The following is a 922,746-nucleotide window of genomic DNA, read 5'->3' as shown; positions in this document are numbered from 1 at the left end:
AAACCGGAAATTACGGATCGTGAACTCGTTCATAAGACCAGCTTTCCAATCGGCGAAGGCGTTACCCCATTTCTTTACTGTGGGGTCCAGCGGAGCAGGCAGGCCATTAGAAGAGTAGATGATCTTTCCTTCCGGACTACGTTGAAAACCTCTGCCATACATATCACCCATACGGCCACCAACCCTTGCCTCGATCGTTACGTTATCACTGTGCGCATACATCACCTGGCTGGTAATACCTTCAGCCAACTCCTTTACATAACTTCGGTTCGTGCTCCAGTTCAAAGTAGTAGTCCAGCTAAAATACGGCTGCACAACAGGCTTACCGGTCAGCACGAGTTCAACACCCTTACTGTTGATCAATCCTGCATTCACCACTTTATTGGAATAACCTGAAACAGGATCAACAGGAATGGCAATGATCTGGTTACGGCTATTGTTATTATAAACAGTCGCGTCGATACCAATACGGCCATTGAGCAGGCGCAGGTCCAGACCAGCTTCATAACTGGTAGTGATCTCCGGTTTCAGGTTGGGATTGAACATCGTACCGGGGTTGGTAAGGTTATTACTATAGATCTTATCATAGTACTTAGCCGTCCTGTAAGGATCGGTATCATTACCTACCTGTGCCCAGCTCAGCCTGAGTTTGGCAAAAGATATTTGCGCGGGCAGACGCAGCATCTCACTCAGCAGCAAACTGGTGCTGAAAGAAGGGTAGAAGTAAGAATTGTTACCGGAAGGCAAAGCACTCGACCAGTCATTGCGGCTCGTAACATCAAAGAATATCTTTTCCTGGAAGTTGAACTGCGCAGAAGCATACAAACTGTTGATGGCTTTCTTCGACTTTTGAGCGTCGGCAACGGCAGGGTCAAGACTGTTGGAGATCATGTACACGCCAGGCTGAGCCAACTGGTCGGCATACATACCTGCAAAGTCATAAGTAGAACGCATGGCATTACCTCCGGCAGATATGGTGAAACGAAGGTCTTTGCTGATGCGGTCGTTATACGTCAGCAAGGCATCCGTGTTGATCTCGTAGTTGAAGATGTTCTGTTCCCGGTAAGAGCCATTCGGAAACTTGGTCATACTGAAAGGCCTTTGTTGAGAGCGGAACTCGAAAGAAAGATCAGTACCGGTACGAACCATCAGTTCCAGCTTGGGACTGATCTCATAATTGGCCGACAGCGTACCGATCACACCATGCTTATTCATTTTATTCAACATCTCATACAGGTCGAGATAAGGATTGTCGGGACCGGTATTGAAAGGGTTTCTTTGCCTTACACCTTCAAGGCCGGGCTGCCAGTAAGGCTTGAACCATTCGGGCCTGATGTTGGGCGCCGTACCAATGATCAGAAAGTACATGATCGATTGGTTATTGTAACCAGCGCCCGGCAGGTTATCACTTTTCTTATTGGTGTAGTTTACTTTACCATTGATCTTAAGTCGGTTGGAGACCTTCTGGTTCACAGATAAAGAAGCATTGATACGCTCATAACCTGTGTTGGGCAATATCCACTGGTTTTTCATATGCGTGAGCGAAAGACGTGCAGTCCCTTTATCATTACCCCCCTCGATAGCGACACTGTTGGTAATGGTAAGACCGGTTCTGAAGAAGCCCTTGATATAGTTGGGGTCAGCTACCCAGGGCGTACGTTCAGTAGGTTTATTGTCGGGCGTATTGGGGTTGTATTGAAAATACATCTGCCCGTCGAACTTTGGGCCGAAAGCCCGGCCTGCAGCAACAGTAGTGCTGGTATTAGTGCCATCCGCACTGTTGCCATAAGAATAATACTTGTCAGTTCTTCCCTCGCCATATTCATATTGATAATCGGGCCAGCGGTTCACCTGGTCGATGCTGATATTGGTATTGTACGTAATGCCAAGACCTTTCTCTTTCTTCGAGCCCGACTTGGTAGTGATCAGGATGGCGCCACCGGCAGCACGGCTGCCATACAATGCAGTAGCACCTGCTCCCTTCAATATGGTCACCTTCTCGATATCATCAGGATTGATATCGGAAAGGTCAGAACCAAAGTCAACCGGGTTATCAGCCGAAAGGTGAGATGAGTAACCGGTACCGGTTATCCTTTTGCTCACAGGCACACCATCTACAATGATGAGCGCCTGGTTATTGTCGAGGTTCAGTGAAGATTCACCGCGCAGCGTGATCCGCGAAGAACCCATAGGCCCGGCACCGGCGCCTTGTATGTTCAGACCAGCCACTTTGCCGGAAAGCGCATTCACCCAGTTGTTGGTCCGGGCATCCTGCACTGCATTTTCCTTCACAGTTTGGGCAGAGTAACCCAGCGATTTCTCTTCCCGGCGGATACCCAGCGCGGTTACCACCACCGTGTTGAGTTCTTCAGTATGCAGGCGAAGCGTCACAGCCAGCGATATCCTTGTTTTCTCCTGTACTCTGTAGCCGGTCAGCGTATCGGAAACAAAACCCACATGGCTGAAGATAAAACGATAAGGGCCGCCTAAAGGCAGGTCGGAGAAAGTGAAGACGCCCTTCTCATTCGTCATGCCGCTGGCCACAGACTCGTTACCTTGATTTTGCATCGATACAGCTACATTACTGAGCGTTTCACCCTTGCTGTTCTTAACAATACCGGTGGCCACAGGACCGCTCACCTGGGCATGCGCGCCGAAGCCGCAGGCGGTCAACAGGAGCAGGCAGGCTGTCCTGATCAATTTTTTTGGTGGATAGATAAATACATTCATACAGTTGCGTTTTGACAAAAAGATTCCCTGTGCATCCTGCTGATTGTTTTTTGCAGCATGCAAATGATTAAATATGATTGTAGATAAGATTACTGACCCTCGATTATGATCTCCCCGTTCTCCTCCCGCATCACCAGATTATTAAGCAAGCAGATCGTTTGAATAAACCCGCCTGGCGATTCCTTTTGATCATCGTATTTGCCGGTAAACGTCATGCCGGCTAGCAGTTCGGCCTTGAATACAATTTTTGTATGGTACTTTTCAGATAAGGTGTTGAATATATTCTCAAGCGGTTCATTATGAAACTTCATGATGGAACTGTCCGGCGCTGTTGCTGGTTTTACAGCAGTGGCCAGTACTGGTTTATGGCCTTTATCTTTTCTGTTCAATACAACAAGGTGCTGTTGCACATCTAATTGAATTTCTTGTCCGGGCAACAGGTAAGTCACATCAGCCCCTTCGATGTTTGCTTTGTGATCGGGGGCCACACGTACCTTTCCACTCAGCAGATGTACGCTGGTTGTTTTACCTTCAAAAGCAGTGATCCTGAAAACAGTTCCGATAGCCGTGGTGGCGAGGTTGCCCGCATGTACAGTAAAAGGCCTGGAAGCATCTTTGGCTACATAAAATATAGCCTGACCCTTCAACGTGAGATCACGTCGGTCGTGCTGGAATGGAATAGGATAACTCAACTCACTCTTCGGTGCCAGGTTCACCTGCGTACCGTCTTCCAGTGTAAGCGCCAGTGGTTTTGTAGTGGTATTGGAGGTAAGGTGAATAGAAGGTAAGGGCGCGGGCGAAACAGCCTCTTTTTTTGCTACAGTTTTGGCCGGAACAGCTGTGTTACTTTGCATAAGCCAGTAAGAACCGGATGCAAACACCAGTACGGCTGCTGCGGCAGCCCACCATAGGCGCACAAGCGTAACTTTGCGATTACGATACGTTTGCTGCCTGATCACCGACAACATCTTCTCCGATACAGGTCCGGGAACAGGCTTGTCGGCTTCGAAAGCGCGCCAGGATGATTCCGTCATGTACTTCCTCAGTACTTCCGGATGCTGAATGAAATAAGCTTTCACCGCTTGCTGTTCAGCCTCATCACATGCATTATTGAAAAAACGTTCTATAAGCGCCTCCGTAATATTCATACACCTATAATTCGCAGCAAAAAGGCGTATCCCTCACCGGTAACAATTAGTTAATACAACGTAGGGTGGGGGCGTCAACTTAGGGTGGGTCGCCCTCAAAGGGCGGCTCACCCTAAGCTTGGTCTGGAAATGTAGGTATTGCTTCTACGAAGTGTTTTGTGCCCCTTTAGGGGTTACAGCTTTGTAGCAACATATTACGTAGTATAATGCGGCGCCGTAGGTGACGCTACTTAGAACAGTTTTGTAAAGATTAACAACAATACAACCATTTTCTCCTTTAGCTGTAACAGTGCACGCCCGATGTGGTTTTCAACAGTTTTGGGAGAAATGGAAAGCTGTTCGGCGATCTCTTTGTGGGAAAGCTCCTCAAAACGGCTGAGCTTAAAGACCTTTTTACGTACGGGCGACAACTCTTCGATCAGCGCTTCCACATGGCTCAGTTCATCTTTATGAACGATATCAGTTTCCACACTCAATGCCATTGTTTCATCAGCGTTCACTTCCACAAAATGGCCGGTGTTGCGTTCCTTTCTAAGCAGGTCTATCGTAATGCTGCGGGCTATCCGGAAAAGCTGAACAGAGAGATCGAAGTGAGGAGAGAGCTGGCGCCTGTTTTCCCACATTTTGATGAAAGTGAGCTGTACAGCCTCTTCAGAGAGATACGTGGAGCGGGTGTGTTTGAGGACGTAATAATATAAGCGGGTATGGTATAGATGATATACCTCTTCAAAGCATTTGATACTTCCGCTTTGTATTTGCTGTACACTAATCTCCATAACCGGCCACAAATATCATGAACCGGCCATACCACCCGCTCCAATCAGGGATTATCCTATTGTTAATTTACTATGAGAGCGGTAACTGCCCTGCTATCTGCTGTTACAAGTTGACTGTAGTTTCTTTTTCTCCTCTTCACTTAAAAGTTTAGACTGTTGCAGGTAATCACAGATCGAATGCTGTAGTGTGGCATCAGTGAGCCCGCCTACAGCATTCAGCAGGAAGGATTTATCAGTATTGATTTCACCATTATAACCAAGCATGCCCGGCGCATTCGTTTGAATCGTAAACCGTAAAAAGCGTAACTCCACATTTTTAGGGTGTTGCGCCAGTGTATTGTCCAGCAGTTTTCTGCCTTTGCGGAACCAGGAGAGTTTGGAGAAAGGATTGATCACATACTTAGCCATCATCATGGTGGCCGCTGCCTGGTAACCGGTCAACACCGGATCACTTGAAGAGCCACAGCTTTGTGCACCGGAAATAAGGTCATTGCAGGCCGTTTTATTATCAGCCGCCTGCTTGTACAATTGCCTTGCTTCAGGCACAGTAGGACACTTGCCGGGCAAAAAACTATTAATAGCCAGTAAAAGAAAATAGCCTGTTTTGATCATATAGTTCCTGTTACACGTTGCTGAGACCCTTCAGCATCGTCACAATATACAGATAAGACATTCGCTATTAACATCCTGTACAATTTCAATACCACTTGTTATTTTATATCCGGTCAATATAATCTGCCTCTTTTAATACGCCGTCAATGCCATAGAAAAGTTGCTGACTATTAATATTCATATATTTCAATAAGTCTGTGATTTCGTTAAAATGCGATCGGGCGTAAATTGTTCCTATGGTATCAGCAGGCCCGAAGCAAATTGGCTCATGATGTGCTACTCTATTCCTGATCGAATTAATTCTGTCCAATTTATGATAGATGAAGCTTTGGTTGTGATGTGGAGGTAGTTCAGGGAAGATTGCCAATAATGAACTGCCTCCTGCTCTGAATTGTTGACCGGCAAACATGAATTTCCAAAATCCAAAACTTAATTCAGCCAATAATTTGTCATGCGTATAATTATCTCCTAAGTTAGCATGTGCTTTGGTGATTTTATTCAGAGAATTCTGACATCCTTGTTGCGTTAAAAATCCTCCAGGTTGAGTAGCAGCTAACAGCCAATCTGGATTTGTGGGTAAATGCTTTTTATAATGATAATCGATTTTATTCCTTAACACCACTTCAAAAATGCCTAAGACGGCAAGAAACGCCTGCGATATGCGTATATTGGCCCGATAGAGGCTGACCGTTTTTCTGGAATTGCTGCTGCAAGCTGCTCTGTATTTTGACAGCCTTTGTGGCGATATTAATTGCTCGAACTCCGCGTATTTCATTGGTAGACCAATAATGTGGAGTTGCTAATAAAGTCCCTTTTCTCAAATATTATATGTATATTTGTTTTGTTATTCCCGGTTTGCCGCTGCTCTGCATGCATCCGGGTTTTTTTATTCCCATTATTATAGCACATTAGCTTTATATAGGATTATGATGTTGTTATAACAATCAGGTATATCCAATTATATAACAGCTAAATCACGCTTTGATACTAAAAAGGAATCCTCTTTTTATTTAGAAGTATCTCATATTTGGTTTGTCCACTGTTGAGTCTTTTCTACCAGCACAGACATAATATCCTTTTTCCCCGCTTTGAACATATGATCCGCTCCTTCGATCTTCACCAGCGTAGCTTTCTTCAGCGAAGCACATACGCTTTCTATCAGGTCCCATTCCGCCAGCGCATCTTTGGTTCCTTGCAGAAACAACATAGGAACTTTTACCCCTTTCAGGTGCTCTGCCCGTTCTGTAGCAGGTTTCTTGGCAGGATGTAAAGGAAATCCATAAAAGATAAGTCCTTTCACTTCCTGGCGAGGATGTTCCGACAGGTATTGCGAAGACATGCGTCCTCCGAAAGATTTACCGGCAACGAACAAAGGCAGTGTGGGAAATAATTCATGCGCCTTATTGATGGCTGCCTCGATCGTTTGATGCGCCACGGCAGGCGAATCAACCCTTCCCTTTTTATTTTCTGTAAACGGGAAGTTGAAACGCAGCGTACCAATACCCGCTGCCGCCAGTTGAGTAGACAAAGTTACCATGAACGAATGATCCATGCCGGCGCCTGCACCATGCGCTAATGTCAGGATAGCGGTTGCCTTGGCAGGCATCATGTATTCGGCAGTTACCTTGCCGGCTTCAGGCGATACTTCTATAGATAAAGATTGCGTTTTCATACAAACAAAGATAACCATCCGGGTGTAATAGGGAAGGTGTAACGATTACAATAAGTTAATCCCGGCAGCAGATAATTCATTGTAGCTTTGCGCTTTCTGAATGATTGATCCACACATAGGCTGGTATAAAATTTTATATCGCATCCCGCCAGAACCAACTGCACATTTAAATCACGTAACTATTTTAACAAGCCATTATGAAGGATGATATAACCATTGGATTCCGGACCGCAGACCAGGAACTGGATGAATTGATCAGGATGGAATTTGACAACGAAAAAGTACAATACACCAATCAACATACCTCCGAATCGTTGATCACCATTATAGCAAGCTCTACCAAAGAAACTGTAGAAAAACTGCTACGCTTCTTCAGGCGACATAAAGACGGCTTTAGCATCGCTTACATACGCACGGCCGGCGGCGCCATACTCTCCTTATTTGAACATACGGATCATGACCTGTACAGATTGACAGGTGCAGGTAGCCACGCATAACCTTTACATCTATATGAGAGGGAGCATAAATTCTTGCTATTTTTAAACAAATTCTTTTCTTATGCGCTCCCTGTTCCTGTTGTTGCTATGTTGGGTAGTAGCTCCGGCCTATGCCCATGTATTGCATACCGGTCATGGACAACTATACCCGGATATTACAGCCGCAGCAAAGAAAGCCAGGCCGGGAGATACCATTCTGGTCCATACAGGCACATATCGTGGTGATCAGGTATTGCAAGGACTACAGGGAACGAAAGACCGCTGGATATATATACTGGCCGAAAAAGATGACGCAGTACTGTTCAGAGGCGGTGCAGTTGCCTGGAAGGCAAGTGATATTGCTTATCTGCACATAGAAGGAATTGTATTTAGCCAACAAACAGACAATGGACTCAATATAGATGATGGAGGAACCTATGATTCGCCGGCACATCACATCGTATTCAGAAATTGTGGCTTTCGTGATATGACTGCTAAAGGCAATAACGACCTGCTTAAACTTTCCGGAGTAGATAATTTCACACTACAGCAATGTACCTTTTTGAACGGCTCCCCGGGAGGCAGTGGTATCGACATGGTCGGTTGCCATGATGGCCTTATTACACAATGCCGCTTTGAGAACATGGGCAGCAATGCCGTGCAGGCAAAAGGAGGCAGCAGCAATATCCGCATCGAAGCCAATACATTTAAGAATGCCGGTAGTAGGTCCATCAACCTGGGAGGTGGCACAGGACTTCCATTCTTCCGGCCTGCTAATGCTACTGAAGAAGCAACCCGGCTAAAAGTGTACAGCAATCTATTCATCGGTTCCGATGTACCGGTGGCATTCGTGGGCTGCACTGATTCGGAAGTTATCAACAATACCATCTATATGCCGGGCCGCTGGGTGCTGCGCATCCTGCAGGAGAATAAAGACACCATTCGCTTTGCAAAGTGCCGCAATAACAGCTTCCGTAATAATGTTGTATACATCAATGACCAGGTCCGCACCGTTTGTAATATAGGTGGAGGTACGATGCCGCAAACTTTCACCTTTTCCAACAACCTGTGGTTTCAGGTGGGCAACAATACCTGGGCCGGGCCACAATTACCTGTTGCCGAAACAGGCACCGTGTTGAACAAAGATCCCCTCTTCAAAGACGCAGCCGCAGAACTTTTTACCCTTCGTCCGCAAAGCCCGGCCGCCGGTTCGGGTGTCGAAACTGCATTGCCGGAGAAGGATCGCTATAGATATACTTTCCGGAAACGACGGAGTATCGGCGCCTTTGAAATATTGCCCGGCGCTGCAGCCCAATGAAAACGGTCACGCTGAGGGTGACCGTTTAACAATATTGCTAAGAATTGTTTACGCATTCTCCAGCGCGGCAATGTCAAACTTCTTCATTTGCATATACGCCTTCATCACGTTCTGCGCTTTGGCGGGGTTACTCAGCAGTTCAGGCAATATTGATGGCACTACCTGCCAGGACACGCCATACTTATCCTTCAGCCAACCACACTGGCTTTCCTGGCCGCCATCGGCAGTAAGCTTGTTCCAATAATGATCGATCTCCTGCTGCGTATCACAATCGATCACGAAAGACACCGCTTCATTGAACTTGAACTGCGGGCCGCCATTCAGGCCCATGAACTTCGTACCGTTCAACTCAAACGTGACCACCATATTATTGTCGGCAGTGATCTTTGCATCTTTAAAAATACCGCAATAGAATTTAGCTGCTTCCTGAGCTTTCCCATCAAACCACAGGCAGGGATAAATTGTCTTTTTCATCATTTTTTGTTTTTATGATTATGATGTAAAACTACTCCGGCAGGAAAGGGGAAAATAGAACGAAAGTGACAAAAAGAAGAACACTGTCACCCTGAATCGCTGTCACCCTGAGCTTGTCGAAGCATCAGATCTCTGAACCTGTGATCAGCTTTTCGTAATCCTTAGGCGTAATGCCGGTAAACTCCTTAAAAGCCCGGATAAAGTGGCTTTGGTCAGCATAGCCTTGCTGGAAAGCGATATCCGACAACTTGCTGAATCGCCTGCTTTGCAACTGCTGAAAAGCGGCATTGAACTGGGCAATACGCCGGTATTGATTGGGCAGGATGCCTATCTGCCTTTCGAACAACCGCATGAAAGTACGCTTGGTAAGGTGCAGCTCGCTGACAGCCATTTCCTCCACCTTCAGGTTGGGATTGCCGGCAATAGCGCGGGTGGCAAAGCTGATCAGCTCCACATCCGTTTTGATCCGCACAGCCAGGCTGTAGATATAATCGTCGATCAGATCCATCATGGCAGCTACGGTGCCCGTGTTCAGTAACTGCTCCTGCAGCTCATTGGCTTTTTTCGATGACAGCAGGTTGAGGTTGACGGGGCTGTCGGTCAGGTCGGCAGGTGAAATACCAAAAAGTGTATGCAGCGCATAAGGCTGAAAAAAATAAGCGATCAGGGTAAAGTCATCCGTAAGCGTCAACGTATCGGGTAATACGGTCTGGCCAAACAAGGTAAGATGATTGGCATTCCCCTGCACTTTGCCCACGCAGGTTTGGAACAGCAGGGTGGGGGTACCGTTGGCATACAGCGGCAGCACGAAAGGATCGGTCACCTTGAAATCTTCGATGACCAGTATCCGTTGTACATATTGCGCCACCCTGTCGGCCGGCTGTGGACTCATGGTTCTCATGACGTTATACAATTGGCAGTACTTCCCAAATACTTGATCTTAGACAAATATAAGATATTGATATCCGTCGTCACCCGGATTGGCCAAATGCTTACCTTTGCGCATCGCCGAGAGCGATTCCCTCCACATATCCCGTGACCCGTTTTTCCCTGATTTAATGCACCCCTAATTGAAAAGAACACCATGACTAAAGTTTTACTGCCTGCCATCATTCTGTTGGTATTGTTCGCCTCCTGTCAAAAAGAATTGGAAGATGTATTACCCGGCGCATACCTTAAAACAGACAGTACCAGTCTTACCTTGAAGGAAACTGCAGGAACAAAAGATTCGTTCCGGATCTCTGCCAACGTTAAGTGGGTCGTTACGATCCTGCCTGCTACGGCCGATTGGTTGAGCGCCAGCGTGACTACGGGCGATGGCAATGCAAAAGTGATCATATCCGTTACAAAGAGCAATACCAGCGATACAATACAGAAAGCTACTATCCTTATCTCTCCTGTAAGCGATACCACAGTGCTGCCGGTAATGATCACCGTGAACCAGCAGAAGCCGGCTGTCCGGATACGGAATGCCTACGGCGGAACCAGATCCGATGATTTCTTCGGGGCAGTAGCCATGGATGATGGCGGATTTATTGCCGTGGGCAGAACCGTCAGCAACGATGGAGATGTAAGCGGACTACATGGCCAGTGGGAAGATGCCTGGATCATACGCATAGCGGCCGATGGCAGTAAGGTATGGCAAAAAGTATTGGGAGGATCCGATCGCGACGGCGCCTATAGGATTATCAAGGCTGCCGATGGCAATTTCTTAGTGTGGGCTGGTGGTCCAAGTACTGATGGTGATTTTGCGCCTGGTGGCGGACAATTTATAATTAAGATCGATGGCAACGGCGCCATTCTCTGGAAAAAACTACTCTTGAGTAAGAATGGCTATGCCATTGACTACCCCAGTAAGATAATACCCGCCGATGGAGGCGGATATATGATGGTTGGGATGAGGCGAAAACCTGGTGGCGACGGTGATGTTTGGGTGGGAAAAATTAATGAAACCGGAGATATGCTTTGGGATAAAGTGTATGGAGGCAGTAGCGCTGATGCAGGTTCAGATATCATGAAGGCATCCGATAATGGGTATATCGTTGTTGGTTTTTCAGCCAGCAATGATATGGATGTCACTGGTCATCGTGGGATGGGTGATGGCTGGGTCCTGAAAATAGATAACGATGGTAATAAGCTGTGGCAAAAAACCTACGGTGGTACAGATGGCGATGATTTTACTTCTATTGCCCCTGCGGCTGATGGAGGATATGTATTGACAGGCATGTCTTATAGTAACGATGGCGATGCAACCGGCGGGTATGGCAATAATAAGGCAGATGTATGGATAGTGAAAATAAATGCTGCCGGTAGCTTTACCTGGCAAAAAAAGTTCGGCGGCTCTAATGAAGATAGGGACCCCTTGATTATTGCTCCTTCCGGTGGAGGATTTATGATAGCATTCGCTACACGCAGCAAAGATGGAGACATAACGGAAACCCAAGGCGGTTTCGCGGATACATGGGTAGTCAGGTTCGACAATAATGGCAATAAGGTATGGCATCGGGCTATGGGCGGCTCTGATGAAGATTATCATGAATTTCTCTTCGAGTATAAACCTGGTAAATTTGTGATAGGAGGGGTTGCCTTCAGCAATGATAAAGATGTGATAGGTCATCATGGTGATGGCGATGGCTGGTTGATGCGTTTTGAATAAAACCGCTAACTTGTCGCCAATCTAAAAATGACTATGCCCATGCAAGCTCGTTGTGCCGTATTGCCTGTAAAGATTTCTGTTACCCTGGTTCGTGTCCGCACGAACCAGTTTGAGAACTTCATGCTGTTGACATTTGCCGTGTTGCTCCTGAACCTGCACCAAGCCGTGGCGCAGGACAGCTTCTATGTACACAGCGGGCAAGCCTTCCGGCTCACGGAAAAAGGCGCTTCCTTCTTTGCAGCCCTGCCGCTGAAATGCATGGACAAGGAATTCCCTTACAAGCCCGGCATCACATTGGTCGATTCATCACTGATAACCAAACCCCGTCAAATACACCCTGCCTTCTTTGGTTGTTTCGACTGGCACTCCAGCGTGCATGGCCACTGGTTGCTGGTGAAGATGCTGAAACAGTTTCCCAATATGCCCGAAGCAGCTATGATCCGCGGCAGACTGGCGGCTCACCTCACGGCAGAGAACATACAACAGGAAATGGTCATCTTCAAAGGCGATAACCTCGGCTTTGAGCGTACCTATGGCTGGGCCTGGTTACTGTACCTCCAAAAAGAGTTGCACACCTGGAACGATCCGCTGGGACGGTCCCTGAGCAGCAACATGCAGCCATTGGCCGAACTGCTGTCGAAAGAATGGGTGAAATACCTCGGCAAGATCGCTTATCCCATCAGAGTGGGGGAGCATACCAACCTTGCCTTCGGACTGGCATTGGGATATGATTATGCCATGGCGTCTAAAGATACTGCCTTGCAGCGCGCCATGAAAGAAACGGCGATGCGCTTCTATTATCGTGATAAAAGCTGTCCTGTGGCCTGGGAGCCGGGTGGTAGTGATTTTCTGAGTCCCTGCCTGGAAGAAGCACGGCTGATGGGCCGCTTGCTGGATAAAGCAGCTTACTGGAAGTGGTTGCAAGGGTTCCTCCCCGAACTGATCAGTAAACCCAAAGAAGTATTCAGCATTGCTGTAGTAAAAGATCGTAACGATGGCAAACTGGCCCACCTCGATGGCCTGAACCTCAGCCGCAGCGCTGCACTCCTCGAGATCGCTTCCCATATACCCGAACAGGCTGCCAAAGCCTTGCGCAGCGAAGCTACCCGCTTCCTGTCGTCAGCCCTGCCACATGTAGCTTCCGGCAGCTATGCGGGAGAACATTGGCTGGCTTCGTTTGCTGTATATGCGCTGGAGGCTGGTAAGTAGACTACCTTATTACTCCCCGGTGTTGCAATAACCCAATAGCTTTTGAGCCATTTGCCGCAAGCCGGATAAGTGCATAGGCTTGATCAGGTAGTCGGTGGCGCCTGCTTTCAGGCTTTCCTCGATATAGGTAGGCGTGTTGGAAGTGCTGACAATTACCTTGGGGATGTTTACGAGACGCTCGCTTTCATTCATCCTGATAATGGCTTCAGCGCCGTTTAAGGCGGGCATATTATAATCCAGTACAATAAGATGGGGCAGATCAGTATCCGGGCAGGCCGATAAATAATTAATGGCCAATACTGCATTTTTAAAAGTAACAGGACTGACGGATGGGTTTAATTCCATGATAGCAGCCTTGATCAGGCGGAGGTCATCCGGGTCGTCTTCGGCGATAAGGATTTGTAAGGATGAAGGCATATAATTGGTTGTAAAGGTAATGCTGGTGGTCCATTATAAGTAAGCAATTTACATGCCGGGGCAGATAAATATAAAACTCATATGTTTTCTTTCCACCACAAGCTAACCTCCCTTGGCGCTTCTTTCTTGTCAAAATGACGGCTAATAAAATCATATTGCGCCTGCGTTAAGAATACGATCCGGCCATCATTGCCCCCCATGATCGGGTAAACCCGTTCGTCGGAATGATGCAAAGCCAGTTGATCGTTCAGCATTTCCACAAAGTTTTTGGTAGCCCAACCCCATATCCGCATGTCATTAGGATCTCCTTTGAAAGCAATGTATTTTTTACCATTTACCACAATAGTATGCTCGGTGGCATCATCGCTAAAATAGTCATTGGACCATTTTAGCGGAATACCCAATTTATCGAAAGTGGGTTTTACTTCCTTTAAATACTCAACAACACCGCCGGCCTCAAACAGTGTTTCTCCATCACAATAATAATAGCGGAGGCAATAGGGAGCATGCGGCGCCTTTTCCGCATTGATGGTAGAAAGTATTTTATATTGATCGTACGCTTCTCTTATGTCTTTCTTAAGTGGGGCAAGATTAGGTTGGTCGGTAAATCTGAAATATCCGAGAGCTTCCAGTGTGTCCACCACTATTTGTCCTGTTACAACGTTTGAATCAACCTGTTGGTGACTTTCAATAGTGGTGTCTTTCTCCTTGTGCCTGGTAAAAAAGAAAATGACAATAGCGATAATTGCCAACGATAGCAAAGTAATAGCAAAAACTTTCATTGGGATAAAAAGGTAAAGTCGAAAACACGCAACAAATAATGGGCCAGTAATACAACTATGGGGCTGGCCGCAAAATTGCCCTTACAATGTCGCCATTACACCGCTTCCTCAACAATGATCGTAGATAGCTTTGTTGTATCAACAAAAACAAATAAAGCCATGAGACAAATAATTGTAACCACGTTTTTAAGTATGGACGGCATATTGCAGGCGCCGGGTGGACCACAGGAAGATACAACGAGTGGATTTAAATACGGTGGCTGGATAGTCCCGTTTGGCGACGATCTGACGAACGAAGCCCTGGGTAAGATTATGTCCACTCCTTTCGATCTCTTGCTGGGCAGGCGTACCTATGAGATATTTGCGGCACATTGGCCCTACCAGCATGACGCGATTGGTGAAAAATTCAATAAGATAGAGAAGTTTGTAGTGTCCACGAAGCAAGTCGATACCTCCTGGATAAATTCGACACTTATTACTGGTGATGTCGTTGAACAATTGAAAAAACTAAAAGCACAGGATGGGCCGAACCTGTTGGTGCATGGCAGTAGCCGGTTAGTACAGACCTTATTAGCCAATCAGCTCGTTGATGAATTACACACCTGGATATACCCGATTACGCTTGGCAAAGGCAAGAAACTGTTTCAGGAAGGTACACAAGCGCAGCAATGGAAACTGACCGGCTCCACGATCTCTACTACCGGCGTCATTGTTGCCAGTTATGTACCCAATGGCAAAGTACAGACAGGTTCCTTTGTACCAGAGAATCCCAGCGAAGCAGAACTCGAACGTAGAGAGAAGTGGGAGAGAGAAGAGCAAAGAAAATAAGTAAGACGTTGCTCAACCCATATTACAGGTGATCATCTGTAAATATGGGTTGTTTACTTATAACAGTGCCCACATGCCTTTCCATGCCCTCTATCGATTGCCTGCCTGATTGTAATGGTATCGATCTTATGGGTACACTGTTGCAGTCCACGACATAACTTGTTATGATAAACATAACTGGTGCCGGAACGGCAAACGTATACTTTGCTTTGGGGAACTATACTGTACCCGGCAATGATAAGAATAAGCAATGCCTTCATGGTTGGGGGGCTTTTGCTTATAACTCTAACAACCCCGTATACATTGTCCCGTGTAAGCTAAGTGCCTTAAATCTTGCTTTAAGTCAAACTGTCGATAAGATGAATTAGGCCCCAATTGCAGAGATTGGTAGTACAAATCCTGCTATGACAGGTCCTTTGCCACTTGTTGCAACTCCCCAATGCGCCTGGCCCATACCTTGTATAAAACAAACAGCTGCACAGCAAAGAACAGCACAATGCCCGCCAGTATCCAGTATTTGGTACTTGTATAGGTGATCGCCATACTAAAGAAAAACAGTAAACATCCTCCCGCCAATCCCCGGCTCAGTACAGAGAATACGGCGTATTGCTTCAGTTTAGTAAGTTGTTGTTGTACGGAAGCGATCAATGTATCGCCCTGTAAACGGCCATTCGCAAGGTGGTAGCCAATGAAGTTATGTACGATGCTTAGTACCAGACCTGCCACCAACAACACATTGGCGATAAATGGCTTTTTGTCGCCATCGAAGATGTCATAATATACCACCAGCAGTGCTGCAAATGCAGCAGATTCAATGATCAGTTGCCGCCTGATGCGCTTTAGTACAGGATGATTGCCCGTCTGTATCATTGACTTGATAGCCCTGCTGCTTTCCCGTTCAGCGGGCATTTGCTGCCAGGCCGATTGTAATGCGTCTTTTGCCATGATTATAATTTTACAAGTTGTTGAATTCTCTTTTTTATACGGTTCAGCTTTGTTCCTATATTGGTTTCAGTAAGCCCGGTGATGGTAGATATCTCCTGGTAGCTTAAACCCTCCAGGTACAACGTGATCAATGCCTTGTCCGCATCATCCAGTTGTTTAAGCGCCCTGAATAATTCTTCCCGTTGTTCTTCCTGCTCCTGTGCTGTTTCCTGTTGGTCGGGTACGTCGGCAGTGTAAGTAATGGCCGGCTTTTTCTTCCGATAGATAGTAATGGCCGTCGTCAGCGCCACCCGGTACATCCAGGTGCTGAATTGTGCTTCACCCCTGAAGCCGGATAGGGATTTCCAGAGCTGGCACACGATCTCCTGGAAAAGGTCTTCCCGGTCCTCCCGCGTATCCCGGTAAAGCCTGCATATTTTATGTATGATGGCCTGATGCTGCTCGATCAACTGCACAAACTGCGCTTCATCCATATTTTCCTTTATTGCCATGATGTGGGTGTTAGTTGCCCCGATCGGTAAAAACTTACAGGAAGGATAAAAATAAACAATGCAACGTTAGTTACTGCTTGATTGTCAAACACAAATAATCAACACCCTGAATTGATCACTACATGCGACTGACACATTCCTTGCTCGTTTTCGGCATCTGCACCCTCTTTTTACTATCCTGTTCAAAAAACAAAGAAGAAGAAACATTCCATCTCAGTACCGGTAAAGTGGAGCTCTGGGCAGGGTTGGACACTGTCCTTGTCATCAACACCCCATCCTCAACAACTAACCTGAGTCCTGCTTATACGGCAGTATCTGCCAATGAGCAGGTGGCCAGTGTGGTAGTACAAGGCAATAACCTGCTCATACATACCAGTCAGCCCGGGTTCACCACCATAGAAGTAAAAGGGCCTGACAAGAAGAGCCGCACCATTAGTGTAAATGCCCGGTCGGTAATAGGAATTTGGCGAAGAGTTATCACCCCTACGGAGGGTATAGTAATGGCAAACGATGTAGACATACAGTGCAGCGACCCGGCTACCGCCACCATGCTGCGCGAACAATTGCTGGAAAAAACAATACAATCCGAAACGATTGTAGAATATGTTTTTTGGCGTGAGGCCAACCTTATATATCAAACAAGGCAGATCGATAAAAAGACCAAAGAAGGAACTTTTTCCTACAGCAATTTCACGCTAACATTAACCGAAAACAATACTACCGAAGTATTCCAGGTGCTTCCACTCAACCTGCGAAAGATAGGCCTGCGGCAAGACCTAACTGAGCGTTTCCGGGCACTTTATCCGGACAAAGGCATTACCCGCGTTGTCCAAACCCGTTATTTCAACGAAGCTGTGCAGCCCGGGTAAGACAATTCTCTTATCAAAGCATAGCCACTTACCCCGATTACCGTAAAACCACTTGAAATTGGTATCAAAAAAGGTGTTACATTGTAATACTTTATAATCTGATAGCGGTGCCTAAGATAAACATCCCTTATTTTACCCCTATTGACCCCTTTAACCTTGAAGAGGATGATGAGCATATTGGCGAACTTATTCTGAGAGGAAAAGAGGTAATGCTCGACATCAATATTGAAGCCCATTGGATAGAGCCCTACAGACTGGAAGCAGTCAAAAAGATGATGGGCCGCCTTGTTTCAATAGATGCCGGCAACAGGCAGCGTCTGTACGAAGAGTATATCGACCCCAATGGCACTATGGTTCGTTACTACCTGCAATACCATCTTGAAAAGATCTGGAGAAAAGCACTCGAACAACTGATAGACTTCAGCAACAAAGAGATCAGTCCTATTGATCAACTCTTCAAGTGCCTGCACCTCGTACGCGTAGGATTCTATCCGCTAAATGAAGATGTGTTTGCCACATTTGATTATTGCCTCGATATCAATGCTACAGAATACATGATTGTCCTGAACTTCAATCTGGAAGGTAATCTGCAGGAAATGACTATGGAACTGTAATAAACCGCTTGCTTATGCGTATGATGATCTGCAATCCATGGCTTTTTTGGACCTGGTTTAACAAACACCACGAAAAATACAAATACCCTTCGCGGCTTACCGGTAAAGAGCGCCTCCATTGGGATCAATTATTACAGAGGGAGGTATACACACTTTGTTTTGAGCATTTATTTGCCGAGGTCATCTGTGATGAACCGGCCGGTCAGGCACGCATGATCATTTCAGCACATGGTAATCCTAAAAAATTTGAGAAGCTGGAATTGTGTATGGAAGCTGCGCCACAAATTGAAGGGTGGGAGTTTCAGGCCTTTTATCCACCTATGCCGGCAGAAGCCGGTTACCGGCATAACTATCCATCAATAACTACCATGCCCGACGAGATCTGGTTTTCTCCGGTAGAGTTGATACCCGATAGCGGAAGATATAATCTTGAATTGTACGTCCACGAAAACGTTCCTGTCTCCTGGGAAATGAAAGGAGCGGCTACCCAAATGATGTTTAACCTGTTGGGCGAAAAAATAGGCGGGCTGTACGTTCGTAAAGTGGCCGTCAACCACCTGGCAGAAGTAGCCCCGGATATTCAGCAAACCCTCGTGCCGATGACGAAGTTGTCTGAGTATATCAAACCCGATGACCGTTTGGGGATGTCGATCGATTCACAGGGAGGCTTCATAAAACCTGGCGGAAAATAAATGAATGCTTCAGACTGCCAGTCTTTTCTTCACAACCTGCAGTCGTTTACGCCAACTGGCCAGTTGACGATTCTCCACAACTGGCATGCCTTTCCGGTCAGTAAGCCCCAGACTTTTTACCAATGCTTTCGCCAGGCGGGCCGTCTTTTTATGGCTACGGAGCCATGCTTGTTGGCTTTCCTGTGCATGACGGGTATGAGCAGCGATAGCTTGTTGAATGATCCGCAACTCTTTCCGGTAATCCTTATCGCGCCGGGTCAATACCATCAACCGGTTATGCGCAACAGCCTCCATAGGCGACTGCTTAATGATGCGTTCATAGATCTCTGCTGCTTCGCTCAGACCACCGATCTCTTCAGAACGTCGTGCTTTCGATAACAAAAAGGGTATGGAGTGTTGCCTGGACATAATACTGTTTTAATATCCGCTGCAACAGTTGTGCCGCAGGTTCATTTAGCAACACCATTCACAAATCATAAACATATCATAGCGCAGTGGGATCATCGCCCAGGTATTTGCCCACAATCCCGATCCGGGCCACGGTCAAATGGCCCAGTTTCGCTGCATCTTCCGGCGTCCATTGCTTCTTTGTGGAAGCGGATTTGTTCCAGTCGAAGTTTTCGAATACATACACCAGCACACTTAATGATCTTATGCCGGCCCGTTCGTACCGGCGCATACCGGCAGAATCGACAAACTTGAAGAGGAGCAGGCTTAACGCCTTATGAGGACCATGCGATTCAGTAAACACTACTTTAATGGGCGCGCCAATTTCTTTTAGTAAAACACGTAGCGGCTTACCGATAAACAAGGAATCGTTGTCTTTCAGCTTTTGTGCGTCATAAGCAGTCTGCATCAATTGACCATAACTGCAAAAAATACTGAGCAGGATAAGAACAACAACAGCCAGAAAATGCTTCATACCATATAGATGCAAAGGGCAGGCTTTTCCACAAAGCCTGCCCTTTGATTATAAAGAGCAATACATGCACGAAAGCTATTCCACTTTCAAACTCACTGCCGGCTTCGTAATGGCCGCTTTCACCGATTCATAACTCACCGTGATCCAGGCGATCACCAATACTGCCATTGAGGCCCCGGCAAATACGGCCCAGTGAATATTGATATGATACGCAAACCCCTGCAGCCATTGATGGATGCCATACCACGATAACGGAATGGCAATGACAATAGCTACCAGGATGAGGCGGGTAAAACCAGTAGACAACATATACACAATGCCCGGCACAGAAGCGCCCAGCACTTTGCGGATACCGATCTCTTTAGTGCGCTGCTCGGCCATGAAAGCAGAAAGGCCATACAAGCCAAGACAGGAAATGAAAATAGCCAGGATGGCAAACAGGTTGAAGATGTTGCCCATCTTTTGCTCTCCCTTGTATAAATTATCCAGGTCTTTATCCAAAAAATTATACGAAAAAGGATACGCCGGGTTGAGGTTAGTATAGATCTTCGACAGCTGTTGGATGGTTGCTTCCGTTTTGCCGGGAGCAGTGCGCACCACCACGATGCCGCCATACCTGTTTGTTTTCAATACCAGCGGCTCCATAGCGTATTGAAGCGGTTTGAAATTAAAGTTCTTCACCACGCCGATGATCGTTCCCTTCTGGTCTCCAAAGTCAAGCGCCTTGCCCACCACATTGCCGGTATTGAATCCCATTACCTGCATCATCTTTTCATTGATCACAAAATTGGAAGAGTCGCCCGTAAAGTCGGTTGCAAAATGACGGCCGGTAAGCAGCTGTACTTTGAAGATATCAGTAAAGTGCTCGTCCACATCCAGGGAGGGGATTACCACTTGCGCGTTTGGATCTTTCCCTTCCCATGTTACATCGACCGTTCCGCTGATGAGCGCGGTAGGCAGGTCGGAGATGACACTGTAATCACTGGTGAGCGGCGATTGCTGCAACGCACTTTTCAATGCCTGCTGTTTGCCCCACACTTCGCCGGTCATGGCCACATACAACAGGTTCGATTTATCAAAACCAAGATTTTTCTTTTTGATGAACTGCAATTGCTGGTATACGAAGGCCGTACCCACCAACAGTACGATGGCTACTGCAAATTGTGTAACCACCAGACCATTGCGGAAGTAGCGGTTGCCACTGCCGAGGCGCAGTTTTCCTTTCAACACTTTCACCGGTGCAAAGCCGGATAATAACAGGGCTGGGTAGCTGCCGGCCACCAATCCGGTTGCCAATGCGATACCCAGCAATACGGCAAGCGGTTTACCATCCAGCAGGTGCAGACTCAGTTCTTTTTCGGCCAGTGCATTGAAGGCAGGTAGCGTAACGTATACGATTAGCAGGGCGAGCAATAATGACAACACAGCCATGATCATAGCTTCACCCAGGAACTGAAAGATTAGCTGATAGCGGGAAGCGCCCACTACCTTGCGCAAGCCTACCTCCTTCGCCCGGTTGGCTGAGCGGGCAGTGGCAAGGTTCATAAAGTTGATACAGGCCACTGCAATGATGAAAATAGCCGCCAGGAAAAAGATACGTACATACTGGCTGTTACCATGACCCGGCAGATCGATCTGCAGGTCAGAGTGCAGGTGAATATCAGTCAGCGGTTGCAACGTGAAAGCGATCTTTGCTTCTTTACCCTGGCTTTTGTGCCATATTTCCTGAACACGTTTGGTAATGCCGGGCACCGCAGCAGCAGTTACGTTTGGATCGAGCTTGAGATAAGTATAGAAATTAAAAGAGCCCCATCTCTTTCTTTTCAGGTCGCCATCAGTTCTGGCCAGGTACGACATGGGCAATAGCACATCGAACTGCAGATGCGATTGAGAAGGCAGCTTGGCGAAAACGCCTCGTACCACAAATTGATCCTGGTTGTTCATGCGGATCATCTTGCCCATGGGATTTTCCTTGCCGAAATATTTTTGTGCCGTGGCCTCCGTGAGCAGGATGCCATCGGGTTGTTGCAAGGCAGTAGCAGCATTGCCACGAACCAGCGGGAAAGAAAACTCCTGTAGAAAGTTGGAATCGGCATAAAAGCAGTTCTTCTCTTCAAACTTGCGGTCGGCCCCGGTTTCCAGCAGGCAGGTGAATGGCTTACTGAGGCGGACCACCGATTGGATCTCCCGTATTTGCGATTGCAATCCTTCGCCCATGCCAGCAGGACTAACTGCCGCTTTAAAATCACCCGCAGCAGCGGTGAGGCGGTACATTTTTCCGGCATTGGTGTGGAACTGATCATAACCCGTTTCATGCTGTACCCACAACAGGATAAGAATACAGCAGGCCATACCGATGGCCAGACCGGCAATGTTCAGCGAGGAATAAACCTTATGACGGACAATGTTCCGTAAAGCGATCTTCAGGTAGTTTTTAAACATGGCTTATAGGATGTGCAGATAAACCATCCAACTAAAGGCCATTTTTCTATCCCCTTGTAAATCAGTAGATATGCAAATGCTTCCTAACCGGTTACTGTGCGGTTTCGGTACAGGTAGTGTGCGGTGATAGTCAATGCATAAAGCTATGTATCGGTACTTACATCATCCCATTCCTGACCCATATAGTTGGTTAGCCAGTTCAGGGCATAATGCCGTTCGTAAACAATACTGCTGTTGATGTTGCCGCCCGGTTGTTGCCGGGTAAGTCTTGCCTGCACACAAGCCCAGTGCATACGGTAAGTTTTGTCCAACTCATCCAGTATTTCAGGTGTGCTGCGCACAACAGCCTTGCTTGCAAACGCTTCTCTGGTCTGACGGATGACCAATCCCACGAGCGTCGACACATCGCAGATATTTGAGGGGTAGGGAAGTGTTTCAACAAGCCCCAACGCCCATAAGAGTACTTGCAGACTTTCATATCGCCAGGTAGCATTGGCTTTTTCCTGGTCGGTAAGTTCAGGAGCAGCATAAATGCGCGCCTCTTCCGGCGATAGTCCGTTGATGGACAGGTCGGTTTTCACTTTCTCCAAATGTTCAGTGGGAACTCCTTCGCCTTTGGCCGCCAACAGCGTAAGCGCATATGCCCGTTCGATAATATCCTGTTTGCTCCTGACCCTTGCTGTATCCTGAGCGTCTACAAAAGGCAAATGAGCGTTGATTAAAATAGCATGTTCAGTAAGGAAATCTTCTGAACGTTTTTTCCTTTCCTGTTGCTCAGGAGAAGCAGGCTGCTGATCATCAAAATACTGGGCGTTGATGGTCACGTTCACCTTTCCATTGCCAGTATGGCCATGAATATCTAGTATCAGATTGCCTTCCTTGTCGAGGAAATGCTGTACCGGCGACTTACTAATGGAGGCAGCAGCTTGTGCAAAAATAAAAGCGTCGTAAGTCTGAGCGAGCTCAAATAATAATATCCTGAAGTCTTCTGTCAATTTGGGCGTGGCCATCAATGACAGTTCAGCATTGATCGTTTCAATTTTATTCAGCAACATGGATTGAAGCTGTGCATCCTGGGCTGGCAGGGAAGCCACATAATTGAACATGCCCTGCAGTTGCTGCCCCACCGGACAATTCGCATCACGCAAATGATAAGAGGGCTGCTCTCTTTCCCGGTAGCTCACTTTCAGGCTCTCTTTTCGTGTAAGAAAACCGCCTTTAAGCTCTACGAGCATGCCCCGCGAGCCGTTTTCCTGAAATGGGTGCAAAGTAGCTTTGGGAAAAGCCTGTTTCACCCCGGCCATAATGCCATCATAATCGGGTGTATGAAAGTATAGGGTAAAAATTTGCATGCAAGGCGATTAAGGAGCGCCAAGATAGCGAAAAGTTTACTCCGTCCGCAAGCTCTTCACCGGGTTGTTTCTGGCCACGCGAATGGCCTGGAAACTGATGGTGAGAATAGCGATCACAATAGCCGCCATACCTGCTGCAACAAACACCAGCGGATGAATAGATATTCTGTATTGATATTGCTGTAGCCAATCGTGCAGGTAATAGTAAGTTACAGGCGCGGCAATCAGACAGCTCAACAATACCAGCACGATAAAATCTTTGGATAACAACAACCACAGTTGCGGTATCGAAGCCCCCAATACTTTACGGATGCCGATCTCTTTCGTCCGCTGCTCGGCCATGTAAGCCGCTAGCCCAAATAATCCAAGACAGCTGATCAAAATGGCCAGTCCGGCAAACAGCGCAGAAAGCTGACCGATCAATACTTCCAGTTTGAATTTAAAAGCATAAGACTCATCCGTAAACTCATACTTGTAGGGGTAAGCAGGATTGTATTTGTTGAAGATGGCAGTCAACTGAGATACAGCATCAGCTGTGTTTACATTCGGAGCCAGCCGGTACAGGAGATGGTCCTGTACACCAGGATCGATCACGAACATGGTAGGGTCGGCAGCGCCAAAAGGAGAAATCATCAACGCATCCTTTACCACACCTGCCACCTGCCGTGCGCGGCCTCCCCAGCGGATAGTTTGATTCACCGGGTCTTTCAGCCGCAGGCGGTCAACAGCCGCTTCATTGAAGATGACACGGTTGCTGTCGGCAAGACCAATGAAGTCGCGGCCTTCCTTTATTTGCATGCCCATCGTTTTGAAATAGTCTTCCGATACCATCACGATGCCCATCTCTACCGTTTCATCAGCTCGCTTGCCGGGCCATTGACCCAGGTTGGAATGCCAGTATACATCAGTGGCAGGACTGCTGGAGCTCGTCATGCCGGTAATAAGACCTTTGGAGGTAAGTTCCACTTTCAATGCTTCGTAGTTACGGTTCAGGTCACTGCTGGAGTTGGTCATCACCAGGCGGTCGAGCTCAAAACCATTTGGACGGCTCTTCGCATGCTGCACCTGCTGGTATACAATGACGGTACTTACGATCAACGCGATGGAACAACTGAACTGCGCTACTACCAGCACCTTCCGGAAAGGAGAGTTGCTTTTGCCAACACCCAGGCTGCTCTTGAGCACTTTCACCGGTTGGAAAGACGACAGATAAAAAGCGGGCCTGCTGCCGGCAATGAGTGCGGTAATGGCAATACCTGCCAGCAATATGCCCCAGAAGCCTGCACTGCCAATGGGCAATGAAAGATGACCACCGGTAAGCGTGTTGAACGCTGGCAGCGCTATCTGCACAAAGAGTAAAGAGAATAAAGAGGCGATCAACGTTAACAGGAACGATTCGGCCAGGAATTGAATGATCAGGTGTTTACGGCGTGAGCCGATTGCTTTCCTTACACCCACTTCACGTGCCCTCTTTTCTGAACGGGCTGTCGTAAGGTTGATGAAGTTGATACAGGCGATCAGCAATACGAGTATGCCGATCAAGGTAAAAGTCTTTACATATTCAAGGAAGCCTGCTGTATCCTTTCCATTTACATAATTGGAATAGAGGTGCCAGCGCGCCAGTGGTTGCAACGTGACATATGAGTTCATGGCATTGTTGCTCTCTTTTTCACTGTGCTCGATGACCCTGACCTTGCCGGCTATCTGGGAAAGCGCAACGCCAGGCTTCAGTTGTACAAATATTTGATAACCGTTATTGTCAAAACTGCTTTGATTTTCCTTAAGGTCGGGGTCGTTTGCCTCGATATAGCTGAATGGCACCAGGAAATTGAATTGCAACGAAGAGTTGGCAGGCACATCCTTCAGCAGACCGGTCACTTTCAGATCATGCTTATTATTGAAACGCACCATTTTGTTCATCGGATCTTCATTGCCAAACAAAGCTTTGGCAGTGTTTTCCGTCAGCACAATAGAGTAGGGGTCGCTCATAGCTGTTTGCGCATTGCCTTTCACCAGCGGGTATTGAAACATCTTGAGAAAGTCGCCACCGACCTGGCCGCCACGCAGGAATAGCTTTTTTTCACCCACCATCAGGCCGCGTGGACTGAACCAATCGCTGATCGCTACATTTTCTACTTCGGGAATATCCTGTTTCAGCGCAATGGCCAGCCGGGGCGAAACAGTGCGGAAAGTAAGCGTGTCCCCATTGCTGTTGAAATTGCGTTGAACGCGATACAGTTGCTGATAGCCAGGTAAGAACCGGTCGTAAGAATATTCATTGTATACCCACAAGCCAATAAGCAGGGCAACGGCCATGCCGGCTGCCAGGCCCAGGATATTGATGGAGCTGTATACTTTATTCTTGCGAAGGTTCCGCCAGGCGGTTTTCAGGTAGTTGCGCAGCATAGCTATATCGGTTGATAGATGAATGAATGGTTGCCTTTTCAAAAGTGCATAAACGATACCATTTTCTGGCCGCTATGAAAATCAACTAATTATGAATGCGTAGCCGGACGAGAATGTGCGGTTTTGATACAAGCCATGTACGCTTACAACAAAACAATTATAGCCCCGCCCATTAGGTGCATAACCTCTTCCGTCTTCCAACATAGTCCCGCAACCTCGTTTGCTTGTGCGACCTTGGGATCAATACCGCCACTCCAATCTCCTTATTCGTGTCACTGGCGCAGGTATGCCGCATAGCTATGTGTGGGGGCGTACCTGTGCCTGGGGGCACTACAACTTTCTCCTTCCTCGCCACCTGCACAATCTTCAACGCTCCGCCACGAAGTAAAGTAGCCTCACCATCTTCTACTTTATAAAACACAATACCGATCGAATGAAGCATCACCTGCCCGGGTTGCACCTGAAGACTATGTTCCAGTTGCAGCGGAGGCATTTTCTTACTCAATGGCAGTAGCCCGCTTTGAGCAATGTTGGAAGCATAACGCTGCTTGTCAAAATCAACAGCACCAGCACAGGAAACGATCCTGAAATGTGTAGCCTCCTCCGGAAATGAGTTCTTCTTGCGTCGTACGATGCAGCTTGGTGCGGTTAACTGCACAGCACTTGTTGTTACATCCATTGTATGCTCCAGTTGTACCGGCAGTGCTGTATGCAGGCTTAGCAAATGATTATAGTCGAACCCTTCCATCAGTTGAAGGTTACCTGTATCTGCGTGTCGTGACCCATATTCACTCACTGCATCCGACTTAGCTACTTTATGAAGCCACTTGTTCATGTGGCTGTTCAGTTTGGGATCCTTCACGGCACGCACCATACTGCCCAATGCACGCCGCAGCAACATAGCATCCCTGATGGCCCTGCCAAACTCACTGGCGTTACGCCGCGTGAGATCGAAATTTTGATGCTTAAGCACCTGTTCTGAAGTAGGACCGGGTTTATTTCGAATTTGTTTTCCCATAAAATTGGATTTTACTCAAACTTACAATCATGTATAACCAATTTCAAATAACCATGATCCTAAACGATCCATGTGAGGACAGATTATCCGAAGTGGTGTGTCTTATTCGATATAAAGCTCATTACTTGTCTCCCCATTTCCAAATCGCTATGGCGGGAAAAGGCTTATATGGCTCTGTATGGCCGGGATTGGCCTGCTCTGATGCCATTGACTCGCAATAAATAGCCATCAGATCTGTGGTCAGGCCGCTCAAAGCGGCCAGACTAATAGCTACTCCCTGCATACCCCATAGCTGCTCTATAGCAAAAGCATGATAATAGTAAGACGATAGTAAGCCAATAGTAAGGCAATAGTAAGAGAATAGTAAGGCGAGAAAGCTCAAATGCAGCAGGCACGCGGAAATCCGATTGCAGACAGCAGGAAGTCTGTTGTACAGGTAGGTGATAAGATCAGGTATGATTTGTAGGAGATCATAATAAATACAAGATACAAAAAAGCAAACAAAATCCTATTCATTGAAGTGTGGCTGGAGCAGCAAAGACAAGTATAAAGGCGTTTCACCCTTAAGGATTATTTCTTTATTAATCCGGCTCATATTCAATATAGGCTGGTATGGCGCGAGAGTGCGTCTGATTAGTGAATTAAAAAACATTTTTTTCTGCTGGCGATCCTTTTCGGCGATGCCTGATATTTCCTTGCGAAAGAGCATGGCATGAAATAATTGTATAAATTACACTTGTTCAGAACTAAATGCTACTGTTGCCATGTGTACTCCTAACTTCATTCGCTACATTGCTACCTGTCTGGTCATTATTGGGCCATTAATGCTGGTGAACTGTGCCGGACCACGCAAGAATAATTCCGGTAACGGAAAAGATAGCCATTCATCGGTGCGGGAACGCATCAGCATCAATGAAGGCTGGAAGTTTTTCAGGTATGATTCCCTGCCCGATCAATTGATCTATGATGAACGCCCGGTGGTGATGAACCGTAATGATAACATAGTAGCAGATACGCGGGCTGTCGATACTTCAAAAGCATTCGCTGGAGAGAAGGGATTGAAAAAGTGGATCTTGCCCGTGGCTAATGAATTCATTAAGGACGCAGCGAAACACCACCAGCGTCCGGATGGAAATCCCGGTAGCAACTTCCCTTTTGTACAGAACGATTTTAATGACAAAGGATGGAAAGATATTCGTTTGCCCCATGACTGGGCAATCGGAGGCCCTTTTTATAAAGAAGGCAATGCCATCGTAGGAGGTGGTATGGGACGATTGCCTATACAAGGTGTAGCCTGGTATCGCAGGAAATTAGCCATATCGAAGGCTGACTCCGGTAAATCGATTTACCTCGATATCGATGGAGCTATGTCCTATGCGATGGTTTGGCTGAATGGTACATTGGTGGGAGGTTGGCCATACGGTTATAATTCATTCCGGCTCGATCTTACGCCATATATAAAACCCGGTGGCGATAACCAGCTGGCAATAAGACTGGATAATCCGCTCAATTCATCACGCTGGTATCCCGGCGCTGGCATCTATCGCAACGTCTGGCTCACGAAGGTAAACCGCATTCACGTGGCGCAGCATGGTACGTTCATTACCACAAAAGATGTTTCCGCTGCAAGTGCAACCGTCGATTTGAAGGTGGATATTGAAAACAAATTGAATAGCGCTCAACGTATCAGCGCTATAACAGAGATATATGCGTTGAATGATAAGCTTGAAAAGACAGGTTCCAGACTGGCAGCAATTCCTCATTCAGAAGTGATCATTGAAGCAGGTAAAAAACTTACCATCCAGGGTGCAGCAACGATCAAAGATCCGTTGCTTTGGGGGCCACCACCAACACAGAAGCCCAATTTGCATGTAGCCGTTACAAAGATCATAGTTGATGGTAAAGTCATCGATGAATATGAAACGCGTTTTGGCATACGTTCCCTGCAGGTTGATCCTCTTAAAGGATTTGTGGTAAATGGCGAACCCATTCGTATGCAGGGAGTCAACCAGCACCATGATCTGGGCGCCCTGGGAGCTGCTTTTAACGTGGCAGCTGCAGAGCGGCAATTACACCTATTGCGTGAAATGGGATGCAACGCCATCCGGATGGCGCATAATCCGCCAGCTGCGGAATTATTGGATTTGACAGACCGGATGGGCTTACTGGTCATCGATGAAATATTCGACTGCTGGGAAAGAGGGAAGACCCCATTGGACTTTCATTTGATCTTCTCCGATTGGTATGAAGCCGATACAAGGTCATTTGTGAAAAGAGATAGAAATCATCCATCCGTTATAGCCTGGAGCTTTGGCAACGAGGTAGGAGAGCAGTATACTGCTGAGCAAGGAGCTGCCGTATCTAAAAAGCTATACGATATCGTGCGGGAGGAGGATAGTACGCGTCCGGCTACCGCTTCCATGAACTACGCCAAGCCAGACATGCCTTTTCCGGCAACGATGGATATCCTGAGCCTGAACTACCAGGGTGAGGGGATACGCGACGCACCTGCTTATCTGCACTTGCAGGGTATCAGGACTTCGCCTTTGTATCCGGCCTTTCAGAAAAAGTTTCCGGGAAAACTGATCGTAAGTAGTGAAACAGCTTCCACCTTAAGTACCCGTGGCAGCTACCTGTTTCCTGTAACCGATGGTATCAGCGCACCGGTAAATGAAGGTAATGGAGGCAATGGAAAGACCCAGGAAGTAAGTGCTTATGAGCTTTACACCGCTCAGTTTGGCGCTTCTCCCGATAAGGTGTTCGCCTCTCAGGACAAACATCCTTTTGTAGCCGGAGAATTCGTTTGGTCAGGCTTTGATTATCTCGGAGAGCCTACACCCTACTATTCAGCACGCAGTTCTTATTCGGGCATTATAGATTTAGCCGGCTTTAAAAAGGACCGCTTTTATTTATACCAGGCACGATGGCGCCCTGAACTCAAAATGGCGCATATTCTTCCTCATTGGACATGGCCCGAACGACTGGGACAAATTACGCCGGTACATGTTTTTACCTCAGGCGATGAAGCAGAGCTATTCTTGAACGGCGTCTCTTTGGGAAGAAAGAAAAAAGGAGCCTATGAGTATCGTCTTCGCTGGGATAGCGTCGTCTATCAGCCGGGTGCACTGAAAGTGATAACCTATAAAAAAGGAGCCCTATGGGCTGCCGATAGTGTCAAAACAACGGGAAGCGTAGCCAAGCTTGAGCTTACTGCTGAGCGTAATTGGGTGTATGCGGATGGGGAAGATCTTTCATTTGTTACGGTGCGTGTATTGGATAAAGAAGGTTTATTAGCTCCGGAGGCTGACAACCGGATACGCTTTGAAATAGCAGGTCCCGGAGAAATTGTTGCTACCGACAATGGCGATCCGGCTGATCTGGAAGCTTTTCCATCCAAAGAAAGAAAAGCATTTAATGGAATGGCCCTGGTCATTATTCGTGCCAAAGCAGGTGCAGCTGGTCAAATAAAAGTCACTGCTATAGCGGCCGGACTAACAATGTCGGAAGCCGTTATTGATATAATGCAAATAAAATAAAGAAAACATTATAAACGAGCTATTCATATAGCAATAGTATTCTAATCGTAAACGGAGGGATGAGTATTCATCCCTCCCCTTTTTTGTTATAGGAGTGTCGCATAGGTAAATGTTGTCAAACTGCAAATACAACTTTTGTGGTATTCTTTTTTTGAATAAGACTGATTAATTTACCAATCAATAAAAGTATCACCTCATTTTTTCCGCTCTTTACCTGATCCAATAGTAAAAACCTGCTATTCCGCACTCTTTTGTTGACCCATCTTTCCTGGTTGGGCTTGCTGCCATGAACAATCGTGTATAGGTACGCCTTGTGCCTGTTCAATCTATCTATTTACGAAATTGACAAAATAGAGCTAATGCCAATTCAGACTTCTAACCTAAGCATGATAACGCTTGAGGTACTGAACCATCAACCGCTACGGCCCGAATATCCCGTCTTAAAAGATGGTATTCACCTGCGTTGGAACTCAGCTCAGGCGCTTTCCTTTCCCTGGTATGGTTATTATTTGTTCAGGCGCAAACACATCGGCCATCAAAACACTTCTTGCCTCAGTAGGGGATGGATAAAAGTAAATGGCGTCAACCAACCTTTTGCCACCCATGCAGCTGGCGCACTTACACGTGAATACCTCACATGCCAATACGGTTTTTTTGTAAGCAATGAAAACCTGCAACTAAGCAAGCAGTTTACTTATCCTGCCGGAGCGGCAGGCATTATAATGCCGGAAGTTGATTTGGACAATCGCAGGTTCCTGCATTATTTTCTGGTGAACAAAGCCAATGATATAAGCTTCATCATTGGGTTCAAAAAGGATGGAACATCCTTCGACGTAAAAGTAAAGCTATGGAACAATACCATCCATAGTATACCAGTAAGTGGTAATAAAGGCGATATCAAAACCTATCATTTTGCCGAGGATTGTATAACTGCCCTCGAATTTCCCGGTTCACGCGCTTCAATCATTGACATTTGTTACCATGATCTCTCGGAAAATGCCACCAAAGGCTGGCATATAATAGACGGGTTTCGCTATGCATGCTGCTTGCCTGTAGCTGATGACGACTATCCCTGTCCGTCCAAACCATCTAATTTCAGCAATGCGCAAACCCTTGCATTGAGCAGGATCACTTACGGTGATCCCGCAAAATGGTTGACGGTGGCGCCCGGTGAAACATCCTCTTACTTCAGGCAATTTTATGAACTGCTGAACAAATTAGTGGAAGGAGGCCCGGCAGGGTTACCAATGTATCAGAAATTCTCTGCCCCTGTTGAAGCCGACGATAGCTCGCTCCGCATGCCACAGCAAAGATTGTTGGATATGGTATTGCTGGGCACATTGGATCCCGCAGTGGCGCAAATGGCTGGGCTTTACTATGTAGATACTTCGGCAGAAAAAGACACGGCGTATGATTATTTAATAGTGGCAGACAACACAGGCAAGGTGGGCAAGTTTGTGAAAGATGAAAAGATCAGTAATCAGGATGATTTCTTCAAATTGTTGTTGGAAGAAATCATCAACGGCGATGTGGACGGGTGGATCTGCTTTAATCGAAAATTAAAACAGGTGGAAGCGCTGGATGAACCTGTTGGCGTGAAAGCCTATGCCTTACCCGGCATGGTTGCCCGCGATGAAGAAACTGGCCTCATCGATAATGCCAAGGCCCGGAACAGTGCAGGATTTACCTGGAAAACGGAAGAGAATGAAGACGGAATGCTGGCGCCCGATAAAGCAATCGTATATGATATGTGGAGATCGGATCATGGAAAAGAGAAACCGGTGGCCGAGCCTCCCGAAGATAAATACAAGCGTATTACTCCCAATCCATTCATCATTGTCAAGCCAACCGAAGAAGTAGTACAAAACAGCGAGACCTCTTCGCAGTACCCGCCTTTCCGCATGATCGCTTTCGATAACCGGGTGCCCGATGGATGGTATAGCTATAAAGTATGTGGGCGCGATCTGTTTGGCAGGTACAGCAAACTGAGCAAAGTGGCTGCCTGGCATCAATGGGCGCCGCGTCCTTCTCCCAAACCTTATTATTATGTGGATCCCCCGGCCGACAGGGAAATTTACCCTATAGCCGTCGAGCTGATCGATACAGCTTTGCCGCCGCCACCAACGGCTATCGAAGCATATGCCCTCGATCCCCTCGATAATTTCCTGGTGCGTGATGCAGCTTATACAGGCTGGTTCACGGCCATGCAGGCTATGCCCTGGTACCAGGCATTGAGCGATGAACAAAAAGAGTCGCTGATCGGGTTGCGCATCCGCTGGCAATGGACAATGTATCATATCCGTCAGGCGCCGGGCACAACCAGCTTCAATATTCATTATCACAAAGCATATAAACTGCCTTCCGGGTATACCGACCCTGATACCTGGAGTGATGATCATCTTGTAAGCAACCTGTATAATGAAAACTTTACCGAACTGGTGATGCCGATGAATGATGCGAATGGGAATCTTTTGAGCAGTAACGGTGCCCTGGTGAACCTGAACATCATAAAGCTGCCCGCAGGATTCAACCTCGATAATATCAGGAAAGGATTTGAGCATATTATGTTGGAGAGGGCTGGAGTCAAACAGATCTTCCGCATCGATAAGATCAATACATCAACGAGGGAGCTGACGTTGAATGGTAACCCTTCTTTGGGTAGTGCAGCTACCTGGAGCATTGGGTTGTATGTGCGTCAATATGAAATATTCCTTCCATCGCTCAATAATACGGTTTTAAAAGGTGGAGTTGCTGGCATTAACCCTATGTCTGCTCCTCCTGAAAATTTTGTACCCACCCGGAAGTATCCGAAGGTATATGCCAATGTAAGTATCAGTACGGTAGAGGATAAAGGCACAAAAGTTATTGAGGGAACGGTGGGAGCGCCTGCAAAAATATTCCGGGTGCTGCGCCAAAAGCCTGCGCCTCCACCGCCTGTACCGCCTGATTCAGACAAAATATACGCTTCACCGGCCGATTATTACGGTAATTCTTATTACACCTACCGGTGGACCCCGCAGAACTTTTTATTCACTCATATCTACCGGGCATTGGATGAATCATTGTTTACAACCGACTATGCCAAAAGGCCTAAAAATGCAGCGGCTCCTGATCTTATTGTCGACCCGGCCAACAACGCATTGTTCCCTGCTGTGGCCGATGAGCCTGCCTGGATACCTGTGAAGCGGCAGGCAGTCGCTGAAGAATTGAATGAGCTAAATGCTATATGCCGAAATTCAAACAGGAATGCAGCACTCGATGCCTACCGGCGATTATCCAATGATGCCTTGCGCATACTGGCAGGATTGACACATAATAAAAAGGCATTTCAGCAACTGACGATCCGGCCACTGGACCCTATCGACGCGGTGAATGCAAATGGGTTAGGTCCTGATAACCCGGATGGATTTGTGATCGACCCTTCGCTGAGAAAGTTCATCGACAAGCTACCGGGCAAAGCGAAGAACCGCTATTTCTATCGGGCAGCCTATGTGGATGGTGCACAGAACATAAGCGATATGGGTTTTCCTTCCTTGCCGGTGTATCTGCCGGATGTACAGTCGCCGGCAGTTCCTCGGGTTACAGGCATAATAGCTGGTGAAAGAAGGATCAGCTTAAGTTGGAAAACTGATCCGGGGATAAGTCATGTTTTAGTTTACCGGACAGACGATAAAAAGAATACTCGTGATATAAGATTAATGGGCGATCCTATAGCTGAGGTGTTAGTTGCAGATGATGGAAGCAGTTGGGATGACGAACAGGTTGTTGTTGGGGTTGTTTACTTCTATATACTAATAGCTGTCAAATCGATTGAGTTAAATAGCCGCGAGATACTGATAGAATCTTTGTTATCCCCGGTATATACTTCTTGCGCTTTCGATACGAGTGCGCCACTGCAACCAGTGATCGATTCCCTTAGATGGGTATTGGTAAGTGATAGTGGTGATGTTTATGATTTAGATTCAGGTGTGAGCCCTGCTTCAACAGCAATCGAACTCTTATTGAACGACCTGCAGCCTGAGTTTAAGTACTTAGTCCAGAGAAAGTCTACTAATGATATTATATGGCTCAATGTTTCTGAAAAAGATGGATCGTCATCGGTTTATATTGACAAGCAATTGGATCCATTGTTGAATTATAGATATAGAATAATGGCAAAGAAGAAAAATGGAAAGAGCAGTTATAGTGAAGAGAGAAATTTAAATATCCCATAAATATACATTTTTATGCCTCGTCTAAATGTTGCAATGCCTATAGCGCATATAACTGCCGGAGATTACTCTAATTTTTATTCCTCCGGATCATGTATTTTACAGTTGCTGGATAAGTTCAATGAGAATGGAATGGATGGGTTATTTATAACGCGTAATCCTTCATTTACGGCAACGCCTGATTTGTTTAATCTTTTCGCTTTTACAGATGGGTATCTTTCTTTTCAAAACAACTCTCTTTTTTTACGATTACCCAGAGACCTTTCAGCTGCAGCAGTAAATCAATACAATTCGAAAAAATTATTTCAAAGCTTAAAACCTTTTGGCCCACAATTAAGGAGTGTTGTTTACCAATTCAATGCACCTCCGGGAGCTAATGTGCAAGATAAAATAGAGCTTTTACTTAACGACTCCTCTCACCCCATGCGTTCGATTTCAAAGGTAAAAGATGGAACTACTATTAAAAGTTTGAGTAATTATTTATCTGTCGCAACCAATGTGACTGCTGTACTTGCAAATTTTATGGCAGGGACGCAGGAGTTATTCGTAAAGGCAGGTGATCTGATAGGTAATTGTAGCGCTGATGAACAAGTTATTATAAAATTCAGGGATTCGAGTGGCGCTCAAAATCCACCACCAGCCAATATAACACCGGTTTTATTAAACGGAAGGCCTATTAATCCTTCTTATTATTTATACTTAGTATTACATAATAGGAATTCGGCGAATGTAACAGTAAAAACCCTTTTCCTTCCTGCGCCTGTAACGCCGACGCGTACTCATCCGTTAATGACTCTGTTAAGTGCGGCATCGTTGCCTCCAGCTATGGCCCATCTTGCAGTTGATCTTAACTCCGTAGTTCCATCGCCTCCGCTTTTGCAAACTGCTGCAGTATTGGATAGCGCGGGTAACGTGATGGCTTTTAAGGGAATCGAATTGGGGTCGCTCGGCGAGTGGCATGAATCGAGAAATGGATCTGATCCTATAAATGGTGTTGCTCCCATTCAATGGCGAAACGTGGGGCCTCTTTCGTCAGATATTGTAGTAGACAATTTCGGAAAATTTATAACAAAGGTTAAGACTGGAAAAAATAATCTTCTTCCAAATGGTGCTTCATTCGATCATGATCATACACAGGCTCCGGCTGATCAAACAAGGGTAGACAATTATTGGAACCGTTATTCGAGTGCTTTTAATGCAGTGGCTCTTTCTTTTGAAATTCCCTGTGAATTTCTTGTAAGTATTGCCTGTAAAGAAACTGGACCTTGGTTTGATACCACATTAGGTAGTTCTGATGAAATGGATGTTATTGCAATGGAAAAACTAAGGAAAACACCTGCGCAAATTGGTGGAACCAATTCCGCCAATGTGGCATTGGTAACACAATATGAAGAGTTGGCGGGTAGTGCCACAGTTGCTACTAATAAGCGCAATGCTAATATACCAATACCATGGAATGATTCAGCGCAAATCGGTTCTGCCTGGTCTACCCTTACATGGCTACAGCTCGCTACCTTATGTAATACTTTTACTGCTGATGTGGTTGTTTCGCCTGGTATGATGCAAACAACGATTGGTACTGCCTTGGGCGATTTGAGATGGGTTTCTGAAATGTATGGGGCAAACTTTATCTCTACCTTCTTAATTACCGTTGGAGGAGTTACGATAGGTGCTGATGTTCCCCCTGCTAATGGGTTACATTTATTTAAAGACTGGTTTGGTGTGTCTGTCGATAGTGCAGGAGCTAATACTTCTGTTGCGGCAAATGTCAACCAGGATCTTACAAAAATAAAAAGAGCTTTTCATAGTATTATTGCCGGTGCAGCCCATATCAAAAGAAGATATAATACTGTTGAGGGCAACAATAATCTCATTACGGATTTCGATGTGCCTACGCTCGCAAGTGGCTATAATGACGGAGCTAACTCTGTTACTGCTGCTACTGCTGGTAATAATACAGATACAAAATGGAATAAACTTTTTGCATTACAATTTTATGGGCCTGGATATCCAAGCGAATTTCCCAAATACTACAATGCTGCTGTCAGCCTTTTCAATTTATCATATCAAATCGTAGATATGCCAACGGTGAGACTCTGGCACTTTTAAAACAAACAAATAATGGAAATATATACCCCTTTATCTCTTGCTTTACCAGAGGGAGTTTGGCCAAGCGATCTCTTTCAGTCAGAAGATGGAAATTTTCTCGATAACATTGCCTGTATTGCATATGAAGACAGGGGCTCAGAAAACGGCTTTAGTGTTTTTTTTAGGGCAAAAGTGTTGGCTGAGACACGCATTGGTCTACCTTTTTTGGATGGAATTTCATTGGTATTAGGGGTAGGAGATGGAGATGATACCGGAATCGTTGATATTTCCATTGGAGGTGCATTTCACGACGACGCACCGCCTGATATTGAAGTTTGGATCAGGACTTCTGTTTTGAGTTTGAGCTTCAGTAATAGTATTCTTTCTCCTGTAACTGTTGTTGAAGAGAATGGAGCGATAAAAGTAGAAAAACAGGAGGGTGTTATAGCTGTACCATTGCTGTTCGATCTACGACTATCCTATATAAATGACGCATGGTCCTTCGATTTAGATGTGCCTGCTGGCGAAAGTACGGGAGTGAACCTTCCTTTATGCATGATTGGTGATACAGGAATACTTATCGAAGTTACTAATCTCATATTCAACTTTTCTGGAAATGCTGCCCGGCCTGCAGGCACTGATGTTGGATGGAAGGGGTTGTATATCGGTGAAGGAAAACTTTATTTGCCGATGTTGTTCCAGGGATATATCGATATAACTGATTTTGGGATCGGCGCAGGTGGATGCTATGGTTCAATCGCTGCAAACTTTCCGTTGAGCTATGCGGAAGGCGTTACGCCGCCATTTTCTGGTCCACTTTCCGGATCGCTCTTTGGCATGGAAGGTGGTATAGAAAGTATCTCGCTTAGCCTTGTTCAGAATATCCCAACAGCAGCGGCAATTAAGGGGCAAATGCTGTTGCCTTTCTTCGATAAGCCACTTGATGTAACAATTGGCATAGACGCTGGTGGCGGCTTCATCGTTGGCCTCTCCTCCGAAACTGGCCTCGTTGATCTCGAAATCTCCGACGTACTTAAACTCGAAATCTCCACTATTCGCTTCGAAGTAGAAGACGGCGTGTTCACCACCATGATAGCCGGAAAGCTGACACCATTGATTGCCGGGCTCGACTGGCCTACATTCGATATAAAAGAACTTTCAATCGATTCAGAAGGCCATGTGAAGCTCGAAGGTGGATGGCTCGACCTGCCCGATCAATATGCACTCGATTTCTATGGCTTCCAGTTTGAGATCACGCAGATCGGCTTTGGCCAAAACGAAGATGGCAGCAAGTGGGTTGGCTTCTCCGGTGGGCTCAAGCTCGTCGATGGCTTGCCGGCCGGTGCTTCTGTCGAAGGCCTTAAAATTACCTGGGGAAATGGTGATCCTGCTATCTCATTCAATGGTGTAGGAGTGGAGTTGGAAGTAGAAGGTGCTGTACGCTTTAAAGGAGAAGTATCATACAAAGAATTTAAACAGGAAAATCCGGTAACATCGGAAACAGAAACCGTTCGCCGCTTCGATGGCGCCATACAACTTGAGCTCACGGCATTGAACTTCCAGGTAGATGCAGTACTTGTTATCGGTACAGCCATCAAAGATGGTGAATCGTACAACTTCTTTGCTATCTATCTCGGCGTGGAGCTGCCCGCTGGTATTCCGATATTCAATACCGGACTTGGTATATACGGTATGGCCGGACTTTTCGCCATACAAATGGAGCCGAACAAACTACCCGATGAACCCTGGTACGGTGTAGGAGATGGTGAAGGGTGGTACAAGCGGCCGGAGATCGGCGTTACCGATCTCAAAAACAAATGGGTGAATGTACAGGATAGCCTTGCCCTTGGCGCAGGCGTAACGATCGGTACATTGCCCGATAACGGATTTAATTTCTCCGGTAAGTTCTTACTGGTGTTGATACTGCCCGGGCCCATACTGATGCTGGAAGGGAAAGCCAATATTTTGAAAGAACGATCAAAGCTGGATGAAGAGCCGGTCTTCCGGGCATTGGCTGTGCTGGATGCAAGAGAAGGTAACTTCCTGTTTGGGTTGGATGCTCAATACAAGTTTGCCGAAGGAGGAGAACTGATAGATATACATGGCGGCACCGAAGCTTTCTTTAGCTTCGCCGACCCCATGGCCTGGCACTTGTACATTGGTAAAAATGAACCACGCGAAAGCCGCATCAGGGCCAATATCTTTAAGCTGTTTGAAGCCAATGCCTATGTGATGCTGAACGCACATGAACTGGCGATGGGCGCGTGGGTAGGCTACAATAAGAACTGGAAGTTTGGTCCATTGAAAGTAATTTTCGAATCATGGCTGGAAGGGAATGCAAAACTCAGCTTTCAACCCGCATTCTTCTATGGCGATGTGTGGGCGCATGGCAAGGCAGAGCTGGCCGTTTATGGATTTGGTCTCGGCTTGAACATAGATGCACGCCTTGCTGCACAGGTGTTCGATCCCTTCTGGATCAAAGGAGAATTTTCAGTAGGCATCGGTTTGCCATGGCCTTTACCCGACTTCGATGTTGACATTACCTTGGAATGGGGACCCGAAAAAGAACCGCCTGCTATACCCGAACCGCTTAAAGAGATCGCCCTTGAGCATTTTAAAGTAAGCTCAAGCTGGGTGCCACAGTTGTATCCAGGTAGAAGTATACCCAATGGAGCACCGGATGGACATCTGGTCAACTGGGTGCCTTCTTTGGCCAGCGTACCGGTGGTGCCGCTCGATGCAAGGCCCCATATTACATTCAGCAGATCGGTGCACGACAGCAATCTGATCGGCGTTAATGTGAACGATCCTATTCCTGCGTTTGAAATGATAGGTGACCCCGACAAAAATGAAGGACCTGTAAAAGTGAAGTATAAAATAGACAATACCATTTTACAGAAACTTACAGGATCTGCATTCGTTGATGTAGCCGCTAAAGGGATTGCTGGTGTGGATGATATATTCGGCTCATGGGCGCCGATGCCCGGCGCCAATCCTGACCCCGATGCTGGGTCATTGAACAATACCAAACTCTGGTTGTGGTCGAAAACACCTTATGATTATAGCCGCCAGATCGACAGGTCATGGGATGAATGGTTTGAAGATATCTATGAGAATTATCCCTGTCCGCCACGCCCTCAGCCGGTGAAAACCTGCTATAACTTTGAAAAAGTGGCATTGGATGAGATCATGCCCATGAATTTCACCCATCCGGATAATGAAGGGCTGAAAATACATTGGTACTCACCTACATTTCAGGCGGTCACAGAGCTGGAGGAGCCGATTGCAAACCTGCACAGGGCACTTTGTTTTCCCGTTAAGAATAATTCAGAGACTGTCAAGACAGACAGCAACTATGTTTGGATCACCTTGCCTGTGGCAGTAGCAACAGTGCAATTAGCCCTTCGTTCAGAACATGGCGTGGAAGTAGTGGCCTATGGCGTCAATGAGGGCGGTTCTTCATTTGTACTTCCCGGCGCCACCGTTGTAGGCGATGGTGGGGTGGCCAATCCCCGTATTACCATAGAAAATGACGGCAATGCCATAAAGATCGTTTTGATAAAGCCGAAGAGCCGGTTCTGTCTCGCGCAGATCTGTGTATGGGAAGCGCCCTCTGTTGAAGATACACAGCGGTACGAAGAAATACTTGAGCACTTGCAGGTGGAAATGGCACGCTGGAGCCAGGAGGGAAAAGTACTGGAGCCTTACAGCATTTATCGCATGAAAGTAAAGAGCAGCTATGAAAGTGTGGCAGTGGATACAGAATACGAAGGCGATTCCGATTTTGAAAAGACCAAAGATTTCGAGCACTTCATTTATTTCAGGACTGAAGGGCCTCCGGGCCTTGTGCAATTATCGCCCCCGGCCGATACCTCGTCCGGCAATTCGGGCAACAACCAGGCAGCAGCATTGCAAACATTAGAGCTGTATGTGCGGCAAACCATTCCGGCCACGGTGGCGGCGCAGGGAGAAAAGCCGGTTCTTACCAAACCTGTTTACCGTGCTTATGACATCGGTGTTGAGTTCAATGAAGATTATGTGGACCTGATGTACAAAATAGCAGGGAGAGACCTGGGTCTTTATCTATTTGATAACAACAACCAGCCGGTAAGAGATGAGTCCGGAAAACTGATCGTGCTTAATAATGAGTGGGGAAGAACAGAAGAATTGACATTACAGGAAGGCGAAATTCGATACATCAACCAATTGAACGAAGGAAGTTGCGCAGCATTGGATGAAAGTATTATTCCTAAGGACAACACGCTTACCACTGCATCAAAAGGGCAAGTGCTGAACCCCGATACTGTATACCAGGCAAGGTTGTTACCGTTATTGTTCCAGGAGAGCTTTTTAAAAAACAGGAATTACTGGCAGGTCGATACGGAAGGAACGATCAGCGGTCCCGCTAACTGGTCGTGGGAGACTTATGAAGATGTCGGGGCACAGGAAGTGGGCGTCCTGGTACAGCGTTCCAATGTACATGGCGGATCGGATAACGGCAATGATCCTGTAAAACCGGGTACCGTTTATTTTATAAAGAACAGGTCGGAATTAGCTGCTCCGGATCAGCCGTCCAACTGGACTGATTACCGGCTATCCGTTGTCCTTCGTTCTTCCGATAATGATGCTATTGGTATCGTGTTCCGGTACACGATAACTCCGGTCAAAGCCTGTTACCGTTTTTCAATGGGTCAGGAACGGGGGTATCGTCGCCTGGTAAGAATAGTGGGTGGTGTACATACCATTCTTTATGAAGACAAATTCGTGTACGAAAAAGATATAGATTACCTGATCACGATAGAAGCGATCGGAGCAAGCATAAAGATCTACCAGGATGGAACCAGGATAATCGGCCTAACAGACGACGCGATCGAAAAAGGGTCTGTTGGCTTGTACTGTTGGGCAAATACGAATGCACAGTTCAAGGAAGTAAGGATCGATGATTACAGGCAGGTGGCGCCCGTGGTATATAAATTCGATTTTGTATCCGGTCTGTTTGCCAATTTCTATCACCAGGTGCATAGCTATAACAATGAGCTATGGGGGCAGCCGGTGGAGGCTGCCGTCGACCTGGCTGGCTACAGCACATCGGCAAGCGACTTATTGAACGATCCAACAGAAGATGAGTACCGGTTGTATGATACTTTATCCAATGAAATACTGGGCCCTGCTGCCGGTCAAAACCCAGCTGAATGGCAGGTGTCTCATCTTTTGCAGGGAGATGAAGCAAAAGGATGGCTCATTCGAAATCCTGAGCCACTGTTGTGGGAGCGAATGGAGATCAGTCTGCAGAAAGCCACTTCCAAAATAGATAATACAGGTATACCGGGATGGTTGAAGCTGACTGGTGTTCAATTTTCAACAACGCAACCCAATGATGAATACATAGACGTATTATTAAGAGAGAAGCAGGATATCAGTTATTGTGCATTGCAAACTCCGGCTTTTGATGGAGCACTGGGGGTATTGCCAGATATCGTACTCTTTGAAGATGATTTTAATTACAAAGCCGGCGTATTATTCTATGAGCAATTCGGTCCCAACGCGCTGGATAAATACACCATCATTGATCAGGGCAATAACAGTAGGCCGTCGTTATGGGAAGTAACGGGAAACACCATTGTGCAAAAACGCAATATCTACGGCGGCACAGTGGTCACTCCATTGGAAGCCCCGGGCACCATGGCCATTACAGGAGATGCTGATTGGGAAAATATACAGTTGACGGTACAGCTCAGATCGACCGACAATGACGCGATCGGTGTGGTATTTTGCTTCCGGGACGAAAATAACTACTACCGTTTCTCGATGGATAATGAAAGACAATTCCGCAGGCTGATAAAGATGGTCGGCAACGTTGCTACTATATTATGGGAAGATCAGCAGATTTATACTGTGAACACAGCGTATAAGTTGGTTATTCAGCAATTCAATGGACAGCTGACTGGTTATTTGAACGAACAGCTCCTGTTCATGATTAGCGATACACAATTCAGCCGCGGTAAAACAGGCCTGTATTCCTGGCGCAATACCGGCGCTGTTTTTGAAAAGATACGAGTCGATTCCCTGGCTGTTTCCCCTGTGTTGTACGACTCGGCCACTGCAGTAGACTTTGTTTCCATTGCAGATGCTGAAGGAGCCATTGAAGGACCTTCTGAATGGGTCATTGAAAATGGCGCCATTATCCAGCGCTCTAATATCCGGCGCACAGGAAATACTTTGCAGGCATTGGGCACTTTTGCCATGCTCACATCCGACACATGGGAAGACGCTGCTATATATGTGCGTATGCATTCGCAGGATGATGATGAGGTTGGTATCATGTTTAAGGTCGATGCCGGCGATCCGGCTTCCGTGGATCCGGATCATAACTACTACAGGTTCTCGATGAACAGGGCAACAGGCAAAAGAAGGCTGATCAAAAAGAAGGAGGATGACTACACCTTGTTGTGGCAGGATAGTTTCAGTTATGCCATCGGCCAATCTTACAATATTGCCATTAAAACAATAGGAGAGCGGATCACCATCTATTTCGAAGAGCAGCTATTGCTGGATATAACAGATAGTGATATTAAAAAAGGGGGCTTTGCATTGTATGCATATTCTAATGTGAACGCCGTTTTTGAAAGAGTGGTCGTGACCGGCAATAGCTATTCGGTTGGTCAATGGAAAATTAAGGATGAAGGAACTGTGGGCGGACCTTCTGCCTGGAGCGCCATGAATGGTGAGTTGCGACAGGATGCACCGATACATAGTACTGCATTTCCTGCTGCACTGGGAACTTATCTGACCCTCCCTCCTCAAAACTGGCAAAGCTATGCTGTTACAGCACGCCTGAAGGTGGAGAGAGAAGGGGCCATCGGTATCATGTTCAGGTACCAGGATGAGCATAACTATTATCGCTTTTCAATGGATAGCCAAAGAAGCTACCGTAGAATTACCAAGGTGAAGAATGGTGTGGCCGTAGCCCTTGATACGAATGCCAGCCCTTTCGAAGCGGGCCATTTCACAGACATTAAAATAGAAGCTATCCGGGATCAGTTAAGCGTTGTAATGGACGATGAATTGATACTGGAAGCAACAGATAATGATTTCTCAACCGGTGGGATCGCGCTTTACAATTCATGGAGTAATGGCGCCGTATACAGCCGGTTGCAGGTAAAGATGCCAGCCATGGAAGCCTATACGCTTTTCAGGGATAGTTTCCCGGATGATGATATAAGTGCATGGCAGGTAAAAGATGTGGGGACATCATCACCTTCTCACTGGCAAACGGAGAATGGAATGGTCAGGCAGACGTCCAATATCAATAATGGCGAAGCTATCGGCAGCATCGATAAAAAAGGTACTATGCTGATTACGGGGAAGGCTTCATGGGATAACATCATACTGCGTGCCAGCATCAGCTCTTCAGACAACGACGAGATTGGACTTGTGTTCCGGTACCAGGACAATAACAACTATTACCGGTTCACCATGAACAGGCAGGCGAAATACAGGCGGCTGACCCTTGTGCATGGAGCCGTTTCGGCCATTCTTTGGCAGGATACCTTTGTATACACACAAAACGAATTCTACCATATTGCAATAGCAGCGATGCAGGATAGGATTTATGTGCATACAAACGATATGTTGACACTGGCCGTCAAAGACAATACAATAGTTTCCGGTAAAGCAGGATTGTTTTGCTGGGCAAACGCCGGTTCTTTGTATTCAAACGTGCGGGTATATAGCGCGGAGCTTATTCAGGATAATTATTTATTGCATGAGCAGTTTGCTATCGAGTCGAAGGTCGACTGGAGTATCATCGACGAAGGAAAGGTCGGTGCCCCTTCTGCCTGGAGTTTCGAATTAAATAAACTGGTTCAGCAATCCGATATAAGAAGTGAAGATTCAGACCGGCTGATTCCCTCCAAGGCAGGAACCTACGCGCTGCACGATAAGATATTTATACAGGATATCAGGATCAATGTAGTATTCGATGCTGATGATGACGATGCCGCAGGAGTCATATTCGGTTATATTGATGCAACCCACTACTATCGTTTTTCCATGGATCGCCAGCGTAAATACAGGAGGCTGGTGCAGCGAAAGGGTATGGAATACCTGGTACTTTGGGAAGATCTGGCAGTCGGTTATGATGAAAGCTTTACCAATACGATCACGATCGATCATGCTGCAGGAATGATCGTCGGTTACCTGAATGGCATCAGGCTATTCACCTATGCAGATGGTGGCGTACAGCGTGGAGGTAAGATTGGTCTGTATTGTTGGGGCAACAGGAATACTTATTTCCATGAAGTAACGGTACAGGCAGCTGCATGGCACACGTTGTACCGGTTCGATAAAGAAGAAAGGGTAGCTGATGGTACGCATTTCAGGATACACGCAGGCAATGCAGCTGATATGGCACAGGAAGAGCCAACGATCAGGCGCCGGTACATGGCCCGTTTTGGTGAAACAGGCGATATACATTTCCGGAACACCCGTCAGCAGCTGCGTATCATTGACAGGAATGGAAACAGTATTCATGATCAGCAATTCTTACAACAGGATCAATATGCTGCTTTTGCCGCCAGGATCATCCGGAAAAGAGATGGCACAGGATTTTTCCTATTCCCGTCGGTTGCTGAAGAGCTGAAAACAAATACTTATCGCCTTGAGCTGAAGTTCCGAAAAAACAATACAACCGATGTTCCGGACAGCCAGGTTTGGCGGCAGGCGGGTGACGACCTGGAGGAAGTAGTATTCATACATATTTGATAAACGTAGGAGCAAATAATTACAGGTAATAATCAATCCTCAACATCGCCATCCGTCCACGGATATAATACTGATCGAGCACGGCCTGGTTGGCCGAGAGGGAATACCGTGTATAAGTAGCTACATTAAACAAGTTGGTGAGTTGCAGCTTGCAGTCGATGCCCTTGGGAGAAAGCCGGTAACGCAATTCGCTGTCGAGAAAGAAGTACTGTACTGGATCGCCTTGCGAAGCCCGGCTGTAGCTATGCCGTGCTGTCGCTTCCACCACACATTTTTTCAATACCGTTAAGCCAATGGTACCATATTGATCAAACCGAAAAGTACGTTGTGTAAAAGAAGACTGACCTTCTTTCAATGTTTTCATCTTGGTATAACTCCATTGTAAGTTGGGCTGATAGGAGAGATGGATCTTGTTCAATGGCTTTTTGAGCAGGTTGCCGGTGATCAAAACAGTATTGCTGTAAAACGGTTGCAACGCATCGTTGATGAATTGAACATATTGCATCCGGATGAAGCGTACTTTGAGTGAAGCAGTGGTTTTTAACGCAAACAGGTATTGGCTCAGGCCACCCTGTACGCCAAAACGGGTAAGCCTGTTTTCATAAGGCAGGTACACGATCTGTTGAATATTATCGGTAATACGCGTGGATAACACGGTTTGAGAAAGCGTTTGGTCATACGTGAGCCCCACATTGGCAAAGAACATTTTGATGGATTGCTGATAGCTGTAGTCGAGGTTGAAGGCATCCGTACTTCTTTGAGGTAGCCCGGCTGCATTGACCTGTAGCGTACGGTAATTGGATAACAACGCTCCGCGGTACACATGGCTCAGGTCGCCAAAATTATTCCTGCGCTCATAACCTGCAGAGAAGAACTGTTCCGTACTGATGGTATACCGTGCCTGAAACGAGGGTGTAAATAACAACCTGGTAGTTCGTTCATGCAGGTTGTAGGCAGGGTCGTTGTACTTGATATGTTGCCAGGTGAGTGGCAACTGCAGCGTAAGCCGCCAGGCATTGTGATTGTATTGCCAGTTACCTGAAATATACACATCCTGTTTGTTCCAATGCAGATCATTACCGTCATCGCCCGCATACGGAATGAATTGCCCGTCTTTCTCCATGCGCAGTGAAGTAGTTAGCGGCTGTTGTGATAACACAAAGCCAGCTTTGAATTCCTGGTTGAGCCGGGTGCCGGTAAGCTTGTAGCCGGCATAAGCATGCGAGGCAAACGTAGGCGTGGTGAGTTGCTGTTGAACTACATCGTAATAACCTTCCTGTCCCGGCAGCGTAGCATAATAATCTTTACCGATAGACAATAACTGCCGGTCGCGGCGATAGCTGGTTTGCCAGCCGAATTCGCCAATACCTTTGCCACGCAGCGCGGGCATCCAGCGCAGGTCGTTGGAAAACTGTCGTACGTTTTTGCGCAGCTGCTGGGTGAAAGATTGCTCGTTGAAGTCCATAGCGCTTGATCCTGTTTCCTTGCTCCATTGCAGGCGGGTCACATTGTTGAAGAACCCCCGGGTGCGGTTGGCCATCACGGTAAAAGCTGCATTTAATACTGTTGGCTTATTGATATATGATTGTTGTTCCAGGTAAGTGATCGTATCGTTTTGTGTGTAATTGTCCAGCCGGTGAAAATAACCCAGGCTGTTCCGGTCGATATATCCCTGAATATTGGCTTTAAGCTGTAAGCCCTTTGATGTATTGTACAGGTTATTCAGGTGGATGATACCCGAGCGGTTGAAATAGTAATTGGCCAGTGGCAGGTCGGGCGGACCGATAGTAGCCATGGATAAGGAAACGTCAGCGGGAGAGCTGGCCAGCGGGGTAGAGAAGGGGGCAGCACCTTGCGATGCCAGCTCATTGCGGTAATCGACACCACTGTTGTTGATAGCCAGTGTTTGCAGCATTTTGATGCGCTTGTTCAGCAACACCGGTGATATGCCTGCTTCGTACAATCCCGGCAACCCGGCGCCACCCTGCACGCGGGCTGTTAGCTTCAGGCTGTTCTCATCTTTCAGAACGAGGTTGATGGCAGTTTTATCCGTGAACACTTTATCCTGCAACACCCGGATGGGTTGGTGATGACTGATCACATCCACCCGCTCGATCATTTCTTTCCGGATCACTTTGGTGGCGAGACTATAGCGGCCGTCCATCAGGTCATCACCGTGTATGTATAGGTTCTCCACCTTTTGACCGTTGAAGTAAATGGTGCCGTCAGCCATTATTTCAATGCCGGGCATGCGGCGCAATACATCACCAATGCTGCGGTCTTCCTTATCGGCAAAGCCAGCTACATAATACTTAAGCGTGTCGCCGGATAACCGGATGGTAGGCTGTAGCCGTACAGTCACGGTGTCGAGTTGCGTGCCATCGGGCTGAAGGATAAAGTCGTATTCACTACGCGCAGTTGTTATTGCCAGCCTTGCTTTTTTATAACCTACATAACTTACTTCCAGCCAAAGTGAGGAAGTAGCCTCCGGAATAGTCAGCGTATATCCGCCCCGTTGATTGGTAAGCGCAAACCGGAGAATAGTAGCAGAATCATTGACCAGCTTTACGCTGGCCGGATACAAAGATTCCTGTGCCGCATTTTTTACCTGGCCGGTAATTGTTCGCTGCTGGGCAAACACACCGGAGAATGATAAAGAATACAGTAGGAGCCCACACAGTATCCGCAGGCCTTTACTCCACATGTTCCAGCGGATTGTATTGTTTGATGCGGGTGACCTGAGTAGCCTGTGGATCATCTACATTCTTTACCGACAGTCTGGCATTGGGTGCCCAGGCAGCCATCACTGCTTCAGGATCTTTCTCAAAGGCTGTTTTGGCGCGGCTATAATCCTTCCAGTCGGTTAAAATACTGCGATCACGGTCCAGAAAAGATTTCAGAGCGCCTTCTGTGTTATCTGCTGTTTTCGCAGACACGAAAACAAAGCTCACCTCCCGCTTGCTGTCCTGTGCTTCGAGTATCAGGCCGGGCAACCCCGTCAGTTTCCAGGGACCATCCTGGTAAGCGAGATCGGGCGCAAACCACACTTCCCATTTGCGGCCACCATAGTCCCCGGTTGCTTTTTGACAGGTATATTGACCGATCGTTTTTTTATCAGCTAATATCTTCCAGTCGATACGCGGCAGGGCTGTATCGATGCGGTAATACTTGAATCCCATGTGGGCGCGGATCGTTAGTCGCTGACCGCCCATATCTTTCATAAGCTCCTCATTGATGATGGCGCCATATTTATTGACCCGCAACAAGGGGCCTCCTGACACTACCACGGCCGGTTGTGTGGACAGCGCTTTCTGTTCCGCCTGAACCTGGGCCTGCCTGAGCCGCTGTTGCTCCTGTTCTTCGTACAGCTTTTGCGTGCAATAGCGGCTGCCCTGCGGGCTTACAAACAGCATCATGTTAGCTGTATACGGATTATCCGGTTGTGCAAGGTCCCGCACATATTTGAACTCGTATACCACCTGCATCGTAGCGCTTGATTGGCCTGTCGCGATAAATGCAGATAGCAAAAACAGGGTACAGATTGTTGATGATAAAAGCTGTTTCATATTGTTATGGTTGAAGTGAGGCGATTTCTATGGATTGGGTAGATGGGTGAAAAGTAAAGAGGGTAGCGTCATCAGATGTTACCGCAAAGTCTACGATATAACTACTCAACGTGATCTTTTGTACCGGGTTACCTTTCCAGTCGTATACAAACAGGTATTTGCCATAATACAGGTGACTCGATTCACTGTTGTTGCCTGAATACAGCAGATAGATATACTTATTAGTTACTTTTCCCCTCACAAAAGCATAGCGCGTGCTTCCGTTGCGGGCGCTGAGTTCCTTGCCATCATTACCGGTCATTTCAGTTACAGCAGGCTTGTAGTTTTCTGGACCATTCACAATGATCGATTGACGGGTGGTAAGGTCGGTCACTTCTATCTGGTCAGCGTAGCGACTGGCAAGTACACATTTGTCGGCAGTAGGCTTCAGGAACAAAAAACCTTCATAAGCACTTTTCTTAGCCCGTGACCAGGCAGGATCATAAGATGTCAGTGGATTAGGGGGCTGGCCGGTAGTAAGATTGATCAATGATAGTTTAGCAGGAGAATCATAGTCGCCGCTGGCCAGCAGCGTGCTGTCGTTTATCATTTGTACGGAATAATAAAAAACAGGGATGTGCCTTTCTCTAACGGCACGGGCAGGTTCAGCCGTCGTGTTAGATAAGCTGTACACAATCACTTTGTCTTGCGTGAGGTCGTAAACCCAGAGATTGTTGCGCTGCAGTCCATAAGAAATAAAACCCATTGATTGACCATATTGGTTGCCCACCGGAGCCGCAGCCGAGACAATGTTGATCTTCTTTACATCCATCAGGGAAAAGTGAGTTGGGTGTCCGCTCTTGTGGCGCATCAGCAGTAGCGAATCGGCATACAGGTCCAGCCCTTCTATGGTAGGATCTTTGCTTTTCCACCAGCCTTTGCCGGTCAGTTGCCGTTCTACGGGAAATTTGCTAAAGGTGCTATGGGTGGCCTGCTGGCCAAGGGCCGGCAGATCAACTATCAATAAAAGCGCCATCAGCGCAGCCAGGATGTGGGTTCTCATGTGTACAATATAAAGTATCTCAGATGGGGCCGCATGCGTGCCCCAACAAGGAGAGGAGGAACCTGGTAAAAGGTTGGAAACAAGCAGCTACTATTTTTCAGCTTTTTCTGTAGATTCGTAGCAAAATCGTGTTAGCATAAGCCTTATCGCATTTTGGAAAAGAATATAACCATATTAAAATGAGATTAACAGGAACGTTATTGTTTTGCCTTGCCACGACGGCTGCTGCCTTCAGCCAGACTACTACACATACCAAACAAGTCAACACTTTTATAGGCACCACGCCCATGACCGATCCCAAGATCCTGGGTTATGAATTACCCCAGGGCTGGCGCTCCTGGGCCGGGCTCACATTTCCAGGCAGCTCTCTGCCCAACGCCATGGTACAATTAAGCCCCATGACGGCGTATGGCTCCGGCGCAGGGTACCAGTATGAAGATTCTACCATCCTGGGATTCACCCATACTAACAAAGGACACTGGAACCTGTGTAATATTCCGATCCTGCCCCTGTCTCATACGGCCACCTATCCCTTCAGTTCCCGTTTCTCGCACAAGAAAGAAAGTGCAGCTCCTGGCTACTACCAGGTATACCTGGATGATTACAACGTGAACGTGGAGTTGACTTCCACCCTGCGTTGCGGTTATCATAAATATGCATTTAAAGACAATTCCAGCCGCAGGCTGTTGTTCGATCTTGGCAAGGCCAACAGCCGGGTAAACACCTGGCGCATCGAGCAGGCCGGTACCAACGTGGTGCAGGGTTTTCAAAGCGGTGAGAATGTTTACTTCTATGCGGTCATCAGCGCGCCCATCGAAAAGCTGGACAAGATCGAAGAAGGACAGCGCTCAGGCTATGCATTGATCAGTTTGGCTAATGGTAGTGCAGCACCGGTGGAGGTGAAAATAGGCTTGTCATTCGTGAGCATGGACAATGCACGTAAAAACCTGGAGCAGGAGATTGGCAATAAATCGTTCGAAGATATCCGCAAAGCAGCCAATACTACCTGGGAAACCTTACTGTCGTCCATACAGGTTAAAGGAGGCACGCCTAAGCAAAAGCAAATGTTCTACAGTTGCCTCTACCGCTCTTTCCTGTGGCCTGCCCTGCGCAGTGATGTTAATGGTGAATACACAGATGCGAAGAGAAATGTGGTAAAAGGAGATTTCGCTTATTACACAGAACCCTCCCTGTGGGATACCTACCGCAACAAAGATGTGTTGTTGGGACTGATCTCTCCACAGATAACACTTGATGTAGTGAAGTCGATGAAAGACGTGGGCGACAAGCGTGGCTTTATCCCTACTTTCTTCCATGGTGATCATGGCGCTTCTTCCATTGCCGGCGCTTACCTGCGCGGCATCGATCAATTCGATATCAATGGAACGTACCAGTTGTTGCTGCGTAATGCCAATGTAGAAGGCCCTTCACGTCCGCGCCTGAAAGAGTACATCGAAAAAGGCTATATCGCCGAGCCGGAGATCGCTAACCCACACGTGGAAACCAAAGCCGCTGCCGGTGTATCCAAAACCGTGGAGTATGCCTATGATGATTATTCCGTGGCACAGATCGCAAAGAAATTGGGTGACACGGCCAATTACCGCATCCTGATGGAGCGTTCGAAGAACTACAAGAACATGTTCGATCCCTCCACCCGCTTTATGCGTGGCCGCCTGGCCAATGGTGATTGGGTCACACCTTTCGATCCGCAATACCCTTATTACGAATACATGTACCGCGAAGCCAATGCCTGGCAGGTATCCTTCTTTGCACCCCATGATATGCCGGGCCTCGTGGCCCTCTATGGCGGCAATAAAGGTTTTGAATCCAAGCTCGACTCTTTATTCACATTGCCCTGGAACCCCAAACATATTGCCCGCAACGTGGAAACGATGATCGGTCAATACTGCCATGGTAACCAGCCCGATCATGAAGCGCCCTTTGCGTATTACTTCATCAATAAACCTGAGAAGTCGCAGAAGATCATCGATACCATCCTGAATACATTATATGGTATTGGTGATGATGGCCTGGCGCTGAGTGGTATGGATGATGCAGGTGAGATGTCGGCCTGGTACGTGTTCTGTGCACTGGGACTGTACACTTTTTCTGCTACTGATCCTGAATACCTGGTAACCGTACCTTTGTTCGACGAAGTGAAATGGAAGACCAGCACAGGTAAATGGCTCACCATTACCAAGACCGGCAAAGGCCGCAAGTTGCGCTCTATCAAAGTGAACGGTCGTGAGAACAAAGGCTACTTCGTGCCCCATGACTTGTTTAAGAACGGCGGACAGGTTAATATTGCTACAGCGCCTTAAATTGAGACATTCCGGAGAAAAAAGGAGACGGGTTGGAGAAAGGAAGCTATGTGGTAACTTTAATTTACCGGCTTTAACGGACGATTGTTTTATATGAAGCAATACAAACTCTACTCAGGTATACTGCTGGCGGCTGTTGGCATCGCTGCATTGGCAGCATGGAAACAGCAACCACAACAGCAAGCGGAGGTGAAAGCGGCAGCGCCCAAACCCGAACGGCCCAACATCATTGTCATCATGGCCGACGACCTGGGTTTCTCTGACCTCGGTTGCTATGGTGGCGAAGTGAAGACACCCAATATTGATTTCCTGGCACAGCAAGGCATTCGCTATCGCCAGTTTTACAATACTTCGCGCTGTTGTCCTACAAGAGCTTCATTATTGACCGGTCTGTACAATCACCAGGCAGGCATTGGCAAGATGACGGAAGATGAGCGCGAGGCTGGTTATTACGGACGTATCACGGAGAATACCGTTACCATTGCGGAAGTGCTGAAAGCTGCCGGTTACAACACGGCCATGTCGGGCAAATGGCATGTGTCCAATACCACCGTACAGTCAACACCACAGGAACAACTCAATTGGCTGAATCACCATAAGCAATACGATTCATTCTCTCCCTTATCGCAATATCCCACCAATCGTGGCTTCGACAAGTTCTTCGGAACGATCTGGGGTGTAGTAGATTTTTATGATCCATTTAGTCTGGTAAGCGGTACTACGCCGATCAAAAATGTACCCGCCAATTATTATCATACCGATGCCATCAATGATACAGCTGTTGCTTACATCAAAGAATATTCAAAGTCAAAAGACCCATTCTTCCTGTATGTAGCAGAGAATGCGCCGCACTGGCCATTGCAGGCAGAGCCGCAGGATATAGCTAAATACAAAGACACCTACAAAGGAGGATGGGATGCTATCCGCAAAGCGCGTTACGAGAAGATGATCAAGCTGGGCCTCATCGATCCGAAACAAACACCCCTCTCCAAAAGATGGAATGACAACCTGAGCTGGGAGAACAATCCCGATACAGCCTGGGATGCTATGGCGATGGCGGTACATGCTGCGATGATCGATCGCATGGACCAGGGTATTGGTCGCATCATACAGGCATTGAAGGAAACCGGTCAACTGGATAATACACTTATTCTCTTCCTGTCTGATAATGGCGCCAGCGGAGAAAACGCTGCCAATTATGGTCCCGGCTTCGACCGTCCCAGCGCCACACGTGATGGCCGCAAGATCATCTACGCTACCAAAAAGGAAGCAGCACCCGGTCCGCAAACAACCTATTCTTCCATTGGTCCACGCTGGGCCAACGTATCCAATACGCCGTATGTATTATGGAAAGCTGATTCATATGAAGGCGGCTTGCACACACCTATGATCGCCTATTGGCCGAAAGGTATCAGAGCAAAGAAAGGCAGCTACTCCAATCATGTGGGGCATGTGATGGACTTCATGGCCACATTTATGGAGCTGTCCGGCGCCACGTATCCCGCAACTTACAAAGGACATGCTATTCCGGCTACGACCGGCCTTAGCCTCGTGCCTTCTTTTAGCGGAAAACCTTCTGCCGGTCATACCACTTTATTCAATGAACATTTCGGCGCCCGCTATGCCCGCCAGGGCGACTGGAAGATCGTGTCAGGCAGTGGCAAAGACAGCACATGGAAACTCTTCAACTTGGCTGCCGACAGAACCGAAACCACTGATCTTGCCACCCAACATCCCGATAAAGTACAACAGCTCGAAACCCTTTGGCGCCAATGGGCCAATACCCACAACGTATTTCCCAAGCCGGGGAGAAAGTAGGGTTAAAAACAGTGCTTCTGCGGTTAATATCCGACATATGCAAGCCTTCGCATTATGTATGCGGCGGTATTTTCTGACAACCGGTTTTTGGTGCAAACCCTTCTATACCGATCTTCGCGACAAACCAACCATCGCACATGAGGAAGAACTGCTTCTTATTGCTGTTGTTGGCCGCTGCAACAGCTACTGCATCTGCCCAACAAACCCCGGTTACAAAAGCCAATTACCAGCAAGCCGCAAGGTTTGCACCCCGCAAGCTCGACAAACTTATTTTCAGCACCAGCGTCGATCCACACTGGCTCAAGAAAAGCGATCGCTTCTGGTACACGTATGAGACTACCGATGGCCGTAAATGGTACATCGTAGACCCCGTGAAAGGAGAGAAGAAAGTGATGTTCGACAATGCCGACCTGGCAGCCAAGATCACCCGCATCGTCAAAGATCCATTCGACGCCCAGCACCTCGGCCTCGACAGTCTCCGCTTCATCAAAGATGAAAACTGGATTCAGTTTGAAGTAAGAAGCACGCTCGATGTAGAGAAGAAAGATTCTTCTACTACTGTCAGCGGCAGAAGAGGCGGGCCTGCTACGGCAGCTCCAGCACGCGAAAGGAAAGTATTTTATTTTGAATACAATCTCACTACAGGTGAGCTGACCGAACTGCCCGACTTCAAAAAGCCCAAACGCAAACCCGGCTGGGCCAATATCTCACCCGATGGCAACACCATCCTCTTTAGCCGCAATTTCAACCTCTACTGGATGGACAAGGCCAATTATGAAAAGGCCCTGGTGAAAGAAGATGACAGCACTATCGTTGACCATGCCATTACTACCGATGGCGTAGAATACTACAGCTATGGTGGTGGTGGTATGAACGAGAACAACGTAGACAAAGAAAAGAATAAAGACAAGCGCAAGTCAGTACAGGCATATTGGTCTGCCGACTCCAAACATTTTGCCATGACGCGCACCGACAGCAGGAGAGTGAAAGAGCTGTGGGTGATCAATACACTATCTGATCCGCGGCCTACGCTGGAAACCTACAAGTACATGATGCCCGGTGAAAAAGAGTCACCGGTAGATCATCTCTACCTGTTTGATGCTACTGCCAAAACCGGTAAGGAAATGCAGGTGTCCCAGTTCAAAGACCAGGATCTCAACATCTGGACAGAGCCTGCCATAGCCAAAGAACGAGACGATGACTGGCGCCCCTCCAAATGGCTGGGCAACAACAATAAGTTCTATTTCACCCGTACGGGCCGCGACCTGAAGAAGATCGACGTATGTATGGTAGATATCAATACCGGCACGGTGAAGCCACTCATCGAAGAAAGATTCAATACCTACATTGAAATACGCCGGGTAGGCTTGGTGAGCGAAGGCAAAGAGATGATCCACTGGAGCGAGCGCGATGGATGGGCCCATCTGTATCTGTATGATGAGAACGGTAAGCTGAAGAACCAGATTACGTCCGGTGCATGGCACGTAGACAATATCCTGGGTATCGACGAAGCCAAACGCGTAGTGTTCTTTGCAGCCAATGGCCGCGAAGCCAACGAAGACCCTTACTATCTGCACGCTTACCGCGTGAACTTCGATGGCACGGGGTTGAAACTGCTGAACCCCGGCGAGTTTGAACACGGCATGAACATCAACGACAATGAGACCTTCTTTGTAGATAATTTCTCCCGCGTTAATACTGTACCTAAGTCAGTATTGTATGCTGCTGATGGACGTAAAGTGATGGACCTTGAAACGGCTGATCTCTCTTCGCTGATGTCAACGGGATATAAATTCCCAACACCTTTCAAGGTAAAAGCTGATGACGGCATCACGGATATTTATGGTGTACTCTACAAGCCAATGGATTTCGACTCTACTAAAAAGTATCCGGTGATCGAGTATGTATATCCCGGCCCACAAACAGAAGCGGTGAACAAAGCATTTGGCCGCTCTATGGACCGTACCGACAGGCTGGCGAACCTTGGTTTCATCGTGATCACAATGGGCAACCGCGGTGGTCACCCATCACGCAGCAAATGGTACCACAACTTTGGTTATGGCAACCTGCGCGATTATGGATTGGCTGATAAGAAAGCAGCTGCTGAACAACTGGCTGACCGCTATCCCTGGTTCGATGTGGATCGCGTAGGTATTCACGGACACTCAGGTGGTGGCTTTATGAGCACCGCTGCGATGCTGGTATACCCTGACTTCTTCAAGGCGGCGGTATCTTCTTCCGGCAACCACGACAATGCGGTATACAACCGTTGGTGGAGTGAACAGCACCACGGTGTGAAAGAAACGATTGGCGATAAAAAGGATACTACATTCATATACAACATCGAAAAGAACCAGGACCTGGCGAAGAACCTGAAAGGACACCTGATGCTCACTACAGGTGATATCGACAACAACGTACATCCTGCAGGCACCATCCGCGTGGCCAATGCCCTCATCCGTGCCAACAAGCGTTTCGACCTGGTAATATTGCCTGGTCAGCGCCATGGCTATGCAGATATGACAGAGTGGTTCTTCTGGCGCATGGCCGATTATTTCACCTTGCACCTGATGGGCGATACGTCTGAAAGACCGGTAGATATTGAGCAGATCAACCGCGAATTGCAGCAGGGTGGAAGCAGCGGAGGTGGCGGCAGGAGAGGCCCCGAAATAGAAGAAGAATGGTAACTTACCATCAGTAAATAATAAAGCAAGAGCCCTTTGATATTCATCAAAGGGCTCTTGCTTTATGGCTATTACTTAGTTAATATATCAGGAAGGCTTCTTGCTGGAATGATTAAGCATCCAGCGTACGCCGAACTTATCTTCGAAAGAAGCGAAGTAATCGCCCCAGAACATATCTTCCAGCGGCATTTCTACTTTGCCGCCAGCAGAGAGACCTTTGAACAGGCGTTCTGTTTCTTCGCGGCTGTCGGTAGCAATAGAAATGTAATTGTTATTACCCACCTGCAGCACATGGCCGGCAGAAGGCACACAATCGGAAGCCATCAGAAACTGGCCATTGCCTACCGGCAGCGATACGTGCATGGCCCTGTTCTTTTCTTCAGCCGACATGTTCTCTGTGCCCGGTGCATCGCTCATTTTCATAACAGAAAGATCACCACCAAATACAGAGTGGTAAAAACGGAATGCTTCCTCTGCATTACCGTCGAAGTTCAAATAAGGATTGAATACCATAAAAGTGCTTTTGATGTTTTTAATAGCATTACTTGTGATGGAAGGCTGGCAAGCCTCCGTTGATAAAGTCAAAACTATTAAGAAAAAATATACTGGATGCTGTGCTGTTCTGACAAAAAGAGGGTGTAATTACGACAGTTCGTGCTGCCCCGTATTATTACTCATTTTATCAAAATCACCCAAACATGTCGCTTTTATTCAATGGCATGCCAGATGGGGCTATTATCTTTGCGACCGTGGTGATAATCATCCGTTGAATCATGATCATTTCATATAAGGAATTCAGGCCATCCGAGCCCCTGCAGCCATACGTAGAAAACTACTGGTACCAGGTGTTCGACGGCGACTCCCGTGAGGAATCGCCGGAACAAGTGTGCCTGCCCCTGGGTATGAGCCAGATCATTGTTCATGTTCGCCAGCAGGAATCGCATGCGTTTTTCAATGCAGACTGGCAGGCGCTTCCACATGCTTTTTTTGTGGGCATCTACAAAGACGCCGTTACCTGGAAGACCAAAGGCTACTCCGTGTGCTTTGGCATCAACCTGAAGCCCGAAAACCTGGCAGAGCTGTTCAATGTACCTGCAGCCGCGATCTTCAATGATTATACCGATGTAAACAATTTCAGGAATCCCGGTATCGATGAGATGGCCGACCGCATGTATGGCCAGGAAGACCCGGCAACGCTGATCAGCATTGCCGAGACCTGCCTGCTGAAAAGGGTGAAGGATATGCAGAATACAAAGCATTATCTGCAGCATGCGGCAGAGATCATCCGTCGTGAAAAAGGAAACATATCGATCGAGTCCCTGTGCAGAAATTTATATGTGAGCGAAAGGCAGTTGCAGCGCAGCTTCAGGGATTCGCTGGGCACCAGTCCCAAGACCTATACCCGTATCATCCGCTTCCGGAATGCTTACCAACACCTGCGGCAGGCGGAAGAGAAAAAGATTGCCTGGGCTTCCCTTTCATTCGATTGCGGATACGCTGATCAGGCCCATTTCATCCGGGACTTCAAAGAGTTCTCCGGTGTCAGTCCATCACTGATGGTAGATCACAACGGACCCTTCTACCAGCTTAGTACATCTATATTTGCCTGATTATATATACACCCTCCAGTATCTGTTTGGATATTACCAATCAGTCATTCATCAAATAAAAGTAAAGAAGAACAAAATGAAGAAATTCATGTACCTGGCTGTAATAGCCATTGGGGTGATCATTGTTGCCTGTAACGAAACGACCGGTAATACTGCCGGCGGCGAAAAGAAAACAGATTCTGTGGAGGAAGTGGCAAGAGGCAAATACCTGGTAGATGCAGTAGGTTGTGGCGACTGCCATACACCCAAGACGATGACGCCGCAAGGCCCGGTGCCCGATATGGAGAAATTCCTTTCCGGCTATGATGCATCACAAGGCGGACTTGGAAAATTCGATACCTCCATCGTGCGTGATGGCAGGTGGGCTTTGTTGAAAGGCGACCTCACAGCTGCTGTTGGTCCCTGGGGCATTACCTATGCGGCCAACCTTACCCCCGATGATACAGGACTGGGTGGCTGGACGTATGAGAATTTTCGCAAAGCCATCAAAGAAGGCAAATATCGTGGTGTAGACAATTCACGTCCGCTGATGCCGCCGATGCCCATACCGGCACTGAAGAACCTTACCGACGAAGATGTAAAAGCTATTTATAGCTACCTCAAAACGATTAAACCCGTGAAGAACCTGGTGCCACCAGCCCAACTGAATCCCCCTCCGCCACCTGCGGCGAACTAATACCGCTGATATCATTATTAGGTTTATTACAACCCTGCTTTGCAAAAGGCAGGGTTTTATGCTTTGATGATACCTTGCCTGATGGCCGCTTGTACCGCCTTCATGCGTGATGGCGCATCGAGTTTGAAGAGAATAGAAGATATATGATGGTCTACAGTTTTGGCAGATATATAAAGGCGTGCCGCAATGGCTTTATTGGGCATGCCTTCCTGTAGTAATTGTAATACATCCAACTCGCGCAGGGTAAGTTGCGACGGATTGGATAACGTACTTTTCCGTGTGCCCCGTGGGATGCTTTTGATACCCTGTAACCTCATTTCGTTTTTTAGTTTCTCCGCCACAGTATGTGCACCCAATTCCTGTATTTTGACCAGTGCCAGTTTTTTGTCGGCTTCTGTACCCTCGAACAACACCAATGCCTGTTCATAGGGGCAATTAGCTTTTTCCCACAATGATACAGCGCGCATGGGCGCGATGTCTGATGATGGCAGTGCGGGTCTTCCTGCTTTCTGCAACCAGAAAGCGAATTCATTATACCCGGAAATGTTAGCAGATGCCTGCATCATGTCGATAGTCTGTTGCAGTGCTGCCATTTCTATGCAGGGTTCACGGGTAAGCCATTCATATTCGAGAAGCGCCGTAAGAACGGGCAATACCCGCTGCAGTTCCAGCGCTTCGAAGGCCAGGTCTTTTGCTTCCGTCAACAACTGCAATGCAATAGCCGGTGTGCTGCACCTCAACTGCAGACTGCCTGCTACTACCAAAGCACCAATCCTGTTGACGGGCGTCTGATTATTATTCAACAAGCGTTCCGCGGCTTCGCTGGCGGCGGTCCATTCACCGGTTTCCAGTAATAACCTTGCTTTTTGTGAAAGCATATAGGATGTCCAGGAGTCGAGGTCTCTTTCTTCGCAATAATGAATACCCTCATTGAGATAGTTCCTGGCCAGGTCATAGGCTTTCAGTGAAACTGTTTTACTGCCGAGGTTGGTATAGGCGCGTGCTACATGTTCCTGGAAGTCATTTTTGAGCGCAATGTCGAGGCTTTGCTCCAGTAGTGTTTTGCCCCTGGTAATGTCAGCATTGATGCGCATTTGTACGCTGCCAACATTGTTGAGTGCGTGAGATAAAATTTCCTGATCACCCAGTTCCTCTGCTATAGCTATTGCTTTTTCGCCCCACGCGAGGCATTCATCATGATGGTCAGACAACATCGTCAACTGTGCCATATTGCTATAGGCCATTGCTTTGGCGCGTGAGGGTGGTTGTTGCGCTAATACTTCCACAGCCTGCAACCCGTAGCTTTCTGCCTGTGTTCGTTGGCATACAAACCACGAAAGGCGCGACAGGAACCGCAAACTATTGCCAATGAGTTCCTGGTTTTTCGTGGCTCGCCATCCTGCCAATGCTTTTTCGGTATAAGAAATAGCCTCGCGGATATGATTGATCAGGTAACATTGATATGCATATGATTCGTATAACCGGTAAAGTGTATCGTTTTCCTCCCCCTGATAGTATTCGATGGCTGTAATGTATAGTTTAGCCGCTTCTATATGTGCTCCCACTTGTGTAGCCTGTTGTGCAGCTATAGGTGCATAAAAAGCTACCAGCGCTGTTTCATGCGCATGTTTGGCATGGTGAATGATCTTTTCAATGGCTTGCTCCCTTTCAAAGATTTCGCGGAATAGCGTAAGTATTTTCTTGTTGAGCCCTATTTTTTCGAGCGGTGAAAGAGCTCCTTCGATAGTGATGCGATAAAGTTCGTGTTTAAAGGTAAGTTGCCCTTCCCGTAACAATAATATCCCCGATTCGAGGCATTGCCCGATGGCGGCAGTAAAGCCTTTCTCCAGATTGGAGAGCGCGGTGAGGCTGATGCCCGCAGGCAATGCGGACAGTAATTCCCACACTTGTTTTGTGGTGGCGTTTTGGCGGTTATATACCGATAGAATGGAGTCCCGGATATTATCGGGTATCCCCGGACTATAGTTGGCCAGGATCTCCTGTACATAAAACGGATTGCCGCCTGATATGCTGTACACCTCATTGCCGTTATATCCTTTTATCGTAGCCAGTTGTTCTACTGCTGTTCTTGATAAAGGCCGTAATTGCAGGCGGGTAAAAGAGCCTGCCGGCAATTGGCCCAATAGCTGTCTTAGCGGATGGCTGTTATGGATCTCATTGTCACGGTAGGTGAGCATGAACAGGCACCGTAGCCGGGTAATACGCCGGGAGAGGAATTTGATGAAGTCCAGTGTCGCTTCATCGGCCCAGTGAATATCTTCAAATACAATAAGGACCGTTTTATGATGTTGTGTGATTCGCTGGAATACATGCATGAATAAATCGATGCGACCGGTATTATCTTCCCTGATCTCAGGCAGTGCCTCTTTCATTTGCAGCAGGATATCATACAGGGGCGCCAGTGGCCGGGGTGTGAATAAGGCATCGCAGGTGCCCTCGTAATAGGTGCAGGTGTTTTTGACGGCTCGAATGAATGCTTTGAGGAGGGTAGTTTTCCCAATCCCTGCCTCGCCGCTCACGAACACACAGCGCCCTTCGCCGGATGACGCCTGTTGAAAGGCGTCCTGTAGCGAAGCCAACGCTTCACTTCGTTCGATAAGTTCGCTTTCCATAGTGGGTAAAATGGGAGCCTGCTACTCTAAAATAGGGAAAACACCCTATATGCCCCTATTCAATTGTATGTTGCTTTGTGCTTATTGATTCACTTCCTAAAACTACATGTATGAAACGCTTTATGATTATTGTGATACTTGCTGTTTGTCAGTTAGTTACCTGTCGGCTTTGGGCCCAGCAGGCCGATACCGGGAAAACATCCAAACTGTTTATCGATGTGCACCGTTTGCAGCCAGGCAAAGTAAAATTTGAAGCCGTGGCAGAAGCACATGCCAAAGACCTCGCTGTTCAAAGCAAATACAGGGTACAGTTCCTGAAATATTGGGTAGATGAAAAAGAGGGCCAGGTGTATTGTTTATCCGCTGCCCCGGACTCTGGTGCTGTAAGGAATACGCATGCCCAGGCGCATGGCCTGTTGCCCGAGCATATCCATCCGGTTACCGATGGGCAGGCAGCTGCACTGACAGGACAAAAGGACCTGTTCCTGGATATCCATTACCTCGGAGCCGGGAAGGTGACTGCAAAGGATGTGGAAGCAGCCCACCAGAAAGACCTGGCCGTGCAAAAGAAATATGGTGTGAATTTTATCAACTATTGGGTCAACGAAAAAGATGGAGTGGTCATGTGTCTCTCCGAAGCGAAGCACTCCAATGATGTAGTACATACGCACAAAGAAGCGCACGGCCTGTTACCTGCCTCGGTACTGAAAGTGAAGCAGGGAGAGTAAGCTGCTGGGTAATTATAAAAGTAAAATAATACCTGCATTGTAAAAGAAAGTATGATACTGCTACTGGCGGGGGTAATAATTTTAGGCGGTTAAGGCTCTCTACAAATGCCCAAAAGCTAATAGCAGCATGAAGAACTGTTTATATGCCGTACTCCTTTGCATTACGTCTGGCAATATCTCCCTGGTTTCTGTAGCACAACAACCCGTTGTGCTGCAGCGCCAGCGTGAACTGTTTGTGGATAGCTACCTCACTGATCAGTTTACCAATGCCAGTATAAAACTGGCTACGCCTGTCTCTGCCGGCGTGGCCGTCAAATTCGATCAACCCTGGGAAGGGAATTTTGCAGGCGCTTATGTTTCCATCATACAGGATGGTGATCGCTACCGCATGTATTACCGCGGCATGGGCAGTGGCAATGGTGCGCCCGGCGAAGTGACCTGCTATGCCGAAAGCAAAGACGGCATCAACTGGATAAAACCTATACTCAACCTGCATGAAGTAAAAGGAACGACAAACAATAACGTAGTGGTGAAAGGCAACCTGCAGCAAAGCAGCCACAACTTTTCCGTGATGATCGATAACCGTCCAGGTGTGCCGGCAGCATACCGCTACAAAGCAGTAGGTGGTGTTGCTTCATCTCCCAACAGAGCTGCCCGTGGCTTATACCGTTATGTTTCTGCAGATGGCATTCACTGGAGCCGTTTCAAAGAGGATACAACAGCACTGTTTCGTGATGGCTATGGCATGGATTCGCAAAACGTATTGGAGTGGCTGCCTGCCGAGCAGCAGTATGCCATCTACCTCCGCACCTGGACAGGCGATAAACCCGGTGATACCAAACTGCTGAAAGGTGTGCGCACCATTGCACGATCGGTATCCAAAGATTTCATCCACTGGTCTGAACCACAGGTTATGAACTTTGGCAACACGCCACTGGAAGACCTGTATACAAATGCTACACATCCTTACTTCCGGGCGCCGCAACTATTGATTGCGATGCCTTTCCGTTTTTCACCAGAGAGCAGGGTACTAACCGATGCTGAAATGAAAGCCAATGATATAGATGTGTCTATGTGGAAAGGTGTGTCAGATGCTGTATTGCTTACGAGCAGGGGAGGGAATGTATATGAGCGTAAGTTTATGGAATCATTTGTGCGTCCCGGCACCAATCAACAGAACTGGGCTGCCCGCAGCACTATTCCCTGCAAAGGCGTTATACCTACCGGCAAAAATGAAATGTCATTCTTCGTGACCCGTGCCTATAGCACACCCAATATTCACCTCGAACGCATGGTGTTGAGAACTGATGGCTTTGCTTCCCTGCATGCCGGATACACAGAAGGTTCCATGGCCACCAAACCGGTGATATTGAAAGGCAACACATTTCAGTTAAATTATTCCACTTCTTCCATCGGCTATGTGCAGGTGATTTTGCTTGATGAAGCGGGCAAAGAATTGCCGGGCTTCGGCATAGCCGATGCGCCAAAGATCTGTGGTGATATTATAGATGCAGAAGTGAAATGGAAAAGTGGTAAAACGATTGCCGATCTGGATGGTAAAGTGGTTCGTATCAGGTTTGTGTTGCGTGATGCGGATGTGTATTCGTTTGGAATCTTTTGATATGATGAAGTATTGGTTGCTGATAGGATTATTGGTATGTACCACGGCGAGTGTGGCACAAACACTGTCATGGGACAGTACTGCCCGCCCGGAGATTTATCCTTCGCAAGTAGCCTTGTTCCGTTCTTTTGAGCATTCCCATAAAGACATTGTTTTCCTGGGCAATAGTATTACTTTCTGGGGCGGATGGAATGAACTCTTGCATTCAAAACATATCAGGAACCGCGGCATTCCCGGTGATAACACCTTCGGTGTGCTGGAGCGATTGGATGAAGTGATCGATGGACAGCCTGCCAAGGTATTTATTCTTATTGGTATCAATGACATTGCAAAGAATATCCCTGATTCTGTGATCGTACGCAACTATGAACGCATCATCAGCCGGTTGAAGGCTGGCACACCACGTACCAAAATATACTTCCAGACACTATTGCCAGTAAATGATTCTTTTAAGAAGCTGATGGCTCATTACCAACATGCCCGCATCCGCGCTATCAATGAACAGATCAGGCTGCTGGCCACCCGTGAACACATCACCCTCATCGATCTCTATCCGCACTTCGCCGGTCCCGATGGTCAACTGCCTACCCACCTTACATTCGATGGCGTACACTTACAAAAAGCTGGATATGATATTTGGGTGAAAGTCCTGAAGGATGGAGGATATCTGCAATAGTTCCAGTCAGGCCGCTCAAAGCGGCCAGACCTACGTACTCAGTATTTTCAGCATTTCAAGAAAACGTTCCCGTATAATACTTTCCGCATTCAACGCAAGATGGCTATACCGGCAGCGCCAGGTCTCATAACCGCCGCGGGCGATCTCATGGGCGGGTGGCACATAGCCCGCATTGCCATTGGCCAACCCAATGGTGAAGTATTGTTTCACCGGGCTATTGGCCTTCAACCACAAGCCGGTCTCTGCAAAGACTTCTCCTGATATACTGCCCACAATACTATTGCCGATACGAAAAGCCTGTAAGGGATATTGCATGCTGTCGGGTTCTGACTGCATCAACACCTGCTCGCGTGCATAGATGCGGCGCAGGCCATCTTCATTCAAAGTGAGGTGGTGATAATCTGTTTGGTCAGCTATTGTTTTGGCGGCGGTATATTCTTCTGCAGCAGGCTTACGAATGCCAATGGTAGGTTCATCATACAGCACAGATAGCTGCGGGTGTGCTTCCCAGATAATACCAGGTAATGAATCGATCAACCTATCGACAATATCTCCGGCAATCAGTTTGCTTTTCTGAAAAGGCTCTGCGGGGTAGCGCTGCGGATGCAGGAAGTCCCAGCAGTTCACATCTCCGCTGGTGCCATTGCTCATGATGCCTACGAATGCATCACCTGCTTGCAACCTCGCTTTCAACGCCTGCGCAAATGCGCCAAAGTAATCGGCCGAGATAGTGCCGGGCTCCCAATCGCCTACATAGTGCAGGGAATAGTTGGCCAGCAGGGCCAGCCATCGACCTTGCTCATCCTGTAAAGCGAGGTAACCAACTTCAGGATCTACAGCAGCGGCGCTGCGTTCAATATAGGCTTCTGCACCAAAAGGATTGGTCACCACTTGCTCTACTTCTCCCGTAACAGGATTGAGCGCCTGATAACCTTCCTTCATGATATAGCGTCTGCACAATACATGCTCGTGCACCTGTACAGCGCCAAAACCAATGCGGGCCGGAACGGCCTTGCGCATGGCTTCCTGTACTACCGTTACGATCTGCTGCGGCAGCCATTGACTGTAGGCTGGATCGGGACCGCAGAGATGCACTTCCGACACAGAGCCGGCAGCATGCGTATGCGTGGTGCTAAGTGAAATATGGTTGAAGGGAATGCCGGTGCTTTGGGCTACCAGGGTGCGTACTTGCCGGGCATAGTCGATGGACATCACGCAGGTATCGACTACAATGAATACCACCTCAACATCGTCCCGGCGCAGGTAGATGGCTTTGGCAAACAAGGCATCATGAATATAAGTAGCGGTATGCGGAAAGAAGTCGCCATTGATAAGCGTACCCAGGGGCGGGGTAATATCAATTTGGGCGGCGCCTGCCAGCAATAGGTGTCCGGGAATGCTGTTTACCATCTAACTTATTCAGCGTGTTATCAGTGTGCTTGCAAATTAATTCAATTTGCAGGATTGAGACAATTCTGCCAGGGTATTTCGCTGCTTGCTTTCGGTCTGTAAGAAAGTATTAATCTTCATCCACATTTTAACCACATCTTAAATAATTCCTATGCTTTTTGTAAATTTATAATACTATTTTACAGTTTCTGGTAACCAGTCAAACCTTATCCCCGCATCTTCCTGTATCCCGATCAATTACCAAAAGTACTGTGTATGAAAGCTATCGAAATGCGGCTGCGTAAAGACATTGACAAGTCTTTCATCGTTTTCCGCGAACAAGGCAAGCTGTTTCCCTGCCCCTGGCACTATCACCCTGAATACGAACTGGTTCTGGTGACCAAAAGCACAGGCCGTCGTATGGTGGGCGATCATATCGGGTATTTTAAAGAAGGCGACCTCGTATTTATGGGTCCTATGCTGCCCCACGTGTGGGTGAATGATCCCGAGTACCTCGAAGAAGGCACGCCGCTGGAAGCTGATGCCATCGTGATCCACTTTGTGGGCGATTTCCTGGGCGAAAAATTCCTGCAGGTGCCGGAGATGGAGAAGCTGAACCAATTTCTCCAGCTGAGCACCCGCGGCATGCACATTACAGGCGCCGCGAGTGAAAAGATCGGTGCGCTCATGAAGCAATTACTCGATATGAACGGAATGCAGCGGCTGGTAACACTGTTCTCCATTTTCGAAATACTCTCTGCCACTTCCGATTACGAACTACTGGCCAGCCCCGGCTATATACAAACCATCCACACCAAGAGTACCGACCGCTTCAGCAAGATCACGGAATACATCATGCTCAACTTCGACCGGGAGATCACCCTGCCTGAAGCAGCTGCTGCAGCGAATATGGCTGTAACTACCTTCTGCAACTTCTTCAAAACACATTACCGCGTAACGTTTGTAGAGTACCTGAACATGGTGCGCATTGGCCATGCCTGCAAACTCCTGGGTGATATGAACAAGACCATCGTGGGCGTGGCGTATGAATGCGGGTTCAACAACCTCGCGAACTTCAACCGCCAGTTCAAAAAGATCAAAAACCTCACACCCAGTGAATACCGTAAAACGATCAACACCGAGCAGGCTGCCCTGGAACCGGAGAAGGCGGCTGTGTACCAGTTGTAAGATCGTATCATAATTAGAGAATAATGTAGCACGTTTCTCTCCCTGCTAAAATTACTTTTGAGGGGAACCATCTTCTATTCAACTGCTACATACCATGCGAAGACTTGTTGCCATACCGGCTTTGTTGATGATCGCTACCGGCGCTATGTTTACTGCCTGCCGCAGCCCGCAAAAAGCAGGCGGCAGCAACCGTGCACTGCAGGTAGATGAAACGCCAGCTGTTGCCATCAACATCGACTCCCTCACGCCCGGCTTCGCGGTATACAATGCTGCTACGGTTCATTATGGTCGTGCAGGTAAGCAGACCTACACTATTCAATTCAAAACACCCGTAGTGGTGGATGTGGCCACCAAACCCGAGAAGTGGGGCTACTTCCAGTTTCCTACGATCGACAGGCTGCCCAACGATGCCATCCGTGTTCGCTGGAACCTCAATGATGATGCGATGGAAGCTTACGGCAACCATAAATTCGGAGAAGCTGTTTCTACCAATAAAGGCGCTTCCTTTCAGTTAGCCCCGCAACACACGCCCCTGACAGGATTGGTACTGCCCAATGGTGAACGCCTTACCATTCACACACCCAAGCCCATTCCCGCTGCAGAGCTGCAACTGCCCGAAGCCATTGGCGGTTCGATGGATACGTATACCAAGTCTACTACTAATTATTACCGCATGCAGGACCTGCCTGCAAAAGCACAAGGCATATACTTTGATCGTTTGGCTGCTGGTGAAACGAATTGGAAAACAGTACCTGCCACGCTCACCGATCCGCAGGCTGCGCGTTATACATTACGTGGCAACCTGCCCATCATCTGGTGGGGAGACATGCACCTCGCTGCCGATAAATCTATTGTAGCAGGCGTGTACCCCGGCTTCTACGTAGGAACGAATGGCAAAGCTGATCCTTTCCATCATATCTTCTTTTATCGCTCTGCTGACAACGGTAATAACTGGAATATACAGGGACGCATTTTTTATAAGCCCAACTTAAAAATAGATACCAAAGGTGAAAAACGGATGGGCTTCACAGAGCCCGGCTATGAAGTGTTGCCCGATGGCTCGATGATCTGTGTGGTGCGTACGACGGATGGCATTGGTAATGGACCGATGTACGTAAGCCGCAGCACGGACAAAGGCGCTACCTGGTCGCAGGCAGAAGTGATGACGCCCTCTGGTGTGTTGCCACGCCTGCTGCAGCTGGAAAACGGTGTGCTGGTGATGTCCTCCGGCCGTCCGGGTGTACAACTGCGCTTCAGCAAAGATGGGAAAGGGCAGGCGTGGAGCAATGCCTTTGAAATGCTGCCCTGGATCGATTACAAAGACCAGGTATCCTGTGGCTACACTGGCCTGCTGGCTACCGGACCCGATCGCTTCCTGCTGGTGTATTCCGATTTCAGGTACCTGAATGAAACAGGGCAGGTAAGAAAAGCCATCAAAGTAAGAGAAGTTATTGTAACACCTGAATAAACATGATCACCGTACGCCTGCTGCATATGATCCTTTTTTGTAGTGCCCTGGCATTGGCTGCCTGTAGTGCAGGCAAGCGGCTGTCTGCAGGAAAGGAGGAAGGGTTCATTCTATTCAGTGATCAGTATATTCAATACGAAGGAAGGGTAGGGATGACAGATAGTACGGCGGAATTGTATTGGTCGGGCACAATGGTGACGCTGCGTTTTACAGGTACGGGCATCAGTGCGGTATTGCAGGACTTCAACGGGCAAAACTGGTTCAACGTGATCATCGACAGCCAGGTGGTGAAAAAGATAAAGATCGATTCTGCAAAGAAAACATACTTGCTTGCGGAGAATCTGCCCTCCGGTACACATACGCTCACGTTGTTCAAGCGAACGCAGATACACAAAGAATACAAACGTGGCTACACAAAGCTGTATGGCTTTCAACTGGCCACTGGTGCTGTTGCCATGAAACCGCCTGCAAGGCCAAAGCGCGCTATAGAGTTTTATGGCAACTCCGTTACCTGCGGTCATGCCATTGAAGACACGACGGGCAATGACAGCGGCGCCAGCCTGTTTGAGAACAATTACCTGGCTTATGGTGCGTTGACGGCGCGTCATTTCAATGCCCGCTATCGCTGTATCAGCAAAAGCGGCATTGGCCTCATGGTGAGCTTTGGCGCACTCATCATGCCTGAAATGTTCAACCGGTTGAATCCTTTCGATTCTCTTTCGGTATGGGATTTTAAGAACTATACTCCGGACATTGTGGTGGTGAACCTGCTGCAGAATGACCAGGCTATTGTGCACCGTCCGGAATACGAACATTTTAAAAAACGTTTTGGTACACAGCCGCCCAACGCAGCACAGGTTACAGCGGCGTACCAGCGTTTTATTCAGCAGCTGCGCCAGCAATATCCGCAGTCGCATATCATCTGCGCACTGGGCAGCATGGACATAACGCGTGAGGGGCATGAATGGCCTGGCTATGTGCGGCAGGCAGTGCAGAACCTGAACGATAAGAAAGTATACACCCACTTCTTTCCCTATAAAGGCACGCCCAAACACCCACTGGTGAAAGACCATGCGGTGATGGCCCAAAGCCTTATCAACTTTATTGATCAAACTATTAAATGGTAATGAAAACAGTTTATATGAAAACATGGTGCGTACTAATTGTCACAACAAGCCTCTTATCCGGATGCAGCAACCTGCAACAGGTGACAGATAATACTACCTCATCTGCTACCGCACAAACAGCAGCCAAAGATGATACACCCGTTGTAACAAAGATCTGGGACAGTGCACCGCATAGCGCCTTCACTTCGCTCGTACGGTTCAACAATGCTTTCTATTGCTGTTTCCGCGAAGCAACCAAGCATGTAGGCGGCACGGATGGCAAAATACGCATCATCAAGTCTACCGATGGCAAGCAGTGGGAGAGTGTTGCCCTGCTGGAGAAAGCTACCATCGATCTTCGTGACCCGATGTTGTCCATCACACCAGATAACCGCCTGATGGTATCCATTGGTGGCTCTGTGTATCACCCCGAAGAACGTTCAAAGCTGCTCGGCATGAGCCCGATGGTATCTTATTCCGATAAGAATGGCGCCAACTTTTCCGAAGCAGAAAAGGTAACTGTCAAGGCGCCCGGCGACAGGAACTGGATCTGGCGCGTTACCTGGCACAAGGGCACAGGCTATGGCATGAGCTACCGCGAAGGTGGTCTCTACCTCATGAAAACAACCGATGGTAAAGTATTTGAAAGCGTTACGAAACTGGATATTACCGGATACCCCAATGAAAGCACCGTTCGTTTCGATAAGAACGATCAGATGTACGTGATGGTGCGACGGGAGAAGGATGATAAGATGGGTATACTGGCTAAAGGAAAACCGCCTTACAACAACTGGACCTATGATACCATGAGCCTCCGGCTCGGTGGTCCCAACTTTTTATTCTACAACAAAGAGAAGCAACTGGTCGTGGGCACCCGCCTGTGGGATGAACCAGGTGGTCCCATCACGGGCATACTCGTTACCGACCTGGATGGAAAAATATTGAAGACGATCAAGCTGCCGAGCGGTGGTGATTGCAGCTATCCCGGACTGGTATTGTACAAGGATACCTGCTACGTAACCTACTATTCTTCACACGGAGAAAAGTCTGCTATCTATTTCACCGCCATTCCGTTCAAACAATTGAAACCATAATCACCCATTCATGAAAGCGTATCGGTTAAACCGCCTTTTTAATCCGTTATCGAACAAGTGTTTTGACGTAGCCATCGATCATGGTTTCTTCAATGAATATAGTTTCCTGCAGGGTATTGAATATATGCCCGATGCGGTGCAGGCGGTGATCGATGCCGCCCCCGATGCCATACAGCTAACGCCCGGCCAACTGCATTATCTGCAAAGAACGCCCGGCAAACAAAAGCCGGCACTGGTGTTGCGCACCGATGTGGCCAATGTATATGGCAAGTCATTACCCGCAACAGCCTTCAGTAAAATGATCGATCAGCCGGTGTTGCAGGCGGTGCGTGCAGATGCCACCTGCTTATGCATTAACCTGTTCAGTATTCCCGGTGCACCGGAAGTAACGGCACAGTGTATCGATAACATCATCAAAATAAAAACAGAAGCAGATCATTATGCCATGCCGTTGATGATCGAGCCACTGGTATTTCAGCCCAATGAAAAAGCAGGCGGCTATATGGTAGATGGCGACCTGCAAAAAATATTACCACTCGTGCGCCAGGCAGTAGAACTGGGCGCCGACCTCATCAAAGCTGATCCCTGCGATAATATTGACGAATACCACCGTGTTGTACAAATTGCCGGCGAAACGCCTGTACTGGTACGTGGCGGTGGACGTGCTTCCGATGAAGAGATCATCACCCGCACCAGTAAGCTGATGAGTCAGGGTGTGGCGGGCATTGTATATGGCCGTAATATCATTCAGCATCCTAAGCCTGCAGCCATTACCGCTGCATTGATGGCCATTGTTCATAAAGGAATAACAGTAGAAGAAGCGCTGGCAATCGTGCGTAAATAACCAACCTGATAAGCCCGGCCGATCATTCGAAAGATTGTACAGCAAAGAGGCAGGATCGTATCATAGCCGGGTACAATTAAGCAGTAATTTGAAACTATAATCGGCAACATAACTGGGGCAATTATTTGATCGCCCGGAACACTCCTTGTCCTGTGGAAAACACACAGGCTGCTATAACTATTTTGTTCAGGAATCAAAATTAACAGTATGAAAAGAACTGCTGCAGGGTATAAGCTATTATGCCTTCCCTTGCTATTGCTCATTCTGCTCTCTTCATGGCGCGCAGGCGCACAAACAACGGTCAGCGGTATCGTTAAAGACGTACAGGGCAATCCTATGTCCGGCGTAACGGTTATCGAAAAAGGCCGCACCACGGCAGCCTCCACCGATGAGGCCGGTAAATACAATCTTAGCGTGTCCTCCCTCACTGGTACCCTGGTATTTAGCTACACGGGTCATCAAACGCAGGAAATAGCTATCAATGGCAGAACGACCATCAACATAGCACTGGAGAAAACAGATTCCAAGCTCGATGAAGTAGTCGTGATCGGCTATGGTAAGCAGTCGCGTGAAAAGATAACCACCAACGTCTCCAAGCTTGATCAGCGTACGCTGGAAAACGTACCTTATCCCAACCCGCTTTCTGCGGTGCAGGGATCTGTATCGGGTGTGCGTGTACAAAGCTGGAGCGGCCAGCCGGGCGTGGCGCCACGTATCATTTTAAGAGGCGGTACTACTATCAACAACCCCAACGGCGCAGCCCCTTTATATATTGTAGATGGAGTGATCCGTTCCAACATCGATGATATCGCTGCCGATGATATAGAATCTTTACAGATATTGAAAGATGCAGCCGCTACCGCTATCTATGGCGCACGCGCCAGCAATGGCGTAGTGCTCGTGACCACCCGCTCAGGAAAAGATGGCATTGCACGCATCAATTATTCATACGATATCAACTTCGCCGATGCAGGTACACAGCTGAGAGAATACACCAATGCGGAAGAGTACATCAGGTATGCACGGCAGAGCATATTATGGACAGGTGTGAAACTGCCGTCAGCTACCACCACATCGCGCCTTCAGTCGGCTACCGGCTATGGCACAGGCAATGACCTCACCAAGGGTACCGCCTTTACGCCTCAGTATCTTACTCCGCAGAACGAATACAAGTTGCAGGAAGGGTGGAGCAGTATGCCCGATCCTGCTGACCCAACCAAAACCATCATTTTTAAAGAAACCGACTTCCAGTCGCTCACCTACCAAACAGCCATCACGCACAATCATTACATCTCCGCTTCCGGTGGCAATGAGAAAGTTAAGTACAATGGAAGCGTAGGCTACCTGGATGCAGAAGGCATTGGCCTTAATTCGGATTACAAACGCCTGACCGCTTCTTTCAACAGCTCTTTACAGGTAAGGAAGAACATCCGGGTGGATGGCCGTGTATTGTATGCCAATACGGATTATCGCTTTATCAACGGCGATCCGCAGGCGCAGTTCAGTACGCTGACCAATACTTTCTATAGAAGCCCGTCATTACCTTCTACTGCAAAGTACCAGTTTGAAGATGGTACCATCGCACCTGGTCAAAGCAACAGCGCCGGTAACCCACATTATTACCAGACTGGTCCTTATGCACTGCAGGCTAAAAATACCCGTCAGAAACTGACGATTGCCGTAGGCGGCAGGTGGGATATCATGCCCGGCTTATATTTTGAACCACAGGTATCTTCTCACCAGGATCAGAATTTTGGCCGCTCCTTCCAGCCTGCATTCCTGTCGAACGTAACCACGCTCAACTCTACCCGTGCAGCCTCTCAGTCATACAGCAACACACGTACCTGGCAGGCAGATGCAACGCTTACGTATGGTAAAGTATTCGACGGCCACAACGTAGAGGCCAAAGTTGGCTACTCTTATTTCAACAGGAAAACATGGGGCGTAACGGCTGCCGGCGATGGTGCAACTACCGATCTTATTCCTACCGTGAATGCGGCTTCCACACCACGTACCACTACTGGTTCCGAAGGACAGTTTGTGACAGAAGGTGTATTTGCGCGCATCAACTATGACTATGAAGCCCGTTACCTCTTGTCGCTCACAGCCCGCCTCGACGGCGCTTCGAGCCTTGGTGCTGCCAACCGTACTGGTTTCTTCCCGGGCGTGAGCGCCGGCTGGAACCTGCACCGCGAAAAGTTCTGGGAGTTCATGCCGCAGGTTATTTCCAACTTTAAAATAAGAGCATCTTATGGCGAGAATGGGAACGTGCAGAACCTGTCGGAATTTGGCTGGCAAGGCCTGTTCAATGTAGGCGCCCGCTACGGTGGTGGTGGCGCTATTACACCAGGTGCTATTCCCAACCCCGATATTCAATGGGAACAGACCCGCGTGTTTGACGGTGGCTTCGAATTGGGATTATTCAAGAATCGCATCAACGTAACCTTTGCTTACTACGACCGCGTTACCGATAACCTCATCACCAACGTATCACTGCCTACCTCTTCGGGTTACGGCAGCGTACAAACCAACAATGGTAGCCTGGGCAACAAAGGCGTTGAGCTGGACCTCAACCTTAATGTGCTGGCGCCTACCTCCAAACTGCAATGGTCTGTCAACTTCAACGCTTCCAAAGTAAAAACAGTTGTGTTGAAGCTCCCCAATAACGGTGTGGAAGGCAACCGCATCGGTGGTGTCAACATCTGGGATCCCGTTTCCAAAGCTTATGTATGGCGGCCAGGCTTTGGCGCTGGTTCCGTATTCGGCGATCCGAACTCCTATATGGAAGGATATCGCATCGGTGACATGTTTGCCTTCAAACAGATTGGTGTGTATGCTACAGATGAAGCAGCGGCCAACGCTCCACTGGATATGAGTGCAGCCGTAGACCAGGTGAACCCTGCCAATGGTCGCAAGAAATATGGTGGTGATGTGAACTGGGCCGACCTCGATGAAAATGGTATCATCGACAGCCGTGACCTGGTATACGTAGGTAATATGTTCCCTACCTGGACAGGCGGTTTCAGCAACTACTTCACTTATAAAGGTTTCAACCTTAACATACGTACCGACTTCACCCTGGGACACACTATCTACAACTATGCGAAGGTGGTAGCTGATGGCCAGCTGCAGGGCGACCTGATGCCAACGAAGGACTACATCGAAAAGTCATGGAAAAAGCAGGGCGATATTACCGATGTGCCCCGCTACCTCTGGCAAAACTCACAGGGCAATATCAGCCGTAACAGCACGTACTACGAGAAAGGTGACTTCCTCTGCATCCGTGAAGTGAGCATTGGATATACGTTCCCTTCAACATTACTGCGCAAGATCAATGTTAGCAACCTGCGCGTGCATGTTACCGGCAACAACCTGTATTACATCACGAAGTACAGAGGTCCCAATCCGGAAGATGGTGGTGCTGATAACGGACGTTATCCCAATGCACGCAATTTGACCATTGGCGCCAACCTGACTTTTTAATTCAGTGTCACCTGCGAATTGTCACCCTGAGCTTGTCGAAGGGTTGTTCAAAGCGAAAGATCATTAACACAGAATATTTAAGTATATGAAAACAGTATACAGCATCATATTCCTGGCGGCGATTGCCCTGGTGGGTTGTAATAAAAACCTGGAGATATCGCCCGTCAGTTCCATTACCAAATCATCCTTCTTCAAAACAGAAGGAGATGTACAGGGCGCCCTCAATGGCATGTATGCCAACTTCAGGATACAAGCTGATATCAACCTCTTCATCTGGGGAGAAGCCCGCAGTGAGATCATGACCGGTTCTATTGCCGGTAGCCTTGGGTATGAACGATATTACAACAACAGCATGACGGTTAGTAATGGCGGACCCGAATGGGGTGGTGTTTATTCCACCATCAATGCAGCCAATCTTATCATCAAGTATACACCTGATATTTCTTTTGCTTCTGCCAACGACAAGAACAATGCATTGGCCCAGGCTTACACCATGCGCGCCTATTGCTACTTCCTGCTGGGAAAGATCTTTGGCGGAGTGCCTATTCGTGTAGAACCTACTGAAAGCTATGATCCGCTCACCATTCAGTTGCCACGCTCTACCGAAGCAGAAGTGTTTACATTGATCAAGGCTGATCTGGAGAAAGCAACTACCGGCTTCCCTGATTTTGCGTGGCCCGCTGGCCGCAACAAGTGGAGCAAGGCAGGCGCCAATGCCCTGAAAGCAGATGTGTACCTGTGGACAGGCAAGCGGCTGAATGGCGGTGCAGCTGATTTTACGACGGCGCTGGCTGCCATCACCGAAGTGGAAAAAGCATCCAACCTCACCTTGCTGACCAACTTTGCAGACATCTTTAAATATGAGAACAAAGGTAACAGTGAAGTCATCATGGCTATTCGCTTCCAGGTAGGAGAAAGCAACAACATGACCTTTGCCCACAACATGTATGCGCCCAACACCAGCTACCCGGCCTATGTGCCACAGTCGCAGCGCGACAGTGTGGGCGTAACGATTGTCGGCAATGGCAACGTGTGGCGCATAACACCTGCAGTGAGGGCACAATTTGTGACCGGCGATACGCGTAAGGCGGCTACTTACATCGACATTCAGGGCACCGCTGCCAACCAGTACTATACCAACTATGGATTGAAATACAATGGCACGGTAGAGAACGGCACACGCTACCTGGCCAGCGACTACCTGCTGTATCGCTATGCCGATGTGGTGCTCATGAAAGCGGAAGCTAAAAATGCGCTCGACCAGGACCCTACTACGGAAATCAACAATATCCGTAAGCGTGCCTTTGGTACCAACTACCCCGGAAAGGAATTCGTGAATGGCAATAAAGCACAGAATGATGATGCTATTCTTAAAGAACGCCTGTTGGAGTTTACGCTTGAAGGTAAAAGATGGTGGGACCTCGTGCGCTTTGGTAAAGCATTCGACCTGGTGCCCAGCCTGAATGGGAAGCAGGCGCAAACACATTTGCTGTATTTCCCCATCACGGTAGCTACCCGCACCCGCGAAACCCTGGTAGAAGAAACGCCAGGCTGGCAATAAACATACTGTAACCTTAACCCCTCATAAAACTATTGGACATGCACTTTTATGGATTGATATTGATGGCAGCTGTTGTGCTCTCGGCTTGTGGTAAAGACGACGATACCGCAGCAGACACTTTTGCCTTTGCTCCACAAAAGATATACGACGGCTCCACCCACAATGCCTTCACCGACCTGATCCGCTACAACAATGCCTGGTATGTTTCCTTCCGCGAAGCAGCCAGCCATACGTCTACGGCCACTACGGTGGGTAAGGTGCGCGTGCTGAAGTCTACCGACCTGAAAGCATGGACCAGCGTGGTAAACCTTACGATCACCCGCAAAGACCTCCGCGATCCGAAGCTCTCCATCACGCCCGATGGCAAGCTGATGCTGTTCATGGATGTAGAAGAGTTCAACGCTGCTGGCACTGCGGTCATCAACCGTAAGCCTTATGTATCTTTTGCTGATGCGGCCGGCAATACCTTCTCTGCACCTGAATTGTGCGTGTTGTCTGCAGACATTTTGAATACCCACAACTGGCTATGGCGCGTGACCTGGCACAAAGGAGTAGGGTATGCTGTCGATTATCTCGGCAAGGGCTTTAATGTGGTGAAAACAACCGATGGCAAGAACTTCGAGAAGGTGGCAACCATAGCAGTAGACGGTCAGCCCAACGAAGCTACCATCCGCTTCGATGCGCAGGACCGGATGGTAGTGCTCATCCGCCGCGAAACAGAAGGTGCTGAAGGAGTATTGGCCACTGCAACAGCACCCTATACCAGCTTCACGCAAGTTAAGTTGCCTTTCCGCGTGGGCGGCCCCAACTTCGTGTTTCTCGACGACCAGACCATCTGTATCAGCTCACGCTGGTATGCGCCTAATGGTGAAGGCAGCGGCACGGTGTTGTGGGTGACTGATATGGCAGGTAATATCAAGCGCAAACTGCGCGTGCCCAGCGCCGGCGATTCCAGCTATGCCGGTATGGTCATTGAAGGCGATACCCTGTATTTTTCTTATTACACTTCTCATCATGGGCCCACGCATGTATACTGGGCATCCATACCTTTGTCGGAACTGAAGAAAACAAAATAGATACCATCAATGGATACGAACATATTGAGCCTCGCCGGTAAAGACGTGTGGGTAATAGGCGGGGCGGGCTACCTCGGCCAGCCGGTAGTGAAACTGCTGGCGGCTGCCGGTGCAACCGTACTCTGCGGCGACCTTGACAACAAGGCCGCCGCCTTTGTTGAAGGCGCGGGGCTGTCGGGCGCTGTAACGCCCGCCACTGTGAAGATCGATGAAGAGGCGTCCATCAAATCATTTGTGCAGCAACAGGTAGCTGCACGCGGTGTGCCACATGGACTCGTGAACCTCACCTTCGGTTCTACCGCCAAAAAGCTGGAAGAGCTTACCGAAGAGGACTTCGATAAGGCCAATCACCACAACCTCACTGCTACTTTTCTGCTGGCGCGTGAAGTGGCCACGCAGATGGTTGCGGCCGGTAAAGGCAGCATCGTTTTGTTCAGCAGCATGTATGGCATGGTATCGCCCGATCCTGCGCCGTATGAAGGCACGCAGATGAACAAGAACCCTATTGAATATGGAGTAGGGAAGGCTGGCGTGATACAAATGACGAAATACATGGCCGTACATTATGGCAAACAGAACGTACGCTTCAACTGCATTTCTCCCGGACCTTTTCCCAACCCCACGGTACAAACCAACAACCCTGAGTTTGTAGCCCGCCTGGCAAAGAAAGTGCCCATGGGCCGCTTTGGCCAGCCCGCTGAAATAGCCGGCGCCGTGGCGTTCCTGCTCTCCGATGCCGCCTCCTTCGTGACCGGACAGAATATTGCGGTAGATGGAGGGTGGACGAGCTGGTAGAAGTATGTTCCAAAATGGAACTCACTGAATTGTTCGGAAAACCCGAACGGTTCGGCGAACTACCGGGAAATTCTCGGTAGTTGGTAGGGGGACTTGCGGTAACAAATATTGTATAGGTCTATATACGAAATAAATAGCCATAAACTGTTGTCAATAAGTACGATATGACTTATCTTAGATATCCAACTCTCTTCCTCTTTGGTTATGTACAGTCTTAAAAAATATGACTCTTTTCGGGTATTCACGGTAGCCCGGCCGGACTTAAACGTCTTTTCTTCCTACGCTCCAGGTACGCTTGTGGTGCGCTCATGATGCGCTTGTGGTACGCTCGATACCTTAGTTTGCTATAAGGCATACATAAGATTGATATGAGACAGCTATAGGAGCGGTATTAAACCGGGGCGGTGACACCTTTCCCGAACATGCTTGTTTTGGTTATCGAAAGATTGTACTTTCCGGAAATTTCCTGCATGAAGAACCTTTCCCTGAAAGCGCTTAGCCGCAATGCGATCATCTTGGCCTGTATTGTTGGTGTTGTTCGTTTATTGAATTACCTGCTTTTATTTCAACTCCCTGCTAAAGCCAGAACGGCCATATACATGATCTTCCCGCATGATGTTTTTGAGAACATAAGAATACTGTTGTTTAGCGGTACCAGGTCTTTCCTCCGCGATCTCCCACTTTTTACCCTGCTGTTGGCTGCAATGCTGGTGGTGGCAGCTGTGCAGTTGAAGAAGAACGGCAAAACCTTACCCCTGAAACTGTGCTACTTCTTCCTGATCTTATCTATCGTGCTGGCTATTCCCGGCTTATTCACCGGCTACCAATACATGATGGATTTATATAACAAGCAGATGGCCACCCCGCATACGAAACAGAATGGTATCCTTGGCCTGATCGATAGCTTTGCCGAGGTTTCCAAACCTTCTTTGCCTTTGCTTATTGCACAAGTAGTCATTCTGCTCGGCTATGCCGCCTGGTGTGGATGGCAGATCAAGGGACTGTATGCGCTGGATAAGAAGCGCTAAAGGTTCATTTGAAACTTTTGTGCTAAATTCAATATTGGTGATGCCATTGAACTTACAACAGACTTATGCAAGTAGACCAGTTAGCCAATAACATTTTTACCATTGACAACTTTTGGACAACGCAAGAGTGTGAAGACTTTATTGCCAAAAGTGAAAATATAGGATACGAGCCTGCTACCATCGATACAGAAAAAGGGCAAAAGGTTGTGGAGACTGTAAGAAATAATAACCGGGTGCTGTACAAGGATGTTCACCTGGCTGATACTGTTTGGCAAAGATTGAAACCCTATGCACCGGCAGCAATAGGTAATAGCAAGGCAGTTGGGTTGAATGAACTTTTCAGGGTTTACAAATACCAACCCGGGCAGGAGTTTAAAAAGCACAGGGACCAAAGCTATATTCGTAACGATATAGAAGCAAGCTACTTCACCTTTATGATCTACCTGAATGGTAATTATGAAGGTGGTGAAACAACCTTTAACGGACTGGCAGTCGTGCCTAAACAGGGAATGGCGCTCCTTTTCCTCCACGACTTGGAGCATGAAGGTAGCCCCGTAAAGCAAGGTATAAAGTACGTTTTGCGTACTGATATTATGTATAGACTCGAAATGGAAAATGATTAGTTGTATGTGACTTAATCCCTTTTGAAGCTTGCACAAGAATATTTCATCCTTTACTATGACTGTAATTAAATTATTTTCAACCTTATTATTGGGCGTATTTTCCCTGACAGCTATTGCACAAACTAAACCGAAGCCTAATGCTGGTAACACTGCTGCGGTAAATAAGCAATTTAAGCAAAAGGACACATCGTATTGGGTTGATAACTTTCGGCAATTCAGAGACGCTTTGTATCAAGCGGATAAACCAAAGGCAAAGGTGTTTTTCGATTTCCCGTTTAACAATGAGACAAACGAGATATGGTATTTAGCTTATGCCGGTAATGATGAAGCCATTGATAAGCTGAGTGCAACCGTAAAACCACTTACAGAGAAAGACTTCGACAAATACTTCAGTAAGATCTTTTCACCCGAATTGATTAAATGCCTGTTGCCCATTAAGACGGATGAGTTGTATAAAAAGGGCGAAAGTGAAAGCCCTGAATTGAAAAGTGGTTCTACAACCTATAAGCTGTATGTCACATACACTAAGGCTGATAGTACGATCGAATTGAATCTTGCGACCAAAACGTCTTACAAGATTTCAGCTACCGAGTATGAAACAAGCGAGTCGAATTATATTTATTATTTTCAAGTGCTACCGAACGGGCATGTTAAATTTAAGAAGCTGCTAATAGCGGGTTGATAAAAAACAACCGGTTGCCACCCCGAATAACTGTCACCCTGAGCTTGTTGAGAACAAACTTGTTCTGTCATTTCGAATGGAGCCATTCGGGGCTTTAATTATACAGGAGTAGCGGCGTAGTGAGAAATCCCGCAGAGCGGGACAAGTTATGCTTGCGAGTCAGGCGGCTATCTCCTTCTATCAGGCGGGCGATCCAGAATAGTCTCCCTGGCGAAGTGCGCGCAGCAAGCGGCGGTTCATGTGTATTGTAAAACGGGCGATGGCTTCTTCTTCGGTTTTTGGTACTTCCGCTGCCACTCGTTGTTCTTCCTGATGTAGGCAAAAGAGCTTGACCTCCTGCGGTGTATATCGTTGCTGTAGCCATTCCAGCACATCTTTTTCCTTCCACTCATATTTCAACCAGGTCATGGCTTTGCCGGTGAGCTTGCGGTATAACGCATGCTGCTTTTGGTGGGCTGGTACACCGGCATATACTTTCGAGTCAATCCGGGAAGCTTTTGCCAGCAGGGTAGCATACTCCATCGTCTTACGAAAAGCAGGGTCCTTCTTCACCCGCTCACCCGTCAATGAACTGCGGCTGCGCATAAAATAACGCTCATGCATCTTATAGATGCATATAGGGCCAATAGTGCCTGTGACAAGCGGTATACCTTCAAACCATGCCATTCGATTGTTTTCTACAAAGTTAGAAGGTCAGTCAGGCCCTTGCGAAATTATGTCGCGGACTCCATAGGAGGTTGGGGTGGGTGCCAGAGATGGCGGGGTGGAAGCATCAGTTTTACGGAATAGCCAGGCATTCTTTCTAGGCCCCGTTTGGCTCTTTCTTGGTGGTTCGATACGGGCTTCAGGAATGCGTCATCCTTGCAGGTTAAAGCGTATTTGGAGCAGAGGTTAGCCTGAAACGGTGTAAGGGTAAGATCTCCTTGGCTTACCTTTTAGACAAAAAGATTGCATAAAATAATTCACATCAGGATGGTTACTCTATGGGGGTGATACGTTTTTATACTATAGTAAAAATACTAACTGGCATAGTTAATATGTTCAGTCCTTTGTTAAGCCAATTTTAGTCAACCCCTTACAGCATGAAGGCATCTATTAACGGTGTACTGATGAACAGTGCTATTCAAATTACTGAAAACCATTTTACGATTGTTTTTGACTTTGCCGCTGATGTCTATATTGGGGGAGAAGTTTGCTGCCTGTTGAACAATACACTAGAACAACTCTCGAAGACCAAAGTAAGCAATCAGGGTACTATTAAATTAGTGATTTACCCTAGTAATCAACAAATTGACCTATCTATATTCGGACTTCTCTGTCTTATCAAGAGTAAGTGCCCTGCCGTCGGAATAGTATTCGATCTGAGGAAATTGGAAGACGATACTCAACACGGATTGTCGTTTAAGATTAGGCAATACTGTACGGCTTCTTACCTATTTTTTGATAAAATCATTCTTGAAATCCAATACAAATCAGGGTTATTCAATATAGAAAATGTAAGCTCCAAGGAATACTGGCTTCTCATTTCAAGCAAGTTTATTCCGGTATTCAAAATCGATGATGCTTTTAATAAGACAGGATTTCTTGAACCACCATCTGAAGATGCTATCTCTGCTATTTTTGGTGCCGCCAAAACCATTAATACAGACAAGGTTGCCAATAAGCTTTTATTACATCTCGGATTGTCTGTTTCTTTTACCCAGTATTACTTATTGTGCTTAATAGACGCATTGGAATATCTACGTATATCCCATTATTTTATACAGGACTACGCCGATAGAAAAATCAGTAAGAACATTTCGTCCAAGTTATGGATCAAGATAGCAGGTGATCCTTATAAGGATTATTACAAACCTGTAAGCAATATTTTGTATAAAGTCCTTCATCAGCCAGGTCTTTTAATCCTTATATTTTCGCGCTTGGTTGCTAATATTATACCTGAATATACCAACCGCCCAACTGACCGTGGAGTGACATTTAATTCACTCGCGCTCAAAATTGAGGAGATCTATAACATTAGCTATACCATTTTTGGCGGTTTACGTGAAATTGCAGGCAATATCATCGAGCATTCTTCTGAAAGGAGTGGATTGTTGCTGGCAAGGATTTTCAAACTAGATGAACTTATAGCATTCAAAAAACTCAGCTTCCCGGGCTTCGAAAGCTATGGAAAAAGGTTGGAAGCGCAATCTTCCGATCAGCAATACTTATTGGATATTACGGTACTTGACTCAAGCACTATCGGGATTGTTGAGTCATTCAGCTGCCGTACTAAACAGCAGCAAAAAAAGGCTCTGGCTTCTATAGTGCCAGAACAGCCGTCAGTCTGGATTGCAGATAGGAAAATATTAGACGATTTTTTTTCCTATCCTAATGCCGGTTTAGGACATGAAATATTTCAGGTTATCGCCAATGCCGGCCTTATTGTATTTAATAAGAATGTTGAACAGATGCAAGGATTCTTTTTTGTTTCATCGCCAAGCAAAGATGTCTTGCCCATTGATGTATTCAACAACCAGCAACTAGCAGGTATTTCGCTCAATAAGGGGTTCTATTCAGCAGGTACTCATTACAATATCGTTTTTCCATTATTTCGCAAGGCTGCAGCAGCTACCGAACTCATCCATGTACTGTCTCACAGCACATGGAACAATTATTCCGAAAACAATAGCATACTAGATTACAGTTATATCAGACCAGGTAATACGCCAATAACCCCTATGGCTTTGCTGGAAGTAGTTATAGAACACAAGCCGATTGACATACATGACAAGTACAGTCAGGAGATTGAAATAGTCCAGGAGGTGGTCAATAAAACCAAGCGTTATGAGGCTTCTTCTGTAATCCCTGTGATCCATCTCGGCAATTCGGGCTTACAACATGCCGGTCCAGGCCACCTGATACGCATATTGGCTGGCATTAAATATAAAACCACGTTCAAAGATATAGTTGTTATGGGTTGCCCAATAGAATCCGTCATGGAAGTTTTTGAATTGCTACGTACGAATGAGAAGCGGTTTTGGAGCGATAGTTATTGCGTAGTATTTTATGTCTCATCCGATAATCATTATCTACCCATCACTTTGTTTTGCAATAGCTATGAAGAATGCATTCGTTTGAACCATCTTTCGAATGATATCCTTATCGGAAATGAAATACCGGAAGTTGATTTCCCAAATGTATCAGGCTCCAGGTTATTTGATCATGCAGACGAAAAACAAGCAAGGATGGTAGAGATCGATACTGTTATAGAGGTAGAAGGCCTTACTTTATTTGAACACTATGCAAAGGCTTGTTTATTAAAAGAATTAAACGATTAGCATGACTAAAGATTTTAATTTCCAGGGATATAAAATAAGCAATAGTCATGTCCGGCTTGGCTCCAAGATACATATCCAGGATTTTTACTACGCCAGCAGGATGTTTCAGCACAGTTATTTTGCCAATCGCTTTGCCATTCTAATAACCCGGCATATCATCAATCTGATACATCAGCAAGGGCTGAAGGGGAAAAAGTTGGTTATTGTAGGGTATGGCAAGTATTCGGAGCTACTGGTAGTAAGAGTCATGAAGATTCTGGAATTACGCAACAAAGTGACAGAACTGGAATCTGTCAATTACGAGATCATTGGCGATACAGAAATACCTTCGCTTTTGCGACAGCACAAATTTAGCAATCAGGACCGTATCATCTTCCTAATACCGGTGGGTTCTACCCTATCCACAGGCATCAAAATGCGTAATTTCTTATTACAAAACCCGCAAGTAGTGGCCAGCAATATCATCGAGCCATTTATCAATATTTTGTTGGCAACTGATGGCGAACTAAATGAAGCAAGGCTCGATCTATTCCGAAATAATGAGTCAGATATCCTATCCCAGTATGGCTGGAACAATATAGATCTGGAGCAAAAAATAATAAATGTAAATACCCTGGACAACGAAGGCCCTATTATTATAGGCAACAACTCTCTCCATAAGAACAACAATAGTATCATTAAAACATCCGTTAATCAAAAATACTTTATTGCCCTAGAAAGTAAGTGGCATAATATACATAATTGCGAGCTTTGCTTTCCACATAACCCTGATACAACTGAAGCTGAATATGCCAAAGAACATCCGCTTATAGAAACCGACCGTGCTTCAGTCACTCCTCAGCTAATCCTAAACGACCACTTTAATTTCTCCGGAAAAGAACTGAATCTCAATAAAGATGAGAATAAAATTATATTGGACCCTGCTTATCATTACTATGGCCATCAATTTTACGGAGGGAATGAGCATTTTCATTTTATCAAACCTAGCGAGTTTCTTGAAAAGCATTATGCACAAGTGGAAGATTGGTTAAACGGTATTAATACTAAAGTAAGCATACTACATAAAGCGCACGGATGTAAAGTAACGCTTATTGCGCCCGAAGGGAATCTGAACTCGAATTTTACTTCACTCATCAACGAATGTATTTTCAGTAACACTGCCAACATCATTCAATACAATACTAAAAACGACTTCGTTCAGAACTTTATTCAGCTATATCAAGACATTATTAAGCAGTCAGAATACATATTTTATGTTGATGATCTTGTACTTACTGGTTCTACTTTCCATGCGTCGAATAATTTTATCAGACAATGCCTGGAAGGCGAAAACAAAATATCCAAAGGTTTTGATGCAGTAATAGCGCTAATCACACGAGCTGACGATTTTACGATTCGCCATATGGCCAGAGAGCTAAACCAAAGCGGAGGTCCAAGCGATAAAAATATTTACGCCTTTAAGCATTTGCGAATCCCTCCACTTATTTACAGTCACTTAGAATGCCCGGTTTGCAAGCAATCCAATCTATATAATGAAATTGCCGAGCGGTGTGGACTTACTACCCTCCGGTACTTATTCTTTTATAAAAGTTATGAATTAAAAGTCAGAAGCTTCCCTACTAAAACACCTCTTTTTACGCCACTTAAATACTATTTAGATGTTTCTTATGACTATAAAGGAGAGCAACTGGATAAAAAACAAGTTATTGATAATGTAGAAATAATTGAGGGTCTTTATAAAAACCAGCACTTACTTAAACTGGTAATAACGGACCTGTTACTTCGCCCGGAGGCGAATGAATATTTTCGCGGCAATAATACTTTCAATGACCTAGTGGGCCACATACACGAAAAAATGCGCCAGTATAAGAACATTGTTGTAGTAAAACCAATATGCAAAGAGATCTTGATAAAATGTATTACTTTGCCACCTTTTACATATCACAAAGGCGTAAAAGAAACAGTCTTCAGGTGGATCATTGAAGAGACAGACCACTTCATGAAAAATACCATTTTACGTCGCAATGGCCTATTGGTGAGCAATAAGATCACCGACTATTTTTACCTGAAATTATTGCTAAAGCGCCTGTCTTTGTTGAAATCTAACTACTTATTGCGCAAGCGTACGTTAGAAAACATTTTGAAAATGTATGCTTCCGGCGTAGAAGAATTTTTGCAGAAAAAAGAAGCAAGGGCTGAAGGCAGGAAACATTATCTTAAACAGCTTGCCACGTACCTGCATGCCTACCAACATTTACTAAATAATCCTGGAAAAAAATCGCTGGAAGGAACACTCGCGGCAATAACCACTAAAACATTTTCTTCAGAGGATATCCATTTCATGGAAAAAGTACTTAAGTCTCCCTCCTCAGCCCCTCCCTCTCTTAATTATGTGCACGACCTAGAAGCTCACATTAAATACTGCCTGCAAGGCATTCAGAATATCGATACGCTCAATGCTACTTTGAATGGGTACCAGTATTTTATTGTAGCCTGCGTTAAAGAAATTATCCATAATAACGAAGCCAAAGCTATTAAATTAGAGACTAATATCAATACGCTGTACAAAAGCAATAAGTCGCAAATAGACAGAATTACTGACTTTTACCATCTTTTACGCATAATGAAGCTGGAGAACGTAGGAATCTTTAAACAATTCCTTGAACGCATACAGGATACTTCCAAAAATAAACCTGAAAAGCTGCTTCTACAGCACATTGATTTTAAATTTATTGAAGCCCAAAATAAACCTAGTAATTATTTTCTAAGACCTGTATTCGACCTGTTACAATTAGAAAATGAATTCTTACATGATGATACCAAGCGGACGCCGTATGTGTTTGATCAATTTATGCATGTATATAGAGAGCTGACTGGTTCGATAGCAGACAATTCCAAACTTAATACCAAAGTCACGTCCATACTAAATGGAGTCCTGTCTTTAATGGGTCTGGATCCTTCCATAGCTTATATATCGCTAAGTGTACAGGCTACACCCGCACTTGCCGGAAAATATAAAGCAGAAGCACTTACTACATTTACCAATAAATCACATTTTATAGCAGATATTTCGAAAAATAGTTTTATACCAACCATGTATGGCGGTATTACAGCAGATATTAACGGCCCACGGCAAACCTTCACCGAATTAGTTTGCCAACAAGGCGATTATACTACTTTGGTAGACCCACTGTATGACGTAGAAGGCAACAAACTTGATAAGCAAACTTTCAAAGAATTTGAAGAAACCAAACGCAATAAATATAATCATTTGCTATTCTATCGAATATCAGATGTGACTGGCCAGACTGACGAAAATATTTCTGATATCCCAGTTGGTGTTTTATTTATTGCCGTTCAAAATCCTAAAACACTTGATAGCTGGTATTTTAACTGTGAGCGACTTCGCTATCTTTTATTGTTGCAAGGAAAACTCATTGCTTTTATTCGCCATCATATATTAAATGACGGATTCAGGGCATTTTTAGAAGAAACTCAAAAGCTTCATTCGCTTACGACCTACCGGCATGGTTGGAATACCTATATCAACCAGATTCTAAAAAAAGTAGAAAAAATTGAAGGAAATGAAGACAAGAAGGCATTATTGATTCCCTGGATCGATCTACTTCTTGACCAGACACGACTGGCGCGTGACCTTTTGGTCATTCAGTTCATTCCTGACAAGATGGAAAGGCTAAAGAGGCTTGAATTATCAAAATATACCCGGGAAAGAATATCCAGTTCATCCTTAAAGACAATACTGGAGGAAAAACTAAAACTGGCTTATTCTCACGATAATTCAAAGCCTTACTGCATACCAACGGTGGAATTTAATCATTTTGATCAACCTGATAAAGAGTTCATCATCTACAGAGAAATATTTTCTATCATCATTCATGAAATTATTACCAACATTATCAAATATGCGCGAAATGAATCAAAAGATCAATATATAAAATTTACGCTTACTGAAACTGATGGCTATTCTTATCTCGAAGTTCTCAACCCATTTCATGAGAAAAGCCACTCACAATATGAAAACCGTTTTAGTGAAGGGAGAGGCATAAAAATGATCCTTGAAATATACAGGCGGGTTTTTGACTTACAGGAAGTTGAAATCGGCCCAAATGAAAAGGACAATACGTTTTTAGTAAGGTTACCCTTAAATATCGAGGATTAATGCAAAAGAAAATACTGTTTATTGAAGATAAATATTGTGATTATGAGCTTCTTCATGAGGGGCTATCCCAAAGGTACGCATGCTATCCGCATATTAATGGTACATCCGACGAGTTTGAAAAGTTCTTGGAATTGTTCAGCGATTACCTTGACACTCCAACAAACGCGATAGAGACCAAGCTTGTAAACTATATTATTGGAATCAACCCCGATATCTTCATTGTGGATATAGCGTTATTTGAGGAAGGAGTTGGTAACAGGCTTGATTTTTCGGGAGGAATACTCAGACAGGAATTCCTGGCCAAACATTTTCCACGTACGCCAGCGGTAATACTTACCCAGTATCTTGATCATGAAGTAAACCAGTTTATGCAAGTTAGAGATGTTCATGTATATAAATATGAGTTCAAAGGAGCCTACCCAAATCCGGCCATCATTAGACATTTATCCGGAATTTTTGAATCATTCACTCATTGGTAAAACCATTTTATGCAAAAAGATAGCCGACATACCATCGATAAAATGATCGATCAGATTTTTATGCTACTTATGATATTAAGTGTTATCGCACTGCTCTTATTAATGGGTGCAGGGCTGTACTGCTGTGTTTATGCAGTTTTTAATGACCTCGATGTGAATAAACTATTGAAAGGTATTGAATTCATATTTATTGCTCCATTACCTTTGTTAATCGGAAGCGCGTTTTACAAAATGTATACTAAAACAATTAAACGCACAGTAATTGGTATAGAATCGAACGTAGATTTTGAAAGAGATCAAATCATGGTAGATCTTACCATTACCAAATACCTTTTTACTTCTACCATTATATCCACTTTACTAGTAATTTTAATAGAATTTTTGTATCGTATGATACAAAGCAAAGACCCCGATCACTATTACACGATCATTATTCTTGGGCTGGTACTCTTAGGAATGCTTATATTTTACATTACCCGTATTAGTTCGCACCTTGATCACAAGATCAAAGATTCAAAGGATAGTATTCAAAAACGTGTAATAGATACTTTTAAACGAAAGAAAATTCAGTTAAAAGACCAACTAGATCCCGATCAAGATGGAGGGACTACTTCCAATATATAAATGTTTATGAATCAAATCATTATCGGTAAATTGCCAAAAAGGGAAGTTGATGAAAATTGGTTAACGCAGTTCGTTTATTGCATGGTATTAATATTTCTGAAGAAGAACATCTGGAGGACGTCTATAGTCGATTGGAAATTCTAACCCTTAAAGTCATTGAAAAAAAACCTACAAACTGTATCTCACTCCCTCAACCTCCACAATATCCCCGCACACACCAACATCATCACCGCTGCAAAGTGAAAGAGTAAGCTAATATCCACATGCGCATCGCGCAAAGCTCCACCTGCATACAACCCAATTCCCCCTACAATACAGGAAAACAAGTTGAGGATGCCGTACCCCGTAGCTCGGTAGCGCTCATCAGACACCATACAAAGAATAGGCATCATATTCGTGTCACTGAAAGCGCGGGTGAGACCATAGATCATGAAGCATGCTACCGCGAGGAAGAGAATATTAGTCATGCTGCCAACGAAGACAAACGGTGCCGCAATACACAGGCCAATAGCCGGTACCAGTATCCGTGCACGCGGATTGGTCTTGCTCCAGCGGTCGGCGAGGAAGCCGCCCAACAATACCCCGGCAAGAGAAGCAGGATATAAATAGCCGGTAGCATAGACGCCTGCCATAGACTGAGAAAGCGAAAACGTTTCTTTATAGTAAGTAGGAAGCCAACCCAACACGAGCCAACCGATAACACCCAATAGTCCCCAAAAGACCAGCACCATGATAAAGCCCTTGCGACTGAACAGGTCTTTCACAGCCTCACCCAGCTTCACAGCTGGTGCTTTGGGTGCATTATCTGTTGCAGGTATAGCAGCCTTCGGTGCATCTCTTAATACAAATAGCAACCCCACTGCATACACCACACCGATCATACCGATCAGGGAAAACGCTTTCGTCCAGGTATAATCTTCCGCGATCCAGCCACCTAAAAATCCGAGGCTTTGCCCCAGCATAATGCCAGTCATGTGAATGCCCGTAGCAAGTGAGCGGGTGGAACCACGGTGATAATCAGCGATCAGTGCCAGCGCAGCAGGAATATAACAGGCTTCGCTGACACCCATGAGCGCACGGGTAAACAGCAATTGGTTGAAGGTTTGCGCATGTACGGTGAGCCAGGTCACCAGCGACCAAACAAATAAACTGATAATAATAACACGGCTGCGACTATAACGATCAGCAAGAAAACCAGCGAAGGGACTCAATAATCCATATATCCACAGAAATACCGAAGTAAGCAGACCAAACTGGGCATCGGTCATCGGGATGGCTTCCACGATGGATGAGCGCATAGTGGTGATCATGATGCGGTCGAGGTAGTTGAGTAACCCCACGACGAACAGCAGACCCACCACCAGCCAGGCACGTGCACCCGGTTTTGATACTGATGCAGGAGATATTGTAGAGAGCGCAGTCGCCAATTTCTTAATGTTTATATGATTAATGAATCAAGTTACAATTGCCGATTGCCGACACTGCCGATTGCCGTCTCCTAAGCATGCATCCCCCCATCCATCAAAATATTCTCCCCATTGATATATCCACCCGCTGCCGATGCCAGCAACACTACCACACCTTTAATATCATCCTGGTTGGCCATGCGGCGAAGGGGTACCTTCTTCGTATAGTTGGCAAGGAACTGTGGATGCTGGTTGTTGAACAAACCACCGGGACTGATACAATTCACCCGCACATTCTTACCCGCCATCATTCTGGCCCAATAACGGGTGAGGTTGATGAGGCCACCATTGTGAAAGAAGTAATCGGGTGGGGGATTGGTGCTCATATCGGTGTTCTCGTAATTGGAAAGATCAGGGCCAAACATACCCATCATCGACGCAATATTGATAATGCTACCACCACCGCTTGCCACGATCAGCTCCGTCATCTCACGCATGAGGTCAGTCATACCTGTAGCGTTTACGTGCATCGACTCTTCAAACTCCTCGATGGGGGAGTCGTAGTTCTTCATGGGCCGCGATACCGCATTGTTTACAAACACATGCAGCTTGCCAAACTGCTTGCTGATCTGTTCCTTCAATTGTAGAATAGAAGCATGATCACCTTGGTCGAGTGGGAGGGCGTGTACGTCTAATCCTTGCGCTTTGAATGCCTGCGTCACCTGCTGGCCTGCTTCCAAACCGCGTGAGGCGGTGATCACGGTAGCACCTGCTTCGGCGAGGCCCTCTACCATACACTTGCCATACTTGCCGGCACCGCCGGTTACCAGTGCTACTTTATTTTTTAAGCTGAACAGTTCGTTGATGTGCATACTATAGCATTATTTTTTTACCACCCTGGAGCCGGCTCTCTTCGGCCGCTACCAGCGTACGGATAATATTAGCTGTCTTGGAAAAGGCAAGGCGCGGCTTCCCTTCCTGCACCGAGCGGATGAACTCGATGATGTTATCACGGAACATGGAGTAAGAGTTTTTGATATCGATCAGTCGCCAGCCCTTTTGTCCGAATACAGAGATTTGGAAAGTGCCGGTGATCTCCATAAACAAATGCATAGTGATCTGTAAGCCGTTGCTCAACTCGATATGTACAATATCCTGTCCTTCCTTGCCGATGTGTTGTACCGACTTTGCCGCCACATCATCCACCAGTGAGAAGATGCCTTCCATCAGGTGCACGCCATATTTAATCCAATCCTTTTTACCCACGGCAGTGATCAGTTCCAGCTGACCCAGCGAAGCAATATCCTGCTTCACGATCCTGATCTCGTTGGCATAGCGCTGCGACGAGCACGACATGATGAACTTGCCAGCCGCCGCTTGCGCGGCAAAGTAGTCGAGGTCGGCTTGTGTGCCAGCCAGTGGTTTATCGATGAACAAAGGAATGCCTGCTTCAATAAATGGTTTTGCCATGGCCACATGGTGTTCGGGATCATCACGTGTAAGCAATACGGCATCCACCTGACCGATCATATCTTCAAGATTCGCCACTACATGTTGTATCTGTGCAGCCTTGGCAATGCTGGCAGAGATAGCAGCATCCTGCGTCCACACATGCGTCACCTGTGCGCCGGGAATGCCCAGCGTATCACGGTTGGCAGTTAAGTAAGCCGCCACAGCGGGATAACCCACTGCGGTGATCTCATCACCATCGAACGTGCCGTTCACAATACACGACCAGCTATAAGGGTGCGCATTGCCCGGACTCATGCCTATAACACCTAATCGTATCATCGTTGTACTATTATTTTATTTCAGCCAGCCGTTTACATGCCACTGGTGCAGGTTTAAAAAATCAGGTTCAGGATAAGCCAGTGCTTTTGCCTGCTGCATAGCGGAGGGGGATAGTAATTCTCCTTCCACTGCCTGCAGACTTTGCTCTAAATACTCCATCTTGTCCAGCCCTACCAGGATAGAAGATACCTCTTTAAATGACAAGGCAAAGCGGGTGGCCAGTTGAGGCAGCTCCATCTCAAGTTCCTGTGCCAGTTCACCAAAACGCTGAATGCGTTCTTCCACCGGTTGCAGTGCAGTATGCAGTCCACGTCCCCGCGTGCTCAGCAATCCTTTCAGTAATACGGAGCGTATCACGATACCCACACCTTTTTCTTTGGCAAGACTAAACAATGCTTCCTGTCGCTGGTCCAGCAAATTGAAGGGCACCTGTATCACATCCCATATGCCACTTTCAATAGCGGCTTTGGTTTCAGCAGGCGTGTACGTAGATACACCACTGCTTCGAATAATACCGCGTTGCTTTAAGGAAGCAAATGTTTCCAATACATCAGGATGAGCCACAATTTCCGGATCACTATCATGCAGCATGAATACATCTGCGTAATCTGTTTGCAGCGCTGACAAACTTTCCTGCAAAGATTCATTGATCAGGGCAGGCAGGTCATCGGGTATTGATTTATCAGCCCGGCGCAGGTGCTTGCATTTCGTGGCGATCACTACTGCTGACCGGTTGCCGGCAAATGCTTTGCCGATAATGGCTTCACTGTTGCCGTATTGTCGCGCGGTATCTATGAAATTAATGCCTTCTTCCAATGCTGTATGCAGCAGGTGAACGGCGCCTGCTTCGGTAAGCATATCAGCCTGACTGTGCACGCCAATGCCATACGGCATGCCGATCTCCACACCGCCAAAAGCCAGTTCCGATACTTCGATGCCTGTATTACCTAATAAGCGCTTGTTCATTTTTGAGTTTACTATAAATGTATTCCTAAAAGCTAATACCTAAAGGCTAACAGCTAATTCCCCATACAATGCCTGCTCTTTTACATCAGGCTCCACTTCCGCCTGGTATTGCACCCACTGATCGGCTGCCTCTGTAGCACTGTTAAAAAGACTGCTGCCAGTAGCTGCCAGCAACGCTGCTCCCAGGCAAGCTGCTTCACTGCAAGCCGGTATCATAAAAGGCCGTCCGGTAACAGATGCCTTGATGGCTGTCCACAAAGTACTGCGCGCGCCGCCCCCGGTACTTACCACGCCGGTAGGAGCATTGCCATCGAGTTTATGCAACAGGTCAGCCAGTCGCCAGGCAGTCGACTCAAGAATAGCACGAACATAATGCCCATGCTGATGATGACGGGTGGCGCCTTCAAACAGGTATTGCGTGTCATTGGCCTGCTTGTGCATGATAGCTTGTAAGCCTTCGCTGCCAGGTGCTATAGTAGCTGCCGCTTGCAGCAGTTGCTGTATATTTTGTTCCGGCGCTTTGGTTCGCTGGTACCATTCCAGGAAACCGGCGCCGTTGTTGTCGAATGTCATGTTGAAATAATGCTGCGCATCCAGGCCCGGCGCTATGCACACGGTCTCCTGTGTATCGTAGCGATGGCTGTAACGAACAGCTGCCAACACAGTGCCGGTAGATTCGCTGAGGCGGTCGCCGGTATGCACGCCTGCGCCGATGGATGCAATATGGTGATCGAGGCCACCAAGGAAGAAAGCCGTACTACGTGTAAGTCCCAGCAAGCTGGCGCCTTCACGCGTTAAAGTGCCGGCGCTGGTACCGGTGCGATGCGGCGTTGCCACATAAGAGGTATCTGGCAACACACAAGCCAATGCCGCGGGCCACCAGCTACCTCCTTGCACGTCGAGTAATCCCAGCAAGGAAGCAGTACTTAAATCACTAAAGCGCTGACCGGTCACTACCAACGTAAGATAGTCGGAGATGGTGAGCATGGAAGTAGCACGCTTCAACAGCGCTGGTTGCGACTGGTACCATAATAGTTTATTGACGGCCGAATGTTTGGAAAGCGGAATGCCCATGCCTGTCTTCACCCGCCATGCCTGCAGCTTGCAAAAAGCATCGAGGTCGGGATGCACATCGCCTGCTCTTTCATCGGGCCACAGGATGATGGGCGTTAAGGTCTGGTTGTCTTTATCCAGCAGCACAAAGCTGTTGGCCTGTGAAGCATACGACATGGCCTTCACCTGTTTCGGTTGTGCATTGGCTTCCTGCAGTGCCTCGGCAATGGTTTCCTGTAATGTGGTCCAGAAGGCAGCAACGGGCAGTTCACAAATATTATGTGCAGGCATTTCCTTGGGCACGGGCTTGCGACCGAGACCGCGCAGGCGGCCAGCTGCGTCAAACAGTCCAGCTTTGAAATAAGAAGTGCCAAGGTCTATGCCGAGATACAGGTCCATCATACATCAGTTTGTCAGCGCCTGCAGGGTAGTGGCCACCAATACCCCGCCGCTGGTGTGATCAAAAATAGCATTCGATGCTTCATAGCCTCCCTGTGCCGCTGCTTCCTGCGTCACAATGTATCCCTGCAGCTCACCATTGGCCAGCGTGATCACAAATACATTGCGGTGTTGTGCTTTCAGTTGCAGGGCATACTCGATAAATACTTCGCCGGGCCAAGCCACGAAAGTCCAGGGACCCACCTGGATCACCTGCACTTCAGCAGGCAGACAGCTTGCATACACAGCTTCCAGTGTGCCCTGTTCTGCCAACTCACACAAGTAGGCAAGCTCCACGGCGCCAAACCAGTTCACTTCTGCCGTGCGGATTGCTTTGGGATTGTTGCCTTCCTGTTGCAGGCGTTCGAGTTGTTGTTGCTTTTGTGCTAAGTGTGTTGCTGCAACAGTTTTGTCCGGAAACTTTTTCTTTGGCAGGTCGGTAAAAAGCTGACGCACGCTGGTGGTGATGTCGCTGGTATATTGAATACGATCAAAAACACTGGCCACTGCATTGGCCAGTATTGAGCCGATACGTTGCGCTTCTGCCAGCGTATTGCTTTTCGTTACATAGCGGGGGCTTTGATTGCCCGCAGCGCCGGTATGGTATAGTACAGGGCAGGGAACGGTCAGCAGCTTTTGTTGCAACAATTGTCTGGCCACTCCGGGAAAATCACCACTGTACAGGGTTGAATCTTCATGCAGCACGGTGGGATGCATATTGCAAATCAGCATCACGGCAATGGGCTTGCTGGTATTCACCGAGCGAACGATCATCACGGGCACATCGAGGTCGGAAGGGCCATCAGGATCCTGCCGGTTGGTGCCGATGCCGGTGGCATTGGCCATGGCAAGTCCAATGCGTGCAGGCGTAGCCCTTTCATAAGCCATAATGCCGGCTTCCACCATGCCTGCTTCCATCAGGCGTAGCCACGCTTCATCAGGGTCGGGAACAGTCGCATCGTGACTGCCTGCCACGAAGGGAACGATGACAGGCCCTGAATGCGTATGCGTAGCGCTGATGAGTATATGAGCAGTGGGTATACCTGTTTGCTGGCTTATCTGTTCACGCACACGTGCTACAGAAGCTTTGCCGGTAAAGATCACATCGTTGCCGATGAACAAAACAGGCGTAGCGCCATCGGATATATAGAGTGCAGTGCTCAGTAAAGGATCATGTACGCCTGTACTGTTGCGGGCTGTAAAAGGGTAGCCGGCCAGGTGTAATGATATTGAAGGCGTAATATTTACTTCCGCTGCACCGGCTACCAGGGTATGGACTTTGTCATACATAGGTGTACTTTCTCTTTATTAATAACCTTTATCCCAGTCGGGTTCAATATTCTGTGCGGCGGTTTCAGACACATATACATCCGTGCGAAGCGTTTGCAGGATCGACTCCGGCACCAGCGGCGTCACTGGCCCGTGCAATACAAGGCGTGTAATGAAACGCTGCCAGGAAGTAGTAGTGCCATGTACGCTGATAGAATGCGTATCGTATCGGTGTTTGGCTTCGATCACCTGTGCCGGACCGATAGTGGCAGCCTTTGGCGGCACCGCCGCCAAATTGCCACTTTTACCAAAACTGCCATGCAGCGAATTCTGTGCGAGTGTATAAGGGCTTAACGTGCAAATGCGTGGTCCCATCTGCTTCCATTCTTCCAGCGTGCCGCTAAACTCCGGTGCATCCGGTTCTATGAAAGCGAGGTGGCCTGTCCAGCCCGGACCGCTGTAGCAAACATCGGCGCCACCCATATCGGTCAGCATCTTGCCATAGTCTTTGAGGTTCTTATTGGTGAAGCCCACGATCTGCTTTTTGGCAGGGCGCAATGCTTCATCGATGTTGTAATAAAAATATTTGTACATGGCATGAGAGAAACCAAACTCCCAATTCTCCGGGGCAATATTGCCGTTCTCATCGGCATATTCATCCATCGCGAAAGCATACACATTGCGGCAGTCGATCTTGCATGCATTGATCAGCCGTGCCACATGCCGGTAAGTAGGACAGGGGTTGGGCAGGATCATAACGAGCTTTTCACCGGTGTCGGCAGAACGTTTGATGCGTTGGAACATATCGGTCACCCACAGGAACTCAACATCGGCATCGGGCACTACCCGTATCTTAAAATCAGGGTTGGCATGCTTTTCAATATCGCCACGTTTTATATTCAATACTTTGGCAATGGCCGCTTCATCGCGGAAGGGTACGTGGTGAGAAGGTTTATAAGTAAATTGGCTCATAATTGTTGTTTGAAATTTATCGTTGATACCGCAGTGCGCCACCAATCCATGTTTGCATCACCTGCAATGATTCGTCCATGACCACGAAGTCTGCATCATAGCCCGTTTGCAATTTCCCCTTGCGGTCATCGGCGTTGATTACGCGGGCAGGGTTGAGGCTGGCCATGGTGACTGCCTCGTGCAGGTCTACATCCAACATGCTGATGGCGTTGCGCACAGCCTGGTCCATGGTGAGGCCGCTGCCGGCAAGCGTGTTGTCTGTCGTTTTGCGGGCCGGACTACCTTTGTAGGCAAATTCGATCTCACCGCTGTCGCCAAACGTAAACCGGCCTGGCTCCAGTCCGGCGCCTATATTACTGTCTGTAATGAGACACACTTTGCCGGGACCGTTCTTCTTGCTCACCATTGCCATCTTCACAGCAATGGGCTCTACGTGTACGCCATCCAGTATGAAGTCGACGCTTACCTGCTCATCAGCCAGTATGGCTTCTACAATACCGCTGGGGCGAACGCCGGGCTCTCTTACCTCCGGACAGGGAAACACATCATAGAAGTGTGTGGCATGCCGCGCACCGAGCGCAATAGCTGCCTGTGTTTGTTCTACATTGGCCGCAGTATGCGTCATGAAGGCAGGCGTATTGTTGGCCGTCATCAAAGGAATGATGTCCGTGATATTGTCGATGTCGGGTGATACGCTGAACACAGCTGTATAAGGCAGCGTAGCGTTGATCAATGCTTTCACCCGCTTGGGATCGGCTTTGGCTACAGCCTCTGCCGAAAGCGAGCCGGTCAGTTTAAGGAAAGGACCTTCAAGATGAAAACCCAATATATTGGCGCCTTCACTTTTAACCACTGAAATGGTTTTCAGAAAAGCTGCATCTTCCCCTTCTTTGCGGGGCGCTACGGTAGGCAAAAAACTGGTGATGCCATACTGCGGCAGTATGCGGCAGATCATCTCCAGGTCATGCAGCCCGTTATCGATCAGGTATTGGTGAATACCATGCATGTGCAGGTCTACAAATCCCGGAACGATATAAGCATCGCCCAGATCTGTCGTGTGCTCATCGCGGTAATCTTCACCATATATTTGTGTAATAACGCCATTCACTACAGTCACTGCGCCGGGGCGTATACCATCGGGCAGCATCAGCCTGCCTTTCAGGGTAAAAGCGTTACGGGAGTTGGGCGGGATAGTTTTGGTAGTCTGCTCCATCGGCCTGTTGATGATAAATTGCTTAATAGGGTTTGCCCGGCTGCTTACTGCTGTTGGAGGCAGGTGAAGCAGCATGAAACTTTTGCAGGATGCCATCGCAATACTGGCCAAGGCCCACCACGTCGGCGCCAACATTCACAAACTGGTAACCCATCTCCAGGAATTCTTCCAGCATGCCGATGCCGCCGGAAGTGGCGGCGAATTTTCCGTGATCCCTCGCTGCTTTGGCTACGAGCTTACGCGCTTCCAATAATTTCGGATTGTTCCAATCACCAGGCGCGCCAATGGATTGACTGAAATCGCCGGGACCGAAGAACAACATGTCATAACCGGGCACAGCGGCGATAGCATTGATATCATTCAGCGCTTCCACATCTTCTATCTGTAATACGATAAAACGTTGTTCGTTGGCATGTTGCAGGTAAGCGGCAAAGTCGTGCCGGGTATAACCACCGTCGGCGCTGCCGCCATCGATGGGGCGCAAACCTTGCGGATGGAAGCGCGTCCACTTCACTACCTGCTTTGCATCGTCGGCGCTCATCACGTGTGGCACCATGATGCCGGTAGCATCCATTTCCAGCGGCTTGATATAATCACTGTAGCTGCCGCGTGATACGCGTACCATCACGTCGGTATCATGACATTTGGTGGCCCATATCTGGGAATTCAACACCGACCAGTCCTGCGCCAGGTGCTCACGGTCTATCCACAGGCAATCGAAGCCTGCCATCGAAGCAATCTCCGCTGCCTGTCCATCGCCAATGTTCAGCTTCAGGCAACTGGCCGTTTTCCCGGCACGCAGTTTTCTCAATACGCGGCTGTCTCTCATTTTCGTCATACGCTTATATAATTAGTTTCCTTCTGTTTCGCGATTCCGTATTAGTCAGGCCGCTCAAAGCGGCCAGACCAGGTAGCTTTATCGTTCTGCGCTAAAGTTTGAACTTCTTAAGTGAAATTATTATACTGATCTTCAGCAACGCATTCGCTGCTGCCACGCGCACATCCTGGTCTGCATCCTTCAACAACCTTTCCAGCACAGGCACATCTTCCTCCTCGCCGTTGCGGGATAACGCTTCCGCCAGCTCATAACGCGCAGCTACAGGTCCTTGTAAATATTCCAGCAATTGTTTTTTAACGGTATCCTTTTGCGCCCCTGATGAATGAACAAACAGCGCACTTACCACATATACCCTTGCAGGCTCAGTAACAGGTAACCTGTTCACGCATTGTTCCAGCAACTGACGCGTACTATCACTCACCGATCCTTTGAAGCGCAGTGCATACGCTGCTCCGCGGTAGTCGGCGGCATCGGGGTAAGCCAGTAAAGCTGCCAGACTGTCTTCTCCGGCCTGCGTTCCTCCGTTGCACTGTACCCAGCGAGCCATGGCCCTGAAGCCGCCGGAGCCGGTAGCGGCATCCTGTTTCACTTCCGGCAACTCAGTGGTATAACCCAGCTTGCCCAGACTTTCCAGCGCCACCAATCTTGGATGTGCCGAGTCTCCATGAAGGTATTGATTGGTCACCAGCTTTATGCAGGCGTCGTAGTTAGTGATATCGCCTATATGCTTATACAACCTTGCCAGTACGCGTGTGGCGCCGATGGCATTGGCCGGGTTCTCTGCCCGCAACTGTATAAAAGCGTTTTCAATCCCTTCCGTATGGTTATTCGATACCAGCGCTTCGCCTGCATGCACTTTAATGAAAAAGCTCTTAGCTGTAGATATAGCATTGCGCAAAGTATCCACACAAGCCTGCTCCTCAACAACATTTGTTGTAGTAGTATCAGCATCATTACACGCAGTATGACCAACAATGCCCATAAGTAGAATATAGATTACGCTATTACGCAACACCACTATAATTTAATCATTGATATCAATTGCTAAAAGCTAACGCCTAAAAGCTAACACCTAATATCCAAATTCCTTCTCCACCTCCGTGATCGCATCCTCGATCATGTCGATCCCCAGCATCGCATGTTTTTCATCCATGATCAATGGGGGCGACATGCGCAGGATATGACCCGCCGGTATCCAGGCCAGTCCTCGTTGGAAAGCCTTTTGATAGACGAGCGTCCCAGCTTTGGGGAACGGTTCCTTTGTTTGCTTATCCTTCACCAGCTCGATGCCGAGCAGGAAACCTTTGCCTTTTACATCACCGATGATGGGGTGTTGCTCCTTCATGCGCTCCAGGCGTTTCATGATAGCAGCACTTACAGTGCGCACATTGTCCAGCAGGTCCTCTTCTTCGATCACCTCGATAGAGGCGAGTGCAGCAGCACAAGCCATGGGGTTACCGCCATAGCTGCTGGAAGCAGAAATACTTTCCAGTGCTTCGCCATATTCTTCTTTCAGCACCATCGCGGTTACGGGGAAACCGTTGCCGAATGATTTGCCGAGCGTAACGATATCAGGCACCACATCCCAGTGATTCATACATAGCCATTCACCGGTGCGTCCCATGCCGGCCAGCACTTCATCGTCAAACAGCAGCACCTTGTGTTTGTCACACAACTTACGCAGCTTGGGGAAGAAATCATCGGGCGGGAAGATAGAACCGGCCCAGCCTTGCGCAGGCTCCAGCACAAAAGCGGCAAGGTTACCCACAGTGCTTTCTGTGATGAACTGTTCATAGAACTCGATGTACTTATCGGTATCGATCTTGCCATCAGCCTTGGTCCACAACGGACGATAAGGATCAGGACGGGGAACCATGTAAAAACCCGGAGCGCGGGTAGGGCCGTAGCTGAATACATCACCACGGATCATCTGTGCGCAGCTTACAGCCGCCATCGACTTGCCATGGAAATCGCGGTACCCGCTGATGAACTCATGTTTGCCGGTGATGGCGCGGGCAGCACGGATAGCTGCCTCCACAGCTGATGAACCATCACTGTACAGCTGAATGGCATTCAGGTTGCCGGGCAACACATCAGCCATCTTTTCCAGCAATTTCTCTTTTACCGGCGTAGTGAAATCGTGTGCGTTCATGAGCTTCTTAGCCCAGTAGGCCACGGCTTCCGATATCTTGGGGTGACAATGACCCAGGGAAGTTACATAAATGCCCGAGCTGAAGTCGAGGTACTTGTTGCCGTCCACATCTGTCAGCGTCACGCCATAGCCCTCTTCAAAGCAAACAGGGAAGAGCTTCACCTGGCTGCTGAGCCCTTTCATATACTTTGCAGCATTACTATGCATGGCCTTCGATCTGGGCCCGGGCGTATCCGTTATCAAATGAGGTACACCTTTAGCACTTTCTTTCCACCAATCTTTTTTTGTACTTGTAACAACAGAAGTCATGATATAATGAATGTATGAAATAATAAACCCCAACCGGTCGATGGGTCAGGGTTCAAATTTGAAAAAAAGTACCAGCTTTTATGACGCAAGTTCTACCGAATACTGGTATTATTTTGCTGGTTTTGAGAGCCCTGACTATTGAAGCTAAAGCCTGACCGCCAAAGGGCTAACAGCTAAAGCCTAAAAGCTAATACCTGTCTACTTCTTCCCGTACCGTTTCACACGCAGGGCAGCCTGCTCGCGATGCGCCATAAAACCTTCGATCTCGCACAGGCGCATGGCATATTCGCCGATCTCTGCGCTGGCCTTGGGCGTACAGCGTTGGTACGTGCAATTCTTCAGGAACTTGCCCACCCACAGGCCGCCGGTAAAGCGCGCTGCTTTTTTGGTAGGCAGCGTATGGTTAGTGCCGATCACTTTATCGCCATAAGCTACATTGGTTTCCGGGCCGAGGAACAGAGCGCCATAGTTGCGCATATGTTGCAGGTAATAATTAGGGTCCTTGGTCAAAACCTCCACGTGCTCATAAGCCAGCTTGTCGGCTTCTATCACCGCCTCAGCATCATCTTTCACCAGGATGATGGAGCCGTTCTCCTCCCAGGCCACGCGGGCCACCGCAGCAGTAGGCAAGGTTTGCAATTGCCGCTCTATTTCTACGAGCGTTTCCTCAGCCAGCTTTTTAGAAGTAGTGATCAGGGCGCCGGGAGAGTTGGTGCCATGCTCGGCCTGTCCGAGAATATCACAGGCCACCATTTCTGCATCGGCGGTTTCATCAGCGATCACCAGCACCTCAGTGGGGCCGGCAAACAGATCGATGCCTACGCGGCCATACAACTGTTGCTTGGCCTCCGCTACATACGCATTGCCGGGACCAGCCAGCATATCCACCGGTTGAATAGTTTCAGTGCCTACAGCCATAGCCACCACAGCCTGTACACCACCCAGTACATAGATTTCGTCAGCGCCGGCCAGGTGCATAGCACACACGGTAGCGGCAGGTATCTTGCCTTGCGAAGGAGGCGTGCAGGCAATGACGCGTGGCACACCGGCTACCTTGGCAGTGAGGATGGTCATGTGGGCAGAAGCCACCATCGGATAGCGGCCACCGGGCACATAACAGCCTACACTATTAACGGGAATATTCTTATGGCCCAGGAATACGCCGGGCCTTGTTTCTACTTCTATGTCCTGTATGGAAGCCCTTTGTTGTTCAGCAAAAAAACGGATCTGCTGTTGCGCAAAGCGGATGTCTTCTACCACGCTGGCTGGTACGGTGGCGATGATGTCCTGTATCTCTTTGGCAGATAAACGGAAGGAGGCAGGAGACCACTTGTCGAACTGTTCAGAAAGTCTGCGCACAGCAGCATCGCCTTCCTGTTCGATGGTGGCGATAATGTTGGAGACGGTTTCTTTTACCTTACTATCAGCCTGCTGTATATCAGTTTCACTTTTGCCTTGTTTGAGCAATGTTGCCATGGAATGATGGTTTTATAATTTTGAATACACATTCAAAAATAGAAAGCCATCACCGCCATGATAATGTAAGAATTACAGATATGTGATACTAAATTACCAAAAGCCCCAAGACTGCGTCATTAAGCGGTTGTTGTTGTGAAGTCAGTAGATAGGGTGACATCTTTCCATTCCTCCATCTGTTGCGTCAGTTGATTGATCTTCGTAGCGGCCCGGTTGAAAGCATCAGTACCCAAAAACAGGTTCACGGGAGGGTGGGGATGCCCAACCAGTTGCAGCAATGCTTCGGCCACCTTTTCCGGATCACCCGCCTGGTTGCCATTCAACGCATGCATCTTTTGATGCGCTGCCCGCACATGTTGATAGTCGGCTATCTCACGATTGGTAAATACGATCGAATCCGGCTGTAAGAAGTTGGTACGGAAAGCACCGGGCGACACGGTAGTGATGTGAATGCCGAGTGGTGTCAACTCATGCGCCAGCGCTTCCGATAAACCACTAACGGCAAACTTGGCGGCAGCGTAAATGCTCCAGCCGATGCCGGGCGCAAAACCTGCGATAGAGGATATATTGATGATATGACCCGACCGTTGCTGCCGCAGGTGAGGCATCGCCTGCCTGATCACTTTGATCACCGCAAACAAGTTGATGTCGAAATTCTCCTGGATAGCTGTAGACGTTAACTCTTCCAAAGCACCGCCGGTACCATAGCCGGCATTGTTTACGATTACATCTATCCTGCCAAAACGTTCGATGGTGGCCTCGATGGAATTACCGATCGATTCCTCATTAGTAAGGTCGGCTTGCAGCGCAAGGAAGTTGTTATGCGTCACAGCCTGCTGGAGGGCCGACTCATGGCGTGAAGTTGCAGCCACCCGGTGCCCCATGGCCAGCAATTGTTGAACCAGCGAAAGGCCAATGCCTTTGGACGCCCCTGTTATATACCACACTTTTGATGAGCTCATAAGATGAATATTTAATACAAAGTTAGGTATGTATAATAGTTATGATATTGCGCCAATCAATCCGAAAGTTGTAAAATTCAAAGCAACTTTATGTATTTGTTACGTCCATTGCAATATTGCAGTCATTGCGCTATTTTGTGGGTATGAAACTGTTATTTACGCTCTTTCTAACGATCCTCGTAAAGCTGGCAGCAGCACAGTTTGCCATTGTAAGCGATAAAGATGGATATTGTAACGTGCGGAGCGAAGCAGCTACCGGCAACAACATTGCCGGTAAACTGCAGAATGGTCATTTGGTATATTGTTTCGAAAGTAAGGGCAATTGGACATACATCAACTATGCACAAAAAGGAAAGGAACATAATGGATATGTGTATACCGACCGGCTCACACAGGTTTCCGGTTATACCACTATACCGGTGTCATCGAAAGCAGAGAACAGCATCAGCTTTCAGAAAGATGCAGTGAAGATTACGCTCACCCAACAGCAATTCAACAAACAGCAACACCAATTCTCCTACTACAAGGATGCACCCACACAAATAGAGCTGATCGATGGCAAACAGTACTGGGGCACAGATGGTGGGCTGCCCACCACTGCTTATCAATCGGTAGTTATACAAATAGGTACAAAGACAATGCGCCTCCCTGCTGCTGCCCTCAGCAACCTCTTTGAACCAAGTCTGTACAGTACCACTGTCAACTATGATCAGCAAAACGATATACTTTACATCCAATCTATGAACAGTGATGGCGCTGGCGCCTATGGTGTGGTGTGGCGTATCGAAAAAGGCGTGTATAAAGACCGCTACATAGCATACGGATTTTGAGACTCGTTGCCTTATTACCTCTCATCAATAAGTTAATTTCTGTATCAAACCGGCTAAATTCCTTCCGCTCATTGTAGCCGCCTCCCGCTAAATTTGGGGATGACCAGAAATATCCTCACCATCGCGGCCTGTGGCCTGTTCTCATTAGCAAGCGTCAAGAGTTTTGCCCGGCAGGGCGTTGCAGGAAAAGAGCCCACAAAGGCCGATACCCTGCGAGGCAGCCTCAATGCCGACAGGACCTGGTGGGATATCCAGCGGTATGATCTTTCCGTGAAGCCCGACTACCTGGCGAAGACGATCAGCGGTTCCAACGAGATCACCTACAAAGTAAAAGGCACTGGCACCCGCATGCAGATCGATATGCGCGATCCCCTGGTGATCGATAGTGTAGTATTCAATAAAAAAACATCCCTCACCTTCGCCAAGGAAGGAACAGTGTGGTATATAAAAACGCCAAAACAGGCGGCTAATTCTGTTAACACAGTGGCCATCTACTTCTCTGGTAAAGCCCACGAAGCCGTTCGTCCCCCATGGGATGGTGGCTGGACCTGGACCAAGGATTCACTCGGTCGTCCCTGGATGACGGTAACCTGTCAGGGCCTCGGCGCTTCCATTTGGTACCCCTGTAAAGATCACCAGATGGATGAGCCCGATCAGGGCGCCAGCATCACCATGACGGTGCCCGACACGCTGGTAGCGGTGGCAATGGGTCGCCTTCAATCTAAAAAAGCCAATGGCGATGGCACAGCCACTTACAAATGGGCAGTGGTGAACCCCATCAGCAACTATTGCATCATTCCCTACATTGGTAAATACGTGAACTGGGGAGAAACCTACAAAGGCGAAAAAGGCAACCTCGATATCAACTACTGGGTGCTCGATTACAACCTTGACAAAGCAAAAGGCTACTGGCCCCTGGAAGTAAACAATATGCTCAAAGCGTTCGAACATTGGTTTGGTCCGTACCCTTTTTATGAAGACGGTTACAAACTCGTTGAAACTTCCAACACCGGCATGGAGCACCAGAGCGCTGTATCCTATGGCAACTGGTTCAAGCCCGGCTACCGCGGCCGTGATGGATCTGGCACTGGTTATGGCATGAAGTGGGATTTCATCGTGGTGCATGAAAGTGGCCATGAGTGGTTTGGCAACAACCTAACAACAGTCGACCTCGCCGATATGTGGGTGCATGAAGGATTCACCAACTACAGCGAAACACTGTATACCGATTACATCTTTGGCGTTGATGCTGCCAACCAATACAACAAAGGCATTCGCCGTGGCATCCGCAACGACCGTACGATCATTCCGGCTTATAATATAAACGCGCAGGGTAGTGGTGATATGTATCCCAAAGGCGGCAACCTGCTGCAAGCCATCCGTCACAGCCTCGACAATGATGAGCTGTGGCGCGGCATACTCCGTGGCCTCAACAAAGATTTCTACCACCAAACGGTGACCTCCGCTCAGGTAGAAAAATACATTTCCACGAAAGCCAAATTTGATTACGGTAAGGTATTCGATCAATACCTCCGCAACACACAGATACCCAAGTTTGAATACTACTTCAGCGATGACAAGAAAAAAGTATTCTATCGCTATTCCAATTGCATAGCCGGGTTCAACCTGCCGCTGTCATTGATCGGCAAGACAGCCAGCATCAAAATAAAACCCACCGATCAGTGGCAGAACGTGACCCTGAAAGATGGTCAGACTGCCCTGTTCGACAAGACGGCGATCGAGGATATGTATTATATCAACGTTACACCCACCCAGCCAGGCTCGTAACAAGGAAACCCGTTTCGTCGTATGTTTGCCGCCGCAAACGGGTTAATTGTATACAGATGGCAAAACAAGTGAAACAGGCGCCGCAGGTGCACAAGTCGGGATTTGATTTTCTTAATACACTAAAGAAAAACAACCACCGCGAGTGGTTCAATGCCCATAAGGCAGCCTTCGAAACGGAGCAGGACCGCATAGCGGATTTTGCTGAAGCATTGTTGCAGGAGATGAACAGCCACGATGAAATAGAAACACCATCGGGCAAGAAAAGCTTGCACCGCATTTACCGTGACACCCGCTTTTCGCAGGATAAAACACCTTACAAAACCAATTGGAGCGGCCACTACAGGCGCGCCACCAAATACCGCCGGGGCGGCTATTATTTCCACCTGGAGCCGGGTGGCAAAAGCTATTTCGCCGGCGGCTTCTGGGCGCCCAATCCCGCCGACCTGAAACTTATCCGGGAGGACATCTCTTTTGATGATACCCCGCTCAGGAAAATACTCAACAGCAAAACATTCATAAACACCTTCGGCACTTTGCAAGGCGAGCAGGTAAAGACAGCGCCCAAAGGTTTCCCGGCCGATCATGAGGCCATCGACCTGCTGCGCTACAAACAATTCCTGCTGATCAAAAGATTTACCGATAAAGAAGTGCTGAGTGAAGACTTCCTGAAACTGGCCAATCAAACCTTCAAGAACATGCGGCCCTTCTTTGATTACATGAGCGAAGTGCTGACGACAAACGCGAACGGAGAATAAAGAATGTCACCCTGAGCTTGTCGAAGGGTTGCTTACTTTCCCGCTTTCTTACGCAGTTCATTTACCTTCTGCGCAGCATACATAGGTTCCATGTCGCGGATCTTTTCGAAGTGAGCGATAGCTTTTTCCCACTGTTGCTTTTGTTCATACAGCAGCCCCAGGCCATTTTGTGTATTGAACCACTGATTGGGGTAGGCTGTTTTAGAATAAACGGTCAATGCAGCATCATAAGCCTTGATAGCTTCTTCCAGCAGTGAAACGTTGTCACCAGCTGCGCGGCTGCTTTCTTCCCAAAGCGCGGTACCAAGGTTATATTGTGTGCTGGCCCATTCCTCGGGGTGGCAATCCTGCGTACGCACGGTGAGCGCGGCACGAAATGCCGTTACAGATTGCGAAAGCAGGTCCCTGCCTGCAGACACTCGTCCTTGTTGATACAACGATACACCGAGCTTATGCTGTGCCCAGCCCCATTCTTCCGGATGCTGTTTTTGTGTATATACTTCCAATGCCAGCTTGTAAGCAACAGCCGATTGTTGAAACAAAGGCGCAGCCTCAGCTTCCTTCCTTTCGCTGGCCTGCGATTGCAGCATATTGCCCAGGTTATATTGCGTCAGCGCCCAATCCTCGGGATGGTCCTTTTGAGTAAATATTTCCAATGCTGTTTTGAAGTTGACTATAGCCTCCTCTATGGCGCCCAGTTTACTCAGCACTACACCCATGTTATTTTGAATGCGTGCCCATTCCAGTGGCAGGTCTTTGCGTGTATAAACGGCCAGCGCTGCATTGTAGTCAGATATAGCCTGTAGATATAAGCTGTCTGCAGTAGCATCTTCTTCCACCAATTCGGCCTGTGCCTGCAATAAGGTGCCGAGATTACAGTGTGCCCGCGCCCATTCCTGTGGAGCAGCAGTCTGGCTGCACCGGGTGAGCGCTGTTTGTTCAAGCGATATAGCCTGCGCCAATAACTTCAGGCCTGCTTCTCCACCAAGCAGGCAACCCTCTGCATACAATGCCGAAGAAAGCAGCTCAGCGAGGTAGTTTTTCCGGCTGGCCAGCGGGTCGGGTCTGCCGGCGGGGTGACCACACAACGTGAACAAACTGTCCGCTTTGCGATACAGGAGGATCGCCCTCTTATGATCGCCACCTTCAGTAGAGCTATTGCCTGCCAGCAGGTATGTGGTGCAGGTTTCTTCCAGGGCCTGAATGATGGTGGAGTCCTTCCAGTCCGCGCTGGTGATCCTGGCGGGCAGGTTGCCAGCCTGATATTCAGCGGCCTTTTCATAAAAGAGAGAAGAGGATTGGAATTGTTGCAGGATGTAATGACGCGCGCCCTGCAGCAAGTCGTCATCGAGCGCTTTTATAGAGTCGGTGTGTGCCCACATATTTACCTGTTGACGCGCTTGTGTGCACGTAATGCCATAGGCATTGGCAAAGTCAGTAAAATATTGGTCATATTGAGCAGGAGAATGCGTTTTGCCGGTGAGCGCCTGTTCATTGGCCTTTTGAGATATACTGTTGATGAGCGTTACGATCGAAGCATTGGAGTAAGATTTTACGGAGCTGTCGGCAAGTAAGATAGAGTCGGGGTGCTGGCCCAGGTTCACAGCCTTGATCATGTCCTGCGCATGCAGGTACGGGAGAAAGAATACCAGTAAAAATAAACAGGTAAAGCTTTTAAGCATAAGCTGTACGAATTAGTTAATGAAGGGTACACAACTCGATACAGGCGAAACCAAACAACGGACTTATTGCATTCAAAAGGGTTGGATACTATTTATTTAAAGGGCAGGAGATCAAATGGCAGCGTGGTTGGGGTACAATAGAGCAGTACAAAAATAGTCAATTCCCTCATTTGTGCGGTTAAATTTATCCATGGCCGGTTTAATACGTCAGAATTGCCCTGGTATCATCCGTTATCCTCTTTTTGAGTGATCTCAACTTGGGTAACTGGTTCCCCGGTAAGGCGGCAGCACCTTCATAAAAATGATCTCTATATGCGTGCCCTCTTTGCTTTCGATATTATACCGGCCATTGAAATCCCGGCACAAACCCTTCATCAGGTTGAGGCCGAGGGAGCTTTTGGGAAAAAGATCAGGGTCGATCTGCAGACCAATACCATTATCTGAAATATTCAGGATGAGTTCTTCTTCGTTCAGTTGCTTGAGCGATACATGTACCTGTCCACGTTCCCGGCCGGTAAAAGCATGCTTGAATACATTGGTTACAGCCTCGTTGATGATCAATCCGAGCGGAATAGCCTGCGTTACGTCCAGCGCTACCGGTTCAATATCCATTACAAACACAATACGGGTACGGGTTACGAAACTATCCCGCAGGTAATCCACCAGCTCGGGAATATAGATGTCCATGTTGATCGTGGAAATATTGTCTGTCTGGTAGAGCTTCTGGTGGATAAGCGACATGGCCTGCACGCGGTGCTGGCTGTCATGCACTGCAGCCAGCGCTTCGTCCTTCAGGTAGGCCGATTGCGATTGCAGCAGGCTCGATACAACCTGCAGATTGTTCTTTACCCGGTGGTGTACCTCTTTCAATAACCACTCCTTTTCTTCAAGCAGGCCGTTCAGCCGCTCGTTCTTTTCACTGATCGCCCGGTTATTGCGGTTTTTGATGCGGTATTGATTATACAACAACCCCATGATCACGAGCAGCAGCACGATGCCGGCAAATGTCATCTTCTTGATGAAATTAGCCTGCTTGAGTTGCGACTCCTGCAATTGCTCCTTGTTGTGCAATAGATCGATATTCTCCTGTTGCAATCCCAGCTCCTTTTCTTTTTGAGCCAGTTCCTGTTGTTGCTTTTCCGTGATCACTTCCTGCAACGATTGTTCTTGTTTGAGCAAGTCGATACTTTGCTGCTGTAGCAGCACATCCTTGCTCTTTTGTTCAGCCAGCGCCTGCTGCAGTAATTTTTGCCGGGTCAGCAATTCGATGTCTTTTTCCTGCAACTTGAGCTCCTGGTCCTTCTTGCCTATATCGTACTGGATTCTTAGCTCTTCTATCTGGCGGCTTTTAGTATTGTTGAACACCGAATCCTCGATAGTCTTATGTCGTCGGAAATGTGCGAGTGCTGATTCATATTGGTGTCGTGAAGAATCGATCCGGTATAACATCAGCGAAATTTCGCTAAAGCCGATCTGAGGCAAAAAGCCTTTGGGCGTTTGCAGGCTTCTAAGTAAGTAAGGAGAAGCTTTATCATAGCGCTGTGTTTCATAATAGAACTTGCCGAGTACATAAGGAACAATAGCAGCAAACATTTTATCTACGGAAGGCGCTAACCTTTCCATCCGTAGAAAATATTTTTCTGCCTCATCATATTGCTTCAGTGCCACATGACAAAGGCCCAGCGCTTCCCACTTCATCAGCGAATCGCGTAAGTAGGGAGTGATAAATTCGTTATTGGCTTTTCGTACAAAATCAAGCGCTTCAGCTGCCTGGCCATTAGCTATCATGGCCCTTGCCATTCGCTTGATCAGCACCCCATTGATCTTTCTATCACTATTACGGGCGCTGGTAAATGCCTTCTCATAATATTCGATACTTTTTTTCACCTGCCCCATATCAAGATACGAGTTGCCGATATACAGATAAAACTGATGCCGGTTATTGAGCCCGGAAGCCTCTGCGCTTTTCAGGCCCTCAAAAGCGCTGTATACCGCTTTATTATAATTCCCCTTATAAAAGTAAAAATCATATAACCGGAGATGGATCAGGTACATTTGTTTATCCTTAGCCTCCTTCAATAGTCGCTCTGCTTCAAGAAACTTACGTTCAGCCTCATCGGTCCTGCCGGAATAATCATCGATATCGCCCATCGACATATACAACCTCCCAAGATTCAGTTTGTTGCTGAAGTTCAATTGCCGGTGCATGTCCATACTGCGTTCGTAGCAGGCAAGTTTAAAAGGATAATACTTTTCTTCAAACGGTACTGCTATGCCCATATTATACCACATAACAGCGATCACTCCCTCAGGCTTTTTATAATAAGACGCTGCAATAGCTGCCTGTTTAAGACCGGTGGAGGTATCTCCGGTCACGCAATGTAGTATAGCCAGCCTGTTATAACTCAGGCTGATCAGTGCTGGTTTCTGTGTTTTTTCACTCAATATCCTTGCCTGATCATTGAAATAAAAAGCAGAATCATAATTGATCCGGAAGCTATAGATAGGATCGCTGTAATACTTCGCCCATTCCCACAGCGCATTGATTGCCTGGCTATCCGCCACCTGTGTAAGAAGCGACATGGTTTTTTTATGATTGCCATACACGAGGTGCGAGGTCATTTGCTGCCATAGCGCATACCAGGCGCCATAGCTGAAACCTGTTTTCCTGCTTAGGTCCAGTGCTTGCGAAGAATACTTCATCACACTATCTATCCAGTGAGAAACCGCTTGCCGGTTGGCATAAAAATACCCTGTCATTTCACACAGCGCCATCACTTTTACAGAGTCAGTTGGGGCATTCGATAATTTATCCAATGTCCGGTTCAGTCTTCTTTCAGCTTCCTGTTGAGCAACAACAGTAACCAGGAAACTTTGAGCAATCAGGAGCAGGAGGAGCAATACAAAACGCATGACCAATTTTACCAATTTATCCCCGATTGGCACTTGCTTTTCTGTTGTACCGATCATGGTACCGGTTGTATGATGTACGGTGCTGTTAACTATGCGTAGTTGCTGCCGGCTGATAACTATGCCTGTTGAAAACAACCTGAATATGTGTGCCATTATAGCTTTCGATCGTATATCGCCCATTGAAGTCCCTGCACAAGCCTTTCATCAGGTTTAGGCCCAGTGAGTTCCTGGGCATATCCGAAGCGTTGGCAGGTAGTCCGGTTCCATTATCGGAAATCTCCAGCATTAGATCCTCTTCGTTCAATGACTGCAACGAAATACGAACCTGACCCCGCTCTCTGTCTGGAAAAGCATGCTTGAAGATATTCGTCACAGCTTCATTGATGATCAGGCCGAGGGGAACAGCCTGCGTCACGTCGAGCGCTACCGGAGCTATGTCCATGACGAATACGATGCGTGTGCGGGTTAAAAAACTGTCCTTTAGATAATCTACCAACTCAGGAATATAAGTATCCATGTTGATAGTAGACACATTATCGGTCTGATAGAGCTTCTGGTGGATGAGCGACATGGCCTGCACCCTGTGTTGGCTGACATGCACGGCTGCCAGTGCTTCGTCCTTAAGATAAACTGATTGCGATTGCAGCAGACTCAATACCACCTGTAGATTGTTCTTAACCCGGTGATGTACTTCTTTCAGCAGCCATTCCTTTTCCTCCAGCAGCTTGTGCAGTTCGTCATTCTGTTCACTGATCCGGCGGTTGTTCCGGTGCTTGATGCGGTATTGGTTATACAATAACCCAACGATCACCAGCAGCAGGAGGATGCCCGCGATCGTCATCTTTTTGATAAAGTTGGCCTGCCTCAGTTGTGATTCCTGTAGTTGTTCCTTGTTGTGCAGTAAACCTATATTCTCTTCCTGCAGTCCTAATTCCTTTTCTTTTCGTTCCAGCTCCCGCTGTTGTTTATTGGAAACCATTTCCTGCAATGATTGCTGTTGCTTGAGCAGATCGATGCTTTGTTGCTTTAATAACACATCTTTCCCCTTTTGCTCCGCCAGTGATTGCTGCAACAACTTTTGCTTTGTGAGCAATTCAATATCCTTTTGTTGCAGCAGGAGCGTCTGGTCTTTCTTTTCAATATCATATTGCACTTTCAACTCTGCTATCTGCCTGCTTTTAGTAGCACTGAAGAGAGAGTCGGTGAGCCCTTTGTATTGGCGGAAATGCTGTAGTGCTGAGCTATGATCCTGCCGGGTCGAGTCGATCCGGTACAACAACAGGTGAGCTTCACTTACCCCTGTCAGAGCCGTGAATTCACGCGGATATCGAAGATATTCATAGAGGTAAGGGACTGCCTTTGCATATTGCCCGGTTTCATAATAAAACTTCCCTACCGTATAAGGAGCAATAGCTGCAAATTGCTTTTTGAGTGCAGGTACATAAGTCATCATTTGTAGGTATTGCTGCTCCGCTTCCACATATCGTCCCATACTTGCATAACAAATATCCAGCGCCTCTGTGTAAAAAAGATTCTCGAGCGGAGGGTAATTGGGGGCCCTGTTGATAGTGGTTAATAAAAGATCCAGCGCTTCTTTTGACTTTCCTGCCTTTATCATTTCTTGCGCGGTGTTCTTTATAATGATACAGTCCATATAAGAATCCGCTACATTTCTGGCTGCCTTTAAAGACAGGCTGCTGCTGTTTCCGTCATACAGGAAAAAATGCCTGATATCTTTGACTTTATATCGCTCTGCGCTTTTGATTGCTTCAAGCGAGTAATAGACCGCTTTGTCAAGGTCACCCTTATAATAATAAAGATCATGCAGGCACAGGTAGGCTTCATATATTTCAGGATATTCCGTTTGCTTAAGCAACCTGATAGCTTCAAGGTAGAGTTGTTCGGAGGTCGTTATATCACCCAGCTCATCATATATTGCACCCGTTTTCAATAAAGCTATTCCGGTATTCATTTTGTCATCCAGCTTCCTGTATATATCCAGGGCATGCTGATAGCAGGAAAGTTTGAAGGGGAAGTGATCCGGATTCCCTCGAGCGCCACCTATTTTCAGCCATGTAGCAGCAATCTGGTGAGGAGTATAGTCACGCTCGTACTCCTTCATTTCTTGCAACGCGGTCACCGTGTCACCGATATTGATATAAGTATTTAACATCCGCTGCCGGGTTTGCCGGATGAACCATGCGTCGCCAACCTCCCGGCTGATCTTCAATGCCTTCCTATAATAAACGAGTGCAGAATCATAATTAGCAGCCCGCCAGATACTATTCTTGTATACGGCTGCAGAACTGTACAGCATTTTTACCACATGAGTGTCGTATATGTTTTCAATCACTTCAAAAGCCTTGTCCACCCGGTTGCCAATGTCATATCCGTCATAAACACGGTCAAGGGCAACCCAATAACCTGCAGTATAATTGATCTTTTTACTGAGTGCCAGTGCGTGCTTCCCATAATAAATACAACTGTCCAGGTTTTCCTCGCTAATTCCATCACCACGTTGATAGTTGAGGGCGATAGCATTCAATATATCCACTTTTGCTTTAGAAGAAGAGGTATAGGAAAGTAAACGGCGTAAACTGTCCACCTGTTCCCGGTAACGCTGCGCAACAGCAGATGATGGAAAAAAGTGTATAAGCAGTATCAATATGAATAAGGCACAACGCATGGTCAATTTTACCAATTTATACCGGGTTAAAGGCTTTTTTCTGTTGTACTGATCATGGTACCGGTTGTACAATTCCTGTGCTACAAACGATCGCTGATTGATTGGTTGGTATCGACTGGCGTTTCGGCCTCATAGATATGCCTGCTGAAAACAACCTTGATATGGGTGCCGTCTCCACTTTCGATACTATACCGGCCATTGAAATCCCTGCTCAGACCCTTCATCAATTTGAGACCCAACGAGTCTTTGGAAGAGCGGGTAGGAGAGGCTGGCAAGCCAATACCATTATCAGAAATATTCAGCACCAGTTCATCCGCATTGATCGATTCCAGCGATATATGCACCTGGCCGCGCTCCCTGTCCGGGAAAGCATGCTTGAAGATATTGGTAACCGCTTCATTGATGATCAGCCCCAGCGGCACTGCCTGCGATACGTCCAGCACTACCGGTTCAATATTCAGAATAAATACAATGCGCGTCCGGGAAACAAAACTATCCTTCAGATAGTCTACCAACTCATGAATATATTCATGCATGTTGATGGTAGAAATATTGTCATCGTGGTAAAGCCGCTGATGAATAAGCGACATGGCCTGCACCCGGTGCTGGCTATCGTGCAGTGCAGCCAATGCCTCGTCTTTCAGGTTGGCCGACTGCAATTTCAACAAACTCAATATTACCTGCAGGTTGTTCTTTACGCGGTGATGTATTTCTTTGAGCAACAATTGCTTTTCTTCCAGCAGCCCTTCTTTTTCATCCAACAGAAGATTGAGCCGCTGGTTCTTTTCACTGACCGTCCGGTTATTGCGCTGCTTGATACGATATAAGTTGAATAACAGCGATAGGATAACCAACAACAGTACAATACCTCCAATCGTCATCTTTTTGATGAAGTTAGCTTGCTTCAATTGCTCACCCTGCAATAGCTGCTGACTGTTCAATAAGTTGATGTTTTCCTGCTTTAACACCAACTCTTTTCCTTTTTGAGTCAGCTCCTGCTGCTGCTTATCTGATAACACTGCCTGCAACGATTGCTCCTGCTTGAGCAGGTCGATGTCTTTTTGCTTCAGCAAAACATCTTTACCCTTTTGCTCAGCCAGGGCTTGCTGCAATAACTTTTGCCGGGTAAGCAGTTCTATGTCTTTGTCCTTTTTTTCGGTATCATATTGGATCCGTAACTCTTCAACCTGGCGGTTCCTGTTTACATTGTAAATGGAGTCGGAGATGAACTTATAAGAACGATAATGGTTTATTGCCGATAGATATTGACCCTGTGTCGAATCGATCCGGTACAATAAATACGTTACTTCCCTGATGGCGTGTATGGGCAGACCACTTTTGTGAATAGTAAGACAGGAATTCAGATAGGGAACAGCTTTGTCGTATTGTTTGGTCTTGTAGTAAAATTTGCCGATCATATACGGGCAATTAGCCTCAAAATATTTATTGACCCTGGGCGACAAAGCTTCCATGCGCAGATAGTATTTTTCTGCTTCGCCATATTGCTTCAGCGCCATGTGACAGGAAGCCATAGCGTCATAGATCATTATCGTGTCCTCAGCCAGGGGAACGTTAAATTCCTTGCTGGCCTGTTGTACGAATGCAAGCGCTTCCTTTTCTTTTCCGATGGTGACCATGATCTCTGCCACACGCTTGATCAGCGAACCATTCATCTGCTTGTTGGTAGTCCGTGCGCTTTCTAAGGCCTTGTTGTAATATTCAAGAGATCGCTCTGGATGAACTACATCGTAATAGACATTCCCTACATTTTGATAGTACTGACTTATATTTTTGAGATCACTTGCTTCTGCAGCTTTTAATCCTGCCAGCGCGTAATGTATGGCCTTATCCAGATTACCATTATAAATATAGAGATTATAGAGTCTGGAGTGCACATTGAACATGGCATTGTTCTTCCCTTCCAGCATCAGTCGTTCAGCTTCGAGGTAGGTACGTTCTGCAAGATCAATTTGATCGCGGTAGTCGTAAATATCTCCCATCGACATGTATAATTCCCCCAGTTCTGACTTGTCTTTCTTGCCGTTTTGGCGATGAATGGCAAGGCTGCGTTCATAGCAAGCCATTTTGAAAGACAAGTTGGCTTCTCTAAGTGGTAGTTTTAAACCTATATCAAGCCACATGTGAGCGATATCACCTGGTTCTTTATAATACGAGCTGGCTTTAAGGGCATGCGAGAGTGCAGCAGCTGTATCATTCTTTTGACTGAATACATAGGCCAGTTTTTTATGACTGTTATGGAGAAAATACGTTGTATGTAGCTTTTCACTCAGCAGTAAGGCCTGATTGAAAAAATACAAGGCAGAATCAAAATTGATCCGGCGGCCATGATCCGGCTCAGCATACTGGCTGCCCCTTCGCCACAGCGTCTCGACAGTGTTGCTGTCTCCTGATTGATCAGGCTGTTTCTGGGCCAGGGCTGCTGACGAGTATGCCAATAAGAACAACAGAAAATAAGGTTTACGCATCATGACTGGTTGGTTGAAGGTGAGAAGATGCTGACGGCTCGTAAATATGCCTGTTGAAGATAACCTGAATATGAGTACCATCCTTGCTTGCTATGGTATACCGGCCGCTGAAGTCGTTACACAGGCCCTTCATCAGGTTCAGGCCCAGGGAGTTTTTAGAGTAACTGGTAGCGTCGGCTGGCAGTCCTATGCCATTATCGGCAATGTTCAGCACCAGCTCGGCTGAATTCAGTTGCTTCAACGAGATATTGACTTGTCCACGTTCCCTGCCGGTAAAAGCATGTTTGAAAATATTGGTAACAGCTTCATTGAGGATCAAACCGAGCGGCACAGCCTGTGTCACTTCCAATCCTATAGGATCTATGTCTGTGATAAACGTGATACGTGTGGGCGTAACAAAGCTTTCCTTCAGGTAGGCCATCAGCTCGGGGATATACATTTCCATATTGATAGCCGAGATATTATCGGACTGATACAGCTTCTGGTGAATAAGCGACATGGCTTGCACACGGTGCTGACTGTCATTGACGGCTGCCAGCGCTTCATCCTTTAGATAGATTGACTGCGACTGCAGCAAACTTACTACCACCTGTAAGTTATTCTTTACCCGGTGATGCACCTCTTTGAGTAGCCACTCTTTCTCTTCCAGCAGGTTGTGCAACTGGCCATTTTGTTTACTAATAGCCTGGTTGTTGCGGTATTTGATGCGGTATTGATTGTATAGCAGCCCAACAATGATCAGCAGTAGCACAATGCCAGCTACTGTCATTTTTTTGATGAAATTGGCTTGCCGTAGCTGTGATTCCTGCAACAGCTCCTTGTTATGCAATAAACCGATGTTTTCAACCTGTAATCCCAGTTCCTTCTCCTTTCGTTCCAGTTCCCGCTGTTGCCGGTTGGTGATCATCTCCTGCATGGATTGCTGTTGCTTTAGCATGTCGATGTTTTGTTGTTTCAACAATACATCTTTGCTCTGTTGCTCTGCAAGCGATTGTTGCAGCAGCTTTTGCTTGGTAAGCAATTCTATATCCTTTTGCTGCAACAGCAAGGTCTGGTCTTTCTTTTCAATGTCGTACTGTACCTTCAATTCGGCGATCTGCTGACTTTTAGTAGTGTTGAAGACGGAATCGGCAATCTCTTTATAAGTACGGAAATGCTGCAGAGCAGCCGTATGATCCTGTCGGGCTGAGTCGATCCTGTACAGTAACAAATGCACTTCACTGACACCTGTGAGGGCTGTGAATTGTCGGGGAGACCGGAGATACTGCAGCAGGTAAGGTTCCGCCTTGGCGTATTCCCTGTTCTCATAATAAAACTTTCCGATGGTATAAGGCGCAAGAACGGCAAACTGTTCCTTCACAGAAGAGGCATATTGCTCCATTTGCAAATAATATTGCTCGGCTTCCTGATACCGGCCCAATGCTGCATAGCAAATACCCAATACCTCTGCATGGATCATCCTGGTAAGAAAAGAGTAATTGGATGCTTTCCGGGTGTCGGCCAGTGCATATTCAAGCGCCTCCCGGGCTTTCCCTTCCTTCACCATTGCTTTTACAGTCCCTTTGAGGATAGTGGCATGCGTGTGATCGTTTTTTTCAACCTGCCCCGGTCTGTTGCCCGTATCATCATACCGGAAAAAATGCGGGAAATCTTTAATGCCGTTCTTCTGCGCACTTCTTTCAGCTTCAAGCGAATAATGAACAGCCTTATCGAGATCGCCACGGTAATAATATAGATCGTGCAGGCGAAGGAGAGCTTTATAAAGACTTGGATAACCCGTTTGTTTCAATAAAGCAGTTGCTTCAAGATAATACCTTTCGGCCGCTACAGCATTACCCTCGTCGTCGTATATATCGCCCATCCTCAATAGCACTTCACCCGTGTGAGTCTTGTCGCCAAGCGATCTGTAAATGTCGAGCGCACGTTGATAACAAAAAAGCCTGAATGGAGGATAGCCGGTCATCTCAGGTCCGTAGGTACTAATGGCATACCAGGCGTTAGCTACATACTTCGGTTTGTTTTCCCGTTCGAATACATTCATCTCGCGCAGCACCCTTGCCGTGTCGCCCATCATGGCATAGCAACTGATAATACGTGTCTTACTGTCACAGATGAAAAACTCATTGCCTATCTTTTCGCTGATCATTAACGCCTTGCGATAAATAATAAGCGCCGAATCCCTGTTAGGCTTTCGCCAGATGCTGCCCTGATACACGACCCCCGAGCTATACAATATCCTTACTACATGCGTATCATAAATATTCTCAATAACCTCAAACGCTTTGGGAATATTATCTGCGATGGCATATGAGTCGTAAGTACGATCAAGCGCCTCCCAGTAACCCTTTATATAATGGATCTTTTTACTCAGCGCCAGCGCTTGTTTACTATAATACAAAGCGCTGTCAGGCTTTCGGGTGGGCAACACAAAACCATGCATATAGACAGACGCGATATCGCACAACAGGTCGACGCGGGCAGTAGGAGAGGATGTTTGCCTGAGTTGGTGGAACAGCTCATTCAATTTTTGTCGGGCCTCCTGCGCAATAGTTGTAGACAGAAAACCGGTTATAAGCAGCAGTATGGTGAGCGGTATACGACGCATTTTCCTGGTAGTTTGAAAACGGGTAGAACCCGGATAGGATACGTCACTCAATTACTGCCATGCCGGTACGGGCGGTTCATTCAAGGCAGGTAGTAATAAACCACAATTTAACCAATTTATGCGCTTGGGTGATTACTTATTCCCTTGTATTAATCAGCGTGTCAATTGTACAATTTATCGTGTCCCTTCATATCCACACGCAACACGGCCTGCTGCCGGTAGCGCTGCATGTATACCTGTACCAGTGTATCCAGTCGGGCCTGACGGACTTTGCTCCTGGGACCAATAAAGGTGAGCACTTTGGTAGGCTCTGTGATAGTTGTATGTAATTGGGTATCACGCCATTTGCCGGTGGCATCCCTTTCCGTATACCCTTCCGGGAATTGTAGCGCCACCACGCTGTCGCTGAACCATTGCCATTCACCAGTCGTTACCTGTCCGCCACCCGGAATACTCAGGCCAAAATACAGGTCGGTCCGTTGAGTAGTGGCACAGCTACAAAACAGCCACATTATCAAGATTATGGGAATAGTAAATAGTAAGGTTTTTTTCATGCCACAAAGTTGCCGCCCTCACGCACAACTGGCAACGACTACTTAGTAATTGGTCGCAATCGATCAGCCACTGACAGCTGCTGGCTCCGTCAGCTCCCACACCCTCCCTCGCCGGTGCTTCAGCCTACGCACAACTAAACCCTTCTTTATAACCTCGCTGGCTTTCCGCCTTTCCACGCCTTGGTTAATCTTAACAGGCTGAACGTTGTCGCCCTGGTTCGTGTCCTCACGAACCAGGGCATCGCCTTGACTCTGAACGCTCGACTCACAACGCTGAACTGCTTCTACCACCTGCAACGCACTTCCTTTCACCAACACTTCACGTCCATCTACCAACTTATAAAACTCGACACCCAGCACCTGTATCAACACTTCGCCTGGTTTTACCTTCACCTGGTGTTCAAAACAAATCACATCCCGCGTTTTCTTCCGCAATGGCAACAGTTCACTAAACTTAAAATCCCGTATATAATGCTGACGAACAAGATCGATCGATGCTCCGCCAGACACGATCCGGAAATGCGTAGCATCGTCTGGAAATACATTTCGTTTCCGGGCAATAAAAGAAGGGATGGATACACTGAATACACCAGAAGCAACATCCATGGAATTCGTGAACTTTAAATGCCAGGCCTCTTTCATCGGCAACTGCTTATTGAAATCAAAGCCATTCAACAAACTGAAATCACCATTACAGGCACGCCGGCTTCCCAGGTCATTCGCTGGATCGTGTTGAGCGATCAGATGCAGCAGACCATTCATGCGCCCATTAAGCGAAGAGCCAATCATACCATTTAATGCTGGCCCCAGCGCATACCTTAATGCTGCACTATCCTGAACGGCCATCTTGAATTCACTGGCATTGCGACGCGTTAGGCCAAAGTTCTCATGCGTCAGCACTTTTTCACGTGTTGGTCCGGTTTTTCTGCCTGCTATATTACCATTTTCAGTCAAACGGTAAGTTGTTTCTGCGAGCAATCCGCGAAGTTGAATAGGACTTATGACCTTTGCCATAAATGTTGGTTTTAAAAGTTATCAATAGAATACAGGTTTCACTTAGTTATTACCCACTACGTTGTCATTTCGAACCCTGCCATACGTACTTGCATCTCTACGAAATAAACAGGGTGAGAAATCTGCCATCGAAGAATGCGGCTTCAGCTCGTAACCCAAAGCTCGAAGCTTCTTCACCCAATTCCAAATCTCCATGATCCCAAACGATCTATGTGAGGCCAGATTATCCGAAGTGGCGTGTCTTGGCTTGGTATGGCTGAGATTGGCTTGCTCTGCTACTACGCTCGAGAGAGTTTGCTTCATATTTGAAGTATATCAGGAGTTATCTAAAAGCAAGCTGAAGGCAAGATGAAAGCAAGGTAATTGCAAGACAATAGCAAGACGACAATCCTCAAATGCAGACTGGATGCGGAAAACGCTGTTTAAGTTGTTGCGAAGCAACAAGTAGGGGAGAAACAAAAAGGCAATATAAACAACTATAATTCTGAATTTCCGAACACGACATTGTCATAATCATTTCTTAACGCAAAATATTGCGGCTTCGTTCAGGTTAATCATCAAATAATTTGTATGAACAATTCATTCGAGCCTGTAAATGCCCGTTTAAGGTCACGGTTTGTCGATATTTAACTGTGTGCATACCACACTAACCAATTCAATCCTGTAATCATTCTAAACTGATTCTGAATTTAACGTCACTCCATTGTCAGTAAAGGCGCGGCCAGTTCCTTTTTACTCATCTCGTAAAAGCACACGCAATATGGAAAATAATTTTGTGAAAAATATAACTGACAATGACTAAAGGATTACTATCCCTCTTATCCGCTTCTGTGTTGATCGCTTCAGTATCCTCTTGCAATAAAGACGATGATGCTCCTCAATATACAGTTCCAACAACCTACACTTTCGATAACGTGGAATACAAAGAATCAGGTGCCCGCGTGAGCATGTGGGTTGGCTATACCGGTATATTGGGTAGGTCCAACGTGCGCCAGTTGAGCCAGGATACCATCAACAACCTGTGGACCAATACCAAAACTTCTTTTACTGCTGAAACCGCTGCTGGTATTCCTTATACACACGATGTACTGAATACGCTTGCATTTAGCCTGGCAACCAAAACTACGGATGCTGCTACCTTCAAAACATTGGCCGACTCTATGGTGAAGATCAGCCAGTACTACAATACGCCAGCTTCTAAAGGCGTAGCCGGCAAGATCGGTACCCGTATCTTCAACTACTCAGGCCTCGAATTCAACCAGGCAGTTGCCAAAGGTTTGATGGGTGCACTGCAACTGAGCAATATAAACAGCATCTTCGATAAAATAGCTACCGACGACAACAATACAGTAGTACCCGGATCTGGTACTGCTATGCAGCACAACTGGGACCTTGCTTTTGGTTACGTTGGTATACCTAAAGATTACGATTCTGGTAAAGCATACACCAATGCAATGCCCGACAGGCCATTTGCTGTAGGTGGATATTTTGCTGAAAGAGGTAAATACATTCAGGCTGGTGGAAAAGTGTTCGAAGCATTCCGCAAAGGCCGCGCTGCCATCGTAGCAAAAGACTATGCAGGCCGCGATCAGGCCATCGCTACCATCAGGGAGTATATTGAAAAAACAATTGCAGCTGCCGCATATTACTATATCACCGCAGCTCAAACACAAGCCGAACTGTCTGCTAAGTTCCACGGACTGTCAGAAGGATATGGATTTGCACTGGCACTGAAATACCGCGCTGCCAACAGCAAACTCACCGCTGCCAACTACCAGGCTTTGCTCGACATCATGAACACCAATTTCTATACGTTGGCCGAGGATGCCAGCAACACCAAGCTTAAACAGGCGCAAGCCATTTTCACGACAGCCTATGGTCAGTTGCAACCCTAAGACAACATATAACAACCATATTGCCGGCAGGCCCACTGTTTTGAACAGGGCCTGCCTTTGGCTTTAAAACAAACGTATCAAAACAACTAAAAATATCATGAACAGAAAGCTTTTCAGGACCGGGATCGTAGGAGCAGCGTTGGCGGCTGTTGTGTTATACGCTTGCAGCAAAGGCGGAGACGGTGATGGTGGCGGCACAGCCAACAACGACGCCTTCAAAACCGAAATGCTCACCAACTATGCCGACAATATCATCACGCCGGCTTATACGAATCTGCAAGCGAAACTTGGTTTGCTGGAAACGAGTGTGAACGCCTTTATAGCCACGCCTTCAGTGGGCACGCAAGCCACATTGAAGACCGCCTTCAAAGATGCCTGGCTGGGCTTTGAAAATGTATCAGCAGCTTACTTTGGGCCTGGCGCGGCACTGCTGCTCAACAGTTCCATCAATACCTGGCCCGCCGTGCCAGCCAAAATAGAAGCAGGCATTCAGTCTGGCACTTACAACTTTACTATACCGGTAGCTTCCGATAGCATACAGGGATTCCCGGCACTCGATTACCTGCTGTTCTCTACAGACGCAGTACAAAAGTTTGCCGATGCTGGCGCTGCCAACCGTAAGAAATATGTACAGGATGTGATCACACGCATGAAGTCATTGGTCGATAACACCCTTAACCAATGGAAAGGGGCTTACCGCACAACTTTCGTTAGCTCGCTTAAGACCGATGTGGGCAGTTCCATTGGTGCGCTGATCAACCAGTTTGCCTTTGAAATGGATGCTATGAAAGGCCCCCGCATTGGCTGGCCCTTCGGCAAACAGTCCAATGGAATTGTATTTGCCGATAAATGCGAAGGATACTATGCAGGATTTTCCGCCGACCTGGCCATTGCCAATCTCACGAGCCTCAAAAACTATTTCACCGGTGGTACAGGCAAAGGCATTGATGATTACCTCATCCTGCTGAAAAAAGATAAACTCAACAGCGATGTACTGGCCCAGTTTGATGTGGCACTCAATACCCTCAAAGCAATACCAGCGCCCTTGTCAGCCTCTTTTACCAACAACGCCAACCTCGTAGAAGCAGCCTACAAAGAAGTGCAGAAACTATTAACGTTGATCAAAACAGATGTGGCTTCAGCTACGGCAGTACAGATAACCTACATGGATAATGACGGTGACTAAGTTGCATGCAGCCGGCAGACCGGTGTCCATTACCCCGCTCGTTACCTTCCGCATCGTGTTTGGATTGCTGATGTTCTTCAGCATCGGGCGCTTTTGGTGGAGAGGCTGGGTTACGACTGTGTACATCAAGCCGGAATTCCATTTTACCTATTGGGGGTTCGAATGGGTGCAGCCATTAGGCAGCATGGGCATGCACGTCCTTTTTGCCTGCATAGCCCTGTCGGCTTTATGCATCGCCATCGGGTTGTGGTATCGTGTCGCGGCAGTAGTTTTCTTTCTCAGCTTTACCTATGTAGAGTTGATAGACCTGACTACATACCTCAACCACTACTACTTCATCAGTCTGGTAGCCTTCCTGCTGATCTGGTTGCCGGCCAATCGCCACTACTCGGTAGATGTATGGCGCCGTCCACAATTGCACAAAACGGAAGTGCCTGCCTGGACCATTGGGATATTGCGTTTTCAAATGGCAATCGTGTACATCTTTGCCGGTATTGCAAAGCTCGATGCTGACTGGCTGCTGCACGCAGAGCCTATGCGCACCTGGCTGCCTTCCAAAAGCCACCTGCCCATCATTGGTAAATACATGTATGCAACCTGGGTAGCGTACCTGTTCTCCTGGTTTGGCGCTGTATATGATCTGTTCATTGTATTCTTCCTGCTGAATAGAAGAACAAGGCCGGTGGCCTATGGATTTGTGCTGATCTTTCACATTGCTACCGCTATTTTCTTCCCGGGCATTGGCATGTTCCCCTATGTTATGATCGCTGCAAGCCTTATTTTCTTCAGCGGTCAGTTTCATAAAAAATTGTTATCGCGCTTACCATTCTATAAAAGCATGGCCCAGGCGCCGGTGCAACAACCTGCTTACCAATTTCGGTGGGGCAGGCCCATGATGTTGGCCGTTGCCTTGTACGTCTTATTGCAGTTGCTGATACCTATGCGTTTCCTCGCATATCCCGATCGGCTCTTCTGGACCGAAGAAGGCTATCGCTTCTCATGGCGCGTAATGCTGATGGAAAAATCAGGAGCAGCTTACTTCACGGTAAAAGACAGCACTGCCCGATATGGCTATGCTGTCAACAACAGCGAGTTCCTTACTCCCTTGCAGGAAAAGATGATGAGCACACAGCCCGACATGATCCTTAAATACGCACACCACCTGGCCCGTGAATACAAGAAAAGAGGCGTACAGCATCCGGAAGTATATGGAGAAATATATGTCTCACTCAACGGAGAACGCTCCCGCTTATTTATAGATTCATCGGTCAACCTGGCTCAACAGCAACAAGGTTGGCAACATTACAATTGGATATTACCCTATAAACTACCCGTAACAGAACAGAAATGAAACAGCCGCTTTTGATCATCATTGGTATTTTGCTATCTGTAACAGCATGGACGCAGCAGGGGGCACCCTTTTCTATCAGTGGCACCATACAATCGGGCGACGAAACGGTGCCCAACGCCACTGTACAGCTATTGCCAATCACGTCAGGCAGGCTTACCAATGATCATGGTTACTTTCGTTTTGCACAGCTCAACCCAGGCACTTACGCTATTAAAGTCACGGCGTTGGGATATAAAGAATACAGCGATACCATTACACTCACGAATAAAAACATTACACTCAACATCCGTCTTCTTGCAGCAGAAGCACAAGACCTCGAAGGCGTGTTGGTGGTATCCAAAAAACAGGAAGCGGTTTCCGGCAAACTGCGCGATGTGGCTGGCACAGCCATTTATGCGGGGAAAAAGACAGAGTTGATCAACCTGCGCTACATCAATGGTAACCTCGCCACCAACAACACCCGCCAGATCTATGCCCGCATCCCCGGCCTCAATATCTGGGAATACGACCGGGGAGGTTTGCAACTGGGCATTGGGGGCAGAGGCTTGAGCCCCAACCGTTCTTCCAACTTCAACATAAGGCAAAATGGATACGATATCAGTGCTGATGCGTTGGGATATCCGGAAAGCTATTACACGCCGTCTGCCGAAGCCCTTGACAGGATCGAGATCATCCGTGGTGCAGCCAGTCTGCAATATGGTCCCCAGTTTGGTGGTCTTGTCAACTTCATCATGAAAGAAGGCCCGCGCGAAAAGCCCATAGAAGTTACTTCCCGTCAATCAGTAGGCTCCTTTGGTTTCTTCAACTCCTTCAACAGCATTGGAGGCACTATTGCCAATAAGAAACTCAACTACTACACCTTCTATCAATACAAGCAGGGCGATGACTGGCGACCCAACAGCCACTACGATCAGCACAATGCCTACCTGCACCTCGCTTATGATTTTACGCCCCGTCTTAAAGTCACTGCAGAGTATACTTTCATGAAATACCTGGCACAACAGCCCGGCGGACTTACCGATGCACAGTATAAAGAAGATGCCGCTGTTTCAGTTCGTTCACGCAACTGGTTCCGCGTCAACTGGAACCTGATCAGCCTCTCGGCAGATTATGTATTCAATGACAACACGAGGCTCAACTGGCGCAACTACACCTTACAGGGTGGGAGAGAAGCCCTCGGTATTCTTTCTTACATCAACCGTCCCGACTATGGCGGCAACCGCGACCTGATGTCCGACAAATACAACAACTGGGGATCGGAGCTGCGCTTCATTCACCAGTACAACCTCTTCAATCAGCAGCCAAGCACTTTCCTGGTAGGAACACGTTATTATAAAGGATTGACCAATCGTAAACAAGGTGATGCCAACGATGGCGCAGAAGCCGATTTCTATTTCCTCGGCCCTGAGCCCAACAAATCACAATACCGCTTCCCGGGCACCAACCTGGCAGCCTTTGCCGAGAACATCTTCCGCATCAACAAAAACTGGAGCATCACACCTGGCATTCGTTTTGAGCACATCAACACCAAGGCCGATGGCTATTACTACAAGCAGAACATCTTTATAGACGATGAGAAGATCATGGAAACCAAATCCAACCCGCGATCATTCGTGTTGCTGGGCATTGGTACATCCTATAAGATGAAAAACGGAGCAGAGATATATGCCAACATCTCACAGAACTACCGTTCCATCAACTTCAACGACATTCGCGTCCTCAATGCCAATGCAAGAGTAGACCCGAACCTGAAAGATGAAACAGGCTTCAACATTGACCTCGGCGTGCGTGGCAATTACAAAAACTGGCTCTATGCAGACCTGAGCGTCTTTTACCTGAAGTACAATGACCGCATCGGTTCCATCTTTACAACCGATACGAGCTTCATGACCTATCGCCTGCGGACCAATGTATCCGACAGCCGCAACATGGGCATTGAAGCGCTGGTGGAAGGCGATATCCTCAAAGCCATTTATCAGGAGCGTGCAAAATTCAAACTGAACCTATACACAAGCCTTTCCCTGATCGATGCCAAATACATCAATACGAAGAATACAGCCATTGCCGATAAGTTGGTAGAAAATGTACCACCAGTGCTGGTGCGTACAGGCGTATCATTCGGCAATCCCCGTTTCAACATTACGGCCCAATATGCTTATCAGGCAAAGCAATACTCTGACGCAACAAATACAGAAGAAACTCCTACAGCGGTAGATGGCGCAATTCCTGCCTTCAGTGTAATGGACCTAAGTCTCAGTTACAACTGGCGGATGTTCACCCTGTATACAGGCGTCAATAACATTACCAATGAAAAGTATTTCACACGTCGTGCAGATGGTTATCCGGGACCTGGCATTCTTCCGGCCGATAAGCGGAACTTCTATGCCACGCTTCAGTTCAAATTATAAGTAAGGCGATAGCCGATACCATACACCGTTTCAATAAGGTCGTCGCATCCGGCGGCCTTTAATTTTTTCTTCAGGTTCTTTACATGTACATACAGCGCGCTGAAATCGTCGGGCGTTTCGGTGCTGCTGGTGGAGAGATAGCGGGATAATGTATTCCGGGAGATTACTTTGTTTTTATTCAGGGCGAGGTGCAGCAGCAGGTCATATTCGCGGCGGGTAAGCGCAATTGGTGAGCCTTGCATGGTTACCATGCGTCCGGGAACATGGATCACTAGCTTATTGAAGTTGATTTGTTCACTTCCTTCGAGACTTTCCTGTTGTAGAATACCTTGCAGTTGCTCATGCAGCGCGGGCAAAGTATACGGCTTCGGGAGCGTAGCCATACCAAGCCCTTCCATCTTAGGCATAGTGACAACGGTGTTGGCGGTAAAAGTCAGGACCGTTTTCTTGTCCAGCTTCGATTGGCGAAGGAACTTCAATAACTCAAACTCCTGGTCTTCAAGCGTGGCGATATTACACACAACAGCATCATAATAATGAGCCGACAAAGCCTCCTGCCCGCTGGCAGGCGTCTTGTGCAGTTCACACCAGTGGCCCTCCGCTTTCAGGAAAATGTCAACCTTTCTCGTTAAAACCTCATCATTATCAATAACCAGGATCTTCATGCCCAATATATACGGGCAAAACAAAGAATGGTTTCTAAAGGAATTCTGAAGAAGGAAATATTTTTATACGTAACCCCCGGATTTACTTCCACCTCCATTCACCTTCCAGCTCCAGCGGCTCCTTAAGGTTGTGCTGCAACAGGAACTGTTTAGTCTCTTCGTCGTTCAGCTTTTTTACGGGGATAGTAGCCGCATCACCCAGGCCATACAGCAACATGGTCACAAAGCGAACGGTGTTTTTCATGCCCTGCTCGCTATTCACGAGGCTAAACACGTCGCAATCAGCATGGTAGCAACCGGCAGGCCCGTTCACACCACGGCCACCGCCACCACCTCCGGTGGGCACGCCCTGCAGCATAAAAGGTTGATGGTCACTATGAAGACCGGCCCTGCTGGAGAAGCCATTGTTGAAAGCGGTGTCGATCTTCTGGGCAATACCCCCGATGGCCTGGAACAATTCTTTAGCCTCCGGAGCGCTGGAAGAGAAGCTGCGCACGTCGCCCGTCATATCAAAGTTGAGCATGTACCGCAGGTTGTCGATTTGTTTGTTTTTGATGGCCTCCGCCACATAAGCTTTAGAGCCGAGCAGGCCCTGCTCTTCGCCCATGAACATCACAAACTCGATGGTACGCTTGGGTTTTAAGTTGAGCTTTTTAAAGGTACGCGCCATATCCAATACAGAAAAAGAACCGATACCATTGTCGATAGCGCCGGTAGCGAGGTCCCAGCTATCGAGGTGGCCACCCACCACGATCTTTTCCTGTGGCAGGCTGCTGCCCTTGATGGTAGCCACCACATTCCGTGCCTTGATGAGCCCGGAGAAGTTGGTCATATTGATGCGGCTGTATAGCGGTCCGGCTTTCAACAACTCCTTCCACTTCATGCCATCTTCCTTGCCGATACACACAGCGGGGATGGGAATGAGTTTGCCGGTTACAGAAGCAGTGCCGGTGAGCAGCGTACCGCCATCAACCGTATTGATCACGATGATACCCTTTGCTCCATATTTAATAGCAATAGCTGTTTTCTCAGAACGGTGCAATGAACGGCCTGTGGTGCCGGGCAATATGCCAAGATACACGAGCGCGATCTTGTCTTTCGCCACACCGGGACGGGCAACATAATCACTGTCGAGGCCATTACCCATGTCTACCACTTCGGCGGTGAGGTCTACTTTTACGGGTGAGTGCGCCAACGATACTGATTTTACAGGTTGCAAACTGGTGGTGCTGTTGCCCACACTGGTGGCAAGCGTGCCGCGGCTCCAGCTCTCCACTTCGAAAGGCTGGTAGCGAATATCAGTAAAGCCATATGATTTAAGCAGGTTATAAGCGTAGGTCTCCGCCTTCTTACCATTCTCGGAGCCAGTCAGCCGGTGGCCGATGGTTTCCGTTGCATCTTTAAGCGTACTGTAAGCCTTTGAGTTTTGCTGAACCTCATCATTGATCTTGCGGAAAGTAGGTTCCCAGTCAGGTGTTTGTTGCGCTGCCAGGGAAAAAGCACCCATGGCCAATAAGCCAGTCAGTATTGATTTTCTCATGTTAATGGGGGATTGCAAGCTCCCAAAATAAGGAAAAAATCACAGCCACCCATATTGTTCTATCAGCTTATCTTTTTGCAGGCGCGAAACGGGCAACACATCATTTGTAGTCATGGTGAGCAGACTTTCGTTCCGGTTAAAATGTTTTACTTCATTGAGGTTGATAATATACTGGCGGTGGATACGAAGGAACTGCTGCTGTTCCAGCACAAACTGGATATCCTTCAGGGTTTTTGAGATCAGGATCTTTCTTTTATCAACCAGCACAAGATCAGAATAATTACTCTTGGCTTCTACGAACACAATGTCCTTCAGGTCGATAAAAGTCACACCGGTCTGACTGGGTATGGCAATCTTGGTAATAGCGCCTTTCCGGAACTGTTGCTGCAGTACCTGTAGCTGGTCTGACTGGATATGCTGGCGCTTTTCAACCTTTGCCACTACTTCTCTTAGATCCTCGATAGTAGCAGGTTTTACTAAATAGTCAAGCGCATTGAACCGGAAAGCCTTTATGGCGAAATCATTATAAGCAGTTACAAATACTACCGAAAACTCCACAGGAATTAATTGCTCCAGCAGGTCGAAACCGTTTATTACCGGCATCTCAATATCCAGAAAAAGCAGGTCAGGTTGAAGCGATGCTATTTCCTGCAATGCTTTCTGGCTGCTGGTGAAGGCGCCCACGATCTCCAGTTGAGGAAAATGCCGCTCGATATTCAACCGCATCAGTTGCACACTGTCCGGTTCATCGTCGAGAATAATTGTTCTGATAGTGTTGTTCATACCTTAGTCAATGGGAATATCGATGATTACTTCAGTGCCTGTCGCATTCCCCTGTCCATCCTGCAAATCATTTACTGTGACCGACATATTGGTATTATACATCTGGTTGATCAGTTCAATTCGTTGGTGCGTAATACTCATGCCGAAAGATCTATGCGCTGTGGCCGATTTGCTTTTTAGCTCAGCGGCCCTGGCCCTGCCCACGCCGTTATCCGTTACCACTATCTTCAGATTATTATCATCGCACCGGAAAGCCACAACGAGCGTTCCGCCATTCTCTTTCGGCATCAGTCCATGCCATATAGCATTTTCCACATACGGTTGGATGAGCATGGGTGCGATTTCAATATAATCCATATCCACGTTATCTGCTATGTCAATTTTGTAATGCAGTTTTTCCTTAAAACGCATCGCCTCCATTTCCATGTACAATTGTAAGGTCTCCACTTCCTGCTGCAGCGTGATGCGATCGCTTTTGGAATTCTCGAGCACCAGCCGCATTAGCCTGGAAAACTTACCCAGGTAGCCCGTTGCCGCATCCTGGTTGTTTTCTACAGCATAAAGCTTAATCGAATTAAGACAGTTGAAAATAAAATGCGGATTCATTTGCGATCGCAGCGAGTGCAGCGCAGCATCGCTCACTTTCCGTTCAAATTCCGACTCCCGCTGCTTTTGTTCGGCCCGTTCCTTCTCCAATTGCAACACCAGCTTCACCTGTTTATTCCGGTTGCGGTAATATAGAAATCCACCCAAACCCAGTAAAAACACCAATGCGACGCCACTGTATAACCATTGCTGGCGCAACTGGAGTTTGTTCAACGCATTATTCTGACTTAACAGTGCGTTCTGGAAATGGAGGGAGTCTTCTTTCTTGGAGAAATTATACTGCATCTCGTTCTGGATAAGCTCCCGTTCCTTTTCATCGTTGAGCAGGCTATCGTTCAATACCACATACTTTTTCAGATAGGCGAAAGCACTGTCATACTGTCCTGTAGCTGCATATACTTCCGACATGACGGTGATGGCGTCGGCTTCCATGGACAGGAAACCTCCCTGCCGGGCGATTTCATTTGCCTTTATTGCATGCTGCAGGGCAAGGGGATACTTTTTTGCTGCGAGATATATCGTTCCAAGTCTCCGGTGATTGCCCGCCTTTCCATCTTCACTGCCGATTTCGTTGAACACGTCGAGTGCCTTCTGCACATAATAAACAGCCGAATCGTTCTTATTTCCGGTAAATCCGATTGCCTTGAGTTTCGCTTCAGAAAACTCGATATACGCATCTCCCAGCCCGCTATAGATACGTGCTTCCAGTTGTTTGTTGGTTGGCATATACTGCCGGAATAACCCGAGGGCTTCATTGAAATGTTGGATGGCAGGACCGACACTGTCCATGCGTTTGTACAGCAGCGCTTTATTAAGTATAGAATGGGGAAGGTATTGTTTGTCACTCAGGGTTTTGTAAAGGTCGATGGCCTTGTCCAGATAAACCAGGGCGTCTTTATAATGTTCACTGTGGGGTAGGTAGGCCGCGCCAATCGTATTGTAAACCCGCGCCAGGTCTACCTGCCTGTTTTGGGATTCGTACATTTTGGCTGCTTTCTGCAGGTACTCGAGGGTCTTGGACACCTGGTCCATTCGCAGGTAATCCACCCCCATCACATAATGAGCCCTCGCCAATCCCGGGTCGTCTTTGATTTTTGTGGCCAGCGCGATGGCCTTTTCGGCGTACAGTAATCCTTTAGCCGGGTCCACGTACTGCTGAAAAAAAGCGATATCATTCAGCAATTTCAACTTGATGGTGTCTTCTTTTACATAGGCTTCTTCCGCCTTTACCAGGGAATCCAGTTCAGGTCCCTGTGCCTGGGTGACTTTGAAGCATAAACAAAAAAGTAATAAGGGTACAGTATACCGTAGGGTCATAAGCTCATTATTATCAATACAAATCTATTTCAAAATACCCGCCGTTCCGGTCTGACTTTGCGGGATGTGCATTTTGAAGGGTGAACAGGTGTTGATTTTGTGTGAAAGGGACTTTTTACCCCAAAATCTCCCTTTTTCCTTTACACAACAAAACCTTCACTCAACCCCGCTACCATGTCGCTCACTCAGTCACTGGAAAGATTCATTTTCCCCTCGGCTAACTTGGTCAGCATATCTAAATTATTACAATCTTTTGTCATGAAAAGAGTTCTACTTCTCTGCTTACTGATTACCGGGTTTGCCACTACCCATGCCCAGTGGAGCAATACCACCAACCAGTTTTATGATTCACTGGATATGCCCGTGGTACAAATGGCGAACGATCAAAAAAATCCGTTGGTAGTCAAAAGCGAACCGGATGGCGGTTATGTGGTGATATGGGAAGATAACCGTACCGGCAATATCGACATCTATGCCCAAAAATACGATAAGAACGGCCATCGTATCTGGGCGGAAAATGGCATCCCCGTCGCCACCGGAACTGATGGTCAACTGTATTCCACCATTGCGAATACCCAGTCCAGCACCTACAATTACCGCAATGTAGGTCATGCCGCCACCGATGCAGCCGGTGGTTTTTACATCGCCTTTACCACCTCCAATCATAATGATGTATATGTGCAGCACATCAAAAACGACGGCAGCCGGGCGTTTGCCAACGAAGGGTACCCCATTGCCGTTCATACAGCAGCCAGCCAACCTTACTATTCGCATCCGCAGCTCATTGCCGACGGCAGGGGCGGTTTTTTTATCGGGTATTATGTAAAGAACCCATACAATGATGTGTATGTGTATTGCTACAAGGACGAAGGGGGCAGCCTGAAACGCTATGGCGGCGGCATTATGAATCAATATGCCACCCAGGAGATCAGCGATGCTCAATGCGGAAAGCGTTATACCATTAATTATAATAATTCCGGCACCGTAAAATCCTTTGTTATTTTCCCCGACCTGCAAGACGGCTGTGGCGTCATCATGGCCGAAGCGATCACTGGAGAAAAAGTCTTTCCTGCTTTTAACAGGCTGGCCCGGGTGAAAAAAGATTCCCGTGTAATAAAGGATATATGGGGGCAATTACCCAGTGCCATCATTTATCCTGACGGTACCACAGGTGATGTATCGCCGGAAAGACATGAATACTTTTATAAAGAAGATTCAGTTATAAGAACGTATTCTTTCAGTACGAGATTCGAGAATGTGAGTTGTAATATCATCGTCAATTACCCGGTCCCTCCCGGACAGCAGCCTGACATACGCCTGGTAGAATATGTTAATTATTACGTAACCAGTAATGGCTTTGCTGCGCTGAAAGGGCCTGTTTATGATGTTGACAGAGTACTTGCCACCATGCTGCCTACTGACGGAAATATCGATGCCATGCTGGTGACCTGGAATGAACGCAATTATATCAATAATAAGGTCACTGATTTTGTTACAAGAGGCTATTCGTTAGCATTAGAGAAATACGACAGTTTACCCTATCAATTGGCAACAGATACGCTTTATCCTAATTTCGTCTATAACCCCATTCCTCCTGAAGATTTAGATAAGATCGACCAGGCGGGATCTGGAGAAATAGATACCCTCATAGCCTCTCCCCGTGTTAACTATTTTTATGATTTTGCTTTTACGGGTTCAGGTAACAGGGCTTTCCTGGCTACCGCACCATTGCCTGTTTTGGGACATAGCACGCAGAGTAATGATTCTATGTTTTACCAGGAAATAAAGGTGACCCGGACGGGGGCTAAATCCTTTTCGGTAAAGCCCAATACCGATCAACCCAAGGGGGTACTGATCGGTACCGGTCAATCTACCAGCAATAGCGTTTATATACCTACCCCTGGTATTGCCGGTGATGGCGCAGGCAATGCCGTTTTTTACTACGGCAGGTCTCAACGTGCTATACAGGCAAGCCCTATAGGCGATGGCGGAAAGTTCTGGTGGGGTGCTTTAGGTACTCCGCTGAACACGGGAAGGTGGGACCGCAATTGGACCGACCCATCGGCACCTGTTATACATATGGACAAAGACGGTTCAGGCGTGGCAGTTTGGTTCGACGGCAGGAAAACCCCTGATGGCTACACGGGCTACAATATCTACATGCGGCATTTAGACAGCCTGCTGAATCCGGCTTACCAGCCTCCGGCGCATTCTTTGCGTTCCATCAGACAGGGCGTATCAGCCAGTACCATTGCCGACCCGCAGCTCATGGCAGGTTCCAGCAAGGCATGGACTGGTTTCCGGGGACTCTCCTATGACGCATATTACTACACGCCCCTCGTTTCCATTAAAGATGATTACCCTTTAGGAACGGTTACAGCCAGTGCGTTTGATTATGTTGGCCCGATACGAACCACCACGGCTGGCAAGCCTTATCTGGATCGCAATTATACCATTAGCGTAACCAACCACCCGGCTAATGCAGCTATCAGTGTGCGGCTGATCTTCACCAAGGCCCAGTTCGATGCCCTGAAAGCGAAGGAACCTTCTATTCAGGATCCGGGCAATCTGATGGTGGTCAAGCAACCTTCGGCTGGCACCGCGCCCGCAACCTATACGATTTCTGCCAACGATCAGAACGTACAACCCGTGGGCTGGGGAACTATTGAAAACACGGTTGACAATCAGACCGTGATTGAAGGTTACTACATAGAAGTAGTCATTGATGATTTCAGTAATTTCTTTATCATGAAATCAGAATCGACACTGCCTGTTACACTACAATCATTTACGGTGAAAGCCGTCGGCAATAATGCCCTGTTGCAATGGGTAACCGCATCTGAATTCAATAACGATCACTTTGACATAGAGCGGTCGGCTGACGGGAGAGCATTTACAAAGATCGGTCGCTTACAAGGTAATGGGACGACAAGCATTTCCCAGGATTACCGGTTTACGGATGCCGCGCCGCTTACAGGCAATAACTACTATCGCCTGGCACAGGTGGACCTTGATGGCAACATAAATTATTCACCAATACGATTACTGTCATTTAATGCGCAGGCTCGTGCGATGCAGCTATCTCCCAATCCTGCAAAGTCCACACTGCACATCCTGTTGCCTCAAGCGGCCTCCGGACAGCATACCATTGAGCTGTACAATCTTGCCGGACGAAAGGTGTTGGTACAGTTAGTGCCGGCGGGAACCATGCAGCTGGATGTGGATATCAATACCCTGGCTCCAGGGATGTACATTGTGCGGTATGGAGATAAAAATATGAAAGTGGTGAAACAGTAACTACCAGTTAAGATAGAACCCTACCCGTATCGCCCGCATAGCGGGCGATACGTTTTTTGAGGCCTGTGATGTATATTCGACCTCCAATACATGGATTTGAATATTAACACTAACAGCATGAAACGATTACTCATTATTCCGTTCCTTTTTGTTTGCAGCATTGCATTGGCGCAAACAGCCGTAGTAATGCCCGATTCACTGGGCTGGCGCTTAGGTAGCCAGGCTTATACCTTCCGGGTGTTTAGCCTCGAAGAAGCCCTTGCCAAGATGAAAAGCATTGGCCTCAAGTATGTAGAGCTCTTCCCCGGACAAAAGATCACCAAAGCCGGTACTGCCACTACAGCTTTCACGGCCACCGCAGAAGACCGCGCGCTCATTAAAAAATTATTAAAAGACAACGACATCAAGCCTGTTTGCTACGGTGTAGTAAATGGTAAGAACGAAGAAGAATGGCGCGCCATCTTCGAGTTTGCCAAAGACATCGGTATCGAGCACATTACCACCGAGCCACCAATGAACCAGCTGGAAACCGTTGATAAGTTCTGCAAGGAATACAACATCAAAGCAGCCCTCCACAACCACCCGGTGCCTACTACCTATTGGCACCCCGCCATCATCCTCGACCAGTTGAAAGGTCGCAGTAATATGATCGGCGTTTGTGGTGATATTGGCCACTGGGTACGTTCAGGTCTTGATCCCATCACCTGCATCAAGGAACTGAAAGGCCGCATCCTTGCATTCCACGTAAAAGACCTCCACACCTTTGGCGTAAAGAGCGCCCACGATGTGCCCTGGGGCACTGGTGTAAGCAATATCTCTGGCGTGCTGAACGAGCTGAAACAACAAGGCTTCAAAGGCTATTTCTCTGCTGAGTATGAATACCAGTGGGACAATAACCTGCCCCTGGTACAGGAAAGCGCCCAGTACTTCCTGCGTGTGGCAAAGCGGATCAACTCCGGTAACTAAGAGTCATTACATAAATACAAGAGGCTGTCTCAAAATTACACTGAGACAGCCTCTTTGCTTTTAGTAGATCGGGTTGATAATTACTGATTAGGGAACTTGCTTACGTCCATATAAAATACCTCCCAGTTGTGCCCATCCAGGTCTTCAAAACAGCGTAGCTGCATAAATCCAAAATCCTGCGGATCGCGGTACTCGTTGCCGCCCGCCTTCAATGCACGGTCCAGAAAAGCATTTACTTCATCATTGCTTGAAAGAGACATGGAGTTGATGACTCCTATAGCTTGTTTAGCATCGATAATACTCTTGGAAGTAAAAGTTTTGAACTTATCGTAAGTAAGCAGCATCACGAAAATGTTTTCATTGAATACCATGCAGGCCGCTGTATCATCGGTAAACTGCGGGTTGTTCGTAAAGCCGATTGCTTCGTAAAATGCCATTGATTTCTTTAGATCCTTAATAGGAAGGTTGATGAAAATTTGCGTTGCCATTATTGCTGATTTTTATTGTTGATTTATTACAACACAAAGATGCAATAGAAAAACAGATTACAGGGGTGGTATAAACGTCATTTTAAGGGGGGATTTACGCCCTGTTGTAACAAAAGAAGGCTGTCTCTTGCTTTTGCGACAGCCTCCTGTATTTTTAGACCGGCTGATCATTATCTTTATGAGCCTATGATAAGGTATTTACTCATATTGTTATGCAGCCTCATCGGCTTACTGCCTAAAGCTGGTAGCGCCCAGCCCGTTAAATCCTATATGGTCACTTCATTGGACAAGTTGACCTCGATGGAATTGATGAGCAACAAAGAAGGCAAACTGGTATACCGGGTATTTTACCGGCTGAAGCCAGTGGTCGACTGGTCGCCATTGGGGCTGATGATTGATAAAGCGCCATTGGGCGAACAAGCAGTAATAGACAAGATGACCAAAAAGAAGGTATTGGGACAGTTCAACTGGCCACTTGGTGAACAGGCAGTTGTTTCCAATTCTTATAATGAAATGCTTGTAGCCTGCCATTCCGGAAACATTCAATACAACATTATAGTGCGGGTGTATGATGGGAGCGTGGCTTTCCGCTATGTATTACCGGCACAGGCAGGCATCCCCAAAGGAGTTATCCGTCAAGAGCATACTGCTTTTAATTTCACAACACCTTTCACGTTGTATCAATACAACCATGAATCGGTATTTGCCCCTACAGCAATTGATACCTTCTCCCGCACGAGCGATCTGCCCACTACATTAAAAGGTGAAGATGTTTATGTCAGTATTGGCGAAGCTGATAATACGAGCTATACCAAGGCGGAGCTTAAGAAAGGTGCTGCACCCAATAGTCTTGCTATCGATTTCAAACGCGATTCGGTGGTTACTTTTCAGGGGAATTATCAAACACCCTGGCGTACGATCAGCCTGTCTAAAACAGCCATTGCATTATATGCGCACAACAATCTTTACCTGAAGCTGGCCACTCCACCTGCTGCCAAAGAAGTGCCTGCCTGGATAAAGCCCGGCAAGCTGATCCGCGCACAGTTGACCACGCAAAGCGGCATCGATTGCATTGACTTTGCAGCAGCCCACCAGTTCCAGTACATCATGTTCGATGCAGGTTGGTACGGTGCTGAGTTTCGTTCCACTTCCGATCCCACCCAATACATCGAAGCGATCGATATGCCGAAGGTCATTGCCTACGGAAAACAGAAAGGCATTGGTGTGATCCTGTACGTAAACTATGTGGGCCTGCGCGCCAAACTCGATACGATCCTGCCCCTGTATAAAAAGTGGGGCGTAGCAGGCTTGAAGTTTGGTTTTGTAGATGGCCTCACCCAGCAAGGAATCAGCTGGCTGGCAGCGGCTATGAAGAAAGTACAGGAGTATGGTTTTATCCTCAACATCCACGACAACTACAAACCCACCGGCCTGAGCCGTACATTCCCTGCGCTACTGACGCAGGAGGGTATCAGGGGCGATGAGAACAGCCCGGACGCCTTTCACAATACTACATTGCCATTTACCCGCTTCCTGGCAGGACCGGCAGATTTCACCTTCTGCTTTCCCAACCCCACCAACAGCTTCAGTAAGAACATCAAAGTGAGCAAGGCCCAACAGCTGGCACTTACGGTGGTTTACTTTAGTCCCTTACAGGCCATCTTCTGGTATGGCAAGCCAACCGACTACACCAATGAAGACGAGATCGAGTTTTTCAAATATGTACCCACAGTCTGGGATAAGTCACATTATTTTAAAGGAGAGATTGGTAAATACATTTCAGTCGGGCGCAGAAAAGGCAGTACGTGGTTTATAGGTAATGCCGCAGGCCCGAAAGATTGGCAGGACACACTGGTGCTGGACTTCCTGAAGCCAGGAAAGACCTATACAGCCACGATCTATGAAGATGACGAGCAGGGCGGCATCCGCAAGCGAACGATCCCTGTAAAGCAAAACGATGAATTTCCCATCACCATCAAAGCCAAAGGCGGACAGGCTATAATCATTCAAGAGAGGTAATTATTCTTTTTGTCGAACGGGACTCACAATTTTCGGATGCTAACTCACCTTTCTTTGTCATTTCGAACCCTGCACACGTACTTGCATCCACAAGAAATACACAGGGTGAGAAATCTGCTATCGAAGCTAATGGCCGGTTTGTCGCAGGCAGAACTTGTCCCGCTCTGCGGGATTTCTCACTCCGCTATCGCTCCGTTCGAAATGACAACATAAAGAGCAAAGTTCATATCTGTATATATTTTATTAAAAAGTGCGCAACACGTACTGGCAGATAGTGTTAATTTTAGCATATGCGTACCATTCTAACCAGAGGCTTTCTCTCAATCGTCACAGTGTTATCATTCCTGTGCTCCCATTCGCAGGTTTCTTTATTGAACCCAGATGATCCGGCATTCAGCAAACCGGCACCGGATTCTTTCAAAATACAACTACAAACCACGAAAGGAGAGATATTGATGGAAGTAAAGCGCGCCTGGTCTCCACGTGGCGTAGACCGGTTCTATAACCTTATAATCAATGGCTATTATGATAATTTACCCATATTCCGCATCAGGGCGGGCTATTGGGCCCAGTTCGGCATTGCCGGCGAGCCTAAAGTAGCGCAGGCCTGGCGCAATAAAAATATTCCCGACGATCCCAGAGTGCTCTCCAATACCCGCGGCACGGTAGCCTATGCTTTCAAAGATCCCAATGCACGCACTACCCAGATATTCATCAACCTGCGCGATAACAGCTCCACCCACGACAATGAACCCTTCGTGCCCATTGCCCGCGTAATCAAAGGCATGGATGTAGCCGATGCCCTGTATTCCGGTTATGGAGAAAAAGCCGGAGGTGGTATCCGCGCGGGTAAACAGGATTCTGTTTTTGCGGGCGGCAACCCTTATTGGAAACAAAACTTCCCCTTGCTCGACTACATTAAAAAGACGAATATTATTAAGTAAATAGCTCTCTCGTCTCCTTTTCAGCCCTTCAACTTGTTAACATATCAACTAATTGATAAGTCAGGATAATAATTGTAATATTGACACGACTACAATTATTACCAGATGAAAAAGATCCTGCTGCTATGCTGTATGATGGCCGGAATGATACACGCCGGTTTTGCCGGTAAAGGTATTCCCGTCAATGAACCAGATTCTGTCTTTCTTTTTTCCTACGCCACTACAAAGAATAACAACCACAACGGTCTCCACTTTGCCTGGAGCCGCGATCAACAAAACTGGCATCCGATCGGTAATGAGTACGCCTATGTTAAAAGCGACTACGGTCGCTGGGGTGCGGAAAAGCGCATGATCAACCCTTATCTCATCCAGGGACCTGATGGCGTGTGGCAATGTGTGTGGAGCCTCAACGATCGTGAGCCATTGTTTGCACATGTATCCTCTCCCGATCTGGTATACTGGGGGCGTCAACATTATCCACTGGTGAAAGAAGGCGCCAATGTATTGAAGCCAATCATTGCCTACGACACCCGGCAGGGCATCTATGTAATTACCTACACAGAAGCTGGCGGCAAATATTATCGGGTGACCACGAAAGACTTCAAAACATTTACGCCAGCTGTGGTGGTTCCTGCTGCACAATATATAGATGTAAGCACTACCGTTACACTCCCCGAAGGTAAAGCGCAAGGACAAGTACACCGTGTGTCCTGGGCAACGGTAGATAAACTGATCAAGACATTTGAGCAGCGCCAATATAAGAATATACTCTACGGAGAAAATACAGGACAGGATGCACAACGCTTTGCCGGGCTTAAACCGGTAGAAGCGAAGATCACCCTGCAGGCAGCGAGCGCCAGACCGATTAGTGATTTATTATTAGGCATTTTCTTCGAGGACATCAATTATGCTGCAGATGGTGGTTTGTATGCCGAGCTGGTACAGAACCGCGACTTTGAATACGCGTTAAGCGATAAAGAAGGGCGCGACAGCAGCTGGAAGCATTCACATTCCTGGACACTGAAAGGAGATAACACCTCTTTTGCTATCGATAGCGCATCGCCTATTCATCCTAACAATGCACACTACGCTGTGTTGAATACCGAAGCACCCGGTGCTGCTTTGGTGAATACAGGTTTTGATGGCATACCGGTAAAGAAAGGGGAGCTATATAACTTTTCCGTGTTTACTAAGCAGACTGCCGGCAAGGGAAAGCTATTGGTGAAATTGGTGAGCAAGGATGGTAATGTATTGGCACAGGCCACTATTGCCACTTCAAGTGGTTGGAAGAACACCAAAGCGGTGCTTACAGCATCGGCTGATGCTACAGACGCCCACCTCGAATTGCAACCCCTTGCGAAAGGGCGCTTGCTACTGGACATGGTGTCACTATTCCCGCAAAAGACATTCAAAGGCAGAGCGAACGGCCTACGTGCTGATCTTGCACAAACCATTGCAGATATTCGACCACGCTTCATTCGTTTCCCCGGTGGCTGTGTGGCACATGGAGATGGGCTTGATAATATTTATCGCTGGAAGAATACCATTGGGCCACTGGAAGCTCGCAAACCACAACGTAACCTTTGGGGCTATCACCAAACTGCAGGTCTTGGTTACTTTGAATATTTCGCTTATTGTGAAGACATAGGCGCTGAACCTTTACCCGTTCTGGCAGCTGGTGTGCCTTGCCAAAACTCCGGCACCAGTGCCACCGGTGGCGGTCAGCAGGGCGGCATTCCCATGGATCAGATGGATGAATATGTGCAGGATGTGCTCGATCTGGTTGAATACGCCAATGGCCCTGTTACTTCCACCTGGGGTAAGAAACGGGCGGAGGCAGGACATCCCAAACCTTTTAACCTTAAATACATCGGTATCGGCAACGAAGACCTAATCAGCGATGTGTTTGAAGAAAGGTTCCGGATGATCTACAAAGCAATGAAAGAAAAACACCCGGAGATCACCGTGATCGGTACGGTAGGGCCATTCTTTGAAGGAACAGATTATACCGAAGGGTGGGAGCTGGCCAATAAAGAAAAAGTACCCATCGTAGATGAACACTACTACCTGTCACCAGGCTGGTTCATCCACAACCAGGATTTTTATGATCGTTATGATCGTAACAGATCCAAAATATACCTCGGTGAATATGCTGCACACTTGCCAGGTCGCCCCAATAACCTTGAAACGGCGTTGGCGGAAGCATTGTACCTGACATCGATAGAACGTAACGGCGATGTAGTCACCATGACTTCCTATGCCCCTTTATTGGCAAAGGAAGGACGCACCCAGTGGAATCCCGATCTTATTTATTTCAATAATACAGAAGTAAAACCTACGGTGGGTTACGAAGTGCAAAAGTTGTATGGCGTTCATGCGGGAGATCAATACCTGCCGGCAGCCATCACTTTGTCCAACAACCAGGATGCGGTCAGGAAACGGGTAGCGTATTCTGTGGTGCGTGATACAAAGTCAGGCGACCTCATTATTAAATTAGTGAACCTGTTGCCGGTAACGGTTAAAACAAATGTTGACCTGGGTGGATTATCTTTAGCGGGACAGGAAGCAACGAAAACAGTGTTGCAGGGGCAGCCTGCAGATAAGAAGGTGTTGCCGGTAACATCAACCATTCCAGCCTCCGCAATCTCGGGCCTGGAATTGCCGTCTTATTCGTTTACCGTTATTCGTATAAAAACAAAATAACAACCATGAACCTGGGCATGATCATATCGCGGCTGGCCAAACAGCCTTTGCTGATAGCTTGTAGTCTTTTATTGACTGCATCCACGTATGCGCAAAAGAATACGGTGATTAAGCCCGGCGAGGTATGGCCCGATGATAAAGGCAATCATATCCAGGCGCATGGCGGTGGCATTATCAAAATAGGCAAGACCTATTATTGGTATGGTGAGGAACGTGCGAAAGGACTTGATACCAATTTTCGTTATGTAAGCTGTTACGAATCGAAAGACCTGACGAATTGGAAGTTCCTGGGTGATGTATTGAAGCTGTCTGATCCCGAGAATCTGGGCAGGCGTTGGGTGCTGGAACGTCCCAAAGTGTTTTACAATAAACAGTCGAAGACCTACGTCATGTATTTTCATCTTGACGACAGGTCATATAAGTTGGCAAGGGTAGGAGTGGCCACCAGCAAGAAGCCGGAAGGACCTTTTACCTATGTAAAGAGTTTCCGTCCGTTAGGATATGAAAGCAGGGATATTGGCCAGTTCATCGATGATGATGGAACACCTTACCTGGTATTTGAAAGCCGCCCCTCCAAAGGATTTTATATTGCCGGCCTTTCACCCGATTATATGGATGTAGTAAAAGAGGTGAGCTTTATTCATTCACCCTTGGAAGGAGGTGCTATTGTTCATTACAAGGGCCTGTACTATTCCATCGGTTCTGCATTGACAGGCTGGAAACCTAATCCCAATAAATATGCGACTGCACCTTCTTTATCCGGCCCCTGGACAGAGTTTAAAGATATCGCTCCGCAGGAAACAAATACCTATAGCTCACAATCTACCATGCTAATCAAAGTAGAAGGTACCAAAGGTTCCACTGTTATTTACATGGGCGATCAATGGAAGCCAGGCACACAATGGGATTCCCGTTATCTCTGGATGCCGGTAGAGATTGGGGATGGCAAACTATGGCTGCCCGAGCCAAAGCCCTGGAGCATCAATATCAAAACGGGTGAGTGGAAACCTGCTGAATAATTATTTCCGATGCTGATAGAATATGCCCGTATCGAACGGCGTCCATACACAAGCTTTTTGACCGGAGACTTTCAGTGCATTATTAGCCCACGTATTACAAGTGTGAAAGAGACTATACGTGCCTTTTGCTTCGTAGAAAGCATCGTGTCTCCCATAACGTGCTTCAGTAGGTATAACAATAGGTTTGCCGGTAGCATCCGTTTGAAAGCTATTTTCGATATACGTTACCAATCGCTGATATTGATCATTGCTAATGTCAAGTTTAATACAATGTTCTCCTTCTTTTAGTTGATGATAAAAAGTCGCATGCATGGCTGATGTACTGAGGCCGAACGCTGCATTGAAGGCTGTACTTGCTTTCAGGTCATTCCAGGTAGGCGTTTCAAGGTAGAAGCCTTTATCGCCCCAACCGAAAGCGACATATTCCATAGTTGTATCTCCGCTACGTGTATTGGTATAAGGTATGTCTTCACTCCAATTCTTTAAAGATGTTTTTACGGGTAATATCAGATCGGCATGTACGCCGTTGGTTTTAAGATAAATACTTATATCTGGTGTAGTATTCGGTTCTGCTTTTACGGTAAGCCGGGATAAAGTCCATGCAGAACACAGGTATAAGATGACGAGGGTCACAAGCGTCAAAAGTGAATAACTTGTGTATTTCAGGAATTTCTTCATTAGGGAAGAGCGGTTTAAATGGTGCTTCTGTTTATACTGAAAGTTGCTGAAAGTAACCCACCCCAAACCTAAAACGGGGTGCGTTCTACACAGTTTTTCGTTGTTCCCTTAACGGGACATTGATTTCCAACACGTTTATTTTGGCAATTCCTTTGCACTTATTGGGGTGAGCAAATGCACCGATTTATGGATATCATCTACATTACGAGAAAAAAGAATCTGTTCGACCATAATTCTACCCGTGAAATCTCCCTGACCAAATGGTCTGCTTTCGTCGCAAACGACCCGGAGATGCGGTTGGATAATCATACGTCTGTTCTACTTCCTAATGGTGAGGTATATAAATATGCAAGTCCAGGAACTGCGGTGTGGCTTAATAGAGAGCCGGGACAATCTGCCGTTCAGGAAGTGGTATTCGATTACCGCGATGGTAATATCGTGATCAATAATGCTGATAAAAAAACGATCGATAAAGTGAGGCATATAGCCTTTAAGCTGAATGCCCACATCTTCATGGAAACAAAAAGTTTTACTGCGGAACTACCTGTTGAGGTGCCGATGGTAAAACCCCGCTTCCGGTTTAGTGATGCGCTGAATCCTTTCAAACGGGCTATTCCTCAACTGCGTTACTTTTTCAAACACCTTGCCTTGTCATTCTTTAAAGGTGGCAGAAGTGCTGCAACTGAGCACCAAACACCCGCTGTGGCAAGACAAGTGATGAATGAGGAATCGCAATCCACGTCTCCTTTAGTGCTATCTCCTTTCACGATGGCTACGGTAAAAAAGGCAGACCTCGTTTCGATTCGCCCAAAATAAGTTAAGACGGATTCGTATTCATATGAGCTATAAGGCATGTTCTTCGGAACATGCCTTTTTTATTTAATCACAATACCGTGTTATATTGCCACTCTGCAATTAAACCAATCCCGGCTTTGGTATGGAACAACTTTTAGCACACCTGAAACAGTATTACCAGTTGAGTGAGGAAGCACAACAGGTGCTCCCGGATTATTTCACCAAGTTGATTCTGCCTCGTAATGAACTGTTGATCACACAAGGCAAGGTGTGCCGGCATTTGTACTTTCTTGAGCAGGGCTGCCTGCGTGGCTTTTATAATCTGGACGACAAAGAGATTACGCACTGGTTTGGTTTTGAAAACGATTTCGTCACTTCCTTTCATAGCTTCATTACACAGGAGCCTGCGGTGGAGAATATTCAGCTGATCGAGGGCTGTGTGTTATGGGCCATCTCCAAAGAGTCCTTATGGCAGTTGTTCAACCAGCATCATGAGATCGAAAGGGTGATGCGTATTGCGTATGAAAAGTATTATATACGACTGGAAGAACGTTTTGTGAATGCGCAGTTCAGAACAGCCACTGAACGTTATCAGAGCCTGCTGGAGCAGGCGCCGCATATAATTGACAGGGTATCATTGGGTTATATTGCCTCTTACCTGGGTATTTCGCAGGAGACGCTGAGCCGCATCCGCAGCAGGCTTTAACATTTAGGACGCGGGTTTTTGACTGTTGTCAAAAAATGTGCGGCGCCAGGCTGATAGTTTTGTTGCCATAAAAATTCATTTATGGAGACTCCCAACCCACAACAACCTTCAGCTGCGTTTGTAGCCGCTTCCTGGATCGCTCTTTTAGCCGGTATTATAGCTTTCAATGTAGGCTTATGGAATGCCCAAATGGAGCTGAATGAAAAAGGGTATTATTTCACCGTTTTGATGTTCGGACTGTTTTCGGGTATTTCTGTTCAGAAGGCAGTGCGCGACCAATTGGAAGGTATCCCGGTAACCAACATTTATTATGGTCTCGCCTGGTTCACCACGATCTTAGCCATCTTATTGTTAACGATCGGCCTTTGGAATGCAGACCTCACCAAGAGTGAGAAGGGTTTCTATGCTATGTCGTTTACACTTAGCCTATTTGCCGCCATTGCCGTACAAAAGAACACGCGCGACGCCCGGGGCAGCCAGCGAAAGGATAATAGCAATCCACCCAATAATAGTATTGAAAAGTGATCCTGCTTTTGGGCACAAGAAGAACCCTGTACATTTGTTGTACAGGGTTTTTATATTTCGCATTAGCCCTCCATTTTGTCGTAATGATACCTCTTTGATGCTGATTGCTGTTGTTACCTTTACCCTGCAAAAGAGCCATTTATGAAATCTCTCTTTACTTTATTATTTATGACCAGTCTTGCTCAAACACTCGACGCTCAATCTGTAGGCAATTATGCTACTGTTAATGGATTAAAGATGTATTATGAAGTTCACGGCAAAGGCTTTCCCCTGGTGCTTATTCACGGGGGCGGTTCTACCATTGGCACCACCTGGGGTCGGATATTGCCTGAGCTTGCCAAATCTCATAAGGTGATTGCTGTAGAGATGCAGGCGCATGGGCATACTGCTGATATTGACCGGCCACTCAGTTTTGCACAGGATGCTGATGACATCGCTGCGTTGTTAAAACAGCTTAACATTGACAAGGCTGATATTTTCGGTTTCAGTAATGGCGCCAGCACTACACTGGAAATAGCTATCCGTCACCCGCAACTGGTGAACAAGATCATTGTGGCATCCACTTTTTATAAAAGATCGGGTGCACAACCCTGGTTCTTTGACATGATGGCCAACGCTACTTTTGAAAGTATGCCCCAGGTATACAAGGATGCTTTTCTGGCCATTAACCCGGATAAGGATGCATTGTATACCATGTTTAAACGAGATGCGACACGGATGCAAAATTTCACGGAGATCAAAGAGGATGCTATCAGGAGTATCAAAATACCTACACTCATTATATCTGGTGATAAGGATGTCAATACTCCTGAGCATGCGGTAGAAATGTCGCGGCAGATCGAACATGCCAGCCTGGCCATTTTTCCAGGTGGTCATGGTGATTATATCGGGGAGATCTTTACAGCTAAGCCCGGGCAAAAAGTGTTTCCTGCCTTGCCGGTTGTTGAAGCCTTTCTATCGGCTGCTCATCCCTGATGACCTGCCGGAAGGCTGCTATAGTGCTCTGCTTGTGCCCGTATTCGGGCATTTTTGTTAACAGGCTGACCAGATTGGTTAACAATAATATTAAATAAAACACCCTGTTTTTTAATGTGAGGACTGCGCAATTTGTTGCCTTCCAATGGAGTCTAACAAGTGCATTTTCTCATATTAGCAGTTAGTTTTGGTCGGCCTGGGTCTCTACCCAGGCTTCATTTTTCCTATCTTTGCCGCTCTTTTTTAATTATGAAGTATTCTCAATGGATCGGCATAGCTGCCGCAATAGTACTGGTAATCGCTTGTTTTTTGCCCTGGACTTTTCATCCCGACCTCAATAAGAACTTTACAGGGTTCTTTTCGGAGGATAATGACTATGGTAAACCGGGGAAGGTATTTACCGTGTTTGCAATCATCGCTTCTATACTTTTCCTGATACCACGTGTATGGGCCAAGCGCTGGAATCTCCTCATCGGCGCGTTGACGGTGGCCTTCGCTATCAAGAGTTTTATTGTTTTTTCCGGTTGCTACCGCGGTATCTGTCCTACAAAGCTGGCGGGCCTGTGGGTTATGCTCCTGTCTTCTGTAGCTTTATTGGTAATGACGTTATTACCAGACATGAAGGTTATTGATAAAAAGCAATAATTACTTGTTAATAGCGGTTTATCTAACCAGCGTCAGCACACCTTTTTCGCTTTTCTCATCCATGCCTACCAGCTTGTATTGGCAGGTCCAGACAAACATGCCTGTGTCTTGTGGCTTTCCGTTGATGGTGCCATCCCAACCTCTGTAAATATCTGTGGTTTCAAATATGCGCTGTCCCCAGCGGTTATAGATGGTAAGCCGGTATTTTTCAGGATACCCATAAACCGTTGGCCGGAACACGTCATTGTTTCGGTCGTTGTTGGGTGAAAATGCATTGGGCAGGTATAATCCTTTCAGGCAGTCTTTGGGCACCACTTTAATACTATCGGCTCCCACACAGCCGAAGTTGTCGGTTACTTTTAACCAATAGATGCCAGGTCCGGTAACGGTAATCGAAGGCGCTGTGGCATTGTTGTACCACTGGTATTGTTTGAAGGTGTTGAATGGCTTCAGTTCAAGTCGCTGCCAGTCGCAAAGCTGGGCTGTATCCGGTAAGAAACCGGCTGGGAGTGCCTTGATGTCTGTAATCGCAACAGTGTCGACGTTAACGCAGGTATGCTGGTCTGTTACTTTCACCCAATACACGCCTGGTTGTGTAGCGATAAGCGCTGCACCGGTAGAGCCATCCTGCCATTCATAAGCTGTGAAGCCTGCGCCGGCCCGGAAGGTGACGGAGGAGTTTACACAGAGTATCGTATCATTACCAAGTTTGACAACCGGCAGTGCAAATACATTGGTAACCCTTAGGGTGTCTTTAGATATGCAGCCATTTGTATTGGTAGCGTTGACAATGAAATTGCCCGTCGTACCAACAGTGATCTGCTGTGTATTGGCGCCTGTGTTCCAGGTATAGTTACTAAAGCCGGGACCTGCATCCAGTGTTATGCTTTTGTCCTGGCAAAAGCTGGTATCGTTGCCCAGGTTGAGTGGCGCTGTTGGTTTTATTCTTACCCGGACGGTATCTATGACAATACAGCCTGGACCTTTTTCTGCGGTTACACTGTATAGAGTGTCTTGGTCTGTAAATATTCTTACTGTCTGTCCATATGTGGAGCTGATCATGTAATTACCGCTCCAGCGATAGTTGGTAAATCCGGCAGGTGCGGAGAGTTGTAATGTATCATTGCTGCATCGTTCCAGATCGGGGCCAAGGTCGAATGAAGGGGTGGGTGCCTGGCTAATGATCACCGTGTCGCGGAAAACATTGTTACAATGATCGGTGGCCTCCACAAAGTAGGTTCCCGTGCTATAAGCGGTCAACACTGAGTCGGCAGAGTTGTCCTGCCACAGATAGGTTTTGTAACCGGCGCCTGCATTCAGCGGCCAGGTACTCACATTACACAGTTGTATGTCGGGGCCAAGGTTTACTGGTTTATAAGGATCGAAGATGGATATCTCGATGCTGTCGGAAGTAGAAGTACAAGCCGTTGTGAGACTGGCGTATAGTTTAACGATGCCTGATTGTTTAAAGAAAATGCGGATAGTAGAGTCTGTAGTGGATACGATCTGTGCATAGGCCGGATCGATGGTCCAGGTGGTTGGCAGGACGCAGTCGGCATTGCGTTGTACTTCATAGGTGAAAGTGTCGGTACGGTTGCAAATGCTGTCTTCTCCAACAATGCCATTGAACTGGCAGTTGCCGGAAACGCATAGTACAGTAGCCTGCAGTGGTACATCGGCTTCGCTGGAGGTTACTGCTATAGGTTGTTGATAAACGAATGGCGTGATGGTAGTCCAGGTATGTGTCTGCGTATTGATTGTAGTATTGTTAAACTGATTGTTCATGTCTACGGTAGTACAACCGGGTGTAGTACCATTGGAGGCTGTTCTCACCACATGAATTTTGAAGTCGGAGCCACTGGACTGTATGGTGGTAAAGGAAGCTGCTGTTATAAAAGTCCCATCTGTATACTGCTGTACATTGGCAGGTATTTGTGAGGAGAATCCTTGCCCGCTGCCGTAATATTTTTGCCAGCCAATGTTGCCTGCTGCATCTGCCTGCATTAATTGAAAGAAGTTGGCAATTCCCTGATTGCCGGTTGTAATGATGACTTCACCATTCTGCGCGGGAGTAGCATAACTCCAGAAGCTGGGTTCCAGTGCAGATACTTTTTTATTGCTGATTACTTGTAAATTCTGATCAAGGCGCAGGACGCCTACTTGTTTATTGAGATAGCTGTTGCCATCGATGATATGAGCGGAAATTAAGAATCCTTCGGGTGTTTTGTAGATGCGGTTGGCAAAGTTGCCACGTCCGTCTGAGAGGAAACGCATGGCCGCATTGACAGCTCCTGTATTCTTATTGATTTTCGTAACGGTACCATAGTAACGATTTTCCGCAGCTACCCAGTAATCAGCTGCCACTACCAGCGTGTCGACATTCTCGAGCACGCTGGATATATCTACTCCATCAGCTGTGTGAAACTCATTGGCCCATATGATGTTGCCACTGGCGTCGGTTTTGGCAAGGAGGCCATGAGCAAAAGGTGGTGAGTAATTGATCGTACCTGTCAATACAAAGCCTCCGTCAGACGTTTCAATCACATCGAGTCCATAATCGTTAGTGGGGGAGTTGGTATTGAAGTTCTTTGACCAGCTTACCGTGCCTGTAGCAGTCAGTTTTACAAGGTATACATTCTGCCGGTTGTTGAACGACCTGCTGCTGCCGATAGCTATGTATCCTCCATCGCTTACGGGCCTGATCTTTCTGAACTCATCGTACTGGCTGCCTCCAACGCGGCGTGCCCATTCGATCTCCCCATCTGGCTTAAGTTTCATGGCCAGGGCATCGATAGCTGCACTGGCCTGGTTAGCATCGCCTGCTATGGGATTGGCTGTACCGCCAATGATGGAGCCGCCATCGGGTGTGGTGTTGATATAAAAAACGTGGTAGTTGCCGACGCCGGTATATGTTTTTTGAAAGGCCTTTGTTACACAGGGATCGGGCGGAGGTGTGCAGGGGCCGCCTGAACAGAACAAGGTGGATGGTATTGTTGCAGGGCTTGCCTGTAAAGCCGGGTGGGGTACTGCTGTAAAGCTGCTGTTGCGAATGTCGTACCAGCTGAATGGAATGGTTGTAAATGTTGGCGCAGCAACCTGCACCTGAATGGTTGTATTGTTACAGGCAGGGATATTACCCATTGCATCGGTCCTTGCGATGTACATATCATTACCGCCTGTAGTGGTATAGCCGGCACTGATATAGCCGCCATCAGGGGTCATTCGTAAGGTATAGGTGTATTGATTGCCGGGTTGTACAAATTTTCTTGTCCACTCCACGGCTCCGGCCGGGCTGAGCTTTATCAGGTTGAGGTCTGCATTGCCATTGTCTTCGCTTTGCTGGAAAAGGTATCCTCCATCGGGTGTTGGCATAAAGGTGCCGGTACTGCCATATATATAATCCGGCGCGATTATTTCTTTCACGTCTACGGCATCTCCGTTCAGGTCGATGCGCAGCATCATGGCGCGGCCTGTGTTGGTGTTGGTGAAGTCGTTGATGGTAACGAGGGGCATCAGGTAAAAGTTACCCTGCCTGGTGAAGGCTGCGCCTGCGGCATTATTGCGTCCACCCACATCGTATTTTTTTGACCAGAGGGTATCTCCATTGGCAGGGTTTAGCTTCATGAGGAAGCCATCGTGCCAGGTGGAGGAACGTGAGGTGCCCGATACCAGTATGCCTCCATTGTCTTCCATGATGTTGCTGCCGTTGTCGCTGTCACTGTCGTCAAATATTTTACTCCAGACTATGGAGCCTGTAGCATCCAGTTTTATAACCAACACATTACCGGTGCCTGGATTATTATTTTGCCGGCCTGTTATGTAGTAGCTGCCGTCACTGGCCTGTATCACATTTGAGGCTATTTCTCCGAAGGTGGTGTTCTCTCCAAACTGGCGGTTCCATAGCAGGTTGCCTGCAGCATCTGTTTTAACTGCCCAGGCTGCGCCAGTGAGGTAGCCGTATGACTTGGTTTGTCCTACCGCCATGAAGCCTCCATCACTGGTGAGGATCACGCGATAAAAGCCATCCGTACGAGCAGCACCGAAGGTCTTACTCCATTGTACCGCGCCGAGTTGATCTGTTTTAAGGAGGAAGCCATCTTCATCGCCGGCGCCAAAACTGCCTGTCCGACCGGCAATTATGTAACCGCCATCGGGTGTAGACCTGATGTCGCTGATGATATCGCTTCTTTGTCCGCCATAAGTACGCTGGAAAGTTTCGCTGATACAGGCATTGGTAACGATCACGAGGCGCGTTACAGAGTCTGTACAAAATCCGTTGGAGGCTTTCAGCTTTACCCGGTAATACCCCGCGACAGGAAAGGTGTGTGCGTAATTGAGGGTAGTGCCCTGGTTAACACCATCGAGTAGCCATTGGTAGCTGGTAGCGCCTGTTGAGGTGTTGGTAAAATTGACGGTGCTATTGATGGCTACTGTGGTATCGGGTGGGGTGAAGCCAACGGTAAGCGGGCAGGTAACGATAATGGTGGCAGTGGCGGCAGCACTATCGCATAAAGGATTGCCACTATGTGCCGACATCTTGATCGTATAGGTGCCGGGTGTATTAAATGTATAGGAATAATGTTGGGTACCGGCTTGTTGTACATTGTTGAGGTACCATTTGTAGGTATTGCCGTTGATTGAACTATTGGTAAAGGTAACCGTGGTGCCGGTTGTTACATTGGTGGCCGAAGAAGTAAAGCTGGCGGATACCGGAGCCGGGCAGGGTGATAAGCAGGACAGGCATGATAGCAGGCTCTTGCGCGTGTTTTGGATGAACCAGTTCATGCGGTCGGCCTGGCCTTGTGTAAACACCTTCATACAGTTAAGGTTGCCATAATCCATGTAATCTTCTTTCAGGTCGTTCTGATCGTTGCTGAAGCCGGAAAGGATGTCAGTGGAACAACTGTTCATCGGTGTACTGCAACTGGTTGAGGCGGTAGATTGATCGGGTGGGGTGTCACAGACTTTATCGCCATCGATAGAGCAGTCATCATTCTTACAAGCGCCTTCGAAAGTGTGGTAGAGGCCCAGGTAGTGGCCCATTTCATGGATGGTGACCACGCTGTTGGCTGGTGAACTGCCTAAATATGTTGACTCCATCAGGATGCCATCTACGGCAGAGCCATGTGCTGAAGGCAGGTAAGCGTAGCCTGCTACGTTGCCGGGTATGGATCGCACGAGCCAGATATTGATGTAGCAATTGGGGTTCCAACGATTAAGGTTCTTGACGGCCAGGTCGTCGGAATAGTAATTGGGTCCACCCATTACCGTGAGTGGGGACACATCGCGGGTAATGCCGTTGGTGGGATTGTTGTTTGGATCCCGTTGTGCGAGACAGAACTGGATTTGTGTATTGACGCCATCGGCCGGATCATAGAAGCCGGTGTTGGCGAAGGCTTCATTGAGGTGTTGGATGCCAGCCAGCACTTGTGCATTGCTGATATTTTCCGTTCCGTTGTTGTGAATAATGTGTACGACGACAGGCAAAGTGACGATGGCTGTCGTGCGCTGTGTATTTAAGGGGTTTGTCTTACGCGCCAACTGATACTGGCGGAGTTGTTGTTCGGCGTTTTCCTGGTAGCGTTTTAATTCAGGCTGATCGCGGAGCAGTTTATTGGTGATTTCCTGTTGTCCGCATTGTACGGGTGGGGCTTCCTGGGCCTGTGAAAGGCATACGATGGCCAGATAAAAAAGGGTGATCAGGTACTGACGGTACATACGGGTGGGGGACGCGGGCCGGGGTTTAACGGCTCCTAAAGATAATAAACGCCGGCCAACTTAAAAAGGTATGCGGGAGAGGGTTTTCCCGCATTAAATTTCTATAGTGTTTCCAGGCTTTTTCCTATGATATTAACAGATTCCAGTATCTGTTCGCGGTTAATGGTAAGCGGTGGTGATAACCTGATCTTATCTCCGTGTGTGGGCTTGGCCAGCAAACCATTGTCTTTCATGGTGAGGCAAAGATCCCAGGCAGCCTGAGGATTGGGATGGTCGATGACGATGGCATTTAACAAGCCTTTGCCCCGGATGGTTTTGATGTGGGGCGATTGCAGGGCTTGCAGCTGCTGCCGGAAAAGCTCACCCATTTCACTGGCATTTTCTGCCATCTTCTCTTCTTTTAATACGGTGAGTGCTACCATCGATACCTTACAGGCGAGGGGATTGCCACCATAGGTTGAACCATGTTCGCCGGGCTTGATGTTGAGCATGATCTCATCATCGGCCAGCACGGCTGATGCGGGCAGGGTACCTCCGCTGAGGGCCTTACCTATAATGAGTATATCGGGGTGTACGTTCTCATGATCGCAGGCCAGCATTTTGCCTGTACGGCAAAGGCCTGTTTGTATTTCATCGGCCATGAATAGCACGTGAGCATCTTCGCAATATTGTTTTGCGGCAGTGAGGAATCCTTCATCGGGTATTACCACACCTGCTTCGCCTTGTATGGGTTCTATCAGCAGGCCTGCCACGTTTTTATCCTGTAATGCAGTGGCCAACGCTGGCAGGTCGTTGTAGGGTATTACCTCAAAGCCTGGCATGTAGGGACCAAAGCGATCATAAGAAGATGGATCGGTGCTGAATGATATGACGGTGCTTGTTCTTCCATGGAAGTTGTGGCTGCATACCAGTATTTTGGCTTTGTTGGCCGGTATGCCTTTTACGTCGTATCCCCAGCGGCGGCAGAGTTTGATGGCTGTTTCCACTGCTTCCACACCTGTATTCATGGGCAGTACTTTATCGTAGCCAAAGTAGTTGGTGATGAACTGTGTGAACTCGCTGAGCAAGGCGCTGTGAAATGCGCGCGAGGTGAGTGTCAGCTGTTGTGCCTGTTCTACCAGTGCGGCAATGATGGCCGGGTGGCAGTGGCCCTGGTTCACGGCGCTGTATCCGCTCAGGTAATCATAGTAGCGTTTGTTGTCTACATCCCACAGGAATACGCCTTGTCCTTTCTGTAATACTACCGGCAGAGGATGGTAGTTGTGGGCACCGTATTTTTCTTCGAGGTCAAGGTAATATTGGGTGTTGTCGGAGTGCATAATAGTAGGTTGCATAATAACGATGATTAGCCATGAGGGAATGTAGTGTATAATATCAGGATGGGCCGGCATGTGTAAATGCCGGCAACAGGAGCATGGTCCTTAGTGGTTGAGCAGATCGAGGTTCTGCCGGAGAAAATGTACTATGTGTGCGTTAGCTTTGATTGCGTACTATTTGTGGACGAAGGTACGCAATTTTTGTGGGGTATCCTACTGCTACTTAACTCCGAGGACTACGCCGTAAACATCTTCTTTTTTGATAAATCCTGTAAAGCGGGAATCTTCTGCCATGTTACGGTTATCGCCCAAAACAAAGTAATGGCCGGCCGGAACCTGTACCGGACCAAAGTTGTCGGTGGTCCAGCGCTGATGAAATTGTTCTTCTATTTGCTCATAGACCTCATTGTCAAAGTTGGGATACCTTTTGCAAGGTATTTTCAGTGTTTGTAGTTCTTTCGCCTGTTCTTTACTTAAAAAAACGATTGCTTTTCCGCTATCTGTCTGAATAGGCGCATTATCTGAATCCTCTAATTGAAAACGTTCAGCCACGGTGATCATGCTTGTATCTGCGATACGGTACAGTTGTTTGAGATTTAAGGGGCCATCAGCAAATTGCCCATTTATATAGAGGTCTCCGTCTTTTATCTGCAGTTTATCTCCCGGCATTCCGCAAACGCGATACACGCGCATGTGTTTGCCTTCTCTTTCGTTTGTATGATGAAATGTTATAAAATCAAATAGCTTAGGTGTCTTGAGGTTTGTTGAAAGGAATTGATCTCCCACTTTTATAGCAGGGTCGTTGGCGCCTGTAGGTTGTTTAAATAAAGCGATTGCGCCAGTTAATCTTGCTACTATGAGAAGGCCAATGATAGTCCCGCAAATGATTGCCAGGGCTGTAAGGGGGAACTTCTTTTTACGCATTATGCGTTTAAGATATAAAATTTATAGGAAGGGAATAAATCCTGTGGTGTTTTTCCTTTGGGGAAGATGCCATAGAAGCTGGAGCCGCTACCTGTCATGGAGGCATATACAGCGCCTGCTGTATAAAGGGTTTCTTTAATGTTTTGGAGGGCCGGATGGTGCTGGCATACGGGGGCTTCGAAATCGTTGATGAGGGTATGCTTCCAGGTTTCTACCGGTTGTTGGATGATCTCGCTTAGTGGTTGCCGGGGCGGGGCGGGGGTGATCTGTGAGAAGGCCCATCCTGTATTGATGTGAACGGCTGGGTATACCAGCATGAACGACCAGGCGGAGAGGTCGAGTGGAGTGGCTTGCATCAACTCGCCGCGGCCCGTAGCTATGCAGGGTTTATTGATGATGAAGAAGGGACAATCGCTGCCCAGCTGGAGGGAGTAGTCGAGCAATTGTTCGGTGGTGAGGCCCAACCGGAATTTGTTGTTGAGTAGCTGGAGTGTAAATGCGCCATCGGCAGAACCTCCTCCCAAACCTGCGCCCATGGGGATGGCTTTGTGCAGGTGTAGCTGTATGGGCGGTAATTGTGGGAAGTCTTTCTTCAGCAGGTGCCAGGCTTTTACGCAGAGGTTGTCGGCGGTGTTGCCCTGCACGGGAAGGCCGCTCAGGAAAAGTTCAACGTCTTCTGCACCCTGATGTAAGGGAAAACCCTGTGCTGAAACCGGACTGGTAATAACTTCTATGGCGTCCCGCAGGGGCAGGGGATAGAATACTGTTTCCAGGTCGTGGTAGCCATCTGGTCTTTTGCGGGTGATGTGCAGACCAAGGTTGATCTTGCAATTGGGAAAGACAATCATTACCGGCCTCTTTTTCGGCTGTTGATCTCATCACGGATAGCAATGGCGCGGATGTAGTCTTCCTGATCCAATACCTCATTGAGCAGTGTATTCAGCTCGTCCAGGGTCATAGACCGCAGGTCGTCGTGGGCGCCTCCTGTTTCGGCGGCTACTGCTTCTTTGGGTTGTTTTTTCTTGCCGGAGGGATCTTCCATGAGGATGCCGGCGCTTTCGAGGATGTTATCGTATGTGTAGATGGGACAACCGAAACGTACGGCCAGTGCGAGTGCATCTGATGTACGGGAATCAATTTCCACAGTGTCGTGCTCACTTACGCAAACCAGTTTGGAATAGAAGATGCCTTCCTGGAGATCGCAGATGATGATCTCCTGGAGGTCGATGTTGAAGGCATTCATGAAATTCTTCATCAGGTCATGTGTCAATGGCCTGCTGGGATGCATTTTTTCCAGTGCCACTGCAATGGCCTGTGCTTCAAAACCGCCGATCACGATGGGCAAACGCCGCAGCCCGTTGACTTCCCCCAATACGACGGCGTATGAATGTGTCTGGGTGATACTGTGTGACAGCGCAACTATTTCAAGCTCAATTTTTTTCATACGAAAGCACGAAACTAAGGGTTTTTTGCCTAAAAAAAATGCGGTTGGTTATCAACCGCATTTAAAGCCTTTATTGTAGATGTCTACTAAATTTATGCCATTCCTTTTACTTTCTTCACTGCTTCTATGATTTTGGGCACCACCTCGAAGGCGTCGCCTACAATACCATAGTCTGCTGCCTTGAAGAAGGGGGCTTCCGGGTCTTTATTGATCACCACGATGGTCTTGCTGCGGTTTACGCCAGCCAGGTGCTGGATGGCACCAGATATACCTATTGCGATGTAAAGATTGGGGGCAATGGCGAGGCCTGTTTGTCCTACGTGCTCATGGTGTGGGCGCCAGTGTACGTCAGCCACCGGGCGGCTACAGGCTGTAGCTGCTCCCAGCAGTTTTGCCAGGTCTTCTACCAGTCCCCAGTTTTCGGGGCCTTTCAGTCCGCGGCCACCGCTCACAACGATCTCTGCTTCGCTGAGGGGTACTTCGCCGGTTACTTTATTGACAGTGGTTACTTTTACTTTGGAGGCTTCTACCGTAGCGTTCAACGATGTTACTTCTGCTGTTCCTTCTCCGGCTGCAATCGCATAGGAGTTCGGGTTGAGGGATATGATCTTGATCGCTGAATTGAGGGCTATGTTGGCAAATGCTTTGCCTGAGAATACGCTCTTTTTTACTGCGAATCCGTTGCTGGTATTGGGCAGGGCCACGGCTCCGGAAACCAATCCTGCCTTGAGGCGGGCGGCCAGGCGGGGTGCAATGGCTTTTCCATCTACGTTATTGGAGAAGATCACCACGTTGGCATTGGCTGCTGTAACGGCTTGTGCTATTACGCCTGTGAATACCTGTGCATCGAAATGGTTGAGGGTATCGTTGGCTACGTGGTGTACTTTTTTAATTCCATATTTACCCAGTGCGGCCAGGTCTTCCTTTACACTGCCGAGTACAACGCCTTCTGCAGTGGTGCCCAGTTGTTCTGCTACTTTGGCGCCATAGCTCAGAGCTTCCAGGGATGCTTTTTTTACATGGCCGTCGGCCTGGTCGATGAATATAAGAACAGACATATAGTTAATTTGAGAATGAGTTAATTGAAAGTTTGATTAGATGAGCTTCGCTTCTTCGTGCAGTAATCTTACCAGTTCTGCAGGGTTGTCGGCTGGTATCAGTTTCACGCCTGCTTTGGCTGGTGGCAGTTCGAAGCTTACTACAGACGTGAGGGCTTCTACGGCTGCAGGCTCTACCACTTTCAATGGCTTGGTGCGGGCGCCCATGATGCCTTTCATGTTGGGAATTCGTTGTTCGGCCATTCCTTTCTGGCAACTTACTACTACGGGCAGTTGCACTTCGCAAATTTCTTCTCCGCCTTCGATCTCGCGTGTGATGGTAGCGGTAGTACCATTGAGGTCGAATTTAGTGGCCAGTGATACGTAGGGCAGGTTGAGCAGTTCGGCTACCATGCCTCCGATGGATGATCCATTGTAGTCGATGGTTTCTTTACCGGTAAAGATCAGGTCGTAGCTGCCTTGTTTGGCTACTTCGGCGATCTGGGATGCTATATAGAAACTGTCCTGGCTATCGGCATTGATGCGGATGGCTTCGTCTCCACCGAGGGCCAGTGCTTTGCGGATAACGGGGTCGGTATCGGCGCCGGCTACGGTAACGAGGTGTAATACAATGGAGGGATCTTTTTCTTTGAGCTCGATGGCGCGTACAAGGGCATACCACTCGTCGTAGGGGTTGATAATCCATTGTACACCATCTTGTGCGAATTTCGTATTGTTATCTGTGAAGGCTATTTTTGCCGTTGTGTCCGGCGTTTTGCTGATACAAACTAAAATCTTCATAACGATTATTTTTTGTAGCCCTGTCCCGTTTTAGTTACCAGGGCGGGTCTGACATGGTTGTTTATGCAACCAATCTGTATACAAATATAAGTGCCGCAAAGATAGTTTTGAAATATTTAATGGGGGAAAAAGATGGAACGAATTGACAAACTTAAAACATTTCTGGCCGCCAATCCGAAGGATAGCTTTCTGAAGCATGCGCTGGCATTGGAGTACGTGAAGCTGGGTGATGAGGCGGGCGCCCGGAAATTATTTGAGGAGATACTGACGGCAGACCCTGGTTATGTTGGTTCTTATTATCATCTGGGGAAATTGCTGGAGCGGACCGGGGAGCAAGCGCTGGCTATTTCCTGGTATGAAAAAGGCCTGGCTGCGGCCAAAACTGCCGGCGACAGGCACGCTTATGGGGAGCTGCGAGGGGCGTTGGATGAGTTGATAAGTTGATAGGTGGTTGACAAGTTGATAGGTTGAAAAGTTGATAGGGGAGGTTTGCTGGTTGATTAGTTGATAAGGTATAGGGGTTGATATTTTAGGCTACGATTATTATATAAAGCATGAGTTTATTACAGGGGTTTAAGGAGTTTATTAGGCGGGAGCAGCTTTTTGCTGCTAATGGTAAATTGTTGCTGGCGGTGAGTGGTGGTGTGGACTCTGCGGTATTGTGCGCGCTTTGTAGTGAGGCCGGATATGATTTTGTGATAGCGCATTGCAATTTCCGGCTGCGGGGTGAGGAGAGTGAGCGGGATGAGGCTTTTGTGAGAGCGTTGGGTGTGCAATATGGAAAAGAGGTGCTGGTAAAGCACTTCGATACGGCTGCTTATGCTGCGGAACAGAAGGTGTCGATACAGGTGGCAGCGCGTGAGCTGCGGTATGCGTGGTTTGGGGAAATCTTGAATCGGCAATCGGCAGTCGGCAGTCGGCAGCTGGAACCTCTGACTGGTAGTATCGGCGCAACTACTTTAAACCTGCCCTTTGTTACGTACATCGTTACTGCACATCATTTGGATGATAATGTGGAGACGGTGATGATGAAGTTTTTCAAGGGGACTGGTGTGGCCGGGTTGAGGGGGATCTTGCCGAAGCAGGGTAAGATCGTGAGGCCCTTGTTGTTTGCCCGGAAAGAGGAGCTGATGGAGTTTGCAAAGGCTCATCAATTGTCGTGGGTTGAGGATAGTTCGAATGCGCAGGATAAGTATGCCCGCAATTATTTACGTCACCAGGTAGTGCCATTGTTGCAAGGGTTATATCCTGAGGTGATTAGTAATCTGTCAGACAATATTACCCGCTTTCGTGATGTGGAAGTGTTGTATCAGCAGGCCATCGAGTTGCATAAGAAAAAGCTATTGGAGTTTAAGGGTAATGAGGTGCATATTCCGGTGTTAAAGCTGAAGAAGGCTGTGCCTTTGCCGACGCTGGTGTATGAACTGGCAAAGCCTTATGGTTTTTCTGCTGCTCAAACACAGGAGATCGTTCATTTGCTGGATAGTGAGTCGGGCAGGTATGTGGCTTCTGCTTCTCATCGTGTTATCAGGAACCGTAACTGGCTGATCATAGCTCCTGTGGTTGCGGAAGCTGCGAAGCATGTTATTGTTGAAGAAGGGGATGAGGTAGCGCAGTTTGCTGCAGGTAGTTTAAAGTTGGAGGTAGGAGGCAAGAAGTACGAGGTAGGAGCAGCCGGAAATGATGTTGCTTTTATTGATATGAAGGCGCTTCATTATCCGCTACTGCTGCGTCCGTGGAAGGCAGGGGATTATTTTTACCCGCTGGGGATGCAAAAAAAGAAAAAGGTGGCGCGCTTCCTGATCGATCAGAAGGTGTCGAAAACGGATAAAGAAAATGTGTGGGTATTGGAATGTAATAAGCGGATCGTTTGGATAGTGGGCATGCGTATCGATGACCGTTTCAAGATCACTGATGCCAGCAAGGATGTTTTAAAGATTGTATTTACCCCAGGTGCAACTTCTCCTGTGTCCAGGATGTAACTTTTTCGATGAATATTTGCAGTACCGGATAGCCGGAAAAGATGGCGGCCATCACAATGAGAAATCCTATTCCATAGAGGGCGCCCCATAAGTGTGCGGAGTGATTGATGTTGCCGCCTCCGCGTTTATCCAGGTAAGAGGTGATACCGAGGTACAGGAAGCCGAAAATAAAGGCCGGAATGCCTAAGCTTTGGGGGAGGAAAAGAAAGCCTGTTTTTGCTAATGGGTCTAACATGAATGAAGCGAAGATCACTGCCGATACAGCGCCGGAGGCCCCCAGGCTGCGATAATAAGAATCATCTTTGTGTTTTGCATAAGTAGGCAGCAGACATACGCCCAGCGCCGATACATACAGCAGCATATAGAATAGTTTGCCCTTTTCCTGAAACAGCTTGTAGGAAAAGTCATGTTCTACTCCTTCTCCAAAGATATATAGGGCATACATATTAAAGATCAGGTGGAACCAATCTGCATGTATCAGTCCGCAACTAAAGAAACGGTACCATTGCCGCTGGTAGGTCACTGCAGGTGGGTAAAAGATCAGGTCGTTGTATATTTTTTCGCTGGAAAATGCCGAGATGGATATGAGGGACGTTATAATGATAATTATTAAAGTAATGCTCATTTGTTTCTTCTATTGGACTCAAATCTAATTAAAATAATTAAAAGGCAACAAGGTATAGAGGCATCAAGGCAACGAGGCATTGAGGCATTGAGGCATCGAAGGGATGCTTTTAGCTGTGATGATATTTTTCGTTGCGGATGATGGTGCAGGCCCGGTAAACCTGTTCGGCCAGTATGAGGCGCACCAGTTGGTGGGGGAAGACGAGGTCGGAGAGGGACCATGTATAGTTGGCTCTCTGTAATACGGGTTTGTCGATGCCATAGGCGCCTCCGATAAGGAATACCAGTTTTTTTGCGCTTTCGTTGGCCCTGGTTTGAATGAATTTGGCTAATCCTTCCGAGGTGAGGGCTTTTCCCCGCTCGTCCAACGCTACCAGGTAATCGCTGGGGTCGAGCCATTCGAGTATTATTTCTCCTTCTTTTTTCTTGAGGTCCATTTCGCTGAGCATGCCCGCGTTTTTGGGTACGGGTATGATGGTCCATTGTACCGGGTAGTATTTTGCAATACGACTGGTGAACTCTTCTATACCTGCATTTACATACGGCTCATTTTTTTTGCCTATTGACCAGAAATGGATTTTCATGGGGGTAAAAGTAATTATTAATTCGGCATTGGGCAGTCGGCAATGGATTGCTTTTACGCTTTGGCGCCTTTTCCTCCGCGGACTTTGGTTTTGTCTTTGCTGCCTTCGTCTCCGAGCAGGCGGCCCCAGGGTTTGAGGTCTTCGATGCGATCGAAAATGATCTTCAATATGGCAATGGCGGGAATGGACAGGAACATGCCTGAGATGCCACATAACAGCCCGCCGACGACCACGCCTACAATGGTCATGAGTGCATTGAGCTTCACTTTCGAGCCGACTATGTTTGGCATGATGATGTTGTTGTCGATGAACTGCACTACCAACAGCACTACCAATACCCAGATGGGTTCGGAGATATTGGTGGAAGTGGTGAGGGTAATGAGCATGCAGAAGATGGAGGCTATGAGCATGCCGATGTAGGGAAGGATATTCAATACGGCGGCGAATACTGCGAGGAAGATGGCGTACTTGATGCCCAGTATAAGAAATCCTATCGAGTTGATGACTGCTACGATGATAAACTCGATGAGAAGTCCGACCATATAGCTTTGTACTACCACTCTCGATTCGTTCAGGATGGTGGCTACTTCATTTTTTGGTGTTTTGCTGAATACATCGATGAAAAATTGTTTGATGAGTTGTCTGTAGTATAGTAAAAGGAATGTGTAGATGGGTAGCAAGGTAATGATGACAACAACGTTGCTGAGTGAGGAAAAGGTATTGCCAATAGCGCCCTGCCCGGAATCTTTCATGGAGGCTACGAGGTTATTGACCATATCCTGCTGCTCGCGGAAGGAGAAACCAAATCGTTGTTTGATCCAGCCTTGCAGGGTATTCAGGTGTACGTTGATTCCTTTCTTTATTTGATCGAAGTCGTTTAGAAAAGAGGCTATCTGGGAGGATAGAAAGTAGAGTACTCCTCCTGCAAAGAGCGCCGCTGCCAGCAAGGCTAACAAGATAGCTGGCACACGTGGCATTCCTTTTCGCTGGAGAAAGTTGCACACGGGCATCAGCAGGATGGCAATGAGCATGGACAGGGCGAAGGGCACTACCAGGTCGCTGCCGAAATAAATAAAGAGCGCAATGAGCGCTACCATGAGCAAGACCATGGTAAATCTGAAGTAAAAGGGTTGTTGTGTGGTCATGTGTAATTGTTTAGGCATCAGTTGGTTTGGACCTATGGGGTGTATGCCATCAATTCTTATGCCCGTGGCAATGGTTTTGCATGGGCATTGCTAAACTTCGATCTATGAACCGTATTATTTCCCTTTGCTTGTTATTATGGTGTATGGTTAGTCTGTCTTCCTGTGAAGTGATTGGCGGTATTTTTAAAGCCGGTGTGTGGACGGGTATCCTGATTGTGGCTGCCGTGGTGGGGCTACTGATCTGGATCATTGCCCGCATGGGCGGGAAAAAATAAAGCCACCGGTAAGACTACCGGCGGCTAAGTTATGATTGCACCTTATTCTTTATCTTATAATGACAGGTTGTTTGACCAATACATTTTCTTCGCCAATGATGCGGATGATGTATGATCCTGTTGCACTTCCGGGTATTCCTGACAGGTTCAGGAGTTGACGGCCGGCTGTCAATGTGCGTTGTTCTGATTTCAACACGCGTCCGTTCATGTCCACCAGTTCTACTACTGCGCGGTTGATCTTTTTGCTGCTTTCGATGTATACTTGTTTGTTCTCTACAATTGTTGGGTAGACACGTACTGCATCGGTTTGTTGCAGGGATACGGCTACAATCGATGAATATCTTATTGAACCATCTTTATCTACCATTGCCAACCTGTACCATGCCTTGCTGCTGTTCACGTTCTGGTCTGTGTAGGTGTAGGTTTGTACCTGGCTGCCTGTTTGGGCTGCTACTTTCGCGATGTTGCGGAAGTTTTGTGCGTCGTTGCTTTTCTGTACGATGAAGTGATCGAAGTTTACGGCGTCTGCTGTTTTCCAGTTCAATGCCACATCATTGTTGTTGATCACTTTTGCGTTCCAGTCGAGAATAGTAACAGGCAGTATTGCCAATTGGGTCATACTAAATGTCAGGCGGTTATCACCTCCGTTTTCGAAATACTCCAGCACAATGTCATACGTACCATTAAGGTTGTTGACTGTTTGTGAAGTAGAGTTGTAGGATTGTCCTGTCCACCTGGTGATGATCCAGCTTGCACCTCCATTGAGACTGAGGCGGTATCCGTCGTCAGCTCCTACTGTAAAGCTATAGCTACCTGTCAGTGTTGTACGTGTACGGAAACGTGCACTGAAGTTTTCTGTTGTGATGCTGCAATTGCTGGTCACAAAGGTACCGTTGGAAGAGCCCCAGTTTTCGTCAAAGTTCAGGCTTGTGCCATTGCCTCTGGTAATAAAACCTCTGTATTGATCGAAAAATACGCCCTGGTATAAATATCCGTTCCAGGTATTGTTGCCTCCGTAGGTTGTAGGGTTACCATCGCCTGTACAAATAGGTATTACGCTAAAGGATACGCGGTTGCCACCAAAGCGTTCATAGTATTCTATTACGATGTTGTAAGTTCCATTCAGGTGTGCTGAGTAGTCTGTAGTGGCATATCCATGATCGCCCCAGTTGCTGATTACCCAGGTGTTACCTCCATCTATGCTAAGGCGGTATCCATCATCACCTCCGATTGTGAACCGGTAGTTAGAGTCGGCAAATGTTTTGGTGAGTTTAAAACGAACGCTAAAAGTATCTGTCAAAATAGAACAACCGTTGGTTGCAAAGTTGGTTTGGTCACCGCCGAAGCTTTCATCAAAGGCAGGGTTGGTAGCGATGCCTTTGGTTACATATCCTTTATAGGTGTTGAAGTTAACGCCCTGGTATATGTATGCATTCCACACGTTGTTGGTGCCATAAGCGGTTTCATCTCCCTGAGGAGTGCAGGACTGGCCAAAACCAGTTGTTGCTGCGAGCACCAGGGCTGCGATGAAGAGAATACGTTTGGTCGAATTGTAAAAAGGGTACATGACTTTCGTTTTGAGTTCGACCGAATGATTTCCATCTGTGTGCCAAAATGCAGATTGATATAAATCAGTTACTTATGGATGTGCTCTGAAATGTTTTATTCCCACGGTGGGAAAATTATTATTAAAATGAGCCTTATTTGTCATAAGTCAAGCCTGCCAACCTATGTTCTTATTTATGCATCTAACCAAGTGTTAAAACTGGATTGAATATTTGATAAGGCAGTCTTTATCAGCTGTTAACCTTATTTTTGCGCGCGACGCTCGTTGTGAATATCAGAATTATCATACAATTAGTTATATGTGTCCTGCTGGGATACATGGCCAAGGCTGAAGGGCCGCGGTGGGACAAGGTGCGTATGGCTTCTGATCATCCGGCGGATTATACGCGGGTTCACTTACAGGTGGCTCCGGGACAGGATGAGCCTGTTAGTTTTGCAACCCAGCCTCCGAAGCATAAGCAACTGAAGGTGCGTACCCGGTTCAGGGCTGCTGCTTCTTACACTGTTTCTTCTACTCCTGCTACTGATAGCGGACGTTCTTTTGATCATGCTACGCTTGCTGAACCGCTTCAGGGCAGCAATAAGCATCGTATTCTTCCTTTTTATTACATTTTTCTCTTTCGGTTTACTCCTTTTTGATCGGTGATTCTTTATGGATCGTGGCGACACGATGATCTGATGGCTTTCATCGAACGATGAAAGCATTTGACGCTTTCTCTATGGCATCAAGCTAAAACCAATTTATAGTTTATGAAGATTGTACAATTAGCCTGTTTACTGGGCGCCTTGTATGTTACGGGCTGCACAGTAAAGGGAAACACGAACGCTAAACAAAAGGACGTGGAACTGCCGGTATTGCAACTGGGATACCGGGATACGTTGTTGCACCGGTCGTATGTAGCTACCATCAATGCTTTTCAGAATGTGGAGTTGCGTGCTAAAGCGGCTGGCTTTTTAGAGAAGATCCTGGTGGATGAGGGCCAGTTTGTAAAGAAAGGACAGGCTTTGTTCCAATTGAATGATGCTGAATTCAAGGTGCAGCTGTCTGAAGCTACGGCAGCTGTGGCGAGTGCCCGGGCTGAAGTAAAGGCTGCGGAGGTAGAGATGAACCGGGTAAAAACGTTGGTGACAAAGCATGTATTGTCTGCTTCCGAGCAGGAGCTTGCCAAGGCAAGGCTGGCAGCAGCGAGTGCCAAAGAGCAGGAGGCGCTGGCGCAACTGGAGAAGGCGCATATCAAGCTTTCTTATACCCTGATCAGGGCGCCTTTCAATGGTATTATCGACCGTATTCCGCATAGGATGGGTAGTCTTATTGCTGAAGGTACTTTGTTGACGACCGTCTCCGATATTCATGCGATGCATGCTTATTTCAATGTATCGGAGCATGAATATCTCAATTATGTAAAGAGTGGCCAATCGAATAGCCGGCTGGGGCAGACTGTGCATCTCGTGCTGGCTGATGGTTCGGATTATAGTCACGCCGGTAAGATCGAGACCATGGAGGGTGAGTTTGAGCGCTCCACCGGTTCTATCGCTTTCCGGGCCAGTTTTCCCAATCCTTCCAAGTTATTGAAGCATGGCGCAAGTGGTAAGGTGATGCTTACTGCTGCTGTTCCCAAAGCGCTGATGATCCCTCAACGTTCTGTATTCGAGATACAGGATAAAAACTATGTGTTTGTAGTGAATGACGACAATACTGTACGTATGAAGAGCTTTGTGCCTGATACACGGGTTGAGGATTTTATCCTGGTGAAGGAAGGGCTTAGTGATGAGGACAGGATCGTGTATGAGGGTGTGCAGAATATCAGGGAGGGGAATAAGGTAGTGCCGAGGTATATATCGATGGATAGTTTGTTGATGGCTACTGAGTAGAGACAAACGACAGTGTTACACTAAAATTTATTGAAGCATGCTTGAAATGTTTATCAGGCGACCGGTATTGTCGCTGGTGATCTCTTTGGTTATAGTTCTGCTGGGTGTGCTGGCTTTGTTCAGGTTGCCGGTGACCCAGTTTCCGGATATTGTTCCTCCTTCTGTTGTTGTGACGGCGAGTTATAATGGAGCGAATGCCGATGTGTGTGCAAAGGCGGTGTCTACGCCGCTGGAGCGCGCCATCAATGGTGTGCCGGGTATGACGTATATGAACTCGGTGAGCAGCAACAACGGTGTTACGTTGATTCAGGTGTTTTTTGAAGTGGGTACTGATCCCGATCAGGCTGCGGTGAATGTGCAGAACCGGGTGACTACTGTGCTGGATGAGTTGCCGGAGGAGGTGATCAAGGCTGGTGTTACGACCGAGAAGGAGGTAAACAGTATGCTGCTTTACCTGAACGTGATGAGTAAAGACAGTACTGCCGATGAAGAGTTTATTTACAATTTTACTGACATCAATATTCTACAGGAGCTGAAGCGTATCGATGGGGTGGGGTTTGTGGATATTATGGGTGCGCGTGATTATTCCATGCGGGTGTGGCTGAAGCCGGACAGGTTGCTTTCGTATAATATTTCTACGGAGGAGATCATTGCTGCTTTGCGTGCGCAGAATATAGAAGCGGCGCCGGGTGTGACTGGTGAAAACTCCGGCAAGGATAAGCAGGCGAAGCAATATGTATTGAAGTATACCGGTAAGTTCAACACGCCGGAAGAGTATAAGAATGTGGTGTTGCGCGCCGATCCTGACGGTTCTATTCTTCGTTTGAAGGACCTGGCTGACGTAGAGTTTGGTACTGTGAGTTATGATATGGTGTCTAAAACAGATGGGCGGCCTTCTGCTTCTATCATGATCAAGCAGCGGCCGGGTTCCAATGCACAGGAGGTGATCAGTACCATTAAGGAAAAGATGGAGGAGCTGGAGGCTACTACTTTTCCGCCGGGCATGGTGTATAATTATGCGTATGATGTGTCGCGCTTTCTCGATGCCAGTATTCATGAGGTGATGCGTACGCTGGTGGAGGCGTTTATTCTCGTGTTTATTGTGGTGTTTATCTTTTTGCAGGATTTCCGTTCTACGTTGATCCCCGCGCTGGCTGTGCCAGTGGCATTGATCGGTACGCTGGCTTTTATGCAGGTGCTGGGTTTTTCGATCAATATGCTTACGTTGTTTGCGCTGGTGCTGGCCATTGGTATTGTGGTGGACAATGCGATCGTAGTGGTGGAAGCGGTGCATGTGAAGATGAATCAGTTCCATATGTCTGCTACTGAAGCCACTGTTGCTGCGATGAAGGAGATCGGTAGTGCTATTGTTGCGATCACGCTCGTGATGTCGGCGGTATTTGTGCCCGTAGCTTTTTTATCGGGACCGGTGGGTGTGTTTTACCGGCAGTTTTCGCTGACGTTGGCCATGGCTATTGTGATCTCCGGCATCAATGCGCTGACGCTTACGCCGGCATTATGTGCGTTGTTGCTGAAGCATGCGCCTGAAGGTAGCCGGAAGAAGGGGTGGCTGCAACGGTTTTATGGTTCTTTCAACAAGGGGTATGACCGTACTGAAAGAGGATACGGAAGGATGGTACAATGGATGGCAGGCCGCAAACTGGTGACGGTATTGATGCTCGCTTTTTTCTGTGTGGCCATCTGGGTGAGTGGCAAGTTGCTGCCTACCGGTTTTATTCCTGCAGAGGACCAGGGTATGATCTATGTGAATGTGACCACTCCGCCGGGCTCCACGGTTGAGCGTACGGAAGCTGTACTGGATGATGTGCAGCAAGTGATTGGTAGTATAAAAAGTATTGAAAACATCAGCACGCTGGCTGGTTATAGCCTGATGAGTGATATTACCGGTGCTTCTTATGGCATGGCCATGATCAACCTGAAGGGTTGGGAGGAACGGGGGGAGACTGTTCCAGAACTGATCGCTATGCTGGAAAGCAAAACCAGTCATATTGCCGATGCGTCTATTGATTTCTTTGCACCGCCTACTGTGCCGGGCTTTGGTAATGCCGGTGGTTTTGAGCTTCGGTTGCTGAATAAGAACCGTAATACCGATCTGAGTGAAACGGCGAAGGTGTCTGATAACTTTCTTACTGCTTTGAAGAACAATCCTGCTATTGCTGGTGCGTTCACCAGTTTTGATCCCAACTTTCCTCAGTATGTGATTCATGTGGATCAGGAGATGGCTGCCAAGCAGGGCGTAACCATCGATAATGCCATGGGTACGCTGCAAACTTTGCTGGGGAGTTACTATGCTACCAACTTCATCCGGTTTGGCCAAATGTATAAGGTGATGTTGCAGGCGTTGCCGGAGTACCGCGCCAATCCTGAAGATGTATTGAAGTTGTTTGTGAAGAATAATAAGGGGGAGATGGTGCCTTATTCCAATTTCATCCGGATGGAAAAGGTGTTTGGTCCTGAGCAGATCACCCGGTATAATATGTATACGGCTGCCATGATCAATGGTGATGCTGCTCCGGGGTATACCAGTGGGCAAGCTATTGCCGCCATCGAGCAAGCTGCCGACAGTGTGTTGCCGCGGGGATATAGTTTCGAGTGGAGTGGCATGACGCGGGAGCAAATTCTTTCGGGTAACCAGGCGGTCTATATTTTCATCATTTGTTTATTGTTTGTTTATCTGTTGCTGGCCGCGCAGTATGAAAGTTTCCTGTTGCCGCTGGTAGTGCTGTTGTCGTTGCCTGCCGGTATTGCCGGGGCTTTTGGCTTGCTGCTTGCTGCAGGATTAGAGAATAATATTTATGCACAGGTGGCGCTGGTCATGCTCATCGGCCTGCTTGGTAAGAATGCCATTCTTGTGGTTGAGTTTGCGCTGCAACGACAGAAGGAGGGCTTGTCGCCACTGGCTGCTGCGCGGGAAGGGGCTGTGTCGCGGCTGCGTCCTATTCTCATGACTTCCTTTGCTTTTATTGCTGGTCTGATACCGCTGTGTATTGCTGATGGTGCGGGTGCTATGGGCAACCGTTCGATTGGTAATGCAGCGGCTGGTGGCATGCTCACGGGTACGCTGCTGGGTATTTTTCTTATTCCTGGCTTGTATGTGTTGTTTGCTTCGAAGAGGAAAAAGAAAATCAAGGTGGTTTCTGTGGAGGCAAGGCCTGAGCAAGACCTTGAGCCTGACCAGGTGGTGGGGTAACTCAATCTATGACAAAGCCAGAGGCTTTGAAATAGGCGTCACCAGCCAGAGGCTGGCGACTGAGAGAGAGGTGAAAACGAGTACTCTTATTAAACTGTAGAATGACATGAAACAAAAACTAAGACGATTTAATTTTATATATCTCTTTGCGATAGTCGTGTGTGTACTGACTGCCGGTTGTAAGGTGATGGCGCCTGCGCCGATGCCTGTGGTTAAAGCAATGCCTGAAGGGTACAGCCGGCAGGATTCCGTACGGGTTGCGGATTCGCTGCAGGCGGCAGCACCTCTATCGTTCCGGCATTTGTTTCCGGATCAGCATCTTATTGCTTTTATCGATTCTGCCATGTTGCATAATAATGACCTGCAGATTGCGCTGCAACGGGTGATGATGGCTGAGGCGCGGCTGGTTGCGCGACGAGGAGCTTTGTTTCCATCGCTGGATGGCGTGGTGAGTGGCAGTGCCGACCGCTATGGTGATTATACATTGAATGGGGTGGGTAATTTCGATACGAACCTTTCGCCCAATATCGATAAGGACCAGCATATTCCGGTGAGCCCAACTACCGATGTGTTTGTGGGCTTGCGGAGTAATTGGGAGATCGATGTATGGGGCAAGTTGAAGAGTTTGAAGAAAGCGGCGCTGGCTGAAGTGCTGGCTACGCGTGAGGCAAGGCAGTTTGTAATTACCAATCTTGTTGGCAGGCTTGCCCAGGGCTACTATGAACTGGTGGCGCTGGATAATGAGCTGGCTATCGTGCGCAAGAATGTGCACCTGCAAGGGGAAGCGCTGGAGATCGTGAAGGCGCAGAAGGAAGGGGGAAGGGCTACTGAGCTAGCCGTGCAGCAGTTTGCTGCTCAATTGCTCAATACGCAGGCAATCGAGTATACGTTATCGCAGGAGCGCATTGGTGTTGAGAATGCTTTGAATGCACTGGCTGGTAATTATCCGGAATCTATTGTGCGTGATACCAGCTTGTCGGGCGCGTTGTCTTCTGTATCTATTCAAGTGGGTGTGCCTGCTTCGCTATTGTCGAACAGGCCTGATATACGGCAATATGAATGGCAGCTACAGGCTGCGCAGGAGAATGTGCGTGCTGCGCGGAAGGCTTTCCTGCCTTCGCTGGTGATCAGTCCATATATAGGGTTGAATGCTTTCACGCCCGGGTTGCTTTTTAATGGTGGTTCGGCTGCTTATGGATTGCTCGGGGGCATTACGGCCCCTGTTTTCCGGCAGGGTGAGTTGAAGGCGAGTTATGCCGTGGCCAATGCTGCCAATTGTGAAGCGGTTTATTTGTATCAGCAGTCATTGCTGGATGCGTATAGCGAAGTGCTTACGAATATGCATGCTGTACAGAATTTTAAGCAATCTTCGGTGTTGAAGGATCAGGAGGTAAAGCAATTGCAGGAGGCGGTGGTAACAGCGCGTGACCTATATCTTTCAGGCTATGCGTCTTATCTTGAAGTGATCACAGCGCAGAAGAATGTGCTGGAGGCTGAATTGCAACTGACGCGTCAGCAGCGTGATATTTTTGTGGCGCAGGTGTTGTTGTACCGGTCGTTGGGAGGAGGGTGGAAGTAGAAAGTAAGAAGTAAGAGGTAAGAAGAGCTGACTCGCTGGTTGCAGCGTGTCAGCTCTGTTCTTTTATTGTTATTGTGTGATCGATGTTGCCTGCAGGGTAACAGCGGGGTGGCTGTTGGGGGAGTGGATGGCATTGAGTACTTCGAAGTTGAGGTCAATGCTGCTGAGCTTGTCTTTTGTTTTTACCTGTAGTTTTGTTTTTTCTCCTGCTTTCAATGTAATGATATCCGAGTTTTCTGCGAAGGTGTATTTCGACCTGTTCTGCAAGGTGAATGTAGCGCTGGTGAGGTTTTCTATTTCGAGCTCTAATACGCTTGTTTTGGGCAGGTATTTGGCGCTCGTAATTTTCAAAGACTCTTTTATCAACGGGATGAGGTATTCATCGCGTCCGATGAGGAGGTCTTTAAAGAATGCCACTGTTCTTCTGTTCTCCAATCCTTCTTTGATGCCTTCGATCGTTGGCTCTTTTGCAAATACCAGTGTGATGGGGCGGTGGCCTCCCTGTGGTACGCCGAAGGTCCAGTCGATGAGTTTGTGTACATCGCTGGTGCCCATGATGGTGAGGTTATTGTCTAATGCTATTTGGAGTGCTTCATCTGAATAGCTGCCATCGTTCACGACTTCTATTCCGTCGAGGAGCTTTTCTTTGATCAGCAATTTGTGCATGGGGGTGAGGGTGGATATACCGTCGGGGCGCTGAGCCACCCACATCGGATGGTTCCAGAAGGTGAAGGCTTTTTGTCTTTTTGCTTCGCGAAATACTGCTACTGAATCATCGACGAGCATTTTGTTGGCATCTTCTATGAAGATGGCGTTGTTGTGGCCGGGCGGCATTTTGCGGGTGATCTCTGAGCCGCGTATGATAAGGAGGTTGTGGTTTTTTGCTTCTTTGATCGCCAACTCGTAAGAGCGGTTGCGGTCGGGGTGGGGGATATCGGCTTTGTGGGGCTGGTATTCGAGGTGTTCGGTGAGGGAGATGGCATCGAGTCCATCCATGAGCGCTTCTGCCACGCGTATGTCGGGCCAAACGGCGCCATCGGAAAAAACGGTGTGCATGTGGAGGTCGCACTTCATGACTTTGTATCCTGGCACGTTGGGGAATTTGAGGCTACGTGACAGCTTGTGGCTGTGGTCCTCTTCTGTTTGTGCAAATGTTGCAGTACTTATGATGCAAAGAATAAGTGTGGTGAGCTTATGCATGCCTGGTTGATTTTGGGGTCAAAGGTTATTGTAATTTATAAAAAAGGTGTATTAATTAAATATGAACCTTCCTGTTTTTATTGTTGCGTTTTTTTGCGGGTGGATGTATGGTGTTAAGGACAATTTCGCAACAACCTGTTGCGAAATTTGATGGATGAGGTACTTTTGCGGGATTATTTAATGTGTAGTATGCAATTGACTGCGGAACAGAAGGCTATTGTTGAATCGACGGGTGATATCAGGATCAATGCGGTGGCGGGGTCGGGAAAAACGACGACGATCATCGAGTATGCGCGTGCCCGTCCGGGAAGCCGTATACTGTACCTTGCTTTTAATAAGGCTGTGAAGCTGGAAGCTGCAAGGAAGTTCGAGGCATTGAAGCTGAGTCATGTGACCGTGGAGACGGCGCATTCGCTGGCTTATAAGCATGTGGTGTTCCGGCATCAGTATAAGGTGCGGGCGCAGGGGTTCAAGACGCCGGAGATCGTTTCCTTCCTGGGACTGAAGGGAAGTGGTGAGCGTCATGCGGAATATATTCTGGCTAATCATATCAACCGGTTCGTGGCTTATTTCTGCAATAGTGATAAGCTGCGTGTGCAGGACTTGAACTACCTCGATATTGTAACGGACAAGCAAGCGGCGAAGTTTGTGAAATCTTATTATGAACAGATAGAGCTTCATACGCGACGTTTGCTGGCGAAGATGGATAAAGGGGAGATCGAGGTGATCCATGATTTTTACCTGAAGAAGTTTCAGCTGATGGCGCCGCGGTTATCGTATGATGTGATCTTGTTTGATGAGGGGCAGGATGCTTCGGCTGCGATGCTGGACGTATTTTTCAAGCAGCCGGCCACCAAGGTGATCGTGGGTGATACGCATCAGCAGATCTATGGCTGGCGGTTTGCGGTGAACTCATTGGAGAAAGCGTCGTTCAAGACTTATCAATTGTCTACCAGTTTCCGGTTTGGTCAGGATATTGCCGATCTGGCCATGCGGGTGCTTGCGTATAAAGAGCTGATCGATCTGGATGTTGATGTAAGTATAAAAGGAAAGGGAGATACAAAAGCGGTGAAGTCGAAGGCTGTGGTGGCGAGGAGCAACCTGGGGTTGTTGTTGATGGCGATCGGGCTGGTACGTGAGGGGAAGTTGAAGCGTATCTATTTTGAGGGGAATATCAATTCTTACATGTATGCTGATGAGGGTACTTCTTTGTATGATGTGCTCAATCTGTATAACGATAACCGTTCGCTGATACGGGATAACCTGATCTCGGGCATGAAGGATATGAAGGACCTGGAGGATTATATCGGTAAGACGGAGGATATGCAATTGTCGATGATGGTGGACGTGGTGAAGGAGTATGGTGATGAAATACCAGCTATGTTGAAGCAGCTGCGTGATAAGCATGTGGGGGATGGAGATAAAGGTAAAGCCGACATGGTGTTTTCGACCGTGCATCGTTGCAAGGGGATCGAGTATGATGAGGTGCAACTGGCTGATGATTTTATTACGGAGCTGCGATTGAAAAAGCTGAAGGAAGAGAAGGATAAAAAGGAAGTGAACCAGGCAAGGCTGAATGAGGAGATCAACTTGCTGTATGTGGCGGTGACGCGGGCAAAGAAGGTGTTGTACATGCCGGGTAACCTGATGCCTGAAGGTGTGAAGTTTACAAGCTCTGTTAAGCCGCTGCCGCTTAATAAAATGCCTAAGTCTGCTGGTGGGTCAGCTATACCAAAGGGCAAACTGCATGCAGGCAAAGGAACTGCTACTGCAGGGGTCAAGCGTTCTTTCCAGCATGACAGGGCGCAGGATGACGCGCGGGGTACTTACCGGGCATGGTCGAATGACCTGGATGATGAGCTGACGATTATGTATGGGGATGGGGTGGACCTGGGGGAACTGGCCGAGCATTTCGGGCGTACAAAAGGGGCTGTTCAAATGCGTATCCGAAAGCTGGGATTGGAGTGAGGAGAGGGCGGCAATGGAGAAGTATTAAAAATGGATTCTGTGGGTAGTTTTTAGTTGGAAATCTTCGGAAAATAGTGTAAATTGCTGATAGTCAGTTGCTGAGGCCGAATTTGGGGTCGAGTATTGAGTCAAAGGACCTCCTTCTGAAGGAGTTAGTATAAGTTTTTAAGGGTCTATTATGCTGTTTATCATATCTATACATAACATCTGCAAATATTATAACCGCTACTAGTCTGCATTTGAGTGATGTTCTCTTGCCTCTGTCTTGCTATTATCTTGCTATTGCCTTGCTTTCGTCTTGCCTTCAGATAACTTGATCCTGCCTTGATCTGGGGGGCATCTCATCTTTATCTCCGGGGGAGTTTATTAGGAAAGGGGGCGCCTGGAGCGGCCGTTTGTCCTGGAGAAGGGGGTAAGCCTGACTGCCGGGCCGGTCGAAAGTGGCGACATTGACTTCCTGCCAAAACGGGCCTGAATTTTTTTTGGAAGGGGATAATTTTGTGGTGGGCTGAAATGCAGGTGGGATGGGAACTGTGGTATTCTTTTCTGATAAAGATCAGATTTATAGGAATTTCTGTTTGGCTGGAATGGATAATCTCTTTATTTTTGCAACCCATTTGAGAGAAACGGTTTTACCGAATCGATCAGGTTAGGCCCTGTAGCTCAATTGAATAGAGCATTTGACTACGGATCAAAAGGTTTCAGGTTTGAATCCTGACAGGGTCACAAAAGAAGCTTCACAGCAATGTGAGGCTTTTTTGTTTTTAGTGGTCAACTAAACGGGATTGATTATGGATCAAAAGGTTAAGGTGAGTTAATCCGTCCTTAATAGTTATTGGGTAATTTCGCAGATGGCTTCAGTAGTAAGAAAAGTTACCTATCCGGTTTTTAAATTAGATCAGCCCGACGACTCTTTCAAATTTCAGTCCCTGCCCGAACCTTCAGGTAAGTATCCATTCCACTTTGATTTACATAGTGTTATCCCCGCAATAAGCTCCTCCAAAATGGTATTTCATATGGTGGGTGACACCGGTGGGGTACGTGGTGCTCATTTTCTAGAAATCGTTGTCGGCCAAATGATAAGGCAGTTCCAGGAAATGCATGCGGCCGAAGACAAACCTCAGTTCTTATTCCATTTAGGTGATGTAGTATATTCTTATGGAGAAGCTGATCATTATTATCCGCAGTTTTTTGCCCCTTACCGCGACTATCCTGCGCCTGTGTTTGCCATTGCGGGCAACCACGATAGTGATGTCAATCCTACGATAGCGCCTTATAAAAGTCTCGATGCTTTCATGACGGTGTTCTGCGACGTTGAATCGCGTTCTCTTCTTCTCAGCGGTGACGTAAGCAGGAAAAGTATAACTCAACCGAATGTTTATTGGGTGCTGGAAACACCGCTTGCCAATATTATCGGCTTATATGGGAATGTGCCCAAATTCGGAATGATTATGCAAGAGCAACGGGATTGGTTTATCAGCGAACTTAAAAAGGCCCGGGTGCAGGGACAAGGAAAGGCTTTGATTGTTTGTGTACATCATGCTCCTTATTCGGCCGACATCAACCATGGCTCGAGTGCTTTCATGATTGAGTTTTTGGAGAAAGCGTTTACAGAAACAGGTGTATTCCCAGATATCGTTTTTAGCGGGCATGTACACAATTACCAGCGATTTAACCGGCATTATGCCAATGGCACTGTTGTTCCGTTCATTGTTGCGGGCGCCGGTGGTTACGATGAATTACACCCGCTGGCCATGCAGGACGACAAAAGATTTGCTGCGGATGATACTTTGATGGAACAGGTTCGTCTTGAACAGTATTGTGACGACAGGCATGGTTTTTTGAGGATAGCGATTGAAAAAAAGGCTAGCGGTGTGACCATAACCGGTGAATACTTTTCAATGCCCCATGAAACTACATCGGAAGAAAAAATGACAGCTGTCCTTACAGACAGGTTCGAGGTTGAAGTCAATTGAGGTATAGACATCTTTGGTTACAGAGACTTCTTTTAACCTCTTTTACTTACATATTGACCATGTTCTTTTGCAGGAGTAAAGAACACCAATGGATCAACTACATTCGTAATGTTAGTCATCGGCTACTGTCAGGGCTGTGGTGCTACACTTTAAACTTACGAATCATGAAAATGCTCTTGACAATTTCCGCTATCTTATTAATTAGTATAACAACTTTCGGACAAGGGAGTGCTGAGATCCGGTACGGAAAAAGAAAAGCTGAACTGGTAATCAGTCAGGTTTCCGATCTGACGCTGGAGATTAAGTTGTCTCCCATTGGCGACAATGGTAATCCTGTTGCTGCTCCGGCTTCCGATGTACTCGTTGATTATCCCCGCAAGGTGTTGTGGCAGGGACGTACCATCAACGGTGGAGAAGTTACTCAAAAGGCAGGAGGACTAACGGTCAAGATACGCGCTTCACCACTTTCGGTAAGTATTGCAGATCCGAAAGGAAAAGTTGTTCAGGAATTTACCTGGCAGGATAATGATACTGCAGCCACTTCATTCAAGATACCTGCTCCTGTGTATGGACTCGGTGAAGGTGGGCGATTTGATCACCTCGACAGAAGAGGGTTTCTTCATCCTATGCGGGATGGCAATGCGTCGTATGAGCTGGCCACGCATGGTGCTTATATTGCTGCGCCGATGTTGATCGGTATCGATGGCTGGTCCGTGTTTTTTCATCAGCCCATCAACAGGGGCAATGCTATAGATCTTCGTAATGGTGAAGGTAAGTTCCGCCCTGTAGCCGAGGCTGCGGAACAGCCTTTAAAGCTGCTGATCACCTGTTGGAATAAACCTGCCGATATTTTTACGGAGTACCGGAGAATTGCTGGTGTGACGCCCATGCCTCCTTTATGGTCGCTGGGTTATATGCAATCGCACCGTACGCTGAAAGGCCCTGACGAAATGTTTTGGGTAGCTAACAATTTACGGGAGCGTAACCTGCCTTCTGATGCGCTGATCTATTTAGGTACTGGTTTTACGCCTACCGGCTGGAATGGTGGGCATAATTCTTTTGATTTTAATCCCAGGATATTTCCCGACTCTGCCGCTATCATCAATGGTTTGAAGGACCTGGATTTTAAAGTGATTCTTCATAATTATTCGCCACCCAGAAATCTCAATGGTGCTTCGATAAATGGCAGTAAACCTACAGACTCCAGCGATATCAATCATTTCTGGGGACGGCACCGCAAGGTGAATAGTATGATCGATGGCTGGTGGCCCGACGGCGGGGAAAACCTCTCGGCTGAATCGCGCATCGCCCGTCATAAAATGTACTTTCAAGGTCCTTTGTTTGATAAACCGAATGTTCGTCCATGGAGTCTTCACAGGACAGGCTATAATGGTGTGCACCGCTATGGTGGATGGATCTGGTCGGGAGATCCCAGCTGTACCTGGAAAACGCTGGAAACGCATATTGGTGTAGGACTCAATCATTCGGCCAGTTTGTCTCCGTTCTGGGGTACGGACATTGCCGGTTTTGTTCCAACGAATGAGCTTACCGGTGAGTTGTATATCCGGTGGTTGCAGTTTGCTGCTTTCACTTCATCGTTCCGTGGCCATGGCCGCACCTGGCATCTCCGGTTGCCCTGGGGATGGAACCAGGGTACTGTTGGTCCTCCTGAGTCTTCTATCTTTGATAGCGAAAACCGCGACGCTACCTTTAAGAAGGGATATCCTTATCCTGAGGAGTTGAGGAATGCGTTGATCGAACCTATTGCTCGTCAGTACCTCAATTTGCGGTATCAATTGCTGCCGTATAATTATGGGCTAACCCGCGAGACGCATGATACTGGTCTGCCTCCCATGCGTGCCATGTGGATCCAGTATCCGGATGATCCTGCGGTAACTAATCTTGGTGATCAGTTTCTTTGGGGCGCCGACATGCTTGTGGCACCTGTGTATGAGAAAGGCCAGACTGCCAGGAAGCTGTATTTACCGAAGGGCAACTGGTATGACTTCTGGACGAATGAAAAGTTCGATGGTGGCCGTTCTGTTTCCCGACAAGTTGATCTGGGTACGTTGCCGCTGTATGTTCGTGAAGGCGCCATCATTCCTTTTGATCCTGTGCGGCAGTATACTACTGAAAAAGTAGCTGGCAACACCACGTTGAAAATATACAGTGGCAGCAATGGCTCTTACACTTTGTATGAAGATGATGGCAGCTCGCAGGATTATCTCAAGGGGGCGTATACGCAAACGCTGATCACCTGGGATGAAAGTAAACGGACGTTGACCTTAAAGCCTGTTCATGCGAATAGCAAGAAGGCTACTTCCAGGAAGTTTACCATCGAGTTGCTGCCTGAGGGCCTATTCAGGAATGTAGAATACAAAGGGAAAGAGGTCTCCATCAAATTGTAAAAACGATAAGCTGGCCTGCGAGATGAGTCGTAGCAGAGTTTGCTTTATCTTTTTTTATTTAAATAAACTATATAGAGATTGAATTTTGATTTCAGTTACTTAAAAACTAATGCAGTTTGGTTCTTTTATAATCTTGCTGGAGTCTTTTTTTATAACAATAGTGACACATTCTTTATTAAAGCTTAAGTATTGGATTACGGGTTGCTTAGTCTTTAAAAGATAACTTTTGTTAATGGTTCTTAAGTATAGCTCAGATCTATCAGGAATCACTAATAGTTCTCCAGTAAGGGTTTTATCCCACAGGCTATCAATTGTCACCCGTACTGGTTTACAATAGCTGCCAAAATCAATATCTTCCTTTTTAGCATCAATCGGGTTAGAGCCATCACAGTTAGTAAATTTATTTTTGGTCGGAATAAATTTACCAGCCCGATTAGTTTCTTTATGTCTGCCATCATTGGGGTCGCCTTGAGCTACATCAGAAATAGATATAATGGCTGTGTTGTTGGGGGATGATTGACAGAACGAGTGCGCGCAAATTGTGAAGATTAGGACTGTCAATAGTATTTGTTTCATTTTTTCCTGGTTTGAAATGTTTGAAATGTATAATAGCTAACGTCCTTCTTGTTAAACATGTAAGTATTAATAGGATAATCATCTTTAGTATTTGCTGTATCGGTGTTGGCAAAAACGTAGATTTCGTCTTTATTCTGATATATCTCGACCAAGTGATTTTCCCTCATCGTGCTATATAAAATTTTTAAATTATCGAAAGCCTTTTTCTTGGCCCAAGTTAATTTCTGATTCATCGGAGAGTCTGTTTTTATAAATGACGAGTCTTTTAACATGTCTTGGTAGAATGATTCTTTAAGGCTAATGTAGATGGACGGTGTTTGATCTGTTCCTTCGAAATGTGCCAGTTCATTTGCTTTATCAATGGCTGTCTCGCTTGTGAAATAATAGGAGACTGGAAAGATGACCACACATAGTATAGGTAGCATCGTATATCTGGATTTTGACCAGATTTTAGTATCAATTAAGAGTAGGCAAAAAAGTGCAGCTATACTCAATATTATAATATTGCCTGTGGAGCTGCGTATTGCATAAAATCCATAAATATAATAATCATGTACTTCTACATTTATCGTTGAGGTGGAGAAGCCAAATTGTCTAAAGTAAGTTGAAAGGTATACCCATCCAATAAAGAATAGCAGTACGCCCAGGTATAAGGTTATGCCTTTCAATGCATCCCATAAATTAATTTTTTCATTTTCGGATGTTGGTTTATTTGTTTGGGGGGCTTCCATTAATTATTGTTATTGATTGAAATTATCGTAAATGTCGATTGTTATAAACCGTTAAAACACCTGAAATTGATGATAAGGAGAGGTCTTGATAATTCTCAATGCAGTTTTAATTATCTATTGCTAATTGGTTTTTCAACGGTAATTTGGATGTTAATAAATATTACTTATGCCCCGATACATTTCACCTGATATTATTATACTTGGCGAGAATGGGGTTGGAAAAACTTCCTTGATGCATGCGCTATCACCCAATTACAATAACTTAATGGATACGCATGTATCCAGGATTAGAAGTGTTGTGATAAAGGGAGTAACTACTAAAATCATTGATAATGCCGAAGAGATTTATTCGAGAAATGAAATTATGGAGGAGGTTGCTGATAATAAAAGGGTGGTAGTACTATTTGCTATTAATGCAGAAGACGGTAATGCCCGAGGTGTACTGCATAAATGGTTCCAGGCCCTTAAAAGGTATGAAAAATATTATGAGGTTCAGAGGCATATTCTTGTTATTACAAAGACAGACTGGGGTAGAACGCGTGAGTTTGATTTTCTTGATTATGGTATTGATTTAGGTAAGCCGTTTTATACAAGCGCTCTTAGGCATGAGGGAATTGCCGAGCTCAGAGAGCATATTAATCAGTTGGTGGGCGATCTTATTGTAGTAATGGAGGATTCCGAAAGTATCTATATATTCATTCGTGAATATATAGATAAAATTTGCCGTCGTATCCCTGAAGATTCAAGAGCGATCCTTGATATTGAATGGCCAGATATGGAGAGGGTTGTAGCTACCACTCTTGAATCAATGGGTTTTTCAGTTACCCTGACCTCATTAGCTAAAGATGGAGGAAAAGATATAGTTGTTTCTTGTATTGTTGAAGATAGTATACAAAAATACTATATAGAAGTTAAACATTGGAGAGGCGGAGGCAAGCCTGGCGTGAAAGCTGTATCGAAGTTTGTAGAGGTAAATGCACGTTCTTTTACTGCTGGCGGTTTATTCTTGTCATCTTCTGGTTTTACGAAAGAGGTGTACAGTATGGTTGGAAGATTAACAACAGAAAGAATATATTTGGGTGATCGAACGAAGATTATTTCATTATGTGAACAATATGTCAAGAGTAAGGATGGGATGTGGATGCCGTATTCAATACTACCTCAAACTTTGTTTGAAGATACTGTTTATGGATAAGCTGACCCCGAAAAGTGCATTTAAATAAATTATTGCCTATTGTTCTTAAGCGCGGGTGAATTAATCGGGGCATAAAATGGAGAATAGCCATTGCGTCTGCTTACGCCAAAGCTGCCGGAGATCGAGAATGTTCTTTCACTGTTGATATACATCAAGCCCATTTGCGCTGTTGTATAGGTGTTGAAGCTGTTGGCGTTTATGAAGCCCATGTTCTTATTTACGCCTGGCTGAAAGAAGGGGCTGTTGAAATGAACATAGGCAGGTACTGCCGCGACGCCTGCAAAGGCATATAGGTTGTTGGTCAACTGTCTGTTCAATTGTAACCCTATAGGGGCTGCCAGGAAGGTGCCGCTGCCTCCATTAAAGCCAAAGAAGCCGGATGAGAGTCCTATTTGTTTTGTTAAGAACCATTTCTTTTGGAGATGAGTGGTGTCGGCAGACTGGTTAAAGTTCCTGAAAGCCGGCAGTCCGGTATTCATATTACCAAATGATAAAGGTGTTTGGGCCTTTACGGATGCTGTTGTCAGCAGAATTATGGCAAAAAGGATTGTCCGGATCATTGGTATGAAGATACGCTTCTTTTTGAATTATTCCGATTGCCTGGCCGAACTTCTGCCGCCGCCAGGCGGCCATTAACATCTCATTAGTTATTTCTACCATTTACGGCCTATTTGGTACGTTTTATTCAATAAACTGCCCCAGTCACGAATAACAAATAGGCAAGGCTTCTTGTGGGCGGTACCTTCGCCGAAATAATAAAGTATGTCATCTTATCCTTTCAACAATCGTTCTTTGTGGCATTGTGTCTGCCTGTCTTTTTGCCTGCTGGTAATTGGTTGTAATACCGCTTCTCCTGACAAGTATTTTGGTATCGCTGTTTTGAGCACCAACATGATCAATGGTATATCTGGTCATGGTCAAATATATGAGCTGACGTCTCCTTCTGTGAAAATGGTTGATGGTGACGTGAATAAAACTGTAGTCATGAAGCGTAAGGAGGTGATGGACCAGAAAATCCAGTACCTGGAAGATAACTTTGAAAAGCTAACAGACCTTAAGGAAACGCCGGAAACAAAAGAGATGTTACAGGCTTCTATATCGCTGAATAAATATGTTATCGCGATTTACAAGAATGAGTATCAGCAACTGGCGAAGCTTTATGATGATGGGGCGCCCGCTGCGCAAATAAAGGCAATGGAACAGTCTATCGACGATAAATACAGCGCTACTTACGAAATACTTTTGGTTAAGCTTATCAGTGCCGGAAAAGTGTATGCAGCCAACAATAATATCAAAGTGAACTGGGGCGTGCAAAGTTCTCCGTTGTAGTCTACGCCTACTTTATATCGTTAAACTTTAAGGGCAATCACGAAATATCGTGACTTGCCTTTTTTCGTTTGGAGATAACTCTTTCTCTATCAGAACGGTAGTACACTGGCACATTGATTGGAGCCTGCTATGTATGGAAAACAAGGATCTGGTGTCTGTTCTCGATAGTTTGGCTAATAGTCTGCATCACTCCGGCAGCCTGCAACAGGTTTATCTTGACAGCCTGCAGGAAATGGATCATTCCGATACTATTGGCCCGGATGTCTCTGTCAGTCAGTTACGTATCTCCGAAGGCAGGTTGCCCCGGTTTCTTCAACAAGCGGGTATTCGTAGTATGACGCTTAACGATATCGATAATATTGATAAGTCGCTGGCCACGGTGTCGATCATGGCGCAGGATATCCAGGGTTCTGCCGGCAGTTTTTTCCGGAATGCTTCTCTGGCCAGTCATCTCCGTTCGATCTTTAAACATTGCCGAACAATCGCTTTTACCGATTGGGCACTTTTTGCGAACGCTTCCGATTCCTGGGACGCCTTGCTTACCGAGGTGATCAAGCCGCTTCATACCAGGGATATGGAGTTTATCTTTTATCTCGGTAATGTTTCTTCTATTCCCGTGTTCCTGGTTGATGAGATGCTTGACATTATGGGAGATTTCTCCCGTTATGGCCGGGTGACTTTCTCGCTGGACCAACAGGAGATGGTGAAGCTGTGGGAAAGTCTTAATGGCGTTAAAAGTGCTGCTGATGATTCCTGGCCTTTCGATTATGAAGCGCGGTGTATGTCTTTATTCAATACGATGAATGTGCACAGAATGCTGGTGTATGCTTCTAATGGTGTATCGCTGTTTATGAAGGAGCAGCGCTTTAATTTATCACGCCAGGTGCTTGCTTCTCATATTGAAAACGGTGCTCATGCCCGGAATGATTTTATCAATGGTTACTGTATGGGACTCTCGTTGGGGCTCGATATTGCGCTTTGCATTGCTTTGGGAGTTGTTTTCTATGCTGTCAAAGGTGAAAAGAATATGTATCCTAACCGGGAGATGTTACTGAATTATATCAGGTCATGGCGTGAACAGCCTGGCTCTGTTTCTTCTTAATTATACAATTTTACGACAATGGAAGTTATTTCCCCTGATGTGCCGTCAATTGCACCTGTTAAGGTTTGCAGTATTGGGCCTGGACTACCTGCTTCGTCTATGCTCGTTTCGGCGAGTCATCGCCAACATGATTTCGAGTTTATCTGGATCCTGGAGGGAGGGGGTGTGCATATTATCAATGGGGAGCGTTATCAATTGTCTGAAAATGTGGTGTATGCTGCTCTTCCGGGTGATTGTCATGAGCTTCATTTTCTACCGGGGACGCGTGGTTATATCGTTCACTTTAGCGCTTCTTCTTCCCATGGCACTGATGGCGATTTCAATATTACGCATGAGTCTTATTTGTATCATTATTTTTCGAGATATCCCGTATTGGTCTTAAAGGATAGCCAAATCCAAAAGATGAAATACCTGATCATGCTGCTGGAGAATGAATCGAGTGATTATTGTGCTTTGCATAGCGAGATCGTGGGTAAGTGTCTTCAGCTTTTTCAATTGTATTTAAGGCGTCATATCGAGTCGCTGGCGAATTGTTATAAGACGGGCAATACTTTGTTGATGCGCTACTTCTGGTTGCTGGACAAGGATTTCAAGACGCGGAAGAATGTAGAGGATTATGCCAGGGAGCTGAAGGTTACTGCCAATTATCTCAATAATGTCGTGAAGCGTGCTTCCGGTTATCCGGCCAGTTATCACATCCGCCAGCGTTTGTTTCAGGAGGCTATGAAGAAGGCGAATTACTCCAGTTACAGCATGAAGGAAATTGCTTATGACCTCAATTTTAATGATATGTCGCATTTCAGTAAATTCTTCAAGAGTATGTGTGGGGTTAGTTTTTCTGCTTATAAACGGGCGAGGTTGAGTGGTGCTGCCTGATTAGCCATGGGGTGTTTCAGTCTGATCGACCAAAGGCGTTATAATCCGACGAATGATTGAATAGAATAATTGTACTGGAATAGGTTTGCAGGTAAAATGTTCTGCTATATGAAACGGACTATTATTCTATTTGCCATTATCGCGATACCGGGATTGATGTATGCTCAACAGGTGAGGAAGGGGAGCGCTCCGGAAACGCCACTGGACGGGTTTAGTGATGAATTCTCCGATGGTAATTCGAAGGGGGCCTGGCAACGCCTACATGTGGTTGAACGATTCCCGGATAAGATCAAGGTGTTTTCCATCAGCAATGGACATATGAAGCTCGTACCATATGCTTCGGGTTGGTATGGTGATTACCAGGCGCCTTTTCTTTTTAAAAATATCAATGGCAACTTTGATGTACGGACCAGGATAAAGGTCAGTGGGGCCAATGATTTTTTACCTCAAAGTGACTGGTCGCTGGCTGGCATTATGGTGCGGCAGCCTAAGGAGACTACCAGCGAGACGTGGCAACCGCGGCAAGAGAACTGGTTGTTTTTCACCACTGGTATAGCGGAGCCAATCGGTGTGGCCATGTTTGAAGTAAAGTCTACCAATAATTCATTAAGCAATTTAAAACTACGACCTGCAAAGGCTGGTTGGGTAGAGTTGCGTATCGTTCGTGTGCAGGCTTCTTTTATTTTATTGTACCGGTACAGTGAGGAGGAACTGTGGACCATCATTGAACGGTTTTACCGGCCGCTGCTTCCTGCGGAGTTGCAGGTTGGTATCAATGCTTACAGTGGATGGAATGGCATTCCGGAACAGGTGAAGGGTGATCCGGCTATTTTTAATAAAACGCTTGTGAATGATGTAGCTGCCGATATTGTAGTGGAGGCGGATTATATCAGGTTTACCCGTCCGGTGTTGAATATGGAAAGGCTTGGCGCTTTACGTGCCAGTGGTTTCCAGGCACCTTATTATACTGCCGGCAATCTTCTTACTGATCACTCCGTATCTAACGAAGTTGTACTGGAAATTATAGGGAAGTGATCTCTATCAGTACAGATGTTCCATTCTCCGGTGAGGACCTGACATCTATCTTACCTTTTAAGAAGTCGACCCTGTTTTGAATATTGCTCCACCCGATGCCGCGGGATAGTTTGAGGGCTGCTGTGTCAAATCCTTTTCCGTCATCTTCTACTGTGATGAAGAATGGCTTATCGTGTCCGGAAGCATGGGCCTGTACTATTATAGTTGTTGCAGCAGCATGTTTGATTGCATTGCTGACTAATTCCTGTACGATGCGATAGATGGTTACGGCAGTGGTTTGCGTGAAAGTAACGCCTTCCATGCCGATAGGTTGATACTTTACCTGTATCACGCCGCTGCGGTCAATCTCTCCACAAAAGTCTTTCAATGCTGTATTCAACCCAAACTTTACCAGTATCTCCGGCATCATATTGTGGGCTACACGGCGCATTTCTTTGATCGAGCTGTCGAGCATGTCGATGCTTCGCTCGAATGATTGGGCATTTTCCGGTGTGAGGATGAGGTTTTCTTTCATATTCTGGAATGAATATTTGATGCCTGATAGCATGCCTCCCAATCCGTCATGCAGGTCTTTAGCCAATCGTGTCCGTTCCTGTTCTTCGCCTTTGAGTACTGCTTCGGTGGCCGTCAATTGTTTTTCGGTTTCCAGTTCTTCTATTCTTATTTGCTGGAGTTTTTGGCGGTGTTTATAGCTCAGGTAGGCCAATAATAATATCAGTAGCAAGGCTATGGAGCCGCCAATGAGGAGGTAGTTGAGGGTGGTCTTTTGTTTCAGTTGTGCTTCCTGTAGCTTTATTTGTGTTCCTTTCTTTTCTGATTGGTACCGTGCTTCCAGTTCTGAATATTGTTTGGTCCTTTCTCCTTTAAGGATCGTGTCATTGAGTGTAATGTATTTATCGGTGTAGGTATATGCTTCTTTATAATGCCCAAGGCTGTTCTCCAGTTGTCGCATGAATCCATAGTAAGTCCGTAGCTCTATTGGGTCGTTGCTATTGGAAAAGTAATTGTTGGCTTCTTTTGCATACTTCTCTGCTGTCTGGTAGTTTTTATTTTCCAGTTCGATCCTGGCTAACAGTAAGTTGGCATTGGCGATCGCGTCTTTGGCATTCAGGCTATTGGCCAGTTGCAGTCGTTTTTGTGCAAACAGCATAGCCGAATCCATGCTATCTAAATCAAAAAACTCGGTTGCGATTGCTCCATAGGCTGCCTGAACATATATTCTTGCTGCCTTCCCGGTTTCTAATTGTGGTAAATATGTCAGGCGGATACGGAGTGCTTCTTCGATCTTTCCGTTTTCAGAATAGTTGTCTGCTTTCTGCTGCATGTAATAGGCCATTGCATCAAGGGCGGCGGAGGAGGTGTATTTCCGGGCAATGGCGATGGCTTTGTCAATGTATTCGTCGGCTTTATCCAGGTTTTTTAAAGAGTTGAATACGGAGCTTATATTGGCATAGAGGTCTGACTTTCTTTTGTCGATCAGTTTTTCGGTAAGGGTTTTGTCTTCCAGTAGTTTGGGGTCTTCAAATATTTCGCCTGCTTTTATGTAGTAGTAGATGCAGCTATCGTATTCGCCATTCCAGTATTTAACGTTGCCGATGTTGAAGTTGGCTCCTGCTGCGAGGTATAAGTTTTTATTTCGATTGGCTGAATGTAATGACTGTCGATAAAGTTTCAATGCATTGTCTTTGTCATTGAAGTAGCTGTACCAAATGCCTAATATCCTGTAGCTGTTGGTGATGGTGTTTTGCTCTTTGAGGGTAAGGCTTTTACTCAGGGCTTCTTCAAGTAATTGTTTTGACAGGATGCTATCGGTTTCTATGAGGTCATGTCCAAGCTCGCGCAGTTGGCGAACCTGGGCAGTGTCAAGTGGTTTGTTGCGGATCTGATCGGCTATATGGCGTATGCTATCCAGATTGGCTTGTTGAGCAACTGCTATGTTAAAGCAGCATATCATAAGTGATAACGTGATGGATAGCAGGGGTTTCATGCAGCCTGACCGATTGATTGTAAATAGATACGTACAGATTAATGCAAATTAATATGTAAATCGTCAGCACTGCCTCCTCTTTTTGGAGGATTTATCGTTGAAAATCCCCTTTTTCTATGATTGTCTTTTCATTTGATTCTCAGCAAGTAACTATTACTTTGCCGAATGCTTTGCCCGACCTGAACCTGTGGAAGGCTTCCTGTACTTTTTCGACCGGGAAGACATTGTCCAACACCGGTTTCAGGTTATTCTTTTCGATGGCGTTGACGAGGTCTGCCAATTGTTGTGCATTGCCTACTGACCAGGCCTGCAGCCGGATATAGTTCGTGATCATGGGGATCAGATCGACCGAGAGTTTGGTGCCTGTCATCAGACCGATCAGGCCAACGAATCCATGTTGTTTTACGGAGAGGATGCTTTGTTCAATGGTGTCTGTTCCAGCCACATCCAGGGTTACATCCACGCCGATGCCTCCGTTGAGGCGCTTTGCTTCCTTGCTCCATTCGGGTGTTTCTTTATAGTTGATCACTTCATCGGCTCCGAGGTCTTTCAGCTTTTGTTCTTTTTCTTTACTACCGGTGGTGGCAATTACTTTTAGTCCAAACATTTTGGCTATCTGCAGGGCAAACAGGGAAACGCCCCCGCTGCCTTGTATAAGTATTGTTTGTCCTGCGCGGATATTGGCTTGCTCAACAAGGATTGCCCAAACTGTGAGCCCGGTGATCGATAACGGGGCTGCTTCTGCATCGGTGAGGTTGTTGGGTGTTCTCACCAGGGTATTCTCCGGCTGCACCGTGTATTCGGCCAACAGGCCGGGGCGGGAAAAGCCGGTTCGCCATTGGTCGTTCCAGAGTGTATTGTTTCCTGCTTCCCAGCGGCTGATAAATGGGATGATGACACGGTCGCCTTTTTTCCAGCGGGTTACTTTGCTTCCTGTATTTTCTACTATGCCTACGCCAGCGGTACCCGGAACGAGTGGTAATGGGATACCGAATGGTATCCTGTTTTCTATTACGATCAGGTCGTGAAATTCCAGTGCTATGGCTGTCGTTTTTACCAGTACGTCGTGTTCTCCTATGGCCGGTTGGAGTATTTCCTTAAGTTGTAAATGTTCTATCCCGAATTGTTCCAGCTGTATAGCTTTCATGTGCAGGTTTTATGTAGCAAACGTACTGTCTGCTCATCGTTTAGGCGAGGGGGTAAATAGACTTTGTGGTGGGGTGTTCCGGACAGGGAAGGAGGTGTGTTGGCTGGCGGGCCGCGCTGCAACATTTCTTTTTTTGTATTGTATTTAGCTATAATGTTACTCTGTTAAAGACTTCTGATCAGAATAAACTCATGAATATGCCTAAACTATCCTTTCCGGCAGCTTGCCTGTTCCTGTTCTGCTTTTTGTTTTGTCAGCAACTTTCTGCGCACAATGGTAAAGTGGCTCATGCTTATCCTGTCGGGGTTATCAAAGTCGACGGAAATCTTTCCGACTGGCCAAAGACTGCCTTGCCCTATAGGATCGCTACTGCTATCTCCGAGAGCAAGCCTGTGAACAGTGCTGATTTCAGTGGTTTCTTTCAGGTGGGTTACCGGCCCGACAATCATTCGTTGTATGTTGCTTTTACTATCACTGATAATGATTTTATAGAGGATACTTCCAATAATGTGGCGTGGAATACGCAGGATGGTCTTGAACTGAATCTCGATGCACGGCACCTGCCTTTTGGTTCGGGTGTTTGTTCTTTTATGTATAGTAAGAAGCTGCGGAATATCAATACTGCCTTTTATGATCCTTTTTCTCAAAAGGCGTCGTGGGATATTGCAGAAGTTGGTTTTGTGAGAAAGGGTAATACCAGGTATTACGAATGGCGTATCCAACTGGGTGATGAGCTGGTGGTGGGTAAATCCATTGGTTTTGATGTGATGCTTTTTGACAAGGACAAGGATGGTAGTTTTACTTTCACCGGCTGGGGCAAGGGTGAATCAAAGTACAGGAGCCCTGGTAGTTTGGGTGATATCATTTTGTTGCCAGCCAATGAAAAACTGGCTACTGTTTCGGGAACGGTGGCGTGGGACAGGCCCATGAAGGAACAATTGCCCGGCCAGGTTCGCCTGCAACCATCCGGAAATCAGGCAGGGTGGTTGAGTGCTGAAGTGGATAGTTTGGGAAGGTATGCTGTTGCGGTTCCTGCCGGTTCTTATGAAGTGCTGGTGCCGGATGCGTTTATTGTAGGGCAAAATAATATTTATGCTACTGCTGCAAAAACGCCTGTTATTGTAACGGTAAAAGCAGGGCTGCCCATCAAAGCGCCTGCACTTCGTGTTGCGGGTGCTGCTGCTCCTGACCTGCTTCCTGAAAAGGGCATCCTGCATCAACCTTTTACTGCTGAGCGTGCTGCGCAGGTGGATCAATTTATTGAATCTTATCAGCGGTATCTGCGGATACCCGGTGTATCGCTGGCATTGATAAAAGATGGACAGGTAGTGTATCACAAGACGTATGGTGTAAAGAATACGTTTACCGGGGGTAAGGTGGATAGCCTGACGCTTTTTGAAGCTGCTTCGGTTACCAAGCCTGTGTTTGCATTTGCTGTTCAGCGATTGGCCGAGCGTGGTGTGATCGATCTTGATAAGCCGCTCTATTTATATCTTCCTTATAAAGATATTGAATACGATGAACGGTATAAACTGATGACTGCAAGGCATGTGCTAACACATCGTACCGGTTTCCCGAACTGGCGGTCTAATAATCCGGATGGAAAGCTTAATCTGCGCTTCACGCCCGGTACTGCGTACAACTATTCCGGTGAAGGTTTCGAATACCTGAAAATGGTAGTAGAGAAAATTACCGGTAAGAATGTGGAGCAGGTGTTGCAGGAAGAGGTAATAGCTCCTATTGGGTTGTATCATACTTTCTTCTCCAAAAATGATTCATTGATGCGCATGGTGGCTAATGGGCATTATGATATGATGCCTTCTTCAGACCCGCCTCCCGCTTATCCCGGAATGGCTTATTCCATGCATACGGAAGCGCTTGTTTTTACCCGTTTCATGTTGTACCTGCTGGAACAGCAAGGGTTGAATGCGCAGTCTTATAATACGATGTTGCAAAAGCACAGTGATTATAATTATGATCCCGGGGATGAAAAGCCAAAGGTGCCTACCTATATGAGCATGAGTCTGGAGATCAGGGAAACACCTTTGGGCAAATCATTCGGGCATGGTGGCAATAACGGGGACTTCAAATGCAGGTTTGAAGTGTATAAGGACCTGAAAATGGGATACGTTATTTTTACCAATTCAAATACGTCTGATCCTTTATTGCATGTTTTTAGTCAGTTCCTGGTGGAAGGAAAAGAGTGATTTATTCACTATAGCCGCTCATAGGTAATGACGCCTTGCCCTTCCGTACCGGTCATGATCATCTTATTGCCTTTGAATGTTACTGTGTAGGATTGTCCTACTGCAAAGTTGGTGGCAGAGGTGGTGAATTTATTGCCTTCCAGTTTCCATTTGGTTTTGGACCATAGTTTCTCCTGTATCTTTTTATAGTTCTCATCGCAACCGCTGGCGGCAGCATTGAGCCGGAATATGCCGTCTGCCTTGATCTCCCATACTATTTTGGCTGCGCAGGGTCGTGTTTTTAACAACGCGGCATGGCTATCCATTTGTTGTCCTTCGTAGACGAAGGTGTGGGATACCTTTTTCCAGTTGCCAATGGGGCTTTGTGCCTGGCTATATTGGATGGACAGGATAGCTATGAAGCAAACGAGTATTGATTTCATGTGTATGGTTTGTTTGTGGTGTAAAGCTACTCGCCGTGGTTGCCCGGTTTATGGGCCAATCGCTGAACAACATTTGTAATAGATGAACGACGGTTTTGTTATATTTGACAACCATCATTTATAATTATACGCTTTGGTGACCAACTCATTACGCTGCATTGTTGTGGACGACGACGAGATCGACAGGCTGACTACGCTATCGATGGTAAAGCGGTATGAATGGTTGTCGGTAGCAGGTGTTTTTGATAGTGCTGAAGCTGCGCTGAGTAGTATAGCGGGGACGTTGCCTGATATCGCTTTCCTCGATGTGGATATGCCTGGTATGTCGGGGCTTGAGTTGCGCAGGCAGCTCACTGATATTCCTGCTTGTATTATTATTACCTCTTATCCTGAATATGCCGTGGAAAGTTTTGACGTGGCAGCGTTGGACTTTATGGTGAAGCCGCTACGGGCTGATCGTTTTGCGCTCATGATAGAGCGGTTGCAGGATTTCTTTGCCACGCGACAAAAGGCGCGTTTGCTGGATCATTCTCTTGGTGGTGATACCATTGTTATCAAAGATGGTCATGAACAGGTGAAGCTGGCTTTACATGAAATCTATTATCTCGAAGCGTTGAAGGATTATACGCGTATTGTTACTGCGAGCGGGAAACACACGGTACTTTCTTCGTTGGGCAATTTGTTGAAAGCGCCGGAGTTTGCCAGTTTTGTGCGTATCCATAAGAGTTATGCGGTGCAGAAGCATTTTGTGGAGCGGATGAAAGGACAGGCTGTTACGATAAAGGGTATAGAACTGCCGGTTGGCAGGGGGTATAAGGATAATCTGGCCCAATTAAAATAGTATGCGGAAAGTCATTTCTCTTTTCTTACTGCTTTCTTGTTTTAATCCTTCTGTGGAAGCGCAGAAGGAGGGGAGGGCATTGGTGGATTCGCTGGTGCTTTCGTTGCCTGCTGTGTCTAACGATACGTTGAAGGCCAGGTTGTACAACAGAATATTTAATGAGCTGACGGTGCTCGATGTAGTAGAGGCGCAAAAATATGCGCGCCTTGGGTTGGTGCATGCGCGGCAAATGAAATGGCCAAAGGGGATTGCTGTTTTTCAAAATAATTTAGGTCAGTCATTTAGTCATGCCGGTCAGTATGATTCGGCCATGTATTATTATGAGCTGGCGCAAGCTACTTATGTTCAGATAGGTGACCGCTACAACAGAGCGGCTACTTTTAACAATATGGGGGCGGCTGCTCAGAATATACGGGGGGATTATGTGACTGCTGCTCAATTTTATTTTAAGGGTTTGCAGGAGGCGGAAGCCTTACAGGATAGCACGTTGTTGTCGCTTACACTGGGCAATGTGTCGAAAATCTATAGTTTGCAGAAGAATTATCCTAAAGCGCTGGAGTTTGGCCGAAAGGCGCTGAAGATCCGGGAGCGCGCTGGTACGCCAGATGAGGTAGCCACTTCACTGGAGAGTTTGGGTAAAACGTATTATGCTTCGGGTGATACGACTGCTGCCAGGGATTGTTTTCAAAAGGCATTGGTGATTTATGAGGGTTCGGGCAATATGATGGGGCTTGCTTCTACGTGGTCGGGCCTTTCATTGGTATATGGACCTGATCTTCGACGAGTTTTAGAAGCGCGCATCAAGTCGAAGTCTTTGTGGGATGTTGTGAACCCGTTGCACACAGAAGCCATTACAAACACCGGAAATCTTGGACTTGCTTACCTCGATATTGTACGGTATGATACGTTGCATCGGGTGAAGTATGGTGATGTGATTCCGGATAATAAGGCGCTATTGCTACAGAAGGCTGCTGAGCATTTACAGACTGCCATCCAACTGGCCGGACAAACGGGCGATATGGACAGTAAGTCTTTCTTCACCGGCGCCCTGGCCGAAGTGCAAGAGTATACAGGTGACTATAAGCAGGCGTTTTATAATTACCGGTTGTTCAAGGATATGCAGGATTCTGTTTACTCGCAGGAAACCAAGAACAAGATTGCTGAAGCAGAAAGCCAGCGGGTGCTCGATCAAAAGAATGCTGAGCTGAAGATCAATCAACTGGCGCTGAGTAATCAGCGTAAAACCATGTGGGGGTTGGCTGCCGGTGTATTGTTGATGGGCGTTATCGGGGTGCTGTTGTACCGGCAAAGCAAGGAGCGGAAAAGGAATAATGAGTTATTAGTAGGTTTGAATCAGCAACTGGATAGTGCCAACCGGGTGAAGTCCCGCTTTTTTGCGATTCTTAGTCACGACCTGCGCGCACCGATAGCGCGACTCATCAGTTTTTTACACCTACGCAGGAATGAGCCAGCCCTGATGACTGCGGAGCAAGCCGCTGCACATGAAAAACAAATAACGACAGCTGCAGAGGGCTTATTGGAGAATATGGAAACGGTGTTGTTGTGGAGCAAAAGCCAGCTGGAACAATTGCAACCTCAGTTTGCTGATGTATCAACAGCGGAGTTATTCAAGTATTTGCAGGCGCAGTTCCTGTATGTGCAGGATGGCGTGTTGGGATTGGATATGACTAAGGACCTTACATTATATACAGATGAAAATTGTGTCCGCACTATTGTATACAATTTAACCAGTAATAGTTTGAAAGCGGTGGGGAACAAGCCTGATGCCCGCGTTTACTGGGAGGCTGGCGAACGGGATGGTCAATCGTTCTTGTCTGTTACCGATAACGGGGGAGGGCTGGACCCGAACCTGTTGCTGGATGATCAATACCGCGTTGCAGCGGCTGGTGATGTGCGGTCGGGCCTGGGATTGCTGATCGTGAAAGACCTTGCCAGGGCGATCGATTGTTCAGTAGTACTGGTGCCGGTTGAAGGTGGTTCCCGTATAGAGCTGATTTTTAGAAGAAAAGTGTGAGTGGATGCGCTACCTTTTATTGTTGTTGTAATTGTATTATTTTGTGCACTTATGAAAATACGTGTACTGTTTTTGTTGATAGTTATTAGTAATTTTTTGCATGCGCAGGAAGGGCCTAATTTCCCTGATATGCGTAGCTGGGCCATCAACAATGGCGATACTACTGATCGCTATATTTTTGCCGATACGGCATTTATTCGCAGTACGCCTGATACGAAGCTGGCTCCCACAGATACCTTGGTGGTGGGTGACAACATCACTGTTGTTGGTGTTACCTCTAATAGTCTTACGATACGTGGCATCAAAGCTCCCTGGTTGAAAATTATCTATCTCAAGAATGGTGAACAGCAGGAAGGTTATGTCTGGCTGGGGCTGGTAAGCTGTATGCCACTACGCCGGGGAGATGTCAAGTTTGTGTATGGTATCGAGCGTCGTGCTGATAGTATTGCTGTATCCAGCGGTAGAAGGGATACTATACGTCGATATCTTGTAAGACTGAAAATCGTACAAAATGGTAATGTGCTGGCAAAAGCAGCGGTGTTGACTCCTGATGATGAAAGTGCCGGTTATAGTGGCGGAAAACTCATGAGTGGCATGGGGCTTACCAATGTTCAGAACATCATCGTACTTACTTTCAGTGGTGAAGCCTGTGGTATTCCTACTTATGATTATTACCTGGCCTGGACGAAGAGCGGTCAACTGGTCCGCTTTCCCGATAAAGTCAACATTGGTGATGCGGATGTATTCTCTCATAGTGAAACTTTTATCTTTCCCAATGAAAAGAATGGTAAGCCAGATATGATCTTCTGGAAAATGGAGGTAGAAGAGGCGACCGACAAGGTGGATAAGGATGGTTTCAGTATCATGAAGGTTACCGACAAGAAAAGTGCTGTCTATGCCTGGGATGGGGTGAATGAAAGGTTAACTGCTTCCAACTAATTGCATCAATCTTTTACAATGATAAGAACTGCTTTCTCCTCTTTGTTTGTTGCACTTTTTATTACTGTTTTTTCCTGCTTTGGCCAGCAAGACAAAGCGGAAGCCTGTATCAAAGATCTGATGCAGCAGTCGAAGATGGTGGGGCTTACAGCAGCTGTGGTCAAGGACAATAAGATTGTATATACCCTTAATCTTGGCTACAAGAACCTTGAATCGCAGACGCCGCTTACGGATGACTGCATCTTCCGGATCGCCTCTATTTCCAAATCGTTTACAGCTACCTCTATTATGCAGTTGATAGAGGCTAAGAAATTGTCTCTAAAGGATGATGTGAGTAAACTGGTTGGTTTCAAGGTGAGGAATCCGCGGTTTCCTGATCAGGTGATCACACTCCGGATGATCTTATCGCATACGTCCAGCCTCAATGATAGTCAGGGCTATTTTAGTTTAGATGCCATCAATCCTGACAAGAATCCTAACTGGGAAAAGTGTTACAGTGATTATGCTCCCGGAGCTGGCTATAAGTATTGCAACCTGAATTTCAATATGGCTGGTACTATCCTGGAGCGGGTGTCGGGTGAGCGGTTTGACCAGTATGTGAAGCACCATATTCTCGACCCGCTGGGGTTGTATGGAGGTTATTGTGTGGACTCGCTGGACCAGTCCCGGTTTGCCACGCTTTATGAATACAATACCAGCCAGGAAAAGTTTGTTGCAGCTCCCGCTGCTTATGCTGCCCGCAGTGAGGAGATTTCGAACTACACGATGGGATATAGTACGCCCATTTTCTCTCCCACAGGCGGTATGAAGATCACTGCTGCCGATCTTGCGCGGTATATGACCATGCACATGAACATGGGTAAATATGAAGGCAAAAAGATCATCTCTAAAAAGAGTGCCCGCACGATGCAGTCTATAATCGCTAAAGAAGACGGTTATGGTCTGGCTATCGTAACTACCTCCACGCTCATTGCCGGCAAAGTAATGAAAGGGCATACCGGTTCTGCGTATGGATTATTCAGTACTATGTTTTTTCATCCCAAAGAAAAGTTTGGCATCGTGGTCATCACGAATGGCTACCACTCCAGCATTCCCGGAGGGTTAAAGCCAATCGTCAATTGTCTTTATGACAAGGTGATCGCAAAACAGCCTTGATTGTTGTTTACCTGCCACCGGGCGGGCAATATGTCTTCAGGAAGTTGGCCATCATCGTTCTGCGGTGTTGTTGGGTGCCTTCGCCTTCGGAGATGCCATGTTGACGGTTGGGGTAGGGCATGAATTGAAACTGACGGTTGTATTTGATCAACTCATTCAACAGTAACTCTTCACCTTGATAATGTACGTTGTGATCGCCGGTACCGTGCATGATGAGCAGGTTGCCCTGCAGGTTTTTAGCATAGGTGATCGCTGATCCTTTGATGTAATTTTCACGACTCTCAGGAAGTAGGCCGAGGTAACGTTCCTGGTAAGTGCTGTTGTATAGCAAATGCGATGGTACACCTGCTGAAGCCAACCCTACTTTGTAAATCTCCGGGTAACGGAAAAGCAGGTGCAGGGTGGTGGAGCCGCCACCGCTGGAGCCGTAGACTGCAATACGCTCACGGTCTATAAAGGGCCATTCGAGTATTTTTTTAGCAGCAGCTGCCTGATCATTGGGATTAATCCAACCCAGTTTGCCATAGATGGCTTTGCGCCAGGCTCTTCCTTTGGGTATCGGTGTACCGCGTCCTTCTACTGCCATGGTGATGTAACCGCTGTCTGCATTATAGAAAGCACCGCGGCCTCCTACGCCGGCTGCATCATTTACGGTAGCGCCTGCAGGTTCGGAATAAGTGGTGAACACTACGGGGAATTTCTTCTTCTCGTCAAAGTCAAGCGGCTTTACCATGTAGCCATCCATTTCAACGCCTTCATCGGTTTTGATGGTAAAGAAGGTTACCCGTGACGCCTGTGGATTGGGCTTCATGTTCTTTTCTATAGCTGTTGCCGGATCGAGTGGCGTATTGGCCGGCATCTGCAACCATTCAGAGGCTGGTAATATTTTGTAGCTGGAAAATGAATGCTGGGCCCATTTGCCGGAAGGGGAGAAAGTGTAGCGATGGGTGCCTTCCTGACTGGCGGGTGATACTTTTTCTGGTGTGCCTGAGCCATCGAGTTTAGCGCGATAAAGATAACGTTGTACGGCGCTGGTGGGTGATGCGCTGTAATAGACATAGCCATTTTTTTCGTCGATGCCGCTGATGGCCATTACGTCATGATCGCCTTTCGTGATCTCTGTTTGCTTGCCATCGATGCCAATACGATAGAGTTTGCGCCAGCCGCTTTTTTCACTGAACCATATGAAGGCCGCACCGTTGGCTATCCAATCGAAGGGACTGCCGCCACGGTTCCAGAATGATTTCACGTCTACCCAGGCTTCGTCTGTATCTGTAAAGAGGGTGTTTTTAGTATTGGTGGCAGGATTGCACAGGATCAGCTTGCTTTCGCTCTGCCGCCTGTTGAGTTGCTGGATCACCAGGTTGCGATTGTCGGGGTTCCAATCCATCTGTGTTATGTAGTATTGTTGTGGTTGACCTTCGAGGGTAACCCATGTTTTCTTTGCATCGGCGATGGTGACCACGCCAATCTTTGCTTCGGCAATGGGTTGACCGGGCTTTGTAAAAGCAATGGGTACAGGGCGGGGATATATGCTATCCGTATTGTTGATCATGTAGAAGGTGCCGAGTTTAGAAGCGTCCATCTGCCAGAAGGCGATGCGCTTGCTATCGGGGCTCCAGCGCAATCCGTTGGTGAGGAAAAGTTCTTCGCTGTACACATAGTCAAACCATCCATTCAGCTTCGTTTCGCTACCGTCAGTAGTAAGTTGTTTTGTTGTGAAAGCGGTCAGGTCTTCTACATATATATTATTGTTGTACACGAAGGCGAGGTAGCGGCTATCGGGTGAAAACTGCGCATTGAGCAGTTGTCCTTTGGGCAGCTGGGCGCCTGCGCGGGCCAGTTTTTTGGTGGCGAGGTCATAGACCCAGCAGGAGTAAAAGCTGTTGTGGTATTCACGCCGGCTGTCGGTAAAGAGGAGCAGTTTCTTTCCATCGGGTGAAAGGGTGAAGTTGCCGAACTGGAGGGCTGGCTGGCCGCTGCCGGGGTTGAGTTGTGCGATGCTCACCAGGGTTTGTTTGGTCATGGCAGGCAGGGTCACTCTTACGATATCTCCCTGTTCCCGGGTGAGGTAGGAGTCTTCTGAATCCCATTGTTGTTGCTGTGCCTGTGTGTCAGGGAGCCATAAAACGAATGCAGTCAATACAAGGAGGAGTGTGCGGAAGGTGCCCATAGCAGTCTCTTTTTAAGAGAACAAATATGGAGGAGAACCGGCCAATATGTTTATTGAATATTGGCCGGCCATGTGCAGATGTTGACTAATATAGGTAGCGCCGTCTATGTGCACGTTGCTTAACCGAATACCGTTGTCATTTTTTCCAGGTATTCCTCAATGGGCATGGAGCTACGCATGTTCATCAGGCTGTTGCCTGCCTGGCCAACGACCGTCCTGAATTTGTTGCTTTTTCGTGTGGCGAGGTCTGCTATTACCTCTACTACATCGTCGATGGTTTCGGTAATGTGGGCTTCGGCGTTATTCATGAGGTTTTTCAGCTTATCCAATTGCTCGTTATAAACCGTGATCTCCTCTTGTTGATTCCACCGTATGTTCTCCCGGAAATTATTACCGGTGTAGCCTCCCTGTTCTATCAATCGCAGGTCGATGTTCAGTGGCTTCAGTTCATAATATAGTCCTTCGGTAAGTCCTTCCAGGGCAAACTTCGACATGTTGTACAGGGAGCCCAGCGGTACTGCTGTAGTAATGCCCATAAATGAGCTTACATTGATGAACATGCCGCCGCCCATTTCCCGGAAGTGGGGGAGGAAGGCACGGATGATATTGATGGGACCTCTTGCGTTGACGGCAAACTGCCAATCGATGTCGGCTTCTTTGGCCAGTTCGAGCGGGCCGTAGGCGCCCATGCCGGCATTGTTTAGTACTACATCTATCTTTCCGAATGCGGCTATGGCGCCAGCTGTTGCTTCTTTTACCTGCTCCAGGTTGGTAACGTCCAGTTTAAACAGCTGTATGTTTTTGTATTGGGTTAGTTCTGTTTCCTTTTCCGGTGTGCGCATGGTTGCTGCTACATTCCATCCTTGTTCTGCAAAGTATCTGGCGCTGGCCTTTCCTAATCCGGAACTGGTTCCGGTAATAAAGATCGTCTTCATATTCTTTGATTTATTTGTGACAACAAAATTACCGGCCGATTGGTATAACTTTGTAACCAGTATAACGCGTGATACCAAAATGAAAGAAGTACAAGCGGTTTTATCCAACCCAAGGAGTCAGGCCGACGAAGTGAAGGCCCTTCAGGATACCATCTATGTGATCGGTGGTAAATGGCGATTGCCCATTATCAATTCCATCTGTAATGGCAACAGGCGTTTTCGTGATATAGAACGCAGCATTCCGGGCATTACTACCCGCATGTTGTCACGGGAGTTGAAGGAGATGGAATTGAATGGTTTGGTAAAGCGGGTAGAAGATCCTAACTCACCCATGAAGGTAGAATATATGTCTACTGAATATTGTAAATCATTCGGCGACATTATCCTGGAAATGATACGCTGGGGCAAGGAACACCGGCGTAAGATCATGAAGAGCCGGCAAAAATGATCCACTTTTTCCGCTTTGCGTAATGTTAATTTCCGTCTTGCAAATTGTTATTCCTCTTTTCGGCTGCAACTTGCGCGCTTTGATTAAAACAAGGTTAAAGGCTCAATTGTATTGATTATGAAAAAGTTGTATGCATTGTTGCTGGTATTGCTGGCTGGAATAGGGACTATTTGGGCAAATAATGGCCCCGAGGGTAATGGTGGTATTAAAGGAAAGATCACTGCGTCTGACAATACACCCGCCGATGGCGCCACCATCCGCCTGAAGGGTATTGGCCGGGAAGCTGTTTCCGAGGAAGATGGCACTTTCCTGCTCTCCAATATCAAACCCGGGGATTATGAACTGAGTGTTACGTTTATCGGGGCTGCTCCTTACAAGCAACAGGTTACTATCAAGCCAGATGCTGTTACGGAGGTTATTATTCAATTGACCAGCTCAGACAATGAGCTTCGTGAGATCACCATCACGGCTGGTTACAACAGGTTCAATAAAAAGGAAACGGACGATGTGGCACGCCTGCCGCTGAAGAATATCGAGAATCCACAGGTATATAGCATCGTGACCAAAGAGATCATGGCCGAGCAGGTGGTGACTGATTATAACAGTGTTTTCAAAAATGTTCCCGGTGCCGGTGTTCCTGTGGTGTATAACCAGGGAAGAAGTGCTATGCTTTCCCGCGGTTTCACTACTGCCAATCTTATCCGTAATAGTATTTCCGGATTTGTGTATACGAATATCGATCCTGCCAATCTTGAAGTGCTGCAAGCGATCAAGGGACCTTCGGGTACTCTGTTCAACAGCAGCCAGATATCTTTTGGTGGATTGTTTAACCGTGTTACCAAGAAACCACATGAGGTAAAGAAAGTGGAGTTGAGTTATTCCGGTGGCAGCTACAGTCTTAATCGCCTGACGTTTGATGTGAATAGCCCATTGAACAAGGAGAAGACCATGCTGATGCGTATCAATGGCGCTTTGCATACAGAGCAAAGTTTTCAGGATGCCGGTTTCACCCGCAGTGTGATGATAGCTCCCAGCTTTATGTACAAGGCCACTGAGAAGCTGACATTCCTATTGGATATCGAAGCGTCGGCTTTCAATGCTACTTCGCCTATCCGCTTTGCGCCTGCAAGAACGGGTAAAGTGAGGGATATTGAAGCGCTGGGCATGAATTATAAAAAGTCATTCACCAATAATTCACTGGATTATGCGACCAACCAGGTGAACTTTTTTGGCCAGGTCAATTATGAGCTTTCACCGGGCTGGAAGCTGCAAACGAATTTTACCCGCACTTATTCGGCCACCAAAGGTTATGTGACGCAGTTGATCGGTCGTAGTGACAGTACGCTGCAACAGAGTGTGCAAAAGGAGGACTTCCCTTATAATGGTACAGAAATACAACAGAACATCATTGGTGATTTCACCATTGCCGGTTTGCGGAATCGCCTCGTAGCAGGGTTGGATTTTTATAATCAACGTAGCGATAGGAATACGCCAACTGTTGCTTTCCCGGCTATCAATTTCAAAAAGCCTGGTTTTGCTTATTCCAATTTCAATGCAGATAAAGTGGATTCTGCTGCTGCACGTGCTCCTTACTCCAGCTGGGCTATTTACAGAACGAACCAGTTTACTTATAGTGCTTATGCTTCCGATGTGCTTAACATCACGCCTCAATTGAATGTGATGATGAGCTTGCGCATTGATCGTTATGAAGACAGGGGCACTTATTACCCTGTTGTGGATTCTGTTGGCGGTGCTTATGCTCAAACAGCGCTTTCACCTAAGTTTGGTATCGTATACGAAGTGTTGCCAAAGCAACTGTCTCTTTTTGGTAATTATATGAACGGCTTTAGTAATGAAGGAGGACAAAACTTCGAGGGTACTGCTTTCGAGCCACAAAATGCCAATCAGTGGGAAGCAGGGTTGAAAGTAGACCTGTTTGGTCACCGGTTGACCAGTACGATCAGCTATTACAATATCGAAGTGACGAATATGAAGCGGGATGATCTGGCCCATCCCGGTTTCAGTATTCAGGATGGCACGCAGGTGAGCAAGGGTATCGAGGCTGAAGTAATTGCCAATCCTTTTGGTGGATTGAACATTGTAGCTGGCTACACTTATAATGACAGTAAGATGGCGCGTTCCAATAAAAACGTAGAAGGATTGCGGCCGGCTACTGCAGGTCCTGAGCACATGGCCAACTTGTGGTTGAGCTATCGTTTTACCCAGGGGGCTATCCGCGGATTGGGATTTGGTGTAGGGGGTAATTACGGCAGTTCTGCTTTCCAGACAAACGATACTGCTTTTAAATTTACCATTCCTTCTTATACTGTGCTGGATGCTACCTTGTACTATGACCGTAAATCATACCGAATCGGTGTAAAGGTGGATAACCTTACCAACGAAAAGTACTGGTCATTCCGCCTGGCGCCACAAATGCCTACGCGGGTTGTCGCTAATATTACTTTCAGATTTTAAGCATAAAGAAGTTTAGGTAAAAAAAAGAATGGCCGCCCGAAATCCGGGCGGCCATTCTTTTTTTACTTAGTTGTATAAGACCAATATGGCTTGCTTTAACGGGCAGGTTTCAATACCCACTTGTCGGTTGTGTCATCGATACCATCTCCGTTGCTGTCCCAGGCTTCGGTAACCTTCAGGCTGGTGGCCGTCAGTTCGGTGATCTGTATATCGTTGTTTTCTTCGTCAAAAGGTTCGTTGTCCCATGCGTATACAAACTTGTCTGCCTGTTTAGAATGCCACTTCCAGTTGGCCATGCTGGCATTTTTCAATTTCTTGCCGGAGAATATTTGTACGAGGTAAGTTCCATTGTTACTGATAAGGAAGGAAACGCTATCAATGATGTAGGAAACTTCCTGACCGTTCCCGTCGATCTCCCATTCTTCAGAGCCGATCATGTCAGCGCCACTTTCTTCCTTAGTAATATACCAGGGGCCTTTGGTGAGTAGTGTGGTACGGTCATCTACCGGGATGGCAGCCGCTTTGTTAGTTGCGATAGTGATCGTTTTGCTGGTAGCAGAATAGAATAATTTGAAATCCATTTTACCATTGTTGATGGTAATGCCCGTGAGGTAACCAATGCCGCTAAGGACGATGGAATCTCCTGATTTGGCTTCAAACTTACCTGTATATACTTGTTGATTTTCGTCGTAAATGATATACGAGCTATCGCTGGTAAATTCAATAAAGCCGGGCACATCTCCGGTAACTCCTGTGGTGCCTGCAGTGCCATTGGTTTCTACCTGTTGGGGTAATGCACGCCCCATCAATGATCTTTGGGATTTCCTGCCCTCGCTGCTGATGGCCTTTCTGCCTAATTCAATGTCGGTATTAAACAGCCATTTGCCCTGCACGTCTTTTTGCAGTTTTTGTGCTTCTTCTTTAGTCGTGTCGGGTGGCGTCACAGGATCATCATCATTCTTCGAGCAAGAGAATAGCAAAGTCATTCCTGCCAGCAGGAAAAGTGGGATCTTTTTCATGGTTTAGTTTATTATGAATATTGGGTGAACAGTGGTGAAATTGATAAGACCAGGTGATGTTGCCCGGGTGGGCAGAGAAAATAAACAGGTGTAAGAACAGGTTGTTCTCAAAGGGTATTGGTTTGTTGCAGCGCTAAAGTAATATAGTGTCTTCATACTTGCAAGGGTATTGGCCAGGATACCCAATACCGGGAGTTGGGTATGGGTTATGAATGTTTAAACATATTATATTTGACCCTTAATTCCATTTCTGATGTCAATACTTCTTAAAACGTTTAAATGGATAGGCGTGCTCTCGCTATTTTTTATCGGGAAGTGCAGAGGTCTTTTTGTGCCGGGTAAGTTTGGTATCAGAAAAGGCTACCGTTACCGGAAAAAAGAGATCCATTGGGATGACACACCCTATAAAGACGAATACCAGAAAGAAGTATATGAATTGGCCCGCATCTATCTGGATAGATATGGTTACAAAGAAGTATTGGATGTAGGTTGCGGTTCGGGCTTTAAACTGCTACAGTATTTTTCTGACTGCAATACTATCGGAATGGAGGTGAGTACTACGTACGATTTTCTCCGGCAACAATATCCCAACCGTAACTGGATCAATGTTACTCATCCCGAGCAATTGCCTTCCCGCACCGATATTATTATTTGTGCTGACGTCATTGAACACGTTACCAATCCCGATGGCTTGCTGAAAATGATTGATAAGATTGATTTCGAATACCTTTTCCTGAGTACGCCCGAAAGAATTATGGCGAGGGGATGGTATGATTTTGGACCGCCGCAAAATGTTTGTCATATCCGGGAATGGAGTGCAAAAGAATTTAAACAGTATGTGGAAGGGTTCTTTACTGTTATTTCCCACCAGATTACCCACGTTGAGGATGCCACGCAGCTATTGATCTGTAGGAAGAAAGCTCGCTAATGAACAATATATGGATACTGCAGTTATTTGTATTTCGTTGATTATAATTATTTAAGATGGATTTCCTGACCGGAGGGTCGATAGTGAAAAAGTAATTTTCATTAACTGGGCAGGGTTTATATTTTTGAGGCCGCAACTCTAACCGTAATTCGTCTATGCTCCCTTTTTTTAGTAACAATTTTTATTACATCACTGTTGCCCTGCAGGTCATTTGCGTTATCCATTGCATTCGCAGGGGCACTAAAATGCAATGGATATGGCTGATCGTATTTGTTCCGGTGGTGGGAAGTCTTGCCTATATTTTTATCGAAATGTTTTCCGGTCGTGAAATAAGGCAGGTGCAATCGGGCATCGGTTCTTTGATCAACCCGGCAGGGAGCATCCGTAAACTGGAAGAAAATCTGCGTTTTTCCGATACGTTCAACAACCGGATGGCGTTGGCGAATGCTTATCTTGGTACAGGACAAACGGATAGAGCGGTAGAGTTGTATGAAAGTTGTTATACCGGTGCTTTCATGGAGAATGAAGATCTGCTGAAGCAGCTCATTGTTGCTTACTCTATGCAACAGCGATATAAGGATGTGTTGCCTATGGCGCAAAAGTTGTACAAGACACCCCAGTTTGCACGTTCTCAGGCCCATCTGCTGTACGCTATAGCGCTGGAACATACGGGCAATCCTGCACAAGCGGAAAAGGAATTTAAGATCATGAATGTGCGGTATTCATATTTTGAACCGCGTTACCAATATGGCCTGTTCCTGCAAAGAGCCGGTCGGCATCAGGAGGCAAGGGATGTTTTTGCCGGAATAGTCGATGAGTCTTCTCACCTCAGTGCGCGTGAGCGCAGCCACAACCGTGAGTGGTTTGCCAAAGCCAAAGAAGAGCTGCGGCAATCGCGCTAAAATGAACATTTTACCTTCCGGGCGCAACATTTGCTGTAAACCAGTTTAAATAAGTACTTTCATAAAAAAACTGGTTGAATATGTACAAGATCGCGTCTAGGTTTCTCTATGTTTCTCTCCTTGCTATTGCCTGTAATAATAGTGACACCAACAAGAATGCTACTGTGTCCAAAGAAGCAGCACCCAGCGATGGAGCTGCTGCTGCAGATACTACCGGCCAGCCTGTTGAAACAAAGTCGCCCAACTCAAGTTATAAACCTGCTTTTGCCGGGCAAACCCGCATAGCTGGTGTAGCTACCAAGACTCCATATGAAGCTACTGTGCTTTCTACAGAGCTCGACAAGCCCTGGGGCATTGTACAATTGCCTGATGGCCGGTTCCTAATCACACAAAAAAGCGGCAAGTTCCGGATCGCCAGCGGTTATGGAAAGCTGAGTGAGCCGATCACTGGTTTACCGGAAGTGAACCCGCGCGGTCAGGGTGGTTTGTTGGGCTTGCGGATCGACCCTGCATTCGACAAGAACAGAATGATTTACTGGGTATTTTCCGAGAGCGTACAGGGTGGAACGCATACCAGTGTGGCCAAAGGAAAATTATCAGCCGACGAAAAGAAGATCGAAAACGCTAAAGTTATTTATCGTGCTACGCCTGCCTATGACGGCACGCTGCACTATGGTGGCAGGATATTGATCGATAAGCAAGGTAACCTCGTTATAAGCACTGGCGAACGTTCTGACCTCGCCACAAGGCCACAGGCCCAGTGGCTGAATTCAGGGCTTGGCAAAGTGATTCGCATCACCACGGATGGAAAGCCTGCGAGTGGCAATCCTTTCGTTGGCAAGGGCGACGCAAGGCCCGAGCTTTATTCTTATGGCCATCGTAACGTACAGGGTTTGGCCTGGCATCCGCAAACCGGCGATCTGTGGGAGTGCGAGTTTGGCCCACGCGGTGGTGATGAGTTGAACCGTATTCAACCCGGCAAAAACTATGGCTGGCCTATTATTACTTATGGTATTGAATACAGCGGTGAGCAAGTGCCTGGCGGTACTACGCAGAAGGAAGGCATGGAGCAACCTGTTTACTATTGGGACCCTGTAGTATCACCCAGTGGTATGGTTTTCTATGATGGCGATGCGATCCCAGAATGGAAGAATAACTTATTCATTGCTGCTTTGAATACACCGCATCTTTTAAGGCTCGTGATCGAGAACAACAAAGTAGTTGGCGAAGAAAGATTGCTGGTGAAGGAGCGTGAGCGCTTCCGCGATGTGACTGTTGGAAAAGACGGCGCCCTGTATGCGGTAACCGATGGCGGAAAGCTGTACAAGGTGGCTAAGAAGTAATAAGACTTAATATGTCCTACATAATGTGCCTATTTTTATTACCTTGCTGGTCTTAAAAATAGGCACGTTATATGAAAAACATGGTTATGGCTGCCCTGCTGGGGGGCTTTGCATTTCAGTTTGCCCAGGCACAACAATCTGCTGCTACTGCTAATCCCGATTATCGTCCCGGCGCTTATGCCGTAAAGACCGCACAGTTCAGGAGTTATCCCAATTCTACAAAAGACATTATTTTCCTTGGCAACAGTATTACTGCCGGTACCGATTGGGCCGAGCTGCTGGGCAATCCCAACTGCCGCAACCGTGGTATCTCCGGTGATATTACTTATGGTATCCTGGCCCGGCTGGATGAAGTGACAGAAGGCAAGCCTGCCAAAGTTTTCCTGTTGATAGGCATCAACGATATCCAGCACAATACGCCCGATAGTATCATCATCTCCAATTATCGGAAGATCGTGCAAACGATCAGGTCGGCCTCTCCCAAAACAAAGGTCTATGTGCAAACCCTGCTGCCGACCAATAACACGTTTACCCAGTTCAAGAACCACTATAATAAGGATGAGCATATTGCTGCCGTGAACGAAGGTATCAGGAAGATAGCCGCCGAAGAGAAGGCTACCTGCATCGAGCTGAACAAGCCTTTTCAGGATGCGGAGGGCAAACTGAATAAGGAACTTACGATAGATGGCCTGCACCTGAATGCCGAAGGATATAAGCGCTGGGCAGGTATATTGAAGCCTTATCTCTGATGATGGAATTATAAAAAATTATCACACACACAACCTCAGCACTTTTGCATACGTAGCATAGGGTACACCAATTAAAATTGCGCCATATGCAAAAGATTACCAACCTACGTGGTAGTTCAGGCTACCCGTTTGCCTATCTGTTTTGTGCAGCCCTGCTGCTGTTTGCAGGCTGTAAGAAGATTGACGAGATCAAGCAATTAAAAAACTTCATGCAGGTGAACCTGGTTGCCAATGAGCAATCGTATAACCCTGCACATGTTGATCCTACCTTGCTCAATGCATGGGGCATCGCTTTTAGCGCTACCGGCACTCCCTGGGTCAACTCGCAGGGTGGGCACGTGAGTGAAGTGTACGACAGAGAAGGTGTCATCGTACGGCCTCCTGTCAACATTCCATCGCCCGGCGGCGCTACCGGTGGCAATCCTACCGGTGTTGTATTTTATGGAGGCACTACTGATTTTGTGTTGGCAAACGGACAATCGGCCCGGTTCATTTTTGTGGGTGTGGATGGTATTCTGAGTGCATGGAATGGTGCCGCGGGTGGTACTGCGTTGCTGCTTAAAAATAATGTAGCTACTTCGGCTTATACCGGGTTAGCTATTGCTGCCGCGGATGGAAGCAATTATTTGTATGCCGCGGATTTCAGGGCGCGTAAGATCGCCGTGTGGGATAAGAATTTTGCAGTAGTGAATATGCCTTTCAGTGACCCCGGTATTCCATCGGGCTATGCGCCTTTCAATATTCAGGCAGTGGGTGAGTGGTTGTATGTGCTGTATGCCAAGGTAGGGCCTGACGGTAGGTCTGCAGCGGGACGTGGCCAGGGATATGTTAGCATTTTTACCACAAAGGGCAACCTCGTAAAAAGATTTGCTACGAAAGGTGCTTTGAATGCACCCTGGGGGGTAGCACAGGCGCCGGCATCTTTCTTTGCCGATATGGAAGATGAAGAAGGGCAGAAGATGAAAGGAGCTACAGAAAACAGAAGCGCCATATTGATCGGTAATTTCGGAGATGGTTATATCAATGCTTATACAGATGATGGACAGTATATCGGTGTGCTCCGTTCAAAAGGCAGACCCATTGTAATAGATGGATTGTGGGCTATTACTTTCCCGCCGTCTACTTCTACCATCGATCCTAACAGGTTGTATTTCGCTGCAGGTCCTGATCATGAAATGGACGGCCTGTTTGGTTATATTAAGAAGGAGTAAGTTGTTTATCCTCCTGCCTATGTGTTAAGAAAAATGAGGTCGTTATGGCCTCATTTTTCTTTTACAGCTCTGCGAGGCTTGCAGCCTCGTAGTTCTATTTCAGGGCCTTTGGCCCTCGTATCTTCCTGCCTGTCCACCGACTGGATTTGCCGGTTCAACGACCGGCGTTGTGGCAGCCTCTTACCTCATAGTAGCTTTAGGGTGTAATAACCTTGACAATGGCCTCACACCTCCAAAGCAAACTCAGCACCTTCCTGCGCCGTGTCCCTAAAAAGGAACTGCTGGCAGTCCTCATGCTCGTATTGGCAATTATATTTTTCCGCAGCGAAAGGAGAGAACTAAGGACCATTATTCCACATCTTCACAAGGCCGATCCGGGGTGGATAGCAGCCGGGCTGGCGGTTACTGCCATTTATATCCTATTCCAGGCAGGTATCTACCGGCAAAGCTTTAGGGCCATTGGCCTTCACTTTTCCTGGATGAATGCCATATTACTTTTCCTGAAAAGGAACTTTATCAGTGTGTTCCTGCCGGCGGGTAGCATCAGTGCGATGGCCTATACACCTTCACAGATCAGGAAGGCAGGATTTTCCAAAACACAGGTATTCCAGGCCAGCGGCTTATTTGGGTTTGCCGGTTTGCTCACCGTGATTTTAGTTGGGTTGCCGGTGGTGGCTGTTACAGCTTTTAGCTTGCAACGTGGGCAAACAGGTTACGCCATAGCAGGATTGGGAGTGTTGGTATTGTTATTGGGAACACTATTGGTATTAACGCGCTCATTCAGCCGCAAAGGAAAATTGTACCACTGGTTCACTAAGAAGTTTCCTTCGGCAACTCCATTTATCGATGACCTATTTTCCGCCAACGTACATAAGCGGCCTTATGCAGGTGCTATCTTGTTTTCGATAGGCGTAGAGTTGTGTGGCATACTGCACATTTATATTGCTATGCTGGCAGTTGGTATGCCGCCTTCGTTGATGGCAGCTGCGGCGGCCTATATCGCTGCGGTGTTGATGATGATTGTTTCCCCATTCTTAAAAGGCTTAGGCGCCGTGGAAATATCCATGGTATATGTGATGCACCAACTGGGGTATCTTTTGAGTCCGGTATTGGCCATGATGGTGTTGTTCAGGGTATTCGAATTTTGGTTGCCCTTGCTGGTTGGCCTGGCCGCCTTTGCCTGGAAGGGTAGGAAGATCTTCTTCCGCGTAGCGCCGGCACTCTTTACATTATTGCTGGGCATGGTAAACATTGCTTCAGCAGTCATTCCGCCTATACGCTTTCGCATGCACGTGCTGCGCGAATACCTGCCGGTGGAAGCCATGCATGCTTCTAATTGGGTAGTGTTGGCCATTGGCCTTGGGTTGGTGCTTACTGCAGCTTTCTTACTGCGTGGAGTTCGTACCGCCTGGCTGGTAGCCATTGCCTTTTCTGTTATCTCCCTGGTAGGACATCTCACCAAAGCATTGGATTATGAAGAGGCCATCATAGCAGGCATTACACTCATTATATTGCTCACCACCGGCAACGAGTACCGTAGCAAGGTTATGGGACCGTTGCTTAAAAAACTCACTACTAATGATACGTTCCGTCAACGCGCGCATTTCTTACTTAATCAATACGGTGATTCTGCGCTGGATTATTTCAAAGTATACAAGGATAAACTCTATTTCTTTTCTGCCCGGCATCAGGGATTTATCGCCTACCGCATTGCCGGTAGCTTTGCCGTGGTGCTGGGAGAACCGGTTTGCGCGGAAGAATACAAAGCTGATATACTACAGGAGTTTGACCGGCAGTGCAGGCGCATGGGATTGAAGACAGCCTTTTATCGGGTAAATGAAGAAGGAATCCCGTATTTCAGGACATTGAAGATGAAGAGACTGATGATCGGGCAGGAGGGAATCATCGATGTAGAGAAGTTTAGCCTCGAAGGCAGGGATAAGAAGTCACTGCGTAATGGATTGAACAGTTTGCAAAAGAAAGGATATACAGTAGCAGTACATCATGCACCACATTCCCCGGAATTTATACAGCAGTTGAAAGCTGTGTCGGACGAATGGTTGCAAAACTTCACCCGCGAGGAAATGATCTTTGCACAAGGAATGTTCGATGAACGGGAGCTGATCCAGCAGGATGTGATCACAGTAGAGGATGGAGAGAAAAAGATCGTTGCTTTTATGAACGTCATTCCCTCTTATGCAGAAGATGAATGTACCTACGATCTTATCCGCAAGACCCACGATGCTCCGGCTGCCGTTGCAGATGCATTGATGATACAATTGATTGGCTACGCACGCGATCACCACAAGATGTTTATCAATCTTGGCATGGTGCCCCTGACAGGCATTACTCAACCCGATAACCCCGCAGAACAATTATTAAAGACACTTACCCCTGCCATGAAACGGTTCAGGCAGTTCCATGGCCTGCGTGAGTTCAAAGAAAAGTATGCCACCTTCTGGGAAAACAAGTACCTGGTATACGGACACGATTTCGATTTATTACAATTGCCTGCTGCGCTTAAAAAGGTAATGCGGCCGGTATATTAAACAATGAGAGTATGAAGAACTTATTCCTGGCAGCATGTCTTCTGGTAGCTACCATAAGTCAGGCACAAACAGATGACCTCCCCATAAAAGTGATGAGCAGTAACAATGCTACCCGCCCCATTATATTTTATGCTACCGGCGATGGCGGTTGGTCCAAATTCTCCAATGCGCTGATCAAATCATTCAATGATGCCGGCTACCCGGTGGTCGCATTGAACTCCCGGAGTTATTTCTGGAAGAAAAAGACACCCCAGCAAACAGCAGGAGATGTAGGAGCATTATTGAGTAAGTACATGACAGCATGGAAACGGGACTCGGTAGTGTTGGTAGGTTATTCCTTCGGAGCAGATGTAACACCCTTTATCCAGAATTATCTCGACAGGAACATTGCAGGAAAGACAACTCACATGGTGTTGATGTTGCCCTACAAGTCTACAGACTTTGAGGTCCACTTGTCGGAAATGCTGGGCATATCGCGTACAGACTCCTACAGTGTACCCGATGAGATCAACAAAGTAAAAAAGCCTATCCTGTTTGTACTGGGCACAGAAAGAGATCAGTTTCCATTAAATACATTGCGCATTAATAACTACAACAGCATCACCATCGATGGCGGCCACCATTTTGACGATAATGCAGATAAAGTAGCGCAGCAGGTGTTGGCATGGGTGAAGTGATAGCGTATTCTTTGTTTATTAATTGTGTTCATTCTTTAGGGAGATGGTTAGACATTATTTGCAGGGAAAAGGTTAGTACGGCATTTTTGTAATACGTAAGCTGTAATGTGTTGATTATGAATGTGTATTGATGGCGCTTTTGTGCTTACGAAACCAAAATAATTGCTACCTTTGTAAAACCATCTATTTGTATGAGCGACAAGGACTTTAATAACTTAATGGAGCTGGCAAAGAAACATGCCCAGGAAAAGCCTTCTAAAGAGGAAGCGCTTCGCCTGCTTGTGCTTGCCGGTATTTTGGATAACGATGGCAATTTTACTCCTCCTTACTCTTGTCTTGAAGTAACTCCCCGGCCTCATTAAAGCTTGATAAATGTATGATGTAAAATCCAATCTGATCATTGGATTTCATGGGTGTGAACGTCATGTCCGTGACAAATTGTTATTAAACCCCAATGATTATCAGATTAGCAAAAAGCCTTTCGACTGGCTTGGACATGGTTTGTATTTCTGGGAGAATAATTATGATCGAGCTTTACAATGGGCTACTGAAAAGAAAGAACGAGGTAAAATAAAGGAACCTGCTGTTCTTGGTGCAGTATTACAATTAAGATACTGTTGTGATTTTCTGGAGCAGCGGTATATTCAATTTTTGGCTCAGTATTATGGTTCCATGAAGGAGGTTCATGAGTTAGCAGGAAAAGAATTGCCTCGTAATAATAATTTGCCACATGATGTTCATAAAAACAAGGTCTTGCGACACTTGGATTGTGCAGCCATCGAATTTATGCATGCCAGGGTATTAGAACAAGTTAAAGAAGATATGGCTGCAAAAGGATACAGTAAGTATAACTTATTTGATTCTACACGCGGAGTGTTCATAGAAGGCGGCCCCGCCTTTGAAGGCGCAGGCTTATTCGAAAAGAGTCATATCCAGATTTGCATACGTAATCCCAACTGCATACAAGGTTTCTTCATGCCAAGAGAAGAAGTAGACTTTGTAAACTGGCTGGAGTGTAACTGATAAAACCAACAAAGGGCAACATGGCTATACCATTTGCCCTTTTTGTTGGCTTATTGCGAATGATCAAAACTAACAGCCCCTGTTGATTTGTGATCTACTTTAGTTGCACTACCATCCGGCTACCTTTGTAGCTAACTTGCTGTTGGCTTCCAGACGGATACAACACTACATTGAAATCTTTTTGAACAACTCCTTGATTGCCGGTTGCCGGTTCAATAGTGAGTTTTTTATTGCTATTGTTATAAGAGATACGGATACGGGTGGACTTACCTTTCAGGTAATCCTGGCTGATGCCATCATCATCATACAAAGTGAAATCCCCATTGGCGCCACTATAAACCCTGAGTGTGATAGGCTCAGTAATTGGTTGTGATGTATACTGACGGATGGGGTCAACAGGAATGATAGCGCCTGCACGTACATAAATAGGCATAATGGAAAGGTCTACGGCACGCGTTATGGATTGACCGCCGCTGTGTTTCTCCCCGGTCCACCAGTCGTACCAGTCACCGGCAGGAAGATAGAGTGTGCGGGAGGTAGCTCCTTTTTCAAATACAGGAGCAATCAACAGATCACGTCCCCAAAGATATTCGGAGCCCAGGTCCTGTACTTTTTTATCAGTGGGGTAGTGCAGCCAAAGTGCCCGCATCATCGGAAGGCCACTGTTCCTGGCTTCCCAGGCAAGTGTATAATTATATGGCAGCAATTGATAACGCAACTCTGCATATTTCTTTGCTACAGGTTCAATGGTAGGATTCTTCAACTCAGATACCAATGGATATCTTCTGTCTTCAATAGGTCCCAGCGAATCCAATCCCCATCCCCAGGGCAACCTTGTCCACCAGGTTTTACCATGTGCACGGAAAGAAGCACAGAAAGCGCCAAACTGAAACCAGCGGGCATACAATTCACCCGTCAACTCTTCATTGGAGCCAAAGCCACCAATGTCAGAACCCCAGAAAGGAGATACACTGAGAGAATGATTAATACCTACCGCTACCTGACCTTCCAATGTTCTCCAGGAAGAAAGTGGATCGCCACTCCACACCCAACCGCCCCATTGGGCAATACCAAGGTGCCCATTGCGGTGCAGGCTCCACGGCCTTACATTCGGCAGGGTAGTGAGTGGCCCCTGGTAATATACCTGATGTCTTTTGATCCTTTCAAAGAGGTTGAACCAGTCACCTTCGTCGGGCCAGAAACCATCGATACCTGCTTTCATCAGTGGTGCATGTGGCGCCCAGTAATTAGTCAGGTGCGAAGCATCCATTGGTTCACCTGGCCTTGCGGGGATATTACCTTGCAGGGTTGGCAGCTTGTCGCGGTGCAGTGGCACCATGTGTACCACCACTTTTACATTGCGCTTATGCATGTCTGATAATACGGACACTGGATCATGCTTGAATACCTCCGGGTTGAAATCAAAAGAAGGTTGACGTTTGTTCCAGCCCCTTGGTGTGAAGCCGGTACCGAGATAGATAACGGCATCGAGGGGGATCTTTTTAGCACGGAAAGAATCGACAATGCCCAGCATTTGCGCATCGTCTTGCAACGTGCGGTGCGATTGCATATAACCCATCGCCCATTTGGGAGGCATCACGGCCGGACCGGTAATGAGCGAAAGGTCTTTCATGAACGCAATAGGATCATGCGTATCGAAAACGAATACGTCATACAAGCCCGGTACAATATTCTTTATCGGCTGTATACCCTTGTCGCGGTCTTCGAAAGTGGTACCGTAAGCCGGTCTTTCATTGGTGGTGTCGATCTTTTCATTCGGATCCCAGGGAATGAAAGTGCCATGATCTTTATCACGCATATCAACCCGTACCCATGGAGTTACAACAAAGAGACCCCATCCCTGTGTACCGATAAGCATGGCTACAGGGTTGCGCGTACCATACACGCCACCTTGCCAGCGAGGTACCATGCGGTGAAAACGGCCACGGCGATCAAACTCTATCGGCAGCTCGCGCCAGTTGGCATTCCTTTCTGGTTGTGGACCACCTTCACCCATACCCAGTACAGGGCGATCATCCAGCTTGAAAGACATTTCACTGTTGTCATGCAGGCTCAGCTGTTGCAACACCTGTCCTTTGGCATTGCTTACAATGATGGAGAGGGGAGAAGGCTTTACTTCCACCTGCAGACTGCCCACTTTCTTTTTCACCGGGCCGCTGAGGCTGGTTATACTGATAGCAGGCGCAGCATATTTATAATCTTCATCAAGGGCAGGTGTATAAGGAAATGCTTCTTTGAAGTCAAGCGGCTTCAGCGTGATGCGCACACTGTTGCTTCCGGCTGCACGTACTTCCAGCCTGGCAGGTTTTCCTGCTGCTGTAATGGTTTGTGCTTCCAATGAACACACGCCAACAAGCAGCCCGCCTATTATAAAACACAACCGTAAGGTTTTACAAACTAACATCGAATAAATATTTTCTATTTTTTGTCACTCTTTCTTGTCATTTCGAACCCTGCCATACGTCCTTGCATTTTCAACAAGTTAACAGGGTGAGAAATCCCGCAGAGCGGGACAAGTTCTGCTATCGAAGCAAATGTTCCCCACTCACCACTGACCACTCTCTATTTCCCAGTGGCTTCCAGCGGAGAGCTCAACTCCTTATTGAGTTTGGCGATAAAGCTGTCAGAATTTTCGACCAAATCATCAAGGAGCGTCTCCCGCCGGTTCCACTGTTTCTGCGTATAAGAATCTATATAAGCCTTTTTAAAGGCTTCGGGCACGGCAGGGAAAAGCCCTGCTTCAAGTTGCGCGAAGCCCTGGGGCAGATTGGTGATTACCATCACCTGGTCTTTAGATCCGCCCAGTTGCAATACATAGCAATGGTAGCTTGCATTGCTGTTGGTCTTCTTGTCAATGTCTGCTGTTCTTTTTAGCTCGGTTAAGAACGCCGGTAAAGCGCCGCGTTTCAAATTGAAAACGGACACCAATATTTTGTCAGGATGCACAGACGTGTTGTAACTCAGAGAGTCGATCTGTTTAAAGATGCGGTTGCCTTCCCGCACAGCGATCTTGGGCAGCACATGCTCGTCATATTCGCGGTCATGCGCTTTCTTTTGCGGGTTTACGCCATCCATGGCAGCAAAAGAAGTGGGACCTTCCATCAGTTGATAATAACCGAGATAGGGGCCACTGAGAATAGAATGAACATAACGCACCTTTTTATCATTGGCGTGGAATTGCGCCACATGCGATTGCCAGGCAGCCTCAAAAGCAGCCATCTCACCGGGTTTAGATTTGATCAGTTCAAGCGTGAAAAGCTGCCCCTGTTGCGCAGATGCAGCAACAGCCATGCAAGAAAATAATATCGTTAGTAACTTATACATATCATTTATAAACTCAAGGTCAGTTAATAGCTGGTTTTATTGGTTCTGCCGGCGCCTGGCCTTCTTCTACATAGCGATGTAGTTCTTCATTCTTTACCAACGGACCCATAAACAACAACATGATCAGCAGGCCGATGATAGCCAGCGCACCGAAGCCAATGAATAAAATATCATAAGCCGTGGTATAACTGTGAGAAGCAGATACCGATTTCAGCGTGATGCCGGAAATAGATTGAAACAAAGCGCCACCAAGCCCTGTTCCCACACAAGCCAGTCCCCACACGGAAGCGGCAGCACTCTTGGGTACCACGTCAGCCGGGAAGGCAAGCGAGTTGGCAGTATAAGAAGTATAACCAAAACCTGCCAGCCCGAAAATGATGAGCGCCGAAACAGGCGTAGTGATAATAAAAGGTGCGAGTATTAAAGGAATACCCATGATAAGGCCGGAAATGGTTACCGCGATCTTTCGTGCTTTGGGAATAGGAACTCCTTTTTTGATGATGAACTGCGTGAAGTAACCACCGGCAATATTGCCCACGTCGGCAATGATGAAAGGCAGCATGGCAAACCAGCCTATCTTTTTAAGGTCCCATCCATGCACATCCACGAGGTAGCGACCGATCCAGAAAGTAACGAAGTACCATACGGGGTCCATGAAAGTTTTAGACAGCGTGAAGATGCGCACAAAGCGCGTCTTGAATAGCTTGGTTGGAGGAATGATCCTTGCCTTCGCTTCCTTCAAAGAATGCTCTGGTGTATAATACAGGAACCAGTACACGGCCAGCCACAGGTAACCAAATGCAGCGAGGATAATGAAAGTAGATTGCCAGCCATAATGCGTACCTAAATACGCTACCAGTGGCGGCACCAATATAGCCCCAAGCGCAGAACCGCTGTTGAAGATGCCCGAAGCAGTAGAGCGTTCATGCGGAGGAAACCATTCACTGGTAAGCTTGATGGCGGCAGGCCAGTTGCCCGCCTCACCAATACCAAGAAAAAAACGGCAGATGCCGAACTGCAAAGGCGTAATGGCAAAAGCATGCACAAGGCCTGCTGTAGTCCAGAATGCCATACAGAGCGAGTAGCCCAGGCGCGTACCGAGTTTGTCGATCACAAAACCGGAGAAAGCGTTGGACAACATGTAAGCAATAAAGAAAGCCGTACCGATATAACCGAAGGCGTCGTCGGGGATCAGCTTGCGCAGTTCCCCGTCGGCGCTCAGGTAATTAAAAGAGAGCCGGTGCACATAATTGAGCACCGTGGCCAGAAAAGCCATAAATACCATCACCCAGCGCATGCGCGAGAGTTTCACCGTGGGCAATAGTTCCTGTACTTTTTCCATAGCAAAGCAGCGATTGTTGAGAAGCAATAGTTGTTTTTGACGTTAGATACCCTGCACTTCCAGCATTTCTTCAGCCCCCTTGGCCAGCTTTAATGGGTTTTTTAATGGTCTGCCCAATCCGCTCCATTCCACCTGCATCACATCACCATCCTGCAACACGATACCCTGACCAAAGCTGAAGGCGTCGGCGCCGAAGTAGTGCACATGTGCCTGCAGCGGAATACGGTGCACGGCATATTTGAAATGATGGTATTCCAGGTTTTGCAGACTGTGCGCCATATTCTTTTCGCCGGAGTTCACGGGCGAGCTCCAAAGCGTAGCGCCATTGCGATGTACAGACACTGTACCAGAGAAGGCAGAGAAATCGGCATCGATGGCCAGCTCAGGACCAATAGCACTTTGACGCAATTTGGAAGGAGCGAGGTAGAGGTAATTTCTCTTCTCCATCACATGGTCCGAAAACTCGTTGGCAGTGCAGAAGCCAATACGGCGGGGATTACCGGCATCATCGATGATGTAAATACCGGCAACTTCAGGCTCTTCGCCACCATCGTTTCCGTATACGGGCAACTCCAGCGTGCTGCCATGGCTGCGCAATAAAGCGCCATTTCCTTTATAAAACCATTCAGGTTGAACCCCGATAGTTCCCTGCTGAGGAAAACCACCTTCCACACCCCACTGATACATGCGGATACTGTCGGTAGGTTTTTCATCAGTCGACTGATGCATCATCTGCCGGTTGAGCGCACTGTTCTTATGCGTTAGCCCGGTACCCGATAGAATGCAGCCGAAAGGTCCATCGGGATGATCAAAAGCGGGCAGGAGTTTCCAGTCGCTCCTGCCTTCATAGATGGGATCGTAGTCGGTTATTTCATCGGAAAGTTTTGCGAGAATAAGGTTGAGCAACTTGCTGTGGCTTCTGATAGCTTCCAGTGCCAGCCCATGAATGGAAGACACGTTCTTCAACAGCACGAGTTGCGGTTCACGCACAAGTGCCACACGCCTGCCACGAATGGGATGTATGAGTTGAACAAGCCGGGTAGTATCATTGATCATAAGAAATGTTCACGTTGAAAAAAGGGTTTATTGAATGATCCAGCCGCCATCGATCGAAAAGCAGCCACCGGTCACATAGCTCGATGCAGGGCTGGAGAGATAAAGCGCAATACCGCCGATCTCATGCAGGTCACCCCAGCGGCCCATGGGTACCTTGGCAATAAAAGCCTTGTATTTCTCGGGGTCATTCAGTAAGGGCAAGTTCAGTTCGGTTGCAAAAGGACCGGGCAACAGTGCATTCACATTGATGCCTTCCTGCGCCAGTTCGATGGCCAATGCGCGGGTAAGCTGAACCACGGCGCCCTTGCTGGTAGCGTAAGGCGTGCGCTCAGGAATAGCCGTCACGGAAAGCATGCTGCCGATATTGATAATACGGCCATAGCCATGTTGCTTCATGATGGGCAATACTTCCCGGCAGGCGATCCACGTGCCGGCCACATTCACTTGCTGTACCTTGTTGAAATCCTCAGCAGAGAGATTACCGATAGCCCCGCGGATATTGATACCGGCAGAGTTGATAAGCACATCTATTCTGCCAAAACGTTCTATGGTTTTTTGTACAGCATTGCGCACACTTGCTTCTACAGTCACATCGCAGGGTACACTCATACAGTCCACGCCATAATCCGTTCGTAACGTTGCTTCAGAAGCCAGGTTGATAGCTTCATCCCTGGCGGCGATGGAAATAGAAGCGCCAGCCTCGGCAAGGGCACTTGCCATGGCAAGCCCCAAACCCCGGTTGCCGCCAACCACCAATGCCACCCTTCCTTTCATATTAAAAAGCTCCAGTATTCTTTGTGCCACAGACTATAAATTGATAGAGTTATTCAATGATGTTGAAGTGTTCGAGACCTGTTGTCTTGAGCGTAAGGCCCATGCCCGGTTTATTATCGTCGAGCTGGAGCTTGCCATCCACGGCAATCGCTTCCCCGTCGAAGATGTACCAGAACATTTCATTGCCCACTTCGATTTCCGTTTGCGGGAAGTATTCAGCCATAGGAGAGGCGAAAGAACTCATCACCACGTGCAGGTTGTGCATTTGTCCACCATGTGGGATGATCTCTACACCATGCATTTGCGCCATTGTGCAGATCTTTTGCGCTTCAGTAAAACCACCCACGCGGTTGGTGTCGAACTGGAAGATGTCGAGCGCACCAGCCTGGATGAGATCGTGAAAGCCAAAGCGCGTATAAGCATGCTCGCCACCGGAAAGCGGCGTGTCAGTATATTCTTTCAGTTTTGCAAAAAGATGAATTTCGTCAGGCAGCAACAGTTCCTCTACCCAACGCAGGTTGTAAGGTTCCAGTTGTTTCAGGAATTCTTTGGCATACGGGAAGTTGAACCCCATGTAAGCCTCCAGCATGATATCAACGTCGTCACCTACGGTGTCACGTACCAATTTCACCATTTCCACATTCTTCTTCATTCCGGCACGGCCCTCTGTAAGTGGATAGCCGCAACGCATTTTCATACCGGTAAAGCCTTCTGCTTTATAGTGAGCAGCTTCCGCCTCCAGCGATTGGAGATCGCGTGTGTAGAGACGGCTGTAATAAGTTTCAATATGCGTTTTGGTACGTCCGCCCAGCAGCATAAATACGGGCACACCGAGTGCCAGACCTTTGATATCCCACAAGGCAATGTCTATGGCGCTGATGGCAGCCAGCACAGCACCCTTGCGGCCAAAAGCTACAGAAGAGCGGTACATTTTTTCATAGAGATATTCGTTGTTGAGCGGATTCTCGCCAATGAGCAGCGATTTCAGTTTGGAGTCGATGATGAGTTTAGTCACATCAGGGCACAGGCCGGCATTACCAATGCCAACAATACCAGTATCCGTTTCCACTTCTACCACCAGCCAGCTAAAAAAGCGGTAGGCCGCTTGCGAGTCGGCCTGAAATGGCAGCATACTCACCGGTGTGGCAAAAATGGTATCGCTGGTTTTAACAGGACCTTTCCATTGATAAAGTTTCGTTCTGACAGCTTTAATTTTCATTGTATGGGTTGTTGTGTAATAAGTTCGTTGCTTCCGGGAAGTTCGGAAGGCAGCATTTACTGCCTTCCGTAAAACTTCACGCGGACCCTTTTAATAATCAAAAACTAACATTTACAGCCTTGCCATTATAAGTAACCTCTTTCGTTGTGCCCTGAGGCAGCAACAATACTTTGAATGAACGTTGTTTCACTTCATTGATAGCACCCTTGGGAGCCTGTGGCGTAAGCGTGAGCTTTTTGCCCTTGTCGCTCCAGGTGATCCTTGTCCAGGAACCTTTTCCTTTTGTATAGTCTTGGGAAATACCATCATCTTCATACAGCGTGAAGTCACCATCAGCACCGGTATAAATGCGCAGCGTGGTGGGCTCGTTCACGGCCTGATCTACGTATTGACGGATAGGATCGAAAGGAATGATAGCGCCTGCACGCACGTAAATAGGCATGATAGTGAGGTCTACGTTGCGCGATACAGTTTGACCGCCACTTTGCTTTTCACCATTCCACCAATCATACCAGTCACCCTTGGGCAGATACACCTTGCGCGTCGTAGCGCCTTTTTCATATACAGGAGCGATCAGCATATCACGGCCCCACAAATATTGGTTGCCCATGTTGAGTACCTGCGGATCGTTGGGGTAGTGCAGCCACATAGCACGCATGAGTGGTAAGCCTTGATTACGGGCTTCCCAGGCCAGGGTATATGTATAAGGGAGTAATTGATAATGTAATTCCGTGTACTTTTTATTGATGGGCTCAAACGTTGGATTGTTGTATGACGCAGGATCGATGCTGCGTGGATGATCAGGCCCTACGGGAGCGTTTTGATTCGTTTGTTCCTGGGGACCCATGTCGCTAAGGCCAAAGCCCCAGGGCAATGCCGAAAACCAGTTACGTCCATGCGAACGGAAAGATCCGCAGAAAGCACCAAACTGGTACCAGCGCGTGTATAATTCGCCAGTCTTCTCTTTATTGGGGTAGAAGCCACCGATGTCGGAACCCCAGTAAGGGCCGATGCTCAGCGAATAATTGATGCCTACGGCTATCTGACCTTCCAGCGTTTTCCAGGAAGATTCGGTATCACCGCTCCATACCCAGCCACCCCATTGCGCAATACCGGGGAAGCCATTGCGCTGCAGGCTCCAGGGACGTTTGTTGGGCTCGGAGGAAAGATGACCTTGATAATACAATTGGTGACGTTTGATACGCTCAAACAAGTTGAACCAATCACCTTCATCAGGCCAGAAAGCATCTACACCCATCTTGACCAGGGGAACATGTTCTTCCCAGTAGTTTTTGATATGCGTAGCATCCATAGGTTCGCCGGATTTGGCGGGGATGGTACCTTGCAGGGTAGAGAGCCTGTCGCGGTCCCAGGGCACCATATGCATCACCACTTTCACATTGCGTTTATGCATATCGGATAATACCGTTTGCGGATCCCTCTTGAATACTTCCGGGTTGAACTCGAAGGAAGGTTGCCTTTTATTCCATCCTCTGGGTGCGAAACCGGTACCCAGATAGATCACAGCATCCACAGGTATCTTCTTGGCGCGAAAACTGTCGATAATACCCATCATCTCTTTATCGGTATCCAATGTGCGGTGCGATTGCATATAACCCAGCGCCCATTTGGGAGGCATGGCGGCTGGTCCAGTCAGCACAGAGAAGTCTTTCATGAAGGCCGCAGGCTCATGGGCGTCAAATACGAAAACATCATACAGGCCGGGTACGATCTGCTTGATGGGCGGCTTGCCTTTGCCCTGGCTCTGTTGCTGGTTCTTTTCTGTTTGCGGACCCACTTCGCCTGTAGGCGGCTGCCAGGGAATGAAGAAACCTTTATCCTTTTGCCGCATGTCTACCTGTACCCAGGGAGTGGCTACAAACAGTCCCCATCCACCAGTGCCAACCAATAAGGCTACCGGGTTGCGTGAACCATAAGCATCACTTTGCCAGCGTGGGTCCATATTGTGCATACGGCCGCGACGGTCATATTCGATTGGAAGCGTACGCCAGTTCACGCCACGCTCAGGTTTAGGACCACCTTCACCCATGCCGAGGATAGGCTGATCACCCATCTCAAAAGAAAGCTTGCCATCATCCTGGAACACCAGTTGCTGAATGGCCTGGCCTTTACTATTGCTTACAACGACAGTGAGCGGAGAAGGACGTACCTCCACCTGCAAATTGCCTACTTTCTTCTTTACAATAGCTTTCAGCTCGCGCAGACTGATCACTGGAGCAGCATACTTACGTTCAGCTACAGCCGGCGTAAAAGCAAAGTCTTCAGCAAAGCTCACAGGTTTCAAAGTCACGCGGATACTGTTGGCCCCCGCTTCGCGGATATCGAGCCGGGCAGGCGCACCACCGGTAGTGATCTCTTGTGCACAAATCCTTCCGGATAAAGCAACCAGCAGCACCGACGATAACAACAAACGGGAAAAAATTGATTGGATCATACTTGAATGTTCAGTTAATTATAGCCTTTGTTTTGTTTGAGGTTAGGATTCTTGTTCAGCTCAACCAGCGGAATAGGGAAGATCGTTTTGTCCTGGTTGGAGCTCCTGTGTTGGAACCACATCTTGGTCGTGTACACACCAAAGCGGATAATGTCCTGCCTTCTGTGCGCCTCGGCAGCAAACTCCCAACCCAGTTCGTCGAGGAAGCGGCCATACTGAATGTCTGCACCGCCTTGTGGCTCGGTGATCTGACCATTGTCCCAATAACCATAGTTATAGCTGCTGCCTTTCAATAAATCAGCGCCGGTTACGGTGGCCTTGGCAGGCGCAGATTTGAAATCCCGCTGCCTTACCTGCGTTACCAGCACAGCCGCATCATCAGATTTGCCGGTCCTTAATAAAGATTCAGCCTTCATCATCAGCACATCGGCATAGCGGAAGATGGGGAAGTCATTGCTGGCCCCACCACGCATGCCCTGCTTGATCTCGTATTTACCGATGCGCAGACCATGATTAGCAGCGCTGGTTTCAATGCTCGTTACAGTATTCACAAAATTGATGACAAGCGCACCAGTCGTTGGGTTGTATTGAGGCCCCTGTAGCCAGGAGTCTTTCATACGGCTGTCGTCGGCATCATACGTATTGATAAATTGTGGCACCGCGCAGTTACCGCCCCAGGGCTGCGCCTGCATTTGGAATACCTGCTGCATCGAAGCATCGAGCGTTTTCATGTGGATCACCGATTCTGTACCGAATATTTCATCATAAGGAACGGTGAAGATGAGCTCTTTGGAATTCTCATTAGCTGTCTTGAACACATCACGGTAAACAGGCTCCAGTATGAAGGAACCGTTGGTATTGGCCTCCGCTATAATGTCATTACACTCGGCAATACATTTATCCCATTGCGTGGTGCCGGTGTACACACCTGCATTTAGATATACTTTGGCTAGCAGCGCCTTTACAGCCCATTTATTGAAACGGCCATAAGTGCTTTTATCAGCCTTCGCAGATAGTTGCGGCAATATTTCATTCAGCTCCTTCACCACAAACTCATATACCTGGGCCCGGGTACTTTGTTGAGGCAGATCGGCCAGCGAAGGGTCAGTAACAATCGGTACATTACCATGATTGTCCATGAGAATGTAATAGAAGAAAGACCGCGCGGCCCTCAGTTCGGCAATGAGACCCTCTTTGCCGGTAGCTACGGGTATCTCGCCAGAGGTGATTTGACCAATCACGCGGTTGGCACTGTTGATACCATTGAAACAACGGTTCCAAAGCTGCACAGGCTGGCCTTCTGTTGAAGTCCACAAGTGACGGTGCATACGTTGATAAGTACCGCCATCATACCAGCCCCGGGGGCGTGCCGGCGTAATGATACAATCTGCACTTTCCTCCTGTACATCGAAATAACCCTGCCAGCCGGCCATCATCGGCCGCATAACACTGTATACAGGAGATACAAGCGCGATCACATCACCGGATCCAGGGGTGAAGTTGTCATCCAGGATCTCAGAATATACTTCCTCCTCCAGCTGCTTCTTGCAACCGCTGAACAGCATGCCGGAGGCTGCGATGAACAGTATAGCGAAAAGTTGATATGGCTTTTTCATAACAAACGTTGTTTTTGATTAGAGCGAAAGGTTGATACCAAAAGTGAATGAGCTGGTCGTAGGATACTTGTTGGCTTCGTCGTTGCCCGGTGTAAGACCCCCACGGTTTACCTCGGGGTCGATACCCTTGTAGCCGGTGATCGTCAACAGGTTCAGGCCAGTAGCATAAAGACGGGCTGAACGTACGATCTTCTTGTTCTTGATGGGCAGCGTATAACCGAGCGTAATATTGTCCAGCTTCACATAATCCCCCTTCTCTACATAATAACTTACATAAGCCAGGTCATTCGTGAGTCTTGTTTTACCATACACGTTATCGAAAGCCGATTTCAGCATATTGTACTGCACCACCTTGGTGTTTTCATAGAACATACGAGTGAAGTTGAGGATCTGGTAGCCAAAAGCACCGCGGACCAATACGTTCAGGTCCCAGTTCTTATAACTAACGGAGTTGTTCCAGCCGGCATAAAACTTAGGCAGGCCATTGCCGAGGATCTTCTTGTCGTTCTGTGTAGCTTGTTGTATTGGTTTGGGTTTACCGTCCGCGCCCTCGATGATCCATTTTCCCTGCGCATCGATGTCTACAGATTTGTAACCATAAAAGTCACCGATTGGACCACCGATTTTTACACGGTGTGTAGTTTGCTGGATGGGAGCGCCGGTAGCACCTGCATCGAAATAATCATTGGTAGTTTTGAACTGTTCGTTGGAAAGCGACACAAGCGTGTTTGTATTCGTAGAGAAGTTGGCGCTGGTTGTCCACTGCGCTTGCTTACCCTGAACAACATTATAATTCAACAACACTTCCACACCAGTATTGCGGATACTGCCCACATTGGCAGTGATAGAGTTGAAGAGGAAAGGAGGCACAGGCACCTGGTAATCCCACAACATATCTTTGGTGAGACGACGGTAGGCATCGATGGTACCACTCAACCGGTTGTTGAAGAGGCCGAAGTCCAATCCCACGTTAAACTCTTCCTTTCTTTCCCAGCGTAAGTCGGGGTTAGGGTTGCGCACAGGAGCCAGCGATTGTATCCAAACACCATTGATAAGCACACGGTTGCCATAGTTCAGACTCGTTTGAGAAAGATAAGAGTCATCAGGAGCAATACCCGTTACACCATAGCCAGCCCGCAGCTTCAGGTCACTGATCACGTCCACATTCTCCAGGAAAGATTCGCGGTTCATGCGCCAGCCGAGCGAAATAGCAGGGAAGGTGCCCCATTTATGATTCTCGCCAAATTTGGAAGAAGCCTCCTGGCGCACACTGGCCATAGCCATGTACTTGTCGTTCCAGACATAGTTGATACGGCCAAAGAAACCAATAAGCGTATAAGAAGTGGCAAAGCTGGTCATCCTTGCTTCACCACGACCCAATGCATTACCGCTCTCCATGCGGTTGTAAGAATAAAAGTCATTGGGGAAATCCCAATTCTCCATAGAAGAGTTGCTGGACTTCACATTCTGGTAGCTACCGCCCGCAAGGATGGTAAGCCGGTGATCACCCAGGTTCTTGGTATAGTCGGTAGTAAATTCTACGAGATTGTCTTTGAAAGCAGAATTGGCAATCGCTGCAAAACCATTCAGGCCATTCTTGGTGGTCGACATATGCAGCTTGGTTTGCGCAAAACCACGTTGGGTAGTCCTCGATACGTTGGAGACCAATAACTTTAAATGCAGGTCACGGATGGGAGTGAAAGTTACGTTACCGTTTGTACGAACTTCCTTCTGCACATTCTCGCCATTCGTTTCCTGGATATAAGCTACCGGGTTGTCATATTCCTGAACAGCACGCTCCATCCAGTTGCCCTGATAGTTGCGTACACTATCAGTAGGATTGCGGATCAGCGCCTGACGGTAGATATAATTATTGAAGCTGGTACTGTTACCGCCGGCCCAATAAGTTTGGGTACGCGAAACGATGTTCATATTGAACTTCAGCTTGCCATCAAACATGGAATGGTTCACATCCACCCGACCGGTCAGCTGCTTGTTGTCCGATTTCAGGAAAATGCCCTGCCAGTTGCGGTAGTTGAGTGAAGCTGTGAAGTTGGTAGTACGTGTACCACCTTGCCAGGTCAGATTATGCGTATGGCTTACCGGCGTGCGGGTAATCTCGTCCAGCCAGTCGGTAGAAGTACCATAGTCGGTGAAAGCAATGCCTTCCCCAATATATTTACGGTAATCAGCTGCATCCAGGAAGTCCAGCTTCCGGGCAATAGTTTGCACACTGATATAGCCGTTATACTCCAATGTAGAGCGGGCATCACCATGCACCCGCCGTGTAGTAATGAGGATAACACCATTGGTACCACGGGTACCATAAATGGCAGCGGCAGAACCATCCTTCAAAACGTCGATTGCTTCGATGTCTTCAGGCGCCACAGAGTTGAGCGAACCAGGAATACCATCGATCAATACGAGCGGTTGAGTAGAAGCCTTCATGGTAGTAATACCGCGCAGTTGGATCTGTGTATTGGCAGTAGGGTCGCCGGAAGAAGTAGAAACAGAAAGACCAGCTACCTTACCTTGAATAAGTTGTGCCGCATCACGTACAGCACCCTTCACAAAGCTTTCAGATTTCACGCTGGCTACGGCGCTGGTCACATCACCCTTCTTTTGAGTACCATAACCTACAACCACTACTTCATTCATATTGGTAGCAGCCCTGCTGAGTTCGATGGTAAGGGTGCTTTGACCCTTTACGGCGATCTCCTGTGCTATATAGTTAGTAAATGAAACTTCAAGAGTCGCATTATCATTATCAACCTGCAAGGTGAACTTGCCATCCTTGTCGGTGTTGGTGCCCCTGGTAGAGCCTTTTACCTGTACGGAAGCGCCAGATAATGGCTCCCGGGAAACAGCGTCCAGTACAGTTCCATTGATAGTAAGGACGCGTCGAAAATGGCGATCGTTGAGCGGTGTGGGTTTGGCATGCGTTCGCATAACAACAAAGAACAGGCATGCCGCAAATGCAAACAGCAGTTTCGTCTGTTTCATATTCGCAAGCTTTTAAAAGGTTAAGTGTCTTATATGTCAGTTTTGATCTTTCAGGATACGGAAGGGCAATAAGGAATACCCACGGCCTTTCCGGTAAAGCCATGGTATACCCATGCCGGTATACGGTGCAGAAAAAATTAGATGATAAGGATTAGTCAGGGCAAAAGAAGCCCTATACCGGTAATGCCGGTTTTTTTGAAAAAACAATAAAAGCCCGTGCTAAATAAAAATATCCAGGTACACTACTTCCTCAGATACGGGTAATATCCCATGCTTTTGTAAAGAATTAAAATAAAGCGTATCGCCTTCCTTCAGCAGGTATTCCACTTCACCAACCTGCATCTTCATCTGACCGCTGATAATATATATAAACTCTTCCCCTTCGTGCGACAGTTCATGCGGCTTCACTTCGCCACGCCGTGCCACAAAAAGGAACGGCTGCATTTTCTTCTCATGATACTCCGACGCAAAAGGGTAGATCGAATATCCCTTTTCCGTAATGGTCAGGCTCTCTGTTGCTTTCTTCCCGGAAGTATGAATTGCGTTCACCAATCCATCCTGCTCCAGGATACTGGAAATGTTGGTGCCCAGCGCAGTGGCAATCTTAACCAGGGCCGCCACCGAAGGCACTGTTTTATTATTCTCGATCTTGGAGATCATGCCCCTTGAAAGATCACAGGCATCGGCAATCTCCTGTAAAGTCCGTTTCTGATTCACCCTCAACGCTTTAATACGCCCCCCAATGTCCAGACTATTCATCTTTTCTTCCAACAACAGTTCAGCCTCCATGCAACTTGATTTATTATTTGTGCCCCGTGTTTACAATTAGGAAACAAGGTTGAATACGAATATACCTATGTTTCCTGAACCAGCAAGCCTTTTTCCAAAGTGGTTAAAATTCGTCAACCCCGGGCTAACGCTTGTGCGATCTTAAAGTTTCACGTAGTCAGGCCGCTCAAGGCGGCCAGACTGAGCAGTAAAACTGATTCACCCGCTACAGTGCTGGATTTTCAGTAATTTATATCATCATTCAAAACGTTGCTTAAACCATCCATCAATGAGAAAAAAGAGAACCATCACCCGCCGGCAGTTTATTGACACCACTGCCAAAGCATCACTCGCCTTTACCATTATTCCCCGCCATGTATTGGGAGGACCCGGATACATAGCCCCCAGCGATAAGCTCAACATCGCTTACATTGGATGCGGCACGCAGGGATTGCGCGAAATGTGCGACCTGATTGCCCGTCCCGAATTACAGATCGTTTCAGTCTGCGATCCCAATAAAATGAGCACTAACTACATCGACTGGTCGCCCAACGGCATCCGCGATGGTATCCGCAAAGTGTTGAACGAGCCCACCTGGGGAGAAAACTTCCAGGGCATTCCCGGAGGCCGTGATATAGGTAAAGATCTGGTAGAGAAATATTACAGCAAACAAAACAACAGCACTTACAAAGGCTGCACAGCCTACGCTGATTTCCGGGAGCTGTTGGAAAAAGAAAAAGATATAGATGCAGTAAAGATCATGACGCCCGATCATTTGCATGCCCACGTGTCTATTGCGGCTATGAAGAAAGGAAAACATGTAGTGATCCACAAGCCACTGGGCAATCGGTTATATGAAGCTAAACTGGTGATAGGTACTGCCCGGCAAACAGGCGTCAGCACACACTTGCTCGCCTGGAGTAAAAGGCCGGGAACAGAATTGGTGAAACAATGGATTGCTGAAGGACATATCGGACAACTAAAGTCGATACACAACTGGTCAAACCGCCCCGTATGGCCGCAGTGGACAACCAATCCCACAGACACACCACCGGTGCCGGAAGGCTTCGATTGGTCGCTGTGGCTGGGTCCGGTTCCCGACAGGCCCTACCATCCCAATTACACCCACAATGTATTCCGCGGCTGGTATGACTTTGGCGCCGGCAGCATTGCCGATATGGGACATTACAGCCTGTGGCCTTTGTTCCTTACACTGGGCATCAACACGGCGCCTTTATCTGCCGAAGCATATGGCACCACCACCAGCACAATAGATGGCCATGTATGTCGCGGTGTGCAGAACGATGTGGCATTCCCTTATTCCTGCACAGTAAGATTTAAGTTTCCCAAACAGGAAAGCCTGCCGCCCTTTGAACTTTTCTGGTACGATGGCGGCATGCGGCCTACCACGCCGGATGAATTAGGCAATGCAACATTGGAAAAAGAAGGGATGATGTTTGTAGGCGACAAAGGCATTATTATGGCGGGCTTCCGTTGTGAAAATCCGAGACTGCTGCCCGATAGCAAAATGCAAAGCGTGATGAAAGGACATACGCCAAAGAAAGAAGAACCCGATTACAACGATCAATATTGGATAGACGCCTTCAAAAACAAAACCCAATCACCCGGCAGCTTCCTCAACGCAAGCGCAGTAACCGACACTATATTATTAGGAGGAGTGGCCCTCCGCGCAAAAAAGAAGATCGAATACGATGCAGCCAAAATGAGGATCACCAACGACGAAGCCGCCAATAAATACCTCTATCGCGAATACCGGAAGGGCTGGGAACTATAAATAAGCAGCCTCGCAGTATTATTCCTGGGCCTCTGGCCCAATTGGTGTGCCGTTCAGTTTATCCCGGAAATATCCGGTTTACTCCTGTTTGTCCTACTTGGCAGGGTTTCGCCTAATCCACAGTTGGGACCATTCACTTTTAGCATTACATTTGATTTACTTCACTATTGATGACAATTGGACAGCAGGAGTGACAGAAAGAGAAATTTCACAAGCCGAAGCGAACGACCTGATGTAGGGCTGGAGTATAGCAGAGGTATGTCAACGGTATGTCAGAAGTATGGATAGTGTATTCAAATAGTGGAGTAAGCAAAAAAGTGCAGTTTTCACCAAAAACAGCAGGGCACATCGTGAATATTAATTACTAATAATGAAAAACTATGCGTAAGAACCTATTGCTTGTTGGATTGAGTTGTTGCATTATGGCAGCGCCATTGGCCGGCTTGGCATTGCCAGCCACAAAATTGAACGTTGCAGGTAAAGAAAGAATAGTAGAACCCAAAGACCTCATCGGGCGATGGGACATCACCATCGACAGAGAAGGAAAGCCAGCACCTTCCTGGCTCGAAGTAAAACTCTCCGGCAGCCGCACGTTGGTAGGGTATTTTGTGGGCATCAGCGGTAGCGCACGCCCGGTGGCAAAAGTGAATTTCGATAACGGTAAGTTCAGCTTCTCCATCCCGCCACAATGGGAGCGGGGCAACCAGGATTTGGTGCTCGAGGGAGAAGTGACAGCTGCAGGTATACAAGGCACCATCGTTAATCCCGAAGGTAGAAAGTACAACTTTACCGGTATAAAAGCCCCTTGGTTAAAAAGAACAGCAGCGCCAGCATGGGGCAAGCCTATCGAGCTATTCAATGGCAAAGACCTCACAGGATGGAAAGCCCTTGGAGAAAATCAATGGGAAGTAAAGAACGGTATACTCACCAGCGCGCGTTCAGGCGCCAACCTGGTCACAGAACAAAAGTTCACCGACTTCAAACTGCATGTAGAGTTCAAATACCAGAAAGGCAGCAACAGCGGCGTATACCTGCGTGGCCGCTATGAAGTACAGATAGAAGACAATCCGAAAGAAGAGCATCCCTCTGCACACCTGTTCAGTGGTGTGTATGGATTCCTTACACCCAGCGAAATAGCCGCGTTAGGACCAGACCAGTGGCAGAGCTATGATATCACATTAATTGGGCGCATGGTGACAGTGGTAGTAAACGGCAAAACAGTGATCAACAACCAGGAAATACCCGGCATCACCGGCGGAGCATTAGACAGCAACGAAGGAGAACCCGGACCTATCTATATTCAGGGCGACCACGGTCCCATAGAATACAGAAAGATCGTTATCACACCTGCGAAATAGATCAAGGTCTATGTAACGCTGTCATTTCGAACGGTATTCCCTCTTCTGTCATTTCGAACGGAGCCATTAACGACTACAAGATAGCATGTTGTTATGGCGCAGTGAGAAATCTGCTATCGAAGCAAAGGAGTATTGAAGTGAAGGATGCGAAGTAAAAGCGCATCGAAGTAAAGGAATATCGAAGCAAACGGAATTGCCCGGCCCTTTAGGGCCGGGTTTAATTTTTCACTTATACCGTGGGCTTTAGCCCAATATCTTTAAGTCCCCATCTTAGGAACATTATCTTCATCAGCTTTCTTATCCGCACCCTTATTAAGTTCCAATCCTTCCTCATCGATTTCCCGCGCTTCAATGCCATCAGGCACAGCAGCCCCCGGCTTTACAGGAGTTTCCTCCGCTGCATCAGACATATTATTACTGGTTTGTGTAACAAACTCGTCCAGCGGCTTATTCTTTAGATCTTTGGGTTGAAGATTTTGACCATATTTCATAATTGCATTTTCTATTACCCATACCAAACCCATGCCACCAGAAGCATTATAATTCAATGAAAAATGCCCTGTGCAGTCAGGGCATTAGTTGTTATGGCTATACGCAAATACAGTTAAAAAGTGTAAGAGAAAATGCCATGCACGAACGACGTGCCGGTAAAAGTTTGTGATTTCTCTACCTTATTATCGATCAGTATCTCTAACTTCAAATTACCGCCAACAGAAGTCGTACCTGTCAGGCCAATCCCCTCGTACTTATTCACAGTCCTTTTGAATTTTTTGGAAAAAGGAAGCGCTGCATTCTCTACTGTTGATAATCCACCCGATTCATTCGTGTAAGTAACATTTGCGTTATTTAACCCCGATGTGGTGGAAGAAGCTTTGTATTCAATGGTCACCTCCTTTGGAAAGCCATTCCCGGAAGGAGCATCATCATCTTTTTTGCAGGAGAACAAAAGAGTGGCCGACAGCAACAAGGCCATAAGTCTTACAGGGCGCATGGTGGTTGGAAGATTCATCTTTATAATTGTTTTGTTTTAAAATGGACTATACGCTACTGTTTAGGGAGTCAAAGATTGTCAGCTTTTCCAGCTATAAGCCTTGTCAACCTATCAACTTGTAAACTTATCAACTGATCAATCAACCTTCGGTTGCGGGGTATGTTTATAATGCAAAAGTATCAGGCAGGATTAGGATGGACAATACTTTTAAACAAGGGAATTTTTCTACTGGTTTTCCGGTATTTCCAGGTAGGGCGCACAAGTATTCGACAATGTTGATTATTTTGCCCGCATGATAAGGTATGCCCTCCTCCTTTGTTTGCTCATGGCTTCCACAGTGTGGTGTCGCGCGCAGGTTCCCTTAGACGGGAACAGGTACTTCGACAGCCTCCAGACAGTATTGAAAGAAGCTACAGCTGACAGTGTAAAAACGAAAGCCTGTTTTTTAATAACGTATCACTGGGTGTTCAGAGACCCGGCCAAAGCGAGGGAGTACCTGGAACAGGGACGTAAATATGCAAAGCACAATGCTTTTCAAACATCAGTGTCCTATTTCTACGAGGGCATCATCTTCTACGCTACGGGCGAGCTCGACAAAAGCGAAGCCGCTTTCCTGAAAGCCGATAGCCTGCTTACCCCCTTCACCGATAGAAAAGTGGCCTATACCTTCAGAGCACAATCATGGCACAATTACGGCGTGTTGCAACAAGTCAAAGGAAACGAAGCAGTGTTCGCCGATATTTTGATCAACAAAGCAATACCACTGGCAGAAAAGGCAGGCGATAGCGCAGAACTGGCCAGAAATTATCATGACCTGGCCCTCACCTTTAAGAATACGGCACAATATGAAAAAGCCGCTACCTGGTGCCTTAAAGCCATTGAAGTGTTTAAACACCTTCCCAACAATAGCAGCCTGGCAACAGCCTATGTCACAGCAGCCGAAAATTATGTGCTATGGGAAAAGTTTCCACCGGCCAAAGCCATGCTCGATAGTGCCCGTATTATGTTAATCCCTTATCCTGATGCTCCGGTGCTGGTGGACTATTATGCGGCAGAGAGCACTTACTACAATGCGATCCTCCAATTTCAAAATGGTCTTGCCAGCACCGTTAAAGGGATTGCAGAAGCCAAAAAGCAGAATAATCAATATGGAGAACAGCGTTTACTGTTGCAAAAGTTTTATGCCTTGCACGGCCTCAAAGACTATAAAAATGCAAAACCTGTATTGTACTATCTCATAGAACAACCACAAATGATGTCGCAGCTCATCAACAGGCTGCAGCTCTATAAAGGTTTAGCCGAAACAGAAGCCGGCCTGGGCAACATGAAAGCTGCCTATACCTGGAGCACACAATACAGCAAATTAAGCGACAGCGTACACGAAAGCCAGCTGAAGAATGATATTCAGGATCTGGAGATAAAGTACAACAACGCCGAGAACCAAAAGAAAATAACAACCCTGCAGGCCCAAAATGACAGAGCAGCCCTGTCGGCCAAAAACACCCGGCAGCTCAATTGGTTCCTGGGCGCAGCCAGCCTGCTGCTGTTGATAGTGGCGATACTGGCCTTATTATATTACAGGAACAATAAAAAACTGTCTGAGCAGAAAGACCTAAACCATCAGCAGCAACTGAAAGAAATAGAGCAGCAACAACAGATACAGTTCAGCCATGCCATGTTGCAGGGCGAGGAGCAGGAGCGCCGGCGTGTAGCCGGAGATCTCCATGATGGCCTGGGCGGCATGCTGGCAGGAGTGAAGCTGAACCTCACAGGGTTGACGGTAGCAACAACAACGGCACAGGACGCTGATCTGCACAAAGTGATTGGCCAGCTCGATCAGTCGATTGGTGAACTGCGACGCATAGCACGCAACATGATGCCCGAAGCACTGTTGAAATTTGGTCTGGAAACGGCCCTTAAAGACCTCTGCGAATCGTTGATGACAGATCAGGTTCGCATCAGCTTCCAGTCATTCGGTATCGAGAAAACGATACCCCAGCAAAAGCAGGTCACTATATACAGGATCGTACAGGAACTGCTGACCAATGCCATCCGTCATGGACAGGCATCGGACATCTTGCTGCAATGCAGCCAGAACGGTGATACATTCCTGATAACGCTGGAAGATAATGGTAAAGGATTCGATACCACACAAGTGGTCAATGCTAAAGGAATAGGACTCGGTAACGTAAAAAGCAGGGTAGATTACCTCAAAGGAAAAATGGATATAACTTCCGTCCTCAAAGAAGGCACCACCATAAATCTTGAATTGAATGTTGCAGGATAAAGGAATTATAACACTGGCAATAGTAGACGATCACCCGATCGTGATAGAAGGATTGTTAAAACTGCTGGACAACAAAGAACACCTCAAGGTAGCAGGCTACTTTACAACCGGCGCAGGCATTATAGAATTTATGAAAACCCATACGCTCGATATTGTACTGCTGGACATCTCCCTGCCAGATATGAATGGCATGGACCTCTGCAAAGAAATAAAAATACTATCGCCGGGTACCCGGGTGCTCATACTGAGCAACCACAGCGAGCGCAGCATCATTATGCAGGCGCTCCAAAACGGTGCCAGTGGCTACCTGCTGAAGAATGCCTCCTCAGCAGAATTGACCGCCAGCATCCAGGAGGCCCTGAGCGGTCAGATAACTTTCAGCAAAGAAGTAAAAGAGATCATCGCCCGGCCCTCAGCCAACGAATTGAAAGGCATTCCCCAATTGACGAAGAGAGAAAAAGAGATACTCCATATGATCTCTGAAGGAGTTACGACAGCAGGTATAGCAGAACAACTTTCACTGAGCCCCCTCACGATTGAAACGCACCGCAGGAACCTCTTGCAAAAGTTCGAGGTCAAAAATGTGGCAGCATTGATCAAAATAGCCGTACAACAGGGATTGATTTAAGAGCGATGCCCTGCAGCAGCGTCAGCGCTTGAGGTTTTCCTTGTACATATCCCCAACAGGAAGCGTGTTCGTACCGGCCACAACAGCATCCTTGCTGATCTTATTCACATGCTGTAGGTTCACTACATATGAACGGTGTATCCTTTTAAACTGCTCCTCAGGCAGTAGTTCCAATAACGACTTCATAGTAAGGTGAGTGAGGAATGTACCGCTGGTAGTGGTTATCCTGATATAATCTTTCAGCGATTGCGCAAACACAATGTCGGTATGGAACACCTTAACAAGACTGCCATCCACCTTGATGTATAAATAATGCTTGACAGCCTCTTGCGTAGGAGCAGGCTGCAATTGCAGGTACCGGTCGATACTTTTGCGGAAGCGTTCGTAAGTGATGGGTTTGAGCAGATAATCGGTGGCCTGCAGCTCATAACTTTGAACAGCATATTCAGCGTAAGCCGTAGTAAAAATAAAAGCAGGAGCGTGCTTCAGCGATTGTATCAGTTGGATGCCGCTGATATGAGGCATCTTGATATCGAGGAACAGTAAGTCCACTGGTTCCCGGCGCAATAAAGCAATAGCCTCCGCAGCATGGAAACATTTACCCGTCAGCTCCAGCATGGGCGTCCGGGCTATATAGTTTTCCAGCACCTGTTGTGCCAGCGGCTCATCATCAACGATCAGGCATCTTACCATAACCATGCAAATTTACCGTTAATACAACTTCATATACACTGCCATTATTAGAATGCCTGAGCGAATGCTCCCCGGGGTACAACAACGCAAGCCTTTTGCGGGTATTCTCCAATCCAAGACCGGTGCTGCTATGTCCCGTCGTCTTGGGAATGCTGTTTTTTACAGATAACGTAAGTTCCCTTTCCTGCATTAACACGACGATCTCTATGAACCCATGATCAGTTTCCTCCGCAACACCATGCTTAAAAGCATTCTCTACAAAAGGAAGCAACAATAAAGGAGCGATCATAGCATCGTCCGTAACTCCCTGCGTGTCAAAAAGGATAGTTATTTTGTCATTATACCGCACTGAGTGCGCCGCAATATAATCTTGCAGGAACGCTATCTCCCGGCTCAGCGGCTGTTGCGGTTTCGTCCCCTCACACAATACATAGCGCATCATATCCGATAAGCGCGATACAAGAGGAGCCGTATGAGGAGACTGCTGCAGCGCCAGCGAATAAATATTGTTCAGCGTATTGAAAAAGAAATGAGGTTGAAGTTGCGCCTTAAGATATTCCAGGTCTGCCTCAGTTTGCAGTTGCTTCAGCTGCTGCATCTCCTTACCCTGCTTGTCATAATGAATAAAGTAAGCCAGCGCTGTGATCTTGATCAATTCCAGCATCATATAATGCACGGTAAAATGAAGGCGATAATTCCATTGCATCCATTTGGCGGCCTCTTTTCGCATATCCTCCGGAAGAAATGTTAATTGAGTGATGGTCCAGTACGTTCCATACACTCTATACAACTCATACAACACCAGGAAGGTGAGGAAGGAGAGGAGAAAGTAAGTGTATTTTTTTTTAACCAGTAAACGTTGAATAGCGAATTTGTAAAACAGGTAATAAGGCACTACATCGAAAAAGCCCCATACGAGCCTGCGGATGACACTTTCACGCCAATAACCAGGCTCATCACTGCGAGGTTCTATATTGATCATATATTCCAGGTCAGAGCCCATCGGCACCAGGAAAAAAATGAAAATGAAGAACACGCACTCGATCACCCTATACTTGTCCCATTTGAATGCAGCACGCAGTCTGGTCATAGCGATTAAAGATAGCCCAATTTAAAAGCAAAATAAGGCCGCAGGCAGCCGGCGCAAGCCTTTTCGACGAGAACCCCTTTTATTTCGACTAACACTTTCCAACCAAAGGGTTGATCGTTTTTTGGACATCCCTTGTCGAAGCGGTTACATAAATCATAATACAGGCTATAGGTTTGTCCCAATAACCATTTAAAATATGAAATATAGCCCCCTTTTCTGTCTGCTCCTGCTCTGCATTGACATGCAGGCGCAATCCGGTAAAGACGAAAACAAAGCAGTAGAAGTATTGCAGAGAACCCTCAACAAGCTCAACAACATGGAGTCGGTTAGTTACCGCTATACCCGGGAAATGCGTTATTATGAAGACAACTACCACAACATGGACAGCGCTGCCGTCTATATCTGGTATGAGCCCCGTAATATCGGCGGCCTGCGTTTTCAGGCAACTCGTCCTGCTGCCCGTTTTATCTACGATGGTGCCCGCACATTACGCCTGGATGATAATAGCATGACGATCGATACAGCTACCGTTAAAGCTGTCTCGGCCCTTGAAAGCAATACCTTTCTTTATCATTCCCTGGCCACGCTGCGCAATATCCTGCCCCTGATCATTCAGACAGATAACATTCAAAAAACGATCAGCGACACCATCCTGCAAGGGCGGCGTTTCCTGTCCGTCAGGATAGAAGCGCCAGGCCGCTACTTCGGTGGGCTCAATGGTATACAACAATTGCCTGCAGACGCCAACTTCAAAAGACCCTATTACCTGCTGATTGACCCTAAAACAGAGTTGCCTTATCAATACGTTGCCAAAATAGTGCGTGGTACCGACGACCGCGATTTTATTACTGTCACCTATAAGTCGATCGATGCCAACCCTGCCAGCCCCAAAGATGATTCCTGGTTATATGCAACCTATGCAGCCCGCTACAGCCCATTCAAGGCCAAAGAGCGAAAACCCATTGTAAAAGCAGGTGCCCTGGTAAACAACTTCACCCTGCCACGTTATACAGCTGAAGCGATCGACAGCACATCACTACAGCAATTCGCAGGCAAAGTGATCTTGCTCGACTTTTGGTTCAAATCCTGCGGTCCCTGCATGCAGGCCATGCCACACTACAATACCCTGCAGCAAAAGTTTGGTAAAGATGGCTTTCAGCTGATCACCATCAACATCGAAGATGGAGTAGACGATATGAAGTTCTTCTACAACAAATACCAGCCAAACTATTACATGTTATTCAAGGGACAAACCCTTTTTGATCAGTTGGGACTCTCTGGTTGCCCCTCTTCTATATTATTGGATAAAAACAGTAAGGTGACCCATGTATTTCATGGCTTCAACCAATCCCTTATAGAAAGCAAAATTGCTGAAGTAATGGTACAATAAGGGGAGTGCAATACACGCTGCCTGGCACGGCATTTATACCATCTATGATTTTAAGACTTAAAAAGGAGGATTATCATGGAAACGTATAATAAGAATTACGAAGCCGACAACCAAACGGGAGTAAACCATGAAGGCCCGGATGCTAATAATCCCGTTAGGCGATTGACAGCTCGTTCTATCACAGGCGACAGAGTTGAAAATCCCAATGGAGATGACTTGGGTAAAATAGAAGACCTGATGATCAATCTACATACAGGCGAAGTGGAATATGCGGTCTTACAAAGTGGCTCCTTCTTGGGGTTAGGCGGAAAACTGTTTGCCATCCCTTTCAAGGAATTAAGGTTGAACCACGCCAAAGAAGTATTCGTATTGAACCGGGATAAAGATTACCTGAAAGAATCACCCGGATTCGATAAGGACCATTGGCCCGATACCAATGATCATGATTACTTCGATCGCGTAACCAGCTATTACGACCGTACACCCATGCCAATGCTACCACTGTAGCGGGTTTGGTGATCTTAATGTACAAACATCTATATTAAGCAGGTGATGTCTTTTCGAAAGGCATCACCTGTTTAGCGTTTATACCATTAAATGTAAATGAGGAAAATCAAAAACCGTATTTGTACGTCAGTTGATATTGAAATAACTACTAATTTTATTACGATATTACCGCACCCGCTTAATCAGTCCCGTTAATCTGCACTATCACATTCCGGCATCCCGCCCAATATCTTCCATACCACAATATCCCTATTATGTATTTCATAAACCTGTAAGGTGATGGCTTGCTATTGCCCGAACCTTACAGATATCAACCTTTATTTAAAACACAAACTTTATCAAGTTATGAAAACAGCATCACGCCTGACGATTCTTGCCGTAGTAGCATTCTCTCTCTTGCCCGGTTGCCAGAAACTATTCGATTACATCAAAGACAATCCCGGCGAAGCTAAAAAGTATTGCAAAGTAATGAAGCTGAAATGGCGCAATCAAAGTGGCTACTCCGAAACCAAAGTCGTCTACAATACAGCAGGAAATCCCGTTTCCCTGCTGATTGACGGTAACAATGGAGCAGGATTATTGTGGGATTACCGCTATCGGTACGACAAAAAGAACAGGCTTTCCGATCACATCATGAACCTGCATGGCGGACCAGGAGTTATGCAATGGAACCGTTATTCCTATCCCGATCAGCAGCGCATTGTAGATACAGCCTTTTACTATTCCGGCCTCATAACCGATGTCATCCCTCCCAATGCTGCCACCGCCATTCAATACAATGTATACGTGCATTACCTGGACAACAAGGGCAGGATATACAAGACTAACCAGTTGTTCTCTGATGGAGAAGTTTACACGACCAATTATACCTACGATGCAGCAGGTAACCGCGTCACAGAGTGGGCAACATACGATGATAAAGTAAATCCCTATCGCACCAATCCTGTATGGTCATTTATACATTGGGATTATAGTGTGAACAACCCATTGTATTTCGGCAATCCATTGTATCCAAACAATGAGATCACGGCCTATAATGATTGGGGGCTACCGGTAAAGATGATATCTAAAGATGCGCTGATATTTGGTAACAGGTACGATACGTTGGAAATAGAATACCAGTGCAGTAAATAATAATATTGCTTATCGGAAGAGGAAGTAGGAGAGGAGAAAAACTTTGCCGGGTTATCAGGTAGCCCGGCAAAGGGTTAGTAAGACCTGAAGGACAAACTATTTTACATGCTTGTTAACAACCTTTGCCAGTTCAAACATAGTGATCTGGTCTTTGCCAAAGATTGGTTTCAGCTTGGAATCTGCATTGATGTTTCTTCTGTTCTTCTTGTCTTGCAGGCCATTCTTCTTGATGTAATCCCAGATCTTTTTAACGATCTCTGTTCTTGGGATTGGTTTGCTACCGATCACTTCAGCGAGTGTAGCGCTGGGCGTGAGAGGTGCCATGAAGGCTGCATTAGGCTTCCTGGCTGATTTTTTCTTAGCTGCTTTGGGAGCCGCTTTTTTTACTGCTTTCTTTGGAGCTGATTTTTTAGGAGCTGCTTTCTTAGCGGCCTTTTTTGGTGCTGCTTTTTTAGCTGCTTTTTTGGGCGCTTTTTTTGTTGCCATTTTGTTCTGGTTTTTACGATTGATGATGATGTCTAATGCCGGAAGGAAGGGATCTTATTCCTGCATTAGACAGGACGTTAATCTTTCCTCCCAAAAATAATGAAGTAATATAGTAAGATTAGAGCATATCAGTCAAGAATGCCCTCTGAGAGTTATACACGTTCTGTGAATAAACTTCATTGGGAAAATGCCATTTCTCCAAGGGAAAGTCGCTTTTTGCCTCATTACCTCGATGTCTTTATACCCTCCAATTGCTTAAGAGCTCTCCCTATATTAACTCCTCTGCCCAATACTGGTTTGAAGATATCACCCATTTGAGTGATACGTGCTAAGGCATTCTTTATGGTGAAGTCGGTAAGCTTTAAACCCCTCTTAACTTCGGTCCAATCGAGTGGCATAGATACCGTGGCGCCAGGTTTCGGGCGTAGTGAGTAAGCCGCTGCCAGCGTGGCTTTCGGGCGATTTTGAAGATAGTCGATATACAGCTTTCCCTTCCTGTTTTTGGTAAGCCTTTCTATGCTGGTGAACGATGGTAATAGCTCGTGTACACGGGTAGCAATGAGCTTGCCAAATAGCTGGCATTCGTCATAAGTATACTTAGCCCCCAGGGGAATATATACGTGAATACCAGTGGAACCTGAAGTCTTTGGATACCCGGAAACGCCCAGCTCATCCAGCACCTGCTTTACGGTCTGTGCTGTTTTGATCACCTGCTCGAAAGTATTCCCCTTGTCAGGGTCAAGATCGAGGCAGCACCAGTCGGGATGGTCCGGTTTGTGAATAGTACTGTTCCAGGGGTTCATCTCGATAGCACCCAGGTTGGCCATCCACAATAGGCCAGCTTCATTGGTGGGCACCATGAAGTTTTTGTCTTCTCCCTCACCGGTCGTATAAGGAAATTGCTTGATCCAGTCAGGCGCTTTACCTGTTATATCCTTTTGATAAAAGCTTTTGCCATTAATGCCATTAGGATACCTGTTCAGCGATTGAGGCCGGTCTACAAGGTAGGGAAGGATGTACGGTGCCACCTGATAGTAATAGTTCAGCATGTCGCGTTTGGTGTATTTCTCCTTTGGCCAGAACACTTTATTGAGATTGGAGAAAGAAAGTTCATGCCCATTGATAGACCTTACCTGTGTTGCTTCAGAGGGGTTTAACAGCGTCTTCCTTTCCTGTTTACCGCCCTTCCTGAGCAACTTGGCAGCAGGATTTTTCTTCGCCCTTTTGGTTACTGCCTTTACTTCTACAGCGGTCTCAGCCACTACAGAACTTGCCTTTTTGTCTTCCCGCATCCCTTCAAAACTGGGATGACGCATCACACCATCGTCGGTCATTTCAGCATAACTCACTTCGCACACCAGCTTTGGTTTTAGCCAGGTTACCTTCGCATGAGGAGGATTAGGCCGGAAGCGCGAAGGCTTATTTACATCCGGCAGTTCGGTAAAAGGACATTTGGTAGTAATAAGAGGCTTGAAAAGCCGCATCATCTCCCGTTGCATCTTATCATTGAAACCGGTACCGATCTTGCCAGTGTAATTCAGCCGTTTACCATCATACACACCTACGAGCAAAGAGCTGAATAACTTGGGTGAGTCGTCATTTTGCGTAAAGCCGCCAATGACTACCTCATGCCTTTTATTGGCTTTCAATTTTAGCCAGTCGCGGGTACGCTCACCGGGCACATAGATACTATCAGCCTTCTTGGCCATAATACCCTCCATGCCCATCTCTGCAGCCACCGACAGGAATTCAGTGGCAGAACTTTCAAACGCTTCGCTATAGCGAATAATACCAGAGGTAGGTACCAGCGGACGTAAGAGGGCCCGCCGCTCCACCAGCGGTAATGCAGTAAGATCGTGACCATCCAGCCACAGAATATCGAATACATAATACACAAGCTCGCCATCAGCCTCACTGCGCCAGTTCTGCAAAGAACCAAAATGCGCGATCCCTTTATCATTCACCACACAGATCTCTCCATCGATAACTGCATTGATGTTCCAGTCAAGCATGGCTTGGTATACAGGATAGAACTTCTCATTGAACGGCTTATTATTCCGTGACAACAACTCCACTTTCCCATTATGAGAAAGAGCAATAGAACGGTAGCCGTCCCACTTTATCTCATACAACCAGCCCGGCTGGTCGAAAGGCTCACTCACCAGCGTGCCCAGCATAGGACTGATATGTTTGGGGAAGGGGGCTTTAGGCGCTTTCTCCAGAGCGGCTAACGATTTTTTTTTTGATGCCGCAGTCTTACGGGGAGTTGCTTTCTTAAGGGATGTGGCAGCTTTACGGGCGGTCTTTTTAGCAGCTTTTTTAGTGGCTGCTTTCTTGGAAGAAGCCTTCTTTTTTGCTTTTGTAGGAGATGAAGCCTTGGAAGTACCATTAGGTTCACCATATATATGATGACTTGTCTTGGTCACCTCTTCCAGCGTTTTATCAGATACCACAGAACGGACCTTGCGGGTTACATCAGTAGATTTTGCATATTTATCCCGGTGCTTGATCAGCAGCCAGGCATTGTTTTCAGCATTCTTCAGCTTCACGAGGGCAAACTCTCCCTGTAGCTTTTGCCCATGGAGACTGAATTTGAGAGAGCCGGACTTCAGTTGTTTCAGCAGCACTTTCTCATCCTGCTTCTTATCACCACTCGGTTCCAAAGGTTCATAAGTGCCTTCATCCCACACGATCACAGTGCCGGCGCCATAATTTCCTTCAGGAATAATCCCTTCAAAAGTGCGGTAATCATAAGGATGGTCCTCCACCATCATGGCCAGCCTCTTATCTTCCGGGTTCAGCGATGGTCCTTTGGGCACAGCCCAGCTCTTAAGCACACCCTCCATTTCCAATCTGAAATCATAATGCAAACGGGTGGCATCATGCTTCTGGATCACAAAACGCAAAGCCTTGCCCGTAGCCTTTCCGCCAGTAGGTTCCGGCGTTTTATTGAACGAGCGCTTCTTCCGGTAAGTAGCTAAAGCCATAAAGGAAAGATTTATAAATAACAGCTTAAATCACATGCCAGCAGCACAGGGTGGGTCGCCCTCAATGGGTGGCTCACCCTGTGCTGTAACTTATGTTTCAGATCACTGAGTAGGCTGGTCCTCTTTCTTTTCCGGGTCTGCATCTACCTTCTTACCTTTTAGGTCTTTCTCGGTTACTTTTTCACCTTTACCTTTTTCTTCACCCGGAGCTTTATCTACACCCTGCTTGTCTTTATTTTCCGGCTCGCGGAACTTTTCTTCAGTAGCACGGCCATTATTATGTTGTCTCATGATAATATGATATTTAGTGTAGTTATCAGTGGCACAATTATCGTACCTGCACCACTAAAGGAAGTGAGTAGTTGTACTGAGGAAGGTGTGCTACAAGGGCGAGATGCGACTTGAGACGGTTAGGTCCGAACTATGAACTCTCGACTCATGACTCTGAACTCCAAAAAAAGCCGCATTTCCCCCGCTTATTTGTCGTAACGGCACACGCCCCAAAACAAGAATAGCGGGTAAGTTTACACCATCAAATTCATGGAAAAAACAAAGTATATGCCAGTAAACTACATCGACCTGCCCATCAACGATCTGAACAAGTTATTGAAGGAATTAGACATCACGGCCCGTGAGCTCTTGCAGATCATTGCAGGCTTTAGTCAGCAACAATTCAATAAACTGCCATTTGCAGGAAGCTGGACAGCCGGACAGGTATCGGAGCATTTATTGAAGTCAATAGAAGGAATACCACAACTGATGAATGGAAATACCAAACCAACAACAGAAAGAAAAGCAGATGATCATGTGATAACGATAGAATCCATTTTCCTGGACTTCGATACCAAAATGAAATCACCCGACTTTATTCTTCCATCAGATGGACCACACGATAGGAATGAAATGCTGAACAGCTTCAGAGCTTGCCTGGACGAAATAGCCATGAAGGCCCGTACGATGGACCTCACGCTAACTTGTACAGACTTTGCCTTTCCAGGTGTTGGAGAACTTACACGTTGGGAATGGATAAGCTTTGGCATTTGCCATGCCCGCAGGCACACCCTGCAGTTGAAGAATATTTATAAGCATGTAACGATGGCTACAGTATAGCCAACGATGCTATTACACAATTAAGAAATAAAAACTGGCAAGAATCTGGCGCAAGTATGCAGCTAGGCCCCTGTGCGGATGCGTACTTGTGACCCCGCTAAGAAACATTGTTTTCGTAACAGGTTTCTTTCAATGGAGAATGAGCAACCACTTTACCTTCCGGATGGGAGAGAGGAGAGGGGCTCTTTCTCTGTTTGGCAAGCACTATACAAAGAATAAAACCAGTGAGTGCAAGACCTGCACCTACATATTCAGGAGAAGTATAGCCAAAGCCAGCTGCAATAGGCAATCCACCCAGGTAAGCGCCCAGCGCATTACCCATATTGGCACTGGCTTGCAGCGCCGAAGAAGCGAGCATTTCAGCTCCCTTGGCAGCGTTGATCATGAGCATTTGCATAGGAGCAATAACTGCAAAAGCGATCGCGCCGGTAATGAAGGTCATACCAATCGCCGGCACTTTATAATAACTGGTAAACGAGACGATGATCAAAGCGCCGATCATAGCCAGCAACAAAGAGCCTGTTGTTTTCAGTGGAGAGAACCGGTCGGCAAGTCTGCCACCTACAAAATTCCCGAATGCCATACCCAGGCCGGCAACGATCATGATACTACTGATACTGCCACTGCTGAATCCGGCTACATTGGTCATCAGCGGAGCGATATAACTGATCCACGCAAAAAGGCCACCGGTGCCAATACTGGAAATACCAATGATAAGCCAGATATCTATCTGTTTGAACACCTTGATACTTTTTCCAAAACCTGCATCGGGCGCTGGAGCAAGATCAGGCATCCATTTCCTGATACTCAGTGCTGCCACCACGGCGATCACGGCAATGGCGCCAAAAGCATACCGCCAGCCAATCGCGTGCGACATCCACGTACCCAGCGGTACACCGGCAATATTGGCGATGGTAAGACCAGCAAACATCATCGATACGGCTCTCGCTTCCCTGCCAGGCGCTGCCATCCTGCTGGCTGCTACAGCGCCCATACCAAAGAAAGCCCCATGAGGCAGTCCGGCAAATAAACGCGATACAAGCAGTAAAGGATAACTGGGCGACAGCGCAAACAAAGTATTGAACAACGCAAACATGCCCATCATCGACATAAGAACAAGACGCGGTGGGTACTTGCCGGTTAACGCAGTCATCAAAGGAGCACCGATCACTACACCCAACGCATAAATAGAAATAAGGTGGCCAGCTGAAGGAATGGAAATAGACAGCGAAGTTGCTACATCAGGCAATACACCCATCATCATAAATTCCGTCATACCCACTACCACGCCGCCAAGCGTTAATGTCAGTAAGCCGGGTTTCAGGGTGTTTAAAAAGTTCGATTGCTTCATATAATGCGTTTAAGAATAATGATCGTAAAATAATGGCCTTTACCGCCTTAACGCCTTCCCGGCAAAACAAAAAATGCCCCGCAGAGGCGAGGCATTCGTGTAGAGGGACTCATGTGAGCTTAGGCCCAGTTCCCATAGGTAATAACATCTCCATCTCACAGGCACACAAAACCATCATCACACTAAACGATCCGCACGTGCTTGCCTGCTTGCACTACTTCAGCCACCAGATCAAGGTCACCTTTCGCAGCCCCGGATATTACTATGAGATCTATACTCGCATCTTCAATAATGGCGCGTTTGTCCTGCACAATTTCAGATTGCGGAAAATGCAACCTGGTAATTTCGGCCGACACATTAGTTACCATCACCTTCTTCAGGCGGAACCCACCAGTTTCTCCAAGAGTTTCCGTTTTGAATGACTCGATAGACGTATTACATTCAATGAGCCCCACATTAGTTACAGTTTCCATACACACTGGCTTTAAATTTTAATAACCTGTTCCTGCCCACAGTAAAAGTGGTTGGCAAGCACAGGCTATCATTAAATGTGATTTTGACACCACAAAATTACAACTATCTGGTTAAACGTTTAACCACTAAGCGGCTAATTAAAAGATTATTAATCACCCTTTAACAAAGTTGATATGTCTATAAGATTGATAAACATATCTTTGTGTTATTCGGATTGGTTAAAGCTTTAACGTATTTTAGTAGCTGCTATGGAGCGGAAAGTATCTTTAAAGGATATTGCCCAAAAAGTGGGCGTTTCTACGGCCCTTGTTTCCTATGTATTGAACAACAAACGGGAGAACAGGGTGTCGAAGGAATTGGCACAACGTATCCGCGATGCCGCCGCTGAAATGAACTACCGGACCAACCAGGTAGCCCGTAGCCTCAAGACAAATAAAACCTACACGATCGGCCTGATCGTATCGGACATTGCCAATCCTTTCTCCTCTGGCCTCGCACGCATTATCGAAGACGAAGCAGAACAGCACCAATACACAGTGATCTTCAGTAGCTCCGATGAAAATGCAAACAAGTCAGGTAAGCTCATTGATACCCTTTTAGATCGGCAGGTGGATGGGCTCATTATTGCACTGCCCGCCTTTGCTGAGCACCAGGTACTGTACCTGCAGCAGCAACAAATACCCTTTGTATTGGTCGACCGCTATTTTCCTGAGATCAAGACCAACCACGTAGCGTTGGACAATTACGGAGCTGCGTTCAAAGGCGTAGAATACCTGATCGAAGCCGGTCGCAAAAGAATTGGCATGATCACATACGATACCGAAGTATTTACCCTGCAGGAACGCAAAAGAGGCTACACCGCCGCATTGAAACAACATAAACTTCCGGCGTCAAAGAGTCTCGTAAAAGAAGTCAACATCAAAGTAGAAAAAGCAGCTGTAGAGAAAGCAATACACACGCTGCTTTCCGGCCCTGATCCGGTGGATGCCTTGTTGTTCGGCGCCAATAACATTGCTGTCGCAGGATTGAAATGCATCAGCGGTATGCCAATAAAGATTCCCGACGACCTCATGATCGTCAACTTCGATGAAACAGAAGCGTTGGAGTTTTTCCACGCCCCCTTTGCCTATATCAAACAACCCTTGCACGAAATAGGTCGCCTGGCTACCCGCCTCCTGCTCGAAGCCATTGAAAAACGCAACAGCATCACCCAGATCAACCTCGAAGGAGAATTGGTGCTAAAAGCTCCTTCCTTACCGCATTAACTTAGGTCGCAAACCTACTCCGCAGGCAGAAATGAGACTTTCTGAAATTTATTTTAAATACGCTTGTCAATGCTGACATAGGGCTGTCACTGACCCCATGTTTCTTTGAGGTAACAAAACTCAATCAATATGCAAGCAAATGCCATCAGTACTGCCACAGTAATCGTTACACCCGAACAATTATTAGCCCACTGGCAAGGCCACCGTGGCCTCACCCGGCGCGTGATAGAAGCATTTCCCGAAGACAAACTATTCAACTATTCCATCGGAGGCATGCGTCCTTTTTCGGACGTGGCTATGGAACTGATAACACTGACATTTATAGGGATATATGGAACCGCCACCGGCGAGTGGAAAGAGTTGAAAGACCTCTACGCCGGCGACACACAACCCAAAACCAAAGAAGGCATTCTGAAACTTTGGGATGCGGCTACCATATACCTCAATGAATACTGGAGACAGATAGAAGCAGACCGCTGGCAGGAAGTAGACGCTGCCCTGGGACAATACGAACAACCGGTATACAGCAGCACACTGTATTGGCTGGACAACGAAAACCACCACCGCGGCCAGGGCTACGTATACCTCCGCTCACTGGGCATCGAACCACCCTTCTTCTGGGATAGAGGTTAATGTGTTGAATTCGTCAGTCACTGACTGACGAATTGTAAACAGTTCACCTTCAAGTCAAAGGGTGGGTCGCCCTCCGGGGCGGCTCACCCTCTGACTTGCAATTGAAAAGCCCTCCGCACAGCGGAGGGCTTCGACGTATATTGGATCTTATTATGCGGGGGTTACTGGTTCGCGGTGCTATCAGCCAAAGTTCCATTGTTGATGAACTTGATCTGCACTTTCTTGTCCTCGTCAGTAGCGCCAGGCACACCGATCAGCAGAACGGTATAAGCCTTCTTCTGCTCTATAGTGATACTACGGTTGGCATCAACACCATTGTTATTCTTTACAGCAATAGTAATGCTACCCGGTGTCACAGCTTTAAATTCTCCCACTGCACCATACGCAGCATTGTCATTTACGACATTGCTGCCACCAGCAGCAATAGTAACAGTAGAAGCATTTACTGAATCGGTAATAGCATTGATGTAGCGAACATAAGCCTTACCAGATGAGGCAGACAAACTATCAAAGTTGTCGACTGCCACAATGTTGCGGTAAGCTCCATTGTTACCAGTTACAAACAGCGAATAATACTTGTCCGTTTCAAAGTTGTAACTGCTCGAAGTAAGCCGGTTATTACTGTTGTAATTGAATGCCTCGATGTTGCGGTTGCCAACATAAATGTTCTGATAGTTGCCGGTAAAACCGGTGTACGACAGTGGTTCCCTGGTCAGACTGTTACCCGAAAGCCTGATCACCATGCCCGATTGATCCGGGGCCAGGTTGAAAGACAACAAACCTGCAGCAGGAATGTCAGGGTTATTATAATCACTATCTTTTAAACAAGCAGCAAACAATACTCCCGACGATACAACTGCAATCACAGGGATCATACTCCTGCGGAGATAAAACAAAACTTTGTTCATTACAAGCGTTTTTTTAGTAATTAAAAGGAATTCCCTGCAGTTGGATTGGAGAAATGAATTTTAATAGAAAGGTTGTAACAGATCGTAGGGGAACAGCAAAATTATTGAAAAAGCCGCGCGGAGATTCTTAAAGGAATGGTAAAGTGGGCGTCTTGCTAAGCAGATTAAAAGGATTTAATCCAATGAAAGAGGTGGTAAATTGATAGCAGATTGGATATGAACAATAACAGAAATGATAGTAGTAAATGGCGAGTAGCATGAGCGGTTTACCTATAAATTTACTCCCGATTCCAGGCGCCCCACTCGCTACTCGCCATTTACCACTTGTCTTTTAAGCAGTAAGGAACTGATCTTCTGGTTTACGCTTTTTCTTCAGCAAAAAGGCGCAGAGCAATGTGATGATAAACCCAACGGGAAATATTTCCAGGTAGGTGAACAGTATTACGAATAGCGGGTTCTTGTATATTTCCTGCATCTGGGCCATTTCAGCCATCTTTGCATTCAATTCCACTTGAGTGGCCCCACTGTTTTTGGCATCCTTTATCACACAGGCTGCGTATTTCTCTGTAAAATCAGGAAAGAAGAAATAATATTCTATCAGCCATACCCCCACATACATGGTAGAAGCGATTAATGTAATATATAATCCAATCCTGAACGCTTTGCCAAAAGAAATGATACCATTGTTATGCTTATCCCGGAAGTTCTTGACACCTACAAAAATGAGCGAAAAGGCTACCACCATGGTCGTATAACCCAGCACCATGCTATCCTGGAAATTCTCATTATTCTTCATCTGGAGGGTGCCATATACCATCATACCAGTTACAATGAGCCCGGCAATAAGGCCAAAGACTAAAACGATCTTTTTCATGTCGATGTAAGTTTTGATTGAAGGTTACCCGGCAAATTTGAAGCATAATCCGCTACCAAACCTCATACTTTGGAGTGATTTTGAGTGGGATAGGGCAGTTTCATGCCAACAGGTGAGCACTTTTAAGGTATGATACTCAGCTTCTTGGCCCTTTCAATGGCTTGAGTCCGCCGTTTTACGTCCAGTTTAAGGAACAGGTTGGAAGAGTGCGTCTTTACGGTATTGAGAGAAACGAATAGTTGGTCGGCGATTTCCTGGTTGCTAAGCCCCTGGGCGATCAATTGCAGCACTTCCAGCTCCCGTTTGCTGATGCCGGATTTGCTGAGCGCCTGTTCATCAAGCGTAAACCCGTTGCTGGAAGCTGCCGGTACTTCCTTATCTATATAGATTTTCTTTTCTACGACGACGGTTGTTATCTTGGGTTTGGTGAGCTTAAGTGCCAGCCAGATGCCCAGCGCAGTGAAGATGACGGCAATGGCGCCGGCATATACTTCAAAAGCATGATCCATGATGATAAAGCGAAGCTCCAGCCATTTCAATAAAAACAGCAGAACAGCCAATGCTACACCATATAAAATGATGAGCCTATGCTTTATCAATGATTTTAAGATCATGGTAAAGCCGCGGGTTAAGGGCGGCAATACCAAAAATACAATATTTATTACGGGTGAGTTGCTCAGGCATGCTTTTGCTTTCTCCTTAACAGGAGCGCCGTCACTTTTGGAGCAGCGATCAAAGCAGGTACGAATGACAGGATACCAAGGTAGAGGAAGATTTGAGCCTCCACAGGCATCAGGTCATTGTTCAAAGATGCAGAGATACTCTCGTTGAGCAGGATCATGGAAATTACTGAGAAAAATAACGTAGCAGCAAGGCATACGCCAAAGAGGATAACGATATTCCGTCCTCCTTTTTCTTTACTGTTCAGCCTGATCCTTTCGGCAAAGAACATCAACATAAATAAACCGCCCAGGGCGATAAGCACAAGAATTTTTAATAGTACGTACATCTCCATACAAAAAAGGTTTTAGGGTTACTGACAATAAGGTTCAGTTGTGGAGAGAAGCTAATGTTAACTAACGGTGGCTAACACATAGAAAATTGAACACGGTAGCTTACACAGGAAGAAGTGGAGATAATTACGAGGGTTGATACAAAAGTACTTAAAATAAATAACAAGTAGAATAGTCTAATCGATTTTAATACAGGTAAATAGAAAATTTGATTTGGCGCAAACCCGTTTGTCGTATCTTCCCGGTCCTATTTCAACCAATTGCATAAATAAGCTATATGACATCAAGACGTAACTTCCTGCAACAGTCAGCTTTAGGCCTCGCCGGTACATTTACATTGCCCCTTGTTGGCAATGCCGCACCCGCTAAAAAAGAACCAGCGCCCGTACTCACAGGTATTGCCGGGTACACATTTGCCAAATTCGACCTGGAAAAGTCCATTGCTATGATGAAAAAGGTGAATGTGAAATACATTTCCGTAAAAGACTTTCACCTGCCCCTCAATAGCAATGATGAAAAGATCCAGAGCGTTCTCAAGCAGTTTGCCGATGCGGGTATCAACGTATATGCGGTAGGTGTTATATATATGAAGTCCAAAGAAGCGGTAGATGAAGCCTTCGCATACGCCAAAAAGGTAGGAGTGCCACTCATCGTTGGTGTGCCCAATCCTGAGCTCCTCGACTACACAGAAAGCGTAGTGAAATCATCCGGCATCAAATTGGCCATCCACAACCACGGACCAGAAGATAAATTATATCCCAGCCCTAAGAACGTATACGACCTGATCAAAGACCGTGACCCAAAGATGGGTATCTGTATTGATATTGGCCATTCTATCAGGGCCGGCGAGGATCCTGCAGCAGCAATCAAGCTGTACAAAAACAGGATATTCGACCTGCACATTAAAGATGTGAGCGTAGCAGCAAAAGATGGTAAAGCCATTGAAGTAGGCAGAGGTGTGATCGACTTCCCGGCATTGGTAAAAGCATTGCACAAAATAAAATTCCAGGGTATCTGCAGCGTAGAGTTCGAAAAAGACATGACCGATCCGCTGGCAGGCTTAGCCGAATCGATCGGTTACTTCCGCGGCGTCGCAAAATCTATAGGATAATCACTCGCCTGCGAGTAATAAATAATAAAAGCCGTTCCGTAAGGAGCGGCTTTCGTATTTACACTCGCTCGCCTCTGGCGAGTGAGGCTATTTGGTAGCCTCTGGCTACCATCGAAGAAGCTGTAGATTTCGAAAATAGCTTTCCCCAACTGAATTATGCCTCGTTGCCTTCTAATAAAACTTCGGCAGTGGGTTCAACCGCACATTCTGACGCTGGTGCCAGTAAGGATAGATAGGATCCCTATCACTGGCAGCATCTAACTTTTTCACTTGCTCTGTCGTCAAATTCCAGCCAATGGCGCCAAGGTTCTGTTGCAGCTGCTCTTCATTGCGCGCACCGATGATGATATTTGCAATAGTAGGACGTTGCAGTAACCAGTTGATAGCTACCTGCGCTACCGACTTGCCGGTTTCAGCAGCCACCTCATCCAGGGCATCCATTATCTGGTACAGGAGCTCCTCATTCAGAGCTGGCCCATGACCACCACCTTGCTGCACGCGATTCTCTTTGGGCAGCGGCTGGTTGCGACGGTATTTGCCACCAAGGCGTCCGGATGCCAGCGGGCTCCACACGATAGTGCCGATCTTTTGATCGATGCCCAGCGGCATCAGTTCCCATTCAAACTCGCGATCGATCAAAGAGTAGTACGCCTGGTGAGCAATGTATTTTGTCCAGCCATACCTTTCCGATACGGACAGCGATTTCATCAGGTGCCAGCCTGAGAAGTTGGAGCAGGCGATATAACGGATCTTTCCACTTTGTACCAGTGTATCCAGTGTGCGCAAAGTTTCATCTACGGGCGTATTGCCATCGAAACCATGCATGTGATAAATATCGATATAGTCAGTTTGCAGGCGGCGAAGCGAATCCTCTACCGACCGGATGAGGTGAAAGCGGGAAGAGCCGAAGTCATTGGCGCCATCACCCATCGTAAAAGTGGCCTTGGTAGAGATCAATACTTTGTCGCGCATTCCCTTGACGGCATTGCCAAGGATTTCTTCTGCCACACCCCTCGAATACACATTAGCCGTATCAAAAAAATTAACCCCTGCTTCCATGCAAAGCCTCACCATACGGTTGGCCTCTTCCTGCTGAGTAGTTCCCCAGGCCTTGAAGAAATCGCCAACACCACCGAAAGTAGCAGTACCAAAACTTAAAACCGGTACCTGCAGTCCTGAATTGCCTAATAGTCTGTGTTCCATAATGGTATTTGATATATGTGGGAAAGATAACAATATCGCCGATGGATTGTTGTAAACGTTTCTGTACCCCTGAGGCATGAAGTTTGAAGCCTCAGGAAAACCTGATGATCCCTATCCCGCCCGCCGTACCTGCTTGTTGTTCAATTCATACTAAATAAATAACGTTATGCTAAAGAAGAATGATGTAGCCCCGGGTTTTGAATTATTCGCAACGCCGGATCAGAAATGTTCATTAGAAGAATTCAAAGGTAAAAATGTGATCCTTGCTTTCTATCCCGCCGACTGGAGCCCTGTTTGTGGCGACCAGATGTCGCTGTACAATGAAATGCTGGGTTTCTTTAAAAAGTACAACGCACAACTGATAGGCATTTCAGTAGATGGTAAATGGTGCCATGCGGCGTATTCAGAACAGCGCACCCTCCATTTTCCCCTGCTGGCCGATTTTGAGCCTAAAGGAGAAGTGGCCAAAAAGTACGGAGTATACAGCGAAAAAGATGGTCAGTGCGAACGTGCATTGTTTGTCATCGATGGCAACGGCATTATACAGTGGAGCTATCTTTCTCCCAAATCTGTTAACCCGGGAGCTGATGGAATTATTGAAGCTTTGGAATCAATTACACAATCCACAACCACTAACCATGCCATCTAAACTTACCCCTCCGCTTAGTCAGCAGGATCATACACTGGGAAATGCACACGCCACCCTGCAATTAGTAGAATATGGAGATTTTCAATGCCCCCATTGCGGAGCAGCCTATCCCATCGTAAAACAGTTGGAAGAAAAATACGGCAAACAAATGCTGTTTGCCTGGCGCAACTTCCCGTTGGCCAACATACATGAAATGGCAATACCGGCGGCCATAGCCGCAGAAGCAGCAGGAAGGCAGGGAAAGTTCTGGGAAATGCACAGCCAGATATTTGAGTACCAATCCCGGCTCAGAAAAGAAAATATATTGCACGAATTTGCAAAAGCAATCGGCCTCGATATCGCTGCATTCGATAACGATATATCAGATGATGCATTGCGCCAAAAGGTCGAGGCGGATTTTGAAAGCGGTATACGCAGCGGCGTAAATGGAACACCTTCGTTTTATTTTAATGGACACAAATACGCGGGCGATTACAGCTACGAATCCCTGTCGGCCGAAATAGAAAAACACCTGGCCGAAAAGGCCCATAACTAAAAGCCTGTGTAAATTGTTATACTACTATAACACAAATAACAACAGTGGCTAAAGACTATTATTCAATACTGGGAGTAAAGAAACAAGCAACAGACGAAGAGATCAAAAAAGCTTTTCGCAAGCTGGCTGTCAAATACCACCCCGATAAGAACGCAGGCAATAAAGAAGCAGAAGAAAAGTTCAAAGAGATCAACGAAGCCTATGAAGTATTAGGCGACCCGGAGAAACGAAAGAAATACGATCAGTACGGCGCCAACTGGAACCAGTTCAATGGAGCAGGGCAGGGGCCACACCAATACAACAATGCGGGCGGCCAATACTACCAATACGAAGGCGATCCCAATCAGTTCTTTGGACAGGGCGAAGACTTCTCCAACATCTTTGGTGAATTCTTCAACAGGACAGGCTCCTCAGGAGGAAAGCGTGGAAGCCGCAAACGCAAAGGCCAGGACTACCAGTCAGAAATGACGATTAGCATGGAAGAGGCATTTCATGGAACGGCACGCGTTGTTACCCTGCACGAACAGAAAGTGCGCATCACCCTCAAGCCCGGCGCTTACAGTGGACTGATGATCAGGTTGGCAGGCAAAGGCGCACCCGGTGCAAATGGCGGACAGGCCGGAGATTTGTATATAACCATACAGGTATTGCCACATGCAGTATATAGGCGCGAAGGTGATCACATCAGGCAAACGGTGCCGGTTGACCTGTTTACTGCCGTGTTGGGCGGCGAACAGGAAGTCAACACATTATCCGGTACATTGAAGATCAAAATACCGACCGGCACACAAAACGGTAAGCTCCTCCGCATCAGGGGAAAAGGAATGCCGGTATACAATAAGCCAGAACAGACCGGCGACCTGCTGTTGGAAATACAGGTATTGATACCAGAACAACTGACGCCGGAACAGCAAGAGCTATTCAGGCAATTGCAATCAACATTTAATCAGTAAAACTATGGAACCATTTAATCAACTCATACAGTCGGAAACACCGGTATTGGTCGATTTTTATGCCGACTGGTGTGGACCCTGCAAAGCAATGAGCCCGGTTATCCAGGAAGTAGCCAAAGAAGTGAGCGGCAAAGCTCGAATAATAAAGATCAATATTGATAAGAACACGCAGGCCGCACAAGCCTACGGCGTATCGGCTGTGCCTACCTTTATAATCTTCAAAGAAGGCAAAATACTATGGCGCCATCCCGGTATGATCGATAAGCGAAGCTTGCTCAATGTGATCATGCAACACACTTAACACGCCATTCCCCAATAATATGTACTTTAGTAGTGACATTGTTGAATTATGCAAATCACTGCAATAGGATATCATTTAGGAGAACGGCTAGACCTTAAACTAATTAAGAACAGTCTTGCCTTTCATTGCGTTTATGCCGACCCCACCGAACTGATCTACGAAACAAGCCAATACTCCTGGTTTCAGGTATTCGACTATGGAAGCGTGGTTTTCTTCGGCATAGAAAAGACAGTACAAACAGATATTATCGGTTCCATCCGTAAAATATTGGCGTTGGCCGTAAACGAATTGGAAAGCGAGCAGATCAATATAGAAATAGTCCCCGACTCGCCCACAAAAGCCCTCTTCGATAAGGTCATCGTTAACCACATCAATGTAGATGTAGCCAAGATCATTATGCTGAATGTGGCCCAGTCGGTAGCGCTGGACTATTACATCGAGCAAACCAATATCCTGTTGGAGCAGACGGCCTTCTTCAGCGATGAGTTGGAACACAAAGGACGGTTCTCGATCAAAGGCAAGCGGCTGCTGAAATACATTGGGAAAGCGCTTAACCTGAAAAACAGGATTGCCCGCAACCTATATATATTCGATAGTCCCGATATCACTTGGGAAGACCAATACCTCAACGAGCTGAATGCCCAGCTCAACCTTGAGCTGGATATCAGGATACGCTACCGTAGCCTGCAGGAAAGTCTCGACATCATCCAGGAAAACCTCGAAATTTACAAAGACATCAATCAGCACTCACATAGCTCTACACTGGAATGGATCATTATCATCCTAATCGCAGTAGAGATCGTGAACCTTTTTGTGGAGCGGATATTCTGATGTCACACTGAGCGCACTATGTCACACTGAGCCTGTCGAAGTGTGTAATATGAAATCATTGTTAAGTCGCCTGTAAGCAAAGCAGATCACCCAATACAAAGATATGTTTGCCGATATGTTACCTGTAAAACAAGCGACCCGCTATTGCCTGTTGGGCATTTCCTTATTGATGGCACTGTCCAATAGTCTGCAGGCACAAACCACTATAAATATTGCCATACCCGGCAAACCACTGCCGGCCTGGAAAGAAGGCTACCTCGATCTGCATCACATCAACACGGGTAGAGGCAATGCTTCCTATTATATTTTGCCCGATGGCACTACGATCTTGTTTGATGCAGGTGAAATGGACCCTACGAATCCAAGAACAACTTCCAAACGCAATACGGTATTACGTCCAAATGAAAGCCGGCAACCCTATGAGTGGATTGCTCGCTACATTCAACAGGTAGCACCAGCCATCAGGAAGGCCACGATCGATTATGCAGTGATATCCCACTTTCACGACGATCACTTTGGAAGCTGGTACCCGGCAGCGCCACTGTCGGCAGATAAAAGCTATGCATTGACAGGCATCACAGGCGTGGGCGGCATGGTGCCTGTACGTAACCTGCTGATACGCGACACTACTTATCCGGTACCAATGTCAACATTGTTGGCACGGTATGCAGGAGGCGAAACCCATTTTATAAAGACATGGCAAAACCTACAACAGTACATGCAAACCGAAAAGCGGCAGCATGGCATGCAGGTCCAATCACTGAAAGCCGGTTCCCGAACACAAATAGCCATGCAGTACAAGCCTGCACAGTTCCCCGGCTGTTATGTACAGAATGTAAAATCGAATGGCTGGATATGGACAGGAAAAGACAGCACAGTAATACAACACTTCCCAGCCGTTGATCCCGCCAATAGTAAAACATGGCCGGATGAGAACAGCCTGAGCAATGTGCTCACGATAAACTATGGCCCCTTTGTTTATTATACAGGTGGCGATTGCGGAGGCAATGTGTTCTTAGGCGATGCTGCCTGGCGTGATGTGGAAACACCGGTAGCAAAAGCTGTCGGACAGGTGGAAGTAGCTACGATGGATCACCACGGCAACCGTGATGCGGTCAACGAATTCCAGATCAGAACCTTTCAGCCACAAGTATGGGTACAGCAGGTATGGACGGCCGATCACCCGGGCCATGAAGTACTTATCCGCGTCACCTCTCCATACCTATACACAGCAAAGCGCGATCTCTTCGCCACCAACATGATGGAGCCCACCAAACTGGTTATCGGACCATTGATCGACAGAGCTTACGCCAGCCAGCAGGGGCATATTGTAGTACGTGTATTACCCGGCGGTAAAAGCTATTATGTAATTACGCTGGACGATAGCCGGGAAGATATGCCCGTTACGAAAGTGGTTGGCCCATATACAAGTCGTCAGCGCCAGTAATAAAACTAATCATACCGCTTATAGACACCTGATAATCTTTTTCGAATACCCGAAAAAGGTCATCGGTAAAAAGTGCCATACAAGAAGTAGAAAGTGCAAGCCCTGCACAATATGTCTACGTTATTTTTGTGCCCGTCTATGGCAAAGAAGCAGATACCCAATTATTCTATAAGAACTATCCGCGAATACGAGCATGTTCCGGATTCAATCATAGCTTACCGCTTAAATCAATATCTGAAGACGAGGACGTATCTGTTTCCGTCCATAGGCAGTCATACTACAAGATTCATTCAATTCCCCTTTTGTTATTCTAAGTGTTTGTCAGCATCTGTGAGGAGGTGCTAATGTTGGTTGGAGAGCCAACAACCACACCCGGGAGGGAAGGTAAGTTTACCTTCTTTTCCCGGTTTTTATTTGCGACCGTCGTTAGTTAGAAAGTGCACAATGCGGCAGGCATGCCCATTGCTTTTTTCATTCTTCTTATCAGCTATTTTTAGTTGTAATTGATGCTTTCCTTCGGTTAGCTCACTACTGAATAATATATACCAGGGTAAGTGAAGCGATCGGCTCCATTGAGTAAAGAGGTCGATCTCTTTAAACGGTCCATTGTCGATAGAATAAGAAACAACCCCGGCATCGCTGCCCGACACGATAGCCATGCCAATGGCAGAGCCTTTAAACGACAAATTAAGCGTGGCTCCGGGTACAGTAGCCTCCAGCATAGGGCGGTTCACAAAACCAGGCCGGGTCTTAAGACCATCAGTAGGTGTCCAGCTGGGATTTAGTTGCCAATTGCTGTCAGTACGGGCATGCTTAATAGGATAATATCTTCCTTTCTCTATAACATAAAGATCCAGCGCATTGGGCAGCGCGTGTCTTTGCTTTGCGATCGAATCCTGTGCTGCCTGGGCAAAACAACGTTGCAGCAACTCCTTGATACTGGCAAAATACAATTGCTGACCAAAAGGAGAGGGATGTAGGTCTTTAAAATCTTTCTCCCACGAAAACTCACCATGTCGCATCCGGTCATGCACCTCTTTAGCGAGGTTGATAGAAGGAAGCGCATACTGAGCAGCCACCATTTCATGATTCACGATCTCTGCCGGAGTATGGTTATTGTCGTAATCTTTAGTTTTATCAGGATCGGCAAACGACATGATAATAATGTTCATGCTGGGATTGGAACGCAGTGCATGACGTACAATGCCATCCAGCGTACGCACCTGCGTAATACTGTCCGTGCCGTTTACCCGGTCGTTCACCGCCGTTTCAAGAAACAATAGATCGATTTTTCCGGAATCCAATACATCCTGTTGCAGACGGAACACATGCGGCAGGCTGCCAAGTGAAGGTATACCCGCGCTGATGGAGCGGAAACGACAGGTCGGATAGCTTTGCCGCAGGAAAGAATCTACTTTATTCCTCCAGCCCGGGTTGTGCGTAATAGAACCACCAAGGTAAGCAACGGTGAGCTGCTGACGTTGGGTGATGGTTGCGTAACTATTCTTTAACCCATTCCTTACATTGATAAAATTGTCATAGGGGAGAGACGCCGTTTCCTGTGCCAGGCAGGCGAACAGGAAAGCACAATGAACAAACAACAAAGCAATAAACCGGTACATGCAAACTATTTAGAAGTTGCAATCTATCCGATCCGGGTGGTAAGTCAATAACTTTTACTGGCGATTCTATCAGCTATTTTAACTTGAACGAATAATAGCTCATTTCGAACGGAACCCTCCCTTTTTTGTCATTTCGAACGGAGCGATAGCGAAGTGAGAAATCTGCTATCGAAGCAAGCGCTCTGGCCGTGTACCGAATTGCCCGGCCCTTTAGGGCCGGGTTAAAAGATTGTGCACCTTCTTGGGCTTTAGCCCAATAGTGAGTCCCGCCCTCCTTGGGCGGGACTGCTTAAGGTCTCTCCACTCACTCCTTATTTTGGTTTCTCCGTAACTAAACTAAGCTATTAATACTTTTAACTGCTGTTCTATATGATAAATAGCTTTCACTGTCTTGTAATAAGAATCTGGCGTAACAGAGATCGAATCAATACCCATCTCCACCAGGAACTGTGCAAAGTCCGGGAAATCGGAAGGTCCCTGCCCGCAAATACCTACAGGGATATTAGCCTCCCTGGCCGCATGAATAAGCATCCTGATCATAGACTTGACAGCCTCATTGCGCTCGTCATAAATATGAGCCACCAATGAAGAGTCACGATCGAGGCCCAGCACGAGCTGTGTAAGGTCGTTGGAGCCGATCGAGAATCCATCCACATGACGGGCAAACTCCCTTGCCATGATGATGTTCGAAGGCAACTCGGCCATGAGCGTCACTTGCAAACCATCTACACCACGCTCCAGTCCACCTTCCTTCATGGCATCATATACTTGGTTCAGCTCTGTTACGGTACGGCAGAATGGGATCATTACGACAATATTCTTCAGCCCCATCTTTTCACGGGCATGCTTGATAGCCCTGCATTCCAATAAGAATGCTTCTTTGTATTGAGGAGAGTAATACCGGGATGCACCCCGCCAGCCGATCATGGGATTCTCTTCAGACGGCTCAAAATGACAGCCACCCAGCAGGTTGTAATACTCATTACTCTTGAAGTCTGAAAAACGTACCAGCACTTTGTTAGGATAGAATGCAGAAGCTATTTTAGAGATACCCTGCGATAACTTCTGCACAAAGAAATCTTCTTCATCCTTGTAGCCCCGCGTAATATCTTCTATGGCAGCTGTGAGCTTGGCATCGTTCAGTCGGCGATGATGCAACAACGCCAGGGGGTGAACCTTAATATAATTGTTGATAATGAACTCCTCCCGCGCCAACCCTACACCTTTGCTGGGAAGACTGGCAAAACGAAAAGCCATGTCAGGGGAAGCTACATTGAGCAATACAGGCGTCTCTACCTCCGGAAAATCGCTTTGGTCAAACGATACGGTCTCGAAAGGAATAATACCTGCATAGATTAATCCTGTTTCACCTTCAGCACAGGAAGCAGTAACAAGCTGTCCTTCCTGTAATAGCTGTGTAGCATTCCCACAACCAACAATAGCAGGCACGCCCATTTCGCGCGCCACAATAGCGGCGTGACAGGTGCGCCCTCCTTTATTGGTAATGATAGCCGCTGCCTTTTTCATGATGGGCTCCCAGTCGGGGTCAGTCATATCAGTTACCAGCACATCGCCTTGCTCAAATTGAAGTGCATGTAGATTTTGTGTATCCATGGAGTCCAATATCCTCACTTTGCCACTGGCAATTTTATCACCTACAGCAATACCCTTGGCGAGTATTTTTTCTGCCCTGTCTGCATCCTGTATGCTGTATTCAGTAAAAGTACCTGCCCGCTTACGGGAGTGGATCGTTTCAGGACGGGCCTGTACGATGTACAACTCCTTTGATAGACCATCAACAGCCCATTCCACATCCATGGGGCACCAACGTTGGTGAAGCGTGGAATAATATTTTTCAATGTCCATGACCCATTTGCTGAGCAGCAATACGATATGGTCCGGAATACAGAAGTTATTCTTTTCGTACGGGCTGGTGTTTACAACGGCCACCCGCTCTCCAGGTTCATCACCATAGACCATCTTTTTGTCTTTGGTGCCCAGCTTCTTTTCAATGATAGACTGAAACCCTTTTTGCAAAGCAGGCTTAAATACAATGAACTCATCTGGCGACACGGTGCCCTGCACGACGAGCTCTCCCAGTCCAAAAGCACCATTGATTACGATGGCATCTTTGAATCCACTTTCAGTATCTAATGAGAAAGCTACGCCGGAAGCCCCAAGGTCAGACCGCACCATTTTCTGCACACATACCGATAAACCAATCTTAAAATGGTCATATCCAAAACTTTGCCGGTAGCTGATGGCCCTGTCCGTAAAGAGAGAGGCAAAACAACGCTTTACGGAGTCCAGCAACTGATCAATGCCTTTCACATTGAGGTAAGTGTCCTGTTGTCCGGCAAAAGAAGCGTCGGGCAGGTCTTCGGCTGTCGCAGACGAACGCACCGCTACATCGGTAATGACCTGTTTGTACTGCTCAGACAATTCATCATACGCATCACTGATCTGGTCGATCATTTCAGGAGGAAATGGACTACGGGTAATAAGCTGCCTGATAGCTGCGCCGCCTTGTTGCAGAGAAGTAATATCATCCACCTTGATAGACTCCATGATCTGCTGTATCCGCTCTTCCAGCTTGTTGAAGCGGATAAACTTGGTGTAGCCAGCTACGGTGATGATAAAACCCTGAGGGATCTTTACACCCAGTGGAGTAAGATGCTGCAGCATTTCTCCGAGAGAAGCATTTTTTCCGCCTACCAGGTCGATGTCCTTAATGCCTGCCTGGTTGAGCGCCATGATGATACGACTTGACATGTGTTTTTGTTTTTCCGGTGAATAGTAAGCAATAGATTTCCTGGCCCATATTATTTCAATGAGTCAAATAGATAATAACCAATGGACTATTGGGATTGATAAAGAAAAGCAAAAAGCAGGCAAAGTGTTTGCGATACACATAGGAGCCCTGCTCATTGGCCGCAATCATAGAGGCCTGTAACTTGATCGTGAAGACAAAAGTATAAGCATTTACTAAAACTACTTACCACGCTATTACCTATTTTTTGTACTATCTTACCATCAGAACCATACCTTAGTGTATATTTTATACCATGAAAGTATTAAAATCGATTTAGCATGAAGGCGCATTTAATGAAGATTCACCTGGAAGCAGAACATTCCTTTAGTGTGCGCCATGCTATATTGCCGCATTTTTACAATCACTGGCATTATCATCCCGAACTGGAACTGGTACATTTTATAAAAGGCTATGGCCGACAATTCATTGGTGACCATATCCACCACTTCAAGGCCAATGATATGATTCTGTTGGGTTCCAACTTGCCCCACTGGTTCAGGAGCGATGAAAAATACCTGCGTAAGAACTCCACATTACAGGTAGAAGCGATCGTGGTACATTTTACGCCGGAATGTCTGGGCGCAGACTTCTTTAAATTACCGGAGAACAAAGACGTATTGAGATTATTCGATAAGGCCCAGCAGGCTGTGCGTATCAAAAACCAGACGAGGATAGCGGTAGCCGGATATATGCAGCAATTGGTAACGGCCCGTAAAGGCGAACGCCTTATTTTACTGATGCAGATACTGCATGCAATCGCCGGCTCACGGCAAACCAAAACAGTGTGTAGTAAAGGATTGGATTTCCAGTACAACGAAATGGAAGCCGATCGCATGAACAATATATACCAGCATATTATGAAGAACTTCTCCCGCGAGATCACGCTGGAGCAGATCGCTAAAGTGGCACACATTAGTCCCAACTCGTTTTGCCGCTACTTCAAGTCTCGTATTAAAAAGACTTTCTCCCAGTTCCTCATGGAAGTGCGGATAGGGCATGCCTGTAAGCTGCTGGCCGAAACCCAGAAAAGCATTGCAGAAGTATGTTACGAGAGCGGCTTCAACAACTTCTCCAACTTCAATCGCCACTTCAAGGCAATCACTGGTAAAACACCGATGGCCCACCGCAAACATTACCAGGTAAATGAAGTAAGCTAAGCGATTGATTATTCCAGTAGGTTCAGCATGGATACAAAGTCATCTGGTGGCATTAGTTTTAATGAACGGTCAGTCAGTTCATAAGGCAATAATTGAAAAGAGTTCTGATAATACCAGTATAGTTTCGGGCTGATGGAGCCCGGCCCTTGTTCATACATATAATTGGTGAGCGGGATAAAATGATTGACCGCCTTGGCAACCTGCATATCTTCAATAGGATAGAATAGAGCACAATGCCTGTGTGGAATACTTATCAGCGACCCGTATGTCCCTGTGAGCGATGGATGTTGTTGTAATTCCAGTAAAATATTGGGCACAAAGAAATGATCCCCCTCAGTCATGAAAATATCAAATCCTTCCAATCGATGACTGGATATTTCAGTTTTATAATTGGACCTTATATTTGAAATGCCTATCTCGAAAAGCTCATCCTCCGATTTGTTCCAAAGGACACTCTGTTCAGGCTTTACATTTGACACACTATGCGGAAAATCGAAGACCAGCATGGCGATAATGCCATCCATTATATTTCTTGTAATAACAATGTCATCGCCTATACTACTGATATATTCCTTGTTGTAGAGCCTTACCCCAAGAAACGGGCTCACATAATTAAAATCGTGTGCATGAGCTTCAAACTCACGGCCGAACTTATCAATCTGCTTGAAAGAGTCAAAGTGTGTAGTGATCAGTTTCTTCCATTCATTGGCAGGAGCCTGTTTACATTGTTGAGCAATGTTATTTAAACCATGACTAGTTTTTTCCTTGTATTCATTCTCAATAGCAAAAGCAGCTTCTTCATAATCACGTTCTACGTCCTTTCCCTTTAAATAGCCCTCGAGGTGAGATATGAATCTGTTATATTCTTCCTGGCTAAAGAAGGAAGCCCATTCGGGAACCGGTAATAATGGCTTTTTACGCTTAAAAAAGGAGAACACGGCTTATGTGTTTAATAATGTAATGATCGTTAAGTCCTCAATATAGAGCAGGAAGTTAATAACACCAAGTCCTGGAATAGGCCACTTTGGTTTAACGTCGTTGGTAGTCAGTAGTTCAAGACACAGAATGCATGATGCTGTACTCAAAAAAATCCCCGGTATTGGTTGTTCTTATTTCAACCTTCGCGCCTTACTTTTGCACAAATTTCACAATTGAAGCAGGCAGGCGCCATATTATTGCTGGTGATCGTAATGGCACAAACCTTCAGCAAATGCTGGCTGGTGGTGAGCTTTGCCATCAACCAGCGTACCATTGCCGCTACCTTGTGTGAGAACCGAGCAAAGCCCAACTCCGATTGTCACGGTAAATGTTACCTGCGCAAGCAAATGACCGCCCAGGACAAGCAGGAGAGCACTCCCATGAATGGCGGTAAAGAAAAATTCGAAGTATTCCTGTTCAACGAAGTTGCAGAAGAAGCACATCTTGAACTATCTATAGAAATATCCACTCGTTTCCCCGCTTATGCAGCACATATCATCCAACAAGACGTTGCTGCCATTTTTCATCCTCCACGAGCGTAATAATCCCGTAGTGTAACCTGCATGTACGTTATCTCCTTGCTTACCGGTGAGCAAAGTGGGTGACGTAGAGCAATCTGACTTCGATTCATCCTTAGATTTTTCCACTTCATACACCCTCCTGTTGAAGTGGCCCGTTGTTCCATGCACTTTTGCGATGGCAAAGGTGGCAAATACTTCATGCCAAAACCGGACGATAATGAAAAGTGTTATTAAATACCTTATCACGCTTTGCAGCGTATTATTTATACAACAGGCAGTAGCCCAATCAGGCAAGTGCCGCGGAAAAGTAATTGACGGCATTACCAAAGAACCCATTGCACATGCCGCTGTACAGATCAAGGCAGCTAAACTGGGTGCTTTTACAAATAATAATGGCGAGTTTGAATTACAACTGCCCGATGGTCAACAACAACTCACAGTCACTTCTGTCGGCTATCAACCCGTTAACCTGCAAGTCGATCGATCACAAACTGAATTGATCATCACCTTGCAGGTCAACAACAGCACCATGCAGGAAGTGGTGATCACTGCCAACAGAGATGTGGCCCGGCGTTCACAGGCGCCCATCGCCATCAATACGCTGACGGCTAAAACCATACAGGATACCAGGCCCATCACGGCAGACCAGGTACTGAATAAAGTAAGTGGCGTATACATGGTAAACCTGGGCAACGAGCAACACTCCATGAGCATTCGCCAGCCCATGACTACCAAGAGTCTGTTCCTCTACCTCGAAGATGGGATTCCCATCCGCACAACCGGCTTGTTCAACCACAATGCTTTGCTTGAAATGAATATGGCTGCCGTGCGAAATATCGAAGTCATCAAAGGCCCTTCTTCTTCCCTCTATGGCAGCGAAGCCATTGGAGGCGTAGTGAATTTCATTACCTTGGCGCCTACGGCTCTGCCTTCTCTTAAGCTGTCTGTACAAGGCAATGATATAGGTTATAAAAGAGCCGAGATACAAACTGGCTTCACCAGTGGCAAGTGGGGCGTAAGCGTGAACGGCTATTATGCCGATAAACGAAACAGCTATATCGAGTACAGCGATTTTCATAAAGGCATTATCAGCGCGCGTGTCGATTACCGCTTTAGTGATAAGACCCTGTTGACGAATACCATCACCTGGATGGATTACTACAGCGATATGCCCGGTGGCATCGACAGTACCAAATTTGCCAATAAATCATTCCTCAATCCGCAAACCTTTACCTACCGTTCAGTAGATGCCCTGCGCTACCGTTCCACACTCCAACACACCTGGAACGACAACAGCAGGAGCAGTGTGTCGTTCCTGTACCGCGATAACACGATCGGGCAAAATCCCTCTTACTCCGTAAAAGACGATTACCGTCGCCAGGGCAACAGTTGGGTGGGGAAGAAAGACCTGGCACATGGAGAGATCAATGCAGCCTCATTCAATAGCTATGTACTCATAGCCCAACACAAACAACAGTTTGCCTGGAAAGAGGCAGCTATCGTTGGCGGCGTAAGCGCTGACATCAGCCCTTCTACATACCGAGCAGATTATATCCGTATAAAGAAGGACTCTGTCAGTGGCAAATACCTCAGCTATGAGCCAAAGGACAGTGTGCTCACGCATTATAGTAACAACATCAACAACTATGCGGCATTTGTGAATGTCGAATTGTCGCCGGTAGAAAAACTACGGGTAGTAGCTTCTTTACGTTATGATCTTTTTCGATACAAGTTCGACAACCATTTAAAGCCTTCCGCTTTTAGTGGCTCGCCCGATACCACCAATCATTTCAGTGCCTTAAGCCCGAAAGTAGGATTCACCTACAACTTCAGCCGCACAGCCGGCATCTATGCCAACTACAGCCAGGGCTTTGTGCCGCCACAAGTCACAGAAATGTACCGCGGCGTAAAAGTGCCCGACCTGAAGTCATCTACTTTTTACAATTACGAAGCTGGTGGATGGCTCACCCTCCTGAAAGGTAAATTGAGCGCTGATGTAAGCCTGTATTATCTCGAAGGAACAAATGAAGTAGTTTCTGTAAAACTGGATGATGGCTCTACAGAAAATCGCAATGCAGGCAAAACCCTGCATAAAGGCATAGAGCTGGGCGTGAATGCTATACCTGTTAAAGACGTGACCTTTCGTTTTAGTGGTGCTTACAGTCGCCATGAGTTCACCAACTTCAACGAGAAAGGCGTAAAATATGATGGCAACGAAATGAACGGTGCCCCCAATTGGATTTACAATACAGAACTGTGGTACCGTCCTTCTTTTGTAAAAGGCTTAAGAGTAGGAGTGGAGTGGCAGCACGTAGGCAGCTACTGGCTCGATCCGGTGAATACAGTTAAATATCCTGGTTTCAACGTGGTGCATTTGCGTGTAGGTTACCAATGGAAAGCAGTGGAAGTATGGGTAAACACCATCAACCTGGGCGATAGTTACTATGCCTATACTGCCAGCAAAAGCAGCTTCGGCTATAGTTATAATCCGGCCGAGCCTCGCAACTTCAACGTAGGACTGTCTTACGATTTTGGTCACCTCTTCAAAAAATAACCCATGACCCTCCGAAAATATATCCGCCGGAACATGTACCGGTCGCACCGTATAGTGAGCCTTATCATAGCTCTCCCCGTACTACTGTGGGCTGTCAGTGGATTCATGCATCCGCTGATGACCAACATCCGCCCGCAGGTAGCTACGCAAAAGTTGACAGCGCCTGTCATTGACACAGCAAAGATTAAAGTATCCCTGGCGCAGGCACTGCAAAAGAATAAGGTGGATTCATTCAGCCGCTTCAGGTTGGTAGCCATTAATGGCAACTGGTTTTACCAGGTGAAACTGCCGTGCAATCCTGTGTTGAAATATTACAGCACGGATAGAGGAAAGTTGCTGCCCGATGGTGACGAACTATATGCCCGCTACCTGGCCAAACAATTCCTCGAAGGAGACGAACAGGCTGCGGCAGATGCGAAGGCCAGTAAGATGCTCGCATCACTTAAGCCCGAACCCTTGCCCGATGGCAGTACGACTCCCGCGGCAGAAGCATTGAGCGGTGATCATGATTGTTGTACCAACACGATGTTCACGATCATGAATGTCACCAAGGGGGTAAAAGTTACTACAGTAGACCTCGTCGAACAATTCGATAGCGAATACAAATATGTGAACCGTTACCTGCCTGCTTACAAAGTAAGTTTTGACCGGGCAGACGGCATTCGTATTTATGTAGAGACCGCGCAGGACCGGTTTGCTTTTGCAGTAGACGACCGGCGTGCTGCTTTCGATACCTTCTTTTCCTGGTTTCATACTCTGGGATGGTTGGACTTCATGGGGAAAGGAAAGCATGTTGTAGAGATACTGATCATGCTAATGGCGATGTTCACCACAATCATGGGTCTGTACATGTTCTTCACCACGAAGACAAAGAAGGCAAACGGCAACTCTACAGTTCGTGCCCGCCGCATACACCGCTACACTTCACTCACCGCTTCTTTATTTACCCTGCTATTTACATTCAGTGGTGCCTTTCATGCATTTGAAAAACTAAATACAGATACCCGCGCTATTACTGCAGCCGATAATCGTTTTGCTACAGAACAGGCTGCGCCCGACTGGCAAAAAATATATGCAGCAGCCGGCGAAGATAAAATGATCACGAATATCTCATTGGTGAAAATGAATAGCGGTGAATACTGGCAGGTGTTTCATAAAAGCGCTAAACCCTCGACAGCGAAATCAACCCCTGCGGGTAGTAAGGACCTGATGAAGAACATGAGCGTGCCACCTCCCAATACATTGTACATATCAGCAACCGATTATAAGTTGCTTGCAGGTGGCGAAGAACAATACGCACGTTACCTGGGCTCCCTGTTCAGCGGGCGACAAGCTGATAAAATTCTCAACACAACGGTCATCACCAAATTTGTGGATGAATACGGCTTTGTAAATAAGCGTTTGCCGGTTTGGAAAGTAGGCTATGCAGAGAACAGTAAGGAGAGATACTATGTGGAAACGGGTACGGGTCAACTGGCTACAGTAGTAAACGATAAAGACCTCGCAGAAGGGTACAGCTTTGCTCTCTTTCATAAACACCATTTCATGGACTGGGGCGGCAAACTCACCCGCGACATCAGCACTATGTTCTGGGCTTTGATGCAAGTATTTATGATAGCTGTGGGCCTGTGGTTTTGGTGGAAAACCAAAAAGAAGGTGAGCCAGCCCCAAAGAGCGACCCACCTCCGAACGTAAACCACCGTGTTTATTATGCAGACTACGGATTAGAGCTTTCAGAAAGGTGAGCCGTTCAGCAGAACGACCCACCAGAGAACCCTGATATAAACGGGATTGAGTAATACCAGGTAAATCTGGGTGGGTCGCCCTCAAAACTTGTCCCGCTCTGCGGGAGTGCGGCTCACCCGGATTACGTTATTTAGCGATTACCAACTTCTTCGTCACTTTCAATCCATTGCTACCCTTAGCTGTTACGAAGTAAAGACCATTGGGTAGGTGAGCGAGTTGTCTGCTTACTTTCAGCAAACCATTTGCTTTACCATTATACAGCACGCTCATTTGCTGACCGGCAGCAGAGTGAACAGTAATAGTTACCTGTTGTTCCTGTTCTACCAGCAATTCCATATTTACCAGGCCGTTGGTTGGCACGGGATATATGGTAAGTGAGCCAGGCTGTCTGCCCGCACCTTCAGGCAATTTCACGACTGCTTCACCAAGAGCATTCTTCTTATCCCTGTTACCAGCCTTGTCCTGCGCTTCCACATAGAAACGGTAAGACTTGCCGGCTTCACCCTGAAGCATCACCTTGGTAGCATTACCACCCGGCACATTGGCCCAGGGACCATTATCAGTAGATACATACACATTATAATAATCCACGCCCGATCCGGCATCGTAAGCACTGTACTCCAACACTACCAGGGTATCCTCATAGATTTTGGCACTGATATGACTCACCGGTTTTACCGCGTCGATCGTGTTCTGCCATGTATTGGTAAGAATAGGTTCGTTGGTGTCGAACACGATGGAAGCGCGGGAACGGAGCTGTGTACCATCCGCCAGGCCCTTCTTTGGTGCGATGGTGTAGGATACACTACCCTCACCGGAAGGAGCATCTGTATTCGGAGGCAGGAAGCCGTCGAAGTCGGGCAGGTCGCCGGTTTGCGGATCGATAGCAGTAAATAGCCAGAACACGATGCCTGTTGTTGTGTCCAGCGATGCATTGATACGCACCTTCATGTTGATATGAGGCAACAGGCTTTTTTCAATCATGAACTGCTTCCGGCCTTTAGGTACCGTGAACTGATGTTTGCCGACTGTTACAGAGCCAAACTCAAAGGAAGACAGATCAAACTTGGTACGATCGATGGTATCGATGATCCGCACGATCTGTGCATCCGCTTTGGCAGTGTCCACATTCTCGAAGGTGATCAGGAATGGCTGCCTGTCGTTTGAGTTGATATAGCGCGCTGCCTTAAAACCATTGGGGCCATAGATCGCATTAGGGTCATAAGAAGTACGCGTTTCTGAATCTTTCTCGCGAGGGTCAGTGATATCCTCTTCTTTGTCCAGCAACTCCCTTAATTTATCTGCCTGCTCCTTATGTTCGGGACAGTTCTCTTCAATGTATTTGATGAGTAGTTCAATTTCCTGTACGCCATTCTTAAGATGCTTGGCGCCTTTCAGCCCGGCTTCCAGGAACTCCAGTTTGCGCAGGTCATCGATACTCATTTGTCCGCTTTTAAAAGCTTCCTCCCACAGGCGTGCTTCCTCATCTTTCATGCGAATGCGGTTCTTCCGTTGTGCCTTGCTTTGGTATTTTTTCGGTCTTACTGCCAATTCATCAAATTTGGTTTTATGATTCAGCGCAGCCTGGTTGCTGGCATGTAGCTTCTCGGTGATGTCTGTCGATCTCTTTTTGATCAAAGCACCTGCGCCGATATCGATTGCCTGATCGAAAGCGATCTCTGCCAACTGCTGCTGGGCAAATTCATCAGCTTCCAGGCCCTGCTTATAATAGTCGCTGTACTCACTTTCAGTAAGGTCGTCGGCGCCATAATACCAGGCCCAGAAACGGTGCGCTGCTACCTTGCTGCCAACATCGATATGTTTTTGCGTCACCTTCAGCGTTTTCACGGCCACCTGTGCCGGTATCTTGGTAGCCGGGGGCACCTTTAGCTCATCCACAGCAATGTCCAGCGTATTGATCGCCAGCTCTACTGCCTGTGGACTGGTGAACACCGTTTGTATGTTGAACGTTTCACAGGAGCCAAACTGGTTGGGCTTTACAGTATATGTGTAGAACTTATGGTGGGCGGAACTGTCCGATTTCATACGGAAGGGTAGCTCAATAGTGGAGCCTGGCGGAACAACCGGTACGGTGAAATAACGTACATAACCATTATAAGGCTCCATCAGGAAGGTATCGATAGGCGTAGTAGTGTTGATGTCATATACCCAGCTCAGCTTGCTGTTAGGTGTCTTCACTACTTCGCCATCATCCAGCGTTACAGATGCAAAACCGTTAGGGTCGGGCCGGTATTCTTTACCAAGCCATTCTATCTGCGCCGATTTAGGCCATATCATCGCTACAATCACGCCACGCGCCACTGTGTTGCCCCGGTTACCTACCACGAGATTGAAGTTGCTGGTGCGGCCAGTCCTGAAAATGCCGGGGCCTGTTACCTCCGACCAGGTTTCTGGATAGATCATGGCGCTGATCTTAAACGCTTTGGTATACACTATGGCCGCTTCGTTGGGAAACTTGACTTCAAGGTCATATTCGCCTGGTTTGGCAAAATGCAGATCGAATAAAATACCCAGTTGGTTGCCCTTGGGGTTCGTATACTTCTCGATGGTGTTCAATGTTTCACTGCCATTCTTCAGGGTCACGGTAGTATTGGCATCCAGCCCGCCACCGAAGATGGTCATGCTGAGATCCCCGCCTGCACCGCTTTCTGTTGGGGTGAAAGATTCGATGCCGGAAATGGTAAGCGACTTCTTAGCCGTATCGCTGAAGTTGCAGGTTGCATTGGTGGCGATCAGTTGTATGTCATAAAAACCGGGCTTCAGCTGTTGCAAAGGATGCGTCACCGTGCTGGTCTGGTTGTTGAACTTCCACAGCAGCTTGTTGCTGTTCCTGCTTTCATTCATAAACCCAAACTCGTTACCCGTTCTCGTATAACTGAACGCTGCGATAGGACGGTTGTCGTACACTTCGAAACGTACACTATAAGTAAATGACCGGCTGCTGCCCTGATACAGGCTTATGTAAAGACTGTCGGTGCTGTTACAATTCACTTCGATGGTGTCGCGCACAATGCCACCCACGGCTACTGACGCACCAACAGCACTTTTAGCTGTCAGTTGACGGCGGTTCCTGTCATAGGCCCATAATCCAAAAGAACCATCTGAGCCCCCCGTATGCACACCCTCTATATACACCTTCACGGAGCTTTTAGCGGGCACGGCTATTTTGTAATAATCATAGCGGTCTACACCGGCAGCACTGTTGTATCCTAATAACCCTTTGGCAGTATCGCTGTGCTTGATTGATAATGCTTCTTCAAAAGTATTATTAGGCTCCCTGTCGCCAGTGAGCGCTCCCGGCATCTCATAACGTAACTTATAACTATAAGACCGGCTGCTGCCCTGGTACACAAGTAGGTAAATACTGTCAGCAGCGCGCGATGGTATCAGCACGGTATCGCGTACGATATCGCCTTGCTTGGCGGTGTTGCTCCCAACAGCTGCCAGGTAACTGATCTGCCGCCTGCTCTTATCATACGCATAGAAAGAAAAAGAACCATTGGCGCCACCTGTATGTACCCCTTCAAGGTATACAGTAACGGTGCCATCAGCAGGCAGCAGCGTCTTGTAATAATCATAACGATCGGTCACGTTATCTGCTTCGTAACCAAGGTGGCCGCTTGCTGTTGTGTGGTGATCCAATGCCAGCGCCTGCACAAACTCACCATTAGGCTCTCGGTCATTGTCACTTTGGTCCAGCACTTCATACCGCATCTTGTAACTGTAAGATCGGGTGCTGCCTTGGTACACGTATAAGTATATGGTGTCTGCCTGACGGGAAGTGATACGAACTGTGTCCCGTACGGTTTCGCCTTGTTTGGTGGAGGTACTGCCTGCACTGGCGAGGTAACCGATCTGCCTTCCACTTTTATCCAGCGCATAAAAAGAAAAAGAACCATTGTAGCCGCCTGTATGTACGCCTTCGAGATATACGGTAACGGTGCCATCGGCTGGCATCACGGCCTTATAATAATCATACCGGTCAGTCACATTATCTGCTTCATATCCAAGATGCCCCTGTACCGTAGCATTATAGTTGATGGGAATCGCATCGGCACGCACATTGTTAGGCTCCGGATCATTGGCACTCTTGTCAGTCATTTCATACCGCATCTTGTAACTGTAAGAGCGGGAGCTACCTTGGTAAAGGTATAGGTATACGGTATCAGCCTGCCTGGAAGTAATGCGTACGGTATCACGCACAGTGCCCCCATATTGAGTATCATTGCTACCCACATTGGCGAGATAGCCGATCTGCCTTCCGCTTTTATCAAGTGCATAAAAAGAAAAAGAACCTGCATAACGGCCAGTGTGCATGCCTTCAAGGTATACAGTAATGGTGCCATCGGCTGGCAACGCGGTCTTGTAATAATCGTAACGGTCGGTTATATTATCCGCTTCATATCCAAGATGGCCGGAAACCGTTTCCTGCTCTTTGAGCGGCACCGCCTGCGCCATGGTATTATTTAGTTCCGGGTCGTTGGTGCTTTGATCAGTAATTTCATAACTCATCTTGTAACTATAGGAGCGGGAACTGCCCTGGAATACCAGCAGGTATATCGTATCTGCCTGCAGCGAAGTAATACGAACAGTATCGCGTACGATGTCGCCTGGCTTTGCTGTGGTATTGCCTACACTGGCGAGGTAGCCGATCTGTCGCTGACTTTTGTCATATGCATAAAAAGAAAAGGAGCCATCATAGCCACCAGTGTGCACACCCTCAAGATACACAACCAGCGTACCATCGGCCTGCAGACTGGTCTTATAATAATCATACCGGTCGGTAACATTGTTGGCTTCCTGTCCCAGTTGGCCTTGCATGGTCTCTCCCATGTTGAATGCACCTGCCTGTGCAAACGTATTGTTGGGCTCAGGATCATTGGGGTTACGATCAGTTACTGTATAACTTACTTTGTAACTGTAAGAACGGGTGCTGCCCTGGTACAAAAGGATATAAACACTATCGACGCTACGTGAGTATACACTGAGAGAATCGCGCACGGTTTGCCCCTCGATAGTAGATGTGCTGCCCGCATTAGCCTTGTAGCCGATTTGCCGCCCGGCTTTATCGTATACATACAATGAAAAAGAACCCGCGTAGCCGCCGGTGTGTACCCCTTCCGCATACACCTTGATAGTACCATCTGCCGGCAACAATGTTTTATAATAATCATACCGGTCCGTCACATTATCTGCTTCGTAACCAAGGTGCCCTGCATAACTTTTGTCATGCTCCATCGGTGTGGCATTACTGAAGTGCCCGTTGGGTTCCGGGTCATTGGCGCTCTGATCCAATACCGCATACTTCAATTTATAATTGTAAGTACGGCTGCTGCCCTCATAGATCAGCAGGTAAATACTGTCGGCAGCCCGGGAGGTAATGCGCACCGTGTCGCGTACGAGATCACCTGCCTTCGCCGCGCTGCTGCCAACGGAAGCATCGTATCCGATCTGCCGCCCGCTTTTATCATAAGCATAAAAAGAAAAAGAACCATTAGCGCCACCCATATGGGTGCCTTCAAGGTAAACAGTCACGGTCCCATCGGCCGGTAACAATGTTTTGTAATACACGTAGCGTGCTGCGGGACTTACGGAGCCTGTCTGCTCCGATCCTGCGGAAATAGGCAGCGCGGTACTGAAATTGGCCTGCGCCATCAATAATACCGGACATAATACCGGTAAGAGGAGGAGTAAAATTCTTCTCATACAAGTTGGTGGTTAAATAAGTAGAAATGCAGGATAGAGGCGGCAGATCTTAGAATATAGGGCTGTCTATATCCCTATATCAATCAACTTGCAGGAAGGTGAACAGGAATTGTTAACTTTTTTTGGAACGCAGGCGGCGGACCCATATCAGGCCGCCAATGACCAATAGGGCGGCAACCGGGATGGCAATCCATAACCAGGTAGAGGAGGAGTGGGCCAAAGGCGCATCGTCGCCGATAAGTGTCATGCCGGCCCAGAAATAAGGGTGATTTAACTCCGGAGGCGCTTTTTGCAGGTACTCCAGTTTGGCTGCCCGTAGCGCCTCGCTTTTGGACGCACCGCTGGCCAGGTGTTTATAAAACAGCGTAATGATCTCTGCACTTGACTTTTCATCGATCTTCCACAGGCTCATGACCACCGAGGGACAGCCGGCATACATAAAGCTATGGGCCAGGGAAATAACACCTTCCCCCTGGTTCCAGGCACCGGTGCCTGTTTCGCAGGCAGTCAGCACCGCCAGCTCCGCCCGCAATTCCATGCCATATATTTCATAAGCATGCAGATAACCATCTTCGCTGTCGGTAGAGTCTTCAGCCGGAGGTTTGGCCAGGAAGAACCTCGACTGCAGCGGCGATCCATTATTGATCTCCGCGTGTGTGCCGAGATGCAGAATATTATACCGGTTGGCCGCCTCCTTGAAAGTACTTTCCATCGCATGAGGTCCGGTAAAAAGATCAGTGCTTACATAGCGTCCTATCTGTTGGGCCGCATTCAACGCAAAAGGCTGGCGCAGCAGCGACAGATAATGCTGGTCGGCCAGCAAGCTATCCTTGATATCCTTGCGGTAAGCAGCTTTCATCTCATCCGTAAACACAGGAGTCAGCAACAAAGCCTTGTCTGCTGTTTGCCTGCCCGCAGCTTTATATTGCAGGGCGCTCGTCGCAGAAAGTTGGTAAGCAATATTATAACGTTGTATGAGGTAAGGTAACTTGTTGAATGCCGCTACAGCCGCATCCGATACCAGCAGCTCGAAATTCAAATAATACAGATCGGCATCGGGTACGATCAACAATTTATCCGACAGCAACAGCGGCACAGCTGGTGCAACGAGCGCGTCATACAGCCGGTAAGCAGGCGCCACAAAAGCGGCCGGTTGAAGGTTATATAATTGTTGCAATGTCTTCACATCCTCCAGCGTCTTCCGGGGCAGGCGCTTCATAACGAGGTTGCGCGCATTCAGTACAAACAGGAATACATAGTCGTCGGTAACAGTATACTGTAACAACGTTTGCTTTTCATTCAACAACTGCTGCCGTATCTCATCAATGGAAAAAGGCTTCACGCGGTACTTCAACTGCGTAGCTGCATTTCCTGATTGTAATAAACTGTCCTGGAAACGGTAATACGATTCCATGGTGCCCGTAAGCAGCGAAAGCAGAGAGTCGTTATTGCTGCCGGCATCGAGGTATTGCGCATTGAGCTGACTGATACGTTTGCGCAATTGCAGGTCTTTATTAGCCATTACATCCTTTGACCCACGTGCGCCATCAACCAATAGGTTATTGGCTGCCAGGCGTAGCAACAACGCTTTACTGTTCTCGCTGAAACCAAAAGCCTTTTCCAGCAAAGCCGGTTTGTTTTCTTGTTGATACAATACCCAGCAGGCCTCGATGGCTGTATTATAAATGTATTTATGGTTAGAGGCCAGTTGCAGTAGGGATGCCTGCGTTCGCAGGGCCGGCAGGCTTTTTTCCAGGTAAGCACTGTAATCATCTGCCAATTGTAGGATGTTCATTAGCCGGGCACTATTGCCATCCTTTTTATACAGTGCCTGTTCAATCGCCGTGCGATGCTGTATATAACGCAGGATAAAATGACTCACTGGCAGTTTTTGAAGCCAGTTACCGGCAGGGAAGGAGCGGAGCTGCAACAGCTCCAGGAAAGTACTATCCGAATAACGCATGGCCTCGGACAACTGATTGGCATCGAGATAAGCTTCACAGATCTTATCAAACTGACCCGCGATCACCACATTCCCCTTGTTGTACCAGCCGCGATAATTGTCGAGCCCCTCCTGCAGCAGGGGTAAACCTTCTGGAAGGCGTTTCATTTTTGCATAAGCCTGCCCCAGCGTAGTTTTATTACTTTGTGTGCGCCTGCTATTGGTGATGCCGGCCTTGGCCTCATGTTGCAGCGCTTGCTGATAGTAGCGCGCTGCCGTTTCAAATTGGCCACGGTCATAAAAAAGATCACCATACTGCGTTTCTATATAAGCAAGGTCAACGGGATCGTTGGGTATTTGTTGCTGCGCAATCTTGTAAGCCCTGGCAAACAAACTATCAGCTTCATCGAAATCCTTCATCACCCGCTTGATATTGGCCACATGACTTAGCGGGCGCAGCATGCCATAACCATCGGCGCCGTAATTCTTTTCATGCAGGCGTCGGCCTTTATCATAATACTCATGCGCCAGCTGCATCTCGCCCATTGCTTCATACAGCCTACCCATATTGTTGTAGCCAATCGCCAATAAGTTGGGATTCTTGTTTTTCAGGTACACCTGTTGAATGATGCGCACCATCTCCTGGCGGTGGTGTAGTGCCTCATCCATACGCAACATGCTCTCATAGATGGAGCCAAGGTCGTTGTGCGCCAAAGCGCGATTCGCATGAACAGCCGGCAGGTGTTTGTCCGCCAGCCGGTACATCTCCAGGCCATACCGTTCCGCTTCACGAAAATTACCGGCATCGTGCGCCAGGTACATCAACGTTTGGTACACGCTGATAAGCATGCGCGAGTCTTTACCCTGTAACCTTTCGATAGCTTGTTGGGCTTTTTCGCCATACAGTATACCATTGGCAAAATCCTGCAGTTCGAGATACATCCAGGATATATCGGTATACAAAGCAATATAGAATTCATTGGGCGCAGCATTGGCAGGTATGTGTTCAAGTCCTCGTAGCAGGTATTGCTTTCCTTCCTGCGCCTGCGCATTATTCACGAGTATCTGGCCCTTCTTGTCCAGCGCCGCAACAATAGCAGTACTATACTGCGGAAGTTGTTTGGTGAGCGTAAGAGCAGTATCTATGAAGGCGAGTCCTTGCGCGGTGCCTTGTTCACGCCAGGCCATATCTCCTTTGTGCACATAGGCCAGCGCAAGACTGTCGGTTTGTTTGTTGTTGCTGAAATAGCGGATAGCCTGCTGTATATACCACACAGCACTGTCGGTCTTCAATGCCTTGTAAGCATCGCGCGAGCGTTGGTAGTAGTCAGATTGAGCAGCCAGCGGTGAAGCAGCTGCCAGTAAGAAAAGCAGGATGATCAGCCCACGCATGGTACAGCTATTTACCGGGTTGTCGCAAAGCTGGTTCAGCCAGCAATTGCTTCGCCCGTTCATCATTGGGTAATTGGGTTAGCCAGTGGACAGCTTCCGTACGATTGTCCGCTTTGAGATAGGATAAGGCGAGATACCAGGTCGCTTTGTCTTTCCACACACTGGTATTATTGTTGGCCACCGGCAGCAGATATTGATTGGCTTCCGGTAATGCATTGTTATTAAGATGAGCTACACCGATGAAATATTGCAGTGTATCAGTAAACCCTTTTTTATTGCCCAGCTTTGTCCACATAGCAGCAGCCTCTTTATACTTCCCTTCTTTATAACTGACCATGCCATCATAAAACGAATAAGCGTCGGTGCTGCTCATGGCTACGGGCAGCCCGGGATCGGCATGAAAGTATTGCGTATACAGGTCCTGAGAGTTTATTTCAGATTTGCGCAGCCACCACGTTGTCCCAATAGCTATGATCAATACGGCAGCAGCGGCATACCACCATTGCCTGTTGAGCCTGCGCACGCGCGCAGGTGTAGCAGGAGGTGTAACAGCGTCAGCAGCTGGCTGCTCCGCAAGAAAACTGCCAGCTTCCACCGAAGCCATCAGCTTGCGTTGCAAGGCCACTTCATTACGCAATTGCGCATCATTGGCCATGGCCTGTACGAAAGCCTGCCGTTGAGCAGTGTCCATGCGCTCAAGCAGGTAACTCTCAATCTGCTCAAACATTTCCTGGCTAATATGGTCCTTATAATCCGCCATTCGCTTTATTTTGTTCGAGGTACAACTTCCTGAGTTGCATCATACAACGGTATTTGATCGTTTTCACACTATCCTCGGTATTGTTGATCTCAGTGGCTATCTGCGCCAGTGACTTCCTTCTATAATAAAATAGTCCCAAAACCTGCCTGCATTTATCACCCAGCTGGGCAAAGCAATCTTTCAGTAACCTGCCTTGCTCCAGTTGTTCTGCCACAGCCTGCGGATCGAAGCCGGGCTGCTCGAGGTCCTCCAGATTATCCTGGTAGTTGGTGCGCGTACGACTGGTCGATTTCAGGTGATTGAGCCATTTGTGTTTGCAGATCTGCCGCAGATAAGCGTTGAATTGCGTGCTGTTGCCGGTGAAGCGACCCTCCCGCAGATTGGTCCAGGCAGCATATACGCTATCCTGGAAAACATCCTGCGCATCGGCCACATTGCCCGAATTTTGCTGTACATATTGCAGCAACCATGGATAGTTTGCTGCGTACACACTATGTAATAACTCGTCAGGATTGGCGCCGGATCGGTCGAATGAGATTTCCAAATGAATACAGTCTTTTCACTCGGAAGATAAAGGATTATTATGATATATCTTCCCACCCTTGCGTTGCCCCTGTATTATTTTACCCGATTGCCCGTGCGGGCGGCGCAAAACTGCGCGATCTGCGTATTTGTATCAACAAAAAGGCCGCTCCGGCTATGATACACACGATGCCGGCTATAGCAAACAAATTGATGGCAGCCGGTTCCACGTCCAGTTTATAAGTAATGATCGCATTGCCAAAAGTATCAGTGTCCTGTTTGATGTCGCTGGCCCCGTCAGGCAGAAACAGCTTCTGCAATTGGTGAATCAGCGTGCCACCGGATATCAGGTTCCCGGTAAGCAGGTAACAGTTGTCGGAAACCTTCGTCACGTTCGGGTTCTTCATGTCGAGCTTTACTTCCCACAACCCTTTGCCTTTGTATTGCGCCAGGCTCCTTGCTTTGAGCGTGGTGAGTGAGGTGCGATCGCTCTCATTGAGATTGGTCTTTACATCATCGATGATATAAGAAGCCATCTGTCGCTCCATATCCCTTTTAAAAATGGTGGGATTGCTGGCCACGGAACTGGCCTTGAAACCCTGCCACTGCATGGCATTCATCTTCATGCGCAACTCCAGTGTGGCATCCCCCAGTTTATCGATATGATAGTCGATCTCCTGGTTGAGCCCGGTGGGGTCCTGCTGTTGCTGACGCGCCATGACATGGCTGGTAAAGAACAGACATACGAGCAACAATATATAAGCTGATAAGTATTTCATAAATGAGCTGTTGAGTTGGTTGAGTAAATGTTAGCGAAGCGATCCAAGAATTTGTTGAGCCAGTTGCGGATTACCATTGTTGATACTCACGATCAATCCTTCCACACGGTCGCCACGTGCCCTTAAGCCACCGATCCAGGGAAAACTTTGACCGTTGCTGCTACTGACGCCATTCACGAGCGTATAGCCATTCCTGCTGCCCGCAGCCTGATATTGCATCTGCATACCATTATTCTGCATCAGGTTACGCAAGTAATCCAGCGCCTGGTTTACATTCGAAGCCCCTTGGAAATCGTACACTTCGGCAGTAGCCGCCTGGTTGGGCGTTCGCATCACGGTGATGAGCATGGGTACTTGTGGATAAGGACGGTTCAATACTTCCGATCCGCTGGGATAAGCAAAAGAGATATTGCGGCTATACTGTACAAAGCCGGCATTGCCGCCGCCGCCGCCTCCATCATTTCCGCCACCGGTATTTCCACCACCGCCACCAGTGCCATTGTTGGAAGGAACGTACACCACATTATTGCCGGGTGCACCACCATTTTCCCAATTGGCTGCTACTTCATCGATCTTCTGGCGGGTAAAAGCGTCCTCTTTCAATTCCATGGGAATGATACCCTGCGTTAGTCCCTCTGTTACATCCACGATGAAATAACGGTCATCACCCATTTGCATACGTTGGAAAAACTCTTGCAGTTCCTTCATGCCGATCTGTAATGCCTCGTCGGCCGATTTAGAGCCGCCAAGACCTGCACCGCCAATAGAAGTAGCCTCGATCGCATAATATTGACCATTCAGCTTGAAGCCGGGGTAAGCATGCCCCGGAATATAGAACACCACGGGGTCGAGACCTGCATTACGCATGATGCTGGCATACAAAAAGCTCAGCTCGATACAAAGACCAGTATTATTGCTGATTACTTCGCGCGGCAGGCGAATGCGTTGCACGAGGGTTTGTACATCACCTGTACTGGAGGGCACCGCCTGTGTGCTGCTATACACCATGCCCGAACGTAACGTCGCTTCATAAATACCTTTGAGGAAACGTACACCCTCTTCGGCAGTGCGCGTCACGCCGGCCGTTTCACCCTTTAATATCTTTTGTTGGATCTTACCGGTGTAGTACCGCACGGCAGGATCTTCGGCAGTGATAAAACATACGGAGAGCGGATTGTTTTGCATCATATCACCAAAGCTGGCAATCTCTGAGGCAGGCATATCGGTATAGGCAAAATCACCAGCCGCCATCATGGTAAACGAGAAAGTCTCCTTCACTTCCTGGCGGTTGCCCTTCGGTCCCCAGGTAATGCGCACTTCTGCTTTCTCTTTCGATTGAGAGTTCTTCTCCGTGATCTTCTGGTCAAAGGCAGGATAACCCATGGCCACTACAGTTTGCCCGGGCAACACGTGAGCCGCAGCAGGCGCTTCAGTCCACTCGTCGATATATTTGGGAATGCGGTATTCCACCTTCATATCCTGCACCATTTCGCCACTGGGGTTTTCGATCACTGCTTTAAACAGGTTGTAGCGCCCACCAAGAACTTCAGGATTGGCGTACACTTTATAAGCTGCAGGCATAATGTAAGTGGCCGGCTTGATCTTTACTTTCAGATCAGCCGCACCGCGGAAAAACCAGCCATAAGCCAGTAAGAGGATGCCTGCTCCCAATAGCAGGACGGGCATCAAATGTTTCTTAAAAAAGGAGGGGGTAGTTGTTTGCATAATTAGTCGGTTCTGCTCATATATCAACCGGATTGGCCGGAGGTGAACAGCCGACGGGAAGTTTTTTGTATTACTACCATTGCAGTACCTCATATACCTCCCATAGTCTTCCTATATCCCTCCCGTAGTCCTCCCATAGCTCCCCCATAGTTGCTCCCTATCAGAAGCATGGTAATAGTAAGACAATAGTAAGGTGATAGTAAGGCAATAGTAAGAGAATAGTAAGACAACAGGGCTCAAATGCAGGCTGGACGCGGAAATGTGTTTTTGCTAGCTGGCAAATTCAGTCCCATGGCGCTTTGGCCGAAAATGGAGATAATATCATGTTGATTCCCAAACATGGAAAAAGGCCTGTTGATCAGGACGATTTATATCTAAACAAGATACGAAAAAGCCCAATGTAGCACCTCACAGCATGTAAAATAGCCCCGCCTGTATCACCCGGTTGGCGCCATCACGGTTGCTGCCGATATAGTCGCCATTCTGGTCAGTGAGCATGCCTTTTACCAGCCCATAAAAGCCATAATTATAACGCACTTCCAGGCCGAGCGAAGAATTGATTTGCCAGGCGCCACCCACGTCAAGACCCCAATCGAAACGCTCGAAATTCTGCGTCACATCGCGCGTACTGGTGGAGAACTTGGAATTGGCTTTCACCAGGTAACCGAATTCGGGCCCGATAAGAAAGCTGAATTTGCTGCCGACGGGAATGCCGGCCAATATGGGTACAGCTAAATAGTGATACCGTACATTCCCCTGTCCATCAGACCCGATGGCAGGAAACCGGTATCCTTTGCGGGAATATTGCACCTCCGGGCGAACGAAGAAACCATCGGTAACATGAATTTTTGCCAGTAATCCTGCATGAAACCCAATACTGGCCATTTCAGGGTCCACCTTTTTGTACTTGATAGTATTGATATTGATGCCGGTTTTTATGCCTACATCCACCTGGGCCAGGAGCGCCAGATGGCAGAACAAGGTTGTCACAAGCAGGAAGCTGAACTTTTTCATATGCGTGTGGGTTTTCGCTTGCCTAAATATAGTTCGCTTTTCAGGATGCTGCTATAGCCGGATGGTTAAATACTCCTTAATGCTGGGCATCTGTGGCGCAATTTCTATGTAAATTACCCGCCAATGGCATCCCTTTAAAACATGAAACAAGTTACCCTATATAGCATTTTTATTGTCACGCTCACGACCCTCGCCCCGCAGGTGAAAGCCGATACGGTTGATAATTTTCAGGTATACCTGAGAGATAAGCTTGAGCTTACTGAGGGCAACTACCATCCGGTAGTATCAACCCGTAAAGCGCTGGTGCTTACGCTGGCCGATAGCAATGAGACCATTAAGGTCAATTACAGCCATTGTATAGCAGGGGCTGCGGACCGCAAGATTGTGATCTGGAATGGCGAAGAAATATTGTTTAGCCGTTCATTCCCGGATAAACAAGTAGAAAGCATGATGACTCTTCCCCTCAAAGACATTGCCGGGCTGTACAATTTGCCTGACAATTCCTTTTTAAGAATGTATTATTATGATGACCGCTCAGTGGATGGAGTGCTGATCGCTGAAATACGCATGGATCTGCCTGATTTACCCAAGCCGTTGAACAAGTCTGCCAATCGAAAAAGTACAGATCAATCTATATTGGAATGGAGTGTTGCAGGAGGCATGATACTTGTGCTCACATTTATGGCATACAGAAAGCTCTTCAGGAAACCACAGGCAGAACGGTGGGGACAACGAAAAAGCAAATAGCAAAACCTGACTGATAAAAATAAAACAGGGTGAACTACTTGCCAAAGAGTTCACCCTGTTTCATTATAAAGTGAAGGGCTGATAATTATTTGCTGATAGCCCTGTCAAGATGCACGTAACCGCCATCCACATGGATTAACTGACCGGTGGTATGGCTCGATGCAGACGAAAGCAAAAAGGCAGTGGTATTGCCTAATTCCTCTGCTGTAGTCATCCTGTGCTCCAACGGAATTTTAGATACGATGTCTGCCAGCTTTTCTTCGGAGTTAGGCAAGCTGCTGATCCATCTTTCATACAATGGTGTCCAGCACTCTGCCACAATGATGGCATTTACACGAATCCCATAAGGTAGCAGCTCCACGGCCCATTCACGGGTCAGCGCATTGCGCCCGCCATTGGAAGCTGCATAAGCCGACGTGCCACCCTGACCGGTCTCGGCAGTTTTAGAACTGATATTCACAATAGCGCCCTTCGATTTCTTCAGCTCAGGCAATGCATAATGAGCGATCAGGTAATAGTGCACGAGGTTCTTGTGCAGCGAAGCAATAAACCCTTCATAGCTGCCATTCTCCAGACCAACACCATCATTCACACCGGCATTATTCACGAGCCCGTCAATGCGACCAAATTGTTTGATAACTGCTTTTACGGCCTGCTCGCACGCTTCCGGCTTGGTAAGCTCGGCTATTACTTGCGCAGCCTGACCACCGGCAGCTTTGATCTCGCTCACCGTTTTCAGGTTGTCCTCCTCATTGCGTCCCAGTATCACCGGGATAGCGCCTTCTGCAGCCAATACTTTGGAAATACCTTCCCCGATACCTTTGGCGCCACCAGTTACGATGATGACCTTATCTTTTAATTGAAGATCCATACGGCAATAATTATTTTATGGTTGATAAGCTTTGGCTACCTGTTTGCTGGTGCCGAGTCCGTCGATGCCGAGTTCCATTACATCACCCGGTTTTATGTAGACAGGAGTAGGTTTCTGTCCCAGGCCCACGCCGGCAGGTGTTCCGGTTGAAATGATATCGCCCGGAAGCAAGGTCATAAACTGGCTGAGATAGGATACAACGAAGTTTACATTGAAGATAAAGTTGCTCGTATTGCCATCCTGCATCATCTTTCCATTCACCGACAACCATAAACGCAGATTGTTGGGGTCTTTGATCTCGTCGCCAGTAGCGATCCAGGGACCTAATGGAGCAAAAGTGTCACAGCTTTTACCTTTCACCCACTGGCCGCCACGCTCCAGCTGAAATTCACGCTCACTGTAGTCATTGTGCAGCGCATAACCAGCGATGTAACCGGCTGCGTCTTTTTCTTCTACATAAGAAGCCTTTTTACCGATGATCACGGCCAGTTCAACTTCCCAATCAGTTTTAACGCTATTCTTAGGGATGATCAGGTCGTCATTAGGGCCTACAAGCGCAGTAGTAGATTTGAAGAACACAACCGGCTCCTTAGGAGGCTCCATATTACTTTCACGCGCATGATCGGCATAGTTGAGGCCAATACAGATGAGCTTGGAAGGTCTTGCTTGCGGCGCTGCCCAGCGAACAGATGCGGCGACTTCGGGCAGGGTAGGCTTTTTATCGAGCGCTGCTTTCAATTTGCCAATACCATCTTCAGTAAAGAAAGTTTCATCATAATCGCGTGTGATAGATGAAGCGTCATATCTTTTTCCATCCAGCAATACACCAGGCTTCTCCTGCCCAGGTTCTCCAAATCGGATTAGTTTCATATTCTTTTAAGTATGTGTTTCTATTTATAATGTTGTGTTCCTACTGTATTTAGCTCGCAGCTCGAGGCTCATAGCTCACAGCTATTCTACAATAAACACCTGCAAACTCCTCGGTCCATGCGCACCGATCACCAGCGATTGCTCGATATCAGCTGTTTTGGAAGGTCCTGCAATAAACACCCCATAATCAGGATTTTGCTTTCCCATCACGCCATACGCCTGGTGCATATTGCCTACCAGCGTTTGCTTTTCGATCAGCAATATTAAATGTTGCGTAATGAACGGCAGTACCCTTTCCACACAATCTTTATCGGTAAGCCATACGGCCCCATTTTCAGCCACGCCCAATTGCCCTTTCAATACCACTACATCGAGCAGCGCCACTTCCTTTAACAGTTCCTTATTGGCGGCGGTGTCACCCTGTATAAAGTTGGCAATGCGTTTGGCGTCAGGATATACTTCCTGGATCTTTTGAGCCAGTTCTTGCATTCCGTTCAATAGCGTTACAGCTCCTCCGGCCTTGTTGATGGCAGCAGTAAAGGCAGCCACAAGGTCATTGGCAGCAAAAGTAAATGCTGTCATCTCCGGTAAAGGCACCAGCGCTGGTTTATTCTGTTTGGCGGCCGCCAATATCTTCTCTCTGCTCATAATGTTCTACTTACTACCACTTAATTAGAATTAATATCAACGTGTCTTTACTGCCGATTGCCGGTTGCCGATTCACGACCTTCATTCTTCTTATACCACTCCCTGAAACTCTCCTTCGGCGGCTCAGGCAATTCCCTTTGCTTGGCCCACGGATTTAGTCTTTTATTCATAGCCAGCCCCGGGAACCAGCGCAGGAATTTGCGTGCCCATTTGCCGGCAAAAGAATAACGTGTTGGAGACGACAACACACCAGCCATCACTTTCATGCTGGCTGTTTTCGCAGCCGGCACATAACCCTCCTGCGTCAATACTTGGCGCCACTGGTACAGCTGATTATGAATGTCGATCTTGACCGGACATACATCTGTACAGGAACCACATAGGGTAGAGGCAAAAGGAAGGTCGGCGTTCTTGCGCATATCGAGGTTAGGCGCCAGTATAGCACCGATGGGGCCGGCAGTAGCATTGTGGTAACTATGCCCGCCACTGCGCCGGTACACCGGACAGGTATTTAAGCACGCACCACAGCGGATACATTTCAGCGAATTGCGGAAAGCTTCACGCCCCAGTTGAGTAGTACGGCCATTGTCGACAATGACGATATGCATCTCCGAACCTTCAGCAGGTTTGCGGAAATGGCTGGAATAAGCAGTAATATTTTGTCCGGTAGCATTCCGCGCCAGTAGGCGCAGAAATACACTCAGGTGTTCAGTGCGGGGAATCAGTTTTTCAATACCCATGCAGGCAATATGTACTTTGGCGAGGTGAGCGCCCAGGTCGGCATTACCTTCATTGGTACAAACTACGATAGCGCCGGTTTCGGCCACGGCAAAGTTTACACCGGTAATGGCAATATCCGCGGCAAGGAATTTCTGCCGCAGGTGCTCCCGTGCAGCAAGCGCCAGGTACAGGGGATCGGAAGCTCCTTTTTCAGTGCCAAGATGCTGGTGGAATATCTCACCCACCTCTTCTTTTTTGATGTGAATGGCGGGCAACACGATATGGCTGGGCATCTCTTTGTTCAGCTGTACGATGCGTTCACCAAGGTCAGTATCCACCACTTCAATACCCTGCGTTTCGAGATACTCGTTGAGGTGGCACTCTTCGGTAAGCATGGACTTGCTCTTCACGATCTTCTGTGCGCCATGTTTGGCCAGAATGCCATGCACGATCTTATTATGCGCTGCTGCATCGGCGGCCCAATGAACGATGACGCCATTGCTGAGCGCGGCCGCTTCAAACTCCTGTAAGTATTCATCCATGCGCGAGAGCGTATGCTCTTTGATCTGTGATGCCAGCTCACGCAATTGCTCCCACTCAGGAATTTCATTTACGATCTTATCCCGCTTGTGCCGCACGAACCACAAAGTCTCATCATGCCACTGCACACGCTCCTTGTTCTTAAGAAACTCTGTGGCCGCTTCAGCGTGGGGAATAGTGTTTGTATTCATATCATATCTATAAACCCGAAACCAATACTTCAGATATATGCATAACTTCCAACGGAAGCTTTTTTCTCCTGATCAAACCCTCCTGGTGCATAAGACAGCTTACGTCGGTGCCGGTCACTACAGTAGCTGCATGCTTTGTGTAATCATCGATGCGCGAAAGGCCCATCGCCGAGGATACTGCTTCTTCTGTAACACAGAAAGTGCCACCGAAACCACAACATTCGTCAGGCCGGTCAAGGTCCACGAGTTCCAGACCTGCTACCATCTTTAACAACTGTAATGGTTTGGAAAAGGGAGAGACTACTCTTTCCGAGGAAGAAGCGAGTTTCAATCCCCTTTGACCATGGCAGCCCTGGTGCAAGGCCACTTTCCGGGGAAAAGATGCTTTGATCGAATCGACTTTTACTACATCCGTAAGGAACTCACACAGCTCATACACCCTGCTGCGTACGGCTGTAGCAACATCCTCCTGCTTGTGATCGTGCAGGTGATCCTTCACATGCAGCACACAGCTGCCGGAAGGAGAAACGATATAGTCGTATCCGGTAAAAGCTTTAATGAAATTACTGTTGCAGGAGCCGGTCAAATGCTCAAAACCGCCGTTGGCCATTGGCTGGCCACAGCACGTTTGTTGCATAGGATATTCAACGGGTAACCCGAGGTGCTGCAACAACTTCAAAGTAGCAATAGCCACCTTGGGATAAAACTGATCTACATAGCACGGAATAAACAGGGCAACACGCATCATTAAGTATTTAACTTGATAAACCCGCCATCGATGGGGTAATCGCAACCGGTAATGAAACCAGCCTCATCACTGCACAGATACAGAAGAAGTGATGCTATTTCTGCCGGCTCGGCCATGCGCCCAATTGGCTGGGTCTTGGACAATTTTTCAAACATCTCCGCCTCACGGCCGGGATAGTTATTCTTTAAGAAACCATCTACAAATGGAGTATGCACCCGTGCCGGGGATACCGAATTGCAACGGATATTTTCATGGATATAATCCTTGGCTACTGACAACGTCATAGACATTACAGCGCCTTTGGCAGTAGAGTATACAAAGCGATCATTCAGGCCCACCCATGCCGCAACAGAAGCCATGTTCACGATCACACCACCTTTGGCAGCCCGTAGTTGTGGTATGGCAGCATAAAGACAGTTGTACACCCCCTTCACATTTACATTGATAACACGGTCAAAATCGGCTTCGGAAGTAGTGTCAGCTTTACCGATGTGGGCAATACCGGCATTGTTCACCAATATATTCAGAGCACCGATGTTGTTGAAAGTTTCCAGCGCATCGGCTTGGCTGGCCACATTACAACTGTGTGCAGTGGCCTTACCACCCGCAGCAATGATCTCCTGCACCGTGGCGGCGGCATTTTCTTCACTCAATTCAATAATGTGCACTTCCGCGCCTTGCTTGGCAAACAATACCGAGATGGCCCTGCCAATTCCACTTCCGCCTCCCGTAATAACTGCTTTTTTACCGGCTAATGAAAACATCTGATTCTTAGAATTAAACGTGTAAAATTATATGTATAACTGTATGTAACTGTCCTGCTCTAACAGCGGGTTGCTAACTCCTAAAACCTAATTGCTGACACCTTTTATCTTATGTCCTTTCCAGCCAAAATAAAATACCACAACAAAACAAAGCAATGGTATCAGATAGCCATCCTGGATATTATGCGTAGCATCGGCAATAATGCCCGACAGAGGTGGCAACAACGCACCACCTACAATAGACATCACGATCAGGCTCGATCCCAGTTTGGTATCGTTGCCCAGGTCCTGAATACCCAGTGAAAAAATAGTTGGGAACATGATACTCATAAAGAAAGCAATCCCAATAAGTGCATAAACTACAACCATCCCATGACCATAAATAGCCAGCAGGGAAAGAAGTACGTTGACAATAGAATATAAGGTCAGCAGTTTAGCCGGTTGCACGTATTTCATCAGGAAAGTGCCGGCAAAGCGGCCAACCATGAAAGCCAGCCCATAACCCAATCCTAAATAATATTTTGCTGCTACCGTTTCTTCGAGACCTACTGTTGTGGCCATTCTGATGAAGAAGCTGGACACGCACACCTGTGCACCTACATAAAAGAATTGTGCGATCACTGCCCAGGTGAGATGCTTGTGGCGGAATGCATGCAGAAAGTTGCCACTATGATCTTTGGTGCCCTCTTCTTTAGTGTCGGGCATCTTGGTAAAGTAAATAACCACTGCCACCAGCAAGATGATAATGCCGAGTATCAAATAAGGCATCTTCACGCTGTCGGCTTCAGATTGCAGATACGCGTCCCTGGCAGCAGCACCCATAGCTTCCAGTTGTTGCTCTGTATATTCTTTACCGGAAAGAATAAAAGTGCCACCAATATAAGGCGCAACCATGGCTGCGAGTCCATTGAACGATTGAGCCAGGTTGAGACGCTGAGTAGCCGATTCGGGAGGCCCCAATACAGTAGCATAAGGATTGGCAGCTGTTTCTAAGAACGTGAGCCCACAGGCAATGATGAACAAAGCGCCAAGGAAGAAAACATATTGGCGCGTATCCGCTGCAGGGAGAAACAGGAAACAGCCAATGCCAAAAAATAGTAATCCCAACAAGATACCTGACTTGTATCCAAACTTTCGCATCACATAACCCGCAGGCAATGCCATCAGGAAGTAGGCAATAAATACAGCCGAATCAACCAGCGAAGATTGCAGGTTGTTGAGCCGGAAAGCCTTTCTCAGGTGAGGGATCAGGATAGGGTCGAGATTATGTACAAAACCCCAGAAGAAAAATAAGCTGGTAACGAGAATGAAAGGGAGCAATAACGACCGCCCCGTTCCGGCAGAGTTTGGTTGGACTGTTGTAGGCGAAGCAATTCCTGGCATAGCTGATTATTGATTGTTATTTAGGTCAAATATTTTATCCATTAATAACCATTTCTCTCCCGGCTTTGCCGAAGGCAACGCCTGCTGATATTGCCACATCAACTCTTCCCAGCGTTGTACGGTAGGGTTGGCAGCATCGGCAATACTTTTCTTATCAAAAGAAAAATCAGCATTCACTTCCATGATCATGAAAAGACGGTTATCGATACGGTATATCTCCATGTGCTCGATGCCGCTGGAGCGGATGGATTGGAGTATTTCGGGCCACACGGCAGTGTGATAAGTTTCATATTCCGCAATCAGCACCGGGTCATTCTTCAGGTCCAGCGCCAGTGCATATCGTTTGTTGGTACTCATATATTTATACTGGGTGATCGAAAGTAAATCAATGACGGGTCAATCCATCCTGTACAATCCCGTATTTCTAACCTCAATATTCATGAATGTTCTTCAAAATACATATGCCTTGCCAAAATAGGTTATTATAATGGCAATAACATGAAATCTCGCTGGTCAATTTGTTGCGTAATTGCATACGTAACCTGCTTAGACCTGCAATTAAACAAAACGGCTAACGAATTAATTGCTTTATCCTACCCCGGCACAGAATGCTGGGGTGGCAGGGCTTATAAACCCCATTCAAAAACGTTCCTGCTATCACTGTCAGCGACAAAGGCAATGATGGCAAAAACACTTGAAAATTGCATGCTTTATGGAAAAGAAGCTCTTCTCCCACACCCGGGCGCCGTACAGGGCCAGGCCCTGGTGGTGTTTCCCGCTATTAGTTCTGTGCTCCCTGCTTTTTTACACGTCTGCACAAGCCCAGTCCCGGCAGATCACGGGCATCGTTACCGATCTGAAAGGTAATCCACTGGCGGGCGTAAGCGTTAACCTCAAAGGAACTACAACCGGTGCTACTACCAATGCAGAAGGTAAGTACACCCTCACGGTTCCCGACGACAAAGCAACCCTGGAATTTAGCTTTGTAGGCTACCTCACCAAAGAAGAAAAAGTAGGTGCCAAAACAACGATCAGTCTTTCTCTCAGCGAAAGTACCTCCAACCTTGATGATGTAGTCGTGATCGGGTACGGTGGCAAACAAAAGAAACGCGATGTCACCGGTTCGATCTCGTCTGTTAGCTCCAAGCAGATCGAAGAGCGCCAGCCGATCAACCTGTTCGATGCCTTGCAAGGCCAGGGCGCCGGTATCCTCGTGGTAAACGATGGAGGTGGAGCACCCGGTGCCGAAGGTACTATCCAGATCCGTGGAGCCTCTTCACTCAACGCGGGCAACGGACCGTTGTACCTCGTAGATGGGGTGATTAATCCCAACGGCTCCAGCATCAACCCGATGGATATCGAGCGCATAGAAGTATTGAAAGATGCTGCTTCCGCTTCCATCTACGGTTCCCGTGCTGCCAATGGTGTGATCATCATTACCACTAAAAAAGGTAAGGAAGGCAGACCACGCATCGACCTCAACTTCACAAACACATTTGGTAAACTGGCCCACAAGCTGCCGATGAACAACGCACAAGGTGTGCGTGATTTTAGAAGACTGCAGAATGATAACCCCGGCGCTGGTGGCAATACGGATTCACTGAACCCTGGTTTCAACGCAGATAATGACCTGCAGGACCTGCTGCTGGGTGAAACCGGCAGAAAAACCCAGATCAACCTCGGGGTTGCAGGCGGTCGTCAGGGACTGTCATATTATACAGGTCTTAACTACCTCGAAGACAAAGCCATCATCCCCAACAGCTATATCAAAAGAGTACAGGCTCGTACCAATATCGATTACCAGGCTACGCCCAAACTGAAGTTTGGTAGCAACATCACCTTCGTTTGGCAAAAAGGAAATGCCATACCGGTAGGTCGCACAGTGAACGTTGCGTTTGATCGCCCTGCTTTCTCCCGGATATTCTATCCAGATGGTTCACTCACCAGCTACATTGGCTCCAAGCGCAATCCGCTGGCCAATGCACTGTATGAGATCAACCAGACAGAAACCATGTCGGGTCAGCTCAACAACAATATCCAATACCAGATATACAAAGACCTGACCTTTACAACGATGTTCAACGCGATCCTGGAAAACAGGCAGAACATCAACTTCTCTCCACGCTTCCTGTCAGCCAATAAAGACCAGAACAGCGGATCGAATGAAATAGCCAAGAACTTTTTCTGGGAATACCAGGCCTTCTTCAACTACAACAAGAAAATTGGCGACCACTCTATTCAGGGCACAGTAGGATTTAGTGCAGATAAAAGAAGGAATGATCTGAGCCATACTGAATACAGGAACGTGGTCAACGAAGAGATCTTTGTTACTTTCCCTTCTTACATCTTCCCGCTTGAATCATATACGGACGCAGTAGGCGTTACCAGCCAAAACGTGTTTACCCGCTGGAACTATAGCTACAAAGGCACCTACAACGTATCCGGCGTTTACCGTCGTGATGGTTCTTCGCGTTTCGGTCCACAGAATAAGTATGGTAACTTCTTCTCTGGTTCTGCTTCCTGGCGCTTCTCTGATGCAAAGTGGATGGAGTGGTCAGCAGGCTTCCTGAATGATGCACGTATCAGGGCCGGTTATGGACAGGTAGGTAACGACCAGATCGGTTATTACGATCACCTCACCAAATACCAGTTCGATGGAAGTTATGGCGGCGTGGGTAGTGCTATCACCAGCAACCGTTTCGGTAACAACTTCATCAAGTGGGAAACAGTAATACAAAAGAATGCAGCCATCGAATTGAGCTTCTTCAAAGGAAGACTCAACTTCTCTGCTGAGTATTATATCAAAACCACGAAAGATCTGTTGTATGATCGCCCGCTGGCCAACGAAACAGGATTTACGGTCGTAACGACCAACGTAGGCTCTATCGAGAACAGAGGCCTCGAATTCGTAGTAGGTGGTACGCCCATTGTTGCTAAAAACTTCAACTGGGATATCAGTGGCAACATTTCCTTCGAGCGTGGTAAGATCATAGAACTGGCAGATAATGTACCATTCGTAGCAGGAAGCAAATGGTATGTAGAACCAGGCGGCCCCATCGGGAACTTCTTCGGTTGGAAAAACCTGGGCGTATACCAGTGGGATGAATCCAACGCCTACACCGCCAATTGGGAAAAGCTGACAGTAGTATTGGATAAAGACGGCAAACCGTTGTATGAGAACGGCAAGGCTGTTTATACTTACAAAGGAGCGGCCTATACAGACAAAGTGTACAGCCTGTACGATCCTGCCGGAAAGTTCAGAGGCGGAGATACCGAATGGAAGAATATGAATAGCGATAGCTTGATCAACGATGCCGACAGGCACGTGATCGGGAATTACCAACCCGATTTCTACCTCGGTATCATCAACAACTTCAGGTACAAACAATGGGGCTTATCCGTATTGATCAATGCATCATCTGGTGGCGTGATCTACAATACCCTGCAGTACAATGCCAACTATCCTTCCAATACAGGTCCCGGTTCTCCACAGGTATTGGCAAACTCCTGGAGAAAACCCGGCGACATTGCTACCATGCCTTACTATCCGCAAAGAACCAACCGTGGTAGCTTGAAAGCAGGCGGTAACAGCCTTTACCTCGAAGACCGTTCCTTTATCCGGTTGTCAAGCGTAAGACTTACCTACACATTGAAACCAACCTGGTCTAAAAAAGTGTATGCAAAAGGCATTACCGCCTTCGTGTTTGGTTACAACCTGCTCACCTATACCAATTATTCCGGCTACGATCCTGAGTTCAGTTCCGGCAACGTGCTCACGCCGGGAGAAGATGGTGGCAAATACCCCAAGCGCAGAGAAGTAGGTATAGGTGTAAATCTTAATTTCTAAAAACGATTGCAATGCACAACAAACGAATATATATACCCGCCTTGCTGCTGTTGATCCTGGTGATGGGCAGTTGCAAGAAGTTCCTTACCCAGAACCCGTTGGCGGAAGTAGGGGAATCACAGTTCTTCAAAAGTAAATACGATGTAGATGCATCAGTATCTGGTATGTACCGCTTATTCCAGGACCAGATGGTGGGCGATGCACAATACAAAGACCGTTACCACATCTGGGGCGAACACCGCTCCGATAACTTTGAACGCTTCCTGAGCTACACAACCAACCAGGTGAATGAAATAACATTGAACGGCCTCACACCCGACAATGAGTTTGCTTCCTGGACAGGTTTATACAATGTGATCTACCGCGCCAATGTAAATATCAAGAAGGTAGCAGGTGCTGCCCAATACGATGCCCGCGTAACGCAGGACGTGATCAACAAGGCGCTGGCAGAAAGCTATGCCATGCGTGCGATGTGCTATTTCTATATCGTGCGTGTATGGGGCGATGCACCCATTTGGACAGAACCTTTCGAATCACTGGCCGACAGCTCCCAGCGTTCACGGGAATCAGCTTCAAAGATCATCGACGAAATAATCCTGAAAGACCTCGAAAAAGCCTATTCATTAATACTGAAGAACCAGACTCCCACAACCTGGTATATTGGCGAAGGTGCTATCTGCGCCATGATGGCCGATGTATATATGTGGAAGAAAGATTATCCCAATGCCATTACCTGGATACAGAACCTGTTTAAAGCGAAAGCACCTACAGGTAAAGTATATGGCGGCAATGTGATTGGCGATCTGCATCCCACAGCTACCTGGAAGCAGATGTTTACCACCCCGGCTACCAGCATAGAAAGCATCTGGACGCTCGACTGGTCGTTTACCGCCAGTGGTTGCGCCTGTATGAGCATTTCATTTACACCCAATAACAAACAATACATCATTGACCAGGGCATGTGGCAAAACTGGTTCCTGCTTTATCAGAACACCACGCCATTGCCCGATATCCGCGTAAGGCAAACACATGATGTGTATGCCAATAACCGCGATAGGTTTATTAAGTATTATGCTACACCAGCCAACCCAACAGGCCAATGGACTTTTGCCACTGGATCTGAGGAAATACCAGCCTATGTAACGATGTACCGCCTGGGAGATATGTACCTGTTGTATGCAGAAGCACTAAATGGCAACAACGACCTGCCAGGCGCGCTGAAGTACCTGAATTTTATCCGCAAACGTGCAGGGCTCACAGAGTATACTGCTGGTGATCCGTTAGTAGCTACCAAAGAAGCAATGGAAGACGCCATCCTCCAGGAAAGACAATATGAACTCTATGGAGAAGGTAAGAGATGGTTCGACCTGGTGCGCACCAACCACGTTCAAAAAGTGATGGACCCTGTATTGAAAAGACGCCAGCTGGCGGCAGGTAGCGACCAGGTGGGCTTTCCCGATCTGCGGAAAGTATTATGGCCCATCAATAGGTCGGTGCTCAATGCCAATAAGAAGCTGAAACAAAATGCTGCTTACTCAGATTAAAACTTACTATCATGAAATTGAACATAAGAACAATAGTACGTACATGCCTGCTGGCGCTCACCGTAGTAGTGCTGCTGCCCGGCTGTAAGAAACTCTTTGGCCTGAGCCGCCAGGAAGATTATGACTACGTCCCGCAAACCCTCGACCCACACATCAACATCAGTGTACGCCAATTCCTGGAAAACAGGTCATACGGCGCCACGCCACAAGACACGGTGTTCAAATGGATGAGACTGGGATTGGAATATGCAGGTATCGACCTCGCTGAATACGACAAACCGGACCGCACTTTTATCTTTCTGCACAATGAAGCAGTACGCAGGTTGGATGCAACCGGTAAGGTAGTAGGAGGTATATGGTTCAGTTATCCCATCGTGCAAAAAGATGTCAATGGCAACCCGGTCCTCGATCCGGTGACGGGTGTTCCTAAAACAACACCTGCTACCAAATGGACCGATTACGATAAGACAACCGTTAAAAATTATTTCCTCTACCTGATCGGTCAGGGCAAGTACAATTTCGAAGACCTGAACAACCTGAATAAAGATGTACAATCCTTGCTGCCTGCTGGCACAGCGGCTACCAAAGAGTCTATGTTGGGTTGGGTCAACAGTGGCAAAGGCTTCGACCAGGAAGGGAAATTCCAGCTCAAGATCAGGAGCAATAGCGACCTCGGTCCCATTGTACACAATGGAACAGCCGACGACAGGTCAGCCGGTTACATCGCTACCAATGGTATCGTGCACGTATACGGCGTAGCCTTGTCACCTTACAGAACTGAATAATATAAAGTAAAAATAAGGTGGGTCGCTCTGCAGCGCTGCAAAAGCCGCCCGGCGTAGCGGCTCACCTTATTTAATGCCCGTCAACGTTTTCGCTGATATTTTAACGCATCCGTTACCTGTTGAAAACAATGTTTCCAGATATTCGTAGCATGAACAGGATTATAATTGCTTGTATTGTAATGGCTGGATGCTTTTTGCCAGCCCATGGCCAGGTAACCACAAGACTGAACAGCGACTGGGAATTCCTCAAACAAGACCTCGGAGGCATATGGGAAGCTGTACGTCCTGTGGGTAAAGGCAACCCCGAAAGCGTACCCCTTTGGGAAAATGTATCATTGCCCCACTGCGTAAATGCCACCGATGCAGTAGACCCGGATGTAAACTACTACCAGGGCCCCGCCTGGTACCGCACCCAACTGGATATTAAGAATCCATACACCAACGGAAGGACCCTTTTGCATTTCGAAGGAGCCGGACAGAAAACAGAAGTATACATATACACCACGAAGGTGGGAACCCACGTAGGCGGGTATGATGAATTTACAGTCGATATTACGGAGGCCGTTGATGCGTTTACCCAAACCGAAGTATACCAAAAACAATTCAAAGGAAAAGTGCCCGTTTCTATCCGTACCGATAATGCCCGCGATCTCGAATTGATCCCTTCGGATCTTTCCGACTTTAACCTCTATGGCGGTCTTTACCGATACTTAAACCTGGTATATACACCAGCTTTATCAGTTGACAAACTATTTGCACTCGCCGAAACAGATAATGCCGGCAAAGCGGGTAAGCTTACGGTGAGAGCACGCTTTTATAATCCACAACGTATCAGCAATACTTCCATGTCGGTAAAGCTGTTCGATCCTGCAGGAAAACTGGTGCAGGAGCTCTCGAAAGACATGATGATCAGTGAAGGTGAGATTAACCTGACCACCTTTACCATCAAGAAACCACAATTGTGGTCAACAGAGTTGCCGAAACTGTATACAGTAGAAGTGACACTGAAAAGACCCGAAGGAAATTATGCACAGCGCGAGAAGATCGGCTTCCGCAATTTTGAATTTGTAGACAATGGCCCCTTCAAGCTGAATGGCAAACGCCTGTTACTGCGTGGCACCCACCGTCATGAAGACCATGCAGGCGTGGCTGCAGCCATGACTGATGAACAGATGCGTGCAGAAATGGTGATGATGAAAGAAATGGGCGTCAACTTCATCAGGTTGGGCCATTACCAGCAATCGCGTACCATCCTTAATCTCTGCGATAGCCTGGGCATTGTAGTATGGGAAGAAATTCCCTGGTGCCGGGGCGGTTTGGGTGGCGATGTATACAAGGAGCAGGCAAGACGCATGCTGCGCAACATGATCGAGCAGCATTATAACCATGCATCAGTGATCATCTGGGGGCTTGGCAATGAGAACGATTGGCCCGGCGACTTCCCGGAGTTTGACAAAGAAAAGATCAGGACCTTCATGAAAGAGCTGAACGACCTGTCACACAAACTCGATCCGACCCGCAAAACTGCCATCCGCCGTTGCGACTTCTGCAAGGATATTGTAGATGTCTACTCACCATCCATATGGGCTGGCTGGTACAGAGGTATTTATACCGAATACAAATCCGTATCCGAAGAAGAGTTCAAAAAAGTAAAACACTTTCTGCATGTAGAGTGGGGAGGCGATAGCCATGCCGGCCGTCATTCAGAAAGCCCTGATAAAGCATTACAAAATATAAAAGCCAGCGGTACAGCTGATGAGCGGGCAGGGGATGCATCTCTCTATGGTGGCGCTGCACGTGCTTCCAAAGATGGCGACTGGAGCGAATCCTATATCTGTAACCTCATCGACTGGCACCTGAAAGAACAGGAAACGATGCCTTGGCTTACAGGTACTGCCCAATGGCCCTTTAAAGATTTCTCGACGCCGGTGCGCCCTGACAACCCGGTTCCTTATATGAACCAAAAAGGAGTAGTAGAGCGCGATCTCAATAAAAAAGAAGTATACTATGTATTCCAGTCATATTGGACCAGCAAACCCATGGTGCGCATTTATGGACATAGCTGGCCGGTACGCTGGGGTGGAGCAGATGAAGAGAAGATGGTAAAGGTGTATTCCAATTGTGAGGAGGCTGAGCTGTTCGTAAATGGTAAAAGCTATGGTGTAAAAAAACGTAATACACAGAGTTTCCCTGCAGCAGGACTACGTTGGAACCTGCGGTTTAATAAAGGCACGAATACCATCAATGTAATCGCCCGCAAGGGAAAAGAATTTGTACGCGATGCCCTCACTTTCCAATACCAGACAGAGACCTGGGGTAAACCAGCAAGGCTGCGCGTTGAAAAGATAAAACAGGAGAACGGCATCGCCACTGTAGAAGTCGTCTTGCTGGATGAAAAAGGTGTTCCCTGCCTCGATGCTGCCAACTGGGTACGCTTTGGATTGGCTGGAGACGGTAAGCTGATCGACAACCAGGGCACTTCTTCCGGCAGCCGTTACGTACAGATGTACAATGGCCGTGCCACCATAAAAGTGCAAACAAACAAAGGCGTAAACGTGGTGAGCGTTAAAAGCGAGGGAATGACAACAGCTACTATTACTCTATAACTTATGCGGATACTCCTTGCCATATTGCTATTGTGCGCGCAGGCTGCTGCAGCCAAAGATTTTTATGTTTCCGTTAAAGGAAATGATAAGAATCCTGGTACAAAAGTGCAGCCTTTCGCTACACTGGAAAAAGCAAAGCTGGAAGCACGTAAATACGCCGATTCCGTTAAAGTATATTTGATGTCCGAGATCTATTATCTGAAACAGGCACTGGTGTTTACGGAGGAGGATAGCCGTGAAGGAAAAGGGCCGTTGATCTTTACAGGCATACAGTATCTCTACCCGGAGATAAAAGGATCAAGACGCTTGAAGCTGCAATTTCGCCCATTCAGGGATGGAATACTACAGGCCACATTGCCGGTTGACCTGCCCACTTTTGACCAGTTGTTTATGGATGGTGAGTTGCAGGTACTTGCCCGTTATCCCAACTACCGGCAGGAAGATATGCCGCTACATGGCACGGCAGCCAATGCGCTCAGTGCTGAACGGATCAGAGGCTGGAAAGATCCTGTAGGTGGATACATTCATGCTTTGCATACCTCCGAATGGGGTGGCATGCATTACCTGATTACTGGCAAGGCTACAGACAGTACCCTGACGATGGAAGGAGGCTGGCAAAATAACCGCCCTTCAGCTATGCACAAGAACTATCGCTATGTTGAAAATATCTTCGAAGAACTGGATACAACAGGAGAGTGGTATGCAGATCATAAACGACACCTGCTTTTCTATAAACCTGCAAAATGGATAAAGAGTATTAAGAAAGTAGAAATAGAAGTACCGGTATTGGAAAACCTTATTACAATACGGGGGAAACCAGGACAACCCGTAAAGAGTATTCAGTTCATCGGCCTTCGGTTTCAACATACACTGCGCACCTTTATGAAAAACAGGGAGCCGTTGTTGCGCAGCGATTGGACCATCGATCGTTCAGGGGCTATACTTTTTGATCGCACCGCCCAGTGTATGATTTACAATTGCTGGTTTACCAATTTGGGTGGCAACGGCCTTTTCTTCAGCAATTACAACCAATGGGCCAATGTGACTACATGCACCATTGCAGACATTGGTGGTAGTGCTGTTTGCTTTGTAGGCAATCCGGCTGCTGTGCGGTCTCCTGCTTTCAGGTATGAACAATTTGTTCCTTATGACCAGATGGATAAAACGCCCGGTCCGATAGGTGATGACTTCCCTTACCATTGTAGCGTTATAGATAACCATATACATGATATTGGACTTGTCGAAAAACATGTAGCGGGCATTCAGATATCCATGGCGCAGGAGATCAATATCAGGAACAATACGATTGTCAATACACCACGGGCAGGTATCAATATAGGCGACGGGACCTGGGGTGGGCACACCATTGCTTACAACGATGTGTACAATACTGTACAGGAAACGGGAGATCATGGTGCTTTCAACTCCTGGGGGCGCGACCGGTTTTGGCATCCCAAACGGGCAGTGATGGATTCATTGATGACTGAACATCCCGATCTCTGGATGCTGGATGCGGTACTGCCCACGAAAATTTTCGGTAACCGCTTTCGTTGCGACAATGGATGGGATATTGATCTTGATGATGGTTCATCCAATTACTATATCTATAACAATGTATGTCTGAACGGTGGATTGAAATTGCGCGAAGGATTTCACCGGGTAGTTAAAAATAATATCATCCTCAACAACTCCTTTCATCCCCATGTATGGTTTCGCAATAGCAGAGACACCTTCATGCACAATATAGTGATGGGGCCTTACCTGCCCATAGGCATTAAAGACTGGGGCAAGGGCATAGACAGCAACTTTTTGCCTGATCAGGCTGCATGGCAGAAGTCGCAGCAATGGGGCGTTGACCAGCATGGCGCCTTTGGCGACCCGCTGTTTGAGGATGTTACCAAAGGCGATTATAGAGTAAAAGCAACATCAGGGGCTAACACTATAGGGTTCCGGAATTTCTACATGACCTTCGGTGTGATGTCCACTGGTTCGAAAGCGAATGTAGGCGGTCAACACCCTGTTGTCCTACCGGTGCTGTATACTAAATCAGGCGATTCAAACCAGGTACAACCCTTTTTAGGTATGAAAGTAAAGAACCTCAACACCCTGGCCGAACGTTCCGCTACCGGCATGGACAAAGAAACAGGTGTACTGATACTGGAAGTACCGTCCACATCACCTTGGCAGGCTATCGTTCAACCCAATGATGTAATACTCGAGCTGGCCGGTACACCAGTCAACAACATACAAGACCTGTTGAATGCGCGAATGAAAGTACAATGGCATGCTTCCGCCCAACTGATCATCTTCCGTGACCAGAAGCGCCAGGAAGTAAAAGCGCCATTGAAGTGATCACTCGTTCACTCGCTCGCCTCTGGCGAGTGAGGGTATTTTCAAGCCTCTGGCTTGAGGTGTGAGCCGAAGGCTCACCATCTGAACGCTGGTAAGTTAAGAGAGCATAGAAAACTAAAATAGAACCATTTGAAACGCATTGCCTTTCTCGTTGCCGTATGCATTGTCGCCTACGCAGTAAACGCACAAAGCGATCCTCACTTAAAGCTGTGGTACAACAAACCTGCCCAGGCCTGGGAAGAAGCCTTGCCGCTCGGCAACGGAAAGACAGGAGCCATGGTGTTTGGCAAAGTAAAGACCGAACGTTACCAGCTTAATGACAATACCCTCTGGAGCGGCTATCCCGATCCCGGTAACAATCCCAATGGTCCTACAGTATTGCCACAGGTAAGGAACGCTGTATTTGAAGGCGATTATAGCAAAGCTGCCGATCTGTGGAAGAAGATGCAAGGCCCTTATTCTGCCCGCTACCTGCCGATGGGCGATCTGCTGCTCGAGTTTCCTTATACAGATACAATTGGCAAAGGATATTATCGCGATCTCGATCTGAGCAACGCGATTGCTACAGTACGTTACACTACAGGCGGCGTACAATACCAACGGGAAAGCTTTACCAGCTTTCCGGATAAAGTGATGGTGATAAGGCTCACGGCCAACAAAAGCAAGAGCATTAGCTTTACCACCGCACTCACCAGTAAACTACGATATAGCACAAAAGCAACCTCAAATAATCTATTAGTGCTCACAGGCAAGGCGCCAAAGTTTGTCGCCAACCGCGACACTGAACCTAAACAAGTAGAATACGATGATGATCCGAAAGGAGAGGGGATGAACTTTGAAGTACAGGCATATATCAAAACAGAAGGGGGTACAGTAAAGCAGGTAGATAATAAATTGACGATAACCAACGCCGACGCTGTAACGATCTACCTGACAGAAGCCACCAGTTTCAATGGTTTTAATAAGTCTCCCGGTAAAGAAGGCAAAGACCCGCATGTCGAGGTAAGCGCCAACCTTAAGAAAGCAATCGCCTCATCCTGGGCACAATTAAAGCAGCGCCACGTGAGCGATTACCAGTCTTTGTTCAATCGTGTGAAGCTGGACCTGGGCATCAATGAAGCAGCTGTAAAACTGCCCACAGATGAAAGACTGTTACAATTTGCCAATACGAAGAATGATAACCAGCTACAAACCCTGTATTACCAGTTTGGCCGCTACTTGCTCATAGCCAGTTCACGGCCAGGTTCAAGACCGGCCAACCTGCAGGGTATCTGGAACGATCATGTACAGCCACCCTGGGGCAGCAACTACACCACCAACATCAACACAGAAATGAACTACTGGCTGGCAGAGAATACGAACCTCTCCGAATGTCACCAGCCATTATTCGCTTTCATGAAAGAACTGGCAGTGAACGGAGCGGTGACAGCCAAAGTAAATTACAACATCGATGAAGGATGGGTAACACACCACAACTCCGATCTGTGGGCCAAAACATCTCCACCTGGCGGTTACGACTGGGATCCGCGCGGCATGCCCCGCTGGAGCTGCTGGCCAATGGCGGGTGTATGGTTCAGTACCCACCTGTGGGAGCATTACCTGTTCACCGGCGATCGCCAGTTCCTGCAAGCAACAGCCTATCCGCTGATGAAAGGTTCAGCACAGTTTATGTTGCACTGGCTCATCAAGGATAATACAACCTCTTACTTAGTCACCAACCCCTCCACCTCTCCGGAGAATACGATCAAGCTGAAAGGAAAAGAATACCAGGTAGCTCTGGCCAGCACAATGGATATGTCGTTATTGCGCGAGTTATTCACGGCTGTGGTAAGGACGAGTACAGTATTAAATATTGATGCTGACTTCAGGAGCAAAGTACAGCAAGCCCTCGATCAGCTCTATCCTTATCACATTGGTCAGTATGGACAGTTGCAGGAGTGGTATGGCGATTGGGACGATCCCAACGATAAACACCGTCACCTGTCTCATTTGTTTGGTTTATATCCCGGCAGCCAGATCACGGTACAGCAAACACCCAAACTGGCAGCGGCAGCCAAACAATCACTGATCCATCGTGGCGACGTAAGCACGGGTTGGTCCATGGCCTGGAAGATCAACTGGTGGGCCAGACTGCAGGATGGTGATCATGCCTATAAGATATTGAGCGACGCCTTTACATATATAGACCCACTTAAAGAAAAAGGCCAGATGAGTGGCGGTGGCACCTACCCCAATCTGTTTGATGCACATCCACCCTTCCAGATTGATGGCAACTTTGGAGCCACGGCAGGGATTACGGAGATGTTGCTGCAAAGCCATGCAGGCTACCTGAGTTTTTTACCTGCATTGCCGGCAGCATGGCCTTCTGGTAGCATCAAAGGCATCAAAGCAAGAGGCAATTTCACGGTAGACATTCAGTGGAAAAACGGAAAGCTGGCTACTGCAAAGATCATTTCGGGAGTGGGAGGCGTTTGCCGCATTAAAACCACTACCCCTGTCAAAATAGTGGAAGTAAAAGCCAATACTGCGCAAGGCAGCAACGCAAATCCGTTGAATATTGCATATGGAAAAGTAGTGTACGAAAAGAATGCCCAGGCGCCGCTACAGTCAATTGGTAAAGAAGGAGAATACGTAATCGAGTTCCCGACAGTCAAAGGAAAGACATATACGGTGGTGAGCAGGTGAATTGGGCGATCCATTAAAACATACACATCTCGATGAAGCGGTCTAAGTTTATTTACCTTATTGTCTTATTGATAAGCACTTCTATCAGCGTAGGAGCCCAGTCTCCTGCCTGGACGGAAGTAGCGCCGGGCGTATGGAAAGCTACAGTAGGCAAACCAGAAGCATTCGATCTGTTGAAAGCTGCTGGCAGTGTTCCCAATAAAGAAGCATTGGCAGCCATCACCAAAGGAAGTTTTCCTTTTGCCAAGGCTGATATTGCCGCCCGCGTGCAGGATGGTAAAACGTACTTACGTTTCCCATTGCAAAAAGAAGAACAGATATATGGTTTTGGGCTCAACTTTCAAACCGTTCACCAGCGTGGCAAGATATTACAGCTGCATGTAGACCACTTTGGTGGCAAAGACAATGGCCGCACACATTCCCCCACACCATTCTATGTGTCCTCATTAGGATATGGCGTATTCATCAATGCAGCCAGGTACCTCAATGTATATGCAGGAGCAGGTGTGCGAAAAGACAGTAAAAATCCTCCGGTAGCAAAAGACCGTAACCTCGATAAATCTTGGGCTGCCCGTCCTTATTCAGACGCAGTAGAAATATTAGTGCCGGCCGGTGGAGTAGAAGTATATGTATTTGCAGGCCCGTCTTCCCTCGATGCAGTGCGCCGGTTCAACCTATTCAACGGAGGAGGCTGCCTGCCTCCACGATGGGGATTGGGTTTCACCCAGCGTGTACAACGACTGTACAATGCAGATGATGTAAAGAAAGAAGCCAGCGACTTTGAACAAAAAGGATTCCCTTTGGATTTTATAGGTCTGGAACCAGGATGGCAAAGCAAATCCTATCCCTGTACCTTCGAGTGGGATAAAACACGCTTTCCACAGCCACAACAATTTGTAAAAGAGATGTTGGATAAAGGTATTCGCATCAATTTGTGGTTGAATCCTTACGTATCTCCGGACGCGTCTATTTACAAATCCATAGAACCCTACACTGGATCCCACACGGTATGGGTGGGCGCTGTGCCCGACCTCTCCATGCCACAGGCACGCAAGATATTCTTCGATCAGTTGAAGAAAGATCAGGTGGGCATCGGAGTGAGCGGTTATAAGATCGATGAAGTAGATGGTTACGATCATTACCTATGGCCGGATGCTGCTACCTTCCCTTCAGGCAATAGTGCCGAGCAACTGCGGCAAACATTCGGCGTACTGGCACAACGTTACAGCACAGATATATACCGCCAGCAGAATTCCCGCACGTTCGGACTGGTGCGTGCTTCCAATGGTGGCGCTTCTTCTTTCCCCTATGTGATCTACAATGATTACTATAACCATGAAGATTTTATCACGGCATTGATCAATAGCGGCTTTGCCGGTGTATTGTGGACGCCGGAAGTACGGGCCTCCAAAACTGGCGAAGAGTGGCTGCGCCGCTTTCAAACAGTGATCTTTTCACCCATGGCCATGATCAACGCTTGGTCGAGCGGTACTAAACCTTGGAGTTACCCCGAAGTAGCAGAACAGGTAAAGCAATTAGCGTTACTGCGCATGCAGATGATGCCCTATTGGTACACGGAGTTTGCCAAATACCATTATGAAGGAACACCACCTTTCCGGGCCATGAACCTTGAAGCAGGCTTTAAGCAGGAAGTGAAAAAAGAAGCGGTGAATGAGAACCTGGAGCAGAACCCCTATGCGGAAGCCGCCTCTAAAGAGATCAAAGATCAATACATGGCAGGAGAATACTTGCTGGTAGCTCCCTTGTTCACCGGACAAACCTCCCGCAAAGTGATATTGCCCAAAGGGAAATGGTATGATTTCTACACCGGTGCTTACGCCGGTGACGGAGAAGTGATCACGGTAACACCAAGACTGGATAAAATACCCGTATATGTAAAAGACGGAGGAGTCATCCCTATGATGCGGGCTATGCTGCATGCACCCAAAGCAGGCGAAGTCGTTGACCTCGAAGTCCGTTACTATGGTGAAAAGCCGGGCACCTATAAACTGTATGATGATGACGGAGAAACCTTCAACTATGAAAAAGGAGCATACAGTTGGCGCACGATCACCGTTACCAAAGATGCCAGCGGCCAGGCAAAAGGAAGCATTACACCACCTGTAACCGGCAAACCAAATACGATTGGAAAAGTGACATTCACGATGATGACGAAGTGAAAGTTTAGATAATACATCCAATGCCGTCGGCTTAAGCTGTCACCCTGAGCTTGGCGAAGGGTTATTAAGAAAAAGATGAAAATAGCTTGAGCTTTAAAATTGATATTGAGCTTGAGTTTAAACTTTGAACTCGGACTGTTTTCACAATTGCCCGGCCCTTTAGGGCCGGGATTATAAGACAAAACTTCTTTGGGCTTTAGCCCAATTTGTAGACGCTAAATGAATTGTAAATGCTTAGAGGAAGAATAGTCTCTTTTGTTTTGGTGATACTGCTGCTGCTGCAATCCGGTAGCATAACCGCGCAGCTACAAGCCGATTACACCAAAGCCATCAGCAAAACCTTGCGCAAACAGGTATTGAAAGAAGCAGCCTGGGCCTTGCAGCAGCAACCCGTCACAGTTACTGCCAGCACCTCCCCCCGTAGCGCAGGTGGCAGGCACGACTTCTTTTCCGAAGGCGACTACTGGTGGCCCAACCCACAATTTCCCGACAGTCCTTATATACAAAAGGACGGCATGACGAACCCCGACAACTTTATAGCCCACCGTCTGGCTATGATCAGGTTCAGCCGCATCATGGGCGCTCTCGCATCGGCCTATAAAATTACCGGCGATCAAAAATATGTACAGCAGGCAGTGAAACATTGCCGTGCTTGGTTTATTGATACAGCAACACGCATGAATCCCAACCTCCTGTATGCACAAGCCATCAAAGGCCGGTTTACAGGGCGGGGCATTGGTATCATCGATACGATCCATTTTATGGAAGTGGTACAGGCACTGATCGCAATGCAGGATGCGCGCGATATGGATAAAACAATGCTGGCAGGTGTGAAAGAGTGGTTTGCTCAATACCTCGATTGGCTAACAACCCACAAGTACGGCAAGGACGAAATGAATGCCACCAACAACCACGGCACCTGTTGGGTAATGCAGGTAGCTGCCTTTGCAAAGTTTACCGCCAACCAGTCATTGATGGACTTTTGTCGCGATCGCTATAAAACAGTGCTGCTGCCCGGCCAAATGGCGGCTGATGGCAGCTTCCCGCAGGAACTGAGAAGGACCAAGCCCTACGGTTATTCACTCTTTAACCTCGATGCTATGACAACGGTTTGCCGTATTCTATCGACTAAGGAAGATAACCTGTGGACCTTTCAAACACCCGATGGGCGGTCTATTAAAAAAGGAGTTGAATACCTGTATCCCTATGTAGCCGATAAAAGCAAATGGCCTTTCAAGCAGGATGTGATGTATTGGGAGAACTGGCCAGTGGCCCATCCCTTCCTGGTTTTTGGTGCCGAAGCTTATGGCGATAAGAATTGGTTGAATACTTGGAAAAAGTTAGACCACGCCCCGGTAGTAGAAGAAGTAATACGCAACCTGCCCGTGCGAAACCCATTAATATGGTAATATGAGTAATTGTAAGATATTATTTACAACTGGCCTGAGCATCTGCTTGGGCATTAATTGTCTTGCCCAAACCGTCGGCGACGAAGACAAAGAAATGTTCAACCGCTCCAAAGACCGCGATCAAAAAGTGATCGACGAAGCGGTGAAAGGGTGGTGGACCACTTCCATGAAAACACATGAACAACGCATACAATGGTGGCGCGATGCCCGGTTTGGTATGTTCATCCATTGGGGTGTTTACTCCCTGCCCGGTGGGGAATGGAAGGGCAGGAAGGTAGGCGGCTATGCTGAACATTTAATGCGCAAGGAAAAGATCACCCGCAAAGAATACCTCGACCTGGCCCACCAGTTCAATCCGGTAAACTTCAATGCGGAGCAATGGGTGCTGCAGGCAAAGCAGGCCGGTATGAAATATTTTATCATCACGGCCAAACACCATGATGGATTTGCCATGTACAACTCCGGTGTATCCGATTTCGATATCATCGATCAAACACCTTTCAAACGCGATCCCATGGCCGAGTTGGCTGCTGCCTGCAAAAAACATAACGTGCGTTTCGGCTTCTATTACTCACATGCTTTCGATTGGGAACATCCCGATGCACCGGGCAACGACTGGGAGTACAACAATCCCGGTGGCGATAAACTCCTGCATGGCGGTGCAAATTGGTTCGACGCGCATCCCGAACTGCTGCCCAAAGCACAAAAATATGTAGCGGAAAAAGCAATTCCCCAGATCAAAGAACTGATCAATAAATACCATCCGGATATATTATGGTTTGATACACCCCACAAATTGCCCCTGTCGGAAAACATCCATATCCTGCAGGCCATTCGGGAAACTGATCCCAACGTAGTAGTCAATGGCCGCCTGGCCAGAAGTGCCGCGATCAGTTTTGGCGATTATAAGAATACGGCCGACCGGCCTGCTGAATTCTTCCCGGTGGAAGGTGATTGGGAAGCGATTCCCACCACGAACGAGTCCTACGGATACAGCAAATATGATAGCAGCCATAAATCAGTAGCCTTCTTCATTCAATTGATGGCAAAAGCCGCTGCGCGTGGCGGCAACCTGCTCATGAACATTGGTCCTAAAGGAGATGGCGCATTCGATACAAGAGATGTGACCATTCTGCAAGGCATCGGCAAATGGGTGGACAAGAATTATGAAAGTGTAGGAGGCGCCGGTATTTCAGGTATGCCGTTGCAAAATTGGGGCGTCACAACCCGTAAAGGTAACAAACTATACCTGCATGTTTTTGAATGGCCAAAGGATGGAAAGCTTTATGTAGGAGGTTTGCAGACGCCCGTTAATAAAGCAACGCTGTTAACCGATGCTACCAGGAAAGCATTGCCTGTAAAAAAAGAAGCACAGAATGTCCTTGTCATACAACTACCGGTTAAAGCACCTGATACAGCCAACACGGTAGTTGTATTGGAACTCAAGGGCAGCATGAAAGCTGATACAGTTCGCTTTACCGCTCCCAACATGCGAGAGACTCGTTTGCTTGCCTTTGATGCCGTAAGGATGGGTAAGGGATTGCAATACGGAGACGGAAAGACAGGTCGTTATTATGTTGATGGGTGGGCATCGAAAGACCAATGGCTTAGCTGGCAGTTTAATACTACAATTTCTGCAAAATATAAGGTCGTCATTAAATATCTTGCAGGTGCAGACGCCGGAGGTACGTACGTACTTGATATCGATGGTATGAAAGAAGAGAAGACCGTAAACAAGGCGAAGGCAGAGGCAACTGTAATAACGGAAACCCTTGGTGAGGCGGTCATCAATGCTGGTACACACCAGGTAAATATCAAGCCAGTTACCATTGCAGGAAAAAAATTGATGAAACTATTGGAAATACAATTGATTCAAGTCCCATAAATTGATACTATGAGGTTAATAAGTAGTTTAGTAATAGGTGTTTTATTACAGGGAAGCCTGCAGGCGCAGGTAAAATTGCCAGCCGTATTTGCAGATGCTGAAAAACAAACACAGGTAATGCTACAATCAGTACCTGCTGCCAAAGAAGGCAAAGCCGACCTGGTATCGCCACGCACCATTGAAAATGGCAAACTGAAGTTGGTGGCCTCCCGCGACTGGACCAGTGGTTTCTTCCCGGGTGTATTGTGGTTCCTGTACCAATATACAGGCAAGCAGGAATGGCTCACACAAGCTAAGGCTTATACTGCCAATATCGAGCGGGAGAAAACGAACGCAGGCACCCATGATATGGGCTTTAAGATCTTTTGCAGCTTTGGCACCGGCTATCGCCTCACGAACGATGCTGCCTATAAAGACATCATCATACAATCCGCCAAAACACTGTCTACACGTTTTAACCCTACAGTGGGTTGCATCCGTTCCTGGGATCACCACAAAGAAGTATGGGGCTTTCCGGTGATCATCGACAACATGATGAACCTGGAACTGTTGTTCGAAGCGACGAAGTTCACTGGTGATTCCTCTTTCTACAAGATCGCGGTGTCCCATGCCAATACTACCATGAAGAATCACTTCCGCCCTGACTACAGTTCATACCACGTCATTGATTACGATACTACCACAGGTGCAGTAGTAAAGAAAAATACACACCAGGGCTATAGTCATGAATCTGCCTGGTCAAGAGGACAGGCTTGGGGACTGTATGGCTACGCGATGTGCTATCGGTATACAAGAAATCCCATTTACCTGCAGCAGGCCGAGCACATTGCCGCTTTCATATTGAACCATCCCCGTTTACCCAAAGACCTGGTGCCTTATTACGATTTCGATGGACCGGATATTCCCAATGCACCACGCGATGCTTCTGCCGCAGCGGTCATTGCCTCAGGTTTGTATGAGCTCGCAGGCTACAGCAAAAATGCTAAACTGTACCGCTCCACAGCCGATAAGATCGTGACCAACCTCACCAAATCTTACCGTTCACCCATCGGTGAAAACTTCGGTTTCCTGCTCCTGCATAGCACCGGCTCCAAGCCCTCCAACAGCGAAGTCGACGTACCGTTGAACTACGCCGATTATTATTACCTCGAAGCCTTATTAAGGGGAAAGAAGAAGTAGAACTGAAATAAACATTAATGTAATATGAGAGGTCCCATGCCGCACGCATGGGATTTCCTTTTATGCCAACTAACAACGACATTTACACCCTCAATGAGTTCTATGCGCACATGGTTACTGATCGTTGGTTTGGGAATTACCTTATTCGGTTGCCGCTCTAAAGGCAATAGCGCAGTTCACGGCCTGCCTGTCACAGATCAAAAAGAAGTAAAAGACATTGCCGGCACCTGGTATGCTACACCAGCCACCTACGCCATGCTCGACAAAAAGAGATACGCCCGCGATTCCGTATACATACGCCTGAGCCCCGATTCTGCGTTTAAAGTACGTTTACCGGATTGCCTCGACGCTGCCAACAAAGGCGGACTGGTATGGGATGCCATTGGTGCCTGGCGCCTCTTTAAAAACGAAGGAGCCTGGAAGTTGGGTATGTCCTTCGAGAGAGGTCGCCTGTTTAGGCATAGCACCTTTACAGATTTCGATATTGTGATAAAAGACTCCCTGCTCACACTGGTACGATATGTAGGCAATCCCGATAAAGAAGAAGCGTTAGAGTTCAGGAAACAACCATAATCCTTCAGCTATGCGATTAATTCTGCTGCTCTTGATAATAAACATCTTTCAGGGTTGTCATCTGGACAAAGAAGATGGATATCCTGACATCCGTTACGCCAAAGGCGATATTTGGGTGAATAATTGGAGAAATAATAGTTTCCCTGCAAAAGCATTTGTAGATGATAAGATTTACTGCAGTAGTGCCGGATTTAGTACCAGAGATAGCAGTGAACTATTGTATTGCCTGAACCTGAAAACCGGTGTGGTAGACTGGAGGACGGAAATGAAGCAGTCGGCAGGTGCGCCTCCTGTTGTATGCGATAGCTTTATTTACTTCTGTAATTACGTTGGAGATATTTTCAGGTTGGACAAACAGGGAAATAAAATATGGCAACAACAGACAAACGGCAGTTACTGCGGGCATTTTTTGAATCCCCTGAACAATAACCTGATTGTACATACTATCGAAGATGGTACCTATGAATTTGCACTGGGTGATGGAGCTGTAGTGAACCATTTTGCCCCTCGTTCTTTGGGCAGTTCCATGCCGGTTTTTTATAAGGGGCATATGATCCAGGCTGGTATAAGAGGTGATTCAACCTCTGCTGTAGGAAGGTTACTTCGCTGTATAGATTATGCCGCCAGGAAAAGTATATGGGAATATGACATGGGGGAAGATGTTGATAATCTGTTTGTCAATAAGGGTAGGGTATATTTCATTATAAAAGATCGTAGGATGCATTGCGTCGATATTGTGTCCGGAGCCCATGTATGGCAATCTGAATCATTGAAGGAACCTGGTTCTTTGGGTATTGGTTATACTATGGCATTTGATCAGGGGAAAATAATTTGCTGGGAGCATAATTTGAACGATTTCCTCGTATTGGATGAAGATACAGGAGGGAGTGTAGTAAATGTCAGTTATCAGGAGGTATTGAATATGCACCTGATGAAACCCCGGAACTACGATTATGCAGTAAAAGTAGGTGATAAGCAATACACAGTTCGTGTATCAGACAGCCTGGAGGGACCCGTACGTGAATACAATGTGGAGGTGATTAGGAAGTAAGACCATCCCCGGCTTACCAACACCTCCAAGCCCTTCCCGAAACAACACACACCTTCAAAGCCGAAGAATACCTGAAAATATTTCCCCGCCAATAAAACATACTGACATAGGGTTGTCAGTGCGCCACTTTTACTTTGCAATAGACTTTCGATGTCATCCTGAGCCTGTCGAAGGATTATTGAAGCCTCCCTTATATTAATTAAAACATAAAAATATAGCCATGAATCCCATACAGTTCAATATAGAAGGTGATTTAATCATTACGCCTTCTGCTTCTTCTTCGCAACATGATTTTGATTTCCTGCAAGGCTGCTGGCAGGTGTATAACCGCAAACTGAGGTCAAGGTTGAATAACTGCACGGAATGGACAGAATTTCCGGCTACGCAGGAGCTACGCAAGATATTGCTGGGTATGGGCAATACAGATATCTTCAGCACAACTTTTGACGATAAGCCCTTTGAAGGGATGACACTCAGGCTGTTTAACCCGGCCACCCGGCTGTGGAGTATCTATTGGGCCGACAGCAATAGGGTAACGATGGATCCACCGGTAGTAGGCTCCTTCCATGAAGGAATAGGACACTTCTTTACAAAAGATACTTATAATGGCCAGGAGATCATTGTACGGTTCAATTGGGATGCTACCAATCCCGTACAGCCGGTATGGAGCCAGGCCTTTTCGGCCGATAAAGGCGAAACCTGGGAATGGAACTGGTATATGTATTTCAACAGAGTTTAATGTATACAGTGGGATGCTATTTCTTGCCAGAATGATTGAATAAAAAGCAAAACAGTTAGCAACAGCGGTAAAGAATTATCAGTTAGTTTGGTAAAAGCCATTATGAAAATAAACTTTACCCCATGTAAGGCGCCATCAGTGCGTCTATTCCTTGCTGTATTGACATTTTTCCTCTTACAATTACAAGCAGTTGCACAGTCTCCGTTAGTGTCTTTGCAAAACGGACAATTGGTATACAACCAATACGCCAATGAACGACAGCAAAATGCCGTGAACAAAGTGCCCGACTTTTCCAATGCAGGCTACAAAGGTGGCGGTGTGCCATTGCCGGTACTGCCGGTAATGAAAACGATAGAGCCCATCGCAGGCGATTGCAGGGCATTGATCCAGGCAGCTATTGATGAAGTGAGTGCAATGACACCGGATGCCAACGGCTTCCGGGGCGCAGTGTTGCTGAAAGTAGGCGTATATCCGTTGGAAGGCACTTTATTTATCCGCACCAGCGGAGTGGTACTGCGCGGAGAAGGTACAGGCTTACAGGGCACCGTGATCATAGCCACTAAAAAAGAGCAACACACGCTCATCACCTTGCAGGGAACCGGCAGCGGTTATGCCGAAGTAAGCGGCAGCCGCAAGAAGATCACTACTCCTTATGTAGCTAGCGGTACTAAAACATTCGAGGTTGCCGCAGGCCATGCCTTCCAGGTGGGAGACAAGATCGTGATCCAGAAAACACCCAACGAAGCATGGATCGATACACTGGACATGCGCCAGTATGGATGGACAGCCTCAGCATACCGTAATACCTATGAGCGCAACATTGTAGCCGTGCAGGGCAATACCCTTACAGTGGATATACCGGTGGTAGATCCTATGGAAGATGCTTACGGCGGTGGTGATGTATTCAAATCGAATATTACAGGCCGCATTCAGAATAGCGGCGTGGAAATGCTCCGCCTTGAATCTTATTTCGTCAACAATGATGATGAAAGCCACGGTTGGAATGCAGTGCAGCTGAATCGCGCAGAAAACTGTTGGGTACGCGATGTGATAGCCAAATATTTCGGCTATGCGGCAGTGAGTATCTCCAATATGTCGCGTTACAATACAGTACAGGATTGCGGCATGATCGATCCCAAATCAGTAACCACTGGTGGACGTAAATATTCTTTCAACCTCGAAGGCAATGCAACCTTCAACCTGTTCCAGCGTTGCATGACCTGGGGCGGTCGCCACGATTTTGTGACCGGTTCGCGGGTGCCACGCCCCAATGTGTTCCTCGATTGTATGGCTGACAACACCCAGTCGGACATTGGCCCCCACCATCGTTGGGCAACTGGCTTGCTGTTTGACAATATATACGGCGGACAAATTCACGTACAGAACCGCAAGGCATCAGGCAGCGGGCACGGATGGGCCGGTGCGCAAACGATGTTCTGGAACTGCTACGCCTACAAAGGAGATATTGAAGTAGAGAGCGCACCCACATCAAAGAGCTGGGGCATCGGTTGTATAGGTCCCAAACAAACGAGTGGCGGCTACTGGGAGAGCTGGGGTACACATGTATTACCCCGCAGCTTGTACCTACAACAATTACAGGATCGCCTGGGCACACAGGCTGTACAAAATATCGTTACACCCGAACAGGCACAGGGACGTATCTGGGACAGCCTGCGCGCCAGGGCCACCCGCATTGCGCAGGAACCTAAAGTACCTTATGGGACCAGCGAGCCCAGCGCTTCTTTCGACATCACGGATAATGGCGGGCAGATCACCGCGCAATATCCCAATACCTCCAAGCCAACGGAAGATGTACCCAGCATTATCGATAACAGTACTACCACCAAATATTACAGAAGTGGCAGGACCAACCTCTGGGTACAGTACCAGTCTACGGTGCCTGCTATTGTTACCCGCTACACCATTACATCCGCCAATGATGTGCCAGAGCGTGATCCGAAGAACTGGAGATTATTAGGTTCTAATGATGGCGTTAACTGGGCGGTGTTGGATAGCCAGGTCAACCAGAGCTTCGCTACCCGTTTTCTCACCAAAACGTATACTATCGACAGCAACACTACACTGTATACTTATTATCGCTTGCACATAACAGCCAACAATGGTCACTCAGGTACCCAGTTTGCCGAATGGGAATTGTTCGAAAGAAGGATACAGTCCATTTCGTTTGGGGACATCCCCGATCAAACCTTTGGAGATGATCCCTTCGAGTTGTTGGCAAGTAGTAATGCTGGTCTTCCACTGGCTGTGGAAGTTGTTTCCGGTCCGGGCACACTGATTGATTCTTTCGTAACAATGACAGGCGCAGGCAGCATTATATTACGTGCCAGTCAGGCTGGTAATGCAGAATACTTCCCGGCAACAGCCGAAAAGATAGTTACAGTAAACAAGGCATCACAGACTATTACTTTTGACGCCATAGCGCCCAAACTTAAAAACGAAACAGTGAACCTGTCGGCCACAGCTACTTCCGGATTGCCAACTATCTTTAGCGTTGTGTCTGGACCGGCTACGTTGACAGGTAATGCTTTAAAGTTAAACGATGAAGGACTGGTAACTGTTCAGGCAGAGCAACCCGGCAACGAAAACTATACAGCGGCAGCACCGGTACAACAAACCATCCTTGTATTAGGGCTCGACTACCTGAGGCCAGGCTTTGCCTTGCTGGTATACCCGAACCCAACAACCGGTCCGTTGAAAGTGAAACTGTTCAATAAGAAAAAGGAGCGGGGATATTCCTTCCTGTTGATCGATCGAAACGGAAATGTTGTTGCTACAGCGACCATTCCTGCCGGCAGCACAGCCAGTGAAGTAAACTTTAACATCAGCCACGTGCTGAATGGCCTTTACTTCCTGCACATTACAGATGGCATAGAAAAGGCCGTGAGGATAATTGTGAAGTATTAGTAGATGCTAATAAAATTGAATGGTATGCCAATCGGCTGAATAAGCGTAATTTATATCTGATTAATTTGCTGTTGATTACGGTTACCATATTCTTCAAATTGACACTTGTAAAGATGAAACGATTTATTTACCTGCTATTAGCCTCTTGTATCCTCGCGGGTACCACTATGGCCCAGCCTTCCCCTGCTTTAACGAAAGACCAGCGCATGGAATGGTGGCGTGAAGCCCGCTTCGGTATGTTTATTCACTGGGGCGTATATGCAGTTCCGGCCGGTACTTACAAAGGTCAGAAGATCAATCGGATTGGTGAATGGATCATGAACCGGGGTAAAATACCGGTTACTGAATACCAAAAGTTTGCTCAGGACTTCAATCCCATGAAGTATGATGCAGATGCCTGGGTAAAGTTGGCCAAAGAGGCAGGTATGAAATACATCGTCATCACTGCCAAGCACCATGATGGATTTGCCCTGTTCGATACCAAAGCCAGCAAATGGGATATCGTCGATGCTTCTCCTTATGGCAAGGACCTCCTGAAACCACTGGCAGAAGCCTGTCGCAAATATGGCGTTAAATTAGGGTTCTATTATTCCCATGCACAGGACTGGAATAATCCCGGCGGTGCGGCTGCCCGTAAAGTGGCCAGTGAAGGTTGGGCCAATCCCGATTCAGCACGCATCGATGCATATACAGCTGCCAATAAAGGTCACTGGGACCCTGCCCAAACCACTAAAACGATGGCCCAGTATATGGACGAGGTAGCTGTGCCACAAGTAAAAGAACTACTTACCAACTATGGCGATGTGGCTGTACTGTGGTGGGATACGCCAACCGATATGACAGATGAGTTTGCGGTAAAACTCAACGAACAGTTGAAACTGCAACCACATATTATTACCAACGACCGCCTCAAACGGCCCAATTATGCGGGCGATTATACAACACCCGAACAACGCATTCCCAAAGTAGGGGAGATGGATGGTAAAGATTGGGAAACCTGTATGACGATGAACGGATCATGGGGATACAAGAGCTACGATAACGCTTGGAAACCTGTTACTACATTGGTACAGAATTTAATCGACATCGCTTCGAAAGGAGGTAATTATCTCTTAAACATAGGGCCCAAAGCCGATGGTACAATTCCTGCTGAAAGCATTGAGCGTTTGCAACAGGTCGGTGCCTGGATGAAAGTAAATGGAGAAGCTATCTATGAAACAAAAGGTAGCCCACTGCAGCCACAAACCTGGGGACGCATCACTAAAAAAGAAAACAATGGTAATACCATTCTGTACCTGTCCGTATTTGAGTGGCCTGCCAATGGGAAATTGGAAGTGTCAGGCATAAAGAACAATGTAGTAAGTGCAAAATTGTTGAGTAACGGGAATTCTATTAAAACCAACACTGCCGGCGATGTACTTAGTTTGACATTACCTGCAACACCAACAGATAAGATTGCTTCTGTAATTAAAGTAGAGTTGAAGGGCGACTTGCTAAAATAGTTGAATAGGAAGCAAACAGTCCGGTGAGAAGAGTAAAAAAATAGCTGTCTATTGCATATGTTTAGTAGAAGTGAACACAGAATATAGCAAGGTTTACAAATGATAGTCACTTTTACTTACGCTTTAAACGGTGGTGAGTCATTCTGCGGGCAGCATTGGGCCTTGCCGGGTGGCTCACCTTATTGATTATACTAACATTGATGTCTATGAATACAGCATTCAAAAGCCTGTTGCTGGCAACAGGTGTTTTGTCTTTTACCAGCTATACGGTACCTGCCCAATCAGATAAAGGCACTGGTCTTAAGAATTGGCCCAAAGGAACTTCACCCCTTGAAGTAGGTAAGAAAGTAGCGGCCCGCTTTGTGGAGTCCCCCCACCAGAATTACGGCAGGCCACAGCCGCCCAAATACATAACCTATCCCGAAGTTTGTGCCTGGTATGGCGCCCTCACCTTCGCAAAAGAAAGTAAGGATAAAGGATTGACAAAACAATTGGCCGACCGATTTGAGCCCTTGTTTACTACTGAAGCAAATATGATCCCCGTTCCCGATCACGTGGATTATTGTGTATTTGGTTCCGTTCCCTTGGAACTGTACATGCAAACAAAAGATCAGCGATATCTCGACATGGGCAAAGGCATTGCCGATAAACAATGGGGGCCGCCCGAAGGCGCGCGCGTAAAACCGGAAAGCCAGGATTATTACAACCGTGGACTTACCTGGATGACACGTATGTGGATCGATGATATGTTTATGATCACGGCAGTGCAGGCACAGGCCTACCGCGCTACCGGCGATAAAAAATACATTGAGCGCGCTGCCAAAGAAATGGTAGTATACCTCGATTCATTGCAAAAGCCCAATGGACTTTTCTACCACGCGCCTGATGTACCCTTCTTCTGGGGCAGGGGAGATGGCTGGATGGCGGTAGGTATGGCTGAGTTGCTGCGCTCCCTGCCAAAAGACAACCCCAATCGGGAACGCATCATGCAGGGATATAAACTGATGATGAGCTCCCTGCTGAAATACCAGGCAGAAAGCGGTATGTGGCGCCAGTTGATCGACGATGCCGGGTCTTGGCCCGAAACCTCCTGCACAGGTATGTTCACCTTTGCCATGATCACCGGCGTAAAAGAAGGCTGGCTCGACAAAAAAGCCTACGAACCCGCAGCCCGCAAAGCATGGCTGGCACTGATCTCTTATATTGATGAAAAAGGAGATATCCGCGAAGTGTGCGAAGGAACCAACAAAAAGAATGACCGCCAGTACTACCTCGATCGCAAACGCAATATCGGCGATATGCATGGCCAGGCGCCTGTACTCTGGTGTGCTACAGCCCTGCTGAGATAATGACCTTTTATAACTTTTGTTTAAGAGGCCGTCTCCAAAGAAAGAGGCGGTCTTTTTTTATTTTGTGACCTGATACAACAACATGCTCGTCGAAAATAAAGGAATAAGAACAGATAGATTTTATGTGCCTCCTTTCGAATTGAAAGCCGGAGAAATTGTCGTTTTGTGCTTATTTCATGGACAACATTTTTACGATTCAGCTATGATGCTGAAGGATATTTTTACAGGTAATGCAAAGAATGATAATGTTATTATTCACAAAAAACTAACTTTCATTGAGTATTTCAGGGAGCCAAAGCTTAGGAGTATTTTTTATCCGGTAACAGTGAAGGAATACCTGAAAAAGAACGCCGGTTTGAATAGTCCGTATACGAAAAAGATTTATGAAAACAAATGGATTAACGAAAAGACAAAAGTTCAAACGTTGGCTTGGAATCCGCGAAAATTATTAAGTTTATATGCTACCTTTTCAAAAACAAAAGATATCATATTTGATCTTATTGGGTTAGATCCTATGGGGGCAGATACAGTTTACGCAGAAGTTAAAGAGGCGGTACGGAACGGTGGTGCTGCAATTTTGCTGGATGGTCATAGCGATATGAAAGACGACTGTACGAAATATATTGAAGTAGAGTGGGACAACAATAAATATTGAATGACTCTTACTGCAAGCATTCTGGCAGTTGATTACCCTACTACTCATAAGGCATTGTTAAAGGGCGGCCATTATGACCGCCCTTCGTTATTGAATGGTTATTGCGGCCTGCCACGTTTAACTTTTGCCCACCTTTTGCAGTCTATATAAGCAAATAGTGAGTTATGAAAAAGTTACTGATGATTTTGTTAACGATAGGACTGGCGTTAGGGGCTTCCGCCCAAAAAGTTGGCCGTGGCCACGTTGTTGTTAGACCCCGTGTTTCAGTAGGTCTTGGTTGGGGTTATTCCCCTTTCTATTCTCCTTGGTATGGATACGGCTTCTATTCCCCTTTTTATTATCCACCTTACGGATATAACAACGGGTACAACAGGCCGTCTCGGCTCGACCGGCAGATTGCAGATATCAAGTCCGATTATGCCGACCGTATCAAATCGGTCAGGATGCAGGACGATATGACGGGCCGCGAGAAAAGGCAGGAGATACGGCAATTGAGGCAGGACAGAGATCAGGCCGTGGTACAAGCGCAGAAAGACTATTACCACAAACGTTCTGGCACGAACAGGTCTTCCAATAACAACAACGGTACGAACAACAACCGTAACGACAACGATCAAAACAATAATTCCGGCAGTGAGTAACCCTCACAGCCTCCAGTCTTCCCAAGGGTGAGCACACAGCTCACCCTTTTTGTTTTACAACTTGTGAGGAAAGCATTAATTTTATATTGTAATAAAAGTATTTATTTATATGCTTCATAAGGATAAGAAAAAAGGTAAATTGATCACTAATGCCACAGTCAGTGCCGACGTACGGGATTATGGCAGTGATCCTTATTTTGTTCAAAAAGCAGAAGCTTCAAAGAAGGTTATTGAAAAATATGGGCTTCCTAAAAGCTGGTTAAAGGAGAAAAAATAATACTGACCTTCCTTCTGTGTTTCGTTTATTCTACTGTATAGCCTTCAGCTTCTCAAATGCTGCAATAAATTCTTTTTGTTCCCCTGCTAAATATTCTGCTGAAAAAGGAGAGCCACAATCCTCGTTATTTATCTGGTGCAGAAGTATGCCTTTACTAAAATAACTTCTTGTTTCTTCAACCTGCGACTTCTTAATGTCAAAAGCTTCATCATCGTTGCCTTCCTTCATAGCGGCAGAATCATAATAAATAGGACGGTTGTATTTCAAGGCCTTTTCAAATACAAAAGACAACTGCCCATTGAGCAGATAGTATTCTGTTAGCTGCTGAAAGGTTTCTCCGAAATGACGGGTGGCGATCTTTTCTAAAACGCCATCTACGTAATAAAATGTTGCTTCACCACCTTCCGTTGTCTCTTCAAGCTCTTTAGTCGAAGTAGATGTCCATTTAGAAATAGAATTGATGCGCTTAAAGTTTGCACGGATAGGAGCGAGCTGCGCCACGAGGTAGTCATTGTAGGCAGTGTCTGTCTGCTGGAAAGAGGCTTGCAAAATAGCGGTATCGTGTACTGGTGTATTCGACTTGCCAGGTACAGTTGGTGTAGAGGCAGTCTTTGTTGTTGCAGGCGTATTCGAATTACAACTGCAGAGAGCAAAAAAGGCTGTCGCCATTAAAAGGATAACCAGTTTCATAATGTTAATCTTATCTTCCAAGATACAAGGATTAATCTTGATCTGCAACACAGCAACTTATAACTTGAAACATGTAGCCTGAAACTTGAAACCCGGTTCCCGCCACTCAAAACTTTTTCCTATAGACACCCCAAAGTGTCATCCCAGCACTCCATAGAAAAATCCCTAAAAAGACTAATAAGTATACTATCATAGCAAGAGGGAGAAATAGATCAATGAAACTAATTGCCATAGTAATTAAAAAAGCAATGAAGCAGATCAATACCACCATAGCAGCAATGCGTAACACTTTTTTCCTGCCTGTACATGCTGGCGGACAGAATTGGTACAGTGCAAGAATAGCTATGAATAAAACGATCACACCTTGCATTAGGAAAAATTCAAAAGGAATGTAATCCCAGCCGGTCATAGAGCTTCCTTTTAAAATAATGAATACACCGATCAGGAGCAGCAGGAATACCTGGCAAAAGGTACAAGTGAGCTTGTAAGTGTTATTCAGCATATTCAATAAATATAAGCCAGGAGGCCGGAAAGCAGAAAAAATAAAACCTTGATTTTATCCTTCCTTACTTCCCGTCTTCCCGGCACAGTTTAAACCCGGCAACGGAGTTCCTGCTGAAAAGGGGCTCCGGCAAAACCACCACAGATTGCAGGAAGCATCCTGGTTGGCTGTCGTGCAGAAAGCTGCCAATAGCTTGCCCCTTTTAGGGAGCTACTACAAAACAACTACTGAACAACGATTGCCGGAGTGGAGCGAGGTAGCAGTGTACTGCCGTTGCCGGTGCTGCTTGTCATCCTGAATAAGTAGAAAGCTGGTAGAAGACGGCGGATAACGCCTTCCCGTCTTCCCGGCTAAAATGCGCAACGATATATTGAGTTGGCCGTGGCCAAGGGAAACAACAAAAGATAAACGCTGCACATCGTTCATCACGCTTTTACTGAATCCCAAACCGGCATTGATCAGTTACCGGTTTATGAATGTCAACATCAGCAAGAATGGACCTTTTAAGTGAAAGTGAATCATGATCACCTGTTCCAGACAAACGTACAACATCGCGATACCCGTTTCCAAATTTATTTATCCTGGTTTAGGATAGAATAGGAGAGAATGGGAGAAAGTGATTCCTGTTTTATCCCATTCCTTCCGAAACTCTCCCATTTCATCCCATTCTGCACAGAAGTAAATTTGGAAACCGCATTACCGGTATTGTATATTCGACGCTCGCTGTTAGAGACGAACAACAAAATAGAAATGGGAAAGATTCCGGAAAAGGGAAGAAAAGAAGAATAGAAAAGGAAAATGAAGAGCGGATGCACCATAGATAGTCCATGGATGGTACGTAGATAGTACGTAGATCAGCCGTAGATGGTACGTACTAATAGCACGAAACCCAAAAACAGGTGCAATTTGCAAAAAAGGGCAGGGCAGATTGCGTCCGTTAATCATAAAAAGGAATAGTTGCCTGTACATTGGGGTGCAACGATACAGGACAACTATCCTTCAGATTTACTCCCAGCGTCTTGCTCACAGAGTCCCATGCGCAAATGGGTACACACAAGCCGCTTGAAGCAGGTGAACGTTTCTCATGGCCACGTTCGTAGTAGAGACCACAAAGAAAAAGCATCACCAGACGGAGAAATAGAACAAAACCGACATTTTAGCGATCAGCATACAGGCTTTGCCGGCACAGCACTTTCTCGCCGGATATAGGGCTGTCCTTTAAGATGAAGGAAGAAGACTCGTCGTAGATCTTATCTGTCTTCAAATATTGCTTGGGGGTATTGCCGGAGAATTGTTTGAACTCCCGGATGAAATGTGATTGATCGGCATAGCCCAGTTCATAGGCTATGTCGAATAGGTTGTTGGAACTACCTCCTTGCAGCAGGTTCAATGCTTTCTCGAAACGATTGATCTTGAGATATTGCTTGGGAGTGAGGCCAAGGTGGTCTTTGAACCGGCGTTCCAGCTGCCGCTCAGAGAGGTTGAATGTGCGTGTCAGTTGCCGCACCTGGTGCTCATGTGTTTCACGCAGCAACATGCGCCAGCCCTGTACATACATCTTATCGGGAGCCGTGCTGTTGCGTAGCCGGTTGGTGAAGAAAGCTGAAAGAATGGCCGTGCGCTGCATCACAGTGCGTGCATCAAGCAGTTGGTTGGTAAGCGATGTTTTGACGAAATGGGAAAGATCAGGAAGCTCATTCACGATGCCCGACACGTTGATGCCAAATATAGGCCGGATGGCATGCGGGTAAAAGCTCACCCCAGTAGTCGAAATAGAAGGGTGAATGCCACAGTCGTAGGGAAGTGTATTTAAACCACTCAGGTAGGTCAGCGGTAAATAGTCGTCACCATGATAAATACCCGAACGCCCCTCGCAGTGCTGGAATACCATACGCGGGTATTTGCGGGCAAACACCCTGAATAGGCTGTCATGTGCAGCAATGCCGTCAAATTCCAGCACCCAATAAAAACGAATATAGTTGGCCAGGTGCCTCGGTGGTGCAATAATCCTCGTTGTCATAACAGGGCGGCAATTTCGGACAAAAAATCGATCCGCCAACAACCTGCCATTAACCAAAAGTGGTGATACCTTTCAAAAGATATCACCACCTGGTTATTTATTTACCTTATAAACTTTTCAACTTATCAACCTATCAACTACCCATCAACTTCCTCTCTTGAAAAACGGCTTCACCCCCAGCACATTTTTATTACTCTCTACAGTAAGAAAGTACTGTCCCTGCATCAATGGCATTACATTAAGCGTCGTCTTCCTGCCTGAACTCAGGTTATAATCTTTCAGCATCACCACACGTCCCCGCGCATCAGTTATCCTGATCAGTACTTTCTCGGCAGATACCCCATCGAGCGTCACCTGCAGTTCTTTGTCTGCCGGGTTAGGCCATAGCTGGATATTGTTATTTCCTTGCTCATCGAGGATAGCCGATTTGATGTCAGAATAACGATACCGGTCATCGAGGTCGATCTGCTTCAGCCGATAGTAATATTTAATACCTCCAGTTACATTGCGGTCGGCCCACTCGTAATTACCGCCCGCTGCACCTTTGCTGGCCACAGTACCCAACCGCTTGAAATTGGCAGGGTTACTTTGGTCGGCACGCTCAATGTCGAAGCCTTTGGAATTTTGTTCCAGGTCGGTAGTCCATTGCAACAAAATATGATTTTGACGTGGTGCTGCTTCAAACTTTGTCAGGTTCACAGGCAAGGGCACCAGCGTGGCGCTGCCCATTACTGCAGGCGAAAAGTCGGCAAGACTTACCCCGATGTTAGGCTCGGTGGTAATATCAAAACCAGCTTCTACTACTTCAAAAGTGCCGGTACCGGTACCTGTCATCGTATTTCTTACAGTCAGTAATTCTATCCAGGTATCCGCAGGCCAGTTGGCCGGGAAAAGGAACGGCGTTTGATCAGCAAAGAAAGCCTGGTAGTGATAAATACCTTGCGTTTTGCGCGTGCCCGATTTGGCGATATGGTACGTGCTGGTCACAGTAGCTTCCAGGTCTACGTTATAGCTGGCCAGCCATTTAAGACCAAATACCAGGTCCGTTACATAGTCGGTCGTTGCAGGCGGTGTACCTGAAGCAATCTTCATTTCTACACCTACCACGCCGCCACCCTTATTCACGGCCCTGATCTGGTAGCTCTGCGCCTGGAGCGTGCTCACTGCTACTAGTGCTATGATTAATGAAAATAATTTAGTCCTCATCGCTTGCTATTTATCAGTTGGGTAATTGTTGAGTGATTATTCTGTTAGGCGTGGGTAATCCTACTACACCCAGCACCACGTTCTTATCATTATTTGCACCATTGTACTTCACCGAGCCGTCCATGTTCACATCCGTACGGTGATAGATCGTCAGCACATTGTTGCTGGTGGTAAGACCTACCGCGCCAAGCACGGCATTCTTATCATTATTGCCACCGTTGTAGCTCACCGTTCCGTCACCATTCGCATCGCCGGCCCACAGAGTCATCACACCGCCCTGATTGTTGCGCGCATCGGTACCCCATGTCGCCGTAGCCGGTGCACTGAAGTCAACCGTGGTAGCCGTAGAGGTGTTGAGCGCAACAGGAGCCAGCGTCATTACGCCGAGGTGGTTGCGGTGCCTTACGGCTATATAGTAGGAGCCATTGGCCGTGTTGTTGAAGTATACAGGCGATACCCCGTCAAGATCCACAATACTACCATCCCTGCGGAGGAGCGCCGAACGCGCTGCTACCACTTGCGTAGGATCAGCATTGTTGCGCAGTTCCAGCCATATCCAGTCTACGATCGCTGTGTTACCGGTCGCCGTTAATATAGAAGCGCTGATGTTCGCAGCCGGTGTGCCGATGGCCGTAAAGCCGAGGGCAGGGTGGGGATCAGTGAGCGGTATCAGCGACTTGCTGCGCAGGCTGTCCGTCATCAATCCATTGGCCGCTACATAAGGTCCTTGCAGGATGGCTTTGGCCGCTACGATAAGACCGCCAGGTGCAGCGGCTACCGTTATATTCACCACGTCGGTAGTAATTAACTGGCCGTCACTCACGATCAACAACAGTGTATACGTCTTGCCCTGGTTGGCAGCTGTCACGGCAAAGCTTGGTTTCGCCAGCGTCGAGTCGTTCAGCGTAATGCCTTCCGGAGCTACCCAGCTATAAGTGATCGCATCGGCATCCGGATCTGTAGAAGCAGAACCATCGAGCATTACAGTTTGAGGCGCCGTTACATTCTTGTCATCTCCTGCATTGGCCACAGGAGCCCGGTTGGTAGATAATACGGTCCAGTTCACTGTTACGGGCCCTTCACCGGTTTTACCACTGCTGTATTTGCTGAATGGTTGCGCGTTGAACGTTAACTGATAAGTGCCCGGTGTAATGCCTGATCCGCGGATACCAGATACATTATAGATAGTATCGTTGAGTGCTTGTATGATGAATCCGCTGGTTGACAATGCAACGCCATTTCGCGTCAAGCGCATAGCCGTATCGAGACCGGTGCTGCTCAGCAGTTTCACACCAAACTTCAATGGTATGGTATCCACTTGCCTGTTGATGTTCTGGCCATTGGTAAATTGCCATTGTGCAGTAAGCGCCACCTGGTCCATGAACAATCGGACACTGGCCGTATCGATGCCACCGTTGAGGCCGGTAGCCGTTACCTTGATACCTGTGTTGCCACCTTTCAGCAGTGCTACAGGGATAGAGGCGTTGCCGGCTGTTACATTCGGTACGGTAGTCAGCGTGGATTCACCACTAATATCAACTTGAGAAATGGTCACTTGCGAAGCATCTGCACTCAGATTGAATTTCACTTGCAGCGTGTCGCCCGAAGTGATACCATCTGTATTGGAGAAGCCGGCGTCAGGTGTCACATTCAGGTTGCTGATGGTGATCAGTGCCGAGCGGTCTACAGTCCAGCTGATCTGCTGGGTGCCTGTTCCGGCATTGCCCAACGCATCCCTTACCTGGCTCAGGTCGATGATGAAAGTATACGTGCCATCAGTATAAGTATCCATTCCGAAATTACCGGCTTTCCAATGCTGCAGGTCGGTATTCGAGAGCTGCGTGATGGTCAGCGGCACCACTTCGCCATTCCGAGTCAGTGTGAGCGCTGCTATATTGAAGCCGATAGCATTTTCATTGAACTCGATATTCACAAACGGTATGTGCTGTGCGTCCAGGCCACCGGTAGCAGATTTCTCTAATTTCACGATCGATGGGCCTGAGTTGTCTACGGTCAGTGTGATTGACTGCGTTTCTACACCAGCCACATGATTTTCCGTTTGAATGTTCGGAAGATCTACTGTCAATACATAGTCACCGCTGGTAGTAAGAATATTGCCGAGACCAGATAGGTAGAACAGTTTATGATCTGCCCGTACTGAATCGATCACCAGCGAACCGCTTTGTGCAACACCTGCTTTAGTGATGGTGAAGCGGGCCGGCGTCACAGTAGCCACATCGATCGGCAGGTTGAACAGTACATTCAGCGTGTCGAAGGCTTTAGCCCTGCGGCTGGCCGGGATAGCCAGGAAGGCTTCCACGGTGGGCACGTTCAGGAACTGAGACCAGGTCACTTGCTTACCAACTTCACCGGCAGTACCAAACAGGTCCGTTACACCGGCTGCCTGTGCGGTGAAGGCGTAGAAGCCATTACCGGTGGTGAGGCTGGTCAGGTTCACTTTGAAGGTAGCAGAATCAACTTGTGTGATCACTACTGAATTATCGATCAGGTTAGCGCCGCCCTGGAAGGTCAGCGTCAGGTCGTCCTTCGTAAAGGTAGCAGGATCGATAGCCTTGTTGAATACCACAGTCAGTTCCTTCACCTGTGTTGCAGATACCTGTGCAGGTGCACCATTAATGGTTATAACCTCTGGCTTATTAGTGCTCTTCGCTTTCCACACGATCGTGTAAGTGGTAGCTGCCTGTGTAGAGAACGTATCTACGAAGTGGAACTTGTTCTCATACACTGGCGGACGGCTTACCGGCAAGGTCACATAAGTGAGCCATGCATTGTTCAGCGGTATCACCTGGCCATCGGCGCGTGTCACACTTACCAGCTCGAATTGCTTATTACCTGGGTCATCGAGCTTGATATAATTCCAGCCGGCTACTGAAGGCGTCACCGTCAGCGTATTGGTAAAGGTCGGTGCGGATACATTACCGGAGAAGCTGCCGGAAATGGCAGGGCTTACTGCCGATGTCTTATTTCCTTGCGAGAAGTAGATAATATCCGGCACATCATTCACGTCAAAGAGGTCGTTTACCAGGAAGTCGGTAATACCATCATCCAGTGAGCCGTATGCTTTGATGCTCTTTGTCAGTTCGTGCAGTTTCACACCTTTCACGAGACTGAGATCAGGATTGCCAAAGCTGTTGGCATGAACCACCTCGGCCTCATAACTGATGAACTTGCCAAGCAATGAGCTGGTAAAGTACCATTGGCCGATGCGGGTAGTCAGTGCAGGGATAGTACCGAAGTTGATGTCGATAACACCCATATTCTTTGGTTGGCCTTGCAGGTTCGAACCGGTCAGTTCGAAGTTGATCGCAAGACCTTTCTCATTCTCGATGATCTTCGGCTGTGCAGAAGAGATCATCATATTCACAGCAGGTCCATAACCCTGGTTCTCTACCATCACGGCCAGCTCTGCAGGTTCAGAAGGCTCGATAGCCGGTGTGGTGAGCGGGTCATCACCCATAATATTACGTTGCATAAAGTAATGCAGCATCAGGTTCGGGCTCGGGTTCACCGTCAGCGGCACTTGCGAGAGCGGCATGTTCACCATCGCTTTCGCGTACGGGTCCCAATACCTTACAAAACCACTGAAGTTGTACACCTTCGGAGCCTGTGGTGCTGCACCGATCTCAGGTATGAAGATGAACTTCACAGAGCCACGCTGTTGAGCGGCGATCACACCGGTGCCGGTTACGTTGGGCAGGTTGGTCAGACTCTTGGTCTGTATCTCGAATAAGCCATTGCTCGGAACGCCATTCTCATCAGTGATCTGGATAGTAACACTCAGTGAGTCCATAGCATCAGTTGGGTGACCGTTGAAGATCTCCAGGGTTCCTTCAAACGCTTCGCGTGTCATGGTCAGTTGTTGGCTCAGCTGTACAGTTACAGAAGCACACACTGCCTGATTGCTTTGCTGGTCGAGGATCTGATCGAGGTCGGCTCTTGTTTTGCGATACATATCATCCAGCGATTGGAAGCCCCTGTCGATAGCAGTATTATGCCTGATAATGAAGGAGTCTGCCCAGATCTTGATATTGTTCCAGTTGATGATGTTGGGATATTGTGTATTAGGCGCCAATACTCCCTGACTTCTTGCATAGAGAGAAGTATTCCATCTTGTAAAGAATGCTTGCAGCGCAGCAGACTGTATATCATAACCTGTCATGGCGGCCAGTATAGTGGCTTGCTTGGCAGGCGTGATGGAATCCAGGTTGCCAATTTCAGGCAGCATGTTTTGCAGATCACTCCAGGCACCGGTGTTCACAATGTCACCCATGTATTCCTTCGACCACTTTTCAAGCAAGGCGAATCCGTCCATGGTGAATTGCAAGTCGTCCCTGATCTGCAACAACACATCATTGATGCCACCACTGGTTTCACGTGCATTGGTGCTATTGGTCATTCTGCCGCTACCGCCGCCACCTACACCTGTGCTCATACACGTGTTGATCGTGCTGATAATGCTCATAGGGCAATCGATGATAGGAGGTATCGGTATGAAACACTTGAGATAATCCGTCCACTCGCCATTTTCCATGCGGGTGCCATTGATACATATTAATGGTCCACCAACACTGCCACCCGGAAGACCACAGGAGAAGGCTGTGCCGATCAAGTCATTGATGCACTGCTGACAGCTCTTCTTTTCTTCTGTATAAGAAGGCGGTGTATAAGCGGATGGTCCCCATCCTGGGATCTCACAAAGTTCACAAGGAATATACCATACAGTACCAGGACCAGGGTTGGGATAACCGCCGCCATCAAACACACCTTCCACGATTCCATTCACAGGACCAGTACAGCTGCGGCCTTGATAATTGATGAGTGAACCCACTTTCTGCCACAGGCCGGTAGAAAGTTCACATTTGTACACGTACAGCACTACTGCATAATCCTGGCAGGTAGTACCGGTGGTGCGGGCATTGTAGCCACTGAGGCCTGCAAAGCTGGCGAGAGAACGACCTGTTCTGCCACCAGGCAATGGCGTGCCACGGCGACGCAGGATCACAGGCACCTGTATGCTCGATTGCGCAGGCAATGTACCGGTTACATAGTTGGTGATATATTCATATTCTGCATCGTCTTTCGGTAATTGCAGTTCCACATTCTCTGCTGCAATAAGACCATGGTTCGTAAGCGTTACGTTGAAGGCGTATGTTTCTGTGCCAGAAAGCGCCGGCATACTCTTCGGCATATCGATCGTCACCACAGGCATAGGTACATGCGTCTCGAATTGTGTGGTGAGCGTGATATCATATTGGTCCTCGATGCCGGTAGGTACTACGGTCCAGTTGAACGTAATAGCTTGGTAGTTGATAAACGCATTTACTGCAGTCGTTTGACCCGGGTTGATGGTAACGGTGCCGTTGTAGGGCAGGTGCTTTTCCTTCTCTACCACAACGCGGTGTTTACCCTCAGGCAAGTTGGCGGCAGTGAATTCACCGGATGCATTGGTGTTGCCTTCTGCATACACTTCACCGGTGAAGTAGTTCTTGATCGTTACATGCGCATCAGCCACCTTGGGCGCATCCTGAGAATAATACGTGAATTGGTTCGTCACCGTAACCTTGGCTGTACCCTTCGATTCAGATTTCTTCTCGAAAGTAAAGGGCAGGCCAAAGCTGTTGCCGTTCTGCGTATTGATGGCGATGGTGCCGGTGATAGGATAGTTGAACGGTACTTCATCCAGCGGTTTGAACTTTACTACCACGATAGCGGTATCACCGGTAGCCAGTGCTGGCAAGGTGAGCGGCGTCACGTTCGTAAGCCAGTTCACCTGCGGCAGTACCACGGTGATGGCGCCTGCGCCCGCACCCTTGTTGGTGAGCATAAAGCTGACCACGCGATCGCCACCGGCAGTAGAAGCCGTTACATCTATTTTCGACAAGTTCGAAACGATATAAGCCTGCTGTGCCTGGCAATAGTAGAACACAGGCACTTGTTGTATGTTACCCTCTGTAGCAATAGCCTGCAGGTTCGTCAGCTCGTAATAGTTGCCGGCAGAAAGAACAGTGCCGGTCACTTTATAACCAAGTTGCACAGTGGTGTTGCCAGCCAATACTGCAACCGTATCAAAGCGCATGGTAGCCCCATTGGGCAGTGCTATCGGTTTCAGTGTAAAGTTGGCGAGAGACTTATTGCTCACGTTCTGTACAGGGAAAGTACCGGTGATTTGCTCATTGAGCATCACCTTGAACTGTACAGGCGTACCATTGTTCACCACCACACCCATGATGTCGAAGTTGTCCTGCTCGGCAGTAGCACCCAGATCAGGGTAGCTGGCGCCTACTATATAATGACCCGCTTCATTGGTCAGCGGTTTGAACTCGGTAGTATAATTACCATTGGCATCGGTAGTAGTGATCAGTTCCCTGCGCAGGCCATTGGTGATGATATATACTTCCACCTTCGAGTTGGCTGCAGGAGTACCATTAGTCCTGGTGGCCACACCCGTTACAGGAACGGTAGCGCCCTTCAGGAAGTAAGTAGCATTCACTACAGCAGTAGCTGTGTAGTCAGGATTGATGGTCACATTCACCGGAGCAGAAGTATTGTTGGTAGTCAGCAATTCTTCCATCGTCTGGTCAGGGTTCACTATATAGATCAGTTTGTATTGACCAGGCAGGTTAGGCATTTGCACGGCATTCACCACCTGTGCATTTTGACCGGCTGGTATCGGCGTATTGATCACATCTTCCGATACAAGCGTATCAGCATAGTCATATACATTATCCCTCGACAGATAACCCCGCACTTTCACACCCGCAGGGGCAGTAGAGAAGCCGGTATTGGTCACGGTGAGCTGGTAGTTGAACACAGTCATGGCTTGTACGACAGGATTGTTCAGCTTGGCAATAGGCACTTGCAGATCGGGCTTGTTGCGGTCCGATACAATCACCCAGATAGAGCCGGTTGAGAATCCGTTAGCCGTAGCCTGGAAGTATACCTGCTGATCGCCATCAGGCGTACCATCATTAATGGTCGTTACAGGCACATCTACATAAGCCGCGCCGGCTGGTATCAGCACAGAAGGAGGCACAGTAGCTTCGTTCGTATTGGAAGAAGTCAGTTGCACCAACATACCTGCGGTGACATCGGAGTTACGCGTGATGCGAATGTTGCCGGCATTGCTCATGCCTTCCGGCAAGGTCAATACAGGAGCAGTGATGGTCAGCGTCTGTCCGTCGTTATCACTGATGGTGAGGTTGGTGGATACGTGACCCGCTGTTGTAGGCGGCGCGCTGCAACCACAGGAGTTCACAAACACAGCCGCTGTGAGGGCTACTACACGTTGTCCATCGGCGAGTGTGTTGTCCACCACACCCACATTGAATGTCTTTTCATTTTGACCAGCTGCCAGGGATATGCTCGGTGGCAGTATCAAGGTATTGGGTAGGCTGGCAGAGAGATTGGCTGTAAAGGCAGTATTGGGACTGTTGGCCGCACGGCGTAGCGTTGCCTTGGTAGCAAACGCACCGGCGCCTTCAGATACAAGATTGGTTTCAAGTACCAGTTCCAGGCCAGGCACATCATCGTCGGTTACACTGATGCTGCCAGTAGCTGCACTGTGATTAGCCGCACCTGCATTGATGTTAACAGTAGCGGTGATCTCAGGAATATTATCCTGTGCCAGCGTTACGGGCACTTCTGCATACAGCGCACCGGCTGCAATCGTCACAGAAGCAGGTACCGGGAAGCGGGCTGCGTTACTGGATGTCAGGAACACTTGCAGCGGAGTAGCAGGAGCGAGGTTCGTATTTACCCGGAAGGTAACAGTAGCACCTTCCATCGCTTCCGTAGGCATGTTGCTGATCGTAAGCGCAGGTTGATCGTTATCTATCACTTGCAGCTTCACTTTCGCACTGCCATAACCAGTTGCAGTAGCTTGTATACTGTCGCTTAAGGTAGCTTCGATAGTTGCATTGTCAGGCACAGCAACAGAGAATGTTATACCGGCTTGTCCGGCAGGGATGGTAACAGTTGCTGGCAACGTGATCCTCGCAGGGTTGGATACCGACAGGTTCACCGTCAATGCATCGGCCATAGCGCCTGTTCTTCTTACCGTGCCGGTGATGGCGGCCGCACCTTCAGTGATCTGCGGTGCAGAGAGTTCCAGTGTCAGCAACTTGCTGGTAGTCCAGGTAGTTTGCTGCACACCGGTATTGTTATCCTGACTGCCGGGAGCTTCCTGTACGGAAGTGCCAGGTAATAATTCTACTACAAATACACCCGTGCTGCCGATGTCGAACAAGGCAGGGATGGTTACCGTAGCCGTTCTGTTCACAAAAGCGCCTGCATTCAGCGGAGAAGCATTGGTATAGCTCACTGCTTGGATCAGCGTGCGGTTCTGGCCTGTAGAAGATTGCATATAAATACGCTCTGTCCAGTCGGAGGCAGCAGCACCGGTACCGATATTGCTTACACGCCAGTTGATCGTTACTACATCGTTGGGGGCAACAGTCGTAACAGGAGAAGTGACATTCTGCACCGTGAGGTCAGATGTTTGTATAATTAAGAAGGTGTCGACAACTTCAGGTGCTGCATTGTAATTGGCATTGCCAGCCTGGTTGGCTTTGATCACGGCCATACCTGCACCGATAATAGTAACGGTGTCGGTAGACAAGGTCGCAATACCAGCCGGGTTGGTTACCAGGCTCAAGCTTACCGGCAGACCGGAAGAAGCATTCACGATCAATTTGAACGGCGCACTGCCTACTACCTTGTCAGGCGTCACACCCAGCGTAATGCTTTGTGTGGCCTTTGAAATAGTAAAGGTTGCGCTGTCTTTGCCCGTATAGTTGGGATGGGTAATGGTGGCAATCACTTTGTAAGCACCTGCATTCACAGGCGCGCTGGCGCTGCCGTCGAATGTATAGCTTACAGGCAATCCGGCAGGGTTGGTGGTTACACCTGGTGTCCTTGGGTTGCCATTGTATACCTGCGTCAGGTTGCTGAAGGTGAGCGTGGCAGGGATGGCATTCACCACGATGTTGATCGTAGCAGAAGCTTCATTGTAATTTTCATCACCTGCCTGGAACGCTCTTACTACAATAGTGCCTGCACCGGTAGCTGTAAGCGTATCGTTCTTCAGCGTAGCAGGACCACTCACAATATTGTAGGTAATGGCCAGGCCTGAAGTAGTAGTAGCCTGCAACACCACGTAACTGTCACCAAAGTTCATAGCAGGAACAGTGGGGAAGGTGATGGTCTGGTTCTGGCGTTCACCGGCAAAAGTTACCGGGTTCGATTGCGTGCCTGCTCCGCAGGTATTGGTATAGGCTGCTGTATAGCTGCCATCCTGTGCGGCGTTGTAGCCGGTACCGGTGGCGCCTGCTATCGCCGCTCCATTCCTGTACCACTGATAACCATTGGCGCTGTCGGCAGCTGTGTAACCAGGTATGCTCAGGTTGCGGCCATTCACAGTGATCACTGGTTTGGTTTGCGGCACACGCGTATAAACAAACACATTGCGTGTTACGGTATTGCTGCCGCAGCTATTGGAAACCTTCAGTGTAATTACATGCGGTCCGCCTGCAGTCCAGTTGATGGTAGCAGTAGCACCGGAAGTATCAATAGTGCCGCCACCGTCAATGGTCCATTCGAATTTAAACTCTGGCCCAGCGATATTGCTGGCAGTGTACACCTGCTCACCGATACAAGTGGTGGTAACACCATTGATGCCGAAGTTCTCCGGCGTACGCATAATGCGTATTGCCGTTGTGTTGGCGCCACTGGTATCGTTGGGCGAATTGGCGATCACGCGTATGCGATAGTTGCTGCCTGCACCGAAATGCGCAGGAATGGTGGCGTCGATGGTATCCGATTCGCGACCGGTCAGTGTTCCTATATTAGTTGGGTTATTGAAATTGCCGTTTACATCAGAAAGCTGTGCAGTAAACACGTTGTTGCTGCCGAAAGGTGCATTCACGCTGAAAGGAACAGACACAGGGCCGCCAGCACAAAGCGGACTGGTAATAGTACCTACAGTTATAATAAGTTCAGAAGGCGGATCTACTTTGAAATCGCCAAGGTTGGTAAGGCTCCAGGCGCCCCTTGCATCTATAGCACGGAGATACAACTTGTGGTTGCCGATGGATATATTATCCATATTCAACACAAAGTTGATATTGTTGAGGTCGATGCCAGGAGTCACAGGTACATTGGTGCCATTGCCAAAACCGGGATCGGTATCCACGAAGTATTCCAGCTTTACAATATTCGAAGGAGCAGGGTTGCCGTTTACGGCGGCATCTTTATAAAATGCGAGGTTGTTGGTAATGCTCCATTTACCATTCGCATCCCTGAAGCGGGTATGAATGCGGTGGAAGCCTGTCGTGAGGCTGCTCACATCGGCTGTAAAAGCAATGGTAGTAAGATCGGTACCGGGTGTTACCGGAATATTGATACCATTACCGAAACCAGGATCGTTATCGATATAATATTCTCCTTTCACCACATTGGGCACAACGCCGGTGGAAGTAGAAAGATTCTCTTTATAGAACGTCCTGATATTCGTAAGGCCCCAGGTGCCGTTGGCATTCCTGAAGCGTACATACAGGTTATGGAAACCTGTGGTATAAGCAGTAATATCGAAAGCAAAAGCAACATTCGTCAGATCAAGACCCGCTGTAAAGGAGAGCGGCGTGGCCCTGCCAATACCGGGGTCGGTATCTACGAAATATTCCCCGCTGGTAATATTACTGACGGGGTTATTGATCGTAGTGAAATCTTCTTTATAAAAGACGCGCACATTCGTGAGCGTCCACCCGCCCTTGGTAACCGGGCTGCCATTTTCCGTTACCTGGTAAGGTGGAATAAAACCACGCGTATACAGGTAGTGAAAGCCGGAAGAAAAAGCATTGAGGTTTACCTGGAAGTTGGCGGTAACATCAGTACCTGGCGTCACCGTTACGGTGGTACCCATTCCGAATCCGGGATCGGTGTCTATAAAATACTCCACCTTCGTGATGGATTGTGCCTGGGCATTGGTAATTAACACCAATGCCGGGATAAGAAAGGCAATAAAACATTTATACGCCTGTTGTAGAAAGGTTCGCATAAAAAAAGTGTTGGTCGGAAGGGACCCCGTTTTACGGGTTTATCAATTGCATGGCAAGAACACCCGGGCAGGGCATGCCTGTCATACTTTAATTATGATGTATTGGTTAATCTGCTACACTGTGCGTTCTGTCACCCTGAGCTCGACGAAGGATGGTTGGAGGTGGTGGCTAAGCAAACGCCCACTCACCACTCGCCATTCACCACTTGCCGTTCTTAATTGCCCGCAGATTTCACTTTCACCTTTACATCGATAGGATCTGAATTACTGCCGATGGGCTGTACCTCGAAAGAGTAGATCGCAGGCATCGGTGGCATGCCAGCCAGAATGTAAGCGCTCTGTCCGCCATACATACCTGCATCGATCGGGTTCGGACCTGTGCTGCCATAACCGGCGCCAAGTGCGGGAGAACCGGCTTTCAGCTTCCACTGGCCATCGGTAGATACACCGGTGCCAGCGCCTACAAACACGTTTGTCATTACGATGTTGGACTGGTTACCATTGGCAGTGCCAAACTGAGTGCCGTTGCAAATGTTGTTGGAATATAAGTTACCGGTACCTTCAAAAAAACCTGCGTACATAATGTTATTGGTGAAGTTGCTATTATAGCCGATAACCTTACCGCGACGGAAGATATTGTTTTGTACAAGGATGATGGCATTAGCATGTGTGGCCAGCGCATTACCGCCGGATCCATCACCCTCCCAGGCATTAACACCAATATAATTGTTGGTGATAAGTATGCCGGTTGAAGGGTTGTTGATAAATATCTTCACACCATAATTCTGGGAGATGATGATATTGTTAGCAGGAATGCTGCTGTTATCACTATGATAGTGTACATTGATGGCGCCTGTGGTCCAATCGGGAATGTTATTGCCCGGCGCGCAGAATTTATTGCGGCGGATGATGATGTCATCAGTATGAACAGCAATGCCGGCGCCCAGGAAGTCGAGCCCCATCACTATCGATCCCTGTGAACCCATGCTGAAAGTGATGCCGCTTACTTTGGCAGTCTGTACGAATGATTGGCTGCCGGGGTTTTCATCCAGGAAGTAGCCAGGCCCCAGCACGATCAGCTTCTTAGTGAATGTAACACTTCCATATCCATTAGGAGAACCTTCGAGGTGAAGCGTGTCACCGGAAGCAGCGCCCTGATGGGCGGAATTGAGATCGGTGAAATCGGCTACGACGCCGGGGTTGTTGTTCAATCGCCAGATCTTGGCAAAAGTGTTTTGGCTGTTCAGTAAGGCACAAAGAATGGCCAAAAGAGTAAATGCTCTTTTCATAACAAAAAAGTATAGGTTAAAAAAGTGGCTTGTATAAGATTGGTTTTGAGTACTGCGGCACTTTAATAGGAGGGGACTATTGCAGATAACCGGAAAATGTAAACAGTACTAAGAATGTGGTGATTCGATAGGAAGGATAGGGGTAGATCGCAAACATACTCATAAATATTGCTATTTATAAGCCGCTCTATGTTTTTTGATTATTAAATCCGATGAACTACATTACTCTACTACGAGCTGCAATATAGTCTCGGGGGGAGGGAGGTCATATACCGGTTTTAGGGGATTTTTAACGGAGATCGTAGAATTACCAGTTAGTGGTACGCCGGCTTCTGTCGCCAGCGGCTGGTAGGTGACGCCTATTCAAAGCGGGTGGCTTTGTAGAACAAATGCAACGCCTGGGGCTTGCTTTATGTCAAACTACAAAATACCTGCTATGCGTACAATTTTGCTCACCATATTAGTGGTTTCTGTCATTAGTTGCAAAAAAGACAAAGAATCAAACGGCTCTTTCGCAGACGGAACATACATCGGTACTTTTCAACGCCAAATTGCTGGTGGTGGTAAGATCGTCGATGTAACCCTGAACCTGAACACTGGTGGCTACGATGGCATACACCAGAGTAATATATATGAGCGCTACCCGGTGATCGGATTAGGGACCTACAGCACTTCCGGAGATAAGATAACTTTCGTGGATTCGCTGGCCTATACAGCCGACTTCGACTGGACACTGATCCTGGCAAACGAATATAACTATAGCGCCAATGGAGACAGTCTAACGATCTTCCGTCAATACGGCAACCTTAAGGATATTTATAAGTTGAAAAAGCAAAAGAAGTAATAACAACTGTTATTCCTCTTCCACTTTTATCAACGGCACTACCACCGCAAACGTCTTTTCATCCTCCTGAACGATAATATCATCCTGCTTCAGCAGCTTGTATTTATTGACGATATTGTTGAGCCCAACCTTATTGGAAGAAATGCGTTTCTTGCGCTGCAGATTGTTCGATACGATCAGCCGCGGACCGGAAAGCGTAGTGATCAATATCTGCAGCGGGCGGTCCTTAAACATCATGTTATGCTTCACGGCATTTTCCACCAGCATCTGCAACGTAAGCGAAGGAATACGATGCCACACCAGCTCATCCGGAATATCCACTTCCAGGAATAAACTCTCACCATAGCGGGTTTTAAGCAGGTGATAATAAGATTGAATGAATTGCATCTCTACCCACAAAGGAGCCAGGTCATCTTCACTATTGCGCAGCAGGTAGCGGTACACCTTGCACATTTCATCGAGGAACTTCTCAGCCTTAGTCGGGTCTTCACTGATGAGCGAGGAGAGTGAGTTGAGACTGTTGAACAGGAAGTGCGGGTTTACTTGTGCCTTGAGACTTTCCAATTGGGTCTGCAGGTTCTCCTTTTTCAGTTGCTCGGCTTCGTCCGTCACCTTTTTCCACTTTTCATAAAAAGCCACCCCTTCATGGAAGCTGGCGGCTACGATAGTAGCACCGGCGCAGACGCCCGCCGCCAGTAACATACGCAGCAGGTTTAATTTATATTGAAAGAAGCTGAACCGGTCGTACAGCACAAAGACCAGTACCACTGTGATCACCGTCACCAATACATACAGCCCCATGGAGATCGACACGCGCCGGATGGTTTGATTGTACTTAGGGTACCGGCCATTCATGATAATGGCAATGAGGATCTGCAGGTACCAGGACAGCAGGCCAAACCCGCCGGAAATGATCGTGGACCACCAAAAGATAGCTGCCCCGGAAAAATAGCGTTTCCCGAAAATGCAATAATTGGCCAGTATGATCACCGGAGGCAACAGCAGGCTGATGATCAACCAATCTTTTTTGGTGTAATGTGCCAGTTTCATGTTTAGAAGGCAGGCTAAAATAAGCCCTTGGAACGGACATACCTACTCCGGCTGAATGAATTGAGGTTAATCAAGGGTGAATTGTGCAACGACTGATGCTTTTACCCTGTCAATAGCACACCACCTTCCTGAATTGCCTGCTGCGTTTAGATCACCAGCTAAATACTTTGTATGAAATGTTTATTGTTGCCAGGATTACTCCTGTGCGGTATGCTGTGCTGTGCCCAACATCCCTTATTCGATTCCATGACGGCTTACCCCGTCAAAGACAAGGTGCGCATGTTCCAGGTAAAAGACATTACCGGGGATGGCGTGGCCGACCTCACCACCATGTATCCGGCCGTGGAAGACCGGTTTGGTATACTGACTGGCAAAGGCAATGGCAGTTTCGGACCGGAACGGTTACATACAAAACCGGTGCACTATTTCCGGAATGATGTGGCCGATCTCAACAAAGACGGCTTCCCGGAACTGATCATTTCCAGCTATTGGGACAATGGCTTCCGGATATATTATGGCAATGCGGCTGGTAGTTTCGATGCCAGTGTGTATATGCCTACAGACATACACGGGCGAGAGATCCGTTGTACCGATATCAACAAGGACGGGCACATCGATATCATTGCCACTACCAGTGGTTCGGGCAGGACCATCTCATTGCATGTTTTCATCAATAAAGGCGACGGCACATTTCATCCCAAACGGTCATATCCTTCCATGCTGGACACCTGCACGGAGATATTTTTCACCGATAAGAACAACGATGGACTGATGGATGTGGTGGTGAGCAGTTCTTTTCCCTGGCTGCTGTTCTACTACCAGCAGCCCGATGGTAGTTTTGTAGCCAAATACCGGCCTACAAAGACCACAGCACGGGTTGCTTTCGGTGATGTGAACCAGGACAACCGCGACGACCTGCTCTTGTTGTATTCCTCCGTCGACAATATGCCCGGCTCCGACAGCATGCTGGTATTACTTAATACAGGCGATACGGCTTTTGCTACACCCTTTAAGATACCCCAGTTTGGTAGTAATAAAATACGACCCACACAGGTTCGCATGGCAGATATCAACAACGACGGCTTGCAGGATATGGTAGCGAACCAACTGGACATGAATGGCGATTATGATGATACGGTTTTCTATATGACCGGAAAGCCCAATGCAGGTTTTAATGAACCGGTAGCAGTGGCGCTTCCTGCCAACGTGCTGTACACCCAATTGGCCGACATTGACAAAGATGGCTACATCGACCTCGTGGCCAGTTGCGACAACAACAACATTTATACCGTTTTCAATAACAGGGGTAAAGACACTGCACCTGCAACGGAACTGCTGGTATATCCCAATCCCACCAACAGCCGGATATTCCTGAAAAGCTTGCCCGCAGGTCGTCATAACATAGCATTGTATAGTGCAAATGGCATCTTGCTGCGTGCTGTCACCATCTCCGGCAAGTGGTGGAGCCTGCCCGTGGAGCATTTGCCGGCCGGCATGTATTACCTGCATATATCAGGAGGGGGCATCAACACCACACGCGGATTCCGGAAAATGTGAGGTTTTCCGGAGCTTTTTGCGTAACCGTTTCCGGAAACCTTGTGTATCTTTAAGGCCATGGAACCTGTCAACCTGAAGAGACTTGCCAAAGAGCTGAATCTTGCCATTTCTACGGTGTCCCGCGCCCTGCGCGATAGTTACGATATCAGTCCCGAGACCAAAAAACGCGTATTTGAGCTGGCACAAAAGCTGAACTACGAACCCAACCCGTATGCCAGCAGCCTGCGCAAACAAAAGAGTCGTACGATAGCAGTCGTGATCCCCGAAGTGGCCAATAACTTTTTCTCCCTGGCCATTAATGGTATCGAATCCATCGCACAGGAAAAAGGCTACCATGTATTGATCTACCTCACCCATGAAGATTATCAAAAAGAAGTGTCCATCACACGTCACCTGCAGAGTGGGAGAGTAGATGGCATTTTGATGTCGGTGGCGGCCAACACGGAAGACAGCAGCCATATTGTAGAGTTGCACAACAAAGGCATTCCCATCATCTTCTTCGACCGGGTGAGTGATGAAATTGATACATCCAAGATCACCACAGATGATTATGACAGTGGCTTCAAAGCCACCGAGCACCTCATCCAAAGCGGTTGCAAACACATTGCCTATCTTTCGTTCTCCCAACATTTGTCCATTACCAATAAGCGAATGCGCGGCTACCTCGAAGCATTGGAACATTACAATATCAAGCCCGACCGCAAGTTGATCATTCAGTGCAGCAGCGACAACGGGCAAAGCTATCCGGTACTGCGCAAACTGTTCTCAGGCAAGAAAAGGCCCGATGGTATATTTGCTTCTGTGGAGAAACTGGCCATTGCCAGCTATCATGTATGTGAAGAGTTGAAGATCGATATCCCGAAAGATATTAAGGTCATCAGTTTCTCGAACCTTGAAACAGCCTCCCTCCTGAATCCTTCCCTTACTACCATTACCCAGCCTGCTTTCGATATCGGCAAGAAAGCCGCATCAGTCCTCTTCCGCCGGCTGGAGAAAAACAAGACACCTTTCATGAGTGAAACCGTAGTACTGAAGTCAGCCTTGATTCCCCGCAACTCTACTAAAGTGTAGATCAATTCCCGCTCTGTCATTCGAACGGAACACACACTTACTTTGTCATTTCGAACGGAGCGATAGCGCAGTGAGAAATCTGCTATCGAAGCAAAAGGGCTCGCAGCTCGTAGCTCGCAGCTCACAGCTTCTTTCTCGCTTTCAATTGTGCCATATACAAAGAAGCAGGCTGTAGCCCGGCTTTATTCTGCCCTTCCCATTCGCCATCAGGGCGGCCTTTCAGACGGCCATCATACTTTTCACCCTTCATGCCTATATTGTAATTCTTGCCCGATACCCAGGGGCTTTGCACAGCAGCGCGTTTTACAGTGCAGTTCCACAACACCTGCGTCACACCGGCCCAGCCATGACCGCTACCCCAGTTGCCCCTGTCCTGCACATTGATTTCGCCATCGGTAATGATGTTGTCATACAAAGTGCCTACAGCCCACCGATGGTGCGGGCCAATATCGGCATGCGTCTTTTTAGCAGTACAATTATAAAATACATTCGGGCCGAGTGTTTTAGAACCGGTCACATAATCATGCCTGCCTTCTGTGGTTTGGCAGTTCATGAACAGGTTACATTGACCATTGTTGCAGAAAGAATAACGCCTGCCGCCGGTGATCTGTGATTTGGCATCGAAACATTCGCTGTCCGTAACGGTAATGTAGCGTGCATCATCACCCAGGTTCACGCAAGCATAGCCAAAATAGCGCGAGGTCACATTACGCACCCAGCCTTGCTCCGCTTTGTTGATGTTGATCGCATCCCACGCATGGTTCTCGGCAGTGTCGCTGGTATATACAGATTCCATGTACAGGTGCTCGACACCCACTTCACGGATGCGGCCGGCGAAGGTATACTTGTAAATTTCACCACCACCATATTGTGCATCCAGCGCTTGCATCACCGGGTTGTCGATAAATACTCTATTGCCTTCGATCTTGGTGATCACCCTTTCAAATTCGAGGTTGTATTCGCTGGCCTTCCATTGTTTGGTGCCGCCACGTTCCTCCATCTGGTTCATCTTGGTATCTGCTATCCACTTCTCGGTGCCGGGTCTGTTGAGGATAATAGCATCACCCGCCTGGAAGCCTTTGGCATCAGCTACATTGAACGAGAAACTGCCTACAGGCACATAGTCGTCGGTGATCCTGATGCGGCTGCCGGAAGGTTGCGGATTACCGCTGCCTGCAATACTGATCAAGGGTTTTTGAGTATGGTAAGTAGCTACCAGCCTGGTGCCGTTTTCTGTATCGCCCTCTCCGCGCAGCACAATGCCGCTGGCGTTCACCACAAGCGATGCAGGTATTTGATATGTTCCTTTTTTCAGGAGAATGGCGCCACGGAATCCGTTTTTGTCCGGCGCTTTGGCAGCCAGTGCATCGATAGCCGCCTGTATCTTTTGAGCTGCATCATCAGCAGGAGTGATGGTGGCCACAACCGGCACTTCAGGAATAGCCTTGTCGCCCTGGTAATAACCCACCCGGCTGAAATCGGGAATGATATTGCCCTTTTCATCAGGTATATAAGTGAGGTTACCTTTCTTGTCGGCTTGTACAAATCTGGATTCCCATTGCAGGCCACGGTCAACGGTAAAGGCCATCACAACAAGCAGGGGAGCGGCAAGTAGCAGGACTGTTCGTTTCATAACCAATATTCCTACAAAATCCGGTCATAAGAAAGCGGATGACAGAATAGCTGAATCCTTTGCTAATCCGGTCTACGCCCCCCTGGTGTCTCCCCCGGATTGTTATGCAAATGTTATTGAATCGTTATTGCGCTTCTCCCGGAAGGCGAAACCGGTTATGTTGCGGCCTGCCCGTGAGGTCCGTACAATGCGCCAGACATTCTCATGTGTCATGAATACGTTCAAACCTGAGGCCCCGGTATTTTACTGTGGGCCTTTTTGTTAAGATAGTACAGGTGCCATTCGGGAAAGATGTCATCTGTATGGGTTCAATTTGGAAACCCGCCTTCAATCCGGTAGTTTTAAGCAGTCACTGTATTGTTTAAAACTACCTTTTTTATGCACAGAAGGAACTTCCTGAAAACATCCGGTATTGCTGCGTTGCCTTCATTAGGTGCCGCTATCCCGTTGAGCGGACTGGCCACCGGCCATCAGCTTACAGATCAATCGGCTCCCTTATATTTCTTCTTCGACGGCCCCATGTATAAGCCTGCGGAACTGATCGCCAAATTGCAGGAAGCAAATACGGCGAATGCCATCCAGCCCGATTCGTATGGAGAAGGTGGCGTAGTGGAAGCACTGGAGAAAAAGTTCATGGGCATCACCGGTAAGGAAGCTGCTATCTACATGCCTTCGGGCACGATGGCCAACCAACTGGCCATTGCAGTGCTGTGTGGCGATAATACCAAAGTGTTTGTGCAGGAAGCCAGCCATGTATTCCGTGATGAAGCCGATGCAGCACAGTCGATACACAACAAAAGGCTGATACCGCTCGCGCCGAATGAACCCACGTTCACGCTCGAAATGTTACAGGCATCCCTGAAATACCATGAAGAAGGTGAAGTATTCAAAAGTGGCATCGGCGCTATCGCTATCGAAAGCCCCGTACGCCGTTGTGATGGCAGGGCCGTACCGATAGAAGAGATCAAAAAGATTGCTGCCTTCTGCAAAGAGAAAGGATACAAGCTGCACTTTGATGGTGCCCGCGTACACCTCGCTTCAGCTTTCAATGGTGTTCCGGTGGGTGAATATGCCAGGCATTTCGATACGGTCTATATTTCGTTGTACAAATACCTCGGTGCGCCGGGTGGCGCCATGTTGTGTGGCGATAAAGCAGTGATCGGCAAAATGCGTCACCTCATGAAAGTGCATGGCGGCACGATGTACCAAAGTTGGGTGAATGCGGCGATGGCATTGCATCATCTTGAAGGACTGGATGAACGTTTGAAGAAAATGGCGCAGCAGGCGCAGGAACTGTTCAGTCAGTTAAATGGCTTGCCAGGTATAAAGATCAGCCCATTGCCCAATGGCAGCAATATCTTTCATCTGGAGTTGGGTAATACAGTTGATCTGGCAAAGCTGCGCGAAACCCTCAATAAGAAATACAACATCTTCATGCCCGGCCGCAGAGGCAGTGATCCCATACGCATCACCGTCAATGAAAGTTTATTGAAGCGCGATAACAAAACCCTGGTAGCTGCTTTTAAAGATTCATTACAGGCAGCCAAAGTGTAATACGTTAGGAAGACTGTTGTCTTTCCCTTTTCAACCTGTCAACTTATTAACTTATAAACCCGTTTTTCTAATAGCTATAACTCCATGTCTTCACTGGGTCTTTAATGGTTTTAGTCAGTTGTTGTGCATACGCAGTATAGGCCGGCACTTTCCATAGGCTGCCTGCCTGACTGAGTAGCGGATATAATTCTTCTTTGTTATACGTGTCGATCTGTTGCCAGCTCCAGGCCTTTTCTCCCATGGCATAAGGCGTTAGCCAGTCGATCGCTTTGCGCAGGCCTGCACCGTTGGGAGTAGTACAGTTCCAGAGATCGATATCTACCATTTCTGCCAGCCTGGCCAGGGTAAACCACGCACGAAGATTGAAAGTGCTGTAGCCAAGACCATTGGTCCTTTCTACTTCCAGTGGCTGTTGCCCATCGGCACTAAGCTGGCCGTTCATTGTTTTTTTACTCTCTTCAACCAGTTCACGTGCCCTGGCAGTATCATCGGTAAACAGGGCAAAATCTACCACCTGCACATAATACCAGGTGCCATGGTTGTTCTTGGCGGCATGTTCTTCTTTACCATTCTTACTGGTGAGCATCCAGTTCAAATATTCGCTATACCATTGCTGTAATGCACGGAGTTCATTGATGGTCCATGCCTTTGATCCATGTAATATTCCGGCAGCATCAGCAATGCCTGTTAAGGCAATGGTCTCGATGATGCCAATCCCCCTGCCATCATTGATGCCGGGAATAGCCTGACCATAATCGAGGTGAGGGTTCATTTTGGTGGCTTCGTCAAAGAACCAGGTGCGCAATAACGATGCTGCTTTGGCGGCATATTTTTCTTTGCCGGTAAAGTACCACGCAAGTGCCAGCGTGCGTGCGGCGCCATCGAGCTTGCCGAGGTTGCTGCGGTCGGTGATCTTGTAGATTTCCGGATTACGTTCCCCATCCCTGCGCAGGTAGGGAAGGCCGTTGGGCTTCGAGCTGTCATACCAGAAATAAGGCGCCTGGCTCATGTAATCATGCTTGTTGCCACTCACCGGTGTGAAAGCTTTCTCCATCACCGACACGGGTTTCATCTCCAGTAGTTTGTCGGCGGCTTGCAGCAAGGGTTGCAGGTTTTGCAACGCAGTTTTGTCCTTGTCTTTCACTAATTGTTTTAAAACGGCGAGGCTGGGGCTGCTCATAACATACACACGCGGCAGCGCTTGACCAGCGGCTGTAACATAGAGCAGCGGCAAAAGAAATACGGTGAGCAGCAAAGGTTTCATACTGATTATTTGAGTTGGTAAGCAGCTACTGTTTTGGCATTGAATGTAGGCACATAAACGATCTTCTTTACAGGGTCATATCCAATGTCGGCAGTGTTTCTTTTTTCAAGGTGTGTATCCAGCATGGTCTCTACTTTCCCATCCGCCTGCACATAAAAAATATAACCGGCCCAGGCAGTAACGATGTAATCACCATTCCCTACAGGTTCTATGCCATCGGCGCCTTGTGGCAGATCAGCTATTTTGGTGATCTGTTTTTGCGCATCGGCCTTTACGAACGATTTGCCGGAGCCGATGATCAGGTCGTTGCCCACAGCCTTCAGGCCATTTACGCCTGTCATGCCTTCGAGATACAGTGTCAGCTGATCATTTTCTACCTTCCATATCTTGAACGTCTTGGAATCCGACACATAGATATCGCCTTTGTCAGATATAGTTATGTCGTTGAGCGATTTGGTGCTGTCGTGTGTGATCTTCTTTTCTACCTTGCCTGCTTTCACATCGATCACCACCACCGAATTATAATCGGCCACATACAGGCGGTTCTTATAAAGGCCCATTCCTTTGGGACAGTGCAGACCGGTGATCCAGGTGGAGTCATATTTCTTCCTGTCATAACTCAGCTTGCCAACACCGCCCACGCCGTCGGGTTCCCAACCACCACCATTGATGAGAGATACATACATGAAGTCCTTTTGGGGTAAAATCGATTCGGGGATAGCTACAATAGTATCGGTTTCCCATATCTTTTCGAGCGAATGTGTTTGTGCGTAAGTGCTACCGAATGCAGCAGTGAGCAGGAAAGTGATAAAGGTTTTTTTCATATTGGCTTATTTGCCGTGGAAGATACCTAAAGAAAACGATACACAATGAAGCAATTGATCTGTAAAAAAAGCCGCGTCACTGGAGAGAAACGCGGCTAATGAGTGTTGACTACGTTTTGTCATTTCGAACCCTGCCATACGTACCTGCATGTACAACCAGTACACAGGGTGAGAAATCTGCTGTCGAAGCAAGTGGTCAGTAGCCTGCTTTTAAGCTATAAACTCCTTCTGATAAGTGAGCGGGCTTTTGCCCGTGATCATTTTAAAATACTTGTGAAAACTGGTAAAGTTGTTGAAGCCGCTTTCATAACAAAGCTGCTTGATGCTCAGGTTGTTTTCGATGAGCAGTTTGCAAGCCTGGCCCACGCGTATTTCGATCAGAAACTGCGAATAAGTTTTACGCGTCCGCGACTTGAAATAGCGGCAGAATGAGTTGGGGCTGATATTGGCCACCGCAGCAATTTCTTCCAGCTGGATCTTGCGCTTATAGTTCTTCAGGGAGTATTCATAAATAGCATTCACGCGTTCATTCTCCGCGTCTACGAGGTCATGCTTGAAGCCGATGGAAGAAAGCGTTGTGAGTTGCTTGCATTCGGCAATGGTCATCAAGGCCTCCATCAGGATGATGATCCTTTCAGAACCATCGGTATGCAACAATCTTTCCAGCAGGTCGGCCACCTGCTGCCTTGTTTTGCCGGTGATCTGGATGCCGCGTTTCGCTTTTTCCAGTACGGTTTTGATGTTGACGTTTTCGGGGAGATGCAGGAACTGGTCGCCCCAGAAGTTTTCACAGAAATGCGCTACCCGGATATCTGCCTGCACGCGGGTATCTTCTTCAAAGAACAGGTCGTCGAAGCGCCAGTAGTGGGGCAGGTGAGCACCCACCATCACAATGTCGCCCGATTTAAAACGTTTAATGCTGTCACCAATGAATTGAGTACCTTCTCCCTTTTTGAAGTGGATCAGCTCGATTTCAGGATGGTAGTGCCAGCGGTTGTTGACGTAAGGAACAAGATCACGGCGCACGCTGAATGAATGGCGCGGGCCTGTTGATACTTTAAGTAGTTGCGGTCGCATGCAAGTGGTTATTTGAAGTTCTCGGTGAAATACGTGGGTGTGTCTGGGTGTTTGGAACTACTAAGAAGGGCAGGGTTTTCGGAAAACAGCAGGCGCGGTCCGAAAACCACCCGAAAACATAGATGGGAGACATGGATGATATACCATGGCAAGCAAAGTTTAGTGAACAGTATATAGCATTGTATAACCCGGTACAAATTGTATCTTTTTTCTCATAAGCCATCAATTGCGATCCACTTTATTTATGCAAACGTTTTCGAAAATCAGGACAGTTCAGGATACCTGTTTGCGTAATGCAGGGTGGTGGCGGAAGACGGCCAAACCCTTTCAGATTAGCATGCAAATCCGGGTTTTGTACCCATGGTATGCCAATTGAGCTTAATAATATGACAACCATGTAAAGCTTTGCAACTGCCGGCATTTATTTATTTGTATTAAAGAATATTAGTACCTAAAAGACGATATGGACCAAACACACAAATACCTCCGGATACATCCTGGTGACAATGTTCTGGTGGCTTTACAAGACTTACCGAAGGGCACTTTGATTGAACTCAACAACGATAAATTCCCCCTCACAGATCCCGTAGCCGGCAAGCATAAGTTTACAATGCATCCGTTGAACCCCGGCGATAATATTTATATGTATGGTGTACTGGTGGGCAAAGCAGATGCGGCCATTCCGCAAGGTGGCGCCATCACTACCAAAAATATCCATCATGCAGCTGAAGGGTTTAGCCTCGGCAACCGCCGGCTGCAATGGGAACAGCCGGACGTTGCCAAATGGAAAGACAAGACCTTTATGGGCTTTCATCGTGCCGATGGTTCCGTGGGCACGGGCAACTACTGGATCGTGATCCCGCTGGTGTTTTGCGAAAACCGCAACGTGGAAGTATTGAAAGAAGCATTGATCGACCAACTGGGTTACAGCAAAACAAAAGCCTTTCAAACAGACGTGGAAACGCTGGTAAAAATGTACCAGAGTGGCCGGCCCGAAGCGGAGATATTGGAAGCCCCGCTGGAAGAAGTATTTACGGAGCAGGCAACACAACGCGTATTCCCCAATGTGGACGGCATCAAGTTCCTGAACCATGATATGGGATGCGGTGGCACACGCTTAGATTCCGATGCGCTCTGCGGCCTGCTGGCCGGGTATATCACGCACCCCAACGTAGCAGGCGCCACGGTATTGAGCCTCGGCTGTCAGCATGCACAGGCTTCTATCCTCAAAGCGGAGATCATGAAACGTGATCCAAACTTCAATAAGCCGCTGGTGGTGCTGGAGCAACAGAAAGAAGGCACGGAACAACAACTGCTGAAGAAAGCCATCAGGCAAACTTTCGCCGGCCTCATGCAGGCAAACAATATTACTCGTCAACCGGCACCTTTATCGAAGCTCTGCATTGGCCTGGAGTGCGGCGGGTCCGACGGCTTTTCCGGTATATCTGCCAATCCGGCTTTGGGCTATGTGTCCGACATACTGGTGGCCCTGGGCGGCTCCGTGATCCTATCGGAGTTTCCGGAGCTCTGTGGAGTAGAGCAGGAGTTGAGCGATCGTTGTGTGGATGAAACCACCGCTTTGCGCTTTATGGATCTGATGCGTGTGTACAATGCAAAAGCAGAAGCTGATGGCTCGGGCTTTTATGCCAATCCTTCTCCCGGTAATATCCGCGATGGACTGATCACCGATGCCATCAAATCGGCAGGCGCTGCCAAAAAAGGCGGCACTTCTCCCGTAACGGCTGTGCTGGATTATCCCGAGCGCGTAACCAAACCTGGTCTCAACCTGCTGTGTACCCCCGGCAATGATGTGGAAAGCACCACGGCCGAAGTAGGTTCTGGCGCCAACATCGTATTGTTTACTACCGGGCTCGGAACGCCCACCGGCAATCCCATAGCCCCGGTCGTTAAGCTGTCGACCAATACGAAAACGTTTACGAAGATGCCCGACATCATCGATATCAACTGCGGTACCATCATCGAAGGTAAAGAGACGATCGAGCAGGCCGCCGAACGTATCATGAACTATGTCATCGACGTAGCCAGCGGCCGCACCCAACCCAAAGCTGTACAGCTGGGCCAGGATGATTTTATTCCCTGGAGAAGAGGAGTAAGTTTATAATATATGTTACTTCATGCATAGAAGCCCGAAACCCATTTCGTATTTCGGGCTTCTCGTTTCAATTTCATCTTCTATCTTCGTTGCACAATATTTAATTCAATAACCCTTTTTCTTTTCAATGAGCAATCAACAGCAAGTACCCCTGATGGAGCAATCATTCCGCTGGTTTGGCCCCAAAGACCCCGTTAGCTTAGCCGATATTCGGCAGGCCGGCGCCACCGGTATCGTCACCGCCCTCCACCATATACCCAATGGCGAAGTGTGGTCGGTAGAAGAGATCATGCAACGAAAAAATGAAATAGAAGCAGCCGGCTTACGCTGGAACGTAGTAGAAAGCATTCCGGTACATGAGCACATCAAAATTCAGAAAGGAGAGTACAAACAATACATCGAGAACTATAAGATGAGTATCCGCAACCTCGCAAAATGTGGTATTCATATTGTAACCTACAACTTCATGCCCGTGCTCGACTGGACACGGACCGATCTGGCCTATACGGTGGAAGATGGCTCCAAAGCCCTGCGCTTTGAGCGTGCAGCCCTCGTAGCATTTGATGCCCTACTGCTGCAACGCAAAGGCGCTAAACAGGAATACAGTGCAAAAGAGCTACAGTTGGCAGAGCAACGTTTGCAGGGCATGAGCGATGATGAGAAGACCTTGTTGCAGCGTAATATCATTGCCGGCTTACCCGGTTCGGAAGAGAGCTTCTCTTTACAACAGTTCCAGGCTGCATTGGATACCTATGAAGGCATCGATGCAAAGAAGCTGCAGGAACACCTCATCTATTTCCTGAAGCAGATAACACCAGTAGCCGATGAAGTGGGAACGGTATTGGCCATCCATCCTGACGATCCTCCCTATGCGATATTTGGCCTGCCACGTGTGGTAAGCACCGAAGCAGATGTGTTGGCGCTTTTGGATGCAGTCCCTTCCAAAGCAAATGGCCTTTGTTTCTGTACTGGTTCATTTGGTGTGCGTGCCGATAACGACTTACCAGGTATGGTGAATCGTCTCGGTGATCGCATCAACTTCATCCACCTGCGCAGCACGCAGCGCGATGAAGCTGGCAACTTCTACGAAGCCAACCACCTCGAAGGAGATGTAGACATGTACAGCGTGGTAAAAGAGATTGTACAGGTCATGCGCAAGCGTAATCTCTCCATCCCCATGCGTCCCGATCATGGACACCAGATGCTTGATGATCTGAAGAAGAAAACCAATCCCGGCTACTCTGCTATCGGAAGACTGAGAGGCCTGGCAGAACTGCGCGGCCTTGAGTTAGGTATATCGCGCAGCATGTAAGAGATTGATGTCAGACTGAGCTTGTCGAAGCCGCTCCAAAGAAGTTAACATACACAAGAAGGTCATCCCGCCAGGATGGCCTTTTTTGTTAACAACTCCTTATGCCATTGTCGGTGAAAGACCACTAATTCAGTTTGTCTTACTTTTGCAGGCAATTCAACAGATGAGTATGAACCCAACGACAGGCACTGCGACCCCAAGGGCGCTGGTGAGCACGACAGTATTCCCGATCCTTTTTACGATCAGTTTTGCGCATTTACTCAACGATATGCTGCAATCGGTGATCCCTTCCATCTATCCGCTCATCAAGAGCAACCTGCAGCTTACCTTCTCACAGATTGGGTTGATCACCTTCACCTTCCAGATCACAGCTTCTTTACTGCAACCCTTTGTAGGGCAGTACACGGATAAATATCCCAAGCCCTATTCATTAGCCATCGGTATGGGCTTTTCACTGGCAGGGTTGGTGACCCTGTCGATGGCCGCTGGCTTTTATACCATACTGCTGGCAGTGGCATTATTGGGCGTCGGGTCTTCCATTTTCCATCCGGAAGCATCACGTGTGGCACACCTGGCTTCTGGCGGAAAGCGTGGATTGGCACAATCCATCTTTCAGTTGGGTGGCAATGCGGGCAGTGCCCTTGGGCCTTTACTGGCTGCCGCCATCATCATAACCCATGGTCAGTCGAATGCGATATGGTTTAGCATTGCTGCTATCCTCGGCATCATTGTATTGGCGAGAATAGGAGGGTGGTACAAAGATCACCTGATATTGCGTACGGCTAAAAAGGGTAGTGGCGAAATAGTCGATAACGGATTGTCAAAGACGACAGTGGTGATCTCCATCATTATTTTGCTGGTGTTGATCTTCTCCAAGTACTTCTACATGGCCAGCATGAGCAGCTACTTTACATTCTACCTCATTGATAAATTCCACCTGTCAGTACAGCAATCACAACTCTACCTGTTTATCTTCCTCGGTTCTGTAGCGGCGGGTACGTTGTTAGGTGGCCCATTGGGCGATCGCTTTGGTAGAAAATATATAATCTGGATATCCATCCTCGGCGTAGCGCCCTTTACCTTGCTCCTGCCGCATGCCAACCTCTTCTGGACAGGTGTGCTATCGGCCATCATTGGTGTTATCCTCGCTTCGGCCTTTTCTGCTATCCTCGTCTATGCACAGGAGCTGGTGCCCGGTAAAGTGGGCATGATCGCCGGACTCTTTTTCGGCTTTGCATTCGGTATGGGTGGCTTGGGTTCGGCCCTGCTGGGCAAACTGGCCGACCACACCAGCATCGATTACGTATTCCAGGTATGCGCCTACCTGCCGTTGATCGGGATCATTACAGGCTTCCTGCCGGGGTTGAAGGGAAAGAAGGGTTGATGAGTTAATAGGTTAATAAGTTGAAAAGAAAAAGCGGATGTATCTCACGACACATCCGCTTTTTTATGCGGGTAATAGGCCTTATCAACCTATCAACTTATTAACTTTTCAACTAATAATGCCACCTCACAAAAGCCTCCATCGCCGCATACTTTGTCAATCCCAGCTGCGCATACAAATTAGCAGTATTCGCATTCCGGTCTTCAGCACGTTGCCAGAATTCACGGGCATCACTACCCTGGAAGGGCACCATGTCCTTTTGCGATTGGTGAATGAAAATACCATAACGCTTTTTCATTACCTGGTCGGGGCTCATAGGGATGGCCATTTCAATTTCACTGATATCCCATTCCTGCCATGCACCCTTATACAACCACATCCAGCAATCATTCACCCAGTCGTCACCGTCTTTCTTGATGCGGCGCAATGCTTCAAATACTACGTCGAGACAAACCTTGTGCGTGCCATGCGGATCGGCCAGGTCGCCGGCGCAAAACACCTGTTGAGGTTTTATCTTACGCAGCAGATCCACGGTCAGTTGAATATCCGCTTCGCCCATCGGGTTCTTCTCGATGGTGCCCGTTTCGTAGAAAGGCAGATTCTGGAAGTGATAGTTGTTGTCGCTGAGGCCCACATAGCGGCAGGTAGCTTTCGCTTCGCAACGGCGTATCAATCCTTTGATAGCACGTATATCGGCCGTATCGATCTGGTTTGATTTCTTTCCTTTGAGATAAGTCCTTGCCTGCTCCAGTATCTCCTTACTCTTGGTGCTGTCGATGCTGAACATATCTTCAAAGCCCACCGCAAAATCCATGAAGCGCGTCACGAACTCATCGGTAACGGCAATGTTGCCGGAAGTTTGATAAGCCACATGCACATCATGCCCCTGGTCGTGCAGGCGCTGGAAAGTGCCCCCCATAGAAATGATATCATCATCCGGGTGAGGAGAGAAGATGATCACGCGCTTGGGATAAGGCTCACTCCGTTCGGGATGATTGGGCAGGTTCACATTAGGCTTGCCACCAGGCCAGCCGGTAATGCTGTCCCGCATCATATAATAAACCTTCAGGTTGATCTCATAAGCATCGCCTTCCTCTACCAGCAGGTCACTGAGGCCACTGTCGCGGTAATCGCTGTTCGTAAGACTGAGAATGGGTTTGTTTACTTTCAAAGCCATGTTCACCACCGCCTTGCGGATCATCGCTGGTGTCCATTCGGTATCGCCGGTCAGCCAGGGACTTTTAAAACGTGTAAGCTCTGCAGCTGCCAGTTCATCCAGCACAAAAGTGCAGTCATTATGCTGTTGCAGCAAAGAAGCAGGTATCTGCTCATCAACATGCCCTTCTACAGACTTCTGCACCACAGGCGCTTTGCCGGGGCCCCAGGCCATCAACACGATGCGTTTGGCCTTCAGTATGGTGCTGATGCCCATGGTGATGGCGAGGCGTGGAACCTGCGATATATTGGCAAACTCATACGCATTCGCAATGCGCGTGGAGTTGTCGAGCGTTACCAGGCGGGTGCGGGAGTAAATGCTGGAGCCGGGTTCGTTGAAACCGATATGGCCATTGTTGCCAATGCCCAACACCTGCAGGTCGACACCGCCGGCCTCTTCGATCATTTGTTCATAACGCAGGCAATGCGCTTTGATATTCTCCTTCACCATTTCACCATCGGGAATGTGAATATTGACAGGTTCGATATCGATATGATCGAACAGGTGCACATGCATGAAGCGATTATAACTTTGCAACGCATCCTTTTCGATGGGATAATATTCATCGAGATTGAAAGTGATCACGTTCTTGAAGCTCAGCCCTTCTTCTTTGTGCAGCCTTACCAGTTCTGCGTACAATGACTTGGGAGTAGAGCCGGTAGCGAGGCCTAAAACACATTTTTCCCATTTGGCCTGTTTGCTGCGGATCAGATCGGCAATTTCGCGGGCTACTGATTTGGAACCTTGTTTAAGATCGGTGTAGATGTTGACGGGGATCTTCTCAAACGAATCAACCATGCTCATAAAAACTTTTTTAGTGCAGTGAATTATTTGAGCGCACGAAGGTAAGCGCAATTTCTATAATACACAATGAAAAAATAATCAATAATATAGATGCAGCCTTTTGCAACCGGTTGCGCAACTGCACGTTATGAATGCAGCAAACCCCTTATAAACAGGCATGTCCATGTCGCCCTGAGCCTGTCGAAGGGTTGTCGAAGTGTCTCAAATGTCACGCTGAGCCTGTCGAAGCGCCTTTTTCATGCAACGTTGCCAACCTGGAGGCTGTCAGGCAGCAAACACCCCCTCCACATGAAACGATACGCAGCCATCCTCCTCCTGGCATTGGCAGCCTGCAAAAAAGACCACCAGCAGCCCGGTCCCGATCTGTCGGTGGATCCTACACTTCTCGACAACACGCCCGCCGAAGTAGTCTTTATATCAAGGCGTATCGACAACAGTGCCGATTGGCAGCTCTACGGCATGAATATGGACGGCACCAACCAACGCCTGTTGTCCGATCGCATCGTGCAATGCGCCCCGGTCACGGCCTCCAACGATGGACAGAAGATCACCTTCAATACATACGAGAACAACAGGCAGCAATTGTATGTGCTCGATAAAGCCACGGGCACACGGAAACTGCTGGCTACCAATGATGAGTACATCAGCAATGCCGTCTGGTCGCCTGATAATAGTAAACTGTTGTTTACAAAAGCGATCAATGTAAACACGGGTGCCTTTGGCATCTTTACGGTCGATAGCGATGGAAGCAATGAAAAAGAAATAAAGGCGGGTATATCGGCAGGGCAGGCCCAGTGGTTTCCCGACGGGCAGTCCATTGGTTTTATAGGCGTCGAGAATGGCGTGGCCGGGGTATATGCCATGCGGTTGGATGGATCGGAGAAAAAGCGCCTCACGCCGGCCGGTCAACGGTTTGGGTCTTTCCGGATCTCGCCCACCGGCGAACAGATCGTATTGATCGGCAACGATCAGGGAGGTTCGCAACAGTTGTTTTTGATGAACGCGAAGGGCGGCGCCACCAGGCAGGTCACCACGTCCGTTTCGCCACGGCAGTGGCCCGGCAATCCGAGAGATGGCAACAACAGTCCGGCATGGTCTCCCGATGGGTCGAAGATCGCCTATGTGTCCTGGGCCAATGAAACGCCCGATATCTTTATCATGGATGCCAATGGCAAGAACGACAAGCGGCTCACCAGTGGCGCCATCCGCGATGAGAGCCCACAGTGGAGCCGCGATGGCAAATACATTTACTTCAATTCCAACAGGGACATGTCCCTGAACCACGAAATATATAGGATGACACCCGATGGAAAGAACCAGATACCGTTGACGCATTGGAGATCGGATGACTCTTATCCGGTGATCATCAAAAAATAACCGTCTTACTTATAACGGTGATTCAGCTTAAGTTTAAAGGGATGCTTGTCTAAGTATCCCTTTCTTTATTGATGCTCGCGGGTGTTTGTCTAATTAAGGATGATGGTATTGCTCGCATGTGCTTGGTTTTCGTTAAAATAAGCGTTTAAATTTCACTGTAGCTTCTCTACGCTATTTTCGAAATTGCTGCATCATCAAATATCGAAATGTAACGAGTTTTTGTTTGGATATCATCTATACTTCGGCTCTCAACCTTCTCCATCATTTGAGCTTAAATCAAATAGATCATTAATCTTATCGTATAGTCCATAAATGTACTCCGGTAGTCCTTGATGAATTACACCACATTTAGTACATTTTGGTGCTCGTTTCAGACGTCGTGACTCATTCATCCAGAGAATAGGATAAATACGAACATGATACGTTTGCTTAATTAGTGATAGAAAATAATTTCTATCGGCGTTGTTAAATCTTGCGAATCCAATCTGATTATATAGCATCACAATTCTTTCTAATAGTTCCTTAAGTTGTATTAAATTAATGCTATATGCCTCTACTCGATCGTCTTCTGGACATTTATTTGAGTATTCCTTATAATACAGAGTAAGTATGGCATTAATGGCAGGCCCACCTGTAAACTGACCATCTTTATGCGGGTAAACAAATTGATCCAAATCATCTCGCAAAAAGCTGACTTGATCTGTTAGGAATTGATGCGTCTTCTGTTCTTTAAACTGATCGGTGATTATCTTATTAGCAACTACTTGTTCTTTTAGAGCCTTATAAACAAGGAAAGCACCCAATAGACCTGTAATTGGTGCCGTTATGCCACCAATAGTATCGCCAATAGTACCTGTTACTTGACCAAATTTTATAAATCCCCAAGTTCTCGTAAACAACCACGGGGCAATCAGGATTGATGAAAAACCAATCAGGAGAGCTCGTCGTGGGGTCAACCAGATAAGCACCCACTTTATCTTTACTCGAAATCTGAATAATTGGTAAGAAAACTTCATAGCTATTAGTTGTAATAAAGGAAAAGGTTGTAAAGTCGAATCATGTATGCTACCAGGTACACTTCTGTTATTATTTGTTATTGCCTGGCAAAAATAACTTGTTCCAACTCTTTGTACACATCCATGTCTTCTGTTATTACCTCTGACAAGTTGAGCTTAAATTGGTCTGGACTAACACTGATTTTTAAACCGCAAAAGTTTTTTATATGCCCTGTATTATCTTTTAAGTTTTGATTGGGTATGTCGGTGACAAAAGCGTCATAAGCGGCTTCATCAAATACTAAAGTGTTCTTACTACAATAAGCTTTCAATACTTCTTTGTCATATATATAGTTTTCAAGTTCCCATCTTTTCAAAACTCTATGGTTTTGAGGGTTGTTGGAGAGGTATAACTGCCGGTCCTGCTCTGTATTCTGTTTGCCAGATGACATATCACGGTCTTTGAGAACCCAAATCTCTACATCTGAAAATACTTTGGTCAAAATGGCAAGTGCTATTTCACTTCTTTGATCCAGTTGAGTGTTCCCCCCACTTGAGATAAACAAAGTATCATGATACTTCTCTGAAAAAATATTATTGAACACTTTAGCATCCAACCCTTTTTCCAATCCATTCACTCCAGGGGCGTCTTTCCCTTCACAATAGATAATTCTTTTAGGGCTGACCAAGCCAGTTAAGTCGTCTAAAGCAGTTTCAAATATTTCCTTCCATTTTGCTAATGACTTTTTGATTGGTGTCAAGATTTGTTGGGTAGAAGCCCAGTTTACTCCCTTTTTAAATTGAATTATCTGGCAATCATCCTTCAGATCTTCTTGCAGAGCTCGTAAAAAACCTATACTATGTGTTGCAACCCATATCTGACAATCACTTCCTACTAGCTTATTGATTTCAAGCAGTAACTTTTTTTGAATTGAGGTATTTATGTGGAGCTCGGGTTCATCAATTAGGAATACTGTATCATTGTATTCTTCCTGCCGCAAATAAAGATCAAGGAGTATGTCAACCACTTCTTTTTCTCCAGAGGAAAGAACATTAAAGTCAAATTTTTTTTGGTGATCAGGTTTTTTAAAATATAATGTTCCTTCATTTGCTTCAATGTTACCGATGCTAACTATTTCTAAGTCTAAGCAGTTTCTAAGAGAATTGTTTAAATCACCAATGATTTTGGTTTTTGCCTCACTTGGTCTGCAATCAGTATCATGTAAGTGCTTATTGTATTTGATATAAAGGCGACGATAGCTCTGTTCCATTTTATCATCTATATCTGAAGATGTACTTGCGCCATAGTTATTGAAATATATTTCAGTCGTGGCGTGGGACTGGGTAACTTTCAAAATACTATTATATCGGTATGGACTTCTAAAGGAAAAAATTGTATTGGGTCTTTTTAATTTTTCTTTTTGTTGCTTAATTGATTGGTAATTGCCATTTACGAAATCAATGATTATATCATAATGCGCATAGGGTTCAGATTGTGTCATCGAGTGATAGGTATGATCTTTTGGCCCTTGGTTTCCAATAAGCTCGTGACCGCTGTTTTTGTAAAGCAGTCCATCAAGTACGCTGCTTTTCCCACAACCATTTGGGCCTACTAACGCAATTATCCTTTTTGGGGCTTCTCCAAGGTCAATTGTCAGGTCGTGAAATCTTTTATAGCCATTCTTGAGTTGAACTTTTTTATATCTTCATATATACATGTGTTATCTGTAGTGATGTAATTAAAAAAGCCCCGCATCATTATGCAAGCCTTACACTAACTAGGTTAAGTATGCGTCTCAGCAAGAAGTTCGGAGTGATTTGGCCAATGGTTAGTTTATTTAGTAACTAGTTTATCTACAATATTACCTGGCATTGTTGGTGAACCATCATCTTTAAGCAGACCTGAATCTGATCTGCTAAATAGGGATTGCATAATTAAGTGCCTTTCAGTTTGGTCTATACCTTTCTCTTTCTTTAAAGCTAAATAAACGTATGTTAACTGTTCTCGCTCTTGGGCATCTCTAAACAAGTGAAAGGAACTAAATGTAAGCTTGGAAAAAGTGCGAATTGCATACGCGAGAAAGGAGATAATAGTAATTAAAACTACTGACCATTTAATCGCAGAACCCGTATTTGAAAATAACTTTTCAATTGTTCCATCGGAAATTTGAACTAACACCCATACGAGAATAGCTACTGCTATCAAAAGAGAGGCAATCAATCCATACAACCACCGAAAGCCTTCTCTCCGAAGTGCCAAAGCTCTGTTTTGCCAATATTTTGCAGGCGCTTCAAGCTTTAATTTCTCTTGATACAGGTTTTCCAGATCAAGCATTTTCTTCGTCGTTTCAGCAAAATATCCGGAAAATTTTTCTGAAGTACTTTTAAACCATTTATCGTAATTGTTTTTTTTATCTTCAACGAGATCATCAATGTTTTTAGTGGTAGTAGTTACTTTTTTATAACCTTCAGCTAGGTATTTTGAAAGATGAGACTCAGAGTTCGTAAGATATTTATTAAAGTCATTCTTCATTTTTTCAATTGAAATGATATCAGCACTTGTGCGGTGTGTCAATACAGAATATTCTGTCGAATAAAATTCATATGCTAATAAATACCCAATCAACATTTTCTTTTGGATATTTTGCAAATTATTTGATGTAATAAATTCGTAGGCGCCAGCGTAAAAATCAGGTTGTTCATTATGGAGATTAATTAAAAATATTGTTTGAGGAGAATCATACAAAAACTTAACGGGACGATCTTTTTCTAGCGGATCTTTAACTGTGGTAACCCATTCACTTTCTGACGTTGCATTTGAAACTATACGAATAATAGCAGTTTTACAGCGTTCGAAGGTATCTAGTACAGAAGCTAATTCACTTGGCAATCTTTTAGTTGCAGCAGCTGATTTAAAACCTTCAATTTGTTGAGCTAAAAATTCGTAAATGGCTGTGATTCCAGTTAGTGAGTTATTATAATAAATATGTTGATAATTTAAGTTAACTATCCTGCCATTGAGCTTGTCAACATTTGGAGATTCAGCTACCTTATTTTTAAATTCTTCTAGTGTCATCATATAGATTCTTAATGCTTTAGTAAGTTCTCAAAAAAATATGGAGTGCTGGATAAATTTTTGATCACAAGGCTGGTATGCTTTGTCTGGCGCAGATATGCTCTCCGCAACTGTGCGTAAGTTTGTAATGCAGCTCTCAGCTCTGCCTGCCTGTGCTACCCATAATCAAAGCAAGCCCCGCATAAAAATGCAGGGCTTCACTAATCAAAAAAATTAACCATTAAACCTTATCCTATGCAGTGTTAACGAACAAATCGAATAATGTCCCGGGTATTTTTAAGTTTTTTCCTAAAAAATCCTTCTTTCCTTGATCTATGTCAATCGATCTGTAAATTAGGGTACCCGATAGCCCACTAACCCGAACGAACATTACTGACACGCCTTAATTTCAAAAGCGCTCCAGGCCAACAAACTTCGGCCCGCTTCACCTGCCAAGCTCAACAACCGCAGCAACAATAATTCATACTAAAAAAAACAGCAAACCGCTGCTCCTCAAAGATATGGCGGCATGCCAGCCCACCCCGCGCACAAAGAGATATGATCCTGTAATAAATACACTGCTAACAAAGCAAAGGATTCACCAAAGAATGTTCACTATTGTGGCCCTCACCCACAATGCTGCCAAAAGGTTCGCCATAAAGCAGCAGTACTAATTTTCACAGACACCACCCGCACAAATTTCATCAAGCCATTGGGCTGAATCAATCCGCGCATTTATTGCGCATTCCTTTTGGCCTTGCACCAATGCCGCCATACCGCTGTATCGCAGCGTTTTTGCTGTCGTTTTTAAATTTTTAGTATGAAGTTTTGTCTTGTTGCTCGTTCCGCTTGTCCGTTGGTAGGCATTGAGCAGTGCCGCGGTTTCATTGTTTGCAAGTTTCATCGCGCCGCTTTTGAAAAGGAGTTCGCGGGCCGCGTGCTTCTGGTGTCTGAGGAGCGCTTCTCGTTTCCCGGTGTTTCTTTCGTCATCTATCAGGGGGCTTCTTAGCTCTTTGACTTTAGTACAGCAACATTGTCTTGTCAACCTGATAACTTATCAATTTACCAACTAAACGAAAAAGCCCTGCATAGAAATGCAGGGCGACACTAATCAAATTCGTTAACCATTAAACCTTATCCTTTCTATTATAACAACAAAACTGCCTTGCTGTACTAAGCAAACGGTCAATTTATTTATGATGATCAATTATGTATATAGCTTTTGGAATATTGACTGAGGAGAACGTCTCTTCCCTTAAATAAAATAGCCCGGATAACAATCCGGGCCTATCAGGAATACAACGCAAATAATCAAGAATATAGAATATCAGACAATATAATACTGTAATTCCTAAAGGCATTTCGCCAACGGAATGTATTGTCAATAGCAGTTGTCTACTTAAGCAGAGTATATCTTAACCAGATAAAGGAGCCTTGAAGGCATATTCAATTGCAAAGCAATAGTGGATACGCATAAAATAATAAATAAAAGAATTACACAAAAAGAAAAAGAAGAAAAGCCCTGCCCGCAAAAGCCAAGGCACTCCATTCATCGTGTAAACCTTTAACCTTATCCTATATAATTATAACAACTATTCTATAGCGCTATACTAAAGGCGAGGGCTTATTAATTTAGCTAAAAGAATAATTATTGACTTGTGTCAACAGTGTTTAAGGTTAAAGGTTTTAAAGGGAGCAACTTGTAAACATTTCAACCAATCAACTTGTCTCCCCTTAACTGGCGAAAGTATGCAGCTTAATAGCTTTACGCCTGATTCCTGTAATTCATCCTCGATGAGCATTTTTTCAATTGCCGTCTCTCCACTTGTATTTGCTGTGACCTGATTCGTATCCGTATGAATTAACGACTCGTTACGAGATCCCCTTTCTGCCTCGATGCCTTCACTCCCGACGCTGAGCTCAGAACGCTCGATTGCCTTCACCACCTCCAATACCCGCATCGCACTTCCCTTCACCAGCACCTCATGTCCATCTACCACCTTGTAAAAATCTATCCCCAATACCTGCACCGCCACCTGCCCGTTTGCCACTTCCAGCTTGTGCTCAAAACCAATCGCCCCCGGCGTCTTTTTCCGCAGCGGCAATAGTTCACTCCGCTCGCTGACCTGTTCGTATTTTCTTCGCCCGAAATCAATGACCACCATCGTCGATACCAACCGGAAATGAGTAGCTTCCGCAGGAAAACCCTTCCGTTTCCGGGCAATAAAAGAAGGGACTCCAACCGTACACGATCCCGCCTCAACATCCAGCGAATGCACCAACGGCGCAGGCAACGCATACTCCAGTGACAATTGCTTATTGAAATTAAAGCCAGTCAGCAGACCAATATCACCCGGCGAAGCGCGCCGGAAGCCAAGATCATTCGTATCATCACGCCGGGCAGCCTTATAAAACAAACCATTCATTCTTCCATTCATACTCGAACCAGTTCGCCCGTCCAGCGTTATGCCCAAAGCATGACGCAACAGCTGCGCATCCTTGATAGCCAGCTGAAACTCTTCCGAATTACGCCGCGTAAGCTCGAAATTTACATGCGACAACACCCGCTCCCGCGTAGGGCCGGGCTTCATGCCCGCAATGATGCCGTCCTGTGTTCGGCGGAACGTCAGATCATCGATCGATCCGCGAAGCTTGAATAAGCCAATAACCTTCGCCATAATAGTAAGGTATTAGTTTGTTAAATAGATATTGGATACAGTTAAGATTGATTTCTCCTTATCAACTTGTCAACACATCAACTCATCAACCACAACAAAGCTCGAAGCTTATCTAATAATTTCCAAATCATCACTGTCCGTTATGACCGAAAATGGTCGAAGTGACCGAAATTACCGTTTTGTCCGGCCAAAAAAATTCGGATTCAATTTGATAGCTTTAAAATACCCGCGGTAAAACACCATTGGGCCTAAACGCTGGATATATGCGTCAGGAATTTCCATCCAATCCACTAAATCCAATGAATCGTGGTTCAGAAATAGATGCAAGCAGGATGTCCAAAAGATCAAGACTTACAGAAGGAAGCCAGAGACAAGCCAGTAGCAAGATAATAGCAAGACGGAGGCAAGGGAATAATCCTCAAATGCAGGCTGGACGCGGAAATATATGCTCAGGATGTTGAGCACCAGTAGGAGAGAAGACAGAAGAAATACAATATAACCCGATATAATTCATACAACAGTAAGATACGAATAATACAGCAATAAGACACTAAAAATTCGAAGTAACTCCTGTAAATTCTTTTTCGGGCCTTAAAATTTCAACTGCGTCGTAACACCCCCAAAAAAAATATCATTACCCCTGCCAATATCCTTTAGATAACTCCCCGCCTTCAACCACGTAAACTCAGCCCGGAAATACAAAAATGAATTAGGCGCAAAAACAAGATCAGTTGCAAACTGATTACCGATATGCTTTTGCAGAGAGCCTTTCCCAGGATACAACATGGCAGTACTGGGGCCATAAATACCATCCTCGACACTGTAGCGCCAGAAAAGATCACTGTCGAAATTCCAGGCCAGCTTGGAAGAAAGGTTCAGCGTCACAGAAGGGTGAATATCAAACAGGTTCGACGGACCTATCACAGAAGCAAGACCGAAATAACCACCCCTTGGGAAAAGCGGATTGAACGTCTGTAGTTTGCGATCATCCGCCCACCGGTCACCGCTGATGAATTCAGTCTTACATCCCAGCTCTGGTTGCAAGGGAAAATGTTTGAACCGGTAACTCGAGTTCAGCGAAGCAGTCCAGGCGGCGATAGTGCTTTGACCAATCTTGCCAAATTGGTACACGGCCTCTGCATCGTAGCGCCAGTTGCCCGCATTGCCAAACAAGCGCGTACCGATAGAATGTCTCGTTTCCTTGCCCTGTGCATTGCTGAAAGAAGCGGTAGGACGTTGCAGACCGAGATAATACAGGTCCAGGTGACGAACGAACGGCACTTGTTGCCACGTCCAGTAGCTTCCCCAGAAATGAGTACTGCCATTGAACTTGTCATCGAAGATACCCTTGCGCGCGGCCACATAATGGCTGGCAAAGAAGTCGGCCTGCACATGCTTCCAGCCAGCCAGTAAAGTAAGCCCGTCGAATGATTGCCGATTGTTAGGTCCTTCACGAACCGAAACGAGGCGCTGTGAGCCGTAAGCCAATTCCTGTCTGCCAGCTCTGAGCGTGAGCCGCAAAGGTGCAGTGGGACCGTTCGAAACATCCACAAATGCCTGGTGGAGTTCCAGCGGATTGTCGTCCACAGGGCTGGGTGATAGCCGGCTCCCGGCCCCACTGCTTTGTAACTGCGCAAAGGCGCGAACATGTTGCCCGAGGTGCAAATCACTGTGCACCAGCAGGCGGTTCAGTATGTAACCATCATTATCCTTGGGCTCATCCTTGAAGTTCTCATTCTTGATATAGAAATATTGAAAACGAACATCTGCACCGAAACTTACAAAGCTGTTGTGGTTGCCCCCAAGCGGCAGGTACTTGATATCCTTATACCAGTCGCGTGAGGTATCACTCGCCAGAAAACGATAATCATCATTATACCGCAGCAGTTTGAAGTCACCCAGTTGTTGTCCATAGCCGAAGCCGACGGAACATAGCAGAACAAAGAAGAGCCCAATAACCTGTTTCATGATGTGAGGTTGGAAGGATGATGAAGCACTGACTATTGCTTGGTAAAAAAGTTGAGCAGGTCCTTTTGCACTTGTTCCGTATTCTCCTGTACGATCCAGTGACCCGCCCCTTTGATATTGGAACCGGTTACATTTTCTGCCACCAGCTTACAATGATCGACAAGGAAGGCAGCGCCAAAATATTCACCACCCATGGCAAGCAGCGGCATCTTCAATTTATGCTTCATGAATTCGAGGTTGTCTTTGGCATCCTGCTCAAAAGCGCCGAACCAATGAAAGCTGCCGGTAGTACCGCCGGGAACGGCATACGCACGAATGAACTCTTCAGTCTCGTCCTTGGTGAAGGGATCTTTTACATGACCCACCACAGGCCAGAAGCCCGTGAGAAATTCTCTTTCCTTACCAGCCACGATGCTGCCGGAAGAAGGCCAGCCAAAGAAACCAAACCACCAGGCCGATCCCTTTACCTGGCTCCATACCGGCTCGATGCCAGGCAACAGCGCATCCATCAGTGCCAGCTTCTTTACTTCAGATCCATATTGAGCAGCATACGCATAAGCTACCATCAACCCGATATCATGGCCCGCTACGTTGGCTGATTTATAACCTAATTGCTCCATCAATCCATGCAGCACGGTAGCCATCGTTTTTTTATCATAGCCGGTAGCCGGCTTGTCCGATTCGCCAAGGCCGGGCAGATCGGGTGCAATCACCGTAAACTGTTTGCCAAAAGCTGGCAACAAGCGATTCCACATATACCAGTTTTGCCCGAAGCCATGAATGAGTAAGAGCGGTTCGCCAGTGCCACCGGTAACGTAATGCACTTTGATGCCGTTTACGACGGCCGTAGCATGTTTAAAACCTTCCGGAGGTGTTGCAAGTGCCGCGGTGGCGGCATGCACGCTGGTGTCAGCCGATGAGGTAGTAGCAGCAGGCGCTTGGGGATCATTGCTACAGGCTGAAAAATAAAGAGACACGAAAAGCACAAATGAAAGCTTCGCTGTTAAAGCAGTTTGCTTGGAAGGTCGCATAGTAGTAATATTTATGATGTTATTTAAATACCTTGTTTGTTAAGCCACTCCAGGATATAAGTGGCCACTTCCTGCCAGCCCGGCTGGTTCAGCACATAGTGATTGCGACCGGGGAATAATTTATAGTCGCGCACAGAATCCTCGTTTTTGTACCGGCGATAATTGTCGTAGTTGATAGAGGCAGGAATGGTATGATCGTTATCACCGGCAATAAAAAGCAGCGGCGCGTGCGCTTGCTGCCAGTCCACACGCGCAGCGGCAGTGATGGTATCCCGTACGATAAGCTTCGATTCGGGAATGGCCGATTGATAGCCCTTCTCTTGCCACTCCAGGGGCATACCGTTGGTAAAAGCATATTGCCATTGCCTAAAGCTCATCAGGAATGTTTTGCGCACAGAAGTGAAAAAGCCAAGCGGTCCCCAACCTGCACGCAGAAAAGAAAACTTGAAAGAGAAGATCCCTTGCGGAGGAACAGAGTGAATGGCCACGGCAGCAGCTGCAGCGCCACGTTGCAATAGTATTTGCGCAATGAGGCCGCCAATGGAATGACCGATGATAATAGGCGGCTCGGCATAAGACCGCGCTATCCTTTCAAAATGATCGATGAGCGTGGTCAACCGCAACGCAGCAAGCTGCGCATCGGGATGGCGTTCACGCAGCACGTCCGCCGGTGCGTCTTTATACAACCAGGCAGGCGCTTGCGTGTTGAATCCCTTTTGCTCAAAGAAATACTTCCATTCATCCCAGCAATGGTGGCTCACAAAAGCGCCGGTGATGAACAGGATAGAAGTGGATCGGGCAGGTGACATAATCGAAAGGTTATTTGCCTTTCTTGTCTAAATACTGTTCCGGTTTTCTATCCCCTTGATTATTAGTGGAGAAGAGATGTAGGCTATGTAGTGTGCCAACGATATGTCGTCGTCGTCCGAACGGGTGAACCGCTTTTCGTCGGCAACGATATTACATATGATACCGTTTGATACCCAGCTTGATCATTTTGGACGCCAGCGTAGTGGGAGGGACACCCAATATTTCTGCAGCGCCACCTTTCCCCCGGATGCGCCCGCCACATTGTGCAAGCACAGCAAGAATATGTTCCCGCTCATTCTCTTCGATTGTCTTAATGGGCCGGTCACTGGTGGTTGATGCAGCTGTCGGCTGATGCGTCACAGGAAGCGGAATGTTTTCAATGGTCGTTCCTTTTGTCAGCAGTACGCTGCGCTCGATCAGGTTTTCCAGTTCGCGGATATTGCCGGGCCAGCTATAAGCCTGCAGGCTGGCCAATGCAGCATCACTGATGCCGGTGATCACCCTGCCATTCTTTGTCGCACAAAACCGTAAAAAATGTTGGGCAAGCAGAACGATATCGTCCTTGCGCTCGCGCAGCGGAGGCAATTGTATAGGGAATACATTGAGTCGGTAATACAGGTCGAGGCGGAACCTGCCCTCTGCTACTTCTTTTTCAAGGTTCCGGTTGGTAGCAGCGATGATCCGCACATTCACTTTAATGGGCGCCTTGCCACCAATACGTTCGATCTCTTTCTCCTGCAGCACACGCAGTAGCTTCACCTGCGTCTCTAGTGGCATTTCACCGATCTCGTCGAGGAAGATAGTGCCTTGATGGGCCAGCTCGAATTTACCGATGCGCTTGTCCATCGCGCCGGTGAAGGCCCCCTTCTCATGACCAAACAGTTCCGACTCGATGAGATTAATGGGAAGCGCAGCGCAATTGATCTTTATGATTGACTCCTGCTTGCGGGGCGACAAACGATGGATGCAATCCGCAATCCTTTCCTTACCGGTGCCGCTTTCACCGGTGATCAACACGGAAGAATCGGAAGGTGCCACTTGCATGATATGATCAAACACATTGAGCAGTTGCGGACTTTTGCCAATGATACCTTCAAAGCCCGGTAGCGCGCTGCCTGCAATTGTAGCAGGTGCGAATGGCTTTGGCTGGTCGGCAACAACAAAAGTTTTTTGGTCCTTGGCCCGTATGTTCTCGATGGCAAAGAGCAGCGGTTGCTGCAATCTTTCACACAAGCCCACGTGCTCATCATTTAATCCATCGGGATGACGGCTGAAGAAAGAAAAATAAAAATGCGCGTGACCAGGCATATCGAGCGGAATAGGCAGCGTAAGGTTGGCCTGCATGCCAAAACATTTGCTCATCAGGCTTTTCATGGAAGGGAAACGGATGACCTCTTCAAAAGCTTTCCCTGCATACAAGGTAATCCCTTTATCGACAGGCGTGTTCTCCTGCAATTCCTTTAGCTCATGCACTTTCAGCCGTGAAATATTCTGCATCTCTTCGAGCCCGATCTCTTGGTATTCATTAAATCCGATGCGCAGATAGCTGAGTATTTTTTGAGGGTCAGCTTCCTGCATTTTATAAATAGCCACCACATAGTCGAAGGGGAGGAGCGGTTGAAGCGCACGGCTGATCTTCAGCAAACGCTCGTTCCAGGTGCCAGGCTCGGCTACGAGATTGTTCAGTTGCTTATGAAAATCCCTTTCCTTACGCATGGACGATTCAAGCCCGTATTCCAGATGTTGCTGCGCAATTTGCAGCGACACCAGCAGGTCATTTTCCCGGAAAGGCTTCACGATAAAACCAAAAGGCCGGGTAGCTTTCGCAGCATGTAGGGTCGATTCGTTGGAGTTGGCAGAAATATAAATGAACCCGATATTCTCTTCCCGTAAGTATTTGGCAAGGTCGATGCCCGTTTTATCGCCCGACAGGAAAATGTCCAGCAGCACAAGGTGCGGCCGTTCTACACTGATCTTTTCCCGGGCATCCTCCACGCTGCGGGCGATGGCAGTCACCGGATAGCCGGCATTGCGCAACATAAGGCGCAGGTGATTCGCCTCTACAAACTGGTCCTCGACGATCAATATTTTTGTCCTGGCATTCATGCGGGTACTTTTAAGCGGATAAGGGTTTCAGGGTAAAATCAATATCTATTTGCGTCCCTTGCTGGCTCTTCATAGAGAAGCGGGCACCGATGTCTCCACTCAGTCCGTCCATGAGCGTAGTGCCCAGCGTATTACTGCTTTGTGCCTGGAAACCGGGCGGCAACCCGACGCCATTATCGTGAATGCTGAGCGTGAAATGATTTTCAGGCGCCTGTATAAGACGGATGGTAATGGCGCCTTCACGGCCACCGGGAAATGCATACTTGATAGCGTTGGTCACAGCTTCATTCAGGATCAGCCCGATGGGGATAGAGTGCGAAAGCGGAAAAGATACCCGCGCAATATCCAGTATAAAGCGAATAGGTGTCTGCCGGTCGAAAGTAGTTTTCAGGTACTCCACGAGCTCGTGGATATAAGACGGCATGTCGATAGACGACAGATTATCCGCCTGGTAAAGCTTCTGATGGATCAGCGACATGGCCTGGATCCTGTGCTGGCTTTCATTGATGGCGTCCAGCGCCTCTTTACCTTTTATAAATTCTGCCTGACTCGCCAGCAGGCCCACCACCATGTGCAGGTTGTTCTTTACCCGGTGATGAATTTCCTTTACCAGCCATTCCCTTTCAGTCACGAGACGCTGCAGCGAAGCATTCTTCTCATGGATCTCCTGTTGATGAGCCTGCAGCACCTTATTATTTTGTTGCTTCGATTGATAAGCCCTGTAAAGCAGGAAGGCCACAAGAATAAGCAGCCCCGCTGCAGCCAGCGAGAAGTTGCGTACGGTCTTTTCCTGTTTGAGCAGGCTTACCTGCAAAGCCGTTTGGTGCTCCAGTTCAAGTATATTCTTATCCTTTTTCTCCGTTTCATAAAGAATACTCAGCTGATTGATTTCTTTGATCTTTCGTTCGGCGAATAACGAATCCCTGAGCTGTATATAACGGTTCAGGTGATTGATGGCAGAAACGTAATGCTTCGTGGCTGTATCCATCCTGAATTTGAGAAGAGAATTATTGCTCGCGTGCAGCTTACTGTTCATCTTAACACAAAAACTATCATAGCGTGCCAGGTAATAAGATGCCTTTGAATGATTGCGGAACTTTAGATAAAAAAGGATCAACGATTGTTCCAGCTCGGCTTCAAGGTCCAGATCATCTAAAGGATGAGCCAGCACATTCTCTGCTACACTGCAAAAAGCGGCGGCTTTTTCCGGCATATTCAGGCGCGCATAAATATCGATCATTATAGGGGCTATATAAGGCCCGAACAAGGTGTCCAGTGCAGGATAGTCCTTACGTAGTGAAGACATGAATGTTAAGGCAGCTTGACCATCCTCTGCTTTCAATAGCAGGTCCGAATAATTGATAGCAAGGACAGCTATGTTGGAAACGTCATGGTGCCGCTTAGCCACCGCCATGGATTGCTCATAGTAGTATTTGGCTTTGGGCAGGTCCTTGATATGCCGGTAAGCCTGCCCGGTATGGTTGTAGATAGCACACAACATCATGCTGGAGTCCTTTGTTGCTTCAGCCGTTTTAATAGCCAGCAATTCATATTCGATGCTCGCCTTGTAATCCCCCTTGGCGAGATTCACAGTACCCAACAGGTCATACACAGCCTGAAGATGAGTATACTTCGTTGCCTTGTAAAGTTGAAGACATTCTTCCAGGTACGACAGCGCTGCGGCCCAGTCGCCTTTTAAATGCGTAAGCTCACCCATCTGCAACAGACAATCGGCCTGGCGGCGTTGATTATCCGATTTTTTAAAAGCAGAATCGGCATGCTTCAGAATAGCAACACGTTCAGCATAGCCGATACCTTTGCCCGTTCCGATAGACCAAAGCGAGACATACGACTCTCCCAGCTCGTCCGGCAAATGAAGTTGAGCATATAAGGCAACAGCCTTTCGGGCAAACTGTTCTCCCTGCTCTAACCGGTGTCTGGCTTCTTCCGTCTTGGAAAGCTGCAGGTAACTACCAGCCTGGCCTCGTTGATCCTGTAGACTTGTAGACAAAGACATGGCTTCATCGGCCAGCCTGGAAGATTGCTCCAGTTCCGCAGGCGTCCTGTTGCCTTTCAGCAGGTACCAGTCACTGAGCTTCAGCAGCAGTATGGTCTTTTGTGGAGAAGCAGTTATACCGGGCAGACTGCTTAGAGACTTTGCCGCCTCCGCTTCACTGGTAAAACGATCCTGCGCAATAGCTATGCTACAGGTCAATAATAAGATCAGTATGCAGGAGTATCGAAACATACCAGCAGCGTTTGTAATACTATTTCAGGAAACATACCAAATAAGTGCACCTGCAACCCCGGATGAGATCCGTAGGCGGGTCGCGGGGTCAACTGACTTAGTGCCAATACATTATTGGAAGCACCAAATCTACCATTAAAAATTGTGTTTTCCGGGAACGCAGCTCAAAACAGAGACAGGAACGATACGCAGTTCCCCGGCCTGGTTGTTCGACGAAATATCGTCGGCCCTTTGTCTGTGCATAAAACCTATTGAATTGGTTACCAGCATCCTTGTTGGTTGGAATAGCCTTTGATCCATACACCGGCATATTCATTAAATCATCCTTTATGCATACGCTCGACGCCAAACAACCTGCTTTCTTTAGCATACACAACCTCACAGAAGCAACTGCCTTAAGCGCTTGCGACACGGTCGGCGATATCATCGAAGTTTACCTTGTATTAAATGGAAGGGTGACGATCGTTGGCAAGGAATACGACGTCTTACTCGAAAACAACACCCTGTATTGTGCCCACTGGAATAAACAAAATGAAATAACAATAGAGCCTGCTACAGAAGGCTACCTGATCCGTTTCGAAAAAGCGCTGCTCTACAGCAACGAGCATGAGCTCTATTCCTCGCATTTCCCCGACTTCCTTACACTGGTATTAAGAGCCGAAGTATTGCCCGTGGATGCAGCGTTTATGGACAGCGGAATAAAACTATGCGAGATGATGCGCCAGGAGTTCAAAGACCAAAGCGATTTCAACAGGCAGATGCTGGTGGGCTTTTTAAACATTTTCCTGCTCCGGATAATCAGAAAGCTGAATACCTCGACGGGGCAGACAGGCCACGGTCCGAAGTATGCACTGGTCCATAAGTTCAACGTGTTGCTGGAACAAAAATTCAAAACAAATAAGAAAGTAGCCGACTATGCAGCCTTACTTTTCGTGACCCCCAATTACCTCAACGAGATCATCAAGCATGCTACCGGCAATTCTGCCGGCTTTCACATCCGCCAGCGGGTTGCCCTCGAAGCAGTGCGGCAGGCAAAACTCACCGGTGCCAGCATGAAAGAAGTGGCTGGCCGCCTTGGCTTCAACGACAATGCCCACTTTAGTAAATTCTTCAAAAAAGTCGCCGGCAGGAATTTCTCAGAACTGAAGAAGGTAAATGTAAATTAGCGGCCTGCAATAGTTGCATTCCGGCGAAAATTGCCGTATAATAGCAGCATGACCCTTAAGCAATTCATGGCCAGGCTTAGCTGGCGGCAAATGTTGGTACACTTTTTAGCCAGTTGGTTTTTCATACATGCATTTCTCATGTTTTCCTACCTGTTCCATATCAGAGTGGTGGATGCTATGAGCCGCTCGAACGGACAACTTAATAGTTCAGCTTTTACAGATCAGGGTTTTACGGGAGCCGATGTATTAAACCTTTCATTATGGCTCAGCATTGCGGGCTTCATCGGATTATTGGTTGCACTTATCATCTCGGTGATTGTCTCCGTCAGGCGTCGTTGGCTTTGGGTGAACCCATTGATTGTTGCTGTGATAATGTTCTTTCTATACAGGTTCAGTCTATTGGGCTGGGAGTATGCAGGCTACGTCTTTGGATTCCCGGCAAGACTACTGAATAACACCGCAGCCCGTTGTCTGATTACAGGAGGCATACTGCTGACAATCGGACTGTTGATCCTCTTTTCAAAACGAACACGGCAATTCGCTGGTAATGACAAGCCTGTTTTAGCATAGCTTACAACTTCAACAATCCCACTTTATGTAAAGTATTCACTGGCTTATTATCCCAAAACAATTCGAAATCTTCAAAACCAGCAGCATGATAGCTATCCTTCACTTCCTGCAGCGTAAGTGTCTTAGGATTGTTCACAGATAGCTTGTCCAGCATGGTAGCCAGCCAGTCACCTTGTTCACGGCCTACACTGATGCTATACTTCTCTTTTTTATCCTGGAAGGTAAGCGAGGTCATTTCCCAGCTGTTGCCCTTCTTCGACTTGGTAAAATGCTCCACCGCAGGCTGCCGTCCCAGCCACACGATCTTCGTAGTGGGCTTGGCGCTGCTGTATTGATCCTGCGTCAGCGTTTGGGCAATGTAGTCAGGTGCTATCTTCGTTTTAGGGATTTTGAATTCAAACCACTTTTGCAGCGGCTCATTGACGCCGATACCATGCATATAATTCAGCAGCGACTTCTTTAGCCCGTAACTGAAGGTCTCATGATCAGCGCCTGTCTCATCCACATGCACCAGGTCATTGTTGGCGAAGCTTCCGACAAGGGCATTTTCTCTCCGCACATTGAACTTGGCAGGTTCTAAACCGACAGGACTATGCGCCGTCATGGTAAACAGGTGCCAGAAGGCAGATTGCAGGATGCCGGCAGCAAACATCTGCCGGATCATTTCGAGCGAGTCGATCGTTTCCTGCGCAGTTTGCGTGGGGAAGCCATACATCAGGTAAGCGTGTACCATGATACCCGCTTCGGTAAAGTTCCGGTTCACCTGCGCTACCTGTGCCACGGTAATGCCTTTTTGGATCAGCTCCAGCAGGCGGTCGCTCGCCACTTCCAGTCCGCCCGATACGGCAATACAGCCCGATCGTTTCAGCAGCAGACAGAGATCGCGGGTAAAGCTCTTTTCAAACCGGATATTCGTCCACCAGCTCACCACCAGTTTCCTTTTGATGATCTCAAGTGCCAACGCGCGCATGAGCGCGGGCGGCGCAGCCTCATCCACAAAGTGAAAACCGTTCTCGCCGGTCTGCGCGATGATATGCTCCATACGATCGCAGAGCAAGGACGCCGCTATAGGTTCGTAGAGCCGGATATAGTCGAGCGAAATATCACAGAAAGTACATTTGCCCCAATAGCAGCCATGCGCCATGGTCAGCTTGTTCCAGCGGCCATCACTCCACATGCGGTGCATAGGATTCACTACTTCAATGGCCGATATGTATTTATCCAACAGGAAATCACTGTAGTCGGGCGTACCTACCTGCCCTTGTTTATAATCGGCGCAAGCTTTATTGTTGAAATAAGTAACCTGACCATCAATCAGCGTAAAAGTGCGCTTGAGTTCTTCTATCGTTTTCTTCCCTTCAATAAAATGTATGAGGTTCTCGATAGGCGCTTCACCATCATCGAGTGTGATAAAGTCGTAAAACTCGAATACGCGCGGATCACTCAGCGAGCGCAATTCCGTATTGGCAAACCCGCCACCCATCACCACCTTCACGTCGGGATAATGCTGTTTGATCCATTGGCCACAGCGAAAAGAAGCATACAGGTTGCCGGGAAAAGGAACGGAGATGGCGACCAGTTTGGGTTGCACGGCGTCCATGCGGGCCTTAAGAAGGTTGATGAGCAACTGGTCGATGAACGTATATTCCTTTTGCAGGGCGGCATACAACTCATCGAAGCTATTCGCCGACCGGCCCAGCCTTTCAGCATAGCGGCTAAAACCGAAATGCTCGTCCACACATTCGCGGATGAGGTCCGAGAGGTCTTCGAGATACATAGTAGCCAGGTGCTTGGCCTTGTCCTGGTTGCCCATGGAGCCAAAGGCCCAGTCGAGGTCTTCCAATTGTTCAAACCGGCTCGCTTCCGGCAGGAAGTCGCGTTTGCAGATGCGGTGGGCCAGGGTAGGGTTGTGGCCCTGCAAAAAGAGGATCACATCGTCGATGGTCGTGATATAGTCATCTTGCAGGGCAATGATGCGGGCTATATTATCAGAAAAAGTAGCATTGGGGGTGTTGCTGATGCGCGCAAATAACTCCCGCAGCCCCTGCTGGTTAAACAGGGCCACGGTCACCTCGATCCCCAGGTCCGCCTGGAAGGCAGAGATATTCCGGGTGTTGAGGAAGCCCTTCAGGTAAGCGGTCGCCGGGTAAGGCGTATTCAGTTGCGTAAAAGGCGGGGTCATCAAAAACACAGTAGCACTCAAATCAGGTAATTTGGGGCAAAATTACAGGAAATAGAATAAGTGAGGGAAACGCTGTAAAACAAGGAGTTGGAAGCTGAATCGACCGGCTATGATATGCGTTGGTTCTTTGCTTCTTCTTGTTGTATCTTCTCCAATATTTTTTTCAGCCTGTTATTTCTTATGAGCCCTTTTACTAGGTAGGCTATTCCAATAAGTGGCACTGTGGCTGCAGCCAGATAAAAGTGTTCTATCCTGATTGTAATGTATAATGCAATACAGCCGACTATGAAAGTAAATACGCCGGTCTGTATATCTGTTTTGGCATCTTTCTGTAATTCGTTTGCATACGCATCCAGCTGATTCACCATATGGTTGGCATATCCTTCTTGCAGTCCTTGTTCAATAAGCCCCGCATATATATCATAATTGCTAACACCTTTTTCCTTTTGTTCCAGAGTATATTCGGTTGCGTCTACCAGTGTTTTTATATTTAAGTCTTCCGCCAGTTTTTTTCTTTTGAGGCTGTCCTGTAGGATGAACTCATGTTCAAGTGCATATAGGATTTCATGGCCAATATTACGTTTATGCATTTCTGCTCTTAACAGTAAAAATGCGTCTACAGTGATTTTCATACCCTCCTTTCGTGCAAAATGCAATAGCTCCTCATCATGCATGTTGGCATAAGATTCTCGAATTCTGTTCAAGTCGATGTTGTCAGACATGCGAAACCTGTAATTTGATACGAAAATAGCAAGAAAATACCGGACACAATTTGTCTGCTATTGGATTACCTTCAATCCATGAAAACCGAAAAAGAAAAGATGTTGGCAGGTGAGTTGTACGATGCCCTTGATCCCCAACTTACCAATGAAAGAATAAAAGCAAGGTTGCTACTCAAAGCATTGAACGAATCCCGGGAAGATGAACCAGAGACACGGACAGAAATACTAAAAGAGCTGATTCCTCACGCAGCCGCCGGACTATGGCTACAGCCTCCCTTTTACTGTGATTACGGCTACAATATCAAATTAGGTGAAAGAGTATTCTTCAACTTCAACTGTGTAGTGTTGGATGTAATGCCCGTCACCATCGGCAGCAGAACGCTATTTGGCCCCAATGTACAGATATACACAGCCATGCACCCCATGGATCATAAAGAACGTGCTACCGGACTGGAATTTGCCAAACCGATTACTATCGGAGAAGATGTCTGGATTGGAGGAGGTGCAATTATCTGCCCGGGCGTCACCATTGGCGATCGGTCTGTGATAGGAGCGGGGAGCGTTGTTACAAAAGATATTCCGGCCGATGTGGTAGCTGCAGGCAATCCCTGCAAGGTTATTCGCGCTAACAGGTAGTAATATATCCCCACTTTGAGGTATGCCGTTTCCGGAAATAAAGCGCTATCTTGACTAACTGTTATAGACAACCATTTAACCCATTCAACCTCAGTTATGTCAACTGCTGCTGCTACCCAACAGGCCATGCCTGTAGCCCAATCCGAGCGGATCGATATTCTCGACGCACTCAGGGGCTTCGCCATCCTCGGTATCTTATTGATGAATATTCCCGGCTTTGGTCTTCCCTCCGCTATAAGTCAGGATCCCACTTTATGGAATGAGATAGGCACCATCAATTTCAAAATACTCTACTTCGTCGACCTAGTGCCCGAAGGTACCCAGCGGGCTATCTTTTCCATGCTGTTCGGAGCAGGCATATTGATCTTTACCAGCAGGGCCGAAAAGAAAATGCCAGGCATTTGGCCGGCCGATTACTTCCTGCGCCGCCAGCTGTGGCTCATGCTCTTCGGGTTGTTTGATATATGGGTGTTATTATGGTATGGAGATATATTGTTTGACTATGCCTGTCTGGGCATCCTCGTATTTACGTTTCGCCGGCTGCCGGTCAAAGGCTTACTCATTGGAGCGGGTATTTGCTTCCTCCTGATGATCGGCCGCGAAACGCGCGACCTCTACAAAGAAAAAGCAATGATCTCCAAAGGAGAGAAGATTGCAGCCATCGATACCACCAAAACCAAATTGACAGAACAGCAAAAGGAAGACCTTGGAGCTATGACCGACTTCAAGGAGAGAAGCACCCGTGAAAAGAAACTGAAGCGGGTGGAGAAGTCAATACGTAAAACAACAGGCAGCTATGCCGACGCCTATGAATACCGGGGCGAAATATATATGGCCTTTCTCGTCAATTATCTTTACCTGAGCAGTTGGGATGTATTGTTATTCATGCTCCTGGGTATGGCCTTTTTTAAAATGGGCGTGTTGACAGGGCAGGCTTCTGCAAAAACATATTGGATCATGACCATCCTGGGGTTGAGTATAGGACTAACACTATCTTATCTCCGGTTCCAGTCTTTCATTAAGGCCAACTTCAATTGGTTTGAAGTAACAAAAAATCAATATGTCGAGTTGTATACGCTATCACGTGTGGCGCGTTCGCTTGGACTGTTTGGTTTGATATTGTTATTATACAAATCAGGCTGGGTAAAATGGCTGTTCGCCCTGATGCGGCCCGTTGGGCAAATGGCCTTTACCAATTACCTCATGCAGTCGTTCTTATGTGGTTTGTTCTTTTACGGCGTAGGCTTTGGCATGTACGGGAAGTTGCAGCGGGTAGAAGTATACTACTTTGTATTAGCCGTATGGCTGGTGCAGATCATCTGGAGCCACCTGTGGTTACGGTATTTCAACTTCGGTCCCTTTGAGTGGATGTGGCGCAGTCTCACGTATTGGAAAAAGCAGCCGATGCGTAAGCAGGTAAAAAGTAATCTTGTAACTGCATAGTGTTAGGGAAGTAGGCTGTGACCCAATGTTACCTTTGAGTTAACTGGACCATCTATAATTAGTAACAGGGGTAGGGTGGCGGCATAATTGCAAGGAATACATAAACCTTTTGCTATGCCTACCACATGGGTGATATTCAGTGGATTTAATTTCTCCTACGCAGCATTGGACCGCGCTATCGATTGGGCAAAAACACACAACACTGGCCTTGGCGTGCTGTTCCTCCAGGAAAAGCCGGTAGAAGAAGGATATGTTTTTCCCAGCGATATAGACGCAGCAGAATCCCTGGCCGGCGAAGCCGATGCCCGGCAAGACGATGATCAATTGGTGCGGGGGAAAATAAAATTGATAAAAGATAAGGCTGCTGAGGCTGGTATACAGCACGTCGCGAAAATAAGTGATGACCCTTCTATTAAAGCTATACTGCCAACAACAACAGGTGCTGATAAAATGTATGTAGATGTCGGGACGATGATGCGGGAGGAGGCGGCAGACAGGTTATTCAATGCGGAGGATCTCGTTGAAAAAGCTGCCTGCCCCGTGGAATTGGTAACTGCCGATTAAGTTGTTATACAATATAATGGCTTTTACACTTCACACCTTGTTTACTGAGCTGCAGCTACTTTAGGTGCAGTCGCTTTTTTAGACGACTTATTGGTCTTGGTTTTTCCCTTTCCTTTTTTCTCCTTCTTGACAGGTTTCGTTTTAATGCCGGCTGTCAGCAATCGGGCAGCTTTCTTGATACGGCGTTCAAACTTCTTTTCACCCAATGTTTCTTTCAGGTCATTCAATGCGCTGGTCAGTTGAAGGCTCACCTCTTTGCGGGCTGATTTCTTGCCAGTTGCTTGTTGCGCTTCCGCTTTTTTACTCGTGGACATCGTGTTTGTGATTTAATACAATTTACTAAAAGATAATATAATGATAACATAAAGATAGGGGAAGGGTTCGTCCGCCAATGTTAAGTTTTGTGGCGGAGCCAAGAGGGTGCATTCCGGTAGAGGAGACCGGTTAACAGTTGATTAACAGTAAGATGTAGCTGAGGTTAGCCCATTTTGAATATATTCCTGAGCGCCTGTTTGGCAGCATGGTGTCCACACATGCCATGAACGCCGCCGCCAGGCGGTGTAGAAGAAGAGCAGATATAGATGCCTTTGGCAGATGTTTTATAAGGCGAGAGACGCATGGCAGGCCGCGTATACAACTGTCCAAGATCGATAATGCCGCCATTAATATCACCACCTATATAGTTGGGATTGTATCGTTGTAATTCGAGGGTATTATAAGTATGCTTCGCAAGGATGAGTTGCTTGAAGCCCGGTGCAAAACGTTCCACCTGTTCTTCAATGATATTGGTCATATCAACCGTAGAGCCATTGGGCACATGGCAATAAGCCCATGCAGTATGCTTACCGGCCGGGGCGCGACTGTCATCAAACAGGCTCTGCTGCGCCAGCAACACAAAAGGACGTTGCGGATGGCCACCCGAGGCCGTGAATTGTTCACTGGCGGCGATCTCTTTGAAAGTATTACCGATATGCACGGTGCCCGCTTCCCTGCATTCAGGCGCAGTAAAAGGTATAGGACCATCCAGCGCCCAGTCTACTTTAAATACACCCATGCCATAGCGGTAACGATTAAGTTGCCACTTGTAGAGATCGGAGAATTGATCACCGGCAATCGCCATCAATTGTTTGGGCGTCACATCAAACAACACGGCATGCGCAGAAGGTAGTTGCTGCAGGTTGCTAACAGTAAAGCCTGTCTGTATTTTGCCGCCCAGCGATTCGAAATACTTCGCCAATGCATTGGCTACGCTGATAGCACCGCCTTTAGGCACAGGCCAACCATATAAATGACCGGCAGCAGAAAGTACCAGTCCTATAGCGGAAGTTGCATAATTGGTGAGTGGCTGAATAGAGTGCGCCGTCATACCTGCCCAGAGTCCTTTGGCTTTTTCTGTCGTAAACCTTTTCGCAATGGTAGCAGCAGAAGGCAAAGCCTTCAAGCCGAAGCGCGCCATGCGCAAGGGATATTGAGGAAAACGCAAAGGACCTAAAATATCTTTGGCGATTAGTGGCCAGTCAGCCACTACTTGTTGCATGAGGGATAAGTAGGCTGCTTCATCAGCGCCCAGCAGCCGCGCAGTTTCTGATATAGAACGTTTCAGCACGGCAGCACTGCCATCATCAAAAGGATGAGCAGCCTCTACAGGCGGATAAAGATATTCAAGACCATATTGTTCCAGTGGGAGCGTAGTAAAGAAAGGAGAAGTGGCGGCCATCGGCAGGATGGCAGAACATACATCATGGTGAAAGCCGGGCAGGGTCAGTTCCGCAGTACGCGTGCCGCCCCCGATGGTATCCCGGGCCTCCAGCAACAATACCGATAAACCCTGTTGTTGCAAAGTGATGGCTGCCGCCAGTCCGTTGGGACCCGAGCCTACAACAACTGCGTCATAATCACGCTTTTCCATGCGCCAAAGATATTACCTGGAAGGCAACAATAACATTATTAAATAACGTATTAAAGCATAAATACCCAGTGCCAGCATCAAATAGCCCGGAAACTTGCGTATCCACTGGCTTTCCCGTAGTAATTTTATTACCCTACCTGCAAGGTAGGCTACCAAAACAAGCAACGTGAACACCCCCGCCGATACCCCCAGCAGAAAACTATGCAGTTCCAGTGGGGTAGAAAGATCGATCCAATGCTGGCTTTTGAGGTAAGCGATCATGCCGATCCAATAAGGCATGGCCAGCGGGTTGAGGATGCCCAGCATCAGCCCGCGCCTGAAACCACTGTTCTGAAAACGCAGAGCAAGATTGGTAGGGGGGCGGGAGGTAGACCGGATGGTAAGCGCGCCCAAAGTGATCATCACAATGGCGGCAATAAGGTGGAAGTTTTGAATAACGACAGGAGAACTGGTGATCAGCCGCTCGAACGTCACAGCCAGGTATGCATAAATATACTCCATGATGGCCGCTGCCAGTGCAAAACGCCAGGCAAGCCGGGCCTTGCCTTCAAGCCCCAGTTGTATAGAGCTGAGATTGATGGTGCCCGGCGTAAGCGATCCTGTAAAACTAAAAGTGAAGGACAGGGCGAAATTGATCAATGCTACCATATACGTCTACTGCCCCGGTTCTACTGATTTGCCCGCTTCCTTCCACGCTTTGATACCTCCATCGAGGTTCACCACATTGGTAAAGCCGTTTTTTACCAGCCAGGTAGCAGCCTTATCGCCGCGTACACCGGCCAGACAATAAACATATACAGGTTTGCTCTTATCGAGTTTGGCAGCCTGCGCCTGAAACTGTTTTTCATCCTGCCAGTTCGCCAGTGTGGCGCCCTTTAAATGCCCTTCTTTGTATTCTTCCGGTCTTCTCACGTCCAGCAGCTGAACGCCCTTTGCCTGCAATCCTTTTTCAAATTCAGCAGGAGTTACGTTGGTTTTGTTTTGTGCCGCGGCCGTGCCCGATACAAACAGAAGAACGAACGCTTTAAGTAGATGCTTCATGAAAGCTGGGTTTGAATGATTGATCTGTTGCCACAAAGATACAGAAGTATTTCCGGTAGGAGCAATGATGCTGTAAAACAGCACATTGATGAATCGGTGTAGTAGAAAATAGCACAGCCTGAGGTGATGTGATGCGTCATGGTGAGGCGATGTGACGTACAATTGACGTAGACGATGTGTATAAATTGACTGCCCTTTCATTGTTACACTTGATAAGTTGTACGACACTTGCATAGTAACTATAACCGGCACGCGAAGCCGGGCTCGCCATATTTAATAACCAATAAAACCATTACGCTTATGAAACGGATCTTCTACTTCGTAATTTTACTAACTACACTTCTTTTTTCCGCTTCTTATTCCATTGCACAAACATGGCAACTCGTTTGGCAGGATGAATTTACTAACGGTATAGGACCCGACTGGGTATTTGAAACGGGTACTGGTACCAACGGCTGGGGCAACAATGAGTTGCAATACTATCGCACCCAGAATGCAACCGTTCAAAACGGGCAATTGGTCATCACTGCTCGCAATGAAAGTTTTGGCGGCAGGAATTACACCTCTGCAAGATTGAAAACACAAGGCCGCCGCTCCTGGCGCTATGGTAAGATCGAAGCCCGCATTGCCATGCCTGCCTTTCAGGGCGTATGGCCTGCCTTCTGGATGTTGGGCACCAACATCGGCGATGTGGGTTGGCCCGCTTGTGGTGAGATCGACATCATGGAGCACGTAAATGCGGAGAACCGTACCTACGGCACCATCCACTGGCAGGTTGCTCCCGGACAAAATACCAACTACGGAGGCAATACGGCAGTGAATGTAACAGCCTTCCATCTCTATACCATCGAGTGGACAGCTTCATCCATCAAGTGGTTTGTAGATGGCGTACAATTCCATGAAGCCAATATTGCCAACAGCATCAATGGCACCAACGAATTTCACAACAACTTCTTCATCATCCTCAATATGGCCATCGGTGGCAACTGGCCCGGCTTCACCGTCAACAATGGAGCAATGCCCGCCAACATGTATGTCGATTATGTGAAAGTGTACCAGCAAGTCAGCGGGCCTTCCAGTGTAACCATTCAGGCCGAGAGTTACAGCAACATGCAGGGCATACAAACAGAAGCCTGCATCGATGCCGGTGGCGGACAGAATGTAGGCTACATCGATGCCACCGATTGGATGGCCTACAACAGCATTAACTTTCCTACTGCAGGCAGTTACCTCGTTGAGTACCGTGTTGCCAGTCAGAGTGGGGGCGGCACCTTATCGCTGGACCTAAATGCAGGTTCCATCCAATTAGGCTCACTGGCAGTGCCGTCTACCGGAGGCTGGCAAAACTGGACGACCATCTCACACACAGTGAATGTCGCCAATGCCGGCACTTATAATGTAGGCGTATATGCTCAGGCCGGAGGCTGGAACCTCAACTGGATACGCATCACCAAACAAGGTAGCGGACTGCTGACTGCCAACACGGCTACTTCGAAGGATGTGCAGCCGGAAGAGGCAAACAACAACTTTACCATATTCCCCAACCCCGTAAAAGATGAACTCAGGATCGCTACCAGCGAAAACCTGACAGGCGGATTACTACGCATATACGACATCATGGGGCGCCAGGTATTGATCGCCACCCAGGCTACCAACCGTGTCAACGTAGCGAAACTGCCCACCGGCGTATACACCCTGTTATTTACAAAAGATGGTAAGACCATCAGCCGGAGATTTATCAAGTAAGTGATTTGCGGAATGCCTGTATCAACATCATGGAGTTAAGTGTCACCTGCTTAACTCCATGATACGGTATTGCATTCTTTCATTTAAAAAACATATTATGAAGAAGTCTTCTATCCTTTTTATCCTTTTGTGTGTAAGCATCCAATTATCATTTGCCCAATTCAGGGTCGTAGGCTATATGCCTTCCTGGGCGGGCAGTGTAAATTCCATTCAGTACAGTAAGCTCACCCACATCAACTATGCTTTCCTGCTGCCTACCTCTACCGGAGGGTTGCAGGCCATCGAGAATCCTTCCAAGCTGCAAAGCCTGGTCACGCTGGCCCACAACAATGGCAAGAAAGTGTTGATTGCTGTCGGCGGTTGGAACAATGGCGACGATGGCGCTTTTGAAAGCCTCGCTGCCAACAGCACCTACCGCAATAATTTTGTAAACAACCTGATCAACTTTACAAACCAGTACAACCTCGATGGTATCGACATTGACTGGGAGTACCCCGATAATGGCGCTTCGGCCAACAACTATGCTGCATTGATGCAGCAGCTATCTACCGAAATGCACAACAGAGGTAAGCTGCTCACGGCTGCAGTGGTAGCTGTCAACGGGTCCAGTATACTCAGTAGTGTATTTAACATGGTCGACTTTCTGAACCTGATGGCGTATGATGCCAATAGCTTTGACCACTCTACCTACAGCTATGCGCAGCAGTCCATCAACTATTGGAAGGGCAGGGGATTGCCCACTTCCAAAGTGGTGCTGGGCGTTCCCTTCTATGGCAGGCCAAGCTGGGAGTCATTCTCCGCATTGGTCAATCGTGGCGCCAGTCCCTTTGCCGATGTATACCAGGGCGTGGGCTACAATGGTATCAATACCATCAAGAGCAAAACAAACCTTGCCTTCGACCAGGGCAACGGCATCATGATCTGGGAACTGTCGCAGGATGCTACGGGGGCCAACTCGCTGCTGTCGGCCATTAACGAAGTAGTAGTACAGCGCACTGGTGGTGGTAATTCCATCACCATCCAGGCCGAAAGCTACAACAGCATGTCGGGCATACAAACAGAAGCCTGCACCGATGCCGGTGGCGGACAGAATGTAGGCTATATAGATGCCTCCGATTGGATGGCCTTCTACAACATCAACTTCCCCGTAAGCGGCACATATAAAGTAGAATACCGCGTAGCCAGTCTGAGTGGTGGTGGCACCTTATCGCTCGACCTGAACGCCGGTACCATTCAATTGGGCGCACTGGCCGTTCCTTCTACGGGCGGCTGGCAAAACTGGACTACTATTACACATAACGTGTACGTCAACGCAGGAACCTACAATGTAGGCGTATTTGCTCAGGCCGGCGGTTGGAACCTCAACTGGCTGCGCATCACACGGCCTGCCACTGGGTTGATGACTGCGGTAGAAAATCCACAGACAGAAAAGACGACTAAAGATGTGGATGCTTCCGGCAAATGGGTCCTGTTCCCGAATCCTGTTCAGCATCAGCTGAATATCATGGCAGGTGAAGATATTACCGGCGGTTCCATACGCGTAGTCGACATCGCTGGTCGCCAGGTGTTGGCGCCGAGAGCGGCTACCTATAAAGTAGATGTATCGCACCTGGCACCCGGTACATACACCCTGATCTTTACGAAGAAAGACAGAACAGTAACCAAACAGTTTGTAAAATAAGAGAAACGTGTGTTGTGACAGGTGAAAACGAAGGTCAGCGGCGTAGAGCTTCTGACCTTTGTTTTTGAACGATACGCATGTATTGCAACGTTGTTTTAAATAAGATTAGCCCCGCGAATAATTGTCAGGCTTCATTCGATTGTCATAGTACATTATTCATAAACCAAACCTTGTATTATGAAACACCTTTCCTTTTCTGTCTTTTGCATGCTATTGATCAGCCACGTAGTGGCGCAAACTCCCCCTGCTACCTGGCAGGAACACTGGTTCGAACATAACCAGTTGCTCTCCAGAAAGTTTTACGATAATGATGTAGCCATTTATTACGACAACGATGTAAGCGCTTCCGTAACCTGGCCCTACACTTTTTGTGGCGATGTATGGCGCTACACCAAATCCGTCTACGGCTCTTTTGGCAGCGATCCCCACATGTTCGCCATTTTCCACACCAACAAATACAGCGGCGGTCACCCCTCCACGTATTTCGATGCCAGCCACGACAACCGCAACGTCATTGACGTAGGCCCCGGCCCATGGACCAGCGGCGCCAACAACGACCTGGACATTGTAACCCACGAAGTAGCCCACATTGTAGAAGGCGCCAGCAAAGGCGTTAAGAACTCACCTGCATTTGGCATCTGGGGCGATAGCAAATGGGCGGAGATATTTATCTATGATGTGTACCGCGGACTGGGCCGCACGAGTGATGTAACCCGCTGGTACAACCTGATGATCAACGGCACCAGCAGTTTTCCACGCGCCAATACCTACTGGTTCCGCGACTGGTTTTATCCCATTTACAGTGCATATGGTGGCACACAAACATTGAACAGGTACTTCACGTTGCTCTCACAATACTTCCCTAAGAGCGGCAACGCTTACACGCGCGGCATGAACTGGGGCGAGTTTATACACTTCTGGAGTGGCGCTGCCGGTGTAAACCTGAAGCCACTGGCCACCACAGCATTTGGCTGGCCTGCCAGCTATGAAACACAGTTCAACCAGGCACGCATCGATTTCCCATTCAGCTATCCCGATGGCGCCGTAACGGTATATAAAGATTGCAGCTACGGAGGTTACGCCGTTCCGCTGCTGCCTGGCAGCTATACGTTGGCGCAGCTACAGGCAAAAGGTATCCTGAACGATGATATTTCTTCCTTGCGCGTACAAAGCGGTTACAAAGTGACACTGTATTGGGATAACAACTTCAGCGGCACCACGCTGGTAAAAACCGCCGACGATGATTGTCTGGTAAATGAGGGCTGGAACGATAAAGCATCTTCCCTGGTAGTCGCTTCTACGGTCACGGTATTGAGCGAGACCACATCACCACTCACTGCTAAGACTGCAGCCGACGAAGTCGCCACAGGTAAAGAATTGGAGATATATCCCAACCCCGCGCGCAATACCATATACCTCACAGCGCCGGATGATCTGTCAGGAGGGTTGGTAAGAATATACGATGTCATGGGTAGACAGGTATTGCAAGGCAGACCAGTATCTAACCGTCTGGATGTATCAAAACTATCCACCGGCATCTACACATTGATCTTCACGAAAGATGGTAAGTCGGTCTCAAAGCGGTTTATTAAGTAAAACTTCACAAATACCATTGCACCATCTTACGCCAATACCGCGGCCGGTGCGCCTCTTCATCCCACACATACAAATGGTGTGGGATGTTTTTTTCATAGAGCGAATCACTTAAGCGTTGGTTATTCTCATAAAAGGGATCTTCTTTACCCACCGCCAGTTCGATCTTCAACCGCCTGATCTGCTCCAACAGCAAAGTGTTGCTTAAATTAGGCATATACATGCTGGGCATGTTGTAATAAATATTTTCATCAAAGTAACCATTCAGCAGGTCGGGGAATTTATCGGCCGATAACGTAAGATCATAGCGCGAGCTCATGCCGGTTACTTTCGAAAAAAGCCAGGGGTGGCGAAAAGCAATATTCAACGCATGATAGCCCCCAAGACTGCAACCGGCAGCGGCAATGCCGGTATGCTGCGGATTGGTATACCTGATCAGCGGAAGCACCTCTTGCAGAATGTATTGCTCATATTGAAGATGCCGCTTTATCTTATCAGCCGGATGGATCGAAGCATAGAAACTTTCCGAGTCCACACTGTCTACACAAAATACCTGGATAAAGCCAGCCTCGATCTTATACCGTATGGCCTCGATGATGCGCCAGTCTTCATAATCATAAAACCGGGCAGTGCGGGTAGGGAAGAAGAGCACAGGCTCGCCTGCATCCCCAAACACCAACAGCTCCATATTCCTTTGCAGGTTCGGACTAAACCATTTATGATATTCCCGTTTCATTGGTAAAAAGTGGTATAATATAAACCGATCCCCGCAAAAGACGTATTATGCAATTCTTAAGGATTTTGTAGCAGGTAAGTCAACACAACTTTCTTCCATACCTCATAGCCTTTATCACTAAGGTGCAAGCCATCTTCTTGGAACAGCTCTTTCACGGGAAGCGCTTCACTATTTAGCATGGGCTCCACAATACTGATATAATGAAAAGGCAACCCTTGCTTTTCTATCGCGTTCTTTATGAGCGTATTCGTATAGTAGATGTTGTTGATCATGTTCCAGCGGGAAGGGCTGGGCTTTACCGAAATGAAATAAAAAGAAGAACGGGGAAACCGCGTACGCATCTGAGCCGTCAGTTGTTCAAAAAAGATAAATACTTCCTCGGGATGTCTGCCATCACCTAAATCGTTATCGCCTGCATAAAAAACAATGCGTTCAGGTTGATAAGCCGGTAATATCCGTTCGAAAAACCATACACAGGCAGCCAGCGTAGAGCCGCCAAAGCCGAGGTTCACGGGATGGAGCGACTTGAAATCTTCATAGAGTGTAGTCCATAAACGAATGGAAGAACTGCCATAAAAAATTGTTTTCGGTTCGTATGCCAGCCTGCTTTTCTCCTGCTCTACACGCTTCACTTCATCTTCGTACCATATCATATATTATATTCATTTGAAGCAACTAATATAATACTATATGGTTGCAGCCTGCAATATTTCTATCAACACCACTTCATTTTTCCGGGCCTGTCATCAGCTTTAATGCCAATGCCTTTGCAGGATCACTGCCCGACAGCAGGTCGTTAATAGAGGGCTGTACAACATGCTTTGGTACAATGCCATGATCGCCTGATTGTTGGTTAATGCGAAAGGAAGCTGTAGAGATATATGCCTGGATCTTCGTATGTGGCAACACCACATCAGTGGCTTCTCCAAAGATCAGGAATTTATTGCCGCCAGATTCTTCACCGATAAAAGTAGTCTGCTTACGATGCTCCAGGCAGGCGCTCACAATACCTGAATTGGAAAAGCTACCGCCATTGATCAATACGAACAAAGAGCCGCTGAAGTGATTACGTTGAGGTTGCAGCAGTTTAGCCTCCTTACCACCCAGCAAGTAAGAAGTAGGTGTAGTGATGAGGTAGGAGAGCAGGTGTCGACCCGGCTCAAAATCTCCACCCTGGTTGTCGCGCAGGTCCAGCAGGAGATGTCGTATGCCATGTGATTTCAGTTGCCTGAATACACTATCGATCACTGGCTGGAACGACTGCTTGTACATCGATTGTAGCAAATCGACATCAAAACTTTTGATGGTAAGAACGGCAGTTTTAGTAGCTGGGTTTTCTTCCAGTATAATACCCCGCGTTTCGCCGGCCTGAACAGCCCGCTTTTGTTGCCGTATCAGGCGTATGCTGTCCCTCGCCAGTGCTGCCACTTGTTTATGAAATAGTTTGCCATCGCTACCGGTCAGCTCTACAGAAAAGGTTGCAGGTTGGCCAAAAGCATAACTATAATAAGCAACGAAGTAATGATTGAGTATCCACAACGGATAAGTTTTGTTGTGCCCATCCCTGATCTGCCGCTTCAGCAATTGCGCAACGATAGCTGATGCTTCTTTACCGTTAATGCTGGTGATGATTGCACCCGGTTGGATACTATTATCAGTAGAGTTGTTTTCAGTAATGTAGAGCCTGCCTTTGATGTACACCACAGAAAAAGGCAGAAAGCGGCCTTGCTTGCTATTATACCCCATGGCCTGCTCGCTGGGTAGTAACATGGTATGGCCATCACATATCTTTTCATTCAATAAGGTAATGAGCCCCAGGAATTCCTGTTCTGTCATAGGTTGTATAATGGTTCGGTCCAGGCTATCAACAAAAGCGTTGAACTTGTCTTTGCTGGTATAATGATACAGGTTGGGATGAATGCTGTCGAGCTTAATATTAAGAAATTGTAAATCGGCCTTCAGTTGATCGGTGGAATAAGTTCGTGCAGGATTGTAAGGAGTTTCTTGCCCGGAGGATAATATTACAATCATTTGTAGCAGGAAGCAGCAACAGATAGCCCGGATTCGGTTTCTCATCCAACTAACATACTGAATATTTCAGAATCCTTTTACAGAATAACTTAATATTGTCCACGCAAATGCAGGTAACCTTATGATCTCAAAAAAGCTGTTATTCCCATTCCTTTTTGTGTTGGCCGCTTGTAGCGCGCAGAGAAAGTCAGGCACGTCAACCAATAAGCAGGAGCTCGCCATCATGAGCTATAATATACACCATGCCAATCCGCCCTCAAAAGTGGGTGTCATTGATATAGATGCCATTGCTGCTGTTATCAATAAGCAAAAACTCGATGTCGTAATGCTGCAGGAAGTGGACGTCAATACCAAACGCTCCGGTATGAATGAAGCGGTGACCCTGGCAGAGAAAACAAAAATGAACTTCTACTTCGCCAAGGCCATCGATCACGATGGCGGCGATTACGGTGTAGCCATCTTATCCCGTTACCCTTTATCCGGTGGCGCCACGCACAAGCTGCCTACAGCTGCCGGCACCAACGGCGAGCCAAGAGTACTGGCCACTGCCAATATAGAACTCAATGGTAAAAAGATTACGATAGCCTGCACACATATGGATGCACAGCGCAACGATACCAACCGCCTGTTGCAGATCAATGCTATTGTAGATATACTGCAAAAAGAAACCAATCCCGTTATCCTGGCCGGTGACCTCAATGCCGCGCCCGGTGGCGCCGTCATCGACATCCTCGATAAACACTTTACCCGCACCTGCACACAAGGCTGTGGTTTCACCATACCAGAGATCAATCCCACCAAAACCATTGACTTCATTGCCTGGAAACCAACCGGCAGCTTTACGGTTATTTCACACACCGTCATCGACGAGCAATACGCTTCCGACCACTTGCCCGTAATGGCCACGTTGAAACTTAATTAATACCCCACCCCGGCCTCCTATATTAACTTTAGTTTAATTATTCTAAACCGGATACCCGCTTTGGCAAACTGCTCTATGTTTGCCACGCATTATTTTATAGTTGTATCCGTACCACACCTCTGCACCAGGAAACACAGTATCCTTCAATTCCAAACACACAAAATCACGTCACGGAAACAAACCGGAAAAAGTTATGAGAAAAACTTTACTCATTATTGCTTGCTTTATCCTGGGCGCAGCAGGCAGCCTAAGTGCCCAGACACTCGTTCACTACTGGAATTTCAACACCTTCGATACGGAGGCCAACCATGTAGCGCCCACCTATACAGCAGGCGGCGCCAACCTGGCCTACCTTGGCGGCGGTTCCAGCGCCAACGATTACCAGAATGGTACAGGGCAGAACTTCAACGTACAGAACCTCAACGCCCGCAATGGCGATGCGTCCGGCAACCACCTGCGCATCAACAACCCCATTGGCGCTACCCTTATCTTTTCATTACCTTCTACCGGTTTCCAGGATGTGGTACTGAAATATGCTACTCGCCGTTCCGGTTCAGGTGCCGGCACACAGGAAATAGCCTACACCGTAGATGGTACGAACTATACTGCATTGACTACCATTGCTCCCAACAATGGTGATCCCACATTACAAACCTTCGACTTCAGCGCCATTGCAGCAGCTGATAACAACCCCAACTTTAAAGTACGTGTTACCTTCCTGTTGGGCAGTGGTGGCGACGTTGGCAACAATCGTTTCGACAACGTGACCCTTGATGGTTCACCTGTTGGAGCAGATGCATTGCCGCCATCCGTAAACTTTACGCCAGCTAATGGAGCCATTGACCTGGCAGTAAACACAGCCCCTGCCATTACCTTCAATGAAGATGTGCGCAAGGTCGACAACAGCCCCATCACCAATGCCAACGCGGCTGAGCTGGTGGTATTCAAACTCAACAACGCAACGGGTGCAGATGTACCTTTCACGGCAACCTTTGCCGCTAATACGATTACGCTGACACCGTCAGCTGCACTGGCCAATAACCAGCAATACTATGTGGCCCTCAAAGCAGGTGTGATAGAAGACCTGAGCAACAATGCAGTAGCCGCTGTACAGTCGGCTTCCTTCACCACCATTGCCACGCAAACGACTTTCAACCCCGGCGATCTGCTCTTCGTCGGTTATCAGATGAATGCAGTGCCCAACGATGACCGCATCGCCTTTGTAACCTTTGTAGACATCCTGCCCGGTACCAAGATCACCTTCACCGATGGCAAATACACTACCAACGTACCGGCTCAATGCGCTGGCGGTATTGTATGGACTGCCCCCGCAGGCGGTGTGGCAGCCCGCACGGTAGTAACGATCAACAACGATGCTGGCACTGCCAACATCGGTACCATTACCGGCAGCACTTTTGGTTTGAGTGCCAATGGTGATCAGATCATTGTATACACTGGCACACCCGCAGCACCCCAATTCATTACAGCCCTTAGCTCAAACGCCTGGCTGGCTTCCAACACCAGTTGCAGTGGCAGCTTCTCTATGCTCCCCGCAACGTTGACTGATGGCGTAAGCTCCATCAACCTGAGCACAGCGCCCGGCAACACGGCTGGTAATACGGTGAATGCTTATTATACAGGTACCTTGACAGGTGCTGCAGCCACGGTGAAAGCCCTGGTAGCCAATCCGGCCAACTGGGCTGGCACGGCCTCCGGCACACCCACTCAATCATGGCCCGCTTGGAACACACCAGGCAACCCCGGTGGCAGCAATACCACCATCGCCTTCAACAGCGCAGTGCTTTCTGTATCAGAAGCAGCAGGGACAGCCACGGTACAAATTAAGTTGACCAACCCGGCTACCGCTTCAGTAGACCTGGTGGTAAAAGGCGCGCCGTTCAGCACGGCAGGTGCCAGCGATTTTACGTTGACCACAAAGACCCTGCATTTCACGGCAGACAGCAATAGCGCACAAACCATTACTATACCCATCAATGACGATGCTGCCAACGAGCAGGACGAGTACTTCATCCTGAGCCTGGAAAACCCCACAGGTCTTTCCATCACCGGCACACAGTTCATGACGGTATACATCCGGGACAACGACCGCAAGGCGCCCGTTCCTACCAAGCAGATCGAACTGAACTACGTAGGCAACTATGATCCTTCCGGCAGCAGCAATGCCAGCACGGAGATCGTGGCCTATGATTCTGCATCCAAGCGCCTCTTTGTGATCAGCGCCCTGCAGAACAGGCTCGATATTGCCGACTTCTCCAAACCAGATTCCATCAAGCCCATTACTTCCGTAGACATGGTGCCTTTTGGTGGCATCACCAGTGTAGCGATACGCAATGGTCTGGTAGCAGTGGCAGCGCCCAACGTTGTTAAGCAACAGAACGGCTCCGTTATCTTCTTCAATACCGATGGCGTATTCCAGAAGCAGGTGACTGTAGGCGCCCTGCCCGACATGGTGACCTTTACACCCGATGGAAAGACCATCATGGTAGCCAACGAAGGAGAGCCTAACGATTCCTATACGGTAGATCCGGAAGGTTCCATCAGTATCATCGATATCTCCGGTGGTATCGCGGGCCTCACACAAAACCATGTTACCACGCTCGACTTTACAGCTTTCAATGCGCAAACAACTGCCCTCGTTGCAGCCGGTGTGCGCAGAGGAAACTCGATCACTTCATTGTCGCAAAACTTTGAACCGGAGTACATCACCATTACGCCCGATTCTAAGAAAGCATGGGTGATCCTCCAGGAAGCCAACGCCTTCGCAGTGGTAGACATCGTAACCAAAAAGATCACGGAAGTATGGCCGCTGGGCAAAAAAGACCATAGCCTGCCCGGCAACGGATTCGATGCTTCCGACAGAGGAGAAATACACATTGCCAACTGGCCGGTGAAAGGCTTGTACATGCCCGATGGTATTGCCAACTATACGGTCAATGGCGTTACCTATCTCGTAGGAGCCAACGAAGGCGACGACCGTGAGTACAGTGCCTACAACGAAAGAGTACGCGTCAATGCAGCTACTTATAAGTTGGATTCTGTGGCCTTCCCCAATGCCAAAGAACTGAAAGACGACAACAACCTGGGCCGTTTGAGGATCACCACTTCTTCCGGTGATACCGACGGCGACGGTGATTTCGACGAGATACACCTCATCGGTGGTCGCTCCTTCGCTATCTGGAATACCACTACCAAAGCAGTGACTTTCGATAGCAAGGACGACTTTGAACAATACCTGGCCAAAACGCCGGAGAACAATCCGCTCTTCAATACCGATCACGAAAGCAACTCACGCAAGAGCCGTAGCTCTTCAAAAGGCCCCGAGCCCGAAGGATTGGCCCTCGCAGCGATCGAAGGCAAACAATATGCATTCGTAACACTCGAAAGACAGGGTGGGGTAATGGTATACGACATCACCGATCCGGCTGATGTGAAATTTGTGGACTACAAGAACCCGCGTACCACAGCTACTTACGGTGGCGACAATGGCCCCGAAGGCATCATCCATATCTCCAATACCGCCAGCCCCGATGGCAGACATTATATCCTCGTGGCCAACGAGATCAGTGGTACCATCAGCATCTATCGTTTGAACAACACCAGTGTGTTGACCCGCTATTACCAGGACATCGATGGAGATGGTTATGGCCGTCCGGAAGGTTCACGCCTTGCTGAAAAACAGCCAATTGGTAGCTGGGTAACAAAAGGCGGCGATTGTGCTGATTGGGATGCTACCATCAATCCAGGCGCTCCTGAATTGGCCAATGGCCGTGATGACAACTGCAACGGTCTGGTTGATGAAGGTCTGCCAATGACACGCTACTACATGGACGTGGACCGCGATGGTTTCGGTCGTGATGAGAACTCTAAGCTGTCAGCTATTCCGTTAGCAGGTCATGTGTTGGTAGGTGGCGATTGTGCTGACTATGATGCTACCATATACCCAGGTGCTCCTGAGCTGGCCAATGGTCGCGATGACAACTGTAATGGTCAGGTAGATGAAGGCTTGCCCATGAAGCGCTACTATATGGATGTAGACCGTGATGGTTTCGGTCGCAATGAAAACTCCAAACTGTCGGCTATTCCGTTGGCAGGTCACGTACTGGTCAATGGCGATTGTGCCGATTACGATGCTACGGTATATCCGGGCGCTCCTGAGCTGGCCAACGGTCGTGATGACAATTGTAATGGTCAGGTAGATGAAGGCCTGCCAATGCTTACCTATTATCCTGATGTGGACAGAGATGGTTATGGCCGCAATGAGGGCTCAAGACAGTCGGCAATTCCGTTGGCTGGTTATGTGCTGGTAGGTGGCGATTGTCACGATTACGATGCGAAGGTCTATCCCGGTGCACCGGAAGTGAAGAACGGTCGTGATGACAATTGCAACGGCTTGATTGATGAACAGCTCATCACCATCACAGAAGGCGCCGGCGAAAGTACTGGCAAACTGGCTACCGATATCAGCAATACAGATGGTAAGCTGAATGTGGTAGTAACGCCGATACCCAGCGATCGTGAATTCACCCTATACCTGCAAGCAGGTGCATCGTTGGAAAAAGTACGCATTCGTATATACGACCAGGTAGGAAGACTGGTAGAAGCAAGGGATAACCTGACTGTCGGTAGCAGAATTCCTTTTGGTAGCAACTATGCCAAAGGACACTATATACTGGAAGCTGTACAGGGCAATAGCAGAAAGCTGATCAAGCTTATCAGGCTGTAAGTAAAGTCTGAATATATTTAATGCGCGAGGCCGCCTTTAATAGGGCGGCCTCTTTTTTATGCCTAAAATGTTCCCATTCTTATTCTCCATACGCATGTTTTATCCTTAATATGGATAAATAGGTTGATCAATTGTCTGTATCTTAGCTGCGTATTAATATATACAATACTGTTATTGTTATACCCGCCTGTAGTAAATGCTGAATGATGCGCTCTTGATGTGTGCTGGATTATCCAGTAGTAACACTATTCGTTAATCATTCCTTCTTTTATGTTCAGTGATTTACACCTGAAAAAATATGCATTTGCATTTAGCCAAAGATCGTCAGTCAAAACAGTTTTCTTTCTTCTCCTTGTTCTGCTAATGGATTCGTTGGGTACACCCGTCATGGCGGTAGGCACTGCACAGGTTATGCCCAATCCTGCTAATGGAGCAGCTATCTTGATTGCACCAACCGTTCTTTCTGGCCCTTACAGAGAGGCGCCTGTACAAAATCGTATAAGCTTTGTGATCAACGATCACGAAGGCGAAAATTTCTACTTTAATATAAAGGCTTATGACCGTACGCCGGGGACGGCCAATCAGGTTGCAGTTTACTACCGGATATTGGACGCGTTGAACAATGTGATTGTTGGACCTACACCGATCAATCCAGGTCAACAGATTAGCACCTACAATCAGGCAGTTGCTGGCCCGAACATCGATGGTACTGCGCCAACAGGTTATGTTCCACTGGTGTTCAATCCTTCTGCAAACGGCACTTACTATATCGAGATTTATTTTAGTACAGAGGGTGGGTCTACTGTCAATACAGCACAAACATTGCTCACCCTATTTGACTTTACCGTCGCTACCCCTTCAGGTGTCAGGCGAGGTGGTCGTATCTATTCACAGGCCTGGAGTTTGATTACCTATAGCCCGACAGGTAATCAGGGAAATATTAATAATGCTTTCGCAGGAGATTTTTATGCGTATACCAACGATAGCACGGTGGTAAGGCTGGGCTTTACCGGCTTTCGACCTTTAGGATTTACATTATGTATGAACAATTATGGTGCGGTAAATGGGACAAACTGGTTCAATGATCGCCAGTCACAAAACACTGGTATTACTACACCGTCTTTGCCCAACGGATATCCGGTGTTTCTGGACATGCCCGATGCAACGATCTTTCCCGCCTCCACACCAGCAGTAACTCCGCAGTTTACCGGTACGATGTATGGCTGTGCGCCTAATATAAACATACCTTACTGGATAGACACACCAGGTGACGTAGTAGTTCTTCTTGATCTCAATGGAGTGACAGGTTATCAGGATGGAACAGCAGACAGGTATCTCTATTTTATAGATCGCCCGGCAGGGCACAACGTGGGCGTATGGGATGGTTTGAATGGGCTTGGAGCCGCTGTAGCTGCCAATGCAACGATCGATATGACCCTGTCTATACGGAGAGGCCGTGTGAACATACCTTTATATGATGCAGAGCTTAATCCACAGGGATTCAACGTGGCGGGGATGATGCCATTGTCTACAGTACCAAGGCTCTATTTCGATGACGGTTTGCTGACTAATACAATACCTGCTACTTGTGCAAATTCCACGACCGATGTTAACAATAATAATACAGGTACGGGTGTCGCCAATGTCAATGTGGGCCTTGCTTCTCCGGCGCGTGCCTGGAATGGTCCTGGTTCTGGTAATACTGTACCCGCGCCGGCTACCGGTGGAGCAAGTACAGCCATTGCCTGCGATGATTTTGGCAATGCAAGAACCCTCAATACCTGGTTCTGGGCGTATGAGGTCAACTCTGCTATATTCACAATGGTCCAATCTGGTTGTAGTAGCGAAGAAGATGCCTTACCCATTACGCTGGTGCAGTTCAGTGCTGAAAGGATGGCTGGCAACAAAGTGAACCTTGTGTGGAGAGTAGAAAATCAAAGTGACTTCGAAAAATTTATTCTCGAAAGAAGTATAGATGGAGTCAACTTCAAAGCAGTGGCTGCAATACCGGGTAAAGAAGAAATGCAGACAAACTACAGCTACCTGGATGTGCCTGGAGTAATAACAGGTAGCAAACTGTACTATCGCCTTAAGCAGGTTGATAAAGATGCTCGTTTCGAATACAGCCGTGTTCTCAGTGTAAGCTTTGATGTTAATGGGCTTGCCGTACTAATGATACCCAATCCGGCCAGTAATTATATAAATCTTTCCATCAATTCTGATAAGAAGCTATCGGTTATCATCAACGTGGTTGACAACTTCGGCAGACTATTGCTTATGCAACGTGATGGCATAAATAAAGGAGATAATATCATTCGTATCAACAATTTCAGCTTATTGAAGAATGGAATATACTCAGTGGTTGTTATCGCTGAGCATACCAAAGTTGTGCAAAAAATAATAATTCAGAAGTAATCTACTTTACGCCAATCTCATCCACAAACAGCCACGCCTTGCTCCCGGCGCCCGGTTGTCCGGCAGGGATAGTGCCATAGTTCCTGGCCACCACTTTCACATACCGCGCAGGGTGATAGCCGGTGTGGATCGTTACGTGGCCGGTATTGTAAGCCCCTTTTACAAACTCACTGCTCTTGCCCCGTGATTGCCACGTCTTACCGTCCTCGGAAATAAATACCTCTACATACTGCGGCAGGTACACCCAGCTTTCCCGCTGCTCCAGGAAATTCACCCCCACACGGGTAATAAATTGATGCAGGCCCAGCTCGATCACCGCCTCCATATCAGGCCCCTGCCAGCCCAGCCACTCTTCACTGCCAATACCAGCCTTACCGGCTTTCGCCCCGTTCACCAGGCCAAAAGCGCCCCCGTTGCCCGGGCGGTTCGCGGCCGTAGCCGTAGCAATGCTGATCGGCTGGCCCGTGGCCTTGTTTACTTCTATTCGTTGCTCGATGCCGGCACGCGCATCCTGGTTATGGCGCGGAGCGGCAGTCAGGGTCGACGTCCGCGTCACCAGTATCTTTTGTACAGCGCCGTGCACCACCGTCCCGCTGTCATAGATCACGATGCTGTCCAGCATCATCCCCTTCGAGCCATCAGGATCATTACGCATATCAGGGATGGTCAAGATGCTCGAATCCCGCTCCATATGTTGCACAGTCCACAGGCCGCCATGGTCCGCAGCCCCCGCCATAGGGTCCGCAGCCCCCGCCATAGGGTCCGTCACCTGCCAGTATACGCCCCGCCGGTTTTCAGTAGGCACGATCGCAGCAGTAGGTTGAAAGAACGCACGGCTGTAATTAACCCTCCACAAGCCATACCGCTTGAATTGAGTGATCAGCCGCTTTTCAAAATCAGGCCAGTTCCGCAGCTCCTTCGGGCTCCACAGCACCTCGCTCAGCGCGCTCAGCCGCGGAAAGATCATATACTCCACCTTGCTGGTATTCTTCATATACTCCGTCCACACATTTCCCTGCGCCCCCAGCACATGCTTCGCCTGCGCAGCAGTCAGCGCCGCAGGCACGGGCTCATAGCTATACGTCTTTTGCACCGCCGTATAACCACCGATAGTAACCGAATCTTCGTTTTTCGTTTGCGAATGGTCCAGGTACACATGGCTGCCCGGCGTCATGATCACATCGTGGTTTTGCTGCGCAGCCTCGATGCCGCCCTGCTCGCCCCGCCAACTCATCACCACCGCATTCGGCGCCAGCCCGCCCTCCAGGATCTCGTCCCACCCGATAATCGTTTTCCCCTTCCCGTTAATATACTTCTCCATCCGCTGGATAAAATAACTCTGCAGCTCATGCTCGTCCTTCAGGCCATGCGCCTTCATCCGTTGCTGGCATTTCGCACAATGCTTCCAGCTCTCCTTCGGGCATTCATCACCCCCGATATGAACATACTTCGAGGCAAACAAAGGCATCACCTCGTCCAGCACGTCCTGCAAAAAGTTGAACACCGTATCGTTCCCCGCGCAAAACACATCGTTGAACACCCCCCACGTTTCCTGCACCTTATACGGGCCGCCCGTGCAGCCCAGGGTAGGGTAGGCCGTCAGCGCCGCCGAGGCATGCCCCGGCATCTCGATCTCGGGGATCACCTCCACATAACGCTGCGCCGCATATGCCACGATCTCCTTCACCTCCGCCTGCGTATAGAAGCCGCCATACCGCAGGCCGTCATTCCCCTTGCCGGGATAGCGGCCGATAATAGTGCCGTTGCGGTAGCCGCCCACTTCCGTAAGCTTCGGGTATTTTTTGATCTCGATGCGCCACCCCTGGTCCTCCGTCAGGTGCCAGTGAAACACATTCATCTTGTGCAGCGCGATATAATCGATATACCGCTTCACGAAAGCCACCGGGAAAAAATGACGGCCCACATCCAGGTGCAGCCCCCGGTATTGAAAACGCGGATAATCCTTGATTGTCACGAAAGGCACTTTCAGCGAAGCGCTTTTCTCCAACGGCAGCAATTGTAGCAGCGATTGCACACCGTAAAACACCCCGGTGGCATTATCCCCCGCAATATAAAGTTGGTCTTTGTTCACCTGCAGCGTGTAAGCCCCGGCAATAGGATGGTCCATCCGCTCATAATTCAGGTGGATGCCGCCGCGCACATGCTTTTTGCTCACTGCCAGCCGGAAACCATATACCTGCTCCAGGTAATCATTCAGAAAGCTGGCGCTGTTTTCCAGTCCCGATCCCTCCAGCACGAGGGGCGTCTGAGCCGTGATCACCAATTGGCCGGCAGCAGCAGGCTGCCGCACCTCGGCAGGCCGGGGTATGATAGCCACCTGGGCCACAGCAGGATAAGCAAACGGTAAAAGCGATAAAACGAAAAGGAGAACAGGATTACGCATGAGCATTATTTTACAGGAGTCCAGTTATACGGCTAAATGTAATGCGCTTTGCTGGAATAATTACATGCAAACGATAGCGGAAAAAATGCTACCGATCACATTGTTTATTTTATATATATTACATATATAAAATACATACTTATGAACTACAAACTATGGTTACCCCTCATCCTCATGGTAGGAACGCTATCCCCCGCTTACTATAGCGGTTCCCGCCTCAGCAACGGCTCCGGCCACATAACACCCACAACAGCTATGGCAGACCCGGCCAAAAAGATCGTCTGCACATACTTTCTCTACAAAGGCTTTGGGGCCGAGAAAGACATCGACAGCTACACCCAGACGCTCATAGCCCCCCTTCCATGCGGAGGCCATGACATCATCTGCTACTTCCGCATTTGCGATGATGACGGCATCGTTACCGACGATGAATTCAACACAGCCTTCGAAGCCCTCGACCTCGTAAGCACGGGCGATGACCTGTTGTCCGACGAAGAAGAGATCCTCGGGGAATTGGAAAAATACACCCTCACGAAATAAAACGCAATGATCACGTAGCCGCAAACGGGCGGCCGAAACAACAGGGTGGTCCCATTCGGGGATCACCCTGTTGCATGTAATAGATAGCCTTCCCCAATGAATGCCACCACATCGGCATAACGGCATACCATAACCCATGCTCAGAAAAATAGAATGGCGCCATGAATTATAGCATGCGTGCGCCGGCGCCCGTTTTTATCCGCGTGGTGTGTAGACTATCCGTATAATGGATAAAAACGTATGAAGGATTGTTATAATTTAGTTCCGTCAAACATTCTCCTGGTTAAGTAGCATTTTCCCAACCATACTGTAAGATCAACACCGAACTGGCGTAGTTGCTGCTGCAGCTGCACATATCTGTTATTGCAAAAAAATTTAAATGATGCATACAGGCCAATGCCTGTATGACCGGTTTATGCCAAACCGCCCCTGCGCCTATTGCTGAAACACAAAAACTAAGCTATGCTAAACAAACCTTTACATTTGAAGGGACATCGACAACGAAAAACATCGCCAGCCAGATTTTGCTGCGCCGGTACAGGATGGAAATTCCTGGCCGGTTTCATGCTGCTCCTGATGCTGGCCAACAACAGCCGGTTGAGGGCCGAAGGAACTCCCTCCGTAATGCCCAACAGCTCAAACGGTACGGGTATTTACATCTCCACTACATTAGGCGCAGGGCCCTATCGCGGTGCCCCAACGGAAAACCGGGTGGAGTTCGTCATCACAAACAACGTTACGCAAAACCTCTATTTCAACTTCAAAGCCTACAACAGGGCCGTAACACCTGTACAAACAGCTATCTATTACAGGATCCTCGATCAAAACACCAACACGGTGCGCGCAGGCCCCACCCTCGTGGCCACAGGTAGCCAGATCAGCACCTACGCCCAGGCGGTAGCAGGTCCCAACATCAGTGGACTGGTGCCCGCAGGTTATACGCCCATCACATTCGATCCTACGATCGATGGCCACTATTATATTGAACTATACCCAAGCTCCGATGGAGGCGTCACAGCCAGCACCACCAATATTATTGTTACCCTCTTCGATTTTACCGTAGCCACCGCGGCCAATGTCAAATTCCCCGGTAGGCTCCACAGTAAAGCATGGAGCTTCATCACCTACGATCCTACGACCAATGCCGGTAACCTCGGCAACGCCCTCGATGGCGATTTCTTTGGCTACACGGCAGATAGTACGGTGGTAAACGTGGACTTCCTCTCGGGATTCCGTCCCCTCGGATTCACACTCTACATGAACAAATACGGCGCGGTCAACGGCACCAACTGGGTCAACGACCGTCGCTCCCAAAATACAGGAGCAGTACAACCCTCGCTGCCCGCTGGATACGATGTATTCCTCGAAAGCCCCGATGTCAGCCAGTTTCCCATAGCTGCCACGGCAAGCGCGCCAACCTTTGCAGGTAAAATTTATGGGTGCGCCCCCAATATATACATACCATACGGTATCGATAAAGCAGGCGATGTCGTCATTCTCCTCGACATCAACGGCACCCCCGGATACCAGGCCGGAACCAGAGACCGCTACCTCTATTTCTACGACCAGCCCGTGGGTCGCAACGTCGGCGTCTGGGATGGCCTCGATGGATTAGGCGCAGCCGTTACAGGCTCCACAACCGTCAACATGAGCCTCTCCATCAGGAGAGGCCGCGTAAACCTGCCGATGTACGATGCGGAATTGAACTCGAGTGGTTTGAACGTCACAGGCGTCAGTCCCCTCGCTACCGTGCCGAGGCTCTATTTCGATGATAACCTGTTAGCCAACACGGCCCTGACCACCTGTTCCAGCCCCACTACCGATGCCAACAACAACATCACAGGAGGCGGCATCACCAATGCAGATGTGGGCGTCCTTTCTCCCGGTCGTGCATGGGATGGTGCAGGTTCGGGCAACACAGTACCTGCCCCAACAGGCGGCGGCGGCTCCACCACCATCTCCCTCAATTGCGACGACTACGGAAACGTACGTACCCTCAACACCTGGTTCTGGGCCTATGAGATCAGCACCGGCGTGTTTACAGTAACAGTGCCAACCTGTAGCGCGGATGGAGATGCGATCGCCTATACTACCGATGTGGACGATGACAACGATGGCATGACCGATATTGTAGAAGGCGGTGGCACCGATCCCATGGCCGATGCCGACCTCGATGGAATTCCCAATGCCTTCGATACAACGCCCGGAGGCACAGTACCCGTATTTGTGGATGCCAACAACGACGGCGTCAATGACAACTACGATTTCGACCTCGATGGCATTGTCAACTCATTCGACCTCGACAGCGACAACGACGGCATCCCCGATATCATTGAAGCAGGTGGCGTCGATACCGATGGCAATGGCCGCGTCGACAGCAACGTCGATTTCAACAACAACGGCTTGATGGATACCTACGATCCACTGGCAGTAGGCGGAGTCACGTTAGCCAGCAGAGATACAGACGGTGACGGCGTTCCCAACAGGTTCGACCTCGATAGCGACAACGACGGTATACCCGATATCCGTGATGCAGGCGGCACCGATGCCGACAACAACGGTACGGTAGACGTCCTCACAGATAGCGACGGCGATGGCTATGTAAATAGCTACGATCCCGACGACGACAACAACGGCACCAACGAAAGTCCGCTCGAACCACTCATCGTAACAGGTGCAGACACCAACGCTGATGGACTGGCCGATAGCTATACCCGTGGCGACTTCGACAGAGATGGAAAACCAAATCCGTATGACCTCGATGCAGACGGAGACGGTATCCTCGATGTACGCGAAGCCGGACTCCCCGATGCCAATACAGATGGCCTCGCAGATGGCACTCGCGGAGCAGATGGCTGGAGCGATACCGTAGATGCATTGGCAGGCCCCCTGGTATTCCCCAATACAGATAACGCAGGCGGCCCCAACTTCCTCGACATTGATTCCGACAACGACGGTATCGTTGACATCATAGAAGCACAAACCACCGCAGGTTACCTCGCACCGTTAGGTACTGATACCGACAATGATGGTATCGACAACAGGTACGACAACCTGCCCAACGCGTTCGGCGGTAACACCGGCAACGGTCTTGTTCCCACCAACACCGACGCAGCAGACAATCCGGATTACACCGACACCGATTCAGATAATGATGGTAAGCCTGATTCCCTCGAAGGTTGGGATACCAATGGCAACGGCTCTATCAGCGGTGTGGAAAGAGCAGGCGGATCGACCGATGCCGATGCAGATGGATTACTCGATGGCTGGGACAACAATACGGCCCTCGTAAATCCCACCAACGGCATGATCCCCACGAACTTCCCCGACGTGAACAACCCCGGCGGAGATCGTGACTGGAGACAGACCGCTAATTCCGATAACGATACGATTGCCGACAACATAGACATCGACGACGACAACGACGGCGTGCCCGATACGCAGGAAAGCGTTACAGGCCTCGATCCGTTGGCCGACGCGAACGCAAATGGCATCCCCAACTACCTCGATCCTGCCATGCCAGGCTATATAGATACCAATGCCGACGGCATTGACGATCGCTACGATATAGACCTCGATGGCGTCATCAACAGCCGCGACCTCGATAGCGACAATGACGGCATTCCCGATATCATTGAAGCAGGCGGCGTCGATACCGATGGCAATGGCCGCGTAGACGGAACGGCAGATACCAACAACAACGGTCTGATCGATACCTACGATGCTGCCAATGGAGGCGTAGCCCTGCCCAACCGCGACACAGATGGCGACACCATCCCCAACTCCAGAGACCTGGACAGCGACAACGATGGTATCCCCGATATTAGAGAAGCAGGCGGCGTCGATGCAGACAACGATGGTAAAGTGGATGCCACGGCCGATGCAGATGGCGACGGGTATGTCGATGCATACGATCCGGACGACGACAACAACGGCACCAACGAAAGCCCGCTGGAACCGCTCATCGTAACAGGACCCGATACCAATGCAGACGGAAGACCCGATAGCTACACACGTGGCGACTTTGAAAGAGATGGCAAAGCAAATCCATACGATCTCGATGCAGACGGTGATGGCATACTCGATGCGCGTGAAGCAGGCATGCCCGATGCCAATAACGATGGCATTGCAGATGGTCCCCTCGGCGCCAACGGATGGAGCACCGTGGTAGACGCACTCCCCGGTCCGCTTACCTTCCCCAACACAGATGGGGTAACAAACCCGAACTACCTCGATATCGATTCCGACAACGACGGTATCGTGGACAATATCGAAGGCCAGTCAACAGCCGGCTACATTACACCGTCAGGCTCAGATACCGATAACGATGGTATAGACAATGCCTACGACAACCTGCCCGCAGCATTTGGTGGTAATGCCAGCAATGGTATTACGCCGGTCAATACCGACGCTGCCGATACCCCCGATTATACGGACCTGGATACAGACAACGATGGCAAACCCGATTACATCGAAGGCTGGGATACCAACGGCAACGGTACCATCAATGGCGCCGAAAAAACAGGTGGTGCAGCTGATATCGATGCAGATGGACTGCTCGATGGCTGGGACAACAATACAGCGGCCGTAATTCCTTCCAACGGAACCACGCCCACCAGCTATCCCGATGTCAACAATCCGGGTGGAGACCGCGACTGGAGACAGTCTTCCAACACCGACAACGATGCGATCCCTGACAACGTCGACATCGATGACGACAACGATGGCGTACCCGATGTACAGGAAAGCACCACCGGCCTTGATCCGCTGGGCGATTTAGACAGCGACGGCATTCCCAACTACCTCGATACATCCAATCCGGGATTTGTCGACACCAATACCGATGGAATCGACGACCGCTACGATACAGACCTTGACGGCGTCATCAACAGCCGTGACCTCGATAGCGACAACGATGGTATCCCCGATATCATTGAAGCAGGAGGAGTAGATACCGACGGCAATGGCCGCGTAGACGGAACGGCAGATACCAACAACAACGGCTTGATCGATACCTACGATCCTGCCAATGGCGGTGTAGCCCTCCCCAACAGAGACACCGATGGCGATGGAGTACCAAACAGCCGTGACCTCGATAGCGACAACGACGGTATCCCCGATATCAGGGAAGCAGGCGGCGCTGATGCCAACAACGATGGTATGGCAGATGCAGTTGCTGATGTGGATGGAGACGGATACGTCAACACCTACGATCCCGATGATGACAACAATGGAGTCAATGAAAGCCCCAACGATCCGTTGATCGTAACGGGGCCAGATACCAATGCAGACGGAAGACCCGACAGTTATACGCGCGGCGACTTCGATAGAGATGGTATAGTCAATCCGTATGACCTCGACTCCGATGCGGATGGCATCCTCGACGTTAGAGAAGCAGGCTTACCGGATGCTGATGGCAATGGTATTACCGATGCACCGTATGGTACCAATGGATGGAGTACCGCTGTAGATGCGCTCCCTGGACCACTGGTGTTCACCAATACAGATGGAACAGGCGGTCCTGATTACCTCGACATCGATGCAGACAACGATGGTATCGTTGACAACATCGAAGGACAGGCAACAGCGCTCTATATTGCTCCCGCAGGAGCCGATACAGATGGCGATGGTATCAACAACGCCTACGACAACCTGCCAGGTGCATTCGGTGGTAATGCCAACAACGGTATCGTACCTGTCAACACCGACGGTACCGATAATCCGGATTACAGAGACCTGAATACAGACAACGACGCCCGCCTGGATGCCATCGAAGGATGGGATACCGATGGCGACGGCGTGATCGATGGCGCAGAAAAAACAGGTGGTGTAGCAGATATCGATGCAGATGGTTTATTGGATGGTTATGACAACAACACCGCAGCCATCAATCCGACCAATGGCACCACACCGGCCAGCTATCCCGATGTGATCAACCCCGGTGGAGATCGCGATTGGAGACAGATCAGCGACAATGACAACGATGGAGTAAACGATATCGTGGATGTCGATGACGACAACGATGGCGTGCCCGATAGCCAGGAAAGCATCACCGGATTGGATCCGTTAGGTGACCTGGATGGCGATGGCACCCCCAACTACCACGATCAGTTCAGCCCCGGCTTTATCGACACCAACGGCGATGGCATCGACGATCGCTATGATACAGACCTCGACGGCGTGATCAACAGCTATGACCTCGATTCAGACAATGATGGCATACCTGATATCGTGGAAGCAGGTGGTGTAGACACCAATGGCGACGGACGCGTAGACGTATTTGCCGATGCAGATGGAGATGGCCTGGCTACCATCTATGATTCAAACAATGGAGGAGTCGCAATTGCCAATTTGGATACCGATACCGATGGTATTCCCAACGCCAGAGACCTCGATAGCGATAACGACGGTATTCCTGATATCCGCGAAGCCGGTGGCGCCGATGGCAACAACAACGGTAAAGTAGATACATTTACCGACATCGACCACGATGGATTCACCGACCAGTACGATGGCGACGCAGGCAATGATGGCATAGCCGAAAATACGGCCAATGCACTCATCCCGACTGGTACAGATACCAATGCCGACGGTAGGCCCGATAGCTATACCAAAGCCAATAATGACCGCACAAGCCTTCCAAATCCGTATGACCTCGATTCAGACGGCGATGGTATCCTTGATGCACGCGAAGCAGGCATTGCAGATACAGACAACAATGGCGTAGCAGACGGAACACTGGGCGCTAATGGTTGGAGCACCACCGTACAGGCACTGCCAACATTGACACTGCCCAATTTCGACGGAGGCCCGCTGCCCGATTACCTCGATATCGATTCCGACAACGATGGTATTACCGATAACCTCGAAGGCCAGTCCACGGCAGGCTACATATTACCTTCCGGTGTCGACACAGATAATGATGGTATTGATAATTCGTACGACAACACGCCGGGCGCCTTCGCAGGAAGTGCTAACAATGGCATAACCCCCTGGAAGCAAACAGGCAACCCAAGCGCATTGCCCGATTACCTCAACCATGATAGCGATGCCGACGGTGTGCCTGATATCGTGGAAGCGCATGATTATAACCTCAATAACCTGCCCGATGATGATGTAACACTCACCAACAACGATGCGGATGGTGATGGACTGGACGATAAGTTCGACCTGGCAACAGGACCCAATGTTACACATCAGGGTATGCTCAACGGAGGTGCTGTAGGCGATCCCGCAACACCAGGAGCGAGAGGACCATTACAAAAACGCATCCCGGCAGATACCGAGCGCCAATGGAGAAATACGCTCAGCACGCTGCCGCTCAAGCTCCTCAGCTTTAGTGCGAAAGCCGAAGGCGACAACAAGGTGCGCCTCAACTGGGAATCCGAAAAAGAAGAGAACTTCAAAGAGTACATCGTAGAAAGAAGTACAGATGGAGTCGGCTTCACAGAAGTAGGCACAGTGGCTGGTAAAAACAGCGCACGCGCAAGCTATACTTTCGACGACAACCTGGGCAACCAGCACGCAAGCAAAGTATACTACCGCCTCAGGATGGTAGACCTCAATGAGAAATTTGAATACAGTAAGGTAGTGGCCGTAACCTTTGCTCCGATACATGGCCTTACCCTGCTGGTTACGCCAAACCCATCCAGTGGTAGCGTAGCATTGAAGGTCAGCTCTGAAAAGAACGTAACTGCGGTGATCAACATCATCGATCAGCAGGGACGGATACTCGGTTCGAAGAGAACAGGTATCGCCAACGGAGTCAACATCATATTCCTCACGGAAGAAGCAGCCAAGCTGCCATCAGGCATGTATACAGTAATACTGAATACCGGCGAAGAAAGATTGTCCGCCAAGATGATCATTCAGAAATAGCCAGCCTCAGCAACCATAAAAGGAAGCGCCCTCCACATGGAGGGCGCTTCCTTTTTAATATACCTAATGAAGAATGATTATTTGATCACTGGTAATAAAATACTACTGCTGTTAACCCCATCATGATAAACCCGGATAGTGGCCTTCTGAAAATCACTGTCATTAGCCTCATAAATATTCACAAACTTTTGAGGATTGCGGTCAACCAAGGGGAACCAGCTACTCTGCACCTGCACCATAATGCGGTGCCCCTTCTTGAAAGTATGCGCCACATCAGGCAGTTCATATTTTACCCGCTCGATCTTATTAGGCTTGAAAGCCTCAGGCACTTCAAAACTGTTGCGGAAACGGCCGCGCATCACTTCACCACGCACCAGCATTTGGTAGCCACCCATGGGGTAGGGGCCGCCGGCATCACGCCCGCCCCCCTGCGTAGTACCGGGATAAGAAAAATCATCAGGAAATACATCGATCAGCTTCACGATATAATCCGCATCAGTACCGGTAATGCTCGTCAGCAGATCGGCCACCAATGTGCCACCCAAAGTCACATCATCAGACAAAATATCGGTCTGAAAAGTCAGCACATCAGTGCGGCGTGAAGCAAAACGCTGGTCATCCGTCATATAATCGCGGGTACGGCTCCAGTGCACATCTTCGGTATAAGGCACCGGTTTGGCAGGATCACTGATATACTCACTGAAACTGTTCTTGCCGGTAGGCTTGTCCCAGCCCAGCTTACCATCAGGTTGCAGGTATAAAGGTTGATCGGTTTTGCTGGCAGGAGGCCATTGAGGATACTGCTTCCATTCATTGGCGCCGCTGAAAAAGATAGTAGCCTCAGCCAGTTTGGAGATATCACCCTTGCCCTTCAGGAAATGATTGAAGAAAGGCACTTCAATATTATTCTGGTACCAGTGCGAAGTATTGGCGCCAAACTGAACACGGCCCAGCTTGCTGCCATCGAGCGAAGCCCACTGACCATGATACCAGGGGCCCATCACGATCTTGTTGAATGTAGACGCAGCATTCTTTTTCTCGATAGCCTCATACAACCGCCACGCACCAAAACAATCCTCTGCATCGAATAAGCCACCAACCGTCAGCATCGCAGGTTTGATATTACCCACGAAGTTGCGGGGATTGCGCGCCTTCCACCAGTCATCGAGGTTCGGATGCGCATACAGGTCCTTCCAGAACTTCAAACTGTCGCCGGTCAGCTTCATGAAATTTTTCAATGCACCAATGCGCAGGTACGTTTCATAATTATCATTCTTGGGAAGTTGCAAGTTCGATTTCGGGCCTACAGAAGTAGGCGTAGGACGGGGAAAGCCAAAGCCGCCGGTATAAAAAGAAAAACCATCGAGGATAAAGAACGCACCATTATGGTGAAAGTCATCACCCATAAACCAGTCAGTTACCGGCGCCTGGGGGCTTACCGCTTTCAGTGCCGGATGCGCACTCAGGGCAGCCATGGTAGAGTAAAAGCCGGGATAGGAAATACCCATCACGCCAACATTACCATTGTTATTCGGCAGGTTCTTGATGAGCCAGTCGATAGCGTCATACGTATCACTCGCCTCGTCGATATCATTACCAGTCTTATTGGGGTTGAAAGGACGCACATCCATAAACTCGCCCTCACTCATCCAGCGGCCACGAACATCCTGCGTAACAATAATATAGTTCTCACGCATGTAATACCGGAAATGACCTACCCACAAATTGGCGCGGAAGTTCTGTTCGCCATACGGTGCACAGGAGTAAGGCGTACGCGTCATCAGGATAGGATGCTTCTCGGTAGCATCTTTGGGAAGATAGACGGACGTGAACAGCTTCTTCCCATCGCGCATCGGAATATACAATTCCTTCTTGGTGTAATTATCCCGCACCCAGGCGGAGTCCTGGGCGGTTTGGGGACTCAGCGGAACCAGTTGCGCAGTAGCACTAAAAATAAAAAAGCAATAAAAAAGGAAAAGGAGTAGTTTTCTCATGGTAACCATTAATTTTAAAGGTCTAAAGTAACAAATGTTGCTCAACCACAGTTTCAAAATATGCACCCTGCACACGAACAACTGATTGAAAAGTTTTATACATCGTTCAGTAAACTGGATGCCCCCGGCATGATCAGTTGCTACCATGAAGATGTAACATTCTATGATCCCGTATTTGAGAACCTGAATGCCGCAGAAGCAAAAGCTATGTGGACCATGCTGTGTAAGAATGCCAAAGATTTTACACTTACTTATAAAAACGTAGATGCCGATCATGAATACGGCAACTGCGAATGGATCGCCACCTACACCTTTTCAGCCACCGGCCGGAAAGTCACCAACCATATCAAGGCACACTTCAAATTCCACGAAGGCCGCATTATCGAACATATGGACGATTTCGACCTGTGGAAATGGAGCCGCCAGGCATTAGGGTTCAAAGGACTATTGCTGGGATGGAGCGGTTTTGTCATCAACAAAGTGCGCAAGACGGCACAGGCCAACCTGAAAAAGTTTATGACCGCCCCAAAGAGTTAATACCTTAAGTTTACAGCTTCAAGAGAGAAGACTACTACTATGTCAACCAGAAGAAAATTCTTACGCTCGTCATTGACGGGCTCAGCCGCAGTATTAGCCGGCCAGTCACTACTGGCTATGGAGCAACAACAGTATCCCGTAACAAAAGGTAACCCCATCGTCGTATCCACCTGGGACTTTGGAAAAGCAGCCAATGCCGAAGCCTGGAAAATATTGTCTGCCGGCGGCCGTGCACTCGATGCGGTAGAAGCAGGCGTACGTATTCCCGAAGCCGATGAAAGCAACCAGTCTGTAGGATATGGAGGCTTGCCCGACCGTGATGGACGCGTAACCCTCGATGCCTGCATCATGGACGAACAATACAACATTGGAGCAGTCATGTGCCTGGAGCACATCATACATGCCATCTCAGTGGCCCGGCTCGTGATGGAGAAAACGCCACACGTACAATTGGTGGGCGACGGCGCTTTACAGTTTGCACTGGCCAACGGCTTTAAGAAAGAAAACCTGTTGACACCTGCCGCAGAAAAAGCATGGAAAGAATGGCTCAAAACATCGAAGTACGAGCCGGTCATGAATATTGAAAACAAACTCTACAACAAAGAGAACGATCCGATGCCTGGCGGTATCAATAACCACGATACGATAGGCATGGTGGCAATGGATACCAACGGCCAGTTGAGCGGCGCCTGCACCACCAGCGGCATGGCCTACAAGATGCACGGCAGGGTAGGAGACTCACCGATCATTGGCGCAGGATTATACGTAGACAATGAAATAGGAGCGGCCACCTCTACCGGCGTAGGAGAAGAAGTCGTTCGTATAGTGGGCTCGCACCTGGTAGTCGAGTTGATGCGGCAGGGCAATAAGCCCGAAGCAGCCTGCAGAAAAGCAGTAGAGCGCATCATCAGTCGCAGTCCGGAGAAAGCTAAAAAAGTACAGGTTGGTTTCCTGGCCATCAACAAAAAAGGAGAGTACGGCGCTTACGCCCTCCAGCCCGGTTTCACCTTTTCCGTAAAGAGTGGTAAAGAAGAAACAGTATACAAAGCAAAAAGTGTTTATTAAGCGGCATTAGCTATTAGGTCTTAGCTTTTAGCATTATGGCTAATAGCTAAAGGCTAAAAGCTAACACCTAAAAGAATATCTTATCTATGTCAGATATCATCCTCGAAGTTTGTGCCTTCAACATCCAATCCTGCATCATCGCCGAAAAAGCAGGTGCAGCCCGCGTAGAACTGTGCGATAACCCCGTTGAAGGAGGCACCACCCCCTCAAAAGGAACCATAGAGCGTACCCGCGAACGCATCGACATAGAACTATATCCCATCATCCGTCCGCGCGCCGGCCACTATTGGTACGATGAAGATGAATTTGAGATCATGAAAAAAGACATCCTCCTGAGCAAAGAGCTGGGATGCGATGGCATATCGACAGGCATACAACTGCAAAACGGCAAAATAGATACAGAACGCATGAAGCGCCTGGTAGAGTGGGGCTATCCCATGGGCGTCACCTGCCACCGTGTATTTGATAGAGTGCCAGATCCCTTTGAAGCATTGGAAGAGATCATTGCCTGTGGATGCGAAAGAATACTTACCAGCGGATTGAAAAGTGCCGCCCCCGATGCAACAGACGTGCTGGCCAAATTGGTACAGCAGGCCAATGGACGCATCATCATCATGCCCGGCGCTGGCATCCGCGCTTCCAACATAGAAAAGCTCATCAAAGAAACAGGCGCCACGGAATACCATACCTCTGCACGGATATCAATACCCGACCCTGTTTCATTTCATAATCCTGCCATATTGGATATTGGCAATGTGTACCACGCAAGCGAAGAAGAATTAAGAACACTCTTGGCGAATGCTCAAAAAGTAAAAGCGGCGGGCGGGTAAGTGCGCGTACATAGTAGCGTAAATCACAACATGTACTTTAACAATTCAGATAGAGATCGGCGACTATCTTTATCGCATGCACCTGTACAATTTTCTCCTGTTGCCAGCTTTGCTGTTGTCCGCCGTAGCCTGTAAAAAAGAAGATCCACTAAAAAATATTGATAAGAAAGCGTTGTTTGCAACGCCCACATCCGCAGAGTTGGAGGCTGTCCGGGCATCGTGGCAGGCAAGACAACTGACGCCCACTGATGTCAAGGTCGAATCCACGCATGAAATACATAAAGACAAGCTCCATTATAAGATCATTTCCTTCCGTTTACAGGGACTTAAACAATACGTTGGCGTATTAGTGCCTGTCACGGCGAATCCTTTACCGGTACGAATGTCCGTGTATGGCTTTTCGCTCACCGATCCGGTAATCCATGAAGCCGTACAAACCACCGATAACGTTCCGTTTGTATACGTGCTTCCTTCATTGCGCGGACAAACATTGTCCGTGAATATAAATGGGGTGGAGTATACAGCGCCCGCAGCCGAAGGCACAAGGAACGACGCATTCGATGCTGCTACCGATGATGCCATTGCGGGCTTGAATGCAGTGCTGGCGGTTACGCCCCAGGCAGATGCAGGCAGGGTAGGAGTAAGAGGAGGTAGCCGGGGAGGAACAGTTGCATTGCTGATGGCTATTCGCGATAAGCGGGTGAAGCTCGCCGCAGGCGTTGCGTTCCCGGTAGACCTGTTGGTTGGCACCAGCACACACCAGAACGATCCGACCTATCGCTTTCAATTCCTCGACGCATTAATAAAAGGTAGTGAAACGCTCCAGGCGGCCCGGCAAAGAATGATCGCCAGTTCACCTACCTTCTTTTATCAATCACTACCACCCACACAAATGCACTTTGGCGAAAAAGATGATATCACCCCTCCGCAACCCGCTGTCATGCTCTTCGATAAAATGAAAGCAGCGGGAATGGGCGCAAACATATCCTATTTCGAATACAGCAACCGCGATCACCACAACATCGGGACCAACAATCCTGAATTGCAAACCCGCATCAATACATTTTTAGACCAGTTATAGGTATGGTTGATGAGAGACATAGTATGGATTATTTATTGGAGAAGCGCGTTAAGGCTTTATAGCGTATAGCTTGGGTTTTGTAATCCCCTTCTTCTCATAAAACTCCTTGTTCATTTGGAAGTGCATAGAACCCATGCTGTTTAAATAATCCTCGATAGGTTCCAGTCCCATTTCCTTTCTGCGGGCATTTACAGTTGAACTGTCTGCCAGCGATTTGGGCAATGCCTGGCAACTATCAAGGTTGTACGTCACTTGAGAGCCATAAACCTGCTTGCGGTTGGTATTCAGCATCACCCTGTCCACGAGATAAGCATAATTGGAAGGATTGGCATTCCCTTTCAATACCTGCGGCTTCATAGCCGTCAATACCCTTTCCTGGAAAGCAGGCCATTTATCACAATGCTGCACCATCAGCCAGAAATCCTGCGAGCCATCCTTGCCCACAAGATCATAACCGGGAAACCCATACCGGTTGAATATCCCTTCCAGTATCTTCTGATGAGATCCAAAAACACTGTCCTTGAAAGCCTGCCAGGCTTCCGGCGACCAGTCCTTGTATTGGCCGCTACGAACATTAGCCGCGATCTGATCGGTGAGCTTCATAGTATGCAATGAATCAGCGAGCCGCTTGTTGATACCGGAAGAAATATCCTCCGGCACAGTATACAAAGTGGGTTGGGTAATCCCCCTCTTTTCCAGGGATGCTTTGTTCATCTCAAAATGCACCTTGGTTGAAACATTCAGGTAGGCTTCAATAGGCTCCATGCCAACTTCCTTTCTCCGCACATTCACGTTCAGGCTGTCTTGCAAAGGCTTGGGATATGCCTGGCAAATATTGCTGCGGTACGTGATCTGAGTACCATATAACTGTTTATTACCTTTATTCACAAGAATCCGATCAACGAGGTAAGCATAATTACTGCCACCAGCGTTCTTGTGCTGCACCTGCTTCTCCATGAGTGGTAACACCTCCTTCTGAAACGCCAGGTCAGCATCACTATGCTGCACCATCAGCCAGAAATGATCCCCGCTTTTCTTCCCCACCAGATCATAGCCGGGATAACCATACCGCTTGATGATATCCTTTAAAATAGGAATATGCCGCGCAGTCGTAGCCTTGAAAACCTTGGATGCCTCCTCAGGATGGTCCTTGTACAGGCCCGACTGGTAAGGCTTCTGGTCTTCCGCCGCCAGGCTGTCAAGAAGCCGGGAAAGAGCCGGGTTCGCAGGAACAGACTGAGCCATGATCGGATGGCCACGTAACAACGACAACAATGCCACAATAATGCTGATATACTTCATGTTGCAGTAAATAAAATACGAAATAACAGCAAGTGCGGGGGCTAAAATTGTACTTTTCGGACAACACCTACTCTTTAACAAAACGAAAGATAAGGCGGTCATCGGCCAGCTTTTCGATGCTTTTGAAGAAAGCGGAAGGGTTTGAGCCGGTCAGCTTGTTGTAGACCTTGATAAAGTAAGACTGATCATAAAAATTACTGTCGTAGCCAATCTCGGTGAGTTTCTTGAACTGCTCATTGAACAATTTATTCTTCAGCGAATGCCGGAAACGCGCGATCTTTTTCCAGGCCACCGGCGAAATACTCATATGCTTCAAAAATAGCCGGTTGAAAGAGCGGGTAGTAAGATTTAATTGCTCTGCCACTTCTTCAATAGAGTGAGCCTCGTTGAAATCAGATAGCCACCCGGTAGCTTTCTCCACAAGCCTATACTCTTCAGAAGGAGCATAGATGGATAACAGGAAGTCTTCCAACATAGATACCCTTTCCTCATTACTGTCAGTAGCAAAAAATTGACTGTGCAGTGAAGCATAAGCAGGTACTTGTGTCCAGCCAGAGAAAGCCTGAGAGTCAGCCGGTGCTATTTCCTGAAAAGATTGATGGATAAAATTACAGATACCCGAAGGCTTAAAACAAATAGTCACCTTGTCGATAGGCCCTTGCAGTTTAACCAGCAGTGGCGATTGAAAACTTCGTTGGATCAAAGCAGCAGCAGGTCCGTTCTTCACAGCTTGAACGCTGGTATAATGCTCCCTGATCTCATACACCGCCGACTTATGTATACTGAGCGGCACAGCAGTATTCGGATAAGCGTAATAAGTAGTTTGAAAGTCCGGGGAGTCGGCTTTCAGAAAATAATAATAGTCGATATGCTGTTGCAGCGTTGCGTGTTGTGGATAGAACGTCGCGATATTCATAGTACACTGTGGATCAAATGTACAGTAACAAAATGTTAAAAAATACAATGCCGCGATATGAGCAAAAACGTCCCCAAACAGATGCACAACCATACGATAATCAATGATTGGAAGGCAGGTGGCACCGTATTTGGAACTATATCTGCGAAACCAATTGTTCATTAAAACAACAGTATATGAATAGTCAACAAAATAACTGGAAACAATGGCTGGCAGCGGGAATGTTGGTGACGGCAAGCGTATTCACAGCTTGTCAAAGTAGCAGCGATTACAAATCTATAGACAGCGATGCACCGGCAGGAGACGCTACCACCATGGATAGCACCCAGGGCAATCCGGTAGATGAATCAATGAACTCAAGCGATAATGTATCTGATCGTCCTATTAATCCGGATGCCGCAACAAATAAATCTGGTACAGCAAGTAATAGAAAAGCCACAAAAGGCCGTGCATCCATAAATATGGAAAGCATGAGAGCTACTAAAACAACTTCAGCCATGCGCGATGCCGACGGCATTTACTCACGTGCTGATGTAATGCCGATGTACCCGGGTGGTGAAGATGCATTGCAGAAATTCGTCGAAGACAATATTGAGTATCCTGAGCAAGCCATCGAGAATGGATCAGAAGGAGATGTAAGAGTAGTATTTACGGTAGATGAAAAAGGAAGAGTGACGAATATCAAGGCAACAGGCGATAACAATGTAGAATATGGCATGAAAGAAGAAGCAGTAGCTGTGATGAACAAAATGCCAGCCTGGACACCCGGTAAAGTAAACGGTAAGAGCGTGAAAACAAGAATGACCCTGCCGATTGTTTACCGCATAGAACAATAGAATAGAAACATAAGAGAGTATTACGCATTGATATAGTTGAAACCGACCTATGATACACTCCGCAGAGGCCTACAAAGTCTCTGCGGTTTTTTATTTACTGTAGTCAGGCCGCTCAAAGCGGCCAGACTAAGTGGTAGTTGATCTAACTTGCTCTGCGAGGCTTGTAGCCTCGCAGCCCTATTCCAGGGCCTGTGGCCCTAACGCTCCGGCCTTCTTTCCACTGTCGTCCTCTTTCTCAACTTGATCGCAACTCCCACAGTTCCCCAATAAGGAAATATCCGCACACCCTGCCGCCAGTCGCCACTGTTCTTCATAGAAAAACCCTGCAATATTTCCAGTCGCACGTTTCGACTACCAATCGCCACACCAAAATAAGGTTCATAATAAATGAGGTGGTCATCGAATTCATTCCCATTGAGCTTGCCATTATAATCCATATAGTTTACCCGCATACCAATATAACCATCGAACCAGGCGCCGGTATTGAAAATAGGCTTATCTACAGCGGCAAATTGTGCCTGAAGAAAGGGTCGGGTATAATTACCGCTCAGCCCGATCTTGTCCTTCTCATTGTTGCCCGATCCGAAGCCTATGTAAAAACAACCCATAGCACCATCGTCGGAGTTGGTTTGAACACCCAGCGAGAATTCTGATTCCCGGCTGGTATAGCCATTCTCCGACTCGGGCATACCACCTACAAAAGCATTCAGATTGATATTGGGACTAAGCGCGATACCACCTTTGGCGGCTATACCCACAGAGCCAAAGGCGAGGCCAAGATGACCTTCTCCGCCGGCAGCATAAGGCACGGCATTGACCATGGTAGGCACATAATGATAGGTGGGAGTTTTACAGGCCACGAACAGGCAGGCAGCAAGGACAGCAAGGACGAATTTCATATGGTGTGGTGTTGATTTGAGTGCTGAGAAGGGAGCGGATTACTGGAATATACGTAGAAAACGTCCGGAGCGATTCACCCAAAAAAGATGTCCGCCCACAATGGGGCGGACATGCCGTAAAAATATATGTCAGACTGAGCTTGTCGAAGTCTTTATCTTCCGCAAGAACGTCTCTTACCTCTTACTCCACCTTCGTGATCTTCAAAGTATTCGTAGGCAGGTGCAAATGCACTGGCACACTACCGGTATTCACCACCACATTGCCGGGCTTGATGAAACCACGTTCCTTAAGGATATTGATCTGGTCGAAGATGATATCGTCCAGGCTCTCCTCTTCATCATAGAAGAAGGCACGTACACCCCAGCTCAGGCTCAACTGATTCACCAGCGTTTTCTCTTTCGTGAAAACATACAGCAAAGATTTGGGACGGTAGCTGCTCAACACAAAAGCAGTATAACCACTTTGCGTCATACCGATCAGTGCGTCGGCAGTAGTATCGTTGGCCAGCTTACAGGCATTATAACACACCGCATCACTCAGGAAAGAAGGAGAGTGAGGCTGAGGCTTTAAGTCCTCTTCGCGGTTATAGCGGTATTCAGTTCTTTCAACTTCGAGGATGATCTTGCGCATGGTTTCTACCACCAGGGCAGGGTGCTTACCGGTAGCCGTTTCACCACTCAGCATCACCGCGTCGGCGCCTTCCAGTACCGCATTTGCTACGTCGGTGATCTCACTGCGGTTAGGCTTTACGCGGTCGATCATGCTCTCCATCATCTGGGTAGCAACGATCACGGGCTTCGCACGGTGAATACATTTGCGGATGATATCACGCTGAGCCATAGGTACCTTTTCAACAGGTAGCTCAACACCGAGGTCACCACGGGCAACCATCACACCATCAGACTCTACTACGATATTACGAAGGTCCACCAGTGCCGAAGGCATTTCTATCTTGGCGATAACCTTGCTCTTACTTTTCTTTTCGGCCAGTCTTCTCTTCAGGTCAACAATATCCTCAGCTTTACGCACAAAAGAAAGTGCTACCCATTCTACTTCTTGCGTGATAATAAACTCCAGGTCGGCAATATCCTTCTCAGTCATAGCCGGGAGAGAGATATTGGTATCGGGGAGGTTTACGCCTTTCTTAGGCAACAGGGTGCCGCCATAAGTTACACGTACCTTCACGTCGCCGGCTTTGGTGATCTCGGTTACTACCACTTCCAGTTTACCATCATCGATCAGGATCTTATTACCCACTTCCACATCTTCGTGCAGGTTGGGATAAGAAACATAGATCTTTTCCTTGTTACCAACTACCTTTTCCTTGGAAGTAAAAGTGAGAATATCGCCTGGCTCGATAGGCAGAGCGCCATTCTCGATCTCACCTACGCGCAGCTTGGGACCTTGCAGGTCGGCCAGGATGGCAATATTGTAAGGCTCCTTCTTGTTCATTTCCTTGATATGCGAAATGATCTGAGCTTTATTTTCATGCGTACCATGCGAAAAATTCAGGCGGAAAATATTAACCCCGGCCTTTACCAGTTCGAGTAACTTGTCATACGTATCGCAGGCAGGGCCTACAGTTGCTACGATCTTGGTACGGTGGGTAATATGGTCGATACCGGCACTCTTATCCATTTCATTATGCAGGTATTTCGAAAGATCTCTGGCCATGTGTATTGGGATTACTTGGTTTTACGAATTCATATTTACAAAAAGCAAAGGACTATCACGATTTAGCTCGCTAAGATTTTCACGATCTTCATCCATTCATCACTGATCTTCTGCTTCGACTTCACTGCCTTCTCCAGCAACGTGTACTGCATGCGGTTGTTCAGGATGCCTACCATTACATTGTGACGGCCTTCCAGCAGACACTCAACAGCAGAATAGCCCATGCGGCTGGCGATCAGCCTGTCAAGACAGGTAGGAGAGCCACCACGTTGAATATGTCCCAGGATACACAAGCGCGTATCTACATTGGGCAAACGTTCTTTGATCAGGGTAGTTACAGTATCGCCACCGCCAAACTCATCACCTTCAGCAACCACTACCATGTTTACCAGCTTCTTGCGGCGTTCTTTTTCCTGCAGCGACTTGATCAGCTCTTCCATATCAGTCTTGCGCTCAGGGATCAGGATATGCTCGGCACCGGTAGCAATACCACTGTGCAAAGCAATATAACCCGCATCACGACCCATCACCTCGATGATGAAAAGACGGTCATGCGCATCAGCCGTGTCACGGATCTTGTCGATCGATTCAACAGCAGTATTCACCGCCGTGTCGAAGCCGATCGTGAAATCAGTGCCGGCAATATCTTTATCGATAGTACCGGGAATACCGATACAGGGAATGTCATACTCGCGGCTGAAAACATCAGCACCACGGAAAGAACCGTCGCCACCAATGATCACTAGACCATCGATGCCCAACGCTTTCAGGTTATTATAAGCCTTTTGACGGCCTTCTTTTTGAAGAAATTCTTTGCAACGGGCAGTTTTCAGGATGGTGCCACCACGTTGAATAATATTGGCTACACTACGGGAATGCATAGGGATAATGTCATTTTCTACCATACCGGTATAGCCACGCATCACACCAAATACTTCAAGACCATAATAAATACCCGTCCTTACAACGGCACGAACGGCGGCATTCATACCCGGAGCATCGCCTCCTGAGGTTAGAACACCGATTTTTGTCACCTTTTTTGCCATGAATTACTGCTGTTAGTTATTTTTTAAGAAAATCTCCGAAATAATGCAAGAAATATTGATAATCAGTCACTCTTTTTTAAAATGCGGCCCAAAAATAAGGTTTTAGTTTGATACACGAACGGCACCGCTACATCTATGAAAATCAGTAAACTTGCGATAGTAAACCTCCTGTTATGATAAAAAAACATATTATTATAAGCATGACTTTTGCAGCGAGTACCGCGACCTTTGCGCAGAATAACTACCCGGTTACCAAAAAAATAGACCATACAGACGAATACCACGGCGTAAAAGTAGACGACCCCTACCGCTGGCTGGAAAATGACAACAGCGCCGAAACCAAAGCCTGGGTAGAAGCCCAGAACAAAGTTACCTTCGACTACCTCAGCAAGATTCCCTACCGCAACCAGATGAAAAAGCGCATCGAGGAAGTCTTCAACTACCCGCGTTACTCCGCCCCCAACCGCAAGGGAGAATACTTCTACTTCTCAAAAAATGACGGCCTCCAAAATCAGTCACTCCTGTTTCGCCAGAAAGGGCTCGACGGAAAGCCTGAACTGGTGATGGACCCCAATAAACTATCCCCTGATGGCACCACCCAGCTTACAGACTTCAGCCTCTCCAAAAATGGCCAATATGCTGTGTGGGGCATCTCAAAAGGCGGGTCCGACTGGCGCACCTACTACATCCGGGATATGCAAACCGGCAAAGACCTGCCCGATTCCATTCTCTGGGTAAAAGCATCAGCCATTGGTTGGCAGGGCGACGGCTTCTATTACAGCCGCTACCCGGCACCCGAAAAAGGAAAAGAACTCTCCTCCAAAAACGAAAACCACCAGGTGTGGTTCCACAAATTGGGCACATCACAGGATCAGGACCAGTTGATCCATGAGGACAAAGCCAATCCACAGCGCTTCCACTTCCTGAGCACCAGCGAAGACGAGCGCTTTGCTTACCTGTCCATCAGCGACCGCGGTAAAGGATTCGATGGCAACGCCCTGTACTACCGCGATAACCAAAGCAACGACAAAACCTTCAAGCCCATTGTAGCAGAAGTAGGTAAATACCGCTACGGAGTGATAGAAAACGATGGCGAAAAACAAATTATGTTTACCAATGAAGGAGCCGAGAACAACCGCGTAGTGATTGTTGATCCCGCCAACCCTGCCCGCGAAAATTGGAAAGAGATCGTACCCGAAAAAAAAGAGCCTATTCAGAATGCCAACACGGCCGCCGGCAAACTGTATGTAAGCTACCTGAAAGATGTGACCACAAGAGTATACGAATATGATTTTACTGGTAAATTATTAAGAGAGATCAAACTGCCCGGTCTGGGAACAGCCACAGGATTTGGAGGAGAAAAAGACGACAAGTTCTTCTTCTACACCTTCACCTCCTTTACCTTCCCGCCCACTATTTATAAATACGACATTGCATCCGGCGCCAGTACAATATTCCGCCAACCGGAAGTCAAATTCAATCCCACCGATTACGAAACAAAACAAGTATTTTATCCCAGCAAGGACGGCACTAAAATACCGATGTTCCTGGTATACAAAAAAGGGTTGAAGCTGGACGGAACAAACCCTACGATGCTCTATGCGTATGGAGGATTTAACATTAGTTCGCTGCCTGGCTTCAGCGCCACATTAATTCCCTGGCTGGAACAGGGAGGCGTGTATGCACTGGCCAACTTGCGCGGTGGAGCAGAGTACGGCGAAGCCTGGCACCAGGCCGGCATGCGCTTCAAAAAACAGAATGTATTCGATGATTTCATTGCAGCCGGCGAATACCTCATCAAAAACAAATACACCTCCAAAGAACGCCTGGCCATCCGTGGCGGTTCCAATGGTGGCCTGCTCGTAGGTGCAGTGATCAATCAACGCCCCGATCTGTTTAAAGTGGCCATTCCACAAGTAGGGGTGATGGACATGCTGCGGTTCCACAAATTTACCATTGGTTGGAACTGGATTGCAGAATATGGCAGTAGCGATAGCGCGGCAGACTTCAAGAACTTGTATGCCTATTCACCCATACACAATCTCAAAGCAGGCGTTAACTATCCGGCTACGTTGATCACCACGGCCGATCACGACGATAGGGTAGTGCCGGCCCACTCCTTTAAATATGCAGCCACCCTGCAGGAAAAACACAAAGGAGCCAACCCGGTGATGATCCGCATCGAAACCAATTCCGGGCACGGCGCCAGCAACACAGCCAAGAACATCGAAAGCATTGCCGACATCTATTGCTTCATGTTTGCCAACATGGGCTACACGCCTAAGTTTAGCAACAACAATACAAGCGAAGGCGAAAAAAAGAAAGCATTTTAAATAGTGTAGCATGCTTGTTTTGTCATTTCGAACAGAACTCCTCCTTCTTTGTCATTTCGAACGGAGCGATAGCGAAGTGAGAAATCTGCTTGCGAAGCAAAAGCACATCGAATCAAAAGGAATTGCCCGGCCCTTTAGGGCCGGGACAAGATCAAAAAACACCTTTGGGCTTTAGCCCAATCATGTCACGCGCCATATATTTGCCACATGAAAATTCTCATCACGGGCGCAAACGGATTATTGGGGCAACACTTAACCCACTTACTATTACGAAAAGGCTACACGGTGATCGCCACCGGCAAAGGCGAAGACCGCCTGCGCCCGGAAGGCTGGGGTGATAAATATGCCTGGCATACCCTCGATATTACCGATTCGATCGACGTGCAAACAGTCATGAGTGTAGAGCAACCAGATGTAGTAGTACACGCCGCCGCCATGACACAGGTAGACGAATGCGAGTTGCACGCCGAGCAATGCGAGCGCATCAATGTCACCGGCACCTCCCAGGTGTTGGTAGATGCTGAGATATACAGCAAGCACTTTATCTATGTGTCTACCGACTTCGTATTCGACGGCGAACAAGGCAACTACAAAGAAGAAGATGACCTCAAACCGGTAAGCTATTACGGCTTCACCAAAATGCAGGCCGAGGCCATTGCTGAGACGAGTACCATTCCCTTTGCCATCGTACGTACTTGTTTGGTGTATGGCAATACATTGGTAGGCACGCGCAGCAACATCATCACCTGGGTAAAGAACAGCCTGGAGCAGAATAAGGATATTAAAGTAGTGGCCGATCAATGGCGCACGCCCACCTATGTCGAAGACTTAGCCAAAGGCATTATATTGATCATCGAAAAGAAAGCCACCGGCATTTACCATATTTCCGGCAAAGATTTGCTGACACCATATGATATGGCCCTGCAAACAGCTTCCCTCTTTGGATTGGATAAAAGCCGTATAGAAAAAGTAGACGCAGCCACTTTCACCCAGCCAGGCCGCCGTCCACCTAAAACAGGCTTCGTAATCGAAAAAGCACGAAAAGAACTCGGCTACGAACCCCTTACTTTCCGGGAAGGGTTGAGTAAAATGTTTAGCGGGAGTAATAAGGCAGATAATTGATATATCTTAAATTTAACCCACTTTGAGGGGGAAGTATCCCGGTAAGTTGAAAAATAGGAATACATTTAAGAAAACAACCCCTTTATGCGCTCCCTGATGCTAATACTGCTTGTGACCAGCACCGTTGCTGTCTATGGTCGTCAATCCAACATCGAGGCAAAGCAATATGCCAACGACGTTGGGCTTATGTTGATGAAGAAAATATCGCCCTATACAGGAAGCGCCTGCCTTACACAGCCTACAGAAATTGAATACGACGCTTCGAGGCAGATTTATACAATGGAACTGGTAGTATCCTGGAAAGCCTATTCTTGTTGGCTTTGTGAAGGAGGGCCAGATGATTTTATGATAAAGGGATATCTGACGATTGGAAGAAACGGCAGCAATCCCCGATTTAAGACAGTATATAAGAATTCTGCAGTTTCCAATGCAGAAGCATGGGATCTGATAGCAAACGCCGGTGCGGAAATATTGCTTCAGGCTACATCCTCTTCTTCGAATAGCAGTAGTTCTTCTTCGTCATCTTCCACCTCATCTAAGTCATCCTATCCTTCATCCTCCTCTTCCTCATCATCTTCTTACAATAATAATTCAACCAGGCCAGCTATACCCGGTAAATATCCATTTGCCAGCACGAGATATCTCACCAGTAGTGATTTGGACGGGTTGTCCAAATGGGAGTTAAGCATTATGCGTAATGAGATATATGCACGCCATGGTTATAATTTTCATATTAATAAGAAAGTAAGAGATCATTTCCTTCAGCAAAGCTGGTATAATGAAATTGGCGAAAAAACGACCAATGCCAATTACATACACCAGTTTTTTTCCGATATTGAGAAGAAGAATATACAAATGATCCAGAAATATGAAAAGTAGTGCATTGGTCCTTCTGAGTATGATTTTTATAAACAACAATGCGCTGTCACAAGATTCAGTACAAACAGAAAAATACGCACAAATACTGCTAAAGGCTTATCCTGATTGCTTTGTCGGCATCAAAGACAACTACGTAATATTCAGGAATGGCACACGGATAATATTTGATGACGGGAAAACTAAAACCCTTGCAGAGTTATATGCGCATCCCGATATAGAAGATCAGTTAAAAGCAACATACACAAAAGGCAAAACATACAATCCGGCTGAAGGCGACGACCCAGGCAGGATCAGGAATGATACATTCTTTAAAACCATGTATGGCGCTACACCAGCACAAGTACAGAAGAATCTGGTCACCATCACCTGGCTGCCCAAAACAGCGAAGCAGCAGCTGAAAGTATCACGCATCAATGGAGTGGATAAAAAAATACAGGCCATTTCCGATGAGCTGGAAAAACTGCCTGCCCACCTGTTGCTCTATGTACAACAAGTGGCCGGAACATTCAACTGGCGGGTAATTAAAGGAACAAACAGGCTGAGCACCCATAGCTTTGGGATCACAATGGACATTAATACGAAGTATTCCAATTACTGGCAATGGGACAATAAAACGACAGACGAAAGCAAAAAAATACCCAACTATATCAACAGGATACCCCAGGAGATTGTCGACATCTTCGAAAAACATGGCTTCATCTGGGGCGGCAAGTGGTATCATTACGATACCATGCACTTCGAATACCGCCCTGAGCTAATGGTAAACTAAGGAATTCTGCCACACAATCTCGTTGCCCTCTTTACCGCGCCTCCTTCGGGCTGTTCACTTCCAGTTCATGCGCATGATTGATTGAGGAAAACAGCAACGGCTGTCCATTGTCTTGATAGGAAGAAAAGGTGATTTTTTTGCCAACTACTGCTAGTGAAGAAGGTAGATTCGTAATATATACAGCGTTGGTACAATTATAAGTAGGCTTGAAATTGCTGGCGCCAAGTGAACAAAGAAACCCATGAATGGCGGGATCAGGATTCTCTACAAGAGCAGCATACGTGTTGGCACCAAAGCTGACTTTCTCAGTGATGGTAACTACAACAGCAGGCTTTGAATCTTTCTTACAGGCCAGCGAGCAACAAACACTAAAAGACAATAATATGTAGACGAATTTCATGTCGGGGGTTTCAGGCATGACAATAGGCACATACCAACCGTTGCATGCTTGGCAGTCTAATTACCTTCAATTCGTGTAATTCGTCCCAATTCGTGTTCGCCTGATTCGTGTTCTATTCCGCAATCAATCGCTCCAAAAACACCTCAGCCATCATACAGCGCGCGCTGCCCCCGCCATTAGTTTCGATGGTGTACAAAGGAGCATGAATGATCCTGTTATAACTCCGCAGCCTGTTTACCTGTTCAGGCGTGAGCGATTCATAAGCCTGTGTACTCATCACCAACAATCTTTCCCCTTGAATGCTGGCCACTTGCAGCATATTGCCGGCAAACCGGTTCAACTGCTCCATGGTAATGTCGATCAGCTCTTTACCCGATTGATCGATGGTGTTACGCACGAGCTCCTGCTCTGCTGCATTCGGTATAGAATCGAGGCAGATCACAATATAGCGGTCACCCACACACATCACCACATTGGTATGATAAATAGCGCGACCGGCGCCATCCACAGCGTCGAAAACAATGGGTTGAAAATCCAGTGCATGGCACCATTTATCCAGAACAGTTTTATCCGTCCGGGGGCTCAGGCAGGCATAGGCGATCTTCAGGTCCCTGTCAAGCACCATACTGCCAGTGCCTTCCAGGAAACGATGATCTTTTTCGTAATGTGTGAGGTCGTAAGTACGTTCAACGATAAAACGCTCCTGTATCTTCTCTACTACATGCGGTTTGCGCTCTTGCCGCCGGTTCTCGGCAAACATAGGGTAGAGACAAACCGTTCCGTCGGCATGAAAAGATATCCAGTTATTGGGGAAAATAGAATCAGGAGTGTGAGGCTCGGGCGTATCATTCACTACGATTACGTCAACACCGTTGTTGTGCAGCAACGATACAAATCCATCAAACTCCTGTTGCGCCTTCACCTGTGCCTGGTCATCCTGACCGGCAACCTGGAAAGCATTATTAACCGCCGTTTCAGCATTAAAGCCAAAGTTCACCGGCCTGATCATCAAAATATGTGGCGTAACTGACATGACTAATTTAATTTTAGATTTCTTCCCTCACCAGCGGCATACTCATACAATGAAAACCGCCGCGCGCACGCGACAATTCAGCCGATGGCATCAGGATGATGGTATCTTCCAATGCCGAAGGGCTGGTAATACCCTGTTCAAACTGCTCCAGCAGTTCCTTCACAGCGATCACGCTGAAACCGGCTTCCCGGAAAGCGTCAACAGTCTTGTCATTGCGGTCATAACCAAGGATAACACCTTCTTTCAGTGCCAGCAGGTTGCAGCTGTCCGTCCATTGCTCGCGCGTATCGTAGGGAAACTTATTATTGCCAGAGTAAATAAACCGCACCTTGCCCTCACAACCGAGGTCATTGCGGCTGATATCGGACAACAGCTCCTCGAGGTTGTCAAAATATTTCGGGTCTTCGATTGCCTTCTTACGGAATTGGATGATCTTGATTTTCTCATCTTTCTTCAAACCACCTTCGAGAATGCGTTCAACAGCATCGTCATCCTCGTGCTTCATCACCTTTTTGGAGAAGGCGCCCAGCATTACCCATACATCACGCTTTACTTGCGTGAAAATGGTGTCGATATGCATATAGTCCCGCTTCTTGGGAATTTTGATCACGGTGATCTTCTTCACGATATTCCTTTCAAACAACATGTTCACCACCTGGTGAGCAGCCTCCATGCTGGTGCGCTCACTCACACCTACCAGCAAGTGGTCTTTGCTTACCACCATCACATCACCACCTTCCAGTGTTACCTTCTTTTCATCACCATCGCGGGGCAACAGGAAGTGGTGGAAAGTGTCCGGGATTTCCAGAATATGATCGCGGTAGTTTGCAAACAGTGGATGATTGAAAAAGATATACTTGGCCAGTAACGCTTCCCGGGTACGCGCTTTCTTGGCAGGCTTATTCAGCAACACGTGATCATTGATCACGATACCAATATCACGGGTGAAAATAAAGTTGGGGATAGGAGGGAACAGCAGTTCGTCGGTAGCCAGCGTACCACTGATCATTACCTTGGAAAGTTGTGCAGGTGGCAATTCCAGCAACTGCGTTTGCTTGGTATAAGAACAACCTTCCACGGCACACACAGAAGCTACCAGCTTCAGACGTATCTCATGATCTTCGAGTATCTCCGCCAGCAGCCACTCCAGTTCTACTACCTTTTCACTGCGGAAAAAAACAGGCTTTTCAGGTTTGTAAAAATTGCGCTTATTCTCCGGCGTATCGATCTCCTGTAGCTTTCCATGGATCTTATCAGGATCCAGGAAGTACAATAATATCTTAGTGTAATAATCGTACTCTTTGCGGCGGATAGTTTCAAGATGAACAATGTCTTCAAACAACCAGTCCTGCGCCTTGGAAGGTACCACCCGCCCCAAACCACTATCGGGACTATGGACCAGTAATCGTTTTAAAGTACCAACTTCAGAAGAAACATGTAAAATAGTCTTGTCTTTTTTAGTCATATAAGCAAATGTTGAACAGTCATTCAGGGATATAGTAATTCAGGCAACGATATGGACAGCAGAAACGCTAACCCGGCAGGTAATAACCGACGGGCAGTAACAACTGGGCAAATGGAGGAATAAAAGCGGTTGATGGCTTCATAAGAGGAGGTAAATATACAGGATTTACAATTGCAAGCGTTGAATAGAGAAATAAATGGCTGGTAGTCAGAAAACTAAAAGGGCCGTTACCTTTCGATAACGGCCCCTTTACAATGTTAGTAAAAACTATTAATAAGTTACACTCATAGTAATAGGTACACTCAGAGCCTTCGAGATAATGCAATTTGCTTTAGCGCCTTCAGCAATTTGCTGAAACTTTTCAGCAGAAACACCCTCGATAGGAGAGGCCTTCAGTTCGAGATGAATACCGGTAACCTTCAGACCAACCATATCCAGGTCCAGGATAGCATTCGTTTCCAGGTCGCCAGGGGTAAAACCAGCCTGAGATAATTGAGCACTTACAGCCATGGTAAAGCAACCAGCATGCGCTGCAGCCAGTAACTCCTCAGGATTGGTACCTACACCCTCTTCGAAGCGGGTTTTAAAGGAATATTGAGTTTTGTTCAAAGTAGTGCTTTGAGTAGAAAGAGCACCTTTACCTTCTTTTAAAGTACCATTCCAATGGGCGTTGCCTGTACGTTTCATAATAAATGATATTTGATAAATGAATGAATAAGATCGTATAAAAAGTTGTGCCAGCTATTCCGGCGCTGCCGGAATAGAACAACATAAAGCTACGGGATTTAGTTTAACATAGAACCCTGTATATGAAATCCACAACTAATACCATGATCAATACAAACACAAGAAATAGCCATTGCTCGCAGCTTATCAATTGTCCGTAACCCGGAAAAAAGTTCTTCCACTGATCACACCTTCATCACTATAACCCTGCAACACACAAATAAACCGCCCATTGAGGTCATTGGTTGAAAAGTGCAGCGTAGCCTCGCCCTTTTCATCAGTCATCACCTTATACGTCCAGAAAACAGTTGACATCACCTCTGGAGCTGTTGGGTTGAACTTTTCATAATCGGCCACATAAAACTCCTTGGGCCAGGAAGTGCCATTCACCTGTTGCATAAAACCACGAGGCTCTGCACCCTGACACCCTTCATACCTTACCGTCCGTCCCTGGTACATATACATTTGTCCCGAAACAGGTAGCGAGCCCGTAGGGTGATTGCGGCAGTTGAGAATATTATACATACAAACCCAGTCATTGCAACTGGTGCTCTTATAAACATCATAATAGCTGTTCTGCTTTTTGGCTACCACCACTACCGCCTGCAAAGCTTTCTTCAGATGTTCCTGTTCCTGCACCGATAATTCTGCAGTAACATAACCTGCTTCTGGCCATGAAACTTTGGACAAGCCAGTGTCTACCACGCCACAGGTGTTTTGCATCCTCACAGAATATTCTTTAAAATTTTTATTATCACTCACGAGAATAATTACCTTTTTGCCCGACTCCGTTTGCAACGCCTGGGAAGGCAATTCGAAATAACCTGACGAATCTGTATTAAGAGTAAAAGTGTTTTTGCCACTAATGATCATCAGCGATACAGGTTTCTTTGCAGGCTTATCCCTGAAAAAAACATGCCCCACATCACATATCTTTTCTTCAGAAGCTACATAACGCGGCGAAGCATTTATCTCTTCCCACTTATACCTTGTCCAATACCGCGTCAGCAGTACCTGCTCGATATTTTCGGGCGTACTATAATAAGCATTTCCAGGCATGGCCTCCGGGGAGGGTAAAAAACGATCATAATGTGCAAAACGTACAATGTCTGCCGCACGTGTCGAGTCCAGTCGTGAGGACAGTACACAAGCCAGCGAGAACAACGACTTTACCGGCTCACCTTTACTGTTGGTTATTTTAACCTTTAGCTCCAGCTTGGCTCGATGATGATAAACAGCAGAGTCTGTGATCAACTGCACTTGAACGGGAGGTGATTTTTCAATATATACAGCCCGTTCGGCCCTTGGAATACCCTTGTCGTCAAACAATGTGACCGTTACCACTCCCTCCGGCATGTCAGCAGTGGAGAGGCGTAAAGAAGCAAGCTTGTCGTTGGAGCGCAGAATCCCAGCAAAGAAAACATTCCGGTAATTATGCACCATCAAATGAAAGATACTTTTGCCGGGAGTGCCGATATCGATCTGAAAAGTAGAGTCCTCCACAACTGCTTCCCGTACATGAAGACTATAGCCACGGGTCGCAACCGATGGAAAACGATAGGTGAGCTGTTTGGTACTGTCAGCTATTCGTATTGTATACACTTTACCTTCCTGCGGCACCCAATCCATAACACCTATGCCATACAAGTCAGTTTGAAACTGAGCTACGAACTTGCCATCAGCCATCAATTGCCCCTTGGTGGCGATGGGAACACGTTGCCCGTTTTTGATTTCGATAGCCATTTTGGAAGGATGGTCATGCACAGGATTGCCGCCTTCAGGATACAATTTGATAATAGCTATATCCTGAAACAGCGGTACCATAGATTTGATGATCTGCTTATCTTTTTCCCTTGTTACAGTAGCCTCCAGTTGAACCCGCTTGTCGAAAGATTGAGCACGTGGCAAACTGAAATTAACTTCACCGAAAGGATTGATCTTTTTGCGGCCGGTTTGTAAGACAGTACCATCAGTCTGCAATGTATAAGAAACCTCACCACCGCTGGCCAGTCCCCCGTAACCGGTAAGCACTTTATAGCCAAAATGAACAGAGTCAGCTGTCAGCGTTGAAGCTGTTGCCGGTAAGGGAGATAATTTAAACGTGGTAGCCTCTCCGGCCCGTATACTGATGGATTGTTGAAAAATAGATTGCTGCGGATGATTTAGATAACTATTCGTATAAGCCAGCAGCCGGTATTCACCGGCCGGCAAACTATCCGGCAGAAAAAGAGCGCCGCCGCCCATGCCGGACTCGATGATAAAACGCTCGGAAGCAAGTATCTTTTTAGAAGCTTCTTCGATCAGCAGTGTATGCAGCGTGTGTTGCGGAGCCAGCGGGCCTGGACTCAGGATATAAGCAGTAAACCAAATATTTTCATTCCGTACATAAACAGTCTTATCGATATGCAGGAAAAGGTCGGGTTGCTGACGGCTGGCTGTAAACTGCGTAAAGTTGGAGTCCAGCATATCCAGCACCGAATAGTCTTCCTGTTGCTGGGCTTGCATGGCAATCGGGGAGACACATAAAAGGATAAACAAAAACAGGCGGAACGAACGTGATAACATATTACCTATGAAAATACAAAATACAGTCATTCACGCAACCGATTGATTCAACCGATTGTGCAAAATTGTGTCAGCCACAGCCAATCAGCAGGAGATATAGCTACCTTTAGCTGCAATGAGGCTATCAATTCTGCTACTAACAATCCTGGTCAATAGCTATGTCACTGCGGCAACAGACCCCGTTCAACTGCCACTCGGTGGCAATACCTGGGTTCACGGCCAAACGGGCAAACAACGCCTGCTCACTTCCAACGGAATTGAGAACTGGAGCGATAAAACGACAACCTTCACTACCTGGGTACGCATCAACACACCGGGCACGATGCAGATAAAACTAAAAGGGAAAGCCGCGCAACCTTGCACACTTGCCTTCTCGATCGGAGGAAAACAACATACCGTAAAAGTAAATAGCGCCGCTGCCCAATGGATAACAGTAGGAGAGTGGACACTCAAAGATACCGGCTATATTGTCATCCAGCTATCAGGAGTAGATAAACAAGGCGACTACTTTGCCGATATCAGCGATTACGAGCTCAATGGTACAGCTATCAATGAAGCCACAGCCTTTGTAAAGAACAATGAAGGCAATTTCTTCTATTGGGGACGTCGCGGTCCGTCCGTTCATTTGAATTATCCTTTCGTAGACACGATACAGGCCGAATGGTTTTACAACGAGATCACGGTACCGGCAGGACAGGATGTTATTGGTTCCTATTATATGGCCAATGGATTTGCAGAAGGATACTTCGGCATTCAGGTCAATTCAGCTATTGAAAGAAGAATACTCTTCTCGGTGTGGAGCCCTTATACGACCGACGACCCCAAAAGCATTCCTGAAGACATGCGCATCACCATGCTCAAAAAAGGAGAACAGGTATATACGGGAGAGTTTGGCAACGAAGGATCGGGCGGACAGAGTTACCTCCGTTTTCCCTGGAAAGCAGGCTTGACTTATGGATTTTTACTAAGAGGTGTACCTGACAACAATAACAATACGACCTACACGGCATGGTTCCATGACCCGGAGCAAAACAAGTGGATGTTGATCGCTTCCTTCAAACGACCCAGGACCAGCAAACACCTAACCAGGCTACATTCCTTCCTCGAAAACTTCATTCCCGAACAAGGCGACAAAGAGCGCAAAGTGTTATTCAGTAACCAGTGGATACGGGATATAAAAGGCAACTGGCTTACGTTGAATAAAGCAGGCTTTACTTACGACAATACCGCAGCCAAAGGGTATCGGAAAGATTATGCTGGCGGTGTAGAAGGCAACCACTTCTTCCTGAAGAACTGTGGCTTCTTCAATCAATACACAGCCTCTAAAAGCACATTTGTAAGGCCTGTCAGCAATAAACATCCGGAAATAGACTTTGAAAAACTACCATGAAGAAACTTTCAATCCCCCGTCTCTCTATAAAAGATGTACAGGACATCACGCAGCAGGAGCAGGCTCTAAATGCCCTGACCAAACAAATCATTGCCGAAACACCCTGGCAATCGTACCCATACAAGCCAACCGTTCACTTTGCTATGGGCTATCACGACACACACATTTTCCTTAAATATTTTGTATCGGAAAAAGCTATCCGCGCAACGACTAACCAGGTAAATGGAAAAGTATGGCAGGACAGCTGTGTGGAATGCTTCATCGGCTTTGATGAAGCAGGCTATTATAACCTCGAATTCAATTGCATAGGTACCGCTTTAGTAGGATACGGACCATCTAAGGCTGAACGAAATATGTTGCCGGCGCATATCGTGCAACAAATAACAACAAAGACAACAATTGTCCGGCAGCCGGATACGACGGTGCAGTGGGAACTATTACTTTGTATTCCGGTATCAGTATTCATCCATCACCAGCCCCTCGTCTTATCCGGAAAACAATGCCGGGGCAACTTTTACAAATGTGGAGATCTCCTTCCTGAGCCACACTATGTAAGCTGGACGCAGATCGATGCACCCGAACCCAACTTCCACGTGCCAAAAGATTTTGGACACCTGCAGTTTCAATAACTAAAACGATGCAATGGACAACAAACTACCAACAGTAAAAGAGATAGCCCGACGGCTGAACGTGTCGGTTTCCACCGTATCACGGGCGTTGAGCGATCATCCGCGTATCGGGTTGGGCACAAAAATAAAAGTGCGGGCACTGGCCAAAGAGCTCAACTACGAGCCAAATGCCAAAGCCATCTTTTTTAAACAACGCAAAACTTTCATTGTAGGGGTGGTCCTTCCATACATCAGGGAAGAGTTTTTCTCGGAAGCTATCAGCGGCATCGAAGCAGCCGCTATGGAGCACGACTATACCATCCTTTTCGGACAGAGTTACGACAACCCCGATCGGGAGAAGCAGGTAGTGGATGCCATGAAAAAACAAAGAGTAGACGGCCTCATTATTTCGTTATCAAAGCAAACCAATAAATACGAACACCTCCAGGCATTAGACAAGTTCGACATACCGGTTGTCTATTTCGATCGTGTGCCTACCATGGAAGACGTGCACAAAGTATACTGCGATCTTTACCAGGGCACCACAGAAATGGTGAAATGGCTCTTCAACAGAGGCTATCGCCGCGTGGCATTTATCAATGGACCAGATAAACTACCGGCCAGTAAAGAAAGATTGAAAGGCTATCTCGAAGGTGTTTCCCGGCAGAAACTGAAAATAGACATGCAGATGGTAGAAAATACTGACCTATCTAAGGAGAGTACCCACCTGGCCATGAAGAAACTATTGTCGTTGAAAAACCGGCCGCATGCCATCATCACCTTCAACGACTACGTGCACATGGATGCCGTGCAATATGCAGAACAGCAGCAGGTACGCATCAACAAAGACATAGCCTTTGTGAGTTACGCCAACTTGCCCATTACCAATTATACTGCCTATCCGCCATTGGCTTCTATAGAACAATATCCCTATGGTCAGGGCAAAAAAGCAATGGAACTGCTGATGCAAATAATGAACAACAAAGCATCTGCAGTTCCAGAACCAAATTATTACGTGGAGAAAATAACACCGACACTGGTAATGCACCATTAAAGCGAATCCTTGCCGATAACACTCCAGTCGTCATTGCCATGGCCACGCTCGATGAAGCGATCCATCGCAGCAGCAATACCAGGGATCATGGCGAGGTTCATACCGCCCTTCTCGGCAGCCTCGATAAACAATTGAGTATCCTTCCGTGCCATATTCAACTCCCACGAAGGCCTGTTGTATGTGCCGGAAGTCATGCGTTGCAAGCGGGCGGGCAGCATCGCAGCCGGGTTCCACATATCAAACAACGCAGCCACATCCTTGATCGGTATATGTAAAGCCTTGGCCAGTGCAAGCGTATCGGCAAGTCCTGCAGTGAAAGTTACCAGGAAGCAATTACCCGTGAGCTTTATTCCGGCAGCTTTACCCTCTTCGTCACCGAAATTGATAAGCTTACCAGTCATTTCCGAAAGAATAGGAGTGTGCTTGGTAATAACCGTCTGGTCACCCGACACCAACATGCTGCCGGTGCTTTCCAGTGCGTTGATAGGCCCCATAAATACAGGCGCATGCAAATAAGTAAAGCCACGCGCTTTCCAGACTTTTGTCCTTTCTATAGCGCCATCGACAGAAGTAGTGGTATGATCGATTATAATCGCGCCCGGTTGAAAGCCTGCACTGGCAATCTCCAGTACTTCGTTCACCGAAGCATCGTCTTTAAGTGTTACATGAATGATCTCAGCCCCTTTTACTGCGTCCACTACATTGGCAAAAGCTTTAGCACCGGCTGTTTCCAGCGCGGTAGCCTTGGCGGCAGTCCTGTTCCATACATTTACCGGTACGCCCTTCTTGAGTAAAGCCTGTACAAAATTGGCTCCTAAAAGCCCCATGCCTAAAAATGCTCTCATGATCTTTTGTTTTGCTAAAGGTATTTAAAAAATCAGCTGAATAGGTAACTTAGTCACATGGATAAGCCAACACATCAGCTACCGGTCAACCGCACCATGCCTTCCTGTTCCATCATCCCTGTATTGGGCTATCCCAGTGTACCGGAAGCCATCGAATGGTTGCACAGAACTTTCGGTTTCACTGAACGCTGGCGGGTGGGCACTCACAGGGCGCAAATGGCATTCGGCGATGGTGCCGTTGCGCTAACGCAGCAACGCCCGGTTGATGCGGGGCAAAGCAACACCGCGGCAACTGTAAATACACCGGCACACTCCATCATGGTACGCATAGCTGATGTAGAAACCCATTATGAGCACGCAAAACAACAGGGTGCAAACATCCTGCAGGCGCCAACTGATTATCCCTATGGAGAAAAGCAATACACCATCGAAGATATTGGCGGTCACATCTGGACATTCTCTCAGTCTATAGCCGACCTGGCGCCGGAAGAGTGGGGAGGTACAACCGGTCAATTATAATTTCTTATCTAACGTAAACAAACAAGCAGCGAATTTCATCAAAAGCTGGTCATAACTGCTTATTTTGCAGAAGAGCCTGGAGCGTTTGACACAAGAGAAATACCCTGCATTCCCAACAACCCTGATCATGACCCAAACCTGCTGTCCTCGCCTATGTATAATTCCCCTGGTAATATCAGTCACGCTGATAATAGGAGGATGCGTAAAGCCCGGCCATAGTCCCGAACCTCCTGTCCCAACGACCATTCCCGAAGAAGAGGTTGTTCGGATACCCGTGGTAGTACATGTACTCTATACTAAAGAAGAATTTAATATATCGGCAGAAAAGATCAATACACAGCTGGCCGTGCTCAATGCCGACTTCCGGAAGGCCAATGCAGACCAGGTGAAAATACCAGGAGAGTTCGTTTCCCTCGCAGCAGATGCGGGGATCGAATTCATATTGGCAGATAAAGACCCTGCTGGCCACACCACCAATGGCATCATCAGGGTGGCCACACCGGTAGATGGGTGGAACGGCAACAATCCTTCAGGTAATATACCGGTAGAAGATTTAAAACTGTTCCATACCGAAGATGGTGGCAGTGATGCATGGCCGGCAGATCGCTACCTCAATATATGGGTAGCCGAAATGTCTGACCCCGCTGGAGCACTGGGCCTGGCCGGCTATTCAAGTTACCCCGGCGCCGACGCACAAATAGATGGCGTGATCATCGATCCCCGTGCATTCGGAACGGTAGGGCCATTAACCCCAGGGCACACACTGGGACGTACAGCCACCCATGAAATAGGACATTGGCTCAACCTGGTGCACATCTTTGGAGAGTTCGATGGCTGCGGTGCCACCGACTTTGTAGACGATACCCCCAGCGCCAGTACGCGCTATTTTGGAAGCCCGACATATCCCCAGATATCCTGCGGCCATAGCAACATGTTCATGAACTTCATGGATTATGTAGATGACGAAGCCATGTACCTCTTCACCAAAGGACAGCGGGAGCGCATGCGCAAAGTGTTTGCCGTTGGTGGGCAGCGCCACGAACTGTACAAATGCATACATGACAAAAACAGTAAAAACCAGGGAAGGCCTCCAGGAGACTACCAGGTGGCGGGAGCCAATACAGGAGGATGATCGCGACCCCGGACTGCCATTCTCAAAAATGGCATTGTTTATGAAATATTACCCGCCGGAAATCTATTTCATAAAACAATAACCCCCTCGTCCAATGGTTACCGACCGGTTAAAGGAAGAGACTTTACCGCTACACCAGCAACTCGAAAAATGGATGGTGCAGGAGATCAAATCCATGCAGTCCATCGATCAATACACCAATCTTCTCCAATCCTTTTACGGGTTTTACCAACCACTCGAAAGCAACATGCTGCCCCTGGTCGAAAAGGTGGTACCCGATCTGAGCGAGCGACGTAAATCCAACCTTTTGCAGCAGGATATCGACGCCCTGCAGCCGGACAAAACCAGCATTCCGCTTTGTACTCAACTTCCCACCATAACCAATACAGCTGCGGCTTTGGGCGCGATGTATGTATTTGAAGGATCTACCCTGGGCGGTTCTATAATTGCAAAAATGGTGAAAGGAAAAATTGCCGGATTACCCGATAATACCCTGCAGTTTTTCCAGGGATATGGTACAGAAACGATGGAAAAATGGGAGCGTTTTAAGCAGTATACGAACGGGTTTATTACCAGCGACGAACAGCGTACGGCCCTCATAAATGGGGCTAACGACACCTTCCAATCCTTCCATCATTGGTTAAAAAACAATCAAAACAGGTAAGAAAGAATGAGTAAAAAAAACTATGACTCCACCTTTTGCGGGAGCCTGCCCTTACATAAGATCAATCTTATTCAGCCCCACGCTGTGTTGCTGGTGGTCAATTATAACGACTTTTCCATTCAACAGGCTAGTGAAAACGTAGAAAAAATTCTACAAAAAAGTGCCCCTGAACTGGTTGAAACCTTCTTGACAGAATATGTGACGCCTGCCCAACTCACCGATGTGAAAAAAAAATTTGAAGGTACCCAGCCCCAAAAATTGCCTTATACGCTCACCTTTCACCAGGGCAACATACAACAGGACTATCTGGCCATGATCCATCGAAAAGAAGATTGTCTGCTCATTGAGCTGGACTTGGAATCAGAGCAGCTCCAGGAAACATCTTTCACCACCATCTACCTCGATGTGAAACATGCCATGGTAGCTATGGAGCAGGCCGGAGATATACAAGAGATTTGTCAGATTGCTGCTGCAGAAATAAAACGCGTGTCTGACTTTGATAAAGTCCTGGTCTATCGGTTCGATGAAAATTGGAATGGTACAGTCCTCGCAGAAGTAATGGAAGAAGGAATGGATAGCTATCTCGGACTTACATTTCCTGCCTCAGATATTCCGCAGCAGGTACGCAACCTGTACCTGCGCAATCCTTACCGGCTCATTCCAAACCGCGATGCACAACCAGTGGGATTATACCCGGTGATCAATCCGGTAACACAAAACTTTACCGACCTGTCCGACTGCGATAAACGTGCAGTTGCTGCCGTTCACCTGGAATACATGAAGAACATGAAGATCATGGCCTCCATGTCCATCCGTATCATTAAAGACGATAAACTGTGGGGACTGATGTCCTGTCATCACCGTACACCAAGATACCTGTCATTCGAAACCTGTGCGGTACTGGAATTTTTATCCAACATAATATCAGGAAAAGTATCTTCACTGCTCAACAAAGAAAGATTCAATGCTTTGGCATCCTTGCAGGAAGTATATGCAAAACTGGTGGAACAAGTATATAAAAGTGATGATCTGCTCGAAGGACTTACCCAGCACCCGGTTACAGTCCTTGATATGCTGGGAGCAAAAGGAGCAGTCATACTCTCAGAAAAAAGAGTGGATACAATTGGTGTCACGCCCGCTAAGAACGAGATCAGGGAATTGGCATTATGGCTCTTTAGTAACAATATCACTAAATTATACCACCAGGACAGCCTGCCATTGGTCTATGATGAAGCTGCAAACTTTGCCAATGTCGGCAGCGGTATATTATGTCTGCCCATCAATCCCGAGAAGCGCGAATACATCATCGCCTTCAGGCCCGAAGTAATACAATCCATCAATTGGGGTGGAGATCCTTCCGGGGCAATTACTTTTGAAGCAGATAACATTCATTATCACCCCCGTAACTCATTTGCCGTTTGGCAGCAGACAGTTAAACACACCTCGCTGGCATGGAAGTCGTATGAGTTAGAGATGGCAGAAACGTTCAGGAATTTCGTGTTGGAATACATGGTTAAGAAGCACGCATTTTAACAAAAATGAAACGACAAAACGGTATACATAAAAGTAGCAATAGCAATGGAGCGGTAAAAGAACCCCTGAATGAATCAGGGTATGTGATTGCCATAGGCGCGTCGGCAGGAGGATTGGAAGCCATCCATGAATTCTTCGATAATATGCCAGATGCCGGGAACTTTTCCTTTGTGATCATACAACATTTGTCGCCCGATTACAAAAGCCTGCTCGTAGAATTGGTATCCAAACATACCCGTATGAATGTATTGGAAGCCGAGCACAATGTGGTATTGAAAAAAAGATGTGTATACGTTATACCCAATAATAAAGTAATGACCATCAAGCACGGAAAAGTGCAGCTGGTCCAAAAATCACATGATAAAACACCCAATACAGCCATCGACGCATTTCTACATTCCCTGGCGCGCGATAAAGGCAGGCAGGCAATAGCCATTATCCTGTCGGGTACAGGGTCTGACGGAACAAGAGGAGTCGATGCCATCAAGAAAGCCGGAGGTATGGTACTGGTGCAGACGCCGGAAACAGCCCGCTTCGATGGCATGCCCAATAGCGCCATCAACGGCGGGAGTGCCGACTTTGTATTATCACCTGCGCAAATGCCGGCAGAGATCATCAACTATGCCAACGTAGATATATTACGTGATAACGGCCATAAGGTGCCGCAAACACAAGCAGAACAATTGCAGGAGATCATCCACCTGGTTAAACTCAATACAGGCAACGACTTCCAGGCATACAAGCCGGCAACTATTATGCGGCGTGTAGAAAAACGGATGTCGCGCCTGCAGCTCAACACCATCGAAGAGTACTTAGCCTACCTCACACAAAACCCTGAGGAGTCCAACGCATTATACAAGAACTTCCTGATAGGCGTCACCCGCTTCTTTCGTGATAAAGACGCCTACAATGCCATCAGCACTAAAGTGTTGCCGGAAGTAGTGAAGACAAAACAACCCGGAGAGCTAATCAAAATATGGGTGAATGCCTGCAGCACGGGAGAAGAAGCCTATTCACTGGCCATGCTGGTTGATCGATACATTAAAGACCACAACCTGCAGTTGGATATAAAAATATTCGCTACCGATCTCGATGAAGCAGCCATAGAATATGCAGGAAAGGGAGCATATCCTTTGTCCATAGAAAAAGACATTGACAAAGACCTGTTGGAAGAATACTTCAGGAAAGAAGGCAAAAAATACATTATCATTCCGCGCATTCGGAAAAGCGTTGTATTTGCCAGGCACAATGTCCTGAAAGATCCCCCTTTCATACACAACGACCTGGTAAGCTGCCGCAACATGCTGATATACATGGACGGCACCCTGCAGCAAAAAGTATTGGAGATACTCGACTTTTCCCTGCGCGTAAATGGATTTCTGTTCCTGGGCACGAGTGAGCATTTGTCCACCCTGAAAGAGAACTATGTTGAAGCAGAAGGGAAATGGAAGGTATTCAGAAAGCTGGGATTGAGAAAACAACCGTACGCCAGTTCATCATACAACCCGGTACGTTCGTCTCGCAGTGCAACTCCGCTAACCAAAGTAGAGATGCCATTGCTGCCCGCGTTCAGTAAAAAGCAGGACAACCTGACGTTGGCAGAAGCATTCAAAGACCTGATGGCCGATGAAAACAAATACGCAGCACTATACATCGATCGCAAATACGAAGTAAAAGACGCAGTAGGGGACTTTACCCGCTACCTGTCCTTACCGGAACGCAGGTTGAATTTCAACATGCTAAAGATGCTCCTGCCCGAGCTGGCAGTGGCTATGAATACTGCCGTGCGCAAGGCCTGGAAAGACAACAAGAAAATAAGAACAAGAGCCATTCGTGCCCGTAGAGATGATCAGCCGGTATTGATCAATGCCATCATTGTCCCATACCCACCAGAGAAAAGCCCTTATACACTGGTAGTACTATGGGAAACGACCGACACGGTAACCGACGACACAGAAGTGTCACGTCAGCAATTCACACCCGATAGCCAGACGTTGATACTGGAGTTGCAGGAAGAACTACAGGAAAGCCGGATGAACCTCCAGATAGCAGTTGAAGGGCTGGAAACTGCCAACGAAGAACTGCAGAGTTCGAATGAAGAGCTATTGAGCGCCAACGAAGAACTCCAAAGCTCCAACGAAGAATTACAGTCATTGAACGAGGAGTTGCACACCCTCAATACCGAACACCAGCTGAAGATCAAAGAGCTGATCGAGCTGAACGATGACCTCAACAACTACTTTAGCAGTACAGATATTGGGCAGGTCTTTGTAGATGCAGATATGCGCATCCGAAAGTTCAACCCGGCCGCCGTAAAAATGATCAACCTGATTGAGACAGATATCGGCCGCCCGATCGATCACATCTCCAACAATATCGAGCACAGCACATTGGTGGTAGACATCAAGTCCGTCCTCAAAACAAAGAAATTTATAGAGAAAGAAGTGCGGCTTAATAACCGTACCAGTGCCGTGATGCGTGTTTTCCCATACATCCGTTCAGATAAAAAGATCGATGGAGCAGTAATCTCCTTTATCGATATATCCATGATCAAGAGCCTGGACAATATTATATCAGGTATATTCAACTCCACCCTCAATGCCATTATAGCATTCAGGTCTCAGCGAAGCGCATCCAACGAAATTGCCGACTTCCACCTGTTGACATCCAATAAGGCGGCCGATGCTTTATTGGCATATAATAGTCCCGGCGTCAATGGCCATTCATTGAAATACGACTTTCCACACCTCTGCCACAATGGTCTGTTCCATAAACTGGTGAAGGTAGTAGAAGACAATAAGGTATACCACGACGAATGCAATATCACACTGGGCGATCAGGCGGTGATCTATGAAATGATAGCCGTAAAAATGATGGATGGCATCATCATAACCTATACAGATATAACAGAAAAGAAAGATGCAGAGCAACGCCTGCGCAAAAGCTACAGTGAGTTAGTGATCGCCAAGGATACCCTTAAACAATTGAACCGGGAGCTGGAAGAGAAAGTAAGAGAGCGTACACGCGAGCTCTCAGGTAGTGAAGAACGCTTCCGCCTTATTTCACAAGCCACCAATGATGCCATTTGGGATTGGAGCCTCACCGACAATACAATATGGTATAGCGATACCTTCTACCAGTTATTTGAATACAACAAAGAAGAAGTACCCTTATTGCGTAGTTTCTGGGTGCAACGCATTCACCCGGAAGATAGAACACGTGTGAACGAGCTATTCAACAAGATCATCAACAATAAAGAAAACAAGTGGTCGGTAGAATACCGTTTCCTCAAAGGAAACGGAACTTATGCACATATATTGGATCGCGGCAACCTGCTGCAGGATGAATACAGTACCCCATTCCGCATGCTGGGCAGCATGATGGATATTACGAGCCTGCGCGAGGCAGAACGAAGCGCATTGGTAAACCGTGAACAGAAAGAGTTCCTGGCCGACTCCATACCCATGATCGTGTGGACTGCCAGCTCAAAAGGAGCCATGGAATTTGCCAACCTCCAGTTTCCTGAATACACAGGCGTCAGTGAAGAAGAAATGCTCGAGAAAGGATTGGAAGTTTGTATCCATCCGGATTACATAGGAGCCTATCAGGGCGCCTGGCAAAAAGCATTACAGGACAAAACAGAATTCTCCATAGAACTCCTCATGCGCCGATTCGATGGACAATACCGTTGGCAACAACTCCAGGCAAGGCCGATGATGAACGAAAGCAACGACCTGAGCCTTTGGGTAGGCAATATTCTCGAGATCCATGAACGTAAAGTAGCTACAGATATATTGGAACAGCGGGTGAAAGAAAGAACAGAAGAATTGCAACTGGCCAATAAAGAGTTGGAGAAAAGTAACACCGAATTGTTGCAATACGCATTCGTGGCCAGCCATGACCTGAAAGAGCCCACACGTAAGATCTATATCTTCAGTAATATGATCAAAGACTCTTACCTGAAAGATAAAGAGTCTAAAGCATCCGACCTGGTAAATCGGATCATCAAATCGTCCCAACGGATGATGCGGCTGATCGAAGATTTGCTGAACTATTCAAGACTCTCACAGACAGAAGTATTTGAGACGATCGATCTTACAGTTACCGTACAGGAAATATTGTCCGACCTCGAAGTGGTGGTGGCAGATAAGCAAGCAGAAGTTAAGGTGGAAAACCTCTGCATGATTGAGGGAGTGCAAGGACAAATGCGTCAGGTATTCCAGAACCTGATCAGCAATGCACTGAAATTTACACGCAAGGAAGTTGTGCCCCAGATACGTATAAGTGCCCAGCGGATAGTATCCCGTTCATTTGATGCAGCCGAAGATGCGATGGGCACCTGGTGTCGCATCGAAGTAAGCGATAATGGAATAGGATTCAACGAACGCTTCCTGGCCAAGATATTTACCCTGTTTCAGCGCCTGCACACGCAGGAACAATACGAAGGCACGGGCATCGGCCTGGCTATCACCCGTAAGATCATCGAAAAACACGGCGGCATCATCACCGCCCGCAGTAAAGAAGGCGTAGGAACTACCTTCGTAATTGTATTACCATTGAAACAGTGATCATCCTTTCTGTCATTTCGAACGTAGCCATTCGGGACTGTAAAGAGCAGGTTGTAATGGCGCAGTGAGAAATCTGCTATCGAAGCAAAAATGTGTTGAAAACGTGTTTAGAGGGAGAGTCTGCAGAACTTACAATGTTTGCAGGTTCTTCTTCGTAAACTCATTCTCCACATTACCCGTATTAAGCGTGCCTGCCGGTTCAAACAACAACACCTCTACTTCTTCCGGTGCATTGGGACGATGCTCTACACCACGCGGCACAATAAGAAATTCGCCTTCATTAAGCACGACGTTCTTATCCCGGAACTCCATAATAAAACATCCTTTCACTACCAGGAACATTTCATCCTCATGCTCATGATGATGCCAGGTAAAAGGCCCCTGAAACTTCACCAGTTTCACATGCTGACCATTCAACTCACCCACGATCTTCGGACTCCAGTGCTCCGAAAAAGTAGCAAACTTCTCTGCAAGGTTGACTTTATTCATAAAACAAATGTTTATGCCATTACAGAAACCATATCCAACACCACATTACCTAACTGCTGATTGCCATCAATGCTAACATACTGCAACACATCTTGCCGGCGCCAGCTCTTGGAAAACAACTTCCAGGCAATGCTGCCATCGATAGTCGTATACGCGGCAGGAGAGGGGGCAGGCTTTTGAACTAGTTCCCAGCCTGCAGTCTTTTTGATCAGGTACCAATCGCCGCCACCTTCACCCGTAAGCGTAAACTGCAATACGGTGCCTTCTGCAGCCGGCGTATTGCGATAAGTAAAAGGCAATGCCCGCATAAAGGTATCGAGAAAAGGATGATATAATTCCGCGGTCATGATCCCCGGTTTATTCACTGCATCGCGGATCTGCTGTTGGTGGTGCCACTTCTCCGTGTATTCACGCGCAATGTGGAACCAGTTGGCCGATACAGCCTCACCGGCCCAACCAACAGAAAAGATGGCATTGCCAGTAGGGTCGAGTGTAGCCATATAGGCACTTGCCTTGGCACAATGCTCTTCCAGCAGGTCGGTCAACACGGCCGGGCTAAGGCGTTTACAAGCCGCAACCCAGTCGGCATTCACCCTGTTCAGATAATCGACCAGGTCTTGGTAAGATTGAATATTGCCCGGAGGGTCACCGAAATAACCATCCCGGGCAATAGACAACGTACGCAAATGCGTATCAAGAATATGAGCAGCTACATCCTTTACCGTCCACAGTTTTGCCACCGTAGGCCGGTTCCATTCCTCCGGCGTCAACGACCGCAACAGCTCGACCAGCTTCTGATCCAGCACCGGAAAAAGATGTATCGTTTCAATGACATTCATAGGTATCTCAAAAGTGCATTTCACTCGCTCGCCTCTGGCGAGTGAGCCTATTTACAAGCCTCTGACTTGTGCGTCTCAAAAGTGTATTTGCTCGTAGCTCAAAGCTCGCTGCTCGAAGCTATTTTGTCCTGCTCACCAATCCGCCCTTCTTACTATCAACAGCGATCGTATACTTCCCGCTGCCCTGCACGATCCACCGAACGGTAACAGTACTTTGACCACCAATATTGGCAACCTCGATAGTCGAAGGATTAGTTTGCTGTTCAGTGGTGATATTCAGATCGCGGTTGTCAACCACCATGCTTGCCAATACCTTCACACCTGTTAAGCTGATATAATCCGGACGCTCGATCTTGAATTTCAGATCCTGGCTGGCGTGTGTAGGGATGATACGTTCGTTGGCAATTACCGCAGTGATCTCCCGCAAGCCGTCACCCAGGTCTTTTTCAGCAATAGAGTCGATAGACAACTTCGGCGTTTGGTAACAATGGAAGATGCTGAACGACATATTGCGGTGCGCATCACTCTCCATCAGGAAGCCGGGGTGCATGCGGCCAAAGTTCTTCTTGAAGCCACCGATCTCGATCTTTCCATATTGCGGGTGATTATATTCATGCCACTCTACAAAAGCATCTTTAAATAATAAATAACGGTCAAACTGATAGGCGGGATCTACGCCAGAGTTGTCATCATCGTCATTCCCCTTGTTAAACATCAGGTAAGAAGTCCACAACTCATTAGAGAATGTATAAATACCCCGGCCACCATAAAACCAATCAAGCTCACCGCCATAAGCGGAATAAAGATCTTTATAAACGACTAAATAGCGATAACCGGGTAGCAACTCTTCACCCTTCTTGCCCAGCACATCATAAATACGCACATCATTGGCATTATAAGTACCCACATCTTCCTGACCGCCGGGACCACGAAGGATCATACCACCGGAGTTGTGATAAGATTGAGCAGCAGCGATATTCGGGTGCTTCATCACAAATTCCATCACGGCCCTGTTCTCAGGCAAAGAGAAAGGATATTTATAAGCGCCACCCTGAATATAGTTAGGCTGCCATCCCCAGCCCCAGTCACGGTTAGGGTCATATTCGAAAGTATAACCATCTTCATTCACGAGGCCGTCACCATCATTGTCAATACCTTCCTGACCCAGCAATTCATAGTCGCCCTTCTCCTCAGGACCTACCTGGACCATGCGGCGGGGATCTTTAGCATCCTGCTTCCAGCGGCCATTGGGATTTTTGCGGCGCATCATCACGATGTGGCCATCCTTGTCTAGGTCGTCATAGCCATCTTCATCTACGGCGCCATCACGGTCATTATCTACGGGAATGAGGCCCGAGCGGGGAGAACTGGCAGTATTCGCCTCATGAAAGAAGTTGTCCCGGGCATCGGGATTGATGGTAGGAACGATATAAAAAGTTTTATCAGCCAGTAACTCCTGGATGTACTTCACATCGCCAAATGATTCGGTGAGGTACCACGCAGTGTACAGCGCAAACTCACTACCCTGCACTTCATTCGAGTGAATATTACCATCGATATACATAGCAGGTTTGCGGTTTACATCACCACCCTTTTTGAAATCACTGATGGTCATACACCACAGATCGCGACCCTGAAAAGATTTGCCGATCGACTCCAGCTTGCAGAGATCAGGATGCGCAGCAGCGATCTTTTTACAGATATCGGAAATGCCTGCATGATCATTATACCTGTTCCAGCTCATAGGTACTTTAGGATTCACTGGACTGCCGGCTCCTTTAAATACCTGGTTAGGTTGTTGCGCATGCGCGGTCATGCCCGCCACTACAGCAGCACAAGAAAAAATAAAAGCGTTTATATTGAGTTTCATAAATAGTCAGATTTAGAGAGTGATGTTAGTAGTCGCAGAACCGGTAGTCGGGCTCCCGGCTTCAATAGTTACCTTGCCACTGCCTTTAATAAGCCAGGTAAGCTGTTGAGAACTGAGCCCTTCCAGTGTATTCAACAGTTGAACCTTACGACCGCTGATCACAGATTGATTACCGGTAGTATTAACCTTCACCTGAATACGTTTGATCCAGTAACTCCTTTCACCCAGTTTCGTATGAGAAGCCAGTAAACCCTTGTTGGCAACTTCGAGCGTCACACGGGTAAGACCGTTGCCCAGCTTCTCTGTTTTCACATTCAGGATATCGAGCTCAGGCTGATAAGCAGCCAGCTTTACCACAAAATCAGTATGCTTCTTTACAATATCGGCAACGAACTTGAAAGGAGGGTTGATCAATACGAAAGGATCGACACCGCCCACTTCCACGGTCTTGCCGGCAAAGTCAGGATGCTGCACTGCCTTCCATTCCGTAAAAGAATTGGTAATACCTTGCTGAGCTGCCCAGCGTAGGTAATTAGCAGTAGGATCATCAACTGATAAAGCCTTTTCCTTCTTGGCAGTATCTGGTTTAGCCTTGGGTACAAACCAGCCGGGAGTACTGAAGCTATAACGCGCATAATGATAATAACCCCATGAAAGAAAATCACCACCGGCAGGCGTTGTCTTAGGTGCATCCTTCATGTTGGTTACCTTATTATATAACTCAGATACTAGTGAATTGGCTTTAGCATCAGCTTCGAGATAGCCTGCAACAATACGTTGATTGGCCGCGCCGGCATTGTAAGCCACGGGAGTAGAAAGATTGTTGTTACTGCCAAAGCTGATCAAAGCATATACGTTAGGCAGATCAAACAATACATCGGCAATAGCCCTTGATTCTTTTTCAGATACGGGAAATTCACCAGCACCTTGAGAGAAAGAAGGATGTTTGTAAGTAAAATTCTTATTGAACCACACGCCACCTTCGCCATCTTCATTAAATTGGCCATCCTTATCATTATCGATGCCCTCGCTCAAAAGCAGGTAAGTGCCTTTTTCGCCCTTGGAAACATCAGTCTTGATCAAGACACGCGCATCATCAGGATGCAGCTTGTAATTACCGAGCGGAGAAGGTATCCGTATCCAGGAAATTTTGCCGTTTCCATCGAGGTCATCATAACCATCCTCATTCACTTTACCATCGCGGTCATCGTCAGTCTCGGTGGCGTTGCCTTGACGCTCATATTTGAGCTTGGCAAAAAACTGCTCCGTGGCGTCGGGGCTCATATTGGGAAATACGTAAAAAGTGGTCTTGCTCAGTAATGCTTTGATGCTGTCGGTACCACTGCCTTTCAGCAGGTCCTCGGCAAAACCGATGGCCAGCTCGGTGCCCAGCAGGTGGCTGCCTTCCACGCCACCCACGATGGCGATGGCAGGTTTGGAGGCGATGTTGCCACTACCAATGGAGATCATCCAGGCATCCTTATTACCGGTAGTCTTGACGATAGATTTTACGGTAGCCAGTTGTGGGTACTGCTTGGATAAAGCCTGTACGCGATTAGACAATTGTTGATAATTACTGTAGTCTTGCTGCGCCTCTGCGGCCAATAGGGGTACTAAGCCGCACAGCAGAGCAATAAGAGATTTTCTCATGCAGGAAATTTTAGGGAATAAATATAGTCCTTTACACTGTCATTTCGAATGTAGCTCACCCTTCTTTGTCATTTCGAACGGAGCCATTCGCGACTGTAAATAGCAGTCTGCAACGGCGCAGTGAGAAATCTGCTTGCGAAGCAAAAGCATTCGAAGCAAAGGCATATCAATGTATAGGGAATTGCCCGGCCCTTTAGGGCCGGGAGAAAGGCACACCAATTTTCGATGGGCTTTAGCCCAATCCACTTTAAACAAAAAAGCACAGCCCATTACAAGCTGTGCGTATCAAACAAATAATTAATAAATTAAACCCTTGCCTCCTTCGGCTTCAGCGAAGTCAGATCGGCAATAGACACCGGCTTGCCGGTATCGATACTATTGCGGGCAGCAATACCAATAAGACACGACATAGCCCCATCGCGGCTACCGGCAGATTGGTGGTAAGGATCGGCGCCCGGCGTAAACACCTGTTTCCGCAAACGCGTATCACCGCCACCATGGCCAGCTTCATTATTCGGAACACGGATGATCTCCCGCTTGCCAAAATTAGCCGTCACCTGGATCTCATCATAAGGCTCCTCTTCCCAGGGCTGACTTTCTTTGATCCATGTATCGATCCTGCCCTTGGTGCCATTGAAAGCAATGCGGTAACCCTCATAAGGCGAGTAAGCCGTGAGCGAATAACTCACCTGCACTTTGTTGGCATAGCGGATCTGCACAGCCATCTTATCGAAAATGTCGATATCCTCCTTCCACACACAGCCATCACGGTGGTAGCCATCATATTGTTCATTGTCGGCATACAACTCCATCAGGCTTTTATTCTTCGTCATATCCCAGTAGAATTTACACTCCTTCTTGTGTGGGCAGGGACGGCAGTGCGTATGGCGGAATGAATTATTCTTTCCATAATGCTCAAGTGCCCCGTAGGCGAAAACTTGTTCGGGCTCAGAGTTGATCCACCAGTTCAGCAGGTCGAAGTGGTGGGTAGCCTTATGCACCAACAGAGAACCCCCGTTCTTACGCAGGCGGTGCCAGCGGCGGAAATAGTCGGCTCCATGCGAGGTATTGAGGTACCAGTGGAAGTCCACGGAAGTGATCTTTCCGATAGTATCATTGCGTAGTAACTCGTAGATCTTTTGGCGGTGCGGAGAGTAACGATAGTTGAAAGTCACCGTTACCTTCTTGCCGGTTTTCTTTTCAGCATCGAGAATGGCCTGACATTTTGCTTCATCGATGGTCATGGGCTTTTCTGTAATGATGTCGGCGCCATATTCCATACCCTTGATAATAAACTCATGGTGCGTACCATCAACAGTCATCACCAGCAATTTGTCGGGCTTTAATTCCTTCATCATTTTATCGAAGTCGGTGAAAGTAGGGCAGGAGAGGCCCAGCGCTTTCTTCGCAGTTTCCACGCGGCCCGGGTTGATATCGCACAAACCAACAAATTCAACATGATCGGCAAATTCCTGGATCACAGGCTTGCCCCACATGCCGATACCACGTACACCCGTACCTACCATGGCAATACGTTTTTTGGCAAAAGGAGCGGTAAGGTTTTCGTTGCCCAGTACAGATTCGGCAATCAGCGATCCGGCGATAAGGCTACCGGATTGCTGCAGAAAATTTCTTCGGTGCATAGCAATCATTTATTTGAACATAAGTTAGGCAATGCACCGCAAAGCGGAAAAATTTCTTACGAAAATGGATAAATTTTGTTAATAAAAGGCTGAAAGAGATGATTTTACAATCAGGATAGTGCAGGATGGCGGGCCGTAGTAAGTAATTTATCATGCAGTGACAACACCTGCGGAATAACAGCGTTTTGTTCGTCATTCACGATCACAAAATCACAGAGCCGCATTTTGATCACCTGCTTGATCTGCTTACCCATGCGCGCGATTACTTCCTCACGGGTAATATGGTCCCGTTGCATGGTGCGATGAATACGTAGCGCGTCGGGAGCCGATACGCCAATCACATAATCAAGACTGGATTGAGAGCCACTTTCGAAGATAATAGCAGCCTCCTTGATAGCGTAAGGAGTAGTTTGCCTTTCCATCCACAACTCCCCATCGCGGATGGTAGCAGGATGAACGAGCGAATTGATTAATTCCAGTTTGGCGGGATTATTAAAAACGATGCTGCCAAGATATTTACGGTCCAGCTTTCCGTCGGGATACGTGGCGGCGCCAAAATGCTGCTTGATCTGCTCTTTTAGCAGGTCGTCCTCGTTCATAAGACGCCTTGCAGCATCATCGGCATAATACACAGGAATGCCCAAAGTTTCAAACACTTTGGCCACCGTGCTTTTGCCGGAACCAATGCCACCTGTAAGACCAATACGTAAAGCCATAAGATGACAAATATAAAAAAAGCCGGATGACATCATCCGGCTATATAATTACATTAAAGTAATCACTTATTTAGTAGCAGCAGCGTCTCTCTTATTGATGTTGTTAGTCCACTCAACAGAAATAGCGCTCTTTTCTATTTTGATATAGCTGCCGGGGCTGGTTTCCAGATCGATAGTGCCATCTTCATTTACCTTATTGATCTTACCGTGGATACCGGCAATAGTTACAATTCTTTCACCCTTTTGCAAATTCTCCTGGAATTGCTTAGCCAGCTTGGCCTTCTTAGCTTGCGGACGGATCATGAACAACCAGAAAATGAGGATCATACCACCCAGCAGAACGAGTTGCAAGGTACCGCCACCTGCACCCTGTGCCTGTAATAAAACAACTAAAGATGTCATTTTGTATATCTGTTTTAAAAATGTTTAAAAATTAACGGACAGGGGCGCAAGATACGGCAAACGGGTAACATAACTCCCGCTTTAAGCAAAGATTACTGCTTGGGCGCCTCTGTAGGTTTGGGCTTCACCTCCACAGAGAAGTTCAGCTTGTGCTCATCACTGCCTGTGTTCGCATATACAGTCAGCGTTTTGTTGTTCATACCCGGACGGCCCTGGCTGTTGAAAGAAGCTTTGATCTCACCCTCCTTGCCGGGGGCGATAGGAGCTTCGGGGCGCTCTGCCACAGTACAGCCACAGCTGGCCTTTACATCCTGGATCACCAAAGGCTTATTACCAGTGTTTTTGAATCGGAAAGAGATGTCTACAACCTGGCCCTCATTCACGGGACCTACGTTCTTCACGGAGTCGATCCATTGAATAGAAGTTACATCACCAGGCTTCGGAAGTTCGCTGGCATTACCACTGTTGCATGACCATAAAGCAACAACTGCGAGAATCGAAAAGAGTAACGTTTTCATTTGGAAAAGTTTTTATCAAAACTATTAACAGCACATTACTGCTGTGTTAAGAAGGTTTAAAAGCTACCTTATGCATCTTGTCATCCTTCACTAGGTCCTTATGAATATTATCCAGGATACCATTCACAAACTGGCCACTCTGAGGCGTACTGTATTCCTTCGCCAGATCGATATATTCATTAATAGTAACCTTGGGAGGAATAGTCTCAAAATAAAGGAACTCACATACACCCATCCGCATCAGGATCATATCCAGCACAGCAATCCGTTCAGGGTCCCAGTTCTTCAGTTTGGGCTTGATGTATTCCATCGTTACCTCTTTCTTGTTCAGCACAGTTTCCAGTAAGCCCTTGCCAAACTGCCGTTTTTCACTACTCATCAATTCCTGGAAGTTGAAGCTGGCAGGCTTGTTCAGGAAGTTTTGCACCAGCAGGCGCAGCATATCCGCATCATCATCCCAGTTGGTGAAAATTTCTTCCACATAACCCGTAAAATCCTCGTTGGGGAGCAACAACTCATTAAAGATAAACTCGAGCATGGCCTTTTCTTCCTTCTTATCCCTGCCGGCTACCGCTATATATTGTTTATACCTGTCGGTCTCAACCAGTTGGAGATACAATTTGCGCAGCAGATCGGGGTTGTCCTGCAATTCGGGCCTGGTTTCCTTCACAGCCTGTTTGTAAGAAGGATGCTCAAGTATCTTCCACAGCAACTCATTACCAGCTATCTTAATATTTACGTTCAGATCTTCGTAAGAGGGGAGGTGCTTGCTCGCACGGTTGCGGGCATCGGTCTCAGCATAACGGGCCACTTCAGTAAGCGAGTGGATCAGGTATACAAAAAGTTGGTGAGTCTGGTCAAAATGTTTCTGGAGTAACTTAAACGGGTCTGTCGGCTTTTCGGTGACTTCTTGGACTTCCTGGCTTTCCACAGAATAGAGGGCCTGCATTACCTTCACACGGATGTTTCTTCTACTGATCATGCTAAGAGCTTATTTTGAACCGGCAAAACTAACGGATTTCGGCGGAATAGCGAAGCCCGAATGCTGAAATATGAAGTCCAACCATCGACTACTGTTCCCCAAACCAGTGCCCGGCGACGCAAAAGCCCTTTTCAACCTTTCAACACATTAACCTGTCAACCAACCTGCAACTTTGACATTGAACCTGAATGAAATATGACAGCAATCCCGCCAAACCCTGCCACCCTTTCCTCCCCAGGCTGAAAAAATGACTTGTAAAACTGGTTTGGTATAGAATATGTTTACCTTTGCCGCCCCCCGACGCCTACTTATGTCGGGGATACCAAAATCACCAAAATCTAAAAAACAGATAAACTATGGCTACTAGCAAGAAGCTAAATGTTACCCCCCTTCACGACAGGGTAATTGTGAAACCCGCTAAAGCGGAAGAGAAAACTGCCGGTGGAATCATCATCCCCGATACAGCTAAAGAGAAGCCCCAGCGTGGTACTGTTGTAGCTGCAGGTCCCGGTAAAAAAGACGAGCCTGTAACAGTTAAAGTAGGCGACACTGTTTTGTACGGTAAATACTCCGGAACAGAGATCCAGATCGAAGGCGACGACCTCCTCATCATGAGAGAAAGCGATATCCTCGCAATCGTTTAATCAAAGTGGTAATCCATATTAACTAATTCTCAAATCAAACATATCATGGCAAAACAACTGTTCTTCGATATCGAAGCCCGCAATAAAATGAAAAGGGGTGTTGATGTTTTGGCGAATGCAGTAAAAGTTACATTAGGTCCTAAAGGCCGTAACGTAGTACTCGAAAAGAAATTCGGTGCACCTGCAATCACTAAAGATGGTGTTACAGTAGCAAAAGAAATCGAACTGGAAGATCCCATTGAGAACATGGGCGCCCAAATGGTAAAAGAAGTAGCTTCTAAAACTGCCGACATCGCAGGTGATGGAACTACAACCGCTACCGTACTGGCACAGGCAATCATCGCTGAAGGTTTGAAAAACGTAGCAGCAGGAGCCAACCCAATGGACCTGAAGCGCGGTATTGACAAAGCCGTTACTGCCGTTGTTGCTAACCTGGCAAGCCAGTCTCAGACTGTAGGTACCGACAAAAGAAAGATCGAGCAGGTTGCTACGATCTCTGCCAATAACGACGAAGCAATCGGCAAACTGATTGCTGAAGCATTCGGTAAAGTAGGTAAAGAAGGCGTTATCACCGTAGAAGAAGCAAAAGGTACTGAAACTACTGTAGACGTAGTAGAAGGTATGCAATTCGACCGCGGTTATATCTCTCCTTACTTCGTTACCAACAGCGAAAAGATGGAAGCAGAACTGCAAAACCCTTACATCCTGATCTACGACAAGAAGATCAGCGCTATGAAAGATATCCTCCACATCCTGGAGAAAGTTGCACAAAGCGGCCGTCCTTTAGTGATCATCGCTGAAGACCTCGAAGGCGAAGCACTCGCTACACTGGTAGTAAATAAATTACGTGGTACCCTGAAAGTAGCTGCAGTTAAAGCACCTGGTTTCGGCGACCGTCGTAAAGAAATGCTCCAGGACATCGCGGTTCTTACCAAAGGTATCGTGATCAGCGAAGAACAAGGATACACCTTGGAGAAAGCCGATCTGAGCTACCTCGGAACAGCAGCTTCTATTACCATCGACAAAGACAACACCACTGTTGTTGGCGGAAAAGGTAAGAAAGAAGACATCGTTGCCCGTGTAAACCAGATCAAATCTCAGATCGAATCAACGACTTCCGATTACGATAAAGAAAAATTACAAGAGCGCCTCGCTAAGCTGAGCGGTGGTGTTGCTGTACTCTACGTAGGTGCTGCTACCGAAGTAGAAATGAAAGAAAAGAAAGACCGTGTTGACGACGCCCTCCACGCTACACGTGCTGCTGTTGAAGAAGGTATCGTTCCCGGTGGTGGTATCGCGTACATCCGCGCTATCGCAGGCCTGGACAAACTGAAGACTGCAGCCAACGAAGACGAGCAAACAGGTATCGCGATCGTTAAACGCGCGATCGAAGAGCCCCTCCGTCAGATCGTGTTCAACAGCGGTATCGAAGGTTCTATCGTAGTTCAGAAAGTGAAAGAAGGACAAGCCGATTTCGGTTTCAACGCCCGCACTGAGAAATACGAAAACCTCTTCCGCGCAGGTGTAATCGATCCTACTAAGGTTTCCCGTATTGCACTGGAAAATGCTGCTTCAATTGCCGGTATGTTGCTCACTACTGAGTGCGTAATTGCCGACAAGCCTAAGAAAGAAGAGCCACATGCACATGGCGGTGGCGCTCCTGATATGGGCGGCATGGGTTACTAAAACCAGGGTCCGGAATTCATTTCCGGAATCATATACAAATCCCGCTGGTTCCGTTCTACGGAGCAGCGGGATTTCTCTTTTGTATAAATCAGACACCACTTTTCGCCGCTGGTGTAAAAATGAAAAGCCGCTTGCTACAGGCGGTTATATTTATATATCCTTAAAAAGATCATTATGAGAAAAGCACTACTATTAGTATTGATCACTGTTGCAATAAACACTGCACTCCAGGCCCAAACGGCCGAAGACTCCGTCAAAGCAGCCGTCAACCAACTATTCGAAGGCATGAAAACCGCCGATGCCGGCCTGGTAAAAGGCGCCTTTGCCGACAGCGCCGTATTGCAAACCATTGCCCGCAATAAAGAAGGACAAACCATTATCCGGAATGAAGCAGTAAGCGCCTTTGCCGATTTTGTGGGAAAGCAGAAAAAAGGAGCAGCCGATGAAAGGATCCAGTTCGAGACAATTAAAATAGATGGACCACTCGCCATCGTATGGACACCCTATAAATTTTATTACAACGGCCAGTTCAGCCATTGCGGCGTTAATTCATTCCAGTTGGTCCGCTTCAACGGCCAATGGAAAATACAGTACCTGATCGATACAAGAAGAAAAGAAAAATGCGAGTAAAAACAAACCCGGCAGCGAAGAACAGGGCTAACAGCTAATACCTAAAAGCTAATACCTATTTCTTCATACTATACTTCTTCCGCACCTTGCGGCTGTTGAAATAATCGTTCAGCTCCTTCTCAGTCATATTAGAGGGGATCTGCACCACAGGCACATCGATAAGCTGCACCTGGATTTGCTTCATTTCATCCTTCAGCTTATTGGTCTTTTTTACGATGTCGGGATCGCGTTCACCCACCAGCACCTGGTCCTGCAACATATACTCGAGCCGCTTGATAGACCCGCGCACAGCAGTAGCCTGGTTTTGATCAAACACTTTTTGAGGCGCTACCGCTTCCTTCACAGGCACCAGCGACACACCCACACTGGGAAGTATCTTGCCGGTTTTTTGAGAACCTGCACTCGAAGAAGAAGTGAGAATGGTACCAGTCAGCGCAGTGGAAGAACTGGTGATATCGAAGCCTGTACGGGCATTTTTGGTCTTCTTGACACCCTTGTCCAGGGTTACGAACGTATATTTTAATTGCAGAATATACCTTTCTACGTTACGATAAGTCAAACCATACTCTTGCAGCATAAGCGGGTAGTTCATCGCATCCTTGATGATCACCCTCACCACCGCAGTATCCCGAACCATAAACCGGTTGGTGCCGATAAAGCTGAGCAAAAGGATCCGCTCCCTGCCCGGGTCAGTCTCCTTTACAAAGTCAAAGGGAGGCGACCAGATAAAATCATCCTCACATTTCTTCACATTAGTATAACCCTTCATGGGCAGATTGGCCAGCATGGTGATATTCTCGATCGGAAAACTGCCGAATTCACACTGCACTTTGAAGGCCAGTGTATCCCCTTCATCGATGGTGATAGTAGAACTGATCGAAGGCTTTACCTTGGCGGGAACGATCTCCGTATTATAAAATACAATAGCAAAAGAAGTGTCCACACGGTCCTGTGGATTGTCCAGGCTTTGAACACCCAGGTTCACCCGGTATTCATTATCATAGCGGAGCTTGCCCGAAAGAAAATAGGATTTGTCAGCCTTGAAAGTGAGCGTACCATTATCCTTATTGATCCGCAGACCTACAGGAGAGTTGCGGAGATACCAAAAGAACTTGGATTCCTCCTTGTTGATCTCCAGCTTGTAAGTAAGCGTAGAGTCTACGTGGAGCGTAAAATAAGGATTGAGATTCTTGATACGGAGAGCGGCCTCCACCACAGCCGAATCAGGATGGAGAATAGACAACGAGTCGACAGGTTTGGGAATCGTGTCGGTCCGTTGATCTTGAGCCATTAACCAAGCTGCAGGTACAACCAGGCATACCAATAAAGCCAAAATTTTATTTACCAAGGGATTTGGACTTATCATGTTATAAAATCGTGGCCGAAGTTAATAACAAAACAATAAAAAACCCATCCTGATAGAGATCGGGATGGGGCTTAAACCAAAACCAACTGCTTATGAAAAAAAAATTAAGATTTCTTTAATACTTTCCTTACTGAATGTTAATCTGTTTAACGGTGGGTTTAGCTTGCTCTTTCTTGGGAAGGCGGAGCTTCAACACACCTTGTTCGTACTTAGCTTCAATATTGTCAACATTCACTTGATCTTCTACAGTAAAGCTGCGTTTGAAGCTGCGCTGAGAAAATTCCCGGCGTACCGTCTTATATTCTTCAGACTTTGTTTCTTCCTTTTGCTCATAGCCGATCGTCAATAAACCATCTTCAACCTTCACCTGGAAATCTTCCTTCTTCAAACCAGGAGCGCTCAGTTCTACATGATAAGCGTCAGAAGTCTCATGAATGTTTACCGGAGGATTGTGCAAAGAACTGTCCTTCCAGGTAGTGGGAAACTGATTCAGCAGATCATCGAATACTGAATTGAAAACTCTGTTTACTGGGCGGTTGTTGAATTTTACGAGTGTCATAGTCTTATACTTTTTTATGTTTTTAAAATCGAATTGTACAGTACAGTTGTCAAACGATGTACCAGTGCCAAAAACAGGCCTTCCAACCGCCAGAATGTAAGGAAAAGCATCTTTTGTGCTGACTAAATGGCTGTTATTGGAAAATTAAAATGCCATAAAGTCATATTAGCGACTCTGAACTCTCTACTCACGACTCTGAACTGGCCTCCCAAAACGCCGCGTCAACTTTTTGCGTAGATTTGCGTTCTAACAAGTTGAAATAAAAAACAACATTAAATATGTATCCAGCATCAATAGTGCAGCCCATGAAAGAGGAGCTGACAGACTATGGTTTCAAAGAGTTATTGACACCAACAGAAGTTGACAACCAATTAGGTAAAGAAGGAACTACCCTGGTAATGATCAATAGCGTTTGCGGTTGCTCGGCAGGATCGGCACGCCCCGGCGTACTCATGGCCGTAGCCAATGCCAGTAAGAAACCCGACAGCCTTACTACCAGCTTTGCCGGATTTGATATCGATGCCATCAAGAAATTGCGTGAGCATTTATTGCCCTATCCACCATCTTCACCAGCCATTGCATTATTTAAGAATGGACAACTGGTGCATTTTATCGAGCGTCATCAGATCGAAGGACGCCCGGCGCAAATGATCGCGCACAACCTCATCGCAGCATTCGATGAATACTGTTAAGGAATTACGCTGATAAATTCAGCTTTGTTCATAGTGATAAACCTTCCCATTCCTGGGAGGGTTTTTTATTGCTGGCAGGTTTTACTTATCATTGCAAATTCAAATCCCAAACGTTCTCTCAAATCTCAATTATCCATAATACATGTATCCCAATCTTTACTATGCTTTCCGCGACCTTTTCGGCCTTGAAATAAAGGGATTACGCTTCGTAAACACATTCGGGTTTTTCGTAGCACTTTCCTTCCTGGCAGCAGCTTGGGTACTCACAACCGAATTGAAACGCAGAGAGCGGGCAGGGCTATTACCCAGCCAGGATGTAAAGATCATGGTAGGGAAGCCGGCCGGCATGGGAGACATACTCCTCAACTTTATATTAGGCTTCATCCTCGGATACAAAATGGTAGGATTGTTCCTGTCCAACAGCCCCACGGCAGAAGATCCGCAGGCATTTATTTTCTCATCGGAAGGTAACTGGCCCATAGGCATTGGCCTCGGTTTGCTGTTTGCCGGTATCAAGTGGTGGGAGAAGAACAAGCAAAAGCTCGATAAGCCCGAAGAGCGCGTGGTGCGCATCTGGCCCCACGATAGAGTAGGAGACCTGGTAATCTATGCTGCCCTGTTTGGTTTTCTGGGCGCCAAAATATTTCACAACCTCGAGAATTGGGATAGCTTCTGGGCCAACCCCATAGAAGCCCTGCTGTCGTTCGATGGCCTTACCTTCTACGGCGGGTTGATCTGCGCAGCAGTAGCCATATACTTTTATGCCCGCAAACACAAGATCGGGTTTAAACACCTCTGCGATGCAGTAGCCCCCGGCCTCATGATCGCCTATGCCATTGGACGGCTGGGTTGCCAAAGCGCCGGCGATGGCGACTGGGGTATCCTGAACAGCGCCTACGTCACTACCTCCGAATCAAAAGTGGCACTGGTCGATACAGCCCAATTCAGGCAAGCCTTGCAAAACAATGCCCGGTTTTACACAAAGACCTTCCAGGTCGAATCCCTGGATCAGATACACCACAAATCAGTAAAAGCCCCCTCCTGGGTGCCCGATTGGATGGTGGCCTATCCTTACCCCCACAATGTGATCAGCGAAGGGGTGCCCATTCCCGGGTGCGACGAACCCAAATATTGCAACCAGCTCCCCATACCGGTTTTCCCCACACCTTTCTATGAAGCAGTAGTCGGTATGCTGTTATTTATACTCCTGTGGTCACTCCGCTATCGCCTGAAAGTGCCGGGAACGATGTTTGCTATTTATCTGATTGTGAATGGACTAGAAAGATTCTTTATAGAAAAAATTCGGGTAAATACTACTTATAAGAACCTTCCGTTCCAGCCCACACAGGCAGAACTGATCTCATCATGCCTGGTGATTGGCGGTATCGTCCTCTATGTTTTCCTTACCCGCAGAAAAGCAGCACAGGAAACTGTGAGCTAATGAAGTACTCTCACCTAACCTTATCTTGATTATTCTTCCTTGGCGAGTCAAAAGGAATTGCCCGGCCCTTTAGGGCCGGGAACTAGCAATCCAGGTTTCTTGGGCTTTAGCCCAAATTTTCGTATATTACATATTGTAAAATTTATTCCATTTGACTCATTAGCCGTGTTTTGTGATACTTACTTCGATTCAAATATTAACTCCTTCCAGCGACTTCGTAGCGTCCTTGCAGCGAGGTTTTAGCGGCCTTTCAACGACCTTATAGCGAGGTTACAGCGACCTTTCAGCGACGTTATAGCGACGTTATAGCGACTATACTTCATACATGCTTCATAGAGAAGCCATTGCAGCACCATGTGTCAACCATACCAGCCCTGCTCACCATTTTGCCCCGTTATATTTCCCATTCCGGGATGTAAATCTTGCCATTAATCAATTTCCAACCGCTAACGCCCAAATTTCCGCCGCTCATCCCTAACTCAAACTATCCTGTAACCTAATTCCTGCTCGTGCGTCTCACTTATGTCACCCGTTATTTACCGGATATCAATAAAATCAGCCTTTCAGCACTTGGCAATGTACTATATATAACATAGTACCTATTTTTGGACTGTAATTAGCGAGACAAAGTATTTAAGTAAGTATAGCCAACTTTAAATCAAGTAAAAGTATAGCCATGAGAACAAGACTATTTGCATTGACCATTACCCTGACCGCTTTAAGCCTTAGCACCCTTGCCCAGCAACGGACAGCCAAAGTAGCCGGAACAGTAGGAGGGGCAGATAAAAACGCCCTCCAGGCAGCTACCGTCACATTATTAAAAGCCAAAGACTCTGCCGTCGTAAAAATGTCCGTGTCCGACAAAGCCGGCAAATTCGAGTTTGAAAGCGTACCCGATGGAAAGTACCTCCTCCTGGTTTCAGCCGTAGGACATACTAAACAATATACCCCCGCCTTCGAAGTAGCCGGAACAGCCGTAGAAGTAGCCCCCGTTGCCCTGGCCGCCCAGTCCAAAGAAATGAAGACGGTCACCGTTACCGCCAGCAGGCCGATGATCGAGCAGAAGATCGATCGCACGGTGTTGAACGTAGAAGCGTCCGTTACCAATGTAGGCGCCAACGCACTCGAAGTGCTGGAAAAAGCACCCGGCGTACAAGTAGATAAAGACGGCAACATCAGCCTGAAAGGAAAACAAGGCGTCATCGTGATGATGGACGGCCGCCCGTCCTACCTCACCGGCGCCGAGCTGGCCAACTTGCTGAAAGGTATGCAGGCCTCTCAGCTCGACCAGATCGAGATCATGACCAACCCGCCCGCCAAATACGATGCGGCTGGCAACTCAGGTATCATCAACATCAAAACAAAGAAGAACAAAGTGAAAGGCTTCAACGGCAACGCCACCGTAGGCTTTGGCCAGGGAGTCTATTTCAAGAACAATGAAAGCCTTAGCCTCAACTACCGCGATGGAAAAGTGAACCTGTTCAGCAGCTACAGCTTTGGATACAATGAGAACTTCCAGCAGCTCGATATCTTCCGCCGTTATAAGAACGACGACAAAACCACCAACGCCATCTTCGAACAACGCGCATTCATGAAACGCATGAACCGCAACAACAACCTGAAGCTGGGTATGGACTATTACCTCACCAACAAAACAACCCTCGGCGTTGTGTTGAGCGGAGCATACAACCCCACCCAAAACGACGGAGATAATACCAGCTACCTGAAGAACCCATCAGGTCAGGTAGATTCGATCGTTACCGCCAATTCCTACATTAAAGAATTATGGAAGAACGCCAGCGTGAACCTCAACATGCGTCACCAATTCGATTCTACAGGCCGTGAACTGACAGCCGATGTAGATTATATCCGCTACGATGCAAGCAACGATCAGAATTTTATCAACTCTACCTACACACCAGGTTGGGTAAAACGATACGACGAGCTGCTGAAAGGCGACCTTCCCGTGTCAATCAATATCTACTCAGCAAAACTGGATTATAGCCACCCCTTGAAGAACAATGCTAAGATCGAGTTCGGTGTAAAGAGCAGCTACGTCAACACCACCAACAAAGCCAATTATTTCCAATACGTAGGTGCCCAGTGGCAGCCCGATATCGATAAAACAAACTTCTTTGACTACAAAGAAAACATCAACGCAGCCTATGTGAGCTTCAACAAGCAACTCAATAAAAAATGGGGTGTACAGGCAGGCCTGCGCTTTGAGAACACCAACCTCGAAGGCGACCAAACCGATATCGACCCCAATAAAAAAGACTCTTCATTCGATCGTTCCTACAATGGATTGTTCCCAACCGTATACGTTAGCTACAATGCCAGCAAGGAAAACCAGTTTGGAGTATCATTCGGCCGCCGCATCGATCGTCCTTCCTATGAAGACCTGAACCCCTTCATGTTCTTCATCGACAAGTACACCTATGGAGCCGGCAACCCATTCCTGAAACCACAATACTCCAACAACTTTGAGGTAACACATATATTCAAAAGCTTCCTGACTACCACATTGAACTATAGCATCACCAAAGACCTGTTCAATGAAGTATTCACCCAGGAGAAGCTGCCCAATGGCGAAAACGGATACGCAACGATAGTACGCCAGGGAAATATCGGCAGACGTGAAAACGCAGGCATCGCAATCAGTGTTCAGTTGCCTGTTGCCAAGTGGTTAACAACGATGGTTTATACCAATTACAATTACACCAAATATAGCGGCACAATCGAAGGACAAGACTTCAGCATCGAAGCAGGCAACCTGATGGTGAACATCAACAACCAGTTTAAGTTCAACAAAGGATGGGCTGCAGAACTCAGCGGCTGGTACCGCACCAGTGGACCAGAAGGCCAGATCCTCCTGGATCCATTCGGGCAGATGTCAGCCGGTATATCCAAACAGGTATTGAAAGGAAAAGGAACTTTGAAGCTGAACGTGCGCGATATCTTCTTTACACAAATACCCAAAGGAGAGATCAACTTCGAAAACACAGAAGCAAGATTTAAAAATTCACGCGATACCCGCGTAGCCAACCTCACCTTCACTTACCGTTTCGGCAAACCGTTGAAAAATACAAATGGACGTAAGAAAGGTGGAGCCGGCGACGAACAGAATCGTGTAAAAGGAGGCAGTGAATAAACGTAAAAGAAACAACAAAATAAAGACATCATACAACACAATAGCCCGGATGCATATACCCACTTGTGGTAACTTTGATGGTACAAAGATTGTATTGTAAAAAATGTTGTTTCCCAAAATGATAAAGATTGCGTCTAATTGGGAAAGCTTTAACACCACATCATACAACCTTTTCCTTTTTAAATGGTCATATATAATATAACCAACCATGAAAAAGATCATACTGATAGCAATTGTACTAATATATCTTGTAGGTTGTGGAATCTCTTACATGTAGAATAATAAAACCACACTGTCTGCCGTTTATGAAATGTGCGACGCGACGATGAGGAAACAGGCAGATAAACAGTGTGACTTATATCAAAATAGTTATAAATTTTTTCTCATAAGCAGTTAGTTTTGGTTAACGGGCCCCATGTCTATGGGGCCTTATCTTTTTATACTACCTATAAGAAATTTCATACAACTCACTCACCGGATCAGATTGCCAGAACTCTTTCGATTGAACATTCATGATGGTTAACCGGCCACCACCGCCGGCACCGGTATCGAGGTTGTTGACATTGGCAGCCTTCATGGGCCGGTCAGTGCCCCACATGATGGTGCGCGTATGCCCGATAAAGACCTCTTTAAAAGGAGTGACCATCTTAAACCGTCTCGGCCTTTTTTTGCCCCGCGCACCAGCCTCCCACGAAAGCGCCTGAAGCCACAGCTCCCGGTCCCAATAATAAATATGAGGCTGCTGCTCTGCAAACGGTAGCTCCCTGTCGAACCCGGCATGAACAAAACAATTCTTGCGCGTATCGATAAAGTATAACCGCTGCCGGAGAAAGAAGTCGCGGTGAGAGGTAGGTACATCTTCAGGTAATAATGCCAGCGGATGAATAAGACCATAATCGGGAATGACATCACCTTTACCGGCCGCCACAAGATAGGAGCGGAGCGTACCCTCGCCACCCTGGCTCCACAGCTGAGGTTGAAAACCGGTTTGCAGGAAAGTTTGGAACCAGTCATCATGATTCCCTTTGATGGCCACCAGGTGCCTGATCTTCATAAGCTCCTCCACACAGGCAAAAACCTCGTCGAAGCCGTCCGTAATATCCCCCAGCTGGATAAGCGTATCCTTTTCATAGACGAAGCCCGAGCGTTGCAGACATTGAAGCAGCCCCTTATAGCACCCATGAATATCACCCATTACAAAAGTGGCCATCGGCAGATAAGATTTCAGACAGCAAATTAGCATATTATGATAACCGTACATTCCATAGCTTTGCCCAAAATGTTGCTATGCCCTCATTCGATATCGTTAGTAAAGTAGACGCCCAGGCACTCGACAATGCCGTAAACGTTACAACCAAGGAAATTACCAACCGGTTCGACTTCAAAGGAACCCATGTGGAGATCAAGCTGGATAAAAAGGAATTTAAGATCAGCCTCGAAACAGAAGACGACATGAAAATGCGCCAGCTGGTAGACGTACTGATCAATCGCGCCCACAAGCAGGGGATAGCTCCCCAGGCATTCGATACCTCCAAAGACTCTTACCCCAGCGGAAAGATCATCAAACAGGAGGTACTCGTTCGCAATGGCCTCAAGCAGGAAGACTCTAAAAAGATCGTTAAGCTCATCAAGGATTCCGGTCTCAAAGTACAGGCTCAGATCATGGACGACACCGTGCGCGTGACCGGCAAAAAGATCGACGACCTCCAGGAAGTCATAGCCCTTTGCCGCGGCGCCGAACTCGGCCTCGCCCTCCAATACGAAAACATGAGAAGCTAAAACAGCTATAAGCCACGAGCTTCCAGCCGCGAGCTACGCGCCATCAGTCATAAATGAATCGTGCCATCAGGCATAATGAATGATGAGCTTGAAATAGCGCTCCCCCTTCTTTGTCATTTCGAACGGAGCCATTCGCAACTGTAAAGTAGTATGCCGCGGTGGCGCAGTGAGAAATCTGCTTGCGAAGCAAAGGCATTCAAAGACAAGGCATATCGAAGCAAAAGGAATTGCCCGGTCCCTTTAGGGCCGGGATACTATAATCAATCTTTTGCTGGGGCTTTAGCCCAATTCCTTTAAAGGAAAGCCTTAACAACTCGAAGCATGCCTTCCAAATGTGCATAACTATCTGCACAACTGGTGCATATCGAAACGTGCTAAAATTTGGAATGGCTATAGACAATAAAGTATTTTAGATGTAGAAAGTCGCTGGAAATCTAAACATGGAAAGCGGGTTTTAAGAAAGCATTGGATTAATAACGCGTACAAACTTTTAGTAAGTACGAATATTAACCCGGTGCTTTTTTCTTTTAGGCAGTAGGCCGCTGCCCAACGCTAACAGCTGAATCCTAAAAGCTAACACCTATTCATATTTAGAATTCTTTAACTTATCGCCCTGCAACCCCTGGAAGCCCGTTTCCATCTTTATAATAGAAAGTCAATGCAAACGATTGAGTTCGTCTGGGAATTGATTTTAGTCAATAATTAGTGTTGCAACTATAATTTTGTTGTCCATAAAATTGGCTATCAATGGAATTAAATTTAATTTGGCGGTAAGACAGTCGGGAAGTAATTTTGCGGCTTTGTAAATATTAAAACTTGTACGGCAAAATCCGTACAACCTTTAAATCAGAGAGTTATGAAAAAAGGTATCCATCCCGAAAAGTATCGGTTCGTTGTTTTTAAGGACATGAGTAATGGTTATAGCTTTTTAAGCCGTTCTACCGCTCCGACAAAAGAGACAATTAAGTTTGAAGACGGTAACGAGTATCCCCTTATCAAGCTTGAAATCTCTAATACTTCTCACCCCTTCTACACAGGTCAGAATGTATTAGTAGATACTGCTGGTAGAATTGATAAGTTTAAAAAGCGTTACGAAAAGAAGAAATAAGCTTAACTTCAGCATAACATTTTTTGTTTTTCATGGCTATACTTTCCCTTTCCTATTCTTAGGAGAGGGATTCTTTTTTAAAGTCAATGACAAATCGAAGTAAAGTCCACTCTGAACTCTCTACTCTCTACTCTCTACTCTGAACTCTACACTCCACACTGGCCTGCCCCTTGCATATAAGTATTACATTTGAAAACCAATCATTAACCAGCGTAATACCTAACTATGATATTCCTGAATGATAAAGAAGTACGCGACCATTTATTTCCGTTTACCCTCGTTCGCTCAGCAGCCGACATCCGCATCGGTATCCTTACCATCCGCGAAAAGTGGGAAGCCCTCCTGGGGCAGGAAGTAAAAGTAGTCGAAGATGCATCCCTCGTGGCCGCATCCGAAGCTGCTGTTTTCGCTGCCAACATCATCCCCTCTGAACAATTTATAGCCTCCCTCCAGGAAGACGATAACACACTTAAGAAAGACCCTGACTGGGAGGCCATCAAAATACTGCAATACCCCTGGCACATCTTCGAATGGAACGACTGGGCCCTCCGGGAAGATTTCAAGATCGTGACCCGGGATAAAATATCCCAGACAATCCCGGAAAGCGTACAAGTCATCAATGCCAAAGACATATTTATAGAAGAAGGCGCTAAGCTCAGCCACTGTATGCTCAACGCCACCACCGGCCCGATCTACATTGGAAAAAATGCCGAGATCATGGAAGGCTGCTTTATCAGGGGCCCGTTTTCCCTGGGTGAAGGAGCAGTGGTTAAAATGGGCGCTAAGATCTATGGTGCTACTACTATAGGCCCCTACTGTACGGTGGGCGGAGAGATCAAGAACAGTGTCCTCTTCGGCTATTCCAACAAAGCCCACGACGGCTACCTGGGCGATGCAGTAATAGGAGAGTGGTGCAACCTCGGCGCCGGTAGCTCCAATTCCAATCTGAAGAACAATGCCACCGATGTACGCGTATGGCACAACCCTTCCAAAGATTACATCCGCGCCGGCATGAAATGCGGCCTCCTTATGGGCGATTATTCCAGGGCAGCCATCAACACAGCATTCAATACGGGAACAGTCACCGGCGTATGCACCAACATATTCGGCGAAGGACTTACTCCTAAATATATACCCAGCTTCACCTGGGGCAGCAAAGCATTATCGAGGTACGAATTTGAAAAAGCCTTGTCCGACATCAGTAACTGGAAAAAATTAAAAAATCAACAACTTACAGATGCGGAAACAAAGCAATTGAAACATATTTTTGAGCAATCATAGACACTTAAAACAAATTCAACCAAACATGCGTAAACAAATTGCTGCGGCTAACTGGAAAATGAATTGCACTTACCAGCAGGGAGAGGAATTGTTAGATGGAATCCTGGGCGCCAATATCGGGCTGAAAGAACACCAGCAGGTAGTATTTGCCGTTCCCTTTCCTTACCTGATCATGGCCAGCAGCGAAGTGGCCGACGAACAGAACTACTACATCGCAGCACAAAACTGTTACAATAAGAAGTCCGGAGCCTACACCGGCGAAGTATCAGCCGAAATGCTCCACTCCATCGGCATCAAATACTGTGTGTTGGGACATAGCGAACGCCGCGAATACTTCCAGGAAAGCAATAAAATGCTGGCCGAAAAGCTCGACCTCTGCCTCGAATACGGCATTACCCCTATATTCTGCTGCGGAGAGCCCCTCGGTATTCGTGAAGCAGGCACGCAGAACAGCTTTGTAGAACAGCAACTGAAAGAATCCCTGTTCCACCTGCCCGATAGCGCTATCTCGAAGATCGTGATCGCCTATGAGCCCATTTGGGCGATTGGAACCGGTAAAACCGCCACCTCCGACCAGGCCCAGGAAATGCACGCCCACCTGCGTAGCGTACTGGCCAAACAATATGGACCGGTACTGGCCAACACCATCCCCATCCTGTATGGCGGAAGCGTAAAAGCCAACAATGCCGTGGAAATATTTTCACGCCCCGACGTAGACGGCGGACTGGTAGGCGGCGCCTCCCTCAGTGCAACAGAGTTTGCAGCCATTATCAAAGCGTTGAAGTAAGCCTATTGTCATTGGCTTGTTAAAGTTTTCCACATCGATAGCTTGTGGAGTAATTCTTGACGTATCTATAGGAAAGGAGGGACTTACTATGGAACGGAATACCGTACTACAACCGTTTTTAAGTCACCTGGCCAGCGATCGTCAGATTTGCACCCAGCTATTAGGTAACATCATGGCTGGAAAAAGCGATAAGACGACCAAGCAAGCCGTGGTGAACTTCTGGCGCAACAACCTGCAAAAACACATAGAAGCCGAAGAAAAGACACTGATCCCTTTCCTGGTACAACACAAGTTCAACCAGCAATACGTCAACCTGCTCTACCGCGAGCACAATACCATCCGCGTATTGGCCGAACGGCTGCCCGAAGGGCCGGAAGGCGATTACCTGTACGAAGCCTTTGTAAAGCTGGTACACGAACACCTGATGTTTGAAGACAAAGTGATCTTTACACAGATCCAGGAAAAAATACCGTCGAGAGAGTTGGAGCAATTACGGCAGGTAGCGTAATAAAAACATTGAGCGTAGCTACGGACTTCGAACCAATCACTTCGAAGTTCGTAGCTTTTTTGTTTGCAGCCCGTGGCTCGCAGTCTACTCTCTTACTGCTGAAGAAGTAATTTTAGCCAATTGACGCTTACAGTAGTCGTTGAACTCATCCTCATCCGCTTCATCATCCTCATCATCTTCCACCTCCCGTTGTATAATGCGGTTATTGATAAAGTCAAGCGTGATAATACCGTCCCTCAATACAATGTTATCGAAGGCCGACCAGGCATACCTTTTCTTGAAGATAGAATTGATGACAACCTCCTTATCAGAGAAGCCGATCTCGAGAGCGTATTTAGCTTGATATTCCAGCAGCGCGAGAATAATGAACACAAATGTGAGCCATTGAAAGTAAGGCATCTTCATCCACACCAGTGCAGCAATAAGCAGTGCGCGACTATAATAAACCTTTTTACCCTTGGAGGATTGAACAACATTCCAGATCAATACAGCGGGAACAAAGATGGCGCCGAGAAGATAAGGCAATTCCACAGCTACAAGCAGTTCACGTGTGAAGAAGATCACCGACATGATACCTAACAAAAGACCAATAAGATCGATGTACCGGGTATTCCTGTTTTTGAGGCTGACAACGTATTGATAGATCATGGGCCAGTCGCTTATTAATTACAAGCAACCAGCAAATTACTTAACTTCCACAAAACACGAGCGCCAACATTCGCATCCCATTCATTTTCACCCACACCCACCTCACTGAGGTCGAAACCAATGAACTTGCGGCCACTCTTGATAATACGTTTCAGTAAGTAATAAACCTGTGCCGCTTCAAAGCCACCAGGAACTGGTGTGCCGGTATTGGGGCATAATTTGGGATCGAGGCCATCTATATCGAAGCTGAGGAAAACATGTTGCGGCAGGTGGTCAACGATCTCATCGGCAATCTGTTTCCAGGATTCACCCTCGTAACCACGCTCCTTGATATTTTTATCGAAATAAGTTACAACCCGCTCCTTGTTATTGCTGAGGTAATTCCATTCCTCTTCACAATAATCGCGCACACCAACCTGCACCAGTTTACTAAGCTGAGGGATCTCATTCAGCGCATTGTACATGATGCTGGCGTGGCTGTAACGGAAACTTTCATACGATTGACGCAGGTCACAGTGCGCATCTATTTGTAAAATGCCAAACGAACCATGCTTTTCAGCGATAGACTTGTAGAAGCCAAGTGCCGTACTGTGGTCGCCACCAAGCAGTGCTACCAGTTTTCCCTGGTCGAGGAGCGATTTGGTTTGGTCGTATACCCAGTTGTTGAGATATACGGCCCCTTCATTGATCTCCTTGAGCGATTTGCACATGAACGAGTTTTTCTCGATGGGCTCACCCTTGGATATATAATCGATGTACAGTTCGGCTTCTTTACGCAGGTAGTCACTTTTCAGCAGGACCTTCCTGTCAGGAATCCGCATGTAGAACCCCTGCTTCCAGGCGTCCTTTACATCGGCATCATATAAGTCTACGTGCATACTGGCCCTGAAGATATGATCGGCGGCGCGGGCAGTACCGGCGCTGCAGCTTACGGTAACTTCCCAGGGCACAGGAAGAATCACAAGGCGGGCATCTTCTTCTGTGAAGGGTAAACCAAATATGTTGTTATTGGGATTACTAACACCGTTGGGATCAAAATGCGATAAGTCTGTCATGATGAAGAGGTCTCTTCTTTAAAACGCCGTGCAAGGTAGCACAGTATTAATTAGAAGCAAAATAATGTCAATAAGTTGCATAAACGATCGTTAGTTAAGTGCCAGGTCTGTCAGATCGAACGAAAAGAATTGCCCGGTCCCTTTAGGGCCGGGAATAGCAGTAATCCCACACCCACTTGGGCTTTAGCCCAATTAACTGAACTCATTACTCTTGACTCTAAACTCCCGACTCTTAACTCATTTCCCTCCAGTATTTTACACAAATTCCAACAAATTCGAACAAAATCGAAACAGAATGGTTTAGTGCACAAGAAACACACAAAAATCACATAAACCCGTTCCGCATTTTGGCCTAACTTTGCGGAGAACAGAACCCGGTTATGAAGAAGATACACATTGTTATACTTGTTTGCATTGCTGCCAGCATTATGGTGTTGTTAAGCTTTATGGGCGACCTCTCCACCTATGAAACCCTCGCCTCTGCCCGCCAGAAAGAAGGCAAAACCGTAACCGTCATCACACAACTCGACAGATCAGTTCCGATAGAATACAATCCCGCAGTTAATCCTAACCTCACGAGTTTTCAGGTAATAGACTCCCTCGGCAATAAAGCCCGGGTAATGTATTACTTCGAGAAACCATTCGATATGGAGAAAAGCGACCGCATTGTATTGAAAGGCAAAATGAAAGGCGATGTATTTGAAATCAACCGTAAGGATGGTATCCTGATCAAGTGTCCTTCCAAATACAAGGACGATCCCAAAGCAGCCTATAATAACCTCTCTCAAAATTAAGCACCCTGATGGATTACATTGGTGAACACCTGTTGCCCGGGCAGTTGGGCCATTTTCTGATAATACTCTCTTTAGTAGCGTCCATTGTAGCCTGCATAGCCTATATAAAGTCGGCCAATGCCAAGCTGCCCGATGAAGCCGCGAGTTGGAGAAAAATAGGCCGCATCGCATTCTTCACCGATGCATTGTCAGTAATTGCAGTCTTTGGTATCATCCTCTTCATCATCGTACAACACTACTACGAATACTATTACGCATACAATCACTCCGACAAATCCCTGTCGCCCAAATTCCTGCTCGCCAGTATCTGGGAAGGGCAGGAGGGAAGCTTCCTCCTGTGGACCCTGTGGCATGGCGTGTTAGGAATGATCCTGATCCGCACAGCTAAAAAGTGGGAAGCCCCGGTGATGGCAGTCATCAGCTTTGCACAGATCATCATGGCAACGATGGTGCTGGGCGTTTACCTCTTCGATCTGAAAATTGGCAGCACGCCCTTCATGCTCACACGCCACCAGTTTTCCAATGCACCCATCTTCAACGATCCTCATTACCTGAACAATATACAGGACGGCGTAGGCTTAAACCAACTGTTGCAAAACTACTGGATGGTGATCCACCCACCCGTTTTGTTCCTTGGATTTGCATCTACCATCGTACCCTTCGCCTTTGCAGTGGCAGGACTTTGGAAAAAAGAATACGGCGGCTGGACGAAAACTGCTTTGCCCTGGTCTTTATTCTCCGGCGGCATCCTCGGATTGGGAATTATGATGGGCGCCTATTGGGCATACGAGTCACTCAGCTTCGGCGGATACTGGGCCTGGGACCCCGTAGAAAATGCTTCACTGGTACCCTGGTTGGTATTGGTGGCAGGCATCCACACACAAGTCATTTACAATTCTACCGGCCATTCCCTCCGGGCTACTCATTTCTTCTTCATTGCATCATTCCTCCTCATCCTGTATTCAACCTACCTCACCCGTAGCGGTGTGCTGCAGGATACATCGGTACACGCCTTTACAGGAAGCGGTTCTACCTGGCAACTCCAGTTACTGGTACTTATATTCCTGGTGCCATCCTTGGTGCTGTTCATTGCACGCTATAAAAAGATACCAGCCATTGCCAAAGAAGAAAGCTCCTACAGCCGGGAATTCTGGATGTTTATTGGCTCCCTGGTATTGTTCCTGTCTGCCCTGTTCATCATCATCGCTACATCACTGCCCGTTATAAATAAGATATTCGGTACAGCATTCACCATTGGCGAAGACCGCGAGTTTCCCTACAACCGGATACAGGTATTCGTAGCAGTGGTATTGGGCGTGCTCACAGCCATTACCCAATACTTCAAGTATAAGAACACTGCCAAAGCAACATTCTTCAAGAAACTGTTATTACCTACAGTAATAACACTGGCCATTTCAATATCGGTCAGCATGTGGGGCAATGTTAACTATGACAAGTTTGGAATTGGATTCCTTGCTGCCATACACATGGCTTTGTTTGCGAGCATCTATGCAGTGGTGGGAAATGCTACCTATATCTGGAGCGGACTGAAAGGAAAACTTAAAGTTGCAGGCCCGTCAGTAGCCCACATTGGCTTTGGCATTATGCTCGTAGGCGTGCTGATATCTTCTTCTAAAAAAGAAGTACTGTCCCAAAACTTTGTCAACCCCCTCAACTTTGGTCCCGACCAAAAAGAGAAAGGCGTCGAAAACCTCACCCTCTACCAGGGTGTGCGTACCGACATGGGCAAATACTGGGCAACCTATGCAAACGACTCCGTGACGCAGAAAGGGAAGATGACCTACTTCCGTATCGATATGGAAAGCAAGGACGGCAAAGAACGATTCCCGCTCTATCCCGATCTGATCAGGAATACGAAAGGGCAGGAAGGCTATTCCAACAACCCCGACGCCCGTCACTACTGGAATAAAGATATTTTCGTATATATCAACTACTCCACCAAAATGCAGGATGAGAAAGATACTGCGAAGTACCGTGCCGATACAGTACAGGTGGGTGACACACTCTTTTACTCCAATGGTTTCATGACGCTCGACAGCGTTACGATAAACCCCAAAACCGATAAATTCCACTTCAAGGCAGGCGACACGGCCATCATGGCCAACCTGGGCATCATAACCCGCGAACAGAAGAAGATAATCGCCCGCCCGGTATTCTACCTGAAGAACAGCGAGCCACAGTTTATCATGGATACGGTGTTCTCCCAGGGACTCTCCGTAAGCCTGGCACGGGTAATAGATGACCGGCACATTGAAATACGTATAAAGGAATCTTCCCAAATGGTTCCCTTTATCGCCCTCAAAGTGCTGCAATTCCCCTTCATTAAGCTCGTGTGGTTAGGTACAGTACTCATGGTTGTTGGATTTGTTATGAGTATGGTGTACAGGATCAGGCTGTTAAAACCAGTCAAAACACCAGCGAGAGAAGCGAGGGAGAAAACCGTTGCCTAACAGTTTTCACGTATTCAGGAATTTTAACGAAAAAATTTGCAGCAAACCGGGTTACTAAGTTTGTCTTAACGGTATTATTCCTTAGGAATAATTGCTATTTTGTGTAAGCTAAATGGTTTCCCAACGCATTAAATACAGTTGTTTTACGCTGGCGATAGCACTCATATGCTTCACTGGCAGGTCCATGGCCCAAACACCCGATACCATTCCGGTGCCGCCAGGAGTAGAACAACCCGTTTTAGGACCCAATGACACGATCCCGGTACCCGCTATCATCGCCGGCAACCAGCTGATACCTTCCGGCAACCTGGAATGGCTATGGGTTACCGCTCCCTATCCCAAACATTTATTGAAGAAAAGGCAGGAGTGGACGCGCCTGCGCAATGCCATTTATGTTACCTATCCCTATGCCCGCAAAGCAGGCGGGATCATCAACGAGATCAATGCAAAACTGGCAGGAGTGACTGATAAAGAACAGCGCAAAAAATACCTGAAGACAAGAGAGAAAGAATTGAAGAAAGAGTTTGCCGATCCCCTCAGCAACCTTTCCGTATACCAGGGCAAAGTCCTCATGAAGCTCATCAACCGGCAAACCGGCAACAATTGCTATGAGATCATCAAAGAATACAAAGGTGGTTTTACAGCACGCATGTATCAAACAGTAGCCTTCTTCTTCAACAGCAACCTCAAACAGCCCTACGATGCCAAAGGCAGCGAGCAGGAAATGGAGACCATCGTGCTGGAAGTAGAAAGAATGTATAGAATGTAAACCCCGATGTTGCTAAAAGCTAACACCTAAAGGCTAATAGCCAATACCTCAAAGCTTATTGATCTTTCCGATCAAGCCGGTAGTGGAGAATCCTTCAACAATGGGATTGATAACGACTTTACCGCCATTGGCTTTTACTTCTTTGGCGCCTACAATTTGATCTTCGGTATAATCACCCCCCTTTACAATTACATCAGGCATGATAGCCTTGATGAGCTCGAGCGGCGTATCCTCTTCAAAAAGTACTACAGCATCAACCATCAGTAAAGAAGCCATTACAATACAACGCGCCTGCTCATCATTGACAGGACGGCTATCGCCCTTCAGGCGTTTGGTGGAAGCATCGGAGTTGAGACCAACGACGAGGAGATCGGCTTCGCTGGCAGCCTGCGATAATGAAGCAATATGACCACGGTGCATGATATCGAATACGCCATTGGTAAAGGCAATCGTTTTGCCCAATACACGCCATTGGGCTATTCTTTTCACCAGCTCAGGAAGGGTGAAGATCTTTTTCTCTATGATGTCCGCTTTGCGCATGAGCAACTTCGTTTTTCTTCTTATTGAAATATGGCAGCAAAGCTAAGGCAACAAATCCACTGATGAGCATCTGGAAGAATTGAACAGTCCACATTAATAAACCAAAAGCAGTACCTATGCCGTCATTCAATCCATAAAGAGAGAGCGTCTTCTGTACAAAAATATGATATACGCCAAGTCCGCCGGGAGTAGGCATGATCATGGCAAGACTACCTGTAGAGAGCACAGACAGCGCTTCGGTAAGGCCATAGACAGATGTTTCTTCCAACGCATAAAAGCCTATCCACACGCTCAGGAGGTACATGGCCCAGATAAATATACTGTGGAAGATGAACCATCCCTTCTGCTTCACATACCGTACACTGGTAACACCGCCCCAAACCCCTGCGAGGATCTTTTTTACTTTCTGAATAAAGCCAATATGAGAGAATTTCTTGAATACGAAAATGGCACCACCCACCAGTACCAGCAGAATGACGATCAGCAGCGTGATCTTACCGGGCGTCAGCTTACTGGCTTTATCCGCAAATAAAACGTCCACTTGCTTACCTACGAATTCTCCGATCACGTCGATCTGCGTGAGCGTGGCAATGGTGATAACAAGGACAAGACAGATTACGTCAAAAGCCCGCTCTGCTACGATGGTGCCTACGAGCTTGTCGGCTGGTACTTTTTCATACCTGGCCAGCACAGTACACTTTAATACCTCACCCAGGCGGGGAAAAGCAAGATTGGCCAGATAACCGATAAGAACAGCAAGATAAGTATTGGAAGTACGAGGCTTAAAACCTAAAGGCTCCATCAGGATCTTCCAGCGCATGGCCCGGCTGTAGTGACTGAGCAATAAAGCGGCCATGATAGGGAATACAAGCCAGTACCTGGCTTTGCGAATCGCAGCTTTGATATTCTCCCACTCCGTATCGGGGATCTTCTTGATAGACCACCATACCAGGAAGATTGCCAGCCCTAAAAACAATGCATATTGAAGATAACCGGCAATCTTTTTATTCATAAGTTCGGGAGAAGTTGGTTGTCACAAAAATAGGGACAATATATAACGGTAATGTTATTATAACGGTATTGTTACAATTTATTGCCCTCTTTTGGGAATACTAACCACGGTTTAAAGGATTTAGCCTTTTCGAAGTCCATGCGGGCGTAGGAAATAATGATCACAATATCACCGGCAGCACCCTGGCGGGCAGCGGGACCATTGAGGCAGCATACGCCAGAGCCCCTTTTACCTTTGATAAGATAAGTTTCGATCCGGGAACCATTATTCACATTTACTACCTGGATCTTTTCGTGTTCTATCATATTGGCTGCCTCCATCAGGTCCTCGTCGAGCGTAAGACTACCCACATAGTTGAGGTTGGCTTCAGTAATTACTGCCCGGTGTACCTTGGATTTGAGCACTTCTATATCCATGATCGTTGATTGATTTGACTGTTAATTTCCATTTCGGAAACGCCCCAATATTGAGCGCCCTATAAAAACGGCTGCAAAGCTATAAAAGTTTACTGAGTTTCGAACGTTTGTTAGTTGATGACGGATTAACGTAAATGATAATATAGCATATTGTCTCACTGACCCCGGTGTAATGATAAATTTTTACCCTTTAATGCTCATTATGAGCAAAAAAAGGCTAATTTGATACCGGTTATGGCTCACCGCTTACAGACCCCCACTGTATGCAATTAGTGGTAGATAATCAACTCATTATACCAGATCAGATAACCTCAATACGGGTTCAAAGAGACTATGCCTGTAGACCATGCCATAAACCAGGAAAAAACAATCGACACGCGGCTTAAGCAACAGCTTAGGCAGTGGGCTGTGTACCTGTCAGGCGCTACCTTACTCATTTCCCTCCTTGTATTGATTGGCTGGCAATTCGACCTCCCGGCACTCAGAAGTCCGTTTGCCGACAAGGTGAATATGAATCCCGTTTCGGCCACCATCATGGGCTTAGCCGCCATCGCTTTCCTGTTTTTGAGAACGCCAGCCGAAATGTATACTGCCAGCGTACAACTGGGCAGGAGCCTGGCCATTGTGATCGCGGCTTTTGGCTTGTGGAAACTGCTTAGCCTGTTTGGGATCATTGACGAGACGCCCGACAAATTACTGTTTACCGAAAAAGTATTGACCGAAATGGCTGCCGGTAGAACGAGTATTATAGCTCCCAATGCTGCCTTTTGTTTTGTGCTGACAGGCATCGCCTTGTTTCTGCTACCGGTAGGCACCCTACGCAGCCACAGGATCATTCAAGCCATCACACTGTTAATTAATCTGGTCGCTTTTTTCTCCCTGGTGGGATACCTGTACAGAGTAGAAGTATTCAACGCTATACTCGAATACATACCGATGTCCTTTCTTTCTGCCACCTGTTTTTTATTACTGTCTTTGGCCTGTCTGCTGGCCAATCCGGATAAAGGAGTGATGGGAGTCATTACAGGAGCGTATGCCGGCAGTAGGGTGGCGCGTTTCTTCATACCGGCTACGATCATTATCCCGGTGATCCTGGGATGGCTGCGTTTATATGGCGATTGGAAAGGCGTTTTTACCAAAGAGTTTGGTGCAACAATATTAGTCATGGCAGTAATCACCTTTTTCCTGCTGCTGATCTGGAATGCCATAGGATTATTGAACAAGTGGGATGCAGAAAAAGAAAGCGTTTACAAAGCCTTGAAGCGAAGCGAAGATGAGATCATATACAATGCCTCCCTGCTCCAGAATATCTCAGATGCGATCGTTTCCACGGACAACGATTTTCGGGTCGTATCCTGGAACAAAGGCGCAGAAGAAATGTACGGATGGACAGCCGCAGAAGTCATAGGGCGTGAGTTCCGGGCGATTATAAAACCCATCTATGAAAAACACAACGCCGATGAACTGCGCCAGGCATACCTGAAAAGTGGTTACTGGAAAGGAGAAGCAAAGCATCACACAAAAAATGATACCCTTATCGATGTGCTTGTTTCTTCTTCCATCATCAGGAAAGATGATAAAAATACAGGTACAGTTACCGTCATAAGAGATATTACAGAACGAATAAGAGCCGAACAAAAATTCCGTGATCTGCTGAATGCCGCCCCGGATGCCACCGTGATCGTAAATGCCGGCGGCATTATAGAAATGATCAACAAACAGGTAGAAGAAGTTTTTAAATATACCCGCGAAGAATTACTGGGAAAACCAGTCGAAATATTGATACCCGATATGTTGCGAAAAGGACATACGGAACACGTAAAAAGCTATATTAAAAATCCGCAGGCAAGAGCAATGGGCGCCGGCAGGGAGTTGGAAGCACAGAAAAAAGATGGGGTCATGTTTCCGGTAGAGATCAGTCTCTCACCATTGCAAACAGATGAAGGATTATTGATCACCGCTTCTATAAGAGACATTACAGAACGAAGGCTGATCGAGCAAAAACTTCGGATGTTTAATGAACACCTTGAACGGCAGGTACAGGAGAGAACAGAACAGCTCCGGCAGCTTTCAGCCCACCAGTTGGAAGTAAGAGAACAGGAACAATTGAGGATTTCCCGGGAGATACACGACGAACTGGGCCAACAGCTCACTGGCCTTAAAATGGACGTAGTATGGCTATCCAAAAAAGTACCGTCGGATAATGATACGATCAAGGCGAAGTTTGCCACCTTGCTGGAACTGTTGGATGAAATGGTAAAAACGGTACGGCGGATATCTACAGGACTACGACCAGCTGCATTGGATGATTTTGGATTATTACCCGCTATAGAATGGCACGGAGCGGAGTTTGAAACAAGGTTCAATATACCAGTGCAGCTCTCCATGCCTGAGCAATCGCCGGTGATCCCGGCCGAAAAAGCTACCGCCATATTCCGGGTGTACCAGGAAGCACTGACCAATGTGGCCCGTCATTCGGGCGCCACCAAAGTTGATGTCAGGATCGATTGTAAAGAGGATAAGTTTGTGATGACAATAGCCGATAATGGCAAGGGCTTTGAAGCCGGCGTGGCCGGAAAGAAAAAGACACTCGGCGTGTTGGGTATGCGCGAGCGGGTGATTAATATTGGAGGACAATATGAAATTGCCGGCTCACCGGGCAGCGGAACAACCGTTTCAGTGGTCGTTCCCTTATAAAATACAGAACACTTATCTTATGTTACGTATACTTATTGCAGATGATCATACGATTGTACAGGCGGGCCTTAAATTAATACTATTGGAAGAATTTCCCGGCGCACACATCGAGATAGTGAGCGATGCAGAAAGCCTCCTTAAAAAAGTATTCAGCGAAGAGTGGAGCGTTGTCATCTCCGACCTGTCGATGCCTGGCCAAAGTGGACTCGACGCCCTTGGCCAGATACGCCAGCACGCCCCCAAGTTACCGGTATTGATATTGAGCATACACCCCGAAGAACAATACGCGCTCCGGGTATTGAAAGCCGGTGCTTCAGGCTACCTCAATAAAAGCCTTGCTGCAGAAGAATTGGTCACGGCAGTAAACCGTGTACTGCAAGGACGAAAATACATAACAGCAGCAGTAGCTGAAAGGCTGGCCGATAAACTGGATTCGCCAGCTTCCGATGCCCCTGCCCATGAAGCATTGTCCGATCGCGAGTACAACGTATTCAAGCTGCTGGCTTCCGGCAGGTCGGTGTCTGAAATTGCGGAAAAACTTTCGTTGGGAGTTACCACCGTAAGCACCTACCGTGCCCGCATCCTGGAGAAAATGAACTTCAAAACCAATGCCGAGCTCACCCGCTACGCCATTGAAAATCACTTGATTTAAAGCATTCTACTACCTGTCCTGCTCCATCTGTAGTATATATACTACACCATGTTCATCGTCTGCTCTATTTTTTCCGGCTCGCGGATGATGTTACTTTGTATCAACAAAACGGTTAATGACAAACAACATGCTGGCGATACTCCTGGTAGAAGATTCAACGCTCATCAGAGAGCGGCTAAGCAGTATGTTGACGGAATTGAAGAATGTAGCAGAAGTACAGGAAGCCGGCAATTACGAAGAAGCACTGGGAATATTGCAGGAAGGGAAAACAGATGTGGTAATCCTCGATATTGGGTTGCCAGGCAAAACCGGGATCGATGTGCTCCGTGTCATCAACCAGCAACAATGGGAACTCAAAGCATTCGTACTCACCAACCAGGTAGATAATTATTTAAAGAAGCTTTGCCTGTCACTGGGAGCAACTGATTTTCTGGATAAATCCAAAGACTTCGATAAAATACCCGGCCTTATCACTGGCCTGTAAACGATATACTTTTTTGCTTTTTTCATAAATTAAGGTTTAATGTTTAATGGTAATGGTTCGTATCCTTAGCTGTGTGCTGCCTGTGATGTTTTGACCCAAAAGGCCCAACAAACAGGAAAACGCGTGCATGAATTTGTTGTCACCGATCTTTCCTAAAAGCATTATTTGGCAGCGCACAGTTTTTGGTAATCTACTTGAACCGCATTCCTTACAAGTTGACCCCTATATCAATTACCCCGCTATAAAATCCAGCCATGCAGCCATATTTACTATTTGATTCGCAACGCAAACAATCCCCGGTCTTCAGCCAGCCCAAAGACCAGCCTATCTATTCCTTCCCTTTGACAGGCCAGCAGGAAAAACATGAGCAGGAACTGGCGCAGGAAAGACAAAAACATCAAAAAGAAACGAAGAAAGCCATTGCTGCAGCGCAGCGAAAAGAACGCAAGCGCATAGCTCACGAGCTGCACGATAATGTGAACCAGTTGATGATGGTAGCCAAGCTCACACTGGAAGCAATGGAATTGCCCGACGGATTTAATCAGCAACTACAGGGTAGGGCATTGGGATCACTGTTGAAAGCAATAGATGAGGTGCGTAATCTATCTTCCAGATTGACTGGTCAGCCCAGGAAAGAACAAACATTGATGGAAGATATCAACACGTTGGTAGATGAGATCAGCTATACACAGACCTTCTCGATCACGTTTTCTTCTGATAACAGCAATTATGAATTACTGTCATCTCCCAAAAAGACAGCTTTGTTCCGCATCATCCAGGAACAAATGACCAATACGATCAAATACAGCAAAGCATCGAAGGTGAAAATCTCCCTGAAGCTGGAAGATGGAATTGTACATCTCTGCATAAAAGACAACGGTATCGGCTTCGACTTGCAACAAGCAACGGTAGGAGTGGGCCTGCCCGGAATTTATGAGCGGGCCAGGACATTCAGAGGAGAGGCTGTCGTACAGTCAGGTCAGGGGCGTGGCTGCTCACTGTCGGTCCGCATACCGTTTCACGATAACAACATGGCAGCTTAAATAGCTTACTGCCCCATCCGCATATTATCGATCAACCTCACTTCCCCCAAAAAGGCAGCAATGAGCGCCACCAGGTGCTGTTGCCCATCCCAGCTATCCTGGGGAGCCAGCGTGTCGGCATCCGCCAACGCGATGTATTCAACCTTAAAACCTTCCTGCTCCAGTATACTGGCTGCTTCGGCCTGTAGTGGCGCGAGCGTCCCTTTAGTCAGGTGCTGTCGTATATGCTCCAGCGCCCGGTAAATGGCGGTGGCTTTTTTCCTGTCTGCCTCCGGCAACCGCATATTGCGGCTACTCATGGCCAGCCCGTCGGCCTCCCGGATCGTGGGCACAGCCACAAACTCCGTGTCCATCTTCAAATACTTCAACAGCCACTTCACCACCATACATTGCTGGTAATCCTTCTGGCCCATAAACAACTGATCGGGCCGCACCTGCTGCAACAGCCTGGCCATTACCTGGCACACACCCTGAAAGTGACCCGGCCGGAATTGCCCTTCCAGGATCGTTTCAAGATAACCCAGGTCATAATGTTCCAACTGGTGCATACCCTGTGGATACATTTCGTCCACAGATGGCAGGAAAAGAATATCTGTACCCACCTTCTCCAGTTGGGAGATGTCCTTGTCGAGCGTCTTGGGATACTTCTTATAGTCGTTGGGATCGTTGAACTGCGTGGGGTTCACAAAAATGCTGCAAACCGTGATGTCTATATGTTTTTGAGCTTCCTTCACCAGGGTAAGATGCCCCTCGTGAAGCGCTCCCATTGTGGGAATGAAGCCTGTTTTTCGTTGCATCGATCCTTGCTGCTCCAGATACTTTCTCAGTGCGGCAGCCTGCTTAAAAATGATCATTTTGAGCGATTTAAAGGCATGGGATAGGCTATGCCCCCCATTTTTCTAATAAAATACCTTAACTTTGCACCCTGTTTTTAAAAATGGTTATCCGCAACCAATTATAATCATAATGCTGACAAAGAAAAGAATTTTATTTATTGCCAACGAAATGTCTCCATACCTGGAGCTGACGGAATTCTCGGAAACTGTTAACCGGCTGGCGATAAAAGCAAATGAAGGTGGTTTCGAAGTTCGTTGCATTATGCCCCGCTTTGGGGTGATCAATGAGAGGCGGCACAGGCTCCATGAAGTAGTACGGTTATCTGGTATTAACGTCTCTGTTGACAATGATGATTTTCCCCTCCAGATCAAAGTGGCTTCCCTGCCCAACGCCCGTCTACAGGTTTATTTCCTCGACAATGAAGACCTGTTCAAACGCAAGTCCATATTCCACGACGATGACGAAAAATGGTTCGACGACAATGGTCTGCGTACCGTTTTTTTCTGCAAAGGCGCCCTGGAAACCGTTAAGAAGTTTGGCTGGCCTCCAGACATTATTCACTGCAGCGGCTGGATGACCGGTCTTATTCCCCTGTATCAAAAAACGGCCTATAAAAAAGAGCCCGTATTTGCCCACAGCAAAGTGATCTATACCATCGGTAATAACAGTTTTAAGGAAAAACTGGGTCCCAATTTCCTGAAGTTGGCCAACATCAGCCCAAACATCAAGGATAAAGACCTGGAGCCCTTCAAAGAGCTTAACAACACAGCCTTGATGCGTGGTGGCGCTGCCTATGCAGATGCCGTGACATTTGGCGCTGAAAAGGTCGACAAGAAACTGGTAGAGGAGTTTGGTAAGGTGAAAGGTAAAAAGGTACTTACCTATAATGCTGAGTCCGATTTAACAGACTATTTGCAATTGTATTCCGACCTTGCCAAATAGGCTTTAATTCCGTAAACTGTTAACAATCACTACGTGAATAGGAAATTTTCTCTATTTGTCATTACTGCTTTGGCCGGTTTGATGTTCTATACTTCTTGTACCAAAATAGATACAACCGACCTTGGAAATGAACTGATCCCGGCTGTAGATAACGTACATACATTTGAAACGATCCTCGACGTTGAAACAGATAACTTCCGGTTTCCCGACACTACCCGTATTACCGGTTCCTCCTTACATGCCCTCGGTATCATAGGAGATGATCCCGAATTTGGAAGCACACAAGCTTCCGTTTGGGCTGCTTTCAATCCCAGTTCCTATGGAGTTCACCCATTTGCTGTTAATGACTCCGTTATCATAGATTCCATTGTATTATCATTGGCGACCGGCGGAGTATATGGCGATACCAACTCCATCGAGCGTTTTGAAGTATTTGAGATCGATCCTGCTCCCGGTAATTTCAAAGATTCTGTTTACCGTATCAGCGAAAATGAATTTGCTGTAACCGGCGGGCAGATCGGCAGCCGGGATATAGATTTCAATTTGCTGAATGACTCACTGATCTATATTGAAAAAACGGACACGGTGAGGACTGCCAATGAGTTGCGGATCAAACTGGATACTGCCTGGGGTCGCCGTTTCGTGAACTACGATACAGCTGTTCAGTATAAAACGGATTCTGCCTTCAAGACATACTTTAGGGGACTGGCTATTAAAGCAAGCAGTGCTTCTCCTACAAAGACGGGCCTTGCTTATGTAAGCCTTGCCAGTACTACCAACACCAAGCTCACATTCTATACCCGTGTACAAAATAATGGCGTCATCGACACCACTACTACGGTATTTAGCTATACTGACGGAAATCAGGCCAACCTCATCCGTCGTAATGAAGCACACAATTATTTGACCTATCTCAACAATGGGACGCCCAATGATGATAAGGTATACCTGCAAACAGCCCCAGGTTCTTTTGCTACTGTAAAGGTCCCCGGTCTGGATACCTTCAAGAATGTAAACCGGACTATACACCGTGCAGAGCTGATCATAGAGCAGGTTACTTCTGCACTGGATAACATCTATACCCCTCCTTCGTTGTTGTTCATCGATGCCATCAATGCAGCAGGCGACTCTACCTTTACCATCCGGAATGACTTTATTTACACGGGTCAGGGAAATGGGTATGATGTAACTAATTTAGGCGGCGCTTTGAATAATAAGAAATATGTATTTAATTTGACCCGCTATTTGCAAAGTGTAGTAACCAGGAAATTGCCTTATTATACCTTGCGGATCTACTCACCGTTCTTTGCTGATCCATGGTATCAGCTGCCTGACGGAAAATCGAATGCTTTGCCCAATTTTGTATTCGTAAACAGTCCAATTGCCAATGGTAGGTTGGTAGCCGGAGGCGGCAATCACCCTACGCAAAAGATGAGAGTTCGAATTATTTATTCTAAAATTTAAGTTGGACGCTTATCTTTGCGCCTGTTTGGAATAATCCATTAAACATTCTGAATTTCAACCTTTATCAAATCAAACAATCATGCCGTATTTATTTACATCGGAGAGTGTGTCGGAAGGGCATCCCGATAAAGTAGCCGATCAGATCTCTGATGCGCTTATCGATAACTTCCTCGCATTTGATCCTCAGTCTAAAGTAGCCTGCGAAACGTTGGTAACTACCGGACAGGTAGTACTGGCTGGTGAGGTTAAGTCTGGCGCTTACCTGGATGTTCAGGAGATTGCCCGGGCTGTGATCCGCAAAATTGGTTACACCAAGAGCGAGTACATGTTCGAAGCAAGCTCTTGTGGCGTATTGTCTGCTATCCATGAACAATCAGCTGATATTAACCAGGGTGTTGATCGTAAGAAGAAAGAAGAGCAAGGCGCTGGCGACCAGGGTATGATGTTTGGTTATGCCACCAATGAAACAGAGGATTACATGCCCCTGGCATTGGACCTGGCTCACAAGCTGCTGCTTGAGTTGGCTGTTTTGAGAAGGGAAGGAAAACAGATCAAGTACCTGCGTCCTGATGCAAAGAGCCAGGTAACCCTGGAATACGATGACAACAACAAGCCTGTGCGCATTGATGCCATCGTAATCTCTACTCAGCACGATGACTTCGCTGCTGAAACCAAGATGCTGGACCAGATCAAGAAAGATGTGGTAAACATCCTGATCCCCCGCGTTAAAGCTAAATACAAGAAATACGCTCACCTGTTCAATAACAAGATCAAGTATCACATCAACCCCACTGGTAAATTCGTGATCGGTGGACCACACGGTGATACAGGTCTTACAGGCCGTAAGATCATCGTAGACACCTACGGTGGTAAAGGTGCACACGGTGGTGGTGCCTTCAGCGGTAAAGATCCTTCCAAGGTTGACCGCTCTGCAGCCTACGCTACCCGTCACATTGCCAAGAACCTCGTTGCTGCCGGTATCTGCGAAGAAGTACTGGTACAGGTTTCTTACGCAATCGGTGTGGCACAACCAATGGGTATCTACATCAATACCTACGGTACTGCCAAGGTTAACATGAACGACGGTGAGATATCTAAGATCGTTTCTGAAGTATTCGATATGCGTCCTTACTTCATCGAGCAGCGCCTGAAATTGCGCAACCCGATCTACAGTGAGACTGCTGCTTATGGACACATGGGCCGCAAACCTGAAGTAGTGGAAAAGACATTTACTTCACCAGATGGCAAAACAATTAAGAAGAAAGTGGAGCTGTTTACCTGGGAGAAGCTGGACTATGTAGCTAAGGTTAAAAAGGCATTTAGTTCCAAATAGTTGCTGAAAAAAACAGAAGGGCTCCCGACTTAAGTCGGGAGCTTTTTTATTTTATCTATTTTCGCCCCATGAATGAACACCATAATCCCTGGCAGGTAAAAGGAGAAAAGAAGATCTACGACAACCCCTGGATTGGCGTCACGGAATACGATGTGATCAATCCTTCAGGGGGAAAAGGGATATATGGTAAAGTACATTTCAAAGGGCTGGCTATTGGCGCCTTTCCATTGGATGAGCAACTGAACACCTGGCTGGTAGGGCAGTACCGCTTTACGATCAACCAGTATAGCTGGGAAATACCAGAGGGAGGCGGAGCGCTGGATGTGGAGCCAGTACTGTCGGCCCAAAGAGAATTACTGGAAGAAACAGGCCTGGTAGCTAAAAGCTGGACGAAGCTCATGGAGATGCATTTGTCCAACTCTGTGTCCGATGAGCATGCGATCATCTATCTTGCACGGGAATTGAGCCAGGAAACAGCCTGCCCCGAAGAAACTGAACAATTGCAGGTGCGTAAAGTGCCGTTTGAAGAAGCTTACCGCATGGTAGAGCAGGGACAGATCACCGACTCCATGTCGGTAGCAGCCATTTTAAAAGTAAAACTGATGTTAGCCGATGGACGGATATCATAAGAAACCAGGCATTAAGAAATCCTCCCTGATCATTGGGCGGCAACCGATCATTGAAGCCATTCAATCAGGTCGTCCTATCGATAAGATATTATTCCAGCGCAACGTGGCTGGTGACTCTATTGGCACCATCCGCCAGCTTGCACGTGATAACAACATTCCTATACAGCAGGTGCCCCCCGAGAAGCTGCATGCCCTTACCAAAGCAAATCACCAGGGCTGTATTGCCATTGCCGGGCTGGTCCAGTACCTCGACCTGCAACAGGTGATAGACCATGTAGTAGGCGCCGGTGAAACTCCCTTGTTTATTATGCTGGACGGGGTGACCGATGTACGCAACATCGGCGCTATTGCCCGCACGGCAGTATGCTGCGGCGCACAGGCGCTTATAATTCCTGATAAAGGAGTAGGCGCGTTGAATGAAGAAGCCATGAAGTCATCGGCTGGCGCACTTGAAAAAGTGCATGTATGCCGCGTCGGTAGCCTCATGAAAGCAGTAGATACCCTACATCTCAATGGCATCAAAGTATATGCTTCAGAAATGACAGCCACCAAGATGGTATTTGAACTGCCTTATACTGAACCCTGCTGCGCCATCATGGGCAGCGAGGACAAAGGCGTGTTCCCGGGCTTACTGAAGATCTGCGATGATGTATTCAAAATACCCATGGCAGGTGATTTCGAATCACTCAATGTTTCAGTAGCTGCAGGTATCATACTCTATGAGGCTATGAAGCAGCGATTGTAATACGCTTAATCAAACCTTTCAAACTTCTTTCCTGTCCATTTAAACAGATGGTCTGATATCGTATAGTTGCCTGTCTTGTAAGATTGGGCAACAAACTCTTTTAGCTTAGCGATCCCCGCTTTATCATTGCTGCCTGTTATCAGAAGTAGATCCCTGGAGGGGACGGCCATTACAAAGTCGCCTTTTACGGGGAAGTATTCCCTGTTCCAAAGTCCGGGTGGCAGAATAAGGCTGGCTTCGTAGTTGCCTCCGGCCGTTACCATATATACACCGTCTCCACCATGGATCTTGGCGTTTGATAGCACTTTGTCAAGGTTCCGTATAGCAATAGACCTCAATGAGTCTTTGGAAATGTTTAGTTTTTTAAAGTTTTCATCAGTCAGGTAGCGCATACTGCTCTCTGTGTCCTGTACATAAGTAATCAATAACTCACTGTTGTATTTTTCTGAAACAAGGGGAGCGGGTTTTTCTTGTTCTTTCTCTGTGATGCTCTTACTTACTTCTTCGAGGTAATTGGCAGGCTTGATCACAGGAATAATCTCTGCTGTATTAATCCCTTTGTTTTCGAACTTGAAGAGGTCTGCGGTGGAAGCAAGGTATCTCCGGAAGATGCTTTGTATAGAATCGGGCTCTGTCTCATAGGCAACATAGATATTATCAATGAAATGCTTGAACCCGATGCTGTCTCTCATAGCTGTAATGGAAAGGTCGCTATTCAGCTCGAATTTGAAAGTGGGATATACTTTGCTTAAAGTATCCATGTATACTTTTGCAAATTCTTCTTTCGACATTGCGGAAGGCCTGGAATTACAACTCAGGATCAATAAAAAGGATAGGACGGTTAATAAAGGGCGCATATTGGTTAGGGGTTGCTTTTATCCCCTTAAAATATCACTTACTTTTCATTTTTGCAAGTGGGCTTAACACCTCCTCCTAAAACCTGCTCCTGATCCTGCTCTGTTGGCTGCTATCTAAATAGCTGATAGGGATGCATGTCAGGTTGAATGAATTCATGCCTGACATGCATGGTTAGGTTAAAAAGCTTTCTTCTCTACCTGCGGATACTGAATACCCAATTGTTCCAGGTAGGTTTTATACTTTGAAGGATCGTAATAGTATTTCTTCAACAGCGGTTTGAACTGGTCCATGGTCTTCTTGTTCAGGTGTGTGGCGGGTGGGGTGGTAGCCTCCACAAAAGGAATGTACTTCACTTCTTTGGTTTGCACATTTTTGTAGTAATCCCACGCATCGGTAATTGATTTTGGATTGGTAAGCATATCCAACAGCGTAGCGGCAATTACTTTACTGCCTGCCAGTACGCCTTTATGGGCAATTGGAGTAGCCATGGAGATGGCGTCTACCCAACTATGTCCGGGTGTGCCGGGAATATTGGAAGGATAGCGGAATACAACGGTAGGTACATTCCAGGCAATGTCGGCAATATCATCACTACCGCCACCGGAAGAGAATTGAACTGGGCCGTTGAGTGTGTCCAGCTTCATGGCAAGTCCGTCGATGGGTTCACCACGTTGGGTTTTCTTGGGAGCGCCAGACATTTTCTGTACAGCTCTTGCCAGCCGCTGATCAGCTGAATCCCAGGTGGGCAGGCCAACAGTTTGTATGTTCTTATATACCAACTCTGCAATAGGTTTATTGAAATGCCCTGGCCAGGCGGTGCCTAATAATTTATGGGATACAGTAGTGCCTGTCATGGCGGCTACCGATTTGGCATACAGTATAGCGTCATCGTACATCGCTTTGATGTCCTCATAAGTCCTTTCCCGCAGGTAATACCACACTGATGCTTTGGAAGGCACTACGTTGGGCTGATCGCCACCATCGGTGATCACATAGTGCGAGCGTTGTGTAGGCTTCAGGTGTTCTCTTTTAAAGTTCCAGGCAATGTCCATCAACTCTACAGCATCGAGCGCGCTCTTACCACGCCAGGGTTGCCCTGCTGCGTGTGCAGCATTTCCTTCAAACTTAAACTCTACAGATACGAGGCCATTATTGCCGGCGTCGCCCCAGGAGACACCCATGTTGCTGCCTACGTGTGTAAAGAGGCAAGCGTCTACATTTTTGAAATAGCCATCGCGGATATACCAGGCTTTGGAACCAACTACTTCTTCAGCCACCCCGGGCCAGATGATCAGGGTGCCGGGCAACTTCTCCCGCTCCATGATCTTCTTTACTTCAATCGCCGATAGGATCACGAGTGGTAATCCGGAATTATGTCCTTCACCATGACCGGGCGCATCTTCCACAATGGGCTCTTTATAAGCAACGCCTGGTTTTTGTGAGGCCTTGGGAATACAATCTACATCACTGCCCAGCGCGATCACCGGTTTGCCATTACCCCATTTCGCCATCCAGGCAGTGGGTATGCCTGCAATTCCTTTTTCGATGGTAAAGCCATTCTTTTGGAGGATGCCGGTGAGGTAGGCTGCGCTCTCTTCTTCCTGGAAACCCAGTTCGGAAAAGCTGAACACCATGTCTACCATTTCCTGGGCCGTCTTATACTTCCCGTCTAATGACTTGATCGTTTCCTTTTTCCAGGTCTCCACTTTGGGATTGGGTGCAGTCGGGGCATTTTGTGCGCAGAGTGTACCGGATAAGATCAAGGCAGTAAGACACAAGGTTATTAGTCTTGAATAAAACATAGTTAGTGTTGATTTGAGTAATGTAAACCGGGCTTCGGTACCTTCCGGTTGGCAGGTACAGGCAAGTAATGGTTGATGAGATGTCCAAGATAAGAAAAAAGGAGGTCAGGTCTTTACTTTTGTTTGGAGTACCTGGTACGTCTGATAACCCTGCCTTCCTGATCATATGTTATCCATACCCCCGTCTTCTTAGGTATTAAAACGGTGAAGCTATAATACATCGGAGGATAGAATACATCGGTTTTTTGTGTTAACACAGTATCCGTTCCGCCCCAACTTAAAGTGTCGCTTGTAGCAAATCCTGTTTTATAATCTATCGGAGTCAGACGGCGGTAGAAAGATGAATCTGACTTCGATAAAGAGAAATAGCTTTCTGTCTTGAGTTGTCCATCGGGATAGTATTCCTTCCACGCACCTGTTTTGAAATACCGGTAATAATAGCCTGACCGTTTTAATTGGCCGGAAGGGTAGAATTCTTCAAGCTTACCGGTAGCAAATCGGCCATTATGTGGCAATATCCACGCAATCTGTCCACCGGGATAATAAGCTACAAATGAATCACAATTCTGAAGATAAACCGGATCTAACTTTTGCCGGCTGGAAAGTTTCCCGTCTCTATAAAATTGATAGAAGTTCCAATGCTTGTATGTAGAATCATAATGGCCATAACTTTTGATTACTCCGTTCTCATAAAAAGTAGAATCAACAATACGCTGGGCAAAGCCAACTGCAACACTCAGTAAAGCTATCAGCAAGGTGAAGAATGATTTCATGGTTGGTGCTTACCTGCTCATTTAGAAATTCCATAAAGTTTTTATCTGCTCTGCGCAGGCTTGCAGGAACGCAATATCTGCTTCGTGGAAGGCGTCTTTGGAATGGCTTTCTACATCGATGGTGCCTACTACTTCATTGGTGACGGGTGAAAATATAGGAATGATTATTTCTGATTGGGTTTTGTCGAAGGTAGTCAGGTAATCAGGGTCTTTGCTTACATCCTCTACTACAACCACCGCTTTATTGGCAACGGCTTTACCGTTCAATCCTTTGTTGCGTGGAAAAACAGGTACGGCAGGTGTTTCACCAGTAGATGCGATCATGCTGATGTGTTCTGCAGAAACATCGTACAATCCCACCCACACATATCCTTTCGACGCACTGATCAGTGTTGCAATACTCTGGGCTTTGGTGATACGGTCTGTGTCTGCTTGTAATATGTCGGTAAATGTGTTTTCCATGACATGAAGTTGTGATGCCTGAGGGAGTGGTTTTACTTGCTGAAGGATTGGTCTTGGATCTTAAACTCACCATCTGACAATGCTTTCAGCTTGAACTCATATTCGACCGTACCTCGCTCGTGAACCGCCGTGTAGGTGAGCTCAACTGTTTTACCATCATGGGTTGTATTATTGGTAGTCGTTTTAGTCAGGTTGATCTGTGTAATATTACCTACCTCATTGGACAGTTTTTCCATTACTGCAAACATCTTTGGAAACTGCTCTTCGGGAATAGCTGACTTTAGGTAAAAGGACTTTAAGCTATCATATTTTTTAGCCTTATAAAATGCCCAATACTTATCCATCATGGCGATGGGCTTTTTTGTATCGGGCAGGCTACAGCCAATAAACAGGGTTATACAGGCAATGAGAATATAGCTGTTTTTAAGCATGGATGTTTTTTAGGGTTGTACGCAGGTGTTTATGATCGTTACCGGTATGAATATAAGCATATTATGGCATATTTCTACTCTATCAAACGCTTGTCGGTGATCACATAGTATCCCAGGGCTCCTTCGGATACCGTTAGTGCAACTTTGTATTCATCCAGGATTTCAGTGCCACAGGGAAAGTTTATCCTGGTAGGTATATCATTCAGTGAAACGACTACATATGGGTACCTGCATTTACGTTTCCTTTTATTGACGTATTCCTTTTTCAGTAGTGTGGGGATTACTTGCTTTTCATCTTCACTTTTGAAGTAGTAGTTAATGGCATTAACTGCAAAGAAAGGCACTGGCACGCCTGCCATGATCCCAAGGAAGAGCGTCAATGATATATACCAGCTCAGCCCCCATTCGTGCCGGAATCTACGCCATAGCCAGGCAATAATTGTAACAGCAATGGATGCACCTGCAAGTGCTGTGAGCCATAGTATGCGGTTAGGTATAAATGTATCTTCAGCCAGCTTGACTCCCCAAATAAAAAGAAGAATTCCGGCTATTAGAATGCCGTAAGCCAGATTCGTCTGGTACTTATCGTCTTCATTTGAGGTGAAGCTTTGGTTCCTTGCGGGGCCTTGTCGTTTCCGCTTGCTTTTCTTTCCCAAGGGGTTAAGGTTGTTTACAAATCTATTAGTGGTCTTCCGGTTCAATTCGTTACAGGGTATTGAAAATATCGTTTTTTGCCTGGATGGGCAAGGGGAGGGCCATTACCGCAGGATTATTACCTTTGCTCCCCAATACGCTATTATGAACCAACCGGTAAAACTGATAGAATGTCCCCGGGATGCCATGCAGGGCTGGAAGCATTTTATTCCTACTCCGCAAAAGGTGGAGTATCTCAACGCCCTGTTGCAGGTAGGATTCGATACTTTGGATTGTGGAAGTTTTGTATCTCCCAAAGCCATTCCGCAGATGGCTGATACCGCAGCGGTGATCCCCCAACTGGACCTTTCCGGCTCGAAGACGAAACTGCTGACCATTATTGCGAATGAACGGGGTGCGGCGGATGCGGTGGTGTTTGACCAGATATCCTATCTCGGGTTTCCTTTCTCGGTGTCCGAAACATTTCAGCAACGTAATACCAATAGCTCCATCGAGGAATCACTGGAAAGGGTGGAGGAGATACAGAATCTTTGTATCAAGACGGGCAAGCAATTGGTGGTTTATATTTCCATGGGCTTCGGCAATCCTTATGGCGATCCTTATTCGCCTGAGATCGTGTTTGAATGGGTCGATAAAATGGTGGCGATGGATATTGGCATTATTTCTTTGGCGGATACGGTAGGGGTGGCTACGCCGGAGCAAGTGGGCTCAATAACCAGGTACCTGGTCGACACCTTGCCCGATACGGAGATTGGCGTGCACCTTCATTCTACTCCTTTCAATCAACAGGCCAAGCTGGAGGCAGCGGTACAGGCAGGCTGCGGCCGCTTCGACGGCGCTTTAAAAGGTATTGGCGGTTGTCCCATGGCCGATGACGAGCTGGTGGGTAATATGAATACGGAATGGATGATCCCTTATTTTGAACAACAGGGTTTGTTGCCTGTGCTTAATAAGGAAGCCCTGCAACGTTGCAGCGTGCTGGCCGATAAAATATTTATTAGTTAGTTTCTATTGACGACTTTCAATTCTCTGCTTCATGGATTTCATGTTAGATATAAATATTCCCGCTCCGCCTGTTACGATCAATTACCGCGAGCCTATCATGCTTACGGGTTCCTGTTTTACGGAGCATATCGGTAATAGCCTGCAGGAACTGAAGTTCAGTGTGCTGCAAAACCCCAATGGTATTCTTTTCGATCCGGCCAGCGTGGCGGCCAGTCTTGTATCTTACGTGCAGAACAAGCAATATACTGCTGATGATCTTTTTTACCTCAATGAGGTATGGCAAAGCTGGCAACACCATAGCCGCTTCTCTCATATCGATCAGCAAAAGGTGATACAACACATCAATGCTTCGCAGCAGCGGGCTCATGAGTTTCTGAAGAAGGCCAAATGGCTCATCATCACGTTGGGCAGCTCCTTTTCTTACCGGTTAACGGACCAGGCACCTGCTGTTACACATGTGGGCGTAAATACTTTTTCCACCGTAGGTAGTAAAGATGAAGCGGTAGCCAACTGCCACCGGGCGCCCGGTCAGTGGTTTCGCAAGCACCTGATGACGATCGAGGAGACTAATAGTGTGCTGGATAATAGTCTGTACCAGGTATTCAAATTCAATCCCGACTTACGGGTGATTTTTACAGTAAGCCCGGTGCGTCATATACGGGACGGCGTAGTAGACAATAACCGCAGCAAGGCGCGTTTAATGGAAGTGGTGCATCACCTGGTTAACAAGTTCGACAGACTGTATTATTTCCCGGCTTATGAGCTGGTGATCGATGTGTTGCGTGATTACCGGTATTATGATGTAGATATGGTGCATCCCAATTACCCGGCTACCAGTTTTGTGTTGGAAAAGTTCATGAAGCATTATACAGATGCGGAGGCCCAGCAACTTGCTGGCGAAGTACAGAAGATCGTTATTGCCCGCAAGCACAAGGCTTTTCATCCAGATACGCAAGCGCACAAGAGATTCTTAAAAGCCCACCTTGATAAAGCAAAGGAGTTGCAGGAAAAGCATTCATTCCTGAATTTACAGGAAGAGATCGAGTACTTTGGAAAGTAATACGGAATTGGGCTAAAGCCCGGAAAACTTTTGATTGTTGTGATCCCGGCCCTAAAGGGCCGGGCAATTGTTGCAGCTTATAATACGCTTACAAATTCTTCTAATTTCTCCAGTAAGATCAGTTGATTGAGTGCCCGGTTCAGGTTTTGTTCCGGATAGTCTATTTTGTAATACACATCATTGTTGAGGAAGTCGGTAACAAAGCGGAGTGATTGCATGTACACCATCATCAGTCCGGCTTTGTGAATGTTTTCTTTCTCGACAGGCGTGAAGTTATCACCAATACCGTCGAGGTAGCCGGCAATGATGGCTTTGTAGAAATCTGCATTGATAGCAATCTCTTCCCACTGTGTGCTGTTCTCATCCTGTGTGGCGCTCATGCTACGGATCATATCGCCTACATCAGAAAAGTAGAGGCCAGGCATCACCGTGTCAAGGTCTACCGGGCACAAGGCCTGGTGGCTAACAGTGTCCAATAAGATATTGCTCAGCTTACAGTCGTGGTGCATTACCCTTGTGTGGTAATCTGCCGGGTGTTGTTGTATAAATTCGTAAAAATCTACCAGCTTTTTGCGCTGTCGCAGCTCGGCTATTACGTGTGTAGACTTTAGCAGTCTTCCTATGGCAGCCTGACTTACTGCTTGCTCAAACTGGGCGTAGCGTAAGGCGAGGTCGTGGAAATGGGGTATGATGATTTTTAACCGGGTAGTATCTATGGCATTCAGTGAGCGCGTGAAATGACCAAAGCACTGGGCTGTTTTGTATACTTCTGCTGTCGTTTGGGGAATGGTTTGTGTATAGGACCCTCTCACAAAACTGGTAGCCCGCCAGAAAGAGCCTTGTCCATCTTCCCAAAACCATTGTCCTGCAAGCGTAGGAACCAGGGGCGCTATGTATAACCCATTATGGGCGGCGATGCTTTCATACACCAGGCGATAGTTATGGATAATGTTTTCCGGCTGCTTGAACATGTGGCGGTTGATGCTTTGGAGCACGATGGAGCCATTGCCATTGGCGCCAATAAAATCCACTTTATAGGTATGATGGATCAATCCATTGCCCAGTTTGTTGATCACTGGTTGCCCATGTCCAAATTGCCGGGCCGCCGCTTCTAATATAGTATCATTCATAAGTGATGCCTGTACGTAAATCAAATCTTTCCTTTCAACTGGCAAGCTTTTCATCGTTCCTGACTAATACTGGTCGTCCAAAGCAAAATCGTTCTTCCGGTACATCCATTGTCCGCTGCTGAAGTCGGGGAATTCAACTGTTTCATTACCCAGCTCGATGCTCATTTCACTGAGAGGTGTAATGGCGCTCCAGGCGGCTGCATCGTATACGTCCATGGGGGTAGCTGTTTTGCGTTTGATGGATTCAACGAATGCGTGCAGTACAAAGAAGTCCATGCCGCCGTGACCAGCGCCTTCAGTTTCTTTGCTCCAACGCTTCCACAAGGGGTGATCATATTTGTCCAGGTAGCTTTTGGCTTCTTCCCACGCGTGTGCTTTAGGGCTTACACCTTCGATGTAGATAGACTTGTTTACGTCCATCCACAGGCCTTTTGTGCCTTGTACCCTGAACCCTAAGGAGTAGGGGCGGGGCAGGTTGGTATCGTGTTGCAGGAGTACTGTTTCTCCGTTGGCACAACGGATCATCGTTGTCACCACATCACCCAGTTTAAATTCTACCTTGGCGTTGGGGTGTTGTTCTCCGCCTTTCTTTACGATATAGTCATGCAATCCTCTTGCTTTTGTAGAGAAGCTGGATAGTGACACAAACCGGTTGCCGCGATTGATATCGATCATAGTGGCTACTGGTCCGATGCCGTGGGTGGGGTAGAGGTCGCCATTGCGGTGCACAGAGTGGTTGGTGCGCCACTTCGCTTCTGAGAAGCCTTTGTCGCCAAACTCCACACCACCGCCGTAAGGGTCTTTTCCGTTGTTGAACTTTACTTCGCGCAGGTCGTGCTGGTAGCCTCCCTGCAGGTGAATGAGTTCTCCAAACAATCCCTGGCGTACCATGTTCAGCACAGCCATTACATCGCGGCGGTAGCAAACGTTTTCCAGCATCATCACTTGTGCATGGTGTTTTTCTGCTGCTTTTACTACGTCCCAATGGTCCTGGAGGGTAATGCCGAGCATCACTTCTGTGCCTATATATTTAATACCTGCTTCGAGGGCGCCAAGGATCATGGGGGCATGCAATTCCCAGGGTGTGGCGATCAGCACGCCATCCAGGTCTTTCAACTCTACGAGCTTTTTCCAGGCGTTCACATCTCCTTTGAATATTTTGGGGGCGGGCTTGCCGCTTTTCTTAATGAGGTCTGCTGTCATTTGCAGCATGCGTTCGTCGACATCGCAAATAGCGGTTACTTCCACATCGCTGCGGCGCAAGGCGTTGTCGAGGTGGTTCTGTCCGCGCATTCCTACGCCGATAATACCCAAACGCACTTTTTGTTGTTGTGCAAATAACTGGCTGGCGGGCAGGATGGCAAATCCGGCAGTGGCGAGGCCGGCATTTCTTACGAACGTTCTGCGATTCATGCTGATTTTTTTGGTGTGCATTAGTCCATAAGGCCTGGCCTTCATGGACAGGCGGCAAAGTAGAGAAAATTGCCGAAATGCAGGCCCATAGGGCAAAATCTTGCGCAATCGTATGCAGCGCGGACGAATGATATACCTCAACCCCATTAATAAAAAAGCCTTCAGGATCAAGCGTCCTGAAGGCTAACAAATTGTTATCAATTGTACTGGTTATTACATACGCTCCGGAACCCTGATGCCCAGGATCTGCATGCCTGAGGCAATGATGTTGACTGTGATCTGTACTATTTGTAACCGTAGTTGTTTTTTCTCATTCGATTCTGCATTAACGATAGAGTGCTCTGAATAGAATGAGTTGAACGTTTGCGCCAGTTTAAATATGTAGCTGGCAATAACTGATGGATTGTGTTCTACTCCAGCTTGTTCAAGAATGGCAGGGTATTGCTCTGCCAATGTGATTACTGCTTTTTCCAGTGGGAACAGGTCTTTGCTCACGGCCGTCTTGTCGCCGCTATTGTTAGCAGCTTCTTTGCGCAGGATCGATTTGATACGGGCGTGTGTGTATTGAATGAACGGTCCGGTGAAGCCATGGAAGTCGATAGACTCTTCCGGATTAAATACCATTCTCTTTTTGGGATCTACGCGCAGCAGGAAGAATTTCAATGCGCCGAGGCCAATGGTATCGTATAAGGAAGCCAGCTCGTTTTCATTGAAGTCTTTTACCTTGCCCAGCTCTTCTGTTTTCTGTTGGGCTATCTGTACCATGCCATCCACGAGATCGTCGGCATCTACTACTGTTCCTTCGCGGCTTTTCATTTTACCTGTTGGCAGTTCCACCATACCATAGCTCAGGTGATAAATGCCATCGGCTGCAGGCAATCCCAGCTTTTGTGCAATTAGTTTCAGTACTTTGAAGTGGTAGTTCTGCTCGTCGCCTACTACATAGATGCTTTGGTCGCACTTGTATTCTTCGTATTTGAAAACAGCGAGACCGATATCCTGTGTTATATATACAGACGTGCCATCTCTGCGGCGTACGATCTTTTGGTCCAGTCCATCTGCTGTAAGGTCGATCCACACGCTGCCATCTTCTTTTTGGAAGAAGACGCCTTTCTTCAATCCTTCTTCCACGAGGTCTTTTCCCAGCAGATAGGTGTCGCTTTCGTAATAGGTTTTATCGAAATCGCTGCCAATGCGTTTGTAGGTTGCATCGAAACCAGCATACACCCAACTGTTCATCTCTTTCCAAAGGGCCATTGTTGCCGGATCACCTTGTTCCCATTTCAGCAACATTTCCCGCACCTCTTTCATGACGGGGGTGTTGTTCCTTACGATCTCCCTGATCTCTTCGTTGATCTCGCTTGTTTTTTCGGCATTGCCTGCCAGCTGAGGAAGCTTATTCAGGAACAATTGTAATTTATCCTGGTCTTCTTTGGAAAAGCCTTCGAGGTCGCCGGCCATTACTTTTGTCAGTATGGGTGCAGTTTGTGCTTTCAGTTCGTTCTCAAACTTTACGTAGTAATCTCCCACTAGGTGATCGCCTTTGGTGTGGGTGCTTGCCGGCGTAGCGCCGTTGCCAAATTTCTGCCAGGCCAGCATGGACTTGCAGATATGAACGCCGCGGTCATTGACGATACAGGTTTTGATGACCTCATAGCCATTGGCTTTGTAAATTTCTGCAATGCTCCATCCCAGGAAGTTGTTGCGCAGGTGTCCGAGGTGGAGTGGTTTGTTGGTGTTGGGGGAGGAGTACTCCACCATTACCCGCTGACCGTGTTTGGGTTTATGTCCGTAGCTGGTATCGTTGTGATTATCCTGCAGGAACTGAAGCCAGTATGCTTCTGACAGGGTAAGGTTCAGAAAGCCTTTGATCACATTGTATTTTGTAAACAGGCTGTTGTCGGCCGCTACCAGTTTCTCGCCCAGTTCTTTGCCTAATGCTTCGGGGCTCTTTTTGAGGTTTTTTACCAGGGCAAAGAGCACCACGGTATAATCGCCTTCAAACTCCGGCTTGGTTTCTGTGATCTGGAGTGTGGATGGTTCTATATGTATTTGAAATAATGCTTCTATTTCTTTGCTTACTACCGATTGTATTGCCTGAACAACTGCCATTTTTCGATTTTGTGGCTGCAAAGGTACTGAATACAAAATTCAGAATTAAGAATCAAGAGAGTGTAGCCCCCAAAGGGGCGGAAGGCATTAAATCAAAAAGCTGCCCTTCTCAGAACAGCCTTTTGCAGATTTAGGGGTTAAACAACAAGTTCAGAATCAAATATGTGATTTTTTAAGTGATTAATTGTCAAGGTGACTTTTTATTGATCGCCGTCAAAGTATTGCTACGTAACTGACTTAGGGTCTATGCTTTATGAGTATTTGTTATATGATGGGCCGGCATAACACTAATTTGATATAAGATGGTGTTTTGCCCATGGGTGGTAGTAGTAATTGATTTACTTTTGCACCGCAAGAAAATACTGATGCTCAAGGATTCCATAACTGGCTTAATCGACTTTTTCTATCCGCCCTTCCGTAAGTACATGAACCTGCAGACGTTCCGGTATGCGGTATGTGGTGGCGGCAACACTTTACTGGATATTTTTCTCTACTGGTTGTCTTTTCACTATATATTTCACCAGGCTGATATACATGTGCCCATTTTCGGGGCGATCAGCGCCAAGATCGCGGCTTTTCTTTTTGCTTTTGCGATCAGCTTCCCCACAGGTTATTTACTGAACAAGAATATTGTATTTCCCGGCTCTTCTTTGCACGGGCGTGTGCAGTTGTTCCGCTATTTTGTGCTGGTGGTCATTTGTATCACATTAAATTATGTGTGTATTACTTTGTTCGTGGACGAGTTCGGTATTTACCCCACCGTTGCCAAGGCGCTTACCACCATTATTGTGGTCTCCTTCAGTTACCTCACACAAAAGAAGTTCACTTTCAAAATAGAAAATGCCGAAGAAAAATCTTCGGCAACTCCTACGGATAATAAATAATCGTGGCTATACTTAATGTTCTTTGGGCTGGGTCATGCTGAACCAGTTGCCTACACTATCGGTGATGATGCATTCTATGCCATAGAACTGTTCTTTGGGTTCTGATTTAAACACTACTCCTTTTGCTTTTAGCTCTTCGTAGGTTGCCCGGCAGTCAGGTGTATGGAAAACGCCTGCGCCCATTACTCCGCGTTCCAGCAGTAAATTGATGGCTTTTAGTGCGTCTTCATCAAGTCCTACTACCGGCATTATGATGATCTCCAGATCGGGCTGATCGGGTGGATTGAGGGTGAGCCAGCGATAGCCACCGCCACCATGTTCGGCGTCTTTGGGTTCTTCCTGTCCATCTTCGCAGGCGGTGTTGCCCATCATTACATCGGTATTCACTTTGAAGCCGAGTTTATTTACATAAAAGTCGTAAGCTTTTTCCTGGTCCTGCACAAACAGGGTAGTGTGTGACATTTTGGTTATCATATCGTTTTTATTTATTAATCCAAATCTATTGAATGGGCCGATAACGGCTTTATTGAATCTTGCTTTTTAGGGAAATGGGAGGTCTGAGTCCGGAAATAGAAGGTACGAAGTGGGCCGGAAGGCTGGATTATTGTATTATATTTGAAGTAAGAACATCCCGAATGGAACTTACTACTGATGTATATGAAAGGATAGTGGCGGCTAAGTTGTTCATGGACGAGAATTACCATGAGCCGATCAATCTCGATGGCATATCGGGGCAGGCCTGCTTTTCCCGGTTCCATTTCCACCGGTTGTTCAGTCGTATCTACCGTAAAACACCGCATCAATATCTTACGCGCAAAAGGCTTGACAAGGCACAGGAGCTGTTATCGCAAAATAAGGCGGTGACAGATGTCTGTAATGAAGTTGGTTTTGAAAGTATCGGCTCTTTCAGTGTATTGTTTAAAAAGGAAGTAGGCATCGGGCCGCAGCATTACCGTAATATGCAACTGATGAAAAAGCAGCAGGCTAAAGTGCAGCCTAAAACTTTCATTCCGCATTGTTTTATTCAAAGCTATAACCTCGATAAGAAATAGTTAGTGATTGGAGGGGTTCTTCCATCCTTTCAATAGTTTCTCCAGGGTGCCCTGAATCCTGTTGGCCCTTGTTTCTTCTTTTTTAGCAGTGATGATCCATTCTACGTATTCGCGCCGGTGGCTGAAGGCGAGTGCTTCAAATGCGGTGGCAGCCTTCTTGTTTTTGGAAAAGGCCTTTGCCAGGTCTTCGGGCAGGCGGATGGTCTTTGTTTTGGAATCTGCGTACTGGAATATGAGGCGTTCTTCTTTGTTGGCTGCTTTCTTCTCGTCGGCCGATGTTTTCATCCGGAATGCAAAGGATGACCAGGTGTCATTAAAGGATATCAGGTTTAGCCACTGGAAATCTGTTTTCAGCAGCATTTCCCAGCCTTTATCGCGGTTGAGGTCGGTTTGCAGTCCAGATGTTCCTTTGGGATAATAGGTCCAGCAGGTTACGGGCTCTTTCTCCGAGCTTTTTGCTGCCAACAGTTTCATCACTTTGGGCATGTCTTTTTCCATTTGGGCCTGGTTGAGGACGAACCAGTGGATTTGCTGATATTCCTTCCCGGTGCTGGTGATGGTCACGTCGTCGGGCAGGGGTGACAATATTGCTTCAAAATCGCGGGGTGCGTTGATGGTGAGCAGGGTGTAGCCTTCTTTGATCTTCAGTTTTCCGGCAAGGGTGGCAGCCATATTAACTATTTTAAGGGGAAGTTACGGAAAGGCTGTCAGGTGGGTTTCTTTGATCTTGCTTTTTGGCTGTAAAAAACGTAAATTGAGTGACCCGGTGAAAAGTTAATAAGTTGATAGGTTGATAAGGGTTTATATGTTGACATGTTGATAGGTTAATAAGGATAAAACGGGCTTTATTTTTATAATATGCTGACTTACTTTGGTTTATACGCGTTCTGCAAACACCCTAAAAGGCGTAACCCCCGCCGGTACTGCATTTGAGTCTCCTTCTCTTGCTATTGTCTTGCAATTACCTTGCTATCATCTTGCCTCTGTCTTGCCTTCAGATAACTTGAGGGGGAAGGCAGCCCGGGAGCATCTTTTAAGTATCTCCGGCTGACCTATTCTACAAGTTCCCATTTGGCAGACTGCCATTTTTGCATTTCCGGCCCTCACGGCATAACCTTTGATAACCATAGGAGAACATTAAATTCAACACAACTATGGGAAAGATAATAGGAATTGACCTGGGCACAACCAATAGCTGCGTGGCAGTTATGGAAGGTAATGAGCCTGTGGTTATAGCTAATGATGAAGGACGCCGTACTACCCCGTCTGTAGTGGCTTTCCTGAAAAACGGAGAGCGTAAGGTGGGTGATCCGGCCAAGCGTCAGGCTATTACAAATCCCCATAATACGATCATGAGTGTGAAGCGTTTTATGGGTCGCCGGTTCGATGAAGTGACCGAAGAGATCAGCCATTGGAGTTATAAAGTGGCAAAAGGTGACAATAATACCGTACGTATTGACATAGACGGTCGTTTGTATACCCCGCAGGAAATCTCGGCTATGGTGCTGCAGAAAATGAAGAAGACTGCCGAAGATTACCTCGGTCAGGATGTAACTGATGCCGTAATTACCGTTCCGGCTTATTTTAACGACGCTCAGCGTCAGGCTACCAAAGAAGCCGGTGAAATTGCCGGTCTCAATGTTCGCCGTATTGTGAACGAGCCTACTGCTGCTGCCCTCGCTTATGGCCTGGACAAAGGCAAGCACGATCAGAAGATCGCCGTATTTGACCTTGGTGGTGGTACGTTCGATATCTCTGTTCTGGAGCTGGGCGATGGTGTATTTGAAGTAAAGTCTACTAATGGTGATACGCACCTTGGTGGTGACGACTTCGATAAGGTGATCATGGACTGGCTGGCTGAGGAGTTCAAGAAGGATGAATCTATCGATCTCCGTAAAGACCCGATGGCTTTACAACGTTTGAAGGAAGCTGCTGAAAAAGCAAAAGTAGAGTTGTCTTCTTCCAGCGAAACTGAGATCAACCTGCCTTATATCACGGCTGTTGACGGTGTTCCCAAACACTTAGTGAAGAAGCTGACACGTGCCAAGTTTGAACAACTGGCTGACAGGTTATTCGAGCGTTGCCTGAAACCTTGCGAGCAAGCGCTGAAGGATGCTGGATTGAGCACTTCTCAAATCGACGAAGTGATCCTGGTGGGTGGTTCTACCCGTATTCCCAAAGTACAGGAGATCGTTGAGAAGTTCTTCGGTAAGAAACCCAACAGGGGTGTGAATCCCGATGAGGTGGTAGCCGTAGGTGCTGCTATCCAGGGTGCGGTATTGACCGGTGAAGTGAAGGATGTGTTGTTGCTCGACGTAACACCGCTTTCTCTCGGTATCGAAACAATGGGTGGTGTAATGACTCGCCTCATTGATTCCAATACGACCATCCCTACCAAGAAGTCTGAAACTTTCTCTACTGCCAGCGATAACCAACCTGGTGTACAGATCCATGTACTGCAGGGTGAGCGTCCGATGGCCAACCAGAACAAGAGCCTCGGTATGTTCAATCTGAACGATATTCCGCCAGCTCCACGTGGTGTGCCTCAGATCGAAGTGATCTTCGATATCGATGCCAATGGTATCCTGCACGTTACTGCGAAGGACAAAGGCACTGGTAAGGAACAAAAGATCCGTGTAGAAGCGGGTAGTGGTTTGAGCAAGGATGAAGTGGAAAAGATGAAGGCTGAAGCCCGTGCGAATGAAGCTACCGACAAGGCAGCGCGTGAGAAGGTTGACAAGATCAACCAGGCTGACAGTCTGATCTTCCAAACTGAAAAGCAATTGAAAGACTTTGGTGATAAGATCCCTGCTGATAAGAAAGCTCCGATCGAAGGTGCACTGAACAAGCTGAAGGAAGCGCATAAATCACAAGACGTAGCAGCGATCGATACGGCTGTTGCTGAAATGAACAATGCATGGACTGCAGCTTCTGAAGAGATCTATAAGGCTCAGGCTGATGGTGCTCAAGGTGGTGCAGATCAAGCTGGTCCTAACGGTGGTGGCCAATCCAACGCCGGCGGCAGCGAAAATGTAACTGATGCTGAGTATGAAGAAGTGAAGTAATCTTCTGAGTCAGGATTTATTAAGTTAGAAAGATTAATTAGGATATAAGCCTCTCGCGTATGCGAGGGGCTTTTTTATTGGTAATATCACGAGTGATATGAGATAAGTCAAATCTTTTTTAGGTAGTAGTTGAGCGAAATGGGTTATTCGTTGATGTTATGACCGGTATTGGAGTTCTTTTTTCATAGGGAGAGTTGCTTTTCTGTTGTAATGAAGTAGTTTTTTGAGAGTACAAGAGTGTTTATTTTCTCCGCTTCGAGCTTTGACCATTGCCTTTCCACAGTAGGAATTAATAGGGAGAGATAATATTACACTATTGGGCTTACAAGAACCTGAATGTTTTTAGCTACCCGGAGGGGAGGTTCATTCAAAAAGCTACTAATGGCCGGTAGCTGTAACTGCCGGCTATTTTAACTGCTTGTTTTGTCAAGGGTTGATACCAGACATCCAGAAATCTGGATTATCTAACATTAAACGTTACAGCAATGAGAAGCAAGTTAATACTCATTAGTGTCGGTTTGAGGCGAGATTTCTTTCGCATGATAATTTTCACTACGAAGTACTGACTTTTAAAGCCCTCTGTTACAGCAGGGGGCTTTTTTGTTAGCATTGGTGGCGCTTGGGTAAAACAGCAAGATATGGGTTGGTGGATAGAATATGTTTCTGTATTGTGTATGTATTTTAGAATAAAATTCGGTTTGGTGTTGTTTTGTCAGATAAAATGTCTGTATCTTTAGTGGCGTAAAAAGTATAGCCATGCAAAGTATAGCCATTCCCGTGGCGGCGCCTCAAAGGGCCGCTGCAACTGCCCGTATTGCCTCCATCGATCTGTTGCGGGGCTTCATTATGATCATCATGGCGCTGGACCATGTTCGTGATTATTTCCATGCCGATGCGTTGGTCTATGACCCGCTCGATCTTTCCAAAACAAGTGTTGCGCTTTTCTTCACACGCTGGATCACGCACTATTGTGCGCCGATCTTTATGTTCCTGTCTGGTATTTCTGCTTTCCTCGTTGGTGAAAGGAAGTCTAAAAAAGAGTTATCGCTCTTTTTGTTGAAGCGGGGCATATGGCTCGTCTTCCTGGAGCTGACTGTTGTGCACTGGGCCTGGTATTTCAATTTTGTTGGCCAGGGTGTTGATCTTACCGTAATATGGGCACTGGGTCTTAGTATGATCGCGCTGGCCGTACTGATCTATTTACCCATGTGGGCCATCCTCTCTATTGGTATTGCCATGGTGGCGGGGCACAACCTGCTGGACGGCATTCATGTGCCGGGCAACACGCTGAAGGGGTTTGGATGGGCCTTGCTGCACGAGCAGCAGCCTTTTACCTACAATGGTTTCCTCATCCTCGTTGGCTATCCTATGATCCCCTGGATAGGTGTGATGGCGCTGGGCTATGGCCTGGGTCAGCTGTACAAGAAGGATTATCCGGCTGAGAAGCGTAAGCAATTATTACTGAGGCTTGGGTTCTCGCTGATAGGGCTGTTTATTGTTATCCGTTTTATCAACGTGTATGGTGATAGCCATGTGTGGAGTAAACAGTCTACGCCTATGTACACCGTGCTGTCATTTTTGAATACGGTGAAATATCCGCCTTCCTTGCTTTACCTGCTTATGACCATCGGGCCTGCGCTGTTGTTCTTGGCCTGGAGTGAAAGGGCAAACGGTTGGCTGAGTCAACGGGTTGGTATCATTGGCCGGGTGCCCTTGTTCTATTATATCCTGCATCTTTATTTGTTGCACCTGCTGGCCATGTTTGCCACCAGTTTTAGTGGTCATCAATGGGGTGACATGGTATTGGATAATGCGTTGTGGACAGGCCGGGTAGATCAACTGAAAGGTTATGGGTTCTCGCTCGGTGTTACCTGGCTGGTGTGGATTTTAGTGGTGGTATTGTTGTACCCGCTTTGTAAATGGTATGATCAATATAAGCGTTCGCACAAAGATCAGTGGTGGCTGAGTTATCTGTAAACTGGCTCAAATAGTTACACCTGCTGTATCGAAAGCGAACAGTGGGTGTAAAATGTATTGAGTATAAATCGTTGGGTATTAGTTAAGTGGATAAGGGCATTGTCTTTGGTACGGTTTGTACCGATAACTGCTTTTACCACTTAACTCCTGATCTTATGTTCTTACATCATTTTCGGTTTGCCTGGCGTAACCTGGTCAAAGACCGCCGGTTTGCCATTCTGAATCTTACCGGCCTTGCCACTGGCCTTGCCTGTGCTTTATTGATCTGGTTGTGGATTTCCGATGAGGTAGGGATGGACAAGTTCAATGAAAACGATCATCGTCTTTATCAGGTGATGCAGAATATGGAGGGTACTAATGGTATTCAAACCATCGAATATACTGCCGGGCTGCTGGGTAATGCACTGGCCGAAGAAATGCCTGAGGTTGAATATGCAGCTACTGTAATTCCCGCTTCATGGTTTTCAAGTCAGGGTATCATGACTGTGGGAGAGAGCAAGCTCAAAGCAAGAGGACAATTTATTAGTAAAGATTACTTCCGTATTTTTTCCTGCCACTTTTTATCGGGCGATAAGAATCAATTGTTGACCGACAAACAATCCATTGCTATTTCAGATGAACTGGCCATGAAGGTCTTTCATACTACCGATAATGTAGTAGGAAAGATCATCGAATGGGCACAGGGAGAGTTTAATGGATCTTATATTATTAAAGGTGTCTTTGCAAAGAACCCCGCTAATGTTTCCGATAAGTTTGATGTGTTGTTCAACTTCGACCTGTTTGTTGATAAACGGCCGGGTATGCGTAAATGGGGTAACAGTGACCCCAGCACATATGTGTTGTTGAAAGAGGGGGCTGATGTCAACCGGTTCAATGCGCGTATCCACGATTTTATGCTGGCAAAGGATAAGAGCGAAAAGAAAACATTGTTTGTAAGAAGGTTCTCTGATAAATATCTCTATGGCCAATATAGTAATGGTGTGCAGGCTGGTGGCAGGATCTCTTACGTGAAGTTGTTTGCTGCCATTGGTATTTTTGTGTTGCTGATCGCTTGTATCAACTTCATGAACCTGTCTACTGCACGTGCTTCCAAACGGACAAAGGAAGTGGGTATAAAGAAAGTGGTAGGCGCCAGCAGAGGTGCGCTCATTCTCCAGTACCTGGGTGAGTCAGTGTGTTTGAGTTTTATATCGTTGCTATTGGCATTGGTGCTGATCGTGCTGTTATTGCCTGCTTTCAATGCGCTTACCGGCAAATCGTTGGTACTTCAGTTTACGCAGCCTATTGTGTTGTCTGTTCTTGCTATTACGTTGTTTACTGGTTTGGTGGCTGGCACCTATCCGGCGTTGTATATTTCAGGCTTCAGGCCCGTGGCTGTGCTTAAAGGAAAGCTCAGTGCTTCTGCCGGTGAATTGTGGGTGCGTAAGGGGTTGGTGGTTTTTCAGTTCTCTCTTTCTGTGATGGCTATTGTGGCCGTGCTGATTATCTCTGCACAGATGAATTTTATACAATCAAAGAATCTTGGTTATAGCCGGGACAATGTGGTGGCTTTTGCTATTCCGCTTGAGGAAAGCCCGGAAAGTCTGCAGCGGGCATCAACGTTTGTCAATAAACTGAAGAATGTTTCCGGCGTGGTCAATGCAGCGTCTTATTATCATAATCTCAATGGTGATCATGGTGGTATTGGTGGCTTTCAATGGCCGGGTAAAGATCCTTCCAATGAGATCGATTTCGCGAACCTGGAAGTAGGACAGGGCTTCATGGAAACGATGGGTATTCAGATCGTGGCAGGCAAGGGTTTTTCTCCCAACGACAATGCCATGAAAGAAATCATTTTCAATGAGGAGGCGATCAAAAAGATGGGGCTGAAAGATCCCATTGGTAAAACGATCAAGTACTGGGACAGGGAACGTCGTATAGTAGGTATTGCGAAGGACTTCAACTTTGAAACGTTGTATCAGGGTATCAAGCCTTGCTTTTTCCAGGTATTCCCGGTGATGCCCAACGTGATCGTGAAGGTGAAAGCAGGTACTGAAAAGCAAACGCTGGCCACGTTGCAGCAGGAGTTTGCAGGTTTCTATAAAGGATTGGATTTCGACTACCGGTTTCTCGATGAGGAATACCGGGCTTTGTATGCTGCTGAATCAAGGGTGGCTACGCTGTCGAAGTATTTCACAGGGTTGATTATTTTGATCTCCTGTCTTGGATTGTTTGGCCTGGCTGCTTTTACGGCGCAAAGGAGGCAAAAGGAGATTGGTATTCGTAAAGTGGTGGGGGCTTCTGCCAGTCGTATTGTGATGATGCTGTCGAAGGATTTTGTGAAGCTTGTATTGATCGCTATTGTTATTGCTTGTCCGATTGTAGGGTGGGTGATGGATCAGTGGTTGCAGGCATTTGCTTACCGGATAGGGATCAGTCCTTTGGTTTTTGTGGCGGCTGGTGGTGTGGTTATCCTGATCACGTTGTTGACGATCAGTTTCCAGGCGCTGAAGGCGGCACTGGCCAATCCGGTGAATAGTTTACGGAGTGAATAGTCAGAAACATTTTTATTTTATACGGTACTTTGTTTAAAACTCATCTATTATGCTCTCTCATTATTTCAGGATCGCTTTCCGGAATATGTCGCGGCAAAAGATGTATGCTGCTATCAAGATCGGTGGTTTTGCTATTGGTATTGCTGCCTGTTTGCTCATCGCCTTATATATCAGGGATGAGATGAGTTATGATACGCAGTATAAGAATGCGGATAATATTTATCGGCTTATCGGTGTATTCAATGACAATGGTAAGATCGAAAAAGGTGTTAGCTGGCCAGCGCCCATGGCCAAAGCTGTGAAGGCTGATTTTCCGGAAGTGGAAAATACCGGCCGCATCATGCCTGCCAAACTGTTTTATGGCGCCGGTAGTAATCAATTGCGTAAGGAGGATGATATCAATAATACTTATGAGGAAGGGTTTACATATATCGATCAGTCGATGCTCGATATGCTGGAGCTTCCGATGGTGTACGGAGAGCGGGCAAAAGCGCTGGCTGAACCGTTTACCATGGTGATCACCAAGCGGAAAGCCGATAAGTATTTCCCCGGTCAGAATCCTGTGGGCAAACTGATGTTCCTCAATAATGATACGAAGAAGCCTTACAGGATAGGTGGTGTTATTGCCGACTGGCCCGGTACTTCACACCTGCATTATGATTTTATGCTGACCCTGACTGGTAAGGCCATGTGGGATGGGGAGCAGGACACCTGGCAGGCTCAAAATTATAGCACGTATGTGCAATTGAAACCGGGCACGGATATAAAGGCGTTTGAAAAGAAAGCTTTCGATCATATCGTTAAGGTGTATTACCTGCCTTCTGCAACTGCTGCGGGCGATGTAGATGCGGCAGCTATTTTTAAGAAAGCCAGTTTGCTTGCTCAGCCTTTGAAGGATATTCATTTGAAGTCTTACGATATGTGGGACTGGGAGCCGCGGGGTGATATGCGTTTCGTGTGGCTGTTTGCTGCCATTGCCTGTTTTATTCTGGTGATTGCGTGTATCAATTTCCTGAATCTTTCTACGGCCCGCTCAGCCAATCGCGCCAAGGAAGTGGGGCTTCGCAAGGTGATCGGTTCGCAAAGGAACATGCTTATCCGGCAATTCCTGACCGAGTCGGTGATGTATAGCTTTTTCGCTTTTGTATTGGGTTTTGTGATTGCCTGGATCGCTTTGCCATCGTTGAATAAGGTGGCTGGCAAGTCGATGAGTATACCCATTGGGGAATGGTGGTTATTTCCTTTGTTTAGTGCAGCTGTACTTGTTATTGGGTTGCTGGCTGGTTTATATCCCTCGTTTTACTTGTCGGCCTTTAAGCCTATCCAGGTGTTGAAGGGGCAATTGAGCCGTGGTAGTAAGAATTCAGGATTGCGCAGCACGCTCGTGGTGTTCCAGTTTACTACTTCTATCATCCTGCTTATTGGTACGGTGGTTATTTATCGCCAGATGCAATATATCCTGCATACTAAGGTTGGGTTCGATAAAGAGCAAATCTTGTTAGTGCAAGGCGCCAATACCCTGAAGGGACAGACTGTTACTTTAAAAAGCGAATTGCTGAAACTGCCACAAGTAAAGAATGTATCTGTGAGTGGTTACCTGCCTGTTTCCAATACCAAAAGGGATGGCAATACTTTCTGGCGGGAAGGTAAGCGGAAGGAAGATCCAGGTGTGGGCGGCCAGAAATGGTATGTGGATGATAGTTATATCTCTACTTTCGGCATGAAGCTCGTTGCCGGCAGGAATTTTTCTCCGCAAATGCCTACGGATTCGCAGGCTTTGATCATCAATGAGGCTATGGTAAGCAAGATGGGACTGAAGAACCCCATCGGCGAAAAACTCACCAATGGTTGGGAAAATTTCACCGTGATAGGGGTGGTGGAGAATTTCAATTTCGAAACCATGAAGGAGCAGGTTGGGCCACTGTGTATGACGCTGGGTCGCACCGGAGATGTAGTTGCCGTTAAAATGAAAGGTGGTGATGTACAAAAATCGCTGGCTGATATTACCAATATATGGAAGGGTTTTGCGCCTAATCAACCTATCCGGTATTCCTTCATGGATGAAAATTTTGCAGCCATGTATGCCGATGTAGAGCGTACCGGTATTATTTTCACCTCTTTTGCCGTACTGGCTATTGTTGTGGCCTGCCTGGGCTTGTTTGCGCTGGCTGCTTTCATGGCCGAGCAACGAAGTAAGGAAATGAGTATCCGCAAAGTGTTGGGTGCTTCTGTGGTGGGATTGTTTATGCTGCTCACCAGGAACTTCCTGAAGCTGGTCGTTATTTCCATGTTGATCGCAGCGCCGATAGGTTGGTGGCTGATGCAAAAATGGCTGGAGGATTATTCCTACCGCAGACCTATAACCTGGGATGTGTTTGTGATTGCCGGCGTTAGTATGTTGGGGATCGCGCTGATCACTATTTGTTACCAAGCTGTGAAAGCGGCAATTGCCAACCCTATCTTAAGCTTGCGCAATGATTAGTTTTTTGTTTTGTTAGTTTTTTATAGTGCCCCGGAACTTTGTTTCCGGGGTTTTCTGTATAATAGGTATTAAAATTTCCTTAAAGAATTCGTATCTTCTCCTTATAAATGATTAGCCATGAAACATATCCTCGGGTGCTTCCTGGTGCTGCTGATGCTACAGGGGGCTGCCCAAACTACGGAGGAAAAGGATGATGATAAGATATCCAATGCTTCCGGTAACCCTTATCTGTTCAAAGACTGGCTGGATGGTGTGGTGATTTTCAAAAGCGGACGGGTGGTAAAGCAATTCAAGCTGCGCTTCGATTGTGTCCGCAACCGGCTTATGCTGCAATTTGAAGGGACTGCTTTTGCTGCCGAAAGTCAGGTGAAGGAGTTTGTGTTGTATACCAGCAGCCGAAAAAATAAAGACTCTCTTATTTTCCGGAAAGGGTTTCCGGCTGTAGATAAATATACGGCAGACACTTATTATCAGGTGCTCACCAGTGGCAAGGTGTTGTTGCTGCGCCTACCTACCAAAATGATCGTGGAAGAAAGGCAGCTGGTAGGTAACAATAACCGCTCCTCGCTGGCGGAAGAGGATTTCTATTATCTTTTACAGGATGGTGTTATGATATTGCTTCCGAAGGATAAAAACGAGTTACTGCAAAAGTTGCCTGTGCAGCAGGACGGGTTAAAGCAATTTGTGGCGCAGCAGACTTTGCGGATGGACAAGGTGGAAGATTTCATAAAGATCATCACTAAGTACAACGAGCTGCTGCAATAAGAAAAGAAAACACTGCCGACTATATGACTACAGCCCGGCAGTATCTTCTTAATAGCTTGGGCATGCCTGATGCCCCCGAAATACCTGATCATTCCTTTGGTTATTGGCCAAAGGCTCTTTTTACGGATAAAAACGGGTTGCAGAGATAAAAAGGAGTGGGTATGGATAAAAAACTGAGTAAATGACGGTGTAGTGGAATAAAGGGTTGCATAGGGAAGGTGGCCATGCAATAACGTGAGTGACAGGTAGTGAAAACGTGAAGGGTAGTTTCCCCTGTCCGTGTTGCAATATAAGCAAAAATTAAACCAAATACTTTATAATGTCTTTATGCGGATGTTCTTCCAGCGAACTTTAATCCCGCCGCCATCATGTATCTGGAGTGCTATAAAACCGTTGGCAGCTGCAATTTTATCATCCTTGAGGTTGATCATCTCATGGTCATTGAGCCAGGTGGTTACTTCGCCGCCCACGACTTTAATCCTGAGCACATTCCACTCGCCTTGCTTCAGCCATTGTTCGTCTTCTTTTTTGGGTTGTATCATCCAGCCGCGGCCGTATGATTCATAAATGCCGCCCGTGTGGCTGTTGAGGGGGGCTACTTCTACCTGCCAGCCGCTGATCTTTACACCTTCGATGGAGGAGCGAAAGAATACGCCGCTGTTGCCATTGGCTTCCTGCTTGAATTGCAGTGTGAGCTCAAAATCTTTATAGGTATCTGTAGTAGAAAGATAGCCATATTGTTTATCGGGGCCGCTTTCGCATATCAGCTCGCCTTTTTCTACATACCATTTTTCTGTGCCGTGGATGTTCCAGCCTTTCAGGTCCTTGCCGTTGAACAGGTTTTTGGCTTTTTGAGCGTTGACAAGCAGGGTGCTGCTGCAAATGATGATAAGGCTGAGTAATTTTGTATAGCGCATGGTTGTAGTGTATTGGAAGAATTGCTGTAATTTAACAAACTATACGTTAATCATGCGATTACTGACCTTCTTGTTTTGTTTTTTAATTCCCGTCTTACTTACTGCACAATCTGCGTCGCCTACTGTATATGTATTGAAGCCTGATCGTGTTTTTGATGGCGAGGTGATGCATGAAGGCTGGATGGTGTTGGTTAAAGATCGCAGGATCGAAGGGGCAGGACCCAGCCTTGCGATACCTCGGGGAGCAAAAGTAATCGATCTGAAAGGTTGTACTTTATTGCCCGGCCTGATAGAAGGGCATAGTCATTTGTTCCTGCATCCTTATAATGAAACGACCTGGGACGACCAGGTATTGAAGGAGTCCAGGGCTGAGCGTACGGCGCGGGCAGTGAATCATGCGAAAGCGACTTTGCTGGCAGGCTTTACTACTGTGCGCGACCTGGGTACTGAGGGGGCGATGTATGATGATGTTGGTTTAAAGAAGGCAATTGAGAAGGGGATTATTCCTGGTCCGCGGATGTTGGTGGCCACCCGGGCCATTGTTGCTACGGGCAGTTACGGGCCCAGGTCTGAAGTGGCTGAAATGCATTTGCCGAAGGGCGCAGCGGAGGCAGGTGGACCGGAAGAGCTGGCGCGTGAAATCAGGACGCAGATCGGGCAGGGGGCTGATCTGATCAAATTATATGGCGACTACCGGTGGGGATTACATGACGTGGCGCAGCCCACTTTTACGGATGCTGAAATGGCGCTGGCGGTAGCTGTAACGAAAAGTAGCGGTCGCCAGGTTGTAGTACATGCTTCTACGGCTGAAGGTATGCGCCGGGCTATTCTGGCGGGCGTATCTACCATAGAGCATGGGGATAAAGGAGATAGTGCGGTGTTCAGGCTGATGAAGGAGCGGGGTGTGGCGTTATGCCCTACGCTGGCGGCAGGTCATGCTACTGCGCAATACAAGGGCTGGAAAGTGGGTACTTTGCCCGAGCCTGATCGCATCGTTGAGAAGAAAAAAAGTTTTGCTGCTGCGCTTGCTGCCAATGTCACTATCTGCATGGGCGGTGATGTGGGTGTATTCACGCATGGTGATAACGCCAGGGAAATGGAGTTGATGGTGGAGTATGGCATGAAGCCGCTCGAGGTGCTTCGCTCAGCTACCTCTGTCAACGCTGATGTGTTCGGTATCGGTGCAGCGGTGGGTAGAATACGTGCGGGTTTGGATGCTGATATACTTGTAGTTGAAGGAAACCCCTCCAATAATATTGCCCAGGTAAGAAAGGTAAAGCTGGTGATGCAACGGGGAGTAATCGTTCGTGGAGTGACTCTGTGAGTCGGCAATCGGCAGTCGTGAATCGGCAATAGGGACGATTACGCTTTATGTTCTTGTAAGTTCTTCGATCAGTTTACTGTGGGCAGGATATTCTTTACTCAATGCTTCCCGTTCTGCGAGTTCAAAATCGGCAAAGTCGAAACCGGGTGAAACGGTACAGCCTACGAGGGAGTAAGCTCTGCCGTGTTGTACACGGGAGCCAAACCAACTGCCTGCTTTGACGACACATTGAAATTGTTGCCCCAGCTCGGGGTTGTCGCCCAATAGGTGTTCAGTTAGTGTTCCATCTGCTGTTATCTCATATACTATCAATGGATCTCCGTAATAAAAGTGCCATAATTCATCGCTTTTGATGCGGTGAAAAGCGGAGAACTGTCCTTCTTTCAACAGGAAATAGATGCTGGTGCTGATATTGCGCGGGCCGCCAAATGTAGCAGGTAATGCTACTGCTGCCACTTGCAAAGGGGAGCGGTATACTTCGCTGAAAGCGCCTCCTTCCACATGTTCTGTCAACTGTAGTTGTTGTATCCAATAGTCTGCCGTGCGGCGCATACGGTTATGGTGCTATACGTACTTTAATGGGTTTGGTGCCATAATACCAGGCGTTGAGTGAATCTTTCAACCGGGTGGTATCGGCTGGTGTGCCCGGTATAACGACGGTGATGTTGAACGTCAGGGAATCTGTTGTTTCCAGTTTATAGTTCGGGTTCAGCGTAAGCAGGAAGGCATGTCTTGTGAGAGCCCTTGTCTTACGTGTCGTTGTTTCTGCGATATACTTGTAACTACCGGGAGGTGTTACGATAGTAGCAGGGGCTGTAGCCGCACTGTCTGCTGGTTTTTGGGATACTGAATCCGCCGGAGGGGTGGAGGTATCGGCCGCTATTTGTTGTGGCGCTGTGCTCTGCTCTGGGTTGTCATTCTTGTTGTTGTACAGCATATATCCGCCCCATACGATCACTGCTAATCCTATTACTACCAGGGTGCCGATCAGGAGACCCTTGCGGCGATTGTGATGGGCTTCGATACGGCTATAGCTGTCGTCGAAGGCTGACTTCTTTTTAGCTGCAGGCGCTGGTCTTTCTGCTTCCCGGTGTTCTACCAGCTCCATGCGTTCCAGGCTGGGTTCGCCGGGGGTAAATTCGTAGATGCCCAGCTTGTTTTTGAAGAGGGTGCCAATGCCATCTATATGGAAGGGTTTACCAATATTGAGTAACAGCTTGCCATCGGCCAGGTATGATTCCAGGTCCGACTCTGCCAGTGGCTTGATCTTACCGGTATGTGCGCGGATATAATCGATCAACGCATCATCGGCTTTGGCAACGGGCTGTTGGGAAAACTGTACGTATTTGAGGAACTCCCGAAAATTCTTATCGTTTGAGTCGGGTACTGTAACAGCCGCATCGAGCGTGAAGGAGCCAATGGATGGCAAATTCAGTTGTTTGTGCTGATAGAAATACTGCGCTAAAAGGATAGATAATTTCAAGGTATTGCTGATTTAGCACAAGTTAATCATAAATTATTGGTATGCAAGTATTATGATGGTTGGTGTGCTATTTTTGCAGGACATTTGTGCAGGAATGCTCTATTATGCTATGTTTAAATTCTTAATATGCTGACGGAACGTGAGAAGCAATTTATCCAATATTGGGAGGCTGTCCGGGAACGGCAAAGCAGGTGGCAGCAGCAATTGATGTCGGGTCTCCCGGTGGGGTTATTGTTTGCCCTGCCTGTATTGGCGATCGTTTTTACCGGTAAGCTCTGGTACAAAAGGGCCGACATGGCCATGAATGGCATGATGAATCCTTTGGTTTTGATCCTTGCCGTGTTTGTTATTACGGTATTTGTTGCTATCTTTTACAAGCGTCACCAGTGGGACCAGAAGGATCAATACTACCGCCAACTGAAGGCACGGGAAGAACGGGATGCCAAAGAGGGAACGGTCTGATGCAGCTATCATATTGGCCCCACTGTCTTTTAACCAAACTATTACACTGCAAATAACTCTTCATGCGGAAAATAGCCTTGTGCCTGTTTTGTGCAGCTCTGTTGCTGGCTAATTGTTTCAAGGATAAAAATGATTGTGTGCCACGTGACCTGGTAGCTCCTTCCAGTGAACAAATGGCGCTTACAGATTATATCACCTCCCGCGGTATTAATGCAACCAGACATGCCAGTGGTCTTTATTATCAAATCATCCAGGAGGGCACCGGCAATAGTCCGTCTATCTGTTCTTCTATCAAAGTAGGGTTCAATGGCAAGCTGGTTACCGGCGCCGAGGTGGAGCGCGATGACAATACGGTGCTCAACCTGAAGTTGATGCTGGAAGGCTGGCGCATTACTTTACCGCTTATTAAAGCTGGTGGCAAGATCAGGATCTGGCTGCCACCTACGCTGGCTTATGGCTGGGAAGGCAAGAAAGTGGGCAATACGGAAGTGGTGCCTCCCAACTCCATCCTTATCTACGATATCTCTTTATACGAAGTGTTGTAAGAAAGGCGTTAGCCTTTAGGTGTTAGCCTTTAGGTGTTAGCCGTTAGTGCTTAGCATTTAGCTAACAGCCAACGGCTAAAAGCTAATACCTATTTCATTTACCTTTGTACTAAATTATTATTCCTTTGCCGCACGAAGCTATTTCAGTATTCGACATGTTCAAGATAGGGGTGGGACCTTCCAGTTCTCATACCCTTGGCCCCTGGCGGGCTGCCCAGCGTTTTTTGCAATCACTCGAAGATAAAGGTCAGTTGTTCAATGTGGCGGCCATACGTGTGCTGCTCTATGGTTCATTGGCTAAAACCGGCAAGGGGCATGGTACCGATGTGGCCGTGCAACTGGGGCTTAGCGGTGATGATCCTGTGACGTTCGATGTGCATCTCATCGATTCGAAGATGGAAGATATCAAGGTCATGAAGAAGCTGTTGCTGCATGGCAAGCATGAGATCGACTTCGATCCTGCTGAAGATATTGAATTCCTCATGACCGAATCGCTGCCTTATCATCCCAATGCGCTTACTTTCCTGGCTGCTTTTCATAATGGTGATTCTATTGCCGAGACCTGGTATTCGATCGGTGGTGGTTTTGTGAAGCGCGAGGAAGATGATGCAGCTTCCGGTGGTTCCAGTGTTCAATTGCCTTTCCCTATCGATAAAGCGGATGACTTATTGCACTGGTGTCGTAAGACTGGTCTAAGCATTAGTGAAGTGGTTATGGAAAATGAAAATAGCTGGCGCCCTGAACTGGAAACGCGGCTGGGCATGTTGCACATCTGGCGCGTAATGAAGGAGTGTATTTACCGTGGTTGCAATACCAAGGGCATGTTGCCTGGTGGACTTAGTGTTACACGTCGTGCTGCCGAACTCAATAAAAAGCTGCTGGAAGGCAGGTCGTATACTGATTACGATTCCTGGTTGCAAGCGATCCGCGATGGCGGGCATCATTTCAAGTATACGCTCGACTGGGTGAGCTGTTTTGCGCTGGCAGTGAATGAAGAAAATGCTTCTTTTGGCCGGGTGGTAACGGCGCCTACCAATGGTGCTGCCGGTGTGATCCCTGCCGTGCTTCAATACTTTGTGGCTTTCTGCGATGGTTATAAGGAAGAAAAGATCTTACAGTTCATGTATACGGCTGCCGAGATAGGCAGCATCTTTAAAAAGGGGGCTACTATTTCCGCTGCTATGGGCGGTTGTCAGGCCGAGATCGGTGTGTCTTCTGCCATGGCTGCTGCGGGCCTTACGGAAGCGATGGGCGGCACGCAAAGGCAGGCGTTGATGGCGGCCGAGATCGCTATGGAGCATCACCTGGGGCTTACCTGCGACCCTATTGGCGGACTGGTGCAGATCCCCTGCATCGAACGTAATACCATGGGGGCTATCAAAGCTATTACTGCTTCACAGCTGGCGTTGCAGAGTACGCCCGACTTTGCCAAGGTATCGCTCGACAATGTGATCAAGACGATGTGGGATACGGCGAAGGATATGAGCTTTAAATATAAGGAGACTGCTGAAGGTGGATTGGCGGTGCATATTCCGATCAGTTTGCCGGAATGTTAGGGCATCGGCAGTCGACAATCGGCAATAAGTAATTCTATATTTTATTCTTATGTCGGAGCAGCGTGACTTCAATACGATCAGTCCTTCTGCCGGTGCTTTGCTCATGATGAAAGCGCTTACGGATATTCCTTTTGCAAAGGATACGGCGGCGCTGGTGGGCGATGTGGAGGCTTTTATGACATCGGCCCGCGAAAAACGCTCCCGCGTTTTATTTGGCCGCGTCATTCATTTCGAGAACCGCTATAAAACCATCGATCTGGCGCTGGCGGCTATCAATCCTCACCAGATATTGGAGTTGTCTTCCGGCTTTTCGTGCCGTGGGCTGGATATGGCGCTTCGTAAAGATGTTACTTACATCGATACCGACCTGCCTGAATTTATCAGCAACAAGCAACAATTAATAATGAAATTGATAGAGGAGAAGGAATTACAGCTGAAAGGTAAATTGCTGGTGGAGCCATTGAATGCTATGGATGAAGCGCAATTCAACCAGGTAGTACAATCGTTTTCCCCGGGACCTGTTACGGTGGTGAATGAGGGTTTGCTCGTATACCTCAATACGGCTGAGAAAGCACAGCTCTGTGCTTCTATTCACCGGCTGCTGAAGGAGCGGGGCGGTTACTGGGTGACGGGAGATGCGTATATTAAGAAGAATATGAGCCGCCTGCTGGAGCTACCGCAGGAGGCGTTTGATGAGCAGCTCACTAAATTTCTGCAAGAGCATCGCATCGACGAGAATAAGTTCGACAGTTATGAGGCTGCGCTCGATTTCTTTGCCAGCTGCCACTTCCGGGTGGTGCGTCGCATCGATATAGACTATCCTTCGCTGAGTTCTCTCAAGCTTGCTTCCCGCGCTATACAGGAATCCGAAGTGCAGGAATGGATGCAGGGCCGCGAAACCTGGGTACTGGAGGCGGTGTAATGGTGAGTAGTGAGTTGTCAGTGGTGAGTGCTGATTAGTCTTACCAGCCGCCTGTGTTGCCCGTTCCTTAATTCAATAATGGATTTACTTCAATTTCTTTGATGTCGATATCTGTGTAGTCTCTCAACTCATGATACAATGTATCTCGCTCTACTGGTTGACGTTTTACCTGCTTAATAAGTGTTACTAATTGGGCGGTGCTCATGGCAGGCGTTTGCTCTTCGGAGCCGGCCATGGAGTATATCTTGGTAGAGTCGTCGATGGTGCCGTCGATATCGTTCACGCCAAAAGAGAGGGTGAGTTGTGCGTTCTGTCTTCCCAGCATTGGCCAGTAGGCTTTCAGGTGCTGGAAGTTGTCCATGTACAGGCGGGCAATGGCATACATGCGCATGTCTTCTACTACTGTAGACTCATCCACGTTGCTCATCTCATTTTGCTTGTTGCGGAACTTGAGGGGGATGAAGGTATTGAAGCCGCCGGTTTTGTCCTGCAGTTGACGCAGGCGTTCCATATGGTCTACACGGTGCCAGTATTGCTCGATGTGGCCATAGAGCATCGTGGCGTTGGTATGCATGCCCAGGTTGTGGGCTACTTCATGGATCTTCAACCATCCTTCTCCATCTACTTTGTCATCGCATATCTGCTGACGAATTTCGGGGTGGAATATCTCTGCGCCACCACCGGGAAGGGAATCCAGCCCTGCTTCATGCAGATAGGCCATGCCTTCTTCCACGCTTTTCTTCGCTTTGCGGAACATGTAATCCAGCTCCACTGGGGTAAAGCCTTTGATGTGCAACTCTGGCCGGTGGGCTTTGATCTTGCGCAGCAGGTCGGCAAAGAACTCCAGTGTGAGTTTGGGATGCACGCCGCCTACGATGTGTACCTCGGTTACTGGTTTACCGTCGTAGCCTTTTACGATGTCGAGCATCTGGTCTGTGGTCAGTTCCCAGCCTTCTTCGCGGTGGGCATAGAGACGTGAGTAGGAACAGAACTTACAGGCGAATACACAAACGTTGGTAGGTTCTATATGGAAATTGCGGTTGAAATAGGTCTTGTTGCCATGCAGGCGTTCGCGTACAAAGTTGGCCAGGGCGCCTACGAAGGGTAGGTTGGCTCTTTCGAAGAGTAATACACCGTCTTCGGGGGTGATACGTTCTTTGGCAACGATCTTGTTCGCGATTGTACGGAGGGCCGCATCGGGTTCGGCGGCAATAACCTGCTGGATTGAAATACTCATGATGGGCAAAGTTACAGTACGTTAATTAACAATAGCGGGATTATATTGTTTACTATTTTTACCTGAATTCGAAGCTGTTACCCGTTAATTTGATATGTTTTTATTATTGTATATGTTGGCCTTTTTTGTTACTTTTGGATAAATCCAATAGAATAATGGCAACGGTTTCTCAGACGCTGAAAATATATGAATTGTTGAACAAGCATTTTAAAAATGATGAAGATGCAAAAGCACTGGTTCAGGAGATTGAACTGGTGATCGATGCTAAGTTTGATGCAGCGAAAGATAGGCTTGCTACTAAAACTGATTTAGTAAAATTAGAAACAACCATTGTTGAAGCAAAAGTAGATGTTATTAAATGGTTAGTCGGTATGGCTATTGCCATTGTAGGATTAGTTGTGGCATTCATTAAATTGCTCTGATTGACTTAAGTTCCCTTCTTATATATGTTTCCTTTTACTCTCTCTTTTACATCAACGCTCCTGCAATACAGCCGCACATGAGGCAGGCGATGGTGCCGCCGATAAGGGCTTTTACACCTAATTCTGTGAGGTTTTTGCGCTGGTTGGGCGCCAGTTGGCTGATGCCGCCGATCTGGATGCCAATGGACGCGAAATTGGCAAATCCGCAGAGGGCATAGGTGGCGATCAGGATAGATTTGGGGTCGCTGATGCTGCCAGCTGTTTTCATCTGCCCAAATGAGATATAAGCTACAAATTCATTGAGGATCGTCTTTTCTCCTAATAGCTGCCCCACCTGTATCATTTCATTGCTGTTGACGCCTATGAGCCAGGCGACCGGCGAAAACACATAGCCCAGTATCATCTGTAAGGAGAGGGAGTTATACCGGCCACCGGTCACTCTTGCTATGTCATCATTGATGCTGAACCAATGGCCTACTGAACCCAATATGTAGTTGCAGAGATACATGATCGCGGTAAATACGATCAACATGGCACCTACATTGACCGCCAGTTTTAAACCGTCGGTAGTGCCCAGCGAAATGGCGTCGAGGAAGTTGTCGCCAATTTTTTCTTTGGGTACTTTCAACTCGCGCATTACATTCTCTGTTTGCGGGAATAATATTTTGGATATAACAATAGCTGCGGGCGCACTCATAATAGACTGGCTGAGCATGTGCAGGGCAAAGTATTTCTGCTGTGCCACATCGCTGCCGCCGAGGAATCCTACATAGGCAGCCAGTACACTACCGGCAGTATTGGCAAAGCCACCCACCATAATACACATGATCTCCGAGCGGTTCATCTTGTCCAGGAAAGGACGGATCATCAAGGGGGCTTCGGTTTGACCGAGGAAGATATTGGCGGCGGTGGAAACACTTTCAGGGCCGGATATACCCAGCTTCTTCAACATCCAGGCGAATACGAATACGATCTTCTGTAATACGCCGAGGTAATACAGCATGGCTGAAAGGGCTGCAAAGAAGATGATATTGGGTAGCACCTGTACGGCGAAGATGTAGGCCCAGTTGCCGGTAGGGTCGGCCAGTTTGCCAAAGATGAATTCGATACCTGTATGGCCTATGTTGATGAGCTCGACAAACTTTTCTGAAATATACCCAAAGACAATCTTGATGAAGTTCACTTTCAATACGCCTAATGCGAAGCATATCTGGGCTACGATACCGATGCCTACCAGCTTCCAGTTGATCGCCTTCCGGTTGTTGCTCAACAGGTAGCATACGAAGAGCAGGAAGAACATGCCAAGCAGACCGCGGGAAAGGTTGACCAGTACTGGACTCATGCAGGTAGATGGTTGAAATTAAAAGATTGGGCAATATAAGAATAAATCGTATTCCCATTGAAATCTATGTGGGACTGCGTCAAAAGTTGGCTTGTAGCGGTTGTCTTTGCCTGAATTTGTAATATTATAAAAAAGGGCATTGTAAAGTGCGCCTTTACAATGCCCTGCCCGGTTCAATACCGGAGTTATGATCTTAGTTGGATTTCATGACGCGGAACGTACAACTAATAGGCAATATGTTGCTCGTAAGGGTGTCTTTTACACTACCGGTAAAATTGCCGGCAATGAATCCACCTGTTGTATTAGTATATTCCGTGACATTTACCGTTATATCACCGTTTTTACGATAAATGTTGTTGCCTTCTTTGATGTAAATAACGTAAATCGGACTTATTCCGGGGGATGCTTCTCCTCTGAAGGCAAACGTGACTTCCCGGTTGCCTTCAAAACCAGATATTATTGTCTGCTCGCTTTGCAAAGAGCGATAGCCCAGCAGTGAATCGACGGCAGTGTAGCTATAGCTGGTGCCATTGATGTTGTAGTTGATGAACTGCGAAATATTGTTGCCACAAGCTACCAATTGTCCGGCATTTACGGTTGTACCGGATACGTCAATGGTTGTAGGCTGTCCCGATTGGGTGCCGCCAAGATCATAAGGAGTGATACTCGCCGAGGTGGCAGTATTGGAGCAACGGGCTACAGTGAGACTGAAAACTCCGTTTACAAGGTTTGCCTGGTAATAAATGCCTTCCACGTTAATAGTTACATACCCACTGGTGACAGCGGCTGCACTACAGTTCACAACAGTTCCTGTGAATGAAACGGTTGTTGCTGTAGAGCTAATGGTAGTAACACGCAGGTCGGTATTGTCAGTGAAAGGACCTACGTTCTTTGTGTGTAACAGTGTTCCGCATTTGTCGTATACTTTCATCGTCAGGTTTCGATTGGCAGGGATCTTACCACTTACAATACCATCGGTATTTGTGTGGCCGAATCCGGAGAGTGCCGTATCGGCGCCTGTTGCGCTGATCACTACTTTAGCGCTGGCAAGCCCATTGTTGTCTTGTGTTTTGATAGTAGCTGTAAAATCGATCACTTTAAAAGGTGCGTCGCAATTCCAGTAGGAGAAGTGGCCTACCTCGCCGATATAATCATTGCCCTGGCGGGTGGCGAAGCCTTCTTCTTTCCACAAGCCTGTTTTTTCGTCCAGGCTCCATAATGGAATGGTAGCTGGCGCCGATGCACGCAGGCTGGCAGGGATCGGGAAGGTGATGCCGGCTGTTTTGCCTTTGGCGAGTTGGAGTTTCTCTCCGCCAGTGCCATTCAGTTCTACGGCCATCATACCGAACGATTGTAATCCTGTTTCTTCGTTATTGGTTGTAATGCCACGCAAAGTACCAGGCATGATCTCCTGGAAGTTGTTGGCTTCGGGGTTGATGAAGAAGGCGCTCACGGCTACCGTGCCTGTATAAGCGGTAGTAGTGCCATCGGTCACGATGGCGTTGGATGAGAAAACAACACGGCCTCCTGTTGGCAGGGTGATGTTGCCACCGCTGGTGCCACTGAAGCTACCAGTTATTGTTTTTTTGATCAGCTGCAGTGAAACGGTATTGTCTTTGTTGGGTGTTACAACAATTGTCTTGACAGCCTTGAAGTAGCCGGCCTTCTCCACGGTAATGCTGCCGGCATGTTTGTCTACCGACAGGTTGGCCAGCCGGAAGGTGCCGCTTGCATCGGTGGTTACCGAAGCGGTGCCGGACTTTACGGTGGCATCGCTTACGGGTAATTGGTTCTCATCTACAATACGTCCCGATATATCGGCGGTCACCAATTCGGTCTTGTAAGTATTGTAGTTGTCGATGTCGGGTGTGTCCGACTTCTGGCAGCTGATGTATATCACGCCGGCCAGCAGCAATAAAGCTATTAAGGGTAATGAGGTTTTTTTCATATTGTAAGGTTTAGCGTTGTACGTTAGTGATTTTTACCCTGAAGTTACATTGAACAGGCAGGGAAAGGCTGCGGGCACTGTCATACACACTGGCTGCAAAAGCACCTGAAACGTATTCGCCTACAGCTGAACCATACTCTGTAATGGCTACAGGGGCCGATAAATTGCTGCCGGAGTGATACATGATCTGGTTACCTCCCGATTGTCCATTGCTCACATATAAGGTATTCATCGTATTGGCAGCACCAGCGCCTCCACTTATCATGAATACAATGTGTGTTCTGGTAGAATCAATCTTTGAGAAGGCGCCAATGATCAAATTTTGGCTTGCTAAGTGGGCGACCATCGAATCTGCAGGTGATGCAGTCTGGTAGTTTACGCCTTCCATGGTGTACTTAATATAGGAGTTCAGTGTAGTGCCGCAGGCATAAAGCTGACCCGCATTGAGCGTGCTGCCTGAAACCGGTACGCTGATCGTTGCTCCTGATACATTATTGGCCAGGTCGTATGCTTTGATGTTGGCAGTGGTGGCGTTGTTGTTACAACGTATAATGGCTTTGGTGAAGTTGCCATTGATAACCGGTATGCTGTAGTATACATTTTCCAGCTGTAGCATTACATAGCCATTAGCGATCGGTGTATTGTTACAGTCTATGACTGTTCCTGAGATCGTCAGTGACGACATTTGTGTGTTGACGGTAATAGTGCCGAGATCCGTATCGGTAGTATAGGGACCAATGTTCTGTGAGTGGATCATGTTGCGGCATTTGTCATATACTTTGAGTTTAAGTGCACGATTGGCGGGCAAGGTTCCTTTCACCACACCATCTGCATTCGTATAGCCATTGCCTGCAATACTGGTAGTATCTGTGAGGCTGGCTGAGATGACTACTTCAACATCTGGTATTGCTTGTGCGTTCTGATCTTTGAGTGTTACTGTGAAATTGGAAATAGGGAAGGGGGCATCGCAATTCCAAAAGGAAAAGTGACTTACTTCGCCTACGTAGTCATTGCCTTGTTTTGTGGCTTGTCCTTCTTCTTTCCACAAACCTGTTTTTTCATCGAGGCTCCACAAGGGAATAGTAGCAGGTGCCTGACTTCTCAATTCTTCCGGAATGGGAAAATGCAGGGTCGCTTTTTTGCCGGATGCGATCTGCAGTTTTTCACCGCCTGCGCCATTCAATTCTACCGCCATCATACCAAATGATTGCAATCCTGTTTCTTCATTGTTGGTATTAATGCCACGCAAGGTGCCGGGCATGATCTGGCGGAAATTGTCAGCTGAAGGATCGATGAAAGCAGCGCTCACTGTTACAGCGCCTGTATAGGGTTTATTGTTTTGTGGATCGATAACACCATTGGCTGGTAATTGAATGGAGCCGCCTGCAGCAGGTACTGTTACTTCTCCGCCGCTGGCGCCGTCGATGGTGCCGGCTACTGTTTTGGGCATCAGCTGCATGTTGACCGGGTTGTTCTTTTCTATCTCGATCATAACGGTTTTAGTGCCGAGGAAATAGCCCGTCTTTTCAACTTTTACGAGTGCCGCGTTTTTATCGACATATATGTTCTTGAGGTTGAAATAGCCGTTGGCATCAGTAGATATGGTGGTAGCGCCTGCAGTAACGCTTGCGCCTGTAACTGGTAAACTATTTTCGTCGGTAATGCGGCCAGAGATGGTGGCTCTTACAAATTCTACCTGGTGGCCGCTGCCTGTGCCGCCCGAGTCGGATTTGTTACAGGCATAGAGGATAGCAAAGAGTAAAGCAGTCATGCAAAGGAGGCGTAAGCCTTTCCATTTCATAAATATTGGAGTTTAGGGTTTTTCGTTTATAGATCCTCGCAAGAATAGTCAAAAAAGCCGGATGTTGCAAGTGTTTGATATACAATAAAAAATGACGATCTGTTAAGGGATGATCCGTTGATGGCTACGTAGTTAAGCCCTTGTATATATACACCTGCCAGTGCGGAAAGGGCACAAAAAAAGCGGCTCCCGTTTGTACAGGAACCGCTTTGAGTTATATAAGGTGACGGCTACACTTAGATGTGCTGCTCGATCTTCTTTACGAAGTTTGCTTTCGGTTGAGCACCTACCAGCTTGTCTACCACTTTACCACCTTTGATGAAAAGGATAGCAGGGATAGAAGTGATACCGTAATTAACAGATATCTGTGGGTTGTGGTCTACGTTCACTTTACCAACGTTAACTTTTCCGGTATATTCTTTAGACAAGTCTTCGATAACTGGTCCGATTGCACGGCAAGGTCCACACCACTCAGCCCAAAAGTCTACAACGGTCAGTTTATCGGAAGCGATCACCTTCTCCTGGAAGTTCGCGTCGGTGAATTCTAAAGCCATAAATTTAAATTTAGATGTAAAATTAATTATTTTATTGATTGTTGGTAAGCCTGGTCTGGGTTTCCCGTTACGGGACTCATTCTTTAACTTACTCCTAAGAACCGACAAATTTATAACCAAAACATAATACCTGACCGTCTGACGTTATCCACATTTACACAGTGACAACCTGTACATCCACTTCGGGCTTATTCTGCAGCCAGGCCGTCATTTCGTCATTCATCTCAAATCCCATTTCCAGGCTATACAGGCTGATCTTGTATTGCCGCTTAATTTCCCGGATGTTGAACTTTAAGCCGGCTTTGCCGGGGTGGGTTTTAACATTCTTTTCAATGAAGGTCACCATTTCCTCGTTGATGTGCCTTGCTTCGATATCTAATATAACCTGTTTGGTAAGGTTTTGTTTAATGCTCTCCAGCAGCACGATCTTGTCTACCTTGAACTCAAATTCCACTTTGTTAAAGCGTGGTTTAAAGAAACCTGTTATGAACAGGTTTTTGCCTTTTTCCATGTAGTTCGAGAAGCGCATATAATCATCGCTCCACAACATGAACTCGCTTTTGCCGGAATAGTCTTCCACGATAAACGATGCAAATTGGCGGCCCGTCTTGGTTACGCGGTGCTGGGCATCTGTTACCAGTCCTGCCAACCTGAACGTTCTGCCCGGGTTGGGCTGCAGGGCAATGGAATCCTTGATCTCATTAAAGTCGGCAATGGTGGTAAATCCGTAATGTTTGATCTCGAACCGGAAATGGTCGAGCGGGTGACCGCTCATGAACATACCAGTTACTTCCTTTTCCCTGTCCAGCAGCTCGGTCAATGTCCAATGCTCACAGGGCGGTATTTTGGGTAGCGGAATGTCCAGGGCTTTGGGCAGGTCGCCAAAGAGGGTATTGGCGGTGCTGTTGTTCTCCTGCTGATAGATATTGCCGTACTTGATGATCTTCTCCAGTCCGGAGGCTGTTTCTCCCTGTGGTATCGTAAAATATTGTGCCCGGTGGTATTCTTTGAAATTGTCGAAAGCGCCGGCATATACGAGGCATTCCAGGGTCTTTTTATTCACAGCCCGCTGGTTGATGCGTTTGATCATATCGAAGATGGAGGAGTAGCGTCCGTTGGCTTCCCGCTCGGCAATGATGTTTTCCACAGCGGCCTCACCCACACCTTTCAATCCACCCAGTCCTACACGGATATCGCCTGCTTCGTTTACCGAGAAGCCTTTGCGCGATTCGTTGATGTCGGGGCCTAATACCTTCTTTCCCATGCGTTTACACTCTTCCATGAAGAAGGTGAGCTTTTCAATGGCGCCGGCGTTGTTCAGTACGGCGGCCATGTATTCGGAAGGGTAGTGGGCCTTGAGGTAGGCTGTTTGGTAGGCTACAAAGGCGTAACAGGTTGAGTGCGACTTGTTAAAGGCATATTGGGCGAAGGCTTCCCAGTCGGTCCAGATCTTTTCCAGCTTGTCTTCAGGGTGGCCTTTGGCGGCACCTCCTTTGGTGAACTGGGCTTTCATCTTGTCCAGTACTGCTTTTTGCTTTTTACCCATCGCTTTACGGAGTACGTCGGCGTCGCCCTTGCTGAAGCCGGCCAGTTTCTGGGCCAGCAACATCACCTGTTCCTGGTATACCGTGATACCATAAGTATCGGCCAGGTATTCTTCCATTTCGGGAACGTCGTAGGTGATGGGCTCGCGGCCATGCTTACGATCGATGAAGTTGGGGATATAGGCCAGCGGACCGGGGCGATATAAGGCGTTCATCGCAATCAAGTCCGCAAACTGGTCAGGTTTCAGGTCGCGCAGGTACTTTTGCATACCGGGACTTTCGAACTGGAACGTACCGATGGTCTCCGCTTTTTGATAGATCTCATAGGTCTTCATATCATCGAGCGGCACATCGTCTATCACGATGTCCACACCATGATTCTGCTTGATCATCTCCAGCGCATTCTTGATGATGGTAAGGGTCTTCAAACCCAGGAAGTCCATCTTGATTACACCGGCGTCTTCAATGATGCTACCTTCAAACTGGGTAACCCACAAGTCCGAATCTTTGGCAACGGATACAGGGATCAGTTCGGTAAGGTCTTTGGGGGCGATGATGATGCCCGCCGCATGGATACCGGTATTCCGTACTGATCCTTCCAGACGTTCAGCTTCATGTAACACACTTCCGTTGAGGGTATCACTTTTATAGATCTCGCGTATTCTTCTTACACTTTCCAATTCATCAGGTCCAAGGCCTTCTTTTTCTTCGAGCGACTTTTCGCCTTCCTTGGTGGTTATGGGCGCTTTCAATACACGGCCCAGTTCTATGCCCGGTTTATCCGGTACCAGCTTGGCCAATGCGTTGGATTCGGCCAGCGGCAGGTCCAATGCGCGCGCCACGTCTTTGATACTCATCTTGGCGGCCATGGTACCATAGGTGATGATCTGCGCTACCTGCGATTTACCATATTTGTCTACTACATAATCGATCACTTTCTGACGGCCTTCATCATCGAAGTCCGTATCGATATCGGGCATCGACTTACGGTCGGGGTTGAGGAACCTCTCGAACAGCAAGTTGTATTTAATAGGATCGATATTGGTAATGCCGATACAATAAGCTACCACACTACCCGCAGCCGAACCACGGCCGGGGCCGATGAATACACCCAGGTCGCGCCCTGCCTTGATGAAATCACTCACAATAAGGAAGTAGCCGGCAAACCCCATCGTTTTGATGGTGAACAACTCGAAGTCGAGGCGTTCCGTGATCTCGGGCGTTAGCTCCGGATAGCGTTTTCTGGCACCTTCATACGTAAGGTGATGGAGGTAATTCCACTGGTTGAGGTTGCTGTCTTCTGTCGACTGGAATTCCTTGGGCAATGGGAAGGCAGGCAGCAGGATATCTTTCTTCAGGTTCAGCAGCTCTACCCGGTCCACGATCATATTGGTATTGTCGATGGACTCAGGAATGTCACTGAAGAGTTTCTTCATTTCATCCTGTGTCTTGAAGTAGAACTGATCGTTGGGGAACTTAAAACGGCGTTCCTTCACGTTCAGGTCGTCATTGACGATGTCATCATAACCCGGTGTACTTTTCTTTTCGCCGGTGTTGATACAAAGCAGGATGTCGTGGGCGTTGTAATCGTCCTGGTCGGTATAGTGGCTGTCATTGGTGGCAATGACAGGGACGTTGAATTTCTTCGCGAATTTGAGCAGCACTTCGTTGATCTGGATCTGCTCTTTGATGTCGTGGCGCTGTACCTCGATGAAGTAATCTTCTCCAAACAGGTCGAGCCACCATTTGAATTCCTTCTCTGCTTTTTCCTCTCCATCATGCAGGATGGTTTGTGGCACGTAGGCTCCAATACAGCAGGTGGTAGCGATCAACCCTTCGTGGTATTGTTCGATCAGTTTTTTATCGATACGGGGATACTTGCTATACATCCCTTCGATGTATCCAAGTGAGGTGAGCTTGATCAGGTTTTGGTAACCTTGTTTATTTTTTGCCAGCAACACCTGGTGGTAGCGCTCATCTTTTACTTCTTTGGAGAATATTTTGCGGTGACGGTCTTCTACTACATAAAACTCGCAACCTACAATGGGCTTTACCTTCAGGCTGCCATCTTCATTTTTGTGTTTATAAGCTTCCGACACGAATTCAAAAGCCCCAAACATGTTACCGTGGTCGGTAATGGCAATGGCCGGCTGGCCATCCTTAATGGCTTTTTTGTACAATGACTGAATGGAGGCTGCTCCGTCGAGCAGAGAGAACTGGGTATGGACGTGGAGATGCGAGAATTTACACATTCAAGTTTGTTATTTCAGATTCCGGGATATTTACAACAAAAGACCGTCTGCAAAGTTCCTTAACAATTGCTAAACAATTGACAATATATTGTCCACATCGGTGAATGGCACAGGGGTTGTATTTTGGCAACGTATTTGTTACCTTTGCGGCACTTATTTTTTAACAGGGCGCTGATGCTGAACATTTTAAAATACGGAAGCTTTATCCTTTTACTGGCACTGGCGGCTACCAGTTGCAGCACGCAGAAGAAGAGTACGGCTGCTGCGCCACCGGTCAATCACCATAAAAAGCCAGCTTCCGGTTCGCCCCGGTTTATCGAGAATATATCCATCAAAGCGCCTGGCGGATCTCCCGATTATTCAGCCACGCCGCCGCTGAGTGAACGTCCTGCTTCAGGTCCTGCTGTTCATACTGGTTCAAGTGTGGAACTGAGCGATCCCTTACAATTTAAATATTCCATACTGCTCAACACGCCTGTGGAAGAACTGACAGACGGAAAAATGATCGGTTTTATCGAAGAGTGGTACGGTACCCGCTATAAATATGGCGGCAGCGACAAAAATGGCGTGGATTGCTCCGCTTTTGCTCAAACATTTATTTATGCCATGTATGGTTTCATGCTGCCCCGCACTTCTTCCCAGCAATACCAGGGCAGCAAGCGGCTAAAGAAGGATGACCTGCAGGAAGGTGATCTTGTTTTCTTCAAAACGCGCGGACGCAAGGCCGGTGTTTCCCACGTAGGCGTTTACCTGCGCAACAATAAATTTGTGCACGCCTCCACTTCCGGCGGCGTCATGATCAACGACCTGGATGATACGTACTATTCCTCGCACTATGCCGGGGCCGGACGGGTGCGATAATTTACCTGACACCCGCCATTTTCGAAATTTGTCAATTTCCCAAAGGATGAATATATTTCGGTAGGGAATGCCCCTATTCGTGTACCCCAAAAAAGTTCCTGCGCAATGGATGTAACCGGAATTATTATATTTCTGCTGATTATTGCCACTGTACTCATATCCTGGAAGGGATTTGGTGATAAGGGATTCTTCGAACGTTATAAGTTCAATGTAGATGGCATCTTGATGTATCGCCAGCGCGACCGGCTGATCACTTCTGGTTTTTTGCATTCCAATTGGCTACACCTCATCTTTAACATGCTCGCCCTGTATTTTTTCGCCGGACCATTGGGCATGATACTCGATTGGTGGGGCTTCCTGCTCGTTTATTTTATCAGTCTTGTAGGGGGCGACCTGCTTTCTCTGTATATCCATCGCCATAGCGGTGATTATAGTTCAATAGGAGCGTCGGGGGCTGTAGCCGGTGTGATCTTTGGATGTATTGCTTTGTTGCCTGGTTTCGAGATCAGGCAGTTCCTGATACCTATATCACTGCCAGGCTGGTTGTACGGCTTGATATATGTGTTGGTCTCGATCTATGGCATCCGGTCGAGGAAAGGCAACGTCGGGCACGATTCCCACCTGGGTGGCGCACTGATCGGTATGGTCGTTGCTATTATCATGCGGCCGCAGGCGCTGGTAGAGAACTACGTGACCATACTTATTATTTCCCTGCCCACCATTGCCTTTATTTACCTCATCATCACACGTCCGCACATACTGATGGTCGATAATTTTTTCTTTAAAAAACATCAGCAAGGGTACACCATCGACCAGAAATACAATGAAGACCAGCACAACCGCCAGCAGGAAATAGACCGCATCCTCGATAAGATCGGCAAGGGTGGTATGAAAAGCCTTACAAAGGCAGAGAAGGATAAGCTGGAGGAGTATTCCAGGAGGATAAGATAACAGTTGAAAAGTTTATAAGTTAACAGGTTTAAAAGTTGAAAGGTTGACAAGGGAAAACGCTTCTCCTTGTCAACCTTTCAACTTATTAACTTATCAACTTTAATTCACTTGCTTTTTATTCACATAGAAATTCCTGTCTACTTCGAAGGTCTTTCCATCATACCAATCCGCCAGTTTTAACGACTGCCATTCTTCGGAAGGCGTAATGAATTGTGTGCGATCGCCACTCAGCTTCACTTTCACGGGCATGTTGAAACCTTTTACGCTGTTGATCCACCGGAATTGAATGCCGCCTGCTTCGGTTTTGTATTCCAGCACCGGTATCTGTATCGTGCGCAGGTATTGATCAAACACTTTGGAGAAATCCTTGCCGGCTTGTTTGCTGATATAGTCTTCTACCTGTTTTGTATCGACTGTTTTGTGGTAGAAGGTCTGGTTCAGGCCGCGTAGTATCTGGCGGAACTTCTCATCATCGCCAATGATGTTACGGATCGTGTGGAGTAGGTTGCCGCCTTTGTAATACATGTCGCCACTGCCTTCCTGGTTCACACCATAGTGGCCAATGATGGGAATATCGTTTTGGATGGCTTTGCGGGTGCCGATGCAATAATCATTACCAGCTTCTACACCGTATTCGCAAGTGGTATAGATGGTTTCTGAATAGTTGGTGAAGCCTTCATGTATCCACATGTCGGCAATGTCATTGCTGGTGATGTTGTTGGCAAACCATTCGTGGCCGCTTTCATGTACGATGATGAAATCCCACTTGTTGCCCCAGCCACTGCCGGAGAGGTCGCGGCCGCGATAGCCGTTCTCAAAATTATTGCCATAAGCCACAGCGCTCTGGTGTTCCATACCAAGGTGTGGTGCTTCTACCAGCTTATAACTATCCTCATAAAAAGGGTAGGGGCCAAACCAATGTTCAAAGCATTTCAACATAGAAGTGGCCTGTTTGAATTGTTCTTTTGCTTTACCGAGGTTGTAGTCCAATACCCAGTAGTCACAATCGAGCTTGCCTTTCTCTCCGGGAAAGTCTTCATGCCAGGTTGCGTATTTACCAATGTAGGGTATGAGGTTGTAGTTGTTGATCGGGTTGGTTACATTCCATGACCAGGTGGTGAGTCCGTTACCGGCGGAGCGTTTGTCTACCATGCGGCCATTGCCTACGGCTACTAATGAATCGGGGACTGTCATAGTAAGGGATGCTCCTTTGTCGGGCTCATCGCTTTGGTGGTCTTTGCAGGGATACCATACGCTGGCACCCAAACCCTGACAGGCAACGCTCATCCAGGGACGGCCTTGTTTGTCCTTTGTCCATATCCAGCCGCCATCCCATGGTGGGCGAACGGCCTCCCGCGGCTTGCCATGGAAATACAGCACCAATGTCGGGTCTTCTGTATTAAGGTTTTTCTGAAATGCTGCTGTTTCCACCCACCATACATTGCCTTCGCGGCGGATAGGTGCTACAAAATGCCTGATGCTTTTACCTGTGTTCAGGTCGTAGACTACACTATCCAACTCCATCGGCTCCTGTAAATCGATCTGCATTATAGTCCGGGTAGCCTTGCCGCTCAATTTGATATGCATGTATACCTTACCACTGATGGTCTTGCTGCTGTAATCGGGTGTCACATGTACATCGTAGCGCTGCACGTCCCACCATGTCCTTTCGGGACGCAGGGTGCCGCGCAGACTGTCCTGCCGGCTGAACCCTTTCTTCTGGTTCAACGGCTGGGCTGCACAGGAATTAACCATCCCTAAAAAGACAAAGGAGGCTAAAGCGGTTACTGGAAGTAGCCGGCCTGCAAAAAAACGCAGGGTATTTATTTTGTTCCGGATCAAAGTGATATGTTTTTGAAGTGCTAAATTTAGCGCAGAATATGAAAGCTAACCCACTATTTTTTATCATCGGTTTTTCCACTTTTCTGATAATAAGCGCCTGTGGAGAGCGGGCTGCTCACGATAAGCAGGTATTCCGGTACAATGAATACAGCGGTATCGCTTCGCTCGATCCGGCCTTTGCTAAAAACCAATCTATTATTTGGGCGGTGCATCAATTGTACAGTACCCTTGTGGAAACTGATAACGACCTGCGTATTGTGCCTTCGCTCGCTTACCGGTGGGACGTAAGTGATGACCGGCTGGTATATACTTTCCACCTGCGGGATGATGTATATTTTCACGACAATGAAGCTTTTCCCGGTGGCAAAGGGCGTAAGATGACGGCGCATGATGTGGAGTATAGCTTAAAACGGATCATCAACCCGGCCACGGCCAGCAGCGGCGCCTGGATATTCAATAACCGCATACCAGCTACCGATGGTTTCAAAGCGTTGGACGACTCCACTTTCCGGCTCACGCTTTCCCGGCCATTCACACCTATCCTCGGGTTGATGAGTATGCAATATTGTTCGGTGGTGGCCAAAGAAGCCGTAGAAAAATATGGACCCGATTTTCGCAGCCATCCCTGTGGTACCGGCCCTTTTGCTTTTAAAAGCTGGGAGGAAGGGCAGGTGCTGATCATGATGAAGCATGAACGCTATTTCGAGAAGGACAGTGCCGGCAGCCGCCTGCCTTATCTCGACGCCATCAAAACCAGCTTTTACGACAGCAAGGCCACGGAGTTTCTCTTATTTCGCCAGGGACAACTGGATTTTATTAACGATATCGAAGCTTCGTTTAAAGATGAGGTACTTACTAAAAAAGGTATCCTGCGCAAAGACTGGGAAGGAAAGATCAGGCTGACCAAACATGCCTATCTCAATACTGAATACCTGGGCATCATGGTAGACAGCAGTAATGAATTGGTACAGCGCTCGCCGCTGAAATTAAAAGCTATCCGCCAGGCCATCAACTATGGTTTCGATCGCCGCAAGATGATGATGTATCTGCGCAACTCTATTGGTACGCCGGCAGAAAGCGGGTTTATTCCTTCCGGCTTGCCATCGTTCGATTCATCGATTGTAAAAGGATACCGGTATGATCCGGCCAAAGCGCGGCGCTTGTTGGCCGAAGCGGGCTTTCCCGATGGGGCAGGGCTGCCTGCCGTGAAACTGCTCACCATTGCTATCTATTCCGACCTCGCCAGTTTTATTGCACGTCAGTTGGAAGAAGTGGGGCTGAAGATACAGGTAGAGGTAGTACAGAAAAGCCTGCTGCTGGAACAAACGGCCAAATCGCAGGCCCTATTCTTCCGTGGCAGCTGGATGGCCGACTATCCCGAAGCAGAAAATTACCTGAGTGTATTCTATGGCAAGAATCCTGCACCGCCCAACTACACGCGTTATAAGAATCCCACATTTGATAAGTTATATGAGCAAGCTATCCTTACTGAAAACGACAGCCTGCGCTACAAGCTATACCAGCAGATGGACCAGCTGGTGATACAGGATGCACCCGTAGTGCCGCTCTGGTACGACGAAGTGATCCACCTCGAACAACTATGGCTGAAAGGATTTCCTGCCAATGGCCTCAACCTGCTGGAACTGCGCAGGGCAAGGATTGAGAAGTAGTTCTCACTGTCCCAGGGACTTCAACAGATCATCTTTATAACTGATGCCAATGGGCAGCTGCAGGGAGCTTAATTCTATCTGTCCGCTCCGGATGGCTGTAATGAAACTCACAGAAGCAATATAGGAGCGATGTACCCGGATGAATTGTGAAGGCGGCAATACTTTCTCGAATGCCTTCATCGTGGAGGGGACGATCATCACCGAATCTGTGAGGTGAAGCTTGATGTAATTCTGCATGCCTTCCACAAAGCGGATATCACGGAACATTACTTTGACCAGCTTATTATCCTGCTTTACGAATGTGTAATCGGGCGGTGGCTCCTGCGGAGTCAGCAGTTTTTCTTTGTACCGCTCGCGGGCTTTGTCTACTGCCTGCAGCAGGCGTGGGAGAGCGATGGGTTTGAGCAGGTAGTCCACTACGTTCAGCTCATAACCTTCCATGGCATATTTATCATATGCTGTGGTAAAGATGACGAGGGGCGGGTTCTTCAGCGACCGCAGGAAATCAGTGCCTGATACAACGGGCATTTTGATGTCGAGGAACAATAAGTCGATCTTTCCCGTTTGCAATGCTTCATATGCCTCCATGGCATTGCGGCATGCGCCGGCAATGCTGCAGCCGGGAATAGTGGCCAGGTACGTAGCAAGGAGTTTCCTTGCTTGTGGTTCGTCATCTACGATCAGACAATTCATGAGCGACTGGGTATATAGTTAATGTAACGGTGAACTTATTTTGTGTGTCCTCAATAGTCAGTTCGTGTCGGTCAGGAAAATAATGCTGCAGCCTTTTGCGTACGTTTTGCAAGCCGATGCCTCCCCGGTGCGATGGATCACCGGGCGCATAGCTGTTGCTGGCTATAAACGTCAGCACATTTTGGCAGGCAGTTAGTTGAATCTGTATGGAAGCGTCCGGCAGTGCTGTGCTGTATTTAAAAGCATTCTCTACAAGGGGCATCAACAGCAGTGCAGGTAAAGGATAGTTTAATGGAGTGATACGAATATCAGTAGTAATAACGGATTGTTCATCATACCGTACCCTTTCTATGGCGATATAATTTTCCAGCAGGGTAGCTTCCTGCTCCAGGGTCACGAACTCGCCCTTGCATTCATATAAAGAAAAGCGTAAAAGTTGTGCCAGCCTGTTCAGCAACTCTACAGATCGCTCTTTTTCATCATGAACTATAAATGATTGCAGGTTGTTGAGCGAGTTAAAGAGCAGGTGGGGATTTACCTGCGCTTTGAGGAAATTAAGTTCCAGTTGTACATTTTCTTTCTCCAATTGCGTTTGCTGCAAATGGCTGCGCCAGGCATGCCGCACGAATTTGAGCGTAAGCGGGATGAAGATAATAGTGATGAGACCGGTAATGCTGCTGAAGAAATCGGCAACCAGCCGGTGGGGCTGTAGTTGGTGTTGGTAAAACTTATCCCAGAAGTCCTGTCCTGCAAACCACCCGCCTTCGGATTTATAATTGTCTACCAGCAAGGTGATGTGATAGGTTCGCAACAGAATACCGATAAGGTAATAAATGATAAAAAGTATGATTGCTATCACCCAGCGCCTGCGCCGCAATAGTGGAATAATACCATATACCAGCGGATAGAAGAGAAACAGGCTTAGGGCGATACCTGAAAGTGTGATAGCGTAATGCTGGGCGAGCTCGATGTGCACGACGAGGTTTTCGCGCAGCCAGAAGAAAAGCAGGAAAATCCAGAAACCTGCATGCAGCACCAGGCGATAACGCCAGTCGGTGAAAGAAAGTTGCCATAGCTTATTGATCGCTTTACTTTGGTATGCCATAGTGTAAATGCTAACTATAAATGTCTTGGATTTTGACCAGATAAGCATCCTGGCCTGATGAATGTGAACCAGCCGGGGATCAATGTCGGCCCGGAGCTGACGAATGTATAGAGGCTGGTTGCCATTGTTGGTGATCTGTTTGCCGGGCTTACCGGTCAGCGCTTTTCGGGCATCTGTCAATCATATTTTCTGATGCGATGCGGTGTGCATTCTTTTGGAAAAAAACAAGTATGTTATTCTCCGTCCAAAAGATAAGCAGATTATTATTACCAATTTATTATATCGTGTCAAATGTACAGGCATCCGCACAGGTCAGTACTATTACTCCCGCTCATCCTGCCTGGGGCGATACCTTGCGCATACATTATCATTTACGTGATACATCGGCCGCACTTTCCGGCAAAGAGCCGGTCTATGTCAAGATCGTTACCTGGAAACAGGATGGTGGTTACGATTGGAAAGTATTGCGCATGGAAGGAAGTGATACATTAACACAATCGTTTGTGTTGCCTGCTGGCATTGCTTCCTGCAGCATCCGCTTTTACACGCTCAATAAAGATGACGATAAGGCTGCGCGCAAACTACACGTTTACACAAAAGGTACACAACAGCCGGTGGCCGGTGCTTATTGGGACGATTTCTTTTCAACCGATCCGCGTGTTCCTTTTGAAAAAGAAATACAACATTACCCGCAACACTATCTCACATACGCGAAATATTTCAATGTGATTTCCATGTACAAAGGAATAGAAGAGAGCAGGCAACTCATTACTGCTTTGTTAGCACCATTAGAACAAACGTACCGTAATCAGTCTGCCCCCCGTGCTGACCTGTGTGCGGCTTTGTGTGTGGGGTATGCCAAGACGGGCCGGCTGCCTGAAGCCAAAACATACCTGCTGAAACTGTTTGATGCATTCCCGCAGGCGGAGGCAACGCTGCTGGCTTTCAGCTTGTACAATTATGAATATTATAAAGCAAGCAGTAAGCAGATAGAGGAGGACGTGCGCCAACAACTGGCACGCATCTATGTGCAGTGGCCCGATGCTGCATTGAGCAGCGATGGCAATGTGACTTACTACCTGAGTAAACTACCTGCACTCACGATTGCGCATTTTGAAAAGGCCTTGTTGCCCCGATATGCACAGGAAAGCATTCCTTACTATGCCCTGGATAAATTGCCGGAGATCTATATCGATCGACAGGAAAAAGTGGATAGTGCCAAAGTCATGCTCATGCGCTTCATCAGGCTGTGGCAGGAGGGGAGTATCAATCATCAATTCCGGCTTTCACCCGGACACTACAGTATGTATGTTCCTTACCTGTTGCAAAAATTGAGCGAAGCCAACCTGTTGTTGCAGGAATACAACGAAGCAGTAACGAATGCATCAGCAGCTATTGCCTTACTGGCTGGCAGTAATTACGAAGGCAATCTATTATCGGAAGTGTTGGCAATACGGGCACGGGCTTACCACAAGGCGGGCAATCTCGATATGGCGCTGGAAGATTATAAGCAGTTGTACAAAAATGGAAAAGATGATGTGCTGGATTCTATAAAAGCCATCTTTCCTTACTGCACGGTGAAGGAAAAAAGCGTAGAAGTATTGGCTGCCTCTTTGCGAAAAAAAGCTCCTGCATCTGCTGCTGTTATACCGCTTGCGCCAAACTTTACCGGTAAAGACCTGCAGGGCAAAACGGTTAGCCTTGCTGCACTAAAAGGAAAGGTAGTGGTGGTCAATTTCTGGGGAATAGGTTGCGGGCCTTGTATTGGGGAGATGCCTGCCTTGAATAAGCTGGTACAAAAGTATCGTGACAACGGCAACGTTGTATTTCTTGCCATCACCGGCGATGAAACGGCCAGGTTGCAACAATTCTTTAAGAAGCGCAGCTTTCTCTACAAGGTAGTAAATGATGGTGGTAAGGTCAATGATGCCTATCAGATCGAAAGCCTCCCGGTGCACATCGTGATCGGTAAGGACGGAGCCATCATCAACCGCTCTACCGGTGCCCGGGAGGATATTGGTATCTATCTGGATGGAGTTATTCAACGTGCGTTGTGATCAGTTGAAAGGTTGATGGGTTGAAAAGTTAATAATGCTGGTTCTATCCCAGCAGTCGATAAATAGGCTTATTAAACATTATAAGTTCGATTTAAATCCATTGTTTCCACATTCATTCTCCGTTCTGTAACGGAAGATGAACGGAGGATGAATGGAGGATGAATGGAGAATCTATGGAAATTGAAGCATTGTTGCACGAAGAGAATGACAGAGAGAAAGGGGAGCAATAGCTGTAATATCTTGCCAATTTCCCGACAGATGGGGCATGCTCACCATTCAACAGGTCCGTAAAGAGTATGCGGGCACGCTCATATTGGATATTCCCGACCTGTCTTTTGAAAGAGGTATTTATTGGTTGACAGGCGCCAATGGCTCCGGCAAAACCACCCTGCTGCGTATGATTGCCGGTATGGCCTCTTTCAAAGGCAGTATATTACTGAACGATATTGATCTGCATAAGCAGCCGGCCAGCTACCGCGGACAAGTGGGCTGGGCAGAAGCGGAGCCGCTTTATCCGCCTTTCGTGACAGCCCGGGATTTGATCAACTTTTACCGGGGCACGCGGAAACCCGGGCCGCAACAAGTGGATGCACTCATCGATTTCTTTGCTGTCGGCTCGTTCATCGACCTGACCGTGGAGGCTTATTCCAGCGGGATGGTCAAGCGATTATCCCTGCTGCTGGCTTTTATTGGTGCACCTTCGCTGATTCTGCTGGATGAGCCGCTGGCCACACTCGATGCAGAGGGAGCGCAGGTACTGCCAACACTTATCCGGGAATACCGGACGAAGCACAATACCAGCTTTATCTTCAGCTCTCATCAGCCGATAGCTGATGACGCATTGGTTATCGACAAAAAGCTGATCATTACAAACCGTACCATTCAACCGGCAGCATGAGCAATACCCTTCTGGTAAGGTCCATTGGCCGCACTTATTACCGGCAGAATGCCGGTCTTTTTGCCTTTCTCTTTTTTATTATGGTGCTGGCAGTGGGCAGGGCCAATGAGGTAGGGTTGCTGGAGTACCATTATTCCCTGATCATCGGAACGTTGACCAATCCTTCTATGCTGTTGCCGGTGCTCATCGCCTGGCTGCTCTATGCCTGGAAATGCCTGCGCTTTGTAGAAACCATCCTACACCGCCGGGATTATTCTTTTCTTTATCAACAGCTTTTAACGGGGGCGGTGCGCAGTTACCGGCAACTGCTGTTGATGCAATTGTTGATCTACCTGCCTGTAGGCATTTATGTGCTGTTCATGCTGAAGATCGGCTTTCAACAACACTTGTATGGGGCTACTTTCATTGTATTGTTTTTCAACGTAGCTGTTTGTTTGTTGAGTGCTGCACGTTATTATTATTTGTTGCGTCATCCCGGAACACGTGCCTGGACTATTCGTTGGAGAATACCATCCTTGCCCTGGAAGCAATTCTATCCCCGTTTTCTCATCAGGTATGTGTTGGTAATAAAGCCTGTGCTGTTGCTGGTGACCAAACTATTCAGTTGCGGTATGCTATACCTGATCGTGGCCAATACGCTGACAGATGAACGCGACCACCGTATGATCTTTCTTTTTTACAGTTTTGGATTGCTGGGACATGGTGCGCTATTGTTCAGGATAAAAGAAATGGAGCGAAGCAGGCTTGGGTTTTACCGTGCTTTGCCGGTGTCCTTAGGGCACAGGTTATGGCAGTATATGTTGTTTTACTTGCTGTTGTTTATTCCTGAATCATTCATCATATTGTCGCTGACTCCTGAACATCTTTACTGGTCTGATGCCTTACTTTATTTTTCGTTTGGCTATGGCATCCTGCTATTCCTTAATAGCCTGCTGCTTTTCTCTTTTGAGCGGATGATGAATTACCTCAAGGTTATTGGGGTTATCTACTTCTTTATTTTCGTGGCAGTGCTGGCGGGCTTATTGCTGTGGCTAAGTATTGCATTCCTGGTGTTATCCGTCTCCCTGTTTTTTAACAGGTATTATCAGCAGGAAGTGTAATCGATTTTATGACTTCCAGTCTTCTTCTTCCAGGAAGAAAATTTCATCGGGCCGGCAGTTGAGTACTTTGGCTATTTTCAGGGATAAGACTGTAGAAGGTATAAATCGGCCAGACTCGATGGCGATGATGGTTTGACGTGATACGTTTACTTTTTGTGCCAGGTCTGCCTGTGTCATATCATGTTTTGTTCGCTCTACTTTTAGCTGGTTTTTCATTCTTCTCCTTTTAATGCGTGCTGTCTTTTCTGAAAGTAAAAGATGCCTGTTGCAAGGAGAAGTGTTGCTGCTAAAAACTGATAGGCAGATATGGAGAGTATCTTTCCATTTGCCCGATCGAACTGCCAGTTGAGGAAGATATAGTTGTACAGGTGCATGAGAAAGAAAGTAATGATCACTGCGCGTGTGAGGGCTTTGAACTTGAGGTGGTGTACCATTTCATCATCCGTCTTTTCGCGGGAGAAGAATATAAACAGGAAGCCAAAGCAGGCGCCCACGGCCAGTTCATTGTAATCGAAAACGCCGGTTTTGCGGTATTGATTGAGGAAACTGAAGATCCCGGCAAGCACGGCCAAGCATCCTATTACCTTGGTCCAGGGGGCGTAAGGGAAGGGTTTCTGCTTCATGATGTAAGGTTTACTTAACTAAAAGTAATGTAAACTTTACATTTTGGCAATAATTCTCTCAATTTTTGTGGTCAGGCCGCCAAAACTTTAGTATGTGATGCAATTGGTAAAGATGAGTAATATCACAATGACACAAATAAGATATACTGTTTCAAACCTGTTTTTGGGTGTACGTTTTTTAATACTCCAGATAAAAGTCCAGATGGTTAAGACGAAAGGAATTAAAAAAGCGAAGGTATCCCATATGGAATGTTCACCGATGATATGGCTATTTTCCAAATAGTTTGTCAAATAAAAGGTCACGATTATTGTCCAGGTTAGATAGGCAAGGAATGCTATGGCGAGGCTGTATGTAAGTTTTTTGGCACCTGAATTTCCCAATAAATGGAAAAATAAAAGGGGGATGAATAAATAAGGGATTGTTTTAGCAGGTGTCTCTTTTATATATGTAACAATCACCAGGGCGCCACCAAAGCATAATAGCTCGTAGGCTATCTGAATCGTGTATGAAATTTTTTGTTTTGCCGACATATTTCTATTTGATAAAGTTAAGGACCTGGAGTTGCAGAGATCAGTTTTTCTGCATATTCCAGGTCTTTGTCTTTACCACTAAGGGTATCCTGTATTGATCGTTGGGGTTTATGATCCGGTGTAATACCCATATCTTTTACTTTTAAACCTGAACCGGTCATGTACAAACGGTATTGGGAAATCATGGTCAACAGGCCAGAGTGAGGAAGGTAAAAATAGCTATATCCTCTGCCGGAACCTCCGTATAAAGAATCTGGTGCAGCTTCTCCAATCAAAATGCCCCGCTTATTTCGTTTCACCAATGCTGCGAACTGCGTTGCTGCTCGTTTATTGTCAAGGATAAATAGGGTGGCTGTGGGAACAGTGATTGTAAGTTGGGATACTTCGCCTGGTTCTTTGTGCGGTTTTGCCTGATCACGGAAAATGGTTGAGCATTCACCTGTCTGGTAACTGGTGGCTTATTGCCAATAGAGTATTGGAGGGCAAAGTTCCTGGCATAGCCATAGGTTAAGTAATACTGAAAGGCAAATCGTTGTTCTATTCGTTTTAATTGTAATATTTCATTAGTACCTTCATCGGAGAAATAGCGCTTCATTGTAGTGAGTAATTGAATGATGATCTCCAAACTATCCTTTAGTGTTTTCAAGTCTTCCCGTAGCTGGGCAACCGTAACCTTTTTATTGAAATCGAATGATGAACCGGTGGGGGATTGAGCCATGCTGTTGAGTGCTATAATCAGGTAGCAGCAGGTAAAGAATACTTTAGTCATGTTCTTGTGGGATAGGCTTCGGTTTAAATATACGTAAGTTTTTAGAACCGTGCTTTTTGTGCTGCAAGGGTGAAAACACGGTGTATTGTTTGGGTGAAATGCTGCTTGAGTGGTGCCAGGATAGGTGGGAACTTCAATGTTTATTTACTTATTATCCATAAAACTCATCCTCATGTCTAAATCTGTTTCCAAAAAAGGCAAAGTGACTGCCAAAAAGAAAGTGGCGAAGAAAGCGCCGGTAAAGAAAGCTGCTCCCCAAAAGGCCGCTAAAAAAGCAGCTCCTAAAAAAGGGGTTGCAAAGAAAGCTCCACCGAAGAAAGCAGTTGCTAAAAAGAGCGCACCTCCAAAAGCAATTCAGGGCGGCAGGCAGTTGAGTTTGTTGGGGTTTACTTCCTCCACTACGGGCACTGCAGATTTTAAATTTGAATTTTTTGAGGGTGTGGCAACAGCCACTGTTACGTTGTTCAGGGATGGACAAATAGTCGACTCTCAAACTGTTTCTGATGACGGTACGCTGCATTTCAGTGATGTGCGTTCCCGGGATACTGCATCGGTAAAAGGCACCTGTGCAGGAACCGGTAAGATTACTGTGAGTGTGGATACCAGGCCTGCTTCTCCAACGAGCCTGAAAGCCGGCAAGATCATCGAACGTTATACGATTCTTTAACCTAAGTAAAAGCCATGAAAAAAATATTATTGCTGACAGCAATTTGCTGTCTTGGGTGTGGGGTCGTGTTTGCCCAGGTTGGTAAGAACACGGTGTTGACAGCTGATTCCCTGGCTACCGGTAATTATAAAGATGTGCTGAATAGTTTTTTCCAGATTGCCGTGAACACGTTTACTGGTCCTGACAAGGAGTTGAAATTTACATCCAATCCTTTTGCCATCATGGCAAAAATGAATCCCGACCTGTTGAGAACCGGGCAATACCTGAAATATAAGCGGCTCAGGAAACTCAACTTTGCATTTGCAGCCAGGCTCGATACGAGTTATAAGTTCAATGGTTTTTCCTCAGGCGTTAAATATGCCCTTATCGACAGGCGGGATGAAACGGTGAGCAGGGCGTTCCTGATCGAAGTAGAAACCGATTCTCTCCTGAGAGAGTTTGGACCACTCCAGGATAGTGTAGAGTTGTTTATTTCATCACTAAGTGGAGATACGGCCAGGCAGAATAAGTTTGGAGATCAGGTAGCATCGTTTTATCATGGAGAGCTTAAGCTTGACCAACTGGATGTGGAGGTCCGGGATAAGCTTCTGGAAATTGCGAAACGGGATACGCTTGTTTTTTTGCTGTCCAGGATGAAAAAAGATCCCGCCTATAGTATCCGGCAGGATGCCGATAAACAATATGCAGCCTTAAAAAAGAACTTCAATAACAGGTTTCTCTGGACGGTGGGTGTCAGCGATACTACTTACAAAGACCAGTTCATGTTCTCGAATGTAGTATTCTCCACGGAGGCAGTGCAAGGGCTGCTCAAGAACAATAAGCAGGCAAATATCGAGTATAATGTGAAAGCTGCTTACCAGTTGGTGGATGATACGCTGAAAGCCGGACGTGACCTGAAGCGTGGTATCCTGAATGTGGAAGGTGGTTTCAACTTTATCCTGAATGCGAAAGATACTGATCGCAGCTGGCTGGAGTTTAAGGTGGCGGGCAGTTATTACTACAGATCGGGTTCTTTGTATAAAGATGAAAAGCGGGATATGTTGACGCTGAATGGGACCTTGCGTATCCGGGTGTTCAGTGAGGTATGGGTACCACTGGAAATTAAATACGATCCGAAGAACGGGGATTGGTTTGGGTTGTTGAATGTGCGGCTCAACTTTAATGCACTGGGGAAGGACAATAAAAAATCATAACGAGTTTAATGTATTGACCCGATCATAAATAGAAAGAACGCCGGCAATTCCAATGCGGCGCTCTTTCTGGTTATTGTTGGTAAGGACAAACAGGTTATCAATTCATTAGGCCGGAGACTGATTGAAACAGTTCGGCTTTGGTGAATGGTTTTTTGAGGAAGGCATCTGCTCCATTTTCCATCGCTACATCTTTAGCTGCTACATCCACACCGGAAATCATAATGACTTTGGTGGAAGGGTGTTGCTTTTTGATGGAGCTGATGAAGTCAACCCCAAAACCGTCGGGCAGGCGGTTGTCGAGCAGGATCATGGAAGGCTCTTCCTGTAGAAGGTATTCCTCAGCTTTTGCCAAAGTGGGGACGTGGTCTACTTCCATGTCTTTTCCGTCCAGTAAAATGTTCAGTAACAGGCAAAGATCACCTTCATCTTCAATAATCAATACTTTGCGGGTGGCGGCTTTAGTGGTGTTTGATTTCATAACTGCGTTGTTTGGTGTTACGCAGTATGCTATAAAAATCCTGTGCCAGCGATGTATGGTGGGAATTTTTAATGGGAGTGTGGAATCACACAGGGGCTTTGGCATGTGCCACCCAGTCGGGCGCATCATTAATTGTTTGCCGGAGTATCAGGTTGAGTTGTGCGGTATGGTGCTGCACGTGACGCATATTGTACAATAATATATCGAGTACGGAACTGGTGAGTGTATCGCGTCCTGCCAGAGAGAGGTCTACGTCTTCCGATTCTCCCAACCAACGTTCCTGTAATCTTTCTTCGGTAAGGCTGGCAATCACCTGACGGCATTTTTCGCGTGTTGCATGCAGGTAGTTGAGCAATTCCTGTTGCGTATATATTTTATCAGGTACTACATCGTCTATGGCATCTGCTGGCATATTAACAGGCTCGGTAAGTGTATAGGGGAGCAGGGCTTTGAAGTTTCTGGGTGGCATGGTGAGATAGTAGTCCAGGAATACGGTTGTGTGGTAAGATATGTAATAAAACTTCAGGCTGGTATGCCAGTATTTTTCCGGGCATAGTTCTATGGCATGTTGAAGCATGTCGATGCTGGCGTTGAAGTGGTTCCAGAGACTGTTTTTTAATGTTGAGATCATAATAGAAATTTGCTGATATCTCTGAGAGTATTAAGCTGTTTTAAATAAAGATAGTATAAATGTATATTTGAGCGTACTGGTACAGACAACTTAAACAGACCATAAAATGGAAATAGACATCAATCAGAAGAAAATTTCAATTGGCGACAAATATCAAATCTTTGTTGACGGGCAATAGCAATGAGGGTAATTACGGTTGCTTATAACCTGGCAGCAATTTCATCGCATCGTTGGGTTGGGAATCGTGGCCGTTTATTTTTCCAGTACAAAGGTGGTGACTGATCTTGCAGGCAACGTGATAGCTTTCTTCGTGCCCTGTACTGTATATGCTTTCAGGTTGTCCTCCGCTGTGGCGGTGGTCTGGTATTTTTTGATGGTCTTTATTTTACCAAAACTTTTGATGGTGAGTTTTATATCCTGTGCTTCGGTGGTATAGTTGATGGCTATTATGGTGAGTTGCTTATTGCTTGTGAACGCCGAGAGCATGATGTGTTGTGAAGCAGTGAGGTCATCTTTGTTGTCACTGCGTGTAGTGTTGATGCGTTGCATGCCGGGCCTGATGAAACGGCTGTAGTTACCCATGGCCCATAGTCCTTTCGTTTGGAAGTATTCTCCATCGGTATGCGTGGCGTTGGGCTTGAGGGCAATGAGGTAATAGCGGGTGTCGAAGTCGGGATTGCCTGGCTCATAGCTGTTCCATAGCTGCCAGGCGCAGGCATTGGCCACTATGAGGTCGGTGTGGATCATTTTAGCCAGGAAGAGGGCGCAGTCGATCGCGCTTCTCCTGCCTTTCGTACCTTCCCGGAACCCGTCGGCCAGCATGGAGTATTCTGTTTGCCAGAAGTCGACACCATATTTCTGTGCGGTGTCTTTTAATTGCTGTCTTATTTTGATGCGGTTGGTATCTCCTGCATCGGTGAAGTAGCTGTGGCCACCAATGAAGCGGGCCATGTGCGGCAGTTTAGATAATTGCAGATCGCTTCCTTCTCCAAAGAATTGTTGTATTTGTGTGCCCGAACGGCCTGCATTGCCATAGAGGTAATTGAGCATGCCTGCTTCGGTGATCATGATCTTTGAAGTGAGGTTCTGTGCGGTGAGGGCGCTATCTACTGCCCGTGTGATGCGGTGGATATCGCTATTGTGCCAGGGGCTTCCTTCCTGACTGGCCTGGCCAGGTTTGTTGCTCCAGTCCCACTGTGGTTCGTTGACCGGACTGATGTAGTTGAAGTGTAATCCTTCGTTGTCGAAGTGTTTGAGCACGTCGGCAAGGAAGCCAGCATAGGCGTTGTATCTGTCATCCCGCAGATTGGTGGTGTAATCTTTTTCTGTCTTGAAGCCGCGGCCGTTCTTCGTAAACTGTACGGGCGGGGTATTGGAGAAGGCTATGAGGTTTTCTACGCCGTATTGTTTAGCTTTTTTCACGAACCAGATGTAGCCTGCCTGCTTATTCCAGTCGTAGGAGCCATCAGGGTTCTGAAAGCTTTCCACCCTTTTGCGAAAGTCACGGATGCCGCTACTGTCGCCTTGTTCGGTAGTGCCGCCGCCAATGTTGAAACGCCAGGAGGAGAGACCGATGCCTTTAGGGTTGCCTTCGTTGTCTGTTTCCCTACTGAAGAGCCACTGTGCTATCTGTTCCTTTTTAGGCTCGGGCCAGTGTTTGCCGATGCCTTCGGAAAACCAGCAGCCTGCGGCGCCGATGTTATCGATGGTCTGGGCTTTGTTTTTGGTGTCGATGGTAAATTGAACCGCAGTTTGTTTTTGTGCCATCAGCCCTGCGGGTAGTAGTAATAGTAACCAGTAGGAAAGTTTGCGAAGATGGTGTGGGGGTATGAGCCTCATGTGCAAGGTTTTGGTTTGCCTTAACAAGGTCGCAATTAACTGTTTTCCCGCCGCATTTTATAATTGGATTTTAAGGAGTAATAGCCGGGAAGTGACATTTCTTTAGTGCCTTATATTAAACTTTACGCCGGGTAATGCACTTTCTGCGCCTCCTCTGCTGTTCTGCCTGCTGAATCGTAAACGAGCGTAAGGTTGGTTTCAAACGGCGGAAATATGAGTTTAGCTTCAAACTCTTTGTCGATATTGGGAAGCATTTCTTTGGTCTTTTCGATGAACTGGTGCCAGCCCGCGTATTCTTCACTGAAATGTAACTTTGTCCCGTCTTTAGCAAATACATCCATATGTAATTCGTCAACCGTCATCAGGTCAAGTTTATAGGCGAAAATAGTGGTAATGTCTGTCCAGCGTATCAATCGGTTATTGTTGTCCTGGCTGACAGTGAAACCTTCCGTTGTATATTCAAAAATGCCTTCATCGTTGAGGCGAAGTTTAAAGGCTAATTGCTCTAACTTCCTTCCTTCTGTGGTGGATGGGTCGATCCAGGCAAACTTTGGGTGGAACATGTGGTACAATACATACGAGATAAAAGCGGAGGCGCCGATAACGATTGTCCAAAACCAGAAGGGGGAATACCTGTCTGTGGTCAGGGTTTCAATGAGCAAACCTGCCGGGATGATCAGTAGCCAGAGCTTGTCCCATTTGTTGCTCCAGAAAACACGTTTGCCCTCGAGGTGTTTGGTATCGATAGTGGATTCCTTTGAAATATCCGGTTGGTATTCAGTGAGGCCTTTCTCATCTTCAATTCTACTATCGGTGTAATCGTCGTAACGACCATAAGTATTTGTGTTGCCTGTCAGTATAATTGCCCAGGTGTCTAACCAATGTAGGACTTTTTTTATCTCTACTTCCAATTGCGGATAAAAGCTGGCCAGTAATTGTTGTTGCTTTTTTGGGGTTAAGTCGTTCCAGTCTTCCTGCGCAGAAGGTGCTTTCACTGTTAGTCCATATTCTAATCCCAGGGTGCTAAGGAATGTATAGCCTTTGCAGTATAGGTCATAAAATGTAATTAGAATATGGGGAAGCTGTTCATCCCGCTGCAGTGCTCTTGTTAGCAGGGAACGCAGTCTCCATGTTTCCCACTCACCTTTATCAATAAATCGCTCCAGCAGGCTGGGTAGTTCATATTTGGCCGTCGGGCTTTTGTAGCCAAAAGATATCAATTCAAGATATTCTTCCGGGGGTAATAGCTTTTCCAGACGGGTATCTGCATACAACCAGGCTTCGAATTCTAAAGGGGTTTTATCACCGTTGAGGGTTTCGAAGATAAGTTGTTGTATATCGGGCGGAAGTGTCATGGGTGTTAATCAGTACGATGCAAGTTTACACAAAACCAGTGAAATGCTCCCAGGCGCTCCGTCCCAAACAGTGAAGGTCAACGAAAAAGGCAAAAAATGGACCTGCGGCTTGTTAGTATTTTCCCTAATGCTTATCTTTCCATAAGTTATTTATTCCTGCCGCTAATCAGTACTCTCATCTTCTTCTTTTAAACCGATTGCATAATCATTTAATAATTGACCATCATGGCCAAAGGAGCAGCTTTTGAAGAAAAGTCGCTGGAATACCTCAAAAAATTGTTTGAGCAACTTGGCTTCGCAGTAACAGAGGCACGGCGGCAGGGTGCCGGTACGCAAAATGGATTTGATATCCGGATTGCATTTATTGATGATAGTGGTAAGGAACGGAAATTCTATTTTGAATGTAAGGATTATACAACCGGCATATCCTGGAACGATATTGCTATAAAAGTGCATGAATTAAACGCATCCAGCCACAAAGCAGATGGATATATCGCCTTGTCTCCGCATGTTAATTTCTCCAATATTAATGTGAACGTGCTGGATAAGCTCGTTGTTACCACACGAACGCCTATTAAGTGCTGGACACCGGAAACTTATATCCGGGAATACATTTCAGTGGATAACCTCATTTATGAGGCTGTATACGGAACGTCTGCCACTGCCACTGAAACGGATAAAACGGCTATCCTGCAAAAGATCAGGGCTGTCATCGTTGATATGTTGCGCAGGAAAGACGAGTTAGCTAAGCAAGGTCCGGAGCCATCGCTTCCCAAAGAGTTAACACTGAAAATACCAAGAATCCATCCTGATGATATTATTGGCCGGGAAGCCGAATTGCAGCAACTGCATGAGTTGCTGTTTGATAGTGGGCGTGTAGTAGTGGTCAATGGATTGGGTGGTATTGGCAAGACCACACTGGCGCAAGGATATATTGGTAAATATTACAACGAGTATAGGCATATTGCCTGGGTTACGCACCTAACTGATGATATGGTTACCGATATTATCAATGCGGAAGGGCTTGCTGAAAAGTTATCGGTAGATAAGCAAGGAAAGCAAAGGTTACAGGTGTGTAATGAAATACTTCACAGGTTAAAGGATATTCCTGATAGTCCCAATCTGCTTATTCTTGACAATGCCAATGAGAAGCTGGTGGCTCTAAAAAATGTATTGCCGGCACAACCCCGGTGGCATGTGTTGGTGACTTCCCGGGAAAGGGTGGATGGGTTTTATTTGAAAGCGCTGGATTTTTTGTCGCCTGAACAAGCTATTGCTTTATTCCAAAAGCATTGTTCCTTCATCAAGGATGAAGTGCTCGTAGCTGAATTGGTGAAAAACATAGATTTTCACACGCTGACTATCGAAATATTGGCCAAAACAGCACAAAGGCGAAAGCTGAATATTGAAGTGTTGAAAACATCTATTCAGGATGACTTGTCATCGAATGTTTATGTGGAGCATAAGGGTGAAAAGATAGATCGTGTACGTTCTTATTTGTCTTCCATTTTTAATTTGAGCGGGTTAAATGAAGAGGAAGCCTGGATGATGAAGCAGTTTGCCTGTCTGCCTACGGAATTTCATACTTACGAACTGTTGATGGAGTTGATCAGCCCCGATGAGGAAAAGAAAGAGGCATTTGCCGAGACGCTTAACAGGCTGGTAGAGCAGGGGTGGCTGCTGCACAATGAAGAGACTGATGCCTATAAAATGCACGTGATTGTAAAGGAGGTGGTGATGAAGGAGTTGTCGCCGTCTTTACAGGATGTAGAGCAATTAATGGATAACATTTTAGAGAAACTAAATTCGAATTTTAATTTGGATAATCCTGTCATTAGGTTTCCATGGGTACCTTATGGGGAGGCTTTGCTAAATGCTTTCCGGGATTCAACTGCTACAAAATTTGCTGAATTGCAAAGTAGCCTTGGGGTTGTATTGCAGGATCTCAGTGATTTTAACAGGGCCAGGATGTTGTTGGAAAAAGCAATACCAACATTTGAGCACAATTTGGGCGCTGACCATCCTACTACCGCTACAAACTATGCTCGTCTTGCAAGTATACTTAAAGATCTGGGTGATTATAGGGGAGCTCGTTCGTTGTTGATCAAAGCAATGCATTCAGATGAACGTCATTATGGCCCACAACACCCTATTACAGCAAGGAGGTATTCCAGTCTGGCAATCGTGCTCAAGGACTTGGGCGATTATAACAGTGCAATGGAGTTGTCGCAGAAAGCGATGCATTCCTTCGAGCGAAATTTAGGTCCGGAGCATGTTGCTACTGCCAGAATTTATGCTGATCTTGGATGGCTGTTTAACCTGATTGGCAATTCCAACGAAGCGCGGAGATGGTTGGAGAAATCCTTGCCTTTATTAGAGCGTCATCTCGGTGTTGACCATCCTTACGTTGGTGCAGTATATTCAAATCTTGGATTGGTTTTTCAGTCGTTGCGTAAATATGATGAAGCCCGTTTGCTGTTGGAAAAAGCAGTTCACTTGTTTGAACGCAACTTTGGACCGAATCATATCGATACGGCCAGGATTTATTCGAACCTGGCTATGCTATTGATGCTTCAGGGGGAGAAGGACCATGCGCGTACTTTGTTGGAGAAGGCAATACATACGGGCGAACATTATTTAAGCCCCATCCATCCTTTTAATGGTACTAATTATGGAAATATGGCATACGTGCTAAAAGAGTTGGGGGATTATCCGGGTGCGTGTGGTTACTTTAAAAAAGCCCTTGCTTCGATCGAACAGGAATTTCCTCCCAATCACCCTGGCCTTGCGCAGCGCTATTATATTCTGGCAGGCCATCTTGAGGAAATGGGTGATTATTCGTGGGCATTAGAGTTGGCAGCGAAGAGTCTTGCGATCGTTAAGGAGATATTGCCGGACGGCCATTCCAATATAAAGCTAATACAAGATGTTTACGAGTCGATAAAAGCTAAAATGGAGATCAAGGTATAGTTGTATATTTCATCAAGCAGGGCAGGGGGATAAGTTGGAAATAGGCATTGACTTAATATATAAATAGATGCTTTACTATGTCAAAAGTAATAACAGTAATCGCTTTATTATTTTCGACACTTGTATATGGACAAGTGGCTGAGAAGACTATTCATAATGGTATAGAAGGGTTGATGCTTGCTGATTCAATTACCTGCAACGATATTATAGGCAGTTTTTATAAGAGTGACGGGTTTGGTGGATACAGCTTTAGTCTGGACTCAAATATGACATTTCAAAAAAATGACTTTAGCTGTATGGCAAGATTTAAGGTTGACAGCGGTTCGTGGACCATTAAAAATGCCAACACTGTTGTTCTAAAGTCTGCTAAAAAGATACTTTATTTTGATGTCGTTAAATTTGATAAATTCTATTTTTTTGTTCTGCCAACACAAAGACAAGCATTTATTGAAGATTTGAAAGCGACAATAAAGCAGTTTAAGAATACTAAGCCTATTGTTGTTGATGATGAGGTTTATTCGAAAAACTATCTAATTGGATCCCGTTTGGCTAAAAGCTATTTTGCGAAAGAAATCGACGATATTGTCAGTGCAGCACAAGCCGGAAAATAATGAAAGATGCATTTCTCTCCTTTGGTAAATCCCCCAAATGTTATATGAAACCCTAAATGGCAATATAGTTTCCTGACAAGGCATGCGAACAGATGAGCAGCAGGCTCCATGAAAAGGATAACAGTACTTTCATTCGGCAGGGGCAGTGCACAAAAATACTGTAATGGATGAAATTACCTAACTGTATAAACGAAGGGGTTGTCTTTAATGGGTTAATGCTTGTTCAATTTGTTGAATAAGTTCCCCTGGTTGGGTGGCAGGTGTTGCCAGGAATATTTTGCCATTCCGGTTGATAAGGCAGGTGGTGGGATAGCCACCTACTTTATAGGCGCTGATAATAGGGTGTTCACCTTTTTTGCCTTCCGTGAATGCATGGTAGCCTGCAATCGTATATTTTTTCAATGCATCGAGCCAGGTGGAACGGGCATCGATGGAAACGTTCAGGAATACTACTTCCGGCCGGTTGGCGAAATGTTTCTTTACCGGCGAGATGGTACTGAATAAGGCATGGCATGGGCCGCAGGTGGCGTACCAAAAATCAAGGTATATCACTTTGCCGCGGAAGGAGGTGAGGGTTAGTTTTTCTCCTTTTTCGTTTTCAAGGGTGAAATCCGGAGCTGCCATGCCTCTTTTAAAGCTGGTGACGTTGTTGTAATATTTTTGGATGTAGTTGCTGTAAGTAGAATCGGCGGGTGAGGTGTAGGTGTCTTTGATCAGCTTTTCGAGGTCTTCGGCCTGGTTCAGCTTACTGATGTCGCTTTCCAAAAATAGTGTCTGTACAGGTATGCTTAGGCGTGCTGGTAAATGTTTGCGCAGCCAGGTATATTTCTCTATCAGGTTTTTGCTGGCCAGCCCATCCATGATGAGTCCATCGTACTGCCGGAAAAAGATACCGTATACTTCATTGATATAAGTGTGGGAGTAATAAAGGGAGTCATTTACTTTCAGTACGTTTTGCAGAATGCTTTGCGACCGGGGCGTAAGTTCTTTTTGTCTTTTGGCCAGTGTTTGTTCTATGCTTTCACTGTATAGCATGGTGGCGCCACGGTATTGTTGTCCCCATACAGCAGACTGTATCTCTGCCTCCAATAGCCGGAAACTTTCCTTATTCATAGAAGGTCTTATCGATGTAAGCTGTTGCCCGAATGCCTGGCCTGCGCTGTCAATAAAAGCAAACAGGGCGTCGAAGGGTGTGGTAGTTGCTTTGAACCGGGGAAGGTTGTCACGGACTTTTTTATATAGGTTGTATTGTTTGAAATCTTTCAGGAATGTTGTTTTTTCTGCTCCCTTGCCTGTGAGCTCTGGTAATGTATTGCCGCTCTGGTAATGCAGATAGATACTGTCGCCCGGTTCCAATAGTGCGTTGAAACCACTTCCTTTGGCCTGTATGTAGCAGGGTACAGGCTTATCAAGGGGAATAACCTGTCTGAATTTTCCGTTCTCAGTGAGGGTGGTATAGATGGCCGTTTGCCTGATCGTTGGGTTGTGTTGGAGGTATAGTTGTAGTGTATCCTTTCCTGTGCCCGGTACTTCTCCGGCAATGATGGCAGTGTTTTGTGCTGATAGTGTGTTTGCAGATAGCAGTAGTCCCCATATAATACAGAAATAATGCATAAGGCCAGTTTTAGGTTTACTGCAATAAGAGACTGAAAGATGCAAAAGGTTGGCTGCACAACCAGTATTTTTTCAAAAAAAAGCCGCCTCCGGTGTAGGAGGCGGCCTGAATGCTTTGTTTTTGATCTATTGTCTTACTTCTGTGTTTTCTTTAATTTGTCTTTGAACACTTTCTCAAACTTCTCCATCTTGGGACGGATCACATAGTAGCAATAGGGGGCAGAGCCATTGTTATTGTAATAATCCTGGTGATAGTTTTCTGCTACATAAAAAGATGATGCAGGGGTGATCTCTGTAACGATCGGATCTTTCCAGGCGCCGCTTTTATCCAGTTCAGCTTTATACTTTTCTGCTTTTGCTTTTTGCTCGGCGTTATGGTAGAAAATAGCGCTGCGGTACTGGGTTCCTACGTCGTTACCCTGCCGGTTGAGGGTGGTAGGGTCATGTGCTTGCCAGAATGCTTCGAGTAATTCATCGAAGGTGATCTTTTCAGGATCGTACACTATTTCCACTGCTTCGGCATGGCCGGTAGTGCCTTCACACACTTCTTTATAGGTAGGATTTTTAACTTGACCACCGGTATAGCCGGAGGTTACTTTCAACACACCGTCCAACTGCTGGAACAGGGCCTCTGTGCACCAGAAACAACCGGTGCCAAACGTAGCGGTGTCTGTCCTGAGAGCTGCTTCTCCCGTTGTTGTAGTGGGAGCGGTTAAACTGCTTGTCATATATTTTTGAGGATTTTCCCTTACTGCACACGATAGCACGGTTGCTACCGTAATAACCAATGTTGTAAAGATCCATTTCATACTGTGTGATTTTGTGAGATCAGCCATAGGGGATATTGGATTTGCTTCCCTTTATAAACGAGAAATGACTGTTATAGGTTTGCAACCCGGCTGAGGGGAGGCTGCTTTTACCATTCAGTTAACAGTTTTGGGGCGCCGAAACCCGGAATTGTAACCCGGGACCGAATTTCGTACCTTTGCACCTCATAAAAATAAGAGGATATCAGCGATAATCGTTTATGAAATTTTTTCCCGAGTCGGCATTGGTGCAATTAGAGTTCGAAAAGGTGAAGACTTTATTGGAAGAGCACTGTAAGACACTGTATGCCAAAGAAAAAGCAAAAGAGCTAAGGATTCACACCCGCAAGGAATACATTGACCTGGAATTGCAGCAAACGCATGAATACAAGCTGCTGGTCCAAAATGCCCAGTATTTCCCCAATGACTATACCCTGAATATTGCCAAGGAGCTGAAACTGATTGGCATTCCCGGAGCGGTATTGTCTGAAGAGCAGTTGATGCTGGTGCGCAAGCTGGCGGAAAGCCTGCAAAGTATCTTCCGCTGGTTCGATACCGATCGCAGGACGGCCTATCCGGCGCTGGTCAAGGTGGTGGCGGAAACCTATTATGAAAAGGCCATCCTGGAACTGATCGATGAAGTGCTGGATGAAGGGGGTAAAGTGCGGGATAATGCTTCCGAAGAGCTGTCGCGCATCCGGATGGGTCTTTTCAAGAAACGGAATGAATTGCGCCGCCTGTTCGACCGCATCGTACAAAAGCTGGTGAAAGCCGGCCATGCCGCCGATATTGAGGAAGCATTTCTCAATGGCCGCCGCGTTGTGGCGGTGTATGCTGAGCAGAAAAGGCAGGTAAAGGGGATTCTGCATGGGGAAAGTGATACCCGCAAAACGGCGTTCATAGAACCCGAGGAGACCATCGAGCTGAACAACGATATCTTTTCCCTGGAGAATGAGGAGAGCCGGGAAGTGTACCGCATTCTGCGGGAGCTTACCGCCAGGCTGGCCATGTATGCGCCCCTGCTGAAAACGTATTACGATATTTTAGGTGAATATGATTTCATCCGCGCCAAGGCTAAATTGGCGGTGGATGTGAATGGTAATCTGCCCATCCTGAGTGATAAGGCGCATGTGCATCTTGTACAAGCTTATCACCCGTTATTATATCTGTACAACAAGCGTTCGCAGAAGCCAACCATACCCGTGCAGGTGACGCTCGATGAGAAGAACCGTATCCTGGTTATCTCTGGTCCCAATGCCGGAGGTAAAACGGTTACCCTGAAAACGGTTGGCTTATTGCAACTGATGATCCAAAGTGGTTTGCTGGTGCCGGTGCACCCAACTTCGCAGTTCGGTATTTTCAAGCAGATCATGATCCATATTGGTGATACGCAGAGCCTCGAGTTTGAGTTGAGTACGTACAGTTCGCACCTGAAGAACATGAAGTATTTCATGGAAGTGGCCAATGGTAAAACGCTTTTCTTCATCGATGAGCTGGGTAGTGGTAGTGATCCCAACCTCGGCGGCGCTTTTGCGGAAGTGATCCTTGAGGAGATGGTGCGGAAGCATTCTATGGGTATCGTGACCACACACTACCTCAACCTGAAGGTGATGGCCAATAAGACGCCAGGTATCATCAACGGTGCGATGGCATTCGATGAAAAGAACCTGCTGCCCATGTACAAGCTGATCATCGGCAAGCCGGGTAGTTCTTATACGTTTTCGATTGCTGAACGCATTGGTCTGCCACCGGCGTTGATCAAACGGGCAAGGCAGTTGGTAGATGAGGATCATTTCAAGCTCGACAAATTGCTGAACCGTACCGAGCAGGACCTGCGCGAGATCGAGATCAAGGAGAAGGAACTGCAGAAGCTGTTGAAGGAAAATGAGCGGATGCGGAAGGATATGGAAGCGTTGATCGATAAAGAACGCCATCATCAGCAAGTGGAATTACTGAAGCACCAGAACAAGGTGACGGAAGACCGTATTGTTTACCTGCGGGATATGGAGCGCAAACTAAAGCAGATCGTACTGGACTGGCGCAAAGCTGGCAGCCAGGAGGATAAGCGCGACCTGATGAAGCAATTGCATGCTTTATTGTTTGGTCAGAACCAAAAGCAGGTGACTGAAAAAGTAAAGAAGAAGATCGGCTCCAAATATGATGAAGTGGGTGGTGAGATCGTCGTTGGTAATAAGGTGCTGATGAAGAAGAACCACCAGGTAGGAGAGGTGAAGGAGATCCGTGGCCGCAAGGCTGTGGTGCAGTTGGGCCTGATGCCTATCACTGTCGATCTGGGCGACCTGACCGTTGTAACGGAAAAAGTTCCTGAACCACCGCAATCATGAAACTAATAAGCCTCTTTATTGTCCTGTTGTATAGTTTTCCCTCCATGGGCCAAACCTATTTTATACGGGAAGGTAAACTGGCCGATACTACTACCGATTTTGAGTTGGAATATGGCAGCCCATTGCCTTACTATTATAGTGTAGGTGGTAAATACCCCAAAAATTCTTCTACTTTATTGAAGGAAGTGAAGGAGTTTGGTAAAAAGCAAAACCATACTTATTCAGGTAGTGGGTATATTACTTTTCGGTTTGTAGTGGATACAACAGGTTCTATGAAGAACAAAGTGAAGGTGATGCAAACGAACGATGATTATAAGGCGCAGCTTTTCGACAGAGGGCTGGTGAATGAGCTGTTCGCTTATTTATATACGCTGAATAAATGGCCTGTTGCGCGGTATAGGACCGGGGAGGCGTTGGAATATATCTCGTTCATTATGTTCAAACTGAAGAATGGGAAAGTTATCAATATCATTCCTTAGTTGTTTACTCATTGTATTGCAGGGTTGCGCACAACCCGCTTCTCCCAAGTTGGCATTGACGTGTGGTGATCTGCGCGTTCAGGACAGTCTTTTCAAAAAGTATATTACCAATGGGGCGCATCAATTGCCCGGCATGTACAATGATCCTGCGTGGCAGTTGTATTGTGATAGTGTCATTGCCTTGTGTCCCGGTATTGCCGAAATATACCAGGTAAAGGCTGTTCCCTTTATTAAGAATGGCGATCATGAATGGGCATTGGCCTTGTATAATAAAACAGTTCAATTAGATCCTAAAAGATACACCGGGCACAGAGGGTTTATCAAATGCCTGTTCACCAAAGATTATGAAGGGGCTATCGTTGATTTGCAGAAGGCGCAACAGCTGGTGCCCAATGGATATGATATGGACCATACGTATGCTTTTTATGAAGGGCTGTGTAATCTTGAGCTGGGCGAATATGTAGCGGCCGAAAAGAACTTTAAACAGGATATGGCCATTCAGGCAAAAGACCATCCGACAGATGCTTCTCATTTCAATAGCTTGTTTTTTATTGGTGTCCTGTATTATGAAATGAAGAAGGACGTATTGGCGAAAGAATACCTGCAACGATGTTTGGAAACCTACAAGCAACATCCTGATGCTAATTATTATCTCGCACTTGTTTATGGCCGCTTAGGGAATGCTGCTATGAAAAAGCAATACCTGGAAACTGCAAAAAAGGCTTACATGAGTGGGTACAGGATCAATGAAGATCAGCTGTATTACGTAAACTATCCTCATGGCATCAAGTTGTATGAAATAGAGCAGGCGTTACAAGGAATGTAAGCGGTTCAGTTATCGGAAAGTAAAGGGCTCCATCAATTCCACTCTCGTTCCATCCGGATCATATAGGTTCAGTTGCCATTTATTGTTGCGTCCTATACGGGGCACGGCCATGTTGTAGCCTGTTTTAGCGGCGCGGGGACGTAGTATGTCTACTGCCTGCTGCATATCGGGCACCAGCAGGGCGATATGGTGCAGGCTTCCCAATTGTTGTTTGTTGGGCGGTGTATTCACCAGCATGTATTCAATGTAGTCGGTGCTTTCCGGCAGGCGCATATTGATCCAACTGGTAGTGCTGTCATTGGCGCCGCCGCGCCATATTTCGGAGAAGCCCAGTATGTCTTTGTATAATGCATCGATTGTTGGCAGGTTGTTAACAGTAATGCCTGCATGCAGGATGCGGGAGGAAATGGGAGAGCCTGATCTCTGAGGTGATGGTTGTTGAACAGACTGGTTGTATTGAACGAATCTGATCTTGTGGTTTTCAGGATCATGTATAGTAAAGGAAAGATTATTGTTTTTATCTCTTGTGAACGTGTCTGGCAGCACTACTCCTTTGCTTTTTAAGTAAGCCTGCATGGCCTTTATATCGGTGGTCTGAAAGCTTACTGATACCAGCCTTTCTATTTGCCCTTCGGGCAGGCCGCTATGTACCATGATGCTTTGCCGCTGGTTGACGTGGATAAGAAACGCTTGCTGTCCATTGATGGAGAGTGGCGTGGTTATATAACCCAGCAACCCTTGGTAAAAGCCGGTTGCTTTCCTGAGATCGCTTACCTGTACTTCAACAGATGCGATGCCAATGATCTCCGGGCGTTGGATAGTTTGAGCCTTGACGGATGTGGTGGTCAGTAGGAATAGAATGAAGCAGTAAAGGCGATGCAATAGTTTTATAGCAGGCATACAGAAAGGTACATATCCCTGGGTATTAAGGCTGATTTATTTTCACTGATAAAGGCGGTCTTTATTCCGTGCGCAGACTCTTAACCGGATTGGCCATAGCCGCCCGTATGGCATGAAAGCCTACAGTGGTCAATGCAATCAATGTTACAAATATACCGGCCAGGGCAAACATCCACCAGCTTAAGGAAACCCGATAGGGATAGTTCTCCAGCCATTTACCAGCTGCCAACCAGGCCACCGGTATCGCGATCAATAACGAAGCGATCACCAGTTTCAGGAAGTCTTTGGACAGAATGGTGGCCACACCACTTACCGAAGCGCCCAGCACTTTGCGGATGCCTATTTCTTTCCTTCTTTTCTCCGTAGCAAATACTGAAAGCCCAAACAAGCCGATGCAGGAAACGAATATGGTGAGGGCTGCACCGAAAAGCATGATGTTTTTCCAGCGGGCTTCTGATTCATACCGGGCCTGGTTTTCCTGGTCCTGGAAGGTGTAGGAGTAAGGGTTAAGAGGAAATAGTTGTTTGAATGTTTTTTCAATGTGTTGCAGACCGGCTGTCGCACTGTTGGGTTTTATTTTGATGAAAACCTTACCAAAAAGGTTGCCGGGCTTCATGGTAAATAGCTGCGGGGCTATTTTCGTTGTCAGGGCTTCGTAGTGATAATCTTTTACCACTCCGATGACGGTGTATTTTTCGCCGGGATTGTAAAAGAAATCAACCACTTGGCCAATGGGATTTGCCCAGCCTGCTTCTTTTGCAAATGCTTCATTCACCAAAACTGAATGAGTGGAGTCTGATGGATAGGCGGCGGAGAAGTTCCTGCCTTTGATCACCGGTATTTTCAACAGGGGGATATAGGCGTCATCTATCGTTTCAAAAGCAAAGCCAATATCTGTACTGACATTTACCCGGGCTCCGGTGGCCCACATGCCTCCATTCTTATTGGCTACTTCCGTAATAGCTGGACTTTTAAACAGCTCTTGTCTTAGCAAATGAGTTTGCTGGCGGTTAAATCCGCCGGGCACATTCACCGTTACAAGATTTGTATCATCATATCCTAATTGCTCGTTGGCGAGGAAATTGAATTGAGACCAGATGGTAATAGTTCCAATGATGAGGAAAGAGGCCAGTGAAAACTGCAATACCACCAATCCTTTCTGCAGGTAGTTTTTACCGGCGAGCGTGAAGCGGCTGTATAATACTTTTACCGGATTGTAACCGGATAATACGAGGGCGGGGTAGAAGCCGGCCAACAGACTGGTGCATATAAATAGTGTGATATAACCTGCTACCAGTTTTACGTCGAACAGGTAAGTAATGGCAAGTGCTTTATTGGCCAGCTCATTGAATACCGGCAGGGAGAGTTGTACGAAAAGGATGGCCAGCATAAAGGCCAGGAAACAAAGTATAAATGATTCTCCAAGGAACTGGATGATCAGCTGTTGGCGGTCGCCGCCTACTACTTTACGGATGCCAATCTCTTTGGCACGTTTTAAAGAACGGGCTACCGTGAGGTTCACAAAGTTGATACAGGCGATCAATAATATAAACAACGCAATGCCCGATAGGATGTAAGAGTACATAGGATTGCTGGCATCTGAGAGAGCATCGTCTGCTTTATAATCCTGGCTCAGGTGAATATCGGTCATCGGCTGCAGGCTAAAGGTGGTCACTGACTTGTCGCCATATCTTTCTGCTGCTACTTTGATGGACTCACCTGCTTCAGTTTCATACACCTTATTCATTTTGGCTTCTACTTCTTTGATGTTGGCGCCTGGCTGTAGTACTACAAAGGTGCCGAGGAAGTAGTTCATCCAGTTTTCATTGAGGGCTTCATCTTGTTTCGACACCTGCATCGGCATCAATGCCTCGAATTTGATGGATGAATTCTGTGGACAGTTTTTAGCAACGCCTGTTACGGTATAGGGGACGAACTTGTTGTCGTTGTCTTTGATCATGATCAGCTTGCCCATGGCATCGGTGGTGCCAAATTCCTGTTGAGCAACGGATGCCGTGATCACGATAGAGTGGGGATCGAGCAAGGCGGTGCGGGGATTGCCGCTCAGTAACGGAAATGAAAATACCTGCAAGAAATTGGAATCAACTATGTGGAATCGTTGTGACTTGATCTCGGTTCCTGATTTGATGTCCCGGTGGTAGCCTTGTATCCGTACAAATGCTTTGATGTCGGGAATGGCCGATGTAAAGTGAGGGCCTTGAAAATAGCCTGTCCAACCGCCTTTGTGTCTTGGGCTGCCATCCGGATTTACGCTTTGCATATTGATGCGGTGGATGTTAGCCACCTCGCTATGAAAGCGGTCGTAGCTGACTTCGTCTTTTACATACAGGATGATGAGCATGCCACAACCCAACCCAAGGCTCAGGCCAAGGATGTTGATGATGGAGTATATTTTGTTGCGACGGAGATTCCTGAAAGCAATGGTGAAGTAGTTTTTAAACATGGTGGCTGTTTTACCGGTTAGGCAGGAATACCGCCGCTAAAAAAGTGCCGGATAGCAGGCCTTTATGTTCCAATAAGTTATATCGGTCCGGGCGTCGTAACGTGTCCGCTTTTGATACAGCAAATGTTCGCTTGTGTCGTCAGTTGACCTTCAATATTCTCACTGTCTTTTCGGTTTTGTTGTTCTTCAGCACGATCCAGTAAGGGCCGGCAGGTAATTGTTTCATGGGAATGGTGTTTGCTCCATTCTTCAATACCTGTTCCTGCTGCACCAGTCTGCCGGCAACATCTATTACACGTACTGTTACCTTGCCCGACAAGCCTGTTCCCGGCGAAACCTGTAATTGCAGGTTATCGTGCACAGGGTTGGGGAACCATTGTATGGTATAACCCTGGAAGAATACGTCATTAACAGCCGTCGTTACATAGTTGAAGTTGTCGGATGTATTGGCGCAGCCTCTGTTGTCTTTTACCACTACTGTGTATACGCCATTCTGTGTAGTAGCATACTGGCTTTGGGTGGCACCATTGATAATATTGTTGTTGAGGTACCACTGGTAAGATGTGTAGCCTGTGCCGGTGGCCGTCATGGCTGTTCCATTGGAAGTGATACCCGGTTTGGTTGGTGCCGGGTAAACGGTTACATCGTATGCATTGCTGGAAGCCGAGGTACAACCGTTTTGCGTTGTTCTTACTGAAAACGAAGCGGCTTCTTTGGCAAAGTAATCCGGGCCGGTAGCGCCTGTAATGGCTGTACCGTTTTTATACCACTGATTGCCGGTGGCTACACTGGATTGGAGCTTTACACTGTCGCCACTACAAATGCCGGTACTGCCTGCTGCGGTGAGTGTAGGTGCAGTTGGTGTAGTATTGACAGTGATGGTAACGCCCGTGCTGGCGGCTGACGTACAGTTGCCGTTCGAGACTTTTACTGTATAGGTGCCTGCTTCTGTAGCGGTGTATTGTTGGTTTACGGCGCCGGCAATTAAAGTTCCGTTCTTAAACCATTGGTTACCGCTGGTAGCTGATGATTGCAGCGTGGCACTGCTGCCGGTGCAAATAGCCGTACTGCCTGTTACTGTAATGGCTGGTGTTGTGGGGACAGGATTGACTTGTACACTAACCGTGTCAGAATAATTGTGGCATCCTGAGGAGGTGTTAGTTACGCGTACAAAATACTCGCCGGTAGCGGATACTGTATAGTTAATGCCAGTGGCGCTTGCCACGGGGCTATTGTTTTTAAACCACTGGTTGTTGATGTTAAGGCTCGATGTCAGTTGTACGCTGCCGCCTTCGCAGAAGGTGGTGGCTCCCTGTACTGTGAGCGAGGGCTTTACCGGTGTTGGCAAATTGGTGATGGTGAGAACGTTTGAAGGGTTTGAATAGCAGGCACCATTCAATATCCGGATTGTATAATTGCCGCCTCCTTTAGCCCACAAGGTATCTGCTGTAGCGCCTACTATAGGCTTCCCATCGAGGAACCATTGCAGATTGCCTGTTGCGCTTGCTCTTAGCTTAACGGAATCAACAGCGCATTTGTCCGTGTTGCCTTCTGCCGCGATCGTTATTGGGTTGGCTACTGCCGGACAGGTGCTGAATGCAAAGACAGCGCAGGTGACGCTGGGGTCGGGCATATTCACTGGCCGAACGTTCCAGGTATAGTTAATGCCTGCATTGGGGGAGGGAAAGAGATAAAAGGTGTCTGTAGTGGTCACTTCCGTATAAGCTCCACTTTGTTCTATGATCCTTAACCGGTAGCTGGTTGCGTTATGTTCCTTCTGCCAGGTGAAGAGCAGGGGTGTGCCATGCTGCACATTTGTAAGGTTGTTGGCTGGTGTTAGCAAAACAGGGCACTTAGGGATGCCTGTAGTGATATTTAAGTTGTTTTGTATATAGGAAAGTGAATTGCTCTGCGAATTGGCTGTGAGTATATCTATCAGCCCATCTGCGTTGAAATCGGCCAGCGACAGGCTGCCCGGACCAACGTTGGTATTGTATGTTGCAAAGGGTGCAAAAGAGAATGTGCTGGGTGTGCTGTTGTTTTTAAGTATGGCTACTGTCGATTCAAATGACCAGTTGGCGGTTACGATCTCCGGTTTGCCGTCGGCGTTAAGGTCTGCCAGTGACATTCCGCGTGGACTAAAGCCAGTGGGGAGGTCGATGCGGGTAGCGAAGGACAGGCTGCCGGCACTGGTATTTCTGAATACCGCAATGTTGTTGTTGGTACCTGTGCTGGCGAGTAATTCTGGTTTGCCATCACTGTCGAGGTCGCCCATGTTTACATCCCAGGGGAAGGGGCCTGTTGCAAGGTCTATTCTTGGTTCAAACGAAATGTTGCCGGGTGTTGAACTGTTTTTGAAAACGTGGATCATGCTGGCATTACTATAGCTGGTTACTGCTATTTCCCGTTTGCCATCGCCATCGAGATCGCCGATGCATACGCTTTCGGGGGAAGGCCCCGTGGTAAAATCTATTTTGGTAGCAAAAGAGATATTGCCGCCCGTGGTAGTATTTCTTAATACAGAAATGGAATTGTTGCTTTCGTTGGTGACTACAATGTCGGCCCTGCCATCATTGTCAAGGTCACCAATTGCCAGTTTGCGGGGACCGTCGCCTGTGCCGAAGGTTATTGGATTATCAAACGAGATGTTGCCGGGGGTGCTGGTGTTTTTCAGTACGTAAATCATTCTGAAGGTCAGGCTGGTCACCACCAGTTCGGGCAAACCGTCTCCATTCAGGTCGCCTGTTTTTATGCTGAGCGGGTTAATAATTCCACCAATAGTTGCACTGGGAAAGGCGTTGGTGAAAGAAAAATTTCCACCCCAACTGACGTTTCTCAATATCCTGATCTCATCAAAGGAGAAGCGCGTATAGATGAAGTCAGTTTTTCCATCTCCATCGAGGTCTCCTTCGGTTACAAAGCCACCCCCGCTCAGGTTTGTGGACGAGTTGAATGAGGTGGCGGTGAAGTCCATCCCTCCGTCATTGTATGTTACTACGAATGGGGCAGCACTCCAGGCTGTCAATCCATTTACATTTACCGAAATGGGCTGAAAGGGCGTAGCCAGTGGCACTGTCACCGTTAGTGAGGTTGCGCTGGCGTTTAATACAGTGGCCGGAATGGTACCGAAATATACTTTATTGTCTGCTGAGATAGTGCTAAAGTTGCTGCCGGTAATGGTTACTTGTGTTCCTATAGGGCCGGATGTTGGTGCAAAGGAATTGATGACAGGCACCTGGGCAAATAGGGTAGGTACAGTTAGTGCGAGGATAAGCACCAGGAGTATGGCTCTCATGGTTGTTGGTATGTGGTTATAGGGTTAAAGTACTATCGGTAGCGAATGTATGAAATAAGCACCAAAAAGCCCCGCATGCTGCAGGGCTTTTGATTCTCCAGGGGGTAATTGGAGAGGAAATCGTTTATCGTGCTGAGTGCAAATAGTCCTTGAGCTGGGTAATGGTTTCTTCGTGTGAAAGAATGGTTTCTTTTACCACATCGTTGATGGAGATGATACCCATTACCTGATCGCCATCGAACACCGGCAGGTAGCGGATATTCCTGTCCGACATGAGTTGCATGCAATAATCGATGGAGTCGGCGGGCGTAATGCGCGGGAAGTCGTTGGACATGATCTCACCTACCGGCGTATCTGTAGAGTTCCTTCCTCTCAATACGATCTTGCGGGAGTAATCGCGTTCTGTCATAATGCCCAGGTACTGCCCATTTTCCATTACCATCACAGAACCTATGTTCTGATCGGCCATGATCCTCAGGGCATCCAGTACGGAGATGTCGGGTTGAACAGTAGTAATGTTACTGCCTTTGCGTAGTAATATGTCTGCTACTTTTTTGTTCATACAGCTTATATGTTTTGGTGAGCAATCGGTGAATTGTAATATACGACTTTCAGTGCACATAAAAAAAGCGGGCCGCCATCAATGGCAGCCCGCTGGAGGTACGGTGAACCGACTGAAAAGTCCCGGAGATAAGCCTGTTTATCTGTCTTGGGTGCTATTTATTGGATTGAATCCAGGAAAGCATCTACTTCAGCTTGTGTGGCTTTGTGGATCGGTGCGTCGATGTGCATGTTGGCGCTGATGGTAATGCTTTGAGTACCAAATTGTATGAAGCCGTCGCTGTCTTTGCCGATCAATACCAGGCTTGCCTGAGAACCGATAGGCAGTGAGTTCTGGTAAGATTCAAATTTCTGGATGCTGTAGTTGTAAGGGAACGTGATCACGGTGCTGATGTTCTTGAATACCAGGATCACCTGAAGGTCAGTTACCTGATTATTATCCTGGAAAGCTGGCAGCACAGTTACTGTTGTCTTGGGATTAGGATCGCTGTAGAAACGATCGCAGTTTACCCATGTAAAGCCAGGCAGGGTGAAGCTGTAGCTGTTGGGACCATTACCGAAGGGGTAATAAGGTGCTGGTATCCAGGTAGTGGGGTTTTGTTGTTGCTGACCACCGCCACCGGTTGCGCCACCAGCTTGTCCCTGATCACGACGGCCTTGTACGAACAGACCCATATCGCGGTCATTCATTACTTTGGGCACTTCTACCTGTATGCCTTTGTCGCCCAGGGCAGGGTTGATCTTCAGGTCCTTGCCGTCCTGCTTTGCTTCTACCAGCATCTCTCCGCCTGATTCGAGGATCTGGCCGTTCGACTCGGTCCATACGCCAGAGAGCAATACGTCTTTTTTGCTGAGTACTTCTTTCAGGCTAACGTTTACATTTCCGCTTACGATATTACCGCTGCCATCTACAAAGGCGTTGGCCGGAAATTTAACCTTGGTGCCTTTATCGCCGGTGATGGTAAAGCCTGTAGCTGCATTGCCGGAGAAGGTTTGTGTAGGGATAGCGTTTGATTGCCAGAATGCTTCTGCGCGTGCATATTGTGGCGCATCGTTGTTCTTCTTACATGAAGTAAAGGTGGTGATTGCGGCAGCTATAACTGTGGCTGCAAATAATGAACGTTTCATAACTGTATATTTTTAGTGTTTAATGCCTACTCTTTGTTGGGGGCTTTTCGGCGTCCGCCCCTTGCGTGTTCACAGGTATATCAGCAGGCTGGTATTTTTGTTACCCCCATCCGGATGAAATTTTTTTGGTTATTTTTACCGGCAGGGAAAAAGGGGCGCTTGTACCGTGTATATCACTCACTTATAAATCTTTTACTATTACTACTGTTATTCACACCGACCAGCGATATGTGCAGGCCCTGCTGGAAAACGACACGATTATTGTCCGGGAGATCTATAGCAAGTATGCCGGGAAGGTTCGTCAATATATATTGGCCAACAGCGGCAGTGAGGATGATGCGGCCGATATTTTCCAGGAATCCCTGATCGATATTTATAATCAGGCAAAAAACAAAGGGTTACAGCTTACTTGTCCTTTTGAGCCCTTTCTTATTATAGTATGTAAAAGAAAGTGGCTTAATGAGCTGAAAAAAAGAGGCCGGCAACCGGTAACAAAAGAAGTGGATGATGTATCTATAGGGGAGGACGTATTTGCGCTGGCCGAACAGTTGAAGCAGAATAACGATAAAATGCAGTTGTTCCTTCAGTGTTTTGAAAAGCTCGGAGAGTCCTGTAAAGAGATCATCAGGCGTTGCATGAGTGGAGAGGACCAGGAGAAAATTGCGGAGCAATTAAAGGTGACTTATGGGTACCTGCGCAAGAAGAAGAGCGAATGCATGGCATCGCTGGCGCAAATGGTGAGTAAAAACCTTGTTTAATTTTTAAGATGTATCTGTTATGAAATATACGTATGAAGATATTGCACGGTATGAGGAAGGGCTGATGGCTGCTGAAGAGCAGCAGGCTTTTGAAGCCGTTCTGGCAACAGATACGGAGCTGCAACAGGAGCTGGCTTTGTACCGGGATGTGGATACGACGCTGGAGCAACAGTATGCTCCCGACGAGCAACGGCAACAATTACAGGGCACCTTGCAACAAATGAGGCAGGAGTTTTTCGGTGCAACGACCCAGGTACCGTCGAATGAACAAAGGGCTGCTGAAACTTCCCGGCCACCAGCTAAAGTGGTAGCCTTTAAACGCTACATCGGTGTGGCTGCAGCGATAGCTGCTATGTTGGTTGTAATAATGATTGTATGGAATCCATTTACCGGCGATCTGTATGAGCGTTATGCGGATACGCAAATGGTGGCGCAGGTAGAGCGGGGTAGTCATATCGATACTGTTTTGCAGAAAGCTACTTCGGCGTTCAATAATAAGGAGTTTACCGAGGCAGCCGTATTGCTGGCTGAAGTGGTACAAACCCAGCCTGATAATAGTTTTGCTCAGTTTTACTTTGGTGTAGCGCTTTTGCAAACCAACCAAATACCATTGGCCAGGGCGTCCTTTGAAAAACTGATCAAAGGGGAGTCGGCTTTTAAATATGAGGCTACTTTTTATGAAGCGCTCAGCTATCTGAAAGAAAAAGATGAAGATGCGGCTAAAGACTGGCTGGAAAAGATACCTGCTGATGCCCCCAATTACAAAAAGGCGCAGGAGCTGATGCGAAAGTTATAGGAGAACTACCTTTTTTTTATTTGATTTATTTCAAATGCAAGCTAACGGTTAGGTCTGTGTTTTTCCGAAAGTATTGATCTCTTTGTTGTTAGCTGCTGCACTTTTTTCTGCACGTTGATTTGTACAAGTCAACGTGTACCTGTATATGCTAAAAAATAATATAAGAAGTCAGTTATTTTATTATTTTTGAATTGTTGCCTTTTATAGATGTAATACGGTAACGCATAAATCCTCATTTCCGGTAAAAGCCGTTTCTATTTCTGTCCAATTCCTCTCTTTTACGTATAAGGCCGTATTCCCTACTGTTCTTCCGGCTCTTATTTAATCACTGATCAGTTAAAGTGATCCCAACCAGTTTATTGTGTCCTGATTATAATCAGGATCCGGTTTTCTATTGTCACGATCAGAGCAGCACCATTTGTTAATCAAACCTGGACTGTTGATGAGTGTATTATTGCGTCTGCTATACTGCTTTATCCCGATTTTAATCGTTTGTCCTGCGTTATCGCAGACCATTACCATCGATAATGCTGCTTTTCCTACTGGTGTATATGGGCAAGGCTCTACTATAGCTGTGCCGGTAAAGATTGTTGGTTGTTATAATTATAACAATGCCGTTAACTTGTACTTGTGCAGTCCGGCCAATCCCACGGGCGTTCAGATTGGGACCTATGATCGCAACGGCTTTTTTACCACGTTTGTAAATGGCACTATTCCTGCAGGCACTGCTCCGCGTAATGATTATTATGTAGTGACCCGTACTACTGCTCCTGTGACAACAAGTGCACCAAGCCCTATCTTTCAAATCAGTGCTACTCCCGGGCCGGTGGCTTTTGTGAATACAGTATCTAATGCGAGAAGGCTTGTAGATGGCTATTTTTATGGTTATTGTACTCCTGAAGTAGTTGCTGAAAGTCCAATCACTTTGTGGAACCAGTCTACTGCTGACGCTTCAGTGTCTTTTAATTATAAGGATGAGAACTCAGGTGTTGTTACGAATATTGATATTGGCCCTAATGGAACTCCGCAAATTTTGCTCAGTAAAACTTTTTATACTTTTACAAGTCGAGCAGAAAAGAACGGTGTAATCAGTACCCGTTCAGTATTTCTAGTAAATACTGCTCATTTCTTTGTACTTGGGTCCACCATATTAAAAACATGTTTGCCTGATTTCCTGGATGTTAATGTGGTTACTTCCGGCCCAACCAGTATTTTAAATAATTTTCCTGGTAGCTATTATGTTTTCGAATGGGGGGATGGTACCAAAGCGGATACAATCACCTTGTGTGCTCTTAAATCGGTTAATGGGCTTGTGCAGCATAATTATTTGAGGACATCTTGCGGCCGTAGTGATGTTCCGAATGAGTCCAATGCTTTTGCGCTTAGAGCGGTATATGTAAATCCTTATAAAAATGCTCCTGTTTCTAATTGTAATGATATTTCATTTATTCTCCCGGCAAGGGTTTTTCAACGTCCTGAAGCGAGGTTTACCTATCCGGACTATGCATGTATAACAAACCCTGTAACTTTTACCAATACTTCTATACCAGGCGAAGCTCAGGACGGAGCGCAATGTACCCGTGATCAAGAATATGAGTGGTATGTTAATGATAGTCTGGTGTCTACCGCCAGAAATCTTGTCTATCCATTTCCCGTTATTGGAAAATATACAGTTAAGCTAAAGATAACCAATACCAGTTGTGCCCCTTCTGAAGTCAGTCATGAGGTTTGTATTGAGCCACTCCCGGTACCTGAATTTAAAGTGAATGGACTTGATTCTGTTATTTCCTGCGATAATCCATTGACTGTAAACATTACCAATCTTACCAATAGTAATCCCTGTCGCAGCAACACCTGGCGGTGGGAAGTGTACAATGACAGTACCGGTCAACTGGTTTCTCCCAATAGTGGTGTATACACCATCACTCCTTCGAATACTGCCATGGAGCCGGTATTTGTATTTCATGTGGCCGGCAGGTATCGTGTACGTTTAATTGCCAGTAATAGTTGTACAGGTACTTTCCGGATAGATAAGATTGTTCATCTGTCGGGCAATGCGGTGGTAAGGCTCCCGGCAGACAAAGCTTATTGCAATACTGATTATACGATCAATTTTGCTGTCAATAATTTTCACAAGCCGTCCTATAATAGTCAGCGGGGAGATGAAACTTATCTATGGACGGTGACCGGAGGGGCTTATAGTTTTGTAAATGGTACTACTGCTGCTGACAGGTATCCGCAAATAAGGTTTACGGATATAGGGACGTATACTGTACGTGTACAATTTATCAGTTCCTGCGGACAGTCAACTGATGTTCAGCAGATATTTTTCACTGCGCCCAATACTGTCGTTCTGCCACGTGACAGGGTAGATACCTGTTATGCTACTGTCAGTCTTCCGATTACCGGTATAGTGACAGGTCCTATCGATTCTGTAAAATGGTCTGGCACCGGCAGTGGTACTTTCAGTGTTACGAATGCTTTGTCTACTATTTATACTTTTAGTCCGGCCGATAAGGCGGCTGGCAGTGTAAAACTGGTGTTGAAGGCTTTTGCGCAACAACCCAGTGGATGTCCTAATAATACCGATACGCTGCTGGTGGTCTTTTTCCCTGAAAACAGGGGACGTGATTCGGTTAGAACGATCTGTAACAATACGGCTGTTGTATATACGCCTGTTTCTTCAGTCGGTGGCAGTACCTTCAGCTGGACGAGTGTTGTGACCCGCGGTGTGGTTTCGGGCAATACTCCTTCCGGCACCGGAAGTATTGGTGATGTGCTGGTCAATGATGACCCTGCAATGGATGGGGAAGTGACTTATACTATTACCCCCTTTGCAAATGGGTGTACCGGGGTGCCTTATGTGGTAAAAGCTATTGTCAGGGCAAAGCCTGTAGTGACGATCGATGTCAATGACAAGGATTCTATTTGCAGCAATACCCGCACAGATATATCCATGAGCAGTACAGTGTCGGGTGTTTCCTATTCCTGGACCAGCAGGGTTGTGGCCGGGAATGTTACAGGTAATAGTAATGGAACTAATCAGCCGATAACAAGGATCAATGATCTTTTGGTGAATACAGGTACTACGGATGCCACGGTAGAATATACGATTCGTGCTTTGCTGGATGGGGCCTGCAGCAGTGATCCACAGGTTGTACTTATTGCCATTCTTACCGGTACGACTGTTGCCTCCGCAGGGAATGACACTGTATTGTGTAATGAACTTACTGCCATACTCACCGGCAATACGCCGATAGTAGGTACGGGTACGTGGCTGCAGGTGGGTGGGCCATTGGCAACGATTGCTGACCCCGGTAGTCCGGGAACCAGTATCGAGGGACTCACAGCGGGTAATATCTATTTGTTTGCCTGGGTAATTGAGGCTGCCGATGCTCAATGTAATGGTAGCCGGGATACCGTGGCTGTGCGGGTGCTTCCGCCCATCGATAACAGATTGCTTTTTCCTCCACGTGATATTTGCGCGGGTATGCCTGTCGATATTGTTGTGCCACCTGCAACGGGGGGAACAGGTTCTTATGATTACGAATGGCAATCCAGCACGGATAATATCAATTTTGTGCCAATGCCCGGGGCTGTGCTGCCGGGGGTGTCGGTATCGCCTGCGCAGACCACCTGGTACAGACGGGTAGTAAAGTCTTTGCCCTGCTCCAGTATTAGTGATACGATCGTAATCAATGTGGCGGCTGGTATTGCCAATAATACGATTAGCCGGGATCAAAGTATTTGTATTAACCAGCAACCTGACCCTATTACTGGATTGGTGCCTACCGGTGGTAATAGCGGATATCAGTTTATCTGGGAATCCAGTACAAACAATATCAACTGGAGTGTAATTGCCGGCGCAATAGTGCAGGACTATGCGCCCGGTACACTTACCGTCACCACTTATTATCGCAGGCGCGTCAATACCGTGCTTTGTTCCGGTCCTTATGCAAGTATCAGTAATGTGGTAAAGGTGACGGTCAATCCGGATGCCCGGGCGCTTTTCGAACCTTTAAAAACAGAGGGGTGTAACGATTTCGTGATCGATGCGGCCCTTATCAATCTTACACCTTTCGATGATCGCAACCGGGAGTATCAATGGTATGTTGACGGTGTGCTCTGGTCGACCGGTAAAGTATTCCGGCCTTATACGATGACGGAGGATGGTGATACCATCACGATCAAGCTATTGACATTGAGTTTTAACGGGTGCCGTAATGATTCTATGGAGAAGGTATTCATAACGCTGCCTGATCCTGACCCTTCTTTCAGTAAGAACAAGGGTGAAGGATGTGGGCCGCTGAAAGTCACTTTTACCAATACTACGCCTGACGCAGGCCGATATCGTTTCTTATGGAATTTTGGCAATGGTGCTACCAGTACTGCTGTGCAGCCTGTTGAGATAACGTATGCTTCCAACCGCTTTTACCGGGATACCACCTATTATATCACGTTAAAGACGTTCAATGAATGCGATACGCTTTATTTCAGGGATAGTGTGCTGGTGAGGCCTGATCCGCGGGCTGTATTTACGGTCAGCAAAGTGATCGGTTGTTCACCGCTCATCGATACCATCTTCAACCTGTCGCCGGGCAATCATTTTATGTATTACCTGGATTATGGAGACGGGCATGGTGATACGCTGTATTCAAAAGGCCGGCATGTTCATGAATACATTACCGGTGTTATCGATACTTTCAAGGTAAAGCTCACTGCTTTTAACGTCTGCGGCACGCATAGTGACTCTATCGATGTTGTCGTGTCGCCCAATACGATACAGCCTGCGATTGTAGTTGATGGCAGTGACTTGTATGGCTGCGCTCCGCATACAGCCATTTTCGTGAACAGTTCATTTGGGGCTGCGCAGGTGATCATGCATTATGGTGATAACAGTATACCGGATACTTTGCCTGGCACGCAGAACCGTATCAGTCACCAGTTTACTCAGCCCGGTGTATATAATGTGCGGATACAATTTATTAATGCCTGTTCAGATACCAGTCTTTACAGGACGGTTACAGTATATGCCAGTCCTGTACCTGATTTCTCACTCATAAATGTCCTGATCTGTCCGGGTGGAACTGTGCAAACACGCAATGTTTCGCGTAATGCCAATGCGTATGAATGGGTGTGGGGCGATGGTAGCAGCAGTACCGGGCCAAATCCTTCTCATACTTATAATGACACAGGTTCTTATGAAGTACGGCTGATTGCCCGCTACGTCAACAATTTTGGTGAAGTATGCAGTGTGGTATCGCAGCCGGCTATGGTAAGAGTGGTGGGTATCATCCCTGCTCGTATCGATACTGTTGCCGCCAAACCCTGTGTGGCTTATGCGCTGGCTGTTACTGCTGCCGGGGCAAGGAATGCCGGGTTAGTGGAGTGGTGGTTTTATGATACGGCACGGGCTCCTTATGTTTTTTACGCTACAGGCGTCAGTGCTTCTTATCAGTTCAATTCACCAGGAACGTATAGGGTAAAACTGATAGTACATAATATCGCCGGGTGTAAGGATAGTGCTGAACGCTATTTCACCGTATGGCCTACACCTGTGGCTATACTGGAGAAGCCTGTGACTATCAATACATGTAATATCGATACCATGCTGACGATCCCCGTGAGGGCATCGTACAATGGCGCTGACCCCATTACTTTCCATTGGTTGATCAATGATAAGTTGAGTGGGGTAGGTACTCCATTCAATTATCGTTTTCAATTGCCGGCAGGTAGTCATGAGCCTGCTACTTACGTTGTACGGGTGTTGCCGCAAAATGCGGCAGGTTGTGGTGATACGGCATACGCCGGCACGCTGGTGATCAGGCCCCTATTGCAACCAGTAATTGAAGTGAAGCCAAGGCTTGAGATCACTCAGCCGGAATATATCTTCACTTTTATCGATACGGTCACGAGGGGGGTGAGCAGGAACTATGTATGGGATTTTGGTGACAGGAGTGTCAAGCGTACTACCCGTGAAGTGCTCCATGAATATGGGGATACGGGTCGCTACCAGGTGAAGTTGCAGGTGTATGATGAAGTGACTCGCTGTGTAAGGTACGATTCTGTCCGTGTGGCGGTGTTGTATGCGCCCGGTTATCTCTATGTACCTGATGCTATCTGTACGGGGTGCGGGGTAGCCAAACTACGTAGCTTCAAGCCTATTGGAAAAGGTTTAAGTGAATACAGGCTTAGAATTTTCAACAGTTATGGGCAGTTGATCTTTGAGTCGACAAGATTAGACCGTGATGGTGTTCCGATGGATGCGTGGGATGGTCATGAAAACGTGCCTAATGGCAGGGCCTTGCAACAGGATTCGTACCGCTGGCAAATCGAGGCCCGTTATAAGAACAAGCGTGAGTGGCTGGGGATGTATTATCCGGGGCGTAGTGTACCGATGAAAACAGGATTCATTACTGTTATAAAATAACCAATAAAAGCAGCTTATGGGAAGAATACTGATGCTGATTATGCTATGGCTGTTGTGCAGCAGATTGACGTCGACGGCCCAGGACCCGGTATTTGCGCAGGCTTATATGGCGCCTATTTATCTGAATCCGGCAGCTACCGGAGCCGGAGATTATAATGTGCGGGTAAGTGCTATTCATCGCCGGCAATGGGTGAAAGAGCCCTCTTATTTTAATTATACAGCTATATCATTCGATAAATACCTGCCCGATGTAAAAGGGGCTTATGGGGTACTGGTTACCAATTCGAATGAAGGTTATCTGCGGAAAAGCGCGGTGTATGGAACAGGATCTTATACTATATGTTCCAATATTCCTTCTGTTGCAGATAATGAGGAGTTTCCAACCTGGATCGCCACTGGTGGCCTGCAGATGGGATTGATTCAGCGGAGGGTAGATTACAGCCGCCTTACTTTTGCCGACGAGATAGATGAAAACGGGTATATTCCGGGAGCAGGGTCGGCAGCTGATCGTCTTATTTTTAATAAGAAACTGGTATTCGATGTTAGTGCGGGTTTTTATTTCTGTCGTATCCTGAGTGCGAAAGGACGGCTGGTAATAGGGGGAAGTGCCCATCATCTGAATACGCCGGATGAGTCGTTGACTTCTTCTTCTTCAGAGTTTCGTAGTGAGTTGCCGTTGCGTTTATCTGGTAATGTGATGTATGAACGCAGGAACCGGGAAGATGGTTTTTCATTCAGGGTGGCTATGATGGTATTTCATCAACAGTCGCATAATACGTGGCGTGTGGGAGGAGACATTACGCCGCATAAATATAGAGCCAGTCTGGGCGTGTGGGCGCATGTAAGCAAAGACCGGCGGGTGAGCGGCATTCCTTCGGATTTTAATGCTTTTACTGTAAGTGTTACAATCGATATTGGTTCGGTTGGGCAGGTGATTACCGGAACTGCCAGTAAAGTAAAAGTAGGTATAGCGCATGAGTTTCCAGTCAGGAACAACCAGTTTTCTTATACCGGCGGAAGCAGCGAACTGGGTGTCATATGGGATTATAACTCTACCAGATTCAAAACAGAGATGTGTAAACCAAACATCAGCACTACCTGTCCGGTAGTGGAAAAAGATTAAATGGACATAGTGCTCCCAAGGCGGGGGGCCGGGATGTTTTGTTTATATAGCTATCTGGTGAAATGCCTGGCCGAGGTATTCGCTGATGTCTGAAGCGATCAGGGATTCGGGTGAGGAATAGGAAACGGCCAGGTCGCCGGCCAGTCCGTGAAGGTATACGCCAGCGATTGCTGCCTGCGCAGCGGGGTATCCTTGTGCTGATAAACCTGTGATGATCCCTGTTAGTACGTCTCCACTACCGCCGGTGGCCATGCCAGGGTTTCCTGTACTGTTGAACCAGGCAATTCCTTCGGGCGTAGCTACCAATGTATAACGACCTTTCAATACAATGACGATCTTAAGCGCTACAGCTTTGCGCATGGCTAATTGCATGCGTTCAAAGTCATTGGCGACTTTACCAAACAACCGCTCAAATTCTTTGGGATGAGGTGTGATGATCGTATGGGTAGGTAGTTGTTGTAACAGTTCTTTGTATTGGCCGAGTATATTCAAAGCATCGGCATCCAGTATCAGTGCTTTACTACATTGCTGAAAGATGTTTTCAAGCAAGGCTTTATGGCTATCGTGTTGTCCCAGTCCCGGACCAACGCCTATGGCATCGTACTGTTCCAGGTTGACAGCCATTTCAATGTATTCTTTGCCGGCTGTATAGGTCATGGCCTCAGGCACGGCTATCTGCATAATGTTGTAGCCAACGGCGGGTATATGGGTGGTGAGCTTACCAACACCACTGCGCAGGCAGGCTTTGGCCGAGAGGGTGGCGGCGCCCATCATTCCCTGACTGCCTGCAACAATAGCTGCATGGCCGTAAGTCCCCTTGTGTGAAAACTTCTTGCGTGGTTTGATGATGGATTGTACCTGCGCGTGGTCGATCCAGCGGTGGGTGGAAGGATGTGCTGCCGGGAAAGCCGGGTGCAGGCCAATATCGAGTATGTGTAAGGTGCCAATAAATGGATCATTCTCTGCTACGAGGAAGGCGGGTTTGTAGCATTGGAAGCTCAGGGTGTGGGTAGCTGTGACTATTGTACTACCTATTGAGCTGCTGTCGACCATCAGGCCAGAAGGAATATCGATAGCAACTATCTCGTTGCCGCTCTTGTTGATGCGTTTCACTACGGAAGCGGTCAGACCTTCCAGTGGCCTGTTGAGGCCAGAGCCTAACAGTGCATCTATAATAATATCTCCAATGGTGAGGGTGGGGATGCTTTCTTCGGATGAGATGAACTTGATGGTGGCTTTGCTGCTATGAAGCCGTGCCAGGTTGGTTTGGAAATCATCGGTGCCTTTGTGGCCAAACTCGAGGATGTATACTGTTACGGTGTGATCACTTTCTGCCAGCAATCTTGCAATGGCCAGTCCATCGCCGCCATTGTTGCCTTTGCCGCAAAAGATGACAAAGGAGGTTTCGGTATTACGGTATTTCAACAGCCATTGAAAGCAGGCGAGGGAGGCGCGTTCCATCAGGTCGATCGAGGCGATCGGTTCGTGCAAAATGGTGTATTCGTCCCAGGCGCGTATATCGGTGGCAGAATAAATGTTCATGTTTAGCCTATAATTAGGCTAATATACGAAGTGGTGAGTTGTGTGTGGTCAGTTGTGAATTAACAACTCGTTGCGCTTACTAACTATTTCCTTCCTGCCTTGCCGGCGTAGGAGGTAGTGGTGCTTCTTTTTTTAGTGGTCTTTATCTTGGCTTTTGCCAGGAGGGTCTTTTTATTAGATGATTTCTTGCGTACAACGTGGCGCACTACACGGGTATCCGCATCCGGGTCGCGGTCTACGTGCTGCATATAGTCTCCAAAGTAGTCGGCCATTTCTTTGGCCATATAAATGTTGCGGGAGTCGTTGTTGCAAAGTGCCACGATGGTCACATCTTCTTCAATGAGACGAACAAAGATGGTGCGGTTGCCATGCCACCAGCCAGTGTGGTAAATCAGCTTTTTACCATTCTTCAGCACATACATGCGCCAGCCGAGGCCATAGTTGTGGGTGCCGGGCTTTTCATTGCTGTAAGGGGTGTAGGCCGCTTCGAGCGTAGAGGACTTGAACCATTGCGTATTGCGCATAGCCTGGTCCCATTTCAACAGGTCGCGGGGCGTGCTGTAAATATTCTTGTCGCCATATACCAGGTCGAGGAAGTCGAAGGCATAGGGCCTACCGCTGTAATAGTAGGAAGGAAGGCTCCGGGCCGAATCGGCACGGGTGTACACGTAGGTGTCCTTCATGCCCAGGGAATCGAAAATGGTATGTTTCAGGTAATCACCATAGAACTCGCCACTTACTTTTTCGATGATCAGGGCCAAGAGGGCGTAGTTGGTATTGGAATAGCTGAAGCCGCGATCAGGGCGGCCAACAGGTATACGCTTGCGGTTGGCGATGAGGAAGTCCAGTACATCCTGGTTGGTTACCACTTTTCGTCTGTTCCAGCCCAGATTAGACATGTAATGGTCGTATTTGGGAAGGCCGCTACGGTGGTTCAGCAGCATTTTAACTGTTACGCCTGCGCAGGGAAAACCGGGGAGGTAATTGCTCACCGGATCTTCGATGTTGAGCTTCCCTTGTTCCCACAGTCTCAAAATGCCCATAGCTGTGAAGGTCTTGGACACCGATGCAAGGTGGAAGGGGGTATAAGCTGTAATGGAATCGTCCTTGATCCGCGGGTTGGCGTACCCGGCGTATTTCTCGTACAGGACCTGCCCGTTACGGGCTACCAGGATACTGCCATTCAGGCCTTCGCCATAGGTAGTATCGATAAATCCTCTTACGAGTGATATATAATAATCTGTTGAGTCTGAGCTTTTTGAAGACGAGGCTGCCGCAGACAGGGTCACCTGTCCTTTGGACTGTGCTAACAAATCTGGCTGTTTGTCACTAAACTGAGAACAGCCGATAGCAAGGAGGCTTACCGGTATGAACCTTAACATGGTTTTCAAAAGGATTCCTTTTAATACTGGGTTAGTAAGATCAACAAAACTACCAAAATAATCGCGGATTTCTAGCGATTATGGCCTGATTTCACGGATTTTTAGCTATTATAACTTACTGATAAATACATGATTCTACAGGCTTCTGCTTAATCGTTTCCATCTGTCTCCATTGTGATTCGTTTTTCCATGTCAATTTTAAACGACATCTTTGCACCCCGGATTGCAGATTGTATGATTAATAGCGGATTGCACGGATTGGTTGATTTTATTCAACACTTCTGCCAGAATGATAGAAATTATTCACTTTATCACGGCTGTTGAACTTTCACCTCTCATCATCTGTAACATCAGCGTACATTCCTTTAATCGCCGCAATTTGTGAAAAGTGTGATCAGTTGGTCCGTTTACCCGCTTAATCTGTGATTATTTAACGCAAAAGATGAGCCATCATTATGAGCGAGAAAAAAAATACAAGTTATCCGAAAGAGAAAGTAAACATCCTTTTTTTAGAGAATATCAGCGATGCTGCTGTTAAAAACTTCAAGGATGCCGGCTATGCATCGGTAAGAAAGCTGGGAGGCGCCCTTACCGAAGAGGATCTTATTCGTGAGGTAAAAGACGTCCATTTATTGGGTATCCGTTCGAAGACGCAAATCACCCCTAAGGTGCTGGAAGCGGCCAAGAAACTGCAGGCGATCGGGTGTTTTTGTATCGGCGTAAACCAGGTAGACCTCAAAAGCGCCACAGAACATGGCGTGGTTGTATTCAATGCTCCTTATTCCAATACGCGTTCGGTAGCAGAACTGGTGATCGGCTTGTCGATCATGCTCATCCGCCGCATACCTGATAAAAATATTGCTGCTCACAAGGGCATCTGGATGAAAGAGGCCAAGGGTAGTTATGAGCTGCGTGGTAAAACGCTGGGTATCATTGGTTATGGTAATATCGGCTCGCAGGTAAGCGTGCTGGCGGAAGCGCTCGGTATGCATGTGATCTTTTATGATGCAGTGACCAAGCTGCCCCTGGGTAATGCCATCGCTAAGAAGACATTGAAAGAGGTGGTGAGCCAGGCTGATATCATTACGCTGCATGTGCCTGATAATGCGGCTACGAAGAACATGATCAATAAGAATGTGCTGAAGAACTTCAAGAAGGGTTCTATCTTAATAAATTATGCGCGGGGTGAAGTGGTTGACCTGGAGGCATTGGCAAAGTGTCTCACTGATGGTCTGCTTGGTGGTGCTGCTATCGATGTGTTCCCTTGGGAGCCTGAAAAGAACGGAGACAAGTTCCAAACTCCTTTGCAGGAGCTACCCAATGTAATTCTGACTCCGCATATCGGCGGTTCTACTGAAGAAGCGCAGTCGAATATTGGGGAGGACGTGAGCAATAAGCTATTTCAGTTCCTCGAAATGGGGATCACCAATGGTTCTCATACTGTGCCGGGCCTCAACCTGCCTCCGCAGGAGGGCACGCACCGGATACTACACGTTCACCGCAATGTGCCCGGGGTACTGTCTGAGATCAACACGCAATTGTCCAAGCATAATATTAATATCCTGGCGCAATACCTGAAAACGAACGACGAGATCGGGTATGTAGTATTGGATGTAGACAGGAAGATCTCCAACACTGCTTTCCAATTGCTAAAAGAAGTTAAAGAGACTATTAAAGTGCGGTTATTATATTAAGTTGCGCATGGAATGCCACATTATTTAAGCTGCGGGCGCCTTGCTCGCAGCTATTTTAATTATAAACGATGAGTGATCATATTAAAAGTCTGCAGGAGGCATTGGAGTTCTCGCCCGACAATATCCCGTTGCGGTTGCACCTGGCGGAAACATTGTTGAAAGAGAAGCAGTATGCTGCCGCTGCCGACCAGTTCAGTGAGGTATTGCGTCGTAGTTATGGTAATGGCAAAGCTAAGCTGGGCCTGGCCGAAGCTTATTTTAACCAGCAGAAGTATTCTGCCGCGATCATCATTTATGAAGAGCTGTACCCCAACCTATCATTGGATGGGATGGTGCTGTATGTGAAATGCCTGATCAAAGAACAGTCGTTGCAACAGGCTGTGGAAGTGTACCAGCGCGTGGTAGCGCTGAACCCTGATTTCCGTGATGAAGAGATCGATGCGCAATTGCGTTTAGGTGGTGGCGGTACACAAAATGAGGAACTGTATGGCATGGAGGGTAACCTGGAGACGGGGAGCAGCGTGGGTTCGTATTTCCTGGAGAAGCCTTCCATCAACTTTTCAGATGTGGGTGGTATGTCGCGCATCAAGGATGAAATATCCATGAAGATCATACAGCCGCTGAAGAATCCCGATCTGTATAAAGCGTTTGGTAAGAAAATAGGAGGTGGTATCCTGCTATATGGTCCTCCAGGATGTGGTAAAACGTATATCGCTAAAGCTACTGCCGGTGAGATCAATGCCAAGTTCATCAGTATCGGTCTGCATGATATTCTCGATATGTGGGTGGGCAATAGTGAGAAGAACCTGCATAGCATATTTGAGCTTGCGCGTAAGAATGCACCTTGTGTATTGTTCTTCGATGAAGTGGATGCCATGGGCGCCAGTAGAAGTGATTTGCGCCAGAGTGCTACGCGTCATGTGATCAATCAATTCCTCGCTGAAATGGATGGTGTGCAATCGAATAACGAGGGCGTGTTGATACTGGCTGCTACGAATGCTCCCTGGAGTGTGGATTCGGCTTTCCGCCGGCCAGGCCGCTTCGACCGGGTGATCTTTGTGGAGCCGCCGGATGAAGCTGCCCGCGAAGAAATTATCCAGGCTATGCTGACTGGTAAGCCGGTAAAGGATGTCGATGTGCGTAAGGTAGCGAAGGAAACGCCTGATTATTCTGGCGCCGATATAAAGGCCATGATCGATATTGCTGTGGAAGATAAACTGCGCGAATCTATGGCCAGCGGCAGCCTGCAACCGCTGGGAACCAAAGACCTGCTGAAGGCTGCGAAGCAGCACCGGCCTACTACGCTCGAATGGTTTTCGTCTGCGCGTAATTATGCGTTGTATGCCAATGAGAGTGGGCTGTATGATGATATCCTGAAATTCCTCAAGATCAAAAAATAATCATGACCGATATAGCGCCATTGCTGGAACGGGCCAGTTTGTTATTGGCTCAGGGGCGTTTTAAAGATGCGGAAAAGCAATTGTCGGACGCGCTGCGGCTCGATCCGGATAATGATTATGCGCTGGCCCTGCTTACGCGCTGCAAGTTTGATCAGAAGCAATTCCTGGAAGGTATCGATGTAATACAACGTGCGATACAAGTGGCTCCGCTGGAGGGTTATTATTTTTACCTGCTCGCTTTTGGGTATTATCAGCTCGACAACAACCAGGCTGCTCTTCGCCACCTGAAACGGGCTGTAGAGCTGAGCCCGTGGACTGCCGAGTTCCTGGGTTTGTGGGGTCTGGTTCTCCTGGAAGAAAAAAACTTTGAACTGGCTTTGCAAAAAGCCAATGAAGGGTTGGCTGTGGATGCGGAAAATATTACTTGTTTAAATGTACGTTCTACTGCCCTGAATAAATTGAGAAGGGTAGATGATGCGATCGAGACCATGCAGGATGCGTTGAAGAAAGATCCTGAGAATGCTTATACACATACTACTGTGGGCTGGAACCTGCTGGAGAAAGGGCGGCATAAAGAGGCGGCTACGCATTTCCGGGAAGCACTGCGGCTGCAGCCCAACATGGAGGGCGCCCGTGAAGGATTGAAACAGGCATTGAAGTCCAAGATACCTCCTTATCGATGGTTGTTGCAATACAGTTTCTGGATCAGTAATAAGGGCAAGTATGCGCGTTGGGCCATTCTGCTGGGTATTTATTTTGGTGTGCAAGCCATCGGGCAGTTGTCGAAGAGCGGCGGCGAAAACATCGCTATTATTGGAATGGCTATCGTTGGCGTGTATATATTGTTTGTGATTATGAGCTGGGTTATCAACCCGCTGGCGAATCTCTTCCTGCTGTTTCATAAAGATGGAAAATATGCGCTTAACAAGCGGGAGAAGATCAATGCTATATGTGCCGTTGTTGTCCTGTTATCGGGGCTCGCAATGGTAATAACTGGTTTATTCATGCCTGAAAACCCGGGACTGGTAATCGTTATGGCAGGATTGGTGGCTTTGTCATTGGCCTTGCCGCTGGGTCATATGGAATTTCCGATCCGGTTGAAGGGTAACAATGCTGTACAATGGTTTTCTATAGGCCTCGTTCTGTTTGGCCTGGTGATTATATTCTTCCTTTTTTCGGGCCTTCCGATACCTGAAGCGGTTATGTGGACCTACTTTGTCTCATTTGTAGTGTATACGTGGGCGCGCAGTGTATTGGCGAGATAGCTCATGTGCCTTTGCTGAAGGCAAGCAGGTCTTCTGCATTTTTCAACACCCTCACGTTTTGGGGAATACCTCCATTGATATATCCATTGGTCTTTGTGCCTGAAAAGACAATCTCTTTATCGGGAAAGGTGTTGGATAATTTGCGCAGGTATTCGCCCAGGTCATCTTTGATGAGGTGGGTGATGAGGTGGAAATAGAGTTGTGTAACGGGCTTGCCGGGATGCAGTTTTTCAAACTGATCGCAAATGGTTTTGAGTGTACCGGCATTGACGTTGCTGCCGAGGTAAACGCAGGAGGTGCCATTTTTTTTGAGCATATACTGCATAAACAATAAGGGTATCTCGTGTAATTCTCCGTGTGGAGTGTACACGATAACGTGTCTTGGTGCGGAGGCTGCCGGTCGGGGCAGTTCGTCGATAGCTGCCAGCAATTTTCTGATAATAATAGCGCTGGTAAAATGTTCCTGTGCGGGCATGATGCTACCTGCCAGCCATAGGTGTCCTACTTTTTTGAGCAGGGGAAATAGAACCTGGATTACCAGGTCCTCAAAGGTGGTGTTCTCCATTATTTTGTGGAAAACCTGCTCAAATCGTTCCTCGTCGAGGTCAATGATGGCTTCTGTCAGCTGGTTGAGGAAGATGCCGTAGTTGTCTTCATCGGGCCTGGCCTCCAGGGTAAGCCGGCAGATCTCCTCCTCGGAAAGGCTGGCAATCCGGGATATTTTATATCCCTGGTGATAGAGGAAGGCAATTCGTAATATGTATTTGAGGTCCTCATTATCATAAAACCGGTGATTGCTTAGCTTCCGCCGGGGAGTGAGTATGCTATGACGCTGTTCCCAGATGCGGAGCGTATGTGCTTTAATACCAGTGAGATTTTGGACGTCGCGAATCGTAAAAAAGTTCATATCGACTGTAACAAAGCGGAAGATATTACAACTAATATATCTTGTCAAATACTGTTTAAGCAAAAAGCAGACCCGACCCTGAAACGGGGATGAAGTTTGGCAAAATACTGGTTAATACCCCGTTGCAATGCCAATTAATATGGTATTTTTGCCCGGAATTTTTTAAAAAAGACAGCATGAGTTTACACGATCTGACCGTCATTATTATCATCTCGCTGCTCATTGTTCTGCTGCCCTCCGTAGGATTGTATAAGATGTTCCAAAAGGCTGGTCTCCCTGCCTGGAAAGCTTTTGTTCCTTTCCTGAATACCTGGGAAATGTTGCGTTTAACAGGGATCAAGAAGCATTGGTTCTTCTGGCAGTTCATTCCTGTAGTAGGCTGGTTCATCAGTTTATGGATATTGGTAGAGTTTGTTAAGTTGTTCAACAAGTTCAGGTTTGTGCAGCATGCTGCTACTGTACTGGTTGGGTTTGCTTATCTGCCTATGATCGGTTATGATCAGAAGGAGAAATATTATGGTCCTGAGATCGTGAAGAAGCATAAAAAGTCGGCTGCGCGTGAGTGGATCGATGCTGGTGTATTTGCTATCGTAGCTGCCACGCTGATCCGCACGTTCGTTTTCGAAGCTTATACCATCCCCACGGGCTCAATGGAAAAGACCTTACTGGTCAATGATTTTCTTTTTGTAAGCAAGCTGAGTTATGGCCCGCGTATTCCCAACACACCGCTGGCTATTCCTTTTGTACATCATACGCTACCTGTAGTAAACACCAAATCTTATTCTGAACTGATCCATATTCCTTATACGCGCTGGTTTGCCAGTCCGATAAAAAGGAATGATGTGGTGGTGTTCAACTTTCCGGCAGGTGATACGGTGATCAACCTGGAAGAGTACCAGTCCAAGAATCCTTATTATGATGTAATTCTGGACAAGGGAGATGGTAATGCAGATGTGGGACGTGAAATGGTGCTGTCGAACCCGACTGATTTTCCAATTATCATACGTCCTGTAGACAAACAGGAGAATTATATCAAGCGTTGTGTGGCCATCGCGGGTGATTCGTTGCAGATCATCGACGGCGTATTGTTCATCAATGGCCAGAAGGCTTTTCTGCCTCCCAAGATGCAGTTATATTATGATGTGACGACGAAGGGGCAGCCATTGGATAATGAGATATTGCGTGAAGAGTACGATTTCGACAAGATAGAGGAAGGGGGAGAGTTGATTCCGCAGGGTAATAATCGCTATATCATGTTGCTGACCAATGAGGCAAAAGATAAAATGATCAAGAATGGTCTTATTGAAAAGATCGAGCTGCTGAGACAAGGACGTGAATCGAAAATATTTCCCCGGGATAAAAAGCATCTTTGGAGTGTCGATAACTTCGGGCCATTGTGGGTTCCTAAAAAGGGCGCCACGATTACACTGAACGATGATAATTTTACGCTGTACGAACGTGCCATCCAGGTATATGAACACAATAAGCTGGAAAGGCGTGATGGTAAGATCTTCATCAATGATCAGGCTACCAACCAATACACCTTCAAGATGGATTATTTCTGGATGATGGGTGACAACCGTCATCAGTCTCAGGATAGCCGCTTTTGGGGTTTTGTACCGGAAGATCATATTGTAGGTGAGGCATGGCTTATTTGGATGAGTTGGGATAAAGGAGTTCGCTGGAACCGCATGTTCAGCAGTATTCATTAATAGTATTCAGCTTTCAGTATACGGAATCCAGGATTTGGAAGGACGAGCGCCTTCTGAATCCTGGATTCTGCTTTTATGTCTTCTTTCCCTTAAATTGTGTGCATGAAACAGAACGAGTACAGGTTTTCTTATGAGGTATATGATTCCATCGATGAGCTGGGGGAGGATGATCGGTATTTGCTGCAGGAGGCCCGTAAAACAACAAAGAACGCCTGGGCGCCTTATTCCCATTTCAGGGTAGGGGCGGTGGCCAGGCTGGGGAGTGGTCATCTTGTTATCGGGGCCAATCAGGAAAATGCTTCTTACCCGGCTGGTATCTGTGCTGAAAGGGTATTACTTTCTACAGCTGGCGCCACCTATCCTGGCGACCCTATCGAAACAATGGCCATCAGTTATGAAGGGGATGGTGTGGTAAGTGATCACCCCATCAGTCCCTGTGGCATCTGCCGGCAAACATTGCAGGAGTTTGAACAGCGTACGGAGCATCCTGTGCGGTTGATACTGGCTGGACAAACTGGTAAAGTATTCATTATTCCCGCAGCGGGCATGTTATTGCCCCTGGCTTTTACCGGCGATGAGCTGTCTTTATAGCCAGGGTATAAATAACTGTTTCTGCTTCTTATACTTATCATTTATTTCTTTACTAAAATTTGCCGGTATCTATCCTGTTTAATACAACAGAATAAGTAATTTGTACTTTATTTAGTTTCGCTTGCTTATGGGGAGATCTCTTTTATTGGTATGCTGCTTTTTATGTGTAAGTAATGTTTTTAGCCAATCACACGGCTTAAGGTTTTCCAGTCATGAGGTAGTGCCTGAAAAAAGGACCTCTCTCAATCTGACGCCTAAAGACCCTGTGTGCTTATCTCAATCGGCTGAAATTTCTTTCGACTTCGGCTTTACACCCAACCTCGTCACTTATTTCGGGTACATCATGCGCCTGGTTACGGACAATAACCAGAATATCGATCTTGTTTTCAATCAAAAGCTCCTGCGATTCAACTTTGTTATCGGAGAAACTGTGGCAGGCGACTTTGCCATCGACTCGGTACATCTGTATGGTAACTGGAATCAATGCAAGGTGACCCTGGATGGTAAAGCCAAAGAGGTTGGCTTTTATATTAATAACAAGCTGATTGGAAAAGGGAAAGCCAATATTTCTCCTGCCACTTGTTACCGTATATCTTTTGGCGCCATCGATTTTACCGGTTTCCAGATCACCGACATTCCACCTATGAACATCCGGGATATCCGGATAGCTGCCGATAATACGCCAATAGCTTATTATCCTTTATCTGAAAGCAGCGGCACCGAGTGTACTGATGAGGTGAAGAGCAAAACGGCTATCGTGAAAAACCCGGTTTGGATAAAGCCCCGCCACCAGAACTGGGTGCAGGCGTTGACCATGAGTACCGTTGGTGCAGCCAGCGTGGCTTTTGATAAGCAAGGGGAACGGTTATACATTGTGTCTGCTGATACGCTGTACCAGTATTCGTTAAAGAATGGACAACTGTCGGGGGCAAAGCTGGCTGCAAAACGGGATTCTTTACCGCCGGGCAATCAATCTGTATTCAGTAGTACCAACAATACGCTATATAATATTAATATAGATGAGAAGCTGGTAAGTGCCTGGCAACCTCATTCCAGTAAATGGGATGTGAACTTTGCTCCTGGCCCGCTTACTATTTACTGGCAGGCAAACAAATTCCTGTCTCCGGCCGACAGTTCCTTATATATTATTGGTGGGTATGGTCAACTCCAATATAAGAATGAAGTGCAGCGGTATCATTTCCCCACGAAGGAATGGGAGTCTGTGGACCCTAAGGGGGATTTCTTTATGCCGAGGTACCTTGCTGCGCTGGGGACCAACAATGCTGGCGATACTGCTTATATTATTGGTGGTTTCGGCAGCAAGACAGGTGATCAGACCATCAATCCCAAGTATACGTATGATCTGATGGCTTATGCTGTGAAGAGTGGTGCTTTCAAAAGTATCTATCACCTGAAAGAGCCTGCCAGCCAGTTTTGCTTTGCTAATAGTCTTGTGGTGGATTCTGCTACACGCGATTTTTATGCGTTGATTCATCCTATCGACCGGTTCAATTCTGTGTTGCAGCTTATGAAGGGTTCTTTGCAATCGCCGGAATACCAGTTGATGGGGGATACGATCCCTTACGATTTCCACGATATTGAATCGTATGCCGATCTATTCTATTGTCCGGTAAGCAAGAAGCTGGTGGCTGTTACATTGTTTACCAACAAACAGAATCTTACTAATGTAAAGGTGTATACCATCGATTTTCCGCCTAATAAGCTGGTAGTGGCGGCGCCGCCAGTGGCCAGTGCTTCGCGCGACTGGGTATGGTTCCTGTTGGCGGGAGGATTGGTGGCTGCCGGTGTGTTGTTCATGATGTGGCGCCAGCGAAAGGCAAGGCAGGTATCACATCATGAGGATGTGGCGCATGCACGCGTTCCTGTGCCGGGCGCTGTAGTGGCACCGGTAGTTGCGGGAAATAATGGACCTGGTATAGAACCCGTGGTTGCGACCAAGGATGTATCGGCTATTTATTTGTTTGGACAACTGGAGATCATCGATAAGGAGGGTCACGACATCACCAGGATGTTTACGCCTTTGCTGAAGGAGTTGTTCCTGTTGGTATTGACCTACACTTATAAGGATGGGAAGGGTATTGCTTCTGAGAAATTATATGAGCTATTGTGGGGCGATAAGCCGCTCAAGGACGCACGGAATAATTTTTCGGTCAACGTGGTAAAGCTGAAAGGCATCCTTGAAAAGGTGGGCGATTGTCATATTGCCAAGGAATCAGATAAATGGAAGCTGGAAATCTTGAATAACTCGATGAAGGTGGATTATCAGCGGTACATGGAACTGGTATCTAATAAGCCGACGGTTAATAAAGCCTATGTTCAGGAGCTTATTCATATCGTGGGCAGGGGTGCTTTCCTCAGTACGATTCATTATAACTGGCTGGATGATATTAAATCCGACGTTTCAGGGAAAACTATCGATATATTGTTAAGTTATATATCTACTGTTGATCTTGCTGCCGAAGCCGAGTTGGTGATAAAGATCACCAATTGCATCTTCTTCTTCGATCAGCTTAATGAAGAAGCGCTGGCTTATAAATGTAAGTGCCTGGTATTGCTGGGACGGCATGGCATGGCTAAAGATGCCTATCTCAAGTTTGCCAAAGAGTACCGGGAAAATTATGGACAGGAATTCGATAAGTCGTTTGCTGAAATGACGGGTCAATAATTTATCATCTTCTTATTACGGTGAACTGCCTTCGAAGCGCAATTCCCCTTTAACGGGCTTAATTAGTACTAATTCTTCATAAAAAATTAAAAAACAGCCTTTTAATTTCTCAATTAATAGGTTTGTTAATGCCTTTATTAGTCTCCTACGGCTTTATTGCAGACAGATTTATTCAACGAAATGTTTGCCTGCAATATGAAAAAGCTGCTGCTGCTAACCCTGCTGTTGTGGAATGTATCTATTCTTTTTGCCCGTCAACCCGTTAAGCGATCGCCGAACGGAACGGAGCGGTCCAACCTCGAATTTGTTGATCCTACCATCGGTAATGTAGGTCAGTTACTGGAGCCTACACGTCCTACCATCCAGCTACCCAACCAGATGATCCGGGTTGCTCCTCAACGAAAGGATTACCTGGATAATCAAATCACCAGCTTCCCTTTAAACATTGTTTCTCATCGCATGGGGCAGGTGTTCTCCCTCAAACCTTCCGTGAAGCCGCTGACGCGCGAAAGCTGGCAGGCACGCATGGCTTATGACCATGACCTGGAAGTGAATAATCCCTGGCATTTCTCTACTTATTTAATCGATGATGAAGTGACCGTTGAGTTTGCACCTGGTAAAAAGGGTGGCATTTACCGCTTCCGTTTTCCCCAATCGGCTAATAAGGCTATCCTGCTGGATGTATATAATGGCGATCCTTCTTCTTATAGTTTTCCTTCTGCTACCGAGATCACTGGCCTGGAGACCTGGCATGGTGATGTGAAAGTTTACTTGTATGGGGTTTGGAATACTGCTGGCACTACCGGTGTATTGGAAAATGGAGAACTGCAAAATAAGCAAACTACCAGTGGCAGGGCAAGGGCCTGGATCAGTTTCCCTGCAAATACAAAAGAGGTGGAGCTGCGCTATGCGCTTAGTTATGTAAGTGCAGAGCAAGCTAAGAAGAATTATGAGACCGAACTGAAGGGCAAAAGTTTTACTGCCGTTGCTGATAATGGCAGGAAGGCGTGGGATGGTGTGTTATCGCAGATAAAAGTGGAAGGTGGCACTGAAGCGCAGAAAAGAAGTTTTTATACAGCGTTGTACCGCTGTTACGAAAGGATGGTGGATGTTACGGAGGGCAATCAATATTACAGTGGCTATAATAAACAGGTAAATACCGACAAGCGTCCTTTTTATGTGGACGACTGGTCGTGGGATACTTACCTGGCGCATCATCCGTTGCGCATGATCCTGAACCCTGCGCAGGAAGAGGATATGCTGCAATCTTATGTGCGCATGTACGAGCAAAGTGGCTGGATGCCTACGTTCCCGGTGTTGTTTGGCGATCATGCCTGCATGAATGGTTTCCACTCTTCTGTGGTGTTTTTGGATGCATACAGAAAAGGGTTGCGGAACTTCAACATAGAGAAGGCGTATGAGGGCATGCGCAAGAATGCGACTGATGCTACCATCATTCCCTGGCGTAATGGGCCTAAAACTCCGTTGGATGATTTCTATCATGCGCATGGTTATTTCCCTGCGCTGGCTCCTGGTGAAAAGGAGACTGTTAGCCTTGTAGATAATTTTGAAAAGCGGCAGGCTGTGGCTGTTACGCTCGGCACCAGCTACGATGATTGGGCGCTGGCTCAGATGGCCAAAGATCTCGGTAAAAAGGATGACTATAATTTGTTTACTCCACGTGGCCTGAATTATAAGAACCTGTGGCACCCGGAAAGGAAATTCTTTGTTCCTAAGGATGATAAGGGCAACTGGATCAATATCGACCTCAAGTTTGATGGTGGCCCCGGTGGCCGTGATTATTATGATGAGAACAATGGCTGGACTTACCTGTGGCAGGTGCAACAGGATGTGCCCGGCCTGATAGACCTGATGGGTGGTAAGAAGACATTTGAAGACAGGCTTGATCAACTGTTCCGCGAAGGGCTGGGCAGGGGCAAGCATGAGTTCTGGAATAAATTTCCTGATGCCACCGGCCTGGTGGGTCAATATTCTATGGGTAATGAGCCCAGTTTCCACATTCCTTACTTGTACAACTTCACTGCTGCTCCCTGGAAAACCCAAAAGACTACGCGCTTTCTGCTGGACGTATGGTTCAAGGATAATGTTTTCGGTATTCCCGGTGATGAGGATGGCGGTGGTATGACTGCTTTTGTAGTGTTCTCTGCGATGGGCTTTTACCCCGTAACGCCTGGCCTGCCTGTGTATACCATCGGTAGTCCTTTATTTAGTAAGGTAACAATCGACTTGCAGAATGGTAAGCAGTTCAAGCTGACTGCCAACAACTGTTCTGTAGTGAATAAGTATATCCAAAGCGCCAAAATAAATGGTGTGGTATTGAATACTCCCTGGTTTACACATGAACAACTGATGAATGGCGGACACCTCGAGCTGGAGATGGGCCCTAAGCCTAATAAGACATGGGGAACCGGTAGTGCCGGCTTTTAGACAACTCTTCAATAATTGACTGGGAAACTGCTATACAACATAGCCCTGGAAAACTGATAACCAATTTTTATCACTAAAACGATGCTATCCATGTACTATGACCCGCCTTATTTGCTATGAGTGAACATGTCAGGTTTTTTTGTACCAAAACTTCATTTATCAAAACATTAACTCTATCATGAAAAAATTGTATTGCATATTGTTGATGGCATGTGCTTTCCCCTTTTTTGCTGCAGCGCAGCAAAAAGTGATCAGCGGGAAGGTGACTGATGCCGCCAACGTTGCGTTGCCGGGTGTTACTGTTTCTGTGAGAAACAGTAGTGCCAACTCGACCGATGTGTATTCGTCGGTAGCTACTACAGATGCTCAGGGCTCATTCAGTATTTCTGTTTCTCCAAACGCCACTGAGCTGGTATTTACTTTCGTAGGAAAAAAAGAAGTCGTTGAAAAGATTGGTACGCGTACCGTTATCAATGTGATCATGGCCGATGGTGATGATCAATTGTCAGATGTCGTAGTTGTGGGATATGGAACCAAAAGGAAGGAAACGCTCACTGGTTCTGTAAGTAATATCAGCAACCGGGAAATCCAAACGACTACCAACGTGAGCCTTGCGCAAAAGCTGCAGGGTAAAGTGGCTGGCTTGCAGATCCGCCAATTGGGTGGTGAGCCGGGGACATTCGACAACATGATCAATATCCGTGGTTTTGGATCTCCGCTGTACGTAATCGATGGTATCGTGCGTGATGGTGGCGGCGACTTCCAGCGTCTCAACGCCGATGATATCGAGAGTGTATCGTTCCTGAAGGATGCCTCTGCTGCTATCTACGGTTTTGGTTCTTCCAACGGTGTGGTGATCGTAACTACCAAGAAGGGCGCCAAAGGAAAAGCTTCTTTCAATTATACTGGTGTAGTTGGTTTTTCACAGCCTACCAACGTTCCCCGCATGGCGAATGCCAGTGAGTGGATGCAGATGCGTAATGATGCCAATATTTATGGTATGGGTACTCCTTTTGTAACGAGGGAGGAACTGGACAAGTGGATTGCCGGTGGCCCGGGTTATGAAAGCACCGATTGGTATGATGTGGCGCTGAAAAAGACTGCTATGCAGCAACAGCACAACATCTCTACTTCAGGTGGTAATGAAAAGACTCAATATTATGTGGGCCTGGCTTATGTAGATGAGGGCAGCTACCTGCGCACTGATGATATGAAGTACAAGCGCTACAACTTCAGGTCTAACATCACCACTGAGCTGGTGAAAAACCTGAAGGCTGAAGTGCTGGTGGGTGGCCGCTATGATATCAGGACTACGCCGGGTGAAAACTTCTTCAATATTTTCAAGGGTACGCGTGTGACGCTGCCTACTGAAAGGCCATATGCGAATGGCAACCCATTGTATCCGGCGGTGGTAACGCCTTCTAATCAAAACCCGCTGGCGTTGACCAACAGGGATATCACTGGTTACAGCGAAGCTGTAAACAGGCAGGTACAGTCTACTTTCTCGCTTACTTATGATGTGCCTTGGGTAAAGGGGCTTACCGTGAAGGGTACTGCTGCTTATGACCTCAATAGCTATCAGGGTAAGGATGTGTCGAAGCCTTATACGCTTTATACGTATGTGAATGGCGCTTACATTCCCCAGGTTCAACGTGTTGGCCAGGGTGGTATTTCCAATGGCTTCGGCAACAGCAACCGCTTTGTAGTGATCGCACAGGCCAACTATGCCAAAACGATTGCGCAAAAGCACAATGTTGCTGTATTGGGTGCCTTCGAGCAACGGCAGGAGTGGAGCCGCAATGCCGATCTGAGAAGGTTGTATGACTTCTATACGATCGATCAGATCAATGCTGCTGCGAATAACAATATGACGAACTCTGGTAGTGAAGGTCAAAATGCTTCTCAGGCTGTGCTGGGCCGCTTCAACTACGATTTTGATAAAAAGTATCTGTTGGAACTGGCTTTCCGCTACATGGGTACTTATGCTTATCCGCCTTCTTCCCGCTGGGGTTTCTTCCCCATCATCTCCGGTGGCTGGCGTATATCTGAAGAGAACTTCATGAAGAATATCAACTTTGTCTCCAACCTGAAAGTACGTGCTTCGTATGGCCGGGTTGGTGAGCAGGCTGGTGGTCCCTTCCAGTGGATCCAGGGGTTCTCGCTCGGCGGTGGCGGACAATATGAGTTTGATAATGGTAGCCTTACTACCGGCGCCACAGCGCCCGGTCTCGTGAATCCTAACCTTACGTGGGTAACTGCCAAGACTGCCGATATCGGTATCGAGATCGGTCTTTTCAATAACAAGCTGACTTTCGAAGGTGCTGTTTACCGCAGGGACCGCGAAGGTATTCCTGCCCGCAGAAACGTGTCGCTGCCCAATACTTTTGGTGCTTCACTGCCTGAAGAAAACCTGAACAGTGACCGCGTGCAAGGTATCGAGTTTACCATCGGTTATAATGACCGGATCGGTAAAGACTTCCGCTTCAACGTATCGGGTAACTTCAACTTTGCCCGTTCTCAGAATTTGTATGTGGAGAGAGGGCCTTTCCAAAGCAGCTGGGACAGGTGGAAGAATGGTACTCCTTACCGCTATGACGATATCATCTGGTCATATACTTACCTCGGACAGTTCCAGAGCATGGATGAAATTGCCAACTATCCTTTACAGAATGGCGATCAGGCGAACATCCGCGAGCTGCCTGGTGATTTCAAATATGCCGATATAAACAATGATGGTGTGATCGATGGCAACGATATGCTGCCTATGTATATTGGTGCGAATGGTAATAACGACAACCAAAACCCTCGTGGTAAGAATCCCAAGATCAACTATGGTCTTACGCTCGGCGCTTCTTACAAGGGTTTCGATCTCAATATGCTCTTCCAGGGCTCTGCTATGTATACTGTCCGTTTCAGCGAAGTGTATGCTGAAATGCTAGCCTTCCGCGGCAACACGCCTGCTTACTTTTTCGACAGGTGGCACAAGGCTGATCCGTATGACTCCAAGAGTGAATGGATCCCTGGCAAGTGGCCTGCTAATCGTTTCAATGGCGACGTAGGCAGTATGTATAAGGAGAGTTCTGTGTGGCGTAAAGACGCTTCTTATGTAAGGTTAAAGAGCCTGGAGCTGGGTTATACATTCGAGAACAAATGGTTTAGTGGTACTGGTATCCGCAAGCTGCGTATATATGCGAGTGGTTTCAACCTCATAACGATCACTGATCCTTTTGTGAAAATTTTCGATCCTGAAAGATTGGAAGGCTTGTTCAACGCTGGTTTCAACTACCCGCTTTCCAAAATTTACAACGTTGGTATCAATCTTAACTTCTAAAAGCGCTTGCAATGAAACTGAATCATATAAAATATATCGTACTGGCGGCAGGGCTTTCGTTTGCAGGTTGCAAACGGGTGCTGAATCTGCAACCTACTGATAAGCTAACGGCTGATGCCATCTTTGGCGACCCGCAGGGTGTAAAGGTGTTCATGGCCAACTTATATTATCAACTGCCTGTTGAAGATTTTACTTATTTCCGTGGTGGCTTTAATCAGAATGGCGGCGATCCCAACAATGGTGGTTTTGCCCCTGCCATGGGAACTGATGAAGCGGCTCACTCGGAATTTGGAGACTTTGTGGGTGATGGTGACTTCCAGTGGTGGGACCAGGGGTACAAGCTCATCCGCGATGTGAACCTGCTGATCGATTATATTCCTACTCTTTCCATCAGGGATGATGAAAAGGCTGCTCTGGTGGGTGAAAGTGCTTTCATCAAGGCTTTTGCTTACTTCGCGCTGGCTAAGAGGTATGGCGGTGTGCCGCTGATGAAGCAATCGCAGGTATTTGATGGTGATCCTGAAAAGCTGAAAGTGCCCCGCAGTACTGAAAAGCAAACCTGGGATTATGTGATGGAGTTGTGCGATCAGGCTATCACTAACCTGAGTGCTACCAAAAATCCCCGTCGTGCCACCAAATGGACAGCTTATGCATTGAAAAGCCGTGCGGCTTTGCATGCTGCTTCTGTGGCCAAATTTGGTAACCGTATTACCATGACCGGCGATGCTGCAACGCAGAAACTCGTAGGTATGGATGCTGCTGATGCCAATGGTTATTACCAGGCTTGTATTGCTGCTTCCCAGCAGATCATCAATAGTGGTTATGGCTTGTTCAAACCAAGCCCGGCTAATCCTACAGAGGCGGCAGAGAACTATCGCTCGCTGTTCCAGGACCCCAATGTGGCTATTAACGACGAGGTGATCATGATCAAGGGTTTCGCACTGCGTGGCGCCAACCTGGGTCACAACTATGATATCTGGTATACACCTGCTCAGTTGTCCAACGGATGGCCTCATCCTGGTCGTATGAACCCAACGCTTGATCTCGTGGACCAATACGAGAGTTATAATACGCCCGGTGTATCATCTCCGGTAAATACACGGGTGGATGGTAACATTACTGATTATAATGGGTTCAACAGTGGTACCAACTATATCCGGTACAATACGCCCAATGAGATATTCGCTAACAAGGATGCGCGTCTCTGGGGCACTGCGATCCTGCCAAGTACTACTTTCAAGGGCGTTCCCATTATCATTCAGGCTGGCTATGTGAAACCTGATGGTAACGCTGTGATCCGCACCAAAGACCAGATCACGGTGAGTGGTACTACTTATTATTCGTATGGTGCTCCTGATGTGTCTATGTATTCCGGTTTCGATACTTATGGGGGCAATAATACAAGGACCGGTTTCTCTTTCAAGAAGTTCATCAGCACGTCGCCTGTTATCAACGGTTGGAACAACAGTACTTCCGACTGGGCAGAGTTCCGTTTTGCTGAAGTGTTGCTGAACATGGCAGAGGCTGTAGTAGAGAGTGGTCAGGGTGATGTGGCAGCTGCTACGAAAGCGCTGAACGACGTGCGCAAGCGTGCCGGTCACACTACCAACATTACGCTGACATCAGAGAACGTGCAAAGAGAAAGAAGGGTAGAGCTGGCTTTCGAGAATAAAAGGTTTTGGGACCTGATCCGCAGAAGGGAGTTCCACACCGAGTTCAACAACCGTTTCCTGCATTCTCTGTTGCCTTTGCAAGACCTGCGCGCACTGCCTGATATCAAGTACATCTTTGTGCGTGTGAATGTTCCTAACACCAATACCAAAACTTTCCAGCCCAGATCTTACTACCGGTTTATCCCCGGTATCGGTTCCAATGGTCTGGTGCAAAATCCGCAGTATTAAACTGTGTTTGTCGACCCTTCGACAGGCTCAGGGTGACAAGAAATTTTTAAAGACTAACAATGTATTGTTATGAATAAGCTTCGATTATTATTATTTGTTTCCATCATAGCGCTTGCTTCCTGTAAGAAGGATAACTATGACGGCCCGGATTCCGGCCTTTCCGGCAAGTTTGTCGATGAGGCTACCAATGAACTGGTGCAAATGGACATCATCCGTGGCACGCGCATCGAGTTTGTGGAGCATGGTTATGCTAACCCACAAAACCAGTATATGATCCTGAAAAATGATGGTACGTATGCGAACACGCTGATGTTTGCCAATACGTATACCATCCGCGTCAGCGAGCCCAACTTTATTCCTATTGCCGAGCAGGAGCTCGTGATCAAAGGACAAACTACGCTGGACTTCAAAGTGACGCCTTATATCCGCGTGAAGGATGTGAACATCGTGAAGAATGGTACTAAGGTGACTGCCACTTTCAAGATCCAACAAAATGTGATCAACAATGTACAGAAGATCGGTTTGTATGCTCACTCTGATTCAAGAGTAGGTGAGCCTATGCGCCTCGTGGCGGCAGAGCAGCAGATCAATGCTGTTACCAACCCCGCCACTGTGTATACACTGGAGATTGACCTGCCTTCCAACAGCACACAGCTGAAAACTGGTAATAGTTATTATTTCAGGGTGGGCGCGTTGATCGGTGTTGGCGGTTCCAAACCGAATTATGCTGCGGCAGTTAAAATAAGTATTTAGTTCCCGCATCCTGATAGCGATCGGGGCGGGGTACCATTTTGCTGAAACGAGGGGTACAGTCCGAGGCAGTAGGGCTGTGCCCTGGCTTTCAGCACCTGAAATCTTAAAACTTTAGTCTATGAAAAGAATGACGGCTCTTTTATTAGTGCCGGCCTGGATGTTGTTTGTCCATTGCTCCAAGGGTGGAGGCGGCGACAATCCTAATCCTCCCGGGCCGCCCGATCCTCCTGTTCAGGAAGTGGTGTATGATGAGACGGGTTGTGTGTACACTTCCTACAACAAACTTGTAATGGCCGGCTACCAGGGATGGTTTGCCGCACAGGGAGATGCTTCTGAGCGTGGCTGGTATCACTACCAGAATGGCAATTGTGGTGGTTTTATGCCCGGCTGTTCGGCGGTGGATTTCTGGCCCGACATGACGGAGTATACCAAGACGTACAAGTCTCCTTTCAAATTCGCCAATGGCAATGATGCTTACCTGTACAGCCCTTATGATGAAGAGAGTGTGGACCTGCACTTCAAATGGATGAAGGATTACGGCATTGACGGCGTTTTTATGCAACGCTTCGTAGTTGAAATAAAACCAACCAATACCAAGGGTAAAAGGCATTTCAACAAGGTATTGGAGAATGCGCTGAAGGCGGCTAAGAAGTACAACCGCGCTATCTGTGTGATGTATGACCTGAGCGGCAGCAGCGCTGCCGATGTGGCTTACATCGAACAGGATTGGAATGAGCTGCAAACGCTCTTCAATCTTTTCAGCAACACTGCCAATCCTACTTATCTGCGGCATAATAAAAAGCCGCTCGTGGTATTGTGGGGTGTTGGGTTCAACGATGGCAGGCAGTATTCCACGTCTGATGTAGACAAACTGGTGGACAAGATCAAAGGCCCTACCAAGAAGACTTCTGTGATGCTGGGTGTGCCTTATTACTGGCGCACGCTGAAGAATGATACAGATCCTTCTACCACTTTGCACACGCTCATCAAGAAGTGTGATATCGTGATGCCCTGGGCTGTGGGCCGGTATGGTAATGATAATTACAATAACGTGGCTGGTGGTGAGCTGGCTGGTGACATTCAATGGTGCAATACGAATAAGATTACGTATGTGCCGCTGGCTTTTCCCGGCTTCAGTTGGGGCAACCTGCGGATGGACCCGGCTCAGTATAATTCGATTCCCCGCTTAAAAGGCGATTTCCTATGGAAACAAGTGGCTGGCGCCAAGATATCCGGCGCTCAAAGTTTGTATGTGGCGATGTTTGATGAGATCGATGAGGGTACTGCCATTTTCAAATGTGCGCGGGAGGCTGATCTTCCGTTGCATGGCACCCGAAAGTTCATCGGTATCGATAATGATCTTAGTACTGATTATTACTTATGGCTTACAGGCCAGGCTGGCAAGTGGTTTCATGGTGAAAGTGGATTCTCTGCTACCAAACCTGTACGTTAAACGTTTTCCATAATGCAAGTGTACATTTCAACCCCGGTTCGTATCCACCTACCGGGCTTGAATGTTCTTTGGGGCAAGAAGGAAGAGGTAGGAGGTAAGCAGTAGGAAATTAAGATGATTACAATTCAATATAACGTAAGTACAATGAAAGCTAAACCCGGTATTTTATTTGTCGGCCTGCTGATGCTGGCTGCTTCATTACAGGCTCAGTTAAAACACAGTAAGGAAACCAAGTACCCTTCTTACAAGGGGTTGATGATGGCCGGTTACCAGGGATGGTTCCGTGCGCAGGGGGATGGCACCAGTGCCCGGCGCTTTGCCTATGGCAATGAGGAAAGAAGTGGTATCGACATGTGGCCTGATGTATCTGAATATGAAAAGACGTATGAAACGCCGTGGAAGCTGCCTGATGGCAAGGCGGCCCGTTTTTTCAGCAGTCATGATAAGAGTACGGTAGACCTGCATTTCAAATGGATGCAGCAATACAGCGTGGATGGTGTGTTCATGCAACGGTTCTTTAATAATGCCAAGGGGCGTGACAGCGTTTCTTCCACCATATTGAAAAATGCTTTTGAAGCTGCTTCTAAATACAACAGGGCTATTGCCGTGATGTATGATCTTTCTGGTCTGCGTGGCTCCAATGAAGATTGCTCCGCACTGATCGAAGACTGGAAGTATCTCGTGGATAAACTGAAGGTGACCAACCAGGCTGGTACCAAGACCTACCTGCACCACAATGGTAAACCCGTGGTGGCCATATGGGGTGTTGGCTTTCCGGACAGGCCTTATAATATACGAAACATTGGATTGGAGAAATTGCTTGACTTCTTAAAGAACGATCCTGTGTATGGCGGTTGTGCAGTAATGCTGGGCGTACCTGCTTTCTGGCGCACGTTGAACGCCGACTGTCTGCCCGATCCTTACCTGCATACGCTCATCAAACAATGTGACCTCGTATTGCCCTGGAGTGTACAGCGGTACAGTCCGCTCCTGCACAATGATATGGATCGTTTCAGGGATAATACCATTGCTGATATCGAATGGTGCAAGGAAAACAAGGTTGATTATGTGCCTTGTGTGTATCCCGGTTTTAGCTGGCATAACCTTAGTCGGTATGAGTTTCCTGATGACGTGAAGCCGGTGGGCTCTATTCCGCGTCAGGGTGGCCGGTTTTACTGGCAGCAGATATCGACTGCTATAAATGTGGGGGCTTCGATGTTGTACGTGGCTATGTTTGATGAAGTGAATGAGGCTACGGCCATCTTTAAAGTGACTGATGTGCCGCCTGTGAGTACTGTTACTTCTTTTATCAACAACGACGGCAAACCTTCTGACCATTACCTGTGGCTGACTGGTGAGGCTGGTAAGATGCTGCGTAATGAGAAACCGCTAACGCTAAAAATGCCTGAAAGGAAATAAAGCTGAGTTTTAATACTGAAGAAAACCAAGGTTAGATGGTGCCCCTGCTTACGAGTAGGGGCTTTTTATACGGCTTCCTGCTTAACTCGTTTGGCTTGTCAGTGACTCTCTAAGCTACTTGTTGGTTAGTGTACCAATCCTTTATTTCTTTTACAATTTCAAGAAGTGTGCTGTCGTTCAACTCCTTCATGTTTTTTTTGGAAGTGTCAAATGACAAGCCGCCATCTTCTTTAGGCTTTTTAATCCATGTGAAATAGCCGTGGTCGGTCTTATTGTCAAATAATACTAAAAGGGAAGGAAAGGTGATGTTCTTATATTGTTCTTGCAGAGATTTGTCAATTGGAGACTTTCCATTGAGCGCTTTGACTTCAACGCCAAATAGCCGTCCTGTTTGCTTATTATCTTTTCCTATATCAATCAAATAATCAAACAATGACTCTTTGAAATTGGGTTCATTTATTATGAGATCGTTCAATCGTGAGAAATAAACGTACCCCAATTTTTCAGCCCGCCATTCACTAAAGTTTTTCCCTTTTTCCATTCTTTATCAATTGAAGTATGAAGCAAATTTCGTGATTTCATGGTTATTATCCCAATAGTTTGCTACCTCTTTCCAGAGCTCATTAATGTGTTGTGTATCAATTGGGTATTTGGTGGGTAAGCCGTTGAGGTGCTGGCCGTTATCCAGTTTATTGGCACATATAAAGTATCCATTTTCCGATTTTTCATCTATACCAAACAAATACACAGGAACCTGGAACTTATTTAGTTCTGCAATTTCTTCTTTGTCTACAGTGATTTTCATTTTAGTTTTCGAAGGATTATAGCCAAGTGTAGTTGTTTTAACACTGGCAAAAAAGAAGCCTCTTTTTTGTGAGTAATTCAAGAGGTCAATATAAAAATCGACAGAAGGAAATTTGTCTCCCAAAAATGTAGGATCAAGCATGAAGCCAACAGGGTCTACAAACCGGCTAATGATCGTGGAAAATATGTTTTCTCCTCTTTTGCCAATCTTGTTGCTCATTATGGATAAATTAGTGCCAAACCTTGATATTGTGACAAATATAATTCATTTACTGAATATGAAAACTGTGGCGTGTACCCGAAACACATTGTTGGCTTAGTTGTCAATTTGTTTTAAGCCTGATGTTTTATGATTAATCAAACAATTCTCAAACTCCTCGTGTGAAAAATAAACCCCTGCTGATAATCGCACTGATCTTTTTTATTTGTATCAATACGTCTTATTATTGGGAACATTATCTTGGTTTGTGGGGATTGCTACTCATGCTGCTCTTACTTATAACCTTTCTGGCGTTAAGCGGGATCTTATTGTACCAGCTGGTGTTATTGATCAAGTCAAAATTGACTGATCGTTCCAGAATTTATGTATGTATAGTGCTTTCAGGCGTCCTTGTTTCCACGGCACTGTTTCCCGGAGGGATTATTGATTATGAAAAACTCAAGGGTGAGGACTGGATGGTTGCCAGCATCGAGTCTACTGCCAATTGTGGTTCTGTATTCAGGTTCAAGACCAATAAAAAGGTCACAGAAAGGACTGTTTGTTTTAGTGTTAACAGGACGGAAGGAACGTATACTATTAGTAATGATACTATTTACCTGGCTTATCCTGCAAAAGATAAGGATCATTACCTGTATGGGGTGATAAAGACAGATACAGCTGATTACCATATTCCGAAAAGAAAAGTGTTGATGATGTACAAAGAAAAGTTCAATGGTCTTTCGGTGCCACATACTATTACTGTTTGGAATGGAGAAAAGGTTGCTAATGCAAAGTCGTATTAATTGGTTGTGCAGGCTCCGGGCACAGCAATTGCTGCAGCTATTGAAAATATGCTGTTATGCCAGAAAAGAAAGTCATCGAGCGGGCCAGGAAAGATAAGCGGGAAGGCAAATCTGCCTCTACGCAGGCTGGTGAGTTTGTGCATGATCAGATCAAGAAGATCCGTAAAGGTGAACATGGAGCGCGTTCGGCGAAGCAAGCCATCGCCATCGGCTTGTCGCAGGCACGGCGGGCTGGGGTAGACCTGAAGCCGCCCAAGAAGGGTACTGTTTCGGAGAAGACGCGTAAAAGCGCAGAGAGTGCTTATGAAAAGGGGCAAAAGCATAAACCTGTTTCCCGGAAGCGCTCGCGGGCAAGCGCCAAAGCGCTGAAGCGTGAAGGCCATGCCGCGGCATCGCACGAAGCGCTGTCCAGACAAACACGTTCGGCGGCCCGGAAGCGCAGTGCTGCTGACCGTTCTGCTGCTGCGAAGAAGGCGGCCAGAACGAAAGGACCACGTAAACGCTCTGTAGCGGCAAAGAAGGCTGCGCGGACGAGAAGTAGGCAACGAGGCAGTAAGGCATAGAGGCAACGAGGAAGAAGCGTACAATGCTCAATTCTTCTTACTCCTGAGTTGATATGTTGATAAGTTGAAAGGGAAGAAACTTCCTGTTCAATTTTCAAAGAACTAATTTATGTTGAAGCATGGACACCAGCTGCCCTGCTGTTTTTGGTGAAAACTGCACTTTTTAGTCAACTACGCTATTTCAATACTCTATCTATACTTCATCTATAGGGTATCTATACTTCATCTATACTCTATCCTGCCTTTATCATGGCTGTTGAATGCCATTTGCTTTGTTTAAAATAGCGTGGATCACAAAGTAGAATTAAAGATTAGTATCGCAAAAAAGCGGTTGACCGATTCCGCTCAAAAGCGGGAGAGATTGTGTGAAATGATCTAAAACGTGTTTATTTGTTATAGTTGATTGCCTGCAACTATGTTGAAGCATGGGCACCAAATGCCCTGCTGTTTTTGTTAAAAACTGCACTTTTTAGTCAACTCCACTATTTGAATACACTATCCATACTTCTGACATACCGTTGACATACCTCTGCTATACTCCAGCCCTACATCAAGTTCTTCGTTTCCGATTTTTAAATCTTCCTTTCTGTCATTGCTGCTGTCCAATTGTCATCAATAATGAAGCTAACCAAATGTAGTGCTAACAATCAATGGGCGCAACTGTAAGGGAGGCGAAACCCTGCGAAATAGGACAAATCAGGCCTAACTGGGTCTTTCCGGGATAAACAATACTTTTCGGAACAAAGGGCCAAAGGCCCTGGAATAGGACTGCGAGGCTGCAAGCCCTCGCAGAGCCGTTTGCTTCGATAGCAGAACTTGTCCCGCTCTGCGGGATTTCTCACCCTGTTAACTTATTGAGATGGCAAGGACGTATGGCAGGGTTCGAAATGACAAAGAAGAAAGAGCTGTGTTCGAACGACAAAACAGGAATGTTTGCACCTTAAAGGGCTGTTTCCGGCAAAGTTTCTAAAAGTGGATGGCTACACCTGATCTGTATCCAAAAAGAAATAAATTTGAGATCATACCCCCTTAATCAATATGGCTAAAGCAACCAACAAGTCTGCAGCTCCTGCTAAAAAGTCGAAGGCTGCTGTTAAGAAATCAGGCACTCCAGCTAAGAAAGCTGCATCAGCGAAGAAGGCCGCTGCTAATAAATCAAACACCTCGGCTAAGAACGTCGCTCCTAAAAAATCAGCACCGGCAAAGAACGAATCGAAGCCAGCTAAAAAGGCTGCAATGGCTACCGTCGGTGAGTATATCGCGCAACTGGAAGGGCCACTCGCTAAGACCATCGAAGCGGTAAGACAGGTATTCCTGAAAACAGATAAAACGGTAGGGGAGCAGATCAAGTGGAACGCTCCGGCGTTTTATTATACCGGCGATATGAAGCCTTTCGATCCGAAGGAGTATAAGCGTGATATTGCAGTGGTGAATATTTACAAGAAGGAGTATGTGTTGCTAATCTTTCCTACCGGTGCACGGATCAAGGATAGCTCAGGTATCCTCGAAGGCACTTATACGGATGGCCGGCGTATGGTAAAGATCGCCAGCGTTGATGATCTTAAGGCTAAAGAGAAAGCGCTGCAACAGGTAATCAAGGATTGGTTGAAAGGAGTGGAGTAAGATTTGTGATCCTATAAAGAAATCTTTATTCTACAAACCGGTAGCTGGCATGGGTATCGTAGTCGATGCCATATTTCTTTTTCAACTCCTGTATTAGTTGGTGTGTCTTCTTCGTGTGTGGACTTGCCACGCCGGTATTGTTGCCTACTACTTCAAAGGTGTGGAGCAGTGTTTCTTCAAAGAAGCTGTCCATGCTCATGCCTTTATGTTCCGCAAGTTCTTTAACGAGGGCGGCCAGCCGTTTTTCAAGCCGCAGTGGCACCTCTACCCGTTCTATTTTAAGGGGTGGGCCAACGTGTTGTATGTAATGCCCGAATGAAAGTTCGTTGCCCCAGAGATCTTTTACTCTGTAGTCGCGCAATTCGTATTCTCTGTCATCCGGTTCTACCACTACTTCCACGCCGTTGCTACGTTGAAATTCATATAGCTCATCTGCATCGCCTACCACAAAGTATACGTGATTGCCTTTTGGTTCTCCTTTATAGAGATGTATCGACACATCGCCAATGTTCATGCCGGCCATTTCCGGTGGCTCGCCCCAGGTGAAGCCATGTGTGAAGCCCAGCTTATTGGTGTAAAAATCAACAGCTGCCGGTATATCGCTCACCAATAGCAGGGGATGGATTTTTTCGCAATCGATATGAGGTGCGTTCGTGGATGGCATTCGAGAGGCTTTTCTTAAAATTAAGCAAAAACTGTTGGAGGTCTCTTTATTTTACGTAGACTGCTTGTTCATCGTGGTAAATTGCTGATCAGTTATGAAAGCGTACGCACGTTGTATCGAAACCGTACAGACTGTTGCGATATTTAATGTGCATGTGGTTGATTGTTAGTTTTCTGTAAGTGGGCATTGATTTTGTTCTTATTAGGCATATACTACACAAAATGAAATCACCTGTTCGTATTTCTCTGTCAGCTTTTTTACCTGTTGTATTGTTTGTGTCTATCGTTCAGTTGTGTCCTTCCGGCGCCCATGCGCAGGCAAAGGAACCTGCGCATCATGCGCCGTATACTTTGCCTGTTCCTGATGGATGGACTACTGAGGAGTTTCCGCTTCCTCCTGACTTTGCACCTGGTTTTACTTACAAGGGTATCGAGGATATCCGTTTTCATAAGGGCTGGGGAGATTCTACCAGTGTTGGTTATTGGTCGTATGCTTATCTGTGGTGGCTGGAAGGTGCTGTAACGATCAATGCTGCAGACCTGAAGCGTAATTTCGAGGCTTACTACAATGGATTGGTGGGCAGGAATATTGAAAGCCGGAAGATCCCTGCCGCTAAAGTGGTTACTACTTTAGCGACCATCAAAAAGGTAAAGGCTGTTGGGAATGATAAAGAGACTTTCTCAGGTACCATTACTATGTTGGATTATATGGCGCAACGCAAGATGGTGCTGCATTGCATTGTTCATGTAAAATCAACGAAGGAGAAGGGTAAGACAGCTGTGCTGGTGGCCGTTTCTCCACAGCCGGTGGGGCATGTGCTTTGGAAGAACTTTGATGACTTGTCTGAGAAGCTGGTCACACCATAACGTGAAAGTGCTCAGACGTGAAAAACACGCAAATGATTTTGCGTGTTTTTCATTTTATAGTTAATATATTCTTTCAAAAGACTTGCCATTGAAACGATAAACACCATTTCCTCCAAACCACAATTCTCCTTGCTTGCTTTTATATATGGTCGAAATGAATGTATGCCCCAGTCCGTCTTTTTCAGTAAAGTTTTTAACAGAATTACCATCATATTTCCATAATCCGGACTCTACTGTCCCGATCCAAATATTTCCTTCAGCATCCTCCCCAATGGAATAAGCTCTATCCAGAGAGTTGCCTTTAGTGTCTTCCTTTGTCAATTTTTGTTTTGCTGTAAAATTAATGGCTTCTTTCCCATCATATACCAAAACACCCTTTCCGTTGTTGGCAATCCAAAGATTTCCTTTCCTGTCTTCCAGGAAGCCCCGGATATGCAAAGAGCCATTTTTCCCATTTAGCCCAAGTGATTCATCAGTTAGTATTTTAAAATCTGATCCATTGAATCCAATTAACGCTTTGTAGGATCCAAACCAAACCGTGCCATTTTTACTTTTTAAAAAAGGTGTTGAAATTGCATAATGAAACCTAAGCTCATCTTCGGATTTGGGTGTAACAGGAAATGTGCGATAAGAAAGTTTCTTTCCATCATATTGATACACTCCTGAGCTCTTTTCAAGTTTGTTGCTGCCCTCTGTTTCATCGCCTTTAAACCAAATGTCGCCATCAGCCAATTTTCATTGCTTTGTTGAATCGTAATTTCTTTCCTTATAGACAGCTATTTTTTGTCCATCATAAATACTTAATCCTTTGCCACATTCAAACCATATTGCACCATTTTTATCTTCATAAATATTTCTTACCTGGTTGTGGCTTAGCCCGTTTTCTGTTGTGAAATATTGAAACTTACCATTTTGAAGCAAACACACGCCTTCTCTGTCACTGCCAAACCAAATGTTTCCTTTACTATCCTCTAAAAATGACCGTACCCCCGTTGTGTATTTCAATAATTTGCTGTCTGTTTTAGTCTGTATTATCTGTTTTTCCTTATTTGGTTGACTTTGATTGATGCAAGCGTTTGTTGCAATAATCGAAAATGTGCAGCAAAGGATAAATATGCTTTGTTTATTCATGATGGGCTTTTTCATGTCCTGGTAAATTATTGCTGATGCTCTTTTCTTCTAAAGTCCGTAAAGGTCTTTCCATCAAAACGAGACACCCCACCTCCGGACCCAAACCAAATACTTCCATCGTTAGCTTCCAAAAGCGCCAAAAAAAATGCTGGTCCCCCTGACGTGATTTCAGTTGCAGTGGGATTTTTATTGTACAAGGACTTTTGATCATACCGGGAAAGAGCCCAAACCTTCCCATTAGGATTTATTTCACCTGTTGTCCAGATGTTTCCCTTTTTATCTTCGATTACAGCATAAACAATTCTCTGCGATACCTTGGTGAAGACACTGCCGTCATAGCGCCAAAGACCACTGGCGCGCCCACCATTTTCACCAAACCAAATATTGCCTTTTTTATCTTCGATTATCGACCAAACGTTTTCAAACGCTTTGCCGTCTTTGTTTTTTAAAACGGTAAATGTTTTTCCGTCATAAACGAAGGCTTCGCCCCTTGTGCCAATCCATAATTTCCCGGTTTTGTCTTCAATGATCGTAGTAATATTATTGGGGAATCCTCTTTCCGTTGTAAAGTTTCGAAAAGATATCCCATCATAACGGCTTACTCCACCTCCTCCGGTGCCAAACCAAATAATGCCGGCTTTATCTTCGTAAATACACATAACCGCATTATCAGGAAGTCCCTCCCTGGTTGTAAAATGCTGAAAGGTTCTCCCATTGTAATGATAAACTCCGGAATCAGTGCTGGCGAACCAAAGGTTTCCGCGTCGATCTTCCAGAACATCCCAGAATCTGGGCAAACCAAGTTTACTTGTGAGATTAATAAACGATTTTCCATCGTATCGAAAAACACCACTCCATCCTGCAGCAATCAAAATGTTGCCGTTTCTGTCTCGCTTTATATTACGAACCTGACCGTAAGGCACCCTGGAGGTGTCTGCTTCTTTAAGTGGAGATTCGGAGGTGTCATTGTGTTCTTTGCTGAAATTATCTTGTGGCGGGCTTGTTTGGCTTTGTCCACAGGAGCTGTGAAAAACAAACGTTAAGAACAAAGTATAGATGAGTATGTATTTCATGATACAGCGATACGCATTATTTCTGACCGTCTTTATTTTTAAAGTCCGTGATGGTCTTTCCGTCATAACGATACACTTGACTCGCAGGTCCCCTCGCTCCAATCCAAATACTTCCATCGTTAGCTGCTAAGATCCCTAACAAAAAACTGCTTTCTCCTGTCACTTTAATTTCTTTTACAGTTGGGTTTATATTGGACAAGGACTGTTCATCGTAACAAAAAATGCTATTCCCTAAACTGGTCCAGATATTGCCTTTTTTATCTTCGGTGATAGCATAAGCCCCCGTCTGCGACACCTTCGAATGGGTTTTACCATCATAGCGCCAAAGACCATCTCCACTGAACCAAATGTTCCCTTTTTTATCTTCGATTATTGACCAAACGCTGTTAAATGCTTTACCATCTTTGTTTTTTAAAACGGTAAATGTTTTTCTCCCGATTGAATCGGGACGGGTATCATAAACGAGCATATCTTCTCCCTGTCCACCAAACCAAAGCTTGCCGGTTTTGTCTTCCAGCAGTAAACGAATATTGTTGCTGGGAAATCCATCTTTTGTGGTAAAGGTCCGAAAAGATTTCCCATCGTAACGGCTTGCTCCGAACCAGATATTACCGGCTCTGTCTTCATAAATATAAAGCGCTGAACCAATGCCAGTCCCATCGGTTGCTTTAAAAAGCTTAAAACCTGTCTGTCCGGCAGGCTGGAGATAAACACCCGAATCCTGGGAAGCCAGCCAAATGTTTCCTTTTCTATCTTCCAATACATCCCAGAAGGTCGGCCACTCTATTGTACTTGTCATATTGGTAAAAGATGTTCCATCGTATCGATAAACACCTATATAAGAAGCAATTAAAATGTCCCCGTTTTTTGCCTGCCTTATATTCCGAACCATACTCATAGGTACCTTCGAAGCGGCCGCTTCTTTAAGTTGAGACTCGAATAATCCTGACTGATGGATCCTGTTATTTTGTTGTGGTACGCTTGTTTGATTTTGTCCAGAGGAGGTGTGAAAAACAAATATTGAGAAAAAAGTATAGATGAGTACGTGTTTCATCCTTGTAAAGTTTGATACAGCGAAACTACTTTGATCCTTTCAGCTTGAAGGGGCAGGATTGTAAATTAAAGTGTAAACGTTGTAAATTATTGTAAATAGGATGTCTAGCGCATCATCAAAGCTGGTTACACCATAGGCATCTGCAGGATGATGGCCATGCCTTTATGGTCGCGCTGGATGTCTGCTTCTGCATTGATATAGGCAGAGCGGTTGTACAGTTCTTTGATCAGCTTTTCCAGGTCCGGTGAATCGGTATTTGTATTGGCTGTCGTGTCCTGCATGTTCAGCTGTAGGAGTTTGTTGCCGGAGAGGCTGAGGTTGATGTATGTTTGCCTACCGTGTGCATATTGCACAATTGCTCTCAATGATTCTTTAAACAGGATGAAAAACTCCAACCGTTTTTTCATGTCGAGGTTGACGGTTGTTACGTTTTTGTCGACGTTGAAGTCTATGCTGGCTGCATAATGGGTTTGGAGGGAGTCGATGTATTCACGCATGCGCAGCAGTGACTTTTCCATGCTGTCGTTGGCAGGGTCGAGGCTCCACAGTATGTCTTCCATGGCCGTGACCATGTGGTTGCTTTTGTCGCTGATCTGTTGTATGTATTCTTTGGTGCGCTCTATGTCTTTGTCTGCTTTGATGCGCGCCATTTCTCCCAACATGTTGATATTGCTGAGGGCTGCGCTCACTTCCTGGTGGAGGTTGAGGGCAACTTCTGTTCTTACTTTTTGAACGCCTACGAGGCGTTTTATTCTTTCCCGGTCTACCAGGTACAGGATCGCAACGATGATCAATACGAGGGTAAGGTAGAACCACCAGGCTTTCCAGAAGGGGCCTTCTACTACTATCTTAAGGCTGGTTATCTGGCTGGGTTGTCCAAGTCCATTGTCGGTTTTGATCTGGAAGGTGTATTTGCCGGGCGGCAGGTAGTTGTACATAGCCCGTAGCGATTCATCGGCTGGTATCCAGTCTTCATCCAGGCCCTCCATTTTGTAATAGTAGTTGATCTTGTTCTGCGGCTTATAGCTCAGTGCGCTGAATTCGATAGTGACTGAGTTTTTATCGTAGGGGATCAGTAGTCGTGATAATTGTTGTAATGAATCGACAGGCAGGGAGATGTTGAGTAGTTTGAAGTCGGCAATGACTGCTGCCGTCGCCTGACCGGCTACCATGGCAGCGGGTTGGAAGGTCATGAAGTTGCGTCCGTAAAACAGCAGCCGGCCATCTTTCATGTTGATGTGGGAGGCAGGAGAGAAGTATTCATCCAGCATGCCGTCGCGCTTGTCGTATACCGTAAATATGTTTTTGGACAGGTTGTAACGGCATACACCTCCTCCGTTCAGCCCCATCCAGAGTATGCCTTCATTGTCTTTGATAATGGAAACAGCAGCGGCTGGCAAACCATCCTGTCTGGTGATCACTCGCACTTTGCCGGTTTTCATATTGATCACGTGGAGGTCGACTCCTGCTGTGATGATCAGGCTGTCGTTGTATTGTATCAAGTCGGAGGCGCCATCTTTTGTAAAGCGGTATCCTGCTGGTTTTGTCGTATCGGTGAAGCTGACTGCTTCGAGGGTGGTAGCGTTTATTTTGTACAATGTTGCACCGGTAGCGTTTGTCCAGATAAAGTTGTTTTGATCGACGATGAGGTTGGGAGGTGAGGCTTCTTTGAATGCTTTTACCAGCACATATCCTTTCTTAGGGTCGTTGCCAGCCAACTGCCGGTCCCATTTAATAATGTCAGCAGCATTGTCTGTTCGTACGATCATCCAAAGGTTGCCGTTTTTGTCTTCCTTTATAGTGGAGGTTGTGCGGCCTGCGATAATATCGGGGGCAAACTGTTCTGATTGTCCGGTGGCAGGATCGTATACGATGATGTTGCCTTTGTTGCAGCCCATCCACACATGACTGGTGATGCTATGCTGGTATATAGACCAAACGGAGTTGCTTTTGTACCTGGTGGCCGGATCGCCTTTGGCAATTACCGGGGTGAGGTCTTTCCCATAGGTGTAAAGGCCTCCGCTATAGACGGTACCAATCCACACTTCTCCGTTTTTTAGCTCGGCTGCGGCGGTCACTGCCTGTTCAGTGGGCGCCGCTTCTCCAACGCGTTGCAGCCAGTAGTTGGAAAAGAAGTTGGCATCGGGATTGAATTTGAAAAGGCCCTGCGTAGTGGATATCCAAACGTTCTGTTCCCTGTCTTCGTAGATGTCTCCGGCAATGTCGAAAGTAAGGCTCTTGGGGTTGCACTTATCGTTGACAGGCACCTGTTCAAATGGCGCAGAGCTCTTCTTTTTGTATTCCATCAGGAAGGACAGTCCACAAAACCAGGTGCGTCCATTCTTTTGTGTGTAGATCTTTTTGATCTCCCGGTAGCGGGTCTTTATATCCGGAAAAGGGACATGTTTATGGTGTATGCCGGTAGCAGGATCAAAGCGATGGACTACCGGGTCTTCCATCACGTTTATGTTTTGTGTGGTACACCAAAAGTTTTTATCGATATCGATGTGGAGGAGCCTGGTATATTTTTCGTTACCCAATGCTGTGATCACCGGATCGTTGGCAATGTTGTGGCCGCGATAGCTTATTTGTTTGGTGGCGGGATTGTATACAGCCAGTCCGGAGTCGCAGCCCAGCCAGAAGTTGCCGGAGTGGGGATCAACCAGCATGTCGGATACTGTCCAGCCAGCAGGAATTATTTTATTCAGTGGGCTGTTGATGAATGCCTGGTCTTTGGGTGAGTACAGGTAAATGGGTTGTTGCCTTTCGCGAAGCAGGAGGTAGAGGTTTCCTGCTTTGTCTTCCACGAAGTCTTTCAGAAATAGCAAGTCTTTGGGATCAGGCGCTTTTACTGGTATTTCGTGCCAGGTAAAATGTGTTGTGTTAAAGATGCCTATTTTGTTGTTGGCCGTCTGTATCCAAAGGTTGTGTTGTTGATCTTCATAAATGTCTTCAATGCCGTCGTGGGGAAGGCTTGTGGGATCGTTGGGTTTGCTTTTGAAGGTAAGGAAGCGTTTGCCATCGTATCGTTGCAGGCCATCGGTGGTGGCAATCCACATAAATCCTTTGTGGTCTTGTATCACTTTGAGGACTATGTTGCCGGCAAGCCCGTTGTTGGTGTTGAAGTGGGTAAACAGGTAGTCATTCACTTTTTGCGCCGTGGCCAGGGTGCTGGCCTGCACAAGGAGGATGCACAGTAAAAGTAGTCGTAGGCGCATGCAGGGTCGAGGGCTATTGGCCGCAAATATACTCACCATTTATTTACTGTACAGTCTTAGGGCCAGTTCATAATAACTGCGGGGCATGTGGTGAAGGAATACGTTCTTACCATCGAATACATGCTCTTGGTTGTATTGTGCATCGGGCATGAGGATGATGGGGCTGCCTGCGCGCATGTAGTTGCTGCCGGGGGAGTAGGTGGGTTCCTTGAACTGTGGCAGGAATTTCTTCACCTGTTTATATACCATGCTGCCAAGGTATTTGCGGAACTTTTTTTGCGCTTTTGCTGAAGTGTTGCCCATAGAATTGAAGGCATGGTTGAGGTACCACCGTGCCAGTAGGGGCTGTTTTTTAAGAGCGCCTTTTACGTCGATAAATGGATTGGCTTCGTTGAAATCTTTAAGAGATTGGATGCTGAAGGGTGTTTCGGGCACCCAGTCCAGTGCATTGACAACGGTATAGCTCCAGCCAACGCGGGTGATGTAATCGTAGTCGTATACGTATTGCATGTTGCCCGGCTTGGGGGCTGCGCTGCAATAGGTTTTATAAACGATGTCGGCAGGTAACTGTCCGGCGACTGTTTGGTAATGTAGCCATGACCTCAATAAAAAGGACAATGCGCCGCCCTGGCTATGGCCGGTGATGATGAACTCTTTTATGCCCTGCTGTCTGTAGGTCTTGATGTATTCAGCAATGGGAGGCCCCAGGTGGGCTATTCCCAGGAGCCAACCTACATGTACGGTGGCGTCGGGGCTTTCGGCCAATTTGTAGTTGAAGGTCGTGCTGTCATTGATCTGCAATTGCCCGGTGGCTGGCACCATGGCCGAATAGAAGTTTTCGAGCCAGCTGGACAGGTCCTGGACAGTGCCGCGCAGGCTGATCACGGCCACTTTCTTGTCTTTGCGCAGCCATAGGTCCCACTGGTTCATCAAGCCCACTACGGGCGAACGGTTTTCCAGTGTGTATTGCAAGGGAGGTGGTGGTTTTTCGCGGCTTATGGAGGTGTCATTGATGTGGCCGGTCATGCGCAGCACTTCGAGGTATTCGGGCAGGTTGAAACCGGACTGCAGGGATTGTTGTGCTGTAGCTTGAAAAAGGCATAGTATGAAGAAGCTGCTTATGGTGAAACGCCTTATTGGGCTATGGCTGGACAGGCTCATGAAAAGGCTGATCAACTGGCGAATGGGGTGCGTCAGCTTCATAGTATGAATTATTTTCATAAATCTATTGAATTTTTAGAGAAGTCGTTGCTGGTATCGAGTGGTGATTCTTTATTAGATTGCAGCCTCAATCGTTATTCATGAGTAAGGTGATCATTTCTGTCAAGGGCCTTGTAAAGCATTATGGCCAGTTTGAAGCGGTGAAAGGCATCAGTTTCGATGTGCAGGAAGGGGAGATCTTCGGCTTGCTGGGCCCCAATGGGGCTGGTAAGTCCACCACGCTGGAGATCATTGAAACGCTGCGCGAGAAGACTGCCGGTGAAGTGATCGTGGATGGGTTCAACCTCGACAGTGATCCCAACGAGATCAAGAAGATCATCGGTGTTCAGCTGCAGACTTCCGGTTTCTATCCCGGACTGAACCTGCTGGAGCTGATCGACCTGTTTGCCGGCTTGTACAACCGGAACATAGATCCGCGTGAGTTGTTGAAAAGTGTGAACCTCGAAGATAAAGCGAAGAACAAGTATAAGGAGCTGAGTGGTGGCCAGAAGCAACGGTTTTCCATTGCTACCACGCTCATCAATCAACCCAAGATCATCTTCCTCGATGAGCCTACTACAGGCCTCGATCCGCAGGCACGTCGAAACTTGTGGGACCTCGTACAAAAGATCAGGTCACAAGGGACTACGGTGATCATTACTACGCATTATATGGATGAGGCGGAAGTGTTGTGCGACCGGATCGCGATCATCGATTCCGGAAAGATCATAGCACTGGATACGCCTGATAAACTGATCGATGAACTGGTAGCTACCGGTTTTGAAAGGCCCAAGGAAGTGAAGAAAGCCAACCTGGAAGATGTGTTTATCAATTTGACCGGACATGCGTTGAGGGGGGAGTAGGTTGACAGGTTAATAAGTTGAAAAGTTGATAGGGGTAATACGAGGTGTTGAGGTGAAGTGGTTGAGGTTTTCTTATTTCTGAATTATCAAACTGTTTTATTACATGGATCTACGTTATCCCATTGGCAAATATGAGCCGCAGCCTTTTTCCGACAGGCAAAAGCGGGAATGGCTGCAGGACATCCAGTTCCTGCCCGGACTGCTGGAGCAGGCTATCGAGAACCTGGACGAGTTTCAGTTTGAAACGCCTTATCGTGATGGGGGTTGGACCGTGCGGCAAGTGGTGCATCATGTGCCCGACAGTCACCTGAATGCTTATACCCGCTTCAAACTCGGTCTCACCGAAGATAAGCCCACCATCAAGCCTTATGATGAGGCACGATGGGCTGAGCTGAAGGATGTAAGTGTGGTGCCGGTGAATATGTCTATTACTTTGTTGTATGCTTTGCATACGCGCTGGCACTCTGCCATCCGTGATCTTACGAATGAGCAATGGCAGCGTACTGTCATCCATCCCGAACATAAAAAGGAAATGACCTTATGGCACCTGCTGGGCATGTATGCCTGGCATGGCAAGCACCACGTAGCGCATATCACTTCGCTGCGCGAACGGAAGGGTTGGTAATAATAAACGTATTTTATAAAAGAACGGGGATCAGGTAACACCTTTTGAAAAGGTATCACCTGATCCCCGTTCTCATTCAGAACTCCACTCAATCACAAAGTCTTGCAACCCTTCGACCCTTCGACAAGCTCAGGGTGACAGGGTGAACATTATTATACAATGAACGGGTCGACGATGGCCAGCACTGCCGTATCGGTCAGGGGCTCGTCGAACGCTTCACTGGCGGCATCTGCTGAAATGCTTTTGCCGTTGATGTTTACAATATTGATGGTGGCTTGTGTGGTGAGGTCTTCGCCATTGTAGCTGGCTTGTACGGCCGCACCGATGCCGCCTGTGTCTTTGCCCGTGATCCAGGGCTTGATGGTGGTGTTGCTGAGCAGGTTCCTGCGCATGTACCGGATATGGGCCGCATGGCGGGCTTCTACCGAGTGTATCTGGAGGGCTGCGGTGAGCACATCGTTATTGGCCATCAGTTCCACTGCCCGGCCTTTGTACGCACGCACGCCGGTGTCTTCAAACGTTTGGGCTACTGCCAGCAGCAACGTATAGTTGGTAAATACATCTTTAAAAGGTCCATTGCCTGAGCCATTGCCGGCACTGAAGTCGAAGGTAGGCTTCGCGATGGGTGTGCCCCCGCTGGCCGTGATGGCTGTCTTTAAGAATGCTACGTGGGCATTTTCATGATCGCGGATGGTAGTGAAAGCGCCCGTAGGTGCTCCTGCCGGAACGATGCCGCTTTGTACTGCCTTTGTATAAAACTCTGCTTCGAGGTATTCCAATGTCAGGGCATATTGCAGTACTTCGAGGATGGTACCGGTGGTACCACGGCCATAAGCTTTGGAGAAAAGGCCGCCAAGGGCTAAAGGCACTGCGCTCAAAGCCAGCTTGCCGCTGAGCTTGGCAAACTGCTGTATGACTTTGCGACGAGGGCTAAGCCTGTCATATATCTCTGGATCGACTTTTTCAACTTCGGAAATGATATTGTGAATATTCATAGTGTCAATTTTAGGAAGTGGGTAAGTTGTTTGCGTTGATCTTCGATTTCAGGAAGGAGGAGGCTGTAGTCAGCACATCTTTTGGTGCTTTGGCCAGGTCGAGACCCATGGCATCTATGACTGTGCTATCAGCAAATGTTCCGTTGGAGATGAGGTCGCGGATCAGCGCGGCATGTCTTGCTTCTACTGATACTATTTTACCAGCCAGCACCAGGTAATTAGGGTCCGTGATGAGTTTGCCCGCGCCATTATAGGCGGATACACCCAGGTCCTCAAAGGCTTTAGCTGTACCTAATACACTGTCGCGGCTGTTGAAGTTGATGGCGGCGAAGTTTACTTCCAGTCCGGGGATGGCTTTATCGCCCAGTGCATTTTTGAAGAATTCGCGGTGGGCTATTTCATGGTCTCTGATGTCGGTGAGGAGGGCCGTTTCGGTAGCGGTGATGCCACTGAACTGCGACATGATGACTTGCGTGTAGAAGGCTGCTTCCAATTGCTCCAGGGCATAAGCATAGTTAAGGATGCCGATATCCCCACTTCCCAGGTTGATGCCATCGTTGTTGTTGTCTTTGTCTTTTTTACAGGCATTGGCGAGGACGGCCACGGATGCCAATCCGCCTGCTTGTGTCAGGAATTTTCTTCTTGCCAATCCTTTTGCGGAGATGGCATGCTGATCCTCAAAAACGTTCAAGAGTTTTTGTTTCATACAATTGTTTTAGCTGATGATACAATAGTGGTCAGGTGTGGCATCGGTGGACGCAACAAATGATCATGGGTGTACACAAGAGTGAATGTTAACCAGAAGGCAAACTGTTCAGCCTGTCGAGGATGAATTAGTGAAATATTTAAACGCGACAAGGAATGAAATGTCGAGTACTTGGACTTTTAAGGACTAATGTGTAGATCAATACACAAGAGATGGTCAGAGATGTTATAACAAATGCTGATCTACAATCATATACGATGTATGCTATTGAAAGGTTTTGCTGGTAGAAAAAAGTTTAGAAAATAAATATAATGTTGAAGAAAAAAACAAAATAGCCGGATTCAATAGAACAGTTTATTGCCGGAAAGACGTGAAGGCGGGAAAACAGACATTGAAGAGCTGTGCATACCGCCTTGCCGACTTCCCGGCAAAATGTATCTAAAATGGGAGGGCCGGCAAAAGCCAGCCCTCGAGTGAGCCTTTTAGCTCCTGGGTAACACCACATGATCGATCATATCGATAAAATCTTATTACAGTAAAGCGTGCAGGGTATTGGTTTGTTCTCTTTCTTTTGGTAGCGGTTGTGAGTGGCAACTGCATTAAGTACGTAAGTGGAGTGGTGCTTGGATTTACAAGTTGCTATTTTTTAATGCGGTTATGTTGAAATCTATTTTTCATGGAATTCCGTAAGGCGTTGCTCTATTTTGCGGCAAGGGATGTATTTTTACTTTTTTAATTACAATCCGTCATTAAATCACTACCATGGCTTACTGGCTTGTCAAGTCTGAACCCTTCAAATATTCCTGGGAGCAATTCGAAAAAGATAAGGAGACGTATTGGGATGGTGTGCGCAATTATGCTGCCCGCAATTTTATGAAGGAGATGAAGAAGGGCGACCAGGTGTTGTATTATCATAGCAACGAAGGCCTGGAGATTGTAGGCATAGCCAAAGTAACGAAAGAGTTTTACCAGGATCCTACTACTGATGAAGATGCCTGGGTTGTGGTGGATCTTGCTCCTTATAAACGATTAAAGAAACCGGTAAGTCTTGCCCAGATCAAGGGCGACAAGCGACTGGCCAATATGGCGCTGGTACGGCTTGGTAGGTTATCGGTGGGCCCCGTCACCGACCCGGAATGGGCTGTGGTGATGGAACTGGCTGGTGAAAAACATTAACACTTTCATTGGGTTACCTCCCTTTATTTAATGGCTTTTTACTTTCTGTGTAATGGATTTTATGTAAAATAAAATTCACTGCATCTAATCATCACTTACGCTAAAAAGTATAGCCATGATGTACAACAAACAATGGCAGTTATCGCTATGTGCGATACTGCTGGTGACTTTCTCTGCCTGTAATTATGATTCCAAAAATGCTGCAATGGTTGCCACCGACTCTGTTGCTGCAGCGCCGGCTGATGTGCAGTTGCAGGAAATCAGATCGGAAGAATTTAAGATGGAAGAAGTGCCAGGCAATGAAGGTATATATAAGAACGTGAATAACGCCGATAAGGGAGCACCTCCACAAGAAAAAGATAAGCGGCAGTCGCCTGCTCCGCAGCAACAACGGCAACAACAAGTTCCTCAACAGCCTGCTGTGGTAAATCCTGACTGGAATAAGAAGATCATCAAAAATGCCACGTTATCTGTGGAGGTAAAGGATTATTTGCAATTCAACAGGCTGGTACATGATGCTGTTCAGCAGGCGGGTGGCTATGTGGCGCAGGAAGAGCAGGGTGAGTCGGATTATAAGATTGAAAATACGGTGACGATCAAAGTGCCGGTTGAACAGTTTGATAAGGCGGTATTGGCGCTAACGCCGGGCAAGGAAAAGATACTCGTGAAGAAGATCACTTCGCAGGATGTAACAGGTGAAGTGGTGGATACCAAATCGAGGTTGGAAGCCAAACGCCAGGCAAGGGCACGCTATCTCGACTTTTTGAAGCAAGCCAAAAATATGGAAGAGATCTTACAGGTGCAAAGTGAGATCGACGAGATACAGGAGAATATGGAAGCTGCCGCCGGCCGTGTCAATTATCTTACGCATGCTGCTGCTTACAGCACTATTCAGCTTAGTTACTTCCAGGTGATGAATCCGCAGGCTAAGGAGGTGGATACGCCGCCCGGCTTTGGTCAGAAAGTATTGCTGGCGTTAACGGCCGGACTGCAATGGGTAGGGGAGTTCTTGCTTCTCTTGATTACGATCTGGCCAGTGTGGCTGTTGGTATTGACAGGCATTTGGTTGTACAGGAGATACCGTGCTGCTAAAAAAGTGGTTCCTGTAACACAGGCTGTCCCGTCTGTCGATATGGTTCGTGGGGATACGAACCAGGGTGATATTCAAAGTTGATATACGTTTCTCGTTGCTGGGTTCTTAATAAAGCAGAATGGCGTTTGGCGGCTTTGGTGTTGCCAGGCGCCTTCTGTATTTTTACGGCAGTCGGCAATCGTGAATCGGCAGTGAATTGCTGATAAAGTAAAAAGCTTATTAAAATAAGACAATATTATCAATGAAAAAGAAATTAGTAGTCCTTACGGGTGCAGGTATTAGTGCAGAGAGCGGGTTAAAGACTTTCCGCGATAGTGATGGTTTGTGGGAAGGATATGAGGTAACGGAGGTGGCTACGCCACGGGCGTGGGCCAAGAATCAGAAGCTGGTGCTTGATTTTTATAATATGCGTCGCCAGAATGTATTGGAGGCGCAACCCAATGCTGCGCATTATGGGCTCGCTGAGCTGGAAGAGCTTTTCGATGTACATATCATCACGCAGAATATCGATGACCTCCATGAACGGGCGGGTTCTACCAATATATTGCACCTGCATGGTGAGATATTCAAAATGCGTAGTGAGCTGGATGAATCGCTGGTGTATGAGATCAAAGGGGATATCAACCTGGGCGATAAAGCAGAAGATGGTGCGCAACTGCGGCCTCATATTGTTTGGTTTGAAGAGCCGGTGCCGCTGATAGAAGAAGCAGCGCGTATTGTAAGGCATGCTGATATATTTGCCATCATAGGTACTTCGCTGGTAGTGTACCCGGCTGCCGGTTTGGTGAATTATGCTCCTTATGCTATTCCTAAATATATTGTCGACAAGAAGGTGCCTTATACTTCATCTGTTCTCAACCTCACGGTTATCGAGCAACCTGCTACTACCGGTGTGCAGGAACTAAAGGCGCTGTTGAGTAAGTAGCGTGTTATGAAATATGTTCTATGAATACAATGCCGTGCTGTTCCAATTCTTCGAGTACTGGTTCATAGATCGCTTCAGTGATGGGTATATGCAGGCCGGTGAGTTGTATCTTTTCCTGTAGTATCAATTTGGCAGCAATGCCCAGAGGTAGTCCTACTGTTTTGGCCATGGCTGTGCGCAGTTGGTCCTGGCCTTTTACAATGAGCGTGCTGCTGATGGTATTGGAAATGTTGTCGGCTGTTTCATAGGTTATTTCGTGGAGCATCACGATCATGTCTTTGTCTTCTTTGCCTAATACCAATTTGTTCTCGAGGGCAAACTGCAATACATCTGCAGTGCTGCAGGTGCCTTTATTGATCAGGGTTTCCTTATCGTCCATGCCCAGGAAGAAAAGTTGTTTCATGGACAGGTTGGCTTCGTGCATTTGCCCGGCTACGGTGGCGGCTGCTTTTGTTTTTACTTCATCGAGATTGATGTCCATGAGATGTCCGTTGTCGTCTACCATCATGAAATCCTGCAGTGCTTTGCGGTCATCTTCATTTACCTCTTTCTCTGCTTCCAGTAACTGTTTTAGTTTTTCCAGCAGCTCTTTGGTTTGTGCAATGCGGGCGGTGAGTTGTTTCTCTATCCATTCCGAAAAACCGTGTGTGGTAAAGTGCTGATGGAAGAACTGTTGGAGAGTCATTCCATCGGTATCGTACTGCTCCGTTTCGTCGGTCAGTTTTAGTTCGATGATGTTTTTCCAACCAAAGCAAAATTCGGGATAGCGCAGGGTGGTGCGTATAAAAGTGGCTGCTTCTTCCAATTGGTATACGGGTATATAGCTGAGGGAGTCACGGTTGGGATACCAGGCCAGAAAACCAAGGTCAGGGATGTTGACGCCGCGTTTGGGGTCGAAGAGCTGTTCGTAGGGCAGGTGAATCTCGCGCCCTTCTTCTTTGAAAATGGCGCCAGCCTTGCCGGCCAGTACTACGTTGCGTGGGTTCCAGCTTATTTTATAATGCCAGGGATTGTCGTCGTTTTCGGGTGCAACCAGTCCGCCGCAATGTGATTTGAAGGCGGTGATGCGGCCACCTGATGCTTTGATGCGGTGTATGAGCTGCATGGCGCTCATGTGGTCAATGCCGGGATCGAGGCCCATTTCGCACAGGAACAGCAATCCTTTGTTTTCGATCTGTGGCGCTAATGCAGCAATCCGTTCATCTATGTAGGAAGCGGTGAGCAGGTGCTTACCCAATTCCACACAGTCTTTGGCTACGAGGAAATGGAGGGAAGGCGGGAGTAAAGAGATCACCAGACTGGCTGTTGTAATAAGGGCGCTGCGGCTGGTATCGTCTTCCACATTGATGGCCACCGCCTGGGTATGGGGGGCATCGCCTGTTTTGGAACGGGCAGCAGCGAGGTTGCTATCCGCTACTGTGAGTTGCCAACTGTTGGCTTGCACAGTGGTGGTGAGGTATTCGATAAGGCAGGTGGCTGATTTGCCGGCGCCAAACACTACAATATGTTTCATGCAAATCCGGGATTGACCTGCAATATACAATGCAAAAGAATAACCGGACCGCAGTATTGCAGCCCGGCTTTCTCGTTCTGAGCCGTCCTTATAATGAGTTATTACTGTTGGAGTTTGATCTCTCCGAGATTGGTAATTTGTCCCTCTTTTACTTCGGCATCGAGGGTCACATCTTTATGGGGATTTTTAGCATCTACCCATATTTTCCAGGAACCCGGTTTTACAATAAAGTTGAATCCCCCGTCGGATGGTTTTACTTTTAATGAGTCGGTGCCATTGATGGCTACCACAACATCCGCTCCGTCTGATGGAGAAATTTTCCCTGCAATTGAAGACTGTTGCATGACGCGCACGGCATGCAAACTGGCAACCGCGATGATAAGAACGATCAACGTGGCCATGGTCTTTTTCATAACTGATGGTTTTAGCGATGGTACAATCATATCCCTTCCTGCACAAAAGGGCAGGAAATCTCCATAAGAGAACGGTTAAAAACGGCTGAGGGGAAAACGTCGTATTGCAATCGCAGCGTGATGTTCTTTCAATTTCTGTGCCAAGGGAATGTAAGCGAGGGGGCTGATCCGGTGCGAAGATAGGGAAACTGCTATCAAATGCAAAAGCGACCGGGCTTCCGATCGCTTTTGGGTAATATATTACATAATAAGTTAACCTGAATTTAATACCCTGCATGTGCAAGGCCCAGTGCCTTGGAGTTGATGCGGGTAATAGTATAGTCAACTGTAACCCCTCTATTGGTATTGGGTGCCTCAACTGTTTTCTGTTCTCCGGCTGCTACATCACTGAAGCGAAGCAACTGGGTCTTTACCACCCGCTTTTCGGGTCCAAGATAGCGTACCTCCACTTCCACCTCGTCCAGCGGATAAAGGCTATTGTTGGAAAGAGTGAGCTTCAATTGTGAAATGCCACCCAGTACACCTGTCTTGTATTTATTGGCATCTACCGCCACCAACTGGTGAATGTTGCGGCGTGTCTTTTCTATTTCGGGATTGTTGGCCGGCTTCTCTTCAGTCTTGTTGGTCACCACTGCCGGGATGATCTTGATGTTTTGCTGTTGTTCATCTTTTGCCGGCTGGGTTTCTTTGGTAGCAGGAATAGCTGCCTTTTTAGCTGGTACATCGACTGGCTTGTCTATCAAAGCTTGTTTGCCACTGGCAGTTTCTGCTGGTGGTTCCTGCTGGCCCACAGTGCCCGGATCGTTAGCCGTGATGACTGTTTGTATAGGCGTGGCCACAGTCTGTGCTGCCAGTTGAAGACGTTTTTCGCGCTCCTGTATCTTCCGCACGATCTCGTCGAGAGCTGCATTGTTCTTTTGCTGGCGGCTGTTGCTGATCACCAGTCCTATAATAATACCTCCCAGTACCAGGCAGGCGGCAACGATGCTCCGCATCAGCAGCTTGTTGTTGCTGTTGCGCAGGTGTGCGGGCGCCAGTGTTTCTTCCTGTAGGGGACGGTGTTGTTCTACGATTTCTGAGAATCCTGCAACCGGTGTAGTCGTTTGTGTGGCGATGGGTTTGCTGGCTATCGTTTTATTAGTGATAGCAGGCGTGGTGGCCGCCATCGCTTCAGCCTGTTTTATCTTTTCTTCGCGCAGGCGGGCAAACTTTTCATTAAGCAGCTTAGCGTTGGCTTCCTGCTCGGCTGTTTGTGTTTTTGCCTGCTCTGACTTGCTATTGTTGGTAGTCGTTACCGTATTGGTATTACGATTACCAGTGCCGGCAGGCAATGTAACATATATCTTCTTGGGAGTAATATGCTGCGGAACAACAACTGTCACTTCTGTCTGTGTAGTTTCCTGCTGTGTAACGTTGCTGGTTGTTTGCTGTGCAGCAGTAGCCTGCTGTGTAGTTTTTTTCTTGTAGAAGCGATCGTAAGGTTGTTCTTCCCCTGCTGGTGCAAAGTGCCTCAGTTCGTCTATCTCACTGGGGTAGCGCCAGGCAGCACTTCTACCATCCAACCAGACAAGGTCATAAGGTTTAAGGCCCAATTTTTCCAACTCGTCCACTGAGTAAGGCCCCGATTGCTTGTTGTCGCGTAGTAATAAATACTTGTTCATATTTCATCGAGTAAGCATACACAAATGCTCAAAGCAATTGTAGTGGTACGACAGCGGTAGTTATTTCAGGGGATTGGAGTAGGGAATTGGAATCTAAAATTGGAGTGGTTATCTCAAGGTTAATTGCAAGTTAACAACTTGCCTTGATTTATTATAATAACCATGCCGGAAAATTGTTAAAGTTTAACAGTCTGACAGTCTGGACCGAAGGCCGTTGTTGGTTGTATGCTGCCTTCTTTTTGCTTATTCCATTCTAATGTTGGATTCTGGCTTCTGTATTCTATTTTTACAACTCATTCATTTATATAGATCAATAATAAGCGTATAACAATGAGCCAGCTATCTATTCCTTTGTCTTTGCCGCGTCGTAATGAAGTACCTGCTGATGGATTTACTGTATTGGCTGGTGATATTGGAGGTACCAAAACCAACCTGGCCAGTTACAAGGTTACACCGGAAGGAATAAAGCAGATACAGGCTGCTCGTTATGCCTCAGGTGAATACAAATCGCTTACTTCTATTATACAACATTTTTTGTCGGATTATGATCAACCTACGCCCGATCGCATAAGTCTTGGCGTGGCTGGCCCCGTGTTGAATGGCAAGGTTGACCTCACCAACCTGAGCTGGGTGCTTGACCAGGCAGATATTGCTAAGGATACCGGCGTACCCAAAGTGGTGTTGATCAACGATCTGGAGTCGATGGCCTATGGATTGGCCGCTTTGCAACCCGAAGATTTCATCACCATCCATCCCGGCAAAGAGAATGCTGTGGGCAATATGGCGATCATAGCGCCCGGCACCGGGCTGGGGGAGGCTGGCCTCTATTGGAATGGCAAAGCGTATTTCCCATTCCCTACGGAAGGTGGACATTGTGATTTTTCACCCCGTACCGACCTCGACATGGAGTTGTGCAAGCACCTGCAGCAGGATAGTGAAGTGGTAAGCTGGGAAAAAGTGGCCGCCGGCCCTGCCGTTACCAGCATTTATACTTTTTTGCGTGATGTAAAGAAAAGGGAAGAGCCTGCCTGGCTTACTGAACAGCTGGCCACAGAAAAAGACGATTCTGCCGTGATCAGTCAGGCTGCCCTGCATAATAAAGCCGCCATTTGTGTGGAAACCATGGACGTTTTTGTAAAGTATATTGCCCGCGAAACTTCCAACCTGGTGCTGAAAATGAAGGCTACCGGCGGGGTTTTCCTGGGAGGCGGCATTCCACCCAAGATCGCACCGCTGTTGTTGCAGACTGCTTTTTACCGCCATTATATGGATTGCGACCGCATGCAGCATCTATTGGAAAGCGTTCCCATCCGTATCATCAAGAATGATAAGACCGGATTGCTGGGGGCGGCTTATTTTGGTGCCTACGGAGAATGGTAGGACCAGTAAATCCATGAATGGAAAACAAGTAAGGCTTGGGAACGTTAAATTTGTTGACGTACCTACATTATAAATCGAAATTGTCTTGTATGATGAAGTGTCGCAGCAACCTGTTTGTCCTTTTTGTAACCTCCCTGTCTGTACTCTCAGCTTCCACGGCCTGTGCGCAGAAAAGTAAAGTGACCGAGAATATCGATCTCGTGTTCCACAATACTGCCGACATGATGCAGCAGATCCATTATGCGCCACCGAAGCTGGATGATAAGTTCTCGGCGCAGGTGTTTACTTCCTACCTCGAGCAGCTGGACCCCGGCAAACGTTTTTTCCTGCGGGATGATTTACATCAATTCAAGAAGTATGAGCTTCAGCTGGATGATGAGATGAAGGGCAAAGTAGTTCACTTTTATAAAGTGGTGAACACTACTTTCAAACAACGGCTCAAGGAGTCGGAACTGATGATAGAAGAGTTGCTGAAACAGCCTTTCAAATTCACTACACAAGAGGTTTACAATACCAATACTGATAAACTGGATTATAGCAAGAGTGCTGATGACCTGAAAAAGCGCTGGCACAATTACCTCAAGTACCAGGTGCTGGGTCAATATGAAGACCTGCTCGATATTCATGCGCGCGATACGGCCAACAAGCAAACGGAGGCTCAGCTGGAAGAGAAGGCGCGGCAAACCATTCTGCGTATCGAAAAGCGCAACATTGCCAACCTCACCAAGCTGACTACCGATGAAGAGGCTTTCAATACTTATGTAAATAGTATTACCAACTTATATGACCCGCACTCCAATTACTTCCTGCCGGTTGACCGCAGAGAGTTTCAGGAAAGCCTGAGTGGTGTGTATTATGGTATTGGCGCTTTGCTGGCCGATTACCAGGGTAAGATCGGTATTGGTGAGTTGATGATCGGCGGTCCCGCCTGGAAATCGGGTCAGGTAGAAAAGGGAGATATCATTGTGAAGGTAACGCAGCAAGGCGGCAAGCCTGTTGAAGTGGCCGGTTTTGTAATGAGTGAAGTGATCAAGCTGACGCGTGGCCAACAGGGCACCACGGTTACCATCACGTTCCGCAAAAATGATGGCACCTTAAAGGATGTGACCATTAAACGGGAAGCGCTGCAGTTGGACGATACTTTTGTAAAGAGTGCGATCATCGAAGATTCGGTGAAGCTGGGTTATATCACTTTCCCGAAATTCTATACCGACTTTGGCGATGCCAATGGTCGTAGCTGTGCGGTGGATATGGCGCGTGAACTGGCCCGCCTGCAGCAGGAAAATGTAAAAGGTATCATCATCGACATCCGCGACAATATCGGCGGCAGCCTCGGTGAAGTGATCAATATGATCGGACTGTTCATTAAAGAAGGTCCTGTGGTGCAGGTGAAAGGCCCCGCTGGTGAGCCGTACGTAAGCCGCGTAAAAGGAAAGGCGGTGTTGTATGATGGACCGCTGGTGGTGCTGGTGAATGAAATGAGTGCTTCTGCCGCGGAGATATTTGCTGCTGCTATCCAGGATTACCATCGTGGCATTATCGTGGGCAGCAGTTCTACCTATGGCAAAGGATCGGTACAACGGCCTTTTGGTGTAGGCGATAACCGTACTAATAACAATGTGAATACCGACCTCGGCACATTGCATGTAACGCTGCAAAAGTATTATCGTATTACCGGTGCTGCCACGCAGCTGAAGGGCATCGAACCCGATATCAAGCTGCCCGGTATTTATGAGCCTTATAAAATGCAGGAGAAAAATAACCCCACGGCGCTTGCCTGGGATACGATTCAGGCTGTTCCTTTTGCCTTGATGGATGAGCAGGGTGATATTCCCAAAGTAGTGGCTTCTTCCGGTTTACGCATGCAGCAGGATTCTACGTTGATGTCGCTTTCGAAGAACCTGCAATGGCTGCAGAACCGTTCTGGCATCTATGCGCTTCAGCTGGATAAGTACCGGGTGCAGGAAAAAGAGCTGCAGACCAAAGTAGGTGATATCCGCAAGCAACTGGTATCTGCAAAACCCATGCAGGTGAAGAATACTACAGACATGGAAGAATCGCTGAAGAACAAGGAACAGTTTAAGAATGATAGTAATAAGTCCTGGCTCAATTCACTCAAGCGCGACCTGTTCCTGTCGGAAGCAGTATATGTGATGTATGATTTTCTGCGCCTGAAGACGGTTTAAATAGACGCTAACAGTTTTTATTTTACAATAATATTAAGAGGTGACATCTTCCCGAAGGTGTCACCTCTTCGATTTTTCCGATCCCGGTATTTGAATTTCCTGATTGAGTAAGCCGATAACAAATATTCACAGGAGTTTTGCATCTACGTTTTAAGCAATCCGTACTGTCGCCTAATGCGCTGGCACGGGTTGCGCCCAATTAACTGCGAAACTCAGATGACGGCTAAAGTTATTGTAGGTAAGCTTCACCGCTGGCTCGGACTTGGTTCCGGGCTTATTGTTTTTATTGTCAGCATCACTGGCTGCTTGTATGCATTCGAGGAAGAGCTGTTCAATCTCTTTCACCGCAAGGCTGTTTATGTGGAGGTGCCTGAGAAACCCGTTCTCAAACCACTTTCTGAATTGATGGAGATTGCCAGGAAAGCGTCTCCTGCCGGCCGGTCGATGGAGCAGGTGCTGATCAAAGATGATCCGGAAAAGGCTTATATGTTTGTGTCATTCAAGTTTGACAAGGAAAAAGCCGAAAAGAGTATTTGGGTCAGTGGGGGCTATGAATATTATGACAGGATGTTTGTGAACCCTTATACGGGCGAAGTGACAGGTACAGTGAATATGCTCTATGATTTCTTTCTGGTGTCCCGGCAAATTCACCAGAGTCTTTACCTCAGACATGAGATAGGCGGTATGATCGTAGGTACTTCCATCCTGATCTTTTTACTGATGCTGATCTCTGGCCTGATCCTCTGGTGGCCACGGAACAAAGCGGCTGCCAAACAGCGTTTTAGTTTCAAGTGGAAAAAGACTACTTCATTCAAACGCAAGAACTATGACCTGCATAATATTCTTGGATTCTATATTCTTACTATAGGAATATTCTTTGCCATTACGGGGCTGGTATGGTCGTTCACGTGGTGGGAGAATGGTGTTTATAAATTGCTGGGGTCCGAAAGAAAGACCGGTGTACCGGCAAAGCCTGCAACAGTCAATGCCAATCCCTTATCTTCTACAGCCGCTATCGATATTGCCTACAATGATGTCCGGTCCAAACGGGAACATTTCAAGCGGATCTTTGTGCTGCCCAATGAAGCAAAGAGAACTGTTCAATGTCTCTTGCAGTATGAAGGCGGCACCATCTGGGAAGAGTCGGACAATTTTTATTATGACCTGGATACAGGCACAGAGTATGCTCGGGAACTACAGGAACAAAAGACGCTGGGCACAAAATGGCGCGTATCCAATTATGGCCTGCATACCGGAAAGATCTTAGACCTGCCGGGAGCTATCCTCGCTTTTATAGGTAGCCTTATCTGCGCCAGTTTGCCGGTAACGGGCTTTTATATCTGGTGGGGGCGGAGACGCAAGTCTTCAAAGGCCAGGCGGTCAATCAGTCTGGCCGCTCAAGCGGCCTGACCGTTTTATCACCACGCATTCATGTGATCTTTATTAATCCTTTCTGGTTCATCCGGGTTGTGGTCTTTCCAGTTTTTATCGTAGCGGATAAAGAAAGCAAGCCACAGGGTTCTGGCTATTCTCATCAGTATGGGCTGCAGTACAATTAGTAAAAGGGCATTGGCGCCCATCCAGTAAAAGAAGCGATTGTCTTGTGTGCTGAAGCCGATCAATACATACCATGCAATGAGTGAGGCTACGCTGATGGCGATGGACAGGCCATAGCTTACGTAGCTGGAGCCATAATAGAATCCTACTTCTATATCGAAAGGTTGCGCGCATACCGGGCAGCGGTCATTCATTTTCATGGTGCGTTTGAGGTGGTAGGGGTTAGGGTCCACAAACATATCTCCCTGGCGGCAACGGGGACATTTGCATTTGAGCAGGTTCAATGCGCTGGGTTTGCTTTCTTTTGGAGTAGTTGCCATTACTGTAAGGGGTATCTCTTTCATGGTCTTTTATTTTGATTCTGCAAATTGTTTATTCCTGAATTCGTCCGGCGTTACGCCCGTGGCTTTTTTAAAGAAGCGGTTGAAATAGGAGTTGTCCTGAAAGTTGAGGTCATACGCTATCTCCGTTACCGTCATCCCTGCATTGGTGAGCAGCCGCTTGGCTTCCAACAGCACCCTGTCGCGGATCAATTCTCCGGCTGTTTTGCCCAGCATGTCCTGCCACAGGGCATTGAGGTGGTTGGGCGTTACGTATAGCAGGTCGGCATATTCCTTCGGTAACCGCAGCGACCGGTAGTGCATGTCGATCAGCTTCCTGAATCCCCGCAACAAAACCAGCTTTTGCTGTGGAATGGCCCTGTTCTTCTGGCCATCGAGTGTGTAATCCACCAGCAAAAAGAATTGTAGCATAAGTGCCCGCACCATATCGCTATGTTGTTTATACTCGTTGTCGGACCAGGTGAGTATGGATTCGAATAAATGCAGTGCTTCTTTATGGGTGTCGATCGTCAGCTGTTTTACACTTTCTTCACTGCTGCCGCTGAAAAAAGCAAAACGGTCGAGGTATTGTGCATTTTGCAGGAACGATTTGAAATAGCTATCGGAAAAGTTGATGATATACCCTTCCATTTTGCCTTCAAATTGCCAGCTGTGTACCTGACCAGGTATCATACAATACAACTGAAAAGGCTTTACGTCGAACGTAGTGAAGTCAATAGTATGGGTTCCTTTTCCTTTGGTAAACAGCACCAGGTGATAGAAGGAATGCCGGTGAGGAAAATGCAGGCTGGCATAATACTTATCGAGGTAGCTGGACAACCTGTCGGCCATCAGATCTTCGTTGCCGCCTTTTTCCGGGCTGATATTACAGATATCATATACCGGTATTGTCTTTTTTGCCATGAGGCTTATGTTTACCCCACAAAGCTACACTTGAAAAGTGCAATTGTTATGGTGTATTTTGGCGTAAACGTGGTACTTTTTACTGATTTAAGTAAAAAAGCGGCCCCTCTTGCAAGAGGCCGCTCCTGTAGCCGCGCACTGTTGTGCCGGCTTACTGCGTGGTTGGAATCTGTTAGGGTACTATCGTGGTGCCGGAATCATTGATCTGTTGTATCAGTGTTTTGGGAGTCCTGGTATCGCCGGAGAAATTGTTGCTGATGATTGACGAGCCATTGGTAGTATTGATATAAATACCGTAATGGTTGCCCGGCCAAAAGAAACCGCTCATGGTGCTGATGAACGTATTGCCCTGGATAACGCAGTTAGCAGCATTGAACAAAGAAATGCCGTGCTGCGCAAAATTCGTGATCGTATTGTTCTTGATAAAGATGTTCGCATGGTCTTTCGACGTGGGCGACATTACATCGTTATAAGTATTCAGTGCAACGGAATCGATCTTGTTGATGCGCACATTGATAGCGCCGGCATCTGCACCAAGGTTATCGAAACCACTGTTCCTGATATCATTGTTCGTGATCCAGATATCGCGGCTGTAAAGGCCATTGTACCAGAAGGCAGCTTCGTTGTACAGGGAGATAGCTGGCGAAGAACAGCTGAAATATTGATTGTTTTCTATCATGCCTTTGGCCGAACGAATGATGGAACCCCTTGCCCGCACTGTGAAGCGGTTGTTGCTGATCATAAACCGTTCATTGCGCAGGTTTGTGTTGAATAACTGCACATTCTGCTGCAGGTCGGCGATGTTCATATCGACAAGACTGTCATAGTCGCTGGTAGGGATGGCAGGCGAGAACTGTACACGGTAAGCGCCGCTTTGCAGGAACACCGTGTCTACTGTGAAGTTGGTGCCCATGATCTTACCAGTTTTGGGTGTGTAGATCCGGAAGATATGTCCCTTCTTCAGGTTCATAAATTCATTGTTGGTGACTGTGAGGGTAGTGGTATTTATTTTTGACCTTACAAATATGCCTTTGTTGTACAGGGCCACACCATCATCGGCATTGCCGATAAAGGTGCTATTTTCTACCCAGGGACCAATGGCATTGGCGCGGCAGTGCACACCATCTGCATTGGCGGAGACAAGCCTGCTGGCGTCCTTCAGCGGTGTTTGGCAATTGAGCACTTTCATATCGCTGCCATCGTAGGAATAATAGCAACCAATGGGGCTGGCGTAGTTGATGATGCTGTCAAACACCAGGTCGATGCAATTGCGGGTGCTGAAGAGCGGGCCTACATTATCGCGCGCCACGATGGATAATACATCGCCTACGTTGAAGTATTTGCCAGACTTGGTGCCGGTGTGGTAGATGTTGTAAACAGGCGTGTCTTTACAGGCCAGTGGCGTCACGTCGGCCGGTTGTATTCCCACTGTATTGTTGTTGATCTTCTTCAGGCTGCCGGGATCGGTAGGGTCCACGAGGTAAGCCCATGACCAATGGTCAGTAAAGGAAGGATTGTTGTAGATGGCAGGGTAGTAGGGGGAGGCCTTGCCCGTTACTGTTCTCAGCCGCACATTGATATTGAGCACGGTGGTGTCTGTATTGTTCACACTGATCACATCGAGCAGGGTATGCGGCAATGGGTCCCAGTCTACAGTCAATCTTCTTACCGTTACACGATTGGAATTTTGTATGCGCATGAACCCTACATGCGGATTGTTTTTGATAATGATATGGGCGTTGTTGCCTTCTATGATGAGGTCATTGATGTTGGTGGTGTCGATGGCAAACAAACCCGTGAAGCTACCTTCGATGTAATAGGTGGAGTCAGCTGTAAAAGCCAGTACAGAAGGCGTATTCATGATGGCCTTGCGCATGGTATCCTTGATCGCTTTAAGTGTGGCGTTGGCAGGGATGGTATAGGTACGTGTGGGTTGTGCCACGATATAAGTGAAGCGGGATGACCAGGCGCTGGAATCGGTGCCGGCTTCGTTCCTTGCTTTTACGCGCCAATATACTTTTCCTACCGGCAACTGGCTTACAGGTACAAACCGGGTGATGTTGAGGTTGGTGCGGGTAACGATGATGTTGGTGAAGCTGGTGTCTGTGGCCAGTTGTATGTCGTAGCTGTATCCATTAGTAACGGCCAGCCAGGTGAAAGATGGATTGCGCACATAACCGGTGCTGCCATTGAGCGGTGCGGACAATGCAGGCTGGTTAAGCACAGCGTAGCTTTTACCGGCTGCCATGCCACACAGCAATAGCAATATAATGACTGCACGGAGTGTAGTATGTTTCATGGGAGTAGTTTAAGGTGATTAGTAGATGAACTTGTTGGTGAGCAGATGCCCTTGCAGGGTGATGAAGGTGGCCATGAAGAGACCGCGGGCGTTTGCCGGCATATCCAGCGGAAAGCGGTTCATGCCTTTTTCAGCTGACACCTTACGTGTATATAATATCCGGCCATTGAGGTCGTATACCTGCACCACACCATTCAGCGCGCGTGCGGCTGTGATCTCTGCAATTACTACCGGCCCTTTGTTGTTGGAAAGCACGCGAAAGCTCGTATTATCATTGGCTGTAATGGCTTTTTTTGCCATCGCCAAAGCCTGCGGCGCCATGGCTACACTCCTGAATACTTTGTTGGTATCTGCCTGTGCAATGATCACCGGTTTCAGGTTGGAGAAACTGGCGTTGTGCCCGGTGCTGTCGATATACCTAACCAGTTCACCACCAATATCATTGCGGCGTACGGCATACAACGTTACGATACCATCCGCCTCCACGCCGGCAACGCCCCGGAACCGGTCGCCAAAGACCCCGATGGTCCCATTGTCCGTCCAGGAGCCGGATACAAGAGAATATTTCTTAAGAACGTTGTTGTCTGCAACGTAAAGCACGTTCACAGTGTCACTACCATTGAGGCGGGCCATGAAGAATTGGAAAGGGCTTCCGCCGCTGGAGGGATAGCCCGGCAGGTTTTGTAGGGTGGTCCCCGTTGCCGTAGGCAATCCGGTACCTACCCGCGCCAGCCGGAGGCCGGTAGCCGTAGAGGTAGTGTACAACTGTCCGTCGTAAATGGCGGGGCAGCGCCCGGTGGAAGTGGAAATCAGTGTGTTGGAGGTGCCTGTGCTGCCCAGGGTGGCGTAAACAACGCCACCATTGCCGCCGGTAGCCCAAACGTTGGTGCCGTTCACAACGGCCGAGCGGATGGATACCGTGCTGAACCGGTTGCTGAAGGCAGTAGTGGTGTTCACACTGCCAGCTGCATCGACCACCGCTACCACTCTGTTGACGGTAGTGCTGTTGGAAGCCGTAACCCCGGTTGTGCCGGTAGCGGCATCATAGCCACCCAGTGCCAGGTATTGACCGTCTTCTGAAAGGCTCATGAAGCCTTCGCTGAAGTCGACCGAAGTAGAAGGTAATGTGAGACGGCGGTGGCTGCCATTGACGGCTGTGGGTAGTGCGATGCTTTGCACCAGTTCACCACAAGGTGAGTATTCGTCGAGAAATACGGGTTGAGCGACGCCCGTTGTCATAGGAAGCGTGCCTGTGCCGATTCTGACCACTACTATGTTTCCGCTGCTGAAAGATTGTGCACGGGTATTGACGGTGCACACGACAAGAAGGATAAAGAGAAGAATTCTCATATGGCGAGTATTGGTTTTTTGCAGTCGTTGTATACACAATCTTTGCAATAACCATTACTTATCAAAGGAAAAGGAATTCATTTTTTTAGTGGGAACATTCCCGGTTGCAGGGAAGGTTCCCAAATATAACGGCTTGATGACCTTACGGGCTTTGAGGTTACGCTAAAAGTTTGTTTCTTTATTGCGTTGACCGGCCGGTTGTAACAACTGGATGCCCCTTAACAGATAATGATTATGATGAGAACGAGCATTTCATGGTGCGCCTTGTTTATACTATGTTTATTGGCAGCCTGCAGTAAAAAAGAGCAGGATCTGCAAACGTTATTTCTTTCCGATCAACTCAAGCAAATGCTTCCTTATGGTAATGGTCAAACAGTAAAGTTTACCAGCAACCAGGGAGCTACGATCGAAGCGGCGGTAAATGTGAAGCGTGGCACCACCAAGAAGTCTGCCTGCGCCACTTGTGAGGCATATGTATATGAAGAGTTCATGGAGATCAATATGACCGTGGGTGGAAAACCGTTTATCAATATGTCTGTCGACAGCCGCCCCATTGTATTCCTGTCTATTTTTTCTCCCGAAGATAATTACCAGATAGGAGCCGGTTTTGATTTCGCTACCATTGAAGGTACTTCCCAGCCTTCCTGCAATGCGCCTCGCCAAATGTGCTTCGATTCATTGGCCATTGGCGGTACCTATACCTACAATCGCGTGCTGGAGATCAGCAACGGCGTTTCCAACAGCAGTAACCAGCTCACCAGGGCTTATTACACGGTGAACCGCGGAGTGATTGGCTTCGCGTATGGAAATGGTATTACATACCGGTTGTTGCAGTAATCATTTACTTCCATATTATTAAAAATAGAACCGGCGGCCACATAGGCCGCCGGTTCGGATTTAAAGGAAAAGGGAGCGATCAACAACTTATTAATAGTGCCACTTAGTATACGTATAGCCACCGGGTTGAGGGGGCGCGTAACTGGGTGTTCCGTTGGGGAAACTGTAAGAGATGTACTGAAATGTAAAGGTTGTCGGATAATCGTTTTCATACACATAGGTGTACTGGTGTTCCATGAACTTGAAGTAGCCGGTGTCCACTCTTCCAAAGTATTCCTCCTTTACTGAATTGTTGGGTACTACGGGATCATAAAACGTGGGTCCCATGTATTCGGCGAAAAAGAAAGGAATGACATTCGAATTGGCGATAGTGCTGTACGGGTTTATTTTGTTGTCGCGTGTGTACTCTATGATCACGTCGGCAGCAGGTTCTGAGGTTGCACGGGCCGTTGAGGAGTTGGAGAAAAACGACGCACGTTTGAAGTTGCGCGAATTGCCTTCGTACTCATAGATCACATAACTGTAGTAATTCGCGTTGCCATCTTTCCGGATTATGCGTCCTTTCGAATCATACGTAAAAGTAGTAGGTGTAGTCTGGCTTCCACTGATCCCTGTCAGTTTGCCATACTGGTAAATAAACTGATCAGGGCTGTTGGGTGAAATGGAATCCTTTAAAGTAAGTGGCCGTCCCAGTTGATCAGTCGTGATCTGGAAATTAGGACCAAAGCCCCAGGGTACCCTGTTGATGTTCGTAAGACGGTGCTGATTGTCGTACCTGTACTCAAGGCTGCTACGTTGAACCTTGCTTAGCTGCCATACTTCGCCATGTGGAGGATAGTCGTGCTTCTTGCAGGAGGTGATAAGGCCAAGGGCAATAACCAGCCCTAACATTAGTTTGTAATGTTTCATGATTAAGGTTTAAATGAAATAAATAGAAGAAAGATTGGATTGCGTTATCCCAGGGATACAGAAGAAAGGCTTTCAAGGAAGATGAATGGGGCAGGGAGACGGGTATGCATACCTTATTTTGTGAAAGTACAACAAAGAGAAATAACTATGAAGAGTAAATGTACTTAACCTTAATGAGTTGTGGTAATTAATGAGAATTTAATAGGAAGATAACTTTCTGACTTGTTTTCTGGGGAAGAGCGTCTACAAACAGGTTAGGCCGGAAACCGGCCTAACGTTGAGCATATCGATATGTACGGATCTATTTAAGTTGTAAGTCCGGGATCACAATGCTATACAATTCCTGGTAAGCACGTTTGGGATGGATGCCTTTGGGCAGGTTGGGAACCACATAAGTGCCAAACCATTTGTCGGCTGCTGCTTTGGATTCCCACACTTCATATACCAGCCATTCGCCTTCGGCGGGATGCGCAAAATGCATAATGAACCCGGGCGCTGCTTTCACTGCGTCGCTAACAGCTGCCAACACGCTGTCGTAACCTTCTTTGGTTTGTCCTTTTACTGTAGAGGAGATGAGTACTGCCATAGTGTATGTTTTTATGACAGGCAAATTAGCATGGGCCATCATTTGCGATCATCACCATATTGTACAAACTCCATAACCTGAAAGGGGGAGATGTTTGGGGCAATTAGAATGCGCAGCTCTTGATCAGGCCGTTGGCAAGCGTGATCTTTTTGGTTTCACCATCCTCTTTGATCTCTACGAATTTCTCCAGTCGTTTGGAACGCCCAACAGTATAATCCTGGTCATAATAGTAATTCGTGATCTCGCGTACAGGGCCATTCTGGCGGGTATCCTGGCCTGTATAGACCCGCGCGGTCTTCAGTTGGTTGAAGCTATGAATGATCTGGATGAAGTATTTGCCGGGCTTCAATCCTTCGAAAGCAAAGCGGCCTTCATTGTCGGCAGTCGTTTCGATGCGGTATTGGTTTGCTTCGTTCGACATGTATACGGACGTCTTTTTATCTTCTTTCTTATCCCGCATGTCATACCATTCTTCGAGGTAGGGCGTCACGGGGAACAATACCACTTTTACACCTGCCGCATCAAACCTGAGCCCGTCGAACTTGGAGCAGGCCCGGCCACGGATCGTAGAGAGGCCGCGGGCCAATCCTGATTTGGCCAGTGTAGGATCGAAAGTGCTGGCAGGGAACAGCGACTTCATGGTGTTGCTGCCAGTGGCTGCGATCTTACCGCCAAGGTCGGCATACTTCTTACGGTCAACGATGGCCTGTTTGGAATTGCCAATAGCTTCGTAAGCATCGGCCCTGTTCACATAAGCGTACATATTCTTATCATCGAGCTCGACGGTTTTGTTGTAATGGTTGATCGCCTGGTTGAAGTGCTGTTTATCATGGTGCACAAAACCGGCATACAGGTAGCCGTTGGCATTTTGCGGAGCCAGTTCTATCACCTTGTTGTAATTCAGTAAAGCCTCGTCATACATTTTACTGTTGTAATACACATGGCCTCTTTCCATCCACGCGTCTGCATACTTTGGGTTCAGCTCGATAGCTTTGTTAAGGTCCTTTAGCGCCAGCTCAGGTTGTTTCTTCCGCGTGTAAGTGTTGCCCCTGAATACATAAGAGTTGGCCAGGCCAGGATTCAGCTCGATGGCTTTGTTGTAATCGGTCATGGCCAGGTCGTATTGCTGTTGCATGTAATAAACATGGCCACGGTTGTTGTACACATCAAAGTCTTTGGGCGTAAGCGTGATCACTTTGGAATAATCTGCCAGGGCTTTTTCATATTGCTGCATCCGCTTGTAAGCTACAGCCCGGTTGAACCAGGCATCGGCAAATTTGGGGTCAAACTCCACGGCTTTCGTATAATCTGCTATCGCCTGTTCAAGCTTTTGCTGGTTGAGGTAAGCATTGCCGCGGGAATAATAAGGTATCGAATAGCGCGCGTTGATACTGATGCTTTTCGTAAAATCGGCTATGGCAAGGTCATCCTGCTTGGCGCTGTAATACATGCTGCCGCGTTTGCTCAATGAACGGACATTGCGGGGATTCAACTCGATCGATTTGGTGAAATCGGCCATGGCCTCTTTGTCTTTTTCAACCGTGTAATAGGCCAACGCACGTGCGTAATACTCGAACGCTGTTTTGGGTGAGGGTAGGAGGCTGATGGCCTTGTTAGCTGTTGTTTTGGAAAGGGCAGTCGTGTTGTTGTTGAGCCGGTAGCAGTCGGCCAGCAGCGCCTGGTAAGCGCCATTGCCGGGGCTCAGCTTTGTGGCTTTTTCAAGATCGGCCTGTGCGGCAGCCTGGTTGAAATCGAATTGTTCGCTGCAGCCTCTTACGGCATAGGCGAGCGCATCGTTCTTATCGGCGTTGATGGCTTCATTGGCTGTTTGTTTGGCCTGGGCTATATTGCCTTCGAGGTACTGGTTCAGCGCCGCTTCAGCCTTTGGGCTGGTTTGGCCAAATGACGGGGCAGAGGTGCCGGCGGCCAACAAAAGGATAAGGGCAAAAGTGAGTCTTTTGATAATGTGTTCCATAGTCGGGAAGTCTTGATAGGTACTTGTAATAGGATGCTGCAAATTAAAGCAGCGTCGCTTTATATTAAGTGTAATTCTGTGAATTACAGGCATTTTACCTATTTACGGGGAGCTGGCTCTACTGGTTTTCCGGTAAGCCGGGCCCCAATGTCAACCAAAAGGGCCCAATTCTGTTATGATGAGGTAGATGATGGAGCCAGATTGGTAGGGTTCCGGCGGGTGATGTAAAAAGTGCATGTTTAAGAAGCTGGAAAACAAATATTTAAAATAAATCCGCCTATCCGCCAAAAAGGGTGTACCTTCCGGCGATCTACAACCACCATACAAGGTGTTGAAATACCAGTCCCTTCCCTTAGATCATCAAAACATTATCCTGTGAGTATCAATCTTTCAACCAATAATAATAATATATGACGATTGAACAAATCGACAACTTTCTGAAGAAAAATGAGTACGACCGCAATCCTGTTAAAGTAAGTTTTAAAACAAGGAACTCTTTTACAGGCATTTTCTTGAAAACAAATGACTATGAGGATCTGAAAGGAAAGAACTTCTGGAGGATCATTGGCGAAGCAAACGTGAAAAAGTACATGTCTTCCAAAGACGCTACACTGGCCCGCATTTTCAACGGTACAGAGATCACTAAGTTAACTACGGTAGAGTCGTTCAGTTAATAGTAGCTTCAGTAAACTAAAGCCTGCCCGGCAGGCCTCACTAAATAATAACTATGGCAAGATCACAGGATACATTCAACAAAAGAGAAAGAGAAAAACAACGGGTAAAGAAGCAGCAGGAAAAGCAGGAGAAGATGAAGGAGCGCAAAAACGGTGGCAAGGAAAAGAAAAGCCTCGATGATATGATGGCTTATCTGGATGAGAATGGTAACCTTACCAGCACCCCTGTTGACCCCAGAATAAAACAAACATTCCGTCAGGAGGACATCGAGATTGGTGTTCCCAAACAAGAAGCGAGGCAACCGAACGCTCCAAGAACAGGCGTGGTGGCCTTTTTTAATGACCATAAGGGATTCGGGTTCATTAATGATTCCGAAAGCCGGGAACGCATCTTTGTCCATGTAAATGAACTGACGGCCCCTATCAAAGAGAACGACAGGGTTTCTTTCCAGATTGGGAAAAGCCCTAAAGGTCTCATTGCAATGAATGTAGAGCTGATCAAATAAGTAATTACTGCAAAGAAATGAAGCAGACAGCAGGCATATTGACAGGAATTCTATTGGTCCTGCAATTTGCCTGCAATAATGCTGCTACTACCACTACTCCCCAACCCGCTACAGAAGAGAAAATAAAGGTCGAAAACCAGGGAGTGCACATCGACTACGACGCCAGCAGAGTTGGCGATACTACACTATTATTCATTCACGGCTGGGGCATCAACCGCTCTTACTGGGTAAGACAGGCGAGCTATTTTATGCTCGGCGGCTACAGAGTGGTAATGCCCGACCTGCCAGGCTTTGGTAAATCAGGTAAGAACAGGAAAGACTGGACGGTTGAGAATTATGCCGCTGATGTATCGACCCTTATCAAAGCACTGGACCTCAAAAATGTTATTCTTGTCGGGCACTCCATGAGTGGTGCCATCATCGTGGAAACGGCGCTCACCAACCCTGACCGCGTAATTGGTATAGTTGGAGTAGATAATTTTAAGAACATTGGTTATGTACTGACCCCGGAAGGGAAAAAAGAAGCAGACAAGTTTTATGAAACCTTCAGGACGCATTACACGGAATTGGTTATGCGTTATATGGACAAAGAGTTGTTTACCCCTTCTACAGATAGCCTGATTCATCATCAGGTAATAAATGATATTCTACATTCCGATTCAACAATTGCTGTAGATATCCTGGCGCATGCCGACAGTTTCCCCCTTGGCGTCAAACTGGCGTCATTGAAAAAGCGGTTATACCTCATTAACAGCAGTTATATTCCTACCGATACGGCTGCACTCCGCAAAGGAGGCATCGACTATGCCTTGTACGACATGGGCGTCCCAACCGGGCATTATCCCATGGTTGAAAACCCTGCAAGATTCAATCATCTGCTGCAAGAGATCATCCACAGTATCAGTAAATAACACGTTCGTCATTTTGGCTACAACTATCTGTGATCTGGCAACATGAGCCTGCCGGCAGCGGCTGAAATTTGTGTTATAAAATTAAACACAATGAAAACAATTTTTATCACAGGCGCCTCAGCAGGCATAGGAAAAGCAACCGCTAAATTATTTCAATCAAAAGGATGGAACGTCATTGCCACGATGCGCAATCCCGCAAAGGAAACAGAACTGGCAGCACTCGACAATGTAACGCTCCTGCCGCTGGACGTTACGAATGTTGGACAGATACATACTACAGTACGGCAGGCCCTGGCGCTGGAAGATATCGATGTGGTGTTCAACAATGCAGGCTATGGATTGTCCGGCCCACTGGAAGCCACTTCGGATGACCAGATGGTTCGCCAGGTAGATACCAACCTGCTCGGTGTTATCCGGGTTACACAGGCGTTCATTCCTCACTTCCGTGAAAGACAACAAGGTGTTTTTATTACCACTACTTCCCTGGGCGGCCTGATCACTTTCCCTTTCAACTCATTGTACCACGCTACCAAGTGGGGGCTCGAAGGCTGGAGTGAAAGCATGGCTTTTGAATTGAAGAAAATAGGCGTCAGTATCAAGACCGTTTCACCCGGTGGCGTTAAAACCGATTTCCTGGACCGCTCGTTGGACAGTGCTTCACATCCTGCCTACAAAGCATGGGAGGATAAAATGAATGCTACCGTTGCTGGTATGTCCGACCAGGGCTTTACGTCTCCTGCGCAAATAGCTGAAGTAGTGTGGGAAGCTGCTACCGATGGAAAAGACAAACTGCGTTATGTGGCAGGAGCGGATGCTCAAGCCTTCTATGCACAACGTTTGCAACTGGGCGACGAGGCTTTCAGAAAGCAGGTGGAGGACATATTTTTAGGCAACTAATCCATTAATTTTACAAGGTGAGCAAAAGCAAACATACGCCACAAAAGATCAGCTCTATATCCGATCTGCACCGGACACTGGGTTTACCCAAACCTTTGCATCCGCTGATCAGTCTGATCGATAATTCCGAGATAGCCATCCGGCACGACCTGATGCCCGATTCGTTCCTGTTCGACTTTTATAAAATATCATACAAGAAATCCGTTGAAGGCAAGCGGATGGGATATGGCCAAGGATATTACGATTTTGATGAGGGAGGACTGGTATTTACCGCTCCCCACCAGGTACTCGCGATCACGCAAGAAGGGGAGTACTACGGATTTAACCTGTGCTTTCATCCGGACTTCATCAGGAACTATCCATTGGCGGCGAATATCAAGCGTTATGGCTTTTTCTCTTATGACGCCAATGAAGCCCTGCATCTCTCGGATAAAGAAAAGACAACCGTTTTTAGTGTGTTTGAGAATATCAAAGAAGAGCTAAACAACCGGATCGATGATTTCAGCCAGGATGTGATGATCGCGCACATTGAAGTACTGCTCAATTACAGCAACCGGTTTTACAAGCGGCAGTTCATTACGCGCAAAGCGGTTAACCACGACCTGCTTACCAATATGGAGCAGCTGTTGAGCAATTATTTCGATAAAGAAGAAGGGTTGAACAAAGGGCTGCCTACGGTGGAATACCTCGCAGGAGAACTTCATCTCTCAGCCCGTTATTTAAGCGATATGCTCCGTTCCTTAACCGGGCAAAATGCACAGCAGCACATCCATGAGAAACTGATTGAAAAAGCAAAAGAATACCTGACTACTACAAGTCTTTCAGTGGCGGAAGTAGCCTATCAATTGGGCTTTGAGCATCCGCAATCCTTCAACAAGCTATTCAAACGAAAGACAAACCATACACCCATTGCGTTCAAGGAATCATTTAATTGAATCTTTCTCCAGCGCCCTGGTAGCTTGTTCATATTGAGCTTTTACTTCTGAGTCGGTAGTGTCGGCCTGCAGGGCAAGATGAAACTCTTGTTGCGCGGCTTTATGATTAGCCTGTTCACTGTACAGCAGGCCCAGGTTATAGTGTGCCCTGGCATTGTCTTTATCGAGCGAGATGGCTTGCTGGTATTGTTGTAGCGCTTGTGTCTTCTTGCCCTGCTGGTCGTATAGGTTACCAAGATTGATATAAGGCATAGCATTGGAAGTGTCCAACAGGATGGATTCTTTAAAGGCGGCTTCTGCATCTTTAAACCTTTTGGCATTCGATAAAAAGATACCATAGGTATTGAGGGTAGCCGCCTTTTCTTTTTCCTGCCCTTTGCCCTGTTGCAGATGCAATACATACTGGAAGTCTATTTCCGTTAGTTCTTCGGGAAGCGTGCCGCCCCATTTGGGATCGAGGTTTACCTGGTTTATTTTGGCAGAGAGTCTTTTGATCTCGATATCCAGCCGTTTGCTGTCCGATAATTCAAAAGCCTTCTGATAAGCCTGCTCGGCCATGTCGTACCGCTCTTCATTAAAAAACTCATTGCCCAGCGTTTCATATTGCGTAATGATCTTTCTCGACTGATAACGGTCATACTGATCCTGCAATGAAGGAATAAAGAAGGCCAGTACCATTACCAGCACACTGCCTGCCCCCGCCAGAAATGGCCAAAGCTTCTCTGTAACAAATGTTTTGAACGCCATAAAATACGTTTATCGTTGTTTAGTGTTCGTCATCTTCCTCACTATCCTCGTCTTCCTCTTCTTCAATTGTTTCTTCATCCTCATCACCAGCGCTGGCAAAGGCGGCAAACCAGCCTCCCTGCTCGATGAGCGTAGCTGGAGAACCTTCTTCCACTACCTGTCCCGCATCGAGCACCAGCACATGGTCCGCATCCTTTACCATCGAATAGCGATGGGCGATCACGATGATGGTGCTGTGTGCGCGCAAAGCAGCTACAGTGTCCCTGACCTCCGCTTCAGTATTGTAGTCGAGGTTGGCAGTGGCTTCGTCCATGATCAGGATGCGGGGCTTGGCCACTATGACCCGCGCTATCTGGATGCGCTGCCGTTCGCCGACCGATAAGCCAAAACCACTTTCACCCACTTGTGTATTCAATCCATCGGGCAGCCTTTGTAAAGTGCCTTCCATACCAGCTGCAATGGCAGCTGCTTTTACTTCCTCCTCCGTGGCATCCGGTTTCTTGTACCGGATATTGTCGGCCAGCGTACCCCGGAAGATGGCGCCATCGGCCGCCACCATGCCGATCTGTCGTCTTATAGAAGACTCATCGATGGAGGACAGCGGTTGTCCGTCGATATAAATTTCTCCTTTTTGCGGTTCAAAGAGTTTGAGCAGCAGGTCTACGGTGGTGGTTTTACCGGCGCCAGAAGTGCCCACCAGCGCGGTGATATTACCCGGCTTTGCTGTAAAGCTCAGGCCATGCAATACCTGCCTTTCGGATGTATAGCCAAATTCAACGTCCCTGAATTCTACATTGCCTTTATCGAGGTAAAGCTCATGGCCAGTGGTGGGAGCCACTTCTGTGTCCAGCAGTTTAAAGGCGCGGGATACGGACGTAATGTTTTGTTGTACATCGGCCCAGATGCTGGCAAGGTTGTCTATAGGGGAGTACAGCATATCGAGATAAGCTACAAACATGACCACATCGCCCGGAGTGAGGCGGTGATGGAGCGCGAGGTAGCCGCCGTAGCTCAACACCAGCGCTGTAGCAAGGTGAGTAAGTAATACCTGCCAGAAGGAATAGCGGTTGGATAAAAAGGAGCGCTTCATGTAATCTTTATAAGCAGCAGTAGCCTGCTCATCCAGTCGCCTCACTTCACGTTCTTCTGCGCCAGATAGTTTCACGGTTTTAATACCGCCCAATGCATCCTGCATGCGGGCCGATACTTCTTCCCACTTTTCATAATAGCCCGACAGGCTCATCTCCAGCTTCCTGGTGGAGATAACGGTAATGATCAGGTAAATGGGAATGATCGACAAAGCCAGCAACGCCAACACATGATTTTGCCAGAACATGATGCCTATGATGCCCACCAGGCTTACGATCTCAGGTAATATGTCCTTGGTGAAATAAGTAACCGTACCGGATATTTCTTCCGACTGGTCGATCTGCTTGTGCAGCGCCGCACTCGATCGCTTGGCAAAAAACGACAGCGGTAGCTTCAGTACATGACCAAAAGTACGTTGTATGAAATTCCTTTCGATGTTGCAGGATAGCCGCGTGTTCATGTTTTCGCCTATGCGCCAGAAGACCAGCCCCAGTACATTGATGATAAACAACAGCACCACGGCCCATAACAACGTATTAAAAGCCTGTGCAGGCGTACGGGCGGCTACATGGGTGCGCGTGTGCGGTTCTTTTATCACTTTAGTTTCGGTGACCTGCTGCTTGCGCTTTATCATGCCCTTGTCGTGATCTCTTGTATGGATGTTACGACCCCTTCGGTGTGCATGTTTGGCCGGCACCAGCACTATGGTGTCTTTTACGATCTTGATGGTGTCGTAGGTATATTCGATGGTAGTATCAAGTGCAGGCGTGTGTTTTCTGTGTCCCATCAGTTTGTCGAACAGGGGGATCACTGGTGCATCATCCGTTTCGGTATCTTCTCCCATCTCATTCTTCACTTCATTCTGCGCCTGTTGCACAAACAGGCCGGTGATATCATTGATGGCTTCCCGGTAGATGAGTGGTTGAATGAGCGAGACGGCCGTAGCCAGCAGGCTAATGGTAAAAACGAATACCAGCTTTTTCTTGTAAGGCTTTACCAGCCGGTAGATATTCAGCCATACGTTCTTCTTCTCATTCGTCTGAGCAGCCATGTTGTTGGTAGTTAATTGTATAAAAATAATAATAAGTTGGAGAAAACACGGTAGGGGTAGACTGGAAGGCCGGTTATGGGTATGAAATGGATGTGTGGTATTACTGTACTAATTTTGCAAGCCATGAAAGCAGGTACATTCCTAAGCAGCACTTCTCTTCTCGACGAAACCTTCTTCGAAAAGGCGCAACTGTTCATTACGGAGCACAATGCAAAAGGCGCGATGGGATTTGTGATCAACGTGCCATTCCCCCGCCAGTTCAATGAGCTGGAAGAGTTCAAACACAGCATGCCGTTTCCCCTGTATGACGGCGGCCCGGTAGACCGGGAACACCTGTATTTTGTACATCAAAGGCCCGACCTGATCAAGGGCGGTGCGCTGGTAAAAGCAGACATCTATGTGGGAGGAGACTTTAAAGAAGCTGTTCGATTGATCAATAACAAAACGATCACAGAAAAAGATATTAAGCTGTTCATCGGTTACTGTGGCTGGGACGATCAGGAACTGGAAGCAGAAGTGGCAGAAGGCAGCTGGACGGTATCGGAGGAAGGCAAGCTCTTTTAGGGGAGAGCCCTATAATTATGTAACTTGGAAAGTGTAACCAACACTACGCATGAAGCACCTTCCGGACAATGAACCCAGCCAACAGGCCATCGATGCTATTGTGACTTTCGTTAAACGTTTCGCAGCGTTGTCCACCTCTGATATTGATCTGTTGGTTTCCTTTCTGCAAAGCAAAAAGATCAGCAAGCACGAGTACCTGTTGCGGGAAGGAGAAGTTACCAAAAATATTTACTTCCTCGTAGAAGGCTATTTTCGCATGTATTATGTAGACAAAGATGGTAATGAGATCAACTACCGCTTTACGGATAAAAACAACTTCCTGACCGACTTCCAGAGTTTCCTCACCCAAAAGCCTTCACACTTTTACTGGCAGGCCATGCAGGATGCCGAAGTGCTGGTGTTGCCCTATAAACAGGTACAGGAAGCCTACAACGCTTCGCCCTCCTGGAATACCTTTGGCAGGCTCATCGCCGAACACGTATACCTGCAAATGAACGAAAGGGTAGAGATGTTGCTTTTTATGAGCCCTGAAGAACGTTACTTGCACCTGATGAATAACCAGCCCGAACTGTTGGACCAGATATCCCAGTTCCAGCTTTCCTCTTTCATAGGCGTAAAGCCCGAATCATTGAGCAGGCTGCGCAAGCGGCTGTCGAAGAAATAGCCTCCACTTATTGCTTCTTAACCAACGTCAACGTTTTGCCGGGCTGTCTGTAGCCAAATTTGTGTCATAAAACTTACCAATTATGACAACGAAATTATCCCAACAAAGAACACCTGATACCAAATACAATGTCAGGTTCACCGCCAGCTTTCCCATCGATCTTCCAGCCGATAAGATCGATCTGTACAAATGGATCATTGAAATGACCGATGCAGACTATCGGTCTTATGCGACTGCCCACCAGGCAATGGGAAGCTATTTCAAAGAAGATGTTTTGCAGATGGTGAATGTCGAGAACATCGGCATGGATACGATTGTGCAGCACTATGAGTTGAAATACCATTCGCGTGAACATGTACAGTTTTATTCACCCGGTTCCGATGCGTATGTTATGAGGTGGTTTCCTGCCAAAGTAGGAGTGCCCTGGGAAATGCAGATCAGGCCAATCGATGCGCATCGTAGTGAACTGGTGTGTATGATAGGTGTTGATTACCCGCACCTTTTCCTGCAGGCAGCGGCCTGGATTGGCGGACTCGGTGGCTACTTTCTCAGGAAGCACCTGCAGGAAGAAGGAGAGACCTTTGCCAAAGACATTGAAGCAAAATTCAGTAAGGCCAAATAAGTGTTAAGGAGCCATAAATGCCGTTTCTCAAATTTGATAGCGAAAAGTTAACAAGTCTGTTTAATTTTAAGCCACCTTATTCCTCGGTATGGATACCCTAAAAACTGTATTAAATAATTGGACAAGAGCGCTTTACAAGGTGATAGACTGGTGTTTCGGCGTATCGCCCAGGGCGATGCGGAGGCATTTGCCGAATTTTATGAAGCCTATGCTGTCAAATTAGCGATCTATGTAGCCCGGTTTTTAGGGTCTGATCTCTGGGCCGAAGAAATTGTGCAGGACACCTTTGTTAAGCTCTGGTCCATCCGCGAAACGATCGGCGACATTGAATACCCCGCCGGTTTCGTATACCGGATGATTGCCAACCGCACCAAAGACCACCTCCGGCGCAAAGAGCATGAAGTGAAGCTCCAGCAACACATGGGACGCTATCTCCAGCAGTCCAGCCTCAACACTACACAGGATCAACTGGATTTCCAAACAGGCGAAAAACTATTCCGGCAGGCTGTTCAGCAATTGCCTGCCCAACGCGCATTGATCTTTAGAATGCGCAACGAACAGGGGCTGAGTTACGAAGAGATAGCCCGTGAGCTCGAACTTTCCCGCAATACCGTCCGCAACCAGCTCAACCTGGCATTGCAAAACATCCGGTCCTATTTATTAGAGCATGGCGATATTACCGGCATTTTGATACTCCTTATTTTTTTAAAAATTATTTAATAATGGTTTGGTACATCCCTTTCTGCCGATCGTCTATAAGAGCGGATGGTGATCCGGACCGTCTTTTTTACTATGACAACAGGTAGTCAGCATATTATTCATTTATTGGAGAAATACGCCCGCAGGGAAGCTACTTCCGGCGAGGTGAATGAGTTGCTAACCCTGTTGCGGACGGGTAACCATGATGAAACAGTCACTGCTTATATAGAGCAAAACATAGAAGCTTTTGAACCTGGCGATGCAGAAGACATTGCCTTCTGGAAAGAGCGGTTGGCTGGTGGTGCACAGAAAATCACAGGTACGGTGGCAGCAGTCAACGAGGCGCCAGCCATCGACATACACACGCAGATGCGCCCTGTGCACCGTGTACATTTTATGCGCAGGTGGGGATGGGCAGCGGCGGCTGTTATCCTTGCGCTGAGTGCTGGTTTGTATTTCTGGAAAATGAATGCCAATGAAGCGTCGCGTACTGATTATGCCGTTAATACCAAACCTATTGAGCCTGGCAAAAATGGCGCTGTTCTTACGCTGGATGATGGCTCGCAGGTAGTGCTGGACAGCCTGGGTAATGGTGTGGTGACCACTCAAAGCGGTACGCAGGTAGTGCTGAAGGGTGGGGTGCTTGCCTATGATCCGGCTGGTGCTACCGAAGGTGAAGTTATGTTCAATACGATGACCACCCCCAAGGGCCGTCAGTTTCAGTTAACGCTGCCCGATGGTACGCATGTATGGCTCAATGCAGCCAGCTCATTGCGCTATCCCACTGTATTCGTTGGAGATAGTCGCTATGTGTCATTAAAAGGAGAAGCATATTTTGAAGTAGCTCATAATGCACAAAAGCCTTTTTTAGTGGGCGCGGATGGCAAAGCTAATATAGAAGTATTGGGTACGCACTTCAATATAAATGCGTACGACAATGAGGCGAGTGTCAATACCACATTACTGGAAGGCAGCGTAAAAGTTTACTCATTAATACCCAGCATCAGCCATGCTCCTATTTACCGGGATCTAAAACCTGGTCAGCAAGCGCAGGTAGTGCATCATAGCAACACCGGTGGGGCTGGTGTAATAGTTGTCAATAATAAAGTGGATATCAATAAAGTAATGGCCTGGAAAAATGGGTTGTTCAATTTCGAAGGCGCTTCCCTTGGCGAAGTAATGCGGCAGATAGAACGCTGGTATGATATAGAAGTAGCCTACGAAAAAGGAATACCCAAAATAGAGTTCGAAGGCAAGATGACCAAAGATGTTCCTTTGAAAGACCTGTTAGTAATGCTCGAAAAATCTGATATACATTTTAGAATAGAAGATAGAAAACTGATCGTTCTTCCCTGATAATACCGACCACATCCTATCCCTTATCATTATGAATCTTCTGTAACAGAAGTGAATTGCTTTGCCTATTACCAAGGATGACCCCAGGCCCGGCCTGTTGCCATACATGGATAAGCTCAAAAAAAACAAACCGGAAGTGTTTGCTCCACCTCCGGCGTAGTTTGGGCTGATCCAAATGAGTGTCTATTATCATTTTTTTACAACCAAAACCTGTTCACAATTTATGCAAAAAATTGCTGATTGTGGCTTGTCCGCTATGGCCGCCGTTTCCGGTGTGCCAGCTTACCGGCCTTTCAAGGCCACTAAGCGTGCGGGTCGCCACAACCTAACCAAAATTCTACTGGTTATGAGATTGACGATCTTTTTTCTGACTGTGGCTTTGATGCACGCCCATGCTTCGGGCGTGGCACAAAGTGTGACGCTTTCCGGTAAGAACCTGACCCTGAAACAGGTCTTCGCCGACATTGAAAAACAAACAGGTTATGTTCTTTTCAGTACGAAAGGAACGTTGAACGACACGAAACCGGTATCTGTTACTGCTCAGAACATGCCGCTGCGTGATTTCCTGAATGTGGTACTGAAAGACCAGGAACTCAATTATGTGATCTCGGGAAAAACCATTCACATTGCCCGCAAATTGGGAGGAATAAAGATTACTCCTTACCCGACAGATTCACTACTGCAGGTATACAAGCAGATCATCGAGGATGCGCAACCCATTACGGGAAAGGTAACAGATAGTATAGGTATTCCGCTGGCTGGCGCCACCATCTCAATCAAAGGCAAAAAAACAGTAACGGCCGATGCAAATGGTAACTTCTCCATCGACGCCGACCTGGGCGATGTACTGGTAGCCAGCTTCGTAGGACACATCTCTTCATCTTATAAAGTAAAGGCTGATACAAAGACGGTGACTTTCTCACTGTCGCGTCTTGTTACCCTACAGGAAGATATAGTAATAACGGGCATCTTCAATAAACCCAAAGAAAGTTATACAGGCGCTACGCGCGTTATCTCGGATAAAGAGATCCGCGAGTTCCAGGGACGTAACTTATTTGTAACACTGGGCAATATCGATCCTTCTTTTTATGTAGTAACGAATAACCAGATCGGCTCCGATCCCAACAGGGTGCCGGAGATCCAGCTTCGCGGTGTCAGGAACCTGCCCAACCTCGATCAGTTCCAGACAGGTAGTGGCGCGGGCTCACAGGCTTTGAGCGATCAGCAGTTCCAATACCAGTCGGCAGCATTGAACTCTCCGCTCATCATCATGGATGGTTTCCCCATCACGCTCCAGCGTATGATGGACCTCAACGTAAACGAGATCCAGCAAGTTACATTACTGAAAGATGGTTCTGCTACTGCATTGTATGGTTCTCAGGGTTCTAATGGAGTTATAGTGATCACTACCCGGCAGCCACAGGCGGGTAAGCTGCGGCTTACTTACCGCGGTGGTGTCAACGTGAGCCTCCCTGATCTGAGCAGTTATCATTTGCTGAATGCCCGCGATAAACTGGCATTGGAAAAAGCATCGGGCTATTATGTGAACCCGACCAAGACGGCTGAGGCAAACCTGCAGATAGAAAAATATTATAATGAACTGCTGGGCATCGTGCAGAGTGGTGTGAATACGGACTGGCTGAGCAAACCTATACAAACACAGCTCGATCAGAACCATTCACTCAGGCTCGAAGGCGGCGATGCTTCTTTCCGCTATGCGCTGGAAGGGCAGTTCAATAAGATCAACGGTGTAATGAAAGGCTCCGACCGCCAAACGGTGAATGGTACGGTGCTGATCTCTTATCGTTTGAATAAGCTGAACTTTACCAACAACCTGCGCATCGGTAATACGAAGAGCAATGAATCGCCCTGGGGTTCTTTCGGCGATTATGCAAAGCTCAATCCTTATTGGAGTCCCTACGATGCAAATGGAAACATTGTACCAACGTTCAGGCCTTATTTAGCTACATTCTGGGAACAGTCTCAAAAAGGCGCGCAACCTTATGCCAACCCCATGTATGATGCTACGCTGAATACGTTCAATAAGTCGGCATATACCAACATCAATGAAAACTTTCAGGTAGAATATCGCCCGGTAAAGCACCTTACATTGAATGGAGGACTTAGCTTCAACAGCAACCAAACCTCGGGCGATAACTTTAAGCCCGCTTCACATTCTGCTTTTTCACAGTATCCCGCTGCAGATATTTTCCGTAAAGGAAGGTACTCTTTTTCAACAGGAAAAGACTACAACTTTACCGGCCGGGTAGCAGCCAACTACTACAATATGTTTGCCGGTGTACATGGTTTAACAGTAGGGGTGAGCGGTGAGTTGTATGAAAGTAAATCCACCAGTTATGCCATTACAGCCGAAGGCTTTCCCGATGAAACGGTCGACTTCCTGGGCAGGGCGCTGCAATATGAGCAGAACGGCGCTCCCAGTGGATTCGAATCTACGGTACGCAGGGTTGGTGTGGTTGCTACTGCCAACTACGTATATGATGACCGCTATTTTGCAGATGCGACGTATCGCCTCGATGGCGCCTCTCAGTTTGGTACCGACAAACGCTTTGCTCCTTTCTATGCGGTGGGTGCCGGATGGAACCTGCACAAAGAAAGGTTTTTCAGAGACCTTACTTATTTAAACCGGTTGAAGCTGCGTGGTTCATATGGCGTTACCGGTAATCAGTCCTTCTCTGCTTACCAAACACTGGCTACGTATTCTTATGTGATCAATGACCGGTATAAAAACTGGATTGGCGCTAACCAGCAAAGGCTGGGTAACCCCAATCTGCAGTGGCAGCAAACGGATAAAACGGATATTGGCATCGAAGCCGATCTCTTAAATAATCGCATCGGTATTCAGGCTGATTACTATGTAGAAAATACCTCCAACCTGCTTTCTTCTGTTGAGCTTCCATTCTCCAATGGCTTTACAGACTATGTAGAGAACATCGGCCAGCTGCAGCAGAAAGGTTGGGAACTGAGCCTGCGTGTTACGATACTGCGCAACGACAAAAAACGCTTCTCGTGGTCTGTGACGGGTAATATTGCCCATGTGCAGGACAAGATCGTAGAACTGTCGGAAGCTATGAAAGCTGCCAATGAAAAACTGGCATTGCAATTCGATTACACCTCCAATGTTCCCAACAAGATCATACGGGTAGGTGCTTCTCAGAACACGATCTACGCAGTGCCTTCATTAGGTATTGATCCCAGCACGGGCAAGGAGTTGTTCCTGAACAGGTTTGGTGAAATGACCTATACCTGGAGTGCGGCAGACCGGGTTAATGTAGGATTGTCTCAACCTAAATACCGTGGCAACTTCAGCACATTACTTCGTTATGCCGGGCTTTCCCTGAATGCTTCTTTCGGTTATCGGTTTGGTGGCCAGCTCTACAACCAAACGCTGATCGATAAAATCGAGGAGGCCGACAAGTGGCTGAACGTGGACCAACGCGTATTCAGCGATCGTTGGCAGAAACCTGGTGATAAAGTAGGCTTCCGTGGTATCAATGAAACCGGGGTAGTGAGTCCTTCTTCACGCTTCGTGCAGAATGAGAGCACGCTCGTTTGCCAAAACGTGAGCCTCACGTACGATGTTATCAACCGGGCATTATTGCGTAGGCTGAGTATGAGATCGCTGACCCTTACGGCAAATACAGGAGAGTTGTTTTACCTCTCTACTGTACGCCAGGAACGTGGTCTCGCTTATCCCTTCACCCGCCAAATCAGCTTTGCCCTGTTTGCAACCTTTTAACTTAATTAGACATGAAAAAGATCTTATTCCCCCTAATAATATCCGGCGCACTGGTAGCTACGGGCTGCAACAAATGGCTCGATGTAAAACCAGAAGGCCAGACGACCAAAGACGACATGTTTCAAACCCAGAAAGGGTTTCGTGATGCACTCACCGGCGCCTACCTCAACCTGAAAAGCGGCGATGCGTACGGTGGCGCCATGACCTGGAGCACGATCGAATTTTTGGCGCGCAACTGGGATGTGGTATCTCCCAACTTTACAGACCTCAACAACCTGGTAAACGGCAACTATGCTGACGCCAGTGTAAAAGGCATGATCGAAAAGATCTACTCCAAAGAATACAAAGTAGTAGCTGATGTGAACAGCATCCTCGAAAAGATTGAAGGCAAAAAGGCGATCTTCCTGGATCAGAACTATACACTGATCAAAGGCGAGTCGCTGGCATTGCGCGCTTTTGCCCATTTCGATATCCTCCGCATGTTCGGCACCATGCCCGATAATCCGGGTAATGAGCTGATCCTGCCCTATGTGACAGAAGTATCGAAAGAGATCGTTCCGCTGACAACCTACGATAATTTTGCAAAGCAGGTGCTGGCCGATCTCGATCAGGCAGAAGCATTGCTGAAAGATGCGGATCCCATCACGAAGTATTCACTATTGGAGTTGAACCCCGTTTTGAACAGCGCTGTGGTGCCACCTGTCTCTGATGATTATTATATGTATCGCCAGATACGGATGAACTATTACGCAGTACTGGCGCTCAAAGCACGCGTCTACAACTGGCTCATACCACGCGATGCAAACAACCGCGCCAACGCCATAAAGTATGCGCAGATGGTGATCGATGCCAAAGACAGGACTGGTAAACCCACTTTCAGGCTCGGGGAACTGTCCGATTCACAATTGGGCAACAGTACTTTCCCTTCAGAGCATGTGGCAGCTATAGATATTTATAACCTGAGAATAGCTGCAGAAAATAACCTCGGCGAACCCGGTAGACTGGCCAAGACTGACTTTAACATCCAGGATGGATATTACTACCTCAACAACCTGTTCCCGGTGGCTGAACGGGCTACCGATGCACGATGGGTAGGCATGTGGTCATACAAAACCACGGCTGGCCAAACCGGTTATGTGAAGTTGAAGAAGTTTACCCAAAAAGAAGTTGATCCGACCAACCAGATACCATTGATCCGCCTGAGTGAAATGTACCTGATTTTGACCGAGACGGCACAAAGCAAGGCAGATGCGGAGAACTACTATCGCTTTTATTGCAATAAGAAAGGTATTCCTTTTGTGAATGGCTTCGCTACAGCCAACTGGGAAACCGACCGCAGGAATAAAATGATCAGGGAATATGTACGTGAGTTTTATGCAGAGGGACAAACCTTCTTTACCTACAAACGCTACAACATGACCTCGCTGCCCGCCGGCTGGAATGCTTCCGGTTTTAGCGGAACAACGGCAAGGTACATCGTGCCCAAACCCGATCGTGAAATCAGTTACCATAACAAGTAGTACTATAAAGAACACTCAGATGAAAAAATATAGCTGCATTATACTATTACTGCTGGCAATTGCGGTGGGTTGCAAAAAAGCTGATTACCTGCTGTACAAAGATGTTGCCCGCTTACAAATGGCCGACACCGGCGCCTTGAACTCGACCTTCATATACGAAGCGCCGGCTGTTGCAAAGGATACGGTGTATATCAGGATCAATACAATAGGAGGGATTACAGACAAGGACAGGGCTGTGACACTGGAGCAAATAACAGAATATGACATCACGTACATACGTGACCCCCTCACCAATAAGATCACCGATTCAATTGTGAAAGAAAAACCCAATAAAGCAGTACCCGGTACGCATTACGTGGCGCTAAACGATCCGTCCATGCAACCGCTGCTGGTAATAAGGGCAGGTAAAGCTTTCGACAGTTTGCCCATCATCCTGCTGCGCGATGCCAGCCTGAAGACCAATTCTTACAGGCTGCGGTTGCGCATAGTTGCCAACGATCAGTTTGCATTGGGTGAAAAGAAAGCCATCGAGAAAACCATTGTTTTCTCTGACAGGCTGGAGCGTTTTGAATCGTGGAAAACCGATGCGGGACAGTCACCTGCCTTCGGTACGTTTGGAAAATACAGCATTGCCAAACACCAGTTCATGATCGATGTACTGAAAGTAAGGATCGATGAAGAGTGGTACAAGGCGATCGCTCTTGTGCAAGCTCAACAGCATTACAAGAATATTGTGAAGGATGCGCTGACAGACTTCAATGCTGATCCGGCCAATATTGCTTCCGGAAAAGCACCGATGCGCGAAACAAGCGACCCCTCCAGCCCGTTGGTAACATTCCCTTGATCGGAACAAAGGGTGGGTCGCCCTCAAAGGGCGGCTCACCCTGGTCTAAAGCTTAAATCATAATGACAACAATGAAAAAGATATATATCATAGCCGCCAGCCTGCTTGTTTTGCTGGCAGCCGCCTGCGAAAAAGATGACACCACAGGCGCCACCAACCCGGTGCCGCAACTGAGCGTGACTGGACTCAAGGACACCTTCAATGTGTTTACATACCAGGATTTTCTGAAGATCACACCCACAGTTCAGAATGACAGTGAGTTCGATTATTACTGGACCATGTTCACGACCGAATTTATTCCCGGACAGGGATTGGTAAAGGCCGACACGATCGGTCGTGCCAAAGACCTCAACTATGAAGTGTTGAAAGATCCCGGCCAGTATATCCTTGTATTCAACGCAAAGCATAAGCAGACGGGGATATTGAAACAGGTGAATATGATCGTGAACATTACTACCCTTACCATGAATGGCTGGTACCTGGTGAAGGACAATGCCGGGAAGACCGATATGGACTTCTTTCACAAAACCGGACGTATCGATAACTGGATCGCCAACTTCAATAATGGTAAAAGCCTCGAAGGTAATTTCGTCAAAGCGGTGTTTGCGCCATCGTTCAGAGCATCACTTACATCTGCCACTTATTACAATGCGCTGGCAGTGGCTACGGACAAGGACATGGCTATCTACCGCATCGACAACGGATCTATGTTGATGAACTTCGATAATATGTTCTTTACGAAGCCGGCTACACGCAAACCACAGGCGCTCCTGCAGCCAGTGGCCAATCAATACCTCATAGCGATCAATGATGGTAAGGCGTATAGCCTCACCAAAGGCGCTCAGTTCGCTACCATGCCCACCAACTTCAACAATGTGGTGTATAACAATATATCGCCAGTCTCCGCAGTAGGTGCAATGGCACTGTGCTGGAGCCCCGTGCGTAAAAGCATGTTCTGTATCGACGGCGCCACCTTTGTGGAGTTGAAAGCGTCGAATGGCGGAAACAGGTTGCAGAATATGAACGCCGATCTGAAGTGGATAGCCGGTTATGCCGGCGTCCGCAGCGCAGCCCTTGCGCTGTTCCGCAATCCACAGGATACCGGCTACCTGCTCAGGCTGAATGTGAACTTCCCCTCGTTGTATTCCGGTAGTGGAGCTATCATCACACTGGCAGACACACTGAAGCCAGAACATGGTTTGATGCATGCCGATGTTATCGGCGGCAACCATGATGTAGACCTGATATACTACTCCATTGGCGATAAGATCTATCTGATGGATGTGGCTTCTACAGCAGAAAGCCTGCAGTTTACGCTACCGGCTGGTGAAGCGGTAACCGCCATTCAGCACATCAGGTATCCGCAGCCCATTGGCAACCCGGCGCCAGCTGCTACGCAGAACTATATCGCTATTGCCACTTATAAAGCTGGTCGATACAAAGTATACCTGCACCCGATCAGTGGAACAGGTACGATCTCGGCATTGCCACAGGCCAACTTTGAAGGAGAAGGCCGCGTGTCCACCGTGATCTATATGGAACAAGGCAACGGCTCCCGCGTGTTTTAAATGATTGCCGGAGAGACGGGAAGTAATTAGTTAACGCCTTCCCGTCTTCCCGGCTAATAAATCGTCAATCCTTACTTTCTTTAAAAGATATTTCAATGAAGATGCTATCGCTTGCAACGGCACTCTGCTGCCTTTGTACCGGCAGCCTGCTGGCACAAAATGCCGAAGTAGACTCCGTGCTCATCAAAAAACAACAGGCCGAACTCAAACAGGTATTGGCTGAAGCCGACAAAAAACTGGAAGATCGCCAGAAACTTTACCTCGAAACGCAAGGAAAAAAGGTGAAGTACGACACCATCGGCCTGGCCCAATACCGCGCTGAAATGGCGCAGTTTAAGAACGAGCGCAGGCAACAGGAGATCACTTTCATCAAGGCCCATCCTGATTACGTTGTGAGCGTAGAAGCTTTGAAAGATGCTGTCGGCTATCTGCCCGACGATATCCGTATTTATGACAAACTGTTCGATGGGCTGAACAAGTCTGTACGTGAAAGCAAAGATGGCGCGGCGCTGCGGAAAACCATCGACGGCTTTATGGCCGTTCGCATTGGCGCAGCTGCCCCGCTGTTTACTTCGTCCGACACTGCTGGTGTTGCCTTTAACCTCAAAGACCTCCGCGGTAAATATGTGCTGCTGGATTTCTGGGCCAGCTGGTGTGGCCCCTGCCGCGAAGAAAACCCGAACGTCGTCAAAGCCTATGAGCAATTCAAGGACAAGAACTTTACAGTATTGGGCGTATCGCTCGATCAGCCCGGTAAACATGATGCGTGGGTCAAAGCCATTAAAGACGATGGCCTGGTGTGGTACCACGTATCTGACCTGAAATACTGGAAGAGTGAAATAGCACAGCAGTACAGCATCCGTTCCATACCACAGAATTTCCTGATCGATCCCAAAGGAAAGATCATCGCCGCCAACCTGAGAGGGGAGGCCCTGTTGCAGAAATTACAAGCATTGCTTCTTCATTAAACACAGATATGTATACACTGAAATTTGTTCCCATTATATTATTGATGGGAGTGCCCGCACTTTGTGCGGCACAAAAGAAAAATACGCCTCCGCAGGCGACAGCCGTGAAAGACACCATCCCCAAAGTTGACTCTGCCAAAAGCGGAGGCAGTGGTCAGCTGAAGCGGTATGATGAGATCATTACAAAGAAAGCCATCTCCAAAAATGGTATGTTTCGCGTACACCAGATCGAGGAACAGTACTTTTTTGAACTGCCCGACAGCATGCTGAATCGCGACATCCTGGTGGTAAACCGTATTTCCAAAGCGCCCGCCGGCCTGAGGCCCAACGTAAATGTGTATGGCGGTGATGAAGTGGCAGAAAACGTGATCCGTTTTGAAATGGGACCATTCAACCGCCTGTTCATGAAGCGCATGGTGTTTCGTGAAAAATCAGACGACAGCACGGAGAACGGCCTGTACAGGGCAATGCTCAACTCCAGCCTGCAGCCCATTGTTGCCGCCTTCCCCGTAAAAGCACTGGGCAAAGACACCAGCGCCGGAAAGAGCTATGTAATCGATGTTACTTCTTTCCTGCAATCCGAAAACGAAATATTCTATTTTGGGCCGGAAGCCAAGAGAGGACTTGCCCTTGGTGCAGTGCAGAATGATAAATCATATGTAGCGGCCATCAACACTTTCCCCATCAATGTGGAAGTAAAGACTGTGCGTACCTATATGCCCGCAGCAGCTGGCTCTACGCTGCCTACTACCTATGAGCTCAACAGCTCTATGGTCCTGCTGCCCAAAGTACCGATGAAGCCCCGCTACGCCGATTCACGGGTAGGTTTCTTCGCAAGAGGCGTGATAGACTTCGATGCTGAGCCGCAACGTGTATCCAGTAAGTATTACGCCACCCGCTGGCGCCTGGAGCCCAAACCGGAAGACCGGCAGCGATACCTGCGTGGTGAACTGGTAGAGCCACAAAACCCGATCATCTATTACATCGACCCCGCTACACCTAAGAAATGGGTGCCTTACCTGATAGCTGGGGTGAATGATTGGCAGAAAGCCTTTGAGCAGGCCGGATTTAAGAATGCGATCAAAGCATTGCCCGCTCCTGAGAACGACAGCACCTGGAGCATCGATGATGCTCGCCACAATGTGATCGTATACAAACCATCAGCCATTGCCAATGCCAGCGGCCCGCACGTACACGATCCCCGCAGCGGAGAGATCATTGAAACACACATCAACTGGTACCACAACATCATGTCGCTGGTGCACGACTGGTACATGATCCAGGCCGGCGCTATCGATCCGAGAGCCCGTACCATGCAGTTTGATGACGAGCTGATGGGACAATTGATCCGTTTTGTTTCTTCCCATGAAGTAGGGCACACCCTCGGCCTGATGCACAACTATGGCTCCAGCTCAACAGTGCCCGTGGAAAAACTGCGTGATAAAAAATACGTAGAAGAGTTCGGACACACACCTTCGATTATGGACTACGCTCGTTTCAACTACGTAGCCCAGCCCGAAGACAACATTACAGAGAAAGGCATATTCCCCCGTATCGGAGCTTACGACAAATGGGCCATTCAGTGGGGCTACCGCTGGTTGCCACAATTCGAAAGCGCTGACGCAGAAACTCCTTACCTGAATAAGCTGATCATCGATAGCCTCACCCGCAACAAGCAATTGTTTTTTGGCTATGAGGTAGATGCTTTTGATCCGCGTTCACAAAGCGAGGATCTGGGCGATGATGCCGTATTGGCCAGCACGTACGGCCTTAAGAACCTGAAACGTATCCTGCCTAAACTCATGGAGTGGACCAAAAAGCCCAATGAAGGATACGAGACATTGAAAGATATGAATGTGCAGCTTTTTCGTCAGTATATGCTGTACATGGCGCATGTGTCCAAAACTATAGGCGGACAATATACCAACCCCAAAAGCGTAGAACAGGCTGGACCCGTTTTTGATATCGTTCCCTACGAAAAACAAAAGGCCGCGATGAAGTTTTTGGATAATAACCTGTTCAATGTTCCGGAATGGCTTACCAGCGACACCTCTTTCTCTTTGACTGGCTATTCAGCTGAGCCCTATTTCCAGTCGGCTCAAATGATGACTTTGGCTCGCCTGATGGGATCGGGCACGCTGATCAACTTTATCAAGAACGAAGAAAGGTACAAGAACAGAAAGGTATATACCTGCACTGAGTTCCTGAGTGACCTCAGGAAAAGCGTGTGGAGTGAATTGTATAACCACAAGCCCATCGATATCATCCGTCGTAACCTGCAAAGGATGTACATCGACGATGCATTCCTCGCATTCCGGGCTGTAAATGAAATTGTAGGACGCAACAGCGGTAATGGACTACAGTTCTATGTCAATCCCGACCCCACCAAGGCTGACGTCGCCGGCCTGATGAGGACCCACCTGACGGAATTGCGCAAAGATATTTTGCTGGCTATCCCTTCCCAGAAGGGCCTGGCCAAAGATCACCTGCAAAACATCGTAGTGCGGATCGACAAGTGGCTGAAGGAAGGAGAGGCATTACCGAAGTTCCCGTAAGGTTCATTGATAGCGCTCCTATACATGGGCAAGGTGGTGTAACCACTTTGCCCTTTTTTTGTATATTACACAGCCTCAAACCATTCATAAGTAAAATATGATTGTACGATATTCGCCCACGAAAGAATTTAGCATTGACGATGTTTCGTTGCAGTTTGGCATGCACAGAGAGGTGGTGCGGGAAAAATTGGGCGGTGGTCATCAGGAAAAAAATAAAGTTGTTTCATTAGGTGATTCAGTGGAGCCCATTGTTCAGCGGAGAGACATCTATAATAAACTTGATTCAACCGGCGATTTCTTTTTCCTTAATTACGATAAAGACGATTTGTTGAGAGACCTGGAGGTACATGACTGTGAAAAAATACAGGTGCTCGATTTTGTATTTGATTTCAACAACGAGCTTGATGTTATAGCAAGCGAACTTGCTAAGTTTTCTCCCATCACTTTAAAGAAAGAGGGAGAAGTCTTTTTTAAAGGACTGCATATTTCAATCATTGATAAGATGCGTATGGGAGGAGAGGAGGATACAACGCTTGGCTATTTTTATTGTTCGGCCGATATCAAACACCTTGATGAATGAAACAGCTGTTGCTTTACATACCGATCCTGCTTTTTTCTTTTGACCCGGGAAAGCCTGTGTCGGGCGGACAGTCCTATTCACTGGCTGCCAGAAACTTTAAACTGCGTTTCGTAACCATTGGTTTTGGATCGAACATGTTTCGCATGCAGCCTGTCTTTTCAGTAAATAATTCCAGCCTCGTTTACACAGCAGAGCAGGTTTGGGTCAGGACCGGAGACACCAATATCAGGCGTGACACGTTGTTGGTTTGTAACTTCAGGGTTTCATCCATCGATTCTATTTCTAATCTTATTAGCAATATAAAAGACTCGGTCGTTTATAAAGTGGATCCTTATATTATGAGCGGTGTACAGCGGAATATGGTAATATCGGATGGTATTAAACAAATACGGTTTCAACTTCACAATGCTTCAGACACAACTGCTGAAAAGATCATCTCCATACTGCATACTTACATTCCCAAAAAGATATTGAACATCGAAGACTAATACATAACCAGGACGCCGGAAAGTAGAAAAAATAAACACAAGTTTATCCTTTCCAACTTCCCGTCTTCCCGGCACAGTCTAAACCCGGCAACGGAGTTCCTGCTGAAACGGGACCCCGGCAAAACCACCAAAGATTGCAGGAAGCATCTTGGCTGGCTGTTGTTCGGGACGCTGTCAAAAGCCTGATGCCCGAATGGGATCACTACTTTAAACAACTACTAAACAACGATTGCCGGAGTAAGGGCGAGGTAGCAGTGTACTGCCGTTGCCGGTGCTGCTATTAAGATCATCATATGCGCAACGATATATTGAGTTGGCCGTGGCCAGCCGAAACAACTGAAGATAAAGGCTGCACATCGTTCGTCACGCTTTTACTGAATCCCAAACCGGCATTGATCAGTTACCAGTTTATGAATTACAGCATCAGCACGAATGAACTTTTTAAAGAAAGCGAGTCATGACTTGCTGTTCCAAACAAACGTACAACATCGCGATACCCGTTTCCAAATTTATTTTGCCAGCTTTTGGAAGAAATGGGAATATTGGGAATTTTAGTAACTATTTTTTCCAATACTTCCGGAAACGCCCGTTTTTTCCATAAAAGCAAAAAATAAATTTGGAAACCGCTATTTCAAAATCGTATAATTGTCACGAGCTGTTAGTGACAAAAACGGAATAAGAGAAGTCAAAAAGGCAGGAAAAGGAGGTTTTAGAGTGAGGATACAGGATAGATAGTCCATGGATAGTCCATGGATAGTCCATAGATACTCCATAGATAGTCCATGCTAATAGCACAAACCCCCAAAACAGGTGCAATTTGCGAAAAAGGGCAGGGCAACTTGCACCCGTATTGGAAAGTGTTGATAATGTAGGATCAGCAGGCTGATGATCAGGAAGCCATCAGCTCACTTCAACCCGGCAACTGCTGCAGCCGCTCCTTGACCAAAGTGCGGTGCGCTTTGGAGATGGGTATTTTAGATTGATCGGTCAACAGTAAAACACCACCATCTTCTTTCAGGTAGCTTTTCACATACCGGGCATTCACAAGGTGCGACTGGTGTGTGCGAACAAAACCGTAAGAGTCCAGCATGCCCGCAAATTCTTTCAGTGTCTTGCACACGAGCAGGCGTTCACCACTGTCCAGTAGTATATAACAATAATTGTTGGATGCCTCCAATCGTACGATGGAAACAATGGGCTCATACCTTACTTCATCCTGTAATGGTAGCGCCAGCTTTTGCTGATCACGGTTGCCCGTAGCCAGAAATGCCAGCAGGTTATCGAGCTTTTGGTCCTTTTGCTTTTGCTGTATCCTTGTCGCTGCTTTTGCCACGGCCAATTGCAGGTCGCCGGCTGTTACAGGTTTTAACAGGTAATCGAGCGCCGAGAATTTGATGGCCTGAATAGCATAACTATCATACGCGGTAATAAATATGATCTCGAAGGGTATGGACGGAAGCATAGTCAGCAGGTCAAAACCCGTTGACGCTTTCAACTGTATGTCGAGCAACACAAGGTCGGGATGATATTGATCGATCGCGGTCCGCGCATCTGCTACGTTACTGGCTGTTGCCAGTACTCTTACTTCAGGAGCATGCGCCTGAATAAGCCGCTGCAAATGCTCCAGGTTATTAACCTCGTCTTCGACTATGATTGTTTTAATAGGCATGTAAGAACAGTTTTTAAGATAGCCAGTTTTTCAAATACACGGTTACCCGGGTGCCGGAATTGTCTGAATGAATAGTATAACTAACAAGAGCATCACCATACATTTCATTTAGAAGATGTACTCTTTTGTCAACCACGGAAAGTCCCCATCCACCGGTTTGCATAGTTGGTTGGTTTGCTTTCTCCTGTATACCCTTGCCATTATCCGATATAATAAAAATAAGCGTTTCGCCATCACGCTTCGCTTCAATAGTAATGATGCCGCCACCCGATAGAGGAGTAACGCCATGCTTCACGGCATTTTCTACAAAAGGCTGTAACAGCATCACAGGGATTTCCGTATTGGCAACGTTGATACCCTTATCCACAATGATGTTAAAATTAAAAGGCACACGCAACTGCTCCATTTCAAGATAAGCCTGCTGTATCCGCAATTCGTCCTCGAGACTGAGCATTTCATGGTCACTGTTGGATAATATTGTTCTGGTCAGCAAAGAAAAACGATCGAGATACTGCGCAGCAGGCTGCAGCTCTTTTTTTCCCACGAGATTTTGGATGGCGCCAAGCGCATTAAAAAGAAAATGAGGATTCAGTTGATCCTGCAAACTCAAGAGCTGCAATTGTTTTAACTGCTTTTCCTGTTCCGTACGTTTGAGCCGGCGCCGGCTCAAACGATAGTAACTGTAGAAGAGCAATCCCGGGATAAAAACAAGGGCAACGGCATACGGTAAGATCTGGCGCAGCGTCCATGTCCTCGATAAAGCAGGTGGCGGTAATATCTCGAAAGGTACCTTCAGTATCCATTTATCATATTCCGGAGCGAGGTCCGGATCATCCGTAAAATAATGAAAACTGCCCACCAGCAGGCGGTATTTGCCCGGCCGGGCTATCCGTTCGCCGACTACCCTTACTGCCGTTGCATTGAAATTATGCTCGATATCCACCGTATCGAGCACGCCATTTACAAATCGTTCCAATCGTGCCCGGTACGTTGTCGTAAACTCGATGCCCTTCAGGTCGAAAATAATATCCTCGTATTCTTTATCTGCCGGAAACTTTAAGTTATGTAGAATGCCGGTAGCACTGTCTTTACCTGTTGCATAGCCTTTTTTCAATAAAGCAGCTTCCAGGTAACCGTTAGTGCCTACGGGATTATCCTCTTTAAAATAGACCCGTGTTTTTTCAAGGAAAAGCATCGAATCCTTAGTCCAGTTGAGTATGGTGGTGCCTGCTGCCCGCTGCGTTTGCTTGTGCCGCACTTCTATGAGTAAGTAGCCGCCAGGCCGCACAAATTCGCCAACAATCGCATAACGGTAACCTGTTTCCTGAACTTCCTTGAATTGTGTAAAGTCAGACCAATCCTTGATGATAACCTGGTCATTGGTCACTACCCGGTATTCATAGTCGGCAGCATTGGTGGGGTTGATGCCAAATGCAATGACCAGCACCCTTGACGAATCGAATATATTGCTCGATGGATATTCCCTGTCGACTACCCGCACAGAATACCCCGGCCGGTATCTGGTTGAATTGTTATAACGAATGCCAAATCCTGCAACATGGGCAAACCGGCCAACTACTGCAGCTGTATCCTCCCGGATGCTGCCGGGAAATCCCATCAACTGCGAAGTACGGTAGTTGAAAGATTTGAAATCCTGCTCTGTTAAATAATAATAGTTCTCATACGTGAAGCCGTCAGGATGATTGAACAAAACGCTGAACTGGTAATACCGGTTATCTTTCTGTTTGGGCTGCACCTGGGCAGTAGCTTGGTGCAACAGCGAAAACAATAAGATGGTGAACAGCAGTGTGATGAGGTTTCGCATAATTATCATTGAAATTTACGGCATATTTTGAGTCGGTAACTTCTTTTGAAGCAGATCGAGGATGCCTTTTTTATGAAAGTCGTAGCCCGACCAGCGATGCACGATCATTCCCTTGGGATCGATCAAAAAAAAAGTGGGGTAGCCCTGCACGCCATACTTCAGGATCGCTTCACTATGTCCAGCCTTCCCATCCCACAAAACAGGCCATGTCGGCTGATCACGCCTTACCCCCTTGAGCCAGGTAGCGCGGGAAGCATCAGCATTGAACGTAAGCAAGGATAATTGGCTGCCGTATTTGGAAGCCACTTCTGTCAGTTCACCCTTCGACATTACGCAAGGCCCACAATAAGTAGTAGAAAAATTCAGCAATATATATTTACCCAGGTAGCCGGACAACTGATGAGATTTGCCGGTAGAATCGATGGCTGTAAAATCCCACAGGCGGTCACCGGTTTTTACAGGAGCGCCTACCCGCAGAAAAGTCTGGATGGTTTTGGCAAAACGGCTTTCGGCAAAAGGGCTGCGCAACTGTCCATATAATGACCTGAGAGTAGCCGTATCCAACTTGAAACGATAGAAATAGAGACAACGCAACCCGGCATACGAATTAATATGTTCCCGGATAAATCGCTTCGTGATAGAATCTACGCTATTATCGATCACGCCCACCAACTTCCATAGGCTGTCTTGCCGTGTCTGCTGTTCATTTTTGATCATCAAAGGCATCGCGAGGCTGGTGAGACTATCCCTTGAATGGAACAGCTGAGCCGTTTGGCGGTTCAGCACGTTGTACACGTCTTGCGTAGGCGAACCGGTAATACGCAGGAAGAAAGGCATGTCCTTCGCCGATCCTTCTACCAGCACCTTTTCATTCCCGATCAGTAAATTACAGTAATAGAAACTGTCTTTCACATGCGTGTAGAGCCAGAGGGAGCGGGGGCCATCCTCGAATGTTCCCTTTATAAGAAAAGAACCTTTCTGCAGCGTGGCGCTGTCCAGCACCTGATCGGTCTCGATATCTTTCAGGTAGAAAACAGTTCCTTCCTGAAAACCGCTCAGGCGACCCTGCACCTGGTACTGGGCGGATAAAACAACAGGAAATACGAGGCAATAAAAACAGGCAATTAAAGTCTTCATCTTTTTTGCTCAAAAATGCAGCTGCCATGGCCGGTTCCAAATAGCCATCAAGTATTTGGACCTTTTCGCTGAGGATTTGCACCCGGATATTGTGGCCACTGCTACCAGTCGGTATTATTGAGCTGCTATTATATTAAAAAGCAATGATTTATATTGTCGCTGAAAAAAGTGCCGCATTAACTGTAACATTTATCTGATCCGTACGATTAGATAGTAATACAGGGAAAACTAAATTGCTTTTGGGATAATTATACGATGAACAAACAGGAGGAGCTAATAGCCAGGTGTAAGCGTGGTGACCCTGCAGCGTATGCTGAGTTGTACAACGAGCATGCGGGGGCAGTGTATAATTCTATCATACGACTGGTCAGCCACACGGCAGAAGCAGAAGATATCCTCCAGGAAAGTTTTGTGGCCGCCTTCCAGGGAATAGACCGTTACGTACCCGCAGGAGGATTCAGGGCCTGGGTCAAAAAGATTGCGATCAATAAGTCTGTCGATTGGATACGGAAGCAGAAAATAACCTTCGTAGAGCTGGAGTCTCATTTGGTAGCCGTGCCCGACGATGAAATAATAGATGAAGCAGCCTTTCAGTTTACGATGGATGCCATAGCAGTGGCTATTGAAAGCCTGCCAGATAATTACCGGACAGTCTTCAACCTGTATGCAGTAGAAAACATACCGCAGGTTGAAATCGCGCAAATGCTGGGACTGGAAAACAACGTCGTCAGGGTACAATACCACAGGGCCAAACAAAAATTATTGAACATCCTTTCCAAAGGAGGTGAGCATGAGTAACGAATTAGAAAAATACATACGCGATAACGTAGAACAGTTGGATCGAAAGCAGCCCAACCCCGCTGTGCTGAACCGCGTGCTGGAAGAGATGAAGGCAAAAGAGCAGGAGCAGCCGGTTGGTGCCGTGATCCCTATGCGGTTGGTGAAATGGGTAGCCGCCTGTCTGCTGGTCACTGCATCCGGAATTGCGATATGGTATTTCAATAAGCCTGCACCGTCAACCGGCTTTGCCTCCACTGAGATTCCGGAGAAGCGTGCGGAGCCCATGCCCAAAACAGAACCGGTAGAGCCTGCTGCAGTGGAAGTAAAAGATAAACCTGTGGCGATACCCTCGCAAGTAGTAGTTCGTAAAGTACAGCTGAAAAAAGCAGTGGTATTAGCGGGTATAAACGATATGCAATCGGCCGCCAGTAGGATCAATGCAGTCACTTCCGCCTCACGGATGAAGAGTAATGGCAGAGAGGTAGTTGACGCCTTGGTGAAAGTCCTGAATAACGATCCCAATACGAATGTGCGATTGGCCGCGCTGGATGGCCTGACGCGGTTTTACAAAGAACCACACGTGCGACAAAAACTGGTAGCCTCCTTAAAAAGACAGCAGGACCCACTGGTGCAGATCGATATGATCGATCTGCTCACAGGGATGCGCGAGTTGAGCATGCTGTCAGACCTGGAAGCAATGGTCAATGATGAAAATGTACACGGAGCCGTCAAGGATATGGCCTGGACGAGCATACAACAACTTCGTACCCGATAAACAATAGCATACATTGATATGAGAAAGCAAGTAATAATGATGGCCTTGAGCGTTGCTTCGGTAATAACCGTTCAGGCACAGGAATACAAGATCAAACGAACAACTGGCAAATTACAAATAGACCTTCCGTCGGTAACAATTGAAGGTTATAATGGCAACGAGATCATATTTACCTCTCAACGCAAGAAAGAGGAGGTTGATCCCAAAGCCGAAGGACTGGAGACCATCAACAATTCCGGCTACCGGGACAATTCCGGTTTGGGCATAAGCGTGGTGGAAAAAGGAAATGTCATTGAAGTAAATGAAGTGACAGAGAAGCAAGACATTAAGATACTGGTACCGAAGGGCATCATCGTAGCCTGGTACTGGAATAAAGTAACTGCCGGAGCGAAGGCCACTTTCAGGAACATGGAAAACGAAATAGAGATCGATTCCTATGACGACAGTGTGCATTTGGAAAACGTAACAGGCCCGTTGGCAGTGCGTGCCATATATGGCTATGTGGAAGTGATATTCAGGTCGCCTGTAAAAGGCCCGGTCTCGATCTCTGCACTACATGCGCCTATCGATGTCGCCATCCCGGTAGATACGAAAGCAGATGTCAGGCTCACCAACCTGCATAGCCCCATCATGATGTCGCCTGATCTTAAAATAGAACTGGCAAAACGCGAAGAAGAACAAGTGCCTGCAAACTCCACCATCATTGAAGGTAAACTAAACGGCGGCGGCTCTGATTTCTGGCTCACAGCCAAATTCGGTAAGATCTACCTCCGCAAGACAAAATAACCTCTCTTGCTTGTCATTTCGAACGAAGCCATTCGTGACTGCAAAGTAATACGTCGTGGCGGCGCAGTGAGAAATCTGCTTGCGAAGCAAACGTGCATTTAAAAATAACTCAAAATAAATCATAATGATGAAGCATATTATGGTAATGGCATTGCTATGCCTGGCAATAAAAGTAAAAGCCCAAACCTGCAGCTGCGAAAAAGAATTCCTCCACATCAGGAATATTGTCGAACACAACTTCGCTGGCTTTCCGGATAAAGTAAAAGAACTTACTCCGGAAGTATATCAAAAAAAGGCCGACGAGCTACTAAAACTCACACGCGACAAATTCTCCAGCGACAATTGCCCGATGATCATATACAAATACCTCGAGCTGTTCAAAAGCAATCACCTCGGCTTCTCCTTGAACCTTGATTACGCTAAAGTCGATACCGGTTATGTGAGCCACCGGCCGGTATTTGAAATAAGCGATAAAGATATAGCCCGTTTAAAGAAGTCAACGTCTTTTGAAGGCATCTATTACTTCATACATGACTCGTCTATGAAAATTGCAGTCATCAAAGACCCGACAGCCTTGCACGACTATGTTGGCGTCACCCTTGAATCGACCCGGCCTACCTGGAAAAAAGGATTGGTTAAATGGGAAGGTAAACATATCAATGACTCTGTACTACGGGGAGTATTGTATATGCGTAATCATCGTCCTAAGTGGGAAGGCTTCAACCTCCACAGCGGTAACACGATGATAGGTGGCGATTGGCGACGCGAGGGAGCGCCCATTCAGCCACGCCCTCAATACGCTTCCAACAACAATAAGCCATCTCCGGTAATAGATGCCAGGCCGCTTACTCCTAACACCTTTTACTTTAAAATGGGTAGTTGTAACATGCGTTATAAACCTGTTATAGATTCTTTGCTTAAAGTCAGTGAAGCGTTATTGAATTCCACACCCAACCTGATCCTGGACCTGCGCGATAATGGGGGAGGAAGTGATGATGCCTGGTTGGGGTTCGTTCCTTACTTGTATACGCAACCCATTAAATCGATTGGCGCTGATGTGTGGGCAACGGAGACTACTATTGATATGATGAAAAAGTACCTGGACGATAAAAGCCTGCCACAGGAATCACGTAATTATTTCAGTAACTATATCGCACGAATGGAACAATCGAAAGGACAATGGATGAAGAAAAATGAAGATGAGGTTGACTCTTCCTTTCAAGCGAAGCTCTTTCCTAAAAAGGTCGTTATCCTGATGAACAGGTGGTGTGGTAGCTCTACCGAAGAACTGTTGCTAACGGCGCAGCAAAGTTCAAAGGTTATTTTAGCCGGCGAAAATACAATAGGCAACCTCGACTACTCAAATGTTGTATCCATCCAGTTCTTCTGTTATCCCTATACACTGGTATACGCCACTACCCGCAGCCGGCGACTGGACATTGGCCAGGGCATCGATAATATAGGCATAGCGCCCAAATACCGCTTGGCAGAAAACGCAGACTGGATACAGGAAGCATTGAAAATAGCAGAGACGAAGGAGTAATATAAGTACTTTTAATAAGGAAGGCTTTGTGCAGGTGCATCGCCTTCCTTATACAAGGCCCATACACCGGTGCATACATATTCCTTGGGAAATCCATCTTCCGTTTTATAAGAGACGGTCATATCCCACTCACCTTCAAAATGATCACCTGCCCAGGTGCCTGAATAATGGATGTCGATGGCTGGTTCTCTATCAAACAACGTAACGTTGCCAGCCGAGAGACCATCCGGAAAATTTTCATTGAAAGAGGGATACTTGCTAATCCCGCTAAGAAAAACAAAAGGGCCGGAGCCCCTTTCAATGAATAATTGTTTTGTTAATAATACTAAAACCAGCGGGTAAAGAATTTTCGTTTCTTAGGTGAAGCAGTAGCTGCCCTCGATGGGCTTGGTGCTGCCCCACCTCCCGTAGCTGGGTTAGTTGGAGCTGTTAACTGATTGGCGCCCGCAGCTGCCATGAAGATCAGACAGCCATTCAATACTGCAAACACATATTTCAGACCGATAGGTTCTTTATCCTTAGTAATGAAAGCAGCAATTCCGGAAACAAGCAGGGATACTGCCAGTGCAAGCCATTTAGGGTTGTAGTTAAAAACCCGCTGTATTGTGTTGCATACAACGTAGACGGCTCCTGTAGCGCCGGCAAGTGTGGTGAAACTGGCCCTCGTAAATAAGTCTCCGGGGAGGTTGGTGTCTTGTAAAAGGAACATGATTGTAAGAATTTAGGATGAATAATTTCTAAAACCAGATGGAAATTAATTCAGTTACCAAAGCCATCTTACAGTGTTTTAACCCAGAATTATATCGCTTTTAGGTTGGTTCGTTATTAAATAGATGACTTTTTCAGTATTTTGGTAAAGCACCCAACGGAAATACAAGAACGACAGTATATGAGGTACAACACACTGCTTCCATTAAAACCATTTATGAATGCGACCAACCCTTTTCCTCCCCGTACTATGCTTATTCAGTCTTTCCATTACTGCTCAAGACACAAAGAATACCCGGTTTATAGTAAAAGGTAAAATAACAGGCTCCCGGCACCCGGTGGTCTATTTGACTTATGGTAATGAAGGAAAACAAATTAAAGATAGCTGCGCAATAAAGGAGGGTTCCTTTTATTTCCAGGGAAATATCAGCGAGCCAACAATCGGACTATTGAGAGGCAACAATAAGTTCATGGATGATTTTGAGAACCCGAATGCGGTAGACTTCTTTTTGGAGCCGTTAACCCAGGAGGTGGCCGTTCAATACGACCATTTCAAAGAGATGAAAATAACAGGCACAAAGACTCAGTTGGAGTATGAGGAACTCAAAAAACAATATGCGGCAATAGACAGAAAAGGAGATTCACTGGTTGCAAAGTTTAATGCAGTGGTCCGTAACTTCATAATCAAGTATCCCGATTCTTATGTTAGTAGTTTTGAATTGGCATTGAATAGAGGAAGATGGCCGATAGATTCAGTAAAAGCATCTTATGCAAGACTTGCGCCTGCTATTCAAAATAGCGTTAATGGGAAAGCTGTCAAGGCCACAATAGAAGAAGCGGATAGAACAGCGGTGGGCACAGTGGCTGGAGCCTTTGAAACCGTAGACATCAATGGTAAGAAAGTGAAACTATCAGACTTTAAAGGGAAGTATGTATTACTCGACTTCTGGGGCAGTTGGTGCGTTCCCTGCCGGGAAAGTACACCGCATCTGATCGAAGTGTTTAACAAGTATAAAGCGAAAGGATTGGATGTTATTGCGATAGCAGAAGAATATGACACCACCCATATTGCCTGGCGGGAAGCAATAAAAAAGGATAGATCAGATATCTGGTATAATGTATTGAGTGGTTACAGAACAGAAAAGGATATAGCTAAGCTATATGGCGTTCATACATTCCCCACGAAAATATTGATCGACAAAACAGGCGTCATTGTTGGCCGCTATAAAGGAAACGGCGATGGCCCGGCAATGGATAAGAAACTAAGTGAGCTGTTTGATTAAATAGTATGCACAGGTGCCCGCCAACCGGGCACCTGTTGCTTTTTAAGTGCTATTGTTATTTAACCCTGGTAGGCTGGTCTGGCTCAGGCGGACTGCTACAGCCTCCTTTGGCAAGACAAATATCCCTGTAGTCGATAATGCCTTTGGTAGGAGTATCTGTATTCAATTGATGATAAACTACCTCCTTGTTCTTATTGGAAGCAGCCAGGTACAGCTTTTCTTTTTGAACACGTTCTATGAACTCCTCCTTGATAGTGAGAGAATAATAACCCGTTTGATCGGAGCAGGAGTCCCCGAACTCTCGTATCCAGTTTTTATTGGCATCAGCAAAGAACACGGTGATCTCCGGCATCGGCACCTGCTTTTCACCAATCACTTTTCCATGCAGCCGCCAGGCGTTCAGTGGCAGCGGTTCCGTTTTAGAAGTTGCTTTATCGACCTCTCTGTCCAGCGCCGGAAACATCGACTGATTGTAATTGCTCCGCGCTTCCAGTTTTTGCACCCGCGGATGGTCGCTGCCATACTTGGCTGCCAGCCGCTTTGCCTCCCGGTTGATCACTTCATTTTTGATCTCTTGCAGCTGCTTCAGGTTATTCAATTCAGTAAGCCGCTGCTCATCCAGCTTGGTAATGCCATCCGCTATCTGGTCCAGCGCTTTCGTGTCGGTGATTCGGTCTCTTGCCATATGAATAATTTAAGAAGATGAATTAGAAATCCTTGCCGGCGGGCACTGCCAGCTTGTTGCCGGCCAGCGTTGCCTGGTCCTTACAAGGATCGTTGAATAAAACAATATTACTATTCACTGCCCGCATGGCGCCCAGCGTGATCAGGCAATGCGTAGCCTGGTTGCCGGTCGCTGTATTCATCATGCCATAGGAAAACAGCGAATAAACGGTGAGCGTAAACCCATCCATGAACCGGTTGTCATTGGAGCGAAGAGAAGCGCCCACCAGCATGGTATTCATTAAAACGATGTCAAAAGTGGTGTTGCCGCCTGCAGCAGACAGCAATCCTGCCAGTTCAGATTGATTACTGCTATAAGAGACATCATCCAGTGAACCGATGAATTGAGAACTGATCCCTATATTATTCACAGGGCTGAGCATGTTCAATATGGTCTGGTTATCGTTGAACAATACTTTGCCGCTGGGCAGGAACTGCAATGCCCGCATCATATTCTGAAAGGCCGGGTCTGATGCCAGTTTACTAAAGCCCGCAGGATTGGTATTGGCCATGTTCACGAAGCCCTTTACAAGCGTGTCTTTTGACACACCGATGTCAAGGATCATAACAGTAGAGGCAATGAATGATAAAGCATTGGTCCGGTCTGTACCCAGGGAGGCAAACTGGTTATTGGCCACCGCCACCGGCCCAAAGGCTGTCAGCAACAACGCATGTCCCAGCGGCTGTTCTATTACATTGTCGTGCAGGGATACGGCGGGCACATCATCAAACATAGGCACGGTTGCCTGCAACAATACTTTCAGGTCGGCAGCTTTAAAAGCCATCTTCACAATTACGCCGCCCCTGGCACCCGGTTTCACGAGGCTGTTGGGATTGGTAATACCCGTTCCGTTCTTGATAATCGTATTGCCTCCAATCGCTATTTTCTCCCCATGCAAAATGAAGACGCCACAAATAGGATCACCTTCCATTCGGCCATTGTTTTCGATACGGTTCTCGTTGATGCGCCCGTTTTCACAATCACTCAGCACGATGCCACCGAACGCCCAATCATTTAAAAGACTTTGCGGTATCTCTACGGGTATTTGCAAAGCACAATACTTGATCAGATTACCTGCAATAGTGATGTCCTCTACGTGTACAAACTGTTGTTGCCTTTCACCAGCCACCAGCAAAGTGCTGATACCACTTAATCCCATCTGCAGTATCCGGTTGCCTTCGATCTTTATATCATAAAGCGCAGCATATATAACATTGACAGCTTTATAAGTAAAGCTATTTGCATCGCCATTCTCCGAAACATGTCCAAGCGTAATGCCATTGCCCCGGCCACCGATGATCTCGTTTTCCAGTATCCACACCTTTTCTGAAGTGCCGCCAATCTGAATACCACCCATGGCAAGGTATTCTTTCTTGTATCGCCCCAGTGCTTTGTACACAGCCACATAGCGGATCAATACATAGATCTGGTATTTCCAGATAGCCCCACGTTGCGGCGTCCTTCTATCCCGGCAGGGATTGAAAGGATCACCCGGATCATTGGGATCGCGTGGATCGTCAGGATCATCACTGTTTTGATCCGGTATCACTACGATTCTGTTGCGTTCTATCAATACATCATCTGCCACGCTAAAGATGGCGGGCCTGCCTTCCCGTTGGTCCAGCATACCTATTTCATTGTACGAGATTTCGATCCGGTTGGCGCCACCCAGGTCTTCCCGGGTGTGGATATGAATAGCCTGTATACCGGCAATCATACGGTTGTCGTTGATCTTTATCTTCTCCGAGTTGAGCCTGCCTTCCCGGTTATCTTCCAGCTGTATACAAATACCGTCGATGGCCACCAGGGTCAGCTGATCTATTTGTATACGTTGCGAATTCTGGATAAAGAAGATGGGCTGTGCAAAAGCATTGGGTCCCGGCCTCACGATCGACTGGTCACCACATCCGCTGATGCGTACCTGTCGCCTTCCTTTGATGACCACATTGGCTTCATGCTCTCCCGGCAGCACGCAGATCTTTCCACCATAAGCCGGAAGGCTGTCTATCGCTTCCTGGATGCTGTTGTAGTCGCCATTGCTGCGTATGCCATCACCTACGGTATAAGTGCAGCAACATTCCTGCTCGGTGAGCGGGTTAAACTTCTTCCGGCAATCACTCATAATCTCGCCCGACGGTATGCGGCCAACATTTTGCCAGCGTATCACGGCGAGCGGAGCAAAAAAACGCCTGATGCCATGCGGAGCAATGCCCTTTTCCAATTCCCAGGGCACTACCTGGTTGGGCGTTTCCGGACGAGCGGCAATCACCCAATAATCACCCTCGATAAATGAAGTGCCGGTGATGGTAACCTGCAAGCCGGTATTGCCGAGTGTAACAGGCGTGCCTGCGGTGAAGCTGATCTCCTCTGCCGATTCAAGATCATTGCCCCTGTACCAAACCCGCGCATAAAAATATTCGGGAGGCGTTTGATCATCGAGATCGTCCTTATCTGCCCGGTTCTTCCATTCGGCGCCAAAGCCGGCTGGCACGTTATTGACGAGCGTAAACTCATTGGTGTCGGGATTGTAAGAAGCTTCAACTTTAGTAAGATGACCACTGATCTCCGCCACTTTTTCTCCATTGGGCAGCACGGCCGACCAGGGCAGTATTTCGATCACCTGGTTGGTAAGCGGCCAGTGGTATTGATCCTTTGGTTCGGTGATCATCGTCACCGTTTTACCATCTCCCGATACAAGCACGCGATAAAGCGGCGCCGCATCATCGAAGCCCCAGGTAAAGTGACTGGCATCAGTAAGCTGCACACGGATTGCCTGGTTCTCTGCGCCAAGGTAACCACCGGCAGCAGTTGGCGTACAAAGGTCTTCCGGAAGACCGGCATCGGCAAAAGAAACAGTCAGCTTGGCATCCGTGATCCTTTCAAACTCCTTGTTGATCTTTCCAAAATTGGTAGCGCTCCAGTTGCTCAACAGTTGCTGCCACGCATCTGTACAGTCACAAAATCCAAGATCGGAAGCAATGTGAACACGCCTCATCGCACGTATTCGCGTAGTGGTATCCGGTCCGCCCAGCGCCACTTCAAACAGCGATGAGTCTTCAACCGCACTCACAGGTTGCAGCCAGGTCTCAAGGTATACGAGGTCGAAGCGGTCGTTGTTTAATCCCATTGGCACCGGATCGATATTGGCTGGTTGTTGCAGCCAGTCCTTTTGCAGCCGGTACGTTTCATCTTCTTCCAGTTCAAACCGCCATCCACCGAGGTAGATAACGCCGGCCTTGATGAGGAAGTTGATCTTTCCGCCGTCGATGAGACTGCCCAGCGAAGGGATCAACTGAATCTTAAATCCGTTGTCCGGACTGCCATAAGGCCCGATGATATCTACCCGCGTACGCCGGCGGTCCTCATTCTCGATCTTCTCATTTTCATTCCAGTCATCATCGGTCAGTACGCGCCCTTGCTGCATGCGTACACTGGCATAATGTTTTTTTGCATCGAAATTGATCCTCGATATATCAAAGCTGCCCATAAAATAGGTTTACGTTCTGTTTATAAAAAGTGGGATGAGCCCAAAAGGCATGTATTCGTCGATCTTTATTCGCAGGCCATCAAGTTTTATTGGATTCAATAAGCTGCTGAAAGCGCCCATTTCGGAACCATTCTCTGCACCCCTGGCTATTTCCACAGGAGTGGTATCGCTGAGTTGCGCATACGCAGGATCGCCAAAGCGGCGGGAGCTGAACCAGTGGTTGGTATCATGCGCAAACAGGAAAGACTCATAAGGACGAGGCAGTTTGCTGATGCGCGGCGCCGCGCTGAACCGGAAACAACCTTCCTGTGTATTCTTGACAGTGCCGGTGCCTGTTAGTATCACTTCTGAAGCATACAATTCGTGAACAGTGATTTCACCAAACACGGTTGTCCTTTCTATATCAGTTTTGCCCTGCCGGATGTCGATAGCCTTCACGGCTGGATTCACAGATTGTATAATAGAGTCGTCGATGAACACCTGTTCCACCGTTCCGGCAGCGTCAAGCAGGATAGGGCCGGTTATGCTAGATTGTATACAGAGTGTTTCCACAAACCCTTCAATCCTTAGCATTACAGGAAAAATAGTTTCTCCATTGGCATTGGTGCTGCCACCGGGATCGAGCGTGCAATCCTTGATCACCACGCGTTCATAATTCCCCCGCAGGATAATGGATACATTCGAGTTGGCGATGCCGCCGATCCAGCAGCCATCGATGGTAAGCGTTGAATTGGTATTTGCGCCGGTATTGAGTATCCAGTCACTCTCCAGTCGTATATACGGCCTTTGTTGGTTACCGGCATATAAAGTAAGGTTGCGAATACTCAGTTTATCGGAAACCGGTCCGTATGTTTTATTGTCGCTGAGCTGTAATATGCCATCATTCAATAAATCTGCTGCAGTAATAGCACCACCTCCCGACTTCACTTGATTAGCCACGATAGAACCAATACAGGAACGCGTATAAGTACCTGCACCAATATTACCGGAGAACCCATAATGGTAACTGCCATAAACCACGAATTCCGAATCGGGTGCCGTAGTAAAACGAAAACGTCCATGCTCAGGATCGATTACGAGAGCTTTATTGGTATTCACCGACCAGCCCGATAAATTACCCGCCGTCGTGTTCTCTACACTCACGATGGTGTTGGCAGGTGCCTCAAAGCCAACGATGATAGAACTTTCTTCCAGCGGATTGATGGAAACAGTACTGGCGTCTGGCAATAGTACTTGCTTTCCGCAATCGGCTACCAGCGCCAGGGCTATTAGCCGGTTATAGTTGGCTGCGCCTAATATCTCAGCTTTATTCACGAATGTATTGAGGATGGGGAGCAGACTGCTTTCGTTCTTGAACCGGAGCCCCGCCAGAGTGAGCAACTCAGCAGCAGCACCCAGCGTCAGTCCGTTATCTACGAGATTCTGCACGATTACGCCGTTGATACTGTACTCAGCATGCGCCAGCAACCGGCAGGGGATGGGAGCTGGCAGTTCCCACTCCAACGCACTATGCCATTGGTCCCAGTCATCTGATCGCAACCGTTGACTGAATAGAGGTATATCCCTTCCGGAAGGATCGAAGGTGAAGTCCTGACCATTACCCAGTGAAAACGGTGTAACATGATCGATCTTGTACGACTTCAGCCGGTAGAGATAAAAAGCAAGTTTGGGAATAGCATAACGGCCATCCAGGCCACGGTGCTTTCTGGTATCGGCAGTATGAAAATATTCTTCAAAAGGACCATCGGCCAGTTCGCTGATCCGCGGGTTACGCAGGTCGGCAGTGCCACCAGGTAGGGTGCCTGAAAAACGACCCGCCAGCGTTTCAGGAAATGGGTCCAGACCATGACGTGATCGGATGAGCTTTTGAAACTGCTCCACCAGCTTACCTTCCCATCCACTGATATCGCTGATGAGCTCTTCGAGGATCCGGGGAGTTCCTTTTCGGCGGCGGTAATAAATAGTCTTTGCCACATCCACCCTTCTGCCGCGTTTATTCAGCGCAGATAGCAGGCGTGTACCCACCAGATCGCCGATATAAGGCACGGCCCATTCATTACACCATTCGATGAATGCATCCTCCCACAGCCGGTCCTGGCTTCTGCGCAGGATCGCTGCCTGCTTGGCCATCACCTGCACGATGCCCCGCAGCACACCGGGATTGGCGGCCAGCCCATCCTCATGCCGGTAGATGGCAGGGATCATTTCCCACAGCTTCTCCGCATAGTAACTTTCAAAAAGATCTTCAGCCATAAAGTTCAATTGATGTTGCCATTGATCACGAGCCCGGTATCGCCCACATTGAAGTAGCGCCCGGCGCCCGGAGTTACGGCATATTGACCGAAATTTTTTCTATTAAGTAAAATACCATCTACTGCCACGGTTCCTTCCACATTGAGGATGGCTTCGAATAACTGACTTCTGAACAATGGCTGTCCAATACCGATGTGCTGCACTGAAAGCATACCGGTATCGGTATTGGTTAGCACCTGACGCAGCTGTTTGATCACATCCGTTTCAAAGTAGCGGTCGTCGATACGTACGGTGATAGCTACTCTGAGCGGTACAGCCTTTGCGGGCTCCACGATGATGGTTACAGTGGGATCAGATAAATTCCGTAATCGTTGAGAGAGCGCAGCTTGTATACCATCATCCCCGATATAAAATATATGCGCACAGGCAGTTTGCTTTTGTTGGCTCCATCGCCAATCAACCTGCACGGCTTTCACGCCCGGGAACGAAGCTGCTACCGCTTCCATATCCTTTAAAGAAACTACCCGCCCAAGGATCAGGGCAGAACGTGGCGCATTCTTTTTTATATCAGAGGCAGGCTCTGCATCGGCGCCGCCAAATGCAGGCGTCATATTCTTGACACTCTGCAATCCTTTTACAGGCTTCGATAACTGGTTCACGGCGCCAGCCGGCGGTACGGCCGCTTCCGCGCCAAAGTGATAATTGGCAATGATATTATCAGCTCCCGATGGCAGCCGTTGCCCGCGAATGCCATCACCAAAAGTCACGAGCGTTTCCCCTTCATCATTCTGACGAACGATATAGACCTGTTCATTTTCTTTTCTGCCATAGAAACTGTTAACCTCTGTCCATTGAATACCATTCACATGAATACTCAACGTATTCTTTACGCCATCATCATTGTCAGCTGTAGGAGACAGGTAATAGGTGAGCGGCTTCTTTTTTAACTTGAAAGTTTGATTGCTTAATGAGGCGTTTCCATTACCTAACTTTTCATTCACTACTTTCTCTCCACGGCGCGCAGTGATCACGTTGCCGTAGAGTGTTACGGGCAGTTGCAGAGCAGGTGTCCACGACACGCCCTGGCTGAGCGTAAGTTTCTTGGCGGCAAAGTTCAAAGCGCCTGTTGCTGCAGCCCCTCTTGTATTGACGTCCTGCAACAAGAAATCAGTCGCATTGATCTCATCAACAGGTCGCTCAACGAAGCCCTCTAAATACATCGGATCAGAAGCCGATAAACTGCTTTTCGGTTCGTCGATTACCCTGGCAGCCGGTTGCATGGCAAAATGTACAGTGATGCCGGCGCGCGTATTGTTGCCCCAGTTGATGGAACCGACTGATTTACGCGCAATATTATTAATGTCAGTATCCAGTGTTATTTCCGTCACGGAAATAGACATGCCGGGCAGGGTAAACTTGTTGCCGTTGATGGTCATCTCACTGTTGGCCGTGGGTTGGCGGCTCACTTCCTTTACCTGCGTGATCCTGAACCACCGAACCTCATTATTATAAGTAGCCAATATGTAGTCATTGGCCTTTAGCTGGGACAGTTGTTGTTCCAGCACCAGCGTGGTATTAGTTACTGAATCACTGGTACTATTTAAGGTCCACAGCTTGGCTGTCTGCGTAGGGATCAATAATTGAAGACTATTCAGGGCAACACCTGTAGTTAGTTTCGTAGGCGTGGTAAAGTTGATGCGGGTATATTGTTTCCTGTCATTACCGGTATACCTGGCCACTTGCTGCACCCGCAACCCTGTATTCCTGTTTTGGTTGGAGTAATCGATCAACAGCACCGCCGCATCTTCCTTAATGGTATAGGTAGGTGCAATGGTTAATTGCGAAGGATTGTTCTGTTGAACAGTGCCGGGATGGGGAGCCGCGATCTTCCACTTGTTGGTGAGTGGATGGATGATGGCCTCCTGGTCAAGTTCAAAAACCTGTGGCGGATTGCCATTGAAAGCCCCCGACCGGAAGGCAGTTCCCACAGGCAGTTTAAGCGGCAGCCTGCCATCCGCCAATGCCGCCAGTTGAACAGAAGAACCAACAGCTGGCCTTGGCCGGTAGCCAAGCAAAGCTACGAGTCGGCGGATATCGGGACGAAGCTGACTGGTTCTGATATAACTTTCGTTGGCAATCGCTTCGTCATAAAACGACAACACATCACATACATAAGCCCACATTTCCAGCAACATCAGACCGAGGTCGTCTTTGCCGCGTGCACGCCAGTTGGCAAGTGGGCTCACGTTCACCAAAACATTATTACTGTCGATGATCTCCACCTGCTCAGTTTGCAGCAAATACAACATCGCTCGCCTGAATTCAGGGAAGCTGGCAATCTGCCGCGGCAGGTGGTCCAGTCCGGCGCCGATTTTCAAAGGCAGGGGATGGACAAACTGATCACAAAGACAGTTGGGAGTATTCCCATCCTGCTTATTTCCACAATGAATACAACTCATAAGCCTCCGTGTGTGTAGAGTTTTAACGTTCCCCGCTCAGGATGAAGCGGGTCATTTTCTATGCGGATAATTACATTTTTGCCGGGGTCGTAAGAGTAAGCCTTGAACACGCGCCATCCAAACCAGCCACGCCGCCTGAAGCGGATCTGCTCAACCGCTTTTACGCCGGGCACTTCCTGTATGGCCGCTTCCAGTGAAGAACGCTCAAGCCAGGTGCCGAAGGTGAATCGGTAAGGAGAGAAATAGCCTTCCTGTGGCAACAATCCCTTTTTGCCCATCAGCGCTTCCATCACCCGCTCCTTTACTTCGCCGCCATAAGAGCTGCCATCCACACATATTTCTATTTCAAGATCGATATTGGCATAGCCGGGATCGGTTACATACACCTCACGTCCTGCTTGCCTGAAGCGATCCAGCTGATCTTGTAATTCTTTTCTTTCCTTACGCTCAAGTACCACTTTCCCTTTAGGATCAGCCGTCACAAAAGCGGTGAGCCAGCTGCCTGTCCAGCGAAAAGTGGCGCCGGCTTTTTGCACCCAGGGCAACCGTTCCGCTGCCTCGGCATAATCTTCAGGCCTTACGGCGCGATAGGTAACTGCGCGGAATGCTTCTGCTACTACTTGCCGTAGTTCTGTAGGCGTTTCGGGATCTACACCATTCACCGCTGCCAATGGATTCGTAACGGTGGCGGAGAATGGTAAAGTGGAAACGAAACGGTTGATGCTGCCCGATGACACATTACTGCTTTTGCCGCCACCGAGCCGGTAACGTACATAGTACACCGAATCATCATCAGGAACTTTGCCAAATTCACCATCGCCAAAGCGAATGGTAACGCCGTTATTGAAAGCATAATCACGATGCTCCACTTCCTTGCCAATCCGTTGATAACCCACTACACGTTGCCAGCTGCCATCGTCGAGCGTAAAGTGCAGGTCTTCCGAAAGAGAAGAGTTCACGCCGATCAGGCTTCTCTTATATGACCAGAATTCACCGGATGATATCCAGAAAGTGCCATCAAAGAAAAATCGCTCCAGCACCACTTCTGGTTTGGCATTCAAGGCAGTGGCGCCGAGGTATACGAGATTACTTTGCTGCGTGCCCGGCAAGGTATAGCGCGGAGCCGCGGTATCATCATGCCCCAGGCGGTGAACAGCCTCCTGCCCACCTAAGTTGATGAAGGCGTTCAATGCTGCGGTAGATAATCCGGCAGGTGTTTTATTGACGAGGAAATAACCGCCATAAGTTTTGCCGGCAGTGGCAGGCAACATATTGCCGCTGACAGTTAAAATAGTTAGATCGAATTCAAAAGCAAGTGCATGCTCCTGTTCCCACTGAATAAAAGTGATAGGTCCCGGAGCCAGCACAGGGTCGAGCGTATCGGTGATGGTAGTAAGACGAACCATTTGCTTGCGCACGGGCTGGCCTGGCGTGGTAGGATTGGTTTTAAGCAACACCCATTTGCCGGATGTTGCCTTGCCGGTAACCGGATCGGTGGCAAAATCATCAAACGGTAGATCGATAGCATGATGCCCTTCAAGGTATAAGCTGGTGGTGCCAACAGGCAAACACGTTTGGTCTTCATCCCACAAGTGAGGGAGCAATGTATTGCGCGCAGCATCTACTGTATATTGTTTAAGAGCCACCGTTTCGTTCAATCCATAACCCACTTCAAAATCGATACGCGCATCACCACTACTTAATGCATACACGGTTTCTCCCGCATCGATGAGGTGACTACCCGCGCCAATGATCAATTCCAGCCAGGCAAAAGCGCCAAGTCCATCGTGCATATGATAGTCCACCAACCTTGCATGCCTGCGTATTGACCTTCGTTGCGTAGCAGTTTCCAGATACCCTTCGCGGGCAACACGGTCCTGGTAATACGCCATCTCATCACCCACGGCACTCATCAATTCTGCCATCATGATCCCGGCATCAGCTTCCAGCCGGTCGGTCCAGTCAGGATAACGAAGAGAAGCAAAGTCGAGCAACGCCCGGCGGAAACTCCAGAAGTCACGCGCCAGGTAATCGACCGGATAGTCTATCATTTCATCCGGCGGACATTCATGATCCGGAGGAGCGCAATCAAGATCTGAAGGACAGTTAGCTTTGAAGCTAAAGCTTACATCATTATAGTAAGGATCTATTCGCGCATCTTCTATCTTCAATTTATACAACGTGAAATCGCCCGGCGACTTCGTCATGATCCGCAAAGTATCCTGTCCATCCACCACGATCCAGCTCAAAAGCGGCAACACTTCAATCTCCGGTAATCCTTCTGTAGTGCTATAGATAAGAATGTCTGAAGCATCGATGCTGCCCGGCAACGGGCTGGCCAGTGTGGTAGCCGGACGCAGGAAATAAATATCGAGTATGGTCTGACTGCTATCGACATTGATAAAGTCGATACCGGTAACCAGGTCCTGTGCTTTCAGGCTTGCTATCCTGTCGGGTGCGCTGCTCATATTGTCACTTCAAGATTAAGGTAACGGCGTTCCTGCCGTGCTTTAAGAATATAAACAATACTCACTTCCAGTTTTTCATTCACAGCAGTAGCCTTCACATCTATCACGTCGATCAGTGTGCCGATCCATCGTTGCAGCGATTGCGTGATCATCACCTGCGTCAGATTGGCGCTTACATCACTGTTCGGTGCAAACACCATTCTCATCAGCCCGCATCCAAAGTCGGGCCGGTTGATCCTTTCGCCCGGATTCGTAAACAATATCTGCTTGATCATTTGCTCCACGTGTTCGGCATAATCCGGTTCTTCGAGCAACCTGCCGAAACCTTCATCGATGCCGAAAGGGTAGTGTATACTGTGAATTTTCTGACTCATGTAATACGATAGTTTAATCGATTTGAGTAACGGTGCCGGTATCAGTGCCCGTGCCGGAATCGGTGACAGACACTTTAAAGTCGGTGGCATGCTGCTGCAGGTGCTTCACCACCCCCTGTGCCACCGCGGCAAACAACAACTTCATCTGGTCCATCGATTCAGGAAGCGGAATGTCACTGCCCATCACCAGCGGCCATTCAGTTTTGAATGACTCTATCATGGTGGCTGCCATACTATCGGCAAATCCGGAAGCGTCGAAATTAGTCCCTGCTTTCAGTGGCATGTATAAGTTGATTTACCCGGTGGTAACCTTGGTTGATAACAAAGAAGGCGTAGCGGGAGGCATGATAGCTACGGGCGGTGCAGGCGTGATGGGCACTGCCCCCAATGCCAGCTCTCCGGGATGCATATGAGCATTGAATATCTGCACCAGCTGATTGAGGTATTGCAACAAGTTGTCGCCGAATACTAACGGATGCGTGGAGTTTTCCACGAGTTCTATCTGTGGCGCCTCCACTACTATTTTAAGATTAGCCTGCATACGTATCTTGCCTGCCTGCACATCCAGCGTAATGATATTCTGACCATTCTCATCACTGACAGTGATCACTTCACTATCGTCGTTGAAAGAGATCATCAATCCCTTTTCACTGCGGATGATGCGTAAGGGCGGTGTTGCTTGCGTACCCTGCTCGTCTACCGGCAATTGATCATCCGACCAATAACCACCTGTCCAGATGGCATAAGCCGGGTCACCACCCTCAAACTCCACCCACACACCTGCATCAGGTTCTGGTATTAAGTAAGTGCCGGTCTTGTTGCCGGTGTACGGCACACAGGGCATTGCCCACACTTCCTGGTCGTGCAACACAGCAGGCACACTCACCTTGATCCTGCCCCGGTTGGTAGGATCAAGGTTGTCTTTGACAATACCCCTGTATTTGCCAAAAAAACGATTCCGGATATAATTTAAAACCTGATCGAGGTCCTGTGTACTCATGAGGATGATTCGGTAAGTTAAAAGATAGACGCTGCCATGCCACTGGCCGATGCCATTTCAACACCCCAGGCATTTCGGGCCAGTTCCAGTTCCATGACGTGCGCAGAAGCATTGATGATATGCTTTACGCCGGTTACATAATATTTGCCACCATAGCGGCTGCCGGCACCCACCATATTCACCAGCGTATGAAAACGGATCAGTTTATTGCACAAGCGATGAACACTGGTTCTGCACGTGGCATTGATGAACCATTGTGCATCCCGCAGCGCCCCCTCACTTCTTGCCTGCATGGCGCCGGCATCATCTACAGTAGGAGCGAGGTGAACAGTTTGCGCAGTGTCGCCGGCCGCCGTAGCCAGCGTGTCAGTACCGAGCGCAGGATCATCGAGGCTCACGTTGCTGCCGATGATCTCGCGCGTGCGAAGATTTACCTGTAGCCCCTCCGTCTGCGTTGGTCGCCGCGTATCGGCATTCAATCGCAGCGCTTCGATATTGTTATTCTCTGCATTCACGATGAGGTCTGCTGTTGGATTGCCCAATAAACTCTTTGGTTTGAAATGGCCGGTACTTTGCCCGGCCTCATCCACGGTAATCCAGAAGTGATAACCATTCCTGCGCGCAAGCGTTTTGATGACACTGAGATTTGATTCACGTTGCACATGGCTATGGTTGTTTTCATCATACGTAGAGGAAGGCGTAGCTTCTACATCGGCAGTCATGGCAGGATAGCTGGAAATGATCTGCGTCACGATATCGGCATCCGTACCGGAGTCGGTCACCCTGAATTGTACAGTATGGTCCATCACATAACCAAAATCTTCACCCTCCACTTTGATCCAGGAGCCCGCGCCTCCATGCTGTAAGTTCGAATCCTGCTGCAACACAGGGCCTTTTACCAGGCAGGCCAATCCATTGTCAGTTTGCGCCAACACACTTAAGATGGTCCCATTGGTAGTAATACTTTGTAGCGATTGCGCAATGTCGCCATCACACACATCCACTACAAAATGCAATTTGTAATGCGTGTTCTCGTCCATCTTCTCATACACCTCCACCTCGCTCACCATCTGCGTTAAAGCATCATGCGGCTGGTCGTTTACACAGATCAGTATATTCAGGCCCATGGATTATCTTTTATTAGGGATAGCAACTTCAGTCAGTTCACTCAATGTTTCAGAAAGCATTACATCATTGATAGAAGCAATGCGCCAGAACATAGTAGCATTATTGAGATAGCGTCCTGCGAGGTGATCCGTTTTCTGTCCCTTTTTCAACAAATGGAATCCCATAAGAGACTGTACCGGTGCTGCAGGTACAGCTACCACCTTTACCGTGCGCCCCCTTTTATCCTTTTGTTCATACTGAACAACATTTTTATAACGGCTTGCGTCATCGAACATAAATGCAGTTTTAGATAACGTAAATAAGATATCAGAAAGGAAGCATGCCGAGAATAGACTCTACACTGTTGGCCATGTTGGCAGCAGCAAGCACTTCCTTTTGCTTCCGGGTAAATTTGAAAGCTGCGATAGCAAGGTCTTCACTGAGCTTCCGGTTACACTGCGGGAAGTCTTTAGGCGTAAGGATTTTCAATCCGATACTCACCTTGGCACGGATGGGATAGAGCAGGGGAGAGTACGCCTGTTCTTCCACGGAAAATGAGGTCACCCGGACGGGCACGATCCTGCCCGGCCCCCATACAAACATCACCACAGGAACGGTGCCGCGGGGCACGGGTTGAGCCCCGCCACCACCGCCCAATGCGCCAGATACGCCGCCGCCAATACCACCGCCATCGCCCACGCTGGCGCCTACACTCAAAGAGCCGGTAATGGAACCAAGCAATCCACCCAGCAAACTATCACCCTGTGGATACAACAACATTTCCATGGCGGCAATACGGTCGGCCACGCCGGATATGAAAGCCACAGGGTGGGAGGCTGGCTTCTCCAAAGCATCCGCTGCGTCCAGCTCGAGCGCCAGCGTAAATGTTTCCGGTGGGTCCATGGGCTGTGCAGTGTGCGCAGTATCTGCGGCAGAAGATTCACCACTGCCGCCATTGCCCGGGCTCCATACTTCCAGCGAGCGCGTCATGCTCTCGGGGTTGTATTGAAACACGATCACATTAGGGATCGGTCCGATAAAACGCTCAGAGAATTCGATCAACGCACCTTTAAGCAACCTGGGAGAACGTGAATAATTCGACATAGTATCAATAACTTATTATTGGATGTAATCATCGATCTTTTTACTGTTGAAAGTATCCTTATACTTCCTGTTAGGTATTGATTTCAATTCAGGAAGATTGAAAAATATACTCGCGATAGTATCATTGAAGTTTAAGATCCTGTCCCGCGATAAATTAGAGACCCTTTTATCCCGGTCTGTAGCATGCAGCTTTCCAAGATCTTCCTGCAATGCCTTAGCCCAGAATAAAGCCACCTCCCTGTTATGAACGTTACTATTGACCTTTTGGAGGTCCTGGATCAATAACTCGACCTGCGCAATATATTCACGTCCTTTTGCTGGGATCACCTCGACCTCTTTTGCACTGCGGGAACGGTTACGGACCGGTTGTGCTGGCTTGCTGGAACCTGATTGATCCTGTAAGAATTGGTCAGGATGTCCGGTTGCCCTGATAGTTATATCGATCTCCGAAGCATCGGGCGTTTTATTAGCCGGGTTTTTAATAGTCACCTCCGCAAGTAAAATACTTTGCTCCTGCACGCCAGGTTTGGAGGCAAGCACTTCATATTTCACCGATTTCAAGTAAGGCTTGCCATTGATTTCTGCCCTTTCAATTCTCACAACAAGTCTCATCTGCGCATTCGGGTCCTGGTTCTTTCTCAATGCATCGATATGCCCTTCGAATATATCCTTTTGAACCCTTTGATTCACGGTAATAGCGGCATTGGCAATCGCTTGCGGGCTCTCTACACTGGTAATGGGGCCAATGCCATGCGCCAGCTCCATACCGGGCTCATTCAAACCCTTTGAACTATAATAAGCCTGGTAGTCGGCACGTATGCCTTGATCAGCATACAGCCGCGCTTCCAATTCGAAAATATCGTCACTGATCCGTGTGGTGCGGCTAACGCGCCCGGCTTCGTCTTCGTAATAGCGCGTTTTGCCAACCTGTGGGTCTGTAAAAAAATCCGCATCGCCTTTTTTTAAAGGGTTGTCTGCAGTAGACCCTTTGGCGAGTGTGTTGCCGGAGGCAATAGAAGTATCCTTCGCCGGCTTTAGGCTGCCCAGGTTCTTGGTGTGCTCTGCAATCTGCTTTTCATACTCGGCAATATCATTGTTTATCTTTTCCAGCGCCTGTTTCCTTGCAGCTTCCGCTTTTTCATCTCCTTTCTGCAGATCCGGATTCTTTAGCGCATCAGCTAGCCCGGTTTCCATATTGGTTTGTAGATTGCGCAACCCAGCGATCATTTCATTGAGCTTGGTAATCTCGTTAGTCGCTATAAAATGCTCACTGCCATATTTACCCGGCCCCTTGCCGGTTACCAGGAAATTTATATAATCGATCAGCTTACGCAAACTGCCAAGGGCGCCTTCATACTTTTGTAAAGTGGCTAATGTGTTTATGTGCCCTTCTACGATCTTTGGCGTTACCTGGGGGCCAACTTCCAGCACAAGCATGTTGTCACGATACCGCGCCCTTGCTGCATTACCCTTCAGCTCAGGATTATGAATAACTTCAGGAGTGTACTGCAGGTTAGTATCCTTTGCCTTGGCGGCGCTGCCCAATACATCCTGCAAGCCCTGGAATTCCGTTTCACTATAAGGGCCTCGCTTTTTTGCAGGATCGGGATTGCCCTCTCCGGCGGCTGTGTTCATATGGCCGCTGCTATAATGCTGTTTTAATTTACCGCCCAGGTTTTGCAAAACGGAACTCATCAATCCGGCCATTTGAGTTCTTGCATCCTTGTTGCTCATCTGGCCAAGCTTTACCTTCTCTTGTATCGTGGCAAATTGATCCATAATAGAGATGTTGCCATGCACTTCGCTCACCGCATTCAGTACGTCCTCGCTGACAGTCGCTATGTCTTTTATCTTTTTTAGTTGCGCTTCCGTCAGCAGGAAGAACTTCCCATACTTCTCAAAATAGCGAAGCTTGCTGCCAATGGCCTGAATCTGGCCTGCAGCTTTTCCCAGGAACATAGTGGCCGAAAGCAGTATCTGCACCATATCGCCAATGATCTGGCTATCTTTCCAGGAGAATGTGTTATCCGAAATACGTTTCGCAATCCGATCAGCGGCAAGGCCGGCAGTTAATGCGGCGCCTACAACAACCAGTGCAGGATTGGTAACCACCAGGCCGATCATGGCTATTGTTTCCGCCAGCCTTTCAAGGTTCATTTTGGCAGTCGTCCAGTCATGCGTTCTGATCTGTATCTGCTTCACCCTTTCTTCTTCCGTGAGGTTGTCCTTGAACCAGCCCACGTTTGGCAGTCGGATACTTAATATACCTCCACCATACTCTGCAGCCAATACGCTCGAGTATGCGGTAAGCGCATTCTCCAATGCTCCACTTTCCGAACTGGCGTATCCCTTCTCTTCATGGCTCTGATCAGTAGTGACATCAGAAACGTAAAAATAATATTGCATTCCTTTGCTCACTGGCTCAGTGATCTGTAGCATGAGCGGGTATTGCTGTCCTGTTACGCTGCTCACCAATACAGCTTCCGCACTGTGGTAAGTATGTTCCTGATTCCTTTTTTTGAGTAATGCAAGCTGTGCTTTAACCTGATCGATTTGCCTTTGGACTTCCCGTATGATACCTTGACCGATGTCGAATTGCAGCATAAAATCATACTTCTTCTCGAGCTCCTTTTTCCGCTCCTCCAGCTGCGCTATATTAGCCTCAAAAAGACCGGCATAGTCTCCTCCGACATAGAGTTCAAGGTTTTTAACTTTTTCCCTCAGTAATTTTAGCTGCTCCGGATCTACCTGATCTTGCGGCATAGCCTCCAGGAAAGCAAGGTTGAACCTCAGATCTTCCAGTTGTTTAGACGGCTTGTCCAATGCTTCCCGGGAGATTTCAGCAGTGTCCTGCACCTTGATGATCTTGGTAGCCACACTGGGCACCCGGATAACTTCACCCTTACTGGTTTTTATGCGTGCAATACAACGCGCTATATACACACCCTTTTTAGTCCAGTGTACAGAACGCTCTTCGTCATCAGCTACAAAATCTGCACCGGCACCCAGTGTCACTTTGCCCAGGGTGAATAAGGCATCCAGTCCATACAATTGCTTGTTTAGCTCATTAGCTACCACATCGAGATAACGCCCTTCATTGAGCGCCTTCTCTTCATCCGCACTGATATCTTTTTTTCGTTGTTTGAGTTCTTCCAGCGCCCTGTCGAAATCGCCCCCTACATGGTCCATCTTCTCACTCACTACACCCTCATTGTCGTCTCCGGCCAACGGCCTGGTTTCGATGGCCGACTGTGCATCAGCGAGCGCTTTTTTACCCTCGTTTTTCTCCATTTCACTTTGCCGCTCGTATAGATCGGTGATGTCCCAGATCTCCCAGCGGTATTCTTTCGTGGCCATCGCTTCAGTGATCTGGCCAAGGATGTGGTGGCTTACATTTTCCCATTTAAGCCTCATAGCCATAGTGCCCGTACCATTTACCGGCTGCTGATCTTCAGCTATTATTTCAGCAGGCAAAGCAGGCAACTGGTATTTGATAGGTTTACCGTCCTCACTTTCCAAAGAAGAGGTCAGACTTTCATCATAATTGGCAACCGCTTTATGTTCAGGATCATTAGGATCATCCGGGCTGCGCTTCGCCAGGCTTTTGGCAACACTGATAATACGTTCGTAGTAGAAATCGGCCCCGGCCTCTTTTTGTGTGTCGTCCAGGTAGCCTTTAAACTCAGTGGCCATTATCCAGGAATTATATCCATTCTCCCGTACTTGGATGATCTCCCGGTTCTCTTTATCCTTGATGAACTGCAGTTCGTCTGGTACAGCATCTTCCGGCAAGGTAAGTTGTGTGGCCTCGAACTTGCCGGTATAAGAGCCGGCTGTTCGGCCATTTCCTTTCACCAGTTGTTGCACTTCGCTAAACCATTTGGAAATACCTCCCCAATTGGTAGGAGCGGGCTTCGGAGGAGGCGTTTTGGGTGTAACAGGTGTTTCTTTCTTCTTTTGTTCTTCCTCTTCTTGCGGAATGATACGGTACGTGATTAGAACATTTTGCCGGAGGCCGTCTACCGTTTTGTCCTTTTTTTCAACATACTTCTTTAGCTCCTCTATATACTTTTGTTGACTGGTATCCTTCGGAATAAAAATAAATTGGAATCCGTCAAAGTCCGAATCATCTGCATCATAGAAAGAGCCATCGCCGTCTAAAGTAACGCGCAGGAAGAAAGCATCTCCATCCTCCAAATCTGCATTTATGGCACCTATAGCACTATACAGCCCCTCCATCTCCATGGTGTCCTGGCTTGTTTTGATAACCAATCTCCCTTTGTTTGTGTAATAATTACCCTCACCTCCAAGATCACTGGCATCTTTAACCGGAAACTTATTGGTCACCCACATCTCAAGCGTTTCTATACCACCCGCTTTCTCGAAATACAACTGAGTATTAGGCTGGCGCTGAACAATCCCTGCATTACCGACCCCGCCAGAAGACTGCTGCACCACATGCGTCAGCTCATGCGCCAGCAATTGCTCCCCCGCATGCGAATGCGGATTATATTGCCCGGCATTGAAATAAATATCCTGTCCGGTAGTGAAAGCCTTTGCATTCCACTGCTCGTTCAGTCCCGTAGCTTCGGCACCACTATGCACTTTTACTCCACTGAGATCTGCGTTGAAAAAGCCTTCCATGTTAGCTTGCGTAGCTGTATCGAGTGCGCTGCCACCAGAAGGCGCAGCCATTTGTTGATGACCGGATAAAGATGGTGCAGGCACACTAAGCTGTTGGGATTGACTGCCGGAAAGCGGTGTGACTTGTTGAGTTGCACCAGTACCGCCTCCCACAACTTGCGCAGCCATGGCATCAGCCTCCTGTTCATGTACATTGGAAACTGTATCCTTGAATTGCTTGAACTGCACCGGAAAACGATTAGTAGTATAAGTAGTGAGCTGTGTGCTAAAATCAGGCGTAGCATTTAATGCGGTGATCAGTGCATTTTGATCGGCTGTTCGGGCAGTACCCAGGCTTTCCAGCAACAACACCGCCATGGCATACCTTACCAGTGGGTGAACCGCAGTGCCCGAAGGCATGGAGTAAAGGTACATGCTCCCGGTAATATGCTGGCGAACCCTCGCAGACGCCATCGCATCGGCAACAATGATCCCGCTGCTCGCTGCACTGGGCCCATAAAACCGATAGATGATACCCAACGCGGTTACATTGGCAGCCACCGTAGCATCATTCAGCGTAGCATTCAACAACGCCTGTCGGTCACCTGCCGCAGCAGCCTGCACCCTGGTGTTGAGGGCGTTCATAACACCCACCAGTCGCTGACATCCCCTGTCAAAATCTTGCGTGCGCTGGTAATAATGCACGTAAGCATCTCGTCCTCTTTCTTCCTCACTTCTGGTATCACTGGGCCCGCTCACTGGCTCCGTTTGGAACCCCCACGAAGCACTGGCCTGGTATCGCTCCCAGGCGCCACTCCTGAAACTGCGGTCTGTATCGCCGGTAGTGCCGAGGTCGATGGCCACAGAAGGCGTAATTCCAAAGCCCCTGCTGAAAACACCACTGTATGCCTGCGCAACAGTCGTCATCCAGTCGCCGGTATTAGGACCGGTAATAGCATCATTATTGACGAGGTAATGCGTGTTGTCATCTTGGTTCTCGATCAATAGCGTCACGTGCTCTGGCATGGAAACCAGTTTGAACGAAAGGTTCAGCCGTGGTGTGGCGCCACGTCCCATCCTGAATATTTCATAAGCAGTGGTCAGTGCATAAACACCGCAATCACGAACACTTCGTCCAAGCAGGTCGGTGGGGAAATTAGTATCGAGATAACTACGCCCGAAGTCGCGGATGTTATATTCAGTGTGAACAGTAAAATGATGTAAGTATCTTTCTATGGTACGTATGGTGGAAGTTAGCGCAGCCCCACTGTTGCTACCTGTAGAGTTGTGTGCATATACCATTTGCCAGATACGTATACGTGTATCCAGCGATGTCATATCGATCACGCCGGTTGGAAACGCACTTCTGATAGCAGGTATAGCCAGTAAGTCATTCAGCAACTGAGCTTGCCCTTCCATGTCATTCACAATACGTTCAAAGCTGGAATGATAGTGCGGGAAAAAACCAAGTTCACTCGGAGTGGCTGTGCCGGGCAGTGGCGTTACCACTTCCTGCTCACCATTGTTTCCGTAGATAACATAACCAACACTACCTCTTTCATTGAATGACTCTGCGCTGTACATAGTAAGCCCTTCGCCGGATAATAACAGGTTATTCGTACGCAGAAAAGCCATGAAGTTCGTATGCTGGTTGCCCATCTCGGTAGCAAGCGTTGCATCACCGGCAAGAATGGCTTCCCGCTGTAGCCGCAGGAACGTGGTCAGGTCCTGGCGCAAAGCGGCATAAACCGAACCCATAGCAGAATAGCCGAAGACACTGCGAAGAGAAGCCCCCAACTGACCCAGATAAAATATTCCCTCCATTTCCCGCCGCCTTTGCCGGGGCGTAAGACCTGGCGAAATACTATCCATGCGTTGCCGGAGATCTTCATCGGAAGATGGTTGATTCCGGCTGTTCTCAAAACTTAATTCCATCTGGTCATACAGTACAATAATACCCAGTATGCTGAAAGCAGTAGGCCAATCCTGCCGGCGGGCCGCTTGCACCCCTTCCTCACGTACCTGGTCGATGTAGTACGACTCCATGAACTCGTGCGGAGAAGGATGTATCGAAACATACCTGATCCAGAAGAAGTCTTCACAACGTTGCAACACCTGCAAGCCCTCAGTCATGCGTCCGTTACGCATCAGGTAAACAGACAACTCCAACCCAAATCGGTTTAAGTCATCCAGATCGATATGCATGCCGGCAAGCCGCACAGCCAGCCGCAATGCCTCATCCCGGCGGAAATTCCTTTGCGCTTCCTCAAATTGAGTCCACACCTGCCTGGAAGTTTCTATAGGCGGCAGTATAAGCTCATCCCGTTGTATCAGGTGCAGCCCATTTCGTTGCTGCAACACATGTGTAAGCTCATGCGCCAGCAACTTTTTACCTTCCGGCGTATCCGTTGAATACGCTCCCTTATTAAAAAGTATCTTATTGTTATAAGTAAAAGCCCTTGCCTGTATCGATTTGCTCAGATCAGCAGCTTGCTCGTCGGCAAAGATCCTCACATCCGAAAAGTCAGCCCCAAACAATTGCTCCATCGTTTCCCGGGTGCTGTCCGGAAGCGGGCTGCCGCCGGTCACGCTATTCAGTCCGGTAACGAATGAATCAGAAACCGGTAAATCATAGTTGCCCGTTTCCCCTTTGCGCATGATGCGCTGATTATGGCCGCCAGGCGCAGCCTTGTCAGCAGAAGGTTGAAATGATTTGCCGATCAGGCCGGTGGTAGGCGTAGCAGTCTTCTTAAGGTCATTTTCCGCGGCGATCACTTTTTCTGCCATAGCATCCGCCTCCTGCTCATATTGGTCACCAGGTTGATTCACTTCCAGCTTGGCCTGAATATTCTTGGCCTTGCCAGCAGTGACAACCTGTTTATTCCCAACTTTGTTATGAGAAGAGAATTGACCCATGGATTACAAAGAATACATTTTTATCTGCCGTATGATCTGCTCGGCAACAGCCTCAGCCATAGAGATACCCGGAGCAATAGACGATTCATTTATTTTCACCTGCAGTTCGAATACGTTGCATTGCGTGATATCAGTTGGTAACGCATTCGCAACACGCTGCGCCACCTCCACGCCAAACCGGCTGGCTTCATCTTCCGCCATGCCCGGCACACGCAATACCATTTCATCGATCTGGATCATGAATAAAACCAGTTGAAGTGCTGTTGAAGCTCTTTGTTCATGCTTTTTCCTTCCTTCACCAATTCCCGTTCCACGGCACGCAACAAATGCGAAGTATGTAAAGCCGCTTTTTCTTTCCTCGTCATGAAGATGGCCGATAAAACGGCCTGTTTGATCTGCGCCCCTGTCATTTCCAGCAACTCGGAAAATACCCGTAGGTCACCATGCAACATCAGCACGGCTCTGTCACCTGCAAGCTGCTGAATGATGGAACGCCACAATTGAAGACGTTGAGAAGAATCGGGCTTCTGAAAATCTACCACATAACGGAACCGGCGTATAAAAGCAGGATCTACATTCGATTTCCGGTTGCTCGATAAAATAACGATGCCGGGGTATTGCTCGATGGCCTGCAATAAGTAATTCGTGTCTGTATTGGCATACCGGTCATTCGCATCCTTCACGTCCGTTCTTTTGCCAAACAATGCGTCCGCCTCATCAAACAACAACACAATATCCATCGACCTGGCCTGCGATAAGATGCGCTCCAGGTTTTTCGAACTTTCACCGATGTACTTGCTCACAACAGCCGATAAGTCCACCCTAAAAAGATCGAGCTTAAGCGTGGAAGCGATCACCTGCGCAGCCATGGTCTTGCCGGTACCCGGGCTGCCGGTAAATAAAGCGATCAGGCTTCGTCCCTGCGGGAAAAGCCGTTGCGCCGCAAACTGCTCCCAGAAATGGACCCGTTCAGTAGCTTCAAAAGTAAAGTCCTCGATGGTGTCCTTTACAGTATCACTCACTACAAGGTCATCCCATGTAAAAGAACCATTATTAAGTTGAGCCAGTTTTCCAAGACGATGCGCAGCATCCTGCTTCAAAGCTTCGTAAGCCTCAGCGATAGAGTTACACTTTTTACGCCCCAGCGAAACGATCTGTCCAACGGTAGATTGATACTTCTCCACCATTTCATGCAGTTCCCCCGGAGGCCAGGTCATAGATTGCGGCACCCATTGCTTCCACAAAGACATCCTTTCATCAAACTTGATGACAGGGATCTCCACCCGTATATCGATGAACGATGGATCAGGAGGAAGATGATTGCCCAATGAGCCAATGAAAAATTGCAACGCAAATGAATCAATAGTAGTAGAAGGAATTATTTCTTCTCCGTCCGACCGGTACCAGGCCGGAACAGTATTAGTGAGAAATGCATATCGTTGAGCCTGCAGATAAAGCAGTTGCTGGCGATGCTCGGCTGCCTGATTTATATCGATACCGATCAGCCCAAAGCCCAGCGATTGACAAACAATAGCGGCAAAGGTTTTTCTGCCGGAACCTTCCGCGCCGGTCACGTGAACACGCACCCGTTGATGCCTGTCTTCAGATAGTATCCGCTTTACATGCTCAACCGTTTTCTTTATAGGCCAGTCAGCGAGCGCTTGCTGCGGAGCCTGCAACTTGGCTGCAGCGGATAACGGCTCGCCCATATCATTATACCCCAATAACCAGTTCTTGATAAATGGATCACACTCTATACGGTCAGGCTCGCCATTACTGCCAGCTATTTCCCTGATCAGGCTCCAGGCCCGCAAAGGAGAAGCCGGACGAAACCAGCCGGGCTGCCTGTGATCAAACAATTTAGATACGAGTGTTTCTGTCACATAGCTTCTGCCACTATGGTCCTGCATATACATAAACACCTTGCCAAGATCGGGGTCGATGGCGAGCGCAAAACAAGTTTGCAAAAGATGCAGTTCAGCTTGATCCAGTCCAAATATCCGCGCAAGCATCAGCAGCCTCGATCCGGTAACCGAAGCAAGCGCACTGTCTGTTGCACGGATGGCTTTGCCCAGTTCCTGCATCGCCGGGTCCTGCTCCATCCATTGCTGTTCACGAACAGGATCATCTATCTGGGCCAGGTAACCATCCACTTCAATATGAGCTGTAAATTCCCTGTTCCCGTTTTGTAGCGTTTCCGCCCATATCTTCCGGAGCCAGGCAATACGCCGGCGCGAAAGCAGCCGTATCTTTTGCAACACGAGATGCTGCTCCGTTACCGGCTCTGCTGCACGATTGGAATTGACAATTTGGTCTATGATGTCGATCACGTTGATGAATATTTTATAAGCCTGTTATCCAGTTGGGGGCCGATTCCACGCCGTTGATGAGTATTCTTACAGGCACAAGTCCGGTAGCAAGTACCGCCGGCGCCCTTAACTCCACGACGTTGGCAGCCGTTATTTTAAATTCACCGGGATTGAGCGCGCCACCAGGTCTGTACAACAACTGGTCTTCACCTAAAAACACCTGCACATCTCCCGGCAATAAGTCAGGGTGCTGCACAATGTATACGTTCACGATGAACGTGTCCCCACCGACGCCCGCAGCGGGAGCCACGCTGTTGATGCGCGGCGCAACGAGAAAAGGAAATTGATTCGAGTTTTGAACAAAAGTTTTGATGCCGGCCGAAGTAGCACGGGTAACTGTTAAAGATACCTGTGCTCCATACAGGCCAGGCAATATATCGACGGGAGTTAAAGCCGTTTTTAGCGTTGCATTTTCCCGTACGGTGGCCGCTATGGTATGATCGGCCGTCCGTACAAGTTGCCAATCCACAGCATTGGCAACAGCAGGCTCTGCCCAGCGTGGATGGAGGATGAGTAATTCAAATGTGCCGCCACCGAGTCCGGTACCTTTTAGCAACAACTTACTGAGTTCCGTAGCAGGCAATGCATTCGCAGGAGTCACCTGAGCCGGAGAAGCGAACACCTGCCTTGGAGTGATTTCTCCAGGCACGGTATACACGATCACCGATTCGCTGCTGGTAAGCTGTGGCAGGTTGATGGGGAAAACATAATTGCCATACGTCAACACGCGACCCGCATATGATTTCGGCTTCTCTGGCTCGAGGAAAATAGCCGACACTTCATAATAAGCAGAGAGCCTTACGGGCGATTCAGCCGCTGCCCAGTACTGAACCGATTCACTGGGCGTAAGCGTTTGCAGTGTGATCTTGATATTTATTTTCTTGCCACCCGGATTGGTGGAAGTGAGCACAGGATGATCATGCAGCGTTTTCATGGCAACAGACATCAGCCGCTGCTCTTCATAAGCATCCTCCTGCTCACCCTCTCGCCAGTTGGCCGAGAGCTGGTAAAACAAGTTTAAAGCCATGGGTGTATAACTCACGGCCGGACTGTCTTTGCCCGGGGCAGGGTAATTTTTATAATGCGCACTTTCCTGCACATGAAATAAATAAAAACCAACGCCCAGCTCAGTATTGCGCAGCAACTCGGGCAACACCCTTACAGTAAGCCCCGGATCGATGGCATTTTGCAATAAAGTGACGATCGTTCTGGTGATCTCTGTTAAAGAAGTATAATCCATATCATAATTGACCCAGCCCGAAACCAAACTTACTGCGTGGAGTAGAAGTAGGCGAAGGCTGAGACTTTATCACCTGGTTAATGATTTTGTTCACCGGTTTTTGAGCCGGCACGATCTCTACAGTGATCTTGCCGATCACCAGAGAAGGCAACGGTTTTTCTTTTTGTAGAGGCTCTGGAGATTCCATCGGCACAGGAGGCTGAAGGAACACGGGCGCTGCCGTAGCCTGATTAGGGGAAAGAGCAGGAGAGAGCGAAACCTTCTCCTGTATGGACTCGATGGGTTGTAGTAAAACAATGGGTTGCTGTTGAGAAGCTTCTCCTTCAATCACCCCTTGCTGAATAGGCTTGATCGTTGTCTGGTCTGTCGCTTGTTGTGCGCCTGCCGTTTTTACGGACGGATGGATTGTATCAGGTGTTAGGGGAACCTTACGCTCCAACGCTGCACCAGTTCTGTCAGTAGCAGGTTGAGGAGTTGTTGCGCCCTTATGGTAAACATTCCCTGGTGAGCCCTGATTACGCTCGATGTATTTCGAAAGATACACAGGCTTTATAAAAGGAGAAGCGGTGGCATCAGTGATATTCTCTTTCACGGGTTGCACCTGTCCTGGTACATCCTTTCCCATACGCGAAGAAATACTCGATGCCGAGCGGCTATCTTCCCTGGGTTGAGCAGTGTCCATTGTATCAGGGGCAGATCGATCGAACGGATCATCCAACACCTTCTCGATAGGTGAATGAGCAGGAGCCAGCATGGGCTGATCACTCACCACATTGCGTGCAGCTATTTGAGCAAAATAATTACCCATGCATTTAAAGTTCAGATTCGATCAGGAGAACATATTGCTTCCGCAGATGACGAGGCAGGTTGAGAATAGTATCAGCACTCCAGTGATACTTGCTCGCAATGCGATGCACCTCCCTGATGAGCTGCGGATATTCCTGCTTCAACCGGGTGAGGAAGAAAGTTTGAATATCGAAATGCACCTCCTGGTCTGTGCCACACTCGGGACAGTGCGCCTGCATGGCAAGATTCAGCACGGGTGCTATCTCAGCCATTTTTTCCTGCACCAATCCACCGATCTTTTTAATATCCCCTTTTATCAGGCACCTCGAGAGCAAAAAGTCTTCAGCCGTTGTCTCCGAAAATTCAGTCAACAACAACTCGTCTGCGCCGGTGGGCAAACGGAAGCGTCCGTCCTGATCTATTTCATAAACACCTTCAGACGACCCGGCAGCCGACAACTGGTAATGATCGAGTAAAGAAGATAATGAAAAGTCAAGATCGAACGGCGACCCGCAATGCCGGCACGTAAGCGTACTTTGAATTGTATTGCCATACATAGACATGTACAACGCAGCGAAGATCCTGTCGCGGTCGGCAGTAACGATATCCGCCACCTTGAAAGTGCCGGTCGTCACTTCTGGGTTCACCCGGTGAACGATGTTCTCCAGCAACGACAAGGCCGTCCGGGTGGAAACATCTTCCACCAACATTTCATCGGACCCCCGCAATGGATGCAGGAAAAGGCCAGTGGCGTTATGAGTTAGCCGTAACGGCACGAAAATATTGCCCATGATAAGAGTTGACTATTGGCCGGTTATTTTTGAGTAGGCTCAGGTACCTCGACGTCGCGTTCCCATCCTTCATTCTGCAACACGATCTGTTCGAACAATACAGCATTGGCATTCGCATCGAGCGCGTCGAGCGCCTGGTAGCTCGATACCCAGCAACGATAGATCTTGTAAGCCTTTGCCACCTGGCCAGCTTCATTGAGCAATTCAATGATGATATCTTTCCGGAAGTCCTTCAGGGAAATAACACTATCCCCCTCCACACTCCATATCTTTTTAGCCCAGTTCTCAAACTCCGGATCATGCGTCACACCACGATCGAGCGTGATAGGCTCGAATTTCCAGGTGCCGGGATTTACCCGCACGGTACTTGGATCACCACCTTCCCGGTGCGTGATAGGTTCGGTGGATTGTTTGAGCGCCGATACTTTACTGATGCCTGCCACATACCTGCCATCCCATTTCACACGAAACTTGAAATTCTTGTAAGGGTCATAGCGATAAGCATTGACCACAAATTGCGGAACTGCCATAGATGATTGATTTTAGAAGTTAAACCTGGATTTGACCTGTCATTTGCTGCAGGTATAATACCACGAACTCGGCTGGTTTCAGCGGAGCGAAACCTACCCACACATTCACAACACCAAGGTTGATGTCGTTCTGCGTAGTCGTTTCACTGTCACACTTCACGAAATAAGCTTCCTGTTTGGTCGCCCCCTGAAAAGCTCCCTGACGGAACAGATCGTGCATGAACGCTCCGACGTTAAGCCGTATCTGCGACCACAAAGGTTCATCATTGGGCTCAAACACTACCCATTTCAAACCGCGGTACAAACTTTCTTCGATGAATAAAGCCGTGCGGCGTATAGGAACATACTTGTATTCACTGCCGAAATCATCATCACCGTCCATAGTCCTGGCGCCCCAGCTCACAATACCATTGGGGAATATTCGGAGCGTATTCACCGCTCTTGGGTTCAACACACCATTCTCTCCATCAGAAAAGCGATACTCCAAACCATTGATACCCCTGATATCAGCTTCTGTACCCGCAGGTGCTTTCCACACACCACGGCTGGAATCGATACGCGCCATCAGGCCGGCAATAGCGCCACTGGGGCCTACTTCTACCGGCGTATCATTTTCATTCACGATAAGCTTGGGATAATATACCGCGCTGTGATCACTTACGAGACCGGTGCGCAGCGTACTAACCCCTACAAGATTGTTGGTGGCTATTTGAACAGTAGTCCAGCTATCTTCAGGGTCCATCAATAAAAAGGCCCGCTTCTGCTGACAGAATACACTGGCATTGCCCCAAAGACTTCTCAAAGTGGCGCCAGTATTGTTCCTGGTCAATACCATCAGGTTAAACAAATCAACCTCTTTATCGATGATGATATATGCACTATCATAATCGGTGGTCGCCAGCGCAACACCATCACCGCCTGTTGTAAGTGCAGCAGGAACGGGTGGCGGACCGGCGGGCGTTATAGCCGGACGGTTCACGTTGGCAGGAGTAGGAGCGTCAAGAACAGCCCATTTATAATCCACATACTTCAAAGCATAACGCGGATGAACAGGGTCCATGCTGAGCCCCTTCCAGGTTTGCTTGTCCGATTCTGCAAACCCGCCCGATGGTTTAGGAACCAGCCGGAACAAGGTAAGATCGAATTCCGTTGCAGAAGTAGGAGGGTGTTCCACGATCGCGCGGACAGAATCGCCCAGCGCACCGGGATACCGCGCATTGATGATGAGTGTGTCCAATGCACCCGCATCATCGAGCGTTACGGTAGAAGTGCTCACGTTATTGGCGGGCGTGAGATCATTCTCCCGGCCCACACGCATCACATAGCATTTAGTTCCGCCATTTAAAAAGAACAGCCTGACGGACCTGGCCAGATCACCCTGAGCAACCGATGAGGTGAAAGTGCGGTCAAAATCACTATAGTTAAGACACAATACAGGCTCATTGACTGGACCCCATACTGCCGCCCCTATAAAGATTGTTGTAGAGGTACTCACACCCGCAATGGTGCGCACCCCACTTGGCACTTCCTGAACGTACACACCGGGATAAGAAGTTTGTACTGCCATAAGTTGATGTTTAGCAATAAATGATTATAGATAATTGTTTCAGCTCACTTGTTAGAAGGAATATCACGGCTTCGCCAAAGACAGTCACATAATGCAGGTGACCGACTGGTAAAATGTCGAATATAAAATGGGCTTAAGAAAGAACCCTAAGCCGGCTTGATTCAATTTCAATACAGGCAAACTGTCCCAGGCTCTCGATATGCATTTGGAAACGTTGTTTGCCCGATTCCTGAAAGGTATAACCTTGCATGCCCGATAAAGGGCCTGAAATGATTTCTACCCGATCGCCCTTTTGTACGGGCCTTGGTTGTATAGAAACAGAATGCTCGTGATTACACAGCATTCTCAGGTGTTCGATCTCGCTTTCACTGGAGGTAGCCAGTCCGCTGGCCGTTTTTAGAAAGTAGAAAAAGTCGCTGGTCTCATGCAGTAGTTTTCTATCACTCAAACTGGTGAGGAGAAAAATATACGGTCTGAGAATGGGTACATTGACCCATTTTTTCCGGTCGCTCCAATAATGTAATTGCTTTTGAATAGGCATGTAGAAAGAATAGCCCATCCGTTGTAATAGCTCTTGCGCTTTCGTGTAGGTTATCTTTTTGACAACAACTACATACCACTTCTTGTATGATTCGAATTGATTGTGCATAAAGGTTTCAGGCAGGAACTAAGCATTCCTGGCGATGTTTTGCATAAAAACATCCTGATTAAAATAAATTGCTACAGATGGATGATTCAACCAATTAGAAACAAGTTGCTTATAGGATTGGATTAAGTATTTGCATCAATAGGGTGGAGGACAGATCAAGTGTAAATTACGTGCACACTTGTTAACTCAATGTAACCTCTTTGAGTGACTGATAAATGAATGCTACGGAATGCGAGTTTGGGGTAATTGTTACAGTCGGGTCTTTTCGGGCCGTTAAATTACAAAAAATACTTTTGAAAATTCATCAGCCCGGTAAAAGATATGTCAAATGTAGAAATTAAGCGAGAACTGAGAATACTACTTTAGTGGTATTTAAAAAAGTGGTGGCATTTATGATATAGCTATTTGAAAGTACGAAAGATGGCATCAGTTAGCCATACATCTATTGCTTTATAACTTAATTCAACAATCAAAAAAAGGTGAAAAAACGGTATAGCTGATAAATTTAGGCTTATAAATTCGGTTAGCAATAAACATTTTAAAATGGATATTCAATCAAATTTCGAAAAACAAAAATTCGCGCTCGAAATGCTCAGAAAAGAAATAGAGTATCGAAGAGATAAAGCATGGAAGATATTTTCATGGGTGAGCACAATTTTGGTAGGCATAGTAGGTGGAGTAGTTGTCATTGCAAGCAAGAAGTCGGAGTGGAAGCTTGAATGGTTTCATGCATTAGTGTTAATGCTTTCAATTATTGTTTTGTCTATTTATTCATGCTTGTGGATACAGCAAAATCTGGATATTCAAGATGCTGGTTTAAAAAAAGTTAAACCATACGAAGTCGCTTTAGGAATAAGGGAGGAAGTTGAAGCGTGTCAGAAACGACCAGTTTGGGGTTATATTATAACTGTGGTTTTGTTAACCATTGCAGCTGTCTTAGCTGTTTGTATTGTCTTATAATGAATCATTAATTAAGCATTGGTGGGGATCTTTCAACTCAATCAAAGCACCATGAAAAGATATTCGATTCATAGATTTTTGATGGTTGTTTCGCCCTTTATTCTATTTTTTTTATATTCAAGTCAAACCTTTGCCCAAAAAGCGTTGACGATAAAACAGGAAAGAAAGCTCAATAGTTTTCTGAGAAGTCTGGGTGATTCCGAGACTGTCAACATGCGAAACTATATTGAACTTGTGATTGAGAAAAAACTGATCGACAGTATAAACAGGCTGGCTTTTAAAACCGCTGCTTTACAAGAAGCCCTGGCGATAATTAGTAGTAATCAACGAGACTCCATTAACTCTCTTAATACTAAAATCAGCGTCCTCACGAAGACTTTAAACAATACAGAGGCTATTCTACGCAATAATTCTATAACTATCGACCAGTTGTACAAGGATATCGCTGAAAAGGATCAAGCTATGCGAGGCCAGGAATTTAAAATGACTTTGCTTAAAGACAGCTTGGGTGAAACTTTGCATACGGTATCATTGCTACAGGCGCTAAGCCTAAAGCCGGAAAAAAATGGCATAGACTCAAATGCATGGTTGAAACTGCAGGAAGCACGTATGGACAGCCTGAAAAATACTTTACTTGAAGACTTCAACCATCGGACTGCAAGAGATTCAATGGAGTTGCGTGATGTCACGACCCAATATGAGAGCCGGGAAACCGTCTTAATAAGAGATTCCCTAAAATCAAGAAATAATACGCTGTTGGCTGTAACGGCTGCGACATTACTCGCTGTAATCGGTGCGGCCATTATAATTTCGAAACGGATAAAGGAACGTAAAATTATTGCCAATGCGAAATTTGAAAAATGTAGAATAATAAATGTAAAAGACAATGTGCTTCTCGCAGACGTGTTAGTCGATGAGAAGGAAAAGGTTATTCAACTGAGAAAATTTGAAACAGAACCTATCCGGCAGGCCATTGGAGATGTTTCTATAGCTGCAAATACTGTATTTGAAATTGCTACAATTACCTTGAAAGGAAAGAAGATAGCATTGTATAGAAAAGGTAAGCCTGCCGACGCATCAACGTTTGAGCAGATTTATGAAGATAAAATCAGGAAGCTTGGAAAATGATACCATCCATAGTAGCCCGGAAGCAACGGTTAAAATACGTTTCAGGAATGTAGGGCAGGGCGATACCATATTCCTTGAATCGTTTCATGATGGTGTTTTATACCTTGCGATCATCGATTGTAAGATTGATGAATATGCCGAAAACGCTGCGATTACCTATTTAAGATATTTGGAGTATAAAAAAATAAAATTTAAAATTACTATTGTCGTACTCTCACACCCACACAGAGATCATTACGATGGAGCTATTCAACTTTTTCAGTTTCTTAAGGACCATGAAATACATATTGGTACGTATGCTCATACATATACCTGTGATTACCGTTTTCCGCTGTTGCCAGCCTATTCCAAAACGACCATTGCAAGGATTAATATGGCGATAGATGAATATTGTAAAGCAGGCCTTTGTGACGATCCAGACGGTGTCGACATAGGTAATGGTTACCCTTTGCCACTACATAGCCAGTTCGAGATACGCTGCTACTCCCCGTCTTTGCACGAAAAAAAACTTTATCGCACAAATACACAGGCCAGGCTTGATCAGGATAACGAACCTTATTCAGCTGATGCCAATCTGCTCTCAACTATTATTGCGATTAAAAGTAAAAATCGATATTCACTGCTAACGTCGGATGCGACAATGGATACATTCAACCGGTTGATGCAAAATCCAGTTGTTAACCTGCAATCATCGGAGTTGTTGGGCATACAAGTACCTCACCATGGATCTAGGAATAATTTTAACCTTGAATTTTGGAAAGCTCTGAAAAAATGCGGCAATTGCGTAGCTGTAATTTCTGTCGGGAAAAATAAGTATGGTCATCCTTCTCCTTGTGTTACGAAGCAATTGCAGGATCTTGATTTTAAAGTATGCGAAACAAATAACTATCCAAGCGAAGAGGTGAGGAGAGCCAATTTAAAATATGACGAAAACTCCGATTTAATCGATGCTGGGGAAAATGATTTAATAATAGAAGTTCCCTTGGTAGTCTAAATGCAAACACATCTTAACAAGAGAGCCTAAACTCCAAAATAAAGTTCACCATTCATTAGTACCACTAACCATTTAGGTTGTTATTATAGTGTATTGTTATATGAAGGCCAATAACAGGCCTTTTGTTTAAAGAAAAACCATCCAATAACCTTGTAACATTAATCAAAGAATGAAACCATTAACCAGCCAACACGTAATAACCCTGTTTGCTATAGTATCACTGATTGCTTTCGAAGGTTGTAAAAAAGACAAAGATCTCCCTGCGGTCACAGACATGAACCAGCTGTATGCCAATGCAATTGCTGATGCCATGATTACCGAAAACATAGAAAGGATCGACACATTGTGGCCTGTTTCGAATACCAACAACAAGTTGCAATGGAAAACGGTAAATGGCAAACAATATGTTTTGATGGCTACTTTTATGCGTTTCCCCTCCAGCTATCCGGAAGGCGATTCTATCACCACCACCTGGGGAGACGCCTGGTTGTTCATTCCCCAGCAAATGAAAATGCGTATCGGCGGCAGTTTTAAAGCAGGCTCAGATACTTTGTTACGCATCTGTCAGTTACTAGGTCTGCCACCCGTAAACAGCCATACCAATACGCATATTGCTGAAATATGGGTTCCGACTGATAGTTTACAGCGCCCGGCCGGCAATCCGGATATTCGTGCTACATCAGCCAATGAGGTGTTGATCAGCAATGCCGCCCCGTCCTACGCGAGCTGGTTCAATAACTATATAATATATGCCTATTATCATACACTTGCTGGTGCCACCGATTTCCACTATCCATGGACCAGGTTAGGGTATACCTTCGACTGGGCGCCTGGTAGCCATGAAGTAGGGTTAAGCGAATATGTATTGCGGGCCAAAACCGGTTGCTGGGTAAACAAAACACGATCCGCCAGCAATTATTTCAAGGAGTAAAGCAATTATCTGTTTGCCCGGGTAACTCCGGACGCCGATAAACAATAAAACCCGCAGCGCCACTGCGGGTTTTATTGTTTATCGGGTTGACTGGAGCCAATTTCCCATAAATATTTGAAAGATTTGACGGAAATTCAAAGACTCGTGCCATTGTAAGGCAACCGATCGTCTTTAAATTAAAGCGTTAACTTGTCAATAAATGATGAGATATAAGTTTTTAACCATTGTAGCATTCTTACTTTGCAATTTTGCAAAAGCCCAGCATTCATCTTCTGCTGCTACGGTAAAATCAAAAATAGATTCTGTCAGGAAATTTGTACATACCGGGCCTTCAAGTGATATATTGCCGGCAGAGTTTAATGCTCCTGCACTGAAAAACGAGTATTATTGCGATTCTACCAATTATAACGGCCATGTTTTGGTATTTACATTTAGGGATAATCATACATTGATTTATGAAATCTTCTATAAGCCATATGACTGGGCAAGAATTAATTTTCGTATTGGCAGCTACCGTTTATCCGGTGATACCATTTATATGACCTATAAGCAATTGCTTAAAGGAAAGCCTGACCAGATTTATGTATCTCCAATACAACTGGTATCATGGATACCACCAGCCCCGCCAAAATATCTTTTGCTGAGTAAAGGCAGGTTATTTGATCCCCTTAACAAAAGATCCTTTAATATGCTAACTGATAAACTGCAATTTGATTTGACAAGTGACAAGTAAATTGAGCAATATGAATCTCGAAGAAGCAAAAGAAAAAGTAAAACAGGCTATTAAAGAAAAGAAAATCTACACCAGCGAATATGAAATTGACGAGAACAGAATAATTGAGACGGACATCGCCTGGTACATCCCTTTTAAAGATATTCATCCCCTAAGTATGGAAAATGTACTTGTGGGTGCCTATTATGGCTTTATTGTGGGAAAAGTGCATGGCGATTTACATCAACCCGGAAGTGCATTCAGTATAGAAAAATGGTTAACGGGCTACGAACTTGGACTGCATAATGGGCCGCATGATCTGATAATTACCAGGATCAATGATAAGTTGGCTACAAAGAAATACCTCAAAGGACTTAGGCTGACATATTATAAACCGGAATTAGAAAACGGTGTCACATGGAGAATTCCCCAAACCTTTACAGATGAAATGATTGATAAAAGAATTGCAAATCTCCCTTGCCGATTTATGAATCAACGGTTTGTTTTTTATATTGATGATTTTAAAGAAATTAATGCATCAAAAATATTCGAATACGAATTGATAAAGAATGTAGACGCAAAATCGAACGAAATTGGTGAAAGAATTGAATAGCCCTCTTGCTTTGTAAATAATTCATAACTATCTCTATAAGTATTAAAATAAATTATTTATTGATGCTGTCTATGTTTTGTCTACACCTGTTTTTATGATTTTAGGGAGGTAATAGATTGTTTTGCAAGCAACAATTACCCTAATACCCAAAAAATCATCAATGAACAACCCGTTTACTCTTTACCCTTGCGAAACAAGGCAAAAAATGTCGGACGCAGTCAAGCTAAGATACCTTGCCTATAAAAATGCAGGCGCTATCGATGAAAATGCAGAGGCAGAATTTAAAGACAAATACGACCTGCAGCCGAATACGAAAACTTGTATCGTTTACGAGGGAAATACGCCGGTAGCATCTGCAAGGGCATGCATTTACGGCAAAGAACACAATTATCTCCCGACACCGGCTTTTGAAGTTTACCGGGAAGATATTGAAAGAGAACTAGGGCTGGATAAAATGATCATTGAATCTAATAGATTAGTGATACATCCCGAAAAAGTTGACTCCAAATATTTATTTAAGCTTCCGTTTAGGTTCATTATACTCAATGTAATAAAATTCAGCAGTGACTATATTATAACAGCGGTTCGTCCTAAGCATGTACCTGTATACCAGCGTTTTCTTGGCCTGGAGCCAATTTCAGCGCTCAGGAAATACCCTGGCATCAATGTGGAAATGGTCCTGATGGCAGGAGTGTGTAGTGACCTTCTTCCTGTAGCTATGAGTAAAGAAGAGATTTTCAGGTTCACAGACGAGGAAATTGATAATTACGTATTCACATCCAATTCGATGTTAATGAATGTAGCCTGTTAAACAAAGTTGCCCAAGCTGATGTTTCCGTCGGCAGGCTCGGGATACCGACTGAAAATAAGAGGGTATCTCAAAAGTAATTGAGGTGCCATCTTGGCTTTTTTCGGGGTATACACAATTCCCCGGATGTTACTCAAGTGTTGGTCTATGCTTATATCAACAATATTTACAACAGCCTGAAAAAACAGTCAATATTTCCAGATTTTCTCAAAAACTCCCACAAACTACGGCCAATAATAATTGGCACAAATAAAAATGAAAAAATGGTACCTCTTCAACTTTTAGACTCCCGATTTTAGCTCAGGATACATTCGTTTTGTGCTATGGTTTATCTTCGGCGCCCTTTTTTACGCCATTTTTTGATTTTTTTGTCTCTAATGCAATTCTTTCTAAGTTTTGCATGGTGTAAATCATAGAAGCATTCTTCTGGCTGTATGTTTTTGCTCAACGCTACTCTTACTGTAATATCCTCTTGTTCTCCTTCAGGTATCTCGAATATATAGGCAAATAAGCCCCACTTATCGATTTCTGTTTGTTTCACAATGCTTTCCTCTGGCATATATTGTGCGAATTCGTAGGCTATTATCTTTTCTTCTTCTGTCATTTGCTCTTTAATATTCTTATTGTTGGATTCAATATAGTCATCATACCAGGCGTGAATTTCTTTTTCCATGGTTCCATCTGCCATGCATAATCCGCAAACATTAGTAGCGAAAATATGACAATCTTTCCTGTAGCAACGAATGTGATGTATAGTGTCTGGATGAGGATGTCTCCATCTTTGATGACGACCGGCTGATATCCCAAGGAAAACTGGTTGTTTAGGGTGCAGAATTCTTTGCCAAAGGTCAATACTTGTTGAATTTTTTGAGCCGTGATGGCTAACCTTTACAAACCTGGATTTGCAATCTCCTTGCTCCTCTCGAAATGGATATTCTGCGTTTTCAAATTTGCTCAGGCAAGATTCCCAAATATCAATATGTGTATCTCCCCCAAAGAGCAGGTTGTTTTGACCGAATTTTATGCGTAGTATATGTGATATAAGGTTCGTGTCTATATGTTCGTCATTTCTTTGTACACCGATAATGTCCTTGATAACATTGAGATTCATGTTGTTGATATAATCCTTAATATGATCTTTTAAAGGGCCCATATTATATGCCTTAACGTTAGGATGTGAGCAAGGCATTCTTAAGGACCTGATTTCGGCCAGATATTCGGCTTTCCGATCTTGTAAGTTGACATATTGCTTATTCTGAAATTCTCCTTTTTCCCATTTTTGTACATAAGTAAAAAAACTGGTTAGATGCGTTTTGTAAGTTTCTGCATCAGTATTGACGGCATCCTGCTCTTCAAGAGACGACGTTTTGATAATCTCTTCAATTTTGTCTTTTAGAAATAATTTCAATTGTGCTTCGTTTTCGGCTGCTCCAAGCCAAAAATCTTTTATAAATACTCCTTCATCATAAAACCAACGAATAGTTTCTTCGACTCCTTTGATGTGATCGCTGTCTGTATGCGAGATGCAGAAAAAAGAAATGACAATTTTATCAAACTCATTTTTGGGTAAAGTTGCTTTTAGATCTTTGAAGTAACTTAATATGGGAGGTTCTGGTATAGCGCTATTTGTTGAATAATGAAAATCGATGATTCCATATTCTCCAGATGGGAACCTAAGCATGATATGATCCCCTTGTCCTACATTGAAAAGGAATACCTGCAGCTTCTCGCCGAAGCGATGTACATTTATAGAAGTGAGCCTTTTTATTTTTGGCATATTTATTTAGGTTCGATGTGTGAAGCGCTTCCTCCACCTACAGGTGCAAAAACAGTATATTCAAATCGTGAGTTTTTAACCATGCCTAAGCTTGCTAATAACTCGGATTTGAATGGCTGTTTATGTATTTTCTTTCCCGGAGCTAGACTTTCAAACTTGACGTAGGCTGTATGTCCTTCAATACTGTCAACTCTTGCACTGTAAATATTGATAATCTTTGGGAAGTCAGCTATATGAAAATAGTTCATTAATTTATATATATCCTCTATTTGTTTTACAGATTCATTATTAGCGGATAGCTGTTTGAATATAGTTTTTTGACTGTCGAACTGAACAGCTGGGCAAAGTTTTTTAAGTCTGTTAATTGCTTCATGAACGTCTATCTGTTTAGTCAGATATTGGTTACTTATGTACTGTGCCAAAATTAGGTCAGTGGTAATGCGTTCGATAGATGATTTGTTTTCCAGCACACCATGGTGTTGAATTTCATCATTGATTACATTGTTTCTTGTGATATCAATGTTTTCTTGATAAATATGAAGCTGTTCTACATGAAAATTATTGTCCTGTGTAAAGCGGGCATAGTACTCCTGTAAAGGATTGTCTGCGATAAGGTTTTTGTTATATGCTAATTGATCTGAATCCCAGATTTGTAAATCTTCGTCTATTCCAACTTGCCAAATAAATTGTCCAACTTTCCATAATGTGGAACCTTGATTATATGGAGTAAGTAGTCGCTTGGCAAAAAAGATTTTAATTTCAATAGGTAAGTGTGTATCTGGTTTATGTAATGGCCTTATTTTTAATGTTTGTTGGAAAAGACTATCAATATATGAAGGCCAATAGTCATACAAGTGTTTGGTGCCAGGTTGCTTTTTAAGCACATTTATGTTTGGTGAGATATTCCTTTTGTCTACTTTGTCTTGTAAATCTTTTGCACTTGAACTAAATAGCTCAATATTAATGCCAGGAGAGATTTCGTTAACATATTCAGCTACTTCAATGCCATCTATTCTTACTTTAGTTCCTAACACAATTGGAGTAGCATAATTCTCTCCAACCCACTCATCTAAATTGTAATCCACCAACGCTCGATAAATGTTGTTATTGCTGGAAATCATTTGTTGGCATTCTACTATAGAAGATGGTAATAAAAGGTTGGAAAATTGTTTCTGTGTAATTGCTGTTTTAGCTAGGTGTCTATGTATCGCATTGTCCTCTATGTATAAAAGGAATTGGTCTTTGGTGATCATAATTCATATAGATTTGTTGTGTATCGGTAATATAATTGTGAATATTGTACGTTTAGGTTTGGAGGTATATCTTATATGCCCTCCATGTTGTAGAATCCTGATCCTGCTTATAGCAAGTCCTAGCCCCGAACCTTCTTCTCTTTTGGATGAAACAAAAGGAAACATTATTTCATCATATATGTCTTTGGGAATACCCCTCCCGTCATCAATAATGTCAATTTGAATATCTTTTTCATCCAGATGATATATTTTGACCTGTAAGGTTCCTCTTGGTTTCATTGCTTCGTACGAATTATTGAGTAAGTTGTAAAACACTTGAGCCAATTCTTTTCCATCACATTCAATTTCTGTTGCTATATTATATTCAAGCTCTATTTTGATAAACTTATCCGAAAAACGTTGCTCCATTACTTCTAACTGCTCATTCATAATTCTACGAATGTCATGAGAGTTTATCTTTAATGATGTGTCTGGACGATATAGTTCATGAATGCGCTCAAAATGTATTCGCAATTGGTTTATTGCAGTGTCTAATGTGTGCATGTGTGTACGCATTTCCTTTCGATCGACATTTCTCTGTAAGAGGTCGAATGTTGCATCAACGGCTGTAAAAGATTTGGAAGCATTGTGCAGCATACCTCTTGTTAAAATGCTTTCTTGTACACCCGCAGCAAGCATATAGTTACGGACAAAGTATTGTCTTTCTTTTTCTGCTATATAACCACTTTCGATTGCGTCTGCTGCCAGTGATGCAAATGTTTGTATGACTTTTTTTGCTTCTTCGTTGAATGTGACCTGTTTTCTGAAATTGATAAACATTACACCTACAACTTTTGTCTTGTCGTTTATTTTGTTCATTAATTGAATAGCAGCCATTGATTTTATGTCCTCCCGGTGCCAGAAATCTTCTTTGAAATGCGTTCGCTCATACCTTCTTTTGTAGGTATTCATGAATACGACATATTCAGATTCAGTATTGAAATATTTAGTTCCTTCTTTGACTATAAGCTCTGCCAAATCAACATGCCCTGCTCTCTTTTTGAAGAGTTCGAGAATTATAGGGTCTTTAAAGTCGTCGTAGTTTGAATAAGTTACGTCTTTAAAATAAACATCTGTTGCGTTTTCGCTTTTGAATAATATTACCGGATCTGAATTCAATACTTCCATCGCTTTATCACTAATAATTTGTAGAGTACTTTGTAAATCTTTTTTAGTAAAAGAGGCTGAAATAGCACGAAACCCGGATACGAGTTGCTGCATTTGGATTGTCATTAAACCTTTGGTCGCTATCAGTCGTAAGAATTGGATATCTTCAAGAAATAGCCTTCTTGCTACGTTTTTAAAGTAGATATTGATAAATCCATATTGCTGCATGTTGGCAACCAAAGGAACGTGAATAAAGCTCTTAAGGTGATTTCTCTTTCCAAACTCATGAAAGTTGTTGTTTTTGTCAGTTGGATTAGCCGTATCTAATTCTGTAAATTCATATTCGCTTATTTCTGGAAATTCGTCTATAATAATTGTTTTTTTACCATAATAACGACATCCTTGCTCCAGCTCTTTTGTTGCATATTTTTGAACATATTCTTTATTCGAGTGGGGTTGGTAAACTCTAAGCCATATACTTACATAGGGAGTAAAAAAATAATCACTAATAGAATAAATTATCGGCAGCATATTTTCTTCTGGCTCTGTAAGTGCGATGTTAGGTTTTACAGATTCTGCTACAGCTGCGTGAAATTTCTTTTCATTATAAAGCTTGAAAATCGGTTCTCTAATTTTATCGATAACAATTTCTATATCTTCATTGAAAAAAATATCTTTCTTACTAAAAATATAGATATTCCCAACTGTAGCGCCATCTGCGAAAATTGGTATCTTTCTATATGTTGGAGTTTTTTGTAACATGCTTATGTTATGTGCAATTCTATCGCAAATGTGACTAGCCGATTGTGCTATCGTCTGTTCATTTTCTTCTCTGTCTCTGATTACTTCTTGAAATACTTTTTTTAACCTTGCAATTTGGTGGTCATTGATATTGAAATGAAAAAATAGCTTTTCGTAATCTTGGATAATGTTGTTATACGGAAGAATAGATATTAATCCATAATCCGCATGTATGTAAGTGCAGATTCCCTCAATTAGATAAGTAAGATATTTTTTATAATCATCCTCACTAGAGGTATCGCATTTTGTTATAATTTCTTGAATATCCTTGCCTATCTCTTCTTCTACACTTCTTCTATACGATTGAGCACAGTTGTCTATATATATATTTAATTGACCTATATTGTTGAATTGTTTGTTTTTGCTACTTTCTTCTCCTGGGCGCCAATTACCTATTTCAATCAATGCTGTTACTCTGTCGTCTTGAAACTGTGGGCCGTCTGCTTCTTTTTTAATAGTGGTTGGTAGTTTGAGGACAGGGATAAAAAAGCGGTCTAAATTAAGGTGTTTGTGTGTGATGTATATATTTCTGTTGAGAGGAGATTCAGGGGATTCTATGTCTATTTTTTTGCCGTTCATAAAGTCCGCATAGAAATGGTGTACTTTTTTGTCTCGAACAGTTTGCGCCATAATATCATGGTGATTCAAAGCAATTCCATCACTCAATACCCAATCGTTTATTTTTAAAAAATTCAAATTGGTTTTTCCTGATTTATATTCGATTCTTTGGTCTAAATAATTTACATAGGAAAACATTGCGTAGTCAAATTTGAAAACATTCGACGACGTAAAATGCTTAAGAATCACTTTGATGATATCTTGGGTTGTTTTTTGTGCTGATACTTCATTGATCAGGAATTGTAACTCATCTGTATCCTGATTGTTTTTTCTAAGCGCCATATTTTCTCTACGCTGTTTAAGCGTAGCGTCATTAGCTATGTTATTATAATATTTGAACAAAGCATAAAGAATAGCTAATTTCACAATTGTTGATGTTCCAAATCCAAGTAACAGAATAGATTTCTCATTGAAATCAAAAAGGCGTTTGAGTGGTAATAAGAATTGTAATAGAGCCCAAATTGCAAAACTGACAGCTAAATATTTGTTTGACCAGGGTCTTTTTATTTCTGCTCCTGGAATTGCAAGGAGCTTCAACATACAATAGCTTGCTAACAAATATCCCAAGAAGTTAAAGACAGAATAATCAAAGGTATGGTTTAGGCCTATGAACGAACTTCTCCCCCAATTTCTGGATAAAACGATTCCTGTAATAATGATAAGTATAATTAGAAGAGATGCTCTTATAGAAGCAATCTTTCTGGAATCATATTGAAATAGGGTATTGTCAGGAGTCCTCGTGATATACATAATGTATGACAGGATAAGAAAGAAGGTCGTTGTTATGTCAAAAATGGTAACGAGTATGGCTGTATCTTGCAGGTTAATTGGAAAGAGTTTTAAGAAAACATTGACCCTGAACGATAGATATAGCAAATTAAAGAACAGGCCAAGACCAATGTAGCGTAATGGATTAACAATAAACATCCATAAATGATCTCTTATAATATTGTCATTTCTTATTTCACCAATATTGGTGGCCGCCTTTGTGTTAAAACAATATATTATAATCAATAAAACCAGAGGCAATTGCATCCCTTGTAATAGATGAATATAATTATCCATAGTAAATGGCCTTTTGGCAAAAGTTGACGATGAGTGGATCTATGAATGTCTTTCTCAGGGTGAGGTATCTGGTGTAGATTGTTACAAGGTATTTAAGTAGAAGGGCATAGGCTTAAGGGTTGGTTTATTGAAAAGTAACATTTTTAGTAATCTGTTAATACGGGAAAAACACCCTTTTTGATATAGAGAAACATGTAACCCTGATTGGATAGTATATTGCTAACGTTAAGGGCGATTTATTAAATTCTTATAACTGAAGTTATTTTGGGAAAGAGATAGAAAAAAAGCAGCCTCTTACGAAACTGCTTTTTCAAAGTCGGGACGACTAGATTCGAACTAGCGACCCCTTGCACCCCATGCAAGTGCGCTACCGGGCTGCGCTACGTCCCGAAACCTTTACAAATTTATGAACTACCGGCTTCAACAGCAAGTAGTTACAAACGGGGGTGCAAATGTAAACCAAAAATTCTTATTTCCAGAGATCAAGTGGATTTTGTTGAAAAATTATTGACCCTCAACGGCTTTTAGAAGGAACAAAATGCACAATGCCCATGGCTGTACTATTTTGCCAATAACCGGTATTGCCTGTTGAAGCCTGGATAGGCGCCTCCGGCTTCGGACTATCAGCCTCCGGTTGCGGATTGACAACTTGCAGCTTCACACTTCCACCTTCAGATAGTTGACACTCAACTTCCGGTTTTCTTCCTTCAGCCTCGGATAACTGGCTTGCTACTTCCGGCTTTATGTTTTCAACCTCCGGCATCACCACTTCATCCACCCACACCACTTTCATTCCCGAATCACTCATGATCCGCACAGGACCTTCATTACGCATATGCGGCACAATGCCCATCACCAATATACACGACACATCAGGCGAGGGGAGGGGAATGGTCAGGTTCACAGCCTCCAGCGCCGAATCGTATTGAGTCAGCGGACCTAACGCGTCTCTTTTAGTAACATCCCCGGTCGTCGGATCACGGGAAATAGCTACCATACGAAGTTGATAACCCGTCCGCGGCATCGAGTCTTTCGCCAACGGATGCTTCTCCAGCATCACCCGGATGTGCAGTTCATTTTGCTCCCTCGTTGCAGAAAAATCGTAAGTTCCGGCGATCACATCATGCATCGGATGCGTTAAATTACATTCAAGATCTTTGAACTTTTGCAGGCTCAGCGGCTCGCCGGCTTTTAACCCGGCAAACAGCAATTTCACCATGCGGCTCCACAGCATGCCGTCATGTGATTCCAGCCGCAAAGCCTGGAAAATCAGGCTGCCGAAGTCATTACAGGCATGAAGACGTTGATTGTTTTCTGCGAAATTGGCAGTCCACACAAAGGGAGTTTTGGAGTTCTTTCTGGCGCGGACGTGTTTTTTGTACGCTTTGCTGTTGACAAAGACAAGGTCTCCAATAGTTCCCTGGAACTTGAAGATGGGGGAAATGGATTTTCCCATAAGGCATTAGTTTTAATTGCTTTACAATAGGTTTTGGAATAATTGGGGCATTAACGCCCCATATAAATATACAAAAAAATGATTATTTCGAGTAGCTTTACACAGCTGGATTAACTTCAAAAAGCTACCCTTATCCGGACCTTTTCCGGAGGTTATCCGGACCTTATCCGGACTTTACCCGGACCCAGCTCCTCAACCCCTCAATATCTCCTCCGATTCTGCCCCGCACCTCCCCCCATCCCCAGTCATCCCCGTTTCCCATTCCAGTCATCCCTGATTCCCTTGTTCGCCATCTGCTAAAAGTCATCTTGTCATCCCGTCACTTACCCATTTTCTTTCCAACATAGTTATCGTCCCCTCAGCCCCATAAAAAAGGCGGCCCTTGTTGACCGCCCACTTACTCATTTTTCAATGTCATGACTATACTTTCCCTTGGTAACCTGACTGCCCCAGGCAAACGTTGAAACCCGGAACTTGTAAACTCATCGGCACCTTATCAACTTTTCAACCTGTTAACCTTTCAACTTTCCGCCAACTTCCCCACCAACCCCTCCAATTCCCGCTGCTGCCTTTTATAATAATTGTGCTCCCATCCGCTGAAATAATAAGCCCCACAAAAAAAAAGTAGCACTACCACGGCCAGCCAAACTGGCTTATCCCCCTGCCATATCCCCAGCACAGTGAGCGCTCCGATAGGAATAACATTCAGCCGCATCAGCTGCGACAGCCGCACCTGGTAAGTAGCCGTCGCCAGCGCATGTAGCAATTCCTGTTGCAGAGAGCGGTCATACACAGGCTGTGACCTCAGCCGCCGGAGGCGGTGCCACAGCGCGTACCCGGCCGTTAAGAACATCCAGCCTGCCATCAGATACAGAAAGATATTATTACTCGAACGCTGATAACTCACTGCCGAAACAAAAATACCAGCGCCGATATTCACTACCACCAGCAGCAGTTCCGATACATTGGCAATATGCAAAGCCTTATGCTTTTTAGCCGTGATACGATGGTGCAGCGCTTTTTCATTGATCACATATACAGCCTCCTGATTACCCGCCAGCCATATTTTTTGCAAATCTTCAAATTCCATAAACAGACGATTTTTTAGATTGAACGATCAGGTACTTTTTGATCCGGTTGATCTTCACACCGATATTGGATTCCGTGATGCCGAGGATCGCGCTCATCTCTTTATAACTCATCCCTTCCAGCAACAACAACGTGAGCGATCGGTCTACTTCATTGAGCCTGGCAATTTCCTCGTACAGCCAGGCAAGACGCTCTTCTATGGGCGGACCGGTAGACTGCAACACTGGCAACGTGTCGTCCGGGAAATCCGCAGCATGCCGGTGCTTACGTTCCCGCTTCGACCATTTGATAGCCGTATTGAAAGCAATGCGATAAAGCCAGGTAGACACGGCAGACTCCCCCCTGAACGAAGGCACAGAATGCCACACCTGGATAGCGATCTCCTGAAACAAGTCATCCTGGTCCATGGAGTTGAAAGCATACATACGCACCACTTTAAAGAAGAGCGCCTTATGCTGATGAAGCCACTGGTCGAAAATAGATTGTTGATCGGGAACAGTCACAAACACGATTGTTTATACCATTAGTACCGGCAAAAGAACAGATTCTTACAGGCCGCAAAAGATTTTTATTACCAGCAGTGCATTAGCAAATCACACTATGTATAAGAAGACGAAGACCCGGATCGAAGGATATCATACAGCAGTTCAAGCTCATTCAAGACATCGGTTTCCAATTGGTTTTCCCCAAGAAGGATTTGCTCGATGCTGCCGGCAAAAAATGCCTGGACGTTCTTCCCTTCAAGCCATTCAATCAGCTTCGTCGCCTGCTCATCAGTCCCAAACGGACTATACATCTTTGTTCTGTTGTGTTGAACAAAACCATGAAAATAGAGGTCTTTAAAATGCAATACTGCATTTACAGAGTCATTCTTTTCCCAAATGGCTAAAAGCGGATCGATATCGAACCCGGCATTCCAAAACATAACAAGGATAGCATCGATCCTTTCCATAAAAGCAATAGGATAAACACTAAGGCATTTCTTAAAAAACGCTATTGAAAAATCCCTGAGCAGTTGAAGCTCATCAGCCGTCCATTCCTGCTTGTCGAATGGAGCAAGCCGGGAAAAAGAAAGCTCTGTTGAGTGAGAAGGAAATTGAAAGTCGGCAATAAGCTCGAAGTACCTCGGTAGAAAATGCTTTACCTCCTCGATGCGTGTTTTGGCTGGCTTGGCTTCATCGTTGTATTCCATCAACAACGAATGCGGAATATGCCTTACGGCCATGATGGCCAGCCGCTCTTCATCAGCCGGGTCCATGCAGCAATCTGTACACACGTCGAGCGGACGGATAGCCGGGTAATACTTAAAAATACGATAAGCCTGCTCGATCGTTTCCTGCAACATGAAGAGATTTTAATCTAAAAATCCCATTATTCTTTCAAACAACCAACAGCGACCGCTATCTTTAGATTTTTCAACCGGGACATCGAAGAAGCCCTATGACCACGACAAGCACCAACAAACAACATTTCGCCATCCTCGATGGCATGAGAGGCATTGCCGCCCTGGGCGTAGTAATATTCCACTTCATGGAATGCGCCATTCCCGACTACAGCAAAAACTTTATCGGGCATGGGTTCCTCGCCGTCGATTTCTTTTTCTGTCTCTCAGGCTTTGTCATTGGCTATGCCTACGACAACCGCATCGGCCAAATGAGCGCTGCGCAGTTCTTCAAACTGAGGCTTATCAGATTGCATCCGTTGGTGATATTCGGTTCTGTATTGGGCATACTGAGCTTCTGGCTCGATCCCTTTGCTGCTAACACCGTCGTATACACAGCAGGTAAATTGTTGTTCCTGTTCCTTTGCTCCCTTTTACTGATCCCCATGCCTGTGATGGAAGACAGGTATTTCAACCAGTTTGGATTCAACGCACCCGCCTGGTCACTCTTCTGGGAATACATCGCCAATATATTCTATGCCTTTGTACTCCACAAAGTAGGCAAGCGATTATTGATCATATTGGTGGCGATAGCCGCCGTTGGCATCGGCCTGGTAGCCTACCGTGCCACCAACCTCATGGGCGGGTGGGGGAAAGACAACACCTGGGATGGCGGCGTGCGCGTAGCCTATTCCTTCCTGGCCGGACTGTTGGTATATCGCTTCAACTGGATCATCAAAAACAAACTGGGCTTTATCGGCTTGTCAATCCTGTTAGCAGCTGCATTACTCATGCCCTTCTTCAAATACAACTGGCTGGTAGAAACGCTGGTCGTACTATTCTATTTCCCCTTACTGGTATCCCTCGGCGCTGGCTCCACACTGTCACCACGACTGAAAAAAGCCTGCGACTTCTCCGGCAACATGTCCTATCCATTATACATGACCCATTACGCTGGCATCTGGATCTTCGCCAACTATTACAACACCTACAAACCCGGTAATGGAAAATTAGCCCTCGTCATCATCGGCGGCACCACCATCATGATCCTCGTCGCCTGGACAGTCATGAAATGGTACGACACCCCGGTAAGAAAATACTTAACCAACAAATTCGTGCGGCGATAGGGGATACTTCAAGCCAGTGTACAATAATTTACAACGTTTACATTTTAATTTACAATCCCGACCCTTCAAGCAGAGAGGATCAAAGTAGTTTTGCTGAATCAATGTTGATGCGATATGAAAAATGAAAAAAATAGCTACAATCCAGCGGTTCGGGAAACGCCGGCAAAAAATCCAACACTGAAATACAGTTTAATAGTACTTCTGCTTATGGCGGCTGTAGGTACGCGGTGTTGGCAAGGCAACTCCAGGATGTCAGAAATCGCTGTTAATGCTGCCACGACGACCAGTGCAACTGAAAATATCAATGAGCCGGATATGGTAACGGTGCAGGGCGGCAGGTTTGCTATGGGTAGCAATCAGAATAATAATGAAAAGCCAATACATAATGTTACGCTGCGCCCTTTTAAAATAGCTAAGTATGAAACTACGCTGGCGCAATGGCAAAAGGTGATGGGCAGCAATCCTGCTGGTCGTAAAGACTGTATGGATTGCCCGGTCACAGCTGTAGGCTGGGATGATGTACAGATGTTTATAAAAAAGTTGAATGACCTATCTGGTAAGAACTATCGCCTGCCGACAGAAGCAGAATGGGAGTATGCTGCAAGAGGCGGTGCAAAGAGCAGGAAATTTGAATATGCAGGTAGTAATGATATCAATGCGGTAGCCTGGACTGCTGCCAATAGCGGATCAAATACGCATCCTGTTGGACAAAAAGAGGCCAATGAATTGGGATTGTATGATATGTCGGGCAATGTATTTGAATGGTGCAACGATTGGTATGATGAAAACTATTATAGTAAAAGTCCGGTAAAAGATCCAAAGGGTCCTGCAACCGGGCCGCGTCGTGTTATCCGCGGCGGCAACTGGGCCAGCGAACCCGCTATAAGCCGCGTAGCCTATCGCATCCACGTCCAGGTCGGCTACGGCGCTATGGGATTCCGGCTCGCTTCTTCCCTTTAGTATACCGAATATCCGGCCGGGAGATTTCTGCGCCTCGGTGCGTGTCTTCACGCACCGAAACTTTCGAAGCCGAAGTATCTCAGTTTACATAATTATAAAACTGCACCATATTCCCCTCATTATCCTCCACAATAAACAACTTCAACTTCCGCGAAAACCCATCAGCTGTCAAAACAGGATACTTGATCTTCACACCCTTGCCTTTAAGCTGTGCCTGCAACCCCTCCAGATCCTGCACATAAAACCCCAGCTTGAGAAAACCTTGGTTACCCACATTGTCAGGCTGTAGCTGCTTAATGCGGCTATTCAAAACCGTTTTAGGATTTTGAAGCATCTCAAGCAATAACCCATTCCAGGAAAGGATAGCCGCCTTTATATTAGCCCTTGTCACATGCACCGTGTCGATTACGGTAAAGCCGAGCTTGTCGCGGTACCATGCCAGCGAAGCGTCGAGGTCTTTTACTAATAGCGCGATGAAATGCCTTTCGGCACTCTTCTCTTCGATGAATTGCAGCATATTCCCATCCCTGTCTTCGATCATAAAGAAGTCGGTGTTGAAAGTCTTGTCATGGGTCAGACCAATGGTGATGCGCACGTTATTTTGCTGCATGCGGGCAAACACCTCCTTGATGCGAGGCACACGGAACGCGACTTTAGCCAACCCTTGCAGCGGCGCTTTATTGATATCATAATCCGGCAGCAGTTTTTTGACAGACACGGAGGTCTTTTTCTCCACCAGCTCAATCTCAAAATAAGGATGCTGCAAAAAACGGATCTTCAAACTATCATATTCCGGAAAATCCATCGACTTATACAACCGGCAACCAAGATGTTGCTGATACCAGGCCACGGCACTATCTGCATTACTCACGATAATACCAACCCGGTGTGGCGTCATTTGGTCGACCTGTGCAGTAGCACCATTCACCACCACCAGCAAAGCGAAGAATAAGAAAGAGAGTAAGGGCAATAATTGTCTCATCGGAAGGGGTTTCTTAAATGTAGCACTAACTTTTGTCTTCTGGACAGCTATACCGGCAAATAATAAGTGAAGAATGTTATACCCAAAGCGACTGGAAGTATGTAATAAATAAGGAATGCTACACCAGAAGTGACTGGGAGCATAAAATACATAAAGAATGTTACACCTTGGAGAGGCGTGGCCAGTCAGGCCGCGCGGAGCGATCGGGCCTGACTTGATTTTTCTTTGGTTACTTTCTTTTCATCAAGGAAAAGAAAGTGACAATCCTGCGCATTGCGCAAAAAGCCTGCATGCAGCGCAATAGAAAGTAACAAAAAAAACTGCAAGCAGTACAAGAAAGTAACAACATTGAAAACGGCGATGCAAACGCCTCTGTCAAACAAAGAAATTGACACATTCCTTTAAAATACTTTTATTTGTATAAAGGACTGCACCTGTGGACGCCCGCACCCAACTGCCAGACGAAAAATGGTTATTCACTCAAATTGCCGAAGGCGACGAATCCGCCTTCAGGAAGGTCTTTCATTTCTACATGCCTTCCTTTTACCCCATGATCGTCCAGGTCACCAAGTCCGGCTCCGTAGCAGAAGACATCATCCAGGAAACCTTTCTACGCCTGTGGATACACCGCGATAAACTCAAAGAGATCCGCAACCCGCGTGCTTGGCTGCTGCGCATTGCATACCTGCAAGCCTTTACTTACTTAAGAGACCAAACCATCCATGTAAAAGCCATTGCCCGCCTTGCTGCTACAGAAACCAATACCGACGATACCGAACTGTTCATGGCGTTTAAGAATACCGAGGCGCTGATCAAAAAAGCGGTGGATGAGTTGCCAAAACAGCAAAAAACAGTGTACAGATTGAGTAGGGAGAGCGGTTACAAGACCGACCAGATAGCCCGCGAAATGGGGCTATCCGAACAATCAGTAAAAAACACCCTCGTGAGGGCCCTCAAATACATCCGGGAATACCTGGAAAAGGCAGGACACACGCTGCTCCTGATTTTTTTCATGATCCATAGGTACTAAAAGAGGTCCTGAGCGTCTTTAATAACTTTAAACAGCCAACACCCATGTCACAGGAAGCTCATTTACAAGGAATACTGCAAAAAGCATTGGCCGGACAGGCCAGTGACGAGGAGCTGCGTTGGCTGGTAGAGGAGCTGAAGCGGGATGAGAATTTTGAGATGACAGAGCAGGTAGTGGCATTGTTGGCCAGCCAGAGCGCCGGTCATGCCATCCCCAATGAAGAGCGCGCCAACAGCATGGTCGATGCCATTCTCAATGCCGATAAACTAAACGATGCACCACCATTACCGGTGCAACAACCCAAGGCCCCCGTATTTGCCCTGTGGAAAAAGGTTGTTGTCGCGGCCGCGATCGTTGCAGTCGCCATCGCCGCGTTTTATCTGTGGCCCGGCAATAAACAAGCTGCATCAGGGTTGACAGGTAACAACCCCAACCAACAACAGGATGTAGACCCCGGTCACAACAAAGCCCGCCTCATCCTGGCCGATGGAACGGTCGTAGGCCTCGATACCCTGGCCAATGGCGCCTTAAAAGTGCAGGGACAAACGCTCATTGCTAAGCAAAAAGATGGGCAGCTGGCTTACGAAACAACCACCTCCGCAACCACCAATCCTACCTCCGGCCCCATATACAACACGATCGTCGTACCACGCGGCGGACAATACCAGCTCATCCTCACCGATGGCACACAGGTGTGGCTCAATGCAGCCTCCACTTTGCGCTTCCCGGTAGAATTTACCGATAAAGAGCGGATCGTAACACTGGAAGGAGAGGGCTATTTCGAAGTAGCCAAAGACGCCAAAAGGCCCTTTCTTGTACGCACCATGCTGGCGGATGTACAGGTGTTGGGCACCCATTTCAATGTTTGCGCTTATCCACAGGAAGATTGGAAAACAACCCTGCTCGAAGGTAAAGTAAGCGTAACAGCTTCAAATGTTCCCCCTCCGGCGCCCGACAGAATTGAGTCCACCTTTATACTGCAGCCAGGCCAACAAGCTGTAATCAATGTTGAACCCGATCCGGTCACGAAAGCCGCGCAATCTGCTCAAATCGGGATTCAGAAAGCCGATATCGACGAAGCCATCGCCTGGAAAGAAGGCTATTTTCAATTTACCAATGCCAGCGTAAAATCAATCATGAGGCAAGTGTCTCGTTGGTACGACGTTGATATTGTGTACAAAGACTCCGCTGCCAGCCGCGGACAGTTCAATGGAACGATCAATCGTACCATCAAACTCTCAGGGATCGTAAACGCCCTCAAGCAAGGCGGCATCAATTGCACCATCGATCAGCGACGTTTGCTGGTTTATCCATAACAGTTAATAAAAAAGATATAAATTGCTATAGCTATTCGAATTAGGTCCTGTAAACTGCCGGAATGCGGATCAACATTGCTCTGCTTACTACACTACTACTGCTACTAAACCTGGACACCTATGCCCAGAAGGTAACTATTGTAGAAAAGAACATCCCCCTCGGCAAAGTATTCAACCTCATACAAAAACAAAGCGGCCTCTCACTCTTCTACGACAGCAGGCTCATCAAGAACGATCGCAAGATCGATATCGACATGCGCGACGTACCGGTAGAAACGGTCATGGATTATTGCCTCAAGGACCTGCCATTTACCTACGTCATTACCGATAACATCATCGTCATCAAAGAACGAGAATCACCCACTACGGGCGATAAAGCGCTCCGTGTTATCCAGGGTAGTATATTGGGTAAAGACAGCGTCCCGCTGGCGGGCGCTTCCGTCATGCTGCGGGAAATAAAACGCGCCGCACAAACAGATACTACCGGCAACTTTGTTGTAGAACATGTACCGCCAGGCACCTACACCCTCATGATCTCCTTCGTAGGATACGAAGCATACCACAAAACAATTTGTGTAACAGACAACTCAGCCGACATCAAAGTGAAGCTGGTAAAACTGGAAGAGCGCCTCGACGAGATCACGGTAACGGCATTGGGCATAGCACGAAGGACCCGCTCGCTCACATACGCTACGCAGAAAGTTTCCAGCGAAGATTTTACAACGATAAAAAGCACCAATATCCTGAACAGCCTCACAGGTAAAGTAAGTGGTGTGCAGGTCAATCGCACTTCCGGTGGTGCCGGCGGTTCTGTTCGCGTAGTGCTGCGGGGAGATAAGTCTACACGCAACAGTCAGCCATTATATGTACTGGATGGTCTGCCGATTGTGAATCCTACGGGCGGACCGGTAGCAGGCTTGTACAACGAAGCCCCCGATGCCGGCGATATTGTCAGCACCATCAATCCCGATGATATCGAAAGCGTAAGCATCCTGAAAGGCGCTGCCGCTTCAGCCCTCTACGGCAGCCAGGGTAGCAATGGCGTAGTACTGATCACCACACGCAGCGGTCAACCCGGCGCCACAAAAGTCAACTTCTCCAGCAGCGTCACCTTCGAACAGCCAATTATCTTTCCGCATGAACAATTCAGCTATAGCCAGTCTGCTGTCGCAGATGCAGGCAGCCCGGGCAGTGAAGACAGCTGGGGTGAGAAAGATGCGACTGTGCCCAATAGAAATTATGTAAAAGACTTCTTTCAAACAGGCGTCACCTTTATCAACGGCATCAGCATTACAGGCGGCACGCCCAAATCATCACAATACCTTTCCTATTCCAATACCAGGAACACGGGTATACTGCCCACCAGCAAATTTGGTCAGCATACACTGAGCTTCCGGCAAACGGGCAAGTTCCTCAACGATAAACTCACGGTAGATGGCTGCTTCCTCGGCAGCATTCAAAAAGCACACAACCGGCTTACGCCCGGCATCTATTTCAACCCGCTCACAGGCCTATACCTGCTGCCCCGTGGTATCGACTTCAACCAGTTCAAACAATTCGAATACTTTTCACCCACCCGCTACCTGTATGCGCAAAACTGGTGGAACATCAATTACGATAAAGACCTCACCAATGGCGGCGGCTGGGGCGGACAGGATTATCAGCAAAACCCATACTGGGCAATGTACCGCAACCCCGTAACAAATCAGAACAGACATGCCTATCTTTCTGCCTCGTTGAAATACCACATCAGCAGCACACTCAATTTACAGGCCCGCGGATACTTCAACCATTTCAACAACGAATACGAGCGCGATATATACGCCACCACACAAGCCACCCTGTCAAGGTTCAATGGTGCATTACACACCATCACGACATCCAATACTACCGCCTACGGTGATCTGCTGTTAAGCGGCAATAAGAAATTAGACCACAACTGGGACCTGAGTTTCACCGCCGGTACATCCATACAACACCACGCCGGTAAAATGCTGTGGATATTTGGTTCACCCACAGTGCCCAATGTCTTCTTGGAATCTGCCCTCGATAGAAGCACGATCGATATCCGCAACTTCGACGAAAAGATCAACAACCCCGCACAAAAAGAAGTACAATCCCTCTTCGGCACAGTGCAGGTAAATTACCAGAACAAACTATACTTGGACCTCTCTAACAGAAACGATTGGTCGTCTACACTCGCCTATACTCCATCCGAAAAAAGTGGCTACAACTATTTCTCTGTCGGCGCGGCAGTAGTGGTCAACGAAGTAGTGCCGTTACCGTTATTCATCGACTACCTGCGGCTCCGCGCCTCCTATGCAGTAGTGGGCAATGACATCGCCGCCTTTAGCAGCTACCCCTTGTACACATTTACGATGGGCAACGGCACACCGCCGGGAAGCGCACCAATTACTTCAGTGCCGGGGCTTGGCCTTAAACCAGAGAAAAACCGTTCGCTGGAAATCGGACTACAATGGAAAGCACTGAACAACAGGTTGCAGCTGGATGCCAGCTGGTACAGGTCCAATATCGTCAACCAATACTTCAAAGGAGTGGCCCTGCCGCCGGGCGTTGGCTCAGGCGGCTATGCCGATATCAACAGCGGCAACATCCGCAACATGGGCATAGAAGCCAGCCTGCGCTACAAAGTGATTGAAAGAAAAGGCTTTGAATGGACTACCACCTTCAACGTCTCACACAACAGCAATAAAGTCATCGAGCTATTCGATCCCGCCATCATACCCTCCACTACGCCCAACCAGTTGTATCGCCTCCAGGGAGGCACGGGTGGCTACGACGGCATCCTCAAACAAGGCGGCTCATACGGCGACGTCTATGGCAGCGCATTTCGCAGAGATGCCTCAGGACGTATCATCGTATCTTCTTCAACAGGACTGCCCTTTAAGGTAGACGATGTTTATCTGGGTAATCCCAATCCCAAACTGATCGTAGGTTGGCAAAACAGCATCTCCATTAAGAACTGCACATTCAGCTGGTTGATCGACGGTAAGTTTGGCGGCAGGGTACTCAGCATTGCTGAAAGCTACATGGACCAGTTTGGCGTGAGCCGCAGAACAGGCGAAGCAAGAGACAAAGGCGAATTGGTATACATTGAAAATGCGGTCGATGAATCTGGAGCCCCCTGGAAGGGCGGCCTCGATCCGGAAGTATACTATAAATTTATAGGCGGAAAAACACCACTGGCAGAAGTGTACATGTACAACGCCACCGCCATCCGCCTGCGCGAGCTGGCCATTGCCTACCGGTTGCCTCTGCGCAATAAAAAGATAGGAGACATACGGTTAGGCATCATCGGGCAAAACCTCTTCTTCCTGAAACGTTCCGCCCCCTTCGATCCCGAACAGGTCGCCGGCGTAAACCCGGGTGGAGTAGGAGTAGACGTCTTCGGCCTGCCCGCCTACCGCAGCGTCGGCTTCAGCCTGCAATACTCTCTGTAAAAAGTAAGAAAACTGCCCTTGAGCTTGTCGAAAGGCTATACCGAAACATTGCCGATTCACGACTGCCGATTGCCGACTCTAAAATATTTTCCAAACCAATAGGTACTCTTTTTTCAGCAGTGAGTCTTTTGGAGGACTGAACAATCACCAAAACTCTAAAAAGATTGCTTATGAAACGAACGCTCCTTGGTTTCCTGCTGCTATTTTTCTCCGTACAGGCATTCTCCCAGGGCCGCACGGTGTCGGGGGTAGTGACAGACTCCCATGGTAAGCCGGTGACTGCGGCTACCATCAAAGCTAAAAGCAATGGTGCAGGCACAGCCACCAACGATAATGGCCGCTTCACACTTACATTAAGCGGCGATAGTGACTCCCTCGAAATAACGTCAACGGGCTACACCAAAAAAGTGATAGCCGCCAACGCAGGCGCCAGCGACCTGTCCATTACACTCGATTTAGATGCCCGCAACCTCGAAACAGTAGTCGTTACGGCGTTGGGCATCACCCGTAAATCACGCTCCGTTACTTACGCTACACAAGGCATCAGCACCGAAGACATGAATACGGTGAAAAATACCAACGTGCTCAACAGCTTGAATGGTAAAGTAGCCGGTGTACAGGTAAACCGTACATCAGGCGGTGTGGGCGGTTCAGTGCGCATCGTATTGCGCGGTGATAGGTCCACACGCAACAGTCAGCCCTTGTATGTAATAGACGGTTTACCGATCTCTAATCAAACCGGTGGGCCCGATCCCGGTCTGTACAACGGAGCTCCCGATGCGGGCGATATCCTGAGTACGATGAACCCGGAAGACATCGAGTCCATGCAGGTATTGAAAGGCGCTTCGGCATCAGCCCTCTACGGCAGCCAGGGAAGCAACGGCGTAATCCTCATTACCACCAAAAAAGGTAAGTCAGGCACAGCGCGCGTAGACTTCTCCAGCAGCGTTACGATGGACAAAGCCTATGTGTTGCCCAAGCTGCAATACGATTACAAACAATCCACCGCGCCGGATGCTACGAGCCCGGGCAGTGAAGACAGCTGGGGCGCTAAAGGAGCCGCAAACCCCGCAGGCGATTACGTAAAAGACTTCTTCCAAACGGGCCTCACGTTCATCAACAGCCTGAGCCTCACCACAGGCAACGAACGCACCTCCAACTATATCTCTTATTCCAACACAGATAATAAAGGAATTCTGCCTACGAGCACGTTTAAACAACATACCCTCACCTTTAGGCAAACGACCAAACTGTTACAGGATAAGCTGGTAATAGATGGAACCTTCACCGGAAGCATCCAGAACGCACACAACCGTATCACGCCGGGCATCTATTACAACCCGCTCACTGGTTTGTACCTGTTCCCCCGTGGACTTGATTTCAACCAGTTCAAAAACTACGAATACTTCTCACCCTCACGCTACCTCAATGCACAAAACTGGTGGAACATCAATTATGATAAAGACCTGGCCAATGGCGGCGGCTGGGGCGGTCAAGACTACCAGCAGAACCCATTCTGGACGATGAACCGCAACACGGTAGATAATAAGAATCAGAGCATATACGCTTCCGCTTCCGTAAAATACCTCCTCACACCCTGGCTCAACATCCAGGCGAGAGGTAATATCAACAACTTCATCAACGATTACCAGCGCAACATATACGCCTCTACACAAGGCACACTCGCCCGGTTCAATGGTAACCTGAACACCACCAAAACTAATACAACCTCCTTATATGGTGACGTATTGATAAGTGGAGAAAGAGAACTGAACAGCGACTTCTCCGTAAACTTTACATTAGGTTCAGCCATCCAGGACCAGAAAGGAAAAATGCTGACAGTGAATGGTTCACCCACTGTTCCCAACGTGTTCCTCGAGTCTGCACTGGACAAAGCCACCATCGACGTACGCAACTACGATGGCAACAGCAATACGCCCGTGCGCAGGAAGATACACTCCGTATTTGGTAGCGTACAGCTCAACTATCAAAACAAATTCTTCCTCGATTTCAGCAACCGCAACGACTGGTCATCCACCCTCGCTTTCACACCAACAGAAACAAAAGGCTACAACTACTTCTCCGTAGGAGCAAGCGGTGTATTGAGCGACCTGTTTAAAATGCCAGCTGCCGTTAACTTTGCCAAGCTCCGCGTTTCTTACGCAGTAGTAGGTAATGACGTGGCTGCCTTCAGCACCTATCCATTGTACACCTTCAATATGGGAGGCATTGCTAATCCACCAGCCAGCAGCCCGGTTACAACAGTGCCAGGATTGCAGCTGCAACCAGAGAAGAACAAGTCGTTTGAAATAGGTACACAATGGGCCTTCGTGCAAAACAAGTTTACTGTTGATCTTACTTATTACAGATCAAATACGACCCGCCAATACTTCAGCGGCATTTCATTGCTGGTGGGCACCAGCACCAAAGCAGATATCAACGCGGGCAATATCCGCAACACGGGTATCGAAGCATCACTCTCTTATAAGATCGTCAACAACAAGAAGTTCACCTGGACTACAACAGTTAACCTGTCACACAACAAGAACAAGATCGTCGAACTCTTCGATCCTGCTATCGTAAAAGGTGTGGATGCTAATACAAGATATACACTGGGCGCCAGCGGTGGTTACACCATGCTGCGCCAAGGTGGTACCTTTGGCGACCTCTATGGCCGCACCTTCCAAACCGACAATCAGGGCCGTGTAATAGTAAATGCTACTACACACCTGCCATTGTTTGTTGACAGCCTGATCGGTAATCCCAATCCCAAGCTGATCGCCGGTTGGAATAATTCTTTCACCTGGGATCGCTTTACATTCGGTATCTTAATAGACGGAAAATTTGGAGGCAAGGTGTTGAGCATTACACAAGGCTACCTCGATCAAATGGGCGTTAGCCAAAGAACAGCCGATGCCAGGAACAATGGCAACACAGTGAAGATCGACAATGCAGTAGATGATGCAGGCCATGCCTGGAACGGAACAGTAGATGCCAAGACCTATTATCAGTACATAGGAGGTAAAACACCTGCCGGAGCAGCATACACATACAGCGCTACTGCCGTAAGAATGCGCGAGATTTCCATCACCTACCGCATACCAATCAACGGTAAAGTGGTGAAAGACCTGCGCGTAGCAGCAATTGGCAACAACCTGTTCTTCTTTAAGAAAGATGCGCCATTCGATCCTGAACAAGTAGCAGGCGTAAATGCCGGTGGCGTAGGTATCGATGCATTTGGATTGCCAGCTTACAGAAGCTATGGCCTCAGTCTCAAATGCACCTTTTAATGATCAATTGTCACCCTGAGCTTGTCGAAGGGTTGAGCAAAGATTTTAAAAAGCTTAAACGAATTAAACCATGTTAAAGACATCTTTATATAAAATAACCGCCGCCTGTGCAGTAGTCACACTGTTGGGAACGGGCTGTTCCAAAAGCTTCCAGGAAACCAATACCAACCCGGCAGGCGTTAAGCCCGACGTATTTCTCGCCGACTTCCAGGCAGTGATCCTACCGCTGCAAAACGCACAGCGCAACCTGGTCAACTATGTAAACTGGCAATACCAGCTACAACAAAACCTGAACGCAGACATCTATAGCGGATACATGATGAGTCCCACACCGTTCAACGGGGGAAATAATAACGGGAACTATTTCATGATGGACGGATGGAATGAATGGATACTCAACATCGCTTACGATGGCGTAATGCAGGGCAATGCCGATTACGAGAAGTTCAAAGCAGAATACAAGTCGGCGGATCTGGCAGACGCAACCGCGATGTCGAAGATCCTCAACGTGATCGAAATGCACAAGGCGGCGGATATCTTCGGCCCCGTGATCTATTCCAAATTCGGTAAGCCTAATGCTGACCTGTCAGTAGATTACGATTCACAACAAGACGCTTACAAAGCATTCTTTGCCGACCTCGATATCGCAGTAGACAACCTGAAACCCTATGTAGCAGGCACCAAAAAAGTAGGTACCGCCTTCAAGAAAGCCGACATGATCTACGGCGGCGACCCTGCCAAATGGTTGAAACTTGCCAATACATTGAGATTGCGCCTGGCCCTCCGCATCGTTTATGCCGATGCAGCCACTGCCAAAACACAAGGCGAAAAAGCATTGGCTACAGCCAGCGGTGGACTGTTGGAAGCAGTGAGCGAAAATGCATTGGTAACATACGGCACAGAAAGCCCGATAGGCGTGATCATCAACGATTGGGACGATATCCGTGCAGGCGCGCCCCTGGGCAGTTTCCTGAACGGTTACAGCGATCCACGGATCAGCAAGATACTGGCGCCCGCGTCAGATGCAGCCGTTACCGGACAATTCATCGGTATCCGCAATGGTGTAGCCATCGATGCAAAAGCCCGCTATCAGGGCTATTCCAAACCGATAGCCAAAGCAGCCAGCAGCGACTACTTCGACAAAGCAGGCGGCAAAGCCAAGATCGCCACAGCTGCAGAGGCTTGGTTCCTCAAAGCTGAAGCAGCCCTGAGAGGTTGGACGAATTCAGGCGACATGCAAACAGCCTACGAAACCGGCATCGACCGTTCCTTCGAAGAGTGGGGCGCTGGTTCAGCAACAACTTATAAAGCAGACGCGGTGAGCAAAGCAGCCCCCTATGTAGATCCCAAATCACAAGTGGCTGGCGCGAACAACGTACCGGCAGGCAATGCGAACCTGAGCACGATCACGATCAAGTGGAATGCTGCCGGCGGCACAGAAGAAAAACTCGAAAGGATCATCACACAAAAATGGATCGCTCTTTATCCTGACGGACAGGAAGCGTGGACAGAGTTCCGCCGCACTGGCTATCCTAAGTTGTTCCCTGTTGTGGTAAACAATAGCAACGGACAGGTCATAGGCTTTATCAAACGCCTGCCCATACCTTCCAAGTTCAAGAACAGCAACAAAGCCGGTTACGATAAGGCCATCGCCACCTTAGGCGGCCCCGATAACCCAGGCACCAAAGTATGGTGGGATAAGAAGCCATAAACAAGACTAATTCCCTTATAACATACATTCAACAGAGAAGCCCGGCCCGCCGGGCCCGGGCTTCTCTGTTTATTACTTCACCTAAAAACATACGCCTATTGAAGCAAACGTGCATTTCGCTAACAGCTAAAGGCTAAAAGCTAAAAGCCAACAGCTAATCTCTAATTCTCTTATCCTAAAATCACCATCATGTTAAACCTATCCCAGTCAATCAGGAAGAACCTTCTTGTATTGACCATCACAACGATTGCTGTCTTAACTTATTCCTGTAAAAAGGACCACCTCCCCGAAGAGACCATTCCCAACGCAGACAAAGACTTAGCCCTCAACGCAGTGGGCGTAAGCGGCGCCAAAAGCGTAGTATACGTAGAAGTAAACAACAACGATTTTAGTAACGTAGGCAAGTACTCACTCGCAACCGGCCAGGCATTGTTCGACATCGGCATCATCTTCGCCGCCAACATCAACTACAACACTTCTACACAACAAGCCGTCCTGTATTTCAACCCGCAGGTCACCAATGTGCTCAACAACCGCGCTACTACCATACAGCCGGTACAAGCCAGAGGAACCAAAGTATTACTGTCCATCTTAGGTAATCACCAGGGAGCTGGCTTTTGTAACTTCCCCAGCCAGGCAGCAGCTCAGGCATTTGCCCAGCAACTGGCCAATGCAGTAAACACCTACGGATTGGACGGCATTGATTTCGACGATGAATATGCCGACTACGGCGTCAATGGTACGGGCCAGCCCAATGCTTCTTCCTTTGTGTACCTCATAACAGCCCTGCGCCAGTTGATGCCCAATAAGATCATTTCATTCTATTATTACGGACCGGCCGCTTCGCGCTTATCCTACAACGGCGTCACAGTAGGCTCCCAGATCAACTATAGTTGGAATGCGATATATGGTACCTTCTCAGTGCCCAATGTGCCCGGCCTCACAGCCGCCAGCCTTGGACCTGCAGCAGTGAATATAACGGCTACAAGTGCCTCGACCGCCACCAACCTGGCCAACCAAACAAAGAATGGCAACTACGGCGTTTACCTTTGGTACAACCTGCCCAACAATGATGTATCTGGTTACTTAACCAACGTGAGCAATGTGCTTTACAATCAGCCCACAGTGTATAATGGCGGCGGTGGCGCCACTGGCGTTAAGTTCTATCAACATACGAACAATGGAGGAACAGCCACCAGCAGTATACCCAAAGGAAATTATACACTGTCCCAGTTGCAGGCCTATGGCTTTGTCAACGATTGGGCGTCCTCCGTTACCATCCCGGCAGGTTGGACGGTTATCATGTATTCCAACAACAATTTCAGTGGCACTTCCTGGACACTGACCTCCAGCAATGCCAATTTCACAACGTTGTCACCCAACGCCAATGATGTAGTCTCTTCTGTACGCATCCAATAGTAGTAGTTACGCAGTTACGCGTTCGCAGTTTCACAGTCATGGCCCCGTTCATCTGCACGGGGCCTTCTTTATTCCCACGATGAATTGTACAACACTTCCCCCGTATTGTCTATTGAGCCGGCGCACAACCATAGGTAGCTTTGAACAGTTAAAACACAACCTATATGTCATCCATCACTTCCAAGCACATTATGTTCGTCACCGGCGCCTTTGTGATCCACCGCGGCTGGGACGACTGGATCAAATACTTCGAAAGCAAAGGTTATAAATGTATCGCACCACCATGGCCCAATAAAGAAGGAAATACCGCCAAAGAATTACGCGATCGGCAGCCTAATGATGTAGCGTTGGCCACCACCACACTCAAAGAAGTGATCGACTCCTATGCAAAACATGCCGAAAGCCTTCCCGAAAAACCTATCATCATCGGGCATTCCCTTGGCGGCATGATGACACAGGTATTGGTAAATCGTGGTTATGCCGTCGCAGGCGTAGCCATCCACCCGGTGCCACCATTGGGCGTATTTCCTTATGAGTTCTCCTTCCTCAAAGCAGGCTGGAAATCACTGGGGCTCTTCACCTCCATCAAGAAAACCTATCTGATGTCCCTCAAAGATTGGCAGTACGCATTCGTAAACGGTATGCCCCTCGCAGAACAAAAAGCTACCTGGGAGGCCAACACCATTCCCGAATCTAAAACAGTAGCAAGAGGTGGGTTGAGCTCGATGGCGAAACTGGATTGGGCAAAGCCCCACGTACCATTGCTGATCACATCAGGCAGCGAAGACAATATCATACCACCACACCTCAACTACAGGAATTACAAAGCATACAAGAAGAACGGCAGCGTACTCGATTACAAAGAGTTTCAGGGCCGTAACCACTACGTGTTAGGACAGTCTACCTGGAAAGAAGATGCAGACTACATTTTAGATTGGCTCAGTAAGCTATAGATTCATACAGTTGTTAAAAAAAAAGGGTGGGTCGCTTTCCAAAGGCGGCTCACCCTACATAGCAAGAGGTGACACCTTTTCAAAAGGTGTCACCTCTTGCTATTATACCACCACATGTACTATTTAAGTGATAGCACCTATCACGCAGGCTATTTTGACAACAAAGCAATAGTGTTCAATTTTGACCATGCAAGGATTTAATTAAGCACAACTAAATTTTATCATCATGGCAAAAAGTAAAACAATTTTGATTACCGGAGCAGGCTCCGGATTGGGAGAAGGCACAGCCATCGGACTTGCTAAACTGGGCCACAAAGTAATTGCAGGCGTACACATCTATCCACAGGCAACAGCCCTTCGTAAAAAAGCAGAAGAACTTGGACTTACAGAAAACCTGCGCGTTGAAAGACTGGATGTTCTGGACCCTTATGATGTAAGCAACTCGCTGAGATGGGACATCGATATCCTCGTTAACAATGCAGGCATCGGAGAAACGGGACCCATATTCGAAACACCAATAGAATTGGTACATAAAAACTTCGAGACGAATTATTTTGCCCCCCTGGCCCTGTCTCAGAAATTCGTTGCAAAATTCATCAGAGAAAAGAAGAAAGGCAAGATCGTCTTCCTCTCTTCCATGGGAGGACTGTTTTTGCCAGCCCACTTTGGCGTGTATTGCTCCACCAAACATGCGATGGAAGCCATGGCAGAAGCCATGCAGCAGGAACTAAAGAAATATGGCATTCAGGTACAAACGATAAATCCCGGAGCATTTACCACAGGCTTCAATGAAACCATGTTGGAAACGTCGTTCCGTTGGTTGGATGATGACAAGAACTTCACCAAAAAAGCAGACCTCAAAGCAGAGATCGAGAAGCAGCTCGATTCACCCGATTGGAAGCTGGTCCCGCAGGATATGATCGATGAGATGGTGAGAGTAATACCTGCCGACACGGGAAAATTCCGCAACGTGTTTCCAAAATTCGTGGAAGACATGCTGAAAGACAGCATGACAAAAGCCTGGACAAATACTATTTGATTGAAATTGTATAACCTGGAAATTAAGATAGGCCGTCTCCTACATTTACAAACATAGGAGACGGCCTTTTCCTTTTAATCCTTTTTAAATCCTTACTAATTACTTCGGTATATTCCCCTGTGAAGTCCTGTCTGAGAAAGCTTTCTCGGTAGATGGATGGGGAAGAAGGTGATGAAGAATGCTCCTGTGAAGAAATTCCAGATTAAGAAAGCTTCGAAAGCCGTGAAATCTGACAAAAATAAGCCTGTTCCCAGGAAAACTGCCCCAAAATAGCTTCCTACTGGCTCATTTAAGGGTATAAGGACGTCTAATCAGCCCTTTTAGGCCTCAAAAATCTGTCTGGATGGGAGAACTGTATATATTTGTGACTATGATCAAGGAAGTAACGCTTAGGAATTTCTATAGTTTTAAAGACTGTACTATCCCTCTCAATAAGGATGTGAATATTGCAGTAGGTATAAATGGCTCGGGGAAATCCAATCTTTTAAAAGCTATCGCTTTGTTAAAAGAAGGTGTATCAGGTGTTGGGCTTAAAAAGCATGTTATTGATACTTTGGGAGGCTTTGATAATATTTTTTATAAAGGAAGTAGTGCTAAAAAGGCCGAACCAATTCAACTGATTTTCCGGTTCGATAAGGATGTACTTAATAAATATGGTGATGAGTTTCCGGATGATGTAATATATTCGATTATATTATTTAAACAGCCAAGTACTAATAATTATTATGTAAAAGAAAAGGTGAAGTTTCAGAATACAGACACCATCTTTGATCTTCTGCATTTTGAAAATGGGAGAGGTGTTTTGATGGAAGAGAATAGTAATAAAGAGAGGAACAGTGTTAGTTACATAAATTTGGTAGAATCTACAGAATTGGCTTTATCTAAGATATTCGATTCTTATAGATTTTTTCATTTGTCAGTTTTGCGTAAAGAAATCGGAGATATTGCCATTTATACTAATTTCAACACAACTCCCACTAGTCCGATCAGAAGACCTATACTTGCCACTTCGGAAAGTAAGCTTCTTGCTGATGGTGCTAACCTGCCGCAAATACTGAATACGCTTAAAATAAGCAATAAGAATGTTTTCAATCAAATAATTGCAAAGCTCAATGAAGTTAATCCACAATTTAAAGATATAGACTTCAATTTTATCGGTGGTAACATTGAATTGATGCTTGAAGAATCTAATTTCAATTCTTCTGTACATGTGTCTAATATTTCTGACGGTACATTGAGGTTTTTATGTTTGCTTTCTGTATTGTATAATCCTGATAGCGGTAGTTTGATTTGCATTGATGAGCCTGAAACCGGCCTTCATCCAGACATGATCTCCACTATTTCAAATGCAATTTTGGATGCTTCTGGAAAAAGCTCTCTTATCATTCCTACACATTCAGACAAGCTTTTAAACCACTTTGAAATAGAGCATGTGCGTGTGTTTGAAAAGAATACAGAAAATGCTTCCGTAGTACTTACACATACAAAGGAGGAGTTTGAAGGATGGTATGAGGATTTTAGTCTGGGCAATATGTGGAGAGCTGGCGATATAGGAGGGAACAGGTATTGAGTAATAGTAAAGTTATTATTATTGAGGGTGCTAAAGACACCAATAATGGAGACCTTCGGGAAGGGTTCAATAAATTATTTTCTCAGGATCTTCAGGGCACTATGCCTCGCATCATTATGGGAGAAGGTAAAACGCAGGCCATTAACAAATTCAGAAACCTTGCAGGCGCTACTTTATTTTGTGACCTGGATAGTACCAATGAAGAGGATATTGAGAAAGATTTGGCAATCTATAACCTTCTTGACAGGAAAACAGCGGTATTTTATATGATTGCCGAAATGGAAGCCCTCTTTATTTCTCAGCCCAACGTATTGGATGAATTTTATGGAGAAAAGATCAGCTTAAAAATCCCTAAAAAGCACGCAAAACAATTTTCCAATCCAGACGAATATTTACAGGGATTAACAAAGCATACCAAAAAGGGAACCTACCATAAGGTTAGGCACGGAGTTGAACTGCTAAAGCGGTTAAACGCCGTACAGCTTAAAAAAGATTTCCCGGAATACGCAAGCCTCATCGAGTGCTTGAGGAATAAGAAATAGCTTCTGTCCTTCAATAACTACCTTTTCAACTTAAACGCCCTGATCAATAATTACTAATAAGTAAGCATTGATCAGGGCGTTGTTTTTTATGCTCGCTGCCTTTTACCCTATCTTCCGCGCCGTATTGATCACATTTACCCCTTCAAACTTCGCAGTAGAAGAGCCATGCGATACAGCACTCGATTGCGAAGGCTGACCCTTACCATCATTGAACGTACCGAACAAACGGAAATCATTCTTGTCGGCAATATCAGTCATGCTATTCCAGAACTCCTGCGTATTCGATTGATAAGCCACATCATTCAGCATACCAACGATCTGGCCATCCTTGATCTCATAAAACAGCTGACCGCCAAACTGGAAGTTGTAACGCTGCTGATCGATAGAGTAGGAGCCACGGCCCAGGATATAAATACCCTTCTTCACACCCTTGATCATATCAGCCACACTGCGTGTTTGCGCATTGGGCATCAACGATACATTGGGCATACGCTGAAACTGAATGCTGTCCCAGCTATCGGCATAGCAACAACCCTGTGAGGCAGGCAATCCAAGGATATGCGCCTGATCGCGGATAGTTTGATAATTCACAAGGATACCATCTTTAATGATCTCCCATTCACCACACTTCACGCCCTCATCATCATAACCAACAGCACCCAAAGAACCGGGTATGAGCTTGTCGGCATGAATATTCACGAGCTTGCTGCCATAGTTGAATTTCTTCGTCTTCCACTTGTCCAGCGTCAGGAAGCTGGTGCCGGCGTAGTTGGCTTCGTAACCAAGCACGCGGTCAAGCTCCGTAGGGTGACCGGTAGATTCATGAATGGTGAGACCCAGGTGCGTGGGATCTAATATTAGATCATACTTGCCGGGTTCTACACTCTTCGCAGTGATCTTTTCTGCTACCTGGCGGGTAGCAGCCTGCACATCCTCCAGCATATCATAGCGACCCTTGTACAATGTAGTAGGGCCACCGGTTAATTTATGCTCAGGTAAAGCGTACATGTATTCATAGCCCATGCCCATAGGAGAGCTTAAAGCATCACGCGTCTGGAATTTGCCCGTTGCTTTATCTGTCTTGGTAACAGTGAAGGTGGGCCAGATGCGATGAATATCCTGATCGATGTAAGAACCATCAGAGCTGGCGAAATACTTCTGCTCATTCACCATGAACAGTGCCGCATTGATGAAATTGGCGCCACCCTTTAGTGCCGCATCATTCACGCTCAGCAACAGATCAACCTTCTCTTTAACAGGGATTTCAAAAGCATTCTTCTCGATCGGTGTTTTCCAGCTTACCTCTCCATAACCCTTTTGAGGCGCCAGTTGTACTGGTTCAGTGAGCAGCTTGGCATTGCCCTTGGCAATAGCCACAGCAAGCGCAGCCGTTTTAGCAATGCTGTCATTATCCATTTTTTCAGAAGCAGCAAAGCCCCAGCTGCCATTAGCGATCACGCGGATACCAATACCATACGATTCAGTATTAGCCACATTCTGCACGCGGTTGTCGCGCGTCACTACCGACTGGTTGAGATAACGCCCGATACGAACATCCGTATACGTAGCACCCTTGCTCCGTGCAGCCTGCAGCGCCACATCGGCCATCCGCTTTTTGGCTGCAGCATCGGCACGTATCACCAGCGCTTCCGCTTCAGAAATGGTTCTGCCAATAGCAGGCATGCCTTGCAACAGTGCACCTGCCGCGCCCATACCTGCCAGGCCGATAAAGTTTCTTCTTTTCATTAGTAGTTTTTAATCGGAAGATTAATAGTCAGCAAAAGAGGTGACACCTTTCGCTTTCGTGGCGAAAGAAGGTATCACCTCTATGCTTTATTAAATAGCGTCAGACAAAGAAGTAAAGGTAAAGTCCCTGATCTTCATTGGAGGCAAAATAGAAGAACCACTGCGAACAGGTTTGCCCAGCTCTTCCACGTTGTTCAACATGATGATCGGGCTCTCATTGAAGCGGAAGTTCTTTACAGGGAACTTGATCTGGCCATTCTCGATATAATAAGTTCCGTCACGCGTGAGGCCGGTTTGCACCAGCGTTTGCTGATCCACCATACGGATATACCAGAAACGTGTAACGAGGATACCCTTTTCTGTATTCTTGATGAGGTCTTCCAGCGAAGCAGTACCGCCACCCATGATCATACCACCACCGCCAAAGCGACCACCACCGGGGCCAGACAATGGTTGAATACCCTTCTTCTGCGCCCAATAACGGCTGCAGGCAAGGTTCTTCACCACACCATTTTCTACCCAGGAAGTCTTCTCAACAGGCATGCCATCACCACTCCAGGTAGAGCCTGGTAAGTCAGGGTTCATCGGATCACTCCAGATATTTACCTTCTCATCGAAGAGGCGTTCACCGAGACGTGTACCGCCACCTTTCTTACTCATGAAGCTACGGCCTTCATCAGCAGTACGCTGCTCGAAACCACGGATAATGCCACCCAACATATCACTGGCAGCCAGTGGCTCCAGGATCACGGTGTAACGGCCTGGCTCGATGGCTTTCGCACCGGCAGAAGTAACCGCCTTGTTGGCAGCGATCTTCGTGAGCGCCAGCGTATCCAGTTTGCTTACATCATTATAGCTATGATCGATATAGCCGGAACCGGTTCCTTCCTGGTTACGAACAGTGATAGAGAAAGAAACATCAGTACTCTTATTATAAGCAAACAAACCTTTAGAGTTCATCATAGCGCGGAAGCCGGCACTGTTTTGCAGGAAGCCTGCAGATTCCAGTTTGGCATCCTTCGCCACCTTCAGGCTCTTCGCCACCATTTCAGCCCGCGTATCAGGCGTCATAGCAGCAGTAGTGTTATTGAACCCGATAGATTCCTTAAAAGTAGCAGGGCCGAGCAGCGGCATGTACTCCGGATTTTCAGGTGCCAGGCGGGCCAGCTCTTCAGCACGGCGAACCACCTTTTCCAGTGATGCATCATCAAACTCATTGATGGTGGCATTACCGGTCCTTTTACCAAAAGAAGAACTAACACCAAGGCTCAGGTTGCTTACTTCGCCGGCAGTAGAAACGGCGTTCCGTGCAGTACGGATATTGCCACTTTGAGAACCGCCGAGGTTAACTTCAGTTTCATCGGCTTTAGCAAAACTCAACACCTTCTTGAGGATCGTTTGAGCTTCGTCTTTACTTAAAATTGCCATAATAGATTTATTATGCTTTTGAAAGAATTTAAATTTAGTTGTCAGGTTGAGCTTGTCGAAACCTTTTACCCGATCTTCCGGGCGGTATTGATCACATTCACGCCATTGAACCTGGCAGTAGAGCTGCCATGCGATACGGCGCTGCTCTGTGAAGGCTGACCCTTACCATCGTTGAAAGAACCACCAAGACGGTAATCACTTTCATCACAAATGGCCGAACAGGAATTCCAGAACTCCTGCGTGTTGGATTGGTAAGCCACATCATTGAGCATACCAACAATCTGACCATTCTTGATCTCGTAAAAAGTCTGACCACCAAACTGGAAGTTGTAACGCTGCTGATCGATAGAGTAGGAGCCATCACCAATGATGTAAATACCCTTCTCTACATTCTTGATCATATCCTCTACACTCAGCTTTTGCTTGCCGGGACGCAGTGATACGTTTGGCATACGTTGGAACTGGATATCATCCCAGCCCTGCGAGTAGCAGCAACCCTGAGATTCCTTCAGGCCAATGATATGCGCCTGATCACGGATAGCCTGATAGTTCACCAGCACACCATCCTTAATAAGTTCCCACTCTTTACACTTCACACCCTCGTCATCCCAACCCACAGCGCCAAGAGAACCCTTCTGCATTTTATCGGCTACGATGTTCACGAGTTTGCTACCGAAGTTAAACTTCTTCGATTGCCATTTGTCCAGCGTCAGGAAGCTGGTGCCGGCATAGTTCGCTTCGTAACCGAGCACGCGGTCAAGTTCAGTGGGGTGACCAACAGACTCGTGGATGGTGAGCCACAGGTGAGAAGGATCGAGCACCACATCATATTTGCCGGGCTCTACAGATTTTGCTTTCAGTTTATCATCAACATCCTTGGTAGCATTCTTCACATCCTCCAGCATATCATAACGGTCTTTATAACGCGTTACGATGCCGGACAATTTATCTTGCGGACGCGCTTGCATATATTCATAACCCATGCCCATCGGAGCACTGAAAGAATTACGCTGCATGAATTTACCCGCCGTGCGGTCTATCTTGGTAACGTTGAAGTTGGGGTAAATGCGGTGAATATCCTGGTCGATATAAGAACCATCAGTAGAAGCAAAGAATTTTTGTTCATTTACGGCAGAGATCATCGCAGTAACGAAGCTGGCGCCACCGGTGATAGCAATATCATTCACCTGCAGCAGCAGATCAACCTTGTCCTTAATAGGCACTTCAAAAGCGTTGATCTCGATAGGCGCCTTCCAGCTCACAACACCAAATCCCTTTTGAGGGGCCAGCTGAACCGGTTCACCCTGGAGTTTGGCATTAGCCTTCGCTACAGCTACAGCCTGCTCGGCACATTTAGCAATAGCATCTTTGGAAACAGTGTGCGTGGCGGCAAAACCCCAGGCGCCGTTAACGAGCACCCGGATACCTACACCAAAGTTTTCGGTGTTGGCTACACCCTGAACACGTTTGTCGCGCGTAGCTACAAACTGGCGCAGGTAACGGCCAATACGTACGTCGGCATAAGTGGCTCCTTTGGATTTGGCAGCATTCAAAGCCACGTCCGACAACTCTTTATTGGCGGCTGCGTCCATACCCTGCAGTGCTTCTGCCGGGTCGATCTCCCGCCCGAAAGCAGGAAGCTTGGGAAGCATGAGCGAGCCAAGGCTCATCCCCGTGTAGTAGATAAAATCTTTACGTTTCAAAGTAGATTCCTCCGCAGTTTTAATTGGTTACAAAAAAGGGATATTATTTAAACAGATCTATCCAAACTTACAGTCAGGCCGCTCAAAGCGGCCAGACCAAGTAGTGCGTCGCTCTGCAAGACTGAGCCTGTCGAAGCAAACGCCGCTCTGCGAGGTTTGCAGCCTCGCAGCCCTATTCCGTGGCTTCCAGCCACATCGCCTCTCAACTCAAGGGGCTTGACTCCTGACTCTGAACTCCCAACTCTCAACTCTGCACTCTCTTCCCCTCAAACCACAAATAACTACAACAAGATAAGAAAACCACAAAGAAAATGACCGGTGGTAATTCTTTTGTTGTCTGTCCGCCTGCCAGTTCTTTAGACGCCCCTCCGCCACCGGAAACTGCGGCATACCGCGTATTGGCCATGATGCGGTCGGTAGCCCGCACAGAAGCCCAGTCACCCTGCTCATAAATATACAGCCGGAGACTGTCCTGTCCTTGAGTTACAGCCTGCCAGCCATGTTGTACGGGCCACCAGGCGCCTGTCCAGGTATGTGGCTGCCAGGCATGCTGCGCTACCGGCACCTGGCCGTCGGGCGTTTCCAGCACCGGTAAACGGCTGGTGACAGTTGTTTCCAGCGTCAGCTCAACCGGACTGCCCACGGAGGGGAAAGCAGTCACCTGTTGCCACCGGGTTTCTTGCGGCGCCCGGCGGGCAGCCTTGTTCAGTAGCAGCGACCAGAACTGGGCATAATCCTGTTGGTTGCCGCTCAGTATCCAGCTATAAGTATTATTGACGGTATTCAACACGAGTTTGCCGGCGCCGGCCAGTGCCGATGACACCACAACAGTCCCCTTGTCGTCCATGACCAGAGGCTGTGCCCGGCGGTTGTTTTCAATCGACAGCCATTGCGTGGGTAACAGCGGAGAGGTGGTGGTAAAAACGGCAGGCATAGCAAGCGGGCGTGCGCTGGTCACAGCACCGGGCTGCTTCCTGATCTGCCACCCGGCAGCAAAGCTGTTGACAGAAACAGTACTGTCAGTTTGCAGGATCAGCCCCAATCCCTTTTGCACCTGTGTGATGAGCGCCGTTCTTTCAGTGCCATTCAATTCCACGAGGGCTGCGTCATCCGCAATCACGACATCGAACTTTTCCAGCAGGGAAGTAGATATGTTTTGTAAGGACGTCGCCTCCCTGTTCAGGAACTGCTGACCATATTTATTTTTACTGATGGTATTGCGCGCAGCAACCCTATACTGATTTTCATACAGCCAGGTAATCAGGAACTTATTGTCAAAATCAGGCGAAGAAGACAACAACAATACTTGTAGGGGACTGGCAGGCAATACCTGTACAGCCAGCTTTTCTGTAACGATTGATTTGCCTGCTTGCGATGCTTCCATCTCATACACGGTGCTGCCAAGGTGAGCAGGTTTGCACCGCAACCTGAACGTTTGCGCAGCATCCCCATCGATGGACACAGAATCGAACCGGGAGCCTAAGCCGGTCAGCACGACCTTTGTCTTCTCTTTTCCGCTATTATAAAAACTCCCTTGCACTTCCAGCCAGTCACCCTGGTGCAATTGCCGTGGCCAGCCGGCAGCTGTAAAACCTGTCGGAGGTGCAGGCACATGATATTGCACCTTGATACCCCACTGTTGTACAATGGCGAGCTCTTCATCCCTTAATCCATAACCAAATACATGCAGTTCATTGAGGGAGGAATGTTCAGATAAGAACCACGATAATTCAGGAATAAATGCATTGCCACCAGTTGCCAATTGCGTATACGTAGTATAGCGTTGCAATTCATTATAAGCATTCAGGCTATCCTTATCATAACCCGGCGTCAGTACAATAGCTGCATCGGTTTGCCGGGCCGATTGCTTGGTTGTATACCTAATAGGTAATACGATGCAAGCCAGCGCCGCCACCGCCAGTATACTGGCCGCTAAGCGCAGGAACAGGTTGGCCTTTGCCGGTCTCTTTATTTCCTTCCACACAAGAAAAAAGACCAGCAGCAGCGAAGCGATGATAATACCTGTTTCTGCTTTCATCAATTACTTTATCATATTTAGTTGGTTTTCTCATCAGTCGCCAGCCTCTGGCTGGTGACGCCTATTCCCTCGCCTCTGGCGAGCTTCGAAAACCTGACTTATTTATTCAAATTCTTAAAATAATAATCCGCCAATTGATCCTCTTTTGAACTACTGCCTTTCTGCGGCAACAATGATCCCGCGCGAATGATCTTTTGCAAAGCCGCCTGCACCTTTGCAATAGCTGCTCTGTCCGTTTTGCCCGGCTCCTGTGTGATCTTGCGGATCGCATTCAGCGCAGGCAAATAATCTGCTGGCGCTTTTACCGCCTTCTCACTGATCACACGTTGCGCTGTAAGCAATACAGTTGCTTTCTCCGGCGCCAGTGTAGATGACGTTTTCAACTCCTCCAGCAATGCCATAGCCTGCTGCAAAGCCTTCTCCTCATCATTGCCGGAAGTCGTATTCTTATTACTCTGCGGCGCACCAATTTTATCGAGCTCACCACTGAGCCTTTTGTCAGGTCGCAGCGGTGGCATTTTGATTGACGTTTTACTGACATAAGCCCGCGACTTCTGTTGCATGTCCTTTAACAGGCGTAACGCTTTATATGCATACGGCAATGCCTCGCGTGGTGTGTACATCCGCAGCTTCAATTCACTGCTCCACATTTCGGTCAATATAGCTTTGAGCTGTGCCTTTTGAGCCGGCTCGAGGTAAGAAGCATCCTCGGCATTATCATGCTTGTGTGCATATTGATCTTCAATAGCCTTCGCATCGCCAAAGGCGATCTCTTTCTCTTCACCATGTTCCTCGCCACCATGCTCATGACCATCGCCGGGATGGTGACCGCCACTTTCCCATTCCTCACCAATGAATTTTCCGTAACGCAGGCGCAGCAACTTCTGGTCATCACCCAGCACATTACTATGAAGATTGAAAGAGTCTTTAGGAATAGAAGCCTGCTGTTGCAACAACTTCTCGATATCGATAATGATCTGCCGCTGACTCCTGAAATATTCAGGCACCTGGTTCACGCCTGATTCCATACCTGATAAGCTCATCAGTTCGGCCGTATCAGGCAGTGAAATAAAATACATATCCGAACGGCTTTCCTGTCCACGGTTATCAGTCGCCTTCACATAGAAGTAAAGCTCATCACCGGCATGCAAACCCAGCGCGTGCAGATCGAGCACCTTGCGCACATTCATTTGAGCACGGCCATCGAAGCTGGCAGAAAAAGACAACTGCTGCTCTTTGAAACTTACACTTTCCCCTTTACCACTGGCATTGGTAGCAACAATGCCTGCTGTCTTAATACCGTAATCATCCTGCAACTCCACAGACAGCGTAACGAGTGGCGCAGCGCCGGGCTCAACCGTCGTGTATTGTTGCGGTGTAATGATATGAACATTGACGGGTAGGTCAGGTATTACCTCCAGCGTGTACAACTGCGAAGCATGCCCGGCCAGACTCACCTGGTAAAAACCGGATTCACGAACATCCCTTTGCAGCGTCCAAGTGGTGCTGTCTGGTGAAGTAGGTGTAAAGTGCAGTGTATCGCGTGTATTGAATACGAGTTGTAGTTGCGGCACCTTTTGGTTGGTATGGATCTCCCATTGCACCTTGCTGCCTTCTTCCACCTTCAGTGTAAACTGTTGTTGCTGCCTGCTTTTATTGCGCGTGTAAGCAGGGGGAGTGATCTGTACCTTGAAAGACGCGATGCCGGGCAGTACAGTTTCCGGGTGAGTGGTCGTTGCAGCGGCAACAGTATCATCTTTCCGTTGCTCATTGGGAGAAAGAAAACGGGAACCGATATAAACCAATATGCCGGCAAGTACAGCGCCGGTTAACAGTAGCCATGCTTTCTTTAGCGATTGCCACATCTCAGGCGGTGGTGGCACATCATTCAGCGAAGGAGCTATCTTTTCAACCTGCATCCTTTGCAAAAGCGTCAGCGATTGCTCGGGCAGCAGTAATAATTGAGTACTTTCTTCTAATTCGGGGTGCGTACGATTTAAGTAACTGGAAATATCTGAAGGCGTGAGCGTGCGGGATGGTTGAAGCCACCAGCTCAAACCCGCGATGACAATAAAGAGAATAATGACTCCCCACACAGGCAACTGGAAGATATAAAGAGCGATCATTGCCAGCAACCAGGCAGGAGCCAAAGCCTTCAATAGTGAAGCATACAGGTTGTTTCTGCTCCACTTGTCTGCAAGCGCATGAATGATATGTACATGATGCTGATCAGCCATGCTCCACACGTTGTTGTTGACGATAAACTAATATGCGCTCTGCTGCAAATACTATAAAAACTACAATCCACAACCATTTAGATAATGATGTAGCATTGTGCTTTATTCCCCCTTCTAAATGTTGATTCTTTATTGCCGATTGCCGACTGCCGATTGCCGGTATCACTTGCTTATCATCCACGCGCCTCCTGTCCAGTGCAACATCTGCCTTCAACGCCGGCGCCACCAGCGGCAACATCGCTTTCACAAAACCATCTTCCCATACGAGGTCGCCCCAGGCGGGATTGAAACGACCTTTATAACGATACACGGACTTCCCATCTTCCTCAGTAACTGTCAATAGGGGCCTGCCATCAGCCAATGTCCATACAGGAGTACCCGTCGTATTGCCAGAAATGTATTGGTATACTTTATGCAGCCCGGCTGCAGCTGTTATGGCACGTCCTTCCTGCATCCAGGAAGATACCGGAGTCACACGGCCAGTATCGTAACCAAACAATATTCCTTTCGGAGCGAGGTATGATAAAAGAGTAGAAGAAGGCTTCGATGTACCTGACTTGCCATCGGCTGATTCATCCAGCCAGAAGATAAGCTGTTGCGGCGTGGCTGGTAGCTGATCACCTGCCAGCGAAGACACTTGAATACGCGTGCCTGTAAATTGAGCAATAGCCTGCATGGCAGCTTTCACATATTGCGCATCAGATATATGCTGACCAGTATAAATAGCCACGCGAATAACAGAAGTGTCAGGAGCTGCAGTAAAAGTTGCACTTACATTGTCCTCGCTAAACCAATTCCCCTGCGGAGAAGTGACCCATTCAATATTCTTTATTTTGCCTTCAGCGGTAACATAAGATAGGGCAGGAGATTGCGTAAGCGTATCGCCAGTTGTAAAACTATGCCACTGAATAGCGAGATTTGTAACCGGTCGCTCGCCCCGGTAAGATGACAAGCGATCATTAACAAACACATGCAGCGGAAACCCTTTGGGCAGGCTGGCATCCAATACTTTCAACAATGGCCAGGGGCGTGCTGCAGTAATGGTGGAAGTATCTTTTAATAAAGCTGTATCCTGTAACTGTATTCTTTCAAAGCCTGCCGACAGGTTATGCAATTCCAGCCCGGCAGCCAGCAATGAATCGATTTGCGGTTTGTAATGCGCATACGCTGCCGGCAACTCCTGACCTGAGATGAGTATCCAGCCCCGCTGTTTAGTAGTATCCTGTGTAGCATTCCATACAGGCTTTGCCAATAAAAGCGCCAGCAATACCAGTAACAAGCAACGAAGTAAGAACAAAGGCCAGTTGTTGATGCGTAGCCTGTTGGAGCGTTGACGCGAACTGACGGTCAGTAAAGCAATGCTACCCACGCGCAACGTTTTACCTTTGCGCACATTCCATAGGTGTACCAGCACCGGTATAATTACCGCCGCAATGGCCAACAACGATATGGGATTCAACAACTGTAGCAATTACTTTCTGTTTTATGCTGTCTCCTGTATTCTTACCTAATACATCTTACCTCTTACTTCCTACTCCTCAAAAAGTCTCTCAATGCCTGATCCACCGGTTCATCCGTCATCATCAACCGGTAATAAATATTGCGGCCCAGCAATTCCTTTTTAATACTATCAAGGTGTGCTTTGAGCCGCTCGGTATAAGCTTGTTTTATTTCACCAGGATTGATCTGGATAGAAGCACCCGTTTCCAGGTCTTCGAGCGTAGTATAACCGGCATAATCCAGTTCCATTTCATTACGCCCCATCAAATGCAGCACAATGATCTCATGGCGCAGCGCTCCCAGCAGGTCGAGCAGCTTGTACATTTCATCCTGCTGCTGATAGAAATCAGTAATGAAAATGAGCAACTCCCTTTTCTGGCCACCCGCATAAATGTCTTTGTAATAAATAGGCTCCGTAAAAGTTCCTTTGGGACCTGCCTGTTCAAGCTGGTAAAATATGCGATTAAGATTCTGGAAGCCTTGTCGCGCAGCCAGCGAGAAAATACTTTGCTCACGCAACACATATAAACCTACGGCATCACCCTGCATATTGGCGAGGTAGGCCAGGCTGGCAGCGAGGTAGCGGGCATATTCCATTTTAGTAAACTGCCCGTCGCGGTGATCCATCGAGGCGCTGGCATCTACCAGCAGACGAACACTGATGCTGGTCTCCGATTCCGATTCACGGATATAATAGCGGTCACTGCGTGCATACATCTTCCAGTCCATCCAGCGCAGGTCATCGCCCGGCATGTAACTGCGGTACTGGCTAAACTCCATACCACTGCCTTTGATAGTGCTTTTGTTGGCGCCCGTCATAAAACCATCGATGGTGGTCTTCGCCGCCAACGATAGATTTCTCAGTGACAATAATATCTTAGGATCTAATAACACGAATTATAATGCTCTCGGTCTTTCAATCACTTTCAACAAGTTGGCCGTAACCATATCCGGCGTCACGCGCTCTGCATCCGCTTTGAAATTCATCAGGATGCGGTGACGCAAAACAGGGTAGGCCATGGCCTGAATATCGCCTTCCGTCACAGCATAGCGGCCATGCAACAAAGCCCTTGCTTTGGCGGTAAGGATCAGTGCCTGTCCTGCACGCGGGCCTGCGCCCCAGCGCACCCACTCCTTTACATAATCGGCGGTAGTAGTGTCCGGACGGGTAGCACGGACTATCTTACCAGCCCAGCCAACGAGGTCGTCGCTGATGGTCACCTCCCGTACAAGTCCTTGCAATTGGATGATCTCCTCACCACTCACGATGGCGGCAACTTTGTGTTGGCGGCTGCCGGTGGTATTACTTAATATTTGTAGCTCTTCCTGTTCTGAGGGATAGCCGATCTTTACATACAATAAGAACCGGTCCAGTTGAGCTTCGGGCAGGGGATAGGTACCTGCCTGTTCTATGGGGTTTTGAGTAGCTAATATGAAGAATGGGCGATCCAGGTGATAAGTTTTGCCTGCATACGTCACTTCGAATTCCTGCATGGCTTCCAATAGGGCCGACTGCGTCTTTGGCGGCGTACGGTTGATCTCATCGGCGAGCAGGATGTTGGCAAACAACGGCCCCTTGGTAAAAATGAAACTCCGCTTGCCGGTCATCAGGTCCTCTTCCAGGATCTCCGTACCAATAATATCAGAAGGCATCAGGTCGGGCGTAAACTGGATACGGCGGAAGCTAAGGTGTACAGCCTGCGACAGCGTTCGCACCATCAGCGTTTTGGCGAGTCCCGGCACACCCTCCAGCAGGCAGTGGCCACCGGCCAGTAGCGCTACCAGTATTTCTTCCAGCACTTCGTCCTGTCCAACAATAACCTTTTGGATCTCTTTTTTGAGTAGGGATACTTTTTGCAGCAGATCGCTGACATTTGTTGCTGTTAATACCAAGGTCAAATAGTAGTTTTGGTTAAAATAGATTTCTCAATGGAAAGCAATAATGGCTATAGCAGATTGATGATCAGGAACTAAATTCCAGTCGTAGCGACGGAAGTTCGGACTTTTTGACGTCATAACCTTTCATTTTCTTTTGCCTGCTATGAAAAAATAAGAATTTTAATATACTTTAATACATTATCCGGTACCAAATACCCAGGCATCAATCAGCTACTATGTATCGAGGCAACAAGTTTACCTTCTCCCGACTAAAATACCGTTCCGGCGACTGGGACACAGACCAGCGTATGCCTGTAAATTTATTGAACTCACTGGTCGAGTATACTACCATTCCTGTAAATCCGCAGGAGCGGATCGTAGAACTGGGGAGCGACGACATTTTCTCCGCACCCTTCTGTTACCTCAGCGGCCACAAGCTGGTACAGTTCGATGCCCGGGAGCAGGCCAACTTCAAAAAATACGTGCAGAATGGAGGGTTTGTATTTGTAGACGATTGCAACCACGATATAGACGGCCTGTTCGCCAAATCCTTCGAAACGCAGATGAGCACCACTTTTGGTCCGCAGGCACTTAAAAAAATACCCAACAATCACGAGCTCTACCGGTCATTCTTCACCTTCGAAAAAGGGCCGCCGCCCACTTCCTTCGAACTGAACGGCTGGGGCGACGACCTGGTGCACGATTACCTGAAAGCAGTCGAGATCAACGGCCGCATTGCAGTACTGTACAGCAACAAAGATTATGGCTGCGAATGGGATTACGATTTCCGCAACAAGCGATTTATGGCCGAGGACAATACCAAGTTCGGCCTCAATATTATACTATACGCCATGCAGGCGTAATAATTCCGGGTTTAGAATTTCGGGTTCCGGATTCTTTAGATACAGCTTCGTGATGAGTTGCTGATTACCTCTATTGTGGGATGGTCTCTACTAATACTTCGACTCCGGCTTTGTCATAATAAGTACAGGTCATTGCCTGCAGACTCACTGCCCATTTCTCTATGCCATTATCCGCACATTGTTTGCAAAACTGTAAGTAATCCGATCCGCCTTGCTGGTGATGAAACAGGTCTTTTTTAAACTGCTCCGCGTTGATATTGTCTGAAATGATAAGCGTATCATATTTAGCGGGAGAGGTCAGCCTGGAATCATTGTTCCCTTGGTAATCTGTATGTCCGTCCGTCACATAAGTTTCATAATACGTAACTCCCAATCCCTTTAGCTCCCGGATGTAGGCAGGAAAGTCGGCACCTGATTTTACTTTTACATGCGCTGTCCTGATTTGCTCTAATGTAAACATGGTATTTGATTTTGTGGATACAAAGATCAAAACGCAGCAGTGCCGGGAATTGTAAAAAGTCGTTTAATTCCCAACCGGTACCCGACTCCTTCTATAGCCATCGCTTGAAGTTCTCCGGAGTGTCACCGGTAAATTGTTTGAAGTCTTTTATAAAGTGAGCTTGATCAAAGAAGTTATTGTCGTAGCAAAGTTCCGTGAGCGATTTAGCCTTCCCAAGGTTGTCAAGCACTGTATTGAAGCGCACTATAGAAGCAAACTTCTTGGGCGTAGTGCCTACTAACTTTCGGAACCGTTTTTCAAAAGGGCTCTGACTGATGAATAGCTTTTCATTAAGCTCCTTAATGCGGATAGTTCCCTTCGAATCATAGATCATCTTAACCGCTTCAATGATGAGCTTGTCCGATTGAATGTCCTTTAACTGCGACAATAAAAACCGCTCAACTACCTGGATACGCTGCCGGTCTGTTTTCAACAGCGATAATTTTTCTTCTGTTTCCCGCAGCTTGCTGTTGTCGAAAATTGAATCCAAAGAAACACTTTGGTTAAACAGTTCATGAACAGGTAGAGAAGCGAAGTGGGCGAATCCTGTCTCTGTAAAATAAACAAGTATAGAACCGATGCCGGAGGTATTACTAAATATCTTGTAGCTGTCAGCGATACCTGTAATGCCTGCCGCTGCCAGATTGTTTACTAACCCATTTTGAATCAGCGACAAGCTACCCCGGTACTGAAACCCAATCACAAGACCGGAGGAAGGGAAGACTTTATAAGTAGACGCCTGTGTATTTTCAGACACCACAAAGTGTTTGACGTAAGGTCTTAATCGTTCTGACGGTATGAACTTTTCAAATTTCACTAATTAAAATTACAATACTTCTCTATAAGGTCAGCGGATGGTTACCTATGTACAAGACAGACGCATGAAAGTGCTGTTGCCGATTCTCCTGTTACGGCTCGCGAATGATCTGGTAATCGCCGGACCGTGGGCCGGGGCGCAGCATCCACCCTGAAGCAACCGTCACCGTCCAGCCTTCCCCACTGATGTTGATGCCTTCAATCCTAAACGGTCCAGGCAGTTGTCGCTTGCCGTCGTCGCTGATCAGTACGCCGTTTGTTGCTTCCAGCGTGCCCCATTCACCCTTGGTGCGGTAGGGCTGCACGAACACGGTGCCGGCGCCAGGAATGGGTGTGGCGCCTACCGCGTTAAAGGTTGCGCCACCGCCTGAGGGAACGAGTAGTACAGGGCCATCGATAAAGCGGTTCCGCAGTTCGAGCATGCGGGCCTTTCGTTGCTTTTCGCGTGCCTGTTCAGCAGAGCGGATTTCCTTGCCTCCGTATCGCTCCGAAGCTGCGGCAGTGTCAGCAGTAGGCTTGATACGGAGAGCAGCCATCAGCATTTGTCCCAGATCAGAGCTGCTGCGCACGCTTCTTCTCCAATTCACGGAAGCGTCATCGAGCAGCACCGCATACGCCGTACCAGTCACATAAGCTTGTTGCAGAAACGTTTCATGTCCTTTAGCGGCGTCCAGATTTTCTATTGTACTGGCGACTGCTTCAGCACGTGAACCGGCTGCGACGACGATGCCGGTGTATTGCGCGAGACCTTCCCGGATCTCTTCGACGCGCTCGTTCTCCGCGGCGTTGGCAAACAGAGAGCGGCGTGCAGACCGGAAGGCAAGTGCATCGCTTATCGCGCGTTTACGGTTCGCTCCAGATTGATCGAGCGCCCGCGCCAGTGCGCGCCACTCGAGTTGCAGCCATATACGTGCCTCGACGGTGTCCAGGTGCGCGTTCTTTCCGATGAGAGGCATCAGCCCAAGGTCTTGTTGAATGCGGTGAAACAGCTCGTGCAACATAAATTCGTGCCTTACACGTGGAGTTGGCAAGGATGTCGTGAAGTCCCACATATAGGTCACCCAACGTTCGCCACCCCACTCAAGCGGTGCATTCGTGTGGCCAAGAACATGAGGCCAATTGTCTGCCGGACGAGGTTGACTGGTTGCAAGCGTTTTGGTCCGTGCGTCTGCGAACACCATCGGTCCACATAAAGAAATACCCCAGAGTCGCCCGCTATCACGTTGACAGATAGCTGTGGCTTCTTTGAAATAAGTTTCAGCACGTTGTTGATCGACCTGCGCTGCTGCGGGATTAAGTAAGCTTAACAATAGGGTTATCAGGCCGAACCACGATGCACAGATGATGATGTTTCTGTTCATAGTTCATCCATTTATATTATTTCTTCCGCCTCGCCAGTACCTCGCGCAGATAATCAGTTGCAGGCGGCAGTGGCTTTTCAAAGAAGCGATCCTTCCAGTCAGGATCAAACCTGTTGATCAGGAGAAACAATACCAATCCACGCACCTGCGACCAGGCCGGACCTTGCTTTGTCAACCAGGAAAGCAGCTCGCGCTCATTCGGGTTAGGTGCATTCTTAAGCATTACACGATATTGTGCCCACATAGCCGAACCCTCCAGCGAAAGGAATATTTCGTCGGCTTGTCCTAATCCCTGGTTTCTCCCGCTAAAGAATTCACGCTTGCGTATTTGTATGCGTTTTAAAGCATGTTCTATCACTGTTATGCAACTATCCTTATTGGTTGTAAAAGCAGCATTCCACAATAGCGTGTTTTCTTCTGCATAAAGCTGTTTATACCGCTCATTACCTGAAAACATTTCTTCCACCGTATTATCATTGAGACTTTTGTATTTGCCGGCGTCATGAATAGCCAACAACTGCGGAAGCACAAAAGGCAATTGGCGGGTATGCGTCAGTTCGTGAATATTGTTGCCCAGGAATAAAAAGTCGAGGAAGGAAGCCTGATCAGGCGGTGCAAATTTGTGAAACAGCGAAGGCAGCGGAGCAATAAAGAATGCCTTTTTGTTTTGTGCATAAGGTATCGTGGTAACGAGCCCGGCCGCCAGTGGAATGGCAGCCCTGTCTGGCACCCATAGGCTATCGGTGTGCGACAGCCGCACAAGTGGATACGTGATCCCTGCAAACACAACACTATAGGATGTTTTCTCTGCGGCGGGCAGCATACCCACGTCGGCATTCACATGCCAGGCCGAACTACTGTCATAAAAAATGATCCACGGCAATCCCTTCACTTCAATTGTCAGTTCATGCTCGCACACATACTGCCAGTTGTCAAGGATCTTCTGTATCCAAGCTGTATCTGCCGGCACAGGTTGTTTCCAATGAATTACTGCATCATTGCCCTGCGTTCCGGCAACGGTTACAGGTGGGTGACTGTTCCTTTTATGCTCAGAAAAGGAGAGCAATCCCCAACATACCATCAGATAAATAATTGGTCGCATAGTTATATCACTGAAGTTAAGATAATCCCGGCCCGCTTCAATACAACAGCATCAGCTTAACTGTCTACCAACAGATTAACAGCCTTGTAATTCATAAAACATTCATTGTGAAGGAGCTGAGGGAAATGGAGGCTGGGGGTGCCGGACGGTGGATAAAAAGTTATGACCTGAACTAATATATTTAGTGATGCGTTCAGTATTTTAGCTAAATATATTAGTAGTAAGATGGCAAATATCGAGATCACCGGGAAAGGCATCCAGAAAGTACTCAGCAGGTTTGATTATAAACAGGCCATTGCCGAATACATCTGGAATGGGTTCGACGCTAAGGCAAATACGGTACAATTGAATTATGAAGCCAATAACCTGGGCTTTGTGGCAAAGATGGAGATCATCGACAATGGCTATGGCATCAACCGGGCGCAGCTGGCCGAAAAGTTCTCTCCCTTCTTCGATTCGCAAAAAGCCATCGAAATAGAATCACCCAAGAATACCTCCGCAGTGCATGGCAAGAATGGGGTAGGGCGGCTTACCTTTTTCAAGTTTGCCACAGAGGCGATCTGGAACACGGTATATGAAGAAAAGAAAAAGAAGTACGAGTACTTCATCAACATCAAATTTGATTCAATCAACAAATACGACAGCCCCGATTCCGGTGTACATGAGGTAAAAAAGAAAGCTACCGGCACATCGGTCACCTTCTACAATATGCTGCCCGACATTACCGATGGCAAGCTGCAGGAAGAACTGATGGACTTCCTCTGTCTGGAGTTTGGCTGGTACCTCGAACTGAACAAAGACAATGGGTATGCTTTATTGATCAATGGCGCGCCGCTGGACTATTCATCTATTATTGGCGATACCCACCACTTCATGCTCAATCACCAGGATAGCAACAATGAGTTTGAAGTCAAGTACGTACGGTGGAACATGAAGATCAACAAGGAGTTTTCCAAATACTATTATATAGGTGCTGATAATATCGAACGGTACAAAGAATTTACCTCCCTCAACAACAAAGGCGATCATTTCTACCACAGCGTCTACATCAGGAGCAATTACTTTGATCAGTTTAAATTTAAAGGAACGAATACCGATCCCCAGCTGGCGTTCATCGGCAGCACCCGTATCGATCCGGTATTCCGGTTCCTGCACAAGAAGCTGTCTGCTTTCCTGCTCGACAAACGCAAGCCTTACCTGAAACAGTACACCGATATTCTGATCAGCCAATACGAGCAGGACGATATCTTTCCTGTGTTTAGCGACAATCCCTGGGATGTGATCCGCAAGATAGAGCTGGAAAACCTGGTGCGTGGACTATACGAGGTGCAACCAAAACTATTCCTCAACCTCAACACCGAGCAGAAGAAGACCTTTGTACGCCTGCTGAACCTGATGCTCGATAGTCTGGAAAGAGACAAGCTGTTCGACATCCTCGATGGTGTAGTAGAACTCTCCAACCAGGAAAGAAAGCAGATGGCGTCCATCATTAAAATAACCCGGCTGGCCCGTGTTAATCACACGATCCGCCTTATAGAAGACCGTTATAAAACCATCGATACCCTGCGCGATCTGATCATACGCAAAGAACTCAAAGCCAATGAGCGCGATCACCTGCAAAAGCTGGTCGAAGCCCATTACTGGATATTTGGAGAGCAGTATCACCTGGTCACAGCTGCCGAGCCAAAGTTTGAAGAAGCGCTCAGGCGGCATAGCCATTTACTGCGCGGAGATGTTCCGGTGCTGCCGATCAATCATGAAGACAAATACCGGGAAATGGACATCTTCCTTTGCCGGCAGGATATACTGACCCATGAGATCAGGAACATCGTGGTAGAGCTGAAACACCCTGCCCTGAAGCTGGGCGAAAACGAGCTGGCCCAGGTAAAGAAATACATGAACGTCATCATGAACGAACCACAGTTCAATGGCAACAACATGACCTGGGAGTTTTACCTCATTGGCACGGACTTCAACAGCCGCGGAGAAATAGAAGCCGCACTGGACAATGCCAAGCCTCACGGAGAAAAATCACTGGCTTTCAAAACCGGACAGTACAAGATATTCGTGAAGAAGTGGAGCGAAGTGATCAACGACTTCGAGATGAAACACAAGTTTCTCAACGATAAACTACAGCTGGAAAGAAAAACACTCAACGAAGCGCAGGACACAGCCGCCGAAGCAGTACGCGCTGCTACCGACAACACCGCTGCTATCCAGCGTAGGATTGTTTAAAGGAGGTTGTTTGTTGCTTAATAACGTGGTCGTTTAGGGGTTGTTTTTATTGTTGATGCCATGCTTTTGTTTTAAATTAGCATATATCTTCAATTGCTTATCTGCATGAAGCATTTCATCGTCATACCTGCTTTTTTGCTTAATCCGGATTCTTCAAGCCTGGCCGGACAGGCAGCTGCTATCCCTTTTACTCAAATTTAAGGTGCCCTACAGGTACGCTCAACGTGCGCTTGTGATGCGCTCATGGTACGCTCAATACCTCAAATTGCTGTCAGGTGGCTATGAGATTGACCACAGTTGGATATGGGAGTGATATTGGCTGCCTGCCTGGTGGAAGCATGTTTAGTGAAGTGCATGCCATATACGAAAATGGAAAAATCAGCAAAAAACGTCGATTTCAGAAATTATGGTCGTTTTCAGAAATGGAGATTTGGAAACCGGTTGTTGCTGATCGTAAGTTTACAGTACAAATTTAAAAAGATTGCCATGGCAAAACAATGCGGAACGCACTCATTCACTGGAAAGCTGGGTGCCACTATTGGATATAAGTTGGGAAACGGCGTATATATTGAGCGTGAGAGCGGTTCCAAAGAGGGAAAGGCATTTAAGAAAGACCCACGCCGTTGGCGTACGATGTATAATGCCGGGTTGTTTGCACAGGCTTCAAAAGCAGTACAGTTCATCTATCGCGCCTTGCCGAAGAACCAGCGGCAGCATGGTGTATATGGTAAGCTGTCGGGAAAAGCCTTTAGCATGCTCAGGCTGGGCAGTAGTGTCGACGAGGTAAAAGCGGCATTGATGAAGCAGTATGTGGAAGATCGGCAGCCGTTGATTGTAGCAGGGCAGGGACGTGCAGTGGATGCCGGTATTCCATCGGGCACATCAGTGTCAGGAGCTTGTACGGTTGCTGATATGGACTGCAAAAGGGTAACAAGCTTACAGTACCCAATATTTCCTGATCATCCACAGTATATTGTACAGCAAAAAGAAAATAACAAGCCCCGCATGTATACGTTCATTTTTCGTCCGGATCGCCAACACACATAACAGCACATGAATGATGATCCTGATAATATACTCGGTACCCAGCGAACGATAATGTTCCACTCCTTTTAAAAGCGTATCAATCACATCGAATAAAAAGGAAACACCCAGAAACGAAAAGATCCAGTTCTTCCTCGAATAGAAGTACTCTTTGTATCCGGCATACTCCTTCATGTCATCCGGGAAGAGAAGTGAACAGACGATATAGTAAATGATGATGAAGCAGATAATAAACAGGTAAGACTGAAAGTTCCAGTCCTTTACGTTCTTCAGCAATATTTCCCACCACCAGAAGTCCAGCAACGACAGGAACATGTAAAACACCCATCCAAGATGTACCCAATATAGCCGTACGCGGGTGGGATGTTCTATCAGTTTGGCAACGCCCTTCAGTAAATGCGCCATGCTGAGGCTCACGATGATGCTCATGAGCATCCGGATGTGGAAAAACTGGTCCATATGTGTGGCTGATTTAAGGAGTCTTCAAGGGTAGGAAGTATATACAATTTAATGAATGACAGTCGGTTTCTAAAAAGAATCTCACTCGTGGCTGGTTTGCTACAACAAGCCGGAGGCTTGTAAATACCCGTCACCAGCGAGACGCTGGCGACGGGGCAGCGATTGTCGCAATAGCCCCCGCAAATTGTCAGACCGGCACACCTTCCGGTCATGTTTCGGGCAATAAGTTTGTATAAACACAAGTATATGTTACTGAAAAACAAAAATGCTGTTATCTATGGTGCCGGAGGTTCTATCGGTGGAGCGGTTGCCAGTGCCTTTGCCCGGCATGGCGCCACGGTGCACCTCACGGGACACAATACTGTTTCCCTGCAAAAAGTGGCGGATGATATCATGGCCCAGGGAGGAAAGGCGATCGTTGCACTGGTAGATGCATTAGATGAGCAGGCGGTCAATGACCATGTCAATAAGATTAGTCAAACGGGCACCATCGATGTCTCGTTCAATGCTATTGATGTGAAAGATACCCAGAATGTTCCCCTGACTGAAATGGCCCTTGCCGACTTTATCCGGCCTGTCAATGTAGCCATGGAAACCCAATTCATTACGGCTTGTGCAGCAGGCAGGGTGATGATGAAGCAACAATCGGGTGTGATCCTTTCCATTACCGCTACGCCCGGTGCTATCGGCTACCCGCTGGTGGGAGGTTTTGGTCCGGCCTGTTGTGCGATAGAGGGATTCTCCCGTGACCTCGCGGTAGAGCTGGGGCCATACAATGTGCGGGTCATCAATATCCGTAGTGCGGGCTCACCCGATTCAAGGCCTTTCCGCGATGCATTGGCCAGCATGCCGGAGTTTGCCAACACCTTCATCCGTAAACTGGAAGAAGACACCATGCTGAAGAAACTGCCCATGATGGAAGATATTGCCAACACAGCCACTTTCCTGGCATCGGACATGGCGGGTAAGATCACCGGTGTTACGGTAGATGTGACTGCAGGAACCACCAACGGTCTTAACTATAAAACACCTTATATACCATTTAGTCACCCACAATAAAAAGTGAAATTATGGACAACAAAAAAGTGATCAACGAATTCCTCGATGCGTTCGATAAGAATGATACCGAGGCTATTCTGAAAAACATGACCGACGATGTGGAATGGGATATGCTGAACGATCAGAAGATATCCGGTAAAGCGGCATTACGCAGCTTCTTTGAGAAGAATAAAGATATGGTGATGGTTAGCTCCACGCGTGACCATTTTATCGTGGAAGGGGATCACGCTTCGGTAGGCGGAGAAGTATTGTGTAAGAATACAGCAAGCGGGCAGGAGTACGATATGTATTACTGCGACGTATATGAGCTGCAAAACGGTAAGATCAAAAACATGGTTACTTATAACATCAACAAGAAAAAGGATTAATATCAATCTGCAAACTGCACGGAGTACACCATTGGCAGGTAGTTGTTGACTACCTGCCAGCTGTCTCCCTTATCAGGCGAAAAGAACAGGTTGCCGGTAGTAGTGCCAAATGCTACTGCATCGCCGGAGCTGACCAGCGCATGGCGGTACACGATATCAAAACAATTCTCCTGCGGCAATCCATTCCTTAATTCCTTCCAGCTCTTACCTCCATCATCTGTGCGGCAAATACAAAGTGCGCCCTGGATAGCAGTGCGGGTCATATCACTATTGGCAGGAGCTACCCATGCCTGATTGGGATTGTCCTCTGCTACGGTGATAGCAAAACCAAAACGTGCAGGGCCTTCCGTCTGCCCAATATCATCCCAGCTTTGAGCTCCGTTAACAGAGCGGAAAATGCCACAGTGATTTTGTTGCCACAGGTAATCCGGATTACCGGGAGCTGCTACGAGAATGTGCGGATCGTGACCAATGTCGGAATCAGGATCGGGTAGGAAGTCGGCACGTAAACCTTTATTACGTACCGCCCATGTTTGTCCGCCATCGGTAGTTTCAAATACGCCGGCACAACTGATGCCGATATGAATATGATTTTCATCACGCGGGTCTACAACAATGGAATGAATGCCCGGCAGGTCGCGCCCGCCGCCCATCCAATGCTCCTTGCGGGAAGGATGGTTCCACAATGATTCTACCAACTGAAAACTGCTGCCTTCATCGTCACTTACAAACAAGCCTCCCGGATCGGTGCCTGCCCATATTTTAGCAGGGAAGCTGCTGCCGCCATGCGACATCGCCCATATGTAGCGGGTGGTGGCAGGCATGCCATCTTTTACTTCTGCACCTTCGGGATATGCGGGCGCTGCTACTTCTTCCCAGGTGGCGCCACGGTCTTTGGAGCGATGTAGTTTTACACCCCAGTGTCCATGATCGAGGCAGGCCCACCAGGTACCGTTACGTGGATCTGCATAAGCAATGGAAACGGGTACTCCTTCAAAAGAAAGGTTCTCCGCTTTCCATGTACTCTTTTCATAACGGTAGGCAATGAACCCCTTGCGGGTGCCCAGCAGCATCGTTGATTTCATACCTGTTGAGTTTATAAAGGTTTAACCTCCGGATAAAGCCTGCATGATGTATATCTCACTATGCCCGGTAATCGAGTCACTCAGTTTGATCCTGTCTTTGATCAAAGTACCATCGATAAAAATGTTCACATGCTGCCGTAGTTTTCCCTGCTCATCCAGCACATAGCTGCGTACACCGGGGTAGCGGGCTTCCATTTCTTCCAGCACGGCAGCCAACGTTCCGCCCGCGGCCGGCGTTTGCTGCAGGCCCGGGAAAAAACGTTTCAACGCGTACGTGAACTTTACCGTTGGCATTATCTGTTTTAATTCTTGGGGAATCCTGCATCGGCCTTTACTTCCTTGATCTGCAGCAAATGGCGGTTGCCATGCGCGGCTATGAACAACAGCATCTGATAAGTATCCAGGCTGCCAAATGGCATGGCGAGCACGTGATTGCGCAGTTCATCGGATGTAGACTTAACATAGTCGGTCAGCTTTGTGCGACTGGCCTTTAGGCTTTCCAGTGCTTCGGTCGCAGACTTGAAAGTAGAGTTCTCAGGTTTCAGGTTATCGGACGTTTGTCGTTTGGTAGAGCGGTCTGCGATACCTTTTACCACTTGCTCATCAGTCATTTTAATGTCGGCACGTTTTTCCGGATTGGCTGCTTGCTTTATGCCAGCCTCCGTAGCTTGCCACAACATCTGCTCGGTGGTAGCAATGTGGATCACACATTCCTCCACACTCCAGCGGTCGGGCGCCGGTTTGTATTTCAGTTGGGCTTCACTAAGGCCTTTTATTTCCTGCAGCAGATCTTTCTCAGAGCCTTTCAATAATTGAATAGCATCTTTTCTTTCTTTATCCGTAAGTGGATTGGCGGGAATAACAAAAGCAAATGCAACCAGTGCAAACGAGGCGATAAAAAGTAACTTTTTCATAAAAACAGTAATTGTTGATGATAAATGTCAGATACAAAGCTAAAGTCTTGATCATACTGTCACAAGGGGGAATAGAGACATTTTATAGGGCTGATTAAGACAAATGCCTGAATGTCGTGTTTCACAGAGCGGACGGGGATGAACAGCATATGAAGTTAGTCAATAAAACGACAAAAGCCGTCAATCGGACGAAAGACGGCTTTGCCATGTATCGATGGTTAATGTGATCAGTTTACGGGCACTCCATACTTTCTGGCCTGGTTGCGCATAAAGCGGTCTGCTTCATCACTTCCGGCGGCACATATCTCGTTCATGGGTTTGCCCAGCTTTTTGGTGAGTGCAGGGTTGTTTATTACTTCGCGGGTGCCCAGTCGCCCCTGACTTTGCAATACAGTAGGCACACAGGAACTGTCGCCTGCAAAACCAACTTCAGCACGGTCCGTTACAAAAGAACCACCAATGCCGCCATGCGAAGTATAGAAATATTGTTCCTCTGCATGGTCTACACCTATATAAGTAAGAGAAGTATTACTGAATGAACCGCGGGAATGAACTTCCGGATGACGTCTTGCGTGGGCCACATACTTTACATTCTCCACTTTCATACCATCGAGGCAGGGCTGCCGGTCAACCGAATCATACAGTCCCATGAAATATACTTTGATCACCGGACTCAGCATGCGGGCCAGGTTGGCTACCACAAGACCGCCCCGGCTATGTCCTATCAATACGATCCGCACATCATTTACAGATAGCGGTTGCTCGTTCAGCATCTGGCGGGTCACCTGAGTGGGTAGCCGCAATGGCTCATACATACCATATTCAGCCATCATCCCATGTTTATGATAAGCAGCCTGTTGATGACAGCTGTTGACGTCGTACATATCCAGCGGGCGTACCTGCCGTGCACGGGAGGCGGGGAATAACGTACCCAGCCGGTGATAAATAAAATCAAGTGATTGTTGTAGTATCTGTTCTGCATCGCTGCCGGTAATTTTATTGGAAGGACCATGAAACCAGCGGCGGTCGATTTGCATTGTACCATATTGAACATCACGCACAAACCTGAAAGTATTACTATTGCTGCCGTCTGATTTCATCCAGGAATCAGAGCCGGTTCCATCCACACCGACAACAATATATTTTGGCTGCATGAAGATAGGTTTGATGAAACGGCAACAAATTTTAAACCAATTTAATAATTTTGGAAAGATTTTTGCTTTAACTTTATATCACTACGCGTAGAAGCCTGCTCAAGACAAATCTCCTTTTGACAGCTTCCCGCAATACTCAGTTTTTTATTATTTCCTATTTACTAACATTCACTGGTCAAGTCCATGAAGTACTATTCATTACCATTGGATACCGAATGCCTGATGCAGAAAAAAGAACATCCCGGTTGCTCGTTGAAGCAATCCGTGGCTGGTCACCTGCACCTGATCGTGACTACTGCCTTCGGTGAAATGCAGGGTGAGAGCGGGTTTGGTAATGCCATTTGGGAACATGATTTCGATAACCTCACTACCCGTTCGAAGCAACAGGAGCTGATGAAGGAATCGTTAACAAAATCAGTCAGGCAACATGAAAAGCGGCTGGACAATGTAAAAGTGGAAGTCACTGTTAAGCAGGAAGAAATGGTAACAGTATCAACCACATCACGTATCAAAAAGCGACTGGACATTTATATAACAGCACGCCTTACCGCAACAAGCGAGAACATCGTTTTCCGCGATAGCTTTTTTGTAGGCCCGTTGTCGTATACATAATTATACCTTATCTATGGAAAATAGAGAACAGATAAAGAACCGGATGATCAAAACAGCAGCCAGGTTGTGGGGCTATTCAGAAGATGAATCAGCTTCCGCTTTCGATCCGCTGGTAAACCTGCTGTTCACCGCCTGCTCGTTGGAGCTGGAAAAGATATCCGGTGAAGTGGAAGCATCGAGAGCGCGGTTGCTGGAGAAAATGGTACAACTATTATCTCCCGAAGTGTTGAACGGACCTTTACCTGCCCACGCCATCCTGCATGCACGCGCTGTGGAAGCGGGTTCCCGCCTGCGCGATACGGACCAGTTCTTTGTATCACAGCGCTTGAACACTACCTACGAATCTGCTAATAACCAATACAAGGATATTTTCTTTTCACCTACAGCCTCTTTCCATATTAATACGGCGGCGGTGCAATACCTCGCCACAGGCTACCAGTTATTCACCTATCGTGAAAAGATTGCTAAAGAAGTCATTGCACATTGTGTGGCCGGTCGTGAACTATCGCCATCTGTTTTGTGGCTGGGCATTACGGGCAACCCGGATAGCCTGCATCAAACACAATGTTATTTCGAGATCAGGAATGAAGTGAACCGCGAACTCTTTTATGCCAACCTGCCCGCTGCGCGTTGGTTTTATGACGACCGGGAGATCATAGCTACATCTGGCTATAACCAGGAAGAAATAAGTGGAGAGCGGCTGGACATAGAAGAGTTGCTTACCCGCAAGAACACCAGTTCCTACAAGATCAAGGAGCAGGTCAACGCTTATTATAAGAACAGGTTTATTACGCTGCACATGCCTGATGTGGAAACAAGGGAAGAAACGCCTATACCTGCCGAAGTGCAGCAGTGTTTTGATAAGAAAGACCTGCAGCTATTACAGCAACAGACACTACGCTGGATAAAGATCGTTTTCCCTGAAAATATTCCATCAACCGTATTACAGGATGTTGTATGCCACTTCAATAGCTTCCCGGTAATCAACCGGCAGTTGCATGAACTGTCCTACCGCATGCACGATCTGCTCAATATCATTCCCTTGCAGGCTACAGACAGCTTCTTTGACCTGCAGGAAGTTGCTGATCAGCAAGGAACCATCTATAACCTGCGCACCCTTAAAAAGAATGAAAAAGAGAAACTGTCGGTGCTGCTGCGCCAAGGAGGCGTTGCCCGGTTTGATGAGCGTAATGCGGCGGCGATCGTAGAACATATTATTCAATTACTGAACGATGAAAGCGCTGCCTTCTCTGTGCTGGGCCGTGAATTCATGGCTGGCGAAATGAAGCAATTGCAGCAGCTTATCTATAAGCTGGAGCAACAATTGCAGGCCAGGCAATTGCATCGTGAACATACACCTTTCCTCATCGTACGGCCTACGGGTACGGAAAAGATCAATAACCTGTTGGTGTCCTTCTGGACTACAGGCGGCAGCCAGGGCAATAACGTAAAAGCAGGCGCCAGCTTACAAGCATATAAAACAGCCGACCTGTATCATCACAAGGACATTATACTGATATCGGGTACAGTGGGGGGGCGTGACCGATTGAGCCCTTCTGAAAGTATTACGGCTTATAAGTCGGCCCTGTTATCGCGCGACCGGCTGGTGAGTATGGAGGATATCAAACTCTTCTGCCAGTTGCAATTGGGCAACCGCGCCAGGACAGTGAAAGTGGAAAAAGGAGTGATGGTAGCGCAACAAGTGTCACAAGGCTTTGCCCGTACCATTGATGTGCGCATTGTGCTGAGCAGGAAAGATTACCTCGACGCACAGGAAAAGAACCAGTTAACCTATTGGAAAGATAACCTGGTACTGCAACTTGCGAAGAAGTCTGCAGGCCTCACACCTTTCCGTGTATTTATAGAAGAAGCAGCGTAACGGACAGACCTGACAGGTTTCGCCTGGCGCAAAGCTTTGCAAAACCTGTCAGGTCTAAACAATACATATGCATCAAGCGATCGACATAGAAAAACTATTTGAAGAGCTGACCACCAATCACTATGATATCCGGGCAGAAGCCCTGATAGCTCAGGTGATGCAGCAGGTAGGCGCGGGAAACATCGTAGCCGTTAATGATGGCCGGTTCTTCCGCGAATACCGCAAAGATCTCTACGCTGTTAACCGCATAGAAGATTCGTGGAAGCATCAGTTGCTACAACTACGCTTGTCGCGCACCGGCCTGTATGATCTGTTGCCTGAAGGGCTCTTTCACCAGCCGGCAGGGGAGAACAGGAGCGATGCGGTCAGTGCGATGGTGGCATACAGCAGGCGCGACAAAAAGAAAGAGGCGTCGGCACGTAAGTTCTTTCAACCGCTGGAGAACAGTTTCTTTTTGCAACGGGTACAATTGGAGAAAGAGGAGACTCAATTGCTGAGTGGTATTGACAGTGGCTTACTCACAGATTACTTTTTTGATTTCTGGGGATTTCCGGAAGGACTGAACAGGAACTGTGGTGCACTGCTGGTGTTGTTACTGCCCTATGCTCATGAGATTGCCGGAGATCCCGCATTGATGCAGGATTGTCTGCAAATACTGTTACAGGAAAAAGTAACTGTGCGGCAGGCGCCGCCTTCCTGGAGTTATGCAGATGAGCAGGAAGTTGGATTGGGAGGATTGGCGCTGGGCAATGATATGGTATGTGGCAGCCAGTTTTGGGAAGACCATACCTGCCTGCAGTATGATATCGGCCCTTTACAAAACAGCTTTCCTTCAGAATATGTGCCCGGTGGAGAGAGCGACCTGGTGCTGGAAGTATTCAACAATTACTTCGCGCCGGCCGATGCCGACATCACGATCAACATTGAAGTAGACAGGGAGAAAGCATTGATCAGGTTAGATGAAGAACATAGTCCGATACTGGGTTATTCAAGTACGCTATAAATAAATTTCTATATGGACAGATTGCTGACACCAGACCTCAATAAGGTGTTGATGTTACTGGGAGTAGGGCTACTCAGCCTTTCCGTTATCCTTGGTTTTGTGGCCCGCAAGATCAGGAGCAGTTTCAAGCCTTTTAGCAAACGGGCGGTGTTGTACCTGGTGGTAGCCACTTTATTATTTGTGCTTACCGGCCTGATCATAGGCGCCAAATTATTCAGCAGCTACACCGGGTACTTTATTTTCTTCCAGGTATTGTTTCTCCTCTATGGTACGGTCCATGTCTACCTTATGGAGCGCAAGATGCCCTGGGGGCCTGACAGGGCCTTCTGGCCCGACTTCATTTTTACCTTCCTCATCATGTTGGTGGGTGCAGTGGGTTTTGTACTGGCATATCGCGCCCTCAATAGAGAAGGATTGGAGATCGCTTTAATGCCTTCTGTCTTGACGTTCATGGTACCCTTGTTTGTATTGTACACCTTCCGCCACGCCATGGCGTTGCCACCAAAAGTGTTGAAGCAATGGTACTACCCGGTACACCAGCCGGTGGAAGATCCAGACGAAAGCAAGCTGAAGAACATGCTCCTTATCAGTTTTGAATTTCAGAAGAAAGGAGAAGATGCCTGGTACACCAACTTCAGAGCAAAAGCACCTACCGATATGGAACTGGGCACCTTGTTCTATTACTTTATCAACGATTACAACGAGCGGCATCCCGAAGGGCGCATTCATTACATCGACGGACAGGGAACGCCTCATGGATGGATATTCTATAAAAAGCCAAGATGGTACAATCTATTCACCAGATACGCAGATGCAGACAGGACGATCTTTATCAACAACATCAGGGAAAATGATGTGATCGTATGTGCACGTACGTTCGAATAAATCAATACGCATGGAAACACAACAGGAGTTTTTGCCCGTGAACTGGGCCAATGGGATGAAGATCAACAAGAATCATTTTATTACCCAGGACAATGCTTTTACCTGGCGGCAGGCGAGGACAGTGGGCAGTTTTCTCAATGAGCATAACTATGGATTGTTGCCGCTGCTCGACCGACACCAGGCATCTGTCAAATTATTTCTGTCGCTCGATAATGAACAAACCGTACACCTGCGCATACAACACTGCCGGGCTATCAGCCGTGGCGGTTATGTGCTGGAGTTTGATAGTGATACAGCACTGACCGGACAAAGTCTTGCTGTTACAGTGCCCGGCCTGCAGGTGCCCTTCAATGAACTGAAAGGGAATGCAACAGCTTACTACGTGGTGCTGGCGGTCAACCCTTATGAGCGGATTCCCTTTGGTCCGGCTGATCCCGGCGAGTCGCCACCCCGGTTGCCCTATACTATTCCAACTTACAGCTTGCACCTCTTGCCGGTGGAAGATGCCGGTACACTTTCTCCGGGCGGCGCGCAGGTGCCGGTTGGTAAAGTGGTGGTGGAAGAGCAGGTGGTAAAACTGGTAGAGCAATACATTCCGCCCTGCACGGCGGTGAATAGTCATCATGAGTTGCTGGAAGTACATGCAGGGTTGGAGCAGTTCTTCGGACAGATGGAATTGTATGCGCTGCACATTATCCAGAAGATATTACAGAAGAAACAGCAGAATGAACTGGCCGATGCCATCCACCTCATCTGCCAACAGATGACGACCTATATAGCCAGCGAGTTCAGCAACTTTAGGCTGACGTACATATACCAGCCGCCGGTATTCATGATCACAGCGGTGACCGGTTTGGCGCGCATGATCAAGAACAGCATTGATTATTTCACCGGCACCAGTAAGGATGAATTGGTAAGCTATTTTACCGAGTGGTGTGGTGTGACGCAGGGCGAATTGGAAAGTTCGATCACTGCAGTTTGTAACTATAAATACAATCACCTCGATATCAACGATGCATTGGACAAGGTGCTGAAGTTTACACAGATCATCTCAGCCCTGTTTGCCAACCTGTCGCGGCTGGATTATATCGGCAAGAAGAAGGAGGCTGGCATATTTGTGAAAGAGCAGGTATTAATACCTCAATACGAGAACGGAGCTGTGAAGAAACGTCGCAGCTTTTTGGCAGATTAACATTGAGCAATTATTAAACCTCCACTATGCAAAACATACTAAACGTAAAAGAACGTGACAAAGCATTCCTGAAGTTCCTGTTCTTCCTGGTCATCACGGTATGCCTGATATCGGGCGCCATTTATTTCGATATGCGCATGCCCTCTAAGGAAAACGAGGTGCTGCGTCAGCAGGTGAGCCGTTACCGTACCCAAAGTCTGGCACAGGAGAAATTTGCCAACAGTATGGACCATGCCAAGGTGCTCATCGATTCATTGCGGCAGCCGGGTGTCAACAATATGTACCTGAACCAACAGGTGGCTGTTCGCCTGCGCGAGCTGACCGACCTGCAATACAAGGACAGCAGCATTTATAGCCGGATGAACAAGAATATACTCGACCTTTTCCTGCGCTATCAGGATGCCACCAACATGGTAGTGAGCATGAAAGATATGCCGGGCAGGCTGGAAGATTACAAAGGTAAATATGAGCAAGCGCAGCGCGACCTCGACCAGGCCCGCCGTGACCTTGACCTGCTTCGCCGTGCCAACACTGCGGCTGGTTATTAAACCATTGAACATTATCCTGTATGAGCAAGCGCCTGCCATTATACCTTTTCATCATCGTGTTGGCTGTTTCCTGCGGCAGCAGTAAAAAGGCTGCTAACAATTGGAACGACATTGTGGTCAGCACGGCCGATACCAGCAATCGTATGCTGGCAGACCTTAGTCCTGACCAGCGCTTGCGGGTAAAATATGCAGCCTGGCTGAAAACAATACCCGACAGCCTGAAGAATATGACGCTGTACCGCTTCATCGATAAATGGATGAACACGCCTTACCGCTGGGGCGGCACAGATGAAAAAGGAATAGACTGTTCTGCTTTCCTGCAACGTCTGCTACAAGATGTATACAGCATCCCCGTTCCCCGTACTTCCGTAGAGCAGTTCTTTACCAAAAACATAGAGACGTTTCATGACGGACATTATTTCGCCGAAGGCGACCTGGTGTTCTTTGCCACCATACCCGGCAAGCCGGTTTCGCATGTAGGCTTTTATTTACAGAACCGTGTTTTTGTAAATGCTTCTTCCTCGCAGGGTGTTAGCCTTGCCAGCCTCGATGATCCTTACTGGAAGAAACGTTACATCGCAGCCGGCAGGGTGAAGCGGTTCCTTAATTAAGCATTAACCATATCGATATGGAAAATAAAAAGATACAACCGTCCTACCTCGATGATAAGATCATCCTTACGCTGATCATCATTAGCCTGCTGGCATTGATGGTCACGGCTTTCCGGTACAAGAACTATGAGCCCTGCATTCCTTTTCATATCAAAGCGAAGGCAGAATACTACCGTACCGGAGAACCTATCCGCTTTGAAACAGATGCACGTTTTGTGCAGGATTTTCAATGGGAGTTTGGCGATAACGAAACAACCCAAACGCAGATACCTTCTGCTGTACACACTTATGCCGTGCCCGGGGAATATACGATCACGCTCACCACGAATGGGCAATGCAGTGAGTATAAAACCATTTACATCACCCGTGCGCCGAAACTGGAAAACCCTTTGCTACTGCCCACTTTTATATGTCCGCAATCGGCAGAAGTAGGAAAGCCGGTCACTTTTATAGATTCTACTGCCGGCGCCCGCAGCTGGGAATGGCGCTTTGGAGAGACGGCAGTAATAGATGCCACATCTTCCACAGCCAGCTATGTATACAAGACACCTGGATTGAAGACCATTGCACTGGTTATCAACAACAATGCGCAACAAATGGCCGTGTGTAAGGTGTTTGTGAATGAAGCAGCTGCGACAAGGCCAAAGGATGGCAACAACAAACGCAATAAACAGCCAAACAACCTGATCATCGTTCCTGCCAAACCGGTTACACCTACACTCAATGAACAGGTGAATGAGCAACCGGCTATGAAGGAGCCGCCAAAGCCGATGGGCACAGCTATCAGTAAGCAGGAGCTGGAAGGGAAGCTGCGCATGGTGGCCAACAACTACTTCAAGGCAGAAGGCTTTACGCCGTACCTCTGCAACAACCTGAACGTGCCGGTGAGTCTTAATGGTGAAGAGATCACTTTTGTCGAGTTCTGCAATAAGCTCAGTGCGCTCAAAAGTGAAAAGAAGATCAAAGAATTAAATGTACAACAGATAAAGAGCAGTGAGACCAATTGCATCATCAGCCTGAACGTAAACCTGAAACTAAAGAAAGGCTTCCTCGGAATATTTTAAGTGAGCAACATGCAATTGGGCTAAAGCCCGAACATAGTTTGTCTTACTGTATCCCGGCCCTAAAGGGCCGGGCAATACGAAAACCGGGAGAATTGCCCCGTCCTTTAGGACGGGGAACTGTGAAATAAAACACAACTGGGCTTTAGCCCAATTTGAATAAAACATTATTGTATGATAGAACAAGTCAATAGTATCCATCTGTCTGAGGCCACCAAAAAAGTGAGCCATATTGCCCAGGCATTGGCAAGGGAAAATATGCACCCGCAAATTGCCACATCCCATTTGCTGAAGGCGCTTATGCACAAAGAGGCCGGACTACACCCACTATTAAAACAACTGAAGAAAGATATTTATTACATAGAAGAATGGGCAGATGTGCGCATGGAGTCATTGCCCAAAGCTACCCGCCTCGACGATACACTCCGCAGCGATGACCAGGTAAAGGCGGTCATGGACGAAGCGGACATCATCCGGCTCATGACAGGCAAAGAACAGGTAGAGCCTTTGCACCTATTGGCGGCACTTAGTACACCGGGTGTGGGCTTTACATATGAACAACTGAAAACCTTCCCGCTGCAACGGCAGGAACTGGTGGCGAAGGCCATGAACGAAGAGCCACTGCAAAAACAGAATGGCCTATACAAGGCAGGCCAGCAGAACGAACCTGTTTCGCAACAGGCATTATTGAAGTATTGCGTACATAAGAACCTGCGTGCTCGTGAAGGGAAGACCGATCCCATTGTTGGGCGGGATAAAGAGATCAGGGCAATGGCGGAGATACTTAGCCGCCGCTCCAAGCCTAATGTATTGATCGTTGGCGAGCCGGGGGTAGGGAAGTCGGCATTGGTAGATGGATTTACGCAGGCTATCGAACAACAAAAAGTGCCTGCTTTCCTTGCGCAGGCACAGGTATTCGAACTGGACAATGGAGCACTGGCTGCAGGTGCTTCTTACAAAGGAGAAGTAGAAGAGCGTCTCAAAAGCATTGTTCAGGAGATCAAACAATTCGATAAAGCCATCCTGTTCATCGATGAGATGCATGTGCTCATGGACAAGCAGGGAGCGATGGCTGGCGCAGCCAACTTGTTGAAGCCGGAGCTGGCGAGAGGAGAGATCACCGTCATTGGTGCCACCACGCCCGAAGAGTTTCGCAAGTACATCGAGAAAGATGAAGCCCTTGCCCGGCGTTTTGATATTATTAAAGTAGAAGAACCTGATGTAGCTACCGCTTACAGGATGATGAAGATCATCATGCCGCGGTATGAGCATCATCACCATATACAGGTTGAAAATAATACGCTTCATGAAACGATCCGGCTGGCGCGGCGCTATGTCAAAGACCGCCGTCTGCCCGATGCTGCTATTGATCTGGCCGATCATGCCATGGCAGCTTTGCGGCTTACGAGGGATACAGGCGAAAAAGCAGTGCAGGAAATGAAGTCACTTTTTGAGGAACTACAGGAAACGCAACATGAACATACCAAAGAAGAATGGCAATGGCATTATCAGCAATTGAGCCAGCGGTTGAGCCCGGTATTGTGGGCCGTCGTGCCACCAGCACCGGCATCGCCGGAAAATATGGATGCTGCTGCATGGATCAATTACCTGCAAACCATTTATCCATTGCTGGAGGAAGCAGCCGCCGATGACAGGCAACTGCTCAGTAATGCCGACGTTGCTGCAATAGTGGCTTATCGCACAGGTATTCCTATTGGTAAAGTGCAGGCGCAGGAACAGGACCGCCTGTTGAAAATGGACAGTATTCTCCGGCAACGGGTCATCGGGCAGGACCATGCTATTCGCTCGATCAGTGAGGCCATCCTCGAATCGAGGGCCGGCCTGGGAAAACCCGGACAGCCATTGGGCTCTTTCTTTTTCCTTGGTCCTACTGGTACCGGTAAAACAGAGCTGGCGAAAGCCCTGGCAGATTTTCTTTTCCAGGATGAGACAGCGATGATCCGGTTCGATATGTCGGAGTTCAAAGAAGAACATGCAGCCGCTTTGCTTTATGGAGCGCCGCCCGGTTATGTAGGATATGAAGAAGGAGGATTGTTGATCAATAAGATACGGCAGCAGCCTTATTCGGTGGTGCTCTTCGATGAAATTGAAAAAGCACACAAGTCAGTATTCGATATCTTCCTGCAGATCATGGATGAAGGAAAACTGCATGATAAATTAGGGAAGGAGGGAGATTTCTCCAATGCCCTCGTTTTGTTTACGTCGAACATCGGAAGCCAGTTTGTCGTGGAATCATTCAACAGAAATGAAATTCCCGCGACTGCTGAACTGATGGAGATCATGACACAATATTTTCGTCCCGAGTTCCTGGGGCGCCTGACAGAGATCTTACCCTTTGCGCCTATGAATAACAGCATGGTACGGAACATACTGGATATTCAATTACGGGGGCTGCATGGGTTATTAGAAAAGCAAGGAATTCGTTTAACCCTGACAGAGAATGCCAAAGAGCAGCTGGCAAAAATGGGGTATGCGCCACAATACGGTGCGCGTCCATTGGCTGGTGTGATCCGGAATCAGTTGAGGCGTCCATTGTCGCGCATGATTATCAGTGGAGAAATGCTTTCAGCGTCGGGATGGACGTTGGATGCAGATGCTGCAGGCAATTTGGTGTGGATAAAATGACACAGGTGTTCAGCGCAAGCCAGAGGCTTGCTAATAGCCTCACTCGCCAGAGGCGAGCGAGTGTAAAGAAATCATTAAGTGAATGTAAAGTTTTTGATGTGCAGGGGTATATGGGGATTTTTTATTAATTTACTTGTACAGTCCCGTTATTGAAAAATTTAGGAATAGTATTTGCGTAGAAATACTTTTCAAGTAGCCCCTGATCATTTCTCCCTAAACATTACCGAGGTCATTCATTAGCAGCAGTGCGTCATCATGATGATGCAAGGGTGCTTTATTTTACCATATACGTAAACCTAATAACTATGTCAATTGAACCTTATGGAATAGGTGGTACCGAGGTGAAAACCGACGCCTACGAAGCATTTGCTGACATTCCACAGAACCGCGTACTGCTCGCTGAAAAACTCACCCATGATCCTCCTGTAAAGCCTGTCATCGTGGAAGGGCTTACGAGTATCGACGATGTTTTCGAAAACTACAAGCCGAAGGTCGACATCAGTTTTGAGACGGAAGAAGGCGCGCTCAAAAGAGAGACGCTGAATTTCAAAGGACTGGCCGACTTTGGTATTAAAGGCATTATCGCGCAGAGTGAATACCTGGGCGATGTGAATATAAAGCAGTTGCAATACCAGAAGATCATCAGGCAGTTGAAATCGAATAAGCTGTTGAAGCAGGCGCTGGCCGGCGAAGAAAGCCGGGAGAACCTCATCAAAGCACTGCAGTCGCTGGTAGAAGAACTGGAAGCCGCCCGCTGATCATCGTCAGCGTATTGTCATTTGTAAACCATCCATCCACGTTATACCTTATTTATTATGAGTACAGAACTGACCAATGCAGCCGTACAGCAGGAAGCCGTTGCCGTTGCAGAAACCATTCTTCCTGTGCGTCAGCCGGCTGAGCAGCTGGAAAAAAGTGTGCAAGGGCTGGCCAAATACGGAGGCTTCGATCTGCTGGAGTCTGCCATAGACGCCGTACAAAACGTTAATCCCGAAAGAAAAGCACGCAAGAAGATATTCCTCGAAGAAAGCTCTAAAAAAGAAGAGCGGACTGCACTGAAGAAAACACTCCAGGTATGGCTGGATGTGCTAAAAAGCTCTGATGATATTACTGAAATGGTGCAGACCTGTGAAGAGAAGGCCGCCCAGGCCGATCAGGTGTTGAAAAAGAACCTGCGCACTGCCATTAAAGAAACAGAGCAGCTGGAAAGGTCTTACCGCTCTATTGCACTCTTCTTTAAAAATACGGAGAGTCTCAAGATCAAGAATGTATCTGTTATCAACGTGGAGCCCGAGCAATTGAGGGACCTTGACAATACCCGGTTCATCGACTCGATCCGCACCGAGCTGTTGGAAAACTACGACCGGCTCGATCTGCGTAATAACTATAGTATATTGATATTGCCCGGTTACCTCGGCAGCAATAAGGTAGTGGAAAAGTGGGCCAAGATCGCTTACGAAAGCAAAGTGATGCTGGTCACCGATTTCGAGAACCTCGATACACCGGATGATGTGATGGAATTATTTGAGGCCGCCAACCTCACCAGTGGTGATCCGTATCGTTCCAACGTGATCATGTCGTGCAACTGGCTGGTGGGCCGTGGAAAATTCGATGAGATTGGAGAAGAGGACGACCTTTTTGTGCCACCGGCGGCAGCGCTGGCGGGCAAGATATACAACACGCTCATGTCGCAGGTGACGGCCGGTAAAAAATTCGGCGGCATCAATGAAGTGGATGGTGTACGCTTCGACCTGAAGAAAAGCGAAATAGCTTCTTTGGAAAAACTGGGATTGATTCCCATGGTAAAAGAATACGGAAAGGTAATGGCATTCTCCGCCAAGACCTTGTTCAATGGCGATAACCTTGGCTTGCAAACTTACTCTGTAGTAAGAGTATTCGATTATGTGACCAAGGTCATGATGGATTTTCTCAATCGCCGCACATTCGAAAACTTCAACGCTTCTACGCGTAAAGAGCTCAACGGACAGATCGTGAAATTCCTGGACGGTATCACTGGTCCCAGTAAACTGATCGAAAACTTTGCGATCAAACGTTTTGAACAGGACCCTGTTCAAAAGGACCGGATCTACCTGGATATTCACCTGAAACCCTATTTCCCTGCCAAAACCTTTTTGATCAAACTGGAAGGTCAGAAAGGAGATGATGCCGATAAAGCCGAATGGCAATCGAAATACGAACAGGATAAATAGGTTTCATTTTCCCCCTAAAGCTTTTTTTAGAACTAAAACATTAAGGTAAGCTCATTGCTGGAAACAGGCGATGCAACTGGTTATTTGCCTCTGCGGAGGTAAGTGATCCTGTATTGCATTGGCTACAGGTTGTCATAGAATGACCTGCACAACATCGTTTTTATTTTTTATTGGTCTTATACCTTTTTTAATTATTAAAACCATTATTTATGTCTTTTAAGTCAAAACTCAAAGTGGCTGGCAAAGAAGTTAATGTGCTGGCTTGCAGCTATGCCTTGAAACAGGAAACGGACGCTACCGGCCGTCCTTCTTCTATTACCCGCGGCGGTAAGATCACACTTACGGTTGAATCAACCGGAGATACCAGCTTCTTCGAATGGATGACCAACAACTTCGAGCGCAAAGATGGCTCCATTGTATTCGTGAAGCGCGATACCGACGCTACACTGAAAGAACTGAAGTTCACAGAAGCCTACCTGGTAGACTATAAAGAGAATTTCGACAACAATGACGAAAGTCCCATTACAGAAACGTTTACGCTGAGCGCCCAGGCTATTGAAGTGGGTAGCGGTAAACATACCAACGAGTGGGTAAAATAATTATCCGTTGCAAAAGGGTGGGGCAGATGCTGCACCCTTTTGCTGCTGAAACACACGATCACCCATTAATAATTTATCCATGTCATTCATTGCAAAACTAAAAGTAGATGGAGACGAGGTAAATGTATTGCACTGTGCTTTCCGTTTTTCACAGGCTACAGACGGCACCGGCAAGCCCACGGCTATACCGCAGGGGGGGGCTGTGACTGTAGTAGTGGAAAGCAATGGCAGTACCGATTTGTTTGATTGGATGGTGAGCCCTACCCAAACCAAAAGCGGCACCATCACCTTTTACCGTCGCGACAACATGAGTAAACTAAAGACGCTGGAGTTTTCAGATGCCCACTGCGTGGATTATTTCGAGACTTATGATCACAATAACGATAATCCCATGCAGGTGCAGGTAACACTAAGTGCCAAGGAAGTCAAAATGAATGAATCCCAGTTTAAGAACAACTGGCCTGAATAGCTTCTTCCGGGACACGACTGCCGGAACGGGAAGCTAAGTTCTTTTATAGCTTATCTCTATTACACCATAAACGACATAACATTTTTTATGGCACAACTCATCAGTAGTAACATTAGTATTGCTGGTAATCCGATACGTCAGATAACCTCTTTTCAGCTGACCCAACAAATATTTGATCACCACTACTTCAGGCTGGTCTGCCCCGCCGAGTCCATCGATGGATTGGGCGGCAGTCTGTTGCAGGCATCGCGCAACCTGATCGGCGGTATACTCCAGGCCTCCGTAACGCCGATGGGCGCTTCAGATGCCCTGCAGTTTAAAGGCATAGTGATGCAGGTAGAAGCAGATCGCTTCAGTGGCCATGCTGGCAATCTCATCATCTCCGGTTGTAGTCCCACCATTATTTTAGACAGTGGCCCTCACTGTAAAAGCTGGACAAAGAAGGCTGTTAAAAACATTGTGCAGGATGTGCTCAAGCATTTCCCGCAAAACCTGTTGCAACCACAGGTAGCGCCGCTTTATCCGGAAACACTGGCTTATACTGTCCAGTATAAACAAACAGCCTGGCAGTTCCTTCATTACCTGTGCACCACCTATGGAGAATGGTTGTATTACGATGGAGAGCAACTCCATATTGGTCCTCCCCAGGCAGGGCAGGCTGTTGCTTTGACTTTTGGCAGCAGCCTCAGTCGTTTCAGTATGGCCTTGCAGGTAAATCCTGCCAACAGTAAGATGATGGCATATGATTACCTGAAACATGAGGTGTACGACAGTACGCCACAAAGCATAGAAAGCAAAGCGGGCTTGAATGACCTGGGCAAACATGTGCTGCAGGCCAGCCAGACAGTATATGCCTCACAGCCCAAGTATTGGAACAACCAGTTTGTAGCCAATAAAAAACAGCTGGATGATGCCATCAACATCAAGATGGCCATGCATAGCAGCAACAACGTACGCTTCTCCGGCAGCAGTGATCAGCCTGGCTTAAAGCCGGGTGCTACAGTGAGTGTGCAGGGGCGTAACCTCATGAGCCTGTCCAATGAAAACTATGGCGACTACCTCATTATGTCTGTCAGCCATTACTTCGATGGACAGGGGAATTATAACAACGACTTTATAGCAGTTCCTTCCGGTATCAAACTGCCGCCGGTAGCCAATAAACAAACAGGTATCTATAGTGAAACGCAAAGCGGCATCGTGACCGATAATCATGATCCGGACGGACTGGGCCGTGTAAAAGTAAAATTCCATTGGATGAATGGCGCTGAGAAAACGCCCTGGATAAGAGTGACCAGTCCACACGGCGGTGGCGGTAAAGGCATGTTCTTCATACCGGAAGTAGGAGAGGAAGTTATCGTGGGGTTTGAAGGTGATAGTCCTACTAAGCCTTTTGTGGTTGGTACTGTATACCACGGCAAAGCCAATAACACCTTCAGCAACGGTGGTAATGATGTGAAGGCATTGCAAACACGCAGCGGAAACAAAGTAGTGATGAATGATAAAGACGGCAGCGTGTTTGTAGAAGATAAAGACGGCAACAGCATGCTGATCGACGGAGCGGGCAATATAACCGTGAAGTCCAATAAAACAGTGATGGTGGATGCGGTAGATGAGATCACGTTCAAGACCAAGAAGATCACCATGCTGGCGGAGAATGAAATATACATGGAGTCCAAGAAGTTCGATGGGCAGTTATCAGAAACAGCCACCCTCTTTGGCAAAAATGAAATGAATGTACAGTCCAAAACGGCTGTGAATGTGACCTCTGAAAATAAAGTAGACATTGGCGGGCAAACGGAAGTGTCTGTGACCGGGAATGAGAAGGTGATGCTGACTTCCACTGCTGTACAGGTATTCAGCGAAGCCGATACCTGCATTGCCGCTGCTGCCATCAAACTGAACTGTTAAAGCAACACTATGAACGAGCACAATCCCATAATGGTGCGGCTGGATGAGATGGTGAAAGTGTGGAAGACGAACGTACAGCCACAACATACCCTGATACGCTGGATGCTGAAGCCAGAGGAGAGCCGTATGTATGAAGGCTTCTGCCGGTTGGAAGCGTCGGCTCATGGAAAACTGGACAATCTCTTTGTTTTCTTTTACACTCCATTTACCCAGGCCGAAACTTATAGCTACGAGCTGATACAAAACTGGCTGCATGAATACGAAGATGCAGAACAACAAAAAGCACTGCGTGCGGCGGGTGTTGCTGGTAGCTGGGAAGTAAGCCTGTTTCAGAAAGCCGTAGCAGCAAAAGACTATGCCGGTTGCGATGAACTGCTGCCGGGTATGATACAACTATACAGGAATTGGGTAAACATGCCGACCACGCCTTTTGTATTTGGCTTGCTGCCCAAACAAATGAGTGACCCACGCCAATTCAGGCAATGGGTACAACGCTGGATGGAACAGCTGAGGCCCACAGGAACTCAATTGTTGCTCTTCGATCATATAGAAAGTAACTATTGGGGAGAAGTGTTTGAACAATACCGGCATGAAGCCGTTACCCTGCGTCATGACCTGCGGATGCAGGAAGCCATTCGCCAGATAGCCACCAGCGGACATAATACCGATCCGCATGCTTTCTTCCGCAAGTGCATGTTTGAGATGGGGGATGCCTCTTCCAAAAAGAACAAGCCATTGCTGAATACCTGGGGCGAGAAAGGAATAGAGGTAGCTAAGAAAAGCGGTGATAAAGTGTTGCTGGCTACCGCCTACATCACCTATGCAGGCATGTTGTTCCCCTTCCGTGACCATATAGCCATCGAGGAGTTGCTGGATACAGGCATCCGTCTCTGCAGCCAGGAGATAATGGCTGGCGAGGAGACCATGAAACCCATGTTGCTGCAATATTATACCTACAAGGGTGCCAGCTATCAGGTGCAGAAAGAACGAAAGGAAGCACTGCAATGGTTCATGAAAGCAGGTGATGAAGCCGTGCAGTTCGGCTTTGCCGGACAGGCTGTCTCCGCTTATTATAAAGCCTATGTTTTTGCGGAATATAAAAACTATCGTGAAGAAAGTATTACAGCCTGCCGTCGTGCATTACAATTAACAGGCCGGCTTACCACAGAAGAGATACAGTCGTCTGAGTATCCCTTCATGGCTTATGACCTGGTAAAGCAGGAGCGTACACAGGATGCATCCCTGATCGCGGTGGTGGAACAAAAGATGGTGGAGGCTTTTGACCATGATTGGCAACACACTGTAGCAGAACTGAAAAAGAATTATACCAAAAAGAAATTACGCCAGGCAGAGGCTGGCGTTGAAATCTGAGAAGGAGAAACGTGAGATGTGAAACTGTACGTCGCCATTTCCTATTTCACCTTTCACGTCTCGCGTTTCACCTTTTCATAAACAGCATTCCATGTACGTCGCCAACACACACTTGAAACCTGTTATAGGCATCGATATTCACTTTGTGAACCTGCCTTTTCCTTTCGTGCCCCTACCGCATCCTTACATTGGGTTGGTTATCGATCCATTTGATTATATTCCCTTCATTGGCGCCACTGTAAAAGTAAACGGTGTGCCCCGGGGTAATACCGATACGGCCGGTATGATCATCACCTTTGTACACATACCTTTCGGCGCGGGCTTTACCATCTTTCCTATCATTGGGCATGACAGCCAGAATTTCTTTGGAAGCAAAAAAGTGTTGGTAGACGGTGCGCCCATGAGTGGTGCGGGTTATATGCTCATGACCTGTAATGATATTGGATTACCGCTTTCCTTCAGGCCCGGGCGTAAGTTCATTCCCATACCATCATTGTATCTACCTACCTCTTTTTGTATTCCCCTGCAGTGGGGCAAGCCGGTGATGGTAGGTGGGCCGCTGGTGCCCAACTTCAGTCTCATGGCATTGCTCAAAGCATTTGCCCTGGGCTCATTCCTTAAAATATTCGGTAAGATCGCTGGCAAGCTGCTGCGGGTGCTCAACAAAAAAGTGCTGAGCAGGGTGCCGGCTACTGCCAAGCTCAACAACAGGTTGTGTAGAATGGGCTTCGAGCCGGTAGACCTCATCACCGGTCGCGTGAACTATGAATACACTGATTTCGAACTGCCCGGCCCGATCCCTTTGCGCTGGACCCGCAACTGGGACAGCGACTCTGGTGTGCAAGGCATGCTGGGACATGGCGTGTACCTGAGCTACGACCGTTGTATAGATCTATGGCCGGAAGACGGTGCCTTGTCTCTTTCATTGGCTGATGGCCGGCTGACAGCCTTCCCGTTATTGCAACCCGGAGAACAATTTTATCATCCACAGGAGAAGTTGTTACTGCGCCGCAAGCAAAACGGTCATTTCCTGTTGGAAGATTACAATGACTCCCTGTATTATCACTTCAACCATGAAACAGTACCAGGCAACACCTGGCGCTTATCATTTATAGAAAACTACAATGGCAATCGCATCCAGCTGCATTATACCGGTAAATACCTCAGTGCGCTCACGGATAGTGCCGGCCGGAGGTTGCTGCTGCAACTGGACAATGAACACCGCATCACTAAAGTGGAAGTAAAACATCGTGATGTGCGTCAAACACTGGTCAGTTACAATTACAATGAGGAGGGCGACCTGATAACAATAGGAGATGCATTGGTGCAGGAGGTCACTATTGAATACAACGATCACCTGATGGTGAAGAAGACCGATCGCAATGGTCAAACCTTTTATTGGGAATATGATCACCTCAAACGTTGTCTGCATACCTGGGGTGATGGAGGCGTATTGGAAGGTTTCATTGAATATGGCAAAGGTTATAACCTCGTCACCAATTCGTTGGGCGAAGAGACGACATTGTTCTATGATGAAAACAACCTGTGTGTGCAGGAAACAGATCATTATGGCAATCACCGCTATATCGAATACACGGAAGACTTTGAACTGTACCGGGAAATAGATGAAGAAGGACATATTACCGGTTACGTGTACGATAAAAAAGGCCGGTTGAAAGAAAAGCTGCTGCCGGATGGTAACAGTGAGCAGTATAATTACAACAGCAGTAATCAGCTCACGATGCTTACCAATCCCGATGGTTCTACTGTTACCTACGGATACGATCTGCAGTGTCGCCTGAGCTTTATCAATTATCCCAATGGGCAAACGGTTGCTTACGAATACAATGAGGAAGGGCAACTTGACCACATTGTAGCCAACGGCAATCAAAAAACAACACTCCGTTATGACGAAGATGAAAACCTCATCAGTGTTCAATTGCCCAATGGCGGTACAGATCACTGGAAATATGATGCATTGGGTAACTGTGTACAAGCTATCAATACGGCTGGTCTGCTGCGCTATTATGAGTATGACCCGCTGGGCAGGGTAACGGCTTATCATCTTCCCGATGGAAACAGTGTGCAGCTGGCTTACAATGCCTATGAGGATATTGTACAGGCTACTGATAAGTTTGGTGAGGTACGTTTTGAATATACGACCATGGGGCATATCAAAAAGCGCGTGCAGGGCAATGCGGAAATTGCCTTTCTGTATGACACGGAAGAAAGAGTGCGCAGTATTGTGAATGAAGCAGGCAGGCATTATGCAGTAGGCTATAATAAACGGGGAGAGCTGATCAGTGAAACAGGCTTTGATGGCCTGCGGCGTTCGTATGAGCGCGATGCTACCGGCAGGCTCGTCAAAACGACCTTACCCGGTAACCGGCAGACCCGCTATGAGCATGATGTCAACGGACGACTGGTACGGATAGAACACCATGATGGATCATGGCTGCTCTTTGGTTACGATAAAACAGGCAATCTGAAAGAGGCGACCAATGAACATAGTACGATACGACTTACGCGTAATAAGTTTGGCTACGTGGAGAAGGAAACGCAGGACCAGTATACGGTGCTGAGTGAATACGATAAACTGGCCAATCGTGTACGCATCACCAGCAGCCTGGGGGCAGATATTCATTTACAGCGCAATGAACTGGGTCTGGTAGCTGGTATGCAGGTAAAAGGAGAGCAGTTGCTCTGGGATGCACAGCTGAAGTACAACGCAGCAGGTCATGAAATAGAACGGTCATTGCCTGGCGGGCTGATCAGTGAAATGCAATACGACCATGCAGGCAGGCCGGGTATGCACAAAGTGAGTCGAAAGGGTATAGCCCTGCAATGGAAGAAATATACCTGGGATGCCGCAGAAAGACTTACGCATACTTTCGATGCGTTGGCGCAAGCAGGCAGCCGTTTTAAACACGATGCGCTCGGTAATCTCATCTTTGCCCAATATGCCGATAACCGCATTATGCACCGAGCGGTTGATAAAACGGGCAACCTGTACGAAACGACAGAGCGCAACGACCGTATCTACAATGCTGCAGGTGCATTGCTGCAAAGTGAAAAATATGCCTATGAATATGATGACCTGGGACGCCTGATCACTAAAATACCCAAGCGTGCTGAAGCAGGTACGGCTCCCACGCGCTATGAATGGTATGCAGATGGTCAATTGAAAAAGGTCATCAGGCCCGATGGTAAAATTGTGTCCTTTACGTATGACGCACTGGGCCGGCGCATTACCAAAACCTTCAATGGCATTATCACACGATGGGTGTGGGATCGCGACGTGCCTTTGCATGAATGGACCTATGAGGAGAAACAAAAACCGCAAGCAGTAATCAACGAGTGGGGCACGATAGAATATGATAAGCAGGAGCCAAGCCCTTGTTCGTGTCGCCCAGGTGCTTGTCACCATCAACCAGTTGCCAATGCCATCACCTGGATATTCGATGTAGATCGCAATACCGTCCCATGTGCTAAAATACAGAATGGCGTAGCCTACAGCATTATTGCCGATTACCTCGGTACGCCCGTAGCGGCTTATGATCATGAAGGTAAGCGTGTGTGGGAAACGGCATTGGACATTTACGGGCGCGCCATGGCCATTACCGGGGACAAAAATTTCATACCTTTCAGGTACCAGGGCCAGTATGAGGATGCGGAAACGGGGCTTTATTACAATCGTTTCCGGTATTATGCACCCGGTGAAGGAACATACATCAGCCAAGACCCCATATCGGTGGCAGGTGGTTTGAATACGTATGCCTATGTGACCGATCCGAATGCCTGGGTGGATGAGTTCGGGTTAAGTCCCAATCCCATCAGCTTTACCGATAGCCACGGACTGACGCTGGAAGTCCACAATTATGTAGACATCAGCCACCTTTCGGATGCGGAGTTGAAAGCGTTGTATTATGCCAATGATAATGCGTTGAAAGGAAAGGGCTTTGGGTTGTCGGGCACCGATAAACAGGGCAACACCATTGTGCTGCACCACTATCGGCAGAATCCAAATGGCCCGATCATTGCAATGCCTCAGAAGCACCACGATAAGCCACATACCAATCCGGGACAGCACCCGTTTGGTAAACGGAAGGGGGGAGGTCTGACAGCCAATGAAAGAACAGCCTTCAATCGTTGGAAGCAGGAGTATTGGAAACATCAGGCCAGCACGGAATTGACAGCGAGAGAAGTTTGTCATTAACCTAACAGCAGCATACTATTATGAACCAGGAATTGATGGAGCGTATCAGCGCTTTCTTAGATAAGAATCCAACCTTAAAAGGTTCTCCGGCTACGGCAGAACAGATTGCCAGTGCAGAAAATGAATTGGGCGTGACGTTGGATAATGACTACAAGGAATTCATTCAGCGGTTTGGCGGCGCTTATGCCGGTATTGCGGTGCATGCGTTTGCCAATGGCAGCTCTGTAGGCAATGAAACCATTGTTGATCTCACCAAGCAGAACAGGAATATAGCCAACGGCAATGAGCTCTTTCCCGAACTGAACAAAGCTTACGTCATTGCCGATGATGGTTCCGGTAACCCGATCGCGCTGACGCCCAAAGGTGAGGTGGTGTTGTATGACTACGACACCGAAGAGCAACAGGTATTGGCGCCCACCTTTGAAGCATTGATCGAAGGTAATTTTACAGAATGGTAAGCGGCCTGCTGATCATTTCTCCGTTTTTCATCTGCATTTGTATATAGTAGGCGCCGGGAGGCAGTGGCGTCAGGTTGTACCGGATTTGATTGCCTCTCCAGGTTTGCATCTTGATACCCCCTGCACTGAATAAACTTACCTGATCAATCGTTGCTGCATCCACGCCGCTAATGATGAAATAAGTGTTGGCTGGATTGGGGTAGATTGCCATCTGTCCAATGTCACTCACTGCTGCTACTATTACAACTTTCGACAGGGTATAGCGATCATCATGATCGGTTTGCCGGATGCGGTAATAGAGCTGTCCGGCATGATTGGGCACGTCCGTTTGTTCATAGTACAACGTGTGGTACTGGTTGCGGGCTGGTATGCCGGCAATAGCTTTTATCCATTGAAGCCCATCAGTGCTTCGTTCTACATCGAAATGACTCACGTTCTGTTCCTGTTCAGTGCTCCACTGGATCTTCACCCTTGCATCCTGCTGGCGTCGGGCTGATACAGCGCCCCACTGTAACGGTAATGCAAGGTTAGCTGCTAGGGTAAATTCATTAAGCGAAAGATTGCTGATGCCGGTAGCTATTACAGAATTATTGCCGACGTCTGAAATGCTGGTGCCCGCCATTTGCCAGGCTGTACCATTCCAGGCAATCAACTGCAGGGAAGATTTCTCCAGTCCATTCAACTCGCCATCAAGATAGCTGAATTGAATGTCGCCGCTGAATACCGGTGTGCCGGGACTAAGCAGGTACACGCGCGAAACATAGGTATTGCCAAAAGGATGTGTAACGGTGGTATTGGTTTGGATCGTAAGCCCATTCAGGTTGAGCGAGGCAGTAGGTGTCAGCTTCAGTCCATTGGCCGACAACGTTGTGCCCGGCGCCAATGTTACCTGTGCATCTGCACTTACTTGTATTTGCTGTGCGTGTATGTTTTGCAAAACGCACATGGCTATTACGCATGCGAAAATGCTTCTCATAATATAGGTTTTAGACCGGTGGTGCCGGTCAATACTGTTGATGCTGTTTCATTCCTGGTAATAGTAGTGGGTATCAGGCTTTAGTGCCTGTTGTTGCGCGGCGGCGCAGCAGCCAGCCACCAAGGCCAATACAGCACAGTGCCAATATCATAATCGTGGGCATGGAAGCGGTATTAATACTCAGCTTCTTTTCGATTGCGTCAAGACGATGGCGGAGCGCTTCATTTTCGGCTTGCAGCATTGTTATCTGTGTGGCTTGTGTATGGGTGCGTGTTTCCAATGCCTGCACTCCTGCCAGTGCCACGCCATCGGCATCAACGGTACCAATGCTGCGTTCGTCACTACCGAGGCCAAAGCTGGTGTAAAATCCTGTGCGGTAGGGCCGATGTGGCGCACTTTGTCGTCTTCCACGCGGTAGCTCCATTCCTGGATGGGCAGGCTGCGAAGTTTAGTAAGAATGTCTTCGCCTGCTATTGCTTCAAAATGATGTTTGCGGTTTACATCCGATGCGTTTTGCCATACGCCGCCGGTAGTAAGCAAGGCACCGGTGGAAGTAGAAATGACGGCGTTGGCTTGTCCCCAGTTGCTAACGCTGGCGCCTGATTGAAGGGTGACGCCGGTACCGAGGTTGGAGGAAGTAAAAATGCGGAAGCCGCCGGAAACACGCCAGTTGGCTGAGTGGTTGACGCCCGCGCGGATCGTATCGACGGTAGAGCGGTCTCCAAAAACAAAACTTCCCTGCCGGGCATTGGTGTGGGAGTGGTATCCCAGCGCTACTGAAGCGGCGCCGGAGGCTGTATTTTGTTCGCCCATGGCAAAGGAGGATTGCTGAGCTGCCGTACACAACTTACCCAGCGCTACGCTGTTGTCGGCTGATGCGCGGGTGCCCTCGCCAATAGCCAGGGAAAAATAGCCAGTATTGGCATCGTCCCACTGTGTGCCATTGACATAGCCTGCGCGAAAGGCTGCTTTTTCGGGATACCATAATACCCGGGTTCCCGCTCCTTCTGCTACGATGCCTCCGGTAGAGCTCCCCCCATCATAAACCCCGCCGAGGTAGAAGCCGCCATTGGTGTGCAGGCTCATGCGGGTGATGAGGCTGTTATTGCGTACTGCTAAAAGTGTGTCCGGAACCTGTGCATGTATTGCGGCTGGTAATAAGAGAGACAGGCATAAGATGCCCCTTTGCGTGTTAAGCATAGTAAGTTGTTTTTGGTGTAAAAGTTAATTGCTACTTAACCGGAAAAGGGGTAGAAGCTTTCAAGGGTGGATACGCGATGGCATAAGGCGCAGGAGCAAGATCAATAGTGGTATTGAAAACAAATCTAATGCAATAACTGCTACTAAAAAAACGGATTACTGCGATAGCCTGACACTGAAGGGGATGTCCATAGCATAGTCATGGTACACTTTGTTTACGAAAATGGAGATTACCTTGATTAAACAATAAAAAAACAGTTTTATACCATTCTTGAACTATAGATACACCATATTAATATATTGTGGTGTATCTATGGTGAGTCTATGGTGTATATATGGTACATCTATGGTGTATCCTATTATAAAGTGCTGGTATAGATTTACTTAAACAGGGTTTAAGTATGCCTGAACTGCCTTATGTAGTTTGAAATCAATGCATTACTAAGGAGTTGAGACTTCGACCTGTTGAATGTATAAGAATACAAGAAGAGGCTGAGGGTTATGTAGTCTTATAGATATACCAGCCATTGCTTATTTCTTTGATCATGATGATCCTGTCTGCGTGCATGGCAGGTGCATCCTTTTTGTCTTTTACGTATAGATATCCCACCGTATTGTCGAGGATACCTCCGATCAGGAAGCTTAGGCAATTGCCTCCTAATTCATAATCACCAAATGCAACACTGGATATAAGCAGTTTCTGGCAGGCGCCTTTTTCGTTCTTTAATAACCGGGTGCGACCTTCTTCTTTTTCTGTTCTACTGGCCAACTCTTTTAACGCTTTTTCTTTGAGTTGTTCGAATGCAGCTTTGTTGGCTTCGAAATGCTGAATGATCTTTTCATCAGAAGTGATGGTTAGCTTGGCATTGCCCAGCAGGAAGTCGTAATCTTCTTTTGATTTGATCATGTCTTCATCATCATCTTTCTTACTTTTTTTAGCCTGTTCTATCTGCTTGTCGATCTGCTGCGGTGTCATTTTTTCAAGCTCTATGATCATCTGCTCTATCATGCCGGTCATAGCCAGTGAACGGAAAGCACACATTTTCCAGGTTGTGTCTTTGGCAAAGTGCAGGTAAGTATCCAGTGTGGCACCCTCCTGGTTGGATACAGTCATGACAACAACTGCTTTGTCGGCCGTCTGTTGGAGCAGGGAGAATTTTTTAGTGATATCAGGTGGGAAATCCTGTCCGTTGGGTTTGCCCTGGTATTCTCCTGTAGTGTACTTGCTGATGTTTGCGAGGCTGTCCTTGCTGAATATCTTTTGGGCTAAATCCAGCGGTTCAAAGGATTGTGCGTAAGAGGTTGTTATGGCCATCAATAAAATGATGACGATGCTTGTGGTTCGGGTTGTCATGGTAGAGGTTATGCGGTATAAATATAGTGCGGTATGTTTTACCGTACAAACCGGTAAGTGCATTTTATCAGGAAGATATTGCGTGCGCGGTCGTTGCTGAAGGCATGGTCGAACAGGCTTTTGGATAGCGATCTGTCGAGGTCTGCGGATGCATCGGGGGTGTTGCCCTGCGACCAGACGAGGTACAGTTCAGATCCCGGCTTGTATTCCCAACGGACAACAAGGTTGGAGCGGAATTGTACGAAGTTGAAATCGGGTTTGTTGAAACTATAATCAGGTGTGCCATCTCCATTCTCATCTACTTTGTAGCTGCCATTGCTGAAGCTGATCTCGGAAGGATTGAATACGTGGAAACGGTCGTCGTAATTTTTTGCCAACGGATTGGATACGTAGCCGAAATTATCATACAGCGGACGCGTGATGAATGGCTGCCCATAGTATTGCAGGGTAAGGTCTGGCGTAATGTTGTAGCTCAAGCGGCCGGTGATGCGCAAGGTATTTTGCCTTACACGTCCTACGATGGTGCGTGTGGTGTTGTTATAGGAAACTGCATCTACAAACTGGTCCTGCCTGCGCCGGTAGTATCCATAGCTGAACATAAGACTCATTTGTAACGCATTCAATGGTTGGTACCGGACGCCCCCGCTAATTTCATTTTGAACGATCGTATTATCATAGCCCCAGCGACTGGCCGTGCTGACTTCTGCCGCTACTTTCTTACGGAGATCGCTTACTACATAAATATTGTGGGAAAGGCTGCCGGGCAGGCGCATGGAGGCTGCGCCGCGCAGGTCGGTATTGGAAACCTCGTAGGCTGTCCAGGTGAGGCCGGTACCCGTTTGCCAGTTATTCAGGAAGGTGGCGTGGGTATTGGTATTGAATGCCTGGTAAAGGAATTGTCCGCCATAATCCCATCGCGACCAGTGGTTGTAATTGACACGTGCTGTGCGGAAGATAAAGAATGGTTTTTGCCAGTGAACACCAGCCCAGGCAAAATGGTTGATCTGGTTGGCGGTAAGCAGAAAGCCGATATCATTCAGTTCGAGTCCGGGTGAGCGAAGTGTGAGGCCCGTTTCAAACCTGAGTATCTGCCCATACTTCCCTTGTTTGCCGCCTATCTTACCAAAACGAACGGTGCCACCCATGCCGGAGAGTGCAGTACGGTTACTGTCTACCGATACCTCCGGTGCATCGGCGCGCTGAAAGAGGTGCTCGAATGCTGTTTGCGTATTGAGAATGGCTTGTTTTGTGCCCTGTACCTGGCTGAATACGATATTGCTGCGCAGGTACCAGGTGCGGTTTTTCCAAAACTGTACAAAGTCAATGCCGCCGGAATAAGCGCTGCGGTGTAGAAAGTCGCTTAATCCTTTTTCGCGGTTTACGGCGGTGAAAATGCCGCCTATAATAGTATTGCCGGATTTGATGTCCTTTTGAACCCTTCCTACAAAGTAATTGGTCAATGGTTCTACCAATTCTTTTCGTCTTCCGCTGCCGTAATCGATGGTTGCCATTTCGCGTTGGGTGACGCTTTCGAGTACGCCGATACTCCAGCCTTTCTTTGTTTTGCCGCTGAACTTGGCAGCGCCCAGTATGGAAGTATTCTGTGGATATTTTACATGCTCTCCATTCTGCACACTGGGGTAGCCGTGAGGAGAACTGCCGACGCGCCGGGAGTAGAACAGCAGATCGGAGTCGTAGTCGCCACCCGCTTCGGAACCGGTCAGCTGGTAATCGAAAATATTCCTGCTTTCAATAAAGAACGGCCTGCGCTCTTCGAAGAAGTTCTGGAATCCGTCGATGCGCACCTGGGAGGGATCGGCTTCCACCTGTCCAAAATCGGGATTGATGGTGAAGTCGAGGATCAGGTCGTTGGTGACGGCCAGTTTGCCATCGAGGCCGGCGGTGAGTTTGGTATCGAATCCTTTGGCGAAAGGGTTGCCCGGTTCTTTTTTGTATTTATCTGCTTGCGTAATGACGTAGGGCGCTATTTCTACCTGCCGGTGCATGGGAATGTTCTTCAGGCCATGCAACTCGCCGAAGCGGCTTACCCATACGCCAGAGTTTTGGGGTATGTGTTGCCAATAGGAACGTTCTTCTTTCCGGAACAGGCGTCTGTTGATCTGCAGGCCCCATACTTTTTCGACTTCATTGCCGTATCGTAGCTGGCTGAGGGGGATTTTGATCTCTGCTGTCCATCCATCGGCGCCAATATGCGTTTTGGCATACCAGATAGGATTCCAGTTGGCGTCCCAGTTGTTTCCGTCATTGGAAGCCAGTTCATCGCTTCGAACGCCTGATGCTGAAAGGGTAAACGAAAAGGCGGTGCGCAGATCATGATAACTATCTATGTTGATCTCTACCCAGTCGCCGGGAAACTGATCGCGCCTGTCCATGCGCCGGACAATGGAATCGGGAGCTGCATCATGGCAGCGGTAGGCGACGTACAGGTATTTTTCATCGTATAATATCTTGAAACTGGTGGGCTGGGAGGGAGGTTTGCCTTCACTGGGCTGCCACTGGATGAAATCGCCGCCCCACTCAACGGCATTCCAGGCATCTTCCGAGGGAATGCCATCAATATTGATAGTGCCATTTAATGGCCTGGTAAAATACTTTTTTCTGATGATCGAATCAGCAGGGTTGGTTTGGGCTATAGCAGCAACGGACAGTAATAGTAGGATAATAAGGTAGATGTTTCTCATGTTAGCCTGGTCGTAACTACTGCAATATTACTGGATTTATCTTATCCTACACACATTTTGACTAATTGGGCCAGCGGATTTAAACGAAATACAGAGATGTGATAATTTCATCACCGAAAACGATTTCTATTCATTCAGTGCTTAATTAAATTATACCCATGGCAGCCCTTCGTTTCCTAAGAACAGCCGTTCTGGCATCGTTAGTTTGTTTTGTTATCCATCCACTTCATTCCCATGCCGGGACAGTATATTCCGGCACTGCGTCTGATTCCTCAGGAAAGGAATTATACATACCTGCCAAAGTGTATCGTATACCCGAAAACAATGATTACAATAACAAGGAGAGCGAGTATAGTTTCAGCCGCTCCGTACAGTCGGACAATATCATTATCTTCTGGCATAAGGAGTTTGGTGATGACCCAACCAAGAACCCTGATGAGAAAAAGCGTTTCGATGTACATGCATCTATCAAGGAGCTGGAGCGTTTTTACAATTACTATGTAAATGACCTGAAGTATGTAGTGAAGGGCAAGTCGTGGACCGATAAATACAAGATGATCCTGTACGTGATCAACGGCGAAGGTGCTACTGCTTTTGGCGGTGGTACAGAAGATAAAGTGGGCATGTTGTGGACGCCTGCTGTTCGTATGAATAAAGCGCCGTATGGCGCACTGGCGCATGAACTGGGGCATTCATTCCAGTACATGTCACGCGCTGATAATGGCCGTGGCCCACGAGGCGCAATTGGTGAGATGGGTGCTCAATATTTCCTGTGGCAGGTGTATCCTGAGTGGATGACGTTTGAGAATTACCACCTGATAGATTTTATGAAGGGAACGCATTACGCTTTCCTGCACCCGAAAAACATGTACCACTCTCCTTATGTGTTGGAGTATTGGTCTGAAAAGCATGGCAAAGAGTTTTATGGCAAGCTGGCGCGTGATACGAAGGAGGGTGAAGATGTAGTAGCTACTTACATTCGTATGAATGGACTGACGCAGGCGCAATTCAATGATGAAATATTTGATGCTTCCCGCAAGTTCATGACCTGGGACCTGAAAAGGGTGGAGCAGGTGGCTAAGCAATATGCCAACCAACACACTACGGTTATGAATGATGCCGGCGATGGTTGGTACAAGATTGCTTATACGCATGCGCCTCAGAACTATGGTTACAATGGTATTAAGCTTAAAGTGCCTGCTGCGGGTACAAAGGTGAAGCTGCAATTCAAAGGTATTGCCGGTGCTGCTGGTTATGACACCGTGAAGATCGATAAAGCAGGATGGCGTTATGGTTTTGTTGCTTCTTTGAAAGATGGCAGCCGTGTGTATGGTGATGTATACCGTGATGCCAATGGTAAAGGAACTTTCAAAGTGCCAAAGAATACTGAATACTTGTGGCTGGTAGTAAGCGGTGCGCCTACAGCGCATTGGCCGGTTTCTATGGGCAGGCAACAGCGCGGCGATAATACGCCTGCTCCCAAAGAAGAGCAATGGCCTTACCAGATCAAATTGTCTGGTACTACGCTGGATGAGTCTATTATCAAGTAAAGATCAATGAGCTTTGTGGTCGGCCGGGTAATCACCTTGCCGGCTTTTTTTATTGCCTGGAGATTTTTACAGTAGCGGAAGATTGAGGCGCCGGAAATTGGCCCGGGTAAGGAGCGATATCTATTAGTTCTATCAAATAATTGCCGATCACTGTGTCGACGCGGTAGTATTCCGCTCCGCTTGTAGTGAGTGCTATTGAATGCTTTTGGTTATTGAGGTGGAAGGAAAATTTAGCTCTTGCCCGTCCGGCCCAAACGCATACACCTCCAATAGGACAGCGGCTATCTTCTACCAGGCTGTCGTAGCAGATCTTTACATCGTCGTTGGTGAATGCCCATGTTTTGCATCCTGATAAGGGTATGGATGAGGTCCCTGACATTTTATTGATCTCTACGATGTCACTTTCCTTTTTCGACTTTTTGCAGGCGCTCATGGCTATTACAAGAGGGAGTGCAAGTAGAAGTATGGCAGGTTTCATTGCTCGTTATTTGTTTACTTGACAAGTTTGCCGGAAAAAGGGTTGCATCCTGCATGGTTTTGCAGATGCCATTTTTTTATTAATATTGCACCACTTGCAATGAATCACGTCTTCAAAATATTCGATTCGTACATGGCTTTCCTGCGGAGCGCCTGTGCGAACGTGCCATAATCTCTTCCTTTTTATTGGACTTTTATTGGCGACATGGTCCTCATGTCCATTGATTTATTCATAAATAAACTATTTACTGTGAAACGAATGGCTGTTACCGGCATGGGTAAAGTGGGCTCGTTAGTAGGCACTTTACTTTCCGACATGTTTACTGTTATTGGCATTGACCGGCAGGCGCCTGCGGCTGCTGTGCCTTTTACTGTTGTTGAAGGTGATGTAAGTGATCCGGATACCTTGCGGAAGTTGTTAAAGGGCCAGGATGGTGTAGTATCCTGTTTACCTTATCACCTGAATCTTGCTGTTGCCCGTACTGCGCACGAGCTGGGTATTCATTATTTTGATCTCACTGAAGATGTGGCCACCACCGCGGCCATCCGTCATATGGCCACCACTTCCAAAGGGGTGATGATACCACAGTGTGGGCTGGCACCCGGTTTTATCGGTATTGCCGGTGCTCACCTGACCAAATCTTTTACCCGCCTGCGGGATATCGAGCTGCGTGTGGGTGCTTTGCCACGCTATCCTAATGGATTGATGGGGTATTCCTTCACCTGGTCGCCCGCTGGTGTGATCAATGAATATATCAATGATGCCGAGGTGATCCACAATGGTGTGCGCAAAATGGTGCCTTCGCTGGAAGGGTTGGAAACCATCAATATCGAGGGACAGGAGTTTGAAGCTTTTTCTACATCGGGCGGATTGGGTACCTTGTGTGAAACGCTGGAAGGTAAAGTTGACACGCTCAATTATAAAACTATCCGCTATCCGGGGCACGCCAGGCTGATGCGCTTTTTGCTGTATGAGTTGATCATGAAGGATAAGAAGGAGTTGCTGGAGCAAATTCTTACTGAAGCCAAGCCGCCTGTGCGGGAAGATGTGGTGTATGTTTATGCTGTAGTAGAAGGATGGGATAATAATAACCTGAAGCGGGAAGAGTTTTACAGGGCTTATCATCCGATCGATATTCATGGCCAGAACTGGCGCGCCATTTCCTGGACTACGGCTGCTTCTGTAGCGGCTATCGTGGAGCTGGTTGCCAATGGGCAGTTGCCGCAGCAGGGATTTGTGAGGCAGGAAGATGTGTCGCTGGAGCAGTTTTATAATACGCAATGGGGTCGTCTCTATGCGGAAGAACAATTTAAACATCAAACTATTGGACATGGAAAATAAACATCGCTTATTACAGGCTGTATTGGATGGCTTAATTCGTCGCTATAAGGATCGTGTGCCTGATGTGGCGCTGATCATCGATGCAATGATCGCTGAGGGGATCATTACCAAAGAGCAGGACATCGAGAATGACCATATCGCTTTCCGTACGCTCGGTGTGCCACACCTGGGCGTAGGTTCACTGGAGAAGGTGTTCATGTATTATGGTTATGAGAAGCGGGATTATTATTATTTCAGTGAAAAGAAATTGAATGCCTGGTGGTATGCGCCGCCTGTAGCAGGACTTCCAAGGATATTTATTTCTGAATTGCGCGTAGGTGATCTCAGTGAAGGTGCACAAAAGATCATTCATAGTTATACAGATAATGTGAAGGCTGACCCGGTGGATGCGCTCAACCTCGATGATACGAACGCTGTGGATTATTACCTGCATAGCTCTTCCTGGGAGCTGCCATCATTGGCTGATTATGAAGCGTTGGCCAAGGAATCGGAGTATGCTGCCTGGGCTATCTACAACCGCTATTACCTCAATCACTTTACGCTGTCTGTACACAACCTTCAGCAGGGATATAATACACTGGAAGAATTTAATGCCTTCCTGGAACGCAATCGTATTGTGCTGAACGACGCGGGTGGTAAGATCAAGCGCAGTCCTGATGGTGACTTGCTGCAGAGCAGCACGGTGGCTGGCATGGTAGAGGCCGAGTTTGCCGGTGGCGACCGCAAGCGGATACCGGGTTCCTATGTGGAGTTTGCCGAGCGTCGTGTGTTGGCTCCTTACCGCAATTTACCGGCTGATCAGATCACAGCTGCTCACCGTCGTGAAGGTTTTGAAGCAGCGAATGCCAACAAGATATTCGAGAGCACGTATATGGAGCAGGCGGGAAAGAATGTGAAATGAGAAGTGGAAAGGCTTTTGCTTCGATAGCAGATTTCTCACTCCGCTATCGCTCCGTTCGAAATGACACAATAAGAGGTGATGTCTTTCAAAAGGCGTCACCTCTTTTTATGTAGGAGTTTTTTATTACCAGTTAACTCTTGGGCTTACGCGCTGGTCGAACTTGAATATCTGGTAAGCGATCATGAGCTCGTGGGAGCCGTTGCTGAAGCGGCCAAGTGGGGAGAGGATGTGGTCGTAGGCATAGGCGATGTTGAAGTTGCGGGCTACGTGCAGGCCTACCATACCCGATACTGCATCTTTGTAGCGCCAGGAGGCGCCTATCCACCAGGTGGAGGCAACCGTGCATTTGGTATTGAGGTTTACCGCTGCCGGGTTGGAGAAGTCGGTACGGGCGAGTGCTGACACCAACAGTTGAATGTTTTCCTGCTCATCGATCTGGAAGTTATAACCACCGGATAAGATAAACTCACGTTTATAAGTGGACAGGCTATTTTTAGCATCGATGAATTTGGAAGGGATGATCTGCTGCATCGAAGCGCCTGCAAAGAAACGACTCGAATAAAGCATAATGCCTGCATTGAGGTCTGGCGATACCTTGTTGTCATAGGCATTCATCAGCACCGGATCGAGTGATTGATCGGGGTAAATATTTTTAGCCGCATCATAACGTAGTTGCTGCACGCCTGCAGACAAGCCTGCCGAGAATGCTACCTGCTCTGTAAGCGGCAAATGCCATGCATAGGAGAAGTTGACACAGTTGGAAATATAAGGGCCGATATTATCCTGGTAGGCAATGACTCCAATACCATGGTGACGTTCTACAGGCAGCAAGTGAAAAAACTGTTCGCGATTATCTTCTTCAGGCAATGTCAATGGTGTGCTTTGTTCTGCTGTGTAACCCAGCGGCATGTTGGCCGTGACCCAGGTGGTAACAGGTGCACCTTGTATACCGCTCCACTGGCGGCGATGGCCGATGCGGAGGTCTGCATAGTTTTCCAGGCCCGTCATGGCGGGGTTGGAAAGAAAATAGTTGAGGGTGTATTGAGTAGTCTGCGGACGACTTTGTGCTTCACTGGCGTGAGCTATCAACAGTATTAGTATACTGATCACTATTGTCCTCATGTTATGGGTGATCCGTGACATTTATCTTAACAGGTTTATCCATCCGCTGATGGCTTTGCTGCCATCTTTAAGATCAAGTACATAATAGTATACGCCGGCGGGCAGTTCCTTTCCATTGTTTCTGCCATTCCATTGTATGCCGGTTCCTTTTGCTTCAAATACTTTACTGCCATTGCGGTTGAATACCTGAACGCTGGCATTGGGAAAATCATCCAGTGCTTTCACTTTCCACACATCATTCACGCCATCGCCGTTGGGGGAGAATGTGTTGGGCACTTTGGTCAGGTCAATCAGTTGTACCGGTATGGTGAATGTTGTTTGACATCCTGCGGTGGTTGTTACGATCACACTGTATTGGCCAGATTGGCTGACTTGTATGGAGCGTGTGGTATCGCCATTGCTCCACTTGTATTGCCCACCTTTAATGAATGGGGCGGTGAGTTGTACCACATGTGTGTTGCCGGAAAGTGTTGGTCCCGTCACAGTGATGTTGCCTGTTGGTAATGGACTGTATTGTACAGTAACGGGATCACTGATGGGGGAGCGGCAGTTGTTGGCATCCATGATCTGCAGGCTGTAAATGCCTGGCTGAGTAGCCATGATCCGTTGTGTGATGGCGCCTGTGGACCAGTTGTATGCAACTGCTGTGGGGCCGGAGAGTTCAACGCTGCCTCCCGGACAAAGCGATAGTGAACTACTCCAGGTGATCACTGGTTTTGCAGGTAGCGCATAGACGGTGAGTATCGCATCGGGAGTTGTTATGCTGCCACAATCGCCTGTTACTTCGCAGCTAAACCGTCCTGCGGTAGCTGTTGCAGTGCCGGAAACTGTTAAAGTGCTGGTGTTCGTGCCAGTGCAGGAATTGCTTTCGGCAAGTGGATTGCCATTGAGCCGCCAGCGATAGGTAAGGTTGACGCCAGTTGCTGCTACAGTGAACTGTGCGGGCATGCCTGTGCAAACAGCCGCATTGGTTGGTGGTGTTTGTATCCGTGTGTTGGGTTGTACGGTGATATGAACTGCCGGGGTTGGCATTGAGCAGCCTTCATCGTTGCTGATCGTTAAACTGTAGTCACCCGTTTGTGTGACCTGTATGGTGCGTGTAGTGGCGCCGGTTGACCAACGATAGTTATAAGGCAATTCATACTGCCATACGTCTACACCGAAACCGCTGGTGATGGAGCCGGTGGCTACGTATCCTTTGCCGCCAATGACAAAGGAGGCCGCGCCATACCTGCCGGCGGGAATATTTTGTACGCGTGTCCAGGTGAGGGTAGTGGGATTCAGTTGCCACAGATCATTCAGTAGCGTCCCGCGATTGCCCATTCCTACAAAGGCTTTATTGCCATCGGTGAACGCAATGGCGCCACCGCGCACCCCCCCGGGGAAGTCGGGCATTACTGTCCAGGAATCAGCAACCGGATCATAGCGGAGGCAGACGGCTGATTGCGGAGCAGTAACGGTAGCATTCCCATCGCGGGTTGAGTTGCCGGTACATACGTATCCATAACCATTCAATGCAAAGGCTGGTGCGTAGGCCATACCATAGGGCATATCGTTCTTGCGTGTCCAGGTGTCGTTGATAAGGTCATAGGCCCACACTTCTGCGAGGGCTGTATTGTTGGCCGTGTTCAATCCGCCGGCCACGATCAATTGATCATTGAGCAGGAAGCCTTGCACGATCTGCCGGGCCGTGCCGGGGAAGGCAGCTTTGCGGGTCCAGCCATCATTTGTGGGATCATAGATCCATACCATTTTATCCTGACTGCCTATTAAAAAGGCTTTGCCTTTCCATGTAATGGCTGGAGAGACACCTATGTTCATCGGTAATGTGGCCTGCTTCGACCAGGTATCGCTTGCCGGGTTGTATTTCCACATTTGTGTGGCGTTGGTATTGCCGCCACAATAGTAGCCGAAACCTCCTATTGAAAAGCCCGTAGCATATCTGCCAGCCAATGGGAGGTCAGACTTGCGTGTCCATTGGTCGCCTCGTGCGGATAATGTTTTTACCTGTCCTTCGCACATCGTGGAAGAGCCGGTAAACCCGATTGTAGCAGGAATGGGTTGTGCTATTACATTCAATGGTTCGGTGGTGACGGAGCAGCCGTTTACATCATATAATGTAGCGCTGTATGCGCCGGTGGTGCTGATCGTGATGGAGGGTTGTGTAGAGCCGTTGGGCCATTGTACTGTTTTGTTGGGATGATAGGTCCATGTCTGTGCATTGCGTACCGAACCCAACACCAACAGGCCTTTGCCGGGAAGGCTCAAACCGCTTTGGCCCCATTGAGCAACACCCGGGTAATCTGCTTTGCGTGTCCATACCCCATTATAAAACTCCCATAGTTCTGTTGTGTTACCACCTGCTGTAGTGAATCCGCCTGCAACATAGGCATGGTTGCCTACGGTGAATGCTGCTGCACTGCGGCGTATGTCGGCCGGTAAGGATGGTTGGACTGTCCACGCGTCGGCAATGGCATCATATTGCCAGCAATCGTTGGTGTTGACTGTGCCGGTGTTCCAGCCGCAGGTAACATAGCCTTTGGCATCGATTCTAAAGGAGGTTGCTTCTCTTCTGCCTGAAGCAGGGAAGCTGCTAATGGGCGTCCATTGGTCTGTTGCCGGATTGAATGACCAGTATTCTGCCGGGTAACCTGTAGCTGATTGTCCAAGACCTACATAACCCAATGAGCCGATCGTGAAGGCAGCCGCACTGGTCCTTCCGCCCCCGGGATAGTTGGCTTTGGCAGCCCAGGTATTGGTGGCGGGATCGTATTCGAAGAAAGTATTGAATCGCAGTGTGGGATTGTTGCCGAGACCTACATATCCTTTGTTGTTGAGGGCGAAGCCAACGGCGTATGCTCTTGCCGGGCCGGGCAGATCGGCTTTTTGCGACCAGGTGCCGGAAGCGTCATCATATTCCCAGCAATCGGCATAGTAAGTAGTTGAAGCATTATTGTAGCCAGTGCACACATATCCTTTGGAACCAATGGAAAAAGAAGTAGCTGCTACACGTCCTGCGGCTGGTATATCAGGCTGCCTGTGCCATACGTTGCCGGTGTCGACATAGAGTGTGAGGCTTTCCCCCGGACATAATTCGGGAGCAGCGGAGGGGATCACCGCCGGTGCAGGGGTTGTGGAGCATTGTGCCTGCGCCAGGGTGAAGTACATCAAGCTCACCATGCATAACAGGCTTGCCTGTAATAAGCATTTTCTCATACAGTTGTAAAGGGTAGTGGTATGCGGGCGGATTAAATAGTGGATAGTTTCATAGGGCCCGTAACTGCCTGAGTTCTGCAGGTGTTACTGTGGGCGGAAAGATGTTCCGTTTCAATTTGCTGATTACGAGGTAAGCGACGCTATCGGCAGCGCCTTTCCGGCTGAATCCTTTGTCGCCGGGTATGCCGGGAATGGTGGCCTGGTGTATGAGCTTTCTATTGCCGGTGAATATGTCGTAGCCATATGTGCCATCGGGCAATGCGATCACTTCATGACGGTAAGTACGTGGGGCCGCAGGAGTAGTGTCTGCAACAATCATGCTACAGTCTGCAATTGGGGCTATGCCAGTAACAGGACTGGCCAGCGCCATGCTTGCGATGACCGTACAACCCATACTCAGGGCCAGTAAATACCTTTTCATAGTGCTAAAGCTAAACAGGAAGGCGGATGCAATTGGGCAAATGTAGTTGAACTCCGTGAAATGATCGGTGAATGAGGGGTGTTTGTATGTTAATTGTTTCTCCGGGGAGTGTTCAGTAGTCGATAATTGTTTATTTAACACTTAATATTATTTTTATTACTTTGCGCCTATAGCGACTGCTACTGGCCCCGGAGGGGCGCAATGACCATGCGGGAAAATAATCAGCCATATTCAGACCCAAGCGTATTGGAAAACTACAGGAATCTTTATACCCGCTATTATCCCAAACTCTACAATTACGGCCGCAAGTTCACCACCGATGTTACGCTGATCGAAGACAGCATCCAGGATATTTTTCTCGACTACTGGAACCGAAAGGATATTCATGATCAGCCTACTGCTATCAACAGTTACCTATTCTCCGCATTCCGGTATTCACTGTTCAAAAAGATCAACCGTGAGCGGCGGCTTATTGCTTTGTCTGGCAACAATGACGATCCCGATTTCTCTGCTGATCATTTTATCAGTCAGGCCAATGCCGGGCCTGATGTGGAGCGGCAGATACAGGCAGCGCTCCGCCAGCTCACTGCCCGGCAGCGGGAGGCATTGTTCCTGCGCTTTTATGAGGGATTGTCGTATGAGGAGATCGCGGTAGTGATGTCCTTATCGGTAAAGGCTTCTTATAAACTGATGGCCAGAGCGTTGTTGCAGTTGAAGAAGGGGCTTCCCCTGCCGGTTTGGTTGTTGGTGTGGGCGGCGTTGAAAAATAATTTTTAAAAAAGTTCACCGGCCGTGGGGTAATTGTGATTGTTCCCGGCACTATATACTTATAGCAATGGAGAAGCGTGACTATAAAGATTATGAGCATTGCGGCAGCAGGGAGTTTATCTGTGATCCTTTTTTCCAGGAATGGATTGTGAACCCTACTGCCGAAGGAACGGAGTTTTGGAAGGAGTTCCTGCTACGGTATCCTGCTGCTGCTGAAAAAGTGGAGGTCGCAAAGACCTTTTTGCAAGGGATCGCCTTCCGGGAGGAGTTCCCAGATGAACGTGTGGTGGCGGCTTCTTTTGAAAAGCATTGGGAGATTATACAAGGAATAACTCGGCAAGAACCTGCTGCGGAGGATGAAAGTGAACATGCTGGTGGGCATGGAAAGGTGCGCAGGATGTGGAAGATAGCAGCAGCGGCGATTGTGGTGGGCGTGTTGCTCACGATCGGGCTGACCTGGTATTTTTCTTCAAACAATGGGCAGCAACTACATGAAACTCAATATGGGCAAACGAGGCAGGTTTTGCTACCGGATGGCTCTACGGTAATGCTGAATGCACGTTCAAGTCTTGAATATAAGGGTGATTGGAATGATGCTGATGTGCGGGAGGTGTGGTTGAAAGGGGAAGGTTACTTCTCTGTGAAAAAGGCTTTCCGCGATGGCGATGGGCAACGGCCTCAAAAGTTCCGGGTGCACACGGCCGACCTGGTGGTGGAGGTACTGGGTACCACTTTCGATATCCGGGAGCGGCGGGGTGTTACGGAGGTCGTGTTGGGGACCGGCAGTATTGAACTGGTGTTTCGTAATCAGGCTCATGGAACGATCAGGATGAAACCGGGCGACCGGGTGGTGTACGACCCACGGCAACAGCAGCAGGTGTTGCAGGATACGGCCAATGCGACGGATTACAGTGCCTGGCAACAGAACAAGCTGATCCTGAAGAACCCAACCGTCCGGGAGATCGCCCGCTATCTCGAGGATAATTTTGGTTACCGTATCGAACTGGAAGATCAGCGGATGGGCAGCAAGATCATAACCGGACCTATATTATATGATAGTCTGGACGATGCCTTATTCATTTTGTCAACTGTTTTAAATACACAGATCATAAAAAAAGACAGCACCATTATTCTCCGGCCAAGATGACCGTGCTGTGGTTCTGATTTATTATTCTAAAAATTGCTACCAATGATTGCTTTTCATTTGAGAAGACTGCTCATGGCATGCCTATGCCTGGGCCTGATGGCTGTACTATCGTATGGCCAGGCTAAATCCTCCTCCTCGCTGCAGGATGCCTTAAAAAAAGTAACAGAAGTATTCGGAACGCAGTTTGTTTATGATGCTGCGTTGCTGGATGGAAAACAAACCAGCTTCGATTTTACGAATGTAGAAAAGAGAACAGCCCAGGATGTATTGAAGGCTATTTTATACCCACACAATTTCGTATTCCTTTACGTAAAGCCTAATTACTATACCATTGTTCCCAAAGACAGGATAGAGGGAGTGAATACGATGGTGATCACCAACAATGCTGCGCCGGCGGCTGATCCTGCCGAACCGGTTAAGAAAGGGCTCACCATTACCGGCGTTGTGACTGACAGTGCACGGAAAGGTATTCCGCAGGTGACCATCGTGGAAAATGGTACGCGCAATTCTGCCGTCTCTGCTGCTGATGGCAGCTTCAGTATTCCTATTTCTAAAGAGGATGCCATTCTCAACTTCTCGTCTATTGGATATGTGGCGCAGGATGTGCCGGTGAGCGGAAAAGCAACGCTGAATGTGACGCTGCAAACTGCCAGGCGCGATCTTGCCGAGGTGATCGTGATTGGTTATGGTACGCAAAAGAAAGCAGAAGTAACCAGTTCGGTAGCCACTGTGAAGTCGGAGAACTTTACCAAGGGTACGGTGCTGGATGCCGGGCAATTGCTGCAAGGTAAGGTGGCCGGTCTTTCTGTGACAGCGCCCAGCGGTGATCCTACCAGTGGTTCGCAGATATTGCTGCGCGGTAATACTACTTTATTGGGCGCCAACGCCAACCCGCTCATCCTGGTGGATGGTATTCCCGGCGACCTGAAAACGGTTGCTCCGGAAGATATCGAGTCTATCGATGTATTGAAAGACGGTTCTGCTGCTGCCATCTATGGTACGCGGGGTACCAATGGGGTGATCATCGTTACCACCCGCCGGGCCAGTGGCAGCTATACCAATGCTGTTGAGTACAGTGGTTCTGTAAGCACGCAGACCATTGCGCGCAAGCTGGATATGCTGGATGCAGCTGATTATCGCAAGCAGATTGCCGATGGTCAGCGGGAGGCTGCTTATGATCTCGGCAGTTCTACCGACTGGTTGAAAGAGATGACGCAAACGCCCATCAGTCATATACATAATCTTACTTTCCGTGGTGGTAACAGTACTACCAATTACCTCGCGAATGTCAACTTCCGGTTGCTCGAAGGTGTGTTTTTGAAATCGAACAACAACACTTTCACCGGCCGGGTAGATATCAACCACAACATGTTCAATAATAAGCTGAAGTTCAACTTCGGTATGATCAGCTCGCAGAACAAGTATAATACTACGGGCGATGGTATAAGTTTCAATGGTTATACTTACCGGCAGGCGCTTATCCGCAACCCAACGGCGCCTATCTATGATACGGCTGGTCGCTGGCATGAAGAGACAGGTCAGTTCAATTATGAGAACCCATTGGCCCGTCTGTATGAGAGTGATGGCCGGAATACTTCGCAGAACATGCGTTACAACACAACGATCACTTTCCTGCCTTTCCGGGGAATGCGGTTGAATGCCTTGTTATCTTATTCCAAGTTCAACCAAAGCAGGGGTTATGCCGAAACCAAGGAGCATATTTCCACACGTCGTGATTCGCGCAATGGCTTTGCTTCTGTAGGTGGACGTGAAGTGATCGATCGCCTGATGGAGCTGACTGCTGAATATTCCAAGAGCATCGATGATCATCGTTTCTCTTTGCTCGGTGGTTACAGCTACCAGGAAAATGATTATTCGGATCACTGGATGCAGAACTGGGATTTTCCTACTGACCTGTTTTCTTATAATAACATCGGTATTGGTAAAGCGCTCAAAGAAGGATTGGCACCTCAATCGAGCTACCGCGGTGTTACCAATCTCATCGGTTTCTTTGGCAGGCTTACTTACAACTATCAGGATAAATACCTGTTGCTGGGTAGCTTGCGGTATGAAGGGGCCAGCCAGCTGTATGGTGCTGAAAAGCCCTGGGGCTTGTTTCCCGCCGTGTCTGTAGGCTGGCGTATTACGAAGGAAGCGTTTATGCAGAACCAAAACCTGTTTGATGATATCAAGCTGCGGGCTGGTTATGGCGTAACCGGTACCCAGCCTTCCGACCTGTTCCGTGGTGTGGCGCTGTTGGGTTATGGCAACTTCTACTATATGGATGGACAGTGGATCCAAACGTTGTCGCCTTCGCAGAATCCCAACCCCAACCTGAAATGGGAAGAAAAGCATGAAACGAATATTGGTATGGACTTCAGCATGCTGCAAGGAAAGATATCCGGTAGCGTGGATTATTATGTACGCAACATCAATGGTTTGCTGTATGATTACCAGGTGCCCAGTCCGCCCAATCTTTTCACCAGCACACGTGCCAATGTGGGCAAGATGCAGAACAAGGGTTTAGAAGTAATTCTGAATTTTGTGCCTGTACAAACGCGGAGTTTTGTTTGGAATACCAGCGTGAACTTCTCTACCAATAGCAATAAGCTCGTTAGCTTGTCTAATGACCTGTACAAGCTCACTAATAATTACTTCACTACCGGCGGTACCGGGGAGCCCATTCAAACATTTACGCATCGGGTGGATATAGGGCAGAACATCGGTAATTTTTATGGTTTCAAAGTGATCGATGTCACTAATGATGGCAGGTGGATCTATGAAGGGCAGGATGGCAAGCCGGTGCAGTACAATGATTTCGACCATACGTTCGAGGATAAAAAAGTGCTGGGTAATGGTTTGCCCAAGTATTATGCTGGCTGGAATAACAATGTACGGTATAAGAACTGGGATCTGTCTGTGACCATGCGCGGGGCTTTCGATTACCAGATACTGAACTTCCAGCGCATGTATTACGAGAACACCAATATTCAGCAATACAACCGTTTGAAGTCTGCGTACGATAAGGTTTTTGGGAAAGCTGTACTGAGTAAGGATATGCCGCTGGAATTCAATAGCTACTATATCGAGGATGGCGATTTCTGGAAGATAGATAATATCACGGTAGGCTTCAACCTTCCTAAGACAGGTGTATCCTTCATCAAATCGGCCCGCTTCTATGTGTCTACGCTCAATACTTTCATGATCACCGGTTATAAGGGTATCGATCCTGAAGTGAACAGGCTGGGATTGAATCCTGGTAATGATGACCGGGATAAATATCCTACTACGCGTACTTATACACTGGGCTTAAACTTAAATTTCTAACGATCAAGCTGCCAATTATGAAACGGACAATAATTACTGTTGCTATTGCTGCTGTCAGCACGCTGGCATGTACCAAATTGAAAGATACGAGTTACAACCAGATCATTGCTTCGCAATTCAATCCTACCGGTGGCGACCTCAATTCGCTGGTGGGTAGTGCTTATGTGAACTGGCGTTCTACGTTGCTCAACTGGAATGGGGTTCACCGTGCGCAGGAAAACTCTGCCGACCAGGTGGTGACGCCTGCCCGCCCGAATGGCTGGGTGGATGGTGGTATCTTCCGCCGCATCCATGAACACAAATGGACGGCCGATGATGATGTGGTAAACAACTGCTGGAGCCGTACGTATGCCGGTGTGACCAATTGCAACCGGATCATTTATCAACTGGAATCGGGCGGTATTCCGCTTACGCAGGGTAAGGAGAATGTGATCGCTGAGCTGAAGGTGTTGCGTGCTTCTTATTATTATATGTTGTGTGATCTGTTTGGCAATGTGCCCATCGTTACCGATTTCAATGTGCCTGATGGTTTCCTGCCGCAACAAAGTACGCGCAAGCAGGTGTATGATTTTATTGTAAAGGAGATTACGGACAACCTGCCTTTGCTGAGTACCAAGAACGATCAGAGTACGTATGCGCGCTTCAATAAATGGGCGGCGTACACATTGCTCGCCAAGATGTACCTAAATGCGGAAGTGTATACAGGTACGGCTGCGTGGGATAAGTGTATACAGGCTTGTGATGCTGTGCTCAACTCCGGCGCCGGTTATATTCTGGAGGCTGATCAGCGTGATGTGTTCAAGACCAATAATGAGAACTCGAAAGAGATCATCTTTGCGCTGCCGCTGGATGAGAACTATGTGACAGACTGGAACGCATTTGATATTCACATGCAAACATTGCAACCTGCCAACCAGGCTACTTATAATTTGAAATCTGCCCCCTGGGGTGGTATCTGCGCCACGCCGCAGGCCATCAGCTCATATGATCCGGATGACAGCCGCCTTGCTAATAACTGGATTAAAGGTCAGCAATATTCCGCAGCCGGTCAGGCACTTAAAAGCACCATGGGTGCTACTTCCGGTCAGCCACTGGCATTTATCAATGAGCTGCCGGGCATCGATAAGTCTGACGAGATCCATGGTTTCAGACTGGGCAAGTTCGAGATCAAGATGGAGGCGAATGTTCAGTTGAGCAACGACTGGCCACTGTTCCGGTTTGCCGACATCAAGATGATGAAAGCGGAGAGCCTGCTGCGTACCGGTAAAGCTAATGACGCCGCAATTATTGTAACGGAAGTGCGGACCCGCAGTTTCAGGAACAACCCGGCCAAGGCTACAGTAACCGGTGCTCAATTACAAGCGGGCAGTGTGTATGATTATGGTCTGCGCAATTACCTGACCACCACGCATGAGGGTGGGGCTAATATCCAATATGGCAGGTTCCTCGATGAGCTGGGCTGGGAGTTCAACCAGGAGGCGAGGAGAAGGCAGGACCTGATCAGGTTTGGTGTGTTCACTACCAAGTCGTGGTTGTCTCATACGCCGAATGGTGATTACCGCAAACTGTATCCCATACCACGCATCGAGTTGAATAAGAATAGTAATTTGACGCAGAATGATGGATATCCAAAATAGTGAGTTGTGAGTGGTCAGTTGTGAGTCATTGGTCCGATAGTATCATACTTACAGTGCATTGGCAGGATACTTCTTATTTCATTACTTTGTAAGCCGCAGCGTTTCTTTTTCAGAGGCGCTGCGGTCTTTAATATTTATTCATGATCAGAAAGAAGCTTGTTCATATTGCAGTTTATCTCTTTGCCGGTGCATGCACGGTTCATGCACAGACATCCAGTCTTCAAACTTTTCCGTTGTCCAGTGTGCGATTGCTCGATGGGCCGTTTAAAGATGCGCAGCAGACAGATCTGCGTTATATTATGGAATTGAATCCTGACCGTTTGCTGGCGCCCTTTCTGCGTGAAGCGGGGTTGCCTGTGAAGGCCGAGTCTTATGGCAACTGGGAGAATACCGGTCTGGATGGTCATATCGGTGGTCATTACCTCACGGCTTTATCGCTGATGTATGCGTCTACGGGGGAGGAGCGGGTGAGGCAAAGGCTGGATTATATGATCGGTCAACTGGAGCAATGCCAACAGGCCAATGGAGAAGGATATATCGGTGGCATTCCCGGTGGAAAGGCCATGTGGGCAACCATTGCTGCCGGTAAAATAGATGCCGGTGGTTTTTCACTCAATGGCAAATGGGTGCCCTTGTACAATATTCATAAACTGTATGCTGGTTTATATGATGCCTGGACTATTGGTGGTAGTCAAAAGGCAAAGACCTTATTGGTGAAGTTGTGTGACTGGTGTGTGAAGCTTGTATCGAATCTGTCTGATGAGCAAGTGCAGCAAATGCTGCGCAGCGAGCATGGAGGCATGAATGAAGTGTTTGCCGATGTGGCAGCCGCTACCGGCGATGAACGTTATTTAGCGCTTGCGCGCCGCTTCTCCGACCGCCGCATACTTGATCCTTTGTTACAGCAGAAAGATGCGCTTACCGGTATGCATGCGAATACGCAAATCCCCAAGGTGATCGGGTATAAGCGTATTGCCGAAGTGACGCATGATACAGCGTGGGCCAATGCGGCTGATTTCTTTTGGACTACGGTCGTAAAGCACAGGACAGTGTCTATCGGCGGCAACAGTGTGCGGGAGCATTTTCATCCTGCCAATGATTTCAGTTCTATGGTGGAGTCGCGCGAAGGGCCGGAGACCTGCAACTCGTATAATATGCTCAAGCTCACCAAACACCTGTTCCTAAGCAAACCTTCCAATACTTACATGGATTACTATGAACGAACGTTGTTCAACCATATCCTGTCTTCGCAAAGTCCTACTGGTGGTTTTGTATATTTTACACCCATGCGCCCCAATCATTACCGGGTGTATTCTCAACCGCAGGAAGGTTTTTGGTGCTGTGTAGGTTCCGGTATGGAGAATCACGGCAAATATGGTGAGCTGATCTATGCGCACAATAACAATGATCTGTATGTAAACTTATTTATTCATTCTACGCTGGAATGGAAGGAGAAGGGATTGAAGCTGACGCAGGATACCAGGTTTCCTTCCGTCTCCATCTCAAGCCTTAAGTTGTCGCTGGCAAAGCCTGCGCAGTTTACTATTTATGTGCGGTATCCTTCCTGGGTGACACCAGGCCATATGAGTGTGAAAATTAATGACACGCCAATCGAGGTGAAACATGATGGCAGCTCTTATTTTGCTATCAACCGGCAATGGAAATCAGGAGATGTGATCACTGTTTATCCATCTATGCATACAGAAGTAGAAAGATTGCCCGACAGTTCAGCGTGGGTCTCTTTTGTTCATGGACCTATTGTATTGGCTGCAGCTATGGATACTTCCGGTCTTGATGGGCTGTTTGCCGATGGCAGCCGTATGGGGCATGTTGCTGCAGGAAGGCTCGTGTCGCAGGATGATGCGCCGCTGGTGGTAGGAAAGGAAGATAAGTTAGCCAGCAAGGTGCAATACCAGCTGTCGAATAAGCGGGATATGGTATTTCCTGCTTCTGGTCTCTTTTATCAGCCGAAGTACAAGCATCTATATCTGCGGCCTTTTTATACTATTCATAATAAACGGTATGTTATTTATTTCCCTTATGCCAGTCCGGATAAGCTGGAACAGGTGACAAAGGGGATGAAGGAAAAGGAGCAGGCGAGGCTGGCACTGGATGGTATCACTGCTGATGTGGTTTATGGTGGCGAGCAGCAGCCTGAGTCGGACCATAACTTTAAGGCGGACAGGGCAGAGGCGGGACTTTTCAGGGAACGCAACTTCCGCAATGCCAGGGGCTGGTTCTCTTATGATCTGCGCAATACTGGCGGGAAAGCAAAGAGACTGCGTGTTACTTACTATGCCCGTGACCGGAACAGGCAGTTTGATATATATGTAAATGATGTGTTGCTCACTACGGTAAAGATGGATGGTGCTGGTGAGGATAAGTTTATAGATGCAGATTATTCTTTGCCTGATGGCTTGCTTAATAGTACTCCTTCTTCTGTTACGGTAAAGTTTGTGGCGAAAGAGGGTGTTGCTACTGCTAATGTTTTTGAGGTACGGTTGCTGAAGTAACCTGATTTGACACGGGGCATCTATATACTGTCTATACACTGGCATGGGGGTATCTATAAAGTATCTATGGATTAAACCCTCTATAAGGTCTCTATAACTCCTCTATAAGAGCTCTATAAGTCCTCTATAACTTTTTGAGAATTTTGGGAAATGAGGTGAGTGGAGGAGGGACTGTAAATTTCAGTTTCCCAATGTGTAACGTTGAAAGTAAGTTAATTAAAATATTCGAAATTTACAAAGCGCAGTTCTCGTGGTAGTTCTTGAGCACGATGGGCTCCTGTTCCATTTCAAAACCTTCATATCTTACTAAAACATCATCCAGTACAGCTTCGGCTTCTTCTATAGTGGATGCTGCCATCAGGTGTTGGCGGAGTTCTGCAAAGCCGGGTAGCATTTTAAGGTAGTAGAGATAGTGGCGGCGCATGGAGTAGATGCCGGCTACCGGTCCTTTCCAGTCTACTGATTTGCGGAGTTGTTTACGGCTTACTGCCACCCGTTCTGCGAGGGTGGGTGCGTGCATCAGTTCACCCGTTTTTATATAATGTTTGATCTCGCGGAATATCCAGGGGTATCCGATGGCTGCACGGCCCACCATGATGCCGTCTACGCCATAACGGTTCTTGTATTCCACTGCTTTTTGCGGTGAGTCGATATCGCCGTTGCCAAAGATTGGGATGTGTATGCGTGGATTGTTCTTTACTTTGGCAATGAGGCTCCAGTCTGCCTCGCCTTTGTACAGCTGACAACGGGTGCGTCCGTGAATGGCCAGTGCTTTGATGCCTGTGTCCTGTAAGCGTTCTGCTACTTCTTCGATATTCTTGCTGTTGTCATCCCAGCCCAGTCGTGTTTTTACGGTTACCGGCAGCTTTGTGCTCTTTACGCAGGCCGTGGTAAGTCTTACCATCAGGTCGATGTCTTTGAGTACACCGGCACCAGCGCCTCTGTTTACAATGCCTTTGATGGGACATCCGAAGTTGATGTCGAGCAGGTCAGGATTGGTGGCATCAACAATCTGGGCAGCGAGGGCCATGCGGTCTTCGTCGCCACCAAATATCTGTATGCCTACCGGCCTTTCTTCGTCTAATATGTTGAGCTTGCGGCGGGCCTTGATGGCATCTTTGATCAATGATTCGCAGGAAATGAATTCGGTATATAGCAGGTCGGCGCCATTGTCCTTGCATACCACGCGGAAGGGAGGATCGCTCACGTCTTCCATAGGGGCGAGGAGAAGCGGAAAATCAGGGAGTTCTATGTTGTCGATCTTAACCACAGTACGGTGTAAATGGGTGCAAAAGTACAAAGAAAAAAGCAAGTGGCTGGCGGGCTCCGGGAACTGCTCGTTGCCCGTTGCCTGACAGCCACTTACTGTTTTTATGCGAACTGTGACCTACTGATAAATCCTGATGTAATCCACGATCAGCCATTGCGGGAAGGTGGTGGTGGCGTCGGGGTTGCCGGGCCAGTTGCCGCCTACTGCAAGGTTGATGATCACGAAAAACTCTTCATTGAATGGATAGTTGTTGGAGCCGAGGTCGGCTTTGTTGACGGTAGAGAACACATTACCATCCACCAGCCATTTGATCTGGTCCTGCTTCCATTCAAGGGAGAATACATGAAACTGATCGTTGAAGGTGCCCGAAGGCAGGGTAGTGTTCCGGTTGATCTGCGTACTGCCGGGACCAGGTCCAAAGTGGAGTGTACCATGGGTTTTGTTGGGCTCATGGCCTACTACTTCCATCAGGTCGATCTCTCCGCTTTTGGGCCAGCCGCCAAACACGCTTTTCTCCGGCATCAGCCAAAAGGCGGGCCAGATGCCTTTGCCTTTTGGTAGGATAGCGCGGATATCTATACGCCCGAACTTAACTGGTTTCTTTCCCTGTGTAATGATCTTGGAGGATGTATAGTTTTTCCCCTGGAAGCTTTCAGGTCTTGCTTCAATGATCATTTTACCATCCTGGAAGAAAAGGTTATCGGCTCTGTCTGTGTAATACTCCAATTCGTTATTACCCCATCCGCATACATTCGGACAGCCATCGCCATTCTGGTGGCTCCAGATGGTAGTGTTGAGTGTGGGGCCACTGAATTCATCACTCCATGACAGGGTGAGGCCCGGATAGGAGTTAGGGGCATCGTATCCCGTATTGGTATACGCTACTTTAGTGTCGTCATTGCGGATGGTGCCTATGCCTGACTGTTTCGATAAACTGCCATTGACAGGACTTTGTAACTGTACCGTAAATGCATCATCTCCTTCTTTGATATCGTCGGCTACTACTGATACGATGATCTTCTTTTGGGTTGTGCCTGCCGGGAAGGAGATGGTTTGGTTGGTGGCTGCCACATAATCTTCTCCGGCTTTTGCCGTAGTGCCAATAACGGAATAGTTCACCGTAACTTCTTTGGTCGTCTTTTTGTCCAGGGTTACCTCAAATTCAAATGAGGTAGTTCCGCCGTTTCCTTCAAAGAATGTAACATCGTTGACGGAAATGGCTGGTACTACCGGTGGTTCTTCCCCGGAGCCTCCGCTGCTTTTACTGCAACTTGCCGATGTGAGTGTAAACGACAGGGAGCAGAAGAGCGCTGAAATTAGCTGAACCATATAACCTTCTCTTTTAATCATAGATGTGATTTACGGATTATTTCGCTTTGAATGTGAAGGTCCATTGACCCCAGTCGTATTTTTTATTGATCACCATTTTAGTGGCTGTCATTTCAATGATGTCGTAGGTAATCTCGGGCTCCGGGTTAGCGGAAGTACCTGTTTCGCCAGCCTTGTATAAAGCCATGTAAGCGCCATTGCCTATTACTTTCAGCTTGCTGTTGGCAATCACCTTGAAGTTGAAGTTGCCGCCACCCCAGGGCTTGTACTTATTGGGGAGCTGGCTCACGTTGATGCAACCAACAGGGAACCCGATATCTGTAGGCCAGGGGTTACCGCCTTCGTCATCTACGCGTATGTCTCCTTTCAGGTCGAGTATGAAGGTGCCATCTTTTTTGAATGTGTATTCGTCGTTGAAAGCGCAGGGACGACCGGCTACATCGCCTTCGCCGCTTGTCCACCAGGGACCGCCGCTCAATGGTCCTACTACCAGCGCGCCACCTGCTGGTTGATCCAATACCCATGTTTTGGAAGTGCAACCTGTGAGGAGTGCTTTTCTGCCTGCGCATCCGTTGGGATCATCTGCAGCAACGTTTACCTGTGCTGTGGTGGAGTCTAAACCGCCGTCAGACATTACCAGGAGTTTGATAGTATAGTTGCCCATATCTGGATAATAGGCTGTATCGACCTTTTTGCCCTGGCGTGCACCGCCGCCGTCGCCAATGTTCCAGCGAAAGTAGAAGGCCTCGTTGGTAGTAGACGTGAGCAGGTAGGTATTTACTTTGCCTGCTACGGGAGTTACTGTGAAAGCGGCTTTGGGTTTTGCGCCGATATCTCCGAAGCTGGTCTTGGGGCTGCAACCGGGCATGAAGGCCGGAATCAACAATAGCAGCAACCAGTAGTATATGTATGAATTGTTCTTACGTAACATGATGGTAAGTTTTTTTAGTTATACCCTTTGTTTTGCTCCAATACTTTATTGGTTACATCGATCTCTTGTTGCGGTATGGGCAACACTTCGTTCTTGTTGGCTTTGAAACCACGGGCGCCTAATACTTCAACTGCTTTGCCGGAACGTACGAGGTCGAAGAAGCGGTGGCCTTCTGTGGCCAGCTCGAGCCTACGCTCTTTATAAATGTTGTCCAGCGTAGCAGATATGGCAGCCAGGCCTACGCGGTGACGTACTGTGTCCATCAGGTATTGTGCTCTTGCAGCGTTGCCACCGCCACGTACCAGTGCTTCTGCTTCCAGCAGGTAAGTGTCGGCCAGCCTGATCTCTATTTCATTCATTGGCCAGTTGATCTCTGCTGTACCTACGTTGGAGCGGAATGCTGTTACCGGTGCATATTTCCGGACAAAGTAATCGGTGTTCTGGTAGCGTGGTGTGTATTTAGCGCCTTGTGCTTTCATCGCAGCGCCATCGATGATCGTATGAGCAAAACGGGGATCGGTTTTCATTACTGCTACCAGGTCTTCAGTGATAGGACAGAAACCCCAGCCGCCGGAATAGAGCGGACCATTGTAATCTGCCGCACCTACGTACTGAACAGCTACGTTGCCTTCGCCTCCGTTGATCCAGCCCCAGTCGCCCCAGGCAGCGAGGTTGGAGTGGGGGATCTCGAGGATCGACTCTGCGTTGAATTTGTTATCTGCACGGAAGATGTCGCCAAAGTTGGGCAGCAGGCGATAGGCTGGAGAAGTGTTTACTTCATTCAGCAGGCCTGCTGCTTCTGCCATGCGGGCGTTGTTGTTCTGGTAAATGATCGCTTTGCCCAGCATCGCGGTAGCGGCTCCGCGGGTGAGGCGTCCGTATTCTGCCACTGGTAAGGTAACCGGCAGATCGGGGCGTGCTTCTTTCAGGTCTTTTTCAATCTGTGCATAGATCGCTGCTGGCTCTGCCTGTTTCTGGCTGTACAGCTCACTGGTAGGGATAGGTCCTGTAAAGAGGGGTACCCTGCCAAAGAAACGTACGAGGTCGAAATAGAAATAAGCGCGCAGTGTTTTGGCTTCCGCAATCACGCGTGATTTGAAGTTGGCTGGTAAGCCATCTACTTTTTCAATTTTCTCCAGCAACAGGTTGGCTCTGTATACGCCGGTGAAGTTCTTTTGCCAAAGTCCGAGTTGTGGTCCCCTGAAAGCGTCGAGTGTAAAATTGTCGTAGGCTACCCAGCTTGGCTGGTCGGAGGCATCACTGCCTCCTGCATACGCGTCATCTGATGCGGCAGACAGCAGGGGCATTTTCATCGTGTATCCTCCTGATGTGCCCCATTGCATAACATCGTATACGGATACCAGTCCCTGGAATGCCTGGTCCTGGTTTTTGTAGAAGTTGTCTTCCAGCTCAGTGCCTTTAGGCTGCAGCTCGAGGAAGCTTTTGCTGCACGCGGCTGTTGCTATGAACCCGCCAATCAGTACGGGCCACCATTTTATATTGAATCTTTTTCTTGTCATTGTTCAAATTTTTGTGGATTAGAAACCTATGTTGATACCTGCCATCAATGCGCGTGGTTGTGGATAGATGCCACGGTCGATGCCGTAGCTGCCACCGCCGATCTCCGGATCGAAGCCATTGTATTTGGTAAAGGTGAACAGGTTGTTACCTGTCAGGTATAAACGTACTTTGGTCAATCCGGCTTTCTTTGTCAGGTAATCAGGAATGGTATAACCGATCTGTAATACTTTGATGCGGAAGTAAGCGCCGTCCTGCAGGTAGAAGTCTGAGCTGCGGCTGAAGTTTTGGTTAGGGTCATTGAATACCAGGCGTGGGAACTTGTTGGAGGTTCCTGCACCGGTCCAGCGGCTCAGTGCTTCTGTAGTCCAGTTGGCAGTGGGCAGGTCGAAGCGGCGGAGCGCCTGGAACACATCATTGCCGGCAACGCCCTGGCCAAATACGAGGATATCAAATCCTTTCCAGTTGGCCTGTGCGGTGAAGCCGAAGCTTACATCTGGTGTGGGATCGCCGATGATGGTGCGGTCGTCGTTATCGATCTTGCCATCGCCGTTGTTATCTACGAAGCGGATATCGCCGGGTTGTGCACTGGCTTGTAATAAGCCTCCGTCTTTATTGCGATAGTTCAGTACATCTTCCGGTGTTTGGAACAGGCCATTGGTCCTGAAGCCAAAGAATGAACCGATAGCATGGCCTACAGCCGTGCGGGTCATTTCCACGCCCTGTGGGCCAAATTTTTGTCCTTCGAGGAATTTCTTATCGGCGCCGAGGTAGGTTACTTCATTTTTCAGGTAAGAGACGTTGCCGCTTACTTTGAAGTTAACATCGCCAATCCTGTTGCTGTAGCCCAGTTCCATTTCTATACCACGGTTTTCCATATCGGCAATGTTGCCAATGGGGCCTGCGTTGCCTGCATAGCCGGGAACCGCAATGCCCAACAACATGCCGGATGTTTTCTTATTGTACACATCTAATGTGAGGTTGAAGTTGCGGAACAGTACCGCATCTAAACCGATGTTGATCTGTGAGGTTTCTTCCCATTTCAGGTCGGGGTTGGAGATGGCGTTGGGGCTAACTCCATTTACCAGTACCGGTGTGAGGCCGATGGTATAATTTCTGCCGCCGCCTACTGTAGAGAGGTAACGGAAGTCGCCGATACGGTCGTTACCTGTAACGCCATAAGAGGCGCGTACTTTCAGGAAGCTCACCGCATCTGATACGGGGAAGAAGCTTTCGCGGGAAGCTACCCAGCCTACTGATACGGAGGGGAAGTAACCGTATTTGTTATTGGGACCAAACTTGGATGATCCGTCACGGCGAATGATACCTGTGAACAGGTACTTGTCGTCGTAGCTATAGATCACACGACCGTATAAGGATGAGAGTGACTCCTGGTACTCACCGCCCCAGAAGAACTGGTTGGTTTGTGGTACAGGAAATGCGAGTGATGCGTCTTTGATATCATTTACGGGAATGCCACGTTTGGTACCGCCCTGTGATTTGCCGGTGTTCTTTTGGCCTGTGGTTCCTGCCATCACCGTAAAGTTGTGGCTGCCAATGGTGCGGTTATAAGATATCTGGTTTTCCCAAAGCCAGAACACGCCACGGTTCGATTCGCGGGTGTAGCCGTTGAGGGTAACCTGGTTGATCGTGTTCAGGTAGTGTAAGGGAGAGAAGCTTTCATTGCCCCAGAAGGCAAGGTCTGTACCGATCGTGCTGCGTAGCTTCAATCCTTTGATGGGTTCTACTTCTCCAAATACGTTGGCAACTACTTTGTCGGACCAACTGCTACCCTGAGCTACTTTTAAAGCTGCTACCGGGTTCAGGATCTCTGAGCTAACGATGGTGGAAATGCCGTAGGGGTTACCGCTGGGGTCACGCACTACCGGCTGGTTGTTGTACGGGCTTGAGTTGATCAATGCGGGATCGGTAACGATGAAAGGGGTGATAGGGTCCATATTGATGGCGCGGTTGAGGGGTGTGCCCCACTCGCCATTGGTACCTACGCCTACAGAAGATATGCGGGTGTAGCCAACGTTGCTGCCAAATGATATGGCGTTAGTGATCTTATGGGTAGAGTTGAACCGGACGGTAAACCTCTTGAAGTTGGAATTGTCCGGGGCAACAATGCCTTTCTGGTCGAAATAGCCGAATGAAGCATAATAGGTAGACTTATCTGAACCGCCTGAGAGGCTCAGGTCATGGTTCTGGATGGGGGCGCCGTCATCAAAAACTTTGCTTTGCCAGTCGGTTCCCTTGCCGAAGGAGGCGGGATCGTTGAAGCGAGGCGCCTGTCCATTGGCTACGTAGGCTTCATTTAATAAAGTGGCGTATTGGGTAGCGTCCAACAAACTCAATTTGCGCCAGGCTTTTTGGGTGCCGAGGTAGCCATTGTAGTTGACAGCTATTTTACCTGTCTTACCTCTTTTGGTGGTAACGATGATTACTCCGTTGGCAGCGCGGGCTCCATAAATGGCGGCAGAAGCGGCGTCTTTCAGGACTTCGATGGATTCGATGTCGCTTTGGTTGAGGTATTCGATACCGCCACCGATCTGTACGCCATCTACTATATATAATGGGTCGCTGTTGCCGATGGTAGTGGTACCGCGGATACGTACAGTAGCGCCTTCACCGGGCTGGCCGGAGTTGGTGGTGATGGTAAGACCGGATACACGCCCTTGCAGCGATTGTTCAACGCGCTGTACCGGCATGTTTTCGAGATCGCTGGCTTTTACTTTGGAAATAGCGGTGGTAACGGCGCCTTTACGCTGGGTACCATAACCTACTACGACCACCTCATCCATGCTGCCGGATCTTTCTTCGAGGCTGATGGTGATGGCGGACGCGTCGCGGACGGTGAATTCCTGTGTCGTTGTCCCGATGTGGGAAACGACCAATACTGTACCGGCGCGGGGTACGGTGATGGAAAATTTGCCTTCGGCGTTGGTAGTGGTGGCAGTAGAAGTGCCTTTTACAACAATGGTAGCGTTGGGAACCGGCGTACCGGCGGCCTTGCTGGTTACCGTGCCGGTAACGGGGATGGATTGTCCATAGGCCTGGTTAATAAGCAGTGTTTGGAGTAGTACTGCAATACTTAGCAGTACAGCTTTCATTTTCATAAGCAAACAATTTAGTTTCGTGATTGGCAATCGTACAGAGGGTAGAGATCGGACAGGTTCAAGCAAGGCATTGAGCAGGGCGAAACCGGTCTGGTCTGTTCTGTTTTTTGCCGGTTCTAAAGTTAGACCGAGGTACTGCATGAGCATATTTTCCCACTACATCACCACTACATCACTCTGCTGCAAGTCAACAAAAACAGGCTTTTGGGGTACAACAATACTACATCACTGAAAAAATGTTACTTTCACATAGGCCTCCGGTGTTGCCGGATGCACTACCTTGAACAGGAAGGCTGAATTGAGATTTTGTAGAGCCTGTTGTGAAGATGGGGTAACCCGGCTTTCTGCAGGCAGACCATATCCAACCTGCTTATGAAGAGGTCTAAACGATTGCTACTGCTACTTCTCCTGGTGGAGATCTCCTGCTTTGGGCAGAACACTATTGGTTTGCCCGAGATCATCAATTATTCCAAGCATATTTATGGGGGTGGGACGCAAAATTGGGACATTCAGCAGGATGTTCATGGTATTATGTATTTTGCTAATAATGAGGGTATGCTCAGTTTCGATGGCACGCATTGGCGCATTTATCCCTTGCCCAACAGGACCATCGTCCGCTCCATCGCTATCGGGAAAGACAAGCGTATTTATGCCGGTGGACAGGATGAGATCGGTTATTTTTCCCCCGATTCAACCGGTGTGCTGGCTTTCACTTCGCTAAAGCACCTCATTCCTGAGAAAGAGCGCTCTTTTGCCGATATCTGGGACATCATTCCCTGGGGTAATGACATCTTCTTCCGTTCGATCCATAAGATCCTGCAGTATACCAATCAAACCATGATCGTTTATCCGGCTGTATCGGAATGGGCTTTTATGGGTATTCACGGCAACCAGCTGGTGGCACAGGACATGAGTTACGGCCTGCTGCGTTTTGCCCAGGGCACCTGGCAGCCGCTGATGCGCCATGAGGATATGGTGCCTGGTTTGTATACCAGCGCCTTGATCCCGGTGGGTAAAGACAGCTCCCTGCTGACCACGCTAAAGGATGGCCTGTTTCTACTGGCCGGCAACCGGCTTACGCCTTTCCGGTCTGCCGGGCTGGCTGCGATATCAAAAGAAACTATTTATGGCGGGCTTGCGCTGGGGCGCGACTGGTTTGCACTGTCTACCAGCCTGGGCGGTTGTCATGTTTTCAATATGAAGGGGGAGCTGGTGCAAAGCTTTACGCGTAAGGAGGGGTTGCAGAATAATAATATTACCAGCATTTTTCGCGACCGGAACAACAACTTGTGGCTGGGACTGGATAACGGGATCGACTTTGTAGCCTACGACAATGCCATCAAACATATTTATCCCGAAAACCTGAATGAGGGATCGGGCTATGCAGCTCTTATCCACGATAATTACCTCTACCTCGGCACTACCAATGGTTTGTATACCGTGCCGCTCACTGCCACGGACGATCTTAGTTTCGTAAAAGGGCAGTTTGCGCAGGTGCCTAATACAAAAGGGCAGGTGTGGGGCCTGTCGGAGATCAACGGGCATGTGCTGCTGGGGCATCATGATGGCTCGTTCCAGGTTGGTCCCGGAAATGCTTCTCCCGTAAATGCCAAGCCTGGCTGGGGTTATTGGACTTACCTGCCGGTGAACAAAGTATTGCCTTCTGCGCAGGTGCTGGCTGGCACTTATCATGGCCTGGAGATATTGGAATATGACCATAATGTTTTTCATACTGGCCGTAAAATAGAAGGACTGGATGAGCCTGCTCGTTTTATCACTTTTGATAATAATAATGTTGCGTGGGCCTCGCATCCGTATCGTGGCGTTTACAGGATAGAGATGGGCGTTCAGCCTGCGCGTATTAAGTTGTACACCGATAAGGAGGGATTGCCTTCTTTCATGAACAACCACGTGTACACAGTGAGAAACCAGGTAGTGGTGGCTACTGAAAAGGGTGTTTATGTGTACAATGCCCGCACTGATAAGTTTGAACGCTCGCCGTGGTTTCAATCCATTTTTGACAATACCAGCTTGCGTTATCTGAAAGAGGATACGGATGGGAATATCTGGTTCATTCATGAGAAGCAGCTGGGCGTGGTCGATTTCTCTGCGGCCAATCCACAGATCGTATACCTGCCTGAGCTGAATGGCAAGATGGTGAGTGGCTTCGAACATATTTATACTACTAATGGGCGTAATATTTTCATTGGCGCCGAGAATGGGTTTTATCACATCAACTATGATCAATACCGCAGGAATAAATACCTGATCCAGGCGCGCATCAATGCTGTCACTTCCACTGGTCCATCCGACCGGCTCATCTTTGGTGGTTACTTCGGTGAGGTGGATGATATGAGTGGTCAGAAGCAGGATGCTATTCCTTCTATAGCGTGGAAGTGGAACTCATTGCATTTTGAGTATTCGTCTTCGTTGTATGGGCAGCAATCGAACATTACTTACAGCTATCAGTTGAAGGGATTTGATAATGGCTGGTCGGATTGGTCGAAGAAAACAGAGAAGGATTATACCAATCTGCCGCCGGGTCATTATTCTTTTGAAGTGAAGGCGCGTAATAACCTGGGCAATGAATCGCCGGTGAGTAGTTTCTCCTTCGAGGTATTGGCGCCCTGGTATAGAAGCTGGTGGGCTTATAGTGTGTATTTCCTGGCTTTGTGTGCGCTGGGTTATGCGTTGTACAAACGGCAGCAAAAGAAATTCAGGCGTCAGCAGCAGCGGCATGAAGAGGAGCAAAAGCGTTTGCAGTACCTGCATCAACTGGAGATGGAAAAATCGGAGAAGGAGATCATGCAACTGCGTAATGAAAAGCTGGAGTCGGAGATCGATCATAAGAACCAGGAGCTGGCTTCTTCGGCCATGCACCTCGTACAAAAAGGGGAATTGCTAACAAGGATCAAAGATGAATTGAAGCGGTTGAAGAAAATGCCTGCCAACGGTAATGGTGATGATGGGGAAGAGTTGAAGAAGTTGTTGCGCATCCTCAATGAAGAAGATAAAATTGATCAGGGCTGGGAGCAGTTTGCTTTTCACTTCGACCGGGTGCACAGTGATTTCCTCGTGGCCTTGAAAGAGCATTATCCGCAATTGACTGCTAATGAGATCAAGTTGTGTGCGTACCTGCGCATGAATTTGTCGACTAAAGAAATAGCGCAATTAATGAATATATCGGTGCGCGGTGTCGAGATAAGTCGTTACCGCCTGCGCAAGAAATTACAATTGTCTACCGATACCAATCTTTTTCAATTCCTGCTGAATATAAAATCTGCCAATGCCTGATACCCAACCCTCTTATTGTATCGGTCGTATCTGCTATTGTAATCTGTAATATGATGGAATACAGGGCGTAATTTATCCACATCTTTCCGGGTATAGTGAATGATTAATCCCGGATTAAAAATTGGCGCGAATGTTGCGTTCTGTGAACCATCCAATACCTCCATTTTACCCTTCCAGTTGATCGCATCCGTAGAACCAGATTCTATTGAAGAACCGTGCCCAAGGCGAATTGCTGCTGAAACCCAAAAATCAAACTTACGTATGCGAAAGTCCGCACTGTTATGCCTATTAGTGCCCGTGTTTAGTTTTGCCCAGGAATCAAGTCGTTTACATCTTACGCTCTTTGGAGGTGTCTCCAATTACCAGGGCGATCTACAGGGCCGCACTTTTACGTTTAATCAATCTAATCTTGCTATTGGTGCTGGTTTGAAATATGACCTGACACCGCACATTGGTGTTCGTGCTGGTATCCAGTATGGAACGGTAGAGGCCCACGATAACCAGAATACGGAAGCTGTGTTGCGCGCCCGTAACCTGAGTTTTGAAAGCCGGATACTGGAAGGCAACTTATTGTTAGAATACACATTGTTCAACATGGAGGATAAGAAGATATCTCCGTATGTATTTGGCGGGATAGCTTTGTATCACTTCAATCCTTATGCTTTCGATACGCTGGGTAATAAAGTGTTCCTGAAACCTTTGAGTACAGAAGGACAGGGTCTGACTGCTTACCCGGATAGAAAAGAATATAAACTCACACAGTTTGCCATTCCTTTTGGTGGTGGTATCAAGTTCAGGGTTAGCCCTAATGTGATACTTGGCTATGAGATTGGCTTACGCAAGCTGTTTACGGATCATCTCGATGATGTGAGTGGCACTTATGTGGACGAGTTCCGGCTGTTTGAAGAGCGCGGCGCCAAGGCTGTGGAAATGGCGTATCGTGGTAATCAACTGAAGGATGGTCTTCCTTATCCTGCAGAAGGAAGCCCCCGTGGTGGCGCCAAATACAAAGACTGGTATTATTTCCAGGGCCTCACACTTACCATCGGTATTGGCGGCAATGGCGGCGGTTTTGGTGGTGGCCGTGGTGGAACAGGTTGTCCTAAAAACGTATATTAATAGTTTTGTGCTATCTGCTAATATGTGTGCGGCGCTCTCGTGAGCGCCGCATTTTTTTGTTGCCACATACAAAGTCCTGCATTTCACCTGCTATAGCCTGTTGTTTACACCATTGCCCGTTTACAGGTGGGGTTGCTGTATAATTTGCAGGTTGCTTATGAAAAGGTTAGTTATTCTGGCAATATGGTTTGCGGTCATGAACAGTGTTCAGGCCCAGACAATCTTCTTCGAGGATTTTGATGGTATTAATGGCTCCACTTTTGGCGGTGCCGGAACATATGCTTTTGCGCCGGGTTGGCGTGTTTTCAATGTAGATAATAATCAGCCAGATGCACAAGTTAGTTATGTCAACAATGGTTGGATAAGGCGTGAAGCTTTCGGTTTCAATACTGCAGACAGTTGTGCTTTTTCCACTTCGTATTATTCGCCGCCAGGAACGGCCAATGATTTCATGTGGACGCCGTTGATCGGACCGCTATTCGATAACTGTGAGCTAAGCTGGAGAGCTAAAGCTTATGATGCTGCTTACCGTGATGGTTATGAAGTGCGGATCATGACAGTGGCTCCTACTGGCGGTACAGGTGATATCGGTAATCAATTAACCCACTCTAACGTGTTGTTCAGCACTACTGCAGAGAATAATACCTGGACAACACATACTGTCAGTCTGCATGCTTATGCCGGGCAGATGGTGTACATCGGTTTCAGGAATAATGCTGTTGATAAGTTCCTGCTTGCTATCGATGACGTAAAAATAGAGCGGGTGGCACACTACGATCCCAGCATGGTCCACATCAATTCATTCGAGTATGCAACTTATCCGTTACAACAGGCTGTCAATCTTCCGTTGTCTGGTACTATCCGTAGTTATGGTGTATCGCCTATTACCAATGTACGTATGCGGGTGGAAGTATATAATGCCGCACAAGCATTGCTGTATACGCAAACCAGTACGCCCGTGGCTTCGATGAGCTACGGGGCCAGTGCTAATTTTACTGTTCCCGGTTGGACGCCAACTGCCACAGGGCAATACCGGGTCAAGTATTTCCCGGTAATGGACCAGGCTGAATCTTCCACGGGCAATGATACTTTGTTCAATACCATCACTATTCATGATTCTTTATACGCCAGGGATGACAATGACATAGTGGGCGCTCTGGGTACCGGGGCGGGCAACGGTTATCTGGGGCAGTCGTTCTCTATTCAATCGACCACGCAGCTTCGTTCTGTTTCTGTAGCTTATAATCGTGGTTATGCGGGTCGCAAATATGCTTTGACAGTGTGGAGCATGGCCGGAGGAAAGCCTGCTACAATTATTGGTTCTACGGATACGTTGTTGTATGCTGATGATAATGCTTTTATCGACACAATACCTATTTATGGTGGAAGGCTCACGCTCACGCCTGGTGAATACGTGGTGGCTGCCGTGGAATTCGATTCAACGTTGGCGCTCATTCAAACGCGCGGGGTCTTTACACCCGGGAAGGTGTGGGTGCAGTTTAATGCGTTGCCCTGGGAAAATGTGGAGGCATACGGTGCTAATTTTACCCGTCCATATTATATCCGGCTGCATGTAAGTAATGCTTCTGTGTTGCCTGTAAAGCTGGTATCTTTTGACGGGCGTCATACGCCTGGGGGCAATCAGCTGCAATGGAAAGTGGCCGATCAGCAAGGTATTCTCTCGTATGTAGTGGAGCGGAGTATCAATGGTGGCGACTTTGCTTCCATTGGGTCGGTGCCTGCCAATAATCTGCTTTCACATACTTATCGTTTTACAGATCCTGCCACGCTCAGCGGCAAGATCGATTACCGGCTGAGGATCGTTGAGCAAAATACCATTAGCTATAGCAAGGTTATCCGCCTGACTATTGCCGGAGAAGCAAAGGCTGTTTTGTGGCCGAACCCTGTGCGAACCACGGCTTTGTTGCAGAGTAGTGACCCACAACTATTGAATACCACAGCCTGGCTTGCAGACGCGCAAGGGAGGGCTATGAAGGCATTCAAACTCACCCGTTTACCTTTCTCTGTCGACCTATCTATGCTGCCGGCCGGGGTTTACTTCCTGCGGTTGGGTAATAACCAGGTATTGAGACTGCTGAAGGAGTAATTCTCCGTACCTTTGCCCCCGCAAATTCAAGCGCATGGCATATAGGAATCAGCAGCATTTTATCGAGACTTTGGAGCAGGCAGGCGAACTGGTACGGATCAAGACGTATGTAGACCCCAAACTGGAAATAGCCGAGATCACCGACCGCATCAGTAAAACACCCGGTGGCGGCAAGGCTTTGTTGTTTGAGAATACCGGTTACGACTTTCCTGTGTTGATGAACGCCTACGGCAGCGAACGCCGCATGTGCCTGGCGCTGGGTGTGCACCACCTCGACGATGTGGCGCGGGATATAGAAGCGCTTTTTAAACTATTATCATCTCCCAAGGAGAGCATTTTGGATAAACTGAAGCTGCTGCCCAAACTGGGCGAGTTTGCTTCCTGGATGCCTAAAGTAAAAAGTGGACGCGGCGCCTGCCAGGAAGTAATCTTACAAGGGGATGCTGCCAGCATCGAAAAGCTGCCGGTGATCACCTGCTGGCCCAAAGATGGCGGCCCTTTCGTGACTTTACCTATCATTCATACCAAAGACCCGAATACGAATATCCGCAACGTGGGCATGTACCGCATGCAGGTGTTTGGCCCACAACTTACCGGCATGCACTGGCACCGGCACAAAGTGAGCGCCAAACATTTCAGTGAATACAAAAAGCTGGGCATCAAAATGCCGGTGGCGGTAGCGTTGGGCGGTGACCCCGTTTATGCTTATTCTGCTACGGCTCCATTGCCAGAGAATGTGGATGAATACATGTTGGCCGGTTTCCTGCGCAAGAAGAAAGTGGAGCTTGTAAAATGTATTACACAGCCTTCTATCGAGGTGCCTGCCGATGCAGACTTTGTGATTGAAGGTTATGTGGACCCCAACGACGAACTGCTCTGGGAAGGGCCTTTTGGTGATCATACGGGCTATTACTCGCTGCCCGACTGGTATCCTAAATTTCACATCACTGCCATCACGCATCGCAAGAACCCTGTGTATCCTGCTACCATTGTAGGTATTCCACCACAAGAGGATGCCTGGCTCGGTAAGGCTACGGAGCGTATTTTCCTGGCGCCTATCAAGATGACCATGGTGCCTGAGATCATGGATATGGATATGCCGGTAGAGGGTGTGTTCCACAACCTGGTGATCACCAAGATCAATAAAGAATATCCCGGTCAGGCGCAAAAGGTGATGAACGCCATGTGGGGCGCGGGGCAGATGATGTTTAATAAGATCCTTGTGCTGGCCGATGGCAAAGTGCCGATCACTGATTACAAGACGCTGGCGCAATACGTATTCAAGAACCTCAACCCAGCGACGGATATCAGTTTTTCTCAAGGCCCGATGGATGTGTTGGATCATAGTTGCAGCAAGCTGGGCTTTGGTGGTAAGATGTGCATCGATGGTACGGCGAAGCAGGAGGAAGAGATTGATGATAGTTACGAAATGCAAAGCCTGTCGCGTGGTGGCGGCATTGCAGGCTACACGATCGATAATAAGCTGATCGCTGAGCAATTTCCAGAAGTGCGTAGCATCAACATCAGTTTATTGGCGAAGGATATTCCCTGTATCATCGTGTCTGTTGAAAAGAACCGGAAGGGGCATATACGTGAGCTGCACCAACAGCTTTGCCAGCTGCCTATCATTGAAGTCGTGAAGATGATCCTGTATGTAGAGCATACGGTAGATGCGAATGATCTGCCGGTGGCTTTGTGGCGTTTCTGTAATAATCTCGATCCACGCCGCGATAGTCTGCCATTCGAGCGTCCTGTGCAGCAATCTGGTAAGAAGTGGGCTTGCATGGGCTTTGACGGCACGATCAAAACAAAAGCTTTTGATGACTTCCAGCGCGACTGGCCCAATATCATCGTGGCGGCTGACGATACCATTACTTCAGTAGACCAGAAATGGCCTACGCTGGGGTTGGGTGAATTCCTGCCTTCTCCGTCGCTGAAGTTCAAGGGACAGATCTATGGAGAGGAAGCTGTAGTGGAATAGTTTGGTATGTATACTGTTTATTGCTTCTTGATCACAATTCTTTGTGCATCGTCCTGCATTACCTGTTCGAAGAACTTCTTTACGTCTGCGTAGCCGGCTGCGGGAATCTTATGTTGATCCAGTGCCAGTGTAGTGGTGGAATAGATGGACTTTTTGCTTTCATCATACCAATACCTGGTTTGATAACTGGCATAAGGGCATTTAAGCTCTTTCGTTTGTGGCAATGCATCTATTACAAACCCTTCGGGCAGGTGTATAATGGTGGTGTCTTTCTTTTGATAAGGGATGTTGAAATAGAAATCACTTTTCCGGTTTTCAGCTTTGGGCAACCGGAGATTGCATAGTTTATACATCCTTGGACTGAGGAACATTTTGTTGCCGGCAATGAACTCCGGTACTTTTTCAAGCGCCATATCGAGTTCGGTGACGAGGGTTGTGTTGGCTTCTTTTTTGTTCAGGGTAAATTCGTCGGGTTGCTTGAAGCCCATGCCATGAATGATGTATCCTTTCTGGTCATCTTTTTTCTCTTCCATGACGGCGGTCATCATTTCTTTGTACTCGCCGGTTGTTTTGAATAGGGCAACAGTCTTACCCGATCCATCGGGTTGTATCGTCACGTTTGATGTGACCTCAAATTTATTGTCGCCGGATTTGCTCAGGGGAGTGGGAGCAAGTACTCCTCCTTCGTTGGTGATCAGCAAGGCATTCCTGTTTTCTGTAAAGCTGCCCAGTACAGCAAAGTCGGTTGTTTTGCTGGTACATTCCAGCCACACGCTGTCTTTCTCCATGGGTACGCACAGGATAACGTGGTTGGAGAATTTGGATGGGAAGTCGGCGTCCATGGGTGGCGAATTGACGCCTGCATTGATGACGGCATAAATGCTGTTGATGCCGACAGCGCTCAGCGCTGCTTTCGTAAAATTGCTTAAGGCCTTACAGTCGCCGTATTTCTTTTTATCGGTGAAGTCTGCAGAGAACGGACGCAGACCGCCGATGCCAAGCTGAATACTTACGTACCGGAAGTTCTTTTGTAGGTAGTCGTAAATGATCCTTATTTTTTCCCGGTTATTGGGTGCGTCTTTAACGAGGTCTTTGAAGAAGGCTACGCGGTCGGGAGGCAGTACATCGAGTCCTTTGTTCAGATTGGCATACCATTGTCCAAAGCTTTTCCAACTACTGAGGTCGCCTTCATAGTCGTCGTATTTGAAGCGGTTGGGCGCCATCATGATGTAGGGATACTTGTTGTCGGAGCCATCTTCATTATCAAGCGTTTTGAGGTCTTTTACTGACCATTTGTACCATTTGTATTTATCATCTCCGCCGGTCTCAGGTTTCAGGGAAATGTTCTTTTCCTTGAACCGTACTTCCATGTTGAGGGGCACTTTGGCGGTAAAGGTGGACGATTGTATGCATTCTCCGCTTTGCATGATCTCGTACCAGGGATAAAATAAAGTGCCTTTATAACGCTCCTGGTATTTGATCTCTATGGTGACCGGGTAGGAGGGGGCTGATGTTTCAATGAAGGTCACTTTACCATCTTCAATAAGGCCTTCTCCGGTGGCCTGGGTGGTCATGTCTTTTTTCTTGTACCGGGCTATCTGTTTTCCCTTCGCATCGTAAAGCTTTACCTCTGCATCTTCAAGGGAAGTGAACTTTGAAGTATGGGTGTAGAAGGTCAATGCCCTTCTGCCTTTTTCATTCATGACGGTTACTACAGAATGCACATTCAGGGATGCTCTGTCTATATCTGACACTTCGAATGTTATATTCTCATAGCGTTTGATCATGGGGGCATTGTCTTTCAATGCCTGGGGTATAGAGGCTACATCGTAGGATGGTTCCTGTGCCAGCCCCATGAAGAATAACAACAACGCAGGTATACTCAATGTGAAGCCCTTTTTCATAATGCTTACTTTTTCTTGAATACGATTTGTTCGTTCAATAGCTCAAACATTTTCTTATAGAACTCTTTCAGCGCTCCATATTCTTCAACGCCGTACAGGCTCTTTTTAAATTCGATCCTGAACCTGGCCAGTATCTTTTTTGAGTTGGCGTCATTGAACAGCTCTCTTATAAAGATCACTGTTTTGTCTTCATTGACCAGCTGCAGTGATTTGGGTAGCTCATCGGGTGTATATCCTTCCGGTATATCGATATAGGTGCTGAAGGTGATATTTCTACGATAGCCAAAGTTGATATCGCTGAAGCGGTTGGTGGCAATGAAGGGGTTGGTCTCAAAGCCGGAGAACAGGTTGACGGGCACGAAGATATAGTCGCCGGTAGTGGTAGCCTGGCCTTTGAACTGCAGGTGTTGACCCAGTGCCAGGGAATCTTCTTTTTCGTTTTTGATATCAACGCTGTCAACTGTTATGGACGAGCCGGATTTGCGAATTGCATCGATGTATTTCTCTTTGCCACGCCGCCAGGAACTCAGGCGGTTAATGCGGGCATATTGCATGCTGTTGAGCCAGGCTTCGCCTGTGATCATTTTATCGGCATTGATCTTCACGGAAACAGTAATGTTTTCCTTGTATTGCAGGGATTCATCAGTTACGTTGATAATGCCTCCCTTTTTACGGTTAACAATGAATGCATTGGTGTTGAGGATGCTCAGGGGCACCAGTTCAGGTTGCCCGGTTGGGTCGGTTGCATCGAGAAAGTATTTTTTGTCATCGATCAGTACCGCTGCATACGTAGCGTTGAACTGTCCGACAAACGGATACTGGGTAGAGACTTTGCCATGGAACCTTTCGCTTACGAGCATAGGGTAAGCGTCCAGTCCGGCATCCTGCAGCAGGTTCACAAGGATCATGTTGATCTCTGAGATGCTGCCGCTCTTTTTGCTCCAGGCAGCTTTAACGCCATCACTGCTTCCCACGCCGTAAAAGCGGTTCCAATTCATGTAATTGCGTGTATAGTTGTATATACGCTTCATCTTTTCCATGGGAGATGGAAGCACTTTCATGAGGGCAATGAAGTCTTCGGTACCACTAATATTCTTACCGATCTGTGAGCCAAAATACGAGGCGGTGCTCAGCTCGCGTGTAACTTCATCCCAGGAGGTCATGTATTTTTGTTTGCCAAAGCCGCTATTGTTATAAGCCGATAGCTGGAAATTGATTCTTTGCAGGTAATCTTTCCGGGCATCCATGTATGGCTCTTCGCGCAGGCCGGGAATGCTGTCCATGGCAAACAGGTATCGCCCGTCGGACGATTCCTTTTTTATAACGATGGGGAACTGCTGGCTTTTGAATACCATATAGGCAAACTCGTAGCCGGGAGGTATCGACAGGGTGAATTTACTTTTCACTACCGGCAGCTCCTGCTGAAATTCCCATGCTTCAAGGTTGAGGTAGTTCTTTTCTGTGCTGCGGTATTGGTATTCTACGATACTCCCTACTTTGACGCCGGGGAAGGTGAACTTCTTGGAGTGCCACACTGCATTGCGTTGCTGGGTGAAAATTGATTTTCTTTCTACCTCCTGCTCCGTTTGTTGGCCGGCGGCGTCGAAGTTGTAGGCCTTTGCTTCAATGTTGTCGATGCTCTGAAAGTCATTGCCTGCATAATAGGGGATCTGCACGTTGGCATATTCCATTCCCTGCTCTTTCAATATTTTGATACGGATACGCCGGTAGGTGATCAGTTTGCGCTCATCGTCGTGGTCGGCTACCGCCTCGTCGAACAGTACGATCGCTACTGCTTCACTATCGAACGCGCAAACTTTCAGGTTCTTTTCTGCTGCTGATATGTGGCCCCAGTTTTCAAATTCCGGCTGAGCCATTGCTGTGGCATGCCACAGCAATGGAAGGAAGATCAATAATATACTTTTTTTCACGTGGCTTACCATGCCGTGCTCAACGCTCATGTATATCAGGATTTAGCTTTTTTGCGAATCGCGTATTGCTCATTCAGCAATGCGTATAATTGTTTGTAAAATTCCTTAAAATCAGGGTATTCTTCAGGAGAATACAAAGGTTTTTTGAATTCCAGTGAAATGCGCACTGCCAGTATGTTCTTTTCGGAATTGATACGACGGGTAATGGAGATGCTGGTATCTGGCATGATCATACGTACGCTTTTGGGCAGGGCCTCAAATTCATACGACTCCGGGATGGTGATATTGGCCACGATCTGGTAGTTCTGGTTGGCGCCAAAGAATACATCCGAAAAGCGATTGTCGGCCACAAAGGGGTTCTTCTCAAGTCCGGTGAACAGGTTCACCGAAAAATACTTGTAGTCGCCTGAGCTGTTAATGGGCTGGTTGAACTTAACGGTTTGTGTGAGTGGCAGTGTATCGATGTTTTCGTTCTCGATGCTTAACGTATCTACTTTTACGCCGGGATTGCTTGCCGTGAAGAATTTTTCTATGAATTTGTCTTTCCCTTCTTTCAGGGTAGGCAGGCGCTCTATACGGGAGTAATCGAAGCAGGTAACGCTGGCAGCGCCTTTCATAAGGCCTTCTTCATCGATATTGGCCTGTACCACGATGGTTTCACGGAAGTGCGGCTTCTCGCTCCATATTACACGCCAGCCCCATTCCCAGGTGTCTATTTTCTCGATCACCAATCCTTCGGAATACATTACTTCATAGGGGATGAGATTGGAAGGGGTATATTTTTCGGTAGCATCCAGTATGTAGGACTTTTCTCCGATGGTTACGTAAGCCAGTACTTTATTAAAGTTGCGCCAATCGGCAAAGGAAGTGTTGACGCGTCCGTTGCGACGGGTGCTCACCAGCAGGGGAGATGCTTTGAGACCAGCATCCTTCAGCAGGTTCACCAAGATCAGGTTGATCTCGCCGGAGGTGCCTTTTTTATCTTTCCAGGCGCTCTTAACGCCGTTCAGGGCCCAGATGCCTCCATAGTTGTTCCATTCCATATTCTTACGTACATAGTTGTGAATGGTCGTCATTTTCTGGTAAGGGTCATTGAGTTTTTTCAAGGACTCATCCAGGTCTACTGTACGGGGAATGTCGCGTTTCAGTTGGATGCCAAAATCCTCATCTTCGGCCAGAAATTTGATGATCTGTGGCCAGTTGTATATTCTGCTTTGGCGTGGCATGCCGACCGGGTTGATGGCGATGACCCGGGTTTCGATCCGTTGCAGGTAATCGTAGTCGCATGAGATATAAGGCTCATCCCGGAGGGCAGGGATGTTGGACATGGTCAATGTCTTGATATTGCGGCGACTCTTGTTTTCTGATTTTTGCTGTACTGGTAATACGACCAGTGGTGTACAAACAAATTCTATTTCTTCGGGGAAGTCTACGCGATACCGACTGTATTTAACAGGTATATCCTGTTGGAAGTACCAGTTTCCATGACCGATATTGGTATGGGTGTATTTGTATTCAATGATGCTGCCGGCTTTTACGTCCGGAAAGGTAAACACCTGTTCGGAGTATCTTTTATCCAATGGCTTTTCGTAAATCAGTTTCTTTTCCACTTTCGTGGTAACGATATTGCCACTTCCGTCCAGGTTATAGGTCTGGGCGGTAAGGCCTTTGATGTTTTCATCATTCCTGTAGCCGTGGTAGCGAATATGAATATCGGCGGCATTCAGCCCTTTATCTTTCAATATCTTGATGCGTACATGGCGTACGAGCTCGATGGAGCCCAGGTTATCGAGGTAGGCTTCTGCCACGTCGAACAGTACGAGCGCCTCGGCATCTTTGTCAAAGTCGCATTCTTTTAACTGTAAATCGGCCTTATCAACGGTACCAAAAGCCGGAACATCCTTGTCTCTTTGGGCAAAAACAGGCAAAGTGAGCCCTAAAATTGCGATCAGGGCAATTGTCTTTCTCATATTAGGGGTTTATTTTATTGAACCTGGGAGGTTCTGCCTGTATAGTCTCGCGTAATAACGACAGAATTACCGGGCTATTATCCAGTTCTTCAGCAGGATTAATAATTTTTATTTATTGGCATATATGAAGGGCGGTAGTTAGTTTTGCCAGTGGAGGTGGGTGGTTGGGAATGAACAGGTGGAATGATCCAGGTATCAGGTACCTGCGGTTTTGGAGGGGCTGCATGTTAGGGGTTATTTGGAGCAATAATAACGAAAAAAAGTACTAAACAAATATTAAAAAATAGCACTTGACCATGTTCGTGAAATCATCTTTTATGGCGATCTGTTGGGTGGCAATGGCCGGGTTCGGGTATTCCCAAACGAAAAAGCCTGCCCCGGTTAAAACCATGAACGCCAAGCCAGCGGCCACAAAGCCCAAAGGCCCCGTTAAGCCCGTAGGACAGAATACGTTGTTGTTCGAGATCTCCGGCAACGGCTTGCAGAAACCTTCGTACCTGTTTGGAACCATGCACATTTTGTGCGATCAGGATGCCACGTTGAGCCCTAACCTCAAAAAGGCTATCAAGGATGTGCAGGTGATCTATTTTGAGTTGGACATGGACGATATGAACGAGATCATGGGAGCGGTGAAATACCTGCGCATGAACGATGGAAAGAAACTGTCGGACCTGCTGACCAAGGAAGAATACGATCGCGTAGCTAAGTACCTCAAGAGCATCAAAGCGCCATTGCCGCTTGATTTTATGAATCGCTTCAAGCCTTACTTTATTTCCAGCGTTATTGGCGAGCAGGCCATGGCCTGTGGTGATGCCGATAAGAAGAATGGCATGGAACAGCAGATCATGAAGGAAAGCAAGCAATACGAAAAAGAGATCAAGGGGCTTGAAACGGCAGAGTTTCAGGCGGGGTTGTTTGATAGTATTCCTTATGACAAACAGGCCAAAGACCTGGTGGCTTATATCGACAGCATCGATAGCTACAAGAAGGCAACGCTGGATATGGTGGACGGCTACCGTAAGCAGGACCTGAAGCGCCTGGATTCGCTGGTGCAGAAGAGCGACCCGGGTATGGAGCAATATATGGACCTGTTATTGTACAGCCGCAACCGGCGCTGGGTGGGCAGCATGCCCGGCATTATGGGGCCACGTACGGCCCTGTTTGCAGTGGGAGCGGGACACCTGGGCGGCGAGCAGGGGGTGATCAACCTGCTGAAGAAGAAAGGGTATACCGTGACGCCGGTGAAGAACTAAAAACGGCAATCGGCTGCCGATTCACGACTGCCGATTGCCGATGTATTAGAATTGCTCCAGGCCGCTGAAGAAGAAGCTGCCTTCAATGGCTGCATTCTCATCGCTGTCGCTGCCGTGGATGGCATTCTCACCTAAAGAAGTAGCATATAATTTACGGATGGTACCTTCGTCTGCTTGTGCAGGGTTGGTAGCACCGATCAGTTTGCGGAAGGAAGCTACTGCATCTGCTTTTTCAAGGATAGCAGCAATGATGATCCCACTGCTCATAAAATCTACCAGTTCGCCGTAGAAAGGACGTGCCTTGTGTACTGCATAGAACTCACCGGCTTTTTCAGCACTCAGCTTTGTTTGCTTCAGGGCTACAATGCGGAAACCTTCTTTAATGATCCTGTCCAGGATAGCTCCGGCATGACCATTCTTCATTGCATCCGGCTTAATCATTGTAAACGTGCGGTTACTCATATGTTTTTACTCTATTTTGGGCGCAAGATAATGATGTTTATAGTTTTTTGGCTATTGGACTTTATTTGTGCAACTTTGCCACCATTTTATGCAACCTATCCAGGATTTATACCCTTTACTTTCTACTCCCCGCACAGTGGTGATCACCATGCACCAGAAGCCAGATGCCGATGCAATGGGTTCTACGCTGGGTCTGTATCATTTTCTGCGCCAACTGGGGCATCAGGTGACCGTGGTTTCTCCCACCAACTGGGCCAGGTGGCTCAATTGGATGCCGGGCTGTGATACGGTGGTGGACTTTGAGCTGCACCGGGACAAGGCGGAAGGCCTGCTGGCGAAAGCTGAGTGGCTTTTTTGCCTGGATTTCAACGTGTTATTGCGTACAAAGAACATGGCGCCTAAAATCAGGGCCATCGACAATACCCGTATTCTGATCGATCACCACCAGCAGCCTGAAGTAGAGAGTTTTGCCTACGGCGTGAGCAACACGGCCAAAAGCTCTACCTGCGAAATGGTCTACGACTTTATCATGGAGTCGGGGCATGGTGCTTTGATCAACAAGGATATCGCGGAATGCCTTTATGCGGGCGTGATCGCCGATACGGGTTCTTTCCGTTTCCCGGCTGCCAGCGCGCATGTGCACACCATGGTATCGGACCTGAAAGGACGTGGCCTGAACCATACGCAGATACATGAGAATATTTACGATAATTTCCTTGAGAACCGTTTGCGGCTCATAGGACATGTATTGTTGCACCGTATGGAGATCTATTATGAGTACAACACAGCGTTGATCGCCATCTCCAAAAAAGACCTGTTGCGCTACGAGGTCAAGACGGGTGATACAGATGGCCTGGTCAACTACCCGCTCAGCATTCAGGGTATCAAAATGGCTGCCCTGGTGATCGACCGTGATGAAGAGCGTAAGTGGAGTTTCCGCAGCAAGGGCGACTTCGATGTGAATACCTTTGCCCGCAAATATTTTGAGGGGGGGGGACACTTCAACGCTGCCGGTGGACGTAGCAGCGCTTCGCTCGACCAGACTGTACAAGACTTTATGGAGGCGATGAAGAAGAATGCTGTGGAGCTACAGGATTAATTTAAGAGTTCAACGTAAATACACATAACTTTTTGCCGCTGGCGCAGTGGCAGGTGACCTATAAAAAACAATTAATTCAAATGAAAAGAGTAACGATTCTTCTTGGCTGTCTGGCAGTTCTGTTGATAGCAGCAGGCTGTAAAGGTGGCGGTGTAAAGAAAACCAAAAGTGGCCTGTTATACAAGATCATTTCAGATGGCAAGGGAGATCCTGCAAAACGCGGTAACACCCTGAAAATTATGTTTGCCCAGCGCCTGAAAGGTCCTGGAAAAGATACCCTGCTGAGAGACAACTACGGCAAAATGCCTGCTTTCGTTACTGTTGACAGCGTTGGTCAGATCTATGATCCAGCCGAAATTTTCCCTTTGCTGCGCAAGGGTGATAGCGCTATCGTATATGTACTGGTTGATACGTTGATGAAGAAGAATCCCGGTGGATTGCCTCCTTTCATCAGCCGTAAAGACCAGATCGTTCTTTCTTTTAAAGTAGTAGATCTGTTTACTACGGATAGCCTGGCTGAAAAAGACAAGATGGCTGAGGGTATGAAAGAGCAAGCGCGTCAGCAGGCTGAACAGCAAAAGGCCATAGAAGAAGGACAAAAGAAGCGTGGTCCTGCTGTTAAGGAAATCGAAGATTACCTGGCTAAGAATAAGATCGTTGCTCAAAAAGCAGCTGGTGGCACTTATGTCGAGATCAAAGAACCCGGCACAGGCATGCAAGCTGCTGCTGGCAAAAAGATCAGCGTTAAATACACTGGTAAGCTGTTCCCTTCCGGAACTGTATTTGAAAGCAATATGGACGGCAGCAGGCCTCCTTATGAGCTGGTACTGGGTACTGGTTCTGTAATTCCCGGATGGGATGAAGGTCTGGCTTTCTTCAAGAAAGGTGGAAAGGGTACTTTGTACATTCCTTTCTTCCAGGCTTATGGCGACAGGCCCGGTCCTGGTCAAAAGCCTCACGAGAGCCTGATATTTGATGTTGAAGTAGTAGAGGTGGCTGATGCTAATGCACCTGCTCCCGGTGGTCCTCCCGCTCCTCCTCCAGGTCATGCACCCGGCGATGGACACAATCATTAATACGTGATCGTTTGCAAATAACTGAAAGGCAGCCACTCCGGCTGCCTTTTTTATTTTTATGGCAGCTTCAACCTGATCTGACCATAGGAAGTAGTAGTGTTCTTTTCGAGTTGCATGGTTGCCGGGTTGTAGGTAAACAATGTACGGCAAAGGTAACAAACAGCTATCGGGTTAGCATGCCCTAATGTGGTTACATGGATCTCATCCAGGTCTTGAAGTGGCCCGACCGGGCTTTGCTGATAAGGACCTTGTCCTGCGGTGCTGGTGATACATTCACATAGAGCCTGCCGTTAAAATGATGTTGCACATCTTTGATGGCTTTCCTGCTTACGAGGTATTGTCTGTTGGCTCGGTAGAACTCCCAGGGGTTTAGTATTTCGCTGAGCTCTTCGAGGCTTTTCTCCTCCATGATGTAGGTGGTTTTGCTGTGCGTCATGCCCCGCACCAATCCATGCTGTAGCTCAAACCAGGCAATGTCTGTTACATGCAGGGGCACAAGCCTGTCCTTGAAAGGCACCAAGAAGTTGCGTTTGTAAGCCGCTTCTGCATTGATGAGTTTGCGCACGTTGTCGATGCTCAGCATATCCGGTATCATCCTGTTGCGGCCATCCAGTCGTTTGAACTTCGTGATTGCCTGTGCCAGTTTTTCGCTGCGTATAGGTTTCAGCAGGTAGTCGATGCTGTTGAGCTCGAATGCCTGGATGGCATATTGATCATAGGCTGTGGTAAAGATGATGGGAATGTCAATCACCAGGTCTTTGAAGATGGTGAAAGATAGTCCGTCCGAAAGATTAATGTCCAGGAAGATCAGGTCGATGGCCGGTTTTGCTATCAGGTAGTCCCTTGCTTCGCCGATATTGTCGATCACAGGCACAAAATGGGGCTTGTCGAAATGGGCCGCTACCATAGCGGTCAACTGCGAAGCTGCACTGTCTTCATCTTCAATGATCAGTATATTCATCGGGTGTTATTAATGGTATGGTGACTGAAAATTCATGGGCCGACCTGCGTACGGTGATCTCACGGCCACACAGGTAGCTGCAACGTTGATTTAGATTAGACAAGCCAATGCCGGTGGAGTAAGGTGCTACCTGCTTCTCCCGGATGGGATTGGTGACCGTAAGCCCTGTCTGCCCGTCGAGAAATATGTCGATCCTCAACGGCTTGCTGGCTGAAATAACATTGTGCTTAACGGCATTTTCCACGAGCACCTGAATGGCTACCGGTGGTAGCAATAATCGCTCTGCTTCCCGGCTGGTATCGACATGAACGGTCAGCTTATTGCCGTACCTGCCTTTCAACATTTCGGTATAAGCGTTCATGAACTGCATTTCTTCCCGCAGGGTTACGAGGTTGCGCTTACTGCTTTCCAATACATAGCGAAATACATCCGACATGTTGTTGATGAAGTGAACGGCTTCCTGTTGGTTGGTATGGATAAGGGCATTCACCGTGTTGAAGGAGTTGAACAGGAAATGCGGGTTTACCTGGTTGATCAACACCTCATACCTTGTTTCTGCATTTACTTTCAACAGGTGTTCATTGGTGAGCCTTACCTGCTGGTTGTAAAACAGCAACCGGTAAATATGCGCAATCAGCACTGTGAGCATTACCTCGAGGATAAGCGTCATGTTGAACAGGAACCTGAACACCTTTTCACGCAGCCAGGGCTCGAAGAGTGAAAGATGCAGGCGCAGCAATACGATATCCAGTACAGCCAATAAGAGGGCATTGTATAAGATCTTTTGAACGATGGATGCCGGATTATAGATAATGAATCCAAGCGATACTTTTTTCTGTTGCAGGTTCAGCAGCAGGAAGACTACGGCTACAAGAAAAGTATAAATGGCCCTCACCAGGACCTCTAACAACTTGGCATCTATGGTGGGGCCGTTTTGCAGGTGGCGCAATACCGCCAGTCTTGGCAGGGTAAACAAGACTGCTATGGCCATGGCGGTAAGCACCACCAGCTTTGGTTTTGCAGGGATGTGGTATGATTTGAGTGTTTTCAATGCGTTACTTCGACAATGCTGTATGGTATGGGTTTAATTACGGCAGGGAATATCCTTTGAAAAAATCCCAGATGAGATCGGTAGCGTTGATCACGGTAGAAGGATCGTCGCCACGGCGGTTGGGTTTCAGGCCTCCCGGCCACGCATGACCTCCATCCTGCGTGAGGTAACAGCGAATGAGGCTGCCTGTATTGCCGCCAGACCATTCTGTGAGTTTATAACTGGCATCGTCCCGCAGGGTAACCGGTCCGGAAGTATAGCCGTTGTGCTGCGCCCACACACGGAGGGTGGAATCGACCGGCGGGAAATAATAGCCGCCTATTCCTATGCCGCCCAGGTAAGGGATCTTGGTATCCCTGGCCGAATGGATATGCAAAATAGGCATGGGGCGGGAGGGTGTGAGGGGTGCTGCCGGTAATACCATCGTAGAACTCACTGCGGCCACCGCCGCAATCCTTTTGCCCATTTCATTGGCCAGCCGGTAAGTAAACATGCCCCCATTGGACATACCGGTTATATACACCCGTTTGGCATTGATGCGATAACGGCTTAGGAGGTTATCGAGCAAAGCGCCGATGTATTTTACATCATTGATCTGCTGTTCCAAAGCAAAGTCGCAACAGGTGCCTGCATTCCAGGTGCGCAACCCCAGAATGCCGGTGCTCCTGACCCCTTCGGGATACACAATGATGAAGTTGTTATTATTGGCTTTGGTGGTGAACCCATAATCGTGGTCGAATTGAGCGGCACTGCCTCCCGTGCCATGAAGTCCAATTACCAGTGGCAACGTTGTATCGCTCTCATAATAGCCTGGTGGTAAATTGAGGAGGAAAGTGCGGTTCCTGCCATCTACTGCAATGGAGCCATTGATGCGGTATGTTTTTTCGGGGTCCGATTGTTTGTCACAGGCTGCGAACAGGGACAGGAATACGATGGTAAGGATTGTATTGAATGCGTTTGTCATGGCGTGTGTCTTGAGTGAAATACTTTGTTTGTGGTGAGGGCTGAAAATGCGTGCCGAAGGAGCCACGGCACGCCAGGAAATGATAATACAAACCTTGGTCTAACCCCTGGACCGTTGCTCCTTAAAGTCCTCTTTCATTTCTTTCTGTTGTTCTTTGTAGATCTTATACTGTTCTTCTGTCAATATCTTTTTGGCTTTACTGTCGCGCTCGTTGCTAAGGCTTTTGAACTTTTTGAGTTTGGAGAGTTTGGAGCCGCCTGATTGCTTTATGGCCGACAGCCCTTCGAGGTAGGTCATATTGATCTCTTCCATTTTGGTAGCCTGCTCATCGGTGAGATTGAGCTTGGCTTTGTAAGCCTCCTGTTTTGCTTTGAATTCCTTTTTTTGTTCTTCCGTGAGTTTGGATTGTGAAAAGCCCATGATCGCCGAGGTAAGCAATATGCCCAGCAACATCAATGTTTTGTTTGTCATAACGTTTATTTGAAGGCAAAGGAAGTCTGATCTCCGGGCCTGTGAAATGACAAGAAAGTGGAAGCTGTAATTTTAGCGGGGGAAGCTGCCGGGGGAGGGATGGAACGCTCAGCCATGTGTCATCCTTGCTTGTTAAAGCGCACTTTGTGCATGGCTCACACATGGATAGAGCAGGGCTAATAGGAGGGTGAAACCCTTGCAGTAGATTACTATTCAAACGTTTGGGAGAAACTGAGCCTGTTCCCCTCGGGGTCTATGACCTCGAAGCTGCGCAAACCCCAGGGATGGCTGACCGGTGGGACAGGAATATGGGCGCCCTTGGCCAATAATTCGGTATAAAGGTCGTCGGCATTGTTGATGTAAAAGCCGCAACTGCCGATACCTGTGTGCATTGGTGTGCGGGCTATCAGTAATAAGGTGATGCTATCGCGGTCCATGACGCCCAGGTCATGTTGCTGGTAGTTGATGTGGAAGCCCAATACATCCCGGTAATAAGCAACGCCTGCTGCTACATCATGTAAAGGAAGTTCGGGCAATGCTTTCCTCAACTGGCCTTTGCCAGCTTCTATGTGGAGGTCAGTATAAAATTCGTGATACGATTTGCCAAACCACAAGGCATGTCCATCCGGATCGCGCACTTCAAACATTTCTATCTTGATCCAGTTTATCTTTTCAGGGCGGGACGGCTGACCACCACGTGCAGCTATAGCTGCCTGCATGAGTGGCACATTATCCACTTCAAAAAATAGCATGGCCGATCCGCGTGGGCTCATGGGGCCTGAACTATCTACCGTCAACCCTTCTTCCGTGTAAAACTGAATGCGTGCAGATCCATACACCACTTCGGCCCGTGAGGGTATACTGCTTTTCATGGCATCCGGTGCTATGTCAAAACCCAATACATCACAATAGAAGGCTACACTGCGTGCTACATCGCTTACTACAAGATGACGGCTTACGGGAGAGATGATGGATGGGTGATCATTGGACATAAAGCAATGTTTAATAGGTCAGGTGGTAGCGCCGTATTTCCTGAATAATGTATCGAGTTGTTCCTTGGCAGGAGAGGGGATGTCGTTTTCTTTTTCCAGCCAGGCCAGCATGCCCCGCTCGATGGGGGTGCCGGTTTTAAGCAATTCTTCCATGATCACTAAGTAGTCAACTTCTTTTTCCGGCCAGCGATACACTTCACTGCTGTTGGCGATGGCCCAGGTGCAACAACCAATTGCATCGCCGCCATACATATTGCGCAATTCCAGCGAGGCGCCACGGGCGATCAGTAATTGGACCACATCAAGGTGCCCACCTATGAGCGCCCAGTGCAATCCGTACATGCCATCTACATGTACGTTCACATCAAGTCCTTTGCTGATGAGGAAATCAATGACTGCAACATGTCCAAACTCACAGGCCCAGATAAAACCATAATTCATCTTGTGGGTAGTGGTGGTGTCTTTCAGGCTGCCATCTTCGTTGAAGAAAGTTTGTACCACATCCAATCTCCCTGTGCCTGCTGCACCTTCGAGGTCGAGCAAGGCGCCATGGCGCATGAGGAAGTCGGCTGCTTCGGGCCTTCCATTGTGCAGACAACCATTGATGGCTGGAGAGCCGTTGCCGGCAGCGCCCGGTTGATCGATGTAGGCGCCGGCTTTCAACAGTATCTCCAGCATGGTGCTCATAATCCCTGCTTTGGCCGGATGGAAACTGGTGGCCACCAGGCCAAGCGTAGTGGAGCCACCGCCATACATGTCTGCCTTTGCATTCACTTCGGCGCCGGCAGCCAGCAGAAACTGCAACAGGGCTACTGCATTGGGTGGATAGCGCTGGCGATAACCTTCCACGCCATTGGTGCCTGTATAGTGTAGCAGCATCGAGTGGTGCGAACGCATAGAGCGGGCACTGATCAAAGAGGGATCATTTTGTAGTAACGTGTCCAATGTTTTTATATCACCCGCTACGATAGCATCCACGGCTGCCTCAAATCGTGCTGTTGATGAGCCTGGTAGTGTAATGGCTGCTACCCATGTAGCCAGCTCATCCCAACTGTTGAAGGAATAATACCAGGCTACTACTACCTGTGCATCTGCTGGAGTAACGCTCAGCTGCCGAAACTCCGCTACGGGCAATCGCCACCATTGTGGATGACCGTCCTTCATTTGGCCCGCAGCTGTTGTGTCGCCTGCTGCATAGGCAGCGTACAACGCATCGGCCTGCTGCTTGTATTGCTCCAGTCCTACCTGTATGGATAGTGGTTGTAGCTTCATGACTAACCGTGATTATTAATTTCAACTTATCTGCAATGCTAACCGGAAGCCGATACACCCATCGAATGCATCCCGCATGATAGCATAGCGTTTATCATTCCTGCAGTGTATAGCCCCATTGTGATGGCAGCCACCTCTTAGAATCCTATCGTTGCTATCCGCTAAAAAAGGACTTCCGTCTTCAGGCATCAAATAACGGGTGCTCTCGAGATAATGATCTTCGCACCACTCCCATATATTGCCACACATGTCGTAGATGCCTAACTGGTTGGGCGCTTTTTGGCCTACGGGATGTGTTGCGTTGCCGCTGTTGTTTTGGTACCAGCCCACTTCATCTATGTTGTTGCTGCCACTGTAGGCGAAATTGTCTTTCCAGTGTTTTCCGCCACGCGCGGCATATTCCCATTCAGCTTCTGTAGGCAGGCGGAAACGCAACGTAGCATTTTCCGTGTATTGGTTATTAATATCGCTAATGATAGTACTGGCGTTTATCCTATCCAGAAAGCCATCAGCCTTGGTAATGTCATCCCACGACAGGTGTTCGGCGGGCTTGTTATCTCCTTTAACAGGAGAGCGGTTGGCTGCTGCGCCCAGCACGTGTTTCCACAGTGCTTGCGTTACGGTAAACTGACCAATAAAAAAGTTCCTGACGTTGATGGCCTGTTTGTTTTGCTCTTCGCCAAATAGAAAGGGCGTATTGCCCGTGCTTTCTACAAAGATCATAGTAAGGTCATGTGCAACACCATCGAGGTGAAAGGTATGTTGGATATTCATGGCTGTATACTTTAATCAGGTTGCCTTTCGCCAAGGCAATAACAAAGTCCATCGGGCGCTACTACAAAGAATACCTTCCAGAAGGTGTCTCCAAACTTTTGCGTGTTGATAGCAGATAGTTCTTTTTCCAGTCCGTTTGCTTTGAGTTCCAAGAAAGCAGCTTCCACATTGTCTACTGAAAAGAAACAACCATCCTGTGTAGGGTCGCCACCATTTTCTGCAAGGCCGATCTGCACATCGTCGCGTTCCAGCACGGCTGACCGGTGCGGCTGGTTGTCACGCGATATTAGATTAAAGCCCATGATGGCTTGATAAAAAGGGATGGCAGCATTGACGTCATTGACCGGCAGGTTCATGGCGTCCTTCTGATAAGGCTTGGCAGTTTTAAATATGGCTTTTGTATTTTCCATGTGACGTCTGAATTTATTCGTGAGCGTTATATTGCTTCAGCAGTGCAATGATGGCGGTATGGCCCCGGCGGGTTGCCCAGGCCAATGGTGTTGCCCAGGGAGCGCCAGACTTATTGGGATCAGCCCCTTGCTTCAGTAAGAAGCCGACCATCTCTTCCTTGTTGTTTTTGGCCGCAAAACCCAATGGGGTGGTATAAAATTCTTCCTCCACTGCATCGATGTCTGCCCCATGCTGTAAGAAGATCGTAGCATTCTCAATGTCGCCTCGGGTGGCGTAAATGTGTAAGGGTGTAACGCCGAGCCAGTTTTTGAATTTGGCATCCATGCCTTGTTCAAACAGAAAATCGATCAAAGCATGAGCCGCTTGCACATCCTGCGACCCCTTGCTTTTCACGCCAACGGCGATCTGTTTGGCCAGTTGTGGCTGATATCGGAGCATGAGGCGTACAAACGCTTCATGCCCTTCTCCGGCGGCATTCTCCAGCGAATTTACATCGTTGGCCAATGCAGGATTGGCGGCAAATACAGCAGCGCCCATCAACACATCTCCATCATAAGCCAGCAGGTGTACTTTGCGGGTAGCACCATAAGAGCAAAGTAACTGGATCATGGGTTTGTCTTCATTCCAGATGGCCCTGCTCAGCGCATCTGCGGAGCTTTCTACTTCGGGATTGGGAAAGGCGCCATGCTCCAGCAGCAAACGGGCAATCTCAATATGTTTGTGCGATGCGGCTTCATACAAGGCTTTTCCCTGCGGGGCATTACCCGGCTCGGGCAGGCCAGGATGGGCTCCGCGTTCCAATAATAACTTCACTATTGCAAGATGGCCATTGACAGCAGCATTCGTGATGGCGTAACCTGAACCCGGATAACCCGTGCGGCATTCTGCAACACGGTTAACAATAGCAGGATCTTCATCCAGTAATTCCTTCACCCGTTCTATATTACCGGTGAGGGATGCCATATAGATGTCGAGGTAAGCTCCACGTTGTATCAGGTGATTGAAGATGTCGCGGGGAGTGGCCACGGTATTCTCAGGTACATCACGCCAACCGCGATAACCATAATCACCATTGCATAATTGTAACGGTCGTGCACCATCGGCACGGATGGAGTTGATGTCTGCACCACGGGCCAGCACCTCGTCGATCATATCCGGCTGCCGGGTCATGGTGGACCAGTGAATGGCTTGATTGGTGGTATTGTCACGGGCATGTATCAATTCCGGCGAAGCATCCAACATGGTCCGCACTCGAGGAAGGTCCCTGCTTTTGATGGCGGCTGCTATTTCGTTTCCTTCGGGCGTGCCCTTGTTGCCGGTAATGGCATTTTCCAGTATCTGTGCTATTTCGCTATAACCCCGGTCGCGGGCTATTTGCAGTAAAGTGTCGCTGTTGCCGGAATTAATAGGGCCGGCGCCGCGCTTCAGCAGATAGGCTACAGCCGCCGGTTGGTTTTCGCGTACTGCAAACGATATTGGATTGCGGTAATCATGTTCACTATGTACGAGTGATGGGTCTTTATCGAGCAGCTGTTGAATAGTTGCCAGGTCGCCTTTTGCGGCGGCACAAAACATAGCCCATACATCTGTCCCGTTACCAGTGGACCAGAATAGTGGCTCATCTTTGGTGAGTGCTTCTGGTGGATACATAGGTATAAGTTTGAAACTCATTGCGCGCCAGCTTGGCGCAATTTGCTTTCAATAGCTGTATGTCCTTTCTTCTGCGCCCAGGCCAGTGGAGTGGCCCAGCGGGCGCCTGCTTTATTGGGATCGGCGCCCTGTTTAAGCAGGAAGTCAACCATTTCTTCCTGTCCCCATTTGGCTGCCAGGCCCAGTGGGGTTGACCAGTATTCTTCGTCTATCGGATCGATCTGGGCTCCATGTTTAAGCAGCAGGGCTGCTTTGTCGAGATGTCCTTTCTGTGCCATATCGTGCAGCAGGGTTGCGCGGTGCCAGCTCATGGTGTCAGGGTTCATGCCATGCTCCATCAGGAAAACAGCACTGTCGTAGCGTTCGAAATAATAGAACTGCGTCCACTTTAGCACGTTAGGCACTTTGGCGCCGTAGCTCATCAATAATTCCATCAGCTGATAATTCGCTTCTTTGGCAGGCATCATTAAAATGCCTTCACTCCAGAAGAACGTTTCATCCAATGCCAGGGCAGGATTGTCTTTTAATAACTGTGCAGTAGCGTCAAGGTCCTCTCTGTCTACTGCCTGTTCAAAGTCCTTCTCCTGCTGTGATCTGTTGTATTCGATGGCGCCATTGTCGCCCTTGCATTTGTGCAGGGAAGGATCATCGAGATATCGTTGAAGCAGGTCGGCAATGATGTCTTCGTTCCTGTCCTTTGCAATGGTAAGCAGGCTTTCCTGAAAAGGATAGATGCGGTAGGTAGGATCAAGCGCGCCTTTTTCCAGTAGCAGGTATTCCACCAGGTCAACATGCCCCTCACGAACGGCAAAGTGAATCGGTGGGGCATAATTGTATTGCGCATACACCAGCCCCGATTCTGCGGCCACCAGTTCCTGCACACGTTGCAGATCACCGATCTTGCTGGCGCTTAGTATCTCCCATACTTTCGTAGTGGTAGATAGGCCATTATGCACCTGCATGGGCAATTCCCGCCTTAGCTCAATGGGCTGTATCATGAATAACAAACTATTTAATCAACAGGACATATATCTGCCAGCTTCTGCAGATCGCGCCAGCCATAGCCGCCATGAAACTCTCCTTTTTTATCATATAAGCGCTCTCCGTGTAATGCTTCGTGGAAGCGGTTTGATGGATTTTGTGGTATGCCAAACAACACCATAGAGTTGACGCCCATACCGAGGAACTTACGTGCTACATGACCCATCAGTAAGCGGCCAAGGCCAAGACGCTGGTATTCCAGCAGTAAGTATATCTTGTTGAGCTCACCCCGGTAATCGGGCAGATCGCCATGATTGTAGCGCAAGCCTTTGGCAAACCCGATCAGCCTGCCGGCCTGGTTCTGCACCACAAAGCAAAACCAACTGCCGTCTTTCACTGTGAACTGTTGCTTCCATTGCTGCTCACGCGTTTCGTACGTGGGCGGGTTGCGCACGGTCCAATAAGTATCATTCCAGGTTTGCACATGCAAGGCTGTCAATGCAGGCAGGTCGCTTTCCGTTACTTCACGAATCGTAAATGACTCCATGGTCTCTCCCCACTCACGCAGCCTGCGTATATTGGTAGTCTTGGAAGGTCTTTTCAGTCCCATGATAAAGCGGCCAATGGTGTGCGTCAATTTCATAACTTTTATGCGGTTATAAATACGTCAGCCAGTGTTTCTCAGGATGTGCCTGTTTATAGGCGCCATACCAGCGACTGGCAAAATACAGGATGACTACATCTATAAAAAATACGAGGTACAGCAATCCAAGGCTCCATTTGTATTGGGGTGGCACTTCGGCAAAAGGTGCAAACCAATACCAATCTTGTCCTGAAAGGTCGTACTGCATAAAGTTAACCAATAGCGCGCTGAGGTGGATAAGGGGAATGTGCAGGAGGTAATAAAACAGGGGTACCCGGCCAATGGTCGTGAGCGCCCTGGCCAGCCAGCCCCTGGCCTTTTCGGCAAATGGGATCAGGGCGATGGGAGGGCCCAGCGTCATCAGCAGGTACCAGGTAGAGGCGGGGTACTTACGCTGGTTGAGCAATTTAAAAAGAAAAGGCACCTCGTTGTTGTCGTCCGGCTTATGCAAAGCGATCAGCGTACTGCCGCCAATGATGAATGCTGCTATAGCGCCCAGGCCGATAGTGAGGCAAACGCGGCGATGCCTCACGGAATCCATCAGCATGATCAGCCCAAAGCCATAACCGGCAGCCATGACGCCCACCCAGGGAACGATGACATACAGGATCGCAAAAGGGCGCGGCCAGTCGAACCCGGAAGCATAGATGAATTCCCAAAAGTTGGCAAAGGTCTGTCGCCATCCTACGGGTAATGCTTTTGGTGCCAGGGCAAACAGTTGTTGGAACAGGATAATGGCCATTCCAATGATGGCTACTGTTAACGGCTTTAGCCGCACCAGCAACGCCATCAATATCATGCTCCAGCCCAGCATCCAGAGAATACCCATAAATATAAATTCAGTGAAATCTACCTTGAAAGCCCAGGAGAAACGCACAACGGTAAGTTCCAATATAATAAGTAGCAGGCCGCGCGTAAACAGGAAGCGCGATAGCTTTCCACGGTCTTGCTGTTTTCTGCCATAAAAGAAAGCGCTGGTGCCGGCAAAGAAACAAAAGACGGGCGCGCAGTAATGGGTGATCCAACGCGTGAAAAAGATAGCAGGCTCCGGTCCGCCGGCAGGCTGCCCTGTGTAGCATCGTACATGGTCGATGATCATGAGTATCATGATGGCGCCCCGTAGCAGGTCTATCGATTGTAATCGTCCGGCAGGGTTGGCAAGGTTGCCGGCAGGTGGGGGAGATGATGTCATATAAAGCGTTGTTTTGGTGGTTAAAGTGTTTTTGTTTGGCTATACTTTCCCTTTAACATCATTTCCCCCGTGCATCGATTATTCCAGCAGGCCTGGACCTGAATTTCAGGCAATTCCCATGTGCGAAAAAACATTTGTGATGCCCTGTTCAAAAAACTACACATCCCGGCTGTTTACCGTGAAAACGGGAGAAGGCCGATAATATAGTTGGCGGCAGCACTGATTTTTCTATTAGATTTACTTTTATGGATACTGCATCTGTTAATGAGCCAGTTGTTCTTCGCAATGCTACTAATGCGCAGTTGGAACAAGCCGTGGCTGAAAATCACCGGCAACTATTTTGTTGCAGCGCTACCGCATTGGGTGGGGTAGTTCATGTAACTGACGGACTTACTTACACGTATTCAATTGGCAATGGTTCGTCTGTATTGTTTCCTGCTATGGTCCCGGATAAGGCAGGTGTTCAACTGGATGCGATGATGGATTTTTATCGTACACAGGAAGTTGCTCACATAGGATACTGGTCTCTCGATCCTGCTGAGCCGGCCGATGTGGATGCCCGCCTGCTGGCCCGTGGTTTTCAGCCGGGCTGGAAACCACGCTGGATGGCATTGGATGTTGCTGATGTAAAAACCAATTTTACTACACCACCGGCATTGGAGATACGTGTTTCGAATGATATTCCTGTTCACGAAGTAAAGGGGCTTCCCTATGGCAATAATGATGGTATATATTCCGATGCTTTATTGCGTATGTATCCTGATAAAGCACAGCGGTTCGTTGCTTTCCTCGGTGGTGTTATCGTAGGGCAAGCCGCCCTGTTCTTTACCGCCGGGCTTATGGGCATTGCCGGTATGTATAATGTAGGGGTAATTCCTTCCATGCGGCGAAAAGGTATTGGCAAGGCACTGGTGATCGCCGCCTGCCGTTATGCACAGGAACGCGGCTATCAATATGTGATGCTGAATGCCAGCGATATCGGTGTTCGTACTTATGAGGAGGTAGGTTTCCGGACTGTTGGTTATGGACTCACCTGGTGGATAACGGGTAAGCGTTATATTACTCATCCTTCTTCTCAGCAGATGGTAGCACTGGCAGAAGCAATCGGATTAGGCGATATGGAGGTTGTAAAACAAACAGGTACATCTTTAACGCCGGAGGAACTGGATACGCCGCTTGTCAATGGTATGACGCTTATACAACTTGCTGCTCATTGCCGGCAACCGGCTGCTGCCGAATGGCTTATGGAACACGGCGTTGTCTGTACGGCATTGGTGATGTGGGACCTGGGCTGGAAAGACCGTGCAGCCGCTTTGCTGACCGCCAACCCGCAGGAAGTGAATCGCACTTATTTTGAGTGGGCAGGTAACCTGCTGCATATTGCTGCACAAAGGGGAGATGTTGCATTGGCTAAACTGGCGCTTGGGGCTGGCGTAGACCTTGCCATGAAGGATAAAGAACATGGAGGTATCCCGTTGGGCTGGGCCTATCATTTTGGGAGGCAGGAGATCATAACGCTTATTGAAAATCATACAGGCGAATAATCTTTACCATCAAATGCGTTCCTTCTTTCAAAAAAGCAATTTGTTCCACTGGCTCTTCTGGGGCATCTATGTCATTTATGGCATCATGGATTCGGGGAGCTGGATCAGGATAAAAGGGTTCATGTGGTCCCTGCAACCCTTGTTGCTTTTCTATGCCATGATAGCACTGCTGTTATATGGCAATATCCGTTTTCTGATCCCGGTGCTGCTGGAAAAGAAAAAGGTCGCCTTGTATGTCGTGGGGCTTATTACCATTGTAATGCTGTACACTTATCTGCGCAGCCTCAACCAGCAATACTGGGATGCACAGGTGTGGCCTAAGGATCCCATGAAGATTACGGACTATATACACTGGAATTTCTTAAATGCTTTGTGGTTCCTCGTCATGTCCTCCATGTTGTACTATGCCCAGAAGTCGAATGAGCAACAACAACGGGTAAAGAATATCGAGATATCACAATTGCAAACGGAGTTGAAGTATTTGCGATCACAGGTGAATCCGCATTTCCTGTTCAATGGGCTCAACACCATTTACGGTTCCATCGACCGGCAGAACCAGCAGGCCCGGGATATCCTGTTGCAATTCTCCGACCTGCTGCGTTACAATCTTTATGAGGCTGATGTAGATTGGGTGGAGTTAGAAAAAGAGGCCGTTTACCTGCAAAACTATGTAGCGCTCCAAAGGGCCCGCAGCGACAGCAATATGCAGATAGAGCTGGACATCAACATGATCGATCCTTCCGTAAAAATAGCCCCGCTGATCTTCCTGGCGTTCGTGGAAAATGCCTTTAAATACAGTACCCGCGATGATAGCCAACGCAACATTATTAAAATATCTTTGCAGCAGGCAACCGGCCGTATTGAATTTACCTGTTCCAATACCTATGAGCAACAGGAGCAGGCGGAAGGAGGGATCGGCCTGACCAATGTGATGCGCCGGTTGGAACTGCTGTACAAGGACCATTATACGCTCGATATCAAAAAAGAGGATGCTGTTTATACCGTTCATTTAACGTTGCTGGTATGAAGAAATTACGATGTATCATAGTGGACGATGAACCCATTGCCCGCAAGATCTTACAGGAGTTTGTGGAGCAGGTTCCTTTCCTGGAAGCTGCCGGGCAATTTGAGAACTCGCTCAAAGCTGAAGCCTTTCTGCAATACAATAAAGCAGATATCATGTTCCTCGATATCGAGATGCCCAAACGTTCGGGCCTCGATTACCTGAAACAGTCGGCTGTGCGGCCGCTGGTCATCCTCACCACCGCCTTTCCTCAATATGCCCTTGAAGGGTATGAACTGGATATTATCGACTACCTATTGAAGCCGGTAGCCTTCAGCCGTTTCCTGAAGGCCGTGCAGAAAGCCAAAGAATATGCTGACCTGCGGGATGCTACTGTTCCTCCCACTGTACCTTCCTGGATATTCGTACGCAGCGACAAGCGCATCGAAAAGATAGAGCTGCGCGATATCCTGTACATAGAAAGCGTCGGCAATTATGTAAACATCTTTACGGACACCAAAAAGATACTGGCTTACCTTACTTTGAAAGGGTTGGAAGGGCAGCTGCCTGCCCTTGAATTTATGAAGGTGCACCAGTCGTTTTTGGTCAACTGTTCCCGTATCGACGCCATCGAGGGCAATACCATCCGCATCAAAGACAAAACCCTTCCCATAAGCCGCAACTACCGCGACGCGTTGATGCAGATGGTGGAGCAAAGACTGCTGAAGCGATAAATGCTTTTCGTCACGAAAGATGGCCTGTTGGCGTAAATATTTTTCCTGTACCCATGCAGATAAGTAGGTTTACTTTAAATCTCGTTGTATGCGGTATATAAGGTTGATTTACAGCATAGCTTTGGGGGCCATACTATTGATGGGCGTTCATGCTTTCCGGGCACACCATGCGACCGCGGGCGCCGTTGCGTTTGGTGTATTTGAAGGCACCAGCCCCGGTGTTGTCGATGCCCGGCCATTTCTGCAGATCCCGCTTACCGGCAAATGCGATTTCATCAAATGGAAGCTTACCTTTTTACCAGATAACCAACCAGGAACTTCATCTGCATTTAAGCTGGAGCAGGAATATGGATATTACCCTGATAACCGTACAAACAAAACATTGGGGAAAGCCACTATAGAAGGCCGGTGGGAAAAGGTCAGGGGGACAAAATCGAACCCGGATGCTGTGGTGTACCGGCTTACAGCAGGGCCACACACTATTTCTTTCCTGCAGTTGGATAATAACCTGCTGCACCTGCTGAATACGGATAAGAGCCTGATGAATGGAGATGGGGGACAGGGATTTACGTTGAGCCGGACAGATAAAGTAATACCACCGATGTCCATATTCCAGACTTCACAGGTCAACGCTTCTTTCGCCAGCGGTGTGAAGGATACTGTAATAAATTTTGTAGGCAGAACGCCCTGCGCAGCTGTTTCGAAAGAGATGAATATGCCTAAACCCTCCGATTGTTTTAAACTTAAATGGGCGCTTAAATTGTACCAGGACCCGGTAACGTTCAAGCCTACCACCTACCAGTTAGATCGTATCTACCGCGAGCGCAATCAAATGGAAGGTACCTGGTCAATTGTAAAAGGCGCGGCTGCTGACCCCAATGCTGTCGTTTATAAGCTCGATGCCTTTGATCGCAAATACACACTCTATATGATGAAAGGAGGCGACAGTACACTTTTTTTCCTCGATCAGCAACGCAACCTCTTAGTGGGGAACAACGAATTTTGCTACACGCTTAACCGGAGACGGCCATGAGAGAACGTCGCACTCTTAAACAACAGAAAGGGCTGCCGGTTATGGCAGCCCCTGTTGGAAAGGTTTTATTTAACGGTTAACTCATCACGCCAATCTTTTGTCCCTTCCAGTCTGGAAATAATACAGTGTCATTATTGATGCGTAAGTGTTTATCTGCTACTTCGCTAAACACGGCGCGGAAGTCGGTAGTAACGGCCAGGTCGCGACCATCTTCGAGGTTCTCTACTGCCAGCGGATTCACCAGCCCATGCACTTTTCCTCCACTTACGCTATTGCCCAAAATAAAGTTGCAGGAGCCACGTCCGTGATCGGTACCGCCGGTGCCGTTCTGTTTTACCGTACGGCCAAATTCGGTCATCGTCATCACGGTCACATCATCCTGGTAGGCTTCGAGGTCGTTCCAGAAAGCCTGGATACAAGTACTCAGGTCCATTACATTGCGGGAGAAGATGCCGGTCATAGCACCCTGGTTGAAATGCGTATCCCAACCGCCCGACTCGGCAAAAGCTACTTCCATGCCCACATCCATCTTGATCAGCTGGGCTATTTGTTTCAGTGAGTTGCCCAAAGCGCTGGCAGGATATACTACATTGTTGGCCGGTTTATAATTCTTTACATCGGCCTTCTGCAACATTTTGATAGCATCAAAGCTCTCTTTGCCTGTTTTGTTGAGCAGGGAGGAGGAGGTTTGATCATATAGGTCTTCAAAGCTTTTAGCAGCTACATTGGTGCCCATCGGGTTGCCACGCATCTGGATGGTGAAGTCCTGCAAATTGCTGATGGCTACAGAGGGATTGTCGCCATAGAACGAGCGCGGCATGGAAGAGGTAAGGCTCACAGCGCGGAAAGGAGAGGCTTCATGCCCCAGCAGTCCTACAGCACGGTTGAGCCAGCCGCTGGCAGTGCCTTTATTGAAAGGCGTGCCGCTTTCCATATAATCCTGCGCATCGAAGTGTGAACGGGTATTGTTGGGTGAACCGATGCCATGCACGATGGCCAGTCTTTTCTCCCTGAACAGCGGCTCAAAAACGGCCATGGAAGGGTGCAGGCCAAAACGACCATCGAGATCGATCAACTGACCATTGTTGCTCTCTTTGGCAGCAGTCATGAACAGGGTAGGGCGGGCAGCTTTCAGATATTGATCTGTGAAAGGTGTTACCGCCATCAGGCCATCCATGGCGCCACGCTGGAATATGCAAACAAGTATCTTATTCTTTTTATAAGGACCAACGATCTTATTACTCTCTGCCGCACGTGCAATGAAGGTAGGAACCCCTCCCACACCAATTCCAAACAAGGCCAGGCCTCCCGATTTTATAAATGCTCTTCTTGTAGACATAGGTACTTAGTTTATAAGTTTACAAGTTGAAAAGTTGATAAGGTTTATACGCAGCAACCTGCGTTTCTATTTGCGTTGAAACTCCGGTGAACCAATAATGATGCCCACTACCTGCGACAACATGGTGTTGTTGCCTTTGGCAGATGGCATGGCTGCATAACTGTTCTTATTCGGGTTCTTAGGAATCTTGTTGGGATTGGGATTCTTCTTGCCGCCTCTTTTCTTTTTAGGCATTAATCCCGATGCTTCATCCATGACATCCGATTCATCATTGCTTTGCATGGTTTCATTGTTCTGCATCATGGTGGCCTGTTGCGAAGTAGCCGTCTTGCCGGCAGCTTCATCTACCTTCTTGCCCAGCTCAGGATCATTGAGCAGGGGAGTAAGTCGCTTGATAGAAGCTTCAAGGTCGCGCTCAGGCATGATCATCTTGCCATACGTTTCCAGGGCTGCTTCAGCGCTTTCGGGCTCATGGTGATCGTTCAGCGCGTATAGATCAACCGTGACGCCGGGTATGCGGTTGGAGGCCAGTGCCAGGCCAAAGTTCATCCGGTTCAGCAAAGAGCCGGTGTTAATCCAGTACTTGCCATTATCCGGAAAACCGGTAGGCGCCTGGTAGTAATACATACGCTGACCCATTTTATTGATCCAGGTATACAGTTGGTAAGGTTGTGTGATCGTAGCGTTGAGGTTGCGCACAGAACTAATAGCCAGCTCGAAAGGTGATTTGGTCTTTTCGCGCAGCGCTTCCTTGCTCCAGAACTCAGGAGCAGATACCATCGTGATCAGCACTTCACGGATGTTGCCATTCTTAGTCTGGAATGTTTTAGCCATTTTATCGATCAGGGTTGGCGGCGGATTGTCATTGACAAAACGCACAGCCAGTTTGCGGGAAATAAACTTCGCCGTAGAAGGATGTTTCGCCAGCATGTGCAACAGCTCTACACCTTCTTCATAGCCACCACCTGCGCTGAATTGTTTGCCCAGTACAATTTTTGCACCTCTGTCGTGGCGGTTGGCGGCAAACAGGAAATCCCCTTCGCGTACATTGCCTTGCTTCTTGAACCTTTCTTCTCCCATTCTTTCGAATTGATTCCTGGCAGCGGCGCCATAATCTTTCATGGGGTATACGGTCCAGCCGGTCAGCACCTTGGCGGCCTGCGTTACATCCTGTTGTGTATAACCACCATCCACACCCAGCGTATGCAATTCCATTACTTCGCGGGCATAGTTCTCATTCAGTCCGCGTGTCTTTTTAAGTTGCTGTGCTCTTTTCACCAGTTTGGAATAACCAGTAGAAGTGTCGGCTTCCATGATGGCAGCTTTCTCTCCCAGTTGCTTTCTCATCTTGTCAATGCGTTGCCCCATCTCCATGTCATCTCCCATACTGGTGAAGTTGTCCAGGTAATACAACATAGCGGGCGACTTGGCCGTAGCTTCGAGTATGTTTTCAAAATCACCCAATACATTAGGGCGTATCACGTCCCGCTCGTAAGCAGGAATAAACTGAGCACAATCATTCTTGGTAAGGGAAACGTTGAAGTGATTAAACCAGAAATCGGTTAATACTTCCTGTAACTGGTTTTCACTATAAGTAGCCCTTAATATCTTTTGATTGAACAGTTGACGGTACAGCTCTTGCAGTGGCTTCATGCCTTTGTCGGTCATGTAGCGTTGCAGTTGATCGCGGTATTCTTTGCGGTCGCCTTTGTTTACGGAGTCTTTATCGATATAGCCATCTTTGATGGCCTGGCGCAGCAGAAATGCTGGTTTAGGATACATATCTACCACATCATCATTGCTCAGGTTGAGGGCATCATATCCACTGAGCAATTGAGCGAGTGTATCATTGGGCAGGCTGGCCTCCAGTTGTTGCTGAAACCATTTCTCCAGTCCCATCTTTACCACAGCATCCACATCACCGGGACGGGCGCCGAAAGTAAATCTGTTGAGCAGGTGGGCTGCTGCCTGTCTTTCGGTAAGCTTAGCCTTTTTATACGGAAAACTGATATGGGCAGACGGATTATCAAACGGGCGCAGGAAAAAGGAGCACAGCAGTACGCCGGCTACCAATGCCGCAAAACTGGTGTAGAAGATCCTGATGAAATTTTTCATATTAAGATTTATTGCAGGATTATCAGAATATGCCAGCTGCTTCAGGGTGTGATACTTAAACTACCGACAAAAAAGCTGCCACAAATCAGTGACTTCCATTTCTGTGCACACAGAAGCAAGCGAGCTTACCCTGAGACTGCCACTTTCCCCGGAAGTTTAACGGAGTGTTAAATAAATTATTGAGCCACAGGGCCTCTGCGGGTATGTGCGGGTAGGGGAAGAGAAAGGTTGTTTTTCAGTTGGGTTTCCTGCAATTATCAATCAGTATACGGGTCCATGAGGCCATTGGGCGTGTAGTCTTTTTTATTACTGAGCTGGCCTTTGTTGATGTGGGCGGCAATTTCGTTGGAATAAATATACTTTCCATTATCGAGGCGCAGGCTGTAGCGCATCTTAACTGGCATTTTTCCGGCAAAGCGCGGAATGGCGCATTGCCAGTATTCCTGTTGTTTTAGGTAAACAGCATGGTAACTATTCCCACACCAGCTGCCTGGCAAGTACTCGATGGGTTGCCATTTGCCTTTTACAAAAACCTCAATCACTGCAGAAAGCCTGCTGTCGGAGGCGGTTAGTTTAACAATACTATCACTTCTATTGGCAATGTACAGGCGATAGCCTTTGTACTTTTTGCCAATTGCCACTTCTTCTGTGGTATCGATCTGGAGAAAGAACCCGTTGCTTGATAGGCCGGATTCGCCGGTTATTTTCCGGGCGCGGTTGTCTGATCCTCCGAAACCACCAGGCGCCTCTTTATCTTCAATACTTGAACTTACATATACCTGTCCGCGGAGCATGTAATCGATATTCAGTTCCTGCAACGACTGACCGGAAGCTGCGAAGCAAAGGGATAACAGTAAAATGGAACAGCTGATCCTGAACATACTTTATCATTTTATTGTTGACAAACTACTTTCTCTTTTACTGATGCAGGGATGGCCCGGATTGCATAAAGTAAAGGGCATAAAGTCATGGTTTTACGGTATCTTTATGGATGCCAACTCATTGTTTTGTGACTTGGGTCAGGATAAGGCGATGGGTTTAGTAATGGGTTAATTATCAAAGAATAGTGCATGCTGATTGATACTTATAACAGGGTTCATGATTACCTGCGGATCTCACTGACCGACAGCTGCAACCTGCGCTGTTTCTACTGCATGCCCGATGAAAAAATAGCCTGTCTTCCCAATAAGCACCTTATGCAGCCGGATGAGATCGATCACATTGCCGGTCTTTTCGTAAAGCTGGGTGTCAAGAAGATCAGGTTAACGGGCGGAGAACCGTTGGTGCGCAAAGGGGCGGATGATATTATCAGGCGGTTGGGCCGTTATCCGGTAGAACTCACCATGACCACCAATGGGGTGCGGTTGCATGAGTTTGCCGATGAGCTGCAACAGGCCGGAATGCGCTCCATCAACATCAGCCTCGACACGTTGCAGGAAGAGAAGTTCCTGTTCCTTACCAAAAGAGATAACTTTCAACAAGTATACAAGAACATTCACCTCATGGCGCAGCTGGGTATGCGGGTAAAAGTGAATGTGGTAGCTATGAAGGGCGTGAATGATGACGAGATACCCCAATTCATTGCGCTGACGAAAGAACTTCCCTTACATATCCGCTTTATCGAGTTCATGCCTTTTACCGGCAATCACTGGGACCATGAAAAGGTGATCGGTCTGCAGGAGATTTTGGATATTGTAGCACGCGATTATACATTTGAGCCCATTCGTCATAAGAAACATGATACGGCCAAGAATTTCCAGATTACCGGTCATGCCGGTACCTTTGCCGTGATCAGTACCATGACAAAACCGTTCTGTGGCGATTGCAACCGCATGCGGCTAACAGCTGATGGCAAAATGAAGAACTGTCTGTTCTCCAAAACAGAAACAGACCTGTTGGGCGCTTTGCGCAGGGGCGAAGACCTGGAGCCATTGATCAGGGAGTGTATCCTGGCAAAAGCAGCGGAGCGTGGCGGACAGTTTGTAAATGATTATGCGCACACGGATCCCGATTCGATCCAGAACAGAACGATGATCGCTATCGGTGGTTAATCGGTTCATAAATACAATACCAACCTTTACCTATACAGATACATGAAACCAACCATTACGATTGAATACTGCCCCAAATGTGGCTGGATGTTAAGGGCCGCTTACATGGCCCAGGAGCTACTGACCACCTTCAGTGAGGAGCTTAAGAGCGTAACGCTGCTGCCTTCTGAAACAGGTGGCCGATACACGATCTACATCAACGATGAGATCGTGTTTGACCGCAAAGAGTCTGGTCACTTCCCCGAAATAAAAGAATTGAAACAACTGGTGCGCGATGTAGTAAATCCCGCCAAAAGTCTTGGACATTCCGATAAGAAATAATGAGCAATAAGAAAGAAAATCCAACCATGCTATCCGTCGAGCAGGCGAAAGTATTGATATCAGCCAACACTACTTTAGGACTGCCCATAACGATCCCCATTGAACACGCATTGGGAAAGGTACTGGCTGCCAGTATCTATTCTTCCATTTCCATTCCTGCTTTTGAGCAAAGCGCCATGGATGGTTATGCATTGCAGTTCGACACCTGGAAACAGCAACCCCTGCAGATTGCCGGAGAAATGGCTGCCGGTGCTACAACGCCGCTGACCATTGTTGCCGGACAGGCTGCCCGCATTTTTACCGGAGCGCCATTGCCTGCCGGGGCCGATACAGTGGTAATGCAGGAAAAAGTACGTGTCAATGGCAGTGAGCTGATCATCGATGATACTGAATTGCAACCAGGCTCCAATGTCAGGGGCATCGGTGCTGAAATAAGGACTGGTGAACTGGCGCTGCCCAATGGTGCGCTGTTAACGCCTGCTGCGATAGGTTTCCTGGCAGGCATGGGCATGCATGAAGTAGCTGTGTACCCTTCACCATCTATCACCATTATCGTTACAGGCGATGAATTGCAAAAGCCCGGTGCTCCACTGCAATATGGGCAGGTATATGAGTCCAACTCTTTTACCTTGCGCACAGCCCTGCAACAAATGCAGGTAGGTCCTGTTACGGTGATGACAGCAGAAGATGACTTCGATATACTGTTGCAAACAGTTGCAGATGCTTTATCTGCTTCAGACATGGTATTGATCACCGGTGGCGTGAGTGTGGGCAATTATGACTATGTAGCTCAGGCATTGGAAACCTGCGGCGTAACGCGCATTTTTCATAAGCTGCGGCAGCGGCCCGGTAAGCCTTTATACTTTGGTAAAAGAGATGAGCAATTGATATTCGGCCTGCCCGGTAATCCTTCTTCTGTACTCACTTGTTTCTATGAATACGTTTATCCTTCTATACGCGAGCAGATGGGCTATCCGCAGCCTGCCCTGCCTGTGATGCAAATGCGCCTGCTCAATGATTTCCACCGGAAGCCGGGACTTACCCAATTCCTGAAAGGCTATTGGGATAAAGAAGGCGTGCGGGTGCTGCAGGCACAGGAGTCATTCCGCATGCATTCCTTTGCAGTGGGCAATTGTTTGATTGCTGTATCTGAAGAGTCGGGAGATATAGTGAAAGGGCAAATGGTAGAAGTACATTTATTACCCGTATAAGTATGGATGTAACGCAAATACTCTTCTTCTGTCTTTTATTGCTGGTAGCTTTTTTATATGCTTCAGTAGGTCATGGTGGCGCCAGTGGATACCTGGCATTGATGGCTTTGTTTGGTATGTCGGTGGCTGTAATGCGGCCTACTGCACTGGTGTTGAATCTTTTCGTGGCCGGAGCCTCCTTTGTACAGTATTACCGTGCACAGCACTTTAAAAAAGAGATCTGCTGGCCATTGGTGGTGGCGTCCATTCCTATGTCCTACGTAGGTGCTTTGATCACTATACAAACCGGGATCTATAAAAAGATACTGGGCATCATGCTGCTGCTATCGGTGCTCCGTTTCCTGCTACCGGAAAAGACTGGTGCAGGAAAAACACGTCCGGCCAACCAGATCGCTTTGTTCATTATCGGCGGCTCGATTGGCTTTGTATCCGGATTGATTGGTATTGGCGGTGGCGTTATTCTTTCTCCCATCTTGTTATTACTTCATTGGACCAATCAAAAACAAACAGCTGCCATCAGCGCCATTTTCATTTTCCTGAATTCGGTGGCAGGGCTGATCGGTCAATACCATGCAGGTACATTATCTTTTACGCCTGCCATGTATGCCTATATCGGAATAGCTTTTGCCGGTGGGTTGGCAGGGTCTTATCTCGGTGCTGCCAAACTAAAGCAAAGCGTGCTGAAGTATATCCTGGTAGCAGTATTGCTGGTAGCCATCTTTCATTTACTATTCAAAAGCTAAGTAACTTTGTTATTATGGCACTAACTATCCGGCTTTTTGGTCAGTTTGCAGAAATGGCGGGCAGTCAAACCCTGGAAGTAGATCAGGTGGCTGACACCGACGCCTTGCGGCGTAAGCTGGAGACAATGTTCCCGTCCCTGCAAAGTATTCCGTACCTGGTTGCGGTGGATAAAGATGTAGCCACTGGCAATACGGTATTGCAACCCTCTTCAGTGATTGCTCTATTGCCTCCTTATTCAGGAGGGTAACCGGTTATTTTTCAACTATGGAAAAGAAGATCAAGAACATATTTGTGCAAGGTGCCATTGCTCCGGCTTTTGTAGCGGAGAGCATACAGAAGCACAGCACCAAAACCGATATCGGTGCCCATAGCATTTTTATGGGGCAGGTACGCAGCGATAGGATAGATGGCAAGACGGTAACAGCGATCGAGTACACCACTTACGAAGAAATGGCGCTGGAAAAGATGCACATCATTCGTGAGGATATCTTTAGTAAATACTCCCTTACCTGCATGCACATTCACCACAGCCTCGGAGCCGTGAAAGCAGGCGATATATGTCTGTTCGTGTTCACTTCTTCCGGTCATCGTAAAGCAGCCATTGCCGCTTGCGAAGAAGTGGTGGAGCGAATCAAGAACGAACTACCCATCTGGGGCCGGGAAATATTCGATAACGAAACTCACCAGTGGAAGGAAAATAAATAAGCATGGTAAACATCACTCCCAAGGTCAGCAGCCTGCGTACAGCTATCGCCACAGCCCGCCTCACCGTGTCGAAGCCCGAAACCATTCAGGCTATCAAAGACAGGAAGGTGCCTAAGGGCGATGTGTTTGAGTTTGCTCGTGCAGCCGGTCTGCTGGCGGTGAAAAAGACCAGTGATGTAATCCCCGATTGCCATCCGCTGCCGGTAGAATACACGGCCATCACGTATGCAATAGAAGAGCTTACAGTTGTCATTTCAGTAGAGGTACACACTATCTATAAAACAGGCGTGGAAGTAGAAGCTATGCATGGCGCTGCCATTACAGCGTTGACCATGTATGATATGCTGAAACCAATCGATAAGGGAGTGGTGGTAAGTGAGATCGGCCTGCAGCAGAAGAAGGGGGGCAAATCTGATTTTAAGGATGCCGCCAAAGCTGCCTTGTTGCGTTGTGCGGTCATTGTTTGTTCCGATAGCGTGTCGGCAGGCAGCAAGCAGGATTCTGCCGGTAAAGCTATCAGTGAAAAGTTGCAGCAACATGGCCTGTCTACCGCTTTGTATGAAATCATTCCCGATGAGTTTGCTTTGATACAGGAGAAAGCCAGCCAGCTCAGCAATGAAAATTATCACCTCGTTTTATTCACCGGTGGCACCGGTCTCTCACCACGTGATGTAACGCCCGAAGCCATTACGCCACTGCTCGACAGAGCCGTCCCTGGCATTATGGAGGCTGCACGTAATTACGGGCAGGACCGTACACCTTATGCTATGTTGAGCAGGGGAGTAGCCGGCTTTATTGGCAATACACTGGTGATAACACTGCCAGGATCTACCCGCGGTGCATCTGAAACCATGGATGCGTTGTTTCCTTATATTCTACATGTATTCCGTGTGGCGGAAGGGATGCGGCATGATTAATTCATCCTCTCATAGCTGATGGGAGTTTACATTAATGCACAATATGATCGATGGCGTCTTTCAGGACCTTCCGGTTGAGGGCTGGATCGATGTCTTTCATAAAATAGTTCATCGAAACAAGGCCATGCACTACAGATACACAGGTGAGGTATTTGCACTGGAGCATATCGTCAGCCCGCTTGCCTTTCAATGGTAAGTTACTGATCTCATCTTTCACCATCCGGTTAAAGGTGATCACCTCGGGAAATGTTTGTTTCACATTATTGCAGCCGATGCCTACCGAATACATCAGTTGATAAAGCTCCTGTTCTTTGTTGGCGAATTCCCACAGCGTATTGAGGATGATTTCCAGTCTCTCCCGGGGAGAAGTGACTCCCTTGCTGTGCTTATTAACAAGGCTGATCAGTGTGCCATAGCCCTGGCGGCAAAGCTCGACCAGGATGGCTTCTTTATTCTCAAAATGTTCGTAGATGACCGGGACGGCATATTCGATACTTTCAGCGATCCTGCGCATGCTAAGCGCTGGACAACCTTCCAGTTTGATGATACACAAGGCTGCCTTGAGGATGTCTGTGTGAACTTTTACTTTGGAGCGCTCTTTTCTTTCTTTAATTCCCATAATGGCTGCAAACTGGTTCGTTGAAAGGGGTTACATATATCTAATTTACGAACGATTTCCAGAATTTCCAGTGTATTAAAAAGGCTTAATCTGTTTGAGGGAAGGCCACCACACCATATACACCTCGACAACTAAAAAAGGGATTACCCAGCATAGCCATTCGGCAGTAGTGCGCCGTTCCATCGTTGTATCTATAAATGGAAAAACATTCTTATAGCCGGCATATGAAAACAGTCGGATGAATACAAATGCCAGGGCGGCTGTATAGCTCCTGATCATAAATTGACGGTGTGCTTTAATATTTTTATGCTTTACAGCCCACCAGGCTGCTGCAGTGCAGGCAAACCATAATACAGACAAAATCCCCAGCGAAACCCTGCATGGCTTGCAATCATACATCAGGTTGAGGCGGAAGGCACATATCGCTGCCAGCAGGGAACCAATGATGAAAATTTTACCGGCAAGGCGGTGGTATTTCATATACCTGGTCCGGAATTTTGTCCAAAACTGTAGAGGCCCTAAAAGTAACGAAGCGCTGGCCCCTGCAATATGACCAATAAACCAGACCTTACTTTCTAAAAATCCCCGGCGGAAATTTTCGGGAATATAGCCATAGCCGTAATCAATAAACGTCATTACATAGAAGAAAAGAGAAAGGCCGATAAGGAGAGTCCAAAAAATAAACCATGAGATTTTGTTACCTGCAACTATTTTCATTTTGCATGAATTTAATGGAGCCTTTAAGTGTAAGCTTTGGTGAAAATGCCCGGAAATACTCTTTTCATGGTTTTAGTGGTAGCAGACTGATCTCTTATTGAATATAAGCTACTTTTGTGATGTAAGAACTATCAGGCATAAATTATTAAGTATTGATATGTTGGGTGTAGTATTATGTGGCGGACAAAGTTCCCGGATGGGCACCGACAAGGGGCTGATCAAGCTGGAGGCAAAAACCTGGGCACAAACAGCCCTGGATAAGCTGTTGGCTTTGCAGTTGCCAGTCGTACTTTCCGTCAATGCCCTGCAATACGAAACCTACCCGACTGTTTTTCCGATAGAGCAATTGGTAAAGGACAATGACGGGTTAGATATTCACGGCCCGCTGGCTGGCGTTTTAAGTGTACATGAACGCTACCCGCAAGAAGACCTGCTGGTATTGGCTTGTGATATGCCGTTGATAGAAAGCACTGTGCTGGAACAACTGATGACAGCCGGTAAGTCAGGAGATAAAGATGCTTACGTATTTACCAATCAGGGTGAGCCAGAGCCTTTATGCGCTATCTATACAGCCAGAGCATTGGCTGCTACTTTACAACGCTATCATAATAATGAGCTGACAAGACACAGCATGAAGTTCATGCTGGAACACCTGACTGTGCATTTCATTCCTCTACAACCCGACCAGCAGAAATACTTCCGCAACTTTAATGCGCATGCGGAGTTGAATGGGTTGTAATCACTGTTTTTCTCACAAACTCACTCTTCTCTGCCTCGCATAATGGGCAACAATAATTTGAAGGAAGAGACTGAAACGTTGTTCCTGCAGGAATGCCATTTGCCGGTTCACCAAAAGATTCATCGTACACAGTAAGGCAATGCTTACATTGGAATGCCTGGGTGATGCTTTCTCTCGGTAAGATTGCTTCTTTCTTCGGCACACTGGCCTTTTCCTGTGCCACGATGTTGTTGAGCTGCTGCCTGTAATAAAGAAGGATAGCCCGGCGCAACTGCTCCGTTAGTAGGAAACGCGGATTGCCACTGCTGAATACAAAGCCGGTACGCTCGTTGGGGTTGAAGTCCTGCGCACACAAGATGTCATATACAAAGAAGAACCCAATACCTCCAATGCTAAACAGTGGTCTGCGCCTTACCAGGATGCTGCTGAATACTTCGCTCTTACGCCTTGTTTTGATGCCAATGCAAATGCCGAACGTACGCGTGTCTTCATTATTCAGTCGTTGTAGTAGATAACGCTTCAGCTTCAATCCTTCCTGACAGTTATCTTCCACCTGGAAGTTGAGTTCGTTGGCGGCGTGGCGAACGTTCACCTGGTGACGGGCCAGCAGGTTGTTCCACAAATGGCGGTCTTTCTCCGTGATGTTTTTAATGATCAGTGATTTCCAGGGGGTGGAGCATATCTGTCCAATCTTTGTTTCCAGGCAAAGGCGACAAATGTCTTTTAGGAAAGATACATGGAACAGCTCATCACGTCGGTAAATGCCCAGCCAGTATTTATCATGATACCGGTTCAGGCCTTCATAGTAAGGTAGGTTGAAGGCGGGGAGCTTTGCCGGCGTTTCAGCGATCTTGGTGATGTAGCTTTCCTGTTTCACACGCTGGAACAGATCATCGCCATTGGCTTGCGCATTGTCATAGAATAGGTCGGCATGTTGAAAGATCAGCGTCTCGATATGTTTTGACATACGGGCCACATCATTGGTATACACCATCTCTTTCCACTCGTAAATAACGTTGGTGCGGGGAAAGCGGATAAACAGGTGCCAGAAGTGTGGACTCAGGGTAGATGCCACCCAGTTGATATTGCCGGTCAGCAATGGGGTAAAACTCTGGTTGCTGTCAGATATATTTATCTTCAGCCGGGGCTGGTAATCTATAAGGTCGAAAATATCTTTGTAGACACCCTCACTGAGCCAGGTTTGGTTGATGAACACTTCTTCGGCAGGGTACGAGCTGACAATATTCGGATAACGCTCTTCATCCATTTCATAATTTACATCGAGTTGCTGCAATTGCTCTTGTAATACCGGATAATCCTCATTCACCACATCGAACAACAACTGCTGACGCAGGCCAAACCGTACTTCCGTAATGCCAGCTTTGCCTGCTGCGATGAGTATATTCAGCAAATCACCGGGAGAGATGATCCCTCCCTTGAAGTTGATCTTGATGGTATACGTATACTTCATGATGCTGGTACTAATGTGCTTTCAATTTGTAATTGTTTCTCCAATAGGGCCTGTACCTCCGGCCTGCAACTGCCGCAGCCCAACCCGGCGCCGCTGGCCTGGCACAAAGCCTTCAGTTCCGTACAGCCTTCTTTGATCTTGTTCACGATATTGCCCTCTCCGATATTGCCGCAGCTACATACCAGTTTACCAATGACTGCTTCTGCCTTCTTGCCGGAGCGAAGCAGTTGCAGGCGCTTCTCGCTCAGCTCCATTTTGTTTTGGATCAGGTCGCGGAACTCCAGGAACTCCGATTTATCACCGATCAGGATAGCGCCTACCAGCCGGTCATTGTGGATGATACATTTTTTATAATACCGTTTTGCTTTGTCGATAAACACCACTTCTTCATAGGCTGGGTCTGCCGGGCATTCTGCCAATCCCAATGAGCAAAGGTCTGTACCATGCATCTTCAGAATATTCATGAGCAGCGAACCCTCATAATACTTTGAAATATCTCCACCAAGGTAGCGGGCCACGATCTCAGCCTGCTGCTCGGCGGCAGCAGTAATGCCATACAGGAAACCCTTGAATTCGGCAATCTCACCAATGGCAAAAATATTGGGATCATCGGTGCACAGGTATTCATCCACCACTACGCCGCGTTTACAATTCAGACCACTTGCTCGTGCCAATTCGATATTGGGTACGGTACCGATTGCCATTACGATGGCCTGGCAGTGGATGATCAGGCCGCTTTTCATGCGTATGCCTTCTATACGTTGTGTGCCCAGGAAGCGTTCGATCTCGTCGTTATAGTAAATATCGATGCCTTTATCGGTCAGCTCTTCGTGCAATAACTGACTACCCAGCGGGTCAAGCTGTCGGTCCATAAGGCGGGAGATACGTTGTATCACGGTCACCTCCACATTCACTTCGCGTAATGATGCGGCCAGTTCAATGCCCAGCAAACCGCCACCGACAATGACCACCTTCCCATTCTCCGGTTTTACATGTTGCTTGAAGTTGTCGGCATCTACCCGGCTGCGCATGGTGAAAATACCTTGCAATGAAGGTACATCGCGCAGCATAGCTGCCCGGCTGCCGGTAGCCATCAATAACAAGTCATATTGATGTGTTTGGCCCTTGCTATCAGTTACTGTTTTAGCAGTGCGGTCTATATGTTCCACGCTTACGCCACGGTGCAGGGCGATGTTAAAGTCATATTCTTCCTGGTCGGTCATCTTCACCAACTGGTTCCATTCCTGTGTGCCACTAATATAATCGGGCAGCATCACACGGTTATAAAAAGGGAAATTCTCCTTGCTGAATATTACGATCTCATCAGTAGTATTGAGCGCCCGGTAGCTCTTTACAAAACCACAGGCGCCTGCTCCTGCACCAATAACGATGATCTTTTGTTTGGGTTTCTGGTAACGGATAACCTGTACGGCGCTGAACTTGAAGTCGGGCTCCTTACTCCGTGGGTCTACCAGGTTATTGGTGAGGTTGTTGGCACGGTTTAGATCACTATTCAACACCTTGCCCCAGTGCATGGGCAGGAATACCACGCCAGGTTTAATATCGGTTGTGATCCGTGCCTTCACCCTTACTTCACCACGGCGGCTATTGATGACCACTATTTCATTATCGCGGATATTGCGATCAAGGGCATCATCTGGGTGTATTTCGAGGAATGATTCCGCAATATGTTGCTTCAGCTTATTGACCTTGCCCGTTTTGCTCATGGTATGCCACTGGTCGCGTATGCGACCGGTAGTGAGGATCAGCGGAAAATCCTCATCAGGCATTTCCGATTCATTGAGATCAGGAAGCGTATAGATGATCGCTTTGCGCGAGGGGGTATAAAACTGTTTGTCGGTAAACAGGCGTGGCGTGCCATAGCCATTGATAGCTGCGGTGTAAGGCCATTGCACACTGCGTTTAGCTTTCAGTATATCATAGTTAAGGTCGCTGATATCGATGCGGGTACCAGCTGTCAGAGCTGCATGCTCCTTGTAGATATCAGCAAAACTGTTGTAGTCAAAACCTTTGTAACCCATCTTCTGTGCAAAGCCGCAAATAATGCTGGCATCGGGTAGTGCTTCGCCGGGCGCATCCACTACTTTTTGCAGGTAGCTGATGCGTCGCTCGGAGTTGGTCATCGTCCCTTCCTTCTCTGTCCAGGCAGCAGCGGGCAACACCACATCGGCATATTGTAAGGTTTCCGGCCGGTTGCTGATATCCTGTACTACTACGAATTTTGCTTTCTTTAATCCTTCCTCTGCCAGCCGCACGTCGGGCAAGCTGATGAGCGGATTGGTGCATAAAATCCAGATAGCTTTGAGCCGTCCATCGTTAAGCGCCTCGAACATCTCTGTAGCAGTAAGCCCCGGCTTAGGCGCAATTTTACCACCGCCCCAAAACTGCTCTACTTCCTCGCGGTGAGCAGCATTCAATAGATCGCGGTGGGCTGGTAGCAAATTCGATAGCCCACCTACTTCACGTCCACCCATCGCATTGGGCTGACCAGTTAAAGAGAATGGTCCTGAGCCCGGTTTACCGATATGGCCGGTGATGAGGTTGAGGTTGATAAGGCTGAGGTTCTTATTCACGCCGATCACACTTTGGTTCAGCCCCATCGTCCACATGGTAATAAACCCTTTGGCTTTTCCAATATAGGAAGCAGCCTGACGGATGGCTGCTTCCTCTACACCGCAGACAATCGCTGCTTCCGCTACACTACGTTCAAATACGGTATTCCGGTATTTCTCAAAACCCTCTGTATGTTGACTGATAAAATCATGATCTACCCGGCCTTCTTCAATAAGGCAGCGGCCAATGGCATAATGCAACACTACATCGGTGCCGGGGTTAAGTTGCAGGTGCACATTGGCCAGCGCACAGGTTTGCGTTTTACGCGGATCACTTACAATGATCTTTAGGTTGGGATTGGCAGCCCTCGCAGCTTCCACGCGTCGCCATAAGATCGGGTGACACCAGGCGGGGTTAGCGCCAGCCACCAGGATACAGTCGGCCAGTTCTATGTCATCGTAACTGATAGGAACACTGTCTTCCCCGAGCGACATTTTATAACCCACCACGGCACTGCTCATGCACAGCCGTGAGTTGGTATCGATATTGTTACTGCCAATAAAACCTTTAATGAGCTTATTGATCACGTAATACTCTTCTGTAAGGCATTGACCGGAAGCATAGAATGCTACACTGTCAGGACCATACTTTTGGATGAGTGTCTTGAATACGGCAGCCGTTCTGTCCAGCGCCTCGTCCCAGGTCACACGTTGACGCGGCTGGTGACGGCTGTACCGCATTTCAGGATACAATAACCTGTCGCTGGTATCCATCACGGTATAATGCAGGTTCATGCCCTTGCTGCAAAGCATGCCTTTATTCACCGGGTGATCCGGATCGCCTTCTACCCGCAGGCTGCCATTCTTTTCCTTGTGTACAACGATGCCACAGCCTACGCCACAATAACAACAGGTTGTCTTATACGAATCACTCATAGAAAATATTGAAGTCTACTATTATTTCACTGGCTGCAGTGCTGGTGCTACTTCGGACTTGGATTCTGACTTACTGATTAACCTATACGCTAAGATGATCACGCCTACTACAAACACTCCTGTGCCCAGGTAAAAGAAAGCGTCGGCATAAGGCATGGATTTGAATAAGAACCCGATCAGCATGGCGCCCACATTACCGCCGGCACCCACAATGCCTGCTACGCTGCCTACAGCGTTCGGGTTGATGAAGGGTACAATACTATACGTAGCTCCATTAGCCATTTTAAGGCAAAGACCAAAGAAGAACAACAGGGCAATAGCGGCGCCCAGGCTGCCTGCTTTGGCAAACAGGATGATACCGATACCTTCCAGTAACAACAGGATGGTAAGCAGGTTTACCTTGCCATTGAAGCCAAAACGATTACCCACTTTATCGGAAACGATACCACCTACAGCGCGGGCAAATATGTTGAGCCATCCAAAGATGCTGGCCATCAAGCCGGCCATGATGATGCTGGCGCTGTATTCGTCATGGAAGTAAGAAGCGGCAAAATTGTCAACCGTGATCTCTACACCAAAACAGGCAGCATACGCAATGGTCAATATCCACGTACGGTAATCTTTTGCGGCCAGCAGGAAAGTGTTTTCTTTCTTGCCGTTGTTGCGTTCTATTTCCTCGAAGTTACCCTGCGGAGTGTCTTTGGTATACCGGAAATACAGGAAGGCCATTATCAGCAACAGGATACCTGGTACGATCATGGCCAGTCTCCAGCTGTCTTCCCTGCTTACCCAACCTAGTCCTACAAAGCCGGCAGCGATCAGCGGCATGATGATCTGTGTAGCGCCCCCACCGGTATTACCCCAGCCGCCTGCAACGGCGTTGGCAGTGCCCTTGATGTTGGGGGCAAACATGACGGAGGTATGAAACTGTGTCAATACAAAAGAAGCGCCGATCACGCCAATAGCGAGACGGAAGATAAGGAAGCTGGTATAGCTCTGGCTAAACCCGATGAGCATAACCGGAATGGCGCAAAGTATCAGCAATAAGGTATACGTTCTGCGCGGCCCCCAGGTGTCGCAAAGGCGACCCACAATGAGACGTGCAATGATGGTAGCTGATACAGAGGCAATGCCGATGTTTCCTTTTTGCGCTTTGGTCAAATGCAGTTGTTCACTCACCAGGGGCATAAGAGGAGCGATGCCAAACCAGGCGAAAAAGCAAAAGAAGAAAGTAAGCCAGGTGATGTGGAAGGTGCGCATCTGTACGCCCTTCAGCGAGAAGATATTTAGTTTATTGAGCGGCTGATTATTTATCGTAGACATAGCAGTGTTTTTTAGTCTGGTGAAGGTTGATGAGTTATTTCACGAGGAAGGTGGGTTTGATGTTGATGCTTAAGTAGGCCCAGTTGCTGTTGTTTTTCGCATTCGCCACATTCTTTACACTGGGAGCCGTAAGCGTGCCGGTACTGAAGAAGTGACTGTAGCCCGCTTCGAAGCCGATCACCGGCGTGAGCGCATAAGAAGCTACCACGTCTATTTCAGTGCCGAGGTGTTTGTCCAGTTCAGTTATATTATCAGCTGCCAGTACTTTCGAGGCGCTGTTGAATACGTGCCCGTCAGCAGTGAGCACCAGCTTTTGTGAGGCTTTGTACTTTGTTTTGATATAAGCATCATGCAAACCTTTATTGCCAAATCCACTGGCTACATAGAAATAGTCCATATACCCCCAGAACTTATGCGGTGTACCATACAAGGGGTCAAAAGCGCGATTGGTAGTGCCGGAGTTGCCGCCACTGGTATAGTCATAGCCCGCACCTGCACTGAACTTGTTGGATAGTGCATACAAACCCGTAACAGATAATAACTCACCCTGCAGCTTTTGTCCATTGGCGTTCTTGCCAAACTGGTAATAGGCCGAAGCAGTAAGGTTCAGCTTCTGAAAAGTGTTGGTGTAATACAGTCCGGTGGTAAAGCGGCTCCAGGTGCCGGTTTCAAACACCTTGGTTGAGTTCTCCATGCGGAATTTGGAAAACTGATCGGCGAAGAAGAGAAAAGAAGCGTTTCCACTACTTAACTTTTTGCCTGCATACAAGAATTGCATGCTCTTGTAATTAGTGCCACCATTGGTGTTGCCGGCATAGCCGGGCGCTGTACTGTTGTAAACAGTGCCGCTGGCATTTTCCTTGTTCTGGTTAAAAGCAACACCTACATGTAGCATCCATGGGCCGCTGTTAAACTTCAATAATGCCGCATCATGACGACGCGCTTGTTGCAGCCAGTCGAGATTGCCGAGTAATCGCACATCATCATATATCAATTCCTGGCGACCCAGCTTGAGGCTGAACGTATTCTTTTTGGAAGTACTGTCAGTAAGCATGATCTCTGCCCAGGCTTCATGCAGCATAAAGCCATTGTTGTCCTGGGTAGTGGTACGGTTGATGGTAGATGCATCCTGCCCCCATACGCGTACATCCTGTACGGTGAGGCCAAACTTCAACCGGTACGTTTCATAACCGGCAGATAAGCGGCTGCGCTGCGAAGTAAATAAAGCAGGCTTGGCTCCCGAGGGTAGGGGAGCGCCTTGTCCGTCCCGGAACTCGGTGCGGGTGCGCAGCTGGCCCGTCAATGAAAGCTGTGCTTCTGCCGTAGTGAACGTGGCACAACTTAAAAGAACAGGCAACCCTGTTTTACAATACCATTTTTTCATGTTACTTTGGGTTGGTTTTAAGGTGAAGAAATCCATTTTAAGATCACAGCCCGTGTGCGACGCCAATCCCCACGGGCTTATTTATTTATTACCTACTCCTATATATACCAGGCCGCCTTCCACTTTCACTGGATAAGTCTTCAACACATACTCATCGCCACTAAGGCATTCGCCGGAGCGCAATGAAAATGTTTTCTTGTGAAAGGGGCAGGCTACCTTAGGTTCATTTTCCTGTGAGCCGATCATGCCGCGGCTCAATGCCATTTGTTGGCGGTGTGGGCACTCGTTTTGCGTGGCATACCATTCATTGCGGCGGGTGAAGTGGAACAGGGCTATCTGCTCGTCCCTGTACTTTACACATACACCGCCATTCTCTGGTACATCTTCTACGCGGCAGGCGGGAAACCAGGTAAGTGTTTGTTCAAGCGTTAACATAGCTGATATAGTTTGGTCAATAAGTGTCTGTGTCCCGGTCCCGCTTGGTATAGCAGGACGGGACTTTGTTGGTAATGCAAACATTCGTTAGAGGAAAGAGAAAACAGGTTTTAGGTATTGGCTGTTAGCCTTTAGCTAATACCTAAAAGCTAACACCTTTTACTTCCATTCCGTAGCGCGCTTCTGACTTCTCATGGGTTCAAATTGTACAGTAGGATCTTTCTCTTCGGGTGCATTGACAAAGTGATTGAACCGTTTGCGCAGTTCCGGATTGTCTACTACTTCCTTCCATTCACATTTGTAATTGTCAACCAGTACCTGCATTTCTGCTTCCAGTTGTTCAGCAATGCCGAGGCTGTCATGCACCACTACATTCTTAAGGTAGTTAATGCCGCCTTCCATCTTGTTCAGCCAGGTGGCTGTTCTGCTAAGTGGATCGGCGGTCTTTATATAGAACATGAGAAAACGATCGATGTACCTGATACAGGTTTCACTGTCGAGGTCGGTAGCCAGCAGCAGCGCATGCTGGGGTTTCGAACCCCCGTTGCCGCATACGTAGAGATTCCAGCCCTTTTCAGTAGCAATGATGCCAAAGTCTTTCGACTGGGCTTCGGCACATTCGCGGATACAACCCGATACGGCCGATTTGAGTTTATGCGGTGCACGCAAGCCGCGATACCTTTCTTCGATGCGGATAGCGAAGCTCACACTATCGTGCAACCCAAAGCGGCACCAGGTACTGCCCACACAACTTTTTACAGTACGAAGGGCCTTGCCATAAGCATGGCCGCTTTCAAAGCCCGCAGCAATGAGTTCCTCCCAGATAGCAGGCAGGTCACTCACGTGCGCGCCAAAGAGATCGATGCGCTGACCGCCGGTGATCTTGGTGTAGAGATTGTATTTCTGTGCCACCTGTCCAATTACAATGAGTTTCTCAGGGGTGATCTCTCCACCTGGTATGCGAGGCACTACAGAATAAGTGCCGCCCTTTTGAATATTGGCGAGGAAGCGGTCGTTGGAGTCTTGTGCAGTAGCATTGCCTTTTTGGAGGATCATCTCATTCCATAAGCTGGCAATGATGGAGGCAATAGCCGGCTTACATATTTCACAGCCGTCACCATTGCCCAGCTTATCCAATGCCGCATCATAACTTTTCAGGTCGTGTATTTTTACCAGGTCAAACAATTCCTGGCGACTGTATTGAAAGTGCTCGCACAATACGTTACGTACATATTTGCCCTGCGCTTTTAAGGTATGCGTCACCAGGTCTTTCACCATGGGCACACAGCCACCGCAGCCCGTGCCAGCCTTCGTGCATTTCTTTATGGCATCTACTGTTTCACATCCCTGCTCACTCACCGCATCGCAGATCATCTTCTTGGAAATGCTTTCGCAGCTACAGATCAGTGCTTCATCGGGCAGACTGGTTACGCCTGCGCCGGCGTCACCGCCGCCGCCACGTTCGCCAAGGATAATATCTTCCGGGCTGGGAGGGAGGATGACTTTGTTCTTGCAGGTTTGCAATAACATATTGTACTGTTCTGCATCGCCTACCAATATGCCACCCAGCAGTTGCTTGCCGTCGTTGCTGATGTTGATGCGCTTGTAGACACCCTTTAGTGTGTCTTCCCACACAATGCTGCGACCATCTTTAGCACTTACAAAAGGTTCGCCAAAGCTGGCCACATCCACGCCGATCAGTTTGAGCTTGGTGCTCATATCATAACCGGTAAAAGATTTTACGCCGCCGGTAAGATTGGTAGCTACCACGTCGGCCATCTCGTAGCCTGGCGCCACGAGTCCGTAGATCATGCCCTTGTGTAAGGCACATTCGCCAATAGCGAAAATATAGGGATCGTTGGTTTGTAAATGATCATTCACCACAATGCCGCCGCGGTGACCGGTTTCCAGGCCGCAGAGTTTGGCCACCTCATCACGGGGCTTAATACCCGCAGAGATCACCAGCATGTCTACGTCGATGGTGCTGTCGTCGGCAAACTGCATACCTGTGATGCTGTCGTCGCCCAGGATGGCGGTGGTGTTGGTGTTGGTGCGAATGTGAAGACCCAATGCTTCCAGCTTTGTGCGGAGTGTGTGAGAGCCGGCTTCATCGATTTGTCGGGGCATCAGTCGTGGGGCAAACTCAATGACCTGCGTGTCGGTAATGCCGAGGTCGAGCATGGCTTTGGCAGCTTCTAACCCCAGCAGTCCGCCTCCGATCACAGCGCCTTTGGTAGCATGCCGTGCATAGGAGGTCATCATCTCCAGGTCTTCGATAGTGCGGTAAATAAATACGCCTTGTTTTTCAACGCCGGGAATAGGCGGCACAAAGGCGGAGGAGCCGGTAGCCATGATCAGGTAATCATAGCTTTCGGTGATGCCGCTAAAGGAGTGCACCGTTTTGTGGGCCCTGTCAATACTTTGCACCGGATCACCCAGATGTAAGCGGATTCCTTTTTCGGCATACCACGCAGCAGGGGCGAGTGTCAGTTCGTCTGCTGTTTTGCCGGCAAAGTATTCGCTCAGGTGAACCCGGTCATACGCGGGCCGCATCTCCTCTCCAAATACGATCAGCTCAAGTGGCTGTTGATGTTGCTTGGACAACAGTTTTTCGCAAAACTTGTAGCCAACCATTCCATTCCCAATAATGACGATTTTCATGCAGTGCCTTGATTTTAAGTGTTAATGGCAACTGACAAGCAAACATTAAAAATAAATACATGTAATATGGTGGCATGTAATCGTCAGGATAAATTATGATTTATGTGACTTATGTCATAAATTTAGGAATAATTAAAGTAAGAAACAAAGAATAATTATTACCTGATTCATATAAATAAATAATCAATGTATGAATAACCCCCGATTATCGCTGGTAGGAGCAGGCCCCGGTGACCCGGAGCTGATCACCCTAAAGGCTATCAAAACACTACAGCAGGCCGATGTAATATTATATGATGCCCTCGCCAATGAGGAACTGCTGGCATATGCCCGGCCAGGGACTATCAAACAGTTTGTGGGTAAGCGCTATGGTTGCCATGTCCTGTCACAGCAGGAGATCAATCACCTTATTATAGATATGGCGATGGCTCATGGTCACGTAGTCCGATTGAAAGGTGGCGATCCCTTTGTGTTTGGTCGTGCCCAGGAAGAAATAGAAGCAGCGCATACAGCAGGCATACCTATACAGGTGGTACCCGGTATTTCCAGCGCAGTAGCGGTACCTGCCAGTCAAATGATACCCTTAACCTGCCGCGGTGTCAACGAAAGCTTTTGGGTAACCACGGGCACTACGCAATCCGGTGAAATATCTACCGATATTAAACTGGCAGCGCAATCCTCTGCCACAGTGATCATATTGATGGCTATGAGCAAGCTGGAGGCGATCATGGAAATCTTTGCCGGTTATGGCAAAAGAGATACCCCGGTTGCCATAATACAGGATGGTACGACCTGCCGGGAAAAGATGGTGATGGGGACTGTACGTGACATAGTATATAAATCTCAATATGAAGGATTGGGCAACCCTGCCATCATTATAGTTGGGGAGGTAGTGAAGCTTCATCCATCATTATCTCAAACAGTACAGGAGCGGATAAGAGCGCATAGTCTATAGGCTGGTTTTCTTTATATTAAAAATGTGAATATTTATTGTTTTCAGCATTAAAGGCGATTAATAAAGGGTGAAAACCAAAAACAGATGGTATTTTTGCGAGCATGAAGCCGGTTAAAACCAGTTGTGACCAACAGCATTGTTTTTTGTGTAAGCGTTGTTTAAAAGAATGGATACCTGCCATCGAGGCAAATAAGAAGAGCTATCAGTTCAAGAAGGGCGAATCGATCTTTCGCGAAGGCGAGCCTGTAACCGGTATTTATTTTCTGTACGACGGTAAGGCCAAAGTGCATAAGAAATGGGGCGAAGAGAAAGAGCTGAACGTACGTTTTGCCCGCAAAGGCGATATCATTGGCCACCGTGGACTGGGTAAGGACACCGTTTATCCGGTGTCGGCCACCGCACTCGAAACCTGCACTGTCTGCTTTATTGACCTCGCATTTTTCAAAACTACCCTCAGAGTAAATACCGACTTCACTTATGACCTGCTGATGTTTTATGCCGAGGAATTGCAGGAGTCGGAAAAGCGCATGCGCAACCTGGCGCACATGCCCGTAAAGGGACGCATTGCCTATGCACTGTTGATCCTGAAAGAGAAATTCGGTCTCACACCTGAAGGTTTTATCAATATCTCACTCACCCGGCAGGACCTTGCTTCGTACGCCGGTACCACCTACGAAACGGTGTTCCGCATCGTGAACGACCTCACCCAGGCCAATATTCTCACGGTAGATAACAAGGATATTACCATCATCAATGAAGAAGCCCTGTTGCATCTGACCCAGGAAAGGGAGTAACACCTTGACATAGGATGCTACCTGAATGGGCGTATAGTGGTAGTGGAGTGGGTGTGTACTTGCCTGAGTATGCTCTGCGACTCCTTTGGGAATGCTCTAAGACCCCTACTCATATAGAGCACCCCACACCCATTCGCCTACAACTCCGGTAGGAGTCGGGGCCTATTTTACAGCTATCTTTTTAAGCTCCCCGAGAATAGCTTCTCCCACGCCTTTGGCGCTTTGTGGATTTTGACCGGTGATGACCCGCTGGTCCACGGTGACATGTGGTTGCCATAACCCTGACTTTTCAAACTGGCCACCGCGCTCGATCAATTTGCTTTCCAGCATGAAGGGAACCACATTGTCCAGCTTCACAGCCCTTTCCTCTTCGTTGGTAAATGCGTTGATCTTTTTCCCGTCTACCAGATGCTTACCATTGCTGAGTTGTATGTTGACCAGTCCGGCCGGGCCATGACATACAGCAGCCACAATGCCACCTTGTTCATAGATCTTTGCTGCCAGGTTGGAGAGCAATGCATTGTCGGCAAAGTCCCACATGGCGCCGTGCCCACCAGCGTAGAAAATAGCTGCATAAGCTGTAGGATCGACGTCTGATGGTTTAAAGGAGTGATCGATCTTATCGTGGTAATATTTGTTCTCCCAGAATTTTTTGTTGGTAGCATCGCCCAGGTTAAAGCCATCAACCGGTGGCTTGTCTCCCTGGGGGCTCACGAAATCTATTTCGTAACCAGCTTCATGCAACACTTCCCACGGGTGGGCTACTTCACCGAGGTAATAACCAGTTGCTTCGCCTGTATTTCCTTTTTTGTCGTGGCTCGTAACCACGAATAATATCTTCTGTTTCATTTTGATGGATTGTTTGACAATACAAAGGTCGATCCGGCCGGCTTCCCGGCACAGGAGGCAGATCACTAATTTAGTGTGATGCAGATCACAGGAGGAGGTATGTAAAGCAGGTTATGTAGCCTGTGCAGAAGGCGTGTGGTCGTTCAGTTTGCCCATCATCCAGATGATCAGTCCACCGAGTAAGGACATCAGTGCAAACGACCAGCGCAGGTTAAGCGCTTCGGCAATAAACCCTACTGCCGGTGGCACAACGAGGAAGCCGAAGTAGCCCACCGTGGATACGGCTGCAATGGCTGGCCCGCCGCTCATGCCTTTTACTTTGCCCGCCATGCTAAAGGTCATCGGCACGATGCATGATACGCCAAATCCTACCAGCACGAAGCAAAACCAGCCAAACCAGGTGTAGGGAAACAGGGCCGCGAGCAGCAGGCCACTGAACATTAACACGCCACAACTCCTTAGTAGTGTTTTAACACCAAGCCTGTTGGCAAGCCGGTCGCCGGTAAAGCGCCCGAGCGTCATAGATGCCATGTAGATGGCATAACCGGCTGTAGCCATACCGGCAGCAGCGCCGGTTGCTTTGCGGAGATAGATAGCAGCCCAGTCGGTCATAGTGCCTTCGCAGGCCATAGAAGCAAAAGTGATCAATCCAAACTTCAGCATCGTCCTGTTGGGCAACACGAACGCGCCTTTGCGTTCATGCGGTGAGGGAAGCTGGTGTACACTGTCCTTGAAAAAATAACAGCAAAGGCTGGTGAGCGCAATGCTCACCGCCAGGAAATGCCACGAAGTGCCTATGTTGACAGATACCATGAAAGTGCCAAGGCTGCCTGCGGCAAAACCGGCAATGCTCCAGATACCATGCAGAGAAGCTATGATCGACCGGTTGTACATTGCTTGCACACCGATCGATTGGGCATTGGCTGAAATATTGAAAAGGTTACGCGATGATCCGAAAAAGAACAGCAGCACCACCAGTTGCCAGGTCTGCGTAATAAAGCCTACCAGGCACAACATGATATTATACAGCACGGCACCGGTCATCATGATATACCGGCTGCTGAAGCGGCGTAATAAAAAACCGGTGAGTGGGAGCGTGGCCATCAGGCCGGCTGGCATGGCAAACAGTACTGCTCCCAGCTCGGCTTCACTAAGGTGTAGTTTCTGTTGAATGGTAGGTATGCGGGATGCCCAGGTGGCAAAGCCAAAACCGGACACAAAAAAGAAAACAGCAATAGCGATACGGGCTTTTACAGGGGACACGCTTTCCGGACCATCAACCATAGTAGATCTTGCTTAAGAAGCCGCGAAGGTACTCATTCCTGCAGTCGTTTCCATGCCACCTCTGCAATAACAGCCACTCCGCCTTGTGTGGTTTGCGTTACCACATATTTAATCGTCTGTCCATTATACACATAAGAGCGTTTTTGCTGCGTACCCTCCCAGTTTGGAAAGCTGGCCCCTTCAATGATAAAAGTGATGGTTTTACCCACTTCATCAACAGTGTATTTGCCATAATGGGCGTTACTGCCCTGCACCAGGGCTGCATATTCTTCAGGAGTACACTTGTTTTTATCGCCCGATGCAACTTTGGGCCTTATAGCCTTTAAGATCTGTATAGCGTAATTGCCTTTTTCATCAAACACCAATAACCCTTTAGGGTTGTTGCCATAAGGATGCACCCGGCTTCCGTCAGGATAGATATTATCTACTGATAACAACGTCCAGGTGCCTGACAATGGTGGCAGGGTTACTGCACCTGACTGGGCGCTTTGTTGTGCATGTGCTATAGTTAAAGAGGTGATGATAAGGAACAAAAGGAATGTTTTCTTCATGTTGGTTATTTGCTGGTAAAAATACACGGGCGGGTGGGAGAGCTTCCTGTACATTTTTGCGCTAAATCAGTAGATTTATGCATGCGAGACAATTTGTACCAGTCCTTTGAAATTGAATACAAGCGGATGGACCGGTTTCCCGCCAGGGATTTCCGGAATAATTATTTTACACTGATCTATATAGCCGAAGGGACCGGGCAGCAATACACCAACGATCATGGCTTTAATTACCGGAAGGGCAACCTATTCTTGATAACACCGGAAGACCGTTATTCCTTTACGATAGAAACAACTACCCAATTCTTCCTGTTGCATTTCAATAATGCCTATGTCACAACAAAGGTCAACAAAGATCATGATTGGGTGCAGCGCATGGAGTTTATTCTGCAAAATGCCAGTCACAGGCCCGGCTGCATATTGAAGAATAAAGCAGACAAGCCTCTGGTGGGAACGCTGATAGAGAGCGTCGTTAAGGAAAATGCAGATCAGCAACTGTATTATAATAAGGTAATACAGCAGATCGTGAATGCCCTGATCATTATAGTGGCCAGAAATATTGCATTGAAGCTGCCTAAAAATGTAAAAGAAAATACAGGAGAACCGGTGCTGGATATCTTGCAATATATACAGCAGCATATATTCGAAGCGGAGAAGCTGAAAATTGCACATATCAGCAGGCAGCTGAATATTTCTCCGCATTACCTGGGACGTTATTTTAAAAAGCAAACCGGCGAAACAATGCAGCAGTATATAACCAATTATAAACTACGGATGGTAGAAAACAGGTTGCTACATACTGATATGAGGATCGGTGAAATAGCTGTTGAACTTTGCTTCACCGATGAAAGCCACCTGAACCGGGCTTTCAAAAAGCTGAAAGGCATGAGCCCTACGGCCTACAGAAAGAAGTGGTTGCCGGAAATTGTAAGTGATAGCAGGTAACTTCCGGACCATAAGCGCATAAAAATGCCGGAAGAAGAATCTTCCGGCCTGTAGCAAGAAATCAACAGTCAAGAAAGCTGATCGCCGGACCAGCGATTTATAAATACTTACTTATTGTCGCTAGTGTTGCTGTTGCCAGCATTTACTTTTTTCTCCAGTATGGAAATGTATTGTTGGGCATCTTTATTAGCTGGATCAATTTCCAGTATCTTTTGCAGGTGCCCAATAGCGTCGTCATAATCCTTTTCTTCATTGGTTTCATAAGCCGCGATATAACCATAGGCTTCTACGAGCCATTTTTTGCTGGTAGCTGATGCGGTGGCGCTGTCCTTTTGCAAGACCTCGATCAGTTTTTCGTAGTGGGAAATAGCGATGCCTTTTTCCATAGCAGAGTCCTTCAGTGAATTGGCCCGTGCACGCCAGTAGTAACCAAAACTTTGCTCGGGATACTTGTCGACGTATTTGCCAAACACAGTGTCAGCCTGTTCGTATTGCTCTGCTTTGAAGTGCGCAATACCCCAGTTGAACAGATCGATATTCGTGGCCTTGTCGTTATTGGTATAATACTTTCCTAACCATATCGCCTGGTTGGCATTGTCCTTCTTGTCCTTATACAGATCGCTCAGTTTCTTGTAATAATTGAACAGCGCAGCAGAGTCTGTTATTTTGGTAACGGCAGTCTGGTAAAAGACCAACGCTGAATCTTCTTTACCCGGCGTAGCATTGTATAGATCGGCCATCACCTCATAATCTTTCACTGCAAAGTTGCTGTCATTGGCCTTTGCGAAATAAGTGGTCATGCTGTTGAGCGCCCTGGCAGTGTCCTGTAGTCCAAGGTAGCTATAGGCCAGCAGCTTGTGCAGGCGGGGCATGGAGTCGGCAGGCAAGCCGGCAAGCGTATTGCTGGCCATGGCAATGGCAGAATCATACTTTTTATTCAGGTATACCAGGTCGATGTGCTGGTATTCATTGTCCGCGTTGTAATCGCTCGCAGACAGGTATTGTCTGAAGTATTCGAGCGCCTGTTTGGGATCTTTAAAATAAGCATCGTAATACAACTCATACCAGGCTGGCGCATACAGCGGATCGGCGGTAATAGCTTTGTTGAAATAATCCAGGTAGGTGGCTGCATTCTGCTGCGCCACGAATATCTTGCCCATCTGGAATAATGCTTCGGCATTCTTGCCATCCGCATTCAGGGCCGACTGATAAGCGCGATAAGCCTCCGTACCATTGGCCAGTTTGCGATAAGCATTGCCGCGCAACACATTGAAGGCGGGATCGTCTATATCTTTTTTGCCTGCCTGATTTAATACCAGCAGGGCTGCATTGGCGTCTCCATTCTTTTCACTGATATAAGCATCGGCCACAGCCAATAGGATCGCAGGGTCCTTTTTACGTCCGTCACCAATCGCCTGATCAAAATACCAGCGGGCGCTGTCGGCCTTGTTGTCAGCAAGCAACAGTTGACCATAAGCCACTTTATACCAGGGGCTGTTCTTTACTTCGGCAGGTGCCAGTTGTAAGCTGTCGCCCAACTTTTTATTTTCTTTCAATGGCAGGTAGGCTTGTGACAAACGGTACCAGGCTTCCGCATTGTTGGGATCGGCCTGCAATACTTTTTGCAGGGTAGCTTTGGCGCTTTGGTAGCGCTCGTGGTAAATAAGCCCGGTGGCATCCTGCACACTTTGAGCCATCATCACAGTTGTAAAGAGGAGACCGCCTGTAAGTAAAAATATTTTTTTCATTATCAGTTTTTTTTGAGCCTTAAAAAGGCAGCATGCTTTCGCCTGACGTGCAAAGGGGCCGGTGTGACAGGCTGAAAGCGCTGCTACGGATTAACTATAAACAGAAGAAACCAATTAAATACGGTCAAACTTAAGCCGGGGTGATTAGCCGCCTATTAGTGCCATATTAGAATAAGATTAGAATTCCGCTTCACGCTTATCACGTTGAAAATGACGTGGAAGAGCGTACCTTTGTGACGAAAACTTACCTGCAGCAACCTATGGAAGAAAGAAAAATATTGATCGTAGAGGATGAGCACAAGATTGCCGATACGTTGAAGGCCGGGCTTATTGAACACGGCTATCATGTAGAAGTAGCCTACGATGGAAAGATCGGTGAACGCCTGTTTATGGCGTACGATTTCAACCTCGTCATCCTGGATATCAATCTGCCGGGCATCAATGGTTATGACCTGTGCAAGATCATCCGCCGCCGCAATGCAATGGTGCCTATTATTATGCTGACTGCATTGGGCCGGCTGAATGATAAAATGGAAGGGTATGATGCCGGCGCCGATGACTATCTTGTAAAACCTTTTGAATTCAAAGAACTGCTGGTGAAGATGCGTGTATTGCTGAAGCGTACCATGAACCAGCATCTACCGGTAGGTAATATCTTAAGTGCGTCGGACCTTACAATGGATCTTGATAAAAAAGAGGTGATGCGGGCAGAGAATAAGATCACCCTTACCATGAAGGAGTTTCAGTTGCTGGAATACTTGCTTCGCAACAAGAACAGGGTAGTATCGCGTGCCGACATTGCCGTGAACGTATGGGGCATCGACTTTGATACCAATACCAACGTGATTGATGTATACATCAACTACCTGCGCAATAAGATCGATAAACAATATCAGCAAAAGCTGATCCAGACACAGGTAGGTATGGGCTATATCTTAAAGGAAAATGCAGCCTGATGCCGGTAAGACTCAGAATTACCCTTTTATTCGGAAGCATTGTATTGCTGATCCTGCTATTTGTATGCGGATCGGTATACTATTTTTCCGTTACAGAGCGCAGGAATGAAATGGAAGACCGGTTAATGAACCGTGCTATTACCCGGGCGCGTTTGATGGGGCAGCACAATTTTGACCAGAGTTTGCTCCGTACCATCGACTCTGCCACCATGATGAGCCTGAAAGACAAGACCCTGCAGGCCTATAATTACCTCGGAGAAAAAGTATACAGCTACAGCGATGAGCCTGCCGATACACTTACTGTCGATAGCCAGGTACTCGACGATGCGCGTGTAAAGGGTAATATATATTTTCGTATCGGTAAAAAAGAAGTGGTAGCCTATCACCATGTCGATCCCAATAAACGTATTGTAGTGGTGGCTGGAGCATACGATGAGATGGGACTGATGAAGCTGCAACAGCTCCGCCGTATTCTTTGGGTTAGTTTTCTGTCAGGCAGTATCATTGCTTTTGCTGCTGGTTATTTCTTTTCAGGGCGCTTGTTGCGTCCTATTAAAAAGATAGCGGACGATATCAATGTAATTTCTGCCCAGGAGCTCAACCGGCGCATACAGGCTGGCGAGGTACACGACGAATGGCAATACCTTTCCGAGACCTTAAACCAACTGCTCAATCGCCTGCAGGAAAGCTTCGATATGCAGCGGCGTTTTATTGCCAATGCTTCCCACGAATTGTCTACGCCACTCACCTCTATTTCCAGCCAGCTGGAAGTGTCCCTGCAGAAAGACAGGGAGGCTGATAAGTACAGGGCAGTGATGCAGAGCGTGTACCAGGATGTGCGGCACCTGGGAAAACTTACGCAAACATTGCTGGAGTTTGCACAGGCATCCGGTAATGCTGGTGGACTCGAGATACAGCCGGTACGTATCGATGAAGTATTGATGGCATTGCCTGCCGATGTGAACAAACTCAATCCCGATTATACGGTAGCGCTCAATTTTGGCAACATGCCTTCAGAAGATGCTGCCCTCATTGTTTTTGGCAACACTGAGCTATTGTTTACTGCTGTCAGAAATATTGTGGTCAATGCCTGTAAGTATTCAGATGATCACAAGGCCATCGTAAAGCTCGATATAGAAGACCAGCAGTTTATTATTACTATTGAAGATAAAGGCATTGGCATACCCGAGCAGGAGCTGAAGTACATTTTTCAACCCTTTTATCGGGTCAACGATATGGATAATGCAGCCGGTTTTGGCCTTGGCTTATCGCTGGCACACCGCATCATAAAACTACACAAAGGGGAGATTGCTGTCGATTCCCGGCCCGCAGAAGGCACATTGTTTCGTATAACGCTCCCTACAGCCAAATTCTAATCAAATTCTAATGTCAAATTAAGCGTGGCCTAATCAGTCAGGTCCATTTTGCCATGGAAAGACCGCAACAATGAAATTGAACATTTCCCTTCTCCTGGTATGCTTTGTAATGGGGTTACTGGCCCTTAGTGGTTGCCTGTTCAAACAAAGCACCTCTTTCAGGTTGAAAAACAGGGAACTCATTTTGCAGAACGATTCGCTGATCTCGGTAAATATTGAGTTGAAGCAGGAGTTGCAAAAAGTTCATGGCGACTCATTGTCAAAGCGTAAACGTTCTACGGCCCGGTCAAAGTGATTATATGGTTAAAGGATACTCATTTTTTAATAGTTATAGAGCTCTGAGCGTATGATAAAGAAAATACTGGTGCCGACTGATTATAGTGAAGCGTCGCTCAATGCATTGGAAAGCGCCACCGTTATTGCTAACCGTAATAATTGTCGTCTGCAAATACTCCATGTAGCAGAGACTGATGGAGAATACCTGGCGCCATCACAAGCGCCTGTGCAGGATCATGCCCGGGAAATTGCTGATGCTATGGCTGGCAGCATCCTGAAAAAACATGGCATTGGTTCGGAAATTATCTTTCAAAAAGGGTTTGCAGGTCCTGCGATCGTTCAGACTGCTTTTGAAAAGAGAGCCGACCTCATCGTGATCGGCGCGCATGGTGCTTCCGGTATGCGGGAAGGGTTTATAGGATCCACAGCCTATTACGTTGCCAAATATGCCAACTGTCCGGTGCTGATCATTCCGGAAGGCAGCAAATGGCTCGACTTTAAGAATATACTTTTTCCCCAACGTACGAGCTTCGGTACTTTCAAGCGTTATGAGTTTGTAAAAGCGTTAAGCAATGGACATCCGGCCAATCTCGAAGTATTTGCCTTGTCGGTAGACAGAGATGCTTCCGAAGGTCATGCATTGGAGCTTATTGGTAAAAGGCTGAATACGGGCGCTATAAAAGCCCCAATCAACCTGTCGGTAAGGTTCAGTGAGCACAAACATATTTCCCGGGAAGTACTGGAGCGGGCCGATCGTATGCAGGCAGACCTGATCGTACTTTCTTCTGCATTAGATGTAATTAATAAACAATTCTTTATCGGGCCTTTTTGCCAGCGCATCATCCATCATGCCAGGGTTCCCGTTCTGTACGTCCGGTAGTGGCATAGTTTTTACCAGTGAATAGTGAGTTCAGGTTCCCATGATAATGCTTGCCACTGGTTGTAAACCACATAATTTTTGTATATGAACAATTTCTGGAGCCAGGTTTTTCTGGGTAATACCTTGAAAGACTGGGCAATCGCTATAAGTATTATCATTGTTACATTCATTGTATTAAGGGTAGCAAGAAAGATCGTGCTCAGTCGGCTGAAACTGTGGTCGCAACGCACCAATACCCAATTTGATGATTTCCTCATTTCCCTTATCGATCGTTTTATAATTCCCTTTTTGTATATACTCGGCGTTTATTGGGGAGTGCAATCGTTGCAATTATCGCCTAAAGCTGCAAGAGTAACGCATGTGGCTATACTCCTTGCAGGAACCTTTTTCATTGTAAGGCTCATTATTGCAGCAATCGCCTATTTGATAAATAACTACGTGGGTCATCAGAGCGACCAGGAAAGCCGCCGCAAACAGGCCCGTGGTATTATTGTACTGGTAAATGTGGTGATTTGGGTAATAGGTATTTTATTTTTGATCGACAACCTTGGCTACAACATCACTACGATCATTACAGGCCTTGGTATTGGAGGCATTGCCATTGCGTTGGCTACACAGGCTATCCTGGGCGACCTTTTCAGCTACTTCGTTATCTTCTTTGATAAACCCTTTGAAATAGGTGACTTTATTATCGTTGGTGACAAAATGGGTGCGGTGGAGTATGTGGGTATCAAGACCACGCGCTTACGTTCACTGGGTGGTGAGCAACTGGTATTTTCCAATACAGATCTTACCAATTCCAGGGTGCACAATTACAAGCGCATGGAAAAAAGAAGAGTAGTGTTTGCTTTCCGTATCAGCTATAGTACGCCAATGGATAAACTAAGCCGTATTCCCGGGATTGTAAAAAAGATTATAGAAGCACAGCCAGATGCGCAATTCGACAGAGCACACCTGCTGGCTTTTGGTGATTTCAGCTTCAATTTTGAAGTAGTGTACAATGTATTGAGCCCGGATTATAATCTTTATATGGACAGGCAGCAGGCCATCAACTTCGAAATGGTGAAAGCCTTTGAGCAAGAGTCCATCCGGTTTGCCTATCCAACGCAAAACCTTATCATCGGTAATGGTAGTCAAAACCCAACATTCATGAACGGATCTTTTGATAAGCCCTCACCGGTAAAAGCATAAATACGTATTCCTGATAACAAAATGCACATGTATGAATCACACACTAACTGAAGTTCTTGAATTACGTCAATTTGCGGAAGAAAGAATGGAGCATCATCTGCAGGCAGTGAATATCTCGGCAAAAGACGAGCGGAAGAAGAAGTTTAATGAACACCTGATCAATTACATTGCCGAGCTGAATGAGAAATGCAAAGAGATCAACGGGGAAGATTGTAACAATGGCGAAGGCCGTTTCAAATCCATGCATGCCCTCATTAATGATTTTCAAAACCGGTTTATGGCAAGGTATTAATTGCCGGTAAATAAAACGCAACATAGGTTATAATTGTATCTTAGCGGGCATATAAGAATGGCTCAAATATTAGCCCGACATGAGATTGACAAGACTGTTTACTGACTTCTTCAATAGCGAAAAAGCTGCCGGCTTGATATTAGTCGGCTGCACATTGGTTTCGCTTATAATAGCCAATACAACTGTTGGTGAACATTACATCCATTTCTGGCACAGGCAGCTTGGCTATAAGCCCATTGAGTTTTGGATTAACGATGTATTGATGGCCGTCTTTTTCCTGATGGTTGGGCTGGAGCTGGAGCGTGAATTATATATCGGCGAGCTGGCTGATATCAAAAACTCCCTGCTGCCGGTGTTTGCCGCCATTGGTGGTATGGCCGTGCCGGCATTGATCCATTTTATTTTCAATTATGGCACCCCTTCACAGCATGGTGTAGCCATCCCGATGGCCACCGATATAGCTTTCTCCCTGGGCGTACTCTCTTTGCTCGGCAATCGGGTGCCCTCTTCGCTGAAAGTGTTTCTCACAGCCCTGGCCATTATTGATGACCTCGGAGCTATTCTTGTGATCGCTTTCTTTTATTCCAAAGAACTTTCAGCCCTTTACCTGGGGCTTGCACTGGGTATTTTTGGTGTTATGCTCATTCTCAACAGGCTGCGCATGCACCGGGTGTGGATATACCTGTTGATGGGCGCAGTAATGTGGTATTTAATGTACCGCTCCGGTGTGCACGCTACCATTGCCGGTGTGCTCACTGCTTTTGCCATTCCTTTTGGTAATGGCGACGAACAATCCCCTTCTTACCACCTGCAGCACGTGTTGCATAAACCGGTAGCCTTTATCATTCTTCCCCTCTTCGCGTTGGCCAATACAGCCATTGCGATTCCTGCTTCATGGAAAGAAGACCTGGGTTCGTCCAATAGCCTGGGTGTTATGTTTGGGTTATTAATTGGTAAGCCAGCCGGTATCTTCCTGTTTGCAATCCTCAGCGTAATGCTGGGGTTGTCCAGGGTACCTTTTGGGTTAAAGAAGGTACACTTGTTGTGGACGGGCTTGCTGGCAGGCATAGGCTTTACCATGTCTATTTTTATCACCCATCTTGCTTTTGACGATGAAGCGTTGGTCGTAGGGTCGAAAATAGCCATTATAATAGGGTCGGCGCTGGCCGGCATAATGGGATTTGTGTTGCTGAAATTATCCCTGAAAAAGACAGCCAATCAAATTCCGTAGTACATTTGAATCCTAATCAATAATACCAATAGTATGGCTTTACCCAAATTCATGATAGCAGACGATCCGGTTACCGATCCGGATAATGAATACATCATTCATACGCAGGAGCCCCGTTTCATTGCGAAGTTCGTTGCGGATGACGATGAGAATGGACATATCGATATAGTGGAGGAGATCGACGATGTCTCCGGCTTCTTTCAAAAAGAAGAGTTGGCGCTCCAGGTATTGCTCGATGAGCTGGATCAGTGGTACAGGGATTACCTGGGCTGGCTCGACGAAGATGAAGACGACGAAGAAGATGACTAAATAATCAGAAGGGTAGGGGCGTGTGCAACGGTATTTCGGACAACCTTGTCAGGAAAATAAAAAGATGCGTGCCCGTACTATCCCTGCCGTTATACTTGCTATAATTCTTATAAGTGTTGCCTGCCGTAAGGACAAAGACAGCGCTACCCCCGACTGTCAGCAGTTAAAGACTGCCATTGCTGCCGATGATAAGGTGGCTGTGCGGGAGGAGATCGATGAGCTGATCAGTAAATTATCTGATCGCAAACATACCCGTGCCAACCTGGAGGCGCTGGTAGCAGCTATGAACCAGCAATGCCAGATCACAACTACTACGCTTTGCTACGTCTGCATCTATACACTGCCTGCACAATCCGAGATCGGCGTTGTTGTAAATAACAATGGCTCTACATTAACCAGGGTGCTTGATATTTCCGAGGACCAGCATGGAAATATGATTGGCGGCAATATGCATGAGTAGAAATTAGACATATAGTGCTTATCTTATTCCCGGAGTCCCTGAGCAGTCAAACTTCCGGGTTTCGTTTTTTTAGGCCTTCCTGGTTGCTTACCTTTAGCGTTCCAATCAAATCACCGTCACTGCATTATGAAGAAAATTGTTGTTCTGTTGGCACTATCGTGCTGTCTTCTTGCGCAACTTCCTGCCATTGCACAGGAAGTATTTTTCGAGAAAGGTCTTATTGCCAACCTGCCCAGCCGCTATGGCAGAGAAGCGGTGTACAGTGATGAGCTGGCATATCGCCTGTACACCGGTAAAATGAAAAAGCCGGTAGTAGGTGATTCTATTGGCGCTACGGAAAGAGGGCAGGCCATTGTATGGCAGCCTATCGAAGCGGATAGTACGCATCGCTTGCGTCCACGCGGTGGTGGAGGCAGGGGCGGAGCGCCTGCCGGTCCCGGCGTTACGCCGGGTGCCATCCGGGGCGGATTGGGCGCTGGCGGCAGCTATATTTACCTCACCTATCATTCTCCCAAAGCACAAGCAGCCCTGCTTAATATCAAAGGCAACAGTGGTGTATTCGTCAATGGTGAGCAGCATACAGGCGATCCCTATAGCATGGGCTATCTCTATATTCCCATTCAGCTCAAAAAAGGGCTCAACGAGTTTTATGTGCGTGGCGTTGCGGTAGTGGCCAGTCTCATCTTTCCGGAAAAGCCGGTATTGTTGAATACGGAAGATCCCACCTTGCCATTTGTGGTGCCCGGACTTCAGTCCGGCATATTGCGAGGGGCTGTCGTGGTGTTGAACACCAGTACAAAGGATTTGAAAGACCTGCTGATCAAAGCCACGTTGCAGGGCAAACAAGTATCTGTCAGCGTGCCGGTCATTCCTGCTATGGCTTCGCGTAAAATAGCTTTTAGTTTCGATGGTAGCGGTGTCACTGCCAAAGGCAAGTATGATTGTGCCTTGGCTTTGCTCGATAAGGGACAGCTATTGGATGAAAAGAAAGTGACCATTGAGGCCGTTACACCGGCAGAACAATACAACAGCACTTTCACCAGTGCTATCGACGGTAGTTTGCAATATTATTCCGTTACACCACAATCCACTCCCCACAACAGCAACAGCGCTTTGTTCCTGTCTGTACACGGAGCAGGAGTGGAAGCCATCAACCAAGCCCGCGCTTATAAACCCAAAGATTGGGGCACACTGGTAGCTGCTACTAACCGTCGTCCACGTGGTTTCAACTGGGAAGATTGGGGACGGTTGGATGCGCTGGAGGTGCTCGACATTGCCAAAGAAAAGTTCAAGCCTAATTCACAAAATATTTATCTCACCGGTCACTCCATGGGAGGACATGGCACCTGGTTTCTCGGTGTCACCTATCCCGATAAGTGGGCGGCCATTGCACCATGTGCAGGCTATCCAACCATGAAAGGATACGGATCAGCAGATGGACTGATTCCCGACAGCAGTAGCAATCCGCTGGAGCAACTATTGCTGCGCTCCGGTAACCAAAGTGATGTACCCAAACTGGCCACGAATTACAAAGCACATGGTGTATATATCTTCCATGGCGATGACGATAGAACCGTTTCTGTAAACTACGCACGGCAGATGCGCAAACAGTTAGGAGATTTTCATGCCGACCTCAGTTACTATGAATACCCGGGCGGCAGCCATTGGTTTGGCGATCATAGTGTGGACTGGAAGCCATTATTCGATTTCTTCCAGTGGCATCACCGCCTGCCCGATACCAGTGTCAATACGATTGATTTCAGTACTGCTTCTCCAGGTATCTCTGCTTCCTTCCGCTGGGCCACTATCCTGCAACAAACACATCCGCTGCAATACAGCCGTATACAATTACGCAGAGACAGAGCAGCCCATAGTATCAGTGGTACTACCAGTAACATCCACTTACTGAAGTTTAATCTCGGCGACTTTGCTGCCGGTACAGCTATCAATATTTCACTCGATGGCGCCACTGCTATCAGCTATACCACAGTGAGTGGGCAGGATAGCCTGGTGTTGCGGAAAGAAGGCGCTCAATGGATCATTGTTCAACATCCCGGTGCACGGCAGAAGGGGCCACATCGTTATGGCACCTTCAAAGACGCGTTTCAACACAATATGGTGTTGGTATACGGGACAATCGGTACGGCAGCAGAAAACAGCTGGAGCCGAAGCAAAGCGCTCTTTGATGCAGAAACATGGTACTATCGTGGCAATGGCGCAGTAGATGTAATAAGCGATAAAGAGTACACTCCTCAAAAATATAAAGACCGTGGCGTGATCCTCTACGGCAATAGATCTACCAACAGCACCTGGAATACATTGCTCAGTGATTGCCCAATACAGGTGGAGCGCAACTCGATCACTGCCGGCGGCAAAGCATGGAATGGCGATGAGTTGGGCGCTTACATTGTGTGGCCCATCAGGAATTCCCTAACTGCTTCTGTGGCAGCACTCACAGGCAGCGGCCTCAAAGGTATGCAGGCTGCATCGGCCAATCAGTACTATGCAGGCGCCAGCGGTTTTCCCGATTTTATGATCTTTGGCCTGGACATGCTGCATAACGGTGCAGGCGCCCTCAAAATGGCCGGCTTTTATGATAACAACTGGCAGCTGGCCCAACAGCAAATGGAGCTACGGGAATGAGGATCGCCGGAAATCCACAGCATGTTGATATCTGTTTGCGGCATAAAAGCCGCAATAGGGTTCTTTATATCTACCTTTGGCGGCTAACGATTGTTAGTTGTCAAGTAACTGCTTATGATTGCCCAACTGAAAGAATTTATCAGGTCACTGCTGGAGCAGATTGGCTTTGCTTCTACCACGCTCAATAATATAGTACTTTTTGTTACAGTATTGGGATTCGCTGTGAGCGGGCTCCTGTTCTTGTATCGGATGCTGAAGAAGGCCATGCTGTTGCGCAACCAGCGTTTGCTGAACCGGGACTTGGCCTATAGTAACTTTTCGGCAGAAGACGTTGACCGCGCTACGCGGTATTATATTCCCACTTACTTCCAGAATGTCTCTCCTTCGGAAGACCATGAACCGGGCAGGCGATATATCGCTGCAGCTAAGAGCAAGCTGGTGCCGCTGTTCATGAAAAAGGTCTTTGTCAATAACCCGGGACATAAGTTCTATATCATCATGGCTGATACCGGAATGGGGAAGACGACGTTCATGATCAATCTATACCTCGCCTATAAGAATAAGATGACTTTCTTTTTCTCCAAACCTAAAAGCCAGATCCGTTTATACCCCCTCGGATGGAAAGATGCATTGAAGAAGATAGAAGCCATTGCCGATAAGGAACAAGTGATCCTGTTGCTGGATGCTTTTGATGAAGATGTGGATGCTATTAAAGACTATAAAAACCGGCTCAATGAGATACTAGCTGCCGCTTCTTCTTTCAGGCAGGTCATCATCACTTGCCGCACACAGTTTTTCCCTTCCCAGGCAGAAGAGCCGCATGAAACAGGATATTTCTCCTATGGCTCTGTGAATCAGGCCCACAAATTCCAGAAGCTGTATATCTCTCCTTTTTCAGACAGAGATGTGGAGAAGTACATCAACAGGCGATATGGCTGGTTTGAGTTTGCCAATAAAAAGGCTGCCATGACCATTGCCCGTAAAAGCCCGGATCTGGTGATCAGGCCTATGTTGTTGTATTTCATAGATGACCTGGTAAGCACCCAGGGATTTAATTACACTTTTGAGATATACGAGGTACTGATTGAGAAATGGATATTCAGAGAATATAACAAGCCCAGCAACCGGGCAAAGTTTGAAAGCTATGAACCTTACAAACGCATACTGTACGCTTTCTCTCATGCATTGGCCATCGACCTGTATAAAAAAAGAGAGGAGCGTGGTGGGTATTATGCTCCTGAATTAAAGAAAATGGAATTTGTAGACTTCATTTCGGGTGTAAAAAAAGTAATGAACATAAATACATCAGGAGCACAGGGTATTACGATAAAAGTATCTGATGTGGAGATTCAACTATTCCATGACGAAGAGAAAACCTGTAAATCATTGTTGAACCGGGATATTGAAGGGAAATATAAATTTTCGCATCGTTCTATTATGGAGTATTTTCTGGCTATAGAACTATTGACCAATTATAACTTTTACCAGAGCTTTGACTTTTCGGGCATGAGTGCTGCAGAAAAATTCCTGAAGGAAATGATGATTGTGGAACTGCGAAAGAAACGAGGAGACTTCTCACTGAGAAATAAACCCGACCCACTCGCAACTATTTCTCACGAGAAAATCGAAGAGGTACGGTCTTTAAGGATATTGGAGTTGGGGATATTTAATCCGTTATTGTTAGCACAATTCAAACAGCTAAAGTATCTCGCTGTTGCAGGTTGTGCAGGTTTACAGTTTATATATCCTTTTTACGCAACCATATTGCTTCGACATACTAGAGTTGGTGATTGGAGAATTAAAAGATATTTAACTCTTTCAAAATATCCCAATCTGGAGGGGAAAATCAAGCTATTGGAAGAACTACCTGTAAATAGTATGATCAATGCATTGAGGTGTTATCCTCAAATGAACCCCTGGCTAAATCGTCTGCAAATACTAAATAAGGCCAATGATCCTATTGCAATGATGCATGTTGAAGCTTTGGATCTCGAATTCCTTATCGATCAACTACCTGATGCGCTGGTGGTCCAATACCATAAGTTTGGTATGCTTGTGGCGCGCGCGTCGAGAGTCTCTGTTCCTGAATGGCAAAGCGAGGATGCGAATAATGAATTTATAATGCAACGGTCATTCTTCTTTGAGCGGCTGAAGCCATGCATTGCTTTTTATGAATCCATGCGAATCCTTCAGGAGCGACTGCCCAATTGCAAGATCATTTTTTAGTACTGTTTTTCCGGCAAAACAGTAGTTTTGTCGGTATGACCAACCTGCAAACCCGGCAACTGCTAATTGCCTGCTTTTCAATAATAACCTTATTGTTCTCCGGCACACTTGGTGCTCAACAAAGTATTCATCCACAATCAGCCACCTACCAATGGCCCACCGATCCGTTGGTGCGGACCAAGCTCGACAAATGGCAGGACCAGAAGTTTGGTATGATCATCCACTGGGGTTTGTATGCAGTGCCGGGCATCATTGAGTCCTGGGCGCTCTGCTCTGAGGATTGGATCGATCGCGACAGCAATGTGGCGTATGATGATTTCAAGAAGTGGTACTGGGGTCTGAAGAAAGATTTCAATCCAGTCCACTTCAATCCCGATCAGTGGGCGGCTGCCGGTAAGGAGGCAGGTATGCGCTACCTTGTATTCACGACCAAGCATCACGACGGATTTTGTATGTTCGATACCAAACAAACCGATTTTAAAATATCCAATGGGCCTTTTGCCGGTAATCCCAAAGCCGATGTCGCTAAGTATGTGTTTGATGCTTTCCGCAAAGAAGGGTTCATGATCGGCGCTTATTTCTCCAAACCTGATTGGCATACAGAATACTATTGGTGGCCTAAATATGCTACTGCCAATCGAAACAACAACTACGATATCCGCAGGTTTCCCTGGCGCTGGAATAAGTACAAAGAGTTTACCTATAACCAGATCAGCGAGCTCATGAACAATTACGGTGCTATGGACATTTTGTGGCTCGATGGAGGCTGGGTACGTCCGCGTGAGACTGTCAATGCCGAAGTGCTTTCCTGGGGAGCGCCCATCCCTGAATGGAGCCAGGATATCGATATGCCTAAAATAGCAGCAATGGCCAGGAGCAGTCAACCCGGCCTGCTGGTAGTAGATCGTACAGTTCACGGGCTTTACGAAAACTACCAAACGCCGGAGCAGCGCATACCGAAAGAGCAATTGGCCTATCCGTGGGAGAGCTGCATGACCTTAGCCAACAACTGGGGCTTTGTCCCCAACGATAATTTTAAAACGCCTGCTAAAGTCATTCACTCGCTGATAGAAATAGTTTCCAAAGGGGGCAGTCTGCTATTGGGTATTGGCCCCAAGGCGGATGGTACATTGCCTGTCGAAGCAACGGAGCGACTGGCTGCTATTGGTCAATGGATGAAAGTGAATGGCGAAGCCATTTACAACACCCGTACGGTGGCCAACTACCAGCAAGGTAATACCTGGTTTGTGCGTAGTAAAGATTCCGTAACCTTTTATGCACTGACCTGTATTAAGGAAGGAGAAACGTTGCCCACGATAGTAGAATGGAAAGGCAACCTGCCAAAGAAAGGAACAAAGATGAAGCTGCTGCAGACAGGACAAACCGTTAAATGGGTAGTTGAAGGAGAAGCAGTAAAAGTAACACTCCCTGCCGCACTATTAAAAACAAACACTTATTATCCGGTATTGGCTTTTGCCTATACACCGGCATCATGATCTCCGAAGCAAGCGTACTCACAACTGACCACTCACCACTTACAAAATATAATATGCGTCCTGGATTCTTATACTTGTTCTTACTTTTCTTAGCCATTAATGCTAATGCCCAGGATCGCTATGAGCTGAATTCCGGATGGCAATATGCGCCGATAGCTTCAGTAAAAGAATCGGGCACAGTGTTATCTGCCACCTCGTATGCCTTGACCGGTTGGAAACCAGCTATCGTGCCAGGCACAGTGCTCACCACGATGCTGCACCACAAGCAAGTGCCTGATCCATTTTATGGCATGAACAACGAGCGCATTCCGGATATTTATAATACAGGCGCTGAATACTACACCTGGTGGTTTGCAAAAGACTTTAAAGAAGCCTATCCAACTGCAGGCGGGCAGGTATGGCTGCAGTTCCGTGGTGTGAACTATGGCTGCGACGTATTCCTCAATGGCCACAAGCTCAACGAGACTACACATAAAAGTATGTTCCTGCGGCAGTCGTATAACATCACGCAGTACCTCAACAAGAGTGGTAATAACCGGCTGGCAGTGATTGTGTATCCACCCGATCCGGTAGGCAATCCCAATGGTGGACAAGGTGGTGATGGCCGCATTGCCAAAAATGTATCGCACCAATATGTGGCAGGGTGGGATTGGATACAGCCTATCCGCGATCGCAACACCGGCATATGGGATAAAGTGTACATCGAAAGAACAGGCAGTGTGAACCTGAAGAATGCGCATGTTATTACGTTGGTGCCAGGCGTTAGGCAGTCCCTCATGGGAACTCCACAGGAGCCTGCCACCATAAAAATGACAGCTGAACTGGAAAATGCCACTGGAAAAAAAGTACGAGGTGTACTGCAATATAAACTGGACGGTCGGCTCATTAAGAAAGCTGTAGTCCTTCCTGCCAATAGCACTACAGTGGTTGCTTTACCTGATGTAATACTTAAGAATCCTCGCCTGTGGTGGCCGAATGGCTATGGCTTTGCAGAGCTGTATAAAACTGAATTGCAATTTGTAGAAAATGGAAAGATTACCGATAAGGAAGCATTGACTTTTGGTGTACGTGAAATACAGCGCACCTGGAATACAACCACCCTCAGTAGTCAGTTCCACGTCAACGGACAAAAGATATTCATCAGGGGCGGCAACTGGATCATTTCCGATGCTATGCTGCGCTTTACAGAGGAAAGGTATAATGCAGAGGTGAGTAATCATGCATCCATGAATCTCAACCTCATCCGGATATGGGGAGGCGCCTTGCTGGAGCGGCCTGAGTTTTATGAAGCCTGCGATAAATATGGTATGCTGGTGTTTCAGGACTTCTGGATGTCGGGCGATTGCAATGGTCGCTGGGTAGACCCTAAAAAAGCAGAAGACCAGCAAACCCGGCGCAAGTATCCCGACGATCACGACCTCTTCCTACGCTCGGTGGCAGATGGCATCAAGCTCATTCGTAATCATCCTTCATTGGCCATTTGGTGTGGTGGTAATGAAATAACACCGCCGGATGATATCCTGGCCGCCATGCGAGATTCTTTATTGCCACAACTGGATGGCACACGCGTGTTCTTCGACTACTCCAACTCCGACAGCATGTCGATGAATATATTGAAAGGTGGCGGTGATGGACCTTATAATATACAACCCACCGATACCTTCTGGAAGTTCCGCACATATCCTTTCAATTCGGAAGTGGGCTCGGTTGGAACAGGTGATTACGAATCGTTGAAGCGTTTTATCCCGGCTGAGAATATGATACCTCCCGTATATATACCAGCAGCAGCCGGTGAAAGACGTGGCAGGGAAAAAGTGGACTCTGTGTGGGAGTACCACAAATACATTGGCTACAGCGATTATATCAACCGCTACGGGCCTGTAAAAGATGCAAAGGACTTTGGGCTCAAGGCGCAATTGGTGAATTATGATCAGTACCGCTCCCTGATGGAGGGTTTTACTGCACATATGTGGGATTGGTATACAGGTGTCATCATCTGGAAAACGCAAAACCCCTGGACTGCTCTGCGCGGCCAGATGTATGATTATTACCTCGACCCCAATGCGTGTCTGTATGGGCTGAATAAAGGAGGGGAGCCGATACATGTTATGTACAACCCGGTAGAAGGTACCGTGATGACGGTGAATAATAATTTTGCACCCATTACCGACACCCTTCGGATAGAAGTATTCGATATGGATGGGAAAGTGACATCCCTGGGCAAAGAGAGGGTGACACTCAGTGCTTCGGGTGCGAATACATTTATGCGTATAAAAGATACAGTAGATAAGTTGCGGGCGGAGAAAGGACTCTTTCTTTCATTATCATTTGGGAGTGGCAAAGTTCCATCCAGCCACAATATTTACTGGTTGCCAGATGCCAGCGGACAATATTCCGGTCTACAGCAATTGAAACCTGCTGAACTTTCTCTTAAAATAACTCCACGAGAGCTTGGTTGGATGCTGCTGGAATTTAGTAATACAGGCGATCAGATTGCCTTCTTCAATCGGGTTAGCCTGGTGCACCCGCAAACAAAAGAACGCATATTGCCTGCTTTTTACAATAACAATTATATTACAGTATTGCCTCATGGAAAAGTATATGTCGTTGTTGAATGGAACGATGTGGCGATCAAGCCATTGATCAATGTAGAAGGTTGGAACGTAGCCAGTAAAACATATCCTGCCCAATAAGTGTTATATATCCTGCAGCCGGGGTGTGCAGATGGATAACAATACTTAACTGTTCAATATGAAAGACATAGAATCAAGGGAGGATATAGAACTTTTGGTGAATGAGTTTTATAAGAAGGTAGTTCCCGATCAATTGATCGGCCATTTCTTTACCCGTGTTGTACATTTCACCTGGGAAGAGCATATTCCCATCATGATTTCTTTCTGGGACACTGTTTTGTTTGCCAAACTATCGTACAAAGGCAATCCAATGGTCAAGCACATCGAGCTGGATGCTTTATATCCGCTGGACCCATTACATTTCGACCGGTGGTTATACCTGTGGCAGGAAACGGTACATCAATTATTTGCCGGCGATAAAGCCAACGAAGCCATAGATCGTGCACACTCCATCGCTAAGATCATCAAGGTTAAAGTAGCTGCCCGCCGGACGCAGTAATACACACTCTCTCTTGTCAACGCCCTTTGTGTTTCTCTATAAACTTCCTGGTGGCTTCCGGATAATTACTGATGAAGTGCGTCCTGACCAGGTTGGGGTCGGCTTCCGTCTTATCTTCCTTCTTCATGGTAATGGCCCGTGAGGGCAGGGCAGGCATGTGGCAATCGATACAGTTATTGTTGATCGCATTGGCTGAGACCTGCGTAGCAAAACTATGCTTTACGCTACTGTGACAGCTGGCGCAGCGTTGAGAAAATACAGCCATGTTCTCTCTTTCCTGCACATGACTATTGTGGCAGGAAGTACAGGTTAAAGAATTACTCTTGATATAACATTTGCTTCCACTGAGCAGCTGGTATTGATTGCCGTGCACGTCCAGCTGGCTTACATCACGACCTGTACTGATGGGGGAGGAGAAGTATTGAGTCAAAGAATCGCCGGGCTTGAAATAGAAGATGGAGTTTTTAGTAGTATGGCCACCTGAGTGACATTGCGCGCAGAGCGCTGTTTGTTGCTGACGGTTGAGTTGTTTGTAAAGAGCAATATGCTGCGGTTTCTTTTCTTCCGGATGGCTGGTATGGAAACTGACGTGTTCTGCTGCAGGACCATGGCAGCGTTCACAATCCATACCGTAAATGACCTTCGTTTTATCGAAATAATCTACCATGCGGTTGCCTTCCTGCTGCGTGCCTTTGCGCTCGATGTAAGAACCATGGCATTCAAAGCAGCCTATATTGATAAGCCGGTCGAACCGTACTTTGTCGGCAGGGTAGCTGGGACTGTTGACCCAGTTATTTGCCCACACAGAATAGGATACGGGCAACTGGAATACGTTGTCATCATACCAGTATAAATAAGTTTGAGCTTTCCTGCCTGATCCTACTACCACGCCAAACGGGAACGCCTGTTTTTCCTGCTCATCCATGTACGCTACCTGGAATAATCCATTGCTTCTTTGCTCCATGGCCACTTTCACGTTGGACCGGTAGTGGAATGCATTTTTGCCGGGTTCAAAACTGCCTTTGATGGCTGCGATCGAAGGGAAGGCTGAAGTATTACGGTGGGCGGTGGCGAGATAACTGGTGTGGATATCCTTATGGCAGTTACTACAGGCTGCAGCGCCTATGTAGCCCGCACCACGCACATCGGCTGCGGCCAACGTTTCAGGTCCGGCTGTTTCATCAGGTGTACCCACGCATTGCGACAGGGCAATGATCAGTACAACGATGACGGCTGTTATGGCAAGTTTAGATGTTGACACGGATTGCACAAATTAAATAAACCCCTTGTAAAAACAAGGGGTTCCAAAACTAACTGCTATATGAGGAAATTTGTCAGTTTTGCAGATTGCTTATGACGATTTATTTATAGTCACCATTCTGAGTCAGGTTGGGGTTCTTGTCGAGCTCAACCTGAGGAATGGGGAACAGTGCGCGTGTTTTGCCATCCAGTTTCGGACGGTGGTTGAACCAGATCTTGCGGCTGTACACACCAAAGCGGATCAGCTGTGTACGGCGCTGGCCTTCTGCTGCCAGTTCCCAGCCCAGTTCGTCCAGGATACGGCCAAAAGGAATATCAGCACCACCCTGAAGATCGGAAATAGAACCATCCACGTTCTGCCAGCCATATTTGTAAACGCTGCCCAGTTGTAATTGAGCACCGGTTACGGTAGCTTTTGCAGGCGTGGCGAGGAAGGCACGCTTTCTTACATTGGTTACGATCACAGCAGCCTCATCGGGTTTGCCGTTACGCGCCAATGCTTCAGCTTTTGCCAACATGATACCAGCCAAGCGGAAGACAGGATAGTCTACACTTAAACCCTGACGGGCGCCAACCTTGATCTCATATTTACCGATGCGGAAACCTTCAAAGAAGCCGGTATTCTCGATGCTGGGTACGGGCCTTGTATAGGTAAGTACCAATTCGCCGGTGGCAGCATTGTACTGAGGGCCTTGCAGCCAGGTATCTTTAAAACGCGTATCATCGGCATCATAGGTGTCGAGGAATTGAGGTACTACACAGTTGCCACCCCAGGGTTGCGCCAGCATTTGCAGCGCATTGCGGTGTGCTGTTGCCAGCGTCTTCATGTGGATAGAGTTTTGCGTAGCAAAGATCTCATCATAAGGTACTGCGAATATCAACTCTTTGGAAGTGTTGTTAGCTGTAAGGAAGTTTGTCTTGTAAGCAGCTTCCAGTACATACGGACCTTTAGTGATGATCTCATCACACTGGTCGATACATTTCTGCCATTGAGCAGTACCGGTATACACTTCGGCATTGAGGTATACATTCGCCAGGGTAGCTCTTGCTGCCCATTTGTTCATGCGGCCATAAGTGGTGTTGTCATTCTTTTCGCTCAACAGGGGAATGGTCTCCAGCAATTCCTTTTCTACGAAATCATATACCTGTTTGCGGGTGCTTTGCTTAGGTAGTGTTGCATCCTTGAAGTCAACCACCAATGGCACATTGCCATGGTTGTCGAGCAGCATAGAGTAGTAGAATGCACGGGCGGCTCTCAGTTCCGCGATCAACTCTGCTTTGCCGGTGGTAACGGGAATGGAACCTTCGTCGATCTGTGAGAGGATCCTGTTCACGTTATTAACACCACGGTAGTTTTCGTTCCAGGAGTTGCGGGGTTGCCATTCAGTAGGCGTCCATTCGTGCCTGTGCATACGTTGATAAGTGCCGGCATCGTACCAGCCATTAGGACGTACAGGCGTTACGATGATGTCTGCAGACTCTTCCTGCAGGTCAAAGTTTCCCTGCCATCCCACCATTACTGTACGTAAAGGGGTATAAGCTGTACCGATAATGGATGCAATGTCTTTTTCTGTAGGATTAAAGGATGTTTCCAACACCTGGTCATACACCTCTTCATCCAGCTTCGTACAGGAACCCAGCATAATGGATACACCCAGTGCCAGGTATATGGAGGAATAAATTTTGCTCTTTTTCATATAGTGAGTTGTTATGCTTGTTTAGAAGTTCATGTTTACACCAAAAGTGAACGTACGCATTGTGGGATACTTGTCCCTTGAGTCGTTACCCGGATCAAGGCCCAGACGGCTTGTTTCAGGGTCGATACCTTTGTAACCGGTGATGATAGCCAGGTTCAATGCAGAAGCGTATACACGCATGCTCCTGATGTATTTGTTACCAAGTTTGTTGAAGTTGTAACCCAGTGTGATGTTGTCGATCTTCCAGTGATCACCATTCTCGATATAGTGTGATACATAGGCGAGGGGCGATGTCAATCTTGCTTTGCCATATACTTTATCCATGGCACTCTCCAGCATGTTGTACTCTTTCACTGTAGGGTTCTCGTAATACATGCGCTGGAAGTTGAGGATCTGGTAACCAAACTGACCACGCATACCTACTGTCAGGTCCAATTGCTTGTAAGAAGCAAAGAGGTTTACGCCTGCTGTATGTTTAGGTACACCGTTGCCGAGGATCTTGCGGTCTTCTGCTTTAGCTTGCGCGAGTGGCTTGGGTTTGCCATCTGCACCCTCGATGATCCATTTACCAGTCTCGTCGATGTCGATGGATTTATAACCAAAGAAGTTGCCGATGGGCTGACCAACCTGCACGCGGTGCGTGATGATCTGGATTGGTTCGCCGGTATGACCTGCATCGAAGAAGTCATTGGCCAGTTTGAACTTCGGATCGGAAGAGATAGAAGTCAGTGTATTCTTGTTGGTAGAGTAAGTGATATTGGTACGGAATTGGAAATCCCGCTGCCTTACTACATCAAAGTTCAGTAACACCTCAAAACCTTCATTCTTCATTTCACCTGCATTCGCAGTAGTAGAACCATTCAAATTTGGTGGCACAGGAACAGGGAAGTTATAGAGCATGTCGGTAGTGCGACGCTGGTAGTAGTCGATGCTACCGCTGATGCGGCTGTTCACGATGGCGAAGTCCAGGCCTACGTTGTACTCCGTTTTCTTTTCCCAGCGAAGATCGGGGTTGGGGTTACGTACGGGTTCGATAGGCTGGATCCAGTTGCCGTTATACAGGAAGCGGTTGGTGCTGTTGTAGTTCATGGCGATCAGCGACATGTACGCGTCGCCAGGTACTGTACCTGTAACACCTATACCTGCTCTGAATTTCAACTCATTGATGAAATTGATCGTGCTCATGAAGTCTTCGCGGTTAATTCTCCAACCCACAGACACGGCAGGGAAATTACCCCATTTGTAGTTGGCGCCGAACTTGGAAGAACCTTCATGACGTAAGCTCGCCATCAACATATACTTTTCATCAAACACATAGTTGATACGGCCAAAGAAACCGATCAGCTTGAAGTTGTTCTTATAGCTGCTCATACCTACCGAGTTGTTCTGCAGCAACAGGGCATCGCCCGATTGCAGCCTGTTGTAAGTATACAGATCAGAAGGGAAGTTCGAGTTGTTGGCGCTGAAACCCTCATTGGTTACACCCTGCCAGCTATAACCACCCATCAAAGTAACTTTATGGAGGTCGAAGTTTTTGGTGTAATCACTGGTCAACTCCACCAGGTTATCACGCTTATAATCGGTACCCCTGGAGGCATAACCGGTTCTGCGTTGTGCGTCGGAAGCCCGGTGGTTGTTATTTTCTGAATAACCCCTGAGCTGGCTTTCTTTTACAGATGATAGCAACAGCTTGATGTTCAGGTTGCGGATAGGGGTGAAGACAACATTGGCGCTATACCTCATTTCATTCACTACAGCATCGCCATCCACTTCCACGATGGGGCGCAGCGGGTTGTCGTAGTTGTAGCCGTTGGGATCTTCTTTCCATTTGCCCAGGTAGTCATAAACACTATCTGTGGGGTTACGGATCAGGGCCTGGCGGTAAATGTATTGGTAGTTGGGCGCATCGAAGTAGTTGCGGTTGCGGCCAATCACGTTCAGGTTCACTTTCAACTTGTTGTCAAACATGGAGTGGTTCACATCTACACGGCCGAGCAATTGTTCATTTTCTGAACGCTTGAAGAAGCCTTGCCACTGTCTTACGTTCAGCGAGGCTACGTAGTTGGTTTGTCCATTGCCACCCTGAAAAGTAAGGTTATGCTGATGGCTCAAAGGTTTGCGGCTGATCTCACCCAACCAGTCGGTAGATGTTCCTTTGTCGAAGTTGGCAGGGAAGATGCCTTCCTGGATACCTCTGCGGTAACCCGCTGCATCCAGGAAATTCATTTGACGGGCAATAGTCTGGATGTTCACTTGGCCTTCGTAAACGATCGTAGCGGCACGGTTGCCTTTTTTACGGGTAGTGATCAACACCACACCATTGGTACCCCGTGTACCATAGATCGCAGCTGCAGAACCATCTTTCAATACATCGATTGATTCGATATCATCCGGTGCTACTGTGTTGAGTGCACCTGGGATACCGTCGATCAACACCAGTGGTTGTGTAGATGACATGATGGTACTGTTACCACGTAATGATATCTGTGTAGTAGCGTTCGGGTCGCCGCTGGCTGTAACAACAGCTAAGCCCGCTACTTTACCTTGTATCAACTGGCCGGCATCGCGGGCAAAACCTTTGGTAAAATCTTCTGATTTCACACTGGCTACGGCGCTGGTAACTTCTGTTTTCTTCTGCTTGCCATAACCTACTACCACCACCTCGTCGAGGTCGGCAGAGCGGGTTTGCAGGGTGATGTCAATGGTTGTTTGTGCACCCACCTTTACTTCCTGGGGAGCATAACCAGTGGCAGAGAATACAAGAATACTTTCAGCGTCGGTAACTTCGATGGAGAATCGTCCACTGCCATCAGTAGACGTACCTTTTTGGGAATCTTTTACCTGAACGGAAATGCCTGGTATTGGATTTCCTTTGGCATCTTTAACCACACCTGTAACTGTGATCGCCAGCGTAGCTTTTTTGTGATAAGGAAGGTCTGGAGCAAAAGCGTTGACAGCGACAGGCGAGCAGCATAGGCAGGAGACTATGCTTGCACCTGCAAGGAGCTTGATCATAAGCAATGTGATTTGTTTTGTTTATGTGTTTATATACAATCGTTCGCTTACTATAGTAAGTGATGTGTGCTGTTAATTTGTGTTTATGTGTCGGGTACTAAACTTGGTTTTGTGCTTCGGATGATATATGGCAATAAAATACCCCGCCGTCTTATACAGCCTTTCTTATAGAATAATACATAGACTAAGGATATAACGAAAATATCACGTTAGTTTAAAAAAGCGTTTATGCCGATTGACAAGCTCTTGTCATATATTAACAATAACTGTTAACACGACAATTATTGTTTTCCCTCTGTACGCACATAAAAAGTGTTATCAAATATTGACCTTGCTAAAACGTGATAGTTTTTTAACTATACCGCCAAAAGCCCGCCTTTTTTCGATATATTTAGCAATACGGTTGTTTTACTAATCTTATTCTAATGCGCCCACTTGCTTTTTTGCTGCCATTTTTCCTATTGCTGTTTGTTGTTGCGCCTGCGCAACAGCTTTCTGTTAATCCTGCACTGCTCAAAGATCACTGGCCTGCCAGCTGGATCACCTGTCCCGATGTTCCGCTACGGGGATATGGTATTTATCATTTCCGGAAGACATTTTCGCTGCCGCAGAAACCTGCACAGTTCATAGTACATGTAACCGCTGATAACCGGTATCGCCTGTTCGTAAACGGTACACCTGTATGTAATGGCCCGGCAAGGGGCGATCTGTACAACTGGTATTTTGAAACGGTTGACATAGCATCCTATCTGAAAGATGGGGCCAATAGCATCGCGGCGTTGGTATGGAATATGGGTGAGGAGGCTGCCGTAGCGCAGATCTCCAACCAAACGGCCTTCGTGTTGCAGGGAAACAGCGATCAGGAGAAGTTGGTCAATACCAATAACTCATGGAAGGTTTGGCAGAACAAAGCTTACCATCCCTGTTCACAGGATAATGGCGCCCGTCTGCGTACATACATGGTGATAGGGCCTGGTGATAGTGTACAGGCTACATTATATCCCTGGCAATGGGAGCAAACAAACTATAACGATGAACAATGGGTGCCTGCCCGCAGGCTTACTTCGCCTGCATTGATGGGTTATGGCACAGATAATATGTGGACGTTGGCTCCCCGGAATATTCCGCTCATGGAAGAAACGCAGCAACGCATCAACAGTGTCCGCCGCGCCAATGGGATACAGGTGCCCAATGGTTTTCTGCAGGGTAAACAAGGGCTAACGATCCCGGCAAACACAACAGTAAGCATATTGCTCGATCAGACTTTTAATACGGTCGCGTACCCTGAGCTGTTATTGAGTGAGGGCAAGGGAGCATCTGTTAAACTGACCTATGCAGAAGCGTTGTTTGGCAAGCAGGGGAAAGGTAATCGTAATGAGATTGATGGCAAGCAGATCGCAGGTAATTATGATGTGTTTGTAACAGACGGGGGCAGCAAAAGATTGTTCCGTTCCCTGTGGCTGAGGACCTGGCGCTACGTACAGCTGGATATTACCACCAAAGAACAACCGCTGATCATCGACGACCTGTATGGTATGTATACGGGTTACCCTTTTGAGCCAAAGGCTGTATTTACGAGTAATGATGCTTCATTGCAGGACATCTGGAATGTAGGCTGGCGTACAGCGCGTTTGTGTGCAGGTGAAACTTACTACGATTGTCCCTACTATGAGCAGTTGCAATATGAAGGCGACACGCGTATTCAGTCGCTCATATCCTTGTACGTTACCGGCGATGACCGGCTCATGCGCAAAGCCCTGCTGGACTTTTATTATTCCCGCGTACCGGAAGGGTTGACGCAAGGTCGATATCCAAGCAACCGCCTGCAGGTGATACCAACATTTTCCTTGTTTTGGGTGTCGATGGTGTATGACTATTTCATGCACCGTCGTGATGAGCAATTTGTACAGCAGTTCCTTACCGCTGCCGAAGGGGTATTGAACTGGTATGAACAACATATCGATTCGTCCCGTCAGATGTTGGGGCCTATGAAGTGGTGGAACTTCACCGACTGGAACAGGGCATTTCCCAATGGCGTACCTGATGGAGCCACTAATGGCAACTCTTCCGTGATCACCTTGCAATATGTATATACTTTACAGCAGGCGGCTGAACTGTTCAGCTACTTTAAGAAGCTGCCACAAGCTGAGCGTTACCGCAAAATTGCCGCCAACTTAAGCAAGGGCGCTTACCAGGCTTGCTTCGATGCCGGTAAAAGTGTAATGGCCAACACGCCTGCCCGTAACACCTTTAGCCAACATGCCAGCATCATGGGCGTACTTACGGGCGCTGTGCCTGTAGCGCAGCGGCAAGCGGTGATGCGCAAGGTGTTGTATGATACAACATTGAGCCAGGCCACTTTTTATTATCGCTTCTATCTTACGCTGGCACTCAAGAAAGCGGAGATGGGACAGCTTTATTATTCTCAGCTTACACCCTGGCGTGATATGTTGAAGAATGGACTTACCACTTTTGCAGAGAACCCTGATCCTACGCGATCCGATTGTCATGCCTGGAGCGCGAGTCCCAATTATGATTTCCTCGCTACCATCTGTGGCATTACACCGGCGGCGCCCGGTTTTCGGAAAGTGCAGGTAAAGCCACAGTTGGGCGAGCTGCAACAAGCCACAGGTAAAATGCCACATCCTGATGGAGAGATAGTGGTAAGCCTGGAAAAGAAAGGTGCACAGGGTGTTCAGGCTGAAATAACGCTTCCTGCCACCGTAACAGGCTCCTTTATCTGGAATGGCAAATCTTTCCCGCTGAAAGGCGGCCACCAGGTTATCCGGTTGTAAACAGTGATCAATCCGCTATCGAAGCAAACGTTCAGCCGCTGTTAAAAACGATCAACTTCCAAATAGAACGACGAGTTGCATATGTTGACTTCATCGTTCAATGAAGAAGCTTGTCGTTCTTTCATTCACTTGTATTTCTCCCATATTTATTTTGTGTCGTTAAACATGTTCATGCAATCTTACCATGATAAGGGACAACGATACTGATCTGCTACACCTGTTTCATTTGCTGCAGGCAAAAGAGCCTGTGCTCTTGCGAAAGCTGTTGAGCTCTTGTGCTGCGTTGGTGTTAAAAGATGATGATGCAGTAGCTCCATCTTGTCAACCGGGTAAAGAAAGATTCCTGGTGAAGACGGGCCGTTGCCTCACTTCTGTGCCTGTCAATCAGGTGGCTTATTTCTACTGTGAAGACAAAACAATATACCTCAAAACAAAGGACGATAAAAGTCATATCCTTCGATCAAGCATGGAAGAGCTTGCGCAAACTATTTCTGCTCACGACTTCTTTCGCATCAACCGGCAGATCATTGTAAGCCGGCATTCCATCAAAAAAATGATGATCTGGTTTAATGGCACACTGCGGGTCGATCTTATGCCCGGCGATCATTGTAATATTATTATCAGCAAACTGAAGGCTCCGCTGTTTAAACAGTGGATGGGGGAGTAGGCTTGCAATAATAGTCGTAAAAAAACGTTGCAGTACCTGGTATATTCTTTTTTTGTCAGGCATTAAACCTTTTATCCAATATTCTGTCTGATCTACCAAACAATACCTTATATGAAAATGACACGTCTGATGCCGGGGTTGTTGATCTGCCTCAGCATGAATGGTTTAACTGCGCAAGCGCAGGACCGTACAGCGTCTGACTCTACTGGTCTCCCGGGCGACAACTTCAGCCTGCAGGGAGCGCTCGAACTCTTTAAAAGAGCAGGCTCTCCGGAAGAATTTGAAAAATTACTCAATACAGAAGCCGAAAAGGTAAATAACCTTGACCTCAATGACGATGGCAACATCGATTACATACGTGTGATCAATAAGAAAGAGAATGATGTGCAGGTGTTCGTATTGCAGGCGCTTATATCGGATAAAGAAAGCCAGGATATTGCGGTGATCGAACTGGAAAAGACAGGTAAAGACAATGCTGTTATCCAGATCACCGGTGATGAAGATATTTATGGCGAAGAGACTATAATAGAACCAGGCGGCGAAGACCATGCTTACAATGAATACAGCTCATCACTCGCCAGTGGCCCCAATATGGAATATGATGCGTATGGACAAAATACTGCTATCATCGTAAATGTGTGGGCATGGCCTTGTGTACGGTTTGTTTATGCGCCTGCTTACCGCGTGTATGTTTCTCCCTGGGGCTGGGCTGCACGTCCTACCTGGTGGAGACCCTGGAGACCGCTTTCTTGGGCAGTTTACCGTCCTATTCGCTATCGTTACCGCCCACATTATGTAGTAGTGCATACGCACCGTGTTGCTTATGCCCGCACGATGTATCGCCCGATGCGTGTGACTTCTGTAACGGTACATACCCGCCACCAGGCATCTGTTACCAGGTACAGAACTACCCGGACAGTTACTACAGCACGTGGCAAACAATACCAGGCTACGCGTAAAACGACTACGGTACAAGGACCACGCGGCAATAAAGTAAGTCATTCCAAAACCACCGTGCGCAAGAGAAAGAGATAGTATCTAATAATTTCATTTACCACTAACTGACGGTTATTTGTAATTCCGCTTGCCGGTATCAGGCAGGTGCAGCAATCAACATGTCTAAAACCAACAAACAAATATGAAACCCTCTATTTTGAAAATGCGTACCGTAACAGCTTTCGCAGCTATTACATTGTCAACAGGCTTACTGTTTACCTCCTGTAAAAAAGATAAAGAAGATAATGAACAAATTTCCGATGAAGAAATAGCAGAAGCTATTACGCAGTCGGTATCTGGCTCCAGCGGTGGTGTAGTAGTACAAACCGAGTCGGTTGCTACGATGAGTGCCTATACACACCTTGCTTGTGGTCAATCGAAAGATACTACCATCGCTGGTCAAAGTCAGCCAGGTGCAACGATCACTTATCATTATTCGTTCAACTACGCCCGTTCTCTTGTCTGTTCACCTGCTAAGTGGCAGTTTAACTATACGGGTCATGTTGATTATGATGCGCCCCGTATGTCATCCGATGACAACAGTACGGCCCAAACCACTGTTACAGGACTTGAGCCTGCCAGCACAGAGTGGATCGTCAATTCAAGCTATGTACGCAATGGTACACAGCAGTCTAAGATCCGCCTGAAGCGTTCATGGACTAGTGTCATTACCATTACTTCTACCAACATTAAGGTTGATAAGACTACCAAAAAGATCACTTCCGGTACGGCTACTGCCGAGTTTGTTGGCACCGGCTCTGGTGGTTATTCAGTTACCCGTAGTGCTACCATCTCTTTCCTTGGTAACAGAAAAGCTACTGTAACATTGAAGAATGGCGCCACATTCAATATCGAGTGGTAATACTGACTTCGTAAATCATTGTTTTAAAAAGTATATAGTATGAAGAAGTTATTTGTTGTATTGTTCATCATGGGTTGCACAGGCTTTGCTGCTGTGCAGGCACAGGACGCCGAAAAGACTACTGTCGCCAAACGCCTGACTGATTCTATGACGGTTCAGTTGAGCCTTACGGAAGATCAGGTGCCCAAAGTGCTGGCCATTAACCAGGATTTTAGCACCAAGGCTGCGGCTATCAGGAGTGAAGGAGGTGGAAAGATGGACAAGCTTAAAAAGGTAAAGGCTGCTAATAGTGAGCGCGATAAAGCCCTGAAAGCAATCCTTACTGATGAGCAATTCCTCGAATACAAAGCCAATAAGAAAGAGAACAAAGCATTGGCAAAAGAAAGAATGAAAGCAAGAAAGCAACGGTAAAAAATGTATTCATAAAGGCCGGTCTGCAGCAATACTGCAGACCGGCCTTTTTATTTTATAATAGGCAAAAAGCATCCATGATCTTTTTCATCAGTGCCACGCGTTCTTTCTTGAAATGGTTGTTGAAAAAATGCGTGGAGAAGTCGTCGAACTGCTCCTGGTAAAATCCCAGGTAAAACACCCAGAATGTAAAGTTGAGGTAAGGGATAGCGTCGATCTCTGCTGCTGATACAGGTCTTACCGTGCGGTAAGCATCTACGAATTGATTAAAAGCTCTGTCGGCTTCTTCCCGGCTGATACGACCCACTACGAAGTACAGGGCATAATGGATCCAATAAGACATAAGGTCATTGACCAGGAAACCCTTGCCGGCAAAATCAAAGTCGAAGAAGGTGATGTTGTTGTGCTCGTCGAAATGAAAGTTTTTCGGCATGAAGTCGTAATGGCAATAGCCATAACTAAAACCTGAAGTATCTATACTGTCCAGCTTTTTAATGACAGCTGCTGCTGTTTCCTGTAAATAGCGGTATTCATCCGACAGTTCTGTGAAGGCTGGTTCCAGGATTTTGATAGGGTGCAGCAGGGTGGTGTGGTGGTTGTAGGTTGCTCTTGGATGATGGAGCGTGATGGCAGCCGTAATATTATGGATACGCGCCATTTCCTGTCCTGTGATGGTGAGCTGGTCATCAGTGGGCTTGTAGGCAGGGTTGCCCTGCGCATAGCTGAACAATATGCCATAACGCGTTCCTTCCGCTGCCTCGAATGCCTGCAGCTGATTACCTGTCTTGTCGCTGATGGGATAGGATACCTTACAACCTGCCCGGTGCAAAGTATTCAGCAATTCCAGTTCACCTTTGATCTCCTCCAGAGAGCGATGTGCATCGCGGTAGATCTTCAGGATATATTTTTCTACAGCGCCTTCCAGTACATAGGTATCGCTAACGCCTCTTAACAAAAAACGGCACTGCAATCCATTTAATCCGTATTGCTCTTCTACATGTTTCCCGAGGGCGGCAGCCGAGAGGGTAGAATACTGGGTAGGGAATATTGCCATAGTGATAGTTTTTAGTGAGGGGGCGCAAATGTAGGGGATATGACAATATCGGCAAAAACAAGGTGAAGCGATATATACCGCATGCCAGTAATAACACGGAAATTTAACACCATGAAACGTACACTCCACTCCGTATTATTTTCCTGCCTGGCAGGCGTTGCGCTACCTGCTGTAGCACAACAGGGTAAAGATGCAGCCCTTATTAAAGACTATGCACAGTATACGATCACACCGCCTCCGGCAACGCTGGCGATTGACACTTTTTATAAGAAATACATCGACGCCATTGGTATTCCGCTGGTATCAAGCAATAAGGTGCCTGATGCGGCCCTGCTCATTGGTCGTGATATCGTGAACTACATGCTGGCGAAAAGGCCCGACATCCGGGCCGAATTGGTTAAGCGCAAAGCCCGCGTGTTGATCATGGCTGAAACGGAAATGGAAACCGACCTCCCCGAGCGCAGCAACTGGAAGAAACCTACCAAGGAAGACCGGAGGCTGACGCCCGGCGAACGCGAAAACTATGACAAGCCCGGTGGCATCGCCAGCATGACCGACCGTGAGTACTGGAATAAGCGTGCCCGCGGCATGGGAGGTACTGTTACTTCCTGCGCAGAAGAGAACCTGCTGGGGTATCCCGGCACACGGTACTATGGAGAGAACATCCTGGTGCACGAGTTCAGCCACAATATGATGGGCGCCCTGCGCAATGCAGACTCTGCTTTATTTGCAGAAATACAACCCGCTTACGAGGCTGCTAAAGCCAAGGGAATGTACAAAGGCCAGTATGCCATCAATACCGTGGCGGAATATTGGGCAGAAGGCACCCAGTGGTGGTTCTGGAGCAACTACGAGTTTTATGACGGCGAAACCCGCATCCAAACCCCCGACGATCTGAAAGCTTACGACCCTGCACTATATAGCATTTTGGAGCGCGTTTATCCCGGTCATCACAATCCAGCCGACGTGTATTATGGACGCAACGTAAGGCCTGCACGCAGACCTACAAAGTAATGCCCGAATCAGGGCAAAAGAAGCCTGATCCTTGCTCCAGTTATGCATAAAGTGCGCTTTAACCTGCATGGATGAAGCAAGGATGGAGGATGTTTGACCGGTTTCAGGCATTCGAGTTCCGACGGGCGGGGTGATACCTTTTACAAAGGTGTCACCCCGCCCGTTTGCTTTTTTAGCCAATGAGTGCCCCTCGTTTTCCTGAATTAACCAAACTGATATAATTATTATCCGGTTTGGCTATGCCCGTTTTCCTGTTTTGAAATCTTCTTAAATTCCAGCTAGGCTTTACTGTCAGGTACCGCCTATCATTAACCTAAACTTTATTTTATGAAAAGAAACATGGTATGTTTACTTTGTTGCTGTCTCCTCATGTCCGTAGTCTGGGCACAAAAACAGGACACGCCTTATGAGTTTCCGACCAAACCCGGCTCAGCTCAATGGCAGGCTTTTAAATCAGTCCAGGACATGTACGATGCCTGCCAGCTACCTGCGGCAGTTTTAAGTAATCTTTCCACCAAGGCTTTGTTGGAAACCTGTCTCAATTACCCCGCTAGGGCTGTATTAATGGTGCAAAACACGCCGCAGCAAGGGTTCAACACCTGGCGGGCCAACTTCAATGGTGTCGAAGCGCTTTTAAAAAGGACCGATGTAGTACAAGAACTATTAAATGTGTACACTGCTTTTGACCCGAAAGGACATCAGAAGCTGGCCACGGATGTAGAAAAAGGTGGTTACGCTTTCAGGCTGAAAGTACTGGAAAACATCATGGCGCAACAGGATATCCTGGGCAAACTAACTGCTTTACAGCAGCAACAGTTCCTGCGTGTCGCGCTGTCTCATTATGCCATCATGGAAACGGATAGTGTATATGGTTTTGCCGCGCTGGCATCGGTAGGGCGTGTGGTGGCGGGCATTGCTGCGCTGCAACCGGCAGCGAGGCTGAAAGCCGGTACCCTGACAGCCGAAACAGCAGAGTTTATCAAAACAGGCATGTTGCATAACCGGGAAACCTTATCTGCTATTATCAGTGCCGCGAAAAACGGCAACTAACATCACTATTAACCTATTCTATATGAAATCTTTTTATATCACGCTTTGCTTCCTGCTTTTAGTCTGCATTGGAGCAGCAGCACAGGTATACACCTGTAAAGGTGAGTTTGTATCTGCGTCAGTACTATCTGAGTTTACACCAACAGAAATCTCTTATTATAATAATGCTACAAATGCTACCTACTCTTATCTCGGCATGACATTCCTCGACAATTCATCCAATCAATACAACTGTCATGCGTATGCCTGGCACCTGCGGGAGGGTAATTCCAACAGGGTGTGGATCAACAATGCTTATGAGAACGACAGTGACCCCAATAACTGTTATCCTCAACTTTACAATATCGACACGTATTGGAATGATGGATGTTTTATCCAGGTTTGTAATGAGGCAGATGCAGACAAAGTCCATTATTATTGTGGTGACCATTCTGCTGTGAAGTCGACAACGCATCCGGGTTACTATGAATCGAAATGGGGCGCTATGCCTTTGTACCGGCATACGTTGCTGGGAGTTCCTTACAATCAACCATCATCGCATAATTATTATGCTTCTACTCAAATAACGGGTGACCTATATACAGTCTGTGCCTACAGCCGCACGTTCAGTGTAAAGAACATTTCAGGCGCTACTTATTCCTGGACCTATAGCAGTAATGTGACGCCTGTTGGTGGCACGAATGGGTATCAGTTCACCATACAGCGTAACGGCAGCTCCACCGGTACTGGCTGGGTGGAAGTATCCATCACTACTTCTTGCAGTGGCATTGCTGCCACGAGAAGGGTGGAGTTCCCTGTTGGTGCGGCCCCACAATCGCCCAGTGGCATACAGCCTGGACCTATGACTCCGATCGATGTTGAACTGTATGTATATCCCGTTCCCGGCGCCACTTCTTATAAATGGTACAAGAATGGTGTATTGGTTTCCGGACAAACCGGTACAACAGTGGATATTCCGGTGACCTGTGGTGTCAATACACAGATTGGCGTGGAAGCCGTGAACGCTTGTGGCGCATCTACCCGCATTTATCGCACAGTCAAAGCTCCGTGTTGGGGTGGTGGAGGCGTATTTATGGTTTCGCCCAATCCGGCAACTGGCATCATTTCCGTCTCTCATAAAACTGACAATGCGGTTAAAGTGGCTGCTGGTACCAGCACATTCAATGAAATCAGGATATATAATATGCAAGGCGAGCTTAAAAAATATGTGCGGTACAATAAGGCCAAACAAGCATCCTTATCGGTACATGACCTGAGTAATGGCATCTACTTCATTGAGATCAGCACCGGCTCTTATAAAGAAAAACAACAGCTGAGCATTCAACATTAAACGAATAATCCAAACAAAAAGGCATCCGCTTTTTCAGCGGATGCCTACATGGATGTTGATTTAGTACATTTGTAATTGTGTTAATAGCCAATGTGATCAGATTTGACACAATCTTGAACAAGGGCTGAACAGCCGCTTTCCGGTTGCGGGGCATACATTCACCTTCTACCAAACGTAAAAGGAATATGAAGCTCTCTATGACGTGCTGTAGCCTGCTGATGCTGGCATCCATCCACCTTACTGCGCAAAACAAAACAACGACGATCCCTTTATCCGGCAGTGCAGCATTGCTTCCTGTGAATGCCACGGTAACTGATACTTCCTATAAAGGGAAAAAGGCTGTGAAGGTGGTTGCCATCAAGGGGAATGAGCCCTCCTTCGTAAAGATCAGGGACAAGAGCTTTGTGAATGGGACCATTGAAGTTGAGTTGGCAGGAAAGCGGCAGGAAACTGCGCATCCGATGAACCGGGGATTTGTAGGGATCGCCTTTAGGATTAGCGATGATGATAAAAAGTTCGAATGCTTTTATCTGCGGGCTGCCAATGGAAGGGCGGAAGATCAGGTGCAGCGAAACCATACGACGCAATATTATGCGCATCCCGATTTTAATGTAGAAGTATTGCGTAAAGAATTTCCGGAAAAATATGAGTCCTATGTAGATATGGTGCCTGGTGAGTGGACAAAAATTAGGATTGAAGTATCAGGACAACAGGCAAAATTATATGTACACGGAAGCGCGCAACCCTGCCTGATCGTAAACGATCTAAAATTGGGTGCTGACAGGCAAGGAGCCATCGGCCTCTGGGTAGGAGGCGGTACGGATGCTCATTTTGCAAACCTGAAGGTTACAAAAACTGACTAAGCGACCAATGGAATGCGGCTGCAAACAAAAAGGGCATCCCACTTTTCAGTGGATGCCCTTTTAACATGGAGATGTCCTATTAACTAACTGCTAAGAGACTGCTTTGATAGGCTTATTGCTTGCCTTCTTCTTTGATCCATACTGCAGAGGCTGCTACACGGTCCATACGTGCCTGTGGTGGCTCGTTGGGGCGGGTAGGTACAGATTGTCCGCCAGCTGCCGGTAATGGCGTTGTGGGAACCCTGTTCAGGCGTGCATAGTTGGGGATCGCTATCAGCGGCGTGCCATCGCTCCAGGTGCCTTTGATGGTCATTACACCATTCAGGAACTCAGGTTTCCATTCCATAGTCAAAGGTCCTTTACCGATCGACTTGTTGATATCACCACCATTGTCGGCTTGCTCTACGTTGTAGATCAATGGTCCGTAACGGAGGGCTACACGGCCTTTGTCGGCTTCGATCCTTTCGTCAGCTGTTACCTTTTGGATTTGCATAGGCAACACGACATTGATCTTGTCGCCAGCTTTCCAGGCACGACGGATAGCTACATAGCCATTCTCGATCTTGATAGGTACTGCTTTGCCGTTTACAGTCAGTGATTTCAAGCCGCTAACTGCAGGTACTGGTGTATACAGTTCGCTGGTAGTACGGTTAGGTACACGTACATAAACAGTGAATGTTTTAGATACCTTGGGGTTCACGGTGATGGCTACATCACCATTCCAGGGATAGTCTGTTTTTTGTACCATTTCCACATCAGTGCCTACTACACGCTCCACCTTGATGGTGCTGCCTACATACATGTTTACATACAGGCCGTCTGCACCGGTTACGTATGTCCAGGTAGGGATCATCAGCAGGGTACGGGGAATATTGCCCACGCAGCAGGGGCACACGTGCCACTGGTAGCGACCTTGTGCTGATGACAGCGCGTTGGTATAATAGAAGTTCTTTCCTTCGAGGTCGATGGAACCCAGCAGGGCGTTGTACATCGTTTCTTCGTACAGGTCAGCATACTTGGCATCGTGGTAAGCCAGGTTCATCTTGTACTGGAAGAAGATAAGACCAGCGCTGGAGCAGGATTCGCAATACGCATTGTTGCGGAGTGAATAGTTGCCACCAAAGCCTTCAGAAGTTTCGCCGCTGCCGATACCGCCAGTGAGGTAATACTTCTTGTTGATCATGTTATTCCACAACGACATTACCGCGCTCTGGTAATCTACGTCACCAGTTTCTGCTGCCACATCGGCCATCGCAGAATAGTTGTAGGTAGCGCGAACGGCGTGGCCTACTGCTTCGTATTGTTGTTGTACAGGTACGTGGCTTTGATCATACTCGCTACCGTTTTTGCGGTTGTCGAGCAGGAACTTGGCCAGGTTGATATAGCTGTCGCCATGGCTGCCTTTGCCTTCCATGTCGTTCACGAAACGGCCAAAGCGTACAAGGGCTTGTTCCATTTCCTGGTGGCCGTCATACCATTCATTTTTACCGGGTGCAATGTTGGCTACCCAGCAATCGGCCAGTCTCTTGGCGGCATCGTACAATCTTTTGTCTTTGCCTTCGGTGAGTGTGTAATGGTTGATGGCACTTTCAATGAAGTAGCCAGCAACATATCCTTCATGGTCGCCACGGTTGCGGGGATTCCATCTGGATGTCCAACGGCTGCTATCACGCAGCGTGTAAGCTGTTTGCAAGTAGCCATCAGGCTCCTGTGCTGAGAGGATGATGGGAATCCACTCTTCGAGTTTCTTCTTCATCTTCTCTTGTGCAGCAATGATCTCCTTATCGCCTTGTGGATCTACCATCAGGGCAATACACATTGACTCTACTGTCTGGTGTACCCAGGCATTGGAGAATACATATCCTTTATGACGTTCGTGGGGTAAACCTTTGATTGCCTTAGCTGCTTCGATGAAGTTGTCCAGACCACCTGAACCTTCTTTGATGTCGGTACGCTCGTTTTGATCGATACAGAAAGGAATCCAGTTTGTGATCATCGCTTTGGCGCGATCACCCCAGAGCTTGCTGTCAATCTTGTAGCGTTTGGTGTATACTACATCGAGGCGTTTGGACTTAGGAGGAGTGTGTACCTTTACGTTCAGGGTAGAAGTAGCTGTGTTCTTGCCTTCGGTGGCACTAAGCTTCAGTACATAGTTGCCCGGTGCAGAGAACTGTGCAGTAGCATTCTTATCGGATGCGCTGCTGAAGGTAACAGTGCCGGGACCGGAAACTTTGGTCCACGCTGCATTGCTGATAGGGGTAACGGATTTGATCGTAGCAGCGAGGTAGCTTTTGCCACCTACCATTACATCACGATCGATGCCTGCAACTACCATTGGGGCAGGAGAGGGTGAGTTCTCGGTTTTATATACAGCCCATTCTGCGAGTGTTGCCAGGCCTCTGTCGGCAGAGTCCAGCTCCAGGCGCAGTTTGGTTGTTTTGATTTCGTCAAAGGTGGTGCTGTTGTACTGGTTGTTGGCCAGTCCAAAGCCAGCAGCATTTTTTACAGGTACGAACTGGCTGCCATCCCAATAAGAAACGCGGTAAGCCATGGGCAGGCGGATACCGTCATTGAAGTTCCACCAGAAAAGGGATACCTCTTTGGTGCTTACGGGTTGGGCCCATTCATACTGTACCCAGTATTGTGAACGGGGAGGCATAGGCCTGTTGCCGCCACCGCCGCCACGCTGATTGCCTCTTGGCGTAGGCGTTTGTCCATCATTGAGGGCATCGAGGTTGCCGCCAAACCGGTTGGCAACTGTGGGGGTAGCAACAATAGCCAGGTTAGGTTTGCTTCCTGGCGATTGGCTCATGGCCGCCGGCGCAGCCGTCATAGCAAGCATTGCAGCAAGTGTACTGTTACGTACAGTTCGTTTTATTTGCATGGTCAATTTGGATTAATATTGCTCCATCTGGGCAACTCTCAAATTTAAACAGGTGCCAACGATTGAAATACTCAAATATTAACCAATGCAGGGTGTTTATTAACCCTTCTTAAAATATGCTATCAATAACAAGTGTATTAAAGACAATTATAGCACTGGGAGCGGTTCAGGGGCTGATAGCGGGTGCGTTACTTTTCTGGAATAAGCGCCAGAAAAAGGCCAATAAAATACTGGCTTTTATGCTTTGGTTTTTCTCGCTCGCCTGCATCAATTTGAGGCTTTACCAGGAGTCAATATTGTATAATTCTACGCTTGGTGGTTTCATCGATGCTTTTGTGCCCCGCGAGCTCATTATGCCGCTGGGACCGTTGTTATACTTTTATATCCGTGCCAGCCTTGAACCTGATTTTAGGTTGAAGCCATACCGAAAACACTTTTATACGGTGTTGCTCGATGTACTTCCTTTCATCGTTACTATAATATATGTAGTGGGTATTGTGTTGGGATTTGTTAAAAAGGCTATCCCGCTGGGTTATTACAGGGATATGTATTTTATGTATGTTGATATTCCGCGTTGGTTATCGCTTACTATTTACCTCTGGCTCTCTGCCCGTTATCTCGCCCAATTTCCTGCCCAGGTATCGTCAGATGGAGGAGAAGAAACAGAAAATACCATCACTTTACGCTGGTTGCGCCAGTTTATTAGGGTATTTCTGGGGTTACAGGTAATATGGTTGATTTATTTAATTCCGTATGTTATTCCACGTTTCAGCAACCAGTTGCTGGAGCAGTTGGGCTGGTACCCGATCTATGTGCCACTGGCAGTGCTCATTTACTGGCTGGGTATAAAAGCGCTGTTGGTAACTTACAATGTGCCGGTGGCCATCCGCAAAACTGTGAGCCCTGCTGTGGCGCTGCCCGCCAATACGGTGGAGCAAACTATCCCTATCTTGAAAAAGGCGATGGAAGAGGAGCGGCTATATCTCGATCCTTTGCTTAACCTCACCGTTCTTTCGCAACATACTGGTATCGCCGCCAAAACCATCTCGGCAGTCCTCAATCAACATTTGAATACTTCTTTTAATGAGTTTGTGAACCAGTACCGGATCACTGAATTCAAGAAGCGGGTGCTGGAAGCCGACCTGCAGCACCTGACTATTACCGGCATCGCCTTTGACTGCGGGTTCAATTCGCAGGCTACCTTTCAGCGTGCGTTCAAGCAGGTCACTGGCATGTCGCCCACCGAATACAGGAAGGCGGCATTGGAAAAGCCACTCTAAAATCTTTGACGACCTCAGGATGGGTCGCCCTCAAAGGGCGGCTCACCCTGAACGAACCCAACATTTCTGCTTTCCTTAACACTCAAATCCGGATTTGAATAGGTTAACAGCCTCTTTTACAGGTGTTTTGTTCAATAATAAATACCTGTATATGAAAAGGACTTTTACTGTGCTGCTACCGATTGTCTTGCTGTTTGTCTCAAAAATCAATGCCCAGGCGCCCACTGACCGGGCACTCGCAACATCCCTCGACAGTTTGCTCAACGCTAATTTTAAACCCGCAGAGCCGGGTATGGTGGTGATGGCTGTCCGCAAAGGAAAGGTCATTTATCGTAAAGCTTTTGGGAGTGCCAACCTGGAGCAAGGCGTT

704 protein-coding genes, 2 tRNA genes and 1 pseudogene (2 of these 707 cut by a window edge) are annotated in these 922,746 nt (G+C 47.4%); 366 read left to right on the top strand and 341 right to left on the bottom strand.

All coding sequences use genetic code 11. From position 1 onward, the window contains the following. The 6 genes from AC5JBY_RS33425 to AC5JBY_RS33400 form a co-directional block, all read right to left on the bottom strand. Positions 1 to 2,730 carry the 5' portion of a SusC/RagA family TonB-linked outer membrane protein gene (locus tag AC5JBY_RS33425; RefSeq protein ID WP_495909065.1) on the bottom strand. Its footprint begins 483 nt before the window's first position, so only the first 2,730 of its 3,213 coding nucleotides appear in the window; the start codon lies at positions 2,728 to 2,730; its stop codon lies beyond the left edge, outside the window. 89 nt (positions 2,731 to 2,819) lie between these two features. Next, a complete protein-coding gene (locus AC5JBY_RS33420) occupies positions 2,820 to 3,878 on the bottom strand; it encodes a FecR family protein (protein WP_495909064.1) in 1,059 nt (352 codons plus the stop codon). A gap of 230 nt (positions 3,879 to 4,108) precedes the next feature. Continuing rightward, complete coding sequence (locus AC5JBY_RS33415; RefSeq protein ID WP_495909063.1) at positions 4,109 to 4,654, bottom strand: RNA polymerase sigma factor; 546 nt, start codon at positions 4,652 to 4,654, stop codon at positions 4,109 to 4,111. 93 nt (positions 4,655 to 4,747) lie between these two features. After that, positions 4,748 to 5,266: a hypothetical protein gene (locus AC5JBY_RS33410; protein ID WP_495909062.1), complete on the bottom strand. Its 519-nt coding sequence runs from the start codon at positions 5,264 to 5,266 to the stop codon at positions 4,748 to 4,750. Between the two features lie 103 nt (positions 5,267 to 5,369). Next, a complete protein-coding gene (locus AC5JBY_RS33405; RefSeq protein ID WP_495909061.1) occupies positions 5,370 to 6,041 on the bottom strand; it encodes a hypothetical protein in 672 nt (223 codons plus the stop codon). 246 nt (positions 6,042 to 6,287) lie between these two features. Continuing rightward, positions 6,288 to 6,938 carry an alpha/beta hydrolase family protein gene (locus AC5JBY_RS33400; protein ID WP_495909060.1) on the bottom strand — a complete coding sequence of 217 codons (651 nt, stop codon included), beginning with the start codon at positions 6,936 to 6,938 and terminating at the stop codon, positions 6,288 to 6,290. Positions 6,939 to 7,135: 197 nt separating this feature from the next. Between AC5JBY_RS33400 and AC5JBY_RS33395 the strand changes: the two genes are divergently transcribed. Both AC5JBY_RS33395 and AC5JBY_RS33390 read left to right on the top strand, forming a co-directional pair. After that, a complete protein-coding gene (locus AC5JBY_RS33395; RefSeq protein WP_495909059.1) occupies positions 7,136 to 7,435 on the top strand; it encodes a hypothetical protein in 300 nt (99 codons plus the stop codon). A 61-nt stretch (positions 7,436 to 7,496) separates the two neighbouring features. Beyond that, positions 7,497 to 8,732 carry a right-handed parallel beta-helix repeat-containing protein gene (locus AC5JBY_RS33390; RefSeq protein WP_495909058.1) on the top strand — a complete coding sequence of 412 codons (1,236 nt, stop codon included), beginning with the start codon at positions 7,497 to 7,499 and terminating at the stop codon, positions 8,730 to 8,732. Positions 8,733 to 8,780: 48 nt separating this feature from the next. Here AC5JBY_RS33390 and AC5JBY_RS33385 read toward each other — a convergent pair whose 3' ends face one another. Further along, entirely contained in the window at positions 8,781 to 9,206 is a 426-nt protein-coding gene (locus tag AC5JBY_RS33385; protein ID WP_495909057.1) for a VOC family protein, read from the bottom strand. Between the two features lie 124 nt (positions 9,207 to 9,330). Further along, the gene (locus AC5JBY_RS33380) at positions 9,331 to 10,107 is read right to left on the bottom strand and encodes a helix-turn-helix domain-containing protein (RefSeq protein ID WP_495909056.1); all 777 of its coding nucleotides are present in this window, start codon (positions 10,105 to 10,107) and stop codon (positions 9,331 to 9,333) included. 183 nt (positions 10,108 to 10,290) lie between these two features. On the opposite strand from AC5JBY_RS33380, the gene AC5JBY_RS33375 reads away from it, so the two are divergent. Together AC5JBY_RS33375 and AC5JBY_RS33370 are read left to right on the top strand one after the other, a co-directional pair. Continuing rightward, positions 10,291 to 11,862 carry a BACON domain-containing protein gene (locus AC5JBY_RS33375; RefSeq protein ID WP_495909055.1) on the top strand — a complete coding sequence of 524 codons (1,572 nt, stop codon included), beginning with the start codon at positions 10,291 to 10,293 and terminating at the stop codon, positions 11,860 to 11,862. A gap of 39 nt (positions 11,863 to 11,901) precedes the next feature. Next, the gene (locus AC5JBY_RS33370) at positions 11,902 to 13,071 is read left to right on the top strand and encodes a DUF2891 domain-containing protein (RefSeq protein ID WP_495909054.1); all 1,170 of its coding nucleotides are present in this window, start codon (positions 11,902 to 11,904) and stop codon (positions 13,069 to 13,071) included. A gap of 9 nt (positions 13,072 to 13,080) precedes the next feature. Here AC5JBY_RS33370 and AC5JBY_RS33365 read toward each other — a convergent pair whose 3' ends face one another. Both AC5JBY_RS33365 and AC5JBY_RS33360 read right to left on the bottom strand, forming a co-directional pair. Beyond that, on the bottom strand, positions 13,081 to 13,488 hold the full coding sequence (locus tag AC5JBY_RS33365; RefSeq protein WP_495909053.1) for a response regulator: 408 nt from the start codon (positions 13,486 to 13,488) through the stop codon (positions 13,081 to 13,083). 77 nt (positions 13,489 to 13,565) lie between these two features. Further along, a complete protein-coding gene (locus tag AC5JBY_RS33360) occupies positions 13,566 to 14,270 on the bottom strand; it encodes a hypothetical protein (RefSeq protein WP_495909052.1) in 705 nt (234 codons plus the stop codon). A 159-nt stretch (positions 14,271 to 14,429) separates the two neighbouring features. On the opposite strand from AC5JBY_RS33360, the gene AC5JBY_RS33355 reads away from it, so the two are divergent. Further along, positions 14,430 to 15,098: a dihydrofolate reductase family protein gene (locus AC5JBY_RS33355; RefSeq protein WP_495909051.1), complete on the top strand. Its 669-nt coding sequence runs from the start codon at positions 14,430 to 14,432 to the stop codon at positions 15,096 to 15,098. A gap of 402 nt (positions 15,099 to 15,500) precedes the next feature. Here AC5JBY_RS33355 and AC5JBY_RS33350 read toward each other — a convergent pair whose 3' ends face one another. Together AC5JBY_RS33350 and AC5JBY_RS33345 are read right to left on the bottom strand one after the other, a co-directional pair. Next, a complete protein-coding gene (locus AC5JBY_RS33350) occupies positions 15,501 to 16,043 on the bottom strand; it encodes a hypothetical protein (RefSeq protein ID WP_495909050.1) in 543 nt (180 codons plus the stop codon). A 2-nt stretch (positions 16,044 to 16,045) separates the two neighbouring features. Continuing rightward, positions 16,046 to 16,534, bottom strand: a complete 489-nt coding sequence (locus tag AC5JBY_RS33345) for an RNA polymerase sigma factor (RefSeq protein WP_495909049.1) — start codon at positions 16,532 to 16,534, stop codon at positions 16,046 to 16,048. A gap of 122 nt (positions 16,535 to 16,656) precedes the next feature. Between AC5JBY_RS33345 and AC5JBY_RS33340 the strand changes: the two genes are divergently transcribed. The 3 genes from AC5JBY_RS33340 to AC5JBY_RS33330 all read left to right on the top strand — a co-directional run bounded on the left by AC5JBY_RS33340 (position 16,657) and on the right by AC5JBY_RS33330 (position 18,709). Then, entirely contained in the window at positions 16,657 to 17,403 is a 747-nt protein-coding gene (locus AC5JBY_RS33340) for a hypothetical protein (protein ID WP_495909048.1), read from the top strand. 107 nt (positions 17,404 to 17,510) lie between these two features. Further along, positions 17,511 to 18,017 carry a DUF2004 domain-containing protein gene (locus tag AC5JBY_RS33335; protein ID WP_495909047.1) on the top strand — a complete coding sequence of 169 codons (507 nt, stop codon included), beginning with the start codon at positions 17,511 to 17,513 and terminating at the stop codon, positions 18,015 to 18,017. 14 nt (positions 18,018 to 18,031) lie between these two features. Further along, on the top strand, positions 18,032 to 18,709 hold the full coding sequence (locus AC5JBY_RS33330) for a hypothetical protein (protein ID WP_495909046.1): 678 nt from the start codon (positions 18,032 to 18,034) through the stop codon (positions 18,707 to 18,709). A 9-nt stretch (positions 18,710 to 18,718) separates the two neighbouring features. On the opposite strand, the gene AC5JBY_RS33325 is transcribed toward AC5JBY_RS33330, so the two are convergent. The 7 genes from AC5JBY_RS33325 to AC5JBY_RS33295 form a co-directional block, all read right to left on the bottom strand. Next, entirely contained in the window at positions 18,719 to 19,117 is a 399-nt protein-coding gene (locus AC5JBY_RS33325; protein WP_495909045.1) for a hypothetical protein, read from the bottom strand. Positions 19,118 to 19,193: 76 nt separating this feature from the next. Beyond that, entirely contained in the window at positions 19,194 to 19,631 is a 438-nt protein-coding gene (locus tag AC5JBY_RS33320) for a hypothetical protein (RefSeq protein WP_495909044.1), read from the bottom strand. 75 nt (positions 19,632 to 19,706) lie between these two features. Continuing rightward, the gene (locus AC5JBY_RS33315) at positions 19,707 to 22,073 is read right to left on the bottom strand and encodes an ABC transporter permease (RefSeq protein ID WP_495909043.1); all 2,367 of its coding nucleotides are present in this window, start codon (positions 22,071 to 22,073) and stop codon (positions 19,707 to 19,709) included. 143 nt (positions 22,074 to 22,216) lie between these two features. Continuing rightward, positions 22,217 to 23,425, bottom strand: a complete 1,209-nt coding sequence (locus AC5JBY_RS33310) for a DUF4272 domain-containing protein (protein ID WP_495909042.1) — start codon at positions 23,423 to 23,425, stop codon at positions 22,217 to 22,219. Positions 23,426 to 23,461: 36 nt separating this feature from the next. Next, positions 23,462 to 25,831, bottom strand: coding sequence for an ABC transporter permease (locus tag AC5JBY_RS33305; RefSeq protein ID WP_495909041.1), 2,370 nt, complete (start codon positions 25,829 to 25,831; stop codon positions 23,462 to 23,464). A gap of 172 nt (positions 25,832 to 26,003) precedes the next feature. Further along, complete coding sequence (locus AC5JBY_RS33300) at positions 26,004 to 26,849, bottom strand: hypothetical protein (RefSeq protein WP_495909040.1); 846 nt, start codon at positions 26,847 to 26,849, stop codon at positions 26,004 to 26,006. Between the two features lie 121 nt (positions 26,850 to 26,970). Continuing rightward, positions 26,971 to 27,231 carry a hypothetical protein gene (locus AC5JBY_RS33295; RefSeq protein WP_495909039.1) on the bottom strand — a complete coding sequence of 87 codons (261 nt, stop codon included), beginning with the start codon at positions 27,229 to 27,231 and terminating at the stop codon, positions 26,971 to 26,973. Between the two features lie 382 nt (positions 27,232 to 27,613). Here AC5JBY_RS33295 and galB point away from each other — a divergent pair, with 382 nt between their 5' ends. The 4 genes from galB (at position 27,614) to AC5JBY_RS33275 (ending at position 45,447) form a co-directional block, all read left to right on the top strand. Beyond that, positions 27,614 to 30,385 (top strand): beta-galactosidase GalB, encoded by a 2,772-nt coding sequence (gene galB / locus AC5JBY_RS33290; RefSeq protein WP_495909038.1) that lies wholly within the window; start codon positions 27,614 to 27,616, stop codon positions 30,383 to 30,385. 386 nt (positions 30,386 to 30,771) lie between these two features. After that, positions 30,772 to 34,599 carry a fibronectin type III domain-containing protein gene (locus AC5JBY_RS33285; protein ID WP_495909037.1) on the top strand — a complete coding sequence of 1,276 codons (3,828 nt, stop codon included), beginning with the start codon at positions 30,772 to 30,774 and terminating at the stop codon, positions 34,597 to 34,599. Positions 34,600 to 34,611: 12 nt separating this feature from the next. After that, positions 34,612 to 36,705 (top strand): hypothetical protein, encoded by a 2,094-nt coding sequence (locus AC5JBY_RS33280; RefSeq protein WP_495909036.1) that lies wholly within the window; start codon positions 34,612 to 34,614, stop codon positions 36,703 to 36,705. Between the two features lie 12 nt (positions 36,706 to 36,717). Continuing rightward, complete coding sequence (locus AC5JBY_RS33275) at positions 36,718 to 45,447, top strand: 3-keto-alpha-glucoside-1,2-lyase-like domain-containing protein (RefSeq protein ID WP_495909035.1); 8,730 nt, start codon at positions 36,718 to 36,720, stop codon at positions 45,445 to 45,447. A 19-nt stretch (positions 45,448 to 45,466) separates the two neighbouring features. Here the strand turns inward: AC5JBY_RS33275 and AC5JBY_RS33270 are convergent, their stop codons facing one another. Genes AC5JBY_RS33270 through AC5JBY_RS33260 form a run of 3 tightly spaced genes read right to left on the bottom strand, consistent with a single transcriptional unit; the run spans position 45,467 to position 50,055 of the window. Beyond that, positions 45,467 to 48,151 carry a TonB-dependent receptor gene (locus AC5JBY_RS33270; RefSeq protein WP_495909034.1) on the bottom strand — a complete coding sequence of 895 codons (2,685 nt, stop codon included), beginning with the start codon at positions 48,149 to 48,151 and terminating at the stop codon, positions 45,467 to 45,469. Further along, entirely contained in the window at positions 48,141 to 49,013 is an 873-nt protein-coding gene (locus tag AC5JBY_RS33265) for a GLPGLI family protein (RefSeq protein ID WP_495909033.1), read from the bottom strand. Before AC5JBY_RS33265 ends, AC5JBY_RS33270 begins: the two co-directional genes overlap by 11 nt. A 4-nt stretch (positions 49,014 to 49,017) precedes the next feature. Continuing rightward, positions 49,018 to 50,055, bottom strand: a complete 1,038-nt coding sequence (locus AC5JBY_RS33260) for a BF3164 family lipoprotein (RefSeq protein ID WP_495909032.1) — start codon at positions 50,053 to 50,055, stop codon at positions 49,018 to 49,020. 179 nt (positions 50,056 to 50,234) lie between these two features. Here AC5JBY_RS33260 and AC5JBY_RS33255 point away from each other — a divergent pair, with 179 nt between their 5' ends. The 3 genes from AC5JBY_RS33255 (at position 50,235) to AC5JBY_RS33245 (ending at position 56,881) form a co-directional block, all read left to right on the top strand. Beyond that, positions 50,235 to 52,376: a GH92 family glycosyl hydrolase gene (locus AC5JBY_RS33255; RefSeq protein ID WP_495909031.1), complete on the top strand. Its 2,142-nt coding sequence runs from the start codon at positions 50,235 to 50,237 to the stop codon at positions 52,374 to 52,376. Positions 52,377 to 52,469: 93 nt separating this feature from the next. Further along, positions 52,470 to 54,194, top strand: a complete 1,725-nt coding sequence (locus AC5JBY_RS33250; protein WP_495909030.1) for an arylsulfatase — start codon at positions 52,470 to 52,472, stop codon at positions 54,192 to 54,194. 137 nt (positions 54,195 to 54,331) lie between these two features. Next, positions 54,332 to 56,881 carry a S9 family peptidase gene (locus tag AC5JBY_RS33245; RefSeq protein ID WP_495909029.1) on the top strand — a complete coding sequence of 850 codons (2,550 nt, stop codon included), beginning with the start codon at positions 54,332 to 54,334 and terminating at the stop codon, positions 56,879 to 56,881. Positions 56,882 to 56,965: 84 nt separating this feature from the next. Here the strand turns inward: AC5JBY_RS33245 and AC5JBY_RS33240 are convergent, their stop codons facing one another. Then, positions 56,966 to 57,391 (bottom strand): VOC family protein, encoded by a 426-nt coding sequence (locus tag AC5JBY_RS33240; RefSeq protein WP_495909028.1) that lies wholly within the window; start codon positions 57,389 to 57,391, stop codon positions 56,966 to 56,968. Positions 57,392 to 57,651: 260 nt separating this feature from the next. Here AC5JBY_RS33240 and AC5JBY_RS33235 point away from each other — a divergent pair, with 260 nt between their 5' ends. After that, a complete protein-coding gene (locus AC5JBY_RS33235) occupies positions 57,652 to 58,488 on the top strand; it encodes a helix-turn-helix domain-containing protein (protein ID WP_495909027.1) in 837 nt (278 codons plus the stop codon). Positions 58,489 to 58,564: 76 nt separating this feature from the next. Continuing rightward, on the top strand, positions 58,565 to 59,164 hold the full coding sequence (locus tag AC5JBY_RS33230) for a c-type cytochrome (RefSeq protein ID WP_495909026.1): 600 nt from the start codon (positions 58,565 to 58,567) through the stop codon (positions 59,162 to 59,164). A 56-nt stretch (positions 59,165 to 59,220) separates the two neighbouring features. Here the strand turns inward: AC5JBY_RS33230 and AC5JBY_RS33225 are convergent, their stop codons facing one another. Next, positions 59,221 to 61,797: a helix-turn-helix transcriptional regulator gene (locus tag AC5JBY_RS33225; RefSeq protein ID WP_495909025.1), complete on the bottom strand. Its 2,577-nt coding sequence runs from the start codon at positions 61,795 to 61,797 to the stop codon at positions 59,221 to 59,223. A 110-nt stretch (positions 61,798 to 61,907) separates the two neighbouring features. On the opposite strand from AC5JBY_RS33225, the gene AC5JBY_RS33220 reads away from it, so the two are divergent. The 3 genes from AC5JBY_RS33220 to AC5JBY_RS33210 all read left to right on the top strand — a co-directional run bounded on the left by AC5JBY_RS33220 (position 61,908) and on the right by AC5JBY_RS33210 (position 64,822). Continuing rightward, a complete protein-coding gene (locus AC5JBY_RS33220; RefSeq protein WP_495909024.1) occupies positions 61,908 to 62,525 on the top strand; it encodes a DUF4242 domain-containing protein in 618 nt (205 codons plus the stop codon). A gap of 127 nt (positions 62,526 to 62,652) precedes the next feature. After that, positions 62,653 to 64,146 carry a hypothetical protein gene (locus AC5JBY_RS33215; protein ID WP_495909023.1) on the top strand — a complete coding sequence of 498 codons (1,494 nt, stop codon included), beginning with the start codon at positions 62,653 to 62,655 and terminating at the stop codon, positions 64,144 to 64,146. A gap of 1 nt (position 64,147) precedes the next feature. Continuing rightward, entirely contained in the window at positions 64,148 to 64,822 is a 675-nt protein-coding gene (locus AC5JBY_RS33210; protein WP_495909022.1) for a GDSL-type esterase/lipase family protein, read from the top strand. Positions 64,823 to 64,852: 30 nt separating this feature from the next. Here the strand turns inward: AC5JBY_RS33210 and AC5JBY_RS33205 are convergent, their stop codons facing one another. Next, entirely contained in the window at positions 64,853 to 66,232 is a 1,380-nt protein-coding gene (locus AC5JBY_RS33205; protein ID WP_495909021.1) for a hypothetical protein, read from the bottom strand. Between the two features lie 255 nt (positions 66,233 to 66,487). Here AC5JBY_RS33205 and AC5JBY_RS33200 point away from each other — a divergent pair, with 255 nt between their 5' ends. The 12 genes from AC5JBY_RS33200 to AC5JBY_RS33145 all read left to right on the top strand — a co-directional run bounded on the left by AC5JBY_RS33200 (position 66,488) and on the right by AC5JBY_RS33145 (position 81,159). Then, entirely contained in the window at positions 66,488 to 67,399 is a 912-nt protein-coding gene (locus AC5JBY_RS33200; protein ID WP_495909020.1) for an AraC family transcriptional regulator, read from the top strand. A gap of 94 nt (positions 67,400 to 67,493) precedes the next feature. Further along, positions 67,494 to 68,867: a sialidase family protein gene (locus AC5JBY_RS33195; protein ID WP_495909019.1), complete on the top strand. Its 1,374-nt coding sequence runs from the start codon at positions 67,494 to 67,496 to the stop codon at positions 68,865 to 68,867. A gap of 2 nt (positions 68,868 to 68,869) precedes the next feature. Then, positions 68,870 to 69,994: an SGNH/GDSL hydrolase family protein gene (locus AC5JBY_RS33190; protein WP_495909018.1), complete on the top strand. Its 1,125-nt coding sequence runs from the start codon at positions 68,870 to 68,872 to the stop codon at positions 69,992 to 69,994. A gap of 14 nt (positions 69,995 to 70,008) precedes the next feature. Next, positions 70,009 to 71,067, top strand: a complete 1,059-nt coding sequence (locus tag AC5JBY_RS33185) for a hypothetical protein (protein WP_495909017.1) — start codon at positions 70,009 to 70,011, stop codon at positions 71,065 to 71,067. A gap of 10 nt (positions 71,068 to 71,077) precedes the next feature. Further along, positions 71,078 to 71,911, top strand: a complete 834-nt coding sequence (locus tag AC5JBY_RS33180; RefSeq protein ID WP_495909016.1) for a class I fructose-bisphosphate aldolase — start codon at positions 71,078 to 71,080, stop codon at positions 71,909 to 71,911. Positions 71,912 to 72,118: 207 nt separating this feature from the next. Next, entirely contained in the window at positions 72,119 to 75,394 is a 3,276-nt protein-coding gene (locus AC5JBY_RS33175) for a SusC/RagA family TonB-linked outer membrane protein (RefSeq protein WP_495909015.1), read from the top strand. A gap of 85 nt (positions 75,395 to 75,479) precedes the next feature. Beyond that, positions 75,480 to 76,955 (top strand): RagB/SusD family nutrient uptake outer membrane protein, encoded by a 1,476-nt coding sequence (locus AC5JBY_RS33170; RefSeq protein WP_495909014.1) that lies wholly within the window; start codon positions 75,480 to 75,482, stop codon positions 76,953 to 76,955. 38 nt (positions 76,956 to 76,993) lie between these two features. Beyond that, positions 76,994 to 78,031, top strand: coding sequence for a hypothetical protein (locus AC5JBY_RS33165; protein WP_495909013.1), 1,038 nt, complete (start codon positions 76,994 to 76,996; stop codon positions 78,029 to 78,031). Between the two features lie 9 nt (positions 78,032 to 78,040). Next, entirely contained in the window at positions 78,041 to 78,826 is a 786-nt protein-coding gene (locus AC5JBY_RS33160) for an SDR family oxidoreductase (RefSeq protein ID WP_495909012.1), read from the top strand. A 470-nt stretch (positions 78,827 to 79,296) separates the two neighbouring features. Then, positions 79,297 to 79,854, top strand: a complete 558-nt coding sequence (locus AC5JBY_RS33155; RefSeq protein ID WP_495909011.1) for a hypothetical protein — start codon at positions 79,297 to 79,299, stop codon at positions 79,852 to 79,854. Between the two features lie 65 nt (positions 79,855 to 79,919). Further along, the gene (locus tag AC5JBY_RS33150; protein WP_495909010.1) at positions 79,920 to 80,477 is read left to right on the top strand and encodes a 2OG-Fe(II) oxygenase; all 558 of its coding nucleotides are present in this window, start codon (positions 79,920 to 79,922) and stop codon (positions 80,475 to 80,477) included. Positions 80,478 to 80,532: 55 nt separating this feature from the next. Next, positions 80,533 to 81,159 carry a hypothetical protein gene (locus AC5JBY_RS33145; protein ID WP_495909009.1) on the top strand — a complete coding sequence of 209 codons (627 nt, stop codon included), beginning with the start codon at positions 80,533 to 80,535 and terminating at the stop codon, positions 81,157 to 81,159. Positions 81,160 to 81,339: 180 nt separating this feature from the next. On the opposite strand, the gene AC5JBY_RS33140 is transcribed toward AC5JBY_RS33145, so the two are convergent. Further along, positions 81,340 to 81,825, bottom strand: a complete 486-nt coding sequence (locus tag AC5JBY_RS33140; protein WP_495909008.1) for a hypothetical protein — start codon at positions 81,823 to 81,825, stop codon at positions 81,340 to 81,342. 416 nt (positions 81,826 to 82,241) lie between these two features. Here AC5JBY_RS33140 and AC5JBY_RS33135 point away from each other — a divergent pair, with 416 nt between their 5' ends. The 4 genes from AC5JBY_RS33135 to AC5JBY_RS33120 are packed head-to-tail and all read left to right on the top strand — an operon-like array spanning position 82,242 to position 89,762. Continuing rightward, positions 82,242 to 84,479 (top strand): hypothetical protein, encoded by a 2,238-nt coding sequence (locus AC5JBY_RS33135; RefSeq protein ID WP_495909007.1) that lies wholly within the window; start codon positions 82,242 to 82,244, stop codon positions 84,477 to 84,479. Between the two features lies 1 nt (position 84,480). Further along, positions 84,481 to 88,659, top strand: a complete 4,179-nt coding sequence (locus tag AC5JBY_RS33130) for a hypothetical protein (protein ID WP_495909006.1) — start codon at positions 84,481 to 84,483, stop codon at positions 88,657 to 88,659. Beyond that, positions 88,659 to 89,138 carry a hypothetical protein gene (locus AC5JBY_RS33125; protein WP_495909005.1) on the top strand — a complete coding sequence of 160 codons (480 nt, stop codon included), beginning with the start codon at positions 88,659 to 88,661 and terminating at the stop codon, positions 89,136 to 89,138. Before AC5JBY_RS33130 ends, AC5JBY_RS33125 begins: the two co-directional genes overlap by 1 nt. A gap of 9 nt (positions 89,139 to 89,147) precedes the next feature. After that, positions 89,148 to 89,762 (top strand): hypothetical protein, encoded by a 615-nt coding sequence (locus AC5JBY_RS33120; RefSeq protein WP_495909004.1) that lies wholly within the window; start codon positions 89,148 to 89,150, stop codon positions 89,760 to 89,762. Between the two features lie 182 nt (positions 89,763 to 89,944). On the opposite strand, the gene AC5JBY_RS33115 is transcribed toward AC5JBY_RS33120, so the two are convergent. From AC5JBY_RS33115 to AC5JBY_RS33055, 13 genes are all read right to left on the bottom strand, one after another. Then, positions 89,945 to 91,189, bottom strand: coding sequence for an MFS transporter (locus tag AC5JBY_RS33115; protein WP_495909003.1), 1,245 nt, complete (start codon positions 91,187 to 91,189; stop codon positions 89,945 to 89,947). A 71-nt stretch (positions 91,190 to 91,260) separates the two neighbouring features. Continuing rightward, positions 91,261 to 92,040 (bottom strand): SDR family oxidoreductase, encoded by a 780-nt coding sequence (locus AC5JBY_RS33110; protein ID WP_495909002.1) that lies wholly within the window; start codon positions 92,038 to 92,040, stop codon positions 91,261 to 91,263. Position 92,041: 1 nt separating this feature from the next. After that, positions 92,042 to 92,959, bottom strand: coding sequence for a Gfo/Idh/MocA family oxidoreductase (locus AC5JBY_RS33105; protein WP_495909001.1), 918 nt, complete (start codon positions 92,957 to 92,959; stop codon positions 92,042 to 92,044). A gap of 15 nt (positions 92,960 to 92,974) precedes the next feature. After that, a complete protein-coding gene (locus AC5JBY_RS33100; protein ID WP_495909000.1) occupies positions 92,975 to 93,925 on the bottom strand; it encodes an aldo/keto reductase in 951 nt (316 codons plus the stop codon). Positions 93,926 to 93,964: 39 nt separating this feature from the next. Further along, positions 93,965 to 95,380 (bottom strand): FGGY-family carbohydrate kinase, encoded by a 1,416-nt coding sequence (locus AC5JBY_RS33095; protein ID WP_495908999.1) that lies wholly within the window; start codon positions 95,378 to 95,380, stop codon positions 93,965 to 93,967. Positions 95,381 to 95,383: 3 nt separating this feature from the next. Then, positions 95,384 to 96,706, bottom strand: a complete 1,323-nt coding sequence (locus tag AC5JBY_RS33090; RefSeq protein ID WP_495908998.1) for a neutral/alkaline non-lysosomal ceramidase N-terminal domain-containing protein — start codon at positions 96,704 to 96,706, stop codon at positions 95,384 to 95,386. Between the two features lie 18 nt (positions 96,707 to 96,724). Continuing rightward, entirely contained in the window at positions 96,725 to 97,657 is a 933-nt protein-coding gene (locus AC5JBY_RS33085; protein ID WP_495908997.1) for a sugar phosphate isomerase family, read from the bottom strand. Between the two features lie 16 nt (positions 97,658 to 97,673). Next, complete coding sequence (nagA, locus tag AC5JBY_RS33080) at positions 97,674 to 98,945, bottom strand: N-acetylglucosamine-6-phosphate deacetylase (protein WP_495908996.1); 1,272 nt, start codon at positions 98,943 to 98,945, stop codon at positions 97,674 to 97,676. Next, positions 98,893 to 99,708: an HpcH/HpaI aldolase family protein gene (locus AC5JBY_RS33075; protein ID WP_495908995.1), complete on the bottom strand. Its 816-nt coding sequence runs from the start codon at positions 99,706 to 99,708 to the stop codon at positions 98,893 to 98,895. The genes nagA and AC5JBY_RS33075 overlap by 53 nt, the downstream gene beginning before the upstream one ends. 91 nt (positions 99,709 to 99,799) lie before the next feature. Beyond that, positions 99,800 to 100,690 carry a HEAT repeat domain-containing protein gene (locus AC5JBY_RS33070; protein ID WP_495908994.1) on the bottom strand — a complete coding sequence of 297 codons (891 nt, stop codon included), beginning with the start codon at positions 100,688 to 100,690 and terminating at the stop codon, positions 99,800 to 99,802. A gap of 90 nt (positions 100,691 to 100,780) precedes the next feature. Further along, entirely contained in the window at positions 100,781 to 102,067 is a 1,287-nt protein-coding gene (locus tag AC5JBY_RS33065; RefSeq protein WP_495908993.1) for an aspartate aminotransferase family protein, read from the bottom strand. Between the two features lie 300 nt (positions 102,068 to 102,367). After that, positions 102,368 to 103,645 carry a histidinol dehydrogenase gene (gene hisD / locus AC5JBY_RS33060; RefSeq protein ID WP_495908992.1) on the bottom strand — a complete coding sequence of 426 codons (1,278 nt, stop codon included), beginning with the start codon at positions 103,643 to 103,645 and terminating at the stop codon, positions 102,368 to 102,370. Positions 103,646 to 103,764: 119 nt separating this feature from the next. Then, positions 103,765 to 104,607, bottom strand: coding sequence for an oxidoreductase (locus AC5JBY_RS33055; RefSeq protein WP_495908991.1), 843 nt, complete (start codon positions 104,605 to 104,607; stop codon positions 103,765 to 103,767). A gap of 143 nt (positions 104,608 to 104,750) precedes the next feature. Here AC5JBY_RS33055 and AC5JBY_RS33050 point away from each other — a divergent pair, with 143 nt between their 5' ends. The 3 genes from AC5JBY_RS33050 to AC5JBY_RS33040 all read left to right on the top strand — a co-directional run bounded on the left by AC5JBY_RS33050 (position 104,751) and on the right by AC5JBY_RS33040 (position 107,980). Then, the gene (locus AC5JBY_RS33050) at positions 104,751 to 105,437 is read left to right on the top strand and encodes an SH3 domain-containing protein (protein ID WP_495908990.1); all 687 of its coding nucleotides are present in this window, start codon (positions 104,751 to 104,753) and stop codon (positions 105,435 to 105,437) included. Positions 105,438 to 105,536: 99 nt separating this feature from the next. Beyond that, positions 105,537 to 107,225, top strand: coding sequence for a M1 family metallopeptidase (locus tag AC5JBY_RS33045; RefSeq protein WP_495908989.1), 1,689 nt, complete (start codon positions 105,537 to 105,539; stop codon positions 107,223 to 107,225). A gap of 56 nt (positions 107,226 to 107,281) precedes the next feature. Continuing rightward, positions 107,282 to 107,980, top strand: coding sequence for a DUF2461 domain-containing protein (locus AC5JBY_RS33040; RefSeq protein WP_495908988.1), 699 nt, complete (start codon positions 107,282 to 107,284; stop codon positions 107,978 to 107,980). A gap of 32 nt (positions 107,981 to 108,012) precedes the next feature. On the opposite strand, the gene AC5JBY_RS33035 is transcribed toward AC5JBY_RS33040, so the two are convergent. The 7 genes from AC5JBY_RS33035 to AC5JBY_RS33005 form a co-directional block, all read right to left on the bottom strand. Continuing rightward, positions 108,013 to 109,662: a hypothetical protein gene (locus tag AC5JBY_RS33035; protein WP_495908987.1), complete on the bottom strand. Its 1,650-nt coding sequence runs from the start codon at positions 109,660 to 109,662 to the stop codon at positions 108,013 to 108,015. Between the two features lie 252 nt (positions 109,663 to 109,914). Further along, positions 109,915 to 112,728, bottom strand: a complete 2,814-nt coding sequence (locus AC5JBY_RS33030; protein ID WP_495908986.1) for a tetratricopeptide repeat-containing sensor histidine kinase — start codon at positions 112,726 to 112,728, stop codon at positions 109,915 to 109,917. Then, positions 112,661 to 115,261: a tetratricopeptide repeat-containing sensor histidine kinase gene (locus tag AC5JBY_RS33025; protein ID WP_495908985.1), complete on the bottom strand. Its 2,601-nt coding sequence runs from the start codon at positions 115,259 to 115,261 to the stop codon at positions 112,661 to 112,663. Before AC5JBY_RS33025 ends, AC5JBY_RS33030 begins: the two co-directional genes overlap by 68 nt. Before the next feature lie 80 nt (positions 115,262 to 115,341). After that, positions 115,342 to 117,750, bottom strand: coding sequence for a tetratricopeptide repeat-containing sensor histidine kinase (locus AC5JBY_RS33020; RefSeq protein ID WP_495908984.1), 2,409 nt, complete (start codon positions 117,748 to 117,750; stop codon positions 115,342 to 115,344). Further along, complete coding sequence (locus tag AC5JBY_RS33015; RefSeq protein ID WP_495908983.1) at positions 117,740 to 120,352, bottom strand: histidine kinase dimerization/phosphoacceptor domain -containing protein; 2,613 nt, start codon at positions 120,350 to 120,352, stop codon at positions 117,740 to 117,742. The genes AC5JBY_RS33020 and AC5JBY_RS33015 overlap by 11 nt, the downstream gene beginning before the upstream one ends. A gap of 161 nt (positions 120,353 to 120,513) precedes the next feature. Beyond that, entirely contained in the window at positions 120,514 to 120,906 is a 393-nt protein-coding gene (locus AC5JBY_RS33010; RefSeq protein ID WP_495908982.1) for a DUF3574 domain-containing protein, read from the bottom strand. Positions 120,907 to 120,969: 63 nt separating this feature from the next. Further along, positions 120,970 to 121,920: a hypothetical protein gene (locus AC5JBY_RS33005; RefSeq protein ID WP_495908981.1), complete on the bottom strand. Its 951-nt coding sequence runs from the start codon at positions 121,918 to 121,920 to the stop codon at positions 120,970 to 120,972. Between the two features lie 794 nt (positions 121,921 to 122,714). Here AC5JBY_RS33005 and AC5JBY_RS33000 point away from each other — a divergent pair. The 4 genes from AC5JBY_RS33000 to AC5JBY_RS32985 all read left to right on the top strand — a co-directional run bounded on the left by AC5JBY_RS33000 (position 122,715) and on the right by AC5JBY_RS32985 (position 128,760). Beyond that, complete coding sequence (locus AC5JBY_RS33000; RefSeq protein ID WP_495908980.1) at positions 122,715 to 123,815, top strand: DUF4856 domain-containing protein; 1,101 nt, start codon at positions 122,715 to 122,717, stop codon at positions 123,813 to 123,815. A 97-nt stretch (positions 123,816 to 123,912) separates the two neighbouring features. Beyond that, entirely contained in the window at positions 123,913 to 125,001 is a 1,089-nt protein-coding gene (locus AC5JBY_RS32995; RefSeq protein ID WP_495908979.1) for an imelysin family protein, read from the top strand. Then, complete coding sequence (locus tag AC5JBY_RS32990; RefSeq protein ID WP_495908978.1) at positions 124,988 to 126,352, top strand: HTTM domain-containing protein; 1,365 nt, start codon at positions 124,988 to 124,990, stop codon at positions 126,350 to 126,352. Before AC5JBY_RS32995 ends, AC5JBY_RS32990 begins: the two co-directional genes overlap by 14 nt. Beyond that, positions 126,349 to 128,760, top strand: a complete 2,412-nt coding sequence (locus AC5JBY_RS32985) for a TonB-dependent receptor domain-containing protein (RefSeq protein ID WP_495908977.1) — start codon at positions 126,349 to 126,351, stop codon at positions 128,758 to 128,760. Before AC5JBY_RS32990 ends, AC5JBY_RS32985 begins: the two co-directional genes overlap by 4 nt. Here AC5JBY_RS32985 and AC5JBY_RS32980 read toward each other — a convergent pair. The 4 genes from AC5JBY_RS32980 to AC5JBY_RS32965 all read right to left on the bottom strand — a co-directional run bounded on the left by AC5JBY_RS32980 (position 128,745) and on the right by AC5JBY_RS32965 (position 133,671). Then, the gene (locus AC5JBY_RS32980) at positions 128,745 to 129,425 is read right to left on the bottom strand and encodes a response regulator transcription factor (RefSeq protein WP_495908976.1); all 681 of its coding nucleotides are present in this window, start codon (positions 129,423 to 129,425) and stop codon (positions 128,745 to 128,747) included. The genes AC5JBY_RS32985 and AC5JBY_RS32980 overlap by 16 nt on opposite strands. Before the next feature lie 82 nt (positions 129,426 to 129,507). Next, entirely contained in the window at positions 129,508 to 130,965 is a 1,458-nt protein-coding gene (locus tag AC5JBY_RS32975; RefSeq protein ID WP_495908975.1) for a M20/M25/M40 family metallo-hydrolase, read from the bottom strand. A gap of 39 nt (positions 130,966 to 131,004) precedes the next feature. Beyond that, the gene (locus AC5JBY_RS32970) at positions 131,005 to 131,748 is read right to left on the bottom strand and encodes a LytR/AlgR family response regulator transcription factor (protein ID WP_495908974.1); all 744 of its coding nucleotides are present in this window, start codon (positions 131,746 to 131,748) and stop codon (positions 131,005 to 131,007) included. A gap of 3 nt (positions 131,749 to 131,751) precedes the next feature. Then, positions 131,752 to 133,671 carry a tetratricopeptide repeat-containing sensor histidine kinase gene (locus AC5JBY_RS32965; protein WP_495908973.1) on the bottom strand — a complete coding sequence of 640 codons (1,920 nt, stop codon included), beginning with the start codon at positions 133,669 to 133,671 and terminating at the stop codon, positions 131,752 to 131,754. 258 nt (positions 133,672 to 133,929) lie between these two features. On the opposite strand from AC5JBY_RS32965, the gene AC5JBY_RS32960 reads away from it, so the two are divergent. Continuing rightward, complete coding sequence (locus AC5JBY_RS32960; protein WP_495908972.1) at positions 133,930 to 136,968, top strand: T9SS type A sorting domain-containing protein; 3,039 nt, start codon at positions 133,930 to 133,932, stop codon at positions 136,966 to 136,968. Between the two features lie 117 nt (positions 136,969 to 137,085). Then, complete coding sequence (locus AC5JBY_RS32955) at positions 137,086 to 137,934, top strand: sugar phosphate isomerase/epimerase family protein (protein WP_495908971.1); 849 nt, start codon at positions 137,086 to 137,088, stop codon at positions 137,932 to 137,934. Between the two features lie 80 nt (positions 137,935 to 138,014). Here the strand turns inward: AC5JBY_RS32955 and AC5JBY_RS32950 are convergent, their stop codons facing one another. Continuing rightward, positions 138,015 to 138,422: a VOC family protein gene (locus AC5JBY_RS32950; protein WP_495908970.1), complete on the bottom strand. Its 408-nt coding sequence runs from the start codon at positions 138,420 to 138,422 to the stop codon at positions 138,015 to 138,017. Between the two features lie 186 nt (positions 138,423 to 138,608). On the opposite strand from AC5JBY_RS32950, the gene AC5JBY_RS32945 reads away from it, so the two are divergent. The 4 genes from AC5JBY_RS32945 (at position 138,609) to AC5JBY_RS32930 (ending at position 145,107) form a co-directional block, all read left to right on the top strand. Continuing rightward, positions 138,609 to 140,441 (top strand): glycoside hydrolase family 97 protein, encoded by a 1,833-nt coding sequence (locus tag AC5JBY_RS32945; RefSeq protein ID WP_495908969.1) that lies wholly within the window; start codon positions 138,609 to 138,611, stop codon positions 140,439 to 140,441. Between the two features lie 290 nt (positions 140,442 to 140,731). After that, a complete protein-coding gene (locus tag AC5JBY_RS32940) occupies positions 140,732 to 141,385 on the top strand; it encodes a peptidylprolyl isomerase (RefSeq protein WP_495908968.1) in 654 nt (217 codons plus the stop codon). A 105-nt stretch (positions 141,386 to 141,490) separates the two neighbouring features. Further along, positions 141,491 to 144,088 (top strand): alpha-L-arabinofuranosidase family protein, encoded by a 2,598-nt coding sequence (locus AC5JBY_RS32935; RefSeq protein WP_495908967.1) that lies wholly within the window; start codon positions 141,491 to 141,493, stop codon positions 144,086 to 144,088. 5 nt (positions 144,089 to 144,093) lie between these two features. Beyond that, positions 144,094 to 145,107 carry a family 43 glycosylhydrolase gene (locus AC5JBY_RS32930; RefSeq protein WP_495908966.1) on the top strand — a complete coding sequence of 338 codons (1,014 nt, stop codon included), beginning with the start codon at positions 144,094 to 144,096 and terminating at the stop codon, positions 145,105 to 145,107. Here the strand turns inward: AC5JBY_RS32930 and AC5JBY_RS32925 are convergent, their stop codons facing one another. Then, positions 145,108 to 145,785 carry a TIGR02117 family protein gene (locus AC5JBY_RS32925; RefSeq protein ID WP_495908965.1) on the bottom strand — a complete coding sequence of 226 codons (678 nt, stop codon included), beginning with the start codon at positions 145,783 to 145,785 and terminating at the stop codon, positions 145,108 to 145,110. Positions 145,786 to 145,971: 186 nt separating this feature from the next. Here AC5JBY_RS32925 and AC5JBY_RS32920 point away from each other — a divergent pair, with 186 nt between their 5' ends. From AC5JBY_RS32920 to AC5JBY_RS32900, 5 genes are all read left to right on the top strand, one after another. Continuing rightward, positions 145,972 to 146,601 carry a hypothetical protein gene (locus AC5JBY_RS32920; protein WP_495908964.1) on the top strand — a complete coding sequence of 210 codons (630 nt, stop codon included), beginning with the start codon at positions 145,972 to 145,974 and terminating at the stop codon, positions 146,599 to 146,601. A gap of 121 nt (positions 146,602 to 146,722) precedes the next feature. Further along, complete coding sequence (locus tag AC5JBY_RS32915) at positions 146,723 to 147,286, top strand: Crp/Fnr family transcriptional regulator (RefSeq protein WP_495908963.1); 564 nt, start codon at positions 146,723 to 146,725, stop codon at positions 147,284 to 147,286. A gap of 81 nt (positions 147,287 to 147,367) precedes the next feature. Beyond that, positions 147,368 to 147,811, top strand: a complete 444-nt coding sequence (yiaA, locus tag AC5JBY_RS32910) for an inner membrane protein YiaA (RefSeq protein WP_495908962.1) — start codon at positions 147,368 to 147,370, stop codon at positions 147,809 to 147,811. A gap of 141 nt (positions 147,812 to 147,952) precedes the next feature. Further along, a complete protein-coding gene (locus AC5JBY_RS32905; protein ID WP_495908961.1) occupies positions 147,953 to 148,786 on the top strand; it encodes an alpha/beta fold hydrolase in 834 nt (277 codons plus the stop codon). Between the two features lie 249 nt (positions 148,787 to 149,035). Beyond that, on the top strand, positions 149,036 to 149,431 hold the full coding sequence (locus AC5JBY_RS32900; protein WP_495908960.1) for a hypothetical protein: 396 nt from the start codon (positions 149,036 to 149,038) through the stop codon (positions 149,429 to 149,431). Between the two features lie 18 nt (positions 149,432 to 149,449). On the opposite strand, the gene AC5JBY_RS32895 is transcribed toward AC5JBY_RS32900, so the two are convergent. The 7 genes from AC5JBY_RS32895 to AC5JBY_RS32865 all read right to left on the bottom strand — a co-directional run bounded on the left by AC5JBY_RS32895 (position 149,450) and on the right by AC5JBY_RS32865 (position 160,671). Continuing rightward, the gene (locus AC5JBY_RS32895) at positions 149,450 to 155,149 is read right to left on the bottom strand and encodes a M43 family zinc metalloprotease (RefSeq protein ID WP_495908959.1); all 5,700 of its coding nucleotides are present in this window, start codon (positions 155,147 to 155,149) and stop codon (positions 149,450 to 149,452) included. Positions 155,150 to 155,250: 101 nt separating this feature from the next. Further along, complete coding sequence (gene rocD / locus AC5JBY_RS32890) at positions 155,251 to 156,483, bottom strand: ornithine--oxo-acid transaminase (RefSeq protein ID WP_495908958.1); 1,233 nt, start codon at positions 156,481 to 156,483, stop codon at positions 155,251 to 155,253. Positions 156,484 to 156,684: 201 nt separating this feature from the next. Beyond that, positions 156,685 to 157,389, bottom strand: coding sequence for a signal peptidase I (lepB, locus tag AC5JBY_RS32885; RefSeq protein ID WP_495908957.1), 705 nt, complete (start codon positions 157,387 to 157,389; stop codon positions 156,685 to 156,687). After that, a complete protein-coding gene (gene ispE, locus AC5JBY_RS32880) occupies positions 157,389 to 158,237 on the bottom strand; it encodes a 4-(cytidine 5'-diphospho)-2-C-methyl-D-erythritol kinase (protein WP_495908956.1) in 849 nt (282 codons plus the stop codon). Before ispE ends, lepB (AC5JBY_RS32885) begins: the two co-directional genes overlap by 1 nt. Continuing rightward, complete coding sequence (locus tag AC5JBY_RS32875) at positions 158,237 to 158,833, bottom strand: bifunctional nuclease family protein (protein WP_495908955.1); 597 nt, start codon at positions 158,831 to 158,833, stop codon at positions 158,237 to 158,239. Before AC5JBY_RS32875 ends, ispE begins: the two co-directional genes overlap by 1 nt. 92 nt (positions 158,834 to 158,925) lie before the next feature. Continuing rightward, the gene (locus AC5JBY_RS32870) at positions 158,926 to 159,891 is read right to left on the bottom strand and encodes an electron transfer flavoprotein subunit alpha/FixB family protein (protein WP_495908954.1); all 966 of its coding nucleotides are present in this window, start codon (positions 159,889 to 159,891) and stop codon (positions 158,926 to 158,928) included. A 36-nt stretch (positions 159,892 to 159,927) separates the two neighbouring features. Further along, on the bottom strand, positions 159,928 to 160,671 hold the full coding sequence (locus tag AC5JBY_RS32865) for an electron transfer flavoprotein subunit beta/FixA family protein (protein WP_495908953.1): 744 nt from the start codon (positions 160,669 to 160,671) through the stop codon (positions 159,928 to 159,930). A gap of 132 nt (positions 160,672 to 160,803) precedes the next feature. On the opposite strand from AC5JBY_RS32865, the gene AC5JBY_RS32860 reads away from it, so the two are divergent. Together AC5JBY_RS32860 and tilS are read left to right on the top strand one after the other, a co-directional pair. Then, on the top strand, positions 160,804 to 161,115 hold the full coding sequence (locus tag AC5JBY_RS32860; RefSeq protein ID WP_495908952.1) for a tetratricopeptide repeat protein: 312 nt from the start codon (positions 160,804 to 160,806) through the stop codon (positions 161,113 to 161,115). Between the two features lie 110 nt (positions 161,116 to 161,225). After that, positions 161,226 to 162,653: a tRNA lysidine(34) synthetase TilS gene (gene tilS / locus AC5JBY_RS32855; protein WP_495908951.1), complete on the top strand. Its 1,428-nt coding sequence runs from the start codon at positions 161,226 to 161,228 to the stop codon at positions 162,651 to 162,653. Here the strand turns inward: tilS and AC5JBY_RS32850 are convergent. The 3 genes from AC5JBY_RS32850 to AC5JBY_RS32840 all read right to left on the bottom strand — a co-directional run bounded on the left by AC5JBY_RS32850 (position 162,616) and on the right by AC5JBY_RS32840 (position 165,006). Next, positions 162,616 to 163,278 carry a rhomboid family intramembrane serine protease gene (locus tag AC5JBY_RS32850; protein ID WP_495908950.1) on the bottom strand — a complete coding sequence of 221 codons (663 nt, stop codon included), beginning with the start codon at positions 163,276 to 163,278 and terminating at the stop codon, positions 162,616 to 162,618. The genes tilS and AC5JBY_RS32850 overlap by 38 nt on opposite strands. A gap of 109 nt (positions 163,279 to 163,387) precedes the next feature. After that, complete coding sequence (locus AC5JBY_RS32845) at positions 163,388 to 163,861, bottom strand: 23S rRNA (pseudouridine(1915)-N(3))-methyltransferase RlmH (protein ID WP_495908949.1); 474 nt, start codon at positions 163,859 to 163,861, stop codon at positions 163,388 to 163,390. Between the two features lie 53 nt (positions 163,862 to 163,914). Then, positions 163,915 to 165,006: an AI-2E family transporter gene (locus AC5JBY_RS32840; protein ID WP_495908948.1), complete on the bottom strand. Its 1,092-nt coding sequence runs from the start codon at positions 165,004 to 165,006 to the stop codon at positions 163,915 to 163,917. A 104-nt stretch (positions 165,007 to 165,110) separates the two neighbouring features. On the opposite strand from AC5JBY_RS32840, the gene AC5JBY_RS32835 reads away from it, so the two are divergent. Further along, the gene (locus tag AC5JBY_RS32835; RefSeq protein WP_495908947.1) at positions 165,111 to 165,281 is read left to right on the top strand and encodes a phosphatidate cytidylyltransferase; all 171 of its coding nucleotides are present in this window, start codon (positions 165,111 to 165,113) and stop codon (positions 165,279 to 165,281) included. A gap of 49 nt (positions 165,282 to 165,330) precedes the next feature. On the opposite strand, the gene AC5JBY_RS32830 is transcribed toward AC5JBY_RS32835, so the two are convergent. After that, entirely contained in the window at positions 165,331 to 166,848 is a 1,518-nt protein-coding gene (locus AC5JBY_RS32830; protein WP_495908946.1) for a PA14 domain-containing protein, read from the bottom strand. Positions 166,849 to 167,096: 248 nt separating this feature from the next. On the opposite strand from AC5JBY_RS32830, the gene AC5JBY_RS32825 reads away from it, so the two are divergent. From AC5JBY_RS32825 to AC5JBY_RS32810, 4 genes are all read left to right on the top strand, one after another. After that, the gene (locus AC5JBY_RS32825; RefSeq protein WP_495908945.1) at positions 167,097 to 167,486 is read left to right on the top strand and encodes a hypothetical protein; all 390 of its coding nucleotides are present in this window, start codon (positions 167,097 to 167,099) and stop codon (positions 167,484 to 167,486) included. A gap of 111 nt (positions 167,487 to 167,597) precedes the next feature. Then, entirely contained in the window at positions 167,598 to 168,719 is a 1,122-nt protein-coding gene (locus tag AC5JBY_RS32820) for an efflux RND transporter periplasmic adaptor subunit (RefSeq protein ID WP_495908944.1), read from the top strand. Between the two features lie 37 nt (positions 168,720 to 168,756). Beyond that, positions 168,757 to 171,930 carry an efflux RND transporter permease subunit gene (locus AC5JBY_RS32815; RefSeq protein ID WP_495908943.1) on the top strand — a complete coding sequence of 1,058 codons (3,174 nt, stop codon included), beginning with the start codon at positions 168,757 to 168,759 and terminating at the stop codon, positions 171,928 to 171,930. Positions 171,931 to 172,036: 106 nt separating this feature from the next. Continuing rightward, positions 172,037 to 173,509, top strand: a complete 1,473-nt coding sequence (locus tag AC5JBY_RS32810; RefSeq protein ID WP_495908942.1) for an efflux transporter outer membrane subunit — start codon at positions 172,037 to 172,039, stop codon at positions 173,507 to 173,509. 69 nt (positions 173,510 to 173,578) lie between these two features. Here the strand turns inward: AC5JBY_RS32810 and AC5JBY_RS32805 are convergent, their stop codons facing one another. Next, complete coding sequence (locus tag AC5JBY_RS32805) at positions 173,579 to 174,709, bottom strand: Sb-PDE family phosphodiesterase (protein WP_495908941.1); 1,131 nt, start codon at positions 174,707 to 174,709, stop codon at positions 173,579 to 173,581. A gap of 189 nt (positions 174,710 to 174,898) precedes the next feature. On the opposite strand from AC5JBY_RS32805, the gene AC5JBY_RS32800 reads away from it, so the two are divergent. The 4 genes from AC5JBY_RS32800 (at position 174,899) to AC5JBY_RS32785 (ending at position 181,061) form a co-directional block, all read left to right on the top strand. After that, positions 174,899 to 176,677, top strand: a complete 1,779-nt coding sequence (locus AC5JBY_RS32800; protein WP_495908940.1) for a UvrD-helicase domain-containing protein — start codon at positions 174,899 to 174,901, stop codon at positions 176,675 to 176,677. A gap of 652 nt (positions 176,678 to 177,329) precedes the next feature. Then, a tRNA-Arg gene (locus AC5JBY_RS32795) sits at positions 177,330 to 177,403 on the top strand. A gap of 125 nt (positions 177,404 to 177,528) precedes the next feature. Further along, positions 177,529 to 178,653 (top strand): metallophosphoesterase family protein, encoded by a 1,125-nt coding sequence (locus AC5JBY_RS32790; RefSeq protein WP_495908939.1) that lies wholly within the window; start codon positions 177,529 to 177,531, stop codon positions 178,651 to 178,653. A gap of 164 nt (positions 178,654 to 178,817) precedes the next feature. Further along, positions 178,818 to 181,061 (top strand): glycoside hydrolase family 31 protein, encoded by a 2,244-nt coding sequence (locus AC5JBY_RS32785; RefSeq protein ID WP_495908938.1) that lies wholly within the window; start codon positions 178,818 to 178,820, stop codon positions 181,059 to 181,061. Between the two features lie 99 nt (positions 181,062 to 181,160). Here the strand turns inward: AC5JBY_RS32785 and AC5JBY_RS32780 are convergent, their stop codons facing one another. Both AC5JBY_RS32780 and AC5JBY_RS32775 read right to left on the bottom strand, forming a co-directional pair. Then, on the bottom strand, positions 181,161 to 181,637 hold the full coding sequence (locus tag AC5JBY_RS32780; protein WP_495908937.1) for a hypothetical protein: 477 nt from the start codon (positions 181,635 to 181,637) through the stop codon (positions 181,161 to 181,163). Then, on the bottom strand, positions 181,634 to 182,368 hold the full coding sequence (locus AC5JBY_RS32775; protein ID WP_495908936.1) for a hypothetical protein: 735 nt from the start codon (positions 182,366 to 182,368) through the stop codon (positions 181,634 to 181,636). The genes AC5JBY_RS32780 and AC5JBY_RS32775 overlap by 4 nt, the downstream gene beginning before the upstream one ends. Before the next feature lie 166 nt (positions 182,369 to 182,534). On the opposite strand from AC5JBY_RS32775, the gene AC5JBY_RS32770 reads away from it, so the two are divergent. Next, on the top strand, positions 182,535 to 183,563 hold the full coding sequence (locus AC5JBY_RS32770) for a restriction endonuclease (protein ID WP_495908935.1): 1,029 nt from the start codon (positions 182,535 to 182,537) through the stop codon (positions 183,561 to 183,563). Positions 183,564 to 183,592: 29 nt separating this feature from the next. Here the strand turns inward: AC5JBY_RS32770 and AC5JBY_RS32765 are convergent, their stop codons facing one another. After that, the gene (locus tag AC5JBY_RS32765; protein WP_495908934.1) at positions 183,593 to 184,123 is read right to left on the bottom strand and encodes a hypothetical protein; all 531 of its coding nucleotides are present in this window, start codon (positions 184,121 to 184,123) and stop codon (positions 183,593 to 183,595) included. Positions 184,124 to 184,325: 202 nt separating this feature from the next. Between AC5JBY_RS32765 and AC5JBY_RS32760 the strand changes: the two genes are divergently transcribed. From AC5JBY_RS32760 to AC5JBY_RS32745, 4 genes are all read left to right on the top strand, one after another. Then, a complete protein-coding gene (locus tag AC5JBY_RS32760) occupies positions 184,326 to 184,892 on the top strand; it encodes a hypothetical protein (RefSeq protein ID WP_495908933.1) in 567 nt (188 codons plus the stop codon). Positions 184,893 to 185,025: 133 nt separating this feature from the next. Beyond that, positions 185,026 to 185,994 (top strand): hypothetical protein, encoded by a 969-nt coding sequence (locus AC5JBY_RS32755; protein ID WP_495908932.1) that lies wholly within the window; start codon positions 185,026 to 185,028, stop codon positions 185,992 to 185,994. Positions 185,995 to 186,012: 18 nt separating this feature from the next. Further along, positions 186,013 to 186,870 carry a helix-turn-helix domain-containing protein gene (locus tag AC5JBY_RS32750; RefSeq protein ID WP_495908931.1) on the top strand — a complete coding sequence of 286 codons (858 nt, stop codon included), beginning with the start codon at positions 186,013 to 186,015 and terminating at the stop codon, positions 186,868 to 186,870. Between the two features lie 108 nt (positions 186,871 to 186,978). Further along, positions 186,979 to 187,905, top strand: coding sequence for a DUF1349 domain-containing protein (locus AC5JBY_RS32745; protein ID WP_495908930.1), 927 nt, complete (start codon positions 186,979 to 186,981; stop codon positions 187,903 to 187,905). Here the strand turns inward: AC5JBY_RS32745 and AC5JBY_RS32740 are convergent. Together AC5JBY_RS32740 and AC5JBY_RS32735 are read right to left on the bottom strand one after the other, a co-directional pair. Then, positions 187,892 to 189,892 (bottom strand): tetratricopeptide repeat-containing sensor histidine kinase, encoded by a 2,001-nt coding sequence (locus AC5JBY_RS32740; protein WP_495908929.1) that lies wholly within the window; start codon positions 189,890 to 189,892, stop codon positions 187,892 to 187,894. The genes AC5JBY_RS32745 and AC5JBY_RS32740 overlap by 14 nt on opposite strands. Before the next feature lie 139 nt (positions 189,893 to 190,031). Then, a complete protein-coding gene (locus AC5JBY_RS32735; RefSeq protein WP_495908928.1) occupies positions 190,032 to 191,039 on the bottom strand; it encodes a zinc-dependent alcohol dehydrogenase family protein in 1,008 nt (335 codons plus the stop codon). Positions 191,040 to 191,236: 197 nt separating this feature from the next. Between AC5JBY_RS32735 and AC5JBY_RS32730 the strand changes: the two genes are divergently transcribed. Then, the gene (locus tag AC5JBY_RS32730) at positions 191,237 to 193,246 is read left to right on the top strand and encodes a serine hydrolase (protein WP_495908927.1); all 2,010 of its coding nucleotides are present in this window, start codon (positions 191,237 to 191,239) and stop codon (positions 193,244 to 193,246) included. 8 nt (positions 193,247 to 193,254) lie between these two features. Here AC5JBY_RS32730 and AC5JBY_RS32725 read toward each other — a convergent pair whose 3' ends face one another. Continuing rightward, positions 193,255 to 193,668: a lipocalin-like domain-containing protein gene (locus tag AC5JBY_RS32725; protein WP_495908926.1), complete on the bottom strand. Its 414-nt coding sequence runs from the start codon at positions 193,666 to 193,668 to the stop codon at positions 193,255 to 193,257. A gap of 136 nt (positions 193,669 to 193,804) precedes the next feature. On the opposite strand from AC5JBY_RS32725, the gene AC5JBY_RS32720 reads away from it, so the two are divergent. The 4 genes from AC5JBY_RS32720 to AC5JBY_RS32705 are packed head-to-tail and all read left to right on the top strand — an operon-like array spanning position 193,805 to position 198,638. Continuing rightward, positions 193,805 to 194,509: a LytR/AlgR family response regulator transcription factor gene (locus AC5JBY_RS32720; RefSeq protein ID WP_495908925.1), complete on the top strand. Its 705-nt coding sequence runs from the start codon at positions 193,805 to 193,807 to the stop codon at positions 194,507 to 194,509. A 1-nt stretch (position 194,510) separates the two neighbouring features. After that, positions 194,511 to 196,544 carry a tetratricopeptide repeat protein gene (locus tag AC5JBY_RS32715; protein ID WP_495908924.1) on the top strand — a complete coding sequence of 678 codons (2,034 nt, stop codon included), beginning with the start codon at positions 194,511 to 194,513 and terminating at the stop codon, positions 196,542 to 196,544. A 51-nt stretch (positions 196,545 to 196,595) separates the two neighbouring features. Beyond that, a complete protein-coding gene (locus tag AC5JBY_RS32710; protein WP_495908923.1) occupies positions 196,596 to 197,483 on the top strand; it encodes an SH3 domain-containing protein in 888 nt (295 codons plus the stop codon). A gap of 18 nt (positions 197,484 to 197,501) precedes the next feature. After that, on the top strand, positions 197,502 to 198,638 hold the full coding sequence (locus tag AC5JBY_RS32705) for a serine hydrolase domain-containing protein (RefSeq protein WP_495908922.1): 1,137 nt from the start codon (positions 197,502 to 197,504) through the stop codon (positions 198,636 to 198,638). A gap of 7 nt (positions 198,639 to 198,645) precedes the next feature. Here the strand turns inward: AC5JBY_RS32705 and AC5JBY_RS32700 are convergent, their stop codons facing one another. Together AC5JBY_RS32700 and AC5JBY_RS32695 are read right to left on the bottom strand one after the other, a co-directional pair. Beyond that, positions 198,646 to 200,811, bottom strand: coding sequence for a S9 family peptidase (locus AC5JBY_RS32700; RefSeq protein WP_495908921.1), 2,166 nt, complete (start codon positions 200,809 to 200,811; stop codon positions 198,646 to 198,648). Positions 200,812 to 200,930: 119 nt separating this feature from the next. Continuing rightward, positions 200,931 to 201,746: an SDR family oxidoreductase gene (locus AC5JBY_RS32695; protein ID WP_495908920.1), complete on the bottom strand. Its 816-nt coding sequence runs from the start codon at positions 201,744 to 201,746 to the stop codon at positions 200,931 to 200,933. A 16-nt stretch (positions 201,747 to 201,762) separates the two neighbouring features. Here AC5JBY_RS32695 and AC5JBY_RS32690 point away from each other — a divergent pair, with 16 nt between their 5' ends. Together AC5JBY_RS32690 and AC5JBY_RS32685 are read left to right on the top strand one after the other, a co-directional pair. Further along, positions 201,763 to 202,194, top strand: a complete 432-nt coding sequence (locus AC5JBY_RS32690) for a winged helix-turn-helix transcriptional regulator (RefSeq protein WP_495908919.1) — start codon at positions 201,763 to 201,765, stop codon at positions 202,192 to 202,194. Between the two features lie 117 nt (positions 202,195 to 202,311). After that, entirely contained in the window at positions 202,312 to 204,669 is a 2,358-nt protein-coding gene (locus AC5JBY_RS32685; protein WP_495908918.1) for a TonB-dependent receptor domain-containing protein, read from the top strand. A gap of 95 nt (positions 204,670 to 204,764) precedes the next feature. On the opposite strand, the gene AC5JBY_RS32680 is transcribed toward AC5JBY_RS32685, so the two are convergent. Further along, positions 204,765 to 205,688 (bottom strand): hypothetical protein, encoded by a 924-nt coding sequence (locus AC5JBY_RS32680; RefSeq protein ID WP_495908917.1) that lies wholly within the window; start codon positions 205,686 to 205,688, stop codon positions 204,765 to 204,767. A gap of 253 nt (positions 205,689 to 205,941) precedes the next feature. Here AC5JBY_RS32680 and AC5JBY_RS32675 point away from each other — a divergent pair, with 253 nt between their 5' ends. The 9 genes from AC5JBY_RS32675 to AC5JBY_RS32635 all read left to right on the top strand — a co-directional run bounded on the left by AC5JBY_RS32675 (position 205,942) and on the right by AC5JBY_RS32635 (position 215,070). Continuing rightward, the gene (locus AC5JBY_RS32675) at positions 205,942 to 206,616 is read left to right on the top strand and encodes a methyltransferase domain-containing protein (protein WP_495908916.1); all 675 of its coding nucleotides are present in this window, start codon (positions 205,942 to 205,944) and stop codon (positions 206,614 to 206,616) included. A 155-nt stretch (positions 206,617 to 206,771) separates the two neighbouring features. Next, positions 206,772 to 207,518, top strand: a complete 747-nt coding sequence (locus AC5JBY_RS32670; RefSeq protein WP_495908915.1) for a PLDc N-terminal domain-containing protein — start codon at positions 206,772 to 206,774, stop codon at positions 207,516 to 207,518. 80 nt (positions 207,519 to 207,598) lie between these two features. Next, the gene (locus AC5JBY_RS32665; protein ID WP_495908914.1) at positions 207,599 to 208,861 is read left to right on the top strand and encodes a PQQ-dependent sugar dehydrogenase; all 1,263 of its coding nucleotides are present in this window, start codon (positions 207,599 to 207,601) and stop codon (positions 208,859 to 208,861) included. 71 nt (positions 208,862 to 208,932) lie between these two features. After that, entirely contained in the window at positions 208,933 to 209,610 is a 678-nt protein-coding gene (locus tag AC5JBY_RS32660) for a GDSL-type esterase/lipase family protein (protein WP_495908913.1), read from the top strand. Between the two features lie 86 nt (positions 209,611 to 209,696). Then, positions 209,697 to 210,821: a TIGR03118 family protein gene (locus AC5JBY_RS32655; RefSeq protein ID WP_495908912.1), complete on the top strand. Its 1,125-nt coding sequence runs from the start codon at positions 209,697 to 209,699 to the stop codon at positions 210,819 to 210,821. A gap of 218 nt (positions 210,822 to 211,039) precedes the next feature. Beyond that, positions 211,040 to 213,370, top strand: coding sequence for a phosphatidylglycerol lysyltransferase domain-containing protein (locus tag AC5JBY_RS32650; protein WP_495908911.1), 2,331 nt, complete (start codon positions 211,040 to 211,042; stop codon positions 213,368 to 213,370). A gap of 11 nt (positions 213,371 to 213,381) precedes the next feature. Further along, on the top strand, positions 213,382 to 214,047 hold the full coding sequence (locus AC5JBY_RS32645) for an AcvB/VirJ family lysyl-phosphatidylglycerol hydrolase (protein ID WP_495908910.1): 666 nt from the start codon (positions 213,382 to 213,384) through the stop codon (positions 214,045 to 214,047). A 191-nt stretch (positions 214,048 to 214,238) separates the two neighbouring features. Beyond that, a complete protein-coding gene (locus tag AC5JBY_RS32640) occupies positions 214,239 to 214,409 on the top strand; it encodes a hypothetical protein (protein ID WP_495908909.1) in 171 nt (56 codons plus the stop codon). Between the two features lie 10 nt (positions 214,410 to 214,419). After that, positions 214,420 to 215,070 carry a hypothetical protein gene (locus tag AC5JBY_RS32635; protein WP_495908908.1) on the top strand — a complete coding sequence of 217 codons (651 nt, stop codon included), beginning with the start codon at positions 214,420 to 214,422 and terminating at the stop codon, positions 215,068 to 215,070. Positions 215,071 to 215,164: 94 nt separating this feature from the next. Here AC5JBY_RS32635 and AC5JBY_RS32630 read toward each other — a convergent pair whose 3' ends face one another. The 10 genes from AC5JBY_RS32630 to AC5JBY_RS32585 all read right to left on the bottom strand — a co-directional run bounded on the left by AC5JBY_RS32630 (position 215,165) and on the right by AC5JBY_RS32585 (position 230,669). Then, positions 215,165 to 217,471 carry a glycoside hydrolase family 31 protein gene (locus AC5JBY_RS32630; RefSeq protein WP_495908907.1) on the bottom strand — a complete coding sequence of 769 codons (2,307 nt, stop codon included), beginning with the start codon at positions 217,469 to 217,471 and terminating at the stop codon, positions 215,165 to 215,167. A 182-nt stretch (positions 217,472 to 217,653) separates the two neighbouring features. Next, a complete protein-coding gene (locus tag AC5JBY_RS32625) occupies positions 217,654 to 218,382 on the bottom strand; it encodes a hypothetical protein (protein ID WP_495908906.1) in 729 nt (242 codons plus the stop codon). Between the two features lie 52 nt (positions 218,383 to 218,434). Further along, complete coding sequence (locus tag AC5JBY_RS32620) at positions 218,435 to 219,757, bottom strand: MFS transporter (RefSeq protein WP_495908905.1); 1,323 nt, start codon at positions 219,755 to 219,757, stop codon at positions 218,435 to 218,437. Positions 219,758 to 219,799: 42 nt separating this feature from the next. Next, on the bottom strand, positions 219,800 to 220,813 hold the full coding sequence (gene araD1, locus AC5JBY_RS32615) for an AraD1 family protein (RefSeq protein ID WP_495908904.1): 1,014 nt from the start codon (positions 220,811 to 220,813) through the stop codon (positions 219,800 to 219,802). 27 nt (positions 220,814 to 220,840) lie between these two features. Then, entirely contained in the window at positions 220,841 to 221,617 is a 777-nt protein-coding gene (locus AC5JBY_RS32610; protein WP_495908903.1) for an SDR family NAD(P)-dependent oxidoreductase, read from the bottom strand. A gap of 19 nt (positions 221,618 to 221,636) precedes the next feature. Beyond that, a complete protein-coding gene (locus AC5JBY_RS32605) occupies positions 221,637 to 222,806 on the bottom strand; it encodes an enolase C-terminal domain-like protein (RefSeq protein WP_495908902.1) in 1,170 nt (389 codons plus the stop codon). A gap of 97 nt (positions 222,807 to 222,903) precedes the next feature. After that, the gene (locus AC5JBY_RS32600; protein WP_495908901.1) at positions 222,904 to 225,261 is read right to left on the bottom strand and encodes a glycoside hydrolase family 31 protein; all 2,358 of its coding nucleotides are present in this window, start codon (positions 225,259 to 225,261) and stop codon (positions 222,904 to 222,906) included. Between the two features lie 14 nt (positions 225,262 to 225,275). Next, the gene (locus tag AC5JBY_RS32595) at positions 225,276 to 226,877 is read right to left on the bottom strand and encodes a RagB/SusD family nutrient uptake outer membrane protein (protein WP_495908900.1); all 1,602 of its coding nucleotides are present in this window, start codon (positions 226,875 to 226,877) and stop codon (positions 225,276 to 225,278) included. Positions 226,878 to 226,895: 18 nt separating this feature from the next. Beyond that, positions 226,896 to 229,880, bottom strand: a complete 2,985-nt coding sequence (locus tag AC5JBY_RS32590) for a SusC/RagA family TonB-linked outer membrane protein (protein ID WP_495908899.1) — start codon at positions 229,878 to 229,880, stop codon at positions 226,896 to 226,898. A gap of 219 nt (positions 229,881 to 230,099) precedes the next feature. Beyond that, positions 230,100 to 230,669: a helix-turn-helix domain-containing protein gene (locus tag AC5JBY_RS32585; protein WP_495908898.1), complete on the bottom strand. Its 570-nt coding sequence runs from the start codon at positions 230,667 to 230,669 to the stop codon at positions 230,100 to 230,102. Positions 230,670 to 230,937: 268 nt separating this feature from the next. Here AC5JBY_RS32585 and AC5JBY_RS32580 point away from each other — a divergent pair, with 268 nt between their 5' ends. Next, positions 230,938 to 232,443, top strand: coding sequence for a Gfo/Idh/MocA family oxidoreductase (locus tag AC5JBY_RS32580; protein ID WP_495908897.1), 1,506 nt, complete (start codon positions 230,938 to 230,940; stop codon positions 232,441 to 232,443). 380 nt (positions 232,444 to 232,823) lie between these two features. Continuing rightward, positions 232,824 to 233,801 (top strand): 3-keto-disaccharide hydrolase, encoded by a 978-nt coding sequence (locus tag AC5JBY_RS32575; protein ID WP_495908896.1) that lies wholly within the window; start codon positions 232,824 to 232,826, stop codon positions 233,799 to 233,801. Between the two features lie 257 nt (positions 233,802 to 234,058). Here the strand turns inward: AC5JBY_RS32575 and AC5JBY_RS32570 are convergent, their stop codons facing one another. Continuing rightward, a complete protein-coding gene (locus AC5JBY_RS32570; protein WP_495908895.1) occupies positions 234,059 to 234,292 on the bottom strand; it encodes a hypothetical protein in 234 nt (77 codons plus the stop codon). Between the two features lie 113 nt (positions 234,293 to 234,405). Further along, the gene (locus AC5JBY_RS32565) at positions 234,406 to 234,810 is read right to left on the bottom strand and encodes a hypothetical protein (RefSeq protein WP_495908894.1); all 405 of its coding nucleotides are present in this window, start codon (positions 234,808 to 234,810) and stop codon (positions 234,406 to 234,408) included. Positions 234,811 to 235,084: 274 nt separating this feature from the next. Between AC5JBY_RS32565 and AC5JBY_RS32560 the strand changes: the two genes are divergently transcribed. After that, positions 235,085 to 237,079 carry a sensor histidine kinase gene (locus AC5JBY_RS32560; protein WP_495908893.1) on the top strand — a complete coding sequence of 665 codons (1,995 nt, stop codon included), beginning with the start codon at positions 235,085 to 235,087 and terminating at the stop codon, positions 237,077 to 237,079. After that, a complete protein-coding gene (locus AC5JBY_RS32555; RefSeq protein WP_495908892.1) occupies positions 237,066 to 237,707 on the top strand; it encodes a response regulator in 642 nt (213 codons plus the stop codon). Before AC5JBY_RS32560 ends, AC5JBY_RS32555 begins: the two co-directional genes overlap by 14 nt. A gap of 21 nt (positions 237,708 to 237,728) precedes the next feature. Here AC5JBY_RS32555 and AC5JBY_RS32550 read toward each other — a convergent pair whose 3' ends face one another. Next, on the bottom strand, positions 237,729 to 238,400 hold the full coding sequence (locus tag AC5JBY_RS32550) for a LytR/AlgR family response regulator transcription factor (protein ID WP_495908891.1): 672 nt from the start codon (positions 238,398 to 238,400) through the stop codon (positions 237,729 to 237,731). After that, positions 238,378 to 239,490: a sensor histidine kinase gene (locus AC5JBY_RS32545; protein ID WP_495908890.1), complete on the bottom strand. Its 1,113-nt coding sequence runs from the start codon at positions 239,488 to 239,490 to the stop codon at positions 238,378 to 238,380. The genes AC5JBY_RS32550 and AC5JBY_RS32545 overlap by 23 nt, the downstream gene beginning before the upstream one ends. A gap of 196 nt (positions 239,491 to 239,686) precedes the next feature. Here AC5JBY_RS32545 and AC5JBY_RS32540 point away from each other — a divergent pair, with 196 nt between their 5' ends. The 3 genes from AC5JBY_RS32540 (at position 239,687) to AC5JBY_RS32530 (ending at position 242,521) form a co-directional block, all read left to right on the top strand. Then, the gene (locus tag AC5JBY_RS32540; RefSeq protein ID WP_495908889.1) at positions 239,687 to 240,880 is read left to right on the top strand and encodes a TlpA family protein disulfide reductase; all 1,194 of its coding nucleotides are present in this window, start codon (positions 239,687 to 239,689) and stop codon (positions 240,878 to 240,880) included. A 75-nt stretch (positions 240,881 to 240,955) separates the two neighbouring features. Continuing rightward, the gene (locus AC5JBY_RS32535; protein ID WP_495908888.1) at positions 240,956 to 241,387 is read left to right on the top strand and encodes a PRC-barrel domain-containing protein; all 432 of its coding nucleotides are present in this window, start codon (positions 240,956 to 240,958) and stop codon (positions 241,385 to 241,387) included. Positions 241,388 to 241,732: 345 nt separating this feature from the next. Beyond that, positions 241,733 to 242,521 (top strand): hypothetical protein, encoded by a 789-nt coding sequence (locus AC5JBY_RS32530; RefSeq protein ID WP_495908887.1) that lies wholly within the window; start codon positions 241,733 to 241,735, stop codon positions 242,519 to 242,521. 96 nt (positions 242,522 to 242,617) lie between these two features. Here the strand turns inward: AC5JBY_RS32530 and AC5JBY_RS32525 are convergent, their stop codons facing one another. From AC5JBY_RS32525 to AC5JBY_RS32515, 3 genes are all read right to left on the bottom strand, one after another. Beyond that, on the bottom strand, positions 242,618 to 243,007 hold the full coding sequence (locus tag AC5JBY_RS32525; protein ID WP_495908886.1) for an SWIB/MDM2 domain-containing protein: 390 nt from the start codon (positions 243,005 to 243,007) through the stop codon (positions 242,618 to 242,620). A 224-nt stretch (positions 243,008 to 243,231) separates the two neighbouring features. Beyond that, positions 243,232 to 245,994 (bottom strand): DNA ligase D, encoded by a 2,763-nt coding sequence (ligD, locus tag AC5JBY_RS32520; protein WP_495908885.1) that lies wholly within the window; start codon positions 245,992 to 245,994, stop codon positions 243,232 to 243,234. A 102-nt stretch (positions 245,995 to 246,096) separates the two neighbouring features. Next, positions 246,097 to 246,285, bottom strand: a complete 189-nt coding sequence (locus tag AC5JBY_RS32515) for a hypothetical protein (RefSeq protein WP_495908884.1) — start codon at positions 246,283 to 246,285, stop codon at positions 246,097 to 246,099. Positions 246,286 to 246,552: 267 nt separating this feature from the next. Here AC5JBY_RS32515 and AC5JBY_RS32510 point away from each other — a divergent pair, with 267 nt between their 5' ends. Beyond that, positions 246,553 to 247,104, top strand: a complete 552-nt coding sequence (locus AC5JBY_RS32510) for a DinB family protein (protein ID WP_495908883.1) — start codon at positions 246,553 to 246,555, stop codon at positions 247,102 to 247,104. 97 nt (positions 247,105 to 247,201) lie between these two features. Here the strand turns inward: AC5JBY_RS32510 and AC5JBY_RS32505 are convergent, their stop codons facing one another. Together AC5JBY_RS32505 and AC5JBY_RS32500 are read right to left on the bottom strand one after the other, a co-directional pair. After that, the gene (locus AC5JBY_RS32505) at positions 247,202 to 248,455 is read right to left on the bottom strand and encodes an MFS transporter (RefSeq protein ID WP_495908882.1); all 1,254 of its coding nucleotides are present in this window, start codon (positions 248,453 to 248,455) and stop codon (positions 247,202 to 247,204) included. A gap of 182 nt (positions 248,456 to 248,637) precedes the next feature. Further along, the gene (locus tag AC5JBY_RS32500; RefSeq protein ID WP_495908881.1) at positions 248,638 to 248,928 is read right to left on the bottom strand and encodes a hypothetical protein; all 291 of its coding nucleotides are present in this window, start codon (positions 248,926 to 248,928) and stop codon (positions 248,638 to 248,640) included. Positions 248,929 to 249,177: 249 nt separating this feature from the next. Here AC5JBY_RS32500 and AC5JBY_RS32495 point away from each other — a divergent pair, with 249 nt between their 5' ends. Both AC5JBY_RS32495 and AC5JBY_RS32490 read left to right on the top strand, forming a co-directional pair. Further along, positions 249,178 to 250,194, top strand: a complete 1,017-nt coding sequence (locus AC5JBY_RS32495) for a LacI family DNA-binding transcriptional regulator (RefSeq protein ID WP_495908880.1) — start codon at positions 249,178 to 249,180, stop codon at positions 250,192 to 250,194. Between the two features lie 129 nt (positions 250,195 to 250,323). After that, entirely contained in the window at positions 250,324 to 250,827 is a 504-nt protein-coding gene (locus AC5JBY_RS32490; RefSeq protein ID WP_495908879.1) for a DinB family protein, read from the top strand. A gap of 161 nt (positions 250,828 to 250,988) precedes the next feature. On the opposite strand, the gene AC5JBY_RS32485 is transcribed toward AC5JBY_RS32490, so the two are convergent. The 4 genes from AC5JBY_RS32485 to AC5JBY_RS32470 form a co-directional block, all read right to left on the bottom strand. Beyond that, complete coding sequence (locus AC5JBY_RS32485) at positions 250,989 to 251,735, bottom strand: DUF4397 domain-containing protein (RefSeq protein ID WP_495908878.1); 747 nt, start codon at positions 251,733 to 251,735, stop codon at positions 250,989 to 250,991. Positions 251,736 to 252,066: 331 nt separating this feature from the next. Next, complete coding sequence (locus tag AC5JBY_RS32480) at positions 252,067 to 252,609, bottom strand: DUF4199 domain-containing protein (protein WP_495908877.1); 543 nt, start codon at positions 252,607 to 252,609, stop codon at positions 252,067 to 252,069. Between the two features lie 122 nt (positions 252,610 to 252,731). Continuing rightward, the gene (locus tag AC5JBY_RS32475; RefSeq protein WP_495908876.1) at positions 252,732 to 253,223 is read right to left on the bottom strand and encodes a response regulator transcription factor; all 492 of its coding nucleotides are present in this window, start codon (positions 253,221 to 253,223) and stop codon (positions 252,732 to 252,734) included. A gap of 62 nt (positions 253,224 to 253,285) precedes the next feature. Next, entirely contained in the window at positions 253,286 to 253,624 is a 339-nt protein-coding gene (locus AC5JBY_RS32470; protein WP_495908875.1) for a hypothetical protein, read from the bottom strand. Positions 253,625 to 253,899: 275 nt separating this feature from the next. Here AC5JBY_RS32470 and AC5JBY_RS32465 point away from each other — a divergent pair, with 275 nt between their 5' ends. Beyond that, positions 253,900 to 254,733 carry a sugar phosphate isomerase/epimerase family protein gene (locus AC5JBY_RS32465; protein WP_495908874.1) on the top strand — a complete coding sequence of 278 codons (834 nt, stop codon included), beginning with the start codon at positions 253,900 to 253,902 and terminating at the stop codon, positions 254,731 to 254,733. Positions 254,734 to 254,904: 171 nt separating this feature from the next. Here AC5JBY_RS32465 and AC5JBY_RS32460 read toward each other — a convergent pair whose 3' ends face one another. Next, positions 254,905 to 255,936 carry an aldo/keto reductase gene (locus AC5JBY_RS32460; RefSeq protein WP_495908873.1) on the bottom strand — a complete coding sequence of 344 codons (1,032 nt, stop codon included), beginning with the start codon at positions 255,934 to 255,936 and terminating at the stop codon, positions 254,905 to 254,907. A gap of 166 nt (positions 255,937 to 256,102) precedes the next feature. On the opposite strand from AC5JBY_RS32460, the gene AC5JBY_RS32455 reads away from it, so the two are divergent. The 6 genes from AC5JBY_RS32455 (at position 256,103) to AC5JBY_RS32430 (ending at position 260,652) form a co-directional block, all read left to right on the top strand. Then, the gene (locus AC5JBY_RS32455) at positions 256,103 to 256,585 is read left to right on the top strand and encodes a redoxin domain-containing protein (RefSeq protein WP_495908872.1); all 483 of its coding nucleotides are present in this window, start codon (positions 256,103 to 256,105) and stop codon (positions 256,583 to 256,585) included. Then, positions 256,575 to 257,120 (top strand): DsbA family protein, encoded by a 546-nt coding sequence (locus tag AC5JBY_RS32450; protein WP_495908871.1) that lies wholly within the window; start codon positions 256,575 to 256,577, stop codon positions 257,118 to 257,120. The genes AC5JBY_RS32455 and AC5JBY_RS32450 overlap by 11 nt, the downstream gene beginning before the upstream one ends. 44 nt (positions 257,121 to 257,164) lie before the next feature. Continuing rightward, positions 257,165 to 258,073, top strand: a complete 909-nt coding sequence (locus tag AC5JBY_RS32445; RefSeq protein WP_495908870.1) for a DnaJ C-terminal domain-containing protein — start codon at positions 257,165 to 257,167, stop codon at positions 258,071 to 258,073. Positions 258,074 to 258,077: 4 nt separating this feature from the next. Further along, positions 258,078 to 258,374, top strand: coding sequence for a thioredoxin (trxA, locus tag AC5JBY_RS32440; RefSeq protein ID WP_495908869.1), 297 nt, complete (start codon positions 258,078 to 258,080; stop codon positions 258,372 to 258,374). Positions 258,375 to 258,422: 48 nt separating this feature from the next. Further along, positions 258,423 to 259,205 (top strand): RMD1 family protein, encoded by a 783-nt coding sequence (locus AC5JBY_RS32435; RefSeq protein ID WP_495908868.1) that lies wholly within the window; start codon positions 258,423 to 258,425, stop codon positions 259,203 to 259,205. A 103-nt stretch (positions 259,206 to 259,308) separates the two neighbouring features. Next, positions 259,309 to 260,652, top strand: coding sequence for a ComEC/Rec2 family competence protein (locus tag AC5JBY_RS32430; protein WP_495908867.1), 1,344 nt, complete (start codon positions 259,309 to 259,311; stop codon positions 260,650 to 260,652). Positions 260,653 to 261,062: 410 nt separating this feature from the next. Here the strand turns inward: AC5JBY_RS32430 and AC5JBY_RS32425 are convergent, their stop codons facing one another. Together AC5JBY_RS32425 and ppsA are read right to left on the bottom strand one after the other, a co-directional pair. Continuing rightward, positions 261,063 to 262,274, bottom strand: coding sequence for an SGNH/GDSL hydrolase family protein (locus AC5JBY_RS32425; RefSeq protein ID WP_495908866.1), 1,212 nt, complete (start codon positions 262,272 to 262,274; stop codon positions 261,063 to 261,065). A gap of 336 nt (positions 262,275 to 262,610) precedes the next feature. Next, complete coding sequence (ppsA, locus tag AC5JBY_RS32420) at positions 262,611 to 265,046, bottom strand: phosphoenolpyruvate synthase (RefSeq protein WP_495908865.1); 2,436 nt, start codon at positions 265,044 to 265,046, stop codon at positions 262,611 to 262,613. 58 nt (positions 265,047 to 265,104) lie between these two features. Here ppsA and AC5JBY_RS32415 point away from each other — a divergent pair, with 58 nt between their 5' ends. Both AC5JBY_RS32415 and AC5JBY_RS32410 read left to right on the top strand, forming a co-directional pair. Next, complete coding sequence (locus AC5JBY_RS32415; RefSeq protein ID WP_495908864.1) at positions 265,105 to 265,227, top strand: hypothetical protein; 123 nt, start codon at positions 265,105 to 265,107, stop codon at positions 265,225 to 265,227. Positions 265,228 to 265,364: 137 nt separating this feature from the next. Next, a complete protein-coding gene (locus tag AC5JBY_RS32410; protein ID WP_495908863.1) occupies positions 265,365 to 266,243 on the top strand; it encodes an AraC family transcriptional regulator in 879 nt (292 codons plus the stop codon). Positions 266,244 to 266,251: 8 nt separating this feature from the next. On the opposite strand, the gene AC5JBY_RS32405 is transcribed toward AC5JBY_RS32410, so the two are convergent. Continuing rightward, positions 266,252 to 267,181, bottom strand: a complete 930-nt coding sequence (locus AC5JBY_RS32405; protein ID WP_495908862.1) for a hypothetical protein — start codon at positions 267,179 to 267,181, stop codon at positions 266,252 to 266,254. Positions 267,182 to 267,346: 165 nt separating this feature from the next. Here AC5JBY_RS32405 and AC5JBY_RS32400 point away from each other — a divergent pair, with 165 nt between their 5' ends. The 3 genes from AC5JBY_RS32400 (at position 267,347) to AC5JBY_RS32390 (ending at position 271,991) form a co-directional block, all read left to right on the top strand. Continuing rightward, a complete protein-coding gene (locus tag AC5JBY_RS32400) occupies positions 267,347 to 267,763 on the top strand; it encodes a hypothetical protein (RefSeq protein WP_495908861.1) in 417 nt (138 codons plus the stop codon). A gap of 196 nt (positions 267,764 to 267,959) precedes the next feature. After that, entirely contained in the window at positions 267,960 to 270,296 is a 2,337-nt protein-coding gene (locus AC5JBY_RS32395) for a TonB-dependent receptor (protein ID WP_495908860.1), read from the top strand. Positions 270,297 to 270,299: 3 nt separating this feature from the next. Further along, positions 270,300 to 271,991 carry a PepSY domain-containing protein gene (locus tag AC5JBY_RS32390; protein WP_495908859.1) on the top strand — a complete coding sequence of 564 codons (1,692 nt, stop codon included), beginning with the start codon at positions 270,300 to 270,302 and terminating at the stop codon, positions 271,989 to 271,991. A 177-nt stretch (positions 271,992 to 272,168) separates the two neighbouring features. Here the strand turns inward: AC5JBY_RS32390 and AC5JBY_RS32385 are convergent, their stop codons facing one another. The 7 genes from AC5JBY_RS32385 to AC5JBY_RS32355 all read right to left on the bottom strand — a co-directional run bounded on the left by AC5JBY_RS32385 (position 272,169) and on the right by AC5JBY_RS32355 (position 285,903). Then, positions 272,169 to 277,769: a T9SS type A sorting domain-containing protein gene (locus AC5JBY_RS32385; RefSeq protein ID WP_495908858.1), complete on the bottom strand. Its 5,601-nt coding sequence runs from the start codon at positions 277,767 to 277,769 to the stop codon at positions 272,169 to 272,171. A gap of 112 nt (positions 277,770 to 277,881) precedes the next feature. Next, a complete protein-coding gene (locus AC5JBY_RS32380) occupies positions 277,882 to 281,169 on the bottom strand; it encodes a CHAT domain-containing protein (RefSeq protein ID WP_495908857.1) in 3,288 nt (1,095 codons plus the stop codon). After that, positions 281,111 to 281,863 (bottom strand): hypothetical protein, encoded by a 753-nt coding sequence (locus AC5JBY_RS32375; protein WP_495908856.1) that lies wholly within the window; start codon positions 281,861 to 281,863, stop codon positions 281,111 to 281,113. Before AC5JBY_RS32375 ends, AC5JBY_RS32380 begins: the two co-directional genes overlap by 59 nt. Continuing rightward, entirely contained in the window at positions 281,850 to 282,407 is a 558-nt protein-coding gene (locus AC5JBY_RS32370) for an RNA polymerase sigma factor (protein WP_495908855.1), read from the bottom strand. The genes AC5JBY_RS32375 and AC5JBY_RS32370 overlap by 14 nt, the downstream gene beginning before the upstream one ends. A gap of 79 nt (positions 282,408 to 282,486) precedes the next feature. Next, positions 282,487 to 283,164 (bottom strand): hypothetical protein, encoded by a 678-nt coding sequence (locus AC5JBY_RS32365; RefSeq protein ID WP_495908854.1) that lies wholly within the window; start codon positions 283,162 to 283,164, stop codon positions 282,487 to 282,489. A gap of 30 nt (positions 283,165 to 283,194) precedes the next feature. Next, positions 283,195 to 284,889, bottom strand: a complete 1,695-nt coding sequence (locus AC5JBY_RS32360; protein ID WP_495908853.1) for a hypothetical protein — start codon at positions 284,887 to 284,889, stop codon at positions 283,195 to 283,197. Between the two features lie 408 nt (positions 284,890 to 285,297). Then, the gene (locus AC5JBY_RS32355; RefSeq protein WP_495908852.1) at positions 285,298 to 285,903 is read right to left on the bottom strand and encodes a porin family protein; all 606 of its coding nucleotides are present in this window, start codon (positions 285,901 to 285,903) and stop codon (positions 285,298 to 285,300) included. Between the two features lie 141 nt (positions 285,904 to 286,044). On the opposite strand from AC5JBY_RS32355, the gene AC5JBY_RS32350 reads away from it, so the two are divergent. After that, complete coding sequence (locus AC5JBY_RS32350; protein ID WP_495908851.1) at positions 286,045 to 286,650, top strand: hypothetical protein; 606 nt, start codon at positions 286,045 to 286,047, stop codon at positions 286,648 to 286,650. Positions 286,651 to 286,735: 85 nt separating this feature from the next. Here the strand turns inward: AC5JBY_RS32350 and AC5JBY_RS32345 are convergent, their stop codons facing one another. The 8 genes from AC5JBY_RS32345 to AC5JBY_RS32310 all read right to left on the bottom strand — a co-directional run bounded on the left by AC5JBY_RS32345 (position 286,736) and on the right by AC5JBY_RS32310 (position 293,742). Next, a complete protein-coding gene (locus AC5JBY_RS32345; RefSeq protein WP_495908850.1) occupies positions 286,736 to 287,521 on the bottom strand; it encodes an L-fucose dehydrogenase in 786 nt (261 codons plus the stop codon). Between the two features lie 15 nt (positions 287,522 to 287,536). Beyond that, entirely contained in the window at positions 287,537 to 288,391 is an 855-nt protein-coding gene (locus AC5JBY_RS32340; RefSeq protein ID WP_495908849.1) for a fumarylacetoacetate hydrolase family protein, read from the bottom strand. An 81-nt stretch (positions 288,392 to 288,472) separates the two neighbouring features. Next, the gene (locus tag AC5JBY_RS32335) at positions 288,473 to 289,039 is read right to left on the bottom strand and encodes a LutC/YkgG family protein (RefSeq protein WP_495908848.1); all 567 of its coding nucleotides are present in this window, start codon (positions 289,037 to 289,039) and stop codon (positions 288,473 to 288,475) included. Between the two features lie 47 nt (positions 289,040 to 289,086). Then, positions 289,087 to 290,490 carry a lactate utilization protein B gene (locus AC5JBY_RS32330; protein ID WP_495908847.1) on the bottom strand — a complete coding sequence of 468 codons (1,404 nt, stop codon included), beginning with the start codon at positions 290,488 to 290,490 and terminating at the stop codon, positions 289,087 to 289,089. 7 nt (positions 290,491 to 290,497) lie between these two features. After that, positions 290,498 to 291,235, bottom strand: a complete 738-nt coding sequence (locus AC5JBY_RS32325; protein ID WP_495908846.1) for a (Fe-S)-binding protein — start codon at positions 291,233 to 291,235, stop codon at positions 290,498 to 290,500. 2 nt (positions 291,236 to 291,237) lie between these two features. Next, entirely contained in the window at positions 291,238 to 292,002 is a 765-nt protein-coding gene (locus AC5JBY_RS32320) for an SDR family NAD(P)-dependent oxidoreductase (RefSeq protein WP_495908845.1), read from the bottom strand. Between the two features lie 87 nt (positions 292,003 to 292,089). Then, complete coding sequence (gene fucP / locus AC5JBY_RS32315; protein WP_495908844.1) at positions 292,090 to 293,385, bottom strand: L-fucose:H+ symporter permease; 1,296 nt, start codon at positions 293,383 to 293,385, stop codon at positions 292,090 to 292,092. A gap of 6 nt (positions 293,386 to 293,391) precedes the next feature. Continuing rightward, positions 293,392 to 293,742, bottom strand: coding sequence for an L-rhamnose mutarotase (locus AC5JBY_RS32310; RefSeq protein WP_495908843.1), 351 nt, complete (start codon positions 293,740 to 293,742; stop codon positions 293,392 to 293,394). Between the two features lie 355 nt (positions 293,743 to 294,097). Here AC5JBY_RS32310 and AC5JBY_RS32305 point away from each other — a divergent pair, with 355 nt between their 5' ends. From AC5JBY_RS32305 to AC5JBY_RS32215, 19 genes are all read left to right on the top strand, one after another. Further along, the gene (locus tag AC5JBY_RS32305) at positions 294,098 to 297,232 is read left to right on the top strand and encodes a SusC/RagA family TonB-linked outer membrane protein (RefSeq protein WP_495908842.1); all 3,135 of its coding nucleotides are present in this window, start codon (positions 294,098 to 294,100) and stop codon (positions 297,230 to 297,232) included. Between the two features lie 11 nt (positions 297,233 to 297,243). Then, a complete protein-coding gene (locus AC5JBY_RS32300; protein WP_495908841.1) occupies positions 297,244 to 298,776 on the top strand; it encodes a RagB/SusD family nutrient uptake outer membrane protein in 1,533 nt (510 codons plus the stop codon). A gap of 11 nt (positions 298,777 to 298,787) precedes the next feature. Further along, entirely contained in the window at positions 298,788 to 299,561 is a 774-nt protein-coding gene (locus AC5JBY_RS32295; RefSeq protein ID WP_495908840.1) for a hypothetical protein, read from the top strand. 149 nt (positions 299,562 to 299,710) lie between these two features. Continuing rightward, positions 299,711 to 302,167 carry a glycoside hydrolase family 2 protein gene (locus tag AC5JBY_RS32290; protein WP_495908839.1) on the top strand — a complete coding sequence of 819 codons (2,457 nt, stop codon included), beginning with the start codon at positions 299,711 to 299,713 and terminating at the stop codon, positions 302,165 to 302,167. Positions 302,168 to 302,170: 3 nt separating this feature from the next. Continuing rightward, positions 302,171 to 304,519 carry a right-handed parallel beta-helix repeat-containing protein gene (locus AC5JBY_RS32285; protein ID WP_495908838.1) on the top strand — a complete coding sequence of 783 codons (2,349 nt, stop codon included), beginning with the start codon at positions 302,171 to 302,173 and terminating at the stop codon, positions 304,517 to 304,519. Positions 304,520 to 304,648: 129 nt separating this feature from the next. Next, a complete protein-coding gene (locus tag AC5JBY_RS32280) occupies positions 304,649 to 307,204 on the top strand; it encodes a glycoside hydrolase family 95 protein (RefSeq protein ID WP_495908837.1) in 2,556 nt (851 codons plus the stop codon). Between the two features lie 32 nt (positions 307,205 to 307,236). Further along, the gene (locus tag AC5JBY_RS32275) at positions 307,237 to 309,384 is read left to right on the top strand and encodes a glycoside hydrolase family 31 protein (RefSeq protein ID WP_495908836.1); all 2,148 of its coding nucleotides are present in this window, start codon (positions 307,237 to 307,239) and stop codon (positions 309,382 to 309,384) included. Between the two features lie 230 nt (positions 309,385 to 309,614). Then, on the top strand, positions 309,615 to 310,793 hold the full coding sequence (locus AC5JBY_RS32270) for an alginate lyase family protein (RefSeq protein ID WP_495908835.1): 1,179 nt from the start codon (positions 309,615 to 309,617) through the stop codon (positions 310,791 to 310,793). 1 nt (position 310,794) lies between these two features. Further along, positions 310,795 to 312,678 carry an alpha-L-fucosidase gene (locus tag AC5JBY_RS32265; RefSeq protein ID WP_495908834.1) on the top strand — a complete coding sequence of 628 codons (1,884 nt, stop codon included), beginning with the start codon at positions 310,795 to 310,797 and terminating at the stop codon, positions 312,676 to 312,678. A gap of 9 nt (positions 312,679 to 312,687) precedes the next feature. Beyond that, positions 312,688 to 313,857 carry a glycoside hydrolase family 88 protein gene (locus AC5JBY_RS32260; RefSeq protein ID WP_495908833.1) on the top strand — a complete coding sequence of 390 codons (1,170 nt, stop codon included), beginning with the start codon at positions 312,688 to 312,690 and terminating at the stop codon, positions 313,855 to 313,857. Between the two features lie 102 nt (positions 313,858 to 313,959). Then, complete coding sequence (locus AC5JBY_RS32255) at positions 313,960 to 314,430, top strand: hypothetical protein (RefSeq protein ID WP_495908832.1); 471 nt, start codon at positions 313,960 to 313,962, stop codon at positions 314,428 to 314,430. A 10-nt stretch (positions 314,431 to 314,440) separates the two neighbouring features. Next, on the top strand, positions 314,441 to 315,481 hold the full coding sequence (locus AC5JBY_RS32250; protein ID WP_495908831.1) for an outer membrane protein assembly factor BamB family protein: 1,041 nt from the start codon (positions 314,441 to 314,443) through the stop codon (positions 315,479 to 315,481). A gap of 220 nt (positions 315,482 to 315,701) precedes the next feature. Continuing rightward, positions 315,702 to 316,220, top strand: a complete 519-nt coding sequence (locus tag AC5JBY_RS32245) for a hypothetical protein (protein ID WP_495908830.1) — start codon at positions 315,702 to 315,704, stop codon at positions 316,218 to 316,220. A 102-nt stretch (positions 316,221 to 316,322) separates the two neighbouring features. Then, positions 316,323 to 319,145 (top strand): T9SS type A sorting domain-containing protein, encoded by a 2,823-nt coding sequence (locus AC5JBY_RS32240; RefSeq protein WP_495908829.1) that lies wholly within the window; start codon positions 316,323 to 316,325, stop codon positions 319,143 to 319,145. A 113-nt stretch (positions 319,146 to 319,258) separates the two neighbouring features. Then, the gene (locus AC5JBY_RS32235) at positions 319,259 to 320,647 is read left to right on the top strand and encodes an alpha-L-fucosidase (protein WP_495908828.1); all 1,389 of its coding nucleotides are present in this window, start codon (positions 319,259 to 319,261) and stop codon (positions 320,645 to 320,647) included. Between the two features lie 206 nt (positions 320,648 to 320,853). Beyond that, on the top strand, positions 320,854 to 321,996 hold the full coding sequence (locus AC5JBY_RS32230; protein ID WP_495908827.1) for a glycoside hydrolase family 88/105 protein: 1,143 nt from the start codon (positions 320,854 to 320,856) through the stop codon (positions 321,994 to 321,996). 82 nt (positions 321,997 to 322,078) lie between these two features. After that, complete coding sequence (locus tag AC5JBY_RS32225) at positions 322,079 to 322,651, top strand: hypothetical protein (protein WP_495908826.1); 573 nt, start codon at positions 322,079 to 322,081, stop codon at positions 322,649 to 322,651. A 164-nt stretch (positions 322,652 to 322,815) separates the two neighbouring features. Then, positions 322,816 to 323,292 carry a hypothetical protein gene (locus AC5JBY_RS32220; RefSeq protein ID WP_495908825.1) on the top strand — a complete coding sequence of 159 codons (477 nt, stop codon included), beginning with the start codon at positions 322,816 to 322,818 and terminating at the stop codon, positions 323,290 to 323,292. A gap of 109 nt (positions 323,293 to 323,401) precedes the next feature. Beyond that, positions 323,402 to 323,569: a hypothetical protein gene (locus AC5JBY_RS32215; RefSeq protein ID WP_495908824.1), complete on the top strand. Its 168-nt coding sequence runs from the start codon at positions 323,402 to 323,404 to the stop codon at positions 323,567 to 323,569. 30 nt (positions 323,570 to 323,599) lie between these two features. Here the strand turns inward: AC5JBY_RS32215 and AC5JBY_RS32210 are convergent, their stop codons facing one another. The 6 genes from AC5JBY_RS32210 to AC5JBY_RS32185 all read right to left on the bottom strand — a co-directional run bounded on the left by AC5JBY_RS32210 (position 323,600) and on the right by AC5JBY_RS32185 (position 340,350). Further along, positions 323,600 to 324,259, bottom strand: coding sequence for a hypothetical protein (locus AC5JBY_RS32210; protein WP_495908823.1), 660 nt, complete (start codon positions 324,257 to 324,259; stop codon positions 323,600 to 323,602). Between the two features lie 106 nt (positions 324,260 to 324,365). Further along, positions 324,366 to 324,761 (bottom strand): hypothetical protein, encoded by a 396-nt coding sequence (locus tag AC5JBY_RS32205; RefSeq protein WP_495908822.1) that lies wholly within the window; start codon positions 324,759 to 324,761, stop codon positions 324,366 to 324,368. Positions 324,762 to 325,917: 1,156 nt separating this feature from the next. Beyond that, the gene (locus AC5JBY_RS32200; protein ID WP_495908821.1) at positions 325,918 to 326,781 is read right to left on the bottom strand and encodes a helix-turn-helix domain-containing protein; all 864 of its coding nucleotides are present in this window, start codon (positions 326,779 to 326,781) and stop codon (positions 325,918 to 325,920) included. A gap of 144 nt (positions 326,782 to 326,925) precedes the next feature. Then, positions 326,926 to 327,987, bottom strand: coding sequence for a T9SS type A sorting domain-containing protein (locus tag AC5JBY_RS32195; protein WP_495908820.1), 1,062 nt, complete (start codon positions 327,985 to 327,987; stop codon positions 326,926 to 326,928). A 13-nt stretch (positions 327,988 to 328,000) separates the two neighbouring features. Continuing rightward, a complete protein-coding gene (locus AC5JBY_RS32190; RefSeq protein WP_495908819.1) occupies positions 328,001 to 339,061 on the bottom strand; it encodes an MBG domain-containing protein in 11,061 nt (3,686 codons plus the stop codon). Between the two features lie 215 nt (positions 339,062 to 339,276). Then, positions 339,277 to 340,350, bottom strand: a complete 1,074-nt coding sequence (locus tag AC5JBY_RS32185) for a hypothetical protein (RefSeq protein ID WP_495908818.1) — start codon at positions 340,348 to 340,350, stop codon at positions 339,277 to 339,279. Positions 340,351 to 340,786: 436 nt separating this feature from the next. Between AC5JBY_RS32185 and AC5JBY_RS32180 the strand changes: the two genes are divergently transcribed. After that, the gene (locus tag AC5JBY_RS32180) at positions 340,787 to 341,194 is read left to right on the top strand and encodes a hypothetical protein (RefSeq protein WP_495908817.1); all 408 of its coding nucleotides are present in this window, start codon (positions 340,787 to 340,789) and stop codon (positions 341,192 to 341,194) included. Positions 341,195 to 341,203: 9 nt separating this feature from the next. Here AC5JBY_RS32180 and AC5JBY_RS32175 read toward each other — a convergent pair whose 3' ends face one another. Then, entirely contained in the window at positions 341,204 to 342,244 is a 1,041-nt protein-coding gene (locus AC5JBY_RS32175; RefSeq protein WP_495908816.1) for a sensor histidine kinase, read from the bottom strand. Between the two features lie 171 nt (positions 342,245 to 342,415). Here AC5JBY_RS32175 and AC5JBY_RS32170 point away from each other — a divergent pair, with 171 nt between their 5' ends. Together AC5JBY_RS32170 and AC5JBY_RS32165 are read left to right on the top strand one after the other, a co-directional pair. Further along, a complete protein-coding gene (locus AC5JBY_RS32170; RefSeq protein WP_495908815.1) occupies positions 342,416 to 343,801 on the top strand; it encodes an FG-GAP-like repeat-containing protein in 1,386 nt (461 codons plus the stop codon). A gap of 57 nt (positions 343,802 to 343,858) precedes the next feature. After that, positions 343,859 to 344,872, top strand: coding sequence for a LacI family DNA-binding transcriptional regulator (locus AC5JBY_RS32165; protein ID WP_495908814.1), 1,014 nt, complete (start codon positions 343,859 to 343,861; stop codon positions 344,870 to 344,872). 121 nt (positions 344,873 to 344,993) lie between these two features. On the opposite strand, the gene AC5JBY_RS32160 is transcribed toward AC5JBY_RS32165, so the two are convergent. Then, positions 344,994 to 346,505: a hypothetical protein gene (locus AC5JBY_RS32160; protein WP_495908813.1), complete on the bottom strand. Its 1,512-nt coding sequence runs from the start codon at positions 346,503 to 346,505 to the stop codon at positions 344,994 to 344,996. Positions 346,506 to 346,883: 378 nt separating this feature from the next. Here AC5JBY_RS32160 and AC5JBY_RS32155 point away from each other — a divergent pair, with 378 nt between their 5' ends. Beyond that, a complete protein-coding gene (locus tag AC5JBY_RS32155) occupies positions 346,884 to 348,059 on the top strand; it encodes a threonine aldolase family protein (protein ID WP_495908812.1) in 1,176 nt (391 codons plus the stop codon). Between the two features lie 67 nt (positions 348,060 to 348,126). Here the strand turns inward: AC5JBY_RS32155 and AC5JBY_RS32150 are convergent, their stop codons facing one another. The 3 genes from AC5JBY_RS32150 to AC5JBY_RS32140 form a co-directional block, all read right to left on the bottom strand. Continuing rightward, positions 348,127 to 349,323 (bottom strand): alginate lyase family protein, encoded by a 1,197-nt coding sequence (locus tag AC5JBY_RS32150; protein WP_495908811.1) that lies wholly within the window; start codon positions 349,321 to 349,323, stop codon positions 348,127 to 348,129. Between the two features lie 5 nt (positions 349,324 to 349,328). Beyond that, positions 349,329 to 350,147, bottom strand: a complete 819-nt coding sequence (locus tag AC5JBY_RS32145) for an SMP-30/gluconolactonase/LRE family protein (protein WP_495908810.1) — start codon at positions 350,145 to 350,147, stop codon at positions 349,329 to 349,331. 210 nt (positions 350,148 to 350,357) lie between these two features. Then, on the bottom strand, positions 350,358 to 351,224 hold the full coding sequence (locus AC5JBY_RS32140; RefSeq protein WP_495908809.1) for an AraC family transcriptional regulator: 867 nt from the start codon (positions 351,222 to 351,224) through the stop codon (positions 350,358 to 350,360). Positions 351,225 to 351,687: 463 nt separating this feature from the next. Here AC5JBY_RS32140 and AC5JBY_RS32135 point away from each other — a divergent pair, with 463 nt between their 5' ends. From AC5JBY_RS32135 to AC5JBY_RS32125, 3 genes are all read left to right on the top strand, one after another. Then, complete coding sequence (locus AC5JBY_RS32135) at positions 351,688 to 353,346, top strand: UxaA family hydrolase (RefSeq protein WP_495908808.1); 1,659 nt, start codon at positions 351,688 to 351,690, stop codon at positions 353,344 to 353,346. Between the two features lie 118 nt (positions 353,347 to 353,464). Beyond that, entirely contained in the window at positions 353,465 to 354,649 is a 1,185-nt protein-coding gene (uxuA, locus tag AC5JBY_RS32130; RefSeq protein ID WP_495908807.1) for a mannonate dehydratase, read from the top strand. A gap of 169 nt (positions 354,650 to 354,818) precedes the next feature. Beyond that, complete coding sequence (locus AC5JBY_RS32125; RefSeq protein WP_495908806.1) at positions 354,819 to 356,033, top strand: MFS transporter; 1,215 nt, start codon at positions 354,819 to 354,821, stop codon at positions 356,031 to 356,033. 112 nt (positions 356,034 to 356,145) lie between these two features. Here the strand turns inward: AC5JBY_RS32125 and nagB are convergent, their stop codons facing one another. Continuing rightward, complete coding sequence (nagB, locus tag AC5JBY_RS32120) at positions 356,146 to 358,053, bottom strand: glucosamine-6-phosphate deaminase (RefSeq protein WP_495908805.1); 1,908 nt, start codon at positions 358,051 to 358,053, stop codon at positions 356,146 to 356,148. Between the two features lie 288 nt (positions 358,054 to 358,341). Between nagB and AC5JBY_RS32115 the strand changes: the two genes are divergently transcribed. Beyond that, complete coding sequence (locus AC5JBY_RS32115) at positions 358,342 to 359,430, top strand: TolB family protein (RefSeq protein WP_495908804.1); 1,089 nt, start codon at positions 358,342 to 358,344, stop codon at positions 359,428 to 359,430. 248 nt (positions 359,431 to 359,678) lie between these two features. Here the strand turns inward: AC5JBY_RS32115 and AC5JBY_RS32110 are convergent, their stop codons facing one another. From AC5JBY_RS32110 to AC5JBY_RS32065, 10 genes and pseudogenes are all read right to left on the bottom strand, one after another. After that, positions 359,679 to 360,446, bottom strand: coding sequence for a hypothetical protein (locus AC5JBY_RS32110; protein ID WP_495908803.1), 768 nt, complete (start codon positions 360,444 to 360,446; stop codon positions 359,679 to 359,681). A gap of 77 nt (positions 360,447 to 360,523) precedes the next feature. Continuing rightward, a pseudogene (locus AC5JBY_RS32105) lies at positions 360,524 to 362,095 on the bottom strand (AAA family ATPase); the annotation flags it as partial. Positions 362,096 to 362,259: 164 nt separating this feature from the next. Beyond that, positions 362,260 to 363,504 (bottom strand): DUF6161 domain-containing protein, encoded by a 1,245-nt coding sequence (locus tag AC5JBY_RS32100; protein WP_495908802.1) that lies wholly within the window; start codon positions 363,502 to 363,504, stop codon positions 362,260 to 362,262. Between the two features lie 646 nt (positions 363,505 to 364,150). Beyond that, a complete protein-coding gene (locus tag AC5JBY_RS32095; RefSeq protein ID WP_495908801.1) occupies positions 364,151 to 364,384 on the bottom strand; it encodes a hypothetical protein in 234 nt (77 codons plus the stop codon). A gap of 757 nt (positions 364,385 to 365,141) precedes the next feature. Continuing rightward, the gene (locus AC5JBY_RS32090; RefSeq protein ID WP_495908800.1) at positions 365,142 to 366,158 is read right to left on the bottom strand and encodes a hypothetical protein; all 1,017 of its coding nucleotides are present in this window, start codon (positions 366,156 to 366,158) and stop codon (positions 365,142 to 365,144) included. A 591-nt stretch (positions 366,159 to 366,749) separates the two neighbouring features. Further along, positions 366,750 to 368,126 (bottom strand): alginate export family protein, encoded by a 1,377-nt coding sequence (locus AC5JBY_RS32085; protein WP_495908799.1) that lies wholly within the window; start codon positions 368,124 to 368,126, stop codon positions 366,750 to 366,752. A 32-nt stretch (positions 368,127 to 368,158) separates the two neighbouring features. Next, positions 368,159 to 369,157: an alpha/beta fold hydrolase gene (locus AC5JBY_RS32080; RefSeq protein WP_495908798.1), complete on the bottom strand. Its 999-nt coding sequence runs from the start codon at positions 369,155 to 369,157 to the stop codon at positions 368,159 to 368,161. Between the two features lie 23 nt (positions 369,158 to 369,180). Further along, entirely contained in the window at positions 369,181 to 369,966 is a 786-nt protein-coding gene (locus AC5JBY_RS32075) for an alpha/beta hydrolase (RefSeq protein ID WP_495908797.1), read from the bottom strand. 151 nt (positions 369,967 to 370,117) lie between these two features. Continuing rightward, a complete protein-coding gene (locus AC5JBY_RS32070) occupies positions 370,118 to 372,073 on the bottom strand; it encodes a sigma 54-interacting transcriptional regulator (RefSeq protein WP_495908796.1) in 1,956 nt (651 codons plus the stop codon). 10 nt (positions 372,074 to 372,083) lie between these two features. Next, on the bottom strand, positions 372,084 to 374,321 hold the full coding sequence (locus tag AC5JBY_RS32065) for a tetratricopeptide repeat-containing sensor histidine kinase (protein ID WP_495908795.1): 2,238 nt from the start codon (positions 374,319 to 374,321) through the stop codon (positions 372,084 to 372,086). Between the two features lie 329 nt (positions 374,322 to 374,650). On the opposite strand from AC5JBY_RS32065, the gene AC5JBY_RS32060 reads away from it, so the two are divergent. Both AC5JBY_RS32060 and AC5JBY_RS32055 read left to right on the top strand, forming a co-directional pair. Next, a complete protein-coding gene (locus AC5JBY_RS32060; protein WP_495908794.1) occupies positions 374,651 to 375,487 on the top strand; it encodes a helix-turn-helix domain-containing protein in 837 nt (278 codons plus the stop codon). Between the two features lie 48 nt (positions 375,488 to 375,535). Then, positions 375,536 to 376,057: a hypothetical protein gene (locus AC5JBY_RS32055; RefSeq protein ID WP_495908793.1), complete on the top strand. Its 522-nt coding sequence runs from the start codon at positions 375,536 to 375,538 to the stop codon at positions 376,055 to 376,057. Between the two features lies 1 nt (position 376,058). Here the strand turns inward: AC5JBY_RS32055 and AC5JBY_RS32050 are convergent, their stop codons facing one another. Together AC5JBY_RS32050 and AC5JBY_RS32045 are read right to left on the bottom strand one after the other, a co-directional pair. Further along, positions 376,059 to 378,260 (bottom strand): B12-binding domain-containing radical SAM protein, encoded by a 2,202-nt coding sequence (locus AC5JBY_RS32050; protein WP_495908792.1) that lies wholly within the window; start codon positions 378,258 to 378,260, stop codon positions 376,059 to 376,061. A gap of 86 nt (positions 378,261 to 378,346) precedes the next feature. Then, positions 378,347 to 378,961 carry a hypothetical protein gene (locus AC5JBY_RS32045; RefSeq protein WP_495908791.1) on the bottom strand — a complete coding sequence of 205 codons (615 nt, stop codon included), beginning with the start codon at positions 378,959 to 378,961 and terminating at the stop codon, positions 378,347 to 378,349. Between the two features lie 78 nt (positions 378,962 to 379,039). Here AC5JBY_RS32045 and AC5JBY_RS32040 point away from each other — a divergent pair, with 78 nt between their 5' ends. The 3 genes from AC5JBY_RS32040 to AC5JBY_RS32030 all read left to right on the top strand — a co-directional run bounded on the left by AC5JBY_RS32040 (position 379,040) and on the right by AC5JBY_RS32030 (position 381,604). Further along, positions 379,040 to 379,597 (top strand): sugar O-acetyltransferase, encoded by a 558-nt coding sequence (locus AC5JBY_RS32040; protein WP_495908790.1) that lies wholly within the window; start codon positions 379,040 to 379,042, stop codon positions 379,595 to 379,597. A gap of 96 nt (positions 379,598 to 379,693) precedes the next feature. Continuing rightward, positions 379,694 to 381,040 (top strand): DUF418 domain-containing protein, encoded by a 1,347-nt coding sequence (locus AC5JBY_RS32035; protein WP_495908789.1) that lies wholly within the window; start codon positions 379,694 to 379,696, stop codon positions 381,038 to 381,040. Positions 381,041 to 381,154: 114 nt separating this feature from the next. Continuing rightward, complete coding sequence (locus AC5JBY_RS32030) at positions 381,155 to 381,604, top strand: hypothetical protein (RefSeq protein ID WP_495908788.1); 450 nt, start codon at positions 381,155 to 381,157, stop codon at positions 381,602 to 381,604. A gap of 41 nt (positions 381,605 to 381,645) precedes the next feature. On the opposite strand, the gene AC5JBY_RS32025 is transcribed toward AC5JBY_RS32030, so the two are convergent. The 4 genes from AC5JBY_RS32025 to AC5JBY_RS32010 all read right to left on the bottom strand — a co-directional run bounded on the left by AC5JBY_RS32025 (position 381,646) and on the right by AC5JBY_RS32010 (position 384,554). Continuing rightward, complete coding sequence (locus tag AC5JBY_RS32025; RefSeq protein ID WP_495908787.1) at positions 381,646 to 381,918, bottom strand: hypothetical protein; 273 nt, start codon at positions 381,916 to 381,918, stop codon at positions 381,646 to 381,648. A 164-nt stretch (positions 381,919 to 382,082) separates the two neighbouring features. Continuing rightward, positions 382,083 to 383,513, bottom strand: coding sequence for a phytoene desaturase family protein (locus AC5JBY_RS32020; protein WP_495908786.1), 1,431 nt, complete (start codon positions 383,511 to 383,513; stop codon positions 382,083 to 382,085). A gap of 12 nt (positions 383,514 to 383,525) precedes the next feature. Further along, complete coding sequence (locus tag AC5JBY_RS32015; RefSeq protein ID WP_495908785.1) at positions 383,526 to 384,161, bottom strand: LysE family translocator; 636 nt, start codon at positions 384,159 to 384,161, stop codon at positions 383,526 to 383,528. A gap of 6 nt (positions 384,162 to 384,167) precedes the next feature. Further along, complete coding sequence (locus AC5JBY_RS32010; protein ID WP_495908784.1) at positions 384,168 to 384,554, bottom strand: rhodanese-like domain-containing protein; 387 nt, start codon at positions 384,552 to 384,554, stop codon at positions 384,168 to 384,170. 300 nt (positions 384,555 to 384,854) lie between these two features. Here AC5JBY_RS32010 and AC5JBY_RS32005 point away from each other — a divergent pair, with 300 nt between their 5' ends. The 3 genes from AC5JBY_RS32005 to AC5JBY_RS31995 all read left to right on the top strand — a co-directional run bounded on the left by AC5JBY_RS32005 (position 384,855) and on the right by AC5JBY_RS31995 (position 389,577). After that, entirely contained in the window at positions 384,855 to 386,300 is a 1,446-nt protein-coding gene (locus tag AC5JBY_RS32005; RefSeq protein ID WP_495908783.1) for a carbohydrate-binding protein, read from the top strand. A 97-nt stretch (positions 386,301 to 386,397) separates the two neighbouring features. Beyond that, on the top strand, positions 386,398 to 387,981 hold the full coding sequence (locus tag AC5JBY_RS32000; protein WP_495908782.1) for a glycosyl hydrolase family 18 protein: 1,584 nt from the start codon (positions 386,398 to 386,400) through the stop codon (positions 387,979 to 387,981). Between the two features lie 177 nt (positions 387,982 to 388,158). Further along, positions 388,159 to 389,577, top strand: a complete 1,419-nt coding sequence (locus AC5JBY_RS31995) for a T9SS type A sorting domain-containing protein (RefSeq protein ID WP_495908781.1) — start codon at positions 388,159 to 388,161, stop codon at positions 389,575 to 389,577. Positions 389,578 to 389,581: 4 nt separating this feature from the next. Here AC5JBY_RS31995 and AC5JBY_RS31990 read toward each other — a convergent pair whose 3' ends face one another. The 3 genes from AC5JBY_RS31990 to AC5JBY_RS31980 all read right to left on the bottom strand — a co-directional run bounded on the left by AC5JBY_RS31990 (position 389,582) and on the right by AC5JBY_RS31980 (position 392,341). Further along, a complete protein-coding gene (locus AC5JBY_RS31990; protein WP_495908780.1) occupies positions 389,582 to 390,310 on the bottom strand; it encodes an esterase family protein in 729 nt (242 codons plus the stop codon). A 56-nt stretch (positions 390,311 to 390,366) separates the two neighbouring features. After that, positions 390,367 to 390,963 (bottom strand): GDSL-type esterase/lipase family protein, encoded by a 597-nt coding sequence (locus AC5JBY_RS31985; RefSeq protein WP_495908779.1) that lies wholly within the window; start codon positions 390,961 to 390,963, stop codon positions 390,367 to 390,369. 73 nt (positions 390,964 to 391,036) lie between these two features. Next, complete coding sequence (locus tag AC5JBY_RS31980) at positions 391,037 to 392,341, bottom strand: S41 family peptidase (protein WP_495908778.1); 1,305 nt, start codon at positions 392,339 to 392,341, stop codon at positions 391,037 to 391,039. Between the two features lie 121 nt (positions 392,342 to 392,462). Between AC5JBY_RS31980 and AC5JBY_RS31975 the strand changes: the two genes are divergently transcribed. The 3 genes from AC5JBY_RS31975 (at position 392,463) to AC5JBY_RS31965 (ending at position 400,422) form a co-directional block, all read left to right on the top strand. Then, a complete protein-coding gene (locus AC5JBY_RS31975) occupies positions 392,463 to 393,263 on the top strand; it encodes an endonuclease/exonuclease/phosphatase family protein (RefSeq protein WP_495908777.1) in 801 nt (266 codons plus the stop codon). Positions 393,264 to 393,456: 193 nt separating this feature from the next. Beyond that, on the top strand, positions 393,457 to 398,007 hold the full coding sequence (locus AC5JBY_RS31970; RefSeq protein WP_495908776.1) for a choice-of-anchor I family protein: 4,551 nt from the start codon (positions 393,457 to 393,459) through the stop codon (positions 398,005 to 398,007). 270 nt (positions 398,008 to 398,277) lie between these two features. Further along, on the top strand, positions 398,278 to 400,422 hold the full coding sequence (locus AC5JBY_RS31965; protein WP_495908775.1) for a T9SS type A sorting domain-containing protein: 2,145 nt from the start codon (positions 398,278 to 398,280) through the stop codon (positions 400,420 to 400,422). 1 nt (position 400,423) lies between these two features. Here the strand turns inward: AC5JBY_RS31965 and AC5JBY_RS31960 are convergent, their stop codons facing one another. Continuing rightward, positions 400,424 to 402,826, bottom strand: a complete 2,403-nt coding sequence (locus AC5JBY_RS31960) for a glycoside hydrolase family 20 protein (RefSeq protein ID WP_495908774.1) — start codon at positions 402,824 to 402,826, stop codon at positions 400,424 to 400,426. A 141-nt stretch (positions 402,827 to 402,967) separates the two neighbouring features. Between AC5JBY_RS31960 and AC5JBY_RS31955 the strand changes: the two genes are divergently transcribed. Further along, positions 402,968 to 403,366 carry a hypothetical protein gene (locus AC5JBY_RS31955; protein WP_495908773.1) on the top strand — a complete coding sequence of 133 codons (399 nt, stop codon included), beginning with the start codon at positions 402,968 to 402,970 and terminating at the stop codon, positions 403,364 to 403,366. Positions 403,367 to 403,828: 462 nt separating this feature from the next. Beyond that, positions 403,829 to 411,244, top strand: coding sequence for a T9SS type A sorting domain-containing protein (locus tag AC5JBY_RS31950; RefSeq protein ID WP_495908772.1), 7,416 nt, complete (start codon positions 403,829 to 403,831; stop codon positions 411,242 to 411,244). Between the two features lie 77 nt (positions 411,245 to 411,321). Here AC5JBY_RS31950 and AC5JBY_RS31945 read toward each other — a convergent pair whose 3' ends face one another. After that, complete coding sequence (locus tag AC5JBY_RS31945; protein ID WP_495908771.1) at positions 411,322 to 413,238, bottom strand: CocE/NonD family hydrolase; 1,917 nt, start codon at positions 413,236 to 413,238, stop codon at positions 411,322 to 411,324. Between the two features lie 60 nt (positions 413,239 to 413,298). Here AC5JBY_RS31945 and AC5JBY_RS31940 point away from each other — a divergent pair, with 60 nt between their 5' ends. From AC5JBY_RS31940 to AC5JBY_RS31925, 4 genes are all read left to right on the top strand, one after another. Beyond that, positions 413,299 to 413,775 carry a nuclear transport factor 2 family protein gene (locus tag AC5JBY_RS31940; RefSeq protein WP_495908770.1) on the top strand — a complete coding sequence of 159 codons (477 nt, stop codon included), beginning with the start codon at positions 413,299 to 413,301 and terminating at the stop codon, positions 413,773 to 413,775. A 39-nt stretch (positions 413,776 to 413,814) separates the two neighbouring features. Continuing rightward, positions 413,815 to 414,840 (top strand): glycosylasparaginase, encoded by a 1,026-nt coding sequence (locus tag AC5JBY_RS31935; protein WP_495908769.1) that lies wholly within the window; start codon positions 413,815 to 413,817, stop codon positions 414,838 to 414,840. Between the two features lie 86 nt (positions 414,841 to 414,926). Further along, complete coding sequence (locus AC5JBY_RS31930; protein WP_495908768.1) at positions 414,927 to 415,670, top strand: copper homeostasis protein CutC; 744 nt, start codon at positions 414,927 to 414,929, stop codon at positions 415,668 to 415,670. A gap of 76 nt (positions 415,671 to 415,746) precedes the next feature. Next, positions 415,747 to 416,751, top strand: coding sequence for an alpha/beta hydrolase family protein (locus AC5JBY_RS31925; protein WP_495908767.1), 1,005 nt, complete (start codon positions 415,747 to 415,749; stop codon positions 416,749 to 416,751). A gap of 48 nt (positions 416,752 to 416,799) precedes the next feature. Here the strand turns inward: AC5JBY_RS31925 and AC5JBY_RS31920 are convergent, their stop codons facing one another. Both AC5JBY_RS31920 and AC5JBY_RS31915 read right to left on the bottom strand, forming a co-directional pair. After that, positions 416,800 to 418,053 (bottom strand): DUF6624 domain-containing protein, encoded by a 1,254-nt coding sequence (locus tag AC5JBY_RS31920; protein ID WP_495908766.1) that lies wholly within the window; start codon positions 418,051 to 418,053, stop codon positions 416,800 to 416,802. 67 nt (positions 418,054 to 418,120) lie between these two features. Further along, complete coding sequence (locus tag AC5JBY_RS31915) at positions 418,121 to 418,969, bottom strand: helix-turn-helix domain-containing protein (protein ID WP_495908765.1); 849 nt, start codon at positions 418,967 to 418,969, stop codon at positions 418,121 to 418,123. Positions 418,970 to 419,145: 176 nt separating this feature from the next. Between AC5JBY_RS31915 and AC5JBY_RS31910 the strand changes: the two genes are divergently transcribed. Then, entirely contained in the window at positions 419,146 to 419,805 is a 660-nt protein-coding gene (locus AC5JBY_RS31910) for an energy transducer TonB (protein WP_495908764.1), read from the top strand. Between the two features lie 197 nt (positions 419,806 to 420,002). Here AC5JBY_RS31910 and AC5JBY_RS31905 read toward each other — a convergent pair whose 3' ends face one another. From AC5JBY_RS31905 to pfkA, 3 genes are all read right to left on the bottom strand, one after another. After that, the gene (locus AC5JBY_RS31905; RefSeq protein WP_495908763.1) at positions 420,003 to 420,704 is read right to left on the bottom strand and encodes a hypothetical protein; all 702 of its coding nucleotides are present in this window, start codon (positions 420,702 to 420,704) and stop codon (positions 420,003 to 420,005) included. Positions 420,705 to 420,885: 181 nt separating this feature from the next. Then, a complete protein-coding gene (gene pyk / locus AC5JBY_RS31900; RefSeq protein WP_495908762.1) occupies positions 420,886 to 422,379 on the bottom strand; it encodes a pyruvate kinase in 1,494 nt (497 codons plus the stop codon). 62 nt (positions 422,380 to 422,441) lie between these two features. Further along, complete coding sequence (gene pfkA, locus AC5JBY_RS31895) at positions 422,442 to 423,425, bottom strand: 6-phosphofructokinase (protein ID WP_495908761.1); 984 nt, start codon at positions 423,423 to 423,425, stop codon at positions 422,442 to 422,444. 173 nt (positions 423,426 to 423,598) lie between these two features. Here pfkA and AC5JBY_RS31890 point away from each other — a divergent pair, with 173 nt between their 5' ends. From AC5JBY_RS31890 to AC5JBY_RS31875, 4 genes are all read left to right on the top strand, one after another. After that, positions 423,599 to 425,758: a prolyl oligopeptidase family serine peptidase gene (locus AC5JBY_RS31890; protein ID WP_495908760.1), complete on the top strand. Its 2,160-nt coding sequence runs from the start codon at positions 423,599 to 423,601 to the stop codon at positions 425,756 to 425,758. Between the two features lie 207 nt (positions 425,759 to 425,965). Further along, positions 425,966 to 426,880, top strand: coding sequence for an SDR family oxidoreductase (locus AC5JBY_RS31885; protein WP_495908759.1), 915 nt, complete (start codon positions 425,966 to 425,968; stop codon positions 426,878 to 426,880). Positions 426,881 to 426,964: 84 nt separating this feature from the next. Then, complete coding sequence (locus tag AC5JBY_RS31880; protein ID WP_495908758.1) at positions 426,965 to 427,759, top strand: YARHG domain-containing protein; 795 nt, start codon at positions 426,965 to 426,967, stop codon at positions 427,757 to 427,759. Further along, positions 427,749 to 428,528 (top strand): M15 family metallopeptidase, encoded by a 780-nt coding sequence (locus AC5JBY_RS31875; RefSeq protein ID WP_495908757.1) that lies wholly within the window; start codon positions 427,749 to 427,751, stop codon positions 428,526 to 428,528. The genes AC5JBY_RS31880 and AC5JBY_RS31875 overlap by 11 nt, the downstream gene beginning before the upstream one ends. Before the next feature lie 31 nt (positions 428,529 to 428,559). Here the strand turns inward: AC5JBY_RS31875 and AC5JBY_RS31870 are convergent, their stop codons facing one another. From AC5JBY_RS31870 to AC5JBY_RS31850, 5 genes are all read right to left on the bottom strand, one after another. Beyond that, entirely contained in the window at positions 428,560 to 428,928 is a 369-nt protein-coding gene (locus tag AC5JBY_RS31870) for a hypothetical protein (RefSeq protein WP_495908756.1), read from the bottom strand. Positions 428,929 to 429,040: 112 nt separating this feature from the next. Continuing rightward, positions 429,041 to 429,961, bottom strand: a complete 921-nt coding sequence (ctlX, locus tag AC5JBY_RS31865) for a citrulline utilization hydrolase CtlX (protein ID WP_495908755.1) — start codon at positions 429,959 to 429,961, stop codon at positions 429,041 to 429,043. Between the two features lie 13 nt (positions 429,962 to 429,974). Beyond that, complete coding sequence (locus AC5JBY_RS31860) at positions 429,975 to 431,426, bottom strand: arginine deiminase family protein (RefSeq protein ID WP_495908754.1); 1,452 nt, start codon at positions 431,424 to 431,426, stop codon at positions 429,975 to 429,977. 270 nt (positions 431,427 to 431,696) lie between these two features. After that, a complete protein-coding gene (locus AC5JBY_RS31855; protein ID WP_495908753.1) occupies positions 431,697 to 432,113 on the bottom strand; it encodes an OsmC family protein in 417 nt (138 codons plus the stop codon). Between the two features lie 186 nt (positions 432,114 to 432,299). Next, positions 432,300 to 434,657, bottom strand: a complete 2,358-nt coding sequence (locus AC5JBY_RS31850) for a hypothetical protein (protein ID WP_495908752.1) — start codon at positions 434,655 to 434,657, stop codon at positions 432,300 to 432,302. Positions 434,658 to 434,832: 175 nt separating this feature from the next. Between AC5JBY_RS31850 and AC5JBY_RS31845 the strand changes: the two genes are divergently transcribed. Genes AC5JBY_RS31845 through AC5JBY_RS31835 form a run of 3 tightly spaced genes read left to right on the top strand, consistent with a single transcriptional unit; the run spans position 434,833 to position 437,769 of the window. Continuing rightward, entirely contained in the window at positions 434,833 to 436,107 is a 1,275-nt protein-coding gene (locus AC5JBY_RS31845; protein ID WP_495908751.1) for a DUF3472 domain-containing protein, read from the top strand. Further along, positions 436,104 to 436,736 carry a carbohydrate-binding family 9-like protein gene (locus AC5JBY_RS31840; protein WP_495908750.1) on the top strand — a complete coding sequence of 211 codons (633 nt, stop codon included), beginning with the start codon at positions 436,104 to 436,106 and terminating at the stop codon, positions 436,734 to 436,736. Before AC5JBY_RS31845 ends, AC5JBY_RS31840 begins: the two co-directional genes overlap by 4 nt. Before the next feature lie 13 nt (positions 436,737 to 436,749). Beyond that, a complete protein-coding gene (locus AC5JBY_RS31835; RefSeq protein WP_495908749.1) occupies positions 436,750 to 437,769 on the top strand; it encodes a LacI family DNA-binding transcriptional regulator in 1,020 nt (339 codons plus the stop codon). Here the strand turns inward: AC5JBY_RS31835 and AC5JBY_RS31830 are convergent. Next, positions 437,766 to 438,614: an NAD(P)-dependent oxidoreductase gene (locus AC5JBY_RS31830; protein ID WP_495908748.1), complete on the bottom strand. Its 849-nt coding sequence runs from the start codon at positions 438,612 to 438,614 to the stop codon at positions 437,766 to 437,768. The two genes, AC5JBY_RS31835 and AC5JBY_RS31830, sit on opposite strands and share 4 nt — an antisense overlap. A 57-nt stretch (positions 438,615 to 438,671) precedes the next feature. Between AC5JBY_RS31830 and AC5JBY_RS31825 the strand changes: the two genes are divergently transcribed. The 5 genes from AC5JBY_RS31825 to AC5JBY_RS31805 all read left to right on the top strand — a co-directional run bounded on the left by AC5JBY_RS31825 (position 438,672) and on the right by AC5JBY_RS31805 (position 447,030). After that, positions 438,672 to 439,133, top strand: a complete 462-nt coding sequence (locus AC5JBY_RS31825) for a VOC family protein (protein WP_495908747.1) — start codon at positions 438,672 to 438,674, stop codon at positions 439,131 to 439,133. Positions 439,134 to 439,197: 64 nt separating this feature from the next. Continuing rightward, complete coding sequence (locus AC5JBY_RS31820) at positions 439,198 to 440,265, top strand: M43 family zinc metalloprotease (RefSeq protein WP_495908746.1); 1,068 nt, start codon at positions 439,198 to 439,200, stop codon at positions 440,263 to 440,265. Positions 440,266 to 440,359: 94 nt separating this feature from the next. Then, positions 440,360 to 440,929: a biliverdin-producing heme oxygenase gene (locus tag AC5JBY_RS31815; RefSeq protein ID WP_495908745.1), complete on the top strand. Its 570-nt coding sequence runs from the start codon at positions 440,360 to 440,362 to the stop codon at positions 440,927 to 440,929. A 6-nt stretch (positions 440,930 to 440,935) separates the two neighbouring features. Continuing rightward, complete coding sequence (locus AC5JBY_RS31810) at positions 440,936 to 442,462, top strand: GAF domain-containing protein (protein ID WP_495908744.1); 1,527 nt, start codon at positions 440,936 to 440,938, stop codon at positions 442,460 to 442,462. Between the two features lie 5 nt (positions 442,463 to 442,467). After that, entirely contained in the window at positions 442,468 to 447,030 is a 4,563-nt protein-coding gene (locus AC5JBY_RS31805) for a chemotaxis protein CheB (RefSeq protein ID WP_495908743.1), read from the top strand. Positions 447,031 to 447,159: 129 nt separating this feature from the next. Here AC5JBY_RS31805 and AC5JBY_RS31800 read toward each other — a convergent pair whose 3' ends face one another. From AC5JBY_RS31800 to nusB, 9 genes are all read right to left on the bottom strand, one after another. After that, entirely contained in the window at positions 447,160 to 447,519 is a 360-nt protein-coding gene (locus AC5JBY_RS31800; RefSeq protein ID WP_495908742.1) for a cupin domain-containing protein, read from the bottom strand. Between the two features lie 11 nt (positions 447,520 to 447,530). Beyond that, the gene (locus AC5JBY_RS31795) at positions 447,531 to 448,358 is read right to left on the bottom strand and encodes a maleylpyruvate isomerase family mycothiol-dependent enzyme (protein ID WP_495908741.1); all 828 of its coding nucleotides are present in this window, start codon (positions 448,356 to 448,358) and stop codon (positions 447,531 to 447,533) included. A gap of 118 nt (positions 448,359 to 448,476) precedes the next feature. After that, positions 448,477 to 450,228, bottom strand: coding sequence for a M14 family metallopeptidase (locus tag AC5JBY_RS31790; protein ID WP_495908740.1), 1,752 nt, complete (start codon positions 450,226 to 450,228; stop codon positions 448,477 to 448,479). Positions 450,229 to 450,240: 12 nt separating this feature from the next. Next, positions 450,241 to 451,878, bottom strand: coding sequence for a M14 family metallopeptidase (locus AC5JBY_RS31785; RefSeq protein ID WP_495908739.1), 1,638 nt, complete (start codon positions 451,876 to 451,878; stop codon positions 450,241 to 450,243). A gap of 305 nt (positions 451,879 to 452,183) precedes the next feature. Beyond that, positions 452,184 to 453,521 carry a Gfo/Idh/MocA family oxidoreductase gene (locus AC5JBY_RS31780; RefSeq protein WP_495908738.1) on the bottom strand — a complete coding sequence of 446 codons (1,338 nt, stop codon included), beginning with the start codon at positions 453,519 to 453,521 and terminating at the stop codon, positions 452,184 to 452,186. 110 nt (positions 453,522 to 453,631) lie between these two features. Further along, positions 453,632 to 454,237 carry a dephospho-CoA kinase gene (gene coaE, locus AC5JBY_RS31775; protein ID WP_495908737.1) on the bottom strand — a complete coding sequence of 202 codons (606 nt, stop codon included), beginning with the start codon at positions 454,235 to 454,237 and terminating at the stop codon, positions 453,632 to 453,634. 66 nt (positions 454,238 to 454,303) lie between these two features. Next, a complete protein-coding gene (gene yajC / locus AC5JBY_RS31770) occupies positions 454,304 to 454,639 on the bottom strand; it encodes a preprotein translocase subunit YajC (RefSeq protein ID WP_495908736.1) in 336 nt (111 codons plus the stop codon). A 92-nt stretch (positions 454,640 to 454,731) separates the two neighbouring features. Next, positions 454,732 to 455,157, bottom strand: a complete 426-nt coding sequence (locus AC5JBY_RS31765; protein ID WP_495908735.1) for a DUF1573 domain-containing protein — start codon at positions 455,155 to 455,157, stop codon at positions 454,732 to 454,734. A 46-nt stretch (positions 455,158 to 455,203) separates the two neighbouring features. Further along, on the bottom strand, positions 455,204 to 456,139 hold the full coding sequence (gene nusB, locus AC5JBY_RS31760) for a transcription antitermination factor NusB (RefSeq protein WP_495908734.1): 936 nt from the start codon (positions 456,137 to 456,139) through the stop codon (positions 455,204 to 455,206). 356 nt (positions 456,140 to 456,495) lie between these two features. Here nusB and AC5JBY_RS31755 point away from each other — a divergent pair, with 356 nt between their 5' ends. The 3 genes from AC5JBY_RS31755 (at position 456,496) to AC5JBY_RS31745 (ending at position 459,099) form a co-directional block, all read left to right on the top strand. Beyond that, positions 456,496 to 456,783 carry a co-chaperone GroES gene (locus tag AC5JBY_RS31755; protein ID WP_495908733.1) on the top strand — a complete coding sequence of 96 codons (288 nt, stop codon included), beginning with the start codon at positions 456,496 to 456,498 and terminating at the stop codon, positions 456,781 to 456,783. Between the two features lie 45 nt (positions 456,784 to 456,828). Continuing rightward, a complete protein-coding gene (groL, locus tag AC5JBY_RS31750; protein WP_495908732.1) occupies positions 456,829 to 458,469 on the top strand; it encodes a chaperonin GroEL in 1,641 nt (546 codons plus the stop codon). A 174-nt stretch (positions 458,470 to 458,643) separates the two neighbouring features. After that, positions 458,644 to 459,099 carry a nuclear transport factor 2 family protein gene (locus tag AC5JBY_RS31745; protein ID WP_495908731.1) on the top strand — a complete coding sequence of 152 codons (456 nt, stop codon included), beginning with the start codon at positions 458,644 to 458,646 and terminating at the stop codon, positions 459,097 to 459,099. Between the two features lie 55 nt (positions 459,100 to 459,154). On the opposite strand, the gene AC5JBY_RS31740 is transcribed toward AC5JBY_RS31745, so the two are convergent. After that, on the bottom strand, positions 459,155 to 460,390 hold the full coding sequence (locus AC5JBY_RS31740; RefSeq protein WP_495908730.1) for a hypothetical protein: 1,236 nt from the start codon (positions 460,388 to 460,390) through the stop codon (positions 459,155 to 459,157). A 202-nt stretch (positions 460,391 to 460,592) separates the two neighbouring features. Beyond that, positions 460,593 to 461,024, bottom strand: a complete 432-nt coding sequence (locus tag AC5JBY_RS31735) for an Hsp20/alpha crystallin family protein (protein WP_495908729.1) — start codon at positions 461,022 to 461,024, stop codon at positions 460,593 to 460,595. A gap of 278 nt (positions 461,025 to 461,302) precedes the next feature. Between AC5JBY_RS31735 and AC5JBY_RS31730 the strand changes: the two genes are divergently transcribed. The 3 genes from AC5JBY_RS31730 to AC5JBY_RS31720 all read left to right on the top strand — a co-directional run bounded on the left by AC5JBY_RS31730 (position 461,303) and on the right by AC5JBY_RS31720 (position 466,308). Then, positions 461,303 to 461,716: a BrxA/BrxB family bacilliredoxin gene (locus AC5JBY_RS31730; protein WP_495908728.1), complete on the top strand. Its 414-nt coding sequence runs from the start codon at positions 461,303 to 461,305 to the stop codon at positions 461,714 to 461,716. A 142-nt stretch (positions 461,717 to 461,858) separates the two neighbouring features. Continuing rightward, positions 461,859 to 463,157 (top strand): prolipoprotein diacylglyceryl transferase, encoded by a 1,299-nt coding sequence (locus tag AC5JBY_RS31725; protein WP_495908727.1) that lies wholly within the window; start codon positions 461,859 to 461,861, stop codon positions 463,155 to 463,157. A 676-nt stretch (positions 463,158 to 463,833) separates the two neighbouring features. Next, positions 463,834 to 466,308, top strand: coding sequence for a TonB-dependent receptor domain-containing protein (locus AC5JBY_RS31720; protein WP_495908726.1), 2,475 nt, complete (start codon positions 463,834 to 463,836; stop codon positions 466,306 to 466,308). A gap of 442 nt (positions 466,309 to 466,750) precedes the next feature. Here AC5JBY_RS31720 and AC5JBY_RS31715 read toward each other — a convergent pair whose 3' ends face one another. Further along, on the bottom strand, positions 466,751 to 467,518 hold the full coding sequence (locus AC5JBY_RS31715) for a metallophosphoesterase (RefSeq protein ID WP_495908725.1): 768 nt from the start codon (positions 467,516 to 467,518) through the stop codon (positions 466,751 to 466,753). Positions 467,519 to 467,595: 77 nt separating this feature from the next. Here AC5JBY_RS31715 and AC5JBY_RS31710 point away from each other — a divergent pair, with 77 nt between their 5' ends. The 5 genes from AC5JBY_RS31710 to AC5JBY_RS31690 all read left to right on the top strand — a co-directional run bounded on the left by AC5JBY_RS31710 (position 467,596) and on the right by AC5JBY_RS31690 (position 471,771). Then, positions 467,596 to 468,087 (top strand): YajQ family cyclic di-GMP-binding protein, encoded by a 492-nt coding sequence (locus AC5JBY_RS31710; RefSeq protein ID WP_495908724.1) that lies wholly within the window; start codon positions 467,596 to 467,598, stop codon positions 468,085 to 468,087. Positions 468,088 to 468,943: 856 nt separating this feature from the next. Next, positions 468,944 to 469,195: a type B 50S ribosomal protein L31 gene (locus tag AC5JBY_RS31705; protein WP_495908723.1), complete on the top strand. Its 252-nt coding sequence runs from the start codon at positions 468,944 to 468,946 to the stop codon at positions 469,193 to 469,195. 225 nt (positions 469,196 to 469,420) lie between these two features. Next, the gene (locus tag AC5JBY_RS31700; protein WP_495908722.1) at positions 469,421 to 470,476 is read left to right on the top strand and encodes a putative sugar nucleotidyl transferase; all 1,056 of its coding nucleotides are present in this window, start codon (positions 469,421 to 469,423) and stop codon (positions 470,474 to 470,476) included. A gap of 25 nt (positions 470,477 to 470,501) precedes the next feature. After that, on the top strand, positions 470,502 to 471,263 hold the full coding sequence (tpiA, locus tag AC5JBY_RS31695; protein ID WP_495908721.1) for a triose-phosphate isomerase: 762 nt from the start codon (positions 470,502 to 470,504) through the stop codon (positions 471,261 to 471,263). An 88-nt stretch (positions 471,264 to 471,351) separates the two neighbouring features. Further along, positions 471,352 to 471,771, top strand: a complete 420-nt coding sequence (locus AC5JBY_RS31690; protein WP_495908720.1) for a hemerythrin domain-containing protein — start codon at positions 471,352 to 471,354, stop codon at positions 471,769 to 471,771. A gap of 84 nt (positions 471,772 to 471,855) precedes the next feature. Here the strand turns inward: AC5JBY_RS31690 and AC5JBY_RS31685 are convergent, their stop codons facing one another. Together AC5JBY_RS31685 and AC5JBY_RS31680 are read right to left on the bottom strand one after the other, a co-directional pair. Continuing rightward, complete coding sequence (locus AC5JBY_RS31685) at positions 471,856 to 472,419, bottom strand: hypothetical protein (RefSeq protein ID WP_495908719.1); 564 nt, start codon at positions 472,417 to 472,419, stop codon at positions 471,856 to 471,858. Between the two features lie 14 nt (positions 472,420 to 472,433). After that, on the bottom strand, positions 472,434 to 473,474 hold the full coding sequence (locus AC5JBY_RS31680; RefSeq protein WP_495908718.1) for an agmatinase family protein: 1,041 nt from the start codon (positions 473,472 to 473,474) through the stop codon (positions 472,434 to 472,436). A gap of 380 nt (positions 473,475 to 473,854) precedes the next feature. On the opposite strand from AC5JBY_RS31680, the gene AC5JBY_RS31675 reads away from it, so the two are divergent. From AC5JBY_RS31675 to AC5JBY_RS31665, 3 genes are all read left to right on the top strand, one after another. Next, entirely contained in the window at positions 473,855 to 474,268 is a 414-nt protein-coding gene (locus tag AC5JBY_RS31675; RefSeq protein ID WP_495908717.1) for a cytochrome c maturation protein CcmE domain-containing protein, read from the top strand. A gap of 8 nt (positions 474,269 to 474,276) precedes the next feature. Next, positions 474,277 to 476,739, top strand: coding sequence for a cytochrome c biogenesis protein CcsA (gene ccsA, locus AC5JBY_RS31670; protein ID WP_495908716.1), 2,463 nt, complete (start codon positions 474,277 to 474,279; stop codon positions 476,737 to 476,739). A 184-nt stretch (positions 476,740 to 476,923) separates the two neighbouring features. Beyond that, positions 476,924 to 477,508, top strand: a complete 585-nt coding sequence (locus AC5JBY_RS31665) for a DUF4294 domain-containing protein (protein ID WP_495908715.1) — start codon at positions 476,924 to 476,926, stop codon at positions 477,506 to 477,508. Between the two features lie 48 nt (positions 477,509 to 477,556). On the opposite strand, the gene rfaE2 is transcribed toward AC5JBY_RS31665, so the two are convergent. The 3 genes from rfaE2 to panD form a co-directional block, all read right to left on the bottom strand. Beyond that, positions 477,557 to 478,048, bottom strand: a complete 492-nt coding sequence (gene rfaE2, locus AC5JBY_RS31660) for a D-glycero-beta-D-manno-heptose 1-phosphate adenylyltransferase (RefSeq protein ID WP_495908714.1) — start codon at positions 478,046 to 478,048, stop codon at positions 477,557 to 477,559. Further along, the gene (locus AC5JBY_RS31655; protein WP_495908713.1) at positions 478,002 to 479,060 is read right to left on the bottom strand and encodes a lysylphosphatidylglycerol synthase transmembrane domain-containing protein; all 1,059 of its coding nucleotides are present in this window, start codon (positions 479,058 to 479,060) and stop codon (positions 478,002 to 478,004) included. The genes rfaE2 and AC5JBY_RS31655 overlap by 47 nt, the downstream gene beginning before the upstream one ends. A 71-nt stretch (positions 479,061 to 479,131) precedes the next feature. After that, the gene (gene panD / locus AC5JBY_RS31650; protein WP_495908712.1) at positions 479,132 to 479,476 is read right to left on the bottom strand and encodes an aspartate 1-decarboxylase; all 345 of its coding nucleotides are present in this window, start codon (positions 479,474 to 479,476) and stop codon (positions 479,132 to 479,134) included. A 333-nt stretch (positions 479,477 to 479,809) separates the two neighbouring features. On the opposite strand from panD, the gene AC5JBY_RS31645 reads away from it, so the two are divergent. The 4 genes from AC5JBY_RS31645 (at position 479,810) to AC5JBY_RS31630 (ending at position 484,352) form a co-directional block, all read left to right on the top strand. Beyond that, complete coding sequence (locus tag AC5JBY_RS31645; RefSeq protein ID WP_495908711.1) at positions 479,810 to 482,173, top strand: PAS domain-containing sensor histidine kinase; 2,364 nt, start codon at positions 479,810 to 479,812, stop codon at positions 482,171 to 482,173. A gap of 19 nt (positions 482,174 to 482,192) precedes the next feature. After that, positions 482,193 to 482,825, top strand: a complete 633-nt coding sequence (locus AC5JBY_RS31640; protein ID WP_495908710.1) for a response regulator — start codon at positions 482,193 to 482,195, stop codon at positions 482,823 to 482,825. 115 nt (positions 482,826 to 482,940) lie between these two features. Then, positions 482,941 to 483,309, top strand: coding sequence for a response regulator transcription factor (locus tag AC5JBY_RS31635; RefSeq protein WP_495908709.1), 369 nt, complete (start codon positions 482,941 to 482,943; stop codon positions 483,307 to 483,309). 254 nt (positions 483,310 to 483,563) lie between these two features. Next, the gene (locus tag AC5JBY_RS31630) at positions 483,564 to 484,352 is read left to right on the top strand and encodes a sensor histidine kinase (RefSeq protein ID WP_495908708.1); all 789 of its coding nucleotides are present in this window, start codon (positions 483,564 to 483,566) and stop codon (positions 484,350 to 484,352) included. A 5-nt stretch (positions 484,353 to 484,357) separates the two neighbouring features. Here AC5JBY_RS31630 and panC read toward each other — a convergent pair whose 3' ends face one another. Beyond that, on the bottom strand, positions 484,358 to 485,206 hold the full coding sequence (gene panC / locus AC5JBY_RS31625) for a pantoate--beta-alanine ligase (protein ID WP_495908707.1): 849 nt from the start codon (positions 485,204 to 485,206) through the stop codon (positions 484,358 to 484,360). A gap of 112 nt (positions 485,207 to 485,318) precedes the next feature. Between panC and AC5JBY_RS31620 the strand changes: the two genes are divergently transcribed. The 5 genes from AC5JBY_RS31620 to rlmB all read left to right on the top strand — a co-directional run bounded on the left by AC5JBY_RS31620 (position 485,319) and on the right by rlmB (position 490,302). Further along, complete coding sequence (locus AC5JBY_RS31620; RefSeq protein ID WP_495908706.1) at positions 485,319 to 486,131, top strand: glycogen/starch synthase; 813 nt, start codon at positions 485,319 to 485,321, stop codon at positions 486,129 to 486,131. A 33-nt stretch (positions 486,132 to 486,164) separates the two neighbouring features. Next, positions 486,165 to 487,595: a DUF4270 family protein gene (locus tag AC5JBY_RS31615; protein WP_495908705.1), complete on the top strand. Its 1,431-nt coding sequence runs from the start codon at positions 486,165 to 486,167 to the stop codon at positions 487,593 to 487,595. 79 nt (positions 487,596 to 487,674) lie between these two features. Further along, entirely contained in the window at positions 487,675 to 488,928 is a 1,254-nt protein-coding gene (metK, locus tag AC5JBY_RS31610) for a methionine adenosyltransferase (protein ID WP_495908704.1), read from the top strand. Positions 488,929 to 488,996: 68 nt separating this feature from the next. Further along, the gene (locus AC5JBY_RS31605) at positions 488,997 to 489,557 is read left to right on the top strand and encodes an NUDIX domain-containing protein (protein ID WP_495908703.1); all 561 of its coding nucleotides are present in this window, start codon (positions 488,997 to 488,999) and stop codon (positions 489,555 to 489,557) included. Beyond that, complete coding sequence (gene rlmB / locus AC5JBY_RS31600; RefSeq protein ID WP_495908702.1) at positions 489,541 to 490,302, top strand: 23S rRNA (guanosine(2251)-2'-O)-methyltransferase RlmB; 762 nt, start codon at positions 489,541 to 489,543, stop codon at positions 490,300 to 490,302. Before AC5JBY_RS31605 ends, rlmB begins: the two co-directional genes overlap by 17 nt. 5 nt (positions 490,303 to 490,307) lie before the next feature. On the opposite strand, the gene AC5JBY_RS31595 is transcribed toward rlmB, so the two are convergent. The 6 genes from AC5JBY_RS31595 to AC5JBY_RS31570 form a co-directional block, all read right to left on the bottom strand. After that, positions 490,308 to 491,093, bottom strand: coding sequence for a DUF1444 family protein (locus AC5JBY_RS31595; protein ID WP_495908701.1), 786 nt, complete (start codon positions 491,091 to 491,093; stop codon positions 490,308 to 490,310). Positions 491,094 to 491,336: 243 nt separating this feature from the next. Next, positions 491,337 to 492,962: an amidohydrolase gene (locus tag AC5JBY_RS31590; RefSeq protein WP_495908700.1), complete on the bottom strand. Its 1,626-nt coding sequence runs from the start codon at positions 492,960 to 492,962 to the stop codon at positions 491,337 to 491,339. Positions 492,963 to 493,075: 113 nt separating this feature from the next. Continuing rightward, complete coding sequence (locus AC5JBY_RS31585; RefSeq protein ID WP_495908699.1) at positions 493,076 to 493,735, bottom strand: toxin-antitoxin system YwqK family antitoxin; 660 nt, start codon at positions 493,733 to 493,735, stop codon at positions 493,076 to 493,078. A 21-nt stretch (positions 493,736 to 493,756) separates the two neighbouring features. Further along, positions 493,757 to 494,197, bottom strand: coding sequence for a GAF domain-containing protein (locus AC5JBY_RS31580; RefSeq protein WP_495908698.1), 441 nt, complete (start codon positions 494,195 to 494,197; stop codon positions 493,757 to 493,759). A 32-nt stretch (positions 494,198 to 494,229) separates the two neighbouring features. Further along, the gene (locus AC5JBY_RS31575) at positions 494,230 to 494,628 is read right to left on the bottom strand and encodes a hypothetical protein (protein ID WP_495908697.1); all 399 of its coding nucleotides are present in this window, start codon (positions 494,626 to 494,628) and stop codon (positions 494,230 to 494,232) included. Positions 494,629 to 494,702: 74 nt separating this feature from the next. Next, the gene (locus AC5JBY_RS31570; RefSeq protein WP_495908696.1) at positions 494,703 to 495,284 is read right to left on the bottom strand and encodes a hypothetical protein; all 582 of its coding nucleotides are present in this window, start codon (positions 495,282 to 495,284) and stop codon (positions 494,703 to 494,705) included. A 142-nt stretch (positions 495,285 to 495,426) separates the two neighbouring features. On the opposite strand from AC5JBY_RS31570, the gene AC5JBY_RS31565 reads away from it, so the two are divergent. Beyond that, positions 495,427 to 496,287, top strand: a complete 861-nt coding sequence (locus AC5JBY_RS31565) for a hydroxymethylglutaryl-CoA lyase (RefSeq protein WP_495908695.1) — start codon at positions 495,427 to 495,429, stop codon at positions 496,285 to 496,287. Positions 496,288 to 496,318: 31 nt separating this feature from the next. Next, positions 496,319 to 497,347 (top strand): GSCFA domain-containing protein, encoded by a 1,029-nt coding sequence (locus AC5JBY_RS31560; RefSeq protein WP_495908694.1) that lies wholly within the window; start codon positions 496,319 to 496,321, stop codon positions 497,345 to 497,347. Positions 497,348 to 497,424: 77 nt separating this feature from the next. Here the strand turns inward: AC5JBY_RS31560 and AC5JBY_RS31555 are convergent, their stop codons facing one another. The 3 genes from AC5JBY_RS31555 to argS all read right to left on the bottom strand — a co-directional run bounded on the left by AC5JBY_RS31555 (position 497,425) and on the right by argS (position 502,002). After that, the gene (locus AC5JBY_RS31555) at positions 497,425 to 498,477 is read right to left on the bottom strand and encodes a phosphotransferase enzyme family protein (RefSeq protein WP_495908693.1); all 1,053 of its coding nucleotides are present in this window, start codon (positions 498,475 to 498,477) and stop codon (positions 497,425 to 497,427) included. A gap of 63 nt (positions 498,478 to 498,540) precedes the next feature. Further along, the gene (locus tag AC5JBY_RS31550; protein ID WP_495908692.1) at positions 498,541 to 499,890 is read right to left on the bottom strand and encodes a Gfo/Idh/MocA family protein; all 1,350 of its coding nucleotides are present in this window, start codon (positions 499,888 to 499,890) and stop codon (positions 498,541 to 498,543) included. Between the two features lie 213 nt (positions 499,891 to 500,103). Then, positions 500,104 to 502,002 (bottom strand): arginine--tRNA ligase, encoded by a 1,899-nt coding sequence (gene argS, locus AC5JBY_RS31545; protein ID WP_495908691.1) that lies wholly within the window; start codon positions 502,000 to 502,002, stop codon positions 500,104 to 500,106. A 344-nt stretch (positions 502,003 to 502,346) separates the two neighbouring features. On the opposite strand from argS, the gene AC5JBY_RS31540 reads away from it, so the two are divergent. Next, positions 502,347 to 502,886 carry a GtrA family protein gene (locus tag AC5JBY_RS31540; RefSeq protein WP_495908690.1) on the top strand — a complete coding sequence of 180 codons (540 nt, stop codon included), beginning with the start codon at positions 502,347 to 502,349 and terminating at the stop codon, positions 502,884 to 502,886. 12 nt (positions 502,887 to 502,898) lie between these two features. Here AC5JBY_RS31540 and AC5JBY_RS31535 read toward each other — a convergent pair whose 3' ends face one another. After that, a complete protein-coding gene (locus tag AC5JBY_RS31535; protein WP_495908689.1) occupies positions 502,899 to 503,360 on the bottom strand; it encodes a VOC family protein in 462 nt (153 codons plus the stop codon). 161 nt (positions 503,361 to 503,521) lie between these two features. Between AC5JBY_RS31535 and AC5JBY_RS31530 the strand changes: the two genes are divergently transcribed. Continuing rightward, positions 503,522 to 503,938, top strand: a complete 417-nt coding sequence (locus AC5JBY_RS31530; protein WP_495908688.1) for a helix-turn-helix transcriptional regulator — start codon at positions 503,522 to 503,524, stop codon at positions 503,936 to 503,938. On the opposite strand, the gene AC5JBY_RS31525 is transcribed toward AC5JBY_RS31530, so the two are convergent. Then, positions 503,939 to 504,610 carry a YdeI/OmpD-associated family protein gene (locus AC5JBY_RS31525; protein ID WP_495908687.1) on the bottom strand — a complete coding sequence of 224 codons (672 nt, stop codon included), beginning with the start codon at positions 504,608 to 504,610 and terminating at the stop codon, positions 503,939 to 503,941. Positions 504,611 to 505,092: 482 nt separating this feature from the next. Here AC5JBY_RS31525 and dnaK point away from each other — a divergent pair, with 482 nt between their 5' ends. From dnaK to AC5JBY_RS31500, 5 genes are all read left to right on the top strand, one after another. Next, positions 505,093 to 507,003 (top strand): molecular chaperone DnaK, encoded by a 1,911-nt coding sequence (gene dnaK, locus AC5JBY_RS31520; protein ID WP_495908686.1) that lies wholly within the window; start codon positions 505,093 to 505,095, stop codon positions 507,001 to 507,003. A 756-nt stretch (positions 507,004 to 507,759) separates the two neighbouring features. Further along, positions 507,760 to 508,980, top strand: a complete 1,221-nt coding sequence (locus AC5JBY_RS31515; protein WP_495908685.1) for an acetyltransferase domain-containing protein — start codon at positions 507,760 to 507,762, stop codon at positions 508,978 to 508,980. Positions 508,981 to 509,135: 155 nt separating this feature from the next. After that, the gene (locus tag AC5JBY_RS31510; RefSeq protein ID WP_495908684.1) at positions 509,136 to 511,514 is read left to right on the top strand and encodes an ABC transporter permease; all 2,379 of its coding nucleotides are present in this window, start codon (positions 509,136 to 509,138) and stop codon (positions 511,512 to 511,514) included. 49 nt (positions 511,515 to 511,563) lie between these two features. Continuing rightward, positions 511,564 to 513,996 (top strand): ABC transporter permease, encoded by a 2,433-nt coding sequence (locus AC5JBY_RS31505; RefSeq protein WP_495908683.1) that lies wholly within the window; start codon positions 511,564 to 511,566, stop codon positions 513,994 to 513,996. Positions 513,997 to 514,113: 117 nt separating this feature from the next. Then, positions 514,114 to 514,761 carry a hypothetical protein gene (locus tag AC5JBY_RS31500; RefSeq protein WP_495908682.1) on the top strand — a complete coding sequence of 216 codons (648 nt, stop codon included), beginning with the start codon at positions 514,114 to 514,116 and terminating at the stop codon, positions 514,759 to 514,761. 314 nt (positions 514,762 to 515,075) lie between these two features. Here the strand turns inward: AC5JBY_RS31500 and AC5JBY_RS31495 are convergent, their stop codons facing one another. Continuing rightward, positions 515,076 to 515,678, bottom strand: coding sequence for a 3-keto-disaccharide hydrolase (locus tag AC5JBY_RS31495; RefSeq protein WP_495908681.1), 603 nt, complete (start codon positions 515,676 to 515,678; stop codon positions 515,076 to 515,078). Positions 515,679 to 515,730: 52 nt separating this feature from the next. Between AC5JBY_RS31495 and AC5JBY_RS31490 the strand changes: the two genes are divergently transcribed. Then, complete coding sequence (locus tag AC5JBY_RS31490) at positions 515,731 to 517,002, top strand: metal-dependent hydrolase family protein (RefSeq protein WP_495908680.1); 1,272 nt, start codon at positions 515,731 to 515,733, stop codon at positions 517,000 to 517,002. Between the two features lie 45 nt (positions 517,003 to 517,047). Here AC5JBY_RS31490 and AC5JBY_RS31485 read toward each other — a convergent pair whose 3' ends face one another. Together AC5JBY_RS31485 and AC5JBY_RS31480 are read right to left on the bottom strand one after the other, a co-directional pair. Further along, the gene (locus AC5JBY_RS31485) at positions 517,048 to 517,554 is read right to left on the bottom strand and encodes a cupin domain-containing protein (RefSeq protein WP_495908679.1); all 507 of its coding nucleotides are present in this window, start codon (positions 517,552 to 517,554) and stop codon (positions 517,048 to 517,050) included. A gap of 4 nt (positions 517,555 to 517,558) precedes the next feature. Then, the gene (locus tag AC5JBY_RS31480; protein WP_495908678.1) at positions 517,559 to 518,485 is read right to left on the bottom strand and encodes a hypothetical protein; all 927 of its coding nucleotides are present in this window, start codon (positions 518,483 to 518,485) and stop codon (positions 517,559 to 517,561) included. Positions 518,486 to 518,611: 126 nt separating this feature from the next. On the opposite strand from AC5JBY_RS31480, the gene AC5JBY_RS31475 reads away from it, so the two are divergent. From AC5JBY_RS31475 to AC5JBY_RS31460, 4 genes are all read left to right on the top strand, one after another. Beyond that, positions 518,612 to 518,947, top strand: coding sequence for a hypothetical protein (locus AC5JBY_RS31475; protein WP_495908677.1), 336 nt, complete (start codon positions 518,612 to 518,614; stop codon positions 518,945 to 518,947). 62 nt (positions 518,948 to 519,009) lie between these two features. Then, entirely contained in the window at positions 519,010 to 519,492 is a 483-nt protein-coding gene (locus AC5JBY_RS31470; protein ID WP_495908676.1) for an FKBP-type peptidyl-prolyl cis-trans isomerase, read from the top strand. Positions 519,493 to 519,617: 125 nt separating this feature from the next. After that, positions 519,618 to 521,048, top strand: a complete 1,431-nt coding sequence (locus AC5JBY_RS31465; RefSeq protein ID WP_495908675.1) for an L-serine ammonia-lyase — start codon at positions 519,618 to 519,620, stop codon at positions 521,046 to 521,048. A 49-nt stretch (positions 521,049 to 521,097) separates the two neighbouring features. After that, the gene (locus tag AC5JBY_RS31460; RefSeq protein WP_495908674.1) at positions 521,098 to 521,970 is read left to right on the top strand and encodes a hypothetical protein; all 873 of its coding nucleotides are present in this window, start codon (positions 521,098 to 521,100) and stop codon (positions 521,968 to 521,970) included. Positions 521,971 to 522,037: 67 nt separating this feature from the next. Here AC5JBY_RS31460 and mqnE read toward each other — a convergent pair whose 3' ends face one another. Then, complete coding sequence (gene mqnE, locus AC5JBY_RS31455; RefSeq protein ID WP_495908673.1) at positions 522,038 to 523,207, bottom strand: aminofutalosine synthase MqnE; 1,170 nt, start codon at positions 523,205 to 523,207, stop codon at positions 522,038 to 522,040. Positions 523,208 to 523,362: 155 nt separating this feature from the next. Between mqnE and AC5JBY_RS31450 the strand changes: the two genes are divergently transcribed. Continuing rightward, entirely contained in the window at positions 523,363 to 523,629 is a 267-nt protein-coding gene (locus AC5JBY_RS31450; protein WP_495908672.1) for a hypothetical protein, read from the top strand. 46 nt (positions 523,630 to 523,675) lie between these two features. Here AC5JBY_RS31450 and AC5JBY_RS31445 read toward each other — a convergent pair whose 3' ends face one another. The 5 genes from AC5JBY_RS31445 to dnaE form a co-directional block, all read right to left on the bottom strand. Then, on the bottom strand, positions 523,676 to 524,971 hold the full coding sequence (locus tag AC5JBY_RS31445) for a NupC/NupG family nucleoside CNT transporter (protein ID WP_495908671.1): 1,296 nt from the start codon (positions 524,969 to 524,971) through the stop codon (positions 523,676 to 523,678). 193 nt (positions 524,972 to 525,164) lie between these two features. Continuing rightward, the gene (locus AC5JBY_RS31440; protein WP_495908670.1) at positions 525,165 to 526,919 is read right to left on the bottom strand and encodes a carboxypeptidase-like regulatory domain-containing protein; all 1,755 of its coding nucleotides are present in this window, start codon (positions 526,917 to 526,919) and stop codon (positions 525,165 to 525,167) included. A gap of 10 nt (positions 526,920 to 526,929) precedes the next feature. After that, complete coding sequence (locus tag AC5JBY_RS31435) at positions 526,930 to 528,720, bottom strand: carboxypeptidase regulatory-like domain-containing protein (protein WP_495908669.1); 1,791 nt, start codon at positions 528,718 to 528,720, stop codon at positions 526,930 to 526,932. Between the two features lie 236 nt (positions 528,721 to 528,956). Continuing rightward, positions 528,957 to 529,274, bottom strand: coding sequence for a thioredoxin (gene trxA, locus AC5JBY_RS31430; protein WP_167289426.1), 318 nt, complete (start codon positions 529,272 to 529,274; stop codon positions 528,957 to 528,959). A 154-nt stretch (positions 529,275 to 529,428) separates the two neighbouring features. Next, positions 529,429 to 533,070 carry a DNA polymerase III subunit alpha gene (dnaE, locus tag AC5JBY_RS31425; protein ID WP_495908668.1) on the bottom strand — a complete coding sequence of 1,214 codons (3,642 nt, stop codon included), beginning with the start codon at positions 533,068 to 533,070 and terminating at the stop codon, positions 529,429 to 529,431. Between the two features lie 174 nt (positions 533,071 to 533,244). On the opposite strand from dnaE, the gene AC5JBY_RS31420 reads away from it, so the two are divergent. Together AC5JBY_RS31420 and AC5JBY_RS31415 are read left to right on the top strand one after the other, a co-directional pair. Further along, entirely contained in the window at positions 533,245 to 533,931 is a 687-nt protein-coding gene (locus AC5JBY_RS31420) for a C40 family peptidase (protein ID WP_495908667.1), read from the top strand. A gap of 105 nt (positions 533,932 to 534,036) precedes the next feature. Next, positions 534,037 to 534,882, top strand: a complete 846-nt coding sequence (locus AC5JBY_RS31415; RefSeq protein WP_495908666.1) for a rhomboid family intramembrane serine protease — start codon at positions 534,037 to 534,039, stop codon at positions 534,880 to 534,882. A gap of 99 nt (positions 534,883 to 534,981) precedes the next feature. Here AC5JBY_RS31415 and AC5JBY_RS31410 read toward each other — a convergent pair whose 3' ends face one another. Then, positions 534,982 to 536,637, bottom strand: coding sequence for a M1 family metallopeptidase (locus tag AC5JBY_RS31410; protein ID WP_495908665.1), 1,656 nt, complete (start codon positions 536,635 to 536,637; stop codon positions 534,982 to 534,984). A gap of 125 nt (positions 536,638 to 536,762) precedes the next feature. Here AC5JBY_RS31410 and AC5JBY_RS31405 point away from each other — a divergent pair, with 125 nt between their 5' ends. Further along, the gene (locus AC5JBY_RS31405; protein ID WP_495908664.1) at positions 536,763 to 538,394 is read left to right on the top strand and encodes an ABC transporter substrate-binding protein; all 1,632 of its coding nucleotides are present in this window, start codon (positions 536,763 to 536,765) and stop codon (positions 538,392 to 538,394) included. A 3-nt stretch (positions 538,395 to 538,397) separates the two neighbouring features. Here the strand turns inward: AC5JBY_RS31405 and AC5JBY_RS31400 are convergent, their stop codons facing one another. Together AC5JBY_RS31400 and AC5JBY_RS31395 are read right to left on the bottom strand one after the other, a co-directional pair. Continuing rightward, complete coding sequence (locus AC5JBY_RS31400; protein WP_495908663.1) at positions 538,398 to 539,087, bottom strand: LytR/AlgR family response regulator transcription factor; 690 nt, start codon at positions 539,085 to 539,087, stop codon at positions 538,398 to 538,400. Beyond that, the gene (locus tag AC5JBY_RS31395) at positions 539,065 to 540,372 is read right to left on the bottom strand and encodes a sensor histidine kinase (protein WP_495908662.1); all 1,308 of its coding nucleotides are present in this window, start codon (positions 540,370 to 540,372) and stop codon (positions 539,065 to 539,067) included. Before AC5JBY_RS31395 ends, AC5JBY_RS31400 begins: the two co-directional genes overlap by 23 nt. A gap of 104 nt (positions 540,373 to 540,476) precedes the next feature. On the opposite strand from AC5JBY_RS31395, the gene AC5JBY_RS31390 reads away from it, so the two are divergent. The 3 genes from AC5JBY_RS31390 (at position 540,477) to AC5JBY_RS31380 (ending at position 544,247) form a co-directional block, all read left to right on the top strand. Further along, positions 540,477 to 542,249 (top strand): TlpA family protein disulfide reductase, encoded by a 1,773-nt coding sequence (locus tag AC5JBY_RS31390; RefSeq protein ID WP_495908661.1) that lies wholly within the window; start codon positions 540,477 to 540,479, stop codon positions 542,247 to 542,249. A gap of 265 nt (positions 542,250 to 542,514) precedes the next feature. Beyond that, positions 542,515 to 543,147 carry an ABC transporter ATP-binding protein gene (locus AC5JBY_RS31385; protein WP_495908660.1) on the top strand — a complete coding sequence of 211 codons (633 nt, stop codon included), beginning with the start codon at positions 542,515 to 542,517 and terminating at the stop codon, positions 543,145 to 543,147. Further along, positions 543,144 to 544,247: a hypothetical protein gene (locus AC5JBY_RS31380; protein ID WP_495908659.1), complete on the top strand. Its 1,104-nt coding sequence runs from the start codon at positions 543,144 to 543,146 to the stop codon at positions 544,245 to 544,247. The genes AC5JBY_RS31385 and AC5JBY_RS31380 overlap by 4 nt, the downstream gene beginning before the upstream one ends. A 6-nt stretch (positions 544,248 to 544,253) precedes the next feature. On the opposite strand, the gene AC5JBY_RS31375 is transcribed toward AC5JBY_RS31380, so the two are convergent. The 4 genes from AC5JBY_RS31375 to AC5JBY_RS31360 form a co-directional block, all read right to left on the bottom strand. Beyond that, a complete protein-coding gene (locus AC5JBY_RS31375) occupies positions 544,254 to 544,463 on the bottom strand; it encodes a helix-turn-helix transcriptional regulator (protein ID WP_495908658.1) in 210 nt (69 codons plus the stop codon). After that, positions 544,460 to 544,870, bottom strand: a complete 411-nt coding sequence (locus AC5JBY_RS31370; protein ID WP_495908657.1) for a hypothetical protein — start codon at positions 544,868 to 544,870, stop codon at positions 544,460 to 544,462. Before AC5JBY_RS31370 ends, AC5JBY_RS31375 begins: the two co-directional genes overlap by 4 nt. Positions 544,871 to 545,418: 548 nt before the next feature. Then, a complete protein-coding gene (locus AC5JBY_RS31365; RefSeq protein WP_495908656.1) occupies positions 545,419 to 545,700 on the bottom strand; it encodes a hypothetical protein in 282 nt (93 codons plus the stop codon). Continuing rightward, positions 545,697 to 546,170, bottom strand: coding sequence for a hypothetical protein (locus AC5JBY_RS31360; RefSeq protein WP_495908655.1), 474 nt, complete (start codon positions 546,168 to 546,170; stop codon positions 545,697 to 545,699). The genes AC5JBY_RS31365 and AC5JBY_RS31360 overlap by 4 nt, the downstream gene beginning before the upstream one ends. Before the next feature lie 172 nt (positions 546,171 to 546,342). Between AC5JBY_RS31360 and AC5JBY_RS31355 the strand changes: the two genes are divergently transcribed. Both AC5JBY_RS31355 and AC5JBY_RS31350 read left to right on the top strand, forming a co-directional pair. After that, the gene (locus AC5JBY_RS31355; protein WP_495908654.1) at positions 546,343 to 546,837 is read left to right on the top strand and encodes a hypothetical protein; all 495 of its coding nucleotides are present in this window, start codon (positions 546,343 to 546,345) and stop codon (positions 546,835 to 546,837) included. 14 nt (positions 546,838 to 546,851) lie between these two features. Beyond that, positions 546,852 to 548,030 carry a hypothetical protein gene (locus AC5JBY_RS31350; protein WP_495908653.1) on the top strand — a complete coding sequence of 393 codons (1,179 nt, stop codon included), beginning with the start codon at positions 546,852 to 546,854 and terminating at the stop codon, positions 548,028 to 548,030. A gap of 97 nt (positions 548,031 to 548,127) precedes the next feature. Here AC5JBY_RS31350 and AC5JBY_RS31345 read toward each other — a convergent pair whose 3' ends face one another. The 4 genes from AC5JBY_RS31345 to AC5JBY_RS31330 form a co-directional block, all read right to left on the bottom strand. Further along, positions 548,128 to 548,508 (bottom strand): response regulator, encoded by a 381-nt coding sequence (locus AC5JBY_RS31345; protein ID WP_495908652.1) that lies wholly within the window; start codon positions 548,506 to 548,508, stop codon positions 548,128 to 548,130. A gap of 85 nt (positions 548,509 to 548,593) precedes the next feature. Then, the gene (locus tag AC5JBY_RS31340; protein WP_495908651.1) at positions 548,594 to 549,139 is read right to left on the bottom strand and encodes a DinB family protein; all 546 of its coding nucleotides are present in this window, start codon (positions 549,137 to 549,139) and stop codon (positions 548,594 to 548,596) included. A 252-nt stretch (positions 549,140 to 549,391) separates the two neighbouring features. Beyond that, positions 549,392 to 550,978 (bottom strand): glycoside hydrolase, encoded by a 1,587-nt coding sequence (locus AC5JBY_RS31335; protein WP_495908650.1) that lies wholly within the window; start codon positions 550,976 to 550,978, stop codon positions 549,392 to 549,394. 122 nt (positions 550,979 to 551,100) lie between these two features. Then, positions 551,101 to 552,333, bottom strand: coding sequence for a hypothetical protein (locus AC5JBY_RS31330; protein WP_495908649.1), 1,233 nt, complete (start codon positions 552,331 to 552,333; stop codon positions 551,101 to 551,103). 225 nt (positions 552,334 to 552,558) lie between these two features. Here AC5JBY_RS31330 and AC5JBY_RS31325 point away from each other — a divergent pair, with 225 nt between their 5' ends. Then, entirely contained in the window at positions 552,559 to 555,303 is a 2,745-nt protein-coding gene (locus AC5JBY_RS31325) for a tetratricopeptide repeat protein (RefSeq protein WP_495908648.1), read from the top strand. Between the two features lie 77 nt (positions 555,304 to 555,380). Next, a complete protein-coding gene (locus tag AC5JBY_RS31320) occupies positions 555,381 to 555,914 on the top strand; it encodes a hypothetical protein (protein WP_495908647.1) in 534 nt (177 codons plus the stop codon). A gap of 204 nt (positions 555,915 to 556,118) precedes the next feature. Here the strand turns inward: AC5JBY_RS31320 and AC5JBY_RS31315 are convergent, their stop codons facing one another. Together AC5JBY_RS31315 and msrA are read right to left on the bottom strand one after the other, a co-directional pair. Continuing rightward, entirely contained in the window at positions 556,119 to 557,528 is a 1,410-nt protein-coding gene (locus tag AC5JBY_RS31315; RefSeq protein ID WP_495908646.1) for a TlpA family protein disulfide reductase, read from the bottom strand. Between the two features lie 134 nt (positions 557,529 to 557,662). Further along, complete coding sequence (gene msrA, locus AC5JBY_RS31310; protein WP_495908645.1) at positions 557,663 to 558,256, bottom strand: peptide-methionine (S)-S-oxide reductase MsrA; 594 nt, start codon at positions 558,254 to 558,256, stop codon at positions 557,663 to 557,665. A gap of 299 nt (positions 558,257 to 558,555) precedes the next feature. Here msrA and AC5JBY_RS31305 point away from each other — a divergent pair, with 299 nt between their 5' ends. Genes AC5JBY_RS31305 through AC5JBY_RS31295 form a run of 3 tightly spaced genes read left to right on the top strand, consistent with a single transcriptional unit; the run spans position 558,556 to position 561,984 of the window. After that, positions 558,556 to 560,679 carry an endonuclease MutS2 gene (locus AC5JBY_RS31305; RefSeq protein WP_495908644.1) on the top strand — a complete coding sequence of 708 codons (2,124 nt, stop codon included), beginning with the start codon at positions 558,556 to 558,558 and terminating at the stop codon, positions 560,677 to 560,679. Beyond that, positions 560,676 to 561,158, top strand: coding sequence for a hypothetical protein (locus AC5JBY_RS31300; protein ID WP_495908643.1), 483 nt, complete (start codon positions 560,676 to 560,678; stop codon positions 561,156 to 561,158). The genes AC5JBY_RS31305 and AC5JBY_RS31300 overlap by 4 nt, the downstream gene beginning before the upstream one ends. Further along, on the top strand, positions 561,130 to 561,984 hold the full coding sequence (locus tag AC5JBY_RS31295) for a tetratricopeptide repeat protein (RefSeq protein WP_495908642.1): 855 nt from the start codon (positions 561,130 to 561,132) through the stop codon (positions 561,982 to 561,984). The genes AC5JBY_RS31300 and AC5JBY_RS31295 overlap by 29 nt, the downstream gene beginning before the upstream one ends. Before the next feature lie 9 nt (positions 561,985 to 561,993). On the opposite strand, the gene AC5JBY_RS31290 is transcribed toward AC5JBY_RS31295, so the two are convergent. The 5 genes from AC5JBY_RS31290 to AC5JBY_RS31270 form a co-directional block, all read right to left on the bottom strand. Then, positions 561,994 to 562,884, bottom strand: a complete 891-nt coding sequence (locus AC5JBY_RS31290) for a VOC family protein (protein WP_495908641.1) — start codon at positions 562,882 to 562,884, stop codon at positions 561,994 to 561,996. 61 nt (positions 562,885 to 562,945) lie between these two features. After that, a complete protein-coding gene (locus AC5JBY_RS31285; protein ID WP_495908640.1) occupies positions 562,946 to 565,348 on the bottom strand; it encodes an ABC transporter permease in 2,403 nt (800 codons plus the stop codon). Between the two features lie 139 nt (positions 565,349 to 565,487). Continuing rightward, positions 565,488 to 568,643: an FG-GAP-like repeat-containing protein gene (locus AC5JBY_RS31280; protein WP_495908639.1), complete on the bottom strand. Its 3,156-nt coding sequence runs from the start codon at positions 568,641 to 568,643 to the stop codon at positions 565,488 to 565,490. A 124-nt stretch (positions 568,644 to 568,767) separates the two neighbouring features. After that, on the bottom strand, positions 568,768 to 569,205 hold the full coding sequence (locus tag AC5JBY_RS31275; protein ID WP_495908638.1) for a CBS domain-containing protein: 438 nt from the start codon (positions 569,203 to 569,205) through the stop codon (positions 568,768 to 568,770). Positions 569,206 to 569,363: 158 nt separating this feature from the next. Then, positions 569,364 to 570,332 carry a hypothetical protein gene (locus AC5JBY_RS31270; protein ID WP_495908637.1) on the bottom strand — a complete coding sequence of 323 codons (969 nt, stop codon included), beginning with the start codon at positions 570,330 to 570,332 and terminating at the stop codon, positions 569,364 to 569,366. 125 nt (positions 570,333 to 570,457) lie between these two features. Between AC5JBY_RS31270 and AC5JBY_RS31265 the strand changes: the two genes are divergently transcribed. From AC5JBY_RS31265 to AC5JBY_RS31250, 4 genes are all read left to right on the top strand, one after another. Further along, a complete protein-coding gene (locus AC5JBY_RS31265; RefSeq protein ID WP_495908636.1) occupies positions 570,458 to 571,090 on the top strand; it encodes an RNA polymerase sigma factor in 633 nt (210 codons plus the stop codon). A 19-nt stretch (positions 571,091 to 571,109) separates the two neighbouring features. Beyond that, positions 571,110 to 571,886: a tetratricopeptide repeat protein gene (locus AC5JBY_RS31260; RefSeq protein ID WP_495908635.1), complete on the top strand. Its 777-nt coding sequence runs from the start codon at positions 571,110 to 571,112 to the stop codon at positions 571,884 to 571,886. 442 nt (positions 571,887 to 572,328) lie between these two features. After that, positions 572,329 to 578,316, top strand: coding sequence for a PKD domain-containing protein (locus AC5JBY_RS31255; RefSeq protein WP_495908634.1), 5,988 nt, complete (start codon positions 572,329 to 572,331; stop codon positions 578,314 to 578,316). Between the two features lie 16 nt (positions 578,317 to 578,332). Beyond that, positions 578,333 to 579,439: a PorP/SprF family type IX secretion system membrane protein gene (locus tag AC5JBY_RS31250; RefSeq protein WP_495908633.1), complete on the top strand. Its 1,107-nt coding sequence runs from the start codon at positions 578,333 to 578,335 to the stop codon at positions 579,437 to 579,439. 42 nt (positions 579,440 to 579,481) lie between these two features. On the opposite strand, the gene AC5JBY_RS31245 is transcribed toward AC5JBY_RS31250, so the two are convergent. Both AC5JBY_RS31245 and AC5JBY_RS31240 read right to left on the bottom strand, forming a co-directional pair. After that, positions 579,482 to 580,981: an NAD(P)H-hydrate dehydratase gene (locus tag AC5JBY_RS31245; protein ID WP_495908632.1), complete on the bottom strand. Its 1,500-nt coding sequence runs from the start codon at positions 580,979 to 580,981 to the stop codon at positions 579,482 to 579,484. Positions 580,982 to 581,064: 83 nt separating this feature from the next. Next, on the bottom strand, positions 581,065 to 582,363 hold the full coding sequence (locus AC5JBY_RS31240) for a serine hydrolase domain-containing protein (protein ID WP_495909101.1): 1,299 nt from the start codon (positions 582,361 to 582,363) through the stop codon (positions 581,065 to 581,067). Positions 582,364 to 582,818: 455 nt separating this feature from the next. Between AC5JBY_RS31240 and serA the strand changes: the two genes are divergently transcribed. From serA to AC5JBY_RS31225, 3 genes are all read left to right on the top strand, one after another. Beyond that, positions 582,819 to 584,057: a phosphoglycerate dehydrogenase gene (gene serA, locus AC5JBY_RS31235; protein ID WP_495908631.1), complete on the top strand. Its 1,239-nt coding sequence runs from the start codon at positions 582,819 to 582,821 to the stop codon at positions 584,055 to 584,057. Between the two features lie 68 nt (positions 584,058 to 584,125). Beyond that, positions 584,126 to 585,457: a tetratricopeptide repeat protein gene (locus AC5JBY_RS31230; RefSeq protein ID WP_495908630.1), complete on the top strand. Its 1,332-nt coding sequence runs from the start codon at positions 584,126 to 584,128 to the stop codon at positions 585,455 to 585,457. Between the two features lie 2 nt (positions 585,458 to 585,459). Beyond that, entirely contained in the window at positions 585,460 to 586,722 is a 1,263-nt protein-coding gene (locus AC5JBY_RS31225) for a tetratricopeptide repeat protein (protein WP_495908629.1), read from the top strand. A gap of 1 nt (position 586,723) precedes the next feature. On the opposite strand, the gene AC5JBY_RS31220 is transcribed toward AC5JBY_RS31225, so the two are convergent. Beyond that, positions 586,724 to 587,677, bottom strand: a complete 954-nt coding sequence (locus AC5JBY_RS31220) for a MerR family transcriptional regulator (protein ID WP_495908628.1) — start codon at positions 587,675 to 587,677, stop codon at positions 586,724 to 586,726. Positions 587,678 to 587,805: 128 nt separating this feature from the next. Here AC5JBY_RS31220 and lepB (AC5JBY_RS31215) point away from each other — a divergent pair, with 128 nt between their 5' ends. From lepB (AC5JBY_RS31215) to AC5JBY_RS31175, 9 genes are all read left to right on the top strand, one after another. Then, the gene (gene lepB, locus AC5JBY_RS31215; RefSeq protein ID WP_495908627.1) at positions 587,806 to 589,341 is read left to right on the top strand and encodes a signal peptidase I; all 1,536 of its coding nucleotides are present in this window, start codon (positions 587,806 to 587,808) and stop codon (positions 589,339 to 589,341) included. A gap of 102 nt (positions 589,342 to 589,443) precedes the next feature. Next, a complete protein-coding gene (locus AC5JBY_RS31210) occupies positions 589,444 to 589,932 on the top strand; it encodes a cytidine deaminase (protein WP_495908626.1) in 489 nt (162 codons plus the stop codon). 220 nt (positions 589,933 to 590,152) lie between these two features. Then, complete coding sequence (locus tag AC5JBY_RS31205) at positions 590,153 to 592,618, top strand: AfsR/SARP family transcriptional regulator (protein WP_495908625.1); 2,466 nt, start codon at positions 590,153 to 590,155, stop codon at positions 592,616 to 592,618. A 195-nt stretch (positions 592,619 to 592,813) separates the two neighbouring features. Further along, positions 592,814 to 595,066: a GH92 family glycosyl hydrolase gene (locus AC5JBY_RS31200; RefSeq protein ID WP_495908624.1), complete on the top strand. Its 2,253-nt coding sequence runs from the start codon at positions 592,814 to 592,816 to the stop codon at positions 595,064 to 595,066. Positions 595,067 to 595,244: 178 nt separating this feature from the next. Beyond that, the gene (locus AC5JBY_RS31195) at positions 595,245 to 598,397 is read left to right on the top strand and encodes a SusC/RagA family TonB-linked outer membrane protein (protein ID WP_495908623.1); all 3,153 of its coding nucleotides are present in this window, start codon (positions 595,245 to 595,247) and stop codon (positions 598,395 to 598,397) included. A gap of 11 nt (positions 598,398 to 598,408) precedes the next feature. Beyond that, entirely contained in the window at positions 598,409 to 600,298 is a 1,890-nt protein-coding gene (locus AC5JBY_RS31190; RefSeq protein WP_495908622.1) for a RagB/SusD family nutrient uptake outer membrane protein, read from the top strand. 69 nt (positions 600,299 to 600,367) lie between these two features. After that, positions 600,368 to 601,051 (top strand): DUF3823 domain-containing protein, encoded by a 684-nt coding sequence (locus tag AC5JBY_RS31185; RefSeq protein WP_495908621.1) that lies wholly within the window; start codon positions 600,368 to 600,370, stop codon positions 601,049 to 601,051. A 118-nt stretch (positions 601,052 to 601,169) separates the two neighbouring features. After that, the gene (locus tag AC5JBY_RS31180) at positions 601,170 to 602,504 is read left to right on the top strand and encodes a glycoside hydrolase family 99 protein (protein WP_495908620.1); all 1,335 of its coding nucleotides are present in this window, start codon (positions 601,170 to 601,172) and stop codon (positions 602,502 to 602,504) included. 144 nt (positions 602,505 to 602,648) lie between these two features. Beyond that, the gene (locus AC5JBY_RS31175; RefSeq protein ID WP_495908619.1) at positions 602,649 to 603,923 is read left to right on the top strand and encodes a glycoside hydrolase family 99 protein; all 1,275 of its coding nucleotides are present in this window, start codon (positions 602,649 to 602,651) and stop codon (positions 603,921 to 603,923) included. 109 nt (positions 603,924 to 604,032) lie between these two features. Here AC5JBY_RS31175 and AC5JBY_RS31170 read toward each other — a convergent pair whose 3' ends face one another. Both AC5JBY_RS31170 and AC5JBY_RS31165 read right to left on the bottom strand, forming a co-directional pair. Beyond that, a complete protein-coding gene (locus tag AC5JBY_RS31170; RefSeq protein ID WP_495908618.1) occupies positions 604,033 to 604,464 on the bottom strand; it encodes a DUF4365 domain-containing protein in 432 nt (143 codons plus the stop codon). A 6-nt stretch (positions 604,465 to 604,470) separates the two neighbouring features. Beyond that, the gene (locus AC5JBY_RS31165) at positions 604,471 to 604,947 is read right to left on the bottom strand and encodes a hypothetical protein (RefSeq protein ID WP_495908617.1); all 477 of its coding nucleotides are present in this window, start codon (positions 604,945 to 604,947) and stop codon (positions 604,471 to 604,473) included. 161 nt (positions 604,948 to 605,108) lie between these two features. Here AC5JBY_RS31165 and AC5JBY_RS31160 point away from each other — a divergent pair, with 161 nt between their 5' ends. The 3 genes from AC5JBY_RS31160 to AC5JBY_RS31150 all read left to right on the top strand — a co-directional run bounded on the left by AC5JBY_RS31160 (position 605,109) and on the right by AC5JBY_RS31150 (position 607,915). After that, positions 605,109 to 605,729 carry a hypothetical protein gene (locus AC5JBY_RS31160; RefSeq protein ID WP_495908616.1) on the top strand — a complete coding sequence of 207 codons (621 nt, stop codon included), beginning with the start codon at positions 605,109 to 605,111 and terminating at the stop codon, positions 605,727 to 605,729. Positions 605,730 to 605,785: 56 nt separating this feature from the next. Further along, positions 605,786 to 606,292 (top strand): DUF6496 domain-containing protein, encoded by a 507-nt coding sequence (locus tag AC5JBY_RS31155; protein WP_495908615.1) that lies wholly within the window; start codon positions 605,786 to 605,788, stop codon positions 606,290 to 606,292. 1,038 nt (positions 606,293 to 607,330) lie between these two features. Further along, on the top strand, positions 607,331 to 607,915 hold the full coding sequence (locus AC5JBY_RS31150) for a DUF1801 domain-containing protein (protein WP_495908614.1): 585 nt from the start codon (positions 607,331 to 607,333) through the stop codon (positions 607,913 to 607,915). 25 nt (positions 607,916 to 607,940) lie between these two features. Here the strand turns inward: AC5JBY_RS31150 and AC5JBY_RS31145 are convergent, their stop codons facing one another. Next, positions 607,941 to 608,579 (bottom strand): VOC family protein, encoded by a 639-nt coding sequence (locus AC5JBY_RS31145; protein WP_495908613.1) that lies wholly within the window; start codon positions 608,577 to 608,579, stop codon positions 607,941 to 607,943. Positions 608,580 to 608,800: 221 nt separating this feature from the next. Between AC5JBY_RS31145 and AC5JBY_RS31140 the strand changes: the two genes are divergently transcribed. Then, positions 608,801 to 609,445 carry a hypothetical protein gene (locus tag AC5JBY_RS31140; RefSeq protein WP_495908612.1) on the top strand — a complete coding sequence of 215 codons (645 nt, stop codon included), beginning with the start codon at positions 608,801 to 608,803 and terminating at the stop codon, positions 609,443 to 609,445. A 60-nt stretch (positions 609,446 to 609,505) separates the two neighbouring features. Here the strand turns inward: AC5JBY_RS31140 and AC5JBY_RS31135 are convergent, their stop codons facing one another. The 6 genes from AC5JBY_RS31135 to AC5JBY_RS31110 all read right to left on the bottom strand — a co-directional run bounded on the left by AC5JBY_RS31135 (position 609,506) and on the right by AC5JBY_RS31110 (position 617,142). Then, a complete protein-coding gene (locus tag AC5JBY_RS31135; RefSeq protein WP_495908611.1) occupies positions 609,506 to 610,177 on the bottom strand; it encodes a two-component regulator propeller domain-containing protein in 672 nt (223 codons plus the stop codon). A gap of 3 nt (positions 610,178 to 610,180) precedes the next feature. Beyond that, entirely contained in the window at positions 610,181 to 610,591 is a 411-nt protein-coding gene (locus AC5JBY_RS31130) for a two-component regulator propeller domain-containing protein (protein ID WP_495908610.1), read from the bottom strand. Positions 610,592 to 610,602: 11 nt separating this feature from the next. Then, positions 610,603 to 611,649, bottom strand: a complete 1,047-nt coding sequence (locus tag AC5JBY_RS31125) for a ligand-binding sensor domain-containing protein (RefSeq protein ID WP_495908609.1) — start codon at positions 611,647 to 611,649, stop codon at positions 610,603 to 610,605. Positions 611,650 to 611,665: 16 nt separating this feature from the next. Then, complete coding sequence (locus AC5JBY_RS31120) at positions 611,666 to 612,703, bottom strand: ligand-binding sensor domain-containing protein (protein ID WP_495908608.1); 1,038 nt, start codon at positions 612,701 to 612,703, stop codon at positions 611,666 to 611,668. Positions 612,704 to 612,828: 125 nt separating this feature from the next. Beyond that, complete coding sequence (locus tag AC5JBY_RS31115; RefSeq protein ID WP_495908607.1) at positions 612,829 to 615,921, bottom strand: ligand-binding sensor domain-containing protein; 3,093 nt, start codon at positions 615,919 to 615,921, stop codon at positions 612,829 to 612,831. Between the two features lie 39 nt (positions 615,922 to 615,960). Next, positions 615,961 to 617,142, bottom strand: a complete 1,182-nt coding sequence (locus AC5JBY_RS31110) for a lipase family protein (RefSeq protein WP_495908606.1) — start codon at positions 617,140 to 617,142, stop codon at positions 615,961 to 615,963. An 80-nt stretch (positions 617,143 to 617,222) separates the two neighbouring features. On the opposite strand from AC5JBY_RS31110, the gene AC5JBY_RS31105 reads away from it, so the two are divergent. After that, a complete protein-coding gene (locus AC5JBY_RS31105; RefSeq protein WP_495908605.1) occupies positions 617,223 to 617,984 on the top strand; it encodes an ABC transporter ATP-binding protein in 762 nt (253 codons plus the stop codon). 103 nt (positions 617,985 to 618,087) lie between these two features. Beyond that, a complete protein-coding gene (locus AC5JBY_RS31100; RefSeq protein ID WP_495908604.1) occupies positions 618,088 to 618,609 on the top strand; it encodes a YfiT family bacillithiol transferase in 522 nt (173 codons plus the stop codon). A 152-nt stretch (positions 618,610 to 618,761) separates the two neighbouring features. Here the strand turns inward: AC5JBY_RS31100 and AC5JBY_RS31095 are convergent, their stop codons facing one another. After that, entirely contained in the window at positions 618,762 to 619,604 is an 843-nt protein-coding gene (locus AC5JBY_RS31095; protein WP_495908603.1) for a ferritin-like domain-containing protein, read from the bottom strand. 10 nt (positions 619,605 to 619,614) lie between these two features. Then, positions 619,615 to 620,310 carry a ferritin-like domain-containing protein gene (locus tag AC5JBY_RS31090; RefSeq protein WP_495908602.1) on the bottom strand — a complete coding sequence of 232 codons (696 nt, stop codon included), beginning with the start codon at positions 620,308 to 620,310 and terminating at the stop codon, positions 619,615 to 619,617. Between the two features lie 762 nt (positions 620,311 to 621,072). Between AC5JBY_RS31090 and AC5JBY_RS31085 the strand changes: the two genes are divergently transcribed. The 3 genes from AC5JBY_RS31085 to AC5JBY_RS31075 all read left to right on the top strand — a co-directional run bounded on the left by AC5JBY_RS31085 (position 621,073) and on the right by AC5JBY_RS31075 (position 623,504). Next, a complete protein-coding gene (locus AC5JBY_RS31085) occupies positions 621,073 to 621,486 on the top strand; it encodes an EVE domain-containing protein (protein ID WP_495908601.1) in 414 nt (137 codons plus the stop codon). A gap of 115 nt (positions 621,487 to 621,601) precedes the next feature. Next, positions 621,602 to 622,660, top strand: coding sequence for a DUF4349 domain-containing protein (locus AC5JBY_RS31080; protein WP_495908600.1), 1,059 nt, complete (start codon positions 621,602 to 621,604; stop codon positions 622,658 to 622,660). Positions 622,661 to 622,820: 160 nt separating this feature from the next. Next, entirely contained in the window at positions 622,821 to 623,504 is a 684-nt protein-coding gene (locus AC5JBY_RS31075) for an SIR2 family NAD-dependent protein deacylase (protein WP_495908599.1), read from the top strand. A 4-nt stretch (positions 623,505 to 623,508) separates the two neighbouring features. Here AC5JBY_RS31075 and AC5JBY_RS31070 read toward each other — a convergent pair whose 3' ends face one another. The 3 genes from AC5JBY_RS31070 to AC5JBY_RS31060 all read right to left on the bottom strand — a co-directional run bounded on the left by AC5JBY_RS31070 (position 623,509) and on the right by AC5JBY_RS31060 (position 627,091). Further along, the gene (locus AC5JBY_RS31070) at positions 623,509 to 625,017 is read right to left on the bottom strand and encodes a saccharopine dehydrogenase C-terminal domain-containing protein (protein WP_495908598.1); all 1,509 of its coding nucleotides are present in this window, start codon (positions 625,015 to 625,017) and stop codon (positions 623,509 to 623,511) included. A 101-nt stretch (positions 625,018 to 625,118) separates the two neighbouring features. After that, positions 625,119 to 625,430, bottom strand: coding sequence for a carboxypeptidase regulatory-like domain-containing protein (locus AC5JBY_RS31065; RefSeq protein ID WP_495908597.1), 312 nt, complete (start codon positions 625,428 to 625,430; stop codon positions 625,119 to 625,121). Positions 625,431 to 625,693: 263 nt separating this feature from the next. Next, positions 625,694 to 627,091 carry a hypothetical protein gene (locus AC5JBY_RS31060; RefSeq protein ID WP_495908596.1) on the bottom strand — a complete coding sequence of 466 codons (1,398 nt, stop codon included), beginning with the start codon at positions 627,089 to 627,091 and terminating at the stop codon, positions 625,694 to 625,696. A gap of 330 nt (positions 627,092 to 627,421) precedes the next feature. Here AC5JBY_RS31060 and glk point away from each other — a divergent pair, with 330 nt between their 5' ends. The 3 genes from glk (at position 627,422) to AC5JBY_RS31045 (ending at position 632,067) form a co-directional block, all read left to right on the top strand. Beyond that, the gene (gene glk / locus AC5JBY_RS31055; RefSeq protein WP_495908595.1) at positions 627,422 to 628,471 is read left to right on the top strand and encodes a glucokinase; all 1,050 of its coding nucleotides are present in this window, start codon (positions 627,422 to 627,424) and stop codon (positions 628,469 to 628,471) included. A gap of 89 nt (positions 628,472 to 628,560) precedes the next feature. Then, positions 628,561 to 630,657 carry a carboxy terminal-processing peptidase gene (locus AC5JBY_RS31050; protein WP_495908594.1) on the top strand — a complete coding sequence of 699 codons (2,097 nt, stop codon included), beginning with the start codon at positions 628,561 to 628,563 and terminating at the stop codon, positions 630,655 to 630,657. A 216-nt stretch (positions 630,658 to 630,873) separates the two neighbouring features. Continuing rightward, complete coding sequence (locus AC5JBY_RS31045; RefSeq protein WP_495908593.1) at positions 630,874 to 632,067, top strand: PepSY-associated TM helix domain-containing protein; 1,194 nt, start codon at positions 630,874 to 630,876, stop codon at positions 632,065 to 632,067. An 8-nt stretch (positions 632,068 to 632,075) separates the two neighbouring features. Here AC5JBY_RS31045 and AC5JBY_RS31040 read toward each other — a convergent pair whose 3' ends face one another. The 4 genes from AC5JBY_RS31040 to AC5JBY_RS31025 all read right to left on the bottom strand — a co-directional run bounded on the left by AC5JBY_RS31040 (position 632,076) and on the right by AC5JBY_RS31025 (position 637,107). Next, a complete protein-coding gene (locus tag AC5JBY_RS31040) occupies positions 632,076 to 632,558 on the bottom strand; it encodes a DUF983 domain-containing protein (protein WP_495908592.1) in 483 nt (160 codons plus the stop codon). Between the two features lie 6 nt (positions 632,559 to 632,564). Next, the gene (locus AC5JBY_RS31035; RefSeq protein ID WP_495908591.1) at positions 632,565 to 633,458 is read right to left on the bottom strand and encodes a helix-turn-helix domain-containing protein; all 894 of its coding nucleotides are present in this window, start codon (positions 633,456 to 633,458) and stop codon (positions 632,565 to 632,567) included. 172 nt (positions 633,459 to 633,630) lie between these two features. Continuing rightward, entirely contained in the window at positions 633,631 to 635,757 is a 2,127-nt protein-coding gene (locus tag AC5JBY_RS31030; protein ID WP_495908590.1) for a right-handed parallel beta-helix repeat-containing protein, read from the bottom strand. 18 nt (positions 635,758 to 635,775) lie between these two features. Then, positions 635,776 to 637,107 (bottom strand): hypothetical protein, encoded by a 1,332-nt coding sequence (locus AC5JBY_RS31025; RefSeq protein WP_495908589.1) that lies wholly within the window; start codon positions 637,105 to 637,107, stop codon positions 635,776 to 635,778. A gap of 234 nt (positions 637,108 to 637,341) precedes the next feature. On the opposite strand from AC5JBY_RS31025, the gene AC5JBY_RS31020 reads away from it, so the two are divergent. Next, positions 637,342 to 637,944, top strand: a complete 603-nt coding sequence (locus tag AC5JBY_RS31020; protein ID WP_495908588.1) for a hypothetical protein — start codon at positions 637,342 to 637,344, stop codon at positions 637,942 to 637,944. A gap of 90 nt (positions 637,945 to 638,034) precedes the next feature. On the opposite strand, the gene AC5JBY_RS31015 is transcribed toward AC5JBY_RS31020, so the two are convergent. The 3 genes from AC5JBY_RS31015 to AC5JBY_RS31005 all read right to left on the bottom strand — a co-directional run bounded on the left by AC5JBY_RS31015 (position 638,035) and on the right by AC5JBY_RS31005 (position 641,414). Continuing rightward, a complete protein-coding gene (locus tag AC5JBY_RS31015) occupies positions 638,035 to 638,853 on the bottom strand; it encodes a hypothetical protein (RefSeq protein WP_495908587.1) in 819 nt (272 codons plus the stop codon). A gap of 301 nt (positions 638,854 to 639,154) precedes the next feature. Beyond that, positions 639,155 to 639,439: an antibiotic biosynthesis monooxygenase family protein gene (locus AC5JBY_RS31010; protein WP_495908586.1), complete on the bottom strand. Its 285-nt coding sequence runs from the start codon at positions 639,437 to 639,439 to the stop codon at positions 639,155 to 639,157. A 103-nt stretch (positions 639,440 to 639,542) separates the two neighbouring features. Next, positions 639,543 to 641,414 carry a tetratricopeptide repeat protein gene (locus AC5JBY_RS31005; RefSeq protein ID WP_495908585.1) on the bottom strand — a complete coding sequence of 624 codons (1,872 nt, stop codon included), beginning with the start codon at positions 641,412 to 641,414 and terminating at the stop codon, positions 639,543 to 639,545. A gap of 410 nt (positions 641,415 to 641,824) precedes the next feature. Between AC5JBY_RS31005 and AC5JBY_RS31000 the strand changes: the two genes are divergently transcribed. From AC5JBY_RS31000 to AC5JBY_RS30980, 5 genes are all read left to right on the top strand, one after another. Then, positions 641,825 to 642,088, top strand: coding sequence for a short-chain dehydrogenase (locus AC5JBY_RS31000; RefSeq protein ID WP_495908584.1), 264 nt, complete (start codon positions 641,825 to 641,827; stop codon positions 642,086 to 642,088). 53 nt (positions 642,089 to 642,141) lie between these two features. Continuing rightward, a complete protein-coding gene (locus AC5JBY_RS30995; RefSeq protein ID WP_495908583.1) occupies positions 642,142 to 642,594 on the top strand; it encodes a cold-shock protein in 453 nt (150 codons plus the stop codon). A 17-nt stretch (positions 642,595 to 642,611) separates the two neighbouring features. Next, complete coding sequence (locus AC5JBY_RS30990) at positions 642,612 to 643,505, top strand: alpha/beta fold hydrolase (protein ID WP_495908582.1); 894 nt, start codon at positions 642,612 to 642,614, stop codon at positions 643,503 to 643,505. Between the two features lie 90 nt (positions 643,506 to 643,595). Next, positions 643,596 to 644,402, top strand: a complete 807-nt coding sequence (locus tag AC5JBY_RS30985) for an SDR family oxidoreductase (protein WP_495908581.1) — start codon at positions 643,596 to 643,598, stop codon at positions 644,400 to 644,402. 17 nt (positions 644,403 to 644,419) lie between these two features. Beyond that, entirely contained in the window at positions 644,420 to 645,337 is a 918-nt protein-coding gene (locus AC5JBY_RS30980; RefSeq protein WP_495908580.1) for a helix-turn-helix domain-containing protein, read from the top strand. On the opposite strand, the gene AC5JBY_RS30975 is transcribed toward AC5JBY_RS30980, so the two are convergent. Together AC5JBY_RS30975 and AC5JBY_RS30970 are read right to left on the bottom strand one after the other, a co-directional pair. Next, on the bottom strand, positions 645,326 to 646,084 hold the full coding sequence (locus AC5JBY_RS30975) for a tetratricopeptide repeat protein (protein ID WP_495908579.1): 759 nt from the start codon (positions 646,082 to 646,084) through the stop codon (positions 645,326 to 645,328). The two genes, AC5JBY_RS30980 and AC5JBY_RS30975, sit on opposite strands and share 12 nt — an antisense overlap. Positions 646,085 to 646,103: 19 nt before the next feature. After that, positions 646,104 to 648,224, bottom strand: a complete 2,121-nt coding sequence (locus tag AC5JBY_RS30970; protein ID WP_495908578.1) for an ABC transporter ATP-binding protein — start codon at positions 648,222 to 648,224, stop codon at positions 646,104 to 646,106. Positions 648,225 to 648,347: 123 nt separating this feature from the next. On the opposite strand from AC5JBY_RS30970, the gene AC5JBY_RS30965 reads away from it, so the two are divergent. The 13 genes from AC5JBY_RS30965 (at position 648,348) to AC5JBY_RS30905 (ending at position 664,412) form a co-directional block, all read left to right on the top strand. Further along, entirely contained in the window at positions 648,348 to 648,788 is a 441-nt protein-coding gene (locus AC5JBY_RS30965; protein WP_495908577.1) for a YqgE/AlgH family protein, read from the top strand. Positions 648,789 to 648,837: 49 nt separating this feature from the next. Then, positions 648,838 to 649,452, top strand: coding sequence for a Crp/Fnr family transcriptional regulator (locus AC5JBY_RS30960; protein ID WP_495908576.1), 615 nt, complete (start codon positions 648,838 to 648,840; stop codon positions 649,450 to 649,452). A gap of 82 nt (positions 649,453 to 649,534) precedes the next feature. Continuing rightward, positions 649,535 to 650,074 carry a hypothetical protein gene (locus AC5JBY_RS30955; RefSeq protein ID WP_495908575.1) on the top strand — a complete coding sequence of 180 codons (540 nt, stop codon included), beginning with the start codon at positions 649,535 to 649,537 and terminating at the stop codon, positions 650,072 to 650,074. A 117-nt stretch (positions 650,075 to 650,191) separates the two neighbouring features. Next, positions 650,192 to 650,794, top strand: a complete 603-nt coding sequence (locus tag AC5JBY_RS30950) for an RNA polymerase sigma-70 factor (RefSeq protein WP_495908574.1) — start codon at positions 650,192 to 650,194, stop codon at positions 650,792 to 650,794. Between the two features lie 72 nt (positions 650,795 to 650,866). After that, the gene (locus tag AC5JBY_RS30945) at positions 650,867 to 652,129 is read left to right on the top strand and encodes a FecR family protein (protein WP_495908573.1); all 1,263 of its coding nucleotides are present in this window, start codon (positions 650,867 to 650,869) and stop codon (positions 652,127 to 652,129) included. A 346-nt stretch (positions 652,130 to 652,475) separates the two neighbouring features. Beyond that, on the top strand, positions 652,476 to 655,889 hold the full coding sequence (locus AC5JBY_RS30940) for a SusC/RagA family TonB-linked outer membrane protein (RefSeq protein ID WP_495908572.1): 3,414 nt from the start codon (positions 652,476 to 652,478) through the stop codon (positions 655,887 to 655,889). Positions 655,890 to 655,900: 11 nt separating this feature from the next. Next, positions 655,901 to 657,409, top strand: coding sequence for a RagB/SusD family nutrient uptake outer membrane protein (locus AC5JBY_RS30935; RefSeq protein WP_495908571.1), 1,509 nt, complete (start codon positions 655,901 to 655,903; stop codon positions 657,407 to 657,409). Between the two features lie 19 nt (positions 657,410 to 657,428). Beyond that, positions 657,429 to 658,253 carry a DUF4843 domain-containing protein gene (locus AC5JBY_RS30930; protein ID WP_495908570.1) on the top strand — a complete coding sequence of 275 codons (825 nt, stop codon included), beginning with the start codon at positions 657,429 to 657,431 and terminating at the stop codon, positions 658,251 to 658,253. Positions 658,254 to 658,324: 71 nt separating this feature from the next. Further along, positions 658,325 to 659,821: a PKD-like family lipoprotein gene (locus AC5JBY_RS30925; RefSeq protein ID WP_495908569.1), complete on the top strand. Its 1,497-nt coding sequence runs from the start codon at positions 658,325 to 658,327 to the stop codon at positions 659,819 to 659,821. Positions 659,822 to 659,916: 95 nt separating this feature from the next. After that, complete coding sequence (locus AC5JBY_RS30920; RefSeq protein WP_495908568.1) at positions 659,917 to 660,789, top strand: peroxiredoxin family protein; 873 nt, start codon at positions 659,917 to 659,919, stop codon at positions 660,787 to 660,789. 8 nt (positions 660,790 to 660,797) lie between these two features. Further along, on the top strand, positions 660,798 to 663,344 hold the full coding sequence (locus AC5JBY_RS30915; RefSeq protein ID WP_495908567.1) for a zinc-dependent metalloprotease: 2,547 nt from the start codon (positions 660,798 to 660,800) through the stop codon (positions 663,342 to 663,344). Between the two features lie 97 nt (positions 663,345 to 663,441). Next, positions 663,442 to 663,924 carry a hypothetical protein gene (locus AC5JBY_RS30910; protein WP_495908566.1) on the top strand — a complete coding sequence of 161 codons (483 nt, stop codon included), beginning with the start codon at positions 663,442 to 663,444 and terminating at the stop codon, positions 663,922 to 663,924. Continuing rightward, positions 663,921 to 664,412, top strand: coding sequence for a hypothetical protein (locus AC5JBY_RS30905; RefSeq protein WP_495908565.1), 492 nt, complete (start codon positions 663,921 to 663,923; stop codon positions 664,410 to 664,412). The genes AC5JBY_RS30910 and AC5JBY_RS30905 overlap by 4 nt, the downstream gene beginning before the upstream one ends. A gap of 910 nt (positions 664,413 to 665,322) precedes the next feature. Here AC5JBY_RS30905 and AC5JBY_RS30900 read toward each other — a convergent pair. Genes AC5JBY_RS30900 through AC5JBY_RS30890 form a run of 3 tightly spaced genes read right to left on the bottom strand, consistent with a single transcriptional unit; the run spans position 665,323 to position 669,043 of the window. Continuing rightward, a complete protein-coding gene (locus AC5JBY_RS30900) occupies positions 665,323 to 666,081 on the bottom strand; it encodes a LytR/AlgR family response regulator transcription factor (protein WP_495908564.1) in 759 nt (252 codons plus the stop codon). 13 nt (positions 666,082 to 666,094) lie between these two features. Then, complete coding sequence (locus tag AC5JBY_RS30895; protein WP_495908563.1) at positions 666,095 to 667,906, bottom strand: sensor histidine kinase; 1,812 nt, start codon at positions 667,904 to 667,906, stop codon at positions 666,095 to 666,097. Positions 667,907 to 667,921: 15 nt separating this feature from the next. Beyond that, positions 667,922 to 669,043 (bottom strand): redoxin domain-containing protein, encoded by a 1,122-nt coding sequence (locus AC5JBY_RS30890; RefSeq protein ID WP_495908562.1) that lies wholly within the window; start codon positions 669,041 to 669,043, stop codon positions 667,922 to 667,924. Between the two features lie 255 nt (positions 669,044 to 669,298). On the opposite strand from AC5JBY_RS30890, the gene AC5JBY_RS30885 reads away from it, so the two are divergent. The 4 genes from AC5JBY_RS30885 to AC5JBY_RS30870 all read left to right on the top strand — a co-directional run bounded on the left by AC5JBY_RS30885 (position 669,299) and on the right by AC5JBY_RS30870 (position 672,927). Then, entirely contained in the window at positions 669,299 to 669,841 is a 543-nt protein-coding gene (locus AC5JBY_RS30885) for an RNA polymerase sigma factor (protein ID WP_495908561.1), read from the top strand. Then, a complete protein-coding gene (locus tag AC5JBY_RS30880; RefSeq protein ID WP_495908560.1) occupies positions 669,834 to 670,598 on the top strand; it encodes a HEAT repeat domain-containing protein in 765 nt (254 codons plus the stop codon). Before AC5JBY_RS30885 ends, AC5JBY_RS30880 begins: the two co-directional genes overlap by 8 nt. A gap of 18 nt (positions 670,599 to 670,616) precedes the next feature. Beyond that, on the top strand, positions 670,617 to 671,384 hold the full coding sequence (locus AC5JBY_RS30875) for a DUF4097 family beta strand repeat-containing protein (RefSeq protein WP_495908559.1): 768 nt from the start codon (positions 670,617 to 670,619) through the stop codon (positions 671,382 to 671,384). A gap of 124 nt (positions 671,385 to 671,508) precedes the next feature. Then, positions 671,509 to 672,927, top strand: coding sequence for a S41 family peptidase (locus AC5JBY_RS30870; RefSeq protein ID WP_495908558.1), 1,419 nt, complete (start codon positions 671,509 to 671,511; stop codon positions 672,925 to 672,927). Between the two features lie 11 nt (positions 672,928 to 672,938). Here the strand turns inward: AC5JBY_RS30870 and AC5JBY_RS30865 are convergent, their stop codons facing one another. Both AC5JBY_RS30865 and AC5JBY_RS30860 read right to left on the bottom strand, forming a co-directional pair. Beyond that, positions 672,939 to 673,127 (bottom strand): hypothetical protein, encoded by a 189-nt coding sequence (locus AC5JBY_RS30865; RefSeq protein WP_495908557.1) that lies wholly within the window; start codon positions 673,125 to 673,127, stop codon positions 672,939 to 672,941. Positions 673,128 to 673,252: 125 nt separating this feature from the next. Then, positions 673,253 to 673,636 carry a hypothetical protein gene (locus AC5JBY_RS30860; RefSeq protein WP_495908556.1) on the bottom strand — a complete coding sequence of 128 codons (384 nt, stop codon included), beginning with the start codon at positions 673,634 to 673,636 and terminating at the stop codon, positions 673,253 to 673,255. Between the two features lie 220 nt (positions 673,637 to 673,856). Here AC5JBY_RS30860 and AC5JBY_RS30855 point away from each other — a divergent pair, with 220 nt between their 5' ends. Then, a complete protein-coding gene (locus tag AC5JBY_RS30855; protein WP_495908555.1) occupies positions 673,857 to 674,918 on the top strand; it encodes a redoxin domain-containing protein in 1,062 nt (353 codons plus the stop codon). A 55-nt stretch (positions 674,919 to 674,973) separates the two neighbouring features. Here AC5JBY_RS30855 and AC5JBY_RS30850 read toward each other — a convergent pair whose 3' ends face one another. From AC5JBY_RS30850 to AC5JBY_RS30755, 20 genes are all read right to left on the bottom strand, one after another. After that, on the bottom strand, positions 674,974 to 675,603 hold the full coding sequence (locus tag AC5JBY_RS30850; RefSeq protein ID WP_495908554.1) for a hypothetical protein: 630 nt from the start codon (positions 675,601 to 675,603) through the stop codon (positions 674,974 to 674,976). Positions 675,604 to 675,625: 22 nt separating this feature from the next. After that, the gene (locus tag AC5JBY_RS30845) at positions 675,626 to 679,129 is read right to left on the bottom strand and encodes a DUF6519 domain-containing protein (RefSeq protein ID WP_495908553.1); all 3,504 of its coding nucleotides are present in this window, start codon (positions 679,127 to 679,129) and stop codon (positions 675,626 to 675,628) included. Between the two features lie 9 nt (positions 679,130 to 679,138). After that, positions 679,139 to 681,382 carry a hypothetical protein gene (locus AC5JBY_RS30840; RefSeq protein WP_495908552.1) on the bottom strand — a complete coding sequence of 748 codons (2,244 nt, stop codon included), beginning with the start codon at positions 681,380 to 681,382 and terminating at the stop codon, positions 679,139 to 679,141. A 5-nt stretch (positions 681,383 to 681,387) separates the two neighbouring features. Further along, the gene (locus AC5JBY_RS30835; RefSeq protein WP_495908551.1) at positions 681,388 to 683,841 is read right to left on the bottom strand and encodes a baseplate J/gp47 family protein; all 2,454 of its coding nucleotides are present in this window, start codon (positions 683,839 to 683,841) and stop codon (positions 681,388 to 681,390) included. Next, entirely contained in the window at positions 683,838 to 686,309 is a 2,472-nt protein-coding gene (locus AC5JBY_RS30830) for a baseplate J/gp47 family protein (RefSeq protein WP_495908550.1), read from the bottom strand. The genes AC5JBY_RS30835 and AC5JBY_RS30830 overlap by 4 nt, the downstream gene beginning before the upstream one ends. Further along, a complete protein-coding gene (locus tag AC5JBY_RS30825; protein ID WP_495908549.1) occupies positions 686,306 to 686,683 on the bottom strand; it encodes a GPW/gp25 family protein in 378 nt (125 codons plus the stop codon). Before AC5JBY_RS30825 ends, AC5JBY_RS30830 begins: the two co-directional genes overlap by 4 nt. Before the next feature lie 13 nt (positions 686,684 to 686,696). Next, positions 686,697 to 686,966: a hypothetical protein gene (locus AC5JBY_RS30820; RefSeq protein WP_495908548.1), complete on the bottom strand. Its 270-nt coding sequence runs from the start codon at positions 686,964 to 686,966 to the stop codon at positions 686,697 to 686,699. 12 nt (positions 686,967 to 686,978) lie between these two features. Then, positions 686,979 to 687,683 (bottom strand): phage baseplate assembly protein V, encoded by a 705-nt coding sequence (locus AC5JBY_RS30815; protein WP_495908547.1) that lies wholly within the window; start codon positions 687,681 to 687,683, stop codon positions 686,979 to 686,981. A 17-nt stretch (positions 687,684 to 687,700) separates the two neighbouring features. Next, on the bottom strand, positions 687,701 to 688,810 hold the full coding sequence (locus AC5JBY_RS30810; protein ID WP_495908546.1) for a hypothetical protein: 1,110 nt from the start codon (positions 688,808 to 688,810) through the stop codon (positions 687,701 to 687,703). Positions 688,811 to 688,813: 3 nt separating this feature from the next. Next, a complete protein-coding gene (locus tag AC5JBY_RS30805; RefSeq protein ID WP_495908545.1) occupies positions 688,814 to 689,086 on the bottom strand; it encodes a hypothetical protein in 273 nt (90 codons plus the stop codon). 31 nt (positions 689,087 to 689,117) lie between these two features. After that, the gene (locus tag AC5JBY_RS30800) at positions 689,118 to 689,894 is read right to left on the bottom strand and encodes a hypothetical protein (protein WP_495908544.1); all 777 of its coding nucleotides are present in this window, start codon (positions 689,892 to 689,894) and stop codon (positions 689,118 to 689,120) included. A 15-nt stretch (positions 689,895 to 689,909) separates the two neighbouring features. Next, positions 689,910 to 697,433 (bottom strand): eCIS core domain-containing protein, encoded by a 7,524-nt coding sequence (locus AC5JBY_RS30795; RefSeq protein ID WP_495908543.1) that lies wholly within the window; start codon positions 697,431 to 697,433, stop codon positions 689,910 to 689,912. A 3-nt stretch (positions 697,434 to 697,436) separates the two neighbouring features. Continuing rightward, positions 697,437 to 697,673, bottom strand: coding sequence for a hypothetical protein (locus AC5JBY_RS30790; protein ID WP_495908542.1), 237 nt, complete (start codon positions 697,671 to 697,673; stop codon positions 697,437 to 697,439). Next, positions 697,670 to 699,763 carry an ATP-binding protein gene (locus tag AC5JBY_RS30785; RefSeq protein WP_495908541.1) on the bottom strand — a complete coding sequence of 698 codons (2,094 nt, stop codon included), beginning with the start codon at positions 699,761 to 699,763 and terminating at the stop codon, positions 697,670 to 697,672. Before AC5JBY_RS30785 ends, AC5JBY_RS30790 begins: the two co-directional genes overlap by 4 nt. A gap of 13 nt (positions 699,764 to 699,776) precedes the next feature. Beyond that, the gene (locus tag AC5JBY_RS30780) at positions 699,777 to 701,042 is read right to left on the bottom strand and encodes a Pvc16 family protein (protein WP_495908540.1); all 1,266 of its coding nucleotides are present in this window, start codon (positions 701,040 to 701,042) and stop codon (positions 699,777 to 699,779) included. A gap of 1 nt (position 701,043) precedes the next feature. Beyond that, positions 701,044 to 701,850: a hypothetical protein gene (locus AC5JBY_RS30775; RefSeq protein WP_495908539.1), complete on the bottom strand. Its 807-nt coding sequence runs from the start codon at positions 701,848 to 701,850 to the stop codon at positions 701,044 to 701,046. A 4-nt stretch (positions 701,851 to 701,854) separates the two neighbouring features. Further along, positions 701,855 to 702,619: a T4 family baseplate hub assembly chaperone gene (locus AC5JBY_RS30770; protein ID WP_495908538.1), complete on the bottom strand. Its 765-nt coding sequence runs from the start codon at positions 702,617 to 702,619 to the stop codon at positions 701,855 to 701,857. 23 nt (positions 702,620 to 702,642) lie between these two features. After that, complete coding sequence (locus tag AC5JBY_RS30765) at positions 702,643 to 703,149, bottom strand: phage tail protein (protein ID WP_495908537.1); 507 nt, start codon at positions 703,147 to 703,149, stop codon at positions 702,643 to 702,645. A 19-nt stretch (positions 703,150 to 703,168) separates the two neighbouring features. Further along, complete coding sequence (locus AC5JBY_RS30760) at positions 703,169 to 704,716, bottom strand: phage tail sheath family protein (RefSeq protein ID WP_495908536.1); 1,548 nt, start codon at positions 704,714 to 704,716, stop codon at positions 703,169 to 703,171. Positions 704,717 to 704,849: 133 nt separating this feature from the next. After that, the gene (locus AC5JBY_RS30755; protein ID WP_495908535.1) at positions 704,850 to 705,365 is read right to left on the bottom strand and encodes a UpxY family transcription antiterminator; all 516 of its coding nucleotides are present in this window, start codon (positions 705,363 to 705,365) and stop codon (positions 704,850 to 704,852) included. Positions 705,366 to 705,908: 543 nt separating this feature from the next. Here AC5JBY_RS30755 and AC5JBY_RS30750 point away from each other — a divergent pair. From AC5JBY_RS30750 to AC5JBY_RS30720, 7 genes are all read left to right on the top strand, one after another. After that, the gene (locus AC5JBY_RS30750) at positions 705,909 to 706,325 is read left to right on the top strand and encodes a hypothetical protein (RefSeq protein ID WP_495908534.1); all 417 of its coding nucleotides are present in this window, start codon (positions 705,909 to 705,911) and stop codon (positions 706,323 to 706,325) included. Positions 706,326 to 706,376: 51 nt separating this feature from the next. After that, the gene (locus AC5JBY_RS30745) at positions 706,377 to 707,453 is read left to right on the top strand and encodes a hypothetical protein (RefSeq protein WP_495908533.1); all 1,077 of its coding nucleotides are present in this window, start codon (positions 706,377 to 706,379) and stop codon (positions 707,451 to 707,453) included. Then, the gene (locus AC5JBY_RS30740) at positions 707,443 to 708,447 is read left to right on the top strand and encodes a ComEC/Rec2 family competence protein (protein WP_495908532.1); all 1,005 of its coding nucleotides are present in this window, start codon (positions 707,443 to 707,445) and stop codon (positions 708,445 to 708,447) included. The genes AC5JBY_RS30745 and AC5JBY_RS30740 overlap by 11 nt, the downstream gene beginning before the upstream one ends. A 169-nt stretch (positions 708,448 to 708,616) precedes the next feature. Beyond that, complete coding sequence (locus AC5JBY_RS30735) at positions 708,617 to 709,378, top strand: hypothetical protein (protein WP_495908531.1); 762 nt, start codon at positions 708,617 to 708,619, stop codon at positions 709,376 to 709,378. A gap of 199 nt (positions 709,379 to 709,577) precedes the next feature. Then, positions 709,578 to 710,111: a hypothetical protein gene (locus AC5JBY_RS30730; protein WP_495908530.1), complete on the top strand. Its 534-nt coding sequence runs from the start codon at positions 709,578 to 709,580 to the stop codon at positions 710,109 to 710,111. 10 nt (positions 710,112 to 710,121) lie between these two features. Beyond that, positions 710,122 to 710,703 carry a hypothetical protein gene (locus tag AC5JBY_RS30725; RefSeq protein WP_495908529.1) on the top strand — a complete coding sequence of 194 codons (582 nt, stop codon included), beginning with the start codon at positions 710,122 to 710,124 and terminating at the stop codon, positions 710,701 to 710,703. A 205-nt stretch (positions 710,704 to 710,908) separates the two neighbouring features. Further along, positions 710,909 to 711,514 (top strand): N-acyl amino acid synthase FeeM domain-containing protein, encoded by a 606-nt coding sequence (locus tag AC5JBY_RS30720; protein WP_495908528.1) that lies wholly within the window; start codon positions 710,909 to 710,911, stop codon positions 711,512 to 711,514. 325 nt (positions 711,515 to 711,839) lie between these two features. Here AC5JBY_RS30720 and AC5JBY_RS30715 read toward each other — a convergent pair whose 3' ends face one another. The 8 genes from AC5JBY_RS30715 to AC5JBY_RS30680 all read right to left on the bottom strand — a co-directional run bounded on the left by AC5JBY_RS30715 (position 711,840) and on the right by AC5JBY_RS30680 (position 722,061). Continuing rightward, positions 711,840 to 713,288, bottom strand: coding sequence for a ComEC/Rec2 family competence protein (locus AC5JBY_RS30715; protein WP_495908527.1), 1,449 nt, complete (start codon positions 713,286 to 713,288; stop codon positions 711,840 to 711,842). A 2-nt stretch (positions 713,289 to 713,290) separates the two neighbouring features. Continuing rightward, positions 713,291 to 714,541, bottom strand: coding sequence for a hypothetical protein (locus AC5JBY_RS30710; RefSeq protein ID WP_495908526.1), 1,251 nt, complete (start codon positions 714,539 to 714,541; stop codon positions 713,291 to 713,293). A 3-nt stretch (positions 714,542 to 714,544) separates the two neighbouring features. Further along, the gene (locus tag AC5JBY_RS30705) at positions 714,545 to 717,646 is read right to left on the bottom strand and encodes an ATP-binding protein (RefSeq protein ID WP_495908525.1); all 3,102 of its coding nucleotides are present in this window, start codon (positions 717,644 to 717,646) and stop codon (positions 714,545 to 714,547) included. An 841-nt stretch (positions 717,647 to 718,487) separates the two neighbouring features. Beyond that, positions 718,488 to 718,561: transfer RNA gene (locus AC5JBY_RS30700), tRNA-Pro, on the bottom strand. A gap of 124 nt (positions 718,562 to 718,685) precedes the next feature. Next, positions 718,686 to 719,627, bottom strand: a complete 942-nt coding sequence (locus AC5JBY_RS30695; RefSeq protein ID WP_495908524.1) for a hypothetical protein — start codon at positions 719,625 to 719,627, stop codon at positions 718,686 to 718,688. 520 nt (positions 719,628 to 720,147) lie between these two features. Then, the gene (locus AC5JBY_RS30690; RefSeq protein WP_495908523.1) at positions 720,148 to 720,717 is read right to left on the bottom strand and encodes a hypothetical protein; all 570 of its coding nucleotides are present in this window, start codon (positions 720,715 to 720,717) and stop codon (positions 720,148 to 720,150) included. Next, entirely contained in the window at positions 720,707 to 721,219 is a 513-nt protein-coding gene (locus tag AC5JBY_RS30685; protein WP_495908522.1) for an RNA polymerase sigma factor, read from the bottom strand. Before AC5JBY_RS30685 ends, AC5JBY_RS30690 begins: the two co-directional genes overlap by 11 nt. 95 nt (positions 721,220 to 721,314) lie before the next feature. Next, positions 721,315 to 722,061: a hypothetical protein gene (locus tag AC5JBY_RS30680; RefSeq protein WP_495908521.1), complete on the bottom strand. Its 747-nt coding sequence runs from the start codon at positions 722,059 to 722,061 to the stop codon at positions 721,315 to 721,317. A gap of 95 nt (positions 722,062 to 722,156) precedes the next feature. Here AC5JBY_RS30680 and AC5JBY_RS30675 point away from each other — a divergent pair, with 95 nt between their 5' ends. Both AC5JBY_RS30675 and AC5JBY_RS30670 read left to right on the top strand, forming a co-directional pair. After that, the gene (locus AC5JBY_RS30675; protein WP_495908520.1) at positions 722,157 to 723,224 is read left to right on the top strand and encodes an acyltransferase family protein; all 1,068 of its coding nucleotides are present in this window, start codon (positions 722,157 to 722,159) and stop codon (positions 723,222 to 723,224) included. A gap of 249 nt (positions 723,225 to 723,473) precedes the next feature. Beyond that, complete coding sequence (locus AC5JBY_RS30670; protein ID WP_495908519.1) at positions 723,474 to 724,184, top strand: formylglycine-generating enzyme family protein; 711 nt, start codon at positions 723,474 to 723,476, stop codon at positions 724,182 to 724,184. A 79-nt stretch (positions 724,185 to 724,263) separates the two neighbouring features. Here AC5JBY_RS30670 and AC5JBY_RS30665 read toward each other — a convergent pair whose 3' ends face one another. Beyond that, a complete protein-coding gene (locus AC5JBY_RS30665; protein WP_495908518.1) occupies positions 724,264 to 725,166 on the bottom strand; it encodes a VOC family protein in 903 nt (300 codons plus the stop codon). Between the two features lie 436 nt (positions 725,167 to 725,602). Between AC5JBY_RS30665 and AC5JBY_RS30660 the strand changes: the two genes are divergently transcribed. From AC5JBY_RS30660 to AC5JBY_RS30615, 10 genes are all read left to right on the top strand, one after another. Further along, positions 725,603 to 726,196 carry a sigma-70 family RNA polymerase sigma factor gene (locus AC5JBY_RS30660; RefSeq protein ID WP_495908517.1) on the top strand — a complete coding sequence of 198 codons (594 nt, stop codon included), beginning with the start codon at positions 725,603 to 725,605 and terminating at the stop codon, positions 726,194 to 726,196. A gap of 44 nt (positions 726,197 to 726,240) precedes the next feature. Beyond that, positions 726,241 to 727,512, top strand: coding sequence for a FecR family protein (locus AC5JBY_RS30655; RefSeq protein ID WP_495908516.1), 1,272 nt, complete (start codon positions 726,241 to 726,243; stop codon positions 727,510 to 727,512). A 62-nt stretch (positions 727,513 to 727,574) separates the two neighbouring features. Further along, positions 727,575 to 730,973 carry a SusC/RagA family TonB-linked outer membrane protein gene (locus AC5JBY_RS30650; RefSeq protein ID WP_495908515.1) on the top strand — a complete coding sequence of 1,133 codons (3,399 nt, stop codon included), beginning with the start codon at positions 727,575 to 727,577 and terminating at the stop codon, positions 730,971 to 730,973. 170 nt (positions 730,974 to 731,143) lie between these two features. Then, positions 731,144 to 734,263 carry a SusC/RagA family TonB-linked outer membrane protein gene (locus AC5JBY_RS30645; protein ID WP_495908514.1) on the top strand — a complete coding sequence of 1,040 codons (3,120 nt, stop codon included), beginning with the start codon at positions 731,144 to 731,146 and terminating at the stop codon, positions 734,261 to 734,263. Between the two features lie 70 nt (positions 734,264 to 734,333). Further along, the gene (locus AC5JBY_RS30640; protein ID WP_495908513.1) at positions 734,334 to 735,974 is read left to right on the top strand and encodes a SusD/RagB family nutrient-binding outer membrane lipoprotein; all 1,641 of its coding nucleotides are present in this window, start codon (positions 734,334 to 734,336) and stop codon (positions 735,972 to 735,974) included. 189 nt (positions 735,975 to 736,163) lie between these two features. Next, positions 736,164 to 737,393, top strand: coding sequence for an endo-beta-N-acetylglucosaminidase H (locus AC5JBY_RS30635; protein WP_495908512.1), 1,230 nt, complete (start codon positions 736,164 to 736,166; stop codon positions 737,391 to 737,393). A 164-nt stretch (positions 737,394 to 737,557) separates the two neighbouring features. Then, positions 737,558 to 738,346, top strand: a complete 789-nt coding sequence (locus AC5JBY_RS30630; RefSeq protein WP_495908511.1) for an alpha/beta hydrolase — start codon at positions 737,558 to 737,560, stop codon at positions 738,344 to 738,346. A 226-nt stretch (positions 738,347 to 738,572) separates the two neighbouring features. Then, positions 738,573 to 739,385: an SDR family oxidoreductase gene (locus tag AC5JBY_RS30625; protein WP_495908510.1), complete on the top strand. Its 813-nt coding sequence runs from the start codon at positions 738,573 to 738,575 to the stop codon at positions 739,383 to 739,385. 370 nt (positions 739,386 to 739,755) lie between these two features. After that, positions 739,756 to 740,955, top strand: coding sequence for an AAA family ATPase (locus AC5JBY_RS30620; protein WP_495908509.1), 1,200 nt, complete (start codon positions 739,756 to 739,758; stop codon positions 740,953 to 740,955). After that, positions 740,952 to 741,497: a DUF4276 family protein gene (locus AC5JBY_RS30615; RefSeq protein ID WP_495908508.1), complete on the top strand. Its 546-nt coding sequence runs from the start codon at positions 740,952 to 740,954 to the stop codon at positions 741,495 to 741,497. The genes AC5JBY_RS30620 and AC5JBY_RS30615 overlap by 4 nt, the downstream gene beginning before the upstream one ends. Before the next feature lie 102 nt (positions 741,498 to 741,599). Here the strand turns inward: AC5JBY_RS30615 and AC5JBY_RS30610 are convergent, their stop codons facing one another. The 8 genes from AC5JBY_RS30610 to AC5JBY_RS30575 all read right to left on the bottom strand — a co-directional run bounded on the left by AC5JBY_RS30610 (position 741,600) and on the right by AC5JBY_RS30575 (position 754,048). Beyond that, positions 741,600 to 743,243 carry a TldD/PmbA family protein gene (locus tag AC5JBY_RS30610; RefSeq protein ID WP_495908507.1) on the bottom strand — a complete coding sequence of 548 codons (1,644 nt, stop codon included), beginning with the start codon at positions 743,241 to 743,243 and terminating at the stop codon, positions 741,600 to 741,602. A gap of 90 nt (positions 743,244 to 743,333) precedes the next feature. Further along, the gene (locus tag AC5JBY_RS30605) at positions 743,334 to 744,671 is read right to left on the bottom strand and encodes a TldD/PmbA family protein (RefSeq protein ID WP_495908506.1); all 1,338 of its coding nucleotides are present in this window, start codon (positions 744,669 to 744,671) and stop codon (positions 743,334 to 743,336) included. Between the two features lie 65 nt (positions 744,672 to 744,736). Continuing rightward, positions 744,737 to 746,374, bottom strand: a complete 1,638-nt coding sequence (locus AC5JBY_RS30600) for a TldD/PmbA family protein (RefSeq protein WP_495908505.1) — start codon at positions 746,372 to 746,374, stop codon at positions 744,737 to 744,739. Positions 746,375 to 746,618: 244 nt separating this feature from the next. Continuing rightward, a complete protein-coding gene (locus tag AC5JBY_RS30595) occupies positions 746,619 to 748,412 on the bottom strand; it encodes a hypothetical protein (RefSeq protein WP_495908504.1) in 1,794 nt (597 codons plus the stop codon). A 98-nt stretch (positions 748,413 to 748,510) separates the two neighbouring features. Further along, complete coding sequence (locus AC5JBY_RS30590; RefSeq protein WP_495908503.1) at positions 748,511 to 750,649, bottom strand: hypothetical protein; 2,139 nt, start codon at positions 750,647 to 750,649, stop codon at positions 748,511 to 748,513. Beyond that, positions 750,642 to 752,120 carry a BatA domain-containing protein gene (locus AC5JBY_RS30585; protein WP_495908502.1) on the bottom strand — a complete coding sequence of 493 codons (1,479 nt, stop codon included), beginning with the start codon at positions 752,118 to 752,120 and terminating at the stop codon, positions 750,642 to 750,644. Before AC5JBY_RS30585 ends, AC5JBY_RS30590 begins: the two co-directional genes overlap by 8 nt. 53 nt (positions 752,121 to 752,173) lie before the next feature. Then, on the bottom strand, positions 752,174 to 753,043 hold the full coding sequence (locus AC5JBY_RS30580; protein ID WP_495908501.1) for a DUF58 domain-containing protein: 870 nt from the start codon (positions 753,041 to 753,043) through the stop codon (positions 752,174 to 752,176). Between the two features lie 3 nt (positions 753,044 to 753,046). Next, a complete protein-coding gene (locus AC5JBY_RS30575; RefSeq protein ID WP_495908500.1) occupies positions 753,047 to 754,048 on the bottom strand; it encodes an AAA family ATPase in 1,002 nt (333 codons plus the stop codon). Between the two features lie 215 nt (positions 754,049 to 754,263). On the opposite strand from AC5JBY_RS30575, the gene AC5JBY_RS30570 reads away from it, so the two are divergent. Then, positions 754,264 to 754,890 (top strand): DUF4159 domain-containing protein, encoded by a 627-nt coding sequence (locus AC5JBY_RS30570; protein ID WP_495908499.1) that lies wholly within the window; start codon positions 754,264 to 754,266, stop codon positions 754,888 to 754,890. Between the two features lie 70 nt (positions 754,891 to 754,960). Here AC5JBY_RS30570 and AC5JBY_RS30565 read toward each other — a convergent pair whose 3' ends face one another. From AC5JBY_RS30565 to AC5JBY_RS30550, 4 genes are all read right to left on the bottom strand, one after another. Continuing rightward, complete coding sequence (locus AC5JBY_RS30565) at positions 754,961 to 755,350, bottom strand: DUF1398 domain-containing protein (protein ID WP_495908498.1); 390 nt, start codon at positions 755,348 to 755,350, stop codon at positions 754,961 to 754,963. Between the two features lie 91 nt (positions 755,351 to 755,441). Continuing rightward, on the bottom strand, positions 755,442 to 756,206 hold the full coding sequence (locus AC5JBY_RS30560; protein WP_495908497.1) for a helix-turn-helix domain-containing protein: 765 nt from the start codon (positions 756,204 to 756,206) through the stop codon (positions 755,442 to 755,444). A gap of 91 nt (positions 756,207 to 756,297) precedes the next feature. After that, the gene (locus AC5JBY_RS30555) at positions 756,298 to 757,566 is read right to left on the bottom strand and encodes a hypothetical protein (RefSeq protein ID WP_495908496.1); all 1,269 of its coding nucleotides are present in this window, start codon (positions 757,564 to 757,566) and stop codon (positions 756,298 to 756,300) included. Positions 757,567 to 757,582: 16 nt separating this feature from the next. Then, positions 757,583 to 758,668, bottom strand: coding sequence for a hypothetical protein (locus AC5JBY_RS30550; protein WP_495908495.1), 1,086 nt, complete (start codon positions 758,666 to 758,668; stop codon positions 757,583 to 757,585). 225 nt (positions 758,669 to 758,893) lie between these two features. Between AC5JBY_RS30550 and AC5JBY_RS30545 the strand changes: the two genes are divergently transcribed. From AC5JBY_RS30545 to AC5JBY_RS30535, 3 genes are all read left to right on the top strand, one after another. After that, a complete protein-coding gene (locus AC5JBY_RS30545) occupies positions 758,894 to 760,903 on the top strand; it encodes an ATP-binding protein (protein ID WP_495908494.1) in 2,010 nt (669 codons plus the stop codon). Between the two features lie 281 nt (positions 760,904 to 761,184). After that, positions 761,185 to 761,379, top strand: coding sequence for a hypothetical protein (locus AC5JBY_RS30540; RefSeq protein WP_495908493.1), 195 nt, complete (start codon positions 761,185 to 761,187; stop codon positions 761,377 to 761,379). 10 nt (positions 761,380 to 761,389) lie between these two features. Further along, on the top strand, positions 761,390 to 761,950 hold the full coding sequence (locus AC5JBY_RS30535; protein WP_495908492.1) for a hypothetical protein: 561 nt from the start codon (positions 761,390 to 761,392) through the stop codon (positions 761,948 to 761,950). Here the strand turns inward: AC5JBY_RS30535 and AC5JBY_RS30530 are convergent. Further along, positions 761,840 to 762,406 (bottom strand): hypothetical protein, encoded by a 567-nt coding sequence (locus AC5JBY_RS30530; RefSeq protein ID WP_495908491.1) that lies wholly within the window; start codon positions 762,404 to 762,406, stop codon positions 761,840 to 761,842. The genes AC5JBY_RS30535 and AC5JBY_RS30530 overlap by 111 nt on opposite strands. Before the next feature lie 246 nt (positions 762,407 to 762,652). Between AC5JBY_RS30530 and AC5JBY_RS30525 the strand changes: the two genes are divergently transcribed. Continuing rightward, entirely contained in the window at positions 762,653 to 763,465 is an 813-nt protein-coding gene (locus tag AC5JBY_RS30525; protein ID WP_495908490.1) for an SDR family NAD(P)-dependent oxidoreductase, read from the top strand. A gap of 11 nt (positions 763,466 to 763,476) precedes the next feature. Next, entirely contained in the window at positions 763,477 to 763,833 is a 357-nt protein-coding gene (locus tag AC5JBY_RS30520) for a nuclear transport factor 2 family protein (RefSeq protein ID WP_495908489.1), read from the top strand. A 2-nt stretch (positions 763,834 to 763,835) separates the two neighbouring features. On the opposite strand, the gene AC5JBY_RS30515 is transcribed toward AC5JBY_RS30520, so the two are convergent. The 4 genes from AC5JBY_RS30515 to AC5JBY_RS30500 form a co-directional block, all read right to left on the bottom strand. Next, entirely contained in the window at positions 763,836 to 764,918 is a 1,083-nt protein-coding gene (locus AC5JBY_RS30515) for a WD40/YVTN/BNR-like repeat-containing protein (protein ID WP_495908488.1), read from the bottom strand. 21 nt (positions 764,919 to 764,939) lie between these two features. Beyond that, a complete protein-coding gene (locus AC5JBY_RS30510; RefSeq protein WP_495908487.1) occupies positions 764,940 to 765,212 on the bottom strand; it encodes a MoaD/ThiS family protein in 273 nt (90 codons plus the stop codon). A gap of 8 nt (positions 765,213 to 765,220) precedes the next feature. Next, positions 765,221 to 765,832, bottom strand: a complete 612-nt coding sequence (locus AC5JBY_RS30505) for a DinB family protein (RefSeq protein WP_495908486.1) — start codon at positions 765,830 to 765,832, stop codon at positions 765,221 to 765,223. Positions 765,833 to 766,059: 227 nt separating this feature from the next. Continuing rightward, complete coding sequence (locus AC5JBY_RS30500) at positions 766,060 to 766,986, bottom strand: hypothetical protein (RefSeq protein ID WP_495908485.1); 927 nt, start codon at positions 766,984 to 766,986, stop codon at positions 766,060 to 766,062. A 183-nt stretch (positions 766,987 to 767,169) separates the two neighbouring features. Between AC5JBY_RS30500 and AC5JBY_RS30495 the strand changes: the two genes are divergently transcribed. From AC5JBY_RS30495 to AC5JBY_RS30415, 17 genes are all read left to right on the top strand, one after another. After that, positions 767,170 to 767,598: a GPW/gp25 family protein gene (locus tag AC5JBY_RS30495; RefSeq protein ID WP_495908484.1), complete on the top strand. Its 429-nt coding sequence runs from the start codon at positions 767,170 to 767,172 to the stop codon at positions 767,596 to 767,598. A 13-nt stretch (positions 767,599 to 767,611) separates the two neighbouring features. Then, on the top strand, positions 767,612 to 769,477 hold the full coding sequence (locus AC5JBY_RS30490) for a hypothetical protein (protein WP_495908483.1): 1,866 nt from the start codon (positions 767,612 to 767,614) through the stop codon (positions 769,475 to 769,477). Positions 769,478 to 769,544: 67 nt separating this feature from the next. Further along, on the top strand, positions 769,545 to 770,480 hold the full coding sequence (locus AC5JBY_RS30485; protein ID WP_495908482.1) for a type VI secretion system baseplate subunit TssG: 936 nt from the start codon (positions 769,545 to 769,547) through the stop codon (positions 770,478 to 770,480). A 12-nt stretch (positions 770,481 to 770,492) separates the two neighbouring features. Beyond that, positions 770,493 to 771,365, top strand: a complete 873-nt coding sequence (locus AC5JBY_RS30480) for a TssN family type VI secretion system protein (RefSeq protein ID WP_495908481.1) — start codon at positions 770,493 to 770,495, stop codon at positions 771,363 to 771,365. A 10-nt stretch (positions 771,366 to 771,375) separates the two neighbouring features. After that, positions 771,376 to 772,557, top strand: coding sequence for a hypothetical protein (locus AC5JBY_RS30475; protein ID WP_495908480.1), 1,182 nt, complete (start codon positions 771,376 to 771,378; stop codon positions 772,555 to 772,557). 26 nt (positions 772,558 to 772,583) lie between these two features. Then, a complete protein-coding gene (tssO, locus tag AC5JBY_RS30470; protein WP_495908479.1) occupies positions 772,584 to 773,105 on the top strand; it encodes a type VI secretion system TssO in 522 nt (173 codons plus the stop codon). A gap of 20 nt (positions 773,106 to 773,125) precedes the next feature. Continuing rightward, positions 773,126 to 773,716: a C40 family peptidase gene (locus AC5JBY_RS30465; RefSeq protein WP_495908478.1), complete on the top strand. Its 591-nt coding sequence runs from the start codon at positions 773,126 to 773,128 to the stop codon at positions 773,714 to 773,716. 17 nt (positions 773,717 to 773,733) lie between these two features. Further along, entirely contained in the window at positions 773,734 to 774,780 is a 1,047-nt protein-coding gene (locus AC5JBY_RS30460) for a PKD domain-containing protein (protein WP_495908477.1), read from the top strand. A gap of 171 nt (positions 774,781 to 774,951) precedes the next feature. Beyond that, the gene (locus AC5JBY_RS30455; protein WP_495908476.1) at positions 774,952 to 777,423 is read left to right on the top strand and encodes an ATP-dependent Clp protease ATP-binding subunit; all 2,472 of its coding nucleotides are present in this window, start codon (positions 774,952 to 774,954) and stop codon (positions 777,421 to 777,423) included. 305 nt (positions 777,424 to 777,728) lie between these two features. Beyond that, a complete protein-coding gene (locus AC5JBY_RS30450) occupies positions 777,729 to 778,181 on the top strand; it encodes a hypothetical protein (protein ID WP_495908475.1) in 453 nt (150 codons plus the stop codon). Between the two features lie 57 nt (positions 778,182 to 778,238). Further along, positions 778,239 to 779,633 carry a DUF5458 family protein gene (locus AC5JBY_RS30445; protein ID WP_495908474.1) on the top strand — a complete coding sequence of 465 codons (1,395 nt, stop codon included), beginning with the start codon at positions 778,239 to 778,241 and terminating at the stop codon, positions 779,631 to 779,633. Positions 779,634 to 779,842: 209 nt separating this feature from the next. After that, positions 779,843 to 780,232: a type VI secretion system tube protein TssD gene (tssD, locus tag AC5JBY_RS30440; RefSeq protein WP_495908473.1), complete on the top strand. Its 390-nt coding sequence runs from the start codon at positions 779,843 to 779,845 to the stop codon at positions 780,230 to 780,232. A 79-nt stretch (positions 780,233 to 780,311) separates the two neighbouring features. Continuing rightward, a complete protein-coding gene (gene tssD, locus AC5JBY_RS30435; protein WP_495908472.1) occupies positions 780,312 to 780,701 on the top strand; it encodes a type VI secretion system tube protein TssD in 390 nt (129 codons plus the stop codon). Positions 780,702 to 780,788: 87 nt separating this feature from the next. Next, positions 780,789 to 782,609 (top strand): type VI secretion system Vgr family protein, encoded by a 1,821-nt coding sequence (locus AC5JBY_RS30430; RefSeq protein ID WP_495908471.1) that lies wholly within the window; start codon positions 780,789 to 780,791, stop codon positions 782,607 to 782,609. Between the two features lie 9 nt (positions 782,610 to 782,618). Continuing rightward, positions 782,619 to 783,980 carry a hypothetical protein gene (locus tag AC5JBY_RS30425; RefSeq protein WP_495908470.1) on the top strand — a complete coding sequence of 454 codons (1,362 nt, stop codon included), beginning with the start codon at positions 782,619 to 782,621 and terminating at the stop codon, positions 783,978 to 783,980. Between the two features lie 91 nt (positions 783,981 to 784,071). Further along, on the top strand, positions 784,072 to 788,196 hold the full coding sequence (locus tag AC5JBY_RS30420; protein WP_495908469.1) for an RHS repeat-associated core domain-containing protein: 4,125 nt from the start codon (positions 784,072 to 784,074) through the stop codon (positions 788,194 to 788,196). Positions 788,197 to 788,216: 20 nt separating this feature from the next. Continuing rightward, positions 788,217 to 788,654, top strand: a complete 438-nt coding sequence (locus AC5JBY_RS30415; protein WP_495908468.1) for an SMI1/KNR4 family protein — start codon at positions 788,217 to 788,219, stop codon at positions 788,652 to 788,654. On the opposite strand, the gene AC5JBY_RS30410 is transcribed toward AC5JBY_RS30415, so the two are convergent. The 4 genes from AC5JBY_RS30410 to AC5JBY_RS30395 all read right to left on the bottom strand — a co-directional run bounded on the left by AC5JBY_RS30410 (position 788,641) and on the right by AC5JBY_RS30395 (position 794,886). Then, entirely contained in the window at positions 788,641 to 789,630 is a 990-nt protein-coding gene (locus AC5JBY_RS30410) for a T9SS type A sorting domain-containing protein (RefSeq protein ID WP_495908467.1), read from the bottom strand. The two genes, AC5JBY_RS30415 and AC5JBY_RS30410, sit on opposite strands and share 14 nt — an antisense overlap. A gap of 243 nt (positions 789,631 to 789,873) precedes the next feature. Then, a complete protein-coding gene (locus AC5JBY_RS30405; protein ID WP_495908466.1) occupies positions 789,874 to 790,830 on the bottom strand; it encodes a tail fiber domain-containing protein in 957 nt (318 codons plus the stop codon). Between the two features lie 499 nt (positions 790,831 to 791,329). Next, entirely contained in the window at positions 791,330 to 792,184 is an 855-nt protein-coding gene (locus AC5JBY_RS30400) for a hypothetical protein (protein ID WP_495908465.1), read from the bottom strand. A gap of 38 nt (positions 792,185 to 792,222) precedes the next feature. Then, positions 792,223 to 794,886, bottom strand: a complete 2,664-nt coding sequence (locus AC5JBY_RS30395; RefSeq protein WP_495908464.1) for a DUF5916 domain-containing protein — start codon at positions 794,884 to 794,886, stop codon at positions 792,223 to 792,225. Positions 794,887 to 795,044: 158 nt separating this feature from the next. On the opposite strand from AC5JBY_RS30395, the gene AC5JBY_RS30390 reads away from it, so the two are divergent. Next, positions 795,045 to 796,436, top strand: coding sequence for a DUF6055 domain-containing protein (locus tag AC5JBY_RS30390; RefSeq protein WP_495908463.1), 1,392 nt, complete (start codon positions 795,045 to 795,047; stop codon positions 796,434 to 796,436). Positions 796,437 to 796,485: 49 nt separating this feature from the next. Here the strand turns inward: AC5JBY_RS30390 and AC5JBY_RS30385 are convergent, their stop codons facing one another. Continuing rightward, positions 796,486 to 796,914: a hypothetical protein gene (locus AC5JBY_RS30385; protein WP_495908462.1), complete on the bottom strand. Its 429-nt coding sequence runs from the start codon at positions 796,912 to 796,914 to the stop codon at positions 796,486 to 796,488. 258 nt (positions 796,915 to 797,172) lie between these two features. Between AC5JBY_RS30385 and AC5JBY_RS30380 the strand changes: the two genes are divergently transcribed. Continuing rightward, positions 797,173 to 798,255 carry a saccharopine dehydrogenase family protein gene (locus AC5JBY_RS30380; RefSeq protein ID WP_495909100.1) on the top strand — a complete coding sequence of 361 codons (1,083 nt, stop codon included), beginning with the start codon at positions 797,173 to 797,175 and terminating at the stop codon, positions 798,253 to 798,255. Next, positions 798,245 to 799,156 (top strand): DUF1338 domain-containing protein, encoded by a 912-nt coding sequence (locus tag AC5JBY_RS30375; RefSeq protein WP_495908461.1) that lies wholly within the window; start codon positions 798,245 to 798,247, stop codon positions 799,154 to 799,156. Before AC5JBY_RS30380 ends, AC5JBY_RS30375 begins: the two co-directional genes overlap by 11 nt. Before the next feature lie 123 nt (positions 799,157 to 799,279). Here the strand turns inward: AC5JBY_RS30375 and AC5JBY_RS30370 are convergent, their stop codons facing one another. The 3 genes from AC5JBY_RS30370 to AC5JBY_RS30360 are packed head-to-tail and all read right to left on the bottom strand — an operon-like array spanning position 799,280 to position 803,915. Next, positions 799,280 to 800,299 (bottom strand): PorP/SprF family type IX secretion system membrane protein, encoded by a 1,020-nt coding sequence (locus AC5JBY_RS30370; protein WP_495908460.1) that lies wholly within the window; start codon positions 800,297 to 800,299, stop codon positions 799,280 to 799,282. Then, positions 800,300 to 803,494, bottom strand: a complete 3,195-nt coding sequence (locus tag AC5JBY_RS30365) for a Kelch repeat-containing protein (RefSeq protein ID WP_495908459.1) — start codon at positions 803,492 to 803,494, stop codon at positions 800,300 to 800,302. Positions 803,495 to 803,543: 49 nt separating this feature from the next. Then, complete coding sequence (locus AC5JBY_RS30360) at positions 803,544 to 803,915, bottom strand: DUF4907 domain-containing protein (RefSeq protein ID WP_495908458.1); 372 nt, start codon at positions 803,913 to 803,915, stop codon at positions 803,544 to 803,546. Positions 803,916 to 804,161: 246 nt separating this feature from the next. Between AC5JBY_RS30360 and AC5JBY_RS30355 the strand changes: the two genes are divergently transcribed. The 5 genes from AC5JBY_RS30355 to AC5JBY_RS30335 all read left to right on the top strand — a co-directional run bounded on the left by AC5JBY_RS30355 (position 804,162) and on the right by AC5JBY_RS30335 (position 813,307). Further along, a complete protein-coding gene (locus AC5JBY_RS30355) occupies positions 804,162 to 804,692 on the top strand; it encodes an RNA polymerase sigma factor (protein ID WP_495908457.1) in 531 nt (176 codons plus the stop codon). A gap of 58 nt (positions 804,693 to 804,750) precedes the next feature. Then, on the top strand, positions 804,751 to 805,830 hold the full coding sequence (locus AC5JBY_RS30350) for a FecR family protein (RefSeq protein WP_495908456.1): 1,080 nt from the start codon (positions 804,751 to 804,753) through the stop codon (positions 805,828 to 805,830). 42 nt (positions 805,831 to 805,872) lie between these two features. After that, on the top strand, positions 805,873 to 809,157 hold the full coding sequence (locus AC5JBY_RS30345; protein ID WP_495908455.1) for a SusC/RagA family TonB-linked outer membrane protein: 3,285 nt from the start codon (positions 805,873 to 805,875) through the stop codon (positions 809,155 to 809,157). Positions 809,158 to 809,174: 17 nt separating this feature from the next. Next, complete coding sequence (locus AC5JBY_RS30340; protein WP_495908454.1) at positions 809,175 to 810,794, top strand: RagB/SusD family nutrient uptake outer membrane protein; 1,620 nt, start codon at positions 809,175 to 809,177, stop codon at positions 810,792 to 810,794. Positions 810,795 to 810,934: 140 nt separating this feature from the next. Next, positions 810,935 to 813,307, top strand: coding sequence for a beta-L-arabinofuranosidase domain-containing protein (locus tag AC5JBY_RS30335; RefSeq protein WP_495908453.1), 2,373 nt, complete (start codon positions 810,935 to 810,937; stop codon positions 813,305 to 813,307). 232 nt (positions 813,308 to 813,539) lie between these two features. Here AC5JBY_RS30335 and dusB read toward each other — a convergent pair whose 3' ends face one another. From dusB to AC5JBY_RS30310, 5 genes are all read right to left on the bottom strand, one after another. Beyond that, positions 813,540 to 814,577, bottom strand: a complete 1,038-nt coding sequence (gene dusB, locus AC5JBY_RS30330; protein ID WP_495908452.1) for a tRNA dihydrouridine synthase DusB — start codon at positions 814,575 to 814,577, stop codon at positions 813,540 to 813,542. 117 nt (positions 814,578 to 814,694) lie between these two features. Next, complete coding sequence (locus AC5JBY_RS30325) at positions 814,695 to 815,927, bottom strand: family 16 glycosylhydrolase (protein WP_495908451.1); 1,233 nt, start codon at positions 815,925 to 815,927, stop codon at positions 814,695 to 814,697. A 16-nt stretch (positions 815,928 to 815,943) separates the two neighbouring features. After that, on the bottom strand, positions 815,944 to 816,837 hold the full coding sequence (locus tag AC5JBY_RS30320) for a PKD domain-containing protein (RefSeq protein ID WP_495908450.1): 894 nt from the start codon (positions 816,835 to 816,837) through the stop codon (positions 815,944 to 815,946). 14 nt (positions 816,838 to 816,851) lie between these two features. Continuing rightward, positions 816,852 to 818,357, bottom strand: a complete 1,506-nt coding sequence (locus tag AC5JBY_RS30315; protein WP_495908449.1) for a RagB/SusD family nutrient uptake outer membrane protein — start codon at positions 818,355 to 818,357, stop codon at positions 816,852 to 816,854. A gap of 18 nt (positions 818,358 to 818,375) precedes the next feature. After that, on the bottom strand, positions 818,376 to 821,474 hold the full coding sequence (locus AC5JBY_RS30310; RefSeq protein WP_495908448.1) for a SusC/RagA family TonB-linked outer membrane protein: 3,099 nt from the start codon (positions 821,472 to 821,474) through the stop codon (positions 818,376 to 818,378). Positions 821,475 to 821,846: 372 nt separating this feature from the next. Between AC5JBY_RS30310 and AC5JBY_RS30305 the strand changes: the two genes are divergently transcribed. The 4 genes from AC5JBY_RS30305 (at position 821,847) to AC5JBY_RS30290 (ending at position 829,975) form a co-directional block, all read left to right on the top strand. Continuing rightward, positions 821,847 to 824,768, top strand: a complete 2,922-nt coding sequence (locus tag AC5JBY_RS30305; protein ID WP_495908447.1) for a triple tyrosine motif-containing protein — start codon at positions 821,847 to 821,849, stop codon at positions 824,766 to 824,768. 261 nt (positions 824,769 to 825,029) lie between these two features. Next, entirely contained in the window at positions 825,030 to 825,887 is an 858-nt protein-coding gene (locus tag AC5JBY_RS30300) for a DUF6089 family protein (RefSeq protein ID WP_495908446.1), read from the top strand. A gap of 157 nt (positions 825,888 to 826,044) precedes the next feature. Beyond that, entirely contained in the window at positions 826,045 to 827,994 is a 1,950-nt protein-coding gene (locus AC5JBY_RS30295; protein ID WP_495908445.1) for a choice-of-anchor J domain-containing protein, read from the top strand. A gap of 34 nt (positions 827,995 to 828,028) precedes the next feature. Further along, positions 828,029 to 829,975, top strand: a complete 1,947-nt coding sequence (locus AC5JBY_RS30290; RefSeq protein ID WP_495908444.1) for a menaquinone biosynthesis decarboxylase — start codon at positions 828,029 to 828,031, stop codon at positions 829,973 to 829,975. A gap of 17 nt (positions 829,976 to 829,992) precedes the next feature. Here the strand turns inward: AC5JBY_RS30290 and AC5JBY_RS30285 are convergent, their stop codons facing one another. From AC5JBY_RS30285 to AC5JBY_RS30275, 3 genes are read right to left on the bottom strand one after another with little or no spacing between them, the layout of a single operon-like run. Next, entirely contained in the window at positions 829,993 to 831,879 is a 1,887-nt protein-coding gene (locus tag AC5JBY_RS30285) for a DUF3858 domain-containing protein (protein ID WP_495908443.1), read from the bottom strand. Between the two features lie 5 nt (positions 831,880 to 831,884). Further along, positions 831,885 to 833,840 (bottom strand): DUF3857 domain-containing protein, encoded by a 1,956-nt coding sequence (locus AC5JBY_RS30280; RefSeq protein ID WP_495908442.1) that lies wholly within the window; start codon positions 833,838 to 833,840, stop codon positions 831,885 to 831,887. A gap of 5 nt (positions 833,841 to 833,845) precedes the next feature. Next, entirely contained in the window at positions 833,846 to 835,780 is a 1,935-nt protein-coding gene (locus AC5JBY_RS30275; RefSeq protein WP_495908441.1) for a DUF3858 domain-containing protein, read from the bottom strand. Between the two features lie 317 nt (positions 835,781 to 836,097). Between AC5JBY_RS30275 and AC5JBY_RS30270 the strand changes: the two genes are divergently transcribed. Further along, on the top strand, positions 836,098 to 837,033 hold the full coding sequence (locus AC5JBY_RS30270) for a TraB/GumN family protein (RefSeq protein WP_495908440.1): 936 nt from the start codon (positions 836,098 to 836,100) through the stop codon (positions 837,031 to 837,033). 45 nt (positions 837,034 to 837,078) lie between these two features. Here AC5JBY_RS30270 and AC5JBY_RS30265 read toward each other — a convergent pair whose 3' ends face one another. Further along, complete coding sequence (locus tag AC5JBY_RS30265; RefSeq protein ID WP_495908439.1) at positions 837,079 to 837,495, bottom strand: nucleoside-diphosphate kinase; 417 nt, start codon at positions 837,493 to 837,495, stop codon at positions 837,079 to 837,081. Between the two features lie 88 nt (positions 837,496 to 837,583). On the opposite strand from AC5JBY_RS30265, the gene AC5JBY_RS30260 reads away from it, so the two are divergent. Both AC5JBY_RS30260 and AC5JBY_RS30255 read left to right on the top strand, forming a co-directional pair. Then, complete coding sequence (locus tag AC5JBY_RS30260; protein ID WP_495908438.1) at positions 837,584 to 838,594, top strand: DHH family phosphoesterase; 1,011 nt, start codon at positions 837,584 to 837,586, stop codon at positions 838,592 to 838,594. 80 nt (positions 838,595 to 838,674) lie between these two features. After that, positions 838,675 to 839,670 (top strand): FKBP-type peptidyl-prolyl cis-trans isomerase, encoded by a 996-nt coding sequence (locus AC5JBY_RS30255; protein ID WP_495908437.1) that lies wholly within the window; start codon positions 838,675 to 838,677, stop codon positions 839,668 to 839,670. Between the two features lie 190 nt (positions 839,671 to 839,860). Here the strand turns inward: AC5JBY_RS30255 and AC5JBY_RS30250 are convergent, their stop codons facing one another. From AC5JBY_RS30250 to AC5JBY_RS30195, 12 genes are all read right to left on the bottom strand, one after another. Further along, positions 839,861 to 840,631, bottom strand: a complete 771-nt coding sequence (locus AC5JBY_RS30250; RefSeq protein WP_495908436.1) for a LytR/AlgR family response regulator transcription factor — start codon at positions 840,629 to 840,631, stop codon at positions 839,861 to 839,863. Continuing rightward, on the bottom strand, positions 840,612 to 841,682 hold the full coding sequence (locus AC5JBY_RS30245; RefSeq protein WP_495908435.1) for a sensor histidine kinase: 1,071 nt from the start codon (positions 841,680 to 841,682) through the stop codon (positions 840,612 to 840,614). Before AC5JBY_RS30245 ends, AC5JBY_RS30250 begins: the two co-directional genes overlap by 20 nt. 37 nt (positions 841,683 to 841,719) lie before the next feature. Next, positions 841,720 to 842,646, bottom strand: a complete 927-nt coding sequence (locus AC5JBY_RS30240; protein ID WP_495908434.1) for a CE1 family esterase — start codon at positions 842,644 to 842,646, stop codon at positions 841,720 to 841,722. 99 nt (positions 842,647 to 842,745) lie between these two features. After that, positions 842,746 to 843,117, bottom strand: a complete 372-nt coding sequence (locus AC5JBY_RS30235) for a hypothetical protein (protein WP_495908433.1) — start codon at positions 843,115 to 843,117, stop codon at positions 842,746 to 842,748. A 209-nt stretch (positions 843,118 to 843,326) separates the two neighbouring features. Continuing rightward, positions 843,327 to 844,109 carry a VOC family protein gene (locus tag AC5JBY_RS30230; protein ID WP_495908432.1) on the bottom strand — a complete coding sequence of 261 codons (783 nt, stop codon included), beginning with the start codon at positions 844,107 to 844,109 and terminating at the stop codon, positions 843,327 to 843,329. An 18-nt stretch (positions 844,110 to 844,127) separates the two neighbouring features. Continuing rightward, positions 844,128 to 845,381 carry an ankyrin repeat domain-containing protein gene (locus tag AC5JBY_RS30225; RefSeq protein WP_495908431.1) on the bottom strand — a complete coding sequence of 418 codons (1,254 nt, stop codon included), beginning with the start codon at positions 845,379 to 845,381 and terminating at the stop codon, positions 844,128 to 844,130. Positions 845,382 to 845,402: 21 nt separating this feature from the next. Beyond that, positions 845,403 to 846,155, bottom strand: coding sequence for a formylglycine-generating enzyme family protein (locus AC5JBY_RS30220; RefSeq protein WP_495908430.1), 753 nt, complete (start codon positions 846,153 to 846,155; stop codon positions 845,403 to 845,405). 11 nt (positions 846,156 to 846,166) lie between these two features. Beyond that, entirely contained in the window at positions 846,167 to 846,565 is a 399-nt protein-coding gene (locus tag AC5JBY_RS30215; protein ID WP_495908429.1) for a VOC family protein, read from the bottom strand. 13 nt (positions 846,566 to 846,578) lie between these two features. Next, a complete protein-coding gene (locus tag AC5JBY_RS30210; protein ID WP_495908428.1) occupies positions 846,579 to 848,216 on the bottom strand; it encodes an ankyrin repeat domain-containing protein in 1,638 nt (545 codons plus the stop codon). 17 nt (positions 848,217 to 848,233) lie between these two features. Beyond that, positions 848,234 to 849,214, bottom strand: coding sequence for an ankyrin repeat domain-containing protein (locus tag AC5JBY_RS30205; protein ID WP_495908427.1), 981 nt, complete (start codon positions 849,212 to 849,214; stop codon positions 848,234 to 848,236). A gap of 14 nt (positions 849,215 to 849,228) precedes the next feature. Beyond that, complete coding sequence (locus AC5JBY_RS30200) at positions 849,229 to 849,840, bottom strand: GNAT family N-acetyltransferase (protein ID WP_495908426.1); 612 nt, start codon at positions 849,838 to 849,840, stop codon at positions 849,229 to 849,231. A gap of 13 nt (positions 849,841 to 849,853) precedes the next feature. After that, entirely contained in the window at positions 849,854 to 851,032 is a 1,179-nt protein-coding gene (locus tag AC5JBY_RS30195; protein ID WP_495908425.1) for an acetyltransferase domain-containing protein, read from the bottom strand. A gap of 245 nt (positions 851,033 to 851,277) precedes the next feature. Here AC5JBY_RS30195 and AC5JBY_RS30190 point away from each other — a divergent pair, with 245 nt between their 5' ends. The 4 genes from AC5JBY_RS30190 (at position 851,278) to AC5JBY_RS30175 (ending at position 855,346) form a co-directional block, all read left to right on the top strand. Beyond that, positions 851,278 to 852,576 carry a GNAT family N-acetyltransferase gene (locus tag AC5JBY_RS30190; protein WP_495908424.1) on the top strand — a complete coding sequence of 433 codons (1,299 nt, stop codon included), beginning with the start codon at positions 851,278 to 851,280 and terminating at the stop codon, positions 852,574 to 852,576. 40 nt (positions 852,577 to 852,616) lie between these two features. Continuing rightward, positions 852,617 to 853,603 carry a sensor histidine kinase gene (locus AC5JBY_RS30185; RefSeq protein WP_495908423.1) on the top strand — a complete coding sequence of 329 codons (987 nt, stop codon included), beginning with the start codon at positions 852,617 to 852,619 and terminating at the stop codon, positions 853,601 to 853,603. Next, positions 853,600 to 854,313, top strand: a complete 714-nt coding sequence (locus AC5JBY_RS30180; RefSeq protein ID WP_495908422.1) for a LytR/AlgR family response regulator transcription factor — start codon at positions 853,600 to 853,602, stop codon at positions 854,311 to 854,313. Before AC5JBY_RS30185 ends, AC5JBY_RS30180 begins: the two co-directional genes overlap by 4 nt. A gap of 88 nt (positions 854,314 to 854,401) precedes the next feature. Continuing rightward, positions 854,402 to 855,346, top strand: coding sequence for a hypothetical protein (locus AC5JBY_RS30175; RefSeq protein WP_495908421.1), 945 nt, complete (start codon positions 854,402 to 854,404; stop codon positions 855,344 to 855,346). Between the two features lie 76 nt (positions 855,347 to 855,422). Here the strand turns inward: AC5JBY_RS30175 and AC5JBY_RS30170 are convergent, their stop codons facing one another. The 3 genes from AC5JBY_RS30170 to AC5JBY_RS30160 form a co-directional block, all read right to left on the bottom strand. After that, a complete protein-coding gene (locus AC5JBY_RS30170) occupies positions 855,423 to 856,685 on the bottom strand; it encodes a DUF1501 domain-containing protein (RefSeq protein WP_495908420.1) in 1,263 nt (420 codons plus the stop codon). A 66-nt stretch (positions 856,686 to 856,751) separates the two neighbouring features. Continuing rightward, a complete protein-coding gene (locus tag AC5JBY_RS30165; protein ID WP_495908419.1) occupies positions 856,752 to 858,800 on the bottom strand; it encodes a DUF1800 domain-containing protein in 2,049 nt (682 codons plus the stop codon). Between the two features lie 257 nt (positions 858,801 to 859,057). After that, positions 859,058 to 859,681 carry a hypothetical protein gene (locus AC5JBY_RS30160; RefSeq protein ID WP_495908418.1) on the bottom strand — a complete coding sequence of 208 codons (624 nt, stop codon included), beginning with the start codon at positions 859,679 to 859,681 and terminating at the stop codon, positions 859,058 to 859,060. Between the two features lie 189 nt (positions 859,682 to 859,870). On the opposite strand from AC5JBY_RS30160, the gene moaA reads away from it, so the two are divergent. Genes moaA through moaCB form a run of 7 tightly spaced genes read left to right on the top strand, consistent with a single transcriptional unit; the run spans position 859,871 to position 864,749 of the window. Next, complete coding sequence (gene moaA / locus AC5JBY_RS30155) at positions 859,871 to 860,851, top strand: GTP 3',8-cyclase MoaA (RefSeq protein WP_495908417.1); 981 nt, start codon at positions 859,871 to 859,873, stop codon at positions 860,849 to 860,851. Positions 860,852 to 860,893: 42 nt separating this feature from the next. Beyond that, complete coding sequence (locus tag AC5JBY_RS30150) at positions 860,894 to 861,172, top strand: Rdx family protein (protein WP_495908416.1); 279 nt, start codon at positions 860,894 to 860,896, stop codon at positions 861,170 to 861,172. Next, a complete protein-coding gene (locus AC5JBY_RS30145; RefSeq protein ID WP_495908415.1) occupies positions 861,172 to 862,383 on the top strand; it encodes a molybdopterin molybdotransferase MoeA in 1,212 nt (403 codons plus the stop codon). Before AC5JBY_RS30150 ends, AC5JBY_RS30145 begins: the two co-directional genes overlap by 1 nt. Positions 862,384 to 862,385: 2 nt before the next feature. Continuing rightward, on the top strand, positions 862,386 to 863,126 hold the full coding sequence (locus AC5JBY_RS30140; RefSeq protein WP_495908414.1) for a sulfite exporter TauE/SafE family protein: 741 nt from the start codon (positions 862,386 to 862,388) through the stop codon (positions 863,124 to 863,126). Positions 863,127 to 863,140: 14 nt separating this feature from the next. Further along, positions 863,141 to 863,374, top strand: coding sequence for a MoaD/ThiS family protein (locus AC5JBY_RS30135; protein WP_495908413.1), 234 nt, complete (start codon positions 863,141 to 863,143; stop codon positions 863,372 to 863,374). 17 nt (positions 863,375 to 863,391) lie between these two features. Then, positions 863,392 to 863,832, top strand: coding sequence for a molybdenum cofactor biosynthesis protein MoaE (locus AC5JBY_RS30130; RefSeq protein WP_495908412.1), 441 nt, complete (start codon positions 863,392 to 863,394; stop codon positions 863,830 to 863,832). Positions 863,833 to 863,834: 2 nt separating this feature from the next. After that, positions 863,835 to 864,749: a bifunctional molybdenum cofactor biosynthesis protein MoaC/MoaB gene (gene moaCB / locus AC5JBY_RS30125; protein ID WP_495908411.1), complete on the top strand. Its 915-nt coding sequence runs from the start codon at positions 863,835 to 863,837 to the stop codon at positions 864,747 to 864,749. A 31-nt stretch (positions 864,750 to 864,780) separates the two neighbouring features. Here the strand turns inward: moaCB and AC5JBY_RS30120 are convergent, their stop codons facing one another. Beyond that, positions 864,781 to 865,368 (bottom strand): TetR/AcrR family transcriptional regulator, encoded by a 588-nt coding sequence (locus AC5JBY_RS30120; protein WP_495908410.1) that lies wholly within the window; start codon positions 865,366 to 865,368, stop codon positions 864,781 to 864,783. 75 nt (positions 865,369 to 865,443) lie between these two features. Next, positions 865,444 to 866,085, bottom strand: coding sequence for a DUF2306 domain-containing protein (locus tag AC5JBY_RS30115; protein ID WP_495908409.1), 642 nt, complete (start codon positions 866,083 to 866,085; stop codon positions 865,444 to 865,446). A 157-nt stretch (positions 866,086 to 866,242) separates the two neighbouring features. Between AC5JBY_RS30115 and AC5JBY_RS30110 the strand changes: the two genes are divergently transcribed. Next, positions 866,243 to 866,824, top strand: coding sequence for a molybdenum cofactor guanylyltransferase (locus AC5JBY_RS30110; RefSeq protein WP_495908408.1), 582 nt, complete (start codon positions 866,243 to 866,245; stop codon positions 866,822 to 866,824). Here AC5JBY_RS30110 and AC5JBY_RS30105 read toward each other — a convergent pair. The 6 genes from AC5JBY_RS30105 to nirB all read right to left on the bottom strand — a co-directional run bounded on the left by AC5JBY_RS30105 (position 866,793) and on the right by nirB (position 877,607). Then, the gene (locus AC5JBY_RS30105) at positions 866,793 to 868,295 is read right to left on the bottom strand and encodes a rubredoxin (protein ID WP_495908407.1); all 1,503 of its coding nucleotides are present in this window, start codon (positions 868,293 to 868,295) and stop codon (positions 866,793 to 866,795) included. The two genes, AC5JBY_RS30110 and AC5JBY_RS30105, sit on opposite strands and share 32 nt — an antisense overlap. Beyond that, on the bottom strand, positions 868,292 to 871,804 hold the full coding sequence (locus tag AC5JBY_RS30100; RefSeq protein ID WP_495908406.1) for a molybdopterin-dependent oxidoreductase: 3,513 nt from the start codon (positions 871,802 to 871,804) through the stop codon (positions 868,292 to 868,294). Before AC5JBY_RS30100 ends, AC5JBY_RS30105 begins: the two co-directional genes overlap by 4 nt. 21 nt (positions 871,805 to 871,825) lie before the next feature. After that, positions 871,826 to 873,127, bottom strand: coding sequence for a NarK family nitrate/nitrite MFS transporter (locus tag AC5JBY_RS30095; RefSeq protein WP_495908405.1), 1,302 nt, complete (start codon positions 873,125 to 873,127; stop codon positions 871,826 to 871,828). 34 nt (positions 873,128 to 873,161) lie between these two features. Beyond that, positions 873,162 to 874,511 (bottom strand): alginate export family protein, encoded by a 1,350-nt coding sequence (locus tag AC5JBY_RS30090; RefSeq protein ID WP_495908404.1) that lies wholly within the window; start codon positions 874,509 to 874,511, stop codon positions 873,162 to 873,164. 81 nt (positions 874,512 to 874,592) lie between these two features. Further along, positions 874,593 to 874,946, bottom strand: a complete 354-nt coding sequence (gene nirD / locus AC5JBY_RS30085) for a nitrite reductase small subunit NirD (protein WP_495908403.1) — start codon at positions 874,944 to 874,946, stop codon at positions 874,593 to 874,595. Between the two features lie 159 nt (positions 874,947 to 875,105). Further along, complete coding sequence (nirB, locus tag AC5JBY_RS30080; RefSeq protein ID WP_495908402.1) at positions 875,106 to 877,607, bottom strand: nitrite reductase large subunit NirB; 2,502 nt, start codon at positions 877,605 to 877,607, stop codon at positions 875,106 to 875,108. Positions 877,608 to 877,797: 190 nt separating this feature from the next. Between nirB and cobA the strand changes: the two genes are divergently transcribed. Continuing rightward, the gene (gene cobA, locus AC5JBY_RS30075) at positions 877,798 to 878,562 is read left to right on the top strand and encodes a uroporphyrinogen-III C-methyltransferase (protein WP_495908401.1); all 765 of its coding nucleotides are present in this window, start codon (positions 877,798 to 877,800) and stop codon (positions 878,560 to 878,562) included. Between the two features lie 143 nt (positions 878,563 to 878,705). Then, on the top strand, positions 878,706 to 879,356 hold the full coding sequence (locus AC5JBY_RS30070; RefSeq protein WP_495908400.1) for a Crp/Fnr family transcriptional regulator: 651 nt from the start codon (positions 878,706 to 878,708) through the stop codon (positions 879,354 to 879,356). Positions 879,357 to 879,518: 162 nt separating this feature from the next. Here the strand turns inward: AC5JBY_RS30070 and AC5JBY_RS30065 are convergent, their stop codons facing one another. The 3 genes from AC5JBY_RS30065 to AC5JBY_RS30055 all read right to left on the bottom strand — a co-directional run bounded on the left by AC5JBY_RS30065 (position 879,519) and on the right by AC5JBY_RS30055 (position 882,040). Next, the gene (locus tag AC5JBY_RS30065) at positions 879,519 to 880,205 is read right to left on the bottom strand and encodes a type 1 glutamine amidotransferase domain-containing protein (RefSeq protein ID WP_495908399.1); all 687 of its coding nucleotides are present in this window, start codon (positions 880,203 to 880,205) and stop codon (positions 879,519 to 879,521) included. A gap of 111 nt (positions 880,206 to 880,316) precedes the next feature. Then, positions 880,317 to 881,489 (bottom strand): MFS transporter, encoded by a 1,173-nt coding sequence (locus AC5JBY_RS30060; RefSeq protein ID WP_495908398.1) that lies wholly within the window; start codon positions 881,487 to 881,489, stop codon positions 880,317 to 880,319. Positions 881,490 to 881,521: 32 nt separating this feature from the next. Beyond that, the gene (locus AC5JBY_RS30055) at positions 881,522 to 882,040 is read right to left on the bottom strand and encodes a lipocalin-like domain-containing protein (protein ID WP_495908397.1); all 519 of its coding nucleotides are present in this window, start codon (positions 882,038 to 882,040) and stop codon (positions 881,522 to 881,524) included. Positions 882,041 to 882,121: 81 nt separating this feature from the next. Between AC5JBY_RS30055 and AC5JBY_RS30050 the strand changes: the two genes are divergently transcribed. Then, a complete protein-coding gene (locus AC5JBY_RS30050) occupies positions 882,122 to 882,982 on the top strand; it encodes an AraC family transcriptional regulator (RefSeq protein ID WP_495908396.1) in 861 nt (286 codons plus the stop codon). A 107-nt stretch (positions 882,983 to 883,089) separates the two neighbouring features. On the opposite strand, the gene AC5JBY_RS30045 is transcribed toward AC5JBY_RS30050, so the two are convergent. Next, positions 883,090 to 884,730, bottom strand: coding sequence for a tetratricopeptide repeat protein (locus AC5JBY_RS30045; protein WP_495908395.1), 1,641 nt, complete (start codon positions 884,728 to 884,730; stop codon positions 883,090 to 883,092). Between the two features lie 215 nt (positions 884,731 to 884,945). Between AC5JBY_RS30045 and AC5JBY_RS30040 the strand changes: the two genes are divergently transcribed. From AC5JBY_RS30040 to AC5JBY_RS29975, 14 genes are all read left to right on the top strand, one after another. Further along, positions 884,946 to 885,686 (top strand): response regulator transcription factor, encoded by a 741-nt coding sequence (locus tag AC5JBY_RS30040; RefSeq protein WP_495908394.1) that lies wholly within the window; start codon positions 884,946 to 884,948, stop codon positions 885,684 to 885,686. Further along, the gene (locus tag AC5JBY_RS30035) at positions 885,686 to 887,062 is read left to right on the top strand and encodes a HAMP domain-containing sensor histidine kinase (protein ID WP_495908393.1); all 1,377 of its coding nucleotides are present in this window, start codon (positions 885,686 to 885,688) and stop codon (positions 887,060 to 887,062) included. The genes AC5JBY_RS30040 and AC5JBY_RS30035 overlap by 1 nt, the downstream gene beginning before the upstream one ends. A 70-nt stretch (positions 887,063 to 887,132) precedes the next feature. After that, complete coding sequence (locus AC5JBY_RS30030) at positions 887,133 to 887,357, top strand: hypothetical protein (protein WP_495908392.1); 225 nt, start codon at positions 887,133 to 887,135, stop codon at positions 887,355 to 887,357. Positions 887,358 to 887,408: 51 nt separating this feature from the next. Next, the gene (locus AC5JBY_RS30025) at positions 887,409 to 888,218 is read left to right on the top strand and encodes a universal stress protein (RefSeq protein WP_495908391.1); all 810 of its coding nucleotides are present in this window, start codon (positions 887,409 to 887,411) and stop codon (positions 888,216 to 888,218) included. A gap of 84 nt (positions 888,219 to 888,302) precedes the next feature. Then, positions 888,303 to 889,409, top strand: coding sequence for a mechanosensitive ion channel family protein (locus AC5JBY_RS30020; RefSeq protein ID WP_495908390.1), 1,107 nt, complete (start codon positions 888,303 to 888,305; stop codon positions 889,407 to 889,409). 31 nt (positions 889,410 to 889,440) lie between these two features. Then, positions 889,441 to 889,701 carry a hypothetical protein gene (locus tag AC5JBY_RS30015; RefSeq protein ID WP_495908389.1) on the top strand — a complete coding sequence of 87 codons (261 nt, stop codon included), beginning with the start codon at positions 889,441 to 889,443 and terminating at the stop codon, positions 889,699 to 889,701. 79 nt (positions 889,702 to 889,780) lie between these two features. After that, entirely contained in the window at positions 889,781 to 890,932 is a 1,152-nt protein-coding gene (gene nhaA / locus AC5JBY_RS30010; RefSeq protein ID WP_495908388.1) for a Na+/H+ antiporter NhaA, read from the top strand. 33 nt (positions 890,933 to 890,965) lie between these two features. Next, positions 890,966 to 891,241, top strand: coding sequence for a hypothetical protein (locus AC5JBY_RS30005; RefSeq protein WP_495908387.1), 276 nt, complete (start codon positions 890,966 to 890,968; stop codon positions 891,239 to 891,241). 64 nt (positions 891,242 to 891,305) lie between these two features. Beyond that, entirely contained in the window at positions 891,306 to 891,701 is a 396-nt protein-coding gene (locus AC5JBY_RS30000; protein ID WP_495908386.1) for a hypothetical protein, read from the top strand. A gap of 126 nt (positions 891,702 to 891,827) precedes the next feature. Continuing rightward, complete coding sequence (locus AC5JBY_RS29995) at positions 891,828 to 894,344, top strand: carboxylesterase family protein (RefSeq protein WP_495908385.1); 2,517 nt, start codon at positions 891,828 to 891,830, stop codon at positions 894,342 to 894,344. 114 nt (positions 894,345 to 894,458) lie between these two features. Then, a complete protein-coding gene (locus tag AC5JBY_RS29990; RefSeq protein ID WP_495908384.1) occupies positions 894,459 to 896,570 on the top strand; it encodes an NACHT domain-containing protein in 2,112 nt (703 codons plus the stop codon). Between the two features lie 35 nt (positions 896,571 to 896,605). Further along, on the top strand, positions 896,606 to 898,066 hold the full coding sequence (locus tag AC5JBY_RS29985; RefSeq protein WP_495908383.1) for an alpha-L-fucosidase: 1,461 nt from the start codon (positions 896,606 to 896,608) through the stop codon (positions 898,064 to 898,066). Further along, positions 898,063 to 900,759: a glycoside hydrolase family 2 protein gene (locus tag AC5JBY_RS29980; RefSeq protein ID WP_495908382.1), complete on the top strand. Its 2,697-nt coding sequence runs from the start codon at positions 898,063 to 898,065 to the stop codon at positions 900,757 to 900,759. Before AC5JBY_RS29985 ends, AC5JBY_RS29980 begins: the two co-directional genes overlap by 4 nt. Before the next feature lie 58 nt (positions 900,760 to 900,817). Next, on the top strand, positions 900,818 to 901,198 hold the full coding sequence (locus AC5JBY_RS29975) for a group III truncated hemoglobin (protein ID WP_495908381.1): 381 nt from the start codon (positions 900,818 to 900,820) through the stop codon (positions 901,196 to 901,198). A 16-nt stretch (positions 901,199 to 901,214) separates the two neighbouring features. Here the strand turns inward: AC5JBY_RS29975 and AC5JBY_RS29970 are convergent, their stop codons facing one another. The 3 genes from AC5JBY_RS29970 to AC5JBY_RS29960 all read right to left on the bottom strand — a co-directional run bounded on the left by AC5JBY_RS29970 (position 901,215) and on the right by AC5JBY_RS29960 (position 907,170). After that, entirely contained in the window at positions 901,215 to 902,459 is a 1,245-nt protein-coding gene (locus AC5JBY_RS29970) for a cytochrome c3 family protein (protein WP_495908380.1), read from the bottom strand. 100 nt (positions 902,460 to 902,559) lie between these two features. Then, positions 902,560 to 904,155: a RagB/SusD family nutrient uptake outer membrane protein gene (locus AC5JBY_RS29965; protein ID WP_495908379.1), complete on the bottom strand. Its 1,596-nt coding sequence runs from the start codon at positions 904,153 to 904,155 to the stop codon at positions 902,560 to 902,562. Between the two features lie 21 nt (positions 904,156 to 904,176). Next, positions 904,177 to 907,170, bottom strand: coding sequence for a SusC/RagA family TonB-linked outer membrane protein (locus AC5JBY_RS29960; RefSeq protein ID WP_495908378.1), 2,994 nt, complete (start codon positions 907,168 to 907,170; stop codon positions 904,177 to 904,179). Between the two features lie 425 nt (positions 907,171 to 907,595). Between AC5JBY_RS29960 and AC5JBY_RS29955 the strand changes: the two genes are divergently transcribed. The 5 genes from AC5JBY_RS29955 (at position 907,596) to AC5JBY_RS29935 (ending at position 912,901) form a co-directional block, all read left to right on the top strand. Further along, positions 907,596 to 909,965: an alpha-L-rhamnosidase-related protein gene (locus tag AC5JBY_RS29955; protein WP_495908377.1), complete on the top strand. Its 2,370-nt coding sequence runs from the start codon at positions 907,596 to 907,598 to the stop codon at positions 909,963 to 909,965. Positions 909,966 to 910,149: 184 nt separating this feature from the next. Then, positions 910,150 to 910,632, top strand: coding sequence for a LytR/AlgR family response regulator transcription factor (locus AC5JBY_RS29950; protein ID WP_495908376.1), 483 nt, complete (start codon positions 910,150 to 910,152; stop codon positions 910,630 to 910,632). 111 nt (positions 910,633 to 910,743) lie between these two features. Continuing rightward, the gene (locus tag AC5JBY_RS29945; protein ID WP_495908375.1) at positions 910,744 to 911,667 is read left to right on the top strand and encodes a hypothetical protein; all 924 of its coding nucleotides are present in this window, start codon (positions 910,744 to 910,746) and stop codon (positions 911,665 to 911,667) included. Positions 911,668 to 911,770: 103 nt separating this feature from the next. After that, positions 911,771 to 912,490: a hypothetical protein gene (locus AC5JBY_RS29940; RefSeq protein WP_495908374.1), complete on the top strand. Its 720-nt coding sequence runs from the start codon at positions 911,771 to 911,773 to the stop codon at positions 912,488 to 912,490. A gap of 39 nt (positions 912,491 to 912,529) precedes the next feature. Beyond that, the gene (locus AC5JBY_RS29935; RefSeq protein WP_495908373.1) at positions 912,530 to 912,901 is read left to right on the top strand and encodes a DUF4890 domain-containing protein; all 372 of its coding nucleotides are present in this window, start codon (positions 912,530 to 912,532) and stop codon (positions 912,899 to 912,901) included. Positions 912,902 to 912,956: 55 nt separating this feature from the next. Here AC5JBY_RS29935 and AC5JBY_RS29930 read toward each other — a convergent pair whose 3' ends face one another. After that, the gene (locus tag AC5JBY_RS29930) at positions 912,957 to 913,955 is read right to left on the bottom strand and encodes a phosphotransferase enzyme family protein (protein ID WP_495908372.1); all 999 of its coding nucleotides are present in this window, start codon (positions 913,953 to 913,955) and stop codon (positions 912,957 to 912,959) included. 111 nt (positions 913,956 to 914,066) lie between these two features. Here AC5JBY_RS29930 and AC5JBY_RS29925 point away from each other — a divergent pair, with 111 nt between their 5' ends. The 4 genes from AC5JBY_RS29925 to AC5JBY_RS29910 all read left to right on the top strand — a co-directional run bounded on the left by AC5JBY_RS29925 (position 914,067) and on the right by AC5JBY_RS29910 (position 918,212). Continuing rightward, positions 914,067 to 914,969 (top strand): hypothetical protein, encoded by a 903-nt coding sequence (locus AC5JBY_RS29925; protein ID WP_495908371.1) that lies wholly within the window; start codon positions 914,067 to 914,069, stop codon positions 914,967 to 914,969. Positions 914,970 to 915,296: 327 nt separating this feature from the next. Beyond that, positions 915,297 to 916,019 carry a hypothetical protein gene (locus AC5JBY_RS29920; protein WP_495908370.1) on the top strand — a complete coding sequence of 241 codons (723 nt, stop codon included), beginning with the start codon at positions 915,297 to 915,299 and terminating at the stop codon, positions 916,017 to 916,019. Between the two features lie 22 nt (positions 916,020 to 916,041). Continuing rightward, complete coding sequence (locus AC5JBY_RS29915) at positions 916,042 to 917,349, top strand: T9SS type A sorting domain-containing protein (protein ID WP_495908369.1); 1,308 nt, start codon at positions 916,042 to 916,044, stop codon at positions 917,347 to 917,349. 185 nt (positions 917,350 to 917,534) lie between these two features. Then, complete coding sequence (locus tag AC5JBY_RS29910) at positions 917,535 to 918,212, top strand: hypothetical protein (RefSeq protein WP_495908368.1); 678 nt, start codon at positions 917,535 to 917,537, stop codon at positions 918,210 to 918,212. Positions 918,213 to 918,324: 112 nt separating this feature from the next. On the opposite strand, the gene AC5JBY_RS29905 is transcribed toward AC5JBY_RS29910, so the two are convergent. Further along, positions 918,325 to 921,096, bottom strand: a complete 2,772-nt coding sequence (locus AC5JBY_RS29905; RefSeq protein ID WP_495908367.1) for a beta-L-arabinofuranosidase domain-containing protein — start codon at positions 921,094 to 921,096, stop codon at positions 918,325 to 918,327. 116 nt (positions 921,097 to 921,212) lie between these two features. Between AC5JBY_RS29905 and AC5JBY_RS29900 the strand changes: the two genes are divergently transcribed. After that, positions 921,213 to 922,376, top strand: coding sequence for a helix-turn-helix domain-containing protein (locus AC5JBY_RS29900; protein WP_495908366.1), 1,164 nt, complete (start codon positions 921,213 to 921,215; stop codon positions 922,374 to 922,376). Positions 922,377 to 922,527: 151 nt separating this feature from the next. After that, a protein-coding gene (locus AC5JBY_RS29895) for a serine hydrolase (protein WP_495908365.1) crosses the window boundary here: on the top strand, positions 922,528 to 922,746 show its beginning. 1,170 nt of this gene lie beyond the right edge of the window; 219 of the gene's 1,389 nt are visible here — the first part of the coding sequence; its start codon is at positions 922,528 to 922,530; its stop codon lies beyond the right edge, outside the window.

It is taken from the genome of Paraflavitalea sp. (assembly GCF_059502485.1).
The sequence above is the reverse complement of the archived record's forward strand: the minus strand, read 5'-3'. Positions and strand labels throughout refer to the sequence as shown.

Bases quoted from the DNA above. Each gene is read 5' to 3' on its own strand.
- AC5JBY_RS31020 (WP_495908588.1), top strand. From the start codon at position 637,342: ATGATGAGAACGAGCATTTCATGGTGCGCCTTGTTTATACTATGTTTA.
- AC5JBY_RS30645 (WP_495908514.1), top strand. From the start codon at position 731,144: ATGAAACGAACGCTCCTTGGTTTCCTGCTGCTATTTTTCTCCGTACAG.
- AC5JBY_RS30100 (WP_495908406.1), bottom strand. From the start codon at position 871,804: ATGAGTGATTCGTATAAGACAACCTGTTGTTATTGTGGCGTAGGCTGT.
- AC5JBY_RS33420 (WP_495909064.1), bottom strand. From the start codon at position 3,878: ATGAATATTACGGAGGCGCTTATAGAACGTTTTTTCAATAATGCATGT.
- AC5JBY_RS30065 (WP_495908399.1), bottom strand. From the start codon at position 880,205: ATGAAACAGAAGATATTATTCGTGGTTACGAGCCACGACAAAAAAGGA.
- AC5JBY_RS32040 (WP_495908790.1), top strand. From the start codon at position 379,040: ATGAAAACCGAAAAAGAAAAGATGTTGGCAGGTGAGTTGTACGATGCC.
- AC5JBY_RS31120 (WP_495908608.1), bottom strand. From the start codon at position 612,703: ATGAAACACGTACTCATCTATACTTTTTTCTCAATATTTGTTTTTCAC.
- AC5JBY_RS32965 (WP_495908973.1), bottom strand. From the start codon at position 133,671: ATGACCCTACGGTATACTGTACCCTTATTACTTTTTTGTTTATGCTTC.
- AC5JBY_RS29905 (WP_495908367.1), bottom strand. From the start codon at position 921,096: ATGCAAATAAAACGAACTGTACGTAACAGTACACTTGCTGCAATGCTT.
- AC5JBY_RS32710 (WP_495908923.1), top strand. From the start codon at position 196,596: ATGAAAATACGTGTACTGTTTTTGTTGATAGTTATTAGTAATTTTTTG.
- AC5JBY_RS30945 (WP_495908573.1), top strand. From the start codon at position 650,867: ATGACAACAGGTAGTCAGCATATTATTCATTTATTGGAGAAATACGCC.
- AC5JBY_RS31110 (WP_495908606.1), bottom strand. From the start codon at position 617,142: ATGAAAATAATTCATACTATGAAGCTGACGCACCCCATTCGCCAGTTG.
- AC5JBY_RS32735 (WP_495908928.1), bottom strand. From the start codon at position 191,039: ATGAAAGCTATACAGCTGGAACAATTCGGGATAGAACATTTACAACTT.
- AC5JBY_RS33025 (WP_495908985.1), bottom strand. From the start codon at position 115,261: ATGCGTTGTGCCTTATTCATATTGATACTGCTTATACACTTTTTTCCA.
- nusB (WP_495908734.1), bottom strand. From the start codon at position 456,139: ATGATCAGTAGAAGAAACATCCGTGTGAAGGTAATGCAGGCCCTCTAT.
- AC5JBY_RS33015 (WP_495908983.1), bottom strand. From the start codon at position 120,352: ATGCGTCGTATACCGCTCACCATACTGCTGCTTATAACCGGTTTTCTG.
- AC5JBY_RS32900 (WP_495908960.1), top strand. From the start codon at position 149,036: ATGAAGTATTCTCAATGGATCGGCATAGCTGCCGCAATAGTACTGGTA.
- AC5JBY_RS31290 (WP_495908641.1), bottom strand. From the start codon at position 562,884: ATGCCTGCTATAAAACTATTGCATCGCCTTTACTGCTTCATTCTATTC.
- AC5JBY_RS32765 (WP_495908934.1), bottom strand. From the start codon at position 184,123: ATGATCCGGACAATCCTTTTTGCCATAATTCTGCTGACAACAGCATCC.
- AC5JBY_RS32635 (WP_495908908.1), top strand. From the start codon at position 214,420: ATGTATGATGTAAAATCCAATCTGATCATTGGATTTCATGGGTGTGAA.
- AC5JBY_RS30225 (WP_495908431.1), bottom strand. From the start codon at position 845,381: ATGAAGCTACAACCACTATCCATACAGGTAGGACTGGAGCAATACAAG.
- AC5JBY_RS33275 (WP_495909035.1), top strand. From the start codon at position 36,718: ATGGAAATATATACCCCTTTATCTCTTGCTTTACCAGAGGGAGTTTGG.
- AC5JBY_RS30595 (WP_495908504.1), bottom strand. From the start codon at position 748,412: ATGAAAGCAGAAACAGGTATTATCATCGCTTCGCTGCTGCTGGTCTTT.
- panC (WP_495908707.1), bottom strand. From the start codon at position 485,206: ATGATCATTTTTAAGCAGGCTGCCGCACTGAGAAAGTATCTGGAGCAG.
- AC5JBY_RS30605 (WP_495908506.1), bottom strand. From the start codon at position 744,671: ATGGCAATTTTAAGTAAAGACGAAGCTCAAACGATCCTCAAGAAGGTG.
- AC5JBY_RS31915 (WP_495908765.1), bottom strand. From the start codon at position 418,969: ATGAATATCGCGACGTTCTATCCACAACACGCAACGCTGCAACAGCAT.
- rfaE2 (WP_495908714.1), bottom strand. From the start codon at position 478,048: ATGCGCAAAGCGGACATCATAGAGAAAAAGATCTTCACCCTTCCTGAG.
- moaA (WP_495908417.1), top strand. From the start codon at position 859,871: ATGCTGATTGATACTTATAACAGGGTTCATGATTACCTGCGGATCTCA.
- AC5JBY_RS30680 (WP_495908521.1), bottom strand. From the start codon at position 722,061: ATGTTGCAGGAAACGATCGAGCAGGCTTATCGTATTTTTAAGTATTAC.
- AC5JBY_RS33185 (WP_495909017.1), top strand. From the start codon at position 70,009: ATGAAAACATGGTGCGTACTAATTGTCACAACAAGCCTCTTATCCGGA.
- AC5JBY_RS30420 (WP_495908469.1), top strand. From the start codon at position 784,072: ATGTACGTCGCCAACACACACTTGAAACCTGTTATAGGCATCGATATT.
- AC5JBY_RS32930 (WP_495908966.1), top strand. From the start codon at position 144,094: ATGAACCTGGGCATGATCATATCGCGGCTGGCCAAACAGCCTTTGCTG.
- AC5JBY_RS32810 (WP_495908942.1), top strand. From the start codon at position 172,037: ATGAAACAAAAACTAAGACGATTTAATTTTATATATCTCTTTGCGATA.
- uxuA (WP_495908807.1), top strand. From the start codon at position 353,465: ATGAGCAATCAACAGCAAGTACCCCTGATGGAGCAATCATTCCGCTGG.
- AC5JBY_RS32435 (WP_495908868.1), top strand. From the start codon at position 258,423: ATGCAAATCACTGCAATAGGATATCATTTAGGAGAACGGCTAGACCTT.
- AC5JBY_RS31960 (WP_495908774.1), bottom strand. From the start codon at position 402,826: ATGCGTAATCCTGTTCTCCTTTTCGTTTTATCGCTTTTACCGTTTGCT.
- AC5JBY_RS32955 (WP_495908971.1), top strand. From the start codon at position 137,086: ATGAAACGATTACTCATTATTCCGTTCCTTTTTGTTTGCAGCATTGCA.
- ccsA (WP_495908716.1), top strand. From the start codon at position 474,277: ATGGATTACATTGGTGAACACCTGTTGCCCGGGCAGTTGGGCCATTTT.
- AC5JBY_RS31645 (WP_495908711.1), top strand. From the start codon at position 479,810: ATGCCTGTAGACCATGCCATAAACCAGGAAAAAACAATCGACACGCGG.
- AC5JBY_RS32975 (WP_495908975.1), bottom strand. From the start codon at position 130,965: ATGAGAAAATCAATACTGACTGGCTTATTGGCCATGGGTGCTTTTTCC.
- AC5JBY_RS33270 (WP_495909034.1), bottom strand. From the start codon at position 48,151: ATGTGGAGTAAAGGCCTGCGGATACTGTGTGGGCTCCTACTGTATTCT.
- AC5JBY_RS32555 (WP_495908892.1), top strand. From the start codon at position 237,066: ATGTTGCAGGATAAAGGAATTATAACACTGGCAATAGTAGACGATCAC.
- AC5JBY_RS30410 (WP_495908467.1), bottom strand. From the start codon at position 789,630: ATGAGAAGCATTTTCGCATGCGTAATAGCCATGTGCGTTTTGCAAAAC.
- AC5JBY_RS30110 (WP_495908408.1), top strand. From the start codon at position 866,243: ATGTTGGGTGTAGTATTATGTGGCGGACAAAGTTCCCGGATGGGCACC.
- AC5JBY_RS30975 (WP_495908579.1), bottom strand. From the start codon at position 646,084: ATGGCGTTCAAAACATTTGTTACAGAGAAGCTTTGGCCATTTCTGGCG.
- AC5JBY_RS33400 (WP_495909060.1), bottom strand. From the start codon at position 6,938: ATGAAAACGCAATCTTTATCTATAGAAGTATCGCCTGAAGCCGGCAAG.
- AC5JBY_RS33005 (WP_495908981.1), bottom strand. From the start codon at position 121,920: ATGGCAAAGGTCATAAGTCCTATTCAACTTCGCGGATTGCTCGCAGAA.
- AC5JBY_RS30820 (WP_495908548.1), bottom strand. From the start codon at position 686,966: ATGCCACTGAAAGCAGGGACTAATTTCGACGCTTCCGGATTTGCCGAT.
- AC5JBY_RS30805 (WP_495908545.1), bottom strand. From the start codon at position 689,086: ATGTTCGATGACGCAAGCCGTTATAAAAATGTTGTTCAGTATGAACAA.
- AC5JBY_RS32725 (WP_495908926.1), bottom strand. From the start codon at position 193,668: ATGAAATCAATACTCGTTTGCTTCATAGCTATCCTGTCCATCCAATAT.
- AC5JBY_RS32155 (WP_495908812.1), top strand. From the start codon at position 346,884: ATGCACAGAAGGAACTTCCTGAAAACATCCGGTATTGCTGCGTTGCCT.
- AC5JBY_RS32135 (WP_495908808.1), top strand. From the start codon at position 351,688: ATGGACCAAACACACAAATACCTCCGGATACATCCTGGTGACAATGTT.
- AC5JBY_RS32355 (WP_495908852.1), bottom strand. From the start codon at position 285,903: ATGAAAAAGTTCAGCTTCCTGCTTGTGACAACCTTGTTCTGCCATCTG.
- AC5JBY_RS30035 (WP_495908393.1), top strand. From the start codon at position 885,686: ATGCCGGTAAGACTCAGAATTACCCTTTTATTCGGAAGCATTGTATTG.
- dnaK (WP_495908686.1), top strand. From the start codon at position 505,093: ATGGGAAAGATAATAGGAATTGACCTGGGCACAACCAATAGCTGCGTG.
- AC5JBY_RS32770 (WP_495908935.1), top strand. From the start codon at position 182,535: ATGCCCCGATACATTTCACCTGATATTATTATACTTGGCGAGAATGGG.
- AC5JBY_RS32305 (WP_495908842.1), top strand. From the start codon at position 294,098: ATGGAAAAGAAGCTCTTCTCCCACACCCGGGCGCCGTACAGGGCCAGG.
- AC5JBY_RS31740 (WP_495908730.1), bottom strand. From the start codon at position 460,390: ATGGCTCAAGATCAACGGACCGACACGATTCCCAAACCTGTCGACTCG.
- AC5JBY_RS31805 (WP_495908743.1), top strand. From the start codon at position 442,468: ATGAAACGACAAAACGGTATACATAAAAGTAGCAATAGCAATGGAGCG.
- pyk (WP_495908762.1), bottom strand. From the start codon at position 422,379: ATGGCCAGAGATCTTTCGAAATACCTGCATAATGAAATGGATAAGAGT.
- AC5JBY_RS29940 (WP_495908374.1), top strand. From the start codon at position 911,771: ATGAAACCCTCTATTTTGAAAATGCGTACCGTAACAGCTTTCGCAGCT.
- AC5JBY_RS33155 (WP_495909011.1), top strand. From the start codon at position 79,297: ATGAAGAACCTTTCCCTGAAAGCGCTTAGCCGCAATGCGATCATCTTG.
- AC5JBY_RS30115 (WP_495908409.1), bottom strand. From the start codon at position 866,085: ATGAAAATAGTTGCAGGTAACAAAATCTCATGGTTTATTTTTTGGACT.
- AC5JBY_RS30015 (WP_495908389.1), top strand. From the start codon at position 889,441: ATGAATCACACACTAACTGAAGTTCTTGAATTACGTCAATTTGCGGAA.
- AC5JBY_RS30495 (WP_495908484.1), top strand. From the start codon at position 767,170: ATGAAGTACTATTCATTACCATTGGATACCGAATGCCTGATGCAGAAA.
- AC5JBY_RS31060 (WP_495908596.1), bottom strand. From the start codon at position 627,091: ATGAACAAGTATTTATTACTACGCGACAACAAGCAATCGGGGCCTTAC.
- AC5JBY_RS30870 (WP_495908558.1), top strand. From the start codon at position 671,509: ATGATGAAGCATATTATGGTAATGGCATTGCTATGCCTGGCAATAAAA.
- AC5JBY_RS32455 (WP_495908872.1), top strand. From the start codon at position 256,103: ATGCTAAAGAAGAATGATGTAGCCCCGGGTTTTGAATTATTCGCAACG.
- AC5JBY_RS33000 (WP_495908980.1), top strand. From the start codon at position 122,715: ATGACTAAAGGATTACTATCCCTCTTATCCGCTTCTGTGTTGATCGCT.
- AC5JBY_RS33135 (WP_495909007.1), top strand. From the start codon at position 82,242: ATGAAGGCATCTATTAACGGTGTACTGATGAACAGTGCTATTCAAATT.
- AC5JBY_RS31440 (WP_495908670.1), bottom strand. From the start codon at position 526,919: ATGAAAAAAACCTCATTACCCTTAATAGCTTTATTGCTGCTGGCCGGC.
- AC5JBY_RS31905 (WP_495908763.1), bottom strand. From the start codon at position 420,704: ATGAAATTCGTCCTTGCTGTCCTTGCTGCCTGCCTGTTCGTGGCCTGT.
- AC5JBY_RS32310 (WP_495908843.1), bottom strand. From the start codon at position 293,742: ATGAGTACCAACAAACGATATGCACTGGCGCTGGACCTGAAGAATGAC.
- AC5JBY_RS31835 (WP_495908749.1), top strand. From the start codon at position 436,750: ATGGACAACAAACTACCAACAGTAAAAGAGATAGCCCGACGGCTGAAC.
- AC5JBY_RS30120 (WP_495908410.1), bottom strand. From the start codon at position 865,368: ATGGGAATTAAAGAAAGAAAAGAGCGCTCCAAAGTAAAAGTTCACACA.
- AC5JBY_RS30170 (WP_495908420.1), bottom strand. From the start codon at position 856,685: ATGTCTACAAGAAGAGCATTTATAAAATCGGGAGGCCTGGCCTTGTTT.
- AC5JBY_RS30320 (WP_495908450.1), bottom strand. From the start codon at position 816,837: ATGTTACGTAAGAACAATTCATACATATACTACTGGTTGCTGCTATTG.
- trxA (WP_167289426.1), bottom strand. From the start codon at position 529,274: ATGGCTTTAGAATTCACCGACGCGAACTTCCAGGAGAAGGTGATCGCT.
- AC5JBY_RS30150 (WP_495908416.1), top strand. From the start codon at position 860,894: ATGAAACCAACCATTACGATTGAATACTGCCCCAAATGTGGCTGGATG.
- AC5JBY_RS31745 (WP_495908731.1), top strand. From the start codon at position 458,644: ATGAGAAAAGCACTACTATTAGTATTGATCACTGTTGCAATAAACACT.
- groL (WP_495908732.1), top strand. From the start codon at position 456,829: ATGGCAAAACAACTGTTCTTCGATATCGAAGCCCGCAATAAAATGAAA.
- AC5JBY_RS33325 (WP_495909045.1), bottom strand. From the start codon at position 19,117: ATGTCCAGGCAACACTCCATACCCTTTTTGTTATCGAAAGCACGACGT.
- AC5JBY_RS33210 (WP_495909022.1), top strand. From the start codon at position 64,148: ATGATGAAGTATTGGTTGCTGATAGGATTATTGGTATGTACCACGGCG.
- AC5JBY_RS32015 (WP_495908785.1), bottom strand. From the start codon at position 384,161: ATGGTAGCATTGATCAATTTCGCCCTGTCCTTCACTTTTAGTTTTACA.
- AC5JBY_RS30190 (WP_495908424.1), top strand. From the start codon at position 851,278: ATGGATACTGCATCTGTTAATGAGCCAGTTGTTCTTCGCAATGCTACT.
- AC5JBY_RS32790 (WP_495908939.1), top strand. From the start codon at position 177,529: ATGGCTTCAGTAGTAAGAAAAGTTACCTATCCGGTTTTTAAATTAGAT.
- AC5JBY_RS31725 (WP_495908727.1), top strand. From the start codon at position 461,859: ATGTATCCCAATCTTTACTATGCTTTCCGCGACCTTTTCGGCCTTGAA.
- AC5JBY_RS30395 (WP_495908464.1), bottom strand. From the start codon at position 794,886: ATGAGAAACATCTACCTTATTATCCTACTATTACTGTCCGTTGCTGCT.
- AC5JBY_RS33020 (WP_495908984.1), bottom strand. From the start codon at position 117,750: ATGATGCGTAAACCTTATTTTCTGTTGTTCTTATTGGCATACTCGTCA.
- lepB (WP_495908957.1), bottom strand. From the start codon at position 157,389: ATGCGTAAAAAGAAGTTCCCCCTTACAGCCCTGGCAATCATTTGCGGG.
- AC5JBY_RS29980 (WP_495908382.1), top strand. From the start codon at position 898,063: ATGATCTCCGAAGCAAGCGTACTCACAACTGACCACTCACCACTTACA.
- AC5JBY_RS32245 (WP_495908830.1), top strand. From the start codon at position 315,702: ATGAATCCCATACAGTTCAATATAGAAGGTGATTTAATCATTACGCCT.
- AC5JBY_RS31950 (WP_495908772.1), top strand. From the start codon at position 403,829: ATGCTAAACAAACCTTTACATTTGAAGGGACATCGACAACGAAAAACA.
- AC5JBY_RS31320 (WP_495908647.1), top strand. From the start codon at position 555,381: ATGTCAAAAGTAATAACAGTAATCGCTTTATTATTTTCGACACTTGTA.
- AC5JBY_RS32665 (WP_495908914.1), top strand. From the start codon at position 207,599: ATGTACAAGATCGCGTCTAGGTTTCTCTATGTTTCTCTCCTTGCTATT.
- AC5JBY_RS33045 (WP_495908989.1), top strand. From the start codon at position 105,537: ATGACCAGAAATATCCTCACCATCGCGGCCTGTGGCCTGTTCTCATTA.
- AC5JBY_RS30555 (WP_495908496.1), bottom strand. From the start codon at position 757,566: ATGAACAGAAACATCATCATCTGTGCATCGTGGTTCGGCCTGATAACC.
- AC5JBY_RS31095 (WP_495908603.1), bottom strand. From the start codon at position 619,604: ATGAATATTCACAATATCATTTCCGAAGTTGAAAAAGTCGATCCAGAG.
- AC5JBY_RS32600 (WP_495908901.1), bottom strand. From the start codon at position 225,261: ATGATCCAATCAATTTTTTCCCGTTTGTTGTTATCGTCGGTGCTGCTG.
- AC5JBY_RS31700 (WP_495908722.1), top strand. From the start codon at position 469,421: ATGATATTCCTGAATGATAAAGAAGTACGCGACCATTTATTTCCGTTT.
- AC5JBY_RS31510 (WP_495908684.1), top strand. From the start codon at position 509,136: ATGTTCTTACATCATTTTCGGTTTGCCTGGCGTAACCTGGTCAAAGAC.
- AC5JBY_RS33165 (WP_495909013.1), top strand. From the start codon at position 76,994: ATGCACTTTTATGGATTGATATTGATGGCAGCTGTTGTGCTCTCGGCT.
- AC5JBY_RS31010 (WP_495908586.1), bottom strand. From the start codon at position 639,439: ATGGCAGTACTCATCTCCTCTACAGTAAAAGGACAAACCAAAGAAGGT.
- ligD (WP_495908885.1), bottom strand. From the start codon at position 245,994: ATGGCTTTAGCTACTTACCGGAAGAAGCGCTCGTTCAATAAAACGCCG.
- AC5JBY_RS30665 (WP_495908518.1), bottom strand. From the start codon at position 725,166: ATGAGACAATTATTGCCCTTACTCTCTTTCTTATTCTTCGCTTTGCTG.
- AC5JBY_RS33305 (WP_495909041.1), bottom strand. From the start codon at position 25,831: ATGCTGCGCAACTACCTGAAAACCGCCTGGCGGAACCTTCGCAAGAAT.
- AC5JBY_RS31630 (WP_495908708.1), top strand. From the start codon at position 483,564: ATGCAGCCATATTTACTATTTGATTCGCAACGCAAACAATCCCCGGTC.
- AC5JBY_RS32830 (WP_495908946.1), bottom strand. From the start codon at position 166,848: ATGTACCCTTTTTACAATTCGACCAAACGTATTCTCTTCATCGCAGCC.
- AC5JBY_RS30200 (WP_495908426.1), bottom strand. From the start codon at position 849,840: ATGAAATTGACGCACACCATTGGCCGCTTTATCATGGGACTGAAAAGA.
- AC5JBY_RS33190 (WP_495909018.1), top strand. From the start codon at position 68,870: ATGATCACCGTACGCCTGCTGCATATGATCCTTTTTTGTAGTGCCCTG.
- AC5JBY_RS30845 (WP_495908553.1), bottom strand. From the start codon at position 679,129: ATGGGCAGCTTTGATATATCGAGGATCAATTTCGATGCAAAAAAACAT.
- AC5JBY_RS31715 (WP_495908725.1), bottom strand. From the start codon at position 467,518: ATGGCCACTTTTGTAATGGGTGATATTCATGGGTGCTATAAGGGGCTG.
- AC5JBY_RS30775 (WP_495908539.1), bottom strand. From the start codon at position 701,850: ATGGGTAATTATTTTGCTCAAATAGCTGCACGCAATGTGGTGAGTGAT.
- AC5JBY_RS33035 (WP_495908987.1), bottom strand. From the start codon at position 109,662: ATGCTTAAAAGCTTTACCTGTTTATTTTTACTGGTATTCTTTCTCCCG.
- AC5JBY_RS32750 (WP_495908931.1), top strand. From the start codon at position 186,013: ATGGAAGTTATTTCCCCTGATGTGCCGTCAATTGCACCTGTTAAGGTT.
- AC5JBY_RS30940 (WP_495908572.1), top strand. From the start codon at position 652,476: ATGAGATTGACGATCTTTTTTCTGACTGTGGCTTTGATGCACGCCCAT.
- AC5JBY_RS32755 (WP_495908932.1), top strand. From the start codon at position 185,026: ATGGAAAACAAGGATCTGGTGTCTGTTCTCGATAGTTTGGCTAATAGT.
- AC5JBY_RS33040 (WP_495908988.1), top strand. From the start codon at position 107,282: ATGGCAAAACAAGTGAAACAGGCGCCGCAGGTGCACAAGTCGGGATTT.
- AC5JBY_RS29900 (WP_495908366.1), top strand. From the start codon at position 921,213: ATGCTATCAATAACAAGTGTATTAAAGACAATTATAGCACTGGGAGCG.
- AC5JBY_RS33340 (WP_495909048.1), top strand. From the start codon at position 16,657: ATGCGACTGACACATTCCTTGCTCGTTTTCGGCATCTGCACCCTCTTT.
- AC5JBY_RS32380 (WP_495908857.1), bottom strand. From the start codon at position 281,169: ATGATGAACGGGCGAAGCAATTGCTGGCTGAACCAGCTTTGCGACAAC.
- AC5JBY_RS32375 (WP_495908856.1), bottom strand. From the start codon at position 281,863: ATGGCGGATTATAAGGACCATATTAGCCAGGAAATGTTTGAGCAGATT.
- AC5JBY_RS33220 (WP_495909024.1), top strand. From the start codon at position 61,908: ATGAAACGCTTTATGATTATTGTGATACTTGCTGTTTGTCAGTTAGTT.
- AC5JBY_RS32695 (WP_495908920.1), bottom strand. From the start codon at position 201,746: ATGAAGACGATCTTTATTACCGGAACCAGTTCCGGATTAGGAAAGGCC.
- AC5JBY_RS30485 (WP_495908482.1), top strand. From the start codon at position 769,545: ATGCATCAAGCGATCGACATAGAAAAACTATTTGAAGAGCTGACCACC.
- AC5JBY_RS30885 (WP_495908561.1), top strand. From the start codon at position 669,299: ATGAACAAACAGGAGGAGCTAATAGCCAGGTGTAAGCGTGGTGACCCT.
- AC5JBY_RS31355 (WP_495908654.1), top strand. From the start codon at position 546,343: ATGTCTAAATCTGTTTCCAAAAAAGGCAAAGTGACTGCCAAAAAGAAA.
- AC5JBY_RS32035 (WP_495908789.1), top strand. From the start codon at position 379,694: ATGTCAACTGCTGCTGCTACCCAACAGGCCATGCCTGTAGCCCAATCC.
- AC5JBY_RS33010 (WP_495908982.1), bottom strand. From the start codon at position 120,906: ATGAAAAAAACCTTACTATTTACTATTCCCATAATCTTGATAATGTGG.
- AC5JBY_RS31565 (WP_495908695.1), top strand. From the start codon at position 495,427: ATGAACCAACCGGTAAAACTGATAGAATGTCCCCGGGATGCCATGCAG.
- AC5JBY_RS30795 (WP_495908543.1), bottom strand. From the start codon at position 697,433: ATGGGTCAATTCTCTTCTCATAACAAAGTTGGGAATAAACAGGTTGTC.
- AC5JBY_RS30890 (WP_495908562.1), bottom strand. From the start codon at position 669,043: ATGAAGACTTTAATTGCCTGTTTTTATTGCCTCGTATTTCCTGTTGTT.
- AC5JBY_RS32505 (WP_495908882.1), bottom strand. From the start codon at position 248,455: ATGAAGCAATCGAACTTTTTAAACACCCTGAAACCCGGCTTACTGACA.
- AC5JBY_RS33265 (WP_495909033.1), bottom strand. From the start codon at position 49,013: ATGAAACAGCTTTTATCATCAACAATCTGTACCCTGTTTTTGCTATCT.
- AC5JBY_RS32745 (WP_495908930.1), top strand. From the start codon at position 186,979: ATGAAACGGACTATTATTCTATTTGCCATTATCGCGATACCGGGATTG.
- AC5JBY_RS32490 (WP_495908879.1), top strand. From the start codon at position 250,324: ATGCAAGCAAATGCCATCAGTACTGCCACAGTAATCGTTACACCCGAA.
- AC5JBY_RS31435 (WP_495908669.1), bottom strand. From the start codon at position 528,720: ATGAAATGGAAAGGCTTACGCCTCCTTTGCATGACTGCTTTACTCTTT.
- AC5JBY_RS31380 (WP_495908659.1), top strand. From the start codon at position 543,144: ATGAGCAATACCCTTCTGGTAAGGTCCATTGGCCGCACTTATTACCGG.
- AC5JBY_RS30305 (WP_495908447.1), top strand. From the start codon at position 821,847: ATGAAGAGGTCTAAACGATTGCTACTGCTACTTCTCCTGGTGGAGATC.
- AC5JBY_RS32145 (WP_495908810.1), bottom strand. From the start codon at position 350,147: ATGAAAAAAACCTTTATCACTTTCCTGCTCACTGCTGCATTCGGTAGC.
- AC5JBY_RS31940 (WP_495908770.1), top strand. From the start codon at position 413,299: ATGCACCCTGCACACGAACAACTGATTGAAAAGTTTTATACATCGTTC.
- AC5JBY_RS31485 (WP_495908679.1), bottom strand. From the start codon at position 517,554: ATGCGCCGCACGGCAGACTATTGGATACAACAACTACAGTTGACAGAA.
- AC5JBY_RS30750 (WP_495908534.1), top strand. From the start codon at position 705,909: ATGGATATTCAATCAAATTTCGAAAAACAAAAATTCGCGCTCGAAATG.
- AC5JBY_RS30910 (WP_495908566.1), top strand. From the start codon at position 663,442: ATGATTGTACGATATTCGCCCACGAAAGAATTTAGCATTGACGATGTT.
- AC5JBY_RS32540 (WP_495908889.1), top strand. From the start codon at position 239,687: ATGAAATATAGCCCCCTTTTCTGTCTGCTCCTGCTCTGCATTGACATG.
- AC5JBY_RS30720 (WP_495908528.1), top strand. From the start codon at position 710,909: ATGTCGGACGCAGTCAAGCTAAGATACCTTGCCTATAAAAATGCAGGC.
- AC5JBY_RS31705 (WP_495908723.1), top strand. From the start codon at position 468,944: ATGAAAAAAGGTATCCATCCCGAAAAGTATCGGTTCGTTGTTTTTAAG.
- AC5JBY_RS32915 (WP_495908963.1), top strand. From the start codon at position 146,723: ATGGAACAACTTTTAGCACACCTGAAACAGTATTACCAGTTGAGTGAG.
- AC5JBY_RS32985 (WP_495908977.1), top strand. From the start codon at position 126,349: ATGAAACAGCCGCTTTTGATCATCATTGGTATTTTGCTATCTGTAACA.
- AC5JBY_RS30415 (WP_495908468.1), top strand. From the start codon at position 788,217: ATGAACCAGGAATTGATGGAGCGTATCAGCGCTTTCTTAGATAAGAAT.
- AC5JBY_RS31890 (WP_495908760.1), top strand. From the start codon at position 423,599: ATGATAAAAAAACATATTATTATAAGCATGACTTTTGCAGCGAGTACC.
- argS (WP_495908691.1), bottom strand. From the start codon at position 502,002: ATGGCAGTTGTTCAGGCAATACAATCGGTAGTAAGCAAAGAAATAGAA.
- AC5JBY_RS32970 (WP_495908974.1), bottom strand. From the start codon at position 131,748: ATGAACAACACTATCAGAACAATTATTCTCGACGATGAACCGGACAGT.
- AC5JBY_RS32170 (WP_495908815.1), top strand. From the start codon at position 342,416: ATGAAATGTTTATTGTTGCCAGGATTACTCCTGTGCGGTATGCTGTGC.
- AC5JBY_RS30535 (WP_495908492.1), top strand. From the start codon at position 761,390: ATGGCAAAACAATGCGGAACGCACTCATTCACTGGAAAGCTGGGTGCC.
- AC5JBY_RS30365 (WP_495908459.1), bottom strand. From the start codon at position 803,494: ATGAGAAAATGCTTATTACAGGCAAGCCTGTTATGCATGGTGAGCTTG.
- AC5JBY_RS32250 (WP_495908831.1), top strand. From the start codon at position 314,441: ATGCGATTAATTCTGCTGCTCTTGATAATAAACATCTTTCAGGGTTGT.
- AC5JBY_RS30045 (WP_495908395.1), bottom strand. From the start codon at position 884,730: ATGAAAAAAATATTTTTACTTACAGGCGGTCTCCTCTTTACAACTGTG.
- AC5JBY_RS31860 (WP_495908754.1), bottom strand. From the start codon at position 431,426: ATGACTAAAAAAGACAAGACTATTTTACATGTTTCTTCTGAAGTTGGT.
- AC5JBY_RS31130 (WP_495908610.1), bottom strand. From the start codon at position 610,591: ATGAAAAAGCCCATCATGAATAAACAAAGCATATTTATCCTTTGCTGC.
- AC5JBY_RS31655 (WP_495908713.1), bottom strand. From the start codon at position 479,060: ATGAATAAAAAGATTGCCGGTTATCTTCAATATGCATTGTTTTTAGGG.
- AC5JBY_RS31530 (WP_495908688.1), top strand. From the start codon at position 503,522: ATGGAACTTACTACTGATGTATATGAAAGGATAGTGGCGGCTAAGTTG.
- AC5JBY_RS32365 (WP_495908854.1), bottom strand. From the start codon at position 283,164: ATGAAATACTTATCAGCTTATATATTGTTGCTCGTATGTCTGTTCTTT.
- AC5JBY_RS32715 (WP_495908924.1), top strand. From the start codon at position 194,511: ATGCGGAAAGTCATTTCTCTTTTCTTACTGCTTTCTTGTTTTAATCCT.
- AC5JBY_RS30145 (WP_495908415.1), top strand. From the start codon at position 861,172: ATGAGCAATAAGAAAGAAAATCCAACCATGCTATCCGTCGAGCAGGCG.
- AC5JBY_RS31240 (WP_495909101.1), bottom strand. From the start codon at position 582,363: ATGTTAAGGTTCATACCGGTAAGCCTCCTTGCTATCGGCTGTTCTCAG.
- AC5JBY_RS31335 (WP_495908650.1), bottom strand. From the start codon at position 550,978: ATGAGGCTCATACCCCCACACCATCTTCGCAAACTTTCCTACTGGTTA.
- AC5JBY_RS30280 (WP_495908442.1), bottom strand. From the start codon at position 833,840: ATGAGCGTTGAGCACGGCATGGTAAGCCACGTGAAAAAAAGTATATTA.
- AC5JBY_RS32870 (WP_495908954.1), bottom strand. From the start codon at position 159,891: ATGTCTGTTCTTATATTCATCGACCAGGCCGACGGCCATGTAAAAAAA.
- AC5JBY_RS32460 (WP_495908873.1), bottom strand. From the start codon at position 255,936: ATGGAACACAGACTATTAGGCAATTCAGGACTGCAGGTACCGGTTTTA.
- AC5JBY_RS33360 (WP_495909052.1), bottom strand. From the start codon at position 14,270: ATGAAAGTTTTTGCTATTACTTTGCTATCGTTGGCAATTATCGCTATT.
- AC5JBY_RS33380 (WP_495909056.1), bottom strand. From the start codon at position 10,107: ATGAGAACCATGAGTCCACAGCCGGCCGACAGGGTGGCGCAATATGTA.
- AC5JBY_RS30455 (WP_495908476.1), top strand. From the start codon at position 774,952: ATGATAGAACAAGTCAATAGTATCCATCTGTCTGAGGCCACCAAAAAA.
- AC5JBY_RS30295 (WP_495908445.1), top strand. From the start codon at position 826,045: ATGAAAAGGTTAGTTATTCTGGCAATATGGTTTGCGGTCATGAACAGT.
- mqnE (WP_495908673.1), bottom strand. From the start codon at position 523,207: ATGAGTATTTCAATCCAGCAGGTTATTGCCGCCGAACCCGATGCGGCC.
- rlmB (WP_495908702.1), top strand. From the start codon at position 489,541: ATGGACGGATATCATAAGAAACCAGGCATTAAGAAATCCTCCCTGATC.
- AC5JBY_RS31985 (WP_495908779.1), bottom strand. From the start codon at position 390,963: ATGATATGGTACGAAGATGAAGTGAAGCGTGTAGAGCAGGAGAAAAGC.
- AC5JBY_RS29960 (WP_495908378.1), bottom strand. From the start codon at position 907,170: ATGATCAAGCTCCTTGCAGGTGCAAGCATAGTCTCCTGCCTATGCTGC.
- AC5JBY_RS31280 (WP_495908639.1), bottom strand. From the start codon at position 568,643: ATGAGAGCCATACTCCTGGTGCTTATCCTCGCACTAACTGTACCTACC.
- AC5JBY_RS30275 (WP_495908441.1), bottom strand. From the start codon at position 835,780: ATGAGAAAGACAATTGCCCTGATCGCAATTTTAGGGCTCACTTTGCCT.
- AC5JBY_RS32070 (WP_495908796.1), bottom strand. From the start codon at position 372,073: ATGAATGCCAGGACAAAAATATTGATCGTCGAGGACCAGTTTGTAGAG.
- AC5JBY_RS33350 (WP_495909050.1), bottom strand. From the start codon at position 16,043: ATGGCAAAAGACGCATTACAATCGGCCTGGCAGCAAATGCCCGCTGAA.
- AC5JBY_RS32225 (WP_495908826.1), top strand. From the start codon at position 322,079: ATGCTCGTCGAAAATAAAGGAATAAGAACAGATAGATTTTATGTGCCT.
- AC5JBY_RS30450 (WP_495908475.1), top strand. From the start codon at position 777,729: ATGTCAATTGAACCTTATGGAATAGGTGGTACCGAGGTGAAAACCGAC.
- AC5JBY_RS31595 (WP_495908701.1), bottom strand. From the start codon at position 491,093: ATGTCGAAAGAAGAATTTGCAAAAGTATACATGGATACTTTAAGCAAA.
- AC5JBY_RS31755 (WP_495908733.1), top strand. From the start codon at position 456,496: ATGGCTACTAGCAAGAAGCTAAATGTTACCCCCCTTCACGACAGGGTA.
- AC5JBY_RS33370 (WP_495909054.1), top strand. From the start codon at position 11,902: ATGCAAGCTCGTTGTGCCGTATTGCCTGTAAAGATTTCTGTTACCCTG.
- AC5JBY_RS32760 (WP_495908933.1), top strand. From the start codon at position 184,326: ATGTCATCTTATCCTTTCAACAATCGTTCTTTGTGGCATTGTGTCTGC.
- AC5JBY_RS32255 (WP_495908832.1), top strand. From the start codon at position 313,960: ATGCGCACATGGTTACTGATCGTTGGTTTGGGAATTACCTTATTCGGT.
- AC5JBY_RS32350 (WP_495908851.1), top strand. From the start codon at position 286,045: ATGAAACAAGTTACCCTATATAGCATTTTTATTGTCACGCTCACGACC.
- AC5JBY_RS31325 (WP_495908648.1), top strand. From the start codon at position 552,559: ATGGCCAAAGGAGCAGCTTTTGAAGAAAAGTCGCTGGAATACCTCAAA.
- AC5JBY_RS30735 (WP_495908531.1), top strand. From the start codon at position 708,617: ATGAAACCATTAACCAGCCAACACGTAATAACCCTGTTTGCTATAGTA.
- nagB (WP_495908805.1), bottom strand. From the start codon at position 358,053: ATGAGCATGGTTGATTCGTTTGAGAAGATCCCCGTCAACATCTACACC.
- AC5JBY_RS31225 (WP_495908629.1), top strand. From the start codon at position 585,460: ATGACCGATATAGCGCCATTGCTGGAACGGGCCAGTTTGTTATTGGCT.
- AC5JBY_RS33200 (WP_495909020.1), top strand. From the start codon at position 66,488: ATGAAAGCTATCGAAATGCGGCTGCGTAAAGACATTGACAAGTCTTTC.
- AC5JBY_RS33300 (WP_495909040.1), bottom strand. From the start codon at position 26,849: ATGGGAAAACAAATTCGAAATAAACCCGGTCCTACTTCAGAACAGGTG.
- AC5JBY_RS31340 (WP_495908651.1), bottom strand. From the start codon at position 549,139: ATGATCTCAACATTAAAAAACAGTCTCTGGAACCACTTCAACGCCAGC.
- AC5JBY_RS31050 (WP_495908594.1), top strand. From the start codon at position 628,561: ATGATGAAGTGTCGCAGCAACCTGTTTGTCCTTTTTGTAACCTCCCTG.
- AC5JBY_RS33140 (WP_495909008.1), bottom strand. From the start codon at position 81,825: ATGGCATGGTTTGAAGGTATACCGCTTGTCACAGGCACTATTGGCCCT.
- AC5JBY_RS30745 (WP_495908533.1), top strand. From the start codon at position 706,377: ATGAAAAGATATTCGATTCATAGATTTTTGATGGTTGTTTCGCCCTTT.
- AC5JBY_RS31210 (WP_495908626.1), top strand. From the start codon at position 589,444: ATGAAACAGAACGAGTACAGGTTTTCTTATGAGGTATATGATTCCATC.
- AC5JBY_RS32840 (WP_495908948.1), bottom strand. From the start codon at position 165,006: ATGACCACACAACAACCCTTTTACTTCAGATTTACCATGGTCTTGCTC.
- msrA (WP_495908645.1), bottom strand. From the start codon at position 558,256: ATGACAAGCAGTTTAACCGCTCCCACTACAACAACGGGAGAAGCAGCT.
- AC5JBY_RS30370 (WP_495908460.1), bottom strand. From the start codon at position 800,299: ATGTCACGGATCACCCATAACATGAGGACAATAGTGATCAGTATACTA.
- AC5JBY_RS30140 (WP_495908414.1), top strand. From the start codon at position 862,386: ATGGATGTAACGCAAATACTCTTCTTCTGTCTTTTATTGCTGGTAGCT.
- AC5JBY_RS31910 (WP_495908764.1), top strand. From the start codon at position 419,146: ATGAATAGTCAACAAAATAACTGGAAACAATGGCTGGCAGCGGGAATG.
- AC5JBY_RS31830 (WP_495908748.1), bottom strand. From the start codon at position 438,614: ATGAGAGCATTTTTAGGCATGGGGCTTTTAGGAGCCAATTTTGTACAG.
- AC5JBY_RS32570 (WP_495908895.1), bottom strand. From the start codon at position 234,292: ATGAAATATGGTCAAAATCTTCAACCCAAAGATCTAAAGAATAAGCCG.
- AC5JBY_RS31790 (WP_495908740.1), bottom strand. From the start codon at position 450,228: ATGAAACTCAATATAAACGCTTTTATTTTTTCTTGTGCTGCTGTAGTG.
- AC5JBY_RS32060 (WP_495908794.1), top strand. From the start codon at position 374,651: ATGCATACGCTCGACGCCAAACAACCTGCTTTCTTTAGCATACACAAC.
- AC5JBY_RS30830 (WP_495908550.1), bottom strand. From the start codon at position 686,309: ATGAGCAGCGCACCCGACAGGATAGCAAGCCTGAAAGCACAGGACCTG.
- ppsA (WP_495908865.1), bottom strand. From the start codon at position 265,046: ATGTCAAGTCGTATCATCATGGCGCTCAACCAGGCAGGCATTAAGGAC.
- AC5JBY_RS32935 (WP_495908967.1), top strand. From the start codon at position 141,491: ATGAAAAAGATCCTGCTGCTATGCTGTATGATGGCCGGAATGATACAC.
- AC5JBY_RS31935 (WP_495908769.1), top strand. From the start codon at position 413,815: ATGTCAACCAGAAGAAAATTCTTACGCTCGTCATTGACGGGCTCAGCC.
- AC5JBY_RS30030 (WP_495908392.1), top strand. From the start codon at position 887,133: ATGAAATTGAACATTTCCCTTCTCCTGGTATGCTTTGTAATGGGGTTA.
- AC5JBY_RS30360 (WP_495908458.1), bottom strand. From the start codon at position 803,915: ATGAAAAGGTATTTACTGGCCCTGAGTATGGGTTGTACGGTCATCGCA.
- AC5JBY_RS32330 (WP_495908847.1), bottom strand. From the start codon at position 290,490: ATGAATACAAACACTATTCCCCACGCTGAAGCGGCCACAGAGTTTCTT.
- AC5JBY_RS32020 (WP_495908786.1), bottom strand. From the start codon at position 383,513: ATGGAAAAGCGTGATTATGACGCAGTTGTTGTAGGCTCGGGTCCCAAC.
- nirD (WP_495908403.1), bottom strand. From the start codon at position 874,946: ATGTTAACGCTTGAACAAACACTTACCTGGTTTCCCGCCTGCCGCGTA.
- yiaA (WP_495908962.1), top strand. From the start codon at position 147,368: ATGGAGACTCCCAACCCACAACAACCTTCAGCTGCGTTTGTAGCCGCT.
- AC5JBY_RS32645 (WP_495908910.1), top strand. From the start codon at position 213,382: ATGAAGAACTTATTCCTGGCAGCATGTCTTCTGGTAGCTACCATAAGT.
- AC5JBY_RS30260 (WP_495908438.1), top strand. From the start codon at position 837,584: ATGCAACCTATCCAGGATTTATACCCTTTACTTTCTACTCCCCGCACA.
- AC5JBY_RS30375 (WP_495908461.1), top strand. From the start codon at position 798,245: ATGGAAAATAAACATCGCTTATTACAGGCTGTATTGGATGGCTTAATT.
- AC5JBY_RS33330 (WP_495909046.1), top strand. From the start codon at position 18,032: ATGCGTATGATGATCTGCAATCCATGGCTTTTTTGGACCTGGTTTAAC.
- AC5JBY_RS31305 (WP_495908644.1), top strand. From the start codon at position 558,556: ATGAAATTTTTTCCCGAGTCGGCATTGGTGCAATTAGAGTTCGAAAAG.
- AC5JBY_RS30300 (WP_495908446.1), top strand. From the start codon at position 825,030: ATGCGAAAGTCCGCACTGTTATGCCTATTAGTGCCCGTGTTTAGTTTT.
- AC5JBY_RS31640 (WP_495908710.1), top strand. From the start codon at position 482,193: ATGTTACGTATACTTATTGCAGATGATCATACGATTGTACAGGCGGGC.
- AC5JBY_RS32080 (WP_495908798.1), bottom strand. From the start codon at position 369,157: ATGCGACCTTCCAAGCAAACTGCTTTAACAGCGAAGCTTTCATTTGTG.
- AC5JBY_RS31575 (WP_495908697.1), bottom strand. From the start codon at position 494,628: ATGCTTAAAAACAGCTATATTCTCATTGCCTGTATAACCCTGTTTATT.
- AC5JBY_RS32300 (WP_495908841.1), top strand. From the start codon at position 297,244: ATGCACAACAAACGAATATATATACCCGCCTTGCTGCTGTTGATCCTG.
- AC5JBY_RS32285 (WP_495908838.1), top strand. From the start codon at position 302,171: ATGCGGATACTCCTTGCCATATTGCTATTGTGCGCGCAGGCTGCTGCA.
- AC5JBY_RS31965 (WP_495908775.1), top strand. From the start codon at position 398,278: ATGTTCAGTGATTTACACCTGAAAAAATATGCATTTGCATTTAGCCAA.
- AC5JBY_RS32950 (WP_495908970.1), bottom strand. From the start codon at position 138,422: ATGGCAACGCAAATTTTCATCAACCTTCCTATTAAGGATCTAAAGAAA.
- AC5JBY_RS32215 (WP_495908824.1), top strand. From the start codon at position 323,402: ATGCTTCATAAGGATAAGAAAAAAGGTAAATTGATCACTAATGCCACA.
- AC5JBY_RS31850 (WP_495908752.1), bottom strand. From the start codon at position 434,657: ATGCAAGCCCAGCAACAGGAAGACTATTCGGTGCTGGATATGCTGGAC.
- AC5JBY_RS30725 (WP_495908529.1), top strand. From the start codon at position 710,122: ATGAATCTCGAAGAAGCAAAAGAAAAAGTAAAACAGGCTATTAAAGAA.
- AC5JBY_RS31385 (WP_495908660.1), top strand. From the start codon at position 542,515: ATGCTCACCATTCAACAGGTCCGTAAAGAGTATGCGGGCACGCTCATA.
- AC5JBY_RS30925 (WP_495908569.1), top strand. From the start codon at position 658,325: ATGAAAAAGATATATATCATAGCCGCCAGCCTGCTTGTTTTGCTGGCA.
- AC5JBY_RS33415 (WP_495909063.1), bottom strand. From the start codon at position 4,654: ATGGAGATTAGTGTACAGCAAATACAAAGCGGAAGTATCAAATGCTTT.
- AC5JBY_RS31315 (WP_495908646.1), bottom strand. From the start codon at position 557,528: ATGCATTATTTCTGTATTATATGGGGACTACTGCTATCTGCAAACACA.
- AC5JBY_RS31045 (WP_495908593.1), top strand. From the start codon at position 630,874: ATGACGGCTAAAGTTATTGTAGGTAAGCTTCACCGCTGGCTCGGACTT.
- AC5JBY_RS32875 (WP_495908955.1), bottom strand. From the start codon at position 158,833: ATGAAAAAAATTGAGCTTGAAATAGTTGCGCTGTCACACAGTATCACC.
- AC5JBY_RS30390 (WP_495908463.1), top strand. From the start codon at position 795,045: ATGGCAGCCCTTCGTTTCCTAAGAACAGCCGTTCTGGCATCGTTAGTT.
- AC5JBY_RS30265 (WP_495908439.1), bottom strand. From the start codon at position 837,495: ATGAGTAACCGCACGTTTACAATGATTAAGCCGGATGCAATGAAGAAT.
- AC5JBY_RS32450 (WP_495908871.1), top strand. From the start codon at position 256,575: ATGCCATCTAAACTTACCCCTCCGCTTAGTCAGCAGGATCATACACTG.
- AC5JBY_RS30760 (WP_495908536.1), bottom strand. From the start codon at position 704,716: ATGGCAGTACAAACTTCTTATCCCGGTGTGTACGTTCAGGAAGTGCCA.
- AC5JBY_RS31445 (WP_495908671.1), bottom strand. From the start codon at position 524,971: ATGAGTCCAGTACTGGTCAACCTTTCCCGCGGTCTGCTTGGCATGTTC.
- AC5JBY_RS30515 (WP_495908488.1), bottom strand. From the start codon at position 764,918: ATGAAATCAACGATGCTGCTGGGCACCCGCAAGGGGTTCATTGCCTAC.
- AC5JBY_RS32580 (WP_495908897.1), top strand. From the start codon at position 230,938: ATGAGAAAAAAGAGAACCATCACCCGCCGGCAGTTTATTGACACCACT.
- AC5JBY_RS31875 (WP_495908757.1), top strand. From the start codon at position 427,749: ATGAAAAGTAGTGCATTGGTCCTTCTGAGTATGATTTTTATAAACAAC.
- AC5JBY_RS32395 (WP_495908860.1), top strand. From the start codon at position 267,960: ATGAAAAGTGTTATTAAATACCTTATCACGCTTTGCAGCGTATTATTT.
- AC5JBY_RS32205 (WP_495908822.1), bottom strand. From the start codon at position 324,761: ATGCTGAATAACACTTACAAGCTCACTTGTACCTTTTGCCAGGTATTC.
- AC5JBY_RS30095 (WP_495908405.1), bottom strand. From the start codon at position 873,127: ATGTCTACGATAAATAATCAGCCGCTCAATAAACTAAATATCTTCTCG.
- AC5JBY_RS32335 (WP_495908848.1), bottom strand. From the start codon at position 289,039: ATGAGCAGAGAGAAGATATTGGCGGCCGCCAAACAGAATAAACCAGCG.
- AC5JBY_RS32260 (WP_495908833.1), top strand. From the start codon at position 312,688: ATGAGGTTAATAAGTAGTTTAGTAATAGGTGTTTTATTACAGGGAAGC.
- AC5JBY_RS31150 (WP_495908614.1), top strand. From the start codon at position 607,331: ATGGCTAAAGCAACCAACAAGTCTGCAGCTCCTGCTAAAAAGTCGAAG.
- AC5JBY_RS31505 (WP_495908683.1), top strand. From the start codon at position 511,564: ATGCTCTCTCATTATTTCAGGATCGCTTTCCGGAATATGTCGCGGCAA.
- AC5JBY_RS32165 (WP_495908814.1), top strand. From the start codon at position 343,859: ATGGAACCTGTCAACCTGAAGAGACTTGCCAAAGAGCTGAATCTTGCC.
- AC5JBY_RS30445 (WP_495908474.1), top strand. From the start codon at position 778,239: ATGAGTACAGAACTGACCAATGCAGCCGTACAGCAGGAAGCCGTTGCC.
- AC5JBY_RS32920 (WP_495908964.1), top strand. From the start codon at position 145,972: ATGGATATCATCTACATTACGAGAAAAAAGAATCTGTTCGACCATAAT.
- AC5JBY_RS31035 (WP_495908591.1), bottom strand. From the start codon at position 633,458: ATGGCAAAAAAGACAATACCGGTATATGATATCTGTAATATCAGCCCG.
- AC5JBY_RS30475 (WP_495908480.1), top strand. From the start codon at position 771,376: ATGGAAACACAACAGGAGTTTTTGCCCGTGAACTGGGCCAATGGGATG.
- AC5JBY_RS32650 (WP_495908911.1), top strand. From the start codon at position 211,040: ATGGCCTCACACCTCCAAAGCAAACTCAGCACCTTCCTGCGCCGTGTC.
- AC5JBY_RS29950 (WP_495908376.1), top strand. From the start codon at position 910,150: ATGATAAGGGACAACGATACTGATCTGCTACACCTGTTTCATTTGCTG.
- AC5JBY_RS32220 (WP_495908825.1), top strand. From the start codon at position 322,816: ATGAAAAAGTTACTGATGATTTTGTTAACGATAGGACTGGCGTTAGGG.
- AC5JBY_RS30620 (WP_495908509.1), top strand. From the start codon at position 739,756: ATGATCAAGGAAGTAACGCTTAGGAATTTCTATAGTTTTAAAGACTGT.
- AC5JBY_RS31410 (WP_495908665.1), bottom strand. From the start codon at position 536,637: ATGGTTAATTCCTGTGCAGCCCAGCCGTTGAACCAGAAGAAAGGGTTC.
- AC5JBY_RS31685 (WP_495908719.1), bottom strand. From the start codon at position 472,419: ATGATCTATCAATACGTTGTCAGCCTCAAAAACAGGAATACCCGGTAC.
- AC5JBY_RS33230 (WP_495909026.1), top strand. From the start codon at position 58,565: ATGAAGAAATTCATGTACCTGGCTGTAATAGCCATTGGGGTGATCATT.
- AC5JBY_RS31140 (WP_495908612.1), top strand. From the start codon at position 608,801: ATGAAATCACCTGTTCGTATTTCTCTGTCAGCTTTTTTACCTGTTGTA.
- AC5JBY_RS30310 (WP_495908448.1), bottom strand. From the start codon at position 821,474: ATGAAAATGAAAGCTGTACTGCTAAGTATTGCAGTACTACTCCAAACA.
- AC5JBY_RS33375 (WP_495909055.1), top strand. From the start codon at position 10,291: ATGACTAAAGTTTTACTGCCTGCCATCATTCTGTTGGTATTGTTCGCC.
- AC5JBY_RS29925 (WP_495908371.1), top strand. From the start codon at position 914,067: ATGAAACGTACACTCCACTCCGTATTATTTTCCTGCCTGGCAGGCGTT.
- AC5JBY_RS32850 (WP_495908950.1), bottom strand. From the start codon at position 163,278: ATGAGCATTACTTTAATAATTATCATTATAACGTCCCTCATATCCATC.
- AC5JBY_RS32185 (WP_495908818.1), bottom strand. From the start codon at position 340,350: ATGAAAAGAGCATTTACTCTTTTGGCCATTCTTTGTGCCTTACTGAAC.
- AC5JBY_RS32660 (WP_495908913.1), top strand. From the start codon at position 208,933: ATGAAAAACATGGTTATGGCTGCCCTGCTGGGGGGCTTTGCATTTCAG.
- AC5JBY_RS32235 (WP_495908828.1), top strand. From the start codon at position 319,259: ATGAAACGATTTATTTACCTGCTATTAGCCTCTTGTATCCTCGCGGGT.
- AC5JBY_RS30060 (WP_495908398.1), bottom strand. From the start codon at position 881,489: ATGGTTGATGGTCCGGAAAGCGTGTCCCCTGTAAAAGCCCGTATCGCT.
- AC5JBY_RS30460 (WP_495908477.1), top strand. From the start codon at position 773,734: ATGGAAAATAAAAAGATACAACCGTCCTACCTCGATGATAAGATCATC.
- AC5JBY_RS30835 (WP_495908551.1), bottom strand. From the start codon at position 683,841: ATGAGTTGTATTCATTGTGGAAATAAGCAGGATGGGAATACTCCCAAC.
- AC5JBY_RS30960 (WP_495908576.1), top strand. From the start codon at position 648,838: ATGAAGCACCTTCCGGACAATGAACCCAGCCAACAGGCCATCGATGCT.
- AC5JBY_RS33090 (WP_495908998.1), bottom strand. From the start codon at position 96,706: ATGTATGACAAAGTCCATACCCTGGTAGCCGGTGCAGCGGAAGTAAAT.
- AC5JBY_RS30135 (WP_495908413.1), top strand. From the start codon at position 863,141: ATGGCACTAACTATCCGGCTTTTTGGTCAGTTTGCAGAAATGGCGGGC.
- AC5JBY_RS30545 (WP_495908494.1), top strand. From the start codon at position 758,894: ATGGCAAATATCGAGATCACCGGGAAAGGCATCCAGAAAGTACTCAGC.
- AC5JBY_RS30880 (WP_495908560.1), top strand. From the start codon at position 669,834: ATGAGTAACGAATTAGAAAAATACATACGCGATAACGTAGAACAGTTG.
- AC5JBY_RS31710 (WP_495908724.1), top strand. From the start codon at position 467,596: ATGCCCTCATTCGATATCGTTAGTAAAGTAGACGCCCAGGCACTCGAC.
- rocD (WP_495908958.1), bottom strand. From the start codon at position 156,483: ATGCAACCTACTATTATGCACTCCGACAACACCCAATATTACCTTGAC.
- AC5JBY_RS32980 (WP_495908976.1), bottom strand. From the start codon at position 129,425: ATGAAGATCCTGGTTATTGATAATGATGAGGTTTTAACGAGAAAGGTT.
- AC5JBY_RS32410 (WP_495908863.1), top strand. From the start codon at position 265,365: ATGAAGGCGCATTTAATGAAGATTCACCTGGAAGCAGAACATTCCTTT.
- AC5JBY_RS30315 (WP_495908449.1), bottom strand. From the start codon at position 818,357: ATGACAAGAAAAAGATTCAATATAAAATGGTGGCCCGTACTGATTGGC.
- AC5JBY_RS31635 (WP_495908709.1), top strand. From the start codon at position 482,941: ATGACAAACAACATGCTGGCGATACTCCTGGTAGAAGATTCAACGCTC.
- AC5JBY_RS32670 (WP_495908915.1), top strand. From the start codon at position 206,772: ATGCTCCCTTTTTTTAGTAACAATTTTTATTACATCACTGTTGCCCTG.
- AC5JBY_RS32605 (WP_495908902.1), bottom strand. From the start codon at position 222,806: ATGAAAATTAAAGCTGTCAGAACGAAACTTTATCAATGGAAAGGTCCT.
- tpiA (WP_495908721.1), top strand. From the start codon at position 470,502: ATGCGTAAACAAATTGCTGCGGCTAACTGGAAAATGAATTGCACTTAC.
- galB (WP_495909038.1), top strand. From the start codon at position 27,614: ATGTGTACTCCTAACTTCATTCGCTACATTGCTACCTGTCTGGTCATT.
- AC5JBY_RS33235 (WP_495909027.1), top strand. From the start codon at position 57,652: ATGATCATTTCATATAAGGAATTCAGGCCATCCGAGCCCCTGCAGCCA.
- AC5JBY_RS30550 (WP_495908495.1), bottom strand. From the start codon at position 758,668: ATGCGACCAATTATTTATCTGATGGTATGTTGGGGATTGCTCTCCTTT.
- AC5JBY_RS33050 (WP_495908990.1), top strand. From the start codon at position 104,751: ATGAAACTGTTATTTACGCTCTTTCTAACGATCCTCGTAAAGCTGGCA.
- AC5JBY_RS32475 (WP_495908876.1), bottom strand. From the start codon at position 253,223: ATGATCTTAAAATCATTGATAAAGCATAGGCTCATCATTTTATATGGT.
- AC5JBY_RS32940 (WP_495908968.1), top strand. From the start codon at position 140,732: ATGCGTACCATTCTAACCAGAGGCTTTCTCTCAATCGTCACAGTGTTA.
- AC5JBY_RS30250 (WP_495908436.1), bottom strand. From the start codon at position 840,631: ATGAATATACTGATCATTGAAGATGAAGACAGTGCAGCTTCGCAGTTG.
- AC5JBY_RS31585 (WP_495908699.1), bottom strand. From the start codon at position 493,735: ATGAAATCATTCTTCACCTTGCTGATAGCTTTACTGAGTGTTGCAGTT.
- AC5JBY_RS32730 (WP_495908927.1), top strand. From the start codon at position 191,237: ATGCCTAAACTATCCTTTCCGGCAGCTTGCCTGTTCCTGTTCTGCTTT.
- AC5JBY_RS31375 (WP_495908658.1), bottom strand. From the start codon at position 544,463: ATGAAAAACCAGCTAAAAGTAGAGCGAACAAAACATGATATGACACAG.
- AC5JBY_RS32585 (WP_495908898.1), bottom strand. From the start codon at position 230,669: ATGGAGGCTGAACTGTTGTTGGAAGAAAAGATGAATAGTCTGGACATT.
- AC5JBY_RS32905 (WP_495908961.1), top strand. From the start codon at position 147,953: ATGAAATCTCTCTTTACTTTATTATTTATGACCAGTCTTGCTCAAACA.
- AC5JBY_RS31515 (WP_495908685.1), top strand. From the start codon at position 507,760: ATGCAAAGTATAGCCATTCCCGTGGCGGCGCCTCAAAGGGCCGCTGCA.
- AC5JBY_RS31845 (WP_495908751.1), top strand. From the start codon at position 434,833: ATGAGGCTATCAATTCTGCTACTAACAATCCTGGTCAATAGCTATGTC.
- AC5JBY_RS31735 (WP_495908729.1), bottom strand. From the start codon at position 461,024: ATGACACTCGTAAAATTCAACAACCGCCCAGTAAACAGAGTTTTCAAT.
- AC5JBY_RS32655 (WP_495908912.1), top strand. From the start codon at position 209,697: ATGCAAAAGATTACCAACCTACGTGGTAGTTCAGGCTACCCGTTTGCC.
- panD (WP_495908712.1), bottom strand. From the start codon at position 479,476: ATGGATATAGAAGTGCTCAAATCCAAGGTACACCGGGCAGTAATTACT.
- AC5JBY_RS30050 (WP_495908396.1), top strand. From the start codon at position 882,122: ATGCGAGACAATTTGTACCAGTCCTTTGAAATTGAATACAAGCGGATG.
- AC5JBY_RS32000 (WP_495908782.1), top strand. From the start codon at position 386,398: ATGAAGAAGTCTTCTATCCTTTTTATCCTTTTGTGTGTAAGCATCCAA.
- AC5JBY_RS31260 (WP_495908635.1), top strand. From the start codon at position 571,110: ATGAAATATACGTATGAAGATATTGCACGGTATGAGGAAGGGCTGATG.
- AC5JBY_RS33405 (WP_495909061.1), bottom strand. From the start codon at position 6,041: ATGAAATACGCGGAGTTCGAGCAATTAATATCGCCACAAAGGCTGTCA.
- AC5JBY_RS31690 (WP_495908720.1), top strand. From the start codon at position 471,352: ATGGAACGGAATACCGTACTACAACCGTTTTTAAGTCACCTGGCCAGC.
- AC5JBY_RS30160 (WP_495908418.1), bottom strand. From the start codon at position 859,681: ATGTTCAGGATCAGCTGTTCCATTTTACTGTTATCCCTTTGCTTCGCA.
- AC5JBY_RS32390 (WP_495908859.1), top strand. From the start codon at position 270,300: ATGACCCTCCGAAAATATATCCGCCGGAACATGTACCGGTCGCACCGT.
- AC5JBY_RS30780 (WP_495908540.1), bottom strand. From the start codon at position 701,042: ATGGATTATACTTCTTTAACAGAGATCACCAGAACGATCGTCACTTTA.
- AC5JBY_RS33170 (WP_495909014.1), top strand. From the start codon at position 75,480: ATGAAAACAGTATACAGCATCATATTCCTGGCGGCGATTGCCCTGGTG.
- AC5JBY_RS31620 (WP_495908706.1), top strand. From the start codon at position 485,319: ATGCTGACAAAGAAAAGAATTTTATTTATTGCCAACGAAATGTCTCCA.
- AC5JBY_RS33055 (WP_495908991.1), bottom strand. From the start codon at position 104,607: ATGAGCTCATCAAAAGTGTGGTATATAACAGGGGCGTCCAAAGGCATT.
- AC5JBY_RS32705 (WP_495908922.1), top strand. From the start codon at position 197,502: ATGATAAGAACTGCTTTCTCCTCTTTGTTTGTTGCACTTTTTATTACT.
- AC5JBY_RS32025 (WP_495908787.1), bottom strand. From the start codon at position 381,918: ATGTCCACGAGTAAAAAAGCGGAAGCGCAACAAGCAACTGGCAAGAAA.
- AC5JBY_RS32990 (WP_495908978.1), top strand. From the start codon at position 124,988: ATGACGGTGACTAAGTTGCATGCAGCCGGCAGACCGGTGTCCATTACC.
- AC5JBY_RS32230 (WP_495908827.1), top strand. From the start codon at position 320,854: ATGAATACAGCATTCAAAAGCCTGTTGCTGGCAACAGGTGTTTTGTCT.
- AC5JBY_RS31195 (WP_495908623.1), top strand. From the start codon at position 595,245: ATGAAAAAATTGTATTGCATATTGTTGATGGCATGTGCTTTCCCCTTT.
- AC5JBY_RS31780 (WP_495908738.1), bottom strand. From the start codon at position 453,521: ATGCACCGAAGAAATTTTCTGCAGCAATCCGGTAGCCTTATCGCCGGA.
- AC5JBY_RS32700 (WP_495908921.1), bottom strand. From the start codon at position 200,811: ATGGGCACCTTCCGCACACTCCTCCTTGTATTGACTGCATTCGTTTTA.
- AC5JBY_RS33250 (WP_495909030.1), top strand. From the start codon at position 52,470: ATGAAGCAATACAAACTCTACTCAGGTATACTGCTGGCGGCTGTTGGC.
- AC5JBY_RS32290 (WP_495908839.1), top strand. From the start codon at position 299,711: ATGAACAGGATTATAATTGCTTGTATTGTAATGGCTGGATGCTTTTTG.
- AC5JBY_RS33205 (WP_495909021.1), bottom strand. From the start codon at position 66,232: ATGGTAAACAGCATTCCCGGACACCTATTGCTGGCAGGCGCCGCCCAA.
- AC5JBY_RS31100 (WP_495908604.1), top strand. From the start codon at position 618,088: ATGGATCTACGTTATCCCATTGGCAAATATGAGCCGCAGCCTTTTTCC.
- AC5JBY_RS30755 (WP_495908535.1), bottom strand. From the start codon at position 705,365: ATGCACAATCAATTCGAATCATACAAGAAGTGGTATGTAGTTGTTGTC.
- nagA (WP_495908996.1), bottom strand. From the start codon at position 98,945: ATGCTGCTTCACCTGCCTCCAACAGCAGTAAGCAGCCGGGCAAACCCT.
- AC5JBY_RS32095 (WP_495908801.1), bottom strand. From the start codon at position 364,384: ATGAAACTTGCAAACAATGAAACCGCGGCACTGCTCAATGCCTACCAA.
- AC5JBY_RS32625 (WP_495908906.1), bottom strand. From the start codon at position 218,382: ATGGCTGTTGCTGCATCTGCGCAACAGGGGCAGCTTTTCACGCTTGAA.
- AC5JBY_RS31990 (WP_495908780.1), bottom strand. From the start codon at position 390,310: ATGAAACGGGAATATCATAAATGGTTTAGTCCGAACCTGCAAAGGAAT.
- AC5JBY_RS30240 (WP_495908434.1), bottom strand. From the start codon at position 842,646: ATGACAAACGCATTCAATACAATCCTTACCATCGTATTCCTGTCCCTG.
- AC5JBY_RS30655 (WP_495908516.1), top strand. From the start codon at position 726,241: ATGTCACAGGAAGCTCATTTACAAGGAATACTGCAAAAAGCATTGGCC.
- AC5JBY_RS31180 (WP_495908620.1), top strand. From the start codon at position 601,170: ATGAAAAGAATGACGGCTCTTTTATTAGTGCCGGCCTGGATGTTGTTT.
- AC5JBY_RS30640 (WP_495908513.1), top strand. From the start codon at position 734,334: ATGTTAAAGACATCTTTATATAAAATAACCGCCGCCTGTGCAGTAGTC.
- AC5JBY_RS30955 (WP_495908575.1), top strand. From the start codon at position 649,535: ATGACAACGAAATTATCCCAACAAAGAACACCTGATACCAAATACAAT.
- AC5JBY_RS31880 (WP_495908758.1), top strand. From the start codon at position 426,965: ATGCGCTCCCTGATGCTAATACTGCTTGTGACCAGCACCGTTGCTGTC.
- AC5JBY_RS31245 (WP_495908632.1), bottom strand. From the start codon at position 580,981: ATGAACATTTATTCTGCCACCGATATACGCGCCTGGGACGAATACACC.
- AC5JBY_RS30490 (WP_495908483.1), top strand. From the start codon at position 767,612: ATGGAAAATAGAGAACAGATAAAGAACCGGATGATCAAAACAGCAGCC.
- AC5JBY_RS30970 (WP_495908578.1), bottom strand. From the start codon at position 648,224: ATGGCTGCTCAGACGAATGAGAAGAAGAACGTATGGCTGAATATCTAC.
- AC5JBY_RS33280 (WP_495909036.1), top strand. From the start codon at position 34,612: ATGCCTCGTCTAAATGTTGCAATGCCTATAGCGCATATAACTGCCGGA.
- AC5JBY_RS31400 (WP_495908663.1), bottom strand. From the start codon at position 539,087: ATGAATTGTCTGATCGTAGATGACGAACCACAAGCAAGGAAACTCCTT.
- tssO (WP_495908479.1), top strand. From the start codon at position 772,584: ATGCAAAACATACTAAACGTAAAAGAACGTGACAAAGCATTCCTGAAG.
- AC5JBY_RS30930 (WP_495908570.1), top strand. From the start codon at position 657,429: ATGAAAAAATATAGCTGCATTATACTATTACTGCTGGCAATTGCGGTG.
- AC5JBY_RS32075 (WP_495908797.1), bottom strand. From the start codon at position 369,966: ATGTCACCTGCCCGATCCACTTCTATCCTGTTCATCACCGGCGCTTTT.
- ispE (WP_495908956.1), bottom strand. From the start codon at position 158,237: ATGATTGTCTTTCCCAATTGCAAGATCAACCTTGGTCTGCACATCACC.
- AC5JBY_RS30230 (WP_495908432.1), bottom strand. From the start codon at position 844,109: ATGTCCAATGATCACCCATCCATCATCTCTCCCGTAAGCCGTCATCTT.
- AC5JBY_RS33105 (WP_495909001.1), bottom strand. From the start codon at position 92,959: ATGATACGATTAGGTGTTATAGGCATGAGTCCGGGCAATGCGCACCCT.
- AC5JBY_RS31175 (WP_495908619.1), top strand. From the start codon at position 602,649: ATGAAAGCTAAACCCGGTATTTTATTTGTCGGCCTGCTGATGCTGGCT.
- tssD (WP_495908472.1), top strand. From the start codon at position 780,312: ATGTCATTCATTGCAAAACTAAAAGTAGATGGAGACGAGGTAAATGTA.
- AC5JBY_RS30905 (WP_495908565.1), top strand. From the start codon at position 663,921: ATGAAACAGCTGTTGCTTTACATACCGATCCTGCTTTTTTCTTTTGAC.
- AC5JBY_RS32385 (WP_495908858.1), bottom strand. From the start codon at position 277,769: ATGAGAAGAATTTTACTCCTCCTCTTACCGGTATTATGTCCGGTATTA.
- AC5JBY_RS32780 (WP_495908937.1), bottom strand. From the start codon at position 181,637: ATGAAACAAATACTATTGACAGTCCTAATCTTCACAATTTGCGCGCAC.
- AC5JBY_RS31720 (WP_495908726.1), top strand. From the start codon at position 463,834: ATGAGAACAAGACTATTTGCATTGACCATTACCCTGACCGCTTTAAGC.
- AC5JBY_RS31080 (WP_495908600.1), top strand. From the start codon at position 621,602: ATGATGTACAACAAACAATGGCAGTTATCGCTATGTGCGATACTGCTG.
- AC5JBY_RS30205 (WP_495908427.1), bottom strand. From the start codon at position 849,214: ATGATACAGCCCATTGAGCTAAGGCGGGAATTGCCCATGCAGGTGCAT.
- AC5JBY_RS31085 (WP_495908601.1), top strand. From the start codon at position 621,073: ATGGCTTACTGGCTTGTCAAGTCTGAACCCTTCAAATATTCCTGGGAG.
- AC5JBY_RS33070 (WP_495908994.1), bottom strand. From the start codon at position 100,690: ATGGGCATTGTTGGTCATACTGCGTGTAATGATGCTGATACTACTACA.
- AC5JBY_RS30935 (WP_495908571.1), top strand. From the start codon at position 655,901: ATGAAAAAGATCTTATTCCCCCTAATAATATCCGGCGCACTGGTAGCT.
- AC5JBY_RS31500 (WP_495908682.1), top strand. From the start codon at position 514,114: ATGAAACATATCCTCGGGTGCTTCCTGGTGCTGCTGATGCTACAGGGG.
- AC5JBY_RS33395 (WP_495909059.1), top strand. From the start codon at position 7,136: ATGAAGGATGATATAACCATTGGATTCCGGACCGCAGACCAGGAACTG.
- AC5JBY_RS30690 (WP_495908523.1), bottom strand. From the start codon at position 720,717: ATGGAATTTGAAGATTTGCAAAAAATATGGCTGGCGGGTAATCAGGAG.
- AC5JBY_RS31550 (WP_495908692.1), bottom strand. From the start codon at position 499,890: ATGAATCGCAGAACGTTCGTAAGAAATGCCGGCCTCGCCACTGCCGGA.
- AC5JBY_RS31275 (WP_495908638.1), bottom strand. From the start codon at position 569,205: ATGAACAAAAAAGTAGCAGACATATTACTACGCAAAGGCAGTAACATT.
- AC5JBY_RS30540 (WP_495908493.1), top strand. From the start codon at position 761,185: ATGAGATTGACCACAGTTGGATATGGGAGTGATATTGGCTGCCTGCCT.
- AC5JBY_RS32045 (WP_495908791.1), bottom strand. From the start codon at position 378,961: ATGTCTGACAACATCGACTTGAACAGAATTCGAGAATCTTATGCCAAC.
- AC5JBY_RS32480 (WP_495908877.1), bottom strand. From the start codon at position 252,609: ATGAAAAAGATCGTTTTAGTCTTTGGCCTTATTGCCGGGCTCATTGTA.
- AC5JBY_RS31825 (WP_495908747.1), top strand. From the start codon at position 438,672: ATGGATAAGCCAACACATCAGCTACCGGTCAACCGCACCATGCCTTCC.
- AC5JBY_RS29965 (WP_495908379.1), bottom strand. From the start codon at position 904,155: ATGAAAAAGAGCAAAATTTATTCCTCCATATACCTGGCACTGGGTGTA.
- AC5JBY_RS29995 (WP_495908385.1), top strand. From the start codon at position 891,828: ATGAAGAAAATTGTTGTTCTGTTGGCACTATCGTGCTGTCTTCTTGCG.
- AC5JBY_RS31420 (WP_495908667.1), top strand. From the start codon at position 533,245: ATGCTGAACATTTTAAAATACGGAAGCTTTATCCTTTTACTGGCACTG.
- AC5JBY_RS30180 (WP_495908422.1), top strand. From the start codon at position 853,600: ATGAAGAAATTACGATGTATCATAGTGGACGATGAACCCATTGCCCGC.
- AC5JBY_RS30350 (WP_495908456.1), top strand. From the start codon at position 804,751: ATGGAGAAGCGTGACTATAAAGATTATGAGCATTGCGGCAGCAGGGAG.
- AC5JBY_RS30860 (WP_495908556.1), bottom strand. From the start codon at position 673,636: ATGTTCCTTTTACAAGACACCAACCTCCCCGGAGACTTATTTACGAGG.
- AC5JBY_RS30055 (WP_495908397.1), bottom strand. From the start codon at position 882,040: ATGAAGAAAACATTCCTTTTGTTCCTTATCATCACCTCTTTAACTATA.
- AC5JBY_RS30625 (WP_495908510.1), top strand. From the start codon at position 738,573: ATGGCAAAAAGTAAAACAATTTTGATTACCGGAGCAGGCTCCGGATTG.
- AC5JBY_RS32160 (WP_495908813.1), bottom strand. From the start codon at position 346,505: ATGAAACGAACAGTCCTGCTACTTGCCGCTCCCCTGCTTGTTGTGATG.
- AC5JBY_RS31330 (WP_495908649.1), bottom strand. From the start codon at position 552,333: ATGACACTTCCGCCCGATATACAACAACTTATCTTCGAAACCCTCAAC.
- AC5JBY_RS33130 (WP_495909006.1), top strand. From the start codon at position 84,481: ATGACTAAAGATTTTAATTTCCAGGGATATAAAATAAGCAATAGTCAT.
- AC5JBY_RS30425 (WP_495908470.1), top strand. From the start codon at position 782,619: ATGAACGAGCACAATCCCATAATGGTGCGGCTGGATGAGATGGTGAAA.
- AC5JBY_RS32150 (WP_495908811.1), bottom strand. From the start codon at position 349,323: ATGAAACCTTTGCTGCTCACCGTATTTCTTTTGCCGCTGCTCTATGTT.
- AC5JBY_RS32345 (WP_495908850.1), bottom strand. From the start codon at position 287,521: ATGGATCTTCAATTAAAAGATAAGGTCATCATCGTAACTGGTGGCGCC.
- trxA (WP_495908869.1), top strand. From the start codon at position 258,078: ATGGAACCATTTAATCAACTCATACAGTCGGAAACACCGGTATTGGTC.
- nirB (WP_495908402.1), bottom strand. From the start codon at position 877,607: ATGAAAATCGTCATTATTGGGAATGGAATGGTTGGCTACAAGTTTTGC.
- tilS (WP_495908951.1), top strand. From the start codon at position 161,226: ATGAGTTTATTACAGGGGTTTAAGGAGTTTATTAGGCGGGAGCAGCTT.
- AC5JBY_RS32560 (WP_495908893.1), top strand. From the start codon at position 235,085: ATGATAAGGTATGCCCTCCTCCTTTGTTTGCTCATGGCTTCCACAGTG.
- AC5JBY_RS30165 (WP_495908419.1), bottom strand. From the start codon at position 858,800: ATGAAAAATTTCATCAGGATCTTCTACACCAGTTTTGCGGCATTGGTA.
- AC5JBY_RS31075 (WP_495908599.1), top strand. From the start codon at position 622,821: ATGAAAAAGAAATTAGTAGTCCTTACGGGTGCAGGTATTAGTGCAGAG.
- AC5JBY_RS31030 (WP_495908590.1), bottom strand. From the start codon at position 635,757: ATGAAACATACTACACTCCGTGCAGTCATTATATTGCTATTGCTGTGT.
- AC5JBY_RS30915 (WP_495908567.1), top strand. From the start codon at position 660,798: ATGTATACACTGAAATTTGTTCCCATTATATTATTGATGGGAGTGCCC.
- AC5JBY_RS30210 (WP_495908428.1), bottom strand. From the start codon at position 848,216: ATGTATCCACCAGAAGCACTCACCAAAGATGAGCCACTATTCTGGTCC.
- AC5JBY_RS31975 (WP_495908777.1), top strand. From the start codon at position 392,463: ATGATCTCAAAAAAGCTGTTATTCCCATTCCTTTTTGTGTTGGCCGCT.
- AC5JBY_RS32675 (WP_495908916.1), top strand. From the start codon at position 205,942: ATGTCAATACTTCTTAAAACGTTTAAATGGATAGGCGTGCTCTCGCTA.
- AC5JBY_RS32320 (WP_495908845.1), bottom strand. From the start codon at position 292,002: ATGTTTTCATTAGCCGGTAAAAAAGCAGTTATTACGGGAGGCGGAAGT.
- AC5JBY_RS33110 (WP_495909002.1), bottom strand. From the start codon at position 92,040: ATGCACATCAACGAACTGTTCAGCTTAAAAAATAAAGTAGCACTGGTA.
- AC5JBY_RS31580 (WP_495908698.1), bottom strand. From the start codon at position 494,197: ATGGAAAACACATTTACCGACATATTACAAGCAGACACAGACCGTATC.
- AC5JBY_RS30855 (WP_495908555.1), top strand. From the start codon at position 673,857: ATGCGACCAACCCTTTTCCTCCCCGTACTATGCTTATTCAGTCTTTCC.
- AC5JBY_RS31190 (WP_495908622.1), top strand. From the start codon at position 598,409: ATGAAACTGAATCATATAAAATATATCGTACTGGCGGCAGGGCTTTCG.
- AC5JBY_RS32820 (WP_495908944.1), top strand. From the start codon at position 167,598: ATGAAGATTGTACAATTAGCCTGTTTACTGGGCGCCTTGTATGTTACG.
- AC5JBY_RS30380 (WP_495909100.1), top strand. From the start codon at position 797,173: ATGGCTGTTACCGGCATGGGTAAAGTGGGCTCGTTAGTAGGCACTTTA.
- AC5JBY_RS33160 (WP_495909012.1), top strand. From the start codon at position 78,041: ATGGATACGAACATATTGAGCCTCGCCGGTAAAGACGTGTGGGTAATA.
- AC5JBY_RS33240 (WP_495909028.1), bottom strand. From the start codon at position 57,391: ATGGTATTCAATCCTTATTTGAACTTCGACGGTAATGCAGAGGAAGCA.
- AC5JBY_RS30570 (WP_495908499.1), top strand. From the start codon at position 754,264: ATGTATCGAGGCAACAAGTTTACCTTCTCCCGACTAAAATACCGTTCC.
- AC5JBY_RS31765 (WP_495908735.1), bottom strand. From the start codon at position 455,157: ATGAAAACGTTACTCTTTTCGATTCTCGCAGTTGTTGCTTTATGGTCA.
- AC5JBY_RS31115 (WP_495908607.1), bottom strand. From the start codon at position 615,921: ATGCGCCTACGACTACTTTTACTGTGCATCCTCCTTGTGCAGGCCAGC.
- AC5JBY_RS31360 (WP_495908655.1), bottom strand. From the start codon at position 546,170: ATGACTAAAGTATTCTTTACCTGCTGCTACCTGATTATAGCACTCAAC.
- AC5JBY_RS30920 (WP_495908568.1), top strand. From the start codon at position 659,917: ATGAAGATGCTATCGCTTGCAACGGCACTCTGCTGCCTTTGTACCGGC.
- AC5JBY_RS31295 (WP_495908642.1), top strand. From the start codon at position 561,130: ATGGGAAAGTTATCAATATCATTCCTTAGTTGTTTACTCATTGTATTG.
- AC5JBY_RS32835 (WP_495908947.1), top strand. From the start codon at position 165,111: ATGAACCGTATTATTTCCCTTTGCTTGTTATTATGGTGTATGGTTAGT.
- AC5JBY_RS32195 (WP_495908820.1), bottom strand. From the start codon at position 327,987: ATGAGGACTAAATTATTTTCATTAATCATAGCACTAGTAGCAGTGAGC.
- AC5JBY_RS30630 (WP_495908511.1), top strand. From the start codon at position 737,558: ATGTCATCCATCACTTCCAAGCACATTATGTTCGTCACCGGCGCCTTT.
- AC5JBY_RS32275 (WP_495908836.1), top strand. From the start codon at position 307,237: ATGAAGCGGTCTAAGTTTATTTACCTTATTGTCTTATTGATAAGCACT.
- AC5JBY_RS31405 (WP_495908664.1), top strand. From the start codon at position 536,763: ATGAAAGCTAACCCACTATTTTTTATCATCGGTTTTTCCACTTTTCTG.
- AC5JBY_RS32995 (WP_495908979.1), top strand. From the start codon at position 123,913: ATGAACAGAAAGCTTTTCAGGACCGGGATCGTAGGAGCAGCGTTGGCG.
- AC5JBY_RS31350 (WP_495908653.1), top strand. From the start codon at position 546,852: ATGAAAAAAATATTATTGCTGACAGCAATTTGCTGTCTTGGGTGTGGG.
- AC5JBY_RS29990 (WP_495908384.1), top strand. From the start codon at position 894,459: ATGATTGCCCAACTGAAAGAATTTATCAGGTCACTGCTGGAGCAGATT.
- AC5JBY_RS31145 (WP_495908613.1), bottom strand. From the start codon at position 608,579: ATGCCATCCACGAACGCACCTCATATCGATTGCGAAAAAATCCATCCC.
- nhaA (WP_495908388.1), top strand. From the start codon at position 889,781: ATGAGATTGACAAGACTGTTTACTGACTTCTTCAATAGCGAAAAAGCT.
- AC5JBY_RS32065 (WP_495908795.1), bottom strand. From the start codon at position 374,321: ATGTTTCGATACTCCTGCATACTGATCTTATTATTGACCTGTAGCATA.
- pfkA (WP_495908761.1), bottom strand. From the start codon at position 423,425: ATGGCAAAAAAGGTGACAAAAATCGGTGTTCTAACCTCAGGAGGCGAT.
- AC5JBY_RS31025 (WP_495908589.1), bottom strand. From the start codon at position 637,107: ATGAGAATTCTTCTCTTTATCCTTCTTGTCGTGTGCACCGTCAATACC.
- AC5JBY_RS32140 (WP_495908809.1), bottom strand. From the start codon at position 351,224: ATGCGACCGCAACTACTTAAAGTATCAACAGGCCCGCGCCATTCATTC.
- AC5JBY_RS32815 (WP_495908943.1), top strand. From the start codon at position 168,757: ATGCTTGAAATGTTTATCAGGCGACCGGTATTGTCGCTGGTGATCTCT.
- AC5JBY_RS32960 (WP_495908972.1), top strand. From the start codon at position 133,930: ATGAAAAGAGTTCTACTTCTCTGCTTACTGATTACCGGGTTTGCCACT.
- AC5JBY_RS32510 (WP_495908883.1), top strand. From the start codon at position 246,553: ATGCCAGTAAACTACATCGACCTGCCCATCAACGATCTGAACAAGTTA.
- AC5JBY_RS32515 (WP_495908884.1), bottom strand. From the start codon at position 246,285: ATGAGACAACATAATAATGGCCGTGCTACTGAAGAAAAGTTCCGCGAG.
- AC5JBY_RS32265 (WP_495908834.1), top strand. From the start codon at position 310,795: ATGAGTAATTGTAAGATATTATTTACAACTGGCCTGAGCATCTGCTTG.
- AC5JBY_RS30610 (WP_495908507.1), bottom strand. From the start codon at position 743,243: ATGAAAAGAAGAAACTTTATCGGCCTGGCAGGTATGGGCGCGGCAGGT.
- AC5JBY_RS30500 (WP_495908485.1), bottom strand. From the start codon at position 766,986: ATGCAGCCAAAATATATTGTTGTCGGTGTGGATGGAACCGGCTCTGAT.
- AC5JBY_RS33175 (WP_495909015.1), top strand. From the start codon at position 72,119: ATGAAAAGAACTGCTGCAGGGTATAAGCTATTATGCCTTCCCTTGCTA.
- AC5JBY_RS31475 (WP_495908677.1), top strand. From the start codon at position 518,612: ATGCTGACGGAACGTGAGAAGCAATTTATCCAATATTGGGAGGCTGTC.
- AC5JBY_RS31415 (WP_495908666.1), top strand. From the start codon at position 534,037: ATGGATGTAACCGGAATTATTATATTTCTGCTGATTATTGCCACTGTA.
- AC5JBY_RS31800 (WP_495908742.1), bottom strand. From the start codon at position 447,519: ATGAATAAAGTCAACCTTGCAGAGAAGTTTGCTACTTTTTCGGAGCAC.
- AC5JBY_RS33085 (WP_495908997.1), bottom strand. From the start codon at position 97,657: ATGAGCCAATTTACTTATAAACCTTCTCACCACGTACCCTTCCGCGAT.
- AC5JBY_RS33410 (WP_495909062.1), bottom strand. From the start codon at position 5,266: ATGATCAAAACAGGCTATTTTCTTTTACTGGCTATTAATAGTTTTTTG.
- AC5JBY_RS32430 (WP_495908867.1), top strand. From the start codon at position 259,309: ATGTTTGCCGATATGTTACCTGTAAAACAAGCGACCCGCTATTGCCTG.
- AC5JBY_RS30825 (WP_495908549.1), bottom strand. From the start codon at position 686,683: ATGAGTCAGAAAATTCACAGTATACACTACCCTTTCGGCATCGATGAA.
- AC5JBY_RS31185 (WP_495908621.1), top strand. From the start codon at position 600,368: ATGAATAAGCTTCGATTATTATTATTTGTTTCCATCATAGCGCTTGCT.
- AC5JBY_RS30840 (WP_495908552.1), bottom strand. From the start codon at position 681,382: ATGGCTGAAGATCTTTTTGAAAGTTACTATGCGGAGAAGCTGTGGGAA.
- AC5JBY_RS30705 (WP_495908525.1), bottom strand. From the start codon at position 717,646: ATGTTGAAGCTCCTTGCAATTCCAGGAGCAGAAATAAAAAGACCCTGG.
- AC5JBY_RS31815 (WP_495908745.1), top strand. From the start codon at position 440,360: ATGGTTACCGACCGGTTAAAGGAAGAGACTTTACCGCTACACCAGCAA.
- AC5JBY_RS30770 (WP_495908538.1), bottom strand. From the start codon at position 702,619: ATGGGCAATATTTTCGTGCCGTTACGGCTAACTCATAACGCCACTGGC.
- AC5JBY_RS31230 (WP_495908630.1), top strand. From the start codon at position 584,126: ATGAGTGATCATATTAAAAGTCTGCAGGAGGCATTGGAGTTCTCGCCC.
- AC5JBY_RS33145 (WP_495909009.1), top strand. From the start codon at position 80,533: ATGACTGTAATTAAATTATTTTCAACCTTATTATTGGGCGTATTTTCC.
- AC5JBY_RS30505 (WP_495908486.1), bottom strand. From the start codon at position 765,832: ATGAAAAAGTTACTTTTTATCGCCTCGTTTGCACTGGTTGCATTTGCT.
- AC5JBY_RS30270 (WP_495908440.1), top strand. From the start codon at position 836,098: ATGGCGATCTGTTGGGTGGCAATGGCCGGGTTCGGGTATTCCCAAACG.
- araD1 (WP_495908904.1), bottom strand. From the start codon at position 220,813: ATGATCAATGATACTACCCGGCTTGTTCAACTCATACATCCCATTCGT.
- AC5JBY_RS30345 (WP_495908455.1), top strand. From the start codon at position 805,873: ATGATTGCTTTTCATTTGAGAAGACTGCTCATGGCATGCCTATGCCTG.
- AC5JBY_RS31125 (WP_495908609.1), bottom strand. From the start codon at position 611,649: ATGAAATACATACTCATCTATACTTTGTTCTTAACGTTTGTTTTTCAC.
- serA (WP_495908631.1), top strand. From the start codon at position 582,819: ATGAGCGAGAAAAAAAATACAAGTTATCCGAAAGAGAAAGTAAACATC.
- AC5JBY_RS30385 (WP_495908462.1), bottom strand. From the start codon at position 796,914: ATGAAACCTGCCATACTTCTACTTGCACTCCCTCTTGTAATAGCCATG.
- AC5JBY_RS30675 (WP_495908520.1), top strand. From the start codon at position 722,157: ATGACCACGACAAGCACCAACAAACAACATTTCGCCATCCTCGATGGC.
- AC5JBY_RS31855 (WP_495908753.1), bottom strand. From the start codon at position 432,113: ATGAAACGTACAGGCAACGCCCATTGGAATGGTACTTTAAAAGAAGGT.
- AC5JBY_RS30895 (WP_495908563.1), bottom strand. From the start codon at position 667,906: ATGCGAAACCTCATCACACTGCTGTTCACCATCTTATTGTTTTCGCTG.
- AC5JBY_RS30290 (WP_495908444.1), top strand. From the start codon at position 828,029: ATGGCATATAGGAATCAGCAGCATTTTATCGAGACTTTGGAGCAGGCA.
- hisD (WP_495908992.1), bottom strand. From the start codon at position 103,645: ATGGCAACATTGCTCAAACAAGGCAAAAGTGAAACTGATATACAGCAG.
- AC5JBY_RS30710 (WP_495908526.1), bottom strand. From the start codon at position 714,541: ATGATCACCAAAGACCAATTCCTTTTATACATAGAGGACAATGCGATA.
- AC5JBY_RS29930 (WP_495908372.1), bottom strand. From the start codon at position 913,955: ATGGCAATATTCCCTACCCAGTATTCTACCCTCTCGGCTGCCGCCCTC.
- AC5JBY_RS30650 (WP_495908515.1), top strand. From the start codon at position 727,575: ATGCGGATCAACATTGCTCTGCTTACTACACTACTACTGCTACTAAAC.
- AC5JBY_RS32575 (WP_495908896.1), top strand. From the start codon at position 232,824: ATGCGTAAGAACCTATTGCTTGTTGGATTGAGTTGTTGCATTATGGCA.
- AC5JBY_RS31070 (WP_495908598.1), bottom strand. From the start codon at position 625,017: ATGAAACATATTGTAGTGTTTGGCGCCGGCAAATCAGCCACCTGCCTT.
- AC5JBY_RS31590 (WP_495908700.1), bottom strand. From the start codon at position 492,962: ATGTTTTATTCAAGACTAATAACCTTGTGTCTTACTGCCTTGATCTTA.
- AC5JBY_RS31785 (WP_495908739.1), bottom strand. From the start codon at position 451,878: ATGAGAAAATCTCTTATTGCTCTGCTGTGCGGCTTAGTACCCCTATTG.
- AC5JBY_RS30105 (WP_495908407.1), bottom strand. From the start codon at position 868,295: ATGAAGTATACGTATACCATCAAGATCAACTTCAAGGGAGGGATCATC.
- AC5JBY_RS32865 (WP_495908953.1), bottom strand. From the start codon at position 160,671: ATGAAGATTTTAGTTTGTATCAGCAAAACGCCGGACACAACGGCAAAA.
- AC5JBY_RS32775 (WP_495908936.1), bottom strand. From the start codon at position 182,368: ATGGAAGCCCCCCAAACAAATAAACCAACATCCGAAAATGAAAAAATT.
- AC5JBY_RS32535 (WP_495908888.1), top strand. From the start codon at position 240,956: ATGGAAACGTATAATAAGAATTACGAAGCCGACAACCAAACGGGAGTA.
- AC5JBY_RS30730 (WP_495908530.1), top strand. From the start codon at position 709,578: ATGATGAGATATAAGTTTTTAACCATTGTAGCATTCTTACTTTGCAAT.
- dnaE (WP_495908668.1), bottom strand. From the start codon at position 533,070: ATGTGTAAATTCTCGCATCTCCACGTCCATACCCAGTTCTCTCTGCTC.
- AC5JBY_RS33365 (WP_495909053.1), bottom strand. From the start codon at position 13,488: ATGCCTTCATCCTTACAAATCCTTATCGCCGAAGACGACCCGGATGAC.
- AC5JBY_RS31170 (WP_495908618.1), bottom strand. From the start codon at position 604,464: ATGGAAAAAGGGAAAAACTTTAGTGAATGGCGGGCTGAAAAATTGGGG.
- AC5JBY_RS30215 (WP_495908429.1), bottom strand. From the start codon at position 846,565: ATGGAAAATACAAAAGCCATATTTAAAACTGCCAAGCCTTATCAGAAG.
- lepB (WP_495908627.1), top strand. From the start codon at position 587,806: ATGAGTTTACACGATCTGACCGTCATTATTATCATCTCGCTGCTCATT.
- AC5JBY_RS30285 (WP_495908443.1), bottom strand. From the start codon at position 831,879: ATGAAAAAGGGCTTCACATTGAGTATACCTGCGTTGTTGTTATTCTTC.
- AC5JBY_RS32325 (WP_495908846.1), bottom strand. From the start codon at position 291,235: ATGCGTGTTGCCCTGTTTATTCCGTGCTATGTAGATCAGTTTTATCCC.
- AC5JBY_RS33245 (WP_495909029.1), top strand. From the start codon at position 54,332: ATGAGGAAGAACTGCTTCTTATTGCTGTTGTTGGCCGCTGCAACAGCT.
- AC5JBY_RS31980 (WP_495908778.1), bottom strand. From the start codon at position 392,341: ATGATTGTAATATTATCCTCCGGGCAAGAAACTCCTTACAATCCTGCA.
- AC5JBY_RS33310 (WP_495909042.1), bottom strand. From the start codon at position 23,425: ATGCAAATTTTTACCCTATACTTTCATACACCCGATTATGATGGCATT.
- AC5JBY_RS30465 (WP_495908478.1), top strand. From the start codon at position 773,126: ATGAGCAAGCGCCTGCCATTATACCTTTTCATCATCGTGTTGGCTGTT.
- AC5JBY_RS32100 (WP_495908802.1), bottom strand. From the start codon at position 363,504: ATGATGACACTAGAAGAATTTAAAAATAAGGTAGCTGAATCTCCAAAT.
- metK (WP_495908704.1), top strand. From the start codon at position 487,675: ATGCCGTATTTATTTACATCGGAGAGTGTGTCGGAAGGGCATCCCGAT.
- AC5JBY_RS32530 (WP_495908887.1), top strand. From the start codon at position 241,733: ATGAAAACAGCATCACGCCTGACGATTCTTGCCGTAGTAGCATTCTCT.
- AC5JBY_RS32680 (WP_495908917.1), bottom strand. From the start codon at position 205,688: ATGAAAAAGATCCCACTTTTCCTGCTGGCAGGAATGACTTTGCTATTC.
- AC5JBY_RS29910 (WP_495908368.1), top strand. From the start codon at position 917,535: ATGAAGCTCTCTATGACGTGCTGTAGCCTGCTGATGCTGGCATCCATC.
- AC5JBY_RS33100 (WP_495909000.1), bottom strand. From the start codon at position 93,925: ATGAACAAGCGCTTATTAGGTAATACAGGCATCGAAGTATCGGAACTG.
- AC5JBY_RS33215 (WP_495909023.1), top strand. From the start codon at position 62,653: ATGAAGAACTGTTTATATGCCGTACTCCTTTGCATTACGTCTGGCAAT.
- AC5JBY_RS29985 (WP_495908383.1), top strand. From the start codon at position 896,606: ATGACCAACCTGCAAACCCGGCAACTGCTAATTGCCTGCTTTTCAATA.
- AC5JBY_RS32845 (WP_495908949.1), bottom strand. From the start codon at position 163,861: ATGAAAATCCATTTCTGGTCAATAGGCAAAAAAAATGAGCCGTATGTA.
- AC5JBY_RS29915 (WP_495908369.1), top strand. From the start codon at position 916,042: ATGAAATCTTTTTATATCACGCTTTGCTTCCTGCTTTTAGTCTGCATT.
- AC5JBY_RS32055 (WP_495908793.1), top strand. From the start codon at position 375,536: ATGACCCTTAAGCAATTCATGGCCAGGCTTAGCTGGCGGCAAATGTTG.
- AC5JBY_RS30405 (WP_495908466.1), bottom strand. From the start codon at position 790,830: ATGCTTAACACGCAAAGGGGCATCTTATGCCTGTCTCTCTTATTACCA.
- AC5JBY_RS30325 (WP_495908451.1), bottom strand. From the start codon at position 815,927: ATGATTAAAAGAGAAGGTTATATGGTTCAGCTAATTTCAGCGCTCTTC.
- AC5JBY_RS31955 (WP_495908773.1), top strand. From the start codon at position 402,968: ATGAACTACAAACTATGGTTACCCCTCATCCTCATGGTAGGAACGCTA.
- AC5JBY_RS30590 (WP_495908503.1), bottom strand. From the start codon at position 750,649: ATGGCTGATCAGCATCATGTACATATCATTCATGCGCTTGCAGACAAG.
- AC5JBY_RS31920 (WP_495908766.1), bottom strand. From the start codon at position 418,053: ATGAAGTATATCAGCATTATTGTGGCATTGTTGTCGTTGTTACGTGGC.
- AC5JBY_RS30130 (WP_495908412.1), top strand. From the start codon at position 863,392: ATGGAAAAGAAGATCAAGAACATATTTGTGCAAGGTGCCATTGCTCCG.
- AC5JBY_RS31930 (WP_495908768.1), top strand. From the start codon at position 414,927: ATGTCAGATATCATCCTCGAAGTTTGTGCCTTCAACATCCAATCCTGC.
- AC5JBY_RS32925 (WP_495908965.1), bottom strand. From the start codon at position 145,785: ATGAAGAAATTCCTGAAATACACAAGTTATTCACTTTTGACGCTTGTG.
- AC5JBY_RS31535 (WP_495908689.1), bottom strand. From the start codon at position 503,360: ATGATAACCAAAATGTCACACACTACCCTGTTTGTGCAGGACCAGGAA.
- AC5JBY_RS30965 (WP_495908577.1), top strand. From the start codon at position 648,348: ATGAAAGCAGGTACATTCCTAAGCAGCACTTCTCTTCTCGACGAAACC.
- AC5JBY_RS32595 (WP_495908900.1), bottom strand. From the start codon at position 226,877: ATGAAAAAGCCATATCAACTTTTCGCTATACTGTTCATCGCAGCCTCC.
- AC5JBY_RS31015 (WP_495908587.1), bottom strand. From the start codon at position 638,853: ATGAAACATTACAAACTAATGTTAGGGCTGGTTATTGCCCTTGGCCTT.
- moaCB (WP_495908411.1), top strand. From the start codon at position 863,835: ATGGTAAACATCACTCCCAAGGTCAGCAGCCTGCGTACAGCTATCGCC.
- AC5JBY_RS32805 (WP_495908941.1), bottom strand. From the start codon at position 174,709: ATGCATAAGCTCACCACACTTATTCTTTGCATCATAAGTACTGCAACA.
- AC5JBY_RS32340 (WP_495908849.1), bottom strand. From the start codon at position 288,391: ATGAAACTAATCCGATTTGGAGAACCTGGGCAGGAGAAGCCTGGTGTA.
- AC5JBY_RS30565 (WP_495908498.1), bottom strand. From the start codon at position 755,350: ATGTTTACATTAGAGCAAATCAGGACAGCGCATGTAAAAGTAAAATCA.
- AC5JBY_RS32115 (WP_495908804.1), top strand. From the start codon at position 358,342: ATGAAACGATACGCAGCCATCCTCCTCCTGGCATTGGCAGCCTGCAAA.
- AC5JBY_RS32640 (WP_495908909.1), top strand. From the start codon at position 214,239: ATGAGCGACAAGGACTTTAATAACTTAATGGAGCTGGCAAAGAAACAT.
- AC5JBY_RS32190 (WP_495908819.1), bottom strand. From the start codon at position 339,061: ATGCGAACCTTTCTACAACAGGCGTATAAATGTTTTATTGCCTTTCTT.
- AC5JBY_RS31270 (WP_495908637.1), bottom strand. From the start codon at position 570,332: ATGAAACGTTCATTATTTGCAGCCACAGTTATAGCTGCCGCAATCACC.
- AC5JBY_RS32500 (WP_495908881.1), bottom strand. From the start codon at position 248,928: ATGGAAACTGTAACTAATGTGGGGCTCATTGAATGTAATACGTCTATC.
- AC5JBY_RS32740 (WP_495908929.1), bottom strand. From the start codon at position 189,892: ATGAAACCCCTGCTATCCATCACGTTATCACTTATGATATGCTGCTTT.
- AC5JBY_RS30175 (WP_495908421.1), top strand. From the start codon at position 854,402: ATGCGGTATATAAGGTTGATTTACAGCATAGCTTTGGGGGCCATACTA.
- AC5JBY_RS32200 (WP_495908821.1), bottom strand. From the start codon at position 326,781: ATGACAACGAGGATTATTGCACCACCGAGGCACCTGGCCAACTATATT.
- AC5JBY_RS31345 (WP_495908652.1), bottom strand. From the start codon at position 548,508: ATGAAATCAAACACCACTAAAGCCGCCACCCGCAAAGTATTGATTATT.
- AC5JBY_RS30255 (WP_495908437.1), top strand. From the start codon at position 838,675: ATGAAAAGAGTAACGATTCTTCTTGGCTGTCTGGCAGTTCTGTTGATA.
- AC5JBY_RS30765 (WP_495908537.1), bottom strand. From the start codon at position 703,149: ATGGCAGTTCCGCAATTTGTGGTCAATGCTTATCGCTATGACCCTTAC.
- AC5JBY_RS30900 (WP_495908564.1), bottom strand. From the start codon at position 666,081: ATGCCTATTAAAACAATCATAGTCGAAGACGAGGTTAATAACCTGGAG.
- AC5JBY_RS31255 (WP_495908634.1), top strand. From the start codon at position 572,329: ATGAGTGTATTATTGCGTCTGCTATACTGCTTTATCCCGATTTTAATC.
- AC5JBY_RS33150 (WP_495909010.1), top strand. From the start codon at position 79,920: ATGCAAGTAGACCAGTTAGCCAATAACATTTTTACCATTGACAACTTT.
- AC5JBY_RS30430 (WP_495908471.1), top strand. From the start codon at position 780,789: ATGGCACAACTCATCAGTAGTAACATTAGTATTGCTGGTAATCCGATA.
- AC5JBY_RS32590 (WP_495908899.1), bottom strand. From the start codon at position 229,880: ATGAAACAGACGAAACTGCTGTTTGCATTTGCGGCATGCCTGTTCTTT.
- AC5JBY_RS29920 (WP_495908370.1), top strand. From the start codon at position 915,297: ATGAAAAGAAACATGGTATGTTTACTTTGTTGCTGTCTCCTCATGTCC.
- AC5JBY_RS33065 (WP_495908993.1), bottom strand. From the start codon at position 102,067: ATGCATAGTAATGCTGCAAAGTATATGAAAGGGCTCAGCAGCCAGGTG.
- AC5JBY_RS31000 (WP_495908584.1), top strand. From the start codon at position 641,825: ATGACGATTGAACAAATCGACAACTTTCTGAAGAAAAATGAGTACGAC.
- AC5JBY_RS31165 (WP_495908617.1), bottom strand. From the start codon at position 604,947: ATGAGCAACAAGATTGGCAAAAGAGGAGAAAACATATTTTCCACGATC.
- AC5JBY_RS32565 (WP_495908894.1), bottom strand. From the start codon at position 234,810: ATGAATCTTCCAACCACCATGCGCCCTGTAAGACTTATGGCCTTGTTG.
- tssD (WP_495908473.1), top strand. From the start codon at position 779,843: ATGTCTTTTAAGTCAAAACTCAAAGTGGCTGGCAAAGAAGTTAATGTG.
- AC5JBY_RS32895 (WP_495908959.1), bottom strand. From the start codon at position 155,149: ATGTACCGTCAGTACCTGATCACCCTTTTTTATCTGGCCATCGTATGC.
- AC5JBY_RS30520 (WP_495908489.1), top strand. From the start codon at position 763,477: ATGGACAACAAAAAAGTGATCAACGAATTCCTCGATGCGTTCGATAAG.
- AC5JBY_RS31925 (WP_495908767.1), top strand. From the start codon at position 415,747: ATGCACCTGTACAATTTTCTCCTGTTGCCAGCTTTGCTGTTGTCCGCC.
- AC5JBY_RS33315 (WP_495909043.1), bottom strand. From the start codon at position 22,073: ATGTTTAAAAACTACCTGAAGATCGCTTTACGGAACATTGTCCGTCAT.
- AC5JBY_RS30195 (WP_495908425.1), bottom strand. From the start codon at position 851,032: ATGACATCATCTCCCCCACCTGCCGGCAACCTTGCCAACCCTGCCGGA.
- coaE (WP_495908737.1), bottom strand. From the start codon at position 454,237: ATGGCTTTACGTATTGGTCTTACAGGTGGCATTGGTTCCGGCAAAAGC.
- AC5JBY_RS30090 (WP_495908404.1), bottom strand. From the start codon at position 874,511: ATGAAAAAATGGTATTGTAAAACAGGGTTGCCTGTTCTTTTAAGTTGT.
- yajC (WP_495908736.1), bottom strand. From the start codon at position 454,639: ATGACATCTTTAGTTGTTTTATTACAGGCACAGGGTGCAGGTGGCGGT.
- ctlX (WP_495908755.1), bottom strand. From the start codon at position 429,961: ATGTCAGTTACGCCACATATTTTGATGATCAGGCCGGTGAACTTTGGC.
- AC5JBY_RS32470 (WP_495908875.1), bottom strand. From the start codon at position 253,624: ATGGAGATGTACGTACTATTAAAAATTCTTGTGCTTATCGCCCTGGGC.
- AC5JBY_RS30800 (WP_495908544.1), bottom strand. From the start codon at position 689,894: ATGTCGAATTATTCACGTTCTCCCAGGTTGCTTAAAGGTGCGTTGATC.
- AC5JBY_RS31450 (WP_495908672.1), top strand. From the start codon at position 523,363: ATGGCAACGGTTTCTCAGACGCTGAAAATATATGAATTGTTGAACAAG.
- AC5JBY_RS31970 (WP_495908776.1), top strand. From the start codon at position 393,457: ATGAGAAAAACTTTACTCATTATTGCTTGCTTTATCCTGGGCGCAGCA.
- AC5JBY_RS30985 (WP_495908581.1), top strand. From the start codon at position 643,596: ATGAAAACAATTTTTATCACAGGCGCCTCAGCAGGCATAGGAAAAGCA.
- AC5JBY_RS31840 (WP_495908750.1), top strand. From the start codon at position 436,104: ATGAAGAAACTTTCAATCCCCCGTCTCTCTATAAAAGATGTACAGGAC.
- AC5JBY_RS29935 (WP_495908373.1), top strand. From the start codon at position 912,530: ATGAAGAAGTTATTTGTTGTATTGTTCATCATGGGTTGCACAGGCTTT.
- AC5JBY_RS31155 (WP_495908615.1), top strand. From the start codon at position 605,786: ATGCCAGAAAAGAAAGTCATCGAGCGGGCCAGGAAAGATAAGCGGGAA.
- AC5JBY_RS30335 (WP_495908453.1), top strand. From the start codon at position 810,935: ATGATCAGAAAGAAGCTTGTTCATATTGCAGTTTATCTCTTTGCCGGT.
- AC5JBY_RS32085 (WP_495908799.1), bottom strand. From the start codon at position 368,126: ATGAAACAGGTTATTGGGCTCTTCTTTGTTCTGCTATGTTCCGTCGGC.
- AC5JBY_RS29955 (WP_495908377.1), top strand. From the start codon at position 907,596: ATGCGCCCACTTGCTTTTTTGCTGCCATTTTTCCTATTGCTGTTTGTT.
- AC5JBY_RS30670 (WP_495908519.1), top strand. From the start codon at position 723,474: ATGTCAGAAATCGCTGTTAATGCTGCCACGACGACCAGTGCAACTGAA.
- AC5JBY_RS30715 (WP_495908527.1), bottom strand. From the start codon at position 713,288: ATGCCAAAAATAAAAAGGCTCACTTCTATAAATGTACATCGCTTCGGC.
- AC5JBY_RS31555 (WP_495908693.1), bottom strand. From the start codon at position 498,477: ATGAATGATACTATATTAGAAGCGGCGGCCCGGCAATTTGGACATGGG.
- AC5JBY_RS32175 (WP_495908816.1), bottom strand. From the start codon at position 342,244: ATGAAACTGGCACATTACACCAAAAAAGATTGGTTGATCATCAGCCTG.
- AC5JBY_RS30220 (WP_495908430.1), bottom strand. From the start codon at position 846,155: ATGAATATCCAACATACCTTTCACCTCGATGGTGTTGCACATGACCTT.
- AC5JBY_RS30635 (WP_495908512.1), top strand. From the start codon at position 736,164: ATGTTAAACCTATCCCAGTCAATCAGGAAGAACCTTCTTGTATTGACC.
- AC5JBY_RS33030 (WP_495908986.1), bottom strand. From the start codon at position 112,728: ATGGCACACATATTCAGGTTGTTTTCAACAGGCATAGTTATCAGCCGG.
- AC5JBY_RS31090 (WP_495908602.1), bottom strand. From the start codon at position 620,310: ATGAAACAAAAACTCTTGAACGTTTTTGAGGATCAGCATGCCATCTCC.
- AC5JBY_RS32800 (WP_495908940.1), top strand. From the start codon at position 174,899: ATGCAATTGACTGCGGAACAGAAGGCTATTGTTGAATCGACGGGTGAT.
- AC5JBY_RS33390 (WP_495909058.1), top strand. From the start codon at position 7,497: ATGCGCTCCCTGTTCCTGTTGTTGCTATGTTGGGTAGTAGCTCCGGCC.
- AC5JBY_RS30810 (WP_495908546.1), bottom strand. From the start codon at position 688,810: ATGGGCCTGAATATACTGATCTGTGTAAACGACCAGCCGCATGATGCT.
- AC5JBY_RS32945 (WP_495908969.1), top strand. From the start codon at position 138,609: ATGATAAGGTATTTACTCATATTGTTATGCAGCCTCATCGGCTTACTG.
- AC5JBY_RS33345 (WP_495909049.1), bottom strand. From the start codon at position 16,534: ATGGCAATAAAGGAAAATATGGATGAAGCGCAGTTTGTGCAGTTGATC.
- AC5JBY_RS31490 (WP_495908680.1), top strand. From the start codon at position 515,731: ATGCGATTACTGACCTTCTTGTTTTGTTTTTTAATTCCCGTCTTACTT.
- AC5JBY_RS30480 (WP_495908481.1), top strand. From the start codon at position 770,493: ATGGACAGATTGCTGACACCAGACCTCAATAAGGTGTTGATGTTACTG.
- AC5JBY_RS31065 (WP_495908597.1), bottom strand. From the start codon at position 625,430: ATGAAAAAGACCATGGCCACGTTGATCGTTCTTATCATCGCGGTTGCC.
- AC5JBY_RS33320 (WP_495909044.1), bottom strand. From the start codon at position 19,631: ATGAAGCATTTTCTGGCTGTTGTTGTTCTTATCCTGCTCAGTATTTTT.
- AC5JBY_RS33195 (WP_495909019.1), top strand. From the start codon at position 67,494: ATGCGAAGACTTGTTGCCATACCGGCTTTGTTGATGATCGCTACCGGC.
- AC5JBY_RS31470 (WP_495908676.1), top strand. From the start codon at position 519,010: ATGCGGAAAATAGCCTTGTGCCTGTTTTGTGCAGCTCTGTTGCTGGCT.
- AC5JBY_RS31105 (WP_495908605.1), top strand. From the start codon at position 617,223: ATGAGTAAGGTGATCATTTCTGTCAAGGGCCTTGTAAAGCATTATGGC.
- AC5JBY_RS33125 (WP_495909005.1), top strand. From the start codon at position 88,659: ATGCAAAAGAAAATACTGTTTATTGAAGATAAATATTGTGATTATGAG.
- AC5JBY_RS32270 (WP_495908835.1), top strand. From the start codon at position 309,615: ATGCTTAGAGGAAGAATAGTCTCTTTTGTTTTGGTGATACTGCTGCTG.
- AC5JBY_RS32495 (WP_495908880.1), top strand. From the start codon at position 249,178: ATGGAGCGGAAAGTATCTTTAAAGGATATTGCCCAAAAAGTGGGCGTT.
- AC5JBY_RS32425 (WP_495908866.1), bottom strand. From the start codon at position 262,274: ATGTACCGGTTTATTGCTTTGTTGTTTGTTCATTGTGCTTTCCTGTTC.
- AC5JBY_RS32125 (WP_495908806.1), top strand. From the start codon at position 354,819: ATGAACCCAACGACAGGCACTGCGACCCCAAGGGCGCTGGTGAGCACG.
- AC5JBY_RS31945 (WP_495908771.1), bottom strand. From the start codon at position 413,238: ATGAGAAAACTACTCCTTTTCCTTTTTTATTGCTTTTTTATTTTTAGT.
- AC5JBY_RS32240 (WP_495908829.1), top strand. From the start codon at position 316,323: ATGAAAATAAACTTTACCCCATGTAAGGCGCCATCAGTGCGTCTATTC.
- AC5JBY_RS30340 (WP_495908454.1), top strand. From the start codon at position 809,175: ATGAAACGGACAATAATTACTGTTGCTATTGCTGCTGTCAGCACGCTG.
- AC5JBY_RS32110 (WP_495908803.1), bottom strand. From the start codon at position 360,446: ATGAAGTTTTCTTACCAATTATTCAGATTTCGAGTAAAGATAAAGTGG.
- AC5JBY_RS31810 (WP_495908744.1), top strand. From the start codon at position 440,936: ATGAGTAAAAAAAACTATGACTCCACCTTTTGCGGGAGCCTGCCCTTA.
- AC5JBY_RS31885 (WP_495908759.1), top strand. From the start codon at position 425,966: ATGAAAATTCTCATCACGGGCGCAAACGGATTATTGGGGCAACACTTA.
- AC5JBY_RS31605 (WP_495908703.1), top strand. From the start codon at position 488,997: ATGAATGAACACCATAATCCCTGGCAGGTAAAAGGAGAAAAGAAGATC.
- AC5JBY_RS30990 (WP_495908582.1), top strand. From the start codon at position 642,612: ATGAAGCAGACAGCAGGCATATTGACAGGAATTCTATTGGTCCTGCAA.
- AC5JBY_RS32550 (WP_495908891.1), bottom strand. From the start codon at position 238,400: ATGGTAAGATGCCTGATCGTTGATGATGAGCCGCTGGCACAACAGGTG.
- AC5JBY_RS31300 (WP_495908643.1), top strand. From the start codon at position 560,676: ATGAAACTAATAAGCCTCTTTATTGTCCTGTTGTATAGTTTTCCCTCC.
- AC5JBY_RS30525 (WP_495908490.1), top strand. From the start codon at position 762,653: ATGTTACTGAAAAACAAAAATGCTGTTATCTATGGTGCCGGAGGTTCT.
- AC5JBY_RS33120 (WP_495909004.1), top strand. From the start codon at position 89,148: ATGCAAAAAGATAGCCGACATACCATCGATAAAATGATCGATCAGATT.
- AC5JBY_RS31675 (WP_495908717.1), top strand. From the start codon at position 473,855: ATGAAGAAGATACACATTGTTATACTTGTTTGCATTGCTGCCAGCATT.
- AC5JBY_RS31285 (WP_495908640.1), bottom strand. From the start codon at position 565,348: ATGTTTAAAAACTACTTCACCATTGCTTTCAGGAATCTCCGTCGCAAC.
- AC5JBY_RS31040 (WP_495908592.1), bottom strand. From the start codon at position 632,558: ATGAAAGAGATACCCCTTACAGTAATGGCAACTACTCCAAAAGAAAGC.
- AC5JBY_RS31665 (WP_495908715.1), top strand. From the start codon at position 476,924: ATGGCCCAAACACCCGATACCATTCCGGTGCCGCCAGGAGTAGAACAA.
- AC5JBY_RS32005 (WP_495908783.1), top strand. From the start codon at position 384,855: ATGAAACGGATCTTCTACTTCGTAATTTTACTAACTACACTTCTTTTT.
- AC5JBY_RS33355 (WP_495909051.1), top strand. From the start codon at position 14,430: ATGAGACAAATAATTGTAACCACGTTTTTAAGTATGGACGGCATATTG.
- AC5JBY_RS32180 (WP_495908817.1), top strand. From the start codon at position 340,787: ATGCGTACAATTTTGCTCACCATATTAGTGGTTTCTGTCATTAGTTGC.
- AC5JBY_RS31460 (WP_495908674.1), top strand. From the start codon at position 521,098: ATGTCGGAGCAGCGTGACTTCAATACGATCAGTCCTTCTGCCGGTGCT.
- AC5JBY_RS32030 (WP_495908788.1), top strand. From the start codon at position 381,155: ATGCCTACCACATGGGTGATATTCAGTGGATTTAATTTCTCCTACGCA.
- AC5JBY_RS32485 (WP_495908878.1), bottom strand. From the start codon at position 251,735: ATGAACAAAGTTTTGTTTTATCTCCGCAGGAGTATGATCCCTGTGATT.
- AC5JBY_RS31730 (WP_495908728.1), top strand. From the start codon at position 461,303: ATGTATCCAGCATCAATAGTGCAGCCCATGAAAGAGGAGCTGACAGAC.
- AC5JBY_RS33260 (WP_495909032.1), bottom strand. From the start codon at position 50,055: ATGAGAACCCACATCCTGGCTGCGCTGATGGCGCTTTTATTGATAGTT.
- AC5JBY_RS30400 (WP_495908465.1), bottom strand. From the start codon at position 792,184: ATGACAACCCGAACCACAAGCATCGTCATCATTTTATTGATGGCCATA.
- AC5JBY_RS30005 (WP_495908387.1), top strand. From the start codon at position 890,966: ATGGCTTTACCCAAATTCATGATAGCAGACGATCCGGTTACCGATCCG.
- AC5JBY_RS32685 (WP_495908918.1), top strand. From the start codon at position 202,312: ATGAAAAAGTTGTATGCATTGTTGCTGGTATTGCTGGCTGGAATAGGG.
- AC5JBY_RS31680 (WP_495908718.1), bottom strand. From the start codon at position 473,474: ATGACAGACTTATCGCATTTTGATCCCAACGGTGTTAGTAATCCCAAT.
- AC5JBY_RS32620 (WP_495908905.1), bottom strand. From the start codon at position 219,757: ATGGAAAAAGTACAGGAACTATTGCCCACGGTGAAACTCTCGCGCATG.
- AC5JBY_RS32785 (WP_495908938.1), top strand. From the start codon at position 178,818: ATGAAAATGCTCTTGACAATTTCCGCTATCTTATTAATTAGTATAACA.
- AC5JBY_RS30695 (WP_495908524.1), bottom strand. From the start codon at position 719,627: ATGGGAAAATCCATTTCCCCCATCTTCAAGTTCCAGGGAACTATTGGA.
- AC5JBY_RS31005 (WP_495908585.1), bottom strand. From the start codon at position 641,414: ATGGAACACATTATCAAAAGACTCACTTTTGCCCTTATCCTTTTGTTG.
- AC5JBY_RS33255 (WP_495909031.1), top strand. From the start codon at position 50,235: ATGAGATTAACAGGAACGTTATTGTTTTGCCTTGCCACGACGGCTGCT.
- AC5JBY_RS31200 (WP_495908624.1), top strand. From the start codon at position 592,814: ATGAAAAAGCTGCTGCTGCTAACCCTGCTGTTGTGGAATGTATCTATT.
- AC5JBY_RS32545 (WP_495908890.1), bottom strand. From the start codon at position 239,490: ATGACCAGACTGCGTGCTGCATTCAAATGGGACAAGTATAGGGTGATC.
- AC5JBY_RS30025 (WP_495908391.1), top strand. From the start codon at position 887,409: ATGATAAAGAAAATACTGGTGCCGACTGATTATAGTGAAGCGTCGCTC.
- AC5JBY_RS33285 (WP_495909037.1), top strand. From the start codon at position 30,772: ATGATAACGCTTGAGGTACTGAACCATCAACCGCTACGGCCCGAATAT.
- AC5JBY_RS29945 (WP_495908375.1), top strand. From the start codon at position 910,744: ATGAAAATGACACGTCTGATGCCGGGGTTGTTGATCTGCCTCAGCATG.
- cobA (WP_495908401.1), top strand. From the start codon at position 877,798: ATGAATAACCCCCGATTATCGCTGGTAGGAGCAGGCCCCGGTGACCCG.
- AC5JBY_RS33095 (WP_495908999.1), bottom strand. From the start codon at position 95,380: ATGATGGACCTGTATCTCGGCATAGACCTTGGCACTTCTTATTTCAAA.
- AC5JBY_RS31370 (WP_495908657.1), bottom strand. From the start codon at position 544,870: ATGAAGCAGAAACCCTTCCCTTACGCCCCCTGGACCAAGGTAATAGGA.
- AC5JBY_RS31250 (WP_495908633.1), top strand. From the start codon at position 578,333: ATGGGAAGAATACTGATGCTGATTATGCTATGGCTGTTGTGCAGCAGA.
- AC5JBY_RS32360 (WP_495908853.1), bottom strand. From the start codon at position 284,889: ATGCAAACAACTACCCCCTCCTTTTTTAAGAAACATTTGATGCCCGTC.
- AC5JBY_RS32415 (WP_495908864.1), top strand. From the start codon at position 265,105: ATGAGTCAAATAGATAATAACCAATGGACTATTGGGATTGATAAAGAA.
- AC5JBY_RS33075 (WP_495908995.1), bottom strand. From the start codon at position 99,708: ATGACGAAAATGAGAGACAGCCGCGTATTGAGAAAACTGCGTGCCGGG.
- AC5JBY_RS31525 (WP_495908687.1), bottom strand. From the start codon at position 504,610: ATGGCTGCCACCCTTGCCGGAAAACTGAAGATCAAAGAAGGCTACACC.
- AC5JBY_RS32210 (WP_495908823.1), bottom strand. From the start codon at position 324,259: ATGAAACTGGTTATCCTTTTAATGGCGACAGCCTTTTTTGCTCTCTGC.
- AC5JBY_RS32465 (WP_495908874.1), top strand. From the start codon at position 253,900: ATGACATCAAGACGTAACTTCCTGCAACAGTCAGCTTTAGGCCTCGCC.
- AC5JBY_RS31495 (WP_495908681.1), bottom strand. From the start codon at position 515,678: ATGCGCTATACAAAATTACTCAGCCTTATCATCATTTGCAGCAGCACC.
- AC5JBY_RS32295 (WP_495908840.1), top strand. From the start codon at position 298,788: ATGAAATTGAACATAAGAACAATAGTACGTACATGCCTGCTGGCGCTC.
- AC5JBY_RS30815 (WP_495908547.1), bottom strand. From the start codon at position 687,683: ATGAGTACACAGGACCTCGATCAGGTTTTAAATTATATCCGGAATCGT.
- AC5JBY_RS30530 (WP_495908491.1), bottom strand. From the start codon at position 762,406: ATGGACCAGTTTTTCCACATCCGGATGCTCATGAGCATCATCGTGAGC.
- AC5JBY_RS30000 (WP_495908386.1), top strand. From the start codon at position 891,306: ATGCGTGCCCGTACTATCCCTGCCGTTATACTTGCTATAATTCTTATA.
- AC5JBY_RS33225 (WP_495909025.1), bottom strand. From the start codon at position 61,797: ATGGAAAGCGAACTTATCGAACGAAGTGAAGCGTTGGCTTCGCTACAG.
- AC5JBY_RS32090 (WP_495908800.1), bottom strand. From the start codon at position 366,158: ATGGCGAAGGTTATTGGCTTATTCAAGCTTCGCGGATCGATCGATGAT.
- AC5JBY_RS30850 (WP_495908554.1), bottom strand. From the start codon at position 675,603: ATGGCAAGAGACCGAATCACCGACACGAAAGCGCTGGACCAGATAGCG.
- AC5JBY_RS31995 (WP_495908781.1), top strand. From the start codon at position 388,159: ATGAAACACCTTTCCTTTTCTGTCTTTTGCATGCTATTGATCAGCCAC.
- AC5JBY_RS33385 (WP_495909057.1), bottom strand. From the start codon at position 9,206: ATGAAAAAGACAATTTATCCCTGCCTGTGGTTTGATGGGAAAGCTCAG.
- AC5JBY_RS31560 (WP_495908694.1), top strand. From the start codon at position 496,319: ATGGATTTCATGTTAGATATAAATATTCCCGCTCCGCCTGTTACGATC.
- AC5JBY_RS32860 (WP_495908952.1), top strand. From the start codon at position 160,804: ATGGAACGAATTGACAAACTTAAAACATTTCTGGCCGCCAATCCGAAG.
- AC5JBY_RS30510 (WP_495908487.1), bottom strand. From the start codon at position 765,212: ATGCCAACGGTAAAGTTCACGTACGCGTTGAAACGTTTTTTCCCGGGC.
- AC5JBY_RS30875 (WP_495908559.1), top strand. From the start codon at position 670,617: ATGAGAAAGCAAGTAATAATGATGGCCTTGAGCGTTGCTTCGGTAATA.
- AC5JBY_RS30995 (WP_495908583.1), top strand. From the start codon at position 642,142: ATGGCAAGATCACAGGATACATTCAACAAAAGAGAAAGAGAAAAACAA.
- AC5JBY_RS31795 (WP_495908741.1), bottom strand. From the start codon at position 448,358: ATGAATGTCATTGAAACGATACATCTTTTTCCGGTGCTGGATCAGAAG.
- AC5JBY_RS33180 (WP_495909016.1), top strand. From the start codon at position 71,078: ATGAAAGCGTATCGGTTAAACCGCCTTTTTAATCCGTTATCGAACAAG.
- AC5JBY_RS31870 (WP_495908756.1), bottom strand. From the start codon at position 428,928: ATGAAATTCGTCTACATATTATTGTCTTTTAGTGTTTGTTGCTCGCTG.
- AC5JBY_RS30020 (WP_495908390.1), top strand. From the start codon at position 888,303: ATGAACAATTTCTGGAGCCAGGTTTTTCTGGGTAATACCTTGAAAGAC.
- fucP (WP_495908844.1), bottom strand. From the start codon at position 293,385: ATGCCAGGAATTGCTTCGCCTACAACAGTCCAACCAAACTCTGCCGGA.
- AC5JBY_RS30790 (WP_495908542.1), bottom strand. From the start codon at position 697,673: ATGATCCAGATCGATGAAATGGTATTGCGTGTGCCGGGCATGGCGGAA.
- AC5JBY_RS32010 (WP_495908784.1), bottom strand. From the start codon at position 384,554: ATGAAGCATCTACTTAAAGCGTTCGTTCTTCTGTTTGTATCGGGCACG.
- AC5JBY_RS32525 (WP_495908886.1), bottom strand. From the start codon at position 243,007: ATGGCAACAAAAAAAGCGCCCAAAAAAGCAGCTAAAAAAGCAGCACCA.
- glk (WP_495908595.1), top strand. From the start codon at position 627,422: ATGAGCCAGCTATCTATTCCTTTGTCTTTGCCGCGTCGTAATGAAGTA.
- AC5JBY_RS30235 (WP_495908433.1), bottom strand. From the start codon at position 843,117: ATGACAAACAAAACATTGATGTTGCTGGGCATATTGCTTACCTCGGCG.
- AC5JBY_RS29975 (WP_495908381.1), top strand. From the start codon at position 900,818: ATGAAAGACATAGAATCAAGGGAGGATATAGAACTTTTGGTGAATGAG.